A 767,936-nucleotide genomic window follows, 5' to 3' on the forward strand; every position below is an offset into this window, starting at 1 on the left:
CGGGCCGTGTCCCAGCGCTGGTCCTCGTGTCCGGCGGCGGACCCCGGGGTGAGGAAGGTGGCGAACAGCCCCTCCTTGGCTGCGAACGCGAGGAAGTCCGCCAGCCAGGCGCGGGAGCGGTAGTCCTCGATGAGCCTGCGCTTGCCGCGGTCCTCGAACCAGTCGACGGTGGCACGCAGCAACCTGCGGGTGTCGGGGTCGAAGTGCGCCGGGTCGTAGGTACGGGGGTTGAAGAGGAGGGGGTCGGCCATGTGGGTCCGCCTTCCGAGGGTTGAGGGTGGAGGGTGCAGGTCTGAAGGTCGCGGGGTGCGGGGCGGCGGTGGCCGGCAGGTCAGACGTGCGGGGGTGACGTGCCGAGCCGGCGGAGGGTGGCGAGTACGTCGTCGAGCCAGGCGATCGTCATCCGCTCGTACGCGATGCCGCCACGCAGCACGACGTGCTGCAGTTCCTGACCGGCGTCGAGCGGGGTGGGAGCCGCCGGGCCGGTGAAGTCGCGCAGCTCCCCGGCCAGATAGTGGGCGAGCCGGTCGATGTGCACCTGGCGGTGCCGTTCGACCTCGCGGATCAGCACGGACGGGTCGTCGAAGGCCGCGCCGCGGATCTTCACCGCGAGTTCGTGCCGCATGCTCTCGGGCTGGATCGATTCGTGCAGCCACTGAGAGAGGGCGGCGCGGCCGGGGCCTACGACGGAGTAGACCTTCTTGTCCGGTCGGCTCTGCTGCGACAGCTCACGGACGGCGAGCAGGCCCTCGCTCTCCATGCGCCTGAGAACGCGGTAGATCTGCTGGTGTGTGGCGGTCCAGAAGTATCCGATGGACCGCTCGAACCGCCGGGCCAGCTCATAACCGGAGCCCGGCTTCTCCAGCAGGGAGACGAGGATCGCGTGCTCGAGTGCCATGACTCGATCCTCATATGCAACTCGTTGCATAGCCAAGTGACGCTGCCCAGGTGAGACAGGGCTCACGCGGGGCGGCGGTAACGACCCACCCGTTCGACCTGCGCGCGAGAGGCCCGGCGGCGGTCTCCCGCGCGCCGGGCCTCCCCTCATCTCCGGCTCCACGCCTCCGCGAGCAGCTGGTACGACCTCACCCGGTCGGCGTGGTCGTGGGTGCGAAAGCCGGTGATCGGATCCGGGCATGCACGATCAGGGTGATCGCGAGGAACTTCACGACGCCACCCGTTCGTCACGGACGTCGTCCGGGTGCGCGAGGCCGAGGTGGTGGCGCAGAGTCGTGCCCTCGTACTCGGTGCGGAACACGCCCTGTTCCTGGAGCAACGGGACGACCTTGTCGGCGAACTCGTCCAGGCCGGTCGGGGTGATGTGCGGCACGAGGATGAAACCGTCACTGGCGTCGGCCTGCACGTACTCGTTGACGGTACGGGCGATCGTCTCCGCCGATCCGATGAAGTTCTGCCGGTTGCCGGTCTCGATGACCAGCTCGCGGATCGACCAGTTGTTCGCGGCGGCGAGCTCGCGCCACTCGCGGGCGGTGGCCAGGGGGTCCCGGTACATGCGGACCTGGGCGCGGCCCTTGGAGATGTGGTGGTCGCCGACGTCCGGGTCGATGTCGGGGAGCGGCCCGTCCGGGTCGTAGGAGGACAGGTCCCGGTTCCAGACGAATTCCAGATGCTTGATGGCGGTGGCGCCGCTGACCTGCTGGCGGCGCACCACCTTGGCCAGCTCCTCCGCCTCGGCGTCGGTGTCGGCGAGCGTGAAGGTGGCGGCGGGCAGGATCAGCAACTGGTCGGGGCGGCGGCCGTACTTGGCGAGCCGGTTCTTGACGTTCGTGTAGAAGGCCTGCCCCGCCTCCGGCGTCGCGTACCGGCTGAAGATCGCGTCCGCGCTCTGCGCGGCGAACTCGCGCCCCTCCTCGGAGTCGCCGGCCTGGAAGATCACCGGGCGGCCCTGCGGCGAGCGCGGGACATTGAACTGCCCGTGGATGTCGAAGTGCTGTCCCGTGTGGACGAAGGCCCCGGCCTTGGCATCGCGCAGAAAGGTGCCGGTCTCCTGGTCGGCGAGGATCTCGTCGCCGCGCCAGGAGTCGAAGAGTTCGTTCGCCGTGGCCAGGAACTCCTTGGCGCGGGAGTAGCGCTCCTCCTGGGGCAGGAATCCGCCGCGACGGAAGTTCTCACCGGTGAAGGCGTCCCAGGAGGTGACGACGTTCCAGGCGGAGCGGCCGCCGGAGAGGTGGTCGAGACCGGCGAACTGGCGGGCCACCTCGTAGGGCTCGTTGAAGGTGGAGTTGATGGTTCCGGTGAGGCCGATGTGCTCGGTGACGGCGGCGAGCGCGGCGAGGACGGTGAAGGTGTCGGGGCGGCCGACGACGTCCAGGTCGTAGATCTTTCCGCCCTGTTCACGGAGCCTGAGTCCCTCGGCGAGGAACAGGAAGTCGAACTTGGCGCGTTCGGCGGTGCGCGCGAAGTGCGCGAAGGAGCTGAACTCGATGTGGCTGCCGGCCCGGGGGGCGCTCCACACGGTGGTGTTGTTGACGCCGGGGAAGTGGGCGGCCAGGTGGATCTGCTTCAACGGCTTGCTCATGGTCGTGGTCGTTCCCTCCGGCTCAGGTGGTGGCAGCGGCATAGCGGTTGGCGGGGCGCGCCAGGCCCAGCAGGCCGCGCAGGGTGTCGGCCTCGTAGGCACGGCGGAAGACGCCCCGGCGCTGAAGCTCGGGGACCAGACCGCGGGTGATCGCCGGGAGGTCGTGGCCTGCGACGGCGGGGCGCAGCCGGAATCCGCTCAGCCCGGCGCTGTGCAACTCCTGGAGCAGATCGGCGAGGCTGGAGGGCGTGCCGGCGAAGATGAGGGCGTCACTTGTGTACGGCTGTGCCGCGAGCGCGTCGAGCCGTTCCCGGCGGGCGGTGGCGGCGGCCGGGTCGTCGTCGAGGAAGACCACCAGGTCGCCGAAGACGTGCAGAGGTTCGGCGGCTCGCCCCGCCGCGTCCTGCTCGGCACGGATCCGGGCGACGATCGCGCGGGCCTCGTCGGCGTCGTACGGGGTGACGTAACCGATGTCGGCGGCGCGGGCCACGAGCCGGTACGGAACGGTGTCATGGGCCAGGGCGCTGACGACCGGCTGGCCCTGCGGCGGCCGGGGCGTGATCGAGGGGCCCTTGACGCTGAAGTGTCCTCCCTCGAAGTCGATGTAGTGCAGCTTGTCCCGGTCGATGAAGCGGCCATTGGCGGCGTCCCGGATCTCGGCGTCGTCCTCCCAGCTGTCCCAGAGGCGGCGCACCACCTCCACGTAGTCGGCGGCCTCGTCGAAGAGCTCGGTCACCACTTCCCGAGCGGCGGGGCTGTCGTAGGCATCGATGCGCGGGATGGTGCGGCGGCCGAAGTGCGCGGCCTCGTTCGGGCGGGCGGTGATCTGCACGCGCAGGCCGGCGCGGCCGGCGCTGACGTAATCGAGGGTGGCGATCGCCTTGGAGATGTGGAACGGCTCCGTGTGGGTGGCGACCACCGTCGGCACCAGACCTATATGCCGGGTCAACGGGGCGACGCGCGAGGCGACGAGGACGGCGTCGAGGCGGCCGCGCACCTGGTCGTTGCGCTCGTCCGGGTCCAGGAAGTGGGAGGACTGCGGGCCGAGACCGTCCTCTATGGTCACGAAGTCGAGCAGACCGCGCTCGGCCTCCGCGACCAGGTCGGCCCAGTATGCGGCGGTGAACAGGTCCCTGGGACGGGCCACCGGCTCGCGCCAGGAGGCGGGATGCCAGCCGGTGCCGTCCAGGGCGACGGCAAGGTGCAGGGAAGAAGCGGGGGTTGAGGACACGAGTGGGTGCCTTCCTGAATGAGGCGCGTGGCCAGGCCGCGGCCGCGATGGTCCGGGTTGGTGCCGCTCACAGCGTGCCGAACAGGCGCTCGGCGTTGCGCAGGGCGTGCGTCGCGACCCGCTCGCCGAGGACGAGACCGGCCTCGTCGGCCGAGCGGGTGTGAATGCCGGAGTACACGCGGGCATCCGCGTTCTCCCGGGACAGCCGGCTCCAGGCCGTGTACGTCCGGGTCACTCCGGGAGCCGTGGGGCTGGTCAGCTTGAAAGGCGCCGTGCGCGGCCCGACGAGCGCCGAGAGGACCGCTTCCGCGGCGCCCGAGTACGTGTTGTGGCCGCTGGGGTAGTCGGGATGGGCCGGTGTGGTGTGCAGCGGTGTCCATGCGGGGTCGGGGTCGATCGAACCGGCACGGATGGCCGTGACCGGGCGCCACCGCAGATAGGCGTACTTGGTGTCGGAGGTGGCGATCTGCGTGTCCACCAGGGCGATGTGGAACAGGGCCACCAGCCTGGCCCGTCCGGCGCTGGACTGCGGTGACCGGGCGAGGGCCACCCGCAGTGGCTCGGTGTACAGCGTCAGTGAGGAGCCGAGCCAGAAGTCGGCGGTCTCTGTCTGTTTCTCCGTGCGTACGGTGCTGTCCACCGCCCCGTATGCACGGACTTCGGCCAGGTCGGCGCGGTAACGCGCGGAGTCCAGGGCGGGCGGGGCGGGCAGACGGTACTGGTCGGGGCTGTCCAGCAGGAAGGGACGGGCGAGCCGGTTCCCGTACTGCGCGGCCGGGGCGTAGGCGGGCGGGGTCGGCTGCCACACTCCGGGGGCCGCCGGCGGGACGGTGAACGGCGCGTCGACCGAGGCCGGGTCGAGGCCGTCACCCTGGCGGGCGGCGAGCACCAGCCGCGCCTGCCGGGCACCGGCCGCCACGCCCTTCGACTCGGCCGGTCCGTCGGGGACGCCCACCAGCGTCGTGCGCAGTGCGGCGTCCAGTTCCTCAGTGCGGGAGGGGACCAGCGCCACCAGAGCGTCGTGCACGGCTGACGCCAGGGCCGCGTCCTGGAAGTCGCCCCGGTCGACGCCGGCCGGCACCGGCCGGGTGGCGCGGGCCGCCGCGAGCCAACTGACGGCCCAGGTCCGGCTGTTCGTGATCTGCGTCGGGGCGCCGCCTGCCGCGATGGTGGCCGCTGTCGTGTCGTACCAGTCGAGCACCACGGACGAACGCGGCTGTTCCTCCGCCCCGGCAGCCGCGGCGGACGGGACGGTGACGGAGGCGGCCAGCAGGACGGCCGAGCCCAGCGCCACCAGGGCGGGACGGACCGGATGACGGTTTCTGAATGGGTTCACGCGTACTCCTTCACTGACATGCTGTTGGGGCCCTGTTGAGTTCCGGGACTTGCACGCCCTCGCACCCTGCGACAGCTACGTGTTGGTCCTGGGCAGGCCGGGCGGGTTGATCTCCGACCTGGTCACGGCCTCGTCGGACAGGCCCCAGCGCTTCAGCACCTTCGCGTAGGTGCCGTTGTCGATGACGTGGTTGAGCGCGTCGGCGAGCGGCTTGGCGAGTCCGCTGTCCTTCTTGGTGGTGGCCGCGATGAGGCCCTGGAGGCGGGCGCCGGCGCCGGAGTACGTGCCGACGACCTCGGTCTTGCCGGTGGTGGCCGCGTGGTAGGCGGCGGTGGGGTTGGGACCGAGGTAGAGGTCGATGCGGCCGGACTGGAGAGCGAGGTAGGTGTCGCTGTCGTTCTGGTAGTACTTGATGTCCACCGGCTTCCGGCCGGCCTTCTTGTTCTCCGCCGACCACTCGATCAGCAGCTTCTCCTGGTTGGTGCCGCTGCTCACGGCGACGGTCTTGCCCGCCACGTCCTTCGGCCCTGTGACCTTCAGGCCGCTGCCCTCCTGCGCCTCGAAGGCCAGGTTGTCCTCGCGGTAGGTGGCGAAGTCGTACTTCTCCTTGCGTTCCTCGGTGACGGTGATGTTGCTGAAGCCGGCGTCGTACTTGGCGCTGTCGAGGCCGACGAAGATGTTCTCCCAGGAGACGGTGTTGATGTGCGCCTTCAGTCCGAGGACGTCGGCGACCAGGTGGGCGATGTCGGGCTCGACGCCGATGACGGTCTTGTTGTCGGTGGCGTAGAAGGTCAGCGGCGCGGCGGAGCCGGACGAGGCGACGAGTTCCAGGGTGCCTCTCTCGCGGATCTTCTCCGGGACCTCGGAGGCGATGGAGTCGACCTTGCCGGTGGTGACGCGGTTCTGGTCGGGGCTGATGTTGATCTTCGTCTTGCCGCCCGACTTGGCCGCGACCTCGGTCGTGCCGCCGTCGTCGGGGTTGGCGCAGGCGGCCAGGAGGAGGGCGCCGGCGAGTCCGAGCGCTGCGGTGGCGGTGCGGCGGGCGGCGAGGGTGGTCACAGTGGTGCTCCTTGCGGTCGTCAGGGGTGGCGGTCAGAGGACCTTGGAGAGGAAGGCGCGGGTGCGCTCGTGCTGCGGGGAGTCGAGTACGGCTGCGGGCGGGCCCTGCTCCACGACGGTTCCGCCGTCCATGAACACCACCGTGTCGGCGACCTCCCGGGCGAAGCCGATCTCGTGGGTCACGACGATCATCGTGGTTCCGGTGCGGGCCAGGTCCTTGATGACGTCGAGGACCTCGCCGACCAGTTCCGGATCGAGCGCCGAGGTGGGTTCGTCGAAGAGCAGCACCTTGGGTTCGAGGGCGAGTGCGCGCGCGATGGCGACGCGCTGTTGCTGGCCGCCGGAGAGCTGCCGGGGGTAGGCGTCGGTCCTGTCGGCGAGCCCGACCCGCTCCAGCAGCCGGCGGGCGGTCTCCTCCGCTTCCTTGCGCGGGCGGCGCAGCGCGGAGACGGGGGCCTCCACGAGGTTCTCCAGGACGGTCAGGTGCGGGAAGAGGTTGAAGTTCTGGAAGACGAACCCGATGTGGGTCCGCTGCTTGAGGACGTCCTTCTCCTTGAGCTCGTGCAGCTTGTTCCCGGAGCGGCGGTATCCGATGAGTTCACCGTCGATGCTGATCCAGCCGCGGTCGACCTTCTCCAGGTGGTTGATGGTGCGCAGCAGCGTGGACTTCCCGGAGCCGGACGGGCCGAGGACCACGGTGACCTCACCGGCGCGGACCCTCAGGTCGACGCCGCGCAGCACCTCCAACGGGCCGAAGTTCTTGTGGACACCGTGGACGTCCACCATCACGCCGTCCACCGTCGGCTTCGCGTCCTTGACTGCCACCGTCACGTCACTCATCGGCTGTCTCCCAAGGGCTTCAGGGGTACGACGGGCTGGTTGCGCCGGGCCGCCGCCGCGCGCAGGTCGCGTACGAAGCGCCGGGCGCGCTGGAGCGGGGTGGGCGGTGGGGTGCGGTTGGCGCCCCGGGCGTAGCGGCGTTCCACGTAGTACTGGGCGATCGACAGCAGGGAGGTGAGGACGACGTACCAGGCGGTGGCGACCAGCAGGAGCGGGATCACCCGGCCGTTGCGGCCGTAGATGACCTGCACCTGGTAGAAGAGCTCGCCGATGGACATCACGTAGACCACCGAGGTGCCTTTGAGCAGGCCGATGATCTCGTTGCCCGCAGTGGGCAGGATGGCGCGCATGGCCTGCGGGAGCACGATCCGGCGGATCTGCCGCAGCCGAGGGATGCCGAGCGCGGCTGCGGCCTCCAGTTGTCCGTGGTCGACGGCGATGACACCGCCGCGGACGATCTCGGCGGCGTAGGCGGCCTGATGCAGGGTCAGCCCGATGACGGCGGCGCCGATGGTGCCGATCAGGCTGTTGCTGTCGACGGACCAGAACACCGGCCCGAAGGGGATGCCGACGCCCAACTCCTCGTACAACGCACTGAGGTTGAACCAGAACACCAGCTGGACGATCATCGGGATCGACCGGAAGATCCAGATGTAGCTCCAGGCGACCGTCTGCAGCACCGGGCTGCGCGACAACCGCATGAAGGCCAGCACGGTTCCCAGGAGGAAGCCGAGAACCGTGGCGTAAGCGGTGAGCTGGAGGGTCACCCACACCGCCTGGACGATCGTCTCGGAGAAGACGTAGTCGCGGAAGACGTGCCACTCCCAGACGGGGTTGGTGGCCAGCCCGTGCACGAACTGGGCGACCAGCACGACCACGGCGACGGCCGCCGCCCAGCGGGCGTAGTGGCGGGCGGGTACGACCTTGGGCGAGGCCGGATCGTGCGGAGTGGGCGGCACTTGGGGGCCGGTGCCCGGGGTGGCCGCGCCGGGCGGCGCGGTGTCGGTTGTGGATGCCATCGTGATGTTCCTGCTCAACTCTTATGTGTGCTCGGGTGGATTGATCTGCGATGTGTCGATCGCGGAGGCGGTGGTGCCCCACTTCTTGAGGATCCGGGCGTAGGTGCCGTCCTCGATCAGCTCGTTGACGGCTGCCTGGAAGGCCTTGGTGAGCGGGGAGCCCTTCTTGAAGGCGAAGCCGACGTCGAGGCGGTGGTACTCGCCGAGGAAGGCGGTCTGCGCCGCGGGCTGGGACGCCTGGTAGCGCAGGCCGTTGATGGTCGACATGATCACGTCGATGCGGCCCTGCTGGAGCGCGGTGAGCGTCGCGCCGTTCTCCGAGTAGACCTTCACCTCGTACGGCTTCTTGCCGGCCTTGGCACACACGTCCTTCTGGGCGGTGAGGGTCGTCTCGAAGGTGGTGCCGGCGCCGGTGCCGATGGTCAGGCCGCACAGCTGGGTCAGGTCGGTGACCTTCTTCTTGAGCGTGGTGGTGCCCTTCTTCACCGCGAAGCCCTGGCCGTCGTTGATGTAGGTGACGAAGTCGACGGTCTTCAGGCGCTGGGTGGTGACGCCGAAGTTGCCGGTGCCGACGTCGTACTTGCCGCTGCCCAGGGCGGGCAGGATCGTTTCGAACGAGGCGTCCTGACGCACCGCCTTCACACCGAGGACCTTCGCCACCGCGTCGGTGAGGTCGATGTCCTGGCCCGCGGGTGGCTTGCCGGGGCCGTCCGGGTAGTAGGCCCCGGGCGGGAACCCGATCGAGCTGCCGATCCGCAGCGTGCCCGCCTTGCGGACGTCGGCGGGCAGCAGGGCGGCGACCGAGCCCACCTCGCGTACGGCGGCGACCGGGTCGTCGGTCGGCGCGGAAGACTGCGCGCCCACCGGACCGGTCCCGGCCGTGCCGCCGGAACCGCAGGCCGTCAGCGCCAGGGCGGGCAGCAGCACGAGGGCGGCGGTGCCGCGTGGACGGGTGCTGATCGTGCGGATGTTCACTGTGCGAGGGCCTCTCCGAGGTGTTTCTCGAACGGCAGCGGCCCGATGGACTCCGGGTCGGCCTCCGTGTCGAACAGCGGGGTGTAGCCGGTGGCCAGATACAGGCCGCGGGCCTCGGGCTGGCGCGGACCGGTCGTGAGGAAGATCCGCCGGTAGCCGCGGAGGGACGCCTCGTGCTCCAGCTCGGCGACCACGCGCCGGGCCAGACCGCGCCGCCGGTGGGCGGAGTGGGTCCAGATCCGCTTCAGCTCGGCCGTGGCCAGGTCGTACCGGCGGAATGCGCCGCCCGCGACGGGTTCGCCGCGTTCCAGGAGCAGCAGGAGCAGACCGCCGTGCGGTTCGGTGAACTCGTCGTCGGGATAGCGGGCGATCTCGGCGTGCGCGTCCCTGCCGTAGCGGCGGGAGTACTCGTTGCCGAGTTCGAGCAGCAGCGGTTCGACGCGGGGGTCCGAGACGGGGACTTGAATGAATGTCAGTTCCGGTGCGGACGTCATCCGGTCACCGCCGTGAGATCCTGCGTCCCGCGGGCCGCCCGCTCGGCGTCGCGCTTGGCGACCTCCTCGCGGACGATCGGAATCACGTACCGGCCGAAGTCGATGGCGTCACCCAGCAGGTCGTAGCCCCGGGCGGAGAGGATGTCGACACCGAGGTCGTAGTAGTCGAGCAGCGCCTGGGCGACCGTCTCCGGCGTGCCGACCAGCGCGTTGGAGTTGCCCGCGCCACCGGTCGCGGCGGCCGTCGGGGTCCACAGGGCGCGGTCGTAGCGCTCGCCCTCCTCGGCGATGGCGATCAGCCGCTGCGAACCGGCGTTCTGCGGCTGGGCGAGCCCGTTGTGACGCTTGGTGATCGACTCGCCCTTCTCCTTGCGGGCCTTGATCGCGCCGACCGTGCGGTGGGCCTTCTCCCAGGCCAGTTCCTCGGTCGGGGCGATGATCGGGCGGAAGGCGACCTGGATGCGGGGCACGTCGGTGCGGCCGGCCCCCTTCGCCGCGGCCTTCACGTTCTCGATCTGCTCGGCGGTCTTCTCCAGCGGCTCGCCCCACAGGCAGTAGATGTCGGCCTCGGCACCCCCGGCGGCGTACGCGGCGGGCGACGAGCCGCCGAACGAGACGTCGGGGCGGGGCTGCTGGACCGGGAAGACGTCGCTGACGAAGTCGTGGAAGCGGTAGTGCTCGCCCTCGTGGTCGAAGGGCTCGTGCGTCGTCCAGATCTTCTTGACGATCCGGATGTACTCGCGGGTGCGGGCGTAGCGCTCGTCCTTGCCGAGGATGTCGCCCTCGCGGCCCTGCTCGTGGTCGTTGCCGCCGGTGATGAAGTGCACGGTCAGGCGGCCCTCGCTGATCCGGTCGAGGGTCGCGAAGGTCTTGGCGGCGAAGGTCGGGTACGAGACGTTGGGCCGGTGGGCGAGGAGGATCTGGAGGCGGTCCAGCCGGCTCGCGATGTACGCGGCGGCCGGGGCCGGATCGGGTGATCCGGATCCGTAGGCGAACAGCACCCGGTCCCAGCCGTGGTCCTCGTGCGCCCGGGCCAGCCGGAGCGTGTACTCCTTGTCGAAGGCGGCGCCGGAGCGCGGGGTCGTTTCGGAGCCGTCGTTGGTCGCGGCGATGCCAAGGAACTCCACGGGCATGGGCGTGGCCTTTCAGGGATGGCGGCGGCACGCGGGCATGGCGGAATCGCCTTGCGTGCGGGCATGAGCGAACAGACCTTCAGGAAGACAGGTCGGTGCAGTCGTGACGACGTCGAGCGTCGGGAGAAGCTGGGCTGCGGCAGCGCGCGTGAAGAGAGAGCTCGGCCCGCGACGGGGTCACCGAGGGAGGGAAGGGCCGGTCAGACGGCCCGCTGCCGAGTCAGGCGCAACACGCCGCGGACCACACCCGACCGAAGTCGATGTGACCGCGCGTGACCAAGCGCTGCTGGGCATTCATGCGACTACTTGAGCAGTACATCGCTGCGCTCGTCAAGCAGCGCCCGGATACCGGACCGCCTCGACCAGCGCCTCTCCGCGCGCTGTTGACACATCGACGCCACGTGCACATACGATCGACGGCGGACCGGCTCCGCGATGCGCGGCAGCCCCTCCGGCCGCGTTGAGGGACGCGGCGAATGTGACGACGCCGAGCCCCGGCCGCACCGTACGCACGCAGCGCCTGTGCCGTCGCGCTCCGTACGAGTGCCACCGGGTGGTCACCCCGCCTGCGATTCCCTTCCCCCCGGAGAGCCTCTCCATGGTCATGTCTTCCGAAGTCACGCCAGCCCCTGCCACGAAGCCACCGAATCGAGTGGGCGCCCTCGGCAAGGACGTGCCGCGGATCGTGCCTCGCCGGCATCTCGGCCGATGGCTGACCGCTGCGCTCGCCCTGCTGCTCTTCGTGATGGTGCTCAACTCCGTTGTCCGCAATCGGGCGTTCCAGTGGGACGTGGTGGGCCGGTACTTCACCACCGCCGCCGTGCTCGACGGACTGCTGCTCTCCCTGTGGCTGACGGCTGTGGTGATGGTGCTGGGCTTCCTGCTCGGCACCGTGCTCGCGGTCATGCGGCTGTCCGCCAACGCGGTGCTGCGGACGCTGAGTTGGGGCTATGTGTGGATCTTCCGGTCCACTCCCCTGCTGGTGCAGCTGCTGTTCTGGTTCAACATCGGCGCGCTCTACCCGACGCTCGGCCTCGGCATCCCGTTCGGCCCGCAGTTCATCACCGTCAAGACGGTCAACCTGCTCGGCCCCACCCTGACGGCCGTCATCGGCCTGACCCTGCACGAGAGCGCCTACGCAGCCGAGGTGGTGCGCGGCGGCATCCTCTCCGTGGACTCCGGGCAGACCGAGGCCGCCCAGGCACTCGGCCTGGGCAGACGCCGCACCCTGCGCCGGATCGTCGTCCCCCAGGCGATGCGCTCCATCGTGCCGACCGCCGGCAACATGCTGATCGGCACCCTCAAGGGCACCAGCATCGTCAGCGTGCTGGCCGTGCACGACCTGCTGTACTCGGTGCAGCTGATCTACAACCAGACCTACCAGGTCATCCCGCTGCTGATGGTCGCCACCCTCTGGTACATCGCCGTCACCACCGTGCTCAGCGCGGGTCAGTTCTACGTCGAGCGGTACTACGCCCGCGGCAACTCCCGCGCCCTGCCGCCCACTCCGATGCAGCGGCTGCGGGGCCACCTGACCGCCGTACGCCACCGGCTGAGCGCGGCGACCGCTGCCGACGCCCGCCCGGCGATCGGCGGTGACCGGTGAACAGCACCCCCTCCACGGCCGTCCTGGTCGTCGTCGGCGCGGGCCCGCGCGCCACCGGCCTGCTGGAGCGCATCGCCGCCAACGCACCCGAACTGTGGGACGGAACACGGGAGTTGCGCATCCACCTGGTGGACCCGCACCCGCCCGGTCCGGGACGCATCTGGCGACACGAGCAGTCGGCGCTGCTCCGGATGAACTCCATGGCCGAGGACGTCACCATGTTCACCGACGAGTCGTCCACCATCGAAGGCCCGGTGCGGCCCGGCCCGTCGCTCGCCGAGTGGGCCGCCCAGTTCTCCGGCCGGGGCCCACACCACACCCCGTACGCCGAACCCGTTGACCCGGAAGTGCTCGCCGAACTGAGCACGCTCACCGGGGCCGATTTCCCCACCCGCCGCGCCCAGAGCTCCTACCTGGACTGGGTGTTCCGCAGGGCGCTGACCGAGCTGCCGTCCTCGGTCACCGTCGAGTGGCACCGCACCACCGCGACCGCCGTCACCGGCCCCCCGGACGGCCCGCAGTACGTGCACCTCGCCGACCGCGCCACCCCGCTCACCGCCGATCTGGTGGTCCTGGCCCAGGGGCACCTCGGCTCCACGCCCGCCGCCGAGCACCGCGACCACGCCGCCTTCGCCCTCCGCCACGGCCGCTTCCACCTTCCGCCGGAGTTCTCCGCCGACGCCGACCTGTCCGGGCTGCGGCCCGGCGAGCACGTCCTCCTGCGCGGCTTCGGCCTGGCCTTCATCGACCTGATGGCACTGCTCACCGAAGGCCGCGGCGGCACGTACCGCACCGAGGCCGACGGCACCCTCACCTACCTTCCGTCCGGTCGCGAGCCCGTCCTCCACGTCGGATCGCGGCGCGGGGTGCCGTACCACTCCAAGACCCGCTACCGGCTCCAGGGCCCTCGGCCCCCGCTGCCGCGCCACTTCGGACCCGAGGCGGTCGACGCGCTGCTCGCCGAGGGACGCCCGCTGGACCTGCGGCGCGATGTGTGGCCGCTGATGGCGAAGGAGATCGGCTTCGGCCACTACCACGAGCTCTTCCACGCCCATCCCGAGCGCACCGCTCTTCCCTGGGCGGACTTCATCGCCGCGTACGACCGACTGGGCTGGTACGACGACGACATGGCGGCCCTCGTCGCCACGGCGGTACCCGATCCGGCGGACCGCCTGGACTTCGAGGCTCTGGACCGACCGCTGGACGGACTCGCGTTCCCGACGGCGGACGCGCTCCAGGAGCATCTGCGCGAGCACATCGCCGAGGATGTAGCCCGCCGCGAGGACCCGGAGTTCAGCGCCGACCTCGGAGCTTTCCTCGCCCTGCTCTCCGTCTACGGCCAGCTGCCCCGTCTGGTCGCCGCGGGACGGCTGACCGCGCGGTCCGTCGCCGAGCGACTCGACGGCTGGTGGCACGGCTTCTTCAGCTTCCTCGCCTCCGGCCCGCCCGGATTCCGGCTGCGCCAACTGCTGGCGCTGTCCCGGGCCGGCATCGTCCACTTCCTGGGCGCCGACGTCCGCATCGGCACCGACGAGAGCACCGGCACCTTCACCGCGACCAGCTCCACCGTCCCCGGGCACATCACCCACGCCACGGCCCTGATCGAGGCGTACCTGCCCGGCCCCTCCCTCGACCGCACCGATGACCCCCTCCTGCGCGACCTGCACCGGACCGGCGCCCTCACCGAGGAGGTCCTCACCGACCCCACCCACACCCACCGCTCCGGCCTGCTCGCGGTCTCCCCCACGGACGGCCACCTCGTCGACCCGTCCCTCGGCAGCCCCCATCCCCGCCGCATCGCCCTCGGCGCCCCCACCAACAGCCGGGCCGTCGCCGCCTTCGCCCGCCCTCGCACCAACGCGCCGGCCTTCCGCCAGAACGACGCGGTGGCCCGCGCGCTCCTGCGCGCCCTGCGCACCACCGAGGCCGAGACGGCCACGTCCGAGGTGGACGGCCGACCTCTCAGAGTGTGAGACCTTCCCTACTTTTCCTATGGAATTACTAGGAAAGCCTTGACGGTGTTCACCGGGGGTGCGCAGGATGATGAACATGTCCCGTACACAGCAACGACTCGTTCGTCGTCGGCATGTCGACTTTGGTCACGTCGTCAGTGCCGCCTGCTGTCGCGCGTGAGGCACGCGGCTCACACCTTCACCCGTGCCGCTCCCCCCGGCCCTTCCCAGGCGTCAGGCGAGGTCACCCACCGCGCCTGACGGCCCGACACTCTTCCGAGGGACAACCGCCATGACCACGGCACTTCCGGCCCAGGCCACCCCACACGATCCGCCACTCTCCGACACACCCCGTCTTCGCCTGGTGGGCGATACCGCGCGGAGAGGCACCCAGGGAAACACTTCTGCCCCGCTCGTCGGCTACCTCGTGCTCGTCCCGGAGGGCACCGATCCCGCCGAGCTCTTCGTCAAGGACAGGCCGCGGCCCGAGATCCGACCGGTCGTCGCCGCGGCCCCGGCCCCTGACCGGCGGACGGGAGACGACGTCGTCCGCATCGATCCCGCGCGCCATGTCGCCGAGGTGGACGGGCGTGAACTCGACCTCACCTACCTGGAGTTCGAGCTGCTTGCGCATCTCGTTCGGCATCCCCACCACGTACAGTCGCGCGACGGGCTGGTGGCCGCCGTCTGGGGCTACGACCACATCGGCGACGGCCGCACCGTGGATGTCCACATCGCCCGCCTGCGCCGCAAGCTTGGCCCAGCTCACCGGCACCGGATCGTCACCGTTCGGCGCGTGGGTTACAAGTACGTGCCCGGCCAGCAGGTGAGCTCCGACGCCGCGCACTGCGGCCGACCTTGAGGAGACCACTTCCATGGGCCTTGCCTCCGCGCCGTCCCGCCTCACCTCGCCATCCGACATGACCGCACCCGGCCGAGCTCACTGGCTGCGCGTGGCCCGCGAAGCGGCGGACGACCTGGCCACGGACACGGTGGCCAGGGAGCAGGCGGGCAAGGCCCCGTTCGACGAGGTGTCCCGGCTGCGCGAGTCGGGACTGCTGTCGCTCCTGATGCCGGCCGGGTCCCAGGGAAGCGGCGCGGACTGGCTGACGGCTTACGCCGTCGTCCGGGAGATCGCCCCAGCCGACGGCGCGATCGGTCAACTGCTCGGCTCCCACTACTTCCTGTCGTGGAGTGCCCGCTTCTTCGCCGGGCCCGCTCTCGCCGCGCGGATCGAGGAGCGGTCCGCGGCCGAGCAGTGGTGCTGGGGCGGCGGTTTCGCGCGCCAGGAGCCGCCTCTGATGCTGGCCAGGACCTCCCACGGACTGGTGCTCGACGGTCGGCAGAGCTATACCACCGGGGTCGTGGTCGCCGACCGTCTCGCCGTGCGCGCCGTGCGGAAGGACACGGGTGAGCCACTCGCCGTCGTGGTGGATCCCGCCCGCCGCGGTGTGACGATCGACGGCGACGCCGACCCCTTCGGCCAGCGGCTCGCGGCCGGCGGCAGCGTGGAGTTCGACGACGTACCGCTGGGTGCCGACGACGTGCTCGGCTCCCTGTCCGCGGACGAGGACTTGCTGTCGCCCCGGGCCGCCCTGGCGTCTCCGGTCGGGCGTCTCTTCTCCGCCCAGCTCCTTCTCGGCATGGCCGAGGGAGTGCTCTCCGAAGCCCGGGAGTTCAGCAGGACGGGCCACGCGCCCTGGCACCCCGCCTGGCCGGCCGGTACCCCGCACGACCCTCAGGTGCAGACCGCCTACGGAGAACTCACCGTCCTCACCCGCTCCGCGTCGGCACTCACCGATCAGGCACTGGAAGCCGTGCGGGGCGGCCTTGAGCGCGGCGAAGACCTCACCTTCGACGAGTCCGCGGACATCTCCGCCCTCGTGGCCATGGCCGAGACCGCCGCGGCCAGGGCAGCGCAGGAATGCACCACCCGCGCCCTGGAGATCGTCGGTGCCCGCTCCACCTCCGCGCGGCTGGGCTTCGACCGGTTCTGGCGCAACGCCCGAACCCACACCCTGTACGAGCCCGTCACCCACCGGCTCCGCGATGTCGGGCACTACTTCCTCAACGGCGCCCACCCTCCGTTCGTCCTGCCCGCCTGACCAGGAGGCGATCCTGGCCGGACGTTCGATCAGAGGGCTGCCATGACGTGGTCGACGGGGCTGGCCGGTCTGACCGCCGGCCTGCTCATAGCGGTGGTGACCGCGCCGGTGGGCGTTTCGGGAGCGGTGTTCCTGCTTCCCGTGCAGTTGAGCGTACTCGGGGTGCCCAGCCCGGCGGTCACGCCCACCAACCTGCTGTACAACGTGGTGGCCGGACCCGGCGCCCTGCTGCGCCACTACCGCGAGGGACTGCTGAACAGCCCGCTGACGCGCCGCCTGGTGACCGGCACTCTGCCCGGTGTGGTCATCGGCGCCGTGGTACGGGTCTTCGCCGTCCCGGGGGCCACCGCATTCCGCCTCCTGGTCGCGGCTCTGCTGATGCCGCTGGGCATGTGGCTCATCGGGCGCACCCTCCGGCCCACCCGGCCGACCCCGGCCGCGGAACCCTCCCCCCGAACCGTCACCGGACTGGCCCTGGTCGTCGGCGTTGTCGGCGGGATCTACGGGATCGGCGGCGGATCCGTTCTCGGCCCCGTCCTGGTCGGCCGGGGCATGCCCGTGGCGCTCGTGGCGCCGGCCGCCCTCGCCTCCACTTTCGCCACCTCCGTGGCCGGTGCCGCGGCCTTCGCGCTGTTGTCCCTGACCGGCTCCGGTGACATCGCCCCTGACTGGCACCTCGGTCTGACCTGCGGTCTCGGCGGACTGGTCGGGGGCTACCTCGGAACCTGTCTGCGACCTCGTCTGCCCGAGACCGCGCTTCGCCTCCTGCTCGGCGTCCTGGCCACCGCCCTCGGCGCCCTCTACGCCGTGCAGTCACTGCGCTGACGGCCGGGGCCGGCGCAGACGGCGGTCACCCCGCCGCCGCCCGTCCCGAGAATTGTGAACACCGCACTTCGTGCGCATGTCGCACCGTTGAGAACATGAGACGCATGCGCAAGTGACATTGACCTGGCTGGATTCCGCTGCAACTCTCTTGGCTGTGAGCAATTCCGAGACCCTCGCCGCGCGCCTGCACATCGATCTGCGACGTCAGGCCAGCGCCATCTGTGCCGCCGGTCACCGCACTCACTGACAGGCACAGCCCCCTTCGCTCCATTTCACAGCCGGCTTCTGCGCCAAGCCGCTGTTTCCGCAAACGTCAGGCTCGTCGTAGCCCTTTTTGCCGCGGGGCCTCTTTTCCCCATTCGACGTCTGCATTTCCTTGACCGGTTTCCCGAACAGGACCCTTCCATGGCCACTACGGCATCGACCCGACGTCAGTTCCTCACTCTGCTCGGTCTCTCGACGGTGGCGGTGAGCTGCGGCACGGCCGCGACCGGAGCCACGTCCGGCAAGGGCCAGACCAAGACGCTCCGGTACCAGGGCTGGGCGGGGCAGGTGACCTTGCCGGAGCTGGCCGAGGATCTCGGCTATCTGGAGGGCCTGAAGCTGGAGTGGGTCGGCAACACCATCAGCGGGCCGCAGGACATCCAGTCCGCGGCCACGGGCCAGGTCGACTTCGGCGGCGCGTTCAACGGCGCGGTCGTCAAACTGGCCGCGAACAACGCCCCCGTCAAGGCCGTCATCAGCTACTACGGAGCCGACAAGTACGCCTACAACGGCTTCTACGTCCTCGAGGACAGCCCGATCCGCTCGGCCCGGGATCTGCTCGGCAAGAAGGTCGGAATGAACACCCTCGGAGCCCACTCCGAGGCCATGCTCGACATCTATCTTCAGCGCGGCGGTCTGTCCCGGGCGGAGATCGGCAAGGTCGAACCGCTCGTGGTACCCCCGGTCAACACCGAGCAGTCGCTGCGGCAGAAGCAGATCGATGTGGCCGTGCTCGGCGGCATCCTGCGCGACAAGGCACTGGCCACCGGCGGCATCCGCCCGCTCTTCACCGATTACCGGCTGCTCGGCGCCTTCAGCGCCGGCACCTACGTGATGACGGACCGCTTCCTGAAGCAGAACCCCGACACGGCCCGCGTCTTCGTCACCGCCGTCGGAAAAGCCATCGAGTGGTCGCGCTCCACTCCGCACGAAGAGGTCATCGCCCGGATGACGGACATCGTGAAAAAGCGCGGCCGCAACGAGGACACCGCACCGCTGAAGTACTGGCGGTCCTACGGCGTCGCCGAAACGGGAGGCCGGATCACCGGCAAGGAACTCAAGTTGTGGATCGACTGGCTGGCTGACCGCGGTGACATCCAGAAGGGCCAGATCACACTGTCGGACCTCTACACCAATGAGTTCAACGGCAATGCGAATTCCTCCTCCGCACCGAAGAGCGGGAGCTGATCCCATGCCGGAATCCACCACACCCAAGATCGTGTTCGAGGACGTACGGAAGGACTTCACCGTCAAGGACAGGACGGGAACTCGGCAGCCAACCCGGTTCACCGCCCTTGACGGTATCGATCTGGAGATAGCGGCCGGTGAGTTCATCGTCCTGGTCGGTCCCAGCGGCTGCGGCAAGTCAACACTGCTGGATCTGCTCGGCGGACTCGCCCGCCCCACCGGCGGACGGATCCTGCTGGACGGCGAACCCGTCACCGGACCGGGCCTGGACCGAGGCATCGTGTTCCAGCAGTACGCACTGCTGCCGTGGCGCACGGCGCAGGGCAATGTCGAGTTCGGCCTGGAGGCCACCGGCGTCCCCCGACGTCAACGTGGGGCACGGGCCAGGGAGTTCCTGGACCTGGTCGGCCTGACCGGGTTCGAGGACCGCCATCCTCATGAGCTGTCCGGCGGGATGCGGCAGCGGGTGGCGATCGCCCGCAGCCTCGCCTACGACCCCGATGTGCTGCTGATGGACGAGCCGTTCGCGGCGCTGGACGCCCAGACCCGGGAGTCCCTCCAGGACGAACTGCTGCGCATCTGGCAGCGCACCGGCAAGACCGTCGTCTTCATCACGCACGGCATCGACGAAGCCGTCTACCTGGGACAGCGCGTCGCCGTCATGACGTCCAGGCCGGGCCGCATCAAGCAGATCGTGCCGGTCGCCTTCGACTCCCGGACGGCGACGGACGACCTCCGTTCCAGTCCTGAGTTCGCGCGGTTCCGGCACCAGATCTGGTCGCTGCTGCACGACGAGGTGGCCAGGGCCCAGCAGTTGGAGAAGGAAGAGGCATCCGTATGAGCCCCGTAACCGGCACGGTCACCGCCAAGACCACGGCGCCCGGCACGGAGAGCGCCACCAAGCCCGCACCGGCCCCGTCCTCTGCCACGTCCGCCGCATCCGCGCCCCATGACGCCTCGCCGTCGAGCGTGCGCCAAGTCCCCGACACGGCGGCCGGGGTGTCCCGGGCGGCCCGCCGGCTGCCGTACCTGCTGGCCAAAGGGGCGACCAAGTCCGCGGCGATCGTGGCTCTGCTGTTGCTGTGGGAGACCGCACCCCGACTCGGCCTGGTCGACCGGACCTTCCTGCCACCCTTCAGCGAGGTCGCCCGCGCGTGGTGGGGGCTGGCTGTCGACGGTCAGCTCGCCGACAACGCGCGTGCCAGTCTGACGCGTTCGTTCAGCGGATTTGGTCTCGCCGTGGCCGTCGCGGTGCCGCTCGGGCTGCTGATCGGCTGGTACCGGCCGGTCGCCGACCTCCTCGGACCGCTGCTGGAGGTGTTCCGCAACACCGCCGCGCTGGCACTGCTGCCGGTGTTCGTGCTGCTGCTGGGCATCGGCGAGACCTCGAAGATCTCCATCGTGGTGTACGCGTGCACCTGGCCGATCCTGCTCAACACCATCAGCGCGGTCCGCAACGTCGACCCGACCCTGCTGAAGCTGGCGAAGTCGATGGACCTGTCCGCGCCCCGCCTGTTCCAGAAGGTCATCCTGCCGGCCTCGGTGCCGGTGATGTTCACCGGCATCCGGCTGGCGGGAGCGGTGTCCATCCTGGTGCTGGTCGCCGCCGAGATGATCGGCGCCAAGGCAGGCCTCGGCTATCTGATCAACGCCTCGCAGTACAACTTCGCGATCCCGCAGATGTACGCGGGCATCATCACGATCTCCGGCATCGGCGTGATCTTCAACCAGTTCCTGGTGGCCATGGAGCGGCGGCTCAGCTCCTGGCGCGTACCGGTCGGCGGCTGACTCGGCCGCCCTCTCGTCCCACTGTCTTCGCCGATCCCTTCCTTCTCCCGATCGTCTCGATCACCCGATCCGAGGAACCCATGACCGCGACCAGCCCCCGGCGCCTGCATCTCAACGCCTTCCTGATGAACGCCGGCCACCACGACGCCGCCTGGCGCCACCCCCGCACCCAGCCCGAACGGGTCACCGATCTGCGCTACTTCCAGCAGCTCGCGCAGACCGCCGAGCGCGGCCTGCTCGACTCGGTGTTCCTCGCCGACGGCCTCGCCCTGTGGGGCAAGGTCCGGCACAACGCCCTCGGCGGCTTCGAACCACTCACCCTGCTGTCCGCCCTCGCGGCCGTGACCGAGCACGTCGGCCTGATCGCCACCGTCTCGACCACCTTCAACGAGCCCTTCCACACCGCCCGCAAGTTCGCCTCCCGCGACCACATCAGCGGCGGCCGGGCCGGCTGGAACATCGTCACCTCCGGCACCGTGACCGAAGCCCGCAACTTCAACCGGGTGGAGCACCTGGAGCACCGGCTGCGCTACGCGCGGGCGCGGGAGTTCGTCGAGGTCGCCACCAAGCTGTGGGACAGCTGGGAGGACGACGCGATCCTGCTCGACCGTGAGCGCGGCGTCTACGCCGACACCGACAAGGTGCGGGAGATCGACCACCGCGGCACGTACTTCGGGGTGCAGGGACCCTTGAACGTACCGCGCAGCCCGCAGGGGTATCCGCTGCTGGTGCAGGCCGGCTCGTCGGAGGACGGCAAGGAGTTCGCCGCCCAGTACGCCGAGGCCGTCTTCACCGCCCAGCAGACCCTGGCCGACGGGCAGGCCTTCTACAAGGACCTCAAGTCCCGGCTCGCCCGCTACGGCCGCACCGAGGACCAGTTGCTGGTACTCCCCGGCATCGCTCCCGTCATCGGCTCGACCGAGGCTGAAGCCCGCGCTTTGGAGCAGGAGCTGACGGACCTACAGGTTCCCGAGTACGGGCTCGCCCAGGTGTCCGGGATGCTCGGCACCGACCTCACCGGGCTGCCGCTGGACGGGCCCCTGCCCGAGCTGCCCGAGGAGCGGGACATCAACGGCAACAAGAGCCGCTTCACGCTCGTCGCCGAGCTCGCCCGCCGCGACGGCCTCACCCTGCGCCAGCTCATCGCCCGCCTCGGCGCCGGGCGCGGACACCGGGTGTTCGCCGGCACCCCGGAACAGACAGCCGACCAGCTCCAGGAGTGGTTCACCCAGGGCGCCGCCGACGGTTTCAACATCATGCCGCCGCATCTGCCGGGTGGCCTGGAGGACTTCGTCGACCACGTCGTGCCGATCCTGCAGCGGCGCGGCCTGTTCCGAACCGAGTACACCGGCCGCACCCTGCGCGAGCACTACGGCCTCCCCCGCCCCGCCAACCAGCTGGCCGCGGCGGCCGTAGGAGAAGGGCAACCCGCATGACCGGGCCGGACCTCACCGCGGACGTCCTGGTGATCGGCGGCGGCCCCGCGGCCACCTGGGCCGCGCTCAAGGCGGCCCAGGACGGAGCGGACGTCGTCCTCGCCGACAAGGGCTACTGCGGCACCAGCGGCGCCACCGCCTCCGCAGGAACGGGCGTCTGGTACGTGCCCCCGGAGTCCGCCGCGCGGGAGGCCGCCATGGCGAGCAGGGAGGCACTGGGCGGCTACCTGGCCGACCGACGCTGGATGACCCGGGTGCTGGACCAGACGTACGCCGGGATGAACGAGCTGGCCGCTGCCGGCCGCTACCCCTTCCCCACAGGGCCGGACGGAAAGCAACTCAGGAACGGCCTGCAGGGGCCGGAATACATGCGCAGGATGCGCATCCGCGTCCAGCGTGCGGGGGCCCGCGTCCTCGACCACAGCCCGGTCACCGAGCTGCTCACCGACACCTCCGGAGCGGTCGCCGGAGCCAGGGGCCACCGGCTGCGGGCCGGTCAGCCCTTCCAGGTCCGCGCCGGGGCAGTCGTCCTGGCCACCGGCGGCTGCGCGTTCCTCAGCGGCGCGCTCGGCTGCAACGTCAACACCGGCGACGGCGCGCTGTTCGCCGCCGAAGTGGGCGCGGAGCTGTCCGGCATGGAGTTCTCCAACGCGTACGGCATCGCGCCCGAGGGCACCTCCGTCACCAAGACCGCGTTCTACTCCTTCGCGACCTTCTACCACGAGGACGGCACGGTCCTGGAGGGCGCCGCGAGCCAGGGCGGCCGGTCCGTGATCGCGCGTGCGCTGCTCAGCGAGAAGGTGTACTGCCGACTCGACCGGGCGGACGCGTCGGCCCGGCAGGCGATGCGGCTGGCCCAGCCGAACTTCTTCCTCACCTTCGACCGGCTCGGCGTCGACCCCTTCACCCAGCCCTTCGCCGTCACGCTCCTCGCCGAGGGCACCGTGCGCGGCACCGGCGGCATCCGCATCACCGGCGACGACTGCTCCACCACCGTCCCCGGACTGTACGCGGCCGGGGACGCGGCGACCCGTGAGCTGATCTGCGGTGGCTTCACCGGCGGCGGCAGCCACAACGCGGCCTGGGCCATCTCCTCCGGCACCTGGGCCGGCCGGGGCGCAACCCGCCACGCCCGCTCGCTCGGCGCCGGCGCCACCACGAGGCGGCTGGTGGCCGCGGGCGGTGCGGGGCTCCGGCCCGCCGGGACACCCGGTCCGGCCGACGGCTTCCGGGACGTCGTCACCGCTGTCCAGGGCGAAGTGCTGCCGTACGACAAGAACTACCTGCGCCACGGCGACCGGCTCACCGCCTCCCTGGAGGTGCTCGACAGCGTGTGGGCGGAGTCGCGCGCCTCCCTGTACGCCGCGGGCGGAGACGCCGTACGGGCCAGGCAGGCGGCGGCCATGGTGGCGCACGCGCGCTGGATGTACTCCGCGGCGCTCGTGCGCACCGAGACCCGCGGCATGGCCAAACGGCTCGACTTCCCGGCGCAGGACCCCCGCCGGCACCACCGCATCGTCACCGGCGGCCTCGACCAGGTCTGGACGCGCCCCGAGCCCCTGACGACCGCGCCAACCGCATCGACGGCACCGGCCGCACCACTGGAGGTGGTCTCGTGATCGAACTGGTCTCGGCGGAACGCTGCATCACCTGCGACAAGTGCATCAAGGTCTGCCCGACCAACGTCTTCGACCGGGGCGAGGACGGCATCCCGGTGCTCGCCCGCCGCGACGACTGCCAGACCTGCTTCCAGTGCGAGGCGAACTGCCCGGCCGACGCGCTCTACGTCGCGCCCCTGACCAGCCCGCTGCCCGACGACTCCACCGCCCGCGACGAGGACCACCTGGCCCGTACCGGCCTGCTCGGCAGCTACCGCCGGCACATCGGCTGGGGACGAGGCCGCACCCCCGGCGCGCTACGGGCCGTCGGCCCTCCCCTCGGACCCCCGGGGCCCGAGGGAACGTCCCCACCCATCACCTCCTGACGACCTCCCGACTGATCACGTCCGCGCTGATCACCTCCTGAAAGGAACACCCGCACATGACCACCAGCACCGGCTTCGACGTCCGCAGGATCGGCGGCCGCATCGGCGCCGAGATCCTCGGCGTGGACCTGTCCGCCGATCTCGACTCCGCCGTCGTCACCGAGATCAACTCCGCGCTCCTGGAACACAAGGCACTGGTCTTCCGCGAGCAGCGGCTCGACGACGCGGGCCAGCTCCGCTTCGCCTCCCTCTTCGGCGAACTCACCACCGCCCACCCCACCGTCCCCTCCGTCGACGGGAAGCCGCAGATCCTGCCCGTCGACGCCGACGAGGGCATCCGCTCCAACGTGTGGCACACGGACGTCACGTTCGTCCGTACGCCCCCGAAGGCGTCCACGCTGCGCAGCATCGTGGTCCCGCCCTACGGCGGCAACACCCTCATCGCCAACTCGGCCGCCGCGTACCGGGATCTGCCCGAGCCGCTGCGCGAGCTGGCGGACCGGCTGTGGGCCGTACACACCAACGCCTACGACTACGCCGCGCCGAAGAGCGAAAAGGCGGCCGAGTACCGCAAGCGCTTCGTCTCGCGCAAGTACCGCACCGTCCACCCGGTCGTCCGGGTCCATCCCGAGACCGGGGAGCGGGGCCTGTTCATCGGCGGCTTCGCCCAGAGCATCGTCGGTCTCGGCCCGTCCGACTCCCGTGACCTGCTGCGCATTTTCCAGTCGTACGTCACCCGCCCGGAGAACATCGTGCGCGTGGCCTGGACGCCGGGCGACCTCGTCCTGTTCGACAACCGCATCACCCAGCACTACGCCCCCGACGACTACGGCGACCTGCCCCGCCTGCTGCACCGGGTGACCGTCGCGGGCGACGTCCCCACCGGGATCGACGGCACCCTCAGCCACGTCCTCGAAGGCGACGACGCCTCCCACTACACCCCCGCCGTGGCCTGAGCACGTCGGCCGCCGGGCAGCGGACACCCGTCCCTGCCCGGCGGCCCGCCCGCGACGAACGCCGACCGAAGCCGTACGGGATAATGGGCACATGCGGATCTCAGCCAGAGCGGACTACGCGGTACGTGCCGCACTGCAGCTCGCCGCGTCCAGGGACGACGCGCCCCTGAAAGCCGAGGCCATCGCCTATGCCCAGGACATTCCGCACAAGTTCCTCGAAAGCATCCTGAACGACATGCGCCGGGGCGGCCTCGTGCTCAGCCAGCGCGGCGGCAATGGCGGCTACCGGCTGGCAAGGCCCGCCGAGTCCATCAGCATCGCCGACGTCATCCGCACCGTGGACGGGCCCCTCGTCTCGGTGCGCGGTGTCCGCCCGCCGGACCTGTCCTACACCGGCCCCGCCGAGTCGCTGCTCCCCCTGTGGATCGCGCTGCGGTCCAACGTGCGCGAGATCCTGGAGGGCGTGTCGCTCACCGACGTCGCATCGGCCCAACTGCCCGCCGACGTTTCTGCGTTGACCAACGCCCCGGATGCCTGGGTAAACCCCTGACAAGCTGAGCCGATACCCACCGATCCCAAAGAGCGAGAAAACATCGTCCAGCATATGGGCAGCCCCTTGGGGTGGACGCGCACTTCTGCCACGATCCCTAGCAACCAGGTAGGAAAACTAGGAATCCGTGGGGTGGGGTCGTCATGCGAACGCGCAACCGCACGGCCCTGTTGCCGCCCCTCCTGACCTCGCGTCGCCACATCGACTTCGGCCGTACCTCCAGCGCCATCTGTCGACTCGTCTGAGACTCTCCGCGCAACCCGCACGCCCCCCACACCGCTGCGCCCCTGCCGTCCCGCCGGGATGGCGGGCGAAGCGGTGTGCCGGTGTGTATCAGCAGGCCCCACGCCTCCCGTGCCGTGCTCCCCGAACGCCCTTCCCTTGAGAGGACACCTCCGTGTCTGCCGCAAGACCGCTCACCACCCTGCGCACCTTCGCCGTCCTCGCGGCGCTCCCCCTGCTGCTGACCGCCTGCGGCTACGGCGCCGAGTCCACCGACGACGGCAAGCAGACCGAGGTCGCGGCGGACGCCAAGAAGCTCTCCGCCGACGAAGTGAAGATCGGCTACTTCCCCAACCTCACGCACGCCACCGCGCTGGTCGGCGTCCAGGAAGGCCTGCTCCAGAAGGAGCTCGGCGGCACCAGGATCAAGCCGTCCACCTTCAACGCCGGCCCCTCCGAGATCGAGGCTCTGAACGCCGGCTCCATCGACATCGGCTGGATCGGCCCGTCCCCCGCCATCAACGGCTACACGAAGTCGAACGGCAAGAACCTGCGCATCATCAGCGGCTCCGCCTCCGGCGGCGTGAAGCTGGTCGTCAATCCCGAGAAGATCAAGTCCCTGAGGGACGTCAAGGGCAAGAAGATCGCCACCCCGCAGCTCGGCAACACCCAGGACGTCGCGCTGCTGAACTGGATCTCGGAGCAGGGCTGGAAGGTCGACGCGCAGAGCGGCAGGGGCGATGTCTCCGTCGTCCGTACGGACAACAAGATCACGCCGGACGCCTACAAGTCCGGCTCGATCGACGGCGCCTGGGTGCCGGAGCCGACGGCGTCCAAGCTCGTCGCCGAGGGCGGCAAGGTGCTGCTCGACGAGGCGGACCTGTGGCCCGACAAGAAGTTCGTGATCACGAACATCATCGTCCGTCAGGCGTTCCTGAAGGAGCACCCGGACGTCGTCGAGGCCGTGCTGCGCGGCTCGGTGAAGACCAACGCGTGGATCAACGCCAACCCGGACAAGGCCAAGGCCTCGGCCAACGAGGCGCTGAAGGAGGACTCCGGCAAGGCACTGCCCGCCGAGGTCATCGACCCGGCCTGGAAGTCCATCACCTTCCTCGACGACCCGCTGGCCTCCACCCTCAACACCGAGGCGGAGCACGCGGTGAAGTCCGGTCTGCTGGAAAAGCCCGACCTGAAGGGAATCTACGACCTCGCACCGCTGAACAAGGTCCTCGAGGCCGAGGGCGAGGACGAGGTCGACGACGCCGGCCTCGGCGCCGAACAGCCGAGCAACTGACAACCGGATCCGATGAGTTCCCAGGAGGTGACGACCATGGCCACCACGATCGCCAAGTCTGCACAGGACCCCACGGCGGTGACGCACGCCGCCCGCATCGAGCACGTCTCGAAGTCCTTCCCCGCGCCGGGCACACCCGGCGGACAACAACTCGTGCTGGACGACATCACGCTCGACGTCGCACCCGGCGAGTTCGTCACCCTCCTGGGAGCCTCCGGCTGCGGCAAGTCCACCCTGCTCAACCTGGTCGCGGGACTGGACCTGCCCTCCGCCGGCTCGATCGACACGGACGGCCGACCCGCCCTGATGTTCCAGGAACACGCCCTGTTCCCATGGCTGACCGCGGGCAAGAACGTCGAACTCGCGCTGAAACTGCGCGGGATCGCCAAGCCGGAGCGCCGCCAGGAGGCCGAACGGCTGCTGGACCTCGTACGGCTGCAGGGCGCGTACCGCAAGCGGGTGCACGAACTGTCCGGCGGCATGCGGCAGCGCGTCGCACTGGCTCGGGCGCTGGCCCAGGACAGCCGACTGCTGCTGATGGACGAGCCGTTCGCCGCGCTGGACGCCATCACCCGCGACGTGCTGCACGAGGAACTGACCCGCATCTGGCGCGAGACGGGACTGTCGGTGCTGTTCGTCACGCACAACGTGCGCGAGGCGGTGAAGCTGGCGCAGCGGGTGGTGCTGCTGTCCTCCCGACCGGGACGGATAGCCCGGGAATGGACCGTCGGCATTGCGCAGCCACGCCGCATCGAGGACAGCGCGGTCGCCGAGCTGTCCGTCGAGATCACCGAGGAACTGCGTAGGGAGATCCGCCGCCATGGCCACCACTGACACCGGCGTCGACATCGAGAAGGACGGCTCGTCGCCGACCGGGGAGCCACAGGACAGCCAGGATCTGGCGGGACTGGAGGCCGGGCTCGACGCGCTGGACTCGGTACAGACCGGTCGCACACCGCTGCGCGAGACCCTGATCCGCAAGGTGCTGCCGCCCATCACGGCCATCGCACTGGTCCTGGTGATCTGGCAACTGCTGGTGTGGGCCGGGATCGTCCCCGAATACAAGCTGCCGTCACCGTCCGCGGTGTGGGACGAGGTGGCCGTCGCCTGGCGGCAGGGCACGCTCCTCGACTACATCTGGACCAGCGTCTCGCGCGGCCTGCTCGGCTTCCTGATGGCACTCGCCATCGGCACCCCGCTCGGCCTGCTGGTCGCCCGCGTCAGGTTCGTCCGCGCGGCCATCGGCCCGATCCTGTCCGGTCTGCAGTCGCTGCCGTCGGTCGCCTGGGTGCCGCCGGCCGTGCTGTGGCTGGGCCTCGACAACTCCATGATGTACGCCGTGATCCTGCTCGGCGCGGTCCCCTCCATCGCCAACGGCCTCGTCGCGGGCATCGACCAGATCCCGCCGCTCTTCCTGCGCGCCGGGCGCACCCTGGGCGCGACCGGGCTGCGCGAGTCCTGGCACATCGTGATGCCGGGAGCGCTGCCCGGCTATCTGGCGGGACTGAAGCAGGGCTGGGCGTTCTCCTGGCGCTCACTGATGGCCGCCGAGATCATCGCCTCCTCGCCCGACCTCGGCGTCGGCCTCGGCCAGTTGCTGGAGAACGGACGGAACAACGCCAGCATGTCGCAGGTCTTCCTGGCCATCTTCCTGATCCTGCTCGTCGGCATCGCCATCGACCTGCTGATCTTCAGTCCGCTGGAGCGGCGGGTGCTGCGCGGGCGGGGATTGCTGGTCACCCGCTGAACGAACGGATCCGCAAGCGGAACCGGTCCGCTGGTCGCGCTGGGACGGCGGAGCCGCACCACGACCTATGCAGACCCGGACAACCAGCTCGTCGGCATCCCCGCCCGCATCCTCGAGGGCACCGGCGCCCGGTCCATCAATGACCGGCGCGTCGAGAGGGAGCGCTACGGCCCGCGTCGGCCATCGCTCACGCCGCCGCCCGCAGCGGCCGGCGTTCGCTGAGGGCGGTGGAGAACTGGTCGGTGACCTGGTCCAGTGCCTCCCTCGTCCCCGGCTCGACGATGATGCCGCCGTCCTGCCGCACTTCGATGTGCTTGTCCAGGACGAACCAGCCGGGGGTGATGTGGGCGGCGCCCAGTGAGCTCAGCACCGGGCGCAGTGCGTAGTCGATGGCCAGGACGTGGGCGGTGCTGCCGCCGGTGGCCAGTGGCAGGACGGTCTTGCCCGCCAGTGCGTACTGCGGCAGCAGGTCCAGCAGCGACTTCAGCAGTCCGGAATAGGCGGCCTTGTAGACGGGGGTGCCGATCACGACGCCGTCCGCCTGCTCGAACAGGGCGGTGGCCTCGATGATCGCCGGATGACCGAAGTCGGCGCGCAGCAGGGCCTCGGGCGGGAGGGAGCGGACGTCCAGAGGCATCACCTCGTGTCCCTGGTCCGTGAGCCGGGCGTCCAGGTGGCGCAGGAGACGGGCGGTGCGGGAGGTGGCGGACGGGCTGCCGGAAACGGAGAGAACGGTCGCCATGGAGAATCTCCTTCAGAGGGCTTTGCCCGGGTTGAGGATGTGGTGCGGGTCGAAGGCCGCCTTGATGCGTTGCTGCAACGCGTACTGTTCCGGGCCGAGTTCGTCCACGAGCCACCGCCGCTTGAGGGCGCCCACGCCGTGCTCCCCGGTGAGGGTGCCGCCCAGGCGGAGTGCGGCGGTGAAGATGTCGCCCGCCGCCTGCCAGGCCGCGTCAGGGATAACGGGGGTGTCGGGGTCGAGGACGAGAATGGGGTGGAGGTTGCCGTCTGCGGCATGGGCCAAGGTGAAGATCCTCACGTCGTGGCGCTGGGCGATGGCAGTGATCTCCCGCACGGCGGCGGCCAGTTGGCTTCTGGGCACCGCGATGTCCTCGATCAGCACCCGCCCCAGCCGCTCCAGGGCGGGCAGAGCGAGCCTGCGGGCCGTGAGCAGCCGGTCCGCCTCCGCTGGGTCATCGGTCGTCTCGACCGACGTCGCGCGCCCGCGCAGCACCTGCGCCCCCAGCTCCGCCTCGGTCCCGGCCGCGCGTCCGTCGCACTGCAGAAGCAGCAGCGCACCGCCACGTGAGCGCAGGTCCGTGCCCTGCGCGTCGTCCACGGCAGCCAGCACCGGTCCGTCCAGCAGTTCGGCCATGGAAGGCTCCAGCCGGGCGGCGGTCAGCGCCGACACGGCCTCGGCCCCTTCGGCGAAGGTGTCGAAGTAGGCGGCGACGGTGGCTGTCGTCTCCGGCACCGGCCGCAGTCGCAGCGTGGCCGCGGTGATCACGCCCAGGGTGCCCTCGGAGCCGGTGAGCAGGGCCGTCAGGTCGTAGCCGGTGACTCCCTTGACGGTGCGCCGGCCGGTCCGCATCGGTGTGCCGTCCGCGAGGACCACGTCGAGGCCCAGCACCGCGTCCCGGGTCACCCCGTACTTGGCGCAGCGCAGCCCGCCCGCGTTGGTGGCGATGTTGCCGCCCACGGTGGAGATCGCCGCGCTCGCCGGATCGGGGGCGTAGCGCAGACCGAACTCACCCGCCGCGCGATCCAGTTCGGCGGTGACGACGCCCGGTTCGACGACGGCGATCTGGTCGTGCGGGTCCAGGTCGAGGATCCGGTTCATCCGCGACAGGTCCAGAACGACCGTGCCCGTGCCGGCGTTCGCGCCGCCGGACAGTCCGGTCCCGGCCCCCCGCGGCACCACAGGCACCCTCAGGGCGTGCGCATGCCGCAGTGTCGTCCGCACGTGCTCGGGGTTCGCCGCGTGCACGACGGCCCAGGGCTCCCCGAGCGGGCGGCTACCGGAGCGGTCGGCGGCGTACGGGGCGGTGGCCTCGGGGCCGGTGCTGAGACAATCCCCCGGCAAGTCATGGCTCAGGGCGGTCAACAGGGCCTCGACGGTGCGGGATCGGGTGACGGTCATCCGGTGCCTTCCATCGCACGGCTGCCGACGGCGAGCAGCGCGACGTCCTCCTGCGGGGCGTGCACCGGGGCGCACTGGACGTCGCGGAAGTGCCGCTCCAGCGGGTTGTCGCGGCTCAGCCCCGGATTGCCCAGCAGCCGTACCGCCAGCCCGACCGCCTCGACGGCGTGCCGGTCGGCCAGGATCCGGGTGCCCAGGGCCAGGTCGGGGGTGTACGCCTCGTCGGCCGCGTCCACTTGTTCGGCACCGCAGAACACCAGCTGTTCGGCGGAGTCCAGCCGCAGGGCGATCTCGCCGGCGGCCCGCCGGAAGCGTTCCGTACGGGCGACCGGGTGGCCGAGGTTGGCGGGGATCCGTTCGTGGGCGAAGCGGTGGAAATACCGCTGGGCCGCGCGGGCCACGCCCAGGTAGAGGGCGGCGAGCGGGAGATGGAGGGCGGCGGCTGCCCGGTTGTCCTGCTCGGCGCCCGGACCGTGGGCGGCGATGTCGACCACGTTCCCGGCGGGGATCTCGACCTCGTGCAGTGCGATGTCGTGGCTTCCGCTGGCTCGCAGGCCCAGGTGGTCCCAGAGGTGAGTGATCTCGATGCCCGGGGCGGTGCCGGGTACGGCGAACGTGCCGACCCGTGGCGTGGGCTCGTCCGTGGTGGCCCACACCAGCAGCCAGTCGAGCCCCTCGACGCCGGTGGCGAACCGCTTGCGGCCGGTGAGAGTCCAGCCGGTCGCCGTGCGTCGGGCCACCGTCGCGGGCAGCCCGCCGCGCGCCGGTGAGCCCAGCTCGGGCTCCGCCCGCACGTGGTTGAGCAGCACCGGCCGCCCGGCCGCCGCGGCCAGTACCTGCCCGTACAACTCCTCGGGCCAGTGCGGCCGTACGGCCTGGCGGTGGTGGATGGTCAGGCTCATCGCCGCGATGAGCGCGACCGAGGGGTCTCCTTCGCCCAGTGCGTGCAGGATGCGCGCGGTGGCGGCGACCCCGAGTCCCGGCCCGCCGTAGCGCTCGCTGACGGTGGCGGTCAGCAGGCCTGCCTCGTGCGCGGCGCGGATGCCGTCGGAGGGGAAGGCGCCCGTGCGGTCGTACGCGGCAGCCGTGGCGGAGAGCCGGTCCGTCACCGAGGTGAGGTCGGCTAGATCGGGCACGGGCGGCCGGAGAGCGGTCGTCATGAGGAAAGCGCCTTTCGCAGCGGGGGGTTCAGACGGTCGGACCAGAACGCGGAGACCGCCAGCGGCCGCTTCAGCGCGCCGAGCCCCTGGAAGGCGTCGGCGACCTCCTGCTGGGACGCGGTGACCTGCGCGGTCACCACCCGCACCTCGGTCTTCCGCTGTGCCTCGCCCTCCTCGAACTCCTCCAGCGCCTGCTCCACCGGCTGGTGCGTGGCGGTGGCCACGGCCTTCGCGTACTCCTGCTCGTGCCCGTCGCGGACGTACGCGTACGCCTTGTCGATACGGGCGAGCAGATCGGCCAGGGCCTCGCGCTCGGACGAGCTGGCGAGCGTGTCGTCGGAGGCGGACCACAGGAAGTTCCCGGAGAGGATGTCCTTGCCGGAACCGAGGGTACGGGCGCCCTGCTGACGGGCGGCGATGATCGCGTTGCCGTATCCGGCGAAGGCGTCGATCGAGCCGCCGTTCAGCGCGGCCAGCGCCTTGTCGGGTTCCAGCGGGGCGGCGGTGATGTCGTCCCAGCCGAGTCCGGCCTGCTTGAGCAGCTCGTAGAGGAAGTAGTGGGCGGTGGTGTTCTTGACGTAGCCGACCTTCTTGCCCTTGAGCTGAGCGATCGAGGTGATGTCCGAGCCCTTGGGGGCGATGACCTCCTGGTTGAGCGTGGTGCCGCGCTGCACGGCGGCGACCTTGAAGTTGGGCCTGCCGTCGGCGGCGGCGAACACCGGCGGGATCTCGCTGGAGCTCGCCACGTCGAGAGCCCCGGCCCGGACCGCCTCCAACTGCTTGTCGCCGCCCTGGAAGAGGCTCCACCGCACCTGGTACGGCGTGTCGTCGAGGTGGGCGAGCTTCAGCAGGGCCTCCTCGCGCTTCCAGCCCGTCGCGCCCACGCGCAGCGTGACGGTGTCGCCCCCGTCCTCCGCGCCCGCGGGGCCACCGCAGGCGCTGAGTACCACGACGAGGAGCCCGGCGAGTGCGCTAGCGCCCCCGGCCCGCCTCACGCGACCGCTCCCGAAGCGGCGCGGTGCGCCAGCTCCTGGCGGACCAGCGGGAGGACGTGACGGCTGTAGTCGATCGCGTCGTTGAGCGGGTCATAGCCGCGGACGGACAGCAGTTCGCAGCCGATGTCGACGTAGTCGAGCAGCGCCTTGGCGACCGTCTCGGGTGAGCCGACGAGCGCGGTGGAGGCACCTGCGGCGTTGGTGGCGGAGGCGGGCGCGGTCCACAGGCAGCGGTCGTGGACCTCGCCGCGATCGGCGACGGCCAGCAGCCGCTGCGAGCCGACGTTGGCGGGGGTGCCCTGGCCGAGCGCCGGGTAGTGGCGTTGCTTGGCGCGCTCGGCGTGGTTGGTCTTGATCGAGCCGAGGATGCGGTGTGCCTTTTCCCAGGCGAGTTCGTCGGTGGGCGCGATGATCGGGCGGAACGACACCCAGATGCGGGGGCGGGGCCGGCCGGCGGCGTCCGCGTGGGCGTTGACCGCGGCGATCTGCTCGGCGGTCTCCTTCAGCGGCTCGCCCCACAGCCCGAAGATGTCGCCCTGCTGCCCGCCCACCCGGTAGGCGTCCTCCGAGGAGCCGCCCACCGAGATCGGGATCGTGCCGTGGTACGGGGTGACGTCGGAGCGGAAGCCCTCGAAGCGGTAGTACGCGCCCTCGTGCGAGAGGGGCCCGTCGGCCGCCCACACGTCCCGCAGAATCCGGATGTACTCGTCCGACCGCGCGTACCGCTCGCTCTTGCCCAGGTAGTCGCCCTCGCGGCGCTGCTCCTCGTCGCTTCCGCCGGAGATGATGTGGACCACCAGGCGCCCCTTGCTGATCCGGTCCAGCGTGGCCAGGGCACGGGCCGCGTGGGTCGGGAAGATCACGCCGGGGCGGTGTGCGAGGACGGGCTTGATGCGCTCGGTGTGGTGGGCCACGAACTGGGCCAGCTGAAGCGCGTCGGGGGAGGCGGAGTGGTAGGTGACGAGGGTGTAGTCGAAGCCGCCGTCGTCCAGGGCGCGGGCGTAGCGGCGGGCGTAGTCGACGTCGATGCCCGTGCCCGCGGTGGGGTCGCCCTCGGTGGCGGGGTTGGGATGGACGGCGCTGATGAACTCGACCGGCATGGCGGGGCTCACTCCTTGACGAGGCTGGTGTCGACGTGGTCGGCGACGGTCGGGTTCGGGGTGAGGACGCCGATGCCGTGCATGGTGTCGCCGACCTTCTGCACGGCCTGGACAACCTGCGGACTCACCGGCTCCAGCTCGCTGTTGGCCTGGCTCACCAGCGTCTTCGCGATCTCGGGGGAGGCACCGGTGTTCCGCTGGATGGCCTTGGCGTAGTCGTCCGGGTGTTCCCGCGACCAGGCGAGAGCCTTGTCCAGGCGGCGAAGGTAGTCGGAAACGGCGGCCTTCTTGCCCTGGTCGGCCAGTGCCTTCTCGGAGGCGCCGATGAAGCCGTAGCCGCTCACGCGACCGTCGGCGCCGTTGACGAGGAGCCGGCCGCCCTGCTGCTCGGCGACGGACTTGTAGACCCCGAAGGTGGCCCACGCCTCGATCTTGCCCGAGGTGAACGCGGCCTGCGCGTCGGTCGGCAGCAGATACTGGACCTTGACGTCGCCGTAGCTCAGCCCCGCCTGCTGAAGCGCGTGCGCGAGCAGGTACTCGGCGATGGACCCCTTCGCCGAGGAGACCACGACCTTCTTGCCTTTGAGGTCCTTCACGCTCTTCACCGACGAGTCGTCACGGACCACGATCCCGGTGTGCGTACCGTCGTTGTGCAGCGCACCCACCGCCTTGACCGGCACGCCCCCGGAGAGGGCCTGGAGCGTGGGGAGGTCGGCGGCGTACGAGGTGTCCGCGGCACCCGCCTGCACGGCTTGGAAGAGCGGGGCCGCACCTTCGAACTCGGCCCACTTCACGTCGTACGACGTGCCTTTGAGGGCGCCGGAGGCGTTGAGCAGCGTCTGCAGGTTCTTCGCCTGGTCGCCGATGGTGAGGGTCACCCGCGAGGAAGAGCCACCGGACGCGGCCTCGGTGTTCCCACCGCAGGCCGCTGTGGCGAGGAGCGCAGTGAGGACGAGTGCGGAGCTCAGCGCACGGCTGGTGCGATTGACGGGGTTCATGCGGGTGCCTCTTCCAGGGGATGCGCCGAGGCGTCGTGGACGCCCAGGCGGCGCAGCAGTTCGCCGCGGTGTCGTACGAAGTCGGGAGAGCCGAGGTCGCGCGGCCGTTCCAGGCCGACTTCGGCCTCGTACGAGATCCGCCCGCCGTCCATCACCAGGACCCGGTCGGCCAGCAGCAGCGCCTCTTCCACGTCGTGGGTGACCAGCAGCACCGTGCAGCCGTGCCGCTGCCAGAGATCCGCCACCAGCCGCTGTGCCCTGCCGCGAGTGAGGGCGTCCAGGGCGCCGAACGGCTCGTCGAGGAGAAGCAGTTCGGGTTCGCGCACCAGGGCGCGGGCCAGGGAGACGCGCTGGGCCTGGCCGCCGGACAGGGTCTTGGGCCAGCGGCCGGCGTACTCCTCGATGCCCACCTCGGCCAGATACCGCTCGGCGAGCGCCCGGTCCGGGGAGCCGGGCAGGCCGAGCACGACGTTGCGCCACACGCGCAGCCAGGGCATCAGCCGCGGCGACTGGAAGGCCACCGAGCGGCGCTCCGGCACGCTCACCTCGCCCTCGGTCTCGTTGTCGAGCCCGGCGAGGATCTTCAGCAGCGTCGACTTGCCGCAGCCGCTGTGGCCGAGCAGAGCGACGAACTCGCCCTGGCGCAAGGTGAGATCGAGCCCGTCGATGACCGTCTTGTCGTCGAAGGCCCGGGTCAGCCCGCGGACCTTCACGTTCGCTGTCTCCGTCATGTGGGTCACGCTCCTTCGCCGTCGAACGAGGCACGCCAGGCCAGCAGCCGCCGCGACAGCAGCCGTACGGCGAAGTCGCACAGCAGGCCGAGGACCGCGTAGACGGCCAGGCACAGGACGATGACGTCGGTCTGGAAGTACTGCTGGGCGTTGCTCATCAGGTAGCCGATGCCGGCGTCCGAGTTGACCTGCTCCGCGAAGACCAGGGCGAGCCAGGCGGTGGACAGCGCGTACCGCAGACCCACCAGCGCTCCGGGCAGTGCGGACGGCAGGATCACGTACCGGATCAGACCGACGCGGCCGAGCCCCGCCATCCGTCCCGCTTCGATGAGCTGGGCGTCGGCGGAGCGGATGCCGCCGTAGATGTTGAAGTACAGCGGGTACGTCACACCGAGCGCGACCAGAGCGATCTTCGGGGTCTCGTCGATGCCGAACCAGACGATGAACAGCGGGATCAGGCCCACCCAGGGGATGGCCCGGAACATGCCCATCGACGCGTCTATCACGTCCTCGCCCAGCCGGAACAGTCCCGCCGTGAGCGACAGGGCGAGGGCGACGGCCGCACCGATGAGGAACCCGATCGCGGCGCGGCGGCCGGACGCAGCGATGGCCTGCGGCAGTTCACCCGTTTCGGTCAGGTCAACGGCCCGCTGGACGACGTCGACGGGGGAGGCGAGGACGGACTCGGGCAGCACACCGGTGGTGCTCCCGAGGAACCACACCACCAGCAGTCCGATGGGCCCGGCGGCACGGCGCACACCGCGCGGCACGCGGAGGGCGGGGCGCAGACGTGGGCGTGCAGGGGGATCGCTCTTCGTGGGGGTCGGGGCCGTGCGCGTTGCCGGCGCCGGTGTGTGCGTCGGCGGCGATGTTCCGGAGACGGCGGTGTTCGGGGAGGGCATGGGAGGCCTCTCGGGGAGGAGTCGGGAGGGTGTCGGGGATTCAGTACGGCTGGTCGCCCAGCACGGCCGGGCGGTCGGGGTCGGCGGACCAGGCGGACCACGAACCGGGGTACAGCGCGGCGGGGATGCCGGCGTGGGCGAGCGCCGCGATCTGGTGGGCGGCCGTGACGCCGGACCCGCAGTAGACCCCCACCTCGGTCGCGTCGTCGGCACCCAGCGTCGTGAACCGCACGGCGAGTTCCTCCACGTCGCGGAAAGTCCCGTCGGGATCGAGGTTGTCGCCCGTCGGGGCGGAGAGCGCACCGGGGATGTGCCCGGCACGCGGATCGACCGGTTCGCTCTCGCCCCGGTACCGCTCGGCGGCGCGGGCGTCCAGCAGCACACCTTCACGGGCGACTTCGGCCGCCGCGTCCATGTCCAGCACGGGCAACCGCCCCGGGCTGAGCACGATGTCACCCGGCGCGTGAGCCTCGGACTCGCCGGTCTCCGTGGGGAGTCCGGCCGCGCGCCAGGCGCCCAGCGCCCCGTCGAGCAGAGTCACCCGCTCGACTCCCGCCCAGCGCAGCAGCCACCAGGCGCGGGCGGCGGCGGTGTTGCCGTTGTCGTCGTACACGACCACCGGGCGGCCCGCGGTGACGCCCCAGCGGCGCGCCGCCGCTTGCAGGTCCGCGGGGTCGGGGAGAGGGTGGCGACCGCCCTCGGGTGTGGGCGGGGCGGCGAGTTCGGTGTCGAGGTCCACGTAGACGGCGCCGGGAATGTGATCCTTGAGGTAGTGCTCGCGGCCGTGCGGGTCGCCGAGCCGCCACCGCACGTCGAGGATGACGGGGCTCGGATCACCGCTGTGCAGCAGGGAGCGCAGCTCGGCCACGCCGGTCAGCACCGGGGCGGTCATACGAGGCCCTCCCGTACGGCGATGGGTGCGAGGTCCGGGGAGAGCCGCAGCCGCTCCAGGAACAGCACGATGGTGGCGGCGGCCGTGCGGTGGGTGACGTCGTTGAGGGCGTCGTGTCGGGTCCCGGCCAGGCTCCACAGCTCCACGCCGGGCAGTGCGCGGTAGGCGCGGCCGGCCGCCGGGGGCGGGCTGACCGTGTCGTCGGCGCCGTGCAGGGCCAGGACGGGGACGGAGACGCCCTCCAGGGCATGCAGGTCGGCAGGGGTCGTGTCCGTGAGCGCACCGCGCCGGAACGCGTCGTCGGAGGCTAGCCTGCCCCGGTGCGTGGGGCAGGCGGTGCGCTGGTCGAGTTCGGCCTCCCAGTCGGGCGTCGCGGCGAGGGCGTGCGGTGCGGTGGGTAGCCCGGCGAGGATCAGCGCGTCCAGGCCCGGTGTGCCACGCGCCGCGAGCCACGCCGCGTACAGGGCCCCGGTGTCGGAGCCGGCCAGGACCCGGGGGCCGGGCAGTGTCTCGTCGCGCAGCAGCTTGGCGGCCTGGTCGGTGACCCTCTCCGGTGCGGGCGAGGGGTCGGGCAAGGCACGGACGCGGTAGCCGTCGGCGGCGATGCGGCTGCCGAACCGCTCGTACACGCCGCCGTGTTCACCGCGTCCGGGGAGGAGGACGAGGGTGCCGCGCGGCGCGATCCCCTCTGGTTCGTCCCAGGCGTGGACAGGCTGAGGAGAGCTCATGGTGACTCGATTCATCGGAGGGCTCAGGGGGAGGACGGGGCGCACCTGTGCCGTGGGCGGGGGAGAGCGTGACGCGTACCTGCGTCGAGGGGCCGCACAGCCACCTGGCGTGCGGGATCAGCCGGGCCGGTTCCGGCTCAACGGAGCATCGCGTGTGCGCGGATCAGCGACAGCGCATGGTGACGGCGCGGCCGAGGTCGACCACCCGCCGCCGCGTCAGCCAGGTGCCCGCACCACAGCACACCGCCGACCCGACGGCCGACGGCCGGGGTCCGGTGCTGTGGGGGCGCGGCCCGCAGGCCGACGCGTTGGCTGTACGCGGCATGCGCCCAGCATGCAGGAGGCGAAAGCCGTACGTCCAACGACGATTCGCCATCAAAACCGATCACGATCCCTGATCAATAGGTGCTAGCCTGCGCCCATGCGACCGGTTCTGGACATCGTGGCACTGCGCAGCCTGATCGCCGTAGCCGACTACGGCGGCTTCCACCGCGCCGCCGGCGCGCTCGCCCTCAGCCAGTCCGCGGTCAGCCAGCACGTACGACGGCTGGAGAAGACGCTGGGCCTTCCCGTCGTCGAACGCGACGGCCGCAAGACCCGGTTCACCGCACGCGGCGCCCAACTCCTGGAGGAGGCACGGCTGATCGTGGGAGCCCACGACGCGGCCGTTCGCAGGCTCCTGGGTGAGGGCGGTCCCGGAACCGCCACCGTCGTCGTCGGTGCCACCGAGCACGGCGCGGACCAGATCCTCCCGGTGCTCACCGAGGCCGTACGGGAGGTGCGTCCGGGCGCCGAGGTCCGCGTGCGGATCGACCGCTCGGCACGACTGACGGACGCGGTCGACCGCGGCGAACTCGACCTCGCCGTCTACGTCACCGAGGCGACCGCCGCGGCGGGCGACCCCGTAGGCGGACTGCCGCTGCGCTGGTACGCCGCCCCTGGCTGGAAGCCGCCCGGCGCCCCCGCCCCGCTGCCGCTGGTCGCAGTCAACGAACCGTGCGTCATCCGCCGCCGCGCCCTCACCGCGCTGGCCGCCCACCGCACGCCGGCCACCGTCGTCGCCGAGGCCGGATATCTCGCGGGCGTCCTGGACGCGGCCCGCGCGGGACTGGGCACCGCGCTGCTCGCCGTTCCAGGCGGCCAGCACCCCGAGGGACTGCTCCCGGTCCAGGGCTTGCCCGCCGTGTCCCCGGTACGGCTCAGCGCGCGACCCCGGCACGGCGCTGACCCCTCCGTGACCGGCGCCGCCGTCGAGGCGGTCCGCGCGCTGCTCGCCGCCTGCGAGACCGGCCGCGCGGCCTGACCGCACCGCAGCCCGGGTCCTCTCACGTGGTGAGACGCCGTGGTATCGGCCGAACGGCCCTCTTGACGCGGTGTGGACGCGGCCTGACACTTCACTACGGGAATCCTAGTGAACTGGTAGGGAAGATGGGCTGTGTCGCGCTGGACCTCGGCAGTGACGCCGTCCGTGTCGCCGTCCGGCCGCTGCCCCTGCTGACGTCCCGCCGTCACATCGATCTCGTGCGTGTGTGCAGTGCGGCAAGTCCCCTGCGCGACGGCGGGCCAGTCCCCGCTCACGCCTGACCCTCCCGCACAAGTACCGCATCCCGGCAGCGCCGAAGCTGCAGCGTGCCGTCGCCGTCGTATGCCCATGACCGAGCACTTCCAGGGAGACGCATGTCCGCGACATCCTCGACAGCCGTGCCGTCCTTCCGCAGCAGGATCGGCTGTGACGCGAGCAGCGGTTACTACGCCGCGCCGCGCCGCTACCGGCTCCATCTCGCCCTCTCCTGTCCGCACTGCCTGCGGATCGCCGTGACGCACGGCCTGCTCGGCCTCGGCGACACGCTCCCGGTGACGCTGCTGCCTGGCGTGCCCGACGCACCCGGCGGCGGACACCGGGAACTGCTTCCGCTGTACGAGGCCAGTTCGCACCAGTACCCGGGGCCGGCCGTGGCGCCGGTGCTCAGCGACGGCTGGACCGGGCGGATCGTCAGCACGCACGCCCCGGACATCCTGCGGGACCTGACCCGGTGGTTCGGCGGTCATGGTCCTGATCTCCACCCGCGTGGTGCCGAGGAGGCGATCGAGGGTGTAGCCCGGCTCTGTGAACAGGGCATCACCGCAACCGCCCAGCGCGCCGGGCAGTCCGGGGGTGACCCGGCGGCACGCGACACCGCGCTGGCCACCCTGCTGCGCGCCCTGGACATCCTGGAGTGGCGGCTCACTGCCCAGGAGTACGTCCTGGGCGGCGGACTCACCCTCGCAGACGTGTACTTGTGGGTGACGCTGGTACAGCTGGACACCGTCCACCGCTACCACCTGGACACCGCTGCGGTGCACCGCATCACCGCCCTCCCCCGGCTGTGGGCGTACGCACGACGGCTGGCGGCGCACCCCGCCTTCGGCTCCCGCCTCGACCTGGACAGCATCGACCGCAGGCACCACGCCCACTGCCGGGGCAGCGAGGCCGCCGGCGCGGCGGTACAGATCGTGGACTGGGCGGCGTACGCGAGACGGGAGGCATCGGAGCCGGCGTGGCAGCCCGGCTGACCGGGGAGCAGGGCGGACGCCCGGCCTCCGGCGGTGACAGTGGTCAGGCGGCGGCCGACCAGTCGGTTCGGGCAGTGACGAGCTGGCTGTGCGCTGCCCGCAGCTCGTCCAGCCCACGGCCAGCCGGGGTCCCGGCCTGGTGGCTCGGTCCGGCCGCGTACGCCAGCGGAGGCGCGTTTTGCTTGCGCATCCGCTCCCTCGCCGACCCACAGGGCGATGAAGAGCGCGGCGGTCGCTTCCAGGAGTCCCGCACGTTCGAGACCACCGCCGGCCACGGGGTCGCAGCCCACGTCCTGCACCGACTGGCGTACACGCAGGAGGGCCGTCTCGTCGTCCCCGCAGACGGGAACAGCCAGTGGTCGCCCATCGAAGACGGGCGGCCGCGTGCGCCACACGTCCTCGTGGCAGAGGTTGAAAGCCTTGACCACGTGGGCTCCTGGTGTCGCCGCGGCCAGTTGCTGCGCGGCTGAGGGGCCTCCGTCCGTCAGCAGCCGGAAGCCCGGCCCGACCGGGTTGGAGCAGTCGAGCAGCGCCTTGCCCTCCGGGGCCGCCTGCAGGTCCCGTGCCACGTCTGCTCCCGCTACAAAGGGCAGCGCGGCCGGCACCACCTGACCGAACTCCGCCGCCCCGCGCAGACCGGCAGGCTCCACGCTGCCTCCGATGCGCGTCGCGAGCCACACCGTGCCTGCGCGGTCCTGGACCGGATGTCCGCCCTCGGCTTCGGCCCCGACTACGTGGCCGCACAACGCGAGGCCCTCGTACTGGCCCGGGCGCTGGTGCCGGAAGGCTTCGACGGCTTACTGACCCAGCTCGAACACGGGCTGGACGACCCCGAGTACATCGACCTGACCAAGCACGGCTGGGAGGCCGAGACCTGGGAACCGTACGACCCGAGGATCGAAGAACTCGCGACCGCCATGGCCGACCACTACCTCGCCAACCCCGCACTGCTGGGAGATCATGCCAGCCGGCAGGCATGGGCCAAGGCCTCCGCCCAGTACAAGCTGATCAACAACCACCGCGACGACCAGGCACCGGTCGCGGCCCGGCTGACCGCGCTCACCGAGACCGAACTCCGCTCCGCAGGCGTACCCATGCCGCACCGATGACGGAATCCTCTTGCCACCGAAAACTGCGCGTCACAGCAGCCCTGCGGCCGCCTTGGATCTGGATGTGTTGGGGCCCATCGGCCTGTGAAGAGCGAGGATTCCCGCCCCATGCGGTACGTACGACTTGCCAAAGGCGCCGTCACCGTCGCCGTCTCCACCGCGGCCTGCCACTCCCTCATGTACGCCGGCTTCGCGGGGGCAGGCGAAAGCGCGGCCGCCACGGGCCCAGCGCCCACGGCGCCGACTGCCGCCGCCCCGGCGAACAGCGACTCCAGCGCGGCCCGGCGCCGCCGGTACGGCCAGACCGTCGTGTCCATGCCGGACAGCCCGAGCAGGTCGAAGGCGACATAGGCGCTGTTGGATCTACGTGCTGAACACGCACTCTCGTTGTTGTGTGGTGGCGTGGTTCGCCCATCCCGGGAGTCCTGTGAGAGCAGAGACCAAGGCGGCAAGCCCCGCGTCACGCGTGCTCAGGGTCTGTCGAGCGACTCACCAGATGCCCAATTTGACACAGTTAGCTACTGTTTGCGCATACCGTGTCACTCATAGTGATGCGCTCGTGGGTCGCGGCCCGGGTGCTCGCCGGCATCGAGGTCCGCGTCCCCGTCCAAGGGAGTCGCCATGCCGATGCTGCTGATCAAGGGCTCGTACCAAATCCTCGGAGCCCGGCCGGACGGAGATACGGTCAATTTCACCCCTGACGATCCGACCGAGTGGGACCTCGTTGGCGGGTTCTACAAGGTGGAACACAACACGTCCGGCAAGGCCAGGCTGCGACTGGAGGCCATCGACGCGCTGGAGACCCACTACGCCCGCACTGGCCCGGAGGTCCACCAGCCGCTGGCTCACGGCCACGCCGCGCAGGAGGAACTGCTGCGTTGGCTCGGCTTCACGAGCGTGCAGCGGGACGCGAAGGAGAAGGTCACCGCTGCCACCCCCGCCACCGTGCCCGGCTGGATCCTCACCCGCGGCGCGGCGAAGGATCGCCGCTGCATCGCCCTGGCCGGCCGGGGAACACCCCCGAGCACGAGCGGGACAGAGGTCTTCGTCGACGTGCCGATGCTGAAGACCACAGTCAACCATCACCTCCTCGCGGCCGGCCTGGCCTATCCCACCTACTACCGCAGCCTCTACGCCGACCTGCGCACCGAGCTGACGGCCGCGGTCCATCAGGCGCAGGCCACCACGCCCGCCAAGGGCCTGTGGGCCGACGACGTCACCCTCAGCGGGGCGACCGTCACCGGGATGTCCTCCATCACCGAGGACAACGGAGCAGTGATCCTGCCGAAGCTGTTCCGGCGGCTGGTGGACTACCTCAACCTCGGCGACCCGGACCTGAGCGGATTTCCCGCATTCCTGGACCAGGCCCAGGACAAGTTCTGGATCCTGTCCACCGGCCAGTCCACCACCGGCCTCGACGCGGTGGTCGAAGTCATCAACAGCAAGGTGCGGATGACCCACCCCTCCGAAGACCTCGTCTTCGACGAGTGAGCAGGAGGCAGCCGCAATGACCCACGCCGCAGACTTCCGTGCGCTGTCCGAACTCCTCACAGGCGAATACCCGCTGGACCCAGCGACGGCGGACGCACACCGCGAGCGCCTCGCCCGCCACTTCCCTGCCGACCTGGACCGTCTCATCGACGCCCACCGTGCAGCCGCTGGGCAGCCCGACCCTGGCGCGGCGTTTTTCGCCGCCGTCAACGCAGACCCGGCGCTGGCGAGGCTCAGCCGGGAGACGCTCGCGATCTGGTACACCGCGCAGTTCACGCGCCCCGACAACACGCAGGACGCGCCGGACACGCCCGCGCGCTATCGCGCCGGGCTGGTGTGGAAGATCATCAGCGCCCACCCTCTCTCCGCTGCCCCGGTTCCGGGTGGCTACGGCTACTGGACCCAGCACCCAGGCAGGGAGAGCTGATGGACACCGCCTATGACGTCGTCATCATCGGCGCGGGAGTGGCCGGGGCGATGTGCGCGTGCCGGATCAAGGAGGCTAAGCCGCAGGCGCGGATCCTGCTTCTGGATGCCGGCGACAACGACATCGATTACGACCAGCGCGAGGCGTTCGTCGACGCCTACCAGGTTTCGCCGGCCAAGAACGTCCCTTCCCCGTACGCCGCGCTGTCCAACAACAAACTCGGCTACGCGCCCTCCTCGGACGGCACCGGTGACCCAGTCGCCATGAACCGCTACTACGTGGAGAGCGGCCCCGACCTGTTCAAGAGCGGCTTCCAGCGCATGGTCGGCGGCAGCACCTGGGCCTGGCGCGGCAACACGCCCCGATTCCTGCCCACCGACTTCGACCTCAAGACCCGATACGGCATCGCCGTGGACTGGCCGCTCACCTACAACGACCTCGAACCGTACTACGCCCAGGCCGAGGTGGAACTGGGTGTGTCGGGAAACCGAGACGAGTGGGAGCCGCTCACCCCGCGCAGCACGGACTACCCCATGCCCGGCATCGCCGCCAGCTACGGCGACGAACTCGTACGCGCCGCCCTGGCCGACATCGAGCCGATCGACGGCACTGACGTCACCGTGCTCACCACCCCCCAGGCCCGCAACTCGGAGGAATACCAGGGGCGCAGCGCCTGCCAGGGCAACTCCAGCTGCATCCCGATCTGCCCGTCCGGCGCGAAGTACGACGCCTCCGTCCATGTCCGCCGGGCTCGCGACGAACTCGACGTCCAGGTGCGCACCGGCTGCACCGTCACCCGACTCGTGCCGCGGCCCGGCAACGCCTCGCCCACCGTCGTCTTTCGTGACTGGACCACCACCGAGCGGGCCGAAGAGCAGGTGAACGCCACCCATGTCGTGCTGGCGGTGAACGCGATCGAGACCCCGAAGCTGTGGTTGCTCTCGGGGCTGGACAACCGCAGCGACCAGGTCGGCCGCAACCTCATGGACCATCTCGCCGAAGAGGTCGTCGGCCTGTTCGGCCAGCCCGTCTTCCCCTATCGCGGCCCCCAGTCGACCCTCAGCATCGAGACGTTCCGCGACGGGCCATGGCGGCGCACCACCGGCGCGTTCCGTATGACGATCGGCAATGACGGATGGGGCCGCTTCGAGTCCCCGGCCGCGGCAGTCGACAAGCTGATGTGGGATCCGGTCGCCAAGAAGCTCAAGCACTACGGCACAGATCTGCAGGACAAGCTGGCCGAGCGGGTCACCCGCATGCTGCGCATCGGCTACTCCACCGAACAGCTCCCCGACTCCGCCAACCGGGTCACCCTCTCGGACGAGAGGGACGGCCTCGACATCCCCCGGCCCAAGATCGCCTTCAAGATCGACGACTACTCCAAGAGGGCCTTGGCCTACGGCCACTCCGTCGCCCGCCGTATCTGGCAGCACATGGAGGACACCGCCGGCGCGGAGGAGGTCGAACCACTGCAGCCGACGCTCAAGTTCAACGGAGCCGGCCACCCCATGGGCACCACCCGTATGGGAACCGACCGGGCGACCTCCGTGGTCAACGCGGACGGGCTCTCCCACGCCCACACCAACCTGTGGGTCGTGGGCCCGTCCGTTTTCCCCACCGGCAGTACGGCCAACCCCACCCTCACCTTGGCCGCGCTGACGCTGCGTACCGCCGACAAGCTCGCCGCCGCCCTCCCCTGACACAGCCACAGTGCCCATCACCACGCGGCTGACCATCGCCCGCCACGGACAAGCCCGGTGCAACGTCGACGGCCGCGTCGGCGGGCCCAGGACCTGCACCGGGCTCACCGACCACGGACGCCACCAGGTCGAACTGCTGGCTGGCCGGCTCGCCGCCCAGCAGCACACCGGGCCCGCCTTCGACGTCCTGTACGCAGGCTCAAGGCTCCGCCTGCAGGAAAGCGGTCGAATCCTCGCCAACGCCCTTGGTCTAACGCTCGTCACCGAGCTCGGACTCGACGGTCCCCGCCACGGCCAAGCCGACGGACAACTGTGGCGCGACATCGAGAGCGCCTTCGGCGGTGCCCCGCACACCCACCCCGACCAGCCCTACGCACCCGGCTCCGACACCTGGAACCGCTACCTCACCCGGGCCACGAACCACTTGGCCGCCCTCATCGAACGTCACCAGGGTCAGAGCATCCTGCTTGCCGCCCACAGCGAAACCACCCACGCCGCCTGCCACCTGCTCCTCAACATCGCCCCCCAAGGCCACGTCCCGCGTGGGCTTCGGCACCGACCATGCTGGCCTGACACGCCTCGAGCACCACGACGACCGCTTCGGACACGCCACTTGGGTCCTCGCCGCCCTCAACGACACCGGACACCTCATCAATCACGACTGACGACAAGCGTGAGGCGCGTATGAGGTGCCGATTTCAGCAAGCGCCATCAGGACGGAGTCGTGTGACAACATCCGTCGGCGCTGCGAGTTCTTGGCGAAGTTGGGTGTTGTCACGATGGAGGGGCTCACCACGCTCAACTTGGCAGAGAAGACGAAGTGGGCCGACCGCTCCTCCGACGCCCGGGCACCCCAGCGCCACGCCGCTGCAACCGGTTCTGCAATCGCTGGAAGGCGAGCCGTCCTTCCTCCGACACGACCAGCTCGTCGTCCAGCGCGGTCGCGTCCGGCAGCTGCGCTGTGCCGGCCACAACCTCCGGGAACGCGGCGGGGGCCAGTTTGGTGCCGCGCCTTGAGCACCACGTGGCCCGTATCGACGGACACGAGTGCCCGGAACCCGTCCCACTTCGGCTCTGCGGCCCACCCGGGCCGCAGACCGGGATGGGCACGGGTGAGGTCAGCATCGGCTCGGGCAGCGTCCACGTCACGCACCATGCCTTCCACAGCGGTCGGCGTCCGTTCGAGTGCTATGGCCCGAGCACCGGTTCAGGCGGGCGAGGTGATCTTCCCGTGTGACACTGCTCGCCGGACCCTTTCGAGCGGAACGGTCGTTGAGTGGTCATGGAGTGGTCGGCGCAGGCCAGGCCCTGGGTGCAGAAGGCAGCCGAGCAGACGGTAGAGCGCGTGCCACCTCGCGGACCTCGCCGGCCCGAACGGATGGAGCACGGCGGCCGCTGATGACGTCCTCGACGCGATCGACACCCTCACCGACACCCTTGACAGCGTTGGGGAGGACCTCGCCCATGCCCTCGCCGCGGTGGATGCCGACCGCTGAGGCGCACCGGTGTCCGGGCATCGCTGTGGACGACCAGGCGCCCGGGCGGGACGGTACAGCGTCGGTGCCCGTAGCGCGCGGTCCGGGGCGAAGGCCGCCCCGGCGTCGCGGGCTCGGTCCGGGCTACGGGGCATCCCTACGGACCGCTGAGTCCGTGCTTCTGCACCACGGCCGTCGTTGAGCAGGTGTGGCCGCGGACATGAACACGGGTTCAGCGCGAAGACGTCAGCATCCGTTCCTGTTCTTCAGCCGGCGGCGGAGGCAGCAGTCGCATCGCTGGGGCCACTCCGATCGAGGGGCGGGCTCTCCGCACCAAGCTGCTGCGGAGAGCCCAGCGAGACTGTTTCTCAACCCCGCACCGGCCGGGTGACCACCGCCCCTGGACCGCGCGACTGGACCTAGAGGGGACAGCGCCGACCTCCCCAGGCACATCGCCGCATTCTCACCAGCCACTCGACAGCTCCTCGCCCGCGCTGGAGGCACGCCTGTCCGTCGGCCGGTCGCTACCCCGAGTCGTTGAGCTCACGGGCTCGACAGAACGGGCGGCTGCGTGATCGTCCCGGTGAGCGGCGCGATGGACTACCTCACCGGCCCCGCGTTCCGTGCCGCCGCTCGCGGGAGCGCCCTGGTCATGGCTGCTGCTTGGTGCGGGCGGCTGAGGCCTGCCCGGTGTCCGCGCCGGAGCTGACGTGCCGCTGGGTCTCCTGGGGGCCGTGCCAGTCCAGGCACATGGCGGTGGCGTCGTCTTCGAGTCGGCCGTCGGCGGCGTCCCGGACTGCGGACGTCAGCGCCAGCACGGTTTCCCGCGGGTGCAGGTCCCGGGTGTGTTCGAGCAGGGCGGGCAGGTCGACCTTCTCACCGTGACGTTCGAGCATGCCGTCGGTGACCATGAGCAGACGGTCGCCGGGGCGCAGATCGAGGTCCTGAACACGGTAGGGGTGGGGTGTGAACTCGGACAGTCCGAAGGGATGGTCCACCTTGCAGGTGATCACCTCCACAGTCCCGTCACGCATGCGCAGTGGCCAGGGGTGGCCGGCGTTGACGAGCTGGGCCTGTCCGGTGTGGAGATGGATGCGCAGGAGCTGTCCGGTGGCGTGACCGTGGCTGTGGTCGATCAGTGCCTGGTCGGCCAGGTGGGCCTGCTCGGCCAGGCCGGCTCCCGCGCGGCGGGCGCCGCGCAGGGCACTGATCAGGAGCGTGGCGGCCAAGGCGGCGTCGATGTCGTGGCCCATGGGGTCGGTCACCGACACGTGCAGGGTGTCTCGGTCCAGGGTGTAGTCGAAGGTGTCGCCGCTGAGGTCTTCGGAGGGCTCCAGGTTCCCGCTCAGGGTGAACTGTGCGGCCTCGCACGACAGTGACGGGGGCAGTAGCTGGTACTGGATTTCTGCTGCCAGGGTGGGGGGTCTGGAGCGTTTGCCCCAGGTGTAGAGATCGGTGAAGCGCCCGTTGGCGATCACGATGTAGGCCAGGAGGTGGGCGGCCTCCCCGACCGCATCGAGGATGTCCGCGCCGGGGTCGGCCGGAAGGAGCAGCTCCAGCAGCCCGATCGCATCCCCCCGGTTGGTGACCGGCATGATCACCCGATGTCCGTGGGCGGTCGCCTCCTGGTACAGCCGCTGGGTACGGATCACTTCCTCGTAGACGCTGCCGAACAGGGGGATCCTCTCAGCCTCCCGGCCACCGTCCGCGGGGGCGGTGGACAGCCGCGCCACCGCCCTGCCCGTCAGGTCCACTATGAGGAAGGAGACCTTCGTGGCCTCGAAACGCCGCCGCAGGTCCTCGGCGACCACGTCGACAGAGTCCACTGGCGCCGCCGCCTCGGCTGCCGTCAGCACCCGGGGAAGACCACTCTGCCCACCACGCACGACCGCGGTCCCTTCCGCCAGCCCCTCCTACCAGCATGGGAGCCGCCGCGGATGGCGTCAACCAGTGGACACTCGCGGTAAGCCGTACGGTCACATCATGGTCTCGCGGAATCGAGAAAGCTGACCTGATGCGCCGGGACGGCTGCCGGGACGCGCAAAGGGTCGGCGGGGGCGGCGACCCGGCGCGGACGTCACGGCCACGGATCCGCTCGGGCGGCGCTGGGTGATCCAGCGCAAGCAACGCCGCCACGGGGTGAGGGGCTCAGCAGTGGGCACTCCCGATTTGCAGGTGCTCAACGGGACAGCGAGGCCGGTGCACGGGGCGGACGTCGCGGTGATCGTGACAAATGGCAGGGTCACCGCGCCGGCCGTGGACTTCGCCAAGCAGCAGCGGCTGCACGGCGTGGACCGCCAGACGCCGGCCGTGTGGGCATCGGGCTCACGGCCGCTGTGGGAGCTGCTGCGGGCCGTCCCACCCCCCAGGCGGCCAACGTCTCTGAGCTGAAGACGACGGCTTGCTGGCCGCAGGCGGAGCATGGCGGCTCCTGCTGCATGCATTCCCAGACCTCGGTGAACCGCGGCACAGGGCGGCCGGGTCGACGCCGAGCTTGCGGGCCGCCTCGCCGATGTTCATGGGTCTCCTCTGCTGTCCCGTGACATCGAAGTGGCGCGCATCTTGGGCCGGGCAGTCCGGCACGGAGCTGACCTGGCATGATGCCTCGATGGAAACTGGCTTCCCCTGGGGGTCCACACCGACCGTCGATCTGCGCCTGTGGCGCTCCGACGCCATCGTGCTGTTCGACTGGCTGATGAGCACAGATCTGAACACCGTGCCGATCACGCACCCGGCTCAGAAGCAGGCTCTCGCAGACCTGCTCACACGCTTGGAAGAGGTGGACGTTGTCGAGTCCACCGAGGAGGAGATCGCCGCAGCCCAAGAAGAAGTGGCCAGGGACATGGGCTGGTAGGGCACCGGCCGCGTGACCTGGCTGATCCTCACCCTGGACCGGGTGCGGCGACAGATCACGGACGCAGAGCGGCGCGAGGAAAAGTTCCAGCGCGGCATCGACGCGCCATATGACCGACAGCTTCAGGACCTGTTAGTCGTCTTTCCGCCAGCGGGCGCGCAGCCTGAACGCCGCGCCCTTCGGCCGACGTTCGCGGGTGAATACTCCCTTCTTGTTGCCGTCGACACGGAAGACACCGGGCGCCGTGGCGAAGTCGGCGAAGTTCCAGACCTGCTCGCCGACGACCGCGTCGACACGGTCGAACACCCGGTGATACACGTCGAGCAGTTCGGTCTGGTACTCCTCGGTCCACGGGCTGGGTACGACGCTGCGCAGTCCGGGGTAGGCGTCCGCTCCGTACTCGGTGATGACGATGGGCTTGTCGTGCGCGGCCCACTGCCGCAGTTCCGCTTCCAACTCCGTCTCGGCCGCCGCCAGGTCGTCGGGGCCGAAGTACCAGCCGTAGTAACGGTTGAGGAGCACGACGTCGAACAGGTCGGTGACCACACACTGGTCCGGCTTCCCCATGAGCGCGTTGACGTAGGCGACGGGCCGTGAGGGATCCAGTCGGCGTGCCTCGGCCGCCAGCGGTGCGAAGTAGTCGCGCGCCTCTGGTTGGACGTTGTCCGGCTCGTTGGCGATGGACCACAGCACGACACTCGGATGGTTCTTGTCGCGCGCCACGAGCTCCCTCACCGCCTGCATGTGCGTGCGAAGTGTGCTCTCACCCACGGTGTCGGGCGAGAACGTCGACGCCTTACGACCGGAGCCGAAAACACCTCCCGCGATGTTCAGGTTCAGGCCGACGGCTGCCGTCTCGTCGATGACCACCACACCCTGTCGGTCCGCGTAGTCCAGCACCTCCTCTGCATAGGGGTAGTGCGAGGTGCGGAACGAGTTCGCGCCGGTCCACTCCAGCAGGGCGAAGTCATGCACCATCAGGATGTCGTCATGAGCCCTGCCGCGCACGGCGGCGTCCTCGTGCTTGCCGAAACCCTTGAAGTAGAAGGGGATTCCGTTGATCAGGAATTCCTTGCCCCGTACCTCCACCGTGCGCACGCCCACGGTCTGGCGGTAACTGTCGACGAGGTAGCCGGAGGTGCTCCACAGCGTGGCCTCGAGTTCGTAGAGGTAGCCGTCGCCGGGCGCCCAGGGGTGCACGTCCGCGATCTTCAGGGTCCCCTCCGCCCCGGTGGCGGCATGAACCTCGACCCCGGAGGCATCGCGCAGCGAGACACGCACGACGTGCTCATCGGCTTGAGTGGTGCTGTCCACGCGGTAGGCGACGAGGCCGGCCGTGTCCTGCAGGCTGGTGGTCACGGTGATGTCGGTGATGTGGACGGGGGGCGTGGTGTACAACCACACGGGCCGGTGCAGCCCCGCGTAGTTGAAGAAGTCCTGGAAGTAGTGCTGCACCCGGCGGCCGTCCGCTCGTTCCTCCACTCGGCCGGGCGGTATCGACTCCCAGGTCAGTTCGTTGTTGACCACGACGGTGACACGGTTCTCGGCACCCGGCCGCAAGTGCGCCGTGACGTCGGCCTCGAAGGGGGTGTAACCGCCTTCGTGCCGGGCGACCTCGACATCGTTGACCCAGGCGACGGCGCGATGCGTCGCGGCGTCGAAGCGGAGCACCGTCCGTTCCCCCGCCCACCGGTCAGGAACCCATACCTGCGTCTGGTACCAGACGTCCCCGACATGGTCACGGACGGTCTTGTCCGGGAAGATGTCGTTGTAGCTGGCCGGCACCGGGATGTCCACGGCGCCCGCGAGCCGCGCGCGCCACCAGCCCTCGGCACGGCCGGCACCCTCCGCGTCCAGGCGGAAGCTCCACAGGCCGCAGAGAGAGCGGCGTTCACGAGTGGGGCCGTCCTGGGGACGAAGCATGGCTGGTTCTCCTGTCGTATGTGCGCGTGTCGACGCGGGAGTCGAAAGGGCAGGAACAAAGGGCGCCCAGGGAGCCGTCGGCGCCTGCCGACGGTCGGGTCGGGCGCGGTCCGGTCTACTTGATGCCGGTGTTGGCGACGCCCTGGATGAAGTGGCGCTGCAGGGCGAGGAAGAGCAGGATGATCGGTGTGACGACCGTGACCGCCCCGGCCAGCAGCAGGCCGTAGTTGGTGCCGTTGGCTCCCACGGAGAAGAGGGCGAGGGCGACGGGCAGCGTGTAGTGGTCCTCGGTCTGCGCGACGACGAGCGGCCACAGGAAGTTGTTCCACTGCGCGAGAAAGGTGAGGATCGCCAGCGTCGCCAGTGCGGGCCGTGTCAGGGGAAGGATCACCCTGAAGAAGATCCGGGATTCGCCCGCACCGTCGAGGCGCGCAGCCTCGACGAGGGCGTCCGGGATGTCCCGGATGAACTGCCGCATGATGAACACGCCGAACGGTGTCACGAGGAAGGGCAGGACGAGTCCGAGGTAGGAGTTGCCCAGGCCCATGTTGCTGACGAGCACGAACAGGGGGACGAAGGTGGTGACGCCGGGGATGATCAGCATGGTGAGGACGAGGCCGAACAGCAGACGCTTCCCCGCGAACTCGATCTTCGCGAAGGCGTAACCGGCCATCGAGCAGAACAGCAGATTTCCCAGAACACAGGCCACCGCGACGAGTGTGCTGTTCAGGAAGTACAGTCCGAAGTTCTGCTTCGACAGCAGCTGTTCGAAGTTCGCGAGGGTCGCGGACCGGGGGAGCCAGGAACTCGGATGGGCGACGATCTCACCCGTCGGTTTCACCGAGCCGAGGAACATCCAGGCAAAAGGCGCCAGCGTCGCGAGGAGTCCCAGCACGAGGGCGCAGTAGAGGACGACACGAGCCGTAGGGACGCGCCGGGACGGACGCCGGTCCCGGAAAGCCGGAGCGGTCGTTACGGTGGGGGCGGTCATGTCAGGCCTTCGCTCGGAAGAGGCGGAACTGCAGGAGGCTCAGCAGAGCTATCGCGGTGACCAGCACATAGGACGCGGCCGAGGCCATTCCGTAGTTCCCGAAGCCGAACTGCTCGTAGGCGTAGTAGCTGATCGACGTCGTGCTGTCCAAGGGGCCACCGCTCGTCATGACGAACGGTTCCTCGAAGAACTGGAGGTAGCTGATGCTGAGCAGAACGGCGACGACCAGCGTGGTGGGCCGCAGCAGCGGCAAGGTCACGCTGCGGAAGGCTCGCCAGCGGGACGCGCCGTCCACAACGGCCGCCTCGTGCAGCTCGGGAGGTATCGACTGCAGTCCCGCCAGGAAGATCACCATGGGGATGCCGAAGTGCCGCCAGACCGCCATGAGGATGAGGGCCGGCATGGACCAGTTGGGATCGTTCAGCCAGTCCGGCCCCGAGATCCCTACGACCGACAGGACCGAGTTGATCATCCCGTCGGGCTTGTAGAGGTACCTCCACACGACCGCTATCGCCACGATGCTCGTCACGACCGGAGCGAAGTAGGCGACCCGGAAGAAGCCCTTCGCCCGCTGGATCCCGGAGTTGAGTGCGACGGCGATCGCAAGAGAGATCACCATCGTCAGAGGGATGCCCACAGCGACGAAATAGAGCGTGTTCAGGGCGGCGCGGACGAAGGTGGGATCGGCGAACAGCGTGGCGTAGTTCTCCAGGCCGACGAAGTTGACGCTGAAGGGCGTCTCCACGTCCTTGCTGGTGATGTCGGTGACGCTCATCGACAGTGACGAGAGGACCGGCCAGAGGCCGAAGGTGGCGAACAGCAGGACGAAGGGCGAGCAGAAGGCCCAGGCGACCAGTGTGCGCCGCAGGCGTCCGGAACCGCCCCTCGGCCCCTGGTGCCGTTGCCTGGTGGAAGACCTCTCGCGTGCGGGTTCCACGAAGGTGGTCGTGGTCATCGAGGCTGCCCCGTTCCGATCGACGACGCCTTCGCCTGGACCCGTTCCAGAGCCGCCTCGGGCGACGAGACACCCTTGGCCACCTTCTCGATCTCGGCATCGAGGACCGCGGTGACCTGCTTCCACGTGGTGACGTTCGGGCTGGGCAGCGCGGTTTTCAGCTGGGACCGGAAGACGGCCAGCGTCGGATCCGACTTGAGCTTCCCCTCATTCCAGGCCTGCTGCACGGCGGGAAGGTCCCCGGACAGTTCGTACCAGTCCTGCTGGACGTCGGGCCGGGAGAGCCACCGGACGAACTTCCAGGCTCCGTCGCGGTTCTTCGCCTCCTTGAACACCGACCAGTGCCCTCCCCCGATGTAACCGGCGTTGGACTTCGGCCCCTTCGGGAGCGCGACGACCCCCACCTTGTCCTTGACGAAGTCCGCCCCGCCCGCCTCCTTCAGCAGGGCCGTCTCCCAGGGGCCCGAGATGAGTGCGGCGGTGGAACCGTCGACGAACTGCGGCTCGATCTCCCCGAGGCTCACCGGCCCGTTGCGGCTCGCGGTCTTCGACGTGAAGAACGACTGGTAGCGCTTCATCCCCTCGCGGGCCTCGGGCGTGGTGAAGGTGAATTCGGTGCCGTCCTCGTTCATCAGGTTCGCACCTGCCTGCCACATGAAGGGCAGCACGCTCTGCCAGCTCTGCGCCACGCCGGTGGGCAGCGACAGACCCCACTTCGCGCCCTCCTTCTGGAGGGCCTTGAGGAACGGGCCGTACTCCTGCCAGGTCTTCGGCGCGGACACTCCGGCAGCCCGTGCCAGGTCCTTGCGGTAGAAGAGGGAGCGCGTCTCCACGTACCAGGGGACGGCGTACGTGCCTCCGTCGAAGGTGGTGCTCCGGGCGGCGCCGCGGTAGAAGGACGAGGTGTCGACGAGGTCGGCGGGCACCTGCTCGAGTCCGCCCGTCGAGGCGAAGTTCGTCAGGTCGGCGGATCCGACGAGGGTGGCGTCGGGGGTGTCCTTGGAGGCGATCGCCGTTTCGACCTTCTTGGTGTAGTCCTGCCACGGGATGGCCGTGACCTGCACCTTCGCGTCCGGATTGGCCTTCTCGAAGCGGGCGGCCAACTCGGGCAGGCGCTCGCCCTCGGTGCCCATGGCCCAGACGCTGATGTGCCCCTTGGCCTGTGAGGTGCCGACGGGAGCGCCCTTGGCGTCCCCGTCTCGTTGTGTATCGGACCGGCCGCAACCGGCCAGAACCAGTGTGGCGGTCAGACCGCCGATGAGCGCTTTCGACAAATGTGAGGTGAACATCATCGTCCGTCTCCTCTCCACCCGTGGATGCGTGAGCGGCTCTACCGCACGTCGTGGTGGGTCAGCGAGACGGTACAGCGAAACCCGAACAGATGCCATAGTTTCAGCGAGGGCGACGACGGTGGACTCTGTTTCGGACACTGCTCAGCACCTCCCGCTTAGGCTTGGGGGCATGACCGAGAAGACGGCGGCCCGTCCGGCCACTCGCCGAGGCCCATACGCCAAGAGCGCACAACGCAGGGTCGAGATCGTCGCCTCAGCCACCGCTGTGTTCGCGGCTCGCGGTTACCGGGGAGGGTCCCTGCGGGAGATCGCCAAGCAGCTCGACCTCAGCCTGACCAGCGTCGTGCACCACTTTCCCAGCAAGAGCGAGCTCCTCGTGGCCGTCCTCGAGAACGCCGATTCCGCGAGCATCGACTCCTTCGAGTCGGACAGCCAGGGAAAGGGTGTGGTCTACGCGGTCCTGCGGTACGTCCGCCGCAACCTGGAAAGGCAGGAAATGCTGCGGCTCCTCGCCTTGATGGCCGCGGAGGCCTCCGCTCCAGACCACCCGGCGCACGAGTGGTTCCGTGACAGGTACGAGCGGGTCGTCGCCGCTTTCACGACCGCGGTAGCCAGGGACCAGGACCTGGGTCGCATCTCGAACCGGAGGCAGCCCGAACTGATCGCGGCGGCCCTGGTCGCGATGTGGGACGGTCTCCAGCTCCAGTGGCTCATCGACCCGCGGCGTGACCTCATGGCGGGGGTATCGGCCGGCTTGGAGGATCTGCTGGGCGCTCCTACCGTCGGGTGACCGGCACCGTAGCAGCTGGTCGCGCCCTTCCCATCCAGACCGCCGCGTCCCCCGCCTTGGACCATCGGTCGCGACCGGAACGCGACCGGCCGCTGCGTCACCGAAGCTCGCCGCGTCGGTCTCGGTGCCCGTCCCCGCGTCGATGCTGCGTTCGATGACCACCTCGGCTTGCAGCCCTCGGAGCTGCGTCAGGTCGCCGACCCGCCGCCACGTCCCACAGCCGGACGTGGTGTCGGCACCTCGTGCCCGGCACCGCTCCACCGCAGAGGGGCCAAGACAGAGAGACGTCCACCAAGACCGTTCCACCCCGGGCCAGTGTCATACCTATGGCCGACTACGCCGGCAGATCCGTAACAGCCACGACTCACCGGGGAACTGCCGAGTCGACGGCCGTCAAGCGGTACCTCGTCTCCGCCCGCGTCTCGAACTCGAGCACCCCCGGCTCCGGGTGCCGTACTGGGACGGGGCGCCCGTGAGCGGTTACCTTCAACCGGGTCGCAGACCGCACGAGCGCCCGATTGCCCGAGCGGGAACGCAACTCACCGCCCTGCAACGCGCCCTCGCGCCATTTCAGATCCAGCTCGAAGCCGCCTCGCGCGAGAAGACCGCGCACCCGTCCGTTCGCCAACGCCGGAGGCAGCGCAGGCAGTAGATGCAGCTCACCCGCATGGGACTGCAGCAGCCACTCCGCAACGCCCGCCGTCGCCCCGAAGTTGCCGTCGATCTGGAAAGGCGGATGCAGATCGAAGAGGTTCGGCGCGGTGCGCTCGGGGGTGAGCAGGTCGGTCAGCAGCTTGTAGGAGCGTGCCCCGTCCTCCAGCCGCGCCCAGAAGTTGATTTTCCAGGCGAGGGACCACCCCGTACCCGCGTCTCCGCGCTGCTCCAGTGTCTTGAGGGCCGCTGCGAACAGTTCGGGGGTGTCCCGCTTGGTGATCTGGTTGCTGGGGTGCAAACCGTACAGATGGGAGACGTGTCGATGCTGCTGCTCGGGCGCGGTGGCGTCCCAGTCCTCCGACCACTCCTGCAACTGCCCCTGGGCACCGACTTTCATGGGCGGCAGCTTCCCGCGTGCGGCCCGGACCGCGTTCCGCATGGCGCGGTCCTCGCCGAGCAAGTGCGATGCCTTGACGAATCCGTCGAAGAGGTCGCGCAGGATCTGATTGTCCATGGTCGGCCCCGCGCACACGGACACGTCCGGGTGGTGGGCGTTCTCCGGGGAGACCGCGGGGCAGGTGACGAGGTGCCCGGTGCGTGGATCGGTGACCAGGGTGTCGAGGAAGAACCGCACCGCGCCGCGGAGTACCGGATAGCGGCGACGCAGCGCCTGCTTGTCGCCGCTGAAGAGATAGTGCTCCCAGATGCCGGTGGACAGCCAGGCTCCCCCGGTCTGCCACATGCCCCAGAACGCGCCGTCCACAGGGGCCGTGCCGCGCCAGGCGTCGGTGTTGTGATGGGTGACCCAACCGCCGGCGCCGTATTGCACCTCGGCCGTTCTCGCACCGGCGACAGACAGGTCCGCCAGCATGTCGAAGACCGGTTCCCAGCACTCCATGAGGTTGGTCACCGGGGCCGGCCAGTAGTTCATCTCGGTGTTGATGTTGATCGTGTACTTCGAGTCCCAAGGTGGACTGAGTAACTCGTTCCAGATGCCCTGGAGGTTGGCGGGCTGGGTTCCGGGCCGTGACGAGGAGATCAGCAGATAGCGCCCGTACTGGAAGTGCAGGGCCACCAGGTGCGGGTCGGCGGCGGTGGCGAACCTCGCTACGCGTTCGTCGGTGGGCAGTTCCGCGGCATCGGTCCTGCCGAAGTCGATGTCCACCCGCCGGAACAGCTTCTGGTAGTCAGCGACATGGCGTCGCAGCAGCCGGGCATGGGGCATGGCCGACGCGGCGTTGAGCGCGGCAGCGACGCGTGCCTCGTGGTCGCCTGTCGGGTCCTGGTAGTTGGTGTAGCTGGTGCCGATCGCGATCAGCAGGGTGACGGCATCGGCTCCGGTGACTTCGAGGCTCCCGCTGCCGCTGGCGACCGTCCCGCCCTCGGCGTGGGCGCGGGCCAGGGCCCGGAACCGTACCTGTCCCTTGATGCCCTCACGGGTTTGCGCGGTTCCGTCCATCGCGATGGTGATCCGGTCGGGCGAAGACGCAGTCACGGTCTGAGGGCTGTCGAAAGCCGCCGCGAAGGAGACGGCCCCCGGGGTATCAGCCGTCAGCCGCATGACGATCACCTGGTCGGGGTGGCTGACGAAGGTCTCGCGGTGATACGTCACCCCGCCCCGCCTGTACCGGACGGAGGTGACCGCTGAGTCGAGGTCGAGCGTGCGCCGGTAGTCCGCTGCCTCGCTGTCCGCTGCGAAGGCCATCCGCAGGTTGCCGACCGTCTGGTACATCAATTCACCCGTCGGGACTCCGAGGAAGTCCGAGTCGATGAGAGTCTGGGCGGCGCTCCACTCGCCGGCGAAGACGCGCCGGCGGATCTCGGGAAGGGCGGCCAGAGCCTTGGGGTTCGCCGGCTCATAGGGACCGCCTGCCCACACGGTGTCCTCGTTGAGCTGTAGCAGTTCGGTGTCCGTGCCTCCGAAGACCATGGCGCCGAGCCGCCCGTTGCCGATGGGCAGTGCCTCCAGCCACCCGGAGGCCGGCCGGGGATACCAGAGCACGAACTCATCCGGTTTTTGATCGGCTGCGGCGGCATCCTGTGGCGGCGTCCGGTCGGCGCCAGTTCCTTCGGCGGCATACGCGCCGCCGGACGATGTGAGGGCCGCCACGCCCGCTCCGGCTGTGGTGGACAGCGCGAGAAAATGTCTGCGATCCATACCCCAAAGCGTCGAGTCATGGGATGTCTTCTGTCGACCGGTAGGGACCACATTCGAAAGTTTCCGCCGTGCCGGCTACCGCTTCGACGGTTGGTCAGACCCTCCGCGGTGACCGAACTACCCGCAGGAGTTCAGGTGCCCCGATACGAACGGACGCCGCCTCGTCGCCGGCCAGAACAGCCCGTCTTGCGGTATCCAGCCGATCTTCACAACGCTGCGCTCAAACGCGATGGCTTTCTCTCACCAGTACAGCGGTACACCCATCGAGGCGTCCCTCGTGCTCCCACGCCTCAGCTTCACGCAGGACCAGGTGACGGCTACTGCCCGATCGGCTCCAGATGACCGGCTTCAACGCAGCGTAGTCAGCACCAAACCAGCACGGGAGTCAGCACCGCCCCGTCAAATCACCCCGAACCACGCGTCCCGAACGGCACGCGTTTCGACCGCCATCGAGCTCCTGAACCGCCTTTCCATGAGCCGGCATGGTGGCCACACGCATAGCCAACCCCAGAACTATGTTACCCCGCCACATGTGCGCCTGACCTGCGGATTCCTACGGTATGGCGACACGAAAACGTCCCCGCCAACCGCCAGGAAGTGGTGCCGATGCCCTCCCCCGCGACCGCCCCCCCCCCCGCCAGCCTCAAACACATCGTCACGGCCAGCCTCATCGGCACCACCATCGAGTGGTACGACAACTCATTCGTTCGGGGCTAGGACCTGCGGTTTTCTATGACTCCGGCCCTCGAAGTCAGCACGGAACCAGCACGGGGTTGGTGGCGTGCTGGTTCGGTGCTGGCCGGCCTGCGTCGCAGCGCGCCATTGCCCCGTCGGCATCCGCACATGGTTACTCAATGTCACCAACAGTCTGGGACAAGTCACCGGCCGTCCGTATCAAAGAGCCGGTAACCGACTGCACAGTGGCGCGTTGCCCAGGCGGGGCAGTGCCAACGGCGCGACGATCCGGTGGTCTCACGCACACAGTGGGTGTGCGCATGCCGAGCCCCCCTCAACCGGGCCGGCCTCGTGCTGGCTGGCACGGATCACGCCAGGGAGGAACGTGTCCTATCGCCACCGGTGCCGGGCTTGCCGGCCCTGCGAGTCACAGGAACTCGCTCCGGTAGGTCGAGGCCAACTCGGCCGCGCGGCGGCGGCGCTCCGCGAGCTCGTTCTCCGACAGTTGTGGCGGCGGCGCGTCCTTGCCCGCGACGACATCGCCGATGCGCGTGAAGTACTCGTCCTGGCCTGCGGGGGTGCACATGCACAGCATGCGGGCCGGCGCACCCGAAGCGTTGCGGAAGTTGTGCGGGGCGTTGGCCGGGATGTTGATCGTGGTCCCGGCCCGTACGGTGTGCTTCTCGCCGCGGAAGGTGAACTCGATCTCGCCCTCGAGGATCGTGAACATCTCCTCAAAGTCGTGGCGGTGCGGCGGCGGGCCGCCGCCGTCGGGGACGCGCATGTCGATCAGGCAGTACCGGCCGTTGGTCTGCTCGCCGGTGACCAGCATGGCGTACGTGTTGCCCACCAGAGAGATGTACGTCGTGCCGGGGTCGTCGGGGTCCGCCACGGTCAGCGAGCGGGACGGGTCGTCGTCGGGGATCATCGGAATCGTCTCCTTCAAAGGTCAGTCAGGTGAGGATCAGGTGCTGGGCGGGTCTCATGCAGTCCGGGAGTCTCCCGGCCGTCGTTGCGCATGCTGCCCGAAGTGGGAGTCCGGCCCGGCCGCGCGGTGCTTCAGTGGGTTCTTGATGGTGTCCGAGGCGCCCCATCGCGGCGGGCAACGGGGCGAGGGGCCACCTGTGTGGAGCGCTTGCACACCCCTCCTGCGGTACGGGGTGAGCGCGCTCGGTGCCGGCTCAGATCGACTTGAGGACGCGGATGCGGTCGGCGATGGCGCGGCCGGCGACGTCGGAGGTGAAGGCGATGGAGTCGAACTCGTGCGGGGCGCCGGGGTGCAGGTGGAATTCGACCGGCACGCCGGCGCGGCTGAGTTTGGTGGCGTAGGCGGTGTCTTCGTCGCGGAAGACGTCGAGCTGGCCGACCTCGATGTAGGCCGGCGGCAGGCCGGTCGCGTCCTCGAGCCGGGCCGGGGCCGCCGTGGCCGGGACGTCGGGCCCGCCGGCGGCCTCGCCGAGCAGGGCCGGCCATGCGGTGAGGCTGTCGTCGTAGGACCACAGCAGGTAGGGCGCGATGTGTGGATCGGGGGTGGTGGTGCGGTCGTCGAGCATCGGCATGATGAGGATCTGGCGGGCGATCTTCGGGCCGCCGCGCTCGCGGGCGAGGATCGACACGGCTGCGGCGATGCCGCCGCCGGCGCTGTCGCCCATGACGCCGATCCGGTCGGGGTCGACGCCGAACTCGGCGGCGTGTTCGTGCAGCCAGCGCAGTGCGGTGTAGGCGTCCTCGAGCGGGGTCGGGAAGGGGTGCTCGGGGGCGCGGCGGTACTCGACTGACAGCATCGGCACGCCGCTGGCGAAGACGTAGCGGGCGAGCGGCCCGTCGAACAGGTCGATGTGACCGAAGATGTATCCGCCGCCGTGGAAGAACAGCACGGCCGGGCCCGGCGCCGCGCCGTCCTTGGTGTACCAGCGCATGGTGATCCGCGCGCCGTCGTCGGCGGTCGCGTAGTGCTCGCTGGTCTTGACGTCGGCCGGAACCGGCTGGGCCGTTCCCGCGGCGCCGATGATCGGCTCCCACAGGGCGCGCCGCGCCGCGATGTCCCCCACGGCCGGTGGTGTGGCGTCCGCCATCGCACCGGCCATGGGGGCCAGCGCCTGGGCGATTTCGGGATCCAAACTGAGTGCCATGGCCCTTTCCTTTCGGCGGAGGATCGGCGTCAGGCGGCGGGCGGGACGACGATGGCCTTGCCGTGCACCGCGCCTCCGGCGGCCCGGGCGTGGAGCGCCGGCAGCTCGGCCAGCGGCACCCGCTCGGCGACGTCGACGCGCAGCTCGCCGCGGTCGATCAGCGCTACCAGCTGCGACAGCTGGTCGGCGTCGCTGCGGACGAACAGGTCGATGCCGCGCACACCGCGCTCCTGGTCGGAGGGCGCGGGCATCCATACCGTCGTGTTCACCACGACCCCGCCCGGACGGACTAGTGTGACGAGCGCGGCCAGCTCGGCCGGGTCGACCGGCGCGAGGTTGAGCACGATGTCGACCGGCTCGGTCACCGCCGCGCTCACGCCGGTGGTGGTGTGGTCGATGACCTCATCGGCGCCGGCCGACGTGACCGCCTCGCTGCTGCGCGGGCTGGCCGTGGCGATCACGTGGGCCCCGGCTCCCTTGGCCAGCTGCACGGCGTAGCCGCCGACCGCTCCGCCGGCGCCGTTGATCAGCACGCGTTGCCCGGCCGTCAGCTTGCCGTGGTCGAACAGCGCCTGCCACGCGGTGAGGCCCACGAGTGGCAGCGCGGCGGCGTCGGGCAGGGGAACGCTTTTGGGTGCCGGTGTCAGGACCTCGGCCGGCGCGAGGACGTACTGCGCGGCGGCGCCGGTCCCGTCCATCGGCAGGAAGCCGATGACGTCGTCACCGACCGCGATGCCGTCCACGCCCTCGCCCAGCGCGTCGATGGTGCCGGCGACGTCTATGCCGGGAGTGTGCGGCAGCACCACCGGGATGGGGCCGCGCATGAAGCCGCCGCGGATGTTGCCGTCGACGGAGTTGAACGACGTCGCGGCGACGCGGATCCGGACCTGCCCCGCGCCGGGGACGGGCTGCTCCACGTCCTCGTAGCGCAGGATGTCGGGGTCGCCGTACTCGTGGAAACGCACTGCCTTCATTTCGGTTCTCACCTTCACTGCGATGGAAGTTGCTTCGAATTCGAAGCAACTGTGACGACGGTACCTCTGCTTCGAATTCGAAGCAAGTGGTGTCGGTCACTGCCGGTGCGAGCGCATCGCCACGGCGAGTTCGGCGGCGGCTTGGTCGATGCAGGTGCGCAGCCGTGCCGCGTCGCTGTGAGCCGTGGCCGGCCAGTCGGCGGGGTCGGCGGGGTCGGCGGGGTCGGCGACGATCGTGGGCACGGGGTCGGCGTGCACGCTGGTCAGCCGCCTGCGTAGCACCTGCGCGAGGTCGGGCGGCTGCCAGCGGGAGCCGCTGTTGAGCGCCAGCAGCACCGGCATGCCGGAGAGGACTTTGTCCCCGAGGGCGGCGAAGCACGAGTCGAACACCTCGCTCGGGGAGGCGGCGAGCACCGGGGTCGCCACCACGAGCCCGTCGGCCGCCACGACCGCCGCGATCGCCTCCCGCAGGTCGAGGCTGACGCGGTCGTGGGCGGAGTGCTGGGCGAGGTCAACTGCCGGCCGGTGCAGTTCCAGCACCTCCACCTCGGCGCGCGCGCGACCGGCCGCCAGTGACCGGCACACGGCCTCCGTGACCCAGTCCGCGAGCAAGCGGGTCGGGTGTCCGTAGCCGACGCCTGCGCACAGGACGGCCAGAGACACCGGGCTCCACGCGGCGGTGCTCATCCCGGCATCGTTTTCATGGCTTCCTCCTCCTCGCGGCCGGGCTGCCGTGCCGTCAGCGGGGAGGGCCGAGGACGACGGTGCGCGAGGTAGGGAAGTTCCTGGCCGGTCCTCGATATCTGTGGGCGGCGGCGCCGTCCTTCTGCTCGCAACCCTGCGCCGCACCACTGCCCGATCTCCATGTTCTGCGGTGCTCAGCCGGGCCCAACACTGCCCACACCGTGCGCGCGCGAGGTCACGACATCAGACCCGTGAGACCTCACGCCCGGTCCAATACACGCAGCCGGGATGGCATCGAACACGCGGAGAAGTTCAGTTCCAGCGCCGCCTGCGGTAACTGGAAGCCGGCACCCAACACGCTTCGAATTCGAAGCAGTAGACTTCGGTCATGCCTGATTCACCGCCGTCGCTCGACCCCGTGCAGCTCGGCGCTTACTTCGACCTCATCGAGGTGACCAGCCTGCTCCGGCATGCCGTCGAGCAGCAGCTGCGCGAGGCCGGCGATCTCAGCTATGTGCAGTTCCAGCTGCTGGCCCGCCTCGGGGACTCGCCGACGGGCAGCCACCGCATGACCGACCTGGCCGACGGCGTCGTCTACAGCCGCAGCGGCCTGACATACCAGGTAGATCTGCTCCAGAAGGAGGGCCTGGTCGTCCGCGCTCCCTCGCCGGACGACGAGCGGAGCATCACCGTCACCCTCACCGATGCCGGGCGTGCGCTGCTTGCGAAGGTACTGCCGGGTCACGTCGAGGTAGTCAGCGGCCTGCTGTTCGAGCCGCTTTCGCGCGACGACGTCGAGGCTCTCGCCGGCCTGCTGGCGCCGGTGCGCGACCACATGCGCTCAATGCCGTCTCGCTCGGCCGCGCCTCGCCGCCGTAAAGGCGGAGCATAGGGACTCGACCAGGCCACGCAGAAGGGACAACGACACGTCCCGCTCATCAACGTGGGGCCAGTGGGAAGAATCGGCGAGCCACGACGAGGACAGGGACCGTCGCGTAGCAACCGGACGACGTCCAGTCGGTGCTGCACACATGCGAGCAGCGCTCTCCGTCCCGTCGCGCTGCCCGCGCCCGGTCCCACCCACGTCGAAAGCGCTTCAGCAATCCGTTCTTCGACGGCAAGATAGGCCTGACGAAAGGGGCCCGGATTGGAAGCGGCGGGACTGGCGGGCCGACTGGCCGCGGCACGAGCCGGAGCCCTGGTGGGCAGGGAACCAGAGCGGGCGGTGCTCGACCTGATGCTGTCGGGCGCGGCGCACGCCCCGCTCGTGGCCTACCTGCACGGCCCCGGCGGCATCGGCAAGTCCTCGCTGGTGCGCTACGCCGCCCGGCAGGCCGAGCTCACCGGCCGCCGCGTGGTGCACGTGGACGGACGGTTCCTCGACGCCGATCCGCGCCGACTCGAGGAGGTCGCCGCCCCGGCGTGCACCGAACCCGGCACGGTGCTGCTCATCGACACCTTCGAGCAGTGCCAGCCACTGGAGGCGTGGCTGCGCGACATCTTCCTGCTGCGGCTCGCCGACCATGCGATCGTCGTTGTGGCCAGCAGAGTCGCCCCCGACGCCGACTGGTCGCTGGACCCCGGATGGGCGCAACTGTTCACCGCACTGGCCGTGCGGCCGCTCGACGCCGCCCAGTCCCACGCCCTGCTCGCCGCCCGAGGTGTCCCCGCTGAGCAGCGCGGCGCCTTCGTCGCCTTCGCCGGAGGCAGCCCGCTCGCCCTCTCGCTGGCCGCCTCCGTGCCCGCCGCGGCACCCGGCACACCGTGGTACCCCACCGGCGACATCCTGACGACCCTGGTCGAGCGGCTGGTCGGCGACCTGCCCAGCGCCGTCCACCGACGTGCCCTCGAAGTCGTCGCGCAGGCCTACGTCACCCGCGAGCCCCTGCTCCGCAAAGTACTGGGTGACCAGGACACCAATACGGTGTTCCCCTGGCTGCGCCAGCTGCCCTACATCGAGGCCACGCCCGAAGGGCTGCACCCGCACGACGCGGTACGGGCCACCCTCGAGGCCGACCTGCGCTGGCGAGACCCCGAGCGTTACGACGACGTCCGCCTGCGCATCTCCCTCGCCGGCCTGCACGCCGTACGCTCCGCCACCGCCGACGACGCGCTCTTACGAGTCGCGGAATGGATGTTCCTCTTCCGCGACCAGGACGGCCCGGACAACCTGTACAACTACCGGACGCACCCCCATATCGAGGACACTCCTCTCCGCTCCGAAGACGTGCCCGGCGTGCTGCGCATGGCCGAGGAGGCCGAGGGCCCGGCATCGGCAGCCGCGGTCGCACACTGGCTGCGGCGCCAGCCGGAGGCCTTCCGCGTCCACCGCTACGCGGGCTCCTCCGCACCTGTGTCGTTCATGGCCATCCTGCGGCTGGACGCACCGCTGCCTGAGGACCGCGCTGAGGACCCGGTGATCGCAGCAGTCTGGGACCTCGTGGAGGCGGCCGCTCCCCTGAGACCAGGCGAGCACCTGGGCATCCGCCGCTTCGCGGTGCAACCGGCGGGCACCAGCGGCCCTCACCCCTGATGGAACTCATCAGCCGGCGCACCATCGCCGAGGAGATGAGGACCCACGGACGCGCGGTGACCTTCACCGTTTTCGAAGACGCCGACCGGTGGGGACGCTACCTCGCCGAGGCCGGGATGCCGGAGGTCGCGGCCGTGGACGTCGGCGGCCTGCGACAGCACGTCTTCGGCCGGGACTGGCGACGCCAGACAGTGGAACAGTGGGTGCAAAACCGGGCTCGCACCGCGGTCACGCCCGTAGCAACATGGCCCGCACCCGCATCCACGAGTGGCCCAGGCGACCAGCTGCCGCGCGCCGTGTTCGAGGAAGGCGTGCTCGAGGCGCTGCGCACGTGGCACACCCCACGCGAATTCGCGACCAGCGTCCTGCTGCACTCCCACCTCGTGACGCCAGGCTCACCCGACCCGACCTCGGACTTGCGCGGCGCCATCACCACCGCCCTGGACGCGATACAGATTGACCCGGCGGGCGTCAAAGCCCACGAGGCTCTCACCGCCACCTACATCACGGCCTTGCGTACCCACAAGGCCGCCGCCCGGCGACTGGGGGTGCCCTACGGCACCTACCGGCGCCACCTTGCCCTGGCCAAGGAACGCCTCATCGAACAACTGCTGAGCCAGCCGGCCATGACATCCACACCGACTCCGGCACACTCGTCTCCGAAGGAGTGAGGGCACCGCAGTACCGCGAGGCAACGTCCTCCGCGAGAAGCGCGTACTGCCACTCGTTGTCGTTCAATGGCCACAAGAAGAAACTGTTCATCCCTACCCTCATCTGCCTCCCTCGAGGCGTTGGTCCGCGAACCCGGCGTGCCGGCCGGGGGCAGTTGCGCTCGAACATGACCACTCTGCGGGCGGTTTCACCCGGGCCCATGACGCCTGAAGGTCTCGGCGCAGGGCCACGGCGACAGCGCCGGTACCCGCGCCGGCCGAGGACCCTGCCGATCTGTCTGTCGCAGCGGGGCACGACGGGGGATCGAACTGCTTCGGCAGCGCATCGGCCGCAGACCGCACGAGTGCACGGGGGGCACTGGTTGGGGCATCCGGCCCAACCAGTGCCGAGGTCACCGAACCGGACCCGCAAGAGAGCCCACTGCACCAAGCAATGGCCAGGACGGGCCAAGCTCCTCGAACTGGAGCCCCATGTCGGCGTACTCCTGAAAATGCGCACCTGGGTACGGATGAACGTGCTCAGGCCCTGGCGATTCAACGGAAGGCGTCGGCGTTCTCCGAAGCCCACTGCCGGAACGGGCGAGCCGGCGTTCCGGTGACCTGAGAAACCGTGTCGCGCACCATCAGCAGCCCGGGGTTGACGTCTCCACCAGTGACGTCGAGCACCGCGTCCGCGGCCTCGACCCCGAAGACCGCGACCATCTGCGCGTGGGCCTGCCGACGGCTGATCTCGGCGAAGGGAACCTCCCGACCCAGCACTGCCGCGATGGCCTCGACCTGCTGTCGGGCGGTTATCGGCTCTGGCCCGGTCAAGGCGTACGTGCGTCCGTGGTGGCCGGGCTCCGTCAGTGCCACCCGTGCCACCGATGCGATGTCCGCGGGGTGGATGGTCGGCAGCGCGGTCTCGGCGTACGGCGCGCGGACGGTCTCGCGGCCACGGATGGACGCAGCCCACATCAGGGCGTTCGACGCGAACTGCGTCGGCCGCAGGATCGTCCAGGCCATGTCGGTTTCCTTGAGCAGTTGCTCCACCGCCAGGTTCTCGTCGGCGGGGCCGAGGTGCGGGTGGGTCTGGACGGTGATGGACGACACCAGCACGACGTGCTCCACTCCCGCCTGCCGGGCGGCTTCGAGGATGTCGGCGTCCGAGCCCAGACGCGACACAAGAAACAGCGAGCGCACCCCCTCCAGCGCGGGCTTCATCGACGCCGGGTCTGCGACGTCGCCCTCCACGGCCTCGACCCCTTGGGGGAAGACGGCCCGTGCGGCATCACGGGTGAGCCCTCTCAGCGGCCCGACACCGCGTGCGTGCAGCTCCTTCAGCAGGGCACTGCCTATGTTTCCAGTGGCTCCGGTCACGAGGATCACGAACGTGTTTCCCATCGTCAGATGATCGAGTAGGCGACACGCTAGAACCTCAATCATGCTTCAGGTCAAGAAGACGCCTGGCCATGCCCGCGGGTGGGCACGTTCATCCGTACTCGGCTGTGCAGGTTCACGTGTACGCCGACGCCCCACTGTTCCAACGGTTTCCGCGCTGCCGCGAAGGCCCGTCTCGACGATCTACGGCCCGGTTCTGATATCCGGCGCTCTTTCCGCAGACTCCCACGCACCGCGATCGGCTGGAGGCCCGCCGAGTCCCCCAGCGGCTCCCGGACAGCTGGTTCGCTCGGCTGGAAGAGCTCGACGCTCCACCCAGCGCCCTCCGGCGAGACGCCGCCATCCGGCTGGTCCAGATGGCGGAAGATGCGTCTGGCAGGCGGCAGCCGTCTATCTGGCATTCCGTGACTGCATGGAGATCAGCACCGCTGTCCTTCTCCGGCAGTGGCAGCGCAACGGCGACAACGCCGGAAAACACAGTCGGGCCCTTGACCCTGCTCGCCGACGAGATCACCGCCGATCCTCACTGCGTCGACTATCAGCGCCGTCGCGAGCAACTCAGCTCCTGGGTCATCCCGCCAGACGAATGGCGCACGATCACCGAGAAGGTGGCTCAACGCCAGTTGCCGAGGGTCCGCCCCCTCACCCACTGGAGCTCACTCAGGCATCTCGCGGCCTCAGCCGTCGTCTGGGCCTGGGCCACACAGGGTCACTACTGGCTTGCACCGATGCTCCAGGACCGGCAGCACCGCCTCCCCGCACCACAGATGCGCGAGGTCAAGGTCGAAGCCTGTCACATCAACCGGCCCGGCCCCCGCGACAGACGCGGCAGCCTCCGACGGCTCCTGCACGAGACCCTGCGTGACTACTGCCGCGACCTCACCACACGCGCCGACGCCGGGCGCCCCGCAACAACCACGTCCCGACGCAAGGCCCGGCAGGCAAGGTGACGCATGGAACCGAGTACGGCCGAAGGGATCACTCGACACCGAGTTCTGCGAGCTGTTCGGCTGCGGTGATGTTGCCCCGGTCGGCGAGGCGCCGCAGTTCCCCCGGGTCCTCCTGCTCGGTGGCCAGTTCGATCAGCTGATCAGTAGCCGTCGCGTTGCCCTGATCGGAAAGGCGCCGGAGTTCGCTCCGGTCACCTTGCTCGGTGACGAGTTCGATCAACTGGTCAGTTGCGGTGGAGTTGCCCTGCTCGGCGAGGCGGCGCAGCTCGCTCAGGTCACCTTGCTCAGTGGCGAGTTCGATCAGTTCATCGACTGCGGTCTCGTCGCCGCTCTCGGCCCGCTGCCGGAGCGCGGACAGGTCAGAGTCGGTCATGATGGACACTCTCTCCCCGGTGTTGGCCCGGATCGGTCGACCCGGGCCAGCGTGTTCACAACGGCAACTCGCTGGAGGCGGACAGCTTTCCCGAGGCGCGAAGCTCGTCGCGGTGCGCATTCCACTCCTGCAACAGCGTGGTCAGCCGCTCGGCGAGGAACTCGGCCAATGCAACCATCTCTTCCAGCAGGGCACGGCGCTCCGGCGGGGCTCCGGCGAGCAGCGCCAGGCCCTCCCTGAGAGCGCCGCATGCTCCTTATGGACGTCGGAATCAAAGTTCTGCGGCTGCTGGCTGGCCGGATCCAGACTCACCCGGTCCATGCGCTCGTCGGCGGCACGTGTGCGCCGCACCATCCCATAACTCTCCAACAGCCTGACCGCACCCGTGACGGCGCTCCGGCTCGCGAGCAGCGCCTGGCTCAACTCATCGATCGTCTGCTGAGGCGGATCACAAACAAACAAGTATCCCACAGGCGTCCAGCCATCGGCAGGAAGCCGTACTGGCGGGCATAGAACCGACCGACATGGTCGGCAAAGATCAGCTGGCTGTCATGCGGCACACCCCAAAGCTAGTGCTGTGACCGCATAAGTTCGCCGTGTTGGTCGTCGTTGATTGAGCTCCCTGGAGATCCCTTCCATGGTGTGGAGCGTCGGCACGTGCTCGAGCGCCGCAGCCCCCAGATGTCCGGCCCCTGTCTGGCGAGAATCCGGGGCGGACCCCTCCTACTCCGGGCCCTCCGCGTCGGGCGCGGCACGGCTGGCCAGTCGTTGGTATCGCTGTCTGGCCGCTTGCGGAGTGCCAAGCCCGAGGCCGAAGGCGATCTCTTGCCAGGTCATGCCGCGGCCACGTGCCATCTGGAGGAGTCCGGTTTCCAGTTCGTCCATCTCTCCGCGAACCAGCGGGACGAGGCTCAACGCAGCGGTGATGTCGCCGTGGTCCACCTCCGGCTCAGCGTCGTCGAGGTGTGCGGCCCCACTGAGCAGGAACGACACGAGTCTGACGGCTTCGTGAGGCCCGATGACCGAGGGATGAACCTGTCGGCGGCGTTGCTCGTCGGTAGTCGCGTGTCGCTCGGCGATGCGAAACAGGGACGCGTAGACGCGGTGCACTCGCGCCTGCTCCGGCTGTGGGGGCGTGAACGGGTCGGTGTGCTGTTCAGGAGTCGACGGCATAAGAAGAGGATGAGGCAGTTCATGAATCATTGTCAACGGATCGTTTTAAACGGTCCGTTCAATCACTGGGTCGGACGCGGACGCCCTCTAGCCCTGTGACCGCATAGGTTCGCCGGGTTGGATCAAGCTACGGTGTTGGAGTGGGCGTCCGCCCCAGCGGATGCCTTTCTCGCTTCGGATGCGGGCACGTTCTTTGCGTTCGGCGGCCAAGACGTCGCGGTGGCGAGCGTTGGCGTTGCGCCACCGCAGGTAGGCGTGCAGGGCCCGGGTCTGCACGATGTGGTTGGGGTGGTGGGAGTTGGCGATGGTGAACTGCCTCAGGGGTCCGAAGTGCGCCTCGATCGGGTTCGCGCCCCACAGGGTGTCGTCACCAACCGAGTAACAGCCATGGAAGTAGCGCACCCCGTGGGTGCGGTGGTAGGTGGCCGGCAACCGGTCGGGATGTTTCCGCTCGGCCCAGCCCGAGCCCGCGGTGGGCCGGATCCCAAGCGGCCCGAACTCGTCCAACGCGAAGACCCGGTCCGGGAAACGGTCGAGCACTTCCTCGATGCGGTCCAGCTTCGCCTCCCGCTCGGGGTCCGGGGACTCCTTCCACGTCTTGGTGCGCTGGAAGGTGACGCCACGGCGGGCGAGTAGGCGGCGTAATGCCTCGCGGCCGATGCGGATGACCCGGCCGTGGACTTTCCGCAGATAGGCAACGAGCTTGCGCAGTGACCAGCGGGTGAAGGGCTGGCCGAGCTTGGTGGGGCGGGTGGTGGCCGTCCGGATGACGAAGACCTCGTCATCCGAGCTGACTTGGCGGGAACGGCCTCCCGCCCACTGAGGGTCCAGGCAGGCCAGGCCGATCTCGTTGAACCGTCTCCGGCGGCGAGGTATCCGTGCCGTGATCCCGCAGCCCGCCGACCAGGTCGGTCACCGACTGCGGCGAGGTTGCGCCGGTGGTCGCCCGCCCGGCTTCGACGCGGACGCCGACGTTCCCATCTGCACCACGGTCGATACATTCACCCGCCACTGGACCAACTCGGCCCCAACCTGTTTTTCGTCTTCTTGACGACAAGCAGGCGAATTGCTTATCGTCGTACTGACGAATACTCGTTCGCCCGAGGGGGACTCCATGGCCGACATCACCCGACGCCTGGGCTGGCGCCATCTGCGGGGCGCGCCTACGGCGCACATCCGTCACCACCGCTCCGGCAAGCTGGTGCATGACGGTCCCGGGCTCAGCTTCTGGTTCCGCTCACTGAGCGCCGCGCTCTCCGAAGTGCCGGTTGACGACCGTGAGTTGGCCATGACCTTCCACGCTCGCACAGCGGATTTCCAGGACGTGGCGGTGCAGGCGACGGTCACCTACCGCGTCAGCGACCCGGCCGTGGCCGCCGCTCGCCTCGATTTCTCCATCGACCCGGACACGGGGGTGTGGCGGGGAGCGCCCCTGGAACAGCTCGGCACGCTGCTGACGGAGACGGCGCAGCAGCATGCGCTGGACGTCCTGGCCCGTACGCCGTTGTCGGCGGCGCTGGTGGACGGGGTGACCTCGGTGCGCGAGCGGGTCGCGGCCGGTCTGGCGGCGGAGCCCCGGCTGCCCGCCACCGGCATCGAGATCGTGGCCGTGCGCGTGGTCGCGCTGCGGCCCGAGCCGGAGGTGGAGCGGGCGCTGCGCACCCCGGCCCGGGAGCAGATCCAGCAGGAGGCCGATCGGGCGACGTACGAGCGGCGGGCGGTGGCCGTCGAGCGGGAACGGACGATCGCCGAGAACGAACTGGCCAGCAAGATTGAACTCGCCCGCCGTGAGGAGCAGTTGGTCGAGCAGCGCGGCACGAACACGCGCCGCGAGGCGGAGGAGAGCGCGGCGGCGGACAAGGTGCGGGCCGACGCTGAGGCGACGCGCACGGTACGGCTTGCCGAGGCGGAGGCGGAGGCGGCGCGCGAGGTGGGCGAGGCGCGGGCGCAGGCCCAGGCGGCCTGGCTGCGCGTGCACGCGGACGCGGGGGTCGACGGCGTGGCCACCCTGCGCGCCCACGCGGCCGCACAATTCGCGGAGAACCTGCCTCAGATCGACAGCGTGACCATCTCGCCGGACGTGCTGACCGGCCTGCTGGCCAGGCTCGGCGCCGGGGACCGGGCGTGAGCCTCGCCCCGCGTGCCGTGCTGGTCCACCGGACGACGGAGTACGAGGAGTTGGTGGCCCGGCACGGCACGCACGGCCAGGCCGCCTTCTTCCTCGCCTCGCGGGGCCGGGACCTTGAGGAGGTCGCCGAACGCCACCGCCGCACTCGGCGGGCGTTGGCGGAGGTTACGGCGGCGATTCCGCTGACGTGGCGTCAGACACACGTGGAGCGCAGCGACTTGGACCGGTTCCTCTTCGGCCCCGAGGACGTGGTCGTGGTGGTCGGCCAGGACGGTCTCGTGGCGAACGTCGCCAAGTACCTCGCGGGGCAGCCGGTGGTGGGCATCGACACGGACCCCGGACGCAACCCGGGCGTCCTGGTCCGCCATCGCCCGCAGGACGCCGGCGACCTGCTGCCGTCGGTGCTCGCGGGCGGCACGGGCGTGTCCGAGCTGACCATGGTGGAGGTGGTCGCCGACGACACCCAACGACTGGTGGCCCTCAATGAGATCTACCTCGGCGCGGCCGGCCACCAGACCGCCCGGTACCGCCTGGGCCTCGACGGCGACGAGCGTGTCGCCGAGGCCCAGGCCTCCTCCGGGGTGCTCGTGGGGACGGGCACGGGGGCGACCGGCTGGATCCGCTCGGTCTGGCAGGAGCGGGGAGGCGACGGCCTGAAGCTGCCGGACCCGTCGGAGCGGCGGCTCCTGTGGTTCGTGCGCGAGGCGTGGCCCTCTCCGGCGACCGGGACATCGTTGGTGGCGGGCGAGTTGTCGGCCGCGCGGCGGCTGACCCTCACCGTCGAGTCGGAGCGGCTCATCGCCTTCGGGGACGGGATCGAGAGCGACGCGGTGGAGCTGACGTGGGGGCAGAGGGTGACAGTGGGGGTGTGCGAGGAGCGGCTGCGGCTGGTGGGATGACGCCCCCGTTATCTTCTTCGCGGTCCAGCAAGAAGACCGCTGGCCTCCGGGCCCGGCATGTCTGTGTCCCCGGCCGAGGGTGAAAGACGGTGTCCACGACTGCTTACCCGGAATACCTCAGCATGGTGTGCCAGGCGGGGACAGTGAGCCTCTCCAGGACGGTTGTGTGGCGGCCGATAGAGGATCGAGCAGTGGGGGACACGTGGACCGGAATGAGGACCAGATCCTGGCTGATGAGCTTGCTGGTCTGGGTTCTATGGGTTGGGGCAGCGGCCGCTTGGTCCGGTTCGTGGCCACGCTGATGAAGAAGAACGTCCATGAGATGGACCTCGTCATCCCCTTGCCGTTTGACGACGCCGTGGAGCGCGTCTCAAGGGTGCTCAATCAGGTAGGGCGAGCAGTCGAGACCAGGCAGGCTGCCCCTGGCAGGGACGGAGAGACCATCCGTGTCGTTGCGAGTGGCGGCGCTGGCGGCATGAATCCTGTGGTGGTGACTGCGCTGGTGTCGAAGGGCGGGGAGAACAGCTCGAAGGTCCGGCTTCGTGCAGCAGCCAAGGAAGGCCTGATCAAGCAGCGAGCAGGCGAGAAGGCCGCCACCCGCGTTGCAGCCCTGCTGCACAAGGCGAGATAGGACGGGTGGATCGGCGGCGCGCTCGATCGCGTCCTCAATCTCCCCCACAGTCCTACTCTCCTTCGCCCAGGAGGGCGTCGCCGCCCTTGATGCGGCGGGCGGGGTTGAGGCCCTGCTCCATCAGCTCCGCCGCCCACAGGATCGACTGGACGCCCTGCAGCTTCGCCGGGCCGGGCATGGCCCGGGATCGGTGCCTCCTGGCGCGGCGGATGAACAGCAGAGCGATGAGGGCGCCAGCGGCGGAGAGCAGCGGGGTGCGGTTGGCCCGCGCCGCCTGCATGCCGTGGCCGGCTTTCTCGCGTCCCGGTGCCGGGGCTTTGTCCCGGGCCAGCTCTGCGATGTGCACGGCCTGGTGGCGGACCTGCTCGGTGGCCGCGACGGCTTTGGCGCGCACCGGCTCAGGGGTCTTGTCCTGCATCGTGTGGGCCGCGTGTGTGGCCTTGTCCTTGAGATGGGTCCTGACCTGTGTGGTCTTCTCGGTGACCTGCTGTTTGACGGCCGTCGTTTCCTCCTGGGCGCGGGAGGTGACGTCGGTCTTCGCCGCGAGTGCCTCGACGGTCTCGCCGAGTTCCTCGCGGTCGCCTCGGCTTGTTCGCGCAGTTCCTCGGGGGAAGGTGCTGCCTCATTACCCTTGTGCGGCTCGTCCGGGGTCATCGCTGTGTCTTCTCCTTGATCTCGGCGACATCGGTCTTGACGCTGTCCATGGTCTGCTCGGGCTTGGGTGGGGTTGCCTTGCTGATCTGCTGCTTGCCGAGGGCCGCCATCAGTGCGGAGACGGCGGCCAGGACGCCGGTGACGATCAGCGCGGCCATCTGCGGTGCCCCAGGGACAGCAGCTTGCGTTCCGCTTAGCGGACGAGCCGCCCCCGATTCTCGGCTGTGCACCCTTCCGCGAGGAACGCATTTCAAGCCACTTGGCTGAAATTAGACGCACACAGAATGAGGTTGGTTGCTGGGGGCATCCATCGCGACCGGACAGCAATGGACTATTTCGCGAATTCCATTTCCTTCGTCGCTGCAACCCGCCACCTTTGGCCATAGGTTGCCAGGGTCGGGGAATTGCTGGCCAAAGCTTTCGGTCGACAGAGTCGGACGCAACATAGGGGCGGACCTGCACAGTTGAAGGAGAAAATATTTGTCGCGATAACGTAACGGGAGTTGATCATGCTTATGTGGCGTTGACCTGCTATTACCCTCAGTCGCTGTGCGTGGGTGGCGCTCCGGGAGCTTGCGGATCGGTTCGGAAACCTTCACAGACTGCTTACCGGTCCTGCGGATGCTCTTATGCTTTTTGTATTCACTGATCCATTCCCGTGGGGGGACTCAAGCATGTCCGGACAGGCTCAACTTGCACAGACGGGGGCTCCGGTTCTCGTGATCGGCGGCATCACCTACCCGATCGGCGGCTGGATGCTTGCCGCCGCGGCGGCCCTGGTCGCTCTGGGGCTGCTGTGCGTCCGCTTCGGCTTCCGCCGCAAGCTCGCCTCCGGTGAAGCCGGTTCCCACCCGTCTTCCGGGCATGGCAAGTGAGCCGCAAGCGCATCGGACCGGTGCTGAGTGCCCATCAGCACCGGTCCACGACCGTCGCCGTGGGCATCGTCGTTCTCCTGCTGGCCGCTGCGTGGACCACACACCACGCCGTGGTGGCCTTATCCACCGACGCGCAGACCCGTAGCCGGCTCACTGTCGTCTGGATCAGCCTGTTCCTGGTGTTCTTGCTGCAGACCTTCATGTACCACCTGGAGCGGGTGCCGCAGCCTGGCGAACGCGCCCGCCGCCACCTGGACGCGCTGCACGTGTCGATCCTGGTGCCGGTCTACAACGAGGACCCCGGCTACCTGCGTCTGGGTCTGGAGAGCTTCCTGCGCCAGACCCGGATGCCCGACTCCGTGCACATCGTCGACGACGGTTCCACCAGCGGGGACTACACCGAGGTCCGCAACTGGTGGGAGCAGGCCGCGGCCCGCGCAGGGGTGGCCACCACTTGGCAGGTCGTGGCCAACGGCGGCAAGCGGCACGCCCAGGCGCACGCCGTCCGGGTCAGCCCGCAGGCCGACATCTACCTCACCTGCGACTCGGACTCCTGCTTCGCGCCGAACGCCGTCGAAGAGATTCTGATCCCGTTCGCGCGGCCCCGGGTGATGTCCGTGGCCGGCATCGTCATCGCCACCAACAACCGGGCGAACTGGCTCGTGCGCGTCACGGACCTGTGGTTTGTGGTGTGCCAGCTCGTCGACCGCTCCGGGCAGTCTGCCGTCGGCGCCGTCATGGTCAACTCCGGTCCGATCGCCGCCTACCGGGCCGGCATCATCCGCGACAACCTCGGCTCCTACCTGAACGAGACGTTCATGGGCCGTGCCGTGATGTTCTCCGACGACAGCCTGCTCACCCTGTACGCGCAGGAGCGCGGCCTGACCGTCCAGCAGCCGCGGGCGATCTGCTTCACTGCCATGCCGGAGAACTGGGGTCACTTCTCACGCATGTACCTGCGCTGGATGCGGGGCTCGACCATCCGGTCGGTGTGGCGGATGCGGTATCTCTCCCCCACCCGCCCTGCCTACTGGTTGCACGCCATGCGCTGGCTGCAGATGATCCTGACCCAGATGGTCACCGTCTGGCTGCTCGTCATCGAACCCCTCGTGTTTCATGAACTACCGCCGAGCTCCATGCTCGTCATCCCCTTCCTCATCGGCTACGCACAGGGCCTGCGCTACCTGAGCATCATCCGCTCCGACGAACGCATCCGGCAGCGCGCCGTGACGTGGCTGGCCATGCCGCTGGCCATCGTGCTCGCCTGGACTCTGCTGCGGTTCCTGCGCTGGTACGGCATTTTCACCTGCGCCAAGACGGGCTGGGGAACGCGCCAAGCCGGCGCCGAGGTCTCGCTGAGCCCCACGGCCGCTGAAGCCGTCTAATCCCCAGACGCCCTCCGCCCACGCCACCGCGTCACATACCGCCTGGGCAACCGCCACCACGCCCTGCGCCGTCCCACGCCGCCATGATCCGCCAGGGCCCGCCACCCTCGCTCGCATCAATTGGTCGCTTTTACCGCCGCACCCGGACGGACGTACCAGGCGCAGCACGGCCGACCAGCAGCCTGTCGCCCCCGTGCGCAGCGCCTGCGCTCAGCCTCAATCCCTGCACCTGGGCGCAAGCCGGGACGGCAGGCCGGTCACCTGCGGCATCGCTCAGCTCAGCGGGAATCTGCCGCCCCTCCTCCCTGCAAACCCGTTCTCGAAGGACTTGATGATGCACCCTGACTCCTCGCGCATCGCCGTGTTCGGCGCCGGCTATATCGGGCTCGTCGCTGGGGCCTGCTTCGCCGAACTCGGCCACCAGGTCGCCATTCGCGACATCCAGAGCGAACGCATCCGCCTGCTCAAAGCCGGGGACGTACCCATCTACGAACCGGGACTGGGCGACATGCTGGCCCGCAACAAGGACCGCCTTACCTACACCCTCGACGCCGCCGAAGCCGTAGCCGGTGCCGACGTCGCCTACATCTGCGTCGACACCCCTCCCACCCCCTCCGGCGACGCCGATCTGTCCCGCGTATGGGCCGTCCTGGCTTCCCTCACCGGCGCCACCCATCTGCGCGCCGTGGTGGTGAAGTCAACCGTTCCGGTGGGCACCGGTGCCCGGATCCGCCGGGCCCTCGACGACAGCGGCCTCGCCCACGTCGCCTACGCTTCCAATCCCGAATTCACCGCCGAAGGACGCGCCCTCGAGGACTTCATGCGCCCCGACCGCATCGTCGTCGGCGCCGACAACCCGGCTGCCGCCCGCCTCGTCCGCTCCCTCCACCACGGCATCCCCGGGCCCGTGGAGACCATGGACGTCGCCTCCGCGGAAATGGTCAAGATGGCCGCCAACGCCCTGCTCGCCACCAAGATCTCCTTCACCAACGAAATCGCCGCTCTGTGCGAGGCGACCGGCGCCGACATCACCCACGTCACCCGAGCCATCGGCCAAGACCACCGCCTGGGCCCTCACTTCATGAACGCCGGCCTCGGCTACGGCGGCAGCTGCTTCCCCAAAGACTCCCGCGCCCTACGCGCCCTCGCCGCCAACACCGGCTACTCCTTCCAGCTGCTGACCGCCGTGATCGAGGTGAACGAACTCCAGCCACGCCGCGCCGTCCAACGCCTGAAAACGGCACTCGGCACCCTCCACAACCGCACCATCGCCCTGCTTGGCATGACCTTTAAACCCGGCACCGACGACATGCGCGAAGCCCCCAGCACCGTCATCGCCTCCCGCCTGCTGGCCGAAGGCGCCACCGTCACCTGCTGGGACCCCATGGCCCGCCCCCAGCCCGACACCCACCCCTGGAACCTCACAGACCGCCGCCCGACCATCAGCGAAGCGCTCACCGGCGCCGATGCAGCCATCCTCGTAACCGAGTGGCCCGACCTGGCCACCACCGACTGGGCCGCCCACCGCCACCTGATGAACAACCACACCCCTGTCCTCTACGACGGCCGCAACCACCTCGACCCCGCAACCCTGCACACGGCCGGCTACACCTACATCTCCACCGGCCGTCCCACACCCCAACCCCAGACCAACACCACGCCCTCGCACACACCCCCGGCCTGACGAAACCCCGAGGGCGACGCTGGTGGCCAGTAGCACCGCCTGTTGCGAGGTGGATCGCGCTGACAGGAGCTCGGTGGTGGAGCTGCTCGCCGGCCTGCGAGCGATGCGCGCCGCAGGTGGTGATGCCGACCTGGCCGTCGTGCCGACCGCGCGTCTCGAGGGAGTCTGGCCCCGTGGAAATCCCGTTGCCGGAACAGCAGCATCTTCGATCGAATGCCTCCATGACTCAGGACGGCCCGGCAGGCCATGTGGAGGAGAACCGGCGCTTCTGGGATGACGAGGCGGCTGCGTGGCACGGGCCGCTCGCCCGTGATCACTGGGCGCAGGCGGAACCGTCCTGGGGACTGTGGTCCACCCCTGAGTCGCAGGTTTCCGTGCTTCCCGACAACATCGACGGGATGCGCGCCATCGAACTGGGCTGTGGTACTGCCTACGTTTCCGCTTGGCTGGCCAGAGCAGGAGCCCACCCGGTCGGGATCGACCTCTCGGAGAAGCAGCTCGCCACTGCTCGCGTGATGCAGGCGGAATTCGGCATCGGCTTTCCCCTCGTCCTGGGCAACGCCGAGAAGGTGCCCTACGAGGACAACACCTTCGGCCTGGCGCTCAGCGAATACGGCGCCTCGCTGTGGTGCGACCCCTACCAGTGGATCCCGGAGGCAGCCCGGCTTCTCATTCCCGGAGGCCGGCTAGTGTTCTCGCGCTACTCACCGCTGTTCGCACTGTGCGTACCGCCCGAGGGACCAGCATCCACCACTCTGTCCCGCAGCCAATTCGGCCTGACGCGGCTGGACTGGGGGAATCACGTGGAGTTCATCCTGCCGCACGGTGAGATGCTCCGTCTGCTGCGGGCCTGCGGATTCGTCGTTGAAGACCTGATTGAGGTTCAGGCACCCCGGTCTGCGCGGGACTACGAGGAAGTTTCCGCCGACTGGGCCCAGCAATGGCCCAGCGAGGAGATCTGGAAAGCCCGGCTGGCAGGCTGACAGCTCCGCAGGCACCGTGTATCGCCCCTTCGTCACGGACACCGCCCCCCAGTGCCCGTGGTGGACCGGCGCGGAAGACCACCTCGCGAGGCGTCACGGTGCGGGCGTCTCAGATGAGGTCTTCGGCGGTCGGGCTGATCTTGTCGGCAACGGACCTGGTCGAGCGGGGGACAATGAGGCGTGGCACGTATCGTCTTTCCTCCCCCGCCGGTCGACAGTGAGCAGACCCGCAGCTTCCGCACCCATGCCTCCTACATCCGCGCGTTCCGTGAACTTGCGCTCGGAGAGGGCACATCATCGCTGAACAACGCTGTCGCCGGTCTTCATGCGTCTGCAGTGCCGGTCCTTTTCAGTCCAGGCGGGCCACCGAACGCCTGTGACCGGGACCAGTTGCTGGCATGTCTGCGCCGTGCGTGGGCGACCGCTCGTCTGCTTGAGCACACGCATGCGCTGGCCGAGGACTCGGAGATCATCCGGCTCGCCAACAGTTGGGGGGCCGTTCAGGCCTATTACGTCCTCTACGGGGCGGCCCAGGCTCTTATGGTCGCCGAGGGCGGCACGCGTCCGCAGATGCATGAGCCCACGAAACGGCGCTACGTCGATCTGTGGACCTCGCGCAGCCTGCGGATCGCGCCCTGGACTCTGGCAGCGGCGGCCCCCGGGAGTCGACTGGCCGACGCGGACGGCATCCTGGGCGGTCCCGGACGCGCCCTGGACTTCGATCTGCATCCGTGGGTGGCGTGGCAGGGTGAGCAGGCATGGGACATCGCGGCCAAGGCCTTGCGCTCCACTCGCCAGTTGCTCGTCGACGACCGTCTCGCGAACAAGCGCCGTGAGAAACTCGCTGCGAAGAAGAAGCAGTGGCGCCTGGATCAGGAGGCCCGCGCGACGTCAGGCCGCAAGCCCGCGGTGGAGCCGAAGACGGTCAGGCTCACCACCGCTGAGCGAGAGGCCGTGGCCGGTGCGGTTCGCCCGGCGACCATGGCGGACTATCTGTACCGGCTGCGGATTAAGGCCAACTACGAGGACGTCACCGTCTTCTCCAATGGCCCGTCATCGGATCGTGAGGCCATTGAGGTGGGTGCGGACCTCGTCGCCTTGGCTTCTGCGACGCTGCTTGTCCACGAGCTGCGCATCGCCGCGATCATCGGCGCGGACGATCTGATCAAGGCTATGGACGCGGTGTTGCTGCACGCATCTGGTGAATCGGCCGGTGGCTTGGCACACCGTCGTGATCTGCATGCCCGGCTGTCCTGAGCGGTGCTGCGTCACTGCGGTCCGCCCTTGGGACGGTGATGTCGGCATGCCCACAGAGGCGTGTGCCCGTGTATGTATCCGCGGTACTCCTCACCAACAGCGGCTGGGTGCGGGGCGACGATGACCTGGTCTTCTGCAACCACCCCTTCCAGGAGGGGGTACGTGTCAACGGGGACACCGTTACTGCTGAGCTGGGCCTGGTTCCCGAGAGCGTCAGCAACGTAGCCGTCGTCGTCAGTGTCGATCCCGAGGGCCGGCCCACACTCAGCCCTCCGTCACCCGGCTGACCTTCGTACCACCGGCTTTCACAGGACGGAGACTGAAGCCGTGGCGGTGGAGCTCTACCGCCATGCGGGCGGATGGAAGGCCCGCGCGGTCGGGCGGGGCTAGGACAGCGGACTGGCCGGCCTGGCCCGGCGCGCACGCGGTGGGGCCGGGTGCGGGGTCTGCCCGCCCCGATGCGGGGCACAGAGATCGCCCTTAAGGCAGGATCGAACTGCGGGGAGTCCCCACGCTGCCCGCCCGTGATCACGAGGGACAGGCGCGCGTCGGCGACTCCCCTGGCGCGCCGGAAATCACCTCCCGCGGGCCTGGCTCGCCGGAGATCACCTCCCGGTTCGTGCGACGACGTGCTCGATGGTCTCCGCAGGCCGCAGAGGCAGGAACTCGACGTTCCCTTGGGAGTCGATGCGAACTCCGTGGACGGCGGGGTCGGGCAGGCTGTTGTAGTGGAAGGGGGTGGAGGAGTAGTACGCGCCGGTGTCGAGGAGCGCGACGATGTCGCCTGGGGCGAGCATGGGCAGCCGGCGGTCCCGTGCGAGCAGGTCGCCGGCGAAACAGCATGGACCGGCGATGTCCTGGGGCACCGGTTCCCCTGCTTTGCGGCTCCCGTCGGGGCCATGGGCAGTAATCCGCAGAGGCCAGGACGAGGGCATGAACACCGTGCGGGTGGCCACGTTGGCGCCGGCGTGGGTGATGGCGATCGGGCGTCCTCCGGCGGTCTTGGTGTATTCCACGCGGGCGGCGGTGAATCCGTTCTTGGCCAGGAGGGACCGTCCGAACTCGGTGACCACCTGGTACTCGCCGGTGAGCAGGGCGGGTGCGTGGGTCTGAAGACACTTCACGTATGTGTCGAAGCCTGGCGTGGTCTCGTCGTCGAGGAAGTTGACGGGGAGCCCGCCGCCTATGTCGATGACGGTCACCTGGCGTCGGCCGAGCAGGGTGTTGACTTCCTCGGCGAAGGCCACGGTCTTGGCGATGCCCTGGGCGATGAGTTCCAGCGGGCAGCCCTGCGACCCGACGTGGGCGTGGACCCACGTCAGCCAGGGGCGGGCGCGGTACGCGTCCAGGAGACGTTGCCTGCTTCCGTCGTCGTCCAGTGGGATGCCGAACTTGGAGGTCGAGGTGGCTGTGCTCATCTCGGCGATTCCACCGCTGCCAACCTGAGGATTGACGCGCACGCCTATGCGGGAGGCGGAGGGGCGGGCTGTGAGGATCTCGTCGATGCGGGCGAGTTCCTGGAAGTTGTCCGCGTTCACCGCGACTCCCAACTCAAGGGCCTGCGTCAGGTCCAAGCGGGTCTTGGCCGGTGAGTCGTAGACGATCTGCTCCGGCGCGAACCCGGCGGCCAGGGCCTGGGCGAGCTCGCCGGGACTGGCCACTTCGCAGCCCATGCCGAGGCTGCGCAATTCCTCCAGCACGGGGACCAGGCAGTTCGCCTTCGCCGCGAAGGTGTGCAGGACATTCACTTCGTCGGGAAACGCCGCACGCAGCGCCGCGACGCTCATCGCGACGCCGTCGAGGTCGACGAAGGCGGCCAGGACGGCGCGGTCGGGCTCGATGAGGCGTTGCCGTACGGCGGCACGCAGGATGCGTTCGCGCCGTTCGGCCGCCCCGGGGTCGGAGTTCGTCATGTGGCGGGTTTCCTTTCGGGCTGTTCCTGGATCTGCGTCCGGGTGGCCGCGTACTGGGCGAAGGCGGAGACGAAGTCGTCGAAGAGCCAGCGGTGCGCCCGGTTGGTCGGTCAACTCCTCGGGGTGGTACTGGACGCCGACGATCCACCGGGCGGGGTCGGTTGACTCGACGGCTTCCACGACGCGTCGTCGGCTCTGCGGCCACCCCCAGTGCCGGGGCGGTGCGGGCGATTGCCTGATGGTGCAGGCTGTTCACCCGGAGCAGTCGTGTGCCGGACACTTCGGCGGGGCGGGACCCCGGTTCCAGTCGGAGCTCGTGGGCTCAGCGGGCACCTCTCTGCGCCAGGCCCTGCCGCAGTCCGTCATCGATCGATGGATCGAGGCTCAGCCTGAGGTCGGACGCGTTCCAGTGTTGACGTCGCTGATTTGTGCGACATGACCCAACGTGAGGTGGACGCCAAGGGGCGGTACCCGGCGGCTCGTCCTCCCCCCCGTACGACCGACTCCAGCAGATCGACGCTGACGAAGTCGGCGAACCTCGGGACCACCGCCTCCGCCATCTCCTCGGCGGTCCGCGTCACATCCAGCACGCGAGCACGTCTCTTCTGTGGATGCGCAGGCACCTGAAGCCGTCCAGCCACGCAAGGCTCCCCCTACCGATCCGGTCGACCCAGCTGGTCCCCGGGTCAGCCCGCGGGCCACACTGCCGTCCGGCTACGCGAGCGCGTCCGCTCCTCCCTCCAGCCACACTCGCAGGTGGGAGGGATGCTCGGCATCCATGTGCACGGTGTTCACGGCTATGGCGGTGCGGCGGGCTGCTGCCTCCGGTTCGCCGGTGTTGGTGTTGACGTCGAAGCGGGGGAAGTTGCTGGAAGACACGTCGAGCCGGATGCGGTGACCGGCGGCGAACGTGTTTGCCGTGTCGGGAGCGATGACTTCCATCTCGTACACCTCGCCCGGAATGAGCAACTCCGGCCTCTCGTAGGAACGGTGGAAGCGGCAGCGGACGATGCCGTCGGTGAGGTTCATGGCGAAGCCGTGCGGGTAGTCGGCGTTGGGCGGGTGGACGTCGATCAGCTTGATGGTGAAGTCGGTGTCCGGGGCCGTGGTGGAGATGTAGAGCGTTGCCGACACCGGGCCGGCCAGCACCACGTCCCGTTCGAGTGGCGGGGTGCTCAGGCTGATCACGTCCGGGCGGGAGTACAGCGGCAGGTACGGCTCGCGCGCCCCGAACACCCGGGCGTCCGGGGTGTCCTGGTCGTATGCCCCCCGCGCCATCACCGGCTCGCCCGAGGTGACTTGGCCTCCCATGGTGGGGACCGGGTGGCGCGGGTCGAAGTCGTAGGTCACCGACGCGACGGCCGCGATGGGCGGGGCGGTGGTGAGGGCGCCGTCGGTGGTGAGGTACAGGGCTACGGGGGCCGTCGACGCCGGCGGCCACTGAGTGTCGGCGCGCCATGCGCCGCCGTGCCGCATCCTCCCTGCCGCATCCCGTCGGCCGTCGCCGCCGCCCATCAGAAAGTACTGAACTGCGGGGATGTCTGCGCTCTCCGGATTCTCCTCGTCTTCCCGGCCCAGCGCCCGGTCGAACCAGCGGCGGCTGAACTCCTGGTACGACGGGGCGAGGTTGCCCTCCAGTGTCGCCCTCGGACCGAAGTCCACGTCTCCGGCGTACCACTTGCTGTGCGCCCCGTGTGTCCACGGGCCCATGACCAGGTAGGAGGGTGCCGACTTCATTTCCTGCAGGGTGGTGAAGTTCTCGATGGTGGAGCGGACGTAGGGGTCGTACCAGCTGCCCATGTGCATGCTCGGCGCGTCCGGGAAGCGCTCGTAGAAGCCTCGCCCGTAGAGTGCCGGGTTGCGGTGGTAGTCCCCGAAGGTGTCCTGCCGCCACTGCTCCAGCAGATAGTCCTCGTACGCCGGCAGGTGCCGCAGCGGTGTGCAGCCCGGCCGCCACGGCATCGCACCGAACCAGCCCTTCACGTCCACCCGCCTCAGTTCCTCGGCCAGCACCGGATTCGCAGCCGCCTCCGGGCTCTGCGTCGCCCGCAGCAGTGCCCATGTCACCTGCTTCAGCTCGAAGGCGCCGCCCATCCGCATCCCGGCGTCATACGCGGAGGAGAAACCGCCCGAGTGCTGGAACATGGCGGCCAGCCCCGGCGCTCCTTCGGCGGCTGCGGCTGCCTGGACGTGGGCCAAGTAGGAACACCCGGACATCACGACCCTGCCGTCACACCACGGCTGGTTCCTGAGCCAGGCGATGGTGTCCGCCCCGTCCGGACCCTCGCCGAGGTACTTCACGAACGTTCCCTCGGAGTCGCCGCGGCCCCGGCAGTCCTGCCGTACGAAGTGGTAACCGGCTCCGGTGAAGTGCCGGGCGATGTCCTGCGGCTGCGGGGGCGGCGCGCCGCTGCGGTCGGGGTCCGAAGGGCGATGCACGCGCCGGCCGTACGGGGTGCGTTCAAGGAGCACGGGAAGTGCGGTCGTCTCAGGCTCGGGTGAGGCGGAGTACAGGTCGGTGGCGAGATGGATGCCGTCCCGCATGGGGATGCGCAGGGTGCGGCGCCACAGGGCGCCGTCCTGGAGGGGTTCCGGTCGGCAGGCCTGGGATGTGTCGTAGATGGTCACCTCCGTGACGCTAAGTAGTGGCTCACGTCATGGCGATCACTTGACCTCATCAGGTCAACCGTTCCGCCAGACGGTGACGGGAACGGACACGCGGCCTACGGTCCAGCGCAACACAGGATCGCCGCGTGTCATCGCATCGGAATCGTGCGCGGCTCTCGGTCCCGTTTCGCACTACTCGCGGCGTAACCGCGCCCTGCCCTCCTTTCCACAATCCTCACAGGAGGCCCCCATGAGCAGACCTGACACCCGCGCCGAGGAGGTGCAGGTCACCGAGCCCGGCGAGGGGGGCCGTGGCTCCCGGCTCCTGAACCTGATCGAGCGCGCGGGCAACGCACTGCCGCATCCGTTCTGGCTGTTCTGGATCCTGGGCGGGGTGGTCGCCTGCGTCAGCTGGGCCCTGAACGCCTCCGGCCTACAGGTCAGGGACCCGGCCTCGGGTGACATGGTCGGCGTGAACAGCGCCCTGTCGGCGAACGCCGTGCGGGACCTGATCAGCGGAGCCCAGGAGTCCTTCGTCAACTTCGGCCCGCTCGGCGTCATGCTGACGGTGATGCTCGGCGTCGCGGTCGCCGAGCGTTCGGGACTCTTCGAAGCACTGGCCCGCCGCATGCTGTCGGGCGTGTCCCCCCGCACGGTCGTCCTGGGCGTGGCTCTGGGCGGCGTGCTGGGGAAGTTCATTTCCGAGTCCGCGTACGTGGTCCTCATCCCGCTCGGCGCGGTGGCCTTCCGCGCCGTGGGCCGCTCCCCCATGCTCGGCATGATCGTCGCGTTTGTCTCCATCAACGCCGCGGGCGACGCCAACCCACTGATCGCCCCCGGTGACGCGCTTTACGCCTCCGTGGCCACCGAGGCCGCGCATCTTGTCGACAAGGACGTGGTGGTCCGCGCGACGGACAACATGTACTTCACCACCGTCTCGGCGTTCGTGCTGGCCGGCACCATCGCCCTGGTCGTGGACAAGTTCCTCACCAAGCGCGAGCACCACCTGACCCCAGACGCGGACCTGGAAGCCGCCGCGGCACAGCAGGTGGTCGTCTCCGAGGTCGACAATGCCACCGAGGTGCGGGCCCTGAAGCTGACCGGACTGGCCGCGCTCGGCTACGCCGGGCTGATCGTGCTCGCGATGGTGCCCACCTCATCGCCGCTCCGCGGCGAAGGGGGCGCCATCGTGGAGTCCACCTTCATGAACTCCATCGCCATCTTCCTCACCGTCTTCTTCCTGCTCATCGGCGCCGTGTACGGGCGGCTCACCGGGCGGATCAGCGGGAGCGCCGCGATACCGGGCTTCATGGCGGACGGAGTGCGCTCCATCGCGCCGCTGCTGGTGCTCTTCTTCGCCGTGTCGCAGTTCCTCGCCCTGTTCAAGTGGACCAACATCGCCACGGTCGTCGCGGTCGAAGGCGCGGACTTCCTCAAGCAGTTGGGCGCGCCCACGCTGGTGCTGTTCACCCTGCTGATCGCCGCGATCGCGACGATGAACCTCGCCATCACCTCCGGCTCCGCCCTGTGGACCCTGGTCGCCCCGGCACTGGTGCCGATGCTGATGCTGATCGGCACCAACCCGGCCACCACCATGGCCCTCTACCGCATCGCCGACTCCTGCACGAACTCCATCACCCCGATGAGCCCCACGTTCATGCTCTGTGTCGGCTACCTCCAGACCCTCAACCGCAAGGCCGGCATCGGCACCCTGGTCTCCTTCACCCTGCCCATCGCCATGTCCATGCTGCTGGTCTGGGTGCTGCTGTTCTTCGCCTGGTACTTGCTCGGCATCCCGCTCGGTCCGGGCGCACCGGTGCGGTGAGCCGCGCCGTACGCTGACAAGAGAGCATCGTCCTCGACCTCGGGGGGCTCGGCGCGGCGGATCTCGCGGCCGGGCCCTCCGCGCTGTCGGAACTGATGGCGAGCCTGCATGTGCTCGCCGAACCCGAGCACCACCCGGAGGCCCCGACTGGGCGGTCCGCGCCGCCGCTGCCAGCACCGGACTATGGGACGATCTGGCCGTCGTGGTCGGTCTGGTGCTCGCCCTGTTCTGGCTGGAGAACTCCGCCGAGGAGAACCTCTGTTCGAACGGCTCTTCCCCGCGGACGACAACGGCCCCGGAGCCCGTGCCACGCTCGGTGACGTAGCGGACACGGCGGCCCTGGACGGAGACGCCTCGTTGGCGTCAGGACGCGGATGACGCCGAGAGCCAATGCTGGCCTTGTGGCGGCTGGGGTTCTCCGTCAGCGCCGCCAGCGGCCAGACCCAGTCCGCGTAGCGGCCGTTGATGTGCGCGTGCAGGGGCAGGGCAGGGTGCGGCAGGACGACGGGTGTGCCCGTTGTGGGCAGGGGCAGGATGTAGGGATCGTGGTGGGCTGCGGTGGTCACGCGTCGAGCACTCCGGTCAGCAGGCAGTCGATGAGATCACGCTCGGTGTCGGTGACGCGGGCCAGGGCCTGTGCCCAGACCGGCTCGCTGAGGCGGCGCTTGAGGTGCGGTGCAGATGGGCCAGGCGCGCGTGGTGGCCTGGGTGGATGCGGGCGTTGTTGCAGCCCAGGCACAGCAGGAACGAGGCACGGCAGCCCTTGCCCGGCCCGGTAAAGGGACTGTGCTCGTAGTCGTGGCAATCCGCCGTCGCGGTCTCCCGGTCGTCGCGGTCCGGGCGGGTGCGGAGTTCGGCGACCAGGACCGTCTGGCGAGCGCGCTCGGCGGCGTCCTCGGCGCCGGCCGCGATGATGTCCGCGGCCTCGTGCCGCACCCGTTGGTCGACCAGTACGTAGTCACGGTCATGGGTGGCCTGGCTATTCTGCCCCGGCTCGCGCCTCACCAGCGCATTGACGGTGCGCCGTCCGCGGCGGAAGGGCGAACCGGCCAGTCCCTCAGAACGAGCCCAATCGCTGCCAGCGCTATAGGCCACGCCGAACCGGAAGAATCCAACCGGCGGGTGGTGATCGGAGGTGGTGATGGCACGTCCGCCCTGCGCCCAGCGCCACACGATCAGCAGATCGGTGCCGGGCGCGAGGTCCTCCACGACGGCTCGCGCGAAGCGGGTGGCCTGCAGAGCTTCAGTGATCAGCCTTCCCGGAGAGCCCGCCCCGTAGTCGGTGACATTGCGGGTCTCGAAGTAGCGGCCGCCGCCCATCACCTTGAGGAGCTGTGCGACACTCGTCCGCCTCGCTGATCGGCCTCGTCTCGAGGTTCATGGGCTGCTAGGTGCCGCTGCAGCTCGACATGCCGAAACTGGTACACGGCACCGGACTGGCGCAGTACTCCGCGATGTTCGTGGGCGTCAGCGAAGAAGTCCATCAGTCGCCAGGGAAACCGGTGCCGCACCACCAAGTAGCCTCGCGCTACGGCAAATCCGCCGCAGGCAGTCTGGTTCCATGCGACAGCAAGGCCAGCCGCGATCCCAACCATCGTCCCGGTCACCAAGGACCGGACCAGTTCAGGCCAGGTCATGACCCATCCGATGGACTCCCAGTTCGGCGGGTAGACAAGGGAGGATCCTGTGCTCCGGGGGGAGTATGTACACCAGCCTACGAACCCGATGGTGAGCCCCACTGCCAGGGCAGTCACCACGGCGAGCCTGCGGAAGGTGCGCCGGTCGCGGTCGAGGAGCGCCAACGGCGCTGGCGCCCGGGTAAGGTCCGCTGTCGCTGCCTGGATGCTGTAGGTGATACCGCCCGCAAGGCAGTACACGGATAGCGCACCCGGCACAAACGGCGCCGAGCCCAAAAAGAGGTCCCCGGTCATCCCCGTGACGGCGTTCGCAACCCCGGAGGAGAGCCCGAAGTGGGCAACGTCCACGGTCAAGGCCGGCAGGATGACTGCCATCCCCCCGCCCAGACCGATCAGGAGACCATCCCAGCTCCACGACCAACGGATGTCCGCTGCTGGCGGCGTCTCCGTGCCCTGCACCCCCTGCTCCCCAGCGAGGCCGCCGGCAAGTCCGAAGAGACAGGCCAGCGCCACAGCGACGGACACCATCTGCTGTGGATGGTCGTCATCCAGTGCGCCCGCGCACACGTATCCGGCACCTGCTGCGGCGCCCAGGGCGACCATGCCCCAGGTCCGCCACCGTCGACGGTGCCCCGCTCGCCGTTCGCCACCGGCCCGCCTCGCCGCCAGCGTGGCGGTCAGTTCACCCATGAGGCCCCCGACGAAGCCGTAAACCAGCCCAGCCGCAAGCACCTGCCACCGCAGGGCGGTGAAGCCGTCGTGCGGATTGTTCACGATGTCCACGATCATCACTTGCCCTGAGCTGGTCAGGGCACCGGCCAGGCCGCCGGGCAGGCGCCCCGCGAACCCACCGATGAGTCCGGCGAGCATCCCAGTCGAAGACGCCGTCGACCACATAACCGCCTCGCCGCTGCTGGCCAGAGGCACGACAAGCAGGTTGGACACCCAGGTCACACCAGCCTCCAGCACGGCCGCGAGGACGCCGACAACCACGAGGGACAGCCATCGGGGCACGGCGGTGTGCAACTGCCACCAGGCCAGGTCAGTCACCGGGAACCGTACGCCCTGCGCGTGCCGGGCAAGCCATCGCAGCAGTCGCTCTGCTTCCGCAGCGGAGCAAGGGGAGGGCGTGCGCGGGTGAGGCCGGTAGGCCGCAGGCACGAATGCCTTGAACAGATGGCCCTCGACAGCCGCACGGTTGCCTAAGGCCGTATCGTCCAGCAGGCCAGAAGGGTCCGGAACCGCGTCCAGGGGTTCTCCGGTACGGGGGTTGTAGATGGTCCGAGCCAGGAAGACCATCAACGGCGTACCCAGCGCCTGGGCCACCGCCCCATCCGATCCCAGGCTCTGCAGTACCCGGTCCCACCGCGCTGCGGCCGGTGTCCCCGGTCCACCGGCATCTCGGCGCAGATAGGCCGCTGTCTCCTCGGGCCCCAGCGGGAGCAGTTCGATCCCGGCCGCGCCAACCAGGCGGCGCGGCAGCCCAGCACTGGGAGTGGCGGCCTCGGCATATTCCGCCTTGCGGCTGGAGAGGACCACTGGTCGACCGGATGGGAGGGCACAGTTGATCTGATCAAGTGCCACACTCCTGACCTTGACGGGAAGTTCGTCGAAGCCGTCCAGTAGCGGCAGGATCAACCGGTTCGCCAGCAGGGACCGGGCCCGGGTGAGAGTGTTGAACGGGGCGCTCGGAAGTGCCAGCTCCTCGAAGTCCTGGGTCAGGCGCTGCACCAGGTAGGACTCAAGATCTTGCTCAAGCGGATCCCACGACGACAGCGTGAACAACACTGGCACCGGAGCTCCCGGAGCGCGGGACTCGGCCAGTCCCAGCAGCAGCCGTACGAGCAACATCGTCTTACCCGAACCTGGCGCTCCCAGCACCACCAGCCGGCGCGTCGGTACCAGATCCTGGAAGACCGGGATGATCTGACCACCGCTGCCCGCAAGCTCTGCCGGCTCAGCTGCCCACCCTGCTGGATCGGAAGTCGTCCCGTCATGTTGTTCTTCCGCCGTCTGCGTCAGAAGAGCCCACTCCTCGACCAGGTGCTCAGGCGCCGGTGTCCATATCACTTTGAGTGGACGGGGATCGTGCAGTCCCCGCACACCGGCCTCGACTTCCCATTGCCGTCGGACAACCACCGCCAGCTGATCAGCAAGAAGGTCCAGCGAGGGCGGGGGCGCCGGAACTGACCGGCTGGAACGTAACGCAGCCCAGGACAGATACAACCCTGCCGTAGTGGGCAGCAAGGCCACAGCAGTGGCCGCGACGGGGAGCTTGAACACGTGCGCCAGCCACAGGGCGCTGCCTGCTCCGCCAACCGCAAGTACGAGGTAGGTCAGGCCGATACGGCGCATTCGAATGTGCGGCTCTCCCACGCTCGGTAAACACCCCGGTGGCCTACGGAGACACGAGCAAGTGGTTGTACGCCCGCGCGTAGGAAGAGCAATGAACGCCTCGCTCCCAACCGCCTGCCCTCCTGCGCCCAAAGGAGCGTGGGGGAGGTCAGCCCGTGGCCACGGTCGACCTCTCGCAGCGGGAGAGTTGAGCGCTTCTCATCGAGTGAACGGTGCGGGTCACTCGCCTCCGTCGCGCTGGCGGGCGGCGAGGATTGCGACGTCGTCCGCGTATGCACCGCCCTCGAGGCCCCAGAACCCGGGCCATCCCTCTCCCGATGCGTGGCCGTCGAGGGAGGTGATGAAGTCGACGAGAAGCTCCGACATGGCGGTGTCCTTTCCTGGGGTGTCACGAGCTTGGACCGGCCGGGAGCCACAAACTCATCGGCCGCGCTGTGGAGTAGCGAGAAATCCCCTGACGCTGCGGCCGATCAGGGCGTGCGGGCGGCTGAGGCTTACCGGGTGTCCGCGCCGGAGCTGACGTGAGGAGCTGCGAGAAGAGCTTCTCCAGCAGCGAAGTCAGCATCAGGTCAGCAAGAGTCCTGCCACAGCTGCCCGCAGATAGTTACACCGTGGAATCGCCAACCCCGCCGACCCGAGCAAGCGACCCGCTCGGCCGCCGACCGGCGAGCAGTCGAAAAGCGGCCGACAATGCCCAGCCGCCGCCCACTCAGCAGCCACCGATCCGCGAGAATTCCAGCAGGTCAGCGCACTCTTCCCCGCGGCCCCAACGGCACCGGCGGCAGCTCTGGAGCAGCTAGCGGATCACCGTCGTACCCCTTCCACCTCACCGAACCGTGTCCCTTACATCCAGTCCCGCCGGGCCTGTACCATCTCCTCCTGCGACCGTCCGATCCAGTACCAGAACAAGTGGAACAGGCTTACATCGGCGAGCGGGTCACCGAGCAGGGCCATCTCTGAGTCCGGTACGGCGCGTGGGCGGGTGAGGCCGGCGGGTCGAAGACAGCGCCGTCGAGCCGGTAGTCCTCGGTGCACCAGGGTGTGGCGATGCTTGGCGAGCGATCGGCTTCCCAGGCTCTCGGCCAGTTCGCCGAATGCGTCCCCAATCCACAAGCACACTCACGGCAAGCATCTGACGGTCACGACACCAGAGCTGTCGCCGGCTCCGGCACGCACAGCCGAGCTGCCGCGCCACACAACCGCGCAGACGGTGTTGGCTCGCGGGCGCCGCACCACGCACAGGCCCACCATTCCGCTCACCTCAGACCTAATCCCCGTGCTCCCAGGTCTCAGCTCCATGCAGGACCAGGCGACGGCTGCTGTCCGATCGATCCCATATGACCGAGTTCAACGCAGCGTAGTCAGCACCAAGTCAGCACGGGACAGGTGAAGACGGGTGATGACGTGGGCTATTAGTCAGCACCAAACCAGCACGGGAGTCAGCACCGCACCGTCAAATCACCCCGAACTACGCGTCCCGGACGGCACTCGTTTCGACCGCCATCGAGCTCCTGAACCGCCTTTCCATGAGCCGGCATGGTGGCCACACGCATAGCCAACCCCAGAACTATGTTGCCCCGCCACATGTGCGCCTGACCTGCGGATTCCTACGGTATGGCGACACGAAAACGTCCCCGCCAACCGCCAGGAAGTGGTGCCGATGCCCTCCCCCGCAACCGCTCCCCCACCCCCCGCCAGCCTCAAGCGCATCGTCACGGCCAGCCTCATCGGCACGACCATCGAGTGGTACGACTTCTTCCTCTACGGCTCCGCCGCCGCGCTCGTGTTCAACAAGCTGTTCTTCCCGGACTCGGACCCGCTCGTCGGCACGCTGCTGTCGTTCCTGACGTACGCGGTCGGGTTCGCCGCCCGGCCGCTCGGTGCGCTGGTGTTCGGGCACTACGGCGACCGGCTCGGGCGTAAGAAGCTGCTGGTGCTGAGTCTGCTGCTGATGGGCGGGGCGACCTTCGCGATCGGGCTGCTGCCGACGCACGCCACCATCGGAACGGCCGCGCCGGTCCTGCTCACCGTGCTCCGGCTGGTGCAGGGCTTCGCGCTCGGCGGCGAGTGGGGCGGTGCCGTGCTGCTGGTGTCGGAGCACGGGGACGCGCGGCGGCGTGGCTTCTGGGCCTCGTGGCCGCAGACCGGCGCGCCGGCGGGGCAACTCCTCGCCACCGGTGTGCTGTCGCTGCTGACCGCCGTGCTGTCGGACGCAGCGTTCGGCGACTGGGGCTGGCGGATCCCGTTCCTGCTCTCCGGGGTGCTGGTGATCGTCGGTTTGTGGATACGTCTGTCTGTCGATGAATCGCCGGTCTTCAAGCAGGCGTTGGCGCAGGCCGAGGCCCGCAAGGCGGACCACGCCGCGACCGCCGAGAAGCTGCCGCTCGTCGCCGTCCTGCGCCATCACTGGCGTGACGTCCTGATCGCGATGGGCGCGCGCATGGCGGAGAACATCAGCTACTACGTCATCACCGCGTTCATCCTCGTCTACGCCACCACCTCGGCCGGCGTCTCCAAGCAGACCGCGCTCAACGCCGTACTGATCGCCTCGGCCGTGCACTTCGCCGCCATCCCGGCATGGGGCGCGCTCTCCGACCGGATCGGCCGCCGCCCCGTGTATCTGATGGGTGCCGTCGGTGTCGGGCTGTGGATGTTCCCGTTCTTCTCGCTGATCGACACCGGCGGCTTCGGCAACCTGATCCTCGCCGTCACGGTCGGGCTGGTGCTGCACGGGGCGATGTACGCGCCCCAGGCCGCCTTCTTCTCCGAGATGTTCGCGACGCGGATGCGCTACTCCGGCGCGTCCATCGGCGCCCAGTTCGCCTCGGTCGCGGCGGGTGCGCCCGCGCCGCTGATCGCCACCGCGCTGCTGTCCGACTACGGCAGCTCCACGCCGATCGCCCTGTACGTCATCGGCGCGGCCGTCCTCACGGTCATCGCGGTGGCGGCGGCCAAGGAGACCCGCCACCGGGACCTGGCCGACGTCGAACCTCCCGCCGACGCGGACCGGACCACGGCACCGGCGGCGGACGCCCGGACCCCCTGAGATGTCCCGTCACCGGCCCCCGTGCGTGCGTCCCCGCGTGCGGGGGCCCGCCCATGGGGGTCAGTGCCGCGCCGTCAACCGGTGCAGCCGCAGGGCGAGTTGGATCTCCAGGGCGCGGGCCGGGCTCTGCCAGTCGTCGCCGAGGAGGCGGCCGACGCGCTCCAGGCGCTGGGCGACCGTGTTCACATGGACGTGCAGTTCGTCCTTGGTGCGGGCGGGGCTCATGCCGCAGGCGAAGTACGCGTCGAGGGTGCGCAGCAGTTCGGTGCCGCGCCGTCGGTCGTACGCGACGACCTGGCCGATGGTGCGGTCGACGAAGCCGGGGATGTCCCGGTCACCGGCCAGGAGCAGCCCCAGGAAGCCGAAGTCCTCGGCGGCGGCGCCGTCCCCCGAGCGGCCGAGGAGTTTCAGGGCGTCGAGGCAGCGCCGGGCCTCGGCGTAGGCCGTGGCCACGGCGTCGGGGCGGGCGGCGAGGCTCTCCGCGGGTGCGGAGGCGCCGACGGTGACCGGTGCGTGGACCGCTGTGCCCAGGTGCCGGGCGGCGCGGCGGGCCAGTTCGGTGGCGGTGTCGCCGGGTCCGAGGGGCAGCAGCAGGACGGTGCCCCCGTCGCGGGCGGCGGCGAGGCCGTGCCGGGTCGCGGCCAGATGGGACGCGGCGGCGGCGAGGCGTCTGCGGGCGTCCGCCTCCTGGTCGGCGTCGGGCGCGTCGCCCTCCAGGCGCGCGGCCAGAACGACGTGGACGGCGTCGAGGTCGGCGTGGAGGCGGGCCGCGCGCTCCCGCAGCAGGCGCGGGTCGCGGTCGCGGGCGTCGAGCAGATCGTCCAGGAGCTCACCGCGGACGCGTTGTTCGGCCTCGGCGGCGGACCGGCGGGCCAGGAGCAGCAGGGAGGTGACCATGGCGGCACGCTCCAGGGTGCGCTGGTCGACGGGGTCGAGCCCCGGATGGCCGCGCAGCACGAGCGCGCCGAGCAGTTCACCGCCGGCGGCGACGGCGGCGATCCAGTCGTCCGTGTGCCGCACCGCGTGGCCCTCCGCGCGGGACGCCTCCAGGGCCTCGGCCGGTGCCGCGGTGGCCTCTGTGAACTCGACCGTGCCGTCGAGGACCTCGGAGACGGCGGCGGCCACGTCGTGGACCCCGCCGCCGCGCAGGACGAGCTCGGCGAGCCGGTCGTGCACGTCGGAGGCGCGCTCGATGACGCCGCTGCGGTCCTGGATGATCTCGTTGGCCCGCTCCAGTCCGGCGAGGGCCGACCGGGTCTCGGCGAGCAGGTTGGCGGTGTCGATGGCGGCCGCGGCGAGGGCGGCGAAGGAGCCCAGCAGGGCGATCTGCTCCCGCTCGAAGACCCGGGCGCGGCGGTCGGCGGCGAACAGCACGCCGATGACGTGGTGCCCGAGCGTCAGCGGCACGCCGAGGATCGCCACGAGCCCCTCGTCCCGCACCCCGGCGTCGATGGTGAGGGTGTGCTGGAAGCGGTCGTCCTTGAAGTAGTCGTCGGTGACATAGGGGCGTGCGGTCTGCGCGACCAGGCCGCCGAGGCCCTCCCCCATGCCGAGCCGCAGCTGCTGGAACCGGGCCGCGACCGAGCCCTCGGTGACCCGCATGTAGGTGTCGCCCCTCGCCGGGTCGTTCAGGCTGAGGTAGGCGACGTCCGTGCCCAGCAGCGACCGGGCGCGCTGCACGATCGCCTGGAGTACGGCGTCCAGGTCGCGCAGCCCGGCGAGGTCGTGGGCGGTCTCGAACAGTGCGGACAGCTCGGCCTCGCGGCGGCGCCGTCCCTCCAGCTCCGAGCGCACGCGCAGGGCGAGCGGCTTGGCCCGCTGGAGCGCGGCGATCCACTCCGCCGGGCGCCCTTCGGCGCGCGCGAGCAGCACCGGCTGCTCGTAGGCATCGGCGGACGCGCCCCGGGCCAGGAGCTCGAGATACGGCGTCTCCGCGGCGGCCGGGGGCGGTTCGGAGGCGCCGGCGGAGCGCTCGGCCGACTGCACGTGATCGCTGGACATGTTCACAGGATTCACCATGACCGGGCCGTCCCGTCAGCCCTGTGGACAACTCCCGAGGGACGCTCAGGGCCGTTCAGTGGGCGGTCCAGCCGCCGTCGAGCACGAGCGAGGTACCGGTCATGAAGGACGACTGCGGACCGCACAGGTACGCCACGGCCTCGGCGACCTCCTCCGGTTCGATGAGCCGCTTGACGGCACTGTCCTGGAGCAGCACCTCGGACAGCACGCGCTCCTCGGGGATGCCGTGCGCCCGGGCCTGGTCGGCGAGCTGCTTCTCGACCAGTGGGGTGCGCACATAGGCGGGGCTCACACAGTTGGAGGTGACACCGTGGGGTGCGCCTTCGAGGGCGGTGGTCTTGGAGAGTCCCTCCAGCCCGTGTTTGGCGGCCACATAGGCCGACTTGTAGGCCGAGGCGCGCAGCCCGTGGACGGACGACACGTTCACGATGCGGCCCCACCCCTGTCCGTACATGTGGGGCAGGGCGCCGCGGATCAGCCGGAAGGGTGCCTCCAGCATCACGGTGAGCACCGTGTGGAAGACGTCGGGCGGGAACTCCTCGATGGGACTCACGAGCTGGAGCCCGGCGTTGTTGACGAGGACGTCGGTGCCCGCCGCGGCGAGTTCGGCGGCGTCCAGGTCGGTGAGGTCGAGGACGTGTGGTTCCACGGTGCCCGCGAGGTCACCGCCCTGCCCGGCGAGCGCCTCCAGGCCTGCGGCGTCCCGGTCGACCGCTCTCACCTTCGCCCCGGCGGCCGCGAGCCGCAGCGCGCAGGCGCGGCCGATGCCGCCGGCGGCGCCGGTGACGAGCGCGGTGCGGCCACCGAGGTCGAGCGGGGAGGCATGGGGTGCCGGAAGGACATGAGGCGCGGTCATGCCTCGACCCTAGGCAGCGCTCCAGCCGCGCCCCATGTGGTCACGCCCTACAGTTCAGCCCGATGCAGTGGGGTCGAACCATGTGGGGGCGTCCGACAGGGCCTGCTTGATCCGGAACAGCCCGAACTCGTCCAGCTGGGGCAGGGCGTCGATGTCGAACCAGGCCACGTCCAGCGACTCGTCGTCGTTGACCCGTGCCTCGCCGCCGACGGCCCGGCAGCGGATGGTGACGTCCATGTACTGGCAGATGTCGCCGTTCCCGTAGGTGACGGGATCCAGGGCCTGGACGAGGACGACCCGTTCGGCGACGCAGTGCACGGCCGTCTCCTCGTAGACCTCCCGCACGGCGCAGGCCGCCGGCTGCTCCCCCGGGTCCGGGATGCCGCCGATCACCGACCACTTGCGAGTGTCGGCCCGGCGGTTGAGCAGCACTCTGCCCTCGTCGTCGAAGACGAGGGCGGTGACTCCGGGGAGCCAGAGCAGCTGATGACCGGCCGAGGCACGGAGAGTGCGGATGAAGTCGGGAGTAGCCATGGCCCGACCCTAATGGGCGGGTTGCGGCGCCCCGGCGGGTTTCAGGCGGCGTGCGTCCGGCGTACGGCTACACGTCACCGGCGCGTCGCCCGCGCATTCCGGCGCCGACGGCCCAGCCCAGTCCGCCGGCCGCGACCAGCACGAGGGCGATCTCCGGCAGGATGCCGAGCTGTGTGGCGGGCGTCTGCGAGGAGCGCAGCGGCACCTTCTGCACCAGTGAGTCGGCGACGAACATGCCGGTCTTCTGCGTGATCTTGCCGTCCGGCATGATGATCGCGCTGACGCCGCTGGTCACCGGCACGGTCACGGTCCGGCTGTGCTCGACCGCGCGGACCCGGGACATGGCGAGCTGCTGGTAGGTCATCTCGCTGCGGTCGAAGGTGGCGTTGTTGCTCGGCACGGAGATCATCTGAGCCCCGTCGGTGACCTCGGAGCGCACCGTCCAGTCGAAGGCCGCCTCGTAGCAGGTGACGAGACCGACCTTGGCGCCGTCCATGGTGAACACGCCCGGTTTGGTGCCCCGGCTGAAGTCCTGGCGCTGCATCGAGGTCCAGTTGCTGTTGATCGCCCCGATCAGCGAGCGGAACGGCAGATACTCGCCGAACGGCTGGATCTGGCGCTTGTCGTAGCTGTCGACGGGGCCCTTTGCCGGATCCCACAGGATCTGCTCGTTGTAGAGCTTGCCGTCCCGTTCGACGACGCCGCCGACCGAGATGGGCACGCCGACGGCCTTGGCCGCTTTGTCGATCACGGCGCGGGCGTCGGGGTTGGCGAAGGGGTCGATGTCGGAGGAGTTCTCCGGCCACAGCACGAAGTCGGGCCTGGCGACCTTGCCTGCCTCGACCTCCGCGGCCAGGCGTTCGGTCTCGCGCGCGTGGTAGTCGAGGACGGCCCGCCGCTGGGAGTTGAAGTCGAGGCCAGCCCGCGGCACATTGCCCTGGACCACGCCCACGGTGACGCTGCCGTCCTCGGCCTTGTCGCTGACCAGCGGCCGGGCGGCGACGGCCGCCACGACCGGGACGGCGAGGCTCAGCAGCCCCCCCGCCGCCGCGGCCCGCCGCACCGTCCCCGTCCGCCGGGTCTCCACGGCGAGGCGGACGACCTCGTACAGCCCGAAGCCGCACAGCACGACCGCGAAGCCGAGCACCGGGGTGCCGCCCACCGCGGCGAGCGGCAGGAACACACCGTCCGCCTGTCCGAACGCGATCTTCCCCCAGGGGAAGCCCTCGAACGGCACGCGCGCGCGTGCCGCCTCGCCGGCGATCCACACAGCGGCCGCCCACACCGGCCAGCCGGGCAGCTTCGACACGGCGGCGACACCCGCGCCGACCAGCGCGACGAAGACCGCCTCGATCGCCACGAGGGCGAGCCAGGGCCCGGGGCCGACCTCCACTCCGGTCCACACCAGCAGCGGCAGCAGGAAGCCGAGCCCGAAGAGGTAGCCGAGGCCGAGCCCCGCCTTCCAGCCGCGGCCGCGCAGCACCCAGCCGAAGATCGCGAAGGCCGGCAGGGCCAGCCACCACAGGGTGCGGGGCGGGAAGCTGACGTAGAGCAGGAGGCCGGAGAGCGCGGCTGCGGCGGCCGGGAGGAGGCGCCCGAGCCGCCGGGCCCAGGCCCGCGCCTCGGGCGCGATCCGCGGCTCCAGCTGGTCCGACTCGCCGACGGAGGTTGCGGTGACGGTCACTCCCGGAGTGTAAGGCGAGTGACCTTGACACCGACAGCGCGGTCCACCAGGCGGCGACCTCACGCACCGCGGGCCCGACCGGGCAGGGCCTCGCCGTGGATCTGCCGCAACGTTCCTGCTCATTTCGTGACGACACATCCACAAACCGTCCACCAGCGGCTACGGTGTCCCGAAGCCTCAGTGGTACGGCCGGTGGCGGCCCGTGCGACCGGGGTCTTCACAGGTCGGGGGCGACGCGTACGGGGGGCGGGACGGGGTGGGTTCCAGTGGGCTGACGCCCGCGTCCGGGCAGGACGCGGACAGTGAGAGACCGATCGCTGTGGACGCGGCGGGCGTCGTGGTGCTGGGAGCCTGCGCCGGCTGGTCCCTGATCACGGCGGCGGTGCACGGCGGCCGGCCCGAGGGCGTGCTGCTCGCGGTACTGGCCGTGGCGGCCGGATACGCCGCCGGCCGGATCGGCGGGGCGCTGCTGCCGGTCGGTGCGCCCTGCGCCGGGGCGCTGGCCGGTGTCGGGCTGACCGTGGCCGTTCCGCACCTCGCGCCGGGCCCGCAGATCGCCACACCGCTCGGGCATGCCGGGGCGACGGCTGCCGTGTTGACACTGTCGGCCGGTGCCGCGTGCTGCGCGGCCTGGGCCGCTCGTGTGCCGGCCGTGCGCTTCGCCCTGCGGCTGCTGGCCGCCGGGACGGCGGTGCTGGCGGCCGTGCTCGGCTCGGCCACCGGCTGCGTCGCCTCGGTCGCGGTGCTGTTGTGCTCGCTGGCCGCCGGCCGCACCCGGCACCGCGGCGCGGGCCTCGCCGTACTGGGCACGGTCGCCGTCCTGGTGACCGGCCTGACGTGGGCGGTCGCGGCGCGAGCCGTACCGGGCGGGCTCGTGACCGCCGCCGAAGAGCGGCTCACGCCGCACCGCGTACAGCTCTGGCAGGACGCCTGGCATCTGCTGCGCGACGACGCCGCCCTGGGCATCGGCCCGGGGCGCTTCGGGGAGCTGAGCACGACGTCCGCACAGTCACTGCTGTCCGACGGCAAGCCCCACTCGGCACCCCTTCAGCAGGCGGCCGAGCAGGGGATCGTCGGTGTGGTCCTGCTGGCGGCGGCGTTCGGCTGGGTGCTGTACGCGCTGTGGCGCGGCCCCCGCCCGACGCCGGTCGCGCTCACCGCGGGCGCGGCCCTGACGGCGCTCGCGGCCATCGCCGCGATCGGCAACGCGCTCAGCTTCACGGCGGTGTCGGTGGGTGCGGGACTGCTGGCGGGCATGGCCACGGCCCGGCCGCTCGTCGTCGAACCGGCGGGCACCGCCCCGGACACACGTTCCAGGGGCGCCGGACGCACCCCGGCGTGGTGAGCGGAAGCCCGTTCAGTGCGCGGCAGCGCCGGGCTTGGTCCGCCCCAGCCGCGCCTTGATGACCTGTACGGCCGCCTCCGCGTCGTCCACGGTGATCGTGAAGGTGTGTCCGTCCCACAGTTCGAGTACGACGCCCTCACCCCGTCGTACGACCACCGCCGTGCCCTTCTCCGGCCGCCATCGATAGCCCCAGCCACCCCAGTGGCGTGGAGTGACGTGCGAGATGTACGTGGCGCCCGCCACATCGGAGAGCGGGATGCGGCGGCGGGGCAGGCCGATGTGGCCGCAGCGCACCTCCAGGTGCTGCTCGTCGACCCGCAGGGCGACATGCACGAAGGCGAGCGTTCCGAAGAGGACCAGCAGTCCGGCGGCGATGCAGCCGACCACGGCCATGACCAGCGGGACGGTGCCGGACGTCCACGCCGAGTCGACGGCCAGTTCGATGCCCAGTGCCATGCAGGCGGCGCCGATGAGCGCCAGCAGCCACTGGACCCGGTTGGTGGCCCGGCCGGTCCAGACATCGGGGTGCGGGTGGGGAGCGTGCTCGCCGTGGCGGTGGTCCCTCATGTCTATGAGGTTACTCAGGTTTCGCTCCGCTGGTACCTCATGGCGGAGCGTGACTGCGCCGGCCGGGCGGCGGGAGCTGATCCGGCAGACCGACGGCGTTCGGAGACCGGTGCCGGTCAGCCGGCCGGCGTGACCGCCTGCAACAGCCGTCCTTCGTCGTACGCCAGGGCGGCTGCGGGGAGCGTGCCCTCGCGTCCGCTCAGCAGGACGGTCACGGTGCCGTGGGGCCTGGCCCCCGGCGCGGGCTGCTCGCCGAGCCGGCGCAGGGCCTGCGCGGCCACGGCGCCCGCGGAGCCGTGCAGCACGAGGGGCGGCCGGCCGGGGCGCTGGACGGCGGCCCGGATGCGCTCGGCGACCAGTTCGTAGTGGGTGCAACCCAGGACGACGGTGGTCACCTCGTCGGGTGTCAGTGCGGCGGCCGCGGACACGGCGGCGTCGATCGCCGCCTCGTCCGCGCGTTCGACGGCCTCGGCGAGACCCCAGCAGGGCACCTCGGTGACGGGGACCCCGCCGGCGAAGTCCCTGATCAGGGTGCGCTGGTACGTGCTGCCGGTCGTGGCCGGGGTGGCCCAGATGGCGAGGTGTCCCCCGCCGGCCGCGGCGGGCTTGATCGCCGGGACGGTGCCGATGACCGGAAGCTCCGGTTCGAGACGGGCGCGCAGGGCGGTGAGCGCGTGCACGGTCGCGGTGTTGCAGCCGACGATCAGGGCGTCGGGGCGGCGCGCGGCGGCCGCCTCGGCGACGGCCAGGGCGCGCTCGGTCAGGTCCTCCGGGGTCCTCGGGCCCCACGGCATGCCGTCGGGGTCCAGGGAGAGTACGAGATCGGCGTCGGGGCGCAGTCGCCACACCGCGGCGGTGGCCGCCAGCAGACCGATTCCGGAGTCCATGAGCGCGATCTTCACCCGATCACGATAGACGATGAGCGGTCCCGGGCCGTTCCGGTGGGGCAGACTGCGCGCGTGAGCGCCGTTGTGTGGACTGCCGCTGGATCACTTCTCGCCTGGGTGTGGCTGCTGCTCGGCCAGGGCTTCTTCTGGCGTACGGACGTGCGGCTGCCGCCTCGCCGGGAACCCGATGCGTGGCCGTCCGTGTGCGTCGTCGTCCCGGCCCGCGACGAGGCGGCGGTGCTGCCCGCCGCGCTGCCGTCGCTGCTGCGGCAGGACTACCCGGGGCGGGCGGAGGTCTTCCTCGTCGACGACGGAAGTACGGACGGCACCGGTGACCTGGCGCGTGAACTGGCACGCGGGGACGGCGGGCTGCCACTGACCGTGAGCTCGCCGGGTGAGCCGCCCGCGGGCTGGACCGGCAAGCTGTGGGCGGTGCGCCACGGCATCGGCCTGGCACGCGCGCGTGATCCCGAGTACCTGCTGCTGACGGACGCCGACATCGCGCACGCGCCGGACAGTCTCCGGGAGCTGGTGGCGGCGGCCCGTGCCGGTGGGTTCGACGTCGTCTCGCAGATGGCCCGGCTGCGCGTGGAGAGCACGTGGGAACGGTTCGTCGTGCCGGCCTTCGTCTACTTCTTCGCGCAGCTCTACCCCTTCCGCCGGATCGGCAGAAAGGGCACGCGCACGGTGGCCGCGGCCGGTGGCTGCGTCCTGCTGCGCACGGACGCCGCCGAACGGGCGCGGATCCCGGACGCGATCCGCCATGCCGTGATCGACGACGTGGCCCTGGCGCGGGCGGTGAAGCGTGGCGGGGGCCGCGTCTGGCTGGGGCTGGCCGACCGGGTGGACAGCGTCCGGCCGTATCCGCGGCTGGGCGACCTGTGGCGGATGGTGTCGCGCAGCGCGTACGCCCAGTTGCGGCACAACCCCCTGCTGCTGGCCGGGACGGTCGCCGGGCTGGCGCTGGTGTACCTGGTGCCGCCCACGGCGGTCGTTGGGGGGCTGGTGGCGGGGAACGCGGCTGCCGCGGTCGTCGGAGGGTCGGCCTGGCTCGTGATGACGGGGACGTACGTGCCGATGCTCCGCTACTACCGGCAGCCGCTGTGGCTCGCTCCCCTGCTGCCGTTCACCGCGTTCCTCTATCTCCTCATGACGGTCGACTCGGCGGTGCGGCACTACCAGGGACGCGGTGCGGCCTGGAAGGGCCGCACGTACGCCCGCCCGGACGCCGTGCCCGACGAGGGCTGACGGCCACGGGAGCAGTCACTTCCTGCCGGGGGTCCAGTTCATGCCCCACCCGTAGGCGTAGTCGACGGTCCGCTGCGGACTCACCCCGCGCTCGGGCACGAGGTAGCGCGCCTCCCGCTGGACGACCAGGTCGCCGCCCGTGTTGGTGATCAGGGCGAGCGCGCACACGGACGAGGGAACGGTGCACTCGTCGAGGGAGAAGTCGATGGGGGCGCCGTGCTGCGGCTGGAGCGTGACGGTGGCGTTCAGGTCGGCGAACGAGCGGGCGCCTTCGTAGATGGTGACGAAGACGAGGATGCGCCGGAAGTCGTCCTTGTGGTCGAGATTGACGGTGAGGTTCTCACCGGTCGACACGGCGCCGGTGCGGTCGTCGCCGTCGAGGTGGATGTACGGGGGCCGGCGAAGTGCCCCGAAGGCGTTGCCGAGGGCCTGTACGACGCCCTTGCTGCCGTCGGTGAGTTCGTACAGCGCGCACAGGTCGAGGTCGAGGTCGGCGTGCATCGCGGCCGGGCGGCCGAACTTGCTGCTCCATCCCGAGAACTGCTTGCGGACCTGCCAGTTGAGGTTCACGTGCAGGGCGCCGGAGGTGCCGCCCTGCTTGGTGAGCGACACGGAGGGGGCCGCCTTGGTGAGCGTCACCTTGGTGAGGCGGACGGGCTCGGGCGGTGCCGCCGGGGGCACGGCCGGCGGGGGCGTGTGCGCCGAGGGCGGGGCGACGGGAGGTGCGGGAGCCGCGGCCGGGACCGGAGCCGGGGCCGACTGCTGCGGCTCGTCCACCGTGATGCCGTAGTCCGTGGCCAGTCCCTCGAGTCCGCTGCTGTAGCCCTGTCCGACGGCACGGAACTTCCAGGCGCCCTGACGGCGGTAGAACTCGCCGAGGACGAAAGCGGTTTCAGTGGTGGCGCCCGGGTTGTCGAAGCGCGCGACCGCGGTTCCCTGGGCGGCGTCCTGGACTTCGATGTACAGGCCCGGGACCTGCCCGAACGCGCCACCGTCGGAGGAGGCGGCGACAACGATCGTCTCGATCTCGGGCTCCACGCGCGCGAGGTCGACGAAAAGCGTGTCGGTCACCCGGCCGTCGGCGTTGCGCTTGCCCTCGTGCCGGATCGCGCCGGAGGAGTGCGCGGGCTGGTTGTAGAAGACGAAGTCCGCGTCCGAGCGGACCTTTCCGCTTACCAGCAGCAAAGCGGAGGCGTCGGCGTCGGGCACTCCCGGTCCGGCCCGCCAGCCCAATTCGACCCGCAGCGCCGCGGTGGGCACCGCGGTATTTGAACCTTTCAGCATTTGCATGTCCGCCCCCATTGCGTGTCCCCGCGCCGGGCACACCCCGGCCGTCCGTCGAGTTCCGTTCGCACAACCTATTCCTCCCCGCGGCGAACTCCCATGCGCCGCGGGCGGAAGCCCGATGGCCAACCCCTGGTAACCCGCCCGGAACTCGGCCTTTACACGATCGGAGCCTTCTTCGGCGCCCCTTTTTGCCGAGTTCGCTCGCATTGGGGATACCCGGTCACTGCGGACACGGAAAACAACCCTCTTATCGGTCTCCCCAACCAGCACATCGTGGGCTTAACTTATGTGCCATGACCTCCCCCCGCTCCACCTATGGCGGCGGCTACTACTCCGCCTCCTTCCCGGACACCCCGATCTACGACAGGCTCGTCGCCGAGCGGGGTACCCCGCAGATCGCTCCGATCCGGGTCCCCGCTCAGTACGACACGCCGGGCGGCAACCTGCCCGCCCTCCCGTCGGCGCTGCCCGCTCTTCCGGCAGCCCCGTCCCAGCCCGCCTACGGTTATCCGCAGGCGCAGCAACCCGCCCCGCTCCAGCAGGCGCCGGCGGCGTACATCCCGCAGCAGGCCACCGCACCACGCGGCTACCCCGGCCCCCAGCCGCAGCAGCCCCGCCCGGCGGCACCCGCGGGCTACGAGGCGATGCGCCCCGCGGCTCCCCGGCCCGCCCAGGCTCCCTATCAGGACCCGTACAACAACCAGCAGTACCGCGGTTACTGAGCCGCCCGCCCGGGGGCTGTCGGTGCCGGCTGGCACGATGGCCCCATGGGGAACGCGCACCTGCACTCGATCCACGTCCATCCGGTCAAGGCGATCCGGGGCCTCGCGCCCCGGGAGGCCGTCGTAGAGCCCTGGGGGCTGACCGGAGACCGGCGCTGGACGCTGGTCGACGACGAGGGGAAGGTCCTCACACAGCGTCGGCATCCGCGCCTCGCCCTGGCCGCCGCCGAGCTTCTGCCGGACGGCGGCGTCCGCCTGTCCGCACCCGGCATGGAGCCCCTGGCGGTGCCCGTTCCCAGGCCCTCGGACACGCTGCCGGTGGAGATTTTCCGCGACAAGGTCGACGCGGTCCCGGCCGAGGACGAGGCCGCGCACGCCTGGTGCAGCGCCTATCTCGGCATCGACGCGCGTCTCGTGTACATGGACGACCCGGCCACGCGCCGGCCCGTCGACCCGGAGTACGCGCGTCCCGGCGAGACCGTCTCCTTCGCCGACGGCTTTCCGCTGCTGCTCACCACGACGGCCTCCCTCGACGCCCTCAACGACCTGATCGCACAGGGCGATCACGCGGACGAGGGTCCGCTCCCCATGGACCGTTTCCGGCCGAGCGTGGTCGTGGCGGGCGCCGACGCCTGGGCCGAGGACGACTGGTCGCGCCTCGCCATCGGGGACGTGTCCTTCCGCGTCGCCAAGACCTGCGGACGGTGCGTGGTGACCACCACCGACCAGGACACGGGCGAGCGCGGCCGTGAGCCCTTGTACAGCCTGGGGCGGCACCGGCGGCTCGACGGCAACCTGGTCTTCGGGCAGAACCTGGTGCCCCTGTCCCGGGGCACGATCCGGGTCGGCGATCCGGTGAGCATCCTCGAGTAGCCGGACCGGCCGTCTGCGTCCCCCAGGTGGGAACCGCCCCGAGCGTCCGGGCGTTGGGCTTGTGTGAGAAGTTCATGAGAGTCGCCGGTGAGGGGTGATTTCGCTCTCTCTTCGCCCGGTTGGCGCGTGGGCGGCTCGGCAGGGGGTTATCACGGAGCGGGAAGGGGGTGCAGGCGGTGCGAGCGATCAGGGGACTCTGGCGCTGGCGGCGCAACCCACTGTGCCGCGCGACCGATCTGGCCGAGGCCTGGGTGGCGCTGGCGGCCCTGGTACTGATCCTCCTGGCCGCGCCGGTGGCCGGTTCCCTCGTCGGGGGCGCCGCCCAGGACGCCCTCCAGCGCTCCGTCCGCGAGCAGCACGAAGCGCGGCATCTGGTGACGGCCACAGTGGTCCGCAAGCTCGACCGCTCCCCGCTGGACGCCGACCCGGAGACCTCCACGGGCCGGGATCTGCGCAACCGCGTCCTCGCCGACTGGACGGCACCGGACGGCACCGCGCATCAGGGCCCGGTGCTGGCGAGCCTCAAGGACCCGCAGCAGGGCGACGAGTTCCGGATATGGACCGACCGGCACGGCCAGATGGTGGCCCGCCCCCTCGACTCCGCGACGGCGTCGACGCACGCGGTCCTCGCCGGCTTCGGCGCGGCCCTGGCGGTCGGCGCTCTCGTCGAGGGCGGCAGACGGCTGATCGTCTGGCGCATGGTCCGCCGCCGGTACGCCCGTTGGGACCAGGCATGGGACAAGGCGGGCCCGGACTGGGGCAGGACGGGCACCGGCAGCTGACAGCCTTCCGGCTCTGGTCAACCCACCACCCGCGCGCACGCTACGGTGGTCCGGCCGAACCGTTCGGCACAACCCGCGCGCGAGCGAGCAGGAGGGACGCGCCGGTTTCGATGCCGCGTGCGCGCGCAGGCCCGAGGGGCCCGGCCCGGTCGCGGTCCCGACACCGGTGGCAGCGTCCCGAAGGCGAACGAGCCATCAGTACGACCGAGGTGGGGGCACAGCTACACCATGGCACAGGGCACGGTCCAGGTGACGCACACCGGCACGTCGCGGTGGCGGCGCCGCACGGGTGAGTACGCATCGCTCGCCGCTGCCCTGGAGGCCGCGGCCGACGGAGACGTCCTCACGGTCGCCCCCGGCACCTACCGGGAGAACCTCGTCGTGCAGCGTGCGGTGACCCTGCGCGGCCCCGAGGGCGCCCCCGGCTCGGTGCGGATCGCGCCCGTGGACGGCGTGCCGCTGACCGTGCGCGCCTCGGCGGTGGTCCAGGACCTGCATGTGGAGGGCCAGGACGCGGCCGCCCCGGCGGTACTGGTGGAAGAGGGCACCCCGGAGCTGAGCAACGTCCGGGTGGTCACGCGGTCGGCGGCCGGGATCGAGGTGCGCGGCAACGCCCGGCCCACGGTCCGGCGCTGCGCGGTCGACAATCCGGCGGGCATCGGCATCGCCGTACTCGACGGCGCGGGCGGGGTGTTCGAGGAGTGCGAGGTCGTCGCGGCCGGTCAGGCGGGCGTGGCGGTGCGCGGCGGCGCCCACCCCCGTCTGGAGCGCTGCCGGGTGCACCACACCTCGGGCTCGGGCCTGTCGGCGACCGGGGAGAACTCGGCGCTGGAGGCGGTGGGCTGCGAGATCTACGAGGTCCGGGGCAGCGGTGTGCAGATCACCGGCCGGGCCACCGCACACCTCACCGACTGCGACGTGCACCGCACGACGGCCGACGGAGTCACGCTCGACACGGACGCCGTGCTGACACTGGCCGACTGCCGTATCCACGACATCCCGGAGAACGCGGTCGACCTGCGTTCCCGCTCCGTCCTCACGCTGACCCGCACCACGGTGCGGCAGTTCGGGCGCAACGGCCTGTCGGTGTGGGACCCGGGCACGCGCGTGGACGCCAACCAGTGCGAGATCTTCGACAGCACGGGCGACTACCCGGCGGTGTGGGTGAGCGACGGTGCCACCGCGGTGCTCGACTCGTGCCGGGTGCACGACGTGCCGGACGCCCTGTTCGTCCTCGACCGCGGCTCGCGCGCGGACGTCGTCGACAGCGACCTGTCGCAGGTGCGCAACACGGCCGTGTCGGTGAGCGACGGCGCGACCGCTCAGCTCGACGACTGCCGGATCCGGGACGCGGCGACGGGCGCCTGGTTCCGCGACCACGGCAGCGGCGGCACGCTCAGCAACTGCACGCTGGACGGCACCCAGACCGGCGTCATCGTCACCAAGGGCGCCGACCCCACGGTGGAGCGCTGCACGATCGACTCACCCGCGGAAGCGGGTGTGTACGTGTCGGCCGGAGGCCGCGGCAGCTTCCACGACTGCCGGGTGACGGGCAGCGGCGGCTACGGCTTCCATGTGATCGACGGCAGCCGTACGACGCTGCGGAAGTGCCGCACGGAGCGGTGCGCGCGCGGCGGCTACGAGTTCGCGGACAGCGGCGCGGACGCGTCGTCCGGGTCGGGCCCCCTGGTCGAGGACTGCACCAGCGACGAGAGCGGGGGACTGCGGGCCCCGGCGGCGCGGGAGACGGCCGTGCAGACGGTGAACCACTCCCCCGGCCTGCTGGGCGCGGTCCCGGGTCAGCGCACCGAACCGGAGCCCCCGGCCCCGGCCCCGGTCGCGGAGCCCGAGCAGGCGGCCCGAAGCTCCAAGGACGTCCTCGGTGAACTGGACGCGCTGGTCGGCCTGGAGAGCGTCAAGCGCGAGGTGCGCGCCCTCACGGACATGATCGAGGTCGGCCGGCGCCGGCAGCAGGCGGGCCTGAAGGCGGCGTCGGTCAAGCGGCACCTGGTCTTCACCGGGTCCCCCGGCACGGGCAAGACGACGGTCGCGCGGCTGTACGGCGAGATCCTCGCGTCCCTCGGTGTGCTGGAGAAGGGCCACCTGGTCGAGGTGTCCCGGGTCGACCTGGTGGGCGAGCACATCGGCTCGACGGCGATCCGCACGCAGGAGGCCTTCGAGAAGGCGCGTGGCGGCGTGCTGTTCATCGACGAGGCGTACGCGCTGTCCCCGGAGGACGCGGGCCGCGACTTCGGCAAGGAGGCCATCGACACGCTGGTGAAGCTGATGGAGGACCACCGGGACGCGGTCGTGGTGATCGTCGCGGGCTACACGGCCGAGATGGAGCGCTTCCTGTCGGTCAACCCCGGTGTGGCGTCCCGGTTCTCGCGCACCATCACCTTCAGCGACTACGGCCCCGAGGACCTGCTGCGGATCGTGGAGCAGCAGGCCGAGGAGCACGAGTACCGGCTGGCACCCGGGGCGGCTCAGGCCCTGCGGACGTACTTCACGGAGCTCCCGAAGGGCCCGGCGTTCGGCAACGGCCGTACCGCGCGGCAGACCTTCGAGGCGATGGTGGAGCGGCACGCGAGCCGGGTCGCCCAGTTCGCCGAGCCCAGCACGGACGACCTGACCCTGCTCTACGCGGAGGACCTGCCCGAGCTGCTCTGAGGATCCGCCTCCGGACCGGGGCAGGGCTGCTCGGCCGTGTGCCGGGGTGCCGGCAGGTCCGGCCGCAGCCGGGCCAGCAGCTTGCGGCGCTCCTCGGCGAACACCGGGTCCGCCTGGTAGTCGGAGTGGCCGAGGATCGGCGCGGGCAGCGGGTGCAGGTCGTTGCGGCCGTAGGAGAGGGGATCCTGCAACGGCACGTGGTCGACCCCGAGGTCGTGGTTGCCGGGCAGGCGCACCGGGCCGCCGATGGGGTCGGTGAGCCGGTACAGGTTGCGCCAGCAGTCGACCTCCCGGTGCAGGGAGCCGAGCGCGGCGGGGCCGAAGTGCGCCGGGAACCAGCGGCCGTAGAGCCGTTCCAGCGGGGAGCCGTAGGTCAGCAGCGCGACGCGTTTGCGGGTGGACGGCGTGAGTTGCCAGGCCGCGGCGGCGGCGAGCACGCTGCCCTGCGAGTGCCCGGAGATGACCAGGCGTCCGCCGGTGACGCGGGTCCAGGTCGCGATCCGCCAGGTCAGGTCGGGCACCGCGCGCTCGGCGTAGCAGGGCGGGGCGAAGGGGTGGGCGGCGCGCGGCCAGAAGGTGCCGACGTCCCACAGGATGCCGATGGTGCGGCGGGCGGCGGCGTCCTTGTAGGCGCGCCTGCCCCAGGTGACGAACAGTATGAAGCCGAGGCCGATCAGCCAGGAGCCGAGGGCCTGGGCGGTCTCGGCGGCGCCGTGGACGACGGGGTAGGTGCCCCGCGCCGCCTCGCCCGGTGTCTCGTCGGTGGTCAGGGCACCCACGAGGGCTCCGGCACCGAGCAGCAGGGTGACGCCGGAGGTGACGGCGATGACGCGGGGTCCCCGGTCGGTGAGGGAGGCCATCGCGCGGGTGTAGGCGATACGGCGGGTGCGGGCGCGGTCCTGGGCCTCGTCCGGGTAGTCGCGGGCCACCGCCTCGCGTTCGGCGCGGGCGAGCTGCCAGGCGCGGTGGGCCAGCCAGCCGAAGAGCACGAGGAGCACCACGATCAGGGGCGGGATCACGGAGGCCTGCCAGGTCAGCAGGACCGGCGGGCCGTCGATGGACGTCCCGGTGCCGTCCAGCCAGTCGGACACGCGCTGCGACACACCGCCGGACATCACCCCGCCCAGGGCGCAGGCCAGCATCGCGACGGCCGGTCCGCCGAGGCCCCGCAGTACGGCCCGCCGGTCGGGGTCGGTGCGGTGCAGTGCGTGGGCGACGCCGGCGAGGACGATCACGAGCAGGCCCTGGACGAGGGCGAGGCCGCCGAAGGTGGCATCACCCGGCAGCCGGCCGGCCGACTCCCAGCCGGGGCGCTCCCACCCCGCGTACAGCAGGGCGAGGGTGAGCAGGACGAGGGCGGCCAGTGGCAGGCGTCGTACGAAGCGCTCGTCGAGTTCCTGGTCGATGCGTCTCTCGCTGCGGCCCCTGCGGCAGACCACCCACACCACGGCGATCGCGCAGGCGGCGAGGGCCGCCTCCAGGAGCAGGCCCAGGATGTTCAGTGCGGCGGGGCCGCCGGGCTCGCGGTCGTGGCGGGCGGCGGCGCTGGCGACCGCGGTGGCGACCGTGACCAGCCCGGCGGCGGTGTGCGCGGCGCGGAGCCGGGCCACCAGCCGGCGTCCGTACCAGAAGCCGGGCCGGCCGAGCGCGGTCGTGCCGCCGCCGTCCTCGTCGGGCTCGGGGTCGCGGGCCGGCGGCTGCTGGGACTCGTAGTCGCTCCAGGTGCGCCGGGACAGGTACCACAGCAGGACGGTCAGGGCGGTCGGGACGAAGGACGCCAGGGCGAGCCTGCGGCCGGGGCTGCTCCACCAGCCGCCGTCCGAGACGGTGGGCGAGAGGAAGCCCAGCCAGGAGTGCCGGTCGGCGCACGCGCGCGTGCCCGCGCACTGCCAGGCCGCCAGGTCGAGGGCGACCTCGCAGGCCGCCGCGACGAGCAGCACCGTCAGGGTGAGCCCGGTGAGCCGCACCAGGAGGCCGTACAGGCGCACCGTGCGGCGGCGGCCCCGGGCGCTGGGGCGCATCCAGTGGGCGAGGTTGACGACCATGAACGGCAGCAGCAACAGCCACAGGGCCCGGGTGCCGTTGCCTGAGGTCAGGTTGCACCAGACGTAGGCCTCGGGCACCGGTCCGTCGCGGCGGCGGTCGTCGGGGCCGTTCTCCGCGTCGACGTCGTCGGCGCGCCGGAAGACGGCCGCGATGTCGTCGCCGGTGATCCGCACCGTGCGCGGATCGTTGAGCATCTCCTGCGGGGTGGTGCCGCCCACGCCGTGGACCAGGAGTTCCAAGGCGGTACCGGTCTCACCGGGCCGCCGGGCGGGCTGGTCGGGCCCACCGGTCGAGTCATGTTCCCGCGCACGTTCCACTGATTCGCACTTCCCCCGTGACACGCCGTCGGCTCTGTCCGTGCGGGCACAAGGATCTCCACTTCCGCGGCGCCGCACACCTCCTGTCACGGAATCTCTCCGATCCGTAACCCTGCGGAGCCACGAGTGAGACCCTGAGTGGCATGTACGCGACGAGCGGTCGGTGGCGCCGCCGATGCCGCGACATGCAAGGATGGGGCGTCCGCGCACCGGAGCCGGGGGAGAATGTCCTGGTTGCGGCAGGTGTGCAGGACGTGTCGGACGGCATTGAGGCGAAAGGACCGGAGCGTACGTGAGCGAGAATCAGAACCTCCTCGCGGAGCAGCGGCGATCCCTGATCCTCGACGAGGTCCGCCGCCGGGGCGGTGTCCGGGTCAACGAGCTGACGCGCAAGCTCGGCGTGTCGGACATGACGGTCCGCCGCGACCTCGACGCGCTCGCCCGCCAGGGCGTGCTGGAAAAGGTGCACGGCGGCGCTGTCCCGGTGGTCGAGGCGAGTACGCACGAACCGGGTTTTGAAGCCAAGTCGGGGCTGGAGCTGACCGCCAAGGAGGACATCGCACGGGCGGCGGCCAAGCTGGTCGCGCCGGGCGCGGCGATCGCCCTGTCCGGCGGCACGACGACGTACGCGCTGGCACAGCAACTGCTGGACGTGCCCGACCTGACGGTGGTCACCAACTCGGTGCGGGTGGCCGACGTCTTCCACGCGGCGCAGCGCACCTCGGGTCCTCGGCAGGGCGCGGCCACGGTCGTGCTGACCGGCGGTGTGCGCACCCCGTCCGACTCGCTGGTGGGGCCGGTCGCCGACCAGGCGATCGCGGCGCTCCACTTCGACCTGCTGTTCCTCGGGGTGCACGGCATATCGGTCGAGGCCGGCCTGTCGACGCCGAACCTCGCGGAGGCGGAGACGAACCGGCGGCTCGTGCAGTCGGCCCGGCGGGTGGTGGTGGTCGCCGACCACACCAAGTGGGGCAAGGTGGGCCTGAGTTCGTTCGCCTCGCTGGAGCGGATCGACACGCTCGTCACGGACGCCGGCCTGCCGGACGAGGCGCGCGGGGTGGTCGTGGAGCATCTGCGGCGGCTGGTGGTGGCCGGGGAGCCCGAAGAAGGGGCAGACATCTGACGGGCCGCCAGCTAGGGTGACGCTGCCGGTCATCGCCCGATCCCGTACGAGGAGGGCTTCGTCCATGGCTCACCGTCTGCGCCCGGTGGGGCTCGACTTCGTCGGGACCGCGCCCGTACGGCATGTCTCCGAGCGGGAGATCTCCGCTCCGGTGGAGGCGGTCTACCGCGCGTTGGAGGACGTGCCCGGCTGGGTCGACTGGTTCCCCCAGGTGACGGCCGCCCGCCCGATCGACGGCGGGAAGGGGCGCGACATCCGGCTCGTGGGAGGTCTCCGGTTCCGGGAGTCGGTCATCGCGGCGGAGGGACCCGAGGTGTACGCCTATCGCGTCGACGTCACCAACGTGCCCGGGATACGGGCGATCGCCGAGGAGTGGCGGCTCGCCCCGGCCGGTACCGGGACCCGGGTGCGGTGGACGTTCGCGACCGACGGTACGGCGGCGTACCGGCTCGCCATGAGGCCGGTACGGGCGGCTCAGGCCAAGGCCTTCCGGGACGCCGTCACGGCGCTGGACCGGAGGCTGGCCGCGTCGTAGCACCGCGTGTCGGCGGGCCCGGGGTCTCGGTTCAGTCGGGCCAGACGCCCGTCTTGAGCAGCGAGTCGATCGCGGCCGTGTACGGCTCGATGTCCAGCCCCTGAGCGGCCAGCCAGGTGTCCGAGTAGTACTTGTCGAGATATCGGTCCCCCGGGTCGCACAGCAGCGTCACGACACTCCCCTGCCGTCCCTCGGACACCATTTCCGCGACGATCTTCAGCGCGCTCCACAGACCCGTGCCGGTCGAGCCGCCCGCCTTGCGGCCGATGGCGCGCTCCAGTGCCCGTACCGCGGCGACGCTCGCCGCGTCGGGCACCTTCATCATCCGGTCGATCGCGCCGGGCACGAAGCTCGGTTCCATACGGGGCCGGCCGATGCCCTCGATACGGGAGCCGCAGTCGTAGGTGACGTCCGGATCGCCGGTGGTCCAGCCCTCGAAGAAGCACGAGTTCTCAGGGTCGGCCACGCAGACGCGCGTGTCGTACTGCATGTAGTGGACGTAGCGCGCGAGGGTCGCCGAGGTGCCGCCGGTGCCCGCCGTGGCGACGATCCACGCCGGCTCGGGGAACCGCTCCATCCGCAGCTGCCGGAAGATGGATTCGGCGATGTTGTTGTTGCCGCGCCAGTCCGTGGCCCGTTCGGCGTAGGTGAACTGGTCCATGTAGTGGCCGCCGGTCTCGGCCGCCAGGCGGGCGGACTCCTCGTACATCGTGCGGGGGTCGTCCACGAAGTGGCACCGGCCGGCGTGGAACTCGATCAGGCGGATCTTCTCGGCGCTCGTGGTGCGCGGCATGACGGCGATGAAGGGCACGCCGATGAGCTTCGCGAAGTACGCCTCGGAGACGGCCGTCGAGCCGCTGGAGGCCTCGATCACCGGACGGTCCGGCCGGATCCAGCCGTTGCAGAGGCCGTAGAGGAAGAGGGAGCGGGCGAGCCGGTGTTTGAGGCTGCCGGTGGGGTGAGTGGACTCGTCCTTCAGGTACAGGTCGATGCCCCACCGCTCCGGCAGGGGGAAGTGGAGCAGGTGCGTGTCCGCCGAGCGGTTGGCGTCGGCCTGGACTCTGCGGACGGCCTCTTTCAGCCAGGCGCGGTAGGCGGCGTCGCTGTGGTCGACGTCGAGGGTCACACCGGTCCGGGTCTGCTGGGAAGTGCTCACGGGGGCTCCTAACGCTGCGCGCCGACGACGCGTCGCGCGGCCGACACCCCGATCATATGCACCTTGCCCACGCTTCTCACCTGCATAAACGCACCTTTGAGCCCCCCAAAGCGCCCCCTGGGGCAGGGCCCGGGGCAAGGGGGCGCGTGGTCAGGGGGGCGCACTTGAGTGTGTGCTCCAGGCGCCCCCAGGAGAGGGGGTCTGCTGTACTGGTGCTCGACGCCGGGTGGGGGCAGACTTCACCGCGGGACCGGGGCTCCGGACGGGGTAACCGGCAGGGGTACGAGGCACCAACCGGAGCAGGCATCCGGACGGGGGCACACTGGATCAGGACACGAGCCTGTGCCGGGTACCGCGGGAGAGCGGGGCCGGCGCACCGACGCGCACAAGGGGGCGGGTGGCATGGCGGAGCCGGAGTTCAGGGCCACGGGCGTGCGGATCGGGAAGCGGCTGCGTTCGCTCACCCGGGCCGGGCAGGTCCGGATCAGCGGCGGCCGGCTCGAGCTGCTGACCAGCTACGGCAGTGAGATCGACAGCGCGCCGGTGCAGGCGGTGCGCGCCTCCAAGCCCTGGTTCGGTCCCGATGACCGGGCCACGGCGGATCTCAACGGCAATCGGTACCTGCTCACCCTGGGCGATCACGACCCCGCTCCGGGCGAGCCGGGGCCGCCGGCCGCACGGCGCTTCATCGAGGCCGTGCGCAGGGCCGCGGGGCGCGGCGACTGAGATGTCCGCGAGTTGCGGTCCCTTACCCCCTGCGTCACTCTGGTCTCACGTCACTCTGGGTTTACCGGCGATAACGCTGCGAACCAGCCCGCCGGCCACGACAGCGGGCGACAGTGTCACGAAGGCGCCCTGCTGGATCCGAACTCCGTGTTCTTCCGGACCTCACGTCGGGGAGTCGCAGCCGTGATCAGCTACCCAAGCAGGCACTGCACGGTGGAGCTCCAAGCCCTGCCGTCGCGGATCGGCCAGGTCCGCAGAATCGTCTCTGCGCAGTTGCGCTACTGGCACTTGGACGCTCTGATCGACCGGGCCTCGCTCGGCGTGACGGAGCTGTTGTCCAACGTCCACCGGCATGCCCAGCCCGACAAGACGTGCACCGTCGAGATAGAGCTGCTGCTCGACCGGCTCACGGTCTCGGTGCGCGACCACGACCCACGGATGCCCGTGGTCGACGACGCCGAGCCGCTGGCGACCTGCGGGCGCGGGCTCGCGATGGTGGCCGCCATGAGCGAGAGCTGGGGCGTCCGGCCGGACGGCGAGTCCGGCAAGGTCGTCTGGTTCACCCTCCCGACATCCTCCGCCGCGGTCGCGGCGCCGTCGCGCCGGGCACGGCGCACGGTCCTCGAGAAACCCGTGCGCAGGTTCGCGGAGGTCGGGCACACCGTCGACGGGCTACGGCCCGAACATGCTCCCGCCCGGTCCGCCGTTGCCGGTTGACCGGGCGGTGACCACCGTTCGCACGGCGATTGCCGCCGGGTGAAGTACGCCGCCGGGCGCACGTCACCCGGCGGCGACGGCGGCGCGGAACCGTTCGGCGTGCGCCCGCCGCCGTCCCTGGCGTCGCAGCCGGCCGGATGCGACGCGTCGCATCCGGCCGGATGTTCAGGCACCTCCACCCTTGGCCGTGCGGCCGAACTCCTCGTTCAGTACGGACAGTCGGCGCCAGTACTCGTCCTCGTCGATCTCACCGGAGGCGAAGCGATGGCCGAGTACGGCGATGGGCGAGTCGCTCTCGACCGCGGGCTGCCGCCAACCGCGGCGGCCGCGCCACACGGTGCGGCGCAGCAGTGCGATGCCGCCGCCGATGAACAGGGCCCAGAGGACCGGGAAGAACAGGATCCACGGCCCGGGGCCGCCGTCGCCGAAGTGTGCCAGGGTCTGCATCTCGTCCAACTCCTCGATCGCCGTGCCGAATGTCTGTGCGTCGCTTTCGAGAGTCGCCCCACGAGGGGCCCCCGGTCGTCGTACGGCCAGCGACAGTGCGCGTACGCCCTGAGGGGTAGGCGTCGGGGTCGATTTCTGTAACTACTGGTATGTACAGTAGGTGCATGAGCACCTCGGAACGGCTGATCGAGTCCACCCGCGAGCTGCTGTGGGAGCGCGGTTACGTGGGCACGAGCCCCAAGGCGATCCTGGAGCGCGCCGGCGCCGGGCAGGGCAGTATGTACCACCACTTCAAGGGCAAGCCCGATCTCGCGCTGGCCGCGATCCGGCGGACCGCCGAGGAGACGCGGGCTGTCGCCGCCGGAGTACTCGACGGGCCGGGCACGCCGTACGAGCGCGTCGAGGCGTATCTGCGGCGCGAGCGGGATGTGCTGCGGGGCTGCCCGATCGGCCGGCTGACCATGGACCCGGACGTGATCGACAGCGCCGAGCTGCGCGCCCCGGTCGACGAGACGCTCGACTGGATCCGCGAGCGGATCGCCGGGATCGTCGAAGAGGGCAAGGAGCAGGGCCAGTTCGCGCCCTCGCTGGACGGCGAGGAGATCGCCGCGGCGGTCGTCGCGACGGTCCAGGGCGGTTACGTCCTCGCCCGCGCCTCCGGCTCCCCCGCCGCGTTCGACGCGGGTGTGCGGGGCCTGCTGTCGCTGCTGGCACCCCGCCCCGCCTGAGGAGACCTGAATGCACGGCATGCAGTACGAGCTCACTCTGCCCGCCGACTATGACATGGGCGTCATCCGCGACCGTGTCGCCCGCTTGGGGCATCTGCTCGACGACTGGGACGGGCTCGGCGTCAAGGCCTACCTGATACGCGAGCGCGGTCTGCGCGGCTCGCCGGTCGACCAGTACGCGCCCTTCTACCTGTGGAACACCGTCGAAGGCATGAACGCCTTCCTCTGGGGCGGCGGGTTCCAGAAGCTCAGCGACGACTTCGGGCGGCCGTCCGTACGCCAGTGGACGGGGCTCGCGTACGAGGAAGGGGGCGGTTCGCACGCGCGGTTCGCGGTACGGCGGCGCCTACCCGTCCCAGCCTCGGGGCAGTTGGCCGAGGCGGTGGAGGCCGCGGTGCGGGAGGCCCGGCGGCTGGCGGCGGAGGACGGGGCCCTGCTCGCCGCGGCCGCCGTCGACACGAGCCGCTGGGAACTGGTGCACTTCTCCCTCTGGGAGCACGACACCCCGAAGGCCGACGGCGACGTGTTCGAGGTGCTGCACCTGTCGGCACCGGGCCTGGACCGGCTGCCCCGGGGGCGGCAGTGGTGAGCGCGGTCCGCACGGTGCTGGGGGACGTGCCGCCCGGAGAGCTGGGCGTGTGCGACGCCCACGACCACCTGTTCTTCGGCAGTCCCCGGCTGCCCGGCCAGGAGCTGCGCAGCGTGGCGGCCGCGCGGGCGGAGCTGGTCGCGTTCCGGGGGCAGGGCGGTGGTGCCGTGGTGCAGTGGACGCCGTACGGGCTCGGGCGGCGGGCAGCCGATCTGCCGCCGCTGTCCCGGGAGACCGGGGTGCACGTGGTCGCGGCGACCGGGCTGCACCAGGCCGTCCACTACGACGAGGACACGCTGAAGGGGCTGCGGGGCCGGCTCGCCGACGTATTCGTCTCGGAACTCACCGAGGGCATCGGGGCGTCGGGGGTGCGGGCGGGGCTCGTCAAGGTCGCGGGCGCTTTCCACGCCCTGGACGCGCATGCCCGCTGGACCATGACAGCGGCGGCCGAGGCGCATCACGCCACGGGCGCGACCGTCGCCGTACATCTGGAGCTGGGCACCGGGGCGCTGGACGTACTGGACCTGCTGTGCGGGGAGTTGGGGGTGCCGCCGCATCGCGTGGTGCTCGGGCACCTCAACCGCTCCCCCGACCTCGTCGTGCACCGGCAGGCCGCCGAGTCCGGGTGCTATCTGGCCTTTGACGGCCCGTCCCGCACCCACCACGCCACCGACTGGCGGATGCCGGACGCCGTACGGGCCCTCGCCGACGCCGGGTTCGGCGACCGGCTGCTCCTGGGCGCGGACACCACGACGGCCGCCGCCCGCTCGGTGGGCGGCGGCCCCGGGATGCCGTATCTGCTGCGCCGGGTGCGCCCCCGGCTCGTCCACGCGGTGGGCGAGCACCTGGTGGGGCGCATCCTCAGGGAGAACCCGGGCCGGGCGTTCGCCGTGCGGTGGCGCTGACGGCGTCGCCGGCCGGTCTCAGCCCATGGCCTGGTCGTTGTCCTTCATCTCGCCCCATCCGTGCCAGCGGTCGACCTCGATCCAGGCGCTGACCCGGGGCCGGACGCGGTTCGGGTAGGGCTGGCCGCCGTAGTGCCGGGAGAGCAGGTCGATGTCGGTCAGGTCCTTGTCGTCGTACATCTCGGTGACGCGGCCGATGAGGGTGACGTGGGTGTACCAGTTGTCCTCGGCCAGAACGGTGAGGGTCACGCGCGGGTCGCGGCGCAGGTGCTTCAGGCGGACCCGGCCCTCGTCGAGGTTGATCAGCACCCGGCCGTCCTTCCACAGGTACCAGGTGGCGGTGGAGACCGGTGTGCCGTCGGAGCGGAGCGTGGCCATGACGCACGGGTTGGGCCGGCTCAGCAGGGCTTCGGCCTCGGGCGGCAGCGGCGGCTTGGACATGGGGAACCTCCAGGTGATCAGGCGGACGGGTTGGTGTCGAAACTCGCGAAGTAGGCGGCGGCCATGTCCTCGTCGCCGTGGCCCTGGGCTGCGGCACGCTCCATGCGGGCGGCGGCGGCCGCGGCCACGTCCAGGCGGACGCCGTGGCCCGCACCGGCCTCGACGATGAGGCGGGCGTCCTTGGCCGCGGTGGTCACCGCGAACTGGGGCGGGGTGAGCCGGTCTTCGAGGACCATGCCGGACTTGGCGTGCAGATAGCCCATGTCGAGCGGGCCGCCGGCGATGAGGTCGAGGAAGCTGTGCGGGTCCACGCCGAGGGCCTTCGCCAGCGCCAGGGCCTCACCGGCGGCGGCCGTGACGGCGAGGACCCAGCTGTTGGCCACCAGCTTCAGCCGGGTGCCGCCGCCGGCCGCGCCGTCCTCGCCGGCCCACACGGTGCGGGCGCCGACGGCGTCGAAGACCGGCGTCACCGTGTCCCGGCCCTCGACGGGGCCGGCGGCGAGCACGGTCAGCTGCCCGGCCTCGGCGGGCTGGCGGGTGCCCAGGACGGGGGCGTCGTAGAAGGCGAGGCCGTGCTCGCGGGCGAAGGCGGCGAGGTCGCCGACGGCCTCGACGCCGGCGGTCGTGGACTGCACCCATGCGGCGCCGGCGCGCAGGGCCGGGGCGGCCTGGCGCATCGTCTCCAGCGCGGCGGGGCCGTCGTAGAGCATGGTCAGGACGACGTCGCTGTCGCGGACCGCCTGCGCGGGGGTGTCGGCGATGTGCACGCCCTCGGCGGCCAGCGGCTCGGCCTTGGCGCGGGTGCGGTTCCAGGCGTGGACGGTGTGCCCGGCGCGTGCCAGGTTGCGGGCCATCGCGGCGCCCATGATGCCGGTGCCCAGGACGCTCACGGTGAGCTTGTCGGTCATGACGTCCAACTTCCTCGTTCGTACGGTGCGGGCGGGCCGCCTGCGGTCCAGCCTGCCCGCTCAGGCGCGAGCCTTCCCGGAAGCGGCGCGGACAAGCCCGTCGAGATCTGCGCAGTACGGGCCGTCGCCCCGCCGGCACGACCTCGTGGTCGCGACCCGGCGGCCGTGCGCGGTGACCGGCTCAGGTCACCGAGATGTCCACGGACGGCCGCAGCTTCGCCGCCGCGGCCAGGGCCTCGTGCACGGGGTGGGCGGCGAAGGCCGCGAGCAGCGTCGCGTCCGCCGGGTGGTCGACGGCCGGGTAGGCGATCTGCTCGTAGGCGGCGTGGAAGCGCGGGCCCCAGCGGCGGGCACCGAGGCGGGCCGTGCGGGAGCAGTTGTCGACCATGCAGGCCACGTCCCGGGCGTGCATGTACGGCAGCAGCGAGTCGACGGCCTCGATGACGGACTCGTTGACGATCTCCGACCAGGGGTGCCCGCGCTCGGTGAACTCGTCGATCTGGGCGGTCATGGTGGCGACGAACACGCCGGCGGTGAACGCGTCGACGGGCAGGTCGCGGGTGTCGCGCCGGGCCCGCACCCGGTCGCTCAGCGACCACATCGGGGATCCGCCGATCCGGCTCATCGGACGTGCGCCGAGCCGTCGCTCGGCGAGGATCACGCTGCGCAGTTCGGTGCCGTCGGCGACCTCGTCGTAGATCTCCGCGACGATCTCGCGCGCGGGGGCGTAGGTGGCCGTGTACGCCCGGTCGAAGACGTCCCGGTCCTCCTGGTCGAGGCCCTCACGCACGGCCCGCAGCCCGGCCCGCGAGATAGTGCGGGCGATCGGGCCGGTGACGTTCTCGCAGGACCGTTCGTACGCCGTCACCTCGTCGTCGCCGGCGAGGCGGAAGCGGGTGTACAGGCTCTCGACGATGCCGTGGACGGCCCCGAGCAGGATGGCGCGTTCGCCGACGATGTCCGAGCGGTACTCGCTGTCGAGCGTGGTGCGGAAGGTGTAGGGGGAGCCGAGCGCCACCGACCAGCCGAGTGCGAGGTCGACGGCCCGTCCGTCGGGGTCCGCGTGCACGGCGAAACTGCTGTTGATCCCGGCGCCGTTGATGTGCGCGCCCTGTTCGTAGAGCCGCCGCACGGAGTCGCCCATGCCCTTGGGGCACACGGCGATCACCCCGTGGCCCGGCGGGAACTCGCCGCCCGTTTCCCGCAGATGGCCGAGCAGGAAGCCGTGCGAGAGGCCGATGACGGCGCCGGGCTCAAGGGCCGCGAAGATCTTCTCGTGATGGGCCGCGAGCGCGTGGTCGGCGATCAGCAGGATCACCAGGTCGCTCGCTCCCGCGACCGCGAGCCAGTCGCCGAGTGTGCCGTCGTCCTCGGTGAAGCCGTGGGCTCGGGCGTCGACGCGGGAGCCGGAGCCGGGGCGCAGTCCGACGGCCACCCGGATGTCCGTGCCGGCGAGGGAGTCGCGCAGGTTGAGGGCCTGTGCCCGCCCCTGGGGGCCCCAGCCGATGACGCCGATCCGCCGGACACCGGCGAAGGCCTGCGGGAGCAGCGGGAAGAGGTGCCGTCCGCCGCGCAGGACGGTCTCGGTGCCGCCGGGTACGTCCATGGTGTCGAGGGGGAAGACGCGGGAGGTGTACGTGGTCGTCGAGGTCATGGTCGAGTTGTAGGCTCGGCCGGAGCGTTGCGGCAAGCGCAACTTGTGCAGCGCCCTGTTGCATCGAATGAAAGGCGCAGGCCGTGCGGGGCGATCACCGGGGGCTGCGGCTGTTCCTGCATCTGGCGCAGACGCTCAACTTCGGCCGGACGAGCCTGGACTGTCACGTCAGCCCGGCGACGCTGACCCGGACCGTGCAGCGGCTGGAGGCGGACCTCGGGCACCGGCTGTTCGACCGGGGGCCGCGCGGGGTGTCGCTGACGGCGGAGGGGCACCGCTTCCGCGAGTACGCCGTACGGGCCCTGGAGTTGTGGCGCGCCTACCGCGAGGAGCACCCCGACCCGGCCGAACTCACCGGCCGCCTGGCCCTGTTCGCCACGGTGACTGCGTGCCAGGCGCTGCTGCCGGACCTGCTGGCGCCCTTCCGTGCCGCGCATCCCCAGGTCCGGCTCGATCTGCGTACGGGTGACGCGGCGGCCGCCCTGGCCCGGTTGGACGAGGGGGAGGTCGACGCGGCCGTGGCGGGGATCCCGTCGAGGCTGCCGGAGGCGCTGGTGAGCCGGACGGTCGCGGTGACCGAACTGGTGCTGGTCACGGCCCGGGACCGGCCGGATCCCGGGCTCGACGGGCCTTTCGTCCTCCCCCACCGCGGGCTGGTCCGCGATGCCGCCGACCGCTGGTTCCGCGCCCGGAGCACCGCACCCGACGTGGCCTGTGAACCGGACGGCCACGAGGGGCTGCTCACGCTGGTCGCGCTGGGGTGCGGCACGGGCGTGGTGCCGCGCCTGGTGCTGGAGAACAGCGCGGTGCGGGAGCGGCTGGCGGTGGTGCCGGCCGATCCGGCGCCGGAGCCGTTCCCCATCGGGCTGTGCGTCCGGCGGGCCGACCTGCGGCGGCCGCTGGTGGCGGCGCTGTGGAGCCTGACGCGGGAGTAAGACTCGGGCAGATCAGAAGAGCGCGCCCAAGGGGTCGTCCAGGACCGGCTGCCAGGCCAGTTCGGCCGCGCCGACCAGGCTGTTGTGGTCGAGGGTGCACGCGAGGATCGGGACGCCGCCGCTCTGGCCCCACAAGCTGCGGTCGGCGACGACCGCGCGGAGGCGGCCGGGGTCGGCGTCCAGGAGGGTGCGGTGCAGGCCGCCGAGGATGATCCGGTCCGGGTTGAGGATGTTGACGAGACCGGCGAGTCCGAGGCCGAGCCGGTCGATGAGGGTCTCGGTGGCGGTGCGGACGCCCGGGTCGTCGTAGTGGTGGCGGATCAGGTCGATGGACTGCTGGAGCAGGGACACCTCGGGGCCCGGTTCGCGTCCGGCCGCGGTGAGGAAGGCCAGGGGATCGGTCTCCACGTCCAGGCAGCCTCTGCTGCCGCAGTGGCAGGGGCGGCCCTCGGGGTGGACGGTGAGGTGGCCGACCTCCAGCGCGAGACCCGAACTGCCCCGGTGGAGGCGGCCGTCGAGGACGAGCGCGCCGCCGACTCCCCGGTGGCCGGTGGCCACGCACAGCAGGTCGCGGGAGCCGCGTCCGGCGCCGTGCCGGTGCTCGGCGAGCGCGGCGAGGTTGACGTCGTTCGCGGCGAACGCGGGTCCGTCGAGACCGGCCGCGTGCACCTGCTCGGCGAAGATGTCCCGGACGGGCGAGCCCGCGGGCCAGGCGAGGTGCAGCGGGTTCAGTGCCAGGCCCTCGGGTTCGGCGACCGCGGAGGGGACGGCCAGTCCCGCGCCCACGCACCGCCGCCCCGTCTCCCGCAGCAGCTCGGCGCCCGCCGTGACGACGGAGGCGAGCACCTTCGCCGGGTCGGCGTCGACGACCTCGCAGCCGGGCGCGGTGGCGACGATCCGGCCGCCCAGTCCGACCAGCGCCGCCCGGAAGCCGTCGGCGTGCACCTGCGCGGCGAGCGCGACGGGACCGTCCTCGGCGACGGCCAGCTTGTGCGAGGGCCGGCCCTGCGAACCCGCCGCCGCGCCGGGCCGGGCGTCGACCCGGATCAGCCCGAGCGCCTCCAGTTCGGCGGCGACCGCTCCGGCCGTCGCCCGTGTCACGCCGAGCTCGGCGGTGAGTACGGCCCGGGTCGGCGCGCGTCCGGTGTGCACGAGCTCCAGCGCGGGTCCGAGCGCTCCGCGCCCCCGGTCCAGCCGCGTCCTCGTCGAGGTGCTCCCATCCCCCGCCGGCCGGGGGTCCGCCTTCCCGCTCATGAGGGCGAGTCTCCCATGATCCGTAGGGCCCGCGGCCTACAGGCCGCTGACCCGGAGCGTGATGTTGAGCCGTCCGGTCAGGCCCAGGCCGGGCGGTGCCGTGCCTCCGTGTACCCGGGGGACCCCGTGGTACGCGAGCCGGGACGGGCCGCCGAAGACGAACAGGTCGCCGCTGCGGAGCTCGACGTCGGTGTAGGGCCGGGTGCGGGTCTCGGGGTTGCCGAAGCGGAAGACGCAGGTGTCGCCGAGGCTCAGTGACACCACCGGCGCGTCCGACTTCTCGTCGCTGTCGCGGTGCATGCCCATCCGGGCATCGGCGTCGTAGAAGTTGACGAGGGCGATGTCGTACGCCGGTGCCGGTCCCCCGAGTGTGTCCCGCACGGCCCGGCGGCCCAGCTCGCCCAGCCAGTCGGGGAACGGCTTCACGGGGGCGCCGTCGCCGTCGACGACCGTGCGGGCGTAGGCGTAGGGGTGCCAGTGCCAGCCGAGACAGACCTGCCGGGCGGTCATGGTGCCGCCGCCGGGGGTGCGGACCGTGCGCAGCCCGGCCGGCGGGCGCGCCCACGCGCGGCAGGCCTCCAGCAGCTCGCGCTGGCGCTCGGCGTCCAGCCAGTCCGGCACGTGCACCGCGCCCGGCGCCACCTGCGTGCGGGCTCTGGGGAACAGTTCGCCGTCCATGCCTCCCATCCTCTCCTCGTCCTCCCCGACCTGGGCTGAGCTGCGGCTCGGCTAGCCTGGACGCACGATGAACGACCGTATGACGACGCCCTGGGGCGAGCTCGCGCTGACCCGTTTCCCCGAGGACCCGCGCGACAGGCTGCGTGCCTGGGACGCCTCCGACGAGTACCTGCTGAGGTATCTGGCGCAGGAGGGGGTCCCGCTGTCGGGCACGGTCGTGGTCGTCGGGGACCGCTGGGGTGCCCTGGTCACGGCGCTGGCGGAGCACCGGCCGACGCAGATCACGGATTCCCATCTGGCCCAGGAGGCGACCCGGGCCAACCTCGCGCGGCACGGCGTCGAGCCCGGCGCGGTCCGGCTGCTCACCACGCAGGACCCGCCACCGGACCGCGTCGACGTTCTCCTCGTGCGGGTGCCGAAGAGTCTGGCGCTGCTGGAGGACCAGTTGCTGCGGCTGGCGCCGGCGGTGCACGCGGGAACGGTCGTCGTGGGCACGGGCATGGCGAAGGAGATCCACACCTCGACGCTGCGGCTGTTCGAGCGGATCCTCGGCCCGACCCGCACGTCGCTCGCCGAGAAGAAGGCCCGGCTGATCTTCTGCACGCCGGATCCCGCGCTGGAGCGGCCCGCCAGTCCATGGCCGTACGCCTACACGCTCCCGGACGGCATCGGGCCGGCGTCGGGGCGCACGGTCGTGAACCACGCGGGTGTCTTCTGCGCCGACCGTCTCGACATCGGTACGCGGTTCTTCCTGGAGCATCTGCCGGGCGGCGGGGGCGGCCGGCGGGTGGTGGACCTGGGGTGCGGCAACGGCGTGGTCGGGACGGCGGTGGCGCTGGCCGACCCGGCGGCCGAGGTGCTGTTCGTGGACGAGTCGTTCCAGGCCGTCGCGTCGGCGGAGGCGACGTACAAGGCGAACGGCGTGCCGGGGCACGCGGAGTTCCGGGTGGGCGACGGGCTGGCGGGCGTGCCGGCCGACAGTGTGGACCTGGTCCTGAACAACCCGCCGTTCCACTCCCATCAGGCGACGACGGACGCCACGGCCTGGCGGATGTTCACCGGAGCGCGGCGTGCGCTGCGGCCGGGCGGCGAGCTGTGGGTGATCGGCAACCGGCATCTGGGCTACCACGTGAAGCTGCGGAAGCTGTTCGGCAACAGCCGGCTCGTGGCGAGTGACCCGAAGTTCGTGGTGCTGAAGGCCGTCAAGCGCTAGCCGCGCCGAGGGTCTGGAGGGTCCTTGTCACCGCCCGCGTCATGGCCTCCCGCGCGACCGTCAGGTAGCCGCGCGGGTCGACCGCCTCGGGCCGGCCGGCGAGGAACTCCCGGATCGCGCCGGTCAGCGCGATGTTCAGGGCCGTGCCGATGTTGACCTTGGTGATGCCGCCCGCGACCGCCGCCGTGAGTTCGCCGTCCGGGACGCCGGAGGAGCCGTGCAGGACGAGCGGGACGTCCAGCGCGGCCGACAACTGTTTGAGCAGGGCGTGGTCGAGGGTGGCGGTGCGGGTGGTCATGGCGTGGGTGCTGCCGATGGCGACGGCCAGGGCGTCCACGCCCGAGTCGGCGACGAAGGCCCGGGCCTCGTCGGGGTCGGTGCGGGCGCCCGGGGCGTGCGCGTCCAGCGGGGGTCTGCCGTTCTTGCCCCCGATCTGCCCCAGCTCGGCCTCGATCCAGAGCCCTTGGGCGTGCGCCCAGTCGACCGCCGCCCGGGTCGCGGCGAGGTTCTGCTCGTAGGGCAGCCGGGCCGCGTCGTACATCACGGAGCTGAAGCCGGCCTCCGCGGCCTGGTGCAGCAGCGTCTCGCTCTGCACGTGATCGAGGTGCAACGCGACCGGCACGGCGGCCCGTTCCGCCGCGGCGACGGCCGCGCGGGCGAGCGGGAGCAGTTGTCCGCCGTGGAACTTGACCGCGTTCTCGCTGACCTGGAGCACGACGGGGGCGGTCACGGATTCGGCGCCCGCGATGACGGCCTCGACGTGCTCCAGCGTGATGACGTTGAAGGAGGCGACGGCGGAACGGGCTGCGGCGGCACGGGTGATGAGCTCGCCGGTGGTGGTGAGGGGCACGGTGCCTCCGAGGTCAGTGGGCGAGGATCACCGAGCGGGCGAGATGGCGCGGCTGGTCCGGGTCGAGGCCGCGTGATGCGGCGACGGCGACCGCGAGGCGCTGGGCACGGACGAGTTCGGCGAGCGGGTCCAGGGCTCCGGTGATCCACAACGCGCCCGTGCCGCGCACCTGTTCGGCGAGTCCGTCCGGCGCGTCCCCGAACATCCAGGTCGCGGTGCCGCTCGTGGTGACACTGATGGGTCCGTGCCGGTACTCCATCGCCGGATAGGCCTCCGCCCAGGACAGTGACGCCTCGCGCATCTTCAGCCCGGCCTCGTTGGCCAGGCCGACGGTCCAGCCGCTTCCCAGGAAGGTGAACTGATCGCAGTCGGCCAGGCCTTCGGGCAGGGGTTCCGCCAGGGCGGTGCGCGCGTCGGTGACGGCGGCTTCGGGGTGGAGTCCCAGGTGGGCGCGGAGCAGGGTGAGGGCCGTGGTGGCGAACCGGGTCTGGACGACGGAGCGTTCGTCCGCGAAGTCGAGTACGGCGAGGTCGTCGGCCGCCGTCCTCACGGGCGTGTCCGGCGCGGCCGTGATCGCGGTGGTGCGGGTGCGGTCCTTCAGCCTGCCGAGCAGATCGAGGACCTCGGTCGTGGTGCCGGAGCGGGTGAGGGCGACGACCCGGTCGTAGGCGCGGCCGTACGGGAACTCCGAGGCGGCGAACGCGTCGGTCTCGCCCTGGCCGGCGCTCTCGCGCAGGGCCGCGGCCGCCTGCGCCATGAAGTACGAGGTGCCGCACCCGACGATCGCCACCCGCTCCCCCGGCGCCGGCAGCACCGCCGCGTACCCGGGCGCCTGTGCCGCGGCGCGTGCCCAGCACTCGGGCTGGCTGGTCAGCTCGTCCTCGACATGCGTCATGCAGCACCCTCCACTGTGATTGTTCCTGCAAGATATCGCCAACTTTCGAGCAATATCAAGCAGCAGGGGGCGTTCGGTGCGCCACGCCCGCTGAAAGGCGCCGCTGGCACTGCCGTCGAGCGCTGCCGACTGGACGTCGCAGCGAACGGGCGGAGCGCGCGGTCGTGGCCGCCGACTCCAGCGAGCTGGGACAGGGGGCGTTCGCCCGGATCTGCGCTGCCGAGGCGATAAGCCCGCTGATCAGGGATCCGGCGGCCGGCGCGGTGACGGTGCGGGGGTTAGAGGAGGCCGGGCTGCGGGGCGTCACGGTGTGACCGCCGTTCCCCGCAGTGACGCCCTAGGCTGGGGCTGAGGCGCGTACTGCCAGGGAGGCGGTCATGGGCGGACCAGCGGAGGACCACGACGTGCCGGGCGTCCGGCGGTATCTGCCGATCGCGGAACACGGGCTGATCGGCGACCTGCGCAGCGTGGCCCTGGTGGGGACCGACGGCACGATCGACTGGTACTGCTGCCCGTCCTTCGACGCGCCCAGCGTGTTCGCCTCGATCCTGGACGCCGAGCGCGGCGGCTGCTTCGAACTGGCGGCGGCGGTCCCGGCGCGGACCAAGCAGTTCTACTTCCCCGACACCAACGTCCTGATCACCCGGTTCTTCACCGAGGACGGCGTCGGCGAGGTCCAGGACTTCATGCCGGTCGACGGCACGACGGCCGAGGCCGAGCGGCACCGGCTGATCCGCCGGGTGGTGTGCGTACGCGGCTCGATCCCGTTCCGCACCCGCGTCGCCCCCCGGTTCGACTACGGCACCCGGCCGCACACCGTCCGGCTGATCGGTGAGACGGCGCTCTTCGAGGCGGACGGGCTCGCGCTGGCGCTGACCGCGACCGTGCCGCTGGAGACGGACGGGCCGGACGTACGCGGGGACTTCAAGCTCGCCGAGGGCGAGTCGGCGGTGTTCGCGCTGGACAAGGTGGGCGGCGACGTCCTGCCCCGCCGGTGCGCGCACACCGAGGCGGAGGAGCAGTTCGCGGCGACGGTGGCGTACTGGCGGCGCTGGCTGTCCGCCTCCAAGTACCGGGGCCGCTGGCGGGAGATGGTGCACCGCTCGGCGCTGACGCTGAAGCTGCTCACCTACGCGCCGACCGGGGCGATCGTGGCCGCGCCGACGACGAGTCTGCCCGAGCAGCTCAGCGGCGAACGCAACTGGGACTACCGGTACGTGTGGGTGCGCGACGCGGCCTTCTGCGTCTACGCCCTGCTGCGGCTGGGCTTCACCGGTGAGGCCGAGGCGTTCATGGACTTCGTGACCCGGCACATCAGCCCGGGCGACGGCAAGCCCTCCGGCCCCTTGCAGATCATGTACGGCATCGACGGGCGCACCGAGCTGCCCGAGACGACACTCGACCATCTGGAGGGCCACCAGGGTTCCGCGCCGGTACGGGTCGGCAACGCGGCGGCCGACCAGCTCCAGCTCGACATCTACGGCGCGCTGATCGACTCCATCTACCTCTTCGACAAGTGGGCCAAGCCCGTCTCCAGCGACCAGTGGGACGACGTGTGCGCGCTGGTGGACTGGGTGTGCGAGAACTGGGACCAGCCCGACGAGGGGATCTGGGAGACGCGGGGCGGCCGCAAGAACTTCCTGTACTCGCGGCTGATGTGCTGGGTGGCGATCGAGCGGGCCATCCGCATGGCCAACCGGCGCGGCCTGCCCGCCGACCTGCCGCGCTGGCGGGAGCACCGCGACACGATCTACCGGCGGATCATGAGCCGGGGCTGGTCAAAGGCGCGCCGGGCCTTCGTCCAGCACGAGGACGGGGACGTGCTGGACGCGGCCTTGCTGATGATGCCGCTGACGAAGTTCATCGCCCCGACCGATCCGAAGTGGCTGTCGACCCTGGACGCGCTCACCGAGGAACTGGTCTCCGACTCGCTGGTCTACCGCTACGACCCGCAGGCCAGTCCGGACGGGCTGCGCGGCGACGAGGGCACGTTCTCCATCTGCTCGTTCTGGTACGTCGAGGCCATGGTGCACGCCGGCCGGATCGACGAGGCGCGCCTCGCCTTCGAGAAGATGCTGACGTACGCCAACCATCTCGGCCTGTACGCCGAGGAGATCAGCCACACCGGGGAGCAGCAGGGCAACTTCCCGCAGGCGTTCACGCATCTCGCGCTGATCAGTGCGGCCTTCAATCTGGACCGGGCGCTCGGCTGACGCTCAGTGCCCGTGGCCGTCGTCCGCATGCCCCTCGGGGGTACCGGAACCGGCTGCCGCTCCCCCGGCCCTGACGGTGAACGCCGCCGTGTGGACCTTCCCGTCGTGCTTGAAGTCGAGGAACAGGCGGTAGGAACCGGCGCTGGGGGCCGTGGCCGTGAAGGAGATGTCCGGGCCGGGCCTGGTCTTGCCGTCGCCGGGTTCGCCGTTCGGGTGGACGTGGAGGTAGGCGAGGTCACCGGAGCGCAGGGCGACGAGGTGGCCGTAGGCGCCCAGGTACGGCTGGAGGTTCGTGACGGGCTCGCCGTCGCGGGAGACCTTCAGCTTCAGTTCGCTCGCCTTGCCGGGCCGCAGGGCGCCGGACAGCTTCACCTCGTAGCCGTTGGTCGTGGCCGTGGGGCTCGGCGCGGGCAGTTCCTTCGGCTGGTACGGGCCGGAGGCGGCGAGGTCCGCGCCGAGGGTGAGGTTCCGGGCGTCCTTCTTCGCCGGGGTGAAGTCGGCGAAGACGCGGTAGCCGCCCGCCCGGGGCAGGTCGACGGGGGTGCTCCAGGTGCCGTCGGCGGCGCGGGTGGGGTGCAGATGGCGGTAGGTGACCAGGTCGCGTGAGGCCACGATGAGGTGCAGTTCCATCTCGTGTTCGCGCTGGTACGCGGTGACGGCCCGGCCGCTGCCGTCCCTGACCGTGAAACGCAGGTCGGCCCGCTGCCCGGCGGTGACGCTCGGGGTCTCCAGGTCGAGGGTGTAGCCGTCCTCCGAGATCTGGAGCCCGCCGGCCGGGGGCGTGTCGTGCCCGGTGTGGCCGCCGGCCTCCTCGGACCGCGATGTGGGCGGGGTGTGCTCGTCCTTGTGTTTCGGCGGGTTGTCGGCGACGACGGGGGCGATGCCCTGGCCGACGCCGTAGGCCATGCCGAAGGTCGCAGCCAGGGCGGCGGCGAAGCTCGTGATCTTCAGTCCGGTGTTCATGGCCGGCATCTCCTTCAGAACCGGGCCGCCCGCGCCCATGCGGGCGTCCACACAGCTCACCATACCCCTGGGGGGTACCAAGTCAAGTCGTTCTCCGCTTGTGTCTAATACCCCGTGGGGGTATACAGGAACTGGCGAGGTTATACCCCCGCCCCGTATCGGAGAATCTTGACCGTACCCAGGAGGCACGCCATGCCCGCCACCACCTACGCCGTCTCCGGAATGTCCTGCGGCCACTGCAAGGCCACGCTGACCAAGGTCATCGGCGAGCTGGACGGCGTCAGCGGCGTCGAGGTCGACCTCGACGCCGGGCAGGTCACCGTCACCAGCTCGGGCGAGCCCGACGACGCCCTGATCGCCGAGACCGTCGACGAGGCCGGCTACGAGCTGACCGGGCGGGTGTGAGCCATGACCACCGGCACGACCGCTCAACCGCATGGACGGGGTCACCGCCACCGTCAACTAGGCGACCGAGAAGGCGAAGGTCGGCTACGGCGGTGACGTCTCCGTCGGCGACCTGATCGCCACCGTCGAGGCGACCGGGTACACCGCGCAGGAGCCCGCTCCCCCTGCCGGGCAGGAGGAGCGGATCGAGGAGCCCGACGAACTGCGGCCGCTGCGGCAGCGGTTGGTCACGGCCGTGGTGCCGGCGGTTCCCGTCGTGGTCGTGGCCATGGCTGATCTCGGTGGGGCTGCGCACGTTCCGGGCCGCGGGCTGAGGGGGCGAGAGCCCCTGAACCGCCGGGCCGTCAGGGGTGGCGCCACACCAGCGTGTAGCGCCAGAACAGGCGGCGGCGCAGTCGGGCGCCGGGCAGGACGGTCCGGGCCGCGCGGGCGATCTCCGGGAAGGTCATGTCCGCCGGACTCGTGCGGGCCGTCATCGAGACGGGGCGAGGCGCCGGGCGGCCCCGGTTCTTGAGCAGTGCCATGACGATGTTGAGCGGAATGGACGCGAGCGCGAGGAGGTGGTCGGCGGGCGTCCGCTCCCGGAACACACCGACGATCACCAGGGTGCCGCCGGCGGCCAGACGGTCACGGAAGGCTTCCAGTGCCCGGGTGAACGGGAGGTGGTGCACCACGGCGACGCAGGTGATGACGTCGTACGGACCGTCGGGAAGCCCGGCCGGCGCGTCGGCCACCGTGTACGTCACCGGGACCGCCGTGGGGGTCAGCTCCCGCGCCCGGGCCGTGATGCCCGGGTCGGCGTCGACCCCGTGCACCCGCTCGGCCCGGCCGGCCAGCAGCCGGGCGAGGTCGCCGCTGCCGCATCCCACGTCCAGGGCGGTCCCGGCACGCCTGGGGAGCTGCCGCAGGATCCAGCGGTGGAAGTGGGCGTTGTGGTCCCAGGGACAGGCGGCGTGGAAACGGTCGAGTGCGCGCAGGACCCGGCGTGACAGGGGCGTCATGCCCCCAGTCCAGCAGACGGGTTCAGTCGCCCGACATGGGCACTCGGGAGGTACCGGCCCGCGGGGGCGCCGAGCGTGCGCCCGGCGCGAGCCGGTACCTTGCTGAGGAAGGCCACTGCGGGGAGAAGCACATGACCGATCCGACGACCACAGACGAGGACGCCCTTCGTCCGCTCCCGGAGGACGGGAAGCCCTCGGGCGGGCCCGGCCGGCTCCTGGGTGCCGTCATGGGCGATCTCAGGGCCGTGGACGGCGCCCTGTACGCGGCGGTGGCCGCCACTCCCACGCCCACGCTCGACCGGACGCTGCGCCATCTGTCGCACGCGGCCGACCACTCCAAGATCTCGTTCGCCATCGCCGCCGCCCTGGCGCTGGGCGGGAAGCGGCCCCGCAGGGCCGCGTTCGCCGGTGTCGGGGCGATCGCCGTGGCCTCGGCCTCCGCCAACCTGCTGGGCAAGCGCCTGGTGCGCCGGGCCCGGCCGGACCGGGAAGCGGCCCGGGTGACGGTGGACCGGCACGTTCCGATGCCGACGTCGGCCTCGTTCCCGTCCGGGCACACGGCGTCGGCGGTCGCGTTCGCCACCGCCGTCGGTGTGGTCCTGCCCCCCGCCGCGGTGCCGCTCGGGGCGCTGGCGAGCGCCGTCGGCTACTCCCGTATCCACACGGGCGTGCACTATCCGGGCGACGTGGCCGCGGGCGCGGTCCTCGGCATCGCGAGCGCCGCGGCGGCCCTGGCGGCGGCAGCGGCGGCGGCCACTCCGTCGGCCAGGACGCAGGCGCTCCTCACGGCGGCCCGTTCGTGGCCGCGGATCAGCATCGGCGCTGCCCTGCGGCGGTGAGGCCGCAGTACGTCCACGCGGTGCTGTGGCAGGAGTTGGCTATTGCAGGGAAGCAGCAGCGGACCGGCGTACGTCCACAGCCGTGAGCGCCAGGGCGAGCGGTCCCGGAGCCAGGAAGGCCAACGGCAGCAGCATCCAGGCGCACAGCGCGGCCGTCGCCACGGCCAGCAGGACCAGCCCGCTGCCGCCCGCGTCCGCCACGGCGTCCCGGGCGGCCCCGCGCACCGCCGCGCGCCAGTCGGTGAGCGACTCGGGGCGTGCGCAGGCCCGCAGGCCGACGACCGCCGCGCAGGCGCCGATGACCGCGGCGGTCACCGCGAACAGCGGCGCCCCGGGCAGCCCGGCCCCGGCCAGCGCCAGGTCGGCCGCGAACAGCAGCAGACCCGCCAGGGCGACGGCCCCCGCCAGCAGGTCACCGGCCCGCAGCCGTTGCCGCAGCAGGACGACGTACCTCCCGGCCGTGACGGGCCGGTCCTGTCCGGCGCCGCGCAGTACGGCGCACGCCGTCGACAGCGCGGCCGGTGCGGTCACCAACGGCAGACAGGCCACCGACGTGGCGAGGCCGACGCTCAGCACGTCCGCGAACAGCGTCATGCGCGGCCCGAACACCTCACCGGCCTCTTGGGTCCGCATCCCGCTCACCCCTTCACTCCGGAGCTGGCCATGCCCTCCACCAGGAACCGCTGGAAGGCGAGGAAGAACAGCACGATCGGCAGCAGCGCGATCACCGACATGGCGAACATCGGGCCGAACGCGGAGGTACTGGAGGCGTCCACGAAGGAGCGCAGCGCGAGGGTCAGCGTGAACTTGTCCGGGTCGAACAGGTAGATGAGCTGGGTGAAGAAGTCGTTCCAGGTCCAGATGAACGTGAAGATGGCGGTGGTGATCAGCGCCGGCCGGGTGAGCGGCAGCACGACCTGGAAGAAGCTGCGGAAGGGTCCGCAGCCGTCGATCCGGGCCGCCTCCTCCAGCTCGCGCGGCAGGCCGCGCATGAACTGCACGATGAGGAAGACGAAGAACGCCTCGGTGGCGAGGAACTTCGGCAGGATCAGCGGCCAGTAGGTGTTCACCAGGCCGAGCTGGTTGAAGATGATGTACTGCGGGATCAGCACCGCGTGGTGCGGCAGCATGATCGTGGCGATCATGAAGGCGAACAGCGGCCCGCGCAGCCGGAACCTGAGGCGTGCGAAGGCGTAGGCGGCGAGCGAACAGCTGATGACGTTGCCGAGGACCGCGCCACCGGCGATCAGCAGCGAGTTGGTGAGCAGCCGCCAGATGGAGACGTCGTTGACGCCCTCCATGGCCGTGGAGTAGTTCGACCACTCCAGGTGGCTGGGCAGCAGGTCGAGGCTCGCGATGACCTCGTCGGCGGGCTTGAGCGAGGTGGCCAGCAGCCACGCCAGCGGGTACAGCATGACCAGCAGGGCGGCCAGGCAGCCCAGGTGGACGGCGACCCGCCCCCAGCGGACGGGCTTGTGGGACATAGCGGTCGAGGTCATCGCTCCCCCTCGGAGGCGTAGAAGACCCAGGAGCGGGAGGTGCGGAACAGCACCGCCGTGACCACACCGATCACGAGGAGCAGCACCCAGGCCATGGCGGAGGCGTAGCCCATGTGGGAGGCGACGAAGCCGCGGTCGTAGAGGTACATGGTGTAGACGAGGGTCGAGTCGGCCGGTCCGCCCTTGCCCGCGCTGACCGCGAAAGCGGGCGTGAACACCTGGAAGGCCTGGATGGTCTGGAGGACCAGGTTGAAGAACAGCACCGGGGACAGCATCGGCACGGTGACGGACAGGAACTGCCGCCACTTCCCGGCCCCGTCGACCGCCGCCGCCTCGTACAGCTCGGCGGGGATCTGCTGGAGACCGGCGAGGAAGATGACCATCGGTGCTCCGAACTGCCACACCGTCAGGAGCGCGACGGCGAGCAGCGACCAGCCAAGCTTGTTGACCCAGCCGCCGGTGCCGAGCAGGTTGTCGACCGTGCCGCCGTCGTTGAAGACCGCACGCCAGACGAGGGCGATGGACATCGACGCGCCGAGCAGCGAGGGCGCGTAGAAGGCGGAGCGGTAGAAGGCCTTGCCGCGCTTCATGCCCTTCAGGGCGAGCGCGACGACCAGGGCGAGGGCCAGTTGCAGGGGCACGGCGATGACGACGTACGTCACCGTCGTCACGACCGAGCGCCAGTAGCGCGGGTCCTCGGTGAACATCTGGACGTAGTTGCGCAGGCCCACCCACTGCGGCGGGTTGAACAGGTCGTAGTCGGTGAACGACAGGTACAGCGACACGGCCATCGGCAGCAGTGTCAGGACGATCGCGCCGAGGACCCAGGGCGAGAGGAACACCCAGGCGGCGCCCTCGCGTTCGCGCTTGGGACGGCGCTTCGGGGTGGTGGCGGTGACGCGTTCGGTCTCCGTGGGGATCGCGGTGGTGGTCATGACCTCAGCTCCGCCTTCGCCTCGGTGATGTAGTTCTCGGCCGCCTCACGGGGCGACATGCGCGCGTAGGACACCTGGTCGTAGTCGCGCTGGAAGGTGCTCTGGAGGGCGTTGTCGCCCGCCGGCGGTGCCTGGGGCGGGTCCTTGAGCTTGCCCTCCAGGGACGCCTGGAAGTCGGCGATGGTCTTGTCGAAGTCCTTGAGCGCCGGGCCTATCTCGTCGCGGACCTGCTCGTTGACGGGGATGCCGCGGCTCGCGCCGAGGATCTTCGCGGCCTGCCGGTCGTTGACCAGGAAGTCGACGAGCTGTGCCGCCTCCTTCGGATGGGCGGTGTTCGCGGAGACCCCGACGAACATGGAGGGCTTGAAGTACTGGCCGGGGGTGCCGTCCTCGCCGGACGGCATGGGGGCGAGGGCGACGCCGCCCTTGACGAGGGCGAGGAAGCCGCTGGCCGGGGCGTCCCAGTTGGCGTCGGTGACGGATGTGCCGCGCCCCAGCGGGGTGTTCTCGACGGAGCCGTCGAGCTGGGTGGTCTGCTCGGCGGGCGAGACGGCACCCTCGCGGCGCAGCTTGTCGGTGAAGGTCCACCAGCGGGTGAGGTCGTCGGCGGTGAAGCCGAGTCCGCCGTCCTCCGTGTAGAGGGCCTTGCCCTGCCCGCGCAGCCAGACCTCGAAGGCGTCCTCGCTCTGGCCGGGGTCGGTCGCCCCTGGCTTGCCGGTCTTCTTGGCCAGGGCGCGCATGGTGTCGGCCCACTGGCTCCAGGTCCAGCTCTTGCCGGGGAGGGGCACTCCCGACTTCTTCCACGTACCGACGTCGTAGGCGACGGTCTCGGTGCCGCGGCCCTGCGGGATCGCGTACTGGACGTCGTCCACGCGGCCGGTGGCGAGCAGGCCCTGGTCGATCTCGGAGGTGCGCAGGACGGCTTTCTGCTTCGCCAGGTCGAGCAGGACGCCGCCGGAGGCGTACTGGTCGATCTGGCGGTAGTCCAGCTGCATCACGTCCGGCGCGTCACCGCCGGCGGCCTGGGTGGCGAGCTTCTGTTTGTAGGCGTCGTAGCCGGAGAACGACGTCGTCACGTCGACGTCCGGATGCTGTTTCTCGAACAGCGCGACGGCCTGCTCGGTGCGTTCCGCGCGGTCGGGGTTGCCCCACCACGTGTAGCGCAGCACGACCTTGCCGCCGCCGGCCGATTCCCCGGATCCTCCGCAGCCCGCCAGCACGGCACACAGTGCCAGTGCGGCGGCCGACGCGCAGAACCCCTTTGTCCTGTGTCCGGGCATGCCGAGGTCACCTCTTCTCTCCTCGGAGTTCGGTTGAGGTCCCCCCTCGTTCGTGCGGTTACTCCCCCTGGTACGGCAGCGTCGTCCCGGGCAGGTTGTACTCGTCCCGCCGGCCGCACATGCCGAAGCCGCCGAGCCGGGTGGGCGCGGCCTCGTAAGCGGTGGCCTCGCCGAGGTAGGCGGGTTCGCCGTCGGCCAGCGCGTCGAGCTGGGCGCCGGTGCGCTCGGCGGTGGCCAGGGCGCCCGCCCGCCACAGGGCGCGCCAGGTGGGCACCTTGTCGCGCACGATCCGGGCGGCGGCCCGCTGGAACTCCAGGTACGGGCCGTTGTCGCCGGCGACGAGCGCCTCGCGCAGGGCGAGGTAGCCCTCCACGGCGAGGTCGCGGCGGCGCTGGGCGGCCGCCGCCGTCTCCGGTCCCGTGCCGGGCGGCAGGGTCGCCGCGGCGGCGTACCTCTCGGGGTCGGCGAGCACCTCGGGCGGGAAGGTGAACACGGCGTCCCCGGCCTCGGGCAGGCCGCTGTTCTGCATCAGCACGGTGATGCGCAGATCGCCGCCCTGCACCATGCGGTGGACGGTGCCCGGCGTGAACCAGGCGATGGAGCCGGCTTCGAGGGGGATGTCCCGGTAGCCGTCGGGGCTCAGCGTCTGGACCGCGCCCCGGCCGCCGGTGACGACGTACGCCTCGGTGCAGACCAGGTGCAGATGCGGGCTGCCGCCGCAGACGCCGTCGGCGGCCTCCCAGTCGTAGGCGCTCAGATGGGACAGGCCGATCGCGCCGGGCAGCGGGTGCGGCAGGGCGGGCTTGGCGTCGCTCACCACGGCAGGCCCTCCAGGTGCGTGCCGACCCGGTCGCGGTCCCAGGCACCGTCGGCGACGACGAGCCGGTACCGGAAGGCGAAGGACTCGCCCGGCGGGAGTTCGAACTCCTCGAAGAACGCCCAGGAGAAGGCGACCGTCGGGAAGGGCTCGGAGCGGACGAACCAGTGCGACTCGTGGACCGCGGACGTCTCGTCGAGGTTCTCGGGCGCGTGCGCGAAGACGAGGGTGGAGTGGCCGTCGACGTCGTCGTGCTCGGTGGTGAAGGCGAGCCAGGGGCCCTGGGTGCCCATGAGCTTGCCCGCGTCGGCGTCGGTGCCCGGGGCGAAGACCGTGCCGCCGGTGAAGTCGCGCGGGCCGCGCCACTGGAGTCCGGTGTAGCCGGCCATCTCACGGCCGGCGGTGGTCGGGGAACCGAAGGCCAGCGGCTCGGAACGGACGTTGGTGAGGCGGATCGACCAGTCCAGGGCCCAGGCGCCGGCCTCCTCGTCCACCGAGTGGACGGTCAGCCCCCGCACCTCGCGCGCCCACTCCTCGCCGCCGTTCTCGACCCAGGTGAGCTCCTCGGTGAAGGCGAGGCGGTCGTCCTCGACCGTGAACTCCGGGAAGCCGTCGTGCCGCATGAAGCCGACGCGCTCGGGCAGGCGCAGATAGCCCTGGCCGTGGACGTAGCAGTTGCCGCCCCAGAAGTTCTGGCCGGACAGATGACTCGCGGTCATCTGGAGGCCCTTGTGCCAGCGGTGGTCGTTCGGGCGGTAGCCGGTGACCGTGCGCCCGGACAGGGTGCGCACCGGGTGGGCGTACGGCTTGCGGGACTCGAAGGGATCCGGGTCGGGGCGGTAGACGTAGCGGAGGATCTCCGTGCCGTTCGCCGCCGTGACGGCGATGTCCTCGCCGTGGGTGTGGGTGACTCGGATGCTCATGCGCGCTCCTTGGGGGCCCAGTCGGGGTACTCGCCGTGCATGGCCTCGTAGAAGGGGTCGCCGGGGCCGATCTCACCCGCGTGCACGGAGCGGCCGGTGAACGCCGCCTTGTACAGGGCGGCGGCGAACTCCAGGGTGGCGCGGGCGTCCTGGCCGCTGCCCGGTGGTCTGGTGCCGTTGTCGTAGGCGTCCAGGAGTGCGCCCAGTTGGGCCGTGTGCGAGCTGGGCACGTCGTTCGAGGGGGTGCGCCAGGCGATGGCGCGGTCGGAGGCGACGTGCGGGGCCGGGGTGTAGACCCAGCTGTCGTTGGTGTGGCCGTACAGGTGGGTGAGCTCGACGGTGGCGTCCGCGCAGTCGATGCGGATACGGCTCACTTCGTCCGGGGACAGCACGCTGTTGACGACGGTGGCGAGGGCTCCGCTCCTGAACCGGACCAGCGCGGTGGAGACGTCCTCGCTCTCGGTGTCGTGGACGAGCCGGGCGGCCATGGCCCGGATCTCCTCCCACTCGCCGAGCAGGTGCAGCATCAGGTCGTACTGGTGGATGCCGTGGCCCATGGTCGGGCCGCCGCCCTCGCTGGCCCACTTCCCGCGCCACGGGACGGCGTAGTAGGCGGCGTCCCGGTGCCAGGTGGTCTGGCAGTGCGCCACCAGCGGGGCGCCCAGCTCGCCGCCGGCGATCAGCTCGCGGGCGTGCACCGCGCCGGAGCCGTAGCGGTGCTGGAAGACGACCGCCGCGTACGCCCCGGAGGCCTCCTCCGCGGCGGCGATCTCGTCGTACTCGGCGAGCGACAGGGTGAGCGGCTTCTCGCACAGCACCCAGGCACCGGCCTTGAGCGCGGCCACCGTCTGGTCGCGGTGCAGGGAGGGCGGCGTCCCGATGAGGACCAGATCGGGGCGGACGGCGTCCAGCATCGCGTCCACCGAGGTGTACCCGGCGACCTGGCCGCCGGCCAGCTCGCGGAAGGCGTCGAGCCTCTCCTGGTCGACGTCGACGGCGGCGACCAGCTCCACCCGGTCGGAATGGGCCCGCAGCGCGGGCAGATGACTGCCGCCGACGATGGCTCCGGTGCCGACGACGGCCACGCGGCGGCGGGTGGGGGACAAGGACATGCGGCGCTCCTCGGACGGCCGGCGGACACACGCTTGGGAAGCACTTTTGAAAGCACTTTGGAAAGCGCTTGCACTCGGAAGCCGACCCTAGGCGTGAGCGAATGTCTGGACAACCCCCCCTGCATCGACCTGCACAAGGTCTTCCCGAGCGTTCTCCCAGCTCGGAGCCATGATTCCGGTTGTTTGCCGGGGTCATGGAAACGGTAGTCCCCCGCCTCTGCGCTGGGGCTCACCCCACCTCGAAGCGGCTGCCAGCCGGAGTGATCGGACGGCGGCCCGTCCCTAGCGTTCTGTCGCACCGCTCCCCGCTCGGGCATGTCCCTGCCAGTCGCGAGGGGCATCGGCGACAGAAAGGACACCCACACGTGTTATCCCGCATCCCGGGAACCGCGAGACGAGCCGTACTCGCCCTGACGGCCGCCGGTCTCGCCTTGACGGCGCTGCCCGCCACGGCCGGGGCGGATCCCGGCCCCGACCCCCTCGCCCGCTACCACGACCAGCGCCTCACCTGGAAGAGCTGTGTGCTCGGACCGGACGACACGACCGGCAAGGAACTGGAGCAGGCGGGCGCCCGCTGCGCCGACGTGACCGTACCGCTGGACTACTCGGACCCCGACGGCCGGACGATCACCGTCGCGATATCCCGGATCCGCGCCACCGGCACCGACCGCCGCGTCGGCCCGCTGCTGCTCAACGGCGGCGGCCCCGGCGGGACGTCCCTCGGCGACCCGCCATGGGTGAGCAGGGCGATGAAGGACGTCGCCGCCCGGTACGACGTGGTCGGCGTGGATCCCCGTTTCGTCGGCCGCAGCACACCGCTGGACTGCCACTGGCCGACCGGCTCGGCCTGGCGCGGGGCGGGTGAGGACCGGGCCGGATTCGACCGCGTGGCCGCGTTCTCCAAGAACCTCGCCGAGCGCTGCCGCACCCACGCGGGCGATGTCCTCCCCCACGCCACCACCCGCAACACCGCCCGCGACATGGACGTCATCCGGGCCGCGCTCGGCGAGCGGCGGATCTCCTACCTGGGCTACTCGTACGGCAGTTACCTCGGCGAGGTGTACGCCACGATGTTCCCCGGCCGGACCGACCGGGTCGTGCTGGACGGTGTGATCGACCCGGACCGGTACGGCCCGAGGCTGCTCCGGGGCGTCGAGCGGGCCAACCGCCGCGCGCTGGAGGGCTGGGCCTCCTGGGCCGCCGCCCGCGAGGCGACGTACGGGCTGGGCCGCACACGGGGCGAGGTGCTGGCGACCGTGGACCGTGTCCGCGAGGCCGCGGCCCGCACGCCGCTGCGGCTCGGCGGCCACCGGCTGGACGAGCACGTGATGCCGATCGTCGCCTTCAACGGACTGTCGCAGCACAACGACGCCGCCTACGGGGACTTCGCCCAGGGCGTCCGGGACATGCTGCGGGCGTCGCGGGGGCAGCGGGTCACGCCGTCACCGTGGCTCGCCGGGGTGCTCGCGTTCGTGCTCACGGACACCGACTCCCACTACGGCAGCGTGCAGACGGCGATCCTGTGCGGCGACGGCCCCGCTCCGCGCGACCCGGAGGTGTACTGGCGCGACGTGCAGCGCACCCGGGGGCAGGACCCGCTGTTCGCGCCTGTCACGCAGAACATCGGTCCGTGCGCGTTCTGGGACCGGCCGCGTGAGCGCCCGACCGCGATCCGGGACGACCTGCCGGCCCTGCTGGTCAACGCGACAGGGGACCCACGCACCGACTACGACGGCGCCCGGACGGTCCGCGGCATGTGGCCCTCCTCGCGGCTGATCACCCTGCACGGCGCCGACCAGCACGCGGTGTACGGCGTCTACGGCGTGCCGTGCGTCGACGACACGGTCAACGCGTACCTGGCCACGGGGCGCCTGCCGGCCCGGGACGTGGGCTGCGCAGCGCCCGGCCGGTGAGCCCGGGGGGCGCACGACGCGAACGTTGTGCGCCCCCCGGCCTCCCCCGCGTCGTGGCCGGGACAGTGGCGGCAGACGGTTCACTGTGCTCGCATAGGATCCCAACGGCTTCTGGGAACAAGGGAGTTCACAGTGATCGAACCGGCGGACGCGGCAACCGTAAGGGGCGTGGTACGCGCGGTGGTGACCGAACGCGCATCACATGAGCTGCCGCTCCTCGAGGCGCTGTGGCCGCTGGACGACGAGCGGGCCGTCCGGATCCTCGCCGGGCAGGGCGCGCGCAGGGAGCCCCTCGGGTTCGGTCTGGCGGAGGTCACCGCGCTTGTCACCGCCGTGGTGTGGCTGGTGCTGGATCAGGCGGCCCGGCGGGCGATCGACACGGCGGCCGACAGCGCGATCGAGCGGAGCCGGAGCGGACTGCGCCGGCTGCTTCGCCGCGCTCCCGCCGAACCGCCCCGGCTCCTGCCGGAGTGGGACCGCGCCGAGCTGGCCGCCTTACGGGTACAGATCGTCGATCGCGCGGTCGAGCGCGGTATCGACGGCTCGGAAGCGCAGGCCCTCGCGGACGCCGTCGTGGCACACCTCGCCACGGCGGATCCGGAGGCCCACGAGTCCGCCGACCACGCGGGCGGCACCACCCCCACGGCCGGCGGGGACGCTCCGTGAGCACGTCCCCCTCGGTGGCGGCCACCGCGCCTGCCCACACCGGGCGGTACGGACTGGCCGACACCGGACCGCGCTTCGCGCTGCTGATGACGGGCGTCGTCGCGTCCAGCGTGAGCATGCTCAACACGGTCCTGGCTCCGGATCCCAACGACACCCCGGGGGACCCGCTGGGCTGTCTGCTGGCGGCCGGGATGGATCCCGACGGGCGGAACCTGGACAACGTGCTGGCCACCATGCGCCACCCGGAAGCGCTCGCGGAGTGCATGTCCGGCGTGCCGACGGTGGAGTATTGGAAGGGCATGGCCGCGACGGCCGCCCTGCTGGCGGTGGCGGCCCTCGTGTACTGGTGGCAGCCGCGCCTGCGTGAACGGTGGCGGCGCACGGTACCGGCCGGGGCTCTGGACACCGACGGTTCCCTGGGCACGGAACTCCGCGTCCTGCGCGAGCTCGCCGGCGTCACGTCGGACGTACGGTTCCGGGTGGATCCGACGCGGACGACCTCCGGGGCCGTGGTGTACGGGCGGTTCGGTGAGTACACCGTGTGTCTGCACGCGGGGCTGCTGGTGCGGCGGGCCACGGATCCCGAGGGCTTCCGCGCGGTCGTGCTGCACGAGCTCGCCCACATCCGCAACCGCGACGTGGAGTACGCCTCGGCCAGTACGGCCCTGTGGCGGACCTTCGTTGTACTCGCCCTGCTGCCGTATCTCTGGCACGAGGGCACCCTGCTCTTCGACGGACTCACCGGCCGGACCACCTCGCCGTTCTGGCCCGGGGTGGCGTCCATGCTCACCCGGTCCGTCCTGTCCGGGCTCCTGCTGGTCGGGCTGGTACACCTCGCCCGTGCCGACCTGTTGCGCCGGCGCGAACTGTACGCCGACGCACGGGCTGTGGGCAGCGGCGCGTCCGCCTCCGCGTGGGCCCACCGGGACCGTGACGGCGCCGTCGCCACCTCGGTCCGGCGGGTGACCGCGCTGCTGCGGACCCATCCGAGCTGGGCCGAGAGGCGGCGCGCCCTGGCGGACCCCGGACGGCTGTCGGGGGTGGGCGCGCTGGCGATGCTGCTGGTCGGGGTGAGCGGAACGGTGCTGGTCAACATTGTCGGGGACGTCGTGCCCCGGGCGTCGACGAGCGAGGCTGGTGCGTGGCTGACGACGGCGTTCCTCGCCCCGGTGCTGTACGTCTCGCTGGCCCGTTCGGTGACGGCGGCGCAGGTCTCGGGCCGGAAGGAGTCCGGGCTCCGTTCGGGGTTCTGGCTCGGCTGCGGCCTGGTGCTGGGCGAGTTCGCGAACGGCAAGCACGGCACCGACTGGCTGGGCCCCGAACCGGGGTTCCTGCTCGGTCTGCTCCTGACGGCAGCCGTCGCGGCGGCGTGGTCGGCGCAGTGCACACGCCTGGCGCTGGGGCTGGCCAGGACATGGCTGCGCCGAGCGGCCGGGCTGCTGAACCTGCTGGTCACCGCGGTGCTGCTGTGGGGCGGGCTGTACTGGTGGTACGTGGTGGGCTGGTACCAGACGATGGGCGTCTACAGCCAGGTCGAGGAGCACCGCGACATGGTGCGGCAGGTGATTCCGGGTTCGTGGGAGGCGTTTTCCCTTGAACTGTCGGCCATAGCCCAGGCCCTGCCGACGCTCACGACGCTCAACGCCGGCGTGCTGCTCCTGGTCGCAGCCCTGCTCCTGTGGATCTTCCCCCTGGTGCTGCGCGTGTCGACGTCCGCGGCGTCCGGGCTGCGGCTGCGCCGGACGCTGGGCGCGGGCGTGGCGGGCGGGCTGCTGTGCTGGGCGCTGCTGCTCGCGGTGAACGGGTTCCAGCACCGACGCCGTCCGGCCACCTGGGCGGAACGCACCGGGCCGTACCTCTTCGTCCACCGCTGGCTGCTGATCGCCGCCGTCCTCGCGGCCTGCCTGCTGACCGCCGCGGCCGTGGCCGCCCTGTCCCGGCACCTGTGGCTGCCGCGGGCCCTGGCGGCCGTGGCCGTCACACAACTCTTCGGGTACGCCGCGATCTTCCTGATGTTCTCGGCCGACGGCTGCCTCGGACCGTTCAGCGCGTTCGTGGACCGGTGCGCCTGGGTCCCCGGGGCCGGCTGGCCCTTCGCCAGACGGACCGCGCTCAACGCCCTGACCCCGGCCGTACTCCTCGCCGCGTGCGCGGCGGTGGGCGGTGCGGGAGCGCGCGGGGTGGCCGGGCGGCTGGTACGGCAGCGCCGCAGGCAGCAGGAACACGCTGCCTGGCCAGGGGCTGACGGGGTCACCCCGGGTGCTCCTGCGGCGGCGGACGGGTCCACGCCGCACGCCCCCGTAGAGAACCAGGGCACCTCAGACACCCGAGTGCCCGCGGACAGGACCACCCCGTCCGTCCCCACAACGGCAGACGGCACCACCCCGCACGCCCCGGCAGCGGCAGCGGCAGACCCGACCACCCCGGACGCCCAAGTGACGCCGGACAGGGGGGCACCGCACGGACCCGTCGCCGCGCCCGGCCCGCGGTGGCGGCGGCTCGCTCCCGCCGGTGCCGTCGTCGCCCTGGTCGTGCCCACTCTGCTGCTCACCGCCGCCGCCCATTCCGCGTCCACCAAGTCGTCGTCGGACAAGAAGGTGGGCGCGTCCGCCATGCCGGGCGACACGGTGACCGACGCCGCGCCGCGCGCCAGGTCGGCCAAGATCCGCGCGTGGCAGGCACTCGCCTGGCTCATGCACGGCGGCCTCGATCACTTCGGTGCGATCAACGAGTCGGCAGGGGAGTTCAGCGACGCACTTCTCGCAGCCATGGAGAAACCCGGCCCGAACGGAGAGGCCCGGGTGGAGAAGAAGGAGTTCCACCGCATCTGCGGCACGCTGGTCCGCCGCACGGAGGACGCCATGGCCTACTTTCCCGTGCCCGACCAGGGCATACAGAAGAAGTGGTCCGAGACCCTCACCGCGCTGTCGCACCACGCGAAAACCTGCCGGGACGCGACGGCCCCGGGCGATGAGACGTACAAGACCGAAGCGGAGCGTTCGAAGGCGTTCACGACGTCCGTGGAGGGGGTGCAGAAAACCACCGTGGCCCTCGGTGAGCTGCTGACCGAGGTCGAGAAGGTGGCCCTGCCCGCGAACAGGCGCGGGGACACCTGACACGGCACCCCGCGACCGCAAAGACCACAACCTCCGTTGATTCCGCAAGCGAGACACCTCGTCGGCGTCCGGGCACCATGTGGCCCACGTCACCCTCCCCCACAGGGCCTTCCCTACCCGCAACGACGTACCGACAGGTGGTGGCACTCGTGCGCCTGCGCACTCCCCTCGCCCTGCTCGGGGCCGCCGTGCTCGTGCTCGTCGGACCACCGCTGCTGACCGCCGGCAGCGGCTCCGAGACCGGCACACAGATCCCGGGCCTGCGTTTCATGGTCCCCAACACGCCCGGCGGAGGCTACGACATCACGGCCCGCACGGCCGCCAAGAACGCCGAGGACGCCGAACTGACCCACAACATCGAGGTGTTCAACCTGCCCGGCGCCGGTGGCACGGTCGGACTGAGCCGGCTGGTGAGCGAGCACGGCAACGGCAAGCTCGCCATGTCCATGGGCCTCGGGGTCGTGGGCGCCGTCCGTTCCAACGACGCGCCGAAGACGCTGGGCGACACCACGCCGATCGCCCGGCTCACCGAGGAGCAGGACGTGGTCGTGGTCGCCAAGGACTCCCCGTACAAGACGATCGACGATCTCATCGGCGCCTGGAAGAAGAGCCCGGGCAAGCTCCCGGTGGGCGGCGGCTCGTCGCCCGGCGGGCCCGACCACCTCGCGCCGATGCTGATGGCGCGGGCCGCCGGGATCTCCCCGAAGCAGGTCAACTACATCCCGTTCGACGGCGGCGGCGAGCTGCTCGCGTCGATCCTCGGCAACAAGGTCGCCTTCGGTGTGTCCGGCGTCGGCGAGTACCTGGATCAGATCAAGGCGGGCGAGCTGCGGCTCCTCGCGGTCACCGGCCCCGAGCGCGTCGAGGGGCTGGACGCGCCCACGCTCAAGGAGGCCGGGTACGACGTCAACTTCACCAACTGGCGCGGCATCGTCGCCCCGCCCGGCCTGACCGACAAAGAGCGCGACAAGCTCGTGCGGCTGCTCGAGGAGCTGCACGGTTCGGACGAATGGCGCAAGTCCCTGGAGCAGAACGGCTGGGACGACGCCTTCCTCACCGGGGAGAAGTTCGGCGCGTTCCTCGACGCCGAGGACAAGCGCGTGGTGTCGGTGCTGAAGGAGCTGGGACTGTGACGACGCAGACCACCGGGATTCCCCCGGCCGAGCGGAACGAGCGGCGCGCGTGGCTGCGGGAGCACTCCGAACTCGGCGTGTGCGTGCTGCTGCTGGCGCTGGGCGTGCTGGTCCTGACGGACGCGCTCACCATGGACGTCGACATAGCCCAGCGCGGCCCGGTCGGCCCGAAGACCGTGCCCGTGGTGGTCGGCGGCGGCTTGCTGGTGATCGCCGCCCTGCTCGCCGTGGACGTGCTGCGCGGCGGCCGGGGCCAGGCCGAGACCGGTGAGGACGTCGACCTGTCGGAACCCGCCGACTGGCGCACGGTGCTGCTGCTCGCCGGGGTGTTCCTCGGCTCGGCGGTCCTGATCGAGCCGCTCGGCTTTCCCGTCGCGAGCGCGCTGCTGTTCTGGGGTGCGGCGTTCGCGCTGGGCAGCCGCAGGATCGACCGCGATCCGCTCATCGCGGCCGGGCTGTCCCTCGTCACCTACGTCGTCTTCAACAACCTGCTCGGAGTGCCCCTGCCCGGCGGTCCGCTGATGGGAGTGCTGTGACATGGACGCCTTCAACTCCCTTCTGGACGGCTTCGGGACGGCCCTCACCCCGGTCAACCTGCTCTGGGCCGTCATCGGCGTGCTGCTCGGCACGGCCATCGGCGTGCTCCCCGGCATCGGCCCGGCGATGGCGGTCGCGCTGCTGCTGCCGGTGACGTACGGGCTCGAACCGACCGGCGCGTTCATCATGTTCGCCGGCATCTACTACGGCGCGATGTTCGGCGGCTCGACCACCTCCATCCTGCTCAACACGCCCGGCGAGAGCGCGGCGGTGGTGGCGGCCATGGAGGGCAACCCCATGGCCAAGTCCGGGCGCGGCGCGCAGGCCCTGGCGGCGGCCGCCGTCGGGCACTTCGCGGGCGGCCTGATCGGCACGATCCTGCTGGTCGCGCTCGCGCCGACGGTCGCCAAGCTGGCGGTGGACATCGGCGCGCCGGACTACTTCGCCATCATGGTGCTGGCGTTCATCGCGGTGACGTCGGTGCTGGGCTCGTCCCGCATCCGGGGCCTCGCCTCCCTGCTCATCGGCCTCACGCTGGGTCTGGTGGGCCTGGACCAGATGACCGGCCAGCAGCGCCTGACCTTCGGCTCGCTCCAACTGGCCGACGGCATCGACGTGGTGATCGTCGCGGTCGGTCTGTTCGCGATCGGCGAGGCCCTGTGGGTGGCGGCGCACCTGCGGCGCAGCCCGCCGGAGCCGATCCCGGTGGGGCGTCCGTGGCTGGGTCGCGGGGACGTGAACCGAACCTGGAAGTCGTGGCTGCGCGGTCCGTTCATCGGTTTCCCGTTCGGCGCGATCCCGGCGGGCGGTGCGGAGATCCCGACCTTCCTGTCGTACGTGACGGAGAAGCGTCTGTCGAAGCACAAGGACGAGTGGGGCAAGGGCGCCATCGAGGGTGTGGCCGGTCCGGAGTCGGCTGCGTCGGCCTCGGCGGCGGGCACCCTGGTGTCGATGCTGACCCTGGGCCTGCCGACCACGGCGGTCGCGGCCGTCATGCTGGCCGCCTTCCAGCAGTACGGCATCCAGCCCGGCCCGCTGCTCTTCGAGCGCGAACCCGACCTGGTGTGGGGCCTGATCGCCTCCCTCTTCGTCGGCATGGTGCTGCTGCTCGCGCTCAACCTGCCGCTGGCGCCGCTGTGGGCGAAGCTGCTGCGCATTCCGCGCCCGTACCTGTACGCCGGGATCATGTTCTTCGCGGCGGTCGGCGCGTACGCGGTCGGCGGTGAGGTGATCGACCTGGTGATCCTGCTGATCATCGGCCTGATCGGCTTCGGCATGCGCCGCTACGGCCTGCCGGTGCTGCCCGCCGTCATCGGCGTGATCCTCGGCCCGAACGCCGAGCAGCAACTGCGGCGGGCGCTCCAGATCAGCGACGGCAGCGTGACGGGGCTGTTCAACACGCCGTTCGCGGTGACGGTGTACGCGGTGATCGTGCTGCTGCTGGTCTGGCCGCTGCTGAGGAAGGCGGTGACGCGAGGCCGCGCCGCGGCCTGACCCGGTCATCGCGGCACCCGTTCCCGGGTGCCGTCCGGGAAGCGGATCTCCACCTCGCCGGTCGCGGCGACCCGTACGCGTGGTCCTGAACGCCGCGTGTGCGGGTCGCCGTTCGTCTCCGGGCCGGCGCTCAGCACGACGAGGGTCACCAGGAGGTGGGTGCCGCCCGGGTGGGCGGGCAGGGTGAGGTACGGGGTCGCCGAGTGGTGGCCGCAGGCATTGGTGCCGACCGTGTGTGCCACCGCCGTCCCGGCGTCCTGCCACCCGTGCAGGCCGACGAGCATGCTGGTCAGGCCGTCCGCGCGGCGGGCCAGGGCCCAGCCGGGGCCGGTCGACGCGACCGGCGGCGTGCTGTCGTCGGCGACGGCCCAGCCCCCTTCGCGCACGGGTGTGCCGGGCGGCGCGTCGACGCGGTGCACCCGGACCTCCCAGGTGCCGTGCACCACGCTGACCGTCTCGATGCGGTGTCCTTCGTCGCTGCCCGGGAGCACCGCCCGGTGCCAGGAGGCGGCCCGCGTGCCTTCGACGCCGAGCGGGTGGATGCGGCCGCGCGGGGTGGGCGTGCCGTCGGGGGCGAGCAGGGCGATGTGGTTGTCGGGGCCCACCCGCGGTGCCGGTGGTGTCTCGGGGGCCGTGGCGCTGGAGTAGGCGAAGCGGGCGTAATGGGGGCTGTCGTCGGCTGCCGCCGGTGGGGGCGGGAGGCGGTCGCTGCCGTGGTTGACGAGCCGGACGATGCCGTCGGCCGCCGTGGAGTGCAGCAACCAGCCCGGGGCGGGTAACGCGAGGCGCACGTCGGCCGTCTCCACCGGGCCGGGTTCCTCGGACGCCGTCCACACGGGGTGGTCGGCGGGCAGGAGCAGGCCGAGGAAGGCCTTGCTCGCCCAGTACGGGGAGGCCGGGCCCGAGTACCGCTGGGTGACGGGGAGGAAGGGCCCGTACCAGCCGAGCGTGAGCAGCCCCTGGGCATCGGGCACGCCGCGCTCGGCGAAGTGCTTCAGCGCGCCGGAGGCGAGACGGCGGGTGCGGCCGGGCGGCAGCGGGGTGGCGTCGGCGAGGACACCCGCCCACAGCGGGGCCGCCGTCGCGAAGCGGTAGGTGAGCGAGCGGCCCTGGTGGACGGGTGCGCCGTCGGCGCCGAAGAAGTGCTGGTGGTCGTGGAGGAACGACCGCAGGCGTCTCCGGTGTTCCGCCACCAGCCGGGGGTCGGCGCGCGGCCCCGCGATACGGGCCCACAGGACCGGATAGAGGTGCAACGCCCAGGCGTTGTAGTAGTCGAACTTCCGGCCGTCGCCGTCGGTGTACCAGCCGTCGCCCCGGTACCAGTCCTCCAGGCGCGCGAGGCCGGCGTCGATCTCGCTGCGGCTGTGCGGGGCGCCGACGGAGGCGAGGAACTCCTCGGTGATGACCTGGAACAGCCGCCAGTTGGAGTCGTTGACCACGGCTCCGACGAAGCCGCCCAGCCAGTCGGCGACCCGCTGCCGTACCCGGTCGTCGAGCCGGTCCCAGATCCAGGGGCGGGTCTCGTGCAGGGCGATCGCGAGGGACGCGGCCTCGACCATGGGCTGGGAGCGGTCGGTGATGGGCGGCCAGCGGTCGGGGCCGCGCGGGTCGGTGCCGGCCGTGAGCCCGGCCGCGTACCGCTCGATCAGGCCGGACACGCCCTGCCCGCCCGAACCGGCGATGCGGAACGCGGCCAGCAGGAAGGAGCGGGCGAATCCTTCGAGACCGTCCGACCAGGGTCCGGAGTGGCTGGGCGGGCCGGGCAGCCGGTACTGGGCCAGGCCCGGGGAGGCGTAGGGCGTCAGGGCGTCGAGGAGGCGGTCGGCGATCGCCTCCCAGTGGGCGCGGGTCCAGCCGGTGAGGGGCGAGGCCAGCGGGTCGGGGGGTGGCAGGTGGGGCAGGTTCGGGAGGTGCGTCGGGTCGGGGAGCGACACGTGCGGCGCGCTCATGCGGGTGCGGTTCCTCCGTTGGTCACAGGGCGCGCCCGGGCGGGGGCGCGCCGACGCTGTCGCGTACGACGATGTGGGTGCCGAGCAGGTGGTGGGCCCCGGCGGCGTGCTCGGGGTCGCGCAGCGCGATGCGCACGGCGGCGCGGCCGAGTTCCTCCGCGGGGGTGCGGACGGTGGTGAGCGGCGGGTTGAAGTCCTCCGCGAGCGGGATGTCGTTGTAGCCGACGACGGAGATGTCGCCGGGGACGCGCAGTCCGGTGTCGGCGATGGCGCGCAGGGCACCGGCGGCGACCATGTCGTCCCCGGCGAAGACCGCGGTGAACTCCCGCGTCGACTTGAGGAGTTCGGTCATCGCGCGGTGGCCGGCGGCCCGGCCGAGGCCGCAGTCGACGACGTGTGCGGCCCCGGGCGGCAGCCCGTGCTCCGTGAGGGCGGCCCGGTAGCCGGCGACGCGGGCGTCGAGGGCGGTGTTGCCGGGCAGTCCGCCGAGGAAGACGATCCTGCGGTGGCCGGCCGACAGCAGGTGGGCGGTGATGGCGCGGGCCCCGGCCTCGTTGTCGAACTCGACGACGAGCGCCGGGATCTCCGGGTCGGGCGCGGGCCGGCCGCAGAGCACCAGCCGGGCCCCGGAGGAGTCGAGGGCGTGGGCGTAGTGGGCGACGCGCTCGCGGTAGGCGTCGTCCTCGACGACCCCGCCGACCAGGATCACCAACCGGGCGCCCTCCTCCCGCATGAGCTGCACGAACTCCATCTCGCGCTGTGCGTCGCCGCCGGTGGCGCCGACCACGCAGAGCCAGCCGCGGTCGGCGGCCTCCGCCTCCACGCCCTCGGCGACCTGGGCGTAGAAGGGGCTGGTGACCTGGCGGACCACGACGGCGGCCATCTTGCGGCCGCCGCCGACCAGGGCGCGGGCGTGCGCGTTGGCCACGTAGTCGAGGTCGCGGGCCGCGCGCAGGACCCGGGCCCGGGTCGCCGGGGGCACCGGGTGGTTGCCGCTGAGCGCGCGGGAGGCGGTGGCCGTGGACACGCCCGCCCGCTCGGCGACCTCGCGGATCGTGACCCGTCCCTTGGACACCATGTCGTTCCCCATCCCCCGCGTCTCCTCTTCCGGCCACCGATGTTCAGGTGTTGGCCGCGTAGTCCTTCGCGTATTCCTCGGCCATTCTGTCGCCGCCCCGGCTCCGCCACCTCTTCACGGCCGCGTCCCATCCGGACATCGGCAGCCGTCCGGCGATGATCCCGGTGATGGTGTCGTCCAGGAACGTCTTGAGGGTGGCGCCCTGGGAGTTGTTCGTCGCGGACTGGAGCCCGAAGGAGGCGTCGCGGATGGCGTGCGGTACGACCTTCCGCTGCCAGGCGTGCAGGGCGCGCACGGCGTCGGGCATGCCGGGCACGAACAGCACCTGGGGGCCTTCGGCGAGGTACTTCAGCGGCAGGTTGGTGTTGTTCTCGACCTCGCCGAGCTTGGTGGGTTCGGGCGAGCCGTCCTTGCCGCGGGAGAAGTGGACGCCCTCGACGCCGTAGTGGACGAGTTCCCACTCCTGACTGCCGAAGGGCGCGGCGAGGTAGTCGAGGATGCGCAGCAGCAGTTCGATGCGCTCCTTCTTGGCCTGCTTCAGGATGGTGTAGCCGAAGGAGCGGCGGGCGGCGACGATGCCGCCGGGCTCGCCGCCGACGCTGTACGGCAGGGCCGCGGCGGGGCTCATCTTGCCCTTGGACTCCCGGTACTTGGGCAGGTAGGCGCCGAACCCGTCCTGCATGGAACCGACGGTGCCGTTGTAGTAGAGGGTCGTCAGGTCGATCTGGGAGATGGACGTGGCGTCGGGGTGGTAGGAGCCGTTCTTGCGCAACTGGGCCTGGAAGGCGATGGACGCCTTGTAGCGCTCGTCGGCGGCGCCCGGCAGGAAGGTGCCGTCCTTGGTGACGGCCCAGCGCTGGGGGGCGTTGTGGGCGGCGGAGTGGTAGGCGTTGCCGAACAGGGAGCCGTTGGCGGCGCCGAGCATGTACGTCCTGCCGCGGGTGCCCTGCCGGGCCACGGCGGTGAAGTCCTCGGCGGTCCAGCCCTCCTTCATGCCCGCGTCGGCGAACATGTCCTGGTTGATCCAGAGGGTCGAGCCGGGCAGCGGGCGTTCCAGCGGGATGCCGTGGATACGGCCGCCGATGCGGCCCATGTCGCGCCAGGCGTGAGTGGGGATGTTGGCGAGGTTGGGGTAGTCGGCGATCGCGTCGCCCGACAGGTACGGCGTGAGGTCCTGGGCGCGGCGCTGCACGAACTGCGCCTCTCGGGGCAGCGTGAAGCCGGAGAACATGTTGACGATGTCGGGCAGGGCGTCGGCGTCGCCGGCCATGACCGTCGCCATCTTCTTCTGGTAGTCGGCCTGGGAGATGATCGTGTACTCGATCTTCACGCCGAGGGCCTTCTCGACGGCTGCCCAGAAGCGGTTCTGCGCGGCGGGCTTGGGCGGGGTGCCGAAGGAGACGGTCATGACGCGGACGGTGGAGCCGTCGCCCGGGGTGCGGGAGACGGACTTGACCAGGTCGGACGGGTAGGTGGTGTATCCGGCCTGGACACCGGCGTCGGTGGGGGCCAGGTCGGGCCTGGGCCCGGCGGCGGGCCGGTAGGCGGGCCAGGGGGCGAGCTTCTTGCCCGCGTTGGAGACGTCGCCGTCCCCGGAGTCAGAGGAGGAACAGGCGGTCAGCAGACCGGGGGCGGTGACGGCGGCACCACCGGCGGCCACGGTACGCAGCAGGGTGCGTCGGGACATGCTGGGCATGGGTGAATCACCTCGTGTCGGCTTGGGTCAGCTCTTGATGGCGCCGGTGAGCACGCCCTTGGTGAAGTACTTCTGGAGGAAGGGGTAGACGAGCAGGATCGGCACGGTGGCGATCACGAGCACCGCCATCTGCACGGTCTGCGGAGCGGTGACGGTGGCCTCGCCCGTCGTCGCGTCGGTCAGTCCGGCCCCGGACACCACGTAGGTGCGCAGCACCTGCTGGAGCGGCCAGTGGTCGCTCTCCAGGTAGAGCGAGGCGTAGAACCAGGAGTTCCAGTAGGCGACGGCGTAGAACAGGCCGACGACGGCGAGCGCGGCCTTGGACAGCGGCAGCACCACCGACACCAGGACCCGCCAGTCCCCCGCCCCGTCCAGCCGGGCCGCCTCGTACAGCTCCTCGGGGACCGACTGGAAGAAGCCGCGCAGGACGACCAGGTTGAACACGTTGACCAGGACGGGCAGGACGAGCGAGGCGTACGAGTCGAGCAGTCCGAGTTCCTTGACGAGCAGGAAGCTCGGGATCATGCCGGGCGGGAAGAGGAACGTGAACAGCACCAGCAGCAGCACGGGTTTGCCGCCGAAGACGCCCGGGCGGGACAGCGCGTAGGCCAGGGTCACCGTGCAGGCGAGGCTGAGCAGGGTGCCGACGATCGTCACGCCCGCGCTGACGCCGAGGGCGTGGGTGACGATGCCGCCGTCGAAGATGTCGCGGTAGGCGTCGAGCGTGGGATCGCTGGGCCACAGCACCCAGCCGCCGTTGTCGACGACCTCCCGGGTGGACGCCAGCGAGGTCGACACGATCACCAGGAAGGGCACGCACACCAGCAGCACGACGGCGGCCAGGGCGAGGGCCTTGGCGGCCTGGGTGAGCGGCCGGGGCTTCTCCATCCAGCCGGGCCGGGCGGACGCGCTCACTTGTAGACCCCCTGTTCGCCGAGGCGGTGGGCGACCTTGTTGGCCGCGTAGACGAGGAGGGCGCCGACGACACCCTTGAACAGGCCCGCGGCGGCCGCGAATCCGTAGTCGCCGCCGACGATGCCCTGGTAGTAGACGAAGGTGTCGATGACCTCGGCGGTCTCCGGTCCGACCGCGTCGCGTTGCAGCAGCATCTGCTCGAAGCCGACGGAGAGGATGTCACCGAGCCGCATGATGAGCAGCAGCACGATCACCGGGCGGATGGCGGGCAGGGTGACGTGCCAGAAGCGCCGCCAGGGTCCGGCGCCGTCGATGGCGGCGGCCTCGTACTGCTGCTCGTCGACCTGGGCGAGCGCGGCGAGGAAGATGATCGTGCCCCAGCCGGCGTCCTTCCAGATGACCTGGGCGACGACGAGCGGCTCGAACGCGTCGGGGTTGCCGATGATGTCGACGGTGTGCAGACCGGCTCCGCTCAGGCCGCTGTTGAGCAGGCCGGTGTCCCCCAGCACCTGCTGGAAGAGCGCGACGACGATCACCCACGAGATGAAGTGCGGCAGGTACGCCACCGACTGCACGAACCGCCGCACCGAGCTCCAGGTGAGGGAGTGCAGCAGCAGGGCGAGGCCGAGCGGCACGGGGAAGTAGAAGATCAGTTGGAGGACGGAGATCCAGAGGGTGTTGAGGACCGAGTCCCAGAACGCCGCGTCCTCGAACATGCGCTGGAAGTTGCCCAGGCCCACCCAGGGGCTGCCCCACAGGCCGTCGAACGGCACGTACTCCTTGAACGCGATGACGTTGCCGACCAGTGCGCCGTAGTGGAACAGCAGGAAGTAGGCGACACCGGGCAGCATGAGCAGGAACAGCGTCCGGCTCTGAAAACGTTTACGTTGACGCTTCACCCCCTCGGGATCGCCCCGACCCGGGCTCACCCCCTTCGCACCTGCTCGTTCCCGTAAGGCAGTTGCCACGGCTCCCCCTCACCTCGGCGTGTCCGGTGAAGGGAAGTTAAAACGTTTTCACGACTCGGTCAACACCTCTGACACAGACGGGACTTCAGGCCTGGACAGGACTTCAAGCCTGGAGTCGGGACTTCAAGCCGAGAGCAGTCCCCGGCCGAACCAGTCGGAGGACGAGCGCACACCGGGCAGGGCGAAGAAGTAGCCGCCGCCGGTCGGGGAGACGTAGTCCACGAGGGGTTCGTCGATCAACCGGGTCTGCGTCGCCTCGAACTGGCGCCGCGCGTCCTGCTGGTAGCAGCAGAAGACCAGGCCCATGTCGAGGTTGCCGACGCTGTCGACGCCCCGGTCGTAGTTGTAACCCCGGCGCAGGATGCGGGAGTCGTCCGTCGCCGCGGTGCGGGGGTTCGCAAGGCGGATGTGCGCGTCGAGCGGGATGGCCGTGCCGTGCGGGTCCTTGGCGTAGTTCGGGCTGTCGGTCTCCTTGGCGCCGTCCAGCGGCGCACCGGTGTCCTTGCGGCGGCCGAACATCTGTTCCTGCTCGGTCAGCGAGACCCGGTCCCAGAACTCCACCAGCATCCGGATGATCCGGACGACCTGGTAACTGCCACCGGTCGCCCAGCCGGGTTCGCCCTGCCCGTCGCCGACCCACACGAGGTGGTCCATCTCGCGGGCCGACGCGACGTCCGGGTTGACGATGCCGTCCTTGAAGCCCAGCAGGTTGCGCTGGGTGCCGCTGGGCCGGGGCGCGTTCTGGAAGCCGTCGACGCGCCAGCGGATCTGCATCGCGCCCCGGGTGTGCTTGGCGATGTCGCGCAGCGCGTGCAGCACGGTGTCCTGCCGGCCCGCGCAGATCTGGAGGGACAGGTCGCCGTGGCACTCGGCGGGGTTCAGGTCGTCGTTGGGGAAGGTGCGCATGGGCGTGAGCCGGCGCGGCTTCGCCTCGGCGAGTCCGTAGCGGTCGTCGAAGAGGGAGGCGCCGACGCCGACGGTCACGGTGAGCGCGTCGGCCGGGACGACCGGGCCGAGGATGCCGTTGTCCGAGGGCGGAGCGCCGACACCCAGGTCGGCGGGTGTGCCGCCGGCCGTGAGGAAACGGGCCCGCTGGGTCAGGGTCCGCAGCAGGTCGGCCAGTTCCGCGCGGTCGCCGGCGATGACGTCGAAGGAGACGAAGGCGGCGGCCTTCTGCTGGGGGGTGAGGATTCCGGCCTGGTGGGGGCCGTGGAAGGGCACGGCGGCATCGTCCGTCCCTTCGGCGGCCCGGGCCGTGCCGTCAATGCTCTCGGAGAGCGCGAACCCGCCCCCGGCCAGTAGGGCTCCCACGGCTCCGGCGCCCAGGGCCGTCTTGACGAAGGAACGGCGTCCCGCGTGGGCGGGGCAGCCCGGCGGAGGCGTGTCAGCGGACGGCATGGGGACGTTCCCTTCGGTGTGTTCGTTGTGCTCGTGGCGGCCGGTGTTCACGCGGACTTCCTGATCTCGAGCAGGTCCGGCACGGGCGACAGGTCTTCCAGGAGCTGCCCGGTGGCCCCGTCGATCCGGGCCTTCCCGGTCCGGCCGAGCCGGTCGACGGCAGTCCAGCGGCCGTCGCGGTGCCCGGCGTCGAGCAGCGCCTGGAGTCGCGTGATGTCCGCGTCGACGGTGGGCAGCAGACGCGGGGCCCGCGTGGTGAGCAGCGGCCGGAGTACGGTGAGCAGTTCGCGCGTACCGGAGAGGTCGGCGTCGGCCGTGGCCAGCCCGGTGCCGCTGCCCTGGTCGGTGTCGCCGGTCAGCTCGAACTGGAGGGTGTTCTCCAGGATCTCGTGGGCGCGCAGGGGCAGGTCGGAGGCGTCGAAGTCCTGACGGGGGAAGGCGTTCCGCAACCCGGCGGCGTCGGCGGCCAGTTGTTGTGCCGGATCCTTGAGTTCACCGGCCGACTGGCCGTGCCACAGCCCGTACTCGAGCCGGTGGAAGCCGGTGAAGTCCTTGTCGTGGACCCCGCCCGGCAGACCGTCGGGCCGGCCGTTGATCTTCCGGTCGAACTCCTCGAAGGTGCCGTAGGCGGCGCCGAGGGAGGCGTAGGTGCGGTGCGCTGTCAGCCAGTCGGCGCGCGCCGCGCCCAGGTGCCCGGCGCGGATGTCGCCGCCGAGCTTCCGGGTCTGGGTGACGAGGGTGGCCAGACCCCGGTTCACGTACGCCTTGTACGCCCGCAGCGGCCCCGCGAGATCCTGCTCGGAGACGGGGACGACGGCCCCGGCACCGGCGACGCCGCCGACCCGGACCGCCTTGGAGGTGACGGCCTTGCCGTCGCTGGGCACACAGCGCCAGGCGTACGTACCGCCCGCCACGGTGGCGACGAGGTCCCGGGTGGTGCCGGGGGCCAGGCCCTCGATCTCGCCGTAGACCGCGTTGGTGGCCGGGTCGATGAGGTACACCTCGGACGTCTGGTCGCCGGTGTTGCGCATCTGGAAGGTCTGCCGCCCCGGCTCGGGCGCGGTGAAGCCCTGACCGCAGTCCTCCGCGGAGACGGCGACCGTCTCGCCCCCGGCGGGCTCGGGGCGCGCCAGCACGACGACGAGCCCGGCCAGGACGGCGGGGACGGCGACCACGGCGACGGGGATGAGCCAGGCGGGGCGGTGGCGGGTGGGTGCGGGGCCCGGGATGGGTGGCGGGGCCTTCGCGGGGCGGGGCGGTGGCGCGGGTGCGGTGCCTGTCGGGGCCGGGTTCGGGCTGGGGCTGGGGCTCGGGCTCGGGCTCGGGCTCGGGCTCGGGCTCGGGCTCGGGCTCGGGCTCGGGCTCGGGCTCGGGCTCGGGCTCGGGCTCGGGCTCGGGGCAGCTCCCTGCAGCCCCCGGACGAACAGCGTCATCACCACGCCGAGATATCCGACGTACCCCACCACCTGAAGCCACGTCATGGTCGGCGTCAGATTGAGCACGCCCTGGAGCAGAGTGCTGTACCAGGACCCGGCATCGACGCTGCCGCTCAGGTCGACGGCGTAGGCCGTCCCGCCGGGCAGGACCCCGCCCTCCTGGAGGTCGCGCAGCCCGTAGCCGAGCACGCCCGCGGCGATCACGAAGAGGACGGCGCCGGTCGCGGTGAAGAAGCGGGTGAGGTTGATGGAGAGCACCCGGCGGTAGAGCCCCCAGCACAGCACCGCCGCCAGGACGAGGCCGATGCACGCGCCGGTCAGCGGCCCAGCCGACTCGTCCGCAGCGCGGGCGGTGGTCCACAGGAACAGGGCGGTCTCCAGGCCCTCGCGCCCCACCGCGAGGAAGGAGGTGAGGACCAGCACACCGGCGCCCATGGTCAGTGCCTCGGTGACCTTCTCCTTGATCTCTCCGGCCAGGCTGGGGGCCGAGCGGCGCATCCAGAACACCATCGCGGTCACGAAGGCCACGGCCACGATGCTCAGCGCCCCGCCGAAGGCTTCCTGCACGGCGGTGGAAAGGGACGCGGCGGTGAACGTGAGGACCGCGCCGAAGCTCATCGAGAGCGCGATCGCGGCCAGGACGCCGGTCCACACCTGCGGCAGACGGGACTTGGCGTCCGCCCGCACGAGGGTGGCGACCAGCACGGAGACGACGAGGCCGGCTTCCAGTCCTTCCCTCAGTCCGATCAGGAAGCTCGGAAACGCGTCGTCCCACATGTGATGCGGCCCTCCCGGCCCTCCGCCCCGACCCACCACTTGAGCGAGTTAGCCAAGGCATGCCTTACCGACGCCGACCATCATGACCTCGGCTCTCTGGGCATCCGGTCATGCACGGCTCATGACATGGCAAAAGCCAGCGGGAGTGATCCGGAGGAAGCGGCTCAGCCGTCGTCCCGGACCTGCTGTACGAGCCGGGTCCTGGACGCCCTGCGGGAGCGGAAGTCGCCGGGGGTCATGTCGAACTCCTTGCGGAACGCGAGGTGGAAGCCGACCTGGCTGCGGTAGCCGATGCGCTGCGCGATGTCCTGCTGCGGCACGGTGGTGTCCGCCAGCAGCCGCCTGGCCTCCTGCATGCGGCGCACCGTCAGGTGCCGCATGGGCGGCTCGCCCACCAGTTCCCGGAACATCTGCGAGAACGTCGAGCGGGACATGCCGGCCTCACGGGACAGGGACTCCACCGTCCAGGGCTCGGCGTAGGAGCCGTGGATCGCCATCAGCGCCTTGCTGATACCCGGGTGGTGCAGCGCGCTCAGCGCGGGTGACTCCTCCGCCAGTTCCTCCATGGCGATCCGCAGGGAGAGCACGAACACGGTTTCGAAGGCCCGTAGCGTCACGAGCCGGGAGCCGGGCGCCGTACGCCCGATCTCGGAGGGCAGGGACTCCAGGGTGCGCAGCAGCAGTGGCTCCCCCTCCAGCATGTGCCGCCGCAGGACGATGATCCGGGGCAGGGCGCTGTAGAGCCCCGGCTCGCCGATGGCGCTGTAGTGCAGGCTCGCGCAGAGCATGCGTGTGATGTACGGCGGTGTCCCGACCCTGACGACGCCGGACTCGCCGGGGCGGCAGTGCGGCACCAGGGCGGACAGCGGCGTCGCCTGTACGCCGTACTCGCCGGCGAAGGTGTGGGCGGTGCCGTGCGGGAAGATCGCCAGGTCACCCTCGTGCAGCTCCACGGGTTTGGGGTCGTCGCCGAAGGTGATGACACAGGAATTGGCAAGCATGTAATGAACAATTGCGCAATTGTCGTCGTGGCCCTTGACTCCCCAGGTTCCACCGGCCTCCCACATGCTGTGGAAGATGTCGGTGAGCCACAGCGGGCGCAGCAGCTCGCTCAGTACGTCGTCATGCACGGACGATCCTTAAAGCGATTCGGCTCATGATTAATTGATCGTAGCCACCGCTCCCAGAACGATGAGAGGCGGAGCCGGGCTGTTTGGCCGGTTTACGGGGTTGCAGTTCTGGGGGGACGCGTTCCATGAAGTTTCTGATTGCCGGTGCCGGCATCGGTGGCCTGACCGCCGCACTGAGTCTCCATTCCGTCGGAATGCGCGACGTGCGGGTTCTGGAGGCGGTGCCGGAGATTCGCCCCCTGGGGGCCGGGGTGAATCTGCTGCCCAACGCGGTGCGCGAGCTGGCCGCCCTCGAACTGGCCGAAAACCTCGCCGCCCGGGGTGCCGATCTGACCGAACTCGGCTACTACAACCACCTGGGACAGGAGATCTGGCGCGAACCCCGCGGCCGTGCGGGCGGCTCGCGGTGGCCGCAACTGGCGCTGCACCGCGGCGCCCTGCAGACGGCCCTGGCCGACAGTGTCCGCGCCCGCCTGGGGAACACCGCGATCACCACCGACGCGCGTGTCACGGGCTTCACGCCCCTGCCCGGCGGGGGTGTCGAGGTGAGCGTGGCTCACCGCGCCGGCGATCGGCCGACGGAGCGGATCCGGGCGGATGTGCTGGTCGGGGCCGACGGGCTGCGGTCCGCCGTACGGCAGACCTTGTACCCGCAGGAAGGGGAGCCGAGCTTCAACGGCACCGCTGTCTGGCGGGGGGTGACGCGCAGTGCGCCCTTTCTCGGCGGTCGCGCGATGGTCGTCATGGGGGACGGCCGCTGGAAGGCGGTCGTCTACCCGCTGGCCGTACACCCGGATGCAGACGGACTGGTTCCGGTGAACTGGGCGGTCTCCCGGACCGTACCGGAGGGGCTCCCGTCCCCGGACGCCGCGCCCGCTGCCGGCGACGACGGCTTCCCCGCGGCGGTGGCCGGCTGGCGGTGCGGGGATCTGCGGATGGCCGCGCTCGTGGCGGACTCCGAAGCGGTCGCGTCCTTCCCCATGCTCGACCGGGACCCCGTGCCCCGCTGGTCGTTCGGCGCCGTGACCCTGCTCGGGGACGCCGCACACGCCATGGCCCCGATGGGTTCGAACGCGACGACCCAGGCGGTGCTGGACGCCCGTAGCCTCGCCCATGCCCTGGCCACCCACGACGACCCGATCACGGCACTCGCGGCGTACGACCGGGACCGCCGGCCCCGGATGAACCGGCTTCAGCTGCTCAACCGGGCCAAGGGGCCGGAGGTCGTGATCGACCTGGTCCACGAACGGGCCCCGGACGGCTTCGGACGGGTGGAGGACGTGGTCTCCGCCGACCGGCTGGCCCAGGTGGCCGGCGCGTACGCCCGCGCCGCCGGCTTCGACGTCCCGTCCGTCAACGCTCCTTCGCCCTATGGCAGCCCGAACCGGCCGCGCACCGCCGTGCGCGAGCGCTGAGGCGACCGCTCGGGCGGGCCCGCTCCGCGCCGGCCCGCCCGCCGTTCCACTTCCCACCGCCCATCAACAGCACCCTGTGTCAGGAGAGACATGACCCGCAGCGGCCAGGAATACCTCGACTCACTACGCGACGGCCGTGCCGTCTGGCTCGACGGTGAGCTGGTCAAGGACGTCACGGAGCACCCCGCCTTCCGCAACACGGCCCGCTCGATAGCGAACCTCTACGACATGGCGCGGGACGCGGAGCTGCGGGACGTGCTGACGGTGCGCCCCGAGGGGCAGGACCGGGCGGTGCTGCGCGCCTACCACGTGCCGCGCACGCAGGCCGAACTGATCGAGCGGCGCAAGGCGTTCAAGACCTGGTCCGAGGCCAGCTACGGCTTCCTGGGCAGGTCGCCCGACTACATGGCCGCGGGCATCGCGGGCTTCGTCTCGACGCCGGAGATCTTCGCCGGGGAGACCTTCGACGGACGCGACAACCTCGCCGCGTACTACCGGCGCATGACGGAGGGTGACCTCTACCAGTCGTTCACCATCACCAACCCCCAGATCGACCGCACCCGGGCGGCCAGCGAACAGGAGGAGGACGACCTGTACGTGCGGGTCGTCAAGGAGCGCGACGACGGCATCGTGGTGCGCGGCGCCAAGATGATCGGCACCGGCGCGGTGTTCGGTGACGAGATCATCGTCGGCACCATCGAGCCGTTGCAGCGTCAGGACGTCGAGTACGCACTGTGCTTCTCCGTCCCCCTCGACACCCCGGGGCTGAAGTTCATCTCCCGGACCTCCTACGAGGGCCAGGCCCGCAGCGTCTTCGACAACCCGCTGTCCGCCCGCTTCGACGAGAACGACGCCCTGCTCGTCTGCGACGACGTCTTCGTGCCCTGGGAGCGGGTGCTGACCTACCGGGACGTCGACACCACCTTCCGGATGTGGTGGTTCACGCCCGCCTACAACAACTTCGTCCACCAGGCGGCCACCCGTTTCTGGACCAAGCTGGAGTTCCTCACCGGGCTCGCGATCCTGGTCACCCGGGCGAACAACACCTATGACCTGCCGCCCGTGCAGATGCAGATCGGCCGGCTCATCGGGTGGCTCAACATCGCCAAGTCGATGGTGCTGGCAGCCGAGACGACGTGCGAGCGGGTCGGCGGCGAGGGCGGTGCCGTGCACATCAACCGGGAGATCGCCTCGGCGCACCGGGCCATGGCCGGTGACCTCTACCCGAAGGTGCTCGCCGAGATCAAGATGCTGGCGGGCGGCGGTCTCATCCAGCTCCCGGCCTCCGGCTACGACCTGAAGCATCCCGAACTCGGTCCGCTGGTGGCCAAGTACGTGCGCTCGCCCGGCACTCCGGCGGAGCAGCGGATCAAGCTGCTCAAGCTCGCCTGGGACGCGCTGGGTTCGGAGTTCGCCGCGCGGCACGAGCAGTACGAGCGCTTCTACCACGGCGCTCCCCACGTCTACCTGCCCGGCATCGTGCGCGACGGCAACCCGGACCTGCTGGCCGCATTCACCCAGTCGTGCCTGGACGGGTACCAGCTGGACGAGCTGCCGGACGGTACGGGGGGTTTCGATGGCGGGCGCTGACCGCCGGCGGGCGCTGGCCCTGCTCGCCTGTACCCAGTTCGTCCTGATCCTGGACACCTCGATCATCAACGTGGCGGCGCCGTCCATCGGTGAGAGCCTGGACATCTCACCCGCCGCGCTGTCCTGGGTGGCCAACGCCTACCTGGTCTCCTTCGGCGGGCTGCTGCTGCTCAGCGGCCGTGCCGCGGATCTGCTGGGGCAGCGCAGGGTGTTCGTGGCCGGTCTGGGTGTACTGGCGGCCGCCTCGCTGCTGGGTGCCCTCTCCGACAGCGCAGCCCTGCTGATCACCGCCCGCGCGGTGCAGGGCGTCGGGGCGGCCATGGCCGCAGCGGCGGCGTTCGCCCTGATTCTCACGCTGTTCGAGGACGGCCCGGAACGGCACCGGGCGCTGGGCGTGTTCGCCGCGATGGCCGGTGCCGGTGGCGCCGCGGGCACGGTGCTCGGCGGCGTGCTCACCAGCTGGCTGGGCTGGGAATCGACCTTCGCGCTGAACGTGGTGGCCGGCATCGCCCTGGTCCTGCCCGTGCCGCGGCTGCTGCCGCCGGGTACGTCCGGCGGGCGCGAGCGCGGCTTCGACGTGCCCGGCGCGGTGGCGGTCACCGCCGGCCTGGGGCTGCTGGCCTACGCCGTGGTCAACGCGGGCGAGGCCGGCTGGAGTTCCACGCCGACGCTGGCCACCGGGGCCGCCGCCGTCGTACTGCTCGCCGCGTTCGTCCTGGTCGAACGCAAGGTGGCGCACCCGCTGGTCCCGCTCGCCGTGCTGCGCAGGCCGACGCTGCGGCTGGCCAACATCCTGGCCGCGCTGTGGCAGATGTCGCTGTTCCCGATGTTCTTCCTGGTGAGCCTGTACCTCCAGGCGGTGCTCGGGTACGAACCGGTGCTCGGCGGGCTGGCCCTGCTGCCGCTGTGTCTGGTCGTCATCACGGTCGCCTCCACCGCGGACCGGCTGATCGGCCGGTTCGGCCTGCGCGCGGTGATGGGTGCCGGGTTCGTACTGGTGGCCGTCGGCATGGCCTGGCAGTCGCTGCTGTCGGCCGACGGCTCCTTCGTGGCGGACGTCCTGCCGCCGAGCCTCCTGCTGGGCGTCGCGCTGCCGCTGGTGTCCATCACCGCGAACGTCGCGGCCACTCTCGACACCCGCGAGGACGAGGCCGGCCTCGCCTCCGGGCTGGTCAACACCAGCCTGCAGTTCGGCTCGGTCCTCGGCCTCGCCGTCCTGTCCGGTGTGGCCGCCGCACGCACCGACGCCTCCTCCGCGGCGCGCGACGTGGCGCTCACCGACGGCTTCAGCACGGCCTTCCTGGTCGGGGCCGTGCCGGCCCTGGTCGCCCTGCTGCTCACCCTCCGGCTGCGGCTGCCCGCTCCGGACGCCTCCGCACCGCCGGAGGCGAGCACCGCCGCCGAACACCGGCGCGCCGTGCCTTGATCGCGCCCGCCCGGCCCGCCAGGTCCGGGGACCGTGCGCCCACTGAAACGAACATCACGAAGAAAGGCCCGACATGACACAAGAGCACCGCAAGCGCGTCCTCGTAACCGGAGCCAACGGCTTCCAGGGCGGTGCGGTGGCCCGGCTGCTGGCCGGCCAGGGGCACGAGGTCCTCGGCCTCGTCCGGGACGAGGCCAAGGCCGCGGCGGCCCCGGCTGCCGGGGTCACTCCGGTGCGCGGCGACCTGTGCAGCGTCGAGGACCTGCGCGCCGCATTCCAGGGCGTCACGCACGCGGTCGTCGTGATGCCTCTGGAGTACGACCCCGAGACGGTGGCCGGCTACGCCCGCAACATCGCCGAGGCGGCCCGCGAAGCCGGGGTTCGACGGCTGGTCTACAACGCCAACACCCCGGTGCCCGACGAGACCACCACGTACGCCGGTTTCGAGACGCGCCGCCTGGCGGAAGAGGTGCTGCGGGCCGGCGCGGTTCCCCTGGTCGTGGTCAGGCCGCCGGTCTACCTGGAGAACCTCTTCAGCCCCTGGAACGGACCCTCGATCGTCAACGACGGCGTCCTCGCCTACCCGCTGCCCGCCGAGCAGCGCGTGGCGTGGATGTCGCACGACGACCTCGCGCGGGTGGTGGCCCGCGCCCTCGACGACGACGTGCCGACCGGGCAGGTGCTGAACGTCGGCGGCGCCGACGTGCTCACCGGTCCGGAGCTGGCGGCCGCGTTCGGGCACGCCCTCGGCCGTGAGATCCGGTACGTCCCGCTGGAGGTCACACAGTTCGAGCAGGGGCTCGCCCAGCTGCTCGGCCCCGAGGCCGCGGCCGGGGTCGCGGGGATCTACCACTACGCCGGCACGGGCCGGGCGGGCGACCTGCTCGCTCCATCGCCCGCCGCCGTGGAGAGCGCTCTCGGTGTACAGCTCACGCCGGTGATCGAGTGGGTCAAGGCACAGCCCTGGGAACACTGGGCCCTCAACGCAGGGTGACCCGCGGCCGTCTGCCGCGGCGCGCGCCCGAGCGGGCCGCGCCCAGGCAGACGGCACGTCGGTCGGACAACGTACGGGGGGAAGAGAAATGTCACGCCACAGCAGTCGGATCGTCGAGGTGCGCACACCGGCGCCCGTCGCCGTGATCGGTGTCGGGTGCCGCCTGCCGGGGGCGCACGGCCCCGGGCAGCTCTGGGAACTGCTCCGCTCGGGCCGGGACGCGACCCGTTCCGCTCCTGAGGACCGGTTCCCGGTCGGGACGGTCGTGCCGGCCGGGGGAAGGCGCGGTGGGTTCCTGGACGGGGTCGAGGAGTTCGACGCGGGGTTCTTCGGCATCCCGGACGACGAGGCCGCCGTGATGGATCCGCAGCAGCGGCTGCTGCTGCTCACCGCATGGGAGGCGCTCGAGGACGCGGGTGCCGACCCGCGACGGCTCAGGGGCAGCCGCAGCGCCGTGTTCGTCGGCCAGTCCCACGCCGACCACTGGGAGCGGCTGCGCGATGCCCGGGCCGGCGCGCTCGACCTGGACTGCCTGGTCGGAGGACACCAGCGCTCGCTGCTCGCCGGCCGGCTCTCCTTCCACCTCGGCCTGCACGGCCCGAGCGTCACCCTGGACTGCGCGCAGGCCTCGTCGCTGGCCGCGGTCCACCTGGCCTGCCTGAGTCTGAGGGCGGGCGAGTCGGAACTCGCCCTGGCCGGCGGCGCGAACCTGCTGCTCTCGACCACGGCCACCGATGTGTTCGACAGTGCCGGTGTGCTCTCCGTCGGAGGGCATTGCCGCTTCGGGGACGCTGACGCGGACGGTTTTGTCCGGTCTGACGGCGTCGGTGTCGTCGTCCTCAAGACGCTCGACCGCGCCGTCGCCGACGGCGACCCGGTCCGCGCGGTGATCCTGGGCAGCGCCATGAGCCACGACGGCGCCACCAAGAAGCGCGTCACGGACCCCTCCGCCGACGGCCAGGCCCTGGCGATGCGCTGGGCCTACGAGGACGCCGGGATCACGCCGGGCGACGTCGGGTACGTCGAGGCGCACGGCACCGGTACCCGTATCGACGCGGTGGAGCTCGGCGCCCTCACCGAGGTGCTGGCCGAGGGACGCCCGCCCGGCCGGCCGTGTCCCGTCGGCTCCGTGAAGACCAACGTCGGGCACTGCGAGGCCGCCGCCGGCGTCGCGGGGCTCATCAAGGCGGTGCTGTGTCTGGAGCACGGACAGGTGCCGCCCAGCCTGCACTTCCGCACCCCCTCACCGTTCGTCGACTGGGACCGGCTGCCCCTGGTGGTGCCGACGTCCCCGCAGCCCCTGCCCTCCGTCCCCGGCCGGCCCGCGATCGCGGCGGTCAACGGGCAGGGCATGTCAGGGACGAACGTCCACGTGGTCCTCGGCGGGTGGGCCGGCTCCGCCACCCGGCCGTTGCCTGACGTGCCGGAGGCGTTCCCGGACCGGCTCGGATCCCCGCCGCCTCACCGGTGGCACCTGCGGTCCTATCCCCTGGCCGGCGCCGCACCGTCCCCGCACGGGGACTGAACGGGCCCTCAGCACTCCGCGCCACCTGTTCATTCACCGGCCTCCTTCCGTTCCCCCGGTCACCGCCACACCGTCGCCGCCGCCGCGCGCGTGCGGGGACGACGGTGTGCCCTGGCAGGCCCGGGACGGCCGGCGGCCGATGTCCGCGAGTGACGATTCTGTTTGGAGACACGTTGACCCGCACGCTTGAAATCGAACTCGGCAGTTCCATACGCACGGCGGTGATCCGGGAGCTGGACCCGCTCGCCGCCGACGCACTCTGCTTCGACATGCGCCGCCACAACGAGCACGCCGACGTTCCCGCCCTCGTGGCGGCCGTGCGCGGCCTGGTGCCCTCGCTCGACGAGGTCGCCGGGTACTCCCTGGAGGCCTGTGTGGCCGCGATGCGCGACCTCGGCATGTTCCTCGGCTCGATCAAGCGGCACGGCCCGGAGCCGGTGCCCCTGGTTCCGGAGGTGCAGCCCGTCCTGCTGGAACTGGGCCGGCGCACCGACATGGTGCCCCGTGACACCGTGCACCACTACACCACCTGGAACCCGACCGGCGGCCGCCAGCGGATGTACACGGGAGACATCCAGGAGGCCTATCTGCAGGAATCCGTGCGGATGGTCTTCCCGCACCTGCGCGAAGGTCTGGAACTGGCCGAGCGGCTCAGCGGCTCCGACGTCGCCGATCCCAAGTTCGCCGTGCTCACCGACGAGTTGACCGCCCACGTGGAGACGATGGTCTCGTCCATCGACATGGTCGTGGCCAACGTCAGCCCGGAGTTCTTCGCCCGGGACCTGCGGGCCTACTTCGAGGAGATCACCGTCGACGGCCGTGTGCTGCTCGGTCCGGCCGCCGCGCAGGTTCCGCTGTGGCTGATCGACCAGGCGATCTGGGCCTCGGACAACAGCGAGCCCGAGTACGAGCAATTCTTGCGCGACTCGGTGCCCTACAGCCTGCCGCGCTGGCGTGAGCTGTACGACCACTGGACGGGCATCCCGTCGGTGGTGACCCGGCTGGTGGAGGCGTACGGCGACGACCCGGACGGCGCCGAGCGCCGCATGCCGGGCCTGCGGCCGTCCGCCGAGGCGCTCTCCCGGCTGCTGCGGGTGATCATCGTCTTCCGCGGCCGCCACCTGGGCATCGCCCGCAAGGCCTACGACGCCGATCTGCGCCTCTATCCGGTGGGCAGCGGTGGAGCCAGCGTGGACCTGCTGCGGCAGATCGTCGACCTCACGCGAACCACCGCCCAGCTGACCCGGCGCCCGGCCGGGTCCGCCGCCGCGCGGGCCGAGCGGAGGCCGGCGTGAGCATCCTCATCGCGGGCGCCGGCATCGGCGGCCTGACCACGGCACTGAGCCTGCACGCCGCCGGTGTGGGCGACGTACGCGTCCTGGAGTCGGTGGCGGAGATCAAGCCGCTCGGCGTGGGGCTGAACATCCTGCCCAACGCGGTCCGGGAACTCGCCGAGCTCGACCTGCTGGACGAGCTGCTGGAGGTCGCGCTCCCGACCGGGAGCCTCGGCTACTACAACCGGCACGGACAGCTCATCTGGCGGGAGCCGCGCGGTGTGGCGGCCGGCTACCGCTGGCCGCAGCTGTCCGTCCACCGCGGCAGGCTCCAGAGCGTGCTGGCGGACACGGTGCGCCGCCGGCTGGGACCCGACGCCATCGTGACCGACGCCAGGGTCGAGGGGTTCGTCCCACGCGAGGACGGCGGGGTCGACGTGCGGGTGCACCACACGGCCGCCGGCCGGCGCTCCGAGACGACGGCGGACGCGCTGATCGGAGCGGACGGCATCCACTCGAAGGTCCGCGCCTGTCTGTACCCCGAGGAGGGGCCGCCGCCCTGGAACGGGCTGGTGGTGTGGCGGGGCACCACCTACGCCCCGCCGTTCCTCGACGGCCGGTCGATGATCATCGCCGGGGACGACCGGCGGCGTGCCGTCGTCTACCCGATGTCCGGCCCCGACGGGCCGGGCGGTACGGTGCTGATGAACTGGGCCGTCGCCCGTGCGGCCGACCCGGAGGCCGTCTTCGAGGACGCCGACTGGAACCGGGCCGTAGCGCCCGAAACGTTCCTGCATCACTTCGCCGACCTGGCCTTCGACTGGCTCGACGTGCCCGCGTTGATCCGCACGGCCCGGGAGGCCTACGTCTACCCGATGGTGGACCGGGACCCGCTGCCCCGGTGGACGCACGGAGCGGTCACCCTGCTCGGTGACGCCGCCCACGCCATGTACCCGATGGGGTCCAACGGCGCCACCCAGTCGATCGTCGACGCCCGGGTACTGGCCCGTGAACTGGCGCTGGGGGACTCCCCCGTCCCCGCCCTGGCCGCCTACGAGGCCGAGCGCCTCCCGGTGCTGACGCGGATCCAGGCCAGCGCCCGGCGCCGCGGCCCCGAGGTGGTCATCGATCTGGCCCACGAGCGGGCGCCAGGCGGGTTCACGGACGTGGGCGCGGTCTTCCCCGGAGACGAACTCCAGTCCATCTCAGCCGAGTTCGCCCGGCTGGGCGGCTTCGACCCCGAGACGGTCAACACACGCGCCTCGCTGACCGTCCCGAGCCGTGCGGGAGGCCCGCGATGAGGATCGACATCTGGTCGGACGTCTCCTGCCCCTGGTGCTACATCACCAAGCGGACCTTCGAACTGGCGCTGTCGGCGTCCGGGCGCAGTGACGCACAGGTGGTGCTGCACCCGTACCAGATCGACGGGGAGCAGCCCGCCCGGCCCGCCCCGATGCTTGCGTGGCTGGCCGGCAAGTACGGCGCCGAGCGTGCCGCGGAGATGGACAAGGAGGTCACCGCGGCCGGCCCGCGCCACGGCATCGCCTTCCGCAACGCCACGGGCTTCGCGGTCAACACCCTGGACGCGCACCGGCTGCTGTGGTGGGCGGGCCGTAGCCACGGGCGGCCGGTGCAGAGCCGGCTCGAGGAGTTGCTGTTCGCGGCGTACTTCACGCAGAGCGCCGACATCTCCGACCACGGCGTGCTGCTCTCGCGCGTCGAAGAGGCCGGCCTGGACCGAGGCCGGGCCGCCCGGCTGCTGGCCTCCGACGAGGCGGTGGCCGAGGTGCGCGCGGAGGTCCGCGAGGCGCGGGCCCTGGGCATCACCGTGGTCCCCCGTATCGAGTTCGCGGGCGGTCACGTGGTCGAGGGCCCTCAGGAGGACCCGGAGGTCTTCCTGAAGGCCCTGACCGGCCATGCGCCGGCCGCGACGGGCAGTCAGGGGGAACGCACGTGAGCGCCCTGACCCGCCGTGGCCGCGAGCTGTGCGAGGACGTCCGGGAGCTGTCCTTCGGCTCCGGTTTCGCCCGGCCGGACGGGACGAAGGGGCGCCGGCACCCGCACGACGTATCCCGGCACGCCCTGTCGGCCCAGCCGGATCGACAGCGGCGAGGTGTGCGATGACGGTGCTCGACGACATCCTGGAGGGCGTGCGCGAGGACCTCGCCGAACGGCGCAGGGCGGTCTCCCAGGCCGAGGTGCGTGAGCGGGCCCTGGCCGCCGGGCCCGCCCGTGACGCCGTGGCGCTGCTGCGTTCCCCCGCCGGGCTGCGGGTGATCGCGGAGGTCAAGCGGTCCAGCCCGGCGCGCGGCCGGCTCGCCACGATCGACGACCCCGGGGCCCTCGCCGCCGCGTACGAGGGCGGGGGCGCCGCGGCGATCAGTGTGCTGACGGAGGGCCGTCGGTTCGCCGGCTCGCTGGGGGACCTGGAGCGTGTGCGGTCCGCGGTGGGACTGCCCGTACTGCGCAAGGACTTCGTCGTCGACGCCTACCAGGTGTGGGAGGCGCGGGCCCACGGGGCGGACCTGGTGCTGCTCATCGTGGCCGCTCTGGACGATCCGCAGCTGGCCGAGCTGCTGGCCGTGGCGCGGGAGGCCGGACTCACCGCGCTGGTGGAGGTCCACGACGAGGCGGAGGCGGAACGGGCCGTCACCGCAGGGGCGGGCGTGATCGGCGTCAACTCCCGGGATCTGCGCACCCTGCGCATCGATCCGGACGTCTTCGGACGGATCGCACCCCGGCTTCCGGACGGTGTCGTGCGGGTCGCCGAGTCCGGGGTGCGCGGCCCGCAGGACGCGGCACGCTACGCCGCCCTGGGTGCCGACGCGGTCCTGGTCGGCACCTCACTGGTCACCGGCGACGATCCGGGCGCGGCGGTCGCCGCGCTGGTCGACGCCGGCCGGCGCGCCCCGATGCCCAGCGCGCCGGAACCACCCGGCACGGCTCCTGCCCCCGCATGAGGAGCCGTGCCGAAACCCCGGTGTCCGGGAGCCCCACATGGCCCCCGGACACCGGGTGGTGGTCCTGCGTCCCGCCGGATTCCGAAGGCTCCGATCCCTCGGGCCTGGCCACACCCACGGACACCCGGCGGCCGATCCTGATTCCGCCGCGTTCCGAGCGACACGATCCATCAGGCCCCAACACGCCCACAAACGCCCAGCGGTGCAACCACACACCGCCGGTCTTGGGGCCGGCCGGCTCAGTGGGGCTCAACAAGCTCCCGGGCACCCGATGGCCGGCCCGCACCCCGCCGGGTCCCGGCCGATCCGGCTCACCGCGCTCCGGCCCGCTTGCCGGTGATGGCCGCCCAGCGTTCGAGTACGGCGGCGGCCGCGCCGGAGTCGATGGACTCGGAGGCCAGCTGGATTCCGTCGGCGAGACGGTCGGTCAGGGGCGCCGCCGAGGGGTGCAGGGCGGCCAGACCGGCCGCTGCCGACAGGAGAACCGCGTCGCGGACCGGTCCCCGCGCTCCGTCGAGGACTTCGCGGGCGACACGGGCGTTGTGAGCGCGGTCGCCGCCGCGCAGGTCCTTGGGGCGCGTCGGCGGGAACCCGAGGGCACGGGGGTCGAACAGCTCTTCCCTCGCCTGTCCGCCGTGCACGGTCCACACCCGGGACGTCGTCGTCACCGTCAGCTCGTCCATCCCGTCGTCACCGCGGAAGACCAGGGCCGACACACCGCGCCGAGCCAGCACTCCGGCCACCAGCGGCAGGGCGTCGGCGGCGGCCACCCCGACGGCCTGCGCCGCAGGGGTGGCGGGGTTGCACAGCGGGCCGAGGAGGTTGAACACCGTGCGCACTCCCAACTCCCGGCGTGCCGCTGCGGCGTGTCGCAGCGCCGGATGGAAGACGGGCGCGAAGCAGAAGGTGATGCCGGCTTCCTCGGCGACCTCCCCCACCTCGTGCGGTGGCAGATCGAGCGCCACGCCCAGTTCCTCCAGCACGTCCGCGGAGCCGCACGTCGACGACGCCGAGCGGTTGCCGTGCTTGACCACGCGTGCCCCGGCGCCGGCCGCGACGATCGCCGACATGGTGGAGATGTTGACGCTGTGCGATCCGTCGCCGCCGGTGCCCACGATGTCCAGGGTCCGGCCGGGCACCCGAAGGGGCAGCGCGTTACGGAGCATGGCCCGCGTCAGCCCCTCGACCTCGTCGACCGTCTCGCCCTTGGCCCGCAGCGCGATCAGCAGGCCGGACAGCGCGGCGGCGCCGACCTCCCCCGCCATGATCTGTTCCATGGCCCAGTCGGTGTCGTCGGACGTCAGGCCGCCGCCCTTCAGCAGAGTCTCGAGCAGGGCGGGCCAGTCTCGAACCTTCGGCCGTGCGGTCACGGGAATTCTCCTCGTCGGCACCGGATGAATGTCGCCGCCCAGTGTGTCCGTGCCCAGTCGGGTCGGCCAGACCAATTCCCCGGCGCAACAACGGTCCAAAAGCCGGACCACAAGAGGAGCGGCAAGCTCGTTGGGAAGGAGGACCAATGCCCCTGCATTTGGCGGTGAACATCTCCCGGGATTCCGATGAATCACTCACCTCCCAGATACAGAAGTTCATCAAGCAGGAAATCCAGCAGGGAACCCTGCACCCCGGCACCCGGCTGCCGGCCACCCGGCGGCTCGCCGAGGACCTCCGCGTCTCCCGGAGCGTGGTCGTCGAGGCGTACGCGCAACTCGCCGCGGAGGGGTATCTGGAGGCGGCGCGGGGCGCGGGCACCCGGGTGACGGCCCATCTGTCCCGTGCCGCGGTGGTACCGGCGCTGCTGGACGAGGGCCCGGTGCCCGCGGTGCGCTGGGACCTGCGTCCGGGCGGCCACAACGCCCCCGGCGTACCGCACAAGGAGTGGCTGACGGCGTATCAGCGCGTCCTGCTCTCCCCGAAGTCGCGTGGCACCTCCTATCCGTCGCTCGCGGGTGAGCCGGAGCTGCGCGTCGAACTCGCCCGCCACCTCGGGCGGCTCCGCGGGGTACGGGCGACACCGAGCACCGTGCTGGTGGTGGGCGGATTCGCGCAGACGCTGGCCCTGCTGTGCGCCGCGCTGCCCGCGACGGGCATCACGGAGCTGGCGGTGGAGGACCCCTGCCATCCGGGACAACGCCGCTTCGTCAAGGACAGCGGCATGCGCGTGGTGCCGGTGCCGGTGGACGACGAGGGAATCGACGTCGACGCGCTCGCGGCGACCCGGGCACGCGCCGTCCTCGTCACCCCTGCCCACCAGTTCCCGACCGGAGCCGTGCTCTCCGACCGCCGCCGGGAAGCGCTCGTGCGATGGGCGCGGGCCGTCGACGGCTGGGTGATCGAGGACGACTACGACGGCGGGCTCTGGTACGACGACCAGCACTCCCGGCCCCTGGCCCTCCAACGACTGGAGCCGGAACGGGTGATCTACGCCGGCACCGCCAGCAAGCTCCTCGACCCCGGCCTTCGGCTCGGCTGGCTCACCGCTCCCGAGGAGCTGCTGCACCGGCTGCTGCACGTCCGTGGCCGGCACGACCTCGGTACCGATTCGTTCACCCAGCTCGCTCTCGCGGACCTGCTGCGCGGTGGACTGTTCGACCGGCACCTGCGCAGGCTCACCGAACGGTGTGCCGCCCGGCGTGAGGCTCTCGGTCAGGCGGTGCGCGCCCGGTTGCCCGGCGCGAAGGTGCTCGGGCCCGCCGCGGGCCTGCACGCCTACGTCCGTCTCCCGGCGCACACCGACGAGGCGGCGCTGGTGGCCGGTGCCTTGCGCCGCGGTGTCCTGGTCCGCGGCGGCGCGGCGTTCGGCGCCGTTCCCCGCCGGGAGGCGCCCGCACTGGTCGTCGGGCACGCCCATCTGCCGCTGTCCGGCGTGACCGAGGCGTTCCGGGAACTTGGCGCCGTGGCCGGCGGACGGTGAGCCGCGTCGCGTTCAGTCCGCGGCGACAGGCGCCTTGGCCATGTCGAGGAAATTCTGGAGGATGCGCAGGCCACCCGTGGTCATGATGCTCTCGGGATGGAACTGCACGCCCGCCACGGGGAGCGAGCGGTGGTGCAGGCCCATGACGTAGCCGTGGTCGACACACACCGCGGTCGTCAGCAGCGGCTCGGGCAGTGGCTCGGCGACGACGAGCGAGTGGTAGCGCGTGGCCTCCAGCGTGTTGCCCAGTCCCTCGAAGAGGCCGGCGCCGTCGTGCCGTACGACGCTGGTCCGCCCGTGCATCACCTGCTCCGCCACGACGATCCGTCCTCCGTACGCCAGAGCGATCGCCTGGTGCCCCAGGCAGACGCCCAGCAGGGGAACACTTCCGGCGAACCGGTGGACGAGTTCGACGTGGCCCGAGTCGGCCGGGTGGCCGGGGCCGGGCCCGAGGACCACCGCGTCGGGTGCCAGGGCGGCCAGTTCATCCGGGGTACGCGTCCGCGACCGTACTACCTCCGTCCGGGCGCCCAGCGTGCGCAGATACTGGTCGATGATGTGCACGAAGCTGTCGTACGCGTCGATCAGCAGCACCTTCACGGCAGCAGTTCCTCTCCGGTGAGCGCCCAGTGGGCGGCCCCCATCTTCGCCAGCGTCTCCCGCCACTCGGCCTCGGGCTCGGACTGGGCCACGAGACCGGCGGAACTCTGTGTGGAGTACGTGGCGCCGTCGTACTCGATCGTGCGGATGCACAGGGCCAGTTCGCTCCAGCCGCGCACGTCCAGCAGGCCGATGGCGCCCGCGTAGCCGCCCCGGGGCTCGCGCTCCAGTTCGTCGATGATCTCCATGGCGCGGATCTTCGGCGCGCCGGTCATCGTGCCCGCGGGGAAGGTCGCCCGGACCGCCTCCCACGCGCTGACGCCCTCGGCGAGGCGGCCCTTGACCGTGGACACGAGGTGGAAGACGTGGGAGTAGGTCTCCACGTCCATCAGCCGGTCCACCGGCAGTGTGCCGGGCCGGCAGACCCGGCCGATGTCGTTGCGGCACAGGTCCACCAGCATGATGTGCTCGGCCTGTTCCTTGGTGCTTTCCCGCATCTCCTTGACGCGCTGCTGGTTCTCCTCGTCGTCCGCGCCGCGCGGGGCGGTGCCCGCGATGGGGCGCATGGTGATCTCGCCGTTCTCGATGCGGAAGAACAGCTCGGGGCTCGCTCCGATCAGCAGGGTGTCGCCGCGCGGCGCGAGATACATGTACGGCGAGGGGTTGCGGGCCCGCAGCCGCCGGTACACGGCCTCGGGCGCCAGCTCGGTGCGGACGTCGACGCGATGACCGATCTGGATCTGGTAGATGTCCCCGACCCGGATGTGCTCCAGGCAGCGCTCCGCCCAGCGCAGGAACGTCACCCGGTCCACGCTGTCGTGCACCGAGCGCGGCCGGGGCGCCTCGGGCACGGGTGCCTCGCCCTCCCGACCGGCCGCCCGCCGGGCGATCTCCAGCAGTCCGGGATCGTGCCTTGCGACGAACTCCGCACTGTCGGCGCGCAGTTCGCTGACCGTGCCGTCGCTGCGGTCGTACCACACCGTGTGGCGGAAGACGGTGAGCGTGATGTCGGGGCCCCGTGGCGGCTTGGTCCGCTCGCCCAGGTCCTCCATGTGCCAGGTCGACTCGTAGGCCAGGCTGGTCAGGAACCCGAAGGACCAGCTCTGCGGGGACAGGTCCGTCCGTACCTCGAACAGTCGGCTCCGGGCTGCTTCCAGGAGCGCCCACAGCCGCTCCGGCTGCTCGGCGCCCACTTCGGCGAGGAGCCCCCGGCTCCCGGCCTGCGCGGGGGCGGCCACCCGGCGCAGTCCGAGGTCCTCGGCGTGTTCCAGCAGCGCCCGGACGAGCGCCGGTTCGCCCGTGAGGCGGACGGTCACCTCGCGCGTGCCTCCGCCGATGACCCGGACGTCCAGCAGGCGCCCGCAGCCGACGACCGCCCGGTCGGGGTCCCGTCCGGTGCCCGAGGCGTTTTCGAGGAGGAAGACGTCGTCGACCGGGTGGGTGCGGCGCAGCTCTTCATAGAGGTCGAGCGGGTCGTGCGCCGGCAGCCCGGACGCCGTGACGCGTACGTGGATCGGTGCGCTGCGCGCCATCGTGTGATTCCCCTCGGTTCTCGCACTGTTCACAATTTCCCGCCCGCTCCGCCGAATTGGGTTCGGCGGCGGTGCCGGGGAGGTGCCGGTGAACAGCGAATCAGAGGCGACGCGAGGGCGGCCAGACCAATTCGGGTGCGCTGAGCCGGTCCAATTCCGTAAGCGCTTGACGACAAAAGGGCCCAGGAATTGGAGTGAGGTGCCATGGCTGAGGGAGGGCGATGTGAAACGCTCCGGAATTGACCGAAGCGCCGTCGGAGGAGCCGAGATGACGTCGGAAAGCGCATCCCGTTCGCACGAGGCGCAGGGGGGCGGTCCGGCGTCGGCCGACCAGCAGCCGGACTGGCCCGACCCGGTCCGGCTGCGCGAAGTCACCGACCGGCTGGCGCAGGCGGCACCCTTGGTGTTCACCGCGGAGTGCGACGCGCTGCGCTCCCGCCTCGCCGCGGTGGCGAAGGGGGAGGCGCTGCTGCTGCAGGGCGGCGACTGCGCGGAGACCTTCGCAGGTGCCACGGAGGAGTCCGTCGACGGCAAGCTGCGCACGTTGTTGCAGATGGCGGTCGTCCTGACGCACGGGGCGTCGATGCCGGTCGTCAAGGTGGGGCGGATGGCGGGTCAGTTCGCCAAGCCCCGCTCCCAGCCGTTCGAGCGGCGGGGCGACACGACGCTGCCGGTGTACCGGGGGGACGCGGTGAACGGCCCGGCGTTCACCCTGCGCGAGCGCACCCCCGACCCGGACCGGCTGCTGCACATGTACGAGACGTCGGCGACGACGCTGAACCTGGTGCGCGCGCTGACCGCCGGGGGCTTCGCCGACCTGGCCCGGGTGCACGAATGGAACCGGGCCTTCGTCGCCGCCTCGCCCGGCGGCCGGCGCTACGAGCGGCTGGCCGACGAGATCGAGCGGGCGCTGGCTTTTCTGCGCGCGTGCGGGGGCCGGGCCGGCGGGCTGACCACCGCCGAGTTCTTCGTCAGCCACGAGGGGCTGCTGCTCGACTACGAGCGGGCGTTGACGCGCACCGATCCCGCGACCGGGAGGACGTATGCCACCAGCGGCCATCTGCTGTGGATCGGCGAGCGGACCCGTCGGCCGGACGGGCCGCACGTCGAGTACTTCTCCGGGATCAGCAACCCCATCGCCATCAAGCTGGGGCCCGGCGCGACAGCGGACACCGTGCTGCGGTACGTGGACCTCCTCGACCCCGACCGCGAGCCCGGGCGGCTCACGTTCGTCGTGCGGATGGGAGCGGAGCGGGTCCGCGACCTGCTGCCCCTGCTGGTGGAGAAGGTCGCCTCGGAGGAGGCGCCGGTCTGCTGGGTCAGTGATCCGATGCACGGGAACACCTTCGTCACCGAGAGTGGTCACAAGACCCGGCACTTCGACGCCGTCGCCGACGAACTCCGGGGCTTCGTGGAGGTGCACCGCGCACTGGGCACGCACCCCGGGGGCGTCCACCTGGAGCTCACCGGCGACGACGTCACGGAGTGCCTGGGCGGGAGCAGTGCCGTGGCCAGGGAAACGCTGCCGCAGCGCTACACGACGGCGTGCGACCCGCGCCTGAACCACTCCCAGGCACTCGACCTGGCGTTCCTGCTCGCCGAGTGGTACCGGAACCGCTAGGGGAAGTCCGCAGAGTCCCGTCGTCCGCCCGGAGGGCGGGCCTCGCGGCGTTCGATGCGTCGCGGGGCAGGCGGACCTTGCGCGGTGATCACGTCGACCGGGCCACGCGCACAGTGACGTCCACGCGCGCGCACCCGAACGAGACACCCCGCACCTCTTGACGCGTCAATGACAACAATGGCTTGATGCATGGGAGCGCTCCCACCTCCCAGGGAAGGGATCACCATGCGCAGAACCCGCCGCTCGTCCTCGCGCTTACGCATCGTCCCGGTACTCGGCCTCCTGGCCGCCCTGCTCCTCCCCCTCGGTCTCACGTTCGCGCCCCGCGCCACGGCCGCACCCGCGGCGGAACCCGTCCGCGTCATGCCGCTCGGCGACTCGATCACCGGCTCGCCGGGCTGCTGGCGTGCGGTGCTCTGGAACCGGCTGCTGAACAGCGGATACACGGACGTCGACTTCGTCGGCACCCTCCCGCCGCAGGGTTGCGGACAGGCGCACGACGGCGACAACGAGGGGCACGGCGGTGAGCTGGTGACCAACGTCGCCGACCAGAACCTGCTGCCGGGCAGGCTCGCGGCCACGCGTCCGGACATCGTTGTCATGCACTTCGGCACGAACGACGTGTGGAGCAGCATCCCCCCGGACCGCATCCTGGCCGCCTACACCAAGCTCGTGACGCAGATGAGGGCCTCGAACCCGGACATGCGGATCCTCGTCGCACAGCTCATCCCCATGAACCCGGGCAGTTGCGCGGCCTGCGCTCAGCGTGTCGTCGACTTCAACGCGAGGATCCCCGACTGGGCCCGGGCCACCGGCACCGAACGCTCTCCGATCACCGTGGTCGACCAGTGGACGGGCTTCAGCACCGCCGCGGACACCTACGACGGGGTGCACCCCAACGCCTCGGGTGACAACAAGATCGCCGCCCGCTGGTTCCCGGCCCTCGCGGCGGTCCTCGACACGGGCGTCCCACAGGACCCCGGCGGTCCGGGTGACCCGGGCGGCCCCGCGGCCTGCACGGCCCGCTTCCGGGCCGTCTCCACGTGGCAGGGCGGCTACCAGGCAGAGGTGACCGTGACGAACACGTCCGCCTCCGCCGCCTCGGGCTGGAGCGCGACGGTCTCACCGGCGAACGGCGCGCGCATCGGCCAGGTCTGGAACGGCACCTTCAGCACGGCCGCGGACGGTACGGCCACCGTCACGAACGCGGCGTGGAACGGGGCATTGGCGCCCGGCGCGAGTGCCACGTTCGGTTTCGTCGCCACCGCCCCGGCAACGGGCGGCGCCCCGGCGGCGACCGTCACGTGCACGGCGAAGAGTTCCGCCAACTGACACCCGGGACGGATCAGGACCGGCCCGGCAGCACACCCACCGCTCCCTCCCCGGGACTGGACGAGACCGGAAACAGGCCCCATCCCACCCCACCCCCACCTCTGGAGCCGCCATGAGACCCCGCACCTCCCCCACCCCACGCGTGGCCACCGTGGCCGTCGCCCTCCTCGGGCTCCTGCTCTCCTTCCTCTCCCTCGGCACACCGGCGCACGCCGCCCCCACCGGCTTCCGCATCGACAACGGCCGGCTGCTGGAGGCGTCCGGGAACGACTTCGTGATGCGTGGCGTCAACCACGCCCACACCTGGTTCCCGGACCGGATCAGTTCCCTCTCCCACATCAAGGCCAAGGGCGCCAACACCGTCCGCGTGGTCCTCTCCAGCGGTGACCGCTGGACCCGCAACGACACCGCCGACGTGGCGAACGTGGTCGCCCAGTGCAAGCAGAACCGGCTGATCTGTGTGCTGGAGGTGCACGACACCACCGGGTACGGCGAGCAGAGCGGGGCCGTCACGCTCTCCCGCGCCGCCGACTACTGGATCAGCGTGCAGAGTGCGCTGACCGGTCAGGAGGACTACGTCATCGTCAACATCGGCAACGAGCCGCACGGCAACACCGGCTACACGGCCTGGACGGCCGACACCAAGGCGGCCATCCAGAAGCTGCGCAACGCCGGGTTCGACCACACGATCATGATCGACGCGCCCAACTGGGGCCAGGACTGGGCGTTCACGATGCGCGACAACGCCGCCTCGGTCTTCGCCGCCGATCCCGACGCCAACACGATCTTCTCGATCCACATGTACGGCGTCTTCGACACGGCAGCCGAGATCACGGACTATCTGAACCGGTTCGTGACGGCCGAACTCCCCATCGTCGTCGGGGAGTTCGGCCACGACCACTCGGACGGCAACCCCGACGAGGACACCATCCTGGCCGTCGCCCAGCAACTCCGCCTGGGCTACCTCGGCTGGTCCTGGAGCGGCAACGGCGGCGGCGTCGAGTACCTGGACATGGTCACGAACTTCGACCCCGACCAGCTCACCAGCTGGGGACAGCGGCTCTTCAACGGCGCGAACGGCATCGCCGCCACCGCCAAGGAGGCCACGATCTACTCCTCCGGCGGAGGCGACACCACTCCCCCGACGGCCCCCGGCACCCCGACCGCCTCCGGGGTGACCTCCTCGTCCGCCACCCTCACCTGGGCCGCCGCCACCGACGCGACGGGCGTCACCGGCTACGACGTGGTCCGGATCGGCGGAGGCGCCGAGACGGTCGTCACCTCCACGGCCAGGACGACCGCCACGCTCACCGGCCTGTCCCCCGCCACCTCCTACACCTTCGCCGTCTACGCCCGCGACGCCGCCGGCAACCGTTCGCCCCGCTCGGCCGCGGTGACGTTCACGACCTCCTCCGGCGGCTCGACGGCGGCCTGCGGCGTCGGCTACCGGGTGACGAGCAGCTGGCCCGGCGGATTCCAGGGCGAGATCACCCTGCGCAACACCGGCACGTCGGCGATCAACGGCTGGACGCTGCGCTGGACCTTCCCGGACAGCCAGCGGATCACCAACCTCTGGGGCGGTACGGCGACGCAGAGCGGTTCCGAGGTCAGCGTCGCGGCCGCCTCGTACACCGCGACGATCCCCGCGGCGGGCTCGGTCACCCTCGGCTTCACGGCCTCCCGGGCGACGGCGAACCCCAGCCCGACGGCGTTCACGCTGAACGGCGCCGCCTGCTCGGTGAGCTGACCGGGCCGTGTGCGACGGTGCCGGCGTGCCCCCGGAAGGGCCGGACGCGGCGACACCGTCGCCACAGGGGTGATCCGCGAGTGTGATCCGCGCGACATCCACACCGGAAAGCGGTTTACGTCGCTCCGCATGGGTCAGGCGGCGGGGATGTCGCACCGGCACCCCACCGCCGTAACCCCGGCAAGACGCGTATCCGCCCGTCCCGGTTCCCCGCACCGTGCGCGGGAGGCCCGATGAGCGAGGACACCCTGCGCATGCGGCCCGTCGCGAGCACTCGCGGCGAGGCCGGGCCGAGTACGTCACGCGAGGCCGCTGCCCCGCCGAAGCAGGCGGGGCAGCGCGACGCGTTCTTCGACAACGCCAAGTACCTGGCGATCGTGCTGGTGGCGATCGGGCACGCCTGGGAGCCGTTGCGGGACGGCAGCCGCGCGGTCAGCGCGCTCTACATGGTCGTCTACGCCTTCCACATGCCGGCGTTCATCGTCATCTCCGGCTACTTCTCGCGCTCCTTCGACGCGGGCCCGGGGCGGATCAGGCGTCTGGTCACCGGGCTCGCCGTTCCGTATGTCGTCTTCGAGACGGCGTACACGCTGTTCACGCGATGGACGGACCAGGAACCCGACCGGCCCGTGAGCCTGCTGGATCCGCTGTATCTGACCTGGTTCCTGGCGGCGCTGTTCATCTGGCGGCTGACCACGCCGGTGTGGCGGCGCGTGCGGTGGCCGCTGCCGGTCGCCCTCGTCATCGCGATGCTGGCGACGCTCTCGTCCTCCATCGGCAACGACCTCGACCTGCAACGCACCCTTCAGTTCCTGCCGTACTTCGTCCTCGGCCTGCTGCTGAAGCCGGAGCACTTCCGGCTGGTGCGCCGCCGCTCGGCACGTGTGCTGGCCGTGCCGGTCTTCGCCGCCGCGGTCGTGGTGGCCTACTGGGCGGTCCCGCGGATGACCGGCGCCTGGTTCTACCACCGCGACAGCGCCGAGGAACTCGCCGCGCCCGCCTGGTACGGGCCCGTGATGACGCTGGTGACCTTCGGCTGTTCGCTGGTCCTGGTGGCCTGTTTCCTCGCGTGGGTGCCCGGGCGCCGGGCGTGGTTCACGGCGCTGGGCGCGGGGACGCTGTACGGCTACCTGCTGCACGGCTTCGTCGCCCAGGGGTCCAAGTTCTGGGGCTGGTACGAGCCGGCGTGGGTCCACCAGCCCGTGGGCGTGGTCGTGGTGACGGCCTTCGCCGCGGTGCTCGTGACCGCGCTGTGCACCCCGCCGGTGCGGCGGCTGTTCCGCTGGGTGATGGAGCCCGAGATGCCGTGGGCGTTCCGCCGGGACGCACATCAGCAGGCGCGGGAACGGAATGCCGTACGCGGGTGACGCCCCGCACCCCGCCGACCACCGACCGCCCCGCCTACCCCTCCCGCGTGAGCCGGATCAGCAGCACACCGGGCGTGCGCGGCACGGACACCGTCAGCCCGTCCCCGTCCCACAGGGCCCGGCCCGCCTCCGCGGAGGACGGGTGCAGGACCTCCGCGCGGACGGTCCGGCCCGCCAGGTGCCGGACGGGGACACGGAATTCGGCCGGTCCGCCCCTGCGCCAGACCGACAGGTACGCCGTGCGGTCACCGGGGACCGAGAGCCCCAGGGCCAGCCACTCGTCCTCCCAGCCGGGCAGGCCGAGCGGCCAGAAGGGCAGGGCTCGCGCGAGGTCCCCGCGGATGGACTTGTAGACCGCGACCGCGTCCCGTACGAGGGCCAGTTGGTGCTCCGGCATGCGGTTGAGGTGGCCGGAGAGGTGGATGCGGCCGAGCAGCGCCCCGCCCAGGGTCCACGTCGTCAGGTCGTCGTCGAACTCGGGCTGCGGGTAGGCCCAGACCGCGCCCTGTTCGGGCGGGACCGCGGTCGGCGCGGCGGCGGCGATGGGCGGGTAGCGCAGGGGGTCCTGCTGGTCGCTGGTGGACTGGAGCTGGGCGACGGCCAGGGTGGCGCCGTCCATGCGCATGCCGCCCGAGGCGCAGTTCTCCACGACGAGTCCGGGGTGGCGGTCCAGTACGCCGGACAGCCAGTCCAGGTAGGCGTGGGCGTGGCCCAGCAGCCCGGCTCCCGGTGCGAGGTCTCCGGGTGCCTGGGTGCCGGGGTCGACCACGATGTTGTAGTCCAGCTTGAGGTAGCCCACGCCCCAGTCGCCGACGATCCGGTCCACGGTCTTGTCGAGGTGGGCGCGGGCGGCCGGGTGCCGCAGGTCGAGCTGGTGGCGGCCCTGTTCGGTCAGGCGTACGCCGTCGCGCTGGAAGAACGCCTCGTCGGGCAGTTCGGCCGCGACGGGGCTGCGCACCCCGACGACCTCCGGCTCCAGCCACAGCCCGGGCACCATCCCGCGCTCCCGGATCCGGTCCAGGACGGCCTGGATGCCGCCGTCGGGGAAGCGGCGGGGCGAGGCCTGCCAGGCGCCGACGCTGTCCCACCAGCCCCGGGTGTCGTCGTCGTACCAGCCCGAGTCGATGCAGAAGTACTCGGCGCCGGCGTCGGCGGCGGCGTCGATCAGCGGCAGGAGCTTGGCCGTGGTCGGGTCGCCCATCAGGGTGTTCATGTAGTCGTTGAAGACGACGGGGAGGGCGGTGTGGTCCGGGTGCGGGCGGCGGATCGCCCGGCGGTAGGAGGTCAGGGCGCCCATCGCCGTGTCGAGGTCGGAGCCGAGTGCCAGGGCTCCGTACACGGTGGTGAGCTCCTCACCCGGGGCGAGCCGGACTCGCCACTGGTGTTCCGCGTCGGTGGGGCCGTTCAGCGCCAGGTAGGTGCCGTGTGCGCGTTCGCCCAGGTCCCAGCGCCAGCCGGCCGGGGACTCCACCTGCCAGGCCCAGGCCCGGCCGCCGCCGCGCTCGGTCAGCGCGCCCATGGCCAGATGGCCGTCGGTGGGCCAGCTGCCGCGCCCGGTGAGGGCGAGGGCGGCCCGGCTGTCGTGCTCGTGGACGTCGACGTGGATGTCCGCGACGGCGGCGCGCAGCGGCTCGGCGTACCAACGGCACTCGGCGAGCCAGTCGTTGCGGGCCCGGTGGACGTCGAGGGCGTCCGGGGCGGGCAGGCCGCCGAGCAGGAGGCTGCTGACGGACTGGACGACCAGGGGCTCCCGGCCCTCGTTGCGGAGGCGGACCCGGGAGCGCAGGACGGGCAGTCCGGTGGGTGACGTGAGCTCGACGGACGCCGTCAATCCGGTGTCCGGGTCGTGGAGTTCGACGGTCAGCCACTCCCAGCCGTCGCGTCTGCCCGTGCGGTGGGTCCGGTAGGCGAGCCGGGCGCCGAAGGCCGTGCCGGTGAAGCGGGGACCGGACCAGCCGCTGCCGTGGCCCAGGGCGGTGAGCTCCACGAGCGGGAGCGCGGAGTGCGGGGTGGCGGGGCGATCGTCTTCGGGGTGGGCCAGCCGGACCAGCCGCAGGGTCCCGTCGGCGGCGGCTGCGAACCCGGCCCGGAGGGCTTGATGTCCCCAAGTGAACTCGTCCTGCCGCTGGTTGGAGGCCATGTGCGCCGCATCCGCCGTGCCGGTCAAGGTGCTCCCCCTCCTGGCCCCGCCCCGTCGTCGGGGAGCGGAGGTCCGCGTGAATCCCTCGTTACGGTCTCTTGACGACCCAAGTGTGACCGGTCACAATCCTCGCATGAATGTGACCGGTCACACAAGGCGCCCGGCGAGCATCAGGGACGTCGCGACCGCCGCGGGGGTCTCGTACCAGACGGTCTCGCGGGTGATCAACGGCCATCCCAGCGTCCGGCCGTCCACCCGGGAGCGGGTGCTCGCCGCCATCGAGGAACTGGGCTTCCGCCGCAACGCGACCGCCCTCGCCCTGGCCAGCGGGCGCAGCCGGGCCGTGACCGTGCTGACCGCGAACACCACCCACTACGGTTACGCCTCGATCCTCCAGGGCATCGAGGAGGCCGCCCGCGCGGCGTCGTACGCGGTCGGGATCGGGGTGCTGGAGTCGGCCGAGGACGCGGCCGTCGCCGCCGAGGTGCAACGCGCGGCGGACGCGGGCGGCGGGATCGTGGTGATCGCATACGATCCGGCCGGTGTCCGGGCGCTGGGAGCCGTGCCCGCCGGGCTGCCGGTCGTGGGCGTGGTGGAAACCCCGGCGAGCCCGCCCGGCGGCGACCGCCCGTGGGTGTGGACCGACGACCGCGAGGCCGCCTACCAGGCGACCAGCCACCTTCTCTCCCTCGGCCACGAGACCGTGCACTACGTGGCCATCCCGTCCAGCACCCGCCGCACCAGTGCCCGCACCAGCGGCTGGCGGCAGGCGCTGAAGGAGGCCGGCGCCCCGGAACCCCGCCCCGTGCAGAGCAGTTGGGGGCCGGCGGGCGGTCACGCCGCCGCGCTGAAGCTGGCGAAGGACCGGTCCGTCACCGCGATCCTGTGCGGCAACGACGACCTCGCGCTCGGCGTGCTGCGCGCCCTGCACGAGTCCGGCCGCTCGGTGCCGGGCGAGGTCAGCGTGGCCGGTTTCGACGACGCCCCGCACTCCGCCTTCCTCACCCCGTCCCTGACGACCGTACGCCTGGACTTCACCGGTCTCGGGCGGTCCGCGTTCGCCCTGCTGCACGGCGTGCTGGAGGAGTCCGCGCCGGTCGCCCCGCATCCCGTGTCCGTACCGGAACTGGTGGTGCGGGAGAGCTCGGGGCCGCCGCCCGCCGACGTCTGAACCGCCGACGCCTGAACGACCCGAACGAGCCCAGAAGTTGTGAGTCCCGCTTTCTGAACCGAACCGCATGCTCGGGAAAGGCACGACATGAAGAGAAGAGCTCTCCCCGCCCTGGCGCTGATATGCGCCGCCGGCCTGGCCGCCACCGCGTGCAGCGACCCGACCGCCGGGGACTCCGGTTCGGACGGTTCGGACGCCAAGCAGGCGGCGGTGAATCCGACCGCCCGGCTGGACGGCGTGAAGCTGACCATGTGGACCGCGCAGAACACGGTGAACGCGCCCGAGCAGGTCATCGACGCCTTCGAGAAGGCCACCGGCGCCCAGGTCGACACCCAGGCGATCCCGGACCTCTACGAGCAGAACGTGCCGACGAAGCTGGCCTCCGGCGACCGCCCCGACCTGATGTTCTGGCAGCCGTCCATCTCCACGCTGCCGTTCATCCAGCCGAAGCAGAACCTGCTGACCCTCGACGGGGAGCCGTGGGAGGCCAAGCTCGGAGGCACGGAGAGGTCCCTCGGCGTCATCGACGGCAAGCGGTACGCGGCGATCGTGACCAGCCCCGCCATGCTCGGCGTCTACTACAACAAGGACGTCTTCAAGCAGGCCGGGCTGAGCGAGAAGGACTTCCCCAAGTCCTACGACGAGCTGCTCGCCCTCGGCCGCACGGTCGTCGACAAGACCGACGCGGCAGCCTTCTACGAGGCCGGCGGCGACAAGTGGCCGCTCCAGTGGCAGATGCAGGTCCAGCTCACCGACCTCGACCGGCAGTGGTGGGCCGATCTGAACGCGGGCAAGAAGAAGTGGACCGACCCGGTCGTCGTCGGCGCGATCAAGAAGTACAAGGAGAAGCTGCTCGACGCGGGGCTCGCCCAGAAGAACTACCGGACGGGCACCTTCACCGGGCAGGCCGACGCGCTGTGGAAGGGCGACGCCGGCATGGTCCTCAACGTCACCTCCTTCCAGAGCCAGTTGCAGGCCAAGTACTCCACGGCCGAGCTCGACAAGAAGATCGGCTGGTTCCCGGTCGCCAACTCCTCGGCCACCGGCCTGTACTCCCCCGACCAGACCAACGGTGTCGTCGCCTTCAAGACCGGTGACGACAAGCGCCAGAACGCGGCCCGGCAGTTCCTCGCCTTCTGGCTCGGCCCGGACTACCCGGACTACATCAAGGCGATGAAGATCCCGTCCGTGCAGCCGTCCGTGCCCACCCCCGACGGCCTGCCCGAGGCGTCCAAGGCCCAGGTCGCTGCCCTGCCCAAGGCCATCGGCGTCTTCCAGGCCAAGGCGATCGTCGCCCCCGACACCCACCTCTACCTGGCCGACATGATCTTCGGCAAGAAGAGCCCGCAGCAGGTCGCGCAGGCGATCCAGGACCAGTTCGCGCAGGTGGCCAAGGCCCAGGGCGCCCCCGGGTTCTGACCATGGCGGACACGGTCGTACGTACGCGCAAGCAGCCGGCTGCACAAGGCGCACCGAAGGGCGTGGGACGGCTCCCGCGAGCTGCCGTGCACCACCCCTGGTGGTTCGCGCTCCCCGCGATCGTCGTCTTCGCGGGCTTCTTCCTGGTGCCCAACCTGCTGAACTTCTACTACCCGTTCACCAACTGGTCCTCGTACCACGCGGACATCGCCTTCACGGGCCTGGACAACTTCCAGACCATCGCCGAGGACGGTTCGCTGCTGCGGGCGATCCGCACGACCCTGGTGTACGCGCTGCTGGCGGCGCTGTTCCAGAACGGCTTCGGGCTCGTGCTGGCGCTGCTGCTGGAGGACGACAGCCGCTTCAACCGGTTCTTCCGTGCCGTCTTCTTCCTGCCGGTGCTGATCTCGGCACTGGCGACCGGTTACGTCTTCCAGGCGCTGCTCGACCAGGACGGGGCCGTCAACTCCGTCCTGGGCACGGACATCCCGTGGCTTGGCTCGACGACCTGGACGCTGGTGATCGTCACGCTCATCCACGGGTGGAAGTGGATGGGCCTGTCGATGCTCATCTATCTGGCCGGGCTCAAGGGCATCCCCGGCGAGATGCTGGAGGCCGCGAAGTGCGACGGCGCGGGGCCCTGGCGGACCTTCTGGTCGGTGCGCTGGCCGATGCTGGCGCCGGCCGTCACCTTCAACGTCACCACCGCGCTGATCGGTTCGATGAACACCTTCGACATCGTGCAGGCCACGACGGGCGGCGGCCCCGCGGCCTCCACCGAGGTCTTCAACATCTACATGTTCCGGATCTTCGGGCAGGGCCTGTACGCGCAGGCCTCCGCGATGAGCCTCGTCCTGTTCCTGGTGGTGGTCGCCGTGGCGATCCCGCTGGTCGTGGGGCTCCGGCGAAGGGAGCAGCTGCTGTGACCGCGGTGTGGCGGTACGGCCGCCCCTCCCTCGTCGTCCTGCTCGCCGCCCTGGCCGTGGGCGTGCCGCTGTGGCTGGTCGCCGTCACCTCGGCCAAGCCGCAGGCCGAGGCGATCAAGCCGAACCTGGACCTGCCCCGGCAGTGGCAGCCCGCGAGCAACTACGCGGACGCCGTCAGCCAGGGCGAGATGCTGCGCGGCTTCCTCAACTCGCTGCTGGTCGTGGTGCCTTCGGTGGTCCTGGTGCTGATCCTGGGCGCGGGCGCCGCCTGGGTCTTCGCCCGCCGCAAGTCGAAGCTGGTCTCGGCGGCGTACGCGCTGTGCATCAGCGGACTGCTGCTGCCGCCCGCCGTCATCACCATCGTGATGGAGCTGCGGCAACTGGGCCTCTCCAACACCCGCCCCGGCATGATCGCCGTCTACACCGGGATGTACCTGTCGACGTCGATCTTCTTCATGACCGGCTTCATCCGCGCCATCCCCATGGAGCTGGAGGAGGCGGCCCGGATGGACGGGGCGAGCCCGTCACGCATCTTCTGGCGGATCGTCCTGCCGCTGCTCCGGCCGGTGATCGCCACCGCGACGATCATGGTGATGCTCTACGCCTGGAGCGACATCTTCTACGCGTTCTTCGTCCTCGGCGGCGGAGACCGGGCGACCCTGCCGCTCAACCTCTACCAGGTCGCCAGCGCCCAGCTCTACCTCAACAACTGGCATCTCGTCTTCGCGTACGTCGTGGTGATGAGCCTGCCCATGGTCGCCGTGTTCCTCGTCGGCCAGCGAAAGATCGTGTCCGGAATCACCAGTGGAGCCGTGAAGTGACTGGAGGTCCAGCAGCGTGATCACCCCCACCCGCACGAGAGCCGGTACGAGGTCCCGTACCAGAACCGCCTTGATGACAGCACTACTTGGAGCAGCCGCCATGGCAGCCACTCTCCCCGCAGCCGGCCACGCGGCAGCGGCAGCCGATCCACAGCGCCTCACCGTCGACCTCAAAGCCTCCGAGGGCCCGGTGATGCTCGGCGCCAACGGTTCGCTGTACGGGGTCAGCGACGACGGGGTGCCCAGCGACGCCGCGATGGCGCCCCTGAAGATCACGAGCATCTCGCAGAAGCCGGAGGGCGGCGCGCAGCATCCCAACGGCGACGCGCTCACCGTCTCCAAGTCGTTCTTCCGCAACGGCGGCGGCGAGATCAACGTGATGATGCAGGACATCTACGCCAAGTGGCCGTACGAGGACCTCGGCATCGACGACTACCTCCCCAAGGTCGACAAGATCGCCAAGGAGGTCTCGGCCGACCCGAACAGCGACCGCTTCGTCTACATCCCGTTCAACGAGCCCGACCAGATCTGGTACAAGCTCGACGTCGCCGACCAGGCCCAGTACGAGAAGAACCGCGACCGGTTCTTCAAGGACTGGAAGACGGTGTACCAGCGGATCCGCGCGATCGACCCGGACGCACGGATCGCCGGACCCAACGAAGCCGCCTACCACACCCGCCTGTTGAAGGACTTCCTCGCCTTCGCCAAGCGCGAGAACGTGCTCCCCCAGGTGATGACCTGGCACGAGCTGGGCTCCGGCTCGCTGCGCGACTTCCAGGCGCACTACGACGACTACCGCAAGCTGGAGCGCGAGGCGGGCATAGCCCCGCTGAAGATCAACATCGACGAGTACGCCAACCGCCGCGACCTGTCCGTGCCCGGGCAGCTCGTGCAGTGGGTATCGATGTTCGAGCGCAACAAGGTGTACGCCAACATGGCGTACTGGGACGCGGCCGGCAACCTCAGCGGCCACGTCGTGCGCTCGAACATCCCCAACGGCGGCTGGTGGCTCTTCCGCTGGTACGCGGGCATGACCGGGAACACCGTGAAGGTGACGCCGCCGCAGCCCGACACCATCGACACGCTCCAGGGGCTCGCCTCCCTCGACACCTCCCGCCGCCAGGCGCAGGTCCTGCTCGGCGGCTCCGCGGCCGACTCGGACGTGGTCGTGCGCAACGTCCCCCGGTCGGTGTTCGGCCGTACGGTCACCGCGACCGTCGCCGAGGCCGCCTGGTCCGGTTACGAGGGGCAGCACGCGGCGCCGCGGGTCCTCGCGCGCACCAAGGTGAAGGTCGCGGACGACGGTTCGGTGACGGTCCCGCTGCGCGGCCTGCACAAGATGTCGGCCTACCGGATCGTCCTCACCCCCGGCGGCTCCGGCACCCCGTCCGCCGCCTCCGTGCCGTGGTCGGCATCGTACGAGGCCGAGGACGCGGCGATCACCGACGGCAAGGTCTACACGCAGGGCACGGTGCAGAACGCCAACGGCTACGCGGCCTCCGGCACCAAGGACGTCGGCTCGCTCAACCAGCCCGGCAGCAAGGTCGCCTTCTCGGTGACAGTGCCGAAGGACGGCACGTACGACCTGGCGATCCTGTACGGCAACCAGTCCGGCGGCCCCGCCACGCAGAAGCTGTCGGTCGACGGCGGCGCCCCGGTGACGGTCACCTACCCCTCCACCGAGAACTGGACGTACCGCGCCAAGAAGGACGTCGGTGTCCAACTCAAGGCGGGCACGCACCAGCTGACCCTGTCCAAGGGCGACGCCGAGGTCACCCTGGACCGGATCGACCTGACCACACGGACGGGCGCGCCCTCGGCGTCGTACGAGGCCACGCTGGCGGACATCAGCGGCAAGCCGTCGTACGACTACACCTCGTCGGCCGGTGTGGGCACGGGCTCCCTGGTGCTGCGCTCCGGTGACAAGGCGGTGTTCGACGTCTACGCCCCGCGCGACGGCTACTACACGATGGTGCCGCGGACCTCGGCGGCCGTGAAGCTCTCGCTGCACGGGGAGACGGTCAAGGCCGCGCCCGGCCGCCCGCTGCGGCTCTACCTGGTCGCGGGCAACAACCGGATCGCGATGACGTCGGGCCACTCCGCCGTCCGCTCCCTCGACGTGTCGGGCGACGGCTCGGCCGCCGGCACCCTCTCCTACGATGGCGCCAAGGCAACGCTCGCCGGCGGGGCCAAGCTCGTCGACTCCCCGCACGCGTCCGCCGGCTCGTACATCGGCTGGCTCGGCAACAGCGCTTCCAGCACCGCCGAGTTCACGGTCGACGCGCCCCGGTCCGGCCGCTACCTGCTGGTCGTCCACTACGCGCACAACGACCGCCGGGACAACGGCCACGCCTACAACACGGACATCATGTCCCGTACGGCGGACGTCACGGTCGGGTCCGCGGACCCGGTGAAGGTCACCTTCAAGAACACCTGGAGCTGGGACGACTACTGGACCGTCGGCGTCCCGGTCGATCTGGCGAAGGGCGCGAACAAGGTGACGTTCGGCAACGCGAGCGCCTGGGCGCCGAACATCGACCGGATCGAGCTGGGCCGGATCGTGGGCTGAACTGCGGGGTGAGGTGAGCCCGCTCGCCTCACAGGGGTGCCGCGGCAAGCGGCACCCCCCTCAAAGGGGCGTCGCGGCGTGCAGGATGAGCACCATCGTGACGGCGGAGTTCGCGGACGACATCGCCGACACGGCCGTTCCGGCCGCCGCGCCCCACGCCGCCAGCCCGACCGAGGTGAAGACCGGGGGCCAGTCCCGTACGACGGGTGGCGGGCCGAGCAGGGCCGCCACCCGGCGCGGCACCGGTCCCGGAGCGGCGAGTCCCGCGAGCGTGGGCGCCGGAGTGCCCCGGGAGACCAGGGCGGCCGTGCCGATGGCACGCGCCACCGTACGGCGGCTGCCGATCGCCCGGGCCGCCTCCTCGTCCGCCCACCGCTCGGCCGTGTACGCCACGGCGGTGCGCAGCGGCCGCAGGAACGGGTTGGCCCGGGCCGCCAGCTGCACGGTGAGCAGGAAACGGTCGTGCCGGGCGGCCAGGTGCGCCCGCTCGTGGGCGAACAGAGCCCGGCGCTCGGCCGGCCGGAGCCGGTCCAGCAGGGCCGTGGTCACCACGACACGCCCCCCGCGCCGACCACGGACACGGCGCCCGGCGCGGCCACACGGCTCACCATCGCCCGGGCGACCGCCACGCCGAGCACCGCCGCGCGGAGCATCAACGCCACGGCGCCCACGACCGGGCAGCGCATACGCGTAGGGAGCACCGTCCGGCAGTACGGCCACCTCCGTGTCCGGCAGCCCGGCCAGCGCGCGATGGGCCCGGCTGCGTACCCGGGCGTGCCGCCACACTGTGCGGGCACAGGCGACGACCACCGCGCACAGCGCGGGAATCGCGGCCTTGCCGACGAACTCGTCGAACGGGACCGCCGCCCGCACCTCGGGGTCCGACCACCCGTCGGGCAGCGGGTTGCCGGGCAGTTGGGCGGTGCCGACCACCATGACCAGACCCAGGCACACCGTGCTGCACAGCGCCAGCACCGCGGCCATCGCGGTCAGCAACCGGGTCGCGGTGCGCGGATGCAGATGCTGTTCGGCCAGACGCGCGACCGGCCATGCCGTGAGCGGGAGAACCAGTGGCAGAAAGACGAAGACCCCCATGAGGCTTCAGTCTTCCCCCTCGCCATGGGCCTGATCCAGCAGGTCACGCAGCAGCCGCTCGTCGTCCGGGCCGAGGCCGGTGAGGAAGCTGGCCAGCACGGCCTCGCGGTCGCTCTCGGCGTCCAGCACCTTGCGCATCTTCCGGGCGGCCAGTCCCGCCTCGTCCGCGGCGGGCGTCCACGCGAAGGACCGGCCCACCCGCTCCCGGGTGACGGCGCCCTTGCCCAGCAGCCGGGTCAGGATCGTGATCACCGTTGTGTACGCGAGGTCACCGCCGAGGCGTTCCTGCACCCAGCCGGCCGTCACCGGACCGTCCGCCTCGCGCAGTGCCGACAGCACCAGCGCCTCCAGCTCGCCCTGCCCCCGCCGGGGACGCTGCCGGGGTTCCGTCACCGCCCTGTCTCCCTTCGCCGCCCTGCCGTGCCCTGCGGACATCGTATAGATCCGCGGGGCCGGTCCCCTCTACTTCTACAGTGCTGTAGATTTCACTGCGTTCGGTACAGACGTCCGACACAGCAACCGGCAAGGAGACCCTGTGGCCGATCGGCCCCGCCTTCACCCCGAGGACCGCGCGGACTTCGAAGCGGTACTGGATCTGGCGCTGAGCACCGCCGACATCCACCGCGCCGTGCGCGCCGACCCGACCGGCAGGACGGCCGCACAGCTGCGCGCCCACGCGCTCGCCCACGCCGACGACATCGCGGCGGCGGTCGGCGAGCCCTACCGCGCCTACCGCGCCGCCCGGACCGCCGCCCGGCAGGACGCGCGGCGCCCGCTCGCCAACGGCACTCTGCTGCCCGCCCTCGCGGTGCTCACGCCGCTCGTGGCGGCGACGTCCGCCGGGGCTCTGCTCCTGCTCGGCAGCCTGCTCCAAGTCGCCGACGCACCGGGCCCGTTGCCCGGATCGCTCGTCGCGGCCGGCTGGACGCTGGCACTCGTGGCGGCCGTGACCGGTCTCGTCGGCCTGGCCGCGCTGCTGCGCTCGGCCCTGGGCGGACGGGCCGACCGCGTGGAGCACGCCCGGCTCGCCTGGCGGCAGGCCCTGCTCGACCGCGGCATCCTGCCCCATCTGCTCCGGCATCCGGCGGTCGCACATGCCGAGGCGGGGGTCACACCGTGCTCCCCGCCCGATACGCTCGCGCCGTGCCCGGCTCGGGCGAGAAAGGACAGGACACCATGTTCGGACTGAGCGAGCTCGCGATCCTCCTCATCGTCGTCATAGCCGTGATCGGAGCCAGGAAGCTGCCCGAACTGGCCCGGTCGGCGGGCAAGTCGGCCCGCATCCTCAAGGCCGAGGCACGCGCCGCGACGGACGCGGAGGCCGGAGCCGCGCCGCGGGTGGTCCAGGGCGAGATCGTCCCGCCGGGCACCGGCACGCCCCCGCCCGGCGCGCGGGCGGCGGACGCCCCGGACCCCCGCTGATCCGCTCCCTGCCTACAGCGTGCGCTCCAGGCGGTCGGCCACGAGCTTGACGAAGCGTGCGGGGTCCTTGGGCTGGCCGCCCTCGGCGAGTACCGCCAGCGTGTGGAGCAGCTCGGCGGACTCGACGAGACCCGAGCGGTCCTCGCGCTCCTTGTACGCCTCGTTCAGGTTCTTCACCAGCGGATGGCCGGGGTTGAGTTCGAGGATCCGCTTGGTGCGCGGCACCTCCTGGCCCATCGCCCGGTACATGTTCTCCAGGGCCGGGGTCAGGTCGTGCGCGTCCGAGACGACGCAGGCCGGGGAGACGGTGAGCCGCGCCGACAGACGCACCTCCTTGATGTCCTCGTCCAGCTGCTCACGCATCCAGCCGAGCAGTCCCGCGTAGTCCTCGGCCTGCTTCTCCCGCTCCCCCTCGGCCTTCTCGTCCTTCTCTCCGTCGAGGTCGATCTCGCCCTTGGCGACGGAGCGCAGCTTCTTGCCCTCGTACTCGCCGACGGCGTCGACCCACACCTCGTCGACCGCGTCGGTGAGCAGCAGGACCTCGATGCCCTTGTCCCGGAAGGCCTCCATGTGCGGGGAGTTCTCGATGCTCTGCCGGGACTCGCCGGTGATGTAGTAGATGTCGTCCTGGCCGTCCTTCATCCGCTCCACGTACTGCGCGAGCGTGGTCGGCTCGTCCTCGGCGTGCGTGGTGGCGAACGAGGCGACGGCGAGGATGGCGTCCCGGTTCTCGGAGTCGGTGACCAGGCCTTCCTTCAGGGCGGTGCCGAACTCGCGCCAGAAGGTGGCGTAGCGGTCGGCGTCCTTGGTCTTGATCTCCTTGATCGTGGACAGGACCTTCTTGGTCAGCCGGCGCTGCATCATCCGGATGTGGCGGTCCTGCTGGAGGATCTCGCGGGAGACGTTGAGCGACAGGTCCTGCGCGTCGACGACGCCCTTGACGAAGCGGAGGTAGGGCGGCAGCAGCGCCTCGCAGTCGTCCATGATGAAGACGCGCTTCACGTACAGCTGGACGCCGCGCTTGAAGTCCCGCGTGAACAGGTCGTGCGGGGCGTGCGAGGGGACGAAGAGCAGGGCCTGGTACTCGAAGGTGCCCTCGGCCTGGAGCCGGATCGTCTCCAGCGGCTCGCGCCAGTCGTGGCTGATGTGCTTGTACAGCTCGTGGTACTCGTCGTCGGACACCTCGTCGCGCGACCGCGCCCACAGGGCCTTCATCGAGTTCAGCGTCTCGGGCTCGGGCGCGTCCTCGCCGTCGGCCGCCTCGGGGACCATCCGGATCGGCCAGGTGATGAAGTCCGAGTACCGCTTGACGATCTGCTTGATCGTCCACGGCGAGGTGTAGTCGTGGAGCTGGTTCTCCGGGTCGGCGGGCTTGAGGTGGAGCGTGACGGAGGTGCCCTGCGGCGCGTCGTCGACCTTCTCCAGCGTGTACGTGGACTCTCCGCTGGACGTCCAGCGGGTCCCCTGGCCCTCGCCGGCGCGCCGGGTCACCAGCGTCACCTCGTCCGCCACCATGAAGCCGGAGTAGAAGCCGACGCCGAACTGGCCGATGAGCCCCTCGGCACCGGCCGGGTCCTGGGCCTCCCGAAGCTCCTTCAGGAAGGTGGCCGTACCGGAGTTGGCGATGGTGCCGATGAGCCGTCCGACCTCGTCGTACGACATCCCGATGCCGTTGTCCCGCACCGTGAGGGTCCGGGCCTCCTTGTCGACGTCGATCTCGATGTGCAGGTCGGACACGTCGGCGTCGAGCGAGTCGTCCCGCAGCTTCTCCAGGCGCAGCTTGTCCAGCGCGTCGGAGGCGTTGGAGACGAGCTCCCGCAGGAAGACATCCTTGTTCGAGTAGACCGAGTGGATCATCAGCTGGAGCAGCTGACGTGCCTCTACCTGGAACTCAAACGTTTCGGTCGTCATGGTTCGCGAATACCTCACAGGTCCCACAGTCGCCTGAAGCTGGTGCAGTCACTTTAAAACACCTAGTCAGGCCGGGGACCCGGAAGTCAGACGAGGTGGGCGAAGACCACCAGGTTCTCGGTGTAGTCCCGGACCTTACGGTCGTAGGCACCCGCGCACGTGATGAGCCGGACCTGGGCGTCGGGGGTGTCGCCGTACACGCGCTCGCTGGGGAAGTCGTCCTTGTCGAAGGACTCCGCGCCGTCGACGACGAAGGTCGCCCTGCTGCCGTCGGCTCGCGCCACATGGAACCGGTCGCCCTTCTTCAGCGCGCTGAGCCCCGCGAACACGGCCGGGGACGTCGCGGTGTCCACATGCCCGGCGATGATCGCCGTTCCGGCCTCGCCGGGCGAAGCGCCCTTCGCGTACCAGCCGACGAGGTTGGTGTCGTCGGCCGGAGGCGGTTCGAGCTGACCCGAACGGCCGATGGCGAGGTCGGTGAAGGGCGCGTTCACCGAGATCTTGGGGATGTGCAGGCGGACCGGCCGGGACCGCGGCAGACGCGGGCCGGTCCCGGACTCGGCGGTCCGGTGCGGCGCGTCGGGCACGGCCGAAGCGGCGGAGGTGACGGGCGCGGCCGTCGGGACGGCCGGTGGGGCGTGCGGCGGACCGCCGGCGTCGGACGACGATTCGCCACGGCCGGCGACCAGGCTCACGGTCAGCACCAGGGCGGCGAGACCCCAGAAGACCGACACGACGGTGCGGAATCGCCGCTTCGACGGCGCGGGGCCGGGTTCGGCAGGGGACGGGGGGCTGGGGCTGGGGCTGGGGCTGGGGCTGGGGCTGGGGCTGGGGCTGGGGCTGGGGCTGGCTGCCAACGAAGACCACCTCATTCGGGCACGGCAGCGGACACGGCGCGCGGGAGGACGAGCCGGGCCGCCGCGACGCGAGGAGCACGTGCGGCGGCCGCGGCGGCTATGCGGTCAGGCCTCGGTCATGCCACACCCTGTGAGGCCTTCTTGCGCCGCAGGGCGTACAGGCCGGTGCCGGCCACCGCCAGCACCGCGAGTCCGCCGGCCGTGACGCCCGGCGCGGCGGCGAGCCCGCCGCCACCGGTGTGCATCCCGCCGCGCGGCTTGTCGTGCTTGTCGCCGTTCCAGGAGCCCTTCTCGTGGTCGTCGTCCTTGCCGTGCTCGTCGCCCCAGGGGTCCTCTTCGTGCTTGTCGCCCCAGGAGTCGTCGCCGTGCTCGCTGTCCTTGTAGGTGTCCGGGTCGTGCTTGGGGTCCCAGTCGTCGTTCGTGTTCACGCCGGTCAGCGCTCCGCCACCCGTGTCCACCCCGCCGTGCGGCTTGTGGTGCTTGTCGCCGTGCCCGGAGTCCTTCTCGTGCTTGCCGTGCTCGTCGTGCTTGCCGTGCTCGTCATGCTTGCCGTGCTTGCCGTGCTCGTCATGCTTGCCGTGCTCGTCGTGCTTGCCGTGTTCGTCATGCTTGCCGTGCTCGTCATGCTTGCCGTGCTCGTCGTGGTCGCGGGTGGCCGCGTCGTCCGCGGTGACGGCGGCCAGCGCTCCGCCACCCGTGTGCATCCCGCCGCGCGGCTTGTGGTGTTTGCCGTCCTTGTCGTGCTCCTTGCTGTAGGAAGTGGAGTCGTGGTCCCCGTCGCCCATCGTCTCGGCGTAGGCGGTGGGTGCGGCGATCGCGAGGGCGGCCGTGGCCGTGGCCGTCGCGAGCAGCATGCCTGCAGAGCGCATCGGTGAGTCCTTCCGTCACGGACCGGGCGCTGACGCCTCGCCAGCTCACGAGACCCGGCCCCGACGTGCACCACCGTCAGTCATCCCGGGCCGTCCCACCATCCAGGACGTTCACATGGGTTACGGCCACACCCTGACGGCGGCATTCACCCACGCCGGTCCGGCCGGAAAGATCGCAACCTCTCGCCGGTCACGCCCGTCTCCTACGGCGAAACGGGGGGCGAGATCAGCTCTCCCCCGGACCACCGGCGGGAGGCGTTCATGGCGATGGTCGGCCTGTTCTGGATCGGCGAGGACTCGGTGTACGTGGGGGCCGAGCCCGAGGGGGCGGCCTCCGGGGTGCGGCTGTCCGAGGACGGCGTCGAGGTGCTGGGGGCCGGCCGGGGCAGGTTCTGGACGTGGGACGAGGTGGTCCGGATCGAGACGCGCGACGTGCCCGTGCGGTCGGAGATGCGGAGGCTGGCATCCATGGCTTTCGACGCCGCGCTCGTCGCGGTCACGGGTTACGGCGACCTGCCGCCCGCCTTCTCCGTGGAGGTGGCGACGGCCGAGGAGACCGTCCAGGTCGATGTGCACGCGGCCGTCGCCGGAGGGATCTACCTGCCTTCCGAGTACGAGCTCTCCGTCACCCTCCTCCAGCGGCTCGCCGACGGCGGCACCGACATCGGCGACCTCCTCGCCTGGGGCCGTGACCACGCGGCCGAAGGCACCCCGCAGCGCGAGGAACGCGAGGCGCTGCTGCGGAAGTGGGCCGGGGCGTAGGTCCGGCTGCCGCACAGGTCACCATCGCCTCTGCCGCTGACGCCCCAGGCTGCTCGGATCCGGGTCGACCAGTTGCGCCGCCATGCCGACGAGGACCAGCCCGGCCGCGATGAGCAGCCCCTGTGCCAGGGCGATGCCGGAGCCCAGGACGGCCACGCCGAAGGCCAGCGCCCACCAGGCTCCGGTACGCCGGTACTCCCGGGGCCGGGCCGGGCGGCCTGACCTCATGGCCCGGGTGAACCTGGGGTCCTCCCGCTCGAGTCGTGCTTCGAGGTCGACGAGACGTTGGTCTTCGGACTGGGGCACGGCTTCTCCTTCCCGGAACCCGACAGCGCTTCGAGGCAGGGCACGGCCGAGGCCATGGCAAGTCCTGGGTGTCGGGCCGCGTGGCGGTGCTGAGGGAGACAGCCCGCCGACGCGCGGCGCGGCCGGTCTCACCAGGGCTTCAGCTTCTCCCTCCTCCAGCGGGGTCCGCCATCAGGTCCAATCCTCATCCTTCCCGGTGGCCGCCCCCCACGAACGCCCTTCCGTGAGGCGGATGTTCGGCCGGGGATGGGTTGTGGCACGGATGGCGACGCGCCGGAGGTGCCCCCATCCCGGGTAGGCGTGCGCGTGCCCTGCTCGTCGAACACCGACCCAGGTGTGCTGTTCGGGAACCAGCGCCACCGCGCCGACCTGCTCCAGAAGCCCGGCACGAAGGACCGTCTGGAGCTGATCCGCGCGCCGAGCCGGGAGTGGGTCAGCGCTCGGCCTCGGCGGGCGTTGCGGCGGAGGCGGACGCGGCTGTGCTGTCGTCCCGGGGGCGGGGCTCGGTGTCGTACGACGGGGCCGTGCGGCCGGGCCGGAGGTCCTGGGCGGCGCGGAGCGCGCGGGCGAGCAGGTGGGCCCGGCCGGCGGCGATGGGCCCGAGGATCGCGAGGACGAGGACGTACCCGGCGATGAACGGGGCGAGGCGGGCGTCGAGTCCGGCGCCGGCGGCCATGGCGGCCAGGATCAGGGCGAACTCCCCGCGGGCCACGAGGGTGGTGGCGATCTCGGCGGCGGGCTCGGTGCCGTAGCGGTACACGCGGGCGACGAGGAGTCCCGCGACGACGTTCATGACGACGGTCAGTGCCGCCGCCGCGGTGACCGGTCCGACGACGGAGACGATGTCGCCGGGGTCGATGGAGAGCCCGAAGGCGAAGAAGAAGATCGCCGCGAAGGCGTCGCGCAGCGGGTGCACGAGTTCCCGGATGCGCGGGCCGGAGGGCGTGCCGGCCAGGATCAGGCCGACCATGAACGCGCCGATGGCGTCGGCGACTCCGAGGACCTCGGCGACTCCCGCCACGAGGACGGCCGCTCCGAGAAAGCTGATGACGAGCAGTTCGTTGTCGCGGGTGGCGATCAGGCGCCCGGCCAGTTTCGTGCCGTAGCGGGCGGCCGCGGCCAGTACCAGCAGGAAGCCGAAGGCCTTGGCGCTCTGGAGGACGGTGTCGCCGATGTCCTGTGCGCCGCCGATGACCGGCTGGAGCGCGGCGAGGTAGAGGGCCAGGAAGATGTCCTCGACCACGATGACGCCCAGGATGAGGCGGGTCTCCGGGCGGCCGATGCGGCCCTGGTCGATGAGGATCTTGGTGACGATGGCGGACGAGGAGATCCCCAGGACGCCGGCGAGCACCAGCGCCTCCCGGACACCCCAGCCCAGCGCGAACCCGAAGACCAGCCCCGCGCCGACGTTGAGCAGCAGGTAGATGCCACCCGCCGTCAGCAGGCGCCGGCCGCCGCTCCTGAGGTCGTCGAGGTGGAATTCGAGGCCCAGGTAGAACAGCAGCAGCACCAGTCCGAGTGCGGAGAGCATCTCGAAGTCGTGCGCGTCCTCCACTATGACCAGGCCCGGGGTGTGCGGGCCGAGCAGGATGCCCGCGAGCATGAAGAGCGGGATGGTCGGGAGTCCGATCCTTCCTCCGAGGCGGGCGAGGAGGGCGGCGGCCAGGAAGGCTCCGCCCATGGCCAGGAGGCTGTCAGCGTGTCCCACGGGTCACCGCCTTCGTCGGCGCGCTGGGGGCGGATCGTTTCACCGTGCGGGGATGGATAGGGGCTCCTCCTTCGTGGGGCTGGGTCGGACGGCGTCGTGCGCGTCTCGGCGCCGCCCGAGGCCGCGGCCACGACAACCGACGCGAGCCTCGGCGACGCCGCCAGCCTCACACGGGCTACGGGCCCGTCACCATCGGTGCCCGCACCCATGTCCGGGCGGGGGAGACACCCATCTCCGGGCGGGGCGGCCCTGATCTCCCCGTCACACCTGGTGGTGTTGCCGATCTCCGGCAGAGGCCCCGGTACGACGGTGTCCTCGGAGGTGACGAAGGACAGGCTGCCGTCGGCGTCCTGGCCGAGGCCGAGCAGGGTGACGGGCCTGTGCTGGATGTCGAACTCGACGCTCACGCCACAGCCGCATCGGGCCCCGGCGGCACATCCAGCGCCCGCGCGTACGTCACGCCTCCCGCTCCAACTGCCCAGCCACGGCTCGCCATCGGCGGCCGAGATCATGGCGTGCCGGAACGGCGTCCACCCCCTCGCCGTCGCAAGCCGTGCGATCAGGCACGACGGTGTCCTTCACGGGCGCCCGTGAAGGACAACGTGACCGGGCGTGGAACGATTTTCCCGCCCGGTCGACGTCATCTCACCGGATCAGGCGGAGGGCGCGCCGGTGAGGACTTCCACGCGGCCGGTGTCGAGCGAGTAGTAGGCGCTGACGACGGCCAGGTCGCCCTTCTTCACGAGCGGGGCGAGGTCCCGGTTGGTACGCAGCTCGGCGGCGGTCTGCTTGGTGTGGATCCGCACCATGGCGTCGACCGGGTCGGTGTGTTTCCCCCTGGTGGTCTCCCGGTAGGCCGGCCGCAGGGCGTCGGAGATCGCCTGGAGGTTGCCGGGCAGCCTCTTGCCGTCGCGCATCGCCTCGTAGGCCGCCTTGACGGCACCGCAGCGCTGGTGTCCGAGGACCACGATCAGCGGGGTGCCGGACGTCATCGGCCCGTACTCCACGGAACCGACGACCACCGGTCCCACGACCTGCCCGCCGGTGCGCATCACGAACAGGTCGCCGAGGCCCGTGTCGAAGACGAGCTCCGGCGGAACGCGGGAGTCGATGCAGGAGAGGATGACGCCGTAGGGGTCCTGCGCCTCGGCGACGAACTCGCGCCGCTTCGGGTCACGGTCGGGGTGCTGGAGCTTTCCGTCCACCCAGCGCTTGTTGCCGTCCATCAGCCGGGCGAACGCCGCCCAGGGCGAGTCCGGTCGCGGGCCCGCCGCGGGTGAGGGCGAGGGGGTCTTCGCCGCGCCCACGGCCGACGTCTTCCCCCCGTTCGTGCTGTCCGAGTTCGACGAACAGGCGGTGAGCATGGCTGCGGTGGCAGCCAGCCCGCCGGTGAGTATGGCCCTGCGTTGTGGTGTCCTGCCGGTGCTCATGTGGCCGTCCCTTTCGGTCCCCGTTCTCCCTGGCGGGAGCGGTGATCCAACTGTCGTGGGATGCCGGTTAGCGCCCGTACAGCGCTGATGCAGGGCAGGAGAAGTGCTGTTCCAAAACGCGGGGGGTGAGGGTGTGGGACGCTGTGTGATCCCTCGTCAGAAACGGACTGCGGCGCGGTGTTCGTAGTCCAGCCCGTGTTCGGCGCAGCGTCCGTCCCCGCGGGGGCAGATCATCGAGTACTCGCTGACCCGGGCCCGGTACACCCGCCACGGGGCGGGCGGACGCACTTCCTCCGGGGCGAGGGAGCGGCCGCCGCGCCCGGCGGGGCCGGGGATCACCCGCAGGCCCTCCAGGGCCTCCTCCCCGTGGAGTTCCTCCGCCGTGGCGCTGAGGTACAGGGCGAGGGGACCCGCCGTGCCCACCGGGGCCCGGGAGTCGTGCAGGACGATGCCGATCCGGGGCTCATGGGCGATGTTGCGGGAGTGGGTGACCTCGGGGGACGAGACCCAGTACAAGTCCCGTCCGTCCTCGGTGGAGTAGAAGACGGGCGAGGCCCAGGGGGCGCCGTCCGCGCCGACGGTGGCCAGCACCATGTACAGGTTCCCGTCGATGATCGCGCGTGCCGCGCCGCGGGTGTCCTCGGTCATGCGTTCCCCCTGTTTCCGGTGTTTCCTGTGCTTCCATTGCTTCCGGTCGGATGAGGGTCACTCTAGGAGCGCGTGCCCGGGGCAGGCCGGGAACTCGCTCTTCAACTCGGCCCTGCGAGAGTCAAGTTCGGGGAGACCCCGCCCCGAAGAACTGATGGCCCGCTGGCGCCGACCACGTCTGTGCTCACCACGCGGCCAAGCGAGTGCTGAACGCCGGTCATCGACGACACGGCGCCCCGAACGCGCTCGGGAAGCTTCAGGCGCGAGGGCTGCCGACGGTGACGACGCCGACGGAGCCGGCGGCGGCGGTGGCGGGTGGCACCGGGCAGGGCTTGCGCGGCGGCTGGGGCTTGCCCGCGCAGGGGCTCGCCCGGTGGCCGGGGGGCTTACCCGGTGGCGGGGCTTGCGCGGGCTGGGCTCGCCCGGCGGCGAGGCCTTGCCCGGTGCTGGTGTCTTCCGACGTCCCTTATCCGCCGGGAACCCGCCTGCCCGGCACGGCGACTCCTCCGGACGCCGCGGCGTCGAGGAGGCGGCGGAAGGTGGGGCACTCCATATGGCTCGGCGCGGGGCACGCGGCGGCGTGGCGCAGGGAGTCGCGCAGCACGCCCAGTTCACGGATCCTGCGGTCCAGTTCGTCCGCCTTGGCCGCCAGCATCTGCCGGTCGATACGCGGCTGCCCGTCCGGCGCGAACATGAGCGCGATCTCGTCGAGCGAGAACCCGGCCGTCCGCCCCAGGGCGATCAGCGCCAGCCGTTCCAGTACGCCCGGGTCGTACTGGCGGCGCAGGCCCCGCCGGCCCGTCGAGGAGATCAGACCCTTCTCCTCGTAGTAGCGCAGGGTCGATGCCGGGACCCCGGCGCGGTGCGACACTTCGGCGATGTCCAGTTCTGCCATTCTGCATTGACCTCAAGTCGACTTGAAGTAGAACGCTGTCATCCCGGCACGACGAAGGCAACCAGAAGGAGAGACAGTCATGGACGCTGCGCGCAGGGCCGACGACGAGCAGGCAGCCCGCTGGAAAGGGCCCGCCGGTCACGCGTGGGGCGAGCTGAAGGGAGTACTGGACGAGATGTTCAGGCCCATCGAGGAGCTCCTCGTCGATGCGGTCGCCGCCGAACAGGCGCGGCACGTGGTCGATGTCGGCTGCGGTACGGGCGGCCTCACGCTGGCCGTGGCGCGACGGCTCGGTCCGGAGGGTCGCTGTGTCGGCGTCGACATCTCCGAACCGATGATCAGCACAGCCCGGGAGTACGCCGAACAGGAGGACGTACCGGCGTCGTTCGTCTGCGCCGACGCACAGGAGCACGCCTTCGAACCCGGCGCCTTCGACGCCGTCGTCTCGCGGTTCGGTGTCATGTTCTTCCCCGATCCCGTCCGGGCCTTCGCCAACCTCCGGCGCGCCGTCAGGGACGAGGGCGCGCTGCGGTGCGTCGTCTGGCGCGATCCGGCCGAGAACCCGTTCATGACGACGGCCCAGCGCGCCGCGTCACCGCTGCTTCCGGACCTGCCCGTCCGCCGGCCGGACGAGCCGGGACAGTTCGCCTTCGCTGACGCGGACAAGGTCCGGCGCATCCTGGCGGAGAGCGGCTGGACCGGGATCGACATCCGGCCGGTCGACGTGGTCTGCACCCTGCCCGAGAAGGAGCTGGTCCGTTACTTCACCCGGCTCGGTCCGGTGGGCATGTACCTGCCCGAGGTGGACGAGCAGACCCGCGAGCGGGTCGTCGAGACGGTCCGTGCCGCCTTCGAGCCCTTCGTGCACGGCTCGGAAGTCCGCTTCACCGCGGCCTGCTGGACGGTCGGCGCCCGGGCCTCGTCAGCGAAATTTTCGTGAGGCCCGGCCCCCTTTCGTGGGCGCGGGCGTCCGGCGCATAGTGAGATCACGATGACGCTGAAGAAGGCCTTGGTGGTCCGCGGCGGCTGGGAGGGGCACCAGCCGGTCGAGGCAACGGAACTGTTCCTGCCCTTCCTGCGGAGCAACGGATACGCCGTCCGGGTCGAGGAGTCGACCGACGTCTACGCCGACGCCGCCGAGATGGCCGGCACCGACCTGATCGTGCAGTGCGTCACGATGTCGGAGATCACGCGCGAGCAGCTCGCGGGGCTGAGCTCCGCGGTCGTGGCCGGCACCGGGTTCACCGGCTGGCACGGTGGCATCGCCGACTCGTTCCGCGCCTCGTCCGACTACCTCCACCTGGTGGGAGGGCAGTTCGCCACGCACCCGGGCAGGGAACCGTGCGAGCGCCGCGGCGGATCGGAGGACAACTTCCTGCCGCACACCATCACCCTCACCGAAACCGGCCGCGAGCACCCCGTCACCGCGGGCATCGAGGACTTCGAGCTGCACACCGAGCAGTACTGGGTGCTCCACGACGACCTCATCGACGTCCTGGCCACCACCACGCACCCCACCCGGCCGTGGGAGCCCTGGCACCGGCCGGTCACCTCGCCGGCGGTCTGGACCCGCCGGTGGGGGGCCGGGCGGATCGTGGTGACGACGCCGGGGCACAGCCTCGACGTGCTGGAGAACCCCAACGTCCGCACCATCATCGAGAGGGGCATGCTGTGGGCGACGCGCACCGCATCGGCGTCGTAGGGCTCGGAGTCATCTCCCGCGCGTACCTGGACACGCTGGTCGGTCATCCCGCCGTGCGCGTGACCGCGGTCGCCGACCTCGACGCCTCCCGGTCGGCAGCGGTCGCCGCCGGACTGCCCGGCGTCCTGGCGCTGACCGTCGAGGAGCTGCTGAGCAGCCCGGACGTGGACACGGTGCTGAACCTCACCACCCCCGGGGCGCACGCCGACATCGCCCTCGGGGCCATCGGCCACGGCAAGAACGTCTACGGGGAGAAGCCGCTCGCCGCCACGCTCGCCGACGCCCACGCCGTCATGGCGGCCGCCGCGCGGGCGGGAGTCGGAGTGGGGTGCGCGCCGGACACCGTGCTGGGCACCGGAGTTCAGACGGCGCGGGCTGCCCTGGCGGCCGGGAGCATCGGACGCCCCCTGTTCGCCTCGGCCGTGATGGTCACCCCGGGCCACGAACGCTGGCACCCGCACCCCGACTTCTACTACACCGAGGGCGGCGGCCCCCTGCTGGACATGGGGCCGTACTACCTCGCCTCCCTGGTCCATCTGCTGGGCCCGGTGCGGGCCGTGACGGGCGCGTCCAGCCGGCTGCGCGCCGAGAGGGTCATCGGTTCCGGCCCGCGTACGGGAGAGCGGATACCGGTGGAGGTGGACAGCCATGTCTCCGGGGTGCTGGAGCACGTGGACGGGGCACTGACGACGATCACGACGAGCTTCGACGGGGTGGCCACCACCGCCTCCCCGATCGAGGTCCACGGCGAGGTGGGAACGCTCGCCGTCCCGGATCCGAACCGCTTCGACGGCGACGTACGGCTCTTCGAACTCGGCGACACACAGTGGCGCACGCTCCCTCCGTCCGCGGGCTACGTCGACGGCGCACGGGGAGTCGGGCTGCTCGACTTCCTCGCCGCCGACGGGCAGCGCGCACCGCGCGCGAGCGGCGATCTCGCCCTGCACGTGCTGGAGACGATGACCGCGCTCCTGCGTTCCTCGGCCGAGGGACGGCGCATCGAGCTGACGACGTCGGCGCGGCCGCCCGCCCCCGTCCCGCTGACGACCGCCGAGGACTGGGGCGGCGCCGCCGAGGAGCGGGGCGGCCGGGCCGCGCCCAGCCCCGCGTGACCCGGCGATGCCGCGGCGGTCAGTCCACGGGCCAGGTGTGCGCGGGCGCGTTCATGTGCATGTAGTCCATGTACGTGGCGGTCATCTGCCGCAGAGCCTCACGCCGGTCGGAGACGCCGGTCTTCTCCAGATGATGGACCATCTCCGCCTGCCACAGGGCGCCGTTGCGGCCGGTGACACAGCGCTGCTCGATGATGCCCAGCAGGGGTTCGCGCCACTCCGCGTCCATACCGGTCAGCTCCAGACCCCGGTGGGCCAGCGGCAGCAGACGCCGCAACACCAGTTCCGTGACCGGCACTTCGCCCGTGCCGGGCCAGTACAGGCGGGCGTCGATGCCGTCGCGGGCCGCGGTGTGCAGGTTCTCCTCGGCGACCGTGAAGGACATCCGCGTCCACACCGGCCGGTCCTCGTCGACCAGGGCGCGGGTGAGGCCGTAGTAGAAGGCGCCGTTGGCGATGATGTCGGCCACGGTGGGGCCGGCGGGCAGCACCCGGTTCTCGATGCGCAGATGCGGACCGCTCTCGGTGACGGCGTAGACGGGGCGGTTCCAGCGGTAGATCGTGCCGTTGTGCAGGGTCAGTTCGCCCAGTTGCGGGACGCCGCCGCTGTCGAGCGCCCGCTGCGGGTCCTCGTCGTCGCACAGCGGCAGCAGGGCCGGGAAGTAGCGCACGTTCTCCTCGAAGAGATCGAAGACGCTGGTGATCCACCGCTCCCCGAACCACACCCGGGGCCGCACGCCCTGGGCCTTGATCTCCTCGGGGCGGGTGTCGGTGGCCTGCTCGAACAGCGGGATACGGGTCTCACGCCACAGCTCCCTGCCGAACAGGAAGGGCGAGTTCGCCGCCAGGGCGATCTGCACGCCGGCGACGGCCTGGGCCGCGTTCCAGTAGTCCGCGAACTGCTTGGGGGCGACCTGGAGATGGAACTGGGTGCTGGTGCACGCGGCCTCGGGGGTGATGGTGTCGGCGTACGTCGACAGGCGCTCCACACCATCGACCCTGATCCGCAGGTCCTCGCCCCGCGCCGCGAAGATCTGCTCGTTGAGCAGCCGGTACCGCGGGTCACCGGAGAGAGCGGTCTCACTGACGTCCGCCTCGTCCAGGGTGGGCAGGATGCCGACCATGATCAGGTGCGCACCGACGGCCGCGGCGCGGTCCTCGGCGTGGTTCAGGGCGTCCCGGATCGTCTGCTCCCAGGCTCCGGGGCCGCCGGTCGTCAGCTCCCGGGGCGGGATGTCGATCTCCAGGTTGAAGCGGCCCAGCTCGCTGGACCAGGCGGGGTCGGCGATCGCCTGGAGCACCTCGGTGTTGCGCATCGCGGGCAGCCCGTGGTCGTCCACCAGGTTGAGCTCGATCTCCAGCCCGACCCGGGGGCGCTCGCTCTCGAAGCTGGACTCGCGCAGCATCCGGGCCAGCACTTCGAGGTCGGTCTGCATCTTGGCCCGGTACCGACGGCGGTCCTCCCGTGTGAACACCAGGGCCGGCACGTCACGTCCCATTTGCGCTCCCGAGTTCCCTCGGCGGATGGCTCTCGTCCCAGCGTCGCACCTTCTCGTCCCGGCGGCGCACCTTGTCGGGGCGCGCGCACCCACCTAGCCTGATTTTGTGCCGCAAATAAACAAACCCCGAACGCACAGTGCCGTGCCGGGCGACGGCAACTCCCTCACCCGACTCCGTACCGCGATCACCGTCTTCTTCGCCTTGGACGGCTTCGTCTTCGCCGGCTGGGTCGTGCGCATCCCCGCCATCAAGGAACAGACCGGCGCCTCCGCCAGCGCCCTCGGACTGGCCCTCCTGGGCGTCTCCGCCGGAGCCGTCGTCACCATGATCCTCACCGGCCGCCTGTGCCGCCGCTACGGCAACCACCGGGTCACCGTCGTCTGCGCCGTCCTGCTCTCCCTCAGCGTCGCCCTGCCCCCGCTGACCCACTCGGCCCTCGCGCTCGGCCTCGTCCTGCTGGTCTTCGGCGCCGCGTACGGCGGGATCAACGTCGCCTTCAACAGCGCCGCCGTGGACCTCGTGGCCGCGATGCGGCGGCCGATCATGCCGAGCTTCCACGCCGCGTTCAGCCTGGGCGGCATGATCGGCGCGGGGCTGGGCGCTCTGGTCGCGGGGTCCCTCTCCCCCACCCGGCACCTGCTGCTGCTCACCGTGGTCGGCCTGCTCGTGACGGCCGTGGCGGGCCCCACGCTCCTGCGGCAGAAGCCGCCGGCGCCACCGGAACGGGAACGGCCCGCGGAGAGCGCCGCCCCGCGCCGGCTCGACGGGCGTACCCGGGGACTCGTGCTCGTCTTCGGCCTGATCGCGGGGTGCACCGCGTACGGCGAGGGGGCGCTGGCCGACTGGGGCGCCCTGCACCTGGAAGAGGACCTGGGCGCCTCGCCGGGTGCCGCGGCCATCGGCTACTCCTGCTTCGCGCTGGCCATGACCGTGGGCCGCCTGACCGGCACGACGCTCCTGGAACGTCTGGGGCGGACCCGGACCGTCGTGGCGGGCGGCGCCACGGCGGCGGCCGGGATGCTGCTCGGCTCGCTCGCCCCCGCCCTGTGGGCGGCCCTGCTCGGGTACGCGGTCACGGGCATCGGCCTGGCGAACCTCTTCCCCGTGGCAGTGGAACGCGCGGGCGCGCTCGCCGGCCCCAGTGGGGTCGCCACGGCCTCCACGCTGGGCTACGGCGGCATGCTGCTGGGGCCGCCCGCCATCGGGTTCATGGCGGACTGGTTCTCCCTGCCGGCCGCGCTCACCAGCGTGGCGATCCTTGCCGCGGTGGCGGCGGCCATCGGTTTCGCGACGCGCGGCGCCGCGGCGCGCTGATCCTTCTGCCGGCAGCCGGGCAAGTCCGCAGCCAGGTGATCGGTACCCCGGCAGCGGGGTACCCGGGGCCCCGCCCGTTGTGATCAGCGGTTGTGATCACCGGGCCGTACGCCATGCACAAGGAGGCAGACCCGTGACCGATCAGCAGCACCCCGGCGAACAGCACCCCAACCCGGAGTTTCCCTCCCAGGACCAGCCGCACCCGGGCTGGACCGGCCCCATGGACCCGCCCCCGGACCACGGTGAGGAGTCCTACCGGGGCAGCGGCCGGCTGACCGACCGCAAGGCCGTGATCACCGGCGGGGACTCCGGGATCGGCCGCGCGGTCGCCCTGGCGTTCGCCCGGGAGGGGGCCGACGTGGTCTTCACCCACCTGGATGACGAGAAGGACGACGCCTCCGAGACCGCCCGGCTGGTCGAGGAGGCCGGTCGGCGTGCCGTACCCGTCTCGTGCGACGTACGGGAGGAGGAGAACTGCCGGGCGCTGATCGACCGTGCCGTAGCGGAGTTCGGCCGGATCGACGTCCTGGTGAACAACGCGGCGTACCAGATGTCGCAGCCCGACGGCATCGAGGCGATCTCCACCGAGCAGTTCGACCGGGTGATGCGCACCAACCTGTACGGCATGTTCTGGCTGTGCAAGCTGGCCCTGCCGCACATCCCGGAGGGCGGCAGCATCATCAACTCGACGTCGGTGCAGGCCTACAAGCCCAGTCCGCATCTGCTGGACTACGCGACGACCAAGGGCGCGATCGTCACCTTCACGCAGGGGCTGGCGCAGATGGTGATCGACAAGGGCGTCCGCGTCAACGCCGTGGCACCCGGCCCGGTGTGGACGCCGCTCATCCCGGCGACGATGCCGGACACCAAGAAGTTCGGCCAGCAGGCGCCCATCGGGCGGCCCGCGCAGCCGGCCGAGATGGCTCCGGCGTACGTCTTCCTCGCCTCCCAGGACGCGTCGTACATCACCGCGGAGATCGTCAACGCCACGGGCGGCACACCGCTGCCGTAACGCTCCCTGGGAAATTCCGGCGCCCGGAGTGCCTCCGTACGGCAGACTCGCGCCATGGAGACCGCCGAGTTCCTTCAGACGCTGGAGACAGAAGGCCGGTTGCTGGCCGCGGCCGCCGAGGAGGCCGGGACGGACGCGAAGGTGCCGACGTGCCCGGAGTGGCACGTGCGTGATCTGCTGCGGCACACGGGCGCGGTGCACCGCTGGGCCGCGTCCTACGTCGCCGAGGGGCACACCGAGCGCCGTCCGCTGGGTGAGGTCCCGGACCTCGACGGCGCGGAGCTCGTGGCCTGGTACCGCGAGAGCCACCGTCTCCTCGTCGGCGCGCTGGCCGACGCCGCGCCCGATGTGGAGTGCTGGTTCTTCCTGCCCGCGCCGTCCCCGCTGGCCTTCTGGACCCGGCGGCAGGCCCACGAGACGGCCGTGCACCGGTTCGACGCGGAGGCCGCACGCGGGACGCAAACCACTGCCGTCACCCCGGACTTCGCCACCGACGGCATCGACGAACTGCTGCGCGGCTTCCACGCCCGCTCCAGGAGCCGGGTGCGCACCGACGAGCCGCGCGTCCTGCGGGTGCGCACGGACGACACCGACGCCGTGTGGACCGTACGACTGTCGTCCGAGCCCCCCGTGACCACCCGAGGCGCCTCCGGGGAGGCGGAGTGCGAACTGTCCGGTACGGCTGAGCAGTTGTACCTGGCGCTGTGGAACCGGGCTCCCCTGCCGTCGGTCACGGGCGACCAGGCGCTCGCCGAGCTGTGGCGGGAGACATCAGGGATTTGACCGGGCTACGGCCTGTCGTCGGCCAGCATCCGCGCCAGCACCGCGCGCTGCACGGGCAGCACCTCACCGTGCAGCGTGCGCCCTTTCGCCGTGAGAGCGACGCGGACACCCCGCCGGTCCTCCGGACACATGCAGCGCTCGACGAGCCCTTCCTTCTCCAGCCGGGCGATCAGCCGTGACAGCGCGCTCTGGCTCAGATGGATCCGCTCGGAGATCTCCTGGACGCGGTAGGAGGGAGTGCCCTTCGCCGCCCGGCATCCGGCGAGGACGTCGAGCACCTCGAAGTCGCTGGCGCACAGGCCGTGGTCGTGCAGAACCCGGTCCAGTTCGCACTGTGTTCGCGCGTGCAGCGCCAGAATGTCCCGCCACTGTTCCACGAGCGCCTGCTCGGCCTGCTTCGCCGCCATGCGCGGCACCGTAACAGAGAACCAGGATTGTTGCACCCGAATTAAATGCGCTTGCATCTCATGCATGCGCATGTAGTGTCTCGGGGCATGACCTCTCCGCTCACCTCCCCCACGTCCGACGGGCGTTGGACTCCCCGGCTCTGGGGCACCCTGCTGGTGCTCTGCGCCGCCATGTTCCTGGACGCCCTGGACGTGTCCATGGTCGGCGTCGCACTGCCCTCCATCGGTGCCGACCTCGGCCTGTCGACCTCGGCACTGCAATGGATCGTCAGCGGCTACATCCTGGGGTACGGCGGCCTGCTGCTGCTCGGCGGACGCGCCGCCGACCTGCTGGGCCGGCGCCAGGTCTTCCTGGTGGCCCTGGGCGTCTTCGCGCTGGCCTCGCTGCTCGGCGGTCTCGTCGACTCGGGGCCGCTGCTCATCGCCAGCCGCTTCATCAAGGGCCTGAGCGCGGCCTTCACGGCCCCCGCCGGCCTGTCGATCATCACCACGACGTTCCCCGAGGGCCCGTTGCGCAACCGGGCCCTGGCCATCTACACCACCTGCGGCGCCACCGGCTACTCGATGGGCCTGGTCTTCTCCGGCCTGCTCACGGAGGCCAGTTGGCGGCTCACGATGCTCCTGCCCGCTCCCATCGCGCTGATCGCCCTGTTCGTGGGCCTGAAGCTGCTGCCGCGCAGTGAGCGCGAGCGCGGCCGGGGCGGCTACGACATCCCCGGCGCCGTCCTCGGCACCACCTCGATGCTGCTGCTCGTCTTCACCGTCGTCGAGGCGCCCGAGGTGGGCTGGGGATCGGCCCGGACCGTCCTGTCCTTCGCCGCCGTCGCCGTCCTGCTGGCGGCCTTCGTCGCCGTCGAGCGGCGCAGCCCGAGCCCGCTCATCCGGCTCGGCGTGCTGCGCTCGGGGCCGCAAGTGCGGGCTCAGCTGGGCGCGTTGACGTTCGTCGGCAGCTACATCGGCTTCCAGTTCCTGGTGACCCTCTACATGCAGCAGCTGCTCGGCTGGTCGGCGCTGCACACGGCCCTGGCCTTCCTGCCCGCGGGCGCGCTGGTGGCGCTGTCCGCGACGAAGGTGGGGGCCGTCATCGACCGGTTCGGCACGGCCCGGCTGATGGTGCTGGGCTTCGCCCTGATGGTGACCGGCTACGTGCTGTTCCTGCGCATCGACCTCGACCCGGTCTACGCGGCGGTGATCCTGCCGACGATGCTGCTGGTCGGCTCGGGCTTCGCGCTGACCTTCCCGTCGTTCAACGTCCAGGCCACCAACGGCGTCGACGAGCACGAGCAGGGCATGGTCTCCGGGCTGCTCAACACATCCGTCCAGGTGGGCGGCGCGATCTTCCTCGCCGTGGTGACGGCCGTGGTGACCGCGAACGCCCCCGAGCGGGGCAACGCCTCCCCGCAGGCCGTTCTCGACAGCTACCGGCCCGGACTGGTGGTCGTGACGCTCATCGCCCTCGCCGGCCTGCTGATCACCCTCACGGGCCTGCGGACCCGGCGGGAGCGGCCGTCCGTCGTGGTCGCCAAGTCCACCCCGAAGGAGACGGAGCGCGTCACCGTACGCGACTAGGGAGCGTCTCCAGTCCTGATCAAGAGGCCCTGCGTGCCCCGCCGAGGGAACGCAGGGCCAGGGGCGCGAGGGGCAATCATTCAAAAAAGTGTACGTTTCATACTTTTCCGGACTCCGAATGAGTTCTACGCTCGTGTACAGATGGCGGGCGGAGGGCCGGCCAGTCGACCACCGCCGCCTGTAACGAGCGGAGGCGGAGATGAAAGCGTCGATAAGGCGGTCCGGGATCTTCGCAAGCGCGGCTGCTCTTGTGATTGCCGTCTGCGGTACGACGGGCACTGCCCAGGCCGAGCCGGGCGATGGTGAGCTCCAGTTCGGCTACGTCCTGCCGGAGACGGGACAGCTGGCCTACCTCGGCCCACCCCAGATCGAGTCGTTGAAGTTCGCGATACAGAAGATCAACGACGCGGGCGGAGTCCTGGGCAAGCCCGTGCCGACTGTGGTCTCCAGTGACGAGGCGGGCCAGGAGGCGGTTGCCGCACAGTCGGCGGACCGGGTCCTCGCGGCAGGCGTGGACGCGATCGTCGGCGCCGCGGCTTCCGGCATGTCGCTGGCGTTCATCGACCGGGTGACCGGAGCGGGCGTCGTCCAGTGTTCGGGGTCGAACACCGCTCCCACCTTCACCGACTACGAGGACGACGGCTTCTACTTCCGTACCGTCCCGAGCGACGCCTTGCAGGGGCCCATCCTGGCGGATGTCGTCCGCGACGACGGTCACGACCGGGTGGCCCTGGTCGCACGGGCGGACGACTACGGGCGCGGCCTGATGGAGGCCACCCGGAAGACGCTGGAGGAGCGCGGTGCGACGGTGACGCTCGCCGAGACATACGACCCGAAGGCGACCAACTTCGACCAGGTCGCCCAGCAGATCGAGAACTCCAGGCCGGACGCCGCCGTGGTGATCGCCTTCGAGGAAGGCGCCCAGATCCTTCAGGGCATGATCGAGTCCGGAATCGGACCCGACCAGATCGGCGTCTACGGCGCCGACGGACTGCGCAGCGAGGAACTGCCCTCGCTGGTCGCCCCCGGCCAGCCCGAGAGGCTCTCCGGGATGAAGGGGACCGCGCCGGCATCGGCGGAGAACGACCAGTACGTGAAGGACCTCAAGGAATTCGCGCCGAAACTGAAGGAGCTCCAGTTCGCACCGCAGGTGTTCGACTGCGTGACGACAATCGCGCTGGCCGCCGAGAAGGCCGAGTCCGACGATCCTGGCGACTACGTGAAGGAGATGAACGGGATCACCAAGGACGGCGAGAAGTGCAACTCGTTCGCCGCCTGCAAGGAGCTGCTCGCCGACGGCAGGGACATCGACTACGAGGGTGTGAGCGGTCCGCTGAACTTCACCGACAAGGGCGAACCCGGCCAGGCGACGATCGAGGTGTACGGCTACGACGACGAGGGACGGTTGCAGACCCTGCGCACCGAGACCAGCCAGGCCGAGGAGTGACCGGGAGGGCTGACAGGCAGGACCGAGGACAGGGAGTCAACGGACGCGGGCGAGTGTGCCGAGGTAGAGCTCGATCACCTTCTCGTCGTGCAGCAGGGCCGTACCCGTGCCGGTGTACGCGTTGCGGCCCTGGTCGAGGACGTAGCCGCGGTCGCAGAGCTGAAGGCACCTGCGGGCGTTCTGCTCGACCATGAGCACGGCGACGCCCGCGCTGTTGATCATTCTGCACCGGTCGAAGACGTGGTCCTGGTGGAGCGGTGACAGGCCGGCCGACGGCTCGTCGAGCAGCAGCAGCTGCGGCTCCATCATCAGGGCGCGGGCCATCGCGAGCATCTGGCGTTCGCCGCCGGACATCGCGCCGGCCTTCTGCCTGCGGCGGTCGGCCAGCACGGGGAAGAGCTCCTCGACCGCCGCGACCCGCCGCGCGTGGTCCTTGGGCCGCAGATACACGCCCATCCGCAGGTTCTCCTCGACGGTCAGCGTGGGGAACACGTTCTGGAGCTGCGGTACGTAGCCCACGCCCCGCCGGACCAGCTCGTGCGCGGGCCGGCCGGTCACGTCCTCGCCCCGCAGCCGCACGGTCCCGCCGCGCACCCGCAGCAGCCCGAAGACCGCCTTGACCAGCGTCGACTTTCCGGCGCCGTTGGGGCCGATCACGCCGACCACCTCGCCCGGCCGCACCTCCACGCTGCATCCGCGCAGCACGTCGACACCCGGGACGTAGCCGGCGACGATGTCGTCGGCCGCCAGCACCGGTACCTGCTCCTCGGCGGACATCGCTACTCCTCCTCGCCCTTCCTGTCGGTCGCCTCCGGCTCGTCGTGCCGCTTGCCCAGGTAGGCGTCCACGACGGCGGCGTTCCGGCCGATCGTGTGCGGTGGGCCCTCGGCCACCAGGCGGCCGTCGGCCATGACGGCCACCCAGTCGCTGATGCCCATCACCACGTCCATGTCGTGCTCGACGAAGCACACCGTCAACCCCTCGTCGCGCAGCCGTGTGATGTGTCCGAGCAGCGACTGGGTCAGCGCGGGGTTCACCCCGGCCATCGGCTCGTCGAGCAGGAGCATGACGGGCCGGGCCATCAGCGCGCGAGCCAGTTCCAGCAGTTTGCGCTGCCCCCCGGAGAGCGTGCCGGCGTGGTCGTCGCGCAGGGGCCCGAGCCGGAACCGGTCCAGCAGTTCGTCGGCCCGGCGCTCGGACTCCCGTTCCTGCCCGCGCCACAGCGGTCGCAGCAGCGCGGGCAGCACCCCCTCGCCGCGTTGCCCGGGCGCGGCGAGCAGCAGGTTCTCCAGCACGGTGAGCCGTGCGAGCGTCCTGGTGAGCTGGAACGTGCGGACCATTCCCCGCCGCGCCACCCGGTGCGCCGGGGCGCCGGTGAGCGGCTGTCCGTCGAACGACCACCGGCCGCCGTCGGCCCGGTCGAACCCGCTCACCACGTTGAACAGGGTGGTCTTCCCGGCGCCGTTGGGTCCGATGAGCGCGGTGATGGCCCCGCGCTGCACCTCCAGGTGCTCGACCCGCACGGCGACGAGGCCGCCGAAGGTGCGGTTCACCTGATCCAGGACCAGCAGGGGGTCGGGCTTGCGCACCCCCGGCTCGGGGTCGATCGCGGAGAGCGGGCCCGGGTGGGGCCCTGCAGGGTCAGCGGCCACTGAGCAGCATCTCCTTCCGGCTGCCGAGGATGCCCTGTGGCCGGAACGCGACCAGCAGGATGAGGGCGACGCCGACCAGGGCGAAGCGCACCGCGCCGACCTCCGACGTGCTGACGAGGTCCGGCGAGATGTACTCGGCGTCGATGGCCTGGCGGAGCGCGCTGTCGAGGAAGCTGAGGACGAACCAGAACAGGACCGCGCCGACGACCGGCCCGAGGATCCGCCCGGCGCCTCCCAGCACGAGGAGCGTGTACAGGAAGAACGTGACGCCCGGATCGTAGTTGTCCGGGTTCACGGACTGCACCTGGATCGCCTGCATCATGCCCGCGACGGCCCCGATGACGCCGCCGAGCACGAGGCTCTGCATCTTGTACGCGTAGACGTTCTTGCCGAGGCTGCGGGCGGCGACCTCGTCCTCACGGATCGACCGGATGACACGGCCCCAGGGGCTGTGGATCAGCAGGGCCATCAGACCTCCGACCACGAGCACCAGCGCCCATCCGACGATCATCACCCAGAGGTCGCGGGAGCTGAACCTCACGAGCCACACGCCGTAAGTGCCGGGGTCGATGGGGCTGAGCTCGTAGAAGTCGTTCGCGAACCTCTGGAGCCCGAACACCCCACCGGTGACCGGCTCGGCCCAGCTGGAGCGGTAGAACAGCCGTAGCGTCTCGCCCGCCGCGATCGTGGTGATGGCGAGGTAGTCGGCGCGCAGCCGCAAGGTGGGCAGGCCGAGGAGCAGGGCCAGCACGATCGCGCAGGCGATGCCGCCCAGGACGCCGAGCCACATCGGGCCGTCGTACGTCGACACCGTGATGGCGAGCCCGTAGCCGCCGACCAGCATGAAACCGACCTGGCCGAAGTTCAGCAGCCCCGTGTAGCCGAAGTGCAGGTTCAGTCCCATCGCGGCGAGGGCGTAGACGGCGGCGATGGGGCCGATTCCCGAGCGCAAGGCGTCGGTGACGATGGCCGAGAAGTCCATGGCGCACCCCTCACCCGACGCGTTCGGCCCGGCCGAGGATGCCCTGCGGCCGGACGAGGAGGACGAGGATGAGGACGAGCAGCGCCCAGGCGTACTGAAGGTCGACCGGGAACCACAGGGTGGACATCTGGGCGACGATGCCGATGACGAGGCTGCCGACCATGGCACCGTAGGCGGAGCCGAGCCCTCCCAGGATGACCCCCGCGAACATGAGCAGCAGGAGCTTGAAGCCCATGTCCCAGGTGACGATCTCCACCAGGCCGAAGAAGACCCCGCCGAGCGCGGCCAGTCCGCCGGCGAGCATCCACACGAACAGCACCACCCGCTGCACGTCGATGCCCGACGCCTCCGCGAGGTCGCGGTTGGCGGAGACGGCCCGCACGGCCGTGCCGATCCGCGTCTTCTGGAGGAGCGCGGCGACGCCGAGCAGCACCAGCACGGCGAGCAGGGTGACCGTGAGGTCCCGTGGGGTGATGCCGGCCGGCCCCAGGTCGATCGTGCTCTGGATGTCGTACTGCGCGTAGGAGGCGGGACGGGTTCCGTACAGCACGAGTACGACGTGGCGCAGCACCAGCGAGAGCCCGATGGTGACGATGAACATGTTGATCAGCCCGGTGCCCCGAGCGCGCAGCGGGCGCCAGATGCCGCGATCGACGGCGCCGCCCAGCAGGGCGCCGAAGACCACCGCGGCGAGGGCGGCGGGGATCAGGTGCCAGCCCGGGCCGGCCGCGGAGACGTTGAGGAAGAACGCGAAGGTGGCGCCGATCGTCACGAACTCACCGTGCGCGAAGTTGATCAGGTGGATGGTGCCGAAGATCAGCGAGAGCCCGACCGAGGTGATCGCGATGATCACCCCGAACTGGATACCGTCGATCAGCGCCTGAAGAGCGCGCGCGGCGAAGGTGGGGCCGCGCGGAACTTCCTCACCCTGTGCCCGGGCGGAGATCGCGGGCACCATCAGGAGGATCAGGGCGAGGGCCGGTACGAGCAGCCGCTGATAGCGCACGACGATCCCGGTATGTCACGAACATCCCTTATGGGCTCAGTGTAAGCGCAGGTCGGGGCGGTGACACGGGCAGTGCGCCCGGTATCGGTGCCCACGGGAAGCGGAGGATGCGGGATGGACGACAGCGGGGACCTCGCGCGTGCGTACAGCGACGACAGTGTGCTCTTCCGGGTGCTGCGGCACCTCGGCTGGGACAGCCTGGCCAACATCGGCTACTTCACGCCGCCCACCCTGCCGCTCGCGGCCCTGACCGGGCCGGTGCCCTTTCAGCGCCGTCTGGTCCGCCGATCGCTGGCACTGCTGGACGCCCGGCCCGGACAGCTCGTCCTGGACGCCGGATGCGGTCGCGGCGACACGACGGCGCGGTTGGGCGCCGCGGGGTGCCGGGCGCTGGGGGTGGACATCCAGCCCGCGCAGATCGACCAGGCACGTCGCCGCTTCGGCGGCCTTTCCGGCGTGCGATTCGCCGTCGCCGACGCCACGGCCCTGCCGCGGCGGGCAGCGGAAATGCCGCTGACGGATGGTTCGTTCGACCGAGTGCACTGCCTGGAGGCCGCCTTCCACTTCGGCCATGAAGGCCGCAGGTCGTTCCTCGACGAAAGCTTCCGGTTGCTCCGCCCAGGCGGCCGGCTCGTCCTCGTGGATGTCACTTCCCGTACGGAACAGCCGATCGGGACCCTCGACCCGAACGGCCTCGTACGCGGGACCTGGCGCTTCGACGACATCGAACCCTGCGAGCGGTACCCGCTGATGGCTTCCGCCGCCGGCTTCACCACGCGCAGGGTCCTCGACTGGACCACTCCCGTACTCCACAGGGCGGCCCAGCTCTGTGCCCTGTTCGTCGGCACCGCGTCCACCCGGGCCGGGCGGCAGGCCCTGTGCCTGCGGTGGCCCGGCCTCAGGACACTCGACGCACAGGACTGGGACGAGGCCATCGCCGTCGTCCGGGCTCACCGGGCCATCGGGCGCGCCACTCGGTACACGGCGTACGTCCTCGACAAACCCGCGGCCGGCGTCGCCGACGGTGCCCCGTAGCCGCTTGCCCACCGGGCGCCCTCCTGTTTGACTCACCGTATGACCAGTCACGGGGGACGGCGCACGCAGGCCGAACGGGACGCGATCACCGTCGAGATCGGGTACGCGCTGTGCAGTGCGGCCTTCGCGGCGGCGGTCGTCTTCGGGGCCGTGGCCGGTCCCGCGCTGCTCTTCGACCTCCCGGACACTCCGGAGAGTCTGCTGCTGCGCGCCGGGCTGGTGCTCGCGCCCGTCCTCTTCGCCGCCCGGGTCGTCAGTGTGCTGCTCCGGTTCCGCTCGGGGGGTCAGCCCAGCCAGCCCGGCCGCACCAGCCCCGATTCGTAGGCGAGCACGACCAGTTGGGCCCGGTCGCGGGCGCCCAGCTTCACCATCGTGCGGCTGACGTGGGTCTTCGCGGTGAGCGGACTGACGACCAGGCGGCGGGCGATCTCCTCGTTGGACAGGCCGATGCCGACCAGGGCCATCACCTCCCGCTCCCGCTCGGTGAGCCGGGCCAGCGCGTCGGCGGCCGCCGGTTCCTTGGAGCGGGCCGCGAACTCGGCGATCAGGCGGCGCGTCACCCCCGGCGAGAGCAGCGCGTCGCCCGCCACCACCGCCCGTACGGCGCGCAGCAGTTCGTCCGGCTCGGTGTCCTTGACCAGGAAACCGGAGGCGCCCGAACGGATCGCCTCGAAGACGTACTCGTCGAGTTCGAAGGTGGTGAGCATGACCACCTTGACGTCCCCGAGGTCCGGGTCCCCGGTGACCCGGCGGGTCGCGGCCAGGCCGTCGAGCGCGGGCATGCGGATGTCCATCAGGACGACGTCGGGCCGCAGTTCGCGGACCCGGCGCACGGCCTCCTCCCCGTCGGCGGCCTCCGCGGCCACCTCGATGTCGGGCTGCGCGTCGAGCAGCGCCCGGAACCCGGCCCGGACCAGTGACTGGTCGTCGGCGAGCAGTACGCGGATCACCGGTCCTCCTCGACGTCGGCGGGAGCCGTCAGCGGCAGTACGGCGAGCACCCGGAAACCGCCGTCCGGACGGGGCCCCGCCTCGATGGTGCCACCCAGCGCGGCGGCACGCTCCCTCATCCCCGCCAGCCCGTTGCCGCTGCCACCGGCGTCGGCACCGGTCGCCAGCCCGTCGTCGTCGACGCGCAGCCGCAGAACGTCCGCGTCGTGCGCGAGACGCACGCGCGCGTGCCGCGAACCCGAGTGCCGTACGACGTTGGTCAGGGCCTCCTGGACGATCCGGAAGGCGGCGAGGTCCGTGCCGGGCGCGAGGCGCGGCGGCTCGCCCTCGACGTCGACGGTCAGGCCCGCGCTCGCCGCCTGCTCCACCAGCTCGGGCAGCCGGTCGAGCCCCGGCGCGGGGGCGCGCGGCGCGTCACCGGGCGCGCGCAATGTGTCGAGCACCTGGCGCACCTCGCCGAGCGCCTCCTTGCTCTGAGCCTTGATCGTGGTGAGGGCCGTACGGGCCTGCTCGGGGTCGGAGTCGAGGAGCGCGAGGCCGACCCCCGCCTGCACGTTGATCACGGAGATGCTGTGGGCGAGCACGTCGTGCAGTTCCTGCGCGATCCGCAGCCGCTCCGCGTCGGCCCGTCGCCGCGCGGCCTCGGCGCGCTCGGCCCGCTCGCGGGCCCACTGCTCGCGCCGGATCCGGAACAGCTCCGACACCGCCGCGATCGCCACCACCCAGGTGGCGACCACGATCTCCTCACCCCAGGAAGCGGCGGAGTCCCCCGACGGCGGCAGCCACAGGTAGAGCCAGTGCGCCACGAGGGCGTGCCCCGCCCAGAGCGTTCCCATCGCCGCCCACGCCGCCCAGCGGTGCCCGGCGACGATCGCGCTGAAGCACGCCAGGGCGACGGTGAGGAGCACCGGCCCGTACGGATACCCGGCCCCCAGGTAGAGCATGACGGCACCCGCCGTGCCGAAGACCACGGCCACCGGATATCGCTTGCGCCCCAGCAGCAGCGCCCCTGCCAGCAGCAGGAGCACCCGCGCGAAGGGGTCCAGGGCCGCCCGCTCGCCCTCCTGGCCGTGAGCGGCGAACTGGGACCCGACCAGGACGAAGGCCGTGACGACGACGGTGGACCGCCAGGGCAGGCGGGGCGCACGCTCCCCCGCCTCCCACCGGTCCCACCACACAGGCCCGTGCCGCCACCACTGCGGCGGACCGCCCCGCACACGCTGCTCGTCCATAGCGGCCACGCTAGACGCCGCCCGCCCGCGGCGGCGTCACCCAGGCGCGGTGATCACACGTACTCCCGGGGAAGTACGGCGCCCGTCAGGACGCCGGGTTCCTGGCGGCGGGCCCGTTCTGCGGATACACCAGCCCCACCCCGTGGGCGAGTTGCCCCGCCGCGTGCCGGAAGAACGTCTCCCGGTCCTTCACCACCCGGTTGAACTGCCCGAACAGCTCGAAGCCGACCAGCCCGAACAACTGGGCCCAGGCCGCGACGAGGGCCGCCACCGTCTCGGGCGGGAGGTCCGGCGCGAGGTCGGCGGCCATCCGCTCGGCCTCCGGGCGCAGGTCGGCCGGCAGCGAGGGCCTGGCCAGGCCGAGGCCTTGGTAGGCGTCGCGGACAATAACAAAGAGCAGCAGACCGACGCGGGCGGCGGGCGGGACGGTGGTGTCGGGGGCGGTGTAGCCCGGCACGGGCGATCCGTAGATGAGGGCGTACTCGTGGGGATGGTCGAGCGCCCAGCGCCGCACCGCCTCGCACACCGCGATCCAGCGTTGCAGGGGGCCGGAGCCGGCGGCTGCTTCGTGGGCGGCCTCGGCGGTCCCGCCCAGGGAGTCGTAGGCGTCGATGATGAGGGCGGTCAGCAGGTCGTCGCGGCTGGGGAAGTAGCGGTACAGCGCGGAGGAGACCATGCCGAGCTCGCGGGCGACGGCCCGCAGCGAGAGCCGGGCGGCGCCCTCGGCCGCGAGCTGCCTGCGGGCCTCGTCCTTGATGGCCGCGGTGACTTCGTTCCTGGCCCGGGCACGGGCGCCGTGTGCGGTGCTCATAAGGGCAGTGTGCCATGGAAACAGAGCAGTGCACACAAACGAGATCGGTGCACACAAACGAGAGCGCCACCCAGAAAAGAGAGCAGTGCTCTTGCTTTGGAGCACCGGCCTCGGGTAGACTGGCTGCATCAAGCGAGAGCAGTGCTCACAAATGAGAGCACTGCTCCAAAACCAACAGGGGGATCCCCAATGTCCACGCATGTCCGCAAGCCCGGCTGGCTCACCATCAACGTCTTCAACCGGCTCGTCGCCTGGCTGACCCGCCGCGGCATCAGCGTCTGGGGCTCCCGCGTCCTCGCCGTCCGCGGCCGCAAGAGCGGCCAGTGGCGCACCACTCCGGTCAACGTGCTGACCCTGGACGGCCGGCAGTACCTGGTCGCACCCCGCGGCCACGTCCAGTGGACGCACAACATGCGCGCCGCGGGCGGCGGCGAACTGCACCTCGGCGAGCGCGTGGACACCTTCACCGCGACCGAGGTGGCCGACCACGACAAGACCCCGGTCCTGCGCGCCTACCTCAAGCGCTGGAAGGCGGAGGTCGGGGTCTTCTTCAACGGCGTCGGCCCCGACTCCCCGGACGACCAACTGCGCCGTATCGCCCCCGACCACCCGGTCTTCGAGATCACTGTGACGGGCTGACCTCGTCGCCCGTCGCGGCGGGACGGCGGTCCAGCGCGGTCAGGGCCCGCTGGGCAACCGGATACGTGCGGACGATCTCGCCCAGCGACGTCGATCCCTGCGTGATCTCCTTGAACGCCCGCCAGGCCGGACGGAAGCCCGTCAGCGCCGCGTGGAACAGGCCGGGGCGGCGCTCGAACACGGTCAGCAGCCGCTTGCCGACGCTCATCTCCACACCGAGCCCGGCCTTGACCGCGAACGCGTAGTTGAGGGCCTGCCGGCGCGTGTCCACGGCGTCGTGTGCCTCGGCGATCCGCACCGCCCACTCCCCCGCGAGCCGCCCGGACCGCAGCGCGAAGGAGATGCCCTCGCGGGTCCACGGCTCCAGCAGCCCCGCCGCGTCGCCGCACACCAGCACCCGCCCGCGCGACAGCGGCGAGTCGTCGGCGCGGCAGCGGGTCAAGTGCCCGGAGGAGATGCTCGGTTCGAAGCCGGCGAGACCCAGCCGCCCGACGAAATCCTCCAAGTACCGCTTCGTCGCGGCGCCTTCACCCCGCGCCGAGATCACCCCTACCGTCAGGGTGTCGCCCTTGGGGAAGACCCAGCCGTAACTGCCGGGCATGGGGCCCCAGTCGAGGAGCACCCGCCCCTTCCAGTCCTCGGCGACGGTCTCCGGCACCGGGATCTCCACCTCCAGGCCGAGGTCCACCTGGCCGACCTTGACCCCGACGTGCGCCCCTATGCGGCTGGCGCTGCCGTCCGCGCCGACCACGGCCCGCGCGAGCAGCACCTCGCCGCCCTGGAGGATCACGGCGACCGTGCGCCGGTCGGGCACCGCCGAGCCGTGCTGCTCGACCCGCTGGACCGTGACACCCGTACGCAGCTCGGCGCCCGCCTTCTGCGCGTGCTCGACGAGCTGCTGGTCGAACTCGGGCCGGTTGATCAGCCCGAACAGCATCTGCTTGGACCGGCGCGTGCGCGTGAAGCGCCCGTTGTTCGAGAACGTCACCGCGTGCACGCGGTCCTTGAGCGGCAGCTCGAAGCCGGGCGGGAGCGCGTCGCGCGAGGGGCCGATGATGCCGCCGCCGCACGTCTTGTACCGCGGCAGCTCCGCCTTCTCCAGCAACAGCACGCGTCTCCCGGCGACCGCCGCCGCGTACGCGGCCGAAGCGCCCGCGGGTCCCGCGCCCACCACGACGACGTCCCACACCCGCTGCACGTCGTCCGCCGAAGAGTTCTCGCTGCTCACGATGGTCTACTGCTCCCGATCAAGCCGCCTGCCCCTGCTGTCTCCCGCATCCTACGGCGGACCCGGCCGAAGACCGCTGTGGGAGGATCTACGGCACTCACCGCTACAACGTCGCACCCACAAGGAGCGTGCCCATGTCGTCGAATCCGGTCGCCGAGACCGTCGCCTCGCTGATGCCCAGGGCGAAGGAAGAGCTCACCGAACTGGTGGCCTTCCGGTCGGTGGCGGACTTCGACCAGTTCCCGAGGAGCGAGAGCGAGGGCGCCGCCCGCTGGGTCGCGGACGCGCTCGCCGCCGAGGGCTTCCAGGACGTGGCCCTGCTCGACACCCCCGACGGCACGCAGTCGGTCTACGGCTACCTGCCCGGCCCCGAGGGCGCGAAGACCGTCCTGCTGTACGCCCACTACGACGTGCAGCCGCCGCTGGACGAGGCAGGCTGGACGACCCCGCCGTTCGAACTGACCGAGCGGGACGGGCGCTGGTACGGGCGCGGAGCCGCCGACTGCAAGGGCGGCGTCATCATGCACCTGCTGGCGCTGCGCGCGCTGAAGGCGAACGGCGGCGTCCCGGTCCACGTGAAGGTGATCGCGGAGGGCTCGGAGGAGCAGGGCACGGGCGGCCTGGAGCGGTACGCGGAGGAGCACCCGGGCCTGCTGGAGGCCGACACGATCGTCATCGGCGACGCGGGCAACTTCCGGGTCGGGCTGCCGACGGTCACCGCCACCCTGCGCGGCATGACCCTCGTCCGCGTGCGGATCGACACGCTCGCCGGCAACCTGCACTCGGGCCAGTTCGGCGGCGCCGCGCCCGACGCACTGGCCGCCCTGATCCGGGTTCTGGACACGCTGCGCGCCGAGGACGGTTCGACGACCGTCGACGGGCTCACCGGGGACACGGCCTGGGACGGGCTCCAGTACGACGAGGAGCGGTTCCGGCAGGACGCCAAGGTGCTGGACGGCGTCGGGCTGATCGGCTCCGGGACGGTCGCCGACCGCATCTGGGCGCGCCCGGCCGTGACGGTCCTCGGCATCGACTGCCCGCCCGTCGTCGGCGCCACCCCTTCCGTGCAGGCGAGCGCCCGGGCTCTGATCAGCCTGCGGGTGCCGCCGGGCGTGGACGCGGCCGAGGCGACCAAGCTGCTCCAGGCGCACCTGGAGGCGCACACGCCATGGGGTGCGCGGGTGAGCACCGAGCAGATCGGCCAGGGCCAGGCCTTCCGCGCCGACACGACGAGCCCGGCTTACCAGGCCATGGCGGACGCGATGGCCGTGGCGTACCCGGGACAGGAGATGCAGTACGCCGGCCAGGGCGGCTCCATCCCGCTGTGCAACACCCTCGCCGCCCTCTACCCGCGTGCGGAGATCCTGCTCATCGGGCTGAGCGAGCCGGAGGCCCAGATCCACGCCGTGAACGAGAGCGTGTCCCCCGAGGAGCTGGAGCGGCTGTCGGTGGCGGAGGCGCTGTTCCTGCGCAACTACGCGGCGAGCTGACCGCTCTGCCCACAGCCAAGGCCCTCGTCCGCGGACGGGGGCCTTGCCTACGGTCGTCCCATGGACGTCATCGAGCTCCTGCCCCGCCTTCACTTACTGCGCTTCGCCGTCGGCCAGGCCTATCTGTGGCGCGACGGCGACGACCGCGGCGAGCTGACGCTGATCGACGCCGGCCCGGCGGGCTCCGGCGCCCCGATCGCCGAGGCGGTGACCGCGCTCGGCCGGGATCCGCGGGACGTACGGCGGATCGTGCTGACCCACTTCCACGAGGACCACGCGGGCGGGGCGGGCGAGTTCGCCGCGTTCGGCGGTGCCGAGGTGCTGGTCCACCGGCTGGACGCGCCCGTCGTCCGGGGCGAGGCCCCCGGACCCCCGCCGGTGTTCGAGGACTGGGAGCGGCCGCTGTACGAGCAGGCGGCGAAACTCCTGCCCGAGGGCGGATTCGTCCGGCCGGCGCAGGTCACGGAGCTGGCCGGCGGCGAGGTCCTGGACTGGGGCGGCGGGGCGCACGTCGTCCACGTGCCGGGGCATACGCACGGCAGCATCGCGCTCCATCTCCCGGAGCACGGGGTGCTGTTCACGGGTGACACGGTCGCCGCGTCGCCCGTCGACGGCACGGTGATACCGGGCGTGTTCAACCTCGACCGCTCCCAGGTATCGGCCGCCTGCCGGCGGCTGGCGGAGCTGGATACGGACGTGGCCTGCTTCGGTCACGGGGATCCGGTGAAGCGGGGGGCGGCCGGGGCGCTGCGGGCCATGGCGTACGCCTGACCGGCGGTGGTCAGAGGCTGCCCTTCAGCTCCGCGAGCGCCGGGTCGAGGACGATGTCCTCCTCGCGCGCCGCGACCGTCGGCTCCTCGGGGAAGTGGCAGGCGGTCAGGTGACCCGGGGGGCTGCCCTCGACGCCGGCCAGCCGGGGTTCCTCGGTGGCGCACTTGTCCTGCGCCTTCCAGCAGCGGGTGCGGAAGCGGCAGCCGGAGGGCGGGTCGATCGGTGAGGGCACGTCCCCGGCCAGCCGGATGCGCTCCCGCCGCTCGGTGGCGTCCGGGTCGGCCTCGGGCACGGCGGACAGCAGCGCGTGCGTGTAGGGGTGCCGTGGCCGGGTGTAGAGCGACTCCCGGTCGGCGACCTCGACGATCTTGCCGAGGTACATCACGGCGACCCGTTCGGAGAAGTGCCGTACGACGGCGAGGTCGTGGGCGATGAAGACGAAGGCGATGCCGAACTCCCGCTGGAGGTCCTGGAGCAGGTTGACGACCTGCGCCTGGATGGAGACGTCCAGTGCGGAGACGGGTTCGTCGGCCACGATCAGCTTGGGCCGCAGGGCGAGGGCGCGGGCGATGCCGATGCGCTGGCGCTGGCCGCCGGAGAACTCGTTCGGGTAGCGGTTGTAGTGCTCGGGGTTGAGGCCCACCGTCTCCAGGAGTTCCTGGGCGCGCCGCTTGTGGCCCTGGGGCGGGTTGATGCCGTTGAGCCGCATCGGCGTCTCGATGATGGTGCCGACGGTGTGCCGGGGGTTCAAGGAGGAGTACGGGTCCTGGAAGATCATCTGGAGGTTGCGGCGGGCCTGGAGCATCCGTCCGGGAGGCCGGTGGGTGATGTCCTCGCCGTCGAACACGACGGTGCCGCCGGTGGGTTCGAGCAGCCGGGTGATCAGGCGGCCGGTGGTCGACTTGCCGCAGCCGGACTCGCCGACCAGGCCCAGCGACTCGGCGGGCCCGACCGAGAAGTCGATGCCGTCGACGGCTCGCACGGCCCCGATCTGCCGCTGGAAGAGGATGCCCTGCCGGAGGGGGAAGTGCTTCTGGAGGCCGCGTACTTCCAGGAGGTTCTCGCCGGTGGGGCGGTCGGCGGTCTGCCCGGTGAGGGACTGGGTGGTGCTCACGTCATGCTCCCTTTCGTCCGCCGCCGTCACTGTGCGGCCCGTGCGGCTGCGGCGCCGCGGTCGTCGGGGCCGGTCCCGCCGCGGATCTCGTGCTTGGCCTCGTCGGTGAGGTGGCACGCGGCGAGGTGCCCTCCGGTGCCGGGGACGAGGCGCAGCTCGGGCCGTTCCACGGTGCAACGCCCCTGAGGCACCCATCCCTTGTAGGCGCAGCGGGGATGGAACGAGCAGCCGTCCGGCAGGTTGATCAGGCTCGGCGGGGTGCCGGGGATCGGGTTGAGCCGTTCGCCGACGTCGCCGGTGAGGTGCGGCATCGACTGCAACAGGCCCCAGGTGTAGGGGTGCTGGGGCTGCTTGAGGACCTCCCGGGTGGTGCCGTACTCGATCCGGCGGCCGCCGTACATCACCAGGATGTCGTCGGCGATGTCGGAGACGACGCCGAGGTCGTGGGTGATGATGACGACGGCGGAGCCGAACTCCTCCTGGAGGTCCCGGATCAGGTCCAGGATCTGTGCCTGGACGGTGACGTCGAGGGCGGTGGTGGGCTCGTCGGCGATGAGCAGGGCGGGGTCGCAGACCAGCGACATGGCGATCATGGCGCGCTGGCGCATACCGCCGGAGAACTGGTGCGGATAGTCCCGGACCCGGCGCTCGGGCTGCGGAATGCCGACGCGCTTGAGCATCTCGACCGCGCGGTCCCTGGCGTCCTTCTTGGAGACCTTGTGGTGGACGCGGTAGGCCTCGGTGATCTGGGCGCCGACGGTGAAGAAGGGGTGCAGCGCGGAGAGCGGGTCCTGGAAGATCATGGAGACCGTACGGCCGCGCAGTTCGCGCATGTCGGCCTCGGGCAGGGCGACGAGTTCCCGGCCCTCCAGCCAGATCTCGCCGGAGACCCGGGCGCGGGTGCCCTTGTGCAGTCCGAGCAGGGCCAGCGAGGTCACCGACTTGCCGGAGCCGGACTCGCCGACGATGCCGAGCGTGCTGCCCTTCTCCAGGGTGAAGGAGACGCCGTCGACGGACTTGACGAGGCCGTCCTCGGTCGGGAAGTGCACCCTCAGGTCGCGTACGTCGAGGAAGGGTGCGGGGGCGGGCGTGACGTCCGCGGGCTGCGGTGAGGTCTGAACGGACACGGGTGTTCCTAAGGACGGAAGAAGGGCTCAGGCGAGGCGCACGCGCGGGTCGACGAGGCCGTACACCAGGTCGACGACGACGTTGGCGAGGACGACGAACGTCGCGGCGAAGAGCGTGGTGCCGAGGATGACGGGCAGGTCGGAGTTCTGGACGGAGTCGACCGCGAGCTTGCCGATGCCGTTGATGCCGAACACCGACTCGGTGATGACCGCGGAGCCGCCGATCAGGGAGCCGACGTCCATGCCGAAGATGGTGATGATCGGGGTGATGGCGGCGCGCAGACCGTGCTTGAGGACGACGGTGGAAGCCGGCAGTCCCTTGGCGCGGGCGGTGCGCATGTAGTCCTCGGCGAAGACCTCCAGCATGGAGGAGCGGGTGAGCCGGGTGTACATCGCGAGGTAGACGATGACCAGGGTGGCCCACGGCAGGATCAGGCCCTTGAACCAGCCCGCCGGGTCCTCGGTGATCGAGGTGTAGCCGGAGGTCGGCAGGATCTGGAACTTGTCGACGAAGAGGTACAGCAGGAGCAGACCGATGAAGTAGATCTGCACCGAGACGCCGAACAGGGCCAGTCCGACCGCCGCCTTGTCGGCGGCCCTGCCCCTGCGGACCGCGGCGACGGTGCCGAGGCCGACGCCCAGGACGAGGAACGCCACCGCGGCGCCGAGTCCGAGGGAGAGGTCCGCCGGGAAGTCCGACAGCAGCGTGGTCAGGACGGGGGTGTCGGTCTGGAAGGAAACGCCGAGGCAGGGCGCCCCGCAGTGGATACGCACGCTCTGGTCGCCGAAGTCACGGCCGGCGAACAGCCCCTTGAGGAACTCCCAGTACTGAGTCAGGTAGCTCTGGTCCAGGCCCAGCGAGTGCTTGATCTCCGCCAGGCGGGACGGGGAGCAGGTCTTTCCGCAGGCCAGGAGTGCGGGGTTCGACGGCAGCGCGAAGAAGATGAAGAAGGTGATCGTGGTGATCACCAGCATGATCAAGGCTGCTGCCAGCAGGCGTCTGATGAGGTAACGAAGCATGGGATGCCGGGACCTGACGTGAGTGGGGTGCCCGCCGGCGGCCCAGGCCGCCGGCGGGGTCGAGAGGGTTGCTGCCGTCAGTGCTTGACGTAGACGTGGACCAGGCTCGGCTCGGCCAGGATCGTGTCGGGGATGACCCCGCCGACCTTGGAGCCGGACATGTCGCTGAAGTTCATGTACGTCAGCGGGACCACGGCGGCGTCCTTCATGATCTGCTCGTCCATCCGGCCGTAGGTCGCGTTGCGCTGCTTGACGTCGGTCATCCTGGCGGCCTTGTCGATCAGCGTGTTGACCTTCGGGTCGTTCAGGTAGGACAGGTCCTGGTTGGCCTGCGGGTTCTTCTTGATGAGCCGGCCGTCGAAGAGGGTGGGCAGCACCGTGGAGGCGTTGGGCCAGTCGGCGATCCAGTCTCCCCACGTCAGGTCGTACTGGTTCTTCGTGTTGTTGACGGTGCTGAAGTAGTTCGCCGCCTCGATCGGTGAGATGTTGACGTGGATGCCGATGCGTTCCAGCGCGGTCTTCACCGCGTCGGCGAAGTGCTCCTGGGTGGGGGTGTTCTCCACCGCGATCGACATGGTCGGCTTCGGGTCGCCCGCCTGCTTCATCAGTGCCTTGGCCTTGGCGAGGTTGCCCGAGGGGTTGGCGCTGTACAGGTTGAACTTCTTGTAGCCGCCGATGCCGGGGCTCAGCATGGTGGTGGCGTAGTCGCCGTACGCGGAACCGCCGAAGGCGCCGCGAACCGTGGTCTTGTCGATGGCGTACTCGATCGCCTGGCGGACCCGGAGGTCCTTGACGCGGGTGGTGTTGATCGCCAGGTAGTTGATGCCGGGTGCCGGGATCTTGTAGTAACGGCTCTTCAGGGCCGGGTCGTTGGCGAGCTGCGCCAGGTCGGAGCCCGCGATCGGCCACTGCTGGATCGATGTCTGAGCGGTGCCGGCATCGGCCTTGATCTGCTGGTCGATGGCGGCCTCGTCCTGGCCGAACTTCACGTCCATCTCGTCGACGTTCTGCTGCCTGATCGGGTCGGTCGACTGCGACCAGTACGTGTTCCGGGTGAGGACGAGTTCCTTGTTCTTGGCGTACGACTTGATCATGTACGGGCCGTCGGACCAGACCTTGGTGTCATAGGTCGAGCCGGTGTCGTGGGCCTTGGGTACGGCGGACCAGCCGGGCATGGCGGTGGTCTCGTTGAAGTCGGCCACCGGCTGGTTCAGATGGAAGACGATCGTGTACTTGTCCGGCGTCTGGACGGAGCCGAGCTCCTTGCCCTGGTAGGGGCCCTTGTAGTCGGCGCCGCCGACGAGCCACTGGGACGCGTAGGGCGGGCCGCCGTTGATGTCGGAGGAGAAGAACCGCTCGACGCCGTACTTGACGTCGGGTGCGGTGACCTCGGTGCCGTCCTGGTACTTGACCCCGTGCCGCAGGTGGAAGGTCCAGACGGTGGCGCCCTTGGACGGCGTTCCGGTGTCGGTGGCGAGGTCGCCGACCAGCTTCGGGGCCGAGCCCGTCTCGTCCCAGCCCGTGAGGGTCCGGACGATTTCCTCGTCCATGCTCGAGCCCTCGGTCGTGTAGACGCGCTGGGGGTCGAGGTGGTCGAAGTCCGCCTTGTTCAGGACGGTCAGGGTGCCGCCCTTGCCGGGCGTGCCGCTGCCGCTGTCGCCGGAGGAACCTCCGCATGCGGTGGCCCCCAGGGCGATCATCACGGCGGAGGCCGTGAGAGCGACCGTGCGCGATCTGCGCGTGCTGCGCGTGCTGCGCGTCATTGAGGAAACTCCGTTTCTTGCTACGGGCCGGGCGGCCGTTCGTGGGGCCGCCGGGCCGACACTCGGGGGGTGGCTTGTCAGCCGCGCCGGGCGCGGGGATCCAGGGCGTCCCGGACGCCGTCCCCGAGGAGATTGAGCGCCAGGACCAGCAGGAAGAGCAGGACACCGGGCACGAAGAGGTACATCGGGTCCTGGAGGAAGAACTGGGAGGCGTCCGACAGCAGGGATCCCCAGTCGGGGTTGGGCGGGATGACGCCGACGCCCAGGTACGACAGGGCCGCCTCGGTGGTGATGTTCTGCGGGACGGCGAGGGCGAAGGAGATCAGGATCGGCGCCCACAGGTTGGGCAGTAGTTGCCGGAACAGGATGTGCCGCCGGCCGGCGCTCATCAGCCGCGCGGCGTCGACGAACTCGCGCTCGCGCAGGGACAGCACCTGTCCGCGCACCAGACGGGCGGTGTACGCCCAGGCGAAGACGGCGATGTTGAGGACCAGGACGAGCAGCCGGAGGTTCTCGTCGGTGCCGCCGTGGCTGTCGGTCTGCAGCGCGTTCTGGATCACCGGGGTGAGCGCGATGATGAACAGCAGCTGCGGGAACGCCAGCATCACGTCCATGACCCGGGACAGCAGGGAGTCGACCCAGCCGCCGAAGTAGCCGGCCGCGAGCCCCGCCACGACACCGACCACGGTGGACAGCACGGCCGAGGCGAAGCCGACGTAGAGCGAGGTGCGCAGGCCGTAGACGATGCGGGCGAACAGGTCGTAGCCGGTGCCCGGTTCGACGCCGAGGAGGTGCTGGGCGCTGATGCCGCCCAGCGATCCGTAGGGGAAGTTGCCCGTGTCCGGGTTGATCGCCTTGTTGTCGGGGGTGATCGGTCCCCAACTGGTCAGCGCGGTGAGGACCGGCGCGAGCAGGGCGATCGCGATGAACAGGAGGGTGGCCACCAGGGCGGCCGTGGTGACCTTGTCCCGCCTGATCCGCTTCCAGGCCATGCGGGCCGGTGAGCGGCCGGCGACGACCGTGCCGCCGGTTCTGGGATCCTGCGTCGGCGGCTCGGCCAGGAGCGCGGTGCCGCCGCCGGCGTCGGCCGGCTGGTGTTGCGTGGTCATCGTACGGACATCCCGGATCTGCCCCTGAGGCAAGGAAATTGAGTGGCGGTCGCAATCACCGCCGTGAGACTCTGCGGACTTTCGCAATGCCGTGCGAGTCCGGTCAAGCCGAGCAGGGGTCAGAAAAGGGATTGTTTGCGGTCATGGAAAAGTGTTGACGAGAGCAGGGAACGTGATTACCCGCCGCGTGAAGGAGTGCGGGAGATTCCTTGGGCAGTACTTAGCAATGGGTCCGAGGACGTTTCCTTTTGCTTTTCCCTCGGAATCCCCCGCGCCGGGTAAAAGGCGGGGACGGAAAGCTCGGCGTCAGCCGACCGGCACCCCGGCTTCCAGATAGAACGCCGCTCCGCGTTCGCGTGCCCTCAGAGCCCAGCGCAGCCGCTCGTAGCGCACCGGCGGCAGCAGGTCGGCGGCCTGCTCCTCGGTGACGAACCGCCAGTCGCGCAGCTCCGGCCCGGGCAGCAGCAGCCGTCCGGCCTCCGTGGAGTCGAGGGTGCCGCCGTCGAAGAGGAGCCGCAGGCCGCCGAACCCGGGGGGCGAGGGGCGCTCCCAGTCGACGACGAGCAGGCTCGGTACCTCGTCGAGGTGGATGCCGGTCTCCTCGGCGACCTCCCGCACACCGGCGCGTGCGGGGGCCTCACCGGGTTCGACGACCCCGCCGGGGAACTCCCAGCCGGCCTTGTAGGTGGGGTCGACGAGCAGGACCCGGTCCTGTTCGTCGAAGAGGAGCACACCGGCGGCGAGTGTCTCGGCGGTGGGCTCGGGCGTCTGCACGATGTCGCAGACGGGCACGGAGCCGCTGTTGACCGCCTCGGCGATCCGGGCGGCGGTCTCGTGCGGTGTGAGGTCGCTGGTGTCGACCGGGTGGGCGTCGGCGGTGAGCCAGGAGGCGAGTGCGGCCCGGTAGGGCTCGATGTGGTCGAAGGACCACTGGCGTATTCGCATCTCGCCGTCGGGCAGGTCCCGTGGAACCTCGCGGCCCGCTATCCGCTCGCGCAGTATCGTTTCGGCCGGAGCGAGCAGGAAATGACTGACCGGAATCCTGCGGGCGGCCAGGCCGCCGAAGATCTCGTCGCGGTACTCCTGGCGCAGCAGGGTCATGGGGACCACCAGGGTCCCGCCGAGTTCGGCGAGCATCGCGGCCGCCATGTCGATCACGAGCCGGCGCCAGATCGGCAGGTCCTGGAAGTCGCCGACCCCGGCGAGGTGTTTGGGCGGTAGCAGGTACCGGAGCGCTCCGCCGATGACCTCGGGGTCGAAGAGCGTGCTGTTCGGGATCAGTTCGATCAGTTCCTGTGCGGTGGTGGTCTTCCCCGCACCGAACGCGCCGTTGATCCAGACGACGGTCACAGGTCCCCCTCTTCTGTTGGCCCCCTGAGGCTTGCCCGCTCCACCCTGCCACGGAAACCAGCCGCAGTTGAGGGCGCATGACGACGGCGCCGGCGCCCCCTGACTCGGGAGCGCCGGCGCCGTGGGCCGGGGACGGGCGGACCGTCAGCCCTTCTTCTTCTGGGCGCCCTTCTTCTGGGCACCCTTCTTCTGGACGCCATCCTTCCCTGCCACCGACAGGCCGTCCTTCCCGACGGTCTGGTCGAGCGTCTTGAGGGTCTCGTCCACGTTGATGGCGGGGAGCTTCTCCCCGATGGCGTGCGACGGAGTGACCGCGGCGACGACGAAGCCGGTGGCCAGGGAGGCGATGGCGAGCATGCTGCGCTTCTTCATGCCCGACTCAACTGCCGGACCCGCTCCGGGGTCACGCCGTTGGGCCGTTCGGGGGAAGCATCGGCTTCAGCCGAGCCCGGTACTCCAGGTTCCGGGCCCGCCGCCGCGCCACTCGATCAGGCCCGACGCCGCCACGTACGCCTCGTCCGCGTCCTCGATCCCCGCCCGCCGCAGGAACTCGGCGACGTCCAGCAGCCCGTACGCGATCCCGAGGAACTGGTCGTCCACGCGTACCCGCCTGCCACCGTCGGTGGCGGGCGGGTAGACCACGACGGGTTTCACGGACGCCATGGCACCAGGGTGCGCGGGAACGGCGCCGGACGCTCGCCGGAGCAGGCCGTTCAGCCCGCCTTCTGCGTCTGCCGGAATTCGTGGACGTCGGCGGTGAGGGTGCCGTCGTGCTGCTCGTAGTGGGACAGGGCCAGGCCCAGACCGAAGAAGGTCGGTGCCCATTCGCCCACGAAGATGCCCCAGCGGTCGGCACGGGCGAGGCCGGTGCCGGGTTCCATCTTCAGCGAGCCCATCCAGGCGACGACACTGAGGCCGACGGACGCCATGGCGGCCATGTAGGCGTGCTCACTGCGGACGCCCATCTCGTGCATCTTCTTGATGATCATCAGCGACTCCGTTCCGTGGGGGGTTCCGGAAACGGAGTGCCCTCGGAGCGTGCCGTTATTCACCCGATTTGAGGCTTATGTGCAGACTGGGCTGTCCGTGATGGTCGTGAGGCGAGTGACTGCGTGGCGCTCTCGCCTCACGACCGTTCCCGTGTCAGGCGCCGACGTAGGCCGCGAGGTGCTCCCCGGTCAGGGTGGAGCGGGCCGCGACGAGGTCGGCCGGGGTGCCCTCGAAGACGATCCGGCCGCCGTCGTGTCCGGCGCCGGGGCCGAGGTCGATGATCCAGTCGGCGTGCGCCATGACCGCCTGGTGGTGCTCGATGACGACGACCGACTTGCCGGAGTCGACCAGCCGGTCGAGCAGGCCGAGCAGCTGCTCCACGTCCGCGAGGTGGAGGCCGGTGGTCGGCTCGTCGAGGATGTAGACGCCGCCCTTTTCCGCCATGTGCGTGGCCAGCTTCAGGCGCTGCCGCTCGCCGCCGGAGAGCGTGGTGAGCGGCTGCCCGAGGGTGAGGTAGCCGAGTCCGACGTCGGCGAGCCGCTCGAGGATCTTGTGCGCGGCCGGGGTGCGTGCCTCGCCCGCGCCGAAGAACTCTTCGGCCTCGGCCACCGACATAGCCAGCACCTCGCTGATGTCCCGGCCGCCGAGGTGGTACTCCAGCACCGAGGCCTGGAACCGCTTGCCCTCGCAGTCCTCGCAGGGGGTGTCGACGCCGGCCATCATGCCGAGGTCGAGGTAGATGACGCCGGCGCCGTTGCAGGTGGGGCAGGCGCCCTCGGAGTTGGCGCTGAAGAGGGCCGGCTTCACGCCGTTGACCTTCGCGAAGGCCTTGCGGATCGGGTCGGCCAGCCCGGTGTAGGTCGCGGGGTTGCTGCGCCGGGAACCCTTGATCGGGCTCTGGTCCACCGAGACGACCCCCGCGTCGGCCGGGATCGACCCGTGCAGCAGGGAGCTCTTGCCGGAGCCGGCGACCCCGGTGACGACGGTGAGCACCCCGAGCGGGATGTCGACGTCGACGTCCTGGAGGTTGTTCGCCGACGCGCCCCGGATCTCCAGCGCGCCGGTGGCCTTGCGCACGGTCTCCTTGACGGTGGCCCGGTCGTCGAGGTGACGGCCGGTGACGGTGTCCGCGGCCCGCAGCCCCTCGAGCGTGCCCTCGAAGCAGACGGTGCCGCCCGCCGTGCCGGCGCCCGGACCGAGGTCGACGACGTGGTCGGCGATCGCGATCGCCTCCGGCTTGTGCTCCACGACGAGCACCGTGTTGCCCTTGTCCCGCAGCCGCAGCAGCAGGTCGTTCATCCGCTGGATGTCGTGCGGGTGCAGGCCGATGGTCGGCTCGTCGAAGACGTAGGTGACGTCCGTGAGCGAGGAGCCGAGGTGGCGGATCATCTTCACGCGCTGCGCCTCACCGCCCGACAGCGTGCCCGCCGGCCGGTCGAGCGAGAGATAGCCCAGGCCGATCTCCACGAACGAGTCGAGCGTCCCCTGCAACGCGGTGAGCAGCGGCGCCACGGACGGCTCCGAGAGCTTCCGGACCCACTCGGCCAGGTCCCTGATCTCCATGGCGCAGGCGTCGGCGATGCTCACGTTGTCGATCTTCGAGGATCTGGCACCCTCGCTCAGCCGGGTGCCGTCGCACTCGGGACAGACCGTGAAGGTGACCGCCCGCTCCACGAACGCCCGGATGTGCGGCTGCATCGCCTCCTTGTCCTTGGACAGGAAGGACTTCTGGATCTTGGGGATCAGTCCCTCGTAGGTGAGGTTGATGCCGTTGACCTTGATCTTGACCGGTTCCCCGTAGAGGAAGGCGTGCAGCTCCTTCTTGGTGTACTCGCGGATCGGCTTGTCCGGGTCGACGAAGCCCGACTGGGCGTAGAGCTGCACGGTCCACTGGCTGTCCGACTTCCAGCCGGGGATGGTGAACGCGCCCTCGGACAGCGACTTGGAGTCGTCGTAGAGCTGGGTGAGGTCGATGTCGGAGACCTTGCCGCGGCCCTCGCAGCGGTTGCACATACCGCCGGTGCGCTCGAAGGTCGCCTTCTGCGCCTTGGTCTTGGCGCCGCGCTCGACGGTGATCGCGCCGCTCGCCCGGACGGAGGCGGTGTTGAAGGAGTACGCGCTGGGCGGGCCGATGTGCGGCTTGCCCAGCCGGCTGAAGAGGATGCGCAGCATCGCGTTGGCGTCGGTGGCGGTGCCGACCGTGGAGCGGGGGTCGCCGCCCATCCGCTGCTGGTCCACGGCGATCGCGGTCGTCAGCCCGTCGAGCACGTCGACCTCGGGCCGGGCCCGGTTCGGCATGAAGCCCTGGAGGAAGGCGCTGTAGGTCTCGTTGATCAGCCGCTGCGACTCCGCGGCGATGGTGTCGAACACGAGCGAGCTCTTGCCCGAGCCGGAGACGCCGGTGAACACCGTCAGCCGGCGCTTGGGGATCTCGATGCTGACGTCCTTGAGGTTGTTCTCGCGCGCGCCGTGCACGCGGATCACATCGTGGCTGTCGGCAACGTGCGGCCCGGACGACTGTCTTTCCGTCCTCATGGCCATGCTCATCGGTCTCCATCTGTCGGGCGGGGCTGCCGCGGTCGGACGATCTGGCGCCCCCGCGCCGGCCGAGAGGCGCGGCGCGGGGGTGTTGCGTGTGGGTCTGCGGGCCGGCTGCTACCGCGCCGTCACGACTTCAGCTGCTGGATGCGGACCATGTTGCCCGCGGGGTCGCGGAAGGCGCAGTCGCGGACGCCGTACGGCTGGTCCACGGGCTCCTGGACCACCTCGGCGTCGCCCGCCTGCACCCGCTCGAAGACGGCGTCGACATCGGGGGCGGCCAGGACGATGCTGGCGTAGGTGCCCTTGGCCATCATCTCGGCGATGGTCCTGCGCTCCTCCTCGGTGACGCCGGGGTCGGCGGCCGGCGGATGCAGCACGATGTTCGTGCCGGGCTGGCCGGCGGGGCCGACCGTGATCCAGCGCATGCCCTCGTAGCCGACGTCGTTGCGGACTTCGAAACCGAGGGTGTCGCGGTAGAACGCCAGGGCGGCGTCCGGGTCGTCGTGCGGAAGGAAGCTGGCGTGAATGGTGAGGTCCATGGCCATCACGCTAGTTTCGGCTCGGGGTGGGCGCTTCTCGATTCCTGATCGGTCTGGTCACCTGTTTCGCCATGCACGAGGGAATTCCCGCGGTGGCGAGGGCCGCCTGGCGCCGGAAAGCGCTGGGCGGCATGCCGACCAGTTCCGTGAAGCGGGTGCTGAAGGTGCCCAGCGACGAGCAGCCGACCTCGAAACACACCTCGGTGACGCTGAGGTCCCCACGGCGCAGCAGCGCCATGGCGCGCTCGATGCGGCGCGTCATGAGGTAGCTGTACGGCGACTCGCCGTAGGCACGCTTGAACTCGCGGCTGAGGTGCCCGGCCGACATGTGCACCCCCCGGGCCAGCGCCTCGACGTCCAGAGGCCGTGCGTACTCCCGGTCGATCCGGTCTTTGACCCGGCGCAGGAGGGCCAGGTCGCGCAGGCGCTGCGCCGGGGCGGGTCTGCTGTTCACATGCGTGATCGTGCCACATCGCACAGACATTCGGGGGCTTTTCGAGAGAAAACCCGGTATCCCGGACCGGTGCCCGTCAGGTGTAGTACGGGGGCCCGTCAGGTGCGTTGCGGGGGGGCGGCCCGTCAGTGCAGTCCGGGTCTCCGAACGTGTCTCCGGCGCCCCACACCGGGAGAGATACCGCCCGCGCCGGAGCGGTTCCATCCGTATCGAGAACGTGCCGGGCTCAGGAACGTGCCACGCTCAGGACGTATCCCGCCTGAACGTTCCTGCCCGGTCTCACACCCCGGCCGCGGCCGTGTCCGTCCGCCTCGCCAGTGCGGCCGCCGCCGCGCCCACCAGCCCGGCGTCGGTGCTCATCTGGGCCGGGGCGACGGTCAGGTGCCGGACGAAGGACAGCGTCGCATAGGCGCTCAGGGCCTTGCGCAGGGGGACGAACAGGACGTCGCCCGCCTTGCCCACTCCCCCGCCGATCACGGCGATGTCGATCTCCACGAGGGTCGCGGTCGCCGCGATCCCGGCGGCCAGGGCCTGGGCGGCCCGCTCGAAGGAGGCGACGGCGACCGGGTCGCCGGCCCGGGCCGCGGCGGCCACCGCGGCGGCGGACGTGTCACCGTCGGGGCCGGGCCGCCAGCCGTTCTCCAGGGCGCGCCGGGCGATGTTGGGGCCGCTCGCGATGCGCTCCACACAGCCGTGCGAGCCGCACGGGCACAGATCGCCGTCGAGGTCCACGCTGATGTGGCCGATGTGGCCGGCGTTGCCCGTGGGCCCGGCGTGCAGCCGGCCGCCGAGCACCAGGCCGCCGCCGACACCGGTGGAGACGACCATGCACAGCGCGTTGTCGTGGCCGCGGGCGGCGCCCTGCCAGTGTTCGGCCGCCGTGATCGCCACCCCGTCGCCGATCAGCTCGACGGGGAGACCCCCGGCCGCGGCCCGGACGCGCCCGACGAGCGGGTAGTCGCGCCAGCCGGGCACGTTCACCGGGCTGACCGTCCCCGCCGACCTGTCCACCGGACCGGCGCTGCCGATCCCCACGGCCGTGACCCGGTCCCGGAGCGGCGACCCGGTGAGTTCGCCGAGCACCTCCTCCACGGCCCGCATCACGGTGTCACCGTCCTCCCGGGCGGGCGTCGGCCGCTGGGCGCGGACCAGGATCCGTCCCTGACCGTCCACCAGAGCGCCGGCGATCTTGGTGCCGCCGATGTCGAGCGCGGCCACGAGGTCGGTGTGCATGAGTGTCGGAACTCCCCGTCAACGGTGAAAGGACTGGCCGGCCAGCAGCGGAGCACGGTCCGGAGATTGCGGTGGACAGTCTCCCCGAGGCTGACAACGTTGTCCAGGCTCTATGCTCGACGCCACATCCTCATACAAACCCAGGACCGACGCACCCCGTGGACGACAGGACAGGACACCGCACCGTGCCCGAGACCAACCTCCGATCCGCCACGCGCTACGGCACCCGGCCGACCATGAAGGACGTCGCGGCACGTGCCGGGGTCGGACTCAAGACGGTCTCCCGCGTCGTGAACGGGGAGCCGGGCGTGACCCCGGAGACGGAGCGGCGTGTCCAGGAGGCCATCGACGCGCTCGGCTTCCGCCGCAACGACAGCGCGCGGGTGCTGCGCAAGGGCCGCACGGCGAGCATCGGCCTGGTCCTGGAGGACCTCGCGGACCCCTTCTACGGGCCGCTGAGCCGGTCGGTCGAGGAGGTGGCCCGCGCCCACGGCGCCCTGCTGATCAACGGCTCCAGCGCGGAGGACCCGGACCGCGAGCAGGAGCTGGTGCTGGCGCTGTGCGCGCGGCGGGTGGACGGGCTGGTGGTGATCCCGGCCGGTGACGACCACCGGTATCTGGAGCCGGAGCTCAGGGCGGGGGTCGCCACGGTGTTCGTGGACCGGCCGGCCGGGCACATCGACGCCGACGTGGTCCTGTCGGACAACTTCGGCGGTGCCCGGGACGGCATCGCCCACCTCGTCGCGCACGGGCACCGCCGGATCGGCTTCATCGGCGACATGCCCCGCATCCACACCGCCGCCGAGCGGCTGCGCGGCTACCGGGCCGCGATGGAGGACGCGGGCATACCGGTGGCGGACTCCTGGATGTCCCTCGGTGCCACCGACCCCGAGCGGGTGCGCAGGGCGGCCGAGGAGATGCTGTCCGGCCCGGATCCGGTCACCGCGATCTTCGCGGCCAACAACCGGGTGACCGTCACCGTGATCCGCGTGCTCGCCGAGCAGACCCGCCGGGTCGCCCTGGTCGGCTTCGACGACATCGAGCTCGCCGACCTGCTCCAGCCGGGCGTCACGGTCGTCGCCCAGGATCCGGCGGCCATCGGCCGCACCGCCGCGGAACGCCTCTTCCGGCAGCTGGACGGCACCCTCGTCGTCCCGGAACGCATCGAGCTGCCGACCCGGCTGATCACCCGCGGCTCGGGCGAGCTGCCCCCGGCGGACTGAGCGGCCCATGGAACCCGCGGAGCACATGGAGCACGTCACCGATCGCACACTGCGAGCACTCGGCCTGGCCGAGGTGCCGCGCGAGCACCCCCTGCTCTACCCGGGCGCGTGGCCCGCCGACTCCGGGCTCCTCGACGGGGACCGCTTCCTGCCGCTGGACCGGCTCGTGCACGAGGACCGCACGCCGGTTCTCGCCATCGGCTCGAACGCCTGCCCGGGGCAACTGCGGCACAAGATGGAGGAGTTCGGGATCATCTCGCCGATCCCGATGGTGAAGGCCCGGGTGACGGGCGTCGACGCCGGTGTGTCCGCGCATGTGAGCCGCATGGGGTACGTGTCGGCCTCGCCGGTCAGCGCGCCCGACACCGTACGGGAGCTGTTCGTCATCTGGCTCGACGCCGAGCAGCTCGCCGTGATCGACGCGAGCGAGGGCGTGCCGGTGCCGGCCGGCAACTACGACCGTGCCTGGCTGCCCTCACCCGACGTGCGTATCGATCTCGCGGACGGCACGCGCCTGTCCGGCGCGTACGCGTACGTCAACCGGCACGGTGTCCTGCACGACGGCACCGGCGTGCCGCGCACCCACCCGGGCCAGCGGGTGCTGCTCACCGAGCTGCTCGTCGGCCTGCCCCGCTTCCGGGAGCTGTTCGGCGTCGTGCCCGAGGAGTTCTGCGCACGCGCCCGCTCCGACCGGCGGCTGTGCGAGCGTGGCACGCGGCTGTTCGTCGAGGAGAAGCTGGTGACGGCCTCCGGGCTGGAGCGGTACGCGGCGGTGTCGCTGCGCGCTCAGCAGACCGGGAGTCCGGGGACGGGCGCGTCGTTGTCGCCGCCCTTGATGTAGACGTCGCTGACCCAGACGTCCGTGTTGCCGCTGTCGTCGTCCGTCCTGGCCCACCAGATGTTGGTCCACCGGCCGTCGGTCTCCCGCCGGCCCAGGTTCTGCTGGCAGTAGAAGTAGTTGGTGCCGGCGTTGAGGATGCCGACCTTGGTGCCGGAGGCGGTGTAGGAGTCCGCGGTCTTCCAGACCGTGCAGTTGTACTTGCCGCCGCCGATGGCGTGGCAGACGGGTGCCTCGGTGGGGGTTCCGCCGCCGCCCGTCGTACCGCCGTCGCCGGATTCGCCGCCGGTGCCGCCGCCTCCGGAGGCGCCGCTCGACGTTCCTCCGGTCGTGTCGCCGGTGGTGCCGCCGGAGGACTTGGCGGGGGCCGAGGCGGTCGCCCGGCCGGTGGGCTCCGGTTTCTTCTCGTCCCCGGGCTCCTTCGACGGGGCCTTGCTCTTCTCGTCGCCCTTCCCCTCGGGGCTGGGGGCGTTCGAACCGTCGTCGGTACGGCCGGGCTCGGCCGCGGAGGCCGCGGCATCCGCGCGGGCGGCGTCGGTCCGCTTGCCCGTGTCCTTGCCGTCGGAGTCGTTCAGCAGGGCGACCGTGGTACCGGCCGCCGCGAGGACGACGGTGACGGCCGCGGCGGCGAGGAGGACGCGGGTCTTACGGCGAGGCGTGGCTCCGGAGTTCATCGGACCTGTGGGAGCGGAGGCGCCGGGGGCGGGGCTGCCCGGGCCGGCCGGCCCGAAGCCCTGCGTACCGGGTCCCGGGCCTTGCGGGCCGGACACTGCGGCGTGCGGGCCGGACACTGCGGCGTTCGGGCCGGACACAGCGGCGTGCGGGCCGGGCTCTGAACCATGCTGAGCGGCCTCTGAGCCGAACGAGCCGGCTACTGCGCCCTGCGGACCTCGTCCAGAGCCGTGGGGATCAGTCCCCTGCGAGCCGAGCCCTGAGCCCTGAGCGCCGACCCCAGCTTGTGCCGGCCCGTCCGAGCCCGATCCCGATCCGGTCCGTCCTGGTGCGCCGGAGGCGGTCGCTCCTGAAGCGCCGGTGGCCCCGGAACCGGCCTCCGTGCCCGAGCCCGGGGTGCCCGGGTTCTCGTGGGTTCCAGCGGCGCCCGGCAGACCGTGCTGCGGGGGGCCGAAGCCCGGCGGTACCGAGGGGACGACGCGCTCCGTCTCCGGGCGTGTGGGCGAGACCGGAGCCGCACGGCCCCGGAGCGAGGACGTCGGCGTGTCGATTCCGCCCGTGTCCGCCACCGCCTGGAGCATCTCGCGGGCCCGGTCGGCCTCCGGGCGGCCCTCGGGGCGCTTCTCCAACAGCTGCTGGAGGACGGGGGCGAGAGGACCGGCGCGCCGGGGCTCGGGCAGCGGCTCGGAAACGATCGCGGTGAGCGTCGAGAACGTGGACGTACGGCGGAAGGGCGCGGAGCCCTCGACGGCCGCGTACAGCGTGGCGCCCAGGGCCCAGATGTCGGAGGCGGGGCCCGGGTCGGCACCCTGGGCCCGCTCGGGGGCCAGGTAGTCGAGGGAGCCGACGAGTTCGCCGCTGCGGGTGAGGTTCGTGGCCGAACCGTCGCCCGGGTCGTCCATCGTGGCGATGCCGAAGTCGGTGAGGACGACCCGGCCCGAGCGGTCGAGCAGGATGTTGCCGGGCTTCACGTCGCGGTGCAGGACGCCCGCGCGGTGGGCGGCGGCCAGGGCGTCCATGACCTTGGCGCCGATCCCGGCCGCCTCGCGTGCGTCCAGCGGGCCGCGGTCGCGCAGTACGTCGTCCAGGGACGGCCCGTCGACCAGCTCCATGACGATGAGGGGGCGGCCGTCGACCTCGGCGATGTCGTGCACGGCGATGACTCCGGTGTGGCGCACCCGGGCCGCCGCACGCGCCTCGCGCTGCATCCGCACGCGCAGACCGGCCAGTTCGGGGCCGGCCGCGTCGGTGTAGGTGCGCAGTTCCTTGACGGCCACCTCACGGCCGAGGACCTCGTCGACGGCCTTCCAGACGACGCCCATGCCGCCGCGACCCAGCTGGGCCGTGACCCGATAACGGCCTGCCAGCAGCCGACCGGCCCCGTCCGCCTGCCCGTACTCCCCCGTTGACACCGCTGCCCCGTTCCTCTGACCCCACCGGATTCACCGACACGTCCGTGCGTGGCGTACAGACTACGGGGCGGCTGTGACGGCGACAGCCGGAGGTGACGGCTGTGACAGTGCCGCTACGGGGATCAGAACCCTGGGAGAGAAGCGGTCAGGCGGACGCCGTCAGGTCGCCCCGCCTGGGTACCGCGAAGCTCTCCAGGTCGGCGCGGGTCAGGCCGGTCAGCCGGGCGACCTCCCCGATGTCCAGGGCGCCGCAGTCCAGGCCGCGCAGCAGGTAGCCGCTGAGGGCCTTGGCGGTGGCGGGTTCGTCCATGACGTCGCCGCCGGTGCGGTTGGCGTAGCGGGCGAGGCGGGCGGCGGCCTGCTCGAAGCCCTCGCGGTAGAAGGCGAAGACGGCCGCGTAGCGGGTGGGGATGTGGCCGGGGTGCATGTCCCAGCCCTGGTAGAAGGCGCGGGCCAGGGCGCGGCGGGTGAGGCCGTAGTGCAGGCGCCAGGCCGCGTGCACCTTCTCGGTGGAACCGATGGGCAGGACGTTGGTGGAGCCGTCCGAGACGCGGACGCCGGTGCCTGCCGCGGCGACCTGCATGACGGCCTTGGCGTGGTCGGCGGCCGGGTGGTCGCTGGCCTGGTGGGCCGCGGAGACGCTGAGGCAGGCGCTGTAGTCGAAGGTGCCGTAGTGCAGGCCGGTGGCACGGCCCTCGGCGGCCTGGATCATGCGGGCGACCGTGGCCGTGCCGTCGGCGGCGAGGATCGACTGGCTGGTCTCGATCTGTATCTCGAAGCCGATCCGGCCGGGTTCGAGGCCGTGTGTCTTCTCGAAGGCGTCCAGCAGCCGGGCCATGGCGGTGACCTGCTCGGCGTAGGTCACCTTCGGCAGGGTGAGGACCAGCCCGCCGGGCAGGCCTCCGGCCTCCATCAGGCCGGTGAGGAAGATGTCGAGGGTGCGGATGCCCCGGGCGCGTACGGGCGCCTCCATGCACTTCATGCGGATGCCCATGCAGGGGGCCGCGGTGCCGTCCCCGTACGCCTCGGCGATCAGCCGGGCGGCGCGGGCGGCGGCCTCGTCCTCCTCGGCGTCGGGGCGGTTGCCGTAGCCGTCCTCGAAATCGACGCGGAGGTCCTCGATCGGCTCGCGCTCCAGCTTGGCGCGCACGCGCGCGTGGACGGGCTCGGCGAGTTCGTCCGAGAGACCGAGGACGGCGGCGAAGGACGCGGCGTCCGGGGCGTGTTCATCGAGGGCGGCCAGGGCACGGTCACCCCAGGAGCGGATCGTGTCGGCGGCGAAGACGTCGCCGGGGACGTAGACGGTGTGGACGGGCTGGCGGGTGCCGGGGTCTCCGGGGTAGCGGCGCTCCAGCTCGGCGTCGACCGGCGCGAGGGAGGCGCTGATCTCCTCGCTGACGGCGCCCGCGAGGCTCGTCGCCACCTTCTCCTGCTGGCCCTGACCCATCCCGAGACCCTCCTGTTTTCCGCTTTACGGAATCAACAATCCGTAGAGCGAAGTTATCGGCCGACCTTCGGCCTGGTCAACACCGTCTTGAAGTGGGATTCCCCATCCTTCACCCTTGGTCACTGCCGACCCGCCGTCTTCTTCCGTATTCAGAAGGCAAGCTTCATCCTGACGTGCAAGGGGAGGGAGATCACGTGCCGAACGAGGTCGGAGTGACGCGACGCCACGGGCTCAAGGCGGCGGCCGCCGCCGCCATCACAGGACCGCTGCTCACCACAGCGGGCCCCACACAGCCCGCTTCCGCCGGCGAGCACCCGGGCGCCCTGAACGTCATGACGTTCAACGTGCGCTTCGGGACCGTCGTCGACACGACACCGCGCTGGGACGTGCGCCGACCGGTGATGCGAGAACTGCTGCGCCGCGAGCGACCGCACGTCATCGGCACCCAGGAAGGGCTCTACCGGCAAGTGCGCGCGATCGAGAAGGATCTCGGCGGGCACTACGACTGGATCGGCACCGGACGCGGGGGCGGCAGCAAGGACGAGTTCATGGCGGTCTTCTACGACACGCGCAGACTCGACCCGGTCGAGTTCGATCACTTCTGGCTGTCCGACACCCCGTACACGATCGCCTCGAACACCTGGGGCGCGGACTGGCTGCGCATGGTGACCTGGGTCCGTTTCGCCGATCGCGCCGACGGGGGACGGGAGTTCTACGTCCTCAACACCCACCTGGACAGCGTCAGCCAGTACGCCCGGGAACGCTCGGCGGGGCTCATCGGTGAGACGATCGCCGGGTGGGACCGGTCGTTACCGGTCATCGTCACCGGCGACTTCAACGCGGACGCCCACGACAACCGGGTGCACGACATGATGCTGGACATCGGACTGGTGGACGCCTGGGACGCGGCGGCCTCGCGGAGTCCGGCGTACGGGACGCACCACGGCTACCGAGGGCCCAAGCCCGGCGGGCGGCGCATCGACTGGATCCTCACGACGCCCGGGGTGACCACGCACTGGGCCGGGATGAACACCTTCTCCGTGGACGGGACGTACCCGAGCGACCACCTGCCGGTGCAGGCCTCGATGACCCTGGGATGAGAAGAGGCCCCCGTGACCGTTCGTGCGGTCACAGGGGCCTTCCACAGCCGGGGTCGATCAGCCCTTGCGGGTCTTGATCTCCTCGGTCAGGGCCGGGACGACGTCGAAGAGGTCGCCGACGACGCCGTAGTCGACGAGGTCGAAGATCGGGGCCTCGGCGTCCTTGTTGATCGCCACGATCGTCTTCGAGGTCTGCATACCGGCGCGGTGCTGGATCGCGCCGGAGATGCCGGAGGCGATGTACAGCTGCGGGGACACGCTCTTGCCGGTCTGGCCGACCTGGTTGGTGTGCGGGTACCAGCCGGCGTCCACCGCGGCACGCGAGGCACCCACGGCCGCGCCGAGGGAGTCGGCGAGTGCCTCGATGATCGCGAAGTTCTCCGCGCCGTTGACGCCACGGCCACCGGAGACCACGATCGCGGCCTCGGTCAGCTCCGGACGGCCCGTCGACTCACGCGGCGTGCGACCGGTGACCTTCGTGCCGGTGGCCTTCTCGGAGAAGGTCACCGACAGCGCCTCGACCGCGCCGGCGGCCGGGGCGGCCTCTACGGCGGCGCTGTTCGGCTTGACCGTGATGACCGGGGTGCCCTTGGAGACACGGGACTTGGTGGTGAAGGACGCGGCGAACACCGACTGCGTGGCCACCGGGCCCTCGTCGCCGGCCTCCAGGTCGACGGCGTCGGTGATGATGCCGGAGCCCAGGCGCAGCGCCAGGCGGGCGGCGATCTCCTTGCCCTCGGCGGAGGACGGCACCAGCACGGCGGCCGGGGAGACGGCCTCGACGGCGGCCTGGAGGGCGTCCACCTTCGGTACGACCAGGTAGTCGGCGTACTCGGACGCCTCGTGCGTGAGCACCTTCACCGCGCCGTGCTCGGCGAGGGCGGCGGCGGTGTCGGCGGCGCCGTTGCCCAGCGCGACGGCGACCGGCTCGCCGATGCGGCGGGCCAGGGTCAGCAGCTCCAGGGTGGGCTTGCGGACGGCACCGTCCACGTGGTCGACGTAGACGAGAACTTCAGCCATGGGACTTCTTCTCTCCTGCTTGCGAAAGATGAGGGGCGGTCAGCGAATGCGGGGCTCAGATGAACTTCTGGCCCGCGAGGAACTCAGCGAGCTGCTTGCCGCCCTCGCCCTCGTCCTTGACGATCGTGCCTGCCGTACGGGCCGGACGCTCGGCCACGTTCTCGACGGTGGTGTAGGCGCCCTCCAGGCCGACCTCCTCCGCCTCGAGGTCGAGGTCGGACAGGTCCCAGGACTCCACCGGCTTCTTCTTGGCCGCCATGATGCCCTTGAAGGACGGGTAACGCGCCTCGCCCGACTGGTCGGTGACCGACACGACCGCCGGCAGGGACGCCTCCAGGTTCTCGGAGGCGGCGTCGCCGTCGCGGCGGCCCTTGACCGTGCCGTCCTCGACCGACACCTCGGACAGCAGGGTCACCTGCGGCACGCCCAGACGCTCGGCGAGCAGCGCGGGAACGACGCCCATGGTGCCGTCCGTGGAGGCCATGCCGGAGATCACCAGGTCGTAGCCGGCCTTCTCGATCGCCTTGGCCAGGACCAGGGAGGTGCCGATGGCGTCGGTGCCGTGAATGTCGTCGTCCTCGACGTGGATCGCCTTGTCGGCACCCATGGACAGCGCCTTGCGCAGGGCGTCCTTGGCGTCCTCGGGGCCCACCGTCAGGACGGTGATCTCCACGTCGTCGTCGGAGTTCTCGGAGATCTGCAGCGCCTGCTCGACCGCGTACTCGTCGAGCTCGGAGAGCAGACCGTCCACGTCGTCCCGGTCGACGGTCAGGTCATCGGCGAAGTGCCGGTCGCCAGTGGCGTCGGGCACGTACTTCACAGTGACAACGATCCTCAAGCTCACGCCGGCTCTCCTACTGCATCGTCATTTCCATGCTGCCTACTTGCAGGCAGCATAGGCGCCTCAAGCGGCCGATCCCGGTCGGGGGCGACCCCTGCTCCGAGCGAAATATTACTCGTCAGTACACCCAGTTCGTTCCCGCTAAGCAAGCGCTTTGAACTGTGACCTTCGCAACGCAGCGTAACCGGAACTCGACGGTCCCGCAGCCCGTGGACGTGCGGATCAGTCGCGCAGGCGGTTGAAACGTCCCTGGTGGTAGAGAAGCGGCCGGCCGGTGCCCGTGGGGTCTCCGAGCACGACCTCCGCGATCACGATCCGGTGGTCCCCGGCGGGCACGCGCGTGACGACCCGGCCCACCAGCCAGGCCAGCACGCCGTCGAGCACGGGGACTCCCTCGGGCCCCTCACGCCAGGCGGTGGGCGGCGCGAAACGATCGGCTCCGCTGCGGGCGAAGGTCGCGGCCAGCTCCTGCTGGTGCTCACCGAGGATGTGGACGCCGACATGGTCCGCCGCCGCTATCGCGGGCCAGCTGGAGGAGCCGGTGCCGACCCCGAAGGACAGCATGGGCGGCTCGGCGGAGACGGAGGCGAGGGAGGTGGCGGTGAAGCCCACCGGACCGGCGTCGCCACGGGCGGTGATCACGGCGACCCCCGCCGCGTGCCGCCGGAAGACCGAGCGCAGGAGGTCGGGCGTGGCGAGAAGGTCCGCAGGCATGGGGTCAGGCTGACGATAAATGGTTGGCGCAGTCAAGTTCGTTCGCCGATGTGGGAGATGGCTCACTGACCGGGTCGCGTCCCTCACACCGCCTCCCCCAGCGCGGCGATCACATCGGCCTTGCGCGGCTGGCCGGCGGCGCGCCGCACCACCCGGCCGTCGGCGTCCAGGACCAGCACGGTCGGGGTCTTGAGGATGTCCAGCCGTCGCACGAGGTCCAGGTGGGCCTCGGCGTCGATCTCGACGTGGATCACGCCCGGCACCATGCCGGCGACCTCGCCGAGGACCCGACGGGTCGCCCGGCAGGGCGCGCAGAACGCGCTGGAGAACTGCACGAGTGTGGCCCGCTCCCCCAGTTCCGTGCCCAGCTCGGCCGCGTCCAGTCGCTTGCCGTCGTCCCGCCCGCGCACCCGCACTCTCCCGCTCCGCCGCCTTTGCAGCACTCCGTAGGCGCTCGCCGCCGCGAGCACCAGAACGCACACCACCAGTCCGGTCATCACCTGCTGCAAGCGTTCACGAGACCGCAAAGATTCCCGCCCCCACCTCGGGGGCGTGCTGCGGAATGCTTGCTTCCCATGGACATCGATGTGAGAGGGCCGCGTTTCGGCGCGGCCGTGACGACCGTCGTCCTGGCGGTCGTACTGGTCACGGGGAGCACGTGGCTGCTGGCCTGGCAGACGCTGGCGTTCCTGCTGGGCGCGGCGGGCGGGGTGACCCGGGCGCCCTACGGCCTGCTGTTCCGGAAGGCCGTACGGCCGCGGCTCGGGCCTGCGACCGCGTTCGAGGCGCCCGAACCGCCGCGTTTCGCCCAGGCGGTGGGGCTGTTTTTCGCCGCACTCGGGCTCGTCGGCTACACCCTGGGAGCCGGCTGGCTGGGTCTCGCGGCGACCGGCGCCGCCCTCGCGGCCGCCTTCCTGAACGCCGTGTTCGGGTACTGCCTGGGGTGCGAGATGTATCTGCTCGTACGGCGGATGACGGTGGGCCTGAAGTAATACGGGCGTAAAAGCACGAGGTGGGGTCCTGGCGGCGACGTGACGAGAATCTCTTCACGGGCGGGCACGGGGACTGGCTACCCGGCCGTTCTTCGGGCACGATCTCGACAAGCCGTAAAACCTACGGCTGCGTAACTTTCCACTGGGAATCCCTTCCCAGGCAGAGCAGGAAGGGTCCGACCCGCCCATGGCAGAGCTCGTCTACCGTCCCGTCGTCGGTTGCGCCCGCACGCTGTTCAAGGCGTGGGACCTCAAGATCGACTGTCAGGGTTCGGAGAACATCCCGCGCTCGGGCGGCGCCGTGCTGGTGAGCAACCACATCAGCTACCTGGACTTCGTCTTCAACGGCCTGGCGGCACTGCCGCAGAAACGTCTCGTGCGCTTCATGGCGAAGGAGTCGGTCTTCCGCCACAAGATCTCGGGCCCGCTGATGCGCGGGATGAAGCACATCCCCGTGGACCGCAAGCAGGGCGAGGCGGCCTACGCGCACGCCCTGGACTCACTGCGGTCGGGCGAGATCGTCGGGGTCTTCCCGGAGGCGACCATCTCGCAGTCGTTCACGCTGAAGAGCTTCAAGTCGGGTGCCGCGCGCATGGCCCAGGAGGCCGGTGTCCCGCTGATCCCGATGGCGGTGTGGGGCACGCAGCGCCTGTGGACCAAGGGCCACCCCCGCAACTTCAAGCGCAGCCACATCCCCATCACGATCCGGGTCGGCGAGGCGATCGAGGCCTCCCGCGACAAGTACGCGGGCGCGATCACCCGTCAGCTGCGCGAGCGCGTCCAGGAACTCCTCGAGGCCGCCCAGCGCGCCTACCCCGTACGCCCGAAGGGCCCGGACGACACCTGGTGGATGCCGGCCCACCTCGGCGGCACGGCTCCGACGCCGGAGCAGGTGCGGGCGGCCGAGGCGCACTGACACGGGGGCGGCCGGCCCGGGCTCGGGTCCCGCCTCAGAGTGCGGTGGGGAGTGTCTCCCACAGGTGGGGCCGGTCGTCGGCTGACTTCAGGGCGTCGAGCACGATCGGGTGGGGCGCGGCATACAGGACCGGCCAGTCCGTCTCACCGGAGGCCGGGTCGGGCGTGAAGGCGAGCCGCTCGCCGTCGAGGGAGAACTGCGCGTCCACCCCCGGCTTGTTGCCCCGGGGGTCCTGCCGGTGCCATGTGCCGTTGAACCGCACGGCGACCAGACCGTGCACCACGTCGAGCCTCTGGTAGCACAACGCGGTCGGGATGTCCTCGGCCCGCAGCAGCGCCGCGAGCGCGTGGGCCTTGGCGTAGCAGATGCCGGTGCCCTGTTCCAGGACATCGGAGGCGCGCCACGTGACACGGAGATCGCCCGAATCCTGCGAGTGCGGAATGGTGTCGCGCATGAACTCGAACGCCGCCCGCGCATACTCATACGAGTTCGCCACACCCCTGGCCAGCTCGGCCGCTGTCTCGCGAACGAGCGGATGGTGATGGTCTATCGCCTCGTCAGCGACCAAGTAGGCGGAGAGGTCGGGGGTTTCCTGGATCAGCTGCATGCGGGCAGAGCATAGGGACGAGATCACTCCTGGGTCAATGCATTTTCGCTCGATCGCATACCTATGCATCGGTCCGGAAGAACGGCTGAACACCGCCGCAACCACCGGACCGGCCACAACCCTTCCCCCGCGCCACCTGTCTCGGCCTCCGCAGATCCGTGACAAGGGGGAAGACATGAAGCACCCACACCGCCTGCTCGGCGCCGCGCTCGCGAGTTGTGCCCTGGCGGCGGCCGGAGTCGGGGCCGGGCCCGCGCACGCCCAGGAGAACCAGCTGTGGATCAGCGCGCCGTACGAGACGGTGCTGCCGGGCGCCGACGCGGACGGCGGCGCGCGTGAGCGCGGCCTGGCGGTGCAGGTCAGCCGCGACGTCGCCGACGGCAGGGTGCCGACCGGGCGACTGACCGTCGACATCAGCGAGATCGCCTCTTTCGCGCGGGCGTCGTGGCCCGCGAACTGCGAGCCCGAGTCCGAGGTCAGGGCGGTCTGCGACTTCCCCGAGATGCCCGCCGGGACGGAGAGCGTGCCGGCCGCCGCGTTCGGGCTGCGCGCGCTGCCCGGAGCGGACACCGGCGCCTCGGGGTACGTGCGTTACTCGGCCGTCGCCGGAGAGGCGACGGCCCACCCGGCCGAGACCCGGGTCGGCGTGGGCAACGGGCCGGACCTCGGTCTCAGTCAGGCCGACTACCAGCGCGACCTCTTGCCTGGCTCGAGGACGAATGTGCGGGCCACGCTGTCCAACAGCGGCAACCGCACCGCGGAGCGCACGCTGCTGTGGCTCAACGCCTCGTACGGGCTGCGTTTCGGGGAGCGGCACGCCAACTGCGAGTACCGGGAGCACGACACCGGTACGTCCGCCCTGTGCGTGCTGGACGAGGCAGTGGCACCGGGACAGCGGTACGCGCTGGACACCGGTCTCGGCGTGGGCAGGAAGGCGCTGTACGAGCGGTTCGACCACTCCGTCCATCCGTACTCCGACGAGGCGCTGGGGGAGATGCGCGGCGACTGGACGTGGACCCGGGGCACGGGCGCCGAACTGGACCTGCGCCCCGTGGCCGCCGCCCGGGCCGCGGCAGCGGACCCTGACATCGATCCGCAGGACAATTACCAGACCGTCGTCCTCGACGCCCGGAACACCGCCGATCTGAAGCTGACCGGCAGCAGGGTGAGCGGGGCCGCCGGTGACACGGTCACCGCCCGGGTCACCGTGCACAACCGCGGTCCGGCCTGGGTGGCGTCGCTGGGCGTGGGCGCCGCCGTGGCGACGGTGCGGTTCCAGGCGCCGGAGGGGACCACGGTGACGTCGCCCCCGGAGGAGGACTGCTGGGCCTCGGAGGACCCCGCGTCCCCCAGGACGTACTTCTGCAAGACGCCGATCCACCTGCACGACAAGGCGTCCCACACCTTCGAGATCCCGCTGCGGATCGACCGTGTGGTGCGGGGCGCACGCACCACCGTCGCCACCGTCAACGACGATCCCGAGCTGAGCATCAGGAAGTTCGACCCGAACCTGCGCAACAACAGCGCGGGGATCGTCGTCAACTGATGGTGGCCACCAGGAGATGGCCCTAAAGGGTGTTGCAGAAGGCCTGGTGGCGGGCATTTTGCCTGTATGGGTGGGGTGTTGAGGGCTGAGCCGGTGTGGGTGGAGACGTTCACCGGGTTGCCGATGGGGCGCTTTGAAAAGCTGCTGCGGGTGGTGCGGGAGCGAGGCGGCAATGGCCCCGGTGGTGGCCGGCCGTGGTGTCTTGCGCTGGCCGAGCGGGTGCTGCTGGTCGCCGTGTACTACCGCACGAACCTCACGATGCGGCAGCTCGCACCGCTCTTCGGCTGCTCGCCTGCCACTGTCTGCCGGGTCATCCAGCGCCTGGGACCCTTGCTTGCGCTGGAGCCGGCGCCCAGGCCGGTGCCGGGCACCGACCGGTTATGGATCGTGGACGGCACCCTTGTCCCGGTCCGTGACCGGCAGGTCGCAGCCTCCTCGCGCAACTACCGGTTCTCGGCGAATGTGCAGGTCATCGTCGATGCCGACACCCGCCTGGTGGTGGCATCGGCCCGGCCGGCACCCGGCAACAAGGCGGATGCGCATGTCTGGCGCGAGTCGGTCCTGCCGGACGTGGCGGCGGGCACGACGGTGATCGCGGACGGCGCCTACCTGGGCACCGGGCTGATCGTCCCGCACCGCAGACGAGCCGGACGTCCACTCCTGCGCGGCCAGGAGGAGGACAACGCCGAACACCGGCGGGTGCGGGCCCGCGTCGAGCACACCTTCGCCCGCATGGAGAATTGGAAGATCCTGCGCGACTGCCGCCAGAGGGGCGACGGCCTCCACCACGCCGTCCAGGCCGTAGCCACCATGCACAACCTCGCCATGGCAGGGTGAAACAGCAGGCCAGCCATCACCCAGACATGCCCGCCACCAGGCCTTCTGCAACACCCTTTAGGGCGTGTTTCGGAAGTTGAAGTTGCTGGAGATCGTGGAGCTGACGCGCATTCAGACGGGTTGGGCGAGAAGGGCGATCACGGCGTTGAGGGCTATTCCGATGCCGATCCCCCCGACGGTCCAGCCGAGCGCCTTGGCGCTGTTGCGGGTGAACCAGTCGTTGATCCGCTGTAGCACTGGCTCGGCGCGGTCGTGCGCGGCGATCCGGACGGCGCCGAGGAGGACCGCCGGGAGGATCATCACGACGCAATAGCCGGCCAGCGCCCCGCCGATGACCTGCCAGGTTAGATCGGCGTTCGCGAGTAGGCCCACGGCCGCCAGGTAGGGCACCATTGTGACTACCTCCAGTGCCGTGGCCACCAAGGCGAGGCTCATCAGGCCGCGTACGCCTCCGCCTCGCGTGTCCCGGCCGTCCAGACCTCCGCCGTTCGGCACGGCACCCGACATCGCCGCTGCCCGCCAGCGCTGCAGTCGGCCCGGTCTGCCCGACCGGCTGCGGGCGCGGGCCTCCAGCCGGTAGCTCAAGGCGATGACGATGAAACCGAGGACGAGTTGCCCTATCCGCAGGTGCGTCGGGTCAACGTCGGCGAAGGCCGTCCGGACGGCCTCCAGCACCGCATCGGCCCCCAGCACCAGGAGAACGCCAACGCAGAAGTAGAACGTCGCGACCGTAGCCAGGTAGACGGCGATCCGGCCGGCGCGCACCCGCCCTGGGGTGAGCAACAGCCAGATTGGGATCAGCAGGGTGCCGAAGCTTGTGCTGTCCAGCAACCCCAGCCCGGCGAGCGCCAGCGCCAGCGTCGCGCTCATCAGTCGAACAGCCGGTCAACGTAGGCGTCCAACGCGGCGCTGATGCGGGACGCGTCGAACCCGTCCCCGGTCGCCGCGTGGTGCAGGCACAGCCCGTCCACGAACGCCACCAGCGCCGCCGCCTCCGCCTCGGTGTCCACACCCGCGGCGAGTTCGCCGGCCCGTTGCGCGCCGCACAATGCCTCCTCGACGCCCCGCAGGAGCCGCACGGTAGCGTCCCGGTGGATCGCAGCCATGTCGGCGTCGGTGAGCGACGCCTGCACGAAGCTGAGCCAGACCCGGAGCTCGGCGCGGCGCTCGACCGTCAGCGGCAGGAACGTCTCCATCAGCCGCACGACGAACTCACGAACCGGCGGCTCGACCGGGATGGCGGCGATGCGCTCCTCGGCGCGCCGGTAGACATACTCGATGCCGAACCTCAGCAGCTCGTCCTTTGAGCGGAAATAGCGCTGGACGAGTCCCACGGACACACCTGCCGTCCCTGCCACGTCAGCGAGGGTGGTCCGCGCCAGTCCCCGTTCGGCGACCACGCTCATTAGCGCGGAGGCGACCTGGCCGCGTCTCGTGTCAGCGTCGGCGTGTAGCGTCATGAAAAAAATAGTACCGCAATATTATTTTGGACACAGCCACTCGTTCATGGCGGCGACGAGGACGGTGGCTTCGAAACGGACCGCCAGCTTTTCGTAGCGGGTGGCCACGGCCCGGTGCCGCTTGAGGCGGTTTATGCCGCACTCGACTGCGTGGCGCTCGCGGTAGTCGACCGGGTCGAACGCCGGTGGCCGGCCGCCCCGAGGGCCTTGCTTCCTGCGGTTGCGAGCCTGGTCGGCCTTGTCTGGGATGGTGCAGCGGACGCCGCGCCTGCGCAGGTAGGCACGGTTGCGACGGGACGCATATGCCTTGTCCGCCCGCACTCGCCGAGGTCGGGTCCGGGGGCGGCCCGGACCAGGACGAGGAACTCGGACGCGCTGAAGAACCGTCTCGAACTGAGGAGAGTCGCCCCGCTGCCCAGCGGTCACGACAATCGACATGGGCTTCTGCCCCTGCTCGACAGCCAGATGAACCTTGGTGGTGAACCCGCCGCGTGAACGCCCCAGCCCGTGGTCACCCGGCTCGACGACCACACCACCGGGCGACTCTTTCGGGAGATCACCACGCCGCCGGGCTCCAGCCGCGTGCTGATGAGCCCGGCACACCGTGGAATCGACGTTCAAGTCCCATGTGATCGCCCCCTTGATATCGGCCCGGCACTGGAGCCTGGAGAGGATCCCGTGCCAGGTGCCATCCCGCTGCCACCGGCGGAACAAGTCGTAGATCCGACCCCACGGCCCGTACTCGGCCGGCACATCCCGCCACGGAACGCCAGTGCGGACCCGGAACCGAATGCCATCGATCAACTGCCGCCGCGACCACACCCGCGGCCGACCGGGCTTCTGGCCTATTGGCAACAGCGGCTCCAGCACCGCCCACTGCTCATCCGTGAGATCTCCCCGCGCCACGAAGCACGATCATTCAAGGTCCAAGAGCCGCCTTCGAAACACGCCCTAGCGGGCCATCTCCTCCTTCAGTGCCGCGACGAACGCGTCCACGTCCTCCTCGGTCGTGTCGAAGGCGCACATCCAGCGGACTTCGCCGGCGGCCTCGTCCCAGAAGTAGAAGCGGAACCGCTTCTGGAGGCGCTCGCTCACGTCGTGCGGCAGGCGGGCGAACACCGCGTTGGCCTGCACCGGATAGAGGATCTCCACGCCGTGCACGGCGCGTACCCCCTCGGCGAGGCGCTGGGCCATCTCGTTGGAGTGGCGGGCGTTGCGCAGCCACAGGTCCCGGGCGAGCAGGGCCTCCAGCTGCACCGACACGAAGCGCATCTTGGAGGCGAGCTGCATGGACAGCTTGCGCAGGTGCTTCATGTGGCTGACGGCGCCCTGGTTCAGGACCACGACCGCCTCGCCGAACAGGGCGCCGTTCTTGGTGCCGCCCAGGGAGAGGAGGTCGACGCCGGCGGCGTTGGTGAGCGTCCGCATCGGGACGTCCAGGGTGGCGGCGGCGTTGGCCAGCCGGGAGCCGTCCAGGTGCACCTTCATGCCGTGCGCGTGGGCGTGCTCGCACAGGACGCGTATCTCGTCCGGCGTGTAGACCGTGCCCAGCTCGGTGGCCTGGGCGATGGAGACGACCTGCGGCATCGCACGGTGCTCGTCGTCCCAGCCGTACGCCTGCCGGTCGATCAGCTCGGGCGTGAGCTTGCCGTCGGGCGTGGGCACGGTGAGCAGTTTCAGACCGCCGACCCGCTCGGGCGCCCCGCACTCGTCGACGTTGATGTGCGCGCTCTCGGCGCAGATCACCGCTCCCCAGCGGTCGGTGACCGCCTGGAGGGCGACGACGTTGGCGCCGGTGCCGTTGAAGACCGGGAACGCCTCGGCCGTGGGCCCGAAGTGGCTGCGGACCAGTCGCTGGAGGTTCTCGGTGTACGCGTCCTCGCCGTACGCGACCTGGTGCCCGCCGTTGGCCAGGGCCAGGGCGGCGAGCACCTCCGGGTGGGCGCCGGCGTAGTTGTCGCTGGCGAAACCGCGGACCTCGGGGTCGTGATGGCGACGGGCGTCGGTCTTCGGCGGGTTCACGGCTTCTCGGTGAGCCACAGACGGTTTCCGTTCACTTCGGCGGCGGGCTTCTCCCAGACCCCGGTGATGGCCTCGGCCAGGTCCTTGACGTCGGTGAAGCCCGCGAACTTCGCGTTGGGGCGGTCGGCACGCATGGCGTCGTGCACCAGTGCCTTCACCACCAGGATCGTAGCCGCCGAGGTCGGGCCCTCGGGGCCGCCGGCCTTGCGGAAGTAGTCGGCCATGGCCAGCGTCCACGCCTCGGCCGCCGCCTTGCCCGCGGCGTACGCGGCGTTGCCCGCGGTGGGCTTGCTGGCGCCCGCCGCGCTGATCAGCACGTACCGGCCGCGGTCGCTGCGCTGGAGCGCCTCGTGGAAGGCGAGGGACGTGTGCTGCACGGTGCGCACGAGCAGCATCTCCAGGAAGTCCCAGTCGTCGAGGCTGGTACGGGTGAAGGTCTCGCTGCCGCGCCAGCCGCCGACGAGATGGACCAGTCCGTCGACGTGGCCGAAGTCCTTCTCGATGCGGGCGGCCCAGTCGTGGGTGGCCCGCAGGTCGAGCAGGTCGACCGTGTCACCGGTGACGGTGGCGCCGCCGGTGGCGTAGCTCGCCGCGTCCACCGCCTCCGCCAGCCGCTCCGGGTCGTTGTCCGAGCCGATGACGGTGGCCCCCGCCTCGGCCAGCCTGAGCAGTGCGGCCCGGCCCGCGGGTCCTCCCGCTCCGGCCACCGCGATCACCGCGCCGCTGAGCGCCCCGTTCCCCGCCATGGTCTTCGCCTCCTGAGCAGTGTTCTCGCTTCGCCGATCGCTCACGCGGCGATCCGCTCGGCGTCGTCCGCCGTGATGCCCTTGGTGGAGGCGATCACGTTCTTCAGCTTCTTGGACAGTGCCTCATAGAACATGCTCAGCGGAAACTCGTCCGGAAGCACGTCATCGACGAGTTTCCGCGGCGGCTGCGTCACGTCCAGCGCGTCGGGGCCCTTGGCCCACTTCGAGCCCGGGTGCGGGGCGAGGTAGGTGGAGACGAACTCGTACCCGGCGAACCAGTGGACGAGCTTGGGCCGGTCGATGCCGTCGCGGTAGAGCTGCTCGATCTCGCCGCACAGCTGGTTGGTGACCTGCGGGGCGCGCTCCCAGTCGATGGTGAGCTTGTTGTCGGTCCAGCGGACGACGTCGTGCTTGTGCAGGTAGGCGAAGAGGAGCTGGCCGCCGAGGCCGTCGTAGTTGCGCACGCGCTCGCCGGTGACCGGGAAGCGGAACATGCGGTCGAAGAGCACCGCGACCTGCACGTCACGCGCCTGCGGCACGCCGTCCTGGGCGAGCTTCACGGCCTCCTTGAAGGCGGTGAGGTCGCAGCGCAGCTCCTCCAGGCCGTACATCCAGAACGGCTGGCGCTGCTTGATCATGAACGGGTCGAACGGCAGGTCGCCGTGGCTGTGGGTGCGGTCGTGGACCATGTCCCACAGGACGAACGCCTCCTCGCAGCGCTTCTGGTCGTGGACCATCGCGGCGACGTCCTCGGGCAGCTCCAGGCCCAGCATGTCGACGGCGGCGTCGGTGACGCGGCGGAAGCGGGCGGCCTCGCGGTCGCAGAAGATGCCGCCCCAGCTGAACCGCTCGGGGGCCTCGCGCACGGCGATGGTCTCGGGGAAGAGCACGGCGGAGTTGGTGTCGTAGCCCGACGTGAAGTCCTCGAACTTGATGCCGCAGAACAGCGGGTTGTCGTAGCGGGTGCGCTCCAGTTCGGCCAGCCAGTCCGGCCAGACCATGCGCAGCACGACCGCTTCGAGGTTGCGGTCCGGGTTGCCGTTCTGCGTGTACATCGGGAAGACGACCAGGTGCTGGAGGCCGTCCGCGCGGTTCGCGGCGGGCTGGAAGGCCAGCAGCGAGTCGAGGAAGTCGGGCACCTGGAAGCCGCCGTCGGCCCACCGGCCGAGGTCCTTGGCCAGGGCCTCGTGGTAGTCGCGGTCGTGCGGGAGCAGCGGGGAGAGCTCCAGGACCGCGTCCGTGACCTGGCGGACGGCGAGATCGGCGTCGGCCGGGTCGGGCGCGCCCTCGGAGTCGAAGTCGATCGACCCGTCCTTGGACTGCCATGGCCGGATCCGCTCCACGGCATCCTTGAGCACGGGCCAGGCCGGGTGCTCCACCACCCTGGCCACGGGAGGAACCTGCTCCTCCGAACCCACCTGCACAAGAATTTCCGTCATGTCACACCTTCCACGGGAGAATCTCGCGTACCCCGACCGTATACACACGAGGTTCCTCCCAGCAAGGGCCACCTCGGGAAAATATCCTGCCTCACCCGGCCCTTCACCGCACTTTTTCCTGTCGGCCATCCTTCTGCCCGCACGCACGCCGACCATGCCCTCACCCTCTGCACAGGGCGGGTACAGGCGATACCGTCAGGTGGGCCGTCAGGTCCCCAGTGCCGCCTGTCGTCGGAAGAGAGTCGCGTCTTGAACTTCCTCACCATCGGTCACCGCGGAGTCATGGGTGTGGAACCCGAGAACACCCTCCGGTCCTTCGTCGCCGCGCAGGAGGCCGGCCTCGACGTCATCGAACTCGATCTGCATCTGAGCAAGGACGGCGCGCTCGTCGTCATGCACGACACGGACGTGGACCGCACGACCGACGGCACCGGGGCGATCGCCGAGAAGACCCTCGCCGAGCTGCGGGCCCTGGACGCGGGCCGGGGCGAGCGGGTGCCGGTCTTCGAGGAGGTCCTGGAGGCCGTATCGACGCCGCTCCAGGCGGAGATCAAGGACGCCCAGGCGGCGCGGGCCCTGGCCGAGGTGATGAACCGGCGCGGGCTGGCCGGCCGGGTGGAGGTCTCCTCGTTCCACGACGAGGCGATCACCGAGATCAAGCCACTCGTACCGGGTGTGCGCACCGCGCTGATCGCCAGTCGCTACGGCACCGACATCGTGGACCGGGCCGTCGAGGCGGGCGCCGCGACCGTCTGCCTGAACATCCGCCGGCTCACCCTGGAGATCGTGGAGCGCGCCCGCAAGGCCGACCTGAGGATCATCGGCTGGGTGGTGAACACGCAGGACCATCTGCGTCTCGTCCGCGCCTTCGGTCTGGACGGCGCGACCACCGACCACCCGGACATCAAGCGCACGGGCCGTTTCACGGCGTAGGGCCTGTCACGGGACAGGCCCTGGTGACTAGACCAGCTCCTTGACCAGCAACTCGAACTCCAGGTCGTCGCGCTGCGGCACGCCGAAGCGCTCGTCCCCGTACGGGAAGGGGGTCATCCGTCCCGTACGGCGGTAGCCGCGGCGCTCGTACCAGGCGATGAGGTCGTCGCGTACGGAGATCACGGTCATGTGCATCTCCGTCACGCCCCAGGTCTCATGGGCCACCCGTTCCGCCTCCGTGAGGATCACCTTGCCGAGGCCCGCGCCCTGGAGCGAGGGGCTGACCGCGAACATCCCGAAGTAGGCGTGCTCCCCCCGGTGCTCGAGCTGGCAGCAGGCGACGATCCGCCCCTCCCGCTCCACCGTCAGCAGCCGGCTGTCGGGCGACTTGATGACGGCCAGCACACCCTCCGGATCGGTCCGCTGCCCCTGGAGGATGTCCGCCTCGGTGGTCCACCCGGCACGGCTCGCGTCACCCCGGTACGCCGACTCGATCAGCGCGACCAGTTCGTCCACGTCGGCGTCCGTGGCATCGTGGAAGGTCAGTCCGGTGGCGGCGGTGTCCATGGGCGTACGTCTCCGTTTCGTGGGGCGCGCGGGCAGGGATGAGAGTAACTCCGCCACTAGGCTCCGGTGCATGGTGCATGTACTCAGCAGCCGGATTCTGCTCCGCCCCACCGACCCCGAGCGGTCCCGTGCCTTCTACGGGGAACAGCTCGGGCTCGCCGTGTACCGGGAGTTCGGTGCGGGGCCGGAACGCGGGACGGTCTACTTCCTCGGCGGGGGCTTCCTGGAGGTCTCGGGCCGGTCCGAGACCCCGCCGGCGCCGGCCACGCGGCTGTGGCTCCAGGTCGCCGACGCGGCGGCGGCCCAGGACGAGCTGCGGGCGAAGGGCGTGGAGATCGTCCGGCCGCCGGTGAAGGAGCCCTGGGGGCTGGTCGAGATGTGGATCGCGGATCCGGACGGGACGCCGATCGTGCTGGTGGAGGTCCCGGCGGACCACCCGATGCGCTACCGGCCGGGCATCTGAGATCACCCGGGGCGGTGCTCCCAGCCCCGGTCGGTGCGGGTCAGTTCGCGGAAGCCGGCGCCCGTCAGGTGCCCGAGCATGGTGCTGTCTGCGGCGGGTTCGTAGGCGACGAGCCGGTCCACGCCGCACAGGCGGAGCCAGTCGGCGGCCTGGCCGAGCAGCCAGTGCTCCAGTCCCGTGCCGTACTGCGCGGGCTCGATGCGCAGGTTGCCGATGTCGGCCAGACCGGCGGCCCGGGCGTGGCGTTCCGGACGGGCCAGGGCCGTGTCGATCTCGACGAACCCGAGGGCGCCGGTGCCGGAACGGGCCGTGAAGCGGGTGCCGCACTCCCCCAGCGTGCGCTCGACCGTGACGCCCGGCCGGGGCTCGGGCTCCGGCAGGTCGGCCACCCGGGCGATCAGGATGACCTCGGTGTCCCCGACGTGCCGGAAGCCCGCGCGTTCGTAGACGGCCCGGATGTGCGGCCAGTTGCGGGGCAGGCCGTAGACGAGGGGGGCGGGCAGCGCGCCGTCGGCGTACCGGACGCGGACGTTCCAGCGGGCGAACCGCGCCAGGCACGCCCGCATCAGCAGGTCCGCGGCCTGGTCGGCGTCCGGCCAGAAGGACGCCGGCGGACGGCATACGAACCAGTCGATCTCCGCCGCGTCCCGGTAGGACTCGCCGACCTCGGCGTCGGCGCGGTAACGCAGCAGATGGGCCGCGGCGACGACGTACTCGCGCTGCTCGGCGACGAGCGTCGTCCGCTCGGCCACCCACGGGTCGGTGATGAACTCGCCTGGCTGCCGCTCCAGGTCGCTGAGGACGGTGTTGACCGAGACCGAGACTCCGGGGACGACGGCCGCCACGTGCATGTTGACCAGGTCGGTGAGCTGGTCGCGGTCGGCTCGCCGGAAGGGGCGCACCTCGAGCGCGGGCATGGGAAACCTCCGGGCAGGGTGAAGGAGCTGGAGGCCGCCACGCGGTGCGGTACGGGCCGAGGGTATGCCGGGGCCGGTGCGGCACACCAGTGGGTTTCCCCGGATGGCGGGGAGGACGGACCGCGGCCTAGCGTGCTGGAGAGGCTCATGCCCGGGAACTGTCTGCGGAAGGAACGCCATGAAGCTCGACGCACCGGTGACCGGCGGGCCCTGCTGGACCGAGCTGGGGACCACCGATCTGGAGGCGGCCCAGCGGTTCTACACCAGGCTGTTCGGCTGGCGGCCCGAGACGGATCCGCGTCAGGAGGCGGGCGGCTACACCATCGCGCACCTCGGCGACGCGGCCGTCGCCGCGCTCGCCCCGCTGTACCAGCCGTCGCAGCCGGTCGCGTGGAACGTGTCGTTCGCGGTGACCGACGCGGACGCCACCGCCCGGGCGGTGACCGAGGCGGGCGGGACGCTGCTGTTCGGCCCGGCCGACGTGTCCGACGCGGGCCGGTTCACGGTGGCCGCCGATCCGGGCGGTGCCGTGTTCCAGATGTGGCAGGCGGGGACCTTCCCGGGCGCCGGGCTGTTCAACGCGCCCGGTTCACTGGGCTGGGTGGAGCTGTACACCCGGGATCCCGGACGGACCGCGGCCTTCTACACGCGGGTGTTCGGCTGGACCGTCAACGCCTCGGAGCGCTACCCGCAGTGGGGCGTCGACGGGGCGGACTTCGGCGGCATGGTGACGATGGACGACAAGTTCCCGCCCGAGGTGCCGCCGCACTGGCTGCCGTACTTCGCCGTCGCGGACGTGGACGCCACGACCGCCGTCGTCCAGGCTCACGGCGATGTCCTCATGGTCCCCACCTCCGTACCCGACGGACCGCGCATCGCGGTGCTGCGGGACCCGCAGGGGGCGATGTTCGGTGTGTACCGGGCGGGCGACTAGGGCTGAGGTCACGCGGGCCGTGGACGCCCCGCACGGCTTCGTCCGCGAACCGGCCATCGCCCGGAACATCCACGCCGACCGCCGGCCCGGGGCGGCTGTGCCCCGGGCCGGCCCCCGCCGGTGGACGGATCAGCTCCGCAGCGCGCCCAGGCGGCCCTCCAGCTGGCCGAGCAACTCGCCTAGCAGGGCGGCCAGTTCGCCCTGCTCGGGGCCGTCCAGACCGGACAGGACGGCGGTCTCGTAGGTGAGCTGGGCGGGCAGGATGCCGTCGACGAGTTCCCGTCCGGCGTCGGTGAGGCGGAGATGGACGACACGCCGGTCGCGGCTGTCGCCGCGGCGTTCGACCAGACCGCGTTCGGTCAGCTGCTTGAGGCGCTTGGTGACGGCGGCGCCCGAGGAGAAGGTCTCCCGGGCCAGCTCCCCGGGCGTCAGCTCGTGCCCGGTGCGGCGCAGCGCGCCGAGCAGATCGAACTCGGGACGGCTGAGCCCCGCCCTGCGCAGGGGCGCGTCCTCGGCCTGCTGGAGGAGGGCGGCACAACGGTTGATCCGCCCGATGATCTCCATCGGCCCGGTGTCGAGCCCGGGGTGCACGGCCTGCCACTGCCGCACGACGGCGGCGACGGTATCGCCCCGCCGCCGGCCGGCGAAGTCCCCACCGACGCCCGAGGCCTCACCGTCCGGATCCCATCCAGCCGCAGGGGCGTCATCGGCCAGGCCTCCATCGGCCGCGGAGACGTCACCGGCCAGACCGCCTCCAGGCACAGGGGCTTCGCCGCCCGGGTCCCCTTCAGCCGCAGGAGTGGTCCCGCCGCCTGAGCCCTCTCCAGCCCCCTGGTCCCGATCGGTAAGCTCCCCTCCGGCCACCCGGGCCCCGTCAGACACCCGCCTGTCCCCCACCGGCTCTCCTCCGGCCACCGGCCTCGGGCCCGCCCCCCGGTCGGCCCCCGGGTCGGCCCCGGTCCCCGGCTCCGGGCCGCCGCCTGGCCCGCCCCCGTCGGCCGATGGTCCATCCGTCGCCGTCATGGCCGTGCGTCCTCCGTCTTCGTGTCCGTGCCCCGGTCCGGGAGCAGCCCCTGGCGTCGTGCCGTCGCGGCGAGCGTACGGTGTCCGGACTGCTCGGCCAGTACGACCCGCTCCTGGGGCAGGGCGCGCTGCCACCATTCGCCGGCCGCTGCGTCGGCGGTGGCGCGCAGTTCGGCCAGGGCGACGGCGAGTCCACGGCGGGCGGCCTCGAGGGCGGCGGCGTCGGGGTCCCGCTCGGCCAGGAGGCGGGCGGCGCGCTCGCGGGCCCGGTCGGCGGCGGTCAGGGCCCGTTCGACGCGGTCGCCCGCACGCCGGTTGGTGACGGCCACGGCGGCGACGAAGCCGACCAGGGCGCCGACGACCGTGTCCACGACCCGCTCCGTCATCAGCTCGCCCGGCTTCTGGTATCCGGCGAACTCGGTGATGAGCAGCGCCATGGGGGTCACGCAGACGCTGCCGAGCCAGTAGTTGCGGCTGATCAGCAGCTCGGCGCCGAAGCTGAACGCCAGGCAGCACAGTACGAGGGCCGCCTGGCCGAGGTGCGCGAGCGGTGCGACGGCCGCGAAGACGAGCACTCCGACGACGTTGCCCACGACGCGCTGGACGGCCCGGCTCCAGGTCAGGGCGATGTTCGCCTGGTAGAGCGAGGCGGCGGTGACCAGGGCCCAGTAGGGGCGGCCGACCCCGAGGGCCAGGGAGGCGTAGCCGGCGAGCGCGCAGCCGAGTGCGGTGCGTACCGCGAGCGGGGCCAGCGGGCCCAGCCGCGCCCGGAGGCCGCCGGCCGCGTCCACACCGAGCAGCTCGTCGGCGGCCGCCCGCGGCAGCCCGGCCTGCGGGACGGGCCCGGTGCCGCGCAGCGCGCCCGCCCACGCCCGCAGACGGCCGGCGTCCGCCTCCGTCGGTGCGGCGAGTGCCACCTCGGCACGGACGACGAGCCGTTCGAGCGCGCGGCGGGTGCGGGAACGGGCACCGGTGGACAGCAGCGCCTGCCAGGCGGCCTGCACGGCGGCGTAGCCCGCGGCGCGGGCCCGGGCATGGCCCTCACCGGTGCCACCCGTCCCGGCGTACGCGGCGGCGGCCTTCAGCGCGGTGGCGGTGGCACGTCGCTCCGGGCCGTGCGGGCGGACCAGCGCGGGCGCCATGCAGACCAGCCAGGCCCAGGCACCCGTCGCGGCGGCCAGCGCCAGATGGCCGGGGACCTGGGCGAGGGTCTGCGGCGCGAAAAGGGATGCGGAGCTGACGAAGGTGAGGACCACGTTGCCGGGCGGCCCGACCCGGGCGGCGTCGCACAGCACCTTCTGGGCGGCGGCCAGCAGAGCGCCGACGGTGACCAGCACGACGGCGCTGCCGGTGAGCGAGGCCGCGACCAGGGCGACGGCGAGCCCGCCGAGCATGCCGAGCACCACCCACACCAGGACCCCGGCACGGGCGGCGTACGGCCGGTTGTGGGCGTACAGCGCGCACAGGGATCCGGCCATCGTGTACATCGCCAGGTCGAGCCGCCCGAGCGCCAGCAGGGTGAGGCCGGGCGGGGCGATCGCCGCGACCACGCTCAGCGCGGGCTTGAACCAGATGTCCGAGGGCCGGCCGACGCGCAGCACGCCCGCCAGCGGGAGACGCCGGACGGGTGGGGACGCCGGGACGGGGGTCGTACTGCTCATGGAAGACAAGATTAACAGGTGTTTTACCTGTAAAATATTGGCCTCACCTGGTGTGCTCCGTCGGATGCTCCCCACGTACACCCTTGCGCTCGCGTGCGCGCCGCATGGCCCGGGCATCGATGCACCGACTGCCGAGTTGACCGACCGTGGAGCGGGAGGTGCGCGTGCACGGACCGGCTTCGTCCGGCTGGCTGCTGGTGGCGCTCTGCGCGGTGACCGGCGCCTATTGCCTGGTGCGGATGCGCAGCGGCGCCGGGGAGGAGCGCGGCGCCGCGGGCGGGGAGGCGCTGATGGGCTTCGGGATGGCCGCGATGGCCGTGCCGGCGGCGGTGTTCACTCCCCCCTCATGGGCCTGGCCCGTGTACGCGGTGGTGTTCGGGGCGGCCGCGGTCCCTGCGCTGTGGGCGGCGAGGTCCGGCGCGCACCACCTCCACCACCTGGTGGGGGCCGGGGCCATGGTCTACATGTCGGTCGTCATGGCCGGCGCTCCCGCACACGCGCACGGACAGGGGGGATCGGGGGTCCCGCTCCTGACGGGTGCGCTGCTGCTCTACTTCGCCGGATACGTGCTGCTGACCGGCGTCCGGCTGGTGCCGGTGGCCGCCGTGGCGGGAAGCGGGGCCGGGGGCGGCGGATCCGCCGGGTGGGGCGACCGGCCGGAGCTGGCGCGGGCCTGCCGGCTGTCCATGGGGATCTCGATGGTGGCGATGCTGCTGACGCTGTGAGCGGGACGGTCCCGGTACGCCCGTACGGATTCGTTGCCTGCGTCACTTCGGCGCCACAAGTCGTACCCCTGAGCGGTGCGTCACTCATAGGCTGCGCCTCATGATGCTCCCCGCGGCACTGTTGCTGCTCGGCGCCCTGATCGCAGTGGTCGCTCCCCGGCTGCTCGCCCGTGCGGACTGGCCGGATCGTGAGCCTGTGGTGGCGCTGTGGGTGTGGCAGTGCGTGGTGGCGGCCGTGCTCGTGTGCTGTGCCCTGGCGATGACGCTCAGCGCGGCGGCGGCCTGGCACGCGGTCGGCGGGCATGTTTTCGCAACGGCGCCGAGCGCGGTCGTCGAGGCCTACGCCCTCGGTACGGCGGGCCCCTGGGCGGCGGCCATGGCCGTGGCGCTGGCCAGCGGCGGGCTGTGGAGCGCGGCGATGCTGGTCCGCGAGATCGGCGGGGCACGCGCCCGGGGCCGCCGCCGGCGTGCCGATCTGCTGGTCAGGGCGCCGCTGATGCCGGGCGAGGTGGCCGTGTCAGGCCGGCTCGTCGTCCTGGAGAGCGAGCAGCCCGACGCCTGGTGGCAGCCCGGCACTCCGCCGCAACTGGTCGTCACCACGGCCGCGTTGCGCCGGCTGAAGGGCCGGCAGCTGGACGCCGTGCTCGCCCACGAGCAGGGGCACGCGCGGGCCCGGCACGACTGGCTGCTGAACTGCTCCTCCGCACTGGCGGGCGGCTTTCCGCAGGTGCCGGTGTTCGCCGCGTTCCGCGACGAGATGCACCGCCTGGTCGAACTCGCCGCCGACGACACGGCGTCCCGCCGCTTCGGCCGCCTGACCACGGCCCTGGCCCTGGTCGAACTCAACGAGCACCGCGGTGTGTTCGGCCCCTGCCCGACCCCGCAGGCACACGTCCCGGCACGGGTGCACCGGCTGCTCACTCCCCCGGACCGTCTGCCCCCGGCACGCCGGCTGCGGCTGACGGCGGCGGCCGCACTGGTGCCCGTGGTCCCGGTGCTGGTGGCGTTCGGACCGGGGCTGCGGGCGCTGGGATAGCCGGGACCCATGGCCTCGGGCGCCGGTGGCGTCCGCGCCGATTTCGTGGGCACAGAAGGGGCCTCAGCGTGGCCGAAGTATGCGGTTCGGTGTCCGAAGATCGTCGACGTACTGGATCCGGAGGCCCCGGTTCGGCGAGGATCGCATCATGAACGCCCCGTCCGTCGACTCCCCGCCCCGCCCGCAGCACCGCACCGCCGCCCGGTCGGCCGGCGTCCTGGCGCTGTGTTCCGTTCTGCTGCTGACCCTCGTCGCGGCCAGATGGAGTCCGTTGATCAGTGCGGACGGGGACATCTCCGCCACCACGCACCGCTGGGCGGTCGAGGAATCAGGCGTCACCCAGGCGTTCCGCATCCTCACGGACTGGGTGTGGGACCCGTGGACCATGCGACTGCTGTGCGCGGTCGTCGTCGTATGGCTGCTGGTGCGCTTGGCGGCGCGCTGGACGGCGTTGTGGCTGGCGCTGGCGGTCACACTGGGCACGCTGTTCCAGCAGGCCCTCAAGGCGCTGGTGGACCGTCCCCGCCCGGTCTGGCCCGACCCCGTCGACTCGGCCCACTACGCGGCCTTCCCATCGGGCCACGCCATGACCGCCACGGTCGTGTGCGGCCTCTTCCTGTGGCTCCTGCGCCGTCACGGCGTCGGCCGTGCCGTGTGGCGTACGGCCGTGACCGTGGCCGTCGTGTCCGTGGTCGGCGTGGGCCTGACCCGTGTCTGGCTGGGCGTCCACTGGCCGTCGGACGTGGTGGGCGGCTGGCTGCTGGGCGCGACCGTGGTGGCCCTGGCCGTGTGGACGCACGAGCACCGGCAGCCGCGCACCCGCCCGGACAGCGCCTCGTAGGATCGCCCCATGACGGCTGTGCTGTTCGACTTCTCCGGAACGCTGTTCCGTGTCGAGTCCACCGAATCCTGGCTGCGCGGCGTCGTCGCCGACGCGGGAGTCCCCTTCACCGAGGCGGAGTTGACCGCCGCCGTGCGTGCGCTGGAGGCAGCGGGGGCGCTGCCCGGCGGTGGTGCTCCCGCACGGGTGCCGGCCGAACTCGCCGACTCCTGGATGATCCGGGACCAGAGCGCGGCACTGCACCGGGCCGCCTACACCGGCCTCTCCCGCCAGGTCACGCTGCCCGACCCGGCGTTGCACGACGCGCTCTACGACCGCCATATGACACCCGCGGCATGGACCCCGTACCCGGACGCCGTGGAGGTGCTCCGCACCCTGCGGGAGCGGGGCGTCCCCGTAGGCGTGGTCAGCAACATCGGCTGGGACCCGCGCCCGGTGTTCCGCGAATACGGCCTGGACCGCTACATCGACGTGTACGTCCTGTCGTACGAGCACGGCATCCAGAAGCCCGACCCGCGGCTGTTCGCCGCCGCCTGCGAGGCGCTCGGCGCCGATCCGCGCCGGACGCTCATGGTCGGCGACGACCGCAGGGCGGACGGCGGGGCCGCCGCACTGGGATGCGGGGTGCACTTCGTGGACCACCTGCCGGTGACCGACCGGCCGGACGGGCTGCGGCCGGTCCTGGACCTGGTGAGCTGAGGCCACCACCAGGTCACCTGGTCATCTGCTCGCCCGCCTCGGACGATCCCCCGTGTCGCCCGAGGCAGACGGCATCCCCGGCCATGACCGCGCGGTCTTGGCCGGACCTCTCCGAGTATAGTTGGCTGGCAGCCAGTCAACGCAGGAGTTTCAGCATGTCCCCGCGCAGCGCCTCGGTCAATGAAGAGTTGCGGAGGCGTTCCAAGGAGCGGCTTCTCCAAGCGGCGGTCGAACTGGTCGGCGAGCGCGGCTTCGAGGCCACGACGCTCGGCGACATCGCCGACCGGGCGGGCTCGGCCCGCGGACTGGTCTCCTACTACTTCCCGGGAAAGCGCCAGCTCGTGCAGTCCGCCGTGCACCGGCTCATGCACCGTACGCTGGAGGAGGCGCTGGAGCGCGAGCCGCGTACCGAGGACGGCCGGGAGCGGATGGCGCGGGCCATCGACGCGATCCTGGGCCTGGCCAGGGACCGGCCCGTGCTGATGCGCCAGCACATGGCCGGGCTGTTGCAGGCCGAGGGCTTCGTGCCCTGCCCGGAACAGCGGCGCCTGGCCGAACTGCTGCGGGACACCGTCTCCCGGCACGGCTCGCGGGACGTCGACAGCGACTATCCGATGCTGCGGGCCCTGCTGATGGGGGCCGTGTACGCCGCCCTGGTGCCGGGGGTGCCGATGCCGGTCCCGGTGCTGCGTGCCGAGTTGTTCGCGCGCTACCGGCTCGACTGGGAGCTGGGTGTCCCGCCGGAGACCGGAGCCTCCGGCGGGAGGGGTGACAGGGATCTGTCGCGGTTCTTCGCGACCGGAGCCGCACCGGAGTGCGACCCGCCGGGTCAGTCGAAGTAGTCCGGCTGTGTCTGCGCGTTGAACTCACGCAGGTGGACCCACCGTGCCGGGTCCGTGCGCCGGTCCTTGATCTTCAGGACGTCGAAGCCCTTGGTGATCTCGTTGGAGTAGATGTAGCCGTTGTAGTAGTACGCCGACCACGAACCGCCGAAGGTCAGTTGCTCGGTACTGGCCGGGCCGCGCTCGAAGTAGGCGATCTCCCTGGGCTTCGACGAGTCGGTGAAGTCCCAGACGGAGACACCCCCCTGGTACCAGGCCTGGACCATCAGGTCCCTGCCCTTCACCGGGATCAGCGAGCCGTTGTGGGCCACGCAGTTCTCGGTGTCCGCCTGGTGGCGGGAGATCTTGAAGTAGGTGCGGAAGACGAGCTTGCGCTTGTCGCCCTTGCCGACGATGTCGTAGATGCCGTCGGCACCGCGGTTCGGGCCGGTCGCCTCGTTGCAGGTGGGCGCGGGGCCCCCGCCCAGCTCGTCGGTGAACACGACCTTGTTCGCCTTCTGGTTGAAGGTCGCCGAGTGCCAGAAGGCGAAGTTGACGTTGTCCTGCACCCGGTCGATGACCTTCGGACGCTCAGGGTCCTTGACGGAGAACAGGATGCCGTCCCCCATGCAGGCGCCCGCGGCCAGGTCCGCCGAGGGCAGCACGGTGATGTCGTGGCAGCCGGTGGTCTTGGAGACGCCCGGGTTGGTGGGCCCGCCCGGGTTGCCGCCGCCGTCCGGGCCCTCGCCGGGGAACAGCACCGGGAAGCCCACGACCGCCGCCTTCTCGGGGGCGTTGCGCGGCACCTTGATGACGGAGATGCCGTCGTGCGGCGGCTGGCAGTCCGGGTAGGTGGCGTTCGGCGAGTACGAGGAGACGTACACGTAGACGTTCCGCCGCTCGGGCACCAGCGTGTGGGTGTGCGAGCCGCACGCGGTCTCGACGGCGGCGACGTACCTCGGGTTCCGCTTGTCGCTGATGTCGAAGACCTTCATGCCCTCCCACGAGGACTTCTCGGTCGCCGGCTGCGTGGTGCTGCTGCAACTGCTGTCGCTGCGTGAGGAGTCGGTGGACAGGAACAGCAGGTTGCCGGAGACGGAGATGTCGTTCTGAGAGCCCGGGCACAGCACCTGGGCGACCGTCTTCGGCGCCTTCGGGTTGCCGATGTCGAAGATGCGGAAGCCGTCGTAGTTGCCGGCGAAGGCGTACCTGCCCTGGAAGGCCAGGTCCGTGTTGGTGCCGGCCAGCACGTCCTTGGGGATGTTGGCGACGTGCTCGATGTTCGCGGAGTGGACGATCTCGTCCTGGCCGGGTATCTCGCCGTTCTCGATGGCCTCGCGCGCCTCGGCCTGCGCGCTCTTGGAGACCTCCTTCGGCTTGGGCGGGACGTCCCCCGGGTCGGGGGTGGCCCCTGCCGGCGCCGCCACGAGGAGCGCGGCCAGCACTCCGCCGGCGATCGCGCCGGCTCCCAGGCGTCTGCGGCGTGTTCTGCGGTCGTTTAACAGGATCACTGCTTTTCCTCCCTGGTGCCGTTCACTGCGGAACGGTTCACGCACCACGCAGTATCGTCCTCGCCATGCACATACCAACAGGCGGCAACAGGATCTTAAAGAAGTCGCTCGGTCAATGACCCGCGAGCATGCCCGAATGGCCGTAAGTATCACCAGGTGTCCACCAACACGCCTGCCACAGGAGGTCGTTGTGCCCTTCCGCCGCGCGTCTCGTACGTCCGTCGTCATGACGGGGCTGGTCGCCCTGGCCGCTCTCACGGCCGGGGGTTGCGACTCCGGTCCGGACCGGAAACCGGCCGCCGCGGACAGACCCGCCGTGATCGCCCCGGGCAAGCCCGGCGAGGAGAACCGCACCCTGTCCGCCGAGGAAGCCGCCGACCAGCACTCGGAGAACGACTCTCCCAACTCGGCGGACGTCTCCTATGCCCGCATGATGATCGAGCACCACGCCCAGGCCCTCGTGATGACCGAACTCGCCCCGGAGCGCGCCGAGTCGGCGAAGGTGAAACGGATCGCCGCCCGGATCGCCGCCGCCCAGAAGCCGGAGATCGAGGCCATGAAGGGCTGGCTGAAATCGTACGGAAAGCCGCTGAAGGCCGAGCGGCACGAGCACGCCACGATGCCCGGGATGGCGACCGCGGCACAGCTGGACAAGCTCCGCGCGGCTGACGGGAAGGCGTTCGATCAGCTCTTCCTGACGCTGATGACGACCCATCACCAGGGCGCGATCACCATGGCCACGGACGCGAAGGGGCAGGGCAACAACATCCGGATCGAGGAGATGGCCGACGAGGTGATCGCCCAGCAGACGAGCGAGATCTCGCGCATGCGGGACATGCTCTAGGCGTGCTGATCGGTCCCGGTCGAACGCCGGGCCGGACCCCTCAGCGCCGGGCGCGGCGCGGGGTCAGGAGTCCGGCGTCCCGGGCCTGGCCGATCAGCCTGAGGGTTTTGCGGCGACTGTGTCCGGTCGCGCACATCACGGCGAGGACGGGATCGGTACCGTCCTGCTGTGCCGCGCGGTACTCCTGCGCCACCAGCCGCCGCCCCTCCGCACCGCTCGGCCAGACCGGCCGGGCGCGCCGCCCCTGGCCTCCGCCGTCCTCCGGAGCCATTCCGGCACCGGCGCAGCACGCCTCGGCCAGCGAGTCCTCGATCCAGTCGGCGAGCACCGCGAGGTCGTCGAGGGACAGCGCGGGCTGCGCGCGTACGTCCTCGACGCCGACGCGTCCCCCGGCCACGACGGCCAGTGCGTCGACGTGGGCGCCGTCCGCGAAGGCCAGCCGGACGTCGAACCACCGCGTGGCGTCCTCGTTCTCCCGCACCTCCCACGCGGGCTGCACTGACACGGCGCCGTCCGTCGGAGAGCGATCAGAAAGATTAAGGAAGGATGCTTCCAGCACACACAGAACGTAACCGAATGATCACATTCCCTATAGATCGGACACGCCCCCCGAGCGGAGCACAGCACCCTGTCAGCGGAGCCCGGCCGGTGCGATGCTGGAGGCATCAGCACCTCCTGCGATCCCTCGGGATCCCCGGGTAAGGAGTTCCGCCGTGCTGCGAGTCGCCGTCGTAGGCTCCGGGCCGAGCGGGTGCTACACCGCCCAGAGCCTCGTCCAGCAGGACCCCGAGGTGCGCGTCGACGTCCTGGACCGGCTGCCGTGCCCGTACGGCCTGGTCCGGTACGGCGTGGCTCCGGACCACGAGAAGATCAAGTCGCTCCAGAACAACCTCCGCACGATCCTGGAGCACGACCGGGTCCGGTTCGTCGGAGGCGTGCAGGCCGGCCCCGGCGGGGTGCCGGCCGCCCGGCTGCGGGAGCTCTACCACGCGGTGGTGTACTGCGTGGGCGCCGCGACCGACCGGCATCTGGGCATCCCCGGGGAGGACCTGCCGGGCAGCTGGTCGGCGACGCAGTTCGTGTCCTGGTACAGCGCCCACCCGGACGCCGTGGACGCCGGATTCCTGCGGGACGCCCGGTCGGCCGTGGTGATCGGCGTGGGGAACGTCGCCGTGGACGTCACCCGGATGCTGGCCCGCGGCCTGGCCGAGCTCAGCCCGACCGACATGCCACAGGCGGCCCTGACGACACTGGCGGCGAGCCGGGTGACCGAGATCCACATGGTGGGCCGGCGCGGCCCGTCCCAGGCCCGCTTCACCACCAAGGAGCTGCGCGAACTGGGCAGCCTGCCCGAGACCGACGTCGTCGTGGACCCGGCGGAGCTGGCCCTGGACCCCGGGTACACCGACCCGTCCGCACTGCCCGCCGCGCAGCGCCGCAATGTGGAGGTGCTGCGCGGCTGGTCCGAGACTCCGCCGAGCGGCGCCCCGCGCCGGATCCGGCTGCGCTTCTTCCTCCGCCCGGCCGAACTGCTCGCCGGGGAGGGCCACGTGGGTGCGGTGCGCTTCGAGCGGACGGCACCGGACGGGCGCGGCGGCGTGACGGGCACCGGCCGGTTCGAGGACGTCGAGGCACAGTTGGTGCTGCGCTCGGTGGGCTATCGCGGAGTGCCGCTGGAAGGGCTGCCCTTCGACCCGGACAGCGGCACGGTGCCGAACCTGGCCGGGCGTGTCCTGCGCGAGGGCGTCGTCACACCCGGCGAATACGTGGCCGGCTGGATCAAGCGGGGCCCGACGGGCGTCATCGGCTCGAACCGCCCCTGCGCGAAGGAGACGGCCACGTCCCTGCTGGAGGACGCCCCGGCCCTCGCCCGGAAGAACGTCGCGGAGGACCCGGTCACGGCACTGCGCGCGGAGGGGGCCGACCCGGTCGAGTGGACGGGCTGGCAGTCGATCGAGCAGGCGGAGGCGGTGCTGGGGGCCTCGCTCGGCAGGAACGTGGTGAAGCTCCCCGACTGGCAGTCCCTCATGACCGCCGCGCACGGTGACGCGCTCTAGCCACCACGGACAGCCTGCCGGCCCGCGGCATCGAGCAGGGCATCCATGAGCCCCGGGAACAGCTCGTCCAGATCGTCCCGCCGCAGCCCGTTCATCTTGGCCGTCCCTCGGTACACCTGCCGGATCACCCCGCTCTCGCGCAGCACCCGGAAGTGATGCGTGGTCGTGGACTTCGTGACGGGCAGGTCGAAGTGCGAACAGGACAACTCCCCGCTGGCCGCGGCGAGCTCCCGCACGATCCGCAGCCGCATCGGGTCCGAGAGCGCATGCAGCACACCCTCCAGCCGGATCTCGTCGCGCACGGGATGCGGCAGGTCGCGACTGCTGACGGCGGGAGAGGTCACGGCGGCTCCACTTCCTTCGGGGATCCCATAGTACGAGAGCCCTCGTAGTTTGGCATCCACCGTACTACGATGCCTATCGTACGAGTCGATATCGGCCCCGTGACGAATGGAGTCCGCCGTGACCGCGCTCTTCGAGCCCTGCACCCTGCGCGATGTGACGATCCCGAACCGCGTGTGGATGCCCCCGATGTGCCAGTACTCGGCCGCACCGGAGGGCCCGGAGACCGGCGCCCCCAACGACTGGCACTTCGCGCACTACGCCGCCCGCGCCACCGGCGGCACGGGCCTGATCATCGTCGAGGCCACAGCGGTGTCCCCGGAGGGGCGCATCTCGCCGTACGACCTCGGCATCTGGAACGACACCCAGGTCGAGGCGTTCCGGCGCATCACCAGCTTCCTCGCCGCACAGGGCACGGTGCCGGCGATCCAACTGGCCCACGCCGGGCGCAAGGCATCGACGGACCGCCCCTGGAAGGGCGGCGCCCCGGTCGGCCCGGACGCCCACGGCTGGGAATCCGTGGCGCCGAGCCCGATCGCCTTCGACGACCGGCACCCCGTCCCGGCCGAGCTGACCGCCGATCAGATCAAGGACATCGTCGGGCAGTTCGCCGCCGCGGCCCGCCGCGCGCTCGCCGCCGGTTTCGAGATCGCCGAGATCCACGGCGCCCACGGCTACCTGATCAACGAGTTCCTCTCCCCGCACTCCAACCACCGCACCGACGCCTACGGCGGCTCGTACGAGAACCGCACCCGTTTCGCGCTCGAAGTCGTCGACGCCGTACGGGAGGTGTGGCCGCAGGACAAGCCGCTGTTCTTCCGCGTCTCGGCGACCGAATGGCTCGACGAGGGCGGCTGGACCGCGGACGACACCGTCCGCTTCGCCGCCGACCTGCGGGCCCACGGAGTCGACCTGCTGGACGTCTCCTCCGGTGGCAACGCCTCCGGCGTGCGCATCCCCACGGGCCCCGGCTACCAGGTGCCCTTCGCCGCCCGGGTGAAGCAGGAGACGACGCTGCCGGTCGCCGCGGTCGGGCTGATCACCGATGTCGAGCAGGCCGAGAAGATCCTGGCCAACGGCGAGGCCGACGCGGTCCTGCTGGGCCGCGAGCTGCTGCGCAACCCTTCGTGGGCCCGGCTCGCGGCGCGGGAACTCGGCGGTGAGGTGCGGGTGCCGGACCAGTACCACCGGTCGGTCTGAGCCGGCACCCGAGCCGCGAGGCAAGGCGCCCCACGTCAACCGGTCGCGCACGCCGTCCCGTTGAGCGTGAACGCGGCCGGGGCGGCGCTGTTGCCGCCGTGAGTGGCCTGGTAGCCGATGCTCACGCTCGCGCCCGGCGCGATGGTGCCGTTGTAGGACACGTTGGCCGCGGTCACCGACCCGGAGGAGGGCGTGTACGTGGCACCCCAGCCGCCCGTGACCGTCTGCCCGGCGGGGAGCGTGAAGCCGAGTTTCCAGCCGTTGACCGGCGTCGTACCGGTGTTGGTGATGGTCACGGAGGCGGTCAGGCCGGTGTTCCAGGCGTTCACCGTGGCCGTCACCTTGCAGGCGCCGGGCTGGGGCTGGGGGCCCGGGCCCGACTTGTCGAGGCCGAAGAAGGTGAGCACGCGGGATGCCATGCCGTGGGCGTACAGGTTGTGGCCGACGCCCTGGAGGCTGATCGCCTCAACGGGCGCCTGGTCACCCGTGCCGCCGTAGCGGGTGCGGGTCCAGCCGGACTGGGGCGTGTCGGTGGCGGCCGGCGTCTGGCTCACACCCTGTACGTTCGTCCACTGTTTGATCTGCTCGCCGAAGTTGGGGTAGCGCAGGACGTCGTCCTCGGTGCCGTGCCAGATCTGCATCCGCGGACGGGGGCCGCCGTAGCCGGGGTACGCGTTCCGGACGAGGTCGCCCCACTCCTTCGGGGTGTGCGTGACCGTGCCGCCCGAGCAGTTGCTGTTCCACTCGGAGCCGTCGGTGGTGGCGAAGCAGGCGAACGGCACACCGGAGAAGGCGGCGCCCGCCGCGAACACGTCGGGGTAGTCGCCGAGCAGGACGTTCGTCATCATCGCGCCGGAGGAGATGCCGGTGGCGAACACCCGGCCGGTGTCGGCGTCGTAGGTGCGGGTCACCCAGTCGATCATCGACTTGATGCCGACCGGGTCGCTCCCGCCGCCGCGGCGCAGTGCCTGGGGCGAGGAGACGTCGAAGCACTTGCTGCTGCGCGTGACGGACGGGTAGAGCACGATGAACCCGTACTGGTCGGCCAGGGTGTCGTACTCGGTGCCGTTGTACATGTCCGGGCCCGAGCCGGTGCACCAGTGCACGGCGACCACGACCGCCGGGTTCGGCGTGACGCTCTCCGGCACGTACAGGTACATCCGCAGGTTGCTGGGGTTCGTACCGAAGTTCGTGACCTCGGTGAGGGTCGCGGTGGGTACGGCCTTCTCGCGGGCGGAATCACGGGCGTTCTCGCGGGCGGCGGCCGCTGGTGCGGTGAGCACGGTGGCCGCGAGCAACGGCAGCAGCGCGGCGAGGAGCGTGGCGAGGAGTGCGGCGGGCATCGACCGCAGCGGTCTCCTCGTCGTGGGGTGCGGGGTGGCAGGCACGTCCGGGTCCCTTCGGTTGTGAGGCGCGGCTCGCAGGACGTCGTACGGCGGTTCAGCAGGTGGAGTTGGTCTGGGTCAGGAGGGCCAGCCGCCAGGGCAGCCGGTAGTACTCGCCGCCGGCGGCCGGGTCCATCCCCTGGTAGAGGAACTGGAGGCGGCACGGGTCGATCGTGAGGGTCTGGTCGACGCCGGCGCGGATCATCTCGCCGTGGCTGAAATCCCTGGTCCAGGCAGGTTGTCCGGCCTGGAAATCGACGTTGGACGAGCGGGCGAAGGGGTTCGCCTCGGTGTCGGCCAGCGGTTTCCACGTGCCGCCCGGGCTGTCGGCGGTCCAAGCCCGGAAGTAGCGCCGCCAGTCGGATCCGGTCGCGAGCGCCTCGACGAGCATGAGGTAGCCGCCGCCGTCGCCGAGCCGGTAGACGTTGCCCGCCTCGAAGAGGTCGAAGCGGTTGGGTTCGGACAGCACGATGGCGGTGTCGCGGAAGCCGTTCGGGAACTCGGCGGGGGTGGTGCGCGAGCGGTACTGGTGGCCGTTGCCGTCCGAGAAGAACAGGTAACAGTCCGTCCGGTCGCAGATCGTCCAGAAGTCCAGCCAGGTGCCGTCGCCCTTGTTCTCGGTCACGATGGGCGGCTCACCGCCGAAGAAATTCCGCGGCGCGCTCCAACTGAGCGGGTCCGAGGGGTCCTTGGTCGTGGAGTAGGACGGCGGTCCGGTCTGGTGGACCATGTACCAGGTCTGCTGGGGCGCGAAGTAGAAGACCTGGGGCGCCGCCGCGTACCGGCCGCCGATGTCCGGGTTGGCGTCGAGGAACGTCTGGGGAGCCGAGGCGGACTCGGACCACCGGGCGAAGCTCGTGTACCCGAGGCTCCAGCGCCCGGCGGTGTCGGCGGTCGTGAAGTAGACGTGCCAGCGGTCCCGGTACCGGAACACCGTCGGATCCTTGACCGAGAGGATCGGGTGGCCGGCGTCCGGTTTCGGGCTGATGAGCGGGCCGCTCGAAGACCATGTGAACCGTCCTGGCAAGGAGCCCTCGCGGCCGGGCTGCTGCGTGCCCGCGACCGCCGGTCCCGGCGCCAGGGTCAGGACACCGACGGCCGACAGCATGAACACGAGTCCGCTGGCGAACGTACGCATGCGCGGAGTCCTCATCGACCCGCCCTCTCCTGAAGGGAAGCGTCCGATCGGCATGGTGGCATGGACATGGCCGCCATGGAAGCGCTCCCACACCACTTCCCGCGACGTCGGCGCTCCGACCAGGTCCGGCCGAATGTGTTCTGCGCGAGGCGTTGACTAGAAAGCGCTTGCCCCCTACGTTCCGTTCAGCAGTGTGACCCGGTAGCGCCTCCGCCAAGGCGCCCGCCGGAGCCTGCCAGGTCCAGGGATGTGCACCCCTGAGCCGTGGCAAGGCTTCCGGAGCAGTCGCACGCAGCGCGCGCGGTGAACAACATGGCGAACGTCATTCATGTACATGACCGACCTGGCACCATGAAGGCACCACGAAGGGACGCACCCCACATGCGTACTCAACCCCCACCTGCACGTGTCCGCAGAACCACCCTGGCGCTCGCCGCCGCATCCGCCCTGGCGACCGTGCCGGTCCTGGCCGTTCCCCAGCCGGCCGGGGCCGCCGAGACCTCTCCGGTCGGGTTCGGCGCGGGGACGACCGGCGGCGGCAGCGCCTCGGCGGTCACCGTCTCCACGCTGAGCGCCTTCAAGACGGCCGTGACCGGAAACTCGGCCAAGGTCGTCCGGGTCAACGGCCTGATCTCGCTGAGCGGTCAGGTCGACGTCGGGTCCAACACGACCGTCCTGGGCGTGGGTTCCGCATCCGGCTTCACCGGCGGCGGACTCCGACTGAAGAAGGTCTCGAACGTCGTCATCCGCAATCTCGACATCAGCAAGCCGGTGGCGCCCGCCGACGGCATCACCGTCGAGTCGTCCAGCAAGGTCTGGATCGACCACAACTCATTCTCGGCCGACCGCGACCACGACAAGGACCACTACGACGGTCTGCTGGACGTCAACCACGGCGCGGACAACGTCACGGTGTCCTGGAACACCTTCAAGAACCACTTCAAGGGCTCGCTCGTCGGCCACAGCGACAACAACGCGAGTGAGGACACCGGCAAGCTGAAGGTGACGTACCACCACAACCACTTCGCCAACGTGTACTCGCGCATCCCCAGTCTGCGCTTCGGCACCGGGCACTTCTACAACAACTACGTAGAGGGCGCCGACACGGCCTGCCACTCGCGCATGGGCGCCCAGATGCTGGTCGAGAACAACGTCTTCCGCTCGACGAAGGTCGCGGTCACCACGAACCGCAGCAGCGACGTCGACGGATACGCCAACCTGCGTGGAAACGACCTCGGTGGAGCCGCCACCGAGATCTCGCGGGTCGGCACCTTCACCAGCCCGCCGTACGCCTACACGGCGGAGCCGGCCTCGTCCGTCGTCGCCTCGGTGACGTCGGGTGCGGGCGCCGGAAAGCTCTGACACCCCGTCCGCCCGGACACCCCTTCCGCTCGGACACCCCTCATCCGCTCAGACGACAGAAGGAATCGGGACATGACTTCTGCGACACGTCCGCGCGCCCGCAGGCGCGCGCTGACCGGCGCGCTGGCCACCCTCGGCCTGTCGGTTGGCATGATCATGACCACCAACGCGCCGACGGCGAGCGCCGCCACCTGGCCGACCCCCAACGGCAGCCAGGGGACCTCCTCCACCATCTCCGTGTCGGGCACCAAGGACTACGGGATGAAGCGGTTCTACGGCACCGGAGCCCTGGCCGGTGACGGCCAGGAGGAGGGCCAGGACCCGATCTTCAAGCTCGCCGACGGCGCGGTGCTGAAGAACGTCATCCTCGGCGCCCCCGCGGCCGACGGCATCCACTGCCAGGGCAGCTGCACGCTCCAGAACGTCTGGTGGGAGGACGTCGGCGAGGACGCCGCCACCTTCCGCGGCGGCACCGGCGCCACGTACCACGTGATCGGCGGCGGCGCGAAGAAGGCGGCGGACAAGGTCTTCCAGCACAACGGCGGCGGCACCCTGAACATCTCCAACTTCGCGGTGCAGGAGTTCAAGACGCTCTACCGCTCCTGCGGCGACTGCTCCACGCAGTACACCCGCAAGGTCAACCTCAACACCATCGACGTGACCGGCACGGGCTCCACCGCCCGGCTCGTCGGCATCAACGTCAACCGCAACGACGTGGCGACGCTGCGCGGCATCACGATCCGCAACGACGCCGGCCGGAAGGTCGTCCCCTGCCAGAAGTACAACAACAACACCGCCGTGGGGACAGGGCCCGACAGCACGAACTGCCTCTACTCCACCTCGGACATCACCTACAGGTAGTCCCTGAGGCAGTATCCCGGACAGACAGTCCCCCCACGGTGAAGACGGCCGTGCGAAGCGTCCTGGCGGGCGCTTCGCACGGCCGTCCGCGTCATGCGCCCCGCACCCGCGCACGCACCTCGCCGATCAACTCCCGCTGGTAGTCGGTGTAGGCGGCGCGCAGCTCGGCTCCCGGCCAGTCGGCCGGCAGGAGTCCGGGCGGCAGGACGGGGTCGGCCAGCAGGTGCCGCACGACGGCGGCGAAGACGGTCAGGCGGTCGGCCGGGCGGGGTGTCCGGGCGATGTGGGCGAGCAGCGCGCGAGCCGTGGCGGACCAGGCGTCCAGCGGCCACAGGCTCCGGGCCAGGTCGCGGGCGGGCCGGTCGGGGCGGGCCGTGTAGTGCTGGGCCACCCGGTCCAGGTCGCCGGGGAGGGCGCGGGCCAGGTTGGCGGGGCGGAGCCAGACACCCTCGCGGAGTTCGGCGAGCCGGAGGGCGGTCAGCCGGGCCCGAAGGTCGGCGCGTTCGGCGGGGCCGCGTCCCGTCGCGGTGATCACGACCATCTCCCAGTCGCCGTTCCAAGCGCGCGTGCGCGGGTGCACGGCGTCGTCCTGGCGGCGCTGGCGATCCAGCAGCCGGTCGCTGAGGCGGTAGCCGGTGTCCGTGCGCCGCAGATCGCCGGCGGCCACCATCCGGCTGAGCGCCGCCCGCAGCGTGGAGCCGCCGACGCCGAAGCCCTCCACGAGCCGCACGAGCTCCCGGACCGGCAGTTCGGGGGGATGCGTTCCGAGCAGCAGGCTCAGCACGACCGACCGCGCGGACAGCGGCCGCAGATCGAGCGCGCCGGGCCGCGCCGGGACGTTCATCGGCATGGTCACGTACTGTACGCGGCGGAATTCCGTGTTGCAGGATTGCTGCGGCCGCAGAAGGAGTGCAACACTCGACGTATGGTCTCGACACTCGACGAACAGCGGGCGTACGGCGGATCCGCCACGCACGACGTCACGAACCAGGCCCCGCCACTGACCCCGTACGACGCCTCCGAGGACACGGCCCTGCTGGAGGGGCTGCGGCGGGAGGGCGCCGGGTGGGCGGAGGAGGACCTGCGGCGGCTCGGCAGGCAGGCCGGCAGCGTCCAGGCACAGGAGTGGGCCGACCTGGCCCATCGCCATCAGCCGGAGCTGCAGACGCACGACCGGTACGGCAACCGCGTCGACGAGGTCGAGTTCCACCCGAGCTGGCACCACCTGATGCGCACCGCGATCGCCGAGGGACTGGCCGCGTCGCCCTGGGCGGACGACCGGGCGGGCGCCCATGTCGCCCGGACCGCGGGCGGACTGGTGTGGGGCCACACGGAGGCCGGGCACGGCTGCCCGACGTCGATGACCTACGCGGCCGTCCCCGCGCTGCGCAGGCAGCCGGAGCTGGCGAAGGTCTACGAACCGCTGCTGACGAGCCGGGAGTACGAGCCCGGACTGCGGGTGCCCACGGAGAAGCGTGGCCTGCTGGCTGGCATGGGGATGACCGAGAAGCAGGGCGGCTCCGACGTCCGGACGAACACCACGACGGCCACGCCCACGTCGGAACCCGGGGTGTACACCCTGCGCGGGCACAAGTGGTTCACGTCGGCGCCGATGTGCGACGTGTTCCTGGTGCTGGCGCAGGCCCCGGGCGGCCTGTCCTGCTTCCTGGTGCCGCGCGTGCTGCCCGACGGCACCCGCAACACCTTCCGCATCCAGCGGCTGAAGGAGAAGCTGGGCAACCGGTCCAACGCCTCCTCCGAGCCCGAGTTCGACGGGACCGTCGCCTGGCTGGTCGGCCCCGAGGGGCAGGGCGTGAAGACCATCATCGAGATGGTCAACTGCACGCGGCTGGACTGCGTGATGATGTCGGCCGCGCTGATGCGCAAGTCGCTCGTCGAGGCCGGGCACCACGCGCGGCACCGCAGCGCGTTCGGCGCACGGCTGGTGGACCAGCCGCTGATGCGCAACGTTCTGGCCGATCTCGCGCTGGAGTCCGAGGCCGCCACGACCCTCACCCTGCGGCTGGCCGGGGCGGCCGACCGGGCGATCCGCGGGGACGCCCAGGAGACCGCCTTCCGCCGCATCGCCACCGCCGTCGGCAAGTACTGGGTGACCAAGCGGGGTCCGGCCTTCACCGCGGAGGCGCTGGAGTGCCTCGGCGGCAACGGCTACGTGGAGGACTCGGGCATGCCCCGGCACTACCGCGAGGCTCCCCTGCTGTCCATCTGGGAGGGCTCGGGGAACGTCAACGCACTCGACGTGCTGCGGGCGCTGAGCCGTGAACCGGGCACGGTCGAGGCCCTGTTCGGCGAGTTCGCCCGTGCCCGGGGGGCGGACGCGCGGCTGGACGCCGCCGTGGCGCGGCTCAGGAACCGGCTGTCCGGGGCCTCGCAGACGACGGCCCGCCGTCTCGTGGAGGAGATGGCTCTGACGCTCCAGGCCTCCCTCCTCGTCCGGTACGCCCCGCCGGCGGTCGCCGACGCGTTCTGCGCGACCCGGCTCGGGGGTGACTGGGGGTACGCGTTCGGGACGCTGCCGGAGGGGGCGGACCTCGACGCGATCGTGGACCGCGCGCTGCCCGGCGGGAACTGAGCGGCCCTCCCCCGGCGGCGACCGAGCCACTGTCGGCCAACGGGCACACGGTTCGCGGACAGTCACCTCCCGATTCCGCTTCGTTGTCAGTGCCGTGGTGCAGACTCCCCGTCAGTTGGCACTTCGCCTGGGGAGGACAACGTGTTCAGGGGGATGGACGAGGTCGACTGGGCCTCGCTGCGGCATGCCTACGGCAGCGCGGAGGACGTGCCCGGACTGCTCCGGGGGCTGGCCTCCGCCGACCAGGCCGAGCGGGAGACCGCGCTCGACCGGATGTACGGCGCCGTGCACCACCAGGGAGGCGTGTACGACTCGACGCTCGCCTGTGTTCCGTTTCTCCTCGCGCTCGCCGTCCGTGAGGAGGTGCGGGACCGGGCGGGGGTGGTGGAGCTCCTTGTCAGCATCGGAGGGGCCGATGGGAGTGGGGGTGGGGCCGGCGGGGACGGGGGCGGCCCCGACGAGGGCGGGGGCGGGTCCGATGGGGGCGGGGGTGGGTCCGATGGGGGCGGGGGCGGGTCCGATGGGGGCGGGGAAGGTGGGTCCGGCGATCTCGCCGGGAAGGCCCGTGCCGCCCTGCGCGCGGGTGCCGATGTCTTCGTACTGCTGGCCGGGGACGCGGACGCCGGAGTGCGCCAGGTGGCCCCGGCGGGGCTCGTGCGGTTCCTCGACCGGCCGGCTCGTGTGCTCGCCCTGTTACGGGAGCGGATCACCGTGGAGCGGGACGAAGGGGTCCTGCTCGCCCTGACCGAGAGCCTCGGCCTGTTCGCACGGCGGTACCTGCCGGCCGGTGACTGCCACGCCGCGGAGGCGGTGGGCCTGCTGGCGGCGCTGAGCGGGCCGCCTTACGGACCGGGGCTGCGCCTCGCCGCGCTCGGCCAGCTGGCGCAGTGCGCCCCGGAGTTGCTTCCCGCGGATCTCGTACCGGCGGTGGTCCGGCTGCTCCGGGACCGGTCCGGGCAGCGCGGCTGCGAGAGACTCGCGCAGGACGGTCCCGGCGCGGACACGCTCGCCGGGCGGCTGCGGCGCCTTCGCCCCTCTGACGAGGAGGGCTCCCGGCTGCTGCGGACCCTGCACTCCGCGCTCGGCGGCCGGGTGGCCGACCGGGTCGCCCTGCTGTGCGGGCAGTTGACCAGTCCGGATCCCCTCGACCGGTGCAACGCCGTGTGGATGTCGGCCGGGCTGTTCCGCGAGTGGCGTACGGACGTGGTGGAGCCGGTCGCCCTCATAGGTGCCCAACTGGGCGCCGAGGAGGGCCGGTTGCACGACGCGGCGGTCGGCGTCCTGGTGGAGCTCTTCGAACTGGCCCTGCCTGCCGCGGACCACCTCCACGCCCTGGTGACCCGCCGTCCCGAGCTTCGCGTACGTCACGGGGAGCGGGGGGCGCCGACGCTGGGCGGCCCGCTCAAGGCACTGGCCAGAGCCGGGGACGCGCGGGCCACGCCGGTGCTGGCCGAGGTGCTGGCAGGCCCGGTCGTACCGCACGACCTCGGGCTGGTGATACCCCATCTGGGCCGCGCTGCCGCGCCGCTCGCCCCCGCCCTGCGGCGACACCTCGCCCGCGTTCCGCTCGACGGCCCCGACACGCATGAGCGGGCCGTCCCGCTCCTGTCCGCACTCACGGCACTGGGTGACGCCGAGTCCGTGCCGTCGGTGCTGCGCCTGCTGCGTGGCATGCCGGACGGGCTGCGGCTGCGCGACGCCGTCACGGAGGCGGCGGTCCGTGCCCTGGGGGCGGTGGGCAGCGCCGCGCACGAGGCCATACCGGATCTGCGCGGGCTGCTGGAGACCGACTGCGGCGTCGCGGCCGGGGACGCGCTGTGGTCGGTCACGGGTGAGGCGGATGCCGTCGTGCCCGTACTGCTCCGCGAGCTGACGGACGGCGGGAGGGGTCGGCATCGACCGGCGGCGGCCGCCGATGTGCTCGGACGACTGGGACCGGCGGCCCGTGCGGCCCTGCCCGCACTGCGCCGGATGACCGGCTCCGGCGAAGCGTCGGAACGGGCAGCGGCGGCCTGCGCGGTGTGGCGGATCACCGGGGAGCCGGAACAGGAGCAGGTCCTTCCCGTCCTCCGTACCGCATGGGCGGAGCACCCGCACACCCGCACGGCGATCGCCGGGTGCGTGGCAGCACTGGGTCCCACGGGAGCTCCCCTGCACGACCTGCTGCGAGCGGAGCTCACGTCCTCCCGACGGCATCGGGCCGACTCCGGCGGCTGCGACAGCCACGGCATCCATGAGGACGAGGGGCTGTTGCGCATGTGTCGGGGGGCTCTGAGCCGGGAGGGTGGTGGGTAGAGCGGGCGGGATGGAACGGGTCCGACCCCGTCCGGGTAGGCGGGCCTGCCTTGTCCGGCGGGACCGGCCGGGCCCGCCGGACAGGGACCGCCCGCCCTCGGCGGTCTTGCCCCCCCGCCCCCACCGGGCCGAGACCGCCCCGCCCCCATCGGACCGCGACCAGCCGCCCCCGCCGGACGGGGACCGTCCCCGCCCCATCGACAGCGGCCGACCGCGCCCATCAGACGGGGACCAGTGGCCCTCGGCGGCTGGGACCGCCCTGCCCCGCCGGACTGCGACCAGCCGCCCGCACCGGACGGGGACCGTCCCCTCCCCATCGGACCGCGACCAGCCGCGCCCATCAGACGGGGACCAGCGGCCCTCGGCAGCCTTGGACTCCCCTGCCCTGCCGGACAGTGACCAGCCGCCCCCGCCAGACCGACCACCCCGCCGGACTGCGACCGGCCGCGCCCGTCGGACAGGGACCGCCCGCCCCGCCGGACTGCGACCGCCCCGCCTCATGGGACCGCGACCAGCCGCGCCCATCAGACGGGGACCAGCGGCCCTCGGCGGCCTTGGCCCCCCCGCCCTGCGGACAGCGACCAGCCACCCCGCCGGACCGAGACCACCCCGCCCCGCCGGACGGTGACGGCCGCGCCCATCCGATCGCGACCAGCGTTCCACCGGACCGGGACCAGCCCCTCCGGTCACCCCGTCGTGCGTCCCCACATCGGGCCGAAGCGTGACCACTCGGTGTCCCACTGGTCCATGCGGCGGCGTTCCAGGCGGCGGCGTACCGCGCGGCCGGCGGCGAGTGGTGCGAGCGCCGCGCAGACGCCCGCCACGCCGCCGATGAGCGAGGCGCGCACGCGGGCCTGGGACTCGGTGACGGGGCGGGTCACCTGGCGGCCCTCGCGGTCCGTCCACACGGTGATCGGCGAACCGGCCTGGCTGCCCGCCAGGACCCGCACCTGGCCGGACTGCGGGGACCCGTCCGCGGCGGTCCACCGTGCCTCCGCCCAGACGTGTTCGGCACGGGAGACGTCGCCGCTCTCGGAGGCCGTCCCGGGAGCCCGCTCGGCGAGCCGGGCCACGAGGGGGCGCCATTCGACGCGCTCGCGGGCCAGCCCGTCCTCCACGGACCGGCTCACCGTCAGGCCGGCGAGCACCCCGACGAACACGGTGAGCATCCACACGCCCAGCACGACCCAGGCCTCCACCCTGTCGGCGCGCCGTTTGAGCGGATTGCGCCGCCAGCGCCACAGCCACACCTTCGGACCACGTAACGCCATCGAAGGCTCCTCCTCACGAGCGCATGACCATCCCGCCGCCCTCCCCATACGGAAGAGGGCCGCTGGATGCTCACTGCACGTACCCACGAGAGGGTTCCGCGGTCGTTGGCTGCGTCTTCACGGGTGCGCCCACCGGACGCCCGCACGCGGCACCGACACGGCGCTGACCTGCGCCGGAGCCTGCTCCGGGGGTGACTGTCAGTGGTGGGGTGCAGACTGGCCCGTGTCTGAGACGAGGGCGTCGACGACGACGCCGCGGAGGTGATCGGCATGACCGAGGTACTGCTCGCCGTGGGCACGCGCAAAGGCCTGTTCATCGGGCGCCGGCGGGACGGTGGCGCCTGGGAGTTCGACCAGAGCCCCTACTTCAACGCGCAGGCCGTGTACTCGGTCGCCATCGACACCCGCACCGCGACCCCGCGGCTGCTGGCCGGCGGCGACAGCGCGCACTGGGGCCCGTCCGTGTTCCACTCCGACGACCTGGGCCGGACCTGGACGGAACCGGCCCGGCCGGCCGTCAAGTTCCCCCAGGACACGGGGGCGTCCCTGGAGCGGGTGTGGCAGCTGCACCCGGCCGCCGCCGAGCCGGACGTGGTGTACGCGGGCACGGAACCGGCCGCGCTGTACCGCTCGGAGGACCGCGGGGAGACGTTCGAGCTCGTCCGGCCCCTGTGGGAGCACCCCACGCGGTCGAAGTGGGTGCCGGGCGGCGGCGGTGAGGGCCTGCACACCGTGCTCACCGACGCACGCGACCCCAAGGCGGTGACGGTCGCCGTCTCGACCGCCGGTGTGTTCCGCACGCTGGACGGCGGGGCGAGCTGGGCGCCCTCCAACTCGGGCGTCTCCGCGGTGTTCCTGCCCGACCCGAACCCGGAGTTCGGCCAGTGCGTGCACAAGGTGACGCGGGACGCGGCGAACCCTGACCGGCTCTACCTCCAGAACCACTGGGGTGTCTACCGCAGCGACGACGCGGGAGCGCACTGGACGGACATCGGCGAGGGCCTGCCGTCCACGTTCGGCTTCGCGGCGGCCGCACATCCGCACAGAGGCGACACCGCGTACGTGTTCCCGATCAGCGCCGACGCCGACCGGGTCCCGGCCGACCGCCGGTGCCGGGTCTACCGGACGGCGGACGCGGGCAAGAGCTGGGAGCCGCTCTCGGCGGGGCTGCCCCAGGAGGACCACTACGGCACGGTGCTGCGCGACGCGATGTGCACGGACGACGCCGACCCGGCGGGCGTCTACTTCGGCAACCGCAACGGCGAGGTGTTCGCCTCGGCGGACGACGGCGACAGCTGGCAGCAGCTCGCCGCGCATCTGCCGGACGTGCTGTGCGTGCGGGCAGCGGTCGTCGGCTGAGGCGGGGTCCGGGCGGGGGATGAGGGGGGTACGAGGCGAGGGATGAGCTTACGAGCGGCCCTTGGCCACCGGTTGATCGCCGCTGCCCGTACGGCAGTAGGGTGACGCCCGTGGCACCACGACCCTTGCATGAAATCGTCGAAGCGGGCTGGGCGAAGGCCCTGGAACCGGTGGCCGAACGCGTCGCCGCGATGGGGGACTTCCTCCGCGCGGAGATCGCCGCGGGACGCACCTACCTCCCGGCCGGGCCGAACGTGTTGCGGGCCTTCCAGCAGCCCTTCGACGACGTACGGGTCCTGATCGTCGGTCAGGACCCGTATCCGACCCCGGGGCACGCGGTGGGGCTGTCGTTCTCGGTCGCGCCCGAGGTGCGGCCGCTGCCCGGCAGCCTCATCAACATCTTCCGCGAACTGAACGCCGATCTGGGACTGCCGCAGCCGTCCAGCGGTGACCTCACGCCGTGGACGCAGCAGGGCGTGCTGCTGCTCAACAGGGCGCTCACCACCGCCCCGCGCAAGCCCGGAGCCCACCGCGGCAAGGGCTGGGAGGAAGTCACCGAGCAGGCGATCCGGGCCCTGGCGGCGCGCGGCAAGCCCCTGGTGTCCGTCCTGTGGGGCCGTGACGCCCGCAACCTGCGCCCGCTGCTCGGCGACCTGCCCTCCGTGGAATCCGCCCACCCCTCCCCCATGTCGGCGGACCGGGGCTTCTTCGGCTCCCGCCCGTTCAGCCGGGCCAACGACCTGCTGATCCGTCAGGGCGGCCAACCGGTGGACTGGCGCCTGCCGTGACCGGGGCGCCGGAAGGCTCCGGCTTCCTCGCGGTGGACTCCGGCGGGTCCGGACTCCGGGTGGTGGTCGGAACCGCCGAACGCGGACCGCTCGCCCGGCGGACGTCCGACGAGCCGGTGCGCACGGGCGACCGGGGCATCGACCCTGAGCACTTCATGGCGCGACTCGTGCCGCTGGTGCGCACCCTGACCGCCGAGACCGGTCCTGTGCGACTGACCGCCGCCGTCGTCGGCGCGGCCGGGCTGGCCTCCCTCGGTGCCGGGCTGCGCGCCGAACTGCCGGGTGCCCTGGCGCGGGAGTTCGGGGTACGGAGGGTCGCGCTGGCCGCCGACGCGGTGACCGCGTACGTGGGTGCCCTCGGACCCCGGCCGGGTGCCGTGATCGCCGGTGGTACGGGACTGATCGCGATCGGCAGCGACCTGGCGGGCTGGCGTCGGGCGGACGGCTGGGGGCATCTGCTCGGCGACTGCGGCGGCGGTGCCTGGATCGGGCGGGCCGGGCTGGAGGCCGCGCTGCGGGCCCACGACGGCCGGGAGGGCGGCTCGGCCCGGCTGCTGGCCTGCGCCGAGGACGAGTTCGGGCCCGTGGCCGGACTGCCCGGCGCGCTGTATCCACGGCCGGACCGGCCCGCCGTCCTCGCCTCGTTCGCGCCCCGGGTGGCCGCCTGCGCGGAGGAGGACCCCGTGGCGGAGGGCATCCTGCGCGCGGCCGCCCGGCACATGGCCGACTCCGCGGCGGCCGTGTGCCCCGGCGGCGCCTCGCGCGTCGCCGTCACCGGCGGCCTGTTCAAGATCGGCGACCCGCTCCTCGCACCCCTCGACGAGGAGCTGGCGAAGCGGCTCCCACACACGCGACGGGTGCCGGCCGAGGGCGATCCGCTGCACGGCTCGGTGCGCATGGCGGCCGAGCTCAGCGCCGGTCCGCTCACCCTGCCGGGTGACGAGACCATGCTGAGCATGACCACCCGATCGAGTGATTGATCCGATCGCGCACCATCCGCACGTCATTCAATCCGTACGTAACTCATCAGACAAAACGGGACGGATACCGCTCACCTGACCCCTCCCCGAACAGGGGAGCCCAAGAAGCCAGTAACATGCGGCGCCATGAGTTCCCCCACTGGACCCGAGTCCGGCCTCCCAGTACGAATGCCGCGACCCCGCCAGCCCGGACGGCACCGCCGCCCGGAGCCGCTGGTGGCTCCCGAGGGCGCGCCCGCGCTCGTCCTCGCCGTGCCGGGCACGCCCAGTAGCGCCACCCGCAGCCTCGCCGAAGAGGTCGTGAGCATCGCCCGCTCCGAGCTGCCCGGCCTCGACGCCCGCATCGGGTACCTCGACGGGGACAACGCGGAGTTCCCCACGCTCCAGGCCGTGCTCACGTACGCCGCCGAGGAGCGCACCGCCCGCTTCGAGCAGGCGCGTGCCGCCGGCATGGACGTCAGGGAGCCCGACGGGCCGGTCGCCGTCGTCGTGCCGCTGCTCGCCGGCCCGGACAGCGCACTGCTGCGCCGGGTTCGCCAGGCCGTCATGGAGAGCCGGATCGCCGCCGAGCTGACCGATGTCCTCGGTCCGCACCCGCTGCTCGCCGAGGCGCTGCACGTGCGGCTCTCCGAGGCCGGTCTGGCCCGCGCGGACCGCGCCCGGCTGTTCACGGTGGCGACCGCCGCCGACGGCATCATCCTGGCGTCCGTGGGCGGTGACGAGGCCGTGCAGGCGGCCGGGATCACCGGCATGCTGCTCGCCGCGCGCCTCGCGGTGCCGGTGATGGCGGCGGCCCTGGACCAGGAGGCCTCCATCGCGTCCGTCGCCGAGCAGCTGCGCTCCTCGGGTTCGCAGCAGCTGGCCCTCGCGCCGTACCTGATCGGCCCGGAGATCGAGCCGGGGCTGGTCGAGGAGGCCGCGAAGGAGGCGGAGTGCTCCGCCGCCGAATCGCTCGGGCCGTACCCGGCGGTCGGGAAGCTGGCGCTGGCCAAGTACACGACGGCGCTGGGCATCGCGCCGCAGCAGGCTCAGGGCACGCCGGTTCGCTGACGTCCCCCGGCACGACCGAGAAGGCCCGCCCCCGGTCAGGGGCGGGCCTTCGTCGTCGGGGCGGCGGGCCCCCGTGTCCCCTTCAGCCGATGACCACGCACGACGCCGCCGTCACTCCGATCGAGCCGGCGCGTCGCGGAATGCCCGTGCGCGGGTCGGTGGCGAACCAGGTCACGTCGCCCGAGCGTTCGTTGGCGACGTAGAGGGAGCCGCCGGACGCGGTGAGGGCGCGGGGCCAGTGGCCGCCGCAGGGCACCGTGGCGATCAGCCGCAGTCGCTCGCCCTCGACGGCGAGCACGGACAGGACGTCCTCGCCGCGGGTGGCGGCCCACACGAAGCGGCCGTCGGGCGAGGTGACGATGCCCGAGGGGTAGGCGTCGCCGGCCGGTGCGCCGGGCAGGAGCGGGGTCTCGGTCAGCGGTGTCAGCACGCCTTCGGCCCCGTCCCAGTGGCAGACGGTGACGGAGGGGGTGAGTTCGTTCACGACGTACGCGTACGACCCCTCCGGGTGGAAGGCGAGGTGGCGCGGGCCCGAGCCGGGCCGCAGGGCGGTCTCCTTGTGCAGGACGAGGGCGCCGTCCGTCAGCGTGCAGACCCGCGCGGAGTCGGTCCCGAGGTCGATGCTCACGGCCCAGCGGCCGCTCGGGTCGGGCTGCACCTGGTGGGCGTGCGGACCCTGCTGGCGCGGGCCGTGCGGGCCCGAGCCGGTGTGCTGGAGCACGTGGGCGGCGGACCGGGCCAGGGTGCCGTCCGGGCGGACGGGGACCGCGCTGACGCTGCCGGAGCCGTAGTTGGCGGTCAGGACGTGTCCGGCGAACAGGCTGAGGTGGGTCGGCCCGTTCCCGCCGACCGGCACGGGCGGCCCGGCCGGCTCGGGCCTGTCCCCGTCCACGCGGTACGCGGCCACCGCGCCCTCGGCCGTCTCACTGACCGCGTACAGCGTGCGCGTGTCGGGGGACAGTGCCAGGTAGGCGGGGTCGGGGACGGCGTCGACGTTGCCCAGGGCGGTCAGCGCGCCGCTGTCGGCATCGACGGCCGCCGTCACGATCCCGGGGCCGCCGGCCGCCGTGAACGACCCGATGTACGCCCGCCCCCTGCCGCCGACCTTCACCGCTGTCCCCTCTCGTCCCTGAACGCGTCCGTCGACCATCCGGAATGCCCGCGCAGCCGATCATGCGCGGTCTAGACCAAACGGTCAAGGACGTCGTAGGGCTCGCGCCCGGCGGACGGCGGGCGGACCGACGGGCGGCAGGCGGCGAGCGGCGGACGACGGGCGGGGGCCGACGGATGGCGGACGACGGGCGGGGGCCGACGGGCAGCGGACGACGGGCGGGGGCCGACGGACGACGGACGACGGGCGGGGGCCGACGGGCAGCGAGCAGCGGACGACGGGCCAGCCGACGGGCTGCGGACGACGGGCAGCGAGCAGCGAGCAGCGAGCAGCGAGGCAAGCGTTGAGCGGCACGGCGAGGCAAGCGAAGCCGCGCACCCACGGGAGACTCAGCGGCCGAGCGGGCCCGGCCAGGGCCCCTCAGCGCGCCGTACAGCGCTCACGCCCCGGCCAGCGGCGAACCCGACGGTGTGCGGAGGGGGCGGGCGAGTTCGGCCAGGGCCCGTTCCAGGCCGTGCAGGTGGGCCAGGGCGGGTTCCGTCGCGGCGGAGGCGTCCGTCTGGACCGAGACGTCTCCGCCGTCGGTGAGCGCCTCGACCGCGGCCTGCACGCGATGGCAGGCGGCGGCCAGACGGGCGTCGTGGGAGGCCTCCGGGTCCGCCGCGACGGCGACCAGGCCCCGGACCTCCCGGGCGCAGTCGTCGAGGAGGGCGAGCACGTGCCGGGCCCGTCGCTTGCGGCCGAGCATCGGGTTCAGCGGGTGCACCAGCGGCGCGACCGAGAGCCGTACCCGCGCGAGCAGCTGCTCCAGCTCCGCCACTCGCGGAGCCGGGTCGGCGTCGGACGCGCCCGCCAGGCGCCGGGCGGTCTCGGCGGTGCAGGCGTGGACACAGCGCAGGGCCCGCTGGATCCAGGCGTCGGTGACGCTGTGGGTGGTGACGGGCAGGAGCAGGATCACGGCCAGCGCGGCACCGAGCGCTCCGACGCCGGTCTCGGCGAGCCGCAGGGCCAGCAGGCCGGGGCCGAGCACGCCGAGGAGGCCGTAGAGCAGCCCGGCGAGAAGGGTCACCCAGAGCATCATCCAGGTGTAGGACACGGCGGCCGTGTAGAAGATGCCGAAGACGCAGGCGGCGGCGAGGGCGGCCGTGACGGTCGGGTCACCGTGCACGGGCATGGCGACGACCAGTCCGAGGGCGATGCCGATGACCGTGCCGAGGAGTCGCCGGAAGCCGCGGACCAGGGTCTCGCCGCGCGAGGTGGTGTTGACGAAGATCCACCAGGTGGCGCCGACGGCCCAGTACCAGCGCTGCCCGGACACCAGCTGGCCCACGACGAGGGCGAACCCGGCACCGGCGGTCGCTTGGATCGCCTGGCGGGTGGTCACCCGGGCCAGCCCCGTACCGCCCGGCGGGGCGGGCGCGACGGCCGGGGGCAGGCGGCGCTCGTAGCACCACAGCCCGAAGCGCACCCCGGCGGCGGTGAGGACGGACAGCAGGACCGCGGCGTACAGCTCGGGCAGCTGGTCCGTGGTGGCGTGCAGGAACTGGGCCACGAAGAAGGTCATGAACGCGAACACGCCGAGGCTGTGCCCGCGGGGACCCCAGCGGCGCGCGTACACGCCCGCGCCGACCACGGCGAGGAAGGTGAGGTCGCGGGCCACCGGGTGGTCGTGCAGTCCGGCCGCGGCGGTGAGCACGGGCAGTCCGACGGCGGGCAGCAGAGCCGTGGTGACCGCCTGGCCGCGCACGGTGGCGTCGGTGACGGTGAACAGGGCGAGCAGGGCGGCGAGACCGCCGGTGACGGCCCCCGTGAGGGAGTGTCCGGCGAGGCCGCACACGGCGACCGCGAGCGCGATGCCGAGCACGGCACGCGTGGCGAACCGCAACCGCGTCCGCCCCGGATCCGGAGCCACGAACACCCTCTTCAGCACCACTTACCGCCCCCTTCGGAACGCCGGATGAGCAAGCATGAAAAAGGCGCCGCGGGGTCCGCAGCGCCATCGACGCCTCCATATCAGCATCCCGGACGCCACTGGCTCAACAGGCTCCTTCTAGACTGGGCCATTGGCACAGCCTGAGCGGCCGGAGAGCGGCCGTGGCAGGGCCAACGGACGAGGAGGGCACCGCATGGCCGTGGACGAGCTCGACACCCGCATCCTGCGACTGCTGCTGGAGCAGCCGCGCACGAGCGTGCGCGAGTACGCCCGTCTCCTCGGCATCGCCCGGGGCACGTTGCAGGCCCGGCTCGACCGCCTGGAGCGCGACGGCGTGATCACCGGCACGGCACCGGCCCTCTCCCCCGCCGCGCTCGGCCATCCGGTGCTCGCGTTCGTGCACATCGAGGTCACCCAGGGCCATCTCGACGAGGTGGGCGACTCGCTGGCGGCGGTGCCCGAGATCGTCGAGGCGTTCTCCATCACGGGCGGCGGGGATCTGCTCACCCGGGTCGCGGCGCGGGACAACGCGCACCTGGAGGATGTCGTCCAGAAGCTGATCAGCCTGCCCGGGGTCGTCCGTACCCGCACCGAGATCGCCTTGCGCGAGCGCGTCCCCCACCGGCTGCTGCCGCTGGTGGAGTCGATCGGCCGCGCGGCCCGGGCCTGACCCCGGCGACCTAGGGATCATGGTCTTTGACATGCTGGAACCATGAGCAGTCTCGGCGGCATATCGGTCATCTTCGATCTCGACGGAACGCTCGTGGACAGCGAGCCGAACTACTTCGAGGCGGGTCGGCATACCCTCGCCGAGCACGGCGTCCCCGACTTCGGCTGGACGGACCACGAGCGGTACGTCGGCATCAGCACGCAGGAGACGGTCGCGGACTGGATCGAGCGGTACGGCCTGCGGGCCTCCGTGGAAGAACTGTTCGCCGCCAAGAACCGCCGCTATCTGGAACTGGCTCGCAGTTCCACGCGCGCGTACCCCGAGATGCGCAAGTTCGTCGAGTTGCTGGCGGCCGAAGGCGTGCCCATGGCCGTGGCCTCGGGATCCTCGCCCGAGGCCATCGAGGCGGTCCTGACGGGCACGGGCCTGGACGCCCACCTGCGGACCGTCGTCTCGGCGGACGAGGTCCCGCACGGCAAGCCGGCTCCCGACGTCTTCCTGGAGGCGGCCCGCCGGCTCGGGGCGGACCCGGCGGCCTGTGTGGTGCTGGAGGACGCCGCCCCGGGCGCCGCCGCCGCGCACGCGGCGGGGATGCGCTGCATCGCCCTCCCCTACGTCGCCGCCCAGGCCGACGCACCGGAGTTCGCCACCGCGGGTCTGCTGCTGCGGGGCGGGCAGGAGGAGTTCACGGCACAAGCCGCGTACGACTGGCTCCTGAACTCGGTCGACCCTTCCTGAACTTCACCCCTCCCGCCCCGTTGACGCTCCCCCGTCCCCTCCCTAGGGTCTGGTCGATCATCCGCACAGCGTTCGATATATCGATCATGCATACCGTGGACCCGTGGAGGAGCACACATGGCACGGCCTCTCTCCAGAAGGACCCTTCTTCAGGCAGCGGTGGTCACCGCTGCCGCACCCGCGTTCTCCGAGACGACGGCCGGGCGGGCCACGGCGGCTCCCGCGGCCGCGGTCGTCGCGGCGGCAGCCATGGACGTCCCGTCCACCTGGACCGTGCGGCCCTTCGCCCTGGAGGACGTCAGCCTCGGCCGTGGCGTCTTCGCCGACAAGCGGCAGCTGATGCTGGACCACGCCCGCGGCTACGACGTGAACCGGCTGCTCCAGGTGTTCCGCGCCAACGCCGGTCTCGCCACGGGCGGCGCGGTCGCCCCCGGCGGCTGGGAGGGGCTGGACGGCGAGGCCAACGGCAATCTGCGGGGCCACTACACCGGCCACTTCCTGACCATGCTGGCGCAGGCGTACCGCGGCACGAAGGAGCGGGTGTTCGCCGACCGGATCGGCACCATGGTCGGGGCGCTGACCGAGGTGCGCACGGCGCTGCGGCGGGATCCGGCGGTGCTGAGCGTCGCCGGGAAGTTCGGGACCGCCGCGGATCAGGTGCGTGGCTCCTACCAGTACGTGGATCTGCCGGCGGCCGTGCTCGGCGGGGCCTCGGCGATCACGCTGTCCGTCTGGGTGCGGCCCACGCACGACGCGAACTGGACCCGCGTCTTCGACTTCGGGAACGACACCACCCGTTACCTGTATCTGGCCGCCCGCAACCAGGCCGGAGTGCCGCGCTTCGCCATCACCACGTCGGGTCCCGGCGGCGAGCAGGCCCTCGACGGCACGGCCGCGCTGCCGCTGAACCAGTGGAGCCATCTCGCCGTCACGATCGCGGGCGGCACCGGCACGCTCTACGTCAACGGCACCGCCGTGGCGCGGAACACCGCGATGAGCCTCACCCCGGCGGCCCTCGGCACGCTGAAGAACAACTGGCTCGGCCGCTCGAACTACTCCGCCGACCCGGTCTTCGCGGGCGCCTTCGAGGAGTTCAACGTCTTCTCGCGGGCGCTGACCGCCGCCGAGGTCACCGAGTTGCAGAGCCGCCGGGCCGCCGACGCCTCGACGGGCCGGGGCGACCTGGCGTCGTACGCCTTCGACGAGACGGCGGGCGGAACCTTCGCGGACGCCTCCGGCCGGAGCCTGACCGCCACCCTGCGCCGCACCTGGGGCGGCCCCAGCCACCCCGGGTTCCTCGCGGCGTATCCGGAGACCCAGTTCATCGAACTGGAGTCGAGGACGACCCCCGACTACACCAAGGTGTGGGCGCCGTACTACACCGCGCACAAGATCCTCAGGGGTCTGCTCGACGCGTACACCGCCACGGACGACGACCGGGCCCTCGACCTCGCGTCCGGCATGTGCGACTGGATGTACGCGCGGCTGTCCAAGCTGCCGGAGTCCACGCTCCAGCGCATGTGGGGGATCTTCTCCAGCGGCGAGTTCGGCGGCATCGTCGAGGCGATCTGCGACTTGCACACGGTCACCGGCAAGGCCGAACACCTCGCACTGGCCAAGCTGTTCGACCTCGACCGGCTGATCGACGCGTGCGCCGCGAACACCGACGTCCTCGACGGGCTGCACGCCAACCAGCACATCCCGATCTTCACCGGGTACGTGCGGCTCTACGACGAGACGGGCGAGGAGCGCTACCTCACGTCGGCGAAGAACTTCTGGGACATGGTCGTCCCGCACCGCATGTACGGCATCGGAGGCACCAGCACCCAGGAGTTCTGGAAGGCCCGGGACGTGATCGCGGGCACGATCGGCGCGACCACCGCGGAGACCTGCTGCGCGTACAACATGCTCAAGCTGAGCCGGACCCTGTTCTTCCACGATCAGGACCCGAAGTACATGGACTACTACGAGCGGGCTCTGTACAACCAGGTGCTCGGTTCGAAGCAGGACAAGCCGGACGCGGAGAAGCCGCTCGTCACGTACTTCATCGGACTGACGCCCGGTCACGTCCGGGACTACACGCCCAAGCAGGGCACGACCTGCTGCGAGGGCACCGGCATGGAGAGCGCCACGAAGTACCAGGACTCGGTGTACTTCGCGAAGTCGGACGGCAGCGCCCTGTACGTCAACCTCTACAGCCCGTCCACGCTGACCTGGGCCGAGAAGGGTGTCACGGTCACGCAGACCACCCGCTATCCGGAGGAGCCGGGCAGCACGCTGACTCTCGGGGGCCGCCGGGCTTCCTTCACGCTGCGGCTGCGGGTGCCGTCGTGGGCGAGCGCCGGGTTCCGGGTGACCGTCAACGGGCGTGCGGTGTCCGGGACTCCGAGGCCCGGAAGCTACTTCGACGTGTCGCGGACCTGGCGGGCCGGTGACACCGTCCGCATCGCCATGCCGTTCCGGACGCGGGTGGAGAAGGCCCTCGACGACCCGTCGCTGCAAACGCTGTTCCACGGCCCGGTCAACCTGGTCGCCCGCGACGCCGCGACGGAGTACCTGAAGGTCGGGCTGTACGGCCGTGCCGGACTGTCCGGCGATCTGTCGCACTCCCTCACACCGGTGCCGGGCAAGCCGCTGCACTTCACGCTGGACGGGAGGGAGTGGGCGCCGTTCGCCGAGGGGACGGAGGATCCGACGCACGCCTACTTCCGGCGCTCGGAGCCGAAGGTCGTCTTCGGCGGCCGGGACTCGGGCGTCGCCAACCCGGCGAAGCCGGACGGCACCACGCTGCTCGACGAGGTCTGGGCGGGGGCGCCGTTCCGGAACAAGGGGGCGCTGGTGGCACGGGTGCGGTCCACGGTGGACGCGTGGGTGACCGCCGGGCTGCTGAGCAGGGCGGACGGCGACAAGGTGGTGAGTACGGCGGGCGCGGCCTCGTACCGGCCCTGATCCTTTCCGGCCAGGTCCGGTGCCGTACCGCCCTCGGCACCGGACCCGGCCGGTACACAATATTTTTTTCGGCAGCGGTGATTGTTTCGCCCCTGGCATCCGTACCTCCTGCCGTTGGGCCGTTCATATCCCAGGAGGCACGATGCGCATCTCGCGCAGCACGGCAGGAACCGCGTTCGTGAGCGGTGCGTTGATCCTTACGCTCACCGCGCTCGCCTACCCGAGCATGCTGGGCGTAGAAAACGCCGCTTCCGGCCAGGACCGCATCATCGCCAACACTCAGTGGGGTCCGCTGACCGAGGCGGACCGCGACTTCGTGGTCCGCGTGCGCGCGGCCGGTCTGTGGGAGTACCCGCTGGGGCAGATGATCATGGAGCGGAGCTCGTCGAAGGAGATGCGGGAAGTCGCCGAGCATCTGCTCGTGGGTCACGGCCGGCTCGACGCGGGCTGCCGCAAGGTCTCCACGGACCTGGGAATCACCCTGCCGAACGAGCCGTCGCCGCAGCAGCAGCAGTTCGTGGCGACGGCGGAAGGCAGCACCGGCAGGGAGTTCGAGTCCACGGCCGTGACCATCATGCGTGTCGCGCACGGGGGCATCTTCCCGACGATTGCCAAGATCCGGGCGACCACCCGGAACAGCCTCGTGCGGGAACTCGCAGACACGACCAACGACACGGTTCTCGACCACATCACGGTTCTGGAAAAGACCGGCCTGATCAACCAAGAGCAGGTCAGCTTCCAGATCACCGCCCCGCCCAAGCTGCCCCAGGAGCAGACGACGCCGCCGCCGCCCCAGCAGGGTGCGCCGGTCCGCGTGCTGCCGATCCCCGAAGACCTGAAGGATCTGCAGACGGTCGCCCCCAACCCGTCCTACGGGCAGCCGCAGCCGTCCCCGCCGGCCGGGTGAACCAGGGGCGGGCCGGGGGTCGCGCTCCGGCGGCGGGCCCCCGGGCTACGAACGGCGGCGCGGTTTGCCGCGCCTGCCGCCCTTGGGGGCGCCACGCCCACTCCGGCCGGCCGACTGCCCGCCCTTGCCGGCGGCCTTCGCAGAGGCCGACCTCCCGGCCGCCGACTCCCCAGGCACCGGCTTTCGCCGGACGCCGCCCTTGGGGTTCCCCTCCGGAAGAGCCGGCCGACGGCCGCGCGTGCTGTTGACCGTGCGGCCGCGGACGATGCCGATGAAGTCCTCCACCTGGTCCGTGGTCGCGTCCTCGGGCCAGGCCAGGGCCACGCTCGACTCGGGGGCGTCCTTGAGAGGACGGTGCGCGAGGTCCTTGCGGTGGTGGATGCGGGCGAGCGACAGGGGGACGATGAGCACGCCGATCCCCGCCGCGACCAGTTCGACGGCGTCGGCCGTCGTGGCGGGGCGTTCGAAGGCGGGCCGTCCGGGGAGGTTCTCCCAGTCGAGGACGTCGTCCAGGGGGTGCAGCACGATGTCGTCGGAGAGGTCCTCCGGGGACACCTCGTCGACGGCCGTGACCAGGTGATCCTTGGGCACCACGACGACCGTCTGCTCGGTGTAGAGGGGGATCGCGCTGAGGACCGTCCGGTCGACGGGGAGGCGTACGAGGCCCGCGTCGGCGTCCCCGTCCAGCAGCCGCCCGGCCGCCGCTCCGGCGGGCACCTGCGTCAGGGCCAGCGGGACGTCGGGGTGCCGCTCGTTCCAGACGCGCACCCACTTGTCGGGCATCACCCCGGGGACGTACACGAGCCGGAACGACGATGATTCTTCCGAGCCTGTCACCCGGCCAGGTTACCGGCCGTGGTCAGCGGTCGTGGTCAGCGGTCGCGCACACGCTCGATACCCTGGGGCTCATGACGTCGCACCAGAGCACCCAGACCATGAAGCCCGCGACCGCGGCGAAGAAGCTGGGTGTGTACCTCGAGGCCACCCCCGCCGAGTTCCGGGAGGGTGTCGTCTCGCGCGCCGAGCTGAACGAGCTCCAGGCGAACCCGCCGCAGTGGCTTCAGGACCTGCGGAGCAACGGCCCGCACCCCCGCCCGGCGGTCGCGGCGAAGCTCGGCGTCTCCATCGCGGGTCTCGCCCGCGGCGGCGTCACCGAGCCGCTCACCACCGAGCAGATCGAGACGCTGAAGCAGGAGAGCCCCGAGTGGCTCGAGCGGGAGCGCGCCACCCAGGCGGAGGTCCGCAAGGAGGCGGAGCGCATCAAGAGGAAGAACGCCGAGCGCGCCGAGCGCAGCGGCTGACCTCGAACCTTCTCCCCCACGGCCCCAACCGGCCCATCCGGTTGGGGCCACTGTCGTTTTCCGGGGCCCGCCGCTGCCTCGTGTGACCTCGGTGAAATCTTTCAGCCATGTCTTGACATGGTGATGAAACGATCCGTAGCTTGGCCGATCATTTAGATTCGTGAAGCTGGTTCACGGATATGAACGGAGGCATCCATGCGGGATCGCCGACGCTGTATCGATGTGCGGCTCCGTCGCGGGCGCCGCCTGGCCGCCGCGCTCGCCGTCTCGGGGATCCTGTTCGGAACGGCCGCCTGCGGCTCCGGTTCCGGCAGCGCCCGGGCCGGCGATCCGAACACGCTGGAGGTGTGGACCCGGAGCGATCCGGACTCCGCCCAGACCTACAAACGGGTGTTCGCCGCCTTCACCGAGAAGACCGGCATCAAGATCGACTACCAGCCGGTCATGAACTTCGACCAGCAGTTGCAGAGCCGCGCGTCCACCAAGGACCTGCCGGATGTCATGATCAACGACACTGCGCTGATGGGCAGTTACCAGGCCCAGGGCCTCCTCAAGGCCATCGACCCGGCCTCGATCGCCGGACACGGCGGGATCACCGCCAAGTCCTGGTCGTCCACCGTGGGCCGCGACGGCAGGCACTACGGCATCCCGTACTCCCGCCAGGCCATGACGCTGTTCGTCCGCAAGGACTGGCGCGAGAAGCTCGGCCTGCCGCAGCCGAAGACCTGGCAGGACACGCTCGCCCTCGCCAAGGCCTTCGCCACCCGCGACCCGGACGGGGACGGCAGGAAGGACACGTACGGCATGGTCGTGCCCGGCAGCGCGCAGAACGGCTACGTCGCCTGGTGGGGCGCGAGCTGGCTGTGGCAGGGCGGCGTCCGGATCGTCGAGAAGGAGGGCACCGGCTACCGGCCCGCCATGGACTCGGCGGCCGCCCTGCGCACCGTCACCTGGATGAAGGACAACCTCTTCTGCGGTGACAACGGTGTCATCCAGCCCAGCGCCCTCACCTCCGTCACCGCGAACACGACCAACTTCCAGGACGGCAACGCCGGGATGTACCTCACCGGCCCGTACAACATCTCCACGTTCGACAAGGCACTCGGCAAGGACACGTACGAGGTCCTGCCCGCCCCCGCGGGCCCGGCCGGGAACGACGTGCTGGCCGACGGCGAGGACATCTACTTCGGCGCCAGGACCGGAAAGGCGAAGCAGGAGCAGACGCTGGCCGCGTTCCTGATCTCCCCCGAGGGCCAGACGCTCGCCATGACCGGCGACCACCAGCCCGTCGTGCGGATCCCCGTCAACTCCACGCTGGACGCGGCGAAAGTGCGGGGCGACGCGCGCTGGAGCGTCGTGCAGAAGGCGTACGAGGACGACTCACTTCAGTTCCCCAACGCGCCGGACTGGGCCCCGATCAAGCAGGACACGGCCGATTCCCTCAACGCCCTGTTCACGTACTGCGGCAGTGACGTCAAGGCCGGTCTCAAGGAACTCAACGACACCCTCGCCGGTGACCTCAAGGACCAGGACCTGTTGAAATGACAGCGACCGTGACGACACCCGGGCCGCGCAGAGCCCGGCTCCTCAGCAAGAAGGCCGTACTCGGCAAGAAGGCCGTACTGCCCTGGCTGTTCCTCGCGCCGGGTCTGCTGCTCGCCCTGGTCTTCAAGTTCCTCCCCATGGGCAAGGGCGTCTGGCTCAGCTTCTTCGACGTGCGGCCCTTCCTCGGTGACCAGTGGGTCGGCCTCGACAACTACACACGGGTCCTGACCGACCACCGCTTCCAGGACGCCATCGGCCACACACTGGTCCTCGGCATCGGCATGTCCCTCGGCGGCATCGTCGCCGGCTTCCTCCTGGCCCTGCTGCTCGAAGGCCAGCCCCGCTCCCTGAAGATCATCCGTACCGCCGTCTTCCTGCCCGTCGTCACCGCCACCGCGGTGGTCGGCGAGATGTGGCGGCTGATGTACTACCCGACCTCCGACGGCCTGATCAACAGCGGTCTGGGGCTCCTCGGTCTGGGGCCGGTGCCGTACCTCGACAACCCTGACACGGCGCTGTGGGCGACCATGGCCATGGGCATCTGGATGCTCGCCCCCTACAACATGGTGATCATCCTCGCCGGACTGGCGGGTGTGGACCGCTCGCTGTACGAGGCGGCGGCGATGGACGGGGTGTCGCTGTGGCAGCGGCTGCGGCACATCACCCTGCCCGCGATCCGCCCGGCCCTCGGCATCGTCCTCACCCTCGCCGCGATCCGCGGGCTGCGCGTCTTCACCGAGGTGTACGTCCTCACGGGCGGCGGTCCGGCAGGATCCACCGACGTCTGGATGACCCGGGCCTACACCCTCGGCTTCTCCCGCAACGACATCGGCGGCGCCTCGGCCGCCTCCGTGCTCCTGCTGTGCGTGACGCTGCTGCTCACCGTCACGGTCAACTACTTCCGCAAGAGGGGAGACGTGAGATGAGCGCGCCCGCCATCGAGCCCGTCCGGACCCCGGTGACCGCCTCCCCCGCGCGGAAGTCCGCCGGGAAGCGGCGCACCACCCCCGCCCGTTTCGACACCGCCCTCGGCTGGAGCGACCGGCCGGGCCCCGCCTGGGCGCTGCGCGTCCTGCTCTGCGCGCTCGCCCTGGGCGTCTTCGCGGCGCCGTTCCTGACGGTCTTCTCGGGTTCCTTCAGCGAGAAGGCCAGCGGTTCGACCCTGTCGTTCCTCCCCCACCACCCGAGCCTGCTGAACTTCCAGGTGGCCGGCGAGCGCGGCATCTGGGACTACTTCGGCAACTCCCTGGTCATCGCGGGCGGCGGGCTGCTGCTCCAGCTCGTCGTCTGCACACTCGCCGCGTACGCCCTCGCCCGGCACAAGTTCCGCGGGCAGGCGCTGATCCTGACCCTGTTCATGCTCACGATGATGCTCCCCGAGGAGGTCATCGCCATCCCGCTGTCCCTGGTCCTCGGCCATGTGCCCGTGGTCGGCCTCGATCTGAAGGGGACCGTCTGGGGCGTGATCCTGCCGCTCGGCGCCTGGGGCTTCTCGGTGATGGTCCTCACCGAGTTCATGAAGGACATCCCCGCCGAGATCGAGGAGGCCGCCCGCATCGACGGCGTCGGTGAGCTGCGGATGCTGTGGCAGGTCGTCCTGCCGCTGTGCAAGCCCGCGCTCGGCGTGGCCGGGGTGCTCGGCTTCATCATGATCTGGGACCAGTACCTGCTGCCCCTGATAGCCGCCAAGGACCCCACCGACTACACGGTCACCGTGGCCCTGTCCATCCTGCGCACCGACCCCGAGGTCGGTTCGGGGGTGGTGCTGGCCGGTGCGGTGATCGCCCTGGTCCCCAGCCTGATCGTCTATCTGCTCCTCCAGCGCTCGCTGGTCACCGGCATCGCCGCCGGTGCCACGAAGGGCTGACCACCCAACCCCCACGCATGAGGGAGACATGAAGTTCCACGGAGTGCTGTTCTTCCCGGTCACGCCGTTCGCGGCGGACGGTTCCCTGGACGAGGAACGGCTCGCCCAGCACATCGAGTCGGGTGTCGCGGCGGGCGCGGGAGGTGTGTTCGTCGCCTGCGGCACCGGCGAGTTCCACGCCCTGTCGGCCGATGAGATCGAGCGGGCCACGAGGGTCGCGGTGCGGACGACCGCCGGGCGGGTACCGGTCTTCGCGGCCGCCGGCGGTCCTGTACCGGTCGCCCGGGACCAGGCCGCCCGGGTCGAACGCGCCGGCGCCGACGGCATTCTGCTCCTGCCGCCCTACCTGGTCAGCGCCCCGCAGCAGGGCCTGGTGCGCTACGTCCGGGAGGTCACCGCGGCCACCGGGCTGCCCGTCGTCTTCTACCAGCGCGGCACCGCCCGGCTCACCGAGGACACGGCCGCCGAGATCGCCGCCCTGCCCGGGGTCGTCGGACTCAAGGACGGCATCGGGGACATCGAGCGGATGCACCGCGTCGTCCGCGCGGTGCGCGCCGTGCCGGGCACGGAGGACTTCCAGTTCTTCAACGGCCTGCCCACCGCCGAGATGACCGCCCCCGCCTACCAGGGCATCGGCGTCGAGCTGTACTCCTCGGCGGTGTTCGCCTTCGCCCCGGAGATCGCCCTGGCCTTCCACCGGGCCCTCGCCGAGGACGACGAGGCCCTCGTCTCCCGGCTCCTCGACGAGTTCTACGGCCCGCTGGTCGCCCTGCGCGACGAGGTCCCCGGGTACGCCGTGTCGCTCGTCAAGGCCGGGGTGACGCTGCGCGGCCTGGACGTCGGCGGCGTACGGGCGCCGCTGCTGGATCCGGCACCGGAACACATCGCCCGGCTGTCCAAACTCATCGACCGCGGTCTGGAGGTGGTCGGCGCATGAGCCAGACGCGTATCCGGGAGCTGATCGTCACCCCCATCGCCTTCGGGGACCCGCCGCTGCTCAACTCCAACGGCGTGCACGAGCCGCTCGCCCTGCGGGTCATCCTCCGACTCGTGCTGGAGGACGGCACGGTGGGCCTCGGCGAGTCCCCGGGCGGCACCGCCCGGCTGGAACGGCTTCAGGCCGCGGCGAAGGTGGTGGCCGGAATGGACGTCTTCGACACCACCGCCGTCGCCGCCGCGATCGACGGGGCGCTGCTGCCGACCGTGCCCAGCTCCCACGAGCGCGGCTGGACCACCTCGGCGGTGGAGGTGGCCTGTCTCGACGCGCAGGGCAAGCTGCTCGGCCGTCCGGTCAGCGATCTGCTGGGCGGCAGGGTCCGCGATGCGGTGCCGTTCGCGGCGTACCTCTTCTACAAGTGGGCCGAGCACCCCGCGCTCGACGGCCGTCCGGCCGTCACCGACGACTGGGGCGAGGCCCTCGACGCGGCCGGGATCGTCGAGCAGGCCAGGCTGATGCAGGAGCGGTACGGCTTCAGGTCGTTCAAGCTCAAGGGCGGGGTGTTTCCGCCCGACGAGGAGATCGCCGCGATCCGGGCGCTGGCGGAGGCCTTCCCCGGGCAGCCGCTGCGTCTGGACCCGAACGTGGCGTGGACGGTGGAGACCTCGAAGTACGTCGCACGTGAACTGGACGGCGTGCTGGAGTACTTGGAGGACCCGACCAAGAGCATTCCAGGGATGGCGGAGGTGGCGAGGGACTCGCCCATGCCGCTCGCGACCAACATGTGCGTGATCGCCTGGGAGCATCTGAAGCCGGCCGTCGAGCAGAACGCGATCCAGGTCCTGCTCACCGACCACCACTACTGGGGCGGGCTGCGCCGTACCCGGGAACTGGCCGCCGTGTGCGAGGCGTTCGGGCTCGCCCTGTCGATGCACTCCAACTCGCACCTGGGCATCAGCCTCGCCGCGATGACGCATGTCGCCGCGGCCATTCCCAACCTCGACCACTCCTGCGACACGCACTATCCGTGGAACTCGGCGGACGACGTGATCGTGCCGGGCGTGCTGGAGCTGCGCGACGGGGAGGTCCGCGTGCCGACCGGGCCGGGGCTGGGCGTCGAACTCGACCACGACAAGCTGGAGCAGCTGCACCGGCGGTACGTCGACTCCGGGATGCGCGGCCGGGACGACACCGGCTACATGCGCCGGATCCAGCCGGAGTACGAGCTGCGGCTCCCCCGCTGGTGAACAACGGGCGTGCGCCCCTCCGCGCGGAGGGGCGCACCCGGTCGCCAGGGGGTGTCCGTAAAGTCCCGTCGTCCGCCCGGAGGGCGGGCCCCGCGGCGTTCGGTGCGTGCTCTGGGGGTGCCCCCGGGGAGTGCCGGGCGGACGCCCGCGTACAGGTTGTACGCGGGCGTTCGCCCGGTGCGGCGAGTGGGGGCACCTCCCACGCCCTTGAGGCAGTGGGGGAGCGTGCCGGGCGTCGCGGGGCAGGCGGGACTCTGCGGACCCGCCCTAGGACTTGGGCACTTTCAGCCGGTCCCAGGTGAGCTTGCCGGGGATGCCGTCGGCGTCCTTGCCGGAGAAGCCCTGCTTCTGCTGCCAGAGCGCGTAGGACCGGCGGTCGGCCTCGCTCCAGTCGGGGCTCGGCCCCTCCTCGTAGCGGCTGCACCCCTCGGCGACCAGGCGGCGGCCCATCGCCGTGATGATCGGGGAGCGCTGGCCGACGTGGAAGAACGCCGCGCCGGGGAACGGCTCGTAGGACGGCTTGGGCGACGGCTTGGGGTCCGGGGCCGGCTTGCTGCCGCCTCCGGCGCCCTTCAGCCGGTCGCGTATGCGCTTACGCATGCCGTCCATGGTGAAACCGCGCGGGTCGACCTTGCCCGGCTGCCACTCCTTGTGGCCGATGACGGAGCGCTCGGACCAGCCGTGGTGGCGGCAGATCGCCGCTGACACCTTCTCGATGGCCTCCTTCTGCGCCTCGGGCCAGGGGTCCTTGCCGTTGCCGAGGTTGACGCACTCGAAGCCGTAGAAGTGCCGGTTGCCGTCCGTGTCGGCCTCGTTGTCGGCCGGCAGCGTCGACTCGTTGATCACGGCGCGCAGGACGTCGCCGTCGCCGAGGCCGGCGTGGTTGGCGCGGCCGTTGCCGACCAGGTGGACGTGGCCCTTCTTGTCGATGACGCCGTGGCACAGCGGGCCGGGCAGGCTGGAGTAGCCGTCGTAGCAGATGTCGACGGAGGCGGCGGTGCCGGAGGTGACGGTGTGGTGGATCATCACACCGTTCACCGGGCCCCAGGGGCCCTTGCTGTTGCGGTTGTGGGTGCGCCAGCTGCGGACCTCGTGGACGGTCAGGCCCTCGGCTCTGAGGATCTCCACCAGCTTGGACGCGCTCAGGGGCTTGGCCATCAGTTGTCTCCTTCCACGGCGGCTTCCGCCTCGGCTGTGGTCTGGGACCGCCCGTGGGAGGGGTCCTCGGCGGCCAGTTCCTCGCGGTGGGCCTGTTCCTCGGCCGCGAGCGCGGCCTCGTCCGCGGGCGGCATGCTGCTCGCCAGCGGGCCGAACACAAGGCGCAGGTCGACGGCGCTGCCCTCGCCCTTGATCAGGGCCAGCGGGGCGAAGTGCCGGTTGATGCCGGCCGGGCCCTGGAGCAACGGACGGCGGGCCGCGTCCACCGGCCACTCGACGCTGCCGGTGGCGGTGCGTGCGGGGACGATCCAGTGGTCGCCGGTGCGGTAGGTGCCGCCCTTGGCGAAGTACACCTCGACGCCGTCCTCCAGGGGCAGCCACTCCCGCTCCGCGACGGGGACCGCGCCGCCGCGCAGGGCGGTGGTGCGGCCCTTGCGCTTCGGGCCGCCGCGGTGGTCCCAGCGGCGCAGGTACGGGTTCAGGTGCGCGAGCCGTCCCACGCCCGGGGCGGGTTCGGCGGACAGGCGGACACGGCGGCCCGGCAGGTCCAGCTCCTCGACCCGCAGCAGCGGCAGGGGCTCCAGGCGGGAGGCGTAGGCGGTGTCGACGAACTCCACGTGGTCGCCGACGTCCAGGTCCAGCTTGTCGTCGTGGCCGAGGGAGGCCAACTGCACCCAGGTGCCGTCGAGTTCGTCGACGGGGAAGACGACGGAGCCGTTCTCGCGGGACCACTTGAAGGTGGCGTCCTTCGCCTCGCCGCCCTCGTGGACCTCCACCCGGTACAGCTGGTTCTCCGGACCGCGGTAGCGGGCGTCCGGCTTGACCAGGCACGGGTCCTCGTCGGCGTGGTCGGGCCGCTCGCTGCGGGCGGCGAGCCGGGCCGAGGGGGCCGACCGGCGCTGCGCCCAGCGGGTGAACGCGGCGCGGACGACGTCCTTGGGCGGGTCGGTCTCCTCGATCTCCAGCGCGGCGAGGGACAGCGGCAGCACCTGCCAGACGACCTTCAGGCGGGCGGCGGTGTCGGGCATGGCCGCGCCGAGGGCGACCTCGCGCAGCGCGGGATCCTCGGCCGCGGTGACCGAGCGCTCCCACACGTTCAGGTAGACGACGAACGGCGTCTGGGCGGGCGAGGGCAGCCGGTCGCCGGGCTTCTCCGGGTCGCGGAAGCCGTCGGGCTGGTCCCAGTAGGTCCAGTGCGCGGGCGGATCCGGCGCCGGCTCCTCGCTGTCCTCGTCGGTGACGGGCACGCCGGTGGCCGGGCGGTCGGCGTCGCACAGGATGCCGTCGACGTAGTAGCGGCCGCCGTGGATGAGGAGGGTGTCGATCTCGTGCTTGCCGCCGACGTACTCGATGCGGAAGCCGGCGGCGTGGCGCGGCCCGCCGTGCGGTCCGATCAGGTCGGCGGCGAGGCTGCGTGCCTGGTGGAGCTGGATCGCGGTCTGTTCGTTGAGGTCGGCGTCGAGCTGGACGCGGCCCTGTTGGGCGACGACCGCGGAGTAGTGCCGCTCCGGGCGGAACGTGGAGCGGGAGAGGTCTGCGTGCATGAAGGGTGTCCCCCTGGTTCAGAAGTGCGGGTTCACAGAGTCGGTGGCGGGTGCGCGCCTCACGTCACGAAGAAGATCCCGGCGTCGGTGCCCGCGGGCGTGTACTCGGCGAGCCGGGCCCTGAGGCCGTCCTCGCGCTGCGGCCGGTACAGGTCGTGGAAGGCACCCATCTCGGCGCCGTCGTCCGCGCCGCGCCGGATCTCCTCGGGGCAGCGGTCGGACAACAGGCCGTACCAGGGCGTCCCGTAGCGCTGGGAGGTGAACAACGGCCTGATGCCCGGGGTCTGTTCGGGTTGGCAGCGGTGGCGGCGCGGGGTGCGGGACCCGGTGGGGACGTAGGAGTGGCGCAGGCAGCCGATGCCGCGCCGGGCCACGTGGAGCCGGCCCGTGAAGACGCTGTTCTCGGCGATCCTCACCGCGTGCGTGTGGATCTCGCCGATGACGGTGGTGCGGTGCAGGTGCAGCACGGCGTGGGCGTGGCGGCAGTCCGGGGCGGACAGGGCCTCGCGGTCGTCGGCGGTGGCGTCGAGGACGCTGTCGCGGATGTGGATGTCGAGGGGGTCCTCGCTCACCTCGTCGCCGATGACCTCGATGGTGCCGAGGATGCTGTGCTCGATCTGGAGGCAGGCGGTGGTGCGGTCCAGGACGATGCTCGGCTCCTCGGGCGAGTGCGGCTCGCACTCGGGCTCCAGGGACCAGCCGGGCACGAGCGTGGTGTGCCGCAGGACGACGGCGCCCATCGCGCCCGCCACGTTGATGCCGCGTCCGGCGACGAGCAGCCCGTCGAGGACGACCCGCGGCCGCTCGTGCGGGGCGCAGTCGTCGGACACCGCGCGGATGTTGAGCGCGTCGGGGCGGTTGCTGTACCAGTCGAGCAGGCGGACGACGGGGCGGGTGCCCTCGGCGGCGCGCAGTTCGAGCCGGTCGCCCGGGTCGAGGTCGAAGTCGAGCTGCTCCTGGTAGGCGCCGCTGTGCGTGATCTCGATGATGCCGGCGGGCCCGGTGCGGTCGGCCCGGCGGTCGTGCTGCCAGGCCCGGTAGGCGTCCATGATCTGCCGGTACGTCTGGCCGGGGCCGACCCGGTACACCTCGGCGTCCGGGCGCGGTTCGCGGTCGCGCTCGTACTCGCCGCCGCCCATGTCGGCGGCGAACGCGTAGTGGTAGTCCACCCACACGCCCTGCCGGGGCGCTGAGCGCGACCCGAAGGCGATCCGGCCCAGCTCGGGGTCGACGGCCACCTGGCCACGCTTCGGCCGGTAACGCCAGTCGGACAGGTCGGCGACCACGATGTCCGAGGGCGGTACGGGGTTGTCCTCGCCGTCGAGGCGGATCACGAAGCTCTTGCCGGGGCCGTAGTAGTCGAGCAGCCGGTCGTGCAGGAGGCGGCGGGTGACGAACGCCGGCACGTTGTCGGCGGTGGCGATGTGCGCCGGGGAGGGCTCCGGGAACGGCTTGGTGACCAGCGGGGTGTCGTTGCCGAGGATCGAGAAGGTGTAGAGGTTGCGGGCCCGGTCGATGCAGTAGGCCGGGCTCCGGGTCAGCGCGTACGCCTTCAGCCGCCACACGAAGAGCGCGACGCCGGCCGGGCTCCAGCCGCCTTGCCGGTGCCGTGACTCGGCGCGGCGGACGTCGACCGTACGGGACGAATTCGCGAACGGGCCGCTGCCGAGGGCGAGTTCGGCGCCGTCGCGCAGGTCGGCGAGGCGTCCGCGCGCACCGCGCTCCCCGGTGCCGTACAGCTTCACCGGCTGGGTGTGGGCGACCTGCCGGGACAGTTCGACCGCCCGCGCGGGCCAGCCCGCCACCTGCTCGGACAGCTCCTCCAGGAGGTGCAGGGTGCCCTTGCGGCGGCGGCCCGCGACCGTGGCGGCCACGTCCCGGCGCGGGGCGATGGCCTCGGCCAGGGCCGCCCGGCCGCCGTCGTGCAGGCCGGTGGTCAGGACGCGCTCGTAGCCGGGCAGGGTGCGGTAACCGACCAGGTCGCCGAGGTACGGCAGCACCCAGGGGGCCGCCGTCTCCACGAACAGGTCGTCGTAGCCCTGCTGGACGCCGTCGCGGACGCGGTCGACCTGCTCGGCGATCACCGCGAGCAGGGCACGCAGCGGCCCGCCCTCCTCGGCGTCCCGCAGCAGGTGCCAGCGGGGCAGCAGTGCGGCGAGCCCGTCGGGTTCCCTGGGCACCACCGGGGTCGGCGTCTCCAACTGGGTGTCCGGGGACATCACTTGACCTCCGTCAGAATCAGGGTGTCCGCGGCCCGGGGCGACAGCAGCGCGAGCTGGGCCGGGCGGATGCCGCGGAAGACGTACACCGACCGGCCCCTGGGCAGGCGCCGGGTGTCGGTGATGTCAGGGTTGAGGCGCAGGAGTTCGGCCAGCGGCAGGCCGTACCGGGCGCAGATCTCCGAGAGCGTCTCGCCGTTCTCGGCACGGACCGTGTGGGTCTTCTCGTCGTACGTCGCCGGGTGCGCCGGGACGGTCGCCCGGGGTGGGCCGGGCCGGGTGAGCAGCTCGGTGAGCTCGCCGGGGGTGGCGGAGGCGGGTACGCCGGTGAAGACGTCGACGTCCATGTAGTCGACGCCGGGCACGGTGTGGGCGGTGGCCAGGACCTCGGAGAGGCGGGCGGGGCGGCCCAGCTCCCTGCCCTCGAAGCCGAGCCGGTCCAGCAGGGCCTGCCGCAGGCGCGGCTCGACGATCTGCCAGGAGTGGTCGGGGGCCACCTTCACCTTGGCGGCGATCAGCAGCAGGACCAGTTCCCGGCCGTCCACGCGGACCGGGAGGTTCGCGTCGCCGTACTCGGTGAGGGCCCCGCGCAGCGCGCGCAGGGTGTCCGAGTCGGGCGCGATGGGCACGTCGTCGGTGCCCGCGACCGTCACGTGCAGCACGCGCCGCCGCCCGTCGAAGAGTTCGCGCGCCGAGGCCCGGCCGATGCCGGCCCGGGAGCGGGCGAAGTCCTCGTAGTCGGACTCGGAGACCAGCCGGTCCAGGGCCGAGACGGCCAGCGGGACGGTACGGCGGGTCAGGCCCGGGCCGTCGGCGTCGGCGCCGCCGGTGGCGGGGCGCGGGTTGGTGACCGCGGTGACGCCCAGGGGCCGGGTGAGCGGCTGGGTGACGCGGCCCGCCGGTACGTTCGCGGCCTTGCCGGTGCCGAAGCGGTAGCGGGCGCGGACGTTCTCGTGGCCGGAGGGCAGCCGGGCGCCGTGCACACCGTCGCCGAAGGTCACCGTGGTGCGGCCGTCGGCCGTGGAGCCGGTGATGTAGACCCGCTCGGTCGGGCCGCGTCCGGCGAGGCTGTCGACCTCGTGCCACAGCACACCGTCGACCCGGATCTCCAGCACCGGCGTGGCGCCGAGCGGATTGTCGTCGGCGAGCCAGGTCAGCGGCGACTGCCAGAGCGCGAACGTCTGGTTGACGCGGTCCGAGTCGCCGCTGCCGATGGCCTCCTCGCGGCTCTCGCCGTGGGTGGCCTCGACGACGTTGCCGAGGACGCGGACCGTCTCGCGGCGGTAGCGGTGGGCGAGGTCGGCGGTGAGGGTGAGCCGGGTGTGGACGTGGTCCCCGGGGATCCGGCGGTCCGCGGCGGGGTCGGCGGCGGCGATCGTGACGACCTCGGTGGCCCGTACCCCGGCGGTGCCGGGGATGTCACTGCGTTCGCCCTCGACGATGAGCGTGCGGCCCGGGCGCAACCCGTCGTACAGCTCGGCGAGTTCGATCTCGTTGCCGTGCACGTCCTCGCCGAGCGGTTCGTCGGCGAGGCGCAGCGGCTCGCCCGCCGCGTGCACGGTGGTGTCGCGGATGTGCGACAGGAGCACGTCGAACTCGTCCAGCCAGGCATGGGCGAGGGTCAGTTCGGTGCCGCGGCCGGTGATGCCGTAGTTGGTGTACGCGGCCGTGCGCACGGCCGTCACCTGGGTGGTGACGAACGCCAGCTTCCGATCGCCGGGGACGCCCTTGTCGGCGCCCTTGGCGGGCCGCTGGATCGCCACCCAGCTGCCGACGGTGATGCCCTCGTGCACGGTGTCCAGCTGGAGCGTGCTGCGGTTGACCTGCTCCGGCTTGGTGGCGATGACGATCTCGACGTTGGGTTCGGCTGTGCCCACCGTGTACTTGAGGCTGACCTCGTGCTCGCCGTGCGTGAACTGCTCAGCGGCGCCGGGGCGGAGGGCGATCTGCTCGGACGTGCCGTTGTGGACGCCGACGTGGACCAGGCCCTCGTCGTCGGGCCGCGACACGAACAGGGTGCGCTCCGGCAGGCCGGAGTGGAGGCGGGCGGTGACGCCGGGTTCCTGGGAGTCGGCGGGCCGCCGGTTGAGCCAGCTCAGGTCGCGGTCCTGGCCGGAGCGCACGGACAGCTCGACCTGGCCGGGGCCGAGCGTGAAGGTGACCGGCTGGGTGACGGGCAGGTTCTCGGCACGCTGGTCGGAGCTGCTGCCCTCGACGTACTGGAACTCGGCCCGGACCGGGGCCTTGCCCGCCGTGTCGTACACGACGCGCATGGTCGCCAGCACCGCTCCGGTCAGCGGCCAGTCGGCGGTGCGGATGACCCGGCCGCGGTCGTCCTGGACCGGCTTGAGCGGGGCCGTGGCGCCGAAGGGGGCCGCGGTGACGCGCAGGGCGAGCAGTTCGCGCAGGAGCTGCGGGGCGCCGGGGGCGGCGGCCGTACGCCAGGCCGGGTAGAGACTGCCGAGGCCGGGGTTGAGGGCGGAGAGGAGGCGGGCGGTGTCGGTGCCGGGGAGCTGACGGACACCGGTGGCGCCCCGAGGTGGGGTGGCGCGCAGGGCGGGAAGTATGGCGCCCAGGGCATCCCAAGCGGCGGTGAGTGTGTCGTCCCTGAGGGGCGCGGGGAACTGCGCGACCAGCCCAGACGGCGCCGCAGCCGGCGGACGACCGCTGGAGGCACCCTCATCTACCGTCTGAGCGGGCGCCAACTCCAGCGCTCGCTCGGCGAGTTCGGCCAACACCGCCTCCAACCGCTCGAACCACTCCGCCACGTCCTCATACGGCTCGGCCAGCACCTGCGCCTCACCGAGACGGGCGAGAGGTTCCGCGAGACGGGCCGCGAGCCGCTCGGGGGTCTCGACGCCGTCCAGATCGTTTCGCAAGGGCTCCAGGACCTGGTCCGCGAAGTTCTCGATGAGCCGGCTGACCGGGCGCGGGTTGGGCACCTCCGGGGTCGGCGGCTCCTCCCCCGGCTCCCCCGGCTGCACCGGCGGAGCCGTCCAGCGCCGCACCTCGTCGACGAGTTCTTTCAAACTCGGCGGCGCCGACTGCGGCAGGGAGATCGCCGTGACGTCGTCGTCCCGGTCGACGCGCGTGTTCGCCACCGGCACCAGCTTGCGCTCGCCGCCGGCGCCTTCCCCGAAGACGAACAGCAACTGGTCGCCGGTCCGCAGGGAGTGCGCGGTGCCCTCGACAAACAGCTCGGAGCGCTTCTCGAGGTCCCGCGGGGTGACGAGCGAGGGACGGCGGCGGCGGACCTTCAGCTCGTTGAAGTCCCAGCGGGCCGACAGGTCGCGGCTGGTCTCGAACGTCAGCGACTCCTCGCCGGCGGACGCGGGCACGCTGTGGCTGCGCGCCCCGCGCGGGATCAGCACGTTCTGGGCCTCGGCGCGCGGGTCGCGTTCGAGGGTGTACGCCAGGTGCGTGGCGGCGGCGACGCCGGGGCGCGGCCGGTGTCCGACGAGCCGGCCGAGCAGCACCAGCGAGCGGTGCTCGTTGGCGGTGCGGACGTAGGCCTCGTCGGCGATGCGCTCGGAGTGGAAGGTGAGCAGGTCGCCGAGGACGGCGGTGGCGTCGAGCAGGCCGATCGCCGGGTCGTCCGGGGTGCGGACGGTGAGCTGGTTCAGGGCCGGGTAGGCGGGTGAGGCGAGCCGGTCGAGCAGGGCGGCCAGGAAGGAGCCGTACTCGCCGACGCGGTAGTCCAGCGCCGTGCGGCCGGGCGGGTTGTGCAGCGGGGCCGGCGCGAGGCGCTCGTCGTGGCCGCCGCGGCAGGCGCCGCCGCAGCCGCACTCGTCGGTCGCGGTGACCGGGTGCGTATCCGTCATCGGGCACCTCCCAGGGATATCGCCAGCAGGCCGTTCTCCGGCCGGTCCGGGTCGTTGTCGCAGGTGGCGATCTCCAGCGGGCCGAGCCGCAGCACGCCGTCCTCCCTCTCTCCTCGGTCCTGTCCGTGCAGCCGCCGCAGCCGGGTGACCTCGACGCTCGCCACCCCTGGTACGGCCGCGGCGACGGCGACCAGGCGGCTGAGCCGGACCGGTTCGCCGAAGGTGAGCGCGTCCGGGTGGAAGAAGCCGAGCCGTCCGCGCGGCAGCCGTCCGCTGCCGAGCGCGCGGTACAGCTCGGCCAGGATCTGCCCGTGCTGGTGGCCCGGCTCGGCGCACACGGCGAGCGCGATGTCGAGCGGCACCAGGCGGGCGGGGCCCACGACGAGGTCGTGGCCGATGCGCCGGTACTTCTCCAGCGCCTGTGCGACCGAGTCGAGCAGCTCCCGCGACGGGGCCGCGGTGCCGTACGCGTCGATCGCGATGTGCGCCTCCTGGACGCTTCCCGTCCAGCGGAGTGCGGCCGCCGCCCGCTGCACGCCCGGCAGTTCACCCGCGAGGGCCGCGTAGTCCTCGGCGGTCACGGCGCGCAGCCGGGTGCGGCGCAGGTCGAGCGGGGCCAGCTGGCGTACCTGCTCTACCGGTTCGGGCCGGGTGCCGCCCACTGCGGGCAAGGGGTTGCGTACAGCGAGGGCCGGGGCTTCGCAACCGCTCTGCACGACGAGGTGGTTGATGGCCTCGGCGCCGACGTTGCCGGCGGTGCCGCCGCCGAGCCGGTAGCGCAGTGCCAGCCGGGAGCCGGGCGTGGGCTTGGCGCCGTGCCGGCCGTCGCCGAAGCGCAGGGCCATACGGCCGTCGTCCTCCAGTTCGCCCACGAAGTGCCGCTCGCGCGGACTGCTGTCGAGGAGGTCGCGGCGCGCCTCCCAGGTCTCGTCGTCGCCCTCGACGCGTACGGCGGGCAGCGCCCGGCGCGGGTCCTGGGCGAGTGCCGCGGTCGCCGGGCCGCGCAGCACCGTCTCCTCGGGGTGGAGTCCGGCCGCGTAGGCCGGGCCCCAGCTGTGGGCGATCTCCCAGGCGATGTGTCCGTCGAGGACCGTGCCCGCGCGGGCCCGGGCGCTGAGGACCTCGACACGGCGCAGTTTGGTGTCGAGCAACTGGTCGCTGCGGTAGAGCAGTTCGCGCAGGGCGCGGACCGGGTGGCGGCGCAGTTCGAAGCGTTCCAGCACGTTCAGGCCGTAGACCACGGCGAGTTCGGCGACCTCCTGCTCGCCGAGCCCGTCCCGGTCACGGGCGCTGCGCCACAGTTCGACCAGCCGCTGCCGGATGCGGCCCGGGATGGCGGCGATCCGCTCGGCCTGCCCGGCGGCGACGGTGCCGGGGTCGGGGAAGGGCACCGCCTGGGTGACGGGCGTACGGCCGAGGACGGGGCGGAAGCGGGGCGCGATGCCCGGGTAGACGGACTGGGCGAGCAGGGTGCGCAGCGCGGCGGTCTGGGCGTACGCCGTGCCGGGGACGACCTGTTCGTGCCGCTGCCCGGCGCTCTCCAGGCCGAGGCCGGCGCGGGCGGTGGCGCGCTCGCCGACGACCTCGAAGAGTTCGCGGACGTCGTCGGGGACGAGCGCCCGGCCCGACCGGGTCTTGTCCGTCAGGGCGTTGACGAGCCGCGCGGGCGCGTTGCCCTCCTCGGAGTCCCGGCAGCCGAAGGCGAGCGAAGCGAGATGGGGGTACCCCCGGCCGGAGGCTGGGGGAGGGTCGCACGGAGCGACCACAGCGGGCACGGGCGGCACGGTCACCGTCTCGGGCAGTCCGGTCAGGGTCCGGCCGTGGTCGACGAGGACGACGTTGCCGCGGGCGAGTGTGACGTCCTCGACGGGCAGGCAGTCGCGTCCGCCGCGCGTGGTGAGGCAGAGCGGGAAACGCAGCGCGTCCCCGGCGGCCCAGGTGACCTCCAGGACCGGCTGGTCCTCGATCCGGTCCAGGCCGGGTGTGACGGAGGTGAGACGGACGGCCTGGCGGTGGCTCGGGTCGGCGTCGCCGGGGGTGCCGGTGCGCGGGCCCTTGACCTCCTCCAGGACGATGACGTCGCCGGGCTTGAGGTCGAGCCGGCGCTCGCGGCAGGTCTCCGGGTCCACCCAGGCGTCCCGCAGGGTGGCGGCGGTGGCGCCCTTCGGCAGGGTGCACACCTCCCCGCCCCACGTCCACAGCCGGATCGCGTTGTGCGCGACCCTCAGCTCCAGCGGGTCGGTCGCGACGACCGGTTCGAACACCTCGACCGAGCCGCGCTCGTCGAGGTCGCCGAGCTCGCTCTCGTCGATGACGGTGCCCGGCTCGGGGCGGTCGTGCGGGTCGAGGCTGCGCACGTCGACGGAGGCGAAGCGGAAGGTGCCCGGGGCGAGCGTCCGGTCGTCCGCGGTGCGGACGGTGACGTAGGCGCGGGCGTTGCAGCCGTCGTGCATCGCGTAGTCGATGAGCCGGACGTGACGGCGTACGGAGACACGGCGGCGGGCGGTGTCGAGGTAGGCCTCGGTGGCGACCGCGTCCTGCTGGTAGCTGATCTGGTCGCCGGTGTACGCGAGGAGTTCGACGAGGGTCGTGCCCAGGTCGGCGGGGTTGCGCTCGACCCAGTCGGGGGTGGTGAGCGCGAGCCGGTCCAGGAGCAGCTTGCGGATGGTGTCGTAGTCGCGGGCCGTGTAGTCGATGACGGGTGCGGCGGGGAAGTCCGGCTCCGCCGCGTGCTGGTCCTTGCAGTCGAAGGGGGTCGGGCAGTCGGGCCGGAAGGAGAACGTGGCGCTGTGGTAGCGCTGGTCGAAGCCGCGGTACGGCTCGGTGCCGGGCCGTCCGTACGGGTCGGCCTCGACGAGGGAGAGCCGGTAGCGGGAGGTGTCGCCTGCCTTGTCGAGGGTGACGTAGAGCCGGTCGTCGAGCTCCGGGTCCTCCTCGCGTTCGACGCTCACGTCGACGGCGGTGATGCCGGTGACGCGCCGACCGCCGTCGATGCGGACGTTCTCGGGGCCGAGGCCGTGCGGGGCCTTGCCGAGGAAGGTGACGGTGAGCATCAGGCCGTCGTCGCCGGCCTCGACCGTATCGACTCCGTTGAGCTGGGCGGCCCGCACGCGGGCCCGGCGGGACGCTGTGGTGCCGGTGGTCATGCCGCCCTCCCTTCGAAGACGTCCTCGTGCCGGGTGCCGGTGGCGCGCAGGGCGTACGACAGGTACACGCGCACGACGTGGTCCTCGCTGACGACGTCGAGGGCTTCGACGTCGATGAGGTCGCCGAGCCAGCTCTGGAGCGAGGCCTGGACGGAGAGTTCGAGCGTGCTGATCAGTTCGGGGCTGTTGGGTGTGAACACCAGGTCGAGGAGCCCGCAGCCGAAGTCGGGGCGCATCACACGCTCGCCGGGGCTGGTGAACAGCAACTGCTCGATCAGGTCGTGGACGTGCTCGCCGTGGGTGGCGTGCGCGGTGCGTCCGCGGCGGTCCGCGCGGAACGGGAAGGCGATGTCGCTGCGGGGGCGTGTCCCGCGGCTCGTGGGACTCATCGGACGGTGACCTTTCGCTGCGTGCCCTGGACGACGGGCGGTCCCTGCGGGACGAAGGCCGCGGTGAAGCACTGGGCGGCGGAGATGTCGAGCAGCACGGGCGCGCCGTCGACGGTGATGCCGCTGCCGCCCGCGGTCCAGCGGACCGTGACGCAGGGCATGGGCACCCGGTCGACGGTGTGCGGGCAGCCGGTGACCACGTAGCTGTGCGCGGTGGTGGCGACGGCGGCGCCCGCGACGCGTACGCCGCCGGCCGGTGGGGTGGCCGCCGTGACGCGCCCGCCGTGCGGGCAGCCGATCACGGCAGCGGTGTCCAGCAGACTCCCGGATGTTCCGGACACGTTCTTCGTTCCCCCGTTTCTATCGCTTGGACGCGACGGTCAACTGGCCCTCGTTCACGTCCACCTGGTCACCGCGCAGGGTGATTTCCGCGCCCAGGCCGTTGGAGATCACGATGGCTTCCTTGGTGATGCGGATGTACGCCCCGCCCTGGGCCTGGAGCAGGATCCCCTGGTCGGTGCCGGGCGGATCGCTCATCACGATCTTGTGCGCCTCGGGTGTCTGGACCACGACGGGCTTGGCCTGGGACGCCGGCTGGACGAGCCGGCGGGCGTCGGGCGGCAGTTCGGCCTGTTCCCCGTACCAGCACCCCGTCCACACCGGGAAGCTGGGGTCGCCCTGCTCGAACTCGACCCACACACCGGCCCCGGGTGACGGCACCACGAACTGCCCGGCCTGCGGCCCGGTGAACGGCAGACAGGGCAGCGCCCAGGTCGACGGCTCGTCGCCCAGGACGTCCGGGACCTCGACGGTGATGCGGCCGATGTGCAGTGGATCGTTGTTGTCCACGACTCGGCCGCGGAACTTGCCGAGGTAGCGATTGCCGGGTGCCGCCATGTGTACTGCTCCTGGTCGTGGTGATCGGTTCGGGTGGATCAGGGCCCTGACGCGGACGCTGATCAGGACCTGGTGCAGGCGCTGATCAGGGCCTCACGTACGGGCTGCGTGCTTCGAGTCCCTCTCGGGAGAGCGTGAAGTTCTGCCGGAAGGAGCCCGGACGCAGGGTGTGCGTGACGGACTTGACGTAGTAGTCGCCGTCGTACGCACGGCCCGAGCCGCGCACGCCGACCAGCTGGCGCGGCTGGAGGATGTAGCCGTGCCGGTTGACGTCGAGCGAGCCGGAGCCGGAGATGACGTCGGCGGACACGGCTGCCCTTGCGAGCAGTTCGGCCTCGGCCTGCTCCCGCTGCTGTTTGGCGGTACCGGAGAGCGTCTTGCGTTTCAGGGCGGGGGTGGGCCGCTTGCCGAGGGGCGGCCGCAACGGGCTGATCGGCGGTTGCGGCAGCAAGGTCGACTGCCGGGTCCCCGGGTCCTGCCAGCGGGCCTGCGGCTCTTCCCGCGCCGTCCCGTCGTAGGCGAAGGTCAGCTGGTCGACGGTGGAGTTGGCGTCCATGTTGACGTTGAGGGCGTGCTGGCGGATGCCCAGGCGGACCTCGGGCCCCCAGCGTGCGCTGGACTGTCCGGGGGCCGGTCCGGGCTCCAGGTAGAAGGTGTAGCCGTTGGCCCGCGCGAGGTCGTTGATGTACTGGAGGTCGGTGCCCGTCTGGTAGTGGACGCGGAGGTCCTGGTGCGGGGGCTGGGTGACCTTTTCCGTGTACACGTCGGGCCGGATGCCGTAGCCGGAGTAGCGGCGCAGGATGGTCAGGACCCGCTGCGACGGCGGCATGTTGGGGTACCGGTCCGTGCGCTCCTCCAGGTCCATGACGAGGGCCAGGTCCTCGCCGGTGACGGTGAGGGTGGAATGTCCCGGCTGGTTGCTGGCCCCGACCTCCTGGCGCACGATCAGCCCGTCGAACAGCACCTCGGGCGTGCCGCGGACGGTGACGGTCACGACGAGACGCGTCTTCGGGTCGAAGAAGCCCTCGGGCAGCAGGGTGCGGTTGATGAGCCCGTTCTTGGTGAGGTCGAAGGCGAGCTGGAAACCGCTGCGCTCCCCCGCGGTGGCCGTGATCTGGGCCGACAGCAGGGCCTCGGTCACCTCGGCGGGGACGGGGCGCACCAGTTGCGGTCCCATGTGCAGGGTGACGTGAACGGGGCCGCGCCCCACCGGCAGTTCAGACACGCCGGTCCCCCCGCGGGAAGTGCCCGGCGAGCGGGATGTCGACCTCGCTGCCCGGCTCGGCGGTCAGCTCACGCGGGTCCAGTACGGGGTTGGCGTCGGCGATCTGCCACCACTGTCCGGGGTCGCCGAAGTAGCGCTGGGCGAGGAGATCGGGACGCTCGCCGGTACGCACGGTGTGCACCTGCGTGTCCTCGCTCTCGTCGAGAGGCGGCAGCAACCGGCGCTTGGTGTAACGCACTTCGGTCCCGTCGGGCTGCCGGTGCACCCCGATCTCGGCGTCGTGATAGCGGCTGGTACGCGGGTAGGGATGAGCCCCCGGTATCGCGTCAAGCGCGTTCTCGTACGGTTCGATGCCGGCCATGTCCGGTACTCAGCCCCTTCCCACCGCGATGTCACCGGGCCTGAGCCCCAGCGACCCGAGCCCCGCGGTGCGTGCCGCGCCGGCGAGGCGTTCCTTCTGCGCGAGGTGCGCGTAGTACAGCTCGGCACCGGGGTGGCCGAGCGGCAGGTCACTGACGGTCAGCACCTTGAGGCCGATGCTCAGGGAGGCCCGGATGGGATTGAGGTTGACGTCGAAGGCGGACTCGTTGATGGACAGCTCCGTCAGCCGCACGGGCATGACGCGCTTGCTGCCCCAGGTGAACAGGGTCAGCGGCATCTCGATCGGACTGATCTCGATGGTCCCCTTCTTCGACAGCCGGCTCGCTTCCCTGAGCTGCGCGGAGGTCGGCTGCACGAGCATTTCGAGCACCGCGAGCTGGGGGTGGATACCGTCGGGAGCGGCGATCTCGAACTGGTCCGTCGCGTCGATCTCGGCGGTGAACTTCCACGTTTCCTGGGCCGGCCCCTTGAGGCGGAGGGCCTCGTTCCTGTCCCCGTTCCCGTTGCCTCCTCCGCCGGAATCGCCGCTGCCTCCTGCCGACTGGGGCGAGAGGCTGCGTTCCAGGGTGTCGGGGTTGAACTGGAGGACGATGATGCGTTGGGGGGTGCCGCGTTCGGGGTCCAGGAGGACTATTCCGGAGCGGATGGGTTTGGGGATGTCGGCGTAGCGGGTCACAGGCGGGCCTCCAGGCGTTCCTGCAGAGGCGCGTAGTCGTGATCCGGGAACTGTTCCGGAAAGACGCGCAGCATGGTTCTGAGATCATCCAGGGTGCTGCCGAACTCGTCGGCGCCGAGCGAGACATCGGCGAACAGGTACTGCCAGCCGATGACGCCCTTCGTGATGATGAGGTTGTCGAGGTAGTCGCGGTAGTCCATGTCGAGTTTGACGAAGGTGTGGAACCTGTCGAGGTACCAGATCTCCGGGCTTGACACGCCTGGCAGGAACCGCATCGTGGTCAATTGCCCGCTGCCGCCCCTGGAGGCGTCGTCGAGGATGGTGAGTTGCGAGAGCAGTTCCTTGTCGCTTTCGTACCAGGCGTGGTCGTCCAGGTTGCGGAGTCCTACCCCCCTGCTGGCGCCGATGTTCATCACCCTGAAGTCACCGACCAGCGGCAGTTCGGGTTGAGTGGAAACCCAGTGCAACGCCATGAAGCGGTGCGGGAAGAGGGCTTCCTTGATCCGCTCGGTGAGCTCGATGCCGTCTTCGGCCATCAGATCGAAGACGCCCATGGGGTTCCGGCGCGCGGCGCCCGGGCCCATCTCCTCATACATGACGTCGCAGAACGGCGATTCACGTACCTCGTCGATGGCGTCGAGCAGACGTCGCTCGTATGGAAGCATCCGATCCTCACTTTTCCCTGTGGAGCTTGGTCCACTCGACCAGCCCGGCACGCTCGAGACTCGTCAGGCGGTCAATCGCGAGTTGCAGTTGTGGGAGCGATCCAGGACCGCTGGCCGCTTGCCTCCCGCGCATCTCCTGCTCGAAGTCGTCGAGATCGGCAAACTCTTTTCCAGGGGTTTGGTCGCGCTGATTCTTGATGTGTTTCGCCAGGCTCTTCGAGATCGGATTACCCGGCCCCTTGTTGAGCCAATTCTGGATCTGCGTATCGCCGTATGTATTGATATAGAGCTTATTCCCTTCACTCAGTTGCGGCGGCTCAATATCAAGCGTGTAGGACTTCGTGGTTCCTAGTCGGTTCCAGTGGTCTCGCTTTCCACCTGTTTTGCCGTCCTTCTTCTCGTGCTTGCCGTATGTGGAGGTTATCTGGGTCGGGATGTCCGCGACCGGCGCGTTGCTGCCCGCCGTAATGGCTCCGGTGTTTCCGAAGACCACCTTGGACTCGTACCAGATGGGATCCTTCTTGCAGTCGTCGTAAGCCGGCTTCTCCAGGTTGAGTTCCAGGTCCTTGTTCACTCCACGCCGAGCCGGCACGAGGTTGTTCTCGGAGTTCCACCCGCCCAGTCGGTCCGGGAGGAGGTGCGCCCTGAGCCACGCACCCCTCTCCCCCCAGAGAGAACTGTTGGCGGGATCGATGAGATAGGCCCATCCCGGCGGCATCGCACCGCCGGGCTTACGCCCTTTCGGTTTGCGCTTGAAGCTCAGGTACTGGGCCTCGATCTTGCTCGCCCTGGCATTGGTCCACTGGGGCATCTCCGGCTCCGGCAGCCCCCTGGCCGGTGCGCCGGGCGGTTGGAGGTAGACATGCGGCTGGGAGCGGGACTCCGAATAGTCGCCATCGAGCACCGGGAGCGAGTACTTCAGGGATGCGACGAGGGTGAAGGGGTCGCCACCGCCAGGCTTGAGCCCGGTGAGCCCGTAGCGGAGCTGATACGACTTCAGGAGAGCGAGGTACGTCGACAGGGGGATTCCGCGACGCATCTTCCGGCGCAGTGGCGGCCGGATCCTCGCCACGATCGCCGGCAACCGGTCGTCCTTCGAATCCTCCTCGTCCTTCCTCGTCTTGTCCTTCTCCTCCTTGGACTTGGGCCTGCCGGGTCCGTGCTTGCCAGGGCGGGGGCGTGACGGACGGTTGCCCTTGCCGTCTGTGTCCCTCTTTCCGGACCCGTCCGAGTCCTTCTTTCCGGACCCGTCCTTCCCGTCAGAATCGCTCTTGTCTTTCGTACCGGACCCGTCGGTGTCTTTCTTGCTGCTGCCGTCGGTGTTGGACTCGTCCTTCTTGGAGTCGGGTTCGGGGTGCTTGTTGTTGGGGTCCGGCCGCTTGTCCTCGTCGCCCTTGGTGTCGTCCTTCTTGCCCGGCTTCGGTGTGGTCGCCTTCGGAGACGGGGTCGGCTTCGTGTCCTGCTTGTCCTGGTCCGACGCCTGGTTCTTGTCCTTCGGCTTGCCGTTCTTGTCCTTGGACGTCGGCGGCGTCGGGGTCGTCGACCTGTCGCTCGGGGTGTCGTTCCTGTCGTCGGTCTTGGCGTTGTCCTTGTCGTTCTTTTTCGTCGGGCCCTGAGGCTTCGTGGGCTTGGGCGACGGTGCCTGCGTGTCCTTGGGCTTGGCCGGGGGAGCTTGGTCCTTGGGCCTGGCGGGAGGGGCTTGGCCCTTCGGCTTGCCCGGCGCGTCCTGATCCTTGGGCTTCCCCGGTGTGTCCGCGGACTTCTTCCCTTGCGGAGTCGTGGACGTCTGCGGCCTGGCCGGAGCAGACGAGGGCGCGCCCTTGTCCCCGTCCTTGTTGGACCCCTTGTCGTCCCCGCCCTGCCCGTCCTTGCCCTTGTCCTTGCCGCCGCCCTTGTCCTTGCCCATGTTGGCGGCGACGCCCTTCAAGCGGGTGCCGACCTTCGACACGTACTTGCCGATCCCGCTGAGGATCAGCTCGTAGGCCATCTCCAGCAGGACGACGATGCCGGCCGCTATCGCCTTGGCGAAGAGGACGCCCGCGCCACCCTGGCGTACGGACTTCAGCCAGGTGATGACGGCGCCGATGGCCTTGAGGATCTCGCCCAGTGAGCCGATCGCGGCCTGGATCGCCTCCAGGATGGCCGCGCCCCAGCCGGCGCCGGGGATCAGCTTCGCCAGCACCTTCGTGATGACGATCTCGCCGATGATGAACGGGAGTTGGGGGACGATCGCGTCCCACACCTCCTTGGCGATCTTCTCAACGGTGAAGCCGCCCTTCATGAGCTTGTTCCAGACGGCTTCGGTCAGGCCGGTGATCTCCTTGACCTTGTCGTTGAACCACTGCTTCACGGCGCTCTTCACCTCGTTGAAGAGGTGGTTCTTCGCGCCGTCGTACGCGGAGTTCTTCGCGCCGCTCAGCCAGCCGCCCGGGTCCGAGAGGATGTCGACGAGGATCATCATGAACTCGCCGAAGGCGGCGATGAACTTCGTCGCGAAGTCGAGGATCGACTTGAGCGCGTCCTTGCACGCCTTGAGAACGTCGAGAAGCATCTTCTTCAGGACGTTCAGGATGTCGCTGAGAAGCTTCGCGATGGACTCCAGCAGATCCTTCATGATCTGCTTCAGCGCGTTGGCGAGCTGGGTGACGAACGCGAGCGCCGCGTTGATCAGGTCCGTGATGAACTTGCGGATGCGGCGGGCGATTTCGATGACCGCTTCCACCAAGGACGTGACGAACTCGATCAGGTCCTCGATGAACTGCTTGATCATCTCGACGATGCCCTCGCGGGCCGCGTTGATCCAGCCCTCGACGGTCTCCTTGAAGCTCTTCAGCGCCTCGATGATCGCGTTCCGGGCGTCCTTGATGATCTGGACGACCTTGTCCCGCAACTCGATGAACTTCTCTTTGATCCAGTCGAGCGTCTTCGACAGCCAGCCCTTGGAGTCGTCGACCTTCTCGTCCTTCTTCTTCTCCGCTTCCTCCTCGGCCTTGTCCCCCTTGTCCTTGATGTCCTTGTCGCTGGTCTCCTTCTCCGTCTCGACGTCCTTGTCGGTGTCCTCCTCTTCCTTCTTGACGTCGTCGCGGATCTTCTTCTCACGGTCGGACTTCTTCGTGCCGAGCTTCTTCAGCTCCTCGTCCTGCTCCTTGGTCCAGTCGGAGCGCTGCTTGTCCACGTCCGTCAGGACGCCCTCGCGCTTGCCCGTCTGCTCCCTGGTGTTGGACTGGACTTCCTTGTCGACCTGCCGCTTGTGCTCGTCCTGGGACCTGCGGGTGTCCTGAGTCTTCTTCTCCCGGCCCTTGCCCATGTCCTGGCGGCCGTCGCTGAGAGCCTTCTTGAACTGCGGCTTGCGTTCGTGCTCGGCCACTTCCGAGGCCGCTTCGGGCGGTACGGCACCGGTGCTCGCACCGCCGCCGCCCACCTGCGACGTGCCGCCCTGCTGGGCCGGCACCTTCCCCTCGAGCCGTTCCTTCGGCGCGTCCGGGTAGACCTGGTCCTCGCCCATCCTGCGACCGGCGTCGTCGGCGCCGGTCTCGGCGGCCTCCTGGCTCTTGTCGTCGGTGTTGCCGCCCTGCTCCGTGGCCTTGTCGTCGGCCTGGCCCTGCATGTCGACGCCCGGCGCGGTGCCGTTCTGCGCCTCCTTCATGGCCTCGTCCTTGGTGGGCATCCCGGCGAACTGGGCGGCCAGGTCCTCCGCCGTCACATCGAAGCCGAGCCAGTCGCCGAGCCCACCGATGGCGTAGCCCGCCATCATCCCCAGCTGGTCGAAGAAGTCCGGCTCCTCCATCTCTTCGGCTTCGATCTTGCCTTCCGGCTTCTTCTCGCCCTTGACCTCGGCCTTCTCGCCCTTGGCGTCCCCGGCGCGCTCCGCCTTGTCCTCGTTGTACTGCGCTGCCTCCTCGGCGTCCGGCTTGCCGTGCAGCGTCCTCGGGGCGCCGGAGGGGCGCTCCATGGCGGGCGGCTTGGACGCCAGCTGCCTGTGTTCCTTGCCGACGTCCTTGTCCACGGCGCCACCGACGCTGTCCATGGCCTCGACGGCCTGGTGCGGCTTGAGGTTGGACGCGGCGGAGAGGCCCTCCTCGGGGGAGACGCCGGAGAGGTCCGGAGCCGCCTTGGACGCCTTCTTCCCCTTGGCCGCGGAACTCTTGGAGCCACCCTTCGAGCCGCCACCGCCGCCCCCACCGCGTGCTGCCGCCGGAGCGGGCCGGGAGCCGGATTCGCCACCGCCGCCGGAGTCGGCCCTGCTCTGCGGCTGCGGAGCCTGCTCCTTCGGGGCCTCGGTACGCGGTTCCTGTGCCCTCGGGCTCGGCTTCTCCGTACGGGAGGAGGAGCGGGACGCCGTTCGTGAGCCGGAACCTGCCGTGTCCGGGCCGGAGTTGTCGCTGTCCGAAGAGGGGCTGGGAGTCGAGCCGGACGACGGTGTCGTACCGGTGTCGGCCGAGTCGTCGGAGCCGGTCGTCCCGCCCCCGGACGCGGAGCTTCCCGAAGTGCCGCTCCCGCCCTGGTCCTTGGGTCCCTTCGACTCCTGCGGGCCGGGGGACTCCTCGGGCTTCGCCGCTCCCGAAGCGCCCTCGTCGGCAGCCGTCTTCTCCCCTTCGGCGCCCTTCTTGGCCGTGTCCGAAGGGGACTCGGTCGCCGAGGTGTCGGAGCGGGCCTGCGCGGAGCCCTTGTCGCCGCCCGACGCCTTGTCGCCCGGTCCGCCCGCGGTCGGCGTGCCCTTCTCCTCCTTGGCGGCCTGCTCGGCCGTCCCGCCGCCCGTCTCCTTCGAACGGTCCCTGGCCTCCTGCGCGTTGGTCTCGGCGGCGACCGGACCCGCCTTGGGGTCGTCGCCCTGTGTGGGGTCCTTGGAAGCCACGCCCGGCGCCGGCTTCGGCTCGGGCCTCTCCTCGGGACCGAGCTCGCTCTCCGTACGGCGGCTCTGCTCCGCCGCCTCCTCCTCGGCGCCCGGCACGGGCGGGGAGTCGTCGGTGCCCGGGTCGTCCTTCTCCGCCGCGGCCTCGCGCTCGGCGTCCTCCTCGTCCTCCTGCTCACGCCGTGCCTGCACCTTTTCGGCCCTGGTCGGCGGCGGGTCTGAGAAGGAGGGGGTGGGCGGGGCGGAGTTCGCGGCGGACTCGTCGATCTGGTCGGAGGTCGGAACGTTCGACACGTCGAGGTCCTGCTCGGGAAGGAAGTCCTCCGGCCTGAGTTTGATGTCCCAGGCACTCTCCTCCCCTCCGCCGACCTCCACCTCCGAGTCGCCGCCCTGGCCGGCCGATTCCTCCCGCCCCTCCTCGCCCTCCTGGTCCTGGGCGCGTGCCCCGTCCAGCGTGCCGGCGCGGCCGGGGAACCCCTCGTCCTTGCCCGCGACCTGGGGACTGCCCTCGTCGCGACCGGGCTCGTCCGTCTTGGCCGCCTCGGCCGCGGCGGCGCTCTCGCGGGCCTGGGCGGCGGCCTCGTCCTCGGCGTCGGTGCGCGGGCCCGCCGCCTCGTCCTGGCCGGCTTCCTTCTTGGCCTGCTCCTCGGCCTGCTTCGTCCCGGCCCGGTCGCCGTCCTTCCCGCCGCCCTGCTTCCCCTTGTCCCCCTTGTCCTGCTGCTGCCCCTGCTGTCCGCTCTTCTCCGCGCCGGACTTCGCGTCCTGCTTCCCGGCCGCCTGCGCTCCGGCGTTCCCGCCGGCCGCGGCATCCCGGGACCCCTGCTGCCCCGACTTCTGCCCCGACTGCGCGGCCGGCGAAGTGGGCTGCTCCCTGTCCCCCTTGGGCCTGGACGCGTCCCCACCCGTCAACGGGTCGGACTCCTTCTCGTCCTCGGCCTTCCCAGCGTCCGCGCCCGGCGTGCCGCCCTGCGGGATCGTGCCGCCCGCGTTCTCCGGCGTACTGCCCGCGGCGAGAGCGGTGTTCCCCGCCCCGTCCCCGTCCACGGCCTGCTTCTCCGGGCCGGGAGCGGGCCCCGTCCGCTCGGTGCGCTGCTTCGCCTCCTGGGCGGCCTCCTGCTCCTTCTCGCGCTCCGCCCGTACCTCCTCAGCGGTGTCCTCCTCGATCTCCGGAGCGAGGAGGCCGCGCTGCCGGGCGGTGGCCTCGCTCTCCGCCCGGCCGTCCTCGTCGATCTCCGTGACCAGGTCCACCACGAAGTCGTGTTCCGAGGTGAGCAGCCGGTGCTCCAGGCGATCCAGTACGCGCTCCTGAAGCTCCTCCGAGAGCGGTGCCAGGGAGGCGCGGACGCGCTGCGCGCTGTCCCTCGGGTCGGTGCGGAGCGACCGGATGACCGTGTTGGCGAGACGGTCGACCAGCGTGGCGGGGTCGAGGTGCTCGAGCCGATTGCGGTCGGCGTGGACGGTGGCGTAGCGCATCCACGCCGGCGTGCTGGCCTCCGGGGCGACCTCGGGCGCCTGCTCGCCACGCGCCACGGCCTGGGCGGCGTTCTCGGCGGCGCGCTCGGCCGCCTCGTGCGGTGCGCTGACCTGTCCCAGGTCACGGCCCGCCGCCAACGCGCCACTGGTGTACGGGTGCTGGATCGTGTGCAGCAGCTCATGCGCGAGCAGGGCGCGGCCCTGCTCCGTGCCCGGCTGGTACTGGCCCTCGCCGAAGAAGATGTCCTGGCCCACCGCCACCGCGTCCGCACCCAGCATGCCGGTGAGAGCACTCGCGTCACGGTCGGTGTGCAGGCGTACGGAGCCCAGGTCGTGGCCGAGCTGCTCCTCCAGCTCCCGGCGCACGCCGGCGTCCAGCGGCTGCCCGGCCCCGCTGACGATGTTCTTGGGCTCGGCCGCGCGGTTCTTCGCCGCGCGCTCCTTGCGTTTGCGGCGGCGCTCGGCGGCGGCCTGCTGGGCCGCCTGGGAGTCCTGAGCGGCGGACGCGGTCATCGCGTCACCTCCCCACGGCCCGAAAGCCCCGCGTGCACCGCGCGGGCCAGCTCCTGCCCGAGGCGGCGCGCGGACAACCCGGCGGGCATCGGGGGCAGGCCCGACAGGCCGTCCACCGACACGGCGCCGTCCGCGGCCAGCGGCACCCCGTGTTCCTGTACGAGACGGGTCAACTCCCGCTCGAACGACGCCGATACACGCCGCGGGTCCACGGACGAGCCGAAGCCGTCCAGGACCAGCTCGCCGATGTCGACGCGGATCTCGCGCGGCTCGGGGCGACCGGCCGCGCCCTCCCGATGTGGCCCGTTCACACCCATCCGCGAACCTCCGTCGGCGTCAAGGAGCGCTCCAGCTTCAGGTACTCGGTCCGGGCCGCCGCGGCCATGTGCCGCATCTGGAGCGCCTCGCCCTCCTCGGCGGCCAGGAACGCCCCGGACAGGGCGATGTTGCGGATCGAGCCGCCCGCCACGGTGAGCTGGGCGAGCAGCCGCGGATCGAGGTCCTTGACCGGTGCCTGCGGCGGCAGCACACGGCGCCAGATCTCGGCGCGCTCGTGCTCGGCCGGGAAGGGGAAGTCGACGACGAAGCGGATGCGCCGCAGGAAGGCGTTGTCCAGGGCCTTCTTCATGTTGGTGGTGAGGACGGCGAGCCCCCGGTAGGCCTCCATCCGCATGAGCAGATAGCTGACCTCGAGGTTGGCGTACCGGTCGTGGCTGTCCTTGACCTCGCTGCGCTTGCCGAACAGCGCGTCGGCCTCGTCGAACAGCAGCAGCGCGCCGCCCGCCTCGGCGGCGTCGAAGACACGGCGGAGGTTCTTCTCGGTCTCGCCGATGTACTTGCTGACGACCTGGGAGAGGTCGATGACGAACAGGTCGAGTCCGAGTTCCTTGGCCATCACCTCGGCGGCGAGCGTCTTGCCCGTGCCGGAGCCGCCGGCGAACAGCGCGGTGACACCGAGGCCGCGGCGCAGGGTCTGCGCGAAGCCCCACTCCTGGTGGACGGTGGCGCGCTGGCGCACATGCGCGACGATCTCCCGCAGGACGTTCGTCTGCCGCTCGTGCAGCACCAGGTCGTCCCAGCCGGCCTGCGGTTCGATACGGCGGCCCAGCTCGTCCATGCCCATCCGGGCCTCGTCCAGACCGGCCCGCCAGGCCAGCCGTACGGCGTCGAGCTCGTCCTCGTAGGGCAGCTCGCGCCGTACGGTGGCGGCGGCGGAGCGCACGACGTGCGGGGGCAGCTGGAACTGCGCGACCAGCGACCGCAGTTCGCCGTCCTCGAGGTCGGCAACGCCCTGGAAGGCGTCCGCCCACAGGCCGAGCTGCTCTTCGTCGTCCAGGCGCGGCACGGACACGCGGGTGCCGTGCGGTCGGTCGCTGCGGCGCGGGTCGGCGCTGGACACGACGACGGGTACGGCGGCACCGGCCAGGAACGCCTCGGTCGCCGCCTGCTGGTCCCGGTCCAGCTCTCCGGCCTCGACCAGCAGCGCGGCGGGCAGCAGGATCGCCTCGCGCTGCCACAGCCGGGCGAACCGGTCGCGCTCGGCGGGGTCGGTGGGGACGTCCTCGGCGCTCATCGTGTACAGGCCGAGTCCGGCGCGTGCGGCGCCCGCGGCGGCGATGTCGGCGCGGCTGCGCAGGTCGCCGCCGACCAGCTCGACGAGCAGCGGCGCGTCCGGCCGGGCGCCGTCCGCCCAGCCCGCCGCGACCCGGCTCGCTGCCAGGTCGTACGACGGCGGCAGCCGGTCCGGTACGGGGGTGCGGCGGGCCTGGCCGTGCAGCCGGGTGTCCAGGTAGGGCGAGCCGAGCAGGAAGTGCAGGATGCGCTCGTCGAGCCGGAGCCGGGAGGTCGTCAGCCGGGTGTCGTCGTCCAGCTCGACGATCCGCCAGCGGCGCAGCGGCGACACGGGGGTGAGGGCGCTCCAGTGGGGGTCCGCCAGGGCGGCCAGGGCGAGCGAGAAGGTCGGGTGGGCCCGCTCCGGGTCGGCACTCGCGGCGGCGCAGCGGGCGGCGGTCGTGGGGTCCAGTTCCTGAGCGGCGGTGAGCACGACGAGGTCCCGCTCGAAGGGGGTGAGACCGAAGCAGGCGACGAGGGCGTCGAGGGCGGCGGTTCCGGGACCGGCGGCGGCCACGGGAGCGGGCCCTGGGCCGCCGGCGCCATCAGCGGCTGCCGTCACCGAGGTGCCCCCGGACGCGCCACCGCCGTCACCGGCCCGGGTGGCAGGAGCGGCCCCGGCGGCCGAGACGGGCCCGGACGCCGACGCGGCCCCGGACGCCGAGACGGACCCGGACGCCGACGCGGCCCCGGACGCCGAGACGGACCCGGACGCCGACGCGGCCCCGGATGCCGAGACGGACCCGGACGCCGACGCGGCCCCTGACGGCCCACCGTCACCACCCCTGCCGCGCTGTTGCGCATGCGCGTCGACACGAGCCAGGACACGCCGGATCTCGTCGGCCAGCGTCGGCCCGCCGCCGTGTGCGGCGGCCCCCCGCGGCTCCCGCACCTCGTGCGGACCGTGCGCTCCCATGTCGTCTCCTCCCCCCGTCGTTGCCACGCGCCGCCTCAGCTCTCCGCGTCGTCGGCGCCGTCGGCCCGGCCCCCGGCGTCCTTCGTCTCCTCGGCGGAGGACTTCGCGGCGGCCTTCTTCGCGGTCGCGGTCCGGCGACCACGCGCCGGAGTCTTGGCGGCGGCCTTGGCCGGGGCCTTCGCGGCCGCCTTCACGGGTCCCTTCGCGGGCCCCTTGTCGGGAGCCTGGGCAGGAGCGGCCTTCGCGACGGGCGTGTCCGCCTCCCGCCCGGACTCGGGCGACTCGGCACCAGCTGACTCCACGGGTCGCTCCGCGCCCCCGGACCCCGGGGCCGGCCGCTCCCCCGCCTCGGGAAGCTTCGGCGGCACCGGCGCGCCGGGCGCCCCGAACGGCAGCACCCGCACCTCGTGACGCTCCACCGGCTTGCCCGGCACCGGCACCTCGCGGCCGTCGATGAACACCAGGGCGGCCTGGTAGACGACCGACAGCGTGTACGGCGTCTGGTGGAGCATCCCCCACAGCTTCGACGTCTCGTCGATGTCCATCACGGTGGGCGTGAACCGCACCCGCTGCGCCGCCTCGGCCAGGTTGCTCCCGGACAGGTGGGCGCGTTCGCCCGCCACTTCGATGATGTCCTTCGGCAGGACGGGGATCTCGTGCAGCGTGCGCACGACCGACCCGATGAGCCGCTGCCCGACCAGCTCCGCCTCCTCGCCGTAGGCGCTGATGAGGTAGTGCAGGTCGAGTGGCGCGGCAGCCCGCCGGACCAGGGTGCCGTCGGCGGCGCGGGTGGGCAGGTCGGTGTTGCGCTGTGAGGTGTTGGGCGTGACCTGGTACAGGAACACGGTGATGGTGGGCTCGGCCGGCGGGTCGGCCGGGGGCTTGCGCGGCTCGACCTTGACCGCGATGTCGATGTCCGGGGGCAGGTTGGTCTCGATGAGCAGGGCGAGGGCCTGGGTGACATGGGCGATGGCAAGTGCGTTACTCATGGCGTCGGTTCCCCGGTCCCTCTGGTCCTGTCCTCGGTGCCTGTCGTCCTGCTCGTCCCGCCGGTCGGTCGCGACATCCTGCTCGTCCCGCCGGTCGGTCGCGTCGTCCAGCTCCTCTCGCCGTCCGGTCGCGTCGTCCAGCTCGTCCCGCCGGTCGGTCGCGTCGTCCAGCTCCTCTCGCCGTCCGGTCGCGTCGTCCAGCTCGTCCCGCCAGTCGGTCGCGTCGTCCTCACTCGCGCCCCCTGGCCAGGTAGTCCGCCAGGCTGACGGCGGCCCGCGGACGCTCCGCGTCCCGTGGCCGGGCCCGGCCGCCACCGCCCTGGGGCGTCCCGCCCGCGGTCACCTCCAGGCGTCCGATCTGCACCTGCACCACCTGCTCGGCCTGACGCCCGGGCCGCCGGGCCGCCGCCTGCCGGACGGCGTCCCGTGCGGCCGCCGTGTCCGCCGCGCTGGGGAGCAACGCGGCGGACACGGCGGCGGGGGGAGCGGCGTCCGTACCAGGGGGGGTCGGCACGGACGCCGCGTTCGTGGTGGCCGCCCGCTCGGTACGGCCCCGGCCCGCCACGCGGCGCGCGGTGTCCGGGACCGGCCGCAGCGCGGGGCCCGTCGGGGTGACGGGACGCAGCAGCGGCCCCTCGGGCTCGGCCGGCGGGGCAGGACGCGGCCCGGTTTCGGCCGGTGCCGGGGATCGCTCGGTCCGTACGACCGTCCGCTCCCGTTCCGTACGGACGACCTCGCGGGCCGCCGGCCGTGCCAGGTCCGGCCGGGTGTCGGCGGCCGGTGCGGCGACGGGCCACAGCGGCTCGGCGCCGTCCGGGTCCGGTGCGGCGCCCCGTACCGCCTCCGCGCGTTCGAACGGCCCGGCCAGCCGCGGCCGTACGCGCACCACACCGGGGCGCTGCGCGGCGGGCGCCGCGTGCCGGGCGAGCAGCCGGTCGAGGAAATCGGGCTCCGCCCGCCCCTCCGCAGTGGACTCAGACATCCGCACACAGCTCCAGGTAGTAGCGGCGCCGCAGCGGGCTGAGCGCCAGGATCTCCGGCTCGCTCCACCCGTACGCGGTGGCGAGCAGATGGACGTCGAGCAGGAGGTCCCGGGCCCAGGCGTCCAGTTCGGTCCACAGGAAGGAGGCGATGTCCAGCTCGGCTCGCGTGCCCTCCCCGCACTCGGGGCAGGCGACGTTGAGCGTGACGTCGCCGCCCGGGTCCGCCGCCCGGGCCGCCTCGGCGATCCGGCGCTGCACGGCGACGGGCAGCGTGTCAGCGGACACGGGCTGCCCGTCGCGTACGGCGGTGACCACGCACCGGGACAGCAGGGCCCGGCGCGGGTCGGCGTCCCGGGCCGCCGCCGTCAGGTCGGCGACGGCGGGCACCCGGAACTCGATCTCCCAGCCGTCCTCGGCGACCCGCACCAGCGGATCGCCCCGGTCGGCCAGGGTGCGGGCGAACTCCCCGGCGTCCAGCTCGAACTCCATGTCCGCGCCGCACGCCGCGCACTCCAGGCGCACCTGCATCCGCTCGCCGAACAGGGCCCGGCGCAGGGCGAACAGGTCCGCCTCGCGCTGCCCCACCGGCAGCGACAGCAGGGCCTGCCGGTCGCCGCCCAGGTCCGGACGGGCGGCCCCGTGCAGCAGCAGGGCCCGCCCGGCCGGGGCCACGTCCAGCCCGGTCTCCCAGGTGGCCAGGAACTCGGCCGCCTGTGTGATGGCCATGCCTCCCCCCAGCCCCGCGCTACGCCGGGTTCAGGAAGGAGGGCTCCTCCGGCTCGGGCACCTCGTAGTCCCGCTCCCAGCCCTCGCACTCGAGCTTCAGCGACTGGATGGCCACCGCGTTGGCGTTGGCGTCCAGTTCGCCGAGGACCTGGTACTCGCTGGGCCAGGTCCGGTACAGCTTGTGCGAGACGGCGACCTGGCCGGCCTCGTTGAGGACCTGGATCACGATGTCCTTGCGGAAGTCCGCGAGGGACACCTCCGAGCCGAGGCCCGCGCCGACCTGCCAGACCTTGTTGGCCCAGCGGTCGAACTCGGGGTCGTGCGTGACGCCGCGCTCCAGGGTGATGCCCTCGAACTCGGAGCGGCCCGGCGACTTGCGCGGGGAGGACGGGTCGCCGCCGTGGCGGTGCTTGACGACCTCCGTCGTCCGCTTCAGCGGACTGATCTTGCTGATACCCGCGACCGTCCGACCGTCCCACAGGACCAGGAACTTGAAGTTCTTGTACGGGTCGAAACGATGGGCGTTGACCGTGAACTCTGCCATCGAAAATGTCCTCAGGGATTCCTTGGAGCGTTCCTTAGAGCGCGAACTGCCCGGACGTCTGCTGGATCTTGACGATCACGAACTCGGCCGGGCGGACCGGCGCGATGCCGACGAGGACGTTGACGACGCCGTTCTCGATGTCCTCGGTGGTCGTGGTGTCGCTGTCGCACTTGACGAAGTAGGCGTCGCGGGGCGTGCCGCCCTTGAAGGCGCCCTGGCGGAAGAGGGTGTGCAGGTACGAGGAGGCGGCGAGCCGGATCTGCTGCCACAGGTTCTCGTCGTTGGGCTCGAACACCACCCACTGGAGGCCTCGCTGGAGGCCCTCCTCGACGTGCAGGGCGAGCCGTCGCACCGGCACGTACTTCCACTCGCTGTCGAGGGCGTCGGAGCCCTCCAGCGTGCGCGCTCCCCAGACCACCGGGCCGGTCACCGGGAAGGTGCGCAGGCAGTTGACGCCGAGCGGGTTGAGCAGGCCGGTCTCGCGGTCGGTCAGGTTGACGGTGAGCGAGTGCACGCCGGCGAGCCGCGCCTCGGTGCCGGCCGGGGCCTTCCACACGCCGCGCTCGGAGTCGGTACGGGCGATGACGCCCGCGACCGCGCCGGACGGCGGGAAGGAGCGCAGCCGGCCCGTGAGGGGGTCGGTGAGCTGGAGGTGCGGGAAGTACAGGCCGGCGTGGTTGCCGCGCACGGCGTCGAAGGCGGCGAGCCCGGCCCGGGCGGTGTCGACGCTGACCCAGGTGCCCGGCGCGTCGACCAGCAGGAAGATCCGCCGTTCCTGGCACAGCCGCTGGGCGGCCGAGACGACGGTGACGGCGTCCTCGGTCTTCTCGTACGCGGCGAGTTCGGGCAGCGCGAGGAGGTTGACGTCGGCGACGCCGCGCAGTGCCTGGATGCCGGACTTGTCGGCCTCGGAGCCGATGAGGTCGCGCGGTCCGGGCGCCTCGCCGTCCTCGCCGCCCTCCAGCGGGAAGACGGGCGGGTTGACGGAGGCCTCCAGGCCGAGGTCGTTGGCGCACTCGCCGAGGAAGCGGACGACGTCCTCGGGGTCGGTGGAGCCCGCGACGACCTGGACGCGCCGGCCGAAGGCGGTGACCTCGGCGCCCGCGAAGGCGTGCTTGCCGGGCGCGTCGGGCAGGGCGCGCAGTTTGCGCTCCAGGAGCAGCGCCAGCTCGGCGACGGAGTGCGGGGCCTCGCCGTCGTGGTCGGGGTCGTGGAGCGTGAACTCCCGCTCGACGTCGCCGATCTTGACCGTGAGGTCCACGGCGAGGTCGGGCAGTTCGTGCCCGAACGGCTTGGAGACGGTGCCGGACGGGTCGGGCCGGCCCTCGCCGACGACCTCGACGCGGATCAGCCGGGAGCCGGCGTTGACGACGGTCTGTACGTACCGGCCGTGGGACGGGTCGGCGGACAGGCCGGTGAAGCTCTCGCGGGCCTCGCCCTTGGCGTCGTGGACGCGCAGGTTGAAGGTCTCGTCGGGGCAGGTCGTGTCGTAGTCGACGGCGACGCGCAGGCCGTTGCCCCACACTCCGGGTTCCTTGGCGTGCACCTTGAGGACGTCGCACTCGCTGTGGCCCTCGGTGGACTCCAGCGTGACGCCGGCGGCCTTGCCGCTGCCGGCCTTGGCGACGCGGACGATCACGGCGACGGTGCCGCCGTTGCCGAAGAACTGGTGAACGGCGTAGCCGACGGCGCTCTGGGCGCTCAACCCCCCGAAGCGGCGCTCGAACTCGGTGAAGCTGGTGACGCGGACCGGCTCGTTCAGCGGACCGCGCCGGGTGTGGCCCACGAACGCGGTCACCGAAGTGGTCAGGGTCGAGATGGTGCGGGTGCTGCTGGGAAGCTCTTCGACGTAGACGCCGGGATACGTCGGCTTGGCGGCGCTCACTGCACTCATCGGCATTCCCCCTCCTATCCCTGTCTCGGGCACCGGATGAAGGCACCAAGAGAGGAGGGAGAGACGTTGTGGCCGTGCGCGAGAACCTGGCCCCCCAACCCATCGGCGGTGGACACGCGCGCACCTCATCAGTTCCCCCGTCAGTACCCGCGCGTTCGGTCGCACGGGTCAAGCAGCTCGCTTGTGACTCCTGATGCTCAAGTGCTCAATCCACCTTGCTGTGTTCGGAGTTGACCGAACAAGACGGGTTCTGGCCAGCACGGTAGGAGGTTTTGTGAAGGCAAAAATCCGCGATCCGCACATCCCGCCCGCGCGCCCTCGTGGACTGGTCCACACCTCCCACACAGCGGCCGTGATCGCCGGGCGGAGAGCATGCCTGGGAGACCCCGCATTTCCGGCACCGGCGTCTCATCCGCCCGGCGCGCTCCCCGAGTCCTCCCCCAGTCGTCCATCCCTCGATGGCCGGTTTCAGCAGGGCGGCATGGACGCGCACGGAGTTGATCGATGCCTTACGGGATCCACCTTCGAGTGCCCCGTTTCGACCGGGACATGCCCGACCCAAACGCCAGACCGCGCCACCCCTTCCAGCGCGTAGAAATATCTACGAGCATGGCCACTGCCGGACCGGCACGCGGAGCCCCGAGGCCTCGCGGGTCACCGGCCCGTGTCCAGCGTGCGCCCGCCGGGGCGCGACCGACTGTGCCTGGGGTGGCCATGCAGAGCGTGATGTGGAAGCAAGCCGTCGAGTGGCTCGCGGCGGCCGCCCGGGACCCTCAGGAGTGCAAGCGGGAGTGGGACTACGGCACGGGGACGGTGCTCGTGGAGGCGGGGCGGTACTGGGACGTGCTCAGCGTCCCCGACCGGCTCGGGCTGCTCGCCCTGGACTGTCTGTGGCGCGACCCCTTGAAGGTGCCCGGCCCCACCCTGGTGGACTGCGCGGCACGCAGAGTGGGCTTCTTCCTGCCACCCGACCCCGTCAGCGAGTGGGTCGGTTCCGGGGTCCGGCACGTCGGCCGGGGCTCCTGGGTCGCCGTGCCGCCGCCGTACCGGCCCGCCGGGCGCCTGGAGTGGCTCGTCCCGCCGGACGGTACGGGCAGCCTGCACGCCCCGGGCACGCTGGAGTCGGCCCTGCGGGAGGCCACCGAGGCCCTCGCCGTGCTGGCGCCGGTCAGCGCGGAGCACGCGGTGGCCGACTGCTGGTGAGGCGGGTGCCGTCGGGGACGGCCGTCCCCGGGTGCCGGCCGACGGTCCATGTGGTGAGGGCGGCCCAGGTCTCGCTCGCGGAAGGAGCCGCGAAGGAGACCCACTGGCCGTCACGGTGCTCCGGGACCTCGTGGCCCCTGGCCTGCCACTCGGCGACGAGGGCCGCGTAGATGGGCGGATGACCCCCGTATCCGCTGGTGAGTTCGGCATACGACCGGGGAGCGGCGTCGTTCCCGAGAGGGCGCCGCGCCGTCTCAGTGCTGTCCATGCCCGGGCAACGCGACGGGGCGCACCGGTGGTACGCGCGCCGGGCCCCGTCCGTCGGGTCGAGTGAACCCGTCACCCGTACGGCGGCACGCGGGCACCGGACAAACATCCAGTCAGGCGGTCGCCCGTTCAGGCCGGGGGCGTTCCCTGCCCCGCGCACCCTGGCGGCTCCTACGCGATTCCGGCGGTCTCCTCGACCGCGGCCGTACGCATCCGGTAACACTGACGTCAGACCGAGGACCGGGCCGGCACCGCGCCCGGAACCGGTCCTCCCGGTACGACGGCAGGGAGAGGCCATGTCACAGCGCCCTGACCTCCGGCAGCGCAGGGCCGTGCTGGAGCACGAGTGGTCCCGCTGGGTGCCGCGGCTGAGCGTCGCGGGCGCGCGGCCGGGCGGCAGCGCGGCATTGCGCCACGAGGTGACCGAGTCCTGGGCGCGTTCGCTGAGCAGCGTGGACCCCGGGCGGGACAGCGCCCCGGTCACCGACGGCGGCCCGGTGCACCAGCGCTGGACGTCCTCACCGCTGTACCGGCCGGTCTCGGGCCTCGCCGGGGAACTGCGCAGCATCGCCGAGGACGCCGGGTTCGTCACGGCGGTCACCGACGAGTCCGGCACCATCCTGTGGACCTGCGGCGGCCCGACCATGCGCCGCCGGGCCGAGCGCGTCAACTTCGCGCCGGGCGGCCGCTGGGACGAGCAGGCCATGGGCACCAACGCCCTGTCCCTCGCCCTGCGCACCGGCCGCCCCAGCTCCGTCTTCTCGGCGGAGCATCTGGTGTCGGCCCTGCACGGCTGGGTCTGCTACTGCGCCCCCGTCCACGGCCGGGACGGCCGGGTCATCGGCGTACTGGACCTGTCCACGACCTGGGACCGCTCGCACCCCCTGGCCATGTCCACCGTCCGCACGCTGGTGTCGACGATCGAGGCCCGCCTGACAACGGAGGTGGCCCGCCCGGGCCGGCTGCGGCTCACGTGCCTGGGTTCCGAACAAGCCGCCCGGGAGGGACGGCCCCTCCCCCTGCGCCCCCGCCAGCTGGAGATCCTCACCCTCCTCGCACTCGAACCCGGCGGCTTCTCCCCGGAACGGCTGCGCGCGGCCCTGTACGGCGACCGGCCGGTCACGTCCTCCACCTTCAAGGCGGAGATCTCCCACCTGCGCCGGGCGCTGGGCGGCGCGATATCCCCCCGCCACTACGCCCTCACCGCCCCCGTGTCCTGCGACGCCGCCGACGTCCTGCGCGCGCTGGAGCAGGGCGACACGGACACTGCCCTCCTCCGCTACGGCGGCCCGCTCCTGCCCCGCTCCGAGGCACCCGGCATCGAGGAGTGGCGCACGCGCCTCGAAGTGGCGGTGCGTGAGGCCGTGCTGGCGAGCACGCACCCGGAGCACGCCCTGCGCTACGGCGAACGGGCCCCGTACGACGCGGAGGTCCACGAGCACGCGCTGCGGCTGCTCGGCCCGAAGGACACGCGCCGTGCGATCGCGGCGGGCCGGCTGACGACGGCCCTGCGCGACTGACGGGCCGTCGTCACGCGCCAACCTTGCGCCAACCTCCCGGGAGCACAGTGAGGGCCGTCCCCCGCCCCGCACCGCCCTTCACCGAGGAGAGCCGCCATGGTGTACGCGCAGCCAGGAACCGAGGGCAGTATCGTCACCTTTGCCCGCCGCTACGACAACTTCATCGACGGCGACTGGACAGCGCCCGTCGAGGGCCGCTACTTCGAGAACCCGACCCCCGTGACCGGCAAGGTCTTCTGCGAGGTCGCCCGCTCCTCCGCGGCCGACGTCGACCTGGCCCTGGACGCGGCGCACCGGGCGGCCGACCAGTGGGGCCGCACCTCCACCGCGGAACGCGCGAACATCCTCAACAGGATCGCGGACCGCATCGAGGAGCACCTGGAGAAGATCGCCGTCGCCGAGACCTGGGAGAACGGCAAGCCGGTCCGCGAGACGCTGGCCGCCGACATCCCGCTGGCGGTGGACCACTTCCGGTACTTCGCCGGCGTCGTCCGCGCCCAGGAGGGCAGCATCGCGGAGATCGACGCCGACACCGTCGCGTACCACTTCCACGAACCGCTGGGTGTGGTCGGCCAGATCATCCCGTGGAACTTCCCCATCCTCATGGCCACCTGGAAGCTGGCCCCCGCGCTGGCCGCCGGCAACTGCGTGGTCATCAAGCCGGCCGAGCAGACCCCGGTCAGCCTCCTCTACGTCATCGAGCTGATCGCCGACCTGCTCCCGCCGGGCGTCGTCAACGTGGTCAACGGCTTCGGCGTGGAGGCGGGCAAGCCCCTGGCCTCCAGCCCGCGCGTGGCGAAGGTGGCGTTCACCGGCGAGACGACGACCGGCCGCCTGATCATGCAGTACGCGAGCGAGAACATCATCCCCGTCACGCTCGAGCTGGGCGGCAAGAGCCCGAACATCTTCCTGCCCGACGTCATGGCCGCCGACGACGACTTCCTGGACAAGGCGGTCGAGGGCTTCGTGATGTTCGCCCTGAACCAGGGCGAGGTCTGCACGTGCCCGTCCCGCGCCCTGGTCCCCTCGTCGATCTACGACGACTTCATGGCCCGCTGCGTCGAGCGCACCCGTGCCATTCGCGGCGGCGACCCGCTGGATCCGGACACCATGATCGGCGCTCAGGCGAGCAACGACCAGTACGAGAAGATCCTCTCCTACCTGGACATCGGCCGGAAGGAAGGCGCCGAACTGGTCACGGGCGGCAACCCCCGCGCGGTCCCCGGCCTGGAGGGCGGCTACTACGTCGAGCCGACGATCTTCCGCGGCACCAACGACATGCGGATCTTCCAGGAGGAGATCTTCGGCCCGGTGGTCTCGGTGACGACGTACGACTCCGTCGACGAGGCCCTGAAGATCGCCAACGACACCCTGTACGGCCTCGGCGCGGGCGTCTGGACCCGCGACGGCAACACTGCCTACCGCCTGGGCCGCGAGATCAAGGCGGGCCGGGTGTGGACCAACTGCTACCACGCGTACCCGGCGCACGCGGCGTTCGGCGGCTACAAGAAGTCCGGCATCGGCCGTGAGACCCACAAGATGATGCTGGACCACTACCAGCAGACGAAGAACCTGCTGGTGAGCTACTCGCCGAAGAAGCTGGGCTTCTTCTAGACACACGGAAAAAGGCGGGAGGCAACGATCACTCCGCTGATCTGCGGCGCTGGCTGGCGTTGAAGCGTGCCTTCTTCTGACGATTCCCGCACGTGTTCATGTCGCACCACTTGCGGGTGCGACTTTGACTGGTGTCGAAGAAGGCCGCTCGGCAGCTCGGCGATGCGCACAAGGCCAGTTTTCCGTCTCGTTCGCCTGCGATGATGCTGATCGCGTCGGCGGCGATCACGCCGAGGGCGTCTTCCACGCAGGAAGCCGAGCCGAGCTGCCAGCGCCGCTTGCCCTCGGGCGTCAGGATCGCCGCGGCCCGACCCTGTGCGCTGCGGTCATTGATGACTTGGACAGCAGACGCAGGAAGAGCGTCCTGGATCGCGGCCGCTGTCGCGGCGGCGTGAATCGACTCCCTCAGTTCCCGGGCGAGTTCGAGCTGGGCGGTGGTGCAGGAGTCCACGGCGAGGCCGTTCACTGCCAGCCAGTCGACGAGTCGGTGCGGCGTGGGAATGCGCTCCACAGCGTTGCCGAAACGCTCCGACAGAGTCCCCGTGAAGCTGGTCGCCAGCACGCTGCCGAGGCGGAAGTCAGGGAATCCAGTACGCATGGAACCACCTTAGCTGGTTGCACGCTTGCATGGAGGCCTGCTAGAACCGTCTTAGCCGGTTCGCGATAGGTGTAGCCGGTTCCGCGATGGCCGGGAGGTCTCATGCCCCGTCTGACCAGCGACGTGCAAGCATTTGAAGCCCACGCAACCGACGCTGACCTCGACGATCTGCGCGCGCGACTGGACGCGGCGCGACTACCGGAGGCTGAGACGGTCTCTCGCGCCGCGCCCGGCCCTCGCCGATGGGAACAGGGCGTTCCTCTCGCCGACCTCGTCGATGTCGTGAACTACTGGCGCAACGGGTACGACTGGCGGTCGTTCGAAGAGCGCCTGAACCGTATCGGCCAGTTCCGCACGACCATTGATGATCTGGGAATCCACTTCCTGCACCGCAGGTCCGCGCGCGCAGATGCCACTCCTCTGATCCTGACGCACGGCTGGCCGGGCAGCATCGCCGAGTTCGTCGATGTGGTGGACGAGCTGGCAGATCCGAAAGATGCAGACGCGCCGGCGTTCCACGTCGTGGTCCCGTCGCTGCCAGGCTTTGGCTACAGCGACAAGCCGGCCACCACCGGGTGGGGAACCGAAAAGATCGCGGCCGCCTGGGTGGAACTGATGGGAAGGCTCGGCTACAGCAGGTTCGCAGCCCACGGCGGCGACTGGGGAGGCAATATCACCACGGTTCTCGGCGGCAGGTTCCCGGCGCACGTTCTCGGCATCCACACATTGTTCGCGGAGGCACCGCCCGGGTTGACGACGGACGGGCTGACGGCGGTCGAGCGCCGGTGGACCGAGGAAACCCGCGATTTCTGGCGCCACCGCGCGGCGTACGCGAAGCAGCAGGCGACCCGACCGCAGACCATCGGCTACTCGCTCGTCGACTCACCGGTCGGGCTTCTCGCCTGGATCCTTGACAAGTTCGCCGAGTGGTCGGACACCGAGGACAGCCCGTTCGAGACGATGTCCAGAGACAGGGTTCTTGACGACGTCACCCTGTATTGGCTGACGCGGACCGGCGCATCGGCGGCCCGCATTTACTACGAAAGCCACAACTCGCTCGATCCCGAACTTCGGGTCGACGTCCCGTCGGCAATCACCATGTATCCCCGCGACATCGAGAAGTCTCCGCGCCCCTGGGCACAGGAGCGGTACCGACAGATCGTCCGATGGAGGTCCCCCGACACAGGGGGACATTTCCCGTCACTGGAGGTTCCCGAGTTCTTCGTCAAAGATCTGCAAGAAGGCCTCGCGGCAGTGCTGGCCGCTGATCGGTGACCGCGGCTGGGTGCCGGCACTCGATCACCGCCTGATCCGGCGCCGAGCGGCAGGAAACTCCGCCTGCGGCTGATCCGAGCGGCCGGGGGCCCGCCGTCGTGCGGCTCCAGTTGCACCCGCCCGCGGGTGACGACGCCGAACGCGTCGCACCACTCCGCCGCGACCACCGCGCAGCGCGAGGGCACGCCGGGACTACTCCGTGCCGTCCGCCGGCAGGCGCTCCGGCAGCCCGAGCCGGGGGAACTGGTCGTCGTGGAACGTGACGATCTCGGTGATCGCCCCGCCGGTGACGCGCAGGACGTCGATCGTCAGCGGCAGGTACGCGCCCTCCGGCTTCCGCCAGAGGTAGAAGGCGACGGCGGGCTGCCGGTTCACGGAGGTGAGGACGGTGCGCAGGCCCTTCATGCCCTCGAAGCCGTCCTCGATCCAGCTGTTCACGACCGTGTCGCGGCCGACGTACAGGCCCGGCGTGGGCGGCATCGAGCAACGGACGTCGTCCCGCAGCATCGCGGCGAGGGCAGGGATGTCCGTGGCCACACTGGCGTCGGTGTAGCGGCGTACCAGCTCACGCGTTCCGGCGTCCCCCTCGCCTCCGGTCCAGTCCTGCCGCTCGGCGGGCAGGTGCTCCCGCATGCCGGCGCGGGCCCGCTGCAACGCGCTGTTCACGGAGTTGACGGAGTCCCCGAGGAACTGCGCGACGTCCTTCGCCGGCCAGCCGAGCACGTCCCGCAGGATCAGCGCGGCCCGCGGGCGCGGCGCGAGGTGCTGGACGGCGACCAGGTACGCCAGCTCGAGCGTCTCCCGCGCGACGGCGACGGTCTCCGGCTCGTCCGCGTCCCCCGCGGGCAGCTCGTCGAGCAGCCGGTCCGGGTAGGGCTGCAACCACAGCACCTCGCCGCCGGCCGCGGGCTCCGGGCGGCACTTGGCGAGCAGGTCCAGGCAGGCGTTCGTGGCGATCCGGTACAGCCAGGCCCGGAACGTCGACCGCCCCTCGAAGCTCTCCCGCCCCCGCCAGGCACGGAGGAACGTCTCCTGCACGGTGTCCTCGGCGTCGTCGAACGACCCGAGCATCCGGTAGCAGTGCACGTGCAGCTCCCGCCGGTGCCGCTCCGCCAGCCCCGAGAACGCCGGCTCGTCGACCTCGCCCAGACCGCTCACGCCCAGCTCCTCCAGCCGCGTGTCCGCACTCATCACGTCGTCCTTCCGCCTCGCTCGTGTCCCGTCATAGGTGTGACGGCTGCGGGCGCGAAAACTCATCACTGCGGCCGGATGCGCTGTTCTTGATCCGGGATCGACGTCGACGGAGTGGAGCCAGGATCATCCTGGCTCCACTCAGTGGTGCGGGCGTGTCACTGGAACTGTGCGAAGAACCTCCAGATCTCTGCCTTGGTCCAGGTGGTGACGCCGCTTTCGCCGGAGGAGCCGTCGACCGGACCGGGGATGTGGCCTCCGTCGAAGGCGGCCCATTGGACCGGGTATCCGGCACGGCAGCCCGAGTAGGAGGTGGTGATGTGCGTTCGGCTGCCCGGTGCGGGCTCGCGCGGGCTCTGGGGGGTGCATCCGTTGTTGCGGACGAATGTGTCGCGCAGGGACCGTCCTTGCCCGATGTTGAGGACGTTGTCGCTGATGCCGTGGATTCCCAAGTAGGCGATGGGCTGGGTGCCGCCACTGCACCCGCTGATCTGGGCGCCGGAGATGACCGCTACGGCCCTGAAGACGTTCGCCCGGCTGCATGCGAGTGCGTAGCTCATACCGCCGCCCCAGCTGAATCCCGTGGCGAAGCGCTGTGCCGGGTTGACACAGAGGCCGCTCTCGATGCGCCGGATCATGTCGTCGACGAAGGTGACGTCCTCACCGCCCGAATTGGCCCAGCCGTTGCCGAGGCCCTGAGGGGCGACGAGGATCGCGCTGTTGTTCGACTGTTCCTGTTGGCCGTAGTAGGACCAGGCGTTCCCGCTCGTGCCGCCCGAGGCGACGTCGCCGGCGGTTCCGCCCCGCCAGTGGAACGCGAAGATCAGCCGGTAGCGGTGGCTGTTGTCGTAGTTGGCGGGAACCCTGAGGATGAAGCTGCGGCTCTTGCCGCCGCTCTGAATCGTGTGCGTACCGCTCGTCAGAGTCGGGGCGCTGCCGCATCCGCCGCCGCCACCGGACGACAGCTTGACCATCTGCCATTGCTGGTTGGCGCCGCCCCAGTCGGAGTACTGGACGACGTTGCCGCCGTCGGCCGTGGAGGCGCCCTGCACCTCCACCGCCTTGCCGCTGGTGCGGTTGACCAGCCGGACGTGACCCGCGTCGGAGTCGGCCAGGCGGAACTGCTGGTTGGCCCCGTTGTGGTCGGCCCACTGCTGGATCGCGGCACCGTCCGCGGTCGAGGCGCCGGCCACGTCGAGAACCTTGCCCGAATGCCGGGCCTTGAGGCGGTAGAAGCCGCCGCCGGAGTCCACGAACTGCCACTGCTGGTTGGCTCCGTCGTTGCGCGCCCACTGGCTGACCCGCGCGCCGTCGGCGGTGGACGTGCCGGAGACGTCCAGCGCCTTGCCGCTGTTGCGATTGACCAGGACGTACCAGGCATTGGTGTCCACCGTCGCCGCCTCGGCGGGCGCCGGATTCACCGCGGCGAGCATGCCGATCGCGAGGGTCGCCGCCACCACGGCGGCGACCCGGGACCACCAGCGATGTCTGCGCGGAGGGGCGGGGGAAGCCGCACCGTAGGTCTTCATCGACTCACCCTTTCGTCTGTGGCAGGTCCCATCAGGTGCGGGTCCAGCGCTGGTTGCTGCCGTTCGAGCAGGAGTAGAGCTGGATCAGGGTGCCGTTGGCGGTGCCGGCTCCGACGGCGTCGAGGCAGAGGCCGGACTGGACGCCCACGATGGATCCGTCGGAGTTGAGGCGCCATTTCTGGTTGTCGCCGCCCCAGCAGCTGTAGATCTGGACCTTGGCGCCGTTGCCGGTGCCGGCGGCGTCCAGGCACTTGTTGCCGTAGACCCTGAGCTCCCCGGCGGCGGTGTGCGTCCACCGCTGGTTGGTGCCGTTGTTGCAGTCCCACAGCTGGAGCTGGGTGCCGTCAGTGGTGCTGGTGCCGGGCACGTCCAGGCAGCGGCCCGAACCGACGCCCTTGATCGGTCCGCCGTCCGGAGGGGGCGTGGTAGAGCCGCCGTTGAGTGCGTTGAGGACGGCGCTGTAGGCGGGCTTCTTGCTGCCGTTGTCGTTGAACAGCAGCGGTGTGTGCTCCCGTCGCCAGGAGTCGCTGTCGCGCACACCCCAGACGGTGATGCCGAGGCAGCGCGGGACGGCCAGGCAGTCGTTGGTCACGTTGGCGTAGGTCGTGGGCGAGGCGCCCTGGATGTCGAGCTCGGTGATGGCCACATCGACGCCGAGGGCGGCGAAGCTCTGCAGGGTGGTGCGGAAGTTGCTGTTGTACGGGCTGTCGTTGTTGAAGTGCGACTGGAAGCCGACGCAGTCGATCGGCACGCCGCGCTGCTTGAAGTCTCGGACCATGCGGTACATGGCCTGGGTCTTGGCCCAGGTCCAGTTCTCGACGTTGTAGTCGTTGTAGCAGAGCTTGGCGGCCGGGTCGGCGGCGCGGGCGGCGCGGAAGGCGACCTCGATCCAGTCGTTGCCGGTGCGTTGCAGGTTGGAGTCGCGCCGGGCTCCCGAATTGCCGTCCTCGAAGGCCTCGTTCACGACGTCCCACTGGGTGATCTTGCCCTTGTAGTGAGCCATCACGCCGTTGATGTGGTTGATCATCGCCTGGCGCAGCGCGCTGCCGCTGAGGCTCCGCATCCAGCCGGGCTGCTGGGAGTGCCAGGCCAGGGTGTGGCCGCGCACCTGCTTGCCGTTCTGCACCGCCCAGTTGTAGACGCGGTCACCGGCGGAGAAGTCGAACCGGCCCGGCTGCGGTTCGGTGGCGTCGATCTTCATCTCGTTCTCGGCCGTCACCGAGTTGAACTCACGGCTCGCGATCGACGTGTACGCCGAGTCGCCCAGCCTGCCCGAGGCGATGGCGGTGCCGAAGTAGCGGCCGCTCTGCGCCGCCGCGGCGCCGAGCGTGTTCTCGGCGGCGTGTGCGGCCGGCGGCGGCGCGACCAGTGCGGTGACCACACCGAGGACGCCGACGACCAGCGCCAGCAGCAGGCCACGGATCTTCCGCCGGATATCGGATCTGGGAAGGGCATACGAGCCCATGACTGTGCCTCCAAGGTAGAAATCACGGAAGGACTGAAGCGCAGGGGAAATACCTCGTCCGCTCCCAGGCATGGGGGTGCTCCATCGCGGCTCAGCCGGGGGACCGCCACGCGGCGTCGCGCACCTCTCCAAGCTGCTCTCCAACTGCGCGAAGAGCCAGGTGCGCTGGTGCGAACCTCACCGGAACGAACGGGGTGGCGCAGGTGCTCTGGTGCGCGGATCTGTCGTGCAGCTGTGCGTGAATCTGCTTGGTTCGACATCTCGGACTGAGGCCGGGTTCTCAGACAGGGATGATTGAGGTTTTGACGATGGATCGTCAATACTCCCCGCAGGAGAAGTTTCGATTTCTGCTCCGAAACATTCGGGAGCGGGCGGGCCGGACGACGAACCCCCGGCGCCCACATCGACGGATGCCGTAGGGCCGAGGCGAGGCGCTGTTTGTGGACAGATCGGCTACAGGCCTTGACCAGAGGGCTCCACATTCCTAGCTTGTGGCGTCAACGCTTCCGGGAATTCTTCGAAACGTTTCGAGATCGTCCCCGCCCCCGGCAGTCCGCTCCGCGGTTCATCGGGGTCACCTCACCCCCGCCCCCCGAAGGAGGCCCTCTGATGTGGTTTCACCACCCGTCCCCGGTCCGTCTGAGACGCTTACTCGCCGTCCTTGCGCCCTTGCTGCTCGTGGCCACCTTCCTCGGTGCCCAGCCCGCCGGCGCGGCGACCGTAGACCCCAACGCCTCGTATGTGCTGGTCAACCGCAACAGCGGCAAGGCCCTGGACGTCTACAACATGGCGACCGGCGACGGCGCCCGCATCACCCAGTGGACCAGGAACGATCAGGCCCAGCAGCAGTGGCAGTTCGTCGATTCCGGGGGCGGCTACTACCGCATCAAGTCCCGCCACTCGGGCAAGGTGCTGGACGTCCACAACTGGTCCACCGCGAACGGCGGCTCGATCGTCCAGTGGACCGACCTGAATGCCACCAACCAGCAGTGGCGGCTGGCCGACAGCTCGGACGGCTACGTGCGGCTCATCTCGCGCCACAGCAACAAGGCTCTCGAAGTACAAGGCGCCTCCACCGCCGACAACGGGAACATCGTCCAGTACGACGACTGGGGCGGCACCAACCAGCAGTGGCAGCTCGTCAGGGTCGGCGGCGGCAACCCCGGCACGTGTGATCTTCCGTCGACGTACCGCTGGACATCGACGGGCGCGCTGGCGCAGCCCAAGGCCGGGTGGGCCTCGCTCAAGGACTTCACCGTCGCCCCCTACAACGGCAAGCATCTCGTCTATGCGACGACGCACGGCGCCGCGGGAACGGGAGCGGGCTGGGGTTCGATGAACTTCGGCCTGTTCACCAACTGGCCGGAGATGGCCTCGGCCAGCCAGAACACGATGTCGACTTCCACCGTCGCGCCCACGCTCTTCTACTTCGCGCCGAAGAACATCTGGGTGCTCGCCTACCAGTGGGGAGGTGGGAGCGCCTTCTCCTACCGGACGTCGAGCGACCCCACCAACCCCAATGGCTGGTCAGCACAGAAGGTGCTCTTCTCCGGAAGCATCACCGGCTCCGACACCGGCCCCATCGACCAGACGCTCATCGCTGACGGCCAGAACATGTACCTGTTCTTCGCCGGTGACAACGGCAAGATCTACCGGGCCAGCATGCCGATCGGGAACTTCCCGAGCAGTTTCGGCTCGACCTACACGACGATCATGAGCGACACGAAGAACAACCTGTTCGAAGCCCCGCAGGTCTACAAGCTCCAGGGCCAGAACCGCTACCTCATGATCGTCGAGGCGATCGGCTCGCAGGGCCGCTACTTCCGCTCGTTCACGGCAACCAGTCTGAACGGCTCATGGACGCCCCAGGCCGCGACCGAGAGCAACCCCTTCGCCGGCAAGGCCAACAGCGGCGCCACCTGGACCAACGACATCAGCCATGGCGAACTGATCCGCACCAGCGCCGATCAGACCTTCACCGTCGATCCCTGCAACCTGCAGCTCCTCTACCAGGGACGCAACCCCAACTCCGGCGGCGAATACGGACATTGGCCCTACCGTCCGGGTCTGCTGAAACTGCGGCGCTGACGGCGTGACACGGGTCCGGCTCCGGTATGGAGCCGGCGTGGCGGGCTCGGCGGAACGCCGAGCCCGCCCTCGTCACGCGACAACGTCAGCGCTCATACGGCGACGGGGAGCGGGGTCGGGCAACGCTCACCCGACCGAGGGCCGTCCCGTAAAGCGGTGCGGTGCCGCCGCCGGTGGCGCTTGCCAACGGTCCAGGCGCACCGGGTCGCCTGGTGCGCTGCGGCGGACGAGCCAGACATTGGTGATGGGGGTGGACATCGCCTCGGCCGCACCGCTCGGGTCGTGGGCGGCGATGCGCTCGTACACGCGGCGCGGTAGCGCCCTGATCGCGGCTCATGCCGAGGGAGGTGTCTGCGGCGGAGTCCTGCCGTTTCGCGGAGAACCCTTCGCCCCGAGGAGCCCCGCCCGTGAACGCCGGTCCGGCCGCCCCGAGGGCGACCGGATACAGTGCGCGAGACGGCAGCCCGGTCAGGGAGGGGAAGCGTGACCGACACCAGCAGCACCCGATCCGCCGACAGCGAAGCGCAAGCTCCGCGGCAGAGCCGACTGCACCGCCTGATGCGCTACCTTCCCCTGATCGCCCCCGTCCTGCTGTGGACCGTGCCCTGCTGGGTGCTCCTGTACACCGGCCAGCACTGGCCGCTGCCCGTCACGCTGGCCGGCACCGCCCTGTTCGCCCTCGGCCTCGTCGGTATGCCGCTCGCGATGGCGCGCGGCCACGGCCGGCGCCAGCAGGACCGGGCGGCGATCGTCGGGGACACCCTGCTGGGCACCAGCTGGGTGCTGTTCACCTGGTCCGTTCTGATCGGCGTCCTGTTGCGGCTCGCCCTGACCGTGGCGGGCGTCGGCGAGAGTCAGGACCGGGCCCGAATGGTCACCTGGGCCGTCCTCGGCATGACCGCCGTACTACTCGCCTGGGGGTACGCCGAAGCCCGCCGCGTGCCGCGCGTGCGCCGGCTCGACGTGCAACTCCCCCGGCTGGGTGCCGGGTTGGACGGCACCCGCGTCGTCCTCATCACCGACACCCACTACGGCCCGCTCGATCGCACTCGCTGGTCGGAACGGGTGTGCGAGACGGTGAACACGCTGGAAGCCGACCTGGTCTGCCACACCGGCGACATCGCGGACGGCACGGCCGAACGCCGCCGCGCCCAGGCCCTCCCACTCGGTACCGTGCGGGCCACCCGGGCCCGGGTCTACGTCACCGGCAACCACGAGTACTACAGCGAGGCCCAGGGCTGGGTCGACCTGATGGGCGAGCTGGGCTGGGAGCCCCTGCGCAACCGCCACCTGCTGCTCGAACGCGGAGGCGACACCCTCGTGGTCGCCGGCGTGGATGACGTCACCGCCGAGTCCTCCGGCCTGGCAGGCCACCGCGCCCACCTCGCCGACGCCCTGAACGGCGCCGACCCCGACCTACCCGTCCTGCTCCTGGCACACCAGCCCAAGTTCGTCGACCGGGCGGCGGCCGACGGCGTCGACCTCCAACTCTCCGGCCACACCCACGGCGGCCAGATCTGGCCCTTCCACCACTTGGTCCGCATCGACCAGCCCGCCGTCGCCGGCCTCAGCCACCACGGCACCCGCACTCTCCTTTACACCAGCCGCGGCACCGGCTTCTGGGGCCCGCCGTTCCGCGTCTTCGCCCCCAGCGAGATCACCCTCCTCGTGCTCCGCTCCCCGTCAGGCGCCTTTCCCTCAGCCTGATACCTCGACCGAGCCCGACTCCCCGATTCGTCCCACTGGTGTACCCGTCCTGACCAGTGCTTCCGGACCAATCGCGGACCTAACTGTGCGGAGCAGTGAGCGCTGTTGCGGGCAGGTGATGGTCGGCCCTGCATGCGTACGACCTGCTGAAGCACCCAGGGGTCTGGGAGGCCACATGGATCCCGTTCACCGCCGACGAACCTGACGACCCGTTCACCGGGACCTTCATCGACGCCTCGACGGGGCTGGCCGGGTCGTGGAATCGGCAGGACTTCTCCCACCTCTACGACGACGGCAGCACCCTGGCCGGGTACCTGACTGAGGTGGCCGACGAACTTCAGGCGCTTCACTGACGGCGGTCCCCCGCGCGCAGGACTGGACCAATTCCGCACAGTCGCCCATGATGACGGTGCCATGACAACGCACGCCTCAGGGTGGTGACCGTGCGCGGATCCTTCATCAGGGCCATGACCACACTGGCCGCCGCACTCCTCGTAGTGCCCCTGGCACCCAAGGCCGAGGCAGCCGTCGGGCAACAACCCGCCCCCGAGGCCGGCGCCCGGCCCGATATCGCCGCGACCGCGTCGGACTGGACGCCGCCGCTCAGCACGCGGGGTCGCTGGATCGTCGACGCGGACGGCGACCGCTTCAAGCTGCGGTCCGGCAACTGGCACGGAGCCAGCGGCACCTGGAACGGCTCGGGAAGCCCGGACGAGGACGCCAACCACCACGCGGGGGAGAACTCCGGCCGGATACCGCTCGGCCTGGACCGTGCTCCCATGGCCGAGATCATCGCCGGCTTCCGGGAGATCGGAATCAACAGCATCCGGCTGCCCTTCTCCAACGAGATGGTCCACGACAGCCGTCCCGTCACGGACGATTCCGTGGCCGCCAATCCCTCCCTGCGCGGCAGGACCCCACTACAGGTGTACGACGTCGTGGTACGGGAACTCACCGCCGCCGGGCTCGCGGTGATCCTGAACAACCACACCAACACCACACGCTGGTGCTGCGGAGTCGACGGCAACGAACGCTGGAACGCGAGCCAGTCCGCCGAGACCTGGGAGAACGACTGGCTCTTCATGGCGCGCCGCTACCGGGACAACCGACGCGTCGTCGGCGCCGACCTCTACAACGAGGTGCGCCGCACTGTCTGGGACGATCCCAACTGGGGGCTCGGTGACAACCACGACTGGTTCGCCGCCTCCCAGCGCGTCGGTGACCGCATCCTGACGGAGGCCGACCCCGACCTCCTGATCATCGTGGAGGGCATCAACTGGACCGGTGTCCCCGTCGACGGACTCCCCCACGAGCGCCCCACGCTGGAGCCCGTACGCCGCCTCTCCCACACGCTTGTCGACTCCGGCAAGCTCGTGTATTCCGCTCACTTCTACGACTACACGGGCCCCAACCACAGCGGCGCCACCGGCACGGGCGAGACCAGTGACCCCCGCTACCGCGACCTGAGCCCCGCCGAACTGATCAAGGTGCTGGACCGCCAGGCCTTCTTCGTGACCGCGGAGACGGACCGGCACTTCACCGCGCCTGTCTGGATCAGCGAGTTCGGTGTCGGTGGCCGGGGAGAGACCGGTGACAAGCAGCGGGCCTGGTTCGGGAACTTCGTCGACCATCTGATCCGTACCGACGCCGACTTCGCGTACTGGCCGCTCGTCGGCTGGCACGAGAACCGCAAGGGCAACGGCTGGGCCCTTCTGCACTGGGACGCCGAGGGCCGCCGCATGGGCCTGTACGACGGCGACGACTGGCGGGCCGCCGTCTGGACCCGGCTCATCCGGGCCCAGGGTCGCACCGGCCCGGTGGAGCCCGTGGCGGACTGGTCGATGCTCAGCCCCGATCACGGCGACTTCGTCCAGTCGCGGCGGATACGGGCCCTGCCCGACTGGGACTCCGGCGCCCGCAAAGCGGTGTGCCCCGACGGGCAGCGGCTGGTCGGCCTCAGTCACACCGGCAGCCGGGGCCTGTGCTCGGACGTGTCCACCGGCCCCTTGTGGGACCCGGCCGGCGGACACGTCGTGGTCGTCGACGACCGGTACGTCAGGCCGGGCCACGACTGGGCGTCCGGATACACCAAACTCCAGTGCCCCGACGGCCACTTCCTGACGGGCTACAGCGTCCGCGGCTCCGCCGTCTCCGCCGCCCTGTGCGCGGCCGCTCCGGTCGGCCGGCTCGGCACGAGCGGCCGCACCGTCTGGTTCGACCGGGGCGACAACAGGGGCTCGGGCGCCAAAGGCGGCGACTTCGCGCAGGGCCGCTTCAAGGGCCAGTGCGCGGATGACGAGTACGCGGCCGGGATCGCGTACACGGGCCGGGTGGGCTCAGCACGGACTCCGGACGCGCTGTACTGCCGAAAACTGCGCTGAGCTGCTGCGTCATCAGGGCCATCGTGCCCGGGCTCCCGGAGCGGTTCGGGGCGCCGCCAGGTCCTACGGCACCCGGTCGGCTCGTCTCGTCCCCTACCCGTCGCCCGACAGGGTCCGCAGCGCCGACGTAACGGCCTCGGCCATCGCCCGCCGCGCCGCGGTAAGGGCCGGACGGGGGTCGACCGACGCGGGTGCCCCGGCGAGTGCGTCGCGGACCGCACCGGTGAAGGCGGCGTTCAGTGCCGTACCGATGTTGATCTTGACCATGCCGGACGCCACCGCCTGCCTGAGCTCTGCGTCGGGCACGCCCGTCGAGCCGTGCAGGACCAGCGGCACGGGGACCGCCTTGGCGAGGCGGGCGATGAGACCGTGGTCCAGCCGGGCGGTACGTGTGGTCATCGCGTGGGAGCTGCCGACCGCGACGGCCAGTGCGTCGACCCCGGTCGCGGACACGAAGTCGCGCGCCTGATCGGGCTCCGTACGTGCCGAGGGTGCGTGCACACCGTCCTTGCCGCCGATCTCGCCGAGTTCCGCCTCCAGCCACAGACCCTGGGCATGTGCCCACCGTGCCGCGGCGCGCGTGGCGGCGACATTCTCGGTGTGCGGCAGCGCGGACGCGTCGAACATGACGGATCCGAAGCCGCAGTCCGCGGCGCGGCGCAGCAGCGCTTCGTCGGTGACATGGTCGAGGTGCAGGGCCACGGGGACGGTGGCCGCCTCGGCGAGCGCGGCGGTGGCGCGGGCTATCGGGGCGAGCCGGCCGCCGTGGAACCGCACGGCGTTCTCGCTGATCTGGCAGATGACCGGGCGGCCCGCGGCTTCCGCCCCGGTGACCACGGCCTCGGCGTGCTCCAGCGTGATCACGTTGAACGCGCCGACGGCCCGTCCCTCGCGGCACGCGGAGCTCACCACGTCGGCGGTCGGAGTCAGCGGCACGGACGGCCTCCTGTGGAGGTACACGAGGGCCGCGACAGCCGCAGGGGCAGGGACAGCGGCAGCGGCATCGACTTGCGAAACGTGCATGGTTCTGCTCGTTTGTGGACCATAAAACACCCAATCAAGCGCTGTGGTTTCATGGAGGTGCGCACATCGGGGCGCACATCACCGACAGGGAGTTGTGAGACATGGCGGCACCACAGGCCCGGTGGAGCGCGCTGCTGGAGATGCTGACGCGCGACGGACGGATCGAAGTCGAACCGGCTGCCGAGGAGTTGGGGGTCTCCGCCGCGACGATCAGGCGCGACCTCGACGAGCTGGCCCGCCAGCAGATGGTCACCCGCACGCACGGCGGCGCCGTGATCAACGCGATCGCCTACGACCTGCCGCTGCGTTACAAGGCCGCGCGCAAGGCTCCGGAGAAGGAGCGGATCGCGGACGCGGCCGCCGGGCTGGTCAAGGCCGGCGCCGTGGTGGGGCTCAACGGCGGCACCACGACCACCGAGGTGGCGCGGGCCCTGGCCACCCGGGCCGACCTGAGTTCCGGCGGCGCGGAGACGGCGGTCACCGTGGTGACCAACGCCCTGAACATCGCCAACGAACTGGTCGTACGGCGCCACGTGAAGCTCGTGGTGACCGGCGGGGTGGCCAGGCCGGCGTCCTACGAGCTGATCGGGCCGCTGGCCACCGAACTGCTCGCGGAGATCGCACTGGACCAGGTCTTCATCGGGGTGGACGCCATCGACGTGGCCCACGGGGCGACCGCCCACCACGAGGGGGAGGCCAGCATCAACCGGGCGCTGGCCCGCCGCGCGCAGCAGGTCGTCGCGGTCGCCGACTCCTCCAAGCTGGACCGGCGGGCCTTCGCCCGCATCTGCCCGGTGGAGGACATCGACGTCCTGGTCACCGACAAGGGCGCCTCGGACGAGCTGACCGAGTCGTTCACGGCGGCCGGTGTGGAGGTCATCCGCGCCTGACACCGCACGCCGCGTCCGTGGCCTTCCCGGCCACGGCCTCGGCTCCGATGCGCATCCCGGTGTCATCCCCGGACGCCGCCCGCGGTCAGGCCCGCGACGAGGTGGCGCTCCACGAAGACGAACAGCACCACCACGGGCACGATCGCGACGAGCGACGTGGCGAACAGGTACTGCCACTGCTCGTGGTACGAGGTGACGAAGCCGGGAATCGCCTTGGTCAGGGTCATCCGGTCGCTGGACGAGGTGACGGTGAGCGCCACCACGTACTCGTTCCACGCGCTGATGAAGGTGTAGACGAGCGCGGTCACCACACCGGGCATCGCGAGGGGCAGGACGACACGGGTGAGGGAGCCGAGCCGCCCGGTGCCGTCGAGCCAGGCCGCCTCCTCCAGCTCCCGGGGGATGCTCGCGAAGTACGCGTTGAGGATCCACACGCAGAACGGCAGGTTGAACGCCGCGTTCACCAGGATGAGGCCTTCAGCGGTGTCGGTCAGGTCGAGGCTGACCATCTCCCGGTAGATGCCGACCAGCAGCGCGGTGGGAGCGAACATCTGGGTGACGAGTACGAGCAGCAGGAAGGCACCGCGCCCACGGAAGCGGTGCCGGGCGGTGTAGTACGCGGCGGGCATCCCGACGGCCAGGGCGAGCAGCGTCGAGGCCCCCGCGACGTACAGCGAGAACATCAGCGCGTCCGCGACGCGCGGGTCGGTGAGCGACCAGATGTGAGTGAAGTTCGACCACTCCCACTGGGAGGGCAGATAGGACGGCGGGGACTTCATCAGTTCGGGCGTCGGTTTGAGCGCCGTCAGCAGCATGTGCGCGTAGGGTGCGAGAAACGCCAGCGCCACCAGCCATCCGACGGCGGTGAGCAGGACGGTGCGCAACTTCATCGGTCCTCGCCGCGGTCTGCGCGGCGCGGCTTTGCGGTGTGCGGCTTTGCGGGGGATGACGGCGGTCCTGCTCACGGGGTGTCCTCCTGTCGGCGGACGACGCGCAGATAGACCAGCACCACAGCGAGGATCAGCCCGAAGTTGACGACGGCCATGGCGGCCGACTCCCCCACCGACTGGTTGTCGAAGGCGAGTTTGTACAGGTAGGTGGTGGTCGTGTCGGTGGCGAAGCCGGGGCCGCCGCGCGTCATGGCCCAGATGATGGGGAACGAGTTGAACACGTTGATGACGTTGATGATCGCGGCGACCACCAGTGCGGGCCGCAGCAGTGGCAGGGTGATGCCCAGGTAGCCGCGGAGCGGGCCGGCGCCGTCCACCCGCGCCGCCTCGTACACCTCGGCCGGAATGCTCTGCAGGCCGGCCAGCAGGACGAACGAGGTGAACGGCAGCGAGACGAACACCGCCACGCCCATCATCGCGACCAGGGCCTGCCCCGGGTTGGCCAGCCAGTTGACGGGCGCGTCCAGGACGCCGAGGTCCATGAGCAGCCGGTTGATCACGCCGTAGAAGTTGTTGAGCATCCAGCGCCAGATGAGTGCCGTCATCAGCACGGACGAGGCCCAGGGCACGATCAGCGCCCACCGCACCAGCCGGCGCCCGGGGAACTTGGAGTTCAGCAGTTGAGCCAGGCCGAGCGAGACCACCATCGTGACGGTGACGACCCCGACGACCCACACGACGGTGCGCAGCAGCACTCCGGGCAGGTCGCCCTCGGCGAACAGGTCGGTGTAGTTGCGGACTCCGGCGAACCCCTGGGACAGACCCGTGGAGCTCACCCGCGTCAGGGACGTACGGATCATCTCGACGACCGGCCAGACGACCATGGTCAGGATGAGGAGGGTGGCGGGACCGAGCCACAACAGTGGCTCCAGCGCGCGCCATGTCCTGCGGCCGCGGCGCGGCGAGGGCGGCGGCGGTGGCGCCGCCGGGGCCGGGTTCTCGGCCCCGGCGGCGCTCACGGTGACATCGTGTACGGCCACCGGGGTCAGTCGCCCTTCTGTGCGGTCTTCTGGATCTCGCCCAGGACCTTCGCCGGGTCTCCGCCCGCCACCGCCGTGCCGATGCGCTGTTTCACGGCGCCGTCGACCGCGGCCCATGCGGGGTCGTCGGTGGGGGCGAACTCGGCGCTGGAGAGGGCGTCGACGAACGGCTTGTAGTAGGCGGCGTTCTGGCTGTCGGAACTGAGCACCTCACCGGCCGACCTGGTGACCGACAGGAACCCCTCGGTGGAGACGAACTCGGCGGCGTTCTCCTTCTGGTAGAAGAAGTCGAGGAACTTCTTCACGGCAGCCTTGTTCGACCCGTCGCTCTTCTTGAACGCGACGAGGTAGTCCTGCACGCCGAGCGTCTTGTGGGTACTGCCGTCCTTGCTGGGCAGGGCCGCGACGCCGTAGTTCAGTTTCGCGTCGACCGGGTCGATGAAGCCCTTCCGCATGAAGACCGCACCGTTCAGCATGCCGATCTTGCCCTGCGCGAACTGGTTGAAGACGTCCTTGCGGTTGGTGGCCTCCGGGTTGGGCTGGGTGAGCTTGTCCTTCGTCAGTTTCCGCAGATAGGTGAGCGTGTCGACGTTGGCCTGCTGGTCGACGGCCCACTTGCCCGAGGCGTCGGTCCAGCCGCCGCCGTTGTTCATCGCCCAGATCTGGAACTCGGCCTGGGCCTCCTCGGGGCCCAGGGGCAGCCCGAGACCGATGTAACCGGCCTGCTTGATCTTCTTGGCGTCGGCCTCGACCTCGGCCCAGGTGGACGGCGGCCGGGTGATGCCCGCCTTGGCGAAGATGTCCTTGTTGTAGAAGAACAGGCGCGCGCTGGAGATGAAGGGCAGACCGTACTGGGCCCCCTTGTACTGCGCCTTCTGCCTGAACAGCGGCAGGAAGTCGGTCAGCACCTTGGGTGAGACGACGTCCTGCGCCTTGTGGACCAGGCCGTCGCGAGCGAAGTCGGAGAACTTGTTGTAGTTGAGGACGTCGGGGACCTGCTTGGTCTGGACGTACGTCTTGACCTTGGAGTCCATCTGCTCCCAGTCGACGACTTCGAGATTCACCTTGTAGCCGGGGTTGGCGGCTTCGAAGTCCTTGATCAGCGCGGTCCAGTAGGCCTGGGTGTCGTCGTCGTACTTCGCGGCGACGAATTTGATCGTCCTGCCGTCGGATCCGCCGCTGTCCGAGGAGCTGCCCTTGCCGCATCCGGTGAGGGCCAGTGCCAGGGCCAGTCCACCGGCGAGGCCTGCGAGGTGCCGTTTCACGGTGTACCTCTCCGCACGCATGGCGTGCTTCGTCCAGCGCGTGCTCGCCTGATTGCGTGCCCGCTTGCTTGTTTATGCTCGAATCTAGGTGCTATCAATCACTGAACGACATGATGCTCCAGGAAACGCACACGGTGTCAAGAGCCGCCGCATGACGCATCGGTCACGCCGTGCGCCTGAGAGGGGAGACCTCCCGATGAGTCAGACCGAGATAGAGATCGCCACCCAGCCCGACTGCTGGCGGCAGGCCGTGGCACTGGCCCGGCAGCCCGACGGCCCCGCCGCCGCGCTGCCCCGGCCCGGCGAGCGGGTGGCCGTCGTGGGCTGCGGGACGTCGTGGTTCATCGCCCAGGCCTACGCGGCACTGCGGGAATCGGGCGGCCACGGCGAGACCGACGCCTTCCCCGCCTCCGAGATACCGGCGGGGCGCGCCTACGACCGGGTGGTCGCGCTGACCCGGTCCGGCACGACGACCGAGGTGCTGGAGTTGCTCCGCCGGCTCCGCGGGCGCACCCCGACGACCGCGGTGACCGCGGTACCGGAGGCGCCGGTGAGCGAGCTGGCGGACGCCGTCGTCGCGCTCGACTTCGCCGACGAGACCTCGGTCGTCCAGACCCGGTTCGCCAGCGCGGAACTGGTCCTCCTGCGGGCGCACCTGGGCGAGGACCTGGGGCATCTGCCGCAGCAGGGGCACTCGGCGCTGGACGACCCGATGCCGGCCGGGGTGCTCGAGGCCGAGCAGTTCACCTTCCTGGGGAAGGGCTGGGCGTACGGGATCGCCCAGGAGGCGGCGCTGAAAATGCGCGAGGCCGCCTCCGCCTGGACGGAGGCCTACCCGGTGATGGAGTACCGGCACGGCCCGATCAGCGTCACCGGACCCGGCCGTGTGGCGTGGTGGTTCGGGGACCCGGCCGCCCTGCCGTCCGGTCTCGCCGACGACATCGCCCGCACCGGCGGGCAGTTGGTGGCACTCGGCCGGGACCCACTGGCGGACCTCGTCGTGGTGCAGCGACTGGCAGCCGCCCTCGCCTCGGCACGCGGTCTCGACCCGGACAATCCACGCCACCTGACCCGCTCGGTGATCCTGGCCTGACCAGGCATCCCCGGAAAGGATCCCGGGGTTCACAGAATTTACCTGTCTGTTACGAACGGTTTCCGGTCCCGCCGAGGTGTCTCGGCGGGATCCCGGAGCTACCGCCACCAGGGACAACAGCCGCTCCAGGAGAACGCTTCAAGCACCCCGGAAGCCGCATGCCCCACATGTTGACAGGTGGCGATTACCGCAAGAGCATGAGCGAAATCAGTTGGAATCTTGCATCGGCACGCAGTTTCAAGCAGATCGCAAGCCCGCCCGGCACCGCGCTTCCTCGTGACCGTGCACTGCGCACGCCACCGGCACCACGCACCGCCGCTCCTGAGTCACCGTCCTGTCCGACAGGAGGACACGAGTGCACCCCCGACTGAGCAGTCCCGGCGGCCCGTTGCTCGCAGCCGCGCTGACCGCCGCCCTGCTGACGGCGCCCGTCACCGGCTCCCCCGCCGGGGCCACGGCCGACGCCCGCCCCACCGCAAGCACCACTGACGAGCCGAAGGTGGCCCGCACCGCGGACGCCGTCACGGTCTCCGTGCCGGCCTCCGCCGGCGCCCCCGGCTACACCCTCGGCGTGGCCACCGACGAACTCGCCCTGACCACACGCCGCGCCGGGAAAACCGTGCTCGCCACCGCCTCCGGCGACACCGGCGCCCTGCGCTTCACCGCGGCCGACGGCACGTGGCAGCACGCGACCGACGTCACGGACTGGACGTGGAAGAACGGCGTCCTGACGGTCACCGCCGACAGCACGCTCGACGGCGCCACGGTGGAGGCCCGGATCACCCCCCGCGCCGACCGCTACCAACTCGACTGGGACGTCCGCGGTGGCGAACCCAAGCAACTGGGCCTCGCCTACGACCTGTCATCGGCCGGCCACTGGTACGGCCACGGCGAGGCGGAGACCCCCCAAGGCGGTCCCGGCGTCAACCAGCCCTGGCCCCTCGACGCCGGTGAGGTCGACCACGAGACCTTCGGCCCTGCCTCGTACAACATGATCGACCCGTTCTGGTACACCTCCAAGTCGACCGGTCTGCGCGTCGACACCGGGGATGTCATGGACGTGCGGCTCAACAAGGGCAAGGACGGCCTCGGCACCTTCACCGTCGAGTCGCCCGACACCTACAAGGCCACCGTGTTCGTCGAGTCGACCCCGCTGGAGGTCTACCGCGACTACATCGGCATCGTCGGCAAGCCGGCCAAGTCCGATGCCACGTACGAGCAGTACGCCAAGCCGCTGTGGAACTCGTGGGCGCAGTTCTACACCAAGATCGACCAGGAGAAACTGCTCGACTACGCCACCGACCTCCACGACAACGGTCTGGACGGGCACACCATCCAGCTCGACGACAAGTGGGAGTCGAACTACGGCAATCTGACCTGGGATCCCAAGACCTTCCCCGATCCCAAGGGCCTCTCCCAGAAGATCCACGACATGGGGTTCGACTTCGGCATCTGGGTCACCCTGTGGATCAACCTGGACTCCGACAACTACCAGTACGCGGTCGACAACGGCTATCTGCTCATGGACGCCAAGGACACGAGCAAGCCGTGTGAAGTGACCTGGTGGAACGGGCAGGCCGGGATCATCGACCTGGCGAACCCGGACGCCAAGGCCTGGTACGAGGGCAACCTCAAGAAGCTGATGGACACGTACGACATCGACGGGCTGAAGTTCGACACCCGCTTCTTCGACGAGAAGTGCGCGCCGCGCGAGGGCCACCAGGCCACGGACTACCAGAAGCTCGGCACGCAGCTCGCCGACGAGTTCGACCTCCAGGGCGCGGGCATCCGGGTGCACTGGAACCAGACGGCGCACGAGGCGGGCTTCGTCACCCGCCAGGTCGACAAGGGCACCGGCTGGGACTCCCTGCGCGCCTCCGCCACCCAGAACCTGGCCATCTCCACCATCGGCTACCCGTTCGTCGAGTCCGACATGATCGGCGGCTCCGGCGGCCAGCCCGCACCGTCGAAGGACGTGCTGGTGCGGTGGGCGCAGTCCGCCTCACTCATGCCGCTGATGTACGCCTCGACCTCCCCGGTGGACACCAACGACACCACCACCGGGCAGAAGGTGGACTACGACCAGGAGACGGTCGACCTCTACCGGCAGGCGATCAAGACGCACGAGAAGCTCGCCCCCTACATCTGGGACCAGGTGCAGAACACCCTGGAGACCGGCGATCCGATCATGCGGCCGCTGTTCTTCGACTTCCCGAAGGACGAGGCCAGTTACACGGTCACCGACGAGTGGATGCTCGGCCCGGCCGTGCTGGCCGCGCCCAAGCTGAGCACCGGCGCCACCCGCTCGATCCATCTGCCGCCGGGCACCTGGTACGACGTGAACCAGGGCACCGTGATCCGTGGCCCCAAGACCCTGAAGGGGTACGCGGCGCCGCTCGGCGTCACCCCGGCCTTCGTCGACCTCAAGGCCGAGGGAGCGGACAAGGCCATCGAGGCGCTCAAGCGCGACGACGCTCCGGCCGCCTCCGTCCTGATCACCCCGGACGCCCCGTCCACCGACGCCGGCAAGCCGTTCGAGGTGACCACCGAGGTGACCAACTGGGGCGCCCGGACCATCGAGAACACCAAGGCGGCACTGGACCTGCCCGAGGGCTGGACGGCGAAGGCGACCGGCCCGACCACAGCGGTCTCGCTCAAGAACGGCGCCACCCTCACCACCACCTGGACGGTGACCCCGGCCGACGACGCCCGATGGGGCAGCCACAACCTCACCGGCACGGCCACCTACAACGGATCGACGAAGGTGTCCGACACCGTGCAGGCGCAGGTGAAGGCCGCCCCGGGCAGCGTGCAGGAGCCGTATCTGACGGCCGACACCACCTCCGAGGATCCTCAGTACGCCCAGGCCGGCGACCAGTTCGCCATCTGGGCGGGCGGCCAGGACCTGTCCGGGTGGAAGGACGAGAAGGGCGTCATCTACCGCGACGACGCGGCCGGGGAGAAGGCCACCGTGCAGGCCCAGCTGGTCTCCCAGGACAGCGCCTCACCGGTCGGCAAGGCCGGTGTCGCCCTCGCCAACGACCTGACGGCGCCCGAGAAGGGCGGTTACGCGGTGCTGGTCATGACCCAGAGTTACGGACTGGAGTTCATGACCGACAGCGACGGCGACGGGAAGCTCGACACCTGGGCGGGCGGTGGCTCCACCTACCACCCGGCCCATCTCAAGCTGACCCGGGACGGCGCCACCTACACCGCGTACGCCAGCAAGGACGGCGAGAACTGGTCGCAGGTCGGCACCGCCCAGGTGCCGTCGGCCACCGGCACCGGTGACGCCGGGATGGTCGCCAGCGCGGCCAACGTCAACTACCCCGGCGAGAACATCGAAGCCGTCTTCAGCGGATTCTCCGTCACCTCCTGACACGCCGGTCCGGCACCACCGCCACCCCCCGCTTCCCGGCAGGCCCCCCACCACCTGGGGCCTGCCGGGGACCAGTCCCTGCACAGCCGTGAGAATTGGAACCCACCCCATGGCACGTACATCCTCAGCTGTCGCCGGCTTCGTAGCGGGCGTGGTCGTGGCCGCCAGTACCACCGCGATCGCCGTGACCGGTACGACGACCACCGGCACCGACGTCGATTCCAAGGCCACCACCACCTGGCTGACCGTCAAGGTCGCCGACGCCATGGGCACCAGGGACACCATCACCTGGGTTCCCACCGGCTCCTTCGCCGGCTCCGCGGAGGAACGCGTCCCGCGCTACCCGATGACCACCATCCAGGGCAAGGACACCAAGCAGCTCAAGCTCTCCGCCGTGCGCAACGAACAGGTCTCGGCGCAGCTGGCGATCGCCTCCGGCCAGAACCTCGACGACGTCAAGGCCGTGGTCGGCGACCTCACCGGGCCCGGCGGCGCGAAGCTGTCCGGTGCCGACACCCAGGTCCGGTTCGTCAAGTACGTGCCCGTGCAGCGCTCCAAGAGCGAGGTCGACTGGTCCGCCACCATCGACCAGGTCAGCTCCGGCAAGGAGGTGTCCGGCGACCGCAACCCCGACGTGGTCGGCGACGCGCTCGAGGAGCGGTCCTCCGTGGACGTACCGGCGTACGCGGCGCAGCCGCTGTGGTTCACCTTCCACATCCCCGACGATGCGAGACCCGGCACCTACACGGGCACGGTCAAGGTCAACGCCGACGGCCGCACCCAGGCCAGTTACCCGCTGACCATCGAGGTCGCCGACGCGAGCGTGCCCGCCCCGAAGGACTACAAGTTCTTCCTCGACGTATGGGCGCAACCGGAGACGATCGCCAAGAACCACGGCGTCAAGCTCTGGTCCGACGACCACTGGAAGCTGATCGAGAAGTACAACCGCGACCTGGCGTCGCGCGGCCAGAAGGTCATCAACACGACCATCGTCGACAACCCCTGGCACCACCAATGGTCACTCGGCACCCGGGAGTCGCAGACGGCCACGCCGTACGGCAGCATGGTGGGCTGGAGCTGGAACGGAAAGACGTTCTCCTTCGACTTCAGCCGCTGGGACAAGTACGTCCAGACCGCCAGACGCGCCGGCCTGGGGCCCGACATCGGCGCCTTCTCCATGCTGGCGTTCCAGGACCAGGAACACCTCACCTACACCGACACCAGCACCGGCAGGACCGTCTACGAGAACGTCGATCTGGGCGGCGCCCGCTGGCGGGAGGCATGGGGAGCGTTCCTTCCCGCCTTCGAGAAGCACCTGAAGGAGAAGGGCTGGCTGGAGAACACCTGGCTGTCCTTCGACGAGCGGCCCATCAACACGATGACGGTCGTCAAGGACTTCGTCCACGAGGTCGCGCCGACCTTCGACGACCGTATCTCCGTGGCCGGTTCGATCAGCACCGAAGGCGTCGCGTCCAACCTGTCCGTCGACTGGGGCGGCATCGACGCCATGACGAAGGAGAAGGTGGCGGAGCGTCGCAAGGCCGGCAAGATCACGACCTTCTACGTGTACGGCGCGCCGGCCCACCCCAACACGCTGTCGTTCTCGCCCGCCGTCGAGTCGCGGATGCTGCCGTGGATCTCCGCCCAGCGGAACCTGGACGGCTTCCTGCGCTGGTCGTACAACAGCTGGACCAGCGACCCCTTCAACCAGCCCGTGCACATCTTCACCCAGGGCGACGAGTACCTGGTCTACCCGGGCAAGGACGGCCCGATGTCCAGCATCCGCTGGGAGCAGCTGAAGGAGGGCATCGAGGACTACGAACTCATCGCCCAGCTGCGGAAGAAGGACGGCGGCGCCGACAGCGACGCCCTGACCGAGGCCCTCACCACCGCGACCCGGAACCTCGACGGCCGGACGAAGGACGTGCGCGACATCGAGACCGCGCGGGCGGCAGTCGTGAAGGGGCTGACCTCATGAAGGGCAAGTGGAGATCTCTGCTGCTCGCCGGAGCGCTGACCGTCATGCCTCTGGCCGGCGCGGGGGTAGCGGCACCGGCCGAGGCGGAGCCGAAGGCCCCGCACACCGTCACCTACGACCGGTACGCCGTCAAGGTCAACGGCAAACCCCTGTACATCTGGGGCGCCGAGTTCCACTACTTCCGGCTGCCCAGCCCGGACGCGTGGCGCGATGTCCTGCAGAAGATCAAGGCGGGCGGGTTCAACGCGGTCTCGCTCTACTTCGACTGGGGCTACCACTCCCCCAAGCCGGGCAGTTACGACTTCACCGGTACCCGTGACGTGGAGCGGCTGCTCGACGAGGCCGAGCGCGCGGGCCTGTACGTGATCGCCCGCCCGGGCCCGTACATCAACGCGGAGGTCTCCGGCGGCGGCATGCCCGCCTGGCGCAAGACGCAGGCCGGCGTGAACCGCACCTCCGAGCCGGAGTACCTGAAGGCGGCCCGGGAGTGGATGAGCCGGATCAACCCGATCATCGCGCGGCACCAACTCACGCGCGGAACAGGCAACGTGATCCTCTATCAGGTCGAGAACGAGTACCAGGGCGGTCGCGAGGACGCCGACTACATGCAGACCCTCATCGACTGGGCGAAGCAGGACGGCATCGACGTCCCGACCTTCGTCAACGACGGCGGCGCCAACCAGAACTGGGTCAGCGGCAAGGGCGCCCCCGACATCTACGGCTTCGACGCCTACCCGCAGGGCTTCGACTGCAAGGACCCCGACACCTGGAGGAACCTGCCCGACTACTCGTACGTCAACGAGTGGAAGCCCGAGTCACCGCTGATCATCCCGGAGGCACAGGGCGGCGCCTTCGACCCCTGGGGCGGCACCGGATACCAGGACTGCGCGAAACTCACCGGCACCGACTTCACCCGAGTGTTCAGCAAGATGAACATCGCCGCCGGGGTGAGCGGCCAGTCCTTCTACATGACGTACGGCGGCACCAACTGGGGCTGGCTCGCCGACCCGAACGCGGTCTACACGTCGTACGACTACGGGGCCCCGATCAACGAGTCCCGCCAACTGACGGAGAAATACCAGGAGTTCAAGCGCCTGGGATACATGGTCAACTCCGTGACCCCGCTGGCGCGCACGGACAAGGCCGAGGCACCCGTCCCGTCCGACGACGCCCTGCGCATCGACCGGCGCGTCAACCCCGACGACGGCACCCAGTTCTTCACCGTGCGGCACGCCGACACCCGGGTGAAGGACAAGGATGAGACCACCCTGTCCCTCTCGGGCAAGGACGGCGACTACCCGCGCGTACCGCAGCAGGGAACGATCACCGTGGACGGCCGAGACGCGAAACTCCTCGTGGCCGGCTACGACTTGGGTGAGAAGCAGCGCCTCGTCTACTCCACCTCGGAGATCATGACGCACGCCCGGATCGCCGACCGGGACGTGGCCCTGCTGTACGGGCGTGAGGGCGAGGCCGGCGAGACCGTGCTGCGGTACGCAGAGCGGCCCGAGGTCAAGGTCCTCGACGGCGATGTCACCACCACCTGGGACGCCGAACGCGGCGACCTGCGCCTGAACTACACCCACAAGGGCCTGGCCCGGGTGCTGGTGAACGGCATGGAACTGCTGATCGCCGACACCGCCGAGACAGCCCACTGGTGGCGCCAGGACACCGCCTCGGGACCGGTCCTCGTACGCGGCCCGTCCCTCGTCCGTACGGCCGAACTGGCGGACGGCACCCTGAAGCTGACCGGCGACTCCACCAAGGCCGCGAAGATCGAGGTCATCGCGGACGCCAAGAAGGTGACCTGGAACGGCAGCGAGGTCGCCGTCACCCAGGCGCCTCGCCCGGTCCAGCTGCCGGCGCTGACGACGTGGAAGTACAAGGAGGAGGCACCGGAGTCCGCCCCCGGCTTCGACGACTCCACCTGGACCACCGCCGGCCACCTCACCGCCAACAACCCGGAGCTGGCCGGGTCGCTGCCGGTCCTCGCGATGGACGAGTACGGCTACCACCACGGAAACGTCTGGTACCGCGGCCGGTTCAAGACCACCGGTGCCGCTACCGCGCTCGCACTCGACGCCAAAACCGGTAACACCGGCCAGTACGCGGTCTGGCTCAACGGCCGCTACCTCGGCAGCTCGGGCAACGGCGCGCACACCTTCGACATCCCGGCGGACACGTTGAAGGACAGCGGGGACAACGTCCTCTCCGTCCTGGTGGAGAACGCGGGCCACAACGAGGAATGGGGTCACGACTACTCCAAGGAGCCGCGAGGTCTGCTCGGTGCCGAGGTGATCGGCGGGGCCTCCACCTTCACCTGGAAGATCCAGGGCAGCCGCGGCGGCGAGGACCCGGTCGACACCGCCCGGGGCGCGTACAACAACGGCGGGCTGTACGGGGAACGGGCCGGCTGGTCCCTCCCCGGTTACCCCGACGGCGGTTGGAAGAGCACCACCCTTTCCGGGCAGTCCGGGAGGACCGGGCCCGGCGTGCGCTGGTACCGCACCTCCGCGCGGCTCGACCTCCCCCAGGGCCAGGACAACGCGGTCGCGCTGGACCTGGCCGAGGCCGCGGGCGGCGATACCGGCTACCGCGCGCAGATCTTCGTCAACGGCTGGATGATCGGCCGCTATCTGCCGGACACCGGACCGCAGACACGGTTCGTCATCCCCAAGGGCATCCTGCGCGAGCAGGGCACCAACACCATCGCCCTGGCCGTCTGGTCCACCAAGGCCGGCGCGGGCCCGGGTTCGGCGAAGCTCGTCGACCTCGGCGCCTCGGCGGGCGGTATCAAGGTCGGTACGGTGGCCGCGCCCTCGTACAACGCCACGACGTACGCCATGCCGGTCTCCGGCGCCCGGGTCACCGTCGACGCCGAGCCGTTCCTGGGCACCGGCACCGCCGCGAAGGTCCCCGTCACCCTCGGCGTGCCGAAGGACGCGCCGACCGCCTCGAAGGTCGAGCTGGCGCTGAAGGTCCCGGACGGCTGGACCGCGACCACCGACGACACCACCCGTTTTGACCAGGTGCGGCCCGGCGACACCGTGACCGCGGACTACACCGTCACTCCACCGGCCGACCCGGTCCACTACGCCGTGCTGTCCGCGACCGCCAAGCTCACCCAGCCCGGCCACCCGGGCACCGTCACCGGTGTCCGGGCCGTGCAGGTGCCACCGCCGGGGCTGTCCGCCGACGCCTATGTGAGCGACCTGACCCTGGTCAAGGCGGTCAACGGCTGGGGTCCGGTGGAGAAGGACACCTCCAACGGGGAGAACGGCGCGGGTGACGGTCGCCCCTTGAGTATCGGCGGCACCACCTACGACAAGGGACTCGGCGTGCACGCGAACAGCCAGGTCCGGGTCTATCTCGGCGGCGGCTGCACCCGCTTCACCGCCACCGCAGGGGTGGACGACGAGGTCGGCGACGGCGGCAGCGTCTCCTTCAAGGTGATCGCCGACGGCCGCTCCCTCGCCACAACCCCGGTGGTGCGCGGCTCCGACGGCGGCACCGGCATCGACGTGGACGTGACCGGAGCACGCTGGCTGGACCTGCTGGTCGACGGGGACGGCGATGTCTCCTCGGACCACGCCGACTGGGCCGGGGCCAAGCTGACCTGTGGCGGTGCCTGATGCCCGGCCTGGGCAAGGGGCGTCACATGCACGGGAAACGCGGTTGGCTCGCGGCTCTGCTCCTGGCGGTCTCGGCCGTCGTGGCCGGAATGGTGGCGCCCGCCGAGGCCGGTCAGCAGGACGACCGGCGCGCCTGGACGGGGACCTGGGCGACGGCGGCCAGCGAGCACTACGAGGTCTCGGGGATGTCCGAGGTGACGGTGCGGATGCCGGTGCACACCAGCGTCGGCGGCTCGTCCGTACGCATCCGCCTGACCAACGCCTACGCCACCGACCCGGTGACGATCGGGCACGCGACCGTGGGCCTGCGCGACGGCGGTTCCGCCGTGGCCCGCCCGTACGACGTGCGGTTCGGCGGGAAGCGCGCGGTCACCATCCCGGCGGGCGGCCAGGCTGTCAGCGACCCGGTCGGACTCGCCGTTCCGGCCCTGGCCGACCTGGTCGTCAGTCTCCATCTGCCCGGCCAAGTCACGCACATCACCGATCACTGGTGGGCGCAGCAGACCGTGTACTGGACGGACTACGGGGCGGGCGACCACGCCGCCGACACCTCCGGCGACGCCTACACCTGGACCACCAAGAGCTGGCCGTTCCTCAGCGGCGTCGACGTGACCGCGCCGAGAACGGGGTCGGTGGTGGCGCTCGGCGACTCGATCACCGACGGGTCCTTCTCGACGGCCGACACCAACCAGCGCTGGCCCGACCTGCTGTCCGCCCGGCTGAACGCCTGCCTGCCCGGCGCCGGAGTGCTCAACGCGGGCATCACCAGCAACCGGATCACCGCCGGGACCGCGACGAACCCCTCGGCCCTGGACCGGCTCGAGCGGGACGTGCTCTCCCAGCCGGGGGCGCGGACCCTGATCCTCTTCGAGGGGATCAACGATCTCGGCGGGGCGAGTGCCGAGCAGATCATCGCCGGGATGACGGAGATCGCCGACCGGGCGCACCAGCGCGGGATGCGGGTCGTCGGCGCCACGATCACCCCGTACAAGGACTTCACCTGGGGCGGTTGGAGCGAGGAGACCGAGGCGCGGCGACAGCAGGTCAACGCGTTCGTCCGGGACTCCGGCGGGGTCTTCGACGACTACGCCGACTTCGACCGGGCGGTCCGGGATGCGGCGGACCCGCGCCGGCTGGGCGCGGCATACGACTCCGGTGACCATCTGCATCCCAACGACGCCGGGATGAAGGCGTTCGCCGACTCCATCGATCTGACCGCGCTCGGCCTCGGCCGCCCGTGCTCTTGAGGAGGACCCGTGTCCAGAACGCTTGAACACCTGCGTGGACGCCGAAGATTCGCGGCCCTGGCCACAGCCGTGGCGGCGACCCTGGCCGCGCTGCTACCGGCGGCGCCGGCCGCGGCCGCGACCACGCCGCCGGGGTGGACGGGGACTTGGGCGACCGCGCAGCACGCCTCGTACGACCCGGGCACCTCGGAGGTGACGGTGCGGATACCGGTGCGGGTGAGCGCCGGCGGGTCGAGCGTACGCATCCGCCTGACCAACGGCTTCACCACCGAGCCGGTGACGATCGGGCACGCGACCGTCGGGCTTCGTGATGGTGGTTCCGACGTCACGAAGCCGCAGCGGCTGCGGTTCGGAGGGAAGGGACAGGTGACGATTCCGGCCGGCGAGCAGGCGGCCAGCGATCAGGTCCAGCTCACCGTGCCCGCCCGCAGCGACCTGGTCGTCAGCCTGTACTTCCCGGGCCGGCTCACCCACATCAGCCAGCACTGGATGGGCCTCCAGACCGTCTACTGGACGCCCGACGGCGGCGGCGACCACGCTGCGGACGCCGACGGGGACGCCTTCACCAGAACCGATTCCACCTTCCCGTTCCTGACCGGTGTCGACGTACAGGGCAGCGACACGGCGGGCGCCGTGGTGGCGCTCGGCGACTCCATCACCGACGGGGCGTCCTCCACGGCGAACGCCAACCGGCGCTGGCCCGACTATCTGGCGGGGCGGCTGTCGGCCTGCACGTCCACCGCCGGGGTGCTGAACGAGGGCATCAGCGGCAACCGGATCACGGCCGGTGTCGACGGCAACCCGTCGGCGCTGGACCGGCTGGAACGCGATGTGCTGGCGCAGCCGGGCGCCCGGACGGTGGTCCTGTTCGAGGGCGTCAACGACCTCAGCTGGGGCGGCGCCACCGGCGACCAGGTGATCGACGGCATGAAGGAGATCGCGCGCCGTGTCCACGCCCGTGGGCTGCGTCTGATCGGCGCGACCGTCGTGCCGTATCGCGGCTGGGGCGACTGGTGGACCGAGGCCAAGGAGGCCGACCGGCAGAAGGTCAACGCGTTCGTCCGCGACTCCGGTGGCGTCTTCGACGACTACGCCGACTTCGACAAGGCGGTACGGGACCCGGACGACCCCACCCGGTACGCCGCCGCGTTCGACTCCGGTGACCATCTGCACCCCAATGACACCGGCATGAAGGCGTTCGCCGACGCGGTCGACCTCACCACCCTCGGGGCGGCCCGCGACTGCCCGTCGGCCCGCGTGCGGCTCACCCCGTACCGGCCGACCCTGCAAGCAGGGGGCGACGGCACTCAGATCACGTCGACCGTCACCAACACCGGCACCGAAGCGGTCACCGACGTCAGCACTCGCCTCGATCTCCCCGACGGCTGGTCCGCCGAACCGGCCGGCAGTGCGCGGACCCGCTCCCTCGCCCCGGGTGACAGCGCCGCGGTCACCTGGACGGTGACCCCCGCGGTCGACGCGGCCTGGGGCACCCACGAGATCGGCGTACGCACCTCCTTCGTCCAGGACGGCCGGACTCGCCGCGACTCCGACAGCGTGGACGCGACGGTGACCCCCGTTCCGTCAGAGGTGAGCCGTCCGTATCTGACGACGGCCACCACGACCGAGGAGGCCCGATACGCCCAGAACGGCGACCAGTTCGCCATCTGGGCAGGCGGCCAGGACCTGTCCGGCTGGAAGGACGAGAAGGCGGCGGTCTACCTCGCCGACGCCGCGCCGCCCTCCGGCACCGTGACCGCCCGGGTCGTCGGTCAGACGGGCAGCGGCCCGTCCGCGAAGGCCGGGATCGCCGTCGCCAACGACCTGACCGCGCCCGAGAAGGGCGGCTACGCCGTGCTCACCATGTCCGCGCAGTTCGGCCTGGAGTTCCTGACCGACAGCGACGGCGACGGCAGGCTCGACACCTGGGCCGGCGGTGGCAGCTCGTACCACCCCGCCTGGCTGAAACTCGTCCGCGACGGCTCCGCCTACACCGCGTACGCCAGCTCCGACGGCACCGCCTGGCAGCAGGTCGCGGCAGCCACCGTGCCGTCGGCGAGCGGCACCGGGGACGCCGGGATGGTCGCGAGCGCCGTCAACCTCAACTACCCCGGCCAGACCACCACCGCATTGTTCGACTCCTTCTCCACCACCCCGTAAGAGGTCTCCCCATGTCAATCAATCGCAGGCACTTCATGACCACGGCGGCCGCCGTCGGCGGCGCCGTGCTCCTCGCCCCGCCGGGGACCGCCCAGGCCTTGGCCGGCGCGGCGGTGCCGGGCGGCTCCGGCATACCCGACTACCAGCCCACCAAGGCGTCCCTCGACACCCATCCCGTGGCGCGCTGGTACAAGGACGCCAAGTTCGGCATCTTCGTCCACTGGGGCATCTACTCGGTGATCGCCGGAGCGACGCCGAGAAGCGCCTCGGAGTGGTACCTCTGGTACCAGAGCACCAAGGACACCGCCGAGTGGAAGTACCACCGCGACACCTACGGCGAGGACGTCACCTACGACGACCTCATCCCGCAGTTCAAGGCCGAGAAGTACGATCCCGACGCCTGGGTGAAGCTGTTCGAGCAGGCGGGCGCCGAGTACTTCGCGCTGACCAGCAAGCACCACGACGGATTCGCCCTCTGCCCCAGCAAGGTGACGGACCGTCACTCCGTGGCGTACGGCCCGAAGCGCGACCTCGTCGGTGAGCTGATGACCGCGGCCCGCAGACGCGGCACCGTGCGCCCGGGCCTGTACTACTCGCTCGGCGAGTACTTCAACCCGGCGATCGGCCGGCCGATGCGCAACTTCTACACCGACGAGGAGATCCCGATGACCGGCTACAAGCCGGTCGAGGACTACATCGGCGACTACGAGCTCAAGCAGCTCTACGAGATCATCGACCGCTACGACCCGGAGCTGCTGTGGGCGGACGGTCAGTGGTTCCGGCCCACCGGCAACCCGCCGTGGCGCAGCGAAGAACCCATGGCCCACTACTACAACCAGGCCAAGAACCGTGAGCGCCCCAAGGGCGTGGTGATCAACGACCGGTTCGACACCCACTTCGACTTCGCGACGTACGAGCAGCGCACCAACCCCACGATGGATCCGCAGAAGTGGGAGTGCTGCATGACCATGGGCTACTCCTGGGGCTACAACAAGCACGAGCCGGACGAGGACTACAAGACCTCCGAGTTCCTGATCCAACTGCTCGCCGACGTGGTCAGCAAGAACGGCAACCTGCTGCTCAACATCGGCCCCAGGGCGGACGGCACGATCCCCGAGATCATGCAGGAGAGGCTGAAGGACATCGGCGCCTGGCTGAAGGTCAACGGCCCCGCGATCTACGGGTCGACGCCCTGGGTGCGAGCGGAGGAGGAGGGCAGTGCGCTCGGCATCCGCTACACCGTCTCCCCGGGCAAGTTCAACATCATCGTGCTGGGCGCGCCCAGCGGCACCCTCTCGGTGCCCGGCGACATCCCCATCAGCGCCACGTCCCGGATCCAGCTGCTCGGCACGAGCGGCAGTCTGAGGTGGACCCGCCGTGACGGAAAGATCAACATCACCGTGCCGTCCTCCCTTCCCAGCCGCATCGCCAACGTCTTCACCGTCGACTGGGCGCGGTGACCGGCATGGGAATCTCTGACGGCACCCAGTTCGACGCCCTGGGGCCCACGCTCAGCGTCACCACGGAACCCGCCGAGCCGGCCGGTGGCGACACGATCACGGCCACCGCGGTCCTCACCAACGACTGCCCCTTCCCGCTCCGCAACGTCGTGCTCCACCTGATCGACCCGGGCGCCACCACGGCGGCGAAGACCATCCCGCTCGGCGACCTGCGGCTCGGCGCGAAGACGACCCGGCGCTGGGAGACGGCGATGCCGGCCGACGTGGCCGGGAACGTGTCGTTCACCGCGCACGTGGTCTTCGACGTCGACGGGCGCAGCAGCGACTGCGCGCGGTCCGCGAAGACGTTCACGGTGCCCTACGAGCCCAACGGGGTGCGGGACCCGTACCGGACGTTCGCCACCACCGACGACGCCGAGTTCGGCCAGTACGGCAGCCAGTTGGTGATCTGGGCGGGCGGCCGCGACTTCTCCGGCGGCACCGACGAGAAGGCGGGCATCCTCCTTCCCGGTTCCGCCGCCGAGTCGAGCGTGGTGCAGGTCAAGACGGTCAGCCTCACCGGCAGCGACAACCCCACCGCCAAGTACGGGATCGCCGTCGCGAACGACCTGACCGCGCCGGAGAAGGGCGGCTACGCCGTGCTCACCATGTCGAAGTCGTACGGCCTGGAGTTCATGACCGACAGCAACGGCGACGGACACCTCGACACCTGGGCCGGCGGCGGCGGTTCCACCCACCCCGCCTGGCTGCGCCTGGTCCGTGACGGCACGACGTACATCGCGTACAGCAGCACCAACAACGCTCTCTCCTGGACCGAGACCGCGCGGGCGACCGTGCCCTCCGCGAGCGGCGCCCTGGACGCCGGCGTGGTGGCGAGCGCCGTGAACCTCAACTACCCCGGCACGACGGTCCAGGCCGTGTTCGACCGCTTCACCGTGGAGGAGTCATGAACACCTACCGCCCCGAACAGGACTTCCTCCCGCCGCCCGTCTCCCTCACCGTCACCCCGGCCACCCCCGAGCCGGGCCAGACGGTGACCCTGACCGCCACCCTCAAGAACACCACCCGTATCACCCTGCGCGGCACCGTTCTCTACCTCGCCGTGGGCGACACCGCGGATTCGGACGACCTGGGCGGCATCACGCCCGGACGGTCGGTGACCCGCACCTGGAAGACCCGGATCCCCGACGACGCCGAGGGAGTGGTCCCCTGCGTCGCGCACGCGCTCTTCGACGTGCACGAGGACGGATCCGACTGCACCCGCACGACCTCGTCGCTGAAGCTGCCCTACAGGTCGCTGGCCAGTGCCTTCGACAACGCCGGCATCTCCTCCGACGACGCCACCACCACCGCCGACATCGACGGCTCGCGTTCCAGCCTGTCCGCCCAGGCGCTGGCCTCGGTCGGACTGACTCCCGGAGCTTCGGTCACCTACGGCGGGACGACGTTCACCTGGCCGGACACCGAGCCCGGGGCCAAGGACAACGTGGTGTCCTCCGGGCAGACCGTACGGCTGTCCGGCACCGGCTCGCGGCTGGCCTTCCTCTCCACCTCCACCTGGGGCGACGGCAAGGGGCCCGGGAAGGTCGTGTACGCGGACGGCACGGAGCAGGCCTTCTCGGTCGAGGTCCCCGACTGGTACTGGGCGAGCCCCGCGGCCGCGGTGGTCCTGCCGTACCGCAACACCCCCTCGGGCCAGGACAGGAACCCGATCAGCCTCTACACCTTCGGCGTCGATCTGGAGGACAAGGAACTGCACTCCGTCGTGCTGCCGAAGGTCAGCGACGGCCTGCAGAGCGGTGGTCCGGCTCTGCACATCTTCGCGATGACCGTCGCCTGATCCGAGAAGTTTCGAGAGGACAGTCATGACAGGCAACCAACCCCTCAGCCGCAGACACCTGCTGGCCGGAGCGGCCGCGTTCGGCTCAGTGGTGCTGCTGACGCCGCCGCAAGGTGCCCACGCCGCACCAGCGGCCGCGGACCAGGACGCGAAGCCGTTCGACACGACCCCCGCATCGGTCGCGCTGCAACGGCTGCTGCCCGACCACCACCGGCAGGTGACGCTGCGCGCGCTGAGCGCCGGCAGCGCCGACCGGTTCAAGGTCACCGGCCGGGCCGGCGCGATCACCGTGGAGGGCACCAGCCCGGCGGTGCTGCTCACCGGCCTCAACACCTATCTCGCGCGGGTGGCGAGGGCGGACATCTCCTGGAACGGCGACCAGCTGAACCTCCCCAGGTTGCTGCCCGCCCCCGACGGGGAGATCGCCGGATCGGCGAACGTGCCGCACCGGTTCGCCCTCAACGACACCAACGACGGCTACACCGGCCCCTACCGGCACTGGGACGCGTGGGAGCGCGAGCTGGACGTGCTCGCGCTGCACGGCATCAACCGGGTGCTTGTGTACACCGGCGGCGACGCCGTCTACTACGACACCTTCCGGCAGTTCGGCTACTCGGACGCCGAAATGCGGGCGTGGATCCCGGCACCGGCCCATCAGCCGTGGTGGCTGCTGCAGAACATGTCGGGGTTCGGCGGTCCGGTGTCCCGGCAGCTCATCGAGCGCCGGGCCGAGCTGGCGCGGAAGATCGCCGACCGGGTGCGGGACCTGGGCATGACGCCGGTGCTGCCCGGTTACTTCGGCACCGTGCCGGACGACTTCGTCGCCAAACACGGCGGGGACGCGGCGGTGGTCCCCCAGGGCCCCTGGGGCGCCTTCAAGCGACCCGACTGGCTCGACCCGCGCACCACGGCCTTCGAGGAGGTGTCCGCCGCCTTCTACCGGGCCCAGTCGGAGCGGTTCGGCGACAGCACGATGTACAAGATGGACCTGCTGCACGAGGGCGGCAACCCCGGTGACGTGCCGGTGGACGAAGCCGCGGCAGCCGTCGAAGGGGCGCTTCAGAAAGCACACCCGGGCGCGATCTGGGCCATCCTGGGCTGGCAGTCCAACCCGTCCAAGGCGCTGCTCGACGGCATCGACAAGTCCCGGATGCTGATCGTGGACGGTCTGTCCGACCGCTACACCACCGTCACCGACCGGGAGAGCGACTGGGGCGGCACCCCGTACGCCTTCGGCAGCATCTGGAACTTCGGCGGCCACACCCCGATGGGGGCCAACGCCCCTGACTGGGTGGAGCAGTACCCCAAGTGGCGTGACAAGAAGGGCAGTGCGCTCGCCGGTATCGCGGCGATGCCGGAAGCCGCCGACAACAACGCGCCCGCCCTGGCCCTCCTCACCGACCTGGCCTGGACACCCGGCACCGTCGACCTGGACGACTGGTTCGCCGCGTACGCCCTCTCCCGTTACGGCGGCCCGGACCGGCACGCCGCCGCGGCCTGGCAGACGATCCGCGACACCGCGTACAACATGACCCGCGCGGACGGCTGGAGCGAGGCACCCGACGGACTGTTCGGCGCCCGTCCCAGCCTGAACGCGAACAAGGCCGCCTCCTGGGGCCCGGAGAAGGACCGCTACGACACCACCGCCTTCGACGCCGCGCTCACCGAACTGCTCGCCGTACAAGCGGAGTTGAGGGACAGCTCGGCCTACCGGTACGACGTCGTCGATGTGGCCCGGCAGGTCCTGTCCAACCGCAGCCGGGTCCTGCTGCCGCAGATCAAGGCCGCGCACGAGGCCGGGGACAAGGCCCTGTTCGGCAAGCTGACCAAGACCTGGCTGGACTGGATGGACCTCCTCGAGGACCTGCTGGCGACCTCCGGCCCGCACCTGCTCGGGAGGTGGCTCGCCGACGCACGCTCCTGGGGCGCCGACCGGGCCGAGAAGGACCGCCTGGAATACGACGTCCGCTCCCTCATCACCACCTGGGGCGGACGCGCCAGCAGCGAGGAGGGCCTGCACGACTACGCGAACCGGGAGTGGTCCGGGCTGGTCGGCGGCCTGTACCGCACCCGCTGGACCATGTACTTCGACGCGCTCACCACGGGCAAGGACCCGTCGGCGATCGACTGGTTCGCCCTGGAGGACCGCTGGGCGCACGCGCACGAGACGCATCCGACCGAGCCCCAGGGCTCCCCGTACGCCCTGGCCCGCCGCGTGCGCGACCTGCTCGCCGCCACTCCCTACCAGGCGGTCCTCACCGCGGGAACCGACCGGGGTGCGGTGGCCGCGGGCACTCCCGCGACGGTGACGGTCATCTTCACCAACAGGAACGGGTTCGCGACGGCGCGCGACGTGGCCCTCTCCGTCACCGCCCCCGAGGGCTTGACGGTGAAGCCGCTCGATCCGGTGCGCAAGGCGTCGGTGGCGTCCGGCGACAAGTTCGCCGCTCGTTTCGAGGTCTCTCTGGCGGGTGAGCCGACGGAACTGGTCGGCCGGGTCGTCGCGACGGCGGCGCACGCGGGTGGCGGGAAGGCGGTGGCCCCCGTACGGCTGATGGCCGCGGCCGGGGTCGGTGACCCGTACCGCACGGTCTCCTTCAACGACGCGGTGTTCGGCCAGGCCGGCGACGAGATCGCCATCGAGGGCGCGGGGGCCGACCTGTGGGGCGGCACCAACGAGTTCGGGGCGGTGTACCGGGCGGGCGCGTACGGCGACAAGACGGTGGCCGAGGTCACGGTCACGTCCCAGGACATGACCGGGGGCTGGGCACGGGCGGGCCTCGTCGTCCGCAACGACCTGGGCACCCAGGGGAGCGCGGGCTATGTGAACCTGGCGGTCACGCCGTCCAACGGCTGCGTGCTGAGCTGGGACGCCGACGGCGACGGCCGTTTTGACTCCATCGCGCAGTCGGGCTCCTTCACCGCGCCGGTACGGCTGCGGCTGACCAGGTCCGGCGCCTCGTACACCGGGGAGGCCAGCAGGGACGGCGTCACCTGGACGACGGTGGGCACGGCCACGCCGGGGGGCGCGGCCGCCGCACAGGACGTCGGGGTCTTCATGACCGCGGCCAACGGCTGGAACGGCGCTCGGGGCATCGCCACGTTCGACGGCTTCACGGTGGCGTGATCTCTTTCGTTGGTTAGGGTGATGGCCAGGACCGTGGGGGGAGTTCGCGTTGGATCGCCTGGCCGGAGCGGAACCGGGCGCGGTGGGCGTGTGACCGGCCGGTCGGCGCCCGCGGTGCTGCCTTCGCCGCTGCGCGCGTGGCTCGGGCTGATCGCGGCCCTCGCCGCGCTGGTGGTCGTCGCGCTCGGGGTCCTGTACGCCGGCCATGACGAGCCCGGCAGGGTGGACAGGTGGGTCATCCGGCCGACGGCGGACAGTGTGCGACCGCCGTGGCGGCGCGTCGCTCTGGCCACGGACTTCCTGGGAGAGCCCGCCGGAGCGGCGGTGCTGGTCGTGGCCGCCGTGGCAGGCTGCCTGCTGCTTCGGCGTCCTCGCGCGGCGGTGTTCATCGTTGCCGGCGCGGCCCTGTCCGTGGGGACGACGAAAGCGCTCAAGCCCGTGGTGGGACGCACCATCCACGACGGGCACCTGTCCTACCCGAGCGGGCACACCGCCTTCCTCACCGCGCTCGCCCTCATGGTGGCGCTGCTCGCGGCCGGCCGGCTCGGCCTCGGCAGGACGGCCGGCACATCGCTCGTGCTCGCCGCCGCGCTGGTGGCCGGCGCCGTCATGGGCTGGGCCCAGGTCGCCCTGGGCGCGCACTACCCGACCGACGTCCTGGGCGGCTGGTGCACCGCGCTGGCGGTGATACCGGCGACCGCGTGGCTGGTCGACCGGACGGCCGCCGCCGGTCGAAGGGAGCGCCGTTGACGTCACGTCACGCCAAGCGGCGGAAGACGGGCTTCACCGGCCGCCCGGCGAGCCAGGGGGTGGGGTCGGCGGCGTCCAGTGCCTTCCGGTACACCGCACATGCCTGGGCCACTGCCTCGACGGTGTGATCGATGTCGGCGTCGCTGAGCGCGCTGCTCACCACGAACGACGGGGCGAGCACCCCGCCCGCGAGGAGTTGGCGCAGGAACAGGGTGCGGTACCGCTGTGACGGCTGCCCGTTCTCGTCGAGGGTGGCGTAGACCAGGTTGCTGGCCCTGCCCCGGACGACGAGGTGGTCGCCGACGCCCATGCTCGCCGCGGCGTCGCGGACACCGGCGGCCAACCGCTCGCCGAGGGCGTGCAGCCGCGCGGTGACGCCCTCCTCGACGTAGGTGGTGAGTACGGCCGTCGCGGCGGCCAGCGAGTGCGTTTCCGCACCGTGCGTGGTGGACAGCAGGAACACCCGGTCGCCGGAGTGACGCAGCCCGCCCCGCTCCATCAGCTCGCGGCGCCCGGCCAGCGCGGAGACGGCGAACCCGTTGCCCAGCGCCTTGCCGAAGGTGGAGAGGTCGGGGACGACGCCGTACAGGCCCTGGGCGCCCGCCTCGGACCAGCGGAGGCCGGTGATCATCTCGTCGAAGACCAGTACGCAGCCGTGCCGGTCGGCCAGCTCGCGCAGGCCGGTGAGATATCCGGGCGGCGGCTCGGTGTGCGTGGCGGGTTCGAGGATCAGGCAGGCGACCTCGTCCCGGTGCCGGGTGAGCAGCTCCTCCGTGGCGGCCAGGTCGCCGTACGGGAACGCCACGGTGAGTTCGTTGGTCGCCGCCGGAACACCGGCGGACATCGGCGTGGTGCCGATGAACCAGTCGTCGACGGAGAAGAACGGATGGTCGGCGCAGACGGCCACCCGCGGGCGCCCGGTGACGGCGCGGGCGAGGCGCACCGCGGCGGTCGTGGCATCGGAGCCGTTCTTCGCGAACTTCACCATCTCGGCGGTCGGCACCGTGGCGAGGAAGCGTTCCGCGGCCCCCACCTCCACGATGGAGGGCCGAACGAAGTTGCTGCCGCGGTCGAGTTCCCGCCGTACCGCCTCGGTCACGCGGGGGTGGGCGTGGCCGAGGCTGACCGACCGCAGGCCGGAGCCGTACTCGACGTAGCGGTTGCCGTCGATGTCCCACACGTGGGCGCCGCGGCCGTGGCTGATGACCGGGGCCAGGTTCTCGGGGTACTGGTCGTCGCCCTTGGCGTAGGTGTGTGCGCCCCCGGGGATCATGGCGTGCAGCCGCTCGTTCGCGTGCCGCGATCGGGGCAGCTGGAACTCTTCGGTGTCCACGCCGACCTCACTTCTCTCTCTGCTTCAGGACCTCGGCGAGGCTCGGCGCCTCCCGGTCCCGCTGGGACATCGATGTGACCGGCAGCGGCCAGGGAATGGCGAGCTCCGGATCGTTGAAGGCGATCGTCACGTCCTCGGACGGATCGTGCGGGCGGTCGATCCGGTACGAGGTGTCGGCGGTGTCGGTGAGCGCCTGGAAGCCGTGCGCGCATCCCGCCGGGATGTACAGCGTCACCTGCGTCTCGCCGGACAGCTCGAAGAAGGCCCGGCCCAGGTACGTCGGCGAGTCTGCCCGCAGGTCCACGACGACGTCGAAGATCCTGCCGTACGAGCACCGCACGAGCTTGGCCTCGCCGGCGCCGGAGCGCAGATGCAGGCCGCGCAGCACGCCCCGGACCGAGCGGGACAGGCTGTCCTGGACGAAGGCGCCCGGGTCGAGGCCCACCGAGCGGACCACGTCGGCGTCGAAGGTGCGGCAGAAGAAACCGCGCTCGTCGGCGTACGGCGTCGGCTCGAAGAGGTACGCGCCGACGATCTCCGGGACTTGGGTCGCTTTCATGGAGCCTCCCGGTACACGAGGTCGGCCGCCGGGAACAGGGCCGAGGTCAAGGCGTCGAACTGGTCCTGGAGTTGCCGGGCGGCCACCCGGTTCCGCTCGGCGAGGGTCCGCCGCAGCTCCGCCGACTTCCGCTCCAGCGCCCGGAACTGCTCCAGCAGCCGGTCGGCGTCGACCTCGCGAGCCGGGTGGCAGTAAGCGCCAAGCCCCATCCGGTCCATGAGCGCGTCGCTCTTCGCCGCATAGCTGAGTGCGAGCGTCGGTGTGCCGGTCTTCAGCGCGCAGACCAGGTTGTGGTACCGGGTCGCCACCACGGCGCCGGCAGCCGCCGTCTCCTTCATCAGGTCGGCCAGCGAGGCCGCCTCGGCGGCGGTGACCAGCGGTGAGTCCACCGCGTCGAGGATCGCGGCGACCACCGGAGCATCGCACGCGTCGCCGGTGAGCAGCCGGACCGGCCTGCCGTCCTCCGCCAGGGCGCGGACGAACCGGGTCGTCCCGTCGAGGTAGCGCCGGTGGATCTCCTCGGCCCGGGCGCGTTCGTCGTCGCCGCCGTGGAAGGCCATGACGCCGACGCAGACCGGGCCCGGGGAGCCCGAGGGCGCGCTCGCCGGCGGCGTCGGCAGGGCGAAGGCGAGGTCCGGGTAGACCTCGTCGCGCGTGGTGTCCACGCCCATCTCCCGCATCGCGTCGCGGGACTGGGTGTCCCGGTACGACCGGTACGCGGCCAGCCTCGCCGACCAGCGCACCAGGGCCCGGGTCGGCCGGTTGCCGATCGCGGCGGCGCCGACGCCGACCAGCGCGACGCGGGTGCCGAACAGCCGGCCACTCGCGCAGAGCAGGAACAGCGAGTACGGGAAACCCCACGGACGCAGCGGCAGCGTGGCCTCCAGGACGCCCATGCCCGGCACGATCACCACGTCGTGCCGGCGCACCCAGGCGGCGGTGCGGACGGCGTCGACGAGTTTGCCCAGTCCCTTCCCCGCGATCGCGCCCGCACGCGACGCGGTCCGGTACTCCCCGCGGTACCAGTGCAGCCGCGTCGCGGGGATCCCGTACCGGGCCGCGACGACCTCGGGTCCGCCGCACAGCGCGTCCACGGCCGCCTCCGGGTGCTCGGCGCGGAGGTAGCCGAGCGCGGCCTCGAGCGACCCGTCGTTGCCGAGGTTGCCGGAGCCGAGCAGGCCGAACACCCCCACCCGCACCGAGGTCATGCCCGCCTCCCCTCACGGCCGGCGACCAGGGCGTCGACGGCGGCGGTGTGCCGTCCCGGGTCGACCGGGGCGCGGTCCTCGACCCGCTCGCCGGCGCCCGGCCGGATGCGGCTGGTCATCCACGCGGCCAGGTGGCGGTGGCACGCGCGCCGTTCGGCCGGGGACAGCGGCGCCCGCCGGACCGCCGTGACGAAGCCCCAGACGTACTCGGCGAGCAGCCGGGGCGTCGGGTGCAGCGGCCCGGCCCGGCGCGGGTCCAGGTTGACGCACCGGGAGCGCTTGGAAGGGTTCGCCCGCTCGGCGCGGGTGGGGTGGTCGCGGCGGAAGTACAGCAGCTCCGGCACCTGGTGGAAGGGCCCGTGCAGGACGATCTCGGCGACGAACGTGCGGTCGGCATGGTGGTAGCTGTCGTGCGGCTTCACCCGGCGCAGCACGTCGGCCCGCATCACCCCGTAGAAGTCGTCGCCGCCGGGCTCGAACAGCAGGCTGCGGAAGCGCTCCGGCGCGTGCGGCGAGTCGGTGGCGAGCGTGTACTCGTACGGGACCTTCACCCGGCCGTCCTCGTCGATGACCGCCTGGTCGGCGTGCGCGAGGATCACGTCCGGCCGCTCGTCCAGCGCCTGAACGCAGCGCCGCAGCAGATCGCGGGCGTAGAGGTCGTCGTGCGAGGCCCACTTGAACAGCTCGCCGCGGCACTCGGTGAACACGTAGTTGTGGTTCGGCGCGGCGCCGATGTTCCGCGACAGGCGGATGTACCGGATGCGTGAGTCCTGAGCCGCGTACGTGCGGCAGATGTCCTGCGTGCCGTCGGTCGAGGCGTTGTCGGAGATGACCAGCTCGAAGTCCTCGTAGGTCTGGCCGAGCAGGGCGTCGAGCGACTCGGCGAGGTACTGCTCGCCGTTGTACACGGGCAGGCCGATGCTCAGCCTGGGTCGGGCGGTCATGAGGTCCTCACTTCGGGGATGGGGTTCTGGCGGTGTTCGCGCAGGGCGGTCCGCAGGTGCAGCCACCACACGGCCGAGCCGCAGGCGGTCGCGGCGGCGACGCCCCAGGCCGAGCCGACCGTGCCGGCCGCGACCGCCCCGCCGAGCCCGCCGCCGAGATAGCAGGCGGAGGCGAGCAGTTGGGCACGCAGGCTGCGCCGGGCCGCGCCGAGCGCGCGCAGCCCGGCCGCCGCGCCGGTGCCGAGTCCGGCGCCCGCGACGCCGAGCGTGACCGGCACGATGAGCTCCGCGGCGGAGCTCCAGACGCCGCCGAGCACGAACGCGCCGAGGCGGTCCGGCACCAGCAGCAGCGCGCCGCCCCAGAGCAGGGCGGCGACGGCCTGTCCGCCGCCCAGCAGGAGGCAGAACGGGCCGAGGCGGTGCGGGGCCCGCCGTAGCACCCGTGCCGCCTCGGCGACGGTGACCAGCGACAGCCCCATCAGCACCGCGAGGAACGGGCCGAGCAGGAGCTCCGCGCCCCGGATCACACCCACCGCGCCGACTCCGACGATCGCGCCGAGCCCGTAGGCCCGCAGCTGGCTCGCGCCGCTGTTGCTGACGTTCTCGACCAGGTACCGGTAGCCGAGGTCGCGGTGCGCGCGAAGCCACTCGCGTGCTCCGGTCGGACGGGGCCGGATGCCGGACTGGAAGCAGCCGCACACGGCGGCCACCGCGGCGGATCCGCCCCAGGCGAGCACGAATGCGGCCACACTGCCCGCGCGCGCCGCCACCACCAGGGCGGGGACCAGCGCGACGCCCCACACGAGGTCGTTGACGAACGCCTTCCGCCCGGCGCCGGCGGCGAAGAACGCGAACCGCCAGGCGTCCTGCAACAGCAGCCCCGGCAGGACGACGCCGAGGCAGGCGAACGCGGGCCCCACACGGCCGCCGACGCCGACGCCGACCACCAGACACGCCGCGCCGAGCGCGGCACCGACGCCGAGCGCGGCACCCGACGACCGGGCCACCGCCCCGCGCCAGGCCGCGTCCGGCACACCGCTGAAGCGGACCATGAGCGGGTCGGTGGCCAGTCCGCGGGAGACGTTGAGCACCACGCCGTAGGTCACCCAGGCGAGGCTGAACACGCCGAACGCGGTCACGCCCAGCGAGCGGGCCACGTAGATGCCCACCGCGAAGTTGGACAGGCTGGAGGCCGCCTGGTCGGCCAGTCCCCAGGACAGCCGGCCGGCGAGGGCCCGCCCGGCGTTCGCCGCCTTCGGTCTCGTCCTCTCCTCCTCGGTGGTCATCTCCGTCATGCCTTGATCAGCCCGGCGCCGTGCAGGGCGTCGGCCGCTGCGGCGACGGTGCCGAACGGCAGCCCGGACCGCTCGGCGACGTCCAGCAGACTGTGCTCGCCGTCGGAGAGGTTGAGCACCCAGAGCATGGCCATCTGGGCCTGCTTGGTGTCGCTGCGGCCGCCGAGCGCGTCGTACAACCCGCGCCGGCCCAACTGCGGTTCGCCGTAAGGGCTGAGGTTGACGTACCGGCGGTTGCGGTCGAGGACGGCGAACGCCTCGCGGCAGACGGCGAGCGTGTCCGTCATCGCCTCCGGGGAGACGAAGTCCAGGTCGTCCGCCGAGGTGTGGTACTCGGGGTAGCCGGCGTAGGGGGTCCGGGTGAGCGAGCCCACGCCGAGATCGAACCCGGGTGAGCAGAACTGCCGCTCGTCGTAGCCGTACGGAGTGAACTCGGTGACGCGGTGCGGGCGTTCGGAGGCGGCCAGCACGTGCCGCATCACCCGGTCGATCTCCGCGTCACCGCGTCGGCTCTGCTTGTACGTCAGCTGCCCCGGGTCACCGGCGCAGGCCAGCACCAGGCCGTGCTTGACCCGTTCCACCCGCTCCGCGTTGCGCGCGAGCCAGGTGATCGCCCCGATGGTGCCGGGCGCGAAGAGGAACCGGTAGGTGTAGTACGGCGTCTGCCGGGCCAGCGCCCGGGCCAGGAACGTCGCCACCGCGATGCCGGCGAGGTTGTCGTTGGCCAGCGACGGGTGGCAGACGTGGCAGGAGACGATCACCTCGTCGGGGACCTGCCCCGGGACCACGTGCTCGGCGTAGGTGAGGTGGCCGTCCGCGAGCGTGGAGTCGATGCGCACCTCGTACTCGCCGTCCGGCATCGCGTCCAGGGTGTCCTGGGCCAGGCAGAACCCCCATTCCGGCTTGTAGTAGCTGGTGCGGTACGGCACCCAGCCCGGGTGGTCCGGCAGGGTGTGCAGGTGTTCCCGCAGTTCGGCCAGCGGCATGGTCGCCGACACGGGCACGCTGTAGCCGAGCACGTGGAGGCTGGACTCGGCGAAGTCGACGATCCGGTGGCCGGTGGTGTCGGCGATGTACGCGTCGCGGATGTTCCACTCCTGCGGCACCGTCCAGTCGAGCACCTGGGTCCCGGTCGGTACCTCGTGCACCTGGAGCGCGATGTACTCGCCGACGATGTCCAGGGTGGCACGCACCCCGTCGCCGGTGATGCTCCGGCACAGCGGGTAGAGCCGCTCCACCAGCGCGTACATCTCCTCGCCGATCTCGGTCACGGGCGCCACCGCAGGGTGTCGTCGACGGCGCCCGCGTCGGACGCCGCGCGCAGCACGGCCAGCCGGGTGAAGCGTCGTTCGAAGTCCTCCCGGGTCAGCCCGTGTTCCCGGTAGGCGTCGGCGAGTTCCAGCGCGCCCTGCTTCACCGTCCACTCGCAGTCGAAGCCGGGCACCGCCGCGCGGAACCGGGAGAAGTCCACCCGGTACGACCGCGGATCGGCCCCGGTCTCCCCGGTGATCACCACCTTCGCGCGGGACACCGCCTCGGCGACCTGCCCGGCGATCTCGGCGACCGTGACGTTGTTGATCTCACTGCCGATGTTGAACGCCCGGTCGTGCACCGCTTCCCGTGGCGCCACCAGCGCGGCCGCGAAGGCCCGCGCGATGTCGGCGGCGTGCACCAGCGGGCGCCACGGGGTGCCGTCGGAGAGCACCAGGACCTCGCCGGACAGGAGCGCGTGGCCCACCAGGTTGTTCAGCACGATGTCGGCGCGCAGCCTGGGTGAGTAGCCGAAGGCGGTGGCGTTGCGCATGAACACGGGGGTGAAGTCGCCGTCGGCCAGCGCGTGCAGGTCGTCCTCCACCCGCACCTTGGACTCGGCGTACGGCGTCACCGGGCGCAGCGGGGCGTCCTCGCCCACCAGGTCGTCGCCGCCGGCGGCGCCGTAGACCGAGCACGTCGACGCGTAGAGGAAGCGCCGCACTCCGGCGTCGCGGGCCAGCCGGGCCAGGTGTACTGACGCGTGGTGGTTGATGTCGTAGGTGAGGTCCGGCGCCAGCGATCCCAGCGGGTCGTTGGACAGCGCGGCCAGGTGGATCACGGCGTCCACCCCGGCCACGTGGTCGGCCGTGACGTCGCGCAGGTCCACCCGATGCCCCTGCGGGTCGGCGGGCGTCGGGCCGAGGACGCAGTCGGCGAACAGGCCGGCGTCGAGGCCGACGACCTCGTGCCCGGCGGCAGCGAGGACCGGGGCCATCACGGTGCCCAGATATCCCTGGTGTCCGGTCAGCAGTACGCGCACGGTTCATCCCCCCAGATTGAGCGTGAGTTTGGTGACGGCGAACGCCTCGGCGTAGCGCGCGTGGCATTCGATGCCGCGGATCCGGGCCAGCCCGAGGAAGGCCTCCCGGTCGTACCAGGGCCGGTGCCGCTGCGAGGGGTAGTGCTCCTGCAGCAGTCGCACCTTCCGTTCGGCGATCTCCGGCGACAGGGGCTGGTAGGCCGCCGGACGGCCGAGATCGCCGTCCCACTTGACGATCTCGTAGCCGAGGACCAGGTGGTCGCGGAACGCGGTCGGTATCAGCCGCGCCAGGCCGCGGTGGTCCTGGTGCGCGTCATCGGTACGTGGGGCGAGGACCAGGTCCGGGTCGGTGCGCTCGCGCAGTTCCTCGACCGCGGCCTTGGCCTCTTCCCAGTGCGCGGGGAGCCGGCCGTCCGGCAGCTTGTGCACGGTCAGCCGCAGGTCGGCGCCCGGGCAGAAGGCGGCCAGCGCGGCCGCCTCCTCCTGCTCGCGCTCGCTGCCGCCGCCGGAGAGCACCAGCGCGTCGACACGGATACCCGGCCGCGCGAGGCACAGCGTCAGCAGCGTGCCGCCGGCGCCGATGGCGATGTCGTCGCAGTGTGCGCCCACCGCGACGATCCGGTCCAGGCGCCCGGCCCCGAGCCGGATCACGCGCTCACCCCCGCGCCGTCCCGTTCCCACACGGCCCACGGACGGTCGCCCCGGGCATAGGCGTCGTCCAGCGCGGCCCGCTCCTTCACGGTGTCGGTCGGCTTCCAGAAGCCGCGGTGCTGGTGCGCCACCAGCCGTCCGCTTTTGGCCAGTTGGGCGCATCCGTCGGCGACCAGGTCCCCGTTCTCCGGGATGTGGTCGAAGACCTCCTGGCGGAGCACGAAGTAGCCGCCGTTCTCCCACAGCGGCAGTTCGCTCACCGCGGTGATGCCCCCGACCAGGCCGTCCTCGCCCAAGTCGACGCAGTGGAAAGAGGACTGCGGCGGCACCACCATCATCGACGCGCCGGCGTCGCGCCGGGCGAACCGGTCGATCATCTCCGGCAGCGGGGCGTCGGTGAGCACGTCGGCGTAGTTGGCGAGGAACATCTCGTCGCCGTCCAGGTGGTGGCGCACCCGGCGCAGCCGCTCCCCGATCGGTGACTCGATGCCGGTCTGGGCGAACGTGATCGTCCAGTCCGCGATGTCGGTGGACAGCAGCTCGGTCCGCCCGCCCCGCAGCACGAAGTCGTTGGACGTCGTCTCCTCGTAGTTGAGGAAGAAGTCCTTGATGTGGTGGGCCCCGTACCCGAGGCACAGGATGAACTCCGTGTGCCCGAAGTGCGCGTAGTAGCGCATGACGTGCCAGATCAGCGGCCTGGGGCCGACCATCGCCATCGGCTTGGGCACGTCGTCCGCGGCACCGCTCCGCATCCGCATCCCGTAACCGCCGCAGAACAGAACGACCTTCATGCCTTGACCTCGACAATGCTCAGTTCCGGTATGGGAAAGACCAGCCGGCCGCCCCAGTCGTGGACGAAGGACAGCTGCTCGACCAACTCGGCCCGCAGGTTCCACGGCAGGACGAGGACGTAGTCCGGTCTGTCGGCGGCGATCTGCTCGGGTGGCAGGATCGGGATGCGGGTGCCGGGGGTGAACCTGCCGTGCTTGTAGGGGTTGCGGTCGACCGTGTACGGGAGCAGGTCGGGCCGGATGCCGCAGTGGTTGAGCAGGGTGTTGCCCTTGCCCGGGGCGCCGTAGCCGACGACCGTCTCGCCGCGCTCGGCCGCCTCGATGAGGAAGCGCAGCAGGTCCCGGCGCACCTTGGCCACCCGGGCGGAGAACTCGGTGTACCCGGACAGCTCTTGCAGCCCGGCGGCCTTCTCCCGGTCCAGCACGTCGGCCACCCGCCGGGTCGGCTCGCCGGCCACCTCGGCCGGGCGGGCCCACAGCCGGATGGAGCCGCCGTGCGTGGGCAGCAACTCGACGTCCACGAGCGTGAGTCCGCCGCTCGCCAGCGCCCGGGTCGCTGACGCGACCGTGTAGTACTGGAAGTGCTCGTGGTAGATCGTGTCGTACTGGTTCTCCTCGATCAGGGTCAGCAGGTGCTGCACCTCGACGGAGACCCAGCCGTCGTCGGCGACCAGGGCGCGCAGCCCCTGGGTGAACCCGACCACGTCGGGGATGTGCGCGTACACGTTGTTGGCCACGACGAGGTCGGCCGGGCCGTGTTCGGCGCGGACGGCCGAGCCGGATTCCGGGCCCAGGAACTCCGTGAGCGTGGGCACGCCCGCCTCGCGCGCCGCGGCGCCGACGTTCACCGACGGCTCGATGCCGAGGCAGCGGATCCCCCGGTCCACCACGTGCTTCAGCAGGTACCCGTCGTTGCTCGCGACCTCGACCACGAAGGCGTCGGGGCCGAGTCCCACCCGCTGTGCGGCATCGGCGACGAACGTGCGCGCGTGCTCCACCCAGGAGGTCGAGTACGAGGAGAAGTACGCGTACTCCTTGAACGTGTCCTCCGGCGTGATCAGCGGCGGGATCTGGGCGAGCCAGCAGTCGGTGCAGACCCGCAGGTGCAGCGGGTACGCCGGCTCCGGATTGTCCAGTTGGTCCGCGGCGAGAAAGCTCTCGCACGGCGGCGTCGCTCCCAGGTCGACGACGCTCGCCAGCGTCGCCGAGCCGCAGAGTCGGCATCGTGTCATCTACTGCCCCCCATTGATTCCGTCCCCCATCGATTCCGTCCGCCCCGCGATCGCGGTGCGGTACTCCTCCACCAGGCGCTCCAGCCCCACGGCCGGGCTGAACCCCTGCTCGTAGCGGCGCCGGGCCGCCTGGCCCATCTCCCGGTTGCGGGCCGGCCCGGCCGCGATCCTGCGTATGCCGGACGCGAGCGAGGCGGGCTCGCCCGGCCGGTGCAGCAACCCGGTCACACCGTCCTCGACGAGTTCGACGAAGGCGCCGTGACCGGCGGCGACGACCGGGACCCCCGCCGCCATCGCCTCCACGACCACCAGGCCGAACGCCTCCAGCCACGTCGAGGGGGCCACCACGGCGACCGACCGCTCGATGGCCTGACGGCACTGGGCCGGGTCGTACAGGCCGACGTGGCGCACGTCGTCCCGGCCCGCCGCCCAGGCGGTCACCTCCGGCTCCAGTGGCCCCGCCCCGGCGATCACGAGTGGTACGCCCACACCGCCGCTCGCCGCGATCTCGTCCCACGCGGCCATGAGCAGCCGTACGCCCTTGGCCTCCGCGAGCCGGCCGAGGTAGAGCACATGCTCGCCGGGTCCCGTTCGGCAGGAGCCCGGGTCGGGCACGAAGTTGTGCTTCACCGCCAGCCGCTCGGCCGGCATGCCGGACCGCACCAGGACGTCGCGCTGTGCCGCGGAGATGCAGAGGAACCGCTCCACGCCGGACCACCACCGCCGCCGGTTGACCGACAGGCTGACCGCGAGCGGCACCGTCGCCAGCCGGGAGCCCCGGTAGCAGCCGTGCCGGACGGCGGGCAGCGGGGCCGACCCGACGCACTCGGTGCACGGCCGGCCGTCCCGCTGGAGCGTGCCGGGCGGGCAGACCTGGGTGTAGTTGTGCAGCGTGGCGACGGCGGGCACGCCGGCGTCGGCGCAGGCGGCCAGCACGGCGGGCGACAGGAGCGGGAAGACGTTGTGGACGTGGACCACGTCCGGTCGCTCTTGGCGGAGCCGGGCGGCGAGTTCCGCGCGGACCGCCGGGTTCCACGGCACCAGGAGCGGCACTGCGGCCTTGGCGAGGAGGGACCGGGCGGCGATGTCGTCACTGCGCCGCTCGAACACCCCGACCCGGTGGCCGGCCCCGCGCAGCAGCTCCACCTCCTGGTCGACGACCCTGTTCTCCCCGCTCGGCTGCGCCGAGGCGTAGCGGTTGTGCACCACGAGGACGTGCATGCTCAGGTCACCTCCGATCTCCGGGCCGGCACGGGGTACGTGGTCGAGGGACTTCGGGCGTCGAGAGGAGCGACCGGGGAAGGTGCCGCGAGGAGGGAGGCGGCAACGGCCAGGTGCAGCAGATACGGCGAGGCGTCGCCGAGGCCGGCCTCGGTGTACGACGCGATCGCGCAGTAGCTGATCAGGAAGATCGCGCAGGCCCTCGACAGCGACGGCGGCCGCAGCAACGCGACGCCGCCCAGCACGACGATGATCGCCGCCACCAGGGCGACTCCGGTCAGACCCTGCTCGTGGTAGACGGCCAGCCAGCTGTTGTCGATCGGCAGCCCGCCGAACGACTTGTCGCCCAGGCCCACGCCCAGCACCTGCTCCGTGGTCGTCCGAGGCGCCGCCAGCAGGGCGTCCCAGACCTTGGCCCGGCCGGTGAGGCTGGTGAAGTGCTCCTGGCTCTGTCCGCGCAGGAACCAGGCCTGGAGCGCGGAGGCGAATCCCACCGCGGCCACCGCGGCGCACAGCACCGCCCAGGTGAAGAACCGGCGGGCGGCGGCGCTGGTCAGGATGAGCGAGCCGATCGCCAGCGCCAGCCCGATGAGCAGGCCGAGCGTGGCCGTCCGGGTGTGGGTCAACGCGAGCAGGACGAGTGACGGCACGATGACCAGCGCCGCGCCGGCCCTGTCGGTCCGGCGGCCCAGCACGAGCAGCACGGTGAGCCCGGTGATCACCGCGGCGTACTGCCCGATCTGCGGCGGGGTGAGCGGCCACAACGCGCCGACCAGGCGCCCGCCGTAGAGCTCGGGCAGGGCGGCGCCCGGTGAGATGACCAGGCCGGCGGCCACCGACCCGAGCACCGCGAAGTACATCCGGATGTGGTGCCGGACGAACGTCGTGCCGCCGTCCCACCAGCGGCTGAGCAGCCACAGGGTGCCGACGAAGAGAGCCAGCCGGGCGCAGCGGAACAGCGCGCCGAACCCGGACTCCAGCTGCGCGCTGGAGATCACGCTCGGCACCAGCATCAGGGTGAGCAGGAACATGAAGGCGCCGGCTCGCAGGCGCAGCCGGAGATTGACCGCGAGCGCCAGCGTGAACGCGGCGACCAGCGCTCCCATGGTGACCATCTGGATGAGGGAGCGGGGCAGCGGGACGATGGTCTTCGCCCCGGCGGAGCCGAGCGTGTTGAGGACCAGCAGCCCCCAGACGATCCCGACGGTCTTCGGTGTGGTGGTGCGGCCATGGTCCATCTCAACCACCGGCCCGTTCCGCGAAGGTGCTGCCCGCGTCCTGCTGGTACGGCGGGCCCTGCCACTGCCCTGGGTCGAGCACCTGGCTCGGGTCCTGGACGACGAACTTCCACGGTCCGCGGTAGACGTTGTCGTGCCAGCGGTTGTGCTGCTCGTGGGTGATCGCCTCGGCCACCCGCTCCCCCTTGTACGGCGACCAGTCGGGATAGGTGCCGTAGTTGGCCAGTACCGCCATGCGGTCGCACTTCGCCGTGCACTTGACGACGGACTTGTCCAGCACGAAGCGGTTGCCGTGGATGTCCACCCGCTGGGTCTTCCACCGGCAGTCGGAGTGGAGCGGTGGCTCGGCGATCGCCGGCTTCGCGCAGCGGTCGGTGTCGCGTACCAGCAAAGTGCAGTCACCGGACGAGGTGTTGGCCGGGCTGTTGCAGAACCGGTCGGCGTTCTCCCACAGGGTTATTCCGGACCAGTTGTCCTCCAGCACGTTCCGGTAGATCTCGATCTTGTCCGTGCGGGCTCGGATCCGTGGTTCTCCGCCGGACTCGGACAGGTAGACGGTCGCGAACGGGAAGTTGTCGCCGCGGTCGGCCTGCCTGCGGCCCTCGACCCAGTTGTTCCGCCGGATCGTGTTGTTCCGGATGACGGCGTTGTAGCTGGTCTCGTAGATCAGCGCGGCGCCCTCGTTGGCCTCGACCACGTTGTTCTCGATGCGGAAGTCGTTGTTGTTGGTGTCCGCCCACAGCCCTGTTCCGCGGTTGTCGTGCACCCAGTTGCCGCGCACGTCGGCGCCGTCGACGGCCCAGAACTTCACGCCTCCGGTGCAGCCGCAGCCCTTCCGCCGCCGCTCCCAGTCGCCGGTGTTGTTGCCCGTGATCTCGTTGCCCTCGACCACCAGACCGCTGATGCGGCCTGTGGCCTTGTACGCGTTCATCCCGTACTGACCGTTGCCGCGCAGGCAGCTGGCGCGGACCCGCTGGCGGGCACCGGCCATCAGCCCGGCGCCGGAGTTGTTCTGGATCGTCGCGTGCTCGATCACCCACCCGTCGGCCGAGTCGTGGTTGACCACGCCCTCGTCATGCGGCGCGACGAAACGCTGCACGGTCAGGTGGCGGATGGTGACGTCGCGGGCGCCACCGCCGAACGCGTACTGGTTGGTCTTCCGGCCGTCGAGCACCGCGCCCGGGGCGCCGAGGTAGCGGTTGCCCTCCTTGGGGATGACCTGGGCGTAGCGGTCCGGGTCGAGCCTGTGCTCGCCGGGGCGAAGCCAGAACGTGGTGTTCGGGGGGTTGTTCTTGGTCTTCGCCGCCAGGTCACCGACCACCGCGGGGTCGACCGTCACCGCGCCCGCCGGCGCTTTCGCCGGCCCGGGCGCGGGCTTGGCGCACACCCGCGCCACGGGCGTGGACGACGGCGCGGCGGTCGGCTTCACCCGGGCGTCCGGAGTGCTGGGGCTCGTGTTCGTGCCCGTGCTCTCGCAGCCGGTCACCGCCGGCAGGGCCAGCGCCAGCGGTGCCGCCGCCCACGCCCAGTGCCGCCTCCTGATCGCCACCCGCCCCCCTAGCCGCGGAACCTGAGTACGGTGGTGAACCCTTCCGCGCCGCCGGCGAAGCCGGTGCCGACCAGCGTGGTGGTGGGTTCCTTGCGCCCGAATCCGGCGGAGTACCAGCCCAGCGGAGGGTCGGTCTCGCCGCGATGCGCCCGCCACGACAACTGCCCGGGCAGGTCGAGCACCGCGGAGCGCCCCTCGCCGTCCCGCATCCAGGTGAGTACGGCCCGGTTGCCCACCAGGTCCGCGGCGATCGCGGGGCCGAGGTGGAACGCCAGGCGTACGTCCCGGCTCGGGCCGCGCACCTCGTCGAACACCCTCAGCTCCCGGCTCGCGGCCGTCAGCTCCACCCGGCGGCGGTGCACGGAGCGCTGGTATCCGTCGTGCTCGGCACACCAGCGGGCCACTCCCTCGCCGGAGGTGTCCACGGCCAGGACGCGGCTCCTGGCATGCCGGAGCCACAGGAACGGGCCGCCGGAGACGGACTGGTCTCTGCCGTCCGACTCCAGGGTGTTGTGGCCGAGGGTGGACCGGAAGTACTGCCGCCATGCGGGCTGTCCGTGGTAGCAGTACGTCCCCGGGTCGGCGAGCACGTCGACCCCGTCGTGCCGGACCTCCACGGACAGCGCGTCCGCGTGGGCGTGCGCGGCGATGGACAGGAAGCCGTGCGGACCACCGTCGCAGCGGCACCAGATCTCCTCCGGGCCGCGCAGGACGGTGAGCCCCGCGTCCGCGAAGTGCGCCGGCCGGCTCGCCGGGCGGGTCGTGGCGGGTCGGGTGGGTTCGATGAGCGCGGCGAGCAGCGGGGTGCGCACATCGGTCCCGGTCACCTCCGGCCACCAGTCGAGACGGCCGAACACGGCGTCCCCGGTGGCCAGCAGCGAACCCCAGCGGTCGGTGCCCGCGCCGTCCACGACCAGACCGTGCCCGTCGTCCGCGTCCCCCTGGCGCGGCGGCCGCAGGTGGCTGTCCACGATGGCCGCGAGCGCGTCGGTCATCCGCAGCAGCACCAGCCGGATCGACGCGGGGACCGGCACGCCGGCGGCATCCGCCTCGGCCACCGCGGCCAGGCCGAGCTCCAGCACCAGTCCGTGATATTCGGTGGCCAGCTCGCGGTTGAGACCGGAGCCGAAGGTGTTGCCTCGCAGGTGCCGCTCCAGCGACCGCAGCGCGTCGGCCCGCCAACGCGCCGAGGAGGGGAACCATCCGAACGCGCAGGCCGCCGCCAACTGCCCGGCCGCCTCGGCGATGACATGGTTGTTCGCCGAAGACCCCCGGCTGGGGAAGGCGGCCAGCCAGCGCTGGTGGTGCCAGATCTGGTTCAGCGCCACCGGGTTGCCCTCGAACAGCCCGGCCGCGCCCGGCCAGCCGTCGAGCAGCCGGCGGATCCACACCCAGGACAGCAGCCGGATGCCCAGCTCGATGCCGCTGATCCAGTGCACCCCGCGCAGCGGCGCGTTGGCCGCCCACCACGACCGCAGGTGCTCGGCCACTCGCTCGGCGTACCGCTCGTTCCCGGTGATCGCGTAGGCGGCGGCGAGCTGGGTCAGGTACTGATGCCGGGACAGCTCCCAGATCTGCTTGATGTCCCCGACCGCGTCCTCGTCCCGGTACGGCACGTCGAAGGCGTGGCCCCACGGAGCCCGGCGCCCGGTCTTCGGGTCGTACCACCAGTCCGGATCGGCCAGGTCGTCGCGGACCACCCCGAAGTACTCGGCGTGCCCGTACATCAGCCGGTCCGCCTCGGCGATGAGACGTTTCGCGGCGTCCGGAGGTATCGCGGCGATCGTCCCGGCGGGCAGTACGGCGGTGAACCGGGCGCCGGTCACGCTCGGGCAGGCCGGCCGCGCCGACCGCCACCGCCGCCTGCGGACCGCGTCGACCGCCCGGCCGCCGATCTCCCGCGGTCCCATCCGGGACAGCCGCCGCAGGTACCAGCCCGCGCTCATGGTCATCGCGGCCTCGCCAGCGTCACCGGCGCACCGCCCGCCAGGCCGGCCTGCACGGCGAGGGTGGCCGCCGTGGTGGCGACCAGCGACTGGAGCGGCACCGGCATCGGCCCGCCGGTCCGCACGGCCTTGACGAACGCGGCCAGTTCGGCGGACTGGCCCTTGTCCCGGGCCTTGGGCAGCCGCGAACTGACCCACCGCTTCCGGCGGCCATCGTAAACAGCGGCACGGACGAAGTCGTCGAGCCGCAGCGCACGGCCGTCCGCGACCAGGTCCAGCGTCTCCTTGGGGAATCCGGCCGGGCCGGTGGTGACGTAGCTGATGGTGGCGGTGGAGCCGTCCGGGTAGCGCAGGACGAGCTGGAGGTCCTCGTTGCCGGACGTGGCGACCGCGTACACCGATTCCGGGTCGGCGTCGAGCAGCCAGCTCGCCGTGTCGATGAAGTGTCCGCCCTCGCCGGCGAACCGGGAGCCCTCGGTGCCCTGCTGGAGGTACCAGCTGCCGTGCTGGAGCCGGCCCGCGTTGACCAGGTAGCGGAGGTTCGCCGGGCCGGTCCGGGTGCCGAAGCGCTGCCGGGCCTCCCGCAGCAGTGGCGAGAACCGGCGGTTGAAGCCGACCTGCAACCGGTCGTTGCCGGACTCCTCCACCGCCGCGAGCACGCCGGCCAGTTCGTCCTCGGTGAGGGCCAGGGGCTTCTCCACGAACACGGTCTTGCCGGCGAGGAGTGCCCGCCGGGTCAGTTCGGCGTGCGAGCTGTGCCGGGTGACGACGAAGACCGCGTCGATGGACTTGTCGCCGAGCACGGCGTCGAGGTCGGTGGTCGCCTCGGTGAAGCCGAATTTGCGCTGCGCGTTGGCCGCGGACAGCGCCGTCGTGGTGACGACCGTGGACAGCTCGACGCCGTCGCGCTGTGCCAGGTGCGGCAGCAGCATCGACGTCGCGTAGTTTCCCGCGCCGACGAACGCGAGGCGCACCGGCGTCCTTGCGGCCCGGACCGGAGCCGGCTTCACGTCCACCACGGGCACGTCGACCGCAGGGGCCTGCGCAGGGAGCTCCGCTTCCCCCGCCCGTCGGGAGTACCGGAACAGCACGGCCACGGCTTTCAGTTCGCCGTCCTTCAGGCGCTGGTACGTCTCGACGGCGTCGTCGAACTCGGCGACGCGGGAGATCAAGGGCTCCACGTCGACGCTGCCGCGGGCGAGGAGATCGAGGAAGCACGCCAGGTTGCGGCGCTCGGTCCAGCGCACGTAGCCGATCGGGTAGTCCCGCCCCTCCAGCTCGTACTCCGGGTCGTAGCGCCCGGGGCCGTACGACCGGGAGAAGCGGACGTCGAGTTCCTTCTCGTAGTACGCGTTCCACGGCAGGTCCAGGCGGCACTTACCGATGTCGACGACCCGGCCGCGGTCCCGGCTCAGCTCGGCGGCCAGCTCGACGGGCTGGTTGCTGCCGCCGCCGGCGGCCAGGTACACCTGGTCCACGCCGTGCCCGCCGGTGAGTTCGGCGACGGCGGACTCCACGGCCGCGGACGCCGGATCGCCGGCGGCCGCGGCGCCCAGACGCTCGGCGAGCTCGCAGCGCGCCGGGTCGGGGTCGGCGCCGACGACGCGGACTCCCGAGGCGGCGAGCAGCTGCACCACCAGCTGCCCGATCAGCCCGAGGCCGATGACCAGCGCCACTTCACCGAGCTGCGGTTCGCCTTGGCGGACTCCCTGCAACGCGATCGACCCGACGGTGCCGAAGGCCGCGTGCCGCGGCGCGAGGCCGTCCGGCACCGGGGCGTAGAGGTTCTTCGGCACCCAGTTCAGCTCGGCGTGCAACGCGTGCTCATTGCCGGCGCAGGCCACGAGGTCGCCGACCTTCACGTCGTCGATGCCGGCGCCGACCTGCTCGACCACCCCGCACAGCGAGTAGCCCAGCGGCGTGTAGGAGTCCAGCTTGCCCATCACCTTGCGGTAGGTGGCGGGCACCCCGTTGGTGGCCACGCTCTGCATGACCTTGGCCACCTGGTCCGGACGGGAACGGGCCTTGCCCAGCATCGACATGCCGGCCTCGGACACCTTCATGAGCTCGGTTCCGGTGGAGATCAGCGAGAAGGCGCTGCGGACCAGCACACCGCCCGGCTTGCACCCCGGCACCGGTACGTCGAGCACCGCCAGCTCGCCGCTCTTGTAGTTCTGCACAACCTGTTTCACCCGAACTCCTGATTCCTAAGCCGATAACCGAGAGCTCTGACCGGACCCGGAGGTCGCGTCGCGATACCAGTACTCGAGGGTCAGTACGTGCCAGAGATGCTTGGAGAAGTCCCGCTGCCCGGCGGCGTCCTCGGCGACCATCCGCGCCAGCGCGTCGCGGCGCAGCAACCCGGAACGCACGAGCTCGCCGTCGTGCACCACCTCGCGTACCAGCGGTGCCAGATCCCGGCTCATCCAGGCGCGCAGCGGGGCGCTGAACAGGCCCTTGGGCCGGTACACGATCTCCCGGGGCAGGACCGAGGCGGCCGCCTCCTTGAGGACGGCCTTCCCCTGCCGTCCGACGATCTTGCGATCGCCGGGCACGGCGAACGCCGCCTTGACCACCTCGACGTCCACGTACGGCACCCGCACCTCGGTCGACGCGGCCATGCTCGACCGGTCCGTGTACGTGAGGTTCAGGCCCGGCAGGAACATCCGGGCGTCGGTCAGGCACATGCGGTTGACGAAGTCGTCGAGGTCGTTGTCCTGGTAGGTGTCCGCGTGCTCGGTCAGTACGTCCTCGACCGCCTGGGCGAGGTCCGGATCGACCAGGGCGAGCAGCTCGCCCCGGTCGTACATGGTGTAGCTGCGCCGGAACGCGGTCTCCTCCGGCAGGTCGGCGAAGGAGAGGAACCGTTTCGCGAAGCGCACCGACCGGTAGCCCCGGCGGGACGTGGCGACCGGCAGCCGGTCCACGGCCCCGGACAGGCCGCGACGCACGGGCCGCGGAACGCGCTGGTAGCGCAGCGCGAGCAGGTTGGCCAGGTGCTTGCGGTACCCGGCGAACAGCTCGTCGGCGCCCATCCCCGAGAGCATCACCTTGATCCCGGCCTCCCGGGCGGCCGAGCAGATCAGGTACGTGTTGATCGCGGCGGGGTCGCCGATCGGCTCGTCCAGGTGGTACGTCATCCGCGGCAGCAGGTCGAGGACGTTCGGGGCGATCTCGATCTCGTGCAGGTCGACGCCGAACCGCCGGGCCACCTGCCGGGCGTAGCGCAGGTCGTCCGGCATCGCCTCGAACTTGGCGTCCTCGGCGCGGAATCCGATGGTGTAGGCGGAGATCCCGGGGCGGTGGCGGGCCGCGAGGGCGGTCAGGTAGCTGGAGTCGAGGCCGCCGGAGAGGAACGTCGCCACGGGTACGTCGGAGAGCAGGTGGCGCCGGGTCGACTCCTCGACGATGGCGGCCAGGTCCGGCCGCTCGCCCGCCCGGGCCCGCTCCCGGCCCTCGGCGGCGACGTCCTTCAGGTTCCAGAACCGGCCGCGCTCCACCCGGCCGTCGGGCCGGCACCTCAGCCAGCTCCCCGGCGGCAGCTTCTCCGCCTCGCGGAACGCGCAGCGCGAGTCCGGCACCCAGTAGTACAGCAGCGAGGCCACCAGCGCCGCGTGGTCGACCTCCAGCTTCCCGCCGGTCGCGGCGGCGAGCGCCTTGAGCTCGGAGGCGAATGCCAGGCCCCCGCCGCGCCGGAGCAGGAACAGCGGCTTGATGCCCAACTGGTCGCGTGCGAGCACCAGTTCACCGGTGCGCTCGTCGAAGATCCCGAACGCGAACATGCCGCGCAGCCGGGGCAGACAGTCCGTGCCCCAGCGCCGCCAGGCCTCCAGCAGCACCTCGGTGTCGGAGGTGCCGCGGAAGCGCACCCCGGCGGCTGCCAGCTCGGCACGCAACTCGGGCGCGTTGTACAGCTCGCCGTTGTACGTCAGGGCGAGGCCGTCGGAGACCATCGGCTGGGCGCCGGTCTCGGACAGGTCGATGATGGCCAGCCGGCGGTGCCCGAGCTGCACTTCGCCGTCACCGACGGGGTGGCCGTAGCGGCCCGCCCCGTCCGGACCGCGGTGGGCGAGGGTGTCGGTGAGCCGGTCGGTCACGGCCTTCCCGTCCGGCCATCGGTAAGTGCCTGCGATGCCACACATGTCCTACCGCGCCTCCTGGTCGTCGTCCGGGACCCGTGCGGCCCACAGCGGCTGCCGCTCCGTCCGCGCCGGGCCCTCCCCCACTGCCTGAACGGCGTGGGAGGTACCCCCACCGTTCTGCCCGGCCGGCCGTTCGGTCCGGCCGCGCGGCGCGGTGTGCGGCCCGTCCCACAGCGTGCCGTCGGTCCGGTCACGCGGATCGGGGTCGATCAGCACCACCCCGATCACCTCGATGCGCTGGTCCGCCAGTTGTCGCGCCACGGTGTGCAGCCATGCGGCGCTGCCGTGCCCGGCACGCACGACGAGCACGGTCCGGGTGCCGAGGTACTGGAGGTCGGTCCAGGCCGTGCCGGGCGCCACCGATCCGACGCCGATCCGGCGCTCCTGAGGAGACACACCCTCGCCAGGCTCGCCGCTGACCACGGTGGGGTCTCCCGGCTTCGGGCGGCGGTGCGCGAGCTGCGGTCCTGGCAGACCGTCGATGACGGCCACCGGCCCCTCCGCCGCCATCGCCCTGGCGAGGTCCAGGGCCAGCGCGCTCGCGCTGCGGGCACAGCCCAGTTCCAGCAGTGACAGCGGTTCCGCGTGGCCGCGCACGGTGCGGGCCAGGGTCCGGGTGAGCCGTTCGCGTGCCGCTCGGGTCCGTCGGCGCTGCCACAGCCTGCCCGGCCGGCGGGGCAGCTCCGCCATGACCGAGGCGCCCAGGTTCGCCGCGATGTCCCGGCGCAGCACGGGGCGGTCCGCCACCACCGTGCCGACCGCGGCCAGCGCGAGCCCGAGGACGAGCCCGAGGACGAACCCGATCGCGGCGTTGGTGGCGGCGGCCCTGGGCAGGGAATGCCGCACCGCGCGCGGGGCGTCCACGATCTGCGTGCCGGAGATGACCCCGGGTGTACCGGTGCGTGCCTCCGCGGCGCGCTGGTCGAAATCGGCGATCCGTGAGTTGAGTTCGGCCCGGCGGGCGAAGAGCGACTCCATGCTCGCCGACGCTTTCGGGTCGCTCTCCGCCGATCGGTCTCCGATCGCCTCGTTGACCTGGGCGAGCTCCTCCCGCATGCGGTCACGCTGGTCGAGCAGGGCCTCGGACTCGGCCTTCGCGGTTTCCCGCATCCGCCGCACGTGGTCCGCGACGAACGCATCGGCCAGCGCCTTGGCCCGGGCCACCGCTTGCGCGTCGCTGTCACCAGTCACATCGATCCGCAGCAGGTTGTTGGTCAAGCCGGTACCTCGGTAGTCCCGCATGAAGTCCTCAGGGTCTTCCCGGGAGTCGAGGGCCTCCAGGGCCTTGCCGGCGATCCGCGTGGTCCCCAGCAGCTCGACGTCGGTGCGGATCAGCGTTCCGGTGTCGTTCGGCTGGTCCTCCCGATGCGCGACCAGCACCTTGGTCACCGCGGTCGGCGGCGGCGGCATCAGGACGGCCACCGTCGCGCCGGCCAGCAGTCCCAGCAGCGCCATGGCGCACCAGAGGCGGCGGCGCCTGCGCACCGAGACCACCAGCGCCTGGAGGTCGAAGAGCGGGGCGGCTGCCGACGACTCCGACGTCGTGCTCGTCGTCACACTGAGCCTCCGTTGGCGTGGCCGCGAACCGCGAGCGCGGGAGTGGCGTCATCCGGAGGCCGGCCGGCGGACCGCGTCGGGCGGACCCGGACCGTGCCGGCGACGACTACGCCGACGACCTCGTGCCTGCCGTCCGCACACGCCTCGGCGATGCCGGCGAGTTCCTCCGCGGTCCGGCTGCCCGCGGTGAGGACGATCAGGGCACCGGACTCGGTGTCGCGGTCGGGCACGGCCGGCCGGTCCACCGAGACCTCCACCACCCGCAGCAGCGGATCGCCATGGGCCTCGGCGACGAGCTGTCCGGCGGCCCGGCGGGCGATCTCGTCGCCGTCCGGTACGACGACCAGCAGCCGCCCGGGGGCCGGTGTCCGGTCCCTGAGGCGAGCGCACACCCGCCGGTAGCGGATCCGTCTGCCGGCCTCGTCGCCGGAGCTCGGCGGCGTCGGCAGGTCCCACGGGGTGTCGAGACCGAGGAGGCGGCGGACCCGGGCCCGTGGGACGCGGTCTTCCGGCCGGTGCGTGCCGCTCCGTTCCTCGGGCACGTCGACCGTGCCCAGCAGCGCCGAGCCCAGTGCCGCGGCGATCTCCGGCTCGGTGCGCAGCCGGCGATTCATCCGTGCGGCGGCGAGATGGCCGATGACCGCGAGCAGGAAGAACAGCAGCGCCCCGGCGACGATGAGCTGCGTCCTCGTCGGCGGTGCCTCGCCGGTCGGCCGGGCCGCCGGCCCCATGACGACCATGCCGGCCTTGCTGGTCGCCGGGTCGGCCTCGTCCAGCTTGGTCATGGCCTGTTCCAGCGAGGTGCGCAGCTTCTCGAGCGTGGTGCGGCCCTGCACGCTCTCCACGGTCTGCCCCGGCCCGGCCGCGTTGGCCAGGTCGGTGATGCGGCGGTTGGTCTCCTCGACCTTCTTCCGCAGCGCCTCGGGCTCCGTGGCCGCTTCGGAATCGGTGCCGCCGCCCGCGATCCGCGCGGCGAACTCGACGAACTGCCGGGCCACTTGGTCGGAGAGCCGCTGCGCTTGTTCCGGGGTGTCGGCGGTACCCGAGATCTTGATGATGTTCCCGTCGGTGGCCTCGGCGGTCACTCGATCCCGCAGCTCGGCGCCGCTGACGCCCGTCCAGCCGAGCGTGGCGGCCGCCCGGTCGACCACTGTCGAACTGGTCGCCACGTCCACCTGGGTCAGCAGTTCGCGTTCTTCCCACTGCCCCGGCAGCAGTACGGACGCCGACGTCGTGTACCGCGGCGGAACCACCAGCGAGGTGCCGTAGCCGAAGAGCGCGCCCACCACGGCGAGGACGGCGAGAAGCCGCCGGCGCCGGCGGAGAATCCGCCCGATGGTGGCCAGGCGTATGGTGTCCTCGCTCAACGACGCGGCCTCTTCCCTGTGCGGACCGGGTCGCCCGCCGACACCGGGGTGTGGTCACGGCAGGCGGCGGCGTAGGCGGCGAGCAGCGACGCTTGCGAGTTCCGCCAGGAGAGCGGCCCGCTGATCCGCTCCTGGCCGATCTTGCCCATCCGGGCGCGCTTCTCCGGATCGTCCAGGAGCAGCGCGATGAGCTTGGCGAATGCGGCCTCGTCGTTGGCGGCCGCGTAGACGGCGGCGTCACCGGCGGAGACGCGCGCCTCCCGGAGGTCGAAGGAGACGATCGGCCGGCCCATCGCCATGTACTCCAGGACCTTGTTCATGGTCGACACGTCGTTGAGCGGATTGCGCGGGTCGGGGGAAAGGCACACGTCCGCGGTGGACAGGTAGCGCACCAGGTCGGCGTCCGGAATACGCCCGGTGAACTGCACCTGCTCCGAGAGCCCGAGCCGCCGGGACAGGTCCACCATCGCGTCGAAGGCGTCACCGGAGCCGACGAACACCGCGTGCCAGTCGGTCCGCCCGAGCTCGTCGCGCAGTTTCGCGAGCGCCCGCAAGGCGTAGTCGACGCCGTCCTGGGGGCCCATGACGCCGAGGTAGCACAGCAGATGAGGCTTGCCGCGCTTCAACTCCGTTTCGGGTGGCACCGGTTGGAACCGGTCGATCTGGGGTGCGCTGCGCACCACGAAGACGACCTCCGGTCGCCGGCCACCGCGGCGGATCGCGACGTCGCGGTAGCTCTCGTTCGTGGCGAGCACGATGTCCGCGGCCCGGTAGGTCCGCCGTTCCAGCGCGCACACGGCGCGGTAGAGCAGGTCCTCGCCGCGGTCGAACCGGGAGAGGTACAGCTCGGGTACCAGGTCGTGCTGGTCGAAGACGAACCGCGCGCCGCGTCTCTTCAGCCACAGTGCGGGCAGGAACAGCAGGTCGGGCGGGTTGCAGGCGTGGACCACGTCGACCGGACCGACCTTGCGGGCCAGCCGGGCCGTGTGCCACAGCGCCGATCCGTACTCCCGCAGGTAGCCGGCCGGTCCTCCGGTCGCCGCGCGCAACGGGTAGCGGTGGATCCGCACCCCGTCGATCTCCGCCTCCGGCTCGGTGTCCCGCTTGCTCCCCTGGGGACAGATGACGTGCACCGTCCAGCCCGCGTCGCGCAGCGTCGTGCACTCCTGCCACACCCGCCGGTCGAAGGGCACCGACAGGTTCTCCACCAGGATCAGCGCGCGCCGGGCAGGCCGGTCGCCGCCGGTCATGCCGTCTGACGATGTGTCACCAAGCAAGGCCCACGTACCCCGGTTCGGCCCGGCGCGCCTCGGCGTCGGGAAGGTGGATGAGGTCGACGATCACCGGGCGGCCGCCATGGGGCAGCGCCGCCAGCACGGCGGGATCCCTGGTCCCGACCAGGCACACCTCGGCGTGTTCGAGCACCTCGTCGACGGAATCCGCGAGCAGCTGCGCGAGGTGCGGCAGCCGGGTCTCGATGTACTCGCGGTTCGCGCCGATCAGCCGGGAGAGGCTCACGTTGGCGTCGTGGATCCGCAGGTCGTAACCCTTGCCGAAGAGCCGCTCCGCCAGCTCGACGAGCGGGCTCTCGCGGAGGTCGTCGGTGCCGGGTTTGAAGGACAGCCCGAACAGGCCCACCCGGCGCTTGCCGGTGCGCTCGACCAGCTCCACCGCGCGCTGGAGATGCGCGGAGTTGGAGGGCAGCACGTGGGCGAGGATCGGCACCGAGACATCGGCCCGCTGCGCCGCGTGGACCAGGCTGCGCAGGTCCTTGGGCAGGCAGGAGCCGCCGAAGGCGAAGCCGGGCCGCAGGTAGGCGGGGCTGACGTTCAGCTTGCGGTCGGCCAGGAACACGTCCATCACCTGGTGCGAGTCCACCCCGAGCGCCTGGCACACCGCGCCCAGCTCGTTCGCGAAGCCGATCTTGAGACCGTGGAACGCGTTGTCCGCGTACTTGATCGCCTCGGCTGTCGGGACCGGCACCCGGAACACCTCGCCGGGCAAGCCGTCGTACAGGGCCATCACCGCGTCGCCGCTTGCCGTGTCGAGCTCGCCGATGACGGTCTTGGGCGGGTCGAAGAAGTCCCGCACGCTCGTGCCCTCGCGCAGGAACTCCGGGTTGACCGCGACCCCCAGGTCCACCCCGGCCGTGCCGCCGACGTACTTCTCGAGGATCGGTACCAGCAGGTTCAGGCAGGTGCCCGGGAGCATGGTGCTGCGGAACACGACGGTCTGCCGCCCACCCCGCTCGGCCAGCGCCGCGCCGATCTGCTCGGTGACCCGCTCCAAGTACGTGGTGCACAGGCTCCCGTTGGGCTCCGACGGCGTGCCCACGCAGACCAGCGACACCTCGCTGCCCATGATCGCCTCACCGACGTCGCCGGTGGCGCGTAACGCTCCGGTGCTCACGACGTCGGCGATGAGTTCGCCGATCCGCTCCTCGACCACCGGGGCCTTGCCGTCGTTGACCAGGTCGACCTTCGCCTGGTTCACGTCCACCCCGATGACCTCGTGCCCCATGCTGGCCAGGCACGCGGCCGAAACGCAGCCCACGTAGCCGAGCCCGAAAACGCTGACTCTCATGACCCGTCCCTCCCCCCAGGCAGGCCCTCGTGGCCTGCGATCCCCCCGAGCAGGCCCTTGTGGCCCGCGGTCCGCGCACCGGCCGGACGACGGCCTGCGCGCATCAGTAGGCCCCGTGCCCATGGATCACCGCACGCAGCGTCTTCCACAAGATCACTGTGTCCAGGGCGAGCGACCAGTCCTCCACGTACCGCAGGTCGAGGCGGACCGCCTCCTCCCACGGCAGGTCACTGCGTCCGCTGATCTGCCACAGGCCGGTGAGCCCGGGCTTGACCAGCAGCCGCCGCCGGATGTCCGGGTCGTACGCGGCGGACTCCTCCGGTAGCGGAGGCCGCGGGCCGACGAGCGACATCGAGCCGGTGAGCACGTTGAAGAGCTGCGGGAGCTCGTCGATCGAGTACCGGCGCAGCACCGCTCCCACCCGGGTCACCCGCGGATCCCGGCGGAGCTTGAACAGCAGCCCCGCGCCCTCGTTGCGGTCGGCCAGCTCGGCACGTGCCCCGTGAGCCCCGGCGACCATGGTGCGGAACTTGAGAATGGTGAACTCGCGGCCGTCCTTGCCGACCCGGCGCTGGCGGTAGAACACCCCGCCCCGGCTGTCCGCGATCACGAGCAGCCCGACGAGCACCATCAGCGGCGCGAACAGCACCAGCAGGATCGCCGCGCCCACCCGGTCGACCACCCCCTTGATCACCCGGCGCCCCCCGGTGAAGGCCGGCATGCTGACCCGCAGCAGCGGGATCCCGAGCACCGCGTCGACGTGCAGCCGCGGCCCGGCCACCTCCATCAGCACGGGGGCCACGACCATCTCGGTGTCGCTGCCTTCGAGGTTCCAGGCCAGCCGTTGCAGCCGGTCCGGTGACCAGTACGGGTCCGGTGTGACCGCGACGACGCGGTAGCCGTCGTGGCGGACGTGCTTGGCGACGTCCGTCAGTTGTCCGACGACCGGCACTCCGTCGAGTTGGTCACCGTCGAGCCCGCGACCGTCCGTCGTGCACACCGCCTCCACCCGCCAGCCGAGGTGCGGGAACTTGCGGGTTCGGGTGATCAGGTCGCGCAAGGTGTCCGGGCTCCCGGCAGCGAGCACCGGTCTCAGGCACCGTCCCTCCTTACGCTGTTTGTGCAGCCAGAGGCGGAGCAGATACCGCGCGGTCATGGTGACGACCGCGATCGCGGGGACCGCGACGAAGATCCAGAGCTTGATGTTGCGCGAGGTGAGGGCGATCCCGCCGAGCGCCAGTACGACGGTCGCCGCGAACAGTGAGCGTCCGAGCCGACGGAATTCCTCGGCCCCTTGGCCGAGCACGGCCGGAGACCACGACCTGCTCACCGCGAGCGCTCCCAGCACCAGCAGCTCGGTGCCGAATGCGAGGATTCCCCACTTCTCGTGCCAGTCGGCCGCGTCCCGGGCCCCGAAGAAGTTGCCGATCGCCGCCACCACCAAGGCGGTGGCCACCGTGTCGCTGGTGATCACGGTACGGCGGTACCGCTGCTCCCAGTCGATCGCGGGCCTGCTGATCGCCCCATTCGCCAGACTCCCGCGCGCCGACGATAAAGGGCCGGCTAATCCCCCCTGCCGCACAGAACCCCCCCGGTTCCCAGTGATTCGACGATGTCGCCCAACACTGTTCCTCCCCCCGGGAGACCCCCGCCCCCCGCACGCTTCCTCCCCTCGGGGGACCCCCGGCCCCCGCGCCGCGCTGTTCTCCCCCCGCGGAAGACCCCTGCCCCGCGTATGACATTCCGGCTGCTTCAGCGCTGCTTGAACGACCCGCGCCGGCGGCAGCGGACTCGCATGTCCTGCCAGACTCTCGAGGTGCGTGTGGGAGCCCGTCGAAACCTCGGATGCTCCCCGCACCCGAAGCCCCCTCCCGGGCTCCAAGGACTGATCACCTCCACGTCTGGCACCGGAGACGCAACCGCTGACCGTCCGCAGCACCGGACCTGTAGATCATCATTTGTCGCCTCGTGCCCCAGCTTGGGAAGCACGGTCAATCTAGACCATCGGGGCCTTTCTGAAGAGAGGGGTGTGTGGAATTTGTGCTCAAGATTTGAAGCCGTGTCCACGGGTCGGTGACCGCGGCTGAGGCGTCGGCGCCGAAGACGTGCCTGTGACCTGTGATGACGGGGGTTCTCCCGGCTTCCGGCACCGTCGGCTCCGGGACGTCCCGGCGCTACCGGTCGGCGTCGGCGGGGATGCGGGGCAGGGGAAAAAGAGATCATGCAGGCAGTGGATCATCACGTCCCGCTCTCCGGGTAACGTCGAGGTATGAGCCATCCGCACCCCGAACTCAAAGCCGCCCCACCCCTACCCGCCGGAGGTCTGCGGGTCGTCGCCCTGGGCGGCCTGGGTGAGATCGGCCGCAACATGACCGTCTTCGAGTACGCCGGCAAGCTGCTCATCGTCGACTGCGGCGTGCTGTTCCCCGAGGAGACACAGCCCGGCGTGGATGTGATCCTGCCGGACTTCACCTCGATCCGGGACCGGCTGGACGACATCGTGGCCGTGGTGCTCACCCACGGCCACGAGGACCACATCGGCGGCGTGCCCTATCTGCTGCGGGAGCGGAGGGACATCCCCCTCGTCGGCTCCAAGCTCACCCTCGCCTTCATCGAGGCCAAGCTCAAGGAACACGGCATCCGGCCGCGCACGGTGCGGGTGCGGGAGGGCGACCGTCGCGGCTTCGGCCCCTTCGACTGCGAGTTCGTGGCTGTCAACCACTCCATTCCGGACAGTCTCGCGGTGGCGATCCGCACCGGCGCCGGGATGGTGCTGCACACCGGCGACTTCAAGATGGACCAGTTCCCCCTCGACGACCGCATCACCGATCTGCGCGCCTTCGCCCGCCTCGCCGAGGAGGGTGTGGACCTGTTCCTCACCGACTCCACGAACGCCGAGGTCCCCGGTTTCACCACCTCCGAGCGCGAGCTGAACCCGGCGATCGAGCAGGTGATGCGCACCGCGCCGCGCCGGGTCATCGTCTCGAGCTTCGCCAGCCATGTGCACCGCATCCAGCAGGTCCTGGACGCCGCCCACGAGCACGGCCGCAAGGTCGCCTTCGTCGGCCGGTCGATGGTCCGCAACATGGGCATCGCCCGTGACCTGGGCTATCTGAAGGTCCCGTCCGGTCTGGTCGTGAGCACGAAGGAGCTGGAGAAGCTCCCGGACCACAAGATCACTCTGGTGTGCACCGGCTCCCAGGGGGAACCGATGGCCGCGCTGTCACGAATGGCCAACCGCGACCACATGATCCGCATCGGCAAGGGCGACACCGTCCTGCTCGCCAGCTCCCTGATCCCCGGCAACGAGAACGCCATCTACCGAGTGATCAACGGACTGACCCGGTGGGGCGCCCACGTGGTCCACAAGGGCAACGCCAAGGTGCACGTCTCCGGGCACGCCAGCGCCGGCGAACTCGTCTACTGCTACAACATCGTCAAGCCCCGCAACGTCATGCCCGTGCACGGCGAATGGCGCCATCTGCGGGCCAACGGCGACCTCGCCATCCGTACCGGCGTCGACCCCGACCGGGTCGTCATCGCCGAGGACGGCGTCGTCGTCGACCTCGTCGACGGGCGCGCGTCCATCACGGGCAAGGTCCCCGCGGGCAACGTCTACGTGGACGGCATGGAAGTCGGCGGCGCCACGGAAGCGTCCCTCAAGGACCGCCTCACCCTCGCCGCCGAAGGCGTGGTCACGGTGGTGGCGATCGTCGACGCGGACACCGGCGCCCTCGCCGAGGCCCCCGACTTCCTGGCCCGCGGCTTCGTCCACGACGACGCCACCTTCGAGCCGGTCATCCCCGTCATCGAGAAGACCCTGGCCACCGCGGCCGAGGAAGGCGTCGGGGACGCCCGCCAACTCGAACAGCTCCTCGCCCGCGCCGTGGCGAACTGGGCGTTCCGCACCCACCGCCGCAGGCCCCTCATCATCCCGGTCATCATCGACGCCTGAGCCCGGGTGGAGGTCTGCAAGGGGCCTCATCGGATGTGCTTCGCCGGCTTGGTGGCGGCGTTGAGCAGGTACTCCAGGGGTCCGCGGCGGAAGGAGCGGGACCAGGTCGCGGCGAACACGGTCGCCCCGAGGACGAACATGAGCAGCGGTCCCCAGGACTGCTGGCTGCTGGTCCCGCTGGGCATGGACAGCGCGGACTGTGCGACGAAGTGGCCGACGTAGGCGGTCAGGGACATGGTGCCCACGGCGATGACCGGTTTGGCCAGGCGGCGCAGTCGCGGCAGGCGGTCCATCGCCGCCGTCGCGGCCACGATCACGAGGATCGCGACTCCCACGCTGCCGATGATGTCGAACGTGGTGCCGCTGTGCGGCCCGGCTGTCAGGAGCATCGATGCCTGGGGCTCGAACGCTCCGCCGTCGGGAGGCATCGATCCGGAGCTACCGGGCATCGACCCGGAGCTACCGGACGACGGGCCGCCTTCCGCCAAGCTGTCCAGCGCGTCCTTGCCGGCCAGCAGCAAGGACATGCCGTACGCGGCCGCGGTGAGAGCGGCGCCGAGCGCGGCCAGGCGCCACTGGACGGCGGCCTGGGACAGGTCGAGGCGGGCCAGCGCCATACCGGCGATCACGAACGACATCCACGTGATCGTCGGGTAGAAGCCGGTGAACAGCAGATCGAGCACTCCCACGTCACTGAGCCGGTGCAGCGGGTCGTAGGCGTTGATGTTCCGCTGGACCGACTCGGTCCGCCATGGACTCCTTCCCCCGGCTGCGCCGCCTGTCCTGGCCCGTCATCGCGGTCGGCTCGATGTCGCTGACGGCGTACGTCTACCACATCGTCGCCATCTGGCTCCTGGGCACCGAGGAAGCGACCGTCCCGCCCCTGTACGTCCTGATCGGCTTCATCGCGTCCGTCACCGTCCTCGCCACCATCTGGTCCCGCTTCTTCCAGCGGGGGCCGCTCGAATGGCTGATGGGCATGGCGACCGCCCCGGCGTCCCGGTCTCGGGGCCGGGGAAGCCCTAAGGGACTGTAAGGACTTGGCTCCCGGCATTGAGCGACCCTGTTCGCGCCGTCGACTCTGTGTGCTCCCGAGCCGCAGACAAGGGAGTTCCGATGGCCACACAGACCACCGCCGAGCGCGCGCGGAAACCGCGCCGCGACGAACGCAGGGTCGTCAGCAACATCGTGCGCGGATCGATCGGCAACCTGATCGAGTGGTACGACTGGTACGCGTACACCGCCTTCAGCGTCTACTTCGCCTCCGTCTTCTTCCCCTCCGGCGACCAGACCGCCCAACTGCTCAACACCGCCGCGGTGTTCGCCGTCGGCTTCCTGATGCGGCCGATCGGCGGCTGGATCCTGGGCCGTTACGCCGACCGCCGTGGCCGCCGCGCGGCGCTGACGCTGTCGGTGACGCTCATGGCGGCCGGTTCGCTGATCGTCGCGCTGACCCCGTCGTACGGCTCGATCGGGGTCGCCGCGCCCATACTGCTGGTCGCCGCGCGGCTGTTGCAGGGGCTCTCGGTGGGAGGTGAGTACTCGACCTCCGCCACCTACATGTCCGAGGTGGCCTCGCCCGGCCGCCGCGGTTACTACTCCAGCTTCCAGTACGTCACCCTCATCGCCGGCCAGCTCACGGCGCTCGGCCTCCAGATCGTCCTTCAGCAGGTGCTCAGCCCCGCGCAGATGGAGTCCTGGGGCTGGCGGATCGCGTTCGTCGTCGGTGCCGCCGGAGCGGTGGTCGTGCTGTGGCTGCGGCGCGGCATGGACGAGTCCGAGAGCTTCGAGCGCGCCGCGTCGGAAGGCGAGGAGGAGCAGAGCGGCCCGGCCCGCGGCAGCCTGCGACTGCTGCTGTCCTACCCGCGGCAGTGCCTGGTCGTCGTCGGGCTGACCATGGGCGGCACGCTGTTCTTCTACACGTACACGACCTACCTGCAGAAGTTCATGGTCAACACCAGCGGCATCGCCAAGCCGACGGCGGCCTGGATCAACTTCTTCGCGCTGCTGGTGTTCGTCGTGCTCCAGCCGGTCATGGGCCTGCTCTCCGACCGGGTGGGACGGCGTCCCCTGCTGATCGCGTTCGGGGTGCTGGGCACCGTGGTGGTGGTGCCCTCGCTCACCCTGCTGTCGCACACCAGCGACCCCGTGTACGCGTTCCTGCTCATGGTCGTGCCGCTGGCCGTCAGCTCCCTGTACACCTCGATCAGCGCGGTGGTGAAGGCCGAGCTGTTCCCGACCTCCATCCGGGCGCTCGGCGTCGGCCTTCCGTACGCGCTGACCGTGGCCGTGTTCGGCGGGACCGCCGAGTACGTCGCCCTCTGGTTCAAGAACGCCGGACACGAGAACTGGTACTTCTACTACGTCACCGCCTGTGTCCTGATCTCGCTGCTCGTCTACATTCGGATGCGCGAGACCTCCGAGGCGTCGCCCCTGGACGAGGGCGTTTCCGGGTCTCGCGGCTGACGAGGCGGGAAGGAGGCGACCGTGCGGGTGCTGCTGGCCGAGGACGACGACGGTGTGGCGGGCGCGTTGACCGAGGCCCTGTACGACAACGGCCACCTGCCGGCCCGGGTGCGGCGCGGCGAGGAGGTGCTCGCCCGCCACCGTCAGGCGGACCTGCTGCTGCTCGATCTCGGCCTGCCCGACCTGGACGGTCTTGAGGTGCTGCGCAAGCTGCGCGCGGTCAGCCCCCTGCCGGTGGTGGTGCTCACCGCGCGGGGCGACGAACGGTCGGTGGTGCGTGGCCTGCGGCTGGGCGCCGACGACTACCTGGTCAAGCCGGTCCGGCTGGCCGAGTTGCTGGCCCGGATCGACGCGGTCACCCGGCGGGCCGCGGCGCTCTCGGCGCCGGCGCAGCGCACGGTGCGTGCCGGGGACGTCGAGGTCGATCTGGACGCCCGCCGGGTCCTGGTCGGGGGCGCGGAGGTGCGGCTGACCACGAAGGAGTTCGAGGTACTCGCCGCGCTGGCGGCCCGGGCCGGCACGGCGGTCAGCCGCCAGCAGCTGATGGACGAGGTGTGGGGCGACGCCTTCCTCGCCGTGTCCCGCTCGCTCGACGTGCACCTCACCCAGGTGCGGGCCAAGCTCGGCCGCCCCGAGGTGCTGACCACCATCCGCGGCTTCGGCTACCGCTTCGGCGACTGAGCCGGTTCTCACGGCAGGCCCTGTTCATGCGCACCCGCGTCCTCACCGTGGTCCTGGCCTTCGCGGTCCTGGCCGTGGCCGGCTTCGCCGTCCCGCTGCTGGCCGTCACCGCCGCACAGCGCACCCAGCAGCTCGTCGCGGCACGCACCGCCGACCTGGACCGTTTCGCCGGGCTGGCCGAGCAGGCCGCCGAGAGCGACGACACCGGCGCCCTCACCGCCGACGTGCGCCGCTACACCGAGCTGTACGGCGAGGCGGTCGTGGTCGTCGACGCCCGCCGCGCCCCGGTGGTGCAGACGGGTGGCCTGCGCGCCGCCGACCCGGCCGTCGCCCGGCTCGTCGACGCGGCGCTGCGCAACCAGCCCGTCCCGCCCGGAGGGACGCTGCGGCCCTGGTCCCGGGCCGACCGGCTGCTCGCCCGCCCCGTGGGCACCGGGACCAGGGTGTCCGGCGCCGTGGTGCTGCGGGTCTCGGTGCGGGCCGCCGCGGACGACATCGCCCTGCGCTGGGCGCTCGTCCTGGTCGGCGCCGGCCTGTTCGCCGTGGCCTGTGTGCTGCTCGCCCGCCGGGCCACGCAGTGGGTCGTACGGCCGCTGCACCGTCTCGACCGCGCGGTCGGCACGCTGGCCGCCGGTCTGCCGCCCGAGCACGCGCGGGCCGGCGGACCGCCGGAGCTGCGGCAGCTTGCCACCGGCTTCAACCGCATGGCCGACGCGGTCACCACCGCGCTGGAACAGCAGCGCCGGCTGGTCGCCGACACCTCGCACCAGCTCCGCAACCCCCTGGCCGCCCTGCGGCTGCGCATCGACTCGCTCCAGCCCCACCTGCGCACCTCCGCCACCCGCACCTACAGCGGGGTGACGGCCGAACTCGAACGCATGGAGCACCTCCTCGACGACCTGCTCACCCTGGCGAACGCCGAGCACCGCGCCGGTGAGCTGGCCGTCACGGACGCGCGGGAATCATGCTGCGACGGGACGGAGGTCGCCGCGGCCCAGGCCCGGCTGTGGCAGCCGGTGGCCGAACAGGCCTCGGTCCGCCTGGAGTTCGTCCCCGGCCCGGCCGTCCTCATGGCCTGCTCGGAGGGAGAGCTGGCCCAAGTCGCCGGCATCCTCTTCGACAACGCGATCAAGTACGCGGGGAGCGGCGCCCGCGTCGTGGCACGCTGCTTCACCGAGGGCGCGGACGCGGTGTTCGAGGTACAGGACGACGGACCGGGCCTGGACACCGGCGAACTCCCCCGGGCGGGCACCCGCTTCTGGCGCTCGGAACGCCACCGCGAGGTACGCGGCAGCGGCCTGGGCCTGGCGATCGCCGAGCGGCTGGTGGCCGGTCACGCCGGACACGTCCGGTTCACGGCGGCCGAACCGCACGGGCTGCGTGTCCGGGTCGTACTCCCGAAGGGGCACACGACATGACCGGCCCCGCCCGCCCCACGCCCCGCCGCACCGTCCTGCGCGCCGCTCTCGGCGCGGCGGGCGCCGGCCTGCTCGCAAGCTCCGCGACGGCGGACGCGCGGCGCCCGGGCAGCGGCCCGGAGGGAGACCTGCGGATCGCGACCGGCGAGCCCGACGGGTTCTACGCGGCCTTCGGCCGACTGCTCGCCGCCCAGGTCACGGCCGCCTACCCCCGGCTGTCCTGCCAGGTGGTCAACAGCGAGGGCAGCGTGGCCAACGTGCGGCTGCTCCAGGCTCGCCGGGCCGAGGTGGCGCCGGCCCTGTCGGACATCGCGTGGGCGGCGTACGGCGGCACCGCGCCGTTCGACCGCCGCGTCCCGCTGCGCGCGATCGGCAGGGTCTACGAGAACTACGTCCAGCTGGCCGTGCGCTCCGGGGCGCCCATCCGCACCGTGGCCGACCTGGCGGGCCGCACCGTCTCGCTGGGCGCGCCCGCCTCCGGCGGTGCCGTGCTCGGCGACCGTCTGCTGCGGGTCGCGGGCCTGACCCCTGGCACCGACGTACAGGTCCGGCATCTGCTGATGCCGCAGGCGGCCCGCGCGATGCGGTCCGGCGCGATCGACGCCCTGCTGGTGGCGGGGGGCGTCCCGCTGCCGGTGCTGTCCGGGCTCGACACCCGCCCCGGTATCCGCCTGCTGCCCCTGTCCGGCCTGCTGCCCCGGCTGCGCGCCGCCCTCGGCCCGGCGGGATCGGGCCTGGAGGCGGTGACGGTGCCGGCCGGGGCGTACGGGCGGAACCCCGAAGTTGCCACCATCGGCGTCGCCAACCTCCTGCTCTGCCGCCCCGACCTCCCCTCCCCCGTCGCCGCAGCCCTCACCCACGTCCTGGTCCGCCGGGCCGGCCGCCTCGTCCCCGCCCCGGCCCTCGGCACCCAGTTCCTCGACGCCCGCAGCCTGATCTCCACGGGCGCCGTGCCCCTGCATCCGGGGGCGGTCGCCGCCTATCGCGAACTGCACGGCTGACGACGCCGCTGCGCCGCACTCCGGCGCCCGGCGCTCGCGACGGCTAGGATCCCGGCCATGGCCATGACCATGAACGACGTGGACCGGTTCGAGGCGGCCAGGCCCCGCCTGGAGGCCATCGCCTACCGTCTCCTCGGTTCCGCGAGCGAGGCCGAGGACGCCGTGCAGGAGACCTTCCTGCGCTGGCAGGCCGCCGACGTCGACCACATCGAGGTGCCCGAGGCCTGGCTGACGAAGGTACTCACCAACCTGTGCCTCAACCAGCTCTCCTCGGCCCGAGCGCGGCGGGAGACCTACGTGGGCCAGTGGCTTCCCGAGCCGGTGCTCGCCGGGGACCCCATGCTGGGCCCGGCCGACACCGCCGAACAGCGCGAATCGGTCTCGTTCGCGGTCCTCGCCCTGCTGGAGCGCCTCTCCCCGAACGAGCGGGCGGTGTACGTCCTGCGGGAGGCGTTCGACTACCCGCACCGGGAGATCGCCGAGATCCTCGACATCACCGAGGCCGCCAGCCAGCAGATCCTCCACCGGGCCAAGAAGCACGTCGCGGACGGCAAGGCCCGCACCGAGGTCGACGAGGCGGCCGCCCGGCGGATCGTCGACGAGTTCCTCGCGGCCGCCACCAGTGGCCGGACCGAGCCGCTCGTGCGGCTGCTCACCCAGGACGCGATCTCGGTCGGCGACGGCGGCGGGAAGGTCCCGGCCCGTGCCAAGGCGTTCGAGGGTGCCCTCGCGGTCGCGAAGTTCATGCGGGGCCTGTTCAAACCCGGCAAGGCCAAGCGTGACCTGGTCGGTGGCTCACCCGACGTCTACGCCACGACCGCCAACGGCGACCCGGCCCTCGTCGTGGTCCTCGACGGCCGGGTCATCGGCGTCATGTGCCTGGAGGTCACGGCCGAGGGCATCGCCGGGTTCCGCAACCAGGTCAATCCCGACAAGCTCGAACGCGCGACCAGGCTGTGGGCGGCCACCGAGCACGGCGATCCCCTGCTCAGGATTTTCTGACCGGCCGACCACGATGTGAGGTGCTTCACACCGCGTTCCTGTCAGGAAACGGCGGGCTGCCCGGTTCAAGGGGCGAGTTCCGCTCAAGACAGGAGCCCGGAAATGCAGCACCGCATCGTCGTCCTCGGAGCCGGATACACCGGAGCCATCGCCGCCGGCCGCCTCGCCAGGCGGCTGTACCGCGAAGACGTCGCCATCACCCTCGTCAACGCCGAGCCCGACTTCGTCGAGCGCGTCCGGATGCACCAGCTCGCGGCCGGCCAGGACCTCAGGTCCCTGCCCCTCAGCGAGATGTTCGCGGGCACCGGCGTGGAACTGAAGCTCGCGAAGGTCACCGGCGTCGACGTCGACCGCAGGACCGTCGCCGTCGTCGACGCGGACGGCCCCGGGGATCCGGAGACCGAGGAGCTGGAGTACGACACCCTCGTGTACGCCCTCGGCAGCGGCTGGAACGACCAGGGAGTCCCCGGCGCCGCCGAGCACGCCCACCAGATCGCCGGCCGCCCCGGCGCACTGCGGCTGCGCGAGCGCCTGGCCCGCCTGGACGCCGGAGAGTCCGTGGTCGTGGTCGGCGGCGGACTCACCGGCCTGGAGGCCGCCACCGAGATCGCCGAGGCCCGCCCGGACCTCGACGTCGCCCTGGCCGCCCGCGGCGAGCTCGGCGACTGGCTCTCGCCCAAGGGCCGCCGGCACCTGCGGAAGGTCTTCGGCAAGCTCGGCATCACCGTCCACGAGCATGCCGCCGTCACCCGCGTCGAGGGCGACCGCGTCACCGCCGCCGACGGCGGGACGATCCCCGCCGCGGTCACCCTGTGGACCACCGGCTTCGCCGTCCACCCGATCGCGAAGGCCACCACCCTGGACGTCACCGACACCGGCCAGATCGTGGTCGACGGGACCATGCGCTCGGTCTCGCACCCGGACGTGTACGCCATCGGCGACGCGGCCCTGGCCATGGGCCCCGGTGACAAGCCGCTGCGGATGTCGTGCGCCTCCGGCACCCCCATGGCATGGCAGGCCGCCGACGCCATCGCGGCCCGCCTGACCGGCGGGAAGCTCCCGAACGCGCCGCTGCGCTACTTCAACCAGTGCATCTCGCTGGGCCGCAGGGAAGGCCTGATCCAGTACGTCACCGCCGACGACCGCGCCGTCCGGGCGGCCCTGACGGGCCGGTTCGCCGCCGTCTACAAGGAACTGGTCTGCAAGGGCGCGGCCTGGGGCGTCACCAACCCGACTCTCGGCCTGCCGACCCGCCGCCGCCACGTCGTACGGCAGCCGGCCCGTGCGGGCTCGCCGGTCGGGACAGCGGCCTGACTCGCACGGCGGCCGTCCCGGTCCTTCCTCAGCCCCGCATCCCGAACAGGGAACGCGTCACCCTCGTCCTGCGCACCAGCAGCTCGTACGCCGCGAGCGTCAGGGCGAGGGACTGCGTTCCCAGAGTGTTGGACGGGTGGCCGTCGAGGGCCATACCCGCGGTCGAGGACTTGGGCGAAGGCCGGCCGGTGGACGCCGAGTGATCGATCCCTTGTGGACGAACCACTCGGCGTTTCCCCGGTGACGGCCTGCGGGACGTCGTGCTCAGAACACCAGCGGCAGTTTCTTGACCCCGGTCATGCTCAGGCTGGGAAGGAACACAGGCGGGCTGTCCGGATCGCTCCGCAGGTTCGGGAAGCGGTCCAGCAGGATGTTCAGCGCCACCCTGCCCTCCAGCCTCGCCAGCGGCGCGCCGATGCAGAAGTGTGCGCCACGGCCGAACGCCATGTGCGGGTTCGGGTCCCGCGTCGGGTCGAAGGTGTGCGGATCGGTGAACACCTTCGGATCCCGGTTCGCCACGCCGAGAAAGGTCACCACCAAGGAGTCGGCGGGGATGCGCTCGCCGCCGAGTTCGACCTCGGTCGTGGTGGCCCGCGCCGTCCCCGCGAACGGGCTGTAGAACCGCAGCGCTTCCTCGATCGCCGCGGGGATCATGCTCCGGTCCTCACGAACCCTGGCGAACCACTCAGGATGGGTGTCCAGGCTCAGGATCGAGTTGCCCAGCAGCATCGTGGTGGTGATGTGCCCGGCGATCAGCAGGACGTTGGAGAAGTTCACCACTTCGTTGTCGGTGAGGTGTTCACCGTCCACTTCGGCCTGAACCAGCTTGGTGATCAGGTCTTCGCGGGGATTCCTCTTGCGGTCCTCGACGTGTTCGCGCAGGTAGTCGGAGAGTTTCCGGACCTTCAGCATCGCGTCCTGAAGCCGCTGCCGCTGTTCTTCGCTCCGGTCGGCGAACGAGAACTCCTGGGTGCTCTCCATCAGGGCGTCCCCCCATTCCCGGAACCTGTACCGGTCCGAGCTGGGCACTCCCAGAAGTTCGGCGATGACGATGACCGGAAGCGGATAGGCCAGGTCGTTGACCAGTTCCATCCGGTTACCGTCGGGCACCGCGTCGAGCAATTCGTGGGTCAGCTCGGCGATGCGTGGTTCCAGATCGGCCACCATCTTCGGGGTGAACGCATGGCTGATCAGACCGCGGAGCTTTTTGTGCTCCAGCCCGTCCATCTGAATGAGGTTTCCCTCGCTGAACTCCTCCTGGCCCTCCAGCATGTCCTTGGGTATGACGCGCTGTGTATTCGAGGAGAATGTCGCGGGGTTGGCCAGGACGTGCTGGACCTCCTTATAGCCGTAGACGCACCAGATCCCCGCCTGAGCGTCGTAGCGCACCGGGGCTTCCGGCGCCTGGCCGCGTAGCCAGAACTGCGCCTCGTGAATTCCCCAGGCGTCGGCCATGGATGTCATGTTTCGTCATCCTTTGCTAGATCGTAGGTACAGACCCGCCTGCGGCGTCCATCGCGGTGACTTCCTGCGAGCCAGACGCAGGGCTCTGGCAGAGGGCTTCGTCCCGGGCGCAATTCGCCCTGGGTTCACAAGGATTTCCCGACGAGGTGCGCCAAGGAATTGCTACGCGGCCGGCTTGCGCGCGGTGACCCGCTCGACGACGCCCAGCTTGCGCCGCTCCTGGTGCTCGATGACGAATCCGGCCTGCTGGACCAGCGGGAGAGGCCGGCGGGTCTGGTAGTCGCCGCACTGTCGCAGCATGTTCTTCTCGAGCATGCGCTGCCACCAGAAGACCAACCGGTGGTGACTGCCCACGTGGTCGAGCAGCAGCAGCCGCCCCCCAGGTCGCAGCACCCGGTACATCTCGGCGATCACGGGCCGTTCGTCGGGCACGCTGCACAGCCCGAGCGTGCAGACGACCGTGTCGAACGAGTCGTCCGCGAACGGCATCGCGTGGGCCTGTCCTTCCCGCAGCTCGATCTCCCGGCCCAGTGCGGCGGCACGGTCCCGGGCCTGGTCCAGCATGGCCGGGCTCAGGTCGAATCCGGTCAGGGACACCTCGGCCGGATAGAACTCCAGGTTCAGGCCGGTGCCGATGGCGACTTCGAGGACTTCCCCCTTTGCCTGGCCGGCCACCCAGGCACGCCCGTCGTCGAGCAGCATCTTCTCGAGACGCCCGGCGTCACGGTCGTAGCGGGGAGCGTATTCCTGCCACAGTGCGAGGAGCCGTTCGTTCTCTTTGGTCACGTCGGTCACGTCGTTCTCCCGTTGTCAATCCGCCCCGTGCCCGATCGGGCTTGACCTGTCCGCCGCGGGGAACTCCCCGCACCGTTCGCGGCATTAGGGCAGCGCGCTCATCGGATTCGGTTCGGGGTTCCAGCGACTGTGCCAGAAAAGTGTCGCCATCGGCTAGGTTCGCAAATTCAGATCCGCGACGAATCCGCCGCGAGTGCCCCTTTCGACCGCCTTCTCGCCTCTGTTACGGGCAGGCCGGGGACCATCGAAACCCGTTTCCGGGCTGTGCTCTTGAGCCACTTCGTCCGCGCCAACACCTGGACCTACCCCACGGACTCTTGCTTCAAGCACGCAGGTCCGCACCCATCGCCGCAGGTCCCGACGCTTCTCCCCGTTCCGCCGACCAGACATCGTGCCGTACATCGCCCTGGACGGCCAGTGCTTTGCCACCATCACACCCGAGCTCGCGAACTTCGTCCAGTGGCACGCATGCTGCCTACACGCAGAAAGGGCGTTCTGACCAGCAAGAATTTCAACCCGCAACTAATGTGACCGGCAGGCTATTGCTTGACAGGCCTGAGTCCCGTCGGTAACGATCAACCCACGGCGATCGACCAACCGCCGTCTGTCTAGGTTTCTCAACGGGGGAGAACTGTGGACGTCAGTACGCCTGCGTTACAGCAAATAGCGTCCTTGGTCTCGCCGTACGGCCTCGTATCCCGCACCGCGGCTCTGCCGGTGGCCGACGGCGATCCGGACTTCGCCATCCGCGTCGCCGGCATCGGCGATCCGTCGAAGGTCCTGCACAGCATGCGGGGCTGGAGCAACGACGGGGACCTGGGCAATGTCGATGGTGTCGGCAGCGCACTGGCCGGCGAGCGGGCCAGGCTGATCTCGATCGCCGAGGCGCTCGAACGGTACTCGGTCTGCGCCTGGCACGACGAGGACATCCTGGTCGCCGCCGAGGACGAGCTCACGGAGGAGTTCGTCTCGCCCACGCGCTGGCCCCAGTGCTCCGCGAGCGAGTTCGCTCGCGACGACTGCGGTCTGGTCCCGTACGACCCGGCCGTTCCGATCAGATGGGTCCGGGGCTGGTCGCTCACCCGGCGGTGCTCCGTCCTCGTCCCGGCCATCGCGGTGTACCTGCACATGGCACCGCAGTCACCGTCGGAACGTTTCACCAGGGGCATCACCACGGGAGCGGCCGTCCACTCCGATCTCCGCAGCGCGGTGCTCGGCGGGCTGCTCGAGGTCGTGGAGCGGGACGCGCTCTCGATCGCGTGGCTACAGCGCCTGCGGTTGCCGCGACTGTCGGTCGATCCGGAGCTCCTGGAACCGCTCGAACGCGCCTACCACGCGACCGGGACCGCTCGTCACCTCGACGTCCGGCTCTTCGACGCGACGACGGACTTCGGCATCCCCGTGGTCTATGCCGTGCAACTCTCGCCCCACGAAGACCGGTTGGCACAGATCGTCTGCGCCACCTGCGACGTCGACCCGCGGCGGGCCGTCGCCAAGATCTACCGTGAACTCGCCGCCGTGCGGGTGGCGTTGCGCGGCGCGGTGGACAACCGGCCGGTGGGACGGCCCGACGACGGGACCGTCAGTGTGGTCGGCTCGGCGGCGTACAACGCCTCGGCCGAACGGCGTGACGCCTTCCGGCACCTGCTGGAAGGCGAGCGCGACGTACGGCGTCTCGAAGAGCTGCCCGACCTGTCCGCCAGCGCCGACCCGCTGGCGACCGCGGTTTCCCAAGTGGCCGCGCGGGGGGCCGAGGTGCTCGTGGTCGACGTCACCACGGACGAGGCACGACAGGCCGGCATGCACGCCGTCAAGGTGCTGGTCCCCGAGGCCATGCCCCTGTCGTTCATTCACAGCGAGCGATACCTCGGCACGGAAAGGCTCTACACCGCGCCGACGGCTATGGGCCATGAGAGCCACGGCGAGGAGTCGCTGAATCCGGAACCGCAGCCTGCTGCGTAGATAGGGGACAAGGCACGTGCTGTCCGAGCAATCAGAGGAATGCCTGTACCTGGTGAGAGACGCGTTCGGGGAGCAGTACGCTGACGCGTACCAGGCGACGGCATCGAGCCGGGTGACCGGCAGTGAACTTCCCGACGACGACCGGCTGTCACACGCCGCGGTGATCGCGGCGGTGTACTCCGGGCAGGACGAGAAGCTGCGTGACGCGCTCGACCGACTCGGATTCGAGCGGGGCGTCCCGACGGTGGCGGTCGAACTGCTCCCGACCAGGATCGTGTGCGGTCCGGCCGTGATCCCCGGAGCCACGGCCTGCTACGACTGCTACCTGCGGCGCGTCGAGCAGCACCGGGACCCCGCGCAGACCGATCCCGTGGGCGAGGCGACCCGGGGCCTGCCAGAGGGCTTCGGCCGGATGCACCTCGCGATCGCGCACGGTCTGCTGACACTGGCCATGGCCGAGTTGCGCACGGGACCGGTGGGGCTCGGCGGCACGGTACGGACGTTCGACCTCGTCGCGGGGACGCTGTCGACCGCGTCGACGGTGGCGGTGGATCGCTGTCCACGTTGCGGTGCCCGATGGGGCGACCGGCGGACCGGCATCGGCGCGGTGGCTGGTCTCACGTGAGGTTTTCGCTTTGGGGGAGGAGTGCAACCGATGGGTGTTGAGCTGAGGGCGGATACCCTCGGACGGGTCGCGCGTCGGGACAAGCAGATCGCTGTCCCCGTCCGCCCCGCTCTCCGCAGGGGCGTTCGGCTGCGCCAGTCCGGCGACGCCGTGATGCTCGATGGCGCGGACAAACGGCAGGTCTTCACCGGGAAGTTCGCGCGCGGTCATCTCGGCCGGCTGGCTGCCGCTTGTGACGGTACCGCCACGCATGCCGATCTCGCCGCCGCGGTGGGACTCGACGAGGCCGTCGTCCACAAGGCCTTGGCCCTGTTGTGGGCGTCAGGGGCCTTGGAGGAGGGCACCCCGGCCGGCGAACACCCGGCGTCACCGCCCGAGCTCGCCTGCCTGTTGTCACGGCTCGGCAACTCCACCGGAGTGAACCGGTCCTGGACCGACGCCGCGGCGAGGCTCGGTCGCGCCACCGTCCATGTGGCCGGACACCGCCCCCTGGTGGAGGCCACGACGAGCTGCCTGAGCGGGGTGTGCGAGGTGGTCGACGTCATCGATCGGCTGCCGGTCGCCGACGACGCCTTCGTCGTCTTCTTCGAGACCCGGCAGTCCCAGCCGGAGCTCATCGAACTGCAGCGCCGATGTTGGCTGGAGAAGCGGTCCCTGTTGCGCGTCCGGGCCGACAGCACCTCGATGGTCATGGGACCGTACGTGGACCCCGCGTTCACCCCGTGCCTGGAGTGCGGCGTGTCGGGCGAGGACGACCTGTCGGACGATCCGCCGCAGCACGCGTACGACCTCATCGCCGGCCTCGTCGCACATCACGTGCTCGCGCTCGTCTCGCGATCGATCCGGACCTGTCTGCCGCTCGACGCAGGCATCATCGACCTGACCACCCTGTCGACGCGACACCGCCCGAGCGCGACCCGCCCCGGGTGTCCCACGTGCTCGTTCAGCGAGGGCACGACGGCGTCCGTGCCGCCGTCCAGCGCGACATACGAGGCGGCGGTGGCGTTGCCGCCGCGCAGGTTTCTGGATCCCAAAGGGCATCTGGCCCACTTCCAGTCCTCGAACATCAAGCTGCAGTTCGAGTTCCGGAACTGGCCCAGCTGCCCGCGGGTGGCGCTGCCCGAGGCGGACGTGTCGAGGTTGGCCGGGGCGCCGGTCGGAGACCGGGCGGACCTTGGCCGGCCCGATGTCGCCCTCCTGCTCGCGATGGCATTCGGCATCCGCGAGCGGACCGACGGGTGGGTACAACGATGGACCGCGGCCGGCGGGAACATCGGCTCGGCGACGGCCTATGTGGTCAGCCGTGACGAGGCCGTACTGCCCGTGGGCGGGTACGCGTACCGCGACCAGGACCACTCCCTCGCGCAACTCACCACCGACGAGCTGCCGGGCGACCGGCCGCTGCTGCTGGTCGTCACCTCCAACCTCAAGAAGATCGCCGCCAAATACGGCACGTTCGGGCTCCGGCTCTCGCTCTGCGACGCGGGCGTCGGACTGTCCACCGCCCGGAGGGTCACCGAACACCTGAACCTGGACCATTCACTCGTCACGGACTGGGACGACCACCTGCTGAGTGAGTACCTGGGTCTCTCCCCGGCCGAAGAACCCATCGCCGCAGTCATGGAAGTGGGCTGAATCAATGCGATCCGACTCGTCCATGATGCAACCGCTGCTCGACGGCTTCGCCGCTCGTGCCCGTACGAGCGACGGTCTCGCGGCACACCGGTCACCGATGCCGTTCGCGGATGCCACGCCCGTCGCCATCGATGAGCAGGAGGCGGCCCACGGGCACCCCCGCGATCTCAGCGCCACCCTCCTGACACGCCGGTCGTCCTTGCACTACGCGGACGCACCAGTGCGCACGGACCTGGTCCTGAGCCTGTTGCAGCACGCGTTGCGGCGTGATTCCGACGGCTGGGAGCTCGATGACGACGCCGGCCCACTCGAGGCATTCGTCTTCGCGCTGCGCAGCGAGGGGAAGCCCGCCGGGGTCTACCGGGTCACCGCGCGGGAGTTGTCGTTCATCGCCCCGACCTCGGTCGTGGGCGATCCAGAACTCCTGGGCGTCCAGCGCGAGTTCGCCGACGCGGGCGGGATCGTCAGCCTCTACGCCAACATCGACCGCGCGGACTCGTGGGCGGGATCGCACGGTTACCGCCTCTGCGCGGTGCGTGCCTCCATGGCCCTCTACGACTTCCACCTGAGATGCCAGTCCCACGGCCTCGTCGGCACCATGTTCGGCGGGTTCATCGGCTCGGCCGTCCGGAACCTGGTCCAGAGCGACGGTGTCACCCGGCACCCCCTGCTCGCCGCCACCTATGCCCACCCGGCGCCGTGATCAGCGGCGTCAGGCCGCGCCCATCCCCCACCCCGTCGACGGTCAGCCGGCGACGCGACATGCCGCGCGACGAAAGTGAGTGAGTTGATGTCCTACGAGGGTGCGTCGCACGCGGCGGGTGTCGTCCTCGCCCGCCCGGACGTGTCCGCGCTGCGGACGAAGCAAGGAGCATGGATCGGCGTCGGCTCCGCGTCCTTCACGATCAAGGGTGCGGGCGCCTTCGGCGTGGTCTCGACGCTGCTGGACCGGTCGGACGGCAGTCGCACCGGTGACGACCTGGTCGGTGCGTTCCCGGCCGGATCGCGGGCGGCGGTGTCGCGCGTGCTCGACGCGCTGGTGGCCCATCGGTGTGTGACCGTCCTCGGCGCGCCGATCGCCCACCAGGTCACCGTCAAGGGCCCCGCGGCGGAGTGGCTGATTCCGTTCTTCTCCCAGCTGACGGATGAACCGGTGCGCGCGCTGGACCGCGTGCTCGCCACCACCCTCCACCTGTACGGCGGCGCCGACTGGCTCGGGCGCCTGCGCCAACTGCTGGGCAGCTCGCCGCTGTTCGGGCTGCGGACCGAGTACCACACCGTCTCGGACGAGGACCCGGTACCGCGGTGGGAGCACGCGGACCTGGTCGTCATCGACGCGGACAGCCTGCCGTACGAACGCACCGTGCGACTGCAGGACGCACTCCTCGACCGCGGCGTACCGCACGGCATCGTGGGCGAGGCGGGCCGGCGCCACTGGATCCTCTGGTCCGACGACAAGTCGACCGGTTGCTGGGCCTGTCTGTGCCGATACGGTCGCACGGCGCAGCCCGATGCTCCGGCCGACACCATGTCACCGGCACCGGACGACTTCGCTGCGGCAGCCGTGATCCACGCGATCTACCAGCGCACTGCCGGGCTCGGTGAGCACACGGCAGCCGCGGTGGCCATGCCCCTCGACTCGGGCCTGCCGACGGTGAAACCGCATCCCGCGTGGTCGGCGGCGGGCTGTCGTTGCCACCGGGCGGTGGTGTCACCCGCCCCCGGCGACCAGCGCGGCGACGCGGAAGAGGCCCTGGTCCGCAGGAACATCGTCAGTCCCGACGACGACAGTCGGCTGGACGACGACCACGAGCACATCATCGACGTCCTGGCCGGCTGGACGGACGAATTCGTCGGCCCCTTCCGGTACCTGGACGGGGGCGACCTGCCCCAGGTCCCGTTCGGGCAGGCACGGGCCACCCTCCTCGTCGGACCTGCCGGGGCGCACGAGATCACCGCCGCCACGCTGTCGTCCCGGGAGGCCCTGTACCAGGCAGCGCTCAACGGCCTCGAACTCCTCGCCGCGCAGCACGGATCGCGGCCGAACCTCAGCGCCGGATGGACCCTGGACGAGGCGATCTACCGTGCCCTGCTGAGGCAGTCGATGCTGACGCCGGCGGACGACGCCGAGTGGGTGCCGGTGTCCGACGACGACCTGGGGCACGACGAGTGTGCCGCCTTCAGCCGGTACATCCAGCGGGGTGTCGAGCGCACCGATGGCTGCGAGGCGCTGCAGTGGTCCGGCACCCGCCTGCCGAACGGCCTCTACCGGGTCCTGGGGCGCGCCACCGGAAAGACAGTCACGCAGGGCGCGGGCGCCTGTTACGCGGAAGCGGTGTCGACGGCGTTGCTCCGGCTCGTCAACGACGACAGCGCCCTGGTCCCGCTCAACCCGCACTTCCGTGACTGGACTGAGGTATGGCGGCACATCGCACGGCCGCGGTGTACGGAGGTGACCGCGCACACGGTGCCCTTCGCGCGGCAACAGGTCCGACTGGTGGAGATGGCATGAGTACGCAAACGCACGTTCCACCTGCCGCGGACCTGGTCTCCGCTCTGTTGGCCGATGCCGGCGCACCCGCGCCCGCGGAGGTACTCCTGGGCCCGCTGACCGACCCCACACGGGTACACACCGACGGAGGCGGGTCGGGGCGGAGCATAGCCGTGTTGTTCTGGTGCGGCAGCGTCTACGTCCTGGCCTACGGTCCGGCGGACGAGGGCGGCGGCGGATGCCCGCGGTGCCTGGCGTGGTCTCTCACCAGGCACGTGGACTCTGCCGACATACCGTTCGAGGACGCGCCCGACGGCGATTCCGCAGGAGGCGCGCGCAGTGACGCGCTCTGGCGGCAGGCCGGTCCCGCGGTGCGCACGGTCGTCACTCGGACCGCGGCACTCTTCCTGCGGGAGAACTCGCCTGCCGGCACGCTCGCCATGGTTGACCGAGCAGGCGGCGCGGTGCGACAAGGACTCGTACCGCCGAGGACGGGATGCCCGGCATGCCAGTCGGCGACGACCACGACCACGGTCGCCTTCGGCTCCGCGCCCGAACTGCTCGAGAAGTCCGACGGTGCGCTCCGGGCCGGCCGCCCGCTGCCGCCGACACTCACGTCCGACTACCTGGGACCGCACTCGCTGTTCAGGGAACCGCTCGCCGATCTGGACGGCCCCCTCCCCACGGCGCAGGTGGGACTCCCGCTGGGCAACGGCGTGCTGGAGCCCGGGGTCGGGCGCTCCCGGAGCTTCGCCAAGAGCCGGACGACCGCGGTGCTGGAGGGCCTGGAGCGCCTCGCAGGCTTCTGCTACCAGCCGGTCGACGGCACCGTTCAGGCCTCGCTCTCGGAGCTGGGGACACGGGCCATCGATCCCCGCACCCTCGGTTACCACTCCGCCGACCAGTACGCGCGCGAGGACTTCCCCTGGTCGCCGCTGGACGCGGCCGAAACGGTGGAATGGGTCCCGGTCACGCCGCTCGGCGAAGGACCCGCCCGGTACCTTCCGGAGGTCGCGCTGTCGTGGGTGCGCCGCCCGGAGACACGTCAGCCCTTCTTCTACGACACGTCGAACGGCTTCGCGCTGGGCCAGAGTCACGAGGAAGCGACCCTGCACGGGCTCTTCGAGATCGTGGAACGGGACGCCTTCCTGCTCACGTGGTACCGCAAACTGCTCCTCCCCGAACTCACCCTGGGACCGGCCGACAGCGACATCAGGGACTTGATGGAGCGCGTCGAAGTGGTCACCGGATTCCGGGTCCGCCTGTACTGGGCGACCTTGGACATCGAGATCCCGGTCGTGCTGGCCCTCGCTCAGCGCGACGCGGACTCGGGTCCCTGCACGCTCGTGTCGACCGCGGCCAGCCTGTATCCGCGGGCGGCGGCCGAGTCGGCCATCTTCGAGGTGGCCGCGCGCGTGGCCTCCATGAGGTACGTGTACGACGACGACCCGGAGCACCGGCAGCGGCTCGCGGAGGACTACGACTCGCTGGTCACCATGGACGACCACAGCCTGCTCGGTGCGCTGCCCGCCCACCGGGAGTGGTTCGCGTTCCTGACGACGCCGGACCGGCCCGAGATCAGTCTCAGCGCGGCGGCCGCGGCAGCCCCGGTCTTCGGCACCCTCAAGGGGGACCTCGACTACGTGCGCACGCAGATCGAGGCCGTCGGCAGTCACGTCTACGCGGCCGATCTCACCACGCCGGAGCTGCGCTGGCGCGGGCTGGTGTGCACGCGCAGCTTCGTCCCCGGATGCCTGCCGATGACCTTCGGGCACCGCACACGGCGTATGGAGGGACTGCCACGCCTGCACGGCGGACGGCTCCCCCATGCCTCCCTGCTGCCCGACGACCAGACCCCGGCGGACGTCCCGCCGCACCCCTTTGCGTAGCCCGCAGGTAAGAGAAGGAGAGCCCTTTCGTGCGATCGGATGAGCATGCGGAGCCGCCGGCTGAGTCCACCGCGAGGGTCAGCCCCTACGTCCTCTTCCGGCGTAGCCGGCTGCCGGTGGCAGAACTGGCGGACCTCCGGTTCGACGAGACCTGGGCGCGGATCGAGGAGAGCCGCCGTCTCCGGGCGGAATGCGCGCGGCGTGCGGAAGAGGTGTCCGACTCCCTGGCCGGGTTCGTCCCGCACGTGGACGAGTCGGTGCGTGCCGATCTCGTCCGGCTGCGCCGTGACGTCTACAACCAGCGTGCCGAACCGGCGGCGCGGCGCATCGAGGTCGTGGAACCGCACCTGGAAAAGGACACGGTCGCCGGGCTGAGGGAGTGGTTCGACCTCGTTCAGCGGATGCGGCGCTGCGAGGACGAGGCGCAGTCGCTGTTCGACGCGAGGATGCAGTCGGCACGCGCCGGTTTCGCCCGGCTCTTCGAGCACGACTCGATGGCGAGGAGCATCCAGCTCTCGGGCGACCAGCTCTACGAGAGCCTGCGCCGGTACACCTCGGGCGAGATGGGTTCGGTCAAGCCGAGCCGGTTGCGCGTCCTTGAGTCCACGCTGGTGAACTTCGCCTATCGCGCCGCGCTGAAGCCGTCGCCCTTCGGCCGGTTCACCGAGGTCGGAGCCTTCCCCACGGATCTGTCCGAGGCCGGGCACGCCGTGTCCGAGCCCCGGACGTACTCGACGTCGACACTGAACCGGGTGCTGGTGAACTGGCTGGTCGCCGGACTGCGACGGGTCGACGGCGGCATCGACCTGTGCCAGGTGCTGCTGAACTCGTCGCTGCACGCGGACGACAAGACGATCGAGTTCATCGGGCTCGTCCCCGATGCCGGCGGCGAAGGCCTCTCGGAGACGGTCGTCAGGCTCAAGCGCGACAAGGTCGTCAACTGCATCCTGACCGTCCTGGCCTCGGGCACGGCGTCGGTGCCCGAGGTGCTCCGGGCACTGACCGAGCTGACCGGCAAAGAGGAGGTCAGCAGGAAGGCCCTGCGGGCGATGCTGCGGCTCGAGCTGCTGTACGTCAGCCCCGGCTTCGACGAACAGGACCCGGGATACTCCGAGAAGCTGGCGGGGGTCCTGCGCGCCGGGACGACCCCGCCCGTAGCCGCGATGAGCGGTCACCTCGACACCCTCGTGGAACTGGAAACGGCGCTTTCCGACGCGCCCACGGAGAAGCGCAGGCCGCTGCTGAGCGCCGCGGACAAGGCCCTCACCGGCATCGCCGAGGTCTGCGGGCTGGAAGCGCCCCCCACTGAGATCTCCAGGGCGCCGGTGTACGAGGACCTCTGGACGCCCGACCGTCCCGCCACCTGGAACCGGGAGTCCGTGGCCAAGAGCGTCCCCGCGCTGGAGAGCCTGTGGCGGCTGTCGTCGATGCTCGACTACGGCCACACGAAGCGGCTGGGCGTGTACGCCTTCGCGGCGGACACCTTCGGCGACCGCGAGACCGTGCCCTTCCTGACGTTCTTCGAGAAGCTCGTACAGCTCTCGGAAGCCGAACAGGACGCGGTGTTCTGGGGGCGTTACTCCGCGGCGGCGGAGACCTTCATCGCGCAGCGCGACCAGGCCCTGCGTGACATCGGCGGGCAGCTCGTACCCGAGGACGGCGTCGTCCGGATGACCCCCGAGGCCCTCAAGGACGCCTGCGCGGGCGTGGAGGACTGCGTCGACCCCGACTCGATCACCTTCCGGGTCCAGCTCGCGGGCGGCGCCCCGTCGCCCGACGTCGTGGTGAACGGCGTCCTGACGGGATACGGCGTCTACTTCTCGCGCTTCAGCTCGTTCATCGAGGGCTCGGCCGCCGAGGGCTGGACCCTCCGGTCGGCCGTCCGGGAACACCTCAGGAAGGCGTTCCCCGGGCAGGTGGACCTCAACATGGTCGCCGGGCTCAACTTCAACCTGCACCCGCCGCTCACCGACCGGGTGCTGAACTACCCCGGCACCTGGCCCACCTCGCCTGAGATGAAGGCCTACAGCCTCGACAAGCTGATGATCCGGATCGACCACGCCCACCGCGGGCTGCTCCTCTGGGACCCCGAGCTCGACGAGCGCGTCCACCTGACCCCCATGAACTTCCTGCTCCCCATCGTGGTGCCGGTCCTCTACAACCTCATAGAGGTCCTGAGCCCGACCATCCGGTACAACTACGCGCCGATGGACGACATCGGGCGGGCGATGGGTCACCGCGGGTACCCGGGCTCGTCCCCCCGGCTGATGGTCGGCGACGTCGTCGCCAGCCGCAGGACCTGGACGGTGCCCGCGCGCGAGATCCCCGAACTGTCCGAGCTGAGCAAGGACTCGTACCCGGCGCTGCTGCGCTTCGACCAGTGGCGCATCGAACAGGGCCTGCCCCAGCACGCGTTCGTGCTGACCCAGCGCCTGGACGAGTACAACCTGCTGTCCGGGCTGGTCGAGGAGATCCCACGGGACTGGACCGACTTCAACCACCTGCACAGGGCCAGTGTCCACAAGCCCATGTACGTCGACTTCCGCAATCCGTATCTGGTGCGCAGCTTCGCGAAGACCGCGCTGACGCGGGACGACGTCTACGTGTCCATTCGAGAGTGCATGCCGGAGACCGATGAGTACGGCGGCTCAGGACCGGCAGCGGCAGAGGAGTTTTTCGTTGAGCTCTACAGGGACTGAACCTGACGCCGAGTGGCGGCCACTCCACATCTATCTGCCGATGTCCCTCCAGCCCACCTTCCTGCGGGACGTGATCCGTCCAGTCGTGCGGGACGCCGGGATGCGGGAGCGCTTCTGGTACTTGCGGTACTGGCAGGGCGGTCCGCACATCCGGCTCAGGCTCCACCGGGCGTCGGACGAGACCGTCGAGTCGGTACGCGGCATGCTGGCCGCGGCGATGCCCACGCTCAACGCCGAGCAGGCCTCCGAGTACGAGGAGCAGTCCTCCCTCCAGCCGGGCCTGGCCGATCTCGAAGGGGCGAAGCCCGAGGAGGTCAGGGCGCCGGGCACCATCGAACCCACCCCCTACTCGCCCGAGTACGCGAAGTACGGCGGGACCACGGGACTCCGCATCGCCGAAGAGCTCTTCCGCTCCACTTCGGCCGCGGTGCTGGATCTCCTCGCCGACCGGTCGGACCGTGAACTCAAGGCGTCGCCGGCGGGTCTGGCCATTCGCATCATGGCCATGTCCCTCAAGGGCTCCGGGCTGGACATGGAGCAGAGCCAGGACTTCCTCAGCGCCTACGAGGAGGACTGGCTCAGGTGGGTGCCGCCCGGTTACGAGGAGAAATGGGCGGCCGTGTACGAGAAGACGCGGAGCAGGGTGACCAACCTGTGCAGCGCGGTCTGGCGCGACGGAGCCACGGACGTCTTCCACGACATCTATGCCACTGCGCTGAGTTCCACACTCTCGGTGCAGGAAAAACCGACGGGGAGTGACTTCGCGGAACTCGCGCTCGAAAGAACCCCGTATGCCGGCTGCCTGGCCAACTACATACACACGACCAACAACCGCCTGGGGATTCTCCCGGCTGCGGAGGCTTTCCTGGCGTATGTCATCCGGAGTTCCCTTACCGAACTGCGGGTGCCTCACAGGGCTTGACCGGAGCGCAGGAATCCGATCGTGACTGTTTGGATTTCTTGCCTCTTGTCACCACAACTACCGCTATACGGCGGTAAGATGGAATGGTTCCGAAACAGAAAAGGAGGTGTTTCAAGTGGACGCTGCAGAGCAGCTCGACCTGAACGCGCTGGAGATCTCGGATCTGATTGAGGACTCGAGCTACAGCGACGAAACGCTGTCGCAGGTCATGGCGGCCTCGTGCACGACCACGGGCTGCACGACCAGCTCGTCGTCGTCCTCGTCGTCCTGACCGGACAGCTCAACATGTGACTGTCGTCGGGCGCCATTCACAGAATGCGCGCCCGGCGGCGGTGGCTCATCCTCCTCTCTCATTCCGCGAAAGGGGGTAACTCACATGGAAATCGCCGAAGAGCTCGACCTGAACGCGCTGGAGATCTCGGATCTGATTGACGATCTGAGTCACAGCGACGAGACGCTGTCGCAGGTCATGGCATCGTCCTGCATCGGCACCGCCTGCGCGACATCATCGTCGTCTTCTTGATGAGACGACGAGGATAGTTGCTGTCGCCGGGCGCCATTCACCGAATGCGCGCCCGGCGGCAGCGACGTACCCGGAGGTACGTAATTGTGCATGTCTTTGTGACGATCCCCCTCGACGGGGGCGACAGAACGCTGCCGCAGATGGTCCGCGGTTTCGTCACCGACCTGTTCGGGCCGGCCCAGCCCGCCTGGCCGGGTGACTTCTACTTCGTGCGCACCTGGGACCAGACCACCGGACGCGACTGTCTGCAGATCAGCCTCGGGTCCGATACGGCCACCGCCGGCGAGGCGCGCGACCGGGTCCAGCGTGCGGCGGACCGCCACGGCTTGCGTCCGGCCATGGCGGAGGTCCCGTTCGAGGAGATCCCCTCCCCGCTGTGGAACTCCGGGATCGGCGGGGACGGGTTCGACGCCGCGGCGAAGCGGCTCTACCGCGCCGTGGCGCCGGTCCTCGCCCGCAGCGTGTCGGAGATCGGCGGCGACACGGCCAAGGCCTACCTGCTGGCACTGCGCCTGATGGTCGCGAATTCGGGCGCCACCCTGCTGGAGTCCGAGCAGCGGCAGATCTCGTCCCGCGACTTCGGCGATCTGCTCAGCCTCCGGATGCTCAGCTACCGCTCACACTACGAAGGCGCCAAGACCGCGCAGGCCAAGGACCCCGATGCCTTCGAGCGTCGTTGTGCCGCCTATTACGAGAAATTCGGCTCGGCTGCCCGTGAATTCATCGGCGACTGTGCGTCAGACCCGTTGCCCGCCGCCGACGACCAGCCGGCCCGCGCCTGGGTGGACATCGTCCGGCAGCACTTCGGCACCCTGCGCGACGAATGCCGCGCCGGACTCATCGCCCACGACGGGCCCACACTCGACGACTTGCACCAAACCCCCGACGCCGCGTTGTCGCGCAGCAGCTTCCACTCGAAGGAACTGTCGCACGAGATGTCGGACCTCCTGCACCGGAACCCGGATTTCCTGGCGTACCGGATTCAGACGAGCCTGCTGTACAGCTGTCTCTACACAATGGGATTCAACCTGGCTGAGCGGTTCCTTTTCTGCTACCTCCTCGCTCGCGCCAACGAGGAACTGGCAGGAAAGTCAACCGAGGAACTGGCGGAGGGACTTGACGCCGTCGCCAAGGAACTCGCGAATCAATAGCTCTACTACCGGAATCCGTCTGGATCTGGCTCCGCACGCCTCCAGCTACGCAATGGTCCGGCCGAAATCGACCTCAACGGAGGAGAATCATGCACATTGTGCTCGCTAATGTGCCGTGGAGTCCGATCGGGTTTCCATCTCTGGCACTCGGACTGCTCAAGAGTCTCACGCTCAAGGAGTTTCCCGACGCCCAGGTCGACGTGGTGTACGGAAATCTCGACTTCGTGGACTGGATCACCTCGCGCCGCCCCGATTTCAACTACGAGGACTACAGGTACTACGACCTCGAAAGCTGCTACATCGGGACCGGTGACTGGGTCTTCTCTTCGGCCCTCTACCACGACCCGAAGTGGAAGGTACCGGAGTTCCTAGAGAAGTTCGGCCCCCAGGCGACCTCCGACCCCGGGCAGGACCTCGCCCACGGGACGACCGTGGAGAGCCGGACACAGACCACGCTGTGGCTGCACGAGCACGTCGAGGAGTTCACCGACGAACTCGCCGCGCGGATCGCCGCCGGGGAACCCGATGTCGTCGGCTTCACCACCACGTTCCAGACCCTCACGGCATCCCTGGCCGTCGCCCGGCGACTCAAGGAGCTGTCGCCCCGGACGGTGACCGTGTTCGGCGGCGCCAACTGCGAAGGGCCGATGGGCGAGGCGCTGCACCGCAACTTCGGCTTCATCGACTACGTGGTCCGCGGTGAGGGCGAGTTGGCCTGGCCGGGTCTGCTGCGCTCCCTGCGCGAGGAGCCGGCCTTCGAGGGCGTCCCGGGTCTGTGCTGGCGGGACGAGAGCGGGACCTCGGTGTTCAACGCGGTGAGCACCAAGCCACTGCCGCCGGCCGCGATGGTCCTGCCCCACTACGACGAGTACTTCGAGCAGTTCGCGAAGTCGCACGCCCGGTTCTGGCTGGAGCCCAGGCTGGTCCTCGAGAGTTCCCGCGGCTGCTGGTGGGGCGAGAAGCACCACTGCACCTTCTGCGGGCTGAACGGCGCCAGCATGATGTTCCGCAGCAAGCGGCCGGACCAGTTCATCGGCGACCTCGTGTCGCTGGTGAAGCGCCACAGGATCCTCGACGTGATGATCGTGGACAACATCCTGGACATGGCCTACCTGGACTCGCTCCTGCCTCATCTCGCCGAGGCGGAACTCGACTTGCGGCTGATGTACGAGATCAAGGCCAACCTGCGCTACGAGCAACTCGAGATCATCGCGAAGGGGGGCGTGGTCTGCATTCAGCCCGGGGTCGAGAGCCTGAGCAGCAAGGTGCTGAAGCTCATGGACAAGGGCGTCTCCGGCTGTCTGAACGTGCGCATGCTGCGGGACGCCGAGTCACTGGGGCTGACCGTCATCTGGGCCTACCTCTACGGTTTCCCCGGGGAGACGGACGAGGACTACGCCAAGATCATCAAGCAGTTCCCGAAGCTGCACCACCTGGGCCCGGCCGGCGGGGACGACCGGCTCGCGGTCCAGCGCTTCGCCCCGTACTTCGAGAACCCCTCGCTCGGCTTCCAGGAGCGGTGGGCGGCCACTCAGTACGGACTCACCTACGACCTTCCCGAGAAGGAACTGTTCGACATCGCGTACATCTTCGACGCGACACACCAGGGCATCGGGAACGACATGGCGTGGAAGCTGAGGGCCGGGCTGGACGAGTGGCGCAACCAGCACTGGCGCAGCCAGTTGTCCTACTTCGAGACCGACGAGGGCATCACGCTCACCAACACCCGGCCGGGTTTCGACTGGGACGTCGTCCAGCTCACCACCGACGTCGAGCTCGCGCTCTTCCAACTGCTCGACCAGCCGAGGACGCTCCAGTACCTCGAGCGCGAATGCTCGAAGCGGTTCGGGCAGACGGACGTCGGCGCCGTGATCGACCGATGGATGGAACTGGGCCTGATCTTCACGGACGACGGCCGCATGATCCACGTCGTCACGAAGGACCGCAACCAGAGGTTCATGCAGATTCAGGTGGGCCAGGGACTGTCGGCGTCCGACCGCCCGTCTCCGGCGCCCGTGGCAGTGTGAGGGGTGCTTGAACAGTGTCAGCGATGAACGGTGTCGCGACCGTGCCCGGTAGCGGGTTCGACGTCCGGTTCAGCCTGTGGCGCCACGGTGACCCGGCAGTGCGGGCCATGCCGAACATGCACCTCGGCGACCGCGTACTCGGCGCAGACGTCGCGGACGAGGCGCGCCAGGTCTATCGGTCCGGCGTGCGGTTCGTGTCGATCGAACCCGTGGTGGACCTCAGTGGGCGGCCCGGGACGGAACACATGATTCCCGTGCTCTCCTTCATCCGCGAACTCACCAGCTATGGCGTGGAGGTGGACTGGCGGGCGCGTCTGGCGCCGGACGGTCCCGAGTGGTGGGTGTTCGGCCACCTCTTCCCCCCGTCGGTCCTGGAGGGCCCGCGCGGTGACGAGATGCTGGCCGTCTGGAGGGCCCGGTACCACGTCGGCCGGTGCTTCCTCCGCCGGGGACCGGGGTTCGTGCAGATCCGGGACCGGCGCCACGCCGGCTTGCGCCGGCTCACGGTCTCGGACGGTGCCTTGGTTTCCGCGATCGAGTCCTTGCTGGCCGACCGCGGAGCGGATTCCGTGCCGGCGCAGGCGATGGCGGTGTTCGAGAAGCAGCACCTGGTCGTCCGGATCGGTGGCGGTGTGTGGTGGGCGCCGTACCGGCTGAAGCGCTGGGCGTTGCCGTCCTGGGAGGTGTGAGCAGCGTGTACATCCAGATCGTCATTTGGAACCTGGAGAAGTCGGACGCCACGGTCGAAAGCCTCCGCGAGTACCTTCGTGACTACGCGGTGGACGCGTTCTCCACACTCAAGGGGATGCGGATGAAGACCTGGTTCGCCGACGCCGAGAAGGGCTACTGGGGTGCGGTGTACCTCTGGGACGGTGCGAAGGTGGGGAATCCGTTGTCGGTGAGCCGGGCGATCGAACTCATCGGCTACCCACCGACGACCACGAGCGTTTTCGCGGTCGAGGCGATCGCGGAAGGCGTCAGCGTCATCGAGTCGTTCAAGGGCGTCGGCCGCGCCTTCGAGGAGGTGTCCGACACGGACGCTGTCGGTGAATCCGCGTAAGCGGTCCCGTCCGTGGTGATCGCTGCCGGAGGGGCGCCTACCGGCTGGCCGCGAGATTCCTGTCGATCCTCTCGTGCAGCGCGATTCCGAGGGAAACGGACACGTTGAGAGACTCGGTCTGGCTCATCATGGGGATGGAAACCGAGGCGGAAGACGCTTCCTCGAACAGGTCGGAAGGCCCACCCTTTTCGCTGCCGAACAGCAAGGCCAGCCGATCCGGGTTGTCCCCGAGTTGCTTCACGGAAATGTCGCCGTCCGCCTTGAGCGTCATCAGTTGCATACCGCTGTCCCGAATGAAGGCGATGGCCTCCTCGCGACCGGAGAGGACGACGGGAAGGGAGAAGACGTAACCTCGGCTGGCCCTTTGCAGACGCCGGTCCGCGATGCTGGTGATATCGCTGTCGACCAGGATGATCCCCGACGCTCCGAGCGCGAGCGACGTTCGTACGATCGCGCCGATGTTTCCGACGATCTTGACCCCGTCGAGAACGACGACGTCCCCGCTCCGGCTCGCGATGTCGCTGAACCTGGCCGGGCGAGGGACGCGGGCGATGCCGAACGTCTTGGCCTTCCGCTCCCCCTTGAACAACTGGTTGACGATCGAGGAGTCGATGAGGCGGACCGGGATGTTCTGCCGCCTGCACACATCCAGCAACTCGGACGGAAAAGGACTGCTGTCGCTGCCGTAGACCTCGATGAACTCCACCCCGGCCGCGATGCTGTGCATGAGGGGCTCGACGTCCTCGATCAACGTTGTCTTGATGTTGGATCGAGAAGGCTTGGTGACGTCGATGATCCGCTGCACCGCGGGATCGGACGGATTTGCGATGATGTCCAACTCAGTCATGGTCGTCCTACCGGCTGCTGTGTTCAGTGACGCGATTCCTGGCGTGTGACGCCCTGCGTGACGACCCGCGCGGTCGATCCCCGCACATGAAGTATTCGCCGTGATCATACATTTCTGGGTTGCGTCGAGCCAAACTGCGGGTGCCTTACTCGCCGGATCGCCTACGAATGGAAGCCCGCCTCGCCCTCGACGCGGACGCCCGTCTGCTCACCGGGGCGGACGCGGATCGGGCCCGCCACGCGGATGCCGATGGGGGTGTCGTGGCCGTCGACAGCCACGGTGACCATGGCGTCGTGGCCGAAGTACGAGACGTCGGTGACCGTTCCCCTGACCGCGCCGACGGAGTCCTCGCCGGTGAGGCGGAGTTGTTCCGGGCGGAGCAGGACCGTGCCGGCGCGCGGGCCGCCGGGCGGAGCGGCGAGGGGCACCGTGCCCAAGGCGGTCCGGGCCGTGTCGCCGGGGTCGGCGTCGACGGTGCCGGGGAGCAGGACGGCGTCGCCGACGAAGCCGGCGATCCAGGGATCCGCCGGGTGCCGGTAGAGGTCCTGGGGTGTGGCGCACTGGGCGACCCGGCCGTCCCGTACGACGGCGACGAGGTCGGCGGTGGACAGGGCCTCCTGCTGGTCGTGGGTGACGAGGACCGCCGTGGCCCCGGTCGCCCGCAGCGCGGAGCGTACGTCCGCCCGTACTCCCGCCCGCAGTGCGCTGTCGAGGGCGTTGAACGGCTCGTCGAGCAGCACGAGTCGGGGTCGCGGGGCGAGTGCGCGGGCCAGGGCGACGCGCTGTTGCTGGCCGCCGGACAGCTCGTGCGGCATGCGGTCGCCGTATCCGGTGAGGCCGACCAGTTCGAGCATCTCGTCCGTGGTACGCCGCCGTTCGCTGCGGCCGGCGCCGGTCAGGCCGAAGGCGACGTTGCGGGCCACGCTCAGGTGCGGGAAGAGGGCGCCCTCCTGGGGCACGATGCCGATGCGGCGGCGCTCCGGCGGGACGTGGACACCGGGCCCGTTCAGGACGCGGTCCCCCAGCCGGACGGTGCCCGCGTCGGCGCGCAGGAACCCGGCGACGATCCGCAGCATGGTGGTCTTGCCGCAGCCGGAAGGGCCGAGGACCGCCGCCAAGGTGCCTGCGGGGACGGTGAGTTCGAGTCCGCGCAGGACCGGCTCCCCGGCTCCGTAGGACTTGGTGAGCCCTTCGACGTGCAGTTCGTTCATGTCCGGTGCCTGCCTAGGAGATACGAGGGGACGGCGGCCAGCAGGATCAGCGCGGCGGCGTACGGGGCGGCTGCCGCGAAGGAGCCGGCGCCGGTCTCGGTCCACAGCCGGGTGGCGAGTGTGTCCATGCCGGTGGGGCGCAGCAGCAGGGTCGCGGGGAGTTCCTTCATGCACACCACGAAGGTGAGCGCGGCTCCGGCGGCCACACCGGGAGCGGCCAACGGCACGGTGACCTCGCGCAGCACCTGCCAGGGCCGTCGCCCTAGTGAGCGGGCCACGTCCTCCAGGACGGGCTGCGCCTGGAGCACGGCCGCGCGGGTGGCGGCCACCGCCACCGGCAGGAACAGCACGGCGTAGGCGCAGACGAGCAGCGGGAGTCGCTGGTACAGCGGGTAGGCGTAGCGCACGGCGAAGAACACCAGGGCGAGCGCGACCGTGATGCCGGGCAGCGCGTGCCCCGCGTACGCCGCCTGCTCCAGCAGACGGGCGCCGCGGCCCCGGTGCCGGGCGGCGATCACTCCGACCGGCAGGGCGAGGACCGTGGTGAGGCCGGCGCCCGCGGCCGCGACGGAGAACGTCGCCCAGGCCGTCTCCGCGAGGCCGCCGAGGTCCCGGCCGGCCGAACTGCCGACGGCCAGCCAGTACCCGAGGGTGCCCAGCGGGAAGGCTACGGCCACGGCAGCCACCGCCCCGCACCACAGCAGGGCGAGCGGACGCCACCGGCCGAGGGCGACCGGAAGAGCCGGGCGGGCGGTGCCCGTACCGGTCCTGGCGTGCCCGGCGCGTCCGCGCGTGCGGGCCTCGGCGGCCACCAGGACGACGGTCATCACGACCAGCACCACGCTGAGGGCGGCGGCCGGGGTCCGGTCGAAGGAGGCGCGGTACGAGGTGTGGATGGCCCGGGTGAAGGTGTCGTACCGCATCAGGGAGACCGCGCCGAAGTCGGAGAGGACGTACAGCGCGACGAGCAGTGCTCCGCCCGCGGCCGCCGGTCGCAGCTGCGGGAGCGTGACCCTGAGGAACGTCCGCAGCGGTCCGTGTCCGAGGGAGCGCGCCACCTCCTCCTGGGCCGGGTCGATGCCCCGCAGGGCGGCGGCGACCGGCAGATGGACGTACGGGAAGCTGACCAGTGTCAGGGCGAGGGCGGCGCCGCCGAATCCGGCGAGGTCCGGCTCGGCCGACAGCCAGGCGAACGCGGCGACGTAACTGGGCACGGCCAGCGGCAGCGTGGCCAGCACCGACCAGGCGCGGGCCCCGGGCAGTGCGGTGCGCACGGTCAGCCAGGCCAGCGAGATCCCCAGGACGAGGCAGGCGGCCACGACCACGACGGTCAGGCCGAGGCTGCGGCCGAGGAGGCCCAAGGTGCGTTCGTCGGAGACGACGTCCCAGGCGAAGGCCGGCCCGCGTTCCAGGGCACGGACGGCGAGGTAGCCGAGGGGCAGCAGGGCGAAGAGGGCGGCCACGCAGGCGGGGACGAGCAGGACCAGGGGTGGCCTGCGGCCGACCGTGCGCACTCGTCGTGGCGTACCGGATGGCGTACGCGCCCGTCTGGACGTGGACGGCGAGGTGGGCACGGCGGGGTCAGACCAGTCCGACGTCCTGGAGCATGGCCAGCGTCTCCTGGAGGGAGTCCAGCTTGCCGAGGTCGATGTCGGGGGACTCGAGCGACTCGAACGCGGGCAGGTCCTCCACGCTGCTGGTGACGCCCGCGGCCAGCGGATACTCCTTCGTCCTGTCCGCGAAGTAGGTCTGTGCCTCCTTCGACAGCAGGTAGTCCACGGCCTTCTGGGCGGTCTCGCTCTGTCCGCTGTCCTTGAGGATTCCCGCGCCCGCGACGTTGATGAGCGCGCCGGGGTCCTCGCCGGGCAGGAAGTGCAGCTTGGAGTTGACCTTGTCCTCGCCCTTCTCGGCGACCCGCTCGTACCAGTAGTAGTGGTTGACCAGCCCGAGGGAGACCTCGCCGGCCTCGACGGCGTCCAGGGTGGCGAGGTTGTGGGCGTACGTCTTGGCGCCGTTCGCCTTGAGCTCCTCGAGCCACTCGCGGGTGGCGTCGTCGCCCTTCAGGACGCGCATACCGGTGACGAAGGCCTGGAAGGAGGCGTTGGTCGGCGCGAAACCGACCTTGCCCTTCCACTCCGGCTTGACGACGTCGAAGACACTGTCCGGAACCTCGTCCTCGCCGACCTGGTCCGGGTTGTACGCGATGACGCGGACGCGTCCCGAGAGGCCGACCCAGTCACCGCCGGAGCCGCGGTAGGCCTCGTCCACCTCGTCGAGGGTGTCCGCGGGCAGCTTCCGCAGCACGCCCTCCTTGGACAGGGCGCCCAGAGCTCCGGCGTCCTGGGAGAAGAACAGCCCGGCCTTGGTGCGGTCGCCCTCCTCCAGGATCTGGGCGGCGAGCTCCGCGCTGTCGCCGTAGCGAACGTCGACCTCGGCGCCGACGGCCTGCTCCAACTTGTCCAGAAGTGGCTTGACGAGCTTCTCGTTGCGGCCGGAGTAGATGACGAGGGAAGAGGCGTCGCCCTCGCCCCCGCCGTCCTTCTCGCCGGAGCCGCACGCCGCGAGGGCGGGGAGCAGCAAAGTGGCCGTGACCAGTGCGGTCATCCGGCGAACCGAGGGGCGTCGCATGGTGTGTGCCTTCCTGCGGGGTTCACCTCGGTGCCGCCGCCGGCCATGTCGGTGGCGGGCGAGGGCGAAGAGGAACCTGTGATTCTTCTGTGGCTTGATTATGACCCTGCTATGAATAAGGTAAGGGTTACCTAAACGTCAAGGGTTCTGTGCTGAAAGCGGACGTTGCCGCGGAAAGGGCGCGCCCCGTGCTCCACCCCTCCGAGCCCTTCCCGGCTCCGTCCCCCGTGCGTCTGCTGCCCGTGCGGCCTGTTCGGCCCCTGCGACCGAACGGCGTGCCCTTCGCGCGCGGACTCGCCGTCTACGGCGATCGCGTCGCGCTCATCACGCCGGAGGGAGAGCTGTCGTACCGTGAGCTGGCCGAGCGGGTCGCCGACACCGCCGAACGCCTCGGGTCCGTCCGGCGGCTGGTGCTGCTGGCCGGCGCCAACCGCGTCGACGCGCTCGTCACGTACCTGGCCGCCCTGTCCGCCGGACACCCGGTCCTGCTCGTCCCCGGCGACAACGAGAGCACGATCCGCTCGCTGACGGAGGCGTACGCGCCCGACGTCGTGGCCCGCCCGGAGGCCGACGGGACATGGACCCTGGCCGAAAGGCACCGCACCGGCGTCCGCGCCCTCCACCCGGACCTCGCGCTGCTGCTGAGCACCTCCGGCTCCACCGGCTCGCCCAAGCTGGTGCGGCTCTCCCACGAGAACCTCCAGGCCAACGCCGAGTCCATCGCCACGTACCTCGGCATCGACGACACCGACCGGGCGGCCACCACGCTGCCCATGCACTACTGCTACGGCCTGTCCGTCATCCACAGCCATCTGCTGCGCGGAGCCGGGCTGATCCTCACCGAGCGGTCGGTGTCCGAGGCGGCCTTCTGGGACGAGTTCCGCGCCGGACGCGGCACCTCGCTGGCCGGCGTGCCGTACACCTTCGACCTGCTCGACCGGATCGGCTTCGCGCGCATGGAGCTGCCGCGGCTGCGCCGCATCACCCAGGCGGGGGGCCGGCTCGCTCCCGAACGCGTCGCCCATTACGCCGAGTTGGGTCGCCGCTCGGGCTGGCAGCTGTTCGTGATGTACGGCCAGACCGAGGCCACGGCCCGCATGGCCTACCTCCCGCCGCAGCTCGCCGCGGAGCGGCCCGAGGCCGTCGGCGTACCGATACCCGGCGGCTCGTTCCGGCTGCTGCCGACGGACGGCCACGGTCCGGACGTCGGTGAACTGCTCTACTCGGGACCGAACGTGATGCTCGGTTACGCCGAGAGCCCGGCCGACCTCGCTCTCGGCCGGACCGTGGAAGAACTGCACACCGGGGACCTGGCCCGGCGTGCGCCCGACGGGCTGTACGAGATCGTGGGCCGCCGCAGCCGCTTCGCGAAGATCCTGGGACTGCGGATCGACCCGCAGCGCGTCGAGTCGCTGCTGGAGGAGCACGGGGTCACCGCGTACTGCACGGGAGACGGGGAGGCGCTCGCGGTGGCCGCGCTCGGGCGTGCCGGGGAACAGGCACGGATCCGGCGGCTGGTCGCGGAGGAGTGCGGGCTCCCGTCCCGCGCCGTACGGGTCCGGGTCCTCGACCGACTCCCCCGCCTGGCCACGGGCAAGCCCGACTACGAGGCGGTACGGCGGTTGACGCGCCCCGCGCAAGAGGCACCACCCGGCACCGGCCAGGATCTCCTCGGTCTCTACGCGGAGATCCTCGACCACGCCGACGTCACCGAGGACAGCAGCTTCGTCAGCCTGGGCGGTGACTCACTGTGCTACGTCGAGATGTCGCTGCGCCTGGAGGAATCCCTGGGCCGCCTGCCCACCGACTGGCACCGGGCAACGATCCGCGAACTGCGCGCCATGGCGGCACCGGCGCCGGAGCGAACGGAAGGGCAGGAGGAGCGGCCCGAGCCGAAGCGGGCCCGCCCGGCGCCGGGACTGCGCGGGGCACTGCGCTCCTGGACCGCCCCGGGGTCCTGGCGGACCCGCCGCACCCTGGAAACCGGCATCGCCCTGCGCGCCGTCGGGATCGTCCTCATCGTCGGCTCGCACGTCCAGGTCTTCGAGATCAAGGGCTTCGCCCACATCCTCATCTGTGTCGCCGGGTACAACTTCGCCCGCTTCCAGCTGACCGGCGCCGAACGCCGCGAACGGCTGCGGCACATGGGGCGCAGCATCGCCCGCATCGCGGTACCCAGCATGGTGTGGATCACCGGCGCGGTGCTCCTGACCGACTTCTACGACCCGGCCAACGCGGTGCTGCTCAACAGCCTGCTCGACCAGGGGAACGACCGGTTCGACTGGGCCTACTGGTTCGTGGAGGCCCTGGTCTACTTCCTCGTCGTCCTCGCCGCCCTCCTGGCCGTGCCGCTGCTGGACCGGCTGGAGCGGCGGTACGCGTTCGGCGTGCCGCTGGCCCTCACAGCCGTCGGCCTGGTCGGCCGCTACGACCTGCTGGGCCTGGCGTCCGCCCGTCCGCAGCTGAGCCCCACGGTGGTCTTCTGGCTGTTCACCCTGGGGTGGGCGGCGGCGCGGGCCGACACCGTACGCCGACGTGTGCTGCTGACGGGGTTGCTGCTGCTCACCCTGCCCGGCCTGTTCCAGGACCAGCCCCTGCGCACGACCCTCGTGATCGCCGGCCTGGCACTGCTGATCTGGGTACCGACCCTGCCCAGCCTCAGGCCGCTCAACGCACTCGCCGGCGTCCTGGCGAGCGGTTCCCTCTACATCTACCTGACGCACTACCAGGTCTACCCCTACCTCCAGGAGGACTTCCCGCTCACCGCCCTGTTCGCCTCCCTCGCCGTCGGCATCGGCTACGCGGCGGTCGTGACCCGGGTGACGCGGACGGTCCGGTCGCTGTAACGGCAGCCCTCAGGCCAGGTCGGGCAGGGGGCGGAGCGGGGTCCTCTCCCCTCCCCCTGAGCTTGCCGGTGGCCGAAAAACAGTGTCAGCCCGGCCTCGTGTCCGGATCCTTCCGTAAAAGTGGGCAGCGAACGGACAAACCCGGGCCGGCAAGCGGGCAGCGCCTCCTGCGCCGCAGAGCGACCCCTCGCGTCAACCAGGGGCTCCACCCTCCAGAAGGCGGGCACATTCGGTCACGAACCGCTCTACGACGAACCTGGTCAGTACGGGCGAACGCCTTGTAGAAATTTGGCCACTGGAGGCCGAACGGGCCGGGCTCCGGACAGGTGCGGGCGCAGTCCCAACGCCCCGGAGCCGTGAAAGGAAGGTGTCGCCGTGGACGCCGAGGAGCGAAGACGGGGAATTCTGGAATCGGCCCGCCGTTCCGGATCCGTGGACGTCGGAAAGCTCGCCGCCGACCTCGGGGTCTCCAAGGAGACCGTGCGGCGGGATCTCAATCGGCTCCAGGGGCACGGGCTGGTCCGGCGTACGCACGGCGGTGCCCACGCCGTGGAGAGCGCGGGTTTCGAGACCACGCTCGCCTTCCGCACCACCATGCATGTCCCCGAGAAGTCCCGGATCGCGGCCGCCGCGGCCGAACTGCTCGGGGACGCCGAGACGGTTTTCGTCGACGAGGGCTACACACCTCAGCTCATCGCCGCCGCGCTCCCCCGTGACCGGCCGCTGACCGTGGTCACCTCCTCGCTCGCCACCGCGGGCGACCTGGCCTCCGCCGAGAACATCACCGTGCTGCTCCTCGGTGGCCGTGTCCGCGGCGGGACGCTGGCCACGGTCGCCCCATGGGCCGTCCGCATGCTGTCCTGCTTCGTCATCGACCTGGCGTACGTCGGCGCGAACGGCATCTCCCGCGAGTACGGACTCACCACCCCCGAACCCGCGGTCAGTGAAGTGAAGGCCCAGGTCATGAGGGCCGCCCGACGCCGCGTGTTCTCCGGCGTCCACACCAAGTTCGGTGCCGCGAGCTTCTGTCGCTTCGCGGACGTCGCGGAGTTCGAGGCGATCGTCACCGACGCCGGACTCCCCGCCGCCGAAGCACAGCGCTATTCACTGCTCGGCCCCGAAGTCATCCGGGCCTGAGTCCCGGTTCATCTCCCCGTCCCACCCCCGCGAGCCGGGGCCCGGGTTCCCCATGTCCTCAACCATCCCCTGGAGTCAGTCATGCGCACACGAAGAATGGTCCACGCCCTCGTCACCGCCACAGCCGCGGGCTCAGTGCTGGTCGCCTGTAGCGGGGCGGGCGGCACCTCGGCCTCCGGCGGCGGCAAGAGCATCAACGTGCTGATGGTCGGCAACCCGCAGATGGAGGACATCGCGAAGCTGACCAAGGACTCCTTCACCAAGGACACCGGCATCAAGGTGAACTTCACCGTCCTGCCCGAGAACGAGCTGCGTGACAAGGTCACCCAGGACGTCGCCACCCAGGCCGGCCAGTACGACGTCGCCACCATCGGCGCCTACGAGGTACCCATCTGGGAGAAGAACGGCTGGCTGCACGAACTCGGCTCCTACGCCGACAAGGACGCGAGCTTCGACAAGGCCGACCTTCTCAAGCCCATGGTCACGTCCCTGTCGGGTTCCGACGGCAAGCTCTACGCCCTGCCGTTCTACGGCGAGTCGTCCTTCCTCATGTACAACAAGGACGTCATGAAGGCGAAGGGCATCACGGTGCCCGAGCGTCCGACGTGGCAGCAGATCGCCGACATCGCGGCCGAGGTCGACGGCGCCGAACCGGGCATGCGGGGTATCTGTCTGCGCGGTCTGGCCGGCTGGGGCGAGCTCGGCGCACCGCTGACGACCATGGTCAACACCTTCGGCGGCACCTGGTTCACCAAGGACTGGAAAGCCCAGGTCAACAGCCCGGCATTCAAGAAGGCGACCGACTTCTACGTCGACCTGGTGCGCGAGCACGGCGAGGCGGGAGCCCCGCAGGCCGGATTCACCGAGTGCCTGAACGCCATGAGCCAGAAGAAGGTCGCGATGTGGTACGACGCGACCAGCGCCGCCGGGTCGCTGGAAGACCCCAGCTCCAGCAAGATCGCCGGCAAGGTCGGGTACGCCTACGCGCCGACCGCCGAGACCAAGTCCAGCGGCTGGCTGTGGAGTTGGGCGTGGGCCATGCCCAAGACGACGAAGAACGCCGACGCCGCTTCGCAGTTCATGCTGTGGGCCTCCAGCAAGGAGTACGAGAAGCTCGTCGGCGAGAAGCTGGGCTGGGCGCGTGTCCCGGCCGGCAAGCGGGCCAGCACGTACGAGATCCCGGAGTACAAGAAGGCCGCCGCGTCGTTCGGTGACATCACCCTGAAGTCCATCGAGGGCGCCGACCCGGCCAACCCCGGCACCCAGCCGCGGCCGACCGTGGGCGTCCAGTACGTGGCCATCCCCGAGTTCCAGGACCTGGGCACCAAGGTCACCCAGGAGATCTCCGCCGCCATCGCCGGCAGGACCAGCGTGGACAAGGCGCTCGACGACGGCCAGAAGCTCGCCGAGACGGTCGCGAAGAACTACCAGAAGTGACCTTCACGGCCCGGTCGGCGCTCCCGGCCGGCCGGGCACCACTTCCCCACCCCGGCCGTCACCGGCAGAGGAAACACCCATGACCACGCTCACCGCTCCGCCCAAGACCGCACCGCCGCCCGCCGGCCCACGGACGCCCTCCGGCGTCAGCAAGTGGCGGCGCCGCATCCCGCTGCTGCCGGCGCTGATCTTCACGATCGTCGTCACGCAACTGCCCTTCGTGGCCACGCTCGTCATCTCCACCTTCCGGTGGAACATCCTGCGGCCGGGCGACCGGCACTTCACCGGCCTGTCCAACTACACGTTCGTCTTCACCGACGAACGGTTGCGCACCGCGGTGCTCAACACCGTCGTGCTCACCGCCTCGGTGGTGCTGGTCAGCGTGCTCCTCGGTCTCGGCCTGGCCGTGCTGCTCGACCGCCGGTTCCCCGGCCGCGGACTGGCACGCACGTTGCTCATCGCCCCGTTCCTCGTCATGCCGGTCGCGGCGTCGCTGCTGTGGAAACACGCCATCTACAACCCCGACTACGGACTGCTCAACGGCACCCTGAACACCCTCTACCAGTTGTTCGGTGCCGACCACGGTCCGACGGTCGACTGGGTGTCCAGCCATCCGATGCCGGCCGTCGTGGTCTCCCTGGTCTGGCAGTGGACCCCGTTCATGATGCTCATCATCCTCGCCGGCCTCCAGGCCCAGCCCGGTGACGTGCTGGAGGCTGCCCGCGTCGACGGAGCCTCGGCCATGGCCACCTTCCGCCACATCACCCTGCCCCACCTGCGCCAGTACCTCGAACTGGGCATCCTGCTCGGCACGATCTACGTCGTGCAGACCTTCGACGCCGTCTACACCATCACCCAGGGCGGCCCCGGCTCCCAGACGACCAACCTGCCCTACGAGATCTACCTGACCATGTTCCGCAAGTACGAGTACGGCGAAGCGGCCGCCGCCGGAGTCGTCGTGGTCCTCGGCTCGATCGTCATCGCGACCTTCGCCCTGCGCACCATCGCGTCGCTGTTCCGCCAGGAGGTGTCCCGATGACCGCCCGGCTCACGCCCCTGTGGACCTTCGTCGCCTGGCTCGCCACGCTGGCGTTCTTCGCACCGGTGGCCTGGATGGTGCTCACCTCCTTCCACCAGGAGGCCGACGCCGCGACCAACCCGCCCAGCCCCCTCGCCCCGTTCACCTTCGACCAGTACGAGACACTGTTCAGCCGGGACATCACCCCCTTCCTCCTCAACTCCGCCATGGCCAGCGTCATCTCGACGCTGCTGGTGCTCGCCCTCGCGGTGCCGACGGCCTACGCCCTGTCCATCAAGCCGGTCGAGAAGTGGACCGACGTGATGTTCTTCTTCCTGTCCACCAAGTTCCTCCCCGCCATCGCGGCCCTGCTGCCGGTCTACCTGATCGTCAAGGACGCCGGGATGCTGGACAACGTCTGGACCCTGATCGTCCTCTACACCGCGATGAACCTGCCGATCGCGGTCTGGATGATGCGCTCCTTCCTCGCCGAAGTCCCCAGGGAAATCCTCGAAGCAGCCGAAGTCGACGGAGCCAACCTGCTCACGGTCCTGTGGCGGGTCGTCGCGCCGATCGCCCTGCCCGGACTCGCCGCCACCTCGCTGATCTGCTTCATCTTCAGCTGGAACGAGTTCATGTTCGCCGTCAACCTCACCGCCACCCAGGCCTCCACCGCCCCCGTCTTCCTGGTCGGCTTCATCACCAACGAAGGCCTCTTCCTCGCCCGGCTCTGCGCCGCCGCCACCCTGGTCTCCCTGCCGGTCCTCATCGCCGGCTTCGCCGCCCAGGACAAACTGGTGCGCGGCCTGTCCCTAGGAGCAGTCAAGTGAAAGCCGCTGTCATCGAAGCCCCCGGCAAGGTCACCGTCACCACAGTGCCCGACCCCACTCCCGGGCCGCGCGACGTCGTGGTCGATGTGGCGGCCTGCGGGCTGTGCGGGACCGATCTGCACATCCTTCAGGGCGAGTTCGCGCCGACCCTCCCGGTCGTGCCGGGGCACGAGTTCGCCGGAGAGGTCGTGGGCCTCGGCAGCGAGGTGACCGAACTCGCCATCGGCGACCGGGTCGCCGTGGACCCCTCGCTGTACTGCAACGAGTGCCGTTACTGCCGGGTGGGGCGCAACAACCTCTGCGACCGCTGGCAGGCGATCGGCGTGACCGTGGCCGGTGGCGCCGCCGAGTACGCCGTGGCGCCGGTCGCGAACTGCGTACGGCTGCCGGAGCACGTGGACGTCCAGGACGCGGCGCTGATCGAGCCGCTGTCCTGTGCCGTGCGCGGCTACGACGTGCTCAACAGCAGACTCGGCTCCCATGTGCTGGTCTTCGGCAGCGGGACGATGGGCCTGATGATGCTGGAGCTGGCCAAGCGCACCGGCGCCGCCTCGATCGATGTCGTCGACGTCAACCCCGAGCGGCTGGCGACGGCCGGGAAGCTGGGCTGTTCCCGCACGGCGCTGTCGGCCGACGAGTTGGGGCGGCCGGGCGGCTGGGACGTGGTGGTCGACGCGACCGGCAACGCCGCCGCCATCCAGGACGGCCTGGAGCGGGTCGCCAAGGCCGGGACATTCCTGCAGTTCGGGGTCTCCGACTACGCCACGACGGCCACCATCTCGCCGTACCGCATCTACAAGCAGGAGATCACCATCACCGGTTCCATGGCGGTACTGCACAGCTACGAACGCGCGGCGGAACTCTTCGCCGCCGGAGTACTCGATCCGCGGGTGTTCATCAGCCACCGGCTTCCGCTGGCCCAGTACCCGCAGGCACTGGAACAGTTCGCGGCCGGCCAGGGACGCAAGATCGTCGTACTGCCCTGACCCCTGACCCCGGCGCGGCGTGCGCGCCGGGGCCGGGGTGCCGGGGCAGCCGATGCGGTCGGCCCGGTCGGCCTTCAGATATGGGTCGAGCGGAAGAGGCGAGTGGAGTGGTGCGTCACCGGTCCTGGGACAGGGAGACGAGTTCCGCGAACAGACCCCCGGCGTTCGCCAGTTCCTCGTATGTGCCCTGTTCGACGACGCGGCCCTGGTCCATGACGAGGATGCGGTCGGCGAGCTTCGTGTTCTCGAGCTGGTGGGTGACGACGATCGTCATGCGCTCGGCGGCGATCCGTTTGATCTTCACGAAGACGGCGTGCTCGCCACGGGCGTCCATCTGGGAAGTCGGTTCGTCCAGGATCAGCAGCGGGGTCTGCCTGTAGAGCGCGCGGCCGCACGCGAGGCGTTGCCACTGTCCGCCCGACAACTCGGCGCCGCCCCAGAGTTCTTTGGCGAGGAGGGTGTCGAGCCGCTGGGGCAGTTTCTCGATCGCCTCGCGCATGCCGACGGCGTCGACGACGTCCCACACCGGTCCGTCGTCGTTCGTCCGCGGCTGGCCGAGGGTGATGTTCTCGCGGGCACGCAGCGGCCAGGCGGCGAAGTTCTGCGGGACGAGCGCGGTGCGTTTCCACACGGCGTCGGGGTCGGCCTGGGCCAGGTCGATGCCGTCCCACAGGACGCGGCCCTTGTCGGCGAGCAGGATGCCGGTGATGAGTCTGATCAGGGTCGACTTGCCCGAGCCGTTCTCGCCGACGACGGCCAGGATCTCGCCGCGCCGCAGCGTGAGCGATACGCCCGCGACGGCGGGTTCCTCCCTGCCGGGGTACTGGTAGACGACCTCGTCGAGGCGGATTCGATCCACTCGGTCCGGGACGGCCAGGTCCCCGCGCCTGGGTGCGCGTTCGCCTGCCATGTCGAGGAAGGACCGCATGTCGGCGAGGTAGAGCGAGGTGTGGAACATCGCGGCGCCGTGGATGACGAACTGGGAGAGCGCGGCCAGTGTGGTCTGGACGGCGACCACGGCGGTGGCGGCGACGGGCAGGGCGATGCGGCCGGTGGCGGCCAGCCAGGCGAGCGCCGCCCAGGTGCACAGCAGGAAGGCCCCGCCCAGGGCGCTGGTGCCGAGGGTGATGCGCAGCATGCGCGGGGCGGCGGTCAGGGTGCGCTGGTCGATCCGGTCGGACAGGGCGCGGTACCAGTAGGTGAGGTAGCCGGTCATGCCGTTGGCGCGGACCTCGTCGCCGAAGCGGGAGTAGGTGGCCCACCAGCGCATCATGGAGCGCACGTTGCGGTCGCCGAGGTTGAGGTAGTGGGTCTCGTAGTCGACGCGTGCCGACAGGACGGCTCCGGCGCCGGCCGGCAGGACGGCCAGCAGGAGCAGGGGAAGCAGCAGCGGGTGCAGGGTCGTGACGACCCCGCTCGCGGCGATCATGCGGATGAGGGCGGACATGAACCGCTGGGCGTCCTGCACCATCAGCCGGGTCCGGGTGACTCCGATCTCGGCGGCCTCCTGCCGGTCGGCGAATCCGTCCTCACCGTAGGCGCTCGATTCCACGCGGCACACGGCGGTCACCAGCGCGATGTCCGCTTCGGTCGTCAGTCGCGGGGTGATCCGTCCGTCGGCGTACGAGGACAGGGCGCCGCTGACCCGGCCGATGGCCGCGGCCGTCGTCAGGACGATCAGGGCGGGCAGCGCGGCGTGCAGGCGTTCGGGCACGGTGCCGGTGCCGAGGAGGTGGGTCATCGCCTGTGCGGTGAACGCGAGGACGACGGCGGCCGCGGCGCCGGTGAGCAGCTGGCAGGCGAGGAGCAGCACGACACCGGTTCTGTCGACGGCCCAGGCCATCCGGGCGGTACGCCCGAGCACGGCGGGCAGACGTCGGCACATCGCGGTGAAACCGGCGTCTGCCAGCGGGTTCTTGCCGAACTTGCCCTCGAAGGTGATGGTGGCCGGGGGTGGAGGGGGTGGTGTCTCCGCGTTGTCGGTCGAGGCGTCGGTCACGGTCACCTGTATCGCTCCTCGGGTCGTGCCGCGCCGGGTCGGCTCGGCGGTGCACGGCATAACGACGCAGCGCGGGAATCGAACGCGATCGATTCCGGACGCGTGCGACGCCAGACACAGCAAGGGCGCGAACGGGTGGCCACGGTGCTGAAGCCGCTCCCGGGCGGCTCGAGTTGGCCGAATCGCCGAGGTCTGAAACCGGAGTGACGGATGGGGTTCGCGGACCCGAGCCCGGCTTCTCGTAGGACCGCGAGCGCAACCGGCCGCCCCTGCGGATCAGCTCGCCGGGGCGGGGCCGGGCGGCAGGTGGACCGTCATGATCAGGTGGCAGGTCTCCGTGCCCGCGCCGCGATAGGTGTGCGGGGTGTCGCCGTCGAACGTGGCGGTCTGGCCCGCCTCGACGGTGTGCTCGGTGCCATCGACGATCAGGGTCATCCGGCCGGAGGTGACGCTGACGGTCTCCACGACTCCGGCCTGGTGGGGGTGGCTGGGGTACTCCTCGTCCGGTTCCAGTCGCCAGCGCCAGACCTCGACCGGCGCCGGTCCTGACGTCGTCAGCATCAGCCGGGCCTCGCCGCCCCGCTCTCCGGACCACAGGGGCGCCACGGCCTCGGCGGACACGACACGGACGCGGCCTTGGGGCGATCCCTGCATCAGGGCGGAGACCGAGATGCCGAGGGTGTCGGCCAGCCGGACCAGGGTGGCCAGATTGGGATTGCCCTGGGCTTTCTCCAGGCCCACCAGGGCGCCCTTGCTGACCTGGGCGCGCCGACTGAGTTCCTCCAGCGTGAGGCCCGCGCGGATGCGGGCCGCCCGGACGTTGTGCGCGACCGTCCGCAGGGCTGCGGCTGTCTCGGCCACCTGATCACCATCCTTGTAGCTGGAACATTCGACTGCACCGTCCGGTCGTTTGGTTGACACCGGGCGGTCGTTTTGTTGTACGGTCTGGTCGTTCCACTGAATGGTAAGGGATGTACTGTGATCGCTCGCTGGGGTGCCGCGACCGGCCGGGTGAACGTGCCGGAGACCTCGCCGTCGCCGCCGTGATCACCGCCCTCTACCCGGCCGCTACGGTCCTGCCGGCCCGCGGCGTGCTCGCCGAACGGATCCTCCGCGGCCGGCTCGTCGGGCTCGGCACTGCCGTCGCGGTCGCCGGCTCGCCCTGACGTGAGCGGCTCCGCACCCCTGTGACCTGAGCGACCCCGCACCCGTGCACCACCGAGCCAAGGCCCGCCCCGACGCGAGAAACGGAAAACCCCTCCATGCCCGCCTTCCACCTCACCCCCGCCGTCGCGGACGCCTTCCCCGACACCCTCATCGCCCTGGTCACCGCCACCGGCCTGCGCGGCCACGAAGCCTGGCCCCACACCGCCACGGCCGTGGAGGACCTGGAGCGGCAACTCGCCGACGGCACCTGGCAGCCCGCCGACGAGACCGACCCGCGCATCGAGGCCTGGCACACCGCCTACCGCGCCTTCGGCACCAACCCCCGCCGCATCCGCCCCAGCGTCGACGCGCTCGGCCGCCGCCTCGCCAAGAAGGGGACACTGCCGCGCATCAACCCGGCCGTCGACTCCTACAACGCCGTCTCCGTCCGTCACGGCCTGCCCGCCGGCGCCTTCGACCTGGACCATGTCACCGGGGACGTCGCCATCCGCTACGCGGACGGCACCGAGTCCTTCACGCCGCTGGGCGAACCCGGCACCGTCGAGCACCCCAAGTCCGGCGAGATCATCTACGCGGACACCACCGGCGTCCTGACACGCCACTGGAACCACCGCGACGCCCACCGCACCCGCGTCACCGAGGACTCCACGCACGTCGCCTTCGTCCTCGAAACCCTCCGCGCCACGCACGACGGCGGCCTCCTCAAGGTCGCGGCGGAGGAGTTGCGGGGCCTGCTCGCCCCGCATGCCGCGCAGACCGCCGTGTACTTCCTCAGCCCGACCGAGCCCCGGGCCACCGCCTGAGCTTCTGTCCAGGACCACCGCCCACGCGAAAGGCCGCCCATGTACCTCCCCAAGCACTTCGTCCCCGACGAGGCCGCGGTCCGTGACCTGCTGGCCGGCCAGGGCGCGTCCGACCTGATCACCATGACCTCCGAGGGCCTCGTGGCCACCCTGCTGCCTTTCGACTACGACCCGGACGCCGGCGAACACGGCGCCCTGATCGGTCACATGGCGCGCGGCAACGACCAGTGGCGCCGGCCGGCGCAGGGCGAGGCCATGGTGATCGTGCGCGGGCCCGAGGCGTATGTGACGCCGTCGTGGTACCCGGCCAAGGAGGAGCACCACCGGGTGGTGCCGACCTGGAACTACATCACGGCGCACGTGTACGGGCAGTTGGTCGTGCACGACGACCCGGCCTGGCTCGAGAGCCGGATACGCCGCCTGACCGACCGGCACGAGGCCGGGCGCGCCGAGCCCTGGTCGGTCGACCAGGCGCCGGCGAAGTTCGTCGAGCGGCAACTGCGCGGCATCGTCGGCGTCGAGGTGGTCATCAGCCGCGTCGAGGCCAAGTTCAAGCTCAGCCAGAACCAGCCGCGGAGCAACGTCGAGGGTGTCGCCGCGGGCCTCGAAGCGCGCGGCCGGGCCGACGACGCCGCGGTCGCGGCAGCGGTACGCGCCCACGACCCGCACGCCGCCGAGGCCGGTCGTCGAGAGCCCTGAAACGCGACGAGCTCCTCAGTCGGCGTCCGTGCCCGAGAGTCTCCTGGTGACGAGGCCGAGCGCGTGGGTGAGTTGTTCGCGGTGATCGTTCAGCACCTCGGGGGTGATGCCCCGGCCGGCCGTCTCACGGGCGAACTCGTCGGCCGCCACCTTGAGCACGGCGTTCATGGCGGCGGCCTGCACGCGCACCTCGAACGTCGCGGGCGGCATGCCCATGCGTGCGGCGAGCACCTCGGTGAACGTCTCTTCCGCGCGCTCCCGGAGCACGAGGTAGGCGGCGCGCAGCGCGGGCTCGTCATGGGTCATGCGGACCACGGCGAGAACCGCCTCGACGTCCTCGCCGGACGAGGAGTCGAGGACGGGCTGGTAGGCCGTGCGCAGGTGCTCGATCAAACCGACTCCGGGCGGCCAGGCGTGCAGGACCGTCCGGAAGGCGTCGAGCATCTTCGTCAGCAGCGGCTCGACGCAGCTCTCCTTGGTGGGGAAACAGCGCCACAGCGTGCGCTCGGAGACTCCGGCGGCCCGCGCGATCTGCTCGCCGGAGGTGGCGGCCACGCCCTGCTCGGCGAACAGCCGGACCGCGTGGCGGGAGATGTCGAGGCGCTGCCGCCCGCGTTGCTCGTCGCTCACCGGCGGCCGGCCCCGGCGGGGTGTACGACCGCTGTCCACCATGAGGTCCTCCATCAGGCGATCTAAACACGCACACGACAGGGAAGACGACTGACCGAAACTTTAATGACAGTTACTGCCAACAAACTGCTACGGTCGGGGCGGCTCGAAGATCGCATGCGGAGATCACAGGAGGAGCGCCATGAGCGTTACCGCCGAGCGACAGCAACTGCCCTTCCCGAGGCCGAACGTCCTCGACCTCGCGCCTCTGTACGACGTACTGCGCCGCGAGGCGCCGGTCACGCCGGTCACCACACCGGCCGGGGACCCCGCCTGGCTGGTCACACGCTTCGAGGAGGTGCGCGACCTGCTCGGCGACAAGCGTCTCGGCCGCTCCCACCCCGAGCCGGAGCGGGCGTCACGCCTGACGTCCGCCGCGGTCCTGGACGGCCCAACGGGCAACTACGAGACCGAGGAGGCCGACCACACGCGGATGCGCCGGCTGCTGACCCCGGCGTTCTCGGCCAAGCGGATGCGGATGCTCTCCGACCACGTCCAGCACCTGGTCGACACGTGCGTCGACCGGCTGGTCACCGAGCACGCCGCCGCCCCCGACCGAGTCGTGGACCTCCAGGCCGGACTGGCCTTCCCGCTGCCGGTCGCCGTCATCTGCCGGCTGCTCGGGGTGCCCGAGAGCGACCGTGAGCGCTTCGCCTCGCTGTCGGAGCGCATGTCCGACTGGTCCATCGGCGACGAAGCCCACCGGGCGCGGGACGAGTTCAACGAGTACATGACCTCTCTCGCCGAGACCAAGCGAGCGCGGCCGGGCGAGGACGTGATCTCCGACCTCGTGCGCGCGCAGAGCACCGACGAGGACTACGACTACGCCGACATGATCCAGCTCTGCGTCGGGCTGCTGTTCGCCGGCCACGAGACCACGGTCAACCGCATCGGCCTGGGCACGCTCTTCCTGCTCACGCGTCCCGGCCAGTGGCAGGCACTGACCGCCGACCCCGACGGCCGGGTCAATGCCACCGTCGAGGAGATCATGCGCCTGGGCGCGCCCGGCGACCTCGGGCTGCTGCGGTACGCGCACACCGACGTCGACGTCGCCGGTGTCACCATCCGGCGCGGCGACGCCGTGATCCTTTCGGTCAACTCCGCCAACCGCGACTCGTCCGTCTACACCGACGCCGAGACCTTCGACCCCGACCGGCCCGAACGCACCCACCTCGGTTTCGGCCACGGCGTGCACTTCTGCATCGGCGCGAGCCTGGCCCGGGTCGAACTGCGCATCGTGTTCGCCACGCTGGCCCGCCGCCTGCCCGGTCTGCGACTCGCCAAGGAGCTGGACGAACTGGAGGTGCGCACCACCCTCACCGGTGGCGTCACGGAGCTGCCCGTGACGTGGTGATCCCCCGAGGTGACGTGGTGTCAGTGCGACTCACGGGTCACCTCGGAGCCGCTGGAGCCGACCAGGAAGTCGAGGTCGGCTCCGGTGTCGGCCTGGAGGACGTGGTCGACGTAAAGGCGTTCCCAGCCGCGCCGGGGAGCGGCGAAGCCGGTGACGGTGGCCTGGTCGGGGGCTCGGCGGGCGAGTTCGCCGTCCGGCACGTCGACGTCGATACGGCGGGCCTCGACGTCGAGGATGACGAAGTCCCCGGTCCGTACGAGGGCGAGGGGTCCGCCGGCCGCGGCCTCGGGGGCCACGTGCAGGACGACCGTGCCGTACGCGGTGCCGCTCATCCGCCCGTCGCAGACCCGGACCATGTCCCGGACGCCCTGGGCGAGGAGCTTCTTCGGCAGGGGCATGTTGGCGACCTCGGGCATGCCCGGATAACCCTTGGGGCCGCAGCCGCGCAGCACGAGGACGGAGTCGGCGTCGACGTCGAGACCGGGGTCGTCGATACGGGCGCGGAAGTCCTCGATGCTGTCGAAGACGACGGCCCGCCCCCGGTGGCGGAGCAGGTGCGGGGATGCGGCGGCCGGTTTGACGAGGGCGCCGTCGGGTGCCAGGTTTCCGCGCAGGACGGCGATGCCGCCCTCGGCGACCAGCGGCCGGGTGCGGGGGCGGATGACCTCGCCGTCCCAGATCTCGGCCTCGTCGAGGTAGTGGGCGAGCGGCCTGCCGGTGACGGTCAGCGCGTCGGGGTCGAGCAGGTCGCGCACCTCGCGCAGGACGGCGAGCAGGCCGCCGGCACGGTGGAAGTCCTCCATGAGGAAGCGGCCGGCCGGCTGGAGGTCCACGAGGACCGGCACGCGGGAGCCGATGCGGTCGAAGTCGTCGAGCGACAGGTCGATGCCCAGCCGGCCCGCGACGGCCAGGAGATGGACGACGGCGTTGGTCGAGCCGCCGATGGCGGCCAGTGCCACGATCGCGTTGCGGAAGGACGCCTCGGTCAGGAACGTCGCGGGACGCCGGTCGGCGCCCACCATGTCCACCGCCAGGCGGCCGGTGTGGTGCGCGGCCTCCAGCAGCCGGCTGTCGGGGGCGGGGATCCCGGCCGTACCGGGGACGACCGTGCCGAGCGCCTCCGCCACCAGCGCCATCGTCGAGGCCGTGCCCATCGTGTTGCAGTGGCCGCGGCTGCGGATCATCGCCGACTCGGAGCGGGTGAACTGTTCCTGGGAGAGCGTGCCCGCGCGGACCTCCTCCGAGAGCTGCCACACACCGGTCCCGCAGCCCAGCAGGCCGCCGCGGAAGGTGCCGTTGAGCATCGGGCCGCCGGGGACCACGACCGCGGGCAGGTCCACCGAGGCCGCGGCCATGAGCAGTGACGGGATCGTCTTGTCGCAGCCGCCGAGCAGGACGACGCCGTCGATGGGATTGGCCCGCAGCATCTCCTCCGTGGCCATCGCGGCCATGTTCCGCCACAGCATGGCGGTGGGCCGCACCTGGGTCTCGCCGAGCGACACCACGGGCAGGTCCAGCGGGATGCCGCCCGCCTCGTACACGCCGTTGCGCACCGAGGCCGCTACCTCGTCAAGATGCGCGTTGCAAGGGGTCAGATCCGAGGCGGTGTTGGCGATGGCGATCTGCGGCCGGCCGCTGAAGGCGTCGCCGGGCACGCCGCGTCGCATCCATGCCCGGTGGATGTAGGCGTTGCGGTCCTGTCCTTCGTACCACTGCGCGCTGCGGAGTCTCTCCATGGAGCCCTTCCGATGGACGGTTCAGCGGTCTAGATTCCGGAACTCATGAAGCATAAGCAGACTCCGCCCGGCCGCCTGTGCGAGTCCCACCCGTGGTGAGCCGTCGCGTGATGCGCGCGTTCGTCCTGACCGGTCCCGGCGCGTACGAGGTCCAGGAGCTTCCGGCGCCGGTGGCAGGTCCCGGTGAGGTCGTCGTCGATGTCGAGCGGGTCGGTGTGTGCGGCACGGACGCGGAGTTCTTCACCGGCGCGATGGCCTATCTCCACCAAGGCCACTCCACGTACCCGATGCGGCCGGGCCACGAGTGGGCCGGGCGGGTGGCGGCGGTCGGAGACGGGGTCGATCCCGCCTGGTTCGGCCGCCGTGTCATGGGCGACACCATGCTCGGCTGCGGCTCCTGCCGTCGCTGCCTGCGCGGCCGTCAGCATGTGTGCGAGCAGCGGCGGGAGGTCGGCATACGCGGGGGTGTGCCCGGCGCGCTGGCGGAGCAACTCGCCGTACCCGCCTCCTCGTTGCACGCCCTGCCCGATTCCGTCGACGCCGTGCTCGGCGCTCTCGTCGAGCCCGGCGGCAACGCCCTGCGCGCCGCCCGGGCCGCCGCGCCGGCGCCCGGGGACCGCGCCCTTGTCCTGGGCCCGGGGACGATCGGGCTGCTGGTGGCGATGTTCCTGCGCGCGTCCGGTGCCGAGGTGCACCTCATGGGCGCCACCGAGCGCTCCCTCGCCTTCGCCCGCTCCCTGGGCTTCGAGCACGTGTGGACGGAGGGTTCCGTGCCGGACGTGCCCTTCGACGCGGCCGTCGACGCCTCGAACGCCGCCCGGCTGCCGGACTTGGCCCTGGAACTGGTCGAACCCGGGGGCCGCCTCGTGTACATCGGGCTGGCCGGCGGACCCAGCAGGATCGACACCCGCGCGCTCGTCCTCAAGGACGTGACCGCGACGGGTGTCCTGTCCGCCTCCCCCGGCCTCGACGCCACCATCCGGGCGTACGCCGCCGGATCGGTCGACCCCAGGCCGCTCGTCGCCGCCACCGTCGGCCTGGACGAGGTGGGCCCCGTCCTCGCCGGCGAGCGCCCGGTCGGTTCCGGGCCCGGCCCCAAGGTCCACGTCGAACCCTGAGGGTCCGCCGTCGGGTCACCGACCGGCGGCCGGCGCCCTGGGGACAGGTGTGCGCAGGGCAAGGAGGGCGACGTCGTCCTCGTTGTCGGCGGGGCGGACGCGGCGCAGCAGGTGGTCGGTGAAGGAGGACAGGGGGCGGTGGGCGAGGGCGGCGGCGTGCCGGCTCAGCCGTTCCAGGCCCTCGTCGAGGCTGTGGCCGGGTGCTTCGATCAGGCCGTCGGTGTACAGCACGAGGGTGGACCCGGGCGGGAGCAAGGTCGTGGCGTCGGGGCGCGGGGTGCCGGCTCCGGCGCCCAGGACGATGCCGTGCCCGCCGGTCAGGTAGCGCGCCAGGCCGTCGCGGCTGATCAGCAGGGGCGGCGGATGACCCGCGTTCGTCCAGGACAGCTGCCACCGGCCGTCGCCCTCCGCCGCGTCGATCCGGGCGAAGATCATCGTGGCCATGTCGACGTCCGTGATGTGCTGGAGCGCCTCGTCGAGCCGTGTGACGATCCGGCTGGGGGGTTCGTGCTGGGACCAGGCGTAGGCGCGGAGCATGTTGCGCACCTGCGCCATGCCGGCCGCCGCCTCCAGGTCGTGCCCCACGACGTCCCCGACGGCCAGGGCGGTGGCCCCGTCGGACATGGGGAAGGCGTCGTACCAGTCGCCGCCGACCTGCGAGGCGTCGGGTGCGGGCAGGTAGCGGACGGTCATCTGGAGGCCCGGAACTCCCGGCATCTGGGGCAGCAGATGGCTCTGCATGGTCTCGGCGACCTTGCGCTGGCGCTGGTAAAGGCGGGCGTTGTCCAGGGCGAGGCCGGCCCGGCGGGCGATGTCCTCGACCAGCGGGAGATCGGCCGGAGTGAAGGGGACCGGATCCTCGGCCCGGCCGAGGGTCAGGGCCCCGAGGACCGCGCGTGTACTGCGGATGGGCGCGATGGCCGCCGAGTGCATCCCCGTGACGTCGAACAGCCGGCGTTGCTCGACCGCGAGGCCGGAATCCGGTTCGCGCTGGTAGGTTCCGGGCCCGGCCACGGTGGAGGCCACCCCGCGCAGGGCTCTGGACAGGGGCATCGGGGACTCCTCCGGGACGGGCGGCATCGGGCCCTGGAGATCGTCCCGGCGCACCAGGGTTCCGCCGGCGGCGTGGACGACTTCGGTACGCCAGACCTCGTCGTGCTCGGTGATCAGATCCACGATCGCCCAGTCCGCCAGCCGGGGCACGACCAGGCCCACCAGGCGTTCCAGCGCCTCGTCGACGTCGAGCGTGGAGGTCAGCCGCGTGGTGGCGTCGGCCAGCAGGGCCAATCGCTCCAGCTCGGGCAGCGGCCTGCCCGTCGGCTCCGGCTGCGGGCTGCTTGCCGGTGCGTGTTCGACGGTGTGGAACAGCACGAGCGTGCCGGCTCCGTCGTCGCCGATGTCGTACGGGGTGATCAGCCAGGAGATGGGCAGCAGGGAACCGTCTCCGCGTGCGAAGTAGTCCTCATCGGCCTGGGCGGTCCGCCCGGAGTGGAAGGCCTGCCGCATTCCGCACCGGCTCCTGGGCAGCGGCTGCCCGTGTCCGTCCCGGTGCAGCAGGTCGTGCGCGTCATGACCGAGCAGGTCCTCGCTGGACCGGGCCAGTACGTCCCGGGCACGGGTGTTGACCGCGAGGATGCGGCCCTCCTCGTCGACGACGTAGGCCCCGGTCCCGATGGCGTCCAGCCTTCGGGTCAGCGAGGTGTCGAGTACGGCCACCGACCGCGGTGCGGGGGTCTCCGTATGCTCCGGCCCTGCCATGTCGTCGCCTCCTCGCTGCTCGGCCGCCCCTGTCGACTGCCGGCCCTTCCACCGTGGGATGCCCTCCTGTGTTGCATCCCCGTGTGCCCCGTGGCGTCGAAACCAGCCCCCGCGTGGCCGCCACCGCTGGGAGCGGCTCGCCGAGAACGCCTGGTGGCTGTCCTGGTATGGGTGGAGCGCACCCGGGTAAACGCAGGGCGACAGAGCAACCCCGGCAGGGGCGAACACAACGAAAGAGCATCCGTATGGTCCTCCCGCTTGGGAAGCAGGCGGCAGATCGACGGGGCGCGGACGAGCAGGCCACGCTGCGTTTCGGCGCGGCATGGGGCGACGGCGCGGCAAGCGCCGTCGCCGCGCGTCTGGCCCTGCGCGCCTTCCTCGCCCACGGCCCGAACACCGCCCCCGCCACGATTCCGGCCTCGCTGGCCGTGGACGCCGAACTCGTCGTCAGCGAACTGATCACCAACGCCATCCGGCATGCGCCGGGACCCTGCGAGCTGATCCTGCGACTGTTCCGGGGACAGCTGGCCATCACCGTGCGGGACACCTCGGCGGAGCAGCCCACGGTGCGCCAGGGTGACCGGTTCCGCGTCGGCGGCCACGGGCTGCGCCTGGTGCACACGGTCAGCGAACGGGTCGCCGTGGCACGCCGGTCCAAGGGCAAGCAGATCACCGCCTATCTGCGGCTGGCCCCGCACGACCCCGCGAGCGCCGGTGCGGGTGGCGGTGCCGGTGCCGGTGCCGGTGCCGGGAGGACCGTGCTGGCCGCCGGCTGACCCTGGTTCCGGCACGCAGCCGACGGTCTCCGTACCGCTGGGCGCCCCCCTACCCAGTCGGCGCGCCGTGCCTGGCGGGCACCCCATACCTGGCAGGCACCCCATACCTGGCGGGCACGCCGTACCAGACGGGCACGCCGTACCAGACGGGCGCCCCGTACCTGGCGGGCGCCCCGTACCTGGCGGGCACGCCGCGGAATCAGTTCTGCCGGGCGTGTATGGGGCTGTTGGCGACATCCTCCGGGCACTCCCCGTGCCGCTGGCGCGAGCGCCGGTCGCGCCTCCAGTCGGATGTCGCGAGGGCCAGGGACGCCAGCATGCCGAGGAGGGCGGCGCCCAGTGCGGTGGCGAGGGCGCCGCGGTAGTCGTCGCCGCTGCCGAGCACCAGGTAGAAGAGACCGGGCAGGGCCGCGGTGCCCACCGCGGCGCCGAGCCGCTGCCCGGTCTGAAGCGCGCCGCCCGCCGCGCCCGCCATGTGCACGGGCACGTCGCGCAGCGTCATCGTGATGTTGGGCGAGATCACACAGCCGCTGCCGACGCCGCCCAGGAACAGCATCGGCGCGGCGGCCCAGGGCGCGACGTCGAGGGGCGCGAAGCGGAGCAGCAGCGCGGTGCCGCCCAACCCGGCCATCACGGCCGTGAGACCGCCCACGGTGAGGATGCGGCCGAGCCGGTCCACCAGCCGGCCGGCGACCGCGGCCGCACAGGCCGAACCGAGGGCGAAAGGCGTCACGACGAGGCCGGAGCGGAGGGGGGAGAAGCCCAGGCCATTCTGGTAGAAGAGCGCGAAGACCAGCCAGACGCCGCTGAAGCCGATGAAGTAGAGCGTGCCGACGCCGGCGCCGACGGCGTAGCCGCGCACGGTGGTGAACAGGCGCGGATCGAGCAGCGGCTGGGTGTCCCGCTCGACGAGGCGACGCTGCCAGCGGGCGAAGCCGTAGAGGAGCGCGGCACCGGCGAGGAACAGCCACCACAGCCCGCCGAAGCCGCCGGAGCCCGCCTGGACCAGCGGGTACATCAACGCGAGGACACCGAGGCCGAGGAGCACGACGCCGGGCAGGTCCACGTGCTGCCGGCCGGACCGCCTGGTGCGGGGCAGCAGGCGACGGCCGAGGAGGACGGCGAGGATGCCGATGGGCACGTTGACGTAGAAGATCCACCGCCAGCCCTGGTCGCCGGCGGCCAGGGCGAGGATCAGCCCGCCCGCGAGGGGGCCGACGGCGGACGATATGCCGACGGTGGCGCCGAAGAAGCCGAAGGCACGTCCGCGTTCGGCACCGCGGAACATCTGCTGGATGAGCGCGGAGTTCTGGGGAGCCATGAAGCCGGCCGCCAGGCCCTGGGCGAGGCGGGCCACCACCAGCAGCGTGACGCTGGGGGCCGCCCCGCAGGCCGCGCTGAAGACCACGAAGCCGCTGAGGGCCAGCAGGAAGATGCGGCGCCGGTCCAGCGCGTCTCCGAGGCGGCCGGCGGTGACGAGCGCGAGAGCGAAGGCGAGGGCGTATCCGGACACCACCCACTGCACCTGCGCGGGAGAGGCGTCCAGGCCGCGTTGGACGGAGGGCAGGGCGACCGCCACGATCGACACGTCCAGCAGGCCCATGAATCCGGCCACCAGGGTGACCCACAGGGCCCGCCACCGGTGCGGATCCGGCTCGTACCCGGCCTCCTGCGCGCCCTGGTTCCGGTCGCCCGCCGCTGACGCTGTCACATGGGCTCCTCTCACCAGGCAGGCACCCGAGGTAGGCATCCCAGGTGTGCACCGGCGAACCAAGTTCCCCTTCCGGGGCAGGGACACACCACGGCCGGCAGGCGGGCAGTGCCGGTCCCACCGCTAGCACCGATCATTACCCTCGGTAGTCGTTCGAGTGCCGCGCGAAGGGGGTCGTTTGAGCGCGCGAGATCTGTGCAGGCGTTGTGGTTGGCACAGACGACCGGCGAAAGGAACGACGTGATGGCGGCGCCCGACAACGACGAGTCGGTGGATCCGGCAGCCGTGAGACGACACCGGGTGCTGTTCCGGGCGATCGAGAAACGACGCCGTCCCAAGCTGCGCCGCAGCGACATCACCGTGACCGACGAGGCGGCGGTCAAGCGTGCCACGAAGGCCGCCGCCCTCGGCAACGCGATGGAGTGGTACGACTTCGGCATCTACAGCTATCTGGCCTCGACCATCGGGAAGGTCTTCTTCCCCTCGGGGAACGACACCGCCCAACTGCTCAGCTCCTTCGCGACGTTCGCGGTGGCCTTCCTGGTGCGTCCCCTCGGCGGAATGGTGTTCGGGCCGCTCGGCGACAAGGTCGGCCGCAAGCGCATCCTCTCCCTCACCATGATCATGATGGCGGTGGGGACCTTCGCCATCGGCGTCGTCCCCTCGCACGCCGTCATCGGTCTCTGGGCCCCGGCCCTGCTGATCTTCTTCCGGCTGGTGCAGGGCTTCTCGACCGGCGGGGAGTACGGGGGCGCCTCGACGTTCATCGCGGAGTACGCGCCCGACAAGCGGCGCGGCTTCTTCGGCAGCTTCCTGGAACTGGGCACGCTCGCCGGCTACGTCGGGGCCTCCGGCCTGGTCGTCGTCCTCCAGACCCTCCTCAGCGACGACCAGATGCTGGCGTGGGGCTGGCGTATCCCCTTCCTGGCGGCGGCCCCGCTCGGCCTCATCGGCCTCTACCTGCGGCTGAAGCTGGACGAGACGCCCGCCTTCCAGAAACTGGAGGGCGGCAAGGTCAAGGCGAGCGAGGCCGCCGAGGCCGTGGAGACCTCGGCCGCCGCCGACCTCGGCAAGATCTTCACCCGGTACTGGCGGCCGCTGCTGCTGTGCCTCGCGCTGGTGGCGGCGTACAACATCACGGACTACATGCTGCTGTCGTACATGCCGACGTACCTGTCCGACGAGCTGGGCTACGAGACCAACCACGGGCTGCTGATCCTGCTGCTCGTGATGGTGCTTCAGATGGGCGTCATCAACCAGGTCGGACGGCTGTCGGACCGCTTCGGGCGCAGGCCGCTGCTGATGGCGGGGATGCTCGGGTTCCTCTTCCTGTCCGTGCCGTCCTTCCTGCTCATCCGGCAGGGCAGTGTCGTCCTGATCGCCCTGGGGCTACTGCTGTTGGGGCTCTCCCTGGTGACGATGCTCGGCACGATGTCGGCGGCGCTCCCCGCGATCTTCCCCACCCACGTCCGGTACGGCTCCCTCTCGGTCGCCTACAACCTGGCCACCTCGATCTTCGGCGGTACGACTCCCCTGGTGATCACCGCTCTGATCAGCGCCTTCGACTCGACCCTCATGCCGGCCTACTACTCCACGGGTGCCGCGGTCATCGGCGTCATCGCCGTCCTGTGCATGAAGGAGACCGCCAACAAGCCCCTGGCCGGTTCCCCGCCGTCCGTCGAGACACGGGCCGAGGCCGCGGAGATCGTCGAGGCACAGGCCCCTCGGCCCAGGTTCTGACCTCCCGTCGGACGGCTGCGGTTCTTCGCGTCACAGGCCCGGGGCAGCGGCGGTCGTACAAGCCCGCCGCTGCCCTGGGGCAGTGCAACTAGGACCTGCGCCCCGTCGTCGAGGCGAAGCCCAGCCAGGTGTGCCGGTTGTTCCACCAGCACCAGCCGACCTTCGGGGCGTTGCGCCGCTCGCGGCCGTCGCGCCCGGTGCCGTTGCTGATCCAGATTGCCGGTGTGCGGGCGTCCATGCTGCCGTTGGGCTTGCGCAGCCGGGACCCGATGGTCATGAAGCAGCGGTTGCGCTCCAGGACCTCCGGCTCCTGGAGCACCCAGTGGATGCCCTCGGTGAGCAGCAGCGGGGTGCGGTCCTCCTTGGTGAGGGCGGGCAGTGCCTCGTCCGGGCTCCAGTTGGCCATGTGGTCACCGCGGTCGACGCCGGTGACGACGTAGAGCGCGGCGTCGGGCACGTCGACGTCGGAGGGTCTGAACTCGTCGACGTCGGGCATGTCGAGGACGACGAAGCCCGGTTTGCCGTCGCGGCGCAGCAGCGGCGCCAGGGCGGAGGCGGGGGCCCTGTCCGGGTGCACGGCCAGCAGGGCGCCCTCGCCGCCGGTCTCGGCGGCGAACGTACGGATCTCGTCGGCGGACAGCCCGGCGATCTCGTGCACCCCCAGTTCGATCAGCCGCTCGGCCTGCGCGCTCAGGGCCGGGAGTGCGGGGAGGACGGTGGACGTGTCGGGCGTGGCGTCGGGCACGATGCTCCCATGGTCGGTGGTGTGGACGAACTCATGTGCAACGAGCCGTTCTGCCGGGACGTTCCCGCGACGGATCACTTCTCCAGGAAGGCGAGCAGGGCCGCGTTGACCTCCTCCGCGTGGGTCCAGAGCAGTCCGTGCGGGGCGCCCTCGATCTCGACGTAGTCGGCGGCCGGGAGAGCCTTGTGGAACGGCCTGGCGGTGCCGTCCACGGGGAGAATGCGGTCGCCCGTACCGTGCAGGATCAGGGCCGGCACGTCGATCGCCGGGATGTCGGCCCGGAAGTCGGTGTACCAGGTCGACGGCGCGGCGGCCGCCGCGAAGAAGCCACCGCCCGCGGCGACGTTCCAGCTGTTGCGGACGGCCTCCTCGCTGATCCGGGTGCCGAGGTTCTCGTCGAGGTTGTAGAAGTCCTTGTAGAAGTCCGTGTAGTACGCGTAGCGGTCGGCCTTGACCGCCGCGACGATCCCGTCGAAGAACTCCTTCGGGGCGACGCCCTGCGGGTTGTCTTCGGACTTGAGCAGGCAGGGCTCCAGCGAGGCGAGGAAGGCGACCTTCGCGATCCGGCCGGAGCCGTACCGGGACACGTACCGGGCGACCTCGCCGGTGCCCATCGAGAACCCGACGAGGACGGCGTCCCGCAGGTCGAGGGTCTCCATCACGGTGTTCAGGTCGGCGGCGAAGGTGTCGTAGTCGTAGCCGGTCGTCGGCTGGGCGGACTGCCCGAAGCCGCGCCGGTCGTAGGTGATCACGCGGTAGCCGGCGTCGAGCAGCACGGCGGTCTGCCGCTCCCAGGAGTGGCCGTCGAGCGGAAACCCGTGGATGAGGACGACCGGCTGACCGGATCCGTGGTCCTCGTAGTACAGGTCTATGGCGGTGGAGTTCTCCTGGCCCACGGTGATGTACGGCATGTGGTGCTTCCTCGTTTCCGGGTGGCTGGTGAGGGACCTGGCAACGCTAGGCCCGGAGTCCTGCGGCCGGTTGCCGGGGAGCGCACCGGTTCTTGACCGGGAGCGCACAGGAGCGGTCGTTCGGCGATCGTTTAACCCGTCGCACCGCCGTGACCGGCGTGACACCATCGCCGCATGGAAGGGTTTTTGACGTCTGATCAGATCAACGCCCGTAAGTCCCGCGCTCTCGCCGCGGCCGTCGCCGCTGGTCGTGATCTGGGGCTCACGGTGACCGACGCGAGGGTGATCTACGACGTGTTCTCCGTCGTGGTGCACCTCGCTCCGTCGCCCGTGGTGGTGCGGGTGCCGACGGTCCTGCCGTCGTACTCCGGCCCCGAGTTACAGGCGGCGGGGCAGCGGCGGGAGCTCGATGTGGTGGCGTGGCTGGTGGAACAGGGACACCCGGTGATTCCGCCGAGCCCGCTCGTGCCGCGCGAGCCCGTGCAGCGGGACGGTTTCTCGATGACGTTCTGGCAGTTCGTCGAGCTGGACCAGAGCGTCGAGCCCGATTACGCGCACAACGCCGGCCTGGTCGCCGACCTGCACGCCGCGCTGCGCTCGTATCCGGGTGAGCTGCCGTTCCTGTCGGCGGCCGAACCGCGTTTTGTCTCCGAGGGACTCGCCGCGCTCGAAGGGCGGCCCGACCTGCTGGACCCGGCCGACCTCGACCGCGCGCGGCGCGAGTGGGACGTCCTGGAACCGGTCATCAGCTCACGCGCGGGATTCGAGGCGGCGTTCCCGGACATCGAGTTCCAGCCGATCCACGGCGACTCCCCCGCGGCCAACATCGTCTCCGCCAAGGACGGCGAGCTGTACTCCGACTTCGAGCTGACCACGCTCGGACCGGTCGAGTGGGACCTTGCGGCACTCGGCCCCGAATGCGAGGCCGCCTACAACGCGGCCGCCGAACGCCGGGGTCTGCGGCGGCTGGACGAGGGGGTGCTGCGCGTCGTCAACGCCGTGGGCATGTCCCGCGCGGTGGCGTGTCTCGCGCTGGCGCCCCAACTTCCCCTGCTCGTCGACGCGTTGCAGCCGGCCGTCGAACAGTGGCGGACGATGCCGTTCGCCGGTGGCCTGGAGGGCTGAGCGAAAGGCGGCCGGCTCCGCTCACTCGGGCAGGGGCCGGTCGTCCACGACGTGTTTCATGACGAGGGTGGAGTTCAGGCGCTGGACGCCGGGCAGCCGGGCGAGCTGCCGGTCGTAGAGCTGCTGGAAGGCGGCCAGGTCGGTGGTGGCGACGCGCAGGAGGTAGTCGGGGTCGCCGAACAGGCGCTGCGCCTGGAGCACGTGCGGTACGGCGGCCACGCCTTCCTCGAAGGCGGAGACGGTGTCGGCGTCCTCCCAACGCAGGGTGACGAAGACGAGCGCCTCGAAATCGAGGCCCACCGCGGCCGGGTCCACGACGGCCCGGTAGCCGCGGATCGCGCCCTCGCGTTCGAGGTCGCGCAGGCGGCGGTGGCAGGGCGAGACGCTCAGTTTGACGCGGGCGGCCAGCTCGGTGACCGTGAGACGGCCGTCCAGCTGTAGCTCGGTAAGAATTTTCCGGTCCAGGGCATCCATGGAGAAGATTCTGCCCCAGATGGCCCGATCAAGGAGTAAAGAAGGGAACACTTTCGGGCAGATCCGACCTAGCCTTCCTCTCGCGACAAGGCACGTGAGAGGGACCGATCGATGGACACGACGACGCTAGCGGCATTCCTGGCAGTGGATCTGCTGCTGGTGTTCACCCCCGGCGCTGACTGGGCCTATGCGATCACGGCGGGAGTCAGGGGCCGGTCGGTCGTCCCCGCGGTCGCCGGTCTGGTAGCCGGATACGCGGGATACACACTGCTCGCGGTCGCGGGCCTGGTGGTGATCGTGGCGAACTCGGCGGCCCTGCTCACCGCGCTGACCCTGGCCGGGGCCGGCTACCTGGTGTGGCTCGGCTGCGGCGTGCTGAGGCAGCCTGCCGTCCTGACGGCCTCCGGGGACGAGGCGGATTCCTCCCGCTTGCGGATCATGCTCAGGGGAGCCGGGATCAGCGGACTCAACCCGAAGGCGCTGCTGCTGTACTTCTCGCTGTTCCCGCAGTTCATCGACCCCGCGGGCGGCTGGCCGGTCGCCACACAGACCGGCCTGCTCGGCACGCTGCACATGACCGCCTGCGCCGTCGTCTACCTCGCCGTCGGAGTCCTGGCCCGCACCGTCCTGAGGACGAGGCCCGCCGCGGCCCGGGCGGTCACGCGTGTCTCCGGCGCCCTGATGATCGCGATCGGCGGGTTCCTGCTGGTGGAACGCCTGACCCGCTGATGATGCGCTGCTCGCGGTGACTGACCGTCAGGGCGTCTCAGGACCCGACGGGGGCGGTGGCGGAAAGCCGCGAACGGGTAGTCGGGGGTCCTCCCTGAGATGATGGCCGGGAAGCGGCAGGGGGGTCACATCCGGAGGCACCGTGCAGGGATCCGTACCGGAGGACTTGGCGGTCGTCGTCGACGCCCGCGGGGTGATCACGGTGTGGAGCGACGGCGCTCGACGGCTGCTCGGATACGAACCCGACGAGATCGTGGGCCGGGGCGCCGCGCGCCTGCTCGCCGCCGACCTGCCCGGTGCCACGCGACGTCATGTGGCCGACGGGCAGCGCTGGGCCGGTGAGGTCGCGCTGTGGCACCGGGACGGCGACCGTGTCGTGGTCCGGCTTCATGGCACTCCGATGCTGGACGCGGACCGCAGGCGGCTCTGGCTCGTCACCGGCACGACCCTCGCGCACACGGCGAGGCGGGCCGGGCACGGAGCCCTGCCCCTGTGGGACCTCACACTCGAGCAGCTCCCCGTGCCGGTGGCCGTCTACGACCGAGAGGCCCGGCTCGTAGCCGCCAACGAGATCATGACCCAGGTGATGGGCAGGTCCGAGGAGGAGATGAAGGGCCTGACGCTCTGGGAGATCGAGCCCAGGCCGCCCTTCGACACGTACGACCGCCTCCAGCGTGAGGTCCTGCGCACCGGCGAGATGGTCTTCCACGAAGAGCACGGCCAGGCCCCGGGCGAGACCGGGCCGCATGCCTGGTCGATGTTCATGGCGCCGCTGAAGGACGGGACCGGTGCGGTGCAGGGCATGTCCGCGACCGTGTTCGACACCACGGAGCAGTACTGGGCCCGCCGCCGGCTGGCCGTGCTCAACGACGCCGGGCTGCGGATCGGGAGCACCCTGGACGTGACCCGGACGGCCGAGGAGCTGGCCGAGGTGGCCGTGAGCGGATTCGCGGACTTCGTCACCGTGGACCTTCTGGAGTCCGTCGCCCTGGGCGACGAGCCGGAGCCGGTACCGCTTGACGAGCGCGTCACCGTGCGGCGCACCGCGCAGCGGTCGGTGCTGGAGGGCTGCCCGGAGTCGGTGGTCGCCTCGGGCGACGCCACGTCCTACCCCGTGGGCACGCCGCCGGTGCGGACGCTGGTCGCCGGCCGGGGCTCGCGGCACCGGGCGGGAGATCCGGGGCTGCGGGAGTGGATCAGGTCCTCCCCGGCCCGCGCCGAGTCGGTGTCCAGGCACATGATCCACTCGGTGATGATGGTGCCGCTGCGCGCCCGCGGGGTGACCCTGGGACTGGTGCACTTCCTGCGGCACCGGACGGCGGAACCGTTCAGCGAGGACGATCTGCTGCTCGCGGAGGAGATCGTCGCCAGGGCGGCGGTGAGCGTGGACAACGCCCGCCGCTACACCCGGGAACGCCGGACGGCGCTGGCACTTCAGCGCAGTCTCCTGCCCGACCGGCCGCCGGACCTGGCGGCGATGCAGGTCGCCTACCGCTATCTGCCGGCCGGTTCCGGAGCGGACATCGGGGGCGACTGGTTCGACGTGATCCCGCTGTCCGGCACGCGGGTCGCCCTGGTCGTGGGCGATGTGGTGGGACACGGCATCCAGGCCTCGGCCACGATGGGCCGGCTGCGGACCGCGGTGCGGACGCTCGCGGATGTCGATCTCGCCCCCGACGAACTGCTCACCCAGCTGGACGATCTCGTCATCCGGATCGACCGGGAAGAGGGCCCGGAGGCGCGCGGGCGGGCGGCGGAGACCTCGGGACAGGTCGGCGCCACCTGCCTGTACGCCGTGTACGACCCGGTGTCCCGCCGCTGCACGATGGCCCGGGCCGGGCATCCGCCGCCCGCCCTGGTCACGCCCGACGGCGCCGTACGGTTCCTGGATCTGCCGGCCGGGCCACCGCTGGGTGTGGGCGGTCTGCCGTTCGAAGCCGTCGAGGTGCCGCTGGAGGAGAACAGCCTGCTCGCCCTCTACACCGACGGGCTGATCAACGCCGCCGACCACGACATGGAGGCCGGCCTCGCCCTGCTCCGCGAGGCACTGGGCAACCCGGCCGGGGAGCTGGAGGAGACCTGTGAGCAGGTGCTGCGCACGGTGCTGGCCGGCCGTCCCGCCGACGACATCGTGCTGATGCTGGCCCGGACCGCCGCGCTCGACGCCGGGAAGGTGCGCACCTGGCAGTTGCCGCCCGACCCCGCTGCCGTGGCCCGGGCCCGCAAGATGGCGGGTGAGCAACTGACCGCCTGGGGGCTGGCGGAGGCGGAGTTCACCACGGAGCTCATCGTCAGTGAGCTGGTGACCAACGCGCTGCGGTACGGCGGCGCGCCCATCGAACTGCGGCTGATCCGCGACTCGGCCCTCATCTGCGAGGTGTCCGACGGCAGCAGCACCGCGCCCCACCTGCGCCGGGCCCGCGTGTTCGACGAGGGCGGACGCGGGCTGCTGCTCGTCGCCCAGCTCTCGGAACGCTGGGGCAGCCGCCAGACCCCCACGGGCAAGACCATCTGGGCTGAACAGCCACTGCCGGGACAGGCCGGCGGGGGTGGTGACTAGCGTGTGTCGACGATGCCGCCGGTCACCGCGATGACCTCGCCGACCGTGTAGCTGGAGTCGGCGTCGGAGGCGAGGTAGACGTACGTCGGTGCGATCTCCTCCGGCTGGGCCGCTCGTTCCAGCGGGGCCTCGCTGCCGATCTGGGCGAGTCCGTCCGGCGGCATGTGCTGGTCCGCCTCGTTGAGCGGCGTCCAGGTCGGGCCCGGCGCGACCACGTTCGCGCGCACGCCGCGCTTGGCCAGGTGCACGGCGACGGACTTGGTCAGGGTGATCAGCGCGGCCTTGGACGCGGCGTAGTCGATCATCGTCGTACTGCCCTTGAGCGCCTCTTCGGTGGCCGTGGCGATGACGGCGTCGCCGGGCTTCAGGTGCGGCAGCGACGCCATGAGCAGGTGGAAGTACGCGTAGACGTTCGTCTTGAACGTCCGGTCGAAGTCCTCGGCGGTCAACTGGTCGAGTTCGAGCTTGCTGTTGAGGTACGCGGCGTTGCTCACCAGGATGTTCAGCCCGCCGAGCTCCGCCACCGTCCGCTCGACGACCTCGCGGCAGAACTCCGGGTCGGTGAGGTGGCCGGGCAGGAGCAGGCAGCGCCGGCCCTGGTCCTCGACCTCGCTCCGGACGCGCTCCGCGTCCACCTGCTCCTCGGGAAGGTAGACGATGGCGACGTCGGCTCCCTCCCGCGCGTACAGCAGCGCCACCGCCCGCCCGATGCCCGAGTCGCCGCCGGTGATCAGCGCGGCCTTCCCCTCCAGTTTCCCGCTGGCCCGGTAGCGGCTCGCCCGGTAGCGCGGCGGGGTGCGCATATCGGCCTCGAGGCCGGGCCGCTGCTGCTTGTCGGAGTCGTAGGGCGGGTCGGGCTCGGACACGACCTGTGGTGCGGACCGTTCCTGCTCGGGCTGCACGGGGGTTTCCTTTCGCCGGTGTCGTCCACGGCGCGACCGTTCACCTGGGGTCACGCCGTTTCTTCCCCGCACCGCGTGCCCATATCGGCCGCAGGCATGTTCCCCGTCGTCGCCCGGCCGGCACCGCGCCGATCGGCATGGCCGCACCCGCAAGGGGTACTCAGTCGATCTTGGAAGGCCCGGCCGGAGGGCCTGCTGTCGGAAGGAGATCCGTGTCTGACGAGACGGTGAAGAACGTCTTCGTGATCGGGCTCGACGAGGCCAATCTGCCGACGCTGCGGGCGGTTCCCGGAGCTGACCGGCTGCGCTTTCACCAACTGCTGACCATCGAGGAACTCCAGTACGGCGAGGTGCACCTGCCCACGCTGTTCGACAAGGCCAGGGAGGTGCTGGACGCCTTCGACGGCAGCATCGACGCGATCGTCGGCTACTGGGACTTCCCGGTCAGCACCCTCGTGCCGATGCTGAGCGAACGCTACGGAACGCGGAGCACGAGTCTGGAGTCGGTGGTCAAGTGCGAGCACAAGTACTGGAGCCGGCTGGAGCAGCAGAAGGCGACCGACCGGCACCCGGGGTTCGACAGGGTCGACCTGTCGGCCGAGCCACCGCGACCGCCGGAGAACGTGACCTTCCCGATGTGGGTCAAGCCCGCGCTCTCCTACTCGTCCGAACTCGCCTTCGGAGTCGATGACGAAGAGGAGTTCCGCAAGGCCGTCACCGAGATCCGCGAGGGCATCTCCCGCATCGGCCGCCCCTTCGAGCACATCCTCGAACGCATCGACCTGCCTCCGGAGATGGACGGCGTCGGCGGCCGGGTCTGCCTGGCGGAGGAGGCGATGTCCGGCGTCCAGGTCGCCGTCGAGGGCTACGTCCACCGGGGCGAGGTGACGGTCTACGGAGTGCTGGACTCCATCCAGTACCCGGACTCCCCCTGCTTCCTGCGCCACCAGTACCCCTCGACGCTGCCGCCGGCGGTCATCGCGGAGCTCCACGACGTCTCGGAGCGGGTGATGCGGCAGATCGGCATGGACTCGGCCACCTTCAGCATCGAGTACTTCTACGACCCGAAGACACAGTCGATCAACCTGCTGGAGATCAACCCCCGGCACTCCCAGTCGCACGCGGAGCTGTTCCAGTACGTCGACGGCGTCCCCAACCACCACTGCATGGTGAGCCTCGCGCTCGGCGAGGACCCGCGCATGCCGCATGGCGAGGGCCCGTACGCGATGGCGGCGAAGTGGTACCACCGCTGGTTCACCGACGGCGTGGTGCGCCGGGTGCCCGGGCCCGAGGAGATCGCCCGCATCGAGCGGGAAACGCCGGGCGTGCGCATCGAGGTGGTCTCCGAGGAGGGCACCCGGCTTTCGGACCTCCCCGGACAGGACAGCTACAGCTACGAGTTGGCGCACATCTACACCGGCGGTGCGGACGAGGCGGAGCTGCGGGAGAAGTTCGACCACTGCGTGGCCGCACTGGGCCTCGCCTTCGACGAACCCCCGCCCGAGTGAAGCCCCGCCGTAGAGAACCCCCACGAGAGTAAGGAGCACGTGGGTTCCATGCGTTACGTGACCAACCTGCCCCACGCCACGAAGGAAGAAGAGCACGTCACGATCCCGATGTCCGACGGGGTCCGGCTCTCCGCGCACGTCTGGCGTCCCACCTCGTCGGACCATGAGCCGGTGCCCGCGGTGCTGGAGTACATCCCGTACCGCAAGCGCGATCTGACGGCCGTGCGCGACTCGATCCACCACCCGTATCTCGCGGGACACGGCTACGCCTGTGTCCGCGTCGACCTGCGCGGTACCGGCGACTCGGAGGGCGTGCTGCGCGACGAGTACCTGGAGCGGGAGCAGGCGGACGCTGAGGAGGTGCTGGCCTGGCTGACGGAACAGCCCTGGTGCGACGGCGGCACGGGCATGATGGGCATCTCCTGGGGCGCGTTCGCGGCGCTCCAGGTGGCTGCCCGGCAGCCGCCCGGCCTGAAGGCCATCGCCATCGCCTCCTTCACCGACGACCGGCACGCCGACGACATGCACTACATGGGCGGCGCCCTGCTGTCGGACAACCTGGCCGAGGCGGGCACGATGTTCGCCTACGGCACCTGTCCGCCGGACCCGGCCGTGGTCGGCGACCGCTGGCGGGAGATGTGGCGGGAGCGCCTGGAGCACACCGAGCCCTGGGTCCTCCAGTGGCTGCGCCACCAGCGGCGGGACGACTACTGGCGGCACGCCTCGGTGTGCGAGGACTACAGCAGCGTGCGCTGCCCGGTCCTGGCCTCCAGCGGCTGGGCGGACGGCTACTCCAACGCCGTGACCCGGCTGCTCGGCCATCTGGACGTGCCCCGCAAGGGGCTGATCGGCCCCTGGTCGCACAAGTTCCCCCACCTCGGGGAGCCCGGCCCGGCGATCGGCTACCTCCAGGAGCTCGTACGGTGGTGGGACCACTGGCTCAAGGGCGTGGACAACGGCGTCATGGACGGCCCCATGCTGCAAGCGTGGATGCAGGACAGCGTGCCGCCCTCCACCGCGTACGAGGAGCGGCCGGGACGCTGGGTCGGCGAGCCGGACTGGCCCTCCCCGCACATCCGGCAGGCCGTTCATCCGCTCACCCGGCACACGATCGGGCCTCCGCGGGAGGCGGCGGACGGGGTGAACGCCCTCGACGGCGACGCGATGACCGTGCAGTCGCCGCTGTCCGTGGGCCAGTTCGCGGGCAAGTGGGCCTCCTACAACGCGCCCCCGGACCTGCCGTACGACCAGCGTGAGGAGGACGGCGGTTCGCTCGTATTCGACAGCGAGCCGCTGACCGAGCCGGTGGAGATCCTCGGCTCGCCGACGGTGGAACTCGACCTGTCGGTCAGCGAACCGGTCGCCATGGTGGCCGCGCGGCTGTCCGACGTGAGCCCGGACGGCTCCGCGACCCGGGTCTCGTACGGCATCCTGAACCTCACCCGCCGCGACAGCACGGAGTCGCCCGAGCCGCTGGAGCCGGGCCGCCGCTACCGCGCCACCGTCCCGCTGAACGGAGTGGCCCAGGCGTTCCCGCCCGGCCACCGCATCCGGCTCTCCCTCTCCACGTCCTACTGGCCGCTGGCCTGGCCACCGCCGAAGCCCGCCCTGCTGAGCGTCCACGAGCACTCCAGCACGCTCACCCTGCCGGTGCGGCCGGTGGAGGAACCGGACGAGGTGCCGGCATCCCCCTTCGGCGAACCCGAGGGCACTCCCCCGATCGCCACGAGCCAGGTGACGCCCCCGGAGGAGCGCTGGGAGGTCAAGCGGGACCTGATCGGCTACCACTCCGAGCTGGACATCGTGAAGGACCGGGGCACGGTCCGCTTCGAGGACATCAACATGGAGGCGGGGCGCCGCGCCCGCGAGCGCTACACGGCGGTCGCCGACGACTTCACCTCGGTCAGCGGCGAGTCCACGTGGACCATGCGGTTCCAGCGGGACGACTGGGACGTACGGGTGGTGACGCAGACCCAGCTGAGCTGTGACGACACGGACTTCTTCGTGGACGCGACCCTCGACGCGTACGAGGCCGACCGCCGGGTGTTCTCCCGCACCTGGAACGAGCGGGTACCGCGCGACCTGCTGTAGCGCGCCCCGCCGACCGGCAGGATCCCCACCCCACGCGTGGAGGGCGCCGCCGGGACTACTTCTCCCCCTCCCACGAGAGCCCCGTCGACGGCCGTCCGTCGACGGGGCTCTCGGTGTGCGCGACGAAGTCGTCGAGGAGCCGGTGGAGGAACAGGGCGAGCTGCCGCAGTTCCCCGGGTGACCAGGCCGACAGCGCCATCTCCATGCCACGGCGGCGGACCTCCTGTATGCGACGGACCGCGTCCAGGCCGGCTTGCGTGAGCTGGACGCGCTGGGCGCGCCGGTCGTCCGGGTCGGGGACGCGGGTCACGTGGCCGGTCCTCTCCAGTCGCCGCAGCTGCCGGGTGACGTGGGACGCCTCCACCGACAGCCGGGCGGCCAGCACCCCGGGACGCAGCGGGTCGCCCTCGGCGATGTGCAGCAGGACCGTCGCGGCGGCCCGGTCCAGGGACAGACCCGACTCGGCCATCAGACGCTCGTGCTGCCGGGCCCTTCCGGCCAGGTACGCGATGCGGGTGAGGGCTCGCTCGATCTCGATCAGATCCGTCGAGACGGGCGCCGCCGTGGGCCGTGTGGACATGGCATGACCCTAGATGCGCTTGCCTGACTTAAGCAATATTAAAAGTTGCTTGACTTAGGCAACGCAATTCTGCTTGCCTAAGTCAAGCAATCCCGCTCCCCGCCCCACGGAGGCCTGCCATGTCCGACACCGTCGCCCGCCACGCGGAGACCGGGTCGAGCGCCCCGCCCAGACCGAACGCCGTGGTCGCGGTGCTCGCCCTCGCCGGCGTCGTGGTCTCGCTGATGCAGACCCTGGTCATCCCGATCGTCCCCGAGCTGCCGAGGTACCTGGACGCCTCGGCGTCGAACGCCGCCTGGGCGGTCACCGCCACCCTGCTCGCCGCCGCCGTCGCCACCCCGGTCGTCGGGCGCCTCGGCGACATGTTCGGCAAGCGCCGCATGCTCCTGGTCAGCATCGTGCTGCTGGTGTCCGGCTCGGTCGTCTGCGCCCTGAGCGACTCGCTCGTCCCGATGGTCGTCGGCCGGACGATGCAGGGCCTGGCGGCGGCCGTCGTCCCGCTCGGCATCAGCGTGCTCCGCGACGTCCTGCCCGCCGAGCGGCTGGCCGGCTCCACCGCCCTGATGAGCGCTTCGCTCGGCGTCGGCGGTGCCCTCGGGCTGCCCGCGGCGGCGTTCATCGCCGACCGCTACGACTGGCACGTGCTGTTCTGGACCTCCGCCGTCCTCGGTGTCGCCGCCCTGGCGCTGGTAGTGCTGGTCGTACCCGAGTCGAAGGTCCGCACCGGCGGCAGCTTCGACCTGCCCGGCTCGCTCGGACTGTCCGCCGCGCTGGTGTCCCTGCTGCTGGCCGTCTCCAAGGGCGGCGACTGGGGCTGGACCAGCGGCACGACCCTCGGTCTGTTCGGTGCCGCGGTCGTGATCTTCCTGGTCTGGGGGCGGTACGAGCTGCGCACCGCCCAGCCGCTGGTGGACCTGCGCACCACCGCGCGCCGGCAGGTGCTGTTCACCAACCTCGCCTCGGTCGCGCTCGGCTTCTCGATGTTCGCCATGTCGCTCGTCCTGCCGCAGGTCCTCCAGCTCCCCGAGCAGACCGGCTACGGGCTGGGCAAGTCGATGCTGGCCGTCGGCCTGATCCTGGCTCCGCAGGGTCTGGTGATGATGGCCATGTCGGCCGTCTCCGCCGGCATCACCAAGGCGAAGGGACCGAAGGTCACCTTGATGATCGGCGCGGTCGTCGTCGCGGCCGGCTACGGACTGAGCCTCGTGCTGATGTCCGAGGTCTGGCACATCGTCCTGGTCGCCTGCGTCATCGGCGGCGGCGTCGGCTTCGCCTACGGCGCCATGCCCGCCCTGATCATGGGCGCCGTGCCGGCCTCCGAGACGGCCGCGGCCAACAGCCTCAACACCCTGATGCGCTCCATGGGCACGTCGTTCGCCAGCGCCCTCGCCGGCGTCATCCTGGCGCAGATGACCACCGGCTTCGGCGGCCACTTGCTGCCCTCCGAGAACGGCTTCAGGACGGTCATGGCCATCGGTGCCGGAGCCGCCCTCCTGGCCTTCTTCCTCGCCTCCTTCCTCCCCCGCCGGCAGGCCGCCGCCGAACCCGCCCCGGTGGCGGAAGGCCCCGCCGAGCAGGCGGAGTTCTCCGGCGCGCGCTCCTAGTTCACACCGGTCTCGGCCACCGCTTCGCGGTCGGCCGCCCTCCCCCACCCACCTCTGAGGAGATGTCATGTCCGATGCCCTGGCCTGCCCCGTCACCGGCGCCTCCGGGCCGCTGCCCGAGTACCCGCTGCCGCGGGCGGCGGAGTGCCCGCTGGCCCCGGCCCCGGCCGCGCAGGAGCTGCGATCCGAGAAGCCGGTCACGCGGGTGCGGATCTGGAACGGCAGCACTCCCTGGCTGGTCACCCGGCACGCCGACCAGCGGGCCCTGCTGCCCGACCCGCGCGTCAGCGACGACGACCTCGACCCCGGTTTCCCGTACGTGAACGCCCACCGGGCGGCGATCGCGCCGGTCTCACCGCGGCTCATCACGAACACGGACGCCCCGGAGCACACGCGGCTGCGGCGGACCGTCAACGGGCCGTTCGTCGTCAAGCGGATCGAGAAGATGCGGGAGCCGGTCCAGAAGATCGTCGACGACCTGATCGACGAGATGCTCGCCGGCCCCAACCCGGTCGATCTGCTCACGGCGTTCGCGCTGCCGGTGCCGTCCCTGGTCATCGCCCAACTGCTCGGAGTGCCGTACGAGGACCACGACTTCTTCCAGCGCAGCAGCAGCCTGGTGCTCGACGGTTCGGTCCCGGCGGACGAGGCCAGGAGGGTCAGCGGTGAACTGGCCGCCTATCTGGACGACCTGATCACGCGGAAGACGGCCGATCCGGACGACGACGTGCTGTCGGAGATGGCCGGCCGCGTCCGGGCCGGCGAGATGACGCACACCGAGGCCGTCCACATGGGCGTGGCGATGCTGATCGCCGGTCACGAGACCACCGCGACGATGATCAGCCTCGGCACCCTCGCCCTCCTCCAGCATCCCGACCAGCTCGCCCTGCTGCGCGAGACCGACGACCCGAAGGTGGTCGCGAACGCGGTGGACGAGGTGCTGCGCTACCTGTCCATCGTCCAGACCGGCGTGCGCAGGGTCGCCAAGGACGACATCGAGATCGGTGACGTAGTCATCCGCAAGGGCGACGGCATCATCTTCGACCTGCACGCCGCGAACTGGGACCCGGAGGTCTTCCCCGGGGCGGAACGGCTGGACATCGCCCGACCGGCCCGTATCCACCAGGCGTTCGGCTACGGCCCGCACCAGTGCCTGGGCCAGAACCTGGCCCGCCTGGAGCTCCAGGTCGTCTACGGCACCCTCTACCGCCGCGTCCCGACCCTGCGGCTGGCCGCGGCGATCGAGGACCTGGAGTTCGACCACACCGGGACCACCTACGGCGTGCACAGCCTGCCCGTGGCCTGGTGACCCCCTCCCCCACCCAGAAACAACCGAGGTGACAAGCATGCGTGTGGAACTGGACGTACCGAAGTGCGTGGCGTCGGGGCAGTGCGTGATGGCCGCTCCCGACGTCTTCGACCAGCGGGACGACGACGGTGTCGCGATCCTGCTGGAGGAGCGGCCCGCCGAGGAACTGCTCGACGACGTACGCGAGGCCGTGGCGGTCTGCCCGGCCGCGGCGATCCGGCTGGTGGAGGGGTGAGGCGCGTCGTGGTGGCCGGCGCCTCGGCCGCCGGGCTCGCGGCGGCCGAGACCCTGCGCCGGGCGGGCTACGACGGCTCGCTCACCCTCGTCGGTGACGAGCCGCACGCCCCGTACGACCGTCCCCCGCTGTCCAAGCAGATCCTCTCCGGCGAGTGGACCACCGGACGGCTGCTGCTGCGTCCCCGGGCCGACCTCGACGCCCTCGGCCTGGACCTGCGGTTGGGGACGGCGGCGACCGGGCTGGACCTGACGGACCGTACGGTGTGTCTGGCCGACGGGTCTCGGCTGCCGTACGACGGGCTGATCGTGGCCACCGGGGTGCGTCCGCGGCGGCTGCCCGGCGACGGCCGCGCCCATGTGCTGCGCACCCTGGACGACGCCCTCGCGCTGCGCGAGAGGCTGAAGCCGGGCTGTCGGCTGGTCGTGGTGGGCGCCGGGTTCCTCGGCGCCGAGGCCGCCGCGGTGGCCTGGCGGCTGGGCGCCCGCGTGACCCTGCTCGAACCGGCTCCCGTGCCGCTGGCGCACGCCGTCGGCACCGAGGTCGGCCAGGTGCTCGCCCGGGCCCATCTCGACCACGGCGTGGAGCTGCGCACCGGCGTCTCCGTGACCGAGGTGACCGGCGGGGGCGTGCGGCTCGCGGACGCCGAACTGGTCGAGGCCGACGAGGTCCTGGTCGCCATCGGCTCGCTGCCCAACACCGAGTGGCTGGCGGGCAGCGGGCTGCGCGTCGGCGACGGTGTGCTCTGCGACGAGTTCTGCGAGGCCGCGCCGGGGGTGTACGCGGCCGGTGACGTGGCCCGCTGGGACAACCCGCTGTTCGGGACGTCGATGCGGATCGAGCACCGCACGAACGCCGCCGAGCAGGGCATGGCCGCCGCCCGCAACCTGCTCGCCGCGCCGGACGCGCGCAGGCCGTTCGCGCCGGTGCCGTACTTCTGGTCCGACCAGTACGACGTGAAGGTCCAGGCGTACGGCCATCTGCGCGGGCACGACGAAGTCGCCGTCGTGGAGGGCGACTTGGCGGAGGGCAGGTTCGTGGCCGCCTACCGCACGGGCGAGCGGCTGACCGGCGCCCTGACGGTCGGCATGCCGCCCAAGGCCGTTCGCGCCTGGCGGCAGGCCATCGCGGGCGGGACGGCCTGGCGCGACGCCGTACCGGCCGCCGGAACCGAGGCGGCCTGACCCTCGGTACCCCACCCCGGGCGGGAGCGGACCCCGTGCCGTTCCCGCCCTTTTCGGATTCAGCAAGGAGATCGCACATGCGGAACCGTACGGACGACCCGGGTGAGGTGGTCGTCGTCACCGGAGTGGGCGGGATGGGATCGGCGGTCGCGCGGCGCCTGGGCAGCGGACGGACACTGATCCTCGCCGACCACTCGCGCGAGCGGCTCGACCGGGTCGTGGCGGAGCTGGGCGCGCAGGGGTACGCGGCACACGGCGTGCCGACCGACGTCTCCGACCGTGCGTCGGTCGAGCGGCTCGCCCGGACAGCGGCGGAACAGGGGCGGATCACCGCCGTGGTGCACACCGCCGGTGTCGCCGCCGCGACGGCCCCGGTCCGCAGGATCCTCGACGTGGACCTGCTCGGCACGGTGTACGTGATCGAGGCGTTCGAGAAGGTGGCCGTCCAGGGCACCTCGCTGGTCTGTGTCGCCAGCCTGGCCGGACACATGGCATCGATCGACGGCGAGGACGAGGCCGCCCTGGCGACGGCTCCCGCCGAGGAGTTGCTCGGGCTGAAGGCGGTCACGGCCCTCGGCGACGACCCGACCGCCGCCTACATCCTCGCCAAACGCGCCAACCACGTACGCGTGCAGGCCGCCGCCCTGGCCTGGAACCGGCTCGGCGCCCGTATCAACACGATCAGCCCGGGTGTCATCGCCACCGCCATGGCGAAGGCGGAGGCCGACTCGGATGCCGAGGGGCACATGCTCGGCATGCTCGACGCGTGCGGCGCGGGGCGGCCGGGCACGCCCGGCGAGATCGCCGACGCCGTGGCCTTCCTCACCGGCCCCGAGGCCCGGTACATCACCGGCAGCGACCTGCTCGTCGACGGCGGGCAGGCGGCCTGGATCCGCCGGCACATGCGACGTCCGGGGTGATGGTTCCCGGGCCGTCGGCCCGGCCGGCCGGGAAGGACGCCGCGACGGGCCGGGCGGGCCACGGTCCGGCTGATCGTCGCCGCAAGCGCCCTGCCTTCGGTCTGCACTCGGCCCGTATCCGCTCAGCGTGGCGCGACAGCGGGCTGGGTCAGCCGCTCGCGGATGAGGCGGACCACGTCCGGCGCGTGGTCGACGAGGAAGAAGTGTCCGCCGGAGTACCGCTCCATCTCGAAGGCGCCCCGGGTGTGCGCGCTCCAGGCGCGTATCTCCTCCTGGCTCGTCTTGGGGTCGTCGTCTCCGCTCAGCGCGGTGACGGGGCTGCGGAGCCGGTGGTCCGTCGTGCACACGTAGGTCTCCGCGGCGCGGTAGTCGTTCCGCACGGCCGACAGCACCATGCGCATCAACTCTTCGTCACCGAAGACCTGTTGGTCCGTGCCGCTGAGCCCGCGCAGTTCGGCGATGATCCCGGCGTCGTCACGCCGGTGCACCTGCTCGTCGCGGTGGCACGACGGTGCCCGGCGCCCCGAGACGAAGACCCGCTCGGCGACCCGCCCGGCCCGCTCCAGCCGTACGGCGACCTCGAAGGCCAGTACCGCGCCCATGCTGTGCCCGAACAGGGCGAAGGGGCGGTCGACCGCGCCCGTCACGGCCCGGCACACCTGGTCCGCGAGGCCGCCGATGGTGTCGATCATGGGCTCGCGGTGCCGGTCCTGGCGCCCCGGGTACTGCACGGCGAGCACCTCGACGCCGGGGCTCAGTGCCTGGGCCACCGGCCGGAAGAAGGACGCCGAACCGCCCGCGTGCGGCAGACAGACCAGTTGCACGGGGGCGTCGGGGCTCGGGAAGAAGCGCCGTATCCAGGGATCGGTGGCGGTCATGGGGCCTTCCTGTTCGGTTGCGCGGGACCTCGGTTGCGCGGGACAGCGGACCCGCAGGCGCACGCCGTCGTGCATCTCCCATTCTGTAGGCCGGCACACAGCGCTCGGGCGGCTTTCCAGGACGGACACTTCCGGGTGACCATGGCTGGGCACCCCTACCGCAGGGAGGTACCCCATGACCGACTCACCCGCCCCCGCCCCCGGCGTGCTGCCGACGACCGCGCGCACGGGACGTGTCGAACTGACGCCCGCCGCCGAGGACCTGCTGCGGCGGCTGACCGGGACCCACGGGCCGGTGATGTTCCACCAGTCCGGCGGCTGCTGCGACGGCAGCGCTCCGATGTGCTACCCGCGCGGCGAGTTCCGGGTCGGTGCCGCGGACGTCCTGCTGGGGCACGTGGCCGGGGACACCCCGTTCTGGATGAGCGCGGACCAGTTCACCTACTGGTCGCACACCCACCTCACCGTGGACGTGGTCCCCGGCCGCGGCAGCGGCTTCTCCCTGGAGGCCCCGGAAGGCGTCCGCTTCCTGCTCCGCTCCCGCCTCCTGACCGACGAGGAGCTGCGGCGCATCGAGTCGGAACCACCGCTGCCGACGGGGGCGGACGAGGTCGCCTAGTGTGAGCCCATGTACACGACGCGGGTCTCCGGGCATGTCGGCGCGCCCCGTGCGGACGTCTACCGTGCGCTGGTGAGCGCGGAGGCGATCGCGTGCTGGCGGGTGCCGGCCGGGATGAGCTGTGAGGTGCACGAGTTCGACGCGCGGGAGGGCGGCAGGTTCCGTGTCTCGCTCACCTACGAGGCACCGGACGCCACCGGCAAGTCGGCCGCGCACACCGACACGTACCACGGCCACTTCGCACGGCTCGTGCCGGACGAGCAGGTGGTCGAGGTGCTCGCCTTCGAGGCCGTCGACCCCGCCCTGGGCGGCACGATGACCCTGACGACGACACTCACCGACGCCGACGGCGGTGGCACCGACGTCCTCATGGTCCACGAGGGGATCCCCGACGCCGTGCCCGCCGCCGACAACGAGACGGGCACGCGCATGGCCCTGGAGAATCTGGCCCGGTTCGTCGAGACCGGCCGGGACGGCTAAGGCGCGGCGCAGACGGACGGCAGCGCCCGCCCGAGCCCCTTCAGGTGCAGGCCGTCGAGCCGGTGGGTGTACGCGGACCAGCCGGCGGCCGTGACCAGGCGGGGACCGCATGACGGCAGGGTCCGGGCGCGTTCCGTGCCGTCGAGCGTGGCCAGCAGTTGTGTGGTGATGCGGTCGAGGGCCGGGCGGACCTCCTTGGCCAGGTCCGGCCGTTCGGTGGGGCGCTCGCCGGGGTTCGCGTCCCAGCGGGCGTACAGGCCGCGCTGCACCAGCTTGTTCGCCTCGATCTGGTCCCGGAACACGGCGGCCACGGCGTCCGGGTCGAGTCCGAGGCCGGCCGCCCGGGTGCGGACGTCGTCCAGGATCCGCGCCTCGCGCTCCGGATCGTCGATCGGCGTCTCCGTGCCGTACTTGGCGGCGGCGACCTTGTCGGCCAGCAGCAGCCGCTGGGCGAGCAGTTCGGTCACCGGCGTCAGGTCCGGCGTCAGGCCGTGCGCGGCGGCCGTGTGACGTGCGGGGACGGGACGCTCGGCGGCGGTGGCCGGGCCTGCCGTCCCGAGCGCCAGGGTGGCCGCGGCCGTCAGGGTGCCGAGGAGAGTGAGGACGGGCCGGAGACGTCGAGCACGCACAGGGGTGTCCTTCCGCGGGGGCGAAGCGCCGGACGACGGCGCTGTCCGCAACCTACCGATCGGTGTCAGGCGGGTGTTCGCCGAGGTCCCAGAACAGACCCGCCATGATGCGCAGCCCTTCGCGGGCCACCGACCCCAACAGGTGTTCGTCGGGGGCGTGCTGGGAGCAGGAGGGGTGGGAGTGCGGGACCCACACGGTGGGCAGGCCGAGGATGTCCGCGAAGGCGTCGTTGGGGAGGGTGCCGCCGAGGTTCGGCAGGACGGCCGGTTCCTTGCCCGTGGTGTGCCGCAGGGAGTCCACGGCCCAGCTGACCCAGGGGTCGTCCGGGCTGAGGCGGGTCGCGGGGACGGCCTGGAGGACGTCGACGTCGACCATGGACAGGCCCTGGGCGGCGAGGTGTTCGCGGACGATGCGTTCCAGGTCGTGCCAGGGCGTGCCGACGACGAAGCGGAGCTGGACGTCGGCATGGGCGGTGCCGGGGATGGCGCCGACGGGCTTGGCGGGATCCCCGGCGGCCAGGGTGAGGACCTCCAGGGTGTTCCAGCCGAAGACGCGTTCGGCCGGGCTGAGGCCCGGCTCGCCCCAGTCGGTGTCCACCTCCGGGTCGCCGTCCCCGCCGCCCACGGTGAGATCCGCCAGGGCGGCCGCGACGGGCCCGGGCAGCGCCGGCGGCCGCAGTCCCTCCACCAGGATGCGGCCCCGGGAGTCGACCAGGGTCGCCAGGGCCCCGGCGAGCACCGTGGCGGGGTTGCGCAGTGCGCCGCCCCAGTTGCCCGAGTGGTGGGCGCCCTCGCGCAGGGCCACGCGCAGGCGGAAGTTGACGGCGCCCCGGGAGCCGAGGAACAGGGTGGGGCGGCCGGCCGCGAGGCGTGGGCCGTCGGAGGCGATGAGCAGGTCGGCGGCCAGGTCGTCAGCCAGCCGGCGGCAGACCTCGTGCAGGCCCGGGGAGCCCGACTCCTCCCCCGTCTCCACAAGGACTTTCAGGTTGAAGCCCAGCCGGCCTCCCCGGGCGGCCAGGACCTGTTCGAGCGCGGCCAGGTCGACGGTGTGCTGGCCCTTGTTGTCGGCGGTGCCGCGCCCGTAGAGGCGGTCGCCCTCGACGACGAGTTCCCAGGGGGACAGGCCGGTGCGCCAGCGGCCGTCCTGGCCGGGGACGACGTCGCCGTGGCCGTAGACCAGGACGGTGGGCAGGCCGTCGGCCTCGTGCCGGTGGGCGAGCAGGAACGGGCCCGCGTCCGGCACCGGGTTGTCGACGATCCGTACGGTCGCGCCCAGGCGGCGTACGGCGGGGGCGAGTTCGTCGGCCAGGTAGGCGCGCAGCGGGCCGGTGCCGTCGGGCGGCGGGCTCTGGGTCGGGAACGCGACGCGGCGCCGCAGGTCGGCCAGGAAGCCGCCGGAGTCGTAGTAGGCCTCCGCCAGGCCGATGGCGGTCTCACGTGTCGTCATGCCGTGCACTCCCGGTGTCCGTGGGGCCGGGTACGTCGGCCAGGCGGCCGTCCTCCCGGTTGAGCCAGTGCCTCCGCAGCGCCTGGAGCACCACGGAGACGTCGAAGGAGATCACCCCGCCGAGCTCCGCCAGGTCCCCGGTGAGGAACTCCGCGAGACCCTCCTCGTCGCGGAAGACGCCCTGGTGGACGACGGAGAAGGCGCCCGCGTTGGTGGACACGTACCGGGCGGAGGGATGCCGGGCGAGTGTCCGGGCGGCCTCGCGCATCCCGCCCGGTGACACGGTCAGGGCGACCACCGCCTCCAGGGCGTAGCCGAGCAGCTCGGGCTCGATCTCCACGCGGGGGCGGACCAGTCCGCGCTGGAGCAGCGACTGGGTGACGCGGTAGGCGGTGGACTGCCCGATGCCCAGTTCCCGGGACACCTGCGCGGCGGTCGTCCGGCCGTCGGCGGCGAGCAGCCGCAGTGTGCGCAGTTCGTCACCGGTGGGGCGGGCGGGCCGGTCCGTGCCGCCCGGGTCCGTCTCGCGTTCCTCCGCGGTGTACGTGGCGAGCAGCCGGCGCTGATCCTCCGTCAGCCGGGGCAGCCGCCAGGAGTCGGACTTGGTGTCCGCCCGCAGGACGAGTTCGGTCCGGGTGGAACGTACGCCGGGGAGCGTGGCGATGCGCCGGGTGAGCAGGTCGCGGGCGTCGGCGCGGCGCGCGGGCTGCACGACGCAGTAGACGTCCGCCTGCCCGGCGGTGACCGCGACGTGGGCCGCTTCGGGCAGTTCCACGAGCCGCCGGGCGACGTCGACGGCCCGTCCCGGCGCGGTGATCCACACGTGCCAGGGAGTGCCCTCTCCGGTGACCGACAGGTCGACCTGGCCGATCACCCGCAGCAGCCGGTTCGACTCCAGCCGGGCCAGCCGCCGTCCCACGGTGCTCGCCGACACGCCCAGCGCCTGGGCCAGCAGGCTGAGCGGGGCGCGCGGCGCGCGTTGGAGAGCGGCGACCAGGTCGAGGTCGTCATCGTCCAGAGCGTTCTCCATGCGACCCATCCTCCATGGAACGAATCCGTCAACCAGCGACTTCACACGAACGATACGACCGCAACAACCTTTTTACTTGCATGATTTCGTCAAGAGGGTCGTCAATAGGGAAGTGACCACCGCCACTTCGCCCCCGCCGCCCGACGCTCCCTCGAAGCAGCTGTCCCGGCTGCTCGCCGTCCTCGGGCGCATCGAGCGCCTCGGCAACAAACTCCCCCACCCCTTCTGGCTGTTCGGTGTGCTCAGCGTCGTCCTGGCGCTGGTCAGCTGGCTTCTGTCGGCCACCGGCGCCTCCGCGCTCAACCCCGCCACCGGCAAGACGGTGGGGGTGCGCAGCCTCGTCTCGGGCGAGGGGCTGCGGATGATGATCTCCGACGCGGTGACCAACTACGCCACGTTCCCGCCACTCGGCACGATCCTCGTGGTGATGCTCGGCGTGGCCGTCGCCGACCGCTCGGGGCTGCTGCCCGCGATGCTGCGGGCGGCCGTCGCCCGGGTCCCGGCCCGGTGGCTGACGTTCACGCTCGCCTTCACGGCCATGGTCGCGCACGTCGCGTCCGACGCGGCCTACGTGGTGCTGGTGCCGCTGGGCGCGATGGCGTTCCGGGCGGTGGGGCGCAGTCCGATGCTCGGTGCCGTGGTGGCGTTCGTGTCGGTGTCCGCCGGGTACGACGCGAGCCCGCTGGTCACACCGACGGACGCGATCCTGGCCGGGCTCACGACGGCCGCCGCGCACACGGTCGACCCCTCGTACGTGGTCAACCCGCTGTCCAACTACTTCTTCTCCGTGGCCTCGTCGGTCGTCCTGGCCCTCGTCGTCACCGTCGTCACGGAGAAGGTCATCGCCCGGCGGGTGGCCGCGATGCCCGAGGAACCGGAGCCGGAGGACGCCCCCGAGGCCGCCGGTACGGAAGCCGGGGGACTGACGCTGCGCCCGGAGGAGCGCAGAGGCCTGCGCAACGCGGGTGTCGCGCTGCTGGGGTTCACCGCGCTGGTCGTGGCCGCGACGGCCCCGGCCGGGTCACCGCTGCGCGGCGAGGGCGGCAGCATCGTGGAGTCGCCGGTGCTCACCGGTATCGCGGTCGTGCTGGCGGTGGCGTTCCTGATCGTGGGCGCCGTGTACGGGCGCACGGTCGGGACCGTACGGACGGGCCGGGACATCCCCGACCAGATGGCGAAGGGCCTGCGCGAGATGGCGCCGATCCTGGTGCTGTTCTTCGCCATCTCCCAGTTCCTGGCGTACTTCAAGTGGACCGGCGTCGGCGAGGTCCTGGCGATCCGGGGCGCCGGCCTGCTGAAGTCGGCGGGCATCACGGGCCCGGTCGCGTTCCTGGGCGTCCTGCTCGTCTGCACGGTCATCAACCTGCTCGTCACCAGCGGCTCCGCCCAGTGGGCCCTGGTCTCCCCGGTGTTCGTGCCGATGTTCATGCTGCTCGACATCCCGCCCGAGGTGACACAGGCGGTGTACCGCATCGCCGACTCCTGCACCAACGCGGCGACCCCGATGAGCGCCTACTTCGTCATGACCCTGGGCGTCGTCCAGCGCTACCGGCGCTCGGCCGGCATCGGCACGCTGCTGTCGCTGACCCTGCCGCTCTGCCTGGTCATGCTGGTGGCCTGGACGCTGCTGTTCTACGCCTGGTGGGCGCTCGGCATTCCCCTGGGCCCCGGGGTGCCCGTCCGCTGACCGCCCGGCCGCTTTCGTACGTACGAGGAGGAACGCCCATGTCCCTGACCCGTGTCGAGTCGCCGGCCCGGACCGCCCTGCCGGAGATGACCGGCGACCTGCGGAGGCTGGTCGAGCTGGAGACCCCCAGCGACGACAAGGAGTTGCTGACCGCCGGCCTCGCGGCCGTCGAGGCCTGGACACACCACCGGCTCGGCCCTCCCGACGACGCGCGGAGGTACGACGGCGGCCCGCACGGCGACATGCTGGAGCTGCTCTACCGGGGCACGTCCCCGGCCGTGGTGCTGGTCCTGTGCCACTACGACACGGTGTGGCCGGCCGGCACCCTCGCCGAGTGGCCCTTCCGGGTGAGCGAGGACGGCCGGGCCACCGGACCGGGCGTGTTCGACATGAAGTGCGGCCTGGTACAGGCGGTGTGGGCGCTGCGCCTGTTGCGGGAACTGGACCTGCCGCGCCCGTCGGTACGGCTGTTCCTGAACGGCGACGAGGAGATCGGCAGCCCTGCTTCCCGGCCGCACATCGAGCGGTTGAGCGAGGACGCGGCGGCCACGCTCGTGTGCGAGGCGGCGGCCGGTCCGGAGGGGGCGCTGAAGACGTCCCGCAAGGGCGTCGGCCTCTTCGAGGTGACGGTGGAGGGCGTGGAGGCACACGCGGGCCTCGATCCGTACCGGGGCGCCAGCGCCGTGCACGCCCTCGCCGAACTGGTCACGCGCATCGCCGGGCTGGGCTCCCGGGAGCGGGGCACGACGGTCAACGTCGGGCTGATCGGCGGCGGCACCGGCCGCAACGTCGTCGCCGGCCGGGCGAGCTGCGGCATCGACGTACGCATCCCCGACCCCGCGGAAGCGGCCCGCGTCGACGCCGCACTGGCCTCCCTCACGCCCTCCGACCCCCGGGTCCGGGTCACGGTCACCGGCGGCTGGAACCGTCCCCCGATGGTGCCGACGCCCGCTTCCCGGCTCCTGTTCAAGCAGGCGCGTGCGGCAGCGGAGGAGCTGGGGTGGCCCCTGCGGGAGACGGCCGTCGGCGGGGCGAGCGACGGCAACTTCGTCTCCGCGCTCGGCCGTCCCGTCCTCGACGGCCTGGGCGCGGTGGGCGACGGCGCCCACGCGCGGCACGAGCACGTCCTGCTGGACCATCTACCGTCGCGCACGGCGCTGCTGGCGGGGCTCCTCATGGCGGGGGCGGCGTAGGCACGGAAGGCCGGGGCGCTGTGGCCGCAGGGGCCTCCCCGACCTCTGGACTCCCTCACGCGGGCTCGCCTAGGGTGCGACGGCAAGCGCTTTCTAGCCTGCCCATGCCAATCCCACGTGCGCGCAGCCCCGCCGACGGCCCGGACGAGGAACCGACGCGGGTCTGACGCGGAAAGGCAGTGCCCCGTGCCGCACAGCGAGCCCCACGGACCGTCGCACCCGTCACACCCCTCCTGGACCCGCAAGTCGTTCTTACGGGGATTGGCGGCCGTCGGCGCCGCCCCCTTGCTCCCCGCAGCAGTACTCCCCACCGCCACCGCGGAAGCCGCCCCCTCCGCCCGGCCGGACTTCCCACTGCTCCGGAACGGCACTCCCACGGACGTGTTCGTGGACGCGGCGGACGACCCCGCCGTGATCCGCGCGGCCGGTGACCTCGTGGCGGACGTGGAGCGGGTCGGCGGCGTCGGACCGCAGCTGCTGCACACCGTGCCCCGGCGGGCCGAACTCCTGGTCGTGGTGGGGACGATCGGCGCGAGCCCGGTGATCGACCGGCTCGTCCGGCACAGACGCCTGGACGTCTCCCGGGTCGAGGGCCGCTGGGAGGCGTCCGTCACCCAGGTCGTGGACCGTCCGCTGCCCGGCGTGGACCGCGCCCTGGTGATCGCGGGCAGCGACCGGCGCGGCACGGTCTACGGCGTCTACGACACCTCGGAGCGCATCGGCGTCTCGCCCTGGTACTGGTGGGCCGACGTGCCGGTGGTCCGCCGCGACACGGTGACGGTCCCGGCAGGCCCCTTCGTACGCCACGAGCCCGCCGTCCGCTACCGCGGCATCTTCATCAACGACGAGCAGAACCTCACCACCTGGTCCCACCGCACCCAGGAGCCGGACAAGAACATCGGCCCCCGCACCTACGAGCGGGTCTTCGAACTGCTGCTGCGCCTCAAGGCCAACTACCTCTGGCCCGCGATGCACCCGTACTCCGACTTCTTCAACAAGCACCGCGAGAACCCCGAACTCGCCGACCGCTACGGCATCGTGGTCGGCTCCAGTCACCCCGAGGCCATGCTCCGCAACGGTGTGCACGAGTGGGAGCCGTGGGCCGAGGAACACCGGAACCCCGACGGCACCCTTCCCCTCTACGACTACACGGTGAACCCCGCCGTCATCTCCGACTACTGGCGGGCGCGGGCCCGGCAGAACGCCGGCTACGAGAGCAGCTGGACGATCGGCATGCGCGGCCTGCACGACTCCGCGCTGGAGACGAAGTACGCCACCACGATCCCGGAGAAGGTCGCGGTGATGAACGACATCATCAACGACCAGCGCCACATCCTGGCCGAGGAGGTGGGCGAGGCGGCCCAGCCGCAGATCTTCATCCCGTACAAGGAGGTCCTGGAGCTGTACAACGCGGGCGTCCGCGTCCCCGACGACGTCACGCTGATCTGGCCGGACGACAACCACGGCAACATGCGCCAGCTCCCGAACGAGGCGGAACGGGGGCGCGCCGGCGGCAACGGCATCTACTACCACCTCTCCTACTGGGGCCGCCCCAGGAGCTATCTGTGGCTGGACACCACGCAGTTGAGCAAGGTGTGGCAGGAGCTGCGCCGGGTCCACGACCACCAGGCCGACCGGATGTGGATCTTCAACGTCGGTGACATCAAGTCGATCGAGACCGGCCTGTCGTTCTGCCTGGACATGGCGTGGGACGTGGACCGCTGGGGCCCGGGGAACGTCGGGGACTTCCTGGTGGAATGGGCGGGGCGCCAGTTCGGCCGGCGCCACGGCCCGGAGATCGCCGCCATCCGCACGGAGTACTACCGCCTGGCGGCGGAGCGGCGCCCGGAGTTCATCGACAAGGCGGTCTTCTCCACGGTGCACCACGGGGACGAAGCCGAACGCCGGTTGTCCGCCTACGAGCGGTTGCTGGACCGGGTGCGGAAGCTGGGCGCGAAGCTGCCCGAGGCCTACCGCGACGCCTTCTACGAACTGGTCGAGTACCCGGTGCACGGCGCCTACTTGATGAACCTGAAGTACTACTGGGCGGACCGGAACGCGCTCGCCGTCCGTCAGGGGCGCGGCGCGGGAACGAACCGCTTCGCGGATCTGGCCGAGGCCGCGCACGCCGAGGAACAGGCGATCACCCGCCGATACAACTCGGAGATCGCGGGCGGCAAGTGGGACGGCATCGTCAACCCCTACCCCTCCCAGATCCCGAAGGCCCCGGGCCGTCCGGCCGTCACGCGGGTGCCCCGCCAGGAGACCTCGGGCCTGGGGCTGGCCGCGGAGGGCAACGAAACGGGAGCGGGCCGGCCACTCTCCTTCTCCTCCTACACCCGCGACCGCCGCTTCGTCGACGTCTTCAACACGGGTTTCCTCCCCCTCCGGTGGCAGGCCGAGCCGAGTCACCCGTGGATCCGGCTGAGCGCGGCGGGCGGCGAACTCACCGACCAGGCACGGGTACGGGTGGAGATCGACTGGCCGCGGGCACCGGAGGGCACCCACCACCCCACGCTGACCTTCACCGGCGCCGGCACGACCGCCGAGGTGCCTCTGCGGGTGGTCAACGACGGCGAACGGGCCCGGCAGCGCGCTCGCGGTTTCGTCGAGGCCCACGGCTATGTGTCGATCGACGCCGCGCACTTCGACCGCCAGGTGGCGCGCGGCGGGGCCCGGTGGCGGGTCGTACGCGGGCTGGGTCGCCGCACGGCCGCCGTGGAGGCGGTCCCGACGACCGCACCGCCTGTCACCGAGGACCTCGCCACCCGGTCACCGGAACTGCGCTACCGGGTGCGCTTCACCAGCTCCGGCACCTTCCCGGTGACCGTCTTCCGGCTGCCCTCCCTCGACGAGCGGGGCAAGCGCCGGCTGGCGATCGCCCTCGACGACCAGCCGCCGACGCTCCTGTCCGGCCAGGCGATCGCCACCGGCAACCGGGGGGACACGTGGGCCCGCAACGTCGAGGAGGGCATCGAGAAGCTGACCACCACGGTGACCGTGACGGAGCCGGGTGAGCACGTGCTGCGGCTGTTCATGACCGACCCCGCGATCGCCGTGGACCAGATCGTCATCGACACGGGTGGCCTGCCCCCGAGTTATCTGGCGCCACCGGAGAGCTACCACCGTGTCCTCAGTCCCGGCCCCGCCGTCGCACCTGGCGTGGAAGCACCGGGACGATAGGCCAGTCACCGGCAGTCGCCCGGAGCGACTGCCGGTGTTCTTCGGGAGCACTGGCGGGGACACGGATTTCTGCGTGCACAGAAAATAAAAAAATCTGGGTGCATGCAGCCACCGTGATTCGCTCGACGCCCCTCCGTGCTTCCGTGCGCCCCTACGGAGAAAGGATTCCGCGAGCCATCGACAGATTCCACTGGGCAGGACATGAGGCGAGCATCATGTCGGTGCGACCGCACCAAAATCCCGTGTGCCAACTGAGGCAGGTGGTATTCGATGAGCGGCTCCCTTCCCGGACCGGCCCGAGATTGGACAGTGGGCACTGCTCCAGGCATATTCCCATTCATCGGCCACGGTATCGACTTGGTCCGTCGGCCGCTGGCTTTTCTGAATTCTTTGCCCGGACACGGTGATCTGGTCGAGATACGCCTGGGTCCGCAGCGTGCCTGGATGGCGTGTCACCCGGACCTGGTCCACCAGGTGCTCAGGGACCCGCGCACGTTCGACAAGGGCGGCCCGCTCTACGACAGGTTACGGATGCTGCTGGGGGACGGCGTCGGCACCTGCCGCCATCAGGATCACCGGCGCCAGCGCAGGCTGCTCCAGCCCGAGTTCCGCAAGGCCCGCGTCGCCGACCAGGTGAGCCTGATGGGCGAGGAGGTGGAGTCGGTGTGCCGCGCGTGGCGGCCCGGACAGCTGGTCGACATCAGCGCGACCATGCTGGACCTGTCCACACGCGTGGTCAGCCGCGTCCTCTTCTCCGACTCGCTCGACCCCGCGACGGCCGCCGAGATGCGCAGGTGCCTGGCCACCGTGGTCCGCGGCATGTTCGTCCGGACGGTGATGCCGGTCGACGCCCTGTTCCGTGTTCCCACGCCGTCGAACCGGCGCTACCGGCATGCTTCCGACCGCCTGCGCGCGATCGTCGGCGCGGCCATCGCCCAGCGCCGGCGAGGCACTGCCCGGGACGACCGCGACGACCTCCTCGCAACCCTGCTGGCGGCCACGCGGCCCGACCGCGGGGAGACGGCGATCACCGATCAGGAAGTCCACGGCCAGGTGCTGACGCTCATGTTCGCCGGTGCCGAGAGCACCGCCCTGTGCCTCTCTTCCGCCTTGGAGCTCCTGGGGCGGCATCCCGAGGAGGAACGCCGCCTGCACTCCGAAGTCGACGCCGTGCTCGCTTCAGGGCAGCCGCCCGGCCCCGACGAGCTGCCGCGTCTCGTCCACACCCGCTGCGTCCTCACCGAGACCCTCCGCCACCGCCCGCCGGGCTGGCTCTTCACCCGCGTCACCACCCAGGAGACAGAGCTGGCCGGGCACTCTCTCCCGCAGGGCTCCACCGTCATGTTCAGCCCGTACCTCCTGCACCACGACCCCGCCGTGTTCCCCGACCCCGATCGCTTCCTCCCCGACCGCTGGCTGCCCGGGCAGACCGTCGCGGTCCCGCCCGGAGCGATGATTCCGTTCGGTGCGGGCAGCCGGAAATGCATCGGGGAGACACTCGCGCTGGCGGAGGCCACGGTGGCCGTCGCGTTCATCGCCCGCCACTGGCGGCTGCGTCATCTGCCCGACTACACCGAACGGCTGCGCCCCGCGGCGTCGTTGGGACCGAGGGGACTGGTCATGGTCAGCGAACCGCGAACGAGGCCGCCGATGAGCACACCGCCTCCGGCGGATTCACGCGCACCCGCGACAACCGTCGTACCCGTCGTCCACAACTCCCGAACGGCAGGTGGCAACGATGTCCGCGACGCATGAGGAAATCACGCTCGCCGCGCAGAAGGAAATTCCGGTCGTCGATCTGCGGGAACTGATCGACGCGAACCTCTACATGCCCTTCCCATTCCAGCGCAATCCCCACGGGTCCGAAGCGGCCGCAGGCGTCGAGGAATGGCTGAGCACCTGGGGGCTGACCGACGACCCGGCGGTGGCGGCCATGATCTCCTATACGCGCCCCGCCGAACTCGCGGCCTACAACAGTCCGACCATGGATTCCGGGCTCCTCCAGATCACGGCCAACCAGATCGCCTACCAGTTCATCTACGACGACCGCGCGGAGGACATCGGCCGGCACACGCCCGGCCGGTTGCTCCCCATGCTGTGCGAGAGCATCGCGATCCTGCGGGACGGCCAGCCCCCCACCACCCCGCTCGGGGCGGCACTGGCCGACCTCCACCGACAGGTACAGGAGCGGTGCACACCCGCTCAGGCCGCACGATGGGCCTGGAACAGCCGTGAGTACGTGCACGGCCTGCTGTACGAAGCGGTGGCCCAGGCTCATCCCGTCCCGGTGGGAAGCGGGCTGTGCCGGTCCGTACGCTCCCTCATCGCGGGCGTCGAACCGTTCTACCCGCTGTGCGAGGCCGCGCAGCCGTGCGAACTGACCCCCGAGGAGATCCATCACCCCGTCATGCGACGCCTGAGCCGGCTGTCGGCCGACGCGGCGGTGTGGATACCCGACCTCTTCTCCGCGGTGAAGGAACAGCGGGCGGGCGGCGTGATCAACCTGGCCCTCGCCTACCAGCGGACCCACCGGTGCTCCCTGCCGGTGGCCGTCACGCTCGCCACACGGCACATCAACAGCACGATCCGCGAGTTCGAGGAGCTCTACGGTGAGCTCAGGCCGGAGTTGAGCCCGTCCGGCGTCGGCTACGTGGAGGGCATGGCCGGCTGGATCCGCGGTTGCTACTTCTGGTCCCGGACCGTGCCACGGTACGCGGACACGATGGCTGCACCCGTGGTGCCCTGATGCGCTGTCCGACCGGTCGTTTCCACCACAGGGGACCCGAGAAGGGCGGAAACACAGCAGACTACCCGAAAGGCCGAGACGCGAACCGCCTCCGCGGGAAATTCACTCTCTCAGTCGAGCTCCTGTTCCGGCCCGGCCACGGGGCCTGCACGAGGGCGTACGCTCGCCCCGTCCGGCGGGGAGCAACGACAGGAAGCGGTAGACCACATGGCCCATGGGCTGCGGCAACCGATCACCGAAGACCGGCCTCTTCTCGAGCGCGACGACGAACTCCAGGCCATCGACCACGCGTTGGCGGAGCTCCGTGACACCGTCGACGGCGTGCCCCAGGTACCGCGCGGCGGGTTGCTCGCCTTCACCGGCGAGGCCGGGCTGGGCAAGACGACACTCATCGCGGCGGTGCGTGCCCGCGCCGCCGCCCTCGGGTTCACGGTGTTCTCCGGCAAGGGCGGCGAGAACGAACGGGGGATGGCGTTCCGCGTCGTCCGCCAGGCCATGCAGCCCATCCTGGCCCGGATGAGCGAGACGGAGCGCCGGGATTTCCTGGGCAGTTGGTACGACATCGTCGGCGCCGCGCTCGGTCTCGAGGCGACGGACCCCGCTCGGGTGCCGGACCCGACCGGAGTACGCGACGGCCTCGACTGGGTCATGACGCGGCTGACGATGCTGAACTCGCCTGTCGTTCTGCTCCTGGACGACCTGCACTGGGCCGATGCCGAATCCCTCGACTGGCTCGCCTCCTTCGCACCCCGGGTCGCGAACCTCCCGCTGCTGATCGTCGTCGGCTACCGGCCCGACGAACTTCCGCCCGACGCGACCGGTTTCCGTACGCTCGTCGAACGCCACGAGCGACGCCCGCACCTGCTGTCTCCGCTCGGCGAGGCCGGTGTGGCGCGCATCATCAGGGATGAAGTGGGCGAGGAAGCCGAGGACGAGTTCTGCGGCGAGTGCTGGAGTGTCACCGGTGGAAGCCCCTTCGAGGCCGTCGAACTGGCCATCAGGCTCCGTGAGCGGAAGCTGAGGGGCACCCAGGACGAACTGCCCGCGATGCGGGACCTCGCCGCCGCGGTCAAGGGCCCCGGTCTGATCGAGCGTCTCAAACGGCTCGGCCCGGGCACCGTCCGCTTCGCGTGGGCCGGCGCTGTCCTGGGTGGGTCCTTCTCCCCCGAGGTCGCCGCCGACCTCGCGGTTCTCGGCAGCGAGGAGGCCCTCGAGGCGGCCGAGAAGCTGCGCGCCCGCCGCATTCTCGCGGACACCGACGAGCCCGCGGGCAGCCTGGAGTTCGTCCACCCCCAGATCGCCACGACGATCTACCGCGACATCCCCGCGGGCCTGCGGGTCGGCATGCACAACGCGGCCGCCCATGCCGCCCAGGAGGTCGGGGCCGACCCCACCGTCGCCGCCCGGCACCTGCTGGAGGTTCCCTGCGACGGCCGGCCCGAGGCGGTCGCGTGCCTGCGCGCCGCCGCGCGTGAGTACCTCCGCGCCGGGGCCCCGGAGGCCGCCCGGCGCGTGCTGACCCGAGCGCTGCGGGAACCGCCCCCTGCCGAGGACCGCGCCACCCTTCTCCACGAGCTGGCCTGCTCGACCTTCCTGATCGAGCCCACGGCCACGGTCAGCCATCTCCGGGAGGCGCTGAAGGAGCCGGGAATCGACCCCGATCTGCGCGCCTCCATCGTCTACCGGCTGACGCAGGCGCTGGCCCATACCGACCGGCTGACCGAGGCCGCGACCGTGGCCGCCGACGAGGCGCGGCGCGCCACCAACGCGCGCGTCAAACTGCGCATGCAGGCCGATCACTTCGTGTGGAGCGCGTTCCGCGCCGACGAGCCCGACTCCTCCGCCCGCTCGCGCCGGCTGGCGCGGCTGGCGGACAAGCTGCCCGGCCGGGGCCTGGAGGAACGCTGCATCCTCGGTCTGCGGGCGTGGGACGCCCTCGTGCGCGGCGAGCCGCGGCGGACCGCCCTCGTGTATGCCGAGGAGGCACTCAGCGGAGGGATGAGCTGGACCGACGAGAACCGCGGCTTCGAGGTGCCCGCCGCAGTCGCCCTGCTGTTCATGTACTGCGACCAGCCACGGCGGGCCGAAGAGCTCTTCGCCGAAGGCATGGCCGAGTGCGAGCACATGGGGTGGCGCGGCTCCCATCTGGCGCAGGGCCAGACGCTCCTGGGCTACATCCGCTACCGCCGTGGCTGCCTGCGCGAGGCGGAGGAACTCGTCCGGGCCGGGCTGCACACCGCCGAGCGCGTCGAAGGAGCGGTGCCCGCCCAGTGGTTCGCCATCGGCATTCTCATCCAGACCCTGCTGGCCCGTGGGCGCACCGGTGACGCTCGCCGGCTCGCCGACAGCTACCACTACGGCGACGTGGTCCCCAACGCCGTCATCTTCCCCGACCCCCGCACGGTGTACGCCGACCTGCTCCTGGCGGAGGGGCGCCTCCCTCAGGCGGCGCGGCTGTTGTCCAAGGTCGGGGAGTGGCTGGATGGGCGGGACTGGCGCAACCCCGCGTGGTGCCCCTGGCAGCTGGGACTGGCCTCGGCACTCGCCCGCACCGACCCCGACGAGGCGGTCCGCCATGCCCAGGACGCCGTCAAGCGGGCCCGGGACTTCGGCGCGGCGTCCGCGATCGGCCAGGCCCTGCACGCCCAGGCGGAGGTGACGGGCGGGGAGGCCGCACTCGATCTGCACGCGCAGGCCGTCGACCACCTGGAGCAGTCGCCCGCCGCGTACCAACTTGCCCGCGCCCTCGTCGGCCACGGCGCCGCGCTGGCCCGCAACGGCCATCTGCAAGACGCCGCCGACCGGCTCTACCAGGGCCTGGAAGGCGCGGTGCACTGCGGTGCCGAGGTTGTGCTGCGCCCGATGCCCCATCGACTCCCAGAACCTCCGCAGCTCCGTGATGTTCGTGCGGCGCTGCCAGGAGGCCTTGGGCCGGAACGGGGAGCGGGACAGGAGGGTGGACTGAGTGCGGCAGAAGGCCTCACCGAGTTCCGCTCGGTGGCCGTCGAGGCCCGTGGCCGGGTACGGGCACAGTTCGAAGGCGCAGTCGTCGCGGCAGTTGGAGCCCGCCTGGGAGGAGGACGTGCGGACGGTGGTGCGGCCCGGGTCGAGCGGGGTGCGGTCCAGGGTGAGGCAGGGGGGCAGGTCGGGCCGGGCGGTGTGCTGGAGGCGCCGGATGCGGTCGGTGGGCCAGTCTCCCCGTTCGGCCAGGTTCAGGAGCAGCAGCACGTCGGCCAGGAGTTGCTGCGCGGTCGGGTGCAGGGCGCTCCAGCCCGTGGACGGCGGGATCCACAGGTTGTGCTTGCGTGCCTCGCCCCGTGACGTCTGGGAGCCGACGTGCGCGGCGACGCCCGACTCGTCGATCCACAGGAACCGTTCGGGCTGCCCGGTCTCCAGGGCCCAGACGCAGAGTTTCCCGGCCTCGATCACGAACGGATGCTCCGGTTCGCCGTCCGGCCGGGCCAGCCACTGACGGACCTGCTGGGCGGGGTCGGACCCGTGACCGCGCGACGGGCGCCCGGCGGCGCCGCCGTCGGGCAGGTCCCACAGGGTCAGCGCGTGCAGCAGCGTGAGGCGGGTGAACCAGAACCGGGTGCGCTTGAGCATGTCCCACGCCTGCTCGCTCAGGTACTCGCGGGCCTCGGGCCGGGCGTGCGGGTGGCGGTGCCGGCGGTTCGCCGCGTACTTGAAGCCCTGGGCCAGCGCCACCTCCACGTTGAGGTCGAGTCCGGCGGGCCCGTCGGGACCGTCCGCCGGGATGCCGACGCGCCGCACCCAGCTCTCCAGGAACGCGTACGGGGTGTCCTGGTGCCGGTGGGTGGTGACCGAACCGACGAGCAGCGGGACCAGCCAGGCGCACAGGGTGTTGTCCCGCCACTGCCGTTCCTCGGCCTCGCGGTCCTCGCGTTCCCGTCTGCGCTCCTGGCGCCGCTCGTCCTCACGCTCCTTCAGCTCCCTCTTCATGCGCGCGACCTGGCCCTCGCCCCGCCGGCGCAGTCTGGTCTCCCGCTCCCCCACCAGCTCCGGCTGCTGGCCGCCCCACAGCTTCTCCCGCCAGTCGGGCTCCCGTTCGACCCGCATGCCCTCGACCACCTGGGGCCCGCGCAGTCTCGGCTGGAGTGCGGCGAAGGCGAGGTCGCCGCCGGCGCCGATCTCCTGCGCGATGGCCAGCCGGACCGGGTACGAGGGTTCGAGGCGTGCGATCTCGAACATCTCCAGGTAGGCGGGCCGGAGGGTCTGCCGCTGGGCGACGCCGCGCATGGCCTCGCCGAACCGGGCCACGAGCAGGGCCTTCGCGGTGCGCAGGGTGTGCGGGTCGCGGGCCCGCAGGTCCGGCCAGGACGTGCACAGCCGCATGGCGATGAGGTGCTGCTCCGGCTGGGCGTCGACGCTGTCGATCTCCAGGGCGGCCGCGTACAGCTCCAGGGCCTTGCTGTGCAGGGTGCGGCCGAAGAGGGGCCGTACGTGGTGCTTGTCGTCGTTGTCGTGTTCGGCGTTCCTGACCGTCTGTGCCTGGCAGGCGGCCTCCATCAGCAGGTCCCGCGCGGCGCTCACCGGGCACCACCGTGTCCCGTCGGAGCCCGCCGCGGCCGGCTCCTCGTGCACGCACGCGCCGTCGGGCAGCCGGGAGTGCAGCACCATGGCGATCAGCAGTTCCCGGCCCGGCCGTTGCAGGGCCGCGGGGAAGTACCAGCCCTCGGTCGGCTGTGCCGGAACGTCCGGGTGGATCACCGCGTTCAGGAAGCGGGCCCCCAACTGGGCCTGGATCACGCTGTGCTGGAAGCGGACGCGGTCGCCGCCGAGCTCGACCAGTTCCATCCGGGCGCCCCAGTGGGCGGCGAGCCTGAGGTCGATGCCGCTGTCGCCGACCCTGCGGGCCAATTCCCGGACGATCTCGGGGAAGCGGGAGCGGGCCGGGTCCTGTTCGTCGACGACGTCGGCGAACCGCACCTCGGAGGTGTCGAGGGCGAGTCCCACGCACGCCACCGCGGACATGTAGTGGACGATCGAGCGGCGCTCCTCGGGGGAGAGCGGCAGATGCGGCCCGAAGCGGCCGCTGATGAGGGCGCTGAGCCAGGTCTCGAACAGGTGGAACCTCAGGGACGCCCGGTCGCCGCCCCGCGTCTCGACGGCCTCCTCGTCGGCGGGGCCGGCGAGCGCGCGCTCCAGCAGTCCCTGCTCGTGCAGTTCGGCGGCGATCTCCAGGTAGGTGGGGGCCTCCGCGATGCCGGCCCGCTCGACGATCCAGTCGAGCCGTTGCCGGTCCTCCCCGGCGCCCCCGGACGAGATGTAGGTGAGGGCGGCCTCCTCGCTCAGCGGCTCCAGCTCGGTGAGGGACGCCTCCATGCCGCGCAGTGAGTCGTGCGGCCGGGAGGTGATGATCAGCGGCAGGCCCTCCTCGTTGGCGCGGCGGATGGCCAGCCGGATGATGGTGTCGCGTTCCTCGGTCAGGTCCTCGGCGGTCAGCGCCTCGTCCAGGCCGTCCGCGAGCACCACGATCCGCCCCTGCTGGCACAGCCGCCGCCAGACCTTCTCCGCCTCGGCGGCGGAGCGGATGTTGGCCTGCACCTCCCGGCAGAAGCGTTCGAAGGCCAGCTCACGGAAGTCGAGCCTGGTGTCGGCGGCACGCAGCCGCAGCGGCACGGGCAGTGCCCCGCGCTCCGCGAGCCGCTGCGTCAGCAGCACGACCAGCGCCGTCTTGCCGGTGCCGATACCGCCGACGACGACGTGCGTCCGGCGGAAGCGGCGGTCCCGCAGGTCCTCCATGAGGACGGAGCTGAGCTGGTCCCGGCCCACGACCCGGCCGAAGATGCCGCCCGCGGTCTCCACGAGTTCGTGGGGGTCCAGGCGCGCCTTCCGCAGGTAGGCACGGCGCACATGGCTGAACCGGAAGAACAGGTAGGTGACGGTGGCCAGGGCGAGGGTGAGGAAGGGCATGAAGAGGGACTGGAGGACGCCGCAGCTGAAGTCATCTTTTTTGCACTGTCCGCCCACCCATGTGGTGGGCGACTTGAATTTCCCTTCCTGCGACACGGTGATGATGGCCGTGACAACCAGGAACAGCAGGACCAGCGCCCCGAGGAACGTCAGCACCAGCAGCGTCACGTACCCGCCGCTCTTGCGGACCCGCCAGGTCCTGGTCCGGTCGTAGCCCTGCCGCATCAGTCGGCGCCGGTGCAGCGCGCGGCGCAGGCCGAGCCCGCCGCGGAGCGTCCGCCCGAGCAGTCGGGACAGTCCTCCTCCTTCGTGTCGCGGGGCGGCAGGACCCTGGGAAGCACGCGTACCACCGTTCACCCTGTGAGGGTTCCGCGCCGGCGTGCTCCCGGGCACCCGCGGTCGGCATATTCACCCGACCGAAGCCCTCGGGGACCCGCCACCCGGCCGTACCCGTCGCACCGACCGCGCATGCTCGCACGCTCAACTTCCGTCCACGCCGGACCACTTGACGCTGAACCGTTTCACTGGTTCCCTCGAAAAGCTGCTCATGGGAGCGCTCCCAGCCACCCCCCACGTGAAAGGGAACCCCGTGCAGACCTCCCCCCACCCCTCCCTCAGACGCGCCCTGCCCGCTCTCCTCACCACCGTGCTGCTCGCCTGCCTGCTCTCCCTGGCGGGCGGCTCGCCCGCGCGGGCCGCGGCGGGGGACGGATCGGTGTCCGATCCCCACATCGCGTACGTCGGACGCTGGGACACCTCCTCCGGCACCGCGGCCGTACCCAACTGGACCGGCGCCTACCTCCAGACCGGCTTCACCGGCACGACGGTGAAGGTCAGGGCCAGGAACGCGGTCAACTTCTACGCCAGCATCGACGGCGGTCCCGACGTCTTCCACGCCGGTGTGCGCGGCACGGTGAACCTCACTCCCCGGCCGCTCTCCCCCGGCACCCACACCCTGCGTCTGACCTACCGCTCGGGTGACACCGTCTTCCAGGGACTGGTCCTGGACTCCGGCGCGCGGACCGTCGCGGCCGGAGCCCCGTCCGGGCTGGTCGAGTTCGTCGGCGACTCCATCACCGCGGGCGCCCTCACCGACCGGCTGGCGCTGGACTCGTACGCCTGGAAGACCGGGGAGCGGCTGGGGATGCGGCACACGCAGATCGCCCGGTCCGGGTACTGCCTGGTCGCGCGGTCGGGGTGCGCCGGCCTGAGCGGGCAGTTCTTCAGGACGGCCAGCACCGGCGCCGCCGACTGGGACTTCTCGCGGTACCGGGCCGACGCGGTCGTCATCAACCTCGGCACCAACGACATCGGGCACGGCGTGTCCGGCGCCGCCTTCCAGTCGGCCTACACCACGTTCCTGCGGGACGTGCGCGCCAAGTACCCCGCGGCGCACCTCTTCGCGGTGCAGACGCTGAAGAAGCGCTACGTCACCGAGACCAGGGCCGCCGTGAGCGCCCGCAACAGTGCCGGTGACGCCCGGGTGCACTACGTCGACACCACGGGCTGGCTCACCGACGGCGCCGACTACGAGGACGGCAACGGGCATCCGAACGAGGCGGGTCACACCAAGTTCGCCGAGCGCCTGGCCCCGGTCGTCCGCGCCCGGATCGGCAGCGGCGCCACGGCGAAGGCGGCGGCTCCGGGACAGCCCGGCGACCCGAACATCAAGTTCGTCGGCCGCTGGGACACCACCAGTTCCGCGACCGCCTACACCCCCTACTGGGCGGGCGCCTACTACCGGGCCGGCTTCACCGGCAGGACGGTCAAGCTGAAGCAGCGGGGCACGATCGACCTGTGGGCGCGGATCGACAACGGGCCGGTGAAGTTCTACGACGACGTCAAGGGGACGGTGAACCTGACCCCGACGGCCCTGGCCCCCGGCAACCACACGCTCCAGGTCAACTACCAGGTGGTCGCCGGTTCCTACCGGGGCGACGCGGTGTTCCAGGGGCTGGTGCTCGACAGCGGTGCGACGACCTTCGCACCGCCGGCCCCGGCCAAGCTGGTCGAGTTCGTCGGCGACTCGATCACCGTGGGCACGACGTCCTCGCAGAACGCCCGTACCGCGTACGGCTGGCTGATCGGGGAACGGCTGGGCGTGGAGCACACGCAGATCGCGCAGGGCGGGGCGTGCCTGGTGGCCGCGGCGGACGGATGTGTGGGGCTTGAGCGGCAGTTCACCAAGCTCAACCCGAACGCTGCGACGCCCGACTGGAACTTCTCCCGCTACCGGGCCGACGCGGTCGTCATCAACCTCGGCACCAACGACGTCGGGCACGGGGTGAGTTCCGCGCAGTTCCAGTCGGCGTACGGCAGTCTGCTGCGCAAGGTCCGTGCGGCGTATCCGCAGGCGTGGATCTTCGCGCTGGAGACGTTCCGCGGTCGGTACGTCCCGCAGACCGAGGCCGCCGTGAAGGCCGCCGTCGACGGCGGTGACAGGCGGGTCTCCTTCGTCGACACGACCGGCTGGCTGGGCTCGGGCGATCTGACGGACGCGGTGCATCCCAACGACCGGGGGCACCGGGTCATCGCCGACCGGCTGGCGCCGCTCATCGCGGCGAGGATCGGTGCGTAGGGGCGATTGACCGGGCGGGCCTCACATCGGGCCGGGGCCCGCCCCTCCCTTGAGGCGTTCCAGGTCGGAGGGTCGGACCTGGATGACGATCAGGGCGATCAGCGCGGCGACGGCCGTGAAGATCGCCGCCATGATGAAGGCGGCCGACACTCCGGCGGTGAGGACCTCGTCGGACCAGGGTTTCGGCAGTTGCTCAGTGCGTTCGAAGCGCAGGCGCTCGGCAGGGGTGGCCTGCCGAAGGAAGAGCGGGACCTGCTTCTCGGCCTCGTTGGTGCTGGCCGTGCCGTACATGGTGACCAGGATGGACAGACCGAGGGAACCGCCGACCTGCTGGGTGGCGTTGAGCAGCCCGGAGGCCGCGCCGGTTTCCCGGGTGGAGACGTTGGAGAGCGCCATGAGGGTGAGCGAGACGAACTCCATGCCCATGCCCAGGCTGAAGACGAGCATCGGGCCGAGGACGCTGCCCGCGTAGGTGGAGTGCACGTCGGTCAGGGTGAGCCAGCCCAGTCCGGCCGCCGCCAGGATCGCGCCCACCACCATGAAGGGCTTGGGGCCGTACGTGGGCAGGAACCGCGAGGCCAGCCCGGCGCCGATGGCGATGACCGCGCTGACCGGCAGGAAGGCGAGCCCGGCCTGCAACGGGCTGAACTCCAGCACGTTCTGCACGAAGAGCGTCAGGAAGAAGAACATGCCGAAGATGGCGGCGGCCAGGCACAGCATGATGCCGTAAGTGCCCGCGCGGTTGCGGTCGGCGAACATGTGCAGTGGCGTGATGGGCTGTCTGGAGCGGCGCTCGATCAGGATGAAGCCCGTCAGGACGACGACCGCCGCGGCGAACGAGGCGAGGGTGAGGGCGTCGCGCCAGCCCTCCTGCGCGGCTCTGATGAACCCGTAGACGAGCAGCACCATGCCCACGGTGGAGGTCAGCGCGCCGGCGATGTCGAAGTGCCCCGGGTGCCGTTCGGACTCCCTGATCCAGCGGGGGGTGGCGAGGGCGATGAGCAGCCCGATCGGGACGTTGACGAAGAGCACCCAACGCCAGTTCAGCCACTCCACCAGGATGCCGCCCGCGAGCAGGCCGATCGCGCCGCCGCCCGCGGAGACCGCGGCGAACACCCCGAAGGCCCGGTTGCGTTCCGGTCCCTCACGGAAGGTCGTGCTGACCAGCGAGAGGGCGGTCGGGGACGCGATGGCGCCGCCGACGCCCTGGAGGGCGCGTGCGGCGAGGAGTTGGCCGGCGTTCTGGGCGAGCCCGCCGAGCAGGGAGGCGAGCACGAAGAGCAGCACGCCGAAGACGAAGACGCGCCGCCTGCCCAGGATGTCGCCGACCCGGCCGCCCAGCAGCAGCAGTCCGCCGAAGGTGAGGGTGTAGGCGTTCACCACCCAGGAGAGGCTGGTGGTGGAGAAGTCCAGGGAGCGCTGGATCTGCGGCAGCGCGATGTTCACGATCGTGATGTCGAGGACGACCATCAGCTGGCACGAGGCGATGACCAGAAGCGCCATCGCGTTTCCGCCACCACCGGGTTCGCTGGTGGTGCTCGTCTGTGGTGTAGCCGGCTGCGGGCTGCTGCCTGCGGTGTCCACCGTTCGACGGTACGCCCGGCTCCCGGACCTCACCACTCGATCAACGCCGGGTGCGGTCTCCCCGGTACGGGTGATGTGACCGTCCTCGGAGGCCGTCGCCTTCATCCGGATCTGCTCGGGCGCAGGCGCCTGTCTGTGGTGGGGCCGCGTCGTCGTGGTGGCCCTCGGTGTGGGCGACGCGTCCCCTGCCGGTGGCTCTGGCGCGGAGGCGGACCGTGCGCCCCGCCGCGGCCGGCTCGCCGGGGGCCTGGGGGGCACCGGCCCATCGCGGTGAGGACGGCGGTCGCGCCGAGCGTGGGTGATGCGACCGCCACTACGACTGCTCGATCTGCACGTCGCGGGCGTCATCAGCACCCACGCCCCGCCGGACCGGCTGGTCCACGGGGTGCGCAAGCTGGTGCGGGGGCAGCGGTTCGTCGACCCCGAGTTCGCGCTGGCCGCCCCACCCGGGAGATCGCGGAGCGGCTGTGCCTGTCCGTGGCGACGGTCCGCGACCATCTGTCGTCGATCACCAGGAAGACGGGCGGACGCCATCGGATCGATGCGATGCGGATCGCTGTGGAGTCGGGCTGGGTGTGAACCGGGCAGGTCATCGAGGTGAACCTGCCCGGTCCCGCGGGCCCTCGCGCCCTGTTCCTTCGATCTCCGACGAGCATCGCAGAGCGGGGAGCCGCGCACCAGCACCGATCGTCACACGTCCGGCGTGAGAACGTCACCGTCGGACCGGGAGGAACGGGGATACGGCATGGGCGTTCCGACCCGGTCTCGCGGTCAGCGGCCGCCGCGGATCAGGCCCGTCAGATAGCGCCACAGCGAGGAGCGCTGCCGGGCGGACCGGTCCGGCAGGACCTCCTCGGCGGCCTCCGGCGCGAGACCGTTCGCCGACGGCCGCGCGGGCGCCGAGGAGAGTTCGTACCGCACGGGCAGCGAGCGCAGGCCGCGCATGAACGGCGAGGAACGCCAGGGCAGTTGGTCGGCGGGCAGGGCCAGGTCGAGGTAGTCGAAACGCTCGAACAGGCGCCCCACACCGGCCGCCGCGACCGTGGAGGCGAGCTCCCGAGCCGGGCACTGGCGCGGCCCGGCCCCCCAGGACAGGTGCGCCCGGGTGCTGATGGTGGTGCCGGAGGCGACGTGGTCGGCGAAGAGCGGGTCGGCGTGTGCGGCGGCCGAGGAGACCCACACCGGGTCGCCGGCCCGGATCGTGTAGTTGCCGAGCCGGGTGTCCTCGGCGGCGAAGCGCGGGACGAAGTTCACCAGGGGCGGCTTGCGCATCACGGACCGGTTCATGGCCTCCCTGACCATCCCGGCGGACAGGCTGGCGCGCACGCTGCCCTCGCCCGAGATGACCTCCACGACGGTGTTGGAGATGAGGATGCCGACGTGGTCGGAGGTCATGCCGAGCAACATGAACAGTTCGCGGGCCAGATGGTCGAGCGACAGGTCCGGGTGCGCGGCCAGCAGGTAGGAGGGGAAGTCGTCGCCCGGCTTCTCCAGCTTCGTCGCGGCCAGTTCCGCCAGGGTCGCCAGCAGGCGCTCCAGTGCGGCCTCCGCGTCCGGGCCCGCGTCGAGCACGCGCCACATGTCCATCAGCGCGTCGTCGCCCTGCGAACCGGGGAAGCCCAGCAGATGACTGGCCACCATCAGCGGCAGCGGCCGGGAGAACTGTGCGGACAGGTCCGCCACGCCTGTCTTTCCGCCCTGCCCGACCAGGGTGATCAGCTCGTCGGCGTAGGCGGTGACGGCGGCCTTGAGGCGCTTGGCCTGGGGGTGGCGCGGGTCCTGGAACGGCTTGAGGGCCACGTCCCACGCGGTGCGCAACGGCCGGTATCCGGGGCCGCCCTGGATCAGGATGTGGTTGACCTCCAGGGACGGGCCGAGCGGCCAGTCGGCCGGTACCCGGCCCTCGGAGCGGGCCCGCCAGTTCTCCAGCCCCTTCGGGAAGCCGTCGTTGTCCTGGAGCACCTGGAGCGCCTCGCGGTAGCCCAGGACCAGCCAGGCGGGTACGCCGAGCAGATCGACCGGCGCGACCGGGCCGTGCTGCTGCCTCAGCCGTTCGTACACGAGCGCGGGGCGCGTCTCGTAGTCCCGGGTCAGCAGCGGTTGGGGACTCAGCTCCTCCAACCGCGTGTCGTCCAGGTCCACGGATCCGCCGTCACCCCACTGGGATTCCATCGTCTTGCCACCCTCCGACACGCCCCGTACCGGCACGCCATCAGCCGGTAACCGGAAACGGTGGGGACCCTACCCCAGGGGTGACCGGCGGGTAACGACGGGGGTGGGGTCACGGGGTGATGCCGCCCGTGCGGGGATCATGCCGCGGTGTAACCGAGTTGGCGCCGCATGTAGGGCGTCATGAGGGTCTTCGCCTTGGCCAGGGTGGTGGTGCGGCTGCCGAGGACCGCGGACTCGCCGCCCGGTACGGGCAGCACGGTCAGTCCGTCGGCGGGGCCGAACGGCACGATGAGCGGGGTGCGCTGGATCGGCCGGTAGGAGCGCGGCTCCTTGCGGTGCTTGCCCGAACTCTGAAGATAGGCACGGATGTTGTGGGCCGCGATGTCCGCCTGGGCGAGGGCGGCTGGGGTGATCTTGAATTCGCTGACGTCGTTGACGTCGCCGACGGCGAACACGTCCAGCCTGCCCTCGACCCGGAGCGTCCGGTCGACCTTGACGTGTCCGTCCCTGTTCAGCCAGTCACCGTGTCCGGCCAGGCGGAGCCAGAGCGTGTTGGGTGTGGTGCCCGTGGCCCAGAAGGACAGGTCGGCCTCGATGACGTTGCCGCGGCCGTCGCGGTAGGTGCCGAAGTCGTTGCCGGGCGACATGAACGAGTCGAGCCGCACCTCGACGTCATGGGATTCCAGCCACGCGAGGGCCTTGCGTCCCGGCCGGGTGCTGCCCGTGGAGTCGAGCAGCGCCGGTCCGGAGTGGGCGAGCGTGACCCGGGCGTCCGGCCGGGCGAGGCGGACCTCGGCGCAGAGTTCGACACCGCCGGGGCCGCCGCCGACGACGAGGACGTGCTCGGCCGTGGCAACGTTCCGCTGGTGTTCGGCGAACGACTTGGCCGCCTCCTCGACGGTGGTGCCCACGAAGCGGGCCGGCTCGGGGTAGTCGGCGCCGGTGGCGATCACGACCACGTCGTAGGGCAGCCGTTCCCCCGTGGCGAGGACGACCTGCCGCTCCGCGGTGTCGATGCGGACGGCCTTGCCCGCGACCACGCGGCCGTGGTGCAGCAACCGGTCGAACGGGATGAAGGGCGTGTGCGTCCACTCGGGGCGCACCCCCGCGCGCAGGGATGCGACGCGGTGGAAGAAGACCTCCTTGCGGTCCACCAGCGTGACCCGGGCCGTCCCGTCCAGCCGCTTCGCCAGCCGGACACCGCCATAGCCGCCGCCGATCACCACTACATCGCCGTCGTACACGCCCAGTCTCCTGTGCCTGGTGGGGGGTGCGAGTGCCGCCGCGGAACGGGCCCCGCTCGGATCAGCCCCCGGCGGCCACTCGACTGACGGCGAGATTAGCGCTTGAAACTTAAAGAGACCCCCGTGGTTCCGTGCATGTTCCGTGAAGGGATGGGCACCTGACCGGACGTCACTTCCCCCAGATCCTCCGGTACGCCTCCCGGTAGCCCGACGGGTCCCAGGTCGTGGCGCCCTCGCTGTTGCCGGCCGTGGCGATGTGGACGGGGGCCGTGTACCCGCTGGCCGGGCGGCCGGCGAAGGCGCGGTTGAACTCGTCGACGATCTGCCAGCCCTGGAGGGACAGCGGTTCGGGCACGGTGGCGGCCTGGTACTGCCTGCTGTTGACGCGCTGGAAGGCGGACGGATCGCCGTCGCCCGCGCCGATGTTGTAGGGCGGCCCCGAGCCCTTCTCCCCGGCCGCGCGGAAGGCGGGGGCGGCGTCGGCGAAGTACAGGTCGTTGATGGCCACGGAGTGGGTCCACCGGTCCTGGAACCGGGACAGCAGCGAGGAGATCTCCCGCGGGGTGCGGCTGCTCGCGTCCGGGATCGGGATGTTCTCGACGGAGAGCAGCCGCACCCCGCGGCAACTGGTGAGTTCCTCCCTGATCAGGTCGGACTTGTTCCTGGCGAAGGGAATCGACGCGTCGGTGATGAGCACGACCCCGGCGCGGCCGTTCGAGTCGGAGATGATCCACTGCGCGCTGATGCGGGCCACGTCCTGGACGCGGGTGGTGACGTTGGTGAAGAGGTCGGGCTCCCGGCTGGGGCCGGGTTCCGGGACCGCGTGCCAGCCGATGAGCGGAATGCGCTGCGCGTTGGCCCGGGCGGCCTGCTGTGCCGTCGAGTCGGGGTCGAAGCCGCCGATGACGATGCCCGAGGGCCTGAGGGCCACGGCCTCGCTCATGGCCGCCTGGATGCCGGCCGGGGTGCCTCCGCCGTCGATCACCCTGACGTCCCACCCGATGACCCGCGCGGCTTCCCGCACCCCCCTCGCGGCGCCCGCGACGCCGGGATTGGTCATCGTCTGGGCGACGTAGACGATGGTCCTGCCGGACACCGCCTCCGGGCCGGTGGTGGGTCCGCCCCAGGGGATGTCGGTCCGCTCCGCCCGGGTGACGGCGGCCTGGGCCTCGGCCTGGACGTCGGGGCAGCCGCTCGGGCCCGTCGCGGTCTCCTCGGCGCCGTCCGACGAACCGCGTTCGCAGCCGACGAGGGCGGTCGCCGTCACCAGAAGGGCGCAGCAGGCGAGCCGCGCGGTGCGGACTGCGGGGGCGGCCTTGCGGTTGCGGTGCACGGGAGCTCCTGTGAGGGGATCGGCGCGGCGGGACGTGCCGAGGGGGTTCAGGGGGGTGTGCCCGTCGTGCCGCCCTCCGGCGTCGGGGAAGACGGTGGCGGGGAAGTCGGTGGCGGAGAAGACGGTGGCGAGGAAGACGGTGGCGAGGAAGGTGGCGGGGCGGAGGACGGTGGCGGGGGTGGCGCGGCGGGTGTGTCGCGGGCCGCGGCGCCGCCGCGCAACCGGCGGCGGGCGGCGTATCCGGCCAGGCCCACGGCGATGAGCAGGGTGCCGCCGTGGAACAGCGGCACCGTCCAGAAGTCGGCGCCCAGCTGGGCGATGCCGGTGAGGCCGACGGCCAGGACGGCGACGGCGACGACTGTGCCGAGGGCGTTCGGCCGGCCGGGTTTGATCGCCGTGGATCCGAGCAGGGCGCCGACGAAGGCGGGCAGCAGGTAGTCGAGGCCGACGCTCGGGTTGCCGATCTGCTGCTGGGCCGCGAGCAGCACCCCGGCGAAGCCGACGATCAGACCCGAGGCGGCGAACGCGTAGACGGTGTAGGTGCGGGTCGGGATGCCGACGAGGTCGGCCGCGCGCGGGTTCGACCCGACGACGTACAGGTACCGGCCGAGCGGCAGTCGCTCCAGTACCAGCCAGAGGAGTCCCGCGAGGGCGAGCACGTAGAAGGCGGGGACCGGAAGGCCGAGGAACGTGGACTCGTAGAGGTCGGTGAACGCGGGCGGGAGTCCCTGCGGGCCGGGGACGATCCGGCTGCCGTCAGTGATCCAGCCGGTCACGGCGTACATCATGCTGCCGGTGCCGAGGGTGGCGATGAAGGAGTCGATCCGGCCGAACTCGACGATGACGCCGTTGAGGACGCCGACGACCAGCCCTCCGACGAGCACGGTGAGACAGGCGAGCGGCCAGGGCCAGCCCTCGTTGACGACGAGCTGCATCACCATGACGTGGGCCAGTCCGAGGCCGTAGCCGATGGAGAGGTCGAACGCGCCGGTGACGATGGGCACCATGGCGGCCAGTGCCAGGACGGCCGGGATCGACTGGTTGGAGAGGATCGAGTCGACGGTGTCCAGCGTGGGGAAGGTCTCCGGCAGGGCGAGGGAGAAGACCAGGTAGAGCAGGGCGGTGAGGGCGAGCAGGCCGTAGGCGCCGATGTGGTGCCCGCCGGGGGTGCGCAGGCGCCGGGCGCGGGGCGGTGAGGGCGAGGGCGGTTCGGTCATGGGGTCGTCGCGGGCGTGGACGGGGACATGGCCGAGGCCGCGCGGGTGAGCCCGGTGACGGTGAGGGCGCCGCCGCTCAGCTCGGCCGTCACGGATCCGCGGACGAAGACCAGGGTGCGTCCGCACACGCTCGCGACCTCCTCGAAGTCGGTGGACAGGAGCAGGACCGCGAGGCCCGCCGACAGCGCCTCGTCGAGCAGGCAGTGGATCGCCGCCTTGGCGCCGATGTCCACGCTCGCGGTCGGCTCCTCGAGGATCAGCAGCCGCAGCCCCGTCCGCAGCCAGCGGCCGATCATGACTTTCTGCTGGTTCCCGCCGGAGAGCGTGGCGATGGGGGCCTCGCTGTCGCGGGGGCGCACGGAGAACCGCTCGATCAGGGCGGCGGCGTCGGCACGTTCCCGTCGGGGACCGATCCAGCGCGGCGCCGGCCGGCCTCCCGCACGGGGATTGGCCAGGAGGTTCTCCCGCACGGTCAGTTCGGCGAGGCAGCCCTCCCGCAGCCGGTCGCCCGGCACGAAGCCCACACCGAGGGCGACGGCCTCCGCGACCGTGCGGGGGCGGTAGGGCCGCCCGTGCAGTACGGCCCGCCCGCCGAGGAGCGGCCGGGCCCCGGCCAGAGCACGCCCCAGGTCCGTGTGCCCGGCGTCCGAAAGCCCGACCAGTCCGAGAACCTCTCCAGCGGCTACTTCCAGGCTGACGGGGCCGGCCAGGGGGGTGCGTACGGAGTCGAGGGCCAGGACGGGGGGTGTGGCTGCCGGGGGCGCGGCGGGGTGGGCGGCGGCCGGGGGCCTGGCGGATTGGGCGGCGGCCGGAGTACCGGCGGATTGTGCGGCGGCCGAGGGCCGGGCGGGGCGTTCGACTGCCGGAGTCCCGGCGGGGCGTTCAGCTGCCGCCGGAGGGGCGACGGGATGGTCGGCAGCCGGAGTGCCGGCGGGGCGGTCCGCAGCCGGGGGGCTGGCTGACCGATCGCCATCCGAAGCCCCGGCAGGGCGGTCCACACCCGGAGAAGCGGCAGGGCGGTCGGCAGTCGGAGGGGTGATGGGGTGGGAGGCAGCCGGGGGCCGGGCGGGATGGTCGGCGGCCGAAGCCCCAGCACGGCGGTCCGCAGCCGGAGGGGTGGCAGGGCGGTCAGCACCCGGAGGCGTGGCAGGGCGGTCCGCAGCCGGAGTCCGTGCCGAGCGAGCAGCGGCCGGAGTGGCGGCCGGGCCGTCGGCAGGCCAGGGACGGGCCGGGCCGTCGGCAGGCGAGGGACCGGCGGGGCGGGTGGCAGGTGAGGGTCGGGCAGGGCGGGTGGTAGGTGGGGTGTCCTCCTCGCCGACGATGTCGTGGACCAGGCGGGCGGGGCTGTGGCCGGCGAGTCGGCCGTGGCTGATCAGGCGGCCGTCGCGTAGTACCGCGAAGGCGTCGGCGACCTCGTACACCTCGTCCAGGCGGTGGGTGACGTAGAGGATGGCGTGGCCGCGGTCGCGCAGGTCGTGCAGGACGCCGAAGAGCCGGGCGCTGTCCGCGGCGGGCAGGCGGGCGGTCGGCTCGTCGAGGACGATGAGCCTCGCGCGGGCCGCCAGGGCCCTGGCGATCGCGACGAGCGAGCGCTCGGCCGGCGCGAGTCCGGAGACCGGCGCGTCGGGGTCGAGGTGCCCGGCGACGATCCGCAGCGCCCCGACGCAGCGCTCGCGGGTGCGCCGCCAGGAGATCAGCCCGGTCCGGCGGGCGTATCCGTTGGTCAGGGCGATGTTCTCGGCGACCGTCATCCACTCCACGAGACCGAGGTCCTGGTGGATGAAGGACATGCTCCGGGACGCGGCAGAGCTGCCGAGGGGCTCGCCGTCCACGGTGATCTGTCCCGCGTCGGCGGGGTGCACGCCGGCGAGGACCTTGATGAGCGTGGACTTGCCGGCGCCGTTGGGTCCGAGGAGGGCGAGCACGCTGCCGGCGTGGACGTCGAGCTCGACCCCGGCCAGCGCGACGGTCCCGCCGAACCGCTTGCCGAGCCCGCGGATACGGACCAAGGGCTCCGGCCCGAAGGGTGAAGCCGCCTTCACCGGCGTGTCAGGAGCGTCGCGCACCCGATCAAATTACAGCATTTCGGGCACCTTTCGGCCGCTGAGACTCCCACGCGGGTCGGCGGACGCCTCACGCGGCGTCGAGCCCGCACTCGGCCCAGATGACCTTGCCCTCCGGCAGGTAGCGCGTGCCCCAGCTCTGCGAGAGCTGCGCGACGAGGAACAGGCCGCGCCCGCCCTCGTCGGTGCTGGCCGCCCGGCGCAGGTGGGGGGCGGTGTTGCTGGCGTCGGACACCTCGCAGATCAGGGTGCGCCCGTACAGCAGCCGGACCCGGATGGGCCCGGTGCCGTGCCGGACGGCGTTGGTGATCAGCTCGCTGAGGATCAGTTCCGCGGCGAACGCGGTCTCGTCGAGTCCCCAGTCGGACAGGCGGCGCATGGCGGAGGCCCGCACCTCGCCGACGAGCGCCGGGTCGGCGGGCAGCTCCCAGGCGGCGATCCGGCCGGGGTCCAGGGCGTGGACGCGCGCGACGAGCAGGGCGATGTCGTCGTGCGGATGCACGGGCGCCACGGTGTCCAGGACGGCCTGGCAGGTGTCCTCGGGCGCGCGCTCCGGATGGGCCAGGGCCGCGCGCAACTGCTCCAGGACCACGTCCACGTCGCGGTGCCGGTCCTCGATGAGTCCGTCGGTGTAGAGCACCAGCTGACTGCCCTCGGGGACGTCGATCTCGACCGCGTCGAAGGGCAGGCCTCCGAGACCGAGCGGGGGCCCGGCCGGGAGGTCGGGGTAGGACACGGTGCCGTCGGGGTGGACGAGTGCGGGCGGCGGGTGACCGGCGCGCGCCATGAGGCACCGCTGCGCGGTCGGGTCGTAGACGGCGTACAGACAGGTCGCGCCGATGACGCCGGCGCCCTTGCCGTCGGGATCCTCCCGGTCCAGGCGCCCCACGAGGTTGTCCAGGTGGGTGAGGACCTCGTCCGGGGAGAAGTCGAGCTCGGCGAAGCTGCGTGCCGCCGTGCGCAGCCGGCCCATGGTGGCCGCGGAGAGCATGCCGTGGCCGACGACGTCACCGACGAGGAGCCCGACGCGCGCGCCGGAGAGCGGGATGACGTCGTACCAGTCCCCGCCGACGTCGGACTCGGCGGGCAGATAGCGGTGGGCGACCTCGACGGCGTCCTGGTCGGGCAGACCGTGCGGCAGGAGCCTGCGCTGGAGGGCCAGGACCATGGTGCGTTCGTGGGTGTAGCGCCGGGCGTTGTCGATGGACAGGGCGGCTCGGGTGGCGAGTTCCTGGGCCAGCGAGCGGTCGTCGTCCCCGAAGGAGCTCCCGGTGCGGTAGAAGCTGGCGATGCCCAGGACGACACCGCGCGCGAGCAGGGGCACCGCGATGAGGGAGTGGACGTGGTCGAGCAGCCGTGCGGTGTGCTCGGGGTCCTGGGCGAGCCAGCCCGCGGCGGCCTTCAGGTCCGGCTCCAGCACCGCCTCGCCCCTGGTCAGGCAGCGCAGCTGGGGCGCGGTCGGGCCGAAGTCGATGCGCTTGCCGGGCGGCGTGAAGGGCAGGCCCTCGCGGACGCCGTGCAGGACCGTACGGCGCAGGTCGGCGAGGGGGTCGGCGGCCTCCTCGCCGCGCAGGACGGCGTCGGGCAGGTCGATGGTCACGAAGTCGGCCAGGCGCGGGACCGCCGTCTCGGCGAGTTCCTCGGCGGTGCGGCGCACGTCCAGGGTGGTACCGATGCGGGTGCTGGCCTCGGACAGCAGTTCCAGGCGCCGGCGCGCGGCCAGGGCGTAGGCCCCGACGTGCGGCTCCCCCACCATCACGAGCCCCCGGGCCGGGAACGGTGAGCCGGCGCGGTCGTCCGCCGTGCGCCCGCCGCCGACCGGGTCCCTGCCGTCGTCCGTGGCGCTCCTGCCGCCGTCGGTCGTGCCCCTGCCGCCGTCCGCCGAAGTCCCGCCGCCGTCCGCCGCGCCCCCACCACCGTCGGCCGTGACGGTGCCACCGTCCGCCGTGGCGGTGCCGTCGATCCCCGCGGGTCCCCGGTCACCGCCCCTGCCACCGCCGGCCGGGACGGTACCGCCGGCCTCCGCGGGTCCCCGGTCACCGCCGGGCGCCACCGTCGCGCCGAACGCGGCGGCGAGGTGCCCGGACGGCAGGGTGATCGGCGGTCGTGCGGGCCGTGGGGCGGTCGAGAAGGCTGCGAGGTCCGGCAGCTCGTCCGCCTGGTACGGGAGGACGAGGGCCTCCCCCACCGCGGTGCCGGGCAGCACGGCCTCGATGGCGAAGCCCCGCACCCCGGAGGAGCTCGCCATCGGGCGGCTCACGAGCGTCACCCGCCGGCCGTCGGGCAGGGTCACCTCGACGGCGGCCCGCTGCCCGCGGGAGATCAGCTCGGCGGCCTTCTCCCTCAGGATCGCCTGGTCACGGGGGTGCACTACGTCGGTCAGCGCGTCCAGGGCCACGCCATGGCGCAGGCCGCCCTCGCCCCCGGTGGCCAGGTACGTGCGCAGCAGGGCACGCTCGTGCGCGGAACTCTGCCCCAGCAGCCGCCGCTCGATGTTCTCGGCCGCCCGGCGGATCGCCGCGCTCAGCGCGGGCTGTTCGAAACCACGTGGATAGCCGAAGCACAGGACGCCCTCGATGCGTCCGCTGAGCGGGTCACGGACGGGCATGGCGACGCAGGCGCTGCCCTGGGACCGTTCCGCGAAGTGCTCGGCGCCGTAGACGCGGATGAGCTGCCGCTCCGCCAGGGCGAGGCCGATGCCGTTGGTGCCGGCGACCTGCTCGGCGAAGACGAATCCCGGGACCTGCTGGATCGCCGGGAGGCTCCTGGCCATCGCCGGGTCCCCGAACCGGCGCAGCAGGACCGTCCCGTTCGCGTCGGCGACCGAGATGTTGACCTGGCTGCCGGAGAACGCGTCCTGGAGCCGGTCGAGCACCGGCACGGCCGCGCGGACGATACGGCCCCCCGGGTCGAAGTCCTCCCGGTAGGGGAGGTCGCTCGTGTCCGGCGACAGTCCCAGGGAGCGGCAGCGCTGCCAGGAGTTCAGGATGGACGTCCGGACTCCCGCGTCGACCTGCTCGCCCTGGAGAAACCGCTCGCGAAGCCGGGCGGGCCCCGTGCCGTCAGTCGCACGTCCCGCCGGCTTGGGTTCCTCGCCGGACCGAACCACGTTTCGCCTCGCTTGCGCCCGCGATCATCCGCTGCTCGGAAGAGAATCTGGCATTGACGAGAATACGGGCATTACGGTCGGGCGTCACGGTGCGCCGGAGCCGCTCGGGCGCCGTGCCGGGGCGGCTCCGGCCGGGCGGACCGCGCTCACCCCAGGAAACTCAACCGCACCTTCCGCTCCGGGTTGTCCTTGTTGGTGTCCACGAGGCACACCGACTGCCACGTCCCGAGCTCCAGCCGGCCGCCCAGCACCGGCAAGGTCGCGTGCGGCGGGACGAGGGCCGGCAGGACGTGGTCGCGGCCGTGGCCGGGACTGCCGTGCCGGTGCTGCCAGCGGTCGTCGGCGGGCAGCAGCGTGTGCAGTGCGGCCAGGAGGTCGTCGTCGCTGCCGGCACCGGTCTCGAGAACGGCGATTCCGGCTGTCGCGTGCGGGACGAAGACATTGAGGAGGCCGTCCCGCCCGGCCGCCGCCTCCCGCAGGAAGGACTCGCAGTCGCCGGAGATGTCGACGACCCTCTCCGTGGAACCGGTGCTGATGTTCAGAACTCGGGTGGTGAAGACATCTGACATGCCCCCATCCTGACGCACGAGCCGGACTCCACCCGATCGCCCCCGCCCGGGTGGCGGTACAGGCGTCCACTGGACGAGACGCCCGTTGACCGTGCGCATGCCACCTGGCTAGGTTCAATGGCATGTTGCGTTCAGCCCTGCTCACCACGCGCGGTCACATCGACCTGCTGCGGGTGGCCTCCGCCGCGTGTCGCCGCGGCTGCTGACGCCCTCCCTCTCCTCACTTCCGGGTTCCCTCGCCCTGGTTCCGCCTGCCCGCTGAGCGCCCCCGCTCCCGTGGGTGCGGCGGCGGCGAGGCGTGCCTCCTCCCGCCCACGCTCTCCCCCGTGGAGTCCTCATGAGCATCAGTCATGCCCCACCCACGTCATCAGAACCCGATATTTCGCCTATATCGGCTCACGACCTCGACCTCCAGCCCCTCGTCCCCGCCTCCTCCCGCCGCACCCGCGTCCCGCGCTGGCTCCGCCGCACCACCGGCCCTGTCCTGCTGCTGGCCTTGTGGCAACTCCTCAGCAGCACGGGCGCGTTGCAGCCGGACGTGCTCGCCTCGCCCGGCCGTATCGCCCAGGTCGCCGGGGACATGGTGGCCGACGGCTCGCTGCCCGCGGCCATGGGCACCTCGCTCCAGCGGGTCGCGGCCGGGCTGCTGCTCGGTCTGGTCGTCGGCACCGGACTCGCCCTGCTCTCGGGCCTGTTCCGGATCGGCGAGGACCTGGTGGACGCGCCCGTGCAGATGCTGAGGACCGTGCCGTTCGTGGGTCTCATCCCGCTGTTCATCATCTGGTTCGGCATCGGCGAGGCACCCAAGGTCGCCATCATCACGCTCGGCGTGACCTTCCCGCTCTACCTCAACGTCTACGCCGGGATCCGGGGCGTGGACGCCCAGTTGATCGAGGCCGGGGAGTCCCTCGGGCTGTCGCGGTGGGGGCTCGTGCGGCACGTCGTCCTCCCCGGTGCGCTGCCGAACGCCATGACCGGTCTGCGCTACTCGCTCGGCATCGCCTGGCTCGCGCTGGTCTTCGCCGAGCAGGTCAACGCCGACTCCGGCATCGGGTTCCTCATGGTGCAGGCGCGGGACTTCCTGCGGACCGACGTGATCGTGGTCTGCCTGGTCGTCTACGCCTTCCTCGGCCTGCTCGCCGACTTCATCGTCCGCTCCCTCGAAAGGCTGCTGCTGCAATGGCGACCCACGTTCACCGGCCGGTGACCCCCCAGGCCGTCCATGTCGAGGGGCTCACGCGGGCCTTCGACGGCCGTGCCGTCATCGACGACCTGCGACTGGACGTCCGGCCGGGCGAGTTCGTGGCCCTGCTCGGCCGCAGCGGCTGCGGCAAGTCGACGCTGCTGCGCATCCTCGCCGGGCTCGACCGCGACATCGAGGGCACCGTGCTGGTGCCGCGCCGCAAGGCCGTCGCCTTCCAGGCGCCCCGGCTGATGCCGTGGAAGAAGGTCTGGCGCAACGTCCTGCTCGGCCTGCCCGGCAAGCCCGAACGCGCCGTCGCCGAGCAGGCCCTCGACGAGGTCGGCCTCGGTCACCGTTCGCACGCCTGGCCCAAGACGCTCTCCGGTGGCGAGGCCCAACGTGCTTCGCTCGCACGGGCGTTGGTGCGCGAGCCCGATCTGCTGCTGCTCGACGAGCCGTTCGGCGCGCTCGACGCCCTCACCCGTATCAAGGCCCAGCGGCTCGTGGGCGAGTTGTGGCAGCGCCGGGGCTGCGCGGTGCTCCTCGTCACCCACGACGTGGAGGAGGCCGTGCTGCTCGCAGACCGCGTCCTGGTGATGGACGGCGGCGTCATCGCCCACGAGCAGCGCATCGACCTGGACCGCCCACGTGACATCACCGACCCGCGCTTCGCCGCACTGCGCGCCGGGCTCCTCGAACGCCTCGGCGTCGAGGCGACGGCCGCCGAAGCGGCCTGACCTCTTCGCCCCCTTCTTTGCGGCCTTCTACGGCCCGCCCGAATCACGACTTACACGAACGGAACCGCCATGCGACGACGTCTCGCCCCCGCCGCCCTGCTCCTCCCCCTCGCCCTGCTGCTCACCGCCTGCGGCGGGACCTCGGCCGCCGGCACGTCGGACGGCGGCACCGACGGCCATGGCCCGGTCACGATCGACGTCGGTGACCAGAAGGGCGGATCAGAGGCGATCCTGCGAGCGGCCGGGGAACTGAAGAACCTCGACTACAAGATCAAGTGGTCCACGTTCACCTCCGGACCACCCCTGCTGGAGGCCGTCAACGCGGGAGCCGTCGACATAGGCGGCGTCGGCAACACCCCGCCGGTCTTCGCGGCCGGAGCGGGCTCGAAGATCAAGGTCGTGGCCGCCTGGCACGGCACGTCCAAGGGCGACACCGTCCTCGTCCCGAACGACTCGTCCCTGAAGGGTCCCGAGCAGCTCAAGGGCAGGTCCGTGGCGGTCGCGCAGGGCTCGTCCGCGCACTACCAGCTGGTCGCGTCCCTGAAGAAGGCCGGGCTGAAACTGAGCGACGTCAAGGTCAAGTACCTCCAGCCGGCCGACGCGCTCGCCGCCTTCACCGCCGGCAAGGTCGACGCCTGGGCGGTGTGGGATCCGTACACCTCCCAGATCCTGAAGTCCGGGCAGGGCCGGGTGCTGACCGACGGCGACGGTGTGACCAACGGGCTCACCTTCCAGGTCGCGGCACCGGACGCGCTGAAGGACAAGAAGAAGGCCGCCGCCGTCAAGGACTACCTGGAGCGGCTGAGGCGCGCCTACAGGTGGGTGTACGACCATGAGGAGGAGTGGGCGAAGGTCTGGGCGAAGGACACCGGGCTGCCCGAGGACGTGGCGCTGGCCGCGGTGAAGCGCACCTACACGACCCGGATCGCGGTCGCGGTCGACAAGCCGCTGATCGCCTCCGAGCAGGAGATCGCCGACACGTTCACGGGGTTGAAGCTCATCCCGCGCAAGGTCGACTTCGCCGGCTTCACCGACACCCGGTTCAACGGCGACCTGCCGCCGTCGACCGTGGCGACCCGGCCTTCGGAAGGCTAGGACCCGCCCTACCGGTCAGCCGGGAAGATCCACGGCCCCGGCACGGTTGGTAGAAGCGTGAACAACACACGCGAGGTCGAGGTAGTCGTCATAGGCGCGGGTCAAGCCGGTCTGGCCGGCGCCTATCACCTGCGGCGATCCGGTTTCGAGCCGGACCGCGACTTCGTCGTGCTGGACCACTCCCCCGGTCCCGGCGGCGCCTGGCAGTTCCGCTGGCCGTCGCTGACGTACGGCAAGGTGCACGGGATGCACGCGCTGCCGGGGATGGAGCTCACGGACGCGGATCCGGCCCGGCCGTCCGCCGAGGTGATCAGCGACTACTTCGACCGGTACGAGAAGGCCTTCGACCTGCGGGTGCGGCGCCCCGTGGACGTACGGGCCGTGCGCGAGGGGCCCGGCGGGCGGCTGCTGGTGGAGACCTCGCAGGGCGTGTGGTCGACGCGGGCGCTGATCAACGCGACCGGCACCTGGGACCGGCCGTTCTGGCCGCGCTATCCGGGCCAGGAGACCTTCCGGGGGCGGCAGTTGCACACCGCGCAGTACCCCGGGCCGGAGGAGTTCGCCGGGCAGCGGGTCGTCGTGGTGGGCGGTGGCGCCTCGGGCACCCAGCACCTGCTGGAGATCGCCTCGTACGCGGCCGCCACCACCTGGGTGACCCGGCGTCCGCCCGTCTTCCGTGAGGGCCCGTTCGACGAGGACGCGGGCCGGGCGGCCGTCGCGCTCGTCGAGGAACGGGTACGGCAGGGGCTGCCGCCCATGAGTGTCGTCTCGGTCACCGGGCTGCCGCTCAACGACGCGGTCCGCAGGGGCATCGAGGACGGGGTGCTCGACCGGCAGCCGATGTTCGACCGCGTCACGCCCACGGGAGTGGACTGGCAGGACGGCCGGCACGTCGACGCCGACGTCATCCTCTGGGCCACCGGCTTCCGCGCCGCCATCGACCACCTCGCCCCGCTCCGGCTGCGCGCCCCGGGCGGCGGCATCCGTATGGAGGGCACGCACGCGGCCGCCGACCCTCGCGTCCACCTCGTCGGCTACGGCCCGTCGGCCAGCACCATCGGCGCCAACCGCGCCGGCCGCGCGGCCGTCCGCGACATCAGGCGACTGCTGGCGCGGGAGCCGGTCGCCGCGTGACGCCCGGGTGGGTCATCCGGCCGCCCGCGCGCCGTCCTTCTTCTTCTGCGCGTTGAGCTCCGCGACGTTCCGCTGGTGTTCCGCGTAGTCGGCGGTGAAGCGGGTGTCGCCCGGCCTGACCGTGATGAAGTAGAGCCAGTCGCCCGGGGGCGGGTTGACGGCCGCGCGCATCGCTTCCTCGCCGGGGTTGTCGATGGGGGTGGGGGGCAGGCCCATGCGCTGGTACGAGTTGTAGGGGCTGTCGATCTCCCTGTCACTCGCCGTCGTCCGCACGGCGGAGCGGCCCAGCGCGTAGTTGATGGTGGAGTCCATCTGGAGCGGCATACCGCGTTCGAGGCGGTTGGAGACGACCCGGGCGACCTTGCCCATGTCGGCCTCGGTGGCCGCCTCCGCCTGGACGATGCTCGCGATGGTGACGGCCTGATAGACGTTCAGGGCGTTGCGCTGTGCCCCAGCGGCGATGGGCGCGCCGTTGAACTTCTCGTTCGCGGTCTCGACCATCAGCGCCAGGAGTTTCGCCGGGGTCGTCTTCTCCTGGAGGGGATAGGTCGCCGGGAAGAGGTAGCCCTCCGGGTTGCCCTCGGCGTCGTTCGGCAGTTTGAGGGCGGCCTTCGCCAGGGACTTCTTCGTGCTGCCCGGGGGCAGGGCGAGGGCCTTGTCGACGGCGGCGTAGACCTGGCTCGCCCGCCAGCCCTCCGGGATCACCAGGGTCGTGGGCCGGCCGTCCTCCACGGGCGCCAGGGTCAGCAGCGGCACCGCCACGGCGGTACCGACCACGACGGCTCCGGTCGCGACGAGGGCGATCCAGCCCCGGCGCGTCAGTCGAATCGTGCTCCGTGGCGGAGTGTTCTTCTGCATGCGGGCACGGTAACCCGCATATCGTCATAAACCCGGCATATTTTCATCTTGTCGGTTCCAGTTGGGCGTCCCGGCGTACGAGCGCCGCGTACCGGCCGTGCCGCTCCAGCAGTTCCTCGTGCGTACCGAGTTCGACCGCGCGCCCCGAGTCGAGGACCACGATCTGGTCGGCACCCCGGACGGTGGACAGCCGATGGGCGATGGTGAGCGTGGTGCGGTCGGCCGACAGCGCGTCGATGGCGTCCTGCACGGCGGCCTCGGTCCGGGTGTCCAGGGCGCTGGTGGCCTCGTCGAGGATGAGGACCGGCGGGTCGCGCAGGATGGTCCGGGCGATGGCCAGGCGCTGCTTCTCGCCGCCGGAGAAACGGTGGCCGCGCTCGCCGACGACGGTGTCGTAGCCGTCGGGCAGGGCCGCGATGTGGTCGTGGATCTGCGCCGCCTTCGCCGCCTGGTGGAGTTCCTCGTCGGTGGCGTCGGGCTTGGCGAAGCGCAGGTTGTCGGCGACCGAGGCGTGGAAGAGGTACGTCTCCTGCGAGACGACGCCGACCGCGCGCGCCAGGGTGTCGAAGTCGAGGTCGCGGACGTCGACCCCGTCGAGGGTGACGCGGCCGCCCGTCACGTCGTAGAGGCGGGGCACCAGGTAGCCGAGCGTGGACTTGCCGGCGCCGGTGGGGCCGACGATCGCGAGGCTGCCGCCGGCCGGGACGGTGAGGTCGATGCCGTCGAGGACCGGGCCGCCCTTGTCGTCGTAGCCGAAGGAGACGTTCTCGAAGCGGACCTCGCCCTTGACCCGGTCGAGGCGGACCGGTTCCGCGCGCTCGGTGATGTCGATCGGCAGGTCGAGGTACTCGAAGATGCGCTGAAAGAGGGCGAGCGAGGTCTGGATCTGCACTCCCGTCGACAGCAGGCTCACGGCCGGGCGGAACAGGCCCTGCTGGAGGGAGACGAAGGCGACGATGGTGCCGAGGGAGACCTCGGGGCCGCCCAGCTGGAGGGCCATGCCGGCGGTCCAGTAGATGACGGCGGGCAGGGCGGCCATGACGATCGTGATGACGGCCATGCGCCAGCGGCCGGCCATGTTGGACCGCACCTCCAGGTCGACGAGCTCCTCGGACTCGTCGGCGAAGGACTTCGTCAGCGAGTCGGAGCGGCCCATCGTGCGGCCGAGCAGGATGCCGCTGACGGAGAGCGACTCGGTGACCGTGGCGGCCATGGCGGCCATCTGCTTCTGGCGCTGGGTGGTGATCTTCCGGCGTTCATCGCCCACGCGGCGGCTGATCCAGACGAACACCGGCAGCAACAGCAGCGAGACGACGGTCAGGCGCCAGTCGAGGACGACCATCGCGACGATCGTGGCGACCACGCTGGTGAGGTTGGAGACCAGGGAGGTCGCGGTGGAGGTGACGGTGGCCTGCATGCCGCCGATGTCGTTGGCGATGCGGGACTGCACCTCGCCCGTGCGCGTGCGCGTGAAGAAGGCGAGGGACATGCGCTGGAGGCGGCCGTAGACGGCGGTGCGCAGGTCGTGCATGACGCGCTGGCCGACCGTGGTGGAGATGAGCGTCTGGAGGACACCGAAGACGCTGGTGAGGACGGCGCTGAGGATCATGCCGAGGGCGAGCAGGCTGAGCAGGCCCGTACGCCCCTGCGGGATCGCGACGTCGAGGATCTCCTTCAGCAGGAAGGGCGTGGCGACCGAGACCAGCGACGCGGCGCCGACCAGCAGGCCGACGATCGCGAGGCGGCCCCGGTAGGGACGGAAGAGCCTGAGGATGCGGCGGACCTGCCGGGGCTCTTCCTTCGACTCGGCGGGTGCGGTCCAGGGGGCTTCACGGTCGGGGTGCATGGGCTCCTTCGAGAGAGCGGTACGGCCGGGGCTGGGGCGGCGAATCGGATCGTAGCTCATTGTTACCTATACTCACAATGAACATCATCCTGATATTGTTCCCGCATGACCTCCCCCGACTCCGACGGCCTGCTGGCCGAGCAGTTGCTGCGGCTCACCCGCCGGGTGCACCGCATCCAGAAGCGCCATCTGGAGCATCGCGACCTCGGCATCACACCGGCCCAGTCCCGGCTGCTGCGCACTCTGGCGCACTGGGGGTCGCCGCCGCGCATGGCCGACCTGGCCGAGCGCCTGGAGGTGGTGCCCCGGGCCGTGACCACGCTGGTCGACGGGCTGGAGGCGAGCGGCAAGGTTCGCCGGGTCCCGGATCCGGCGAACCGGCGGGTGATCCGCATCGAGCTCACGGACGACGGCCGGGGTGCGCTGCGCGAGCTGCGGGCGGCGCGCAGGTCGGCCGCGGAGGAGATCCTGGCCCCCCTGACGGAGCAGCAGCGCGCGGCGCTGGGAGGGCTGCTGGACACGCTGATCGACGGGACGCCGGTGGGGTCCTGCTGACGCGCTGGAGGCGGCCCAAGGTCTCGTTCGGATCAGGCCGCAGACGCGGGGTCTGATCCGCCGGACGGACCCCTAGACTCCCGCCATGATCGCCGACCTTCAGTGCGTGGTGCTGGACTGCCCCGCTCCATCGGAACTCGCCGGCTTCTACCAGTCGCTCCTCGGCGGCGTCGTCAACCAGCCGGACCGGCGGTGGTCCCTGGACGAGGACTGGGCGACGCTGCACACGCCGTCCGGATTCGTGCTGGCCTTCCAGCGGGTGGCAGACCACCGGCCGCCGCGGTGGCCGGATCCCGCCCGGCCGCAGCAGTTCCACCTGGACTTCGGCGTGGCGGACCTGGATCACGCGCAGGAGCAGGTGCTGGCCAGGGGCGCCGAGGTGCTGGACGCCGGTGCGGACGGGCGGAGTTGGCGGGTGTACGCGGACCCGGCGGGACATCCCTTCTGCCTGGTGCGTCACTGAACACACGAAGAGCCGCGGTCGCCGCCCGATGTCCCGGGCGACGACCGCGGCTCGCTCGCCAGCCGCCGTCAACTGGCGTCGGCGACGGTCTCCTTGGTCTTCTGGGCCGGAACCTCCGCCGGAACGGGCTCGTCGCCGCCTTCCAGGTCCTCGGCCGCGGTTTCACCGTCCAGCACCTTCTTGGCCCGCTCGATGTCCAGCGCACCCTCCCAGCGGGACACCGCGAACACGGCGACGCAGTTGCCGAGCAGGTTCGTGACGACGCGCATCGAGTCCATGATGCGGTCCACGCCGAGCAGCAGGGCGACGGCTCCGGCCGGAATGGCGCCCAGGGACGAGGCCGTCGCGGACAGGGCGAGGAACGCCGAACCGGGGATGCCCGCCATGCCCTTGCTGGTCAGCATCAGCACGAGGACCACGGTGATCTGCTGACCCAAGCTCAGATCCACGCCCACGGCCTGGGCGATGAACAGCGTGCCGATGGACAGGTAGAGCGAGGCTCCGTCGAGGTTGAAGGAGTAGCCCGTGGGCAGCACCAGACCCACCGCGTCGTCGCGGGCACCGGCCCGGCGCAGCTTCTGCATCACGCGCGGCATGACCGACTCGGTGGACGCCGTGCCGAGCGCGAGCAGCATCTCCTCGCGGATGTAGCGCAGGAACTTCCAGAGGCTGAGCCCCGTCACCATCCGCAGGGCGACGGCGAGCAACGCGACGAACAGCGCGGCCGCCACGTAGCAGAGCACGATGAGCTTGGCGTACGTCTTCATCACGCCCAGCCCGTAGTTGCCGACCAGGTGGGCCATCGCGCCGAACACCGCGATCGGGGCCAGCCGCATGATGAAGCCGACGACCGTGAAGATCACTTCCTGGGCCTGGTCGATGGCGGGCAGGATCTTCGGCACCTTGGTGTGCCCGAGGTGCAGCAGGGCGGCGCCCACCAGGCAGGCCAGGATGAGGACTTGGAGCAGTTCGTTCTCGGCGAAGGCGCCGACGAAGCTCTCGGGCAGCGCGTTGAGGACGAACTCGGTCGTCGAGGGCAGCTGGCCACCGCCCGTCGTCTGGTTCACCGCGGCGGCGTCCAGCGAGGAGGGGTCGACGTTCATGCCCTTGCCGGGCCCGACGACGTTGGCGGCGACGAGGCCGATGACCAGGGCGGCGGTGGAGGCGACCTCGAACCAGATGAGGGCCTTGACCCCGATCCGGCCGAACGCCTTCAGGTCACCGGCCTTGGCGATGCCGACGACGACCACGCAGAACACCAGAGGCGAGATCACCGTCTTGATGAGCCGGGTGAAGCCGTCGCCGAGCGGCTGGAAAGCCGTGGCCGTGTCCGGCCACAGCTTCCCGACGACGATTCCCAGGACGAGCGCGCAGAGAACCTGCGCGAAGAGTGAGCTACGCAGGGTGCGTGCGACGCGCCGCGACAGGGACGGTACGGACGGTGGCACGAGGCCTCCTTGGGGGGACGGGACGCACAGAGGCCGGAGGGGACTTCTGCGATACGGAAAGCGGCTTCCGTAGCCGTACACTGTGGAGGCTGTCTTGATCGCGCACAAGACCGCAACGTTTCGGCCATGTAAAAGCGCCCCAAGTGGCACACGTCACATAGGCCACACCGGCCCCGTCAGCAGTGGTGGCGGTCCCCCGTGAGCACCCCCTGCGCGGTGGTCAGCGTGCGGTCGTAGCAACCGTGCGAGCCGTACAGCCGGTAGCGCTCGCTCGTCGTGCCGACCGCGTGCCGTTGGTCGCGGGGCACGTTCGCCGTGTACGTGGCGTCGCCCGTGTAGGAGTCGTCGAGCCGCGACCAGGCCGTACGGTGGCCGCCGCGCGTCTCGACGGCCGTGGCGCGGTCGCCGAGGGTCAGCACGGTGCGCAGCCGGTCGCCCGCGCCGAGGGTGGTCGTGCCGTCCATCGTGTAGGTCCGGTCGGTGCGGGTGGTGTGGGCCGGTCCGCGTCCGCCGACGGTCACCGACTCGTCGTCGGTCCAGGCGGCCTTGAGTGCGTCGGTCGTCTCGCCGTCCATCCAGCGGTGCTCGGAGGAGTTGGCGAGGGAACGGCTGACAGTGGTCGTGACGCGGCCGCGCGAGGTGTCGACGTATCCGGCAACGGTCAGCCGGTGGGCGCCCTCGGTGTCGACCCGGTGCTCCGAACCGGGCGTGTACGAGGAGGAGTTGGCGAGGTCGCCCGCCCTGTGCACGGTGAGCTTCCCGGGAACGTGGGCGCGCTGCTCGTCCTGCCAGACGAGGACGTTCACGGGGGTGCTCCAGCCGGTCTGCCCCTCGGGCACGCCGACGACCGAGACCTCGACGCGGTGCGGGCGGCCGTCGTTGAGGAGCCCGGCGAAGGGGGTGAGGTCGTAGGTGATCGGCTTGATGTCGAAGGCGCGCGGGCCCGGGATCACGTACCAGAGGAACGGGTTGGACCAGCCGCCGGTCCACACGGTCGGGAACGGTGCGGCGATGCCCGCGAGCCGGCCGTCCACGCGGATCTGCACCTCGCGGTAGGGGCCCTGGCCCGCCTTGCAGGAGTACGGCGCCGGGTCGGGCACCTTTCAGGTACCAGTACTCCTCGCAACCGCCGCCGGAGCCGGTGGCGTACACCTCGGCGACGACGCGTTCGCTGTTGCGGGGCGTCGTGAGGGTGGTCGCGCCGTCGGTCCCCTCGTCGAGGGTGAGGACCCGGTCGGGGCTCTTCCCGTCGGGGCGGCCCTGGTGGAACGTCAGCGTGACCTTGACGTCGAGGACACCCGTGTAGGTGTCGTCGACGACGTTCCCGATGAGCATCTCGACGTCCTGGCGGCCGCGGAAGGTGTCGCTGTAGCGGGTGACGTCCTTCTCCACCGACCACTCGATGCCGTCGGGCGAGGGCTGCGGTGTCGACGTGCGGAAGATCTCGACCCCGCCGACGTGGAGGTAGCCGAGCCGGTCGTACTGGCGCCCCTTGACCTTGCCGTGGAGCCGCAGCACCACCTTGCTCCAGCGGTCGCCGCAGTCGCCGGGCGGGGTGTACGTGCCCCGGTACGGGGTGAAGTCCCGGAACTGCGCCTGGGCGACCGTGACTTCGCAGGACCTGCCACCGGGTTTCGTGACGGGCGGGGCGGCCGTGACCGGGTCGTGCCAGTCGGTGCCGAACTCGGCGGGGACGTCGGCCGCACGGGCGGGACCGGTCCCGAGGAGGGTACTCGCCAGGAGGGTCGCCCCGGCAAGCATGGACATGACGATCCGTCTCTTCATGGGCGGTGTTCTACGGGGAGTCCGCCGCCTCCGCAATGAGCACCGGCCCGGCGGGGCAACCCTGTTCCCACCCCTGTCGGCCGGTTCCGTTCGGTGGGTCGAAAACCGGTTGCCTCCGACCACGTGGCGACGCGAACCTGTCACGGTTTGTTGCCTTCGGCCGAACCCTCAATCCCCATCCCCCCATCCCTCCATCCCCCCATTCCCCCTGACACGAGCCACTGGGACGTCATGCAGATTCAAGACCTTCCGTACCCCGACCCGGGCGTGCCGGACGCGCGTTCGGGTCCCCGATTCCTGTGGTGGCTCTTCCGGAATCAGCTGGACGGGCAGCTCAAGTCGCTGGCCTGGGGGTTGCTGCACTTCGCCTCCGTCGCCGCGCTGCCGTTCTGCGTCGGTGTCGCCGTACAGGCCGTCGTCGACCGCTCCGGCGGGCAACTCGCCCTGGCAGGCGGCCTGCTGGCGCTGGCCTGCGTCGGCAACGCGGTCGGCGACACGTTCCTGCACCGCACCGCCGTCACCAACTGGATCACGGCGGCCGCCCGCGTCCAGCAGTTGCTCGCCCGCAAGGCCGCCCAGTTGGGCTCGGCGCTGACCCGGCGCGTCGCGGCCGGAGAGGTCGTGGCGGTCTCCACGGGTGACGTCGAGAAGATCGGCTGGTTCGTGGAGGCCTGGTCGCGGTTCACCGCCGCCCTGGTCACCATCGTGCTGGTCTGCGCCGCTCTGCTCGTCTACCAGCCCGCGCTCGGTGTCGTCGTCGTCGTGGGGCTGCCCGTGCTGGCGCTCGCCGTGCTGCCCCTGCTGCCCCGCGCCACCCGGCGTGCCGACGTCCAGCGCGAGAAGGCCGGACGCGCCACCGAACTCGCCTCGGACACCGTCGCCGGTCTGCGCGTACTGCGCGGCATCGGCGGTGAGGAACTGTTCCTGGACCGCTACCGCCGTGCCTCCCAGGAGGTCCGGCACGCGGCGGTGCGCAGCGCCCGGATGTGGTCCCTGATCTCCGCGATCCAGGTCCTGCTGCCGGGACTGCTGCTGATCGCCGTCGTCTGGTACGGCGTGCACCTGGCGCGCCAGGGCCGGATCACCGTCGGCGAACTGGTCACCGTCTACAGCTCGGTGATGGTCCTCAGCTATCCGCTGCGGCACTTCGAGGAGATCGCCATGGCGTACTCCTTCTCACGGCCGTCCGCCAAACGGGCCGCGGGCGTGCTGGCGCTGGAGCGGGCCACGGACACCGCCGGGTCGCGCGAGGCCCACCTCCCCACCGGAGACCTGTACGACCCGGACACCGGGCTGCTCGCGAGCGCCGGCCTGCTCACCGCCGTGGTGTGCGGCGACCCGGACGCGGCGGGCAGGCTGGCGGAACGGCTGGGCGGGCATCCGTCGCAGGAGGGCACCTCGGTGCTGCTGGGCGGCGTGCCGCTCGACGAACTCCCGCTGGACAGTGCCCGTACGGCCGTCCTGGTCCAGGACAAGGACCCGGTGCTGCTGTCCGGCTCGCTGCGCGAACTGCTCGACGTACCCGCGTCGGGCGCCGTCGAACCGCGGGCGGCGCTGGCCGCCGCGCAGTGCGACGACGTGCTGGCGGCGCTGGTGCAGGGCTCGGTGGACGCCGCCGACCCCATGGACGCCCGGATCACCGAACGCGGCCGGTCCCTGTCCGGCGGCCAGCGCCAGCGACTCGCGCTGGCCCGGTCGCTGATCACGGATCCGGAGGTGCTCGTCCTGGACGAGCCGACCTCGGCCGTCGACTCGCACACCGAGGCACGGATCGCGCAGGGCGTGCGGGAGCTGCGCGCGGGGCGCACGACCGTGGTGTTCACCTCCTCGCCGCTGCTGCTGGACCGCGCCGACCGGGTGGTGTTCCTGCACGAGGGCGAGGTCGTGGCGGTGGGCGCCCACCACGAGCTGGTGCACACCGAGCCCCGCTACCGCGCGGTGGTCACCCGCGAGACGGACGACGAGGTCGCGCTGACCGGTTCCGTCGCCCTGAAGGACGTACTGCACGACCTGGAAGAGATCGAGGAGAAGGCATGATCGGCGTGGCGCCACCGGCGTACGACCCGGCGGCCCCGACGACGGCGAACACCCTGCCGGTCGGTGCCCCCACCACCGTCCGCGCCTACGTGACCGAACTGCTGCGCCGGCACCGCCGGGCGTTCCTGCTGCTCGTCGTCGTCAACACGGTCGCCGTCATCGCCTCGATGGCCGGCCCGTGGCTGCTGGGCGGAGTCGTGGAGCGGGTGTCCGACGGCGCACGGGACCTGCGGCTGGAACTCACCGCGGGGCTGTTCGTGGCGGCGCTGGCCGTCCAGGCCCTGTTCGTCCGCCAGGTACGGCTGCGCGGCGCGATGCTCGGCGAGCGGATGCTGGCCGACCTGCGCGAGGACTTCCTCGTCCGGTCGGTCGGGCTGCCGCCCGGCGTGCTGGAGCGGGCCGGGACCGGCGATCTGCTGTCGCGGATCACCACGGACATCGACCGGCTGGCCAACGCCATGCGCGAGGCCGTGCCGCAGCTGTCGATCGGCGTGGTGTGGGTGGTGCTGCTGATGGGCGGGCTGGTCGTCACGGCGCCGCCGCTGGCGCTCGCCGTGCTGCTCGCCCTGCCGCTGCTGATCACCGGCTGCCGCTGGTACTTCCGGCGGGCGCCGGCCGCCTACCGCTCGGAGGCCGCCGGGTACGCCGCCGTGGCCGCCGCGCTCGCCGAGACCGTGGACGCCGGGCGCACCGTCGAGGCACACCGCCTCGGCGACCGGCGCGTCGCGCTGTCCGAGCGCCGGATCCGGGAGTGGACGGCCTGGGAGCGGTACACGATGTGGCTGCGGTCGGTGCTCTTCCCGGTCATCAACGTCACCCACGTCACCGTGCTCGCCTCGGTCCTCCTGCTCGGCGGCGTGTTCGCGCTGCACGGCTGGATCGACGTCGGCCAGCTCACGACGGGCGCGCTGATCGCCCAGATGCTCGTCGACCCGGTGGGCATGATCCTGCGCTGGTACGACGAGCTCCAGGTGGCCCAGGTGTCGCTGGCCCGGCTCGTCGGAGTCCGGGACATCGAGCCGGAGGCCGGCGACCCGTCCGTGTCCCCCGACGGACGCCATGTGCACGCCGACCGGGTGCACTTCGGCTACGTGGAGGGCGTGGACGTCCTGCGCAAGGTGTCCCTGGAGGTCTCCCCCGGCACGCGGCTGGCCCTGGTCGGCCCCTCGGGCGCGGGCAAGTCGACGCTGGGCCGGCTGCTCGCCGGGATCTACGCGCCCCGGGACGGCCGGATCACCCTGGGCAGCGCCGAGCTGTCCCGGATGCCGGCGGAACGCGTCCGCTCCCACGTCGCCCTCGTCAACCAGGAGCACCACGTCTTCGTGGGCTCCCTGCGCGACAACCTCCGGCTCGCCCGGACCGGTGCCGGCGACGCCGAGCTGTGGGCGGCGCTGGGCGCGGTCGACGCGGACGGCTGGGCCCGGGCGCTCGACGACGGCCTGGACACCGAGGTCGGCTCGGGCGGCCTGACGCTCACCCCCGCCCAGGCCCAGCAGATCGCTCTTGCCCGCCTGGTGCTGGCGGACCCGCACACCCTGGTCCTGGACGAGGCGACGTCCCTGCTCGACCCACGCGCCGCCCGCCATCTGGAACGATCCCTGGCCAAGGTCCTCGACGGCCGCACGGTCGTCGCCATCGCCCACCGCCTCCACACCGCCCACGACGCGGACGTCATCGCCGTCGTCGAGAACGGCCGCATCAGTGAACTGGGCAGTCACGAGGAACTGGTGGCGGCGGACGGGGCGTACGCGGCGTTGTGGAGGTCGTGGCACGGGTGACAAGCCGGTGACGACGGTGCCGAGGCCTCGGGCGCCCGGCCGGGAGGGCACGGCGCCCCGAACGACCTGCCCTCCGAGCGGGGGCGGGACTGGTCGGGCCCGGCCCGGTCCGGCCCGGTCCGGCCCGGTCCGGGGCCCGGCCCCCGATTGGCCCGGCATCTGGGTCGGTCCCACCTTCCGGACGGTCCCTGATCCGGGGGCCCGCTCCCGGGGGGGGCCGTCCCGGGGGGCCTGCCCCGGGGATCCGCCTCCGCAGGGCCACTCCACGAAGCAACCCCCGTGGGCTACCTCCGCAGGGCCACCTCCACGAGACCGCCTGCGGGGGCTACCTCCGCAAGGCCACCTCCACGAGACCACCTGCGGGGGGGCTACCTCCGCAAGGCCACCTCCGGGGGCTGCTCCCGGGGGGCCGCTCCCGCGGGGCCACTCTCCGCAGGGCCACCTCCGGGGGCGCCGCCGCGGGCCACCTCCGGGGCGCCTCGGGAAGTGGACCCCCGGAGGTGGCCCCGGGGTCGACCCGGCCCTGGAGCGGCGCGAGCCCGGGAGCGGCACGAGCCCGGGAGCGGCACGAGCCCGGGAGCGGCACAAGCCCGGCGCCGGCACGAGCCCGGGAGCGGCACAAGCCCGGCGCCGGCACGAGCCCGGGAGCGGCACAAGCCCGGCGCCGGCACGAGCCCGGGAGCGGCGCGAGCCCGGGAGCGGCGCGAGCCCGGGAGCGGTGACCGCCGGAGGCGTTCCGTGGCGTTGCGCGGTCCCGAGGCGGAGTGGAAGGCTGGAAACAGGCACCGGCTCGGGGGATCGCCCGGGAACCGCGGCAGCGGTCCGGCGGCGGGCGGCGTCAGTGCTCCGTGTGGCGGCGGCCCGGCGCGGGCCCCGGTGTGAACGGGCCCGCCCCACCCCCTGGAGGTACCCGTGAAGAGCTCCGACGGCTGGGGAGACGACGTCTACCAGCCGGAACCATCCGAGCAGAGAGAGGACACGGGGCTGCTCGACGCCGAGGACACCCTGGAGTACGACGGCGTCGACGATCCCCTCGACCGGGGCTGGTCCCCTCCCGAGCGGCCCTGGGCCGTGGAGCACAGCGGCGTCACCGCGGCGGAGCGGCAGCGGGGCGAGACGCTGGACCAGCGGCTCGCCGAGGAGCTGCCGGAGCCCGTCGCCCCGGACGGTGACGGTCTCGGGGACTGCCAGGGCACCGACGGGGAACTCCTGGACAACGAGGTCGGCGCCGCCCGCTCCGGTCGGCTCGTGGCTCCCGACGAGGGCGCGCACGAGGACGAGGAGGGCGCGCTGGTCGCCATGGACGTGGGCATCGACGGCGCGGCGGCGTCGGCCGAGGAGGCAGCCGTGCACATCGTCGACGAGGACGTCCTGCCCGGCTGATCGCAGAACCGACCCGAGCCGCCCGAGGAGCAGCCATGCAGCAGGACAAGCACCCCGACTACCACGCCGTCGTCTTCCGCGACCGGGCCGCCGGTTACGCGTTCCTGACCCGGTCCACCGCGACCAGCGACCAGACCATCGAGTGGGACGACGGCGAGACCTACCCGGTCGTGGACGTGGAGATCTCCTCGGAGAGCCACCCCTTCTACACGGGCAAGGCCCGCACGGTGGACTCGGAGGGCCGGGTCGCCGCGTTCGAGCGCCGGTACGGCGGCCGCTGAGCCCTGTCCTCGGCTCGGCAGGGGCTCAGATGACGTTGAGCGCCGCCGCGCAGCCCACCCCGCCGAGCAGCATGAACACCGGCATCAGCACCTTGAGCTCCACCCAGCTGCCCGCCCGGAACCGCATGAACTTCGGCGGCCCGACCGGGTACCAGCGCTTGCGCCCGAGGGGAATCGGCCACAGGATCGGGCAGCCGGAGACGGTCAGCGCGTCCCCGATGTCGTGCACGATCGCGCCTAGCACGACCGGCAGCCCCAGCCACAGGTACTCCTGGCCCGGCGCCGTGAACAGCCAGTCCGCGCCGTTGCCCGGTTTGTCCAGCACACCCGCGAGGATCCACGCGGTGGCGGCGGCCAGCAGCCACACCAGGACCTCGCTGCTGGAGCCGCGCGTCGCGCGCCACAGCAGACCCTCGATGGCCAGGACCATGTGCACGAAGAGGATCGCCAGCACCCCCCAGCGGTCGCTGGTGATCGCCACGACCGAGGTACCCGCACCGATCAGCACCGCCCACAGCCAGGTGTGCGTGAGCGTCCGGTGCCCACCGGAGCGGCGCGGGTCGCCCTGCTTCTTGGTGGCCTTGTAGACGGCGTACGACAGCTTGTCGACGATCTCGCACAGCCAGCGCGACACCGGTCCGAAGGACCGCGAGATGGTCGCCGCCTTGTGGTCGAGGTCCGGGGCGAGCGCGGCACCGGCGCAGATCAGAGCGCCGACGAGGAGGACCGGCCAGGGCATCGGGTGCCCGGCCGCGGCGGCCGCCGCACCGACGCCGAGCCAGGCGGCGCCGCCCGACAGTGAGTGTGCTGGTCCCATCATGGCCGCTGCCCGCCCCATTCCTCATGTGCCGCTGTCCAGTTGACCGGGCGCGCTGACGTCCCGCCGGCGACCCAGCGTAGCGTTCGTGATCTTCGGGCCCGCAGCCGATTCCCGCATCGGGCATCGGGCCAGGCAAGATGGGGGCGTGACCCTCATCGATCAGCTGCCGCGGACCGCCGACCCCGACGCCCTGTACGAAGCCTTCGAGTCATGGGCCGGTGAGCGGGGTCTCACGCTCTATCCCCACCAGGAGGAGGCGCTGATCGAGGTGGTCTCCGGCGCGAACGTGATCGTGTCGACGCCCACCGGTTCCGGCAAGAGCATGATCGCGGCGGGTGCGCACTTCGCCGCGCTGGCCCGGGACGAGGTCACCTTCTACACCGCCCCGATCAAGGCGCTGGTGTCGGAGAAGTTCTTCGAACTGTGCAAGATCTTCGGCACGGAGAACGTCGGCATGCTGACCGGTGACGCGTCCGTCAACTCCGACGCCCCCGTGATCTGCTGCACCGCCGAGGTGCTCGCGTCGATCGCGCTGCGCGACGGCAAGGACGCGGACGTCGGCCAGGTCGTGATGGACGAGTTCCACTTCTACGCGGAGGGCGACCGCGGCTGGGCCTGGCAGATCCCGATCCTGGAGCTGCCGCAGGCGCAGTTCGTGCTGATGTCGGCGACGCTGGGCGACGTCTCCTTCTTCGAGAAGGACCTCACCCGCCGCACCGGCCGCCCGACCGCGGTGGTCCGCTCGGCGACCCGCCCTGTGCCCCTGTCGTACGAGTACCGCTACACGCCGCTCACGGAGACGCTCACCGACCTGCTGGCGGCGCGGCAGGCGCCCGTCTACATCGTGCACTTCACTCAGGCGCAGGCCGTGGAGCGGGCACAGGCGCTGATGAGCATCAACATGTGCTCGCGCGAGGAGAAGGAGCAGATCGCCGAGCTGATCGGCAACTTCCGCTTCACCACCAAGTTCGGCCGCAACCTCTCCCGTTACGTCCGGCACGGCATCGGCGTCCATCACGCCGGCATGCTGCCCAAGTACCGCCGCCTGGTGGAGAAGCTCGCGCAGGCCGGCCTGCTGAAGGTCATCTGCGGCACGGACACGCTCGGCGTGGGCGTCAACGTCCCCATCCGCACGGTGCTGTTCACGGCCCTCACCAAGTACGACGGCACGCGCGTCCGCACCCTGCGCGCCCGGGAGTTCCACCAGATCGCGGGCCGTGCCGGGCGGGCCGGTTACGACACGGAGGGCTTCGTCGTCGCGCAGGCGCCCGAGCACGTCGTCGAGAACGAGAAGGCGCTCGCCAAGGCGGGCGACGATCCGAAGAAGCGCCGCAAGGTCGTCCGCAAGAAGGCGCCCGAGGGCTTCGTCGCGTGGTCGGAGCAGACCTTCGAGAAGCTCATCACCTCGGAACCGGAGCCGCTGACCTCCCGCTTCCGGGTGACGCACACGATGCTGCTGTCGGTGATCGCCCGTCCCGGCAACGCCTTCGAGGCGATGCGCCACCTGCTGGAGGACAACCACGAGCCGCGCAAGCAGCAGCTGCGGCACATCCGCCGCGCCATCGCGATCTACCGCTCGCTGCTGGACGGCGGCATCGTCGAGAAGCTCGACGAGCCGGACGCGACCGGCCGCGTCGTCCGCCTCACCGTCGACCTCCAGCAGGACTTCGCGCTCAACCAGCCGCTGTCCACGTTCGCGCTGGCCGCGTTCGAGCTGCTGGACCCCGAATCGCCGTCGTACGCGCTCGACATGGTGTCCGTGGTCGAGTCCACCCTGGACGACCCGCGGCAGATCCTCGCCGCCCAGCAGAACAAGGCGCGCGGCGAGGCCGTGGCCGCGATGAAGGCGGACGGCGTCGAGTACGAGGAGCGCATGGAGCGGCTCCAGGACATCACGTACCCGAAGCCCCTGGAGGAGCTGCTCTTCCACGCGTACGACACGTACCGCAAGAGCCACCCCTGGGTCGGCGACCATCCGCTGTCGCCGAAGTCGGTCATCCGGGACATGTACGAACGGGCGCTGACCTTCACGGAGTTGGTGTCCCACTACGAGCTGGCGCGCACCGAGGGCATCGTGCTGCGCTACCTGGCCAGCGCCTACAAGGCCCTCGACCACACCGTCCCGGACGACCTCAAGTCCGAGGACCTCCAGGACCTGATCGAGTGGCTGGGCGAGATGGTGCGCCAGGTCGACTCCAGCCTGCTGGACGAGTGGGAGCAGCTCGCCAACCCGGAGGAGATGACCGCCGAGGAGGCCCAGGAGAAGGCCGACGAGGTCAAGCCGGTCACGGCCAACGCGCGTGCCTTCCGCGTCCTGGTCCGCAACGCCATGTTCCGCCGGGTGGAGCTGGCCGCCCTCGACCAGGTCGAGGAGTTGGGCGAGATGGACGCGGAGTCCGGCTGGGACGCCGACGCGTGGGGCGAGGCGATGGACAAGTACTGGGACGAGTACGACGACCTCGGCACCGGCCCCGACGCCCGCGGCCCCAAGCTGCTGATCATCGAGGAGGAGCCGGAGAACGCCCTGTGGCGGGTCCGGCAGATCTTCCACGACCCGAACGGCGACCACGACTGGGGCATCAGCGCGGAGGTCGACCTCACGGCCTCCGACGCGGAGGGCCGCGCGGTCGTCCGGGTCACCGACGTCGGCCAGCTCTGAACGGCCAGGCAGCAGCGAGCACAGGAGAATCCCACGCATGACGACGAACCCGGCCGAGAGACTGGTCGACCTGCTCGACCTGGAGCAGATCGAGGTCAACATCTTCCGTGGCCGCAGCCCGCAGGAGTCGCTCCAGCGGGTCTTCGGCGGCCAGGTGGCGGGCCAGGCCATGGTCGCCGCCGGCCGCACCACGGACGGCGACCGCCCCGTGCACTCGCTGCACGCGTACTTCCTGCGCCCGGGCATCCCGGGCGTGCCGATCGTCTACCAGGTCGAGCGGGTGCGCGACGGGCGGTCGTTCACGACTCGCCGGGTCACGGCCGTCCAGCAGGGCCGTACGATCTTCAATCTCACCGCCTCCTTCCACAAGCCGGAGGAGGGCAGCTTCGAGCACCAGCTGCCGCCGGCCCGGAAGGTCCCGGACCCGGAGTCACTGCCCACGGTCACGGACGAGATCCGGGAGCATTTGGGCGCGCTGCCGGAGCAGTTGGAGCGGATGGCCCGCCGCCAGCCCTTCGACATCCGCTACGTGGACCGGCTGCGCTGGGCCACCGAGGAGGTCGCGGACGCCGAGCCGCGCAGCGCCGTGTGGATGCGCGCGGTCGGGCCGCTCGGCGACGACCCGCTCGTGCACACCTGCGCCCTCACCTACGCCAGCGACATGACCCTCCTGGACGCCGTCCGCATCCCGGTCGAGCCGCTGTGGGGCCCGCGGGGCTTCGACATGGCGTCACTGGACCACGCCATGTGGTTCCACCGCCCGTTCCGCGCCGACGACTGGCTGCTGTACGACCAGGAGTCGCCCATCGCGGTCGGCGGCCGCGGTCTGGCCCGGGGCCGGATCTACGACCGTGAGGGCCGGCTGGTCGTGTCGGTCGTGCAGGAGGGGCTCTTCCGCAAGCTCGACTGACCTGGTCGTGTGCCGGTGGGGGCCGCTCCTCGGGGCTCCGATCGCGCCCATGCCCGGTTCCGGCGACCATGGCAGGAGAAGCCACTCCGCCAGCGTCACACGCCCGCCGGTCCGGGAGGTGACCACGCTGCACACCGTGCTCCCCGTCGTCTTCGCGGTCTGCGCGGCCCTCAGCAACGCCGTCGCGACGGTGTTGCAGCGCAAGGCGGCCCTCACGGTGCCGCGCTCCCAGGGGCTCAGGGCCGGGCTGATCTCCGACCTGCTGCGCCGGCCCGTCTGGCTGGCCGGCATCCTCGCCGTGATCGCCGCCGCCGTCTGCCAGGCGCTGGCGCTGGCGACCGGGCCGCTGACGATCGTGCAGCCGCTGTTCGTGCTGGAGCTGCCGCTGACCCTCGTCGTCGCGTCGCTGCTGATGCACCGGCATCTGCCGCGCACGGGCTGGCTGGCCGTGACGGTGGTGGTGGCCGGACTGGCGGTCGCGCTCGCCGCCGCGTCCCCCACCGGCAACCGCACCCATGTGGAGCTGGACCGCTGGATCCCCGCGCTCGCCGTGTGCGCCGGGGCGGTCGCCGGCCTCGCCGTCGCGGCCCTGCGCCGCCCGGAGGGCCGGACCCGGGCGGCGTGTCTGGGAGGCGCGACGGCGATCAGCTACGCGGTGACCGCGGCCCTGATGAAGGCCGCCACCCACATCCTCGACGAGCAGGGACTCGTGGGTTTCCTCACCGCGTGGCAGACCTACGCGTTCGCCGCGACGGGCGTGTGCGCGCTGTTCCTGCTGGAGAACGCGATGCAGGCCGGTCCCCTGGTCGCCTCGCAGCCCGCGCTCACCCTCGGCGACGCGATGGTGAGCCTCGCCCTCGGCATCATCCTGTACGAGGAGACGGTCCGCACCGGGTGGTGGCTGCTGCCCCAGCTGTTCGGTGTCGCACTGATCGCCGCGGGGGTGCTCGCCCTGTCGCGGATTCCGTTCACACAGTCGCTCGTGGCACCGGACGAGGAACGCCGGACGGTGGGAGTGCCATGAGGGCCAGGGGGCTCCTGAGGACCCCGGCGACTGATCGGTCCTGGCCGGACGGATCACCCCTCCGGCTGACACCGCGGGCACCACACCGTCCCGCGGCCCGCCATCCGGGACCGGCGCAGACCGTTGCCGCAGCGCGGGCACCTGGGGTCGGGGTCGTCACGATGCCCGGTGAGCCAGGAGTCCCGCGGCGGCACGCAACCGGCGCTGACGGCGGACCGCAAGGTTCTGCGCATCTCGCTGTACAGGCGACGGCGGTCGTCCTGGGTGAACTCACGCGCCAGGCGGTCGGGGCGCAGCCGGGCACGCCACAGGATCTCGTCGGCGAGCAGATTGCCGAGACCGGCCAGGGCGGACTGGTCGGTGAGCGCGGTCTTCAGGTGCCCTCGGCGCGACGAGAGCACGGCCTCGAAATCCGCGCGGGCCACCGCCATGGCGTCGGGGCCCTGCCGCCCCAGCAGGCGGTCGAGGTCGGTGTCGTCGTGGGCCAGCCACAGGCCCTGGAGCTTGCGCTGGTCCCGGAAGCGCAGCTGACGGTTGCCACTCAGGGTGAACAGCACCCGGTCGTGGGCCTCGACGGCATCGTCGGGACGACCGCAGACCAGCCGCCCGGTCATGCCGAAGTGCAGCACCAGGGTGGGACCGCCGGTGCGGGCGAGCAGCCACTTGCCGTGCCGCTCCGGGGTGCCGAACCGCCGGCCCTCCAGCGCGTCACGCAGGCCCCGGATTCCGACCCCGTGCAGGACGCCCGCGTCCCGCACCTCGACATGCCGCACGACCCGTCCCTTCGCACAGGACTCGAGCACCTGCCGGAAGCCCTCGACATCGGGCAGCTCGGGCATGACCGACGGGTCAGGATTCCTGGAGGACGGACAGCACGTTCCCCGCCGGGTCGGTGAACCAGGCGATCAGCGGGCCGCCGCCGCGGAAGATGCCCTTGTCGTCCGCCTTGAGGTGGTCGTAGCGCTCGAAACGCACCCCCCTTCTGCTCAGCTCGTCGACCGCCGCCTCGATGTCGTCGACTGGGAAGTTGAGGATGGTGTAGGTCGCCGGGGTGTGCTCCTCCTTCGGGTAGACCAGGATGTCCCGGCCGCCCGCGATGTGCAGGATCAGCATGCCGTGCTCTTCCGAGACGCGGAGTCCCAGCGTGTCGCCGTAGAACTTCCTGGCCGCCTCGATGTCGTTCACGGAGAAACCGCTGTACGCCTTCGTCGAACCGAACATGATCGCCTCCCGGTCATAGTCTCCTCACAGGTCAGCCCGGGGCGCATCCGGAAACTCATCGCTTGTCGGGCGAACGGCAGGGCGCGCCCTCCGCCCGGGCAGGGGCAGGATCACCCCGTAGGCCGCCGGCCTCTGCGGCGCAGCCAGCCCAGGAGGCCGTGGGAAGGCGTGTGGTCCTGGGGCACGGACCGGTCGTCCGCCGGAGCCGCGACCGGTTCCGGCGCCGAGGTCGGGGCCGGCACCGGTACCTGCTGCGGGGCCGGGCGTGGTGCCGGGCGTCGCCTTCGGGCCGTTTCCATCGTGTGGGCGAGATCCGCACGGAACCAGGCCACTTCGTCCGGCTCGCTCGCCGTCATGAGCTCCTGGGCCCGTTCGGCGGCGGGTGAGCCGGGCGCGCCGTGTGCCGGAAGCCGGGGTCGGCAGCGGTACAGGTGGTCGCGCTCGCACGGGTCCCCTACGACCTCCGCCACGTCGGCCGGGTCGAGGAGGCGGGCGACGGCCGCCGCGTGCGCCCACGGGTCGTCCCCCGCCTGCCGCAGCAGGAACCCGATGTACCGTCCCCGCCAGTTGCGGGGCCGCCGGTCCAGCCCCGCCTTCAGCCCTTCCCGCACCTCCGCGGGCGTGCGGCCGGTCAGCAGCCGGGCGTTGCTCTCCTCGCTCGCGAACTGCCGTAGCTCCTCGGCCAGATACAGCCATACGACGGTGCGGTAGCGGTTCAAGTAAAAGCGCACGGGTACCAGCAGGCCGAAGCGCGCGAGGCTCGTGAACCTGGTGGGTGTCACGTCCAAGAGCTCGGCGCCCTCGTTGGTTCCTGCGGTCGCGACGCGCTCGCGCAGTGCGTCCGGGAAGCCGTCTTCGGCGCGCAGCCGGTCGAGCTCGGCGCGGGCGACCCGTCGGCCTCCGCCCCCTTCGTCGGGCACGGTCCGGACGAGTCCGAGATTCACCGCCAGATCGAACTCGCCCCGCCTCAGGTCGAGTTCGCGCGCGGCCCGGCTGGCGGCGCAGGTGAGGCGGTCGGGTTTCGCGATGGTGCCTGACATGGTCGGTCTCCCCCGTGGAGTCGGCGGCTCACGCCGTGTGCGGTTGCCGTGAAAAAACCGTAGCCGCTTCGGCGCACTTCGTGGCGAGCCTGTGGATAACTCCGCGGGGGTGACGAACGTGCAGGTCAGATGCCTGTTTCCGGCTTCCGTTCGGGCTGGCGCGCATCCACGTCGAGGTGCTCGCCGACCCGGTTGACGAGAAGTGTCATCTCGTAGGCGATCTGGCCGATGTCGGCCTCCGCGCCGCTGAGGACGCACAGACAACTGCCCGTGCCCGCCGCGGTGACGAAGAGCACCGCGTCGTCGAACTCGATCATCGTCTGGCGTACGCTGCCCGCGCCGAAATGCCGTCCCGAGCCCTTGGCCAGGCTGTGCAGTCCGGACGACACGGCCGCGAGGTGCTCCGCGTCCTCGCGGCGCAGGCCGGTACTCGCCCCTGTCACCAGGCCGTCGTTGGACAGGACCAGTGCGTGCCGCACGTGGTGGACGCGCTCGGTCAGGTCGTCCAGCAGCCAGTCCAGTCCCTGGTTCTGCGCCATGTTCCGATCTCCCCGTTTTCTCCCCGTGCGATTCTCCTCCTGGCCGGAGGATCTCCACGCCAGCCTTCCCCACGACCGCTGCCGGGGCAAGGAGGATGGGAGCCATGGCAGAGAAGATGACCGACGCGCAATGGCGGGAGTTCGTTTCCCACGGCACCCGCACCGGAAAGCTCTCCACGGTCCGGGCCGACGGGAGCCCGCACGTGACCCCGATCTGGTTCGTCCTGGACGGCGACGAGCTGGTGTTCAACACCGGCAAGGACAGCGTGAAGGGGCGCAATCTCATCCGTGACGGCCGGGTCGCCCTGTGTGTGGACGACGACCGGCCGCCGTACTCCTTCGTGGTGGTGCGGGGCCGTGCCCGCGTCTCGGAGGACCTCGACGAGATACGGCACTGGGCCACCCGCATCGGCGCCCGGTACATGGGCGAGGAGCGCGCCGAGGAGTTCGGCGCCCGCAACGGCGTCCCGGGCGAACTCCTCGTCCGTGTCGCCATCGACAGGGTCCTGGCGGAGCGGGACGTCGCGGACTGACGGAGAGGGACCCCGGTCAGCCGACCGAGTCGAGAAGCCGGGCGGTGTGCATCCGCCCGGCGTACTCGACGAGCCGGATCAGCACCTCCTTTCCCGAGTCGCGGTCCCGGGCGTCGCACAACACCACGGGCGTGCCCCGGTCGAGGTCGAGGGCGCGCGAGACGTCCTGGGCGCCGTGCCGCCGGGCGCCCGTGAAGCAGTTGACGGCCACCACGAACGGGATGCGCCGGTGCTCGAAGTAGTCGACCGCGGGGAAGCAGTCCTCCAGGCGACGGGTGTCCGCCAGGACCACCGCGCCGAGCGCCCCTTGCGACAACTCGTCCCACAGGAACCAGAACCGGTCCTGGCCCGGCGTGCCGAACAGGTACAGGGAGAGGCCGGAGCGGATGGTGATGCGTCCGAAGTCCATGGCGACGGTCGTGGTGGTCTTGTGGTCCACACCGTCGGTGTCGTCCACCAGCTGGCCGGCTTCGCTCAGCAGTTCCTCGGTGCGCAGTGGCCGGATCTCGCTGACGGCGCCCACCAGGGTGGTCTTGCCCACGCCGAACCCGCCGGCGACCAGTATCTTCAACGCCAGTGCGGAGGTGTCGCCGCCGGTGGCGTCGGAGTCTTCGGAGACCATTGATCACTTCTCTCGGGAGTGCCGGCAAGGGGTGAGGTGAGTACGTGGGCGGTGTGCCGGCGTCTACAGCGCCCTCAGTCCCGCGATCACCTCGCGCAGGATGCGCTCGTCGGGCAACTGTGCCGGCGGCACGGGGCGGCTGACGGTGACGCTGCCGAGTTCCAGGAGGTCGCCGAGGAGGACCCGGACGACGCCCACGGGCAGGTCCGCGCCCGCGGCGAGTTCGGCGACCGACTGGGTCTCCGTACGGCACAGCTCGAGGAGGGTCCGGTGTTCCGGACCGAGCGGGACGTCGTCCACGCCGGGCGCGGACGGGTCCAGCGTGACCAGGGCGATCAGGTCGAACCGCACGCCGGTGGGGCCGGGCCGGGTGCGGCCGCCCGTCATGGCGTAGGGGCGGACGAGCGGGCCGGCCTCGTGGTCGTACCACTGGCTGCCCTGCTCGGGCGGGGTGCCCGTCATGTCCTCGGTCATCTGCGCGGACCGCCCTCTCGGTTCATCCGGCGGCGGGAGGCCGGGCGCCGACGCGGGGCGCGGTGCCGAGGTGCTCGCCGACGCGTTTGACCAGGCGTGCCATCTCGTACGCCACGAGCCCGATGTCGGCGGTCACGGCGGTGAGGAGGGCGAGGCAGGATCCGTCGCCCGCCGCTGCCACGAACAGGAAGCCCTCGTCCATCTCCACCATGGTCTGGCGGACACCGCCGGCACCGAAGTGCCGTCCGGCTCCCTTGGCGAGGCTGTGGAAGCCCGAGGCGACCGCGGCGAGGTGCTCGGCGTCCTCGCGGCGGAGGTCGGTCGAGGCGCCCACGGCCAGGCCGTCGTTGGACAGCACCACGGCGTGCCGTATCTCGCTCACGCGCAGCACCAGATCGTCCAGCAGCCAGTCGAGTTCGCCGGAGCTCCGGGCGGAATGCGTGCTCGGGTCCTGGATCATGCGGGGTCTCCTTCGAAGCTGTCGCTGCCCGACGGGCCGGGCGTGGTTCCGCGGCCGGGTCGCCTGCCGCCGCCGCGCGTCCAGCCGTCGCGATACGCCGCCATGCGGTCCCGGACGAGCTCGGGGGTGCGTTCGTCGTCCCGGGGTGCCGGCGAGGGCGGGGGCTCATCGGGGCGCCCCTCGCGCAGTTGGGGTGCGAGGCTGGCCTGCCGCACGCGACGCGGGAGGTCGTCGGAGCCTTCGGGCTGCTCCTGGGGCCGGTGCAGTCGCAAGGTGGCGACTCCTGGGGGTGGGGTGTGGCTCGTGGTCTCCGCGGCGGCCGGGACGGGAGCCACCAGGGCGCGCCGGTCGGCCGGGGCCGGGACGGCGTCGGGGGCGGTGTCCTGATGCGGTATGCCGTCGGGCACGCGCGCGTGGGCGCGTTCCTCGGTCTGCCGCGCCTGCGCCGCTTCGCCGTGGGGACGTTCCGCTGCACCGTGGGCACGTTCCGCCGCCCCGGTGTGCAGCAGGGCGGTGGGCACCAGGACGACCGCGGTGGTGCCGCCGTACGGCGATGTCCTCAGGTGGACCTTGATGTCGTGCCGGGCGGCGAGCCTGCTGACCACGAACAGGCCGAGCCGGTCGCTGTCGAACAGGTCGAGCGCCTCGGACTGCTCGATGCGGCGGTTGGCCTCGGCGAGGGTCTCCTTGCCCATGCCGAGGCCGCGGTCCTCGACCTCGACGGCGTAGCCGTTGCCGACGGGTTCGCCGGTCACGCGCACGCGCGTGTGGGGCGGCGAGAACTGGGCGGCGTTCTCGATGATCTCGGCGAGGAGGTGCGTGAGGTCGGCCACGGCCGCGCCCACGACGGCCGCCTCGGGGAGCTGCCGTACCTCCACGCGCGCGTAGTCCTCGACTTCGGAGACGGCCGCGCGGACCACGTTGGTCAGGGAGACCGGCCTGCGCCAGGCCCGTCCGGGGGCCGCTCCGGAGAGGATGATCAGGCTCTCCGCGTGGCGCCGCATGCGGGTGGTGAGGTGGTCGAGACGGAAGAGGTCGCTCAGTTCGTTCGGGTCGTCGGAGCGGCGTTCCATGCTGTCGAGGAGGCTCAGCTGCCGGTGGACGAGGATCTGGCTGCGGCGGGCGAGGTTGACGAAGACGCCGGAGATGCCGCTGGCGAGTTCGGCGCGCTCTACGGCGGCCCGCAGCGCGGCACGATGGACGGTGCCGAGGGCCTCGGCGACCTGTCCGGTCTCGTCGTCGGCGGACTGACCCGGTGGTGCCTCGGCACGGATGTCGATCTCCTCGCCCGCGCGCAGTCTCCGCATGGCCTCGGGGAGTTTGCGCCGGGCGATCTCCAGGGCGCCGTTGCGCAGGCTCACGAGCTCCACCACGAGGCCGCGGCCGATGCGTACGGAGATGACGAGCGAGGCGGCGACGGCGGCGAGGCCGAGCAGGACGGCCGCGCCGGCCGGGGTGAGCAGTCCCCGCGTGAACGGGTCGGCCCGCTGCGCGACGCCTCGTGCGGCGTCGTCCTCGATCGTGCGCATACCGTTCTGCACGCGCGCGTGGGCGGTGTTCCAGGTGCTCTCGGTTATCGCCTCGATCGCCTTGGCACCCGGTCCGGCGGCGAGGATGCCGTCCTCGGCGTCGCCCAGCCCGGCGTAGGCACTGCTGTCGGCGAGGGCGTTCCATGCGGAGCGTTCGGTGCCGCGCAGGTCGGTGACGGCGGACTCGGTCAGGGTGCGGCGCAGGTCGACGGCGCCGGTGAACAGCCGGAGCCGCTCCCCGGTCAGCGTCCCGGACAGGCGGGCACTCGCCAGGAGCGCGTCCTCCCGGGCCAACGCCTCGCCGGCCCGGGAGAATTCGAGCAGCACGCGCGCGTCGGAGCCGAGGTCGGCGTCCTGGATGCCGGTGAGGGCACCGCCGACGCCGAGAGCCTCGGAGATGGTCCCGGTGTAGCGGTGGTACGTCTCGGCCCAGCCCGCGCGCCGGTCCCGCACCTCGGTCCGCAGCGGACGCAGTTGCTCGGCACCGGTGACGAACGCCTCCAGCCGGCGGGCGACTCCGGCGGGCAGTTCCTCGCTGTCGGCGACGGTGCTGTTCTTGCCGAGCCGCAGTTTCGCGACGGCCCGGTCGGTGCGCCGGGCGAGTTCGTCCAGTTCGTCGGTCCGTGCGGCGGAGGGGTCCGTGGCGCGGCGTACCGCGGCGGCGCGTTCGGCCTGGAGGGCGGCGACCGCGGCGGAGACGGGGGCGCGGACCATGGCGTCCACGCGCTGGACCTGCCGCAGCCGGGAGACGTCCTGGGCGGTGGTGACGGTGGCGTGGGCCCACAGGGCCAGGAGGGAGACGACCGGCACCATCAGCAGGCAGATGATCTTGGCGCGCACGGTACGGGGTCGTATGTGCCAGCGCTCCGCGCGCGTGGGCACTCCGTCCGGTGCGGCCCCCGAGGGCGCCTCGGAGGCCTCGTCGGCCGGTGGTCCGGCATGCGCGCGGCGACCGCGCACGGGCGTGGGCGGCGCCTCGGCGCCGGTTGTGGGGGTCCTACGGGGTGTACGCATGGACTCCTCGCTCGGGGGTGGTTCGGGGCGTGTCACTCCGGCTTCAGAGCGTGCCGTCCGGGCTTGCTCTGTCTGCCGTCCGGACCGTGACCGTGGGATGTGCCACCCGAAGGGCCTGTCGCCCGCCACGCCGGGCCTCGGTCGCGGGATCGCGGCTAACGGACGACGCTCTCGACCGGCCGCTGGGCCGACGCGGACGCCTCACGCTCCCCTGCCGTCGGCGACAGCGCCACGAAGGCGGAGGTCAGGAAGAGGTAGGACCCGAGGCCGACGGCGAGGGGGAAGATGAACTGCATCGCCGTGGCCCCGGGCAGTGCCTCCCCGGAGGGCGTCACGCGCACGCTCACCGCGAACATCCCGGTGTAGTGCATGCTGCTGACGGCCGCGCCCATGATCAGGGAGGCGATGGTGACCGCGACGGGCGACTTGATGTTGAGCGCCGCCCACAGAGCCGCCGTCGCGGCGACGACGGCGATCAGGACGGAGAGCCCGACGAGCACCGGGTCGTAGGTCACGTCCCCGTGCAGGCGGACGGCCGCCATGCCCAGGTAGTGCATGCTGGCGACGCCGAGACCGGTGGTGAGCCCGCCGATCAGCAGGGCCCGGCCGCGGTCCCGGCCGTAGCCGACGGCGAAGACGCCGGCGCAGACGACGACCATGGCGACGAGCAGGCTCAGCAGGGTGAGCGGCACGTCGTAGCGGATGTCGGTGCCGGCGACGCTGAAACCGAGCATGGCCACGAAGTGCATGGTCCAGATACCGGTGCCGATCGCCGAGGCGGCCGTGACGAGCCAGTTGCGCCGCGAGCGCCCGGTGGCGGCGAGCGCGCGGACGGTGCAGCGCAGCCCGAGGGCGGCGCCTGTACAGGCCATCACGTACGACAGCGCGGGGGTCAGCCACCCCAGGGCGGCGTGGTCCAGGTGTCCCATGACCCCGGGACGCTAGACCCGGCAGGGGCGCACAAAGGGGGCGCATTTCGAAAGCTGTTGGAATATGACGCAAGGGTGTACCGGAACGATCGGGTCACGCTCGAACGTGTGCACTGAGGCGTCATCCGTGCCGGTGAGGAATCATGCCGTACATGAGCGACGACCAGACGCGTGTCCAGGAGTTCTTCACCGCCCGCGCCGCCGACTGGGACAGCCGGTTCCCCGATGACGGTCCGGCCTACGCCGCCGCGGTCGCCGAGCTCGGACTGCGCCCGGGCGACCGCGTACTCGACGCCGGGTGCGGCACCGGACGCGCCCTGCCGCCGCTGCGTGCCGCCGTGGGCCCCTCGGGAGTGGTGCTCGGGGCGGATCTGACCCCGGCCATGCTGCGGGAGGCCGTGCGGGCCGGACGAAACCGTGACGGGGCGTTGCTGCTCTCGGACGTCGCCGCGCTGCCGCTGCGTTCGCACTCGCTGGACGCCGTGTTCGGGGCGGGCCTGATCTCGCATCTGCCGAGTCCGGCCGAGAATCTGCGGGAGCTGGCGCGCGTCGTGCGTCCCGGTGGTGTGCTGGCGCTGTTCCACCCGATCGGCAGGGCCGCCCTGGCCGCGCGCCACGGCCGCCCGCTCACCCCGGACGACCTGCGCGCCGAGTCCAACCTCAGGCCGCTGCTGGCCGGTTCGGGATGGCAGCTGACGTCGTACGTCGACGAGGACTCCCGCTTCCTGGCGCTCGCCGTCCGCGAGGACTGAGCTGCCGCACCGCCCGGCCGCATCACCCGGCTCGGTCCCTCTGCTTCGTCACCCGGCTTCCGCGTCCGACGCCGCCACGTGCCGCACGGGACAGCCCCGGACGCCCGCGACCGGGCGCGTGCCCAGGTCGTCGAGCCGGTAGCCGTACGGATAGCCCTTGATCTCCCAGTTCTGGCGGGCGAAGTGCGGGGCGCTCCGGGGCGGCAGCAGACGGACGGCGCGGCCCCGCAGCCGTACCGCGCGACGCACCCACGCGCGCGTGGCGGCGCTGGGCGGGGTGTAGCGGAAGACGCGGAGCAGCGAGTCGTCGAGCAGCGCGAGGGTCGTGGTGCGCAGCAGCGGCGCGAGCGGGCGCGGGTACCAGGAGGACATCAGATCGAGCGTGGCGTCCGAGACCCGCCGGGCCTCCTCGTCCCACGCGAAGTGGGCCGCCTCGTAGCCGTCGAGGCAGCTCTCGAACTCCTCGTAGGTCTCGGGGATGTCCTTGATGCCCATGTGCCGGCCCAGCGTGCGGTAGTGGACGACGCTGGCCACGATCTCGTGGCGCGACATCCTGCGCCACCCGTAGGCGTCGATCCACCGTTTGGGCACCACGACGAACGTGCAGAGCACGTAGCGCATGTCGTCGTTGCTGATGTCGTAGCTGCGGTGCATCTGGTTGATGCGGCGGATCGCGGTCTTGCCCTCGTCGCTGCCGAAACCGTGCTCGACCACGGCGTCCAGGAGCAGCGACGTGTCGTCGTAGCGCTGCTGTGTCCGCTCCGTGAGCTCCGCCGTCTCGGCGAGCAGCCGGCCGATGCTCGGGACGGCGTACGTGCGGTACAGGGCCAGCTCCAAGGCGCGGGTGAAGTCCCAGGGAAACTCGTACGCCACGCTCAGCCGGTAGACCTCCGTGGCCTCCCGGTACGGGTCCATCCGACGTATCTGTTCCAGCCGCGCGAAGCGCTTCACAGTGCCATCCCCCTTCTGTCACCGGAGATCCAACTTTACGTTGGAGTCAGCGAGATGACCGGCAGGCGGGACATCCGCACAGGGGGAAGGTGGTCAGCATGTGGGGCAAGGTCCGGAAGGCCGGAGACAGAGTCGCTCACGCCTTGCGCACGGAGACGAAGGCCGGCGAGGGCAAACGTCCGCACAATCTCTTCGAGGCGGCCGCGGCCTACGTCACGGCGAGCGCGGAGGACGACCAGGAACGGGCCGACGAGGCGGCCGGCTGGGTCTCGCCCGAGGCGCTGTCGTTCGGGGTGAACGAGCTGGCCGGCCGGGCCGTCGTCGCGCTCGCACGGGAACGCGGCGAATCGCCCCGGACCGTGGCCCGTGAGCTGCTGGGGCTGCCGGCGGAGTGACGCGCCCCGACAGGACGGCCGATTCGCCCCGTCCGCCGGAAAAGGGCAGCCCCTGGTGCGCACGCAAGGCCGTGACAAGCGGCTTCCGCGCGCACTAGGGTGCGCGCCGGTGGACGAACCGATGGGGAGGCTGGGATGGCCGGGACGGATGAGGACACCGTCGCCGCCGCGGACGACGCGCTCTACGTGCTCACGGCGGTGCTTCTGACGCCGGCGCAGTTCCCGAGCGTGCTGGGCGACGACTATCCGGAGGCGTGCGCGGCGCTCGGCCTGGCGCCGCTCGCCGACGGGTACGGGCTGGTGCTCGGCCAGGACGGCGAGGGCGCCCGGTGGACGGTGGTCATCGACGACGTCTCCCTGGTGGCCGTCGCGATCGCGTCGTGGGACTGCGGGATGGAGTACGAGCTGTCGCCCGACGAGCGCACGGTCGTCGCGGCCCTGCCCGGCTGGCCTCTCGCGGTCGCCGTGGCGGCGCCCGGAGTGCCCGCGCCGCACGATCCCGGCCCGGAGGCCGACGACCGGCCCCCGCTGACCCCGCCGGACACCGCCGTCTGGGGTCCGGCCCAGCGGCGCCTGGGCGCGGACGAGATCGCACTTCAATGGGCGATGTGGCGGGAACAGGTCGACGACTCGGCCTTCCCGGCGCCGGGGTCCCCGGCGCCCCCGGGCGGCGGGGGCGCTGCGGCCGACGGTCCGGGCGGAGGCGGGGAGAAGGGGCGGCAGGGCCACAGCGGCATCCGGCGCGTCCTCGCGGAGGCCCGCACGTACATCGACTCGCCGCCGCCGCTGGGCCGGGTCCGTTCGTCCTTCGCGCCGGGTGACGCGCGGACCCTGAGGGCCGACGGTCCCGGCTGGTCGCTCGTGGCCAGGACCGACGACATCGCCTTCGTGCTGCTGGACGAGGAACCGGGCGAGGTCCTGCCGGTGGGCCGGGGGCCGGAACTGCCGGGTCTCCTCGAAGCCCTCGACAAGATGGCCGTACGGCCGAACTGAGCCGGTGCGGCCTTCGGCCGCGCCGGACATCAGCGCGTCAACGGCCCAGCCTTTTGCTGGTCAGCGCGTCAACGGCCCAACTCCTTGCGGGTGGCGCGGCGCAGCCTGCGCCGCTGGGAGGGGTCCAGTGTGAGATACGCGGCTGCCGGGACTCCCAGGATGATCAGGAGCGATGCCCACCAGGGCAGCCAGATCAACAGGATGAGCCCGACCGCCACACCACCTGCGGCGATCTTGGCGTTCTTGGACATGATGTCGCCTCCTTCGCGGCCACTGCCGCTCTCTGTCTCGAAAACGGGCCCGCGCTTGCGGCGGTTCCTGACCGCGACCCTGAGACATCCCTGAGGCGCTACCCCTAGGCACCCCTGAGACCTCTATCGTGACCTACTTCACAGCCAAGTCATACCCAGAGGTTGCAGGAAGTGCTGTACCCTCGGCGACTCCGACTCAACTAGTCAAATTTGAGGAATCAGTCATAGCCGAGCATCCGACTCCCCCGGCATCCTCCGACTTCTCCGAACTGGCCCACTGCCACACCGTGTTCCTGCCCGGCGACCCGGCCCGGACGGGCAGCGTCGCCTTCTGGCGGCCGGACGGCGAGACCCCGCCGGTGACGGCCTCGGCGTCCGTAGCAGACCTGACCGTCGTCGTGCCCGGTGTCGACGGAGTCGAGCCGCAGAGCGTGCCCGCCGTCCTGGTGCCGGTGCGCACCGCCCTGCCGGTCCTCGTGCGCGCGCGTGCCGGCGCGCGGGGGCACCGGTCCACCGTGTTCTGGGGCGCGGCGGCCACGCACGCCCTGCACCTCGTGGCGCGCGGGCTCCTGCTGCCGGGGCTGTCCCCCGGCGACCACGACGCGTGGCGCACGGGCCCGCTGCGCGCCCAGGACGTCGAGGCCGTACGCCGCCTCGCCGCCGCCATGCCGCCCGAGGCGCACGCCGTGCCGCTGGCGGACGCCGGGGCGCTGCGGCTGCCCGACCCGGAGCAGCTCCTGCGCGCCTTCCTCGACGCGGTCGCCGACACCCTGCCCCGCTCCCCCGCCGCGCCGCTGGTCACCGGCGGCGCCGCCTACGCGTCACCCGAGCCGGTGCGGCTGCCCGAGCAGCGCGCGTGGGCCGCCGACGTCGCCGCAGGCCACGACGCCGGGGTGCGGCTGTCGCTGCGGATCGAGGCGGACGGCCTGACAGACATGACGGACGGCCTGACGGACGCGGCGGCCGATGAGGCGGGCGTGACGTTCCGGGCCGTGCTCCAGGTGCACAGCGTCAGCGATCCGGCGCTCGTGGCGGATGCCGCGGACGTCTGGGCCGGCGCCGAGGGCGAAGCCTTCGGTCCGCGCGCGCGGATGGACGCCCTGCTCGCCCTGCGCCGCGCGGCCCGGGCCTGGGCGCCTCTCACGCCCCTGCTGTCGGCGACCGTTCCGGACGCGGTCGAGCTCGCCGACGAGGAGGTCACCGAACTGCTCGGCACGGGCACCGGGGCACTGGCGGCGGCCGGAGTCGACGTGCACTGGCCGAAGGGGCTGACCCGCGAGTTCACCACGCGCGCGGTGGTGGGGCCTTCCGACGACGAACCGGAGTCCGGCAAGGCCTTCGCCGCCATGCCGTCGTTCCTGTCCGCCGACGCGCTGCTCGCCTTCGACTGGTCCTTCGCGCTGGGCGACCGGCGACTGAGCCGCGAAGAGCTGGACCGGCTCGCCGAGGCCAAGCGCCCTGTGGTGCGGCTGCGCGACCAGTGGGTCCTGATCGACCCTCAGGAGGTACGCCTGGCCCGCTCCCGGCAGGACCGCAAGGTCACGCCGGTGGACGCGCTGGGCGCGGCCCTGACCGGCTGGGCGGAGGTGGACGGCCGCCGGGTCGAGGTGCGGCCCACCGGGTGGCTGGCGGCCCTGCGGGAGCGGCTCGCGGACCCCGAGGCACAGCAGCCCGTGGAGCAGCCGGCCGCCCTCGCGGCCACCCTGCGGGACTACCAGCGGCGGGGCCTGAACTGGCTCGCCGGTATGACCTCGCTGGGCCTCGGCTGCTGCCTCGCCGACGACATGGGGCTCGGCAAGACGATCACGCTGATCGCCCTGCATCTGCACCGGCAGACCGACGCCCGGTCCGCCGGGCCCACCCTGGTGGTCTGCCCGACGTCCCTGATGGGCAACTGGCAGCGGGAGATCGAGCGGTTCGCGCCCGGCACACCCGTGAGGCGTTTCCACGGCGCGCGCCGCGGCCTCGACGGCCTGGCCGACGGAGAGTTCGTCCTCACCACGTACGGCACGATGCGCCTGGACGCGCCCCGGCTCGCCGAGGTGCCGTGGGGGATGCTCGTGGCGGACGAGGCCCAGCACGTGAAGAACCCGCACTCCTCGACCGCGCGGGAACTGCGTTCCATCGGCGCACGCGCGCGCGTGGCGCTCACCGGCACCCCGGTGGAGAACAACCTGTCGGAGCTGTGGGCGATCCTCGACTGGACCACTCCGGGGCTGCTGGGCCGCCTCGGCACCTTCCGCCGACGGTACGCGGAGGCCGTCGAGGGCGGTCAGGATCCGGGCGCCGCGGACCGGCTGGCCCGGCTCGTACGGCCGTTCCTGCTCCGCCGCCGCAAGTCGGATCCGGGCATCGCGCCCGAGCTGCCGCCGAAGACGGAGACCGATCACGCGGTGTCGCTCACCCAGGAACAGGCAGGCCTGTACGAGGCCGTGGTGCGCGAGGCGCTCGCGGAGATCTCCGGCGCCGGCAGCATGGCGCGGCGCGGACTGATCGTGAAGCTGCTGACCGGCCTCAAGCAGGTCTGCAACCACCCGGCGCAGTACCTCAAGGAGGAGCGGCCGGTGATCGCCGGACGCTCCGGGAAGCTGGAGCTGCTGGACGAGCTGCTCGACACGATCCTCGCCGAGGAGGCGGGCGTGCTCGTCTTCACGCAGTACGTGCAGATGGCCCGCCTCCTCGAACGGCACCTGGCAGCCCGGGGCACGCCCTCGCAGTTCCTGCACGGCGGGACGCCCGTCGTCCAGCGCGAGGCCATGGTGCGGCGCTTCCAGGACGGTGAAGTGCCCGTGTTCCTGCTGTCGTTGAAGGCGGCGGGCACCGGCCTGAACCTCACCCGGGCCGAGCACGTCGTGCACTACGACCGCTGGTGGAACCCGGCCGTCGAGGCCCAGGCGACCGACCGCGCGTACCGCATCGGCCAGACCCGGCCCGTGCAGGTGCACCGGATCGTCGCCGAGGGAACCATCGAGGACCGCATCGCCGAACTGCTGGCCCGCAAGCGGGAGCTGGCGGACGCGGTCCTGGGCTCCGGCGAGGCCGCCCTCACGGAGCTGACGGACGCGGAACTGGCGGATCTGGTCGAACTGCGAGGGGGCCTGCGATGACTCGGTACGACGGTGACACGGAGCGCACGTTCGCCGCGCTGCCGCCCGCGCACGGGCGGGGCTTCGCCGAGACCTGGTGGGGCCAGGCGTGGCTGAAGGCGCTGGAGGAAACGGCACTGGACTCGAAGCAGCTCAAGACGGGCCGCCGGCTCGCGCGCGCGGGAGCGGTGGGCGCGGTGTCGGTGCGCCCGGGGCGGCTCACGGCCGTCGTCCAGGACCGCGACCGCACGGCGCACCGGGCCGACGTCCTGCTGGAGGAGCTCTCGCCGGGACAGTGGGACCGGTTCCTGGACATGACCGTGGAGCGGGCCGGTCATGTGGCTGCACTGCTGGACCGGGAGATGCCTCCGCACCTGGTCGAGGACGCGGCGGCCGCGGGCGTCGAACTGCTGCCGGGCCTGGGCGATCTGGAGCCGGAGTGCGGCTGCGGAGCCTGGGACCACTGCGGCCACACGGCGGCGCTCTGCTACCAGGTGGCGCGGCTGCTGGACCAGGACCCGTTCGTCCTGCTCCTGATGCGCGGACGCGACGAAGCCACCCTGCTGCACGACCTCCAGTCGCGCAGCGGCGCGTCCGCCACGGAGCGTTCCGTCCAGGCGGGCGTGGACGCGGCCGAGGCGTACGCGGCCGGCGACATCCTGCCTCCGCTGCCTCCCCTGCCGGAACTCCCGGCCGAGCCGGGGGTGCCGCCGTCCCTGGACACCGAGACACCGCCTGCTCCGGGCATCGACCCGGCCGCGCTGGAGTTCCTGGCCGCCCGCACCGCCGTACAGACTCACCGCCTGCTCGCGGAGTCACTCCGGGCCCCGGACGAACGGCACGTTCCCGGCACGGACTTGTCCGTCTCGGAGGACGCCGTACGACTGGCCGCCGGCGAGCCCGGGAGGGAGGTGGCGGACCGCCTCGCCGACGGGTCGGGGCGCGGCCGGGAAGGTCTGGCGGCGGCGGTCCGGGCCTGGCGTCACGGTGGTACGGCCGCGTTGTCCGTGCTCGACGAGGAGTGGAAGGTGGAGGGCGAGCCGCTCGCACGCGCGCGTGCCGCCCTGGAGTCGGCCTGGGACGCGGACGAGCGACCGGAGCTGCGGGCGCGGAGCAACCGCTGGACGGTCGTCGGCGCACCGGTCCAGCTGCGCCTCGGCCGGGACGGCCGGTGGTGGCCGTACCACAGGGAGCGCGGCCGCTGGCTGCCCGCGGGAGGCGCCGCACTGGACCCTGCGACGGCACTGGCGTCGGCGGAGCTCGCCGCCGGTGATGAGACCGCTCCGGGTTCAGGACAGTAACTCGCCGGCGTCCAGGGACGGCAGGAGCGATTCGAAGCCGCTCGGCAGATCGCTCGGCAACTGGCTCGGAAAGCCCGACGGCAGCCGGGTCGGCAGCTCGCTGGGCAACTCGGTGGGCAGTTTCGTGGAGATACCGAAGGACGGAGCGGGGCTGCTGCTCGTGCTGTCAGCGGGCGGCTCCCGGTCCGGCGAGTCGTCGCTTCCCCTGGCCATCAGCACCACGAGGGACACGGCCACGACGGCCACGAGCACGGCGAGCAGGAGGAGCAGGGGGTTCCGGCGCCGGGGAGGCCCCGGCGGGTGAGGCGGTTCGGGCGGCATGGCCATACCGACCAGCGTCGCCGCGCACCGCTCAAGGCGGGAGGGGCGCACGGAAGTTGATACGGGCTCATGGCGTGGACCGCATGATTCCGGAGCATTACGGACCGTGATTCAGGAGCATTGCGGGCTCATCGGCCGGTCACACACCCCGTGACCGGCCGACGTCCCGCACGCGCGCGTGCGCTCAGCCGCGTGCCCCCAGCAGGTGGTCCATCGCCAGCTGGTCCAGACGCTCGAAGGCCATGCCGCGGGCAGCGGCCGCCTCGACGTCGAAGGCCTCGAAGGCCGACCGGTCGGCGAGCAGGGCCTGGAGGCCGTCCGCGGCGGTGGGCTGGGCCAGTTCGTCCAGGCGGGCCGCGCTCAGGGCCTCCTGGACCTCCGGGTCGGCACGGAAGGCGGCGGCGCGCTCCTTGAGGATGAGGTAGTTGCGCATGCAGCCGGCCGCCGACGCCCACACCCCGTCGAGGTCCTCGGTCCGCGGCGGCTTGAAGTCGAAGTGCCGCGGACCGGTGTAACCGGCCGACTCCAGCAGGTCGACCAGCCAGAACGCGGACCGCAGGTCGCCGGCACCGAAGCGCAGGTCCTGGTCGTACTTGATGCCCGACTGGCCGTTGAGGTCGATGTGGAACAGCTTGCCCGCCCACAGCGCCTGCGCGATGCCGTGCGGGAAGTTCAGTCCGGCCATCTGCTCGTGGCCGACCTCGGGGTTGACCCCGTACAGCTCCGGCCGCTCCAGGCGCTCGATGAACGCCAGGGCGTGGCCGACGGTCGGCAGCAGGATGTCGCCGCGCGGCTCGTTCGGCTTGGGCTCGATGGCGAAGCGCAGGTCGTAGCCCTGGGAGGTGACGTACTCGCCGAGCAGGTCGAAGGCCTCCTTCATCCGGTCCAGGGCCGCGCGGACGTCCTTGGCGGCGCCCGACTCGGCCCCCTCCCGGCCGCCCCAGGCCACGTACACCTGGGCGCCGAGCTCGACGGCGAGGTCGATGTTGCGGATGGTCTTGCGCAGGGCGTAGCGGCGCACGTCGCGGTCGTTGGCGGTGAACGCGCCGTCCTTGAAGACCGGGTGCGTGAAGAGGTTGGTGGTGGCCATCGGGACCTTCATGCCCGTGGCGTCCAGCGCCTGCCGGAAGCGCTTGATGTGGGCTTCGCGCTCGGTGTCGCTCGAGCCGAACGGGATCAGGTCGTCGTCGTGGAAGGTGACGCCGTGGGCGCCCAGCTCGGCCAGTCGCTGCACCGTCTCGACCGGGTCGAGGGCACGCCGCGTGGCGTCGCCGAAGGGATCCCGTCCCTGCCAGCCGACGGTCCACAGTCCGAAGGTGAACCTGTCCTCGGGGGTGGGCTGGTAGCTCATGCCGCGGCTCCTTGCTCGCTGGGCTATTTCGTCATGCCGATTTACAAATTAGTATGCGAGCACCTTCCTGGGAAGAGACAAGGTGTCTCGGGACGAGAGCAGAGGGAGAAACCCGATGTCAGAAGCCGAGGGTCCGCTCGTCGTCGGCGTGGACTCGTCCACCCAGTCCACGAAGGCGCTGGTCGTCGACGCGGCCACCGGCCGGATCGTCGCCACCGGCCAGGCGCCGCACACCGTCTCCTCGGGGGCCGGGCGCGAGAGCGATCCGCGCCAGTGGTGGGACGCGTTGTGCGAGGCCCTGCGCCAGTGCGGCGAGGCGGCGCACGAGGCCGCCGCGGTGTCGGTCGGCGGACAGCAGCACGGCCTGGTCGCGCTGGACGAGAGGGGCGAGCCGGTGCGCCCGGCGCTCCTGTGGAACGACGTGCGCTCGGCGCCGCAGGCGCGCCGGCTGACCGAGGAACTGGGCGGCGCCAAGTTCTGGGCCGAACGCACCGGCAGTGTCCCCGCCGCCTCCTTCACGGTCACCAAGTGGGCGTGGCTGGCCGAGCACGAGCCCGAGGCGGCGCGCGCCACGAAGGCCGTGCGCCTCCCCCACGACTACCTCACCGGGCGGCTCACCGGGCAGGGCACGACCGACCGCGGCGACGCTTCCGGGACGGGCTGGTGGGCGTCCGGTACGGAGGCGTACGACGAGGAGATCCTGGCGCACGTGGGGCTGGACGCGGCCCTGCTGCCCCGTGTGGTCCGGCCCGGCGAGGTGGCGGGCACGGTGCGCGACAGCCACGATCTGCCGTTCTCCAAGGGCACCCTGGTCGCCCCCGGCACCGGCGACAACGCCGCCGCCGCGCTGGGCCTCGGACTGCGTCCGGGCATGCCGGTGATGAGCCTCGGCACCTCGGGCACGGTGTACGCGGTGTCGCAGCGGCGGCCCGCCGACCCGAGCGGCACGGTGGCCGGTTTCGCCGACGCCCGCGGTGACTGGCTGCCGCTGGCCTGCACCCTGAACTGCACGCTCGCCGTGGACCGCGTCGCGACGCTGCTGGGCCTGGACCGCGAGGCCGTCGAGCCCGGCACGGCCGTGACGCTGCTGCCCTTCCTGGACGGCGAACGCACCCCGAACCTGCCGAACGCCTCCGGCCTGCTGCACGGCCTGCGCCACGACACGACCGCCGGCCAGCTGCTCCAGGCCGCCTACGACGGTGCCGTCCACTCCCTGCTCGGCGCACTCGACCTGGTCCTGGACCAGGACGCGGACCCCTCGGCACCCCTGCTGCTGATCGGCGGCGGTGCCCGGGGCGCGGCCTGGCAGCAGACCGTCCTGCGGCTGTCGGGGCGTCCCGTGCAGGTGCCCGAGGCCAAGGAGCTGGTGGCCCTCGGCGCCGCCGCGCAGGCGGCCGGGGTGCTGACCGGGGAGGACCCGGCTGCGGTCGCCCGGCGCTGGAACACGGCGGCCGGACCGGTGCTCGACCCCGTCGAGCGGGACGAGGAGACGCTGGCCAGGATCGCCGGGGTACTCTCCGACGCGGCTCCGCTGCTGGAGCGGCCCACGGACACCCACTGAGGACTGGCGTCAGGCATGACCGCACCACTGCACGAGGCCCGTCCGGCGGGGCCGGGACGCGCCCTGCCGGACACCCAGCAGGGCATGCGCCGCCGCAACCTCGCCCGTGTCCTGCACGCCGTCCGTGCCGAGGGGCCGCTGTCCAGGGCCGCCGTCGCCTCCCGGATCGGCCTGACCCGGGCGGCGGTGTCGACGCTCGTCGACGAACTCATCCGCTCGGGACTGCTGGAGGAACTGGGGCCCGAACGGCCCGGCCGGGTGGGCCGCCCCGGCTCCGCGCTCGCGCTGAGCGGACGCGGCCCGGCGGGGATCGGCGCGGAGGTCGGCGTCGACCATCTCGCGGTCTGTGCCGTGGACCTGCGCGGCGCGACCCGGTCGCGGGCGATACGCCAGGGCGCGAACCGCGGCCGCTCCCCCGAGCCCGTGCTCGCCGAGCTGACCGAACTCATCCACCGGGTCGTCGCCGAGGCGGAGGGCGAGGGCCTGTGGCCGGCCGGTCTCGCCGTGGCCGTGCCGGGTCTGGTGGCGCGGGACGCCCGGACCGTCGTACGCGCCCCGAACCTCGACTGGCACGACACGGACCTCGGTGCCCTGCTGCCGGCGGACCTCCCGCTGACCGTGGACAACGAGGCCAACTTCGGCGCGCTGGCCGAGCTCTGGCTCGGCGAGGGCACGCCGCGCGACTTCCTGCACGTGTCGGCGGAGATCGGCATCGGGGCGGCGGTCGTGGTGGACGGCGGACTGCTGCGCGGAACCCGCGGCTTCGCGGGCGAGTTGGGGCACGTGCCGGTCCAGCCGGACGGGCCGGAGTGCGCGTGCGGCGGGCGCGGGTGCCTGGAGCAGTACGCCGGCGAGGAGGCGGTGCTGCGCGCGGCCGGACTGGAGCCGGACGAGGACCGGGTCGGGCTGCTGGCCGGGCGCGCCGCCGAGGGCGACGAGGACGTACGCCGTGCCCTGCGCGACGCGGGCACCGCGCTCGGAGTCGCCCTGACCGGGGCGGTCAACCTGCTCGACCCGGAGAGCGTGGTGCTGGGCGGGGAGCTGTCGGGGCTGGCGCCGTGGCTGCTGCCGTCGTTGCGGGAGGAGCTGGCGCGCCGGACGGCTGGTCCGGCCTGTCCCGTGTCCGTGTCCCGGCTCGGTCCTCAGGGGCCGCTGCTGGGGGCCGCGCACTCGGTCGTGCGGGCGGTGCTGGACGATCCGGCCACCGTTGCCGAGCGGGCCTGAGGACCAGCCCCGGCCTCCAGGCGGGGCAGGAGCGGCACGCAACTGGAGCCGACACGAAGCCCGTCAATCACCCGACCGGGTGGGCGAGTTGTCCACATCTCCGCGTCCCTCCACCGGAAATCTTCGCTGCCCTCGGGCCGACCGGCAGGCGCCGTAACTTGATCCACGCGGGCCGCGACCACCACGGCCGCCGCTCCGAGCAGTTGACCAAGTGACACCCGCCGTCGAGCCCGGAAGGCACACACTCATGGAACGGACAACCCCCTTCACCAGCAGGCGAGGCCTCCTCATGGGCGCCGCCCTCACCGCCGTCCCGTACGCCCTGTTCCCCGCCGCACGGGCCGCCGCCCGACCCCAGGCAGTCGACCACCCCGGAGCCGCGTGGCACCCGGCGAGCCGCAGCAACTACACACCGTCGAACCGCCCCCGCGCCCATCCGCTGCACTACGTGGTCATCCACGTCGCGCAGACGACCTACTCCGGCACCCTGTCCGTCTTCCGGAACCCCAGGAGGAAGGTGTCCGCGCACTACGTGGTGCGCTCGTCCGACGGGCACGTGGCGCAGTGCGTGCGCGAGGCCGACATCGCGTGGCACGCGGGGAACTGGGACTACAACACCCGCAGCATCGGCATCGAGCACGAGGGCTGGGTGAACCGGCCCAAGTACTTCACCGACGCCATGTACGAACGGTCGGCCCGGCTCACCGCGGCGATCTGCGCGAGGTACGACATCCCCAGGAACCGGGCGCACATCATCGGCCACCACGAGGTGCCGGGCAGCGACCACACCGATCCGGGCCGCCACTGGGACTGGAAGCGCTATATGAGACTGGTCGACAAGTACGCCTGAGAACACCGCACTTCTCCGCCCCGCTACCCCCCTGCCCCCCTGCCCCCACCTCACGTCCCGGTTACAAATCGCTCAACCTCTGGTTGCGGCACGGTAAGCACGCGACGATGGGACCATGACTCTGGCCCAGCGCGCCCTGGAGCGTCTGCAGGCCTGGCCCGACCTGACGGCGGGCCCGGCGAGTTGCGGTACCGGACGGGCACTCCGTTCCCTCCGTGACGAGATCGTCCACTTCCACTCGGCACGGGACGTGGACCTCCACCTCACCCGCCGGGCCATCCAGCGCTTCCACTACGACCTCGCCGGTTCGAGCGCGATACACCTGGTTCCCGGATCGTGCTGGGCGACGGTCCACCTCGACTGCGAGGCGGACATCGACCTGCTGCTGAGCCTGGTGAGCATCGCCCTCAAGGCCCACCAGACCCGGCCCGCCGGCGAGGGGCCGGGGCTCGCCGCGTGCAACTTCCACCGTGTCGCGGTCCTTCCGCGCGACGCCGTGGCGGGCGGCTGAGCCTTGGAGAGGCGACCGGAGGCCGTCAACGCGGAGGCATGGCGTGTGTACGGAGAACACCACCTGCGGCGGGGCACGGCTCTGCCCGAGGTGGCGCGGATCGACTGGGGGTTCGAGGGCGCGGGGCCGGGGATCGAGGTGCTCGGGGAGCTGACGGGCCGGCGCGTGCTGGACCTCGGGTGCGGTCCGGCCCGGCACGCCGCCCATCTGGTCCGTGCTCACGGCGCGCTGGTGGACGCGGTCGACTCATCGGCCGGGCAGCACGAACGGGCGCGTGCCCGCTACGGCTCCCTGCCCGGGCTGCGGCTGGTCCTGGCCGACGCGGTGGAGCATCTGCGCTCGGCGGAGCCGTACGACGTCATCTACTCGGTCAACGCGGTGCCGTACATCGATCCGCGCCGGCTGCTGCCCGCCCTGGCGGCGGCGCTGAGGCCGGGCGGCAGGCTCTGCTTCACCGTGCTGCACACCAACTCGCACGGTGACGGACCGTCGGACGAGGTCGTCGCCCGGCCGGAGGTCCTGCGGCTGGCCGGCGGCGGGGACGTCACCGTCCAGATGTGGGTGCTCGACCCGGAGCTCTGGACGGCCCTGCTCGCCGAGCACGGGCTGCGGGTGGAGCAGGTCGACGTCCTCGACACACCGCAGGACGGCAACCACGCGTCGTACCGGCTCTTCCGGGTGACCCGGCCCGTGCGTGTCTCCTCCCGGCCGCGCACCGCCAAGCCGCCGGTGGCCCACGCCGCACTTGGGGTCGGCGCCATCCTGCACGGGCCCCGGGGACTGCTCCTGGGCCGCCACCGGCACGGGACGTGGGAGCTGCCCGGCGGGACGGTGGAGCCCGGGGAGTCGTTGCGGGAGGCGGTCGTGCGCGAACTCGGCGAGGAGACGGGGCTCGACGCCCGGCCGGAGGACGTCCGGCTGCTGGGGACGCTCCTCGACGACGCCGGCGGTGTCGTACGGGTGACGGTTTCCGCCCGGGTCACCGCCTGGCGGGGAGAGCCCTCGGACCAGCCCGGCGAGAGCGTGGGCCGCTGGCGCTGGTTCGCCCTGGACCGGCTGCCGGAGGAGCTGTTCGTGTGCAGCGCGCAGGCCCTCACCGCCTGGCGGCCTGGCCTGCCGATCGACCACGCGCCCGCTCACTTCACGCCGTACGACACCGGAACGGGCGACAGCTGAAGCACCCAGAGGGGTGCGTTTTTTCAGCCGTTCCCGCGTAGTCGGCGCTCAGCCACCCTGCCTGCCCTCGTGGTCTGGTGCACTGCCCCTGAGGGTCCGGACGGTTGACGAGGCATCAGGGGGCACGGTGACAGGTCGTCGCAGGCGACGGGGAGCAGGCAGAGCGGTACTGGCGTTTCTCACGGCGTTCGGGGCGCTGGCCGGTGCGGCCCTGGTGGGGGCGGCACCGGCCGGCGCCGTCCAGAAGGGCGTACGGGTCGCGCCGGGTGTCACGTACGAGGAGTTCGACATCAGGGCGGCCAAGGGAGTGGCCCACGCGCACGTGCTGAAGGTGGACCTGGACCATCCGCAGGTACGGGTCGATCTGCTGTATCCCGGGGCGGTGGCCTCGCGTGCGCAGGTCTCGCGGATGGCCGACGCCCAGGGGGCCGTCGCCGGTGTCAACGGCGACTTCTTCAACATCACCGAGGCGCAGCATCCGGGCGTCGAGGTGACCGGCGCGAGCGTGGGTCCGGCGATCGCGGCCGGGCGGACGCTCAAGGCGGCCGTGCCGAACGGCCAGCGTTTCGGACCCGCGCTGCCGCCCGGCACGACCACCGAGGACGTGTTCGGCGTCGGCACCGACGGAGTGGCGCGGCTGGACCGGCTGGCCCTGGACGGCTCGGTCCGTACGGCCGAGGCGCAGATGCCGCTGGGCGGGCTCAACCAGTACGCGCTGCCGGTGGGTTCGGTCGGCGCGTTCACCTCCGACTGGGGCAGCGTCTCCCGCGTGCGCGCCACGTGCGGCACGGACACGGACCGGGCGGCACCCTGCAGTTCGGACACGTACGAGGTGACGGTCCGCGACGGCAAGGTCGTGTCGGCCGCCGACACGCCCGGCAGCGGTGCCATCGCCGCGGGGACGACCGTGCTGGTCGGCCGGGAGGCCGGGGCCCAGCAGCTGCGGAAGCTGGCCACCGGCGAAGCGGTCGAGGTCGAGCACCGTCTCGTGGCGGCCACGGACGGCGCCGCGTACCGCCTCGCCCTCGGCGGCTACCCGGTCCTCACGGGCGGGCGGCCGCTGCCGGGCCTGGACGACACGGCGTCGGCCGTCCGCACGGCCGTGGGGATCGCCGACAGCGGGCGGCGCATGTTGCTGCTCGCGCTGGACGGCGCCACCGCCTACCGCAGCGGCCTGACGATCGCCGAAGTGGCCGACACCATGCGGGAGCTGGGCTCGGACGACGCCTTCAGCCTGGACGGCGGCGGGTCGTCGACGCTGGTCGCCCGGAAGGCGGGGGCGAGCACCGTCTCCGTGCGCAACCATCCCAGTGGCGGCGCCGAACGCGCCGTTCCGAACGGCATCGGCGTGTTCTCGGGGACGTGACGTCAGGGCCGCAGACTGCTGACGATGTCCGCCGTCGCCGTGAGGCCGCTGTGGATGGTGGGGGCGACGCTGGTGCTGGCCAGGTAGAAGCCGAGCAGCAGGCAGACCAGCGCATGGGAGACCTTCAGGCCGCCGTTGCGCAGGAAGATCACCGCCAGGATCGCGAGCAGCAGCACCACAGAGATGGAAATGGCCATCGTCGACTCCTCCGCCACGCCGCTGTGTCCGGTTCACGGCGTTCGGCCGTAAGTGTGGCGTAGCGGAGGGTCTGTCCGGGCAGCTGACCTGTCCGCCGAACGTGTGGTGTCCGTGTCCGGCGTGTCCCAGGTGTCCGACGCGTCGTACGCGATCTACACCGCCCGCCGGGCGTCCAGGAACGCCTCCAGTCCGGCGAGGTCGTCGGTGTTGAGGTAGTCGACGTCCGCGGCGAGCAGTTCGGCCCACAGCGCTTCCCGGGCGGGCCCGGCCAGGTCCGGGGTCGCCCAGAACCGCACCTTCTGGCCCCGCTTGTGCGCGGCCCGGACGATGCCCCGCAGCTTCTCCCGCTCGGCGTCCGGGAAGGTGCCCACGCCCTGCCAGGTGAAGTTCAGCGTCCAGTTGTCGCTGATCAGCGGGATGAAGGAGGCCGGCGCCTGGCTGCCGAGGTCGGCGAGCCGGCCGTCGTAGAAGGCGCGCCGGACCGTTTGGGCCTCCATGGGGGCGCGGGCCGCGCGGTCGCCGGAGACGACGGCGGTGACCGGGCCGGGGAGGACACGGCCGTGGGCATAGGTGGTGAACAGGTGTCGGTAGCGCCTGAGGTGGCGGTCGAGTTCGAGGTACGTCGACGAGCCCTCGGTCTTGATGTCGACGAGCAGTTGCAGCGAGCCTCGGTGCCCCCGGTACACGCGGCCTCGGTTGGCCCGCACACGCGTCGCGAGCGGGTCGAGGTAGAGGGACTCCAGCGTACGGGCCGGGTCGAGGTCCTCCGGGTCGTGGGCGACGAGGAGTTGGTCGCCGACCAGGTAGATGTCGGCTTCGACGCTGCCGAACCGGTGGTCCAGGGCATCGAGCAGGGGACGCGGGTGCTCGTAGTCGTTGTGGGCGTGAGCGCGCCACAACGGGCGGGGCCCGTGCCGCCGTTCGCCGGCGAGGGCATGGCCGGCGGGGAGGGCGACCGAGCCCGCGAGGGCGGCGCCGAGGGTGGTGAGGGCTCTGCGACGGGTGGTGAGGTCCATGCTCTGCCTCCCTGGAAGTGCCGTACGGGAACCCTGCGAGTATGGGGTTAGGGCAGGACCAAGGAGCAGGGCCTTGCGGGGAGTTGGCCGGAGAGCCGTCGTGCGTTCACTTCCGTTCACCTCACCGGAGCGGGGCACACGAAAAAGCCCGCCCCTGGTGGGACGGGCCTTTTCGGCGGCGTCGGCTGTGCGTCAGCCTGGTGTGTCTCAGGGGGCCTGGAGGTCGACCAGTCCGGCCAGTGCCTCCCGGTGGGCACCGGCCGTGCCGTAGGCGATCGAGTCGGCCTTCGCGCGCTTCAGGTACAGATGCACCGGGTGTTCCCACGTCATGCCGATGCCGCCGTGCAGTTGCAGTGCCTCCTCGGCGGCGTGGACGGCCACGGGTGCCGCGCAGGCCTGGGCGACGGTGACCGCCACGTCGACGTCCTGGCCGGTCGACAGGGCGTCAGCGGCGTTGCGGGCGGCCGCGCGGAGGCCCGCGACCTCCAGCCACAGCTGGGCCAGCCGGTGCTTGAGCGCCTGGAAGCCGCCGACGGGCCGGTTGAACTGCTTGCGGTCCTTGAGGTAGCGAACCGTCTCCGTCAGCGTCCAGTCGGCGAGGCCGAGCTGTTCGGAGGCGAGCAGCCCGGCCCCGGCACGCAGGGCCCGGCGCACGGCGGGTTCGGCGTCGCCCAGCAGGCGGCCCGGCACCCCGTCGAGGGTGACGGTCGCAAGCGGCCGGGTCAGGTCCAGGGAGACCTGGGGTGTGACGGTCGCGGCGGTGGCGTCGACCGCGTACAGGCCGCCGTCGTCGGCGGGCACGAGCAGCACGTCGGCGACGGCCGCGTCCGCGATGCCGGTCAGTTCGCCGTGCAGCAGGCCGTTCTCGTGCTGGACGACCTTGTAGGCGGCACCCGGTGCGACGTCGAGGGCGACCGCGAGGGCTCCGATCGACGTCCCGGAGGCGAGCTCGGTGAGCAGGTCGTCGGTCCCGCAGGCCAGCAGCGCCTCGGTGGCGACGACCGCGCTCGTGAGGTACGGGACGGGCGCGACCGCACGCCCCAGTTCCTCCAGCACCACGGCGGCTTCCCGGTGCGTGGCACCCTGGCCGTCCAGCGCCTCCGGCACCAGCAGGCCCGCCAGGCCCATGCCGTCGGTGAGGGACTTCCACAGCGCCAGGTTGTGCGGCGCCTCCGACTCGATGCGGGCGATGACGCCGGGCGCGTCGCAGTGGTCGGCGAGCAGGTCGCGGACGGCGGCGCGCAGCGCCTCTTCCTCCTCCGAGTACAACAGGTCGGGCTGTGCGCTCATCGGGCCAGGTCCTTCCAGGCGACGTCCTTGTCGGTGCGCGGTTCCGAGGGCAGGCCGAGGACGCGCTCGGCGACGATGTTCAGCAGGACTTCGCTGGTCCCGCCCTCGATGCTGTTGCCCTTGGAGCGCAGGTAGCGGTAGCCGGCCTCGCGGCCGGTGAAGTCGACCAGCTCGGGGCGGCGCATGGTCCAGTCGTCGTACAACAGGCCCTCTTCGCCGAGGAGTTCCACCTCCAGGCCGCTGATCTCCTGGTTGAGGCGGGCGAAGGCGAGCTTCATGCCGGCGCCCTCGGGGCCGGGCTGGCCGGCGACGAGCTGCTGGCGCAGCCGCTCGCCGGTGAGCCGGGCGACCTCGGCCTCGACCCAGAGCTTCAGCAGGCGCTGGTGCAGGTCGTGGGTGCGCAGCTCCGGGCGCTCGCGCCAGGTCTTGGAGACCGGGCCGATCATGCCGCCCTCGCGGGGCAGCCGCATGCCGCCGATGGCGACGCGCTCGTTGTTCAGGGTGGTCTGCGCGACCCGCCAGCCGTCACCGACCTCGCCGAGCCGGCGGGAGTCCGGGATGCGGACGTCGGTGAGGAACACCTCGTTGAACTCGGCCTCGCCGGTGATCTGCCGCAGCGGCCGCACCTCGACACCGGGGTCGGTCATGTCGCAGACGAAGTACGTGATGCCCCGGTGCTTGGGCACGTCCGGGTCGGTGCGGGCGATGAGGATCGCCCAGCGGGCCACGTGGGCGCTGGACGTCCACACCTTCTGCCCGTTGACGACCCAGTCTCCCCCACTCTCGGCTTCGCTCGAGCGGGAGGTGCCCCCGTCCTCCCGCACCGCTCGTGTACGCAGCGCGGCCAGGTCGGACCCGGCACCCGGTTCGCTGAACAGCTGGCACCAGACCTCCTCGCCCACCCAGAGAGGCCTGAGGAATCGCTGCTTCTGCTCTTCGGTGCCGTACTTGAGGATCGTCGGCGCGGCCATCCCGAGGCCGATGCCGATGCGCCGCGGGTCGTTGTCGGGCGCCCCGGCCGCCTCCAGCTCGGCGTCCACGACGGTTTGGAGGGAACGGGGAGCGCCGAGTCCCCCGAGGCCCTCCGGGTAGTGCACCCAGGCCAGTCCCGCGTCGAAGCGGGCCCGGAGGAAGTCCAGGCGGTCGGTCGAGGCCGGCGGGTGGGCGGCCAGCAAGTCCTGTGTGCGACGGCGCAGTTCCTCGGCGCTGGTCATGCTGCCTCCTCCACGACGACGGCGATCCGGCCGGTGGTGAGGCCGTCCGCGACCTTCTGCACGGCGGCGGCCGCCCCACCGAGCGGAACGCGTTCACTCACCAGCGGCTTGATCGCGCCCCGGGCGGCCAGCTCGGTGAGCTGCTCGTGGCAGTGCTGGACGAGCTTCGGATTCTTGGTGTTGTACAGGCCCCAGTGCAGGCCCAGGATCGAGTAGTTCTTCACCAGGGCGTGGTTCAGCCCCGGGCTGGGGATCGTGCCGCTGGCGAAGCCGACCACCACGATGCGCCCCTCGAACGCGACGACCTTGGCGGACTGGGCGTAGGCCTCGCCGCCGACCGGGTCGTAGATCACGTCGGCGCCCCGGCCGCCGGTGGCCTCCTTGACGGCGGCGACGACGTCCTCGGAGCGCCGGTCGATCACGACGTCGCAGCCCAGCTCGCGGGCCACGGCCGCCTTCCCGGAGCCGCCGACGACACCGATGACGGTGGCGCCGGCGGCCTTCCCGAGCTGCACGGCCGCGCTGCCGACCCCTCCTGCGGCAGCGTGGACGAGCAGGGTCTCGCCGGCCTCCAGACCGGCCCGGCGGTGCAGACCGAACCAGCCGGTCTGGTAGCCGATGTGCAGGGCCGCGGCCTCCGCGTCGTCCAGCGCGGCCGGCGCGGGCAGGAGGGCGGCGGAGTCAGCGACGGCGTACTCGGCGAAGCCGCCGTACGGCAGCGCCGGGTTGGCGATCACCCGGCGGCCGTCCTCGGTCTCGCCGCAGATCTCCACGCCCGGGGTGAAGGGCAGCGGCGGCCTGACCTGGTACTGGCCCCGGCACAGCAGGGCGTCCGGGAAGTTGATGTTGGCCGCCCGTACCTTCAGCAGGACCTGGCCGTCGCCGGGAGTGGGCGGCTCCACGTCCACGAGCCGCATCACCTCACCCGGCTCGCCGTTCTCGTGCACTTGCCATGCCTGCATGCGGGGCCTCCACGGGGGACTGCTTCGTCTGACCGGGGTCGGTTCGCATACTAAGCGGTCGCTTGCCGATCAGGGAATACTCTCCGGGCGAAGAGTCCCGCCACCCGCCATCTCGTGCGTCACGACTTCTTCGGCCGCGCCCGCACGTGCATCCGCTCCCCCTGCGGCCCGAACAGGCTGAGGAACTCCACGGGCCCCTCCCCCGTCGACCCGAACCAGTGCGGCACCCGGGTGTCGAACTCCGCGGCCTCCCCCGCCGTCAGCACCACGTCATGCTCGCCCAGCACCAGGCGCAGCTTCCCGGACAGCACGTACAACCACTCGTAGCCCTCGTGGGTGCGCGGGTCCGGCTCCTGCCTGCGCTGGGGTTCCCGCACCTTGTAGGCCTGGAGTCCGCCGGGCTGGCGGGTGAGCGGCCAGTGGGTGCGGCCGAACATCTCGATCGGCTTCGACCGCACCCGCGGGTCACCGGTCGGCGGGGCTCCGACCAGCTCGTCCAGGGCCACCTGGTGCGCCCGGGCGATCGGCAGCAGCAGCTCCAGGCTGGGTTTGCGCAAGCCGGACTCCAGTCGCGACAGGGTGCTGACGGAGATGCCGGTGGTCTCGGACAGCGCCGCCAGGGTCACCTCCCGCTCCTTGCGCATCTGCCGCAGCCGGGGACCGACGCCAGCGAGTACCTCGTCCGTAGTCATGGGTCGTATTGCAGGTTCGGCAAACCGGTTTGTCAATCCCGTGGCAGTGGGGCGACTCTCGGCAGTGGAGGTGGTCACCATGACCGAGAGGTACGCAGTCGTAGTCGTCGGCGGTGGTACGGCGGGCCTGTCCGCGGCTCTGGTGCTGGGCCGGGCGCGGCACCGCACGCTGGTCGTCGACGCGGGCGAGCCGCGCAACGCGCCCGCCGCGCACATGCAGGGCTATCTGTCGCGCGACGGGATGCCACCCGCCGAGTTCCTCGCCGCCGGCCGGGAGGAGATCGCGCGCTACGGCGTGGAGCTCGTGCGGGACCGGGTGGTGCGGGTGGAGAAGGGCGAGGACTTCGCCGTGGTGCTGGCCGGCGGGCGGACCGTGCGGGCCCGGCGGCTGGTGATCGCGACCGGGCTGAAGGACGAGCTGCCGGCGGTTCCCGGGGTCGCCGAGCGGTTCGGCCGGGACGTGCTGCACTGCCCGTTCTGCCACGGCTGGGAGGTGCGCGACCAGCCCTTCGGGGTGCTGGCGTCCAGCCCGGCGAGCGTGCACCAGGCGCTGATCGTGTCCCAGTGGTCGAAGGACGTGCGGTTCTTCCTGCACACGGTCGCCGAGGAGGAGCTGTCCGACCAGGACCTGCGCCGGCTGGCCGCGGCCGGGGTGGACGTGGTGCCCGGCGAGGTCGCGGAGCTGGTGGTCGAGGACGACCGGCTCACCGGTGTCCGGCTCGCCGACCGTACGACACACGCCCGCTCCGTGCTGTTCGTCGGCCCGCGCCCCGTCCCGCAGACCGGCCTGCTGGAGCGGCTCGGCGCCGAGCTGCACGAGACGCCCTTCGGCGCGTACCCGGTGGTCGACCCGACCGGGCTGACGACCGTCCCGGGCGTGTGGGCCGCGGGCAACGCGATCGGCTTCGCCGAGCAGGTCGTGCACGCGGCGAGCGGGGGGTACCGGGCGGCGGCCGCGATCGTCGGGGATCTGCTGATGACCGATCTCGACGCGGCTGTCCCGGAGTAAAGGGGCCGCCCGGGTGTAGAGGCGGCCCCTCCGGTGCACCATGGCTGCATGCTGTTGCACCGGCTGGCCCGAGTGTCCCAGGAGGTCGCCGCCACCTCGGCGCGGTCCCGGAAGACGGCCCTGCTCGCCGAGCTGTTCCGGGACGCGGAGGCGGACGACGTGCCGATCGTCATCCCGTACCTCGCGGGCAGGCTGCCGCAGGGCCGGATCGGCGTCGGCTGGAAGGTACTGAGCCGCCCGGTCGTTCCCGCCGCCGAGCCGGGCCTGACCGTGCGGGACGTGGACGCCCGGCTGTCCGAGCTGGCCAAGGTGTCCGGGCCGGGCTCCCAGGCGGAACGGGCCCGGCTGGTCGGGGAGTTGATGGGCGCGGCCACCGAGGACGAGCAGCGGTTCCTGATCGGGCTGCTCACCGGAGAGGTGCGGCAGGGCGCGCTGGACGCGGTCGCGGTCGAGGGACTGGCCCAGGCGACCGGGGCGCCCCCGGCGGACGTACGGCGGGCCGTGATGCTCGCCGGCTCCCTCCAGACGGTCGCCGAGGCGCTGCTCGCGGACGGCCCCGCCGCCCTGGACCGCTTCCGCCTCACCGTCGGCCGCCCGGTCTGGCCGATGCTGGCGCACAGTGCCTCCTCGGTCGCCGAGGCGGTGGACAAGCTCGGCGCCTGCGCGGTCGAGGAGAAGCTGGACGGCATCCGCGTCCAGGTGCACCGGGACGGCGACACGGTACGGCTCTACACCCGCACCCTCGACGACATCACCGACCGCCTGCCCGAAGTGACGGCCGCCGCGCTGGAGTTGCGGGGCGAGCGGTTCATCCTCGACGGCGAGGTGATCTCCTTCGACGAGGGCGGCCGCCCCCGCTCGTTCCAGGAGACAGCCGGCCGCGTCGGCTCGCGCACGGACGTGGCGACGGCGGCGCGCGCGGTGCCGGTCTCCCCCGTCTTCTTCGACGCGCTGTCCGTCGACGGCCACGACCTGCTCGACCTGCCGTTCGCCGAGCGGCACGCCGAGCTGGCCCGGCTGGTCCCCGAGCCGATGCGGGTGCGCCGCACGACGGTGTCCGGCCCGGACGACCTGCGCACGGCGGAGGAGTTCCTCGCCGAGACGCTGAAGCGCGGCCACGAGGGAGTCGTGGCCAAGGCGCTGGACGCCCCTTACAGCGCGGGCCGGCGCGGCGCGTCCTGGCTCAAGGTCAAACCCGTCCACACCCTCGACCTGGTCGTCCTGGCCGCCGAGTGGGGCCACGGCCGCCGCACCGGCAAGCTCTCCAACCTCCACCTGGGCGCCCGCACCGCCGACGGCGGCCTCGCCATGCTCGGCAAGACCTTCAAGGGCATGACCGACGCGATGCTGACTTGGCAGACCGAACGGCTCCGGCAGCTCGCCCTCGACGACAACGGCCACGTCGTGACCGTACGCCCGGAACTCGTCGTCGAGATCGCCTACGACGGCCTCCAGCGATCCACCCGCTACCCGGCCGGCGTCACCCTGCGCTTCGCCCGCGTGGTCCGCTACCGGGAGGACAAGCGCCCCGAGGACGCCGACACGGTGGAGACGCTGCTGGCCGCGCACCCGGAGGTGGGCCCGTGAAGCGCAGTGCCGGCCTGCTGCTCTTCCACCACACCGACGACGGCCTCGAAGTGCTGCTCGGCCACATGGGCGGCCCGTTCTTCGCCCGGCGCGACGCCGGCGCGTGGAGCATCCCCAAGGGCGAGTACGAGCCCGACGAGTCCGCCTGGGCTGCCGCCCGGCGCGAGTTCGAGGAGGAACTGGGGCTGCCCCCGCCGGACGGCGAGGCCCTCGCTCTGGGCGAGGTCCGGCAGACCAACGGCAAGATCGTCACGGCCTGGGCGATCGAGGCGGACCTCGACCCGGCGACGATCGCGCCCGGCACCTTCCGGATGGAGTGGCCGCCGAGGTCGGGGCAGCTCCAGGAGTTCCCCGAGCTGGACCGGGTGGCGTGGTTCGGGCTCGACCGGGCCCGAGCGGTGATCGTCAAGGCGCAGGCGGCGTTTCTCGACCGCTTGGTGGAGCACTCGCCCTGAGGAGACGCTCCCGCGTTGCGGTCCCCTCCGCCACGCGGGAAGGTCGGACTACAGCCCGCACCGAGGGAGGTCAGCCATGCCCATCGCAACGGTGAACCCGGCGAACGGCGAGACGCTCAAGACGTACGAGGCCATGGGCGAGGAGGAGATCGAGCGCCGGCTCCAGCTCGCGGAGGCCACGTTCCGCACGTACCGGACGACGACGTTCGACGAGCGCGCCCGGCTGCTGAGGAAGGCCGCCGATCTACTCGAAGAGGACCAGCAGGACATCGCCCGCGTGCTGACCACCGAGATGGGCAAGCCGATCCAGCAGGCCCGGGCCGAGGCGGCGAAGTGCGCCAAGGCGATGCGCTGGTACGCCGACCACGCCGAGGAACTGCTCGCCGACGAGGAGCCCTCCGACACCGACGTGAAGGACTCCGGCGCCTCGCGCGTGCGGGTGCGCTACCGGCCGCTCGGGCCGGTGCTGGCGGTCATGCCGTGGAACTTCCCGCTGTGGCAGGTGGTCCGCTTCGCCGCGCCCGCGCTGATGGCGGGGAACGTGGGCCTGCTCAAGCACGCCTCGAACGTCCCGCAGACCGCCCTGTACCTGGAGGACCTGTTCCACCGTGCGGGCTTCACGGAGGGCTGCTTCCAGACCTTGCTGATCGGCTCCGCCGCGGTCGACGACATCCTGCGCGACGAGCGGGTCAAGGCGGCCACCCTCACCGGCAGCGAGCCCGCGGGCCGCGCGGTCGCCTCCACCGCCGGGGAGATGATCAAGAAGACGGTGCTGGAGCTGGGCGGCAGCGACCCCTTCGTCGTCATGCCCTCCGCCGACATCGACCGGGCCGCGCAGGTCGCGGTGACCGCGCGGGTGCAGAACACCGGGCAGTCCTGCATCGCCGCGAAGAGGTTCATCGTGCACACGGACGTCTACGACGCCTTCGCGGAGCGGTTCGCCGAGGGCATGAGGGCGCTGAAGGTCGGCGACCCCATGTCCGACGACACGGAGGTCGGGCCGCTCTCCAGCGAGCAGGGGCTGCGTGATCTGGAGGAGCTGGTCGACGACGCGGTGCGCGGCGGTGCCGAGGTGCTGTGCGGTGGCGAACGGCCCGACGGCCCCGGCTGGTACTACGCGCCGACCATCCTCGCCGGCATCACCCGGGAGATGCGCATCCACCGGGAGGAGGCGTTCGGACCGGTCGCCACGCTGTACCGGGCGGCCGACCTGGACGAGGCCGTGCTGATCGCGAACGACTCGCCGTTCGGACTGAGTTCGAACGTGTGGACACGGGACGAAGGCGAGGTGGACCGGTTCGTCCGGGACCTGGAGGCGGGCAGTGTGTACGTCAACGGGATGACGGCCTCCCATCCGGCGTTCCCGTTCGGCGGAGTGAAGCGGTCCGGGTACGGGCGTGAGCTGTCCGGGCATGGAATCCGGGAGTTCTGCAACATCACGACCGTTTGGCACGGTGCGTGAGTGTTGCGGGGCTACGATCCCGTCTGTGAACCGCGAAGTGACTCTGCCCCTGATCGTCGACGACCGCGGGACCTTGCAGGTGGCTGCGGCCGATGTCAGCAAGCTGTTGCGGACGGTGGGGGGTCGATGGGTGCGGCTTGTCGAGGCCGGGGAGTCGGGGCTCGACGAGGACACGGTCGCTGCGTTGACGATCGAGCTGGCGAAGTTGGCCGACCGTATTGATGTGGCTTGTATCGCGCACAGCAGTGGGGGTGCGACGTGAGCCGGACGTCTGCGGGTGGGTGGCGGCTGGTCGCGCCCACGCGGCGGAGCCGCACATCAAGCACGGCCCCGCGCTCCTAAGTCAGCTGCCCCAGCGTCGACCAGAAGCTCGCCTCGTAAGCCTGCAGTAGGCGGCCGTATTCGTGAGCTCGTGTCTCGTCGAGGCGCCCGGCGTTCAGAGCCGCCTGCACCGCCGCCGTCGCCATCTCGTCCAGCTCCGGGGACGGCTCCGCGAAGAAGTCGAAGAAGCCGCACGCCTCGTCCGTGAAGCCGTAGTGGTCCCGCAGGGCCTCGGCGATCGTCGCGCAATAGCCGCCCCACACGGAGAAGTTGGCGGTCAGGGCCAGGACGACGTCCGCCGGTGAGGCGTTGAGGGCCAGCCAGGCGACGTACGCGGGGTAGGACTGGCAGCCCGGGAGGGGCTCGTACGAAGCCGCCTCCGCCTCCTCCGCGCCGCACGCCCTCACGAAAGCGTCCAGCCGTTCACCCGCCAGCGCCTCGCCCTCGGCGAGGGTCGTGAAGTAGGCCGCCGCCTCCGGGTCGGTCGTCGCGGAGCGTTCCGCCAGGTGCAGGAACGCGCGGCGGTCCGCCGGGATGACCCAGGACTGTTCCTGCGCGAGCGCGGCGAGGGTGGAGCGGGGTGCCGTGCCGTCGGCGATCCGAGGGACCAAGGGGTTGGACCGTGGGTCCGGAGCCAGGTTCCCGGTGGTGGTCTTCAGCAGGTCCCGGGCCGGGTGCGTCATCGCGTCCTCCGTGGTGGGGGTGTCGGAACGAGCCTGGCACGGCACCCCGGGTACGGAGCAGTCCGGCGCGAGATCGGCGCCCCTGCATCGGGCGCTCGGCGACGCCGAACTGCTCACTCCCGGCACCGACGTGACCGACCATCGGTGAGTCCGGCCCGGCCACCAGGGCCGGGCCGGACTCCGCCGCGGGTCAGCTCAGCTTCCACTCCCCCGTCTCCTCGGCGAAGCCGGAGTCCATCGCGAACTGGACCGTTGCCATCTTCGACGCCTTCGGCACCTCGAAGACGACCCAGCCGAGCGCCTTCGCGCCGGGCTTCAGGCTGACGTCGGAGGACATGGAGGGTCCGGCCGTGACGTCGGCGAAGGTGGACTGGAACTGCTGCCCCTGGTCGTCGGCCACCTGGGCGCCGTTCTGCGGACTGTCCGAGTAGGCCTTGCTCCCGGTGTTGACGAGCCGGAACTGCACGGCGATCCACCGGTTGCCCGACTCGGGAGCCGTGAACTCGTCGCTGGACTTGGCGTTGTCGACGACCTTCACGACGGTGACGTCCAGCTTGCTGCCGGCCTCCATGCCCTTCAGGGCGAGAGTGTCGCCGGCCTCGGCGACCTCCGGTGCGGCGCTCGCCTTCGCGGCGGGCTTCTTCGCGGCCTTCTGCCCGCTGTCGGCCTTGGCCGAGGCCTTGGCCTTGGGCTTGTCGACGACCGTGTCGCCGGTGCCGCACGCGGTGATGGAGAGCGCACCGATCACGGCCGCCGCTGCGGCGGTGAGTCTGATGCGGCTGTAGTTGCTCATGGTCCCCCCAGGGTTCTGTGACACGTAAGTGAAGGACCCGCGAAGAAACCGCATGGTTGCACGGTTAACCAAAAAAATTTCGGGCGCGTGGGCAACCTCGGGGGGTGATATCGCGTCCGCCCGACAGCACGTCAGGACCCCCTCCACGATCAGGAGGGAGCCCTGTGCGCGCGAGAGGGACCGCCGGTTACCGGATCGTCATGCCCGACAGCGTCCGCGCGATCACCAGGCGCTGTATCTCGCTGGTGCCTTCGAAGATCGTGTAGATCGCCGCGTCCCGGTGCATCCGCTCCACCGGGTACTCCCGCGTGTAGCCGTTGCCGCCCAGGATCTGGACCGCCTGGGCCGTCACCTTCTTGGCCGTCTCGCTCGCGAACAGCTTGGACATCGAACCCTCGGCCGCCGTGAACGGCTTGCCGTTGACGGCCATCCAGGAGGCGCGCCAGACCAGAAGACGGGCCGCGTCGATGGACGTGCGCATGTCCGCGAGCTGGAACGCCACGCCCTGGTTGTCGATGATCGGCCGCCCGAACTGCTCCCGGGTCTTGGCGTACTCGAGGGCGACCTCGTACGCGGCCCGGGCGGTGCCGACCGCCATGGCGCCGACCGCCGGGCGGGACGCCTCGAACGTGGCCATCGCCGCGTTCTTCACGCGCTCCCCGCCCTGCTTGACCTTCTCCCGCGCCCGGGCGAGCCGCTCGTCCAGCTTCTCCTTGCCGCCGAGCAGGCAGGAGCCGGGGACGCGGACGTTGTCCAGGACGACCTCGGCGGTGTGCGAGGCGCGGATGCCGTGCTTCTTGAACTTCTGACCCTGGGACAGGCCCTCGGTGCCCGGCGGGATGATGAAGGAGGCGTGACCCTTGGAGCCGAGCTCCGCGTCGACCACCGCGACCACGACATGGACGTTGGCGATACCGCCGTTGGTCGCCCAGGTCTTGGTGCCGTTGATCACCCACTCGTCCTTGGCCTCGTCGTACACCGCCCGGGTGCGCATGGACGCCACGTCGGAGCCGGCGTCGGGCTCGGAGGAGCAGAAGGCGGCGACCTTGACATCGCTCGCGTCGCCGTACATCTGGGGGATCCAGGTGCCGATCTGCTCCTCGGTGCCGTTGGCGAGGACGCCGACGGCGGCGAGGCCGGTGCCGACGATGGACAGGGCGATGCCCGCGTCGCCCCAGAACAGCTCCTCCATGGCCATGGGTATGCCGAGGCCGGTGGGGTCGAAGTACTGCTGGGCGTAGAAGTCCAGGGAGTAGATGCCGACCTTGGCGGCCTCCTGGATGACCGGCCAGGGAGTCTCCTCACGCTCGTCCCATTCGGCGGCCGCGGGACGGATCACATCGGCCGCGAAGCCGTGCAACCAGTCCCGGACCTCCTTCTGTTCGTCGTTGAGCTCCATGGTGAACTCGGCCATCTCGTCCCCTCCAGCGGCACACATGCATGTTACTTGCGGTAACAGCAGTCTGTTACCCGTGGGTAGTCGAAGTCAACTCCTACCGACCGGTCGGCACCCGATCGGTGTCCGGGGCATCTTTGAGTGTTAGTTTGCGCAGGCGTCATCGAAACAGCACGGGTGGGGAGAGCACATGGACACCACGCAGCGGACCGACCAGCAACGGTCCGCCGACCGCCGACGGCGTGAGCTGCTGGAAGCCGCCGACCGAGTGGTGCTCCGCGACGGTCCGCAGGCCTCGATGAACGCGATCGCCGCGGAAGCGGGAATCACCAAGCCGATTCTGTACCGGCACTTCGGTGACAAGGGCGGACTTTACGCGGCCCTTGCCAAACGACACACCGACGCGCTGCTGGACTCGCTGCGCGCGGCGCTGGACGCGCCGGCGGAGAGACGGGAGCGGGTCGAGGCGACGCTGGACACGTACCTCGCCGCGATCGAGGCGCGGCCCCAGGTGTACCGGTTCCTGATGCATCCGGCGGAGGGGGGCCAGCCGGGGGATCAGGGGTTCGATGTCGGCAAGCACAGTGCGCCGTTGCTGCGGCGGATGGGGGAGGAACTCGCCCAGGTCATCGAGGAGCGGCTGGATCTCGGGCCGGGCGGGCAGCAGCTGGCGCGGGTGTGGGGGCACGGGATCGTCGGCATGATGCATGCCGCCGGGGACTGGTGGCTGGGGGAACGGCCCTGTTCCCGTGCGGAGCTGGTGCGGAGTCTGGCTGATCTGTTGTGGGGGCGTCTTGCGGCTGCCGGGGACAAAATGGGTGGGCCGGGATTCTGACCGTCGCCCTTCGGCTGCGGGCCGGCGGGGGCCGTTCGCGCCCACGCGGCGGAGCCGCATATCGGAACAGCCCCGCGCCCCTGAGGTCGGACACCTCACTCGCGCCATGAAGCCTTGGACACCTGGCGCATCAGCCTGCGGTGGCGCCAGCCCTTGAGGTGGTCCGCGTAGATGCGGCCCTGCAAGTGGTCGTACTCGTGCTGGAGGCAGCGGGCGAAGAAGCCCGTGCCGTGCACCGTGACCGGCTCTCCGGTCATCGTGAAGCCCTCGACCACCGCGTGGTCGTAACGTTCCGTGGCCGCTTCCAGGCCCGGTAGGGACAGGCAGCCCTCCGGGCCCCGGATCACCACTCCGTCCGCCTCGACCAGGCGCGGGTTGACCATGTGGCCGAGGTGCCGGACGTCCTCGTCGTCGGGGCAGTCGTAGACGAAGACCCGCAGCGGCTCGCCGATCTGGTTGGCGGCGAGGCCGACGCCCTGGGCGGCGTACATGGTTGCGAACAAGTCCTCCACGAGGCGGGCCAGTTCGGGGCCGAACTCGGTGACCTCCGCGCAGGGTGTGTGCAGGAGCGGGTCTCCGTGCAGGGTGAGGGGTCTCACGTGGCCGTGGGCGCCGGGGATGGGGCTGTTTCGCATGGCGGCAAGAGTAAGGTCCCTGTCATTCCGCGCGTCCCACACGAGTTCACCACAGTGCCTCGGTTCGGGAGTGCTAATGGATCTCGATAGGCTGAGGTCCACACCACGTGGCCGTCAGGCTTCAAGGCGCGGCGCGTACGCAAGGAGGATCGAGAACTGATGGCAGGCAACTCGGACCCGCTCTCGCCGCGGGCCAAGCTGGCCGTGACCGCGGGCAAGGCGGTCGCGGCGGCATCCCGCGCCGCGGGGCGCGGCAGCGGTTCGGTGATCGGCGGCCGGGTGGCACTCAAGCTCGACCCCGACCTCCTCGCCCGGCTCGCGCAGAACCTGGACGTGATCCTGGTCTCGGCGACGAACGGCAAGACCACGACCACCCGGCTCATCGCCGAGGCCCTGCGCGCGGCGGGCCCGGTCGTCTCCAACGCGCTCGGCGCCAACATGCCGGCCGGCATCACCTCGGCACTCGCGGGCAGCTCGGACGCCCGGTACGGCGTCATCGAGGTCGACGAGAAGTACCTCGCCGGCGTCGCCCGGGACACCGCGCCGAAGTGCATCGCGCTGCTCAACCTCTCCCGCGACCAGCTCGACCGCGCCGCCGAGACCCGCATGCTCGCCGAGAACTGGCGGGAGGGCCTCGCCGGATCCAAGGCCGTGGTCGTGGCCAACTGCGACGACCCGCTGGTGGTGTGGGCGGCGTCCTCCTCCCCCAACGTGATCTGGGTCGCCGCCGGGCAGATGTGGAAGGACGACGCCTGGTCCTGCCCGTCGTGCGGTGGCGTGATGCAGCGCCCGGGCGACGACTGGTACTGCGGTGAGTGCGGCTTCCGCCGTCCGACGCCGAGCTGGGCGCTCTCCGGCGACCACGTGCTGGACCCGCACGGCTCCGCGTGGCCGATCCACCTCCAGCTGCCCGGCCGCGCCAACAAGGCCAACGCCGCCTCCTCGGCCGCCGTCGCCGCCGTGTTCGGCGTGCCGCCGCAGGTCGCGCTGGAGCGCATGTACCAGGTGCAGGCGGTCGCCGGGCGGTACGACGTCGTCCAGTTCCAGGGCCGTGACCTCAGACTCCTGCTGGCGAAGAACCCAGCCGGCTGGCTGGAGACGTTCTCCCTGATCGATCCGCCGCCCGCCCCGGTCATCCTGTCCGTGAACGCGCGCTCCGCCGACGGCACCGACACCTCCTGGCTGTGGGACGTCGACTACACGCGCCTGACCGGCCACCCGATCTGCGTCGTCGGCGACCGGCGGCTGGACCTCGCGGTGCGTCTGGAAGTCGCCGACCAGCACTTCCAGGTGTACGAGAACCTCGACCAGGCCGTGGCCGCGTGCCCGCCGGGCCGGATCGAGGTCATCGCCAACTACACGGCGTTCCAGGACCTACGCCGCCGGGTCGGCAACTGAGCACGAGACGTCAGGGGACTTTTGTGAGCGACAACCAACTGCGGGTCGTCTGGATCTATCCCGACCTGCTCAGCACCTACGGCGACCAGGGCAACGTCCTCGTCGTGGAGCGCCGGGCCCGGCAGCGCGGCCTGGACGTGGCGCGGCTGGACGTGCGCAGCGACCAGGCGATCCCGACCTCCGGCGACATCTACCTGATCGGCGGCGGCGAGGACCGGCCGCAGCGGCTCGCGGCCGAGCGGCTGCGCCGGGACGGCGGGCTGACCCGGGCCGTGGAGAACGGCGCCATCGTGTTCTCCGTGTGCGCCGGCTACCAGATCCTCGGCCACGAGTTCATCAACGACCTCGGTCAGCGCGAGCCCGGCCTCGGCCTGCTGGACGTGGTGTCCGTGCGCGGCGAGGGCGCGCGGTGCGTCGGTGACGTGCTGGGCGACATCGACCCGCGCCTCGGTCTGCCCCCGCTGACCGGCTTCGAGAACCACCAGGGCGTCACCCACCTCGGCCCCACCGCCCGCCCGCTCGCCCGGGTGCGCTTCGGCAACGGCAACGGCACGGGCGACGGCACGGAGGGCGCGTTCAACGACACCGTCTTCGGCACGTACATGCACGGCCCGGTGCTCGCGCGCAACCCGCTGATCGCGGACCTGCTGCTGAAGCTGGCCCTCGACGTCAACGCGCTGCCGCCGACCGACGACCGCTGGTACGAGGCACTGCGCAACGAGCGCATCGCCGCCGCGCAGCAGCCTGCCTGACCAGCAGCGTGTGCGGAGCACGCGTCAACCTGCTGGTCAACAGCCCGTCTGACGGCACATCCGCACAGGTGAGCGGGGTCGTCCAGCAGGCGGACGCGTGCTTCGGTCCGGCCCCTCGATGCCGCTAGGGTGGCGGGGATTCGAGCCGGACAACGTGGTCCGGTCCCGGCCCACGTTGAGAAGGTTTTCGGGCTATGCGCATTGGTGTCCTCACGTCCGGCGGCGACTGCCCCGGCCTGAACGCCGTCATCCGGTCCGTCGTGCACCGCGCCGTCGTCGACCACGGCGACGAGGTCATCGGCTTCCGGGACGGCTGGAAGGGCCTTCTGGAGTGCGACTACCTCAAGCTCGACCTCGACGCGGTGGGTGGAATCCTCGCCCGCGGCGGCACGATTCTGGGGTCCTCCCGGGTCCAGCCCTCCCATCTGCGGGACGGTGTGGAGCGGGCCAAGGGCCATGTCGAGGAGCTCGGCCTCGACGCGATCATCCCGATCGGCGGCGAGGGCACGCTCAAGGCCGCGCGGCTGATGTCGGACAGCGGTCTGCCCGTCGTGGGTGTGCCGAAGACGATCGACAACGACATCGCGGTCACGGACGTCACGTTCGGCTTCGACACGGCCGTCGGGGTGGCGACCGAGGCCCTGGACCGGCTGAAGACCACCGCCGAGTCCCACCAGCGGGTTCTGGTGGTCGAGGTCATGGGGCGGCACACCGGCTGGATCGCGCTGCACTCCGGGATGGCGGCCGGTGCGCACGCCATCGTCGTACCCGAGCGGCCCTTCGACATAGAGGAACTGACCCGTCGGGTCGGCGAGCGGTTCGAGGCGGGCAAGCGCTTCGCGATCGTGGTGGCGGCGGAGGGGGCCAAGCCCCGGGCCGGGACCATGGAGTTCGACGAGGGCGGCAAGGACATCTACGGGCACGAGCGGTTCGCCGGGATCGCCCGTCAGCTGTCGGTCGAGCTGGAGGGACGGCTCGGCAAGGAGGCCAGGCCGGTGATCCTCGGACATGTGCAGCGCGGTGGCACGCCGACCGCCTACGACCGGGTGCTGGCCACGCGGTTCGGGTGGCACGCGGTGGAGGCCGTGCACCGCGGCGAGTTCGGGCAGATGACCGCGCTGCGGGGCACCGACATCGTGATGGTGCCGTTGGCCGAGGCCGTGGAGACGCTGAAGACCGTGCCGGAGGATCGGTACGCCGAGGCGGAGTGCGTTCTCTGAGTTCCCCGCGCCCCTGAGCGCGTCTTACCGCCCCCGGTCACCTGTGTGGCCGGGGGCGGTTCTACTCTTGGGGCGGACAGATTGCTGCACACCCCCACGAAACAGGAGCCGGCGGTATGGATCACAGCGGGCACGGCATGACCATGGATCTGCCGCCGTTCACGCTGGGACGAGGGCTGGAGTGGTCGGCCGACCCGTTCTTCCTCATCGCCTGCCTGGCCGGGCTGGCGCTGTACGGGTGGGGTGTCGTGCGGCTGATGCGGCGCGGGGACAAGTGGCCCCTGGGGCGGACGGTCGCCTTCGTCATCGGCGTGCTGAGCATCGTGCTGGTGATGTGCACCCAGCTGAACGACTACGGCATGGTCATGTTTAGCGTGCACATGGTGCAGCACATGGTGATCAGCATGGTCTCTCCGATCCTGATTCTGCTCGGCGCGCCGATCACGCTGGCGCTGCGCGCACTGCCGACCGCGGGGCGGGGCCGCAAGGGGCCCCGTGAGCTGCTGCTGATGTTCCTGCACAGCCACTACATGCGGATCGTCACCCACCCGGCGTTCACGATCCCGCTGTTCATCGCCAGCCTGTACGGGCTGTACTTCACACCGCTGTTCGACTTCTTGATGGGCTCCAAGCCGGGCCACATCGCGATGATGGTGCACTTCCTCGCCGTCGGCCTGGTGTTCTTCTGGCCGATCATGGGCGTGGACCCGGGCCCGCACCGGCCGGGCTATCTGATGCGGATGCTGGAGCTGTTCGCGGGCATGCCGTTCCACGCGTTCTTCGGGATCGCGCTGATGATGGCGTCCGAGCCGATGGTCGAGACGTTCAAGAACCCCCCCGCCTCGCTCGGCATCGAGGCGCTGTCCGACCAGAACGCGGCGGGCGGCATCGCCTGGGCGTTCAGCGAGATCCCGTCCGTGCTGGTGCTGGTCGCGCTGCTGTTCCAGTGGTACGCCTCGGACCAGCGGCAGGCCAGGCGCGAGGACCGGGCCGCCGACCGGAACGGGGACAAGGAACTCGAGGCGTACAACGCCTATTTGAGCTCCCTGCACGCACGCGGGAACTGACTTTTCCCCCGCCCCGGGGCACTCGCCCGTTCTCGCTCTGCTCTTTCTCCACAACGCGGCTGAATAGCTTTTTCCTTCAGTAGCATGAAACGCGTCGGGGGAACCGCAGGGGGGAGCGGTGATGCGGAGGATCGCTGTCCTGGTCGCTTTTCTGTTCGCTCTCGGGGGGTGCGATTCGGGCAGGTCCTTGTTCGAGGTGAAGGCGGTCGCCGCGGGAGTTCCGTCCCTGGCGCCCTTCTTCGCCGAGGACAGCGGGCTCGGCCGGGACGCCCAGGTGCGGTCGCGGGCCGTGCCGGGCGGCCTCCAGCAGGGCGATACGCCGGGGCTGTACGGCGGGACCGAGCAGCCGGGGATCTGTGATGTCGAGCGGCTGAAGCGGTTCCTCACCGCGCCGCGCAACGATCGCAAGGCGCGGGCGTGGGCGGCCGCCCTCCATCTGCGTACGGACGAGATTCCGGGATATCTCGACCGGCTCACACCGGTTCTCCTGCGCCACGACACCCTCGCGTTGAACCACGACTACAAAAAGGGAAGGGCTGTTCCCTTCCGGGCCTTGCTCCAGGCGGGAATCGCGATTCTCGTCGATGAGCAGGGACTTCCGTCGGTCAAATGTTCGTGCGGAAATCCGCTGCGGCCCTTCGAGGGCGACACGAGCCGGATATCCGTCACGTTCGGGGACGGCAACGAGAAGTGGCAGGGCTACGACCGTGCCGAGGTGGTGGTCGTACGGCCCGCTCCCCGGAAGCTGGAGCGCATCACCCTCGTCGACGTCCAGGACTCCGGCCGGGGCATCGAGCGGCCCGTCGGCACGACGGGTGAGGCCGACGGGGGCTTCGACGCGACGGAGCGGCGGGCCGTGCCGCCCCTCGCCGGGGCGACGTTCGGGGAGGCGAGCCGGCGGCTGGCCGATGCGGGGCTGGCGGTCGCCTTCCGGGGTGAGGAGCCGCCTCCCGACCGTGCGCGGGTCGTCGCGTCCGACCCGGGCGCGGGCACCGAGCTGCGGTTCGGGGCGTACGTGACGCTGAGCGTGACGGCGGAGTCGCGGACGGAGGGCCGCACGTCGACACCATCGCCCTCGGCGTCCTCCACTCCCCCTGCCGGCTCCATGCCTACGACGAGTACCGGGTCGCCTCCGACGAGTGCCGGGCCCGCGCCTTCTCGTCAGCCCCCGTCGAAGGCGCCGTCCGGCTCCGCGCCGCCTCCGTCGAGCGCCGCGCCCAGGAGCAGCGCACCGCCGACGGCGACCGGCTCACCGCCGCGGGTCACCAGCTCCCCTCCCCCGGCCACCGCCAGCTCCCCTCCCACCGGTGAACCGGTCACGAGCAGCGCGGCGCCGCCCGTGAGCAGCGCACCGCCGCCCGTGAGCAGCACGCCCGCGTCCAGCGCCCCCGCGACGACCACGCCTGCGACGACCGCCCCCGTTCCCACCGCTCCGGCGATCACCCCGCCCGTCCCGAGCGCCACCGTCTAGCACCGCACCCCCGCCGAACCCGGGAGTCACCGGATGCCCTCAGGATCACCGATGTCGGGAGCGGGCCGGATCGTCGCCGGTCGCTACCTGCTGCTGCGCCGCCTGGGCAGCGGCGGCATGGGGCACGTCTGGCTCGCCCACGACCAGAGACTCGCCTGCGAGGTCGCGCTGAAGGAGATCGTGTTCCGCGACCCGGCCGAGGCCGGTAACGAACGGGAGGCGCGGGTCGCCCGGGCCCGTGCGGAGGCCCGGCACGCGGCCGGGCTGCGCGGACACCCGCATGTGGTGACGGTCCACGACGTGCTGGAGCACGAGGGGCTGCCGTGGATCGTCATGGAGTACGTGACCGGTGCCGTGGACCTGCGGGAGCTGGTGACCCGGCGCGGACCGCTCGCCCCGGCCGAGTGCGCCCGCGTCGGTCTCGCCGTACTGGACGCGCTGACCTCGGGGCACGAGCGGGGCGTGATGCACCGGGACGTGAAGCCGGCGAACATCCTGCTCGCGCCGGACCGCGCGGGTTCTCCGTACGGGCGGGTGCTGCTCGCCGACTACGGCATCTCCGTGCAGCCGGACGCCGGTGAGACGCGGTACACGATGGCGTCCGCGCTGGTCGGCACGGCGGGGTATCTGGCGCCGGAGCGGGCGTCCGGCGGTGCTCCGACGCCGGGCGCCGACCTGTTCTCGCTGGGCTGCACGCTGTACTTCGGCGTCGAGGGCCGCGGCCCCTTCGAGCGGGAATCGCACCTGGCCGCACTCACCGCCGTGGTGATGGAGGACCCGCTGGCCCCGGCACGGGCCGGGGCTCTGGAGCCCGTGCTGCGCGGGCTGCTCGCCAAGGATCCGGAGCTGCGGATGACCGCGCAGGAGGCGGAGGCGGGCCTGTCGGCGCTCGTAACGCCCCAGTCGGACGCGTACGAGCGGACCCGGACCGATCCCGGATCGCCGTCACCGTGGGAGACGTCGCCCGTGCCGCCGACCGGACCGGAGGGCCCCGGGCCCGTGGTCGCCGCGTCCGGTGCTCGGCGACGGCGGCGCTCCCCCGCCCTCCGGGCCGTCGCCGCCTGCGGGCTCGGGCTGGTCCTGGCGCTCGGCGGCGTCTGGTACGCGCTGGCCGACCGGGCTGGTGGCGGGACGGCGGCACCGTACGGCGAGGCCGTCGGGCTCGGGAAGCCGCTGGCGGACGGGGACTGTGTCCTCGCCGACTGGCCGGGCGGGACCCGGTTCGCCGGCACGCCCCGGCTCACCCTGGACCCGACCTGCCGGGACAAGGTGCCCGACGGGCAGGTGGTGGCGTTCGTCGGGGCGGCCTCGGCGGAGGAGGCACGGAAGCTGGGACCGGGCCGGTGCGAGGAGCGGACCCGGGAGCTGCGGGACCGGCTCGCCGACGTCCGCAGCCACGCCGTGGTGCCGAGTGGCACCGGGTTCGATGCGGCGGGGCGGCGCACCGCCTGCCTGGTCCTCGGCGCGCACGGGCCGCTGTACGGGCCGCTCGGGGAGCGACGTAGGTTCGGTACGGCGTTCGCCGACACCGCGACCATGCAGAAGCGCGACTGCTTGGACGTCCGTTCGAACCGCGAGGCGCGGCTGGTGCCGTGTGGCGGGCGGTACGACCAGCAGGTGCTCGGGTTCACCCGACTGGGCGGCGACGTGACGCTCGCCGAGGCACGGACCTCGTCGGACGGGGCATGCGCCCGGGACGTGGCGCCGCGCGACTACGGCTTCGATCCGTCCGTCTACGAAGCCGGTTCCTGGACCAGTGACGGACCCTGGAAATCCGGTACTCATGTCGTCGTCTGCACCGTCAGGAGGCAGAACGGGGGCACCATGGGGGGAACAGAACCATGAGGAGGGTGTTGCGATGCCCGGTTCCACGAACGGTTCGAACGCGACGAAGACCATGGGAGTCGTCACCGTCGGCGGCCTCGTCCTGGTGACGGCCTACACGGTGGCGCTCGGCAGCAACGGCTGGCTGTGGTTCGGCTGGGTCGTCCTGGGCCTGATCACCCTCGGGATGGTGGTCACCACGAAGAGCACCTGAGAGCTCACTCCGGGATCAGCCGTCCGGCCGAATGCACGCCCGGCTGGTACTTCGGGAGCCGGACGGTGATCTTCATTCCCGCGCCCTTGGCGGTCTCGATGACGAGGCCGTGGTCGTCGCCGTAGACCTGGCGGAGCCGGTCGTCGACGTTGGAGAGCCCTATGCCGCCCGAGGGGCTGACCTCGCGGGCGAGGATACGGCGGAGCAGTCCGGGGTCCATTCCGGCGCCGTCGTCCTCGATGACGACCAGGGCCTCGGCGCCCGCGTCCTGGGCGGTGATCTGGATGTGGCACTTGTCGGTCTTGCCCTCCAGGCCGTGCTTGACGGCGTTCTCGACGAGCGGCTGGAGGCACAGGAAGGGCAGGGCGACGGGCAGTACCTCCGGGGCGATCTGGAGGGTGACGGAGAGGCGGTCGCCGAAGCGTGCCCGCACGAGCGCCAGGTAGTGGTCGATGGCGTGGAGTTCGTCGGCGAGGGTGGTGAAGTCACCGTGCCGGCGGAACGAGTAGCGGGTGAAGTCGGCGAATTCCAGGAGCAGTTCGCGGGCGCGCTCGGGGTCGGTGCGGACGAACGAGGCGATCACCGCGAGCGAGTTGAAGATGAAGTGCGGGGATATCTGGGCCCGCAGCGCCTTGATCTCGGCCTCGATGAGGCGGGTGCGGGACTGGTCCAGGTCCGCGAGCTCCAGTTGTACGGACACCCAGCGGGCCACCTCGCCGGCCGCCCGGACGAGGACCGCGGACTCGCGGGGCGCACAGGCGACGAGGGCGCCGTGCACGCGGTCGTCGACGGTGAGCGGGGCGACGACCGCCCAGCGCACCGGGCAGTCGAGGAGGTCGCAGGTCAGCTGGAAGGCCTCGCCGCGGCCGGTCTCCAGAGGGCCGGCGAGACGTTCCATGATCTCGGTGCGGTGGTGGGCTCCGTCACCGTCCCAGACCAGGACCTGTTTGCGGTCGGTCAGGCAGAGGGCGTCGGTGCCGAGCAGGGAGCGCAGTTTGCGGGCGGACTTGCGGGCGGTCTCCTCCGTCAGCCCGGCCCGCAGCGGGGGCGCGGCGAGGGTGGCGGTGTGCAGGGTCTCGAAGGTGGCGTGTTCGACGGGGGTGCCCAGGCCGCCGAGGCTCTGGGGCCGTGCCGTGCGCCGACCGAGCCAGACGCCCAGGGCGAGCACCGGGAGTACGGCGACACACAGGCCGGCCAGGAATCCGCTCATGCCGTCACCTCCGTGCGCAGTTCCTCGGGCAGGTGGAACCGGGCCAGGACCGCCGCCGTGCCCGGCGGCACCCGGCCGGGGGTGGCCAGGGACACCAGGATCATGGTGAGGAAGCCGAGCGGCACCGACCAGAGCGCGGGCCAGGCGAGCAGGGCGTGCAGCGCTCCCTCGCCCGGGTAGCCCGTCATGGTCGCGGCGACGGCGAGCAGGGCCGAGCCGCCACCGACCAGCATGCCGGCGGCCGCGCCGGGCGGGGTGAGCCGCCGCCACCAGATGCCGAGGACGAGCAGCGGGCAGAAGGAGGACGCGGACACGGCGAAGGCGAGCCCCACCGCGTCGGCGACCGGGAGGCTACCGACCAGGACGCTCGCCGCCAGGGGCATGGCCATCGCGAGGACGGTCCCGAGCCGGAAGTGCCGTACGCCCCGCGCGGGCAGGACGTCCTGGGTGAGCACGCCCGCCACGGCCATGGTGAGCCCCGAAGCGGTGGACAGGAACGCGGCGAAGGCGCCGCCCGCCACCAGCGCGCCCAGCAGATCGCCGCCCACTCCCCCGATGATGCGGTCGGGCAGGAGGAGGACGGCGGCGTCCGCGTCGCCGGTGAGGGTGAGTTCGGGGGCGTAGATGCGGCCGAGGGCGCCGTAGACGGGCGGCAGGAGGTAGAAGGCGCCGATCAGGCCGAGGACCACGACGGTGGTGCGGCGGGCGGCGACGCCGTGCGGGCTGGTGTAGAAGCGGACCACGACGTGCGGCAGGCCCATGGTGCCGAGGAACGTGGCGAGGATCAGCCCGTACGTGGCGTACAGCGGGCGTTCCTCGCCGCTCTCGGCCGGTGCGGGCGACAGGTCACCGCCGCCGCTGCGCTGCGCCTCGGGAACGGCCGCTCCCTCGGCGAACGTGAGCCGGGTGCCTCGTTCGACGCGGTGGGTGCCGGCGGGCAGGTCGAGGCGGGTGGCGGTGTGCGTGCGGCCGTCCACGGTGCCGGTCACGGTGACGGTGAGGGGCCGGTCCAGTTTCAGGTCGATGCTGTCGCCGACGCGGACGACGCGCTGCTCACGGAAGGTGGCCGGCTCGTCGAAGGCGTGGCGGGGGGCTCCGTCGCTCTGCCAGGCGAGGACCAGGAACAGGGCGGGGACCAACAGGGCGGTGAGCTTCAGCCAGTACTGGAAGGCCTGGACGAAGGTGATGCTGCGCATGCCGCCGGCGGCGACGGTGGCGGTCACGACGACGGCGACGATCACTCCGCCGAGCCAGTCGGGCGCCCCGGTCAGCACCGTCAGGGTCAGTCCGGCGCCCTGGAGCTGGGGCAGCAGGTACAGCCAGCCCACGCCGACGACGAAGGCACCGGCCAGCCGCCGTACGGCCTGGGAGGCGAGGCGGGCCTCGGCGAAGTCGGGGAGCGTGTAGGCACCGGAGCGGCGCAGCGGGGCGGCGACGAAGAGGAGCAGGACCAGATAGCCGGCGGTGTAGCCGACCGGGTACCAGAGCATGTCGGGGCCCTGGACCAGGACGAGGCCCGCTATGCCCAGGAAGGAGGCGGCGGAGAGGTACTCGCCGCTGATGGCGGCGGCGTTGAGGCGGGGACCGACGGTGCGGGAGGCGACGTAGAAGTCGGAGGTGGTGCGGGAGATGCGCAGGCCGAAGGCGCCCACGAGGACCGTCGCGATGACGACCAGGGCGACGGCGGGGACGGCGTAATGGGAGTTCATCGGTCTTCGACGAGGCGTACGAAGTCGCGCTCGTTGCGCTCGGCGCGGCGGACGTACCAGCGGGCGAGCAGGACCAGCGGGGCGTAGAGGCCGAAGCCGAGGACGGCCCACTCCAGGCGGCGGGCGTCGGGCATCGCCGCGAACAGCAGCGGCAGGGGGCCGACGAGCAGGCCGAGGATCGCGAAGACCGTGAGGGCGGCGCGCAGCTGGGTGCGCATCAGGGAGCGGACGTAGGTGTGACCGAGGGTGGTCTGTTCGTCGATCTCGGTGCGCGGGCGGTAGTAGCCGGAGGTGGCCCGGCCGGCCTGGCGGGGCGGGCCGGTGACGACGACGCGGCGCTCGGTGTGGTCCTGGGGCACCGTCACGGCCTCCTCATGAGCAGGTCGCGCAGTTCGCGCGTGTGGCGCCGGCTGACCTGGAGCTCCTCGGAGCCGACGATGACGCTGACGGTGCCCGCGTCGAGGCGGAGTTCGCCGATGTGGCGCAGGGCGACGAGGTGGCGGCGGTGGATGCGGACGAAGCCGCGGGAGCGCCAGCGCTCCTCCAGGGTGGACAGCGGGATGCGGACCAGGTGGCTGCCCTTGTCGGTGTGCAGGCGGGCGTAGTCGCCCTGGGCCTCGACGTGGGTGATGTCGTCGACGGCCACGAAGCGGGTCACGCCCCCGAGCTCGACGGGTATGTGGTCGGGGTCCGGCTCGCTCACGGGTATGCGGGGCGCGGTGCCGCGCAGCTCGGCCGCGCGCCGTACGGCCTCGGCCAGCCGTTCCTTGCGGACGGGCTTGAGGACGTAGTCGACGGCCTTGAGGTCGAAGGCCTGGACGGCGAAGTCCTCGTGGGCGGTGACGAACACGACGAGCGGCGGCCGGGCGAACCCGGTGAGCAGCCGGGCCAGGTCGAGCCCGTCGAGGCCGGGCATCTGGATGTCGAGGAAGACGACGTCGATCGCCTCGGGCCCGCCCGGGCCGGATTCCAGGGCGCGGTTGATGCGGCGCAGCGCCTCGGTCGCGTCGCCGGCGCCCTCCGCGCTGCCGACGCGGGGGTCCGCGTGCAGCAGGTAGAGCAGTTCCTCCAGCGAGGGGCGTTCGTCGTCGACAGCCAGGGCACGCAGCATGAATCCGGAGTGTAGGGGCGATTCGCGGGTCTTGACATGTGTCGGGGGTGGACGTCCGCGCGGGAGGAGGCGGCCGTGCCGGGCCGGGCGCGGGCCGGGGTGCCGGTGGATACAGTGCCCGCATGAACAGCAGGTCCACGCCGTTCGACGAACTCGACCGGAAGATCATCACCGCGCTGATGGCGAACGCCCGGACGTCCTTCGCCGAGATCGGCACGGCGATCGGGCTGTCGGCCACGGCGGTCAAGAGGCGGGTCGACCGGCTCCGGGAGACGGGCGTGATCACCGGGTTCACGGCCACGGTGAAGCCGTCGGCGCTGGGCTGGCGCACCGAGGCCTATGTCGAGGTGTACTGCGAGGGCGCGGCCCCGCCGCGGCGGCTGGCGGAGGTCGTGCGCGACTACCCGGAGATCACCGCGGCGATGACCGTGACGGGCGGTGCGGACGCGCTGCTGCACGTGCGGGCGCGGGACGTGGAGCACTTCGAGGAGGTGCTGGAGCGGATCCGCCAGGAGCCTTTCATCCGGAAGACGATCAGCGTGATGGTGCTGTCCCATCTGCTTCCGGAGAGTCCGGAGGCGGGTGCCAGCCAGCCCGCGCCGGAGGAGTCCCCGGGCGGCGCAGCAGGCGTGCGCTGACCGGCGTCAAGACGCAGCGTTCCTGCGTGGACGCGCAACCTTTGTTCCTTGTCGGCCACCTCCGCCAGTTCCTACCGTTGTGTCAACCCTCAGTCACACACCGTGAGGAAGCGGAGGGACCCCTCTGTGCCCGACTCCCGTGTGCCGCGCCGGCGGCGCTACCTCGTCTGCGAGCCCAGACACTTCGCCGTGCAGTACGCGATCAACCCGTGGATGCGTCCCGGCGAACCCGTCGACGTCATCCGCGCGCTGGACCAGTGGCAGGCGCTGGTCGACGCCTACCGTGCCCACGGCCATACCGTGGACACTGTGAAACCCGTGCCCGGTCTGCCCGACATGGTCTTCGCCGCGAACGCGGCGGTCGTCGTCGACGGCCGCGTCTTCGGCTCCCTCTTCCACGCGCCCGAGCGCCGTCCCGAGTCCGTGCCGTACGAGGCGTGGTTCAAGGCGGAGGGCTACGAGGTGTACCACCCCGAGTCGGTGTGCGAGGGCGAGGGCGACCTGGTGCCGGCCGGCCGCTGGATCCTGGCCGGAACGGGCTTCCGTACCACCCGTGAGGCCCACAGCGAGGCGCAGGAGTACTTCGGGATGCCGGTGATCAGTCTGACGCTGGTGGACCCGTACTTCTACCACCTGGACACGGCGCTGTTCGTCCTCGACGACGACACCATCGCCTACTACCCCGAGGCGTTCTCGCCGGGCAGCCGCGAGGTGCTGTCCCGGCTGTACCCGGACGCGGTGCTCGCCACCCGCGAGGACGCGATGGCGTTCGGGCTCAACTCCGTCTCCGACGGGCGGCACGTGTTCATCTCACCGGGGGCGACGGGCCTGGCCCGCCGGCTCGCCGGCCGTGGCTACGTCCCCGTCCCCGTCGACCTGTCCGAGTTCCAGAAGGCCGGTGGCGGCATCAAGTGCTGCACCCAGGAGATCCGGGAGATCCGCTCATGACCGCACCCGTCCGTACCCGTGGCTCTCAGGAGCTCATCCGCGCGGAGGAGCCGGTCCTCGCGCACAACTACCATCCGCTGCCCGTGGTCGTCGCCCGTGCCGAGGGGACCTGGGTGGAGGACGTGGAGGGGCGGCGCTACCTGGACATGCTGGCCGGCTACTCGGCGCTGAACTTCGGCCACCGGCACCCGGCGCTGATCGAGGCCGCCCACCGCCAGCTCGACCGGCTGACCCTCACGTCCCGCGCCTTCCACAACGACCGGCTCGCCGAGTTCGCGGAGCGGCTGGCGGCGCTGACCGGTATGGACATGGTGCTGCCCATGAACACCGGTGCGGAGGCGGTGGAGAGCGGGGTGAAGGTGGCCCGCAAGTGGGCGTACGACGTCAAGGGCGTCCCGGCCGACCGGGCGACGATCGTGGTCGCGGCGGACAACTTCCACGGCCGTACGACGACGATCGTCAGCTTCTCCACGGACGAGACGGCGCGGCAGGGGTTCGGCCCCTTCACGCCGGGCTTCCGGATCGTGCCGTACAACGACCTGGCCGCGCTGGAAGCGGCGGTCGACGAGACGACGGCGGCCGTGCTGATCGAGCCGATCCAGGGCGAGGCGGGGGTGATCATTCCGGACGACGGCTACCTGGCCGGCGTGCGCGAGCTGACCCGCCGCAAGGGGTGTCTGTTCGTCGCGGACGAGATCCAGTCCGGGCTCGGCCGTACGGGCGGCACGCTGGCGGTCGAGCACGAGTCGGTCGTGCCGGACGTGGTGCTGCTGGGCAAGGCGCTGGGCGGCGGCATCGTGCCGGTGTCCGCGGTGGTCGGGCGCCGGGAGGTGCTCGGGGTGCTGCACCCCGGGGAGCACGGGTCGACCTTCGGCGGCAACCCGCTGGCGGCCGCGGTCGGCACGGCGGTGGTCGAGCTGCTGGAGACGGGCGACTTCCAGCGCCGCGCGACCGAGCTGGGCGCGGTCCTGCGGGACGGCCTGACCGGCCTGGTCGGCAAGGGCGTCGTCGGCTTCCGCTCGCGGGGTCTGTGGGCGGGCGTCGACATCGACCCCGCGCTCGGCACGGGCCGCGAGATCAGCGAGCGCCTCATGCGTGAGGGAATCCTGGCCAAGGACACCCACGGCTCCACGATCCGCCTGGCCCCACCGCTCACCATCACGGCCGAGGAACTGGAGGGGGCACTCAGGTCGCTGGAGAAGGTGCTGCGGTAAGAGGCGCGGGCGGGCTGCGGCGGAGGCCGCCGGCTGGGGGCTGCTGGGGAGGGCGGCCTCGCGGAGCGTCGAGGTCGGAGGCAGCCTGGCGGTGGGGCGAGGTCGAAGGCAGCCCGCCACAGGGCAACGCCCAAACCCGCCCGGCGGTCGGACGAGATCGGAGGCGGCCTGGCAGGGGGCGACGCCGAAACCCGCCCGGCGGTCGGGCGGGTTGCCGAGGTCGCCCGGCAGGGCAGGGTGTCTGAGGCGCCGCCGGACAGCGGGCGACGACGCCGCAGGCCGTCGGCCTGATGGGCACCCTGCACGCCCCGAGCCGCCCCGGCCGGCCCCGCACAAGCCGCCCCCACATGCCGGAAGGGTGAAGATTGAGGCAAGAGGTGGTAGACCACTCTCAGCGACAGAGAGGTCGGCCGTGGGCGAACACGAGGAGTACGGCGTTGCCCGGCAGCGGTTCGACGTGGCCGACGCCGCGCCCCTGTTGCTCGATCCTCAGGGCGTGGTGACGGGCTGGACCGGTGAGGCCGGGCGGCTGCTGGCGTACCCGGCCGCCGAGGCGGTCGGCAGGAAGCTGGCGGACCTGCTGACGGCCGAGGACGCGCAGCGCGTGCCGGACCTGGTCGAGCGGTGCCGCAGGGACGGCGGCTGGACGGGGCTGCTGACGGCCCGCCGCCGGGACGGGCAGCCCGTGAGAGTCGCGGCCCGGATCACCCCGGCCGAGGAGGCGCACGGCGGCGCGCGCTGGCTGGCGCTGCTGTCGGAGCTGGCCGACGCACCCGGCTGGGACATGAGCCGCACGGAGCTGGAACGGATGGTGTCCGACGCCCCGGTCGGTATCGCCATCGTGGACACGGACCTGCGATTCGTGTGGTCGAACGCCGCCCTGGAGCAGTTCGGCGGAGGACCGCCGGCCCGGCGGCTCGGCCTGCGCTTCGCGGACGTCCAGCCGGGCCTGGACGCCCAGGCGGTCGAGGCGCAGATGCGGCACGTGCTGGAGACCGGCGAGCCCGTGGTCGGGTACGAGCACGTAGGCCATGTGGTGTCGGCCCCCCTGCGCGAGACCGCGCACATGCTGTCGTTCACCCGGCTCGAGGACGACCGGGGCCGCCCGATGGGCGTGTACTACACGGTCGTCGACATCACCGAGCGGCACCGCGCCCGGCAGCGGCTGGCGCTCCTGGACCGCGCCAACGAGAGCATCGGCCGCAGCCTGGACCTCAAGCGCACCGCGCAGGAACTGGCCGACGTGGCCGTGCCGGGACTGGCCGACCTCGTCACCGTGGACCTGCTGGAGACGGTGCTGCGGGGCGCCGAGCTGACGCCCGGGCCGCTCGTGGACACCGATCAGGTGGCGCTGCGCCGGGCGGGCCAGCGGTCCACGGAGGAGGGCGTCCCGGAGGCCGTCGTCGGGATCGGCGAGGTCGCGACGTACCCGGCCGAGGCGCCCCCGATCCGCTGCCTGACCACGGGACGGCCCTGGCACGCGGAGCGGCTGGATCCGCTGGACCGGGTGTGGGTCACGGACGAACGGAGCGGCCGGCGGTCCACGTTCTCGGAGCTGGGCCTGCACAGCGTGATGATCGTGCCGGTCCGGGCGCGCGGCACCACCCTGGGCATCACCACCTTCTTCCGGCGCCACGGCCGCGAGCCCTTCGACGAGGAGGACCTGCGGCTGGCCGAGGATCTCGTCTCCCGCGCGGCCGTCTGCGTGGACAACGCCCGGCGCTACACGCGCGAACGCGACGCCGCGCTCGTCCTCCAGCGCAGCCTGCTCCCCCACCGGCTCCCCGAGCAGGACGCGGTCGAGGCGGCCGCGTGCTACCGGCCGGCCGACGAGCTGACCGGCCTGGGCGGCGACTGGTACGACCTCATCCCGCTGTCCGGGGCGCGCGTCGCGCTCGTCGTGGGCGAGGTGCCCGGGCACGGCATCGACGCCGCCGCGGCCATGGGGCAGTTGCGGACGGCCGTACGGACGCTGGCCGCTCAGGATCTGCCGCCCGAGGAAGTGCTGGGGCACCTCGACGACCTGGTGGGGCGATCGGCCCGGGAAGAAGGCGCCGAACCGGGCGCGGCGGGCTCCGCGGGCACGCAGTGCGTGGGCGCCGGGTGCCTGTACGTCGTCTACGACCCGGTCGACGGCGGGTGCTCGATGGCCGCCGCGGGGCATCCCGCACCGGCCGTGGTGCTGCCCGACGGCTCGGTCACGTTCGTCGATCTTCCGCAGGGACCGCCGCTCGGCGTGGGCGGTCCGCCCTTCGAGGCGGTCGAGCTGTCCCTCGCGGAGGGCAGCACCCTCGCCCTGCACACCGACGGGCTGCTGGCCCGGGGAGAGACCTGGGCCGTCGACGCCGGCCGGGAACGCCTGCGCCGGGCACTGGAAGGGGCGGGCCCGCTGGACGCGCGCTGCCGGAACGTCGTCGACGCACTGGTCCCGGCGCGCCCGTACGACGACGTGGCCCTGCTGATGGCCCGTACGAAACGCCTCGGCACCGAGCAGGTCGCGGCCTGGGACCTGGACCCCGACCCGGCCCTCGTCGCCGACGCCCGGCGTACGGCCACCCGGCAGCTGTCCCACTGGGGGCTGGACGAACTGGCGTTCACGACGGAACTGGTGGTGAGCGAGCTGGTCACCAACGCCATACGGCACGCCACCGGGCCCATCCGGCTCCGTCTGGTCCGGGAGCGCGCCCTGGTCTGCGAGGTCCTGGACAGCGGCGCCACCGCGCCCCATCTGCGCCATCCCCGTACGACGGACGAGGGCGGGCGCGGTCTGCTGCTGGTCTCCCAGCTGACCCAGCGGTGGGGCACGCGGTTCGTCCCCGACGGGAAGATCATCTGGGCGGAGCAGTCCCTGACGGAGCTCGCCGAGCTGCCCGTGGCGGCGCTCCTGGAGTGAAGCCCGGGGCCGGTTCCCCCATACCGTGGGAAACTGGTCTGATCCCGGCAGTGGTAAGGCGGCGGCCATGACGGATTCGGCGATCGACTACACGGCGGTGTTCCGGACCCTGCCCGGCATGGTGGCGCTGCTGACGCCCGGGCTGGTGTACGCGGACGTCAACGACGAGTTCGTCCGGGTGTCCGGGCGTTCCCGCGAGCAGCTGGTCGGGCGCTACCTGTTCGACGTCTTCCCCGACAACCCGAACGACCCCGCCTCGACGGGCATGCGCAATCTGGAGGCCTCGCTGTACCGGGTCCTGGCGACCGGGGAGCGCGACGCCATGGCCCTCCAGCGTTACGACGTCGAGGATCCCGGGCGGCCCGGGGAATGGCAGGAGCGCTACTGGAGTCCGGTGAACGCGCCGCTGCTCGGCCCCGACGGCAAGGTGGCGCTGATCCTGCACCGTGTCGAGGAGGTCACGGAGCTGATCCGGGCCCGGGGCCGCTCGGGAGGGGGCCGGGGCAGCCGGTCCAGGGTCCTGGAGGCCGAGCTGTACACCCGCGCCCGTGAGCTCCAGGAACTCAACGAGCGGCTGCGTCAGGCTCACTCCCGGGAGCGCGAGGTGGCGCTGGCCCTCCAGGAGGCGATGCTGCCCGACCGCCGTCAGGTCAGCCCCCATCACCGGGCCGCCGTCCGGTACCGGCCCGCCGTGGGCGCGCTCAACGTGTGCGGGGACTGGTACGACCTGGTCGACCTGGTCGACGGCCACCGCGTCGGCGTGTCCGTGGGCGACGTGGTCGGGCACGGGCTGGGGGCCGCCGGTGTCATGGGCCAGCTGCGCAGCGCGCTCAGCGCGGCCTCCCGGGTCGCCGAGGGCCCGGCCCAGGCCCTGGACGTACTGGGGCGCTACGCCCACGTGGTCGACGGCGCCGAGTCGGCGACCGCCGTGACGACCTTCATCGACTTCACCCGGCACACCATCACCTACAGCAGCGCCGGCCATCTGCCGCCCGTGCTGGTCCATCCCGACGGCCGCGCCGAGTTCCTCGACGGCGCCACCGACACGCCGCTCGACGCCCGCCCCGACCCGATTCCGCGACCGCAGGCCCAGACGACCTTCACTCCGGGCGCCACTCTGGTGCTCTACACCGACGGCCTGGTCGAGCGTCGCGGCGAGGACATCGACACCGGCCTGGCCCGTCTGGCGGACGCGCTGGACCGGAACCGGGACCAGGATCCCGAGACCCTCGCCGACACGGTCCTGCTGGAACTGCTGCCGCCCGGCGGCGCCACCGACGACACCGCGCTGATCGTCGTGCGGCTGTGACGGTGACCTATCGGCGGGTGTTGCCGTGGTCGAGCAGCCTGACCCGGTCCACGTTCTGCCGGTCCTCGGCGTCCGCGCTGGGCTCGCCGGCGAACCACGCGTCGAGGATCTCCTTCAGCAGCGGCTCGGACGTGAGCCGCAGGCTGAGCGCGAGGACGTTGGCGTCGTTCCAGCGGCGCGCCCCGTCGGCCGTGTAGGCGTCCGTGCACAGGGCGGCCCGGACGCCCGGCACCTTGTTCGCGGCGATCGAGGCGCCCGTGCCGGTCCAGCAGCACACCACGGCCTGGTCGGCCGTCCCGTCGGCGACCTCGCGGGCCGCGGCCTCGGAGCACACCGCCCACTGGGGGTCGTCCCCGGGACGCAGTGCGCCGTACGGGCGCACCTCGTGCCCTCGGTCGCGCAGCGCGGCCACGAGGGAGCGGGCGACGGGCTCGTCCATGTCCGAGGAAACAGAGATCCGCATGTTTCGCAGACTACTCGGGAAGGCCGCAAGAGCCAGCGGTTGGCCAGGCACCCTTCGAATCCCGCCAGGCCACCCGTTCGGCTTGCCGGTCACCCGGGTGGAGCAGCACGCTGGTCCCGCGGTCCTCCCCAGCCGCATGAGCACCATCGGATGCACCTCCCTGACTGACCGTCAGTCAATCGGTGAAGGATCCGCGCGGTCCCGTCCCACGAGGTGCCCGGTGGCCATGCCTGCACCTACACTGGCACCCCACGACATGCCGGTTGACCTGCTGGAACGCGGCGGTTGAGTCCACCGCAAGAGTCGAGGAGCGCCCGCTTTGTTCTACTACCTGCTGAAATACGTGCTGCTCGGGCCGCTGCTGAGGCTGGTCTTCCGGCCTCGGATAGAAGGCCTGGAGCACGTTCCGGCGGAGGGCGCCGCCATCATCGCCGGCAATCACCTGTCGTTCTCGGACCACTTCCTGATGCCCGCCGTCCTCAAGCGGCGCATCACCTTCCTGGCGAAGGCCGAGTACTTCACGGGCCCGGGCATCAAGGGCCGGCTGACGGCGTCGTTCTTCCGCAGCGCCGGGCAGATCCCCGTCGACCGCTCCGGCAAGGACGCCGGGCAGGCCGCGATCCGCGAGGGCCTCGGTGTGCTGAGCAAGGACGAGTTGCTCGGCATCTACCCGGAGGGCACGCGCTCGCACGACGGCCGGCTCTACAAGGGCAAGGTGGGCGTCGCGGTCATGGCCCTCAAGGCCGGTGTCCCGGTCATCCCCTGCGCGATGATCGGCACCTTCGAGGCCCAGCCGCCCGGCAAGGTCATCCCCAACGTCCACCCCGTCGTGATCCGCTTCGGCAAGCCCCTCGACTTCTCCCGCTACGAGGGCATGGAGAACGAGAAGGCCATCCTGCGCGCCGTCACCGACGAGATCATGTACGCGATCCTCTCCCTGTCCGAGCAGGAGTACGTCGACCAGTACGCGGCCGTCGTGAAGGCCGAGGAGGCCGCCGCCGCCGCGAAGGAGCGGAAGTTCCCGCGCCTGCCGCTCACTTGAGGCTCTGCTGTCGGCAGAAGCCGTCTCCCCGGCCGCCTCGCCCCTCTACGGTCGCAGCATGAGACGTGCTGTGGTGATCGGGGCCGGCGGGCAGATCGGACGGCCCGCGGTGGAGGCGCTGGCGCGGGACGGCTGGGAGGTGACGGCCGCGTCGCGCCGCGGAACCCGGGACGAGAGCTGGCCCGGCGAGGTAGTGACGCGGCGGCTGGACCGCGAGGACGACGCGGCCCTCGGCGAGCTGATCGGTGACGGCTGCGACCTCGTGGTCGACATCGTCGCCTACGGGGCCGGGCACGCGCGGCAGTTGACCGGACTGGCCGACCGCGTCGGCTCGGCCGTGGTCATGTCGACGGTGTCGGTGTACGGGGACGGCACGGGCCGCGGCTTCGACACGATGAGCGAGCCGGGCGGCTTCCCGCAGTACCCCGTGCCCGTACGGGAGGACCAGCCGACGGTCCCGCCGGGGGACGCCACGTACAGCACCGGCAAGGCCGCCCTGGAGAGGGAACTCATCGCGGCGGGCGACCGGTTGCCCACGACCCTGCTGCGCGCGGGCGCGATCCACGGTCCCCACAGCCCGCTCCCCCGCGAGCTGTACTTCGTGAAACGCAACCTCGACGGCCGGCGCAGGAGGGTGCTCGCCCACCGGGGTGAGAGCCTCTTCCACACGTCGGCTGCCCGCAACATCGCCGAACTGATCCGGCTGGCGGCCGCCCGGCCCGGATCCCGGGTGCTCAACGCCTGTGATCCGCAGCCTCTGACGGTGGCCGAGATCGGGTCGGCGGTGGACGCGGTGATGGGGGTGGAGACGGAGACCGTCCTCGTGGACGGGGCCGCACCCTCGCCGTCCGTGGGCAGCTCGCCCTGGTCGGTGGAGCTGCCGGTGGTCTTCGACATGTCCGCCGCGGAACGGGAGTTGGGCTACCGGCCGGTCGTGTTCTACCCCGAGAGCCTGCCGGAGACGGTCGACTGGCTCACCCGCCGGCTGTCCGGGCAGGACTGGCGGGAGGCGTTCCCGACTCTCGCACGGATCTACCCGGACCTGTTCGACTACGCGGCGGAGGACGCCTGGTTCGGGGCGTGAGCGGATGTCTACATCCGCACGAGTGAGGCCAGTGCCTCGTCGAGCAGCCGTCGCAGCCGCAGCGCGTCCGGCGCCACGGCGGTCACCAGGGCGGCGGGACCGGCGAGCGGGACGACCGAGGCCCCTTCCCCGAGTGCCCTGGCCGGCACCGGCTCGGCGGCGAACTCCGGTCGTACGACGATCAGTTGCCCGACCGCCCGGTGACCCGCGAGGACCGCGGGACCGTCCCAGCCGCCCGGCGCGCCGGGCCCGCAGGCGAGCTCCTGGTCGAGCACGGCCTGCCCGGCGACCCGTACGGTCAGCCGGCTCGTCAGCCGCCCGGGTTCCTCACCCGCCCGCCCGAGCACCTGCTCCTCGCGCAGCACCAGCCGGGCGGTCGCGGCGAGCTCGATGCGGGTCGTGACATACAGGTCGCTGCCCTGGACGGAGATCAACTGCTCGGGCAGCCAGTGCAGTTCGGCCCGGTCGGCGACGTCGAGCCGGACGTCGTAACGGGCCTCTCCCTTGGTCTGCCCCGGCAGGGCGATGGTGGCGGCGGCCGAGCCGACGGACAGCCGAGCTCCCTCCTCCACCCGGGCCCGCACGGTGAAGTGGTCGCCGCCGAGCGGCCCGCTCATCGCCCCGACCAGCATGACCCGTGCCTCGGCACCGCTCCCCCGGGTGCGCCGCAGCGCCAGCGGTCCGTCGCTCTCCAGCACGGGCAGGGCCGTCCCGCCCCGGCCGTCGTCCCGGGCGACGATCGTCGCGACGGACCGCACGCCGGAGCTGTTCACGCTCGTGCCGCCCACGCGGCGAGCTGCGCACGCACCCAGGCGGCGACATCCGTCACCCCGGGCTCGCTCCGCAAGGACTGGAAGACGACCGGCAGCTCGGCCCGCTGCGCCTTGGCGTCGGCCGCCATCCGCGCGAGGTCGGAGCCGACGTACGGGGCGAGGTCGGTCTTGTTGACGACGAGCAGGTCGGCGGTGGTCACGCCCGGACCGCCCTTGCGCGGAATGTCGTCGCCTCCCGCCACGTCGATCACGAAGATCTGCGCGTCGACGAGCCCCTTGGAGAAGGTCGCGGTGAGGTTGTCCCCACCGGACTCCACGAGGACCAGGTCCAGCGGCCCGACGGCGTCCTCCAGGTCCTCCACCGCTTCCAGGTTCGCGGAGATGTCGTCCCGGATCGCGGTGTGCGGGCAGGCTCCCGTCTCCACCGCCGTGATCCGCTCGGGCGGCAGCACGGCCTCGCGGAGCAGGAACTCGGCGTCCTCGCGGGTGTAGATGTCGTTGGTGACGACCGCGAGGGACAGCTCGTCCCGCAACGCGCGGCACAGCGCGGCGACGGTGGCGGTCTTCCCGGATCCGACGGGCCCGCCGAGTCCGATGCGCAGGGCCCTGCGGCCGCCGTCGGGCCGGAGGGCGTCGGCGCTCACGGCGCCGGGGCCGTCGTGTGTGTGGTCGAGGTGCATGGGGCGGCTCCTGCGTTCTTGTCCGACTGATTCAAGTGGTGGGCGGAGGTTCTGCCTAGGAGGCGAACAGCCGCACGGGCCAGCCCGCGTGTATCTCCGCCCCGATCTCCAGCAGCGGCGCCGACCCCGCAGGCAACGCGTCGACGCCCTCGTCGACCACCCTCCGCGCCGCTTCCACCGCGCGGTCCACGACGCGGTCCGCCTCCGGTGCCAGCCGGGCCAGCACCCCCGTCGCGTCGAAGGGATCCAGACTCAGCAACCGCACCGTCGCCGTGGCCGGCCCGCTGACGCTCTCGTACGCCGCGCAGTACGCCGCGTCGACCGGCCCGAGACCGGCCGCCCGCGCCGCCAGCCCGAGCACCACCGGCTGGTGGGCCCCCTTGGGGAACTCCATGGCCAGCGCGTCCAGTTCGGCGGACGGCCAGGTCGCCCGGGCGGCGCGCATCAGCTGCCGCCCCAGCTTGCGCGCGGCGACGCGCAGCGCGGGCGAGGGCGTACGGGCGTCCGCGGCGCGGTCCAGCGCGACGGGGTCGATCCCCAGCGCGGCGGCCGCCGCGAGGGCCGCCGCCACCGAGCCGGCCGTGTGCAGCCGACCCCGGCAGAAGTCCGCCAGGCTCGCCGCCCCGCTGATCCGCCCGGCCTTGACCGCCGCCTCCGCGCCGCCGGAGTGGGCGTGGCCGCCGGCGGGAAAGCGGCCGTCGGCCAGGACGAGAAGTGCCGCACGTGACATCAGGACGTCCTCAGAACAGGAAGTACCGCTGGGCCATGGGCAGTTCGGCCGCCGGCGCCGCCTCGACCAGCTCCCCGTCGATGTGCACGGCGAAGCTGTCGGGGTCGACCCGTACCTCGGGCCGGGCGTCGTTCTCCCGCATGTCGGCCTTGGTCACCCCGCGCGTCGACTCGATCGCCACGAACCGCTTCCCGAGGCCGAGCCGCTCCGGCAGCCCGTCCTCGACGGCCAGGGGGGCGACGAAGTTGAGGGAGTTCGCGGCGGGTGCCCGCCCGATCGCCCCGAACATCGGGCGCGGCAGGACCGGCTGTGGCGTGGGGATCGAGGCGTTGGCGTCGCCCATCTGCGCGTAGGCGATCTGCCCGCCCTTGAGGACCAGCTGCGGCTTGACGCCGAAGAACGCCGGCTCCCACAGCACCAGGTCGGCCAGCTTGCCGCTCTCGACGGAGCCGATCTCCCGGGCCAGGCCCTGGGCGAGTGCCGGGTTGATCGTGTACTTGGCGACGTACCGGCGCGCCCGGCGGTTGTCGGCGCGGCCGTCCCCGGGCAGCGCGCCCCGGCGCCGCTTCATCACGTGGGCGGTCTGCCAGGTCCGCATGATGACCTCGCCCACGCGCCCCATGGCCTGCGCGTCGGAGGAGATGATCGAGATCGCGCCCAGGTCGTGCAGCACGTCCTCGGCGCCGATCGTGGACGGCCGGATGCGGGACTCGGCGAAGGCCAGGTCCTCCGGCACGGCCGGGTTGAGGTGATGGCACACCATCAGCATGTCGAGGTGTTCCTCGGCGGTGTTGACGGTGAACGGCCGGGTCGGGTTCGTGGAGCTCGGCAGCACGTGCGGCTCGGAGACCACGGTCATGATGTCCGGCGCGTGCCCGCCGCCGGCGCCCTCGGTGTGGTACGCGTGGATGCCCCGCCCGGCGATCGCGGCGAGCGTGTCGCCGACGAACCCGGCCTCGTTGAGCGTGTCCGTGTGGATGGCGACCTGGATGCCGGTCTGTCCGGCGACGGTCAGCGAGGCGTCGATGACGGCCGGGGTCGAGCCCCAGTCCTCGTGCAGCTTCAGCCCGAGCGCGCCGCCCCGGATCTGCGACAGCATCGCCTCGTGGGAGACGGTGTTGCCCTTGCCGAGCAGGCCGATGTTGAGCGGATAGGCCTCCATGGCCTCCAGCATCCGCGCGAGATGCCAGGGCCCGGGGGTCACGGTGGTGGCCTTGGAGCCCTCGGCCGGGCCCGTACCGCCGCCGACGAGGGTGGTGACGCCCGAGGACAGCGCCTCGTCGGCGATCTGCGGGCAGATGAAGTGCACGTGGGCGTCGATCGCGCCCGCCGTGAGGATTCGCCCGTTACCGGCGATGATCTCGGTCTCGGGGCCGATGACCAGGTCCGGGTGGACGCCGTCCATGGTGTCGGGGTTGCCGGCCTTGCCGATCCCGGTGATCCGCCCGTCGCGGATGCCGACGTCGGCCTTGACGATGCCCCAGTGGTCGATGATCACCGCGCCGGTGATGACGGTGTCCGGCGTGCCCTCCGCACGGGTGGCACGGGCCTGGCCCATCGACTCGCGGATGACCTTGCCGCCGCCGAACACGGCCTCGTCACCGGCGAGCCCGGGTCCGCCCGAACGATCCTCCTCGATCTCGACCAGCAGATCGGTGTCGGCGAGCCGGATCCGGTCGCCGGTCGTCGGGCCGAACAGGTCGGCGTACGCGGCACGCGAGATCTCAGGCATCGAGGGCACCTCCGGTCTCCCCGCGCAGACCGGGCACGACGCGGGCGCCGGTCAGCGGAACGAGTTCGACGTCGACGGGGATCCCGGGTTCGAAGCGCACGGCCGTGCCGGCGGCGACGTTCAGCCGCTTGCCGCGCGCGGCGGCGCGGTCGAACTCCAGACCGGGGTTGGCCTCGGCGAAGTGGTAGTGGGAGCCGACCTGGACTGGGCGGTCGGCGGCGTTGAGGACGGTGAGCCGGGTGACCTCGCGGCCCTCGTTGTACGCAATCGGGTCGTCGGCGAAGAGGATCTCTCCGGGAATCATCGAGACCTCTCTCAGACGATGGGCTCGTGGACGGTGACGAGCTTGGTGCCGTCCGGGAAGGTGGCCTCGACCTGGACGTCGTGGATCATCTCCGGGACGCCTTCCATGACGTCGTCCCTGGTGAGCAGTTTGCGTCCGGAGGACATGAGTTCGGCGACGGTACGGCCGTCGCGGGCACCTTCGAGGATGTGCGACGTGATGAGGGCGACCGCCTCGGGGTGGTTGAGCTTCAGCCCGCGGGCCCGGCGCTTCTCGGCCACGTCGGCCGCCACGTGGATCAGCAGCCTCTCTTGCTCGTGCGGGGTCAGTTGCACGTCCCACCTCACAGTCCTCGCTCCGGACCGTGCGGGGCCCGGTTGCCGCGGCCACGGGGCAAAGTGCCAGGTGGCGTGGAGCGGCAGGCTAATTGGACCGCGTTTCGAGCACGTTAACCGAGCTGTGATCCACCAATTGCCGCGTCCTCGTCCCGCATGCTCATCAGTGCCCGCAGACCGTCCCGGAGGATCTCGACCGGGGCCGGCCCGACGAGGGACTGCTGTGCGATGAACCCGAGCACGGCGGCGATCATCGTGCGGGCCACATCGTCCGGCGCCACGTCCGCCCGCATCATCCCGGCCTCCTGGTAGCCCTCGACGATCCTCCCCCAGGCCGCGTGGACCGAGCCGTAGCCCTCCCGCAGAAGGGCCGCGAGCTCCTCGTTGCGCAGCGTCTCCGTCCAGACCTGGATGACGAGCCGCGGAAAGGCGGGCCGGCCGTCGACGACCAGGGACTCGCGAGCGGCGAGCGTCTTACCGAGGACGGAGGCGACGAGTTCGTCGGGCGGCGGGGGCGGACTCTGCCGGGCCGCTTCCTCGAAGGCTCCGCGGACCGACCCGAGCACCTCGGCGACGATCGCTCCGATCAGTTCCTCCTTGCCGCTGAAGTAGCGGTACACCGCACCCGCCGAAAGGTCGACCTCCTTCAGCACGTCCTGCATGGACGTGGCGTGAAAGCCGTTGCGGGCGAAGCAGAGCGCGGCGCCGTCGAGGATCTGGCGGCGGCGGGCGTCGAGATGTTCCTGGGACACGCGGGCCATGATCCCCAACGTAAAACGAATATTCCTTCTTGACAAGCCACCGCGAGCGGAGCACGGTGAGAGCAGAGCAAAACGAACGATCCTTCTTTTTAGCGCTTCAGCTCAGCTCTAGCTCAGCTCCCGCTCCGGTTCCGCTCCCTTCAGGAGACCCTCATGCCTGCCCGCAACCGCCGACTGATCGCGGTCGTCGTCCTCGTGCCCGTCCTAGCGGCCCTCGCTTTGTGGGCCTTCGCCTGGCCGGCCTCCCGTACAGCACCCCGCGACCTGCCGCTGGGCGTGGCCGGATCACCCGCCGCGGCGGCTCAGGTGGAGCGGCAGCTGGAGCGGCACGAGGGCGCCTTCGAGATCCACCGCTACGCCGACGAGGCCGCCGCCCGGGACGCCATCCAGGACCGCAGCGTCTACGGCGCCGTCGTGGTCACGCCGCAGGGGCCCGAGCTGCTCACCGCGTCCGCGGCCGGACCGACTGTCGCACAGTTCCTCCAGCAGGCCGTGGCACAGCAGGCCGCCGCCGGGGGCGCACAGGTCGAGACGGTCGACGTCGTACCCACCCCCGCCAGTGATCCACGCGGCGCGGTGCTGAACGCCGCCGTACTGCCGCTCGCCCTGGCCGGCATCGCGGCGGGTGCGGTGGTCACCCTGCTGGGACTGCGCGGCGTCCGGGCCGTGCTCGCGCTGCTCGGGGCGTCCGCCCTGGTGGGCGCGGTCGCGGCCGGGATCGCGCACAGCTGGCTCGGGGCGCTCGGCGGCGACTGGTGGGCGGAGGCAGCGGCGCTCGGCCTGTCCACGGTGGCCGTCAGCGGTGCCGTCGCCGGCCTCGCCGCCCTGTTCGGCCCCGCCGGCACGGGCATCGGCGCCGCGGTGGTGATGCTGCTGGGCAATCCCTTCTCCGGCGCCACTTCAGCCCCGCAGATGCTGCCGGAGCCGGCCGGCGCGATCGGCCAGTGGCTGCCGCCCGGCGCGGGTACGACACTGCTGCGCTCGGTGTCGTACTTCGACGGCGCGGCGGCGACCGGCCCCGCGCTGACCCTGACCTGGTGGGCGGCGCTGGGCCTGGGTGCCGTACTGCTCGGCAGCTCGCTCCGGGCACGGAAGACGGGCAGTGAGCCCGCGCCCGACCGGCGAGAGCCGTCGGCGGTCGGCTGACCACCGCCCCGCCGCGCGCCCGGGCGGCGTCCACAGAAGCGACCGTGCGTCCCCGCTGTAGCGGACGGGGATGCACGGTCTTTCGTCAGGCCGGGCCGGGCCTCCGGTGCTCCGCCGCGATGCCGAACCGCTGGGGTTCGCCAGGAGCGGACGCGACCTCGCGGACCGTGGAGACCGCGCTGATCACCTGCTCCTCCGCGGGCTCCGCGGGTCCCGCGGTCTCCTCGAGTCGCCGCAGGTCATCGGCTGAGACGAGGGCGACGAGGGGCTTGCCGTGCCGGGTGACGACGACGCGTTCACCGCCGTACACCACGCGGTTGATCAGGTCGGCGAGCTCAGCCCTGGCTTGTGTCACCGGAATCTCGTAGGCCATAAAGCCATCATAACGTCATGTACGTCCTGTACATTTTTTACAGAGAGAGCTGTCGCCGGAGACGGCTCTGCCGCGAGGAGGGGTTCACCATGACCCGACCGTCCGCCCGTTATGTGCTGCCCGAGTTCACCGAACGCACGGCGTCCGGGCAACGGACGATGGATCCGTACTCGAAGCTCCTGGAGGAGCGGATCGTCTTCCTCGGGACGGCGGTGGACGAGACCTCGGCGAACGACGTCATGGCCCAGTTCATGTACCTCGAACACCAGGCCCCCGACCGCGACATCTCGCTGTACGTCAACTCCCCCGGCGGCACCTTCCACGCCTTGTCGGCCATCTACGACACGATGCAGTACGTCTCCTGTGACGTGGAGACGATCTGCCTGGGCCAGGCCGGCGCGGCCGCCTCGGTGCTGCTGGCGGCGGGCACACCCGGCAAGCGGTTCGCGCTGCCGGACGCACGTCTGGTGCTCCATCAGCCCGCGCTGCCCGAGCCGGTCCGCGGGCAGGCCAGCGATCTGGCGATCCAGGCCGACGAGTTGATCCGCATCCGGACCCGCATGGAGGAGCTGCTCGCGCGGCACACGGGCCGTACCCGGGAGCAGGTCGGCGAGGACATCGAGCGCGACAAGGTCCTGACCGCCCAGGAGGCGGTGGCGTACGGCCTGGTGGACCGGATCGTCCCCCACCGCAAGGCCACCCTGGCCCCGCCGACCGGGGAGTGAGCACCGGTGCTCCCGCCCGAACTGCCGCCACTGCCCGCGCTGACCCGCGCCGAGGCGGAGTTGATCGACCGTTACCTGGAGGTCGTCGACCTGCTCGGCCGGATCAACCCGGCGCTGCCCGGCGACACCTACCGCGGACTGCGCGCCGCCCAGGCCCTGGTGGGCAAGGCGACGGCGCTGCGTGACGCGCTGACCCTGATGCACCAGCGGGGCGAGACGGAACTGCACGCCGGCACGCTCGGCCGGGCGCTGCGGGTGCTGGACGGCGAGCGGCGCACGGCTCGCGTCAGCCTGCCCCCGGAGTCCGTCAGTTGACGGGGATCCGTCGGTCGGACGCCCGCCCTGTCGACGGAGCGTCCGGGCCTGAGTCGAAACGGTCCGAATGACGTACCTCTGTTCGGAGTAGACGGGAGTCCTTTTTTTGGCCCTCGCAGTTGCGCAACGCGCGTAGCCGTGGGGCGGAATGGGACATTCCATGCCTGGTCCGGCCGCCCATGGACCTGTGGACGGTGGCTCAAACACAGACGTGTCCACCCGAACAGGTGAGTGGTGAGTAACAACACAAATCCCCGGTTCCGTTGGGATTTCGGGACAAGCATGAGTCAAGATCCCTGACTGACGACAAGACCCCGCCACAGCGGCGGGGCGATCCGGGCGGACGCCGAGTCCTGCCGCCGCCTGGATGACCGGTCGACAGGAGTGGATCGGCAGGAGTGGAGGACCCAAGCACGACGGGTCGCCGGGACGGTCACGCCATGACCGGGTCCGAGCAGCCCTTGGGGTGAAGCCGCGTCAGCGGCCGGGCAACTTCGCCAGCCCGAATCCGACAGGTCATCCTTCACAGGCGGCTGACGAAGGGTTGCGCATGACTGCGCTGAATCGTGTCCCGTCGCTCATGGTCCGGGCCGGTACGGCCTCGGCCCTCACCATCGCCGCGGTGGGCGGCTCGATCGTGGCCCCCGGCTTCTCCTCGGAGGCCTCGGCGGCCACCCATGGGACGAAGGCACTCCAGATAGCGGCCTCGAAGAAGGGTTCGCCCTACAAGTACGGGGCCACCGGTCCGAACAGGTTCGACTGCTCCGGGCTCACGCTCTACTCGTTCAAGAAGGTCGGCAAGAAGCTCCCCCGCACGGCCGCCCAGCAGTACAACAAGACGCGCCACATCTCCGCCAAGAACCGCAAGGCGGGAGACCTGGTGTTCTTCCACTCGGGCAGCAACGTGTACCACGTGGGTATCTACGCGGGTAAGAACAAGCTCTGGCACGCCCCGAAGAGCGGGGACGTGGTGCGGCTGCAGAAGATCTGGACCAAGAGCGTCTGGTACGGGCGCGTGAAGTGATCCGCCCGGCGTGCGGCGGCGTCCCTGGCGCGCCGCCGCACGCCGGAGCGTGACACGGTCTCAAGTGGTTACCCGTCACCCCATGGCCGAGCACCGTCCCTGCACCGCACGCGGCGAGACCCCGCTGCAACGCGCCGACCGGAACTTCGTCGAGCTGCTCCAGGAGCTCCGGGTCACCCAGACGGGCGTACAGATCCTGTTCGCGTTCCTGTTGTCGCTCGCGTTCACCTCGCGCTTCACGTCCCTCGACACGGTCCAGCGCGTCACCTACGTCATCACTCTGCTGCTGGCGGTCCTGGCGGCGGCGCTTTTCACCGCGCCGGCGGCGCTGCACCGCTCGCTCTTCCAGCAGGGCGCCAAGCCCCGCATCGTGCAGGTCTCCTCACGACTGGCCACCACCGGCCTGATCGTGCTGGTGTTCGCGTTCAGCGGTTCCGTACTGCTGGTGGTGGATGTGACGACCAGTAGGACCGGCGGCATCGCCGCCGGCGCGGCGACGTTCCTGGTCTGCGTCGGCCTGTGGGGGCTGCTCCCCCGGCTGGTGCGGCGGGCCGGGCTGCGGCAGGAGACGCACGGCGGCCCCGGGCGGCCGGAGGCCACCGTGGAGGAGCCGGTGCCCCAGGGCACCGTCCGGATCCCCGCGCCGCAGCGCGGCACCATCAGGCAGCCCTCAGCGGTTCGAGAAGGAGCAGCACACCGAGAAGCGTCAGCGCGGCGCCGGTGACCCCCTCGACGGCCCGCGCGGCCCGTGGTTCGCGCAGCCACCGGCCCAGCCGGTCCACCAGCAGCGCCACGGCCGGGAACCACAGCAGGGCGAGGACCACCACGATCAGCGCCAGCAGCAGCGTCCGGGGCAGCGCGGGACTGCCCGCGGGCACGAACTGCGGCAGCAGGCTGAGGAAGGTGATGGGTGCTTTCGGGTTCAGTGCGTTCGTGACGAAGCCCTGCCGCAGGGGGCGCGCGGTGGACGCGATGGTCCCGGTGGCCGCGACGGGCACGGCGCGGGGCCGGCGCAGCGACCACAGCGTCCGCACTCCCAGGTACAGGACATAGCCGCCGCCCAGCAGCTGGAGCGTGCGGAACAGCGCGGGCACGGCGGCCAGGACCGCGGCGACGCCCGCCACGGCCAGCGCGGTGTGCAGGAGCAGCCCGCCCGCGATGCCGAGCGCGCAGGCGACGCCGGCGCGGCGGGAGACCAGGGCGTTGCGCACGACGACCGTGAAGTCGGCGCCCGGCATGGCGACCATGCCCGCCGCCACCCCGGTGAAGGCGATGAGTTGTGCGTCCATACGGCCAGCTTGCCGGGCCGGAGCCTTCAGCAGGTATGTCGAATATCCTGGGCAGGCCTTAAGCACTGCTTTGGTCTGAGGAGGTCAGCGGCATGTACGACCCGACCCGGCTGGCGGCGCTGGTCGCCGTCGCGGAGGCCGGGTCGATCACCCGGGCCGCCGAGCGCCTCGGCTACACCCCGCCCGCGCTCTCCCAGCAACTGGCCAAGCTGGAGCGGGAGGCGGGCTCGGCACTGCTGGTCCGGCATCACCGCGGGACGCGGCTGACGGGCGCGGGCGAGCTGCTGGTGGCGCGTGCCCGGCGCGTGCTCGACGAGCTGGAACTGGCCCGCCACGAACTGGCCCGGCTGGCCGGTCTCTCGGGGGGTGTCCTGAGGCTCGGGACGTTCCAGACGGCGGGCATCCATCTGCTGCCGCCGGTGCTCAGCGCGTTCCGGCGGGCTCACCCGGATGTGGAGCTGTCCGTCGCCGACCACGAACCGCCGACCGGTGTCACGGCCGTGGCCGCCGGTGAGATCGACCTGGCCCTGACGCACACGTACGAGCCCGCCGACGCCCTGCCGCCGCCCGCCTCCGTGCGCATGGAGCCGGTCCTGGTCGAGGAGCTGGTGCTGGTGACCGCCCCGGGGCATGCCCTCGCCGACGGCACGTCCAGGCTTCCCTTGACGGAACTGGCGGGTCAGCCGCTGATCAGCATGGCGCCGGAGCATCCGTCCCGGCAGGGTGTGGAGGCGGCGCTGGCCCGGGCCGGGGCCAGTCCGTCGGTCCTGGTGTCGACGCCCGGGTATGCGCTGGTGTGCGCGCTGGTCAGCGCGGGACTCGGGGTGGGCGTCGTACCGGAGATGGTGGCGCGGACGTCGGTCACGCCGGTCGGGGTGCGCCCGCTCGGGGCGGGCGAGCTGCGCCGTACGATCTCGGTCGCCTACCGGGGCGAGGAGGCGGCGCCTGCTGTGGAGGCCTTCCGGGCCTTGTTGCGCGGGGCGTTCGGCCGCGCGCGGCACACGTCAGAGACGCGGTGAGCTCACGGCTCCTGCTGTCCCGCCGCCGTCACGGGCCGGGCCGGGACGGTCCACGGGAGTTCGATCGAGATGGTCTTTCCGCCCTCGCGGGTGGGGCGGATCCTGAGCCTGCCGCCGCACTCCGCGGTCAGCCAGCGGATGATGACGAGACCGCGGCCGTTGTCCTGCTGGACGGCGGCAGGCAGGCGTCTGGGAAATCGTGGGTGGCTGTCCGTGACGCCGATGTGCAGGTGTTCGTCGCGGTCGAGTGCGATGTCCACCGTGAAGGTGGGCGACTGTCCGAAGGTGTGCTGGACGGCGTTGGTGGCGAGTTCGGAGATGATGAGCCGGATGGAGTCGGACACTTCCGTGTCCGCCGGCAGGCCCCACTCCGCCAGCGTGCCCACCACGTAGGCGCGCGCCGCGGAGACCGAGGCGGGATCGCTCGGCAGAGTGACGGATGCTTCCAAATGGTCTGCCATGGCGACGTCGTCCCTTTCCCAACGGGACCGCAGTCCGACACGGAGCGGAATGTTCGAGTACGGTCCCGGACTGGTGCTTCGTCGCCAGAGTGCCACCAGAACACCCCTGAAGGGCGGCGATCCACCAAGATATGCATATATCTGTCGCTCAATGCGGTGAACTCTGCGACGCGAGACCGTATTTGGGTGGCTCGGAAGGAGTAAGGAGTAGCCCATGCAGCACGGTCCCGCGGTGCGCCGCCGGAAACTGGGCGCCGAACTTCGCGCGCTGCGCACGTCGGCGGGGCTCACCAGTGGTGAGGCGGCCCGGCTGGTGGGCTGGCACCAGTCGAAGGTCAGCCGTATCGAGACGGGCACGAGCGGGGTGAAACCGGCCGACGTGCGGTTACTTCTCGACGCGTACACCGTGGCGGACACACAACTGCGCGAGCTGCTCATGATGTTGGCGGGGTCCGACGACAGCGGCGGCCGGCACCACTGGTGGCACGCCTACCGCGGGGTGCTGCCGCCGACCTACCGGGACTTCATCAGCCTGGAGTCCCAGGCCGGGGCGATGCGCACGCTGGAGACCACCGTCGTCCCGGGGCTGCTCCAGACGCCCGAGTACGCCCGTGCGGTGACGAAGGCGGCGGTGGAGGGCCTGTCGGAGGACCGGCTCGACACGCTGGTCGAGGTGCGGCTGGCCCGGCAGGACGTGCTGCGCGCGGATCCGCCGCTGGAACTGAGCGCCGTCCTGGACGAGGCGGTGCTGCGGAGGGAGGTGGGCGGGCCGGGGGTCATGGCCCGGCAGCTCGAACGACTGGTCGAAGCGGCGCGGCTGCCCCAAGTGCGGCTCCAGGTGCTGCCGTTCGCCGCCGGGGCGCACATCGGCGTCACCGGCCCTTTCGTTATCTTCTCATTTTCGAACACATCTGATCTGGATGTGGTTGTTCTCGACCACTTGACGAGTAGCCTCTACCTCGAACGGAAAGAAGACCTCCAGGCCTACACGGAGGCCTTCAACGCCCTTCAGATCCACGCCCTTTCGCCCGAGGACTCGTTGGATTTCATCGCCGGGACAGCCACCGGCGCGTAAGGAGGCACCATGCGTGCACTGCCTCGTCACGTCCCCTCAAGCATCGAGCTGCACGGAGCGCGGTGGTTGCGCAGCAGCTACAGCACCGGCGCGAACAACTGCGTCGAGACCGCGTGTCCGGACGCCCCGCCCTGGGCCGGGCTGCTCGCCGTGCGCGACTCCAAGGACCCGGCCGGGCCCGCGCTGCTCTTCTCCCCGAGGAGCTGGGCGGAGTTCACGGCCGCGGTCGACCGCATCTGAACCGAATCCCGAACGCCTTCTGATCAGTCCGCCGTCGAGCGACGCACGGCCGTGTCACGCCGACTCATGGCCGCGTCTCGCCGATCAGCCGTACAGCGCGTTCGATCTGTTCGCCGGTCAGGTCCGCGCGGGCGGTCAGCCTGAGCCGTGAGATGCCGTCGGGCACGGAAGGAGGACGGAAGCAGCCCACGGCCAGGCCCGCCGCGCGGCACTCGGCCGCCCAGCGCACGGCGTCCTCGGGGGAGGGCGCCCGCACCGAGACCACCGCGGCGTCTGGACGTACCGCTTCCAGGCCCGCGGCGGTCAGGCGTGCGTACAACTCGCCCGCCACCGCACGGGCCCGCGCCGCCCGCTCCGGCTCGCGGCGCAGCAGCCGCAGTGCCGACAGGGCCGCCCCCGCCGCCGCGGGGGCGAGACCCGTGTCGAAGATGAACGTCCGTGCCGCGTTGACCAGGTGGTCGATCACCCGGGCGGGGCCGAGGACGGCTCCGCCCTGGCTGCCGAGCGACTTGGACAGCGTGACCGTCACGACCAGGTCGTCGGCGCCGGCGAGTCCCGCCGCGTGCGGGGCGCCGCGGCCGCCGTCGCCGAGGACGCCCAGGCCGTGGGCGTCGTCGACCACCAGCCCGGCGCCGTGCTCCCGGCACGCCGCGGCGAGTGCGGCGAGCGGGGCCGCGTCGCCGTCGACCGAGAAGACCGTGTCGGACACGGTGATCGCCGGGCCCTCGTGCGTGTGCAGCGCCTTGCGCACGGCGTCCGGCTCAGCGTGCGCCACCACCTGGGTCGTGCCGCGGGCCAGCCGGCAGCCGTCGATGAGCGAGGCGTGGTTGCCCGCGTCGGAGACGATGAGGGAGCCGTGCGGGGCCAGCGCGGTGACCGCCGCGAGGTTGGCCGCGTAACCGGAGGAGAAGACCAGGGCCGCCTCGGCACCGCAGAAACCGGCCAGTTCCTGTTCCAGTTCGGCGTGCAGTTCGGTGCTGCCGGTCACGAGCCGGGAGCCGGTCGAACCGCCGCCCCAGACCCGCGCGGCACGGGCCGCGCCCTCGGTGACCTCGGGGTGGTGGGCCAGTCCCAGGTAGTCGTTGCTCGCCAGGTCGAGGAGCGGTGAAACGGCCGGACGGGGGCGCAGAGTCCGTACGAGTCCGGCGTGGCGGCGCAGCCGCGCCTGCTCGTCGATCCAGCCGAACGCCATGGGTGGTCCTCCGGGGAATTTGTAGGCAGTGCACAGACACTAGCGGGACCTCCAGCAGGTCAGTGTGTGGCAATACCCACACCTCGAAGCGACTCTGTTGTACGAAGTCTCCTTGGCCCGGGGCGCCTCCGTAGGACAGGATCGGCTCCCATGGACCTGCTGAACACGCTGGTGGACAAGGGGCTTCGGCGCGAGCGGCCGACCCGACAAGAGGCACTGGCCGTCCTCGCGACGTCCGACGACGACCTGCTCGATGTGGTGGCCGCGGCCGGGAAGGTGCGCCGGCACTGGTTCGGCCGGCGGGTGAAACTCAACTATCTCGTCAATCTGAAGTCCGGCCTGTGCCCCGAGGACTGCTCGTACTGTTCGCAGCGGCTCGGCTCCCAGGCCGGGATCCTGAAGTACACCTGGCTCAAACCGGACCAGGCCTCCGACGCGGCGGCGGCCGGGGTGGCCGGGGGCGCCAAGCGGGTGTGCCTGGTGGCCAGCGGGCGCGGTCCGACCGACCGGGACGTGGACCGGGTCTCCGAGACGATCAGGACCATCAAGGAGAAGAACGAGGGCGTCGAGGTGTGCGCCTGCCTGGGGCTGCTCTCCGACGGACAGGCCGAGCGGCTGCGCGAGGCGGGCGCCGACGCCTACAACCACAACCTCAACACGTCCGAGGCGACGTACGGGGAGATCACCACCACGCACACGTACGCCGACCGCGTGGACACCGTCGAGAAGGCCCATGCGGCGGGGCTGTCCGCCTGCTCCGGGCTGATCGCCGGCATGGGCGAGTCGGACGAGGACCTGGTCGACGTCGTCTACTCGCTGCGCGAGCTGGACCCGGACTCGGTTCCGGTCAACTTCCTGATCCCGGTCGAGGGCACCCCGCTCGCCAAGGAGTGGAACCTCACCCCGCAGCGCTGCCTGCGGATCCTGGCCATGGTGCGCTTCGTGTGCCCGGACGTCGAGGTGCGCATCGCGGGCGGCCGGGAGGTCCATCTGCGCACGATGCAGCCGCTCGCCCTGCACCTGGCCAACTCGATCTTCCTCGGCGACTACCTCACCACCGAGGGCCAGGCGGGCAAGGCCGACCTGGAGATGATCGCGGACGCCGGGTTCGAGGTGGAGGGCACCGACCAGGTGACGCTGCCGGAGCACCGCACGGCCGGCGGCTGCCACGACGGCGGCGGGTGCGGCTCGGACGAGAGCGGTGGAGTTTGTGGTTCCGCATCTGCTTCGCGAGGTGACGAGCCCCGTACCGACCTGGTCGCCGTCCGCCGCCGGGGGGCCGGAACGGACCTCGCGCCCAATGCCTGAGCTGACGGTGCCCGAACTGCTGGAGCTCGACCGGCGGCACGTGTGGCATCCGTACGGCCCGATGCCCGGACGGCAGGAACCGCTCGTCGTGGAGTCGGCGAGCGGGGTGCGGCTGCGGCTCGCCGACGGCTCGGGAGAGCTGGTCGACGGCATGTCGTCCTGGTGGTCGGCGATCCACGGCTACAACCACCCGGTGCTGAACGAGGCGGCGCGCGGGCAACTGGAGCGGATGAGCCACGTGATGTTCGGCGGGCTCACCCACGAGCCCGCCGTACGGCTGGCGAAGCTCCTTGTCGACATGTCGCCCGAGGGTCTGGAGCATGTGTTCCTCGCCGACTCCGGGTCCGTGTCGGTCGAGGTCGCGGTCAAGATGTGCCTCCAGTACTGGCGCTCCCTGGGACGCCCCCGCAAGCAGCGGCTGCTGACCTGGCGCGGCGGCTACCACGGCGACACCTGGCAGCCGATGTCGGTGTGCGATCCCGAGGGCGGGATGCACGAGTTGTGGACCGGTGTGCTGCCGCGACAGGTGTTCGTCGGTCCGCCTCCGGCCGCGTACGAGGAGTCGTACGCCGAGGAGCTGCGGGCGTCGATCGAGCGCCACGCCGACGAGCTGGCCGCGGTGATCGTGGAGCCGGTGGTGCAGGGCGCGGGCGGGATGCGGTTCCACTCCCCCGCCTACCTGCGGGTGTTGCGCGAGGCGTGCGACGCGCACGACGTGCTGCTGGTGTTCGACGAGATCGCGACCGGCTTCGGCCGTACCGGCGCGCTGTTCGCGGCGGAGCACGCGGCCGTGCCCCCGGATGTGATGTGCGTGGGCAAGGCGCTGACCGGCGGATACATGACCATGGCGGCGACGCTGTGCACTTCACGGGTGGCCGACGGCATCTCGCGCGGCGAGGTGCCGGTGCTGGCGCACGGCCCGACCTTCATGGGCAATCCGCTGGCGGCTGCGGTGGCCTGCGCCTCGATCGAGCTGCTGCTCGGCCAGGACTGGCTCACGGAGGTCAAGCGGATCGAGGCGGGGCTCCGGGACGGGCTCGCGGCGGCCTCGGATCTTCCGGGCGTCGAGGAGGTGCGGGTGCTCGGCGCCATCGGCGTCGTGCAGCTGGATCACGCCGTGGACATGAAGGCGGCCTCGGAGGCGGCCGTACGCGAGGGCGTGTGGCTGCGGCCGTTCCGCGATCTGATCTACACCATGCCGCCGTACGTGACGGGCGACGCGGACGTGGCGCGCATCGCGCGGGCGGTGTGTGCGGCGGCGCGGGAGGGATGACATGTCGGTACTGGTGATCACGGGCACGGGCACGGAGGTCGGCAAGACGGTCGTGACCGCCGCGGTGGCCGCGACGGCACTGGCGGCCGGCCGTTCGGTGGCCGTGCTGAAGGCCGCGCAGACGGGCGTACGGCCGGACGAGCCGGGGGACGCCGCCGAGGTCGCGCGGCTCGCCGGTGCCGTGACGACGGCGGAACTCGCGCGTTATCCCGAGCCGTTGGCGCCCGCCACGGCCGCCCGCCGGGCCGGTCGCGCCCCCGTCCACCCGCACGCGGTCGCGGAGGCCGCCGCCAAACTGGCCACCGAGCACGACCTGGTGCTCGTCGAGGGCGCGGGCGGACTGCTCGTACGGTTCGACCCGGCCGGCGGCACCCTGGCGGACGCGGCGCGGCTGCTGTCGGCGCCGGTGCTGGTCGTGGCGTCGGCGGGGCTCGGCACCCTGAACACGACGGAGCTGACGGCGCGTGAACTCCGCTCCAGGGGGCTGGGGCCGGCGGGGATCGTGATCGGAAGCTGGCCCGCCGCGCCGGACCTCGCCTCGCGCTGCAACCTCGCGGACCTGCCGGACGTGGCCGGAGCGCCGTTGCTGGGCTCCGTTCCCGCCGGGTCGGGGGCCCTCTCCCCCGCCGCCTTCCGGGCGGCGGCACCGCACTGGCTGGCGCCGCGCCTGGACGGCACATGGGACGCGGAGGCGTTCCAGGTGCGGGAGGCACCCGGGGCGTTCTGAGCGTTCCGGCGGGCGCGCGGTGAAACCGGCGCGGATGTGATCGCGTGTTGGACTACGTACGTGATCACCTCCGAAGGGAACACCGTGCACACCACACACCCACGCCCGTCCCGTCGAACGGCCCTCGCGCTGGGCGCCGCCGCCGCTCTCTCGCTGGGCGGCGGCACGGCCCACGCCTTACCCGCCACGGGCGGGGTCACCGCACGGCTGAGGGAACTGGAGCGGGAGCACACCGCCCGGCTGGGTGTGTACGCCCGCAATCTGCGCACGGGCCGTACGGTGGCGTACCGGGCCGACGAACGCTTCCCCATGGCCTCGGTGTTCAAGACGCTCGCCGCCGCGGCCGTCCTGCGCGACCTCGACCGCGACGGCGAGTTCCTGGCCAGGCGCATCCGCTACACCCAGGACTACGTGACGAAGTCGGGGCACTCCCCCATCACCCAGGAGCACGTCTCAACCGGCATGACGATCGGCGAGCTGTGCGACGCGACCATTCGCTTCAGCGACAACACCGCGGGCAACCTGCTCCTGAAGGAGCTGGGCGGACCGACCGCCGTCACGCGCTTCGCCCGCTCGATCGGTGACGGTGTCACCCGGCTCGACCGGTGGGAACCGGAGCTCAACAGCGCGGAACCGTGGCGCGTGACCGACACGACGTCTCCCCGCGCCATCGGCCTGTCCTACGCCCGTCTCGTGCTCGGCGACGCGCTGGAGCCCCGGGACCGCGCACGGCTCACGGACTGGCTGCTGCGGAACACCACCAGCACCGAGAAGTTCCGCAAGGGCCTGCCCGCCGACTGGCTGCTCGCCGACAAGACCGGCGGCGGACGGCACGGCGGCGCCAACGACGTGGGCATCACCTGGCCGCCGGACGGCCCCCCGATCGTGTTGTCGGTCCTGACGACCCAGCCCGAGGAGGACGCCCCGGCCGACAATCCGCTGGTGGCCGGGACGGCCGCGCTGCTGGCGGCGGAACTCGGGTAGGGAGGTGCGCGTGAGAGGCGGACGGCCGTGGGACGCCTGGCTCGTCGGCGGCGGCCTCGGTGTCGCCGGTCTGCTGGCCCTGCACTCCGCCGTGCCCAACGGTGTCGGACGTCTCGGGAGCCTCCTGGAGACGTTCCTGCCGTGGCTGGGCGTGGCGGTGCCTCTCCTCGCCTGCCTCGCCGTGCTCAAGAGGTCGGTGGCGGGGCTCCTCGCCTGCCTCGTGCCCGCGGCGGTCTGGTTGTGGATGTTCGGGGGACTGTGGTTCTCCACGCCGCCGGAGTCGTACGACCTGACCGTCGTCCAGCACAACGTGGCCGACGACAACGCGGACCCGGAGGGCACCGCGCGGGCGCTGCGCGCCACCCGCGCGGGTCTGGTGGCCGTGCAGGAGCTCACGCCCGCGCGGCGGCCCGTGTTCGAGGACGTCCTGGGCACGTCCCATCCGCACCGGGCGTTCCACGGCACGGTCGGGCTCTGGTCGGCACACCCCCTCTCGGAGGTGCGGCCCGTGGACATCCGGCCCGAGGGTTTCCCTGAGAGCTGGCGGCGCGCTCTGCGGGCCACGGTGGCCGCGCCCGGCGGGGAGGTCGCGGTGTACGTGGTCCACCTGCCGTCCGTCCGGCTGGGTCCGACGGGGTTCGCCTCGGCGGCCCGTGACGAGAGCGCGGCACTGCTCGGCGCCCGGATCGCCGACGACCCGGCCGGCCGGCTCCTGGTGGTGGGCGACCTCAACGGCACCATGCAGGACCGCGGGCTCGGTCCGCTCACCTCCCGGCTCGACGCTCCGGCCTCGGGGCTCGCGTTCAGCTGGCCGGCCGCCCTGCCGGTGGCGGGGATCGACCAGGTGCTGGGGCGGGGCGTCGAGGTGACGGAGGTGTCGGCACTGGACGCGACGGGGAGTGACCATCGGCCGGTGCTGGGACGCGTACTCCTGCGGTAGACGGCAGGGTGCGCCGGGCTCGTCCGGGGGGACAATCACGGTAGGGCCCGCCTCGTCAGGGAGGTCTCCATGCCGCTCCGGTCCGCCCGCTCCGGCAAGGTGCCACGGGATGCCGTGCACCATCCGGTGTTCGCCCGTTGCTACGCCCGGATCAGTGCCACCGCCGAGACCCGGATGGGCGTGGGCAGAGCCCGCGAGAGGCTGCTCGGCGGGCTGTCGGGGCGGGTGATCGAGATCGGCGCGGGCAACGGGCTGAACTTCGCGCACTACCCGGGCACCGTCTCGGAGGTCGTGGCCATCGAGCCGGAGCGGCGGCTGCGGCAACTGGCCGTGGAGGCCGCCCGGCGCGCGGACGTGCCGGTCGACGTGGTGCCGGGTGCGGCCGAGGCGCTGCCGGTCAAGAGCGAGGGCTTCGACGCGGCCGTGGTGTCCCTGGTCCTGTGCAGTGTGCGGGACGTGCCCCGGGCGCTCGCGGAGCTCCGACGGGTGTTGCGGCCGGGCGGTGAGGTGCGGTTCTTCGAGCACGGCCGGGGCGGCGGCCGGGTGATGACCTTCAGCCAGCGCGCGCTGGACCGGACGGTGTGGCCGGTGCTGAGCGGCGGCTGCCATCTGGCGCGGGAGCCGGTGCGGGCGCTGCGGGACGCCGGTTTCGAGCTGGGCCCCTACCGGCAGGTGCTGATGCCGGAGGAGGGGCCGACGCTGCCCATCTCGTACTGCGTGCTGGGCACGGCATGGCGCCCGGTCAGTTCGTAGCCCGGGCGGTCACAGGCTCCACTGGCGCAGCTCCTGCTCGATGTCCCGCACGGACGCCTCGCCGCTCTTGACCAGCCGGGCGAGGTCGCGGACCTGCTCGGGTGAGGTGACGACCTTGGCGCCGCTCGCGACGAGGTACGCGTAGGCGACGGCGGAGGCGAACAGGGCGTTGGAGCGTTCCAGCGCGGGGACGTGGATCAGGAGCTGGAGCAGCGCGGCGGCGCGGGCGTGCGGGCTGTCGTAGACGGGGACGTCGAATATGGCGGCCTGGTGGCGTGCGACGGCGGCGACGAGGGCTCCCCAGTCGGTGACCTGGGGGTCTCCCGGGGTTTTCTGCTCGGCGAGCATCAGCAGCCAGGCGAGGTCGATCCGGAGGTTGTTCAAGGGTTCAGCGGCGACCTTCGCGCGTGCCTTCACGATCCGGGCCGAACTCCTCGGCGAAGACGGACTCGTACTGCTTCATGAAGTCGGCGGCGGCCTCCACGAACGTGTGGCCCACCTCGCCGGTGTCCTGCCTGACCAGCTCCTCGATGTAGCGGTTGACGCTCATGCCGCGGGCCAGGGCGCGTTCGCGGGCGGCTCGGGCGGTGCCTTCGTCGACTCGCACGTTCAGCTGGGTCTTCGCCATACCTCGAAGCTAGCGCGGAGGCGCTAGCACCGGCAAGGGCGGGACTCCGACCCGAGGAGGATACCGAGTGTGGGCCGCGTCACATTACCCTCGGGCAAGGCAAGGTGACGAAATCCGACGTCCACCATGAGGAGGCGGCCTTGTCCACACCTGCTGCGGAGCACGTCCCCGGCCTCGCGCCGGCCGACGGGATCGCGGCCCGGGCCCGCGGTCTGACCAAGGCGTACGGCTCGGGCGAGACGACCGTGCTCGCGCTCGACTCGGTGGACGTCGACATCGTCCGCGGCCGGTTCACCGCGGTGATGGGGCCGTCGGGCTCCGGGAAGTCCACGCTGATGCACTGCCTGGCGGGGCTCGACACCGTCTCGGCCGGGCAGGTGTGGCTCGGCGACACGGAGATCACGGGCCTGAAGGAGCGCGAGCTGACACGGCTGCGCCGCGACCGGATCGGGTTCATGTTCCAGTCGTTCAACCTCATCCCGACCCTGAACGCGCTGGAGAACATCACCCTGCCCATGGACATCGCGGCAAAGAAGCCCGACGAGAAGTGGCTGGACCAGGTGATCGACACACTCGGGCTGCGCGACCGGCTCCGGCACCGGCCGTCACAGCTCTCCGGCGGCCAGCAGCAGCGAGTGGCCTGTGCGCGGGCGCTGGCCTCCCGGCCCGAGCTGATCTTCGCGGACGAGCCGACCGGCAACCTCGACTCGCGCGCCGGCCTGGAGGTGCTCGGCTTCCTGCGCGAGGCGGTGGACCACCTCGGGCAGACCGTCGTCATGGTCACCCACGACCCGGGCGCCGCCGCCCACTCCGACCTGGTGCTCTTCCTCGGGGACGGCCGGATCGTCGACGAGATGCGGCGGCCGACGGCGGAGTCCGTGCTGGAGCGCATGAAGCGTTTCGACGTGATCCGGACCCGTTTCGACGACGCCCCGGCGGCGTCCGAGGAGAACTGATCCCGTGCTCAAGGCGACCCTGAGGAGCTTCCTGGCGCACAAGGGGCGGCTGCTGCTCTCGGCGCTCGCCGTCCTGCTGTCCGTCGCGTTCGTCACGGGCAGCCTGATCTTCTCGGACACCGTCAGCCGCACGTTCGACCGGCTGTTCGCCTCCACCGCGGCCGATGTCACCGTCAGCCCGAAGGAGGACCTCGACGAGGCGGTGCCCTCCGGCCGGACGGCCACTCTGCCGGCCGCGCTGGCCGAACGCGTGCGGCAGGTCGACGGTGTCGCGGCGGCACGCGCCGAGGTGGACGTGGACGGCCTCACCGTCGTCGACGAGGAGAACGAGCCGGTCGGCCCCACCACCGGGGCTCCCACCCTCGGCACCGCCTGGAATCCGACCGAGCGCAGCCCCGTCGAGCTGACCTCCGGTCACGCCCCGCGCGGTGACGGGCAGGCGCTGCTCGACTCGGAGACCGCCGACCGCAAGGACGTGCGCATCGGCGACACGCTCACCGTGATCGCGCCGCCCGGGTCGTTCGAGGTCCGGGTCGTCGGCATCGCCACGTTCACCACCACCAACCCCGGCGCCGCACTGGTCTTCCTCGATCCCTCCACCGCGCCGACGAAGCTGCTGGGCAGCCCGCGGGCGGCCACCGGCATCTCGGTCGACGCCGCCGACGGTGTCACCGACGAGCAGCTCAAGCAGCGCGTGGCCGCCGCGCTCGGCGCGCACACCTACGACTTCAGGACCGCCGACGAACAGGCGAAGTCGGACGTCGAGCAGCTGGGTGGATTCCTCGACGTCATCAAGTACGTCATGGTCGGCTTCGCCGGGATCGCCGTGCTGGTGGGCGTGTTCCTGATCGTCAACACCTTCTCCATGCTCATCGCCCAGCGCACCCGCGAGCTGGGGCTGCTGCGCGCGCTCGGCGCCGACCGGCGCCAGGTCCGCCGCTCGGTGCTCGCCGAGGCCCTGCTGCTCGGACTAGTCGGCTCCACGCTGGGGCTCGCCGTGGGCATCGGGCTCGCGGCCGGGCTCATCGAGCTGATGGGCCTGCTCGGCATGAACATCGCCGCCGACGAGATGGTCATCGGCTGGGTGACGCCCGTGACGGCGTACGTCGTCGGTCTCGGCGTCACCTTCGTCGCCGCGTACCTGCCCGCGCGACGGGCCTCGGGGGTCTCGCCGATGGCCGCGCTCTCGGACGCCGAGGTCGCCGGGGTGGGCCGGCCGCTGCGGGTGCGGGCGGTGGCGGGCGCGGTCGTCGGGGCGGCCGGTGCGGCGGCGCTCGTCGGGTGCGCGGTGTCGGAGCGGACGTCGTCGGCGGCGTCCCTGCTGGGGCTCGGTGTCGTGCTCTCCCTGATCGCGACCGTGATCGCCGGTCCGCTGCTGGTGCGCCCGGTGATCCGCGTGCTCGGCGCGGCCTTCCCCGCGCTGTTCGGGTCGATCGGCCGGATGAGCCAGCGCAACGCCCTGCGCAATCCCCGCCGTACCGGAGCCACCGCGGCCGCCCTCATGGTGGGCCTCGCCCTGGTCGGCGGGATGTCGGTGGCGAGCGAGTCGATGACCGCCTCGTTCGACCAGCAGATCGACAAGACGCTGGGCGCCGACTTCGTGATCCAGAACACCAACTTCCTGCCGTTCCCGAAGGAGGTCACCGACGAGGTGCGCGGCACCGAGGGCGTCGGCCTGCTCGTGCGGGGGCGGTTCACGCCGGTCGCGGTGCGGCTCCCGGACGGCGACCGCGTGGAGACGACCGCCGCGGGCTACGATCCGCGGCTCGACGAGGTCGCCAACATCACCTACGTGCAAGGGGACTCGGCCGCCGCGCTCGCGAACGGGCACCTCGCCATGGACCGGGACTTCGCACGCGACCACGACGTACGGGTGGGCGGCACGGTCCCGGTGGAGTTCCCGGGCGGGCGCAGGGCCGAGCTGACGGTCGGCGCCCTCACCGACCAGGACGCCGCCGAGGGATTCGGCACGCAGGGCGGGCTCTACTTCGGCCTCGCCACCCTGGAGCGGTACGCGCCCGGCGGGCAGGACTCCGCGCTGTACGTCAACGCCGCCCCCGGCACGAGCGACGACGACCTGCGCGCGAACCTGGAGCGGACCCTGGATCCGTACCCGCAGGTGCAGGTGCGGGACCTGGCCGACTACAAGCAGCTCGTCCACGACCAGATCGCCGTCCTGCTGTACCTCGTGTACGCGCTGCTGGGGCTGGCGATCATCATCGCGGTGCTCGGGGTGGTCAACACCCTCGCGCTGTCGGTCGTCGAGCGCACCAGGGAGATCGGGCTGCTGAGGGCGATCGGGCTGGCGCGGCGGCAGCTGCGGCGGATGATCCGGCTGGAGTCGGTGGTGATCGCGGTGTTCGGGGCCGTCCTGGGGCTCGCGCTGGGGCTGGTGTGGGGCGTGTGCACACACGAGGTGCTGGCCCTCCAGGGCATGGCGGCCCTCGCGATCCCGTGGTTCACGATCGTCGCGGTGGTGATCGGCTCGGCGGTGGTGGGAGTCGTGGCGGCGCTGCTCCCGGCGTTGCGTGCATCGCGCATGAACGTACTGGCGGCCATCGCGCACGAGTGATGGAATCGCGGTGGGTACTCAAGTCGCTCCGGTGTGAGGAGAGTTCATGTCGCGTCCGTTCCGCTTCGGGGTCAACCTGCTCGAACCCGCGTCCGCCGGGGAGTGGCGCGCCAAGTGCCGCCGGGCCGAGGACCTCGGGTACGACGTGATCCTCGTCCCCGACCATCTGGGCATGCCGGCGCCCTTCCCGGCGCTGGTGGCGGCGGCCGAGGCCACCGAGCGGCCGAGGCTCGGCACGTTCACGCTCAACGCGGGCTTCTGGAACCCGACGCTGCTGGCCCGCGAGGTGGCCACGACGGACGCGCTGACGGGCGGCCGGCTGGAGCTCGGCCTCGGCACCGGCTACGTGCGGGCTGAGCACGAGACGGCCGGGCTGCCGTTCGGCTCGCCCGGTGAGCGGGTCGACCATCTGCGGCGTACCGTCGAGGAGTTGAAGCGGCTGCTGGGCTCGGACGAGCACCAGCCGCAGGCGGCGCAGCGGCCCCGGGTGCCGCTGCTGATCGGCGGGAACGGCGACCGGATGCTGCGGCTGAGCGCCGAGCACGCCGACATCGCGGCGTTCACCGGGGCACGTACGGTGCCGGGCAGCACCACCGGGCAGTTGACGCCCATCACCGCGGACGAGCTCGACGAACGCGTGGCGCGGTACCTGAAGTTCACGGAGGACCACCGCGAGGAGCCGCCCGAGCTGAACCTGCTCCTCCAGATGGTGATAGGCACCGAGGACCGTGAGGCCGCCGCCCAGCCCTTCCTCGAAGCGTTCCCGGACCTGACGGTGGACCAGGTCCTGGAGCTGCCTGTCTCCCTGGTCGGCACCCTGGACGAGCTCACGGAACAGGTCCTGGCCCGGCGCGAGCGCTACGGCTTCACGTATCTGACCGTCCTGGAGCCCTACATGGAGGCGTTCGCGCCGGTCATGGAGCGGGTGCGTCGCGGGGACTGACGTCCGGATTCTGAAATGGTGCGCCCGGGGGCCGCCGTGCGTGATGCGATCACGGCATGACCGAGCTGCGCATCCGGGCCGCGACGCCCGAGGACCTCGACACCGTGCTGGCCTTCTGGAAGGTGGCCGCCGAGGGCACGAGCATCAGTGACGACCGCACGGGGGTGGAGCGGCTGGTCGCGCGCGACCCCGAGGCCCTGATCCTGGCGGAGCGGGGCGGCGAGCTGGCAGGCACGGTGATCGCGGGGTTCGACGGCTGGCGCTGCCACCTCTACCGGCTGGCCGTGCATCCGGACCACCGCCGCCAGGGCATCGCCTCCGCGCTGCTCGCCGCGGCCGAGGAGCGGTTCGTACGGCTCGGCGGGCGGCGTGCGGACGCGATGGTGCTCACGCGCAACGAGACCGCGCACCGGGCGTGGGGCGCGGCCGGGTACGGGCCCGAGGATCAGTGGCGGCGCTGGGTGAAGCCCCTCACGGACTAGGCGTGCCTGGCTGAGACACAGGGGACGGTTTTGCCCATCCTTTACTCTTGGGTGGCCACTCGGTCTGCATGAAAGGTTGTGAGCGTCCGCCCATGGGCGAGCCTCCCAGTACGCGACACCGCGCGTTCCGCCCCGTCCTGGAGAACCATGGAACGGGGGTGAACCGATGACTGAAGTGCTCCTCCTCCTGGCGGCGATCCTGCTCTCGATCGCCTGCGGCGCCTTCGTGGCGGCCGAGTTCTCCCTCACCACGGTCGAGCGCGCCGAGCTGGAGCAGGCGGTGGCACGCGGCGAGCGGGGCGCGCAGGGCGCACTCAAGGCCGTGCGGAACCTGACGTTCCAGCTCTCCGGCGCACAGCTCGGCATCACGGTCACGAACCTGGTCGTCGGCATGCTCGCCGAGCCGTCGATCGCCGCGCTGATCGCCGGGCCGCTGGAGGACATCGGCGTGTCACGGTCGGCGTCGCACAGCCTGGCGCTGGTGCTGGGTACCGCTCTGTCCACGGTGTTCCTGATGGTCGTCGGCGAGCTGGTGCCCAAGAACTGGGCGATCTCGTCGCCGCTGGCGGTCGCCAAGACCGTGGGCAACGCCCAGCGCTGGTTCAGCGCCGCGTTCCGGCCCTTCATCAGGCACCTCAACAACACGGCGAACCGTGTCGTGCGCCGGATCGGTGTGGAGCCCGCCGAGGAGCTGGCGTCGGCGCGCGGGCCGCAGGAGCTGGCGGCGCTCGCCCGGCACTCGGCCAGGGAAGGCGTGCTGGCGGCCGACACCGCCGAGCTGTTCGTACGGACGCTGAACCTCGCCGACCTGACCGCGGAGAACGTGATGACGCCCCGGGTGCAGGTCGTCGCCCTGGAGGTGCAGGCGACCCTGGAGGACGTGGCGAACGCGACCCGGGCGACGGGCCTGTCCCGGTTCCCCGTCTACCGCGGCACCCTCGACTCGGTCGTCGGGACGGCGCACGTCAAGGACGTGCTGGCGGTACCGGCGGAGCGCCGGACCCGCATCTTCGTCTCCGAGCTGATGCGCGAGCCGCTGCTGGTGCCGGAGACGCTCACCGTCGACCGGCTCCTGGACCGGCTCTCCGGCAAGCGCACGATGGCCGTGGTGATCGACGAGTACGGCGGCACGGCGGGCGTGGCCACCCTGGAGGACATCGTCGAGGAGGTCGTCGGCGAGGTGCGCGACGAGCACGACCCGCACGAGCTGCCCGACCTCGCGCCGGCCGGTGCGGACGAGGACGGGCACGCCCTGTACTCGGCCGACGGCTCCGCGCGCGTGGACCAGCTCGAGAACGTGGGGCTGCGCGCACCGGAGGGGCCGTACGAGACGCTCGCCGGGCTGGTGGCGACGGTGCTCGGCCGGATACCGGCCGTGGGTGACACCCTCGAGGTCGCCGGCTGGCGGATGGAGGTCCTGGACGCCACGGGCCGCCGGGCCGCGCGCGTCCGGCTGCAAGCGCCCCTCGACGACGAGAAGCCCGACGAGAAGGGAGTGGAGCTGTGACCGCCGTCCAGCTGCTGATCGGTCTGGCGACGCTCGTCGTCAACGCCTTCTTCGTCGGCGCCGAGTTCGCGTTGATCTCGGTGCGCCGCAGCCAGATCGAGCCCTACGCCGACCGGGGTGACCGGCGCGCCAAGAGCGTGCTGTGGGGCCTGGAGCACGTGTCCGCGCTGATGGCGGCCGCGCAGCTCGGCATCACGCTGTGCACGCTGGTGCTGGGCGTGGTGGCCGAGCCGGCGATCGCGCACCTGCTGGAGCCGGTGTTCCACGCGATGGGCGTGCCCGAGGGGGCGGGGCACGCGGTGTCCTTCGTGATCGCGCTGGCCCTGGCCACGTATCTGCACATGCTGCTCGGCGAGATGGTGCCGAAGAACATCGCGCTCGCCGAGCCGGTGCGCAGCGCGCTGGCACTCGGCCCGCCCCTGGTGACGCTGTCCCGGGCGCTGCGTCCGGTGATCTTCACGGTGAACGCGTTCGCCAACACCCTGCTGAAGCTGCTGCGCGTGGAGGCGCGGGAAGAGGTCGCCGCGTCCTACTCGGACGCCGAGATAGCGCAGATCGTGAAGGACTCCAGCGAGGCCGGCCTCATCGACGACCGCGCCCAGGAGCGGCTGCACGACGCGCTGGAACTGGGCCGCCGGCCGGTGCGTGACGTGGTGCTGCCGCTGGAACGCGTGGTGGTCGCGCGCGTGGGCGTCACTCCGGACGGGCTGGAGCGGCTGTCGGCGGAGTCCGGGTTCTCCCGCTTCCCGGTGGTGGACGAGGGGCGGCGGATCGTCGGCTATCTGCATGTGAAGGACGCCCTTGAGGCCGCCGGGCGGGATGTGCCGTTCCGGCTCCGGGACATGCGGCCCATCGCGCGCGTGCGGGAGCACACGCCGCTCGACGACGTCCTCACGGCGATGCGGGGCAGCCGTACGCACCTCGCGGCCGTCCTCGGGGCGGACGGCAGGCTGGCCGGTCTCGTGACCATGGAGGACGTACTGCGGGAGCTGTTCGGCCAGCGGACGTGAGGGTCCGGCTCCCCGAGGCCCGAGGACGGGGTGACCGACTGCTGGGTATGTGCACGGGATACTATTTCCGCGCCATGCACACGAACCCCACCTACAGCAGCCTCGTCGCGGTCGGCGACTCCTTCACCGAGGGCATGTCCGACCTGTTGCCCGACGGCACCTACCGGGGCTGGGCCGATCTCCTCGCCGCGCGGATGGCGGCCCGCACGCCCGGCTTCCGCTACGCCAACCTCGCGGTGCGCGGCAAGCTGATCCGGCAGATCGTCGACGAACAGGTGGACGTGGCGGCGGCCATGCAGGCCGACGTCGTCACCCTGGTCGGCGGGCTCAACGACACGCTGCGGCCGAAGTGCGACATGGGCCGGGTGCGCGGACTCCTGGAGGAGGCCGTGGAGCGGCTGGCCCCGTCGTGCAAGCAGCTCGTGCTGATGCGCAGCCCGGGCCGCCGGGGACCCGTCCTGGAACGGTTCCGGCCGCGCATGGAGGAGCTGTTCACCTGCGTCGACGACCTCGCCGCACGGCACGGCGCGATCGTCGTCGACCTGTACGGCGCCCCCTCGCTCGCCGACCCGCGGATGTGGGACGTGGACCGGCTGCACCTGACGCCCGAGGGTCACCGGCGGGTCGCGGAGGCGGTGTGGCAGGCGCTCGGCCACGAGCCCGAGGACACCGAGTGGCGCACCCCGATGCCGACGACGCTGCCGCCCGGCTGGGCCATGCGCCGCGCGGCGGACCTGCGGTTCGCCCGCCGGCACCTGCTGCCCTGGATCGGCCGCCGCCTGACGGGCCGCTCCTCGGGCGACGGTATTACGCCGTTGTCAGTTCCCCACTGGGGTGATCCGGTGTGCGCCGAGCACTGCCGTGAGATCGGCTGCTACTGGACCTGGGACGACCTCTGGCCGGACGGCCCGCCCGCGATGGCCCCGCACACCCACAGGGTGGCGGAACTCTCGGAGCCGTGCGTCGTGTGTGCCGCGCCGGCCTAGGTGATACGCCCGCACCTTCGTCAGATGCCGAGCATGGTGTTGAGATCGTCCAGGGACTTCACCGTCACGTAGTCGTAGCCGTGGGTCACCGGGTCGTAGCCGCGGTCCAGCAGGATCAGGTTGCGGAAGCCCATGTCGTGCATCGACTGGTGGTCGTAACGGGTGTGCGAGGCGACGTGCAGGAAGTCCTCGGGGGATGCGTCGAGCTGGTCGAGCATGTACTCGAACGCCGCGTACCGGGGCTTGTAGTAGCCGGCCTGTTCGGCGGTGAACACCGCGTGGAAGTCCGCCCCGAGCTTCGGCACGCTCTCCGCGAGGAAGGAGTCGTCGGCGTTGGACAGGATCACCAGCTTGTAGTGCTCGCCCATCTTCTTCAGCGGCTCCACCACGTCCGGGTGGGGCCCCCAGCTGCGCACGCCGTCGGCGAACCGCTTGCCCGCGTCGGGCGCCGCCTTCACACCCCACTTGCGGCAGACCCGCTCGAAGGAGTCCTGCAGCACCTGCTCGTAGGGGTAGTACTCGCCGCGGACCTGGTCGTAGCGGTAACCGCGGAACTCCCGCACGAACTGGTCCCACTGCTCCGCGGGGATCTGGTCGCCGACGAGTTCACGCGTGATGGGGGTGATCGGGTACTCGATCAACGTGCCGTAGCAGTCGAACGAGACGTATTTCGGCCGGAACTGCAACGAGGGAACGGCCATGAGAATGCTCCTGTCTCTGCTGAGGAAAACCGCACATGTTCGGGACTAGCTCTTCAGGAATGCCCGTGCCGGGCTTCCTTGAGGTGCGCGACTACGTCGTCCAGGCTCACGGCCAAGGAACGCTCGACATTGATCCAGTCGTCCTTGGCGTGACCGAGGAGGTACTCGCGCCGTTCGGGTGCGCGCTCCGCGCGCCAGTTCGTGATCAGCGCACGCAGTGTGAGTCGCGCCAACGCGGCAACCGGGAGCAGCGGAAGTTCCGGGGCCTGGATCGGCCGCTCCCGCTGGTAGCCGGCAGCGAAGGCGCAGGCGTCCCGCCAGGGATGATCCGGCGTCCTGCCGAGCAGGTTCGCCATGGGAACGGCGGGGTCGAAGATCACCGCACTGCGCACCGTGTCGCCGAAGTCGATGACACCGGTGACGAAGTGATCGCTCTTTGGATCCACCACGATGTTGTAAGGGCTGAAATCACCGTGGATCACTTGCGTTTCGAGATCACTCAGCCTCGGGACGACGTTGTCGCCGAAGAGCCGGAAGACCGATCGGGCCAATCGGCGGTGCTCGGGGCTCGGCGTGTGCTCGACCAGTCCGGTCAGCTGGTGGAAATGCCGGATGTCCCATGCAAGACCTCGCCGGTCCGCCGGGTGCGTGAACGGTCTGAGCGCCACGTCGATCAGCCCCAGCATCTCGCCGGCCCTGGCGAGCCGCTCCGCGTCCGGGTTGGCATCGGCCAGGACCTGGCCTTCGACGAAGTCGAACACCCGCAGGAACCGAGTCCTGCCGTCGTTCGACCTGATCGTGACATGGTCGTCTCCGCCTGCGGTCAGCCTCACCCGCTGGACGGGCAGGTGCGGAGCGGTGGTTTCGAGGAAGCGCATCGCGGCGGTCTGGAGGGCGACAACCGCCTCCGACTCGTCAGGGGGTGAGACCTTCACGAGGTAGTTGCCCGAGTCGGTGCTGAGTCTGAACGTGTCGTCCTTCTCGGTCGCCAGTCCCTCCAAGCGCCCGTTGAGGCGGTAGTGCTCCTCGAGGAATATGCTCACCAGCATCTCGCCGATGGGCTCGTGGGAGGACGTCAGGCCGCTCTCCGCGAGGAGCCGCTGAGCATAGTTCGTAGCTGCTGAGGCGTTCACGGTCAGTCCCTTCGGCCGGCCTGTCACAGACGGTTTTTCGCGACCTCGGCGAAGGTGTCCAGGAATCGCGTCACGTCGGCGGAGTCGAAGGCCAGCGGAGGGCGGATCTTCAGCGTGTTCGCCGACGTGCCCGTGCCGCTGATCAGGATGCGGCGATCGCGCATGTCATTGATGACGTCCTCGGTCAGTGCGCGGTCGGGCTCGAGGGTTTCCCGGTCCTTGACGATCTCCACGCCGACGTAGAGACCGGCTCCGCGGACTTCGGCGACGTAGGGGGAATTCTTGGTGATCTCGCGCAGACCCGCGCGCAGGACGTTGCCGTTCTCCAGGACGCGCTGCTGCACGTTCTCCTTCTCGAAGACGTCCAGCACCGCCGCACCGGCGGCCACAGGGATGGAGCTGCCGCCGAAGGTGTTGAAGTAACGGACGTTGCGTCCGAACTCCTCGCAGACCTCGGGGCGGAAGACCACACCCGAGATCGGCAGGCCGTTGCCCATCGGCTTGCCCATGGTCACGATGTCCGGCACCACACCGTGGCGGCTGAAGCCCCACATCGACTCCCCGAGCCGGGCGAATCCCGACTGGACCTCGTCCGCGATGTAGACACCGCCGGCCGTGTGCACTTCCTCCACCACCGCCCGCATGTAGCCGGGGGGGTCGGTGAAGATGCCGTCGCTGGAGTGGGCACAGTCGGTGATCAGGGCCGCGAGTCGGTAGCCGTGGCGCTCGAGGTCGTCGATCGCGCCGCGCACCTGCTGCCGCATGTGCTCGGCGAGCGTGGATCCGGGCGCGACGAGGCGTGGGTCAGGAGCGTCGATGAGCCGGACGTTCGGGCCCAGCGGCGAGCCCGCGCCCAGGGTCGGTGAGAAGCTCGCCACCTCCCGGGTGATGCCGTGGTAGGCCCAGCGGGTGACGATGATGCCCTCGCCGCCCGTGTGGAACCGCGCCACCCGCACCGCCAGGTCGTTCGCCTCCGACCCGCTGCACGCGATGCTCAGCTTGGACAGTTCCTCGGGGAAGGTCGAAAGAAGCCGCTCCGCGTACTCGACCAGGGCTTCCTGGACATAGCGCGTGTTGGTGTTGACCACCGCCACCTGGCGGGCGACGGCCTCGGCCACGTGGGGGTGGGCGTGACCGACGCAGGGGACGTTGTTGTAGGCGTCGAGGTAGTCGTTGCCGTCGCGGTCGGTCAGGTGGGCGCCGTGACCGGCGACAAACTCGACCGGCTCCCTGTAGATCAGTGTGTAGCCAGGACCCAGCACCTCGTCTCGGCGCTGGATGGTCCTTCGGAGGTGCTCGGGCAGCTCGCTCAGTACCCCGGGGTCGAACCGGTTGGGGTAGTGGGCGATTGCCCGACTCAGCGTCGAAGTCATCGCAGGCACACCTTCAATCTTGTTCCGGGGTTGATGGCTGCGCTGGCCGGAAACATACCATCATTCGTTCCAGTTCCAATCTGAAACTAGAAACTTTTTCACCGGGCTCACCGCCCAAACCGGTCACTGCCTGATGGCGCACGGGGCTCGCTATGGTCATCACGTGACCAACCCGACCTCACGCGACTACAACAAGGCATCGGTCCTCGACGTGGTCCTCTCCCACGCGCCCTTGACGCGGAACCAGCTCATCGAGCTGACGGGCCTGAGCAAGGCCACGGTGTCCAGAGCGGTGGAGGAGCTGCGTGCCGACGGCTTCGTCGTCGACGGCGGGGTCGACGAGATCACCGGCCGCGGCCGCCGGTCCACCTATCTGGACCTGCCCGGCACGACCGGCCACGTCGCCGGTGTCAGCTTCGGCGCCCGGACCACCGGTGTGCTGGTGACCGACCTGAGAGGTCGCGAGATCCAGCACGTGACGGTCCCCACCGCCGATCACCATGAGGTCCAGGACGCCGCGCGCTGGCTGGTCGACCTGATCGGGCAGGCCGCCCGATCCGCGCAGGGTCCTCTTCGTCAGATCGTCGCCGCAGTGCCCGGCCGGGTCCGGGGCGGCACGGAGATCTTCGGCCCCGCGGAGTCGATGAAGATCTTCGCGGGCACAGGCCTCCAGCGAGCTGTCGAAGCTCTGGTCGACGCCCCTGTGCTCCTCGACAGCGATGCCAACGCGTCCCTGCTCGGGATCCTCACCGACGACGCCACCATCAGGAACGCCGCGCTCTTCAGCGTCAGCACCATACTCAACTTCGCCAGCTGCACGGATCACGAGCTCGCCCGGGGAAGTACACCCGCCTTCGGCGACATCGGTGTGCTCTCCTCCGGAGTCGACGACGAGAACCTCGACGACTTGCTGAGCACCCGAGGTCTCCTCCGGTTCGCTCGCAAGCGGGGGCTCGATCTGGAGCGCATCGAGGATCTCTGGCTGCAACCACACGCCGAGGCGCCACACGCCGAAGTGCTGGAGGCGGTCACGACCGCGATCGTGACCGCTGTCAGTGTCGTCGCGGTGACGCTGGACCCGGAGTCGGTCTACTTCGTGGGCCGGCTGCGCCCGCTCGTCGACGTCGTCCTTCCCCAGGTGCGCGAGCGGCTCGACCAGAGCCTTCCGGCGGTGCCGGAGATCAGGACGGGTCCGCATCAGATCGGTCTGTCGACGGCACAAGGAGCGGTCTACGCGTGCCTGGCGATCGCTCAGGAACGACTGCGGGACGCCGTGCTCGGCGCACGGCACCAGAACCGGCTCACGGAGCGGTCCGCACCGGCCTTCTGAGCCGACCGCCACCGCCCTGGCTACAGCACTCATCGGCCGCCGCCGGTGCACCAGCTGAAACGATGTCCTGGGTTGAAACCGGCTGACCTCGATGAACAAGCTGTGCCGCACGGCACCGCCCTGCTGGTGCGCGCCTCAACCGTGCCACGCGGACGTGCCCGAGGCCCCGGTCGAGCACCTCTCGTAGGTTCCCACGAAGGTACCCGCGACGCTGGCCTGCACGAATCGCCAGTAGAATCCGTCCACGTGACTTCCGCTCCCGCCAAGCCCCGCATCCCGAACGTCCTCGCCGGACGCTACGCCTCCGCCGAGCTCGCCACGCTCTGGTCGCCCGAGCAGAAGGTGAGGCTGGAGCGGCAGCTCTGGCTCGCCGTGCTGCGGGCCCAGAAGGACCTCGGGATCGAGGTGCCGGACGCGGCGCTCGCCGACTACGAGCGTGTGCTCGACACCGTCGACCTGGCCTCCATCGCCGAGCGCGAGAAGGTCACGCGGCACGACGTGAAGGCGCGGATCGAGGAGTTCAACGCCCTCGCCGGGCACGAGCACGTGCACAAGGGCATGACCTCCCGCGACCTCACCGAGAACGTCGAGCAGCTCCAGATCCGCCTCTCGCTGGAGCTGATGCGCGACCGCACGGTGGCGGTCCTGAACCGCCTGGGCAAGCTGGCCGGCGAGTACGGCGAGCTGGTCATGGCCGGCCGTTCGCACAACGTCGCCGCGCAGGCCACCACCCTCGGCAAGCGCTTCGCGACCGCCACCGACGAGCTGCTCGTCGCCTACGGCCGGATCGAGGAGCTGCTGGGCCGCTACCCGCTGCGCGGCATCAAGGGCCCGGTCGGCACCGCGCAGGACATGCTGGACCTGCTGGGCGGTGACGCCGCGAAGCTCGCGGAGCTGGAGCAGCGGATCGCCACGCACCTGGGCTTCTCGGAGGCGTTCACGTCGGTCGGCCAGGTCTACCCGCGCTCGCTCGACTACGAGGTCGTGACGGCGCTGGTGCAGGTGGCGGCCGCGCCGTCGTCGCTGGCGAAGACGGTCCGGCTGATGGCCGGGCACGAGCTGGTCACCGAGGGCTTCAAGCCGGGTCAGGTCGGCTCCTCGGCGATGCCGCACAAGATGAACACCCGCTCCTGCGAGCGCGTCAACGGCCTCATGGTCATCCTGCGCGGCTACGCCTCGATGACCGGCGAGCTGGCGGGCGACCAGTGGAACGAGGGCGACGTGTCCTGCTCGGTGGTGCGCCGGGTCGCGCTGCCGGACGCGTTCTTCGCGCTGGACGGTCTGCTGGAGACGTTCCTGACGGTGCTCGACGAGTTCGGCGCGTTCCCGGCGGTCGTGACGCGGGAGCTGGACCGCTACCTGCCGTTCCTGGCGACCACCAAGGTGCTGATGGGTGCCGTGCGCGCGGGTGTGGGCCGCGAGCTCGCGCACGAGGCGATCAAGGAGAACGCCGTGGCCTCCGCGCTCGCGATGCGCGAGCAGGGCGCCGAGCGCAACGAGCTGCTCGACAAGCTGGCCGCCGACGCGCGCATTCCCCTCGACCGTGCCGAGCTGGACGCGCTGATGGCCGACAAGCTGTCCTTCACGGGTGCCGCGGGCGACCAGGTCGCCGCCGTCGTCGCCCGGGTCGAGGAGATCGTGAAGCAGCACCCCCAGGCTGCGGGCTACACGCCCGGCGCGATCCTCTGACGCGCCGCGCACGATGCCCCGTTTCACACCCGAGGAGCTTGAGGCCGCCCGCGACCGTGTCGTGCCGGACGTGGTCGCGGACGGTCTGCGGGTGCTGTTCTGCGGCATAAATCCCGGTCTGATGACGGCCGCGACGGGCCATCACTTCGCCCGTCCCGGCAACCGCTTCTGGCCGGTGTTGCACCTCTCCGGGTTCACGCCGCGGCTGCTGAAGCCGTCCGAGCAGCAGGAACTGCTGTCGTACGGGCTCGGCATCACCAATGTCGTGGCGCGGCCGACCGCTCGGGCCGACGAGCTGAGCGCCGAGGAGTACCGGGAGGGCGGGCGACTGCTCGCGGTGAAGGTGGGGCGGCTGCGGCCGCGCTGGCTGGCCGTGGTCGGAGTGACCGCCTACCGCGCCGCGTTCGACGACCGGAAGGCCCGGGTCGGGCCGCAGTCGCGGATGATCGGGGACACGCGCGTGTGGGTGCTGCCCAATCCGAGCGGGCTGAACGCCCACTGGACGGCCGAGACGATGGCCGAGGAGTTCGCGCGGCTGCGGGAAGCCGCCGGGAGCTGATCTTCTACGGCGGGTCCGTCTCCGTGACCAGGGCCAGCAGTTGGACCACCTGCGATGTGTCGCGGTCGGTGACCGCCACGGCGACCCAGCGGCCGGTGCCCTCCACCTCCCACAGGTACGCGACGCTCGCGCGCTCGCTCAACTCGGCCCACGGCCGGGGTATCTCCTCCCGCTCGGTGCGCAGCAGGACGGTCCGCAGGTTGTAGGGGGGCGTGTCGCCCCAGCGTGAGGCGAGAAGTTCGTAGACGGCGTCCCGGTCCTTCTCGTACTGGTCGATCGTCACCGCGCGGAGCGCCGGGTCGTCGTCGCCCGCGGCCTCTAACACCGCGGTGTGATGACCGGGTCCGGAAGCGCCGACGTCCGACGGGCCGTGCTCCGCCGGAAAGGGGCGGTAGCACAGCTCGTCGATGAGGGCGATGTGCTGTGCGATGTTCATGGATCCAGTAAACCCGCCGCCACTGACACTTGGCGGGGCGTCAACCCTGTCCCGGCCCTTCCCCGGTCAGCTCTCCCGTCAGGCGTCCCGGCGGCGCAGGCTCCACGCCCCCGCCAGCAGGGCGGCCGCCGCCCAGAGCGCGGTCACCGCGAGCCCCGACCACGGCCCGAGGGTGCCGTCGTACGTCTCCCTCAGGACCAGCTGTCCCGCCTTGTCGGGCAAGAAGTCGGCGACGGTGCCCGTCGCGTCGCCGATCACGAACGACACGACGAGGATGAACGGGATCAGCAGGGACAGCGTCGCCACGCCGCTGCGCAGCAGGGCGGCGAGTCCGGCGGCGAACAGGGCCATCAGCATGAGGTAGACGCCGCAGCCCACGACGCCGCGCACCTGCTCGCCGGTGCCGAGCCCGTCGGCTGCCGGGCCGAGCCCCGCCCGGGCCACGAGGAGGGCGGCGAGGGCGGTCACCAGTCCCACCAGCAGGGCCGGTACGGCGATGACGGCCGCCTTGGCGGCGAACCACCGGCCGCGCCGCGGAACCGCGGCCAGGGAGAGCCGGAGCGCACCCGACTGGAACTCCGACGACACGGCCATGGCCCCGAAGGAGACGGCCGCGATCTGTCCCGGCACTACACCCGACAGGGACGTGAACAGGGGGTCGAAGCCGGGGTCCGGGGTCTCGGAGACACCCGCTATCGCGGAGAACACCGTGGTCGCGGCGAACAGGGCCAGGAGCGCTCCCGGGAGCGAGCGGAGCGTACGGATCTTCAGCCACTCGGAGCGGAGGACGGGGGTGAGTTCCATGGTCAGGCCTCCTGCGGCTGCTGTGCGGTGAACTCGGTCTCGGCCGACGTGAGGTCGAAGTACGCCTGCTCCAAGGTGCCCTCCTGTGCCGCGAGTTCGAGCACCGGGACGCCCGCGGCTGAGGCGAGGCGGCCGATGTCGTCCACGCGTGCGTGGTGCACGGTCCAGTGACCGTCCGGGTGCTCCACGGCGTCCTGGCCGTGCCGGGCCAGAGCGCTCCGGAGGGCGGCGGGGTCGGACGTGCGGATGCGCACGCTGGGCTGCACGCGCGCGTCGATGAAGTCCCGCATCGGGGTGTCGGCCAGCAGCCGGCCCCGGCCGAGGACGACGAGGTGGTCCGCGAAGGACGCGGTCTCGTTCATCAGATGACTGGAGACCAGGACCGTGCGGCCCTCCCCCGCGAGCCGGCGCAGCAACTGCCGGATCCACACGATGCCTTCGGGATCGAGACCGTTGGACGGCTCGTCCAGCATGACCACCTCGGGATCGCCCAGCAGGGCGGCGGCGACGCCCAGGCGCTGGCGCATGCCGAGGGAGTACGTCCGCACCCGGCGCCGGGCCACCGACGCCAAGCCGGTTTCCTCCAGGACCTCGTCGACCCGCCGGTCCGGGATGCGGTTGCTGGTCGCCAGGACGCGGAGGTGGTCGCGGGCGGTGCGGGAGCCGTGCGCGGCCTGCGCGTCGAGCAGGGCTCCCACCTGACGCAGGGGTTCGCGCAGCGTCGGGTAGGCGCGGCCGCCGAGGGTGGCGGTACCGGCGGTCGGCCGGTCGAGGCCGAGCACCAGCCGCATGGTGGTGGACTTCCCGGCGCCGTTGGGTCCGAGGAAGCCGGTGACGCGGCCGGGCAGGACCCGGAAGGTGAGGCCGTCCACGGCCCGTTTGCCGCCGTACTCCTTGGTGAGGTCCTGGACTTCGATGCTGGTCATGGCAGCAGCGTGGCCGGTCGGCCGGGGTGCGGGCCTCCCCCGGCGGTGGAGATCGTCTCCCCCGCGCGGGGGAGGCTCGCTGTCAGTGGCGGCTGGCACGATGGCGCAATGGTCCGCATGCTGCGCCCGTTGACGCGGGCGGTGACGTACACGCGGTGGCTGCACCTGCTGGTGGCCATCGTGTGGCCGTCCCTGTGGTTGTTCGTCCAGGAGGCGTGGTGGACCCAGGCCACGGCCGCCGTGCTGCTTGGGCTCGCAGGCCTCGTGCCCGCCACACGACTGGTGGAGGGGTTCCAGGCCCGGCTGTTGCTGACCGGCCGGCGGCATGACAGCGAGAATGCGCAGATCGTGACCACCCCGTCGGCCACCTGGGCCGATCGCGGCCGGACGGTGGTGTGGCTGGAGGCGCGGCTGGCGCTCGGCTGGATCGTGGCCCACCTCTCCGTCCAGTTGCCTCTGCTCGCCGTCGACTTGCTGACGACGGGGTTGGGTCAGGAGCCGGCCGCCGACGGCTACGTAAGCGTCGAGGAGCACCACTGGTGGCACGCCCTGCTCGCGCCCGTGCCGCTGCTGCTGTTGCCCGTGATCGTGGTCTGGTCCGGCCGCCTCATCACCGCGCTGGCCGTGAAGCTCCTCGGCCCGTCACCCGCGGAGCGGCTCGCGGCCATGGAGGAGCGCACCGAACAGCTCCTGGAACGCACGCGCATCGCCCGCGAGTTGCACGACTCCATCGGCCACGCGCTCACGGTCGCCGTCGTACAGGCGGGGGCCGCGCGGGCGGCGGGCGACCCGGCCTTCACCGACCGGGCGCTGGGCGCCATCGAGGAGACAGGCCGGGCCGCTCTGGAGGACCTGGAGCGGGTGCTCGGTGTCCTGCGCGAGTCGGAGAAGCCCGTGAGCGGCAGGCCGACCCTCGCGGACGCCGACCGGCTGCTGGAGTCCGCGCGCGCCTCCGGGGCGAAGGTCGACGCCGAGGTGACCGGTCCCGTGGACACGGTGCCCGGGCCGGTGTCCCGGGAGGGCTACCGGATCCTCCAGGAGGCGCTGACCAATGTGCTGCGGCACGCCGGAGCCGTGCCCGTACGGGTCCGGGTGCACGTCGCGGCGGACACCCTCGTCCTCGCGATACGCAACCCGCTCACGGAGCCGGTGCCCGGCCCCGGGCGCGGCAGCGGCCTGCGCGGGATACGCGAGCGCGCCGCCCTTCTCGGTGGACTGGCGCGGACCGGCCCCGACGAAGGTGACTGGCAGGTCCATGTCGAGCTGCCGTTGAGTTGATCTACGCTGGTCCGATGCCGGTCACCGTTCTCCTCGTCGACGACGAACCCCTGGTGCGCGCGGGTCTGCGGGCCGTGCTGGAGGCCCAGCCCGACATCGAGGTGGTCGGGGAGGCCGCGGACGGGGCGTCGGTGATCCCGCTCGTGCGGCGGCTGCGGCCCGACGTGGTCGCCATGGACGTGCGGATGCCGCTGCTGGACGGTATCGAGGCCACCCGGGCGCTGCTGCGGACGGTCGACGAGCCGCCGCGGATCCTCGTGGTGACGACGTTCGAGAACGACGAGTACGTGTACGAGGCGCTGCGTGCGGGCGCCGACGGGTTCCTGCTGAAGCGGGCCCGGCCGGCCGAGATCGTGCACGCGGTGCGGCTGATCGCCGAGGGCGAGTCGCTGCTGTTCCCGGCCTCGGTACGGCAACTGGCCGCCGAGTACGGCGACGACGGCGGGAACCGGGCCGCGCGGGCGGCGATGGAGCGGGCCCAGCTGACCGAGCGGGAGGGCGAGGTGCTGCGGCTGATGGCACGCGGCCTGTCCAACGCGGAGATCGCCGCCCGGCTGGTCGTGGGCACCGAGACGGTGAAGTCGCATGTGAGCGCCGTACTGGCGAAGCTGGGAGCCAGGGACCGCACGCAGGCGGTGATCGCGGCGTACGAGTCGGGGTTCGTGGCGCCGGGCTGACCGGCGGGGGCCGGTGCCTGCCCCTCGCCGGGGTCCGCCGCGCCGAGTACGATCCGGCCAACACGCGCACGAGCTGGGAGGACGGACGGTGGGGCGGCTGACCGGCGGGGATCCCTCGCTGCTGCGGAGGATCAACTCCGCGGTGGTGCTGCACGCGCTGCGTGCCACGGACTGCGCGACACTGACCGAGATCACCCGGGTGACGGGGCTGTCCCGGCCGACCGTCGAGGGCGTGGTCGAAGGGCTCATCGAGGCCGGTCTCGTCGTCGAGAAGGCGGCCGAGGAGGGTGCCGCCCGGAAGCAGGGGCGGCCGGCGCGGCGGTTCCGGTTCCGGGCGGAGGCCGGGCATCTGCTGGGGCTGGAGATCGGCGCGCACCGGGTGGCCGCGCTGCTGGCCGACCTGGACGGCCGGGTGATCGGCTCCCAGGCCAAGGACGTGCCCGAGACGGCCGCGGCCGACGAGCGGCTGGAGCGGCTGCGCGGAGCCGTCGCCGAGCTGCTGCGCCGGGCCGGTGTCGCGCGCGGCTCGCTGCGGGCCGTGGGCGTGGCCACGCCCGGGATCGTCGAGGCGGACGGCACGGTTCGGCTGAGCACCGCGCTGCCCGGGTGGACGGGGCTGCGGCTGGGCGAGCGGCTGAGCCGGTCGTTCAAGTGCCCGGTCCTGGTCGAGAACGACGCCAACGCGGCGGCCGTCGCCGAGCACTGGAAGGGCGCGGCCACCGAGTCGGACGACGTGGTGTTCGTGCTGGCGGGGCTCAGTCCGGGCGCCGGTTCACTGATCGGGGGGCGGCTGCACCGGGGCTACGGCGGGGCGGCCGGCGAGATCGGCGCGCTGCATCTGCTCGGCCGGGAGGTGACGCCGGAGACGCTGCTGTCCACCACGGACGAACCGCTGCACCCGCTCGACGAACAGGCCGTCGCCGAGGTCTTCGCGCAGGCCCGTGAGGGCGACCAGCGGGCCCGCGCGGCCGTCGACCGCTTCCTCCAGCGCCTGGTCCACGACGTGGCGGCCCTGGTCCTCGCCCTCGACCCGGAACTCGTCGTCATCGGCGGCTGGGCAGCGGGCCTGGACGGCGTCCTGGACCCCCTCCGCCGGGAACTGGCCCGCTACTGCCTGCGCCCTCCGCAGGTCGCTCTTTCCCGCCTGGGAGACGCGGCAGTGGCGACAGGCGCCTTGCGTCTCGCCCTGGACCACGTGGAGGAGCAGCTGTTCACGGTGGAGACCCCGACAACGCCCCACCGGTGACGCCCCTGAAGGGGCGCGGGGGAACTGCGCGACCAGCCACAACGCACCGGCAGTCCCCACGCACCGCACTCGGCTGGACGCGAGGTCAGGACGCCCGCCGCTCCGGCCCGGCGTGAATCTCCACGCCCCCCGCGTCACCGAAGGTCAACCGACACGTGTCAGCGCGATACGTCGCGACGGACAACGCGGCGACACGCCCCGCGGCCACGAACCGCGTCGTCACCACCAGAACGGGCGCCCCCGGCAGCCGGTCCAGTTCCTTCGCGTCGTCGGCCCCGGCGGAGCCGAGCTCCACCGCGTTCTCCTGCCGCTCCTGGTCCAGCCGCTGGAGCTCGCGCAGCACCGCACGCGCGCGTGCCGCTCCGGACGGCGCGTCGATGCCGGAGAGCTCGGGCACCGAGGACTGCGGGATGTAGAGCAGCTCGGCGGCGACGGGCCGGCCGTGCGAGACCCGGGAGCGCCGCACGATGTGCACGGACTCCTCCGGACCGGTCTCCAGCGCCTCGGCGACCGCCGCGGGCGGCACCGCCGCCGTGCAGTCGACGGGCTGCCAGGCGTCTTCGGGGCCGCCCGGCCAGGTGTGCGGGCCGGTGCCCAGGGAGACGCCCATGCGGGGCGGCGCGACGGTTGTGCCGACACCACGGCGGCGCTGGAGCCTGCCCTCCAGTTCGAGCTGCTCCAGGGCCTGTCGGAGCGTGGCGCGGGCGACGCCGAAGCGGGCCGCGAGATCGCGCTCGTTGGGCAGGATCTCCCCCACGGAGAACTCCGAGTCGAGCGCTTCGCTGAGCACGGTCTTGAGATGCCAGTACTTCGGCTCCGGCACCGATTCCAACTGCGTGGTCCCCACCCTGTCCTCCGCAATCGCCCTGGTCGGCGGCTTTTTAACGCCCTTGTTTTTTAAAGGTTGTTTCACTTCTCTGCGACCATAGGGCGGCCCTGATGCTTGGTCAATACCAATGGCCGGGAACGTTCACGGGACGTTCATGCGAAGGCGCGGCGGCGCTCCTGCGGCGCCGCCCAGTCGTGCGGCGCCGTCTAGAGGGCGGTCAGTGAGCGCAGCTTGTCGGGGTTGCGGACGATGTAGACCGCCTGGACGCGGCCGTCGGCGACATCGAGCTGGAAGACGGAGTCGGGCTTGCCGCCGGACAGGAACAGCAAGGCCGGGCCGCCGTTGAGCTCCAGGAATCGCAGGGAGAGGTCGGGGCCGCTCTTCCGCGCGGCGCCGACGAGGAACCGGCCCACCTTGTCCGCGGTCTCCAGGACCCGCAGCGGTGCCCGCGCCTTTCCGCCACTGTCGCCGACGAGCCGGACGTCCGGGGCGAGCAGTTCCATCAGCCCTTCCAGGTCACCGTCCGCCGCGGCGGCGAGGAACCGTTCGGTGAGGTCGCGCCGCTGGGCGGGGTCGACCTCGTAGCGCGGCCGCCGCTCCTCGACGTGCTTGCGCGCCCGCCCGGCCAGTTGGCGCACGGCCGGTTCGCCGCGGTCGAGCATGGTGGCGATGTCGGCGTACGGGAAGCCGAAGGCCTCGCGCAGTACGAACACCGCCCGCTCCAGCGGTGACAGGGACTCCAGCACGACGAGGACGGCGAAGGAGACGGAGTCCGCGAGCACGGCCCGCTCGGCGGTGTCCGGCACGGTGTCGCCGAAGTCGGTGAGGTACGGCTCGGGCAGCCACGGGCCCACGTACGTCTCCCCTCGGGCCTTGATCTGGCGCAGCCGGTCGATGGCGAGGCGGGTGGTGATCCGTACGAGGTAGCCGCGCGGTTCGCGCACGTCACCGCGGTCGCCGCCCGACCAGCGCAGCCAGGCCTCCTGGACCACGTCCTCCGCGTCGGCGACGCGGCCCAGCATGCGGTAGGCGACGCCCAGCAGGACGGGGCGGTGCGCTTCGAAGACGTCGGTCGCGGTCTCGGTGGTCACGGGATCCATCCCAGCCCACCGGTCCGGCCCTGTCCAGGCGGATTCGCCCCTCCTGGACAGCCGCGGCCGTGAAGTCGGCGACACCTCGGGGCTACCCGCCGGTAGCAATTGCTGACAAGCTGTCTACGGCGTCCGTCAGCGAGTACAGCCGAGGAGCACCGCATGTCCGTCACCGTCTCCTTCAAAGTCGCCTCCGCACAGGGCGAACAGAACGTGACCCTGTCCTACACGCGTCAGGGCAGCGGTGAACCGCTGCTCCTGCTGCACGGCATCGGTCACCACCGGCAGGTGTGGGACCCGGTGATACCCGCGCTGGCGGCCGAGCGGGACGTGATCGCCGTGGACCTGCCGGGGTGCGGCGAGTCGCCGGCGCTGCCGGACGGCATGGCGCACGACCTGCCGACCATGAACACCGTCCTCGCCGCGCTCTGCGAGGCGCTGGAGATCGAACGGCCGCACGTGGCGGGCAACTCGCTGGGCGGCCTGCTGGCCCTGGACCTGGCCCGGGCGCAGCTCGTCCGCTCCGTCACCGCCCTGTCCCCCGCGGGGTTCTGGAACGACCTCGAGCGCCGCTACGCCTTCACCGTGCTGATGACGATGCGGCAGATAGCCCAGCGGATGCCGCTGCCCGTCGTCGAACGGCTGGCCCGCCCGGCGATCGGCCGCACGCTGCTGACGAGCACCATCTACGCCCGCCCGGGCCGCCGTTCGCCCGAGGCCGTGGTCGCCGAGACGCTCGCGCTGGCCCGGGCCCAGGGGTTCTCCGAGACTCTCCGCTCCGGCAGGTCCGTGCAGTTCACCGACGACATCGTGGGCACACCGGTCACCGTGGCGTGGGGCAACCGGGACCGGCTGCTGATTCCCCGCCAGGGCGTGCGGGCCAAGAGCGTCATCCCCCGCGCCCGGCTGGTACGGCTGCCCGGCTGCGGCCACGTCCCGATGAACGACGACCCGGCCCTGGTCGCCCGGGTCGTCCTCGACGGCAGCCGCTGAGGGGCCGGGCGCCCGGCCCGGCCGGTCGTCGTCGCTCGGCCTACTCGGGCGCCACCCGTGCCGTCGCGGCGCGCAACAGCCGTACGTACCAGCCCCAGTCGGCCGGGCGCGCGACCGTCCCGGTCAGTGCGCGTTCGGCGCAGTCCATGCTCTGCCGGAACGCCGCGTCGTACAGGGGGCGGAAGTACAGCAGCCAGCCGAACCAGCGCACGCCCCCGGGGCGGAGCACCAGGGTGTTGCGCAGGACGGTGCGCTCCGCGCCGAGGTGCTGGACGCTGAACTCGTGGAAGCCCCGGAATCCGCGCGGGCCGGTGACACGGAACCGCACCCACTCCCCCGGCACGTAGTGACTCACCTCGTACCGCACGGAACCGTGACCGCCCGACGCGCCGACGGCCAGCGGCCCGTCGAAGCGCACCGGCGGCCAGCCGGGCGGCCACAGCCGGTCGTTGCCGGTGCCGAGGGAGTCGATCAGGGCGCCGACGGCTGCCGGTGCCGCGGGCAGCTCACGTTCGTGGACGTTCAGCACAGTGATCACGGGCGGAGGCTGCCCTGTCCTCCGGCCCGGCAACTGACCCGATCGGGGAACCGCGGCGCACGCCGGGGGCGCCCGTGGCCGGCCGCACGCCGACGCGCGCCCGTGGCCGACGGCCGCCGCCCCATGCATGGCGATGGGCGGAAGGCGCGCCCGCGGATCCGGCAGACTGACCGCATGGACCGCAACGAGCCGTCATCGCCCGCCTGGGAGCTGCTGCTCCCGGCCGCTTCGGCACCGGCACGCACGCGTGGCCGTTCCCTCCAGGCGGCGCTGCGCGAGGCGGTCCGCTCGGGCCGGCTCGCACCGGGCACCCGGCTGCCGTCGAGCCGCGACCTCGCGGCTGATCTGGGGGTGTCGCGCGGGCTGATCACGGAGGCGTACGAGCAGCTCACGGCGGAGGGCTATCTGCGCAGCGGCCGGGGCGCCGGGACGTGGGTGGGCTCGGCCGTACGGGCCGCCCGGCAGCGGGCGCGCGACCTCGCTCCGCGCTCCGCCGGGGCCCGGGCGGACTTCGTGCCCGGGACGCCGGACCTGTCGCTGTTCCCGCGCGCGGCGTGGGCCGCCGCGCAGCGCGGTGTGCTGGCGGAGATGCCGCACCAGGAGCTGGGGTATCCCGATCCGCGCGGGTTGCCGAGGCTGCGTACCGCGCTGGCCGAACTGCTCGCCCGGAGGCGGGGTGTGGTGGCCGACCCGGAGCGGATCGTGGTGGTCTCCGGGGTGGCCCAGGCGACGACGCTGCTGGGTTTCGCGCTGCACGCGCGCGGGGTGCGCACCGTGGGGGTGGAGGACCCGGGCAGTCCCCAGCACGACGCGTTGTACGCCTCGGCCGGGGTCACCGCCGTACCGCTGCCCGTGGACGGCGAGGGGATCGCCCTGGAGCCGCTGCGGGCGTCGGGCGTGCGGGCCGTGGTGACGACGCCGGCCCACCAGTTCCCCACCGGCATCGCCTACTCGCCCCGCCGTCGTGCCGAACTGCTGGACTGGGCACGGTCCGTGGACGGCATCATCCTGGAGGACGACTACGACGGCGACTTCCGCTACGACCGCGCTCCCGTCGGCGCGCTCCAGGGCCTCGCCCCGGACCACGTCGCCTACACGGGCTCGGTCAGCAAGTCCCTCGCGCCGGGCCTGCGGCTGGGCTGGCTGCTGGTGCCCGGGTCCTGGGCGGAGGAGATCGTCGAGCGCAAGCGCACTCTGGACCTCGGTCACCCGGCCCTCGACCAGGCGCTGTTCGCCCGCTTCCTGGAGCGCGGCGACTACGACCGCCAGTTGCGCCGCTGCCAGCGCGCCTACCGGGAGCGCCGTGACGCCCTGACCACCGCCCTCGACGAGCACTTCCCCGGCTCCCGGGTCTCGGGCATCGCCGCCGGCCTGCACGTGATCGCCACCCTGCCGGAGCGCTACGGCCCCGAGGAGCGCTTCCTCACCCGCGTGACTGCGGCAGGGGTGGCGGTACGCCCCCTGTCGGCCTACACACACCCGAGTCCCGCGCGGGAGGAGACAGACGGACCGAAGCGGACACGGCTCGTCCTGGGCTACGCGCACGTACCGCCCGCCCGCATCCACGAGGGCATACGTCTGATGGCGGAGGCGGCCGCGGGGTGACTCCGGGCGGAGCCCGCGTAGTCCCGCCGGTTCCCCTCCTCCCGCGGTCAGTTGTTCACTTGGGGTTCGTGTGTGCGCTGCGGCGTGCCAGTAGTTGTGGCTGTGCACACTGGCCGGATCCCGTCCCTGGAGGCGCATCCATGTCACACCGTCCGTTCCCCGCGCGCCGTAGCGTCCTGCGTGGCTCCCTCGCCGCGTCGGCGGCCCTCACCCTGCCCACCGCTCTCGGCGCGGCGCCGGCCTTCGCCCGGTCGGGGCGTCCGAAGGCGGGATGGGGTGTGCAGGCGGGAGATGTGACCCGCGACTCCGGGCTGGTGTGGGTACGGTCCGACCGGCCGGCCCGGATGATCGTCGAGACGTCGGCGACCGAGTCGTTCCGCAACCCGCGCAGATGGCACGGCCCGCTGCTGGGCCCGGGCACCGACTTCACCGGCACGACCCGGCTGCGCGGCCTGCCGTCCGGCGAGCAGATCCACTACCGGGTGCTGCTCGCCGACCCGGACGACCCGCGCCGCACCGGCGAGCCGGTCACCGGCACCTTCCGCACGGCGTCCGACAAGCGGCGTGACGGCGTGCGGTTCGTCTGGTCCGGCGACCTGGCGGGTCAGGGCTGGGGCATCAACCCGGAGCTCGGCGGCTACCGGATCTACGAGGCGATGGCCGCCCTGGACCCGGACTTCTTCATCTGCAGCGGCGACAACATCTACGCCGACGGGCCCCTCACCGAGACCGTCGCCCTGCCCGACGGGCGCACCTGGCGGAACATCACCACCGAGGAGAAGGCGAAGGTCGCCGAGACCCTGGCCGAGTTCCGCGGCAACTTCCGCTACAACCTGCTGGACGAGAACCTGCGCGCCTTCAACGCCCGGGTCCCGTCCATCATCCAGTGGGACGACCACGAGGTCACCAACAACTGGTACCCGGGCGAGATCCTCGGCGACACCCGGTACACCGAGAAGAACGTCGACGTGCTCGCCGCCCGCGCCCGCCGCGCCTTCTCCGAGTACTTCCCGATCTCCACGCTGCGCCGCCCCGACGGCCGCGTCTACCGCGTGCAGCACCACGGCCCGCTGCTGGACGTCTTCGTCCTGGACATGCGCACCTACCGCAACGCCAACTCGCCGGACGACCAGCCCACCGACCCCCAGGGCATCCTCGGCCGCGAGCAGCTCGAGTGGCTCAAGCGCGAGCTGGCCCGCTCCCGCGCGGTGTGGAAGGTGATCGCCTCCGACATGCCGATCGGCCTGGTCGTCCCGGACACCGGCGACGGCAGGCCGAACATCGAGGCCGTCGCCCAGGGCGACCCCGGGGCACCACTGGGCCGTGAGCTCCAGATCGCCGAGCTGCTGCGTTTCATCAAGCACCGCCGCATCACCGGCACGGTGTGGCTCACGGCCGACGTCCACTACACCTCGGCGCAGCACTACCAGCCGTCGCGGGCCGCGTTCACCGACTTCGAGCCGTTCTGGGAGTTCGTGTCGGGCCCGCTGAACGCCGGAGCGTTCCCGGCGAACACGCTCGACGGCACCTTCGGTCCCGACCGTGTGTTCCTGAAGGCACCGACGACCGCCAACGTCTCCCCCGCCGGGGGCTACCAGTTCTTCGGCGAGGTGGACATCGACGGCGGCAGCGGTGAGCTGACGGTGCGTCTGCGCGAGCAGGACGGCACCGTGCTGTTCACGCAGGTGCTCCAGCCGGGTCTGGTCGGCCAGTAGTACGGAGCGCAACGTTTGAAGCGTCGACAAGGGGGGCAAACTGCCCCCTTTACCCGCCGGTCACAAAGCGTTCGCGATCACGCAACACCATTCCGTCACAGTGGGTGCATGACGCGAAAAGTGACTGAAGTGACCGACCTGAAGAACGACTGCCGCTCCGCCACCTCCTGGCAGCGGGTCACGGCGGCCTTCAACACCTGGCGAACACGACGCCACGAACACGCGCCGCCGACGGGCGATACCGAGTCCCCGGCACCGGAGCCGGTGCCGGGGGCGAACACGCCCGGCTCGAACACCCTGTGGCGGATGCGGACCACGGTGAAGGACGAGCCCGGATCGCTGGCGTCCCTGTGCACGGCCCTCGCCGGGCACCGGGTCGACATCCTCAGCCTCCAGACCCATCCGCTGGCCGAGGGCACGGTGGACGAGTTCCTGCTGCGCGCCCCGGGCGAGCTGCAGGCTTCCGGCATCGCCACGGCCGTCCGGACGGCCGGCGGCACGGACACCTGGATCGAGCGGGCCGACGCCCACGACCTGGTGGACGCGCCGACCCGGGTCCTGGGACTCGCCGCCCGCACCGCCCTGGACGCCGCGGAACTGCCCCTGGCGCTGCGCCAGTTGCTGGGCCGGTGCACGATCCGTTCCCAGCCCGCCCCGGCCGGCGGCGGCCGGACGTCCGACGGTGTCCCGGTGGAGGGAGCCCTGGACGACACGGTGATGCGCCTGCGCGCCCCGGAAGGCGGAGTCATCACCGTGGAGCGGCCGTACCTGCCCTTCACACCGACCGAGTTCGCCCGGGCCAGGGCCCTCGTGGAGTTGGACGCCCGGCTCGGGCCGCGCCTCCCGCGCGGCCGGGACGTGCTCACCCTGGCCGAGGGCAGCGACATCACCGTGCGCCGGGCCGACACCCGTGATCTGGCGGCGGCCAAGGCGATGCACGAGCGGTGCTCGGACCGCACGCTCAGGTTGCGCTACCACGGGCCGGTCGGTGACGCCGACCGCTATCTCAACCACCTGCTCAGTCCGCGCTTCGGCCGTACCCTCGCCGTGCAGACGGCCTCCGGGCGGCTGGTCGGGCTCGGGCATCTGCTGTGGGACGGGGACGAGACGGAAGTCGCGGTGATCGTCGAGGACGCGTGGCAGCGGCGCGGTGTCGGCGGGGAGTTGCTGGGCCGACTGGTCGCGATGGCCGCGGAGGGGGGTTGCAGGAGTGTGTATGCCGTGACGCAGTCGTCCAACACGGGCATGGTTGCCGCGATGCGGGGGCTGGGCCTCCCCCTCGACTATCAGGTCGAGGAGGGGACCCTGGTCATCACCGCGCGGCTGGGTGAGACCGTTTCGACGGGTGCGGGTGAGGTGGGGAGCACCTCAGCGCCGTAGGGGCCGCTATCAGACGGCGGGTGCGGGTTCGTTGTGGCTTGTCGCGCAGTTCCCCGCGCCCCTGTCGGGACGCTTCAGCGCCTGGTCGAGATCGGACCACAGGTCCTCCACGTCCTCCAAGCCCACCGACATGCGCAGCAGACGGTCGCTCACCCCGGCCCCCCTGCGGTCGTCCGCGTCCACGATGCGGTGGCTGATGGAGGCCGGGTGCTGGATGAGGGTGTCCACGCTGCCGAGGCTCACCGCCGGGGTGATCAGGCGGACACCGGCGATGACCTCGTGGGGGTCGCCGTGTATCTCGAAGGAGACCATCGCGCCGCCGATGCGCGGGTAGTGCACGCGGGCTACGCGCGGGTCGGCGGCGAGGCGGTGGGCGAGTTCGGCGGCGTTGGCGGAGGCGGCCCGTACCCGGACGGGGAGGGTGGACAGGCCGCGCAGCAGCAGATAGCCGGCCAGCGGGTGCAGGACGCCGCCCGTCGCGAAGCGGACCTGCCGCAGCCGGCCGGCGAACTCCTCGTCGCAGGCGAGGACGCCCGCCAGCACGTCGCCGTGGCCGCCGAGGTACTTGGTGGCGCTGTGCAGCACCAGCCGTGCGCCCTGTTCGGCGGGGCGCTGGAGCACCGGCGTGGCGAACGTGTTGTCCACGAGCAGCGGCACCGAGCCGCAGGCGTGTGCGACGGCCCGGAGGTCGACCTCGGCGAGCGTCGGGTTGGCCGGGGACTCCACGATCACCAGGCCGGTGTCCGGACGCAGTGCCTCGGCGATTCCGGCGGGGTCGGTCCAGGTCACCTCCGAGCCCAGCAGCCCGGCGGTCAGCAAGTGGTCACTGCATCCGTAGAGGGGACGTACGGCCACCACGTGCCGCAGCCCCATGGAGGCGCGCACGAGCAGGACGGCGCTCAGGGCGGCCATGCCGCTGGCGAACGCGACCGCGGCCTCGGTGCCCTCCAGGCGGGCCAGCGCGGTCTCGAAGCGGGCGACGGTCGGGTTCCCCAGCCGCCCGTAGACGGGCGGGCCGTCCGGCTCCGCGCCGGTGGCCGCGAACGCGTCGATACGGGCCGCCTCGCCACGGCTGTCGTACGACGGGTAGGTGGTGGACAGGTCGATCGGCGGGGCGTGCAGCCCCTGCCGGGCGAGGTCGTCCCGCCCGGCGTGGACGGCCTCGGTGGCGAGTGCTCTCGGTGCGGTGCGTACGTCGGCGTGGGCGCCCATGCTCGCTGTGTCCATGACCGAAGGGTGAACACCGACCGGGCCCGAGGGCGGGAACACCGTGCTACGTTCGGCCGATGGCCGAATCTGTCGTACTGGACCCGGTGGATCTCCACCTGCTGCGGCTGTTGCAGAACGACGCCCGGACGACGTACCGGGATCTCGCCGCACAGGTCGGGGTGGCGCCGTCGACGTGTCTGGACCGGGTGACCCGGCTGCGCCGCTCGGGCGTGATCCTCGGGCACCGGCTGGAGCTGGATCCGGCCAAGCTGGGGCGAGGGCTGGAGGCCCTGCTGTCGGTGCAGGTCAGGCCGCACCGGCGGGAGCTGGTGGGACCGTTCGTGGAGCGGATCCGCGCCCTGCCGGAGTCGCGGACCGTCTTCCACCTGACCGGGCCGGACGACTACCTCGTCCATGTCGCGGTCGCCGACATGTCCGACCTCCAGCGGCTCGTGCTGGACGAGTTCACCTCGCGGCGTGAGGTGGCGCGTGTGGAGACCCGCCTGATCTTCCAGCAGTGGGAGTGCGGGCCGCTGCTGCCGCCTTCGCCCTCGGCTCAATCCACATGACGTGGGCCGCACGTCGTACCAGGATGGACCGCATGTCTGAGATCAAGAGCCCGCTGCCCCGTGAGGTCGCCGACGCGTACGTCGACGAGCTCGTCGCCCTCGACCCGATCACCGGCACGTTCCTCGGCGTCAAGGAGAGTTCGAGCAGGCTGCCCGACACCTCGCCCGCGGGCCAGGAGGCGTTCGCGGAGCTGGCGCGCCGGACGCTGGCCCGGCTGGACGAGGCGGAGCGGCTGCCCGGCGCGGACAGTGACATCGAGCGCCGGTGCGGACGGCTGCTGCGTGAACGGCTCAACGCCGAACTCGGCGTGCACGAGGCCGAGGAGAGTCTGCGTTCCGTCAGCAACCTGAGCTCCATCGCCCATGCCGTGCGGCAGGTGTTCACCGTGACGCCGGCGCAGTCGGAGGAGGACTGGGCGGCGATCGCCGAGCGGCTGCGCGCGGTCCCGGCCGCGCTGGAGGGGTATCGGGAGTCCCTGGCGCTCGGCCTGGAGCGGAAGCTGTACGGCGGGCCGCGTGCCACGGCCACGTTCGTGGAGCAGCTCGGCGAGTGGGCGGACGCCGACGGCGAGGGCCGTGGCTGGTTCGAGACCTACGCGGCCGCCGGACCCGAGGCGCTGCGGTCCGAGCTGGACACGGCGGCCCGCTCGGCCACCGAGGCGGTCGTACGGCTGCGCGACTGGATGCGGGACGTGTACGCACCGGCGGTCGAGGGCGCGCCGGACGTGGTGGGCCGCGAGCGGTACGCGCGCTGGGTGCGGTACTACAACGGCACGGACCTCGACCTGGACGAGGCGTACGCGTACGGCTGGTCCGAGTACCACCGCCTCCTCGGCGAGATGAAGGCGGAGGCCGGGAAGATCCTGCCCGGTGCCGCCACGCCGTGGGTGGCGCTGGCGCACCTGGACGAGCACGGCACGCACATCGAGGGCGTCGACGAGGTCCGCGACTGGTTGCAGTCCCTGATGGACGAGGCGATCGAAGCGCTCGACGGCACCCACTTCGACCTGGCCGAGCGGGTGCGCCGGGTGGAGTCGCGCATCGCCCCTCCGGGCAGCGCCGCGGCCCCCTACTACACGCCGCCCTCGGACGACTTCACGCGCCCGGGCTGCACCTGGCTGCCGACCATGGGCGAGACGAGCTTCCCCGTCTACGACCTGGTGTCGACCTGGTACCACGAGGGCGTGCCCGGCCATCACCTCCAGCTCGCCCAGTGGAAGCACGTGGCGGAGAACCTCTCCCGCTACCAGGCGAGTGTCGGCATGGTGAGCGCCAACGCCGAGGGCTGGGCCCTGTACGCCGAGCGCCTGATGGACGAACTGGGCTTCCTGACGGACCCGGAGCGCCGGCTCGGTTACCTGGACGCGCAGATGATGCGTGCCGTACGCGTCATCATCGACATCGGCATGCACCTGGAGCTGAAGATCCCGGACGACTCCCCGTTCCGCCCGGGCGAGCGCTGGACGCCCGAGCTGGCTCAGGAGTTCTTCGGCTCGCACAGCAGCCGGCCCGCGGACTTCGTGGAGAGCGAGCTGACCCGCTATCTGTCCATGCCGGGCCAGGCCATCGGCTACAAGCTCGGCGAGCGGGCCTGGCTGCTGGGCCGCGAGAAGGCCCGCGCCCGGCGCGGTGACGCCTTCGACCCGAAAGCCTGGCACATGGCGGCCCTCTCGCAGGGCTCGCTGGGCCTGGACGACCTGGTCGACGAACTGTCCCGGCTCTAGGGGAAGTCAACGGCGGAAGCCGCCCTCGGAGTCGATGACCTGCCCGGTGACCCACTCCGCCTCGTCCGTGGCGAGCCATGCGATGAGGCGGGCCGGGTCGTCGGGCATGCCCCACCTTCCGGCCGGGAAGCGCTCCGCGACGGCCTCGTAGTCCTCGCCGGTCATGTAGTCCGTGTCGACCGGTCCCGGGTTGACGGTGTTCACGGTGACCGCGTGGTCGGCGAGAGCCGTCGCCAGGGAGCGGGTGACGGAGGCGAGGGCCCCCTTCTGGAGGGCGTAGGCGAGCTCCCGGGGCATGCCGCCCGCGATGTCCTGGCCGGAGGTCATCATGATCACGCGTCCGCCCGGGCTGCGCGGCGGCAGTGCGGACCGCAGCCGCGCATAGGCCTGGATCAGCAGGATGACGGAGCGGGTGCCGACCTCCCAGTGCCGGTCGAGCATCGCCGTGTCGATCTCGTCCAGGGAGCCGTCGAACCCGCTCTGCGCGTGGTTGGCGACGAGGATGTCGAGCCGCCCGCCCAGCGCTTCGGCGGCCCTGCCGACGAGTTCACCGGGGACGGCCGGATCGCCCAGATCACCGGGTCCGTCGACGACCCGGGCCTCGGGATCCCCGAGCGCCTCGCGCACGGACGCGACGACGTCCTCGGGACGATCGGCGCCCCAGGGCTGACCTGCATCGTGCGGCACATGGTGATGCAGATAGACACTCGCCCCGTAGGCGGCAAGGCGCCGGGCCACGGCGTGCCCGATGCCGCCGCGCCGGCTGGCACCGGTGACGAGGGCTGTGCGGCCGCTCAGGGGCAGGGGGTCGCGGCGGAGTTCTTCGGGGGTGGGGTGGGGAAGTCGAGGCATACCGCTCAGGGTGGCCCGGGCTTCTTGACCGACGCACGCGAATATCGCCCTCCAGGGGCGCGGGGAACTGCGCGACCAGCCACAGACGACCCGCACACGCCGGACAACCGCCCCCAACGGCTACCTCGGCGCAAGCAACCGCAACTGAACCAAGCCCAACCACGTTTCAGGCCCGGGCTGAACCCGAGCCGCCCGAACCGCGTAGCGCCCCCGCTCCAGAACCACCCGAACCCCCTCGCTCCCCGAAGGATCCGCCCCAGGCCACGCCGCGTCGAAAAGCAGCACGGCCCCGGGCACGTCCCAGTGCACGTCCGGCTCCCACTCCGCCGTATCGACAGCCAACGGCACGCTCGCCAGCAGCTCGTCCTCGGAGTTGCCCGCGCACCACCGGACGAACATCCCGTGGCCGGGCAGGTAGGCCGTCGAGGCAGGCTCGTCGCCCAGAACCAGCGCCGTGCAGTCGCCGACCGGCAGGAGCCCGACGTGCCCGTCCACCTCGCAGGCCCGGTCGTAATCGGACGCCGTCTCCTCGCCGTCGGCACCCGCCCAGAACGGCAGAACCGTCTCCGGCACCGCTATCAGCGGCCCGCCGCCCGACTCCACCCATTCCACGACGCCCGGCTCCGCGTATCGCACCATGGCGCAAGAACCTACATGGTCAACTCCCTCCAAAACTTCGGGGGTCAGCAGCCGCAGTCACCGGCGTCCGCGGGTGCCGTCAGGGGATCCGGGGCACGGCGTTCACGGCCCTGCCAGGTCTCGAACTCCAGGCCCTCGCGCACCCAGTACTCGAAGCCGCCGAGCATCTCCTTGACGGGGTAGCCGAGTTCGGCGAGGGCCAGGGCGGCACGGGCGGCGCCGTTGCAGCCGGGGCCCCAGCAGTACGTCACGACCGGCACCGACCTGTCGAGGAGGTGCGCGGCCTGCTCGCGGACGAGCGCGGTCGGCAGGTGGACGGCGCCGGGGACGTGGCCCTGGTCCCAGGCCTCGGTGGAGCGGGAGTCGACGATGACGAAGCCGGGGTCGCCGCCGGCCGCGAGCGCGGCGGCGACGTCGGAGACATCGGTGTGGAAGGCGAGACTGGCGCGGAAGTGGGCGGCGGCCTCGGCCGGGGCGGCGGGGGCCACGCGCAGGACGGGATTCACGGTGATGACGGTCATGCCGAAAAGCTACGGCCGCTGATCCGCGCCCTGAAGCGATGATCCCCGGCATTTCGCTTGATGCGCCGGGGATTACGCTGCTATTCCTCGGTGATGACCGCGTATTCCCCGGACGCCACCGACTGGCGCATCCTCGACGTCCTCCAGCGGGAGGGCCGGGCGAGTTTCACCGAGCTGGCCCGTGCCGTCTCCATGTCCGCGAGCGCGGTCACCGAACGGGTGCGCCGGATGGAGGAGGCCGGAGTCATCCAGGGCTACGCGGCGGTGGTCGATCCGGAGAAGCTGGGAATGCCGATCCTGGAGTTCGTGCGTCTGCGGTACCCCACCGGTAACTACAAGCCCTTCCACGACCTCGTCGCCGCCACGCCCGAGATCCTGGAGGCACACCACGTCACCGGCGACGACTGCTTCGTCATCAAGGTCACGGCCCGCTCGATGCGCCACCTGGAGGAGGTGTCGGGGCGGATCGGGGCGCTGGGCTCCGTGACCACGAGCGTCGTGTACTCCTCGCCCCTGCCCCGGCGCCCCCTCGGCCGCTGACCTCAGCCCACGCCGCGCTGCCGCAGCACCGACCCGGATCTGCCCTTGACGACCTCCAGTTGGGCGTGGATCCGCCGCCGCAGGTCGGGCACGTGGCTGACGATCCCGACGCTGCGGTCGCGTTCGCGCAGGGAGTCGAGGACGTCGAGGACCTCGTCGAGGGTCTGGTCGTCGAGGCTGCCGAAGCCCTCGTCGATGAAGAGAGTGTCCAGCCGCACCCCGCCGGCCTCGTCCGTGACGACGTCCGCGAGGCCGAGGGCGAGGGCGAGCGAGGCGAAGAACGTCTCGCCGCCCGACAGCGTCGCCGTGTCCCGCTCGCGGCCGGTCCAGGCGTCGACGACGTGCAGTCCGAGTCCGCTGCGGCCGCGTCCGGTGCGGTCGTCGGAGTGGACGAGGGTGTAGCGGCCGGACGACATGCGCCGCAGCCGTACGGTCGCGGCGGCGGCGACCTGTTCCAGCCGGGCAGCCAGCACGTACGACTCCAGGCGCATCCGGCGTTCGTTGTCCGCCGAGGTGCCGGCGGTGAGGCCGGCCATGCGTGCGACCCGGTCGTACTCCTCGCGCAGCGGCGCCAGCCGGCGGACGGAGGCGGTCGCCCGGGCGGAGAGCCGGTCGAGTTCGGCGCAGCGCCGGGCGGCGGCGTCGTGGGCGGAGGCGGCGTCGCGCAGCCTGCGGGCCGCGGTGTCGGCGGCGAGCTGCGCCGACGCGAGGTCGGCGGGCTGCTGCCGGGCGGCGGCCGCGGTGTCGGCCTCGGCGAGGACGGCCCGTACGGCGGACTCCTCGTTCTGCCAGGCGTCCAGGCGGCGTTGCAGTTCGCGGTGGGCGGCGTCGTCGAGGAGGGCGGCGGCCGCGTCGCGAGGGGTGTCGAAGCCGGCGCGGAAGGCGGCGTCGGCGAGACGGGCGTCGGCGTCCTTGAGCCGCTGGGCGGTGTCCTCGGCGGCGCGGGCGGCGTCGGCGGCGTCCGTGAGCAGTCCGGTCCGGCGCTCCAGTTGCGCGGCCCGGGCGGCGACGCTGTCCAGGGCGCCCCGCGCCCGGTCCAGTTCCTCCTCCAGGGCGGCGCGTTCGCTCTCCAGCCGCTCCCGGTGGCCGACCCGGGCGGCGCTGCGCACGGCGGCCTCCTGCCGGGCGGCGACGCGCCGCTCGTGCTCGTGCCCGGCCTGCCGCAGCCGCTCCTGCGCGGCGTGCAGCCCGGCGGCGCCCCGGCGGGCCTGGGCGTACTGTTCCTCCAGCTCCTCGGCCTCGCGGGCGAGTTGTTCGGTGGGGCTGTCACCGGCCTCGGCGGTGGCGGCGGCCAGCGCCTCGCGTACGACGCCGAGGTTCCGCTCGTTGTCGGCGCGCTGTTCGTCGGCGCGCTGGTAGACGGCCAGGGCGTGTTCCTCGGCCTCGCGGCCGACGTGCCCGGCGACCTTGCGGGCGGGGGCGGGGTGTTCGGTGGCGCCGCAGACTGCGCAGGGCTCGCCGTCGGTGAGGTTCGCGGCCAGTTCGGCGGCGATGCCGGTCAGGCGCTGTTCCTTGAGGTCCAGCCAGTGCTGCTTGGCGCGCAGCGCCTCCTCCTGTGCGGTGCGGACCCGCTCGACGGCCTTGTTCGTGTCCTCGGCGAGCTGGTCGCGCAGCCGGGCCGCCTTCAGCCTCTGCTGGGCGGGCTCGCGCCGTACGGCGAGCTGTTCGGCGAGGGAGGCGGCCTGCTGCGCGGAGTCGACGCCGGCCTGGAGGGCGGTGCGCGTCTCCTCCCAGCCGTCGAGCCAGGCCTCCGCCTCCTGAAGGACGTCGGCGTCGGCACGTTCCTGGCGGTCCAGGCCGGCGCGTTCGTCGAGGAGTTCGGCCAGCCGCCGCTCGGCGCGACGGGCCGAGTCCAGTCCGCCCAGTTCCTCGGCGGCCCGGCGGGCGGCGGCCGCGAGCCCGGCCGCGCCCGCGTCGGTGAAGGTATCGGGCAGCAGGGCACGCGCGCGTGCCTCGGCGGCGGCCGCCCGGCGGTGTTCGGCGTCGGCGGTCTCCCGCAGGTCCAGGGCGGGTGCGACCGCCTCGGCCTTGCGGGCGCGCTCCATGCGCTTCTGTGCCTCCCGGTACGCCTCCGTCCGCTCCTCCAGGAGCGCCGCCCGTTCCCGTGCCTCCGCGAACCGCCGCTGGAGACGGGCGAGTTCGCGTACATCGTCGAGAGTGCGGCCGGCGGCCGCCTGCGCGGACTCGGCGGCGGCGAGCCCGCACTCGGCGACGGTGAGCTGTTCGCGGGCGGTGCTGCGGGCGACGGCGGCGGCGCCCAGCACGGCCTCGGCGAGTCCCGGTTCGCCGGGGGCCAGGTCCGGCAGCCACATGGCGTCGCCCGCGGCCTGCTGCATGCGGTGGGCGTCGGCCAGCAGTGCGGCGTCCCCGTCCCGGACCTGGGCCTCGGTGGCGCGGCGGCGCTCGGCGAGGCGCTTCTCGACGTCGGCGAAGCGGCGGGTGTCGAACAGGCGGCCCAGCAGCTTGCCGCGGGCCTCGGCGTCGGCGCGCAGGAACCGCGCGAAGTCGCCCTGCGGCAACAGCACGACCTGGCAGAACTGCTCCCGGCTCATGCCGAGCAGCTGGGTGATCTCCTCGCCGATCTCCTGGTGGGAGCGGCTGAGGTCCTTCCAGGTCCCGGCCGTGGTGTCGTACGCGCGGAGCCAGGTCTGGGCCTTGTCGAGGGTCGTGCCGGTGCCGCGTTTCTTGGGGCGTTCCCAGGGCGGCTGCCGGGTGATCTCCAGGCGGCGTCCGGCCACGGTGAGTTCGAGGGTGACCTCCGTGCGGGTCGCGGGCGCGGCGTGGTCGCTGCGCAGGGCCGTGCCCTGTCCGCCGCCCTGCCGGGCGCCCGGCACCGAGCCGTACAGGGCGTAGCACACGGCGTCGAGGACGGAGGTCTTGCCCGCGCCGGTGGGTCCGTGCAGCAGGAACAGTCCGGCCGCCGACAGCTCGTCGAAGTCGACGGTCTGCGTGCCGCCGAAGGGTCCGAAGGCGGTGACCGTCAGCCGGTGGAGCCTCACCGGGCGACCTCCCGTACGGTGTCGTCGGCCCGCACCGCGTCGAACGCGTCCCGCAGTACGTCCTGTTCGTGCGCGTCGGGTCCGGCGCCGCGCACGTGGGCGACGAAGTCCTCCGCGATCTGCTGGTCGCTGCGGCCGGCCAGGCGCCGGGCGTACGACACCTCGGGGTCGTCCCCGGCCCGGTCGGGGTCGAAGACGAGGCTGAGGGTGTGCGGGAAGCGCTCGGTGAGCCGGGCCATGGGGTCGGCCGGGCGGACCGGGTCGGTGAGCGTCGCCTCGACCCAGGCCTCCTCGTGCCGTGCCAGCTCCGGGTCGGCGAGCAGGTCCTCCAGCGTGCCCCGGATCCGGGCCAGGGCGCGCGGCACCGGGCAGTCGAGGCGCTCGGCGTCGACGGTGCCGTCGGCGGCCAGGTCGACGAGCCACATGCTCTTGCGGTGGGCGGCCTCCGAGAAGGAGTAGGGCAGCGGGGAGCCGGAGTAGCGGACGCGGTCGGTGAGGGTCTGGCAGCCGTGCAGATGTCCGAGCGCCACATAGTCGACGCCGTCGAAGACGCCGGCGGGCACCGCGGCCACGCCGCCGACGGTGATGTCCCGTTCGCTGTCGCTGGGTTCGCCGCCGGTGACGAAGGCGTGCGCGAGGACGACGGAGCGCGTGCCGGGCGCCCGTGCGGCGAGGTCGGCACGGACCCGGTCCATGGCGGCGGCGAGCACGGCCTCGTGTCCGGCCTTGTCCACGCCGAACTCGTCCTTGACCAGGGCCGGTTCGAGGTAGGGCAGCCCGTAGAAGGCGACGTCCCCGTGGGCGTCGGCCAGCACCACCGGCGTGCCGGCCGCCGACGGCTCGGTCCGCAGATGGATGCCGGCCCGCCCGATGAGGCCCGCTCCGACGCCCAGACGGCGGGCCGAGTCGTGGTTCCCGGAGATCATCACCGTCGGCACGCCGAGGTCGGCGAGGCGGTGCAGGGCGTCGTCGAACAGCTCGACGGCGGCGAGCGGGGGCACGGCCCGGTCGTACACGTCCCCGGACACGAGCACCGCGTCCACGGCACGCTCCCGCACGGTAGTGACGAGGTGGCCGATGAACTCGGCCTGGGCGGCGAGCATGTTCACGCGGTGGAACGACCGGCCCAGGTGCCAGTCGGACGTGTGCAGCAGTCTCACGACGCCGCTCCGACCTGCATGACTCCCCCTGCTACCGCTCCACGACCCGCACGAGCCGGCACGGCTCGCTGTCAGCACCCACCACGCTAACCCGTGCGGGCACCTGGTCCATCACGAACCTCGGGATGCCCCACCCATCAGGCGTCGATTCAGGGGAGATATCCGCATGTATACCGTGGAACAGGTCACTCCGGCGCGAGGTCGTACTCCCGCATCCACCGGTCCAGGTACAGCGCGGTCTCCAGCCCGTTGCGGTGCAGCTGCGTGTGGTAGTGCCCCTGCGGGACGTCGAGCATGCGGGCGAGCCGGCCGGCGTCGACGACGTCGAAGGCGGGCGAGGAGCGGTCGGCGAGCAGCGCCTGGGTCCGGGCCCGCAGGTCCTTTTCGTAGAGCTGGTCGGCGGTGGTCGGGTAGGGGCTCTTCCGCCGCTCCAGCACGGACCTGGGCACGATGTCGCGGGTGGCCCGCTTGAGGAGGCCCTTGGGGTCCCCGCCGGGTGTCTTGAGGTCCCAGGGCGTGTTGTGCACGTACTCGACGAGCCGGTGGTCGCAGAAGGGCACGCGGACCTCGAGGCCGGCGGCCATGCTGAGCCGGTCCTTGCGGTCGAGCAGGGCGGGCAGCCAGCGGGTCAGGTGCAGGTGGCCGATCTCGCGCATGCGGCGTTCCCGCGGGGAGTCGCCGGGCAGGTGCTCGACCTCGCGGAGGGCCTCCTGGTAGCGGTCCGCGCGGTACTGCTCGAAGCGGGTGGCCGTGCGGAAGGCCGGGGAGAGCAGTTCGGGCGCGATGAGCTGCATACGGCTGAGCCAGGGGAACGCCGCCGCCTCGACGACGGCCGGGTCGTGGAACCAGGCGTAGCCGCCGAACACCTCGTCGGCCGACTCCCCGGACAGGGCGACCGTGGAGTGCTCGCGTATCCCGCGGAACAGCAGGTGCAGCGAGGTGTCCACGTCGCCGAAGGTGTACGGCAGGTCGTGGGCGCGCAGGACCGCGTCGCGGTTGGCGTCCCGGGTGAGCTCGTCGGCGGAGAGTTCGATGAGCCGGTGGTCCGTGCCGATGTGCCGGGCGGCTTCGAGGGCGTAGGGGGAGTCGCGCTCCGGCCGGAAGTCGCTGGCCTCGAAGTCGGCTTCGCTGCCGGTGAAGTCCACCGCGAACGACCGCACGGGGGGTTCGCCGGCGCGGGCCTGGACCCGGGCGGCGAGCGCGGTGAGCACAGTGGAGTCCAGCCCGCCGGAGAGCAGGGTGCACAGCGGTACGTCGGTGACCATCTGGCGGGACACGGTGTCCTCCAGCAGGGCCCGCACGGTGTCCGCCGTGGTGCCGGCGTCGTCCTCGTGCGGCTGCCGCCCGAGGCTCCAGTACCGCTCGATCCGCAGCCCGTCGCGGTCGTAGGCGGCGACGCAGCCCGGCGGCACCTCCTCGACGTCCCGGTAGGGGGTGACGCCCGGCGACTTCATGAGGCCGAGGAGGTCGGCGAGTCCCTGGCTGTCGAGCCGGGCCCGGAAGCGCGGGTGGGCGAGGATCGCCTTGGGTTCGGAGCCGAACAGGACGCCGCCCGCGAGCCGTGCGACGTAGAGGGGCTTGATGCCGAGACGGTCGCGGACCAGGAGGAGGCGCTGGGCGCGCTCGTCCCACAGGGCGAAGGCGAACATGCCGTTGAGGCGCCCGACGAAGTCCTGGCCCCACTGGAGGTACGCGCGCAGGACGACCTCGGTGTCCGAGCGGGTGCGGAAGGTGTGACCCAACCCGCGCAGTTCTTCGCGGAGTTCGGGGAAGTTGTACACCTCTCCGCTGTAGCTGAGCACGACGGCGGGCCCTGTCCCGGCGGGCCGGTCCGGTTCCGCGGGGGCCGCCATCGGCTGCCCGCCGCCTTCGAGATCGATGATCGCCAGCCGGCGGTGTCCGAGGACCGCGTGCGTACCGGCGTGGATTCCGGCGGCGTCGGGGCCGCGGCAGGCCATGGTCCGCACCATCGGTTCGACGCCGTCCACCTCCTGTGTGAGGTCCTGGCCGACGTCGGCCCAGCCTGCGATTCCGCACATGAGAAAGCTCCAACCGGATTCGGATGAGGGTTGCGGACTGCCGGGGAAAACGGCGTGCGGTATGCGCTCCAACAGGGCACGAAACCCGCTGTTCGGGTTCGATTAACCGCGACTTCAAAACGCTGCCGGATTCACATCGGCGCTCGTCGAGACTAGGCCGGAAAATCAACTCCGGCAACGTACCGAGTAGTAGGCGATTCACGTCACCACCGAGGTCGTCGATTTTCAGTCGCATATGGCTAGTTGAGGCCCCCAGGGGCGGTTGCACGGCCCACCTTTAGTGCTATACGTTCGCTGTGGGTCGGGCTCCTGAGCCCCGCCCACACGCCCTGAACTGTGGCTTCCCGACCGCCCGCAGGGCCGCCCGCCGAGACTCACGTCACGGGCGCGCACAGCCCCTTGCTCGTCCTGGCTGTGCGCAAGCGATAAGCGATTCATGAGCGAGGTTCGTGTGATCCTGCACACCGACAAACGCCAGGCATTACTCCGTGAGGCACAGGCCGAGATACGGGAGAACCAAGGCCGCATCCCGGCCGAGGACTTCTACGCGGGAAAGCTCTCCGCAGCCTGGCGACGCGCGCGCGGAACGAGGGCATACGGGCCCGGTGAGGGCCGCGAAGATATCGGGGAGTTCTCCCTGGATCGTTTCCGGGACCTGCCCGTGACCCCGCGAGAGTCGCTCAAGGCGCAGCCCCTGCGCTATGCGGCCGTGACGCCCACCGAGGCCTCGAAGTACTACGAGACCACCGGCACCACGGGACAGCCCACGCCCACCCCGCGCCTGGCCGAGGACACCATCTGGAACACGGTCTCGGTCGCCGAGGCCTGGCGTCCGCTGCTCGGAGCCGACGAACGCGTGGTGATCCTCCTGCCGTCCGACGTCGTTCCGGTGGCGGATCTGGTCTCCGGGGTCTGCGAGTACCTGGACCTCGCGCACATCCGGGCCTATCCGTTCGCCACCGGCATCACCGGCTGGGACCGGCTGGAGGCGATGTGGCGGACGTTCCGCCCCACCACCGTCTTCGTCGCCCCCGGCGTGGCCCTCCAGTTCACCCGGCTGCTGGCGCAGCGCGGGCAACTGGACGAGCTCAGCTCCTCGGTCGACCGGCTGATGCTGCTCGGCGAGGTCAACACCGCGCCCTTCCGCAGCCGGCTGGGCCGGTGGTGGAACGCCGAGGCCCACGACGCCAGTTACGGCAGCACGGAGACCGGCACGCTGGCCGCCGCCTGCGCGCACGGCCACCAGCATCTGCTGCCGGCCGCCACCTACTTCGAACTCGCCACCCCCGAGGGCGTCGTACCGCTGCACGACCGGGGCGGGCACGACCGGGGACGGCTCGTCGTCACCCCCCTCAACGCACACGCCAGGCCCCTGCTGCGCCTCGACACCGGCGACGAGGTCTCCGTCGGGACGGACTGCCCGTGCGGCAGCGCGGCGCCCCGCATCACCGTCCACGGACGCGCCAGCGACGGGCTCCGCGTGCGGGGCACACCGCTGTCGGTGCGCGCCGTGGAGGAGGTCGTCTACGGCGTCACCGACGCCACCGGCTACCTGCTGGAGGTGGACAGCGAGGGCACCTACGCCCGGCTGCTCCTGGAGCGCGGAGTCGGCACCGGGCGCGACCGCGAGCCCGAGGAGTGCCGACGCGTCCAGGCCAGGTCCGAGGAGCTGCTCGGACTGCGCTGGGACGGGGTGGTGTTCGTCAACTCCCTGCCCGCCAACACCAAGAGCGGCGCCTCGCAGAAGAGCTGGAAGCGGTCCAACATCCGGGAAGTGGAGGCCGTGCGATGACCGCCATCGTGACGACCGCCCCGCGCGCCCCACAGGGCGAGGGCGTGTCCGGCGGGGAACCCGACCTGTGGTGCACCTACGCCGCCGTGCGGACCCTGGCCTGGCTGGACCGCACCGGCACCGTCGCCGACCCGGACGGCACGGCCGCCTACCTGAGCGGCCGGCGCAACGCCGACGGCGGGTACGCCTGGAGCCGGGGCATGCTCTCCGACGCGTGGGCCACCTTCTACTGCACCCAGGCGCTGCGCGACATGGGCCGCCCGGTGCCCGGCACGGAGGCCACGGCCCGCTGGCTGGAGCGCACCTGGTCCGGTGAGGCGTACGCGATGCTCCCGGGGCAGGCCCCGGACGTGTGGGCCACCCACTTCTCCGCCCGCACGGCCGTCGAGCTGTGCGGCGGCCCGGTGCCCGACCGCGCCCGCCTGCTGGACTGGCTGAGCCGGCTCCAGTGCGCCGAGGGCGGCCTGAGCTGGTCCCCGGAGGACGCGCGGCGCGGCAAGGCCGACGTACGGGCCTGCTACTACGGGGTGATGGCCTGGCGGGCCGCCACGGACAACGGCTCCTCGGGAGCACCGCCGTGGGACGTGGAGGCGCTCGCCGCCTGGCTGCGCGACCGCCAGGGCGAGGAGGGCGGCTTCCGTTTCGCGCCCGCCGCCGAGGTGCCCTGTCTGTGGGCCACGTACCGGGCCGTGGGCGCGCTCGCGGCACTCGGCCGCGCACCGCGTGACCCCGAGGGCTGCCACAGGTGGGTCATGGGCCTGCGCGGTCCCTCCGGTGCCTTCGTCCGCTGGGAGGGGTACGACGTCGAGGACGTGTGGGCCTCCTTCTGTGCCGTGGGCACGCTCAAGGCACTCGGCGCGCCGCTCGCCCCGGTCGCCGACGCCGTCACCGCCCGCATCGCCGAACTGGCCTGTCCCGGGGGCGGCTACACCTACCGGGAGCCCAGGGACGCGGCGGACGCCCTGACCACCGCCGCCGCCGTGCTCTCGGCCGATCCCACCCTCCCGCGCCCGGAAGGGGTGCGGTGGCTGGAGGGCTGCCAACTGCCCAACGAGGGCGGCGTGATGTACATGCCGGGCCGGGGCAGCGAGGTCCGCTGCACCCTGTGGGCCCTCGCGGCCGGGGCGTTCGCCGGTGACCGTGCCGCCCGGCACCGGATCGCCGACTGGCTGACCGGACTACAGAACGGTGACGGCGGGTTCGGCTACTGGGAGGGGCGCGGGTCCGACATGGTGTCCACGGCCGCGGCGGTGGAGACGGCGGCCCTCCTCGCCGGACCCGACGAGGCCGGCCTAGACGAGGCCGGGCTCGACGGGCTCGGTCTGGACCTCACCGGCGTCCTCTCCTTCGTCGACTCCTGCCGCACCACCGGGGGCGAGGCGTTCGCGCACGGCAACGTGCCGGGCGCCGAGCCGGGGCTGCGCCCGGCGCTCCAGGCCCAGCGCGTCCGGCTGCTGCTCGGCCCCGGCTTCGCCCCGCCCTCCGCGGCTCGCGAGGCCGTCGGCGCCCTGCTCGACCGGCATCGCGTGCGCGGCGGCGGCTACGCGGGCGAGGGAAACCGGATCCCCGACCTGCTGTCCACCTACGAGGCGGTGCTGGCGGCCGACCGGGCCGGACTCGCCCTGGACACCGGGCACCTCTCCGCGTTCGTCGACCGGGTGCGCGGCGCCGACGGCACCGCCTGGAGCCCGCTGGCCCCCGGCAGTGGCGGACCGCTCGCCGACTGTCTCGGCAGCCTGCTGGCCCGGCGCCTGACCGCGGGCCCCGGCGCGCTGCCGGCCCTCGCCCTGTCCTGAACGCCGAACCGCCGATCCGCTGAACCGCCGAACCGCCGAACCGGAGGCCTCGTGCCCACGATCACCATCCGTACCCCCGAACTCCCCGTCCCCCGCCGCCGCGCCGTGGCGCTACGCCTGACCCGCTGGCTCACCGACCGGGGCGTCGAGGCCGGTCACGTCGTCGTGCGCTTCGAGCCCACCGAGGACGGCACCGTCTTCTCCGGCGGGATGCCGGTCGAGGCCCTGCCGTACGAGACGGACGGCACCGGCCCGCGCCACGCGTCCGTGACGGTCTGTGTGGGCCCCGACCGCGACGACGCCTTCCGCGACGGGCTCGCCCGGTGCATCACCGAGGCGCTCGGTGCCGACGCCCGGACTCCCTTCTGCTACCTGGAGTTCCGCCCCACCTCCCCCTCCGACGTCTACCTCGGCGCCGGCGAACGGATGCGCCGGGCCGACGGCACCGCCGTGGAGCCCGCACCGGCCGCCGCCGTCTGACCACCCCGGCGCCGGCACCGCACCGCCCCCTGTACCACCGGCAAGGAGCACGACCATGACCACGACCGTCCCCTCCCCCGAAGAGATCCACGACCGCACGCGTTCCGTCCTGGCCACCCGCATCGGTGACGCCTTCACCGACGTGCCCTCCGACACCGACCTCCAGCAGGCGCTCGGCGAGCGCTACGACAGCCTCACCGCCATGGAGTGCATCTCCGCCGTGGAGGGCGAGTTCGGCATCGAGGTGGACTTCGTCGCCGACGACGTCCGCTTCTGGTTCTCCAGCGTGGAGCGGATGGTGCGCTTCACCCACGAGCGGCTGGAGGACACGGCGGCACTCGGGCTGGGGAGCTGACGTGCCGGACATCGCCTTCGCCACCTCCGGCAGCACCGGCCCGCCGGTGACCTGGCTGCGTACCGAGGAGCGGTTACACGCCGAGGTGACCCTCGTGCACGAGGCGGTGCTGGGCTCCGCCCGGTTCGGCCGCATCGTCTCGTACGCGCCCCCCGGCCACCTCTACGGCCGGCTGTACGGGCGCGAGCTGCCCCGGCTCGCGGGCATCCCGGTGACCGGCCTCTGGGACGAGCCGCTCACCCTGCCCCCGCTCGACGACGGCGTCCCGACCCTGCTGGTCTGCCTGCCCTCCACCTGGCAGTTGCTCGCCCGGCACGTCCCGGCACTGGCGCGGCACGGCCGGGTGACGGCCCTGCACAGCACGGCACCGGCCACACCGGCCGCCCACCACGTCGCCGGACGCCTCGCGGACACCGGCTTCCGGGCGCATGAACTCCTCGGCTCCACCGAGACCGGGGCCGTCGCCCACCGCCCCGTCAACGGCGACCAGACGGCCGGCCTCCCCTGGCGCCTGTTGCCCGACGTGGAGATGCTGCCCGGATCCGTCCCGGACAGCGACGCACCGGCCCGGCACCTGCGGGTCGGCAGTCCACGGCTGGCCCGCCGGGCCGGTACCGAAGCGCCCCCTGAAGACTGGGAGTTGCCCGATCTCGTCACACCCGTGGGCCGGCGCGCCTTCCACCACCTGGGGCGGGCGTCCCGGCTGGTCAAGGTGAACGGCGTGCGCTGCGACCTGGCGCGCGTGGAGGACCTGGCCCGTGCCCGCTGCCCCGGCCTGGACCTCGTCTGCGCGCCCGTCGGCGACCCCGTACGGGGAGAGCACTACGAGGTGTTCTACGCCGCGCCCGGACCGGTCGATCCAACGGCCGTGCGCCGGAGCCTCGGCCGGCTCCCCTCGGGGCTGCCCGCGCCGCGCGCCGTGCACCGCGTTCCCCGCATCCCCCGCAGCTCCACCGGCAAGGTCCGCACCGCCGAGCTCACCGCCGCACGCCCCGCCCAGGAGGCCGAGCATGTCTGACGCCCCCGCCCCGCAGGACGCGATCACCAGCTACGCGCGGCAGGCGCGCTGGACCGCCGTGCCCCCGGCGCCGCGGCCCGGCGCACCGATGTCGCTGCCGTTGCCGGAGCGGGTGACGGCCCGCGCCCGGGACACGCTGACCGCCGAGGAGTGGCGCACCGAGGAGGCCGCCTGGTCGGACCCGGCGGACGCCCGCTACCGGGCGTGCGTCCACCGCGCCCCGCTCGGCGCGGACGCCGCGCCGGTGCGCGTGGGGGTGAAGGACACCGTGGACGTGGCCGGCTTCCCCACCCGGCTGGGCCTGCGCGGCCACCGCCACCACGCCCGGGTCTCGAACCCCGCGATCGCCTCCCTGCCGTCACGACTCGCGGCCGTGACCGCCAAGGTCGTCACCACCGAACTCAACATCGGGGTGGGGTCGGAGTGCGTCAACCCCTACGTTCCGCGGATCGACCCCGGCGGCTCCAGCACCGGTACGGCCGTGTCGGTGGCCGCGGGGATCTGCGACATCGGCCTCGGCACGGACGTACTGGGCTCGGTGCGCTGGCCGGCCGGGCAGTGCGGCACGGTGGGACTGCGGATGACGCAGCGCACCTCACTGCTGGAGGGGGTCTTCCCGCTCTCCCCGCCCATGGACGCCCTCGGCTGGGCCACCCGCAGCGCGGCGGACCTGGCGTACCTGTGGCCGCTCCTCGGACTCGACCGGCTCGGGGCTCAGCGCCCGGCGGCCGAAGGCCCGTACCGCGTCGGCGTCGTCGCCGACGTCGACGGGCCGGAGGGCACCTGCGGCCCCGTCATGCGCCGGGCGCTGGAGACGGCCTGCGGGCGGCTGGAAGCGAGCGGCCAGAGGCTCGACGCGGTCCGGCTCGACGACCTGTGGGCGCTGCGCGGACCCGCCTGGGAGCTGTGCGCGCGCCAGGCCTGGGACGCCTACCAGGTGTGGCGGCCCTGGGTGCCCGCCGACCTGCACGAAACCACCCGCGGTGCCCTGGAGGTGGGTGCGAAGGTCCAGGACGACCGCTACGCCTGGATCCTGGAGCGGCTGGCGCACACCCGGGCCACGGTCGAGGGCGACTTCGACGCCGCGGGCGTGGACGCCTGGCTGCTGCCCCTGGACCCGGCCGCGCCCCCGGACCTCGCCACCGCCGACGCCCGGGTGTCGACCATCCCCGCCCCGGGGGACCCCGACTACGACCTGCGCGTGGCCTACACCCCGCTGGCCAGCTTCGCCGGGCTGCCCGCGCTCACCATGCCGGTCGCCCGGGACGAGCGCGGCGCGCCGCTGTGCGTCCAGCTGATCGCCCGCCGCGACCACGAACCGCTGCTGATCCGGCTGGCCGCACTGCTGGAGGAGGCGGTCGGCCCGCTCGGCTTCCGACCCAGCTGAAGCCGCCCGCCCGCCGACGCCAGGACGACGGAAGGCACTCATGCCCCTCCCCCGCTCATCCGACGACCGCCGGTCACCCGACACCTTGGTGCGTGACCTGCCGGACCTCAGCACCGCCCCGCTGGAAGCGACGGCCGCCGAGCAGGACCGCACGGCAGCGGCCCACCGCACGCCGGCCGGCCTCGACGGCTCCCGGCGCGTCTACGGGGTGACCCATGGCTTCGGTCCGCTGGTGGACCATGCCGTCGACCCGGACCCGGCCCGCACGACCAGGATCAGTGACCGCTCGCCCTCAACAGGCCGTCGCCGTCGCCGAGATGACCGAACGGGCCTGGTGGATCCTCGGCTCGCTGCTCCTCGCGGTCAACCAGCTCGCTCACCTGACCGGGCACCGGGACCGTACGGAAGCGCGGCTGTGGCGGGAGCTGCGGGAGGAGTTCCCGCCCGTAGACCAGGACCGGCCGCTCGCGGCGGAGATCACCCGGGCGGCCGGGCCGGCCCAGAGCCGCTTCGGGCCGCTCGCCGCCACCGACCCTGACACCACCCTCACGCACACCCGCCACGCCGTCGCCGTGTGACGCCGGCGACCGCCGAAGCAAGTCCAGGGGCGCCGGGCTCGCCCTGCCCCCAGCTCCGCACCACCCGCTACTTCGGCCGGCTCCTGAGCCGGACGCCGCCCCGCCCGATGGAGGAAGACCATGACCGCCACGCGCCTGCTGCTGCCGGCCCGGGCCCTTCAGCAGCCCGAATGGGCCTCGCTCGACGAACTCAAGGACGTCCTGCTCTCCCTGGAGGCGAAACCTCCCCTGGTGGACGCCACCGCCTGCGCCGATCTCACCGCCGAACTCGGACGTGCCGCCCGGGGCGAGGCCTTCGTACTCCAGGCCGGGGAGTGCGCCGAGCGGTTCGCCGACGCCACCCCCGAGACCGTTCTCGCCAAGGCGGACCAACTGCACCGACTGGCCGACGAGTTCACGGATTCCTGCGGTCTGCCCACCGTCCGGATGGGGCGGATCGCCGGGCAGTACGCCAAACCGCGCTCGAAGCCGACCGAAACCCTCTCCGACGGCACGGTGCTGCCCGTCTACCGCGGGGACGCGGTCAACGCCCCCGAGCCCACGCTGGCGGCGCGCATCGCACTGCCGTCCCGGCTGCTGCTGGCGTACCGGAACGCCGGCAACACCCTCAGCACCCTGCTCGAACGGGACCTGGGCCTGGCCGGGCGGACCGCGCCGCAGCGCACGTACGCCGGACACGAGGCGCTGCTCCTGGAGTACGAGCAGGCCCTGGTGCGCCCCGACGCGGACGGGGGCCGCTACGGCTCCTCCGGCCACTTCCTGTGGGTCGGCGACCGGACGCGTCAACCGGACCACCAGCACGTGCAGTTCGCCGCGTCGATCGGAAACCCGGTCGGCGTCAAGATCGGCCCCAAGGCATCGCCCGAGGACGTCCGCACGCTGGTGCGGATGCTCGGCGACCGGCGCCGTCCCGGCAGGCTCTCCCTGATCGTGCGCATGGGCCGGGAGCACGTCGTCCCGCGACTGACCTCCGTACTGAGGGCGCTCGGCGACGAGGCCGCCGGTGTCGCCTGGATCTGCGATCCGATGCACGGCAACACCAGGACCAACGGCGCCGGTCAGAAGAGCCGTGCGGTCGACGACGTCATGGCGGAGATCGAGGGCTTTGTGTCGGCCCTGCACACACACGGCCTGCGTCCGGCCGGCCTGATGCTGGAGACGGCCCATCGCCCGGTCACCGAGTGCGTCGACACGGCGGCGGAACTGGCCTCGCCCACGCCGCTGCCCCACTACGAGTCGGCCTGTGACCCACGGCTGAGCCCCCGCCAGGCCCGCCAGGTGATGGCCCGCACGGCGGCACTGCTGTGAGGCGGCGCAGCGGTCGTCCCGTCGTACCCGCACGCGCACCGCCGGAACGCGCCGCGGCACCCCGGAAAACCCGAGAGAAGTCCCAGAGAAGAACCCCGGAGAAGAGGACACAGCACATGGAGTTCCGCCGGCTCGGCCAGAGCGGCCTCGTGATCAGCGAGATCGCCTACGGCAACTGGATCACCCACGGTGCCCAGATCGACGAGGAGGCGGCGCACGCCTGCGTGCGGGCCGCGCTCGACGCGGGCATCACCACCTTCGACACGGCCGACGTGTATTCCGAGACCCGCGCCGAGACCGTGCTCGGCAAGGCGCTCGCCGGTCAGCGGCGCGAGGGCCTCGTGCTCTCCACCAAGGTCTGCCACCCGGTGGGCCCCGGGCCCAACGACCGCGGTCTGTCCCGCAAGCACGTCATCGAGGGCTGCGAGGGGTCGCTGCGCCGGCTCGGCACCGACTACGTCGACGTCTACTACGCGCACCGCTACGATCCGGCCGTTCCGCTGGAGGAGACCATGCTCGCCTTCGCGGACCTGGTCCGCTCCGGCAAGGTCCTCTACGTCGGGGTGAGCGAGTGGACCGCCGAACAGATCAGCCGCGCGGCCGGCCTCGCCCGGGAGCTGCGCGTCCCGCTGGTCGCCAGCCAGCCGCAGTACTCGATGCTGTGGCGGGTCATCGAGTCGCAGGTCGTGCCCGCCTGCGAGCGGGAGGGACTGGGGCAGGTCGTCTGGTCGCCCCTGGCCCAGGGCATCCTGAGCGGCAAGTACCTGCCGGGCACCGCGGCGCCCTCGGACTCCCGGGCGGGCACCGAGGCCGGCAAGGGCTTCGTCGACATGCTGGTCGGCCACTGGATGAACGACGAGGAAGCACTGCGGGCCGTCCAGGAGCTGGGCCCGGTCGCCTCGGACCTCGGCCTGACGATGAGCCAGCTCGCGATCGCGTGGGTCCTTCAGAACCCGTCCGTCTCCGCGGCCATCATCGGCGCGAGCCGCCCCGAGCAGGTCAAGGAGAACGCCGCGGCCTCCGGCGTGCGCCTGGAGCAGGCGGTGCTGGACCGCGTCGACGAGATCCTCTCGGCGTACATCGTGCGCGACCCGGCGAGGACGGGCTGAACACGGCGCCCGCGACGGGGAGACGAGAAGGGAGCCGGACGAACGAGGAGAGGAGCAGCACGGCTTGAACGACACGGATCACGCGGACCGAACAGGAGACGTCGGCGACACGGTCGACTTGGGCGGCACGGGGGACACACCTGGCGCGGCCGGCACGGTCGGCGGAACAGGCGGCCACCGGCCATCTGCCCGCCGCGCTACGGCGGGCATGACCGGCACGACCGGCACAACCGGCACAACAACCGGCACGACCGGCATGAGCCGCACAGCCGCCGAAGACAGCGTGCAGGAGTCCCGCGCGCCGGAGTCGGCCGGGCCGGCGGTGATCGTGACCGGCGGCAGCCGCGGGCTGGGGCGGGAAACCACCCTCCGGCTCGCCGCGCAGGGCTGCGATCTCGCCGTGTGCGGCCGTGACGCCGCCTCGCTGGAGGCGGTGGCCGAGGAGGTGCGCGCCCGGTACGGGCGCACCCCGCACACCGCGCGGCTGGACGTGCTCGACGAGTCCGCCCTCACGGCGTTCGTGCGGGAGTCGGCCGCCCGGCTCGGCCGGGTGGACGGCCTGGTGACCGTCGCGGGCGGCGCGCGCGGCACGGACCTGCGCGACACGGAGCCGTCCGACTGGGACCTGACGTGCCGGCTCAACGTCACCCATCCGGCGATCGCGCTGCGCGAAGCCGCCGATCACCTGGCCGGGACCGGGGGCAGCGCCGTGCTGGTCTCCTCCGTCTCCGGCTGGAAGCCCGCCCCGCCCGCCCAGTACGCGGCGGCCAAGGCAGCGCAGATCCACATGGCCTCGTCCCTGGCCCGCGAGCTGGGACCGCGAGGTGTCCGGGTCAACTGCGTCTCGCCCGGTTCGATGCTGATCGAGGGCAAGGGCTGGGCCAGGCTCCGGGACGAGGACCCGCGGGGCTACCGGGAGTTCGAGAAGGAGTTTCCCGGCGGCCGCCTGGTCGACCCACGGGATGTCGCCGAGGTGATCGCGTTCCTGCTCTCGGACCGGGCGCGGGCCGTCAACGGCGCGAACGTCCCGGTGGACGGCGGCCAGAACGCGCCCGGTGCCTACGGGTACTGATCCGTACTCAGCCGGCACCGACCGGTACTGAGCCGGTACTGAGCCGGTCCCGCCGCCGCGGGACCGGGGAGCGGCACGGTCACCCCGGGGGGACGCCCCTGGGGAGCCGTGCCGGCGACGGTCAGGCTCAGCCCTGCCCCGCGGGGTCCAGGCCCTCGTGCCCGACATGGGACACACCCCGCACGTTCAACTCGTCCTGCACGTCGTCGAGCAGTTCGCGCAGCAACTCGGCGAGCGCCTCGCGCCGCTCCGTGCCCAGGCGTTCCAGCAGCTGCGCCTCGCGGGCGAGCACCCGGTCGACCGTACGCTCCACCAACTCGTGCCCGGCCGGGGTCAGTTCGACCAGAACCGCGCGGCTGCGGCCGGGTGCGGGGCGGCGCGTGACCAGGTTGTCGCGCTCGGCGCGTGCGACCCGCTGGGAGATGGCGCCCGCGGTCACCAGGGAGTGCCCGGCGAGGTCCCTGGTGCTCAGTGTGTAGGGCGGCCCGCTGCGGCGCAGCACGCTGAGCAGATCGAGCGTGGCCGGATCGACTCCCGCCTCGGCGAGGACCCGCCGGCGGTCGTCGCCGAAGTGCTTGGCGAGCTGCCAGATCCTCGTGACCACGCCGATGGAGCTCACCGGAGTCTGGGGCCGCTCACGGCTCCAGGCAGCCGCGATGGCGTCCACCGGGTCCTCCCCCGCCGGCCGGCGATCGCTTTCCTCTGATGCCGTCATGGGCTCACCCTTCACACTGACCTGCTACATTTAGATCTGAATTTAGCACTAAACGAGCGCACTCCAGCGCACGTCCGAACCGAGTGGTGATATGCGCACAGAGACACGGAAAGCGAGCCCGAAGGCGGGAGCCGAGGCCGGGGCCGCCACCGCGACCGGCCCTCCCCGGGCCACCGGCCGGGACTGGGCGGGACTCACCGTGGTCCTGCTCGCGATGTTCATGAGCCAGATCGACATGTTCATCGTGAACGTCGCGGCTCCGGGGATCCAGGCGGACCTGGACGCCGGGTTCGGCCAACTCCAGTTCGTGATCGACGGTTACGTGATCGCCTACGCAGCGGGCATGGTAACCGGCGGCCGGCTCGGCGACCGGATCGGCCGCAAGCGCACCTTCCAGTACGGCGTGGCCGCCTTCACCCTGACGTCCCTGTTGTGCGCGCTCGCGCCCAGCCCGGCCACGCTGATCGCGGCCCGGGTGCTCCAGGGCCTGTCGGCCGCGGTGATGACACCCCAGGTGCTCTCGCTCATCCGGGCCGTCTTCGTCCACGAACGCGACCGCGCACGTGCCGTCGGCGCCTACGGTGCCTCCATCGGCGCGGGCGTCATCGCCGGCCTCGTCGGCGGCGGCCTGCTGCTCGACCTCGACGTGGCCGGTCTGGGCTGGCGCATGATCTTCCTGATCAACGTGCCCATCGGCGCGGCGATCCTGTGCGCGGCCGTGCCCGCCGTCGCCGAGAGCCGCAGCACCGATCTGCCGCGGCTCGACATCGTCGGCGCCGTCTTCACCGCCGTGCTGCTGCCTCTCGTGCTCATCCCGCTGATCCTCGGCGGTGAGCACGGCTGGCCCTGGTGGACGTACCTCTGCTTCGCCCTCGGCGCTGCGGGCACCATGGCCTTCCTGCGGTGGGAGCGCCGGACGGAATCCCGGGGCAACGACCCGCTGCTGCCGAGCCGGCTGCTGCGGGCCAAGGGCTTCCCGCTCAGCATGGGCACCGTCCTGCTGTTCTTCTCCGGCAACGCCGGGCTGTTCCTGGTTCTCACCTACCACCTCCAGTCGGGCCTCCGGCTGACACCGCTGGCCGCGAGCATGGTCTTCGTGCCGCTCGGCCTCGGATTCATCGCCGCCTCCGCGGCCTGCCGCAGGCTCGCCGCCCGGTTCGGCATCGGGGTGTCGGTGGCGGGCGGCCTGGTCATGGCGGCCTCTCTCGCCGCCGTGCCCGCCGTCACCGGCCTGGAGGGCACGAGCCAGGCGATCGGCCTCGCGGCGGTGATGGGGGTCTCCGGATTCGGGCAGGGCCTGGTCGTCGCGCCCTTGGTGGACACCGTCCTCTCCCGGGTCCACCCGGACGACGCGGGCGCCGGATCGGGTGTGCTGAACACCGTCACCCAGGCGGGCATGGCCTTCGGGGTAGCCGTCATCGGGGCCCTGTACCGCGGCTTCCTGGGTACCAATCCCCAGGCACCGGGACCGGACACCGGCACGGCCGACTTCGCGGAGGCCTTCGACGTCACCGCCTACGTCCTCGCGGCACTCGCCGTCGGCACGGCACTGCTCGCCGTCCGGCTGGGCCGCGTTCCCGGGAGCGCGGAAGCGGCGGGGGATGCGCGGGCCGAGGTCGGCCAAGGCACCATCGACGCCACCGGCCACCTGGAGGAGCCCGCCGCCACCGACACCGGCCGGTAGCCACTCTCCGCGGCGGCCGGTCCGGCGCCCGCCGCTCCGTCCCTTCGCAGCTCCGCCCCTTCGCCGGTCCGGCCGAGGGGCGGAGCGCGTACGACTACGCGACGGCCTCGGTGGCGCGCCGCGGTCCGCCGTCCCACTCCACCGCCCGTGACGCCCGACGGGCCGGCTCCCGGCCGCCGCACAGGGGGCTGACCGCGTGTCAGGCGTCGCCGTACGCCTCCCCGCCCGGTTCGAAGCCGGCCGTTCCGGCGGTCGCGTCGGCGAGCCACGCCCGGAAGGCTTCCACGTCGGCGTCCGGCAGCGCGATGTCGATCGTGACCGCCTCCCCGTAGCGCACGTCCCGCACCTCGCGCCCGCCGGTACGCAGGTCGTTCTCGAGCTTCCCGGCCCGCTGGTGGTCGACGGTGACCGTGGCCAGCCGGTACCGGCGGCGGGTGCGCGTGCCGAGGGTGTCCAGGGCCTCGCCGACCGCTCCGCCGTACGCCCGGATGAGCCCGCCCGCGCCGAGCTTGACCCCGCCGAAGTAGCGGGTGACGACGGCGACGACGTACCGCATGTCGCGGCGCAGCAGCATTTGGAGCATGGGGACACCGGCGGTGCCGCCGGGTTCGCCGTCGTCGCTCGCCTTCTGGACGGAGGCGTCGGCGCCGATGACGTAGGCCCAGCAGTTGTGGGACGCGTCGGCGTGCTCCTTGCGGACCGTGGCGATGAAGTCCTGCGCCTCCTGCTCGGTGGCCGCCGGGGCGAGGGCGCACAGGAAGCGGGAGCGGTTGACCTCGGTCTCGTGCACGCCGGCACGGGCGACCGTGCGGTATTCGTCCTGCATCCGGCCACCCTATGCGCGGGCCCGGGGCTACTTCTTCGCGCCCCGGGGCACGGTCAGGGAGGTGAGCAGCGCGGTGCCGGGCGTGAGGGCCCGCCAGGTCGTGCCGTACCAGGACAGTACAGCGATGGCCGACGTCGGGAACTTCGTCCGGACCCGCTCCAGGCTGTCGTCGAGGCCGTCACCGGCGAGCGCGAGAACCAGTTCCTCCAGGCCAGGGTTGTGCCCGATCAGCAGCAGCGTCTCCACCTCGGCCGACACCTCGTGCACGACGGTCAGCAGACCGGCGGGGCTCGCGGCGTACAGGCGCCGGTCGTACCGGACCGGCGGGGGCGTGTCCCACTCGGCTGCGGCCAGCTCCCAGGTCCGGCGGGCGCGTACGGCGGTGGAGCACAGCGCGAGGTCCGGCAGGCAGTCGGCCTCGGCCAGGGCCTGCCCGGCCGCGGGGGCGTCCCGGCGGCCGCGCGGGGCGAGCGGGCGCTCGTGGTCGGCGACGTCCAGGGGCCAGGCGGACTTGGCGTGCCGCAGCACGACCAGTCGGCGCGGCGGGCCCGCTCCGGTGCGCTCGATCATGACGGGGCTCCCAGGTCGCGGGTGAGTTCGAGGCCGAGCAGCCGGTCGGCGTAGGCGTATGTCTCGAAACGGGCCCCGTCCGGCAGCTCCGGCTCGTTCTCCACCCGCCGCAGTTCGTCGAGCACCCGGGGCACGTCCAGATCGTCCTCCCAGGCCTCGCGCAACCGCCCGCGCACCTCGTCGGGGACGGGGCGCGAGGGACTTCGGGCCCAGCGGGCGACCGCGCCGCGCCAGCGGGCGAGGGTGGCGCCGGCCTCCTCCAGGGCGGCCTCCTCCAGCCGGACGGGGGCGTGGTGGTGCCGGGTGAGCAGCGCGAGGCGCAGGACGGTGGGGTCGGCACCGCCCAGCGTGCCGGATGCCATCGGCCGGCCGTTCGACGGATCCGACGCCGATGCCTGGTCGGCCCGCGGATCCTCCTCCGCCGGCCGGCCGCTCGGTGGGCTCGGCTCCGAGGACCTGTCGGCCGGCGGGCCCGGTTCCGCGGCCGCACCGACCGGCAGGCCCGAGCCCACCGGCCCACCACCTCGCAGACCCGGCTCCGCCGCTTGCCCGCTCGGCCGATCCGAGCCCACCGCCTCACCGACCGGTACCCCCGGCTCCGCCGGCCGGCCGCTCGGCCCACCCGACTCGGCGGCCCCGCCGACCGGCGGGCCCGGCTCCGCCGAAACGTCGTCCGCCGTCCCGGCGTCCCGCCGCTCCCCGCCCGACGTGCCCGGCACCGTCTCCTCCACAGGCGCGACAGCGATCCGCACCCCCTCGGGGGCCGTCCCGCCCTCGGCGGCGACATGGACGACCTGGGCCTCGCCCAGTCCGGCGCTGACGTCGGGGCTGTCCTCGAAGGGGCGGATGCCGAGGGCCGCGGCGTCCGCGCGCAGCTCCGCCTGCCGGCTCCCGCCGGTCAGCAGGGCCCAGACGGGTGTGCCGCCGATCTCCAGCGCCCGCACGAGCAGGTCCGCCACGAGCAGCACCCGCAGATTCGTCGCGTCGGAGCCGGGCGCGTGCACCTCGACACGGGTCAGGCCCCGGCGGGCCGGAGCGGCGTGGACCGGCTCGCCGGTACGGGCGTCGATGATGCGCAGCACGAGGCGAGCGTAGGCCGGGTGGGCGGACACTCGCAGGCACGTGCGGCCTTTTCCGGCCATCGTGGCGGGAACACCCCACCAATGGCGTGCCGGACGGACCATGTCACAGGGCGGAGACCGTCCATCAACGAGACACCGGTCGGTCAGGCCCCGTGGCGCGAATGCCCACGGCCCGCTCAGCCCAGCGTCCCCAGGAACCGCACATGGGGCCGCCGCTCGGGGCCTTCACAGCTGACGGCGGCCCGCACCCCGTACACCTCGGCGATGAGGTCCTCCGTCAGGACATCACCCGGAGCGCCACCCGCCACGACCCGCCCCGCGCTCAGGACGACGACCTGGTCGCAGTACATCGCCGCGAGGTTGAGGTCGTGCAGGGCGACGACGGTGGTGACCGGCAGGCCGGTGACCAGGGCGAGCAGGTCGAGCTGGTGGTGGATGTCGAGGTGGTTCGTCGGCTCGTCCAGGAGGAGTTCGCGGGGTTCCTGGGCGAGCGCGCGGGCGATCTGCACCCGTTGGCGTTCGCCGCCCGAGAGGGTGTGCCAGGGCTGGTCGGCGCGGTCGGCGAGGCCGGTGCGCTCCAGGGCGCCGCGCACCGCGCGCTCGTCGTCCGGCGACGCCGGCGTCCAGGCCCGGCGGTGCGGCACGCGGCCCAGCCGTACGACGTCGGCGACCGTCAATTCGACCTGTGTGTCGGCCTGCTGCTCGACCACGGCGAGGCGGCGGGCGACCGTACGCCGGGGCAGGTCGCCCAGTGGAGTGCCGTCGAGGGTGACGACTCCGGCGGTCGGTGTGAGCAACCCGGCCAGCAGCCGCAGCAGCGTGGACTTGCCGGAGCCGTTGGGGCCGAGGACGCCGACGGTGGAGCCGGTCTCCGGCGCGAGGACGACCCCGTCGAGGACGAGGCGGCCGCCGGCCCGGCGGCCGACCCGCTCGGCCCGCAGCCCGGCACCGCTCACCGCCGCCTCCCCGCTCACCGCCCCCTCCGTGTCCGGTACAGCACCGCCACGAACGCCGGCACCCCGATCAGCGACGTCACGACTCCCACCGGCACCTCCTGCGGATCCAGGACCGTACGGGCGAGCGTGTCCACCCACACCAGGAACACCGCACCGGCGAGTGCGGTGACCGGAAGCAGCCGGACGTGACCGGGACCGGCCAGGGCCCGCGCGGCGTGCGGCAGGACCAGCCCGACGAAGCCGATCGCCCCGGCCGAACTGACCAGCGCGGCCGTGAGCAGGGCCGTGACGCACAGCAGCACCAGGCGGGTGCGGGCCACCGACACCCCGAGGGCGGCCGCCGCGTCCTGCCCGAAGGAGAAGGCGTCGAGGGTACGGGCGAAGGACAGGCACACCACCAGCGTCACGGCCAGGACGGCCAGGCACAGCCACACATCGGTCCAGCCCGCGCCGCCGAGCGAGCCGAGGAGCCAGAACAGCACGCCCCGGGTCGTCTCGGCGTCGGCGGCGGTCATCACGATGAAGGAGGTGAGCGCGGAGAAGAGCTGCATGGCGGCGACGCCCGCGAGGACGACCCGGTCGGTGGTGCCGCCGAGGGTGTGGCTGAGCAGCAGCACCAGCGCGAAGGAGACCAGGGCGCCGAGGAACGCGCCCGCGGACACCGAGACGGCACCGCCGCCCACGCCCAGGACGACGACCAGGACAGCGCCGGTGGAGGCGCCGGAGGAAACCCCGAGCACGAACGGGTCGGCGAGCGGATTGCGCAGCAGCGACTGCATCACCGCCCCGCACACGGCCAGTCCGGCCCCGCACACGGCCGCGAGCAGGGTGCGCGGCAGTCGCAGCTGCCAGACGATCCCGTCGCGGATCGGCGTCAGGTCCGAGCTGCCGAGACCCAGGTGGGCCGCGACGACGGACCAGACGTCCGCGACCCGGATGTCGGCCGGGCCGACGGTGATCGCCAGGGCCAGGGAGACCACCAGCAGCAAGGCGCCCGCGACACCGAGCGCGGGTCCGCGGACCGTCACTTCACGAGCCCGAACTCGCGCAGTCCGGCGGCGACCTTCTCCACTCCCTCGACCGTGCGGATGGTCGGGTTCATGGCCTGCCCGCTGAGCAGCACGTACCGCCTGTGCTTGACCGCGTCCATGTTCCTGGTGGCCGGGTTGGACTCCAGGAAGGCGATCTTCTTCGCGGCCGACTCGGCGGTCTGCGACTTGCGGGTGAGGTCGCCGATGACCAGGACGTCGGGGTCGCGTTCGGCGACCGTCTCCCAGTTGATCTGCGGCCACTCCTCGTGCGTGTCGTCGAAGACGTTCTTCGCGCCGAGGGCCCGCGTGATGATGCCGGGCGCTCCGCAACAGCCCGCCATGTAGGGCGACTCGGAGTTGGCGAACCAGTACAGGAGGGTGACGTCGGAGGCGTCGACGCCCCGCGTGGCCTTGGCCATGCGCCGCTGGAGGGAGGCCACGAGCTCGTCGCCCCGATCCTGCACGCCGAACACGGTGGCCAGGTCGCGTACTTCGCCGTAGACGGTGTCGATGCCCAGCGCCTTGGCGCGCGCGCCGTCGCCGCCCCCGGAGTTGTCCTTGCCGGCGCAGTCCGACGGGGAGACGTACGTGGGCACGCCGAGCTTCTCGAACTGCTCGCGGGTGGCGACGCCGCCCTTGCCGAGGGTGGAGACGAAGGAGGCGGCGACGAAGTCGGGGTCGGCGTCCAGGACCCGCTCGAAGGACGGGTTGTTGTCGGAGATGCGCGGCACCTTCGCGTTGGCCTTCGCCAGCCCCTTCATCACGGGGTCGGTCCAGGTGGCCGTGCCCGCGAGGCGGTCGGCGAGGCCGAGGGAGAGCAGGATCTCGGTGGTGCCCTGGTTGAGGGAGACGGCGTGCTGCGGCGCGGCCTCGACGCGCACCTCGTGGCCGCAGTTGCCGAGGGTGACGGCGGCCTTCGTGGCGGTGGCCTTGGAGTCGCCGCAGCCGGCCAGGAGCAGGGAGCCGGCCGCGAGCAGGACGGCGGCACGAGCGGGTCGGGCGAGGGGCACGGGAACCAGTCCTCAGTCGTCGAGGGCTCGATCGCGGAGCCCGGTCGTACGGTGCTCCCCCGCCGCGGACCGCCGCGAGGGCCGCCAGCAGGTCTTCGGACTCGGGTTCGTCCGGTACGGGGCGCCTTCCCGGACGTCACACACGCCGTCCAGTGGCCGAGGCCCCGCCCGTCCCCCTCACCGCTGCGCGTCAGTTCCGGATTCGCACCGGATTCCCTGACCCACGTACATGGGTTCGACTGGCCCCGGCAAGCTATCACGGAGGGCGCCGGGGAATCACCGCGCACCCCGCGCCGTTGTAGAGGCAGCAGTTCGACAGCAGTTCTTCCGTGACTTTCGAGGAGGCCGCCGGTGTACGGCGACGAGGCAACGGTCCGCAGGATCCTCACCGAGCTCGGCGACACCTGGGCCGTGGTGGGCCTGTCGTCGAACGAGCAGCGCGCGGCGTACGGCGTCGCCGCCGTGCTCCAGCGCTACGGCAAGCGCGTCGTGCCCGTGCATCCGAAGGCGGAGACGGTGCACGGCGAGCAGGGGTACGCCAGTCTGGCGGACATCCCCTTCGACGTGGACGTCGTGGACGTGTTCGTGAACAGCGATCTCGCCGGAGCGGTCGCGGACGAGGCGGTCGCCAAGGGCGCGAAGGCGGTCTGGTTCCAGCTCGGCGTCATCGACGAGGCGGCGTACGACCGGACCCGCGCCGCGGGACTGGAGATGGTGATGGACCGCTGCCCGGCGATCGAGATCCCACGACTTCCTCATCGCCGCGTACAGAATTCCTGAAGCGATTTCCAGGAAACACCCGCGCCCGGTCAAGGCTGCACAACTCGTCTTCTACCGCTGGATATTCGATTCCTAATCTGAGGCCTCTTGCTCGCCGAACTCCTCGAGTTCATTTATGAGAGGCCCCTGAATTCATGGTAAGAGACGGCCTCCGCCGGGACGTAGGACTGATCGGCCTCATGTGGGCGTCGGTCGGCTCCATCATCGGCTCCGGCTGGTTGTACGGTGCCGAGAAGGCAGTCGTGGCGGCCGGCCCCGCGGCGATCCTGTCCTGGCTGATCGGCGCGGTCGCGATCGTGCTGCTGGCACTGGTGCACGCGGAACTCGGCGGCATGTTCCCGGTCGCGGGCGGCACGGCGCGCTATCCGCACTACGCGTTCGGCGGTCTCGCCGGCATGTCCTTCGGCTGGTTCTCCTGGCTCCAGGCGGCGACCGTGGCCCCGATCGAGGTCGAGGCCATGATCGGCTACGCCGGGCACTGGCACTGGGCGCAGGGCTTCCAGCACGCCGGGGACGGGACGCTGACGACGAGCGGGTTCGTCGTCGCCGTGGTCCTCATGGCCGTGTTCGTCGTCGTCAACTTCCTCGGCGTGCGGATCCTGGCGCACACCAACAGCGCCGCCACCTGGTGGAAGGTGGCCGTGCCGCTGGCCGCGATCTTCATCATCGCGGCCGGAAACTTCCACCCGGGCAACTTCACCGAGCACGGCTTCGCGCCGTTCGGCGCCCACGGCGTGCTGAGCGCCGTGAGTTCCAGCGGCATCATCTTCGCCCTGCTGGGCTTCGAGCAGGCGATCCAGCTCGCGGGCGAGAGCCGCGACCCGGCCCGTGACCTGCCCCGCGCGACGCTCGGCTCGGTCGCCATCGGAGCCGCGATCTACGTCCTGCTCCAGATCGTCTTCATCGCCGCCCTGCCGCTGACCGCCTTCGCGCACGGCTGGTCCAAGCTCGACTACCCCGGCCTCAGCGGCCCTTGGGCCGGACTGGCCACCCTGCTGGGGCTCGGCTGGCTGAGCGTGGTGCTGTACCTGGACGCGGTCGTCTCCCCCGGCGGCACCGGCCTGATCTACACCACCGCCACCTCCCGCGTCTCCTACGGTCTGGCCCGCAACGGCTACGCGCCGAAGATCTTCACGCGCACCGACGCGCGCGGCGTGCCCTGGTTCGGGCTGATCGTCTCCTTCGTGACCGGCGTGGTCTGCTTCCTGCCGTTCCCGAGCTGGCAGCAGCTGGTCGGCTTCATCACCTCGGCGAGCGTGCTGATGTACGCGGGCGCCCCGCTGGCGTACGGCGTCTTCGCCGACCGCCTGCCGCACCGCGAGCGGCCCTACCGCCTGCCCGGCGGGAACGTCGTCTCCCCGCTGTCGTTCGTGGTGGCCGACCTCATCATCTACTGGTCGACCTGGGACACGCTGTGGCGGCTCGGGGTGGCCATCGTCCTCGGTTACGTCCTGCTCGGCGGATACGCCTGGTACGCCACCCGCAAGGGCCTGCCCGACGCACCCCGGCTCGACTGGAGGGCCGCCCGGTGGCTGCCCGTCTACCTGCTGGGCATGGGCGTCATCTCCTGGCAGGGCGGCTTCGGCGGTCAGGGACACATCGCGTTGTGGTGGGACATCGCGGTCGTCACGGTGTTCTCCCTGGCGATCTACTACTGGGCCCGGGCGTCGGCGTCCCGCCCGGAGGAGATCGAGCGGAGCATCGGGGAGGTGGCCGTCACCGGGACGCCCGCCCACTGACACCGGCCAGTCGTGGCCGGCGCCTCCATAATGAGCGCATGACCCAGGCCTCTCCGCCCCCGAACTCCGGTGCCCCGCAACGCTTTCCGGTCGTCGTCGTGGGCGCCGGTCCGGCGGGGCTGACCGTCGGGAACATCCTGCGGGCCGGGTCCGTGGACTGCCTGGTGCTGGAGACGGAGACCCGGGAGTTCATCGAGCAGCGGCCCCGGGCCGGAGTCATCGAGGAATGGGCCGTTCGGGGCCTGGAGAAGCGGGGCCTCGCCCGGAACCTGCTGGACCGCGCGGAGTTGCACACCGCGTGCGAGTTCCGCTTCGGCGGCGAGCGGTACCGGTTCCCCTACGGCGAGCTGACCGGCAGCCACCACTTCGTCTACCCACAGCCGTTGCTGGTGACGGACCTGGTGCGCGAGTACGCCGACGTACGCGGCGGACAGATCCGCTTCGGGGTCAAGGACGTGCGGGTGCACGACGTCGACACCGGCCGGCCGTCGGTGTCGTACACCTGCCCGGATACGGGTGAACACCGGGTCGTTCACTGCGACTTCGTGGCCGGCTGCGACGGGGCGCGCGGGGTGTCGCGGGCCTCCCTGCCGCCGGAGCGGGTCCGTGGCGCGCGGCACGACTACGGCATCGGCTGGCTGGCCCTGCTCGCCGAGGCGCCGCCGTCCTCCGACTGCGTGCTGTTCGGCTGCCACGCCAAGGGCTTCGCCGGGCAGATGCCCCGCAGCCCGGAGGTGACCCGCTACTACCTCCAGTGCCCGCCGGGCGACGACCCGGAGAACTGGCCGCCCGAACGCGTCTGGGCGGAGCTCCGGGAGCGGCTCGGGGCGTCCGGTGTGCCGCCGCTGGCCGAGGGGCGGCTGATCGAGAAGCGCGTGCTGGACATGCACGACTACGTGGTCGAGCCGATGGTGTTCGGCCGGCTCTTCCTCGCGGGTGACGCGGCCCACCTGGTCGCCCCCATCGCCGCCAAGGGCATGAACCTCGCCCTGCACGACGCCTTCCTGCTCGGCGACGCCCTGGTGGCCCACCTGACCGGCGGGGACGACAGCGGCCTCGGCGGCTATGCGCAGGCGTGCCTGCGGCGGGTGTGGGACTACCAGGAGTTCTCGCAGTGGCTGTCCGAGGTGTACCACGGCACGGCGGCGGGCGACCCGTTCCGCGCGGGCACCACCCTCGCCCGGCTGCGCCGCCTGTTCACGTCGCCCGCGGCGGCCGCCGCCTTCGCCGAGCAGTACCTGGGGACGGCCGCGCGGTACTGACTCAGTCGTGGACGGGCCGGTCGCTGAGCCGGTGGTCGGCCACGTTCAGCGCCTCGTCCACGAGCCGGCGCAGATGGCCGTCGCGGAGCGAGTAGATCACCCGGCGGCCCTCCTTGCGCGTGTTCACCAGGCCCGCGAGGCGCAGTCGCGCCAGGTGCTGGCTGACGGCGGGCCGGGCCGCCCCGCACCTCTCCGTGAGGGTCGTGACGTCGGCTTCTCCCTCGGCCAGCGCGTGCAGCAGGGTGAGCCGGGTGCGGTCACCGAGCAGGGCGAGGATCTCGGCCGCGAGCGCGAACTGTTCCTCGCCGGGGCTGCGCGGATGCGCATCGTGCGCAGATGATAGGTGCATGCGTGCGCTCATACGCACATAATGGCACCATGGGCGTGAGCACGTCCACTCGCACGCACCGGAAGGGGACTCACGTGAGCGACCGGCACGAGCATCCGCACCACCACCACCACTCCACCGGCCTCCGCCACCGCCTCTCCCACCTCCTCACCCCGCACTCCCACGAGACGGCCGACAAGGTCGACCCGGCACTGGAGTCCTCGGCCCGCGGGATGCGGGCGCTGTGGGTCTCGCTCGCGGTGCTCGGGGTGACGGCGCTGGCGCAGGCGGTCGTGGTGGCCGCCTCCGGCTCGGTCGCGCTGCTCGGGGACACCGTGCACAACGCCGCGGACGCGCTGACCGCCGTGCCGCTCGGGATCGCCTTCGTACTGGGGCGGCGCGCGGCCACCCGGCGCTTCACCTACGGCTACGGGCGGGCCGAGGACCTGGCGGGCCTGGTGATCGTGCTGACGATCGCCGCGTCGGCGGCCTTCGCCGGATGGACCGCGATCGACCGCCTCCTCGACCCGCGCCCGGTCCAGCACGTCCCGGCGGTCGCCGTGGCGGCCCTCGTCGGTTTCGCGGGCAACGAGTGGGTGGCCCGCTACCGCATCCGCGTCGGCCGTGCGATCGGCTCGGCCGCGCTGGTCGCCGACGGACTGCACGCCCGCACCGACGGTTTCACCTCACTGGCCGTGCTGCTGGGCGCCGGGGGGTCGGCCCTGGGCTGGCAACTGGCCGACCCGATCGTCGGGCTGGCGATCACGGCGGCGATCGCGCTGGTGCTGCGGGACGCCGCGCGGGAGGTGTTCCGCCGGGTGATGGACGCGGTCGACCCGGCTCTGGTGGACCGGGCCGAGCGGGCGCTGACCGAGGTCCCCGGGGTGCGCGGGGTCGGCGAGCTGCGACTGCGCTGGATCGGTCACCGGCTGCGCGCCGAGGTCGCGGTCGTGGTGGACGGCGACGTGACCGTACGCCAGGCCCACCGCATCGCCGTCGACGCCGAGCACGCGCTGCTGCACGCCGTGCCCCGCCTCACCGCGGCCCTGGTCCACGCCGACCCGGAACCGGCCCCGGGCGAGGCCGACCCGCATCTGCCGCTGGCCCACCACGCGGCGGCCTAGGGTCTGCCCCTCAGGCGACCCCGAGACCCTCCAGCACCACCGCGCCCGGCAGTTCCGCGAACGCCTTGCCCGGCACCAGCAGCTTGCCGCGCCGCCGGCCGCTGCCGACCAGCACGTACGGCAGGTCGACGACGGCCGCGTCCACCAGCACGGGCCAGCCGCCGGGCAGTCCGAGCGGGGTGATGCCGCCGTACTCCATGCCGGTCTCCCCGGTCGCCGTGTCCATCGCGGCGAACGAGGCCTTGCGGGCGCCGAGTTGGCGGCGTACGACGCCGTTGACGTCGACCCGGGTGGTGGACAGCACGACACTCGCGGCGAGCGTGGACTCGCCACCGCGCTTGCCCGCGACGACCACGCAGTTCGCGGACTGCTCCAGCAGGTCGCGGCCGTAGTGCTCCACGAAGGTGGCCGTGTCGGCCCACTCCGGGTCGGTGTCGACGTAGAGGATCTGGTCGGCGGGGACGCTGCCCTGCCAGTGGCGTACGGCGTCGGCGACCGGGCCGGTGAGCTCGTCGAGGCAGGCGGGGGCCGGACGGGCGTCGTCGAAGTGTCCGATGGGTGCGCGCATGGTCGCACGCTAACAACACCGGACGCCCTCCGACCGGGCGTCTCAGGTCACGGGCGGAACCGAGACGGCCATCATCATCTCCATCGGCACCTCGCCGGTGTTGCCGTACGTGTGCGGCAGGTTGGCCTCGAAGGACACGCTCGCACCGGCGGGGACGCGGTGCTCCACGCCGTCGACGGTGAGCGTCAGTTCCCCGGCCGTGACGTGGAGCAGCTCCATCGTGCCGGCGGGGTGCGGGTCCGACGCGCTGCTCTCGCCGGGCATGAGCCGCCAGTCCCACATCTCCAGCGGGCCGGGGGCCTCGGTGCCCGCGAGCAGCCGGTTGTAGCTGCCGGCCTCGGTGTGCCACAGCCGTACGGCCTGCTCCGCGGGGACGATGCGGACCTTCGGGCCCTGCTCGTAGTCGAGGAGGGTGGTGATGCTGACGCCGAGCGCGTCGCCGATCTTGACGACGGTGCCGAGGCTGGGGTTGGTGCGGGCCTGCTCGATCTGGATGAGCATGCCGCGGCTGACACCCGCCCGGGCGGCGAGCACGTCCAGGGTGAAGCCGCGCACCGCGCGCCAGTGCTTGACGCTGCGCGCCAGGGACTGGGTCAGCAGGTCGAGGTCCGACACATTCCGTCCAATATTCTGTATGACATAGTGCAACACACTGCACTACGGTGTGGTTGACCCGATCGTTCACCGAACTGTACTGCGAGGCATCCGTCCCATGACAGCGCTCTTCGCCCTGGCCACCAGCCTGCTGTGGGGACTGGCCGACTTCGGCGGCGGACTGCTGACCCGGCGCACGCCCGCGCTGACGGTGGTCGTGGTCTCGCAGTCGATCGCGGTGGTCGTCCTGGGCGTGGTCGTGGTGGCGACGGGCGGCTGGAGCGAGGCGGGGCCGCAGCTGTGGTTCGCCGTGGCCGCCGGTCTGGTCGGGCCGGTGGCGATGCTCGCCTTCTACAAGGCGCTCGCGCTGGGCCCCATGGGTGTGGTCTCGCCGCTGGGCTCGATCGGGGTGGCCGTGCCGGTCGGCGTGGGCCTGGTGCTGGGCGAGCGCCCCGGCGTGCTCCAGTTCGTCGGCATCCTGGTCGCCGTCACCGGTGTCTGCCTGGCCGGCGGTCCCCAGTTCCGCGGCGCCCCCGTGCAGCGCCAGGCCATCGCCCTGACCCTCCTCGCGGCCTTCGGCTTCGGCGCGGTGATGGCCCTGATCGCCGAGGCGTCGACCACGCTGACCGGACTGTTCCTGGCGCTGTTCGTGCAGCGGGTGACGAACGTCGCCGCCGGCGGACTGGCGCTGTACGTGTCGGTGCGTCGCGGGGCGCCCGCCCTTCCGGCGGAGGGCTTCCCGTGGCGCTCCCTGCCGGCGCTGGCCTTCGTCGGCCTCGCGGACGTCGCCGCGAACGGCACGTACTCGATCGCCGCGCAGCACGGCCCGGTCACCGTCGCCGCCGTGCTCGCCTCGCTCTACCCGGTGGTGACCGCCGTGGCCGCGCGCGGTGTGCTCCGCGAACGGCTGCGGGCGGTACAGGCCGCGGGTGCGGGGCTGGCCCTGGTGGGGACGGTTCTGCTGGCCTCGGGCTGAGCCGGCCGGGGCCGTTCAGGACTCCGGTTCCAGCTCGGCCAGTCCGGCCGCCGCCTCCTCGTCCAGCTCGGCGAGCCGGGCCGCCGTCTCCTCGTCCAGGCCCGACAGGGCGCACAGCTGCTCGGGGGTGACGCCCTCCGGAATCGGCACGGGCGGCGGGGTGCGCAGCGGCGGCTGCCAGCCGTCGGCCGGTGTCCAGCGCCGTACGACACGCGCCGGCGCGCCCGCCACCACGGCGTGGTCGGGCACCGCGCCCCGGACGACCGCGCCCGCGGCCACCACCACGTTCCGCCCGATCCGGGCACCCGGCAGGATCACCGCGCCCGTGCCGATCCAGCAGCCGGGCCCGATCTCCACCGGCTCCATCCGCGGCCACTGCTTGCCGATGGGCTCGTGCGGATCGTCGTAGGAGTGGTTCGTGGACGTGACGTAGACGTACGGACCGAAGTAGCAGTCGCTGCCGATGGTGACCGTCGTGTCCGCGATGACGTGGCTGCCGCGGCCCAGGACGACGCCGTCGCCGATGCGCAGGATCGGGTCGGGCCCGAGGTCGAGGTCGGGCATCAGGCCCGCGGTGAGCGTGACCTGCTCGCCGATGATGCAGTGGGCGCCCAGGTGGATCCAGGGTTCGCCGAAGACCGTGCCGAGCGGGAAGGCGAGTCTGGTACCTGTTCCCATCGCGCCGAATCGGTAGCGCCCGGGATGTTCGGCGGTCACGGAGCCCGTGCGCTGCACCCAGGCCCAGCCCGTGTGGACGGCGCGCTGCGCGAGGCCCCGCCGCCAGGATGAGAACGTGTTCTTGCGCTTCGGCACGAGGTCACCGTACTCAGCGGACGGAGCCCCCACGGCGCCGAGGGCCTGTGATCTTCGCCCTACCAGGTGGCGTACGGTGCGGGTTGTCTACGACGTTTCCGGGAGGCGGACATGGGACAGCGGGCGATGATCACGGGCATCGGGGGCAGGGAGCCGGAGATCGACGAGACGGCGTTCGTGGCGCCGACGGCGTCGGTGATCGGGGGCGTGACGCTGGGGGTGGGCGCGAGTGTCTGGTACGGGGCCGTCCTGCGCGGTGACGTCGAGACCATCTCCGTCGGTGCGAGCAGCAACGTCCAGGACAACTGCACCCTCCATGCCGACCCGGGGTTTCCCGTCACGGTGGGTGAGCGGGTGTCCATCGGGCACAACGCGGTGGTGCACGGGGCGACCGTCGAGGACGACTGCCTGATCGGTATGGGGGCGACGGTCCTGAACGGGGCGGTGATCGGGGCCGGGTCGCTCGTCGCCGCGCAGGCGCTGGTGCCGCAGGGCATGGTCGTGCCGCCCGGGTCGCTGGTCGCGGGGGTGCCCGCGAAGGTCCGGCGGGAGCTGTCGGAGGAGGAGCGGCAGGGAGTCACCCTCAACGGCACGATGTACGCCGAGTTGGCGAAGGCGCATCGTGAGGTGCACGCGTAGCAGCAGGGCGTCTCACTCAGCAGCGGTTACGGGCTGGGCCTTCTTCGCCTTGCGCTTGAGCACCAGCATCGACGTGAGGCCGACGAGGACCGCCGCCACCAGGCCCAGCCACGAGAAGCGCTTCAGCCAGGACTCGGCGACGATGCCGACGTAGTAGATGACCGCCGTCGTGCCGCCTGCCCAGAGGACGCCGCCGAAGACGTTGGCGATGGCGAACTTCCAGTACGGCATGCGCAGCACGCCCGCGAGGGGGCCCGCGAAGATGCGGAGGAGGGCGACGAAACGGCCGAAGAAGACGGCCCACATGCCCCACTTCTCGAAGGACCGCTCGGCGGTGGCGATGTGCCCCTCGCTGAAGTGCTTGGGGAACTTCTTGCCCAGCCAGGCCAGCAGGGGGCGGCCGCCCTTGCGGCCGATGGCGTAGCCGATGGAGTCGCCGATGATCGCGCCGGCCGTGGCGCTGGCGCCGAGGACGACGGGGTCGATGTCACCGTGCTGGGAGGCGAGCAGCGCGGAGGAGACCAGGATGATCTCGCCCGGCAGCGGGATGCCCAGGCTCTCCAGGCCGATGACCACTCCCACCAGTGCGTAGACGGCCACCGCGGGTACGGTTTCGAGCCACTCCTGGACGTGCAACGCCTGATCCTTTCCCTGTGCTTCCCTATGAGCACGGGAAGCCTACCGGGTGACCAGACGTCCCCCGTGGCTCAGGCGTTCCAGTTCCACTCGGCGACCTCCGGCAGGTCGGTGCCGTGCTCACGGATCCAGGCGTGGTGGCGGGTGCGGGCGTCGGCCATGCGCTGGCGTACGGCCGTGGCGCGCACCGCGAGGCCGGGGACGCGGTCGATGACGTCCATGACGAGGCGGTAGCGGTCGAGATCGTTGCGGACGACCATGTCGAAGGGCGTGGTGGTGGTGCCGGCCTCCTTGTAGCCGCGCACGTGCAGGTGCTGGTGGCCGGCGCGGCGGTAGGCCAGGCGGTGGATCAGCCACGGGTAGCCGTGGTAGGCGAAGATCACCGGCTTGTCGGTGGTGAAGAGACCGTCGTACTCGAAGTCGTTCATGCCGTGCGGGTGTTCCTCCCGGGGCAGCAGCCGGGCGAGGTCGACGACGTTCACCACGCGGACCGACAGGTCGGGCAGGTGCCGGCGCAGCAGGTGCGCGGCGGCCAGGGTCTCCTGGGTGGGGACGTCACCGGCGCAGGCCAGCACGACGTCGGGTTCGCGGGAGCCGTCCTCGGTGCCGGCCCACTCCCAGATGCCGGCGCCGCGGGCGCAGTGGACCCGGGCCTCGTCCATCGACAGCCAGTCGAAGCAGGGCTGCTTGCCGGCCACGACGACGTTGACGTAGTCGCGGCTGCGCAGGGCGTGGTCCGCGACGGACAGCAGGGTGTTGGCGTCCGGCGGCAGGTAGACCCGCACCACCTCGGGGCTCTTGTTGAGGACGTGGTCGACGAAGCCGGGGTCCTGGTGGGAGAAGCCGTTGTGGTCCTGCCGCCACACGTGCGAGGTCAGCAGGTAGTTGAGGGAGGCGATGGGAGGGCGCCACGGCAGTCGCCGGGAGGTGCGCAGCCACTTGATGTGCTGGTTGACCATCGAGTCGACGATGTGCACGAACGCCTCGTAGCAGGAGAACAGCCCGTGCCGGCCGGTGAGCAGATAGCCCTCCAGCCAGCCCTGGCAGAGGTGTTCGGAAAGGACCTCCATCACCCGGCCGTGCCGGTCGAGGTGCTCGTCGACGTCGAGGGTCCCGGCCTGCCAGGCCTTGCCACTGGCGTCGAAGACGGCCTGGAGCCGGTTGGAGGCGGTCTCGTCCGGGCCGACCAGACGGAAGTCCCGGCGGTCGGCGGTGTCCCGCATGACCTGGGCAAGGAGGTCGCCGAGGACGCGCGTGGGCTCGTGCAGGGTCGTGCCCGGCTTGTCGACGGGGACGGCGAAGTCGTCCAGGGACGGGATCGGCAGGTCGCGGACGAGCAGCCCGCCGTTGGCGTACGGGGTGGCGCCGAGCCGCCTGCCGCCCTCGGGGACGCAGGCCAGGACGTCCGCGACCGGCCGGCCCTCGGCGTCGAAGAGTTCCTCGGGCCGGTAGGAGCGCAGCCAGGCCTCCAGTTGCCGCAGGTGGTCCGGGTTGTCACGGACACCGGCCAGCGGCACCTGGTGGGAACGCCAGGTGCCCTCGACCGGCTCGCCGTCCACCTCGGCCGGGCCTGTCCAGCCCTTCGGGGTGCGCAGCACGATCACCGGCCAGTGCGGGCGCTCGGTCACGCCCTCCTCGCGGGCGGCGCGCTGGGCCTCGGCGATGCGGTCCAGCGCGGTGTCCATCGCCTGGGCCATCGCGCGGTGCACGGCCATCGGGTCGTCGCCTGTGACGTGGATCGGCTCGTGGCCGTAGCCGCGCAGGAGCGCGTCGAGCTCGTCCTGGGGCAGACGGGACAGCACGGTCGGATTGGCGATCTTGTAGCCGTTGAGGTGCAGGATCGGCAGGACGGCACCGTCGTGGACGGGGTCGAGGAACTTGTTGGCGTGCCAGGACCCGGCCAGCGGGCCGGTCTCCGCCTCGCCGTCGCCGATCACGCAGGCGACCAGCAGGCCGGGGTGGTCCAGGGCGGCGCCGTAGGCGTGAGCGAGGGAGTAGCCGAGTTCGCCGCCCTCGTGGATCGAGCCGGGCACCTCCGGTGCGACGTGGCTGGGCACGCCGCCGGGGAACGAGAACTGCCGCATCAGCAGCTCCATGCCCTGCGCGTCCCGCGTCACGTCCGGGTACTTCTCGCTGTAGCTGCCCTCCAGCCAGGAGTTGGCGAGCACCGACGGTCCACCGTGGCCCGGGCCCCAGATGCACAGCGCGTCCAGCGCGCGGCTCCTGATCACCCGGTTGAGGTGCGTGTGGACGAGGTTGAGTCCGGGCGAGGTGCCCCAGTGGCCCAGCAGCCGCGGCTTGATGTGCTCGGGCCGCAGCGGCTCGGTCAGCAGGGGGTTCGCGAGCAGGTAGATCTGACCGGCCGCCAGGTAGTTGGCGGCCCGCCAGTGGGCATCCAGCGTGCGCAGTTCCTCGTCGGTCGGTTGCGTGCTGCTGTCCTGGCGCGGGGCCTCGGGCATGAGTGACTCCCTGGGTTCTGCGACGGCCTCAGGAGGAGTACCAGTTTGTTCCGGTTCGATGCCAGGCGCCTCCCGGCCATGTGTCGCAGGGGGTGCGGTGCGCGCCGCGTCAGCCGCCCACGCGTGCGCTCGCCCGCAGCCGCAGGTCCCCTGACCACGCCCCGATCCACCCGCCGCGTGGGTGAGCAGGCCGCCCGAGAAGTACTCGCTCCAGCCGGGCGCCGGCGGGAACAGATCCTCTCCGTCGAGGAGGACCTTCGGGCGGGGCGGGGGCGGGCCGGAGTAGTGCAGGACGAGGGCCCGGTCCTCGGATGCGGCTGGCCGGACCCGACCTCGGGACAGGTGCGGCGTGACGCTGCGCACGCGGCCCGGAGCCCCGCTCTACGGAAGCCCGACGGAGTGGGGTGTCGTCGGCACGGCCGTGGTCACGGTGGCCGGCGCGGAACCGAGGACATCGGCATGGGGCGCCGGACCGAGTACGTCGGTGTCGGGCGCGCCGGTGTCGTCGGGGGCCCGTCCCGGCTCGGCTGCGTCGCAGCAGTCCGCCTGGGCGAACCGCGTCTCGTACCGCTCCTGCGGCAGTTCCCCGGACTCGCTCCGCGGGGGTTCGGGCAGACGCCCGGGCGGGGCACCGTCGTACGGCACGCTCTCCCGGCGGCTCTCCTCCTGACGGCTCTCCCTCTGGCCACTCTCCTGGCCGCTCTCTTTCTGGCCGCTCTCCCGAGGCGCGTCCCGCCCCAGCCGCTCCCCCGGCTCCCCCGCGTCACCCCCGAGGCCAACCTCCGGCTCCAGCACCCATCGCTGCGCCTCTGATCCGTCGCGCCGGGCGACGATCACGTTCCGTCCCTTGCCGTGGGCGACGGCCAGTCCCCTGCCGCCGCGCGGCAGGAGCTCGCCGCGCACGGTGAGGTCGTAGCGCACCACTCCGGCGTGTACGACGCAGCCGGCCAGGACGACCGAGCCCTCCGCGGTGTCGGAGCCGAGGCAGAGGGTGGGGTCGTCGGCGCTGCGCAGCATGCCGTCGTCCTGGTACGACCACTGGAGGGGCCCGGCGGCGGAGCAGGAGGTCAGGACGGCGCGGGCGTCGGCCCGGGCCCGGTCGCCCCGGGCGTCGAGGCACAGGCCGGTGTCGAGGTTGCGCAGCCGCCCGCGGGCCACTTCCACAGCGCGGCCCGCTGATACGGCCGACGGGAGGCCGGCCGAGGGGGTTCCCGCGGAATCCGGGGCGACGGAGTGGCCGCTGACCGCTCCCCAGGTGGCCTGGGGGGCCACGGTGCCGCCTTCCTCCGTCCAGCCCCTGGCGGCGAGCAGCGTCGCGAGCAGTACGAGGGAGGTCACCGTGACCGCGGCGGCCAGCGCCTTCGTTTGTCTCCTCGAAGGCCCGAGCCGGCCGCCCGCCGGCAGGGCATGGGCCGGGAGCCGGTGACGGCCACCGGCCGGGACCGCGGGCAGGGCGCTCCGGCCGCCGTCGCGGCCCGGCCGTGATTCGAGGTAGCGGCGGGCGCCCCAGCCGAGCACGGTCTCGACGAGCAGCTCCCCCAGTCCGCCCTCGAAATGACTGAGTTGCTCGGCGGCGTGCCGGCAGTAGCGGCAGGCCATCAGATGCCGTTGCACATCCGGCAGCAGGGCCCCGCCGCGGCGCATCGGAATGTCCAGCAGACGGTTGTAGAAACGGCATTCCTGCGTCGGCGCCAGTTCCCGGTGGGCCCGGACGCAACCCGCCCGGAATTGCTCGCGCGCCTGCTCCAGCGCGGTCGACGCGGTGCGGACGTCCACTCCCAGCAGACCGGCTGGTACGGATATGTGCTCGGCCTCGACCTCCGTGTGCCAGAGCAGGCATTGGGAAGCTCCCGGAAGTGTTCGGAATGCGCGCTCGGCGAGTCGCCGCCTTTCAGGCGTCGTGGGCCGCGCGGCACGCAGACCGCGGGCGCCGACGGGTTTGCGGAGTTCCGGCAGTATTCCCGAAATGCCGTCGTCGGAGGCCCACTCCCCGACTGTGTCCCGCACGGCGGCGAGCAGTCGCGGGCGCAGAGCGCCGCCGCCCGGCCGGGCGAGTTCCCGGCGGAACGCGGCGGCGGCGGCCATCGACGCCGAGTCCTGCGAGGTGGCCAGGCAGATCACGGCGTACTCGTACGCCGCCCGCCAGTGCCGGGCCAGCAACAGGGCGGCGGCGCGCGGGCCTTCACCGGGATCACCGGCCCGGGCGAGCAGATCGCGATCGGAATCCGCGGACCCCGTTCCGGGGCGCGGCGGGTACGGCGGGCGTGGGGGGTAAGGGGATTGCACTGAACCATTTCCTTCCAGCCGCAGGACGGCACGCGAATTGCGCGCGTCCGTCGGAAAGCAGGTGCGTGATTGGTGCATACCTATGCCGCGTCAACTGCGGACTTGACTGTGAGGCGGCTCACTTTCGCACAGGCGACTGACAAGTAACAAGGAGTTCGGATGCCCCGAGCTCAAAACGAGGCGAATTCAGAAATGTTACCGGCGGTATCCGCACCGGCTTTCGAAAGCACCGCTCCGATGGATCTCAAGTTGTGCGCGCCCAAAGGCGATTCGCACACGAAATCTCCAACTCCCTGGCCGGAGATGGCGCCGATCGTCGACGAGACTGACATGCGAGAGCCCCGGCACTCGGCCGGGGCCCCGCTCGCACGACAGTCGGATCATCCGTTGGGACGCAGCGTCCACACAACGGTCATCTCTCCGGTCACCGCACCATCGGCCCGCTGGATGGCGATGGCGACCGGGAACTCGGGACGCTCACCGGCATCCAGTTCCGCGACGACCTCGGCGGCAGGACGACCGAGGGTCGCGGTGGCGGTGACCGCCCCCATCGCCAGCTTCTTGTAGGAGATCTCGGCGCTGACGGCCAGTGGCACGGCGCGCGAGAGCTGGTCCCCGAACGCGGCCAGCACGATCGCCCCGCTCGCGGACTCGCCGAGCGTGAACATCGCCCCGGCGTGCGGCCCGCCCACGTGGTTGTGATAGTCGCCCTGGTCCGGCAGGGACACCACCGCCCGCTCCGGCGTCGTCTCGAGGAACTCGAGGTTCAGGGTCCGGGCCATGGGCACCGTGGCGGCGAGCATCTCGCCGATGGACATCTGGTCTGCGCTCATGGCCGCATGTTACTCACGAGTAGAGACGGGTGACCAGGCCCGTGTGACGACCGCCGCACCGGTTCCCGCCCCCACCGTCCGCGCCGGCCCGTTCCCGGGTTGCTACGTCTCCGTCCACGGGCGGTGACCGAATCGTGTCCGGAGCGCGGCTAGGGTGGCTGCCCATGTGGCCAGGACAGCAGCCGCCCGGGGGCGAGCAGAACCCGCAGGCGAACAACCCGTACCAGCAGCCGGGATACCAGCAGCCGAATCCGTATCAGCAGCCGGGCTATCAGCAGCAGCCCAACCCCTACGGACAGCAGCCGCAGTGGGGTGCCCCCGGGCAGGCCGGCGCGCCGCAGCCCCCGCAGGGCGGTGGCGGCGGCAACCGGACCAAGCTGGTCGCGATCATCGCCGCCACGGCGGTCGTCGTGGCGGCCGGTGTCACCGGCTTCCTGGTGCTGGGCGGCGACAAGGACGACACCGCGGACGGCGGCAAGGGCGGAAGCAAGAAGAACACGGCGCCGGCGAGCCCGTCCGCGGAGCCGAGCGCACCCGCCACGGGCGACAACCCCCGCGGCGGCGAAGAGGAGCAGCCCACGGTCAAGGGCTGGAAGGTCGTCATCAACCCCAAGTGGGGCACGGCCTTCGACGTCCCCGCGGACTGGGAGGTGGCGTCACCGACGTCGTCCGTCTTCTTCGAGGACGAGAAGTCCGACGACGGCAAGCCGCTCATCACCATGTCGGCTCCGGCGTTCTACAAGTCCGAGTGGTGCACGAGCGACGAGAACAAGGACGGCAGGACCGAGACCACGTCCCTGGCCGGAGCGGGCACCAAGGGTGCGGACGGCGCCAAGAACACCGACGAGGTCGCGGTCAACCAGGTGGCCTGGTGGGTGTTCGGCGGTTACACGCAGCCTGACAAGAAGAGCGTCAAGACCGAGGACAAGGCCAAGCCCTACACCACCGCCGCGGGCGTGAAGGGCAGCGTCGCCTGGGCATGGTCGGAGAACACGCCCGAGAAGGGCAAGTGCGCGAGCGACGGCAAGGCGGTCACGTTCGGCTTCAAGAACTCGGTGGGCGACTTCGTCGCGTGGAGTTTCTACGGGGCCAAGGGCGTCAAGGGCGAGGTGCCCAAGGAGACCATCATGAAGATCCTCAGCACGGTCCGGCTGCACGGGGAACCGACCGGAGGCTGACCCGGAAGCCGAACGGGCCCGCCCCGGCAGGAGGCGGGCCCGGCTCACCGGACTCTCGGGACGCCGCGCAAACGGTTCGGCGGGACGGGCTCCCGGCGGCGATGGCCGGCCGGCGACATCCCCGCCATCCCGGACCGCCTCCGCCCGGAGCCTCCGCCGGCACGTGTCGTCCCCCGCCACACCGGTGGCCCGGGGCGGCACGGAACACGCGTCAGCCGATACCGAACGCCCCGTCGGGGGGCACCGGTGACGGCACGGCGTCCTCGTCCCGCACCGCCCGCGCGTCCCCGATGAACTCCCGCAGAGCGGCGCCGTGTTCGACCCGGGCCGGGAACGCGTCGGCGGCCGTGAGCCGGGCCAGGGCGGCCACGTCCACCGGCTCGTGCCCGGCCACGAGCACCGCGTTCCCGAAGCGCCGCCCACGCAGTACGCCCGGTTCGGCGATCAGCACGAGTTCCTCGAAGGCGGTGGCCAGCGTGGCGAGTTGCGACCGCAGGAAGTCGAACGGCGCCGCATCGGGGAGATTGACGAGGTAGGCCCCACTCCCCCGCAGGACCCGCGCGGCCTCCCGCACACAGGTGACGGACGTGAGATGCGCCGGAACCCGCGAACCGCCGAACACATCGGCGACGATCACCTCGGCCGACCCCGTGGCGGCGTTCTCCAGCCACTTCCTCGCATCCGCCGCGTGCAGCGCGACCCGGGCCCCCTCCGGCAACGGCAGATGCTCGGCCACCAGCTCCAGCAGCCCCCGATCGGCCTCGACGACGTCCTGCCGGGACCCCGGCCGGGTCACGGCCACGTACCGGGGCAGCGTGAGCGCCCCACCCCCGAGATGCACGACATCCAGCGCACGCCCCGGCTCACCCACGACGTCCAGCACGTGCCCGAGCCGCCGCGCGTACTCGAACTCCAGGTGCGTGGGATCGTCCAGATCGACGTACGACTGCGGCGCCCCGTCGACGGTGAGCAACCAGGCCCGCTCCCGGTCGATGTCGGGCATGAGCTTGGCTGTGCCGTGATCGACGGTGCGGGTCACGGGAATGGCGTCCTTCACCCCTCAATTGTGCCGAGGAAGACGCCGAGAAGGGGTGCGGGGCCGTGCCGACATGCGGCTCCGCCGCGCGGGCGCGACCAGCCACGACGACCCCGCAGTCCTCCACCACCTCAACCCACCACGGTCACGGTCCCCGCCCCAACCGTCCTGCCACCTTCACGAATGGCGAACCCGAGCCCCGGCTCCAACGGCACCTCCCGACCCAGCTCCACGGTCATAACAACCGTGTCACCGGGCCGTGCCACCGCCACCTCACCGAGGTCGACCACCCCCACCACATCCGCGGTCCGGATGTAGAACTGCGGCCGGTACCCGCTGGAGACAGCCGTCGTACGCCCACCCTCGCGCGCGGACAGCACATACACCCGCGCCGTGAAGCGACGACTGGGCACCACACTCCCCGGCGCGGCCACCACGTGCCCCCGCCGGACGGCATCCCGGGGAACTCCCCGCAGCAGCAGTGCCACGTTGTCCCCGGCCTGCGCCTCCTCCATCGGCTTGCCGAAGGTCTCCAGCCCCGTGACCACCGTCTCGACCGAAGCCCCGAGCACCTCGACCTTGTCCCCGACCCGCACCGTGCCCCGCTCCACGGCACCGGTCACCACGGTCCCCCGCCCCGTGATGGTGAGCACGTTCTCCACCGGCAGCAGGAACGGCGCGTCCAGGTACCGCTCCGGCATCGGCACGTACGTGTCCACCGCGTCGAGCAGCGCCTCGATCGAGGCCGTCCAGCGCGGGTCCCCCGCCAGCGCCTTCAGTCCCGAGACGCGCACCACGGGTACGGAGTCACCGCCGTAGCCGTGCGCGGTGAGCAGGTCGCGCACCTCCAGTTCGACCAGGTCGGTCAGCTCCTCGTCCCCCGCGTCGGCCTTGTTGAGGGCGACCACGATGTGGTCGACGCCCACCTGCCGGGCGAGCAGCACGTGTTCGGCGGTCTGCGGCATGATCCCGTCGAGCGCGGAGACGACGAGGATCGCCCCGTCGAGCTGCGCGGCACCGGTCACCATGTTCTTGACGTAGTCGGCGTGGCCCGGCATGTCGACGTGCGCGTAGTGCCGCGTGTCGGTCTCGTACTCGACGTGCGCGATGTTGATGGTGATGCCGCGCGCCGCCTCCTCGGGCGCCCGGTCGATCCGGTCGAACGGCACGAACGTGCCGGAGCCGCGCTCGGCGAGGACCTTGGTGATGGCGGCCGTGAGGGTGGTCTTGCCGTGGTCGACATGACCCATCGTGCCGATGTTGAGATGCGGTTTCGTGCGGACGTAGGCCGTCTTGGACATGGCTGAACCTCGAAGCGTCTAGTCATGAAGTGGGACCCCGAGGACTGCCCGACCCTCCCCTTGCGGGGTCCGCCGGAGGAACCGGAGAGGGTCAGCTTCGGGCGCCGTCGGCAACGGCCGTGAGAACGGCGACGGCAGCCTTCGGGGCATCCGTGACCACGGATGCTGCGAGGGTGAAGGCGTGCCGGAACATGGGACAGATCATTGCCGACGCTTAACCGCACGTCGAATGGTTTTCGGGCCGCCCGGTGGGCCCGCCCCGTGGGTCCGCGCCGGGGGTTGCGCCCGGGCACCTGTGACGCTCGTGAGACGAACCATACGGCGATCACACACATTTGTCGGTTAGTGTCACCGGATGCTCGATGCCACCACCCGCTCTGGGGGCACCGCCACGGCCTCTCCCCGGGCCACCACCGCGGAGCTCGCCGTCGCCGCCCCCTCGGCAACGACCGCCTCGCCCGTCCCGCCCACCGGTTTCGCCGCTCGCTGCACCAGAGTTCTGCTCTCTCCGTGGTCGCGGCTGTCCCTGCTCGTCGCACTGCTCGCCGCCGGTGCCTGCGGGGTCCTGTTGTTCGAGCCGCAGCGGCTGCTGACGCAGGGCTGGCCGCCACAGCTCGGCGGAGCCATGGCGGCTGTGGTGTTCGCGGTGGCGTACGGCGTGTGCACCGTGGCGTTCGTGCCGAGGCCGCTGCTGAACCTCGCGGCGGGAGCCCTGTTCGGTTCGCAGGTGGGCACCGGCGTGGCGCTGGCGGGCACGGTGCTCGGTGCCGGGATCGCCTTCTGCCTGGGGCGGGCGCTGGGCCAGGACGCCCTGCGGCCGCTGCTGCGCGGGCGCTGGCTGAAGGCCGCGGACGGCCAGCTCAGCCGGCACGGCTTCCGCTCGATGCTGGTGGTGCGGCTGTTCCCCGGTGTGCCGTTCTGGGCGTCGAACTACTGCGCCTCGGTCTCCCGCATGGGCCTGCTGCCGTTCCTGCTGGCGACGGGCCTCGGCTCGATCCCGAACACCGCCGCCTACGTCGTCGCCGGCGCCCGCGCCTCCACCCCGACGTCCCCCGCCTTCCTGGTCGCCCTGGCCTGCATCGCCCTGCCCGCGCTGGCGGGCGTGGTGGTGGCCTGGCGCAAGCGGCACCGCCTGCGCCAGCTCTGACGAACCGTTACACCGGCCCGGCTCACACCCGTTCCAGCACCATGGCGTTGGCGAGCCCGCCCGCCTCGCACATGGTCTGGAGCGCGTACCGGGCGCCCCGTTCGCGCATCGCGTGCACCAGGGTCGTCGTCAGCCGGGTGCCGCTCGCGCCGAGCGGGTGGCCGAGCGCGATGGCGCCGCCGTGCACGTTGACCCGGGCGAGGTCGGCGCCGGTCTCCTGCTGCCAGGCCAGTACGACGGCCGCGAACGCCTCGTTGACTTCGAACAGGTCGATGTCGTCCAGGGTCAGCGACGCCCTGCGCAGCACCTTCTCGGTAGCCGGGACGACGCCCGTCAGCATCAGCAGCGGGTCGGATCCGGTGACGGCGAAGCTGTGCAGCCGGGCGAGCGGGCGCAGGCCGAGACGGGCCGCCGTCTCGCTGGAAGTGATGAGAACCGCGGAGGCCCCGTCGTTGATCGGGCTCGCGTTGCCCGCCGTGACGTTCCACTCGATCTGCGGGAAGCGTTCGGCGAAGCCGGGGTCGTGGTAGGCGGGCTTGAGGCCGGCGAGGATCTCGGTGGTGCTCCCGGGCCGTACGCACTCGTCGCGCGCGACGCCCTCCAGGGGTGCGACCTCGGCGTCGAAGAGCCCGCCGTCCCAGGCGGCCGCGGCCTTCCGGTGCGACGAGACGGCGAAATCGTCCATCTGCTCGCGGCCGATCGACCACTTGGCGGCGATGAGCTCGGCACTGATGCCCTGCGGGACGAGCCCCTCGGGGTAGCGCTCGGCGATCCCGGGCCCGAAGGGGTCCTTACCCGCGGGCACGTTCGACCACATCGGCACCCGGCTCATCGACTCGACCCCGCAGGCCACGACGAGGTCGTACGCGCCCGAGAGGACGCCCTGCGCAGCGAAGTGCACGGCCTGCTGGGAGGAGCCGCACTGGCGGTCCACGGTGGTCGCGGGCACCGACTCCGGGAAGCCCGCGGACAGGGCGGCGTAGCGGGTGGTGTTCATGGCCTGCTCGCCGACCTGGTCGACGGTGCCGCCGATGACGTCGTCGATCAGCACCGGGTCGACACCGGAGCGTTCGACGAGGGCGCGCAGGGTGTGGGCGAGGAGCTCCACCGGGTGGACGTGCGCGAGGGCGCCGTTCGGCTTGCCCTTGCCGATCGGGGTGCGTACGGCTTCGACGATGACTGCGTCACGCATGTGCGGGCCTCCACGACTACCAGCGAGTAGGAAATCCAAACTCACCGTAGCCCGCCGGGTTGGAAATTCCAACCCTCTCCTAGACTGAGCTTCATGGCCGCCAGCAAAGACCCGCGCCCCTGCTCCATCGCCGACACCCTGGCCCTCGTGGGCGAGAAGTACTCCCTGCTCGTGCTGCGGGAGGTGTGCCTCGGCAACGGCCGGTTCGACCAGCTGGTGCGCAACATCGGCGCTCCTCGCGACATCCTCGCCGCGCGGCTGCGCCGGCTCGTCGACGCCGGGATCCTGGTCAAGCAGCTCTACAGCGAGCGCCCGCAGCGCTTCGAGTACCGGCCGACCCGGGCCGGGCTGGAACTGGAGCCGGTGCTGATGACCCTCATGGCCTGGGGCGACCGCCATCTGCGGACGGACGGCGACCGCCCGATGGTCGTGGAGCACTCCTGCGGCCGGGCGCTCACCCCGGTCGTCACCTGCCGGGCCTGCGGCGACGAGGTGCGCCACGAGGACCTCAGGGCCCACCCCCAGGCGCCGGGCTGGACGGTGACCGGGCCGACGGCGGCCTGATCCCGCCCTGCCGCGGGGGCACCTGCCAAACCCCTGTGTCGGAGCGGTCATCCAGGGGCGCTACGCTTCCCCCTCGGCACACCTGATCCCCCGGTCCTCGCACCCGGCGGCCCGGCGTGCCCGTCGTCCGTTCCACGATCGGCACTTGGACTCCGCTACCTCATGTCTTGGTTCGAATCACTCATCCTCGGACTCGTCCAGGGGCTGACCGAGTTCCTCCCCGTCTCCTCCAGCGCGCACCTGCGGCTGACGGCGGCCTTCTCGGGCTGGGAGGACCCGGGCGCGGCCTTCACGGCGATCACCCAGATCGGCACCGAGGCCGCCGTGCTGATCTACTTCCGCAAGGACATCGGGCGGATCATCTCGGCGTGGACGCGCTCGCTCACGAACAAGGAGCTGCGCAGCGACCCCGACGCGCGGATGGGCTGGCTGGTCATCGTCGGCTCGATCCCGATCGGTGTGCTCGGCGTGACGCTGAAGGACCAGATCGAGGGGCCGTTCCGCGACCTGCGGATCACCGCGACGATGCTGATCGGCATGGGCATCGTCCTGGGCGTCGCCGACCGGCTCGCGGCACGGGACGAGAAAAGCGGCCGGCACCGCGCTCCCAAGCAGCGCAAGGCCCTGGAGGACCTGGGCGTACGGGACGGCCTGATCTACGGCGTCTGCCAGGCCATGGCGCTCGTCCCGGGCGTCTCCCGCTCCGGCGCCACCATCAGCGGCGGCCTGTTCATGGGCTACAAGCGCGAGGCCGCGGCCCGCTACTCCTTCCTGCTCGCGATCCCCGCCGTGCTCGCCTCCGGCCTGTTCGAGCTCAAGGACGCGACGGAGGGCGGCCACGTCTCGTGGGGGCCGACGATCTTCGCGACGGTCATCGCCTTCGCGGTCGGCTACGCGGTGATCGCCTGGTTCATGAAGTTCATCTCGACCAAGAGCTTCATGCCGTTCGTCTACTACCGCATCGCGCTCGGCATCGTCATCATCGCCCTGGTGACGATGGGGGAGCTGAGCCCGCACGCCGCCGAGTCGGCGGGCTGACCCGGCGGGTCTGTGACCCGCGTCTCGTGACCAACCGCATAGGGCCGGGACAGCCGTCCGGTGGCGGCCTGTCAGTGGCTGCCCCTAGGCTTGTCCGCATGTCCCCCGATTCCCTGACCCCTGGTTCCGTGCGGTCCGCTGCCGAGGTCAACGAGGAGATCCGTGCGCTCTGGCGGCGCACGGGCGGCACCCTGTCGGCCGAGGAGCGCGCGGAGTACGAGCTGCTGGTCGTCGAGTGGGCGGCCGCGATCCGCGGCGCCGTCGTCCAGGCGGCCTGACCCGCCCCGGCCCCACACTCCCTAGGCGCGCAGACGCGCAAGCACCTCTTCCTCGACGGGGTACGGCCGCTCCTCGGGCAACAGCCCGGCGGCCTCATCGAGTCGACCCGCCCGCACCAGCGCATGGACCTCCGTGGCGAGCGGCGTGACGTCCTCGATCCCCACGATCCACTCGTCGGCGTACCGCGCCGCCGCCTCCCCCGCGAGCCCCAGCTGGAGCGAACGGTGCGGCAGCGCGTTGAGATGCAGATCCCGCTCCGGATCCCACTGCACCCGCGCCGGCGCCTGCCTCAACTGCCGCTTCCAGTCGGCCCGGTCGCCGTGCAGGGCGGGGACGTGATGGGACAGGCAGGCGTTGCGCAGGGCCCACAGGAAGCCCTCGCTGCTGATCTCGACCGCCAGGACCGTCTCCTGGCCCTCCTTCGTGCCCCAGCCGCAGCGGTACATCATCCACAGGAACGACGGCTTGATCCATGTCATGCGGTCGCGCTTCCAGGACGACGGGAACCGGCCGTGGCGGACGGCGGGGCGGCCGATCTCCGGGCGGTAGGCCTGGTAGACGGTGATCGTGGACTCGGTGTGGCGGGCGCGTATCCGGAATCTCGGTTCGTTCTGATCGTTCGGTTCGTTCTGATCGTTCACGAAGGACAGGCTGGGCCCCGGCGCCCCTCCCCGGCCACCGAATATCCCGCACACCCCTTGGCTCGGCACCTCCGATGCCCAACACTGAGCCGATGACGCAGCGTGTGGAGCTCGCCACCGTGAGGGACCGGCTGGCCGTCGACGAAGTGATCACCGACTACGCGGTGGCGGTCGACGACGGTGACTGGGAGGCGTACCGGGGACTGTTCGCCCCTCGGGGCCGGGCGGACTACCGCTCGGCCGGCGGCATCGAGGGGGAGGCCACGGCGGTCGCCGCGTGGCTCGCGGAGAGCATGCGGCTGTTCCCGGTGCGACAGCACCTGATCGTCAACCGGCGGGTGCGCTTCGGCGTCTGGGAGCAGGACACCGGCGACACGGCCCGGGTCCAGGCCGACTACGTCAACCCCATGGCCACCGAAGGGCCCGCGCCCGACTTCGTGTGCGGCGGCCGGTACGCCTTCGCGCTGCGGCGCACGATCGACGGCTGGCGGCTGAGCGAGGTGGTCGTACGGGAGAAGTGGCGGCGCCTTCCCGAGCGGCGGACGGCACCTGTGGTCAACTGACCCGGCGTCCTCCCCTAGATCGTCCGCAGGGCGCACACTGGAGGCACCACGGGGTAGGAGGCGCCTATGAAGACGCTCGGCCACTGGCTCGCCTCTCCCTGGCGGCGCTCGGTCGCCGCCGTGATCGCGGGCGCCCTTCCCGTACTCGCCTATCCCGCCCCGTCCCTGTGGTGGTGCGCCTACGTCGCCCTGGTCCCCTGGATCCTGCTGGTGCGCACCGCGCCGACCGGGAAACGGGCGGCGTACGACGGCTGGTGCGGCGGCTTCGGCTTCATGCTGGCCATGCACCACTGGCTGCTGCCCTTCCTGCACGTGTTCACGTTCGTCCTCGCCGCGCTGCTCGGCGCCCTGTGGGCCCTGTGGGGATGGCTCGTCCACCGGCTGCTGGCAGGCGTGCCCTCCCGGCGGCGGATCGCGGCCGCTCTCCTCGTCCTGCCGTCCGGCTGGCTGGCCGTCGAACTGGTCCGCTCCTGGCAGGGCCTCGGCGGCCCCTGGGGCATGCTCGGCTCCAGTCAGTGGCAGGTCGAGCCAGCGCTGCGGCTGGCCTCGGTCGGCGGGGTGTGGCTGCTCAGCTTCCTGGTCGTGGCCCTCAACGTCGCGGTCGCCGTCCTCGTCGCGGTCCGTCAGGCCCGCGTGCCCGCCGTGGCCGGTCTCGTCGCCACGGCCGCCGCCACCTCCGCCGCCTGGACCCTCTCGCCCCGCCCCGCCGTCGACGGCCAGGTGAGGATCGCCGTGGTCCAGCCGGGCGTCGTCGGCGGCCCGGACAGCGCGGACCGCCGGTTCGCCCACGAGGAACAGCTCACCCGGCGGCTCGCCGGACAGGACGTCGACCTGATCGTCTGGGGCGAGAGCAGCGTCGGCTTCGACCTCGGGGACCGGCCCGACCTCGCCCGGCGGCTCGCCGGCCTGTCCCGCGCGGCGGGCGCCGACATCCTGGTCAACGTGGACGCCCGGCGCTCCGACATGCCCGGCATCTACAAGAGCTCCGTCCTCGCCGGGCCCGACGGTCTCACCGGCGAGCGCTACGACAAGATGCGGCTCGTCCCCTTCGGCGAGTACATCCCGGCCCGCTCCCTGCTCGGCTGGGCCTCCTCCGTCGGCAAGGCGGCGGGCGAGGACCGCAGGCGCGGCTCCCAGCCGGTCGTGATGAACGTGGGGGACGACCTGCGCGTCGGCCCGATGGTGTGCTTCGAGACGGCCTTCCCCGACATGACCCGCCACCTCACCCGGGAGGGCGTCGACGTGCTGATCGGCCAGTCGTCGACGTCCACGTTCCAGCAGAGCTGGGCGCCCGAGCAGCACGCCTCACTGGCCGCGCTGCGCGCCGCCGAGACCGGCCGCCCGATGGTGCACGCGACGCTGACGGGTGTCTCCGCCGTCTACGGCCCGAGCGGGCAGCGCGTCGGCTCGTGGCTCGGCACGGACGCGTCCGCCACGCAGATCTACGAGATCCCCCTGGCCCACGGCACCACGCCGTACGTGCGCCTCGGCGACTGGACCGTGCACGCGGCCATGCTGATCCTCGCCGCCTGGGCCGCCGGCGAGGGCGTACGGACGCTGCGGCTCAGGCGCTCTGCTCCTGAACCGCGCGTACCACCCGTTCGCACAGCTCATGGGTCTCCAGCGCGTCCCGGGCGCTGAGCACCTTGCCCGCCCGCACCGCGTCCAGGAACGCCAGCACCGCCTGCTCGATGCCGCGCTGCCGGGCCACCGGCACCCAGTCGCCGCGCCGCCGCACAGTCGGCTGCCCCTTGTGGTCGACGACCTCGGCGAGGTTGATCACCTGACGCTTGGTGTCCTGCCCGGACACCTCCAGGATCTCCTCGGCCGAACCGCTGAGCCGGTTCATCACGCCGAGCGCGGTGAAGCCGTCCCCGGCGAGCTGGAGCACGACGTGGTGCAGCAGGCCGTCCCGGACACGGGCGCGCACGGTGACGTCGTCGATCTCGCCGGGCACCAGGAACCGCAGGGTGTCGACGACGTGGATGAAGTCGTCGAGGATCATCGTGCGCGGTTCCTCCGGGAGCCCGATGCGGTTCTTCTGCATCAGGATCAGCTCGCGCGGATGGTCGGCGCACTGCGTGTAGCCGGGTGCGTGACGCCGGTTGAAGCCGACGGCGAGGCTCACGTCCCGCTCCTCGGCGAGCGCCACCAGCCGCGCGGACCGGTCGAGTTCGTAGGCGAGCGGCTTGTCGACGTACGTCGGTACGCCCGCCTCCAGCAGCCGGGTCACGATCTCCGGGTGCACGATCGTGGGCGCGTGCACGAAGGCGGCGTCGAGGCCTTGCGCGAGGAGCGAGTCGAGGGTGGTGTGCCGCCGCTCCGGCGGGAGGTGGAGGGCGTCGGCGACCCGGGCGAGCGTGGCGGGCGTGCGGGTCTGGAGGTGCAGTTCCACGCCGGGCTGGAAGGCGAGGACCGGAAGGTAGGCCTTCTGCGCGATGTCACCGAGTCCGATGCAGCCGACCTTCACGGGGTGTTCTCCTCTAGCGGTTGCCTGCCGGGGTCTGCTCGGAGCATACGGCGTCCCCCACTCTCGGCTTCGCTCGAGCGGGCGGTGCCCCCAGGGGGCCGCCAGTCGGCGATGCCGTCGAAGCCCCGCAGGAACAGGGCGGGCCCGGCCGTCGAGAGCGCGGCCATGGCGGTGTCGCGTACGGCGATCCCCGCGCGGCTGGTCATGAGGTTGAGGCGGGCGACCCGCACGGCCTGGCGGGCGATGGCGGTCGTACGGTGCAGCCGGGCGGCGGTGTAGGCCGGGAGGTCGTCGCAGTGGTGGGCGAGGACGACGGCGTCCTCGATGGCCTGGTTGCCGCCCTGGCCGAGGGTCGGGGGCATGGCGTGCGCGGCGTCGCCGACCAGGGCGGCCCGGCCGCGGTGGTAGGCGGGCAGGGGTTCGGCGATGTGGTGGACGTCGTGCCGCAGTACGTCCTCGGGGCGGGCGGCGGCGAGCACGGCGGGGACCGGGTCGTGCCAGTCGCCGAAGCGGCGCAGCAACTCCGCCTTCTCGTCGTCGGGCGCGCGGCCTCCGGCGGGTGTCACGGCGGCGGCGTAGGCGTAGACGCGGCCGTCCTTGAGCGGGTGCGTGCCCCAGATGCGGCCCCGGCCCCAGGTCTCGTGCGAGGCGAAGTCGACGCCGGGGACGGGGATCACGACCCGCCAGGTGGTGAACCCGGAGTAGACGGGCCCCGGGTGGCCGGGGAAGAGCGCGCGGCGTACGGCGGACCGGATGCCGTCGGCGCCCACCACCAGGTCGGCCTCCAGCTCGCCGTCCGCGGTCGTGACGCGGGCGGGCCGGTCGGGGCCGCCGCTGTCGGCGAGGGTCGCGGCGGCGGCCGTGCGGACGGCGTCCGGGGGGAGCTGTGCGGCCAGGTGCTCGACGAGGGTGGCGCGGTGCAGGAGCACCAGCGGGCCGCCGAAGCGCTCGGCGGCGGCGTCGGCTGAGGAGCGGGCCAGCCACCGTCCGGAGGGCGTGCGCAGTCCGCCGTCCCCCGCCCAGGCGGCGAGGTCCCGGATCTCGTCGCCGAGGCCGATGACGTCCAGTGCGCGCAGGGAGTTGGGAGCGAGGGAGATGGCGGCGCCGACCGGTTCCAGTGAGCCGGCGCGCTCCAGCACGGTGACCTGCCAGCCGCGCCGGTGCAGCGCGGCCGCCGCGGTCAGGCCCCCGATTCCGCCGCCGATCACGACAGCTCGCCTCGCCTGTGTCATGGCTCCTCCTCGAACCGGCGACCGGACCTGCTGTCCAGTCTGGTAACTACATCTGTAGTCCACCTTCGACGTTACTACAGCTGTAGTGAGACGGGTAGCGTGAGCTCCATGTCCGTACGCACCGCCGGCCCCTCCCGCTCCGACCTCGTCGCCGACACCGCCCTCGCCCTGCTCGCCGAGCGGGGGATGCGGGGCCTCACACACCGGGCCGTCGACGAGGCGGCCGGACTCCCCCAGGGCTCCACGTCGAACCTCACCCGGACCCGCCAGGCCCTGCTGGAACTGACGGTGCGGCGCCTGGCCGACCGCGAGGCGCGGGTGCTGGCGCTGCACGAGATGCCGGATCCCCGGGCCGGGGCCGCCTCCCTGGCGGACGCGCTGGCCCTGGCCACGCACCGCGCCCTGACCCGCAACCGCGAACTGACCGTCGCCCGCTACGAACTGGCCCTGGAAGCCACGCGCCGCCCCGAACTGCGGGCCTACTTCGACGCGACGGGCGCCCGCTTCCGGGACCAGCTCGCCACCCTCGTCACGGGAATGGGCTCGACGGATCCCGCCAGGCACACACTGTCGCTCATCGCCTGGGCGGACGGGCTGATGTTCAGCTGCGTGGCGGGGTCGTTCGGTGCCGAAACGCCGAGCCTGGAGGAGGTGCGGGCCGGGCTGCGGGAACTGCTGGACGGGATGCTCGCCTGAAAATGCCGTGGTGCGGCAGGGAGCGCCGGGAAAGGATGTGGGCATGACGACCGAACGCCGTATGCCTGCCACGACCGCCGACGAACGCACCATGCTGGAGGGCTGGTTGGAGTTCCACCGGCAGACCCTCGCGTGGAAGTGCGAGGGCCTGAGCGACGAGCAGCTCAGGTCGCCCGCCGTGGAGCCCTCCGAGCTGTCCCTGCTGGGGCTGGTGCGGCACATGGCGGACGTGGAGCGGAGCTGGTTCCGCCGGGTGCTGGCGAACGAGGACGCGGCACCGATGTACTTCAGCGACGAGGACCTGGACGGCGAGTTCCATCTGACCGAGGCGGACACCTACGCGGAGGCGCACGCCGCCTGGCAGGCCGAGATCGAGACCGCCCGGAGCATCGCCGCCCGCTTCGGCCTGGACGACATCTCCGAGGGCAAGCACCGCCGCACCGGCGAGCGGTTCAACCTGCGGTGGATCTACACCCACATGATCGAGGAGTACGCGCGGCACAACGGCCACGCCGACCTGATCCGCGAGCGCATCGACGGCTCGACCGGCGACTGACGTCACCCCGGACGGGCCGACTGCCCCCGTACGGGGCGCGAGATCACCCGTGCGGGGCATCCTGCCACTGTCCGCTGCCCTGCCACGGGCCGGACACACCAGAGTGGCGCGGGTGCATCGAACGACGACCACAGCGACGCTCCTGGTGACCGTGGCTGTCTCGGCCCTCACCGGCTGTACGACGGTCCGGCATCCCCCCGTTCCCGGGCCGCCGGCGGCCCCGTCCCGGCCGTCGGCGCCGCAGCCGGAGGAACGGACGGAGACACAGATCGTGCAGGCACCGGCCCGCGAGGCCCTGCAACTCATCGAGGAGTCCCGCCGCCCGGAGCCGACAGCCCCCGCCTCCCGCCCGGCCACGCCCCCGGCGGCCTCGCCGGAGCGGCTGCGGCCGCCGCCCGGCACCCGCGACGTCCGCCCGCGCCCCGCCCGCCCGGAACGCCCGGAGCCGGCCCCGCGCAGCCCACGACGTCCCCACACCGACCTGCCCGACGTCCCGGAGTCGGTACGCCAGGACGTCCGCGAGAACCTCCCGAAGAGCACGGACGTGTGCGCGCTGGGCAGGCGGTACGGGGGGTGGCGGGCGGACAGCCCGGAGGCGACCATCTGCCGCGACACCTACGGGCGTTGAACCGCGTCCGGCCCGGCGCAGGCGGGACACCGACCCGGGCCGGCACGACGAGGGCGGCCACGAGCGCCGCCGTGCACCACTGGCGGGCGCTACGGTCGCTGCCTCGGCGGTGTCCACATCCCCCCGCCGCCCTCGCCCAGCCGGGACTCCAGCCGTCTGATGGCCGCCCGGACGCCCTCGCCGTAGGGGTCGTCGGTGAGGGCGGTGGCCGCTCCCCGGGCCCGCCGCAGATGTGCGCGGGCGGCATCGCGGTGGCCGAGTCTGTCGTAGTCGGCGGCCAGGTTCAGGTGCAGGGAGGGGTAGAACGCGCGCACCGCGAGCACCCCCTCCCCCGAGGTGGTCCCGGCGTCCGTGATCTCCTCCGCCGCCGTCAACGCGCGCAGGTCCCAGGCCAGTTCGTCGGCGGGATCGTCCTGCGTGTCGGCCAGGTAGTGGGCGAGGGTGCAGCGGTGCAGCGGGTCGCCGTGCTCCCCGATCTCCGCCCACAGGTCCAGGAAGCGCTGCCGGGCCTCCTCCCGGTCCCCGGCGTGGTGCAGCATGACGACCTGCCCGATCCGCGTCGGCACGGCATCCGGCGCCGCCTGTCCCTGTCGCTCCACGACCACGCCCTCCGCACCACTCGCCCGCTGTTCCCCCCGACGCTAACCGCAGGCCGGGAGGATCCAGCTGAGGCCGCTCCGTACGTCGCCGGAGCGTCGGCCGCCGTCAGCCCAGGTTCGGAATCGTCCAGTCGACGGGCTCGTGCCCCTGCGCCGCCACCGCCGCGTTGATCTGCGTGAACGGACGCGAGCCGAAGAACTTCTTCGCCGACAGCGGCGACGGGTGCGCGCCCTTGACCACGACATGCCGCGACTCGTCGATCAGCGGGAGCTTCTTCTGCGCGTAGTTCCCCCACAGCACGAACACCGCCGGGTCGGGCCGGCCGGCCACCGCGCGGATGACCGCGTCGGTGAACCTCTCCCAGCCCCGGCCCTTGTGCGAGTTGGCCTCGCCGCCGCGGACCGTGAGCACCGCGTTGAGCAGCAGGACGCCCTGCTCGGCCCACGGCATCAGATAGCCGTTGTCCGGGATCGGGGTGCCCAGCTCCGCGTGCATCTCCTTGTAGATGTTCCGGAGAGACGGCGGAATGCGCACACCGGGCCGGACCGAGAAGCACAGCCCGTGCCCCTGCCCCTCGCCGTGGTAGGGGTCCTGACCCAGGACCAGGACCTTGACCCGCTCGTACGGCGTGGCGTCCAGCGCGGCGAAGACCTCCTCGCGCGGCGGATGGACGGGACCCCTCGCCCGCTCCTCCTCGACGAACTCCGTCAGCTCCTTGAAGTAGGGCTGCTGAAGCTCGTCACCCAGAACCCCGCGCCAGGACTCGGGCAGCATGGAGATGTCGGTCACGTCAACGTCCTCACGATGTGCGGTCACTTCCAGGCCACAGAACCTACAGGCGACCACTGACAACGTGCCGGGAAAGCCCGGTGCCCGACCCGCCTACCAGGCGGTCTTGCGGTGCAGCTCCCACATCATCATGATCGTCGACGGGTCCATGGCCCGCTCCGCGCCCGAGATGTCCCGGCTCGCCGCCACGTACTGCCTGCCCTGCCACAGGGGCAGCAGCCGCGCGTCGTCCACGAGGATCCGCTGGGCCTCCTCGAACTCCTTCTCCACGTTCGCGCGGTCGCTCTCGCGGCGCGACCGGGGCAGCAGATCGCCGGTGATCTCGGGCGCCGGGTAGGGCGTACCGAGGGCGTTCTGCTCGCCGACGAACGGCGCGATGAAGTTCTCGGCGTCCGGGAAGTCGGGGAACCAGCCACGCCCGAACACCGGGTACTCGCCCTTCTGGTAGCCCTCGACGTACGTCTTCCACGGGCGGCTCTTGAGGGTGATCGCGAACAGGCCGGAGTCCTCGAGCTGGCGCTCCAGCTCCTTGAACTCCGCGGCCGTCTCGGAGCCGTAGCGGTCGCTCGTGTACCAGAGGGTGAGCGGGACCCGCTGGTTGATGCCCGCCTTGGTGAGGATCTTGCGGGCCTTGCCGACGTCCGGGTCGCCGTAGTCGTCGAAGAAGCCCGTCGTGTGACCGGTGAGGCCCTTGGGGACCATCGAGTAGAGCGGGTCGACGGTGTCCTTGTAGACCTTGTGGGCGATCGCCGCCCGGTCGACGACCTGCGCGATGGCCTGGCGTACGGCCTTGCGGTTCGCCCAGGAGTCCTTCGGGTTGAACACCAGGTAGTTGATGTCGGTGCCGGTGCCCTCGACGAGCTGGATCTCCTCCTCGTTGGAGGTCTTGCTCTGGAGATCGACGACGTCACCGGCCGCCAGACCGCGGTAGGTCACGTCGATCTGCTCGTCCCGAAGGGCCTTGACCATGGCGCCGGAGTCCTGGAAGTAGCGGATGGTCACCGCGTCGTTCCGGCGCTCGGCGAAGCCCTTGTAGCCGGCGTTGCGGACGAGGACGGCTTCCTTGCCGTCGTCGTACGAGTCGAGGGTGTACGGCCCGGAGCCGACGACGTCGCCGCCCTTGCGCAGGGAACTCTCCGGATAGGCGGCCGGGGAGACGATCGACATGGCGGGGGTGGCGAGCACGAAGGGGAAGGTCGCGTCGGGCTTGTTGAGGTGGAAGATCACCTCGCGGTCGTTCGGCGCCTGGACCCGTTCGAGGCTGCCGAGCAGACCCGCGGGGCCGCCATTGACGTTGATCTTGCGAATCCGGTCGAACGAGTGCTTCACGGCCCGTGCGTCGAGCGCGTCGCCGTTGGAGAACTTCAGGCCCTCGCGCAGTTCGCAGCGGTACACCTGGTTCGAGGAGTCGCTGAAGCCGCACTGCTCGGCGGCGTCCGGCTGGGGCTCGCTCGCGCCCGTCTGATAGCTCAGGAGCGTCTGGTAGACGTTCCTGAACAGCTCCCAGGAGCTGTCCCACGACGCGGCAGGGTCGAGCGTGCTGGGGGCACTGGTGGTGCCCACGACGATCGGCCCTTCGTCCTCCGGAGTGTCGGACGACAGCACGCCGCATCCGGCGACCAGGGACGATATGGACGCGATGGCCGCCACCCGCCGCAGGCATCGGTTCCGGTTGAACACGCGCACGCTCCTCGATCTGCCATACCAAGGGTCGGCAGACCATACCGCAGTGCCGCGCCCGCTGACCCACCCCGGTACATGACTCCTTGATCGATAAACCTTTGACTACGTTGTCACCACCGTTTGCCGTGCCTTTACACACGCACGGGCGCCCCCTGCGCGAAGGGGCGCCCGTGTCGAACCGCCTACGCTCCGGCGTCAGCCCGTGCCGGCGTTGAGGAAGATTCCGCCGTCCACGACGAGCGTCTGGCCGGTGACCCAGTCGGACTGCCCGGACGTGAGGAACGCGGCCGCGCCGCCGATGTCGGAGGGCACGCCGAGCCGGCCGAGCGGGTAGGCAGCCGCGGCCTCCTCCTCCCGGCCCTCGTACAGGGCCGTGGCGAACTTGGTCTTCACGACGGCCGGGGCGATCGCGTTGACCCGGACCTTGGGCGCGAACTCGTGCGCGAGCTGCACGGTCAGGTTGATCATCGCCGCCTTGCTGACGCCGTACGCGCCGATGAACGGCGAGGGCGAGAGGCCGGCGACGGAGGCGATGTTGACGATCGCGCCGCCGTTGTCCTTCTGCCAGGCGTGCCAGGTCCTCTGGGCGAAGCCCAGCGCCGAGACCACGTTGGTCTCGAAGACCTTGCGGGCGACGTTCAGGTCCAGATCGGCGATCGGGCCGAACACCGGGTTCGTGCCGGCGTTGTTGACCAGGTAGTCGACGCGGCCGAAGGCCTCCATCGTGCGCTCGACGGCGGCGGCCTGGTGGGCCTCGTCGTGCGCCTTGCCCACCGCGTAGATCACGCGGTCGGAGCCGAGCCGCTCGACGGCCTCCTTGAGGGCGTCCTCGTTGCGGCCGGTGATGCACACACGGTCGCCGCGGGCGACGAACGCCTCCGCGACGCCGTAGCCGATGCCGCGGCTGGCGCCCGTGACGAGGGCGGCCTTGCCGGAGAGTTCCACGGAAGTCATGTCTGTCGTCCCCTAGTCGAGCGGTCCGCCGGCCACGTACAGCACCTGGCCGGAGACAAACCCGGCCGCCTCGCCCGTGAAGAAGGCGATGGCGTTGGCGATGTCCTCGGGCTCACCGACGCGCGCCACCGGGATCTGGGTGGCGGCGGCGGCCTTGAAGTCCTCGAAGCCCATGCCGACGCGGTCGGCGGTGGCCTTGGTCATCTCGGTGGCGATGAAGCCGGGGGCGACGGAGTTGGCGGTGACGCCGAACTTGCCGAGCTCCTTGGCGAGGGTCTTGGTGAAGCCCTGGAGGCCCGCCTTGGCGGCCGAGTAGTTCACCTGGCCGCGGTTGCCCAGCGCCGAGGACGACGACAGGTTGACGATCCGGCCGAAGCCCGCGTCCACCATGTGCTTCTGGCAGGCCTTGGACATCAGGAAGGCGCCGCGCAGGTGCACGTTCATGACCGTGTCCCAGTCGGAGACGCTCATCTTGAACAGCAGGTTGTCGCGCAGCACGCCGGCGTTGTTGACCAGGATCGTCGGCGCGCCGAGCTCCTCGGCGATCCGCGCGACGGCCGCCTCGACCTGCGCCTCGTCCGAGACGTCACAGCCCACCGCGATGGCCTTGCCGCCGGCGGCGGTGATCTTCTCGACGGTGTCCTTGCAGGCCGCCTCGTCGAGGTCGAGCACGGCGACCGCGCGACCCTCGGCGGCCAGTCGTACGGCGGTGGCGGCGCCGATCCCGCGCGCGGCACCGGTGACGACGGCGACCCGCTGCTCAGTGGTGGACATGGCTGCTTCTCCTCAGATGAGCGACCGCTTAGTACCTTCAGTGGAGGTGACGCTAGAAGCCCTGGCACGCGGTGTCAACGGCCAGGCGGGGCATGTGATCCATCACCCTGCGCCACCATGCCCCGCGCGGCTCGCACGGACACCCGATCGGCCTACGGCTTCGCGCCGCCGCCGTCCGGCGCACCTAGCGTCGAAGGGCGGGCCACTCGTGGCCGGAAAGGAGGCGCCCCCATGCGCCGTTGTACCGGTGTCATAGGCGCGATCGCCGCGATCGCCGCGATCGTGCCGTTGGCCGACCCCGCTCTTGCCCAGCCCGACCGCGACTGCCGCGACTTCGCCTTCCAGGAGGACGCGCAGGCCGTCTTCGACGCGGACCCGAGTGACCCGAACCGTCTGGACGAGGACCAGGGCCCGGACGACGGCATCGCATGCGAGGTACTGCCCCGCCGCGGCACCGGTGTCATCTCCCCCACCGGTCCGGCGAGCACACCTTCCCCGGTCACCCCCACGCCCACCACCGCTCCGTCCCGGGGCGTGAGGGGCGGGCTCGGGGGCGCGGTCGCCTCGGGGCCGAGCGCCTGGGACGTCGGTGTCGGTCTGGCCTTCGTCGGCGGCGCAACGCTCGCTGCCGGCTATGTCGTGAAGCGCAGCCGGAGCTGACGCCCGGGCGCGACGGGTGTCACTTCACCAGCACGTCCAGCAACCGCTCCGTCTCCGCCGCCGGGTCGGTGGTCAGGCCCGTGTGGACGGGGCCGGGCTGGACGATCGTCGAGCGGGGGGCGACGAGCCAGCGGAAGCGGCGGCCGGCGGTGTCGTCCGCTGCCTGGCCGGCCGCGGGGCCGCCCGCGCACATGCCCTCCACGGCCCGCAGGGCGGCGCGGACCCCGGCCACGTCGGCCTCGGGGTCGAGAGCCAGCAGTCGGGCTTCGTCGAGGTGAGTGCGGGCGCCGACGTAGGACTCGGCTCGGCAGTAGACGAGCACCCCGGCGTTGATGCACTCGCCGCGCTCGACGCGCGGGACGACGCGCAGGACGGCGTACTCGTAGATCTGGCGGTCGCGCGTCCCGCCCTTGATGATGTGCCGGTCGCTCACTTGATCCCCTGGATGCGGTCGTGGATGACGGCGGCCCGTGCGAGCAGCGGTCGCGCGTAGGCCCGCCTCAGATCGTCCGGGGTGTCGAAGCCGGGCTCGCCCGTCAGCCAGACGTCCGGGATCTGCGCGGTGACGTCGGCGAGCAGCTCTTCGGTCACCCGGGGCGCCAACTCGGCCGCCGCGGCGGCGACATCGGGCGCGAAGGGCGCCAGGGCATGGTCGGAGGCGTCGTACGGGCGGGCCGCGGAGGCCTCCGCACCGGGCCAGTTGTGGTGCCAGATCATGGTCGCCCCGTGGTCGACGAGCCACGGCTCGCCCCGCCACATCAGCAGGTTGGGGTTGCGCCAGGACCGGTCGACGTTGTTGACCAGCGCGTCGAACCAGACGATCCGCCCGGCCTCCTCGGGAGCCACCGCGAAGGCGAGCGGGTCGAAGCCGAGCGCGCCGGAGAGGAAGTCCATGCCGAGGTTGGTGCCGCCGCTGGACCTGAGCAGGCTCTGCACCTCCTGGTCGGGTTCGCCGAGCCCCAGCTCCGCGTCGAGCTCGACCGTGACCAGGCGTGGCACCCGCAGCCCCAGCCGGCGGGCGAGTTCCCCGCAGACCACCTCGGCGACGAGCGTCTTGCGCCCCTGTCCCGCGCCGGTGAACTTCAGGACGTACGTCCCGAAGTCGTCGGCCTCGACGAGTCCCGGCAGCGAACCGCCCTCACGCAGGGGCGTGATGTAGCGGGTCGCGGTGACCTCTTTCAGCATTTCCCAGGCCACCCATCTCTTCAACCTTGCAATCCACGACCGCCATGGGAGGGGCGTAGCAGCGGGAATCGCCCGTCGACTTGCTTCCGGCCTCTGGCACGAAGTGAGCATAGTAACCAAGGGTGATCGCGGGCGAAGGGAGCGAGCCACGTCGCTGACCCAGGCGAGGTCCGACGACCGCAGGTGTCCCGGCCCGGAGCGTGGGCACCCGGCGGCCATGGACTTACGGAGGTCGCCCGTGATCGATCGTTCTCTCCCGGCTCTCGTCCAGGGCTACTCCTGGCTGCCCGGCCTGCTCGGCGAGCATCCCGACGGCGTGGCACGCACCCGTGTGATGGGTAAACCCGCGCTAGCCGTGCGGGGACCGGAGGCGGTGCGGTTCTTCTACGACGAACACAACGTGCAGCGCGGCGGCGCCCTCCCCGGCCCCGTCCTGAGCACCCTGTTCGGCCACGACGCCGTCCACACGCTCGACGGTGACGCCCACCGCGCCCGCAAGGAGTTCTTCCTGCCGCTGCTGCAGGCCGACCGGATCGCCGGTCTCGTCGAGCACGTCATCCCCGTCTGGGACGACGCGGTACGGGAGTGGAGCACGGCCGGACAGGTCGTGCTGTTCGACGCGGCGAGCGTGGTGCTCACCCGCGGTGTGTGCCGCTGGGCGGGCGTCCCGCTCGACGAGGGCGCCGGGGAGACGGAGCATCTCGCACGTGACCTGGTCGCCATGGTCGACGGTTTCGCGACCGCCGGGCCACGGCACTGGCGGGCCCGGCGTGCCCGCGGCCGGCAGGAGGAGCGCTTCACCCGCCTGGTCGAGGATGTCCGCTCGGGCAGGGCCGCAGCGCCCGAGGGGTCGGTGCTCGCCGCCGTGTGCCGCCACCGCGAGGCGAACGGTGAACTGCTTGACCCGCACACGGCGGCCGTCGAGCTGCTGAACGTCATCCGGCCCACTGTCGCCGTCTGCTGGTTCGTCGCCTACACGGCGCACGCGCTGCATCTCCAGCCGAACCAGCGCGAACGGTTGCGCGGTGGCGACTCCGCCTACACCGCCGCGTTCGTGCACGAGGTGCGCCGCTTCTACCCCTTCGCGCCGTTCCTCGGCGGCCTCGCCGTACGGGACCTGTCCTGGCGGGGCGTCTCGGTGCCGGCCGGGGGGATGGTGCTGCTCGATGTCTTCGGACAGAACCACGACGAGGAGCTGTGGGGCGATCCGTACGTCTTCCGCCCGGAGCGGTTCCTCGAACACGCGGTCGAGCGTGACGAACTCATCCCGCAGGGCGGTGGCGAACCGCGCACCGGCCACCGCTGCCCCGGCGAGGGCCTCACCATCGGGCTCCTCGAAGCCCTGGCGCTCCGCTTGGCCGGCCTCGACTACACCGTCCCCGACCAAGACCTGCGCATCTCCCTGCGGCGCATACCGGCGCGGGTGCGCAGCGGCTTCGCCGTACGGGACGTGCGGGTGCCGAGCGAGCGCACGCTGACGGCCGTGTGACGCCCGCGCGAACCGTGCGCGAGTGTGATCTCGCTCGTCCGGCCATCGGGGATGCGGCCCCGCCACGGCAGAATCACGCGAACGGCTCCGCCGGCTGAGGGCGGTGGAGCCGTCCGCAGCCGCGTCCTCCGGCTGCACCGGGCACCGGCCAGAATGCCGATGGGCCCCGCCGGGGTCACGCGCCGTAGGCGTGCCTGCGGGGCAGGGGGCCGACGTGGGCGTGGCGGCCGGGGCGGACGGCGGCGTGGCGCTGTCCGGGGCCGGGGCCGCTGCGGGCGGCGAGGGCGTCGGCGACGGCGCCGGTGGTGAAGGCGTAGACGGCCTTGTGCAGGACGTCCACGACGAGCTCCGTGCGGGGCCAGGTCGGCGGTGGGGCGCCGACGCCGGTCGCGTTCTCCAGGATCTGGTCGTTGGTGAGGCGGACGACGGTGAACTTGGCGGAGGCGACCGGTCCGCGCAGTCCGGCCTGGGCCATGACCGAGCGCAGCACTCCGAGGAGGGCGGCCTGGCCGTAGTGCATGGCCCAGTTGACCGGCAGTGGCTGTGTGCCGGGCCGTTCGGGCATGCCGGTCAGCCGCTGCAACACGCGCGCGGGCACATGGGAGCCGGGCCGGCCGGTGACGGCCTGCTCGATCTTCTCGCCGAGGGTCATCACGACCCCTCCGGCGGTACCGGCGATCAGTCCCTGCCACAGTGCGCGCTTGAGCATGGTCTGGCGGGTACCCGGTACGTCCGCCCCGACCCATTCCGTACGGCACGACTCCGAGGTGCCGGCACCGGTCGCCGGTCCTCTCACCTACGCCGATCCGCGCCGCCGCACGTCCCTGGACCGGGGCCACGCGTCCGCCCGGCTCGGCATCCGAGTCGCCGACAGGCGGATCGGCGGGAGCTGCCGGGAGCTGTCAGCTGTCCTTGCCCATCGCCTTCCGGACGGCGTCGCGGGTCCGGTCGACCACCGCTGCCATGGGGCCGACGGCGATGTTCTCGGCCGGGGTCTCGGCTCCCGGATGCGGGCGAGTGGGTGCCATGGCCTCGGCGGCCCGGACCGCCGTGGCCAGCATGGCGAGCTGCTGCGCCCCGGCGTTCTCGCGGAGCCGGGGGAACTCGTACTGTTCCTCGGAGGCCGCGTGCTGGAGCACGTCCGCGCGCAGCTCCCGAAAGGCGGGCAGGAACTCGGGGTCGTCGGGGTTCATGTCGTCGAGCCGGCTCAGCTTCTCCTTCGCGGCCCGCTCCTCCTGGAGACGGTCGTCGACCACCCGCTCACCGTCCTGGAAGAGACGGCCGGCCGCGGGGTGGACCACCTCTTCCTCGGCCGTCTCGTGGACGGCCAGCATGCGGACGAGTCTGCGGAACGGCTCCGCCCGGTCGCCGGCTGAGGCATTCTCGACCTCGGCGAAGAGGTCACGGATGTGGTTGTGCTGTTGCGTCAGCAGTGCCACGACGTCGTCGTTCTCGCCTGCTTCGTCCATGTGCGGCATGGCGTCGGTCAAGGGATCCTCCTGGGTTCGGTGCCGCAGCGCGTCGGCCCGGTGCATCGGCTCGGCCGGCCCTTCTCCAGGTTGTCCGTGGGTGCCGTGCGGCCGCGACCGCACGGGGCCGAACGGCGGGGGGCCTCACGTATCGCGGCAGCCACCGCGGGGTACCCGGGCCGCGCTCGCGAGAGGGTCTCGGGGCCGTGAAGGAGGCTTCGTGCCATGACCCGGCGCACGGGGAGCCCGAAAGCCCGGGCGGACGCGGGCGGGGACGACCGGATCGCGGAGCTGCGCCGCGTCGCGCGGGAGCGCTTCGGGTGGAGCGAGCTGGCGCCCGAGCAGACGGAGGCGATGAGGGCCCTGCTCGATGGCCGTGACGTGCTGGTCGTCATGCCCACCGGCTCCGGCAAGTCGGCGATCTACCAGGTACCGACCGTTGTGCTCGGCGGCCCCGCGGTCGTGGTGTCGCCGCTGATCGCATTGCAGCGCGACCAGGTCACCGGACTGCGGGAGAGCGCGGCACCGGACGCCGTGGCCGTGAACTCCGCGCAGCCCGAGTCGGCCACCGACAGAGGCTGGCGGGCCGTCCGCGAGGGCGATGCCGAGTACCTGTTCCTTTCCCCGGAGCAGCTGGCCAAGGACAGTGTGCTGAAGCGGCTGCGTGAGCTGGGCCCCTCGCTGTTCGTCGTCGACGAGGCCCACTGCGTCTCCGCGTGGGGACATGACTTCCGCCCCGACTACCTGGGCCTGGGCGAGGTCGCCGAACGCCTGGGCCGTCCGCCGGTGCTCGCTCTGACGGCGACGGCCGCGGCCCCGGTGCGGGCCGACATCGTCGAGGCCCTGCACATGCGCGACGCCCACGTCGTGACAGCCGGAACCGACCGGCCCAACATCCACCTGGCGGTGCGCACGTTCACCGACGACGCCGCCAAACGGGAGGCCGTCTCACGCTGGTCGGCCGGAGCAAGCACCCCGGGCATCCTCTATACGGCCACCCGCAAGGACGCCGAGACCCATGCGGCGCGACTGCGGCAGGACGGCGTGGACGCCGAGGCGTACCACGCGGGGATGAAGGCGGCGGAGCGGCGCCGGATCCACGACGGCTTCATGGCCGGCTCGCCCGCCGTGGTGGTGGCCACCTCCGCGTTCGGGATGGGCATCGACAAGCCCGACGTACGGTTCGCCGCCCACGCGTCCGTCCCGGAGTCACTGGACTCCTACTACCAGGAGATCGGACGCGCCGGCCGGGACGGGGAGCCGGCTGATGCGGTGCTGTTCTACCGCCCCGAGGACCTGGGACTCCAGAAGTTCCTCACCGCCCGGTCCCTGGACCTCGACGGACTGCGCCGGATCATGACCACTCTGCTCGGTCGGGACGCCCCGCACAGCCGCAGCCGGGTGGCTCGGCAGTGTGACCTGTCACGCCGGAAAACCGCAGATCTGCTGAACCTCCTGGAAGAGGCCGGAGCCGTGACTGTCGAGGGCAGGCACCGCGCGGTCCGGGCCCTTCCCGGCCGTACGGCGAACGAGGCCGCCGAAAGGGCGGAGGAGGTGTTCGAGCGGCAGCGCCGGATGGACCGGTCGCGTATCGAGATGATGCGCGGCTACGCGGAAACGCCGTCCTGCCGCCGTCAGTTCCTCCTGGGCTACTTCGGCGAGCAGCTCGACGAGCCGTGCGGACGGTGCGACGTGTGCGAGCGGGACGATGACCGGCACGCCGGGGCCGGGCAGCGGGAATCCTCCACCGCGCCCCGGCACCGCGCGCCCTACGAGCCCAACGACAGGGTCCGCCATACCGAATGGGGCACGGGCATGGTCATGCGCGTGGAGGAGGACCGCCTCGTCGTGCTGTTCGAACAGGTCGGCTACAAGACACTGTCCGTGGCAGCGGTACAGGAGGGCGACCTGCTGGCCGGCGCATGAGCCGCACCGGCCGACAGGGTCCGTCGCAGGGCGCCCATAAGGCACGTTTTTGACGGGAGCGCATCCCGAAGATGTCGGGGTGCGTCTCAGCCGCCCGGCCGGATGACCGCGCGTACGCAGCCGTCGGTCTTGTGCTTGAACAGGTCGTACGCGCGCGGCGCCTCGTCCAATGTGACGGAGTGGGTCGCCAGGTGGGCCGTGCTCAGCTCTCCGGCCGCCATGCGGTCCAGGAGCATCGGGATGTAGCGCTGGCCGTGCATCTGGGCGCCGCGCACGGTCAGGCCCTTGTTGATCACCGCGCCCAAGGGGAACTTGTCGACGGCTCCGGCGAAGACGCCCAGGATGAAGACCGTGCCGCCCTTGCGGCAGGCGTGGATGGCCTGCCGGACGGCGGTGGGACGGTCCGTCTGGAGCCGCAACTGCTGCTTGGCCTGGTCGTACAGGTGCACCGGGCTGTCGCTGTGCGCCTCCATGCCGACCGCCTCGATGCACACGTCCGGGCCGCGGCCGCCGGTGCGTTCGCGCAGTTCCGCCCCGACGTCGGTGGCCGTGTAGTCGATGACCTCGCTGCCGATGTGACGCTCGGTCATCTCCAGCCGCTCGGGGATCCGGTCGATGGAGATCACCCGCTCCGCGCCGAGCAGGATCGCGGCGCGCGCCGCCATCTGGCCGACGGCCCCGCAGCCCCAGACGGCGACGACGTCGCCGGGCTTGACGCCCGCCAGGTCGGCGCCCATCCAGCCCGTCGGCACCGAGTCGGACACGAACAGGGCGCTGGTGTCGTCGATGCCCTCCGGGACGGGAAAGGCGCCGTAGTCCGCGAAAGGCACGCGCACGTACTCGGCGTGGCTGCCGCGCAGCCCGCCCATGGCGTGCGAGTAGCCGAAGATCCCCCCGGTGTCGGCGCCGAACAGGGCCTGCCCGATGCCGGGGTTGGTGTTGGTGTTGTCGCACAGCGACCAAAGATCATGGGCGCAGTACCAGCAGCGGCCGCAGCCGACGAACGAGCAGACCACCACCCGGTCGCCCACCCTGTGCCGGTGTACGGCGGCACCGACCTCGACGACCTCGCCGAGGAACTCGTGCCCGATGACGTCCCCGGACCGCATGAAGGGGATGTAGCCGCCGATGAGGTGGAGGTCGGAGCCGCAGGTGGTGCCCGCGATCAACCGTACGATCACGTCCTGCTCGTTGCGCAGGACAGGGTCGGGCACCTGCTCCACGCCGAGCTTGTTGACGCCTTCCCAGCACAGCGCCTTCACAGCACTCCCTCCCCGCCCGCGCGCCTGGACAGCAGCCCGACGAGCTTCCCGCCGGGGGTCTCGTGCGTGGTGGGCGGTGTGTCGGGTCGCATGACCTCGCCCGCCTCCAGCAGCGCCTTCGCCTCGCGCAGGGCGCGGCGCAGATCCTGGCGCTCGTCCTGGCCGGCGAGCCGTGCGGGCAGGGAGCCCGCGGCGCCCTGGGATTCCTTCAGGCGTACGGCCAGTTCGGTGCCCCGGTCGCCGGGTGCGGCGGTGATCCGGGTCTCGATCCGGTCGCCGTACTCCCCCAGCGGCGACGGCAGCTTGTCGGGCTGGATGTCACCCGGCGCACGGTTGATCGTCACGGTCAGCCAGCGGTCGGCGGCGCCCGGGTCGTCCGGACGTGCCGTCGAGCGCCGTAGGGCGACGACGGCTCCGGCGGTGAGCCCCGCAGCCGCGGCTGCCAGTGATTTCCAAGGGGTCATGCGCGGTCACGTCCTTCGTGAGGCAGAGGGGCGGGTAATGATCGGGGTACGTGCGTGCGTGGCATCGTGGCTGTGCCCTTCCTGTGCGCACCGATGAGTGCCGGTGCGACGAGTAACCCTCCGTGTGCGCTGCAACCTCGTCGGAGTGCCGCCGCGCCCTGCGTGCGCACACCGCCCGTGGAGGCGCAGTGGCCGAGGACGGGCATCGAGGTCGAGGCGATCATGTTCAGCCACCACGCAGGCACGGTCGGCGTCGTCACGGCCAGGTGGGGTACTCCGCCGGCATGGCTCCTCATCGGCAGACGGTGAATCGGCGCACGGCGGATGGGCACACGGTGAATCGGCCCACGGCGAATCGGCACACGGCGAAGACACCTCCCCGGCAGGGCCCGCGGGTCACCGGGTTCCGCGTGTGCGCAGCCGGCCGTCCGCCCGCCCTCCCCTCCGTGCCGGATCGATGGAGGGCCGGATGACGGCCGACGCCGTCAAGGCGGCGCGGCTGGTCGCGGAGGCCGCAGCGAAGGCACCCGCCGAGGAGGTTCCACGGCGGGTGTGCGGGGCGGTGCGCGACGGGCTCGGGGTGGACGGCACCACTCTGTCGCTGCTCACCGACACCCCTTCCCGCCAGTTGCTCGCCGCCTCGGACGACGCGGCGCTCCTGCTGGAGGAGATCCAGTTCACGGTGCTGGAAGGACCCTGCATCAGCGCCGCGCACTCCGGTGAACCGGTGGCGGTGAACGACCTGCGTGAGGAGCTGACGCCTTGGCCCCTCTTCGGTGCGACCATGCGCGAGAAGCTGCCGCAGGTGGGGTCGGTGTACGCGCTCCCCGTCTTCTTCGGCGACTACGTCCTGGGAACGGTCGACCTGCTGGCGCTTCGTCCCCAGGCTCTGAGCAAGGAGGCTCTGGAGGAGGCGTCCCAGGTGGCCGACGCCGTGGCGGCCGCCCTCCTGCCGACCCGCGACATGATCATCACCGGGGACCGGGCACCGACCTGGGAGCCCGAAGAGGTCGTCCGCGCCCACTGGTTCGACACCGCGCGTGCCGTCGGCGCCCTGTCGACCCGGCGGAGGCTCACCCCCGAGAACGCCCTTGCCCTCATGCGCGCCGAAGCCTTCCGCACCGGCAGGTCACTGTCGGACATCACCAGGGACATCCTGCGCGGCCCGTGAGCCCGGCAACGGCCGGTGCGAGGTCATGACTCCTGTCCTGGACCCGCCGGGGCCGCGACGGTCCTTCCGGCAGCGCCTCGCGGCGACGCCCCGGAACCCGACAGCGAACCGACAGCTCCGCTTTACCCATGTCCTCCCGCGGGCCAGTCAGGATTTCGGCATCGTGTGAACAGCCGGTCCCCAGGGGCCGTACCTCTCGGCAGATCACGAATCCCCGGAAGGAACGTCAGCATGACCAGCGAATCAGTTCAGCCGAAGTCGGGACCGAGCCGCCGCACCCTCGTGGCGGCGGTGGGCGCGGCAGGGCTCACCGTGGCGCTGACGGCGTGCGGATCGGAGGAGGAGCCGTCCGATCCGTCCACCGAACAGGGTGCCGGCGGCGGCGCGACGAACGAGGGGGGCGGCTCGTCCACCGGAGCGGGAGCCGGCGGTGCGGCCCTCGCGAAGACCGCCGACATCCCCGAGGGAAGCGGCAAGATCTTCAAGGACGAGAAGGTCGTGGTCTCACAGCCGACGGCGGGCGAGTTCAAGGCGTTCTCGACGATCTGCACCCACCAGAACTGCCCGATGGTCGACCTCAAGGACGACATCATCTCCTGCACCTGCCACGGCAGTCAGTTCTCCGTCCTCGACGGCAGCGTGAAGAAGGCTCCCGCGGTCAAACCTCTGGAGGAAAAGCAGATCAGCGTGAACGGCGACTCCATCACGCTCGCCTGACCCCACGCGGACGTCGCAGACACGCCAGCACCTCGTCCGTGGTCGCGACCGTGGCGACCAACGCGAGGGTGTGGCGGATCATCGCGGGGGTGTAGTCCGAGGGCACTCCCGCGATGGCGTCCGCCGGGACGACGGCGGTGTAGCCGCGGTTCACGGCGTCGAACACTGCATTGGGAACGGCCACGTTGGCCGAGACCCCGGTGACGATCAGCGTGTGGCAGCCGAGGTTGCGCAGCAGCGGGTCGACATCGGTGCCCTGGAGGGGCGACAGCCCGTGCAGGCGCCGTACGACGAGGTCCTCGTCGGCGACCTCGATCGGGGCCGCGACCCGCACCGCCGGCGTGCCGGACAACTGCTGGACGGGCAGGCGTCCGGCGGCCCGGAACAGGCGGGCGTTGCGGCTGGCCCCGCGGCCGTCGGGGCGGCGCTCGGCGATGGCGTGGACGACCTGGACGCCGCTTTCGTGGGCGGCGGCCACCAGCCGGGCGACGTTGGCGAGCACCCCGCCGGCGCGGGCCTCCTCGGCGAGTAGGGGCAGAGCGCTGTCCGCTCCGACGACGCCCTCCTGGCACTCGACGGTGAGCAGCACGGTGGTCCGCGGATCGAGGAGTTCGCTGAGCTCTGCGTGCGCGGGCACGGTTCCCCCTGGGCGCCGGCGGCTGGGCGCGTGAGCGTAACCACCATTGCGCATGGACGGAAGAGAACCCATCCTTTTCTGACGTGATGTCAGAGGATCTCCTCTGACACGACGTGAGAGAAGAAAGAGGGGGAGCATGACCGTCACTCAGCAGCGCCGGGGCCGGAAGATCATGATGACGCCGGGCGAGCTGGACGATTTCCTCACCACCCAGCGCACCTGCCGGGTCGCCACGGTGTCGGCCGACGGCGCCCCGCACGTGAGCACGCTGTGGTTCGCCTGGGACGGCACCTCGATGTGGCTGTACTCGGTCGTGCGCAGCAAACGGTGGACCGACCTGCGGCGCGACCCGCGGGTGGCGATCGTGGTCGACACCGGCGAGGAGTACGACGAGCTGCGCGGCGTCGAACTGTCGGGCACCGTCGAGTTCGTGGGCGAGATCCCGCGCACGGGCGAGCTGCGCGCCGAACTCGACGTCCCGGAGACGCTGTTCGCCCGGAAGAACTTCGGCCTGGAGGAGATGCCGCACGACGGCCGGCACGCCTGGATGCGGCTGACGCCGCAGAAGATCGTCTCCTGGGACTTCCGCAAGCTGGGGGCGCGGTAGCACCGGGGTCCGGGCTCAGCCGAGGCTCTCCCCCGCCGCCCGGAGGGCCTTCACCGCGGCCCGGATCGACGGGCGGCGGTCGGCGTCCGCGCGCCAGACCACGTACACGTGCCGCCGGACCCGCTGTCTGACGGGGACGGTCACGACCCCCGCGGGCACGGGGCGGCGGCCGAGCAGCGGGGCGACGCACACGCCGAGCCCCGCGGCGACCAGCGCGAGCTGGGTGTGGGTCTCGGCGGCACGGTGGCCCACGAGCGGCTCGATGCCCTGAGAGCGGAGCGTGTACATCAGCCACTCGTGGCAGAACTCGCCCTCGCCCCAGGTGATCCACTCGTCGTCGGCGAACTCCGCGAGGTCCACCTCGTCCCGCCCTGCGAGCCGGTGGTCCGCGGGCATGGCCACATCGGCGGGGTCGTCCATGATCGGCGCCTTGACCAGACCGTCGGGCAGCGCCATCGGCTTGTTGTACCAGTCGAGGACCACGGCGAGGTCGAGGTCGCCGCGCACGACCCCGGCGAGGGCGGCCTCCGGTTCCAGCTCGCAGGAGCGCAGCCGGAGCGCGGGATGCCGCTCGCGCAGGGCGGACAGCGCGAGCGGGAACAGGCCGCGGGCGGCCGTCGGGAACGCCGAGAGTCTCAGCTCGCCGACGACCTGTCCGCGCTGCGCCTCCAGGTCGGACTGGGCCAGCTCGACCTGGGACAGGATGCGCGCGGCGTGCTCGGCGAGCAGCCGGCCCGCGTCGGTGAGCCGCACGCCCCGGCCGTTCTTGGCGAGGAGCTGCTGCCCGACCTCCCGCTCCAGCTTGGACATCTGCTGGGAGACGGCGGACGTCGTGATGTGCAGCCCCTCGGCCGCGCCGCTGACCGAGCCGTGCCGGGCGAGGGCGTCGAGGGTGCGCAGGCGCTCCAGGTTCAACATGTAAGTGATGCTACGCAATACCGGTTGCGAAATCTCGATTGTGCTACGAGGTTCTTGACCGCCATCGTGGTTCCATGAGCACCGTCACCACCCCCGGCCGGGTCGCCACCCCCTCGGGCGACCGCCCCCGTCGCCGCCTCGACTGGCGTCTCCGCTTCGCCGCCCTGTCCCTGATCTGGGGCTTCAGCTTCCTCCTCATCAAGGTGGGCACCGAGGGGTACGCGCCGTTCCAGGTCACGCTCGGACGGCTGGTGTTCGGTACGGCGGTGCTGGCCGCGGCGATGGCGGTGCGCCGCGAGCGGCTGCCGCGCGGGGCCCGCACCTGGGGGCATCTGACGGTCGCCGCGTTCCTGCTCAACGCCCTGCCGTTCTCGCTGTTCGCGTACGCCGAGCTGACCATCCCGTCCACGCTGGCGGGCATCTGCAACGCGACGTCGCCGCTGTGGGGCATGGCGCTGTCCCTGGTCGCCCTGTCGGAGGACCGCCCGACCCGGGTGCGGGTCGCCGGTCTCGGGCTCGGCTTCCTCGGGGTGCTCACGGTGCTGGGCGCCTGGCAGGGCTTCCACGGCCTGGACGCCACCGGCACGGCACTGGCCCTGCTGGCCTCCCTCAGCTATCCGATCGGCTGGATCTACGTCCGCCGCACCCTGGCCGGCACCAGCCACTCGCACCTGTCGATGACCGGCGCGCAGCTGCTGCTCGCCACGATCCAACTGGCCGTCGTCACCCCGCTGTTCACCACCCTGCCCACCAGCCTGTCCGTCGGGCCGCTGCTGGCGATCGCCGCCCTGGGCGCACTCGGCACGGGCCTCGCCGTCCTCCTCCAGTACGGCCTGGTCGCCGAGGTCGGGCCGACGACCGCCCAGATGGTCACGTACTTCATTCCGGTCATCGCCACGGCCGCGGGCGTCGCGCTCCTGGGCGAGTCGCTTTCCTGGTCGACGCCGGTCGGGGCGGTGATCGTCCTGATCGGCGCGGCACTTACGCAGGTCCGGCCGAAGGTCAGGGCGTAGGGGGCGGGCCGGGGCGTCCGGCGTACGCGTGGCCGGTTCGGCGGACGCCTCACATGCGTGACCGGCTCGGGACGCCTCAGATGCGACCGGCTCGGGACGCCTCGGACGAAGCGGCTCCGGCAGCCACCTCAGAGGCCGGGGGGGCGATTCGCTGACGCGGCAGACGTGGCCGACCCACCGGACGCCACCGGCCCGGCGGGTTCACGGACACCGCCGACCCGGCCGGTTCCGGGACACCGCGGACGAAGCCGGTTCACGAGCGCCCCACACCCAGCCGGTCCACGAACGCGCCACACCCAGCCGGTCCAAGGACATCCAGCCCGGAGCCTCAGACGTAACTCCGCGCCGGCGCCGGCCCCAGGGCCGAGGCGATCGCGTCCGCCAGCGCCTCGGTCTCGTCCTCGGTGAGCGTCGAGACGGTGACCCGGATCCCGGGCGGCGCGCTCAGCCGGAAGCGCGCACCGGGGGTGACGGCCCAGCCCGCGTGCAGCAGCCGGGCGACGGCGCCGGTCTCGTCCGGCACGGGCACCCACACGTTCATGCCGCTGCGCCCCTGCGCCGCGACACCGCGCCGGCCGAGCGCGCCGATCAGCGCGTCCCGGCGCCTCCCGTACGCCGCCGCCACCGCGCACGTGTCCACCGCCCCATCGGCCCACAGCCGCACCAGCGCCCGCTGCATCAGCCGGCTCACCCAGCCGGGCCCGAGCCGCTGCCGGCCGTGCACCCGGTCCACGGTGACGGCGTCCCCGGTGAGCAGGGCGAGGCGCAGATCGGGTCCGTAGGCCTTGGCGGCCGAGCGCACGAACGCCCAGTGCCGGGTGGCCCCGGCCAGCGGGTGGAGGGGCACGTCGACGATGCCGTGCCCGTGGTCGTCCTCGATGAGCAGGGTCTCCGGGTGTTCCCGGAGCACGGACCGCAGGGCACGCGCGCGTGCGGCGCTCACCGCGGCGCCGGTCGGGTTCTGCGCCCGGTCCGTGACGATCAGGGCACGCGCCCCGCCCTTGAGCGCCCGCCGTACGTCATCGACGTACGGCCCCTCGTCGTCGAGGCCGACGGGGACTATCCGCAGCCCGAGCGCCGGGACCAGGTCCAGGGTCCGGCTCCAGCCGGGATCCTCGACGGCGACGGTGTCGCCGGGCTTGAGGTGGGCCGCCAGGACCCGCTCCACGGCGTCGAGCGCTCCGGAGACCACGGCGAGCGGCCCTTCCGGCACCCCGTCGGCGTCGAACGCGTCCCGGGCGATCCGGGCCAGCTCGGGATCCACGGGCCCTTCGCCGTACAGGACCGGAGCGCGGTCGCCCTCGGCGGCCGCCGCCGCGAACGCCGCCGCGAGGGCCGGCAGCAGCGCCGGATCCGGATTGCCGCTGGACACGTCGCGCACGCCTTCGGGGACGTCGACCCTGATGTGGTCCCGCCCGGTCGTGGCCGGCGCGGGCCGCACGCGGCTGCCGCGCCGGCCCGCGGTCTCGATGACCCCGCGCTCGCGCAGGGTCCGGTACGCGGCCGCGACCGTGTTGGGATTCACTCCCAGCCGCTCCGCCAACTCCCGCATGGGCGGCAGCAGTTGACCGGGCCGCAGCTCACCGCTCCCCACCGCCCGCTCGATGCTCGCCGAGATGTCCGCTGCACGACGCCCACTGATCCGATACTCTCCTAGCACAAACCCAATTATGCACTAGTGCAATGGAGAGCGCCATGCAGGGGACCACGCCGACGCCGTCGCAACCCGCCGCCTACGCCCCCACCGACCGCACCGTCCCCACCCGCGCGCCGGACCGGGCCTCGTACGACAGGGACCTGGTGCACTCGATACTCGACGAGGCCTACGTCTGCCATCTGGGCTTCGTCCGCGACGGCGCCCCGGTCGTGCTGCCCACGCTGTACGCCCGGGTCGGCGAGCGGGTCTACGTGCACGGTTCGACGGGCTCGCGTCCGCTGCGGGCGGCCGGCCAGGCCGACCCGGGTCTCCCGGTCTGCCTGACCGTCACGCACGTCGACGGGCTGGTCCTCGCCCGCTCGGCCTTCCACCACTCGATCAACTACCGCTCCGTAGTGGTGCACGGCGTCGCGCACGACGTGACGGACCCCGAGGAGAAGCGGCAGGCCCTGGACGCCCTGGTCGACCACGTCGTGCCGGGCCGTTCCGCCGACTCGCGACCGGCCAACAAGAAGGAGCTGGCCGCCACAGCGGTGCTCCGCCTCGACCTGGACGAGGTCTCCGCCAAGCTCCGCACCGGCGGCGTGAACGACGAACCGGAGGACCTCGACCTGCCGCACTGGGCCGGTGTGGTCCCGGTGCGGAAGACCTACGGCACTCCGATCGCCGACCCCGACCTCGCCGCCGGCACCGAGCTGCCCGACTACTTGAGGGCACGGTAGGGGGCGCGGGGAGCCGCGCAACCGGCCGCAGCTCCCCGCCCGGTGGTCACACGAGCATCACCGGCTCCTTGGCCCTTGCGCCGCGCGCTTCCCCCACCGCGAGCCCCGCGACCGAACCCAGCATCAGCAGAGTCCCGGCCAGCGTCGCCGCCGTGAGCTGCTCACCGAGCAGTACGACGGCGAGCACCGCCGCGCTCACCGGCTCCAGCAGCATGATCACCGAGACGGTGGCCGACCGTACGACGGCCGCGCCCGCGAAGTAGAGGCCGTAGGCGAGGGCCGTGGGGACGGCGGCGACGTACACCAGCAGGACCAGGACCCGGCCGGGGTCCTCGGTGTGCGGCAGCAGCCCCTCGGACAGGGCGAACGGCAACAGGCACAGGCTCGTGACGGCGAAGGCCCCGACGGTCGTCCGGGAGGCGTCGGCCTCGCCGCCGCGGCCCCACCGGCGGATGAGCAGCGTCATCACGCTGTACCCGGCCGCGGACAGCAGCGCGAGCAGCACACCCCACGGGCGCACGGTCGTGCCCCCGCCGCCGAGGACGAGGACCGCGAGCCCGGTGAGCGCGCCCGCGACGGCGGCGGTTCCGCCCCGGCCGAGGCGCTCGGCGAGCGTCAGCCGGGCGCCGAGCGCGATGAACACCGGTCCGGCGCCCAGGGTGACGACCGTGGCGACGGCGAGGCCGGTGGCGGAGACGGCGGCGAAGTAGGCCGTCTGGAACACCGCGAGCCCGATCCCGGTGACGCCGGCTCGCAGCGTCCGGCGGCCCAGCGGCTCCCGCACGGCGACCCGGGCGCGCGGCCGGACGAGGCGGACGGCGAGCAGCAGCACGAGTCCGGCGGCGCAGCGCCAGAAGGAGAGGGCGACGGGGCCCATGTCACTGGCCTGGTAGACCAGTGAGGCGGCCGCGCCCGCGGTGCCCCAGGCGGCACCGGCGACGATCAGATAGAGGAGGCCTCGCCCTACGGGCAGGCCGGAGGCAGTGTTCGACACGTGTTCTCTCCGCAGACGCGCACGGCGCGCCGCGTAGCGGCGGCGGCTGGTGCGCGGAAGTTCGGGAAGGGCCCCGGATCACGTCGGATCAGCGGGGTCCGCGGACTTCGTCTGCGGGCAGCACCGTTCGGCCCGGCGGTGACACGCCGGGCGCGGTTTCCGGAGGGCCCGCCTCAGGCGGCCGGAGGCGGAAGAACGAGTGCGTTCGAAGGCATGATCGGCACCTTATGCGGCCCTGCCGGGCCGGGACAACTTCCTTTCCGGGCCGCCGCTCGCCACCGGTTGTCCGGAGCCCTTCGAGGGCGTCGACGACTGTGCGATGAACGCGCCCACCAGCACGATCACGCCACCGGCGAGCTGCGGCGCCGACAGGTGCTCGCCCAGCAGGATCCAGGCCAGGACGGTGGCGATGACCGCTTCGAGACAGGCCACGACACCGGCGACCTGCGGGGAGAGCCGCCGCACGGCGAGCACGCCGGTGACGTACGCGACGACCGTGGCGACGAGGACGATCCAGGCCAGCAGGGCGATCGCGGCGACGGGCGTGCCGTCCATGCGCGCGGTGCCCGTGAGCACGGACCAGTCCATGTTCCAGGGCCGGGCGACGACGGTCAGCACGGCCGCGCCGACGAGCAGGCCGTAGGCGATGACGCCGAGCGGGTCGGGCGCCTCGTCCCCGGCGTCGCTGCCCTGGTCGGAGAGGACGAAGTAGCCGACCTGGCAGCAGGCCGCGCCGAGTGCGAGCAGCAGTCCCAGTGCATCGAAGCCGAGCCCCGACCACACCTCGACGACGCACGCGAGCCCGCCGACGGCGAGGACGACACCGACCGCCGCGGCACGCGTCACGGGCCGCCGCTGCACGAACCGCACCCAGCCCAGGACGAGGGCGGGCGCCAGGTACTCGATGAGCAGCGCCACCCCGACGGGGATACGGGAGAGCGCCGCGAAGTAGCAGGCCTGGACACCGGCGACGGCCAGCAGCCCGAACCCGACGAGCAGTCCGGGCCGGCGGCGCAGCAGCGCGCGGTGGCGCACGGCGAGCGGCAGCATGACCAGGGCCGCCCCGGCCACGCGCAGCCACACCACGTGCAGCGGGTCCAGGCCCGCCTCGATCAGCGGCTTGGCCGCGACACCGGATCCGCCGAAGGCGACCGCGGACAGGAGCGCGAGGCCGAGGCCCACACCCTTGCCGTGCCTGGGGCTGCTGGGGCTGCTGTCAGACGTACGCACCGGCACATGATGACAGGCCATGACAGGAGCGTCACCCCTTATGGCACCTGTCCCACTGTCCGGACACGAAAGGCGGCTCCGCGATGGACCGGTCAGTGAGCGCCTTCGCCACCACTCACGCACTCCTGAGACCGGTCGGCGCGCTCCTCGGACCGGTCGACACCTTCCCGAGACGCCTCGGACCAGCCGTCGAGCCGGGCGAGCACCGCGTGCGGGTCGACCCCGGCGCGTCGGAGCACCTCGACCGCGCGCGACTGCGAGTCCACGACGATCGCCGCGAGCAGGTCGACACCGCGGGCCGGTCCCCCGTGCCGCTCGGCACGTTCGCAGGCGTACTCCATCGAGGCCGCGGCCAGCGGCGAGAAGCCCGCGCTCTCCGTCACGACGGGGACCGCGCCGGAGTCCTCGACGCCGCTCTGCCAGCGCAGGCCGTATCCGATGCTGCGCTGGACGAGGTAGCCGAGCAGCCGCGCGATCTGCGGCCCCTCGCCGACGACGGCACGCGCCTCGGGGTCGGACTCCAGCAGCGAGTGGAGCAGATGGGCGGTGTCGATCTGCCGGTCCGCGTCCCTGACCGCCCTGCGGCGGGCACCGGTGACCACCGATGCCAGCTCGTCACTGAGCCTGGCATCGTTCTCCGCGCGGTGGATGCCGTGCTCATGCGCCGACTGGCGGGGGATACGGGGTTGCACACCCCTACCCCATCAGTCCCGAGGGCCCGGGTCATCCCCGGAGCGGAGCATCTTCGCGTCCCACAGAAAGTGGACACCGCAGGCCGGAATCTCCTCCTTACGGAGGACATCAGGCTGTTTCACCGGGCACCCCGGAACGGCTGACGGTTCATCAGTATTGAACATTGCGGTCGCCGCGGCTACGTTCCGCGACATCCCAGCCGGACGTGAAGAGGTGGTCGCATGGCCGAAGTCAGTGCGGAGTCACGCATCGGAGCGCCTGCCGAGAAGGTGTGGGCCAGGCTCACGGACTGGTCCGCGTACGGCGAGTGGAACGCGACCCACACGAGCTTCCCGTCGGGCGGCCCCGAGCCCCTCGAAGTGGGCGCCGCGTTCCAGGAGAACATGCGGCTCATGAACTTCCCGGCCGAGGTGGAGTGGACCGTCGAGGCACTGGAACCGGCCCGGGTGCTCGCCATCCGCGGCAAGGGCCCGATGGGTGTGACCGTCGCGACGCGCTACACCCTCACACCCGACGGCGACGCGACGACGGTGCGCATCGACGGCGAGTTCACGGGCGCGACGGTGTCGCTGATGGCGGGCAAACTCAAGGACTCGGCCACGGCCGCCCTCAACGAGTCGCTGCGCAAGCTGGACGGCCTGGTGACCTGACACCCCGGGCACCGGCGACCCACTCCCGGCACAGGCCGAGGCGCCCCGTGGATCACTCCACGGGGCGCCTGCCCAGCACCGTACTTGGACGACGCTCGATCCTTCGGGCTTCGTCGGCCCTCGTCAGTCCGCGTCGGCGCTCGTCAGTCCTCGTCGGCGAGGATCAGATACAGCTTCTTGCGGGCTTCGTTGATGACGCCGAGGGCCTTCTCCCGCTGCTCCTTGCTGCCGGTCTTCCAGACCTGGCTGAAGGCCTCCATGAGACCGAAGCCGGCCTGGCGGATCTCACCGAGAGCCTCCCAGTCGACCCCGCGGGAGGCCTCTTCCCAGGGTGCCTCGGGCCCCTCTTCGGCCGCGGCGCGGCCCGCCTCGGTGAGCGAGAACAGCTTCTTGCCGCCCTCGGACTCACTCGCGATCAGGCCCTCGTCCTCCAGCAGCTGGAGGGTGGGGTACACCGAGCCGGGACTGGGCTTCCACGCCCCGCCGCTGCGCTCGGCGATCTCCTGGATCATCTCGTAGCCGTGCATCGGCCGGTCCTTCAGCAGGGCCAGGATCGAGGCCCGTACGTCACCGCGCCGCGCCCGTCCCCTCGGCCCGCCGCGCCCTCGTCCGCCCCAGGGTCCGGGACCGAAGCCCGGGCCACCGGGCCCGCCCCAGCCGGGACCGCCCGGCCCGAACGGCCCGAAGGCCGCACGCAGCCCCTCGAAACCGCCCCGGCCGCCGTGACGCTGTCCGCCGCGGCCATGTCCGTGCTCGAATCCGTGAGTATGCATCGCAAACACTCTCCATTCCATCGTTGATCTGTCGCGATGCCTCAACGATATATCGGTACCGTTCGGATGGCAAGGCCCGGATCGGGGCCCACACTCGCCATGTGAACGGGGAGAACCGGGCCAGTACTCGCGAATTGGCCTTGGCCTGCCGCTTCGGCGAACCTCTAACGTCCGGGCATGCGGATTCGAATCGTCGACGCCTTCACCGATCGCCCCTTCTCCGGCAACCCGGCCGGGGTCGTTCTCCTGAACGACGCGGACGCCTTCCAGGACGACACCCGGCTCCAGAACATCGCCCTGGAGGTCAACCACTCCGAGACGGCCTTCGCCCGTCCCCTCCCCGAGGGCGGCGAGGCCGACTGGGCGCTGCGCTGGTTCACGCCGGCCGCGGAGGTCGCGATGTGCGGTCACGCGACCCTGGCCACCGCCCACGTCCTGCACACCACCGGCACCCACGAGGGCCCGGTACGGTTCGCCACCCGCAGCGGCGTCCTCGTCGCCACGCCCGCCGAAGACGGCTCCGTCACGCTGGACTTCCCGACGGCTCCCCTCACCCTGGTCGACCCGCCGGACGGCCTCGCCGAAGCCCTGGGCACCGAGCCGCTCACGGTCCTCGACACCGGCCCGAACGTCGGCGACCTGCTGGTCGAGGTCGCCGACGAGAAGACGGTGCACGGCCTCCGCCCCGACCTCAAGGCCCTCGCCGCCCACTCCGAGCGCGGCGTCATCGCCACGGCCCGCGCGGACGACCCCGACCGGGGCTACGTCTTCGTCTCGCGCTGTTTCTTCCCGAACGTCGGCATCGACGAGGACCCGGTGACCGGCAGCGCCCACACCGCGCTCGCCCCGTTCTGGTCCGCGCGCCTCGGCAGCCCCCGCCTCACCGGCCTCCAGGCCTCACCCCGCTCCGGCCGCGTCCGCACGGAGCTGCGCGGCGACCGCACACTGCTGACCGGCCGGGCTGTCACCGTCATCGAGGGCGAGCTGCTGGCCTGAGACGCCCCCTTCCCAGATCCCTCACGCCGTCGGCAGCCAGCCGACCTTGCCCGCCAGCAGGGCGTATCCCACGAAGGCACCGATGTCGAGCAGCGAGTGGGCCACCACCAGGGGGCCCACTCGCCCCCAGCGGCGGTACAGGTAGACGAACACCACGCCCATGACCATGTTGCCGATGAAGCCGCCGATGCCCTGGTAGAGGTGGTACGAGCCGCGCAGGACCGAGCTGCCCACCAGCGCGGCCATCGGTGTCCACCCCAGCCGGTCGAGGCGGCGCAGCAGGTAGCCGACGACGATGACTTCCTCCAGCACCGCGTTCTGGATCGCCGAGAGGATCAGCACGGGGTACTTCCACCACACGTCGGGCAGCGCCTCGGGCACCACGGTGAGGTTGAAGCCGAAGCCCCGGGCGGCCAGGTAGAAGGCGATTCCGGTGCTGCCGATGACCGCAGCGATCGCCGCCCCGCGGCCGAGGTCGGACCAGGGCCGGGTGCGGTCGAAGCCGAGGCTGCGCAGGCCCGCGCCCTCGCGCAGCAGGAAGTGCGCGACGAGTGCGACGGGCACGAGCGCGGTGGTGATCCCGAAGAGCTGCCAGGCCAGGTCGAGCCAGGGACGGCCGGGCGCGGCCGAGGCGTTCAGGGTGGCCGCCTGGTCCTTCAGCCCGCCGGGCTTCGTGACCGAGCCGATGAAGCTGATCAGGGCGGAGACTCCGCTCGCACCGAGCGAGAGCGCCAGCACGAGCAGCGTCTCGTTGCGGAGCATCCGCCGCGAGAGCCGCTGCTGGGGAATGGAATCGTCGGCCCCCGGGCCCGCCTCCGCCTGCACACCTGCCTCCACTTCTCCGACCTGTCGGATCAGTATGAGGGCAGCAGGAGATCGGCCCGGCGGCGCATCAGCCCAACGGCACCGGCTCCGGCGACCCCACGGGCCAGGTGTGCACCGGCTCCCCCTTGTGCATGAGCTCCCGGTAGCGCCGGGTCGTGGCCGCCAGGGCGGCGTCCCTCGGGTGGCCCGCGTCCAGCGCCTTGTGGAAGGTCGCGGCCTGCCAGCTCGCCCCGTTCACCCTGCGCCGGCACCGCTCCTCGATGACACCCAGGTACAAATCGCGGTCGGCCGGCTCCACGCCCCACGCGTCCAGCCCGGCCTCGGCGAGCGGCAGCAGCTCGTCGCGGACCAGGCTCACGGCGTCGACCTGCGTGGTCCCGCCGTAGCGGCCGCGCCGGGGCCAGGTGAAGCGGGCGTCGATGCCGTCCTTGCAGGCGGCGTCGAAGTTGGCGGCGGCCGCCTCGAACGGCAGCCGGGACCACACCGGCCGGGCCTCCTCGGCCAGGGCGCGGACGAGGCCGTAGTAGAAGGCGGCGTTGGCCACGACGTCGATGACGGTGGGACCGGCGGGCAGGACGCGGTTCTCCACGCGCAGGTGGGGGACACCGTCGGCGATGCCGTAGACCGGGCGGTTCCAGCGGTAGACCGTCCCGTTGTGCAGGACGAGCTCGGCGAGGCTCGGGACGCCGCCCTGGTCGAGCACCTCCAGCGGATCCTCGTCGTCGCAGATCGGCAGCAGCGCCGGGTAGTAGCGCAGGTTCTCCTCGAACAGGTCGTACGCCGAGCTGATCCAGCGCTCCCCGAACCAGGTCCTCGGCCGGACGCCCTGGGCCTGGAGTTCGGGCGGGCGGGTGTCGGTGGACTGCTGGAACAGCGGGGGCCGGGACTCGCGCCACAGCTCACGGCCGAAGAGGAAGGGCGAGTTGGCGCCTACGGCGATCTGCGCGGCGGCGACCGCCTGGGCCGCGTTCCACACGTCGGCGAAGCGGGGTGGCGTGACCTGGAGGTGCAGTTGCACGGAGGTGCAGGCGGCCTCCGGCGCGATGGACTTGGACGTGCAGCTCAGGTGCTCCACGCCCGCGATGTCGAGGGTGAACTCCTCTCCGCGGGCGGCCACGATCTGGTCGTTGAGGAGGGTGTAGCGGTCGACGTCGGAGAGGTTCGACGACACCAGGTCGTCCCGGTCGAGGGTCGGCAGAATACCGATCATCACGATTCCCGCGTCGACCTCGCCGGCCTTCCGGTCAGCATATGCCAGCGACGTACGGAGTTCCTCGGCGAGCCGATCGAATACCCGGTCACCCAAGCGGTGTGGGGGAATGTTGACTTCCAGGTTGAACATGGCGAGTTCTGTTTGGAAATCACGGCTCGCGATACGTTCGAGGACTTGCGCGTTCAACATTTTCGGCATGCCGTCGGTGCCCGCGAGATTCAACTCGATCTCCAGCCCCATGAGGTTCTTGGGGCGATCGAACCGCTTCTCCGCCAGGAGTCGCTCCAAGCCCGTCAGACACCGACGGAGCTTGTCACGGTAGCGCTGGCGATCGGACAGGTCGAACCGGCCTGCCACGACCTTCTCCCCCATCGAAGTGTCCCTCCTCGGATGATGCGGGGCCGAAGATCCGGCCGCCGGGGTCCCGGTCAGGTGGAGGATGCCCAGCGAAAGCGATCGATAACGTCCCGGGCGGGCCCGCCGACCGCTACGCTGGTCACGTATGACCGGTGGCACATTCACTCGGCATGACACACAGGCCGGGGTTTTCGGGTAGTGCGAACTCGTGAAAAACGCCAACGAGAATGGGCCGACCGCCGCGGGGGCATTCGCCGAGGTCATCGCCGCGCACCCCGCGTGGAATCGGGATATTTCTCGCGTATCGCCGACCGAATGTACCCTTGTTCTACTCACCGGAAACGGCTAGACGAAACACAGTCTGAACCCGTGTCGTATAAACTCCGCGAACAAGGCAGAAGGTTGGCGCCCACGGTCGATGGGTCATGTCGTCGAGGCGATGTTCGGCGGACCCCACCCCCTCTCGTTCTTGAGACCCTGGCCCCTGCCTCTCTGACCCTCGTGAGCTGACAGCGCCGTCCGCCCCCGCCCTCGTGCCGCCGTGCCTTTGAATGAGAGGCGACCCACCATGCCGCTGCATGTCCCGCCGGCTCCCGCGCCCGCACTCCGTTCCGTCCTCACTGCGCTCTCCTCTCCCACCGCGGTTCGCGAGGCCCGAACTCCCTCCCTGCTCCGCGCCCAGGGACCCGCCACTCCCGAGCTCCCTCTGCCCGTCCACGTCCTCGAGCGGGTCACGGCAGAGGGCGTGGCGGCCACCCGGCTGGCCGGGTGGCGCTTCCTGATCCGCATCGGCGACCGCGCGGTGGCCGCGGCGGAGACCATGCTGACTCCCGACGGCTGGGCCTTCTCCCGCTTCTTCGAGGGCCCGTACATCACCTCCACCGAGCGCGCCCTGCGCCAGGCCGAGACGATGCCGCAGCCGTACCAGCCCCGACTGCTGTCCGTACCCGGCCTGTACATGCTGACGCTCTGGCTGCACGAGGACTGCGCCGCCGACGGCGCCACCGGCCATCCCGCCGCCACCGACCTGCTCGTCCCGCTGGCCCCCGCACCTCCCGGCATCGCGGCCCATCGCCCGCACCGCGTCGCCGAACTGCTTCCGGTGCTGACCCACCGGGTGACTCCCACGCGACTGCTCGGCTCACCCGCCTGAAGCGCCGCGCCCCGAAGCTCTCCGCGCCCCGTCGCCGAATTCCCGGCGGCGGGGTCGCCCCTTTTTGCCGATGAACGAGCACACTGTGAGTTCGCTCGTGCGAGCACACTATGAGTTCGCCCGGAGGCGTGCACCCACAAGTCCGCTCGTACGAGCACCGAATAGCTCGTACGAGCCGGAATGGACCACCTGCTCGATCGGACTAGCCCCATTCGGCCACCACGAACCATCCGAAGTGACAGTCCAGTTGGGGTGAACCGTCCGCGCGGGTGATGCGTCATGAACCTGTGAGAAGCCGTGCCGCGAAATGCCTGCGGATCGACGCCCGTGGGGCAACACTGGGTTCCGACGATTTACACAACGGGGGGCGGCCATGAACGACACTTCTAGCCGCGGAACAGACACGACAGCCGACTCAGCCATCCCATCCATCACGACACAGCGAGAGATCCCACCCATGTGCCAGCACCAGACTCCGTGCCCGTCAGCCGAATCCGCCGACCGGGAATCCGCCCGTCTCGTGGCGCACCACCCGGAGCAGGGTTGGAGCCTGCTGTGCAACGGCGTGGTGCTCTTCGAGGACACCGGCGAGCTCCTGCCGGACGGCCGGGTCATCGACCCGCACCGTCCGCTGGCCTCCAGCCAGGTGATGACGGCCGCCTGAGGCCGCCGGGCGGTGTGACATACCGCCCGCAGACATGAGGGGCCGGCCGCAGGACACCCTGCGAACCGGCCCCGACGCGTGTCCGGGAGCTGTCACTCACCGTCACCTCCCGCGACGTCCCGTTCATGCCTCGCACAGCCTTCCCACGGATGCCCGTTTTCCGGAAGACTCCTGGAAGTTTCGGGATCACCCGTCGACGGAGGTGGGGCAAGTGGCAGCAGGTGAGGCCGAGTCCGCGAGCAAGGTCACGATCACGGAGATCGCCCGGCAGGCCGGCGTGTCCGTGCCGACCGTGTCCCGGGTCGTCAACGGCCGGTCCGACGTGTCGCCGCAGACCCGGGCCCGCGTCGAGGAGCTGCTGCGCCGCCACGGCTACCGCAAGCGCCCCGCGGCCCCGGGCACCCGTGCCGCCCTGCTCGACCTGGTCTTCAACAACCTCGACAGCCCCTGGGCCGTGGAGATCATCCGCGGGGTCGAGGAGGTCGCGCACGCGGCCGGGGTCGGCACGGTGGTGTCGGCCATCCACGGGCGTTCGGGCGACGCCCGCGAGTGGATGCGCAACCTCCGGGCCCGAGCCTCCGACGGCGTCATCCTCGTCACCTCGGCCCTGGAGCCGACGCTCCACGAGGAACTGCGCATTCTCGGCGTCCCGCTCGTCATCGTCGACCCGGCCGGCTCGCCCGCCCTGGAGGTACCCACCATCGGCGCCGCCAACTGGTCGGGCGGCATGGCGGCCACCGAGCACCTGCTGTCCCTCGGCCACCGCCGGATCGGCTTGATCGCCGGGCCGCCGCGGCTGCTGTGCTCCCGGGCCCGGCTGGACGGCTACCGAGCGGCGCTGGAGGGCGCCGGCATCGCGATGGACGAGTCCCTCGTCGTCCCCGGCGACTTCCGCCCCGAGTCCGGCTTCGCCGCCTGCGACACCCTGCTCGGCCTGCCCGAGCCGCCGACCGCCGTGTTCGCGGCCAGCGACCAGATGGCGCTCGGCGCGATCGAGGCATTGCGCCGACGCGGGCTGCGGGTACCGCAGGACATGAGCGTGGTCGGTTTCGACGACCTTCCGGAAGTCCGCTGGTCGGCTCCGCCGCTGACCACGGTCCGGCAACCCCTGGCCGACATGGGCAAACTGGCCGCCCGCACGGTCCTCCGACTCACCCGAGACCAACAGCCCGACTCACCCCGGGTGGAACTGGGCACGGACCTGGTGATCCGGTCCAGCACGGCCCCTCCGGCGGCGAAAACCTGACGACCCCGCCCGACGGAGGCGCAAACCGGCCGGGGCGCCGGAGCCCGTCACTGACGGGTACGCGGGCCCGGCCTCGACGAGGTGCGTGGCCCAGTACCGACGGAAGCCCGCACGGCGCCAACGAAAGCGCACCCCAGCACCGACCGGATCACGGGCCCACCCCCGACGGGAGCGGAGGACCGGCCCCGGCGGGAACGCGGGACCGGCACCGACGAGAGCGCAGCCCAGCGTGGACGGGGATCCGCACCCCGGCACGGAAGAGAGCACCGTCCAGCGTCGGCGGGAGCTCGGACCCAGCACCGACGAAAACCGCCCAGCCAGCACCGACCGGATCGCGGACCCAACCCGACGGGAACGCAGGACCGGCGCCTTCGGGAACACGGGACCGTCACTGACGGGTACGCGGGCCCGGCCTCGACGAGGTGCGTGCCGAGTACCGGCGGAAGCCCGCACGGCTCCAACGAAACCGCACCCCAGCACCGACCGGATCACGGGCCCACCCCCGACGGGAGCGGAGGACCGGCCCGGCGGGAACGCGGGACCGACGCCGACGAGAGCGCAGCCCAGCGTCGGCGAGGACCCGGACCCAGCACCGACGAAAACCTCCCAGCCAGCACGACCGGGTCACGGACCCAACCCCGACGGGAACGCGGGACCGGCACCGACGAGAGCGCATCCCAGCCTGGACGGGGACCCGAACCCAGCACCGACGAAAACCGCCATGCCAGCGCCGACACGGGCCCGCACCCCGCACCCCGCACCCCGCACCCACGAAATCCCCCAGCCCAGCGGCGACGAAATCCCAGGCCCAGCACCCGCGAAAGCCGCCCAGCCCCACCCGCCGGACCAAACCGGGCGCGACCCACCGCCCGCCAGAGCCGACTCGCCCCGGCACACCCGCAAAGCGCCCAGCGCCCAGCGCTCCCTGCGGCAGGTCGCTCCCGCCCCGCTACCTCCCCCCGAGCGCCTCACGGAGCGCGAAGTACGCCGGCTTCGGGGCCAGTTGCTCGTCCCACGGCAGGGCCGCACCCTCGCCAGGGAAGAACGCCGGGATCCACGAGTACTTGTCCGTGTAGTCCCAGAGGGTGATGCCGACGCAGCGGCGCACCGCCAGGCAGGCCTCGGTCAGATCCCGGTACCACTCGGCCTGCTGGGCCAGCTTCTCCTCGGTCGCGGGCAGCTGCATCCGTATGTCGACCTCGGTGAGCGATGTGTCGAGGCCGAGCCGGGAAAAGCGACGGAGGTTGTCCTCCAGGGTCGTCGGATAGCCGTACTGGAGGGCCAGATGGGCCTGGAGGCCGATGCCGTGCAGCGGGACGCCCTTGGCCTTCAGTTCCTTGGCCAGCTTGTAGTACGCGTCGCTCTTCGGGCCGATCGCTTCGATGTTGTAGTCGTTGAGGTACAGCTTGACGCGCGGATCGGCCTGGTGCGCCCAGCGCAGCGCGTCGGCGATGTAGCCGGGCCCGAGCGTCTTGTAGAAGACCGACTCGCGGTACGTACCGTCCTCGTTGAACGCCTCGTTGACGACGTCCCAGGCGAACACCTTGCCCCGGTAGTGCCGTACCTCGGCCTGGACGTGCTTCTTCAGCACGGCCCGCAGCTCCCGGGCCGTCCACTCCCGCTCCGTGAGCCACCCGGGCAGCTGGCTGTGCCAGACGAGGGTGTGGCCGCGCACCTTCTGCCGGTTGGCACGGGCGAGGTTCACGATCTCGTCGCCCTGGGAGAAGTCGAACACGCCCTGCTGGGGCTCGGTCGCGTACCACTTCATGCCGTTGCCGGGCGTGATCTGGTCGAACTCGCTGCCGAGCAGGGCCTTGTACGGCTCGTCGACGAGCTCGGGGTTGTCGGTGGCGCTGCCGAAGTAGCGGCCGTGCCGCTGGGCGAGGTCGGCGAGGGTCGGTTCCTTCCCGTGCCGCTCGTCCGCCTGTGCCGTCGGCCCGGTGGCGATGCCGCCGAGCATCAGCGCGGCGGCGAGCGCCCCGGCGAGTCTGAGCCGTGGAGCGGTCTTGCGCATGGTGCGACTCCTCACGATCGATGGGTGGGTGAGCCGTACGTCCGCGGCGCGCGTCAGCCCTTCGTCGCGCCGGCGGTGAGGCCGCCGACGAGCTGACGCTCGGCGACCGAGTAGAAGGCGAGAGCGGGAACCATGGCCAGCACCAGATAGGCGAAGACCTTGGCGTACTCCGCGGAGTACTGCCCCTGGAACTGCTGCACACCGATCGGCAGCGTCCACCACTGCGCCTCGGTGAACACCAGCAGCGGAAGGAAGAAGTTGTTCCAGCTGGTGACGACGGCCAGTACGGAGACGGTGCCGAGCGCGGGCCGCGCCATGGGCAGCAGCACCCGCCAGAAGAACCCGAACGAGCTGCATCCGTCGAGCGTCGCCGCCTCCTCCAGCTCGCCGGGGATCTGCCGGAAGAAGCCGCGCAGGATGATGATGGTCATCGGCAGTCCGAAGGCCGCCTGCGGGAGGATCACGCCGAGCGGATTGTCCAGCAGGCCCAGGGAGCGCAGCAGCAGGAACAGCGGCAGGGCCGCCACCGCGAACGGGAACATCAGCCCCATCGTGAACAGCGTGAACAGCACCTCCCGGCCGCGGAAGGCGAACCGCGCGAAGGAGAAGGCCGACAGCGCGGAGACCGCCACGACCAGGACGGTCGTGCCCACCGCGATCAGCGTGCTGTTGCCGATCAGCCGCCAGAAGTCCCCCGAGCCGAGGATCTGGGTGTAGTTGGAGGTCACCCACGACTCGGGCAGACCGACCGGGTTGCGGGAGAGCTCGTCGGTGGACTTGAAACCGGAGAGCGCGGCGTAGACCAGGGGGACGGCCATGACCGCGCCGACGAGGACCAGGACGAGGTGCAGAGGGAGATTCCGGCCCCTGCGGGATGTCCGACTGTGCGTCACTTTCCGTCTCCCCGCATGGTCGTGGTGGCCCCCTCCAGGTCGCGCCGGAGCACGAACCGCTGGTAGGCGAGGGCGAAGACGAGACTGATGCCGAACATGACCACGCTGATCGCGCTGGCGTAGCCGACCTGGTAGCGCTTGAACCCGTACTGGAACATGGTCACGGCCATGGTCTCGGAGTGGTGGTCCGGTCCGCCGGCGGTGGTCACCCACACCAGGTCGAAGAGCTGGATGGCACCGATGACCGACAGGAAGACGCTGATGCGCAGGGTGGGCGCGAGCAGCGGCAACGTCACGTTGCGGAAGCGCTGCCAGGGTCCGGCCCCGTCGATGAGGGCCGCCTCCGTCAGCTCCCTGGGGACGGCCTGGAGCCCGGCCAGGTACAGCATCATGTGGAAGCCGAAGTACTTCCAGGTCATGACGAGGAACAGGGTCGCCATGACGGTGGACGGATCGGCGAACCACTCCCCGCCCAGTCCGTCCAGTCCGACCTTGCCGAGGACCTGGTCGGCGAAGCCGTCGTCCGGGGCGAAGATCATGCCGAAGAGGATTCCGGTGATGGCCTCGGACAGGACGTACGGAGCGAAGAACAGCATCCGGTAGACCGCCCGGCCGCGCATCCGCTGGTTGAGCAGGACGGCCATGGCGAGCGCGAACGGCAGTTGGACGACGAGCGACAGCACGACGAGGCCCAGGCAGCGCCACAGGTCGCCCAGGAAGACCTCGTCCTGGAAGAGCCGGGTGAAGTTCTCGCCGCCGATGTAGTCGGTGGGCATGCCGAAGCCGCCCCAGCGGAAGAACGCGGCGTACAGCGCGAACAGCATCGGCAGCAGCACGAGCCCCATGAACAGCACCAGGGCGGGCAGTTGGAAGCCCGTCGCGGTCAGCCAGTTCAGCGTCCGCCGCCGGGCCCGGCTCCGGGCCCGGTCCTTGGCCGGGGGCGGCGGGCCGGCGTCGCGGCCGGTCCGTTTGTCCGGCAGGTACGTGGAGGTCATCGCCGGTTACTGCTCTTCCTTCGCGGTCTTCGTGATCGACTGGGCGACCTGCCCGGGCGACTTCGACCCGGCGATGAGCGCGGCGACGCTGTCGTTGACCTCCTGGCCGACGGCGGGCGCGTACGCCTGGTCGAGGTAGAGCTGGAAGCCGGTGGCCTTCTTCAACTGCTCCTGTACGGCCTTGATGTTGGGGTCGGCGATGGCGCTCTCGGCCCCCGGTACCACGGGCAGGGTGCCGGTCTTCTTGACCAGTTCCAGGTCGGTGGCCTCGGACGCGAAGAACTTCAGGAAGTCGACGGCCTCCTGCGGGGCGCCCCGGCGCAGAGCGTGCCCGCCGCCTCCGCCGAACACCTCGGTGAGGGCGCCCTTGCCGCCCTCGACCGCGGGGAACGGGAAGAACCCGAGGTCCTTGCCGAGGCCCTTGCCCGCGTCGGCCTGCACCACGGGGGCCCACTGGCCCATGAGTTCCATGGCCGCCTTGCCGTTGCCGACGGCGGCGGCCTGGCCGGTGGGGCTGGAGTAGGCGGCGCCGAGGTAGCCCTTCTGGAACGGCTGGAGGCCGACGAGTTCCTTGAGGTGCTCTCCCGCCTCGAGGAAGGGGGCGCCGGTGAAGTCCTTGTCGGCGTAGGCCTTCTCCAGGGCCCCGGCGCCGGCGGTGCGCATCGCCAGGTAGGCCCAGTAGTACATGCCGGGCCACTTCTCCTTGCCGGCCAGCGCCAGGGGCGTGACACCGGCGGACTTCAGCTTGCGCACGGCGTCGAGGAAACCGCTCCAGGTGGTCGGGGGCGCGCTGATGCCGGCCTTCGCGAAGAGCGCCTTGTTGTACCAGAAGCCGATCATGCCGATGTCGAACGGGATGCCGTAAACCTTGTCGTCGATCAGGTACGGCTCCTTGGCGACCGGGAGCAGGGCGTCGCCCCAAGGCTTGGTCCGGTCCGTGAGGTCCTCGACGAGTCCGGCGTCGACCTGTTGCTTGAGCACGCCGCCGCCCCAGGTGTGGAAGATGTCGGGGAGCTTCCCGGAGGAAGTCAGGGCCGTCATCTTCGACTTGAAGGCGTCGTTCTCCATCTGGACGATTTTTATCTTGACCTTGGGGTTCTGCGCCTCGAACTTCCGGGCGAGGGCGGCCCAGACGGTCTTGGCCGGCTCGGTGGTGGAGATGTTCCACCACTCGATCGTGGTCGTCCCCGACGACCCTCCGTCCGAGTCCCCGCCGCATGCGCTCAGTGTCGTCATTCCGAGACCGGCTGCGGCGGAGGCCGCCAGGAAGCCGCGGCGGGACAGTGCCGGGTCGCCCATCATGCGCTCCTTGGGTACGGGACGGCGCTCCCGCGTCCGTCCACTGGATCGAAAGTTTCGGAAGAGATCCAGAAAGCTTCGTTGATGCCGCACCCTAGAGACAGGCGCCAAACGGTGGCAACCCCTTGTGCACGGTGAATCTGCCGCCGACGCACGGGTCCTGGGGGACGCTCGGCCGAACTGCGGGTCTCCGCCGCCTTCCGGACGGTGCTGTCGGAGGAGGCGGGGGCGCACTCGAAGCTGCGAAGGCCGCGCCTCCGGGGACCTCTGCGGACCGGTAACGGCCGCGAGTTCGGCGATCGCGTCGCCGTATCGCCGAGCGAGAAGACGGGAGTGTCCGGTCCGCCGGCTTGGATGCCGGTAGCCTCCTGGCCCGCGGGTGACGGCGGACGGTACGACTGACTCCGTGCCCGCCCTCCGGATCGCAGCGGGCGCCTCAGGGTCGAGGCGGGCCGCACCCCGGCAGTCGGGGTGCCATGCGCCGACGCCGTCCGGCCAAGGTGACGAAACATTCGGATCATCTGGCGAACGTTACGAAGCCGTGCTGTGGATGTCACCGGACTTCGGCCACAGGAAGCCAGTGCCCCGCCGCCGACGCTGCACGATCACGCAGGGTGTTCAGCTCTCGGTGGGCGCACACCACTGCCCGCACGCAGGGGATGCGCGACTCCGCGACCGACCAACAGCCTCTCAACTCGCGCTTTGACGCACCACGCCTGCCTTCCGAACGCCCCCGCGCCCAGTCTTAACGGAAGCTTGACGCGCTCAGCACCCTCATCCACAGGCCATCGCATCACGCTCCGCTTACGCTGATGCGGCCGTCCAGTGATGGCCGGAACCACGCTGAACCGCACATCGGGAGCACGTCGATGGCCACCACTGAGCACCCGCCACCGAGCCGTACGGAGCCCGCTCCACCCAGCCGCGTGCGCGCCTGGATGCTTCAGGGCCTGTCCGACATGGGCAAGGGCGGCGGCCACACCGGCCCCCATGCCGAACCGGAGCCCCCGCACAAGGGGCAGCCCTGGTGGCGCGTGATGTGCCTGACCGGTGTCGACTACTTCTCCACCCTCGGCTACCAGCCGGGCATCGCGGCTCTCGCCGCCGGACTGCTCTCACCGGTCGCGACGATCGTGCTGGTGATCGTCACCCTGGCGGGCGCCCTGCCGGTCTACCGCCGGGTGGCCGAGGAGAGCCCGCACGGCGAGGGCTCGATCGCGATGCTGGAGCGGCTGCTCTCCTTCTGGCAGGGCAAGCTGTTCGTGCTGACCCTGCTGGGCTTCGCCGCAACCGACTTCCTGATCACCATCACCCTGTCGGCAGCCGACGCCTCCACCCACCTCGTGGAGAACCCGCATCTGACCGGCGTCCTGCACGACAAGCAGCTGCTGATCACGCTCGTCCTGGTGGCGCTGCTCGGCGCGGTGTTCCTCAAGGGCTTCCTGGAGGCGATCGGCGTCGCGGTCGCCCTGGTGGGCGCCTACCTCGCGCTCAACGTGGTCGTGGTGGCCGTCGGCCTCTACCACGTGGTCACCGCGGGCCATGTCGTCACCGACTGGGCCGGTGCCCTCACCACCCAGCACGGCAATGTCTTCGTCATGGTCGGTGTGGCCCTGCTCGTCTTCCCGAAACTGGCGCTCGGGCTGTCCGGGTTCGAGACCGGCGTCGCCGTGATGCCGCACGTCAAGGGCGACCCGGACGACACGGAGGAACGGCCGACCGGCCGCATCCGCGACACGAAGAAGCTGCTCACCACGGCCGCCCTCATCATGAGCGGCTTTCTGATCACCACCAGCTTCATCACCACCCTCCTCATCCCCGAGAAGGAGTTCGAGGCGGGCGGCCAGGCCAACGGACGCGCGCTGGCCTATCTGGCGCACGACTACCTGGGCAACGCCTTCGGCACCGTCTACGACATCTCGACGATCGCCATCCTGTGGTTCGCGGCGCCTCCGCGATGGCAGGTCTGCTCAATCTGATGCCGCGCTACCTGCCCCGCTACGGCATGGCCCCGCACTGGGCCAGGGCCGTCCGCCCCATGGTCATCGTCTTCACCCTGATCGCCTTCCTGGTCACCTGGATCTTCGACGCCGACGTCAACGCGCAGGGCGGCGCCTACGCCACCGGTGTGCTGGTCCTCATCAGCTCCGCCGCGATCGCGGTGACCATCGCCGCCCACAAGGCCGGGCAGCGGAACTGGACCATCGCCTTCGCGGTCATCTCCGCGGTGTTCCTCTACACGACCGTGGCGAACGTCATCGAGCGCCCGGACGGCGTGAAGATCGGCGCCTGCTTCATCGCCGGCATCATCCTCGTCTCCCTGCTGTCACGGCTGGCCCGGTCGTTCGAGCTCCGCGTGACCAGCGTGACGCTCGACCCCATGGCGGAACGTTTCGTCCGGGACATGGCCAGCCGCAGGATGCGGTTCATCGCCAATGAGCCCGACCGGCGCGACATCCGGGAGTACCGCGACAAGATCGAGCAGATCCGGCACGACAACGACGTGCCCGGACAGGAGGACTTCGTCTTCGTCGAGGTGACGGTCACCGACCCGTCCGATTTCGAGGCGGGCCTGGCCGTACGCGGCGAGGTGCTCCACGGCCGCTACCGCGTCCTGACCCTGGAGTCCGCCTCCGTCCCCAACGCCCTCGCCGCGCTCCTCCTGTACGTCCGCGACCTGACCGGCCGCACCCCGCACATCTACTTCGAGTGGACCGAAGGCGGCCCCTTCGCCAACCTCCTGCGCTTCTTCCTGTTCGGCCAGGGCGAGGTCGCCCCCGTGACCCGCGAGGTCCTGCGCGAGGCGGAACCGGACCGCAAGCGACGGCCGAAGGTGCACGTGGGCTGAGTCAGGCCGTCGGTCTGCGCCGGCCGAAGCCCCTTCGGGGCGGACGGACCACGATCTGCCCGTAATCGATCTCGCCGGTGATCCGCACGCGCAGCACGACCGGGGCGTCGGCGGCCCGACGCGCCTTGATCTGGGAGTAGTTCGTCACCAGCGCGCCGGTGTCCACCACGACCCCCGGCCGGGTCAGCAGCTTCAGGGCGCCGGCCCGCATGTCCAGGTCGATGTGCAGTGTGTCCCGCGTGATCACCGCGTCGGTGAAGTCGAGCGTCACCTCGCCCCAGGCCGATCGGATCTCCAGGCGCCGGGGCACCACCCAGCCGTCACCACGCCGGGTCGAGGACCCCTCCTGCTCGATCCGGACGACCTCCTGGTCCTCGACGGGAATCTCGCCCACCACCTCGGGCAGATCCACGGTCAGCACGGCCAGCTCGCCCACCGTACGGGCGGACAGCGCGGCCTCCAGCCGCTCGTCGAGCTCCTCCGAGGTCAGCCGGCCATCACCCGCGGCGACGCGCAGCACGTCCACGATCCGGTCCCGGTCCGCGTGCGAGGCCCTCATCTCGAGCGCTCCGCCGGTACGCGAGAGGTCCCCCGCCATCACATGTCCCCGATCTCCCCGGGCGCGGCACACGGCCCACCCACTCGACGACTAACGCTATATCGCGTTATACCCAACGGCCAACCCCGCATCCGCCGTTCCCGCCCCGCGCCCCTATCGTGACCGGCATGCAGTCCTACACGATCGGCCAGGCAGCACGACTGCTCGGAGTGAGCCCGGACACCGCCCGGCGCTGGGCGGACGCGGGCCGCATCACCACCCATCGCGACGAGGCCGGACGGCGGCTCGTCGACGGACGGGACCTGGCCGCCTTCTCGGTCGAACTCGCCAGGTCCGGCACCGTCGAGGAGGACACCCCGTACACCTCGGCCCGCAACGCCTTCCCCGGCATCGTCACCGCGATCAAGCTCGGTGACGTCGCCGCCCAGGTGGAGATCCAAGCCGGCCCGCACCGGCTGGTCTCCCTGCTCACCCGCGAGGCCGTCGAGGAACTGGGCCTGGAGGTCGGTATGGAGGCGACGGCCCGTGTGAAGTCGACGAACGTCCACATCGACCGTACCTGAGGCCCGTAGGAACGCACATACGCACCCAGAGGCCCCTTCATCCTGGCTCATGCGATGCCACAGCAGACTTCCACCTCGCAGATGCGCCAGTATGATCGGCGTACTGGAGGGTCCCTGCGGGCTCTTCCACCGCGCACAGAGGGAGTGGCCCCGAGATGACCCGTTCCGCGCACCGGACACGCCGGATCCTCCAGGTCGCCGGTGCGTCCGCGGCCGCGCTGCTGACTCTGAGCGCCTGCTCCTCGTCCGACCCGGGCACGGACGCGGGCTCCTCCTCGGCGAAACCCTCCGGCACGGTCACGGTCTTCGCCGCGGCCTCCCTGGAGGAGAGCTTCAAGACCCTGGGCGAGCGGTTCGAGAAGGAGCACCCGGGCACGAAGGTCACCTTCAACTTCGGCGGCAGCGACACCCTCGCCGCCAGCATCACCGGCGGCGCCCCGGCCGATGTCTTCGCCGCCGCCAGCACCAAGACCATGGAGATCGTGACGGACAGGCAGGACGCGGCGGGCTCGCCGGCCACCTTCGTCCGCAACCGGCTGGAGATCGCCACGCTGCCGGGCAACCCCGCCCGGATCTCCTCCCTCAAAGACCTCACCAAGCCCGGCCTGAAGGTCGTCCTGTGCGACGAGAGCGTGCCGTGCGGTACCGCCGCCCGGAAGGCGCTGGACGCCGGCGGTGTGAAGCTCACCCCCGTCTCGTACGAGCAGGACGTCAAGAGCGCCCTGACCAAGGTGGAGCTGAAGGAGGCCGACGCCGCCGTCGTCTACAAGACCGACGTGCGGGCGGCGGGTGACAAGGTGGAGGGCGTGGACTTCCCCGAGTCGGCCCAGGCCGTCAACGACTATCCGATAGCCCTGCTCAAGAACGCCCCCAACCCCGGGACGGCGAAGGCGTTCATGGCACTGGTGAGGTCCGCCGAGGGCCAGAAGGTGCTGTCCCGGGCCGGGTTCCTCGAGCCGTGACCGACACCCTGGAGAGCCGACCCCGCCGCGATCGCCACCGCGGTCGGAGCCGGCCGGTGCCGATTCCCCTGCTGGTGCCCGCCCTGGTCGGCCTGGCGTTCCTGCTCCTTCCCCTGATCGCCCTGCTCGTACGGGCGCCCTGGCGCAGCCTCCCCGAGCAGTTGACGAGCGCCGAGGTGTGGGATGCACTCCGGCTGTCACTCCTGTGCGCCACGGCGGCGACGGTGCTGAGCCTCGTCGTCGGCGTGCCCCTGGCCTGGCTGCTGGCCCGCACGCGGTTCCCCGGCCGGGGCTTCGTACGGGCCCTGGTGACACTGCCGTTGGTACTGCCGCCGGTGGTGGGCGGCGTGGCCCTGCTGCTCGCCTTCGGACGCAACGGCGTCATCGGACAGTGGCTCGACTCCTGGTTCGGGATCACCCTGCCCTTCACCACGACGGGTGTCGTCCTCGCCGAGACGTTCGTGGCGATGCCGTTCCTCGTCATCAGCGTGGAGGGCACCCTGCGCGCCGCCGACCCGCGCTACGAGGAGGCGGCCGCCACCCTGGGCGCCTCCCGCTTCACCGCGTTCCGCCGGGTCACCCTGCCGCTGATCGCACCCGGCATCGCGGCCGGTGCCGTACTGGCCTGGGCCCGGGCCCTGGGCGAGTTCGGCGCGACGATCACCTTCGCGGGCAACTTCCCGGGCCGCACCCAGACCATGCCCCTGGCGGTCTACCTGGCCCTCCAGAACGACCCGGCAGCGGCGATCGCCCTCAGCCTGGTCCTGCTGGCGGTGTCCATCGCCGTACTGGCAGCGCTGCGAGACCGCTGGATGACGGCCTCCTGACCCCTGGACGAACCCTCATGACCGACCTCGACGGCACCACGACCGGCGTCCTCACCGAAGGCCTCGACGCCCACCTCGTCGTCGACCGCGGCACCTTCCGCCTGGACGTCGCACTCACCGCCGCCCCCGGGGACGTCGTCGCCCTGCTCGGCCCGAACGGCGCCGGCAAGACGACGGCCCTGCGCGCCCTCGCGGGGCTCACGCCCCTCACGTCGGGTCACCTACGGCTGGACGGCACCCGGCTGGACGCCATGCCGCCCGAGTCCCGCCCCGTCGGCGTCGTCTTCCAGGACTACCTGCTCTTCCCCCATCTGACCGCCCTGGACAACGTCGCCTTCGGTCCGCGCTGCCGGGGCGCGAGCAAGGCCGAGGCCCGTGCCCGGGCCGCCGTATGGCTGGACCGTATGGGCCTGGCCGACCACGCCGGCGCCAAGCCCCGCCGTCTCTCCGGTGGTCAGGCCCAGCGCGTGGCCGTGGCCCGGGCCCTGGCCACCCGGCCCCGGCTGCTGCTCCTGGACGAACCCCTCGCCGCGCTCGACGCCCGCACCCGTCTGGAGGTGCGTGCTCAGCTCCGGCGCCACCTCGCCGAGTTCGAGGCCGTGGCCGTCCTCGTCACGCACGACCCGCTGGACGCCATGGTGCTGGCCGACCGCCTGGTCGTCGTCGAGCACGGCCACGTCGTCCAGGAGGGCGCGCCCTCCCACATCGCCCGCCACCCCCGCACGGACTACATCGCCCGGCTCGTCGGCCTCAACCTCTACCGGGGACTGGCCGAGGGCCACGCCGTCCGGCTCGACGCGGGCCCGGCCATCACGACCACGGAAGAGCTCTCCGGCCCGGTCTTCGTGGCGTTCCCGCCCGGGGCGGTGACCCTGTACCGCGACCGTCCCACGGGCTCCAGCGCCCGCAACCTCTGGCACTGCGAGGTCACCGGACTGGAGACGCACGGCGACCAGATCCGAGCGGACCTCACCGGCGAACTCCCTCTGACCGCCGACCTCACCACGGTCGCCGCGGCCGAACTCGACCTGCATCCCGGCGCCCCGGTCTGGGCGACGGTCAAGGCGACGCAAACGCACGCATACCCGGCATAAGGTACTCGCCGGGCTACCGTGCCCCCATGAGCCTGAGCATCCGCAACCAGCTGCCCGGCACCGTCACCGCCGTCACGCCGGGCGAGGTCATGGCGACGGTCAGGGTCCGCCTCACCGGCGGCCAGGCCCTCACCGCGGCGATCACCCGCGAGGCGGCGGACGACCTCGGTCTCGCGCCGGGCGCCGCCGTGCGCGCCCTGGTGAAGTCGACGGAGGTCTCGCTGGCCACCGCCCCCGTCGAGGGCCTGTCCATCCGCAACCGGCTCCCCGGCACGGTCACGGACATCGCGACCGGCGACGCCATGGCGTCCGTCCGGGTCACCGTCGAGGGCGGCGAGCTGACCGCCGCGATCACCAGGGACGCCGCCGACGACCTCGCCCTGTCGGCGGGGACCCCCGTCGTCGCCCTGATCAAGTCGACCGAGGTGTCCCTCGCCGCCGAATGACGGGAGGGGCCCCGCACCGCGGAGCCCCTCCCCTGCGACCGATCCGGCAGGTCAGTCCTCGTACGCGTCCAGCGGCGGGCAGGAGCAGACCAGGTTCCGGTCACCGAAGGCCTGGTCGATCCGGCGCACCGGCGGCCAGTACTTGTCGGCGACCGAGACCCCGGCCGGGAAGACGGCCTCCTCACGGCTGTAGGCGTGCTCCCAGTCCCCGGCGAGCGTCCCGGCGGTGTGCGGGGCGCCCCGCAGCGGGTTGTCGTCAGCGGGCCACGCTCCGGAGCCGACCTTCTCGATCTCCGCCCGGATGGCGATCATCGCCTCGCAGAACCGGTCCAGCTCGGCCAGGTCCTCCGACTCGGTCGGCTCGATCATCAGCGTCCCGGCCACCGGGAACGACATCGTCGGCGCGTGGAAGCCGTAGTCGATCAGCCGCTTGGCGACGTCGTCGACGCTCACACCGGTCGCCTTGGTCAGCGGCCGCAGGTCGATGATGCACTCGTGCGCGACGAGCCCGCCGGGACCGGTGTAGAGCACGGGGTAGTGCGGCTCCAGCCGCTTGGCGATGTAGTTGGCGCTGAGCACCGCGACCTGCGTGGCCCGCTTCAGCCCCTCGCCGCCCATGAGCCGGACGTACGCCCAGGAGATCGGCAGGATCCCGGCGGAACCCCACGGTGCCGCGGAGATGGGGCCGACCCCCGTCTCCGGGCCCGCCTCGGGCTGGAGCGGGTGGTTGGGCAGGTACGGCGCGAGGTGCTCACGCACCGCCACCGGACCGACGCCGGGACCACCGCCGCCGTGCGGGATGCAGAAGGTCTTGTGCAGGTTCAGGTGCGAGACGTCACCGCCGAAGTGCCCCGGCTTGGCGAGCCCCACGAGCGCGTTGAGGTTGGCCCCGTCGACGTAGACCTGCCCGCCCGCCTCGTGCACCTGCGCGCAGATGTCGGCGACGTGCTCCTCGAACACACCGTGGGTGGACGGGTAGGTGATCATCAGCACCGACAGCTCGTCGCGGTACTGCTCGATCTTCGCCCGCAGGTCCTCGACGTCGATCTCGCCGTCCTCGGCGGTCTTCACGACTACGACCTTCATGCCCGCCATCACCGCGCTGGCGGCGTTGGTCCCGTGCGCGGACGACGGGATCAGGCACACCGTGCGCTGCTCGTCCCCGTTGGCCCGGTGGTACCCGCGTACGGCGAGCAGACCGGCCAGCTCGCCCTGCGACCCGGCGTTCGGCTGGAGGGACACCTTGTCGTACCCGGTGACCTCGGCGAGACGGTCCTCCAGCTCGTGGATGAGCGTGAGGTAGCCCCCGGCCTGCTCGGCGGGCGCGAAGGGGTGCAGCTGCCCGAACTCGGGCCAGGTGACCGGCTCCATCTCCGTGGTCGCGTTGAGCTTCATGGTGCAGGAGCCCAGCGGGATCATGCCCCGGTCGAGCGCGTAGTCGCGGTCGGCCAGCCGGCGCAGGTAGCGCAGCATGGCCGTCTCGGAGCGGTGCTGGTGGAAGACGGGGTGCGTCAGGTACTCGTCGGTCCGCAGCAGCGCGCCGGGAAGCCCGTCCTCGGTGGCCGCGTCCAGCGCCTCGATGACCCCCTCGACACCGAAGGCGGCCCATACGGCACGCAGCTGGGCCCGCGTGGTGGTCTCGTCGCAGGCGATCGAGACGTGGTCGGCGTCGACGAGACGGAGGTTGACTCCGTTCTCCCGCGCGGCGGCCACGACGTCGGCGGCCCGGCCCTCGACGCGCACGGTCAGCGTGTCGAAGTAGGAGCCGTGCACGACCTCGACCCCGCCGTTCGCGAGTCCGGCGGCGAGAACCGTGGCGTACCGGTGGGTGCGCCGCGCGATGCCCTTCAGGCCCTCCGGGCCGTGGTAGACGGCGTACATGCCGGCCATGACGGCGAGCAGCACCTGGGCTGTGCAGATGTTGCTGGTGGCCTTCTCGCGGCGAATGTGCTGCTCACGCGTCTGGAGAGCCAGCCGGTACGCCCTGTTCCCGTCGGCGTCCACGGACACGCCGACGAGCCGCCCGGGCAGGCTGCGCGCCATCTTCTCCTGGACCGCCATGTAGCCGGCGTGGGGACCGCCGAAGCCCATCGGCACACCGAAGCGCTGCGTCGTCCCGACGGCGATGTCCGCGCCGAGCTCACCGGGCGACTTCAGCAGCGTCAGCGCGAGCAGATCGGCGGCGACGGTGACGAGCGCCCCGAGCTCGTGCGCCTGGTCGATGACCGGCTTGATGTCCCGTACGGCTCCGGAGGCGCCCGGGTACTGGATCAGCACGCCGTTGATCTCGCGGTCGGCGATTCCGGCGGGGATGCCCTCGCCGAGGTCGGCGACGACTACCTCGACGCCGGCCGGCTCGGCCCGGGTCTGGATGACGGCGATGGTCTGCGGCAGCGCGTCCGCGTCGACCAGGAACAGGCCCCTCTTGTTCTTGCCGAGCCGCCGCGACAACGCCATGGCCTCGGCGGCCGCGGTGCCCTCGTCGAGCAGCGAGGCACCGGATGTCGGCAGTCCGGTCAGGTCGGCGACCATGGTCTGGAAGTTGAGCAGCGCCTCGAGCCGTCCCTGCGAGATCTCCGGCTGGTACGGCGTGTAGGCCGTGTACCAGGCCGGGTTCTCCATGACGTTGCGCATGATGACCGGCGGCGTGAAGGTGCCGTGGTACCCGATCCCGATCATGGAGTCGAGGACCTGGTTGCGGTCGGCGAGGGAGCGCAGCTCGGCGATCACCTCGGCCTCGCTGCGGGCACCCGGCAGGTCCAGCGCCTCGGCGCTCTTGATCACGGCCGGGACCGCTGCGGCCGTGAGCTCGTCCAGCGAGCCGTAGCCGACCTGCGCGAGCATCTTGGCGCGGGCCTCGTGGTCGGGGCCGATGTGGCGCTGCTCGAAGGGAACTGCCTCTTCGAGCTCGGAGAGCGGAATGCGGTGGGCGGTCATTACGGAGGCCTCCTGGTCGACACGACCTTCGAGGGGCACCACGGCACGGGTACCCGAACGGCCTCCCCCTCTGTCATCTCGACCTGAGAGCTTCACCGGATCGCCCGAAGGCCTCCGGCTTTCACCGTCGGTGAGAGCGGAAGCCGTCGACACCCGCTCTGCTTTCCAGAGTGACCTCGTCCGTGCGGTACGTGAGCCTGAGAGATTCCGGGGAGGATTTGCTCCTTCGGCGCCTCCGATGGTGTCTGGAGGACTCTCCCGCACGGGGTCAGCAGCCGCTGCCAGCGTACCAGCGCGGCCAACGCACGTACCTTCGAGTGGCCGCCTCCCCGATTGTGCCGTTTTGTGGTGTTTACGGATGAGTTGCGACCACGTGGAGGGCCCGTGCGAACCGATATCGATCCGCGCAACCTGATCGGCCGCAAGGCGTTCGACCGCAACGGAACCAGGATCGGCACGATCGACGAGGTCTACCTCGACGACGCCACCGGCGAACCGGAGTGGGCGGCCATACGGACCGGCTTGTTCAGCCGGGACGCTTTCGTCCCACTCGAGCCGAGTGAGCTGATCGACGGCGCCCTTCACGTGCCCTTCGAGCGCGCCCTGATCAAGGACGCCCCCGATTTCGGCGTGGGCCGCCACCTGTCCCCGGAACAGGAACTCCAGCTCTACCACCACTACGGCCTGGACGTCGCCGCACCTACCCCGCTCGCGGACCACGACTTCGGCAAACTGGCAGGCACGGACGAGACGGCTTGAAGCACCGCCAAGCCCTCCAGCCAAGCCGCCCGGCCGTCCAGCCGTCTAAGGAGCGGCGGACCGCAGCCCCACAGCTCCGGACCCGCCCTCCGGCCCGCGGCCGCCCTCCGGTCTCGATAAAACCAACGGCAATGGATCCGCGGGCTCCAGATCCGGATCGTCGACCCGGAAGGTGCGCACCCGCCCGGGCTCCGAGCCGGGCGTCTCGAACCGCACGGTGACCCGCCCCAGACCGCTGCCCTGCACCCACCCGTGCCCGAACGCGGCGTGCCGCACGTCGTGCCCGGCGGGCCACCGCCGCTCGGCGAGCGCCGGCTGCTCCTCGGCCGGCGCCGCGGCAGGCTCCTCGACGGGCCCCCGCGCCTCCGTCCGCTCCCCCGCCGCCTGCGCGAAGAGATCCTCCTGGGTGTAGTCGGCGAGCCCGCTGACACCCACTCCGAGCAGCCGCACACCGCCCGTCGTGTCGACCGAGTCGAGCAACCGGGCCGCCGCCTCGCGGATCACCGCGGGATCGTCCGTCGGACCGCGCAGCGTCTCGGACCGGGTGAGCGTCGAGAAGTCGTACCGCCGCACCTTCAGCACGATCGTTCGCCCGGACAGGCCGGCCCCGCGCAGCCGCCGCACGCACCGGTCGGCGAGCCGCTGCACCTCGAGACCGACCCGCACCCGGTCGTGGATGTCCACGTCGTAGGTGTCCTCGACCGACACCGACTTCGCCTCCCGCTCCGCCACCACCGGCCGGTCGTCCCGCGCGAGCGCCATGGCGTACAGGCCGTGCCCGTGCGACTTCCCCAGCAGCCGGACCAGTTCGTCCTCGCCCGCCTCGACGATCTCCTCGATCGTGGTGATCCCGGCCCGGCGCAGATGGTCGCCCGTCGCCGGCCCGACCCCCGGCAGTGTCCGCACCGACATGGGCCCCAGCATCGCCCGCTCGGTCCCCGGCTCGATCACCACCAGCCCGTCGGGCTTGGCCTGCTCCGAGGCGATCTTCGCCAGCATCTTGGAGGCGGCGAGCCCGACCGAGCCCGTGAGCCCCGTGACGGCGCGTATGTCCGCGCGCAGCCGCGCCCCGACCAGCCGCGCCGACTGCTCGTCCCAGGCCGCTCCCCCGGCCTCCAGGTCCACGAACGCCTCGTCCAGGCTCAGCGGCTCCACCAGCGGCGACAACACCCGCAGCAGCTCCATCACCCGCTCGCTGATCGCCTTGTAGAAGCCGAAGCGCGGCACGAGATACGCGGCGTTGGGCGCGAGTCGCCTGGCCTGCCCCATAGGCATCGCCGAATGCACACCGAAGACCCTGGCCTCGTACGACGCCGTGGCCACGACGCCCCGCGGCCCCAGCCCGCCCACGACGACGGCCTTCCCGCGCAGACTCGGCTTGGACGCCTGCTCCACCGAGGCGAAGAAGGCATCCATGTCGAGATGCAGGATCGTGGGCGCGGTTCTCACATCTCCGATGCTGCCCTACGCCACTGACAACGCCCGGACAACCGCCCCGACGCCTCCGGGGAAACCGCTTTCAGTCCGGCGCGGAAGCGTCCCGCTCGCAACGACCGCAGGGGCACCGCACCGCCGGACGCTCAGACGGCCCGGTTCCGCCGCCGCGCCAGCTCGTCCCCCGGGTTGGACCCGACCAGCGTCTCGCCGGTGTCGATCCGCTCCCCGTGCAGCTGGGACAGTGCGCTCTCGACATCCCGCCACACCACGCCCACGGCGATCCCGAAGACGCCCTGGCCCCCTTGGAGCAGGGCGTGGACCTCGTCCGGCGAGGTGCACTCGTAGACCGTCGCCCCGTCGCTCATCAGCGTCATCCGCTCCAGGTCGCGGAAACCGCGTTCTCGGAGATGCTGGACGGCCGTGCGGATGTTCTGGAGCGAGACCCCGGTGTCGAGGAACCGCTTGACGATCTTCAGGACGACGACGTCCCGGAAGCTGTACAGCCGCTGCGTCCCCGACCCGTAGGCGGGACGCACGCTCGGCTCGACGAGGCCCGTGCGGGCCCAGTAGTCCAGCTGCCGGTAGGTGATGCCGGCGGCCGCGCAGGCCGTGGGCCCGCGATAGCCGATCTGCTCGGACGCCATGGACGTCGTCCCTCCGCTGCTCGGCACGGCCGTCGGTCGCTGCGGAGCGTGATCAGCCACGCCGCCGGGCTGGGGACACCCCCCGCTCGGGCGGAGCCGTGAGCCCGGGGGAGGGTACGGACCGCTCGCCCTGAGACTGCGCTCGGGGCCGCCCCCAGCCGTACCGTCGCCGCTGCTTCTCACGCCGACCTCCGTCCTTGACCTGCCTTCTCGACGGTAGGCAGTCACCAGGGGTGCGTCAACGATCGCCACACTCGCCACGCCGAGTGATAATCACCCTAAGAGTGGTTTCCCGTGCCCCACCGCGGGGAAAGGCTAGCCGAATGCCTCCGATACGGGCCGTGTGACGCTCTCACTCGCCTGCGGCACATGCGGGCAATTCGCCCGCCCGCCGTACATGCGGCGGGCGGCCCCGCCGCGGACCACATCGTCCGCCGGGCCGCCCAGACGTCTCACCGACCACTGATACTCCTCGCCATCCGGCTCTTACCGGAATGCGGAGCTCACTGGCTACTGCTGCCGAAGTCCTCCGGGGAGATCTGGTCGAGGAACTCGCGGAACTTCTCCACTTCGTCCTCCTGCTCGTCCGGGATCGCGATACCGGCGTCGTCGAGCACCGTGTCACTGCCGTAGATCGGCGTACCGGTGCGCAGGGCCAGCGCTATGGCGTCGGACGGGCGGGCGCTCACCTCGACGCCGCTGGCGAAGACCAGCTCCGCGTAGAAGACGCCCTCACGCAGGTCCGTGATGCGCACTTCAGTGAGCTCCTGGCCGACGGCTTCCAGCACGTCCTTGAACAGGTCGTGGGTCAGCGGCCGCGCAGGAGCCATGCCCTGCTGGGCGAAGGCGATCGCCGTCGCCTCCCCCGGTCCGATCCAGATGGGGAGGTAACGGTCGCCTCCCACTTCACGCAGCAGCACGATCGGTTGGTTGGAGGGCATTTCCACCCGGACACCTACGACATCGAGCTCGTTCACACAGTAACCCTAGGCCGTGCTCGGGATGTTTGGGTAGTCGGGCCGGGAACGGGTGCCTGATCCGGCCCTCCGCGACCAGCCGTCTCAGGGCAGCCGGACCCCGAGCGCCGTCTGCACCAGAGCGGCGTGCAGCTTCACCGTGAGCCCCGCCAGCTCCCTGGTGCGGTCCTCCGCATGAGCCCTGGTCTGCGGATTCCGGTGCCGCTTCAACGGGGCCACCACCTGGTCCACGAGCCCGGCCTCGCGGTCGGCGGCGGCCTTCATCACCCGCAGGTGCCGCGGCTCGATCCCGAAGCGCCCCAACTCGGCGATCAGCGAGGCCACCGTGGCCGCCTCGGCGTCGTACACGCCGTTCTCCAGCGGGGTGACGAGCCCGTACGACTCCCACTCCCTGAGCTCCTCCTCGCCGACACCGGCGGCGGCGAGCAGCTCCTCGCGCCCGATCCTGGCCGCCGTGGGCGCCTCGGAAGTCTCGGGCACCGTGTCGCCGTCACGCTGACGCCCCAGCGCCGGCAGCTGGACGGCCTCACCGCGCTCCATGGCCTCCAGGTGCTCGCGGATCACCTTCAGGGGCAGATAGTGGTCCCGCTGCATCCTCAGGACGTGCCCGAGACGCTCGACGTCGTGTGCGCTGAACTTGCGATATCCCGACGGAGTCCGCTGCGGCTCGATGAGCCCCTCAGCCTCCAGGAAACGGATCTTGGAGATGGTGACTTCGGGAAACTCGTCGCGCAGCACGTTCAGCACCGTGCCGATGCTCATCAGCCTGTCCGTGGCGGCGGCGCCGTGCCCGGCACCGCCGCTCGGTGTTTGAAGCATGGACCTTCCCTGACGGACGGACCTTCGCGGGGTTCCCCGGACGGAATCCGGTCAGTAGCCCCGCTGGCTGGCGTAGAAGACCAGCCGGTACTTGCCGATCTGCACCTCGTCGCCGTTGTTCAGGGCGACCTGGTCGATCCGCTCGCGGTTCACGTACGTGCCGTTCAGGCTGCCCACGTCGGCCACCGTGAAGGAACCGTCCTGACCTCGGCGGAACTCCACATGACGCCGGGAGACGGTCACGTCGTCCAGGAAGATGTCGCTCTGCGGATGGCGCCCGGCCGTGGTCAGATCGCCGTCCAGCAGGAAGCGGCTGCCCGAGTTCGGCCCGCGGCGCACGACCAGGAGCGCGGACCCCAGCGGCAGCGCGTCGACGGCCGCCTGCGCCTCGGGGGACAGCGTCGGCATCGGCGTCTGTCCGGTCGTCTCGCTGTCGTAGGCCTCGAGACCGGAGATGGAGATCGTGGAGGTCGTCTCGGACGGACGCTCCGGCGTCGCCCCCGCCCGCAGCGGCGCGCCGCAGTTCGAGCAGAAGCGGCTGTTCTCCGCGTTGCGGTTACCGCACCTCGTACACACCAGGGCCGACATCGGATCCTCCTGCCGCGGCTGCCCACCGGGGGCATTGGACGCATACGGGTCGGAAAACCCACCACCCGTACCTGAGGTTGACGGTTGCCCGAAACCTATGCCGCCGGGCTGCGCAGGGTCAACCGACGGCGCGCCCTGACCTCCGGAAACGTCACCGCCCGGGCCACCGACCTGGTCCCGGAACAGCGGCCGCTGGCCCTCCGCGTCAGGCTGTGCGCGATGGCGGGCGGTCGCGTTGTCGCTGCCTTCTCGCGCGCTCTTGCCGAACAACTTCGCAAACAACTTCACGGGCGATTCCCCTTGACCGAAACAGACCCGCCCGTGGGGCAGGACGAACCCTGACTGAACACTCTGACCGACCCGGACATCCTGACAACGTCCGTCTGCACCAGACAGTTTCCACCACGCACCACCCAATCGGTGCGCCGACCCCCCGCAACCTCATGCCCTCGCCCGACGTCGCCCATGCACCCCCGCTTCACTGGGAGGACGACCGAGCGTAGTCAGGCCGCTTCACCGCCCGCAAGGCGTCCACGACGATCTTGGTCGACCGCTCGATGGTGACCGTGGCCTGTTCCTTCTCGAGAGTCTGCACCACGCCTCCGGGGATGTTGAGCGCCGGCTCGAGGTCCTGCGGCTTGCCGATGACCTTGAAACGATAGGGCGCGTTGATCTTGTTCCCGTCGACGCTCACACCCTTGCCGGAGTCCGTCAGATACGTGCCCGCGACGACCCGCACGCCGTTCACCTGGATCGCCTCGGCACCCGCCGCGCGCAGCTCCTGGACCGCGTCGAGCAGCATGTCCGCTTCGACCGTCCCCTTCGTGTCCTCGATGGTCATGGTGATGCCGGGCCCCTGCGCGGCCACCGTGCCCGCCAGGATGCCGAGTTGCCTCTCCTTCTCGATGGTCTGCTTCCGGGCCTCCTCGGCCTGGTCCGAGCTGTTCTCCAGCTCGTCACGCTGCTTCTCGAGGCCCTGCTTCTCGTCCTCAAGACGCTGCGTACGGTCATCCAGTTCATCGAGGATGCGGACAAGATCTTCCTGACGCGCCCCGCGCAGCGCGCTGTCACTGTCGCTGTTCGAGGCCACCTGCACGGCCAGCCCGAACCCCAGGCCGAACAGCAGCACCGCGACGATGAACTGGGCCCGTGAGACCCGCGGCGGCCACAGCCCCTTCACCAGCCGCTGCCGTCCGGTCAGCTGCGGCTCGGAGTCGGGCTCGGGCTCGGGGACCACCTCCGGTTCGGGCACCGGTACCGCTCCCGATTCAGGGTGGTGCTGGTCCGAGGCGTCCTGGTCCGGGGCGTCCTTGTCCGGGGCGTCCCGGGCAGCGGGCACCGACGCGGACACCTCTTGGGGCAGTTCCCTGCGCAGCCGGTTCCCGGACTCGCCGTTCCCGCCGCGCTGGTCCGCGCGCGTGTCGCCGTTCTCCTCGGGGCGCTTGTCGTCGTGCTCGCTCATCGGCCTCACGCCCGGAACACGTGCCGGCGGATCGCCGCGGCGTTGGAGAAGATCCGGATACCGAGGACGACCACCACACCGGTGGACAGCTGGGCGCCCACGCCCAGCTTGTCCCCCAGGAACACGATCAACGCGGCCACCACCACGTTCGACAGGAACGACACCACGAAGACCTTGTCGTCGAAGATGCCGTCGAGCATGGCCCGCAGGCCGCCGAAGACGGCGTCGAGCGCCGCCACGACAGCGATCGGCAGATAAGGCTCGACCACCGCCGGAACCTCAGGCCGGACCAACAGGCCGGCCACGACTCCCACGACGAGGCCCAGTACGGCGATCACGATGTGCCCTTCTCGCTCTTCTCAATGCTCGGCTGTGCTGTACGTACGATCACACTCGGCGCGGCAGGCAGCCGCAGGTCGTCCTCCACGGAGATGCCTGTCCTGATGCCGTAACTCTCCTGGAGCGCGTTCAGATACAGCCCGTCCGCGCTGTCCTGGAACCGAGTGCTCAGCCGCTGCCCGTCCCCCACCGCGAGCACCGTGTACGGCGGCACCAGCGGCTTGTTGTCGACCAGTATCGCGTCCCCCGCGGCCCTGATCGCGGACAGGGCCGTCAGCCGCTGCCCGTTGATGGAGACGGCCTCGGCGCCCGACTCCCACAGTCCGTTGACCACGCGCTGCATGTCCCGGTCGCGCACCCGGCCGGTGTCGGAGAACCCGGTGGTCTCGCGCGGGTCGCCGTCACCGCCCGAACCGGCGTCCTTGGCGTCGTTCACGACCAGCTTCACACCGGGGCCGTGCACCGCCGTGGCGCCCGACAGGATGCTCACGATCTCAGACTCGGCGCTGCCACCGCTGTGCTTCAGCGCCTCCCGCTGTCGCGCGCTCACGTCCGCGCGCAGCCGGTCGACGGAGTCCTCCAGCTTGTCCGCCGCCTCGGTCTCCCGATCGATCCGGTCGACCAGTTCCTCGCGCTCCTTGGCGACGACCGGAGCGGCGACCCGTGCCTGCGCCGCTCCCACGGTCACGACGAGGGCCGCGAGCACCAGACCGGCGGCCAGCCCCAGCTTCGCCCTGAGCGTCTTCGGCATGCCGGCGTCGCCCGCGGCCTTCTTCCGCGCGGCCGCCTCGGCATATCCGTCGTCGAGGCTGTGGTCCATGACGTTGGTGAGCAACGACATGGACGCGTCCGGGCGCCCGGGCCGCGTCGGTGTGCTCCGAATGGGGGGTTGCTGCGGCATGCCGCACATCGTCGCACGTCGCGGCCACTACCTCCGAACGGCCCCACCGGCGTGCCGGACAGGCCCCGTTGAGGACACTTGTCCGGCACGCACGCGTGCAGGCCGTTCTACCGGCCGGCGCTGTCCACGACGGCCGACCACTCGTCCAGCAGGGCCTGCGCGGAGGCGTCGTCCGGCCCCTCGGCCCACAGGTGGGTGACGGCTTCGGCCGGGTCGGGCAGCACCATCACCCAACGGCCGTCCGTCTCCACCACACGCACGCCGTCCGTGGTGTCCACGAACCGGTCTCCGGCCGCCTCGACGACCCGCCGCATCACGAGCCCCTTGACTGCCCACGGAGTCGCCAGGTCTCGCTTCAGGACGTGCGCCCGCGGGATCCGCGCGTCGATCTGGCTCAGCGTGAGCTGCGTCCGCGCCACGAGCCCGATGAGCCGTACGAAGGCCGCTGTGGCGTCGTACACGCTGCTGAACTCGGGGACGATGAAGCCGCCCTTGCCGTCACCACCGAAGATCGTCCCTTCCTCACCACCGACGCGCGTGAGGTCGTCGGGGGACGTGGTCGTCCACTCGACCTGGGTCCCGTGGTACGCCGCCACCTGCTCGGCGATCCGGGTCGTGGTCACCGGCAGCGCGACCCTGCCGCTGCGCCGCTCGGCCGCGATGAGGTCGAGCATCACGAGCAGCGCCCGGTCGTCCTCGATGATGCGCCCCTTCTCGTCGACGAGGGACAGCCGCTCACCGACGGGATCGAACCGCACCCCGAAGGCGGCACCCGAGGACGCCACGATCTCCCCGAGACGCACCATCCCCGACCGCCGCATGTCGGCCGTCTCCGTCGGCCTGGACTCGTCGAGACCGGGATTGATCGTCAGCGAGTCGACACCGAGCTTCCCGAGCAGGCTCGGCAGCACCAGTCCCGCACTTCCGTTGGACGCGTCCACGACCACCTTCAGGCCGGAGTCCGCGATCCCGGTCGTGTCGACGTTCCGCAGCAGCGACCCGGTGTACGAGTCGAAGACACTCGCCGGGAAGTGCAGGTCACCGATCTCCCCGGGGAACGCACGCCGGTACTCCTGCCGCGCGAACACCCGGTCCAGCTTCCGCTGGCTGCCCTGCGACAGGTCCGCGCCCTGCCCGTCGAAAAACATGATGTCGACGGAATCCTGCACCCCGGGCGTGGTCCGGATCATGATCCCGCCCGCACTGCCCCGGGCCGTCTGCTGCCGGGCCACCGGCAGCGGCACGTTCTCCAGGTCCCGTACGTCGATGGCACTGGCCTGCAACGCCGAGATCACCGCCCGCTTCAGCGCACGGGCACCACGCGAGTGGTCGCGCGCCGTGGTGACGGTCGAGCCCTTCTTCAGCGTCGTCGCATAGGCGCCGGCGAGCCGTACCGCCAGCTCCGGCGTGATCTCCACGTTGAGGATCCCGGACACGCCCCGGGCGCCGAAGAGGTGTGCCTGTCCCCTGGATTCCCAGATGACTGACGTATTGACGAAGGCACCGGCTTCGATGGTCTTGAACGGATAGACCCGCACATTGCCCTGAACGATCGATTCTTCACCGATCAGGCACTCATCACCGATGACCGCCCCGTCCTCGATCCGCGCCGCGCGCATGATGTCGGTGTTCTTTCCGACCACACAGCCACGGAGATTGCTGTGCGGCCCCACGTAGACGTTGTCGTGAACGACGGACTTGTGCAGAAAAGCGCCGCTCTTGACGACCACGTTGGAGCCCACGACGGTGTGCTCACGGATTTCGGCTCCGGCCTCGACCTTCGCGTAGTCCCCGATGTAAAGGGGCCCGCGGAGCACGGCGTCAGGATGTACCTCGGCACCCTCGGCGACCCACACCCCGGCGGAGATCTCGAACCCGTCGATGTCGACGTCGACCTTGCCCTCCAGGACGTCGGCCTGCGCCTTCACATAGCTCTCGTGGGTGCCGACATCCTCCCAGTACCCCTCCGCCACGTAGCCGTAGATCGGCTTGCCTTCCTTCATCAACTGCGGGAAGACATCGCCGGACCAGTCGACGGGCACATCGGGCTCGACGTAGTCGAAGACCTCGGGCTCCATCACATAGATGCCGGTGTTCACGGTGTCGGAGAAGACCTGGCCCCAGGTGGGCTTCTCGAGGAAGCGCTCCACCTTGCCTTCCTCGTCGACAATGGTGATGCCGAATTCCAGCGGATTGGGCACACGCGTCAGACAGACCGTGACGAGCGCACCCTTCTCCTTGTGGAAATTGATGAGCTCGGTGAGATCGAAATCCGTCAGCGCATCGCCTGAGATGACGAGGAAGGCATCGTCCTTCAACGCCTCTTCGGCATTCTTGACGCTTCCGGCGGTACCGAGTGGCTTCTCCTCATTGGCATAGGTGAGCTCCATACCGAGCTCTTCGCCGTCACCGAAGTAGTTCTTGACGAGCGAGGCCAGGAACTGGACAGTTACGACTGTTTCGTTGAGCCCATGCCTTTTGAGCAGCCGCAGCACATGCTCCATGATCGGGCGGTTGGCCACGGGCAGGAGCGGCTTGGGCATGCTTGAGGTCATGGGGCGAAGGCGCGTGCCTTCGCCTCCGGCCATCACGACGGCCTTCATGTCGGAAGCGTCCTCCTCTAAGAGACGACGGTCTAGCCGACTTCCCCCGCGAGGATTGTCCCGCACTTTTGCACCACGGGCCAACGCACCGCTTCGGTGGGAGCAATCCGCGAGTTCAATCGGGCATGGCGTCCGCACGGACCAGGCGGCGGACTTGTACTACGTAGAGGACTCCTGCCCACCAGTACAGCGTTGTACCCCATCCGGCGAACGCCCATCCGAAAATAGCAGCCAGTGACGAGATCCAACCACTTCCGTCACTGAGCAGGAGCAGCGGGAAGGCATACATCAAGTTGAAGGTGGCGGCCTTGCCCAGGAAGTTCACCTGGGGCGGCGGATAGCCGTGCCGGCGGAGGATGCCCACCATCACCAGCAGCACCAGCTCCCGCGCCAGAAGTGCAGCGGTCAACCAGAGGGGCAGAATCTCTCGCCAGGTGAGGCCGACCAAAGTCGAAAGGATATAGAGCCGGTCAGCCGCGGGATCGAGAAGCCGGCCGAGGCTGCTGATCTGGTTCCAGCGCCGGGCGAGCTTGCCGTCCAGGTAGTCACTGACGCCGCTGAGGGCCAGTACCAGAAGGGCCCAACCGTCACTCTGGGGCCCACCGAACTCAGGACGCAGAATCAACCACAGGAAGAGGGGCACGCCGACGAGACGCGCCATGCTGAGGATGTTCGGGATGGTGAGCACACGGTCCGTCTGGACGCGAGTCTCCTGAACCTCCACCCGGGGGCCTCCTGTGGGAAACGAGCCAACGATGCTCCCTGACCTTACCTCAACGCAAAAAAGCTCTGGCTCTTGGGCTGTGCGCCCAAGAGCCAGAGCTCTAAAAGGAGTTCGGCGGCGTCCTACTCTCCCACAGGGTCCCCCCTGCAGTACCATCGGCGCTGTAAGGCTTAGCTTCCGGGTTCGGAATGTAACCGGGCGTTTCCCCTACGCTATAACCACCGAAACACTATGAA

Annotated in this window: 675 protein-coding genes, 1 rRNA gene, 16 pseudogenes and 3 riboswitches (1 of these 695 cut by a window edge); of the genes and pseudogenes, 344 read left to right on the plus strand and 348 right to left on the minus strand. The window is 71.4% G+C overall.

The features are described 5' to 3' along the window. The 11 genes from ABFX81_RS20000 to ABFX81_RS20050 all read right to left on the minus strand — a co-directional run. Positions 1 to 251: the start of an acyl-CoA dehydrogenase family protein gene (locus ABFX81_RS20000; protein ID WP_346138422.1), read on the minus strand. The gene continues 1,468 nt to the left of window position 1, outside the view; only the first 251 of its 1,719 coding nucleotides appear in the window; it begins with the start codon at positions 249 to 251; its stop codon lies beyond the left edge, outside the window. An 80-nt stretch (positions 252 to 331) separates the two neighbouring features. Then, the gene (locus ABFX81_RS20005; RefSeq protein WP_346138423.1) at positions 332 to 898 is read right to left on the minus strand and encodes a PadR family transcriptional regulator; all 567 of its coding nucleotides are present in this window, start codon (positions 896 to 898) and stop codon (positions 332 to 334) included. A 267-nt stretch (positions 899 to 1,165) separates the two neighbouring features. Continuing rightward, the gene (locus tag ABFX81_RS20010) at positions 1,166 to 2,539 is read right to left on the minus strand and encodes an NtaA/DmoA family FMN-dependent monooxygenase (protein ID WP_086852714.1); all 1,374 of its coding nucleotides are present in this window, start codon (positions 2,537 to 2,539) and stop codon (positions 1,166 to 1,168) included. A 22-nt stretch (positions 2,540 to 2,561) separates the two neighbouring features. Next, a complete protein-coding gene (locus ABFX81_RS20015) occupies positions 2,562 to 3,770 on the minus strand; it encodes an LLM class flavin-dependent oxidoreductase (protein ID WP_086852712.1) in 1,209 nt (402 codons plus the stop codon). Positions 3,771 to 3,837: 67 nt separating this feature from the next. After that, complete coding sequence (locus ABFX81_RS20020) at positions 3,838 to 5,106, minus strand: vanadium-dependent haloperoxidase (protein ID WP_346138424.1); 1,269 nt, start codon at positions 5,104 to 5,106, stop codon at positions 3,838 to 3,840. Positions 5,107 to 5,181: 75 nt separating this feature from the next. Beyond that, the gene (locus tag ABFX81_RS20025; protein ID WP_086854333.1) at positions 5,182 to 6,165 is read right to left on the minus strand and encodes a transporter substrate-binding domain-containing protein; all 984 of its coding nucleotides are present in this window, start codon (positions 6,163 to 6,165) and stop codon (positions 5,182 to 5,184) included. 33 nt (positions 6,166 to 6,198) lie between these two features. After that, positions 6,199 to 7,005: an amino acid ABC transporter ATP-binding protein gene (locus ABFX81_RS20030; RefSeq protein WP_346138425.1), complete on the minus strand. Its 807-nt coding sequence runs from the start codon at positions 7,003 to 7,005 to the stop codon at positions 6,199 to 6,201. Beyond that, the gene (locus tag ABFX81_RS20035; RefSeq protein WP_086854332.1) at positions 7,002 to 8,024 is read right to left on the minus strand and encodes an ABC transporter permease subunit; all 1,023 of its coding nucleotides are present in this window, start codon (positions 8,022 to 8,024) and stop codon (positions 7,002 to 7,004) included. The genes ABFX81_RS20030 and ABFX81_RS20035 overlap by 4 nt, the downstream gene beginning before the upstream one ends. A 21-nt stretch (positions 8,025 to 8,045) precedes the next feature. Further along, on the minus strand, positions 8,046 to 8,999 hold the full coding sequence (locus tag ABFX81_RS20040) for an ABC transporter substrate-binding protein (protein WP_346138426.1): 954 nt from the start codon (positions 8,997 to 8,999) through the stop codon (positions 8,046 to 8,048). Next, positions 8,996 to 9,493, minus strand: a complete 498-nt coding sequence (locus tag ABFX81_RS20045) for a GNAT family N-acetyltransferase (RefSeq protein WP_086854331.1) — start codon at positions 9,491 to 9,493, stop codon at positions 8,996 to 8,998. Before ABFX81_RS20045 ends, ABFX81_RS20040 begins: the two co-directional genes overlap by 4 nt. Then, a complete protein-coding gene (locus ABFX81_RS20050) occupies positions 9,490 to 10,626 on the minus strand; it encodes an LLM class flavin-dependent oxidoreductase (protein ID WP_086854330.1) in 1,137 nt (378 codons plus the stop codon). The genes ABFX81_RS20045 and ABFX81_RS20050 overlap by 4 nt, the downstream gene beginning before the upstream one ends. 598 nt (positions 10,627 to 11,224) lie before the next feature. Between ABFX81_RS20050 and ABFX81_RS20055 the strand changes: the two genes are divergently transcribed. The 18 genes from ABFX81_RS20055 (at position 11,225) to ABFX81_RS20135 (ending at position 28,543) form a co-directional block, all read left to right on the plus strand. Next, positions 11,225 to 12,232 (plus strand): ABC transporter permease subunit, encoded by a 1,008-nt coding sequence (locus tag ABFX81_RS20055; RefSeq protein WP_086854329.1) that lies wholly within the window; start codon positions 11,225 to 11,227, stop codon positions 12,230 to 12,232. After that, entirely contained in the window at positions 12,229 to 14,205 is a 1,977-nt protein-coding gene (locus ABFX81_RS20060; protein WP_346138427.1) for an FAD/NAD(P)-binding protein, read from the plus strand. Before ABFX81_RS20055 ends, ABFX81_RS20060 begins: the two co-directional genes overlap by 4 nt. Before the next feature lie 271 nt (positions 14,206 to 14,476). Then, positions 14,477 to 15,046 (plus strand): winged helix-turn-helix domain-containing protein, encoded by a 570-nt coding sequence (locus ABFX81_RS20065; protein WP_086853551.1) that lies wholly within the window; start codon positions 14,477 to 14,479, stop codon positions 15,044 to 15,046. A gap of 13 nt (positions 15,047 to 15,059) precedes the next feature. Further along, positions 15,060 to 16,289 (plus strand): acyl-CoA dehydrogenase family protein, encoded by a 1,230-nt coding sequence (locus ABFX81_RS20070; RefSeq protein ID WP_346138428.1) that lies wholly within the window; start codon positions 15,060 to 15,062, stop codon positions 16,287 to 16,289. 42 nt (positions 16,290 to 16,331) lie between these two features. Next, complete coding sequence (locus ABFX81_RS20075; protein WP_086849696.1) at positions 16,332 to 17,114, plus strand: TSUP family transporter; 783 nt, start codon at positions 16,332 to 16,334, stop codon at positions 17,112 to 17,114. A gap of 154 nt (positions 17,115 to 17,268) precedes the next feature. Beyond that, complete coding sequence (locus ABFX81_RS42220; RefSeq protein ID WP_428837199.1) at positions 17,269 to 17,361, plus strand: putative leader peptide; 93 nt, start codon at positions 17,269 to 17,271, stop codon at positions 17,359 to 17,361. A gap of 158 nt (positions 17,362 to 17,519) precedes the next feature. Beyond that, positions 17,520 to 18,566 (plus strand): ABC transporter substrate-binding protein, encoded by a 1,047-nt coding sequence (locus ABFX81_RS20080; protein WP_086849694.1) that lies wholly within the window; start codon positions 17,520 to 17,522, stop codon positions 18,564 to 18,566. 4 nt (positions 18,567 to 18,570) lie between these two features. Continuing rightward, positions 18,571 to 19,407, plus strand: a complete 837-nt coding sequence (locus ABFX81_RS20085) for an ATP-binding cassette domain-containing protein (protein ID WP_086849692.1) — start codon at positions 18,571 to 18,573, stop codon at positions 19,405 to 19,407. Then, positions 19,404 to 20,354 carry an ABC transporter permease subunit gene (locus ABFX81_RS20090; RefSeq protein WP_086849690.1) on the plus strand — a complete coding sequence of 317 codons (951 nt, stop codon included), beginning with the start codon at positions 19,404 to 19,406 and terminating at the stop codon, positions 20,352 to 20,354. The genes ABFX81_RS20085 and ABFX81_RS20090 overlap by 4 nt, the downstream gene beginning before the upstream one ends. A gap of 80 nt (positions 20,355 to 20,434) precedes the next feature. Then, positions 20,435 to 21,790 carry an NtaA/DmoA family FMN-dependent monooxygenase gene (locus tag ABFX81_RS20095; protein WP_086849688.1) on the plus strand — a complete coding sequence of 452 codons (1,356 nt, stop codon included), beginning with the start codon at positions 20,435 to 20,437 and terminating at the stop codon, positions 21,788 to 21,790. Then, positions 21,787 to 23,409, plus strand: a complete 1,623-nt coding sequence (locus ABFX81_RS20100) for an FAD-binding protein (protein ID WP_086849686.1) — start codon at positions 21,787 to 21,789, stop codon at positions 23,407 to 23,409. The genes ABFX81_RS20095 and ABFX81_RS20100 overlap by 4 nt, the downstream gene beginning before the upstream one ends. Further along, complete coding sequence (locus tag ABFX81_RS20105; RefSeq protein WP_086849684.1) at positions 23,406 to 23,774, plus strand: 4Fe-4S dicluster domain-containing protein; 369 nt, start codon at positions 23,406 to 23,408, stop codon at positions 23,772 to 23,774. Before ABFX81_RS20100 ends, ABFX81_RS20105 begins: the two co-directional genes overlap by 4 nt. 56 nt (positions 23,775 to 23,830) lie before the next feature. Further along, positions 23,831 to 24,730 (plus strand): TauD/TfdA dioxygenase family protein, encoded by a 900-nt coding sequence (locus ABFX81_RS20110; RefSeq protein ID WP_346138429.1) that lies wholly within the window; start codon positions 23,831 to 23,833, stop codon positions 24,728 to 24,730. 91 nt (positions 24,731 to 24,821) lie between these two features. Next, positions 24,822 to 25,280 carry an Rrf2 family transcriptional regulator gene (locus ABFX81_RS20115; RefSeq protein WP_086851174.1) on the plus strand — a complete coding sequence of 153 codons (459 nt, stop codon included), beginning with the start codon at positions 24,822 to 24,824 and terminating at the stop codon, positions 25,278 to 25,280. A gap of 143 nt (positions 25,281 to 25,423) precedes the next feature. Then, on the plus strand, positions 25,424 to 25,525 hold the full coding sequence (locus ABFX81_RS20120; RefSeq protein ID WP_346138430.1) for a putative leader peptide: 102 nt from the start codon (positions 25,424 to 25,426) through the stop codon (positions 25,523 to 25,525). A 152-nt stretch (positions 25,526 to 25,677) separates the two neighbouring features. Continuing rightward, the gene (locus ABFX81_RS20125; RefSeq protein WP_086851176.1) at positions 25,678 to 26,796 is read left to right on the plus strand and encodes an aliphatic sulfonate ABC transporter substrate-binding protein; all 1,119 of its coding nucleotides are present in this window, start codon (positions 25,678 to 25,680) and stop codon (positions 26,794 to 26,796) included. Positions 26,797 to 26,832: 36 nt separating this feature from the next. After that, positions 26,833 to 27,630 carry an ATP-binding cassette domain-containing protein gene (locus ABFX81_RS20130; protein WP_086851178.1) on the plus strand — a complete coding sequence of 266 codons (798 nt, stop codon included), beginning with the start codon at positions 26,833 to 26,835 and terminating at the stop codon, positions 27,628 to 27,630. Further along, positions 27,617 to 28,543 (plus strand): ABC transporter permease subunit, encoded by a 927-nt coding sequence (locus tag ABFX81_RS20135; RefSeq protein WP_086851180.1) that lies wholly within the window; start codon positions 27,617 to 27,619, stop codon positions 28,541 to 28,543. Before ABFX81_RS20130 ends, ABFX81_RS20135 begins: the two co-directional genes overlap by 14 nt. Before the next feature lie 187 nt (positions 28,544 to 28,730). Here ABFX81_RS20135 and ssuE read toward each other — a convergent pair whose 3' ends face one another. From ssuE to ABFX81_RS20185, 10 genes are read right to left on the minus strand one after another with little or no spacing between them, the layout of a single operon-like run. Beyond that, complete coding sequence (gene ssuE / locus ABFX81_RS20140) at positions 28,731 to 29,285, minus strand: NADPH-dependent FMN reductase (RefSeq protein ID WP_086851181.1); 555 nt, start codon at positions 29,283 to 29,285, stop codon at positions 28,731 to 28,733. A 12-nt stretch (positions 29,286 to 29,297) separates the two neighbouring features. Further along, on the minus strand, positions 29,298 to 30,683 hold the full coding sequence (locus tag ABFX81_RS20145; protein WP_086851183.1) for an FAD-linked oxidase C-terminal domain-containing protein: 1,386 nt from the start codon (positions 30,681 to 30,683) through the stop codon (positions 29,298 to 29,300). Continuing rightward, positions 30,680 to 31,843, minus strand: a complete 1,164-nt coding sequence (locus tag ABFX81_RS20150) for an acyl-CoA dehydrogenase family protein (RefSeq protein ID WP_346138431.1) — start codon at positions 31,841 to 31,843, stop codon at positions 30,680 to 30,682. The genes ABFX81_RS20145 and ABFX81_RS20150 overlap by 4 nt, the downstream gene beginning before the upstream one ends. Then, a complete protein-coding gene (locus tag ABFX81_RS20155) occupies positions 31,840 to 32,838 on the minus strand; it encodes an ABC transporter substrate-binding protein (RefSeq protein WP_086851184.1) in 999 nt (332 codons plus the stop codon). The genes ABFX81_RS20150 and ABFX81_RS20155 overlap by 4 nt, the downstream gene beginning before the upstream one ends. Beyond that, positions 32,835 to 33,938, minus strand: coding sequence for an LLM class flavin-dependent oxidoreductase (locus ABFX81_RS20160; protein WP_086851186.1), 1,104 nt, complete (start codon positions 33,936 to 33,938; stop codon positions 32,835 to 32,837). The genes ABFX81_RS20155 and ABFX81_RS20160 overlap by 4 nt, the downstream gene beginning before the upstream one ends. A gap of 8 nt (positions 33,939 to 33,946) precedes the next feature. Then, the gene (locus tag ABFX81_RS20165; protein WP_086851187.1) at positions 33,947 to 34,936 is read right to left on the minus strand and encodes an aliphatic sulfonate ABC transporter substrate-binding protein; all 990 of its coding nucleotides are present in this window, start codon (positions 34,934 to 34,936) and stop codon (positions 33,947 to 33,949) included. Next, entirely contained in the window at positions 34,933 to 35,667 is a 735-nt protein-coding gene (locus ABFX81_RS20170; protein ID WP_086851188.1) for an ATP-binding cassette domain-containing protein, read from the minus strand. The genes ABFX81_RS20165 and ABFX81_RS20170 overlap by 4 nt, the downstream gene beginning before the upstream one ends. Before the next feature lie 5 nt (positions 35,668 to 35,672). After that, on the minus strand, positions 35,673 to 36,569 hold the full coding sequence (locus ABFX81_RS20175; RefSeq protein WP_086851190.1) for an ABC transporter permease subunit: 897 nt from the start codon (positions 36,567 to 36,569) through the stop codon (positions 35,673 to 35,675). A 40-nt stretch (positions 36,570 to 36,609) separates the two neighbouring features. Next, entirely contained in the window at positions 36,610 to 37,461 is an 852-nt protein-coding gene (locus ABFX81_RS20180; RefSeq protein ID WP_086851192.1) for a rhodanese-like domain-containing protein, read from the minus strand. Beyond that, positions 37,458 to 38,189: an alpha/beta hydrolase gene (locus ABFX81_RS20185; RefSeq protein ID WP_346138432.1), complete on the minus strand. Its 732-nt coding sequence runs from the start codon at positions 38,187 to 38,189 to the stop codon at positions 37,458 to 37,460. Before ABFX81_RS20185 ends, ABFX81_RS20180 begins: the two co-directional genes overlap by 4 nt. A gap of 421 nt (positions 38,190 to 38,610) precedes the next feature. Between ABFX81_RS20185 and ABFX81_RS20190 the strand changes: the two genes are divergently transcribed. Next, complete coding sequence (locus ABFX81_RS20190; RefSeq protein WP_086851195.1) at positions 38,611 to 39,492, plus strand: LysR family transcriptional regulator; 882 nt, start codon at positions 38,611 to 38,613, stop codon at positions 39,490 to 39,492. Positions 39,493 to 39,866: 374 nt separating this feature from the next. After that, positions 39,867 to 40,742 (plus strand): glutathione S-transferase C-terminal domain-containing protein, encoded by an 876-nt coding sequence (locus ABFX81_RS20195; RefSeq protein ID WP_086851197.1) that lies wholly within the window; start codon positions 39,867 to 39,869, stop codon positions 40,740 to 40,742. A 43-nt stretch (positions 40,743 to 40,785) separates the two neighbouring features. On the opposite strand, the pseudogene ABFX81_RS20200 reads toward ABFX81_RS20195, so the two are convergent. Next, a pseudogene (locus ABFX81_RS20200) lies at positions 40,786 to 41,488 on the minus strand (NADPH-dependent F420 reductase). Between ABFX81_RS20200 and ABFX81_RS20205 the strand changes: the two are divergent. The 6 genes from ABFX81_RS20205 (at position 41,447) to ABFX81_RS20230 (ending at position 46,157) form a co-directional block, all read left to right on the plus strand. Then, on the plus strand, positions 41,447 to 41,851 hold the full coding sequence (locus tag ABFX81_RS20205; RefSeq protein WP_346138433.1) for a hypothetical protein: 405 nt from the start codon (positions 41,447 to 41,449) through the stop codon (positions 41,849 to 41,851). The pseudogene ABFX81_RS20200 and the gene ABFX81_RS20205 sit on opposite strands and share 42 nt — an antisense overlap. Positions 41,852 to 41,959: 108 nt before the next feature. Then, positions 41,960 to 42,202: a hypothetical protein gene (locus tag ABFX81_RS20210; protein WP_346138434.1), complete on the plus strand. Its 243-nt coding sequence runs from the start codon at positions 41,960 to 41,962 to the stop codon at positions 42,200 to 42,202. 270 nt (positions 42,203 to 42,472) lie between these two features. Then, complete coding sequence (locus ABFX81_RS20215) at positions 42,473 to 43,342, plus strand: nuclease (RefSeq protein WP_086851199.1); 870 nt, start codon at positions 42,473 to 42,475, stop codon at positions 43,340 to 43,342. 16 nt (positions 43,343 to 43,358) lie between these two features. Next, on the plus strand, positions 43,359 to 43,769 hold the full coding sequence (locus ABFX81_RS20220; RefSeq protein WP_086851201.1) for a sugar dehydrogenase complex small subunit: 411 nt from the start codon (positions 43,359 to 43,361) through the stop codon (positions 43,767 to 43,769). Then, positions 43,769 to 45,469 (plus strand): GMC oxidoreductase, encoded by a 1,701-nt coding sequence (locus ABFX81_RS20225; RefSeq protein WP_086851203.1) that lies wholly within the window; start codon positions 43,769 to 43,771, stop codon positions 45,467 to 45,469. Before ABFX81_RS20220 ends, ABFX81_RS20225 begins: the two co-directional genes overlap by 1 nt. A 10-nt stretch (positions 45,470 to 45,479) precedes the next feature. Beyond that, on the plus strand, positions 45,480 to 46,157 hold the full coding sequence (locus tag ABFX81_RS20230) for a histidine phosphatase family protein (RefSeq protein WP_346138435.1): 678 nt from the start codon (positions 45,480 to 45,482) through the stop codon (positions 46,155 to 46,157). A gap of 1,437 nt (positions 46,158 to 47,594) precedes the next feature. Here the strand turns inward: ABFX81_RS20230 and ABFX81_RS20235 are convergent. Then, the gene (locus ABFX81_RS20235) at positions 47,595 to 48,770 is read right to left on the minus strand and encodes a SpoIIE family protein phosphatase (RefSeq protein WP_086851205.1); all 1,176 of its coding nucleotides are present in this window, start codon (positions 48,768 to 48,770) and stop codon (positions 47,595 to 47,597) included. A 182-nt stretch (positions 48,771 to 48,952) separates the two neighbouring features. Between ABFX81_RS20235 and ABFX81_RS20240 the strand changes: the two are divergent. Together ABFX81_RS20240 and ABFX81_RS20245 are read left to right on the plus strand one after the other, a co-directional pair. Further along, positions 48,953 to 49,335 (plus strand): annotated as a pseudogene (locus ABFX81_RS20240) (restriction endonuclease); the annotation flags it as partial. A 217-nt stretch (positions 49,336 to 49,552) separates the two neighbouring features. Beyond that, positions 49,553 to 49,798, plus strand: coding sequence for a hypothetical protein (locus ABFX81_RS20245; protein WP_086851208.1), 246 nt, complete (start codon positions 49,553 to 49,555; stop codon positions 49,796 to 49,798). Between the two features lie 132 nt (positions 49,799 to 49,930). Here ABFX81_RS20245 and uidA read toward each other — a convergent pair whose 3' ends face one another. From uidA to ABFX81_RS20265, 4 genes are all read right to left on the minus strand, one after another. After that, positions 49,931 to 51,721: a beta-glucuronidase gene (gene uidA / locus ABFX81_RS20250; RefSeq protein WP_346138437.1), complete on the minus strand. Its 1,791-nt coding sequence runs from the start codon at positions 51,719 to 51,721 to the stop codon at positions 49,931 to 49,933. A gap of 115 nt (positions 51,722 to 51,836) precedes the next feature. Continuing rightward, a complete protein-coding gene (locus tag ABFX81_RS20255; protein WP_086855393.1) occupies positions 51,837 to 52,712 on the minus strand; it encodes an ABC transporter permease subunit in 876 nt (291 codons plus the stop codon). 1 nt (position 52,713) lies between these two features. Continuing rightward, a complete protein-coding gene (locus ABFX81_RS20260; RefSeq protein ID WP_086855392.1) occupies positions 52,714 to 53,667 on the minus strand; it encodes an ABC transporter permease subunit in 954 nt (317 codons plus the stop codon). Beyond that, complete coding sequence (locus ABFX81_RS20265; protein WP_346138438.1) at positions 53,664 to 54,959, minus strand: sugar ABC transporter substrate-binding protein; 1,296 nt, start codon at positions 54,957 to 54,959, stop codon at positions 53,664 to 53,666. The genes ABFX81_RS20260 and ABFX81_RS20265 overlap by 4 nt, the downstream gene beginning before the upstream one ends. Before the next feature lie 169 nt (positions 54,960 to 55,128). Here ABFX81_RS20265 and ABFX81_RS20270 point away from each other — a divergent pair, with 169 nt between their 5' ends. Then, the gene (locus ABFX81_RS20270) at positions 55,129 to 55,749 is read left to right on the plus strand and encodes a TetR family transcriptional regulator (protein WP_086855394.1); all 621 of its coding nucleotides are present in this window, start codon (positions 55,129 to 55,131) and stop codon (positions 55,747 to 55,749) included. Between the two features lie 364 nt (positions 55,750 to 56,113). Here ABFX81_RS20270 and ABFX81_RS20275 read toward each other — a convergent pair whose 3' ends face one another. The 5 genes from ABFX81_RS20275 to ABFX81_RS20295 form a co-directional block, all read right to left on the minus strand. Continuing rightward, entirely contained in the window at positions 56,114 to 58,561 is a 2,448-nt protein-coding gene (locus ABFX81_RS20275) for a glycosyl hydrolase family 95 catalytic domain-containing protein (protein ID WP_086855390.1), read from the minus strand. A 1,102-nt stretch (positions 58,562 to 59,663) separates the two neighbouring features. After that, positions 59,664 to 60,164 (minus strand): cupin domain-containing protein, encoded by a 501-nt coding sequence (locus ABFX81_RS20280; protein WP_346138439.1) that lies wholly within the window; start codon positions 60,162 to 60,164, stop codon positions 59,664 to 59,666. A gap of 253 nt (positions 60,165 to 60,417) precedes the next feature. Next, positions 60,418 to 61,368 carry an alpha/beta hydrolase fold domain-containing protein gene (locus ABFX81_RS20285; protein WP_086852802.1) on the minus strand — a complete coding sequence of 317 codons (951 nt, stop codon included), beginning with the start codon at positions 61,366 to 61,368 and terminating at the stop codon, positions 60,418 to 60,420. Positions 61,369 to 61,397: 29 nt separating this feature from the next. Then, on the minus strand, positions 61,398 to 62,342 hold the full coding sequence (locus tag ABFX81_RS20290) for a zinc-binding dehydrogenase (protein ID WP_086852804.1): 945 nt from the start codon (positions 62,340 to 62,342) through the stop codon (positions 61,398 to 61,400). Positions 62,343 to 62,438: 96 nt separating this feature from the next. After that, positions 62,439 to 63,029, minus strand: coding sequence for an NAD(P)H-dependent oxidoreductase (locus ABFX81_RS20295; protein ID WP_086852806.1), 591 nt, complete (start codon positions 63,027 to 63,029; stop codon positions 62,439 to 62,441). A gap of 385 nt (positions 63,030 to 63,414) precedes the next feature. Here ABFX81_RS20295 and ABFX81_RS20300 point away from each other — a divergent pair, with 385 nt between their 5' ends. From ABFX81_RS20300 to ABFX81_RS20310, 3 genes are all read left to right on the plus strand, one after another. After that, positions 63,415 to 63,918, plus strand: a complete 504-nt coding sequence (locus tag ABFX81_RS20300) for a MarR family transcriptional regulator (RefSeq protein WP_086852808.1) — start codon at positions 63,415 to 63,417, stop codon at positions 63,916 to 63,918. Between the two features lie 309 nt (positions 63,919 to 64,227). Then, a complete protein-coding gene (locus ABFX81_RS20305) occupies positions 64,228 to 65,559 on the plus strand; it encodes an AAA family ATPase (protein ID WP_346138440.1) in 1,332 nt (443 codons plus the stop codon). Beyond that, positions 65,559 to 66,230 carry a hypothetical protein gene (locus ABFX81_RS20310; RefSeq protein WP_346138441.1) on the plus strand — a complete coding sequence of 224 codons (672 nt, stop codon included), beginning with the start codon at positions 65,559 to 65,561 and terminating at the stop codon, positions 66,228 to 66,230. Before ABFX81_RS20305 ends, ABFX81_RS20310 begins: the two co-directional genes overlap by 1 nt. Positions 66,231 to 66,764: 534 nt before the next feature. Here ABFX81_RS20310 and ABFX81_RS20315 read toward each other — a convergent pair. Beyond that, the gene (locus ABFX81_RS20315) at positions 66,765 to 67,598 is read right to left on the minus strand and encodes an NAD(P)H-binding protein (protein WP_086852827.1); all 834 of its coding nucleotides are present in this window, start codon (positions 67,596 to 67,598) and stop codon (positions 66,765 to 66,767) included. Between the two features lie 500 nt (positions 67,599 to 68,098). Between ABFX81_RS20315 and ABFX81_RS20320 the strand changes: the two genes are divergently transcribed. Further along, positions 68,099 to 68,560 (plus strand): hypothetical protein, encoded by a 462-nt coding sequence (locus tag ABFX81_RS20320; protein ID WP_086852810.1) that lies wholly within the window; start codon positions 68,099 to 68,101, stop codon positions 68,558 to 68,560. Positions 68,561 to 68,588: 28 nt separating this feature from the next. Here the strand turns inward: ABFX81_RS20320 and ABFX81_RS20325 are convergent, their stop codons facing one another. The 5 genes and pseudogenes from ABFX81_RS20325 to ABFX81_RS20345 all read right to left on the minus strand — a co-directional run. Next, complete coding sequence (locus ABFX81_RS20325) at positions 68,589 to 68,933, minus strand: hypothetical protein (protein WP_346138442.1); 345 nt, start codon at positions 68,931 to 68,933, stop codon at positions 68,589 to 68,591. A gap of 55 nt (positions 68,934 to 68,988) precedes the next feature. Further along, the gene (locus ABFX81_RS20330; RefSeq protein WP_346138443.1) at positions 68,989 to 69,111 is read right to left on the minus strand and encodes a hypothetical protein; all 123 of its coding nucleotides are present in this window, start codon (positions 69,109 to 69,111) and stop codon (positions 68,989 to 68,991) included. 241 nt (positions 69,112 to 69,352) lie between these two features. Beyond that, positions 69,353 to 69,493, minus strand: coding sequence for a hypothetical protein (locus ABFX81_RS20335; RefSeq protein ID WP_230529111.1), 141 nt, complete (start codon positions 69,491 to 69,493; stop codon positions 69,353 to 69,355). Between the two features lie 163 nt (positions 69,494 to 69,656). After that, the gene (locus ABFX81_RS20340; RefSeq protein WP_086852812.1) at positions 69,657 to 70,106 is read right to left on the minus strand and encodes a DNA-binding protein; all 450 of its coding nucleotides are present in this window, start codon (positions 70,104 to 70,106) and stop codon (positions 69,657 to 69,659) included. 87 nt (positions 70,107 to 70,193) lie between these two features. Continuing rightward, positions 70,194 to 70,964 (minus strand): annotated as a pseudogene (locus ABFX81_RS20345) (helix-turn-helix domain-containing protein); the annotation flags it as partial. Between the two features lies 1 nt (position 70,965). On the opposite strand from ABFX81_RS20345, the pseudogene ABFX81_RS20350 reads away from it, so the two are divergent. The 4 genes and pseudogenes from ABFX81_RS20350 to ABFX81_RS20365 form a co-directional block, all read left to right on the plus strand. Next, positions 70,966 to 71,073, plus strand: a pseudogene (locus tag ABFX81_RS20350) (IS5/IS1182 family transposase); the annotation flags it as partial. Between the two features lie 147 nt (positions 71,074 to 71,220). Next, entirely contained in the window at positions 71,221 to 72,234 is a 1,014-nt protein-coding gene (locus ABFX81_RS20355; protein WP_086852816.1) for an SPFH domain-containing protein, read from the plus strand. Beyond that, on the plus strand, positions 72,231 to 73,133 hold the full coding sequence (locus tag ABFX81_RS20360) for an NAD(+)/NADH kinase (RefSeq protein WP_086852818.1): 903 nt from the start codon (positions 72,231 to 72,233) through the stop codon (positions 73,131 to 73,133). Before ABFX81_RS20355 ends, ABFX81_RS20360 begins: the two co-directional genes overlap by 4 nt. Before the next feature lie 202 nt (positions 73,134 to 73,335). Then, on the plus strand, positions 73,336 to 73,764 hold the full coding sequence (locus ABFX81_RS20365; RefSeq protein WP_346138444.1) for a hypothetical protein: 429 nt from the start codon (positions 73,336 to 73,338) through the stop codon (positions 73,762 to 73,764). A gap of 52 nt (positions 73,765 to 73,816) precedes the next feature. Here ABFX81_RS20365 and ABFX81_RS20370 read toward each other — a convergent pair whose 3' ends face one another. Continuing rightward, on the minus strand, positions 73,817 to 74,182 hold the full coding sequence (locus ABFX81_RS20370; RefSeq protein ID WP_346138610.1) for a hypothetical protein: 366 nt from the start codon (positions 74,180 to 74,182) through the stop codon (positions 73,817 to 73,819). 232 nt (positions 74,183 to 74,414) lie between these two features. Further along, the gene (locus ABFX81_RS20375) at positions 74,415 to 74,576 is read right to left on the minus strand and encodes a phage holin family protein (protein ID WP_346138445.1); all 162 of its coding nucleotides are present in this window, start codon (positions 74,574 to 74,576) and stop codon (positions 74,415 to 74,417) included. Between the two features lie 516 nt (positions 74,577 to 75,092). On the opposite strand from ABFX81_RS20375, the gene ABFX81_RS20380 reads away from it, so the two are divergent. The 6 genes from ABFX81_RS20380 (at position 75,093) to ABFX81_RS20405 (ending at position 80,889) form a co-directional block, all read left to right on the plus strand. Beyond that, positions 75,093 to 75,293, plus strand: a complete 201-nt coding sequence (locus ABFX81_RS20380; protein WP_346138446.1) for a hypothetical protein — start codon at positions 75,093 to 75,095, stop codon at positions 75,291 to 75,293. Beyond that, a complete protein-coding gene (locus ABFX81_RS20385; RefSeq protein WP_346138447.1) occupies positions 75,290 to 76,678 on the plus strand; it encodes a glycosyltransferase in 1,389 nt (462 codons plus the stop codon). The genes ABFX81_RS20380 and ABFX81_RS20385 overlap by 4 nt, the downstream gene beginning before the upstream one ends. Before the next feature lie 331 nt (positions 76,679 to 77,009). Continuing rightward, positions 77,010 to 78,362 (plus strand): UDP-glucose dehydrogenase family protein, encoded by a 1,353-nt coding sequence (locus tag ABFX81_RS20390; protein ID WP_346138448.1) that lies wholly within the window; start codon positions 77,010 to 77,012, stop codon positions 78,360 to 78,362. 173 nt (positions 78,363 to 78,535) lie between these two features. After that, positions 78,536 to 79,345: a class I SAM-dependent methyltransferase gene (locus ABFX81_RS20395; protein WP_346138449.1), complete on the plus strand. Its 810-nt coding sequence runs from the start codon at positions 78,536 to 78,538 to the stop codon at positions 79,343 to 79,345. 180 nt (positions 79,346 to 79,525) lie between these two features. Continuing rightward, on the plus strand, positions 79,526 to 80,602 hold the full coding sequence (locus ABFX81_RS20400; protein ID WP_346138450.1) for a hypothetical protein: 1,077 nt from the start codon (positions 79,526 to 79,528) through the stop codon (positions 80,600 to 80,602). 68 nt (positions 80,603 to 80,670) lie between these two features. Beyond that, on the plus strand, positions 80,671 to 80,889 hold the full coding sequence (locus ABFX81_RS20405) for a TerD family protein (RefSeq protein ID WP_346138451.1): 219 nt from the start codon (positions 80,671 to 80,673) through the stop codon (positions 80,887 to 80,889). A 318-nt stretch (positions 80,890 to 81,207) separates the two neighbouring features. Here the strand turns inward: ABFX81_RS20405 and ABFX81_RS20415 are convergent, their stop codons facing one another. From ABFX81_RS20415 to ABFX81_RS20420, 3 genes and pseudogenes are all read right to left on the minus strand, one after another. Next, on the minus strand, positions 81,208 to 82,515 hold the full coding sequence (locus ABFX81_RS20415; protein ID WP_346138452.1) for a type III PLP-dependent enzyme domain-containing protein: 1,308 nt from the start codon (positions 82,513 to 82,515) through the stop codon (positions 81,208 to 81,210). Positions 82,516 to 82,723: 208 nt separating this feature from the next. Continuing rightward, positions 82,724 to 82,822: pseudogene (locus ABFX81_RS42225) on the minus strand (gamma-glutamyl-gamma-aminobutyrate hydrolase family protein); the annotation flags it as partial. Between the two features lie 407 nt (positions 82,823 to 83,229). After that, a complete protein-coding gene (locus ABFX81_RS20420) occupies positions 83,230 to 85,143 on the minus strand; it encodes a CocE/NonD family hydrolase (RefSeq protein ID WP_346138453.1) in 1,914 nt (637 codons plus the stop codon). Between the two features lie 229 nt (positions 85,144 to 85,372). Here ABFX81_RS20420 and ABFX81_RS20425 point away from each other — a divergent pair, with 229 nt between their 5' ends. Next, on the plus strand, positions 85,373 to 86,947 hold the full coding sequence (locus ABFX81_RS20425; protein WP_346138454.1) for an AbgT family transporter: 1,575 nt from the start codon (positions 85,373 to 85,375) through the stop codon (positions 86,945 to 86,947). A gap of 26 nt (positions 86,948 to 86,973) precedes the next feature. Beyond that, positions 86,974 to 87,267 carry a DUF5937 family protein gene (locus ABFX81_RS20430; protein WP_346138600.1) on the plus strand — a complete coding sequence of 98 codons (294 nt, stop codon included), beginning with the start codon at positions 86,974 to 86,976 and terminating at the stop codon, positions 87,265 to 87,267. A gap of 262 nt (positions 87,268 to 87,529) precedes the next feature. On the opposite strand, the gene ABFX81_RS20435 is transcribed toward ABFX81_RS20430, so the two are convergent. From ABFX81_RS20435 to ABFX81_RS20450, 4 genes and pseudogenes are all read right to left on the minus strand, one after another. Beyond that, positions 87,530 to 88,267, minus strand: coding sequence for a hypothetical protein (locus tag ABFX81_RS20435; protein ID WP_346138455.1), 738 nt, complete (start codon positions 88,265 to 88,267; stop codon positions 87,530 to 87,532). Next, positions 88,267 to 90,939 carry an NACHT domain-containing protein gene (locus tag ABFX81_RS20440; RefSeq protein ID WP_346138456.1) on the minus strand — a complete coding sequence of 891 codons (2,673 nt, stop codon included), beginning with the start codon at positions 90,937 to 90,939 and terminating at the stop codon, positions 88,267 to 88,269. Before ABFX81_RS20440 ends, ABFX81_RS20435 begins: the two co-directional genes overlap by 1 nt. Positions 90,940 to 91,209: 270 nt before the next feature. Beyond that, positions 91,210 to 91,305, minus strand: a pseudogene (locus ABFX81_RS20445) (dihydrofolate reductase family protein); the annotation flags it as partial. A 377-nt stretch (positions 91,306 to 91,682) separates the two neighbouring features. After that, positions 91,683 to 91,848: pseudogene (locus tag ABFX81_RS20450) on the minus strand (pirin family protein); the annotation flags it as partial. 751 nt (positions 91,849 to 92,599) lie between these two features. Here ABFX81_RS20450 and ABFX81_RS20455 point away from each other — a divergent pair. Continuing rightward, positions 92,600 to 93,985, plus strand: coding sequence for an MFS transporter (locus ABFX81_RS20455; protein WP_346138457.1), 1,386 nt, complete (start codon positions 92,600 to 92,602; stop codon positions 93,983 to 93,985). Between the two features lie 60 nt (positions 93,986 to 94,045). Here the strand turns inward: ABFX81_RS20455 and ABFX81_RS20460 are convergent, their stop codons facing one another. The 4 genes from ABFX81_RS20460 to lnt (ABFX81_RS20475) all read right to left on the minus strand — a co-directional run bounded on the left by ABFX81_RS20460 (position 94,046) and on the right by lnt (ABFX81_RS20475) (position 99,078). Next, positions 94,046 to 95,986, minus strand: a complete 1,941-nt coding sequence (locus ABFX81_RS20460; protein ID WP_346138458.1) for a helix-turn-helix domain-containing protein — start codon at positions 95,984 to 95,986, stop codon at positions 94,046 to 94,048. Between the two features lie 73 nt (positions 95,987 to 96,059). After that, positions 96,060 to 96,860 carry a 3-hydroxybutyrate dehydrogenase gene (locus ABFX81_RS20465; protein ID WP_086847983.1) on the minus strand — a complete coding sequence of 267 codons (801 nt, stop codon included), beginning with the start codon at positions 96,858 to 96,860 and terminating at the stop codon, positions 96,060 to 96,062. A 54-nt stretch (positions 96,861 to 96,914) separates the two neighbouring features. After that, the gene (locus tag ABFX81_RS20470; RefSeq protein ID WP_086847985.1) at positions 96,915 to 97,394 is read right to left on the minus strand and encodes an NUDIX domain-containing protein; all 480 of its coding nucleotides are present in this window, start codon (positions 97,392 to 97,394) and stop codon (positions 96,915 to 96,917) included. 67 nt (positions 97,395 to 97,461) lie between these two features. Continuing rightward, entirely contained in the window at positions 97,462 to 99,078 is a 1,617-nt protein-coding gene (lnt, locus tag ABFX81_RS20475; RefSeq protein WP_346138459.1) for an apolipoprotein N-acyltransferase, read from the minus strand. A 319-nt stretch (positions 99,079 to 99,397) separates the two neighbouring features. Between lnt (ABFX81_RS20475) and ABFX81_RS20480 the strand changes: the two genes are divergently transcribed. Next, positions 99,398 to 100,423, plus strand: coding sequence for an O-antigen ligase family protein (locus ABFX81_RS20480; RefSeq protein WP_346138460.1), 1,026 nt, complete (start codon positions 99,398 to 99,400; stop codon positions 100,421 to 100,423). A gap of 12 nt (positions 100,424 to 100,435) precedes the next feature. Here the strand turns inward: ABFX81_RS20480 and ABFX81_RS20485 are convergent, their stop codons facing one another. Continuing rightward, entirely contained in the window at positions 100,436 to 100,990 is a 555-nt protein-coding gene (locus ABFX81_RS20485; RefSeq protein WP_086854229.1) for a hypothetical protein, read from the minus strand. Between the two features lie 116 nt (positions 100,991 to 101,106). Continuing rightward, on the minus strand, positions 101,107 to 101,892 hold the full coding sequence (locus tag ABFX81_RS20490; protein ID WP_086854230.1) for a glutamate racemase: 786 nt from the start codon (positions 101,890 to 101,892) through the stop codon (positions 101,107 to 101,109). Between the two features lie 39 nt (positions 101,893 to 101,931). On the opposite strand from ABFX81_RS20490, the gene ABFX81_RS20495 reads away from it, so the two are divergent. After that, on the plus strand, positions 101,932 to 103,125 hold the full coding sequence (locus ABFX81_RS20495) for a glycosyltransferase (protein WP_086854231.1): 1,194 nt from the start codon (positions 101,932 to 101,934) through the stop codon (positions 103,123 to 103,125). 15 nt (positions 103,126 to 103,140) lie between these two features. Here ABFX81_RS20495 and ABFX81_RS20500 read toward each other — a convergent pair whose 3' ends face one another. Then, positions 103,141 to 104,409 carry a TerD family protein gene (locus ABFX81_RS20500; protein WP_086854232.1) on the minus strand — a complete coding sequence of 423 codons (1,269 nt, stop codon included), beginning with the start codon at positions 104,407 to 104,409 and terminating at the stop codon, positions 103,141 to 103,143. A gap of 296 nt (positions 104,410 to 104,705) precedes the next feature. On the opposite strand from ABFX81_RS20500, the gene ABFX81_RS20505 reads away from it, so the two are divergent. The 4 genes from ABFX81_RS20505 to ABFX81_RS20520 all read left to right on the plus strand — a co-directional run bounded on the left by ABFX81_RS20505 (position 104,706) and on the right by ABFX81_RS20520 (position 109,459). Next, entirely contained in the window at positions 104,706 to 105,134 is a 429-nt protein-coding gene (locus ABFX81_RS20505) for a DUF6643 family protein (RefSeq protein ID WP_086854233.1), read from the plus strand. Positions 105,135 to 105,179: 45 nt separating this feature from the next. Beyond that, complete coding sequence (locus ABFX81_RS20510) at positions 105,180 to 106,007, plus strand: MOSC N-terminal beta barrel domain-containing protein (protein WP_086854234.1); 828 nt, start codon at positions 105,180 to 105,182, stop codon at positions 106,005 to 106,007. A gap of 176 nt (positions 106,008 to 106,183) precedes the next feature. Beyond that, positions 106,184 to 106,789 carry an Rv1733c family protein gene (locus ABFX81_RS20515; RefSeq protein ID WP_086854239.1) on the plus strand — a complete coding sequence of 202 codons (606 nt, stop codon included), beginning with the start codon at positions 106,184 to 106,186 and terminating at the stop codon, positions 106,787 to 106,789. Between the two features lie 228 nt (positions 106,790 to 107,017). Continuing rightward, complete coding sequence (locus ABFX81_RS20520; protein WP_086854235.1) at positions 107,018 to 109,459, plus strand: right-handed parallel beta-helix repeat-containing protein; 2,442 nt, start codon at positions 107,018 to 107,020, stop codon at positions 109,457 to 109,459. Here the strand turns inward: ABFX81_RS20520 and ABFX81_RS20525 are convergent. After that, on the minus strand, positions 109,429 to 111,822 hold the full coding sequence (locus ABFX81_RS20525) for a hypothetical protein (protein ID WP_428837200.1): 2,394 nt from the start codon (positions 111,820 to 111,822) through the stop codon (positions 109,429 to 109,431). The two genes, ABFX81_RS20520 and ABFX81_RS20525, sit on opposite strands and share 31 nt — an antisense overlap. Before the next feature lie 292 nt (positions 111,823 to 112,114). On the opposite strand from ABFX81_RS20525, the gene ABFX81_RS20530 reads away from it, so the two are divergent. Both ABFX81_RS20530 and ABFX81_RS20535 read left to right on the plus strand, forming a co-directional pair. After that, entirely contained in the window at positions 112,115 to 112,945 is an 831-nt protein-coding gene (locus ABFX81_RS20530; RefSeq protein WP_086854236.1) for a DeoR/GlpR family DNA-binding transcription regulator, read from the plus strand. Between the two features lie 64 nt (positions 112,946 to 113,009). Then, a complete protein-coding gene (locus ABFX81_RS20535; protein ID WP_086854237.1) occupies positions 113,010 to 113,480 on the plus strand; it encodes an SRPBCC family protein in 471 nt (156 codons plus the stop codon). A 31-nt stretch (positions 113,481 to 113,511) separates the two neighbouring features. Here ABFX81_RS20535 and cds1 read toward each other — a convergent pair whose 3' ends face one another. After that, entirely contained in the window at positions 113,512 to 114,636 is a 1,125-nt protein-coding gene (gene cds1, locus ABFX81_RS20540; protein WP_086854238.1) for an L-cysteine desulfhydrase Cds1, read from the minus strand. Between the two features lie 402 nt (positions 114,637 to 115,038). Between cds1 and ABFX81_RS20545 the strand changes: the two genes are divergently transcribed. Beyond that, positions 115,039 to 115,362, plus strand: coding sequence for a hypothetical protein (locus tag ABFX81_RS20545; RefSeq protein ID WP_279539264.1), 324 nt, complete (start codon positions 115,039 to 115,041; stop codon positions 115,360 to 115,362). Positions 115,363 to 115,545: 183 nt separating this feature from the next. Beyond that, entirely contained in the window at positions 115,546 to 116,079 is a 534-nt protein-coding gene (locus tag ABFX81_RS20550; RefSeq protein WP_346138461.1) for an ATP-binding protein, read from the plus strand. 165 nt (positions 116,080 to 116,244) lie between these two features. Here the strand turns inward: ABFX81_RS20550 and ABFX81_RS20555 are convergent, their stop codons facing one another. Then, entirely contained in the window at positions 116,245 to 116,526 is a 282-nt protein-coding gene (locus ABFX81_RS20555) for an SHOCT domain-containing protein (RefSeq protein WP_086850475.1), read from the minus strand. Between the two features lie 149 nt (positions 116,527 to 116,675). On the opposite strand from ABFX81_RS20555, the gene ABFX81_RS20560 reads away from it, so the two are divergent. From ABFX81_RS20560 to ABFX81_RS20570, 3 genes are read left to right on the plus strand one after another with little or no spacing between them, the layout of a single operon-like run. After that, positions 116,676 to 117,254, plus strand: a complete 579-nt coding sequence (locus ABFX81_RS20560) for a TetR/AcrR family transcriptional regulator (protein ID WP_346138462.1) — start codon at positions 116,676 to 116,678, stop codon at positions 117,252 to 117,254. A 10-nt stretch (positions 117,255 to 117,264) separates the two neighbouring features. Continuing rightward, positions 117,265 to 117,843, plus strand: coding sequence for a DUF4865 family protein (locus ABFX81_RS20565; protein ID WP_086850479.1), 579 nt, complete (start codon positions 117,265 to 117,267; stop codon positions 117,841 to 117,843). Beyond that, positions 117,840 to 118,748: a phosphotriesterase family protein gene (locus tag ABFX81_RS20570; RefSeq protein WP_086850516.1), complete on the plus strand. Its 909-nt coding sequence runs from the start codon at positions 117,840 to 117,842 to the stop codon at positions 118,746 to 118,748. Before ABFX81_RS20565 ends, ABFX81_RS20570 begins: the two co-directional genes overlap by 4 nt. An 18-nt stretch (positions 118,749 to 118,766) precedes the next feature. Here the strand turns inward: ABFX81_RS20570 and ABFX81_RS20575 are convergent, their stop codons facing one another. The 3 genes from ABFX81_RS20575 to ABFX81_RS20585 all read right to left on the minus strand — a co-directional run bounded on the left by ABFX81_RS20575 (position 118,767) and on the right by ABFX81_RS20585 (position 121,751). After that, positions 118,767 to 119,189 carry a TIGR03618 family F420-dependent PPOX class oxidoreductase gene (locus ABFX81_RS20575; RefSeq protein WP_086850481.1) on the minus strand — a complete coding sequence of 141 codons (423 nt, stop codon included), beginning with the start codon at positions 119,187 to 119,189 and terminating at the stop codon, positions 118,767 to 118,769. A 17-nt stretch (positions 119,190 to 119,206) separates the two neighbouring features. After that, positions 119,207 to 120,097, minus strand: coding sequence for an NAD(P)-binding domain-containing protein (locus ABFX81_RS20580; protein ID WP_086850483.1), 891 nt, complete (start codon positions 120,095 to 120,097; stop codon positions 119,207 to 119,209). A 181-nt stretch (positions 120,098 to 120,278) separates the two neighbouring features. Further along, a complete protein-coding gene (locus ABFX81_RS20585) occupies positions 120,279 to 121,751 on the minus strand; it encodes a ketol-acid reductoisomerase (protein ID WP_086850485.1) in 1,473 nt (490 codons plus the stop codon). Between the two features lie 83 nt (positions 121,752 to 121,834). Here ABFX81_RS20585 and ilvY point away from each other — a divergent pair, with 83 nt between their 5' ends. Next, positions 121,835 to 122,686, plus strand: coding sequence for an HTH-type transcriptional activator IlvY (ilvY, locus tag ABFX81_RS20590; RefSeq protein ID WP_086850487.1), 852 nt, complete (start codon positions 121,835 to 121,837; stop codon positions 122,684 to 122,686). Positions 122,687 to 122,698: 12 nt separating this feature from the next. Here the strand turns inward: ilvY and ABFX81_RS20595 are convergent, their stop codons facing one another. Together ABFX81_RS20595 and ABFX81_RS20600 are read right to left on the minus strand one after the other, a co-directional pair. Beyond that, positions 122,699 to 123,940 carry an ROK family protein gene (locus ABFX81_RS20595; RefSeq protein ID WP_086850489.1) on the minus strand — a complete coding sequence of 414 codons (1,242 nt, stop codon included), beginning with the start codon at positions 123,938 to 123,940 and terminating at the stop codon, positions 122,699 to 122,701. 36 nt (positions 123,941 to 123,976) lie between these two features. Next, positions 123,977 to 124,618: an alpha-ketoglutarate-dependent dioxygenase AlkB gene (locus ABFX81_RS20600; RefSeq protein ID WP_086850491.1), complete on the minus strand. Its 642-nt coding sequence runs from the start codon at positions 124,616 to 124,618 to the stop codon at positions 123,977 to 123,979. Between the two features lie 79 nt (positions 124,619 to 124,697). On the opposite strand from ABFX81_RS20600, the gene ABFX81_RS20605 reads away from it, so the two are divergent. After that, positions 124,698 to 125,831, plus strand: coding sequence for a methyltransferase (locus tag ABFX81_RS20605; protein ID WP_086850493.1), 1,134 nt, complete (start codon positions 124,698 to 124,700; stop codon positions 125,829 to 125,831). Here the strand turns inward: ABFX81_RS20605 and ABFX81_RS20610 are convergent. Both ABFX81_RS20610 and ABFX81_RS20615 read right to left on the minus strand, forming a co-directional pair. Then, positions 125,821 to 126,681 carry a ketose-bisphosphate aldolase gene (locus ABFX81_RS20610; protein WP_086850494.1) on the minus strand — a complete coding sequence of 287 codons (861 nt, stop codon included), beginning with the start codon at positions 126,679 to 126,681 and terminating at the stop codon, positions 125,821 to 125,823. The genes ABFX81_RS20605 and ABFX81_RS20610 overlap by 11 nt on opposite strands. A 13-nt stretch (positions 126,682 to 126,694) precedes the next feature. Next, positions 126,695 to 127,576: an SIS domain-containing protein gene (locus tag ABFX81_RS20615; protein WP_086850496.1), complete on the minus strand. Its 882-nt coding sequence runs from the start codon at positions 127,574 to 127,576 to the stop codon at positions 126,695 to 126,697. A gap of 164 nt (positions 127,577 to 127,740) precedes the next feature. Here ABFX81_RS20615 and ABFX81_RS20620 point away from each other — a divergent pair, with 164 nt between their 5' ends. Both ABFX81_RS20620 and ABFX81_RS20625 read left to right on the plus strand, forming a co-directional pair. Beyond that, on the plus strand, positions 127,741 to 127,890 hold the full coding sequence (locus ABFX81_RS20620) for a hypothetical protein (RefSeq protein WP_428837201.1): 150 nt from the start codon (positions 127,741 to 127,743) through the stop codon (positions 127,888 to 127,890). Positions 127,891 to 127,953: 63 nt separating this feature from the next. Beyond that, positions 127,954 to 129,789, plus strand: a complete 1,836-nt coding sequence (locus ABFX81_RS20625) for a glycoside hydrolase family 15 protein (RefSeq protein ID WP_086850498.1) — start codon at positions 127,954 to 127,956, stop codon at positions 129,787 to 129,789. A 3-nt stretch (positions 129,790 to 129,792) separates the two neighbouring features. Here ABFX81_RS20625 and ABFX81_RS20630 read toward each other — a convergent pair whose 3' ends face one another. Then, entirely contained in the window at positions 129,793 to 130,752 is a 960-nt protein-coding gene (locus ABFX81_RS20630; RefSeq protein ID WP_086850518.1) for a hypothetical protein, read from the minus strand. A 192-nt stretch (positions 130,753 to 130,944) separates the two neighbouring features. On the opposite strand from ABFX81_RS20630, the gene ABFX81_RS20635 reads away from it, so the two are divergent. Then, entirely contained in the window at positions 130,945 to 131,157 is a 213-nt protein-coding gene (locus ABFX81_RS20635; RefSeq protein WP_086850500.1) for a cation transporter, read from the plus strand. A gap of 16 nt (positions 131,158 to 131,173) precedes the next feature. Continuing rightward, positions 131,174 to 131,428 (plus strand): annotated as a pseudogene (locus ABFX81_RS20640) (heavy metal translocating P-type ATPase); the annotation flags it as partial. A 73-nt stretch (positions 131,429 to 131,501) separates the two neighbouring features. On the opposite strand, the gene ABFX81_RS20645 reads toward ABFX81_RS20640, so the two are convergent. Beyond that, the gene (locus ABFX81_RS20645) at positions 131,502 to 132,158 is read right to left on the minus strand and encodes a methyltransferase domain-containing protein (protein ID WP_086850502.1); all 657 of its coding nucleotides are present in this window, start codon (positions 132,156 to 132,158) and stop codon (positions 131,502 to 131,504) included. 131 nt (positions 132,159 to 132,289) lie between these two features. On the opposite strand from ABFX81_RS20645, the gene ABFX81_RS20650 reads away from it, so the two are divergent. Beyond that, the gene (locus tag ABFX81_RS20650; protein WP_086850505.1) at positions 132,290 to 132,997 is read left to right on the plus strand and encodes a phosphatase PAP2 family protein; all 708 of its coding nucleotides are present in this window, start codon (positions 132,290 to 132,292) and stop codon (positions 132,995 to 132,997) included. Between the two features lie 39 nt (positions 132,998 to 133,036). Here the strand turns inward: ABFX81_RS20650 and ABFX81_RS20655 are convergent, their stop codons facing one another. From ABFX81_RS20655 to ABFX81_RS20685, 7 genes are read right to left on the minus strand one after another with little or no spacing between them, the layout of a single operon-like run. Next, positions 133,037 to 133,630, minus strand: a complete 594-nt coding sequence (locus ABFX81_RS20655; RefSeq protein WP_086850508.1) for a hypothetical protein — start codon at positions 133,628 to 133,630, stop codon at positions 133,037 to 133,039. Positions 133,631 to 133,635: 5 nt separating this feature from the next. Then, the gene (locus ABFX81_RS20660; RefSeq protein WP_086850510.1) at positions 133,636 to 134,496 is read right to left on the minus strand and encodes an ABC transporter permease subunit; all 861 of its coding nucleotides are present in this window, start codon (positions 134,494 to 134,496) and stop codon (positions 133,636 to 133,638) included. Next, positions 134,493 to 135,431 (minus strand): ABC transporter permease subunit, encoded by a 939-nt coding sequence (locus ABFX81_RS20665; RefSeq protein WP_086850512.1) that lies wholly within the window; start codon positions 135,429 to 135,431, stop codon positions 134,493 to 134,495. The genes ABFX81_RS20660 and ABFX81_RS20665 overlap by 4 nt, the downstream gene beginning before the upstream one ends. Next, positions 135,428 to 136,711 (minus strand): extracellular solute-binding protein, encoded by a 1,284-nt coding sequence (locus ABFX81_RS20670; RefSeq protein WP_086850514.1) that lies wholly within the window; start codon positions 136,709 to 136,711, stop codon positions 135,428 to 135,430. Before ABFX81_RS20670 ends, ABFX81_RS20665 begins: the two co-directional genes overlap by 4 nt. A 58-nt stretch (positions 136,712 to 136,769) precedes the next feature. Further along, entirely contained in the window at positions 136,770 to 137,531 is a 762-nt protein-coding gene (locus tag ABFX81_RS20675; RefSeq protein WP_346138463.1) for a cupin domain-containing protein, read from the minus strand. Then, entirely contained in the window at positions 137,525 to 138,451 is a 927-nt protein-coding gene (locus tag ABFX81_RS20680; RefSeq protein WP_086853693.1) for a DUF6807 family protein, read from the minus strand. Before ABFX81_RS20680 ends, ABFX81_RS20675 begins: the two co-directional genes overlap by 7 nt. Next, positions 138,448 to 139,563 carry a Gfo/Idh/MocA family protein gene (locus tag ABFX81_RS20685; RefSeq protein ID WP_086853695.1) on the minus strand — a complete coding sequence of 372 codons (1,116 nt, stop codon included), beginning with the start codon at positions 139,561 to 139,563 and terminating at the stop codon, positions 138,448 to 138,450. The genes ABFX81_RS20680 and ABFX81_RS20685 overlap by 4 nt, the downstream gene beginning before the upstream one ends. Before the next feature lie 365 nt (positions 139,564 to 139,928). Here ABFX81_RS20685 and ABFX81_RS20690 point away from each other — a divergent pair, with 365 nt between their 5' ends. The 6 genes from ABFX81_RS20690 (at position 139,929) to ABFX81_RS20715 (ending at position 148,422) form a co-directional block, all read left to right on the plus strand. Next, positions 139,929 to 141,476 (plus strand): alpha/beta fold hydrolase, encoded by a 1,548-nt coding sequence (locus ABFX81_RS20690; protein ID WP_086853697.1) that lies wholly within the window; start codon positions 139,929 to 139,931, stop codon positions 141,474 to 141,476. 132 nt (positions 141,477 to 141,608) lie between these two features. Continuing rightward, the gene (locus tag ABFX81_RS20695; RefSeq protein WP_346138464.1) at positions 141,609 to 142,142 is read left to right on the plus strand and encodes a hypothetical protein; all 534 of its coding nucleotides are present in this window, start codon (positions 141,609 to 141,611) and stop codon (positions 142,140 to 142,142) included. After that, positions 142,139 to 145,258 carry a M48 family metalloprotease gene (locus tag ABFX81_RS20700; protein WP_086853699.1) on the plus strand — a complete coding sequence of 1,040 codons (3,120 nt, stop codon included), beginning with the start codon at positions 142,139 to 142,141 and terminating at the stop codon, positions 145,256 to 145,258. The genes ABFX81_RS20695 and ABFX81_RS20700 overlap by 4 nt, the downstream gene beginning before the upstream one ends. A 149-nt stretch (positions 145,259 to 145,407) precedes the next feature. Next, a complete protein-coding gene (locus tag ABFX81_RS20705) occupies positions 145,408 to 146,391 on the plus strand; it encodes a Bug family tripartite tricarboxylate transporter substrate binding protein (protein ID WP_346138602.1) in 984 nt (327 codons plus the stop codon). Continuing rightward, positions 146,388 to 146,927, plus strand: coding sequence for a tripartite tricarboxylate transporter TctB family protein (locus ABFX81_RS20710; protein ID WP_086853703.1), 540 nt, complete (start codon positions 146,388 to 146,390; stop codon positions 146,925 to 146,927). Before ABFX81_RS20705 ends, ABFX81_RS20710 begins: the two co-directional genes overlap by 4 nt. A gap of 1 nt (position 146,928) precedes the next feature. Next, positions 146,929 to 148,422 carry a tripartite tricarboxylate transporter permease gene (locus tag ABFX81_RS20715; protein WP_279539292.1) on the plus strand — a complete coding sequence of 498 codons (1,494 nt, stop codon included), beginning with the start codon at positions 146,929 to 146,931 and terminating at the stop codon, positions 148,420 to 148,422. Positions 148,423 to 148,427: 5 nt separating this feature from the next. On the opposite strand, the gene ABFX81_RS20720 is transcribed toward ABFX81_RS20715, so the two are convergent. The 8 genes from ABFX81_RS20720 to ABFX81_RS20755 all read right to left on the minus strand — a co-directional run bounded on the left by ABFX81_RS20720 (position 148,428) and on the right by ABFX81_RS20755 (position 159,769). Further along, a complete protein-coding gene (locus tag ABFX81_RS20720; RefSeq protein ID WP_346138465.1) occupies positions 148,428 to 150,371 on the minus strand; it encodes a DUF2264 domain-containing protein in 1,944 nt (647 codons plus the stop codon). Between the two features lie 22 nt (positions 150,372 to 150,393). Next, positions 150,394 to 151,461 carry a LacI family DNA-binding transcriptional regulator gene (locus ABFX81_RS20725; RefSeq protein ID WP_428837202.1) on the minus strand — a complete coding sequence of 356 codons (1,068 nt, stop codon included), beginning with the start codon at positions 151,459 to 151,461 and terminating at the stop codon, positions 150,394 to 150,396. 31 nt (positions 151,462 to 151,492) lie between these two features. Then, positions 151,493 to 153,145 (minus strand): extracellular solute-binding protein, encoded by a 1,653-nt coding sequence (locus ABFX81_RS20730; RefSeq protein ID WP_086846344.1) that lies wholly within the window; start codon positions 153,143 to 153,145, stop codon positions 151,493 to 151,495. A gap of 27 nt (positions 153,146 to 153,172) precedes the next feature. Next, on the minus strand, positions 153,173 to 154,060 hold the full coding sequence (locus ABFX81_RS20735) for an ABC transporter permease subunit (RefSeq protein ID WP_086846342.1): 888 nt from the start codon (positions 154,058 to 154,060) through the stop codon (positions 153,173 to 153,175). After that, positions 154,057 to 154,911 carry an ABC transporter permease subunit gene (locus ABFX81_RS20740; RefSeq protein ID WP_086846340.1) on the minus strand — a complete coding sequence of 285 codons (855 nt, stop codon included), beginning with the start codon at positions 154,909 to 154,911 and terminating at the stop codon, positions 154,057 to 154,059. Before ABFX81_RS20740 ends, ABFX81_RS20735 begins: the two co-directional genes overlap by 4 nt. Positions 154,912 to 155,151: 240 nt before the next feature. Further along, on the minus strand, positions 155,152 to 156,426 hold the full coding sequence (gene efeB / locus ABFX81_RS20745; RefSeq protein WP_086846348.1) for an iron uptake transporter deferrochelatase/peroxidase subunit: 1,275 nt from the start codon (positions 156,424 to 156,426) through the stop codon (positions 155,152 to 155,154). Positions 156,427 to 156,473: 47 nt separating this feature from the next. Beyond that, positions 156,474 to 158,639 (minus strand): iron uptake transporter permease EfeU, encoded by a 2,166-nt coding sequence (gene efeU / locus ABFX81_RS20750; protein ID WP_346138466.1) that lies wholly within the window; start codon positions 158,637 to 158,639, stop codon positions 156,474 to 156,476. A 164-nt stretch (positions 158,640 to 158,803) separates the two neighbouring features. Further along, positions 158,804 to 159,769 (minus strand): cupin domain-containing protein, encoded by a 966-nt coding sequence (locus tag ABFX81_RS20755; RefSeq protein ID WP_086855511.1) that lies wholly within the window; start codon positions 159,767 to 159,769, stop codon positions 158,804 to 158,806. Positions 159,770 to 159,894: 125 nt separating this feature from the next. Here ABFX81_RS20755 and ABFX81_RS20760 point away from each other — a divergent pair, with 125 nt between their 5' ends. From ABFX81_RS20760 to trpC, 10 genes are all read left to right on the plus strand, one after another. Continuing rightward, positions 159,895 to 161,184 carry an FAD-dependent monooxygenase gene (locus ABFX81_RS20760; protein ID WP_086855512.1) on the plus strand — a complete coding sequence of 430 codons (1,290 nt, stop codon included), beginning with the start codon at positions 159,895 to 159,897 and terminating at the stop codon, positions 161,182 to 161,184. A 90-nt stretch (positions 161,185 to 161,274) separates the two neighbouring features. Continuing rightward, positions 161,275 to 162,774, plus strand: coding sequence for a 4-hydroxyphenylacetate 3-hydroxylase N-terminal domain-containing protein (locus ABFX81_RS20765; RefSeq protein ID WP_086855513.1), 1,500 nt, complete (start codon positions 161,275 to 161,277; stop codon positions 162,772 to 162,774). Further along, positions 162,761 to 164,200, plus strand: a complete 1,440-nt coding sequence (locus ABFX81_RS20770; RefSeq protein ID WP_086855514.1) for an MFS transporter — start codon at positions 162,761 to 162,763, stop codon at positions 164,198 to 164,200. Before ABFX81_RS20765 ends, ABFX81_RS20770 begins: the two co-directional genes overlap by 14 nt. Before the next feature lie 73 nt (positions 164,201 to 164,273). Then, a complete protein-coding gene (locus ABFX81_RS20775; protein ID WP_086855515.1) occupies positions 164,274 to 165,194 on the plus strand; it encodes an NmrA family NAD(P)-binding protein in 921 nt (306 codons plus the stop codon). 88 nt (positions 165,195 to 165,282) lie between these two features. Beyond that, positions 165,283 to 166,719, plus strand: a complete 1,437-nt coding sequence (locus ABFX81_RS20780; protein ID WP_086855516.1) for a beta-ketoacyl synthase N-terminal-like domain-containing protein — start codon at positions 165,283 to 165,285, stop codon at positions 166,717 to 166,719. 173 nt (positions 166,720 to 166,892) lie between these two features. Next, positions 166,893 to 168,014 (plus strand): monodechloroaminopyrrolnitrin synthase PrnB family protein, encoded by a 1,122-nt coding sequence (locus tag ABFX81_RS20785; protein WP_346138467.1) that lies wholly within the window; start codon positions 166,893 to 166,895, stop codon positions 168,012 to 168,014. After that, positions 168,011 to 169,294: a flavin-dependent oxidoreductase gene (locus tag ABFX81_RS20790; protein ID WP_346138468.1), complete on the plus strand. Its 1,284-nt coding sequence runs from the start codon at positions 168,011 to 168,013 to the stop codon at positions 169,292 to 169,294. Before ABFX81_RS20785 ends, ABFX81_RS20790 begins: the two co-directional genes overlap by 4 nt. Continuing rightward, positions 169,291 to 169,950 (plus strand): DsbA family oxidoreductase, encoded by a 660-nt coding sequence (locus ABFX81_RS20795; protein WP_346138469.1) that lies wholly within the window; start codon positions 169,291 to 169,293, stop codon positions 169,948 to 169,950. Before ABFX81_RS20790 ends, ABFX81_RS20795 begins: the two co-directional genes overlap by 4 nt. Then, positions 169,947 to 170,117, plus strand: coding sequence for a hypothetical protein (locus tag ABFX81_RS20800; protein WP_346138470.1), 171 nt, complete (start codon positions 169,947 to 169,949; stop codon positions 170,115 to 170,117). The genes ABFX81_RS20795 and ABFX81_RS20800 overlap by 4 nt, the downstream gene beginning before the upstream one ends. Further along, positions 170,114 to 170,953 (plus strand): indole-3-glycerol phosphate synthase TrpC, encoded by an 840-nt coding sequence (gene trpC, locus ABFX81_RS20805; protein ID WP_086855474.1) that lies wholly within the window; start codon positions 170,114 to 170,116, stop codon positions 170,951 to 170,953. Before ABFX81_RS20800 ends, trpC begins: the two co-directional genes overlap by 4 nt. A 311-nt stretch (positions 170,954 to 171,264) precedes the next feature. Here the strand turns inward: trpC and trpD are convergent, their stop codons facing one another. Next, a complete protein-coding gene (gene trpD / locus ABFX81_RS20810) occupies positions 171,265 to 172,323 on the minus strand; it encodes an anthranilate phosphoribosyltransferase (protein ID WP_086855475.1) in 1,059 nt (352 codons plus the stop codon). A gap of 146 nt (positions 172,324 to 172,469) precedes the next feature. Here trpD and pdxR (ABFX81_RS20815) point away from each other — a divergent pair, with 146 nt between their 5' ends. Continuing rightward, positions 172,470 to 173,864 (plus strand): MocR-like pyridoxine biosynthesis transcription factor PdxR, encoded by a 1,395-nt coding sequence (gene pdxR / locus ABFX81_RS20815; protein WP_346138471.1) that lies wholly within the window; start codon positions 172,470 to 172,472, stop codon positions 173,862 to 173,864. 12 nt (positions 173,865 to 173,876) lie between these two features. On the opposite strand, the gene ABFX81_RS20820 is transcribed toward pdxR (ABFX81_RS20815), so the two are convergent. Together ABFX81_RS20820 and ABFX81_RS20825 are read right to left on the minus strand one after the other, a co-directional pair. Next, positions 173,877 to 174,464 carry a glutamine amidotransferase-related protein gene (locus ABFX81_RS20820; protein WP_086848112.1) on the minus strand — a complete coding sequence of 196 codons (588 nt, stop codon included), beginning with the start codon at positions 174,462 to 174,464 and terminating at the stop codon, positions 173,877 to 173,879. Further along, the gene (locus tag ABFX81_RS20825; protein WP_086848114.1) at positions 174,461 to 175,996 is read right to left on the minus strand and encodes a chorismate-binding protein; all 1,536 of its coding nucleotides are present in this window, start codon (positions 175,994 to 175,996) and stop codon (positions 174,461 to 174,463) included. Before ABFX81_RS20825 ends, ABFX81_RS20820 begins: the two co-directional genes overlap by 4 nt. A gap of 268 nt (positions 175,997 to 176,264) precedes the next feature. Here ABFX81_RS20825 and ABFX81_RS20830 point away from each other — a divergent pair, with 268 nt between their 5' ends. The 4 genes from ABFX81_RS20830 (at position 176,265) to ABFX81_RS20845 (ending at position 182,063) form a co-directional block, all read left to right on the plus strand. Further along, positions 176,265 to 177,617, plus strand: coding sequence for a class II 3-deoxy-7-phosphoheptulonate synthase (locus tag ABFX81_RS20830; RefSeq protein WP_086848116.1), 1,353 nt, complete (start codon positions 176,265 to 176,267; stop codon positions 177,615 to 177,617). 225 nt (positions 177,618 to 177,842) lie between these two features. Then, positions 177,843 to 178,949 (plus strand): GDSL-type esterase/lipase family protein, encoded by a 1,107-nt coding sequence (locus ABFX81_RS20835; protein WP_346138472.1) that lies wholly within the window; start codon positions 177,843 to 177,845, stop codon positions 178,947 to 178,949. Positions 178,950 to 179,061: 112 nt separating this feature from the next. Beyond that, positions 179,062 to 180,696, plus strand: a complete 1,635-nt coding sequence (locus ABFX81_RS20840) for a cellulase family glycosylhydrolase (RefSeq protein ID WP_346138473.1) — start codon at positions 179,062 to 179,064, stop codon at positions 180,694 to 180,696. A 254-nt stretch (positions 180,697 to 180,950) separates the two neighbouring features. Beyond that, entirely contained in the window at positions 180,951 to 182,063 is a 1,113-nt protein-coding gene (locus tag ABFX81_RS20845; protein WP_428837207.1) for an acyltransferase family protein, read from the plus strand. A gap of 34 nt (positions 182,064 to 182,097) precedes the next feature. On the opposite strand, the gene ABFX81_RS20850 is transcribed toward ABFX81_RS20845, so the two are convergent. Next, positions 182,098 to 184,203 (minus strand): alpha-galactosidase, encoded by a 2,106-nt coding sequence (locus ABFX81_RS20850; RefSeq protein WP_346138604.1) that lies wholly within the window; start codon positions 184,201 to 184,203, stop codon positions 182,098 to 182,100. 133 nt (positions 184,204 to 184,336) lie between these two features. Here ABFX81_RS20850 and ABFX81_RS20855 point away from each other — a divergent pair, with 133 nt between their 5' ends. The 5 genes from ABFX81_RS20855 to ABFX81_RS20875 all read left to right on the plus strand — a co-directional run bounded on the left by ABFX81_RS20855 (position 184,337) and on the right by ABFX81_RS20875 (position 191,109). Further along, a complete protein-coding gene (locus ABFX81_RS20855; RefSeq protein ID WP_086851050.1) occupies positions 184,337 to 185,374 on the plus strand; it encodes a substrate-binding domain-containing protein in 1,038 nt (345 codons plus the stop codon). An 87-nt stretch (positions 185,375 to 185,461) separates the two neighbouring features. Further along, positions 185,462 to 186,793, plus strand: a complete 1,332-nt coding sequence (locus ABFX81_RS20860) for an extracellular solute-binding protein (RefSeq protein WP_086851052.1) — start codon at positions 185,462 to 185,464, stop codon at positions 186,791 to 186,793. A gap of 2 nt (positions 186,794 to 186,795) precedes the next feature. After that, positions 186,796 to 187,719: a carbohydrate ABC transporter permease gene (locus tag ABFX81_RS20865; protein ID WP_086851054.1), complete on the plus strand. Its 924-nt coding sequence runs from the start codon at positions 186,796 to 186,798 to the stop codon at positions 187,717 to 187,719. Continuing rightward, complete coding sequence (locus ABFX81_RS20870) at positions 187,716 to 188,540, plus strand: carbohydrate ABC transporter permease (RefSeq protein ID WP_086851056.1); 825 nt, start codon at positions 187,716 to 187,718, stop codon at positions 188,538 to 188,540. Before ABFX81_RS20865 ends, ABFX81_RS20870 begins: the two co-directional genes overlap by 4 nt. A gap of 100 nt (positions 188,541 to 188,640) precedes the next feature. After that, positions 188,641 to 191,109, plus strand: a complete 2,469-nt coding sequence (locus ABFX81_RS20875; protein WP_086851058.1) for a CBM35 domain-containing protein — start codon at positions 188,641 to 188,643, stop codon at positions 191,107 to 191,109. A gap of 60 nt (positions 191,110 to 191,169) precedes the next feature. On the opposite strand, the gene ABFX81_RS20880 is transcribed toward ABFX81_RS20875, so the two are convergent. Together ABFX81_RS20880 and ABFX81_RS20885 are read right to left on the minus strand one after the other, a co-directional pair. Then, on the minus strand, positions 191,170 to 192,204 hold the full coding sequence (locus tag ABFX81_RS20880; RefSeq protein WP_086851059.1) for a M48 family metalloprotease: 1,035 nt from the start codon (positions 192,202 to 192,204) through the stop codon (positions 191,170 to 191,172). Between the two features lie 6 nt (positions 192,205 to 192,210). Continuing rightward, entirely contained in the window at positions 192,211 to 192,597 is a 387-nt protein-coding gene (locus ABFX81_RS20885; RefSeq protein WP_059415059.1) for a BlaI/MecI/CopY family transcriptional regulator, read from the minus strand. 142 nt (positions 192,598 to 192,739) lie between these two features. Between ABFX81_RS20885 and ABFX81_RS20890 the strand changes: the two genes are divergently transcribed. Then, positions 192,740 to 193,393, plus strand: a complete 654-nt coding sequence (locus tag ABFX81_RS20890; RefSeq protein ID WP_086851063.1) for a hypothetical protein — start codon at positions 192,740 to 192,742, stop codon at positions 193,391 to 193,393. Beyond that, positions 193,381 to 193,626 (plus strand): twin-arginine translocase TatA/TatE family subunit, encoded by a 246-nt coding sequence (locus ABFX81_RS20895; protein WP_346138475.1) that lies wholly within the window; start codon positions 193,381 to 193,383, stop codon positions 193,624 to 193,626. The genes ABFX81_RS20890 and ABFX81_RS20895 overlap by 13 nt, the downstream gene beginning before the upstream one ends. Before the next feature lie 12 nt (positions 193,627 to 193,638). On the opposite strand, the gene htpG is transcribed toward ABFX81_RS20895, so the two are convergent. From htpG to ABFX81_RS20910, 3 genes are all read right to left on the minus strand, one after another. After that, positions 193,639 to 195,537 carry a molecular chaperone HtpG gene (htpG, locus tag ABFX81_RS20900; RefSeq protein ID WP_346138476.1) on the minus strand — a complete coding sequence of 633 codons (1,899 nt, stop codon included), beginning with the start codon at positions 195,535 to 195,537 and terminating at the stop codon, positions 193,639 to 193,641. A gap of 86 nt (positions 195,538 to 195,623) precedes the next feature. After that, positions 195,624 to 196,271 carry a class F sortase gene (locus tag ABFX81_RS20905; protein ID WP_346138477.1) on the minus strand — a complete coding sequence of 216 codons (648 nt, stop codon included), beginning with the start codon at positions 196,269 to 196,271 and terminating at the stop codon, positions 195,624 to 195,626. Positions 196,272 to 196,510: 239 nt separating this feature from the next. Then, on the minus strand, positions 196,511 to 197,263 hold the full coding sequence (locus ABFX81_RS20910; protein WP_346138478.1) for a hypothetical protein: 753 nt from the start codon (positions 197,261 to 197,263) through the stop codon (positions 196,511 to 196,513). 261 nt (positions 197,264 to 197,524) lie between these two features. On the opposite strand from ABFX81_RS20910, the gene ABFX81_RS20915 reads away from it, so the two are divergent. Further along, positions 197,525 to 198,025: a hypothetical protein gene (locus tag ABFX81_RS20915; RefSeq protein ID WP_086855415.1), complete on the plus strand. Its 501-nt coding sequence runs from the start codon at positions 197,525 to 197,527 to the stop codon at positions 198,023 to 198,025. Between the two features lie 18 nt (positions 198,026 to 198,043). On the opposite strand, the gene ABFX81_RS20920 is transcribed toward ABFX81_RS20915, so the two are convergent. From ABFX81_RS20920 to ABFX81_RS20945, 5 genes are all read right to left on the minus strand, one after another. After that, a complete protein-coding gene (locus tag ABFX81_RS20920) occupies positions 198,044 to 198,331 on the minus strand; it encodes a DUF3040 domain-containing protein (protein WP_086855416.1) in 288 nt (95 codons plus the stop codon). Positions 198,332 to 198,764: 433 nt separating this feature from the next. After that, positions 198,765 to 200,039, minus strand: coding sequence for a cation:proton antiporter domain-containing protein (locus tag ABFX81_RS20925; RefSeq protein ID WP_086855417.1), 1,275 nt, complete (start codon positions 200,037 to 200,039; stop codon positions 198,765 to 198,767). 653 nt (positions 200,040 to 200,692) lie between these two features. Next, entirely contained in the window at positions 200,693 to 201,469 is a 777-nt protein-coding gene (locus tag ABFX81_RS20935; RefSeq protein ID WP_346138479.1) for a carbonic anhydrase, read from the minus strand. 156 nt (positions 201,470 to 201,625) lie between these two features. After that, complete coding sequence (locus ABFX81_RS20940) at positions 201,626 to 202,117, minus strand: pyridoxamine 5'-phosphate oxidase family protein (protein WP_086855219.1); 492 nt, start codon at positions 202,115 to 202,117, stop codon at positions 201,626 to 201,628. A gap of 466 nt (positions 202,118 to 202,583) precedes the next feature. After that, positions 202,584 to 203,012, minus strand: coding sequence for a MerR family transcriptional regulator (locus ABFX81_RS20945; protein ID WP_086854163.1), 429 nt, complete (start codon positions 203,010 to 203,012; stop codon positions 202,584 to 202,586). A gap of 79 nt (positions 203,013 to 203,091) precedes the next feature. On the opposite strand from ABFX81_RS20945, the gene ABFX81_RS20950 reads away from it, so the two are divergent. From ABFX81_RS20950 to ABFX81_RS20960, 3 genes are read left to right on the plus strand one after another with little or no spacing between them, the layout of a single operon-like run. Continuing rightward, positions 203,092 to 203,952, plus strand: coding sequence for a methyltransferase domain-containing protein (locus tag ABFX81_RS20950; protein ID WP_086854164.1), 861 nt, complete (start codon positions 203,092 to 203,094; stop codon positions 203,950 to 203,952). 51 nt (positions 203,953 to 204,003) lie between these two features. Beyond that, positions 204,004 to 204,714 (plus strand): ThuA domain-containing protein, encoded by a 711-nt coding sequence (locus ABFX81_RS20955; RefSeq protein WP_086854165.1) that lies wholly within the window; start codon positions 204,004 to 204,006, stop codon positions 204,712 to 204,714. Continuing rightward, positions 204,684 to 205,826, plus strand: a complete 1,143-nt coding sequence (locus ABFX81_RS20960) for a Gfo/Idh/MocA family protein (protein WP_086854166.1) — start codon at positions 204,684 to 204,686, stop codon at positions 205,824 to 205,826. The genes ABFX81_RS20955 and ABFX81_RS20960 overlap by 31 nt, the downstream gene beginning before the upstream one ends. Positions 205,827 to 205,845: 19 nt before the next feature. On the opposite strand, the gene ABFX81_RS20965 is transcribed toward ABFX81_RS20960, so the two are convergent. Further along, positions 205,846 to 207,324, minus strand: coding sequence for a glutamate-cysteine ligase family protein (locus tag ABFX81_RS20965; RefSeq protein WP_346138480.1), 1,479 nt, complete (start codon positions 207,322 to 207,324; stop codon positions 205,846 to 205,848). Between the two features lie 142 nt (positions 207,325 to 207,466). Between ABFX81_RS20965 and ABFX81_RS20970 the strand changes: the two genes are divergently transcribed. The 3 genes from ABFX81_RS20970 to ABFX81_RS20980 all read left to right on the plus strand — a co-directional run bounded on the left by ABFX81_RS20970 (position 207,467) and on the right by ABFX81_RS20980 (position 210,434). Continuing rightward, positions 207,467 to 208,639, plus strand: coding sequence for an MFS transporter (locus ABFX81_RS20970; RefSeq protein WP_086839898.1), 1,173 nt, complete (start codon positions 207,467 to 207,469; stop codon positions 208,637 to 208,639). A 133-nt stretch (positions 208,640 to 208,772) separates the two neighbouring features. Beyond that, positions 208,773 to 209,651 carry an SDR family oxidoreductase gene (locus tag ABFX81_RS20975; RefSeq protein WP_086839900.1) on the plus strand — a complete coding sequence of 293 codons (879 nt, stop codon included), beginning with the start codon at positions 208,773 to 208,775 and terminating at the stop codon, positions 209,649 to 209,651. 54 nt (positions 209,652 to 209,705) lie between these two features. Then, positions 209,706 to 210,434 (plus strand): maleylpyruvate isomerase family mycothiol-dependent enzyme, encoded by a 729-nt coding sequence (locus ABFX81_RS20980; RefSeq protein ID WP_086839902.1) that lies wholly within the window; start codon positions 209,706 to 209,708, stop codon positions 210,432 to 210,434. 5 nt (positions 210,435 to 210,439) lie between these two features. On the opposite strand, the gene ABFX81_RS20985 is transcribed toward ABFX81_RS20980, so the two are convergent. Then, positions 210,440 to 210,841 (minus strand): MarR family transcriptional regulator, encoded by a 402-nt coding sequence (locus tag ABFX81_RS20985; protein ID WP_086839903.1) that lies wholly within the window; start codon positions 210,839 to 210,841, stop codon positions 210,440 to 210,442. 87 nt (positions 210,842 to 210,928) lie between these two features. Between ABFX81_RS20985 and ABFX81_RS20990 the strand changes: the two genes are divergently transcribed. Continuing rightward, complete coding sequence (locus ABFX81_RS20990) at positions 210,929 to 212,410, plus strand: MFS transporter (RefSeq protein WP_086839905.1); 1,482 nt, start codon at positions 210,929 to 210,931, stop codon at positions 212,408 to 212,410. A 250-nt stretch (positions 212,411 to 212,660) separates the two neighbouring features. Further along, positions 212,661 to 213,857, plus strand: a complete 1,197-nt coding sequence (locus ABFX81_RS20995; protein ID WP_346138481.1) for an ABC transporter substrate-binding protein — start codon at positions 212,661 to 212,663, stop codon at positions 213,855 to 213,857. Between the two features lie 36 nt (positions 213,858 to 213,893). Here the strand turns inward: ABFX81_RS20995 and ABFX81_RS21000 are convergent, their stop codons facing one another. Genes ABFX81_RS21000 through ABFX81_RS21015 form a run of 4 tightly spaced genes read right to left on the minus strand, consistent with a single transcriptional unit; the run spans position 213,894 to position 217,497 of the window. Continuing rightward, complete coding sequence (locus ABFX81_RS21000) at positions 213,894 to 214,634, minus strand: ATP-binding cassette domain-containing protein (RefSeq protein WP_086839909.1); 741 nt, start codon at positions 214,632 to 214,634, stop codon at positions 213,894 to 213,896. Between the two features lie 2 nt (positions 214,635 to 214,636). Further along, a complete protein-coding gene (locus ABFX81_RS21005; protein WP_086839911.1) occupies positions 214,637 to 215,509 on the minus strand; it encodes an ATP-binding cassette domain-containing protein in 873 nt (290 codons plus the stop codon). Further along, positions 215,499 to 216,491, minus strand: a complete 993-nt coding sequence (locus tag ABFX81_RS21010; protein ID WP_086839913.1) for an ABC transporter permease subunit — start codon at positions 216,489 to 216,491, stop codon at positions 215,499 to 215,501. The genes ABFX81_RS21005 and ABFX81_RS21010 overlap by 11 nt, the downstream gene beginning before the upstream one ends. Before the next feature lie 10 nt (positions 216,492 to 216,501). Beyond that, positions 216,502 to 217,497, minus strand: a complete 996-nt coding sequence (locus tag ABFX81_RS21015; protein ID WP_346138482.1) for a branched-chain amino acid ABC transporter permease — start codon at positions 217,495 to 217,497, stop codon at positions 216,502 to 216,504. A 114-nt stretch (positions 217,498 to 217,611) separates the two neighbouring features. On the opposite strand from ABFX81_RS21015, the gene ABFX81_RS21020 reads away from it, so the two are divergent. Both ABFX81_RS21020 and ABFX81_RS21025 read left to right on the plus strand, forming a co-directional pair. Beyond that, complete coding sequence (locus ABFX81_RS21020; protein WP_086839915.1) at positions 217,612 to 218,532, plus strand: methyltransferase domain-containing protein; 921 nt, start codon at positions 217,612 to 217,614, stop codon at positions 218,530 to 218,532. Between the two features lie 39 nt (positions 218,533 to 218,571). Beyond that, positions 218,572 to 218,856, plus strand: a complete 285-nt coding sequence (locus ABFX81_RS21025; RefSeq protein ID WP_086839917.1) for a DUF6332 family protein — start codon at positions 218,572 to 218,574, stop codon at positions 218,854 to 218,856. Here the strand turns inward: ABFX81_RS21025 and ABFX81_RS21030 are convergent. The 3 genes from ABFX81_RS21030 to ABFX81_RS21040 all read right to left on the minus strand — a co-directional run bounded on the left by ABFX81_RS21030 (position 218,817) and on the right by ABFX81_RS21040 (position 221,525). After that, positions 218,817 to 219,482 carry a response regulator gene (locus ABFX81_RS21030; protein ID WP_086839920.1) on the minus strand — a complete coding sequence of 222 codons (666 nt, stop codon included), beginning with the start codon at positions 219,480 to 219,482 and terminating at the stop codon, positions 218,817 to 218,819. The genes ABFX81_RS21025 and ABFX81_RS21030 overlap by 40 nt on opposite strands. Next, complete coding sequence (locus ABFX81_RS21035) at positions 219,479 to 220,714, minus strand: histidine kinase (protein ID WP_086839921.1); 1,236 nt, start codon at positions 220,712 to 220,714, stop codon at positions 219,479 to 219,481. Before ABFX81_RS21035 ends, ABFX81_RS21030 begins: the two co-directional genes overlap by 4 nt. Before the next feature lie 85 nt (positions 220,715 to 220,799). Beyond that, entirely contained in the window at positions 220,800 to 221,525 is a 726-nt protein-coding gene (locus ABFX81_RS21040; protein ID WP_086839923.1) for a WHG domain-containing protein, read from the minus strand. Positions 221,526 to 221,714: 189 nt separating this feature from the next. Between ABFX81_RS21040 and ABFX81_RS21045 the strand changes: the two genes are divergently transcribed. Next, the gene (locus tag ABFX81_RS21045; RefSeq protein ID WP_086839925.1) at positions 221,715 to 222,164 is read left to right on the plus strand and encodes a nitroreductase family deazaflavin-dependent oxidoreductase; all 450 of its coding nucleotides are present in this window, start codon (positions 221,715 to 221,717) and stop codon (positions 222,162 to 222,164) included. Here the strand turns inward: ABFX81_RS21045 and ABFX81_RS21050 are convergent. Then, positions 222,148 to 223,392 carry a geranylgeranyl reductase family protein gene (locus ABFX81_RS21050; protein WP_086839927.1) on the minus strand — a complete coding sequence of 415 codons (1,245 nt, stop codon included), beginning with the start codon at positions 223,390 to 223,392 and terminating at the stop codon, positions 222,148 to 222,150. The genes ABFX81_RS21045 and ABFX81_RS21050 overlap by 17 nt on opposite strands. A gap of 134 nt (positions 223,393 to 223,526) precedes the next feature. On the opposite strand from ABFX81_RS21050, the gene ABFX81_RS21055 reads away from it, so the two are divergent. Then, positions 223,527 to 224,882, plus strand: coding sequence for a M20/M25/M40 family metallo-hydrolase (locus ABFX81_RS21055; protein WP_086839929.1), 1,356 nt, complete (start codon positions 223,527 to 223,529; stop codon positions 224,880 to 224,882). Between the two features lie 60 nt (positions 224,883 to 224,942). Further along, positions 224,943 to 225,653: an MBL fold metallo-hydrolase gene (locus ABFX81_RS21060; protein ID WP_086839931.1), complete on the plus strand. Its 711-nt coding sequence runs from the start codon at positions 224,943 to 224,945 to the stop codon at positions 225,651 to 225,653. Between the two features lie 10 nt (positions 225,654 to 225,663). Here the strand turns inward: ABFX81_RS21060 and ABFX81_RS21065 are convergent, their stop codons facing one another. The 13 genes from ABFX81_RS21065 to ABFX81_RS21125 all read right to left on the minus strand — a co-directional run bounded on the left by ABFX81_RS21065 (position 225,664) and on the right by ABFX81_RS21125 (position 238,893). Beyond that, the gene (locus ABFX81_RS21065; RefSeq protein WP_086839933.1) at positions 225,664 to 226,767 is read right to left on the minus strand and encodes a dipeptide ABC transporter ATP-binding protein; all 1,104 of its coding nucleotides are present in this window, start codon (positions 226,765 to 226,767) and stop codon (positions 225,664 to 225,666) included. 26 nt (positions 226,768 to 226,793) lie between these two features. Continuing rightward, the gene (locus ABFX81_RS21070) at positions 226,794 to 227,894 is read right to left on the minus strand and encodes an oligopeptide/dipeptide ABC transporter ATP-binding protein (protein ID WP_086839935.1); all 1,101 of its coding nucleotides are present in this window, start codon (positions 227,892 to 227,894) and stop codon (positions 226,794 to 226,796) included. A 27-nt stretch (positions 227,895 to 227,921) separates the two neighbouring features. Beyond that, positions 227,922 to 228,914: an ABC transporter permease subunit gene (locus tag ABFX81_RS21075; protein WP_086839937.1), complete on the minus strand. Its 993-nt coding sequence runs from the start codon at positions 228,912 to 228,914 to the stop codon at positions 227,922 to 227,924. A 77-nt stretch (positions 228,915 to 228,991) separates the two neighbouring features. Beyond that, positions 228,992 to 230,677: an ABC transporter substrate-binding protein gene (locus ABFX81_RS21080; protein ID WP_086853182.1), complete on the minus strand. Its 1,686-nt coding sequence runs from the start codon at positions 230,675 to 230,677 to the stop codon at positions 228,992 to 228,994. A gap of 77 nt (positions 230,678 to 230,754) precedes the next feature. Then, positions 230,755 to 231,786: an ABC transporter permease subunit gene (locus ABFX81_RS21085; protein ID WP_086853180.1), complete on the minus strand. Its 1,032-nt coding sequence runs from the start codon at positions 231,784 to 231,786 to the stop codon at positions 230,755 to 230,757. 306 nt (positions 231,787 to 232,092) lie between these two features. Continuing rightward, positions 232,093 to 233,136 (minus strand): NUDIX domain-containing protein, encoded by a 1,044-nt coding sequence (locus tag ABFX81_RS21090; RefSeq protein ID WP_086853178.1) that lies wholly within the window; start codon positions 233,134 to 233,136, stop codon positions 232,093 to 232,095. 144 nt (positions 233,137 to 233,280) lie between these two features. Further along, complete coding sequence (locus ABFX81_RS21095; RefSeq protein WP_086853176.1) at positions 233,281 to 233,508, minus strand: hypothetical protein; 228 nt, start codon at positions 233,506 to 233,508, stop codon at positions 233,281 to 233,283. A 66-nt stretch (positions 233,509 to 233,574) separates the two neighbouring features. Next, complete coding sequence (locus ABFX81_RS21100; protein ID WP_086853175.1) at positions 233,575 to 233,799, minus strand: hypothetical protein; 225 nt, start codon at positions 233,797 to 233,799, stop codon at positions 233,575 to 233,577. Positions 233,800 to 233,849: 50 nt separating this feature from the next. Continuing rightward, positions 233,850 to 234,125, minus strand: a complete 276-nt coding sequence (locus ABFX81_RS21105; RefSeq protein ID WP_086853173.1) for a hypothetical protein — start codon at positions 234,123 to 234,125, stop codon at positions 233,850 to 233,852. Between the two features lie 154 nt (positions 234,126 to 234,279). After that, positions 234,280 to 236,673 carry an ATP-binding cassette domain-containing protein gene (locus tag ABFX81_RS21110; RefSeq protein WP_086853171.1) on the minus strand — a complete coding sequence of 798 codons (2,394 nt, stop codon included), beginning with the start codon at positions 236,671 to 236,673 and terminating at the stop codon, positions 234,280 to 234,282. 119 nt (positions 236,674 to 236,792) lie between these two features. Beyond that, positions 236,793 to 237,206: a VOC family protein gene (locus tag ABFX81_RS21115; RefSeq protein WP_086853185.1), complete on the minus strand. Its 414-nt coding sequence runs from the start codon at positions 237,204 to 237,206 to the stop codon at positions 236,793 to 236,795. Positions 237,207 to 237,216: 10 nt separating this feature from the next. Next, positions 237,217 to 237,690, minus strand: a complete 474-nt coding sequence (locus tag ABFX81_RS21120) for a helix-turn-helix domain-containing protein (RefSeq protein ID WP_086853169.1) — start codon at positions 237,688 to 237,690, stop codon at positions 237,217 to 237,219. Positions 237,691 to 237,939: 249 nt separating this feature from the next. Beyond that, entirely contained in the window at positions 237,940 to 238,893 is a 954-nt protein-coding gene (locus ABFX81_RS21125; protein ID WP_086853167.1) for an ROK family protein, read from the minus strand. Between the two features lie 158 nt (positions 238,894 to 239,051). Here ABFX81_RS21125 and ABFX81_RS21130 point away from each other — a divergent pair, with 158 nt between their 5' ends. Both ABFX81_RS21130 and ABFX81_RS21135 read left to right on the plus strand, forming a co-directional pair. After that, the gene (locus ABFX81_RS21130) at positions 239,052 to 240,116 is read left to right on the plus strand and encodes a substrate-binding domain-containing protein (RefSeq protein WP_086853165.1); all 1,065 of its coding nucleotides are present in this window, start codon (positions 239,052 to 239,054) and stop codon (positions 240,114 to 240,116) included. A gap of 25 nt (positions 240,117 to 240,141) precedes the next feature. Beyond that, on the plus strand, positions 240,142 to 240,957 hold the full coding sequence (locus ABFX81_RS21135; protein WP_086853183.1) for a hypothetical protein: 816 nt from the start codon (positions 240,142 to 240,144) through the stop codon (positions 240,955 to 240,957). Here ABFX81_RS21135 and ABFX81_RS21140 read toward each other — a convergent pair. After that, positions 240,903 to 243,038, minus strand: a complete 2,136-nt coding sequence (locus ABFX81_RS21140) for a protein kinase domain-containing protein (RefSeq protein ID WP_086853162.1) — start codon at positions 243,036 to 243,038, stop codon at positions 240,903 to 240,905. The two genes, ABFX81_RS21135 and ABFX81_RS21140, sit on opposite strands and share 55 nt — an antisense overlap. Before the next feature lie 145 nt (positions 243,039 to 243,183). Next, complete coding sequence (locus ABFX81_RS21145) at positions 243,184 to 244,485, minus strand: DUF6986 family protein (RefSeq protein WP_086853160.1); 1,302 nt, start codon at positions 244,483 to 244,485, stop codon at positions 243,184 to 243,186. 194 nt (positions 244,486 to 244,679) lie between these two features. On the opposite strand from ABFX81_RS21145, the gene ABFX81_RS21150 reads away from it, so the two are divergent. After that, the gene (locus ABFX81_RS21150) at positions 244,680 to 245,585 is read left to right on the plus strand and encodes an endonuclease/exonuclease/phosphatase family protein (protein WP_086853158.1); all 906 of its coding nucleotides are present in this window, start codon (positions 244,680 to 244,682) and stop codon (positions 245,583 to 245,585) included. A 57-nt stretch (positions 245,586 to 245,642) separates the two neighbouring features. Here ABFX81_RS21150 and ABFX81_RS21155 read toward each other — a convergent pair whose 3' ends face one another. The 4 genes from ABFX81_RS21155 to ABFX81_RS21170 form a co-directional block, all read right to left on the minus strand. Next, positions 245,643 to 246,605, minus strand: a complete 963-nt coding sequence (locus ABFX81_RS21155; protein WP_020271699.1) for an electron transfer flavoprotein subunit alpha/FixB family protein — start codon at positions 246,603 to 246,605, stop codon at positions 245,643 to 245,645. 55 nt (positions 246,606 to 246,660) lie between these two features. Next, entirely contained in the window at positions 246,661 to 247,449 is a 789-nt protein-coding gene (locus tag ABFX81_RS21160) for an electron transfer flavoprotein subunit beta/FixA family protein (protein ID WP_086853156.1), read from the minus strand. A 219-nt stretch (positions 247,450 to 247,668) separates the two neighbouring features. Beyond that, entirely contained in the window at positions 247,669 to 248,160 is a 492-nt protein-coding gene (locus ABFX81_RS21165; RefSeq protein ID WP_086853154.1) for a flavin reductase, read from the minus strand. A gap of 83 nt (positions 248,161 to 248,243) precedes the next feature. Then, the gene (locus ABFX81_RS21170) at positions 248,244 to 248,657 is read right to left on the minus strand and encodes a thioredoxin domain-containing protein (RefSeq protein WP_086853152.1); all 414 of its coding nucleotides are present in this window, start codon (positions 248,655 to 248,657) and stop codon (positions 248,244 to 248,246) included. A gap of 78 nt (positions 248,658 to 248,735) precedes the next feature. Here ABFX81_RS21170 and ABFX81_RS21175 point away from each other — a divergent pair, with 78 nt between their 5' ends. Further along, positions 248,736 to 249,152: a DUF4395 family protein gene (locus tag ABFX81_RS21175; RefSeq protein WP_086853150.1), complete on the plus strand. Its 417-nt coding sequence runs from the start codon at positions 248,736 to 248,738 to the stop codon at positions 249,150 to 249,152. 187 nt (positions 249,153 to 249,339) lie between these two features. Next, positions 249,340 to 250,068: a lysophospholipid acyltransferase family protein gene (locus ABFX81_RS21180; RefSeq protein WP_086853148.1), complete on the plus strand. Its 729-nt coding sequence runs from the start codon at positions 249,340 to 249,342 to the stop codon at positions 250,066 to 250,068. A gap of 34 nt (positions 250,069 to 250,102) precedes the next feature. On the opposite strand, the gene ABFX81_RS21185 is transcribed toward ABFX81_RS21180, so the two are convergent. After that, complete coding sequence (locus ABFX81_RS21185; protein WP_346138483.1) at positions 250,103 to 250,675, minus strand: transglutaminase domain-containing protein; 573 nt, start codon at positions 250,673 to 250,675, stop codon at positions 250,103 to 250,105. Between the two features lie 175 nt (positions 250,676 to 250,850). On the opposite strand from ABFX81_RS21185, the gene ABFX81_RS21190 reads away from it, so the two are divergent. Together ABFX81_RS21190 and ABFX81_RS21195 are read left to right on the plus strand one after the other, a co-directional pair. Next, positions 250,851 to 252,221 (plus strand): hypothetical protein, encoded by a 1,371-nt coding sequence (locus tag ABFX81_RS21190; RefSeq protein WP_086853145.1) that lies wholly within the window; start codon positions 250,851 to 250,853, stop codon positions 252,219 to 252,221. 66 nt (positions 252,222 to 252,287) lie between these two features. Continuing rightward, positions 252,288 to 253,058, plus strand: a complete 771-nt coding sequence (locus ABFX81_RS21195) for a transposase (RefSeq protein WP_086853143.1) — start codon at positions 252,288 to 252,290, stop codon at positions 253,056 to 253,058. Positions 253,059 to 253,169: 111 nt separating this feature from the next. On the opposite strand, the gene ABFX81_RS21200 is transcribed toward ABFX81_RS21195, so the two are convergent. Genes ABFX81_RS21200 through ABFX81_RS21225 form a run of 6 tightly spaced genes read right to left on the minus strand, consistent with a single transcriptional unit; the run spans position 253,170 to position 258,725 of the window. Then, a complete protein-coding gene (locus ABFX81_RS21200; protein ID WP_346138484.1) occupies positions 253,170 to 253,928 on the minus strand; it encodes a GAP family protein in 759 nt (252 codons plus the stop codon). Then, positions 253,928 to 254,518, minus strand: a complete 591-nt coding sequence (locus tag ABFX81_RS21205; RefSeq protein WP_086844900.1) for a TetR family transcriptional regulator C-terminal domain-containing protein — start codon at positions 254,516 to 254,518, stop codon at positions 253,928 to 253,930. Before ABFX81_RS21205 ends, ABFX81_RS21200 begins: the two co-directional genes overlap by 1 nt. Before the next feature lie 21 nt (positions 254,519 to 254,539). Continuing rightward, entirely contained in the window at positions 254,540 to 255,424 is an 885-nt protein-coding gene (locus ABFX81_RS21210) for an IS5 family transposase (protein ID WP_086844902.1), read from the minus strand. 45 nt (positions 255,425 to 255,469) lie between these two features. After that, positions 255,470 to 256,540: a beta-eliminating lyase-related protein gene (locus tag ABFX81_RS21215; protein ID WP_086844904.1), complete on the minus strand. Its 1,071-nt coding sequence runs from the start codon at positions 256,538 to 256,540 to the stop codon at positions 255,470 to 255,472. Beyond that, on the minus strand, positions 256,537 to 257,286 hold the full coding sequence (locus tag ABFX81_RS21220; protein ID WP_086844906.1) for an SDR family NAD(P)-dependent oxidoreductase: 750 nt from the start codon (positions 257,284 to 257,286) through the stop codon (positions 256,537 to 256,539). Before ABFX81_RS21220 ends, ABFX81_RS21215 begins: the two co-directional genes overlap by 4 nt. 41 nt (positions 257,287 to 257,327) lie before the next feature. Continuing rightward, the gene (locus tag ABFX81_RS21225; RefSeq protein WP_086844908.1) at positions 257,328 to 258,725 is read right to left on the minus strand and encodes a DUF6421 family protein; all 1,398 of its coding nucleotides are present in this window, start codon (positions 258,723 to 258,725) and stop codon (positions 257,328 to 257,330) included. Between the two features lie 249 nt (positions 258,726 to 258,974). Between ABFX81_RS21225 and ABFX81_RS21230 the strand changes: the two genes are divergently transcribed. Next, entirely contained in the window at positions 258,975 to 259,658 is a 684-nt protein-coding gene (locus tag ABFX81_RS21230; protein WP_086844910.1) for a glycerophosphodiester phosphodiesterase family protein, read from the plus strand. A gap of 27 nt (positions 259,659 to 259,685) precedes the next feature. Here ABFX81_RS21230 and ABFX81_RS21235 read toward each other — a convergent pair whose 3' ends face one another. Further along, complete coding sequence (locus ABFX81_RS21235) at positions 259,686 to 260,225, minus strand: GNAT family N-acetyltransferase (RefSeq protein ID WP_086844912.1); 540 nt, start codon at positions 260,223 to 260,225, stop codon at positions 259,686 to 259,688. 70 nt (positions 260,226 to 260,295) lie between these two features. On the opposite strand from ABFX81_RS21235, the gene ABFX81_RS21240 reads away from it, so the two are divergent. Continuing rightward, entirely contained in the window at positions 260,296 to 260,688 is a 393-nt protein-coding gene (locus tag ABFX81_RS21240) for a VOC family protein (RefSeq protein WP_086844914.1), read from the plus strand. A gap of 2 nt (positions 260,689 to 260,690) precedes the next feature. Here the strand turns inward: ABFX81_RS21240 and ABFX81_RS21245 are convergent, their stop codons facing one another. Then, positions 260,691 to 261,605, minus strand: coding sequence for a GNAT family N-acetyltransferase (locus ABFX81_RS21245; RefSeq protein ID WP_086844916.1), 915 nt, complete (start codon positions 261,603 to 261,605; stop codon positions 260,691 to 260,693). A gap of 178 nt (positions 261,606 to 261,783) precedes the next feature. Between ABFX81_RS21245 and ABFX81_RS21250 the strand changes: the two genes are divergently transcribed. Continuing rightward, positions 261,784 to 262,539 (plus strand): VOC family protein, encoded by a 756-nt coding sequence (locus tag ABFX81_RS21250; protein ID WP_086844918.1) that lies wholly within the window; start codon positions 261,784 to 261,786, stop codon positions 262,537 to 262,539. A 129-nt stretch (positions 262,540 to 262,668) separates the two neighbouring features. On the opposite strand, the gene ABFX81_RS21255 is transcribed toward ABFX81_RS21250, so the two are convergent. Together ABFX81_RS21255 and ABFX81_RS21260 are read right to left on the minus strand one after the other, a co-directional pair. Continuing rightward, positions 262,669 to 263,301, minus strand: coding sequence for a MarR family winged helix-turn-helix transcriptional regulator (locus ABFX81_RS21255; protein ID WP_428837203.1), 633 nt, complete (start codon positions 263,299 to 263,301; stop codon positions 262,669 to 262,671). 257 nt (positions 263,302 to 263,558) lie between these two features. Next, entirely contained in the window at positions 263,559 to 265,223 is a 1,665-nt protein-coding gene (locus tag ABFX81_RS21260) for an FUSC family protein (protein ID WP_346138485.1), read from the minus strand. A 164-nt stretch (positions 265,224 to 265,387) separates the two neighbouring features. Between ABFX81_RS21260 and ABFX81_RS21265 the strand changes: the two genes are divergently transcribed. From ABFX81_RS21265 to ABFX81_RS21285, 5 genes are all read left to right on the plus strand, one after another. Further along, positions 265,388 to 265,948 (plus strand): DUF5134 domain-containing protein, encoded by a 561-nt coding sequence (locus tag ABFX81_RS21265; protein WP_086848706.1) that lies wholly within the window; start codon positions 265,388 to 265,390, stop codon positions 265,946 to 265,948. Positions 265,949 to 266,048: 100 nt separating this feature from the next. Beyond that, positions 266,049 to 266,984, plus strand: coding sequence for a M48 family metalloprotease (locus tag ABFX81_RS21270; RefSeq protein WP_086848698.1), 936 nt, complete (start codon positions 266,049 to 266,051; stop codon positions 266,982 to 266,984). Between the two features lie 148 nt (positions 266,985 to 267,132). Continuing rightward, entirely contained in the window at positions 267,133 to 267,825 is a 693-nt protein-coding gene (locus ABFX81_RS21275) for a phosphatase PAP2 family protein (protein ID WP_086848696.1), read from the plus strand. Positions 267,826 to 267,834: 9 nt separating this feature from the next. After that, on the plus strand, positions 267,835 to 268,524 hold the full coding sequence (locus tag ABFX81_RS21280) for an HAD-IA family hydrolase (RefSeq protein ID WP_086848693.1): 690 nt from the start codon (positions 267,835 to 267,837) through the stop codon (positions 268,522 to 268,524). Positions 268,525 to 268,679: 155 nt separating this feature from the next. After that, positions 268,680 to 269,366, plus strand: coding sequence for a TetR family transcriptional regulator (locus ABFX81_RS21285; protein ID WP_086848691.1), 687 nt, complete (start codon positions 268,680 to 268,682; stop codon positions 269,364 to 269,366). Here the strand turns inward: ABFX81_RS21285 and ABFX81_RS21290 are convergent. After that, positions 269,354 to 270,856, minus strand: a complete 1,503-nt coding sequence (locus tag ABFX81_RS21290) for an LVIVD repeat-containing protein (RefSeq protein WP_086848688.1) — start codon at positions 270,854 to 270,856, stop codon at positions 269,354 to 269,356. The genes ABFX81_RS21285 and ABFX81_RS21290 overlap by 13 nt on opposite strands. Before the next feature lie 190 nt (positions 270,857 to 271,046). Here ABFX81_RS21290 and ABFX81_RS21295 point away from each other — a divergent pair, with 190 nt between their 5' ends. Beyond that, the gene (locus tag ABFX81_RS21295) at positions 271,047 to 271,700 is read left to right on the plus strand and encodes a DUF305 domain-containing protein (RefSeq protein WP_086848686.1); all 654 of its coding nucleotides are present in this window, start codon (positions 271,047 to 271,049) and stop codon (positions 271,698 to 271,700) included. 40 nt (positions 271,701 to 271,740) lie between these two features. Here ABFX81_RS21295 and ABFX81_RS21300 read toward each other — a convergent pair whose 3' ends face one another. After that, positions 271,741 to 272,205: a DUF6214 family protein gene (locus ABFX81_RS21300; protein ID WP_086848684.1), complete on the minus strand. Its 465-nt coding sequence runs from the start codon at positions 272,203 to 272,205 to the stop codon at positions 271,741 to 271,743. 208 nt (positions 272,206 to 272,413) lie between these two features. Here ABFX81_RS21300 and ABFX81_RS21305 point away from each other — a divergent pair, with 208 nt between their 5' ends. Beyond that, positions 272,414 to 273,757, plus strand: a complete 1,344-nt coding sequence (locus ABFX81_RS21305) for an FAD-dependent oxidoreductase (RefSeq protein ID WP_086848682.1) — start codon at positions 272,414 to 272,416, stop codon at positions 273,755 to 273,757. Here the strand turns inward: ABFX81_RS21305 and ABFX81_RS21310 are convergent. Continuing rightward, on the minus strand, positions 273,754 to 274,101 hold the full coding sequence (locus ABFX81_RS21310) for an ArsR/SmtB family transcription factor (protein ID WP_086848680.1): 348 nt from the start codon (positions 274,099 to 274,101) through the stop codon (positions 273,754 to 273,756). The two genes, ABFX81_RS21305 and ABFX81_RS21310, sit on opposite strands and share 4 nt — an antisense overlap. 118 nt (positions 274,102 to 274,219) lie before the next feature. On the opposite strand from ABFX81_RS21310, the gene ABFX81_RS21315 reads away from it, so the two are divergent. After that, positions 274,220 to 275,299, plus strand: a complete 1,080-nt coding sequence (locus tag ABFX81_RS21315) for an oxidoreductase (RefSeq protein WP_086848704.1) — start codon at positions 274,220 to 274,222, stop codon at positions 275,297 to 275,299. A gap of 35 nt (positions 275,300 to 275,334) precedes the next feature. Here ABFX81_RS21315 and ABFX81_RS21320 read toward each other — a convergent pair whose 3' ends face one another. Then, positions 275,335 to 276,642 (minus strand): extracellular catalytic domain type 1 short-chain-length polyhydroxyalkanoate depolymerase, encoded by a 1,308-nt coding sequence (locus ABFX81_RS21320; protein WP_346138486.1) that lies wholly within the window; start codon positions 276,640 to 276,642, stop codon positions 275,335 to 275,337. 97 nt (positions 276,643 to 276,739) lie between these two features. Continuing rightward, on the minus strand, positions 276,740 to 277,822 hold the full coding sequence (locus ABFX81_RS21325) for a glycoside hydrolase family 62 protein (protein ID WP_346138487.1): 1,083 nt from the start codon (positions 277,820 to 277,822) through the stop codon (positions 276,740 to 276,742). A gap of 381 nt (positions 277,823 to 278,203) precedes the next feature. Between ABFX81_RS21325 and ABFX81_RS21330 the strand changes: the two genes are divergently transcribed. Next, on the plus strand, positions 278,204 to 279,184 hold the full coding sequence (locus ABFX81_RS21330; protein ID WP_086848676.1) for a pectate lyase family protein: 981 nt from the start codon (positions 278,204 to 278,206) through the stop codon (positions 279,182 to 279,184). A gap of 72 nt (positions 279,185 to 279,256) precedes the next feature. Then, a complete protein-coding gene (locus tag ABFX81_RS21335) occupies positions 279,257 to 280,045 on the plus strand; it encodes a pectate lyase (protein ID WP_346138488.1) in 789 nt (262 codons plus the stop codon). Positions 280,046 to 280,136: 91 nt separating this feature from the next. On the opposite strand, the gene ABFX81_RS21340 is transcribed toward ABFX81_RS21335, so the two are convergent. Further along, the gene (locus tag ABFX81_RS21340; protein WP_346138489.1) at positions 280,137 to 280,895 is read right to left on the minus strand and encodes a PaaX family transcriptional regulator C-terminal domain-containing protein; all 759 of its coding nucleotides are present in this window, start codon (positions 280,893 to 280,895) and stop codon (positions 280,137 to 280,139) included. 75 nt (positions 280,896 to 280,970) lie between these two features. On the opposite strand from ABFX81_RS21340, the gene ABFX81_RS21345 reads away from it, so the two are divergent. Beyond that, complete coding sequence (locus tag ABFX81_RS21345; RefSeq protein ID WP_346138490.1) at positions 280,971 to 282,638, plus strand: acyl-CoA dehydrogenase family protein; 1,668 nt, start codon at positions 280,971 to 280,973, stop codon at positions 282,636 to 282,638. A gap of 141 nt (positions 282,639 to 282,779) precedes the next feature. Then, positions 282,780 to 284,933, plus strand: a complete 2,154-nt coding sequence (locus ABFX81_RS21350; protein ID WP_346138491.1) for a HEAT repeat domain-containing protein — start codon at positions 282,780 to 282,782, stop codon at positions 284,931 to 284,933. Between the two features lie 686 nt (positions 284,934 to 285,619). Here the strand turns inward: ABFX81_RS21350 and ABFX81_RS21355 are convergent. Continuing rightward, positions 285,620 to 286,204 carry an Rv1733c family protein gene (locus ABFX81_RS21355; protein ID WP_086855559.1) on the minus strand — a complete coding sequence of 195 codons (585 nt, stop codon included), beginning with the start codon at positions 286,202 to 286,204 and terminating at the stop codon, positions 285,620 to 285,622. Between the two features lie 261 nt (positions 286,205 to 286,465). Here ABFX81_RS21355 and ABFX81_RS21360 point away from each other — a divergent pair, with 261 nt between their 5' ends. From ABFX81_RS21360 to ABFX81_RS21375, 4 genes are all read left to right on the plus strand, one after another. Next, positions 286,466 to 287,563 carry a WD40/YVTN/BNR-like repeat-containing protein gene (locus ABFX81_RS21360; RefSeq protein ID WP_086855558.1) on the plus strand — a complete coding sequence of 366 codons (1,098 nt, stop codon included), beginning with the start codon at positions 286,466 to 286,468 and terminating at the stop codon, positions 287,561 to 287,563. Positions 287,564 to 287,673: 110 nt separating this feature from the next. Further along, entirely contained in the window at positions 287,674 to 288,351 is a 678-nt protein-coding gene (locus tag ABFX81_RS21365) for a uracil-DNA glycosylase (protein WP_086855655.1), read from the plus strand. Next, positions 288,348 to 289,331 carry a BadF/BadG/BcrA/BcrD ATPase family protein gene (locus tag ABFX81_RS21370; protein WP_086855656.1) on the plus strand — a complete coding sequence of 328 codons (984 nt, stop codon included), beginning with the start codon at positions 288,348 to 288,350 and terminating at the stop codon, positions 289,329 to 289,331. The genes ABFX81_RS21365 and ABFX81_RS21370 overlap by 4 nt, the downstream gene beginning before the upstream one ends. Before the next feature lie 126 nt (positions 289,332 to 289,457). Next, positions 289,458 to 290,381, plus strand: a complete 924-nt coding sequence (locus ABFX81_RS21375; RefSeq protein WP_086855657.1) for a sirohydrochlorin chelatase family protein — start codon at positions 289,458 to 289,460, stop codon at positions 290,379 to 290,381. An 82-nt stretch (positions 290,382 to 290,463) separates the two neighbouring features. Here ABFX81_RS21375 and ABFX81_RS21380 read toward each other — a convergent pair whose 3' ends face one another. Beyond that, a complete protein-coding gene (locus tag ABFX81_RS21380) occupies positions 290,464 to 291,492 on the minus strand; it encodes a beta-propeller fold lactonase family protein (protein ID WP_086855658.1) in 1,029 nt (342 codons plus the stop codon). Between the two features lie 439 nt (positions 291,493 to 291,931). Beyond that, complete coding sequence (locus ABFX81_RS21385; RefSeq protein WP_086848673.1) at positions 291,932 to 293,422, minus strand: FUSC family protein; 1,491 nt, start codon at positions 293,420 to 293,422, stop codon at positions 291,932 to 291,934. Positions 293,423 to 293,618: 196 nt separating this feature from the next. Between ABFX81_RS21385 and ABFX81_RS21390 the strand changes: the two genes are divergently transcribed. From ABFX81_RS21390 to ABFX81_RS21405, 4 genes are all read left to right on the plus strand, one after another. After that, the gene (locus ABFX81_RS21390; protein ID WP_086848672.1) at positions 293,619 to 294,095 is read left to right on the plus strand and encodes an Lrp/AsnC ligand binding domain-containing protein; all 477 of its coding nucleotides are present in this window, start codon (positions 293,619 to 293,621) and stop codon (positions 294,093 to 294,095) included. A gap of 42 nt (positions 294,096 to 294,137) precedes the next feature. Continuing rightward, positions 294,138 to 294,833, plus strand: coding sequence for an HAD-IA family hydrolase (locus ABFX81_RS21395; protein WP_086848670.1), 696 nt, complete (start codon positions 294,138 to 294,140; stop codon positions 294,831 to 294,833). Between the two features lie 117 nt (positions 294,834 to 294,950). Continuing rightward, positions 294,951 to 297,782, plus strand: coding sequence for a beta-L-arabinofuranosidase domain-containing protein (locus ABFX81_RS21400; protein WP_086848668.1), 2,832 nt, complete (start codon positions 294,951 to 294,953; stop codon positions 297,780 to 297,782). A 142-nt stretch (positions 297,783 to 297,924) separates the two neighbouring features. Beyond that, positions 297,925 to 298,689 carry a DUF4142 domain-containing protein gene (locus tag ABFX81_RS21405; protein WP_086848666.1) on the plus strand — a complete coding sequence of 255 codons (765 nt, stop codon included), beginning with the start codon at positions 297,925 to 297,927 and terminating at the stop codon, positions 298,687 to 298,689. Positions 298,690 to 298,734: 45 nt separating this feature from the next. On the opposite strand, the gene ABFX81_RS21410 is transcribed toward ABFX81_RS21405, so the two are convergent. Continuing rightward, a complete protein-coding gene (locus tag ABFX81_RS21410; RefSeq protein ID WP_086848664.1) occupies positions 298,735 to 299,526 on the minus strand; it encodes a LysR substrate-binding domain-containing protein in 792 nt (263 codons plus the stop codon). Positions 299,527 to 299,597: 71 nt separating this feature from the next. Here ABFX81_RS21410 and ABFX81_RS21415 point away from each other — a divergent pair, with 71 nt between their 5' ends. From ABFX81_RS21415 to ABFX81_RS21440, 6 genes are all read left to right on the plus strand, one after another. Then, positions 299,598 to 299,990 carry a DUF5997 family protein gene (locus ABFX81_RS21415; RefSeq protein WP_086848662.1) on the plus strand — a complete coding sequence of 131 codons (393 nt, stop codon included), beginning with the start codon at positions 299,598 to 299,600 and terminating at the stop codon, positions 299,988 to 299,990. Between the two features lie 195 nt (positions 299,991 to 300,185). Beyond that, positions 300,186 to 301,535 (plus strand): type 2 periplasmic-binding domain-containing protein, encoded by a 1,350-nt coding sequence (locus ABFX81_RS21420; RefSeq protein ID WP_086848660.1) that lies wholly within the window; start codon positions 300,186 to 300,188, stop codon positions 301,533 to 301,535. Beyond that, positions 301,532 to 302,461, plus strand: coding sequence for an ABC transporter permease subunit (locus tag ABFX81_RS21425; RefSeq protein WP_086848658.1), 930 nt, complete (start codon positions 301,532 to 301,534; stop codon positions 302,459 to 302,461). Before ABFX81_RS21420 ends, ABFX81_RS21425 begins: the two co-directional genes overlap by 4 nt. Beyond that, a complete protein-coding gene (locus ABFX81_RS21430) occupies positions 302,458 to 303,402 on the plus strand; it encodes an ABC transporter permease subunit (RefSeq protein ID WP_086848656.1) in 945 nt (314 codons plus the stop codon). The genes ABFX81_RS21425 and ABFX81_RS21430 overlap by 4 nt, the downstream gene beginning before the upstream one ends. A 28-nt stretch (positions 303,403 to 303,430) precedes the next feature. After that, on the plus strand, positions 303,431 to 304,339 hold the full coding sequence (locus tag ABFX81_RS21435; protein ID WP_086848654.1) for a 5-dehydro-4-deoxyglucarate dehydratase: 909 nt from the start codon (positions 303,431 to 303,433) through the stop codon (positions 304,337 to 304,339). Next, positions 304,336 to 305,586, plus strand: coding sequence for an enolase C-terminal domain-like protein (locus tag ABFX81_RS21440; protein ID WP_086848652.1), 1,251 nt, complete (start codon positions 304,336 to 304,338; stop codon positions 305,584 to 305,586). Before ABFX81_RS21435 ends, ABFX81_RS21440 begins: the two co-directional genes overlap by 4 nt. A 267-nt stretch (positions 305,587 to 305,853) precedes the next feature. Here ABFX81_RS21440 and ABFX81_RS21445 read toward each other — a convergent pair whose 3' ends face one another. From ABFX81_RS21445 to ABFX81_RS21540, 20 genes are all read right to left on the minus strand, one after another. Then, positions 305,854 to 306,744, minus strand: coding sequence for a peptidoglycan-binding protein (locus tag ABFX81_RS21445; protein WP_086848650.1), 891 nt, complete (start codon positions 306,742 to 306,744; stop codon positions 305,854 to 305,856). Then, positions 306,744 to 308,288, minus strand: a complete 1,545-nt coding sequence (locus tag ABFX81_RS21450) for a DUF6519 domain-containing protein (protein ID WP_086848648.1) — start codon at positions 308,286 to 308,288, stop codon at positions 306,744 to 306,746. Before ABFX81_RS21450 ends, ABFX81_RS21445 begins: the two co-directional genes overlap by 1 nt. Positions 308,289 to 308,347: 59 nt before the next feature. Beyond that, positions 308,348 to 310,507 (minus strand): hypothetical protein, encoded by a 2,160-nt coding sequence (locus ABFX81_RS21455; protein ID WP_346138492.1) that lies wholly within the window; start codon positions 310,505 to 310,507, stop codon positions 308,348 to 308,350. Then, positions 310,507 to 314,328 (minus strand): putative baseplate assembly protein, encoded by a 3,822-nt coding sequence (locus tag ABFX81_RS21460; protein WP_346138493.1) that lies wholly within the window; start codon positions 314,326 to 314,328, stop codon positions 310,507 to 310,509. Before ABFX81_RS21460 ends, ABFX81_RS21455 begins: the two co-directional genes overlap by 1 nt. Further along, positions 314,325 to 317,474: a putative baseplate assembly protein gene (locus tag ABFX81_RS21465; protein ID WP_086854389.1), complete on the minus strand. Its 3,150-nt coding sequence runs from the start codon at positions 317,472 to 317,474 to the stop codon at positions 314,325 to 314,327. Before ABFX81_RS21465 ends, ABFX81_RS21460 begins: the two co-directional genes overlap by 4 nt. Next, a complete protein-coding gene (locus ABFX81_RS21470; protein WP_086854390.1) occupies positions 317,471 to 317,863 on the minus strand; it encodes a GPW/gp25 family protein in 393 nt (130 codons plus the stop codon). The genes ABFX81_RS21465 and ABFX81_RS21470 overlap by 4 nt, the downstream gene beginning before the upstream one ends. Further along, positions 317,860 to 318,204, minus strand: coding sequence for a hypothetical protein (locus ABFX81_RS21475; RefSeq protein WP_086854391.1), 345 nt, complete (start codon positions 318,202 to 318,204; stop codon positions 317,860 to 317,862). The genes ABFX81_RS21470 and ABFX81_RS21475 overlap by 4 nt, the downstream gene beginning before the upstream one ends. Before the next feature lie 19 nt (positions 318,205 to 318,223). Beyond that, entirely contained in the window at positions 318,224 to 318,760 is a 537-nt protein-coding gene (locus ABFX81_RS21480) for a phage baseplate assembly protein V (RefSeq protein ID WP_020276139.1), read from the minus strand. Positions 318,761 to 318,845: 85 nt separating this feature from the next. Continuing rightward, positions 318,846 to 319,985, minus strand: coding sequence for a hypothetical protein (locus ABFX81_RS21485; RefSeq protein ID WP_346138494.1), 1,140 nt, complete (start codon positions 319,983 to 319,985; stop codon positions 318,846 to 318,848). Then, entirely contained in the window at positions 319,978 to 320,346 is a 369-nt protein-coding gene (locus ABFX81_RS21490; RefSeq protein ID WP_086855153.1) for a LysM peptidoglycan-binding domain-containing protein, read from the minus strand. The genes ABFX81_RS21485 and ABFX81_RS21490 overlap by 8 nt, the downstream gene beginning before the upstream one ends. A gap of 9 nt (positions 320,347 to 320,355) precedes the next feature. Continuing rightward, entirely contained in the window at positions 320,356 to 321,042 is a 687-nt protein-coding gene (locus ABFX81_RS21495) for a hypothetical protein (RefSeq protein WP_086855154.1), read from the minus strand. Next, positions 321,039 to 321,707, minus strand: coding sequence for a hypothetical protein (locus ABFX81_RS21500; protein WP_086855155.1), 669 nt, complete (start codon positions 321,705 to 321,707; stop codon positions 321,039 to 321,041). The genes ABFX81_RS21495 and ABFX81_RS21500 overlap by 4 nt, the downstream gene beginning before the upstream one ends. A gap of 7 nt (positions 321,708 to 321,714) precedes the next feature. Beyond that, positions 321,715 to 328,545 (minus strand): eCIS core domain-containing protein, encoded by a 6,831-nt coding sequence (locus ABFX81_RS21505; RefSeq protein ID WP_346138495.1) that lies wholly within the window; start codon positions 328,543 to 328,545, stop codon positions 321,715 to 321,717. Further along, the gene (locus ABFX81_RS21510; RefSeq protein WP_086842201.1) at positions 328,542 to 328,862 is read right to left on the minus strand and encodes a hypothetical protein; all 321 of its coding nucleotides are present in this window, start codon (positions 328,860 to 328,862) and stop codon (positions 328,542 to 328,544) included. The genes ABFX81_RS21505 and ABFX81_RS21510 overlap by 4 nt, the downstream gene beginning before the upstream one ends. Then, positions 328,853 to 331,072: an ATP-binding protein gene (locus ABFX81_RS21515; protein WP_346138496.1), complete on the minus strand. Its 2,220-nt coding sequence runs from the start codon at positions 331,070 to 331,072 to the stop codon at positions 328,853 to 328,855. Before ABFX81_RS21515 ends, ABFX81_RS21510 begins: the two co-directional genes overlap by 10 nt. Positions 331,073 to 331,107: 35 nt before the next feature. Beyond that, a complete protein-coding gene (locus tag ABFX81_RS21520) occupies positions 331,108 to 332,376 on the minus strand; it encodes a Pvc16 family protein (RefSeq protein WP_346138497.1) in 1,269 nt (422 codons plus the stop codon). After that, positions 332,291 to 333,043 carry a hypothetical protein gene (locus tag ABFX81_RS21525; protein WP_086842199.1) on the minus strand — a complete coding sequence of 251 codons (753 nt, stop codon included), beginning with the start codon at positions 333,041 to 333,043 and terminating at the stop codon, positions 332,291 to 332,293. The genes ABFX81_RS21520 and ABFX81_RS21525 overlap by 86 nt, the downstream gene beginning before the upstream one ends. Continuing rightward, a complete protein-coding gene (locus tag ABFX81_RS21530) occupies positions 333,036 to 333,770 on the minus strand; it encodes a T4 family baseplate hub assembly chaperone (RefSeq protein ID WP_086842197.1) in 735 nt (244 codons plus the stop codon). Before ABFX81_RS21530 ends, ABFX81_RS21525 begins: the two co-directional genes overlap by 8 nt. A 19-nt stretch (positions 333,771 to 333,789) precedes the next feature. Continuing rightward, positions 333,790 to 334,314, minus strand: coding sequence for a phage tail protein (locus ABFX81_RS21535; protein WP_004003113.1), 525 nt, complete (start codon positions 334,312 to 334,314; stop codon positions 333,790 to 333,792). 34 nt (positions 334,315 to 334,348) lie between these two features. Further along, positions 334,349 to 336,214, minus strand: coding sequence for a phage tail sheath subtilisin-like domain-containing protein (locus ABFX81_RS21540; RefSeq protein ID WP_086842195.1), 1,866 nt, complete (start codon positions 336,212 to 336,214; stop codon positions 334,349 to 334,351). A gap of 708 nt (positions 336,215 to 336,922) precedes the next feature. Here ABFX81_RS21540 and ABFX81_RS21545 point away from each other — a divergent pair. Next, a complete protein-coding gene (locus ABFX81_RS21545) occupies positions 336,923 to 337,411 on the plus strand; it encodes a hypothetical protein (protein ID WP_086842204.1) in 489 nt (162 codons plus the stop codon). Here ABFX81_RS21545 and ABFX81_RS21550 read toward each other — a convergent pair. After that, on the minus strand, positions 337,377 to 337,679 hold the full coding sequence (locus tag ABFX81_RS21550; protein ID WP_346138498.1) for a hypothetical protein: 303 nt from the start codon (positions 337,677 to 337,679) through the stop codon (positions 337,377 to 337,379). The genes ABFX81_RS21545 and ABFX81_RS21550 overlap by 35 nt on opposite strands. Positions 337,680 to 337,974: 295 nt before the next feature. Between ABFX81_RS21550 and ABFX81_RS21555 the strand changes: the two genes are divergently transcribed. Beyond that, the gene (locus ABFX81_RS21555) at positions 337,975 to 339,198 is read left to right on the plus strand and encodes a GAF domain-containing protein (RefSeq protein WP_346138499.1); all 1,224 of its coding nucleotides are present in this window, start codon (positions 337,975 to 337,977) and stop codon (positions 339,196 to 339,198) included. A gap of 96 nt (positions 339,199 to 339,294) precedes the next feature. After that, a complete protein-coding gene (gene adh / locus ABFX81_RS21560) occupies positions 339,295 to 340,812 on the plus strand; it encodes an aldehyde dehydrogenase (protein WP_346138500.1) in 1,518 nt (505 codons plus the stop codon). 28 nt (positions 340,813 to 340,840) lie between these two features. On the opposite strand, the gene ABFX81_RS21565 is transcribed toward adh, so the two are convergent. Next, positions 340,841 to 341,410 (minus strand): ABATE domain-containing protein, encoded by a 570-nt coding sequence (locus tag ABFX81_RS21565; protein ID WP_086855185.1) that lies wholly within the window; start codon positions 341,408 to 341,410, stop codon positions 340,841 to 340,843. A 102-nt stretch (positions 341,411 to 341,512) separates the two neighbouring features. Here ABFX81_RS21565 and ABFX81_RS21570 point away from each other — a divergent pair, with 102 nt between their 5' ends. Continuing rightward, complete coding sequence (locus tag ABFX81_RS21570) at positions 341,513 to 342,685, plus strand: alpha/beta fold hydrolase (protein WP_086855186.1); 1,173 nt, start codon at positions 341,513 to 341,515, stop codon at positions 342,683 to 342,685. A 192-nt stretch (positions 342,686 to 342,877) separates the two neighbouring features. Here the strand turns inward: ABFX81_RS21570 and ABFX81_RS21575 are convergent, their stop codons facing one another. The 3 genes from ABFX81_RS21575 to ABFX81_RS21585 all read right to left on the minus strand — a co-directional run bounded on the left by ABFX81_RS21575 (position 342,878) and on the right by ABFX81_RS21585 (position 346,870). Further along, positions 342,878 to 343,876, minus strand: coding sequence for an RNA polymerase subunit sigma-70 (locus tag ABFX81_RS21575; protein ID WP_086855187.1), 999 nt, complete (start codon positions 343,874 to 343,876; stop codon positions 342,878 to 342,880). Between the two features lie 158 nt (positions 343,877 to 344,034). Then, positions 344,035 to 345,405, minus strand: a complete 1,371-nt coding sequence (locus ABFX81_RS21580) for an RICIN domain-containing protein (protein WP_428837204.1) — start codon at positions 345,403 to 345,405, stop codon at positions 344,035 to 344,037. 31 nt (positions 345,406 to 345,436) lie between these two features. Next, positions 345,437 to 346,870, minus strand: coding sequence for an endo-1,4-beta-xylanase (locus tag ABFX81_RS21585; RefSeq protein ID WP_346138501.1), 1,434 nt, complete (start codon positions 346,868 to 346,870; stop codon positions 345,437 to 345,439). 609 nt (positions 346,871 to 347,479) lie between these two features. Between ABFX81_RS21585 and ABFX81_RS21590 the strand changes: the two genes are divergently transcribed. The 3 genes from ABFX81_RS21590 to ABFX81_RS21600 all read left to right on the plus strand — a co-directional run bounded on the left by ABFX81_RS21590 (position 347,480) and on the right by ABFX81_RS21600 (position 353,046). After that, positions 347,480 to 348,958 (plus strand): non-reducing end alpha-L-arabinofuranosidase family hydrolase, encoded by a 1,479-nt coding sequence (locus ABFX81_RS21590; protein WP_346138502.1) that lies wholly within the window; start codon positions 347,480 to 347,482, stop codon positions 348,956 to 348,958. Between the two features lie 483 nt (positions 348,959 to 349,441). Continuing rightward, the gene (locus ABFX81_RS21595; RefSeq protein WP_086849210.1) at positions 349,442 to 350,665 is read left to right on the plus strand and encodes a metallophosphoesterase; all 1,224 of its coding nucleotides are present in this window, start codon (positions 349,442 to 349,444) and stop codon (positions 350,663 to 350,665) included. Positions 350,666 to 351,132: 467 nt separating this feature from the next. After that, positions 351,133 to 353,046 (plus strand): glycoside hydrolase family 5 protein, encoded by a 1,914-nt coding sequence (locus ABFX81_RS21600; protein WP_346138503.1) that lies wholly within the window; start codon positions 351,133 to 351,135, stop codon positions 353,044 to 353,046. Positions 353,047 to 353,139: 93 nt separating this feature from the next. Here the strand turns inward: ABFX81_RS21600 and ABFX81_RS21605 are convergent, their stop codons facing one another. Next, positions 353,140 to 353,982 carry a ketose-bisphosphate aldolase gene (locus ABFX81_RS21605; RefSeq protein ID WP_086849215.1) on the minus strand — a complete coding sequence of 281 codons (843 nt, stop codon included), beginning with the start codon at positions 353,980 to 353,982 and terminating at the stop codon, positions 353,140 to 353,142. Positions 353,983 to 354,170: 188 nt separating this feature from the next. Here ABFX81_RS21605 and ABFX81_RS21610 point away from each other — a divergent pair, with 188 nt between their 5' ends. Then, the gene (locus ABFX81_RS21610) at positions 354,171 to 354,959 is read left to right on the plus strand and encodes a DeoR/GlpR family DNA-binding transcription regulator (RefSeq protein ID WP_086849218.1); all 789 of its coding nucleotides are present in this window, start codon (positions 354,171 to 354,173) and stop codon (positions 354,957 to 354,959) included. A 62-nt stretch (positions 354,960 to 355,021) separates the two neighbouring features. Here ABFX81_RS21610 and ABFX81_RS21615 read toward each other — a convergent pair whose 3' ends face one another. The 3 genes from ABFX81_RS21615 to ABFX81_RS21625 all read right to left on the minus strand — a co-directional run bounded on the left by ABFX81_RS21615 (position 355,022) and on the right by ABFX81_RS21625 (position 358,175). Further along, positions 355,022 to 355,849 (minus strand): ABC transporter permease subunit, encoded by an 828-nt coding sequence (locus ABFX81_RS21615; protein ID WP_086849220.1) that lies wholly within the window; start codon positions 355,847 to 355,849, stop codon positions 355,022 to 355,024. 71 nt (positions 355,850 to 355,920) lie between these two features. Beyond that, positions 355,921 to 356,868, minus strand: a complete 948-nt coding sequence (locus ABFX81_RS21620) for a carbohydrate ABC transporter permease (protein WP_346138504.1) — start codon at positions 356,866 to 356,868, stop codon at positions 355,921 to 355,923. Positions 356,869 to 356,894: 26 nt separating this feature from the next. Next, on the minus strand, positions 356,895 to 358,175 hold the full coding sequence (locus ABFX81_RS21625) for an extracellular solute-binding protein (RefSeq protein ID WP_346138506.1): 1,281 nt from the start codon (positions 358,173 to 358,175) through the stop codon (positions 356,895 to 356,897). A 175-nt stretch (positions 358,176 to 358,350) separates the two neighbouring features. On the opposite strand from ABFX81_RS21625, the gene ABFX81_RS21630 reads away from it, so the two are divergent. The 11 genes from ABFX81_RS21630 to ABFX81_RS21680 all read left to right on the plus strand — a co-directional run bounded on the left by ABFX81_RS21630 (position 358,351) and on the right by ABFX81_RS21680 (position 378,820). Further along, complete coding sequence (locus ABFX81_RS21630; RefSeq protein ID WP_086849224.1) at positions 358,351 to 359,247, plus strand: SIS domain-containing protein; 897 nt, start codon at positions 358,351 to 358,353, stop codon at positions 359,245 to 359,247. Positions 359,248 to 359,602: 355 nt separating this feature from the next. Beyond that, positions 359,603 to 362,626 (plus strand): TIM-barrel domain-containing protein, encoded by a 3,024-nt coding sequence (locus ABFX81_RS21635; protein ID WP_346138507.1) that lies wholly within the window; start codon positions 359,603 to 359,605, stop codon positions 362,624 to 362,626. A gap of 109 nt (positions 362,627 to 362,735) precedes the next feature. Further along, positions 362,736 to 364,604 carry a glycoside hydrolase domain-containing protein gene (locus ABFX81_RS21640; protein WP_086849226.1) on the plus strand — a complete coding sequence of 623 codons (1,869 nt, stop codon included), beginning with the start codon at positions 362,736 to 362,738 and terminating at the stop codon, positions 364,602 to 364,604. Beyond that, entirely contained in the window at positions 364,601 to 368,236 is a 3,636-nt protein-coding gene (locus ABFX81_RS21645; protein WP_086849228.1) for a beta-galactosidase, read from the plus strand. The genes ABFX81_RS21640 and ABFX81_RS21645 overlap by 4 nt, the downstream gene beginning before the upstream one ends. A gap of 26 nt (positions 368,237 to 368,262) precedes the next feature. Next, a complete protein-coding gene (locus ABFX81_RS21650) occupies positions 368,263 to 369,483 on the plus strand; it encodes an SGNH/GDSL hydrolase family protein (RefSeq protein WP_346138508.1) in 1,221 nt (406 codons plus the stop codon). A 9-nt stretch (positions 369,484 to 369,492) separates the two neighbouring features. Beyond that, positions 369,493 to 371,643, plus strand: coding sequence for a GDSL-type esterase/lipase family protein (locus tag ABFX81_RS21655; protein WP_086849231.1), 2,151 nt, complete (start codon positions 369,493 to 369,495; stop codon positions 371,641 to 371,643). 11 nt (positions 371,644 to 371,654) lie between these two features. Beyond that, positions 371,655 to 373,103 (plus strand): alpha-L-fucosidase, encoded by a 1,449-nt coding sequence (locus ABFX81_RS21660; protein ID WP_346138509.1) that lies wholly within the window; start codon positions 371,655 to 371,657, stop codon positions 373,101 to 373,103. 5 nt (positions 373,104 to 373,108) lie between these two features. Continuing rightward, a complete protein-coding gene (locus ABFX81_RS21665) occupies positions 373,109 to 374,053 on the plus strand; it encodes a hypothetical protein (protein ID WP_086853762.1) in 945 nt (314 codons plus the stop codon). Next, positions 374,050 to 374,943: a beta-glucosidase gene (locus tag ABFX81_RS21670; RefSeq protein ID WP_086853733.1), complete on the plus strand. Its 894-nt coding sequence runs from the start codon at positions 374,050 to 374,052 to the stop codon at positions 374,941 to 374,943. The genes ABFX81_RS21665 and ABFX81_RS21670 overlap by 4 nt, the downstream gene beginning before the upstream one ends. A gap of 25 nt (positions 374,944 to 374,968) precedes the next feature. Continuing rightward, positions 374,969 to 378,070: an alpha-N-acetylglucosaminidase TIM-barrel domain-containing protein gene (locus ABFX81_RS21675; protein WP_086853735.1), complete on the plus strand. Its 3,102-nt coding sequence runs from the start codon at positions 374,969 to 374,971 to the stop codon at positions 378,068 to 378,070. Between the two features lie 90 nt (positions 378,071 to 378,160). After that, positions 378,161 to 378,820: a phosphatase PAP2 family protein gene (locus ABFX81_RS21680; protein WP_346138510.1), complete on the plus strand. Its 660-nt coding sequence runs from the start codon at positions 378,161 to 378,163 to the stop codon at positions 378,818 to 378,820. 7 nt (positions 378,821 to 378,827) lie between these two features. On the opposite strand, the gene ABFX81_RS21685 is transcribed toward ABFX81_RS21680, so the two are convergent. The 21 genes from ABFX81_RS21685 to ABFX81_RS21785 form a co-directional block, all read right to left on the minus strand. Continuing rightward, positions 378,828 to 380,153 carry a glutamate-1-semialdehyde 2,1-aminomutase gene (locus ABFX81_RS21685; protein ID WP_086853742.1) on the minus strand — a complete coding sequence of 442 codons (1,326 nt, stop codon included), beginning with the start codon at positions 380,151 to 380,153 and terminating at the stop codon, positions 378,828 to 378,830. Positions 380,154 to 380,160: 7 nt separating this feature from the next. Next, entirely contained in the window at positions 380,161 to 380,712 is a 552-nt protein-coding gene (rfbC, locus tag ABFX81_RS21690; protein ID WP_086853744.1) for a dTDP-4-dehydrorhamnose 3,5-epimerase, read from the minus strand. Beyond that, the gene (locus tag ABFX81_RS21695) at positions 380,709 to 381,920 is read right to left on the minus strand and encodes a polysaccharide pyruvyl transferase family protein (protein WP_086853746.1); all 1,212 of its coding nucleotides are present in this window, start codon (positions 381,918 to 381,920) and stop codon (positions 380,709 to 380,711) included. Before ABFX81_RS21695 ends, rfbC begins: the two co-directional genes overlap by 4 nt. Further along, positions 381,917 to 382,864: a glycosyltransferase gene (locus ABFX81_RS21700; RefSeq protein ID WP_086853748.1), complete on the minus strand. Its 948-nt coding sequence runs from the start codon at positions 382,862 to 382,864 to the stop codon at positions 381,917 to 381,919. The genes ABFX81_RS21695 and ABFX81_RS21700 overlap by 4 nt, the downstream gene beginning before the upstream one ends. Next, positions 382,861 to 384,150: an MATE family efflux transporter gene (locus ABFX81_RS21705; protein ID WP_428837208.1), complete on the minus strand. Its 1,290-nt coding sequence runs from the start codon at positions 384,148 to 384,150 to the stop codon at positions 382,861 to 382,863. Before ABFX81_RS21705 ends, ABFX81_RS21700 begins: the two co-directional genes overlap by 4 nt. Before the next feature lie 5 nt (positions 384,151 to 384,155). After that, a complete protein-coding gene (locus ABFX81_RS21710) occupies positions 384,156 to 385,439 on the minus strand; it encodes a DUF4910 domain-containing protein (protein ID WP_086853752.1) in 1,284 nt (427 codons plus the stop codon). After that, positions 385,427 to 386,452, minus strand: coding sequence for an NAD-dependent epimerase/dehydratase family protein (locus ABFX81_RS21715; protein WP_086853754.1), 1,026 nt, complete (start codon positions 386,450 to 386,452; stop codon positions 385,427 to 385,429). Before ABFX81_RS21715 ends, ABFX81_RS21710 begins: the two co-directional genes overlap by 13 nt. A gap of 3 nt (positions 386,453 to 386,455) precedes the next feature. Next, positions 386,456 to 387,103 carry a PIG-L family deacetylase gene (locus ABFX81_RS21720; protein ID WP_086853756.1) on the minus strand — a complete coding sequence of 216 codons (648 nt, stop codon included), beginning with the start codon at positions 387,101 to 387,103 and terminating at the stop codon, positions 386,456 to 386,458. Continuing rightward, complete coding sequence (locus ABFX81_RS21725; protein ID WP_086853758.1) at positions 387,100 to 387,894, minus strand: glycosyltransferase family protein; 795 nt, start codon at positions 387,892 to 387,894, stop codon at positions 387,100 to 387,102. Before ABFX81_RS21725 ends, ABFX81_RS21720 begins: the two co-directional genes overlap by 4 nt. Beyond that, entirely contained in the window at positions 387,891 to 389,126 is a 1,236-nt protein-coding gene (locus ABFX81_RS21730) for a methyltransferase domain-containing protein (RefSeq protein ID WP_346138511.1), read from the minus strand. The genes ABFX81_RS21725 and ABFX81_RS21730 overlap by 4 nt, the downstream gene beginning before the upstream one ends. Then, a complete protein-coding gene (locus ABFX81_RS21735) occupies positions 389,127 to 390,347 on the minus strand; it encodes a glycosyltransferase (RefSeq protein ID WP_346138512.1) in 1,221 nt (406 codons plus the stop codon). Positions 390,348 to 390,349: 2 nt separating this feature from the next. Next, positions 390,350 to 391,585 carry an O-antigen ligase domain-containing protein gene (locus ABFX81_RS21740; protein ID WP_346138605.1) on the minus strand — a complete coding sequence of 412 codons (1,236 nt, stop codon included), beginning with the start codon at positions 391,583 to 391,585 and terminating at the stop codon, positions 390,350 to 390,352. A gap of 1 nt (position 391,586) precedes the next feature. Continuing rightward, positions 391,587 to 393,134 carry a right-handed parallel beta-helix repeat-containing protein gene (locus ABFX81_RS21745; protein WP_346138513.1) on the minus strand — a complete coding sequence of 516 codons (1,548 nt, stop codon included), beginning with the start codon at positions 393,132 to 393,134 and terminating at the stop codon, positions 391,587 to 391,589. Between the two features lie 8 nt (positions 393,135 to 393,142). Continuing rightward, positions 393,143 to 395,086, minus strand: a complete 1,944-nt coding sequence (locus ABFX81_RS21750; protein WP_346138514.1) for a heparinase II/III family protein — start codon at positions 395,084 to 395,086, stop codon at positions 393,143 to 393,145. Continuing rightward, positions 395,083 to 397,272, minus strand: coding sequence for a Gfo/Idh/MocA family oxidoreductase (locus ABFX81_RS21755; protein WP_086853115.1), 2,190 nt, complete (start codon positions 397,270 to 397,272; stop codon positions 395,083 to 395,085). The genes ABFX81_RS21750 and ABFX81_RS21755 overlap by 4 nt, the downstream gene beginning before the upstream one ends. A gap of 15 nt (positions 397,273 to 397,287) precedes the next feature. Continuing rightward, the gene (gene asnB, locus ABFX81_RS21760) at positions 397,288 to 399,222 is read right to left on the minus strand and encodes an asparagine synthase (glutamine-hydrolyzing) (RefSeq protein ID WP_086853113.1); all 1,935 of its coding nucleotides are present in this window, start codon (positions 399,220 to 399,222) and stop codon (positions 397,288 to 397,290) included. A gap of 3 nt (positions 399,223 to 399,225) precedes the next feature. Beyond that, positions 399,226 to 400,779 (minus strand): Wzz/FepE/Etk N-terminal domain-containing protein, encoded by a 1,554-nt coding sequence (locus tag ABFX81_RS21765; RefSeq protein WP_086853111.1) that lies wholly within the window; start codon positions 400,777 to 400,779, stop codon positions 399,226 to 399,228. Continuing rightward, positions 400,776 to 402,146: a Wzz/FepE/Etk N-terminal domain-containing protein gene (locus tag ABFX81_RS21770; protein ID WP_086853108.1), complete on the minus strand. Its 1,371-nt coding sequence runs from the start codon at positions 402,144 to 402,146 to the stop codon at positions 400,776 to 400,778. Before ABFX81_RS21770 ends, ABFX81_RS21765 begins: the two co-directional genes overlap by 4 nt. After that, positions 402,143 to 403,396: a glycosyltransferase family 4 protein gene (locus ABFX81_RS21775; protein WP_346138515.1), complete on the minus strand. Its 1,254-nt coding sequence runs from the start codon at positions 403,394 to 403,396 to the stop codon at positions 402,143 to 402,145. The genes ABFX81_RS21770 and ABFX81_RS21775 overlap by 4 nt, the downstream gene beginning before the upstream one ends. A 16-nt stretch (positions 403,397 to 403,412) precedes the next feature. Then, entirely contained in the window at positions 403,413 to 404,729 is a 1,317-nt protein-coding gene (locus tag ABFX81_RS21780; protein WP_086853104.1) for a nucleotide sugar dehydrogenase, read from the minus strand. A gap of 103 nt (positions 404,730 to 404,832) precedes the next feature. Beyond that, positions 404,833 to 406,311, minus strand: coding sequence for a sugar transferase (locus tag ABFX81_RS21785; protein WP_346138516.1), 1,479 nt, complete (start codon positions 406,309 to 406,311; stop codon positions 404,833 to 404,835). Positions 406,312 to 406,998: 687 nt separating this feature from the next. On the opposite strand from ABFX81_RS21785, the gene ABFX81_RS21790 reads away from it, so the two are divergent. Further along, on the plus strand, positions 406,999 to 408,684 hold the full coding sequence (locus tag ABFX81_RS21790; RefSeq protein ID WP_346138517.1) for a ribonuclease J: 1,686 nt from the start codon (positions 406,999 to 407,001) through the stop codon (positions 408,682 to 408,684). 26 nt (positions 408,685 to 408,710) lie between these two features. On the opposite strand, the pseudogene ABFX81_RS21795 reads toward ABFX81_RS21790, so the two are convergent. Further along, positions 408,711 to 409,430 (minus strand): annotated as a pseudogene (locus ABFX81_RS21795) (DUF418 domain-containing protein); the annotation flags it as partial. Here ABFX81_RS21795 and ABFX81_RS21800 point away from each other — a divergent pair. The 7 genes and pseudogenes from ABFX81_RS21800 to ABFX81_RS21830 form a co-directional block, all read left to right on the plus strand. After that, a pseudogene (locus tag ABFX81_RS21800) lies at positions 409,430 to 409,720 on the plus strand (DUF418 domain-containing protein); the annotation flags it as partial. The pseudogenes ABFX81_RS21795 and ABFX81_RS21800 sit on opposite strands and share 1 nt — an antisense overlap. Positions 409,721 to 409,800: 80 nt before the next feature. Continuing rightward, on the plus strand, positions 409,801 to 411,150 hold the full coding sequence (locus ABFX81_RS21805; protein WP_086851536.1) for an MFS transporter: 1,350 nt from the start codon (positions 409,801 to 409,803) through the stop codon (positions 411,148 to 411,150). Positions 411,151 to 411,171: 21 nt separating this feature from the next. Further along, entirely contained in the window at positions 411,172 to 411,831 is a 660-nt protein-coding gene (locus ABFX81_RS21810) for a winged helix-turn-helix domain-containing protein (RefSeq protein WP_086851538.1), read from the plus strand. 26 nt (positions 411,832 to 411,857) lie between these two features. Continuing rightward, positions 411,858 to 413,249 (plus strand): sensor histidine kinase, encoded by a 1,392-nt coding sequence (locus tag ABFX81_RS21815; RefSeq protein ID WP_346138518.1) that lies wholly within the window; start codon positions 411,858 to 411,860, stop codon positions 413,247 to 413,249. Then, positions 413,246 to 414,250: a TAXI family TRAP transporter solute-binding subunit gene (locus tag ABFX81_RS21820; protein WP_346138519.1), complete on the plus strand. Its 1,005-nt coding sequence runs from the start codon at positions 413,246 to 413,248 to the stop codon at positions 414,248 to 414,250. The genes ABFX81_RS21815 and ABFX81_RS21820 overlap by 4 nt, the downstream gene beginning before the upstream one ends. Before the next feature lie 57 nt (positions 414,251 to 414,307). After that, the gene (locus ABFX81_RS21825; RefSeq protein ID WP_086844236.1) at positions 414,308 to 415,252 is read left to right on the plus strand and encodes an RNA polymerase sigma-70 factor; all 945 of its coding nucleotides are present in this window, start codon (positions 414,308 to 414,310) and stop codon (positions 415,250 to 415,252) included. A gap of 102 nt (positions 415,253 to 415,354) precedes the next feature. Beyond that, positions 415,355 to 416,566 (plus strand): FAD-dependent oxidoreductase, encoded by a 1,212-nt coding sequence (locus ABFX81_RS21830; RefSeq protein ID WP_086844235.1) that lies wholly within the window; start codon positions 415,355 to 415,357, stop codon positions 416,564 to 416,566. Positions 416,567 to 416,594: 28 nt separating this feature from the next. On the opposite strand, the gene ABFX81_RS21835 is transcribed toward ABFX81_RS21830, so the two are convergent. From ABFX81_RS21835 to ABFX81_RS21845, 3 genes are all read right to left on the minus strand, one after another. Beyond that, entirely contained in the window at positions 416,595 to 416,792 is a 198-nt protein-coding gene (locus ABFX81_RS21835) for a hypothetical protein (protein ID WP_346138520.1), read from the minus strand. Between the two features lie 38 nt (positions 416,793 to 416,830). Continuing rightward, complete coding sequence (locus tag ABFX81_RS21840) at positions 416,831 to 418,021, minus strand: cytochrome P450 (RefSeq protein ID WP_086844233.1); 1,191 nt, start codon at positions 418,019 to 418,021, stop codon at positions 416,831 to 416,833. Between the two features lie 171 nt (positions 418,022 to 418,192). Next, entirely contained in the window at positions 418,193 to 418,825 is a 633-nt protein-coding gene (locus tag ABFX81_RS21845) for a class I SAM-dependent methyltransferase (protein WP_346138521.1), read from the minus strand. 672 nt (positions 418,826 to 419,497) lie between these two features. Here ABFX81_RS21845 and ABFX81_RS21850 point away from each other — a divergent pair. From ABFX81_RS21850 to ABFX81_RS21915, 14 genes are all read left to right on the plus strand, one after another. Then, on the plus strand, positions 419,498 to 420,787 hold the full coding sequence (locus ABFX81_RS21850) for a YcaO-like family protein (RefSeq protein WP_346138522.1): 1,290 nt from the start codon (positions 419,498 to 419,500) through the stop codon (positions 420,785 to 420,787). A gap of 52 nt (positions 420,788 to 420,839) precedes the next feature. Continuing rightward, on the plus strand, positions 420,840 to 421,412 hold the full coding sequence (locus ABFX81_RS21855) for a TOMM precursor leader peptide-binding protein (RefSeq protein WP_346138523.1): 573 nt from the start codon (positions 420,840 to 420,842) through the stop codon (positions 421,410 to 421,412). A gap of 30 nt (positions 421,413 to 421,442) precedes the next feature. Further along, positions 421,443 to 423,047 (plus strand): tpaE, encoded by a 1,605-nt coding sequence (locus tag ABFX81_RS21860; RefSeq protein WP_086844227.1) that lies wholly within the window; start codon positions 421,443 to 421,445, stop codon positions 423,045 to 423,047. Positions 423,048 to 423,069: 22 nt separating this feature from the next. Further along, positions 423,070 to 423,750 (plus strand): nitroreductase family protein, encoded by a 681-nt coding sequence (locus tag ABFX81_RS21865; protein WP_346138524.1) that lies wholly within the window; start codon positions 423,070 to 423,072, stop codon positions 423,748 to 423,750. A gap of 87 nt (positions 423,751 to 423,837) precedes the next feature. After that, positions 423,838 to 425,559 carry a hypothetical protein gene (locus tag ABFX81_RS21870; protein ID WP_086844223.1) on the plus strand — a complete coding sequence of 574 codons (1,722 nt, stop codon included), beginning with the start codon at positions 423,838 to 423,840 and terminating at the stop codon, positions 425,557 to 425,559. A gap of 419 nt (positions 425,560 to 425,978) precedes the next feature. Continuing rightward, positions 425,979 to 427,427, plus strand: coding sequence for a YcaO-like family protein (locus tag ABFX81_RS21875; protein ID WP_346138525.1), 1,449 nt, complete (start codon positions 425,979 to 425,981; stop codon positions 427,425 to 427,427). Between the two features lie 29 nt (positions 427,428 to 427,456). Next, positions 427,457 to 430,126, plus strand: a complete 2,670-nt coding sequence (locus tag ABFX81_RS21880; RefSeq protein ID WP_086844219.1) for a lantibiotic dehydratase — start codon at positions 427,457 to 427,459, stop codon at positions 430,124 to 430,126. Then, on the plus strand, positions 430,107 to 431,048 hold the full coding sequence (locus tag ABFX81_RS21885) for a thiopeptide-type bacteriocin biosynthesis protein (protein ID WP_346138526.1): 942 nt from the start codon (positions 430,107 to 430,109) through the stop codon (positions 431,046 to 431,048). The genes ABFX81_RS21880 and ABFX81_RS21885 overlap by 20 nt, the downstream gene beginning before the upstream one ends. 115 nt (positions 431,049 to 431,163) lie before the next feature. Further along, entirely contained in the window at positions 431,164 to 431,319 is a 156-nt protein-coding gene (locus tag ABFX81_RS21890; RefSeq protein ID WP_086844216.1) for a thiocillin/thiostrepton family thiazolyl peptide, read from the plus strand. Positions 431,320 to 431,424: 105 nt separating this feature from the next. Next, the gene (locus tag ABFX81_RS21895) at positions 431,425 to 431,571 is read left to right on the plus strand and encodes a thiocillin/thiostrepton family thiazolyl peptide (protein WP_086844213.1); all 147 of its coding nucleotides are present in this window, start codon (positions 431,425 to 431,427) and stop codon (positions 431,569 to 431,571) included. Between the two features lie 98 nt (positions 431,572 to 431,669). Next, positions 431,670 to 432,722 (plus strand): hypothetical protein, encoded by a 1,053-nt coding sequence (locus ABFX81_RS21900; protein ID WP_346138527.1) that lies wholly within the window; start codon positions 431,670 to 431,672, stop codon positions 432,720 to 432,722. A gap of 89 nt (positions 432,723 to 432,811) precedes the next feature. Beyond that, positions 432,812 to 434,749 carry a RiPP maturation radical SAM C-methyltransferase gene (locus tag ABFX81_RS21905; protein ID WP_086844209.1) on the plus strand — a complete coding sequence of 646 codons (1,938 nt, stop codon included), beginning with the start codon at positions 432,812 to 432,814 and terminating at the stop codon, positions 434,747 to 434,749. A 23-nt stretch (positions 434,750 to 434,772) separates the two neighbouring features. Beyond that, entirely contained in the window at positions 434,773 to 435,438 is a 666-nt protein-coding gene (locus tag ABFX81_RS21910; RefSeq protein WP_086844207.1) for a DUF5825 family protein, read from the plus strand. A gap of 5 nt (positions 435,439 to 435,443) precedes the next feature. Then, entirely contained in the window at positions 435,444 to 435,809 is a 366-nt protein-coding gene (locus ABFX81_RS21915; protein WP_086844241.1) for a hypothetical protein, read from the plus strand. 37 nt (positions 435,810 to 435,846) lie between these two features. Here the strand turns inward: ABFX81_RS21915 and nshR are convergent, their stop codons facing one another. The 4 genes from nshR to ABFX81_RS21935 all read right to left on the minus strand — a co-directional run bounded on the left by nshR (position 435,847) and on the right by ABFX81_RS21935 (position 440,495). Then, positions 435,847 to 436,656, minus strand: coding sequence for an NshR/TsnR family 23S rRNA methyltransferase (gene nshR, locus ABFX81_RS21920; RefSeq protein ID WP_086844205.1), 810 nt, complete (start codon positions 436,654 to 436,656; stop codon positions 435,847 to 435,849). 161 nt (positions 436,657 to 436,817) lie between these two features. Further along, positions 436,818 to 437,867, minus strand: a complete 1,050-nt coding sequence (locus ABFX81_RS21925; RefSeq protein WP_086844203.1) for an ATP-binding cassette domain-containing protein — start codon at positions 437,865 to 437,867, stop codon at positions 436,818 to 436,820. Continuing rightward, a complete protein-coding gene (locus tag ABFX81_RS21930; RefSeq protein ID WP_346138528.1) occupies positions 437,864 to 439,381 on the minus strand; it encodes an ABC transporter permease in 1,518 nt (505 codons plus the stop codon). The genes ABFX81_RS21925 and ABFX81_RS21930 overlap by 4 nt, the downstream gene beginning before the upstream one ends. 67 nt (positions 439,382 to 439,448) lie before the next feature. Then, positions 439,449 to 440,495, minus strand: coding sequence for an extracellular solute-binding protein (locus ABFX81_RS21935; RefSeq protein WP_086840589.1), 1,047 nt, complete (start codon positions 440,493 to 440,495; stop codon positions 439,449 to 439,451). Between the two features lie 275 nt (positions 440,496 to 440,770). On the opposite strand from ABFX81_RS21935, the gene ABFX81_RS21940 reads away from it, so the two are divergent. The 6 genes from ABFX81_RS21940 (at position 440,771) to ABFX81_RS21965 (ending at position 448,749) form a co-directional block, all read left to right on the plus strand. After that, on the plus strand, positions 440,771 to 443,341 hold the full coding sequence (locus tag ABFX81_RS21940; RefSeq protein ID WP_346138529.1) for an AMP-binding protein: 2,571 nt from the start codon (positions 440,771 to 440,773) through the stop codon (positions 443,339 to 443,341). A 375-nt stretch (positions 443,342 to 443,716) separates the two neighbouring features. Continuing rightward, entirely contained in the window at positions 443,717 to 444,478 is a 762-nt protein-coding gene (locus ABFX81_RS21945) for a DeoR family transcriptional regulator (protein ID WP_086840592.1), read from the plus strand. Positions 444,479 to 444,559: 81 nt separating this feature from the next. After that, complete coding sequence (locus tag ABFX81_RS21950) at positions 444,560 to 445,915, plus strand: extracellular solute-binding protein (RefSeq protein ID WP_086840594.1); 1,356 nt, start codon at positions 444,560 to 444,562, stop codon at positions 445,913 to 445,915. Between the two features lie 79 nt (positions 445,916 to 445,994). Next, the gene (locus ABFX81_RS21955) at positions 445,995 to 446,954 is read left to right on the plus strand and encodes an ABC transporter permease subunit (RefSeq protein ID WP_086840596.1); all 960 of its coding nucleotides are present in this window, start codon (positions 445,995 to 445,997) and stop codon (positions 446,952 to 446,954) included. After that, positions 446,951 to 447,763 (plus strand): ABC transporter permease subunit, encoded by an 813-nt coding sequence (locus ABFX81_RS21960; RefSeq protein WP_086840599.1) that lies wholly within the window; start codon positions 446,951 to 446,953, stop codon positions 447,761 to 447,763. Before ABFX81_RS21955 ends, ABFX81_RS21960 begins: the two co-directional genes overlap by 4 nt. Next, positions 447,760 to 448,749 (plus strand): alcohol dehydrogenase catalytic domain-containing protein, encoded by a 990-nt coding sequence (locus ABFX81_RS21965; protein WP_086840601.1) that lies wholly within the window; start codon positions 447,760 to 447,762, stop codon positions 448,747 to 448,749. Before ABFX81_RS21960 ends, ABFX81_RS21965 begins: the two co-directional genes overlap by 4 nt. A 115-nt stretch (positions 448,750 to 448,864) precedes the next feature. Here the strand turns inward: ABFX81_RS21965 and ABFX81_RS21970 are convergent, their stop codons facing one another. Next, the gene (locus ABFX81_RS21970; protein ID WP_086840657.1) at positions 448,865 to 450,748 is read right to left on the minus strand and encodes an ATP-binding cassette domain-containing protein; all 1,884 of its coding nucleotides are present in this window, start codon (positions 450,746 to 450,748) and stop codon (positions 448,865 to 448,867) included. 276 nt (positions 450,749 to 451,024) lie between these two features. Next, the gene (locus ABFX81_RS21975) at positions 451,025 to 451,609 is read right to left on the minus strand and encodes a cupin domain-containing protein (RefSeq protein WP_086840603.1); all 585 of its coding nucleotides are present in this window, start codon (positions 451,607 to 451,609) and stop codon (positions 451,025 to 451,027) included. 155 nt (positions 451,610 to 451,764) lie between these two features. Here ABFX81_RS21975 and ABFX81_RS21980 point away from each other — a divergent pair. The 3 genes and pseudogenes from ABFX81_RS21980 to ABFX81_RS21990 form a co-directional block, all read left to right on the plus strand. After that, positions 451,765 to 451,914 (plus strand): annotated as a pseudogene (locus ABFX81_RS21980) (EamA family transporter); the annotation flags it as partial. A gap of 96 nt (positions 451,915 to 452,010) precedes the next feature. Further along, positions 452,011 to 452,718, plus strand: coding sequence for a phenylalanine--tRNA ligase beta subunit-related protein (locus ABFX81_RS21985; RefSeq protein ID WP_086840607.1), 708 nt, complete (start codon positions 452,011 to 452,013; stop codon positions 452,716 to 452,718). A gap of 39 nt (positions 452,719 to 452,757) precedes the next feature. Then, entirely contained in the window at positions 452,758 to 453,417 is a 660-nt protein-coding gene (locus ABFX81_RS21990) for an FMN-binding negative transcriptional regulator (RefSeq protein WP_086840608.1), read from the plus strand. A gap of 15 nt (positions 453,418 to 453,432) precedes the next feature. On the opposite strand, the gene ABFX81_RS21995 is transcribed toward ABFX81_RS21990, so the two are convergent. Further along, on the minus strand, positions 453,433 to 454,101 hold the full coding sequence (locus ABFX81_RS21995) for a TetR/AcrR family transcriptional regulator (protein WP_346138530.1): 669 nt from the start codon (positions 454,099 to 454,101) through the stop codon (positions 453,433 to 453,435). Positions 454,102 to 454,228: 127 nt separating this feature from the next. Here ABFX81_RS21995 and ABFX81_RS22000 point away from each other — a divergent pair, with 127 nt between their 5' ends. Further along, positions 454,229 to 455,440 carry a cytochrome P450 gene (locus tag ABFX81_RS22000; RefSeq protein ID WP_086840610.1) on the plus strand — a complete coding sequence of 404 codons (1,212 nt, stop codon included), beginning with the start codon at positions 454,229 to 454,231 and terminating at the stop codon, positions 455,438 to 455,440. A 20-nt stretch (positions 455,441 to 455,460) separates the two neighbouring features. Here the strand turns inward: ABFX81_RS22000 and ABFX81_RS22005 are convergent, their stop codons facing one another. After that, positions 455,461 to 457,176 carry a dihydroxy-acid dehydratase gene (locus tag ABFX81_RS22005; RefSeq protein WP_086840613.1) on the minus strand — a complete coding sequence of 572 codons (1,716 nt, stop codon included), beginning with the start codon at positions 457,174 to 457,176 and terminating at the stop codon, positions 455,461 to 455,463. A gap of 110 nt (positions 457,177 to 457,286) precedes the next feature. Here ABFX81_RS22005 and ABFX81_RS22010 point away from each other — a divergent pair, with 110 nt between their 5' ends. Beyond that, positions 457,287 to 458,294 carry an alcohol dehydrogenase catalytic domain-containing protein gene (locus ABFX81_RS22010; RefSeq protein WP_086840615.1) on the plus strand — a complete coding sequence of 336 codons (1,008 nt, stop codon included), beginning with the start codon at positions 457,287 to 457,289 and terminating at the stop codon, positions 458,292 to 458,294. Between the two features lie 15 nt (positions 458,295 to 458,309). Here the strand turns inward: ABFX81_RS22010 and ABFX81_RS22015 are convergent, their stop codons facing one another. Continuing rightward, positions 458,310 to 460,052, minus strand: coding sequence for a SpoIIE family protein phosphatase (locus ABFX81_RS22015; RefSeq protein WP_346138531.1), 1,743 nt, complete (start codon positions 460,050 to 460,052; stop codon positions 458,310 to 458,312). A 245-nt stretch (positions 460,053 to 460,297) separates the two neighbouring features. On the opposite strand from ABFX81_RS22015, the gene ABFX81_RS22020 reads away from it, so the two are divergent. Next, positions 460,298 to 460,828 carry an ATP-binding protein gene (locus ABFX81_RS22020; protein ID WP_086840619.1) on the plus strand — a complete coding sequence of 177 codons (531 nt, stop codon included), beginning with the start codon at positions 460,298 to 460,300 and terminating at the stop codon, positions 460,826 to 460,828. Positions 460,829 to 461,027: 199 nt separating this feature from the next. Here the strand turns inward: ABFX81_RS22020 and ABFX81_RS22025 are convergent, their stop codons facing one another. After that, the gene (locus ABFX81_RS22025) at positions 461,028 to 462,578 is read right to left on the minus strand and encodes an MFS transporter (protein WP_346138532.1); all 1,551 of its coding nucleotides are present in this window, start codon (positions 462,576 to 462,578) and stop codon (positions 461,028 to 461,030) included. A gap of 204 nt (positions 462,579 to 462,782) precedes the next feature. Here ABFX81_RS22025 and proP point away from each other — a divergent pair, with 204 nt between their 5' ends. Further along, positions 462,783 to 464,279, plus strand: a complete 1,497-nt coding sequence (gene proP / locus ABFX81_RS22030; protein ID WP_086840621.1) for a glycine betaine/L-proline transporter ProP — start codon at positions 462,783 to 462,785, stop codon at positions 464,277 to 464,279. 88 nt (positions 464,280 to 464,367) lie between these two features. Here the strand turns inward: proP and ABFX81_RS22035 are convergent, their stop codons facing one another. Further along, positions 464,368 to 465,024, minus strand: a complete 657-nt coding sequence (locus tag ABFX81_RS22035) for a DUF5701 family protein (RefSeq protein ID WP_086840663.1) — start codon at positions 465,022 to 465,024, stop codon at positions 464,368 to 464,370. A 74-nt stretch (positions 465,025 to 465,098) separates the two neighbouring features. Next, positions 465,099 to 465,935 (minus strand): alpha/beta fold hydrolase, encoded by an 837-nt coding sequence (locus ABFX81_RS22040; RefSeq protein ID WP_086840623.1) that lies wholly within the window; start codon positions 465,933 to 465,935, stop codon positions 465,099 to 465,101. Positions 465,936 to 466,109: 174 nt separating this feature from the next. Here ABFX81_RS22040 and ABFX81_RS22045 point away from each other — a divergent pair, with 174 nt between their 5' ends. Continuing rightward, positions 466,110 to 467,060, plus strand: a complete 951-nt coding sequence (locus tag ABFX81_RS22045; RefSeq protein ID WP_086840625.1) for a phosphotransferase — start codon at positions 466,110 to 466,112, stop codon at positions 467,058 to 467,060. A gap of 21 nt (positions 467,061 to 467,081) precedes the next feature. Here the strand turns inward: ABFX81_RS22045 and ABFX81_RS22050 are convergent, their stop codons facing one another. After that, positions 467,082 to 467,534 (minus strand): Lrp/AsnC ligand binding domain-containing protein, encoded by a 453-nt coding sequence (locus tag ABFX81_RS22050; RefSeq protein ID WP_086840628.1) that lies wholly within the window; start codon positions 467,532 to 467,534, stop codon positions 467,082 to 467,084. A gap of 111 nt (positions 467,535 to 467,645) precedes the next feature. On the opposite strand from ABFX81_RS22050, the gene ABFX81_RS22055 reads away from it, so the two are divergent. Beyond that, positions 467,646 to 468,263: a LysE family transporter gene (locus tag ABFX81_RS22055; RefSeq protein ID WP_086840630.1), complete on the plus strand. Its 618-nt coding sequence runs from the start codon at positions 467,646 to 467,648 to the stop codon at positions 468,261 to 468,263. 142 nt (positions 468,264 to 468,405) lie between these two features. Then, positions 468,406 to 470,823: a SpoIIE family protein phosphatase gene (locus tag ABFX81_RS22060; protein ID WP_086840632.1), complete on the plus strand. Its 2,418-nt coding sequence runs from the start codon at positions 468,406 to 468,408 to the stop codon at positions 470,821 to 470,823. Here ABFX81_RS22060 and ABFX81_RS22065 read toward each other — a convergent pair. After that, entirely contained in the window at positions 470,820 to 471,725 is a 906-nt protein-coding gene (locus ABFX81_RS22065; protein ID WP_086840634.1) for an SDR family oxidoreductase, read from the minus strand. The genes ABFX81_RS22060 and ABFX81_RS22065 overlap by 4 nt on opposite strands. A gap of 212 nt (positions 471,726 to 471,937) precedes the next feature. On the opposite strand from ABFX81_RS22065, the gene ABFX81_RS22070 reads away from it, so the two are divergent. Together ABFX81_RS22070 and ABFX81_RS22075 are read left to right on the plus strand one after the other, a co-directional pair. Continuing rightward, the gene (locus ABFX81_RS22070; RefSeq protein WP_086840636.1) at positions 471,938 to 473,233 is read left to right on the plus strand and encodes an ATP-grasp domain-containing protein; all 1,296 of its coding nucleotides are present in this window, start codon (positions 471,938 to 471,940) and stop codon (positions 473,231 to 473,233) included. A 48-nt stretch (positions 473,234 to 473,281) separates the two neighbouring features. Continuing rightward, positions 473,282 to 475,324, plus strand: coding sequence for a CocE/NonD family hydrolase (locus ABFX81_RS22075; RefSeq protein WP_086840638.1), 2,043 nt, complete (start codon positions 473,282 to 473,284; stop codon positions 475,322 to 475,324). A 55-nt stretch (positions 475,325 to 475,379) separates the two neighbouring features. Here the strand turns inward: ABFX81_RS22075 and ABFX81_RS22080 are convergent, their stop codons facing one another. Then, positions 475,380 to 475,904, minus strand: a complete 525-nt coding sequence (locus ABFX81_RS22080) for a MarR family transcriptional regulator (RefSeq protein ID WP_086840641.1) — start codon at positions 475,902 to 475,904, stop codon at positions 475,380 to 475,382. A 119-nt stretch (positions 475,905 to 476,023) separates the two neighbouring features. Between ABFX81_RS22080 and ABFX81_RS22085 the strand changes: the two genes are divergently transcribed. The 5 genes from ABFX81_RS22085 to ABFX81_RS22105 all read left to right on the plus strand — a co-directional run bounded on the left by ABFX81_RS22085 (position 476,024) and on the right by ABFX81_RS22105 (position 481,156). Then, positions 476,024 to 477,508: an MFS transporter gene (locus ABFX81_RS22085; protein WP_086840643.1), complete on the plus strand. Its 1,485-nt coding sequence runs from the start codon at positions 476,024 to 476,026 to the stop codon at positions 477,506 to 477,508. 67 nt (positions 477,509 to 477,575) lie between these two features. Continuing rightward, positions 477,576 to 478,817: a cytochrome P450 gene (locus ABFX81_RS22090; protein ID WP_086840645.1), complete on the plus strand. Its 1,242-nt coding sequence runs from the start codon at positions 477,576 to 477,578 to the stop codon at positions 478,815 to 478,817. A 37-nt stretch (positions 478,818 to 478,854) separates the two neighbouring features. After that, the gene (locus ABFX81_RS22095; protein ID WP_086840648.1) at positions 478,855 to 479,052 is read left to right on the plus strand and encodes a ferredoxin; all 198 of its coding nucleotides are present in this window, start codon (positions 478,855 to 478,857) and stop codon (positions 479,050 to 479,052) included. Beyond that, the gene (locus tag ABFX81_RS22100) at positions 479,049 to 480,236 is read left to right on the plus strand and encodes an NAD(P)/FAD-dependent oxidoreductase (RefSeq protein ID WP_346138533.1); all 1,188 of its coding nucleotides are present in this window, start codon (positions 479,049 to 479,051) and stop codon (positions 480,234 to 480,236) included. Before ABFX81_RS22095 ends, ABFX81_RS22100 begins: the two co-directional genes overlap by 4 nt. Before the next feature lie 77 nt (positions 480,237 to 480,313). Further along, complete coding sequence (locus tag ABFX81_RS22105; RefSeq protein ID WP_086840651.1) at positions 480,314 to 481,156, plus strand: SDR family oxidoreductase; 843 nt, start codon at positions 480,314 to 480,316, stop codon at positions 481,154 to 481,156. A gap of 122 nt (positions 481,157 to 481,278) precedes the next feature. Here ABFX81_RS22105 and ABFX81_RS22110 read toward each other — a convergent pair whose 3' ends face one another. Then, complete coding sequence (locus ABFX81_RS22110; RefSeq protein WP_346138534.1) at positions 481,279 to 482,034, minus strand: thioesterase II family protein; 756 nt, start codon at positions 482,032 to 482,034, stop codon at positions 481,279 to 481,281. Positions 482,035 to 482,209: 175 nt separating this feature from the next. Between ABFX81_RS22110 and ABFX81_RS22115 the strand changes: the two genes are divergently transcribed. Beyond that, positions 482,210 to 482,653 carry a DUF779 domain-containing protein gene (locus tag ABFX81_RS22115; protein WP_346138535.1) on the plus strand — a complete coding sequence of 148 codons (444 nt, stop codon included), beginning with the start codon at positions 482,210 to 482,212 and terminating at the stop codon, positions 482,651 to 482,653. Positions 482,654 to 482,662: 9 nt separating this feature from the next. Then, the gene (locus ABFX81_RS22120; RefSeq protein WP_086848945.1) at positions 482,663 to 483,133 is read left to right on the plus strand and encodes an SRPBCC domain-containing protein; all 471 of its coding nucleotides are present in this window, start codon (positions 482,663 to 482,665) and stop codon (positions 483,131 to 483,133) included. Here ABFX81_RS22120 and ABFX81_RS22125 read toward each other — a convergent pair. From ABFX81_RS22125 to ABFX81_RS22135, 3 genes are read right to left on the minus strand one after another with little or no spacing between them, the layout of a single operon-like run. Beyond that, positions 483,130 to 483,762 carry a chorismate mutase gene (locus ABFX81_RS22125; protein WP_086848943.1) on the minus strand — a complete coding sequence of 211 codons (633 nt, stop codon included), beginning with the start codon at positions 483,760 to 483,762 and terminating at the stop codon, positions 483,130 to 483,132. The two genes, ABFX81_RS22120 and ABFX81_RS22125, sit on opposite strands and share 4 nt — an antisense overlap. A 52-nt stretch (positions 483,763 to 483,814) precedes the next feature. Beyond that, positions 483,815 to 485,209 carry a M20/M25/M40 family metallo-hydrolase gene (locus tag ABFX81_RS22130; RefSeq protein ID WP_086848949.1) on the minus strand — a complete coding sequence of 465 codons (1,395 nt, stop codon included), beginning with the start codon at positions 485,207 to 485,209 and terminating at the stop codon, positions 483,815 to 483,817. After that, positions 485,196 to 486,239 carry an Lrp/AsnC ligand binding domain-containing protein gene (locus ABFX81_RS22135; protein WP_086848941.1) on the minus strand — a complete coding sequence of 348 codons (1,044 nt, stop codon included), beginning with the start codon at positions 486,237 to 486,239 and terminating at the stop codon, positions 485,196 to 485,198. Before ABFX81_RS22135 ends, ABFX81_RS22130 begins: the two co-directional genes overlap by 14 nt. A 112-nt stretch (positions 486,240 to 486,351) precedes the next feature. Between ABFX81_RS22135 and ABFX81_RS22140 the strand changes: the two genes are divergently transcribed. The 6 genes from ABFX81_RS22140 to ABFX81_RS22165 all read left to right on the plus strand — a co-directional run bounded on the left by ABFX81_RS22140 (position 486,352) and on the right by ABFX81_RS22165 (position 498,369). Beyond that, positions 486,352 to 487,926, plus strand: coding sequence for an AbgT family transporter (locus tag ABFX81_RS22140; protein ID WP_346138537.1), 1,575 nt, complete (start codon positions 486,352 to 486,354; stop codon positions 487,924 to 487,926). A 38-nt stretch (positions 487,927 to 487,964) separates the two neighbouring features. After that, positions 487,965 to 489,119 (plus strand): M20/M25/M40 family metallo-hydrolase, encoded by a 1,155-nt coding sequence (locus ABFX81_RS22145; RefSeq protein ID WP_086848939.1) that lies wholly within the window; start codon positions 487,965 to 487,967, stop codon positions 489,117 to 489,119. A 261-nt stretch (positions 489,120 to 489,380) separates the two neighbouring features. Further along, on the plus strand, positions 489,381 to 492,302 hold the full coding sequence (locus tag ABFX81_RS22150; protein WP_086848937.1) for a glycosyl hydrolase 115 family protein: 2,922 nt from the start codon (positions 489,381 to 489,383) through the stop codon (positions 492,300 to 492,302). Between the two features lie 270 nt (positions 492,303 to 492,572). Then, complete coding sequence (locus tag ABFX81_RS22155; protein WP_086848934.1) at positions 492,573 to 494,057, plus strand: cytochrome P450; 1,485 nt, start codon at positions 492,573 to 492,575, stop codon at positions 494,055 to 494,057. Continuing rightward, the gene (locus ABFX81_RS22160; protein WP_086848932.1) at positions 494,041 to 495,048 is read left to right on the plus strand and encodes a (-)-alpha-amorphene synthase; all 1,008 of its coding nucleotides are present in this window, start codon (positions 494,041 to 494,043) and stop codon (positions 495,046 to 495,048) included. Before ABFX81_RS22155 ends, ABFX81_RS22160 begins: the two co-directional genes overlap by 17 nt. A 207-nt stretch (positions 495,049 to 495,255) precedes the next feature. Then, positions 495,256 to 498,369, plus strand: coding sequence for an ATP-binding protein (locus tag ABFX81_RS22165; RefSeq protein ID WP_346138606.1), 3,114 nt, complete (start codon positions 495,256 to 495,258; stop codon positions 498,367 to 498,369). 1,977 nt (positions 498,370 to 500,346) lie between these two features. On the opposite strand, the pseudogene ABFX81_RS22170 reads toward ABFX81_RS22165, so the two are convergent. Then, positions 500,347 to 501,210, minus strand: a pseudogene (locus tag ABFX81_RS22170) (NACHT domain-containing protein); the annotation flags it as partial. 364 nt (positions 501,211 to 501,574) lie between these two features. Between ABFX81_RS22170 and ABFX81_RS22175 the strand changes: the two are divergent. Continuing rightward, positions 501,575 to 503,563, plus strand: coding sequence for a GDSL-type esterase/lipase family protein (locus ABFX81_RS22175; protein WP_346138538.1), 1,989 nt, complete (start codon positions 501,575 to 501,577; stop codon positions 503,561 to 503,563). Between the two features lie 21 nt (positions 503,564 to 503,584). Here ABFX81_RS22175 and ABFX81_RS22180 read toward each other — a convergent pair whose 3' ends face one another. From ABFX81_RS22180 to ABFX81_RS22215, 8 genes are all read right to left on the minus strand, one after another. Continuing rightward, complete coding sequence (locus tag ABFX81_RS22180) at positions 503,585 to 505,066, minus strand: MFS transporter (RefSeq protein ID WP_086854079.1); 1,482 nt, start codon at positions 505,064 to 505,066, stop codon at positions 503,585 to 503,587. A gap of 852 nt (positions 505,067 to 505,918) precedes the next feature. Next, entirely contained in the window at positions 505,919 to 507,319 is a 1,401-nt protein-coding gene (locus ABFX81_RS22185) for a cytochrome P450 (protein WP_086854080.1), read from the minus strand. A 137-nt stretch (positions 507,320 to 507,456) separates the two neighbouring features. After that, complete coding sequence (locus ABFX81_RS22190; RefSeq protein WP_086854081.1) at positions 507,457 to 508,563, minus strand: FAD-dependent oxidoreductase; 1,107 nt, start codon at positions 508,561 to 508,563, stop codon at positions 507,457 to 507,459. Positions 508,564 to 508,732: 169 nt separating this feature from the next. Beyond that, a complete protein-coding gene (locus tag ABFX81_RS22195; RefSeq protein WP_346138539.1) occupies positions 508,733 to 509,896 on the minus strand; it encodes a substrate-binding domain-containing protein in 1,164 nt (387 codons plus the stop codon). 47 nt (positions 509,897 to 509,943) lie between these two features. Beyond that, entirely contained in the window at positions 509,944 to 511,113 is a 1,170-nt protein-coding gene (locus tag ABFX81_RS22200) for an ABC transporter permease (RefSeq protein ID WP_346138540.1), read from the minus strand. Beyond that, positions 511,110 to 513,179 (minus strand): ATP-binding cassette domain-containing protein, encoded by a 2,070-nt coding sequence (locus tag ABFX81_RS22205; RefSeq protein ID WP_346138541.1) that lies wholly within the window; start codon positions 513,177 to 513,179, stop codon positions 511,110 to 511,112. Before ABFX81_RS22205 ends, ABFX81_RS22200 begins: the two co-directional genes overlap by 4 nt. Positions 513,180 to 513,246: 67 nt before the next feature. After that, on the minus strand, positions 513,247 to 516,285 hold the full coding sequence (locus ABFX81_RS22210; RefSeq protein WP_086851774.1) for a SpoIIE family protein phosphatase: 3,039 nt from the start codon (positions 516,283 to 516,285) through the stop codon (positions 513,247 to 513,249). 146 nt (positions 516,286 to 516,431) lie between these two features. After that, on the minus strand, positions 516,432 to 516,854 hold the full coding sequence (locus ABFX81_RS22215) for a YjbQ family protein (RefSeq protein ID WP_086851777.1): 423 nt from the start codon (positions 516,852 to 516,854) through the stop codon (positions 516,432 to 516,434). 122 nt (positions 516,855 to 516,976) lie between these two features. Between ABFX81_RS22215 and ABFX81_RS42230 the strand changes: the two genes are divergently transcribed. The 5 genes from ABFX81_RS42230 (at position 516,977) to ABFX81_RS22235 (ending at position 521,003) form a co-directional block, all read left to right on the plus strand. Next, a complete protein-coding gene (locus tag ABFX81_RS42230) occupies positions 516,977 to 517,060 on the plus strand; it encodes a putative leader peptide (RefSeq protein WP_349817350.1) in 84 nt (27 codons plus the stop codon). Positions 517,061 to 517,191: 131 nt separating this feature from the next. After that, positions 517,192 to 518,061, plus strand: coding sequence for an ABC transporter permease subunit (locus tag ABFX81_RS22220; RefSeq protein WP_086851779.1), 870 nt, complete (start codon positions 517,192 to 517,194; stop codon positions 518,059 to 518,061). Next, positions 518,034 to 518,774, plus strand: a complete 741-nt coding sequence (locus tag ABFX81_RS22225; protein ID WP_086851781.1) for an ATP-binding cassette domain-containing protein — start codon at positions 518,034 to 518,036, stop codon at positions 518,772 to 518,774. The genes ABFX81_RS22220 and ABFX81_RS22225 overlap by 28 nt, the downstream gene beginning before the upstream one ends. A gap of 69 nt (positions 518,775 to 518,843) precedes the next feature. Continuing rightward, positions 518,844 to 519,869, plus strand: coding sequence for an aliphatic sulfonate ABC transporter substrate-binding protein (locus tag ABFX81_RS22230; RefSeq protein ID WP_086851784.1), 1,026 nt, complete (start codon positions 518,844 to 518,846; stop codon positions 519,867 to 519,869). Between the two features lie 57 nt (positions 519,870 to 519,926). Continuing rightward, positions 519,927 to 521,003 carry an NAD(P)-binding domain-containing protein gene (locus ABFX81_RS22235; RefSeq protein ID WP_346138542.1) on the plus strand — a complete coding sequence of 359 codons (1,077 nt, stop codon included), beginning with the start codon at positions 519,927 to 519,929 and terminating at the stop codon, positions 521,001 to 521,003. Positions 521,004 to 521,015: 12 nt separating this feature from the next. Here the strand turns inward: ABFX81_RS22235 and mltG are convergent, their stop codons facing one another. Beyond that, positions 521,016 to 521,861 (minus strand): endolytic transglycosylase MltG, encoded by an 846-nt coding sequence (gene mltG / locus ABFX81_RS22240; RefSeq protein WP_346138543.1) that lies wholly within the window; start codon positions 521,859 to 521,861, stop codon positions 521,016 to 521,018. A 43-nt stretch (positions 521,862 to 521,904) separates the two neighbouring features. Then, positions 521,905 to 523,707 (minus strand): ABC transporter transmembrane domain-containing protein, encoded by a 1,803-nt coding sequence (locus tag ABFX81_RS22245; RefSeq protein ID WP_086844032.1) that lies wholly within the window; start codon positions 523,705 to 523,707, stop codon positions 521,905 to 521,907. A 105-nt stretch (positions 523,708 to 523,812) separates the two neighbouring features. Here ABFX81_RS22245 and ABFX81_RS22250 point away from each other — a divergent pair, with 105 nt between their 5' ends. Together ABFX81_RS22250 and ABFX81_RS22255 are read left to right on the plus strand one after the other, a co-directional pair. Further along, on the plus strand, positions 523,813 to 524,262 hold the full coding sequence (locus ABFX81_RS22250; protein WP_086844030.1) for a MarR family transcriptional regulator: 450 nt from the start codon (positions 523,813 to 523,815) through the stop codon (positions 524,260 to 524,262). Positions 524,263 to 524,347: 85 nt separating this feature from the next. After that, positions 524,348 to 524,725: a VOC family protein gene (locus ABFX81_RS22255; protein ID WP_086844028.1), complete on the plus strand. Its 378-nt coding sequence runs from the start codon at positions 524,348 to 524,350 to the stop codon at positions 524,723 to 524,725. A 68-nt stretch (positions 524,726 to 524,793) separates the two neighbouring features. Here ABFX81_RS22255 and ABFX81_RS22260 read toward each other — a convergent pair whose 3' ends face one another. Both ABFX81_RS22260 and ABFX81_RS22265 read right to left on the minus strand, forming a co-directional pair. Then, entirely contained in the window at positions 524,794 to 526,173 is a 1,380-nt protein-coding gene (locus ABFX81_RS22260; RefSeq protein WP_086844026.1) for a cation:dicarboxylate symporter family transporter, read from the minus strand. Between the two features lie 176 nt (positions 526,174 to 526,349). Then, positions 526,350 to 527,958 (minus strand): annotated as a pseudogene (locus ABFX81_RS22265) (peptide-N4-asparagine amidase). Positions 527,959 to 528,189: 231 nt separating this feature from the next. Between ABFX81_RS22265 and ABFX81_RS22270 the strand changes: the two are divergent. From ABFX81_RS22270 to ABFX81_RS22285, 4 genes are all read left to right on the plus strand, one after another. Continuing rightward, positions 528,190 to 529,995, plus strand: coding sequence for an ABC transporter transmembrane domain-containing protein (locus tag ABFX81_RS22270; protein ID WP_086855408.1), 1,806 nt, complete (start codon positions 528,190 to 528,192; stop codon positions 529,993 to 529,995). Further along, the gene (locus tag ABFX81_RS22275) at positions 529,992 to 531,773 is read left to right on the plus strand and encodes an ABC transporter transmembrane domain-containing protein (RefSeq protein WP_086855407.1); all 1,782 of its coding nucleotides are present in this window, start codon (positions 529,992 to 529,994) and stop codon (positions 531,771 to 531,773) included. The genes ABFX81_RS22270 and ABFX81_RS22275 overlap by 4 nt, the downstream gene beginning before the upstream one ends. A 912-nt stretch (positions 531,774 to 532,685) precedes the next feature. Next, positions 532,686 to 533,156, plus strand: a complete 471-nt coding sequence (locus tag ABFX81_RS22280; RefSeq protein ID WP_086854475.1) for a DUF5709 domain-containing protein — start codon at positions 532,686 to 532,688, stop codon at positions 533,154 to 533,156. Between the two features lie 35 nt (positions 533,157 to 533,191). Next, on the plus strand, positions 533,192 to 533,437 hold the full coding sequence (locus ABFX81_RS22285) for a type B 50S ribosomal protein L31 (protein WP_059418946.1): 246 nt from the start codon (positions 533,192 to 533,194) through the stop codon (positions 533,435 to 533,437). A 25-nt stretch (positions 533,438 to 533,462) separates the two neighbouring features. Here the strand turns inward: ABFX81_RS22285 and ABFX81_RS22290 are convergent, their stop codons facing one another. After that, entirely contained in the window at positions 533,463 to 534,257 is a 795-nt protein-coding gene (locus ABFX81_RS22290) for a metal-dependent hydrolase (RefSeq protein WP_086854474.1), read from the minus strand. 145 nt (positions 534,258 to 534,402) lie between these two features. Between ABFX81_RS22290 and ABFX81_RS22295 the strand changes: the two genes are divergently transcribed. The 3 genes from ABFX81_RS22295 to ABFX81_RS22305 all read left to right on the plus strand — a co-directional run bounded on the left by ABFX81_RS22295 (position 534,403) and on the right by ABFX81_RS22305 (position 538,850). Beyond that, positions 534,403 to 536,916, plus strand: coding sequence for a DEAD/DEAH box helicase (locus ABFX81_RS22295; RefSeq protein ID WP_346138544.1), 2,514 nt, complete (start codon positions 534,403 to 534,405; stop codon positions 536,914 to 536,916). A 37-nt stretch (positions 536,917 to 536,953) separates the two neighbouring features. Further along, on the plus strand, positions 536,954 to 537,826 hold the full coding sequence (locus ABFX81_RS22300) for an acyl-CoA thioesterase (protein ID WP_346138545.1): 873 nt from the start codon (positions 536,954 to 536,956) through the stop codon (positions 537,824 to 537,826). Positions 537,827 to 537,953: 127 nt separating this feature from the next. After that, positions 537,954 to 538,850 (plus strand): DMT family transporter, encoded by an 897-nt coding sequence (locus ABFX81_RS22305; protein ID WP_086850878.1) that lies wholly within the window; start codon positions 537,954 to 537,956, stop codon positions 538,848 to 538,850. A gap of 53 nt (positions 538,851 to 538,903) precedes the next feature. On the opposite strand, the gene ABFX81_RS22310 is transcribed toward ABFX81_RS22305, so the two are convergent. From ABFX81_RS22310 to ABFX81_RS22325, 4 genes are all read right to left on the minus strand, one after another. Further along, the gene (locus ABFX81_RS22310) at positions 538,904 to 539,689 is read right to left on the minus strand and encodes a DNA-formamidopyrimidine glycosylase family protein (RefSeq protein ID WP_086850876.1); all 786 of its coding nucleotides are present in this window, start codon (positions 539,687 to 539,689) and stop codon (positions 538,904 to 538,906) included. 10 nt (positions 539,690 to 539,699) lie between these two features. After that, complete coding sequence (locus ABFX81_RS22315) at positions 539,700 to 540,071, minus strand: VOC family protein (protein WP_086850874.1); 372 nt, start codon at positions 540,069 to 540,071, stop codon at positions 539,700 to 539,702. Positions 540,072 to 540,181: 110 nt separating this feature from the next. Beyond that, positions 540,182 to 541,111, minus strand: coding sequence for a DUF6397 family protein (locus ABFX81_RS22320; RefSeq protein WP_086850872.1), 930 nt, complete (start codon positions 541,109 to 541,111; stop codon positions 540,182 to 540,184). A 125-nt stretch (positions 541,112 to 541,236) separates the two neighbouring features. Next, positions 541,237 to 541,650 carry a roadblock/LC7 domain-containing protein gene (locus tag ABFX81_RS22325; protein ID WP_086850870.1) on the minus strand — a complete coding sequence of 138 codons (414 nt, stop codon included), beginning with the start codon at positions 541,648 to 541,650 and terminating at the stop codon, positions 541,237 to 541,239. A 104-nt stretch (positions 541,651 to 541,754) separates the two neighbouring features. Between ABFX81_RS22325 and ABFX81_RS22330 the strand changes: the two genes are divergently transcribed. Beyond that, entirely contained in the window at positions 541,755 to 542,183 is a 429-nt protein-coding gene (locus tag ABFX81_RS22330) for a TIGR03618 family F420-dependent PPOX class oxidoreductase (RefSeq protein WP_086850868.1), read from the plus strand. A 16-nt stretch (positions 542,184 to 542,199) separates the two neighbouring features. Here the strand turns inward: ABFX81_RS22330 and ABFX81_RS22335 are convergent, their stop codons facing one another. From ABFX81_RS22335 to ABFX81_RS22355, 5 genes are all read right to left on the minus strand, one after another. After that, positions 542,200 to 542,805 (minus strand): ATP/GTP-binding protein, encoded by a 606-nt coding sequence (locus tag ABFX81_RS22335; protein WP_086850867.1) that lies wholly within the window; start codon positions 542,803 to 542,805, stop codon positions 542,200 to 542,202. A gap of 63 nt (positions 542,806 to 542,868) precedes the next feature. Next, positions 542,869 to 543,279, minus strand: coding sequence for a DUF742 domain-containing protein (locus tag ABFX81_RS22340; RefSeq protein WP_086850866.1), 411 nt, complete (start codon positions 543,277 to 543,279; stop codon positions 542,869 to 542,871). A 22-nt stretch (positions 543,280 to 543,301) separates the two neighbouring features. Then, complete coding sequence (locus ABFX81_RS22345; protein ID WP_020277336.1) at positions 543,302 to 543,739, minus strand: roadblock/LC7 domain-containing protein; 438 nt, start codon at positions 543,737 to 543,739, stop codon at positions 543,302 to 543,304. Continuing rightward, on the minus strand, positions 543,736 to 546,282 hold the full coding sequence (locus tag ABFX81_RS22350) for a sensor histidine kinase (protein ID WP_346138546.1): 2,547 nt from the start codon (positions 546,280 to 546,282) through the stop codon (positions 543,736 to 543,738). Before ABFX81_RS22350 ends, ABFX81_RS22345 begins: the two co-directional genes overlap by 4 nt. A gap of 155 nt (positions 546,283 to 546,437) precedes the next feature. Further along, positions 546,438 to 547,211, minus strand: coding sequence for an MHYT domain-containing protein (locus tag ABFX81_RS22355; RefSeq protein WP_086844623.1), 774 nt, complete (start codon positions 547,209 to 547,211; stop codon positions 546,438 to 546,440). A gap of 152 nt (positions 547,212 to 547,363) precedes the next feature. Between ABFX81_RS22355 and ABFX81_RS22360 the strand changes: the two genes are divergently transcribed. Then, positions 547,364 to 547,963, plus strand: coding sequence for a methyltransferase domain-containing protein (locus ABFX81_RS22360; RefSeq protein WP_086844629.1), 600 nt, complete (start codon positions 547,364 to 547,366; stop codon positions 547,961 to 547,963). A gap of 48 nt (positions 547,964 to 548,011) precedes the next feature. Here ABFX81_RS22360 and ABFX81_RS22365 read toward each other — a convergent pair whose 3' ends face one another. Next, positions 548,012 to 548,914, minus strand: coding sequence for an oxygenase MpaB family protein (locus ABFX81_RS22365; RefSeq protein ID WP_086844625.1), 903 nt, complete (start codon positions 548,912 to 548,914; stop codon positions 548,012 to 548,014). A 98-nt stretch (positions 548,915 to 549,012) separates the two neighbouring features. Between ABFX81_RS22365 and ABFX81_RS22370 the strand changes: the two genes are divergently transcribed. Together ABFX81_RS22370 and ABFX81_RS22375 are read left to right on the plus strand one after the other, a co-directional pair. Continuing rightward, positions 549,013 to 549,309, plus strand: coding sequence for a hypothetical protein (locus tag ABFX81_RS22370; protein ID WP_346138547.1), 297 nt, complete (start codon positions 549,013 to 549,015; stop codon positions 549,307 to 549,309). 135 nt (positions 549,310 to 549,444) lie between these two features. Further along, positions 549,445 to 550,302, plus strand: coding sequence for a hypothetical protein (locus ABFX81_RS22375; RefSeq protein ID WP_346138548.1), 858 nt, complete (start codon positions 549,445 to 549,447; stop codon positions 550,300 to 550,302). A 68-nt stretch (positions 550,303 to 550,370) separates the two neighbouring features. Here ABFX81_RS22375 and ABFX81_RS22380 read toward each other — a convergent pair whose 3' ends face one another. Beyond that, positions 550,371 to 550,553: a hypothetical protein gene (locus ABFX81_RS22380; protein ID WP_010040978.1), complete on the minus strand. Its 183-nt coding sequence runs from the start codon at positions 550,551 to 550,553 to the stop codon at positions 550,371 to 550,373. Positions 550,554 to 550,777: 224 nt separating this feature from the next. Here ABFX81_RS22380 and ABFX81_RS22385 point away from each other — a divergent pair, with 224 nt between their 5' ends. Together ABFX81_RS22385 and ABFX81_RS22390 are read left to right on the plus strand one after the other, a co-directional pair. After that, positions 550,778 to 553,660: a DEAD/DEAH box helicase gene (locus ABFX81_RS22385; RefSeq protein ID WP_428837209.1), complete on the plus strand. Its 2,883-nt coding sequence runs from the start codon at positions 550,778 to 550,780 to the stop codon at positions 553,658 to 553,660. Continuing rightward, entirely contained in the window at positions 553,657 to 554,940 is a 1,284-nt protein-coding gene (locus tag ABFX81_RS22390) for an SWF or SNF family helicase (protein WP_086854642.1), read from the plus strand. The genes ABFX81_RS22385 and ABFX81_RS22390 overlap by 4 nt, the downstream gene beginning before the upstream one ends. Here ABFX81_RS22390 and ABFX81_RS22395 read toward each other — a convergent pair. Further along, positions 554,929 to 555,267, minus strand: coding sequence for a hypothetical protein (locus ABFX81_RS22395; RefSeq protein ID WP_086854648.1), 339 nt, complete (start codon positions 555,265 to 555,267; stop codon positions 554,929 to 554,931). The genes ABFX81_RS22390 and ABFX81_RS22395 overlap by 12 nt on opposite strands. A gap of 178 nt (positions 555,268 to 555,445) precedes the next feature. Next, positions 555,446 to 556,612, minus strand: coding sequence for a xylose isomerase (gene xylA, locus ABFX81_RS22400; protein WP_086854643.1), 1,167 nt, complete (start codon positions 556,610 to 556,612; stop codon positions 555,446 to 555,448). 115 nt (positions 556,613 to 556,727) lie between these two features. Between xylA and xylB the strand changes: the two genes are divergently transcribed. From xylB to ABFX81_RS22430, 6 genes are all read left to right on the plus strand, one after another. After that, positions 556,728 to 558,173, plus strand: coding sequence for a xylulokinase (gene xylB / locus ABFX81_RS22405; RefSeq protein ID WP_086854644.1), 1,446 nt, complete (start codon positions 556,728 to 556,730; stop codon positions 558,171 to 558,173). A gap of 15 nt (positions 558,174 to 558,188) precedes the next feature. After that, complete coding sequence (locus ABFX81_RS22410; RefSeq protein WP_086854645.1) at positions 558,189 to 559,397, plus strand: ROK family protein; 1,209 nt, start codon at positions 558,189 to 558,191, stop codon at positions 559,395 to 559,397. Positions 559,398 to 559,644: 247 nt separating this feature from the next. Beyond that, positions 559,645 to 560,247 carry an N-acetylmuramoyl-L-alanine amidase gene (locus tag ABFX81_RS22415; protein ID WP_086854646.1) on the plus strand — a complete coding sequence of 201 codons (603 nt, stop codon included), beginning with the start codon at positions 559,645 to 559,647 and terminating at the stop codon, positions 560,245 to 560,247. Positions 560,248 to 560,362: 115 nt separating this feature from the next. Continuing rightward, positions 560,363 to 560,758, plus strand: coding sequence for a luciferase domain-containing protein (locus ABFX81_RS22420; protein ID WP_086854647.1), 396 nt, complete (start codon positions 560,363 to 560,365; stop codon positions 560,756 to 560,758). A 45-nt stretch (positions 560,759 to 560,803) separates the two neighbouring features. Then, entirely contained in the window at positions 560,804 to 561,934 is a 1,131-nt protein-coding gene (locus tag ABFX81_RS22425) for a bifunctional class I SAM-dependent methyltransferase/NUDIX hydrolase (protein WP_346138550.1), read from the plus strand. Between the two features lie 127 nt (positions 561,935 to 562,061). Then, on the plus strand, positions 562,062 to 563,300 hold the full coding sequence (locus tag ABFX81_RS22430; RefSeq protein ID WP_346138551.1) for a phosphodiester glycosidase family protein: 1,239 nt from the start codon (positions 562,062 to 562,064) through the stop codon (positions 563,298 to 563,300). 2 nt (positions 563,301 to 563,302) lie between these two features. Here ABFX81_RS22430 and ABFX81_RS22435 read toward each other — a convergent pair whose 3' ends face one another. From ABFX81_RS22435 to ABFX81_RS22460, 6 genes are all read right to left on the minus strand, one after another. Further along, complete coding sequence (locus ABFX81_RS22435) at positions 563,303 to 563,497, minus strand: hypothetical protein (protein WP_086599191.1); 195 nt, start codon at positions 563,495 to 563,497, stop codon at positions 563,303 to 563,305. 153 nt (positions 563,498 to 563,650) lie between these two features. Further along, the gene (locus ABFX81_RS22440) at positions 563,651 to 564,514 is read right to left on the minus strand and encodes a PI-PLC domain-containing protein (RefSeq protein WP_086840470.1); all 864 of its coding nucleotides are present in this window, start codon (positions 564,512 to 564,514) and stop codon (positions 563,651 to 563,653) included. A 207-nt stretch (positions 564,515 to 564,721) separates the two neighbouring features. After that, positions 564,722 to 565,804 (minus strand): acyl-CoA dehydrogenase family protein, encoded by a 1,083-nt coding sequence (locus ABFX81_RS22445; protein WP_086840468.1) that lies wholly within the window; start codon positions 565,802 to 565,804, stop codon positions 564,722 to 564,724. Continuing rightward, complete coding sequence (locus tag ABFX81_RS22450) at positions 565,801 to 567,018, minus strand: acyl-CoA dehydrogenase family protein (protein ID WP_086840466.1); 1,218 nt, start codon at positions 567,016 to 567,018, stop codon at positions 565,801 to 565,803. Before ABFX81_RS22450 ends, ABFX81_RS22445 begins: the two co-directional genes overlap by 4 nt. Then, on the minus strand, positions 567,015 to 567,980 hold the full coding sequence (locus ABFX81_RS22455; protein ID WP_086840464.1) for a zinc-binding dehydrogenase: 966 nt from the start codon (positions 567,978 to 567,980) through the stop codon (positions 567,015 to 567,017). Before ABFX81_RS22455 ends, ABFX81_RS22450 begins: the two co-directional genes overlap by 4 nt. Positions 567,981 to 568,099: 119 nt before the next feature. Next, positions 568,100 to 568,672, minus strand: coding sequence for a cupin domain-containing protein (locus tag ABFX81_RS22460; protein ID WP_086840463.1), 573 nt, complete (start codon positions 568,670 to 568,672; stop codon positions 568,100 to 568,102). A gap of 79 nt (positions 568,673 to 568,751) precedes the next feature. On the opposite strand from ABFX81_RS22460, the gene ABFX81_RS22465 reads away from it, so the two are divergent. The 5 genes from ABFX81_RS22465 (at position 568,752) to ABFX81_RS22485 (ending at position 573,447) form a co-directional block, all read left to right on the plus strand. Beyond that, the gene (locus ABFX81_RS22465) at positions 568,752 to 569,681 is read left to right on the plus strand and encodes an FAD-dependent oxidoreductase (RefSeq protein WP_086840471.1); all 930 of its coding nucleotides are present in this window, start codon (positions 568,752 to 568,754) and stop codon (positions 569,679 to 569,681) included. Between the two features lie 48 nt (positions 569,682 to 569,729). Further along, the gene (locus ABFX81_RS22470) at positions 569,730 to 571,268 is read left to right on the plus strand and encodes an ATP-dependent DNA ligase (protein ID WP_086840461.1); all 1,539 of its coding nucleotides are present in this window, start codon (positions 569,730 to 569,732) and stop codon (positions 571,266 to 571,268) included. Continuing rightward, entirely contained in the window at positions 571,265 to 571,723 is a 459-nt protein-coding gene (locus ABFX81_RS22475) for an NUDIX hydrolase (protein ID WP_086840459.1), read from the plus strand. The genes ABFX81_RS22470 and ABFX81_RS22475 overlap by 4 nt, the downstream gene beginning before the upstream one ends. Positions 571,724 to 571,799: 76 nt before the next feature. Continuing rightward, on the plus strand, positions 571,800 to 573,185 hold the full coding sequence (locus ABFX81_RS22480; RefSeq protein WP_086840457.1) for an NADP-dependent succinic semialdehyde dehydrogenase: 1,386 nt from the start codon (positions 571,800 to 571,802) through the stop codon (positions 573,183 to 573,185). A gap of 25 nt (positions 573,186 to 573,210) precedes the next feature. Continuing rightward, positions 573,211 to 573,447: a DUF6213 family protein gene (locus ABFX81_RS22485; RefSeq protein WP_059417701.1), complete on the plus strand. Its 237-nt coding sequence runs from the start codon at positions 573,211 to 573,213 to the stop codon at positions 573,445 to 573,447. Positions 573,448 to 573,523: 76 nt separating this feature from the next. On the opposite strand, the gene ABFX81_RS22490 is transcribed toward ABFX81_RS22485, so the two are convergent. The 3 genes from ABFX81_RS22490 to ABFX81_RS22500 form a co-directional block, all read right to left on the minus strand. After that, positions 573,524 to 574,189, minus strand: a complete 666-nt coding sequence (locus tag ABFX81_RS22490; RefSeq protein ID WP_086840455.1) for a thiaminase II/PqqC family protein — start codon at positions 574,187 to 574,189, stop codon at positions 573,524 to 573,526. Positions 574,190 to 574,379: 190 nt separating this feature from the next. Then, positions 574,380 to 574,982: a DUF4352 domain-containing protein gene (locus ABFX81_RS22495; protein WP_086840452.1), complete on the minus strand. Its 603-nt coding sequence runs from the start codon at positions 574,980 to 574,982 to the stop codon at positions 574,380 to 574,382. Positions 574,983 to 575,169: 187 nt separating this feature from the next. Beyond that, on the minus strand, positions 575,170 to 576,396 hold the full coding sequence (locus tag ABFX81_RS22500) for an acyl-CoA dehydrogenase family protein (protein WP_086840450.1): 1,227 nt from the start codon (positions 576,394 to 576,396) through the stop codon (positions 575,170 to 575,172). Positions 576,397 to 576,568: 172 nt separating this feature from the next. Between ABFX81_RS22500 and ABFX81_RS22505 the strand changes: the two genes are divergently transcribed. After that, complete coding sequence (locus ABFX81_RS22505) at positions 576,569 to 577,213, plus strand: TetR/AcrR family transcriptional regulator (protein ID WP_086840448.1); 645 nt, start codon at positions 576,569 to 576,571, stop codon at positions 577,211 to 577,213. 95 nt (positions 577,214 to 577,308) lie between these two features. On the opposite strand, the gene def is transcribed toward ABFX81_RS22505, so the two are convergent. Beyond that, positions 577,309 to 577,848: a peptide deformylase gene (gene def, locus ABFX81_RS22510; protein WP_086840446.1), complete on the minus strand. Its 540-nt coding sequence runs from the start codon at positions 577,846 to 577,848 to the stop codon at positions 577,309 to 577,311. Between the two features lie 159 nt (positions 577,849 to 578,007). Here def and ABFX81_RS22515 point away from each other — a divergent pair, with 159 nt between their 5' ends. The 7 genes from ABFX81_RS22515 to ABFX81_RS22545 all read left to right on the plus strand — a co-directional run bounded on the left by ABFX81_RS22515 (position 578,008) and on the right by ABFX81_RS22545 (position 585,794). Next, positions 578,008 to 579,246 carry a MurT ligase domain-containing protein gene (locus ABFX81_RS22515; RefSeq protein ID WP_086558789.1) on the plus strand — a complete coding sequence of 413 codons (1,239 nt, stop codon included), beginning with the start codon at positions 578,008 to 578,010 and terminating at the stop codon, positions 579,244 to 579,246. A gap of 23 nt (positions 579,247 to 579,269) precedes the next feature. Further along, positions 579,270 to 579,998, plus strand: coding sequence for a glutamine amidotransferase (locus tag ABFX81_RS22520; protein WP_086840444.1), 729 nt, complete (start codon positions 579,270 to 579,272; stop codon positions 579,996 to 579,998). A gap of 194 nt (positions 579,999 to 580,192) precedes the next feature. Beyond that, positions 580,193 to 581,218, plus strand: a complete 1,026-nt coding sequence (locus tag ABFX81_RS22525) for an ATP-dependent 6-phosphofructokinase (protein ID WP_086840442.1) — start codon at positions 580,193 to 580,195, stop codon at positions 581,216 to 581,218. Between the two features lie 116 nt (positions 581,219 to 581,334). Then, positions 581,335 to 582,285: a cytochrome c oxidase assembly protein gene (locus ABFX81_RS22530; RefSeq protein WP_086840440.1), complete on the plus strand. Its 951-nt coding sequence runs from the start codon at positions 581,335 to 581,337 to the stop codon at positions 582,283 to 582,285. A 196-nt stretch (positions 582,286 to 582,481) separates the two neighbouring features. Then, entirely contained in the window at positions 582,482 to 583,756 is a 1,275-nt protein-coding gene (locus tag ABFX81_RS22535; protein ID WP_346138607.1) for a DUF6777 domain-containing protein, read from the plus strand. Positions 583,757 to 583,789: 33 nt separating this feature from the next. Beyond that, positions 583,790 to 585,601 (plus strand): serine/threonine-protein kinase, encoded by a 1,812-nt coding sequence (locus ABFX81_RS22540; protein WP_346138552.1) that lies wholly within the window; start codon positions 583,790 to 583,792, stop codon positions 585,599 to 585,601. Positions 585,602 to 585,614: 13 nt separating this feature from the next. Next, positions 585,615 to 585,794: a hypothetical protein gene (locus ABFX81_RS22545; RefSeq protein ID WP_010041043.1), complete on the plus strand. Its 180-nt coding sequence runs from the start codon at positions 585,615 to 585,617 to the stop codon at positions 585,792 to 585,794. 4 nt (positions 585,795 to 585,798) lie between these two features. Here the strand turns inward: ABFX81_RS22545 and ABFX81_RS22550 are convergent, their stop codons facing one another. From ABFX81_RS22550 to ABFX81_RS22565, 4 genes are read right to left on the minus strand one after another with little or no spacing between them, the layout of a single operon-like run. Beyond that, on the minus strand, positions 585,799 to 587,004 hold the full coding sequence (locus ABFX81_RS22550; RefSeq protein WP_086855435.1) for a histidine kinase: 1,206 nt from the start codon (positions 587,002 to 587,004) through the stop codon (positions 585,799 to 585,801). Beyond that, complete coding sequence (locus tag ABFX81_RS22555) at positions 587,001 to 588,713, minus strand: sodium/solute symporter (RefSeq protein ID WP_346138553.1); 1,713 nt, start codon at positions 588,711 to 588,713, stop codon at positions 587,001 to 587,003. The genes ABFX81_RS22550 and ABFX81_RS22555 overlap by 4 nt, the downstream gene beginning before the upstream one ends. Then, positions 588,710 to 589,072, minus strand: coding sequence for a hypothetical protein (locus tag ABFX81_RS22560; protein WP_086853243.1), 363 nt, complete (start codon positions 589,070 to 589,072; stop codon positions 588,710 to 588,712). Before ABFX81_RS22560 ends, ABFX81_RS22555 begins: the two co-directional genes overlap by 4 nt. Before the next feature lie 2 nt (positions 589,073 to 589,074). Beyond that, positions 589,075 to 589,824, minus strand: a complete 750-nt coding sequence (locus tag ABFX81_RS22565; RefSeq protein ID WP_086853234.1) for a LytTR family transcriptional regulator DNA-binding domain-containing protein — start codon at positions 589,822 to 589,824, stop codon at positions 589,075 to 589,077. A 122-nt stretch (positions 589,825 to 589,946) separates the two neighbouring features. Between ABFX81_RS22565 and ABFX81_RS22570 the strand changes: the two genes are divergently transcribed. From ABFX81_RS22570 to ABFX81_RS22590, 5 genes are all read left to right on the plus strand, one after another. Beyond that, complete coding sequence (locus ABFX81_RS22570) at positions 589,947 to 590,462, plus strand: Lrp/AsnC family transcriptional regulator (RefSeq protein ID WP_086853237.1); 516 nt, start codon at positions 589,947 to 589,949, stop codon at positions 590,460 to 590,462. A gap of 126 nt (positions 590,463 to 590,588) precedes the next feature. After that, entirely contained in the window at positions 590,589 to 591,410 is an 822-nt protein-coding gene (gene ddaH, locus ABFX81_RS22575) for a dimethylargininase (protein ID WP_086853239.1), read from the plus strand. Further along, positions 591,407 to 592,624 (plus strand): ornithine--oxo-acid transaminase, encoded by a 1,218-nt coding sequence (gene rocD, locus ABFX81_RS22580; RefSeq protein WP_086853241.1) that lies wholly within the window; start codon positions 591,407 to 591,409, stop codon positions 592,622 to 592,624. The genes ddaH and rocD overlap by 4 nt, the downstream gene beginning before the upstream one ends. A gap of 412 nt (positions 592,625 to 593,036) precedes the next feature. Next, on the plus strand, positions 593,037 to 595,517 hold the full coding sequence (locus ABFX81_RS22585) for a SpoIIE family protein phosphatase (protein ID WP_086852542.1): 2,481 nt from the start codon (positions 593,037 to 593,039) through the stop codon (positions 595,515 to 595,517). Positions 595,518 to 595,584: 67 nt separating this feature from the next. Beyond that, positions 595,585 to 596,826, plus strand: coding sequence for a SpoIIE family protein phosphatase (locus ABFX81_RS22590; RefSeq protein ID WP_086852540.1), 1,242 nt, complete (start codon positions 595,585 to 595,587; stop codon positions 596,824 to 596,826). A 7-nt stretch (positions 596,827 to 596,833) separates the two neighbouring features. Here ABFX81_RS22590 and ABFX81_RS22595 read toward each other — a convergent pair whose 3' ends face one another. After that, positions 596,834 to 597,289 carry an RpiB/LacA/LacB family sugar-phosphate isomerase gene (locus ABFX81_RS22595; RefSeq protein WP_086852538.1) on the minus strand — a complete coding sequence of 152 codons (456 nt, stop codon included), beginning with the start codon at positions 597,287 to 597,289 and terminating at the stop codon, positions 596,834 to 596,836. A gap of 319 nt (positions 597,290 to 597,608) precedes the next feature. Here ABFX81_RS22595 and ABFX81_RS22600 point away from each other — a divergent pair, with 319 nt between their 5' ends. Then, on the plus strand, positions 597,609 to 598,331 hold the full coding sequence (locus ABFX81_RS22600) for a 1-acyl-sn-glycerol-3-phosphate acyltransferase (protein ID WP_086852536.1): 723 nt from the start codon (positions 597,609 to 597,611) through the stop codon (positions 598,329 to 598,331). 58 nt (positions 598,332 to 598,389) lie between these two features. Beyond that, the gene (locus tag ABFX81_RS22605) at positions 598,390 to 599,415 is read left to right on the plus strand and encodes an NAD-dependent epimerase/dehydratase family protein (protein ID WP_346138555.1); all 1,026 of its coding nucleotides are present in this window, start codon (positions 598,390 to 598,392) and stop codon (positions 599,413 to 599,415) included. Positions 599,416 to 599,423: 8 nt separating this feature from the next. Here ABFX81_RS22605 and ABFX81_RS22610 read toward each other — a convergent pair whose 3' ends face one another. From ABFX81_RS22610 to ABFX81_RS22640, 7 genes are all read right to left on the minus strand, one after another. Then, entirely contained in the window at positions 599,424 to 600,203 is a 780-nt protein-coding gene (locus tag ABFX81_RS22610; RefSeq protein ID WP_346138557.1) for an urease accessory protein UreD, read from the minus strand. After that, positions 600,185 to 600,868, minus strand: a complete 684-nt coding sequence (gene ureG / locus ABFX81_RS22615; protein ID WP_086852532.1) for an urease accessory protein UreG — start codon at positions 600,866 to 600,868, stop codon at positions 600,185 to 600,187. Before ureG ends, ABFX81_RS22610 begins: the two co-directional genes overlap by 19 nt. A gap of 55 nt (positions 600,869 to 600,923) precedes the next feature. Further along, positions 600,924 to 601,598, minus strand: coding sequence for an urease accessory protein UreF (locus ABFX81_RS22620; protein WP_086852531.1), 675 nt, complete (start codon positions 601,596 to 601,598; stop codon positions 600,924 to 600,926). A gap of 10 nt (positions 601,599 to 601,608) precedes the next feature. Further along, positions 601,609 to 603,330 (minus strand): urease subunit alpha, encoded by a 1,722-nt coding sequence (locus ABFX81_RS22625; protein ID WP_086852529.1) that lies wholly within the window; start codon positions 603,328 to 603,330, stop codon positions 601,609 to 601,611. Next, positions 603,323 to 603,634 carry an urease subunit beta gene (locus ABFX81_RS22630; RefSeq protein ID WP_086852527.1) on the minus strand — a complete coding sequence of 104 codons (312 nt, stop codon included), beginning with the start codon at positions 603,632 to 603,634 and terminating at the stop codon, positions 603,323 to 603,325. The genes ABFX81_RS22625 and ABFX81_RS22630 overlap by 8 nt, the downstream gene beginning before the upstream one ends. A gap of 11 nt (positions 603,635 to 603,645) precedes the next feature. Then, the gene (locus ABFX81_RS22635; protein WP_086852524.1) at positions 603,646 to 603,948 is read right to left on the minus strand and encodes an urease subunit gamma; all 303 of its coding nucleotides are present in this window, start codon (positions 603,946 to 603,948) and stop codon (positions 603,646 to 603,648) included. Between the two features lie 113 nt (positions 603,949 to 604,061). After that, the gene (locus ABFX81_RS22640) at positions 604,062 to 604,709 is read right to left on the minus strand and encodes a TetR family transcriptional regulator (RefSeq protein WP_086852522.1); all 648 of its coding nucleotides are present in this window, start codon (positions 604,707 to 604,709) and stop codon (positions 604,062 to 604,064) included. Positions 604,710 to 604,862: 153 nt separating this feature from the next. Between ABFX81_RS22640 and ABFX81_RS22645 the strand changes: the two genes are divergently transcribed. Then, positions 604,863 to 605,855: an ABC transporter permease gene (locus ABFX81_RS22645; RefSeq protein WP_086852520.1), complete on the plus strand. Its 993-nt coding sequence runs from the start codon at positions 604,863 to 604,865 to the stop codon at positions 605,853 to 605,855. Between the two features lie 85 nt (positions 605,856 to 605,940). Here the strand turns inward: ABFX81_RS22645 and ABFX81_RS22650 are convergent, their stop codons facing one another. Further along, positions 605,941 to 606,228: a type II toxin-antitoxin system prevent-host-death family antitoxin gene (locus tag ABFX81_RS22650; RefSeq protein WP_086852517.1), complete on the minus strand. Its 288-nt coding sequence runs from the start codon at positions 606,226 to 606,228 to the stop codon at positions 605,941 to 605,943. An 89-nt stretch (positions 606,229 to 606,317) separates the two neighbouring features. Here ABFX81_RS22650 and ABFX81_RS22655 point away from each other — a divergent pair, with 89 nt between their 5' ends. The 4 genes from ABFX81_RS22655 (at position 606,318) to ABFX81_RS22670 (ending at position 609,016) form a co-directional block, all read left to right on the plus strand. After that, positions 606,318 to 606,953: an ATP-dependent Clp protease proteolytic subunit gene (locus ABFX81_RS22655; RefSeq protein ID WP_086852515.1), complete on the plus strand. Its 636-nt coding sequence runs from the start codon at positions 606,318 to 606,320 to the stop codon at positions 606,951 to 606,953. A 6-nt stretch (positions 606,954 to 606,959) separates the two neighbouring features. Then, entirely contained in the window at positions 606,960 to 607,268 is a 309-nt protein-coding gene (locus tag ABFX81_RS22660; RefSeq protein ID WP_086852513.1) for a hypothetical protein, read from the plus strand. Between the two features lie 350 nt (positions 607,269 to 607,618). Beyond that, positions 607,619 to 607,815: riboswitch (cyclic di-AMP (ydaO/yuaA leader) on the plus strand. A 3-nt stretch (positions 607,816 to 607,818) separates the two neighbouring features. Next, a complete protein-coding gene (locus ABFX81_RS22665) occupies positions 607,819 to 608,292 on the plus strand; it encodes an NlpC/P60 family protein (RefSeq protein WP_086852511.1) in 474 nt (157 codons plus the stop codon). An 82-nt stretch (positions 608,293 to 608,374) separates the two neighbouring features. Beyond that, positions 608,375 to 609,016, plus strand: coding sequence for a DUF6328 family protein (locus ABFX81_RS22670; RefSeq protein WP_086852509.1), 642 nt, complete (start codon positions 608,375 to 608,377; stop codon positions 609,014 to 609,016). Here ABFX81_RS22670 and ABFX81_RS22675 read toward each other — a convergent pair. Continuing rightward, on the minus strand, positions 608,952 to 609,581 hold the full coding sequence (locus tag ABFX81_RS22675; protein ID WP_346138558.1) for a LysE family translocator: 630 nt from the start codon (positions 609,579 to 609,581) through the stop codon (positions 608,952 to 608,954). The genes ABFX81_RS22670 and ABFX81_RS22675 overlap by 65 nt on opposite strands. Positions 609,582 to 609,673: 92 nt before the next feature. Between ABFX81_RS22675 and ABFX81_RS22680 the strand changes: the two genes are divergently transcribed. Further along, a complete protein-coding gene (locus ABFX81_RS22680) occupies positions 609,674 to 610,600 on the plus strand; it encodes a LysR substrate-binding domain-containing protein (protein WP_086855506.1) in 927 nt (308 codons plus the stop codon). Positions 610,601 to 610,602: 2 nt separating this feature from the next. On the opposite strand, the gene ABFX81_RS22685 is transcribed toward ABFX81_RS22680, so the two are convergent. Beyond that, positions 610,603 to 611,061 carry an ATP-binding protein gene (locus tag ABFX81_RS22685; protein WP_346138559.1) on the minus strand — a complete coding sequence of 153 codons (459 nt, stop codon included), beginning with the start codon at positions 611,059 to 611,061 and terminating at the stop codon, positions 610,603 to 610,605. Positions 611,062 to 611,275: 214 nt separating this feature from the next. Here ABFX81_RS22685 and ABFX81_RS22690 point away from each other — a divergent pair, with 214 nt between their 5' ends. Further along, complete coding sequence (locus ABFX81_RS22690) at positions 611,276 to 612,136, plus strand: Scr1 family TA system antitoxin-like transcriptional regulator (RefSeq protein ID WP_086853320.1); 861 nt, start codon at positions 611,276 to 611,278, stop codon at positions 612,134 to 612,136. A 9-nt stretch (positions 612,137 to 612,145) separates the two neighbouring features. After that, a complete protein-coding gene (locus tag ABFX81_RS22695) occupies positions 612,146 to 612,376 on the plus strand; it encodes a DUF397 domain-containing protein (protein WP_086853318.1) in 231 nt (76 codons plus the stop codon). Positions 612,377 to 612,440: 64 nt separating this feature from the next. On the opposite strand, the gene ABFX81_RS22700 is transcribed toward ABFX81_RS22695, so the two are convergent. After that, positions 612,441 to 613,568 (minus strand): aminotransferase class I/II-fold pyridoxal phosphate-dependent enzyme, encoded by a 1,128-nt coding sequence (locus ABFX81_RS22700; RefSeq protein ID WP_086853316.1) that lies wholly within the window; start codon positions 613,566 to 613,568, stop codon positions 612,441 to 612,443. Between the two features lie 150 nt (positions 613,569 to 613,718). On the opposite strand from ABFX81_RS22700, the gene bioB reads away from it, so the two are divergent. From bioB to ABFX81_RS22730, 6 genes are all read left to right on the plus strand, one after another. Then, entirely contained in the window at positions 613,719 to 614,876 is a 1,158-nt protein-coding gene (gene bioB, locus ABFX81_RS22705; protein ID WP_086853314.1) for a biotin synthase BioB, read from the plus strand. Continuing rightward, a complete protein-coding gene (locus tag ABFX81_RS22710; RefSeq protein WP_086853312.1) occupies positions 614,869 to 616,149 on the plus strand; it encodes an adenosylmethionine--8-amino-7-oxononanoate transaminase in 1,281 nt (426 codons plus the stop codon). Before bioB ends, ABFX81_RS22710 begins: the two co-directional genes overlap by 8 nt. Before the next feature lies 1 nt (position 616,150). Beyond that, positions 616,151 to 616,876 (plus strand): dethiobiotin synthase, encoded by a 726-nt coding sequence (bioD, locus tag ABFX81_RS22715; protein WP_086853310.1) that lies wholly within the window; start codon positions 616,151 to 616,153, stop codon positions 616,874 to 616,876. Positions 616,877 to 616,960: 84 nt separating this feature from the next. Then, positions 616,961 to 617,860, plus strand: a complete 900-nt coding sequence (gene bla / locus ABFX81_RS22720) for a class A beta-lactamase (protein ID WP_346138560.1) — start codon at positions 616,961 to 616,963, stop codon at positions 617,858 to 617,860. Between the two features lie 10 nt (positions 617,861 to 617,870). Further along, on the plus strand, positions 617,871 to 618,800 hold the full coding sequence (locus ABFX81_RS22725) for an endonuclease/exonuclease/phosphatase family protein (RefSeq protein WP_086853308.1): 930 nt from the start codon (positions 617,871 to 617,873) through the stop codon (positions 618,798 to 618,800). A gap of 69 nt (positions 618,801 to 618,869) precedes the next feature. Then, positions 618,870 to 619,553 (plus strand): methyltransferase domain-containing protein, encoded by a 684-nt coding sequence (locus ABFX81_RS22730; RefSeq protein WP_086853305.1) that lies wholly within the window; start codon positions 618,870 to 618,872, stop codon positions 619,551 to 619,553. Between the two features lie 9 nt (positions 619,554 to 619,562). On the opposite strand, the gene ABFX81_RS22735 is transcribed toward ABFX81_RS22730, so the two are convergent. Both ABFX81_RS22735 and ABFX81_RS22740 read right to left on the minus strand, forming a co-directional pair. After that, entirely contained in the window at positions 619,563 to 619,937 is a 375-nt protein-coding gene (locus ABFX81_RS22735) for a fic family toxin-antitoxin system, toxin component (RefSeq protein ID WP_086853323.1), read from the minus strand. A gap of 4 nt (positions 619,938 to 619,941) precedes the next feature. Beyond that, positions 619,942 to 620,181: a toxin-antitoxin system HicB family antitoxin gene (locus tag ABFX81_RS22740; protein ID WP_086853303.1), complete on the minus strand. Its 240-nt coding sequence runs from the start codon at positions 620,179 to 620,181 to the stop codon at positions 619,942 to 619,944. 140 nt (positions 620,182 to 620,321) lie between these two features. Between ABFX81_RS22740 and ABFX81_RS22745 the strand changes: the two genes are divergently transcribed. The 7 genes from ABFX81_RS22745 (at position 620,322) to ABFX81_RS22775 (ending at position 628,637) form a co-directional block, all read left to right on the plus strand. Continuing rightward, the gene (locus ABFX81_RS22745) at positions 620,322 to 621,137 is read left to right on the plus strand and encodes an ATP-binding cassette domain-containing protein (protein WP_086853301.1); all 816 of its coding nucleotides are present in this window, start codon (positions 620,322 to 620,324) and stop codon (positions 621,135 to 621,137) included. Between the two features lie 4 nt (positions 621,138 to 621,141). Continuing rightward, the gene (locus ABFX81_RS22750; RefSeq protein ID WP_346138561.1) at positions 621,142 to 623,709 is read left to right on the plus strand and encodes an ABC transporter permease; all 2,568 of its coding nucleotides are present in this window, start codon (positions 621,142 to 621,144) and stop codon (positions 623,707 to 623,709) included. Between the two features lie 46 nt (positions 623,710 to 623,755). Beyond that, positions 623,756 to 624,652 carry a TIGR03621 family F420-dependent LLM class oxidoreductase gene (locus ABFX81_RS22755; RefSeq protein WP_086848062.1) on the plus strand — a complete coding sequence of 299 codons (897 nt, stop codon included), beginning with the start codon at positions 623,756 to 623,758 and terminating at the stop codon, positions 624,650 to 624,652. A 56-nt stretch (positions 624,653 to 624,708) separates the two neighbouring features. Further along, on the plus strand, positions 624,709 to 625,134 hold the full coding sequence (locus ABFX81_RS22760) for a GNAT family N-acetyltransferase (RefSeq protein ID WP_086848061.1): 426 nt from the start codon (positions 624,709 to 624,711) through the stop codon (positions 625,132 to 625,134). A gap of 166 nt (positions 625,135 to 625,300) precedes the next feature. Next, entirely contained in the window at positions 625,301 to 626,641 is a 1,341-nt protein-coding gene (locus tag ABFX81_RS22765) for a CNNM domain-containing protein (RefSeq protein WP_086848060.1), read from the plus strand. Continuing rightward, positions 626,638 to 627,651, plus strand: coding sequence for a CNNM domain-containing protein (locus tag ABFX81_RS22770; protein WP_086848059.1), 1,014 nt, complete (start codon positions 626,638 to 626,640; stop codon positions 627,649 to 627,651). The genes ABFX81_RS22765 and ABFX81_RS22770 overlap by 4 nt, the downstream gene beginning before the upstream one ends. Positions 627,652 to 627,725: 74 nt before the next feature. Next, entirely contained in the window at positions 627,726 to 628,637 is a 912-nt protein-coding gene (locus tag ABFX81_RS22775; protein WP_346138562.1) for an SGNH/GDSL hydrolase family protein, read from the plus strand. Positions 628,638 to 628,657: 20 nt separating this feature from the next. Here ABFX81_RS22775 and ABFX81_RS22780 read toward each other — a convergent pair whose 3' ends face one another. The 3 genes from ABFX81_RS22780 to ABFX81_RS22790 are packed head-to-tail and all read right to left on the minus strand — an operon-like array spanning position 628,658 to position 631,844. Next, complete coding sequence (locus tag ABFX81_RS22780; RefSeq protein WP_086848058.1) at positions 628,658 to 629,338, minus strand: haloacid dehalogenase type II; 681 nt, start codon at positions 629,336 to 629,338, stop codon at positions 628,658 to 628,660. 53 nt (positions 629,339 to 629,391) lie between these two features. Continuing rightward, entirely contained in the window at positions 629,392 to 630,471 is a 1,080-nt protein-coding gene (locus ABFX81_RS22785) for a phosphotransferase (protein ID WP_346138563.1), read from the minus strand. 23 nt (positions 630,472 to 630,494) lie between these two features. Next, positions 630,495 to 631,844, minus strand: a complete 1,350-nt coding sequence (locus ABFX81_RS22790; protein WP_086848056.1) for an aminotransferase class III-fold pyridoxal phosphate-dependent enzyme — start codon at positions 631,842 to 631,844, stop codon at positions 630,495 to 630,497. 163 nt (positions 631,845 to 632,007) lie between these two features. Here ABFX81_RS22790 and ABFX81_RS22795 point away from each other — a divergent pair, with 163 nt between their 5' ends. The 3 genes from ABFX81_RS22795 to mug all read left to right on the plus strand — a co-directional run bounded on the left by ABFX81_RS22795 (position 632,008) and on the right by mug (position 635,422). After that, positions 632,008 to 633,174 (plus strand): ROK family protein, encoded by a 1,167-nt coding sequence (locus ABFX81_RS22795; RefSeq protein ID WP_086848055.1) that lies wholly within the window; start codon positions 632,008 to 632,010, stop codon positions 633,172 to 633,174. 246 nt (positions 633,175 to 633,420) lie between these two features. Next, positions 633,421 to 634,863 (plus strand): adenylosuccinate lyase, encoded by a 1,443-nt coding sequence (gene purB, locus ABFX81_RS22800; protein ID WP_086848054.1) that lies wholly within the window; start codon positions 633,421 to 633,423, stop codon positions 634,861 to 634,863. A gap of 13 nt (positions 634,864 to 634,876) precedes the next feature. Further along, a complete protein-coding gene (mug, locus tag ABFX81_RS22805; RefSeq protein WP_086848052.1) occupies positions 634,877 to 635,422 on the plus strand; it encodes a G/U mismatch-specific DNA glycosylase in 546 nt (181 codons plus the stop codon). Between the two features lie 4 nt (positions 635,423 to 635,426). On the opposite strand, the gene ABFX81_RS22810 is transcribed toward mug, so the two are convergent. The 3 genes from ABFX81_RS22810 to ABFX81_RS22820 all read right to left on the minus strand — a co-directional run bounded on the left by ABFX81_RS22810 (position 635,427) and on the right by ABFX81_RS22820 (position 637,588). Then, positions 635,427 to 635,858, minus strand: coding sequence for a hypothetical protein (locus ABFX81_RS22810; protein WP_086848051.1), 432 nt, complete (start codon positions 635,856 to 635,858; stop codon positions 635,427 to 635,429). Between the two features lie 78 nt (positions 635,859 to 635,936). Further along, positions 635,937 to 636,662, minus strand: a complete 726-nt coding sequence (locus ABFX81_RS22815; protein ID WP_086848049.1) for an ABC transporter permease — start codon at positions 636,660 to 636,662, stop codon at positions 635,937 to 635,939. 2 nt (positions 636,663 to 636,664) lie between these two features. Continuing rightward, positions 636,665 to 637,588 carry an ATP-binding cassette domain-containing protein gene (locus tag ABFX81_RS22820; RefSeq protein ID WP_086848047.1) on the minus strand — a complete coding sequence of 308 codons (924 nt, stop codon included), beginning with the start codon at positions 637,586 to 637,588 and terminating at the stop codon, positions 636,665 to 636,667. Positions 637,589 to 637,696: 108 nt separating this feature from the next. Here ABFX81_RS22820 and ABFX81_RS22825 point away from each other — a divergent pair, with 108 nt between their 5' ends. The 3 genes from ABFX81_RS22825 to ABFX81_RS22835 all read left to right on the plus strand — a co-directional run bounded on the left by ABFX81_RS22825 (position 637,697) and on the right by ABFX81_RS22835 (position 640,789). Then, a complete protein-coding gene (locus ABFX81_RS22825) occupies positions 637,697 to 638,866 on the plus strand; it encodes a histidine kinase (RefSeq protein WP_086848046.1) in 1,170 nt (389 codons plus the stop codon). A gap of 14 nt (positions 638,867 to 638,880) precedes the next feature. Beyond that, positions 638,881 to 639,543, plus strand: a complete 663-nt coding sequence (locus ABFX81_RS22830) for a response regulator transcription factor (RefSeq protein WP_086848043.1) — start codon at positions 638,881 to 638,883, stop codon at positions 639,541 to 639,543. A gap of 88 nt (positions 639,544 to 639,631) precedes the next feature. Then, the gene (locus tag ABFX81_RS22835; protein ID WP_086848040.1) at positions 639,632 to 640,789 is read left to right on the plus strand and encodes an ROK family protein; all 1,158 of its coding nucleotides are present in this window, start codon (positions 639,632 to 639,634) and stop codon (positions 640,787 to 640,789) included. A gap of 85 nt (positions 640,790 to 640,874) precedes the next feature. Here ABFX81_RS22835 and ABFX81_RS22840 read toward each other — a convergent pair whose 3' ends face one another. Both ABFX81_RS22840 and ABFX81_RS22845 read right to left on the minus strand, forming a co-directional pair. After that, positions 640,875 to 641,636 (minus strand): UTRA domain-containing protein, encoded by a 762-nt coding sequence (locus ABFX81_RS22840; RefSeq protein WP_086848038.1) that lies wholly within the window; start codon positions 641,634 to 641,636, stop codon positions 640,875 to 640,877. Positions 641,637 to 641,824: 188 nt separating this feature from the next. Further along, positions 641,825 to 642,709 (minus strand): RNA polymerase sigma-70 factor, encoded by an 885-nt coding sequence (locus tag ABFX81_RS22845; protein WP_086848063.1) that lies wholly within the window; start codon positions 642,707 to 642,709, stop codon positions 641,825 to 641,827. Positions 642,710 to 642,871: 162 nt separating this feature from the next. Between ABFX81_RS22845 and ABFX81_RS22850 the strand changes: the two genes are divergently transcribed. Next, positions 642,872 to 643,702, plus strand: a complete 831-nt coding sequence (locus tag ABFX81_RS22850) for an alpha/beta fold hydrolase (RefSeq protein ID WP_150479517.1) — start codon at positions 642,872 to 642,874, stop codon at positions 643,700 to 643,702. Between the two features lie 40 nt (positions 643,703 to 643,742). Here the strand turns inward: ABFX81_RS22850 and ABFX81_RS22855 are convergent, their stop codons facing one another. After that, positions 643,743 to 644,240 (minus strand): SRPBCC family protein, encoded by a 498-nt coding sequence (locus tag ABFX81_RS22855; RefSeq protein ID WP_346138564.1) that lies wholly within the window; start codon positions 644,238 to 644,240, stop codon positions 643,743 to 643,745. Between the two features lie 174 nt (positions 644,241 to 644,414). On the opposite strand from ABFX81_RS22855, the gene pdxR (ABFX81_RS22860) reads away from it, so the two are divergent. The 3 genes from pdxR (ABFX81_RS22860) to ABFX81_RS22870 all read left to right on the plus strand — a co-directional run bounded on the left by pdxR (ABFX81_RS22860) (position 644,415) and on the right by ABFX81_RS22870 (position 648,940). Beyond that, entirely contained in the window at positions 644,415 to 645,845 is a 1,431-nt protein-coding gene (pdxR, locus tag ABFX81_RS22860; RefSeq protein WP_086848034.1) for a MocR-like pyridoxine biosynthesis transcription factor PdxR, read from the plus strand. Between the two features lie 140 nt (positions 645,846 to 645,985). Beyond that, positions 645,986 to 647,560 carry an alkaline phosphatase D family protein gene (locus ABFX81_RS22865; RefSeq protein WP_086848032.1) on the plus strand — a complete coding sequence of 525 codons (1,575 nt, stop codon included), beginning with the start codon at positions 645,986 to 645,988 and terminating at the stop codon, positions 647,558 to 647,560. A gap of 108 nt (positions 647,561 to 647,668) precedes the next feature. Then, on the plus strand, positions 647,669 to 648,940 hold the full coding sequence (locus ABFX81_RS22870; RefSeq protein ID WP_346138565.1) for a GNAT family N-acetyltransferase: 1,272 nt from the start codon (positions 647,669 to 647,671) through the stop codon (positions 648,938 to 648,940). A 9-nt stretch (positions 648,941 to 648,949) separates the two neighbouring features. Here ABFX81_RS22870 and ABFX81_RS22875 read toward each other — a convergent pair whose 3' ends face one another. Further along, positions 648,950 to 650,167 (minus strand): PLP-dependent transferase, encoded by a 1,218-nt coding sequence (locus ABFX81_RS22875; RefSeq protein WP_086855025.1) that lies wholly within the window; start codon positions 650,165 to 650,167, stop codon positions 648,950 to 648,952. Between the two features lie 59 nt (positions 650,168 to 650,226). On the opposite strand from ABFX81_RS22875, the gene ABFX81_RS22880 reads away from it, so the two are divergent. After that, a complete protein-coding gene (locus ABFX81_RS22880) occupies positions 650,227 to 650,718 on the plus strand; it encodes an AsnC family transcriptional regulator (RefSeq protein ID WP_086855024.1) in 492 nt (163 codons plus the stop codon). A gap of 32 nt (positions 650,719 to 650,750) precedes the next feature. Further along, positions 650,751 to 652,442, plus strand: coding sequence for a DUF885 domain-containing protein (locus ABFX81_RS22885; RefSeq protein ID WP_346138566.1), 1,692 nt, complete (start codon positions 650,751 to 650,753; stop codon positions 652,440 to 652,442). Positions 652,443 to 652,448: 6 nt separating this feature from the next. Here ABFX81_RS22885 and ABFX81_RS22890 read toward each other — a convergent pair whose 3' ends face one another. The 3 genes from ABFX81_RS22890 to ABFX81_RS22900 form a co-directional block, all read right to left on the minus strand. Next, entirely contained in the window at positions 652,449 to 653,294 is an 846-nt protein-coding gene (locus ABFX81_RS22890; RefSeq protein ID WP_346138567.1) for an SDR family oxidoreductase, read from the minus strand. A 120-nt stretch (positions 653,295 to 653,414) separates the two neighbouring features. Next, the gene (locus ABFX81_RS22895) at positions 653,415 to 653,933 is read right to left on the minus strand and encodes an Imm21 family immunity protein (protein WP_086853141.1); all 519 of its coding nucleotides are present in this window, start codon (positions 653,931 to 653,933) and stop codon (positions 653,415 to 653,417) included. A gap of 44 nt (positions 653,934 to 653,977) precedes the next feature. Continuing rightward, the gene (locus ABFX81_RS22900; RefSeq protein ID WP_346138568.1) at positions 653,978 to 654,454 is read right to left on the minus strand and encodes a rhodanese-like domain-containing protein; all 477 of its coding nucleotides are present in this window, start codon (positions 654,452 to 654,454) and stop codon (positions 653,978 to 653,980) included. Between the two features lie 93 nt (positions 654,455 to 654,547). On the opposite strand from ABFX81_RS22900, the gene ABFX81_RS22905 reads away from it, so the two are divergent. Continuing rightward, positions 654,548 to 654,994 (plus strand): winged helix-turn-helix transcriptional regulator, encoded by a 447-nt coding sequence (locus ABFX81_RS22905; RefSeq protein ID WP_086853139.1) that lies wholly within the window; start codon positions 654,548 to 654,550, stop codon positions 654,992 to 654,994. A 2-nt stretch (positions 654,995 to 654,996) separates the two neighbouring features. On the opposite strand, the gene ABFX81_RS22910 is transcribed toward ABFX81_RS22905, so the two are convergent. From ABFX81_RS22910 to asnB (ABFX81_RS22920), 3 genes are all read right to left on the minus strand, one after another. Beyond that, positions 654,997 to 657,993 (minus strand): AAA family ATPase, encoded by a 2,997-nt coding sequence (locus ABFX81_RS22910; protein WP_086853137.1) that lies wholly within the window; start codon positions 657,991 to 657,993, stop codon positions 654,997 to 654,999. Beyond that, positions 657,990 to 659,153, minus strand: coding sequence for an exonuclease SbcCD subunit D (locus tag ABFX81_RS22915; protein WP_346138569.1), 1,164 nt, complete (start codon positions 659,151 to 659,153; stop codon positions 657,990 to 657,992). Before ABFX81_RS22915 ends, ABFX81_RS22910 begins: the two co-directional genes overlap by 4 nt. A 185-nt stretch (positions 659,154 to 659,338) precedes the next feature. Further along, positions 659,339 to 661,192, minus strand: coding sequence for an asparagine synthase (glutamine-hydrolyzing) (gene asnB, locus ABFX81_RS22920; RefSeq protein WP_086855104.1), 1,854 nt, complete (start codon positions 661,190 to 661,192; stop codon positions 659,339 to 659,341). A gap of 436 nt (positions 661,193 to 661,628) precedes the next feature. On the opposite strand from asnB (ABFX81_RS22920), the gene ABFX81_RS22925 reads away from it, so the two are divergent. From ABFX81_RS22925 to ABFX81_RS22970, 10 genes are all read left to right on the plus strand, one after another. Then, complete coding sequence (locus ABFX81_RS22925) at positions 661,629 to 662,984, plus strand: phenylacetate--CoA ligase family protein (protein ID WP_346138570.1); 1,356 nt, start codon at positions 661,629 to 661,631, stop codon at positions 662,982 to 662,984. Further along, entirely contained in the window at positions 662,981 to 664,780 is a 1,800-nt protein-coding gene (locus tag ABFX81_RS22930) for a prenyltransferase/squalene oxidase repeat-containing protein (protein ID WP_086855106.1), read from the plus strand. Before ABFX81_RS22925 ends, ABFX81_RS22930 begins: the two co-directional genes overlap by 4 nt. Positions 664,781 to 664,831: 51 nt before the next feature. Next, entirely contained in the window at positions 664,832 to 665,260 is a 429-nt protein-coding gene (locus tag ABFX81_RS22935) for a hypothetical protein (RefSeq protein ID WP_086855107.1), read from the plus strand. A 55-nt stretch (positions 665,261 to 665,315) separates the two neighbouring features. After that, complete coding sequence (locus ABFX81_RS22940; RefSeq protein WP_086855108.1) at positions 665,316 to 665,615, plus strand: acyl carrier protein; 300 nt, start codon at positions 665,316 to 665,318, stop codon at positions 665,613 to 665,615. 1 nt (position 665,616) lies between these two features. Further along, on the plus strand, positions 665,617 to 666,633 hold the full coding sequence (locus ABFX81_RS22945) for a class I adenylate-forming enzyme family protein (protein WP_086855109.1): 1,017 nt from the start codon (positions 665,617 to 665,619) through the stop codon (positions 666,631 to 666,633). Then, positions 666,626 to 668,020, plus strand: a complete 1,395-nt coding sequence (locus tag ABFX81_RS22950; RefSeq protein ID WP_086855110.1) for an amidase family protein — start codon at positions 666,626 to 666,628, stop codon at positions 668,018 to 668,020. The genes ABFX81_RS22945 and ABFX81_RS22950 overlap by 8 nt, the downstream gene beginning before the upstream one ends. 278 nt (positions 668,021 to 668,298) lie before the next feature. Beyond that, a complete protein-coding gene (locus tag ABFX81_RS22955; protein WP_086855111.1) occupies positions 668,299 to 668,598 on the plus strand; it encodes a hypothetical protein in 300 nt (99 codons plus the stop codon). A gap of 120 nt (positions 668,599 to 668,718) precedes the next feature. Continuing rightward, on the plus strand, positions 668,719 to 669,906 hold the full coding sequence (locus ABFX81_RS22960) for a 3-deoxy-7-phosphoheptulonate synthase (RefSeq protein ID WP_086855112.1): 1,188 nt from the start codon (positions 668,719 to 668,721) through the stop codon (positions 669,904 to 669,906). A 116-nt stretch (positions 669,907 to 670,022) separates the two neighbouring features. Then, the gene (locus ABFX81_RS22965) at positions 670,023 to 671,015 is read left to right on the plus strand and encodes an aldo/keto reductase (protein WP_086855113.1); all 993 of its coding nucleotides are present in this window, start codon (positions 670,023 to 670,025) and stop codon (positions 671,013 to 671,015) included. A 64-nt stretch (positions 671,016 to 671,079) separates the two neighbouring features. After that, positions 671,080 to 672,087 (plus strand): SDR family NAD(P)-dependent oxidoreductase, encoded by a 1,008-nt coding sequence (locus tag ABFX81_RS22970; protein ID WP_346138571.1) that lies wholly within the window; start codon positions 671,080 to 671,082, stop codon positions 672,085 to 672,087. A 127-nt stretch (positions 672,088 to 672,214) separates the two neighbouring features. Here the strand turns inward: ABFX81_RS22970 and ABFX81_RS22975 are convergent, their stop codons facing one another. Further along, complete coding sequence (locus ABFX81_RS22975) at positions 672,215 to 672,802, minus strand: MarR family winged helix-turn-helix transcriptional regulator (RefSeq protein WP_346138572.1); 588 nt, start codon at positions 672,800 to 672,802, stop codon at positions 672,215 to 672,217. Between the two features lie 91 nt (positions 672,803 to 672,893). Here ABFX81_RS22975 and ABFX81_RS22980 point away from each other — a divergent pair, with 91 nt between their 5' ends. Then, positions 672,894 to 674,486 carry an MFS transporter gene (locus ABFX81_RS22980; RefSeq protein ID WP_346138573.1) on the plus strand — a complete coding sequence of 531 codons (1,593 nt, stop codon included), beginning with the start codon at positions 672,894 to 672,896 and terminating at the stop codon, positions 674,484 to 674,486. A 199-nt stretch (positions 674,487 to 674,685) separates the two neighbouring features. Here ABFX81_RS22980 and ABFX81_RS22985 read toward each other — a convergent pair whose 3' ends face one another. From ABFX81_RS22985 to ABFX81_RS23015, 7 genes and pseudogenes are all read right to left on the minus strand, one after another. After that, positions 674,686 to 675,312 carry a YigZ family protein gene (locus tag ABFX81_RS22985; protein ID WP_346138574.1) on the minus strand — a complete coding sequence of 209 codons (627 nt, stop codon included), beginning with the start codon at positions 675,310 to 675,312 and terminating at the stop codon, positions 674,686 to 674,688. A 27-nt stretch (positions 675,313 to 675,339) separates the two neighbouring features. Beyond that, positions 675,340 to 675,882 (minus strand): histidine phosphatase family protein, encoded by a 543-nt coding sequence (locus ABFX81_RS22990; RefSeq protein ID WP_086846172.1) that lies wholly within the window; start codon positions 675,880 to 675,882, stop codon positions 675,340 to 675,342. Next, a pseudogene (locus ABFX81_RS22995) lies at positions 675,879 to 676,220 on the minus strand (hypothetical protein); the annotation flags it as partial. The pseudogene ABFX81_RS22995 and the gene ABFX81_RS22990, both read right to left, overlap by 4 nt. Before the next feature lie 369 nt (positions 676,221 to 676,589). Continuing rightward, positions 676,590 to 676,964 (minus strand): annotated as a pseudogene (locus tag ABFX81_RS23000) (hypothetical protein); the annotation flags it as partial. A gap of 176 nt (positions 676,965 to 677,140) precedes the next feature. After that, the gene (locus tag ABFX81_RS23005; protein WP_086846202.1) at positions 677,141 to 677,920 is read right to left on the minus strand and encodes an ABC transporter ATP-binding protein; all 780 of its coding nucleotides are present in this window, start codon (positions 677,918 to 677,920) and stop codon (positions 677,141 to 677,143) included. A gap of 14 nt (positions 677,921 to 677,934) precedes the next feature. Then, complete coding sequence (locus ABFX81_RS23010; protein WP_086846174.1) at positions 677,935 to 678,948, minus strand: iron chelate uptake ABC transporter family permease subunit; 1,014 nt, start codon at positions 678,946 to 678,948, stop codon at positions 677,935 to 677,937. Continuing rightward, positions 678,945 to 679,961: an ABC transporter substrate-binding protein gene (locus tag ABFX81_RS23015; RefSeq protein WP_086846175.1), complete on the minus strand. Its 1,017-nt coding sequence runs from the start codon at positions 679,959 to 679,961 to the stop codon at positions 678,945 to 678,947. The genes ABFX81_RS23010 and ABFX81_RS23015 overlap by 4 nt, the downstream gene beginning before the upstream one ends. Before the next feature lie 83 nt (positions 679,962 to 680,044). Then, a riboswitch (cobalamin riboswitch) is annotated at positions 680,045 to 680,205 on the minus strand. Positions 680,206 to 680,312: 107 nt separating this feature from the next. Here ABFX81_RS23015 and ABFX81_RS23020 point away from each other — a divergent pair. From ABFX81_RS23020 to ABFX81_RS23030, 3 genes are all read left to right on the plus strand, one after another. Next, positions 680,313 to 680,741: a CoA-binding protein gene (locus tag ABFX81_RS23020; RefSeq protein ID WP_086846177.1), complete on the plus strand. Its 429-nt coding sequence runs from the start codon at positions 680,313 to 680,315 to the stop codon at positions 680,739 to 680,741. Between the two features lie 134 nt (positions 680,742 to 680,875). Beyond that, a complete protein-coding gene (locus tag ABFX81_RS23025; protein ID WP_086846178.1) occupies positions 680,876 to 682,480 on the plus strand; it encodes an amino acid permease in 1,605 nt (534 codons plus the stop codon). A 38-nt stretch (positions 682,481 to 682,518) separates the two neighbouring features. Next, the gene (locus ABFX81_RS23030; RefSeq protein WP_086846180.1) at positions 682,519 to 683,742 is read left to right on the plus strand and encodes a 4-hydroxybenzoate 3-monooxygenase; all 1,224 of its coding nucleotides are present in this window, start codon (positions 682,519 to 682,521) and stop codon (positions 683,740 to 683,742) included. A gap of 1 nt (position 683,743) precedes the next feature. On the opposite strand, the gene ABFX81_RS23035 is transcribed toward ABFX81_RS23030, so the two are convergent. Beyond that, positions 683,744 to 684,103, minus strand: coding sequence for an ArsR/SmtB family transcription factor (locus ABFX81_RS23035; protein WP_346138576.1), 360 nt, complete (start codon positions 684,101 to 684,103; stop codon positions 683,744 to 683,746). A gap of 17 nt (positions 684,104 to 684,120) precedes the next feature. On the opposite strand from ABFX81_RS23035, the gene ABFX81_RS23040 reads away from it, so the two are divergent. Then, positions 684,121 to 685,194, plus strand: a complete 1,074-nt coding sequence (locus ABFX81_RS23040; protein ID WP_428837205.1) for a cation diffusion facilitator family transporter — start codon at positions 684,121 to 684,123, stop codon at positions 685,192 to 685,194. 10 nt (positions 685,195 to 685,204) lie between these two features. On the opposite strand, the gene ABFX81_RS23045 is transcribed toward ABFX81_RS23040, so the two are convergent. Together ABFX81_RS23045 and ABFX81_RS23050 are read right to left on the minus strand one after the other, a co-directional pair. Further along, positions 685,205 to 685,762 (minus strand): YbaK/EbsC family protein, encoded by a 558-nt coding sequence (locus ABFX81_RS23045; protein WP_086846186.1) that lies wholly within the window; start codon positions 685,760 to 685,762, stop codon positions 685,205 to 685,207. A 42-nt stretch (positions 685,763 to 685,804) separates the two neighbouring features. After that, a complete protein-coding gene (locus ABFX81_RS23050) occupies positions 685,805 to 686,377 on the minus strand; it encodes a cupin domain-containing protein (RefSeq protein WP_086846188.1) in 573 nt (190 codons plus the stop codon). Between the two features lie 97 nt (positions 686,378 to 686,474). Here ABFX81_RS23050 and ABFX81_RS23055 point away from each other — a divergent pair, with 97 nt between their 5' ends. Continuing rightward, positions 686,475 to 687,332: an EamA family transporter gene (locus ABFX81_RS23055; protein ID WP_086846190.1), complete on the plus strand. Its 858-nt coding sequence runs from the start codon at positions 686,475 to 686,477 to the stop codon at positions 687,330 to 687,332. Between the two features lie 15 nt (positions 687,333 to 687,347). Here the strand turns inward: ABFX81_RS23055 and ABFX81_RS23060 are convergent, their stop codons facing one another. Beyond that, positions 687,348 to 688,145, minus strand: coding sequence for a DapH/DapD/GlmU-related protein (locus tag ABFX81_RS23060; protein WP_086846192.1), 798 nt, complete (start codon positions 688,143 to 688,145; stop codon positions 687,348 to 687,350). A gap of 111 nt (positions 688,146 to 688,256) precedes the next feature. Between ABFX81_RS23060 and ABFX81_RS23065 the strand changes: the two genes are divergently transcribed. Beyond that, positions 688,257 to 688,784, plus strand: a complete 528-nt coding sequence (locus tag ABFX81_RS23065; RefSeq protein ID WP_086846194.1) for a DapH/DapD/GlmU-related protein — start codon at positions 688,257 to 688,259, stop codon at positions 688,782 to 688,784. Positions 688,785 to 688,796: 12 nt separating this feature from the next. On the opposite strand, the gene ABFX81_RS23070 is transcribed toward ABFX81_RS23065, so the two are convergent. The 4 genes from ABFX81_RS23070 to ABFX81_RS23085 form a co-directional block, all read right to left on the minus strand. Further along, on the minus strand, positions 688,797 to 689,420 hold the full coding sequence (locus tag ABFX81_RS23070) for a VTT domain-containing protein (protein ID WP_086846196.1): 624 nt from the start codon (positions 689,418 to 689,420) through the stop codon (positions 688,797 to 688,799). 71 nt (positions 689,421 to 689,491) lie between these two features. After that, on the minus strand, positions 689,492 to 691,879 hold the full coding sequence (locus tag ABFX81_RS23075) for a phosphoketolase (RefSeq protein ID WP_086846198.1): 2,388 nt from the start codon (positions 691,877 to 691,879) through the stop codon (positions 689,492 to 689,494). A 381-nt stretch (positions 691,880 to 692,260) separates the two neighbouring features. Further along, positions 692,261 to 694,165, minus strand: coding sequence for a ricin-type beta-trefoil lectin domain protein (locus ABFX81_RS23080; protein ID WP_346138577.1), 1,905 nt, complete (start codon positions 694,163 to 694,165; stop codon positions 692,261 to 692,263). A 380-nt stretch (positions 694,166 to 694,545) separates the two neighbouring features. Further along, positions 694,546 to 694,998, minus strand: coding sequence for a DUF4442 domain-containing protein (locus ABFX81_RS23085; protein ID WP_346138578.1), 453 nt, complete (start codon positions 694,996 to 694,998; stop codon positions 694,546 to 694,548). 164 nt (positions 694,999 to 695,162) lie between these two features. Here ABFX81_RS23085 and ABFX81_RS23090 point away from each other — a divergent pair, with 164 nt between their 5' ends. Next, positions 695,163 to 696,176 carry a DUF8017 domain-containing protein gene (locus ABFX81_RS23090; RefSeq protein WP_086843615.1) on the plus strand — a complete coding sequence of 338 codons (1,014 nt, stop codon included), beginning with the start codon at positions 695,163 to 695,165 and terminating at the stop codon, positions 696,174 to 696,176. Positions 696,177 to 696,387: 211 nt separating this feature from the next. Here the strand turns inward: ABFX81_RS23090 and ABFX81_RS23095 are convergent, their stop codons facing one another. Further along, the gene (locus tag ABFX81_RS23095; RefSeq protein ID WP_086843613.1) at positions 696,388 to 697,233 is read right to left on the minus strand and encodes a fused MFS/spermidine synthase; all 846 of its coding nucleotides are present in this window, start codon (positions 697,231 to 697,233) and stop codon (positions 696,388 to 696,390) included. 110 nt (positions 697,234 to 697,343) lie between these two features. After that, on the minus strand, positions 697,344 to 698,513 hold the full coding sequence (gene tuf, locus ABFX81_RS23100; RefSeq protein WP_086843611.1) for an elongation factor Tu: 1,170 nt from the start codon (positions 698,511 to 698,513) through the stop codon (positions 697,344 to 697,346). Between the two features lie 355 nt (positions 698,514 to 698,868). On the opposite strand from tuf, the gene ABFX81_RS23105 reads away from it, so the two are divergent. Then, entirely contained in the window at positions 698,869 to 699,660 is a 792-nt protein-coding gene (locus tag ABFX81_RS23105; RefSeq protein ID WP_086843609.1) for a VTT domain-containing protein, read from the plus strand. Between the two features lie 22 nt (positions 699,661 to 699,682). Here ABFX81_RS23105 and ABFX81_RS23110 read toward each other — a convergent pair whose 3' ends face one another. Next, positions 699,683 to 700,852: an acetyl-CoA C-acyltransferase gene (locus ABFX81_RS23110; RefSeq protein WP_086843607.1), complete on the minus strand. Its 1,170-nt coding sequence runs from the start codon at positions 700,850 to 700,852 to the stop codon at positions 699,683 to 699,685. Between the two features lie 93 nt (positions 700,853 to 700,945). Between ABFX81_RS23110 and ABFX81_RS23115 the strand changes: the two genes are divergently transcribed. From ABFX81_RS23115 to ABFX81_RS23125, 3 genes are all read left to right on the plus strand, one after another. Then, positions 700,946 to 701,416, plus strand: a complete 471-nt coding sequence (locus tag ABFX81_RS23115) for a winged helix-turn-helix transcriptional regulator (protein WP_086603531.1) — start codon at positions 700,946 to 700,948, stop codon at positions 701,414 to 701,416. Between the two features lie 162 nt (positions 701,417 to 701,578). Then, positions 701,579 to 702,454: an undecaprenyl-diphosphate phosphatase gene (locus ABFX81_RS23120; protein WP_086843605.1), complete on the plus strand. Its 876-nt coding sequence runs from the start codon at positions 701,579 to 701,581 to the stop codon at positions 702,452 to 702,454. A gap of 98 nt (positions 702,455 to 702,552) precedes the next feature. Further along, positions 702,553 to 702,732: a hypothetical protein gene (locus ABFX81_RS23125; protein ID WP_086843603.1), complete on the plus strand. Its 180-nt coding sequence runs from the start codon at positions 702,553 to 702,555 to the stop codon at positions 702,730 to 702,732. Positions 702,733 to 702,753: 21 nt separating this feature from the next. Here the strand turns inward: ABFX81_RS23125 and ABFX81_RS23130 are convergent, their stop codons facing one another. After that, positions 702,754 to 703,374, minus strand: coding sequence for a DUF4291 family protein (locus ABFX81_RS23130; RefSeq protein WP_086843601.1), 621 nt, complete (start codon positions 703,372 to 703,374; stop codon positions 702,754 to 702,756). A gap of 92 nt (positions 703,375 to 703,466) precedes the next feature. Here ABFX81_RS23130 and ABFX81_RS23135 point away from each other — a divergent pair, with 92 nt between their 5' ends. Together ABFX81_RS23135 and lnt (ABFX81_RS23140) are read left to right on the plus strand one after the other, a co-directional pair. Further along, entirely contained in the window at positions 703,467 to 703,937 is a 471-nt protein-coding gene (locus ABFX81_RS23135) for a nuclear transport factor 2 family protein (protein WP_086843599.1), read from the plus strand. A gap of 66 nt (positions 703,938 to 704,003) precedes the next feature. After that, on the plus strand, positions 704,004 to 705,578 hold the full coding sequence (lnt, locus tag ABFX81_RS23140) for an apolipoprotein N-acyltransferase (RefSeq protein WP_086843597.1): 1,575 nt from the start codon (positions 704,004 to 704,006) through the stop codon (positions 705,576 to 705,578). Here the strand turns inward: lnt (ABFX81_RS23140) and ABFX81_RS23145 are convergent. Then, positions 705,502 to 706,407 carry a Gfo/Idh/MocA family oxidoreductase gene (locus tag ABFX81_RS23145; RefSeq protein WP_086843594.1) on the minus strand — a complete coding sequence of 302 codons (906 nt, stop codon included), beginning with the start codon at positions 706,405 to 706,407 and terminating at the stop codon, positions 705,502 to 705,504. The two genes, lnt (ABFX81_RS23140) and ABFX81_RS23145, sit on opposite strands and share 77 nt — an antisense overlap. Then, the gene (locus ABFX81_RS23150) at positions 706,404 to 707,639 is read right to left on the minus strand and encodes an FAD-dependent monooxygenase (RefSeq protein WP_086843592.1); all 1,236 of its coding nucleotides are present in this window, start codon (positions 707,637 to 707,639) and stop codon (positions 706,404 to 706,406) included. Before ABFX81_RS23150 ends, ABFX81_RS23145 begins: the two co-directional genes overlap by 4 nt. 108 nt (positions 707,640 to 707,747) lie before the next feature. On the opposite strand from ABFX81_RS23150, the gene ABFX81_RS23155 reads away from it, so the two are divergent. The 3 genes from ABFX81_RS23155 to ABFX81_RS23165 all read left to right on the plus strand — a co-directional run bounded on the left by ABFX81_RS23155 (position 707,748) and on the right by ABFX81_RS23165 (position 709,519). Next, entirely contained in the window at positions 707,748 to 708,335 is a 588-nt protein-coding gene (locus tag ABFX81_RS23155; protein WP_086843590.1) for a TetR family transcriptional regulator C-terminal domain-containing protein, read from the plus strand. Positions 708,336 to 708,378: 43 nt separating this feature from the next. Next, entirely contained in the window at positions 708,379 to 708,891 is a 513-nt protein-coding gene (locus tag ABFX81_RS23160) for a DinB family protein (RefSeq protein WP_346138579.1), read from the plus strand. Positions 708,892 to 709,003: 112 nt separating this feature from the next. After that, positions 709,004 to 709,519, plus strand: coding sequence for a hypothetical protein (locus tag ABFX81_RS23165; RefSeq protein ID WP_346138580.1), 516 nt, complete (start codon positions 709,004 to 709,006; stop codon positions 709,517 to 709,519). An 89-nt stretch (positions 709,520 to 709,608) separates the two neighbouring features. On the opposite strand, the gene ABFX81_RS23170 is transcribed toward ABFX81_RS23165, so the two are convergent. The 5 genes from ABFX81_RS23170 to fabG form a co-directional block, all read right to left on the minus strand. Beyond that, positions 709,609 to 710,124 (minus strand): hypothetical protein, encoded by a 516-nt coding sequence (locus ABFX81_RS23170; RefSeq protein WP_346138581.1) that lies wholly within the window; start codon positions 710,122 to 710,124, stop codon positions 709,609 to 709,611. 100 nt (positions 710,125 to 710,224) lie between these two features. Then, positions 710,225 to 710,908, minus strand: a complete 684-nt coding sequence (locus ABFX81_RS23175) for a uracil-DNA glycosylase (protein ID WP_086850931.1) — start codon at positions 710,906 to 710,908, stop codon at positions 710,225 to 710,227. A 93-nt stretch (positions 710,909 to 711,001) separates the two neighbouring features. Next, positions 711,002 to 712,588, minus strand: a complete 1,587-nt coding sequence (locus tag ABFX81_RS23180) for an ABC transporter substrate-binding protein (RefSeq protein WP_346138582.1) — start codon at positions 712,586 to 712,588, stop codon at positions 711,002 to 711,004. A 198-nt stretch (positions 712,589 to 712,786) separates the two neighbouring features. After that, the gene (locus tag ABFX81_RS23185) at positions 712,787 to 713,545 is read right to left on the minus strand and encodes an SDR family oxidoreductase (protein WP_086850935.1); all 759 of its coding nucleotides are present in this window, start codon (positions 713,543 to 713,545) and stop codon (positions 712,787 to 712,789) included. A 12-nt stretch (positions 713,546 to 713,557) separates the two neighbouring features. Beyond that, on the minus strand, positions 713,558 to 714,319 hold the full coding sequence (gene fabG / locus ABFX81_RS23190) for a 3-oxoacyl-ACP reductase FabG (protein WP_020270157.1): 762 nt from the start codon (positions 714,317 to 714,319) through the stop codon (positions 713,558 to 713,560). Between the two features lie 231 nt (positions 714,320 to 714,550). On the opposite strand from fabG, the gene ABFX81_RS23195 reads away from it, so the two are divergent. Then, entirely contained in the window at positions 714,551 to 714,979 is a 429-nt protein-coding gene (locus ABFX81_RS23195) for an excalibur calcium-binding protein (RefSeq protein ID WP_346138583.1), read from the plus strand. 19 nt (positions 714,980 to 714,998) lie between these two features. On the opposite strand, the gene ABFX81_RS23200 is transcribed toward ABFX81_RS23195, so the two are convergent. Both ABFX81_RS23200 and ABFX81_RS23205 read right to left on the minus strand, forming a co-directional pair. Beyond that, positions 714,999 to 715,412: a DUF3037 domain-containing protein gene (locus ABFX81_RS23200; RefSeq protein WP_346138584.1), complete on the minus strand. Its 414-nt coding sequence runs from the start codon at positions 715,410 to 715,412 to the stop codon at positions 714,999 to 715,001. After that, positions 715,409 to 716,164: a HipA family kinase gene (locus ABFX81_RS23205; RefSeq protein WP_086847086.1), complete on the minus strand. Its 756-nt coding sequence runs from the start codon at positions 716,162 to 716,164 to the stop codon at positions 715,409 to 715,411. The genes ABFX81_RS23200 and ABFX81_RS23205 overlap by 4 nt, the downstream gene beginning before the upstream one ends. Positions 716,165 to 716,402: 238 nt before the next feature. Between ABFX81_RS23205 and ABFX81_RS23210 the strand changes: the two genes are divergently transcribed. Then, positions 716,403 to 717,653 (plus strand): cytochrome P450, encoded by a 1,251-nt coding sequence (locus ABFX81_RS23210; RefSeq protein WP_346138585.1) that lies wholly within the window; start codon positions 716,403 to 716,405, stop codon positions 717,651 to 717,653. 175 nt (positions 717,654 to 717,828) lie between these two features. Here ABFX81_RS23210 and ABFX81_RS23215 read toward each other — a convergent pair whose 3' ends face one another. Together ABFX81_RS23215 and ABFX81_RS23220 are read right to left on the minus strand one after the other, a co-directional pair. Beyond that, positions 717,829 to 718,362, minus strand: a complete 534-nt coding sequence (locus ABFX81_RS23215) for a hypothetical protein (protein WP_086847041.1) — start codon at positions 718,360 to 718,362, stop codon at positions 717,829 to 717,831. Positions 718,363 to 718,555: 193 nt separating this feature from the next. Beyond that, a complete protein-coding gene (locus ABFX81_RS23220; protein ID WP_346138586.1) occupies positions 718,556 to 719,143 on the minus strand; it encodes a hemerythrin domain-containing protein in 588 nt (195 codons plus the stop codon). A gap of 204 nt (positions 719,144 to 719,347) precedes the next feature. Here ABFX81_RS23220 and ABFX81_RS23225 point away from each other — a divergent pair, with 204 nt between their 5' ends. Continuing rightward, on the plus strand, positions 719,348 to 721,048 hold the full coding sequence (locus ABFX81_RS23225) for a RecQ family ATP-dependent DNA helicase (RefSeq protein WP_086847044.1): 1,701 nt from the start codon (positions 719,348 to 719,350) through the stop codon (positions 721,046 to 721,048). Positions 721,049 to 721,134: 86 nt separating this feature from the next. Here the strand turns inward: ABFX81_RS23225 and ABFX81_RS23230 are convergent, their stop codons facing one another. Together ABFX81_RS23230 and ABFX81_RS23235 are read right to left on the minus strand one after the other, a co-directional pair. Continuing rightward, positions 721,135 to 722,310: a zinc-binding dehydrogenase gene (locus ABFX81_RS23230; RefSeq protein ID WP_086847046.1), complete on the minus strand. Its 1,176-nt coding sequence runs from the start codon at positions 722,308 to 722,310 to the stop codon at positions 721,135 to 721,137. Continuing rightward, a complete protein-coding gene (locus tag ABFX81_RS23235; protein ID WP_086847048.1) occupies positions 722,307 to 722,774 on the minus strand; it encodes a hypothetical protein in 468 nt (155 codons plus the stop codon). The genes ABFX81_RS23230 and ABFX81_RS23235 overlap by 4 nt, the downstream gene beginning before the upstream one ends. A 469-nt stretch (positions 722,775 to 723,243) precedes the next feature. Here ABFX81_RS23235 and ABFX81_RS23240 point away from each other — a divergent pair, with 469 nt between their 5' ends. Continuing rightward, a complete protein-coding gene (locus ABFX81_RS23240; RefSeq protein ID WP_346138587.1) occupies positions 723,244 to 723,945 on the plus strand; it encodes a GAF domain-containing protein in 702 nt (233 codons plus the stop codon). A gap of 231 nt (positions 723,946 to 724,176) precedes the next feature. Then, complete coding sequence (locus ABFX81_RS23245; RefSeq protein ID WP_086847052.1) at positions 724,177 to 724,662, plus strand: Rieske 2Fe-2S domain-containing protein; 486 nt, start codon at positions 724,177 to 724,179, stop codon at positions 724,660 to 724,662. Here ABFX81_RS23245 and ABFX81_RS23250 read toward each other — a convergent pair. Further along, on the minus strand, positions 724,649 to 725,299 hold the full coding sequence (locus ABFX81_RS23250; RefSeq protein ID WP_086847054.1) for an isochorismatase family protein: 651 nt from the start codon (positions 725,297 to 725,299) through the stop codon (positions 724,649 to 724,651). The genes ABFX81_RS23245 and ABFX81_RS23250 overlap by 14 nt on opposite strands. Before the next feature lie 136 nt (positions 725,300 to 725,435). On the opposite strand from ABFX81_RS23250, the gene ABFX81_RS23255 reads away from it, so the two are divergent. Beyond that, positions 725,436 to 725,906 carry a pyridoxamine 5'-phosphate oxidase family protein gene (locus tag ABFX81_RS23255; RefSeq protein ID WP_086847056.1) on the plus strand — a complete coding sequence of 157 codons (471 nt, stop codon included), beginning with the start codon at positions 725,436 to 725,438 and terminating at the stop codon, positions 725,904 to 725,906. A 15-nt stretch (positions 725,907 to 725,921) separates the two neighbouring features. On the opposite strand, the gene ABFX81_RS23260 is transcribed toward ABFX81_RS23255, so the two are convergent. Then, positions 725,922 to 726,824, minus strand: coding sequence for a LysR substrate-binding domain-containing protein (locus ABFX81_RS23260; RefSeq protein WP_086847058.1), 903 nt, complete (start codon positions 726,822 to 726,824; stop codon positions 725,922 to 725,924). A gap of 74 nt (positions 726,825 to 726,898) precedes the next feature. Between ABFX81_RS23260 and ABFX81_RS23265 the strand changes: the two genes are divergently transcribed. Further along, positions 726,899 to 727,837, plus strand: coding sequence for a DMT family transporter (locus ABFX81_RS23265; RefSeq protein ID WP_346138588.1), 939 nt, complete (start codon positions 726,899 to 726,901; stop codon positions 727,835 to 727,837). A 328-nt stretch (positions 727,838 to 728,165) separates the two neighbouring features. Here ABFX81_RS23265 and ABFX81_RS23270 read toward each other — a convergent pair whose 3' ends face one another. Then, positions 728,166 to 729,497 carry an aminotransferase class I/II-fold pyridoxal phosphate-dependent enzyme gene (locus tag ABFX81_RS23270; RefSeq protein WP_086847062.1) on the minus strand — a complete coding sequence of 444 codons (1,332 nt, stop codon included), beginning with the start codon at positions 729,495 to 729,497 and terminating at the stop codon, positions 728,166 to 728,168. Positions 729,498 to 729,532: 35 nt separating this feature from the next. On the opposite strand from ABFX81_RS23270, the gene ABFX81_RS23275 reads away from it, so the two are divergent. After that, positions 729,533 to 730,216, plus strand: coding sequence for a pyridoxamine 5'-phosphate oxidase family protein (locus ABFX81_RS23275; protein ID WP_086847064.1), 684 nt, complete (start codon positions 729,533 to 729,535; stop codon positions 730,214 to 730,216). A 46-nt stretch (positions 730,217 to 730,262) separates the two neighbouring features. On the opposite strand, the gene ABFX81_RS23280 is transcribed toward ABFX81_RS23275, so the two are convergent. From ABFX81_RS23280 to ABFX81_RS23290, 3 genes are all read right to left on the minus strand, one after another. Continuing rightward, the gene (locus ABFX81_RS23280; protein ID WP_086847066.1) at positions 730,263 to 731,210 is read right to left on the minus strand and encodes an EamA family transporter; all 948 of its coding nucleotides are present in this window, start codon (positions 731,208 to 731,210) and stop codon (positions 730,263 to 730,265) included. A 225-nt stretch (positions 731,211 to 731,435) separates the two neighbouring features. Further along, complete coding sequence (locus tag ABFX81_RS23285; protein ID WP_086847068.1) at positions 731,436 to 732,446, minus strand: EamA family transporter; 1,011 nt, start codon at positions 732,444 to 732,446, stop codon at positions 731,436 to 731,438. A gap of 86 nt (positions 732,447 to 732,532) precedes the next feature. Further along, a complete protein-coding gene (locus tag ABFX81_RS23290) occupies positions 732,533 to 733,132 on the minus strand; it encodes a Clp protease N-terminal domain-containing protein (RefSeq protein WP_346138589.1) in 600 nt (199 codons plus the stop codon). A 222-nt stretch (positions 733,133 to 733,354) separates the two neighbouring features. Here ABFX81_RS23290 and ABFX81_RS23295 point away from each other — a divergent pair, with 222 nt between their 5' ends. Continuing rightward, positions 733,355 to 733,783: a type II toxin-antitoxin system Rv0910 family toxin gene (locus ABFX81_RS23295; RefSeq protein ID WP_086847070.1), complete on the plus strand. Its 429-nt coding sequence runs from the start codon at positions 733,355 to 733,357 to the stop codon at positions 733,781 to 733,783. A gap of 143 nt (positions 733,784 to 733,926) precedes the next feature. Here the strand turns inward: ABFX81_RS23295 and ABFX81_RS23300 are convergent, their stop codons facing one another. After that, on the minus strand, positions 733,927 to 734,556 hold the full coding sequence (locus ABFX81_RS23300) for a helix-turn-helix transcriptional regulator (RefSeq protein ID WP_086847072.1): 630 nt from the start codon (positions 734,554 to 734,556) through the stop codon (positions 733,927 to 733,929). Between the two features lie 177 nt (positions 734,557 to 734,733). Here ABFX81_RS23300 and ABFX81_RS23305 point away from each other — a divergent pair, with 177 nt between their 5' ends. Continuing rightward, on the plus strand, positions 734,734 to 735,552 hold the full coding sequence (locus ABFX81_RS23305) for a PhzF family phenazine biosynthesis isomerase (RefSeq protein ID WP_086847074.1): 819 nt from the start codon (positions 734,734 to 734,736) through the stop codon (positions 735,550 to 735,552). Between the two features lie 21 nt (positions 735,553 to 735,573). Here the strand turns inward: ABFX81_RS23305 and ABFX81_RS23310 are convergent, their stop codons facing one another. Beyond that, positions 735,574 to 736,377, minus strand: coding sequence for a CPBP family glutamic-type intramembrane protease (locus ABFX81_RS23310; RefSeq protein ID WP_086847076.1), 804 nt, complete (start codon positions 736,375 to 736,377; stop codon positions 735,574 to 735,576). 67 nt (positions 736,378 to 736,444) lie between these two features. After that, a complete protein-coding gene (locus tag ABFX81_RS23315; protein WP_086847078.1) occupies positions 736,445 to 737,962 on the minus strand; it encodes a glutamate-cysteine ligase family protein in 1,518 nt (505 codons plus the stop codon). 553 nt (positions 737,963 to 738,515) lie between these two features. On the opposite strand from ABFX81_RS23315, the gene ABFX81_RS23320 reads away from it, so the two are divergent. The 3 genes from ABFX81_RS23320 to ABFX81_RS23330 all read left to right on the plus strand — a co-directional run bounded on the left by ABFX81_RS23320 (position 738,516) and on the right by ABFX81_RS23330 (position 741,010). Continuing rightward, positions 738,516 to 739,100: a hypothetical protein gene (locus tag ABFX81_RS23320; protein ID WP_346138590.1), complete on the plus strand. Its 585-nt coding sequence runs from the start codon at positions 738,516 to 738,518 to the stop codon at positions 739,098 to 739,100. A gap of 457 nt (positions 739,101 to 739,557) precedes the next feature. Next, on the plus strand, positions 739,558 to 739,764 hold the full coding sequence (locus tag ABFX81_RS23325) for a DUF5999 family protein (protein ID WP_086847082.1): 207 nt from the start codon (positions 739,558 to 739,560) through the stop codon (positions 739,762 to 739,764). Between the two features lie 211 nt (positions 739,765 to 739,975). Next, positions 739,976 to 741,010 (plus strand): LacI family DNA-binding transcriptional regulator, encoded by a 1,035-nt coding sequence (locus tag ABFX81_RS23330; RefSeq protein WP_346138591.1) that lies wholly within the window; start codon positions 739,976 to 739,978, stop codon positions 741,008 to 741,010. 949 nt (positions 741,011 to 741,959) lie between these two features. Here ABFX81_RS23330 and ABFX81_RS23335 read toward each other — a convergent pair. The 4 genes from ABFX81_RS23335 to ABFX81_RS23350 all read right to left on the minus strand — a co-directional run bounded on the left by ABFX81_RS23335 (position 741,960) and on the right by ABFX81_RS23350 (position 746,211). Continuing rightward, the gene (locus ABFX81_RS23335) at positions 741,960 to 743,024 is read right to left on the minus strand and encodes an endo-1,4-beta-xylanase (RefSeq protein ID WP_086850458.1); all 1,065 of its coding nucleotides are present in this window, start codon (positions 743,022 to 743,024) and stop codon (positions 741,960 to 741,962) included. Positions 743,025 to 743,077: 53 nt separating this feature from the next. Further along, entirely contained in the window at positions 743,078 to 743,842 is a 765-nt protein-coding gene (locus ABFX81_RS23340) for a carbohydrate ABC transporter permease (protein ID WP_346138608.1), read from the minus strand. A gap of 71 nt (positions 743,843 to 743,913) precedes the next feature. Then, the gene (locus ABFX81_RS23345; protein WP_086850456.1) at positions 743,914 to 744,912 is read right to left on the minus strand and encodes an ABC transporter permease subunit; all 999 of its coding nucleotides are present in this window, start codon (positions 744,910 to 744,912) and stop codon (positions 743,914 to 743,916) included. 6 nt (positions 744,913 to 744,918) lie between these two features. Beyond that, positions 744,919 to 746,211, minus strand: a complete 1,293-nt coding sequence (locus ABFX81_RS23350; RefSeq protein ID WP_086850459.1) for an extracellular solute-binding protein — start codon at positions 746,209 to 746,211, stop codon at positions 744,919 to 744,921. An 869-nt stretch (positions 746,212 to 747,080) separates the two neighbouring features. Between ABFX81_RS23350 and ABFX81_RS23355 the strand changes: the two are divergent. Further along, a pseudogene (locus ABFX81_RS23355) lies at positions 747,081 to 749,059 on the plus strand (APC family permease). A gap of 1 nt (position 749,060) precedes the next feature. Here the strand turns inward: ABFX81_RS23355 and ABFX81_RS23360 are convergent. Further along, the gene (locus ABFX81_RS23360; protein WP_086850455.1) at positions 749,061 to 749,657 is read right to left on the minus strand and encodes a DUF1707 SHOCT-like domain-containing protein; all 597 of its coding nucleotides are present in this window, start codon (positions 749,655 to 749,657) and stop codon (positions 749,061 to 749,063) included. Positions 749,658 to 749,785: 128 nt separating this feature from the next. Between ABFX81_RS23360 and ABFX81_RS23365 the strand changes: the two genes are divergently transcribed. The 5 genes from ABFX81_RS23365 (at position 749,786) to ABFX81_RS23385 (ending at position 753,510) form a co-directional block, all read left to right on the plus strand. Continuing rightward, the gene (locus ABFX81_RS23365) at positions 749,786 to 750,181 is read left to right on the plus strand and encodes a TOBE domain-containing protein (RefSeq protein ID WP_086850454.1); all 396 of its coding nucleotides are present in this window, start codon (positions 749,786 to 749,788) and stop codon (positions 750,179 to 750,181) included. A gap of 155 nt (positions 750,182 to 750,336) precedes the next feature. Continuing rightward, complete coding sequence (gene modA / locus ABFX81_RS23370) at positions 750,337 to 751,143, plus strand: molybdate ABC transporter substrate-binding protein (RefSeq protein ID WP_086850453.1); 807 nt, start codon at positions 750,337 to 750,339, stop codon at positions 751,141 to 751,143. Between the two features lie 8 nt (positions 751,144 to 751,151). After that, positions 751,152 to 751,970 carry a molybdate ABC transporter permease subunit gene (modB, locus tag ABFX81_RS23375; protein WP_346138609.1) on the plus strand — a complete coding sequence of 273 codons (819 nt, stop codon included), beginning with the start codon at positions 751,152 to 751,154 and terminating at the stop codon, positions 751,968 to 751,970. Positions 751,971 to 751,987: 17 nt separating this feature from the next. Next, positions 751,988 to 753,064 carry an ATP-binding cassette domain-containing protein gene (locus ABFX81_RS23380; protein WP_086850451.1) on the plus strand — a complete coding sequence of 359 codons (1,077 nt, stop codon included), beginning with the start codon at positions 751,988 to 751,990 and terminating at the stop codon, positions 753,062 to 753,064. Positions 753,065 to 753,090: 26 nt separating this feature from the next. After that, on the plus strand, positions 753,091 to 753,510 hold the full coding sequence (locus ABFX81_RS23385) for a TOBE domain-containing protein (protein WP_346138593.1): 420 nt from the start codon (positions 753,091 to 753,093) through the stop codon (positions 753,508 to 753,510). Positions 753,511 to 753,561: 51 nt separating this feature from the next. Here ABFX81_RS23385 and gcvP read toward each other — a convergent pair whose 3' ends face one another. After that, entirely contained in the window at positions 753,562 to 756,447 is a 2,886-nt protein-coding gene (gene gcvP / locus ABFX81_RS23390) for an aminomethyl-transferring glycine dehydrogenase (RefSeq protein ID WP_346138594.1), read from the minus strand. 175 nt (positions 756,448 to 756,622) lie between these two features. Beyond that, positions 756,623 to 756,718: riboswitch (glycine riboswitch) on the minus strand. 113 nt (positions 756,719 to 756,831) lie between these two features. Here gcvP and ABFX81_RS23395 point away from each other — a divergent pair. Beyond that, entirely contained in the window at positions 756,832 to 757,206 is a 375-nt protein-coding gene (locus ABFX81_RS23395; RefSeq protein WP_086855243.1) for a PRC-barrel domain-containing protein, read from the plus strand. Positions 757,207 to 757,251: 45 nt separating this feature from the next. Here the strand turns inward: ABFX81_RS23395 and ABFX81_RS23400 are convergent, their stop codons facing one another. From ABFX81_RS23400 to rrf, 11 genes are all read right to left on the minus strand, one after another. Next, positions 757,252 to 758,655, minus strand: coding sequence for a DNA polymerase IV (locus tag ABFX81_RS23400; protein ID WP_086855242.1), 1,404 nt, complete (start codon positions 758,653 to 758,655; stop codon positions 757,252 to 757,254). A gap of 131 nt (positions 758,656 to 758,786) precedes the next feature. Continuing rightward, a complete protein-coding gene (locus tag ABFX81_RS23405; RefSeq protein ID WP_346138595.1) occupies positions 758,787 to 759,470 on the minus strand; it encodes a MerR family transcriptional regulator in 684 nt (227 codons plus the stop codon). 320 nt (positions 759,471 to 759,790) lie between these two features. After that, positions 759,791 to 760,264: a bifunctional nuclease family protein gene (locus ABFX81_RS23410; protein ID WP_003988851.1), complete on the minus strand. Its 474-nt coding sequence runs from the start codon at positions 760,262 to 760,264 to the stop codon at positions 759,791 to 759,793. Positions 760,265 to 760,348: 84 nt separating this feature from the next. Further along, complete coding sequence (ftsR, locus tag ABFX81_RS23415; RefSeq protein WP_086855240.1) at positions 760,349 to 761,083, minus strand: transcriptional regulator FtsR; 735 nt, start codon at positions 761,081 to 761,083, stop codon at positions 760,349 to 760,351. Positions 761,084 to 761,134: 51 nt separating this feature from the next. Continuing rightward, complete coding sequence (locus ABFX81_RS23420) at positions 761,135 to 762,088, minus strand: FHA domain-containing protein (RefSeq protein WP_086855239.1); 954 nt, start codon at positions 762,086 to 762,088, stop codon at positions 761,135 to 761,137. Positions 762,089 to 762,149: 61 nt separating this feature from the next. After that, positions 762,150 to 763,133 (minus strand): DUF881 domain-containing protein, encoded by a 984-nt coding sequence (locus ABFX81_RS23425; protein WP_346138596.1) that lies wholly within the window; start codon positions 763,131 to 763,133, stop codon positions 762,150 to 762,152. 5 nt (positions 763,134 to 763,138) lie between these two features. Then, on the minus strand, positions 763,139 to 763,471 hold the full coding sequence (locus ABFX81_RS23430) for a small basic family protein (RefSeq protein WP_003988855.1): 333 nt from the start codon (positions 763,469 to 763,471) through the stop codon (positions 763,139 to 763,141). Continuing rightward, complete coding sequence (locus tag ABFX81_RS23435) at positions 763,468 to 764,373, minus strand: DUF881 domain-containing protein (protein ID WP_428837206.1); 906 nt, start codon at positions 764,371 to 764,373, stop codon at positions 763,468 to 763,470. Before ABFX81_RS23435 ends, ABFX81_RS23430 begins: the two co-directional genes overlap by 4 nt. Positions 764,374 to 764,480: 107 nt before the next feature. Continuing rightward, the gene (locus ABFX81_RS23440) at positions 764,481 to 766,976 is read right to left on the minus strand and encodes a mannose-1-phosphate guanyltransferase (protein ID WP_086855237.1); all 2,496 of its coding nucleotides are present in this window, start codon (positions 766,974 to 766,976) and stop codon (positions 764,481 to 764,483) included. A gap of 115 nt (positions 766,977 to 767,091) precedes the next feature. Continuing rightward, on the minus strand, positions 767,092 to 767,700 hold the full coding sequence (gene clsA / locus ABFX81_RS23445) for a cardiolipin synthase ClsA (RefSeq protein WP_059416752.1): 609 nt from the start codon (positions 767,698 to 767,700) through the stop codon (positions 767,092 to 767,094). A 109-nt stretch (positions 767,701 to 767,809) separates the two neighbouring features. After that, positions 767,810 to 767,926: ribosomal RNA gene (gene rrf, locus ABFX81_RS23450) — 5S ribosomal RNA — on the minus strand. Positions 767,927 to 767,936: the final 10 nt, after the last annotated feature.

Origin of the sequence: Streptomyces coeruleofuscus, assembly GCF_039532725.1 — a bacterium.
Lineage (GTDB): Bacteria > Actinomycetota > Actinomycetes > Streptomycetales > Streptomycetaceae > Streptomyces > Streptomyces coeruleofuscus.

Bases quoted from the DNA above. Each gene is read 5' to 3' on its own strand.
- ABFX81_RS20005 (WP_346138423.1), bottom strand. From the start codon at position 898: ATGGCACTCGAGCACGCGATCCTCGTCTCCCTGCTGGAGAAGCCGGGC.
- ABFX81_RS20010 (WP_086852714.1), bottom strand. From the start codon at position 2,539: ATGAGCAAGCCGTTGAAGCAGATCCACCTGGCCGCCCACTTCCCCGGC.
- ABFX81_RS20030 (WP_346138425.1), bottom strand. From the start codon at position 7,005: ATGAGTGACGTGACGGTGGCAGTCAAGGACGCGAAGCCGACGGTGGAC.
- ABFX81_RS20035 (WP_086854332.1), bottom strand. From the start codon at position 8,024: ATGGCATCCACAACCGACACCGCGCCGCCCGGCGCGGCCACCCCGGGC.
- ABFX81_RS20045 (WP_086854331.1), bottom strand. From the start codon at position 9,493: ATGACGTCCGCACCGGAACTGACATTCATTCAAGTCCCCGTCTCGGAC.
- ABFX81_RS20050 (WP_086854330.1), bottom strand. From the start codon at position 10,626: ATGCCCGTGGAGTTCCTTGGCATCGCCGCGACCAACGACGGCTCCGAA.
- ABFX81_RS20055 (WP_086854329.1), top strand. From the start codon at position 11,225: ATGGTCATGTCTTCCGAAGTCACGCCAGCCCCTGCCACGAAGCCACCG.
- ABFX81_RS20065 (WP_086853551.1), top strand. From the start codon at position 14,477: ATGACCACGGCACTTCCGGCCCAGGCCACCCCACACGATCCGCCACTC.
- ABFX81_RS20070 (WP_346138428.1), top strand. From the start codon at position 15,060: ATGGGCCTTGCCTCCGCGCCGTCCCGCCTCACCTCGCCATCCGACATG.
- ABFX81_RS20075 (WP_086849696.1), top strand. From the start codon at position 16,332: ATGACGTGGTCGACGGGGCTGGCCGGTCTGACCGCCGGCCTGCTCATA.
- ABFX81_RS20080 (WP_086849694.1), top strand. From the start codon at position 17,520: ATGGCCACTACGGCATCGACCCGACGTCAGTTCCTCACTCTGCTCGGT.
- ABFX81_RS20085 (WP_086849692.1), top strand. From the start codon at position 18,571: ATGCCGGAATCCACCACACCCAAGATCGTGTTCGAGGACGTACGGAAG.
- ABFX81_RS20090 (WP_086849690.1), top strand. From the start codon at position 19,404: ATGAGCCCCGTAACCGGCACGGTCACCGCCAAGACCACGGCGCCCGGC.
- ABFX81_RS20095 (WP_086849688.1), top strand. From the start codon at position 20,435: ATGACCGCGACCAGCCCCCGGCGCCTGCATCTCAACGCCTTCCTGATG.
- ABFX81_RS20100 (WP_086849686.1), top strand. From the start codon at position 21,787: ATGACCGGGCCGGACCTCACCGCGGACGTCCTGGTGATCGGCGGCGGC.
- ABFX81_RS20110 (WP_346138429.1), top strand. From the start codon at position 23,831: ATGACCACCAGCACCGGCTTCGACGTCCGCAGGATCGGCGGCCGCATC.
- ABFX81_RS20115 (WP_086851174.1), top strand. From the start codon at position 24,822: ATGCGGATCTCAGCCAGAGCGGACTACGCGGTACGTGCCGCACTGCAG.
- ABFX81_RS20120 (WP_346138430.1), top strand. From the start codon at position 25,424: ATGCGAACGCGCAACCGCACGGCCCTGTTGCCGCCCCTCCTGACCTCG.
- ABFX81_RS20130 (WP_086851178.1), top strand. From the start codon at position 26,833: ATGGCCACCACGATCGCCAAGTCTGCACAGGACCCCACGGCGGTGACG.
- ABFX81_RS20135 (WP_086851180.1), top strand. From the start codon at position 27,617: ATGGCCACCACTGACACCGGCGTCGACATCGAGAAGGACGGCTCGTCG.
- ssuE (WP_086851181.1), bottom strand. From the start codon at position 29,285: ATGGCGACCGTTCTCTCCGTTTCCGGCAGCCCGTCCGCCACCTCCCGC.
- ABFX81_RS20145 (WP_086851183.1), bottom strand. From the start codon at position 30,683: ATGACCGTCACCCGATCCCGCACCGTCGAGGCCCTGTTGACCGCCCTG.
- ABFX81_RS20150 (WP_346138431.1), bottom strand. From the start codon at position 31,843: ATGACGACCGCTCTCCGGCCGCCCGTGCCCGATCTAGCCGACCTCACC.
- ABFX81_RS20160 (WP_086851186.1), bottom strand. From the start codon at position 33,938: ATGCCGGTCGAGTTCATCAGCGCCGTCCATCCCAACCCCGCCACCGAG.
- ABFX81_RS20165 (WP_086851187.1), bottom strand. From the start codon at position 34,936: ATGAACCCCGTCAATCGCACCAGCCGTGCGCTGAGCTCCGCACTCGTC.
- ABFX81_RS20170 (WP_086851188.1), bottom strand. From the start codon at position 35,667: ATGACGGAGACAGCGAACGTGAAGGTCCGCGGGCTGACCCGGGCCTTC.
- ABFX81_RS20175 (WP_086851190.1), bottom strand. From the start codon at position 36,569: ATGCCCTCCCCGAACACCGCCGTCTCCGGAACATCGCCGCCGACGCAC.
- ABFX81_RS20180 (WP_086851192.1), bottom strand. From the start codon at position 37,461: ATGACCGCCCCGGTGCTGACCGGCGTGGCCGAGCTGCGCTCCCTGCTG.
- ABFX81_RS20185 (WP_346138432.1), bottom strand. From the start codon at position 38,189: ATGAGCTCTCCTCAGCCTGTCCACGCCTGGGACGAACCAGAGGGGATC.
- ABFX81_RS20190 (WP_086851195.1), top strand. From the start codon at position 38,611: ATGCGACCGGTTCTGGACATCGTGGCACTGCGCAGCCTGATCGCCGTA.
- ABFX81_RS20195 (WP_086851197.1), top strand. From the start codon at position 39,867: ATGTCCGCGACATCCTCGACAGCCGTGCCGTCCTTCCGCAGCAGGATC.
- ABFX81_RS20205 (WP_346138433.1), top strand. From the start codon at position 41,447: ATGTCCGCCCTCGGCTTCGGCCCCGACTACGTGGCCGCACAACGCGAG.
- ABFX81_RS20210 (WP_346138434.1), top strand. From the start codon at position 41,960: ATGCGGTACGTACGACTTGCCAAAGGCGCCGTCACCGTCGCCGTCTCC.
- ABFX81_RS20215 (WP_086851199.1), top strand. From the start codon at position 42,473: ATGCCGATGCTGCTGATCAAGGGCTCGTACCAAATCCTCGGAGCCCGG.
- ABFX81_RS20220 (WP_086851201.1), top strand. From the start codon at position 43,359: ATGACCCACGCCGCAGACTTCCGTGCGCTGTCCGAACTCCTCACAGGC.
- ABFX81_RS20225 (WP_086851203.1), top strand. From the start codon at position 43,769: ATGGACACCGCCTATGACGTCGTCATCATCGGCGCGGGAGTGGCCGGG.
- ABFX81_RS20245 (WP_086851208.1), top strand. From the start codon at position 49,553: ATGGAAACTGGCTTCCCCTGGGGGTCCACACCGACCGTCGATCTGCGC.
- uidA (WP_346138437.1), bottom strand. From the start codon at position 51,721: ATGCTTCGTCCCCAGGACGGCCCCACTCGTGAACGCCGCTCTCTCTGC.
- ABFX81_RS20255 (WP_086855393.1), bottom strand. From the start codon at position 52,712: ATGACCGCCCCCACCGTAACGACCGCTCCGGCTTTCCGGGACCGGCGT.
- ABFX81_RS20260 (WP_086855392.1), bottom strand. From the start codon at position 53,667: ATGACCACGACCACCTTCGTGGAACCCGCACGCGAGAGGTCTTCCACC.
- ABFX81_RS20265 (WP_346138438.1), bottom strand. From the start codon at position 54,959: ATGATGTTCACCTCACATTTGTCGAAAGCGCTCATCGGCGGTCTGACC.
- ABFX81_RS20270 (WP_086855394.1), top strand. From the start codon at position 55,129: ATGACCGAGAAGACGGCGGCCCGTCCGGCCACTCGCCGAGGCCCATAC.
- ABFX81_RS20275 (WP_086855390.1), bottom strand. From the start codon at position 58,561: ATGGATCGCAGACATTTTCTCGCGCTGTCCACCACAGCCGGAGCGGGC.
- ABFX81_RS20280 (WP_346138439.1), bottom strand. From the start codon at position 60,164: ATGATCCCCGACGACGACCCGTCCCGCTCGCTGACCGTGGCGGACCCC.
- ABFX81_RS20285 (WP_086852802.1), bottom strand. From the start codon at position 61,368: ATGGCACTCAGTTTGGATCCCGAAATCGCCCAGGCGCTGGCCCCCATG.
- ABFX81_RS20290 (WP_086852804.1), bottom strand. From the start codon at position 62,342: ATGAAGGCAGTGCGTTTCCACGAGTACGGCGACCCCGACATCCTGCGC.
- ABFX81_RS20295 (WP_086852806.1), bottom strand. From the start codon at position 63,029: ATGAGCACCGCCGCGTGGAGCCCGGTGTCTCTGGCCGTCCTGTGCGCA.
- ABFX81_RS20300 (WP_086852808.1), top strand. From the start codon at position 63,415: ATGCCTGATTCACCGCCGTCGCTCGACCCCGTGCAGCTCGGCGCTTAC.
- ABFX81_RS20310 (WP_346138441.1), top strand. From the start codon at position 65,559: ATGGAACTCATCAGCCGGCGCACCATCGCCGAGGAGATGAGGACCCAC.
- ABFX81_RS20325 (WP_346138442.1), bottom strand. From the start codon at position 68,933: ATGACCGACTCTGACCTGTCCGCGCTCCGGCAGCGGGCCGAGAGCGGC.
- ABFX81_RS20330 (WP_346138443.1), bottom strand. From the start codon at position 69,111: ATGGTTGCATTGGCCGAGTTCCTCGCCGAGCGGCTGACCACGCTGTTG.
- ABFX81_RS20340 (WP_086852812.1), bottom strand. From the start codon at position 70,106: ATGCCGTCGACTCCTGAACAGCACACCGACCCGTTCACGCCCCCACAG.
- ABFX81_RS20355 (WP_086852816.1), top strand. From the start codon at position 71,221: ATGGCCGACATCACCCGACGCCTGGGCTGGCGCCATCTGCGGGGCGCG.
- ABFX81_RS20370 (WP_346138610.1), bottom strand. From the start codon at position 74,182: ATGCAGGACAAGACCCCTGAGCCGGTGCGCGCCAAAGCCGTCGCGGCC.
- ABFX81_RS20375 (WP_346138445.1), bottom strand. From the start codon at position 74,576: ATGGCCGCGCTGATCGTCACCGGCGTCCTGGCCGCCGTCTCCGCACTG.
- ABFX81_RS20380 (WP_346138446.1), top strand. From the start codon at position 75,093: ATGTCCGGACAGGCTCAACTTGCACAGACGGGGGCTCCGGTTCTCGTG.
- ABFX81_RS20390 (WP_346138448.1), top strand. From the start codon at position 77,010: ATGATGCACCCTGACTCCTCGCGCATCGCCGTGTTCGGCGCCGGCTAT.
- ABFX81_RS20415 (WP_346138452.1), bottom strand. From the start codon at position 82,515: ATGACGAACTCCGACCCCGGGGCGGCCGAACGGCGCGAACGCATCCTG.
- ABFX81_RS20425 (WP_346138454.1), top strand. From the start codon at position 85,373: ATGAGCAGACCTGACACCCGCGCCGAGGAGGTGCAGGTCACCGAGCCC.
- ABFX81_RS20435 (WP_346138455.1), bottom strand. From the start codon at position 88,267: ATGGGCGGCGGCCGCTACTTCGAGACCCGCAATGTCACCGACTACGGG.
- ABFX81_RS20440 (WP_346138456.1), bottom strand. From the start codon at position 90,939: ATGCGCCGTATCGGCCTGACCTACCTCGTACTTGCGGTTGGCGGAGCA.
- ABFX81_RS20455 (WP_346138457.1), top strand. From the start codon at position 92,600: ATGCCCTCCCCCGCAACCGCTCCCCCACCCCCCGCCAGCCTCAAGCGC.
- ABFX81_RS20460 (WP_346138458.1), bottom strand. From the start codon at position 95,986: ATGTCCAGCGATCACGTGCAGTCGGCCGAGCGCTCCGCCGGCGCCTCC.
- ABFX81_RS20465 (WP_086847983.1), bottom strand. From the start codon at position 96,860: ATGACCGCGCCTCATGTCCTTCCGGCACCCCATGCCTCCCCGCTCGAC.
- ABFX81_RS20470 (WP_086847985.1), bottom strand. From the start codon at position 97,394: ATGGCTACTCCCGACTTCATCCGCACTCTCCGTGCCTCGGCCGGTCAT.
- ABFX81_RS20485 (WP_086854229.1), bottom strand. From the start codon at position 100,990: ATGAGGGACCACCGCCACGGCGAGCACGCTCCCCACCCGCACCCCGAT.
- ABFX81_RS20500 (WP_086854232.1), bottom strand. From the start codon at position 104,409: ATGCTGAAAGGTTCAAATACCGCGGTGCCCACCGCGGCGCTGCGGGTC.
- ABFX81_RS20505 (WP_086854233.1), top strand. From the start codon at position 104,706: ATGACCTCCCCCCGCTCCACCTATGGCGGCGGCTACTACTCCGCCTCC.
- ABFX81_RS20510 (WP_086854234.1), top strand. From the start codon at position 105,180: ATGGGGAACGCGCACCTGCACTCGATCCACGTCCATCCGGTCAAGGCG.
- ABFX81_RS20520 (WP_086854235.1), top strand. From the start codon at position 107,018: ATGGCACAGGGCACGGTCCAGGTGACGCACACCGGCACGTCGCGGTGG.
- ABFX81_RS20535 (WP_086854237.1), top strand. From the start codon at position 113,010: ATGGCTCACCGTCTGCGCCCGGTGGGGCTCGACTTCGTCGGGACCGCG.
- ABFX81_RS20545 (WP_279539264.1), top strand. From the start codon at position 115,039: ATGGCGGAGCCGGAGTTCAGGGCCACGGGCGTGCGGATCGGGAAGCGG.
- ABFX81_RS20555 (WP_086850475.1), bottom strand. From the start codon at position 116,526: ATGCAGACCCTGGCACACTTCGGCGACGGCGGCCCCGGGCCGTGGATC.
- ABFX81_RS20560 (WP_346138462.1), top strand. From the start codon at position 116,676: ATGTACAGTAGGTGCATGAGCACCTCGGAACGGCTGATCGAGTCCACC.
- ABFX81_RS20565 (WP_086850479.1), top strand. From the start codon at position 117,265: ATGCACGGCATGCAGTACGAGCTCACTCTGCCCGCCGACTATGACATG.
- ABFX81_RS20575 (WP_086850481.1), bottom strand. From the start codon at position 119,189: ATGTCCAAGCCGCCGCTGCCGCCCGAGGCCGAAGCCCTGCTGAGCCGG.
- ABFX81_RS20580 (WP_086850483.1), bottom strand. From the start codon at position 120,097: ATGACCGACAAGCTCACCGTGAGCGTCCTGGGCACCGGCATCATGGGC.
- ABFX81_RS20585 (WP_086850485.1), bottom strand. From the start codon at position 121,751: ATGACCTCGACGACCACGTACACCTCCCGCGTCTTCCCCCTCGACACC.
- ABFX81_RS20595 (WP_086850489.1), bottom strand. From the start codon at position 123,940: ATGAGCGGGAAGGCGGACCCCCGGCCGGCGGGGGATGGGAGCACCTCG.
- ABFX81_RS20600 (WP_086850491.1), bottom strand. From the start codon at position 124,618: ATGGACGGCGAACTGTTCCCCAGAGCCCGCACGCAGGTGGCGCCGGGC.
- ABFX81_RS20605 (WP_086850493.1), top strand. From the start codon at position 124,698: ATGACGACGCCCTGGGGCGAGCTCGCGCTGACCCGTTTCCCCGAGGAC.
- ABFX81_RS20615 (WP_086850496.1), bottom strand. From the start codon at position 127,576: ATGACGCATGTCGAGGACGAGCTGACCAGCCAGCCCGAGTGCTGGGCA.
- ABFX81_RS20625 (WP_086850498.1), top strand. From the start codon at position 127,954: ATGGGCGGACCAGCGGAGGACCACGACGTGCCGGGCGTCCGGCGGTAT.
- ABFX81_RS20630 (WP_086850518.1), bottom strand. From the start codon at position 130,752: ATGAACACCGGACTGAAGATCACGAGCTTCGCCGCCGCCCTGGCTGCG.
- ABFX81_RS20635 (WP_086850500.1), top strand. From the start codon at position 130,945: ATGCCCGCCACCACCTACGCCGTCTCCGGAATGTCCTGCGGCCACTGC.
- ABFX81_RS20645 (WP_086850502.1), bottom strand. From the start codon at position 132,158: ATGACGCCCCTGTCACGCCGGGTCCTGCGCGCACTCGACCGTTTCCAC.
- ABFX81_RS20650 (WP_086850505.1), top strand. From the start codon at position 132,290: ATGACCGATCCGACGACCACAGACGAGGACGCCCTTCGTCCGCTCCCG.
- ABFX81_RS20655 (WP_086850508.1), bottom strand. From the start codon at position 133,630: ATGCGGACCCAAGAGGCCGGTGAGGTGTTCGGGCCGCGCATGACGCTG.
- ABFX81_RS20660 (WP_086850510.1), bottom strand. From the start codon at position 134,496: ATGACCTCGACCGCTATGTCCCACAAGCCCGTCCGCTGGGGGCGGGTC.
- ABFX81_RS20665 (WP_086850512.1), bottom strand. From the start codon at position 135,431: ATGACCACCACCGCGATCCCCACGGAGACCGAACGCGTCACCGCCACC.
- ABFX81_RS20670 (WP_086850514.1), bottom strand. From the start codon at position 136,711: ATGCCCGGACACAGGACAAAGGGGTTCTGCGCGTCGGCCGCCGCACTG.
- ABFX81_RS20680 (WP_086853693.1), bottom strand. From the start codon at position 138,451: ATGAGCATCCGAGTCACCCACACCCACGGCGAGGACATCGCCGTCACG.
- ABFX81_RS20685 (WP_086853695.1), bottom strand. From the start codon at position 139,563: ATGTCCTTGTCCCCCACCCGCCGCCGCGTGGCCGTCGTCGGCACCGGA.
- ABFX81_RS20715 (WP_279539292.1), top strand. From the start codon at position 146,929: ATGGACGCCTTCAACTCCCTTCTGGACGGCTTCGGGACGGCCCTCACC.
- ABFX81_RS20720 (WP_346138465.1), bottom strand. From the start codon at position 150,371: ATGAGCGCGCCGCACGTGTCGCTCCCCGACCCGACGCACCTCCCGAAC.
- ABFX81_RS20725 (WP_428837202.1), bottom strand. From the start codon at position 151,461: ATGGGGAACGACATGGTGTCCAAGGGACGGGTCACGATCCGCGAGGTC.
- ABFX81_RS20730 (WP_086846344.1), bottom strand. From the start codon at position 153,145: ATGCCCAGCATGTCCCGACGCACCCTGCTGCGTACCGTGGCCGCCGGT.
- ABFX81_RS20740 (WP_086846340.1), bottom strand. From the start codon at position 154,911: ATGCTGCCCGGTGTCGCCTACTTCCTGCTGTTCCACTACGGCGCACTG.
- efeB (WP_086846348.1), bottom strand. From the start codon at position 156,426: ATGCCGTCCGCTGACACGCCTCCGCCGGGCTGCCCCGCCCACGCGGGA.
- efeU (WP_346138466.1), bottom strand. From the start codon at position 158,639: ATGTGGGACGACGCGTTTCCGAGCTTCCTGATCGGACTGAGGGAAGGA.
- ABFX81_RS20760 (WP_086855512.1), top strand. From the start codon at position 159,895: ATGAAGTTTCTGATTGCCGGTGCCGGCATCGGTGGCCTGACCGCCGCA.
- ABFX81_RS20765 (WP_086855513.1), top strand. From the start codon at position 161,275: ATGACCCGCAGCGGCCAGGAATACCTCGACTCACTACGCGACGGCCGT.
- ABFX81_RS20770 (WP_086855514.1), top strand. From the start codon at position 162,761: ATGGCGGGCGCTGACCGCCGGCGGGCGCTGGCCCTGCTCGCCTGTACC.
- ABFX81_RS20775 (WP_086855515.1), top strand. From the start codon at position 164,274: ATGACACAAGAGCACCGCAAGCGCGTCCTCGTAACCGGAGCCAACGGC.
- ABFX81_RS20780 (WP_086855516.1), top strand. From the start codon at position 165,283: ATGTCACGCCACAGCAGTCGGATCGTCGAGGTGCGCACACCGGCGCCC.
- ABFX81_RS20795 (WP_346138469.1), top strand. From the start codon at position 169,291: ATGAGGATCGACATCTGGTCGGACGTCTCCTGCCCCTGGTGCTACATC.
- trpC (WP_086855474.1), top strand. From the start codon at position 170,114: ATGACGGTGCTCGACGACATCCTGGAGGGCGTGCGCGAGGACCTCGCC.
- pdxR (WP_346138471.1), top strand. From the start codon at position 172,470: ATGCCCCTGCATTTGGCGGTGAACATCTCCCGGGATTCCGATGAATCA.
- ABFX81_RS20825 (WP_086848114.1), bottom strand. From the start codon at position 175,996: ATGGCGCGCAGCGCACCGATCCACGTACGCGTCACGGCGTCCGGGCTG.
- ABFX81_RS20830 (WP_086848116.1), top strand. From the start codon at position 176,265: ATGACGTCGGAAAGCGCATCCCGTTCGCACGAGGCGCAGGGGGGCGGT.
- ABFX81_RS20835 (WP_346138472.1), top strand. From the start codon at position 177,843: ATGCGCAGAACCCGCCGCTCGTCCTCGCGCTTACGCATCGTCCCGGTA.
- ABFX81_RS20840 (WP_346138473.1), top strand. From the start codon at position 179,062: ATGAGACCCCGCACCTCCCCCACCCCACGCGTGGCCACCGTGGCCGTC.
- ABFX81_RS20845 (WP_428837207.1), top strand. From the start codon at position 180,951: ATGCGGCCCGTCGCGAGCACTCGCGGCGAGGCCGGGCCGAGTACGTCA.
- ABFX81_RS20850 (WP_346138604.1), bottom strand. From the start codon at position 184,203: ATGGCCTCCAACCAGCGGCAGGACGAGTTCACTTGGGGACATCAAGCC.
- ABFX81_RS20855 (WP_086851050.1), top strand. From the start codon at position 184,337: ATGAATGTGACCGGTCACACAAGGCGCCCGGCGAGCATCAGGGACGTC.
- ABFX81_RS20860 (WP_086851052.1), top strand. From the start codon at position 185,462: ATGAAGAGAAGAGCTCTCCCCGCCCTGGCGCTGATATGCGCCGCCGGC.
- ABFX81_RS20865 (WP_086851054.1), top strand. From the start codon at position 186,796: ATGGCGGACACGGTCGTACGTACGCGCAAGCAGCCGGCTGCACAAGGC.
- ABFX81_RS20875 (WP_086851058.1), top strand. From the start codon at position 188,641: ATGGCAGCCACTCTCCCCGCAGCCGGCCACGCGGCAGCGGCAGCCGAT.
- ABFX81_RS20880 (WP_086851059.1), bottom strand. From the start codon at position 192,204: ATGGGGGTCTTCGTCTTTCTGCCACTGGTTCTCCCGCTCACGGCATGG.
- ABFX81_RS20895 (WP_346138475.1), top strand. From the start codon at position 193,381: ATGTTCGGACTGAGCGAGCTCGCGATCCTCCTCATCGTCGTCATAGCC.
- htpG (WP_346138476.1), bottom strand. From the start codon at position 195,537: ATGACGACCGAAACGTTTGAGTTCCAGGTAGAGGCACGTCAGCTGCTC.
- ABFX81_RS20910 (WP_346138478.1), bottom strand. From the start codon at position 197,263: ATGCGCTCTGCAGGCATGCTGCTCGCGACGGCCACGGCCACGGCCGCC.
- ABFX81_RS20915 (WP_086855415.1), top strand. From the start codon at position 197,525: ATGGCGATGGTCGGCCTGTTCTGGATCGGCGAGGACTCGGTGTACGTG.
- ABFX81_RS20935 (WP_346138479.1), bottom strand. From the start codon at position 201,469: ATGAGCACCGGCAGGACACCACAACGCAGGGCCATACTCACCGGCGGG.
- ABFX81_RS20940 (WP_086855219.1), bottom strand. From the start codon at position 202,117: ATGACCGAGGACACCCGCGGCGCGGCACGCGCGATCATCGACGGGAAC.
- ABFX81_RS20945 (WP_086854163.1), bottom strand. From the start codon at position 203,012: ATGGCAGAACTGGACATCGCCGAAGTGTCGCACCGCGCCGGGGTCCCG.
- ABFX81_RS20950 (WP_086854164.1), top strand. From the start codon at position 203,092: ATGGACGCTGCGCGCAGGGCCGACGACGAGCAGGCAGCCCGCTGGAAA.
- ABFX81_RS20955 (WP_086854165.1), top strand. From the start codon at position 204,004: ATGACGCTGAAGAAGGCCTTGGTGGTCCGCGGCGGCTGGGAGGGGCAC.
- ABFX81_RS20965 (WP_346138480.1), bottom strand. From the start codon at position 207,324: ATGGGACGTGACGTGCCGGCCCTGGTGTTCACACGGGAGGACCGCCGT.
- ABFX81_RS20980 (WP_086839902.1), top strand. From the start codon at position 209,706: ATGGAGACCGCCGAGTTCCTTCAGACGCTGGAGACAGAAGGCCGGTTG.
- ABFX81_RS20985 (WP_086839903.1), bottom strand. From the start codon at position 210,841: ATGGCGGCGAAGCAGGCCGAGCAGGCGCTCGTGGAACAGTGGCGGGAC.
- ABFX81_RS20990 (WP_086839905.1), top strand. From the start codon at position 210,929: ATGACCTCTCCGCTCACCTCCCCCACGTCCGACGGGCGTTGGACTCCC.
- ABFX81_RS21000 (WP_086839909.1), bottom strand. From the start codon at position 214,634: ATGTCCGCCGAGGAGCAGGTACCGGTGCTGGCGGCCGACGACATCGTC.
- ABFX81_RS21010 (WP_086839913.1), bottom strand. From the start codon at position 216,491: ATGGACTTCTCGGCCATCGTCACCGACGCCTTGCGCTCGGGAATCGGC.
- ABFX81_RS21020 (WP_086839915.1), top strand. From the start codon at position 217,612: ATGGACGACAGCGGGGACCTCGCGCGTGCGTACAGCGACGACAGTGTG.
- ABFX81_RS21025 (WP_086839917.1), top strand. From the start codon at position 218,572: ATGACCAGTCACGGGGGACGGCGCACGCAGGCCGAACGGGACGCGATC.
- ABFX81_RS21035 (WP_086839921.1), bottom strand. From the start codon at position 220,714: ATGGACGAGCAGCGTGTGCGGGGCGGTCCGCCGCAGTGGTGGCGGCAC.
- ABFX81_RS21040 (WP_086839923.1), bottom strand. From the start codon at position 221,525: ATGAGCACCGCACACGGCGCCCGTGCCCGGGCCAGGAACGAAGTCACC.
- ABFX81_RS21045 (WP_086839925.1), top strand. From the start codon at position 221,715: ATGTCCACGCATGTCCGCAAGCCCGGCTGGCTCACCATCAACGTCTTC.
- ABFX81_RS21055 (WP_086839929.1), top strand. From the start codon at position 223,527: ATGTCGTCGAATCCGGTCGCCGAGACCGTCGCCTCGCTGATGCCCAGG.
- ABFX81_RS21060 (WP_086839931.1), top strand. From the start codon at position 224,943: ATGGACGTCATCGAGCTCCTGCCCCGCCTTCACTTACTGCGCTTCGCC.
- ABFX81_RS21075 (WP_086839937.1), bottom strand. From the start codon at position 228,914: ATGCTTCGTTACCTCATCAGACGCCTGCTGGCAGCAGCCTTGATCATG.
- ABFX81_RS21080 (WP_086853182.1), bottom strand. From the start codon at position 230,677: ATGACGCGCAGCACGCGCAGCACGCGCAGATCGCGCACGGTCGCTCTC.
- ABFX81_RS21085 (WP_086853180.1), bottom strand. From the start codon at position 231,786: ATGACCACGCAACACCAGCCGGCCGACGCCGGCGGCGGCACCGCGCTC.
- ABFX81_RS21095 (WP_086853176.1), bottom strand. From the start codon at position 233,508: ATGAAGAAGCGCAGCATGCTCGCCATCGCCTCCCTGGCCACCGGCTTC.
- ABFX81_RS21100 (WP_086853175.1), bottom strand. From the start codon at position 233,799: ATGGCGTCCGTGAAACCCGTCGTGGTCTACCCGCCCGCCACCGACGGT.
- ABFX81_RS21105 (WP_086853173.1), bottom strand. From the start codon at position 234,125: ATGATCATCAAGAAGATGCACGAGATGGGCGTCCGCAGTGAGCACGCC.
- ABFX81_RS21110 (WP_086853171.1), bottom strand. From the start codon at position 236,673: ATGAGCATGGCCATGAGGACGGAAAGACAGTCGTCCGGGCCGCACGTT.
- ABFX81_RS21115 (WP_086853185.1), bottom strand. From the start codon at position 237,206: ATGGACCTCACCATTCACGCCAGCTTCCTTCCGCACGACGACCCGGAC.
- ABFX81_RS21120 (WP_086853169.1), bottom strand. From the start codon at position 237,690: ATGTCTGTGCGATGTGGCACGATCACGCATGTGAACAGCAGACCCGCC.
- ABFX81_RS21125 (WP_086853167.1), bottom strand. From the start codon at position 238,893: ATGCACACCGACCTCGTGGCCGCGCTCGACATCGGCGGCACCAAGATC.
- ABFX81_RS21135 (WP_086853183.1), top strand. From the start codon at position 240,142: ATGGAGCACGTCACCGATCGCACACTGCGAGCACTCGGCCTGGCCGAG.
- ABFX81_RS21145 (WP_086853160.1), bottom strand. From the start codon at position 244,485: ATGGGTCAGGGCCAGCAGGAGAAGGTGGCGACGAGCCTCGCGGGCGCC.
- ABFX81_RS21155 (WP_020271699.1), bottom strand. From the start codon at position 246,605: ATGGCTGAAGTTCTCGTCTACGTCGACCACGTGGACGGTGCCGTCCGC.
- ABFX81_RS21165 (WP_086853154.1), bottom strand. From the start codon at position 248,160: ATGCCTGCGGACCTTCTCGCCACGCCCGACCTCCTGCGCTCGGTCTTC.
- ABFX81_RS21170 (WP_086853152.1), bottom strand. From the start codon at position 248,657: ATGACCGGACTGGTGGTGTGCGTTCTGGTGCTCGCGGCGGCGAGCGCC.
- ABFX81_RS21175 (WP_086853150.1), top strand. From the start codon at position 248,736: ATGGACATCGATGTGAGAGGGCCGCGTTTCGGCGCGGCCGTGACGACC.
- ABFX81_RS21180 (WP_086853148.1), top strand. From the start codon at position 249,340: ATGGCAGAGCTCGTCTACCGTCCCGTCGTCGGTTGCGCCCGCACGCTG.
- ABFX81_RS21185 (WP_346138483.1), bottom strand. From the start codon at position 250,675: ATGCAGCTGATCCAGGAAACCCCCGACCTCTCCGCCTACTTGGTCGCT.
- ABFX81_RS21190 (WP_086853145.1), top strand. From the start codon at position 250,851: ATGAAGCACCCACACCGCCTGCTCGGCGCCGCGCTCGCGAGTTGTGCC.
- ABFX81_RS21195 (WP_086853143.1), top strand. From the start codon at position 252,288: ATGGGTGGGGTGTTGAGGGCTGAGCCGGTGTGGGTGGAGACGTTCACC.
- ABFX81_RS21200 (WP_346138484.1), bottom strand. From the start codon at position 253,928: ATGAGCGCGACGCTGGCGCTGGCGCTCGCCGGGCTGGGGTTGCTGGAC.
- ABFX81_RS21205 (WP_086844900.1), bottom strand. From the start codon at position 254,518: ATGACGCTACACGCCGACGCTGACACGAGACGCGGCCAGGTCGCCTCC.
- ABFX81_RS21220 (WP_086844906.1), bottom strand. From the start codon at position 257,286: ATGGCGGGGAACGGGGCGCTCAGCGGCGCGGTGATCGCGGTGGCCGGA.
- ABFX81_RS21225 (WP_086844908.1), bottom strand. From the start codon at position 258,725: ATGACGGAAATTCTTGTGCAGGTGGGTTCGGAGGAGCAGGTTCCTCCC.
- ABFX81_RS21235 (WP_086844912.1), bottom strand. From the start codon at position 260,225: ATGGACACCGCCGCCACCGGACTGACCTTCCACGATGCCACGGACGCC.
- ABFX81_RS21240 (WP_086844914.1), top strand. From the start codon at position 260,296: ATGGTGCATGTACTCAGCAGCCGGATTCTGCTCCGCCCCACCGACCCC.
- ABFX81_RS21245 (WP_086844916.1), bottom strand. From the start codon at position 261,605: ATGCCCGCGCTCGAGGTGCGCCCCTTCCGGCGAGCCGACCGCGACCAG.
- ABFX81_RS21250 (WP_086844918.1), top strand. From the start codon at position 261,784: ATGAAGCTCGACGCACCGGTGACCGGCGGGCCCTGCTGGACCGAGCTG.
- ABFX81_RS21260 (WP_346138485.1), bottom strand. From the start codon at position 265,223: ATGAGCAGTACGACCCCCGTCCCGGCGTCCCCACCCGTCCGGCGTCTC.
- ABFX81_RS21270 (WP_086848698.1), top strand. From the start codon at position 266,049: ATGATGCTCCCCGCGGCACTGTTGCTGCTCGGCGCCCTGATCGCAGTG.
- ABFX81_RS21275 (WP_086848696.1), top strand. From the start codon at position 267,133: ATGAACGCCCCGTCCGTCGACTCCCCGCCCCGCCCGCAGCACCGCACC.
- ABFX81_RS21280 (WP_086848693.1), top strand. From the start codon at position 267,835: ATGACGGCTGTGCTGTTCGACTTCTCCGGAACGCTGTTCCGTGTCGAG.
- ABFX81_RS21285 (WP_086848691.1), top strand. From the start codon at position 268,680: ATGTCCCCGCGCAGCGCCTCGGTCAATGAAGAGTTGCGGAGGCGTTCC.
- ABFX81_RS21320 (WP_346138486.1), bottom strand. From the start codon at position 276,642: ATGCCCGCCGCACTCCTCGCCACGCTCCTCGCCGCGCTGCTGCCGTTG.
- ABFX81_RS21325 (WP_346138487.1), bottom strand. From the start codon at position 277,822: ATGCGTACGTTCGCCAGCGGACTCGTGTTCATGCTGTCGGCCGTCGGT.
- ABFX81_RS21330 (WP_086848676.1), top strand. From the start codon at position 278,204: ATGCGTACTCAACCCCCACCTGCACGTGTCCGCAGAACCACCCTGGCG.
- ABFX81_RS21335 (WP_346138488.1), top strand. From the start codon at position 279,257: ATGACTTCTGCGACACGTCCGCGCGCCCGCAGGCGCGCGCTGACCGGC.
- ABFX81_RS21340 (WP_346138489.1), bottom strand. From the start codon at position 280,895: ATGCCGATGAACGTCCCGGCGCGGCCCGGCGCGCTCGATCTGCGGCCG.
- ABFX81_RS21345 (WP_346138490.1), top strand. From the start codon at position 280,971: ATGGTCTCGACACTCGACGAACAGCGGGCGTACGGCGGATCCGCCACG.
- ABFX81_RS21355 (WP_086855559.1), bottom strand. From the start codon at position 286,204: ATGGCGTTACGTGGTCCGAAGGTGTGGCTGTGGCGCTGGCGGCGCAAT.
- ABFX81_RS21375 (WP_086855657.1), top strand. From the start codon at position 289,458: ATGAGTTCCCCCACTGGACCCGAGTCCGGCCTCCCAGTACGAATGCCG.
- ABFX81_RS21390 (WP_086848672.1), top strand. From the start codon at position 293,619: ATGGCCGTGGACGAGCTCGACACCCGCATCCTGCGACTGCTGCTGGAG.
- ABFX81_RS21395 (WP_086848670.1), top strand. From the start codon at position 294,138: ATGAGCAGTCTCGGCGGCATATCGGTCATCTTCGATCTCGACGGAACG.
- ABFX81_RS21400 (WP_086848668.1), top strand. From the start codon at position 294,951: ATGGCACGGCCTCTCTCCAGAAGGACCCTTCTTCAGGCAGCGGTGGTC.
- ABFX81_RS21405 (WP_086848666.1), top strand. From the start codon at position 297,925: ATGCGCATCTCGCGCAGCACGGCAGGAACCGCGTTCGTGAGCGGTGCG.
- ABFX81_RS21415 (WP_086848662.1), top strand. From the start codon at position 299,598: ATGACGTCGCACCAGAGCACCCAGACCATGAAGCCCGCGACCGCGGCG.
- ABFX81_RS21420 (WP_086848660.1), top strand. From the start codon at position 300,186: ATGCGGGATCGCCGACGCTGTATCGATGTGCGGCTCCGTCGCGGGCGC.
- ABFX81_RS21425 (WP_086848658.1), top strand. From the start codon at position 301,532: ATGACAGCGACCGTGACGACACCCGGGCCGCGCAGAGCCCGGCTCCTC.
- ABFX81_RS21430 (WP_086848656.1), top strand. From the start codon at position 302,458: ATGAGCGCGCCCGCCATCGAGCCCGTCCGGACCCCGGTGACCGCCTCC.
- ABFX81_RS21435 (WP_086848654.1), top strand. From the start codon at position 303,431: ATGAAGTTCCACGGAGTGCTGTTCTTCCCGGTCACGCCGTTCGCGGCG.
- ABFX81_RS21440 (WP_086848652.1), top strand. From the start codon at position 304,336: ATGAGCCAGACGCGTATCCGGGAGCTGATCGTCACCCCCATCGCCTTC.
- ABFX81_RS21445 (WP_086848650.1), bottom strand. From the start codon at position 306,744: ATGGCCAAGCCCCTGAGCGCGTCCAAGCTGGTGGAGATCCTCAGAGCC.
- ABFX81_RS21450 (WP_086848648.1), bottom strand. From the start codon at position 308,288: ATGCACGCAGACCTCTCCCGCTCCACGTTCCGCCCGGAGCGGCACTAC.
- ABFX81_RS21455 (WP_346138492.1), bottom strand. From the start codon at position 310,507: ATGTCCCCGGACACCCAGTTGGAGACGCCGACCCCGGTGGTGCCCAGG.
- ABFX81_RS21460 (WP_346138493.1), bottom strand. From the start codon at position 314,328: ATGACGGATACGCACCCGGTCACCGCGACCGACGAGTGCGGCTGCGGC.
- ABFX81_RS21465 (WP_086854389.1), bottom strand. From the start codon at position 317,474: ATGACCACCGGCACCACAGCGTCCCGCCGGGCCCGCGTGCGGGCCGCC.
- ABFX81_RS21470 (WP_086854390.1), bottom strand. From the start codon at position 317,863: ATGAGTCCCACGAGCCGCGGGACACGCCCCCGCAGCGACATCGCCTTC.
- ABFX81_RS21480 (WP_020276139.1), bottom strand. From the start codon at position 318,760: ATGGCGGCACCCGGCAATCGCTACCTCGGCAAGTTCCGCGGCCGAGTC.
- ABFX81_RS21490 (WP_086855153.1), bottom strand. From the start codon at position 320,346: ATGGCCGGCATCGAACCGTACGAGAACGCGCTTGACGCGATACCGGGG.
- ABFX81_RS21500 (WP_086855155.1), bottom strand. From the start codon at position 321,707: ATGCTTCCATACGAGCGACGTCTGCTCGACGCCATCGACGAGGTACGT.
- ABFX81_RS21505 (WP_346138495.1), bottom strand. From the start codon at position 328,545: ATGACCGCGTCCGCCGCTCAGGACTCCCAGGCGGCCCAGCAGGCCGCC.
- ABFX81_RS21510 (WP_086842201.1), bottom strand. From the start codon at position 328,862: ATGGGTGTGAACGGGCCACATCGGGAGGGCGCGGCCGGTCGCCCCGAG.
- ABFX81_RS21515 (WP_346138496.1), bottom strand. From the start codon at position 331,072: ATGGGAGCGCACGGTCCGCACGAGGTGCGGGAGCCGCGGGGGGCCGCC.
- ABFX81_RS21525 (WP_086842199.1), bottom strand. From the start codon at position 333,043: ATGTCTGAGTCCACTGCGGAGGGGCGGGCGGAGCCCGATTTCCTCGAC.
- ABFX81_RS21530 (WP_086842197.1), bottom strand. From the start codon at position 333,770: ATGGCCATCACACAGGCGGCCGAGTTCCTGGCCACCTGGGAGACCGGG.
- ABFX81_RS21535 (WP_004003113.1), bottom strand. From the start codon at position 334,314: ATGGCAGAGTTCACGGTCAACGCCCATCGTTTCGACCCGTACAAGAAC.
- ABFX81_RS21540 (WP_086842195.1), bottom strand. From the start codon at position 336,214: ATGCCGATGAGTGCAGTGAGCGCCGCCAAGCCGACGTATCCCGGCGTC.
- ABFX81_RS21545 (WP_086842204.1), top strand. From the start codon at position 336,923: ATGCAGAGCGTGATGTGGAAGCAAGCCGTCGAGTGGCTCGCGGCGGCC.
- ABFX81_RS21550 (WP_346138498.1), bottom strand. From the start codon at position 337,679: ATGGACAGCACTGAGACGGCGCGGCGCCCTCTCGGGAACGACGCCGCT.
- ABFX81_RS21555 (WP_346138499.1), top strand. From the start codon at position 337,975: ATGTCACAGCGCCCTGACCTCCGGCAGCGCAGGGCCGTGCTGGAGCAC.
- adh (WP_346138500.1), top strand. From the start codon at position 339,295: ATGGTGTACGCGCAGCCAGGAACCGAGGGCAGTATCGTCACCTTTGCC.
- ABFX81_RS21565 (WP_086855185.1), bottom strand. From the start codon at position 341,410: ATGCGTACTGGATTCCCTGACTTCCGCCTCGGCAGCGTGCTGGCGACC.
- ABFX81_RS21570 (WP_086855186.1), top strand. From the start codon at position 341,513: ATGCCCCGTCTGACCAGCGACGTGCAAGCATTTGAAGCCCACGCAACC.
- ABFX81_RS21575 (WP_086855187.1), bottom strand. From the start codon at position 343,876: ATGAGTGCGGACACGCGGCTGGAGGAGCTGGGCGTGAGCGGTCTGGGC.
- ABFX81_RS21580 (WP_428837204.1), bottom strand. From the start codon at position 345,405: ATGAAGACCTACGGTGCGGCTTCCCCCGCCCCTCCGCGCAGACATCGC.
- ABFX81_RS21585 (WP_346138501.1), bottom strand. From the start codon at position 346,870: ATGGGCTCGTATGCCCTTCCCAGATCCGATATCCGGCGGAAGATCCGT.
- ABFX81_RS21590 (WP_346138502.1), top strand. From the start codon at position 347,480: ATGTGGTTTCACCACCCGTCCCCGGTCCGTCTGAGACGCTTACTCGCC.
- ABFX81_RS21600 (WP_346138503.1), top strand. From the start codon at position 351,133: ATGACCACACTGGCCGCCGCACTCCTCGTAGTGCCCCTGGCACCCAAG.
- ABFX81_RS21610 (WP_086849218.1), top strand. From the start codon at position 354,171: ATGGCGGCACCACAGGCCCGGTGGAGCGCGCTGCTGGAGATGCTGACG.
- ABFX81_RS21615 (WP_086849220.1), bottom strand. From the start codon at position 355,849: ATGAAGTTGCGCACCGTCCTGCTCACCGCCGTCGGATGGCTGGTGGCG.
- ABFX81_RS21625 (WP_346138506.1), bottom strand. From the start codon at position 358,175: ATGCGTGCGGAGAGGTACACCGTGAAACGGCACCTCGCAGGCCTCGCC.
- ABFX81_RS21630 (WP_086849224.1), top strand. From the start codon at position 358,351: ATGAGTCAGACCGAGATAGAGATCGCCACCCAGCCCGACTGCTGGCGG.
- ABFX81_RS21640 (WP_086849226.1), top strand. From the start codon at position 362,736: ATGGCACGTACATCCTCAGCTGTCGCCGGCTTCGTAGCGGGCGTGGTC.
- ABFX81_RS21645 (WP_086849228.1), top strand. From the start codon at position 364,601: ATGAAGGGCAAGTGGAGATCTCTGCTGCTCGCCGGAGCGCTGACCGTC.
- ABFX81_RS21650 (WP_346138508.1), top strand. From the start codon at position 368,263: ATGCACGGGAAACGCGGTTGGCTCGCGGCTCTGCTCCTGGCGGTCTCG.
- ABFX81_RS21660 (WP_346138509.1), top strand. From the start codon at position 371,655: ATGTCAATCAATCGCAGGCACTTCATGACCACGGCGGCCGCCGTCGGC.
- ABFX81_RS21665 (WP_086853762.1), top strand. From the start codon at position 373,109: ATGGGAATCTCTGACGGCACCCAGTTCGACGCCCTGGGGCCCACGCTC.
- ABFX81_RS21670 (WP_086853733.1), top strand. From the start codon at position 374,050: ATGAACACCTACCGCCCCGAACAGGACTTCCTCCCGCCGCCCGTCTCC.
- ABFX81_RS21675 (WP_086853735.1), top strand. From the start codon at position 374,969: ATGACAGGCAACCAACCCCTCAGCCGCAGACACCTGCTGGCCGGAGCG.
- rfbC (WP_086853744.1), bottom strand. From the start codon at position 380,712: ATGAAAGCGACCCAAGTCCCGGAGATCGTCGGCGCGTACCTCTTCGAG.
- ABFX81_RS21695 (WP_086853746.1), bottom strand. From the start codon at position 381,920: ATGACCTCGGTGCGGGTGGGGGTGTTCGGCCTGCTCGGCTCCGGCAAC.
- ABFX81_RS21700 (WP_086853748.1), bottom strand. From the start codon at position 382,864: ATGACCGCCCGACCCAGGCTGAGCATCGGCCTGCCCGTGTACAACGGC.
- ABFX81_RS21705 (WP_428837208.1), bottom strand. From the start codon at position 384,150: ATGACCACCGAGGAGGAGAGGACGAGACCGAAGGCGGCGAACGCCGGG.
- ABFX81_RS21725 (WP_086853758.1), bottom strand. From the start codon at position 387,894: ATGAAGGTCGTTCTGTTCTGCGGCGGTTACGGGATGCGGATGCGGAGC.
- ABFX81_RS21730 (WP_346138511.1), bottom strand. From the start codon at position 389,126: ATGACACGATGCCGACTCTGCGGCTCGGCGACGCTGGCGAGCGTCGTC.
- ABFX81_RS21735 (WP_346138512.1), bottom strand. From the start codon at position 390,347: ATGCACGTCCTCGTGGTGCACAACCGCTACGCCTCGGCGCAGCCGAGC.
- ABFX81_RS21740 (WP_346138605.1), bottom strand. From the start codon at position 391,585: ATGGACCATGGCCGCACCACCACACCGAAGACCGTCGGGATCGTCTGG.
- ABFX81_RS21750 (WP_346138514.1), bottom strand. From the start codon at position 395,086: ATGACCATGAGCGCGGGCTGGTACCTGCGGCGGCTGTCCCGGATGGGA.
- asnB (WP_086853113.1), bottom strand. From the start codon at position 399,222: ATGTGTGGCATCGCAGGCACTTACCGATGGCCGGACGGGAAGGCCGTG.
- ABFX81_RS21775 (WP_346138515.1), bottom strand. From the start codon at position 403,396: ATGACCGGCGGCGACCGGCCTGCCCGGCGCGCGCTGATCCTGGTGGAG.
- ABFX81_RS21780 (WP_086853104.1), bottom strand. From the start codon at position 404,729: ATGAGAGTCAGCGTTTTCGGGCTCGGCTACGTGGGCTGCGTTTCGGCC.
- ABFX81_RS21790 (WP_346138517.1), top strand. From the start codon at position 406,999: ATGAGCCATCCGCACCCCGAACTCAAAGCCGCCCCACCCCTACCCGCC.
- ABFX81_RS21805 (WP_086851536.1), top strand. From the start codon at position 409,801: ATGGCCACACAGACCACCGCCGAGCGCGCGCGGAAACCGCGCCGCGAC.
- ABFX81_RS21815 (WP_346138518.1), top strand. From the start codon at position 411,858: ATGCGCACCCGCGTCCTCACCGTGGTCCTGGCCTTCGCGGTCCTGGCC.
- ABFX81_RS21820 (WP_346138519.1), top strand. From the start codon at position 413,246: ATGACCGGCCCCGCCCGCCCCACGCCCCGCCGCACCGTCCTGCGCGCC.
- ABFX81_RS21825 (WP_086844236.1), top strand. From the start codon at position 414,308: ATGGCCATGACCATGAACGACGTGGACCGGTTCGAGGCGGCCAGGCCC.
- ABFX81_RS21830 (WP_086844235.1), top strand. From the start codon at position 415,355: ATGCAGCACCGCATCGTCGTCCTCGGAGCCGGATACACCGGAGCCATC.
- ABFX81_RS21840 (WP_086844233.1), bottom strand. From the start codon at position 418,021: ATGGCCGACGCCTGGGGAATTCACGAGGCGCAGTTCTGGCTACGCGGC.
- ABFX81_RS21860 (WP_086844227.1), top strand. From the start codon at position 421,443: ATGGGTGTTGAGCTGAGGGCGGATACCCTCGGACGGGTCGCGCGTCGG.
- ABFX81_RS21865 (WP_346138524.1), top strand. From the start codon at position 423,070: ATGATGCAACCGCTGCTCGACGGCTTCGCCGCTCGTGCCCGTACGAGC.
- ABFX81_RS21870 (WP_086844223.1), top strand. From the start codon at position 423,838: ATGTCCTACGAGGGTGCGTCGCACGCGGCGGGTGTCGTCCTCGCCCGC.
- ABFX81_RS21875 (WP_346138525.1), top strand. From the start codon at position 425,979: ATGGTTGACCGAGCAGGCGGCGCGGTGCGACAAGGACTCGTACCGCCG.
- ABFX81_RS21895 (WP_086844213.1), top strand. From the start codon at position 431,425: ATGGAAATCGCCGAAGAGCTCGACCTGAACGCGCTGGAGATCTCGGAT.
- ABFX81_RS21905 (WP_086844209.1), top strand. From the start codon at position 432,812: ATGCACATTGTGCTCGCTAATGTGCCGTGGAGTCCGATCGGGTTTCCA.
- ABFX81_RS21910 (WP_086844207.1), top strand. From the start codon at position 434,773: ATGAACGGTGTCGCGACCGTGCCCGGTAGCGGGTTCGACGTCCGGTTC.
- nshR (WP_086844205.1), bottom strand. From the start codon at position 436,656: ATGACTGAGTTGGACATCATCGCAAATCCGTCCGATCCCGCGGTGCAG.
- ABFX81_RS21925 (WP_086844203.1), bottom strand. From the start codon at position 437,867: ATGAACGAACTGCACGTCGAAGGGCTCACCAAGTCCTACGGAGCCGGG.
- ABFX81_RS21935 (WP_086840589.1), bottom strand. From the start codon at position 440,495: ATGCGACGCCCCTCGGTTCGCCGGATGACCGCACTGGTCACGGCCACT.
- ABFX81_RS21950 (WP_086840594.1), top strand. From the start codon at position 444,560: ATGCGCACACGAAGAATGGTCCACGCCCTCGTCACCGCCACAGCCGCG.
- ABFX81_RS21955 (WP_086840596.1), top strand. From the start codon at position 445,995: ATGACCACGCTCACCGCTCCGCCCAAGACCGCACCGCCGCCCGCCGGC.
- ABFX81_RS21960 (WP_086840599.1), top strand. From the start codon at position 446,951: ATGACCGCCCGGCTCACGCCCCTGTGGACCTTCGTCGCCTGGCTCGCC.
- ABFX81_RS21985 (WP_086840607.1), top strand. From the start codon at position 452,011: ATGCCCGCCTTCCACCTCACCCCCGCCGTCGCGGACGCCTTCCCCGAC.
- ABFX81_RS21990 (WP_086840608.1), top strand. From the start codon at position 452,758: ATGTACCTCCCCAAGCACTTCGTCCCCGACGAGGCCGCGGTCCGTGAC.
- ABFX81_RS21995 (WP_346138530.1), bottom strand. From the start codon at position 454,101: ATGGAGGACCTCATGGTGGACAGCGGTCGTACACCCCGCCGGGGCCGG.
- ABFX81_RS22000 (WP_086840610.1), top strand. From the start codon at position 454,229: ATGAGCGTTACCGCCGAGCGACAGCAACTGCCCTTCCCGAGGCCGAAC.
- ABFX81_RS22005 (WP_086840613.1), bottom strand. From the start codon at position 457,176: ATGGAGAGACTCCGCAGCGCGCAGTGGTACGAAGGACAGGACCGCAAC.
- ABFX81_RS22010 (WP_086840615.1), top strand. From the start codon at position 457,287: ATGCGCGCGTTCGTCCTGACCGGTCCCGGCGCGTACGAGGTCCAGGAG.
- ABFX81_RS22015 (WP_346138531.1), bottom strand. From the start codon at position 460,052: ATGGCAGGGCCGGAGCATACGGAGACCCCCGCACCGCGGTCGGTGGCC.
- ABFX81_RS22020 (WP_086840619.1), top strand. From the start codon at position 460,298: ATGGTCCTCCCGCTTGGGAAGCAGGCGGCAGATCGACGGGGCGCGGAC.
- ABFX81_RS22025 (WP_346138532.1), bottom strand. From the start codon at position 462,578: ATGCCTACCTCGGGTGCCTGCCTGGTGAGAGGAGCCCATGTGACAGCG.
- proP (WP_086840621.1), top strand. From the start codon at position 462,783: ATGGCGGCGCCCGACAACGACGAGTCGGTGGATCCGGCAGCCGTGAGA.
- ABFX81_RS22040 (WP_086840623.1), bottom strand. From the start codon at position 465,935: ATGCCGTACATCACCGTGGGCCAGGAGAACTCCACCGCCATAGACCTG.
- ABFX81_RS22045 (WP_086840625.1), top strand. From the start codon at position 466,110: ATGGAAGGGTTTTTGACGTCTGATCAGATCAACGCCCGTAAGTCCCGC.
- ABFX81_RS22050 (WP_086840628.1), bottom strand. From the start codon at position 467,534: ATGGATGCCCTGGACCGGAAAATTCTTACCGAGCTACAGCTGGACGGC.
- ABFX81_RS22055 (WP_086840630.1), top strand. From the start codon at position 467,646: ATGGACACGACGACGCTAGCGGCATTCCTGGCAGTGGATCTGCTGCTG.
- ABFX81_RS22075 (WP_086840638.1), top strand. From the start codon at position 473,282: ATGCGTTACGTGACCAACCTGCCCCACGCCACGAAGGAAGAAGAGCAC.
- ABFX81_RS22080 (WP_086840641.1), bottom strand. From the start codon at position 475,904: ATGTCCACACGGCCCACGGCGGCGCCCGTCTCGACGGATCTGATCGAG.
- ABFX81_RS22085 (WP_086840643.1), top strand. From the start codon at position 476,024: ATGTCCGACACCGTCGCCCGCCACGCGGAGACCGGGTCGAGCGCCCCG.
- ABFX81_RS22090 (WP_086840645.1), top strand. From the start codon at position 477,576: ATGTCCGATGCCCTGGCCTGCCCCGTCACCGGCGCCTCCGGGCCGCTG.
- ABFX81_RS22095 (WP_086840648.1), top strand. From the start codon at position 478,855: ATGCGTGTGGAACTGGACGTACCGAAGTGCGTGGCGTCGGGGCAGTGC.
- ABFX81_RS22105 (WP_086840651.1), top strand. From the start codon at position 480,314: ATGCGGAACCGTACGGACGACCCGGGTGAGGTGGTCGTCGTCACCGGA.
- ABFX81_RS22110 (WP_346138534.1), bottom strand. From the start codon at position 482,034: ATGACCGCCACCGATCCCTGGATACGGCGCTTCTTCCCGAGCCCCGAC.
- ABFX81_RS22115 (WP_346138535.1), top strand. From the start codon at position 482,210: ATGACCGACTCACCCGCCCCCGCCCCCGGCGTGCTGCCGACGACCGCG.
- ABFX81_RS22120 (WP_086848945.1), top strand. From the start codon at position 482,663: ATGTACACGACGCGGGTCTCCGGGCATGTCGGCGCGCCCCGTGCGGAC.
- ABFX81_RS22130 (WP_086848949.1), bottom strand. From the start codon at position 485,209: ATGACGACACGTGAGACCGCCATCGGCCTGGCGGAGGCCTACTACGAC.
- ABFX81_RS22135 (WP_086848941.1), bottom strand. From the start codon at position 486,239: ATGGAGAACGCTCTGGACGATGACGACCTCGACCTGGTCGCCGCTCTC.
- ABFX81_RS22145 (WP_086848939.1), top strand. From the start codon at position 487,965: ATGTCCCTGACCCGTGTCGAGTCGCCGGCCCGGACCGCCCTGCCGGAG.
- ABFX81_RS22155 (WP_086848934.1), top strand. From the start codon at position 492,573: ATGAGCGGCTCCCTTCCCGGACCGGCCCGAGATTGGACAGTGGGCACT.
- ABFX81_RS22160 (WP_086848932.1), top strand. From the start codon at position 494,041: ATGTCCGCGACGCATGAGGAAATCACGCTCGCCGCGCAGAAGGAAATT.
- ABFX81_RS22165 (WP_346138606.1), top strand. From the start codon at position 495,256: ATGGCCCATGGGCTGCGGCAACCGATCACCGAAGACCGGCCTCTTCTC.
- ABFX81_RS22180 (WP_086854079.1), bottom strand. From the start codon at position 505,066: ATGGCGCTTCTGGTCATCGCCTCGTGCCAGCTGATGGTCGTCCTCGAC.
- ABFX81_RS22185 (WP_086854080.1), bottom strand. From the start codon at position 507,319: ATGGAATCCCAGTGGGGTGACGGCGGATCCGTGGACCTGGACGACACG.
- ABFX81_RS22200 (WP_346138540.1), bottom strand. From the start codon at position 511,113: ATGACCGAACCGCCCTCGCCCTCACCGCCCCGCGCCCGGCGCCTGCGC.
- ABFX81_RS22215 (WP_086851777.1), bottom strand. From the start codon at position 516,854: ATGTCAGATGTCTTCACCACCCGAGTTCTGAACATCAGCACCGGTTCC.
- ABFX81_RS42230 (WP_349817350.1), top strand. From the start codon at position 516,977: ATGTTGCGTTCAGCCCTGCTCACCACGCGCGGTCACATCGACCTGCTG.
- ABFX81_RS22220 (WP_086851779.1), top strand. From the start codon at position 517,192: ATGAGCATCAGTCATGCCCCACCCACGTCATCAGAACCCGATATTTCG.
- ABFX81_RS22225 (WP_086851781.1), top strand. From the start codon at position 518,034: ATGGCGACCCACGTTCACCGGCCGGTGACCCCCCAGGCCGTCCATGTC.
- ABFX81_RS22230 (WP_086851784.1), top strand. From the start codon at position 518,844: ATGCGACGACGTCTCGCCCCCGCCGCCCTGCTCCTCCCCCTCGCCCTG.
- mltG (WP_346138543.1), bottom strand. From the start codon at position 521,861: ATGCAGAAGAACACTCCGCCACGGAGCACGATTCGACTGACGCGCCGG.
- ABFX81_RS22245 (WP_086844032.1), bottom strand. From the start codon at position 523,707: ATGCACCCCGACCGTGAAGCCCCCTGGACCGCACCCGCCGAGTCGAAG.
- ABFX81_RS22250 (WP_086844030.1), top strand. From the start codon at position 523,813: ATGACCTCCCCCGACTCCGACGGCCTGCTGGCCGAGCAGTTGCTGCGG.
- ABFX81_RS22255 (WP_086844028.1), top strand. From the start codon at position 524,348: ATGATCGCCGACCTTCAGTGCGTGGTGCTGGACTGCCCCGCTCCATCG.
- ABFX81_RS22270 (WP_086855408.1), top strand. From the start codon at position 528,190: ATGCAGATTCAAGACCTTCCGTACCCCGACCCGGGCGTGCCGGACGCG.
- ABFX81_RS22275 (WP_086855407.1), top strand. From the start codon at position 529,992: ATGATCGGCGTGGCGCCACCGGCGTACGACCCGGCGGCCCCGACGACG.
- ABFX81_RS22285 (WP_059418946.1), top strand. From the start codon at position 533,192: ATGCAGCAGGACAAGCACCCCGACTACCACGCCGTCGTCTTCCGCGAC.
- ABFX81_RS22290 (WP_086854474.1), bottom strand. From the start codon at position 534,257: ATGATGGGACCAGCACACTCACTGTCGGGCGGCGCCGCCTGGCTCGGC.
- ABFX81_RS22300 (WP_346138545.1), top strand. From the start codon at position 536,954: ATGACGACGAACCCGGCCGAGAGACTGGTCGACCTGCTCGACCTGGAG.
- ABFX81_RS22310 (WP_086850876.1), bottom strand. From the start codon at position 539,689: ATGCCCGAGCTGCCCGATGTCGAGGGCTTCCGGCAGGTGCTCGAGTCC.
- ABFX81_RS22315 (WP_086850874.1), bottom strand. From the start codon at position 540,071: ATGTTCGGTTCGACGAAGGCGTACAGCGGTTTCTCCGTGAACGACATC.
- ABFX81_RS22320 (WP_086850872.1), bottom strand. From the start codon at position 541,111: ATGTCAGGCACCATCGCGAAACCCGACCGCCTCACCTGCGCCGCCAGC.
- ABFX81_RS22325 (WP_086850870.1), bottom strand. From the start codon at position 541,650: ATGGCGCAGAACCAGGGACTGGACTGGCTGCTGGACGACCTGACCGAG.
- ABFX81_RS22330 (WP_086850868.1), top strand. From the start codon at position 541,755: ATGGCAGAGAAGATGACCGACGCGCAATGGCGGGAGTTCGTTTCCCAC.
- ABFX81_RS22335 (WP_086850867.1), bottom strand. From the start codon at position 542,805: ATGGTCTCCGAAGACTCCGACGCCACCGGCGGCGACACCTCCGCACTG.
- ABFX81_RS22340 (WP_086850866.1), bottom strand. From the start codon at position 543,279: ATGACCGAGGACATGACGGGCACCCCGCCCGAGCAGGGCAGCCAGTGG.
- ABFX81_RS22345 (WP_020277336.1), bottom strand. From the start codon at position 543,739: ATGATCCAGGACCCGAGCACGCATTCCGCCCGGAGCTCCGGCGAACTC.
- ABFX81_RS22350 (WP_346138546.1), bottom strand. From the start codon at position 546,282: ATGCGTACACCCCGTAGGACCCCCACAACCGGCGCCGAGGCGCCGCCC.
- ABFX81_RS22355 (WP_086844623.1), bottom strand. From the start codon at position 547,211: ATGGGACACCTGGACCACGCCGCCCTGGGGTGGCTGACCCCCGCGCTG.
- ABFX81_RS22360 (WP_086844629.1), top strand. From the start codon at position 547,364: ATGAGCGACGACCAGACGCGTGTCCAGGAGTTCTTCACCGCCCGCGCC.
- ABFX81_RS22370 (WP_346138547.1), top strand. From the start codon at position 549,013: ATGTGGGGCAAGGTCCGGAAGGCCGGAGACAGAGTCGCTCACGCCTTG.
- ABFX81_RS22375 (WP_346138548.1), top strand. From the start codon at position 549,445: ATGGCCGGGACGGATGAGGACACCGTCGCCGCCGCGGACGACGCGCTC.
- ABFX81_RS22380 (WP_010040978.1), bottom strand. From the start codon at position 550,553: ATGTCCAAGAACGCCAAGATCGCCGCAGGTGGTGTGGCGGTCGGGCTC.
- ABFX81_RS22390 (WP_086854642.1), top strand. From the start codon at position 553,657: ATGACTCGGTACGACGGTGACACGGAGCGCACGTTCGCCGCGCTGCCG.
- ABFX81_RS22395 (WP_086854648.1), bottom strand. From the start codon at position 555,267: ATGGCCATGCCGCCCGAACCGCCTCACCCGCCGGGGCCTCCCCGGCGC.
- xylA (WP_086854643.1), bottom strand. From the start codon at position 556,612: ATGAGCTACCAGCCCACCCCCGAGGACAGGTTCACCTTCGGACTGTGG.
- xylB (WP_086854644.1), top strand. From the start codon at position 556,728: ATGTCAGAAGCCGAGGGTCCGCTCGTCGTCGGCGTGGACTCGTCCACC.
- ABFX81_RS22410 (WP_086854645.1), top strand. From the start codon at position 558,189: ATGACCGCACCACTGCACGAGGCCCGTCCGGCGGGGCCGGGACGCGCC.
- ABFX81_RS22415 (WP_086854646.1), top strand. From the start codon at position 559,645: ATGGAACGGACAACCCCCTTCACCAGCAGGCGAGGCCTCCTCATGGGC.
- ABFX81_RS22420 (WP_086854647.1), top strand. From the start codon at position 560,363: ATGACTCTGGCCCAGCGCGCCCTGGAGCGTCTGCAGGCCTGGCCCGAC.
- ABFX81_RS22435 (WP_086599191.1), bottom strand. From the start codon at position 563,497: ATGGCCATTTCCATCTCTGTGGTGCTGCTGCTCGCGATCCTGGCGGTG.
- ABFX81_RS22440 (WP_086840470.1), bottom strand. From the start codon at position 564,514: ATGGACCTCACCACCCGTCGCAGAGCCCTCACCACCCTCGGCGCCGCC.
- ABFX81_RS22445 (WP_086840468.1), bottom strand. From the start codon at position 565,804: ATGAGCGCACAGCCCGACCTGTTGTACTCGGAGGAGGAAGAGGCGCTG.
- ABFX81_RS22450 (WP_086840466.1), bottom strand. From the start codon at position 567,018: ATGACCAGCGCCGAGGAACTGCGCCGTCGCACACAGGACTTGCTGGCC.
- ABFX81_RS22455 (WP_086840464.1), bottom strand. From the start codon at position 567,980: ATGCAGGCATGGCAAGTGCACGAGAACGGCGAGCCGGGTGAGGTGATG.
- ABFX81_RS22460 (WP_086840463.1), bottom strand. From the start codon at position 568,672: ATGACTACGGACGAGGTACTCGCTGGCGTCGGTCCCCGGCTGCGGCAG.
- ABFX81_RS22465 (WP_086840471.1), top strand. From the start codon at position 568,752: ATGACCGAGAGGTACGCAGTCGTAGTCGTCGGCGGTGGTACGGCGGGC.
- ABFX81_RS22470 (WP_086840461.1), top strand. From the start codon at position 569,730: ATGCTGTTGCACCGGCTGGCCCGAGTGTCCCAGGAGGTCGCCGCCACC.
- ABFX81_RS22480 (WP_086840457.1), top strand. From the start codon at position 571,800: ATGCCCATCGCAACGGTGAACCCGGCGAACGGCGAGACGCTCAAGACG.
- ABFX81_RS22490 (WP_086840455.1), bottom strand. From the start codon at position 574,189: ATGACGCACCCGGCCCGGGACCTGCTGAAGACCACCACCGGGAACCTG.
- ABFX81_RS22495 (WP_086840452.1), bottom strand. From the start codon at position 574,982: ATGAGCAACTACAGCCGCATCAGACTCACCGCCGCAGCGGCGGCCGTG.
- ABFX81_RS22500 (WP_086840450.1), bottom strand. From the start codon at position 576,396: ATGGCCGAGTTCACCATGGAGCTCAACGACGAACAGAAGGAGGTCCGG.
- ABFX81_RS22505 (WP_086840448.1), top strand. From the start codon at position 576,569: ATGGACACCACGCAGCGGACCGACCAGCAACGGTCCGCCGACCGCCGA.
- def (WP_086840446.1), bottom strand. From the start codon at position 577,848: ATGCGAAACAGCCCCATCCCCGGCGCCCACGGCCACGTGAGACCCCTC.
- ABFX81_RS22515 (WP_086558789.1), top strand. From the start codon at position 578,008: ATGGCAGGCAACTCGGACCCGCTCTCGCCGCGGGCCAAGCTGGCCGTG.
- ABFX81_RS22525 (WP_086840442.1), top strand. From the start codon at position 580,193: ATGCGCATTGGTGTCCTCACGTCCGGCGGCGACTGCCCCGGCCTGAAC.
- ABFX81_RS22530 (WP_086840440.1), top strand. From the start codon at position 581,335: ATGGATCACAGCGGGCACGGCATGACCATGGATCTGCCGCCGTTCACG.
- ABFX81_RS22540 (WP_346138552.1), top strand. From the start codon at position 583,790: ATGCCCTCAGGATCACCGATGTCGGGAGCGGGCCGGATCGTCGCCGGT.
- ABFX81_RS22545 (WP_010041043.1), top strand. From the start codon at position 585,615: ATGCCCGGTTCCACGAACGGTTCGAACGCGACGAAGACCATGGGAGTC.
- ABFX81_RS22550 (WP_086855435.1), bottom strand. From the start codon at position 587,004: ATGAGCGGATTCCTGGCCGGCCTGTGTGTCGCCGTACTCCCGGTGCTC.
- ABFX81_RS22555 (WP_346138553.1), bottom strand. From the start codon at position 588,713: ATGAACTCCCATTACGCCGTCCCCGCCGTCGCCCTGGTCGTCATCGCG.
- ABFX81_RS22565 (WP_086853234.1), bottom strand. From the start codon at position 589,824: ATGCTGCGTGCCCTGGCTGTCGACGACGAACGCCCCTCGCTGGAGGAA.
- ABFX81_RS22570 (WP_086853237.1), top strand. From the start codon at position 589,947: ATGAACAGCAGGTCCACGCCGTTCGACGAACTCGACCGGAAGATCATC.
- rocD (WP_086853241.1), top strand. From the start codon at position 591,407: ATGACCGCACCCGTCCGTACCCGTGGCTCTCAGGAGCTCATCCGCGCG.
- ABFX81_RS22590 (WP_086852540.1), top strand. From the start codon at position 595,585: ATGACGGATTCGGCGATCGACTACACGGCGGTGTTCCGGACCCTGCCC.
- ABFX81_RS22595 (WP_086852538.1), bottom strand. From the start codon at position 597,289: ATGCGGATCTCTGTTTCCTCGGACATGGACGAGCCCGTCGCCCGCTCC.
- ABFX81_RS22605 (WP_346138555.1), top strand. From the start codon at position 598,390: ATGAGACGTGCTGTGGTGATCGGGGCCGGCGGGCAGATCGGACGGCCC.
- ureG (WP_086852532.1), bottom strand. From the start codon at position 600,868: ATGCACCTCGACCACACACACGACGGCCCCGGCGCCGTGAGCGCCGAC.
- ABFX81_RS22620 (WP_086852531.1), bottom strand. From the start codon at position 601,598: ATGTCACGTGCGGCACTTCTCGTCCTGGCCGACGGCCGCTTTCCCGCC.
- ABFX81_RS22625 (WP_086852529.1), bottom strand. From the start codon at position 603,330: ATGCCTGAGATCTCGCGTGCCGCGTACGCCGACCTGTTCGGCCCGACG.
- ABFX81_RS22630 (WP_086852527.1), bottom strand. From the start codon at position 603,634: ATGATTCCCGGAGAGATCCTCTTCGCCGACGACCCGATTGCGTACAAC.
- ABFX81_RS22640 (WP_086852522.1), bottom strand. From the start codon at position 604,709: ATGGCCCGCGTGTCCCAGGAACATCTCGACGCCCGCCGCCGCCAGATC.
- ABFX81_RS22645 (WP_086852520.1), top strand. From the start codon at position 604,863: ATGCCTGCCCGCAACCGCCGACTGATCGCGGTCGTCGTCCTCGTGCCC.
- ABFX81_RS22650 (WP_086852517.1), bottom strand. From the start codon at position 606,228: ATGGCCTACGAGATTCCGGTGACACAAGCCAGGGCTGAGCTCGCCGAC.
- ABFX81_RS22655 (WP_086852515.1), top strand. From the start codon at position 606,318: ATGACCCGACCGTCCGCCCGTTATGTGCTGCCCGAGTTCACCGAACGC.
- ABFX81_RS22665 (WP_086852511.1), top strand. From the start codon at position 607,819: ATGACTGCGCTGAATCGTGTCCCGTCGCTCATGGTCCGGGCCGGTACG.
- ABFX81_RS22670 (WP_086852509.1), top strand. From the start codon at position 608,375: ATGGCCGAGCACCGTCCCTGCACCGCACGCGGCGAGACCCCGCTGCAA.
- ABFX81_RS22675 (WP_346138558.1), bottom strand. From the start codon at position 609,581: ATGGACGCACAACTCATCGCCTTCACCGGGGTGGCGGCGGGCATGGTC.
- ABFX81_RS22680 (WP_086855506.1), top strand. From the start codon at position 609,674: ATGTACGACCCGACCCGGCTGGCGGCGCTGGTCGCCGTCGCGGAGGCC.
- ABFX81_RS22685 (WP_346138559.1), bottom strand. From the start codon at position 611,061: ATGGCAGACCATTTGGAAGCATCCGTCACTCTGCCGAGCGATCCCGCC.
- ABFX81_RS22690 (WP_086853320.1), top strand. From the start codon at position 611,276: ATGCAGCACGGTCCCGCGGTGCGCCGCCGGAAACTGGGCGCCGAACTT.
- ABFX81_RS22695 (WP_086853318.1), top strand. From the start codon at position 612,146: ATGCGTGCACTGCCTCGTCACGTCCCCTCAAGCATCGAGCTGCACGGA.
- ABFX81_RS22700 (WP_086853316.1), bottom strand. From the start codon at position 613,568: ATGGCGTTCGGCTGGATCGACGAGCAGGCGCGGCTGCGCCGCCACGCC.
- bioB (WP_086853314.1), top strand. From the start codon at position 613,719: ATGGACCTGCTGAACACGCTGGTGGACAAGGGGCTTCGGCGCGAGCGG.
- ABFX81_RS22710 (WP_086853312.1), top strand. From the start codon at position 614,869: ATGCCTGAGCTGACGGTGCCCGAACTGCTGGAGCTCGACCGGCGGCAC.
- bioD (WP_086853310.1), top strand. From the start codon at position 616,151: ATGTCGGTACTGGTGATCACGGGCACGGGCACGGAGGTCGGCAAGACG.
- ABFX81_RS22730 (WP_086853305.1), top strand. From the start codon at position 618,870: ATGCCGCTCCGGTCCGCCCGCTCCGGCAAGGTGCCACGGGATGCCGTG.
- ABFX81_RS22740 (WP_086853303.1), bottom strand. From the start codon at position 620,181: ATGGCGAAGACCCAGCTGAACGTGCGAGTCGACGAAGGCACCGCCCGA.
- ABFX81_RS22755 (WP_086848062.1), top strand. From the start codon at position 623,756: ATGTCGCGTCCGTTCCGCTTCGGGGTCAACCTGCTCGAACCCGCGTCC.
- ABFX81_RS22760 (WP_086848061.1), top strand. From the start codon at position 624,709: ATGACCGAGCTGCGCATCCGGGCCGCGACGCCCGAGGACCTCGACACC.
- ABFX81_RS22765 (WP_086848060.1), top strand. From the start codon at position 625,301: ATGACTGAAGTGCTCCTCCTCCTGGCGGCGATCCTGCTCTCGATCGCC.
- ABFX81_RS22775 (WP_346138562.1), top strand. From the start codon at position 627,726: ATGCACACGAACCCCACCTACAGCAGCCTCGTCGCGGTCGGCGACTCC.
- ABFX81_RS22780 (WP_086848058.1), bottom strand. From the start codon at position 629,338: ATGGCCGTTCCCTCGTTGCAGTTCCGGCCGAAATACGTCTCGTTCGAC.
- ABFX81_RS22790 (WP_086848056.1), bottom strand. From the start codon at position 631,844: ATGACTTCGACGCTGAGTCGGGCAATCGCCCACTACCCCAACCGGTTC.
- mug (WP_086848052.1), top strand. From the start codon at position 634,877: ATGCCCCGTTTCACACCCGAGGAGCTTGAGGCCGCCCGCGACCGTGTC.
- ABFX81_RS22810 (WP_086848051.1), bottom strand. From the start codon at position 635,858: ATGAACATCGCACAGCACATCGCCCTCATCGACGAGCTGTGCTACCGC.
- ABFX81_RS22815 (WP_086848049.1), bottom strand. From the start codon at position 636,662: ATGGAACTCACCCCCGTCCTCCGCTCCGAGTGGCTGAAGATCCGTACG.
- ABFX81_RS22820 (WP_086848047.1), bottom strand. From the start codon at position 637,588: ATGACCAGCATCGAAGTCCAGGACCTCACCAAGGAGTACGGCGGCAAA.
- ABFX81_RS22825 (WP_086848046.1), top strand. From the start codon at position 637,697: ATGGTCCGCATGCTGCGCCCGTTGACGCGGGCGGTGACGTACACGCGG.
- ABFX81_RS22830 (WP_086848043.1), top strand. From the start codon at position 638,881: ATGCCGGTCACCGTTCTCCTCGTCGACGACGAACCCCTGGTGCGCGCG.
- ABFX81_RS22850 (WP_150479517.1), top strand. From the start codon at position 642,872: ATGTCCGTCACCGTCTCCTTCAAAGTCGCCTCCGCACAGGGCGAACAG.
- pdxR (WP_086848034.1), top strand. From the start codon at position 644,415: ATGGACCGCAACGAGCCGTCATCGCCCGCCTGGGAGCTGCTGCTCCCG.
- ABFX81_RS22865 (WP_086848032.1), top strand. From the start codon at position 645,986: ATGTCACACCGTCCGTTCCCCGCGCGCCGTAGCGTCCTGCGTGGCTCC.
- ABFX81_RS22870 (WP_346138565.1), top strand. From the start codon at position 647,669: ATGACGCGAAAAGTGACTGAAGTGACCGACCTGAAGAACGACTGCCGC.
- ABFX81_RS22875 (WP_086855025.1), bottom strand. From the start codon at position 650,167: ATGGACACAGCGAGCATGGGCGCCCACGCCGACGTACGCACCGCACCG.
- ABFX81_RS22880 (WP_086855024.1), top strand. From the start codon at position 650,227: ATGGCCGAATCTGTCGTACTGGACCCGGTGGATCTCCACCTGCTGCGG.
- ABFX81_RS22885 (WP_346138566.1), top strand. From the start codon at position 650,751: ATGTCTGAGATCAAGAGCCCGCTGCCCCGTGAGGTCGCCGACGCGTAC.
- ABFX81_RS22890 (WP_346138567.1), bottom strand. From the start codon at position 653,294: ATGCCTCGACTTCCCCACCCCACCCCCGAAGAACTCCGCCGCGACCCC.
- ABFX81_RS22895 (WP_086853141.1), bottom strand. From the start codon at position 653,933: ATGGTGCGATACGCGGAGCCGGGCGTCGTGGAATGGGTGGAGTCGGGC.
- ABFX81_RS22900 (WP_346138568.1), bottom strand. From the start codon at position 654,454: ATGACCGTCATCACCGTGAATCCCGTCCTGCGCGTGGCCCCCGCCGCC.
- ABFX81_RS22905 (WP_086853139.1), top strand. From the start codon at position 654,548: ATGACCGCGTATTCCCCGGACGCCACCGACTGGCGCATCCTCGACGTC.
- asnB (WP_086855104.1), bottom strand. From the start codon at position 661,192: ATGTGCGGAATCGCAGGCTGGGCCGACGTCGGCCAGGACCTCACACAG.
- ABFX81_RS22925 (WP_346138570.1), top strand. From the start codon at position 661,629: ATGAGCGAGGTTCGTGTGATCCTGCACACCGACAAACGCCAGGCATTA.
- ABFX81_RS22930 (WP_086855106.1), top strand. From the start codon at position 662,981: ATGACCGCCATCGTGACGACCGCCCCGCGCGCCCCACAGGGCGAGGGC.
- ABFX81_RS22940 (WP_086855108.1), top strand. From the start codon at position 665,316: ATGACCACGACCGTCCCCTCCCCCGAAGAGATCCACGACCGCACGCGT.
- ABFX81_RS22950 (WP_086855110.1), top strand. From the start codon at position 666,626: ATGTCTGACGCCCCCGCCCCGCAGGACGCGATCACCAGCTACGCGCGG.
- ABFX81_RS22960 (WP_086855112.1), top strand. From the start codon at position 668,719: ATGACCGCCACGCGCCTGCTGCTGCCGGCCCGGGCCCTTCAGCAGCCC.
- ABFX81_RS22965 (WP_086855113.1), top strand. From the start codon at position 670,023: ATGGAGTTCCGCCGGCTCGGCCAGAGCGGCCTCGTGATCAGCGAGATC.
- ABFX81_RS22975 (WP_346138572.1), bottom strand. From the start codon at position 672,802: ATGACGGCATCAGAGGAAAGCGATCGCCGGCCGGCGGGGGAGGACCCG.
- ABFX81_RS22980 (WP_346138573.1), top strand. From the start codon at position 672,894: ATGCGCACAGAGACACGGAAAGCGAGCCCGAAGGCGGGAGCCGAGGCC.
- ABFX81_RS22985 (WP_346138574.1), bottom strand. From the start codon at position 675,312: ATGCAGGACGAATACCGCACGGTCGCCCGTGCCGGCGTGCACGAGACC.
- ABFX81_RS22990 (WP_086846172.1), bottom strand. From the start codon at position 675,882: ATGATCGAGCGCACCGGAGCGGGCCCGCCGCGCCGACTGGTCGTGCTG.
- ABFX81_RS23025 (WP_086846178.1), top strand. From the start codon at position 680,876: ATGGTAAGAGACGGCCTCCGCCGGGACGTAGGACTGATCGGCCTCATG.
- ABFX81_RS23030 (WP_086846180.1), top strand. From the start codon at position 682,519: ATGACCCAGGCCTCTCCGCCCCCGAACTCCGGTGCCCCGCAACGCTTT.
- ABFX81_RS23035 (WP_346138576.1), bottom strand. From the start codon at position 684,103: ATGAGCGCACGCATGCACCTATCATCTGCGCACGATGCGCATCCGCGC.
- ABFX81_RS23040 (WP_428837205.1), top strand. From the start codon at position 684,121: ATGGGCGTGAGCACGTCCACTCGCACGCACCGGAAGGGGACTCACGTG.
- ABFX81_RS23045 (WP_086846186.1), bottom strand. From the start codon at position 685,762: ATGCGCGCACCCATCGGACACTTCGACGACGCCCGTCCGGCCCCCGCC.
- ABFX81_RS23055 (WP_086846190.1), top strand. From the start codon at position 686,475: ATGACAGCGCTCTTCGCCCTGGCCACCAGCCTGCTGTGGGGACTGGCC.
- ABFX81_RS23065 (WP_086846194.1), top strand. From the start codon at position 688,257: ATGGGACAGCGGGCGATGATCACGGGCATCGGGGGCAGGGAGCCGGAG.
- ABFX81_RS23075 (WP_086846198.1), bottom strand. From the start codon at position 691,879: ATGCCCGAGGCCCCGCGCCAGGACAGCAGCACGCAACCGACCGACGAG.
- ABFX81_RS23085 (WP_346138578.1), bottom strand. From the start codon at position 694,998: ATGAGCGCAGACCAGATGTCCATCGGCGAGATGCTCGCCGCCACGGTG.
- ABFX81_RS23090 (WP_086843615.1), top strand. From the start codon at position 695,163: ATGTGGCCAGGACAGCAGCCGCCCGGGGGCGAGCAGAACCCGCAGGCG.
- tuf (WP_086843611.1), bottom strand. From the start codon at position 698,513: ATGTCCAAGACGGCCTACGTCCGCACGAAACCGCATCTCAACATCGGC.
- ABFX81_RS23105 (WP_086843609.1), top strand. From the start codon at position 698,869: ATGCTCGATGCCACCACCCGCTCTGGGGGCACCGCCACGGCCTCTCCC.
- ABFX81_RS23110 (WP_086843607.1), bottom strand. From the start codon at position 700,852: ATGCGTGACGCAGTCATCGTCGAAGCCGTACGCACCCCGATCGGCAAG.
- ABFX81_RS23115 (WP_086603531.1), top strand. From the start codon at position 700,946: ATGGCCGCCAGCAAAGACCCGCGCCCCTGCTCCATCGCCGACACCCTG.
- ABFX81_RS23120 (WP_086843605.1), top strand. From the start codon at position 701,579: ATGTCTTGGTTCGAATCACTCATCCTCGGACTCGTCCAGGGGCTGACC.
- ABFX81_RS23125 (WP_086843603.1), top strand. From the start codon at position 702,553: ATGTCCCCCGATTCCCTGACCCCTGGTTCCGTGCGGTCCGCTGCCGAG.
- ABFX81_RS23135 (WP_086843599.1), top strand. From the start codon at position 703,467: ATGACGCAGCGTGTGGAGCTCGCCACCGTGAGGGACCGGCTGGCCGTC.
- lnt (WP_086843597.1), top strand. From the start codon at position 704,004: ATGAAGACGCTCGGCCACTGGCTCGCCTCTCCCTGGCGGCGCTCGGTC.
- ABFX81_RS23150 (WP_086843592.1), bottom strand. From the start codon at position 707,639: ATGACACAGGCGAGGCGAGCTGTCGTGATCGGCGGCGGAATCGGGGGC.
- ABFX81_RS23155 (WP_086843590.1), top strand. From the start codon at position 707,748: ATGTCCGTACGCACCGCCGGCCCCTCCCGCTCCGACCTCGTCGCCGAC.
- ABFX81_RS23160 (WP_346138579.1), top strand. From the start codon at position 708,379: ATGACGACCGAACGCCGTATGCCTGCCACGACCGCCGACGAACGCACC.
- ABFX81_RS23185 (WP_086850935.1), bottom strand. From the start codon at position 713,545: ATGACTTCCGTGGAACTCTCCGGCAAGGCCGCCCTCGTCACGGGCGCC.
- fabG (WP_020270157.1), bottom strand. From the start codon at position 714,319: ATGTCCACCACTGAGCAGCGGGTCGCCGTCGTCACCGGTGCCGCGCGC.
- ABFX81_RS23195 (WP_346138583.1), top strand. From the start codon at position 714,551: ATGCGCCGTTGTACCGGTGTCATAGGCGCGATCGCCGCGATCGCCGCG.
- ABFX81_RS23205 (WP_086847086.1), bottom strand. From the start codon at position 716,164: ATGCTGAAAGAGGTCACCGCGACCCGCTACATCACGCCCCTGCGTGAG.
- ABFX81_RS23215 (WP_086847041.1), bottom strand. From the start codon at position 718,362: ATGCTCAAGCGCGCACTGTGGCAGGGACTGATCGCCGGTACCGCCGGA.
- ABFX81_RS23225 (WP_086847044.1), top strand. From the start codon at position 719,348: ATGACCCGGCGCACGGGGAGCCCGAAAGCCCGGGCGGACGCGGGCGGG.
- ABFX81_RS23235 (WP_086847048.1), bottom strand. From the start codon at position 722,774: ATGACCCCTTGGAAATCACTGGCAGCCGCGGCTGCGGGGCTCACCGCC.
- ABFX81_RS23240 (WP_346138587.1), top strand. From the start codon at position 723,244: ATGACGGCCGACGCCGTCAAGGCGGCGCGGCTGGTCGCGGAGGCCGCA.
- ABFX81_RS23245 (WP_086847052.1), top strand. From the start codon at position 724,177: ATGACCAGCGAATCAGTTCAGCCGAAGTCGGGACCGAGCCGCCGCACC.
- ABFX81_RS23255 (WP_086847056.1), top strand. From the start codon at position 725,436: ATGACCGTCACTCAGCAGCGCCGGGGCCGGAAGATCATGATGACGCCG.
- ABFX81_RS23260 (WP_086847058.1), bottom strand. From the start codon at position 726,824: ATGTTGAACCTGGAGCGCCTGCGCACCCTCGACGCCCTCGCCCGGCAC.
- ABFX81_RS23265 (WP_346138588.1), top strand. From the start codon at position 726,899: ATGAGCACCGTCACCACCCCCGGCCGGGTCGCCACCCCCTCGGGCGAC.
- ABFX81_RS23275 (WP_086847064.1), top strand. From the start codon at position 729,533: ATGCAGGGGACCACGCCGACGCCGTCGCAACCCGCCGCCTACGCCCCC.
- ABFX81_RS23295 (WP_086847070.1), top strand. From the start codon at position 733,355: ATGGCCGAAGTCAGTGCGGAGTCACGCATCGGAGCGCCTGCCGAGAAG.
- ABFX81_RS23300 (WP_086847072.1), bottom strand. From the start codon at position 734,556: ATGCATACTCACGGATTCGAGCACGGACATGGCCGCGGCGGACAGCGT.
- ABFX81_RS23305 (WP_086847074.1), top strand. From the start codon at position 734,734: ATGCGGATTCGAATCGTCGACGCCTTCACCGATCGCCCCTTCTCCGGC.
- ABFX81_RS23315 (WP_086847078.1), bottom strand. From the start codon at position 737,962: ATGGGGGAGAAGGTCGTGGCAGGCCGGTTCGACCTGTCCGATCGCCAG.
- ABFX81_RS23320 (WP_346138590.1), top strand. From the start codon at position 738,516: ATGCCGCTGCATGTCCCGCCGGCTCCCGCGCCCGCACTCCGTTCCGTC.
- ABFX81_RS23325 (WP_086847082.1), top strand. From the start codon at position 739,558: ATGTGCCAGCACCAGACTCCGTGCCCGTCAGCCGAATCCGCCGACCGG.
- ABFX81_RS23335 (WP_086850458.1), bottom strand. From the start codon at position 743,024: ATGCGCAAGACCGCTCCACGGCTCAGACTCGCCGGGGCGCTCGCCGCC.
- ABFX81_RS23340 (WP_346138608.1), bottom strand. From the start codon at position 743,842: ATGGCCGTCCCCCTGGTCTACGCCGCGCTCTCCGGTTTCAAGTCCACC.
- ABFX81_RS23345 (WP_086850456.1), bottom strand. From the start codon at position 744,912: ATGACCTCCACGTACCTGCCGGACAAACGGACCGGCCGCGACGCCGGC.
- ABFX81_RS23350 (WP_086850459.1), bottom strand. From the start codon at position 746,211: ATGGGCGACCCGGCACTGTCCCGCCGCGGCTTCCTGGCGGCCTCCGCC.
- ABFX81_RS23360 (WP_086850455.1), bottom strand. From the start codon at position 749,657: ATGGCGGGGGACCTCTCGCGTACCGGCGGAGCGCTCGAGATGAGGGCC.
- ABFX81_RS23365 (WP_086850454.1), top strand. From the start codon at position 749,786: ATGCAGTCCTACACGATCGGCCAGGCAGCACGACTGCTCGGAGTGAGC.
- modA (WP_086850453.1), top strand. From the start codon at position 750,337: ATGACCCGTTCCGCGCACCGGACACGCCGGATCCTCCAGGTCGCCGGT.
- ABFX81_RS23380 (WP_086850451.1), top strand. From the start codon at position 751,988: ATGACCGACCTCGACGGCACCACGACCGGCGTCCTCACCGAAGGCCTC.
- ABFX81_RS23385 (WP_346138593.1), top strand. From the start codon at position 753,091: ATGAGCCTGAGCATCCGCAACCAGCTGCCCGGCACCGTCACCGCCGTC.
- gcvP (WP_346138594.1), bottom strand. From the start codon at position 756,447: ATGACCGCCCACCGCATTCCGCTCTCCGAGCTCGAAGAGGCAGTTCCC.
- ftsR (WP_086855240.1), bottom strand. From the start codon at position 761,083: ATGCTTCAAACACCGAGCGGCGGTGCCGGGCACGGCGCCGCCGCCACG.
- ABFX81_RS23425 (WP_346138596.1), bottom strand. From the start codon at position 763,133: ATGAGCGAGCACGACGACAAGCGCCCCGAGGAGAACGGCGACACGCGC.
- ABFX81_RS23435 (WP_428837206.1), bottom strand. From the start codon at position 764,373: ATGCCGCAGCAACCCCCCATTCGGAGCACACCGACGCGGCCCGGGCGC.
- ABFX81_RS23440 (WP_086855237.1), bottom strand. From the start codon at position 766,976: ATGAAGGCCGTCGTGATGGCCGGAGGCGAAGGCACGCGCCTTCGCCCC.